This is a genomic window from Limnohabitans sp. TEGF002 (assembly GCF_055395845.1).
This window is the reverse complement of record NZ_AP029224.1, coordinates 2,459,634-3,173,178: the sequence shown is the minus strand read 5'-3', so window position 1 is coordinate 3,173,178 and position 713,545 is coordinate 2,459,634. Positions and strand designations below refer to the sequence as shown.

General features: G+C 59.1%; 695 protein-coding genes, 16 tRNA genes, 9 rRNA genes, 1 other RNA gene and 10 pseudogenes (1 of these 731 running past the window's edge). 461 read left to right on the top strand and 270 right to left on the bottom strand.

Going from position 1 to position 713,545, the window contains the following annotated elements:
• Positions 1–141: 141 nt before the first annotated feature.
• From rpmH to ACZ5SR_RS15815, 13 genes are all read left to right on the top strand, one after another.
• The gene (gene rpmH / locus ACZ5SR_RS15875; RefSeq protein WP_005798102.1) at positions 142–276 is read left to right on the top strand and encodes a 50S ribosomal protein L34; all 135 of its coding nucleotides are present in this window, start codon (positions 142–144) and stop codon (positions 274–276) included.
• 67 nt (positions 277–343) lie between these two features.
• The gene (locus ACZ5SR_RS15870) at positions 344–781 is read left to right on the top strand and encodes a ribonuclease P protein component (protein WP_464449569.1); all 438 of its coding nucleotides are present in this window, start codon (positions 344–346) and stop codon (positions 779–781) included.
• A complete protein-coding gene (gene yidD, locus ACZ5SR_RS15865) occupies positions 781–1,053 on the top strand; it encodes a membrane protein insertion efficiency factor YidD (protein ID WP_464451073.1) in 273 nt (90 codons plus the stop codon). Before ACZ5SR_RS15870 ends, yidD begins: the two co-directional genes overlap by 1 nt.
• A complete protein-coding gene (gene yidC / locus ACZ5SR_RS15860) occupies positions 1,050–2,738 on the top strand; it encodes a membrane protein insertase YidC (protein WP_464449568.1) in 1,689 nt (562 codons plus the stop codon). Before yidD ends, yidC begins: the two co-directional genes overlap by 4 nt.
• 68 nt (positions 2,739–2,806) lie before the next feature.
• Positions 2,807–4,219, top strand: a complete 1,413-nt coding sequence (gene mnmE / locus ACZ5SR_RS15855; RefSeq protein WP_464449567.1) for a tRNA uridine-5-carboxymethylaminomethyl(34) synthesis GTPase MnmE — start codon at positions 2,807–2,809, stop codon at positions 4,217–4,219.
• A 109-nt stretch (positions 4,220–4,328) separates the two neighbouring features.
• On the top strand, positions 4,329–5,306 hold the full coding sequence (locus ACZ5SR_RS15850) for a fatty acid desaturase family protein (RefSeq protein ID WP_464449566.1): 978 nt from the start codon (positions 4,329–4,331) through the stop codon (positions 5,304–5,306).
• A 23-nt stretch (positions 5,307–5,329) separates the two neighbouring features.
• The gene (locus tag ACZ5SR_RS15845; protein ID WP_464449565.1) at positions 5,330–6,112 is read left to right on the top strand and encodes an SDR family NAD(P)-dependent oxidoreductase; all 783 of its coding nucleotides are present in this window, start codon (positions 5,330–5,332) and stop codon (positions 6,110–6,112) included.
• 34 nt (positions 6,113–6,146) lie between these two features.
• On the top strand, positions 6,147–7,676 hold the full coding sequence (locus ACZ5SR_RS15840) for an AMP-binding protein (RefSeq protein ID WP_464449564.1): 1,530 nt from the start codon (positions 6,147–6,149) through the stop codon (positions 7,674–7,676).
• A gap of 165 nt (positions 7,677–7,841) precedes the next feature.
• A complete protein-coding gene (locus ACZ5SR_RS15835; RefSeq protein WP_464449563.1) occupies positions 7,842–8,618 on the top strand; it encodes an ABC transporter ATP-binding protein in 777 nt (258 codons plus the stop codon).
• Positions 8,611–9,321 (top strand): ABC transporter ATP-binding protein, encoded by a 711-nt coding sequence (locus ACZ5SR_RS15830; RefSeq protein WP_464449562.1) that lies wholly within the window; start codon positions 8,611–8,613, stop codon positions 9,319–9,321. The genes ACZ5SR_RS15835 and ACZ5SR_RS15830 overlap by 8 nt, the downstream gene beginning before the upstream one ends.
• A gap of 25 nt (positions 9,322–9,346) precedes the next feature.
• Positions 9,347–10,561, top strand: coding sequence for an ABC transporter substrate-binding protein (locus ACZ5SR_RS15825; RefSeq protein WP_464449561.1), 1,215 nt, complete (start codon positions 9,347–9,349; stop codon positions 10,559–10,561).
• Between the two features lie 36 nt (positions 10,562–10,597).
• On the top strand, positions 10,598–11,482 hold the full coding sequence (locus ACZ5SR_RS15820; RefSeq protein ID WP_464449560.1) for a branched-chain amino acid ABC transporter permease: 885 nt from the start codon (positions 10,598–10,600) through the stop codon (positions 11,480–11,482).
• A gap of 4 nt (positions 11,483–11,486) precedes the next feature.
• Positions 11,487–12,446, top strand: coding sequence for a branched-chain amino acid ABC transporter permease (locus tag ACZ5SR_RS15815; RefSeq protein WP_464449559.1), 960 nt, complete (start codon positions 11,487–11,489; stop codon positions 12,444–12,446).
• A 76-nt stretch (positions 12,447–12,522) separates the two neighbouring features.
• Here ACZ5SR_RS15815 and ACZ5SR_RS15810 read toward each other — a convergent pair whose 3' ends face one another.
• The gene (locus ACZ5SR_RS15810) at positions 12,523–13,038 is read right to left on the bottom strand and encodes a 2,4'-dihydroxyacetophenone dioxygenase family protein (protein WP_464449558.1); all 516 of its coding nucleotides are present in this window, start codon (positions 13,036–13,038) and stop codon (positions 12,523–12,525) included.
• Between the two features lie 102 nt (positions 13,039–13,140).
• Here ACZ5SR_RS15810 and ACZ5SR_RS15805 point away from each other — a divergent pair, with 102 nt between their 5' ends.
• Positions 13,141–13,857, top strand: coding sequence for a haloacid dehalogenase type II (locus ACZ5SR_RS15805; protein ID WP_464449557.1), 717 nt, complete (start codon positions 13,141–13,143; stop codon positions 13,855–13,857).
• A gap of 5 nt (positions 13,858–13,862) precedes the next feature.
• Here the strand turns inward: ACZ5SR_RS15805 and ACZ5SR_RS15800 are convergent, their stop codons facing one another.
• Both ACZ5SR_RS15800 and ACZ5SR_RS15795 read right to left on the bottom strand, forming a co-directional pair.
• Positions 13,863–14,417 carry an adenine phosphoribosyltransferase gene (locus ACZ5SR_RS15800; protein ID WP_464449556.1) on the bottom strand — a complete coding sequence of 185 codons (555 nt, stop codon included), beginning with the start codon at positions 14,415–14,417 and terminating at the stop codon, positions 13,863–13,865.
• A 3-nt stretch (positions 14,418–14,420) separates the two neighbouring features.
• The gene (locus ACZ5SR_RS15795) at positions 14,421–16,406 is read right to left on the bottom strand and encodes a cation:proton antiporter domain-containing protein (RefSeq protein WP_464449555.1); all 1,986 of its coding nucleotides are present in this window, start codon (positions 16,404–16,406) and stop codon (positions 14,421–14,423) included.
• A gap of 111 nt (positions 16,407–16,517) precedes the next feature.
• Between ACZ5SR_RS15795 and ACZ5SR_RS15790 the strand changes: the two genes are divergently transcribed.
• Genes ACZ5SR_RS15790 through lptC form a run of 3 tightly spaced genes read left to right on the top strand, consistent with a single transcriptional unit; the run spans position 16,518 to position 18,695 of the window.
• Complete coding sequence (locus ACZ5SR_RS15790; protein ID WP_464449554.1) at positions 16,518–17,504, top strand: KpsF/GutQ family sugar-phosphate isomerase; 987 nt, start codon at positions 16,518–16,520, stop codon at positions 17,502–17,504.
• Between the two features lies 1 nt (position 17,505).
• A complete protein-coding gene (locus tag ACZ5SR_RS15785) occupies positions 17,506–18,093 on the top strand; it encodes a KdsC family phosphatase (protein WP_464449553.1) in 588 nt (195 codons plus the stop codon).
• A complete protein-coding gene (lptC, locus tag ACZ5SR_RS15780; RefSeq protein WP_464449552.1) occupies positions 18,090–18,695 on the top strand; it encodes an LPS export ABC transporter periplasmic protein LptC in 606 nt (201 codons plus the stop codon). Before ACZ5SR_RS15785 ends, lptC begins: the two co-directional genes overlap by 4 nt.
• Before the next feature lie 123 nt (positions 18,696–18,818).
• On the opposite strand, the gene ACZ5SR_RS15775 is transcribed toward lptC, so the two are convergent.
• Complete coding sequence (locus ACZ5SR_RS15775) at positions 18,819–19,379, bottom strand: RNA recognition motif domain-containing protein (protein WP_464449551.1); 561 nt, start codon at positions 19,377–19,379, stop codon at positions 18,819–18,821.
• 230 nt (positions 19,380–19,609) lie between these two features.
• Positions 19,610–20,812: an ammonium transporter gene (locus ACZ5SR_RS15770; RefSeq protein WP_464449550.1), complete on the bottom strand. Its 1,203-nt coding sequence runs from the start codon at positions 20,810–20,812 to the stop codon at positions 19,610–19,612.
• Positions 20,813–21,015: 203 nt separating this feature from the next.
• Between ACZ5SR_RS15770 and ACZ5SR_RS15765 the strand changes: the two genes are divergently transcribed.
• From ACZ5SR_RS15765 to mtnN, 7 genes and pseudogenes are all read left to right on the top strand, one after another.
• Positions 21,016–21,582, top strand: a complete 567-nt coding sequence (locus ACZ5SR_RS15765) for a TMEM165/GDT1 family protein (RefSeq protein ID WP_464449549.1) — start codon at positions 21,016–21,018, stop codon at positions 21,580–21,582.
• A gap of 218 nt (positions 21,583–21,800) precedes the next feature.
• Positions 21,801–22,955 carry a homoserine O-succinyltransferase MetX gene (gene metX / locus ACZ5SR_RS15760; RefSeq protein WP_464449548.1) on the top strand — a complete coding sequence of 385 codons (1,155 nt, stop codon included), beginning with the start codon at positions 21,801–21,803 and terminating at the stop codon, positions 22,953–22,955.
• Positions 22,952–23,536, top strand: a complete 585-nt coding sequence (gene metW, locus ACZ5SR_RS15755) for a methionine biosynthesis protein MetW (RefSeq protein ID WP_464449547.1) — start codon at positions 22,952–22,954, stop codon at positions 23,534–23,536. Before metX ends, metW begins: the two co-directional genes overlap by 4 nt.
• 1 nt (position 23,537) lies before the next feature.
• A complete protein-coding gene (locus ACZ5SR_RS15750) occupies positions 23,538–24,737 on the top strand; it encodes a Bcr/CflA family efflux MFS transporter (protein WP_464449546.1) in 1,200 nt (399 codons plus the stop codon).
• Between the two features lie 153 nt (positions 24,738–24,890).
• Positions 24,891–25,352 (top strand): annotated as a pseudogene (locus tag ACZ5SR_RS15745) (thymidine phosphorylase); the annotation flags it as partial.
• A gap of 142 nt (positions 25,353–25,494) precedes the next feature.
• Positions 25,495–28,410 (top strand): Tn3-like element IS1071 family transposase, encoded by a 2,916-nt coding sequence (locus ACZ5SR_RS15740; protein ID WP_003049965.1) that lies wholly within the window; start codon positions 25,495–25,497, stop codon positions 28,408–28,410.
• Positions 28,411–28,576: 166 nt separating this feature from the next.
• Positions 28,577–28,900, top strand: a pseudogene (gene mtnN, locus ACZ5SR_RS15735) (5'-methylthioadenosine/S-adenosylhomocysteine nucleosidase); the annotation flags it as partial.
• On the opposite strand, the gene corA reads toward mtnN, so the two are convergent.
• Positions 28,893–29,879 carry a magnesium/cobalt transporter CorA gene (gene corA, locus ACZ5SR_RS15730; RefSeq protein ID WP_464449545.1) on the bottom strand — a complete coding sequence of 329 codons (987 nt, stop codon included), beginning with the start codon at positions 29,877–29,879 and terminating at the stop codon, positions 28,893–28,895. The pseudogene mtnN and the gene corA overlap by 8 nt on opposite strands.
• A gap of 156 nt (positions 29,880–30,035) precedes the next feature.
• Positions 30,036–31,199, bottom strand: a complete 1,164-nt coding sequence (locus ACZ5SR_RS15725; protein ID WP_464449544.1) for a patatin-like phospholipase family protein — start codon at positions 31,197–31,199, stop codon at positions 30,036–30,038.
• A gap of 142 nt (positions 31,200–31,341) precedes the next feature.
• Here ACZ5SR_RS15725 and ACZ5SR_RS15720 point away from each other — a divergent pair, with 142 nt between their 5' ends.
• The 4 genes from ACZ5SR_RS15720 to hprK all read left to right on the top strand — a co-directional run bounded on the left by ACZ5SR_RS15720 (position 31,342) and on the right by hprK (position 34,710).
• Positions 31,342–32,565 (top strand): MFS transporter, encoded by a 1,224-nt coding sequence (locus ACZ5SR_RS15720; protein ID WP_464449543.1) that lies wholly within the window; start codon positions 31,342–31,344, stop codon positions 32,563–32,565.
• A gap of 222 nt (positions 32,566–32,787) precedes the next feature.
• Complete coding sequence (gene hpf / locus ACZ5SR_RS15715; RefSeq protein ID WP_464449542.1) at positions 32,788–33,117, top strand: ribosome hibernation-promoting factor, HPF/YfiA family; 330 nt, start codon at positions 32,788–32,790, stop codon at positions 33,115–33,117.
• A gap of 158 nt (positions 33,118–33,275) precedes the next feature.
• Positions 33,276–33,743: a PTS sugar transporter subunit IIA gene (locus ACZ5SR_RS15710; RefSeq protein ID WP_464449541.1), complete on the top strand. Its 468-nt coding sequence runs from the start codon at positions 33,276–33,278 to the stop codon at positions 33,741–33,743.
• A 25-nt stretch (positions 33,744–33,768) separates the two neighbouring features.
• Positions 33,769–34,710, top strand: coding sequence for an HPr(Ser) kinase/phosphatase (gene hprK / locus ACZ5SR_RS15705; RefSeq protein ID WP_464449540.1), 942 nt, complete (start codon positions 33,769–33,771; stop codon positions 34,708–34,710).
• Between the two features lie 15 nt (positions 34,711–34,725).
• On the opposite strand, the gene fur is transcribed toward hprK, so the two are convergent.
• Positions 34,726–35,154 carry a ferric iron uptake transcriptional regulator gene (gene fur, locus ACZ5SR_RS15700; RefSeq protein ID WP_464449539.1) on the bottom strand — a complete coding sequence of 143 codons (429 nt, stop codon included), beginning with the start codon at positions 35,152–35,154 and terminating at the stop codon, positions 34,726–34,728.
• Positions 35,155–35,236: 82 nt separating this feature from the next.
• Between fur and ACZ5SR_RS15695 the strand changes: the two genes are divergently transcribed.
• The 10 genes from ACZ5SR_RS15695 (at position 35,237) to ACZ5SR_RS15650 (ending at position 47,206) form a co-directional block, all read left to right on the top strand.
• Positions 35,237–35,776, top strand: coding sequence for an outer membrane protein assembly factor BamE (locus tag ACZ5SR_RS15695; protein ID WP_464449538.1), 540 nt, complete (start codon positions 35,237–35,239; stop codon positions 35,774–35,776).
• Between the two features lie 61 nt (positions 35,777–35,837).
• A complete protein-coding gene (gene dapB, locus ACZ5SR_RS15690) occupies positions 35,838–36,653 on the top strand; it encodes a 4-hydroxy-tetrahydrodipicolinate reductase (RefSeq protein ID WP_464449537.1) in 816 nt (271 codons plus the stop codon).
• Positions 36,654–36,672: 19 nt separating this feature from the next.
• A complete protein-coding gene (locus tag ACZ5SR_RS15685) occupies positions 36,673–37,317 on the top strand; it encodes a MotA/TolQ/ExbB proton channel family protein (protein ID WP_464449536.1) in 645 nt (214 codons plus the stop codon).
• Positions 37,318–37,320: 3 nt separating this feature from the next.
• Positions 37,321–37,749: an ExbD/TolR family protein gene (locus ACZ5SR_RS15680; RefSeq protein ID WP_464449535.1), complete on the top strand. Its 429-nt coding sequence runs from the start codon at positions 37,321–37,323 to the stop codon at positions 37,747–37,749.
• A gap of 164 nt (positions 37,750–37,913) precedes the next feature.
• Positions 37,914–40,703: a leucine--tRNA ligase gene (gene leuS / locus ACZ5SR_RS15675; RefSeq protein WP_464449534.1), complete on the top strand. Its 2,790-nt coding sequence runs from the start codon at positions 37,914–37,916 to the stop codon at positions 40,701–40,703.
• 13 nt (positions 40,704–40,716) lie between these two features.
• On the top strand, positions 40,717–41,313 hold the full coding sequence (locus ACZ5SR_RS15670; RefSeq protein ID WP_464449533.1) for an LPS-assembly lipoprotein LptE: 597 nt from the start codon (positions 40,717–40,719) through the stop codon (positions 41,311–41,313).
• Between the two features lie 22 nt (positions 41,314–41,335).
• Positions 41,336–42,388 carry a DNA polymerase III subunit delta gene (holA, locus tag ACZ5SR_RS15665; RefSeq protein ID WP_464449532.1) on the top strand — a complete coding sequence of 351 codons (1,053 nt, stop codon included), beginning with the start codon at positions 41,336–41,338 and terminating at the stop codon, positions 42,386–42,388.
• A 133-nt stretch (positions 42,389–42,521) separates the two neighbouring features.
• Positions 42,522–43,802, top strand: coding sequence for a glutamate-5-semialdehyde dehydrogenase (locus tag ACZ5SR_RS15660; RefSeq protein WP_464449531.1), 1,281 nt, complete (start codon positions 42,522–42,524; stop codon positions 43,800–43,802).
• A 128-nt stretch (positions 43,803–43,930) separates the two neighbouring features.
• On the top strand, positions 43,931–45,226 hold the full coding sequence (gene gshA / locus ACZ5SR_RS15655; protein ID WP_464449530.1) for a glutamate--cysteine ligase: 1,296 nt from the start codon (positions 43,931–43,933) through the stop codon (positions 45,224–45,226).
• 111 nt (positions 45,227–45,337) lie between these two features.
• Positions 45,338–47,206 carry a potassium transporter Kup gene (locus ACZ5SR_RS15650; RefSeq protein ID WP_464449529.1) on the top strand — a complete coding sequence of 623 codons (1,869 nt, stop codon included), beginning with the start codon at positions 45,338–45,340 and terminating at the stop codon, positions 47,204–47,206.
• Positions 47,207–47,223: 17 nt separating this feature from the next.
• Here ACZ5SR_RS15650 and asd read toward each other — a convergent pair whose 3' ends face one another.
• Entirely contained in the window at positions 47,224–48,081 is an 858-nt protein-coding gene (gene asd / locus ACZ5SR_RS15645) for an archaetidylserine decarboxylase (RefSeq protein ID WP_464449528.1), read from the bottom strand.
• A gap of 70 nt (positions 48,082–48,151) precedes the next feature.
• Here asd and ACZ5SR_RS15640 point away from each other — a divergent pair, with 70 nt between their 5' ends.
• From ACZ5SR_RS15640 to ACZ5SR_RS15630, 3 genes are read left to right on the top strand one after another with little or no spacing between them, the layout of a single operon-like run.
• Positions 48,152–49,081 carry an ATP-binding cassette domain-containing protein gene (locus ACZ5SR_RS15640; protein ID WP_464449527.1) on the top strand — a complete coding sequence of 310 codons (930 nt, stop codon included), beginning with the start codon at positions 48,152–48,154 and terminating at the stop codon, positions 49,079–49,081.
• A 2-nt stretch (positions 49,082–49,083) separates the two neighbouring features.
• Positions 49,084–49,890, top strand: coding sequence for an ABC transporter permease (locus ACZ5SR_RS15635; protein ID WP_464449526.1), 807 nt, complete (start codon positions 49,084–49,086; stop codon positions 49,888–49,890).
• A gap of 6 nt (positions 49,891–49,896) precedes the next feature.
• Complete coding sequence (locus ACZ5SR_RS15630; RefSeq protein WP_464449525.1) at positions 49,897–50,388, top strand: hypothetical protein; 492 nt, start codon at positions 49,897–49,899, stop codon at positions 50,386–50,388.
• Here ACZ5SR_RS15630 and ACZ5SR_RS15625 read toward each other — a convergent pair.
• Both ACZ5SR_RS15625 and ACZ5SR_RS15620 read right to left on the bottom strand, forming a co-directional pair.
• Complete coding sequence (locus ACZ5SR_RS15625; RefSeq protein WP_464449524.1) at positions 50,376–50,636, bottom strand: hypothetical protein; 261 nt, start codon at positions 50,634–50,636, stop codon at positions 50,376–50,378. The genes ACZ5SR_RS15630 and ACZ5SR_RS15625 overlap by 13 nt on opposite strands.
• Positions 50,578–50,757 carry a hypothetical protein gene (locus tag ACZ5SR_RS15620; protein WP_464451072.1) on the bottom strand — a complete coding sequence of 60 codons (180 nt, stop codon included), beginning with the start codon at positions 50,755–50,757 and terminating at the stop codon, positions 50,578–50,580. Before ACZ5SR_RS15620 ends, ACZ5SR_RS15625 begins: the two co-directional genes overlap by 59 nt.
• A 32-nt stretch (positions 50,758–50,789) precedes the next feature.
• Between ACZ5SR_RS15620 and ACZ5SR_RS15615 the strand changes: the two genes are divergently transcribed.
• Positions 50,790–51,638 carry a 3-hydroxybutyryl-CoA dehydrogenase gene (locus tag ACZ5SR_RS15615; RefSeq protein ID WP_464449523.1) on the top strand — a complete coding sequence of 283 codons (849 nt, stop codon included), beginning with the start codon at positions 50,790–50,792 and terminating at the stop codon, positions 51,636–51,638.
• 1 nt (position 51,639) lies between these two features.
• Entirely contained in the window at positions 51,640–52,446 is an 807-nt protein-coding gene (locus ACZ5SR_RS15610) for a crotonase/enoyl-CoA hydratase family protein (RefSeq protein WP_464449522.1), read from the top strand.
• A gap of 37 nt (positions 52,447–52,483) precedes the next feature.
• Here the strand turns inward: ACZ5SR_RS15610 and ACZ5SR_RS15605 are convergent, their stop codons facing one another.
• Entirely contained in the window at positions 52,484–52,909 is a 426-nt protein-coding gene (locus ACZ5SR_RS15605; RefSeq protein WP_464449521.1) for a potassium channel family protein, read from the bottom strand.
• A gap of 78 nt (positions 52,910–52,987) precedes the next feature.
• On the opposite strand from ACZ5SR_RS15605, the gene ACZ5SR_RS15600 reads away from it, so the two are divergent.
• On the top strand, positions 52,988–54,010 hold the full coding sequence (locus tag ACZ5SR_RS15600; protein ID WP_464449520.1) for a serine/threonine protein kinase: 1,023 nt from the start codon (positions 52,988–52,990) through the stop codon (positions 54,008–54,010).
• A gap of 2 nt (positions 54,011–54,012) precedes the next feature.
• Here the strand turns inward: ACZ5SR_RS15600 and ACZ5SR_RS15595 are convergent, their stop codons facing one another.
• The 3 genes from ACZ5SR_RS15595 to ACZ5SR_RS15585 are packed head-to-tail and all read right to left on the bottom strand — an operon-like array spanning position 54,013 to position 57,165.
• On the bottom strand, positions 54,013–54,996 hold the full coding sequence (locus tag ACZ5SR_RS15595; protein ID WP_464449519.1) for a glucokinase: 984 nt from the start codon (positions 54,994–54,996) through the stop codon (positions 54,013–54,015).
• Between the two features lie 5 nt (positions 54,997–55,001).
• Positions 55,002–56,489 (bottom strand): sensor histidine kinase, encoded by a 1,488-nt coding sequence (locus tag ACZ5SR_RS15590; RefSeq protein WP_464449518.1) that lies wholly within the window; start codon positions 56,487–56,489, stop codon positions 55,002–55,004.
• A 7-nt stretch (positions 56,490–56,496) separates the two neighbouring features.
• Positions 56,497–57,165 carry a response regulator transcription factor gene (locus tag ACZ5SR_RS15585; protein ID WP_464449517.1) on the bottom strand — a complete coding sequence of 223 codons (669 nt, stop codon included), beginning with the start codon at positions 57,163–57,165 and terminating at the stop codon, positions 56,497–56,499.
• A 198-nt stretch (positions 57,166–57,363) separates the two neighbouring features.
• Between ACZ5SR_RS15585 and ACZ5SR_RS15580 the strand changes: the two genes are divergently transcribed.
• The 4 genes from ACZ5SR_RS15580 (at position 57,364) to ACZ5SR_RS15565 (ending at position 61,528) form a co-directional block, all read left to right on the top strand.
• Positions 57,364–58,602: an ABC transporter substrate-binding protein gene (locus ACZ5SR_RS15580; RefSeq protein WP_464451071.1), complete on the top strand. Its 1,239-nt coding sequence runs from the start codon at positions 57,364–57,366 to the stop codon at positions 58,600–58,602.
• Positions 58,603–58,718: 116 nt separating this feature from the next.
• Positions 58,719–59,597 carry a carbohydrate ABC transporter permease gene (locus ACZ5SR_RS15575; RefSeq protein WP_464449516.1) on the top strand — a complete coding sequence of 293 codons (879 nt, stop codon included), beginning with the start codon at positions 58,719–58,721 and terminating at the stop codon, positions 59,595–59,597.
• Entirely contained in the window at positions 59,594–60,448 is an 855-nt protein-coding gene (locus tag ACZ5SR_RS15570; protein WP_464449515.1) for a carbohydrate ABC transporter permease, read from the top strand. The genes ACZ5SR_RS15575 and ACZ5SR_RS15570 overlap by 4 nt, the downstream gene beginning before the upstream one ends.
• Before the next feature lie 12 nt (positions 60,449–60,460).
• Entirely contained in the window at positions 60,461–61,528 is a 1,068-nt protein-coding gene (locus ACZ5SR_RS15565) for an ABC transporter ATP-binding protein (protein ID WP_464449514.1), read from the top strand.
• Positions 61,529–61,577: 49 nt separating this feature from the next.
• Here ACZ5SR_RS15565 and ACZ5SR_RS15560 read toward each other — a convergent pair whose 3' ends face one another.
• The 4 genes from ACZ5SR_RS15560 to ACZ5SR_RS15545 all read right to left on the bottom strand — a co-directional run bounded on the left by ACZ5SR_RS15560 (position 61,578) and on the right by ACZ5SR_RS15545 (position 66,804).
• A complete protein-coding gene (locus ACZ5SR_RS15560) occupies positions 61,578–62,816 on the bottom strand; it encodes an MFS transporter (protein ID WP_464449513.1) in 1,239 nt (412 codons plus the stop codon).
• Between the two features lie 262 nt (positions 62,817–63,078).
• A complete protein-coding gene (gene htpG, locus ACZ5SR_RS15555; protein ID WP_464449512.1) occupies positions 63,079–65,046 on the bottom strand; it encodes a molecular chaperone HtpG in 1,968 nt (655 codons plus the stop codon).
• Positions 65,047–65,122: 76 nt separating this feature from the next.
• The gene (locus tag ACZ5SR_RS15550; protein ID WP_464449511.1) at positions 65,123–66,031 is read right to left on the bottom strand and encodes a pseudouridine synthase; all 909 of its coding nucleotides are present in this window, start codon (positions 66,029–66,031) and stop codon (positions 65,123–65,125) included.
• 65 nt (positions 66,032–66,096) lie between these two features.
• Positions 66,097–66,804, bottom strand: a complete 708-nt coding sequence (locus tag ACZ5SR_RS15545; protein WP_464449510.1) for a Crp/Fnr family transcriptional regulator — start codon at positions 66,802–66,804, stop codon at positions 66,097–66,099.
• 157 nt (positions 66,805–66,961) lie between these two features.
• On the opposite strand from ACZ5SR_RS15545, the gene ACZ5SR_RS15540 reads away from it, so the two are divergent.
• The 8 genes from ACZ5SR_RS15540 to ACZ5SR_RS15505 all read left to right on the top strand — a co-directional run bounded on the left by ACZ5SR_RS15540 (position 66,962) and on the right by ACZ5SR_RS15505 (position 76,629).
• On the top strand, positions 66,962–68,908 hold the full coding sequence (locus tag ACZ5SR_RS15540; RefSeq protein ID WP_464449509.1) for an AMP-dependent synthetase/ligase: 1,947 nt from the start codon (positions 66,962–66,964) through the stop codon (positions 68,906–68,908).
• Positions 68,905–69,687: an ABC transporter ATP-binding protein gene (locus ACZ5SR_RS15535; protein WP_464449508.1), complete on the top strand. Its 783-nt coding sequence runs from the start codon at positions 68,905–68,907 to the stop codon at positions 69,685–69,687. Before ACZ5SR_RS15540 ends, ACZ5SR_RS15535 begins: the two co-directional genes overlap by 4 nt.
• Positions 69,688–69,699: 12 nt before the next feature.
• Positions 69,700–70,629 (top strand): branched-chain amino acid ABC transporter permease, encoded by a 930-nt coding sequence (locus ACZ5SR_RS15530; protein ID WP_464449507.1) that lies wholly within the window; start codon positions 69,700–69,702, stop codon positions 70,627–70,629.
• A 12-nt stretch (positions 70,630–70,641) separates the two neighbouring features.
• Positions 70,642–71,718, top strand: coding sequence for a branched-chain amino acid ABC transporter permease (locus tag ACZ5SR_RS15525; protein ID WP_464449506.1), 1,077 nt, complete (start codon positions 70,642–70,644; stop codon positions 71,716–71,718).
• 108 nt (positions 71,719–71,826) lie between these two features.
• Complete coding sequence (locus tag ACZ5SR_RS15520; protein WP_464449505.1) at positions 71,827–73,164, top strand: ABC transporter substrate-binding protein; 1,338 nt, start codon at positions 71,827–71,829, stop codon at positions 73,162–73,164.
• Positions 73,165–73,300: 136 nt separating this feature from the next.
• The gene (locus ACZ5SR_RS15515) at positions 73,301–74,110 is read left to right on the top strand and encodes an ABC transporter ATP-binding protein (protein ID WP_464449504.1); all 810 of its coding nucleotides are present in this window, start codon (positions 73,301–73,303) and stop codon (positions 74,108–74,110) included.
• A 118-nt stretch (positions 74,111–74,228) separates the two neighbouring features.
• On the top strand, positions 74,229–75,482 hold the full coding sequence (locus ACZ5SR_RS15510; protein ID WP_464449503.1) for a phenylacetate--CoA ligase family protein: 1,254 nt from the start codon (positions 74,229–74,231) through the stop codon (positions 75,480–75,482).
• Positions 75,483–75,642: 160 nt separating this feature from the next.
• Positions 75,643–76,629 carry a tripartite tricarboxylate transporter substrate-binding protein gene (locus ACZ5SR_RS15505; RefSeq protein ID WP_464449502.1) on the top strand — a complete coding sequence of 329 codons (987 nt, stop codon included), beginning with the start codon at positions 75,643–75,645 and terminating at the stop codon, positions 76,627–76,629.
• A gap of 95 nt (positions 76,630–76,724) precedes the next feature.
• Here the strand turns inward: ACZ5SR_RS15505 and ACZ5SR_RS15500 are convergent, their stop codons facing one another.
• From ACZ5SR_RS15500 to ACZ5SR_RS15475, 6 genes are read right to left on the bottom strand one after another with little or no spacing between them, the layout of a single operon-like run.
• Positions 76,725–77,153 (bottom strand): ExbD/TolR family protein, encoded by a 429-nt coding sequence (locus ACZ5SR_RS15500; protein ID WP_464449501.1) that lies wholly within the window; start codon positions 77,151–77,153, stop codon positions 76,725–76,727.
• 19 nt (positions 77,154–77,172) lie between these two features.
• A complete protein-coding gene (locus ACZ5SR_RS15495; protein WP_464449500.1) occupies positions 77,173–77,601 on the bottom strand; it encodes an ExbD/TolR family protein in 429 nt (142 codons plus the stop codon).
• The gene (locus ACZ5SR_RS15490) at positions 77,601–78,431 is read right to left on the bottom strand and encodes a MotA/TolQ/ExbB proton channel family protein (protein WP_464449499.1); all 831 of its coding nucleotides are present in this window, start codon (positions 78,429–78,431) and stop codon (positions 77,601–77,603) included. Before ACZ5SR_RS15490 ends, ACZ5SR_RS15495 begins: the two co-directional genes overlap by 1 nt.
• A 52-nt stretch (positions 78,432–78,483) precedes the next feature.
• Positions 78,484–79,149: an energy transducer TonB gene (locus ACZ5SR_RS15485; protein WP_464449498.1), complete on the bottom strand. Its 666-nt coding sequence runs from the start codon at positions 79,147–79,149 to the stop codon at positions 78,484–78,486.
• Between the two features lie 60 nt (positions 79,150–79,209).
• Positions 79,210–79,632, bottom strand: a complete 423-nt coding sequence (locus ACZ5SR_RS15480) for a hypothetical protein (protein ID WP_464449497.1) — start codon at positions 79,630–79,632, stop codon at positions 79,210–79,212.
• Positions 79,629–81,704, bottom strand: coding sequence for an ATP-dependent helicase (locus ACZ5SR_RS15475; protein ID WP_464449496.1), 2,076 nt, complete (start codon positions 81,702–81,704; stop codon positions 79,629–79,631). Before ACZ5SR_RS15475 ends, ACZ5SR_RS15480 begins: the two co-directional genes overlap by 4 nt.
• A gap of 153 nt (positions 81,705–81,857) precedes the next feature.
• Between ACZ5SR_RS15475 and ACZ5SR_RS15470 the strand changes: the two genes are divergently transcribed.
• Positions 81,858–82,826 carry an AEC family transporter gene (locus tag ACZ5SR_RS15470; RefSeq protein WP_464449495.1) on the top strand — a complete coding sequence of 323 codons (969 nt, stop codon included), beginning with the start codon at positions 81,858–81,860 and terminating at the stop codon, positions 82,824–82,826.
• 124 nt (positions 82,827–82,950) lie between these two features.
• On the opposite strand, the gene priA is transcribed toward ACZ5SR_RS15470, so the two are convergent.
• From priA to ACZ5SR_RS15455, 3 genes are all read right to left on the bottom strand, one after another.
• Positions 82,951–85,056 carry a replication restart helicase PriA gene (gene priA, locus ACZ5SR_RS15465; protein ID WP_464449494.1) on the bottom strand — a complete coding sequence of 702 codons (2,106 nt, stop codon included), beginning with the start codon at positions 85,054–85,056 and terminating at the stop codon, positions 82,951–82,953.
• Between the two features lie 392 nt (positions 85,057–85,448).
• Entirely contained in the window at positions 85,449–86,567 is a 1,119-nt protein-coding gene (gene hemE, locus ACZ5SR_RS15460) for a uroporphyrinogen decarboxylase (RefSeq protein WP_464449493.1), read from the bottom strand.
• Positions 86,568–86,666: 99 nt separating this feature from the next.
• Positions 86,667–89,003 (bottom strand): protein-disulfide reductase DsbD family protein, encoded by a 2,337-nt coding sequence (locus tag ACZ5SR_RS15455; RefSeq protein WP_464451070.1) that lies wholly within the window; start codon positions 89,001–89,003, stop codon positions 86,667–86,669.
• 147 nt (positions 89,004–89,150) lie between these two features.
• Here ACZ5SR_RS15455 and ACZ5SR_RS15450 point away from each other — a divergent pair, with 147 nt between their 5' ends.
• On the top strand, positions 89,151–89,990 hold the full coding sequence (locus ACZ5SR_RS15450) for a creatininase family protein (protein ID WP_464449492.1): 840 nt from the start codon (positions 89,151–89,153) through the stop codon (positions 89,988–89,990).
• 13 nt (positions 89,991–90,003) lie between these two features.
• Here ACZ5SR_RS15450 and ACZ5SR_RS15445 read toward each other — a convergent pair whose 3' ends face one another.
• From ACZ5SR_RS15445 to ACZ5SR_RS15415, 7 genes are all read right to left on the bottom strand, one after another.
• Positions 90,004–91,167 carry a hypothetical protein gene (locus ACZ5SR_RS15445; RefSeq protein WP_464449491.1) on the bottom strand — a complete coding sequence of 388 codons (1,164 nt, stop codon included), beginning with the start codon at positions 91,165–91,167 and terminating at the stop codon, positions 90,004–90,006.
• A gap of 111 nt (positions 91,168–91,278) precedes the next feature.
• Entirely contained in the window at positions 91,279–91,953 is a 675-nt protein-coding gene (locus ACZ5SR_RS15440; protein WP_464449490.1) for a histidine phosphatase family protein, read from the bottom strand.
• Between the two features lie 81 nt (positions 91,954–92,034).
• A complete protein-coding gene (locus tag ACZ5SR_RS15435) occupies positions 92,035–93,003 on the bottom strand; it encodes a threonine dehydratase (protein ID WP_464449489.1) in 969 nt (322 codons plus the stop codon).
• Between the two features lie 22 nt (positions 93,004–93,025).
• The gene (locus tag ACZ5SR_RS15430) at positions 93,026–93,955 is read right to left on the bottom strand and encodes a PhzF family phenazine biosynthesis protein (protein WP_464449488.1); all 930 of its coding nucleotides are present in this window, start codon (positions 93,953–93,955) and stop codon (positions 93,026–93,028) included.
• Between the two features lie 28 nt (positions 93,956–93,983).
• Positions 93,984–95,168, bottom strand: a complete 1,185-nt coding sequence (locus tag ACZ5SR_RS15425) for an aminotransferase-like domain-containing protein (protein WP_464449487.1) — start codon at positions 95,166–95,168, stop codon at positions 93,984–93,986.
• Between the two features lie 35 nt (positions 95,169–95,203).
• Positions 95,204–96,121 (bottom strand): DMT family transporter, encoded by a 918-nt coding sequence (locus tag ACZ5SR_RS15420; protein WP_464449486.1) that lies wholly within the window; start codon positions 96,119–96,121, stop codon positions 95,204–95,206.
• Between the two features lie 9 nt (positions 96,122–96,130).
• Positions 96,131–96,748 carry a LysE family translocator gene (locus ACZ5SR_RS15415; RefSeq protein ID WP_464449485.1) on the bottom strand — a complete coding sequence of 206 codons (618 nt, stop codon included), beginning with the start codon at positions 96,746–96,748 and terminating at the stop codon, positions 96,131–96,133.
• A 124-nt stretch (positions 96,749–96,872) separates the two neighbouring features.
• Between ACZ5SR_RS15415 and ACZ5SR_RS15410 the strand changes: the two genes are divergently transcribed.
• Entirely contained in the window at positions 96,873–98,279 is a 1,407-nt protein-coding gene (locus ACZ5SR_RS15410; RefSeq protein ID WP_464451069.1) for an aminotransferase-like domain-containing protein, read from the top strand.
• Between the two features lie 51 nt (positions 98,280–98,330).
• Here ACZ5SR_RS15410 and ACZ5SR_RS15405 read toward each other — a convergent pair whose 3' ends face one another.
• Positions 98,331–100,241: an ATP-binding cassette domain-containing protein gene (locus ACZ5SR_RS15405; RefSeq protein WP_464449484.1), complete on the bottom strand. Its 1,911-nt coding sequence runs from the start codon at positions 100,239–100,241 to the stop codon at positions 98,331–98,333.
• Between the two features lie 451 nt (positions 100,242–100,692).
• Between ACZ5SR_RS15405 and ACZ5SR_RS15400 the strand changes: the two genes are divergently transcribed.
• From ACZ5SR_RS15400 to ACZ5SR_RS15295, 22 genes are all read left to right on the top strand, one after another.
• Positions 100,693–102,223: ribosomal RNA gene (locus ACZ5SR_RS15400) — 16S ribosomal RNA — on the top strand.
• Positions 102,224–102,323: 100 nt separating this feature from the next.
• Positions 102,324–102,400: transfer RNA gene (locus ACZ5SR_RS15395), tRNA-Ile, on the top strand.
• A 45-nt stretch (positions 102,401–102,445) separates the two neighbouring features.
• Positions 102,446–102,521, top strand: a tRNA-Ala gene (locus ACZ5SR_RS15390).
• A 416-nt stretch (positions 102,522–102,937) separates the two neighbouring features.
• Positions 102,938–105,817: ribosomal RNA gene (locus ACZ5SR_RS15385) — 23S ribosomal RNA — on the top strand.
• Positions 105,818–105,978: 161 nt separating this feature from the next.
• A 5S ribosomal RNA gene (gene rrf, locus ACZ5SR_RS15380) occupies positions 105,979–106,091 on the top strand.
• Positions 106,092–106,420: 329 nt separating this feature from the next.
• Positions 106,421–107,951: ribosomal RNA gene (locus ACZ5SR_RS15375) — 16S ribosomal RNA — on the top strand.
• Positions 107,952–108,051: 100 nt separating this feature from the next.
• Positions 108,052–108,128, top strand: a tRNA-Ile gene (locus tag ACZ5SR_RS15370).
• Between the two features lie 45 nt (positions 108,129–108,173).
• Positions 108,174–108,249, top strand: a tRNA-Ala gene (locus ACZ5SR_RS15365).
• A 416-nt stretch (positions 108,250–108,665) separates the two neighbouring features.
• Positions 108,666–111,545 (top strand): 23S ribosomal RNA (locus ACZ5SR_RS15360).
• Between the two features lie 161 nt (positions 111,546–111,706).
• Positions 111,707–111,819: ribosomal RNA gene (rrf, locus tag ACZ5SR_RS15355) — 5S ribosomal RNA — on the top strand.
• A 329-nt stretch (positions 111,820–112,148) separates the two neighbouring features.
• Positions 112,149–113,679: ribosomal RNA gene (locus ACZ5SR_RS15350) — 16S ribosomal RNA — on the top strand.
• Between the two features lie 100 nt (positions 113,680–113,779).
• Positions 113,780–113,856: transfer RNA gene (locus tag ACZ5SR_RS15345), tRNA-Ile, on the top strand.
• 45 nt (positions 113,857–113,901) lie between these two features.
• Positions 113,902–113,977, top strand: a tRNA-Ala gene (locus ACZ5SR_RS15340).
• Positions 113,978–114,393: 416 nt separating this feature from the next.
• Positions 114,394–117,273 (top strand): 23S ribosomal RNA (locus ACZ5SR_RS15335).
• Positions 117,274–117,434: 161 nt separating this feature from the next.
• Positions 117,435–117,547 (top strand): 5S ribosomal RNA (rrf, locus tag ACZ5SR_RS15330).
• The 16S, 23S and 5S rRNA genes sit together here with 6 tRNA genes alongside, the layout of an rRNA operon.
• A 205-nt stretch (positions 117,548–117,752) precedes the next feature.
• Positions 117,753–120,086, top strand: a complete 2,334-nt coding sequence (locus tag ACZ5SR_RS15325) for a bifunctional salicylyl-CoA 5-hydroxylase/oxidoreductase (RefSeq protein WP_464449483.1) — start codon at positions 117,753–117,755, stop codon at positions 120,084–120,086.
• A gap of 1 nt (position 120,087) precedes the next feature.
• Complete coding sequence (locus ACZ5SR_RS15320) at positions 120,088–120,888, top strand: SDR family NAD(P)-dependent oxidoreductase (RefSeq protein ID WP_464449482.1); 801 nt, start codon at positions 120,088–120,090, stop codon at positions 120,886–120,888.
• Entirely contained in the window at positions 120,885–121,373 is a 489-nt protein-coding gene (locus ACZ5SR_RS15315) for a MarR family winged helix-turn-helix transcriptional regulator (RefSeq protein ID WP_464449481.1), read from the top strand. Before ACZ5SR_RS15320 ends, ACZ5SR_RS15315 begins: the two co-directional genes overlap by 4 nt.
• Positions 121,370–122,230, top strand: a complete 861-nt coding sequence (locus ACZ5SR_RS15310) for an enoyl-CoA hydratase family protein (RefSeq protein ID WP_464449480.1) — start codon at positions 121,370–121,372, stop codon at positions 122,228–122,230. Before ACZ5SR_RS15315 ends, ACZ5SR_RS15310 begins: the two co-directional genes overlap by 4 nt.
• 3 nt (positions 122,231–122,233) lie before the next feature.
• Positions 122,234–123,430 carry an acyl-CoA dehydrogenase family protein gene (locus ACZ5SR_RS15305; protein ID WP_464449479.1) on the top strand — a complete coding sequence of 399 codons (1,197 nt, stop codon included), beginning with the start codon at positions 122,234–122,236 and terminating at the stop codon, positions 123,428–123,430.
• A 19-nt stretch (positions 123,431–123,449) separates the two neighbouring features.
• Complete coding sequence (locus ACZ5SR_RS15300) at positions 123,450–125,108, top strand: AMP-binding protein (RefSeq protein WP_464451068.1); 1,659 nt, start codon at positions 123,450–123,452, stop codon at positions 125,106–125,108.
• Between the two features lie 46 nt (positions 125,109–125,154).
• Positions 125,155–125,550, top strand: coding sequence for a RidA family protein (locus ACZ5SR_RS15295; protein WP_464449478.1), 396 nt, complete (start codon positions 125,155–125,157; stop codon positions 125,548–125,550).
• A 73-nt stretch (positions 125,551–125,623) separates the two neighbouring features.
• Here the strand turns inward: ACZ5SR_RS15295 and ACZ5SR_RS15290 are convergent, their stop codons facing one another.
• The 5 genes from ACZ5SR_RS15290 to ACZ5SR_RS15270 all read right to left on the bottom strand — a co-directional run bounded on the left by ACZ5SR_RS15290 (position 125,624) and on the right by ACZ5SR_RS15270 (position 128,374).
• Complete coding sequence (locus ACZ5SR_RS15290) at positions 125,624–126,301, bottom strand: DUF799 domain-containing protein (protein ID WP_464449477.1); 678 nt, start codon at positions 126,299–126,301, stop codon at positions 125,624–125,626.
• Positions 126,298–126,672 (bottom strand): DUF4810 domain-containing protein, encoded by a 375-nt coding sequence (locus tag ACZ5SR_RS15285; RefSeq protein ID WP_464449476.1) that lies wholly within the window; start codon positions 126,670–126,672, stop codon positions 126,298–126,300. Before ACZ5SR_RS15285 ends, ACZ5SR_RS15290 begins: the two co-directional genes overlap by 4 nt.
• Before the next feature lie 8 nt (positions 126,673–126,680).
• Entirely contained in the window at positions 126,681–127,052 is a 372-nt protein-coding gene (locus ACZ5SR_RS15280; RefSeq protein ID WP_464449475.1) for a hypothetical protein, read from the bottom strand.
• Positions 127,052–128,083 (bottom strand): CsgG/HfaB family protein, encoded by a 1,032-nt coding sequence (locus ACZ5SR_RS15275; RefSeq protein WP_464449474.1) that lies wholly within the window; start codon positions 128,081–128,083, stop codon positions 127,052–127,054. Before ACZ5SR_RS15275 ends, ACZ5SR_RS15280 begins: the two co-directional genes overlap by 1 nt.
• An 81-nt stretch (positions 128,084–128,164) precedes the next feature.
• The gene (locus ACZ5SR_RS15270) at positions 128,165–128,374 is read right to left on the bottom strand and encodes a transposase (RefSeq protein ID WP_464449473.1); all 210 of its coding nucleotides are present in this window, start codon (positions 128,372–128,374) and stop codon (positions 128,165–128,167) included.
• A gap of 258 nt (positions 128,375–128,632) precedes the next feature.
• Here ACZ5SR_RS15270 and ACZ5SR_RS15265 point away from each other — a divergent pair, with 258 nt between their 5' ends.
• On the top strand, positions 128,633–129,583 hold the full coding sequence (locus ACZ5SR_RS15265; protein WP_464448415.1) for an IS30 family transposase: 951 nt from the start codon (positions 128,633–128,635) through the stop codon (positions 129,581–129,583).
• Between the two features lie 246 nt (positions 129,584–129,829).
• Here the strand turns inward: ACZ5SR_RS15265 and ACZ5SR_RS15260 are convergent, their stop codons facing one another.
• Together ACZ5SR_RS15260 and ACZ5SR_RS15255 are read right to left on the bottom strand one after the other, a co-directional pair.
• Positions 129,830–130,279, bottom strand: a complete 450-nt coding sequence (locus ACZ5SR_RS15260; RefSeq protein WP_464449472.1) for a MarR family winged helix-turn-helix transcriptional regulator — start codon at positions 130,277–130,279, stop codon at positions 129,830–129,832.
• Positions 130,276–130,860 carry a flavin reductase family protein gene (locus tag ACZ5SR_RS15255; protein WP_464449471.1) on the bottom strand — a complete coding sequence of 195 codons (585 nt, stop codon included), beginning with the start codon at positions 130,858–130,860 and terminating at the stop codon, positions 130,276–130,278. The genes ACZ5SR_RS15260 and ACZ5SR_RS15255 overlap by 4 nt, the downstream gene beginning before the upstream one ends.
• 71 nt (positions 130,861–130,931) lie before the next feature.
• Here ACZ5SR_RS15255 and ACZ5SR_RS15250 point away from each other — a divergent pair, with 71 nt between their 5' ends.
• The 6 genes from ACZ5SR_RS15250 to ACZ5SR_RS15225 all read left to right on the top strand — a co-directional run bounded on the left by ACZ5SR_RS15250 (position 130,932) and on the right by ACZ5SR_RS15225 (position 137,681).
• Positions 130,932–132,017 carry a M29 family metallopeptidase gene (locus tag ACZ5SR_RS15250; protein ID WP_464449470.1) on the top strand — a complete coding sequence of 362 codons (1,086 nt, stop codon included), beginning with the start codon at positions 130,932–130,934 and terminating at the stop codon, positions 132,015–132,017.
• Complete coding sequence (locus tag ACZ5SR_RS15245) at positions 132,014–132,811, top strand: alpha/beta fold hydrolase (RefSeq protein WP_464449469.1); 798 nt, start codon at positions 132,014–132,016, stop codon at positions 132,809–132,811. The genes ACZ5SR_RS15250 and ACZ5SR_RS15245 overlap by 4 nt, the downstream gene beginning before the upstream one ends.
• Before the next feature lie 32 nt (positions 132,812–132,843).
• Complete coding sequence (locus tag ACZ5SR_RS15240) at positions 132,844–134,076, top strand: acyl-CoA dehydrogenase family protein (RefSeq protein WP_464451067.1); 1,233 nt, start codon at positions 132,844–132,846, stop codon at positions 134,074–134,076.
• Entirely contained in the window at positions 134,076–135,614 is a 1,539-nt protein-coding gene (locus ACZ5SR_RS15235) for a class I adenylate-forming enzyme family protein (protein WP_464449468.1), read from the top strand. The genes ACZ5SR_RS15240 and ACZ5SR_RS15235 overlap by 1 nt, the downstream gene beginning before the upstream one ends.
• A gap of 130 nt (positions 135,615–135,744) precedes the next feature.
• Positions 135,745–136,710 carry a Bug family tripartite tricarboxylate transporter substrate binding protein gene (locus tag ACZ5SR_RS15230; RefSeq protein WP_464451066.1) on the top strand — a complete coding sequence of 322 codons (966 nt, stop codon included), beginning with the start codon at positions 135,745–135,747 and terminating at the stop codon, positions 136,708–136,710.
• Positions 136,710–137,681 (top strand): alpha/beta fold hydrolase, encoded by a 972-nt coding sequence (locus ACZ5SR_RS15225; protein WP_464449467.1) that lies wholly within the window; start codon positions 136,710–136,712, stop codon positions 137,679–137,681. The genes ACZ5SR_RS15230 and ACZ5SR_RS15225 overlap by 1 nt, the downstream gene beginning before the upstream one ends.
• A 12-nt stretch (positions 137,682–137,693) precedes the next feature.
• On the opposite strand, the gene ACZ5SR_RS15220 is transcribed toward ACZ5SR_RS15225, so the two are convergent.
• From ACZ5SR_RS15220 to ACZ5SR_RS15170, 11 genes are all read right to left on the bottom strand, one after another.
• A complete protein-coding gene (locus tag ACZ5SR_RS15220; protein ID WP_464449466.1) occupies positions 137,694–138,467 on the bottom strand; it encodes a YecA/YgfB family protein in 774 nt (257 codons plus the stop codon).
• A gap of 15 nt (positions 138,468–138,482) precedes the next feature.
• A complete protein-coding gene (locus ACZ5SR_RS15215; protein WP_464449465.1) occupies positions 138,483–138,926 on the bottom strand; it encodes a PIN domain-containing protein in 444 nt (147 codons plus the stop codon).
• The gene (locus ACZ5SR_RS15210) at positions 138,923–140,224 is read right to left on the bottom strand and encodes a THUMP domain-containing class I SAM-dependent RNA methyltransferase (RefSeq protein WP_464449464.1); all 1,302 of its coding nucleotides are present in this window, start codon (positions 140,222–140,224) and stop codon (positions 138,923–138,925) included. Before ACZ5SR_RS15210 ends, ACZ5SR_RS15215 begins: the two co-directional genes overlap by 4 nt.
• Positions 140,225–140,234: 10 nt before the next feature.
• Positions 140,235–141,776, bottom strand: coding sequence for an RNA polymerase factor sigma-54 (locus tag ACZ5SR_RS15205; protein WP_464449463.1), 1,542 nt, complete (start codon positions 141,774–141,776; stop codon positions 140,235–140,237).
• 37 nt (positions 141,777–141,813) lie between these two features.
• Positions 141,814–142,572 (bottom strand): LPS export ABC transporter ATP-binding protein, encoded by a 759-nt coding sequence (gene lptB, locus ACZ5SR_RS15200; protein ID WP_464449462.1) that lies wholly within the window; start codon positions 142,570–142,572, stop codon positions 141,814–141,816.
• A complete protein-coding gene (gene lptA, locus ACZ5SR_RS15195; RefSeq protein ID WP_464449461.1) occupies positions 142,569–143,198 on the bottom strand; it encodes a lipopolysaccharide transport periplasmic protein LptA in 630 nt (209 codons plus the stop codon). The genes lptB and lptA overlap by 4 nt, the downstream gene beginning before the upstream one ends.
• A 154-nt stretch (positions 143,199–143,352) precedes the next feature.
• Positions 143,353–144,027: a thiol:disulfide interchange protein DsbA/DsbL gene (locus tag ACZ5SR_RS15190; protein WP_464449460.1), complete on the bottom strand. Its 675-nt coding sequence runs from the start codon at positions 144,025–144,027 to the stop codon at positions 143,353–143,355.
• 28 nt (positions 144,028–144,055) lie between these two features.
• Positions 144,056–144,706 (bottom strand): SPOR domain-containing protein, encoded by a 651-nt coding sequence (locus ACZ5SR_RS15185; protein WP_464449459.1) that lies wholly within the window; start codon positions 144,704–144,706, stop codon positions 144,056–144,058.
• 11 nt (positions 144,707–144,717) lie between these two features.
• Positions 144,718–146,427, bottom strand: coding sequence for an arginine--tRNA ligase (argS, locus tag ACZ5SR_RS15180; protein ID WP_464449458.1), 1,710 nt, complete (start codon positions 146,425–146,427; stop codon positions 144,718–144,720).
• A 121-nt stretch (positions 146,428–146,548) separates the two neighbouring features.
• A complete protein-coding gene (locus ACZ5SR_RS15175) occupies positions 146,549–147,475 on the bottom strand; it encodes a LysR family transcriptional regulator (protein WP_464449457.1) in 927 nt (308 codons plus the stop codon).
• A 66-nt stretch (positions 147,476–147,541) separates the two neighbouring features.
• Positions 147,542–148,468, bottom strand: a complete 927-nt coding sequence (locus ACZ5SR_RS15170; RefSeq protein ID WP_464449456.1) for a hydroxymethylglutaryl-CoA lyase — start codon at positions 148,466–148,468, stop codon at positions 147,542–147,544.
• Positions 148,469–148,744: 276 nt separating this feature from the next.
• Between ACZ5SR_RS15170 and ACZ5SR_RS15165 the strand changes: the two genes are divergently transcribed.
• From ACZ5SR_RS15165 to ACZ5SR_RS15145, 5 genes are all read left to right on the top strand, one after another.
• On the top strand, positions 148,745–151,003 hold the full coding sequence (locus ACZ5SR_RS15165) for a malate synthase G (protein WP_464449455.1): 2,259 nt from the start codon (positions 148,745–148,747) through the stop codon (positions 151,001–151,003).
• A gap of 109 nt (positions 151,004–151,112) precedes the next feature.
• A complete protein-coding gene (locus ACZ5SR_RS15160; protein WP_464449454.1) occupies positions 151,113–151,346 on the top strand; it encodes a hypothetical protein in 234 nt (77 codons plus the stop codon).
• Between the two features lie 12 nt (positions 151,347–151,358).
• Entirely contained in the window at positions 151,359–151,604 is a 246-nt protein-coding gene (locus tag ACZ5SR_RS15155; RefSeq protein ID WP_464449453.1) for a cysteine-rich CWC family protein, read from the top strand.
• Positions 151,601–153,136: an MFS transporter gene (locus ACZ5SR_RS15150; protein WP_464449452.1), complete on the top strand. Its 1,536-nt coding sequence runs from the start codon at positions 151,601–151,603 to the stop codon at positions 153,134–153,136. Before ACZ5SR_RS15155 ends, ACZ5SR_RS15150 begins: the two co-directional genes overlap by 4 nt.
• Positions 153,137–153,139: 3 nt before the next feature.
• Entirely contained in the window at positions 153,140–153,904 is a 765-nt protein-coding gene (locus tag ACZ5SR_RS15145; RefSeq protein WP_464449451.1) for a class II glutamine amidotransferase, read from the top strand.
• A gap of 10 nt (positions 153,905–153,914) precedes the next feature.
• Here ACZ5SR_RS15145 and gshB read toward each other — a convergent pair whose 3' ends face one another.
• From gshB to ACZ5SR_RS15130, 3 genes are all read right to left on the bottom strand, one after another.
• Positions 153,915–154,856: a glutathione synthase gene (gene gshB, locus ACZ5SR_RS15140; RefSeq protein WP_464449450.1), complete on the bottom strand. Its 942-nt coding sequence runs from the start codon at positions 154,854–154,856 to the stop codon at positions 153,915–153,917.
• Between the two features lie 84 nt (positions 154,857–154,940).
• A complete protein-coding gene (locus ACZ5SR_RS15135; RefSeq protein WP_464449449.1) occupies positions 154,941–155,840 on the bottom strand; it encodes a diacylglycerol/lipid kinase family protein in 900 nt (299 codons plus the stop codon).
• A gap of 12 nt (positions 155,841–155,852) precedes the next feature.
• Positions 155,853–157,349, bottom strand: a complete 1,497-nt coding sequence (locus ACZ5SR_RS15130; protein WP_464449448.1) for an AMP nucleosidase — start codon at positions 157,347–157,349, stop codon at positions 155,853–155,855.
• A gap of 201 nt (positions 157,350–157,550) precedes the next feature.
• Here ACZ5SR_RS15130 and kce point away from each other — a divergent pair, with 201 nt between their 5' ends.
• Complete coding sequence (gene kce / locus ACZ5SR_RS15125; RefSeq protein WP_464449447.1) at positions 157,551–158,483, top strand: 3,5-dioxohexanoate:acetyl-CoA acetone transferase; 933 nt, start codon at positions 157,551–157,553, stop codon at positions 158,481–158,483.
• A gap of 3 nt (positions 158,484–158,486) precedes the next feature.
• On the opposite strand, the gene icmF is transcribed toward kce, so the two are convergent.
• On the bottom strand, positions 158,487–161,777 hold the full coding sequence (gene icmF / locus ACZ5SR_RS15120) for a fused isobutyryl-CoA mutase/GTPase IcmF (protein ID WP_464449446.1): 3,291 nt from the start codon (positions 161,775–161,777) through the stop codon (positions 158,487–158,489).
• A gap of 184 nt (positions 161,778–161,961) precedes the next feature.
• Here icmF and ACZ5SR_RS15115 point away from each other — a divergent pair, with 184 nt between their 5' ends.
• Together ACZ5SR_RS15115 and ACZ5SR_RS15110 are read left to right on the top strand one after the other, a co-directional pair.
• A complete protein-coding gene (locus tag ACZ5SR_RS15115) occupies positions 161,962–162,387 on the top strand; it encodes a rhodanese-like domain-containing protein (RefSeq protein ID WP_464449445.1) in 426 nt (141 codons plus the stop codon).
• 66 nt (positions 162,388–162,453) lie between these two features.
• Complete coding sequence (locus ACZ5SR_RS15110) at positions 162,454–163,776, top strand: acetylornithine deacetylase/succinyl-diaminopimelate desuccinylase family protein (protein ID WP_464449444.1); 1,323 nt, start codon at positions 162,454–162,456, stop codon at positions 163,774–163,776.
• Between the two features lie 34 nt (positions 163,777–163,810).
• On the opposite strand, the gene ACZ5SR_RS15105 is transcribed toward ACZ5SR_RS15110, so the two are convergent.
• A complete protein-coding gene (locus ACZ5SR_RS15105) occupies positions 163,811–165,241 on the bottom strand; it encodes an amidase (protein ID WP_464449443.1) in 1,431 nt (476 codons plus the stop codon).
• Positions 165,242–165,281: 40 nt separating this feature from the next.
• On the opposite strand from ACZ5SR_RS15105, the gene ACZ5SR_RS15100 reads away from it, so the two are divergent.
• Both ACZ5SR_RS15100 and ACZ5SR_RS15095 read left to right on the top strand, forming a co-directional pair.
• Positions 165,282–165,467, top strand: coding sequence for a hypothetical protein (locus tag ACZ5SR_RS15100; protein WP_464449442.1), 186 nt, complete (start codon positions 165,282–165,284; stop codon positions 165,465–165,467).
• A gap of 19 nt (positions 165,468–165,486) precedes the next feature.
• Positions 165,487–166,260 carry a type III pantothenate kinase gene (locus ACZ5SR_RS15095; protein WP_464449441.1) on the top strand — a complete coding sequence of 258 codons (774 nt, stop codon included), beginning with the start codon at positions 165,487–165,489 and terminating at the stop codon, positions 166,258–166,260.
• 62 nt (positions 166,261–166,322) lie between these two features.
• On the opposite strand, the gene ACZ5SR_RS15090 is transcribed toward ACZ5SR_RS15095, so the two are convergent.
• Complete coding sequence (locus ACZ5SR_RS15090; RefSeq protein WP_464449440.1) at positions 166,323–166,982, bottom strand: TetR/AcrR family transcriptional regulator; 660 nt, start codon at positions 166,980–166,982, stop codon at positions 166,323–166,325.
• Between the two features lie 21 nt (positions 166,983–167,003).
• Positions 167,004–167,531, bottom strand: coding sequence for a phasin family protein (locus ACZ5SR_RS15085; protein WP_464449439.1), 528 nt, complete (start codon positions 167,529–167,531; stop codon positions 167,004–167,006).
• Between the two features lie 110 nt (positions 167,532–167,641).
• Between ACZ5SR_RS15085 and rfbB the strand changes: the two genes are divergently transcribed.
• The 4 genes from rfbB to slmA all read left to right on the top strand — a co-directional run bounded on the left by rfbB (position 167,642) and on the right by slmA (position 171,237).
• Positions 167,642–168,712: a dTDP-glucose 4,6-dehydratase gene (gene rfbB / locus ACZ5SR_RS15080; RefSeq protein WP_464449438.1), complete on the top strand. Its 1,071-nt coding sequence runs from the start codon at positions 167,642–167,644 to the stop codon at positions 168,710–168,712.
• The gene (gene rfbD, locus ACZ5SR_RS15075; protein ID WP_464449437.1) at positions 168,709–169,605 is read left to right on the top strand and encodes a dTDP-4-dehydrorhamnose reductase; all 897 of its coding nucleotides are present in this window, start codon (positions 168,709–168,711) and stop codon (positions 169,603–169,605) included. The genes rfbB and rfbD overlap by 4 nt, the downstream gene beginning before the upstream one ends.
• A gap of 68 nt (positions 169,606–169,673) precedes the next feature.
• Complete coding sequence (argB, locus tag ACZ5SR_RS15070; protein WP_464449436.1) at positions 169,674–170,573, top strand: acetylglutamate kinase; 900 nt, start codon at positions 169,674–169,676, stop codon at positions 170,571–170,573.
• Between the two features lie 40 nt (positions 170,574–170,613).
• Positions 170,614–171,237, top strand: a complete 624-nt coding sequence (gene slmA, locus ACZ5SR_RS15065; RefSeq protein ID WP_464449435.1) for a nucleoid occlusion factor SlmA — start codon at positions 170,614–170,616, stop codon at positions 171,235–171,237.
• Positions 171,238–171,321: 84 nt separating this feature from the next.
• On the opposite strand, the gene ACZ5SR_RS15060 is transcribed toward slmA, so the two are convergent.
• The 9 genes from ACZ5SR_RS15060 to ACZ5SR_RS15020 all read right to left on the bottom strand — a co-directional run bounded on the left by ACZ5SR_RS15060 (position 171,322) and on the right by ACZ5SR_RS15020 (position 181,963).
• A complete protein-coding gene (locus ACZ5SR_RS15060; protein ID WP_464449434.1) occupies positions 171,322–172,596 on the bottom strand; it encodes a D-alanyl-D-alanine carboxypeptidase family protein in 1,275 nt (424 codons plus the stop codon).
• A 115-nt stretch (positions 172,597–172,711) separates the two neighbouring features.
• Positions 172,712–173,932: a D-mannonate dehydratase ManD gene (manD, locus tag ACZ5SR_RS15055; protein ID WP_464449433.1), complete on the bottom strand. Its 1,221-nt coding sequence runs from the start codon at positions 173,930–173,932 to the stop codon at positions 172,712–172,714.
• Between the two features lie 17 nt (positions 173,933–173,949).
• The gene (locus ACZ5SR_RS15050; protein WP_464449432.1) at positions 173,950–175,353 is read right to left on the bottom strand and encodes a mannitol dehydrogenase family protein; all 1,404 of its coding nucleotides are present in this window, start codon (positions 175,351–175,353) and stop codon (positions 173,950–173,952) included.
• Between the two features lie 51 nt (positions 175,354–175,404).
• Positions 175,405–176,457 carry a malate/lactate/ureidoglycolate dehydrogenase gene (locus ACZ5SR_RS15045; RefSeq protein ID WP_464449431.1) on the bottom strand — a complete coding sequence of 351 codons (1,053 nt, stop codon included), beginning with the start codon at positions 176,455–176,457 and terminating at the stop codon, positions 175,405–175,407.
• Positions 176,458–176,500: 43 nt separating this feature from the next.
• Positions 176,501–178,030: a UxaA family hydrolase gene (locus tag ACZ5SR_RS15040; RefSeq protein WP_464449430.1), complete on the bottom strand. Its 1,530-nt coding sequence runs from the start codon at positions 178,028–178,030 to the stop codon at positions 176,501–176,503.
• Between the two features lie 45 nt (positions 178,031–178,075).
• On the bottom strand, positions 178,076–179,470 hold the full coding sequence (locus tag ACZ5SR_RS15035) for a TRAP transporter large permease (RefSeq protein WP_464449429.1): 1,395 nt from the start codon (positions 179,468–179,470) through the stop codon (positions 178,076–178,078).
• A gap of 21 nt (positions 179,471–179,491) precedes the next feature.
• Positions 179,492–180,067: a TRAP transporter small permease gene (locus ACZ5SR_RS15030; protein ID WP_464449428.1), complete on the bottom strand. Its 576-nt coding sequence runs from the start codon at positions 180,065–180,067 to the stop codon at positions 179,492–179,494.
• 123 nt (positions 180,068–180,190) lie between these two features.
• Positions 180,191–181,180: a sialic acid TRAP transporter substrate-binding protein SiaP gene (locus ACZ5SR_RS15025; RefSeq protein ID WP_464449427.1), complete on the bottom strand. Its 990-nt coding sequence runs from the start codon at positions 181,178–181,180 to the stop codon at positions 180,191–180,193.
• A gap of 54 nt (positions 181,181–181,234) precedes the next feature.
• Positions 181,235–181,963, bottom strand: coding sequence for a FadR/GntR family transcriptional regulator (locus ACZ5SR_RS15020; protein ID WP_464449426.1), 729 nt, complete (start codon positions 181,961–181,963; stop codon positions 181,235–181,237).
• A 249-nt stretch (positions 181,964–182,212) separates the two neighbouring features.
• On the opposite strand from ACZ5SR_RS15020, the gene ACZ5SR_RS15015 reads away from it, so the two are divergent.
• From ACZ5SR_RS15015 to ACZ5SR_RS14975, 9 genes and pseudogenes are all read left to right on the top strand, one after another.
• Positions 182,213–183,328: a mandelate racemase/muconate lactonizing enzyme family protein gene (locus ACZ5SR_RS15015; protein WP_464449425.1), complete on the top strand. Its 1,116-nt coding sequence runs from the start codon at positions 182,213–182,215 to the stop codon at positions 183,326–183,328.
• Entirely contained in the window at positions 183,325–184,074 is a 750-nt protein-coding gene (locus tag ACZ5SR_RS15010) for an SDR family oxidoreductase (protein ID WP_464449424.1), read from the top strand. Before ACZ5SR_RS15015 ends, ACZ5SR_RS15010 begins: the two co-directional genes overlap by 4 nt.
• 31 nt (positions 184,075–184,105) lie before the next feature.
• Positions 184,106–184,864 (top strand): annotated as a pseudogene (locus ACZ5SR_RS15005) (SDR family NAD(P)-dependent oxidoreductase).
• A gap of 26 nt (positions 184,865–184,890) precedes the next feature.
• Positions 184,891–185,754, top strand: a complete 864-nt coding sequence (locus tag ACZ5SR_RS15000; RefSeq protein WP_464449423.1) for a fumarylacetoacetate hydrolase family protein — start codon at positions 184,891–184,893, stop codon at positions 185,752–185,754.
• Between the two features lie 164 nt (positions 185,755–185,918).
• The gene (locus ACZ5SR_RS14995; protein WP_464449422.1) at positions 185,919–186,665 is read left to right on the top strand and encodes a TetR/AcrR family transcriptional regulator; all 747 of its coding nucleotides are present in this window, start codon (positions 185,919–185,921) and stop codon (positions 186,663–186,665) included.
• A gap of 43 nt (positions 186,666–186,708) precedes the next feature.
• Complete coding sequence (locus ACZ5SR_RS14990; protein WP_464449421.1) at positions 186,709–188,520, top strand: acyl-CoA dehydrogenase C-terminal domain-containing protein; 1,812 nt, start codon at positions 186,709–186,711, stop codon at positions 188,518–188,520.
• Between the two features lie 30 nt (positions 188,521–188,550).
• A complete protein-coding gene (locus ACZ5SR_RS14985) occupies positions 188,551–188,994 on the top strand; it encodes a DUF2147 domain-containing protein (protein ID WP_464449420.1) in 444 nt (147 codons plus the stop codon).
• Between the two features lie 36 nt (positions 188,995–189,030).
• Positions 189,031–189,792 carry an enoyl-CoA hydratase gene (locus tag ACZ5SR_RS14980; protein ID WP_464449419.1) on the top strand — a complete coding sequence of 254 codons (762 nt, stop codon included), beginning with the start codon at positions 189,031–189,033 and terminating at the stop codon, positions 189,790–189,792.
• Positions 189,793–189,836: 44 nt separating this feature from the next.
• Positions 189,837–190,319 (top strand): thioesterase family protein, encoded by a 483-nt coding sequence (locus ACZ5SR_RS14975; RefSeq protein WP_464449418.1) that lies wholly within the window; start codon positions 189,837–189,839, stop codon positions 190,317–190,319.
• Positions 190,320–190,332: 13 nt separating this feature from the next.
• Here ACZ5SR_RS14975 and ACZ5SR_RS14970 read toward each other — a convergent pair whose 3' ends face one another.
• Complete coding sequence (locus ACZ5SR_RS14970; RefSeq protein ID WP_464449417.1) at positions 190,333–190,743, bottom strand: acyl-CoA thioesterase; 411 nt, start codon at positions 190,741–190,743, stop codon at positions 190,333–190,335.
• 41 nt (positions 190,744–190,784) lie between these two features.
• Between ACZ5SR_RS14970 and ACZ5SR_RS14965 the strand changes: the two genes are divergently transcribed.
• The 14 genes from ACZ5SR_RS14965 (at position 190,785) to ACZ5SR_RS14900 (ending at position 204,488) form a co-directional block, all read left to right on the top strand.
• Positions 190,785–192,623 (top strand): ABCB family ABC transporter ATP-binding protein/permease, encoded by a 1,839-nt coding sequence (locus ACZ5SR_RS14965; RefSeq protein ID WP_464449416.1) that lies wholly within the window; start codon positions 190,785–190,787, stop codon positions 192,621–192,623.
• 26 nt (positions 192,624–192,649) lie between these two features.
• Complete coding sequence (locus ACZ5SR_RS14960; protein ID WP_464449415.1) at positions 192,650–193,591, top strand: LysR substrate-binding domain-containing protein; 942 nt, start codon at positions 192,650–192,652, stop codon at positions 193,589–193,591.
• Positions 193,592–193,812: 221 nt separating this feature from the next.
• On the top strand, positions 193,813–194,703 hold the full coding sequence (locus ACZ5SR_RS14955; protein WP_464449414.1) for an amino acid ABC transporter substrate-binding protein: 891 nt from the start codon (positions 193,813–193,815) through the stop codon (positions 194,701–194,703).
• Between the two features lie 91 nt (positions 194,704–194,794).
• Positions 194,795–195,514: an amino acid ABC transporter permease gene (locus tag ACZ5SR_RS14950; protein WP_464449413.1), complete on the top strand. Its 720-nt coding sequence runs from the start codon at positions 194,795–194,797 to the stop codon at positions 195,512–195,514.
• Between the two features lies 1 nt (position 195,515).
• Positions 195,516–196,184 carry an amino acid ABC transporter permease gene (locus tag ACZ5SR_RS14945; RefSeq protein WP_464449412.1) on the top strand — a complete coding sequence of 223 codons (669 nt, stop codon included), beginning with the start codon at positions 195,516–195,518 and terminating at the stop codon, positions 196,182–196,184.
• Positions 196,185–196,203: 19 nt separating this feature from the next.
• Positions 196,204–196,941, top strand: a complete 738-nt coding sequence (locus ACZ5SR_RS14940; RefSeq protein WP_464449411.1) for an amino acid ABC transporter ATP-binding protein — start codon at positions 196,204–196,206, stop codon at positions 196,939–196,941.
• Between the two features lie 11 nt (positions 196,942–196,952).
• Positions 196,953–197,891, top strand: coding sequence for a M14 family metallopeptidase (locus ACZ5SR_RS14935; protein WP_464449410.1), 939 nt, complete (start codon positions 196,953–196,955; stop codon positions 197,889–197,891).
• Between the two features lie 46 nt (positions 197,892–197,937).
• Positions 197,938–198,975: a dihydroorotase gene (gene pyrC, locus ACZ5SR_RS14930; protein WP_464449409.1), complete on the top strand. Its 1,038-nt coding sequence runs from the start codon at positions 197,938–197,940 to the stop codon at positions 198,973–198,975.
• Positions 198,954–199,799: a DUF3025 domain-containing protein gene (locus ACZ5SR_RS14925; RefSeq protein WP_464449408.1), complete on the top strand. Its 846-nt coding sequence runs from the start codon at positions 198,954–198,956 to the stop codon at positions 199,797–199,799. The genes pyrC and ACZ5SR_RS14925 overlap by 22 nt, the downstream gene beginning before the upstream one ends.
• Before the next feature lie 69 nt (positions 199,800–199,868).
• On the top strand, positions 199,869–200,744 hold the full coding sequence (gene htpX, locus ACZ5SR_RS14920) for a protease HtpX (RefSeq protein ID WP_464449407.1): 876 nt from the start codon (positions 199,869–199,871) through the stop codon (positions 200,742–200,744).
• Between the two features lie 124 nt (positions 200,745–200,868).
• On the top strand, positions 200,869–201,819 hold the full coding sequence (locus ACZ5SR_RS14915) for a DMT family transporter (RefSeq protein WP_464449406.1): 951 nt from the start codon (positions 200,869–200,871) through the stop codon (positions 201,817–201,819).
• A gap of 35 nt (positions 201,820–201,854) precedes the next feature.
• The gene (locus ACZ5SR_RS14910) at positions 201,855–202,544 is read left to right on the top strand and encodes an ABC transporter ATP-binding protein (protein ID WP_464449405.1); all 690 of its coding nucleotides are present in this window, start codon (positions 201,855–201,857) and stop codon (positions 202,542–202,544) included.
• Positions 202,541–203,848: an ABC transporter permease gene (locus ACZ5SR_RS14905; RefSeq protein ID WP_464449404.1), complete on the top strand. Its 1,308-nt coding sequence runs from the start codon at positions 202,541–202,543 to the stop codon at positions 203,846–203,848. Before ACZ5SR_RS14910 ends, ACZ5SR_RS14905 begins: the two co-directional genes overlap by 4 nt.
• 16 nt (positions 203,849–203,864) lie before the next feature.
• Positions 203,865–204,488 carry a DUF3299 domain-containing protein gene (locus ACZ5SR_RS14900; RefSeq protein WP_464449403.1) on the top strand — a complete coding sequence of 208 codons (624 nt, stop codon included), beginning with the start codon at positions 203,865–203,867 and terminating at the stop codon, positions 204,486–204,488.
• Between the two features lie 4 nt (positions 204,489–204,492).
• On the opposite strand, the gene ACZ5SR_RS14895 is transcribed toward ACZ5SR_RS14900, so the two are convergent.
• The 3 genes from ACZ5SR_RS14895 to ACZ5SR_RS14885 form a co-directional block, all read right to left on the bottom strand.
• A complete protein-coding gene (locus ACZ5SR_RS14895) occupies positions 204,493–205,392 on the bottom strand; it encodes a 5'-nucleotidase (protein WP_464449402.1) in 900 nt (299 codons plus the stop codon).
• A 14-nt stretch (positions 205,393–205,406) separates the two neighbouring features.
• Entirely contained in the window at positions 205,407–206,954 is a 1,548-nt protein-coding gene (gene ilvA, locus ACZ5SR_RS14890; RefSeq protein WP_464449401.1) for a threonine ammonia-lyase, biosynthetic, read from the bottom strand.
• 74 nt (positions 206,955–207,028) lie between these two features.
• Positions 207,029–209,752, bottom strand: coding sequence for a TonB-dependent receptor domain-containing protein (locus ACZ5SR_RS14885; RefSeq protein ID WP_464449400.1), 2,724 nt, complete (start codon positions 209,750–209,752; stop codon positions 207,029–207,031).
• A gap of 325 nt (positions 209,753–210,077) precedes the next feature.
• Here ACZ5SR_RS14885 and ACZ5SR_RS14880 point away from each other — a divergent pair, with 325 nt between their 5' ends.
• A complete protein-coding gene (locus tag ACZ5SR_RS14880; RefSeq protein ID WP_464449399.1) occupies positions 210,078–210,533 on the top strand; it encodes an OsmC family protein in 456 nt (151 codons plus the stop codon).
• 11 nt (positions 210,534–210,544) lie between these two features.
• Here the strand turns inward: ACZ5SR_RS14880 and coq7 are convergent, their stop codons facing one another.
• Entirely contained in the window at positions 210,545–211,171 is a 627-nt protein-coding gene (coq7, locus tag ACZ5SR_RS14875; protein ID WP_464449398.1) for a 2-polyprenyl-3-methyl-6-methoxy-1,4-benzoquinone monooxygenase, read from the bottom strand.
• A gap of 354 nt (positions 211,172–211,525) precedes the next feature.
• On the opposite strand from coq7, the gene ACZ5SR_RS14870 reads away from it, so the two are divergent.
• From ACZ5SR_RS14870 to ACZ5SR_RS14860, 3 genes are all read left to right on the top strand, one after another.
• Complete coding sequence (locus ACZ5SR_RS14870; protein WP_464449397.1) at positions 211,526–212,719, top strand: porin; 1,194 nt, start codon at positions 211,526–211,528, stop codon at positions 212,717–212,719.
• Positions 212,720–212,909: 190 nt separating this feature from the next.
• Positions 212,910–213,209 carry a hypothetical protein gene (locus ACZ5SR_RS14865; protein ID WP_464449396.1) on the top strand — a complete coding sequence of 100 codons (300 nt, stop codon included), beginning with the start codon at positions 212,910–212,912 and terminating at the stop codon, positions 213,207–213,209.
• Positions 213,163–214,053, top strand: a complete 891-nt coding sequence (locus ACZ5SR_RS14860; protein WP_464449395.1) for a hypothetical protein — start codon at positions 213,163–213,165, stop codon at positions 214,051–214,053. The genes ACZ5SR_RS14865 and ACZ5SR_RS14860 overlap by 47 nt, the downstream gene beginning before the upstream one ends.
• On the opposite strand, the gene ACZ5SR_RS14855 is transcribed toward ACZ5SR_RS14860, so the two are convergent.
• Positions 214,050–214,622, bottom strand: a complete 573-nt coding sequence (locus tag ACZ5SR_RS14855) for a tyrosine-type recombinase/integrase (protein ID WP_464449394.1) — start codon at positions 214,620–214,622, stop codon at positions 214,050–214,052. The two genes, ACZ5SR_RS14860 and ACZ5SR_RS14855, sit on opposite strands and share 4 nt — an antisense overlap.
• A gap of 972 nt (positions 214,623–215,594) precedes the next feature.
• Entirely contained in the window at positions 215,595–215,933 is a 339-nt protein-coding gene (locus tag ACZ5SR_RS14850; protein ID WP_464449393.1) for a hypothetical protein, read from the bottom strand.
• Positions 215,934–216,016: 83 nt separating this feature from the next.
• Between ACZ5SR_RS14850 and ACZ5SR_RS14845 the strand changes: the two genes are divergently transcribed.
• The gene (locus ACZ5SR_RS14845) at positions 216,017–216,199 is read left to right on the top strand and encodes a hypothetical protein (protein WP_464449392.1); all 183 of its coding nucleotides are present in this window, start codon (positions 216,017–216,019) and stop codon (positions 216,197–216,199) included.
• A gap of 105 nt (positions 216,200–216,304) precedes the next feature.
• Positions 216,305–216,844 carry a DUF6641 family protein gene (locus ACZ5SR_RS14840; RefSeq protein WP_464449391.1) on the top strand — a complete coding sequence of 180 codons (540 nt, stop codon included), beginning with the start codon at positions 216,305–216,307 and terminating at the stop codon, positions 216,842–216,844.
• On the opposite strand, the gene ACZ5SR_RS14835 is transcribed toward ACZ5SR_RS14840, so the two are convergent.
• Both ACZ5SR_RS14835 and ACZ5SR_RS14830 read right to left on the bottom strand, forming a co-directional pair.
• Positions 216,834–218,186, bottom strand: coding sequence for a hypothetical protein (locus tag ACZ5SR_RS14835; protein WP_464449390.1), 1,353 nt, complete (start codon positions 218,184–218,186; stop codon positions 216,834–216,836). The two genes, ACZ5SR_RS14840 and ACZ5SR_RS14835, sit on opposite strands and share 11 nt — an antisense overlap.
• Before the next feature lie 72 nt (positions 218,187–218,258).
• Positions 218,259–218,429 (bottom strand): hypothetical protein, encoded by a 171-nt coding sequence (locus ACZ5SR_RS14830; RefSeq protein ID WP_464449389.1) that lies wholly within the window; start codon positions 218,427–218,429, stop codon positions 218,259–218,261.
• Between ACZ5SR_RS14830 and ACZ5SR_RS14825 the strand changes: the two genes are divergently transcribed.
• Complete coding sequence (locus ACZ5SR_RS14825; RefSeq protein WP_464449388.1) at positions 218,429–219,553, top strand: porin; 1,125 nt, start codon at positions 218,429–218,431, stop codon at positions 219,551–219,553. The two genes, ACZ5SR_RS14830 and ACZ5SR_RS14825, sit on opposite strands and share 1 nt — an antisense overlap.
• Positions 219,554–219,746: 193 nt before the next feature.
• On the top strand, positions 219,747–219,992 hold the full coding sequence (locus tag ACZ5SR_RS14820) for a hypothetical protein (protein ID WP_464449387.1): 246 nt from the start codon (positions 219,747–219,749) through the stop codon (positions 219,990–219,992).
• Positions 219,993–220,058: 66 nt separating this feature from the next.
• Here ACZ5SR_RS14820 and ACZ5SR_RS14815 read toward each other — a convergent pair whose 3' ends face one another.
• Both ACZ5SR_RS14815 and ACZ5SR_RS14810 read right to left on the bottom strand, forming a co-directional pair.
• Positions 220,059–220,418, bottom strand: coding sequence for a hypothetical protein (locus tag ACZ5SR_RS14815; RefSeq protein ID WP_464449386.1), 360 nt, complete (start codon positions 220,416–220,418; stop codon positions 220,059–220,061).
• Positions 220,419–220,493: 75 nt separating this feature from the next.
• Positions 220,494–220,940 carry a DUF6641 family protein gene (locus ACZ5SR_RS14810; RefSeq protein ID WP_464449385.1) on the bottom strand — a complete coding sequence of 149 codons (447 nt, stop codon included), beginning with the start codon at positions 220,938–220,940 and terminating at the stop codon, positions 220,494–220,496.
• A gap of 385 nt (positions 220,941–221,325) precedes the next feature.
• Here ACZ5SR_RS14810 and ACZ5SR_RS14805 point away from each other — a divergent pair, with 385 nt between their 5' ends.
• From ACZ5SR_RS14805 to ACZ5SR_RS14795, 3 genes are all read left to right on the top strand, one after another.
• On the top strand, positions 221,326–222,900 hold the full coding sequence (locus ACZ5SR_RS14805; RefSeq protein ID WP_464449384.1) for a hypothetical protein: 1,575 nt from the start codon (positions 221,326–221,328) through the stop codon (positions 222,898–222,900).
• A gap of 330 nt (positions 222,901–223,230) precedes the next feature.
• Positions 223,231–223,830: a tyrosine-type recombinase/integrase gene (locus ACZ5SR_RS14800; protein ID WP_464449383.1), complete on the top strand. Its 600-nt coding sequence runs from the start codon at positions 223,231–223,233 to the stop codon at positions 223,828–223,830.
• Positions 223,831–223,991: 161 nt separating this feature from the next.
• On the top strand, positions 223,992–224,435 hold the full coding sequence (locus ACZ5SR_RS14795; protein ID WP_464449382.1) for a DUF6641 family protein: 444 nt from the start codon (positions 223,992–223,994) through the stop codon (positions 224,433–224,435).
• On the opposite strand, the gene ACZ5SR_RS14790 is transcribed toward ACZ5SR_RS14795, so the two are convergent.
• Entirely contained in the window at positions 224,425–225,780 is a 1,356-nt protein-coding gene (locus ACZ5SR_RS14790) for a hypothetical protein (RefSeq protein ID WP_464449381.1), read from the bottom strand. The genes ACZ5SR_RS14795 and ACZ5SR_RS14790 overlap by 11 nt on opposite strands.
• 242 nt (positions 225,781–226,022) lie before the next feature.
• Here ACZ5SR_RS14790 and ACZ5SR_RS14785 point away from each other — a divergent pair, with 242 nt between their 5' ends.
• Positions 226,023–227,222: a porin gene (locus ACZ5SR_RS14785; protein WP_464451065.1), complete on the top strand. Its 1,200-nt coding sequence runs from the start codon at positions 226,023–226,025 to the stop codon at positions 227,220–227,222.
• Between the two features lie 142 nt (positions 227,223–227,364).
• Here the strand turns inward: ACZ5SR_RS14785 and ACZ5SR_RS14780 are convergent, their stop codons facing one another.
• Positions 227,365–228,264 carry a hypothetical protein gene (locus ACZ5SR_RS14780; protein WP_464449380.1) on the bottom strand — a complete coding sequence of 300 codons (900 nt, stop codon included), beginning with the start codon at positions 228,262–228,264 and terminating at the stop codon, positions 227,365–227,367.
• Between the two features lie 145 nt (positions 228,265–228,409).
• On the opposite strand from ACZ5SR_RS14780, the gene ACZ5SR_RS14775 reads away from it, so the two are divergent.
• Together ACZ5SR_RS14775 and ACZ5SR_RS14770 are read left to right on the top strand one after the other, a co-directional pair.
• Positions 228,410–229,273: a hypothetical protein gene (locus ACZ5SR_RS14775; protein ID WP_464449379.1), complete on the top strand. Its 864-nt coding sequence runs from the start codon at positions 228,410–228,412 to the stop codon at positions 229,271–229,273.
• 55 nt (positions 229,274–229,328) lie between these two features.
• Positions 229,329–230,009, top strand: a complete 681-nt coding sequence (locus tag ACZ5SR_RS14770) for an AAA family ATPase (RefSeq protein WP_463142759.1) — start codon at positions 229,329–229,331, stop codon at positions 230,007–230,009.
• A 62-nt stretch (positions 230,010–230,071) separates the two neighbouring features.
• Here ACZ5SR_RS14770 and ACZ5SR_RS14765 read toward each other — a convergent pair whose 3' ends face one another.
• Positions 230,072–230,638, bottom strand: coding sequence for a tyrosine-type recombinase/integrase (locus tag ACZ5SR_RS14765; RefSeq protein WP_463142758.1), 567 nt, complete (start codon positions 230,636–230,638; stop codon positions 230,072–230,074).
• 836 nt (positions 230,639–231,474) lie between these two features.
• Positions 231,475–231,825, bottom strand: coding sequence for a hypothetical protein (locus ACZ5SR_RS14760; protein ID WP_463142757.1), 351 nt, complete (start codon positions 231,823–231,825; stop codon positions 231,475–231,477).
• Positions 231,826–231,910: 85 nt separating this feature from the next.
• Here ACZ5SR_RS14760 and ACZ5SR_RS14755 point away from each other — a divergent pair, with 85 nt between their 5' ends.
• The 3 genes from ACZ5SR_RS14755 (at position 231,911) to ACZ5SR_RS14745 (ending at position 232,839) form a co-directional block, all read left to right on the top strand.
• Positions 231,911–232,093 (top strand): hypothetical protein, encoded by a 183-nt coding sequence (locus ACZ5SR_RS14755; RefSeq protein WP_463142756.1) that lies wholly within the window; start codon positions 231,911–231,913, stop codon positions 232,091–232,093.
• 15 nt (positions 232,094–232,108) lie between these two features.
• The gene (locus tag ACZ5SR_RS14750) at positions 232,109–232,282 is read left to right on the top strand and encodes a hypothetical protein (protein WP_463142755.1); all 174 of its coding nucleotides are present in this window, start codon (positions 232,109–232,111) and stop codon (positions 232,280–232,282) included.
• A 110-nt stretch (positions 232,283–232,392) separates the two neighbouring features.
• Positions 232,393–232,839: a DUF6641 family protein gene (locus tag ACZ5SR_RS14745; RefSeq protein WP_463142754.1), complete on the top strand. Its 447-nt coding sequence runs from the start codon at positions 232,393–232,395 to the stop codon at positions 232,837–232,839.
• Here the strand turns inward: ACZ5SR_RS14745 and ACZ5SR_RS14740 are convergent.
• Complete coding sequence (locus ACZ5SR_RS14740; RefSeq protein ID WP_464449378.1) at positions 232,829–234,181, bottom strand: hypothetical protein; 1,353 nt, start codon at positions 234,179–234,181, stop codon at positions 232,829–232,831. The genes ACZ5SR_RS14745 and ACZ5SR_RS14740 overlap by 11 nt on opposite strands.
• Before the next feature lie 197 nt (positions 234,182–234,378).
• Between ACZ5SR_RS14740 and ACZ5SR_RS14735 the strand changes: the two genes are divergently transcribed.
• On the top strand, positions 234,379–235,530 hold the full coding sequence (locus ACZ5SR_RS14735; RefSeq protein WP_464451064.1) for a porin: 1,152 nt from the start codon (positions 234,379–234,381) through the stop codon (positions 235,528–235,530).
• A gap of 191 nt (positions 235,531–235,721) precedes the next feature.
• Complete coding sequence (locus tag ACZ5SR_RS14730) at positions 235,722–235,961, top strand: hypothetical protein (protein ID WP_108313431.1); 240 nt, start codon at positions 235,722–235,724, stop codon at positions 235,959–235,961.
• Between the two features lie 78 nt (positions 235,962–236,039).
• On the opposite strand, the gene ACZ5SR_RS14725 is transcribed toward ACZ5SR_RS14730, so the two are convergent.
• Positions 236,040–236,399, bottom strand: coding sequence for a hypothetical protein (locus ACZ5SR_RS14725; protein WP_464449377.1), 360 nt, complete (start codon positions 236,397–236,399; stop codon positions 236,040–236,042).
• Positions 236,400–236,973: 574 nt separating this feature from the next.
• Here ACZ5SR_RS14725 and ACZ5SR_RS14720 point away from each other — a divergent pair.
• From ACZ5SR_RS14720 to ACZ5SR_RS14710, 3 genes are all read left to right on the top strand, one after another.
• Positions 236,974–238,548, top strand: coding sequence for a hypothetical protein (locus ACZ5SR_RS14720; protein ID WP_464449376.1), 1,575 nt, complete (start codon positions 236,974–236,976; stop codon positions 238,546–238,548).
• Positions 238,549–238,879: 331 nt separating this feature from the next.
• Positions 238,880–239,479, top strand: a complete 600-nt coding sequence (locus ACZ5SR_RS14715) for a tyrosine-type recombinase/integrase (protein ID WP_464449375.1) — start codon at positions 238,880–238,882, stop codon at positions 239,477–239,479.
• Positions 239,480–239,700: 221 nt separating this feature from the next.
• A complete protein-coding gene (locus ACZ5SR_RS14710) occupies positions 239,701–240,144 on the top strand; it encodes a DUF6641 family protein (protein ID WP_464449374.1) in 444 nt (147 codons plus the stop codon).
• On the opposite strand, the gene ACZ5SR_RS14705 is transcribed toward ACZ5SR_RS14710, so the two are convergent.
• Complete coding sequence (locus tag ACZ5SR_RS14705; protein ID WP_464449373.1) at positions 240,134–241,453, bottom strand: site-specific integrase; 1,320 nt, start codon at positions 241,451–241,453, stop codon at positions 240,134–240,136. The genes ACZ5SR_RS14710 and ACZ5SR_RS14705 overlap by 11 nt on opposite strands.
• A 284-nt stretch (positions 241,454–241,737) precedes the next feature.
• On the opposite strand from ACZ5SR_RS14705, the gene ACZ5SR_RS14700 reads away from it, so the two are divergent.
• From ACZ5SR_RS14700 to ACZ5SR_RS14660, 9 genes are all read left to right on the top strand, one after another.
• A complete protein-coding gene (locus ACZ5SR_RS14700; protein ID WP_464449371.1) occupies positions 241,738–242,931 on the top strand; it encodes a porin in 1,194 nt (397 codons plus the stop codon).
• A gap of 123 nt (positions 242,932–243,054) precedes the next feature.
• The gene (locus ACZ5SR_RS14695) at positions 243,055–243,804 is read left to right on the top strand and encodes a DUF3047 domain-containing protein (RefSeq protein WP_464449370.1); all 750 of its coding nucleotides are present in this window, start codon (positions 243,055–243,057) and stop codon (positions 243,802–243,804) included.
• Between the two features lie 132 nt (positions 243,805–243,936).
• Positions 243,937–245,544: an ABC transporter substrate-binding protein gene (locus ACZ5SR_RS14690; protein ID WP_464449369.1), complete on the top strand. Its 1,608-nt coding sequence runs from the start codon at positions 243,937–243,939 to the stop codon at positions 245,542–245,544.
• On the top strand, positions 245,544–246,524 hold the full coding sequence (locus tag ACZ5SR_RS14685) for an ABC transporter permease (protein ID WP_464449368.1): 981 nt from the start codon (positions 245,544–245,546) through the stop codon (positions 246,522–246,524). The genes ACZ5SR_RS14690 and ACZ5SR_RS14685 overlap by 1 nt, the downstream gene beginning before the upstream one ends.
• 2 nt (positions 246,525–246,526) lie before the next feature.
• Positions 246,527–247,768, top strand: coding sequence for a M20 aminoacylase family protein (locus ACZ5SR_RS14680; RefSeq protein WP_464449367.1), 1,242 nt, complete (start codon positions 246,527–246,529; stop codon positions 247,766–247,768).
• A gap of 71 nt (positions 247,769–247,839) precedes the next feature.
• The gene (locus ACZ5SR_RS14675) at positions 247,840–249,393 is read left to right on the top strand and encodes an ABC transporter substrate-binding protein (RefSeq protein ID WP_464451063.1); all 1,554 of its coding nucleotides are present in this window, start codon (positions 247,840–247,842) and stop codon (positions 249,391–249,393) included.
• 3 nt (positions 249,394–249,396) lie between these two features.
• Positions 249,397–250,305, top strand: coding sequence for an ABC transporter permease (locus ACZ5SR_RS14670; protein WP_464449366.1), 909 nt, complete (start codon positions 249,397–249,399; stop codon positions 250,303–250,305).
• On the top strand, positions 250,302–251,270 hold the full coding sequence (locus ACZ5SR_RS14665; RefSeq protein WP_464449365.1) for an ABC transporter ATP-binding protein: 969 nt from the start codon (positions 250,302–250,304) through the stop codon (positions 251,268–251,270). Before ACZ5SR_RS14670 ends, ACZ5SR_RS14665 begins: the two co-directional genes overlap by 4 nt.
• Before the next feature lie 8 nt (positions 251,271–251,278).
• A complete protein-coding gene (locus tag ACZ5SR_RS14660) occupies positions 251,279–252,274 on the top strand; it encodes an ABC transporter ATP-binding protein (RefSeq protein WP_464451062.1) in 996 nt (331 codons plus the stop codon).
• A gap of 76 nt (positions 252,275–252,350) precedes the next feature.
• Here ACZ5SR_RS14660 and ACZ5SR_RS14655 read toward each other — a convergent pair whose 3' ends face one another.
• Genes ACZ5SR_RS14655 through ACZ5SR_RS14645 form a run of 3 tightly spaced genes read right to left on the bottom strand, consistent with a single transcriptional unit; the run spans position 252,351 to position 255,331 of the window.
• Positions 252,351–253,838, bottom strand: coding sequence for a tripartite tricarboxylate transporter permease (locus ACZ5SR_RS14655; protein WP_464449364.1), 1,488 nt, complete (start codon positions 253,836–253,838; stop codon positions 252,351–252,353).
• A gap of 57 nt (positions 253,839–253,895) precedes the next feature.
• On the bottom strand, positions 253,896–254,360 hold the full coding sequence (locus ACZ5SR_RS14650; protein ID WP_464449363.1) for a tripartite tricarboxylate transporter TctB family protein: 465 nt from the start codon (positions 254,358–254,360) through the stop codon (positions 253,896–253,898).
• Positions 254,357–255,331 (bottom strand): Bug family tripartite tricarboxylate transporter substrate binding protein, encoded by a 975-nt coding sequence (locus ACZ5SR_RS14645; RefSeq protein WP_464449362.1) that lies wholly within the window; start codon positions 255,329–255,331, stop codon positions 254,357–254,359. Before ACZ5SR_RS14645 ends, ACZ5SR_RS14650 begins: the two co-directional genes overlap by 4 nt.
• A 136-nt stretch (positions 255,332–255,467) precedes the next feature.
• On the opposite strand from ACZ5SR_RS14645, the gene ACZ5SR_RS14640 reads away from it, so the two are divergent.
• Positions 255,468–256,175, top strand: coding sequence for a response regulator transcription factor (locus ACZ5SR_RS14640; protein ID WP_464449361.1), 708 nt, complete (start codon positions 255,468–255,470; stop codon positions 256,173–256,175).
• Positions 256,172–257,593 carry a sensor histidine kinase N-terminal domain-containing protein gene (locus ACZ5SR_RS14635; protein ID WP_464449360.1) on the top strand — a complete coding sequence of 474 codons (1,422 nt, stop codon included), beginning with the start codon at positions 256,172–256,174 and terminating at the stop codon, positions 257,591–257,593. The genes ACZ5SR_RS14640 and ACZ5SR_RS14635 overlap by 4 nt, the downstream gene beginning before the upstream one ends.
• Positions 257,594–257,641: 48 nt before the next feature.
• Here ACZ5SR_RS14635 and ACZ5SR_RS14630 read toward each other — a convergent pair whose 3' ends face one another.
• Together ACZ5SR_RS14630 and zwf are read right to left on the bottom strand one after the other, a co-directional pair.
• Entirely contained in the window at positions 257,642–258,487 is an 846-nt protein-coding gene (locus ACZ5SR_RS14630) for a MurR/RpiR family transcriptional regulator (protein ID WP_464449359.1), read from the bottom strand.
• A gap of 14 nt (positions 258,488–258,501) precedes the next feature.
• Positions 258,502–259,965, bottom strand: a complete 1,464-nt coding sequence (gene zwf, locus ACZ5SR_RS14625; protein WP_464449358.1) for a glucose-6-phosphate dehydrogenase — start codon at positions 259,963–259,965, stop codon at positions 258,502–258,504.
• Between the two features lie 83 nt (positions 259,966–260,048).
• Here zwf and tal point away from each other — a divergent pair, with 83 nt between their 5' ends.
• The 7 genes from tal to ACZ5SR_RS14590 all read left to right on the top strand — a co-directional run bounded on the left by tal (position 260,049) and on the right by ACZ5SR_RS14590 (position 267,210).
• A complete protein-coding gene (gene tal, locus ACZ5SR_RS14620; protein ID WP_464449357.1) occupies positions 260,049–260,996 on the top strand; it encodes a transaldolase in 948 nt (315 codons plus the stop codon).
• 3 nt (positions 260,997–260,999) lie between these two features.
• Entirely contained in the window at positions 261,000–262,532 is a 1,533-nt protein-coding gene (pgi, locus tag ACZ5SR_RS14615) for a glucose-6-phosphate isomerase (protein ID WP_464449356.1), read from the top strand.
• Positions 262,533–262,569: 37 nt separating this feature from the next.
• Positions 262,570–262,989, top strand: coding sequence for a hypothetical protein (locus tag ACZ5SR_RS14610; protein ID WP_464449355.1), 420 nt, complete (start codon positions 262,570–262,572; stop codon positions 262,987–262,989).
• Between the two features lie 74 nt (positions 262,990–263,063).
• Positions 263,064–264,473, top strand: a complete 1,410-nt coding sequence (locus ACZ5SR_RS14605; RefSeq protein ID WP_464449354.1) for a TolC family protein — start codon at positions 263,064–263,066, stop codon at positions 264,471–264,473.
• Positions 264,474–264,475: 2 nt separating this feature from the next.
• Complete coding sequence (locus tag ACZ5SR_RS14600; protein ID WP_464449353.1) at positions 264,476–265,891, top strand: multicopper oxidase family protein; 1,416 nt, start codon at positions 264,476–264,478, stop codon at positions 265,889–265,891.
• A 63-nt stretch (positions 265,892–265,954) separates the two neighbouring features.
• Positions 265,955–266,449 (top strand): cupredoxin domain-containing protein, encoded by a 495-nt coding sequence (locus ACZ5SR_RS14595; protein ID WP_464449352.1) that lies wholly within the window; start codon positions 265,955–265,957, stop codon positions 266,447–266,449.
• Positions 266,450–266,460: 11 nt separating this feature from the next.
• The gene (locus ACZ5SR_RS14590) at positions 266,461–267,210 is read left to right on the top strand and encodes a DUF411 domain-containing protein (RefSeq protein WP_464449351.1); all 750 of its coding nucleotides are present in this window, start codon (positions 266,461–266,463) and stop codon (positions 267,208–267,210) included.
• Between the two features lie 160 nt (positions 267,211–267,370).
• Here ACZ5SR_RS14590 and groL read toward each other — a convergent pair whose 3' ends face one another.
• The 3 genes from groL to ACZ5SR_RS14575 all read right to left on the bottom strand — a co-directional run bounded on the left by groL (position 267,371) and on the right by ACZ5SR_RS14575 (position 270,089).
• On the bottom strand, positions 267,371–269,023 hold the full coding sequence (gene groL, locus ACZ5SR_RS14585) for a chaperonin GroEL (RefSeq protein ID WP_464449350.1): 1,653 nt from the start codon (positions 269,021–269,023) through the stop codon (positions 267,371–267,373).
• 43 nt (positions 269,024–269,066) lie between these two features.
• Positions 269,067–269,354: a co-chaperone GroES gene (gene groES / locus ACZ5SR_RS14580; RefSeq protein WP_019426307.1), complete on the bottom strand. Its 288-nt coding sequence runs from the start codon at positions 269,352–269,354 to the stop codon at positions 269,067–269,069.
• 150 nt (positions 269,355–269,504) lie between these two features.
• Complete coding sequence (locus ACZ5SR_RS14575) at positions 269,505–270,089, bottom strand: helix-turn-helix domain-containing protein (protein ID WP_464449349.1); 585 nt, start codon at positions 270,087–270,089, stop codon at positions 269,505–269,507.
• 157 nt (positions 270,090–270,246) lie between these two features.
• Here ACZ5SR_RS14575 and ACZ5SR_RS14570 point away from each other — a divergent pair, with 157 nt between their 5' ends.
• Positions 270,247–271,074: a lysophospholipid acyltransferase family protein gene (locus ACZ5SR_RS14570; protein WP_464449348.1), complete on the top strand. Its 828-nt coding sequence runs from the start codon at positions 270,247–270,249 to the stop codon at positions 271,072–271,074.
• 16 nt (positions 271,075–271,090) lie between these two features.
• Positions 271,091–271,957, top strand: coding sequence for an LpxL/LpxP family acyltransferase (locus tag ACZ5SR_RS14565; protein ID WP_464449347.1), 867 nt, complete (start codon positions 271,091–271,093; stop codon positions 271,955–271,957).
• On the opposite strand, the gene ACZ5SR_RS14560 is transcribed toward ACZ5SR_RS14565, so the two are convergent.
• Together ACZ5SR_RS14560 and yihA are read right to left on the bottom strand one after the other, a co-directional pair.
• A complete protein-coding gene (locus tag ACZ5SR_RS14560; RefSeq protein WP_464449346.1) occupies positions 271,951–272,928 on the bottom strand; it encodes an alpha/beta fold hydrolase in 978 nt (325 codons plus the stop codon). The genes ACZ5SR_RS14565 and ACZ5SR_RS14560 overlap by 7 nt on opposite strands.
• A 52-nt stretch (positions 272,929–272,980) precedes the next feature.
• Entirely contained in the window at positions 272,981–273,652 is a 672-nt protein-coding gene (gene yihA / locus ACZ5SR_RS14555; RefSeq protein ID WP_464451061.1) for a ribosome biogenesis GTP-binding protein YihA/YsxC, read from the bottom strand.
• A 195-nt stretch (positions 273,653–273,847) separates the two neighbouring features.
• Between yihA and ACZ5SR_RS14550 the strand changes: the two genes are divergently transcribed.
• From ACZ5SR_RS14550 to ccsB, 3 genes are all read left to right on the top strand, one after another.
• A complete protein-coding gene (locus ACZ5SR_RS14550) occupies positions 273,848–274,480 on the top strand; it encodes a c-type cytochrome (protein WP_464449345.1) in 633 nt (210 codons plus the stop codon).
• A gap of 197 nt (positions 274,481–274,677) precedes the next feature.
• Positions 274,678–276,804, top strand: a complete 2,127-nt coding sequence (locus ACZ5SR_RS14545) for a cytochrome c biogenesis protein ResB (RefSeq protein ID WP_464449344.1) — start codon at positions 274,678–274,680, stop codon at positions 276,802–276,804.
• Entirely contained in the window at positions 276,801–278,111 is a 1,311-nt protein-coding gene (ccsB, locus tag ACZ5SR_RS14540; protein ID WP_464449343.1) for a c-type cytochrome biogenesis protein CcsB, read from the top strand. The genes ACZ5SR_RS14545 and ccsB overlap by 4 nt, the downstream gene beginning before the upstream one ends.
• Positions 278,112–278,138: 27 nt before the next feature.
• Here the strand turns inward: ccsB and ACZ5SR_RS14535 are convergent, their stop codons facing one another.
• Entirely contained in the window at positions 278,139–278,519 is a 381-nt protein-coding gene (locus ACZ5SR_RS14535) for a response regulator transcription factor (RefSeq protein ID WP_464449342.1), read from the bottom strand.
• Between the two features lie 99 nt (positions 278,520–278,618).
• Positions 278,619–280,112: an ATP-binding protein gene (locus tag ACZ5SR_RS14530; RefSeq protein ID WP_464449341.1), complete on the bottom strand. Its 1,494-nt coding sequence runs from the start codon at positions 280,110–280,112 to the stop codon at positions 278,619–278,621.
• A gap of 97 nt (positions 280,113–280,209) precedes the next feature.
• Here ACZ5SR_RS14530 and msrP point away from each other — a divergent pair, with 97 nt between their 5' ends.
• On the top strand, positions 280,210–281,205 hold the full coding sequence (gene msrP / locus ACZ5SR_RS14525) for a protein-methionine-sulfoxide reductase catalytic subunit MsrP (protein ID WP_464449340.1): 996 nt from the start codon (positions 280,210–280,212) through the stop codon (positions 281,203–281,205).
• A 28-nt stretch (positions 281,206–281,233) separates the two neighbouring features.
• Positions 281,234–281,833, top strand: a complete 600-nt coding sequence (locus ACZ5SR_RS14520; protein WP_464449339.1) for a protein-methionine-sulfoxide reductase heme-binding subunit MsrQ — start codon at positions 281,234–281,236, stop codon at positions 281,831–281,833.
• 46 nt (positions 281,834–281,879) lie between these two features.
• Here the strand turns inward: ACZ5SR_RS14520 and lysA are convergent, their stop codons facing one another.
• Together lysA and lptM are read right to left on the bottom strand one after the other, a co-directional pair.
• Positions 281,880–283,166, bottom strand: a complete 1,287-nt coding sequence (lysA, locus tag ACZ5SR_RS14515; protein WP_464449338.1) for a diaminopimelate decarboxylase — start codon at positions 283,164–283,166, stop codon at positions 281,880–281,882.
• Positions 283,163–283,456 carry an LPS translocon maturation chaperone LptM gene (lptM, locus tag ACZ5SR_RS14510; protein ID WP_464449337.1) on the bottom strand — a complete coding sequence of 98 codons (294 nt, stop codon included), beginning with the start codon at positions 283,454–283,456 and terminating at the stop codon, positions 283,163–283,165. The genes lysA and lptM overlap by 4 nt, the downstream gene beginning before the upstream one ends.
• A gap of 12 nt (positions 283,457–283,468) precedes the next feature.
• On the opposite strand from lptM, the gene cyaY reads away from it, so the two are divergent.
• Entirely contained in the window at positions 283,469–283,798 is a 330-nt protein-coding gene (cyaY, locus tag ACZ5SR_RS14505) for an iron donor protein CyaY (protein WP_464449336.1), read from the top strand.
• A gap of 52 nt (positions 283,799–283,850) precedes the next feature.
• Here cyaY and ACZ5SR_RS14500 read toward each other — a convergent pair whose 3' ends face one another.
• The gene (locus ACZ5SR_RS14500; RefSeq protein ID WP_464449335.1) at positions 283,851–286,238 is read right to left on the bottom strand and encodes a penicillin-binding protein 1A; all 2,388 of its coding nucleotides are present in this window, start codon (positions 286,236–286,238) and stop codon (positions 283,851–283,853) included.
• 185 nt (positions 286,239–286,423) lie between these two features.
• Here ACZ5SR_RS14500 and ACZ5SR_RS14495 point away from each other — a divergent pair, with 185 nt between their 5' ends.
• From ACZ5SR_RS14495 to ACZ5SR_RS14450, 10 genes are all read left to right on the top strand, one after another.
• Entirely contained in the window at positions 286,424–287,194 is a 771-nt protein-coding gene (locus ACZ5SR_RS14495; RefSeq protein ID WP_464449334.1) for a hypothetical protein, read from the top strand.
• Positions 287,195–287,202: 8 nt separating this feature from the next.
• Entirely contained in the window at positions 287,203–287,775 is a 573-nt protein-coding gene (locus ACZ5SR_RS14490; protein ID WP_464449333.1) for a hypothetical protein, read from the top strand.
• A complete protein-coding gene (locus tag ACZ5SR_RS14485; RefSeq protein WP_464449332.1) occupies positions 287,772–288,890 on the top strand; it encodes a hypothetical protein in 1,119 nt (372 codons plus the stop codon). The genes ACZ5SR_RS14490 and ACZ5SR_RS14485 overlap by 4 nt, the downstream gene beginning before the upstream one ends.
• Before the next feature lie 161 nt (positions 288,891–289,051).
• A complete protein-coding gene (locus ACZ5SR_RS14480; RefSeq protein ID WP_464449331.1) occupies positions 289,052–290,317 on the top strand; it encodes a type IV pilus secretin PilQ in 1,266 nt (421 codons plus the stop codon).
• 148 nt (positions 290,318–290,465) lie between these two features.
• The gene (locus ACZ5SR_RS14475; RefSeq protein ID WP_464449330.1) at positions 290,466–291,023 is read left to right on the top strand and encodes a shikimate kinase; all 558 of its coding nucleotides are present in this window, start codon (positions 290,466–290,468) and stop codon (positions 291,021–291,023) included.
• Positions 291,024–291,063: 40 nt separating this feature from the next.
• Positions 291,064–292,191, top strand: a complete 1,128-nt coding sequence (gene aroB / locus ACZ5SR_RS14470; RefSeq protein WP_464449329.1) for a 3-dehydroquinate synthase — start codon at positions 291,064–291,066, stop codon at positions 292,189–292,191.
• Positions 292,192–292,196: 5 nt separating this feature from the next.
• Complete coding sequence (locus tag ACZ5SR_RS14465; RefSeq protein WP_464449328.1) at positions 292,197–293,378, top strand: deoxyguanosinetriphosphate triphosphohydrolase; 1,182 nt, start codon at positions 292,197–292,199, stop codon at positions 293,376–293,378.
• Positions 293,375–294,589 carry an MFS transporter gene (locus ACZ5SR_RS14460; RefSeq protein WP_464449327.1) on the top strand — a complete coding sequence of 405 codons (1,215 nt, stop codon included), beginning with the start codon at positions 293,375–293,377 and terminating at the stop codon, positions 294,587–294,589. The genes ACZ5SR_RS14465 and ACZ5SR_RS14460 overlap by 4 nt, the downstream gene beginning before the upstream one ends.
• Positions 294,586–295,140, top strand: coding sequence for a DUF1415 domain-containing protein (locus ACZ5SR_RS14455; RefSeq protein WP_464449326.1), 555 nt, complete (start codon positions 294,586–294,588; stop codon positions 295,138–295,140). The genes ACZ5SR_RS14460 and ACZ5SR_RS14455 overlap by 4 nt, the downstream gene beginning before the upstream one ends.
• A 75-nt stretch (positions 295,141–295,215) precedes the next feature.
• A complete protein-coding gene (locus ACZ5SR_RS14450) occupies positions 295,216–296,091 on the top strand; it encodes a class I SAM-dependent methyltransferase (RefSeq protein ID WP_464449325.1) in 876 nt (291 codons plus the stop codon).
• Positions 296,092–296,131: 40 nt separating this feature from the next.
• Here the strand turns inward: ACZ5SR_RS14450 and ACZ5SR_RS14445 are convergent, their stop codons facing one another.
• Genes ACZ5SR_RS14445 through ACZ5SR_RS14435 form a run of 3 tightly spaced genes read right to left on the bottom strand, consistent with a single transcriptional unit; the run spans position 296,132 to position 298,795 of the window.
• Positions 296,132–297,106, bottom strand: a complete 975-nt coding sequence (locus ACZ5SR_RS14445; RefSeq protein ID WP_464449324.1) for a Bug family tripartite tricarboxylate transporter substrate binding protein — start codon at positions 297,104–297,106, stop codon at positions 296,132–296,134.
• A 23-nt stretch (positions 297,107–297,129) separates the two neighbouring features.
• Positions 297,130–297,432, bottom strand: a complete 303-nt coding sequence (locus tag ACZ5SR_RS14440) for an AtuA-related protein (protein WP_464449323.1) — start codon at positions 297,430–297,432, stop codon at positions 297,130–297,132.
• A 1-nt stretch (position 297,433) separates the two neighbouring features.
• Positions 297,434–298,795, bottom strand: a complete 1,362-nt coding sequence (locus ACZ5SR_RS14435) for an acyclic terpene utilization AtuA family protein (RefSeq protein WP_464449322.1) — start codon at positions 298,793–298,795, stop codon at positions 297,434–297,436.
• A 102-nt stretch (positions 298,796–298,897) separates the two neighbouring features.
• Here ACZ5SR_RS14435 and ACZ5SR_RS14430 point away from each other — a divergent pair, with 102 nt between their 5' ends.
• The 31 genes from ACZ5SR_RS14430 to tatC all read left to right on the top strand — a co-directional run bounded on the left by ACZ5SR_RS14430 (position 298,898) and on the right by tatC (position 324,686).
• Positions 298,898–299,593, top strand: coding sequence for a transposase (locus ACZ5SR_RS14430; protein WP_464449321.1), 696 nt, complete (start codon positions 298,898–298,900; stop codon positions 299,591–299,593).
• Between the two features lie 132 nt (positions 299,594–299,725).
• Positions 299,726–304,426, top strand: coding sequence for a glutamate synthase-related protein (locus ACZ5SR_RS14425; RefSeq protein ID WP_464449320.1), 4,701 nt, complete (start codon positions 299,726–299,728; stop codon positions 304,424–304,426).
• Positions 304,427–304,456: 30 nt separating this feature from the next.
• The gene (locus ACZ5SR_RS14420) at positions 304,457–305,938 is read left to right on the top strand and encodes a glutamate synthase subunit beta (RefSeq protein ID WP_464449319.1); all 1,482 of its coding nucleotides are present in this window, start codon (positions 304,457–304,459) and stop codon (positions 305,936–305,938) included.
• A gap of 105 nt (positions 305,939–306,043) precedes the next feature.
• Positions 306,044–306,862, top strand: a complete 819-nt coding sequence (locus ACZ5SR_RS14415; protein WP_464449318.1) for an ABC transporter ATP-binding protein — start codon at positions 306,044–306,046, stop codon at positions 306,860–306,862.
• Positions 306,859–307,641: a lipid asymmetry maintenance ABC transporter permease subunit MlaE gene (gene mlaE / locus ACZ5SR_RS14410; protein WP_464449317.1), complete on the top strand. Its 783-nt coding sequence runs from the start codon at positions 306,859–306,861 to the stop codon at positions 307,639–307,641. Before ACZ5SR_RS14415 ends, mlaE begins: the two co-directional genes overlap by 4 nt.
• A gap of 10 nt (positions 307,642–307,651) precedes the next feature.
• Complete coding sequence (mlaD, locus tag ACZ5SR_RS14405; protein WP_464449316.1) at positions 307,652–308,131, top strand: outer membrane lipid asymmetry maintenance protein MlaD; 480 nt, start codon at positions 307,652–307,654, stop codon at positions 308,129–308,131.
• Complete coding sequence (locus ACZ5SR_RS14400) at positions 308,128–308,859, top strand: MlaA family lipoprotein (protein ID WP_464449315.1); 732 nt, start codon at positions 308,128–308,130, stop codon at positions 308,857–308,859. The genes mlaD and ACZ5SR_RS14400 overlap by 4 nt, the downstream gene beginning before the upstream one ends.
• A 77-nt stretch (positions 308,860–308,936) precedes the next feature.
• Entirely contained in the window at positions 308,937–309,590 is a 654-nt protein-coding gene (locus tag ACZ5SR_RS14395) for an MlaC/ttg2D family ABC transporter substrate-binding protein (protein ID WP_464449314.1), read from the top strand.
• 11 nt (positions 309,591–309,601) lie between these two features.
• Positions 309,602–309,886: an STAS domain-containing protein gene (locus ACZ5SR_RS14390; protein WP_464449313.1), complete on the top strand. Its 285-nt coding sequence runs from the start codon at positions 309,602–309,604 to the stop codon at positions 309,884–309,886.
• A gap of 84 nt (positions 309,887–309,970) precedes the next feature.
• Complete coding sequence (locus ACZ5SR_RS14385; protein ID WP_464449312.1) at positions 309,971–310,906, top strand: ABC transporter ATP-binding protein; 936 nt, start codon at positions 309,971–309,973, stop codon at positions 310,904–310,906.
• Positions 310,903–311,658 (top strand): ABC transporter permease, encoded by a 756-nt coding sequence (locus ACZ5SR_RS14380; RefSeq protein ID WP_464449311.1) that lies wholly within the window; start codon positions 310,903–310,905, stop codon positions 311,656–311,658. The genes ACZ5SR_RS14385 and ACZ5SR_RS14380 overlap by 4 nt, the downstream gene beginning before the upstream one ends.
• A gap of 6 nt (positions 311,659–311,664) precedes the next feature.
• Positions 311,665–311,907 (top strand): BolA family protein, encoded by a 243-nt coding sequence (locus ACZ5SR_RS14375; RefSeq protein ID WP_464449310.1) that lies wholly within the window; start codon positions 311,665–311,667, stop codon positions 311,905–311,907.
• 43 nt (positions 311,908–311,950) lie between these two features.
• On the top strand, positions 311,951–313,216 hold the full coding sequence (gene murA, locus ACZ5SR_RS14370; protein ID WP_464449309.1) for a UDP-N-acetylglucosamine 1-carboxyvinyltransferase: 1,266 nt from the start codon (positions 311,951–311,953) through the stop codon (positions 313,214–313,216).
• Positions 313,213–313,854, top strand: a complete 642-nt coding sequence (hisG, locus tag ACZ5SR_RS14365; RefSeq protein WP_299514817.1) for an ATP phosphoribosyltransferase — start codon at positions 313,213–313,215, stop codon at positions 313,852–313,854. Before murA ends, hisG begins: the two co-directional genes overlap by 4 nt.
• Positions 313,855–313,856: 2 nt before the next feature.
• On the top strand, positions 313,857–315,200 hold the full coding sequence (hisD, locus tag ACZ5SR_RS14360; protein WP_464449308.1) for a histidinol dehydrogenase: 1,344 nt from the start codon (positions 313,857–313,859) through the stop codon (positions 315,198–315,200).
• A complete protein-coding gene (gene hisC, locus ACZ5SR_RS14355) occupies positions 315,197–316,282 on the top strand; it encodes a histidinol-phosphate transaminase (RefSeq protein ID WP_464449307.1) in 1,086 nt (361 codons plus the stop codon). The genes hisD and hisC overlap by 4 nt, the downstream gene beginning before the upstream one ends.
• On the top strand, positions 316,279–316,869 hold the full coding sequence (hisB, locus tag ACZ5SR_RS14350) for an imidazoleglycerol-phosphate dehydratase HisB (protein WP_464449306.1): 591 nt from the start codon (positions 316,279–316,281) through the stop codon (positions 316,867–316,869). The genes hisC and hisB overlap by 4 nt, the downstream gene beginning before the upstream one ends.
• Before the next feature lie 2 nt (positions 316,870–316,871).
• Positions 316,872–317,528 (top strand): imidazole glycerol phosphate synthase subunit HisH, encoded by a 657-nt coding sequence (hisH, locus tag ACZ5SR_RS14345; RefSeq protein WP_464449305.1) that lies wholly within the window; start codon positions 316,872–316,874, stop codon positions 317,526–317,528.
• A 48-nt stretch (positions 317,529–317,576) separates the two neighbouring features.
• A complete protein-coding gene (gene hisA, locus ACZ5SR_RS14340; RefSeq protein ID WP_108332550.1) occupies positions 317,577–318,317 on the top strand; it encodes a 1-(5-phosphoribosyl)-5-[(5-phosphoribosylamino)methylideneamino]imidazole-4-carboxamide isomerase in 741 nt (246 codons plus the stop codon).
• 5 nt (positions 318,318–318,322) lie between these two features.
• Entirely contained in the window at positions 318,323–319,180 is an 858-nt protein-coding gene (locus ACZ5SR_RS14335) for a D-hexose-6-phosphate mutarotase (RefSeq protein ID WP_464449304.1), read from the top strand.
• Positions 319,181–319,197: 17 nt separating this feature from the next.
• The gene (gene hisF, locus ACZ5SR_RS14330; RefSeq protein ID WP_464449303.1) at positions 319,198–319,998 is read left to right on the top strand and encodes an imidazole glycerol phosphate synthase subunit HisF; all 801 of its coding nucleotides are present in this window, start codon (positions 319,198–319,200) and stop codon (positions 319,996–319,998) included.
• A gap of 348 nt (positions 319,999–320,346) precedes the next feature.
• Positions 320,347–320,817, top strand: a complete 471-nt coding sequence (locus tag ACZ5SR_RS14325; RefSeq protein WP_464449302.1) for an NUDIX domain-containing protein — start codon at positions 320,347–320,349, stop codon at positions 320,815–320,817.
• A gap of 113 nt (positions 320,818–320,930) precedes the next feature.
• Complete coding sequence (locus ACZ5SR_RS14320; RefSeq protein ID WP_464449301.1) at positions 320,931–321,134, top strand: DUF4160 domain-containing protein; 204 nt, start codon at positions 320,931–320,933, stop codon at positions 321,132–321,134.
• Complete coding sequence (locus tag ACZ5SR_RS14315) at positions 321,106–321,357, top strand: DUF2442 domain-containing protein (RefSeq protein WP_464449300.1); 252 nt, start codon at positions 321,106–321,108, stop codon at positions 321,355–321,357. The genes ACZ5SR_RS14320 and ACZ5SR_RS14315 overlap by 29 nt, the downstream gene beginning before the upstream one ends.
• 94 nt (positions 321,358–321,451) lie before the next feature.
• On the top strand, positions 321,452–321,841 hold the full coding sequence (hisI, locus tag ACZ5SR_RS14310) for a phosphoribosyl-AMP cyclohydrolase (RefSeq protein WP_464449299.1): 390 nt from the start codon (positions 321,452–321,454) through the stop codon (positions 321,839–321,841).
• A 5-nt stretch (positions 321,842–321,846) separates the two neighbouring features.
• Positions 321,847–322,239, top strand: a complete 393-nt coding sequence (locus ACZ5SR_RS14305) for a phosphoribosyl-ATP diphosphatase (protein WP_464449298.1) — start codon at positions 321,847–321,849, stop codon at positions 322,237–322,239.
• 24 nt (positions 322,240–322,263) lie between these two features.
• Entirely contained in the window at positions 322,264–322,626 is a 363-nt protein-coding gene (locus ACZ5SR_RS14300; protein WP_464449297.1) for a DUF4870 family protein, read from the top strand.
• Between the two features lie 28 nt (positions 322,627–322,654).
• Complete coding sequence (locus ACZ5SR_RS14295; protein ID WP_464449296.1) at positions 322,655–323,011, top strand: histidine triad nucleotide-binding protein; 357 nt, start codon at positions 322,655–322,657, stop codon at positions 323,009–323,011.
• A 96-nt stretch (positions 323,012–323,107) separates the two neighbouring features.
• Complete coding sequence (gene tatA / locus ACZ5SR_RS14290) at positions 323,108–323,353, top strand: Sec-independent protein translocase subunit TatA (protein WP_464449295.1); 246 nt, start codon at positions 323,108–323,110, stop codon at positions 323,351–323,353.
• A gap of 34 nt (positions 323,354–323,387) precedes the next feature.
• A complete protein-coding gene (gene tatB, locus ACZ5SR_RS14285; RefSeq protein ID WP_464449294.1) occupies positions 323,388–323,855 on the top strand; it encodes a Sec-independent protein translocase protein TatB in 468 nt (155 codons plus the stop codon).
• Between the two features lie 42 nt (positions 323,856–323,897).
• Positions 323,898–324,686 (top strand): twin-arginine translocase subunit TatC, encoded by a 789-nt coding sequence (gene tatC, locus ACZ5SR_RS14280; protein WP_464449293.1) that lies wholly within the window; start codon positions 323,898–323,900, stop codon positions 324,684–324,686.
• 82 nt (positions 324,687–324,768) lie between these two features.
• Here the strand turns inward: tatC and ACZ5SR_RS14275 are convergent, their stop codons facing one another.
• Positions 324,769–325,923, bottom strand: coding sequence for a S1C family serine protease (locus ACZ5SR_RS14275; protein ID WP_464449292.1), 1,155 nt, complete (start codon positions 325,921–325,923; stop codon positions 324,769–324,771).
• A gap of 82 nt (positions 325,924–326,005) precedes the next feature.
• Between ACZ5SR_RS14275 and ACZ5SR_RS14270 the strand changes: the two genes are divergently transcribed.
• On the top strand, positions 326,006–326,758 hold the full coding sequence (locus ACZ5SR_RS14270; protein WP_464449291.1) for a Nif3-like dinuclear metal center hexameric protein: 753 nt from the start codon (positions 326,006–326,008) through the stop codon (positions 326,756–326,758).
• A 12-nt stretch (positions 326,759–326,770) separates the two neighbouring features.
• Positions 326,771–327,847, top strand: coding sequence for a 4-hydroxythreonine-4-phosphate dehydrogenase PdxA (pdxA, locus tag ACZ5SR_RS14265; RefSeq protein WP_464449290.1), 1,077 nt, complete (start codon positions 326,771–326,773; stop codon positions 327,845–327,847).
• Between the two features lie 13 nt (positions 327,848–327,860).
• Here the strand turns inward: pdxA and mscL are convergent, their stop codons facing one another.
• Positions 327,861–328,292 (bottom strand): large conductance mechanosensitive channel protein MscL, encoded by a 432-nt coding sequence (mscL, locus tag ACZ5SR_RS14260; RefSeq protein ID WP_464449289.1) that lies wholly within the window; start codon positions 328,290–328,292, stop codon positions 327,861–327,863.
• A gap of 140 nt (positions 328,293–328,432) precedes the next feature.
• On the opposite strand from mscL, the gene petA reads away from it, so the two are divergent.
• The 6 genes from petA to ACZ5SR_RS14230 all read left to right on the top strand — a co-directional run bounded on the left by petA (position 328,433) and on the right by ACZ5SR_RS14230 (position 332,539).
• Entirely contained in the window at positions 328,433–329,029 is a 597-nt protein-coding gene (petA, locus tag ACZ5SR_RS14255; RefSeq protein WP_464449288.1) for a ubiquinol-cytochrome c reductase iron-sulfur subunit, read from the top strand.
• An 11-nt stretch (positions 329,030–329,040) separates the two neighbouring features.
• Positions 329,041–330,450 carry a cytochrome b gene (locus tag ACZ5SR_RS14250; RefSeq protein ID WP_464449287.1) on the top strand — a complete coding sequence of 470 codons (1,410 nt, stop codon included), beginning with the start codon at positions 329,041–329,043 and terminating at the stop codon, positions 330,448–330,450.
• 20 nt (positions 330,451–330,470) lie between these two features.
• Positions 330,471–331,235 (top strand): cytochrome c1, encoded by a 765-nt coding sequence (locus ACZ5SR_RS14245; RefSeq protein WP_464449286.1) that lies wholly within the window; start codon positions 330,471–330,473, stop codon positions 331,233–331,235.
• A 91-nt stretch (positions 331,236–331,326) separates the two neighbouring features.
• Positions 331,327–331,938 (top strand): glutathione S-transferase N-terminal domain-containing protein, encoded by a 612-nt coding sequence (locus ACZ5SR_RS14240; protein ID WP_108427527.1) that lies wholly within the window; start codon positions 331,327–331,329, stop codon positions 331,936–331,938.
• A gap of 17 nt (positions 331,939–331,955) precedes the next feature.
• Positions 331,956–332,405, top strand: a complete 450-nt coding sequence (locus tag ACZ5SR_RS14235) for a ClpXP protease specificity-enhancing factor (RefSeq protein ID WP_464449285.1) — start codon at positions 331,956–331,958, stop codon at positions 332,403–332,405.
• Between the two features lie 58 nt (positions 332,406–332,463).
• A tRNA-Thr gene (locus tag ACZ5SR_RS14230) sits at positions 332,464–332,539 on the top strand.
• A gap of 81 nt (positions 332,540–332,620) precedes the next feature.
• Here the strand turns inward: ACZ5SR_RS14230 and ACZ5SR_RS14225 are convergent.
• Entirely contained in the window at positions 332,621–332,929 is a 309-nt protein-coding gene (locus ACZ5SR_RS14225; RefSeq protein ID WP_464449284.1) for a DciA family protein, read from the bottom strand.
• 226 nt (positions 332,930–333,155) lie between these two features.
• Here ACZ5SR_RS14225 and secA point away from each other — a divergent pair, with 226 nt between their 5' ends.
• The 4 genes from secA (at position 333,156) to ACZ5SR_RS14205 (ending at position 338,588) form a co-directional block, all read left to right on the top strand.
• Positions 333,156–335,903, top strand: coding sequence for a preprotein translocase subunit SecA (gene secA, locus ACZ5SR_RS14220; RefSeq protein WP_464449283.1), 2,748 nt, complete (start codon positions 333,156–333,158; stop codon positions 335,901–335,903).
• Positions 335,904–335,986: 83 nt separating this feature from the next.
• On the top strand, positions 335,987–337,216 hold the full coding sequence (gene argJ / locus ACZ5SR_RS14215) for a bifunctional glutamate N-acetyltransferase/amino-acid acetyltransferase ArgJ (protein WP_464449282.1): 1,230 nt from the start codon (positions 335,987–335,989) through the stop codon (positions 337,214–337,216).
• The gene (locus ACZ5SR_RS14210; protein ID WP_464449281.1) at positions 337,213–338,115 is read left to right on the top strand and encodes an ATP-binding protein; all 903 of its coding nucleotides are present in this window, start codon (positions 337,213–337,215) and stop codon (positions 338,113–338,115) included. Before argJ ends, ACZ5SR_RS14210 begins: the two co-directional genes overlap by 4 nt.
• Positions 338,112–338,588 (top strand): NUDIX domain-containing protein, encoded by a 477-nt coding sequence (locus ACZ5SR_RS14205; protein WP_464449280.1) that lies wholly within the window; start codon positions 338,112–338,114, stop codon positions 338,586–338,588. Before ACZ5SR_RS14210 ends, ACZ5SR_RS14205 begins: the two co-directional genes overlap by 4 nt.
• Before the next feature lie 41 nt (positions 338,589–338,629).
• Here the strand turns inward: ACZ5SR_RS14205 and ACZ5SR_RS14200 are convergent, their stop codons facing one another.
• From ACZ5SR_RS14200 to ACZ5SR_RS14170, 7 genes and pseudogenes are all read right to left on the bottom strand, one after another.
• A complete protein-coding gene (locus tag ACZ5SR_RS14200; RefSeq protein WP_464449279.1) occupies positions 338,630–338,848 on the bottom strand; it encodes a DNA gyrase inhibitor YacG in 219 nt (72 codons plus the stop codon).
• The gene (gene zapD, locus ACZ5SR_RS14195; RefSeq protein ID WP_464449278.1) at positions 338,845–339,600 is read right to left on the bottom strand and encodes a cell division protein ZapD; all 756 of its coding nucleotides are present in this window, start codon (positions 339,598–339,600) and stop codon (positions 338,845–338,847) included. The genes ACZ5SR_RS14200 and zapD overlap by 4 nt, the downstream gene beginning before the upstream one ends.
• A gap of 22 nt (positions 339,601–339,622) precedes the next feature.
• Positions 339,623–340,240: a dephospho-CoA kinase gene (gene coaE / locus ACZ5SR_RS14190; RefSeq protein WP_464449277.1), complete on the bottom strand. Its 618-nt coding sequence runs from the start codon at positions 340,238–340,240 to the stop codon at positions 339,623–339,625.
• Positions 340,241–340,244: 4 nt separating this feature from the next.
• Positions 340,245–341,081 (bottom strand): prepilin peptidase, encoded by an 837-nt coding sequence (locus ACZ5SR_RS14185; RefSeq protein ID WP_464449276.1) that lies wholly within the window; start codon positions 341,079–341,081, stop codon positions 340,245–340,247.
• A 1-nt stretch (position 341,082) separates the two neighbouring features.
• Positions 341,083–342,279, bottom strand: a complete 1,197-nt coding sequence (locus ACZ5SR_RS14180; RefSeq protein WP_464449275.1) for a type II secretion system F family protein — start codon at positions 342,277–342,279, stop codon at positions 341,083–341,085.
• Positions 342,276–343,463: pseudogene (locus ACZ5SR_RS14175) on the bottom strand (GspE/PulE family protein); the annotation flags it as partial. The gene ACZ5SR_RS14180 and the pseudogene ACZ5SR_RS14175, both read right to left, overlap by 4 nt.
• A gap of 184 nt (positions 343,464–343,647) precedes the next feature.
• The gene (locus ACZ5SR_RS14170; RefSeq protein ID WP_464449274.1) at positions 343,648–344,808 is read right to left on the bottom strand and encodes an ABC transporter ATP-binding protein; all 1,161 of its coding nucleotides are present in this window, start codon (positions 344,806–344,808) and stop codon (positions 343,648–343,650) included.
• Positions 344,809–344,855: 47 nt separating this feature from the next.
• Between ACZ5SR_RS14170 and ACZ5SR_RS14165 the strand changes: the two genes are divergently transcribed.
• Positions 344,856–346,490: an ABC transporter permease gene (locus tag ACZ5SR_RS14165; RefSeq protein ID WP_464449273.1), complete on the top strand. Its 1,635-nt coding sequence runs from the start codon at positions 344,856–344,858 to the stop codon at positions 346,488–346,490.
• Here ACZ5SR_RS14165 and ACZ5SR_RS14160 read toward each other — a convergent pair.
• A complete protein-coding gene (locus tag ACZ5SR_RS14160; protein WP_464449272.1) occupies positions 346,475–346,936 on the bottom strand; it encodes an HIT family protein in 462 nt (153 codons plus the stop codon). The genes ACZ5SR_RS14165 and ACZ5SR_RS14160 overlap by 16 nt on opposite strands.
• A 345-nt stretch (positions 346,937–347,281) precedes the next feature.
• Here ACZ5SR_RS14160 and ACZ5SR_RS14155 point away from each other — a divergent pair, with 345 nt between their 5' ends.
• From ACZ5SR_RS14155 to ACZ5SR_RS14135, 5 genes are all read left to right on the top strand, one after another.
• Positions 347,282–348,232 carry an IS30 family transposase gene (locus ACZ5SR_RS14155; protein WP_464448415.1) on the top strand — a complete coding sequence of 317 codons (951 nt, stop codon included), beginning with the start codon at positions 347,282–347,284 and terminating at the stop codon, positions 348,230–348,232.
• A gap of 158 nt (positions 348,233–348,390) precedes the next feature.
• Positions 348,391–348,720 (top strand): ArsR/SmtB family transcription factor, encoded by a 330-nt coding sequence (locus tag ACZ5SR_RS14150; RefSeq protein ID WP_464449271.1) that lies wholly within the window; start codon positions 348,391–348,393, stop codon positions 348,718–348,720.
• An 85-nt stretch (positions 348,721–348,805) separates the two neighbouring features.
• The gene (locus tag ACZ5SR_RS14145; protein ID WP_464449270.1) at positions 348,806–349,216 is read left to right on the top strand and encodes a DsrE family protein; all 411 of its coding nucleotides are present in this window, start codon (positions 348,806–348,808) and stop codon (positions 349,214–349,216) included.
• A 50-nt stretch (positions 349,217–349,266) separates the two neighbouring features.
• Positions 349,267–349,575: a c-type cytochrome gene (locus ACZ5SR_RS14140; protein ID WP_464449269.1), complete on the top strand. Its 309-nt coding sequence runs from the start codon at positions 349,267–349,269 to the stop codon at positions 349,573–349,575.
• A 12-nt stretch (positions 349,576–349,587) separates the two neighbouring features.
• Positions 349,588–350,862: an FCSD flavin-binding domain-containing protein gene (locus ACZ5SR_RS14135; protein WP_464449268.1), complete on the top strand. Its 1,275-nt coding sequence runs from the start codon at positions 349,588–349,590 to the stop codon at positions 350,860–350,862.
• 111 nt (positions 350,863–350,973) lie between these two features.
• Here ACZ5SR_RS14135 and ACZ5SR_RS14130 read toward each other — a convergent pair whose 3' ends face one another.
• Positions 350,974–352,038: a YeeE/YedE family protein gene (locus ACZ5SR_RS14130; protein ID WP_464449267.1), complete on the bottom strand. Its 1,065-nt coding sequence runs from the start codon at positions 352,036–352,038 to the stop codon at positions 350,974–350,976.
• A 102-nt stretch (positions 352,039–352,140) separates the two neighbouring features.
• Between ACZ5SR_RS14130 and ACZ5SR_RS14125 the strand changes: the two genes are divergently transcribed.
• Together ACZ5SR_RS14125 and ACZ5SR_RS14120 are read left to right on the top strand one after the other, a co-directional pair.
• On the top strand, positions 352,141–352,638 hold the full coding sequence (locus ACZ5SR_RS14125; protein WP_464449266.1) for a thioredoxin fold domain-containing protein: 498 nt from the start codon (positions 352,141–352,143) through the stop codon (positions 352,636–352,638).
• Between the two features lie 50 nt (positions 352,639–352,688).
• Positions 352,689–353,390: a Crp/Fnr family transcriptional regulator gene (locus ACZ5SR_RS14120; RefSeq protein WP_464449265.1), complete on the top strand. Its 702-nt coding sequence runs from the start codon at positions 352,689–352,691 to the stop codon at positions 353,388–353,390.
• Positions 353,391–353,785: 395 nt separating this feature from the next.
• Here ACZ5SR_RS14120 and ACZ5SR_RS14115 read toward each other — a convergent pair whose 3' ends face one another.
• Genes ACZ5SR_RS14115 through ACZ5SR_RS14105 form a run of 3 tightly spaced genes read right to left on the bottom strand, consistent with a single transcriptional unit; the run spans position 353,786 to position 356,814 of the window.
• On the bottom strand, positions 353,786–354,784 hold the full coding sequence (locus tag ACZ5SR_RS14115) for a cytochrome d ubiquinol oxidase subunit II (protein ID WP_464449264.1): 999 nt from the start codon (positions 354,782–354,784) through the stop codon (positions 353,786–353,788).
• A 50-nt stretch (positions 354,785–354,834) separates the two neighbouring features.
• Positions 354,835–356,193: a cytochrome ubiquinol oxidase subunit I gene (locus ACZ5SR_RS14110; protein ID WP_464451060.1), complete on the bottom strand. Its 1,359-nt coding sequence runs from the start codon at positions 356,191–356,193 to the stop codon at positions 354,835–354,837.
• 24 nt (positions 356,194–356,217) lie between these two features.
• On the bottom strand, positions 356,218–356,814 hold the full coding sequence (locus tag ACZ5SR_RS14105; protein ID WP_464449263.1) for a GbsR/MarR family transcriptional regulator: 597 nt from the start codon (positions 356,812–356,814) through the stop codon (positions 356,218–356,220).
• A gap of 231 nt (positions 356,815–357,045) precedes the next feature.
• On the opposite strand from ACZ5SR_RS14105, the gene ACZ5SR_RS14100 reads away from it, so the two are divergent.
• Positions 357,046–357,510, top strand: coding sequence for a rhodanese-like domain-containing protein (locus tag ACZ5SR_RS14100; protein ID WP_464449262.1), 465 nt, complete (start codon positions 357,046–357,048; stop codon positions 357,508–357,510).
• Between the two features lie 206 nt (positions 357,511–357,716).
• Complete coding sequence (locus ACZ5SR_RS14095) at positions 357,717–358,343, top strand: peroxiredoxin (RefSeq protein WP_090140118.1); 627 nt, start codon at positions 357,717–357,719, stop codon at positions 358,341–358,343.
• 247 nt (positions 358,344–358,590) lie between these two features.
• Here the strand turns inward: ACZ5SR_RS14095 and ACZ5SR_RS14090 are convergent, their stop codons facing one another.
• Complete coding sequence (locus tag ACZ5SR_RS14090) at positions 358,591–359,211, bottom strand: class I SAM-dependent methyltransferase (protein WP_464449261.1); 621 nt, start codon at positions 359,209–359,211, stop codon at positions 358,591–358,593.
• Positions 359,212–359,250: 39 nt separating this feature from the next.
• On the bottom strand, positions 359,251–359,811 hold the full coding sequence (locus ACZ5SR_RS14085) for a demethoxyubiquinone hydroxylase family protein (RefSeq protein ID WP_464449260.1): 561 nt from the start codon (positions 359,809–359,811) through the stop codon (positions 359,251–359,253).
• 151 nt (positions 359,812–359,962) lie between these two features.
• Here ACZ5SR_RS14085 and ACZ5SR_RS14080 point away from each other — a divergent pair, with 151 nt between their 5' ends.
• The 15 genes from ACZ5SR_RS14080 (at position 359,963) to ACZ5SR_RS14010 (ending at position 371,680) form a co-directional block, all read left to right on the top strand.
• Complete coding sequence (locus tag ACZ5SR_RS14080; RefSeq protein ID WP_464449259.1) at positions 359,963–360,385, top strand: rhodanese-like domain-containing protein; 423 nt, start codon at positions 359,963–359,965, stop codon at positions 360,383–360,385.
• A 173-nt stretch (positions 360,386–360,558) separates the two neighbouring features.
• On the top strand, positions 360,559–361,008 hold the full coding sequence (locus ACZ5SR_RS14075; RefSeq protein WP_464449258.1) for an OsmC family protein: 450 nt from the start codon (positions 360,559–360,561) through the stop codon (positions 361,006–361,008).
• A gap of 107 nt (positions 361,009–361,115) precedes the next feature.
• The gene (locus tag ACZ5SR_RS14070; protein ID WP_464449257.1) at positions 361,116–361,496 is read left to right on the top strand and encodes a rhodanese-like domain-containing protein; all 381 of its coding nucleotides are present in this window, start codon (positions 361,116–361,118) and stop codon (positions 361,494–361,496) included.
• 157 nt (positions 361,497–361,653) lie between these two features.
• A complete protein-coding gene (locus ACZ5SR_RS14065) occupies positions 361,654–361,962 on the top strand; it encodes a c-type cytochrome (RefSeq protein WP_464449256.1) in 309 nt (102 codons plus the stop codon).
• 119 nt (positions 361,963–362,081) lie between these two features.
• Positions 362,082–362,405, top strand: a complete 324-nt coding sequence (locus tag ACZ5SR_RS14060) for a hypothetical protein (RefSeq protein ID WP_464449255.1) — start codon at positions 362,082–362,084, stop codon at positions 362,403–362,405.
• Positions 362,406–362,656: 251 nt separating this feature from the next.
• Positions 362,657–362,986: an ArsR/SmtB family transcription factor gene (locus ACZ5SR_RS14055; protein ID WP_464449254.1), complete on the top strand. Its 330-nt coding sequence runs from the start codon at positions 362,657–362,659 to the stop codon at positions 362,984–362,986.
• The gene (soxC, locus tag ACZ5SR_RS14050) at positions 362,983–364,347 is read left to right on the top strand and encodes a sulfite dehydrogenase (RefSeq protein WP_464449253.1); all 1,365 of its coding nucleotides are present in this window, start codon (positions 362,983–362,985) and stop codon (positions 364,345–364,347) included. The genes ACZ5SR_RS14055 and soxC overlap by 4 nt, the downstream gene beginning before the upstream one ends.
• Complete coding sequence (locus tag ACZ5SR_RS14045; RefSeq protein ID WP_464449252.1) at positions 364,331–365,404, top strand: c-type cytochrome; 1,074 nt, start codon at positions 364,331–364,333, stop codon at positions 365,402–365,404. Before soxC ends, ACZ5SR_RS14045 begins: the two co-directional genes overlap by 17 nt.
• Positions 365,405–365,473: 69 nt before the next feature.
• Positions 365,474–365,929: a thiosulfate oxidation carrier protein SoxY gene (gene soxY, locus ACZ5SR_RS14040; RefSeq protein ID WP_108353162.1), complete on the top strand. Its 456-nt coding sequence runs from the start codon at positions 365,474–365,476 to the stop codon at positions 365,927–365,929.
• Between the two features lie 53 nt (positions 365,930–365,982).
• Positions 365,983–366,294: a thiosulfate oxidation carrier complex protein SoxZ gene (gene soxZ / locus ACZ5SR_RS14035; RefSeq protein ID WP_464449251.1), complete on the top strand. Its 312-nt coding sequence runs from the start codon at positions 365,983–365,985 to the stop codon at positions 366,292–366,294.
• 76 nt (positions 366,295–366,370) lie between these two features.
• Entirely contained in the window at positions 366,371–367,174 is an 804-nt protein-coding gene (gene soxA, locus ACZ5SR_RS14030; RefSeq protein WP_464449250.1) for a sulfur oxidation c-type cytochrome SoxA, read from the top strand.
• Between the two features lie 18 nt (positions 367,175–367,192).
• On the top strand, positions 367,193–367,849 hold the full coding sequence (gene soxX / locus ACZ5SR_RS14025) for a sulfur oxidation c-type cytochrome SoxX (protein ID WP_464449249.1): 657 nt from the start codon (positions 367,193–367,195) through the stop codon (positions 367,847–367,849).
• Between the two features lie 60 nt (positions 367,850–367,909).
• Positions 367,910–369,643: a thiosulfohydrolase SoxB gene (gene soxB / locus ACZ5SR_RS14020; protein ID WP_464449248.1), complete on the top strand. Its 1,734-nt coding sequence runs from the start codon at positions 367,910–367,912 to the stop codon at positions 369,641–369,643.
• 53 nt (positions 369,644–369,696) lie between these two features.
• Positions 369,697–370,695: an MBL fold metallo-hydrolase gene (locus ACZ5SR_RS14015; protein ID WP_464449247.1), complete on the top strand. Its 999-nt coding sequence runs from the start codon at positions 369,697–369,699 to the stop codon at positions 370,693–370,695.
• A 49-nt stretch (positions 370,696–370,744) separates the two neighbouring features.
• Positions 370,745–371,680, top strand: a complete 936-nt coding sequence (locus ACZ5SR_RS14010; RefSeq protein WP_464449246.1) for a cyanophycinase — start codon at positions 370,745–370,747, stop codon at positions 371,678–371,680.
• Positions 371,681–371,771: 91 nt separating this feature from the next.
• On the opposite strand, the gene ACZ5SR_RS14005 is transcribed toward ACZ5SR_RS14010, so the two are convergent.
• Positions 371,772–372,647, bottom strand: a complete 876-nt coding sequence (locus ACZ5SR_RS14005; protein ID WP_464449245.1) for an MBL fold metallo-hydrolase — start codon at positions 372,645–372,647, stop codon at positions 371,772–371,774.
• Positions 372,648–372,749: 102 nt separating this feature from the next.
• Between ACZ5SR_RS14005 and ACZ5SR_RS14000 the strand changes: the two genes are divergently transcribed.
• From ACZ5SR_RS14000 to ACZ5SR_RS13985, 4 genes are read left to right on the top strand one after another with little or no spacing between them, the layout of a single operon-like run.
• On the top strand, positions 372,750–373,079 hold the full coding sequence (locus ACZ5SR_RS14000) for an ArsR/SmtB family transcription factor (RefSeq protein WP_464449244.1): 330 nt from the start codon (positions 372,750–372,752) through the stop codon (positions 373,077–373,079).
• Positions 373,076–373,513, top strand: coding sequence for a YeeE/YedE family protein (locus tag ACZ5SR_RS13995; RefSeq protein ID WP_464449243.1), 438 nt, complete (start codon positions 373,076–373,078; stop codon positions 373,511–373,513). Before ACZ5SR_RS14000 ends, ACZ5SR_RS13995 begins: the two co-directional genes overlap by 4 nt.
• 10 nt (positions 373,514–373,523) lie before the next feature.
• On the top strand, positions 373,524–373,988 hold the full coding sequence (locus ACZ5SR_RS13990) for a DUF6691 family protein (protein ID WP_464449242.1): 465 nt from the start codon (positions 373,524–373,526) through the stop codon (positions 373,986–373,988).
• A gap of 38 nt (positions 373,989–374,026) precedes the next feature.
• Positions 374,027–375,757, top strand: coding sequence for a SulP family inorganic anion transporter (locus ACZ5SR_RS13985; RefSeq protein WP_464449241.1), 1,731 nt, complete (start codon positions 374,027–374,029; stop codon positions 375,755–375,757).
• 18 nt (positions 375,758–375,775) lie between these two features.
• Here ACZ5SR_RS13985 and ACZ5SR_RS13980 read toward each other — a convergent pair.
• From ACZ5SR_RS13980 to ACZ5SR_RS13960, 5 genes are all read right to left on the bottom strand, one after another.
• Positions 375,776–375,850: transfer RNA gene (locus ACZ5SR_RS13980), tRNA-Arg, on the bottom strand.
• 53 nt (positions 375,851–375,903) lie between these two features.
• Entirely contained in the window at positions 375,904–377,088 is a 1,185-nt protein-coding gene (locus tag ACZ5SR_RS13975) for a vWA domain-containing protein (RefSeq protein WP_464449240.1), read from the bottom strand.
• Entirely contained in the window at positions 377,082–377,711 is a 630-nt protein-coding gene (locus ACZ5SR_RS13970) for a GNAT family N-acetyltransferase (RefSeq protein WP_464449239.1), read from the bottom strand. The genes ACZ5SR_RS13975 and ACZ5SR_RS13970 overlap by 7 nt, the downstream gene beginning before the upstream one ends.
• Positions 377,708–377,944, bottom strand: coding sequence for a hypothetical protein (locus ACZ5SR_RS13965; RefSeq protein WP_464449238.1), 237 nt, complete (start codon positions 377,942–377,944; stop codon positions 377,708–377,710). The genes ACZ5SR_RS13970 and ACZ5SR_RS13965 overlap by 4 nt, the downstream gene beginning before the upstream one ends.
• A 10-nt stretch (positions 377,945–377,954) precedes the next feature.
• Complete coding sequence (locus ACZ5SR_RS13960) at positions 377,955–378,797, bottom strand: AAA family ATPase (protein ID WP_464449237.1); 843 nt, start codon at positions 378,795–378,797, stop codon at positions 377,955–377,957.
• Positions 378,798–378,903: 106 nt separating this feature from the next.
• Between ACZ5SR_RS13960 and ACZ5SR_RS13955 the strand changes: the two genes are divergently transcribed.
• Positions 378,904–379,563, top strand: coding sequence for a c-type cytochrome (locus ACZ5SR_RS13955; protein WP_464449236.1), 660 nt, complete (start codon positions 378,904–378,906; stop codon positions 379,561–379,563).
• Positions 379,564–379,673: 110 nt separating this feature from the next.
• Here the strand turns inward: ACZ5SR_RS13955 and grxD are convergent, their stop codons facing one another.
• The 4 genes from grxD to hemA all read right to left on the bottom strand — a co-directional run bounded on the left by grxD (position 379,674) and on the right by hemA (position 383,412).
• Positions 379,674–379,997, bottom strand: a complete 324-nt coding sequence (grxD, locus tag ACZ5SR_RS13950) for a Grx4 family monothiol glutaredoxin (RefSeq protein WP_416546397.1) — start codon at positions 379,995–379,997, stop codon at positions 379,674–379,676.
• Positions 379,998–380,082: 85 nt separating this feature from the next.
• The gene (gene prmC, locus ACZ5SR_RS13945; RefSeq protein WP_464449235.1) at positions 380,083–380,952 is read right to left on the bottom strand and encodes a peptide chain release factor N(5)-glutamine methyltransferase; all 870 of its coding nucleotides are present in this window, start codon (positions 380,950–380,952) and stop codon (positions 380,083–380,085) included.
• Entirely contained in the window at positions 380,952–382,040 is a 1,089-nt protein-coding gene (prfA, locus tag ACZ5SR_RS13940) for a peptide chain release factor 1 (RefSeq protein ID WP_464449234.1), read from the bottom strand. Before prfA ends, prmC begins: the two co-directional genes overlap by 1 nt.
• Positions 382,041–382,140: 100 nt before the next feature.
• Positions 382,141–383,412 carry a glutamyl-tRNA reductase gene (gene hemA / locus ACZ5SR_RS13935; RefSeq protein ID WP_464449233.1) on the bottom strand — a complete coding sequence of 424 codons (1,272 nt, stop codon included), beginning with the start codon at positions 383,410–383,412 and terminating at the stop codon, positions 382,141–382,143.
• A 137-nt stretch (positions 383,413–383,549) separates the two neighbouring features.
• On the opposite strand from hemA, the gene ACZ5SR_RS13930 reads away from it, so the two are divergent.
• Entirely contained in the window at positions 383,550–383,825 is a 276-nt protein-coding gene (locus ACZ5SR_RS13930; protein WP_464449232.1) for a hypothetical protein, read from the top strand.
• Between the two features lie 32 nt (positions 383,826–383,857).
• Here ACZ5SR_RS13930 and ugpQ read toward each other — a convergent pair whose 3' ends face one another.
• The 5 genes from ugpQ to ugpB all read right to left on the bottom strand — a co-directional run bounded on the left by ugpQ (position 383,858) and on the right by ugpB (position 388,813).
• Positions 383,858–384,592, bottom strand: coding sequence for a glycerophosphodiester phosphodiesterase (gene ugpQ, locus ACZ5SR_RS13925; RefSeq protein ID WP_464449231.1), 735 nt, complete (start codon positions 384,590–384,592; stop codon positions 383,858–383,860).
• 10 nt (positions 384,593–384,602) lie between these two features.
• Complete coding sequence (gene ugpC / locus ACZ5SR_RS13920; RefSeq protein WP_464449230.1) at positions 384,603–385,622, bottom strand: sn-glycerol-3-phosphate ABC transporter ATP-binding protein UgpC; 1,020 nt, start codon at positions 385,620–385,622, stop codon at positions 384,603–384,605.
• Positions 385,623–385,630: 8 nt separating this feature from the next.
• Positions 385,631–386,485 carry a sn-glycerol-3-phosphate ABC transporter permease UgpE gene (gene ugpE / locus ACZ5SR_RS13915; protein WP_464449229.1) on the bottom strand — a complete coding sequence of 285 codons (855 nt, stop codon included), beginning with the start codon at positions 386,483–386,485 and terminating at the stop codon, positions 385,631–385,633.
• 34 nt (positions 386,486–386,519) lie between these two features.
• The gene (gene ugpA, locus ACZ5SR_RS13910) at positions 386,520–387,401 is read right to left on the bottom strand and encodes a sn-glycerol-3-phosphate ABC transporter permease UgpA (protein WP_464449228.1); all 882 of its coding nucleotides are present in this window, start codon (positions 387,399–387,401) and stop codon (positions 386,520–386,522) included.
• 107 nt (positions 387,402–387,508) lie between these two features.
• Positions 387,509–388,813, bottom strand: coding sequence for a sn-glycerol-3-phosphate ABC transporter substrate-binding protein UgpB (ugpB, locus tag ACZ5SR_RS13905; RefSeq protein WP_464449227.1), 1,305 nt, complete (start codon positions 388,811–388,813; stop codon positions 387,509–387,511).
• 268 nt (positions 388,814–389,081) lie between these two features.
• Here ugpB and ACZ5SR_RS13900 point away from each other — a divergent pair, with 268 nt between their 5' ends.
• The 16 genes and pseudogenes from ACZ5SR_RS13900 to aspS all read left to right on the top strand — a co-directional run bounded on the left by ACZ5SR_RS13900 (position 389,082) and on the right by aspS (position 401,968).
• Positions 389,082–392,960: a DUF3683 domain-containing protein gene (locus tag ACZ5SR_RS13900; RefSeq protein WP_464449226.1), complete on the top strand. Its 3,879-nt coding sequence runs from the start codon at positions 389,082–389,084 to the stop codon at positions 392,958–392,960.
• 41 nt (positions 392,961–393,001) lie between these two features.
• A complete protein-coding gene (locus ACZ5SR_RS13895) occupies positions 393,002–393,421 on the top strand; it encodes a gamma-butyrobetaine hydroxylase family protein (RefSeq protein WP_291937377.1) in 420 nt (139 codons plus the stop codon).
• Between the two features lie 10 nt (positions 393,422–393,431).
• Complete coding sequence (gene ubiE, locus ACZ5SR_RS13890) at positions 393,432–394,163, top strand: bifunctional demethylmenaquinone methyltransferase/2-methoxy-6-polyprenyl-1,4-benzoquinol methylase UbiE (RefSeq protein ID WP_464449225.1); 732 nt, start codon at positions 393,432–393,434, stop codon at positions 394,161–394,163.
• Positions 394,164–394,198: 35 nt separating this feature from the next.
• Positions 394,199–394,561, top strand: coding sequence for a hypothetical protein (locus ACZ5SR_RS13885; protein ID WP_464451130.1), 363 nt, complete (start codon positions 394,199–394,201; stop codon positions 394,559–394,561).
• Between the two features lie 288 nt (positions 394,562–394,849).
• Entirely contained in the window at positions 394,850–395,062 is a 213-nt protein-coding gene (locus tag ACZ5SR_RS13880; RefSeq protein ID WP_464451129.1) for a hypothetical protein, read from the top strand.
• The gene (locus ACZ5SR_RS13875; RefSeq protein ID WP_464451128.1) at positions 395,049–395,219 is read left to right on the top strand and encodes a hypothetical protein; all 171 of its coding nucleotides are present in this window, start codon (positions 395,049–395,051) and stop codon (positions 395,217–395,219) included. Before ACZ5SR_RS13880 ends, ACZ5SR_RS13875 begins: the two co-directional genes overlap by 14 nt.
• A 546-nt stretch (positions 395,220–395,765) precedes the next feature.
• A complete protein-coding gene (locus ACZ5SR_RS13870) occupies positions 395,766–396,224 on the top strand; it encodes a hypothetical protein (protein WP_464451156.1) in 459 nt (152 codons plus the stop codon).
• On the top strand, positions 396,184–396,303 hold the full coding sequence (locus tag ACZ5SR_RS13865) for an AarF/UbiB family protein (RefSeq protein WP_464451155.1): 120 nt from the start codon (positions 396,184–396,186) through the stop codon (positions 396,301–396,303). The genes ACZ5SR_RS13870 and ACZ5SR_RS13865 overlap by 41 nt, the downstream gene beginning before the upstream one ends.
• A gap of 38 nt (positions 396,304–396,341) precedes the next feature.
• Positions 396,342–396,593, top strand: a pseudogene (locus tag ACZ5SR_RS13860) (AarF/UbiB family protein); the annotation flags it as partial.
• Positions 396,594–396,730: 137 nt separating this feature from the next.
• Positions 396,731–396,802: pseudogene (locus ACZ5SR_RS13855) on the top strand (hypothetical protein); the annotation flags it as partial.
• A gap of 220 nt (positions 396,803–397,022) precedes the next feature.
• Positions 397,023–397,202, top strand: a complete 180-nt coding sequence (locus ACZ5SR_RS13850) for a hypothetical protein (protein ID WP_464451127.1) — start codon at positions 397,023–397,025, stop codon at positions 397,200–397,202.
• A complete protein-coding gene (locus tag ACZ5SR_RS13845) occupies positions 397,168–397,446 on the top strand; it encodes a hypothetical protein (RefSeq protein ID WP_464451126.1) in 279 nt (92 codons plus the stop codon). The genes ACZ5SR_RS13850 and ACZ5SR_RS13845 overlap by 35 nt, the downstream gene beginning before the upstream one ends.
• Positions 397,447–397,471: 25 nt before the next feature.
• Positions 397,472–398,950: pseudogene (locus ACZ5SR_RS13840) on the top strand (high affinity choline transporter 1).
• Between the two features lie 115 nt (positions 398,951–399,065).
• Entirely contained in the window at positions 399,066–399,395 is a 330-nt protein-coding gene (locus ACZ5SR_RS13835; protein WP_464449220.1) for an FmdB family zinc ribbon protein, read from the top strand.
• A gap of 37 nt (positions 399,396–399,432) precedes the next feature.
• Complete coding sequence (locus tag ACZ5SR_RS13830; protein WP_464449219.1) at positions 399,433–400,104, top strand: DUF502 domain-containing protein; 672 nt, start codon at positions 399,433–399,435, stop codon at positions 400,102–400,104.
• A 49-nt stretch (positions 400,105–400,153) separates the two neighbouring features.
• Positions 400,154–401,968, top strand: a complete 1,815-nt coding sequence (aspS, locus tag ACZ5SR_RS13825; RefSeq protein WP_464449218.1) for an aspartate--tRNA ligase — start codon at positions 400,154–400,156, stop codon at positions 401,966–401,968.
• A gap of 250 nt (positions 401,969–402,218) precedes the next feature.
• Here aspS and ACZ5SR_RS13820 read toward each other — a convergent pair whose 3' ends face one another.
• A complete protein-coding gene (locus tag ACZ5SR_RS13820) occupies positions 402,219–402,647 on the bottom strand; it encodes an RNA recognition motif domain-containing protein (protein ID WP_019430095.1) in 429 nt (142 codons plus the stop codon).
• Positions 402,648–403,091: 444 nt separating this feature from the next.
• On the opposite strand from ACZ5SR_RS13820, the gene katG reads away from it, so the two are divergent.
• Complete coding sequence (gene katG / locus ACZ5SR_RS13815) at positions 403,092–405,251, top strand: catalase/peroxidase HPI (RefSeq protein WP_464449217.1); 2,160 nt, start codon at positions 403,092–403,094, stop codon at positions 405,249–405,251.
• 92 nt (positions 405,252–405,343) lie between these two features.
• Here katG and ACZ5SR_RS13810 read toward each other — a convergent pair whose 3' ends face one another.
• Together ACZ5SR_RS13810 and ACZ5SR_RS13805 are read right to left on the bottom strand one after the other, a co-directional pair.
• A complete protein-coding gene (locus ACZ5SR_RS13810) occupies positions 405,344–405,769 on the bottom strand; it encodes a lytic transglycosylase domain-containing protein (protein ID WP_464451059.1) in 426 nt (141 codons plus the stop codon).
• A 235-nt stretch (positions 405,770–406,004) separates the two neighbouring features.
• Positions 406,005–406,652: an ABC transporter ATP-binding protein gene (locus ACZ5SR_RS13805; RefSeq protein WP_464449216.1), complete on the bottom strand. Its 648-nt coding sequence runs from the start codon at positions 406,650–406,652 to the stop codon at positions 406,005–406,007.
• 104 nt (positions 406,653–406,756) lie between these two features.
• On the opposite strand from ACZ5SR_RS13805, the gene nudB reads away from it, so the two are divergent.
• The 14 genes from nudB to ACZ5SR_RS13735 all read left to right on the top strand — a co-directional run bounded on the left by nudB (position 406,757) and on the right by ACZ5SR_RS13735 (position 415,838).
• Positions 406,757–407,224 carry a dihydroneopterin triphosphate diphosphatase gene (nudB, locus tag ACZ5SR_RS13800; protein ID WP_464449215.1) on the top strand — a complete coding sequence of 156 codons (468 nt, stop codon included), beginning with the start codon at positions 406,757–406,759 and terminating at the stop codon, positions 407,222–407,224.
• Between the two features lie 2 nt (positions 407,225–407,226).
• Positions 407,227–407,979 carry an endonuclease/exonuclease/phosphatase family protein gene (locus ACZ5SR_RS13795; RefSeq protein ID WP_464449214.1) on the top strand — a complete coding sequence of 251 codons (753 nt, stop codon included), beginning with the start codon at positions 407,227–407,229 and terminating at the stop codon, positions 407,977–407,979.
• Positions 407,980–407,981: 2 nt separating this feature from the next.
• Positions 407,982–409,208 carry a cardiolipin synthase ClsB gene (gene clsB, locus ACZ5SR_RS13790; protein WP_464449213.1) on the top strand — a complete coding sequence of 409 codons (1,227 nt, stop codon included), beginning with the start codon at positions 407,982–407,984 and terminating at the stop codon, positions 409,206–409,208.
• An 85-nt stretch (positions 409,209–409,293) separates the two neighbouring features.
• Positions 409,294–410,022: a GTP cyclohydrolase I gene (gene folE, locus ACZ5SR_RS13785; RefSeq protein WP_464451058.1), complete on the top strand. Its 729-nt coding sequence runs from the start codon at positions 409,294–409,296 to the stop codon at positions 410,020–410,022.
• Between the two features lie 2 nt (positions 410,023–410,024).
• Entirely contained in the window at positions 410,025–410,447 is a 423-nt protein-coding gene (locus ACZ5SR_RS13780; protein WP_108324252.1) for a BLUF domain-containing protein, read from the top strand.
• Between the two features lie 42 nt (positions 410,448–410,489).
• Positions 410,490–411,368, top strand: a complete 879-nt coding sequence (locus tag ACZ5SR_RS13775) for an EamA family transporter (protein WP_464449212.1) — start codon at positions 410,490–410,492, stop codon at positions 411,366–411,368.
• A gap of 1 nt (position 411,369) precedes the next feature.
• On the top strand, positions 411,370–412,194 hold the full coding sequence (locus tag ACZ5SR_RS13770) for a DUF429 domain-containing protein (protein WP_464449211.1): 825 nt from the start codon (positions 411,370–411,372) through the stop codon (positions 412,192–412,194).
• A 145-nt stretch (positions 412,195–412,339) separates the two neighbouring features.
• Positions 412,340–412,624, top strand: a complete 285-nt coding sequence (locus ACZ5SR_RS13765; RefSeq protein WP_464449210.1) for a type II toxin-antitoxin system HicA family toxin — start codon at positions 412,340–412,342, stop codon at positions 412,622–412,624.
• Complete coding sequence (locus tag ACZ5SR_RS13760) at positions 412,621–412,959, top strand: type II toxin-antitoxin system HicB family antitoxin (RefSeq protein WP_464449209.1); 339 nt, start codon at positions 412,621–412,623, stop codon at positions 412,957–412,959. The genes ACZ5SR_RS13765 and ACZ5SR_RS13760 overlap by 4 nt, the downstream gene beginning before the upstream one ends.
• A gap of 139 nt (positions 412,960–413,098) precedes the next feature.
• Complete coding sequence (locus ACZ5SR_RS13755) at positions 413,099–413,347, top strand: DUF1272 domain-containing protein (protein WP_464449208.1); 249 nt, start codon at positions 413,099–413,101, stop codon at positions 413,345–413,347.
• 48 nt (positions 413,348–413,395) lie between these two features.
• Positions 413,396–413,869 carry a pyridoxamine 5'-phosphate oxidase family protein gene (locus ACZ5SR_RS13750; RefSeq protein ID WP_464449207.1) on the top strand — a complete coding sequence of 158 codons (474 nt, stop codon included), beginning with the start codon at positions 413,396–413,398 and terminating at the stop codon, positions 413,867–413,869.
• Complete coding sequence (locus tag ACZ5SR_RS13745; RefSeq protein WP_464449206.1) at positions 413,866–414,321, top strand: N-acetyltransferase family protein; 456 nt, start codon at positions 413,866–413,868, stop codon at positions 414,319–414,321. Before ACZ5SR_RS13750 ends, ACZ5SR_RS13745 begins: the two co-directional genes overlap by 4 nt.
• A 157-nt stretch (positions 414,322–414,478) precedes the next feature.
• The gene (locus ACZ5SR_RS13740) at positions 414,479–414,868 is read left to right on the top strand and encodes a cupin domain-containing protein (RefSeq protein ID WP_464449205.1); all 390 of its coding nucleotides are present in this window, start codon (positions 414,479–414,481) and stop codon (positions 414,866–414,868) included.
• Between the two features lie 13 nt (positions 414,869–414,881).
• Positions 414,882–415,838, top strand: coding sequence for a putative transporter (locus ACZ5SR_RS13735; RefSeq protein WP_464449204.1), 957 nt, complete (start codon positions 414,882–414,884; stop codon positions 415,836–415,838).
• Between the two features lie 25 nt (positions 415,839–415,863).
• Here the strand turns inward: ACZ5SR_RS13735 and ACZ5SR_RS13730 are convergent, their stop codons facing one another.
• Positions 415,864–417,549, bottom strand: a complete 1,686-nt coding sequence (locus ACZ5SR_RS13730; RefSeq protein ID WP_464449203.1) for a SulP family inorganic anion transporter — start codon at positions 417,547–417,549, stop codon at positions 415,864–415,866.
• Positions 417,550–417,572: 23 nt separating this feature from the next.
• The gene (locus ACZ5SR_RS13725; RefSeq protein WP_464449202.1) at positions 417,573–418,904 is read right to left on the bottom strand and encodes a sulfatase family protein; all 1,332 of its coding nucleotides are present in this window, start codon (positions 418,902–418,904) and stop codon (positions 417,573–417,575) included.
• Between the two features lie 134 nt (positions 418,905–419,038).
• Between ACZ5SR_RS13725 and ACZ5SR_RS13720 the strand changes: the two genes are divergently transcribed.
• Complete coding sequence (locus tag ACZ5SR_RS13720) at positions 419,039–419,563, top strand: MarR family winged helix-turn-helix transcriptional regulator (protein ID WP_464449201.1); 525 nt, start codon at positions 419,039–419,041, stop codon at positions 419,561–419,563.
• The gene (locus ACZ5SR_RS13715) at positions 419,560–420,060 is read left to right on the top strand and encodes a thermonuclease family protein (RefSeq protein ID WP_464451125.1); all 501 of its coding nucleotides are present in this window, start codon (positions 419,560–419,562) and stop codon (positions 420,058–420,060) included. The genes ACZ5SR_RS13720 and ACZ5SR_RS13715 overlap by 4 nt, the downstream gene beginning before the upstream one ends.
• A 79-nt stretch (positions 420,061–420,139) precedes the next feature.
• On the opposite strand, the gene iaaH is transcribed toward ACZ5SR_RS13715, so the two are convergent.
• From iaaH to gpmA, 5 genes are all read right to left on the bottom strand, one after another.
• Positions 420,140–421,645: an indoleacetamide hydrolase gene (iaaH, locus tag ACZ5SR_RS13710; protein WP_464451057.1), complete on the bottom strand. Its 1,506-nt coding sequence runs from the start codon at positions 421,643–421,645 to the stop codon at positions 420,140–420,142.
• A 216-nt stretch (positions 421,646–421,861) separates the two neighbouring features.
• The gene (locus ACZ5SR_RS13705; protein ID WP_464449199.1) at positions 421,862–422,596 is read right to left on the bottom strand and encodes a helix-turn-helix transcriptional regulator; all 735 of its coding nucleotides are present in this window, start codon (positions 422,594–422,596) and stop codon (positions 421,862–421,864) included.
• 204 nt (positions 422,597–422,800) lie between these two features.
• A complete protein-coding gene (locus ACZ5SR_RS13700) occupies positions 422,801–423,559 on the bottom strand; it encodes a HesA/MoeB/ThiF family protein (RefSeq protein ID WP_464449198.1) in 759 nt (252 codons plus the stop codon).
• 18 nt (positions 423,560–423,577) lie between these two features.
• The gene (locus tag ACZ5SR_RS13695) at positions 423,578–425,029 is read right to left on the bottom strand and encodes a S41 family peptidase (protein ID WP_464449197.1); all 1,452 of its coding nucleotides are present in this window, start codon (positions 425,027–425,029) and stop codon (positions 423,578–423,580) included.
• A 103-nt stretch (positions 425,030–425,132) separates the two neighbouring features.
• On the bottom strand, positions 425,133–425,870 hold the full coding sequence (gpmA, locus tag ACZ5SR_RS13690) for a 2,3-diphosphoglycerate-dependent phosphoglycerate mutase (RefSeq protein ID WP_464449196.1): 738 nt from the start codon (positions 425,868–425,870) through the stop codon (positions 425,133–425,135).
• A gap of 113 nt (positions 425,871–425,983) precedes the next feature.
• On the opposite strand from gpmA, the gene ACZ5SR_RS13685 reads away from it, so the two are divergent.
• The 4 genes from ACZ5SR_RS13685 (at position 425,984) to ACZ5SR_RS13670 (ending at position 428,266) form a co-directional block, all read left to right on the top strand.
• The gene (locus ACZ5SR_RS13685; RefSeq protein ID WP_464449195.1) at positions 425,984–426,385 is read left to right on the top strand and encodes a rhodanese-like domain-containing protein; all 402 of its coding nucleotides are present in this window, start codon (positions 425,984–425,986) and stop codon (positions 426,383–426,385) included.
• 15 nt (positions 426,386–426,400) lie between these two features.
• Positions 426,401–426,661: a glutaredoxin 3 gene (gene grxC / locus ACZ5SR_RS13680; RefSeq protein WP_464449194.1), complete on the top strand. Its 261-nt coding sequence runs from the start codon at positions 426,401–426,403 to the stop codon at positions 426,659–426,661.
• Positions 426,662–426,785: 124 nt separating this feature from the next.
• Positions 426,786–427,247, top strand: a complete 462-nt coding sequence (secB, locus tag ACZ5SR_RS13675) for a protein-export chaperone SecB (protein ID WP_464449193.1) — start codon at positions 426,786–426,788, stop codon at positions 427,245–427,247.
• A gap of 17 nt (positions 427,248–427,264) precedes the next feature.
• Positions 427,265–428,266 (top strand): NAD(P)H-dependent glycerol-3-phosphate dehydrogenase, encoded by a 1,002-nt coding sequence (locus ACZ5SR_RS13670; protein WP_464449192.1) that lies wholly within the window; start codon positions 427,265–427,267, stop codon positions 428,264–428,266.
• A gap of 28 nt (positions 428,267–428,294) precedes the next feature.
• Here the strand turns inward: ACZ5SR_RS13670 and ACZ5SR_RS13665 are convergent, their stop codons facing one another.
• From ACZ5SR_RS13665 to ACZ5SR_RS13645, 5 genes are all read right to left on the bottom strand, one after another.
• Complete coding sequence (locus tag ACZ5SR_RS13665) at positions 428,295–429,152, bottom strand: segregation and condensation protein A (RefSeq protein WP_464449191.1); 858 nt, start codon at positions 429,150–429,152, stop codon at positions 428,295–428,297.
• 56 nt (positions 429,153–429,208) lie between these two features.
• Positions 429,209–429,415, bottom strand: a complete 207-nt coding sequence (locus ACZ5SR_RS13660) for a DUF3460 family protein (RefSeq protein WP_108427602.1) — start codon at positions 429,413–429,415, stop codon at positions 429,209–429,211.
• 42 nt (positions 429,416–429,457) lie between these two features.
• Positions 429,458–431,137, bottom strand: a complete 1,680-nt coding sequence (locus ACZ5SR_RS13655) for a SulP family inorganic anion transporter (protein ID WP_464449190.1) — start codon at positions 431,135–431,137, stop codon at positions 429,458–429,460.
• A gap of 62 nt (positions 431,138–431,199) precedes the next feature.
• Positions 431,200–433,341: a methionine--tRNA ligase gene (metG, locus tag ACZ5SR_RS13650; protein WP_464449189.1), complete on the bottom strand. Its 2,142-nt coding sequence runs from the start codon at positions 433,339–433,341 to the stop codon at positions 431,200–431,202.
• Positions 433,342–433,430: 89 nt separating this feature from the next.
• Positions 433,431–434,609 carry a patatin-like phospholipase family protein gene (locus tag ACZ5SR_RS13645; RefSeq protein ID WP_464451056.1) on the bottom strand — a complete coding sequence of 393 codons (1,179 nt, stop codon included), beginning with the start codon at positions 434,607–434,609 and terminating at the stop codon, positions 433,431–433,433.
• 93 nt (positions 434,610–434,702) lie between these two features.
• Between ACZ5SR_RS13645 and apbC the strand changes: the two genes are divergently transcribed.
• The gene (gene apbC / locus ACZ5SR_RS13640; RefSeq protein WP_464449188.1) at positions 434,703–435,791 is read left to right on the top strand and encodes an iron-sulfur cluster carrier protein ApbC; all 1,089 of its coding nucleotides are present in this window, start codon (positions 434,703–434,705) and stop codon (positions 435,789–435,791) included.
• 140 nt (positions 435,792–435,931) lie between these two features.
• Positions 435,932–438,322 (top strand): response regulator, encoded by a 2,391-nt coding sequence (locus ACZ5SR_RS13635; RefSeq protein WP_464449187.1) that lies wholly within the window; start codon positions 435,932–435,934, stop codon positions 438,320–438,322.
• A gap of 48 nt (positions 438,323–438,370) precedes the next feature.
• Here the strand turns inward: ACZ5SR_RS13635 and ACZ5SR_RS13630 are convergent, their stop codons facing one another.
• A complete protein-coding gene (locus tag ACZ5SR_RS13630; RefSeq protein WP_464449186.1) occupies positions 438,371–439,936 on the bottom strand; it encodes a benzoate-CoA ligase family protein in 1,566 nt (521 codons plus the stop codon).
• A gap of 84 nt (positions 439,937–440,020) precedes the next feature.
• The gene (locus ACZ5SR_RS13625; protein WP_464449185.1) at positions 440,021–441,592 is read right to left on the bottom strand and encodes a 3,4-dehydroadipyl-CoA semialdehyde dehydrogenase; all 1,572 of its coding nucleotides are present in this window, start codon (positions 441,590–441,592) and stop codon (positions 440,021–440,023) included.
• Positions 441,593–441,800: 208 nt separating this feature from the next.
• Here ACZ5SR_RS13625 and ACZ5SR_RS13620 point away from each other — a divergent pair, with 208 nt between their 5' ends.
• The 24 genes from ACZ5SR_RS13620 (at position 441,801) to ACZ5SR_RS13505 (ending at position 472,750) form a co-directional block, all read left to right on the top strand.
• Positions 441,801–442,724 carry a helix-turn-helix transcriptional regulator gene (locus ACZ5SR_RS13620; RefSeq protein ID WP_464449184.1) on the top strand — a complete coding sequence of 308 codons (924 nt, stop codon included), beginning with the start codon at positions 441,801–441,803 and terminating at the stop codon, positions 442,722–442,724.
• Positions 442,725–442,884: 160 nt separating this feature from the next.
• Positions 442,885–444,543 carry a 2,3-epoxybenzoyl-CoA dihydrolase gene (gene boxC / locus ACZ5SR_RS13615; protein WP_464449183.1) on the top strand — a complete coding sequence of 553 codons (1,659 nt, stop codon included), beginning with the start codon at positions 442,885–442,887 and terminating at the stop codon, positions 444,541–444,543.
• Between the two features lie 88 nt (positions 444,544–444,631).
• Entirely contained in the window at positions 444,632–446,059 is a 1,428-nt protein-coding gene (gene boxB, locus ACZ5SR_RS13610) for a benzoyl-CoA 2,3-epoxidase subunit BoxB (protein WP_464449182.1), read from the top strand.
• A 302-nt stretch (positions 446,060–446,361) separates the two neighbouring features.
• Positions 446,362–447,687, top strand: coding sequence for a benzoyl-CoA 2,3-epoxidase subunit BoxA (gene boxA / locus ACZ5SR_RS13605; RefSeq protein WP_464449181.1), 1,326 nt, complete (start codon positions 446,362–446,364; stop codon positions 447,685–447,687).
• Positions 447,688–447,693: 6 nt separating this feature from the next.
• Positions 447,694–449,415 (top strand): NADH-ubiquinone oxidoreductase-F iron-sulfur binding region domain-containing protein, encoded by a 1,722-nt coding sequence (locus ACZ5SR_RS13600; RefSeq protein ID WP_464449180.1) that lies wholly within the window; start codon positions 447,694–447,696, stop codon positions 449,413–449,415.
• Positions 449,412–452,198 (top strand): formate dehydrogenase subunit alpha, encoded by a 2,787-nt coding sequence (gene fdhF, locus ACZ5SR_RS13595; protein WP_464449179.1) that lies wholly within the window; start codon positions 449,412–449,414, stop codon positions 452,196–452,198. Before ACZ5SR_RS13600 ends, fdhF begins: the two co-directional genes overlap by 4 nt.
• 79 nt (positions 452,199–452,277) lie before the next feature.
• A complete protein-coding gene (locus ACZ5SR_RS13590; RefSeq protein ID WP_464449178.1) occupies positions 452,278–453,762 on the top strand; it encodes a sensor histidine kinase in 1,485 nt (494 codons plus the stop codon).
• A 29-nt stretch (positions 453,763–453,791) separates the two neighbouring features.
• Positions 453,792–454,349 (top strand): DUF3305 domain-containing protein, encoded by a 558-nt coding sequence (locus ACZ5SR_RS13585; protein WP_464449177.1) that lies wholly within the window; start codon positions 453,792–453,794, stop codon positions 454,347–454,349.
• Complete coding sequence (locus tag ACZ5SR_RS13580; protein ID WP_464449176.1) at positions 454,346–455,035, top strand: DUF3306 domain-containing protein; 690 nt, start codon at positions 454,346–454,348, stop codon at positions 455,033–455,035. The genes ACZ5SR_RS13585 and ACZ5SR_RS13580 overlap by 4 nt, the downstream gene beginning before the upstream one ends.
• Complete coding sequence (locus ACZ5SR_RS13575) at positions 454,995–457,106, top strand: 4Fe-4S dicluster domain-containing protein (protein WP_464451055.1); 2,112 nt, start codon at positions 454,995–454,997, stop codon at positions 457,104–457,106. The genes ACZ5SR_RS13580 and ACZ5SR_RS13575 overlap by 41 nt, the downstream gene beginning before the upstream one ends.
• Before the next feature lie 9 nt (positions 457,107–457,115).
• Entirely contained in the window at positions 457,116–457,742 is a 627-nt protein-coding gene (locus tag ACZ5SR_RS13570; protein WP_464449175.1) for a TorD/DmsD family molecular chaperone, read from the top strand.
• A gap of 114 nt (positions 457,743–457,856) precedes the next feature.
• The gene (locus ACZ5SR_RS13565; RefSeq protein WP_464451001.1) at positions 457,857–458,894 is read left to right on the top strand and encodes an IS630 family transposase; all 1,038 of its coding nucleotides are present in this window, start codon (positions 457,857–457,859) and stop codon (positions 458,892–458,894) included.
• Between the two features lie 108 nt (positions 458,895–459,002).
• Complete coding sequence (locus ACZ5SR_RS13560) at positions 459,003–460,139, top strand: TRAP transporter substrate-binding protein (RefSeq protein WP_464449174.1); 1,137 nt, start codon at positions 459,003–459,005, stop codon at positions 460,137–460,139.
• 66 nt (positions 460,140–460,205) lie between these two features.
• On the top strand, positions 460,206–460,829 hold the full coding sequence (locus tag ACZ5SR_RS13555) for a TRAP transporter small permease subunit (RefSeq protein WP_464449173.1): 624 nt from the start codon (positions 460,206–460,208) through the stop codon (positions 460,827–460,829).
• Positions 460,826–462,778 (top strand): TRAP transporter large permease, encoded by a 1,953-nt coding sequence (locus ACZ5SR_RS13550; protein ID WP_464449172.1) that lies wholly within the window; start codon positions 460,826–460,828, stop codon positions 462,776–462,778. The genes ACZ5SR_RS13555 and ACZ5SR_RS13550 overlap by 4 nt, the downstream gene beginning before the upstream one ends.
• 233 nt (positions 462,779–463,011) lie before the next feature.
• Entirely contained in the window at positions 463,012–463,218 is a 207-nt protein-coding gene (locus ACZ5SR_RS13545) for a formate dehydrogenase (RefSeq protein ID WP_464449171.1), read from the top strand.
• Between the two features lie 46 nt (positions 463,219–463,264).
• Positions 463,265–466,225 carry a formate dehydrogenase subunit alpha gene (locus ACZ5SR_RS13540; protein ID WP_464449170.1) on the top strand — a complete coding sequence of 987 codons (2,961 nt, stop codon included), beginning with the start codon at positions 463,265–463,267 and terminating at the stop codon, positions 466,223–466,225.
• A gap of 18 nt (positions 466,226–466,243) precedes the next feature.
• The gene (gene fdh3B / locus ACZ5SR_RS13535) at positions 466,244–466,855 is read left to right on the top strand and encodes a formate dehydrogenase FDH3 subunit beta (protein ID WP_464449169.1); all 612 of its coding nucleotides are present in this window, start codon (positions 466,244–466,246) and stop codon (positions 466,853–466,855) included.
• 2 nt (positions 466,856–466,857) lie between these two features.
• Entirely contained in the window at positions 466,858–467,082 is a 225-nt protein-coding gene (locus ACZ5SR_RS13530) for a hypothetical protein (protein ID WP_464449168.1), read from the top strand.
• A gap of 17 nt (positions 467,083–467,099) precedes the next feature.
• Positions 467,100–468,287, top strand: a complete 1,188-nt coding sequence (locus ACZ5SR_RS13525; protein WP_464451124.1) for a formate dehydrogenase subunit gamma — start codon at positions 467,100–467,102, stop codon at positions 468,285–468,287.
• A 14-nt stretch (positions 468,288–468,301) separates the two neighbouring features.
• Positions 468,302–468,646, top strand: coding sequence for a hypothetical protein (locus ACZ5SR_RS13520; protein ID WP_464449166.1), 345 nt, complete (start codon positions 468,302–468,304; stop codon positions 468,644–468,646).
• Positions 468,647–468,716: 70 nt separating this feature from the next.
• Positions 468,717–469,598, top strand: a complete 882-nt coding sequence (locus ACZ5SR_RS13515) for a formate dehydrogenase accessory sulfurtransferase FdhD (protein ID WP_464449165.1) — start codon at positions 468,717–468,719, stop codon at positions 469,596–469,598.
• Positions 469,599–469,740: 142 nt separating this feature from the next.
• Positions 469,741–472,281, top strand: coding sequence for an ABC transporter permease (locus tag ACZ5SR_RS13510; RefSeq protein WP_464449164.1), 2,541 nt, complete (start codon positions 469,741–469,743; stop codon positions 472,279–472,281).
• A gap of 64 nt (positions 472,282–472,345) precedes the next feature.
• Positions 472,346–472,750, top strand: coding sequence for a group II truncated hemoglobin (locus tag ACZ5SR_RS13505; protein ID WP_464449163.1), 405 nt, complete (start codon positions 472,346–472,348; stop codon positions 472,748–472,750).
• Between the two features lie 169 nt (positions 472,751–472,919).
• Here ACZ5SR_RS13505 and ACZ5SR_RS13500 read toward each other — a convergent pair whose 3' ends face one another.
• Together ACZ5SR_RS13500 and ACZ5SR_RS13495 are read right to left on the bottom strand one after the other, a co-directional pair.
• Positions 472,920–473,558, bottom strand: a complete 639-nt coding sequence (locus ACZ5SR_RS13500; RefSeq protein ID WP_464449162.1) for a Smr/MutS family protein — start codon at positions 473,556–473,558, stop codon at positions 472,920–472,922.
• A 126-nt stretch (positions 473,559–473,684) separates the two neighbouring features.
• Entirely contained in the window at positions 473,685–474,512 is an 828-nt protein-coding gene (locus tag ACZ5SR_RS13495) for a symmetrical bis(5'-nucleosyl)-tetraphosphatase (protein WP_464449161.1), read from the bottom strand.
• A gap of 119 nt (positions 474,513–474,631) precedes the next feature.
• On the opposite strand from ACZ5SR_RS13495, the gene ACZ5SR_RS13490 reads away from it, so the two are divergent.
• The 15 genes from ACZ5SR_RS13490 to ACZ5SR_RS13420 all read left to right on the top strand — a co-directional run bounded on the left by ACZ5SR_RS13490 (position 474,632) and on the right by ACZ5SR_RS13420 (position 485,871).
• Positions 474,632–475,939 carry a hemolysin family protein gene (locus ACZ5SR_RS13490; RefSeq protein ID WP_464449160.1) on the top strand — a complete coding sequence of 436 codons (1,308 nt, stop codon included), beginning with the start codon at positions 474,632–474,634 and terminating at the stop codon, positions 475,937–475,939.
• Between the two features lie 246 nt (positions 475,940–476,185).
• Entirely contained in the window at positions 476,186–476,488 is a 303-nt protein-coding gene (locus tag ACZ5SR_RS13485) for an H-NS histone family protein (RefSeq protein WP_464449159.1), read from the top strand.
• A gap of 151 nt (positions 476,489–476,639) precedes the next feature.
• Positions 476,640–477,191, top strand: coding sequence for a transcription termination/antitermination protein NusG (nusG, locus tag ACZ5SR_RS13480; RefSeq protein WP_464449158.1), 552 nt, complete (start codon positions 476,640–476,642; stop codon positions 477,189–477,191).
• A gap of 62 nt (positions 477,192–477,253) precedes the next feature.
• Positions 477,254–477,976: a polyprenyl diphosphate synthase gene (gene uppS, locus ACZ5SR_RS13475; protein ID WP_464449157.1), complete on the top strand. Its 723-nt coding sequence runs from the start codon at positions 477,254–477,256 to the stop codon at positions 477,974–477,976.
• 268 nt (positions 477,977–478,244) lie between these two features.
• Positions 478,245–479,117 carry a glucose-1-phosphate thymidylyltransferase RfbA gene (gene rfbA / locus ACZ5SR_RS13470; protein ID WP_464449156.1) on the top strand — a complete coding sequence of 291 codons (873 nt, stop codon included), beginning with the start codon at positions 478,245–478,247 and terminating at the stop codon, positions 479,115–479,117.
• 107 nt (positions 479,118–479,224) lie between these two features.
• The gene (gene mntA, locus ACZ5SR_RS13465; protein ID WP_464449155.1) at positions 479,225–479,632 is read left to right on the top strand and encodes a type VII toxin-antitoxin system MntA family adenylyltransferase antitoxin; all 408 of its coding nucleotides are present in this window, start codon (positions 479,225–479,227) and stop codon (positions 479,630–479,632) included.
• Positions 479,622–480,038 carry a type VII toxin-antitoxin system HepT family RNase toxin gene (gene hepT, locus ACZ5SR_RS13460; RefSeq protein ID WP_464449154.1) on the top strand — a complete coding sequence of 139 codons (417 nt, stop codon included), beginning with the start codon at positions 479,622–479,624 and terminating at the stop codon, positions 480,036–480,038. The genes mntA and hepT overlap by 11 nt, the downstream gene beginning before the upstream one ends.
• A gap of 6 nt (positions 480,039–480,044) precedes the next feature.
• A complete protein-coding gene (locus ACZ5SR_RS13455) occupies positions 480,045–480,329 on the top strand; it encodes a nucleotidyltransferase family protein (protein ID WP_464449153.1) in 285 nt (94 codons plus the stop codon).
• A complete protein-coding gene (locus tag ACZ5SR_RS13450) occupies positions 480,326–480,793 on the top strand; it encodes a hypothetical protein (protein ID WP_464449152.1) in 468 nt (155 codons plus the stop codon). The genes ACZ5SR_RS13455 and ACZ5SR_RS13450 overlap by 4 nt, the downstream gene beginning before the upstream one ends.
• A 178-nt stretch (positions 480,794–480,971) precedes the next feature.
• Positions 480,972–481,223: a FitA-like ribbon-helix-helix domain-containing protein gene (locus ACZ5SR_RS13445; protein ID WP_464449151.1), complete on the top strand. Its 252-nt coding sequence runs from the start codon at positions 480,972–480,974 to the stop codon at positions 481,221–481,223.
• A 2-nt stretch (positions 481,224–481,225) separates the two neighbouring features.
• Positions 481,226–481,660 (top strand): PIN domain-containing protein, encoded by a 435-nt coding sequence (locus ACZ5SR_RS13440; protein WP_464449150.1) that lies wholly within the window; start codon positions 481,226–481,228, stop codon positions 481,658–481,660.
• Between the two features lie 9 nt (positions 481,661–481,669).
• On the top strand, positions 481,670–482,218 hold the full coding sequence (gene rfbC, locus ACZ5SR_RS13435; RefSeq protein WP_464449149.1) for a dTDP-4-dehydrorhamnose 3,5-epimerase: 549 nt from the start codon (positions 481,670–481,672) through the stop codon (positions 482,216–482,218).
• Between the two features lie 74 nt (positions 482,219–482,292).
• Positions 482,293–483,147 carry a hypothetical protein gene (locus ACZ5SR_RS13430; RefSeq protein WP_464449148.1) on the top strand — a complete coding sequence of 285 codons (855 nt, stop codon included), beginning with the start codon at positions 482,293–482,295 and terminating at the stop codon, positions 483,145–483,147.
• Positions 483,148–483,254: 107 nt separating this feature from the next.
• Positions 483,255–484,460: a sugar phosphate nucleotidyltransferase gene (locus ACZ5SR_RS13425; RefSeq protein ID WP_464449147.1), complete on the top strand. Its 1,206-nt coding sequence runs from the start codon at positions 483,255–483,257 to the stop codon at positions 484,458–484,460.
• A gap of 229 nt (positions 484,461–484,689) precedes the next feature.
• The gene (locus tag ACZ5SR_RS13420; protein WP_464449146.1) at positions 484,690–485,871 is read left to right on the top strand and encodes an O-antigen ligase family protein; all 1,182 of its coding nucleotides are present in this window, start codon (positions 484,690–484,692) and stop codon (positions 485,869–485,871) included.
• Positions 485,872–485,987: 116 nt separating this feature from the next.
• On the opposite strand, the gene purT is transcribed toward ACZ5SR_RS13420, so the two are convergent.
• The 3 genes from purT to radC all read right to left on the bottom strand — a co-directional run bounded on the left by purT (position 485,988) and on the right by radC (position 488,949).
• Positions 485,988–487,124 carry a formate-dependent phosphoribosylglycinamide formyltransferase gene (gene purT, locus ACZ5SR_RS13415; protein WP_464449145.1) on the bottom strand — a complete coding sequence of 379 codons (1,137 nt, stop codon included), beginning with the start codon at positions 487,122–487,124 and terminating at the stop codon, positions 485,988–485,990.
• 2 nt (positions 487,125–487,126) lie between these two features.
• Positions 487,127–488,125, bottom strand: a complete 999-nt coding sequence (locus ACZ5SR_RS13410; RefSeq protein ID WP_464449144.1) for an adenosine kinase — start codon at positions 488,123–488,125, stop codon at positions 487,127–487,129.
• A gap of 152 nt (positions 488,126–488,277) precedes the next feature.
• Positions 488,278–488,949 (bottom strand): RadC family protein, encoded by a 672-nt coding sequence (gene radC / locus ACZ5SR_RS13405; RefSeq protein WP_464449143.1) that lies wholly within the window; start codon positions 488,947–488,949, stop codon positions 488,278–488,280.
• 130 nt (positions 488,950–489,079) lie between these two features.
• On the opposite strand from radC, the gene ACZ5SR_RS13400 reads away from it, so the two are divergent.
• The 6 genes from ACZ5SR_RS13400 to ACZ5SR_RS13375 all read left to right on the top strand — a co-directional run bounded on the left by ACZ5SR_RS13400 (position 489,080) and on the right by ACZ5SR_RS13375 (position 492,676).
• On the top strand, positions 489,080–489,523 hold the full coding sequence (locus ACZ5SR_RS13400; RefSeq protein WP_464449142.1) for an FKBP-type peptidyl-prolyl cis-trans isomerase: 444 nt from the start codon (positions 489,080–489,082) through the stop codon (positions 489,521–489,523).
• Entirely contained in the window at positions 489,523–490,500 is a 978-nt protein-coding gene (gene ispH, locus ACZ5SR_RS13395; RefSeq protein WP_464449141.1) for a 4-hydroxy-3-methylbut-2-enyl diphosphate reductase, read from the top strand. The genes ACZ5SR_RS13400 and ispH overlap by 1 nt, the downstream gene beginning before the upstream one ends.
• A complete protein-coding gene (gene serS, locus ACZ5SR_RS13390; RefSeq protein WP_464449140.1) occupies positions 490,493–491,800 on the top strand; it encodes a serine--tRNA ligase in 1,308 nt (435 codons plus the stop codon). Before ispH ends, serS begins: the two co-directional genes overlap by 8 nt.
• Positions 491,801–491,828: 28 nt before the next feature.
• Complete coding sequence (locus tag ACZ5SR_RS13385; protein ID WP_464449139.1) at positions 491,829–492,281, top strand: hypothetical protein; 453 nt, start codon at positions 491,829–491,831, stop codon at positions 492,279–492,281.
• A 36-nt stretch (positions 492,282–492,317) separates the two neighbouring features.
• Positions 492,318–492,407, top strand: a tRNA-Ser gene (locus ACZ5SR_RS13380).
• A gap of 98 nt (positions 492,408–492,505) precedes the next feature.
• On the top strand, positions 492,506–492,676 hold the full coding sequence (locus ACZ5SR_RS13375) for a hypothetical protein (RefSeq protein WP_464449138.1): 171 nt from the start codon (positions 492,506–492,508) through the stop codon (positions 492,674–492,676).
• 60 nt (positions 492,677–492,736) lie between these two features.
• Here the strand turns inward: ACZ5SR_RS13375 and ACZ5SR_RS13370 are convergent, their stop codons facing one another.
• The 8 genes from ACZ5SR_RS13370 to ACZ5SR_RS13335 form a co-directional block, all read right to left on the bottom strand.
• Positions 492,737–492,886 carry a hypothetical protein gene (locus ACZ5SR_RS13370; protein ID WP_464449137.1) on the bottom strand — a complete coding sequence of 50 codons (150 nt, stop codon included), beginning with the start codon at positions 492,884–492,886 and terminating at the stop codon, positions 492,737–492,739.
• Positions 492,887–492,910: 24 nt separating this feature from the next.
• Positions 492,911–493,294: a tautomerase family protein gene (locus ACZ5SR_RS13365; protein ID WP_464449136.1), complete on the bottom strand. Its 384-nt coding sequence runs from the start codon at positions 493,292–493,294 to the stop codon at positions 492,911–492,913.
• 6 nt (positions 493,295–493,300) lie between these two features.
• The gene (locus tag ACZ5SR_RS13360; RefSeq protein ID WP_464449135.1) at positions 493,301–493,903 is read right to left on the bottom strand and encodes a LuxR C-terminal-related transcriptional regulator; all 603 of its coding nucleotides are present in this window, start codon (positions 493,901–493,903) and stop codon (positions 493,301–493,303) included.
• A gap of 76 nt (positions 493,904–493,979) precedes the next feature.
• Entirely contained in the window at positions 493,980–495,305 is a 1,326-nt protein-coding gene (locus tag ACZ5SR_RS13355; RefSeq protein WP_464449134.1) for a tryptophan--tRNA ligase, read from the bottom strand.
• Between the two features lie 43 nt (positions 495,306–495,348).
• Positions 495,349–496,011: a site-2 protease family protein gene (locus ACZ5SR_RS13350; protein WP_464449133.1), complete on the bottom strand. Its 663-nt coding sequence runs from the start codon at positions 496,009–496,011 to the stop codon at positions 495,349–495,351.
• Positions 496,012–496,080: 69 nt separating this feature from the next.
• A complete protein-coding gene (locus ACZ5SR_RS13345) occupies positions 496,081–496,704 on the bottom strand; it encodes an L-threonylcarbamoyladenylate synthase (RefSeq protein WP_464449132.1) in 624 nt (207 codons plus the stop codon).
• A 78-nt stretch (positions 496,705–496,782) separates the two neighbouring features.
• Positions 496,783–497,682 carry a DMT family transporter gene (locus ACZ5SR_RS13340; protein ID WP_464449131.1) on the bottom strand — a complete coding sequence of 300 codons (900 nt, stop codon included), beginning with the start codon at positions 497,680–497,682 and terminating at the stop codon, positions 496,783–496,785.
• Positions 497,679–498,533 carry a 3',5'-nucleoside bisphosphate phosphatase gene (locus ACZ5SR_RS13335; RefSeq protein WP_464449130.1) on the bottom strand — a complete coding sequence of 285 codons (855 nt, stop codon included), beginning with the start codon at positions 498,531–498,533 and terminating at the stop codon, positions 497,679–497,681. The genes ACZ5SR_RS13340 and ACZ5SR_RS13335 overlap by 4 nt, the downstream gene beginning before the upstream one ends.
• Before the next feature lie 115 nt (positions 498,534–498,648).
• Between ACZ5SR_RS13335 and ACZ5SR_RS13330 the strand changes: the two genes are divergently transcribed.
• Positions 498,649–498,897: a YfhL family 4Fe-4S dicluster ferredoxin gene (locus ACZ5SR_RS13330; RefSeq protein ID WP_353246049.1), complete on the top strand. Its 249-nt coding sequence runs from the start codon at positions 498,649–498,651 to the stop codon at positions 498,895–498,897.
• A 15-nt stretch (positions 498,898–498,912) separates the two neighbouring features.
• On the opposite strand, the gene pth is transcribed toward ACZ5SR_RS13330, so the two are convergent.
• The 7 genes from pth to ACZ5SR_RS13295 form a co-directional block, all read right to left on the bottom strand.
• Entirely contained in the window at positions 498,913–499,548 is a 636-nt protein-coding gene (pth, locus tag ACZ5SR_RS13325) for an aminoacyl-tRNA hydrolase (RefSeq protein WP_464449129.1), read from the bottom strand.
• Positions 499,549–499,665: 117 nt separating this feature from the next.
• Positions 499,666–500,292, bottom strand: a complete 627-nt coding sequence (locus ACZ5SR_RS13320) for a 50S ribosomal protein L25/general stress protein Ctc (protein WP_464449128.1) — start codon at positions 500,290–500,292, stop codon at positions 499,666–499,668.
• 99 nt (positions 500,293–500,391) lie between these two features.
• Positions 500,392–501,369, bottom strand: a complete 978-nt coding sequence (locus tag ACZ5SR_RS13315) for a ribose-phosphate pyrophosphokinase (protein WP_464449127.1) — start codon at positions 501,367–501,369, stop codon at positions 500,392–500,394.
• Between the two features lie 41 nt (positions 501,370–501,410).
• Positions 501,411–501,487: transfer RNA gene (locus tag ACZ5SR_RS13310), tRNA-Gln, on the bottom strand.
• A 34-nt stretch (positions 501,488–501,521) separates the two neighbouring features.
• Positions 501,522–502,367 carry a 4-(cytidine 5'-diphospho)-2-C-methyl-D-erythritol kinase gene (gene ispE, locus ACZ5SR_RS13305; protein ID WP_464449126.1) on the bottom strand — a complete coding sequence of 282 codons (846 nt, stop codon included), beginning with the start codon at positions 502,365–502,367 and terminating at the stop codon, positions 501,522–501,524.
• A 37-nt stretch (positions 502,368–502,404) separates the two neighbouring features.
• A complete protein-coding gene (locus ACZ5SR_RS13300) occupies positions 502,405–502,923 on the bottom strand; it encodes a lipoprotein insertase outer membrane protein LolB (RefSeq protein ID WP_464449125.1) in 519 nt (172 codons plus the stop codon).
• A complete protein-coding gene (locus tag ACZ5SR_RS13295; RefSeq protein WP_464449124.1) occupies positions 502,920–504,641 on the bottom strand; it encodes a tetratricopeptide repeat protein in 1,722 nt (573 codons plus the stop codon). Before ACZ5SR_RS13295 ends, ACZ5SR_RS13300 begins: the two co-directional genes overlap by 4 nt.
• A gap of 77 nt (positions 504,642–504,718) precedes the next feature.
• Between ACZ5SR_RS13295 and mutM the strand changes: the two genes are divergently transcribed.
• Together mutM and mutY are read left to right on the top strand one after the other, a co-directional pair.
• Positions 504,719–505,534, top strand: coding sequence for a bifunctional DNA-formamidopyrimidine glycosylase/DNA-(apurinic or apyrimidinic site) lyase (gene mutM / locus ACZ5SR_RS13290; protein ID WP_464449123.1), 816 nt, complete (start codon positions 504,719–504,721; stop codon positions 505,532–505,534).
• The gene (gene mutY, locus ACZ5SR_RS13285) at positions 505,519–506,559 is read left to right on the top strand and encodes an A/G-specific adenine glycosylase (RefSeq protein WP_464451123.1); all 1,041 of its coding nucleotides are present in this window, start codon (positions 505,519–505,521) and stop codon (positions 506,557–506,559) included. Before mutM ends, mutY begins: the two co-directional genes overlap by 16 nt.
• Positions 506,560–506,580: 21 nt before the next feature.
• Here the strand turns inward: mutY and rapZ are convergent, their stop codons facing one another.
• Genes rapZ through ACZ5SR_RS13270 form a run of 3 tightly spaced genes read right to left on the bottom strand, consistent with a single transcriptional unit; the run spans position 506,581 to position 510,044 of the window.
• A complete protein-coding gene (rapZ, locus tag ACZ5SR_RS13280) occupies positions 506,581–507,444 on the bottom strand; it encodes an RNase adapter RapZ (RefSeq protein WP_464451054.1) in 864 nt (287 codons plus the stop codon).
• Entirely contained in the window at positions 507,441–509,147 is a 1,707-nt protein-coding gene (gene recN / locus ACZ5SR_RS13275; protein WP_464449121.1) for a DNA repair protein RecN, read from the bottom strand. The genes rapZ and recN overlap by 4 nt, the downstream gene beginning before the upstream one ends.
• Before the next feature lie 3 nt (positions 509,148–509,150).
• Complete coding sequence (locus ACZ5SR_RS13270) at positions 509,151–510,044, bottom strand: NAD kinase (RefSeq protein WP_464449120.1); 894 nt, start codon at positions 510,042–510,044, stop codon at positions 509,151–509,153.
• A gap of 28 nt (positions 510,045–510,072) precedes the next feature.
• On the opposite strand from ACZ5SR_RS13270, the gene hrcA reads away from it, so the two are divergent.
• Positions 510,073–511,077: a heat-inducible transcriptional repressor HrcA gene (hrcA, locus tag ACZ5SR_RS13265; protein ID WP_090043464.1), complete on the top strand. Its 1,005-nt coding sequence runs from the start codon at positions 510,073–510,075 to the stop codon at positions 511,075–511,077.
• 34 nt (positions 511,078–511,111) lie between these two features.
• Positions 511,112–511,188, top strand: a tRNA-Ile gene (locus ACZ5SR_RS13260).
• Between the two features lie 55 nt (positions 511,189–511,243).
• Here ACZ5SR_RS13260 and ACZ5SR_RS13255 read toward each other — a convergent pair.
• The gene (locus ACZ5SR_RS13255; RefSeq protein WP_464449119.1) at positions 511,244–512,275 is read right to left on the bottom strand and encodes a P1 family peptidase; all 1,032 of its coding nucleotides are present in this window, start codon (positions 512,273–512,275) and stop codon (positions 511,244–511,246) included.
• A gap of 44 nt (positions 512,276–512,319) precedes the next feature.
• Here ACZ5SR_RS13255 and ACZ5SR_RS13250 point away from each other — a divergent pair, with 44 nt between their 5' ends.
• The 7 genes from ACZ5SR_RS13250 (at position 512,320) to greB (ending at position 518,281) form a co-directional block, all read left to right on the top strand.
• A complete protein-coding gene (locus ACZ5SR_RS13250) occupies positions 512,320–513,285 on the top strand; it encodes an ABC transporter permease (RefSeq protein ID WP_464449118.1) in 966 nt (321 codons plus the stop codon).
• On the top strand, positions 513,275–514,120 hold the full coding sequence (locus tag ACZ5SR_RS13245; protein ID WP_464449117.1) for an ABC transporter permease: 846 nt from the start codon (positions 513,275–513,277) through the stop codon (positions 514,118–514,120). The genes ACZ5SR_RS13250 and ACZ5SR_RS13245 overlap by 11 nt, the downstream gene beginning before the upstream one ends.
• A 2-nt stretch (positions 514,121–514,122) precedes the next feature.
• Positions 514,123–515,127, top strand: a complete 1,005-nt coding sequence (locus ACZ5SR_RS13240; RefSeq protein ID WP_464449116.1) for an ABC transporter ATP-binding protein — start codon at positions 514,123–514,125, stop codon at positions 515,125–515,127.
• Positions 515,124–515,945, top strand: coding sequence for an ATP-binding cassette domain-containing protein (locus tag ACZ5SR_RS13235; RefSeq protein WP_464449115.1), 822 nt, complete (start codon positions 515,124–515,126; stop codon positions 515,943–515,945). Before ACZ5SR_RS13240 ends, ACZ5SR_RS13235 begins: the two co-directional genes overlap by 4 nt.
• Before the next feature lie 12 nt (positions 515,946–515,957).
• On the top strand, positions 515,958–517,475 hold the full coding sequence (locus ACZ5SR_RS13230; RefSeq protein ID WP_464449114.1) for an ABC transporter substrate-binding protein: 1,518 nt from the start codon (positions 515,958–515,960) through the stop codon (positions 517,473–517,475).
• Between the two features lie 55 nt (positions 517,476–517,530).
• Positions 517,531–517,607 (top strand) — tRNA-Arg (locus tag ACZ5SR_RS13225).
• Between the two features lie 119 nt (positions 517,608–517,726).
• A complete protein-coding gene (greB, locus tag ACZ5SR_RS13220) occupies positions 517,727–518,281 on the top strand; it encodes a transcription elongation factor GreB (protein WP_464449113.1) in 555 nt (184 codons plus the stop codon).
• 30 nt (positions 518,282–518,311) lie between these two features.
• Here the strand turns inward: greB and ACZ5SR_RS13215 are convergent, their stop codons facing one another.
• From ACZ5SR_RS13215 to ACZ5SR_RS13200, 4 genes are all read right to left on the bottom strand, one after another.
• On the bottom strand, positions 518,312–520,582 hold the full coding sequence (locus tag ACZ5SR_RS13215; RefSeq protein WP_464449112.1) for a RelA/SpoT family protein: 2,271 nt from the start codon (positions 520,580–520,582) through the stop codon (positions 518,312–518,314).
• Positions 520,583–520,705: 123 nt separating this feature from the next.
• Positions 520,706–520,906, bottom strand: a complete 201-nt coding sequence (rpoZ, locus tag ACZ5SR_RS13210; RefSeq protein WP_019425866.1) for a DNA-directed RNA polymerase subunit omega — start codon at positions 520,904–520,906, stop codon at positions 520,706–520,708.
• 31 nt (positions 520,907–520,937) lie between these two features.
• Positions 520,938–521,558, bottom strand: a complete 621-nt coding sequence (gene gmk / locus ACZ5SR_RS13205) for a guanylate kinase (protein WP_464449111.1) — start codon at positions 521,556–521,558, stop codon at positions 520,938–520,940.
• A gap of 11 nt (positions 521,559–521,569) precedes the next feature.
• The gene (locus ACZ5SR_RS13200; protein WP_464449110.1) at positions 521,570–522,487 is read right to left on the bottom strand and encodes a YicC/YloC family endoribonuclease; all 918 of its coding nucleotides are present in this window, start codon (positions 522,485–522,487) and stop codon (positions 521,570–521,572) included.
• Between the two features lie 169 nt (positions 522,488–522,656).
• Here ACZ5SR_RS13200 and rph point away from each other — a divergent pair, with 169 nt between their 5' ends.
• The 3 genes from rph to hemW are packed head-to-tail and all read left to right on the top strand — an operon-like array spanning position 522,657 to position 525,250.
• Positions 522,657–523,415, top strand: a complete 759-nt coding sequence (gene rph, locus ACZ5SR_RS13195; protein WP_464449109.1) for a ribonuclease PH — start codon at positions 522,657–522,659, stop codon at positions 523,413–523,415.
• 12 nt (positions 523,416–523,427) lie between these two features.
• Positions 523,428–524,042 carry an RdgB/HAM1 family non-canonical purine NTP pyrophosphatase gene (gene rdgB / locus ACZ5SR_RS13190; RefSeq protein ID WP_464449108.1) on the top strand — a complete coding sequence of 205 codons (615 nt, stop codon included), beginning with the start codon at positions 523,428–523,430 and terminating at the stop codon, positions 524,040–524,042.
• Positions 524,039–525,250, top strand: a complete 1,212-nt coding sequence (gene hemW / locus ACZ5SR_RS13185) for a radical SAM family heme chaperone HemW (RefSeq protein WP_464449107.1) — start codon at positions 524,039–524,041, stop codon at positions 525,248–525,250. The genes rdgB and hemW overlap by 4 nt, the downstream gene beginning before the upstream one ends.
• Before the next feature lie 30 nt (positions 525,251–525,280).
• On the opposite strand, the gene ACZ5SR_RS13180 is transcribed toward hemW, so the two are convergent.
• Together ACZ5SR_RS13180 and ACZ5SR_RS13175 are read right to left on the bottom strand one after the other, a co-directional pair.
• Positions 525,281–525,832, bottom strand: a complete 552-nt coding sequence (locus ACZ5SR_RS13180) for a hypothetical protein (protein ID WP_464449106.1) — start codon at positions 525,830–525,832, stop codon at positions 525,281–525,283.
• Positions 525,833–525,834: 2 nt separating this feature from the next.
• Positions 525,835–526,203 (bottom strand): hypothetical protein, encoded by a 369-nt coding sequence (locus ACZ5SR_RS13175; RefSeq protein WP_464449105.1) that lies wholly within the window; start codon positions 526,201–526,203, stop codon positions 525,835–525,837.
• A gap of 82 nt (positions 526,204–526,285) precedes the next feature.
• On the opposite strand from ACZ5SR_RS13175, the gene ACZ5SR_RS13170 reads away from it, so the two are divergent.
• From ACZ5SR_RS13170 to ACZ5SR_RS13140, 7 genes are all read left to right on the top strand, one after another.
• Complete coding sequence (locus tag ACZ5SR_RS13170; protein WP_464449104.1) at positions 526,286–527,251, top strand: Gfo/Idh/MocA family protein; 966 nt, start codon at positions 526,286–526,288, stop codon at positions 527,249–527,251.
• Between the two features lie 228 nt (positions 527,252–527,479).
• Positions 527,480–528,754 (top strand): tyrosine-type recombinase/integrase, encoded by a 1,275-nt coding sequence (locus ACZ5SR_RS13165; protein WP_464449103.1) that lies wholly within the window; start codon positions 527,480–527,482, stop codon positions 528,752–528,754.
• 266 nt (positions 528,755–529,020) lie between these two features.
• Positions 529,021–529,230, top strand: a complete 210-nt coding sequence (locus ACZ5SR_RS13160; RefSeq protein WP_464449102.1) for a helix-turn-helix transcriptional regulator — start codon at positions 529,021–529,023, stop codon at positions 529,228–529,230.
• Positions 529,227–529,808 carry a hypothetical protein gene (locus ACZ5SR_RS13155; protein ID WP_464449101.1) on the top strand — a complete coding sequence of 194 codons (582 nt, stop codon included), beginning with the start codon at positions 529,227–529,229 and terminating at the stop codon, positions 529,806–529,808. Before ACZ5SR_RS13160 ends, ACZ5SR_RS13155 begins: the two co-directional genes overlap by 4 nt.
• Positions 529,805–530,986 (top strand): AAA family ATPase, encoded by a 1,182-nt coding sequence (locus ACZ5SR_RS13150; RefSeq protein WP_464449100.1) that lies wholly within the window; start codon positions 529,805–529,807, stop codon positions 530,984–530,986. The genes ACZ5SR_RS13155 and ACZ5SR_RS13150 overlap by 4 nt, the downstream gene beginning before the upstream one ends.
• A 166-nt stretch (positions 530,987–531,152) precedes the next feature.
• Positions 531,153–531,596 carry a terminase small subunit-like protein gene (locus ACZ5SR_RS13145; RefSeq protein ID WP_464449099.1) on the top strand — a complete coding sequence of 148 codons (444 nt, stop codon included), beginning with the start codon at positions 531,153–531,155 and terminating at the stop codon, positions 531,594–531,596.
• A 362-nt stretch (positions 531,597–531,958) separates the two neighbouring features.
• A complete protein-coding gene (locus ACZ5SR_RS13140; RefSeq protein ID WP_464449098.1) occupies positions 531,959–532,495 on the top strand; it encodes a hypothetical protein in 537 nt (178 codons plus the stop codon).
• A 285-nt stretch (positions 532,496–532,780) separates the two neighbouring features.
• On the opposite strand, the gene ACZ5SR_RS13135 is transcribed toward ACZ5SR_RS13140, so the two are convergent.
• The 8 genes from ACZ5SR_RS13135 to ureA form a co-directional block, all read right to left on the bottom strand.
• Positions 532,781–532,868, bottom strand: a tRNA-Ser gene (locus ACZ5SR_RS13135).
• Between the two features lie 70 nt (positions 532,869–532,938).
• Complete coding sequence (ureG, locus tag ACZ5SR_RS13130; protein WP_464449097.1) at positions 532,939–533,604, bottom strand: urease accessory protein UreG; 666 nt, start codon at positions 533,602–533,604, stop codon at positions 532,939–532,941.
• Positions 533,601–534,290, bottom strand: coding sequence for an urease accessory protein UreF (locus ACZ5SR_RS13125; RefSeq protein WP_464449096.1), 690 nt, complete (start codon positions 534,288–534,290; stop codon positions 533,601–533,603). The genes ureG and ACZ5SR_RS13125 overlap by 4 nt, the downstream gene beginning before the upstream one ends.
• Positions 534,280–534,966: an urease accessory protein UreE gene (ureE, locus tag ACZ5SR_RS13120; protein ID WP_464451053.1), complete on the bottom strand. Its 687-nt coding sequence runs from the start codon at positions 534,964–534,966 to the stop codon at positions 534,280–534,282. Before ureE ends, ACZ5SR_RS13125 begins: the two co-directional genes overlap by 11 nt.
• Positions 534,967–534,981: 15 nt before the next feature.
• Positions 534,982–536,700 (bottom strand): urease subunit alpha, encoded by a 1,719-nt coding sequence (gene ureC, locus ACZ5SR_RS13115; RefSeq protein WP_464449095.1) that lies wholly within the window; start codon positions 536,698–536,700, stop codon positions 534,982–534,984.
• Between the two features lies 1 nt (position 536,701).
• On the bottom strand, positions 536,702–537,031 hold the full coding sequence (locus tag ACZ5SR_RS13110) for an urease subunit beta (RefSeq protein ID WP_396441087.1): 330 nt from the start codon (positions 537,029–537,031) through the stop codon (positions 536,702–536,704).
• Positions 537,032–537,038: 7 nt separating this feature from the next.
• Positions 537,039–537,203 (bottom strand): hypothetical protein, encoded by a 165-nt coding sequence (locus ACZ5SR_RS13105; RefSeq protein ID WP_464449094.1) that lies wholly within the window; start codon positions 537,201–537,203, stop codon positions 537,039–537,041.
• 18 nt (positions 537,204–537,221) lie between these two features.
• On the bottom strand, positions 537,222–537,524 hold the full coding sequence (gene ureA, locus ACZ5SR_RS13100; RefSeq protein ID WP_090138429.1) for an urease subunit gamma: 303 nt from the start codon (positions 537,522–537,524) through the stop codon (positions 537,222–537,224).
• 216 nt (positions 537,525–537,740) lie between these two features.
• Between ureA and urtA the strand changes: the two genes are divergently transcribed.
• From urtA to urtE, 5 genes are all read left to right on the top strand, one after another.
• Positions 537,741–539,018, top strand: coding sequence for an urea ABC transporter substrate-binding protein (urtA, locus tag ACZ5SR_RS13095; RefSeq protein ID WP_464451052.1), 1,278 nt, complete (start codon positions 537,741–537,743; stop codon positions 539,016–539,018).
• Positions 539,019–539,132: 114 nt separating this feature from the next.
• The gene (urtB, locus tag ACZ5SR_RS13090) at positions 539,133–540,716 is read left to right on the top strand and encodes an urea ABC transporter permease subunit UrtB (protein ID WP_464449093.1); all 1,584 of its coding nucleotides are present in this window, start codon (positions 539,133–539,135) and stop codon (positions 540,714–540,716) included.
• A gap of 14 nt (positions 540,717–540,730) precedes the next feature.
• The gene (gene urtC, locus ACZ5SR_RS13085; protein WP_464451051.1) at positions 540,731–541,894 is read left to right on the top strand and encodes an urea ABC transporter permease subunit UrtC; all 1,164 of its coding nucleotides are present in this window, start codon (positions 540,731–540,733) and stop codon (positions 541,892–541,894) included.
• Positions 541,891–542,766 carry an urea ABC transporter ATP-binding protein UrtD gene (gene urtD, locus ACZ5SR_RS13080; protein ID WP_464449092.1) on the top strand — a complete coding sequence of 292 codons (876 nt, stop codon included), beginning with the start codon at positions 541,891–541,893 and terminating at the stop codon, positions 542,764–542,766. The genes urtC and urtD overlap by 4 nt, the downstream gene beginning before the upstream one ends.
• Positions 542,767–542,768: 2 nt before the next feature.
• Positions 542,769–543,473 (top strand): urea ABC transporter ATP-binding subunit UrtE, encoded by a 705-nt coding sequence (gene urtE, locus ACZ5SR_RS13075; protein ID WP_464449091.1) that lies wholly within the window; start codon positions 542,769–542,771, stop codon positions 543,471–543,473.
• Between the two features lie 251 nt (positions 543,474–543,724).
• Here the strand turns inward: urtE and ACZ5SR_RS13070 are convergent, their stop codons facing one another.
• From ACZ5SR_RS13070 to ACZ5SR_RS13040, 7 genes and pseudogenes are all read right to left on the bottom strand, one after another.
• Entirely contained in the window at positions 543,725–544,990 is a 1,266-nt protein-coding gene (locus ACZ5SR_RS13070) for a tetratricopeptide repeat-containing protein (protein ID WP_464449090.1), read from the bottom strand.
• 28 nt (positions 544,991–545,018) lie between these two features.
• Positions 545,019–545,432: a TIR domain-containing protein gene (locus ACZ5SR_RS13065; RefSeq protein ID WP_464449089.1), complete on the bottom strand. Its 414-nt coding sequence runs from the start codon at positions 545,430–545,432 to the stop codon at positions 545,019–545,021.
• Positions 545,433–545,693: 261 nt separating this feature from the next.
• On the bottom strand, positions 545,694–546,524 hold the full coding sequence (locus ACZ5SR_RS13060; protein WP_464449088.1) for an urease accessory protein UreD: 831 nt from the start codon (positions 546,522–546,524) through the stop codon (positions 545,694–545,696).
• Between the two features lie 12 nt (positions 546,525–546,536).
• Positions 546,537–547,304: pseudogene (locus ACZ5SR_RS13055) on the bottom strand (ABC transporter permease).
• Between the two features lie 13 nt (positions 547,305–547,317).
• The gene (locus ACZ5SR_RS13050; protein WP_062402671.1) at positions 547,318–548,136 is read right to left on the bottom strand and encodes an ABC transporter ATP-binding protein; all 819 of its coding nucleotides are present in this window, start codon (positions 548,134–548,136) and stop codon (positions 547,318–547,320) included.
• Positions 548,137–548,261: 125 nt separating this feature from the next.
• Positions 548,262–549,296, bottom strand: coding sequence for an ABC transporter substrate-binding protein (locus ACZ5SR_RS13045; protein ID WP_464449087.1), 1,035 nt, complete (start codon positions 549,294–549,296; stop codon positions 548,262–548,264).
• A gap of 258 nt (positions 549,297–549,554) precedes the next feature.
• The gene (locus ACZ5SR_RS13040; protein ID WP_464449086.1) at positions 549,555–551,036 is read right to left on the bottom strand and encodes a nucleobase:cation symporter-2 family protein; all 1,482 of its coding nucleotides are present in this window, start codon (positions 551,034–551,036) and stop codon (positions 549,555–549,557) included.
• Positions 551,037–551,278: 242 nt separating this feature from the next.
• Between ACZ5SR_RS13040 and ACZ5SR_RS13035 the strand changes: the two genes are divergently transcribed.
• Complete coding sequence (locus ACZ5SR_RS13035) at positions 551,279–552,172, top strand: YgaP family membrane protein (protein ID WP_464449085.1); 894 nt, start codon at positions 551,279–551,281, stop codon at positions 552,170–552,172.
• On the opposite strand, the gene ACZ5SR_RS13030 is transcribed toward ACZ5SR_RS13035, so the two are convergent.
• The 7 genes from ACZ5SR_RS13030 to ACZ5SR_RS13000 form a co-directional block, all read right to left on the bottom strand.
• On the bottom strand, positions 552,169–553,014 hold the full coding sequence (locus tag ACZ5SR_RS13030) for a phytanoyl-CoA dioxygenase family protein (RefSeq protein ID WP_464449084.1): 846 nt from the start codon (positions 553,012–553,014) through the stop codon (positions 552,169–552,171). The genes ACZ5SR_RS13035 and ACZ5SR_RS13030 overlap by 4 nt on opposite strands.
• A gap of 52 nt (positions 553,015–553,066) precedes the next feature.
• Positions 553,067–553,342: a type II toxin-antitoxin system RelE/ParE family toxin gene (locus ACZ5SR_RS13025; RefSeq protein ID WP_464449083.1), complete on the bottom strand. Its 276-nt coding sequence runs from the start codon at positions 553,340–553,342 to the stop codon at positions 553,067–553,069.
• A complete protein-coding gene (locus tag ACZ5SR_RS13020) occupies positions 553,339–553,566 on the bottom strand; it encodes a ParD-like family protein (protein ID WP_108371460.1) in 228 nt (75 codons plus the stop codon). Before ACZ5SR_RS13020 ends, ACZ5SR_RS13025 begins: the two co-directional genes overlap by 4 nt.
• 108 nt (positions 553,567–553,674) lie before the next feature.
• Positions 553,675–554,928: a M20 family metallopeptidase gene (locus ACZ5SR_RS13015; RefSeq protein ID WP_464449082.1), complete on the bottom strand. Its 1,254-nt coding sequence runs from the start codon at positions 554,926–554,928 to the stop codon at positions 553,675–553,677.
• On the bottom strand, positions 554,925–556,700 hold the full coding sequence (gene uraD / locus ACZ5SR_RS13010; RefSeq protein ID WP_464449081.1) for a 2-oxo-4-hydroxy-4-carboxy-5-ureidoimidazoline decarboxylase: 1,776 nt from the start codon (positions 556,698–556,700) through the stop codon (positions 554,925–554,927). The genes ACZ5SR_RS13015 and uraD overlap by 4 nt, the downstream gene beginning before the upstream one ends.
• An 82-nt stretch (positions 556,701–556,782) precedes the next feature.
• A complete protein-coding gene (puuE, locus tag ACZ5SR_RS13005) occupies positions 556,783–557,739 on the bottom strand; it encodes an allantoinase PuuE (RefSeq protein WP_464449080.1) in 957 nt (318 codons plus the stop codon).
• Between the two features lie 13 nt (positions 557,740–557,752).
• Positions 557,753–558,418, bottom strand: a complete 666-nt coding sequence (locus tag ACZ5SR_RS13000; RefSeq protein ID WP_464449079.1) for a GntR family transcriptional regulator — start codon at positions 558,416–558,418, stop codon at positions 557,753–557,755.
• A gap of 169 nt (positions 558,419–558,587) precedes the next feature.
• On the opposite strand from ACZ5SR_RS13000, the gene uraH reads away from it, so the two are divergent.
• The 3 genes from uraH (at position 558,588) to xdhB (ending at position 562,908) form a co-directional block, all read left to right on the top strand.
• The gene (uraH, locus tag ACZ5SR_RS12995; protein WP_464449078.1) at positions 558,588–558,941 is read left to right on the top strand and encodes a hydroxyisourate hydrolase; all 354 of its coding nucleotides are present in this window, start codon (positions 558,588–558,590) and stop codon (positions 558,939–558,941) included.
• Positions 558,942–559,074: 133 nt separating this feature from the next.
• Complete coding sequence (gene xdhA, locus ACZ5SR_RS12990) at positions 559,075–560,547, top strand: xanthine dehydrogenase small subunit (RefSeq protein ID WP_464449077.1); 1,473 nt, start codon at positions 559,075–559,077, stop codon at positions 560,545–560,547.
• Positions 560,548–562,908 carry a xanthine dehydrogenase molybdopterin binding subunit gene (xdhB, locus tag ACZ5SR_RS12985; RefSeq protein ID WP_464449076.1) on the top strand — a complete coding sequence of 787 codons (2,361 nt, stop codon included), beginning with the start codon at positions 560,548–560,550 and terminating at the stop codon, positions 562,906–562,908.
• 46 nt (positions 562,909–562,954) lie between these two features.
• Here xdhB and ACZ5SR_RS12980 read toward each other — a convergent pair whose 3' ends face one another.
• A complete protein-coding gene (locus ACZ5SR_RS12980; protein ID WP_464449075.1) occupies positions 562,955–563,083 on the bottom strand; it encodes a hypothetical protein in 129 nt (42 codons plus the stop codon).
• A 196-nt stretch (positions 563,084–563,279) separates the two neighbouring features.
• Between ACZ5SR_RS12980 and ACZ5SR_RS12975 the strand changes: the two genes are divergently transcribed.
• The gene (locus tag ACZ5SR_RS12975) at positions 563,280–564,509 is read left to right on the top strand and encodes an MFS transporter (protein WP_464449074.1); all 1,230 of its coding nucleotides are present in this window, start codon (positions 563,280–563,282) and stop codon (positions 564,507–564,509) included.
• A 120-nt stretch (positions 564,510–564,629) separates the two neighbouring features.
• Entirely contained in the window at positions 564,630–565,856 is a 1,227-nt protein-coding gene (locus tag ACZ5SR_RS12970; protein WP_464449073.1) for an MFS transporter, read from the top strand.
• Positions 565,857–565,877: 21 nt separating this feature from the next.
• Here ACZ5SR_RS12970 and ACZ5SR_RS12965 read toward each other — a convergent pair whose 3' ends face one another.
• Positions 565,878–566,405, bottom strand: a complete 528-nt coding sequence (locus ACZ5SR_RS12965) for a hypothetical protein (RefSeq protein ID WP_464449072.1) — start codon at positions 566,403–566,405, stop codon at positions 565,878–565,880.
• Between the two features lie 106 nt (positions 566,406–566,511).
• On the opposite strand from ACZ5SR_RS12965, the gene xdhC reads away from it, so the two are divergent.
• The 5 genes from xdhC (at position 566,512) to ACZ5SR_RS12940 (ending at position 571,852) form a co-directional block, all read left to right on the top strand.
• Entirely contained in the window at positions 566,512–567,309 is a 798-nt protein-coding gene (xdhC, locus tag ACZ5SR_RS12960) for a xanthine dehydrogenase accessory protein XdhC (protein WP_464449071.1), read from the top strand.
• 175 nt (positions 567,310–567,484) lie between these two features.
• On the top strand, positions 567,485–568,696 hold the full coding sequence (locus ACZ5SR_RS12955; protein ID WP_464449070.1) for a urate hydroxylase PuuD: 1,212 nt from the start codon (positions 567,485–567,487) through the stop codon (positions 568,694–568,696).
• Positions 568,697–568,832: 136 nt separating this feature from the next.
• Entirely contained in the window at positions 568,833–569,816 is a 984-nt protein-coding gene (locus ACZ5SR_RS12950; RefSeq protein WP_464449069.1) for a tripartite tricarboxylate transporter substrate binding protein, read from the top strand.
• An 8-nt stretch (positions 569,817–569,824) separates the two neighbouring features.
• Positions 569,825–570,298 (top strand): tripartite tricarboxylate transporter TctB family protein, encoded by a 474-nt coding sequence (locus ACZ5SR_RS12945; RefSeq protein WP_464449068.1) that lies wholly within the window; start codon positions 569,825–569,827, stop codon positions 570,296–570,298.
• 60 nt (positions 570,299–570,358) lie between these two features.
• Positions 570,359–571,852, top strand: coding sequence for a tripartite tricarboxylate transporter permease (locus tag ACZ5SR_RS12940; protein WP_464449067.1), 1,494 nt, complete (start codon positions 570,359–570,361; stop codon positions 571,850–571,852).
• An 81-nt stretch (positions 571,853–571,933) separates the two neighbouring features.
• Here ACZ5SR_RS12940 and ACZ5SR_RS12935 read toward each other — a convergent pair whose 3' ends face one another.
• The 7 genes from ACZ5SR_RS12935 to ACZ5SR_RS12905 form a co-directional block, all read right to left on the bottom strand.
• The gene (locus tag ACZ5SR_RS12935; RefSeq protein WP_464449066.1) at positions 571,934–572,980 is read right to left on the bottom strand and encodes an Ldh family oxidoreductase; all 1,047 of its coding nucleotides are present in this window, start codon (positions 572,978–572,980) and stop codon (positions 571,934–571,936) included.
• An 81-nt stretch (positions 572,981–573,061) separates the two neighbouring features.
• On the bottom strand, positions 573,062–573,673 hold the full coding sequence (locus tag ACZ5SR_RS12930; protein ID WP_464449065.1) for a lysophospholipid acyltransferase family protein: 612 nt from the start codon (positions 573,671–573,673) through the stop codon (positions 573,062–573,064).
• A gap of 121 nt (positions 573,674–573,794) precedes the next feature.
• On the bottom strand, positions 573,795–574,535 hold the full coding sequence (locus tag ACZ5SR_RS12925; RefSeq protein ID WP_464449064.1) for an LrgB family protein: 741 nt from the start codon (positions 574,533–574,535) through the stop codon (positions 573,795–573,797).
• Positions 574,536–574,539: 4 nt separating this feature from the next.
• Complete coding sequence (locus tag ACZ5SR_RS12920) at positions 574,540–574,878, bottom strand: CidA/LrgA family protein (protein WP_464449063.1); 339 nt, start codon at positions 574,876–574,878, stop codon at positions 574,540–574,542.
• Positions 574,879–574,994: 116 nt separating this feature from the next.
• The gene (locus ACZ5SR_RS12915) at positions 574,995–575,309 is read right to left on the bottom strand and encodes a CcdB family protein (RefSeq protein WP_464449062.1); all 315 of its coding nucleotides are present in this window, start codon (positions 575,307–575,309) and stop codon (positions 574,995–574,997) included.
• Positions 575,310–575,315: 6 nt separating this feature from the next.
• Positions 575,316–575,585 carry a type II toxin-antitoxin system Phd/YefM family antitoxin gene (locus ACZ5SR_RS12910; RefSeq protein ID WP_464449061.1) on the bottom strand — a complete coding sequence of 90 codons (270 nt, stop codon included), beginning with the start codon at positions 575,583–575,585 and terminating at the stop codon, positions 575,316–575,318.
• Positions 575,586–575,638: 53 nt separating this feature from the next.
• A complete protein-coding gene (locus tag ACZ5SR_RS12905) occupies positions 575,639–577,069 on the bottom strand; it encodes an 8-oxoguanine deaminase (RefSeq protein ID WP_464449060.1) in 1,431 nt (476 codons plus the stop codon).
• Between the two features lie 37 nt (positions 577,070–577,106).
• Here ACZ5SR_RS12905 and ACZ5SR_RS12900 point away from each other — a divergent pair, with 37 nt between their 5' ends.
• Together ACZ5SR_RS12900 and ACZ5SR_RS12895 are read left to right on the top strand one after the other, a co-directional pair.
• The gene (locus ACZ5SR_RS12900; RefSeq protein WP_464449059.1) at positions 577,107–578,447 is read left to right on the top strand and encodes a glycerate kinase type-2 family protein; all 1,341 of its coding nucleotides are present in this window, start codon (positions 577,107–577,109) and stop codon (positions 578,445–578,447) included.
• A 62-nt stretch (positions 578,448–578,509) separates the two neighbouring features.
• Positions 578,510–579,136, top strand: coding sequence for a Crp/Fnr family transcriptional regulator (locus ACZ5SR_RS12895; RefSeq protein WP_464449058.1), 627 nt, complete (start codon positions 578,510–578,512; stop codon positions 579,134–579,136).
• Positions 579,137–579,142: 6 nt separating this feature from the next.
• Here ACZ5SR_RS12895 and ACZ5SR_RS12890 read toward each other — a convergent pair whose 3' ends face one another.
• Genes ACZ5SR_RS12890 through ACZ5SR_RS12880 form a run of 3 tightly spaced genes read right to left on the bottom strand, consistent with a single transcriptional unit; the run spans position 579,143 to position 583,957 of the window.
• The gene (locus ACZ5SR_RS12890) at positions 579,143–580,135 is read right to left on the bottom strand and encodes a Bug family tripartite tricarboxylate transporter substrate binding protein (protein WP_464449057.1); all 993 of its coding nucleotides are present in this window, start codon (positions 580,133–580,135) and stop codon (positions 579,143–579,145) included.
• A gap of 48 nt (positions 580,136–580,183) precedes the next feature.
• On the bottom strand, positions 580,184–581,785 hold the full coding sequence (locus tag ACZ5SR_RS12885) for an indolepyruvate oxidoreductase subunit beta family protein (protein WP_464449056.1): 1,602 nt from the start codon (positions 581,783–581,785) through the stop codon (positions 580,184–580,186).
• Positions 581,786–581,800: 15 nt separating this feature from the next.
• Positions 581,801–583,957 carry a thiamine pyrophosphate-dependent enzyme gene (locus ACZ5SR_RS12880; RefSeq protein WP_464449055.1) on the bottom strand — a complete coding sequence of 719 codons (2,157 nt, stop codon included), beginning with the start codon at positions 583,955–583,957 and terminating at the stop codon, positions 581,801–581,803.
• Positions 583,958–584,053: 96 nt separating this feature from the next.
• Between ACZ5SR_RS12880 and ACZ5SR_RS12875 the strand changes: the two genes are divergently transcribed.
• Both ACZ5SR_RS12875 and ACZ5SR_RS12870 read left to right on the top strand, forming a co-directional pair.
• Positions 584,054–584,989, top strand: a complete 936-nt coding sequence (locus tag ACZ5SR_RS12875) for a LysR family transcriptional regulator (RefSeq protein ID WP_464449054.1) — start codon at positions 584,054–584,056, stop codon at positions 584,987–584,989.
• Positions 584,986–585,315 (top strand): thioredoxin family protein, encoded by a 330-nt coding sequence (locus ACZ5SR_RS12870; RefSeq protein ID WP_464449053.1) that lies wholly within the window; start codon positions 584,986–584,988, stop codon positions 585,313–585,315. The genes ACZ5SR_RS12875 and ACZ5SR_RS12870 overlap by 4 nt, the downstream gene beginning before the upstream one ends.
• A gap of 46 nt (positions 585,316–585,361) precedes the next feature.
• Here the strand turns inward: ACZ5SR_RS12870 and ACZ5SR_RS12865 are convergent, their stop codons facing one another.
• Both ACZ5SR_RS12865 and guaD read right to left on the bottom strand, forming a co-directional pair.
• On the bottom strand, positions 585,362–585,604 hold the full coding sequence (locus ACZ5SR_RS12865; protein ID WP_464449052.1) for an oxidoreductase-like domain-containing protein: 243 nt from the start codon (positions 585,602–585,604) through the stop codon (positions 585,362–585,364).
• Positions 585,605–585,613: 9 nt separating this feature from the next.
• The gene (gene guaD / locus ACZ5SR_RS12860; RefSeq protein WP_464449051.1) at positions 585,614–586,963 is read right to left on the bottom strand and encodes a guanine deaminase; all 1,350 of its coding nucleotides are present in this window, start codon (positions 586,961–586,963) and stop codon (positions 585,614–585,616) included.
• A gap of 156 nt (positions 586,964–587,119) precedes the next feature.
• On the opposite strand from guaD, the gene ACZ5SR_RS12855 reads away from it, so the two are divergent.
• The 12 genes from ACZ5SR_RS12855 to ACZ5SR_RS12800 all read left to right on the top strand — a co-directional run bounded on the left by ACZ5SR_RS12855 (position 587,120) and on the right by ACZ5SR_RS12800 (position 601,047).
• Positions 587,120–588,670, top strand: coding sequence for an ABC transporter ATP-binding protein (locus ACZ5SR_RS12855; RefSeq protein ID WP_464449050.1), 1,551 nt, complete (start codon positions 587,120–587,122; stop codon positions 588,668–588,670).
• Positions 588,657–589,730, top strand: coding sequence for an ABC transporter permease (locus ACZ5SR_RS12850; RefSeq protein WP_464449049.1), 1,074 nt, complete (start codon positions 588,657–588,659; stop codon positions 589,728–589,730). Before ACZ5SR_RS12855 ends, ACZ5SR_RS12850 begins: the two co-directional genes overlap by 14 nt.
• Positions 589,730–590,650 (top strand): ABC transporter permease, encoded by a 921-nt coding sequence (locus ACZ5SR_RS12845; RefSeq protein WP_464449048.1) that lies wholly within the window; start codon positions 589,730–589,732, stop codon positions 590,648–590,650. Before ACZ5SR_RS12850 ends, ACZ5SR_RS12845 begins: the two co-directional genes overlap by 1 nt.
• Before the next feature lie 44 nt (positions 590,651–590,694).
• On the top strand, positions 590,695–591,831 hold the full coding sequence (locus tag ACZ5SR_RS12840; RefSeq protein ID WP_464449047.1) for a BMP family ABC transporter substrate-binding protein: 1,137 nt from the start codon (positions 590,695–590,697) through the stop codon (positions 591,829–591,831).
• Between the two features lie 106 nt (positions 591,832–591,937).
• Entirely contained in the window at positions 591,938–593,164 is a 1,227-nt protein-coding gene (locus ACZ5SR_RS12835; protein ID WP_464449046.1) for a benzoate/H(+) symporter BenE family transporter, read from the top strand.
• A 25-nt stretch (positions 593,165–593,189) separates the two neighbouring features.
• Positions 593,190–593,414, top strand: a complete 225-nt coding sequence (locus ACZ5SR_RS12830; protein ID WP_464449045.1) for a hypothetical protein — start codon at positions 593,190–593,192, stop codon at positions 593,412–593,414.
• A gap of 2 nt (positions 593,415–593,416) precedes the next feature.
• A complete protein-coding gene (locus ACZ5SR_RS12825; RefSeq protein ID WP_464449044.1) occupies positions 593,417–594,463 on the top strand; it encodes an adenosine deaminase in 1,047 nt (348 codons plus the stop codon).
• 93 nt (positions 594,464–594,556) lie between these two features.
• Positions 594,557–595,642: a BMP family ABC transporter substrate-binding protein gene (locus tag ACZ5SR_RS12820; protein ID WP_464449043.1), complete on the top strand. Its 1,086-nt coding sequence runs from the start codon at positions 594,557–594,559 to the stop codon at positions 595,640–595,642.
• 97 nt (positions 595,643–595,739) lie between these two features.
• Positions 595,740–596,309, top strand: coding sequence for a dCTP deaminase (gene dcd / locus ACZ5SR_RS12815; RefSeq protein ID WP_464449042.1), 570 nt, complete (start codon positions 595,740–595,742; stop codon positions 596,307–596,309).
• Positions 596,310–596,363: 54 nt separating this feature from the next.
• On the top strand, positions 596,364–597,815 hold the full coding sequence (locus ACZ5SR_RS12810) for a DEAD/DEAH box helicase (RefSeq protein WP_464449041.1): 1,452 nt from the start codon (positions 596,364–596,366) through the stop codon (positions 597,813–597,815).
• A 163-nt stretch (positions 597,816–597,978) separates the two neighbouring features.
• Positions 597,979–600,159 (top strand): TonB-dependent receptor plug domain-containing protein, encoded by a 2,181-nt coding sequence (locus ACZ5SR_RS12805; protein ID WP_464449040.1) that lies wholly within the window; start codon positions 597,979–597,981, stop codon positions 600,157–600,159.
• Between the two features lie 12 nt (positions 600,160–600,171).
• Entirely contained in the window at positions 600,172–601,047 is an 876-nt protein-coding gene (locus ACZ5SR_RS12800; protein WP_464449039.1) for an alpha/beta hydrolase, read from the top strand.
• A gap of 66 nt (positions 601,048–601,113) precedes the next feature.
• On the opposite strand, the gene ACZ5SR_RS12795 is transcribed toward ACZ5SR_RS12800, so the two are convergent.
• Together ACZ5SR_RS12795 and ACZ5SR_RS12790 are read right to left on the bottom strand one after the other, a co-directional pair.
• A complete protein-coding gene (locus ACZ5SR_RS12795; protein WP_464449038.1) occupies positions 601,114–602,319 on the bottom strand; it encodes a M20 aminoacylase family protein in 1,206 nt (401 codons plus the stop codon).
• 16 nt (positions 602,320–602,335) lie between these two features.
• Positions 602,336–603,313: a Bug family tripartite tricarboxylate transporter substrate binding protein gene (locus tag ACZ5SR_RS12790; protein ID WP_464449037.1), complete on the bottom strand. Its 978-nt coding sequence runs from the start codon at positions 603,311–603,313 to the stop codon at positions 602,336–602,338.
• Between the two features lie 119 nt (positions 603,314–603,432).
• Here ACZ5SR_RS12790 and ACZ5SR_RS12785 point away from each other — a divergent pair, with 119 nt between their 5' ends.
• Complete coding sequence (locus tag ACZ5SR_RS12785) at positions 603,433–604,338, top strand: LysR family transcriptional regulator (RefSeq protein WP_464449036.1); 906 nt, start codon at positions 603,433–603,435, stop codon at positions 604,336–604,338.
• Between the two features lie 18 nt (positions 604,339–604,356).
• Complete coding sequence (locus tag ACZ5SR_RS12780) at positions 604,357–605,088, top strand: sulfite exporter TauE/SafE family protein (RefSeq protein WP_464449035.1); 732 nt, start codon at positions 604,357–604,359, stop codon at positions 605,086–605,088.
• A gap of 62 nt (positions 605,089–605,150) precedes the next feature.
• Here the strand turns inward: ACZ5SR_RS12780 and ACZ5SR_RS12775 are convergent, their stop codons facing one another.
• Entirely contained in the window at positions 605,151–606,128 is a 978-nt protein-coding gene (locus ACZ5SR_RS12775) for a GMP reductase (RefSeq protein ID WP_464449034.1), read from the bottom strand.
• Positions 606,129–606,678: 550 nt separating this feature from the next.
• On the opposite strand from ACZ5SR_RS12775, the gene ACZ5SR_RS12770 reads away from it, so the two are divergent.
• The gene (locus ACZ5SR_RS12770) at positions 606,679–609,102 is read left to right on the top strand and encodes a UvrD-helicase domain-containing protein (RefSeq protein WP_464449033.1); all 2,424 of its coding nucleotides are present in this window, start codon (positions 606,679–606,681) and stop codon (positions 609,100–609,102) included.
• A gap of 25 nt (positions 609,103–609,127) precedes the next feature.
• Complete coding sequence (locus ACZ5SR_RS12765) at positions 609,128–609,604, top strand: FKBP-type peptidyl-prolyl cis-trans isomerase (RefSeq protein WP_464449032.1); 477 nt, start codon at positions 609,128–609,130, stop codon at positions 609,602–609,604.
• A 5-nt stretch (positions 609,605–609,609) separates the two neighbouring features.
• Here ACZ5SR_RS12765 and ACZ5SR_RS12760 read toward each other — a convergent pair whose 3' ends face one another.
• Positions 609,610–610,410, bottom strand: coding sequence for a BPSS1780 family membrane protein (locus tag ACZ5SR_RS12760; protein ID WP_464449031.1), 801 nt, complete (start codon positions 610,408–610,410; stop codon positions 609,610–609,612).
• Positions 610,411–610,415: 5 nt separating this feature from the next.
• A complete protein-coding gene (locus ACZ5SR_RS12755) occupies positions 610,416–611,378 on the bottom strand; it encodes a homoserine kinase (RefSeq protein WP_464449030.1) in 963 nt (320 codons plus the stop codon).
• A gap of 133 nt (positions 611,379–611,511) precedes the next feature.
• Between ACZ5SR_RS12755 and ACZ5SR_RS12750 the strand changes: the two genes are divergently transcribed.
• Together ACZ5SR_RS12750 and polA are read left to right on the top strand one after the other, a co-directional pair.
• Positions 611,512–611,958 (top strand): SRPBCC family protein, encoded by a 447-nt coding sequence (locus tag ACZ5SR_RS12750; RefSeq protein WP_464449029.1) that lies wholly within the window; start codon positions 611,512–611,514, stop codon positions 611,956–611,958.
• 40 nt (positions 611,959–611,998) lie between these two features.
• Entirely contained in the window at positions 611,999–614,875 is a 2,877-nt protein-coding gene (gene polA / locus ACZ5SR_RS12745) for a DNA polymerase I (protein ID WP_464449028.1), read from the top strand.
• Between the two features lie 89 nt (positions 614,876–614,964).
• Here the strand turns inward: polA and ACZ5SR_RS12740 are convergent, their stop codons facing one another.
• Positions 614,965–615,639 carry a glutathione S-transferase gene (locus ACZ5SR_RS12740; RefSeq protein ID WP_464449027.1) on the bottom strand — a complete coding sequence of 225 codons (675 nt, stop codon included), beginning with the start codon at positions 615,637–615,639 and terminating at the stop codon, positions 614,965–614,967.
• 90 nt (positions 615,640–615,729) lie between these two features.
• On the opposite strand from ACZ5SR_RS12740, the gene ACZ5SR_RS12735 reads away from it, so the two are divergent.
• Together ACZ5SR_RS12735 and ACZ5SR_RS12730 are read left to right on the top strand one after the other, a co-directional pair.
• Entirely contained in the window at positions 615,730–616,626 is an 897-nt protein-coding gene (locus tag ACZ5SR_RS12735; protein ID WP_464449026.1) for a dienelactone hydrolase family protein, read from the top strand.
• Between the two features lie 67 nt (positions 616,627–616,693).
• A complete protein-coding gene (locus ACZ5SR_RS12730) occupies positions 616,694–617,545 on the top strand; it encodes a ZIP family metal transporter (protein ID WP_464451050.1) in 852 nt (283 codons plus the stop codon).
• 9 nt (positions 617,546–617,554) lie between these two features.
• Here the strand turns inward: ACZ5SR_RS12730 and ACZ5SR_RS12725 are convergent, their stop codons facing one another.
• Genes ACZ5SR_RS12725 through ACZ5SR_RS12715 form a run of 3 tightly spaced genes read right to left on the bottom strand, consistent with a single transcriptional unit; the run spans position 617,555 to position 620,456 of the window.
• Positions 617,555–618,412, bottom strand: coding sequence for a sulfurtransferase (locus tag ACZ5SR_RS12725; RefSeq protein ID WP_464449025.1), 858 nt, complete (start codon positions 618,410–618,412; stop codon positions 617,555–617,557).
• A 15-nt stretch (positions 618,413–618,427) separates the two neighbouring features.
• The gene (locus tag ACZ5SR_RS12720) at positions 618,428–619,315 is read right to left on the bottom strand and encodes a DMT family transporter (RefSeq protein WP_464449024.1); all 888 of its coding nucleotides are present in this window, start codon (positions 619,313–619,315) and stop codon (positions 618,428–618,430) included.
• Positions 619,316–619,328: 13 nt separating this feature from the next.
• Positions 619,329–620,456 (bottom strand): aromatic ring-hydroxylating oxygenase subunit alpha, encoded by a 1,128-nt coding sequence (locus ACZ5SR_RS12715; protein WP_464449023.1) that lies wholly within the window; start codon positions 620,454–620,456, stop codon positions 619,329–619,331.
• Between the two features lie 286 nt (positions 620,457–620,742).
• On the opposite strand from ACZ5SR_RS12715, the gene xseB reads away from it, so the two are divergent.
• The 4 genes from xseB (at position 620,743) to ACZ5SR_RS12695 (ending at position 625,021) form a co-directional block, all read left to right on the top strand.
• Positions 620,743–620,997 (top strand): exodeoxyribonuclease VII small subunit, encoded by a 255-nt coding sequence (xseB, locus tag ACZ5SR_RS12710; RefSeq protein WP_464449022.1) that lies wholly within the window; start codon positions 620,743–620,745, stop codon positions 620,995–620,997.
• On the top strand, positions 620,994–621,899 hold the full coding sequence (locus tag ACZ5SR_RS12705) for a polyprenyl synthetase family protein (protein ID WP_464449021.1): 906 nt from the start codon (positions 620,994–620,996) through the stop codon (positions 621,897–621,899). Before xseB ends, ACZ5SR_RS12705 begins: the two co-directional genes overlap by 4 nt.
• Position 621,900: 1 nt before the next feature.
• On the top strand, positions 621,901–623,748 hold the full coding sequence (dxs, locus tag ACZ5SR_RS12700) for a 1-deoxy-D-xylulose-5-phosphate synthase (protein ID WP_464449020.1): 1,848 nt from the start codon (positions 621,901–621,903) through the stop codon (positions 623,746–623,748).
• A 193-nt stretch (positions 623,749–623,941) separates the two neighbouring features.
• On the top strand, positions 623,942–625,021 hold the full coding sequence (locus tag ACZ5SR_RS12695; protein WP_464449019.1) for a TRAP transporter substrate-binding protein: 1,080 nt from the start codon (positions 623,942–623,944) through the stop codon (positions 625,019–625,021).
• A gap of 76 nt (positions 625,022–625,097) precedes the next feature.
• Here the strand turns inward: ACZ5SR_RS12695 and ACZ5SR_RS12690 are convergent, their stop codons facing one another.
• The 4 genes from ACZ5SR_RS12690 to ACZ5SR_RS12675 all read right to left on the bottom strand — a co-directional run bounded on the left by ACZ5SR_RS12690 (position 625,098) and on the right by ACZ5SR_RS12675 (position 629,088).
• Positions 625,098–625,607, bottom strand: a complete 510-nt coding sequence (locus tag ACZ5SR_RS12690; protein WP_464449018.1) for a hypothetical protein — start codon at positions 625,605–625,607, stop codon at positions 625,098–625,100.
• A 43-nt stretch (positions 625,608–625,650) separates the two neighbouring features.
• Entirely contained in the window at positions 625,651–627,168 is a 1,518-nt protein-coding gene (locus tag ACZ5SR_RS12685; protein ID WP_464449017.1) for a TRAP transporter large permease, read from the bottom strand.
• Positions 627,169–627,217: 49 nt separating this feature from the next.
• Positions 627,218–627,757 (bottom strand): TRAP transporter small permease subunit, encoded by a 540-nt coding sequence (locus ACZ5SR_RS12680; RefSeq protein ID WP_464449016.1) that lies wholly within the window; start codon positions 627,755–627,757, stop codon positions 627,218–627,220.
• A 209-nt stretch (positions 627,758–627,966) separates the two neighbouring features.
• Positions 627,967–629,088 (bottom strand): substrate-binding domain-containing protein, encoded by a 1,122-nt coding sequence (locus tag ACZ5SR_RS12675; protein ID WP_464451049.1) that lies wholly within the window; start codon positions 629,086–629,088, stop codon positions 627,967–627,969.
• Positions 629,089–629,215: 127 nt separating this feature from the next.
• Between ACZ5SR_RS12675 and ACZ5SR_RS12670 the strand changes: the two genes are divergently transcribed.
• Genes ACZ5SR_RS12670 through ACZ5SR_RS12660 form a run of 3 tightly spaced genes read left to right on the top strand, consistent with a single transcriptional unit; the run spans position 629,216 to position 631,496 of the window.
• The gene (locus ACZ5SR_RS12670; protein ID WP_464449015.1) at positions 629,216–629,959 is read left to right on the top strand and encodes an ABC transporter permease; all 744 of its coding nucleotides are present in this window, start codon (positions 629,216–629,218) and stop codon (positions 629,957–629,959) included.
• Positions 629,956–630,684: an ATP-binding cassette domain-containing protein gene (locus ACZ5SR_RS12665; protein ID WP_464449014.1), complete on the top strand. Its 729-nt coding sequence runs from the start codon at positions 629,956–629,958 to the stop codon at positions 630,682–630,684. Before ACZ5SR_RS12670 ends, ACZ5SR_RS12665 begins: the two co-directional genes overlap by 4 nt.
• 14 nt (positions 630,685–630,698) lie before the next feature.
• Positions 630,699–631,496 carry an ABC transporter substrate-binding protein gene (locus ACZ5SR_RS12660; protein WP_464451048.1) on the top strand — a complete coding sequence of 266 codons (798 nt, stop codon included), beginning with the start codon at positions 630,699–630,701 and terminating at the stop codon, positions 631,494–631,496.
• A 12-nt stretch (positions 631,497–631,508) separates the two neighbouring features.
• On the opposite strand, the gene ACZ5SR_RS12655 is transcribed toward ACZ5SR_RS12660, so the two are convergent.
• Complete coding sequence (locus ACZ5SR_RS12655) at positions 631,509–632,633, bottom strand: sigma-54-dependent Fis family transcriptional regulator (RefSeq protein ID WP_464449013.1); 1,125 nt, start codon at positions 632,631–632,633, stop codon at positions 631,509–631,511.
• A gap of 153 nt (positions 632,634–632,786) precedes the next feature.
• Between ACZ5SR_RS12655 and ACZ5SR_RS12650 the strand changes: the two genes are divergently transcribed.
• The 7 genes from ACZ5SR_RS12650 to ACZ5SR_RS12620 all read left to right on the top strand — a co-directional run bounded on the left by ACZ5SR_RS12650 (position 632,787) and on the right by ACZ5SR_RS12620 (position 638,797).
• The gene (locus ACZ5SR_RS12650) at positions 632,787–633,263 is read left to right on the top strand and encodes a 4Fe-4S dicluster domain-containing protein (protein WP_019427650.1); all 477 of its coding nucleotides are present in this window, start codon (positions 632,787–632,789) and stop codon (positions 633,261–633,263) included.
• A 23-nt stretch (positions 633,264–633,286) separates the two neighbouring features.
• Positions 633,287–635,134, top strand: a complete 1,848-nt coding sequence (locus ACZ5SR_RS12645; protein WP_464449012.1) for an aldehyde ferredoxin oxidoreductase family protein — start codon at positions 633,287–633,289, stop codon at positions 635,132–635,134.
• A gap of 111 nt (positions 635,135–635,245) precedes the next feature.
• A complete protein-coding gene (locus ACZ5SR_RS12640; RefSeq protein WP_464449011.1) occupies positions 635,246–636,586 on the top strand; it encodes an NAD(P)/FAD-dependent oxidoreductase in 1,341 nt (446 codons plus the stop codon).
• 15 nt (positions 636,587–636,601) lie between these two features.
• Positions 636,602–636,856: a sulfur carrier protein ThiS gene (gene thiS / locus ACZ5SR_RS12635; protein WP_464449010.1), complete on the top strand. Its 255-nt coding sequence runs from the start codon at positions 636,602–636,604 to the stop codon at positions 636,854–636,856.
• A gap of 8 nt (positions 636,857–636,864) precedes the next feature.
• Complete coding sequence (locus ACZ5SR_RS12630) at positions 636,865–637,164, top strand: hypothetical protein (protein WP_464449009.1); 300 nt, start codon at positions 636,865–636,867, stop codon at positions 637,162–637,164.
• A gap of 137 nt (positions 637,165–637,301) precedes the next feature.
• The gene (locus ACZ5SR_RS12625) at positions 637,302–637,712 is read left to right on the top strand and encodes a CoxG family protein (protein ID WP_464449008.1); all 411 of its coding nucleotides are present in this window, start codon (positions 637,302–637,304) and stop codon (positions 637,710–637,712) included.
• A complete protein-coding gene (locus tag ACZ5SR_RS12620) occupies positions 637,709–638,797 on the top strand; it encodes an XdhC family protein (RefSeq protein ID WP_464449007.1) in 1,089 nt (362 codons plus the stop codon). The genes ACZ5SR_RS12625 and ACZ5SR_RS12620 overlap by 4 nt, the downstream gene beginning before the upstream one ends.
• Before the next feature lie 22 nt (positions 638,798–638,819).
• Here the strand turns inward: ACZ5SR_RS12620 and crcB are convergent, their stop codons facing one another.
• The 5 genes from crcB to ACZ5SR_RS12595 form a co-directional block, all read right to left on the bottom strand.
• Entirely contained in the window at positions 638,820–639,212 is a 393-nt protein-coding gene (gene crcB / locus ACZ5SR_RS12615) for a fluoride efflux transporter CrcB (RefSeq protein ID WP_464449006.1), read from the bottom strand.
• 34 nt (positions 639,213–639,246) lie between these two features.
• Complete coding sequence (locus tag ACZ5SR_RS12610; protein ID WP_464449005.1) at positions 639,247–640,263, bottom strand: recombination-associated protein RdgC; 1,017 nt, start codon at positions 640,261–640,263, stop codon at positions 639,247–639,249.
• Between the two features lie 79 nt (positions 640,264–640,342).
• Positions 640,343–641,644, bottom strand: coding sequence for a TRAP transporter large permease (locus ACZ5SR_RS12605; protein ID WP_464449004.1), 1,302 nt, complete (start codon positions 641,642–641,644; stop codon positions 640,343–640,345).
• A gap of 6 nt (positions 641,645–641,650) precedes the next feature.
• On the bottom strand, positions 641,651–642,160 hold the full coding sequence (locus tag ACZ5SR_RS12600) for a TRAP transporter small permease (protein WP_464449003.1): 510 nt from the start codon (positions 642,158–642,160) through the stop codon (positions 641,651–641,653).
• 4 nt (positions 642,161–642,164) lie between these two features.
• A complete protein-coding gene (locus tag ACZ5SR_RS12595; protein WP_464449002.1) occupies positions 642,165–643,139 on the bottom strand; it encodes a TRAP transporter substrate-binding protein in 975 nt (324 codons plus the stop codon).
• Positions 643,140–643,350: 211 nt separating this feature from the next.
• Here ACZ5SR_RS12595 and ACZ5SR_RS12590 point away from each other — a divergent pair, with 211 nt between their 5' ends.
• A complete protein-coding gene (locus tag ACZ5SR_RS12590; protein WP_464449001.1) occupies positions 643,351–643,884 on the top strand; it encodes a winged helix DNA-binding protein in 534 nt (177 codons plus the stop codon).
• A 33-nt stretch (positions 643,885–643,917) separates the two neighbouring features.
• Complete coding sequence (locus tag ACZ5SR_RS12585; RefSeq protein ID WP_464449000.1) at positions 643,918–647,592, top strand: hydantoinase B/oxoprolinase family protein; 3,675 nt, start codon at positions 643,918–643,920, stop codon at positions 647,590–647,592.
• Positions 647,593–647,595: 3 nt separating this feature from the next.
• Here the strand turns inward: ACZ5SR_RS12585 and ACZ5SR_RS12580 are convergent, their stop codons facing one another.
• The 10 genes from ACZ5SR_RS12580 to gyrA all read right to left on the bottom strand — a co-directional run bounded on the left by ACZ5SR_RS12580 (position 647,596) and on the right by gyrA (position 659,707).
• Positions 647,596–647,895 (bottom strand): ComEA family DNA-binding protein, encoded by a 300-nt coding sequence (locus tag ACZ5SR_RS12580; protein ID WP_464448999.1) that lies wholly within the window; start codon positions 647,893–647,895, stop codon positions 647,596–647,598.
• A 122-nt stretch (positions 647,896–648,017) separates the two neighbouring features.
• The gene (lapB, locus tag ACZ5SR_RS12575; protein WP_464448998.1) at positions 648,018–649,175 is read right to left on the bottom strand and encodes a lipopolysaccharide assembly protein LapB; all 1,158 of its coding nucleotides are present in this window, start codon (positions 649,173–649,175) and stop codon (positions 648,018–648,020) included.
• A complete protein-coding gene (locus tag ACZ5SR_RS12570; protein WP_464448997.1) occupies positions 649,165–649,452 on the bottom strand; it encodes a lipopolysaccharide assembly protein LapA domain-containing protein in 288 nt (95 codons plus the stop codon). Before ACZ5SR_RS12570 ends, lapB begins: the two co-directional genes overlap by 11 nt.
• Before the next feature lie 103 nt (positions 649,453–649,555).
• On the bottom strand, positions 649,556–649,870 hold the full coding sequence (locus tag ACZ5SR_RS12565; RefSeq protein WP_464448996.1) for an integration host factor subunit beta: 315 nt from the start codon (positions 649,868–649,870) through the stop codon (positions 649,556–649,558).
• Between the two features lie 113 nt (positions 649,871–649,983).
• Positions 649,984–651,663, bottom strand: coding sequence for a 30S ribosomal protein S1 (gene rpsA, locus ACZ5SR_RS12560; protein WP_464448995.1), 1,680 nt, complete (start codon positions 651,661–651,663; stop codon positions 649,984–649,986).
• Between the two features lie 217 nt (positions 651,664–651,880).
• Positions 651,881–653,872 (bottom strand): bifunctional 3-phosphoshikimate 1-carboxyvinyltransferase/cytidylate kinase, encoded by a 1,992-nt coding sequence (locus ACZ5SR_RS12555; RefSeq protein WP_464448994.1) that lies wholly within the window; start codon positions 653,870–653,872, stop codon positions 651,881–651,883.
• A 3-nt stretch (positions 653,873–653,875) separates the two neighbouring features.
• Positions 653,876–654,772, bottom strand: a complete 897-nt coding sequence (locus ACZ5SR_RS12550) for a prephenate dehydrogenase (protein WP_464448993.1) — start codon at positions 654,770–654,772, stop codon at positions 653,876–653,878.
• A gap of 18 nt (positions 654,773–654,790) precedes the next feature.
• Positions 654,791–655,891 carry a prephenate dehydratase gene (gene pheA, locus ACZ5SR_RS12545; RefSeq protein WP_464448992.1) on the bottom strand — a complete coding sequence of 367 codons (1,101 nt, stop codon included), beginning with the start codon at positions 655,889–655,891 and terminating at the stop codon, positions 654,791–654,793.
• Positions 655,892–655,927: 36 nt separating this feature from the next.
• Positions 655,928–657,019 (bottom strand): 3-phosphoserine/phosphohydroxythreonine transaminase, encoded by a 1,092-nt coding sequence (gene serC / locus ACZ5SR_RS12540; RefSeq protein ID WP_464448991.1) that lies wholly within the window; start codon positions 657,017–657,019, stop codon positions 655,928–655,930.
• Positions 657,020–657,022: 3 nt separating this feature from the next.
• Positions 657,023–659,707, bottom strand: coding sequence for a DNA gyrase subunit A (gene gyrA / locus ACZ5SR_RS12535; RefSeq protein ID WP_464448990.1), 2,685 nt, complete (start codon positions 659,705–659,707; stop codon positions 657,023–657,025).
• 236 nt (positions 659,708–659,943) lie between these two features.
• Between gyrA and ompA the strand changes: the two genes are divergently transcribed.
• From ompA to ssrA, 4 genes are all read left to right on the top strand, one after another.
• Positions 659,944–660,600: an outer membrane protein OmpA gene (gene ompA / locus ACZ5SR_RS12530; RefSeq protein ID WP_464448989.1), complete on the top strand. Its 657-nt coding sequence runs from the start codon at positions 659,944–659,946 to the stop codon at positions 660,598–660,600.
• A 92-nt stretch (positions 660,601–660,692) separates the two neighbouring features.
• Entirely contained in the window at positions 660,693–661,403 is a 711-nt protein-coding gene (gene ubiG / locus ACZ5SR_RS12525; RefSeq protein WP_464448988.1) for a bifunctional 2-polyprenyl-6-hydroxyphenol methylase/3-demethylubiquinol 3-O-methyltransferase UbiG, read from the top strand.
• A 2-nt stretch (positions 661,404–661,405) separates the two neighbouring features.
• Positions 661,406–662,071, top strand: a complete 666-nt coding sequence (locus ACZ5SR_RS12520; RefSeq protein ID WP_464448987.1) for an HAD-IA family hydrolase — start codon at positions 661,406–661,408, stop codon at positions 662,069–662,071.
• A gap of 13 nt (positions 662,072–662,084) precedes the next feature.
• Positions 662,085–662,472, top strand: a transfer-messenger RNA (tmRNA) gene (gene ssrA / locus ACZ5SR_RS12515).
• A gap of 265 nt (positions 662,473–662,737) precedes the next feature.
• Here ssrA and ACZ5SR_RS12510 read toward each other — a convergent pair.
• The 3 genes from ACZ5SR_RS12510 to ACZ5SR_RS12500 all read right to left on the bottom strand — a co-directional run bounded on the left by ACZ5SR_RS12510 (position 662,738) and on the right by ACZ5SR_RS12500 (position 665,510).
• Complete coding sequence (locus tag ACZ5SR_RS12510) at positions 662,738–664,195, bottom strand: recombinase family protein (protein WP_464448986.1); 1,458 nt, start codon at positions 664,193–664,195, stop codon at positions 662,738–662,740.
• 78 nt (positions 664,196–664,273) lie between these two features.
• A complete protein-coding gene (locus tag ACZ5SR_RS12505; RefSeq protein WP_464448985.1) occupies positions 664,274–665,014 on the bottom strand; it encodes a Fic family protein in 741 nt (246 codons plus the stop codon).
• Positions 665,007–665,510, bottom strand: coding sequence for a hypothetical protein (locus ACZ5SR_RS12500; RefSeq protein WP_464448984.1), 504 nt, complete (start codon positions 665,508–665,510; stop codon positions 665,007–665,009). The genes ACZ5SR_RS12505 and ACZ5SR_RS12500 overlap by 8 nt, the downstream gene beginning before the upstream one ends.
• Before the next feature lie 240 nt (positions 665,511–665,750).
• On the opposite strand from ACZ5SR_RS12500, the gene ACZ5SR_RS12495 reads away from it, so the two are divergent.
• Together ACZ5SR_RS12495 and ACZ5SR_RS12490 are read left to right on the top strand one after the other, a co-directional pair.
• The gene (locus ACZ5SR_RS12495; protein WP_464448983.1) at positions 665,751–666,212 is read left to right on the top strand and encodes a helix-turn-helix domain-containing protein; all 462 of its coding nucleotides are present in this window, start codon (positions 665,751–665,753) and stop codon (positions 666,210–666,212) included.
• Positions 666,213–666,863: 651 nt separating this feature from the next.
• Positions 666,864–669,242: a hypothetical protein gene (locus ACZ5SR_RS12490; RefSeq protein WP_464451122.1), complete on the top strand. Its 2,379-nt coding sequence runs from the start codon at positions 666,864–666,866 to the stop codon at positions 669,240–669,242.
• Positions 669,243–669,400: 158 nt separating this feature from the next.
• Here ACZ5SR_RS12490 and ACZ5SR_RS12485 read toward each other — a convergent pair whose 3' ends face one another.
• The 3 genes from ACZ5SR_RS12485 to ACZ5SR_RS12475 are packed head-to-tail and all read right to left on the bottom strand — an operon-like array spanning position 669,401 to position 671,657.
• Positions 669,401–669,844 carry a hypothetical protein gene (locus ACZ5SR_RS12485; protein ID WP_464448981.1) on the bottom strand — a complete coding sequence of 148 codons (444 nt, stop codon included), beginning with the start codon at positions 669,842–669,844 and terminating at the stop codon, positions 669,401–669,403.
• The gene (locus ACZ5SR_RS12480) at positions 669,841–671,184 is read right to left on the bottom strand and encodes a recombinase family protein (protein WP_464448980.1); all 1,344 of its coding nucleotides are present in this window, start codon (positions 671,182–671,184) and stop codon (positions 669,841–669,843) included. Before ACZ5SR_RS12480 ends, ACZ5SR_RS12485 begins: the two co-directional genes overlap by 4 nt.
• Positions 671,181–671,657 (bottom strand): DUF2924 domain-containing protein, encoded by a 477-nt coding sequence (locus ACZ5SR_RS12475; protein ID WP_464448979.1) that lies wholly within the window; start codon positions 671,655–671,657, stop codon positions 671,181–671,183. The genes ACZ5SR_RS12480 and ACZ5SR_RS12475 overlap by 4 nt, the downstream gene beginning before the upstream one ends.
• A gap of 532 nt (positions 671,658–672,189) precedes the next feature.
• On the opposite strand from ACZ5SR_RS12475, the gene ACZ5SR_RS12470 reads away from it, so the two are divergent.
• From ACZ5SR_RS12470 to ACZ5SR_RS12455, 4 genes are all read left to right on the top strand, one after another.
• On the top strand, positions 672,190–673,434 hold the full coding sequence (locus ACZ5SR_RS12470) for a hypothetical protein (RefSeq protein WP_464448978.1): 1,245 nt from the start codon (positions 672,190–672,192) through the stop codon (positions 673,432–673,434).
• A gap of 7 nt (positions 673,435–673,441) precedes the next feature.
• Positions 673,442–674,401: a hypothetical protein gene (locus ACZ5SR_RS12465; RefSeq protein ID WP_464448977.1), complete on the top strand. Its 960-nt coding sequence runs from the start codon at positions 673,442–673,444 to the stop codon at positions 674,399–674,401.
• Between the two features lie 67 nt (positions 674,402–674,468).
• A complete protein-coding gene (locus ACZ5SR_RS12460) occupies positions 674,469–675,473 on the top strand; it encodes a hypothetical protein (protein ID WP_464451121.1) in 1,005 nt (334 codons plus the stop codon).
• On the top strand, positions 675,467–676,210 hold the full coding sequence (locus tag ACZ5SR_RS12455; RefSeq protein ID WP_464448975.1) for a hypothetical protein: 744 nt from the start codon (positions 675,467–675,469) through the stop codon (positions 676,208–676,210). Before ACZ5SR_RS12460 ends, ACZ5SR_RS12455 begins: the two co-directional genes overlap by 7 nt.
• Before the next feature lie 64 nt (positions 676,211–676,274).
• Here ACZ5SR_RS12455 and ACZ5SR_RS12450 read toward each other — a convergent pair whose 3' ends face one another.
• Positions 676,275–676,868, bottom strand: coding sequence for a DUF6088 family protein (locus ACZ5SR_RS12450; protein ID WP_464448974.1), 594 nt, complete (start codon positions 676,866–676,868; stop codon positions 676,275–676,277).
• Positions 676,869–677,063: 195 nt separating this feature from the next.
• Here ACZ5SR_RS12450 and ACZ5SR_RS12445 point away from each other — a divergent pair, with 195 nt between their 5' ends.
• The 4 genes from ACZ5SR_RS12445 to ACZ5SR_RS12430 all read left to right on the top strand — a co-directional run bounded on the left by ACZ5SR_RS12445 (position 677,064) and on the right by ACZ5SR_RS12430 (position 680,035).
• Positions 677,064–677,336 (top strand): helix-turn-helix transcriptional regulator, encoded by a 273-nt coding sequence (locus ACZ5SR_RS12445; RefSeq protein ID WP_464448973.1) that lies wholly within the window; start codon positions 677,064–677,066, stop codon positions 677,334–677,336.
• 14 nt (positions 677,337–677,350) lie between these two features.
• Entirely contained in the window at positions 677,351–677,848 is a 498-nt protein-coding gene (locus ACZ5SR_RS12440) for a hypothetical protein (protein ID WP_464448972.1), read from the top strand.
• A gap of 93 nt (positions 677,849–677,941) precedes the next feature.
• On the top strand, positions 677,942–678,325 hold the full coding sequence (locus ACZ5SR_RS12435; protein ID WP_464448971.1) for a DUF6362 family protein: 384 nt from the start codon (positions 677,942–677,944) through the stop codon (positions 678,323–678,325).
• Positions 678,326–678,748: 423 nt separating this feature from the next.
• On the top strand, positions 678,749–680,035 hold the full coding sequence (locus ACZ5SR_RS12430) for a site-specific DNA-methyltransferase (protein ID WP_464448970.1): 1,287 nt from the start codon (positions 678,749–678,751) through the stop codon (positions 680,033–680,035).
• Here ACZ5SR_RS12430 and ACZ5SR_RS12425 read toward each other — a convergent pair.
• The 3 genes from ACZ5SR_RS12425 to ACZ5SR_RS12415 all read right to left on the bottom strand — a co-directional run bounded on the left by ACZ5SR_RS12425 (position 679,996) and on the right by ACZ5SR_RS12415 (position 681,140).
• Positions 679,996–680,394, bottom strand: a complete 399-nt coding sequence (locus ACZ5SR_RS12425; RefSeq protein WP_464448969.1) for a hypothetical protein — start codon at positions 680,392–680,394, stop codon at positions 679,996–679,998. The two genes, ACZ5SR_RS12430 and ACZ5SR_RS12425, sit on opposite strands and share 40 nt — an antisense overlap.
• Before the next feature lie 89 nt (positions 680,395–680,483).
• A complete protein-coding gene (locus ACZ5SR_RS12420) occupies positions 680,484–680,849 on the bottom strand; it encodes a hypothetical protein (RefSeq protein ID WP_464448968.1) in 366 nt (121 codons plus the stop codon).
• A 30-nt stretch (positions 680,850–680,879) separates the two neighbouring features.
• Complete coding sequence (locus tag ACZ5SR_RS12415) at positions 680,880–681,140, bottom strand: DUF3489 domain-containing protein (RefSeq protein ID WP_464448967.1); 261 nt, start codon at positions 681,138–681,140, stop codon at positions 680,880–680,882.
• Positions 681,141–681,147: 7 nt separating this feature from the next.
• On the opposite strand from ACZ5SR_RS12415, the gene ACZ5SR_RS12410 reads away from it, so the two are divergent.
• The 4 genes and pseudogenes from ACZ5SR_RS12410 to ACZ5SR_RS12395 all read left to right on the top strand — a co-directional run bounded on the left by ACZ5SR_RS12410 (position 681,148) and on the right by ACZ5SR_RS12395 (position 684,713).
• Positions 681,148–681,552 carry a sugar transferase gene (locus ACZ5SR_RS12410; RefSeq protein ID WP_464448966.1) on the top strand — a complete coding sequence of 135 codons (405 nt, stop codon included), beginning with the start codon at positions 681,148–681,150 and terminating at the stop codon, positions 681,550–681,552.
• Between the two features lie 161 nt (positions 681,553–681,713).
• Positions 681,714–682,745: a UDP-glucose 4-epimerase GalE gene (gene galE / locus ACZ5SR_RS12405; protein WP_464448965.1), complete on the top strand. Its 1,032-nt coding sequence runs from the start codon at positions 681,714–681,716 to the stop codon at positions 682,743–682,745.
• Between the two features lie 394 nt (positions 682,746–683,139).
• A pseudogene (locus ACZ5SR_RS12400) lies at positions 683,140–684,393 on the top strand (UDP-N-acetylglucosamine 4,6-dehydratase family protein); the annotation flags it as partial.
• Positions 684,394–684,416: 23 nt separating this feature from the next.
• Positions 684,417–684,713, top strand: coding sequence for a hypothetical protein (locus ACZ5SR_RS12395; RefSeq protein WP_464448964.1), 297 nt, complete (start codon positions 684,417–684,419; stop codon positions 684,711–684,713).
• A gap of 68 nt (positions 684,714–684,781) precedes the next feature.
• Here the strand turns inward: ACZ5SR_RS12395 and rfaH are convergent, their stop codons facing one another.
• Positions 684,782–685,279, bottom strand: a complete 498-nt coding sequence (gene rfaH / locus ACZ5SR_RS12390) for a transcription/translation regulatory transformer protein RfaH (protein ID WP_464448963.1) — start codon at positions 685,277–685,279, stop codon at positions 684,782–684,784.
• Positions 685,280–685,610: 331 nt separating this feature from the next.
• Here rfaH and ACZ5SR_RS12385 point away from each other — a divergent pair.
• From ACZ5SR_RS12385 to ACZ5SR_RS12370, 4 genes and pseudogenes are all read left to right on the top strand, one after another.
• Positions 685,611–685,712: pseudogene (locus ACZ5SR_RS12385) on the top strand (ATP cone domain-containing protein); the annotation flags it as partial.
• A 225-nt stretch (positions 685,713–685,937) separates the two neighbouring features.
• Positions 685,938–686,408: a MerR family transcriptional regulator gene (locus tag ACZ5SR_RS12380; RefSeq protein WP_464448962.1), complete on the top strand. Its 471-nt coding sequence runs from the start codon at positions 685,938–685,940 to the stop codon at positions 686,406–686,408.
• 12 nt (positions 686,409–686,420) lie between these two features.
• Positions 686,421–687,002, top strand: coding sequence for an RES family NAD+ phosphorylase (locus ACZ5SR_RS12375; protein ID WP_464448961.1), 582 nt, complete (start codon positions 686,421–686,423; stop codon positions 687,000–687,002).
• A 69-nt stretch (positions 687,003–687,071) separates the two neighbouring features.
• Positions 687,072–687,359: a WYL domain-containing protein gene (locus tag ACZ5SR_RS12370; RefSeq protein ID WP_464448960.1), complete on the top strand. Its 288-nt coding sequence runs from the start codon at positions 687,072–687,074 to the stop codon at positions 687,357–687,359.
• A gap of 352 nt (positions 687,360–687,711) precedes the next feature.
• Here the strand turns inward: ACZ5SR_RS12370 and ACZ5SR_RS12365 are convergent, their stop codons facing one another.
• Positions 687,712–688,362: a response regulator gene (locus ACZ5SR_RS12365; RefSeq protein ID WP_464448959.1), complete on the bottom strand. Its 651-nt coding sequence runs from the start codon at positions 688,360–688,362 to the stop codon at positions 687,712–687,714.
• Between the two features lie 237 nt (positions 688,363–688,599).
• On the opposite strand from ACZ5SR_RS12365, the gene ACZ5SR_RS12360 reads away from it, so the two are divergent.
• The 4 genes from ACZ5SR_RS12360 (at position 688,600) to ACZ5SR_RS12345 (ending at position 693,192) form a co-directional block, all read left to right on the top strand.
• A complete protein-coding gene (locus ACZ5SR_RS12360; RefSeq protein WP_464448958.1) occupies positions 688,600–690,318 on the top strand; it encodes a long-chain fatty acid--CoA ligase in 1,719 nt (572 codons plus the stop codon).
• Positions 690,315–691,328, top strand: a complete 1,014-nt coding sequence (locus ACZ5SR_RS12355) for an LLM class flavin-dependent oxidoreductase (protein WP_464448957.1) — start codon at positions 690,315–690,317, stop codon at positions 691,326–691,328. Before ACZ5SR_RS12360 ends, ACZ5SR_RS12355 begins: the two co-directional genes overlap by 4 nt.
• A 30-nt stretch (positions 691,329–691,358) precedes the next feature.
• Entirely contained in the window at positions 691,359–692,378 is a 1,020-nt protein-coding gene (locus tag ACZ5SR_RS12350) for a methionine synthase (RefSeq protein WP_464448956.1), read from the top strand.
• Positions 692,379–692,439: 61 nt separating this feature from the next.
• Positions 692,440–693,192, top strand: a complete 753-nt coding sequence (locus ACZ5SR_RS12345) for a 2OG-Fe dioxygenase family protein (protein WP_464448955.1) — start codon at positions 692,440–692,442, stop codon at positions 693,190–693,192.
• Positions 693,193–693,204: 12 nt separating this feature from the next.
• On the opposite strand, the gene ACZ5SR_RS12340 is transcribed toward ACZ5SR_RS12345, so the two are convergent.
• Entirely contained in the window at positions 693,205–693,690 is a 486-nt protein-coding gene (locus ACZ5SR_RS12340) for a YajQ family cyclic di-GMP-binding protein (protein ID WP_100173909.1), read from the bottom strand.
• Positions 693,691–693,730: 40 nt separating this feature from the next.
• Here ACZ5SR_RS12340 and murB point away from each other — a divergent pair, with 40 nt between their 5' ends.
• The gene (murB, locus tag ACZ5SR_RS12335) at positions 693,731–694,792 is read left to right on the top strand and encodes a UDP-N-acetylmuramate dehydrogenase (protein ID WP_464448954.1); all 1,062 of its coding nucleotides are present in this window, start codon (positions 693,731–693,733) and stop codon (positions 694,790–694,792) included.
• A 314-nt stretch (positions 694,793–695,106) separates the two neighbouring features.
• Here the strand turns inward: murB and argG are convergent, their stop codons facing one another.
• From argG to ACZ5SR_RS12315, 4 genes are all read right to left on the bottom strand, one after another.
• Positions 695,107–696,447 carry an argininosuccinate synthase gene (gene argG / locus ACZ5SR_RS12330; protein ID WP_053174808.1) on the bottom strand — a complete coding sequence of 447 codons (1,341 nt, stop codon included), beginning with the start codon at positions 696,445–696,447 and terminating at the stop codon, positions 695,107–695,109.
• Between the two features lie 7 nt (positions 696,448–696,454).
• Entirely contained in the window at positions 696,455–696,772 is a 318-nt protein-coding gene (gene ppnP / locus ACZ5SR_RS12325) for a pyrimidine/purine nucleoside phosphorylase (protein ID WP_300711282.1), read from the bottom strand.
• A 135-nt stretch (positions 696,773–696,907) separates the two neighbouring features.
• Complete coding sequence (locus ACZ5SR_RS12320) at positions 696,908–697,549, bottom strand: glycine zipper 2TM domain-containing protein (RefSeq protein WP_464448953.1); 642 nt, start codon at positions 697,547–697,549, stop codon at positions 696,908–696,910.
• A gap of 92 nt (positions 697,550–697,641) precedes the next feature.
• A complete protein-coding gene (locus ACZ5SR_RS12315; protein ID WP_464448952.1) occupies positions 697,642–697,986 on the bottom strand; it encodes an ArsC family reductase in 345 nt (114 codons plus the stop codon).
• Positions 697,987–698,035: 49 nt separating this feature from the next.
• Between ACZ5SR_RS12315 and folC the strand changes: the two genes are divergently transcribed.
• From folC to ACZ5SR_RS12270, 9 genes are all read left to right on the top strand, one after another.
• Positions 698,036–699,325, top strand: coding sequence for a bifunctional tetrahydrofolate synthase/dihydrofolate synthase (gene folC, locus ACZ5SR_RS12310; protein ID WP_464448951.1), 1,290 nt, complete (start codon positions 698,036–698,038; stop codon positions 699,323–699,325).
• A 10-nt stretch (positions 699,326–699,335) separates the two neighbouring features.
• Positions 699,336–700,127 carry an SPOR domain-containing protein gene (locus ACZ5SR_RS12305; protein ID WP_464448950.1) on the top strand — a complete coding sequence of 264 codons (792 nt, stop codon included), beginning with the start codon at positions 699,336–699,338 and terminating at the stop codon, positions 700,125–700,127.
• Between the two features lies 1 nt (position 700,128).
• Complete coding sequence (locus ACZ5SR_RS12300) at positions 700,129–700,623, top strand: CvpA family protein (protein ID WP_464448949.1); 495 nt, start codon at positions 700,129–700,131, stop codon at positions 700,621–700,623.
• A 36-nt stretch (positions 700,624–700,659) separates the two neighbouring features.
• Complete coding sequence (purF, locus tag ACZ5SR_RS12295; RefSeq protein ID WP_464448948.1) at positions 700,660–702,174, top strand: amidophosphoribosyltransferase; 1,515 nt, start codon at positions 700,660–700,662, stop codon at positions 702,172–702,174.
• A gap of 9 nt (positions 702,175–702,183) precedes the next feature.
• Complete coding sequence (locus tag ACZ5SR_RS12290) at positions 702,184–703,395, top strand: O-succinylhomoserine sulfhydrylase (RefSeq protein WP_464448947.1); 1,212 nt, start codon at positions 702,184–702,186, stop codon at positions 703,393–703,395.
• 1 nt (position 703,396) lies between these two features.
• The gene (gene gltX / locus ACZ5SR_RS12285; RefSeq protein ID WP_464448946.1) at positions 703,397–704,791 is read left to right on the top strand and encodes a glutamate--tRNA ligase; all 1,395 of its coding nucleotides are present in this window, start codon (positions 703,397–703,399) and stop codon (positions 704,789–704,791) included.
• 75 nt (positions 704,792–704,866) lie between these two features.
• A tRNA-Ala gene (locus ACZ5SR_RS12280) sits at positions 704,867–704,942 on the top strand.
• 38 nt (positions 704,943–704,980) lie between these two features.
• A tRNA-Glu gene (locus ACZ5SR_RS12275) sits at positions 704,981–705,056 on the top strand.
• A gap of 56 nt (positions 705,057–705,112) precedes the next feature.
• A tRNA-Asp gene (locus tag ACZ5SR_RS12270) sits at positions 705,113–705,189 on the top strand.
• 182 nt (positions 705,190–705,371) lie between these two features.
• On the opposite strand, the gene metK is transcribed toward ACZ5SR_RS12270, so the two are convergent.
• Complete coding sequence (gene metK / locus ACZ5SR_RS12265) at positions 705,372–706,553, bottom strand: methionine adenosyltransferase (protein ID WP_090047504.1); 1,182 nt, start codon at positions 706,551–706,553, stop codon at positions 705,372–705,374.
• A gap of 178 nt (positions 706,554–706,731) precedes the next feature.
• On the opposite strand from metK, the gene ACZ5SR_RS12260 reads away from it, so the two are divergent.
• A complete protein-coding gene (locus ACZ5SR_RS12260) occupies positions 706,732–706,953 on the top strand; it encodes a SlyX family protein (protein ID WP_464448945.1) in 222 nt (73 codons plus the stop codon).
• 17 nt (positions 706,954–706,970) lie between these two features.
• Positions 706,971–708,020 (top strand): RNA methyltransferase, encoded by a 1,050-nt coding sequence (locus ACZ5SR_RS12255; RefSeq protein WP_464448944.1) that lies wholly within the window; start codon positions 706,971–706,973, stop codon positions 708,018–708,020.
• On the opposite strand, the gene ACZ5SR_RS12250 is transcribed toward ACZ5SR_RS12255, so the two are convergent.
• Both ACZ5SR_RS12250 and ACZ5SR_RS12245 read right to left on the bottom strand, forming a co-directional pair.
• Complete coding sequence (locus ACZ5SR_RS12250; protein WP_464448943.1) at positions 708,001–708,897, bottom strand: DMT family transporter; 897 nt, start codon at positions 708,895–708,897, stop codon at positions 708,001–708,003. The two genes, ACZ5SR_RS12255 and ACZ5SR_RS12250, sit on opposite strands and share 20 nt — an antisense overlap.
• Positions 708,898–708,910: 13 nt before the next feature.
• Positions 708,911–709,411, bottom strand: a complete 501-nt coding sequence (locus ACZ5SR_RS12245; protein WP_464448942.1) for a methylated-DNA--[protein]-cysteine S-methyltransferase — start codon at positions 709,409–709,411, stop codon at positions 708,911–708,913.
• Positions 709,412–709,530: 119 nt separating this feature from the next.
• Between ACZ5SR_RS12245 and ACZ5SR_RS12240 the strand changes: the two genes are divergently transcribed.
• The 4 genes in view from ACZ5SR_RS12240 to ACZ5SR_RS12225 are tightly spaced (at most 26 nt apart) and all read left to right on the top strand, a layout consistent with a single transcriptional unit that may run on beyond the window.
• On the top strand, positions 709,531–710,934 hold the full coding sequence (locus tag ACZ5SR_RS12240) for a phosphomannomutase/phosphoglucomutase (protein ID WP_464448941.1): 1,404 nt from the start codon (positions 709,531–709,533) through the stop codon (positions 710,932–710,934).
• A gap of 26 nt (positions 710,935–710,960) precedes the next feature.
• Positions 710,961–712,043, top strand: coding sequence for a glycosyltransferase family 4 protein (locus ACZ5SR_RS12235; protein ID WP_464448940.1), 1,083 nt, complete (start codon positions 710,961–710,963; stop codon positions 712,041–712,043).
• On the top strand, positions 712,040–713,395 hold the full coding sequence (locus ACZ5SR_RS12230; protein WP_464448939.1) for a 3-deoxy-D-manno-octulosonic acid transferase: 1,356 nt from the start codon (positions 712,040–712,042) through the stop codon (positions 713,393–713,395). The genes ACZ5SR_RS12235 and ACZ5SR_RS12230 overlap by 4 nt, the downstream gene beginning before the upstream one ends.
• A 5-nt stretch (positions 713,396–713,400) precedes the next feature.
• Positions 713,401–713,545: the 5' end (the start) of a glycosyltransferase family 2 protein gene (locus ACZ5SR_RS12225; RefSeq protein ID WP_464448938.1), read on the top strand. 707 nt of this gene lie beyond the right edge of the window; only the first 145 of its 852 coding nucleotides appear in the window; its start codon is at positions 713,401–713,403; the stop codon falls past the right edge of the window.

Sequence of the window (713,545 nt, the reverse complement as noted above, 5' to 3'; positions counted from 1 at the left end):
ATAAACCACATCGGCGATGGACGGCGTCGGTAAACACCCGATGTACTGAAAACGGGTTTATTTGCCGAGCGCCCGAAAGTTTGCGATAATCTTGGGTTTCGCCCAACGCTGATTCATGGCATTGGGCACAAAGGAAGAGTTATGAAACGCACCTACCAACCATCCAAGACACGTCGCGCCCGTACCCACGGCTTTCTGGTTCGCATGAAGACCCGTGGTGGCCGCGCCGTGATCAATGCACGCCGCGCCAAAGGCCGCAAGCGTCTGGCTGTCTAATGCCTTTTCAACCGTCTGGCTGTGGCCTGACGCCACTGCAGGCGGTTGATTCCAGGGTTTGGCCATCGTGCAGCGTTTGAAAACACGCCCACAATTTCAGGCCGCCCTGGCGGGTGGAACGGTCTCGCGCACAGCGCATTTTGCGCTGCACCGCCTGACATTGACCAGCCCCTCAGACACCCCCTTGGCTCCAGCCGAACAGGTCGGGCCTGCACCTTCACAGGAGCAGGCCCTTTTTGGCTTGTTCGACGTTTGGCTGGGCGCCATGGTGCCCAAACGCTGGGCGCGTCGCGCCGTCACGCGCAATGCCATCAAACGCCAGATCTACAACGTGAGCGAACGTTTTGTCGATCGCTTGCCTGTGGCCGCCCATGTGGTGCGCCTGCGCACGGCTTTCGATCGCCAACAATTCATCAGCGCCACCTCCGAGCCCCTGAAGCTTGCAGTGCGGCAAGAGCTGGAACAATTGTTTGAACGCGCCGCACGTCCCGAGGTGCGCACATGATCATTCAGCGCTTGTTGATGGGTGTGGTGCGCGGCTACCGCTTGCTGCTGAGCCCATGGCTGGGATCATCGTGCCGCTTTGAGCCCACTTGTTCGGCCTATGCCTTGCAAGCCTTGGAGCGGCATGGCGCAGCTAAAGGCAGTTACCTGACCGTTCACCGCTTGGTGCGTTGCGGCCCCTGGTGCAAGGGTGGCCACGACCCGATTCCCACACAAGCCTTGCGCTTGTTCTCTGATTTGTTATCTCCTACTTCGTCAAAGAAGACCCCATGAACGATATCCGTCGCACCATCCTTTGGGTGATTTTTGGTTTTTCCATGGTCCTGCTGTGGGACCAATGGCAGCTGTACAACGGCAACAAGGCCACTTTCTTCCCCAAGCCTGAAGTGGCCAGCGCTGCTAAAGCTCCCGCGCCCGCAGCATCTGCCAGCGCCAACGGCGTGCCTGCAGCGTCAGCTGCAGTGACAGCAACGCCAGGCCAAGTGCCCAGCTCTGCGCCCGCAGCATCGGTCACACCCCGCGAGAAAATCGAAGTGGCAACCGATGTGCTCAAACTCAGCTTTGACACCGAGGGCGGCTCCTTGGTGCGCACAGAGTTCACCCGGCACGCTGACTTTGTGGACACCACCAAACCATTTGTCTTGCTCGACCAAAGCAGCAGCCGCGTTTACATGGCACAAACAGGTTTGATCGGCGGTGACTTTCCGACGCACAAATCGCCCATGAAGTTCAGCGGCGAACGCAGCTTGAAAGATGGCCAAAATGAATTGACCTTGCGCTTCGAATCCGATGTGCAAAACGGCGTCAAATTGGTCAAAACCTACACCCTGCAACGCGGCAGCTACACCATTGGCGTCAAGCACGAAGTGGTCAACGCTGGCACCACCAACGTGTCGCCTCAGCTGTATTTGCAACTGGTGCGCGACGGCAACAAGCCCACAGGCGAGTCGTCGTTCTACTCCACCTTCACTGGCCCCGCCATTTACACCGAGGCCAAGAAGTACCAAAAGGTCGAGTTCAGCGACATCGAAAAGAACAAGGCTGAAATCGACAAGACATCGCCCAACGGCTATGTGGCCATGGTGCAGCACTACTTTGCATCCGCCTGGCTGCTGGCCGACGGTATCCAGCGCGAGAACTTTGTGCGCAAGGTCGACACCAACCTCTACGCCGTGGGCATGATCACGCCTCTGGCAGATCTGGCACCTGGCCAGTCGAAGTCGGTGAGCACCCAGCTGTTCAGCGGTCCTCAAGAAGAAAAAGTCCTCGAAGCCCTGGCCCCCGGCCTGGATTTGGTGAAGGACTACGGCTGGTTGGCCATGTTGTCTAAGCCTTTGTACTGGTTGCTCGACAAACTGTTCAGCTTCATTCAGAACTGGGGCTGGTCCATCGTGGCACTGGTGCTGCTGCTCAAAATCGCTTTCTACTGGCTCAATGCCAAGGCGTATTCGAGCATGGCCAAGATGAAAGCCATCAACCCCAAAATCATGGAAATGCGCGAGCGCCTGAAAAACGATCCGCAAAAAATGCAGCAAGAGATGATGCGCATTTACCGCGAAGAGAAAGTCAACCCGATGGGTGGCTGCTTCCCGATCATGATTCAGATTCCCGTGTTCATTGCGCTGTACTGGGTGCTCTTGTCCAGCGTCGAGATGCGCAACGCGCCTTGGGTTCTCTGGATCCATGACCTGTCGGCACCCGATCCGTATTTCATCCTGCCTTTGGTCATGACCTTGACCACCTTGCTGCAGACCGCGCTCAACCCCGCGCCACCCGATCCGATGCAAGCCAAGTTGATGTGGTTCATGCCGCTGATCTTCTCGGTCATGTTCTTCTTTTTCCCAGCGGGCCTGGTGCTGTACTGGATCACGAACAACATCTTGTCGATCGCGCAGCAGTGGATGATCAACACCCGCATGGGCGTGCCACCGCAATTCAACTTGCCCAAGTTCAAGTAAAACAACCCCACCCAAAGGGCCGCGCAAGCGGCCTTTTTTGCTTCACCCCGCCTCCATCCGACAACGCCATGCTCTCCCGCCACCAAGAACCCATCGTCGCCATCGCCACCGCACCCGGTCGCGGGGCGGTGGGCATTGTGCGGGTGTCGGGCCGCCAGCTGTCGTCGCTGATTCAGGCGCTGTGCGGGCGGCCACTCAAACCACGTGAGGCCACCTACCTGCCTTTTGCAGATGCCGATGGCAGCCCGATTGACCACGGCCTGGCACTGCACTTTGTGGCCCCGCACTCCTTCACCGGTGAAGACGTGCTGGAGCTTCAAGCGCACGGCGGGCCGGTAGTGCTGCAGCTGTTGGTAGCGCGTTGCCTGCAAGCGGCGGCCGAAACCGACCCGGCCACGGGTCAGCCGCGTTTGGCGGGTTTGCGTGTGGCGCAACCGGGTGAGTTTTCTGAACGTGCTTTCTTGAACGACAAAATCGATTTGGCGCAAGCCGAAGCGATTGCCGACCTGATCGACGCCAGCACAGAGGCGGCGGCACGCAGCGCCAGCCGGTCTTTGGCGGGCGATTTTTCCAAAGAGATTCACGGGCTGCGCGATGCGCTGATCCACCTGCGGATGCTGGTCGAGGCCACGCTGGACTTTCCGGAAGAAGAGATCGACTTCTTGCAAAAGGCAGATGCCCAAGGCCAACTGAACCGCCTGCAAGCGGCCTTGCAAACCGTGTTGGGCAAAGCCAAACAAGGCGCGCTGCTGCGCGAAGGCATCAAGGTGGTGATTGCGGGCCAGCCCAATGCGGGCAAGAGTTCGCTGCTCAACGCACTGGCGGGAGCCGAGCTGGCGATCGTCACGCCGATTGCGGGCACCACGCGTGATGTGGTGCAGCAAACCATTCAGATTGAAGGCGTGCCGCTGCATGTGATCGACACCGCCGGACTGCGCGAAGGCGAAGGTGTGGACGAGGTCGAGCAAATCGGCATTGCCCGCGCTTGGGGCCAGATCGAAGCGGCCGATGCCGTGCTGTTTTTGCACGACCTGACGCGTGCAGGCCAAGCCGATTACGACAACGCCGACGCCGACATTGCCAGCGCACTGCAAAGCCGATTGCCCGCCAGCGTGGCGGTGATCGATGTGTGGAACAAAGCCGATGCCGCGCAGGCATCAGGTGAGCGCAGCGGCCTGACCCTGTCGGCCCGCACGGGCGAAGGCTTGCAGGCGCTGCGCCAGCAACTGCTGCAACAAGCGGGGTGGCAACAAGCCAGCGAGGGCCTGTTCATCGCCCGCGAACGCCATGTGCAAGCACTGCACCGGGTGCGTGATCACCTGGAGGTGGCCGACGCCCATTTGGCCGCGCAAGCGCAAAACCTGGACCTGCTGGCCGAAGAGTTGCGCCTGGGGCAAAACGCCCTGAACGAGATCACGGGCGAGTTCAGCGCCGACGATTTGCTGGGCGTGATTTTTTCGAGCTTTTGCATCGGCAAGTGAGCGGGCAGCGCGGCCAAACCGCTCAGGGAAAGCCCCCGAAAGGTCACGCCCGTGACTATTTTTAGGCGTCAACAGGCACAAGATGGCTTATTTTCCCACTGCCATTGCCATGACCGCCGACACCCAGCCCAGCCTCAGCCCCGAGCAAGACGCTTTTTTACGCGAACGCTCTGACTGGATGGGTGCGTACCTGGTGCTGCACGCTTGGGGCGTGATTGCGCTGGCAATGGCGTTTTTTGTGATGTGGCCCAACCCCTTGAGTTTCATCGTCGCCGTGGTCGTGATTGGCGGCAGGCAGTTGGGGCTGGCGATTTTGATGCACGATGCGGCGCACCGAGCCCTGTTCAAAAACACGCGACTCAATGACATGCTGGGCGCGTTTTTATGCGGCTGGCCCGTGGGCGCAAGCCTCACGCTGTACCGCCCCTACCACCTGAGCCACCACCGCCATACACAGCAAGCCGAAGACCCCGACCTGATTTTGTCGGCCCCATTTCCCATCTCCAAACAAAGCTTCTGGCGCAAGATGCGGCGTGACATTTTGGGCATCACCGGTTATCAGCGGCGCCTGGAATTTTTCCGCATGGAAATGGGGAACGACCCCAGCCCTTTGCAGCGCTGGAAAAATTTGTTCCAAGCCGAAAAATACTTCTTGCTCAGCAACCTGGCGATCTTGGCCATCACGGCTGCCGCTGGCGTGTGGTGGGCTTACTTTGCCTTGTGGTTGTTGCCTTTGCTGACGTGGTACCAAGTGATTAGCCGCGTTCGCAACATCGCCGAGCACGCGGTGGTGGGCGACAACAACGACCGCCTGCGCAACACCCGCACCACGCTCGCGAATTGGGGCATGCGCATGGTGTTAGCGCCGTACTGGGTGAACTACCACTTGGAACACCACCTGTTTGTGTTCACGCCGTGCTGGAAGCTGCCCGCTGCGCACCGCATGCTGATCGTGCAAGGCTTTGGACCGCGCATGGAGTTGGCAGCGGGTTATGTGGCCGTGCTGCGCCAAGCGTTGTCCAACCCGAACAAGGACCCCGATCACGGCCAGCCAGGCGATCAACGCAAACGCGCTGCACTCATCTGACCGCTTCAAAACAAGGACTGAACATGGCACACCGACTCAACCAACAAGTGGCCATCGTGACGGGGGCCAGCCGTGGCATCGGTCGTGCGATTGCCGAGGCTTATGCGGCAGAAGGCGCTAGCCTGTGCCTGATCGCCACCGACACATCGCGCTTGCAGGAGGTCAAGGACAACTTGGGCTTGCCTGACGAGCGCATCATGACTTTGGGTCTGAACGTGACCGAGCGCGACGCCTGCATTGCGGCCGTGGCGCAAGTGGAAGAGCGCTTTGGGCGCGTCGACGTGCTGGTCAACAACGCGGGGGTGTACCGAGCCAAACCTTTCCTCGACTACGCACCGCAGGACTTTCAGGACATGCTCGATGTGAACCTGTTTGGCGTGCTGCACTTCATGCAGGCGTGCCTGCCGGGCATGCAGGCGCGGCGCCACGGGCGCATCGTCAACATCGCCTCCACGGCGGGCAAATGGGGCTCGCGCAACCAAAGCGCCTACAACGTGAGCAAGCACGCGGTGGTGGGCCTGACGCGCTGCGTGGCCCTGGAGGCCAGCCCGCACGCGGTCACCGTGAACGCCATTTGCCCCGGCTTTGTACAGACCGACATGGTGGAAACACTGAAAGCCCAAGTGGCTCAAAGTTCGGGCATGAGCGGCGACGACATGGTCAAGGCCGCACTGGCGCGGGTGCCGCTGGGGCGGGTGCTGAACCCAGACGAAATCGCGGCCCTGGCGGTCTACCTTGGCTCTCATGAATCACGCGGCATGACAGGCCAGTCGATTTTGCTCGATGGCGGCATGGTCCTGGTCTAGTGGACTGATCGCATCACCTACCTGCCCCATTCACATGAACATCGCTCTCTGGTTGGCGCGCACCGCCGAACGTTACCCGCAACAAGCCGCCATCGCGCACGGCACCGATGTCTGGTGCGATTACGCTGAATTCGCACGCCGCGCTGCCCGCACGGCCAGTTGGCTACACGCACAAGGTGTTCGGCCCGGCGACCGCGTGGTGCTTTTTCTGTACAACACACCCGAGTATTTACCTCTGATATGGGGCATCTGGTGGGCGGGTGCGGTGGCGGTGCCAGTGAACGCCAAGCTGCACGAACGCGAAGCGGCGTGGATCGCTCAGCACAGCGAGGCGCGCATCGCTTTTTGCGACAGCGAACGGGAGCAGCCTTTCACACAAGCACTGCGCGAACTGGGTGTGGGTACAGCTGTCCAGGCCAACACCACTTTCATGCTGCAAGCCGAAGGGCCACAGCTGCCTTTGCAAGAACGAAGCGACGACGACCCGGTCTGGTTGTTCTACACCAGCGGCACCACCGGCAGACCCAAGGGTGTGGTGCTGTGTGCACGCCAACTGCGCGGCTGCACGATGGCGTATTTCGCCACGGTGCAATCGGTGGAACGTGGAGAGACCATGCTGCACCCCGCGCCGCTGTCGCACGGTGGCGGCATGTACCACTTGCCTTATGTGCTGAACGCCGGGCTGAACGTGGTGCCGCGCTCGGACGGCTTTGACCCGCATGAAGCCCTGGCACTGGCCGCGCACTGGCAGAGGGCTTCGTTTTTTGCAGCACCCACCATGGTGCGGCGGCTGGTGGATGCGGCGCGCACCCTGCCCGAGCGGCCGCAGGGTCTGGCCACCATCGTCTATGGCGGCGGCCCCATGTACCTGGCCGACATCGAAGAAGCCTTGCAGGTCATTGGCCCGCACTTTGCGCAAATTTATGGCCAAGGCGAATGCCCCATGACCATCAGCGTACTGCCCAAAAGCGATGTGCTGGACACCACCCACCCGCGTTACCGCGAACGCTTGGCTTCGGTCGGGCATGCGCAGGCCATGGTCGAGCTGAGGATTGGCGACGAAACTGGCGCCCCCTTGCCTGTGGGTGAAGTGGGCGAGATTTGCGTGCGCAGCGAACTGGTCATGGCGGGCTATTGGCGCGACCCGCAGGCCACCGCCAAAGCCATTCACGACGGTTGGTTGCAAACGGGCGATGTGGGGCGGCTGGATGCCGATGGCTTCCTGACCCTGCTCGACCGCTCCAAGGACATGGTGATCAGCGGCGGCACCAACATTTATCCCCGCGAAGTCGAAGAAGCCTTGCTCACGCACCCGCAAGTGGCCGAGGTCTCGGTGATTGGCCGACCCGACCCGGAGTGGGGCGAAGTGGTGGTGGCGTTTGTGGTGTGCCGTCAACCCTTGAGTGCCAACGAGTTGGACGCGCACTGCTTGGACCAAGTGGCGCGTTTCAAGCGGCCCAAGCATTACCACTTTGTCCAAGCTTTGCCTAAAAACAATTACGGCAAGGTGCTGAAAACCGAATTGCGCACCATCGATGCGCTGAACGTGCAAACCAAAACATGACATGCACGGTGAGGTGACAGGCGACACAAAGTTCATGCCCTGCGCGTGACAGACGCCTGCGTGACAAGACATCGGGATAACCATGACGCCAAACTGACTCAGCGGTCTCACAATGACCCACGTTGTCAAGTTCAACAGTCGCCGAAAGAAACCGAGCCCTTCCAGATGTCCAGCAACACCATACTTGAGACCCGAGAACTCATCAAAGAGTTCAAGGGCTTTGTCGCCGTCAATGGCGTGAACCTGAGCGTCCAGCGCGGTCAAATTCACGCCCTGATCGGCCCCAATGGCGCAGGCAAGACCACGGTCTTCAACCTGTTGACCAAGTTCCTGATCCCCACTCGGGGACAGATCCTTTTCAACGGCCACGACATCACGGGCGAGAAACCTTCACAGGTGGCGCGCCGGGGCATCGTGCGTTCGTTTCAGATTTCGGCCACTTTCCCCAACCTCACGGTGATGGAGAACGTGCGCATTGGTTTGCAACGCGCCACCGGCACATCGATGCACTTTTGGCGCTCCGAACGCAGCCTGAACCAGCTCAACGACAAGGCGATGGCTTTGCTCGACCAGGTTGACTTGGGCAACATGGCCGACCTGACGGCGGTGGAATTGCCTTACGGCCGCAAGCGTGCCCTGGAGATCGCCACCACGCTGGCGATGGACCCCGAGCTGATGCTGCTGGACGAGCCCACACAAGGCATGGGCCACGAAGACGTGGACCGCGTGACGCAGTTGATCAAAAAAGTCGGTGCCAACCGCACCATCTTGATGGTGGAACACAACATGAATGTCGTGTCCAAAATTGCTGACACCATCAGTGTCTTGCAACGTGGACAAGTGATTGCTGAAGGACCTTACGCCGTGGTGTCGCAAAACCCCCAAGTGCTCGAAGCCTACATGGGCACGACCGATAACCAACTGGAGGGGGCCCATGGCTGAGTCCAAAGAATTCCTGCGCATCAGCAACCTGCAGTCCTGGTACGGCGAGTCACACATCCTGCACGGGGTGGACATGACCGTGAACGAGGGCGAAGTGGTCACGCTGCTGGGACGCAACGGCGCCGGGCGCACCACCACCGTCAAATCCATTTTGGGTCTGGTGGGCCGCCGCACCGGCTCCATCACCATCAATGGCCAAGAAACAGTGAACTGGGCACCGCACCAGATCGCCAAACTCGGTTTGGGTTATTGCCCTGAAGAGCGCGGCATTTTCTCGGCCCTGACCTGCGAAGAAAACCTGATGCTGCCGCCCGTCATTGCCCCGAACGGCATGTCGGTCGAAGAAATATACGACATGTTCCCCAACCTGCTGGAGCGCCGCAACAGCCCCGGCACGCGCCTGTCAGGTGGCGAGCAACAAATGCTGGCGGTCGGCCGAATCCTGCGCACAGGCGCAAGGTTCTTGCTGCTCGACGAGATTTCCGAAGGCTTGGCCCCAGTGATCGTGCAAGCGCTGGCGCGCATGATCACATCCCTCAAGGCCAAGGGCTTCACGATCATCATGGTGGAGCAGAACTTCCGGTTTGCCGCGCCCTTGGCGGACCGGTTTTATGTGATGGAACATGGTCAGATGGTGGAAACCTTCAGCTCGCAAGAGCTGTCCTCCAAGATGGGCATGTTGAACGAGTACCTGGGCGTCTGATTTTTTTCTAACTGGAGACAACACGATGAAACGCAAACTTCTTTCCCTCGCCGCCATGGCCGCCTGCGCTTTTGCGGGCTCAGCCCAAGCACAGATCTCTGACGGCATCGTCAAAATTGGTGTGCTCAACGACATGTCGGGCTTGTACTCCGACATCACCGGCCCCGGCTCGGTGACAGCCGCCAAGATGGCTGTCGAGGACTACATCAAAGCCACCAAGAGCACACTCAAAGTCGAAATCGTCAGCGCTGACCACCAAAACAAACCCGACGTCGGCTCCAACGTGGCCCGCCAGTGGTACGACACCGACAAGGTCGACATGATCGCCGACGTGCCCACATCGTCTGTGGGCTTGGCGATTGCCAAAATTTCCAGTGACAAGGGCAAACTGCATGTCAACTCGGGCTCGGCCACCGCCGACCTGTCCGGCAAGGCCTGCAACGCCAACACCATCCACTGGGCATATGACACCTGGATGCTGGCCAACGGCACAGGCAAGGCCATTGTCAAAAGCGGCGGCAACACCTGGTTCTTCTTGACCGCTGACTACGCTTTCGGTCACGCCTTGGAGCGCGACACCGAAGCCGTGGTGACCAAGAACGGCGGCCGTGTGGTGGGCAAGGTGCGCACACCCTTCCCAACACAAGACTTCTCCTCTTTCTTGCTGCAAGCCCAAGCGTCCAAAGCCAAGATCATTGGCTTGGCCAACGCCGGTGGTGACACCACCAACTCCATCAAGCAAGCGGCCGAGTTCGGCATCACCAAGGGCGGCCAGAACCTGGCAGGCCTGCTGGTGTTCTTGCCCGACGTGCACTCGCTGGGTCTGAACATTGCACAAGGTCTGATGCTGACAGAAACCTTCTACTGGGACCTGAACGACAACACACGTGCATTCTCCAAGCGTTTTGCAGCTGCACAAGGCGGCAAGATGCCTTCGATGGTGCAAGCCGGTGTGTACTCCAGCGTGATCCACTACCTGAAAGCCGTGGACGCCGCCAAGACCGATGACGGCACCAAGGTCGCCGCCAAGATGAAGGAGTTGCCGACTGACGATCCGATTTTCGGCAAGGGCTCGGTCCGCCCCGACGGTCGCAAGATCCACCCGGCCTACCTGTTTGAGGTGAAGAAGCCTGCCGAGTCCAAGGGCCCATACGACTACTACAAGCTGGTCGCCACGATCCCAGCCAACGAGGCTTTCCGCCCCCTGGCCGAGAGCGAGTGCCCGCTGGTCAAGAAGTAATTTCAACCCTTTGTTCAAGCAAGTCGATACATCACCATGGAAATCTTTGGCATACCCTCGCAAGCCCTGTTCGGGCAATTGCTGATCGGGCTGATCAACGGCTCTTTTTACGCATTGCTCTCGCTGGGCCTGGCCGTGATTTTCGGCTTGCTGAACATCATCAACTTCACCCACGGCGCCCAGTACATGCTGGGCGCCTTTGTGGCTTACTTGGGCTTGACCAAGCTCGGCATCAATTACTGGGTTGCGCTCGTTGTGACCCCGTTGGTGGTGGGTGCCACCGGCATGCTCATTGAGCGTACCATGCTCAAACAGCTGTACAAGCTGGACCATCTGTATGGCCTGCTGCTCACCTTCGGTCTGGCCCTGATCATTCAAGGTTTGTTCCGACACGAGTTCGGCTCTTCGGGCATGCCTTATCCAGTGCCTGAAGTCTTCAAGGGTGCTTACAACACCGGTTTCATGTTCTTGCCCAAGTACCGTGCCTGGGTCATTGTGGCCTCGCTGGTGGTGTGCTTGACCACCTGGTACGTGATCGAGCGGACCAAGCTGGGCGCCTATTTGCGCGCCGCCACTGAAAACCCCAGCCTGGTGCAAGCATTCGGCATCAACGTGCCCCGCATGATCACCTTGACCTATGGCTTCGGCGTGGGCCTGGCCGCTTTTGCAGGTGTGATGGCCGCACCCATCTACCAGGTCAACCCGACCATGGGCGCCGACATCATCATTGTGGTGTTTGCGGTGGTTGTGATCGGCGGCATGGGCTCCATCATGGGCGCGATCCTCACCGGTTTTGGCTTGGGCCTGATCGAGGGCTTGACCAAAGTGTTCTACCCGGAAGCTTCCAGCACGGTGATTTTCATCATCATGACAATCGTTCTTTTGATCAAGCCTGCAGGCCTGTTCGGCACCCAGAAGTAAGACCATGACCACTGTCTCGACCCCCTCACTCAAGACCCAGTCGTTCACGCACCAGTGGGTGGCCTTTGCCATCATGGTGATGGTGCTGGTCATCGCCCCGATCTGGGTGTACCCGATCTTCCTGATGAAGGTCATGTGCTTTGCCTTGTTTGCATGCGCCTTCAACTTGCTGATCGGTTTTGGCGGCCTGCTCTCGTTTGGCCACGCCATGTTTTTGGGCACCGCAGGTTATGCGGCAGCCCACGCGGCCAAAGTCTGGGGCTGGAACCCGGAGCTGGCCGTGTTGTTTGCCACCGCTTGCTCTGGGCTACTGGCGCTGTTGACCGGCATGTTGGCCATCCGCCGGCAAGGCATTTATTTTGCGATGATCACCTTGGCGTTTTCCCAGATGGTGTTCTTCTTCTACCTGCAAGCACCTTTCACAGGTGGTGAAGACGGCATCCAGTCGGTGCCACGCGGCAAGCTGTTTGGCATGTTCGATTTGTCTGAAAACTCGGCCATGTACATGTTTGTGCTGGCGATTTTCCTGGCCGGTTTTGCCCTGATCTGGCGCATCATTTATTCGCCCTTTGGCCAGATCCTCAAAGCCATCCGCGAAAACCAGGACCGCGCCATTTCGCTGGGTTACGACACCGACATGTTCAAGTTGATCGCCTTTGTGATCTCGGGTGCTTTGGCGGGTACCGCCGGAGCCACCAAGTCACTGGTGTTCCAGTTGGCCTCGCTGACCGACGTGCATTGGTCCATGTCGGGTGAAGTCGTCTTGATGACCCTGCTGGGCGGCCTGGGCACCTTGTTTGGCCCCGTGGTGGGCGCAGCAGTGATCGTGAGCATGCAAAACTACCTGGCGCAATTCGGGGCCTGGGTCACCATCATCCAGGGCGTGATCTTTGTGGTCTGCGTGCTGGCTTTCCGCCGGGGCATCATTGGCGAGATTGCCAACTGGATCAAGAAGCCGCTGTGATGCCGCAACACTGAGCTGCGGCTCAACAACAAAAAACCGCTCCTTGGAGCGGTTTTTTTGTGGTCAGCAAATCCGTTCAGCGCATGAAGTTTTTCACGTAATCTGCGCCCAAGCCCACCGCCTCAAAGTGGGCGCGGTACTTCTCGATGCGGGTGAAGACATCGTCATAGCCCGTGGAATTGCCTTGTGTGTCCACGTACATCAGCGCGCCATGCACCGTGAACATCGTCACCATGTCTTGGCAATCGTCGGGCACCACCAAGGTGTGTGTTTCACCCGGGGGCTCGAACACATAACTGCCTTCTTCGGCCACCCAGTCGTGTTCCAGATACAACCACTTGCCGCGCAGCACATGGGCATGCACCATGCCGGAATGGCGGTGGCGCTGCAGCAAGCCAGAGCGCTTGACTTTGAGCAGGTGCACGTAAAAGCCACCCGTCACGTTCAGGTGCAGCGGGCGTGACCAAATGCCTGGGGCCACAGGGGCCCACAAGCGTTCGTCTTCGGTTTGCACGTCGTGCACCACCATGTCGGGGGCCATGCCCCAGGGTTGGGGTTTGGCGTAGGGCACGCGGTCGTCAGCGTCGCTCATGGGTGTATCTCCATTCAATAGCCCCACACCTTAGCGCCAAGATGGCCTTGTGTCTGCACTTTGGGTGACAGCCACTCTGATGGTGCGTGGAACAATGAAGCCATGCACACACCTCACTTCTCCCCGGACAGCGTACAGGTTCTGGCGTTTGACATTTTTGGCACCGTCGTGGACTGGCATGGCAGCATCGTGCGCGAGATGCAGGTCTTGCACCCCCAAGTAGATGGCGATGCTTTTGCATTGGCTTGGCGGGCAGGCTACAAACCCGCCATGCAGCAGGTGATGAGTGGCGAACTCGGTTGGACCTTGATCGATGATTTGAACCGCATGATTCTGGACAGCTTGCTGCCCAAATTTGGCCTGTTGCATTTGAGTGAGGCCGAACGCCAACACCTCAACCGCGTCTGGCACCGGCTGCATGCGTGGCCCGACAGTGTGGAGGGGCTCACGCGTTTAAAGCGCCGATTCACCATCACCAGCTTGTCCAATGGCAACATCGGATTGCTCACCAACATGGCCAAGCAGGCTGGCTTGCCTTGGGACTGTGTGCTCAGCGCAGAAGTGTTTCGCGCCTACAAGCCTGACCCTGCCACCTACCTCGGCGTGGCCAAGGTGTTCGACCTGGCCCCTGAGAAGGTCATGCTCGTGGCCGCACACCATGAGGACCTGGCGGGCGCTCGTGCGTGCGGCTTGCGCACCGCCTACATCGAGCGCGCTTTAGAGTTTGGTGCAGCGCACCCGAAAGATGTCTCGCCCCAAGAAGGCAATGACCTGCATGCGCTGGATTTGAACGCTTTGGCCGATCAACTGGGTTGCTGAAAAACTCAGTGCCCCTCGAAAGACACCAGCGTGAACAGTTTCAGGCCCGCAGCGCGAATCCGGTCAGACCCGCCCAGCTCGGGCAAGTCGACAATGGCCGCGCCCTCGATCACGCTGGCACCGAGTTTTTCGAGAAGCTTTTTGCCCGCCATCATGGTGCCACCGGTGGCGATCAGGTCGTCGATCAGCAGCACGCGCTGACCCGGCTTGACGGCATCGGTGTGCAACTCCACCGTGGCACTGCCGTATTCCAGCTCGTAGGTTTCTTCCACCGTGGTGAAGGGCAGCTTGCCTTTTTTGCGGATGGGCACAAAACCCAGACCGAGCTCGTAGGCCACGACCGAGCCCAAAATAAAGCCGCGTGCGTCAAGCCCCGCCACCACATCTGGCCGCAGGGCGGGGTGCATGTAGCGGTGCACAAAGGCATCGATCAGCACCCGAAAGACGCGCGGGTCTTGCAGCAGCGGTGTGATGTCTCGAAACTGCACACCCGGCGCAGGCCAATCGGGCACCGTGCGGATATGGCTTTTTAAATAATCGTTGACGTTCAGGTCGTCCATGCGTCAGCCTCTGAGGAGTTTTTCTTCGGCCACGGCCAGCGTTTGGGATTTACCCGACAGCACCAGCGTGTCGCCCGCGAACAACTCGGTCTCTTCGCTCACGTTCTCGGGTTGGCCATTGGCGCGGCGCAGGTTCACCACACGCACGCCCATGGCGTGAAAGGCCAGGTCCTTGACCTGTTTGCCCAACCAAGGGGAGGCCATGGGCAAGCCCACGGTGGTCAAGCGCTCGTGATCGATTTCGTCAAGCGTGTCATCGTCGGCGCCATGAAAGTAACCGCGCAGCAGGTTGTAGCGCGCATCGCGCTGGTCTTGCACGATGCGGATCACGCGGCGCATGGGCACGCCCACCAGCGCCAGCGCATGGCTGGCCAACATGAGCGAGCCTTCCAGTGCCTCGGGCACCACTTCGGTAGCCCCAGCCAGCTGCAATTTTTCCAAATCCAGGTCGTCTTGCGTGCGCACAATCACCGGCACTTGGGGTGCGTGGCTGTGGGTGTGGTCCAGCACCTTCATGGCAGCGGGCACATCCAGGTAGGTGATGACCACCGCGCTGGCGCGGGCCAAGCCTGCGGCCATGAGCGATTGCAAGCGTCCTGCGTCGCCAAACACCACCGAATCTCCGGCCGCAGCGGCTTGCCGCACCCGGTCAGGGTCCAGGTCCAGCGCCATGTAAGGGATGTTTTCTTTTTCGAGCATGCGCGCCAGGTTCTGGCCGCAACGCCCGTAGCCGCAGATGATGACGTGCTTGCTGGTGTTGATCGACTTGCGGGCAATCGTCGTCATCTGCAAGGACTGCTGCAACCACTCGCTGGCCACCACCTTGAGCACGATGCGGTCGCTGTGCATGATGATGAAAGGCGTGGCCATCATGGACAGCACCATGCTGGCCAGCACGGGGTTGAGCAAGGCCGGCGGGATGATGTTGCTTTGTGCCCCGAGTGTGAGCAACACAAAGCCGAATTCACCCGCTTGCGCCAGATACAAACCGGTGCGCAGCGCCACCCCATTGGGCGCACCTGTGAATTTGGCCAATGCGGTCACCAAAACCAACTTGAACAAAACGGGCAAGGTGGTCAGCAGCAGCACCAAGGGCCAGCGCTCGACCACGATGTGCCAGTCCAGCATCATGCCGATGGTGATGAAAAACAGACCCAGCAACACGTCGTGGAAGGGCCGGATGTCAAGCTCCACCTGGTGCTTGTACTCGGTCTCTGAAATCAACATGCCCGCAATGAAAGCACCGAGCGCCAGACTCAGGCCTGCCATTTCGGTGATCCAGGCCAGGCCCAGCGTGACCATCAAGAGGTTCAACACAAACAGCTCTTCGCTCTTGCGCCGCGCCACCAAAGTGAGCCACCAGCGCATCACGCGCTGCCCGCCCGTCATGAGCAAGGTGATCAAGACAGTGGCCTTGAGCGCGGCCATCAGCAAGGCGGTGAACATCTCGTCGGCCGGGGCGCTCAGGGCCGGGATCATCACGATCAGCGGCACCACCGCCAAATCCTGAAACAAGAGCACGCCCACCACCCGCTTGCCGTGCTCGGACTCCAGCTCCAGCCGGTCGGCCACCAGCTTGATCACGATGGCCGTGCTGCTCATGGCCATGGCGCTGGACAAAGCCAGCGCGGTTTGCCACTCCATTTTCCAAAGGGTGGGCGCCATCGCGGCCACGAACAAGGAAAACACCGTCACGATCACCAGCGTCAGCAGCACCTGCAGCAGTCCCAGGCCAAACACATGTTTGCGCATGGAGCGCAGCTTGGGCAGGTTGAACTCCAGCCCGATCACAAACATCAAAAACACCACGCCGAACTCGGCCAGGTGTTTCACGCCCTCGGAGTTTTGCGCCAAGGCCAGCGCGTTGGGGCCAATCACCACGCCCACCGCCAGATACCCCAGCATGGGCGGCAGCTTGAGCATGCGGCAGCCCACCACACCCAGCACGGCGGCCAGCAAATACAAGAGGGTCAACTCCAAAGCGCTCATGCTTCAATGGTAACAAGTGCATGTGCAACCCTCGGCGAGGCGGGCCATCCGTTCCCCCCCGATGTGGGCTTGAACACACTTGTTTCGCGACACCACACGCTGCCCGATAAAATGTCTTTCATGCTCGCCCATTCCGCCCACACCCTGCAACTCGCCCGCGAGACCCTCGACATTGAGGCCGCAGCCCTGTTGCAACTCAAAGACCGCTTGGACGAACGCTTTGTCCAAGCGGTCAATCTGGTGCTGGGCGTGCAAGGCCGGGTGGTCGTCACCGGCATGGGCAAAAGTGGGCACATCGGCCGCAAGATTGCCGCCACCCTGGCATCGACCGGTACCCCGGCCATGTTTGTGCACCCCGGCGAGGCCAGCCATGGTGACCTGGGCATGATCCAAGGCATCGATGTGGTCCTGGCCATCTCCAACAGCGGCGAAAGCGACGAGCTGGTGGCGATTTTGCCGTTCCTCAAACGACAGGGCGTGCCGCTGATTGCACTGACCGGCGGCCTGCAGTCCTCACTGGCACGCCATGCCGACGTGGTGCTCGACTGCTCTGTCGACAAAGAAGCCTGCCCCCTGAACCTGGCCCCCACCGCCAGCACCACCGCCCAGCTCGCCATGGGCGATGCCTTGGCTGTTGCCCTGCTCGATGCGCGGGGCTTTAAACCCGAAGACTTTGCCCGCTCGCACCCCGGGGGGTCGCTGGGGCGCAGGCTGCTGACCCATGTGGCCGATGTGATGCGCAAAGGCAGCAATGTGCCACAGGTCGGACCCGATGCCGAGTTCACCGCCCTCATGCGCGAGATGAGTAGCAAGGGCTTGGGCGCAACCGCCGTGACCGACGCCCACGGCCATGTGCTCGGCGTGTTCACCGATGGTGACTTGCGCCGCCTGATTGAAAAGGGCGCCGACTTGCGAAGCCTGAACGCCCATGACGTCATGCATGCCAATCCGCGCACCATCCGGGTGGATGCGTTGGCCGTGGAAGCGGCTGAAATGATGGAGCAATCGCGCATCACCAGCATCCTCGTGATCGACGAAGCCGGGTGTCTGTGCGGCGCCCTGAACACCAACGACCTGATGCGGGCCAAGGTGATCTGAGATGCCGACCCTCAAAGCGCTCACACCGGCCCTGCACTATCCGCCCGAATTGCTGCTGCAAGCGCAAGGCATTCGTGTGGCTTTTTTCGACATCGACGGCGTGCTGACCGACGGTGGGCTGTATTTTTCTGAAAGCGGCGAGACCCTCAAGCGCTTCAACACGCTGGATGGCCAAGGCCTGAAACTGCTGCAAAAAGCCGGCATCACGCCCGTGGTCATCACCGGCCGCGACTCGGCACCCCTGCGCCTGCGCCTGAAGGCGCTGGGCATCACCCACGCCCGCTTTGGCACCGAAGACAAACGCCCAGCGGCCGAGGCATTTCTGAGCGAGCTGAACCTGAGCTGGGCACAAGCGGCCGCCATGGGCGACGACTGGCCCGATTTGCCGGTGATGCAGCGCGTGGCCTTTGCCTGCGCACCCGCCAACGGACACGCCCAAGCCAAAGTTTTGGCACACCACATCACCACAGAGCGTGGCGGCGAAGGTGCGGCCCGTGCATTTTGTGATCTGTTGCTGGTCGCGGGCGGTCACTACGCCCGCTTGCTGGCCGAGGTCGGCGTCAGCGCGCACACAGGCGCATCGGCATGAACCGATTGCGCCAACTGCTCGACAAGTTGAGCATTTACTTGCCCTTGATCGTGATGGCTTTGCTGGCATCGGGCAGCTGGTGGCTGGTCAGGAGCGTGCCAGCGCTGACCAGCCCCGAAGCCAACAAGCCGGTGCGGCAGGACCCCGACTACCGGCTGAGCGATTTTTCCGTCAAGTCTTTCAATGCCACTGGGCGCATGACCCGCGAGGTCACTGGCGACAAAGCACAGCACTATCCGGCCACCGAGGCCCTGCACATCGAACAGGTTCGGATTTACGCCGAAAGCGACAGCGGTGCCAAGCTGAACGCCCGCGCCACGCAGGGCATTGCCACCGACGATGGCACACAGGTCACTTTGATCGGCAACGCCTACGCCATCAAACACCCCCAAGAGACCCGTCCCCAAATTGAACTGCGCGGTGAGCGCTTGGTCGCCTTGCCCGACGAAGACCGCGTGGTGTCTGCTGACCCGGTGCAAATCACCCGTGACCGCGATGTCTTCACGGGCAACACCATGGACTTCAACAGCAACACCGGCGAGCACGTGTTGCAAGGGCGTGTGCGCGGCACCTTGGCCCCCAAGGCACGAAAAACACCCTGACGGTTGCCACTGGCCAAAGACAAAAGACCAAAGGCCTGAGCGGACCCCAGAAACGACAAAGCCCTGCATCGCAGGGCTTTGAGAGGATTCAAGGGCCTGTATCAGACAGGCCGGGTGCGTGAATCAATAACCGCCGCCGTAGCCGCCGCCACCGCCGCCACCACCTTCACGGCGACCGCCACCACCGCGTGGGCCAGCACCGTAGGGGCTGCGGAAACCACCGCCGCCGCCTTCGCCACCACCGTAGCCACCGCCGCCTTCGCGACGACCACCACCGCCGTAGCCACCACCGCCTTCACGGCCGCCACCGAAACCACCGCCGCCGCCTTCACGACCGCCGCCGTATCCGCCGCCACCGCCTTCACGGCGACCACCGCCGTAACCGCCGCCGCCGCCACCACCGAAACCACCACCGCCAGTGCGGGGAGGACGGGCTTCCATGGGACGAGCTTCGTTCACCACCACGTTGCGGCCGCCCAGAGGCTGACCGTTCATGCCGTTGATCGCCGCTTGTGCTTCGTCATCGCTGCCCATTTCCACAAAGCCGAAGCCTTTGGAGCGGCCAGTGTCACGTTCCATCATGACTTTGGCGCTGGTCACAGCACCGAATTCACCGAAGGCTTGTTCCAGATCGCCGTCGCGAACCGAGTAAGGCAGGTTGCCGACGTAAAGTTTGTTGCCCATGAAAGGGACTCCTCAAAACACAAAGAAAAAAGCGATGGAGCTTCGACAACGCATTCGACATACCTGAAAACATCGGAAGGAAAGCGAAACTGATGGGGTCACCGCAAACAAGACCTTGAGGCAGCATGCCCCAAAGTCACCGAATTATGAGAGTGAAAACAAAGCAAAAGGCAAGGGGGAAACCCCCCAATACCTGTTAAAAGCGGAACTTTCACTGGTTTTCTGTTGTTTTACCAACTCACTTCGCGGTCAGGCGTGGCGCTGATTTTGTGAATGCTCAAGTCGGCACCGTCGTATTCTTCTTCTTGGCTGAGCTTCAGGCCCAGCGTGACTTTGAGCAGGCCGTAAATCACCAAGCCACCGAGCAAGGCCCAAGCCACGCCCATGGCGGTACCGATCAACTGCGCCGTCAGGTTGACGCCACCCAGGCCGCCCAGACTGCTGGCCCCGAAAATGCCGGCAGCAATGCCGCCCCAGGCGCCGCAAATGCCGTGCAAAGGCCACACACCCAACACATCGTCGATCTTCCACTTGTTCTGGGTCAGGGTGAACATGACCACAAACAGGGCGCCCGCCACCGCGCCGACGACCAAGGCACCAAAAGGGTGCATAAGGTCAGAGCCTGCACACACCGCCACCAAACCGGCCAAGGGACCGTTGTGCACAAAGCCGGGGTCGTTTTTGCCCAAAACCAAAGCCGCCAAAGTGCCGCCCACCATGGCCATCAGGGAGTTGACCGCCACCAGACCCGAAATCTTGTCCAAGGTCTGGGCGCTCATCACATTGAAGCCAAACCAGCCCACGATCAGGATCCAGGAGCCCAAAGCCAAGAACGGGATGCTCGATGGCGGATGGGCTGAAACTTCGCCGTTTTTGCGGTAGCGGTTGTAACGGGCACCCAACAAGATCACCGCAGGCAGCGCGATCCAGCCGCCCATGGCGTGGACCACCACCGAACCTGCAAAGTCATGGAACTCATCGCCAGTGACTGCCTTGATCCAGGCCTGCACGCCAAAGTGCTGGTTCCAGACAATGCCCTCGTAGAAGGGGTAGACAAAACCCACGATCACCGCCGTGGCGATCAACTGCGGCCAGAACTTGGCCCGCTCGGCAATGCCGCCCGAAATGATGGCGGGAATGGCCGCGGCAAAGGTCAGCAAAAAGAAGAACTTGACCAGGTCATAACCATTTTTGGCGGCCAGCTGCTCGGCCCCCACAAAGAAGGTGGTGCCATAAGCCACGCTGTAACCGACCACAAAATAAACCACGGTGGACACAGAAAAGTCCACCAGGATTTTGACCAGCGCATTGACCTGGTTCTTTTTGCGGACCGTGCCCAGCTCCAGAAAAGCAAAACCAGCGTGCATGGCCAAGACCATGATGCCGCCCAACAATATAAATAGCGCATCTGCGCCCTGTTTTAGTGCTTCCACGATCGTCCTTTGAGGATTTTTGAATTGATTTGGTGCATTTTGGGGGCGATCCACCCCCGCGCACCAAACAAAAGCAAGAAACGCACCCAAAGTAACTCACCCCTGCCCAGCCCCCCTTGCTCCCCCATACCGGTGCACAGGGCCACTCACGTAAGATGCGCACCTCTTACCGAACAGTGTTCAGGCTGACGCCCACACCCCCCATGGAAGCATTTCTCGTCTCTACCGGCATCGTGGCTTTGGCCGAAATGGGTGACAAAACCCAGCTTTTGTCACTCGTGTTGGCCGCCCGTTTTCGCAAGCCCTGGCCCATCGTCTTGGGCATATTTGTCGCCACACTGGCCAACCATGGCTTGGCAGGCGCGGTGGGCAGCTGGGTCACCAGCGTCATGGGGCCTGATGTGCTGCGCTGGGTGCTGGGCGCGTCGTTCATCGCCATGGCGGTGTGGATGCTGATTCCAGACAAGCTGGACGACGAAGAAGGCGACACCGCCCCGGGCATGGGGGTGTTTCTGACCACGGTGGTGGCGTTCTTTCTGGCCGAGATGGGCGACAAGACGCAGATCGCCACCGTCATGCTGGCCGCGCAATACAACGCTTGGTTTGCCGTGGTGGCGGGCACCACGCTGGGCATGATGCTGGCCAATGCCCCCGTGGTGTGGCTCGGCGACGCCATCACCAAGCGTGTGCCACTGCGTCTGGTGCACCTGATCTCGGCAGGCATTTTTGCCGTGCTGGGCGTGATCGCGCTGTCGGGCTGGGGCAGCTGAGCGGCCCTCTTACCCTGAACTGCAGTCACTGGCGCTTGCACAGGTTTGGGGATCATCGGCCTTATACTCGACCCATGCGCCGATTTGAACCCAATTGCGGGCGCCGGAACCTTCATGGTTTCGAAATTCAGCTAAATGGCGTGTGTTTCATCTCACAGAAACCCGGCCCAGCTGACTGCGAAGCCGGGTTTTGTTTTTTGCACACCTGAACACATTCGATGTTGATCGCCGAACCTCAAAGCATGCTGTTTGAAGCCCCTTTGCCTTTGCAAAGCGGCTCGTCCATCCGTGACTATTCACTCAGTTACGAAACCTACGGCACGCTCAACGCCGACAAGTCCAACGCGGTGCTGATCTGCCACGCACTCAACGCCTCGCACCATGTGGCGGGCGTGTACGCCGACCAGCCCAAAAACGTGGGCTGGTGGGACAACATGATCGGCCCCGGCAAGTCGCTCGACACCGACCGCTTTTTTGTCATCGGTGTGAACAACCTGGGCTCGTGCTTTGGCTCCACTGGCCCCATGCATGTGAACCCCGACACCGGCCGCGTGTACGGCGCGGACTTTCCCGTGGTCACCGTGGAGGACTGGGTCAATGCCCAAGCCCGATTGCTCGACGCTTTGGGCATTGAACAATTGGCCGCCGTGATGGGCGGCAGTTTGGGCGGCATGCAAGCGCTGTCTTGGACGCTGCAATACCCCGAGCGGGTGAAACACGCGGTGGTGGTGGCCAGTGCGCCCAACCTGAACGCCGAAAACATCGCCTTCAACGAAGTGGCCCGCCGCGCCATCGTGACCGACCCGGACTTCCATGACGGGCATTTTTATGCACAAGGCGTGGTGCCCAAACGCGGCCTGCGCATCGCCCGCATGATCGGCCACATCACGTATTTGAGCGACGACGTGATGAACGAAAAATTTGGCCGTGAGCTGCGCGAAGCCGTGACAAGCAACGCCACCGGCTACAAATACTCCACACAAGAGGTCGAGTTCCAGATCGAAAGCTACCTGCGCTATCAGGGCGACAAGTTCAGCGAGTACTTTGACGCGAACACCTATTTGTTGATCACCCGTGCGCTCGATTACTTTGACCCGGCCCGCGCTTTTGGCGGCGACCTCTCCAAAGCGCTGGCCCGTGCCCGTTGCCAATTTTTGCTGGTGAGCTTTTCCACCGACTGGCGCTTTTCGCCCGCCCGCAGCCGCGAGATGGTCAAGGCCCTGCTCGACAACCGCCGCGACGTGAGCTACGCCGAAATCGACGCACCGCACGGGCACGACGCCTTCTTGCTGGACGATCCGCGCTACATGAACGTGGTGCGCTCTTACTTTGACAACATGGCGAAGACTTTGAATGAAGGAGGTGCCGCATGAGCGACCCTTTGATCATGCAAGCCATTGCCCGCTTGGTGCCGCAAGGCGCCCGCGTGCTCGATTTGGGCTGTGGCGATGGGGCTTTGCTGGCTTATTTGCAGCAACACAAAGGCTGCACAGGCTACGGCGTGGAGCTGGACGACACCAATGTGCACGCCTGCGTGCAGCGCGGCGTGAACGTGATCCAGCTGAACCTGGACGAAGGCCTGAACCTGTTTGCCGACCAATCGTTTGACGTGGTGCTGCAGATCGACACCCTGCAACACCTGCGCAACGCCGAGACCATGTTGCGCGAGACGGTGCGTGTGGGACAAATCGGCATCGTGGCTTTTCCCAATTTTGCGCACTGGTTCAACCGCCTGAGCGTGCTGCAAGGCCGCATGCCGGTGACCAAGCGCCTGCCTTACCAATGGTACGACACGCCCAACATCCGCGTGGGCACTTACGCGGACTTTGGCGACCTGGCCCGCAAGAACCAGTTGCGCGTCATGGACGCCTTTGGCTTGCAGCAGGGCCAGGAAGTGCGCCTGTGGCCCAACCTGATGGCGGGCACGGCGGTTTACAAATTGCAGCGCGGCTGACGTGCCCGCCGCATTGGTCACGCCAGGCACCCCCGCCCACGGCCCCTGGCTGATTGCCAACCTGTTGGCACAAATCGCCTTTGGCCTGCTGGCCATGACGCTGTGCCTGCCCTCCATGCAAGAGTGGGGCGCGATTTTTGACACCCGACAAGCCGATGTGCAGCTGACCTTCAGCGGCTACGTGATGGCCTACGGGGCCTTGCAACTGGTGTACGGCCCGCTGTCCGACCGACACGGGCGCAAACCCATCTTGATGCTGGGTCTGGTGATCGCGGGGCTGGCCTCGGTCATGGCCGCGCTGGCCACCGACATCGCCACACTCACCGCCGCGCGGGTGCTGCAAGGCGCAGGCAGCGCCGCCAGCATGGTGGTGGGCCGCTCCATGGTGCAAGATCTGTTTGCCGGACCACAACGCACCCGCGTCATGGCCTACATCGGCATGGCGATGGGCATGTGCCCGCCGCTGGCTACGCTGATCGGCGGGCAGATCCATGTGCGTTTGGGCTGGCAAACCAACTTTGTGGTGTTGGCCGTGTTGGCCTTGCTGCTCTTGCTGGCGGCGTGGCTGGGCCTGCCGCGTGTGGCCAAACCTCCACCGGCCCCGGGCCATTGGCTGCGGGCCATGCTCAGTGCTTATGCCCGCTTGCTGAGTGAGCCACGCTATTTGCTCTACGTCGCCATCCTCGCCGCCACCACCGCCACCTTTTACGCCTTCTTGGCCGGGGCTCCGATCGTGCTCAAGGGCTACGGCATCGGCCCGGACGGCATTGGCTGGTTCATCATGGCCGTGCCCGTGTCTTACATCTTGGGCAATTACATGACCTCGCGCCTCATCGCGAAAGCGGGCGAATCGCGCGTCATGGCCTGGGGCCAAGCGCTGACGCTGGGCGGGCTGGTGGTGATGCTGGCGCTGGGCCTGGGGGGCATGCAAACGGCGTTGGCCGTGGCCTTGCCGCTGCTCTTGCTGGGTTTGGGCCACGGCTTGCTCAACCCGCCAGCATTGGCGGGCACGGTGAGCGTGTTGCCTGCACTGGCCGGGTCAGGCGCAGCGGTGGCAGGCCTCATGCAGCAACTGACGGGGGCCACCGGCGGTTATCTGGTGGGCTTGGTGCCACACGAAGGGGCGGTCAACCTGGGTTGGATGATGCTGGGCTTTGCCCTGACAGGCGCGATGGCCCAGTTTTTTTTGCACCGACGTTGAGCTAGCACAAGGTCTGACCCGGTCATCAGCTGGCACAGCGGGCGTTTTCGGTTTAGGCTGAAATCCATGGACACCACAGCTTCCAACGCCGGTATCTTGCCGAACACGTCACACAGCACCACGACGTCCATCCCTGTCAATGAGGCCTCGCCCTTGTCGCTGCGCCGGGTCGCCATCGACACCTACCGCGAAAACGTGGCCTACCTCAACCGCAATTGCGCAGTGTACCGGGCAGAAGGTTTTCAGGCGCTGTCCAAGATCGAAGTGAGGGCCAATGGACGACAGGTGGTGGCCACCCTCAATGTGGTGGACGACGACAACATCGTGGCCTGCACCGAAGTGGGTTTGTCAGAAGAGGCTTTCAGGCATTTGGGCGTGCCCGATGGACACACCGCATCGGTCTCGCAAGCCGAACCTCCGGCATCGATGGAAGCGCTGTTTCGCAAGATCGATGGCGAGCGTCTGAACAAGGACGACTTCCACGCCATCGTGCAGGACATCGCGGGGCACCACTATTCCAAGATCGAACTCACCGCCTTTGTGGTGGCCACCAACCGGGGCGAGATGGACCGCGAAGAGGTGTACTTTTTGACCGAGGCCATGGTCGCTGCTGGGGTCTCCTCGTTTTCAGTGCAATAAGTGACGGTACGCAAAGCTAGCACTGGCGCGGGGGTGGTCTGGGTAGACCGTTGATTTCATTGACTTTCCTGTTCGCTTTGTAAACGGGTATGGTGGCCTCCCACTTTTGAGGTTCACGATGCAGGGTTGGCACACAACGTTTTTGGGGATGCGTGGGCTCCCCCGCGATATCAGCGACTTCGAGATGAAGGCATTTTTCACCTTCGATGGTGCCGAGCGCGACGCAATCAATGCACGCCGAGGTGATTCCCACAAGCTTGGTCTGGCGCTCCATATTGGTTTCCTGCGCATGAGTGGGCGTTTGCTCGGTGCCTTTCGGGTAATTCCAGTAGCCTTGTGGCGCCACCTTGGCAACGAGCTTGGCATTGCAGCACCAGAAGTCGCCTCGCTGAGAGCCATGTATGAACGCGGGCGCACGCTATTCGATCACCAACAAGTAGCCTGCACGGTCCTTGGATTCCAGTGGATGAGCGAGCACCAGCGCCGCTCACTGGTACGTGAACTGCGCGACGAAGTGGCGCGCTGCGCCGACCGCGATCAGCTACTCGTGCGGGCGCGTCAATGGCTGTACAAGAACAAGCTGGTGATCGTGCACGAGCGGGCAATTCGGACACTGATTGCGGCGGCACTTGCCCAGCTTGAAGTTGAAACAGGCACCGCCATCGCCGCCAGCGTTGATCCAGCAACACTTGATCGCTGGCGAGCCTCAGTTTCAGAGCTGCGCCCAGATGGACAAACCCAGCAGAGTTGGCTATGGGCTGCACCGGCGAAACACTCAACCCGCCAAATCAGCGAGGTACTGGAGCGCATCGACCTGCTTTACACGCTGGACGTTCATAAGCACCTGGCAGACATCCCCGATCTCATCTTGCGCCGCTACGCGCGCCGACTTGTCTCCAGGCCGCCCTCAGCCGGAGCCAAGATCAAAGAGCCAGCGCGCACCGTGGAGGTCGCATGCTTTCTTCGGTATTGCCTGTTCACCACCACAGACCAGTTGATCCTTATGGTGCAGCGCCGGATCGCCGATCTGTGGCGTCAGGCTGCCGCCGATGTCCCCGCTACCGTCAATTGGGCCGCAATGTACAAAACGCTGCTCGGCGAACTTGTTGCCTTGAGCGCGCAAGGTGCGGTGCCAGATGCTGAGTTGCGTGCCCGTCTTGAAGCCTTGATCACCGAAACCCAGAAACGCAAACCACCGAGCAGGGCCTCCCTGGTCCGCGAGGGATTGATTGATGGAATTCGCCCCGTGCGGTCGTTGCTCGTCGCCATTGCAAAGCTGCCCTGGCAGGCCACCGGCGAGCATCCTGCCATCGAGTACCTTGCCAAGCTGCAAGCTTTATATCTCAAAGGATCCAGAAAGCTGCCAGTTGAAGTGGTGGCACCAAGTCTGGGAATGATCTGGCAGGTTTCGATCTCCAGCCCAGACCGGGAACGGGCGTTTCAGGCGTTGGAGGTGGCCACCCTGTTTGCCCTGCGCCGCGCGGTGCGCAATGGCTCGGTCTGGATTGAGCACAGCCTGAGCTTTCGGGGTCGTGCGCGCTTGTTCTTCACGGACGAGCGTTGGCAGGCAGAGTCCAAGAAACACTATGCCCGTCTATCGTTACCCAGCAAGGCTGCCACTTTCTTGAAGCCTTTGCTGGCCAGAGTAACTGCCGGTGTCGATGCGGTGGCCGCTGCAGCCCGCAGTGGCGTACTGCGCGTGGATGATGAACTCCATTTGTCGCCATTGCCCGCAGAGGACGAAGACCCAGAAGTGACCAAGCTGCGCGCGGCTTTGGATCACCGCATCGGTGAGGTTCAATTGCCGGAAGTGATTCTGGCCGTTGACGCCCAGGTGCGCTTTAGCTGGATCATGCTCGGACGTGAGCCGCGCTCTACCGACGAGCTGCTGATGGTCTATGCCGGCATCATGGCCCACGGCACCAGTCTGACTGCGGTCGAATGCGCGCGCATGATTCCGCAATTGTCTGCCACCAGCATTCGCCAGGCCATGCGCTGGGCGCGGGACGAACGGCGTCTGAGCCAGGCCTGCCAGGCTGTGCTGGAATTCATGCAGCGACACCCGATTGCCGCCACCTGGGGGCGGTCCGATTTGGCATCTTCTGACATGATGAGCATGGAGACCACCAAACGGGTGTGGCAAGCCCGGCTTGATCCTCGGCGCAACACACCTTCCATTGGAATCTACTCCCATGTAAAAGACCGGTGGGGCATCTTCCATGCGCAGCCCTTTGTGCTCAATGAGCGCCAGGCGGGCGTGGCCATTGAAGGTGTCATCCGCCAAGAAAAGCTGGAGACCAGCCAGCTTGCTGTGGATACCCATGGCTACACCGACTTTGCCATGTCACATGCCCGTTTGCTTGGTTTTGATCTTTGCCCGCGGTTGAAGGAACTCAAACAGCGCCACCTCTTTGTGCCACGCGGCACCAAAGTGCCCGCAGAAATCGCTGCGGTGTGCGAAGCCAATGTCGACGTCGCTTTGATCGAAAAGCATTGGGATAGTCTGGTGCACCTGGCAGCCTCGGTCATGAGCGGACATGCCAGTGCGGTGGCAGCTCTTGCGCGGTTCGGTTCTGCCGCCCAGGGCGATCCAATCTATGAGGCTGGCGTGCAATTGGGGCGGTTGCTGCGTACGGCGTTTTTGGCTGACTACTTTGTCAAGGACGCTTTCAGGAACGAGTTGCGCCGGGTGCTCAATCGGGGCGAGGCTGTTAACGCCCTCAAGCGCGCCATTTATACCGGCCGGATCAGCCCGGCGCAGGCCAAACGTGTCGATGAAATGCAGGCTGTGGCCGATGCGTTGAGCCTGATGGCCAACATCGTGATGGCGTGGAATACCTCACAGATGCAGGCGGTCCTGGATCGCTGGTCGAACCGCCGCCAGGTCATTCCACCGGAACTGATCGGGAAGATTGCGCCCACCAGGCTGGAGAGCATCAACTTGCGGGGTGTGTTTCGCTTCCCGGTTGACCGCTATGCTGACCAAATCCTGCCTTCGCGGCCAAATGCATCGATAACTGGCACCAATGGATGAAACCGACCACGGTTTGACGCCACGAATCGCAGATTTGAAAGTGAACAGGAAAGTCAATGAAATCAACGATCTACCAACACCACCTCCGCGCCAGTGCTAGCTTTTCGTACCGTCACTTATTGCACTGAAAACGAGGAGACCCCACCTGGGGGCGGGCACCTTGGCCGAGTTCCAATTGCATGCGCCTCGCGTGCATCGAGGCCTGATCCTCAGTGGCGACCGTTTTGTTTCAACTTCGGCCGAAAGCCATGCACTGCGCCAAGCGCTGCCCGAGGCTTTGGCGGTGGAGATGGAGGGCGCGGCGGTGGCGCAGGTGTGCCACGATTACGGCGTGCCCTTTGCAGCGGTGCGCACCATTTCGGACCGCGCAGACGACGCGGCGCACACCGACTTTCAGCGCTTCATCCGCGAGGTGGCCAGCCGTTACAGCCTGGCGATTTTGTCCCAGTGGCTGACCTGTCGGCAGCCCGTTGGAGCAGGCCTTATTTGAGCCAACCGCGGTGGCGGAAGTACCACATGGGCACCACGGCGCTGGCGGCCATCAGTGCCAGGGCGTAGGGGTAGCCCCATTTTTGCGACAGCTCGGGCATGTACTGGAAGTTCATGCCGTAAAGGCTGGCGATCAAGGTGGGTGGCAGCAAGGCCACACTGGCCACCGAGAAGATCTTGATGATCTTGTTCTGGTTGATGTTGATGAAACCGACGGTGGCATCCATCAAGAAGTTGATTTTGTCGAACAAAAAGGCCGTGTGCGAGTCGAGCGAGTCGATGTCGCGCATGATCTGACGGGCGTCTTCAAACTGTTCGGCATTCAGCATCTTGGAGCGCATCATGAAGCTCAGGGCGCGGCGCGTGTCCATCACGTTGCGGCGAATGCGGCCGTTCATGTCTTCTTGCCGTGCAATCGCGCCCAGCACTTCGCTGGCCATGGCGTCGGTCACATCGCCTGAGAGCACGGTGTTCCCTACTTTTTCGAGCTGATCGTAAATGCCTTCGAGCGTATCCGCCGAGTATTCGGCGTCGGCGTCAAACAGCTTGAGCAGCACTTCCTTGGCGTCTTCAATCAGGCCAGGCGCGCGGCGTGCCCGCATGCGCAGCAAGCGAAACACCGGCACGTCTTCGTCGTGGATGGAAAACAGCACGCCTTGGCTTTTCAAGTCGGCGTTGTGCTGGTTCAGGATGAAGGCGCAGCGCACGGTGCGGGGCTCGTCATCGTCGGCGATCAAGAAGTCCGAACGGATGTGCAGCTCGCCGTTGTCTTCTTCGTAAAAGCGCGCCGATTCTTCGATGTCCTCGTCCATCGCGTCTTCCGGGATGGACAGGCCAAAGTACTGTTTGATCCAGCGCTTTTCTTCCGGCGTGGGCGACTCCAAGTCAACCCAGATGGGCTGGAAGCGGGAGAGTTCTTCCAACGACTCGATCTCTTCCTGGAAGAGTCGGCCGTTGACGAGGGTGAAGATGTTGAGCATGGCGAATCCGAAAAGTGGCCAGGTGCCAAAAGTTCAAAGGGGCGGCGAAGGGGGTTTTCTGCAGCTTTCGAACGATGGGCCAATGCTCAAGGCGTTCGAAAGCTACCGACTCGGGGTAGTTTCCACGGCAATGTGTCTCCAGAATGAATAGGCGGATTATCGCACCGGATGCGTCCCTGCGGGGGCCATAAATGCCAGGATCTCGTCGGCGCGGGCCTGCACGTCCGCTTGACCCAAAGCCATCAGCGCCGAGATGAACGCCGGCTCGAACAGCAAATAACTGGCCAGGGCTGCCCCACTGCCGCGCAGGGCGCCCAAGCCCTCCAGCACCCGAAGGATGGGCCGGGGCAGGGTGTGGGCGTGCGCTTGCGCCAGGGCGTCGAGCGAGGCGCTGGGTTGCAGTGTCAGCACCCGTACCGGTCGCAGGGGCAGGTCTGCGCGGACCGCTTCGGGCAGGCTGTCCAGGGCTTGGTTGATGCGGGTGATCTGCTCGACATCGGCCTCCAGCGTGTCGTGGAACACGCTGGCCATGGCGTGGCCAGCGATCGTGCCCAGCGATGGGCGTCCCGCGGCGCGGGGGGGAGCCGCCAGGCTGGCCCGCTGGGGCTGGCTCACCCCAATGGCCAAGATCCGGTCAGCCCCGAGGTGCACCGCCGAGGACAAGGGGGAGATCTGGCGCATTGAGCCGTCCCCGAAAAACTCCATGCCGCCGTCGACCCACAGGGGGGTGGACGGGAAAATGAAGGGAATGGCGCTGGACGCCATCAGGTGTTCTATGGTGATGGGTTGCTGCTCGGCGCGTCTGCCTGGGCGGCTCCAGGGGATGGCTTGGCCGTCGCGGGTTTGGCAAAACGTCCAGTGAATGCCACTCGAATAACTCGACGCGGTGACGGCCAGAGCTTCCAACGCACCGCTTTTCAAAGCGGTATCGATCTTCTCGAGGGCAATCGCTTGGTGCAAGGTGTTGACCAGGGCCAGACTGTCCATGGCTGCGGCGTGGGCGCGGGCTGAACTCAGTAAGCCCAATGCTGTGGCCCATCGGCTGAATTTGTCCAGCGGGGTTTGGGGCAGCCGGTAAACCGCTTCCGTGCGGATCTGGGCCCAAAAATGCGCCAGGTCATCCAGTCCACCCAAGCCCTCCATGGCCTTACTGGCCAAAAACGTGGCGTTCAAGGCCCCGGCCGAGGTGCCCGCCAGCACCTGAAAAGGGAAAGCTTGCGATGGGCCTCCAGAGCGACTCAGCAATTGGCCAATGGCCTTCAGCGCCCCTGCCTGGTAAGCGGTGCGGGCGCCGCCCCCCATCAGAACCAGCCCCAGCATGGGGTGAGTGTGTGGCGATTTGGATGGCGCTGTGGAAGACATTGGCGGTGTGGGCGTCGAGGAGTCAATGGGCATGTGAGGGTGAACAAAGGCGATGGACGGCCTTGGGTGTTAGATTCAAAGCATTCAACGGCATTGTTCCATGACCATCCCCCACTTGACCCCGCGCCGTGAGCGCTGGCTGCTTTTCACACTGGCTGGCATCCAGTTCACCCACATCCTCGACTTCATGATCATGATGCCGCTGGGGCCGCAGTTCACGGCTTTGTTCGGCATCAGCAACGCCCAGTTCGGCTTGCTGGTTTCGGCCTACACCTTGTCGGCGGGCTTTTCGGGTTTGATGGCGGCCACCTACATTGACCGTTTCAGTCGCAAGCAGCTGCTGCTCACCATGTACAGCCTGTTCGGGCTGGCCACCCTCGCTTGCGCCTTGGCCCCCGACTATGTGTGGTTGATGGTGGCGCGTGTGGCCGCAGGCTTGTTTGGTGGTGTTTTGTCGGCCCTGTCCCAGACCATCGTGGCCGATGTGATCCCCTTTGAGCGCCGGGGCCGGGCCATGAGTGTGGTGATGACCTCGTTTTCAGTGTCCACCGTGGCGGGTGTGCCCTTGGGCCTGTTTTTGGCAGCGCATTTCAACTGGCATGCGCCTTTTGTGGGCATCGCGGCGTTGGTGGGTCTGCTGGCGCTGGGGGCTTGGCAAACCTTGCCGCGGCTGGATGCGCACTTGCACCACCCCGAGAGGGTGAGTGTTTGGCGCGGCATCGGCCAGGTGTTGGCCGAGCCCAACCACCTCAAGGCGTTTGCCGTGTCGGGCCTGATGATGTTCGCCGCGTTCACCGTGATTCCTTACATCACCATTTACCTGCAGTCCAACGCAGGCATGCAGGCAGCCGAGGTGCCTTGGATCTACCTGTGCGGGGGAGTGGCCACCTTGCTCAGTGCACGCTACTTTGGCCGCCTGACGGACCGGGTGGGCAAGGTCCGGATGTTCCAGCGCCTGGCTTTGGCGGTGACCGTGCCCTTGATGGCCACCACACTCTCGCAAGGGCTGCCCCTTTGGGGCTTGCTGGCCATATCGACGCTGTTCTTCACCGTCATGAGCGGGCGCATGATCCCCGGCATGGCGATGATTTCCTCGGCTGCCCTGCCCCGGTTGCGCGGCACCTTCATGACCCTGAACTCGGCCGTGCAGTCGGCCTCCATGGGCCTGGCAGCCCTGGTGGCGGGGCTCATCATTGGGCGCGACGCTCAGGGGCAACTTACCTTGTATTGGGTAGCGGGCTTGTTGGGGGTGGTGGCCAGCTTGCTCAGCGTTTGGCTGGCTGGGCATTTGCGCTTGCATGGGGCGCCTGCTGCGTCGGCGTGAGTTCGGGATGAGAAAAAGTCCGTCGGTGTGGCGCGACAAGTCGAACGATAGCACCGAAATGGGTCTTTGGGGGCAAAAGCATCGGACGTTACAGGTTTAGTTGCCGCCGCCTTGCTTTTCAATTTCGGGGCGCGCATAGTGGGGTTGAACTACCCCTCAAGGTGGTTTCCGAGCCCAGCTTCGGCGAGGCTTTTTATACCCTGAATCATGGAGGCGACGACTATGAATTTAACCATCAGCGGGCACCATCTGGAAGTGACCCCGGCATTGCGTCAGTACGTCACGGGGAAGCTTGACCGGATCACCCGGCACTTTGACCAAGTGGTTGATGTCAAAGTGCTTTTGACCGTTGAAAAGCAAAAAGAAAAAGAAAAGCGCCAACGCGCCGAATGCAATATCCACGTCAAAGGCAGCGACTTGTTTGCCGAAAGCGCGCATCAAGATTTGTATGCCGCTGTGGATGATCTGGTGGACAAGCTGGACCGCCAGGTCGTCAAGCACAAAGACCGCATCACCGATCACCACCACAGCGCTCCCAAGCGCATGATGTAATGGCGTGCATCTTCTGTTCGCAAAAGGGCCACAAGCGTGTGGCCCTTTTTTCATAGGGCTCCAGCGCCTTTTTAGGGGCACAATGACCGCCTCCCAGCCCCGGTTTGCATGCGCAATGATGGCCCTCCCCGCGCAAGGTGCATAATCCGGCCTCGACCATGAATCGCCTCTCATCCATATTGCCTGTTGCCCAAGTTCTTGTCGGGGTGGAAGCCACCAGCAAGAAACGCGCATTCGAAGAAGCCGGACTTCTCTTTGAGAACCTGCACGGGCTGTCCCGTGCCTTGGTGACTGACAGCCTCTTCGCCCGTGAGCGGCTCGGCTCTACGGGTTTGGGGCATGGTGTCGCCATCCCCCATGGCCGCATCAAAGGGCTGAAGTCGCCCATGGCCGCCGTGTTCCAGCTGGCCCAGCCCATTGGCTTCGATGCGCCCGATGAACAACCGGTCAACCTGCTCATTTTTTTACTGGTACCGGAAGCCGCAACCCAAAAGCACTTGGAGATCCTGTCCGAGATCGCCGAGTTGCTCAGTGACACCACACTGCGCGAAAACATCAAAAGCAGCACGGTTCAGAACAACCTGCACCAATTGATTGCCCAGTGGCAGTCGGCCCAAACCGCTTGAACCGATACAGGGCGCTGTTGTTGCGATGAAACCTTCCGTCATCAGCGCCGACGTTCTGTTCGAAGACCACCGCAGCAAGCTCAAATGGCAGTGGGTGGCGGGATTGGGTGCTTCCGAGCGCCGCTTCGATGAAGTCGCTGTCCGCGAAGCCCGTTCGGGCGCCGACCTGGTCGGTTACCTGAACTACATCCATCCCTACCGCGTTCAGATTCTGGGGCCCCGCGAGGTCGCTTACCTCACCAATTCCACGTCCGAGGACTGCGCCCGTCGAATTGCCCGTATCGTCACACTGGAGCCGCCAGTGCTCGTGCTGGCCGATGGTCAGACAGCGCCTGACGCCTTGTTGTCCATGTGCGAGCGGGCGCAGATTCCGATGTTCTCGACCGAGCAATCGTCGGCCTTTGTCATTGATGTGCTGCGCGCTTACCTGTCCAAGCACTTTGCCGACCGTACCACCATGCACGGTGTGTTCATGGACATTTTGGGCATGGGCGTGCTCATCACGGGCGAATCAGGGCTGGGTAAGAGTGAGCTGGGTTTGGAGCTCATTTCACGCGGAAACGGCCTGGTGGCCGATGACGCCGTAGACCTGTATCGCATCAACCAGACCGCCATCGAGGCGCGCTGCCCTGACCTGCTGCAAAACCTTTTGGAAGTGCGTGGCATTGGTCTTTTGGACATTCGCGCCATTTTTGGCGAGACGGCAGTGCGCCGCAAGATGAGACTGAAGCTCATCGTGCACTTGGTGCGCCGCGAAACTCTGGAGCGCGACTATGAACGCCTGCCTGCGGAGCCGTTGGTTCAGGACGTGTTGGGCATTCCGGTGCGCAAAGTGGTGATTCAGGTGGTAGCGGGCCGCAACATCGCGGTCTTGGTCGAGGCCGCCGTGCGCAACACCATTTTGCAGATGCGTGGCATTGACACTTACCAGGAATTCATCGAGCGCCAGCGCCGGGCGATGGATTAAAGACGCTCGGCCCGCTCAACTTGGGCGGTAGGGGCAAGGTTTTTGGGTGCAATGGGCGTAGAGGCTCAGCGCGTGGTCGGCGATCACAAAACCTTTGGCTTCGGCCACCGCTTGTTGCCTGGACTCGATCTCCGGGTCATAAAACTCTTCCACCCGACCGCAGTCCAGACAAACCATGTGGTCGTGGTGCTGGCCTTCGTTGAGTTCGTAAACAGCTTTGCCACTTTCAAAGTGGTTGCGACTGAGAATGCCTGCCTGCTCGAACTGCATCAGTACCCTGTACACAGTGGCCAGACCGATGTCGGTGTTTTCGCTCAGCAGGAGGCGAAACACGTCTTCGGCCGTCATGTGCCGCTGCTGCCCGCGCTGAAAAACCTCCAAGATCTTCAGGCGGGGCAGCGTGGCCTTCAGACCATTGTTTTTCAGTTCGTCGATTTGGGTCATGTGAAGGGTGTCTGGGTAGAAAAAGCAGTGGTGCACCGTGCTGCCGCTACAATGACCTGATCATATCGGCCAGTCCACAACCATGACAGCATCCCTGAATTTCCCCTTGACAGGCACACGCCTGACCATGCTCTTCATGTGCGCCAGTTTGGCGGGTTGTGCCAACATGTCCAGCTTCACCAGCGACACCCTCAAGCCTTACGTGCCCGAGGTGGTGCAAGGTAACTTCGTCTCCAAAGAGCAGCGCCAGGCGATCAGCACGGGCATGCCCCGAGCGCAGGTCCGTGATATTTTGGGTACGCCCTTGGTGACGAGCCTGTTCCATGCAGACCGTTGGGATTACGCCTTCAGCATCCGCCGCCAAGGTGTCCCGCCTCAGACCTTTCAGCTCACCGTTTATTTCAAAAACGATATGGTGTCCTCGGTTGAAGCTGGCGACTTGCCCAGTGAGTCCGAGTTTGTGGAACGCCTCGTGGTCCAGCGCAAAGTCACCAGCGTGCCAAGTTTGCAGGCCAGCGAGGAAGATCTGAAAAAGTTCCCTGCACCCAAGGCGACGGGCGATGCGCAGCGCACTGCGCCACTGCCTGCGACCTACCCTCCCTTGGAGCCGGCACCCCGCTAAAGGGGTGCCTTGTTCGGGCCGGGTGCCTTATGGCCTGCTCGCCCATCATTGCTTAAACGACATGACTCAATTGAACGACTTGCCCATCACCGTTGCAGGGGCCTCTGGCCGCATGGGGCACATGCTCATCGAAGCCATTCTGGCCTCCAGCGATTGCCGCCTGGCGGGAGCGCTCGACATCCCGGCCAGCCCCGCGCTGGGCCAGGACGCTGCTGCGCCCATGGGGCAGTCCACGGGTGTGCTGGTCACGGCTGACCTGCATGCCGGGCTGAAAAACGCATCCTGCCTCATCGATTTCACCCGCCCCGAGGGCACCTTGGCCCACCTGAAGGTGTGCCGTGAACTGGGGGTCAAGGCGGTGATCGGCACCACCGGTTTTACCGACGCGCAAAAAGCGGAGATCGCTGAAATTGCCAAAGACATCGCCATCGTGATGGCCCCCAACATGAGCGTGGGCGTCAACGTCACGCTCAAGTTGTTGCAAATGGCCGCGCAAGCCATGTCCACGGGCTACGACATCGAAATCATCGAAGCCCACCACCGTCACAAAGTGGACGCGCCCTCGGGCACCGCACTCAAAATGGGCGAGGTGATTGCCGAGGCCATTGGCCGCGACCTCAAAGACTGCGCCGTGTACGAGCGCTATGGCCATACGGGCGAGCGCGATCCGTCCACCATCGGTTTTTCGACGATTCGCGGTGGCGACATCGTGGGGGACCACACGGTGTTGTTTGCGGGCATTGGCGAGCGCATCGAAGTCACGCACAAATCTTCCAGCCGATCCACTTACGCCCAAGGCAGCCTGCGTGCCGTGCGTTATTTGGCCACCCAGCAGCGCGGGCTGTTTGACATGTTTGACGTGTTGAGCCTGCGCTGACACCACGTCCTTTTTCACCATGACCCTCAACGACTTTTTGTTGCACAGCGACCTGGTCAGCCGGGTGCTTGCGCTGGTTTTGCTGGCGCTGTCGGTGGGCAGTTGGGTGGTGATGGTCTGGAAATGGCGTTTGCTCTCGCGGGTGGGCCTGGATGTGCGCCGCAGCGTGGCCGCGTTTTGGCAGTCTCCGGGCCTGGATCAAGCGCAGCAGCGCGTGGCCCAGTTTGACCGCGATACCTGCATCACCCCCATGCTGGAAGCCACTTTGCTCCCGGTCGGCGGCACTCTGGCCTCTGCCGGTGACCGCCGCCAACAACTGACCCGCGCCCTGCGCGACGCGCTGCAGGGCGTGGTGCGCCGTTTGCAATGGGGCCAGGTCTGGTTGGCTACGGCAGGCTCCATTTCGCCATTCGTCGGTCTTTTGGGCACCGTCTGGGGCATCTTCAATGCCCTGACGGGCATGGCCGAAGCCGGGCAGCTGACCATCGACAAGGTGGCTGGCCCTGTGGGCGAGGCCCTGATCATGACCGCTGCCGGGCTGGCCGTAGCCATTCCTGCCGTGCTGGGCTACAACCTGCTTGGCCGAAAAGTGAACCAGATCGAAGCCGAACTCGAGGGCTTTGCCCACGATTTGCGCGGCTTGCTGGCCGACCCGCAGGACTGAGCCATGGCCTTTGGTCGCCTGGAAACCCGCAAGCCGGACGCCCCCATGAGCGAGATCAACGTCACCCCCATGGTGGACGTGATGCTGGTTTTGTTGGTCATTTTCATCCTCACCGCCCCGTTGATGACCAGCGCCATCCGTCTGGACCTGCCCCAGTCCGAGGGCGGCGAGGCAGGAGCATCGCCTCAAGCGCTGTCTTTGGTGGTGGCCGCCCAAGGCACTGTGTACCTGAACGACAAGCCCATCACCCCCGAAACCCTGCGACTGCGCTTGGCCGAAGCCGCCAAACGCAACCCCAATACCGAGTTGGAATTGCGTGCAGACGAGTCCGTCCCCTATGGTCGCATCGTTGAAACCATGGGGCTGGCCCAAAAAGCCGGGCTGTCGCGCATCGGCTTTGTTGCCCAGACCCCTTCCCCTCCCAAGCGCTGAAAGGGTAAAGCCCGCGAACCCCGAGTCCCGATGCCCGCAGGGCGGGTGACCCGGGCAACGATGTTGAGCTTGCGTCTGAGGCGCCCGGGTCACCCGTCCTGCGGGTCACCAACGCCGGTCAATTCACCCAGAACAACACGCGCACCAGCCTACAATTGCAGTCTATGCAAGACAAGTACAACCACCTCGAAGTCGAACCCGCAGCACAGTCCCGCTGGACGGCTCGCGATGCCTACCGCGTCACCGAAGACGCCAGCAAAAAGAAGTTTTACGCCTGCTCCATGCTGCCTTACCCCAGCGGCAAGCTGCACATGGGCCATGTGCGCAACTACACCATCAACGACATGCTCACACGCAGCCTGCGCATGAAAGGCTTCAATGTCTTGATGCCCATGGGCTGGGACGCGTTTGGTCTGCCTGCCGAGAATGCCGCCTTGAAGAATGGTGTACCCCCGGCCAAATGGACGTACGAGAACATCGCGTACATGAAAAAGCAGATGCAGGCCATGGGCCTGGCCATCGACTGGTCACGCGAAGTCGCCACCTGCGACCCGACTTACTACAAATGGAACCAGTGGCTGTTCTTGAAGATGCTGGAAAAAGGCATCGCTTACCGCAAGACCCAGGTCGTGAACTGGGACCCGGTGGACCAGACCGTGCTGGCCAACGAACAGGTGATTGACGGCAAAGGCTGGCGCACCGGCGCACCGGTCGAAAAGCGCGAGATTCCGGGCTATTACCTGAACATCACCCAATATGCCCAAGAGCTGCTGGACCATGTGCAGATTGGCAACGACAAGGCCACGCTGAACGGCTGGCCTGACAAAGTGCGCCTGATGCAGGAAAACTGGATCGGCAAGAGTGAAGGCGTGCGCTTTGCCTTCCCGCACGACATCAAAGGCGCTGACGGCGCTTTGATTGGTGACGGCAAGATGTACGTCTTCACCACCCGCGCCGACACCATCATGGGCGTGACGTTTTGCGCCGTGGCTGCGGAACACCCACTGGCGCTGCACGCTGCGGCCAGCAACCCCGCTTTGGCGGCGTTTTTGGAAGAGTGCAAGAGCGGCGGCACGACCGAGGCCGAAATGGCCACCCAAGAGAAAAAGGGCATGGCCACAGGCCTGTTTGTGACGCATCCCTTGACCGGCGCGCAAGTCGAGGTCTGGGTCGGAAACTACGTGTTGATGAGCTACGGCGACGGTGCTGTCATGGGCGTGCCCGCGCACGACGAGCGTGACTTCGCATTTGCTTTGAAGTACGCCTTGCCGATCAAGCAAGTCGTCGCTCAGCGTGGTGCGGCCTTGTCGTCGCCTGCGTCGGGCGCCTCAGACGCAAGCTCAACATCGTCGCCCAACGCAGGCAACGCCAAGGCCTCTTTTGACGCAACGACTTGGGCAGAGTGGTATGCGACCAAAGACGGCGTGTGCATCAACTCCGGCGAACTCGATGGCCTGAGCCAGAAAGCCGCGGTCTCCAAAGTGGCCGAGTTGTTGGCCGCCAAAGACTTGGGCGAAAAGAAAACCACTTGGCGTCTGCGCGACTGGGGCGTGAGCCGTCAGCGCTACTGGGGCACGCCGATCCCGATCATCCATTGCGACGAGCACGGCGCGGTGCCCGTCTCCGAAAAAGACCTGCCCGTTGTGCTGCCGCAAGATTGCATCCCTGATGGCTCAGGCAACCCGCTGCACAAACACGAAGGTTTCCACGCGGGTGTGACATGCCCCGTATGCGGCAAGCCCGCACGCCGTGAGACCGACACCATGGACACCTTTGTGGACTCGTCCTGGTACTTCATGCGCTATTGCGACCCGACCAACACCGAGAAGATGGTGGCAGAGGGTGCGGACTATTGGATGCGGGACCAGAACAACGCCACTGGCGGCAGCGGCATGGACCAATACATCGGTGGCATCGAACACGCCATCTTGCACCTGCTGTATGCGCGCTTTTGGACCAAGGTCATGCGCGACTTGGGTCTGGTCAAGGTCGACGAGCCTTTCAGCAAGTTGCTCACGCAGGGCATGGTGCTGAACCACATCTATTCGCGTCGCACCGCCAAAGGCGGCAAGGACTACTTCTGGCCGCACGACGTGGAGCATGTGCTCGACGAGACCGGCAAGGTGATCGGCGCCAAGCTCAAGAACGAAGCCGACAGCGGCGATGGCCGTTTGCCTGTGGGCACGCCAATAGACTACGAGGGCGTGGGCACCATGTCCAAGTCCAAGAACAACGGCGTGGACCCACAGGACCTGATTGAGCGCTACGGCGCAGACACGGCGCGCCTGTACACCATGTTTACCGCGCCGCCCGAAGTCACGCTGGAGTGGAACGACTCGGCCGTGGAAGGCAGTTACCGCTTTTTGCGCCGCGTGTGGAACTTCGCTTTCAAGCACAACGAATTACTGCGGTCGGCCACAAGCCAAGACCTGAGCCAAGCCGCCTTGGGTGATTCGGCCAAAGCCTTGCGCCGCGAAATGCACCTGGTGCTCAAGCAAGTCGGTTACGACTACGAGCGCATGCAGTACAACACCGTGGTGTCCGGCTGCATGAAGCTGCTCAACGCGCTGGAAGACTTCAAGCCCGATGGCAGCGCGGGTGACATCGCCGCTCTGTGCGAAGGCGTTTCGCTCTTGATGCGCATGCTCTACCCCGCCTGCCCGCACATCACCGACGAAGTTTGGCAGCAGCTGGGCTTCGCCAAGGCTGTGGGCGAGTTGCTGGATGCCCCTTGGCCCACGGTGGACGAGTCGGCTTTGGAGCGCGACCAGATTGAGCTGATGCTGCAGATCAACGGCAAGCTGCGCGGGTCCGTCTTGGTGCCCGCGTCGGCCGACAAAGCGCAGATCGAGGCTGCTGCCTTGGCCAACGAGGCCTTTGTCAAGCAGGCCGCTGGCGCTGCGCCCAAGAAGGTCATCGTCGTGCCGGGCCGTTTGGTCAACGTGGTGATTTGAGAGCGCACAACCCATGAAACCCTCACGCCGATTCTTTTTGACTGCTGCGAGTTTGGGCGTCATGCCCCTTTGGCTTTCGGGCTGCGGGTTTCAGCTGCGCCAAACCAACGATTTCGCGTTCAAGACCTTGTATGCGAATTTCTCAACCACCTCACCCTTTGGTGTGGAGTTGCGGCGCAACCTCCTCGGCACGGGGCGCATTGACCTTTTGACCGAGCCCAAACAAATGCTCCAGGCCGATGCGATCCTCGACATCCTGAGCGAGACACGCCAGCAATTGCCTGTGGGGGTGAGTGCAACGGGACAGATCCGTGAACTGCAATTGCGTTTGCAAGTGCAATTTCGTCTGCGCACGCCGCAAGGCGTGGAGCTGATCGAGCCCGTTTCATTGGCTTTGCAGCGGGATTTGAGCTTCACCGAAACGGCAGCGCTGTCCAAAGAAATCGAGATGGGCATCCTGTACCGCGACATGCAGACCGACATCGTGCAGCAGATCATGCGCCGTCTTTCAGCGGTCAAACCGCGCAGCTTGGCCAAGCCTATGGGGGCGGCAGTGCCCGCTGCAGCGCCTGCGTCCGAGGCCTCCTCGGGTCCGGCATCCCGCCCCTGATGCCCCGGGACTGAGCGCACCCATGCAGTTGGCCCTTCCTCAGTTGTCTGCGCACCTGCAAAAAGGCTTGCGCAGCCTGTATGTATTGCATGGCGATGAGGCCTTGCTGATTCAGGAGGCAGCCGATGCGATCCGCGCGACCGCGCGTGCCCAAGGCTACACCGAGCGCAGCGTGCACACCGTATCGGGTGCGCACTTTGACTGGAGCGAAGTGCTGGCCGCTGGCGGTTCGCTCAGCTTGTTTGCCGACAAACAAATCGTGGAAGTGCGCGTGCCTTCAGGCAAGCCCGGCAAAGAGGGCAGCACCGCCATTCAGCAACTGGCCGCTTCAGCCCAAGGCAACGACACGACCTTGACCCTGTTTTTGTTGCCGCGCCTGGATGCCGCCACCCGCAAAGGGGCTTGGTTTGCCGCTTTGGAAAACTCGGGCGTGTCGATCCAGGTCGATCCAGTCGACCGCAATGCGCTGCCCCAGTGGATTGCCCAGCGCTTGCAGCTGCAAGGCCAACGCGTGGTGGCCGGCGAAGAAGGCCAACGCACCTTGCAGTTTTTTGCCGACCGCGTGGAAGGCAACCTGTTGGCCGCGCACCAAGAAATCCAGAAGCTCGGTTTGCTGCACCCGGCAGGCGAGCTCAGCCAAGAACAAGTTGAGTCGGCTGTGGTCAATGTGGCCCGCTACGACGTCTTCAAGCTTTCGGAGTCGGTGTTGTCGGGCCAGGTGGCCCGCGTGCAGCGCATGCTGGACGGCCTGCAGGCCGAGGGTGAAGCCGCTGTGCTGGTGCACTACACGCTGGCCGAAGACATTCGCGCCCTCAAACGCGTGAAAGACGCCATCGCCGCAGGCAAGCCCATGCCTTTGGCCTTGAGGGAGCAACGGGTGTGGGGCCCTCGCGAGCGCTTGTTTGAACGGGTGTTGCCCCGAATGACCGAAGCCCGATTGAACGGTTTGCTGCAAGCGGCGCACCAGGTGGATGGCATTGTCAAAGGCCTGAAAGTGTCCGACTGGCCGACCGACCCCTGGCAGGCGCTGCAACGTCTCGCCGTCAGGTTTTCGCGTTTTTGCAACGTCCGCTGACGTTCCTCGGTGGGATCGAGCCCCTCCTTGTGAGTGTCCGCCAGGGCGACGGCCCACATTCGGCCGTGGGGGCAGCCTCTCACAAAGAAGTCACCTCGCCAAGAACCTTGTCTGCATCTGCGAAAATGCCTGAATGACTGATCTGAACACCGCCGAACACGTCCAGGCCTTGGGCCAGCAGGCCAAGCAGGCCTCTGCCCTCATGGCCAAGGCCTCGGCTGCCACCAAAAACAAAGCCTTGCGCCATCTGGCCGCTTTGCTGCGCGAGAACACCGAGGCCCTGCAAGCCGACAACGCCAAGGATTTGGAGCGCGCACGCGCTGCCGGGCTGGCCGAGCCCATGGTGGACCGCCTGAAACTCACGCCCAAAGTACTGGAAACCTGCGCCCAAGGGTGCGAGCAGCTGGCCGCCATGCCCGATGTGATTGGTGAAATCATCGGCATGAAGCAGGTGCCCAGCGGCATCCGCGTCGGCCAGATGCGCGTGCCGATTGGTGTGTTTGGCATGATTTTCGAAAGCCGCCCCAACGTGACCATCGAAGCGGCCAGCCTTTCTATCAAGAGCGGCAACGCCTGCATCTTGCGCGGCGGCTCCGAAGCCATCGAGTCGAACAAAGCACTGGCCCAACTGGTGCAGCAAGCGCTGGCCGACAGCGGCCTGCCGGGCGATGCCGTGCAACTGGTGCAAACCACCGACCGCGCCGCCGTGGGCCAACTCATCACCATGCCGCAGTTTGTGGACGTCATCATTCCGCGTGGCGGCAAGGGCCTGATCGAGCGCATCAGTGCCGAAGCCAAGGTGCCTGTCATCAAGCACCTGGACGGCAATTGCCACACCTATGTGGACGACCCCTGCGACATGGACATGGCTGTGAAGGTGGCCGACAACGCCAAAACTCAAAAATACAGTCCCTGCAACGCCAGCGAAAGCCTGTTGGTGGCGCGCGGTGTGGCGGCAGAGTTCTTGCCCAAAATCGGCGCGATTTACGCAACCAAAGGCGTTGAAATGCGTTGCTGCCCCAAGGCCAAAGCCATTTTGAGCCAGGTTCCCCAAGCCACAATCAAGGATGCGACCGAACAAGATTGGTTTGAGGAATACCTCGCTCCCATCATCAGCATCAAGGTGGTTGAAGGGGTGGATGAAGCGATTGCGCACATCAACCACTACAGCAGCCACCATACCGACGCCATCCTGACGCGCGACCACATGCACGCCCAGCGTTTTTTGCGCGAAGTGGACTCGGCCAGCGTCATGGTCAACGCCAGCACCCGCTTTGCCGACGGTTTCGAGTACGGACTGGGTGCCGAAATCGGCATCAGCACCGACAAATTCCACGCCCGGGGCCCTGTGGGCATCGAGGGCCTGACCTCGCTCAAGTATGTGGTGCTGGGTGAGGGCGAGGTGCGTGGCTGATGGCCGCGCTTTCAGTGCTCCGGCGCACAAGCTGCTGGCGCTGTGTCCGGTAGGCGCTTGCAATGGCACTGCCCGACCCCATATGATTTTTCTGTTTTGACCCGCTTTTTCCCCGATAAAGGATGCCCATGGTTCCCCACCTCATCACTGCCCTGACCGGCCCCATCAATGAGCTGGAACAGCGCATCCTTGACTCGATGCCCGCCATTGAGCGTTGGTTCCGTCTGGAATGGATGGAGCACACGCCCCCGTTCTACACCTCGGTCGACATCCGCAACGCAGGCTTCAAGCTGGCGCCGGTGGACACCAACCTCTACCCCGGCGGCTGGAACAACCTGACGCCCGAGATGCTGCCCTTGGCCGTGCAGGCTGCGCAAGCTGCCATCGAGAAGATCTGCCCCGAGGCCAAAAACCTGCTGATCATTCCCGAAAACCACACCCGCAACACCTTTTACCTGACCAATGTGGCGCAGTTGCAGCGCATCTTTCACATGGCTGGCCTGAATGTGCGCTTGGGCTCGATCAACCCAGAAATCAAGGAGACCACGGTCATTGAGCTGCCCAACGGCGAAAGCGTGACGCTTGAACCTGTGGTGCGCACCCAGCACCGCTTGGGCCTCAAAGATTTCGACCCCTGCACCATCTTGCTCAACAACGACCTGTCGGCGGGTGCCCCGGGCATTTTGGAAGAGCTGCACGAGCAATTCTTGCTGCCACCCCTGCATGCAGGCTGGAGCGTGCGCCGCAAGACCAAGCATTTCCAGAGCTACGAAGAAGTGGCCAAGCGTTTTGGCAAGCTGCTGGGCATTGACCCTTGGTTGATCAACCCGATGTTCAGCCAATGCGGTGACGTGAACTTTGCCGAAGGCACGGGCATGGAGTGCCTGCGCAGCAATGTGGATGCGCTGCTGACCAAGATCAAGCGCAAATACAAGGAATACGGCATCAACGAAAAGCCGTTCGTGGTCGTCAAAGCCGACAACGGCACCTATGGCATGGGCATCATGACCGTGCGCGATGTGTCCGACTTGGACGCGCTGAACCGCAAGACCCGCAACAAGATGAACGTCATCAAGGACGGCCAGACGGTCAACGACGTGATCATCCAGGAAGGCGTGCTGACCAACGAGCGGATCAATGACGCCGTGGCCGAGCCGGTGGTCTACATGATGGACCGCTATGTGGTGGGCGGTTTTTACCGTGTGCACGCCGAGCGCGGTGTGGACGAAAACCTCAACGCCCCCGGTGCCAGCTTTGTCCCCTTGGCTTTTGCCGATACCCCGCACCTGCCCCAGCCGGGCGTCAAACCCGGTGCCAGCGTGCCCAACCGCTTTTATATGTACGGCGTGATTGGCCGCTTGGCCATGCTGGCCGCCAGCTATGAGCTGGAAGCCACCGATCCCGAGGCCGAGGTTTACGACTGAAGTTGCTGCACCGCAACAAAATCTTCGGGTGAGCGGTGACACAGAGCCGCCATTGAGCGCAAAATAGCGAACTTCAAGACTAAGCGCCTGACCCTGGTCAGGCCATTTTTTGTGTCATCAACAAAATCCTCTCTCGCCGCCCTGACACTGGGCGCCATTGGCGTGGTTTACGGCGACATCGGCACCAGCGTGCTGTACGCGATGAAAGAGGTGTTTGGTTCCGGCCATGTACCTTTCACGCCAGAAAACGTCTACGGCATTCTCTCGATTTTCTTTTGGACCCTGACCACCATCGTGTCGGTCAAGTACGTGGTCTTGGTGCTTCGCGCCGACAACCACGGCGAAGGTGGACTGGTGGCCATGTTGGCGCTCGCTTCGCAATCGGTGAAGGACCGCCCGAGAACCCGCAAGGTTTTGCTGATCATCGGTATTTTTGGTACTTGTCTGTTTTATGGTGACGGCGTCATCACACCCGCCATTTCTGTGCTGTCCGCCGTTGAAGGTCTGGAGATCATCTCGCCAACCTTCAAAAAGGCGGTGATCCCGCTCACCTTGGTCATCTTGTTCTTGCTATTTTGGGTGCAAAAGCGCGGTACTGCGGGTATTGGCAAATTCTTTGGTCCGATCACACTGGTTTGGTTTCTCGCCATCGCGGTTTTGGGTGTCTCGCACATCGTGCAGCGCCCCGAGATCTTGTTCGCGATTAGCCCGCATTACGCGCTGGGCTTCATGTGGAATGAGCCCGGCATCACCTTCATCATTTTGGGCGCGGTGGTCCTGTGCGTGACCGGTGGTGAAGCCCTCTATGCCGACATGGGCCACTTTGGCAAAAAACCCATCCGCCTGGCTTGGTTCAGCGTGGTCATGCCCTGTTTGGTGCTGAACTATTTTGGACAAGGGGCCTTGCTGCTGTCCAATCCAGAAGCTGTGAAAAACCCGTTTTATATGATGGCACCGGACTGGGCCTTGGTGCCTTTGGTGGGACTGGCCACCATGGCCACGGTGATCGCCTCTCAAGCGCTGATTTCTGGCGCTTTCAGCGTGACCAAGCAGGTCATCCAGTTGGGCTATCTTCCGCGACTGGAAGTGCAGCACACCAGCGAAACCGACACGGGACAAATTTACATGCCCTTCGTCAACTGGGGCCTGTTTGTGGCCATTGTGCTGGCGGTGGTCATGTTCAAGTCATCGAGTAACTTGGCTGCGGCCTATGGCATTGCTGTGTGTACCGACATGCTGATCACCACTGTGCTGACCTTTTATGTGATCCGTTATGCATGGAAATTGCCTTTGGCCTTGTGCATTGGCGCGACGGGCTTTTTCTTTGTGGTCGATCTGGCGTTTTGGGCCTCCAACATGCTCAAGCTGTTTGACGGTGGCTGGTTCCCGCTGCTCATTGGCGCGGCGGTGTTCACCCTGATGCTGACCTGGCACGATGGCCGTCGTTTGCTCAACGAGTCTTTGCGCTCAGACGCTTTGCGTTTGCCTGATTTCTTGGATGCCGTCTTCATTTCGCCGCCCACCCGTGTGGAAGGCACGGCCGTGTTTCTGACGGCCGAGACCGGTACAGTGCCCAACGCTTTGTTGCACAACCTCAAGCACAACAAGGTATTGCACGAGCGAAACCTGTTCGTCACTGTGCGCAGCCACGAGGTGCCGCGTGTGGGCGTCGGTCAGCGCTTGGATGTGACCTCGCTTGGCCATGACTGCTGGCAAGTCATCGTGAACTATGGCTTCAAGGACAACCCCGACTTGCCGAGCGCATTGGCCGCCATTGAGGACGAAGGCTACAAGCTGGATCCCATGACGACCAGCTATTTCCTGTCACGCGACATCGTGATCCCGACCATTGGCGGTGGCATGGCCACTTGGCGCGAAAAACTGTTTGCGCAAATGCATCACAACGCCAGTGGTGCGGCTGCGTTCTTGAACTTGCCCACCAACGCGGTGGTCGAGCTGGGCTCCAAAATCGAGATTTGATCGGGGTCACAGCCCCATTAATTCAGCGATCCCATCGTCTCGCCCATGACGATAGGGCGAGCGGGTGTCCAGTCTGAGTTGAACTGCATCACCCCTTTGGGGAACAGCATCACCACGGTGGAGCCGAGCAAGAAGCGCCCCATCTCTTCGCCTTGCGCCAAGGTGATGCTGCCCATCTCGTAGGTCCATTCACGCACCGTGCCGGGCCGTGGAGGGTTGACCACGCCGTGCCACACCGTGGCCATGCTGCCCACAATGGTGGCGCCCACCAACACCATCACAAAGGGGCCTTGCGCACCTTCAAACACGCACACCACCCGTTCGTTGCGGGCAAACAGGCCCGGCACGCCGCGTGCTGTGGTCGGGTTGACCGAGAACAAATCGCCCGGCACATAAATCATGCGCGTCAGGCGACCTGCGCAAGGCATGTGGATGCGGTGGTAATCACGCGGGCTCAGGTACAGCGTGGCAAATTCGCCGTCTTGAAATTGCGCCGCCAAAGCGGCGTCGCCACCCACGAGTGCCCGGGTGCTGTAGCTGTGGCCCTTGGCTTGGAAGACTTGGTCACCCGCAATCGGGCCACACTGGCTTATGGCCCCGTCCACCGGGCTCGCGTAGGCGGCTGCGGCCAAAGGGCGTGCGCTGGCTTTGAGCGGGCGGGTGAAAAACTCGTTGAAGCTCTTGTAGCTGCCCGTGTCCGGGTTGGCCGCTTCGCTCATGTTCACGTTGTAGCGCTTGACGAACCAGTCAATGATTCCGGTGGTCGCGCCGCCCCACTGGCTGCCCGCCACCCAACCCGCAAAGGCGGTCAGGGCTTGTTTGGGGATCAGGTACTGCGGCAAAACCGCCAAGCGGTCAGAAAAGGAAGGGGACATGTGGAGGCCGCCAAAGCGGTTCAAGAGAATGCCTTGATTTTATCGGGCTGACCGCAGGCAAAATGCAGCCATGAACTCCCCACTGCTTTCGGTCGAACATCTGGTCAAACGCTACGGCGATGCGACGGTGGTCAACGACCTGTCTTTCCACATCGAGCCCGGCGAATGCCTGGGCGTGATCGGCCCCAACGGCGCGGGCAAAACCACCACGCTGCGCATGTGCCTCGGGTTGTCGCAACCGGATGGGGGTTCCATCCGATATTTCGACGGTTTGCAAATGCCGCGTGACGCGCTGGCCATCAAGGCCCGCTTGGGCGTGGTGGCGCAAATGGACACGCTCGACCCGGACTTCACAGCCGAAGAAAACCTCTTGGTCTTTGGCCGCTACTTTGGCTTGCCCGACGCGGTGATCCGCGAACGCATTCCCCAACTGCTGGAGTTTGGCGCGCTCAGCCACAAAGCCAAAGCCAAGCCCGGCGAGTTGTCGGGCGGCATGAAACGGCGCTTGAGTTTGTCTCGCGCCCTCATCAACCACCCGCAACTGCTCATGCTGGACGAGCCCACCACGGGTCTGGACCCGCAGGCGCGCCACCTCATGTGGGAGCGGCTGCAGGTGCTGCTGCAAGAAGGCAAGTCCATCTTGCTCACCACCCATTTCATGGACGAAGCCGAACGCCTGTGTTCACGCCTTTTGGTACTGGACCAAGGGCGCAAGATCGCCGAAGGCAAACCCCGCGATTTGATCGCCGAGCACTTGGAGCCCGAAGTGGTGGAGGTGTTTGGCCAGGGCGCGGTGGCGCTGGCGCAAGAGGCCAGCTTGAAAGCCCTGGCTGGCCGGGTGGAGGTCAGCGGCGAGACCGTGTTCTTCTACACCCAAGACAGCCGCGCCTTGATGCATGCTTTAGAGGGCTGGCCTGCGCTGCGCACCTTGCACCGCCCTTCCAATTTGGAAGACCTGTTCCTGAAGTTAACCGGACGCCAGATCCGCGAGGAGGGTTGAACATGAGCCAAATTCAAAACAACATCTGGGCCGCCCCCCGCCTGTCCATGCGCTGGTGGCCTGTGTTTCAGCGAAACTGGCTGGTCTGGAAAAAGCTGGCCATCCCCAGCTTGGTGGGCAACATCGCCGAGCCGCTCATGTGGCTGGTGGCCTTTGGCTACGGCTTGGGTTCGCTCGTTGGGCAAATTGAGCTGGGTGGCGAGAAGGTGCCCTACATCCTGTTCTTGGCCAGCGGCAGCATCTGCATGAGTGCCATGAACGCGGCCACCTTTGAGGCCTTGTACTCTGCGTTCTCGCGCATGCATGTGCAAAAAACCTGGGACGGCATCATGAACGCCCCGGTGCGATTGGACGATGTGGTGCTGGCCGAAATGCTCTGGGCCGCTTTCAAAGCGCTGTTCACCGTGACGGCCATTCTGGGTGTGATGATGGCCTTGGGCATCAGCCACAGCTGGAAGCTGTTGGTCGCTTGGCCGGTGCTGCTGGGCGTGGGCATCACCTTCAGCTGCATGGCGCTGATCTTCAACGCCCTGGCCAAAGGCTACGACTTCTTCACCTACTATTTCACCCTGTTCCTCACGCCCATGATGTTCCTCTCTGGCATCTTTTTCCCGCGTGATCAACTGCCCGCCTTTGTGCGCGTGATCGCCGACTGGCTCCCGCTGTCGGTGGCGGTGGACTTGGTGCGGCCCTTGTTTTTGGACCGCTGGCCAGACCAACCGCTGCGCCATGTGCTGGTGCTGGCGCTGTTTGCGGTGGTGTCGTTCTGGATTGCGTTGGCGTTGACGAGGAAGCGGTTCAGGAGTTGAGTGAACATGAGAGAGGATCGACAGCTTTATACATTTGGTCAAAACATTGAATTGCTAAAGCAGTTGAATGCGCACTGCATAAGCTATTTGCTTGTTGGTGGCCTTGCTGTCAGTTGGTATTGCCCGAGCCGTCAAGCACAAGATATGGATCTATTGATTGACCCTAATCCTTTGAATGCAGACAAACTTGAAAAAATACTAAGTCAGTGGGGCATTGTTTCATCGAGATTGGATGGGCCACATCGCCTACTCGTATTGAAATCGGTCCACTATGCAGATCTACTAACCCCGCCAGCGGAGTGGCCAAAGTACGAAGAAATTTCAATGCGTGCAGGAACATGCCGTGTCGCAGGAGAGGTTGTTCCTGTTGTCTCCATTCGAAATCTTATTCGACTGAAAGAAATTGCATGTGTTGCGCAGCCGGATAATTCAGAAAAGCACATGTCAGACATCAAGACGTTGAAAGCGGTGTTGCTTAGCAGTCATCAAATCGAGTAGACCCAATTGATTTGGCCCGGTAAACACCGTGTCTCCAAATCGTAGTTCTCTACCGCAAATGCCCGCGCCTGCGCCCCCAGCCTGGCCCGTTCAGCCGGGTCGTCACACAGCGCAATCACCTGCCGTGCCAGCGTCGCCGGGTCAAAGAAGTCCACCAGTTGTCCGGTCTCTTCATGGCGAAGCCGGCGCTCATGGCTTCGAGCAGGCTTCAGTTGAGTACAAAGGGCTAGGGTCAGTGCGGATGCCATCGTCGATGACCGCGCTGCGCGATGCAAAAGTCTCAGGAAACAGCAACGCCTGCCAGTTTGTGGGCGCAGTGTCAGGGTGGCGAGTTTCGGCCCCGTTAAGATGTCTGCTGAACCCCTTTATTCTGATCTTTACCCCGTTTTGAAAGAAAGAACATGAGCATCCAAACCGTAGGCATCATTGGCGCAGGCACCATGGGCAATGGCATTGCACAGGCGTGTGCCGTCTCTGGCATCAACGTCGTGATGGTGGACATTTCTGACGCGGCCGTGGCCAAAGGCGTGGCTACCGTGGCGGGCAGTCTGGACCGTCTGGTCAAGAAAGAAAAAATCAGCGAAGCCGACAAGGCCGCAGCGTTGGCGCGCATCCAAGGCTCCAGCAATTACGACGACCTCAAGGGCGCCCAGCTGGTCATCGAAGCCGCCACCGAAAACCACGAACTCAAGGTCAAGATCCTGAAGCAGCTCGACGGCATGCTGGCCCCCAACGTGATCATCGCGTCCAACACTTCTTCGATTTCGATCACCCAGCTGGCCGCTGCCACGCAGCGTGCTGACCGCTTCATCGGCATGCACTTCTTCAACCCCGTGCCCATGATGGCGCTGGTCGAAATCATCCGTGGCCTGCAGACCAGCGACGCCACGCACGACGCGGTGCATGACATGGCGCTGGCCTTGGGCAAGACGCCCATCACCGTGAAGAACGCTCCCGGCTTTGTGGTCAACCGCATCTTGGTGCCCATGATCAACGAAGCCTTCTTTGTGCTCGGCGAAGGCCTGGCCGAAGCCGAGGCGATTGACGCGGGCATGAAGCTTGGCTGCAACCAACCCATTGGCCCGTTGGCGCTGGCCGACATGATCGGCCTCGATGTGTGCTTGGCTGTCATGGAGGTTTACCTCAAGGAATTTGGCGACAGCAAATACCGCCCCAGCCCGCTGCTGAAGGAAATGGTGGCTGCAGGCCGCTTGGGCCGCAAGACAGGTCAGGGCGTTTACAAGTACTGAGATGCAAACCATCCCCCACCCCGAAGGCCAGATTGACTGCACCGTGCACGGTGCAGTCCTTCAGATTTGCATCAACCGCCCTGCTAAGCGGAACGGATTCACGCCCAAGATGTTCCGCGAGCTGGGCGAGGCCTACACCCGGCTCGACGATGACTCTGCGCTGCGCGTGGGTGTGTTGTGCGCCACGGGCGACCATTTCACCGCCGGGCTGGATCTGCCCACCATCGCACCCCTCATGCAGCGCGGCGAAAAGGCCGTGCCGCTGGGCTTGGTGGACCCGCTGAACCTGGGCATGGACGGGTATCGCCGACGCACCAAACCCATGGTGGTGGCGGTGCAGGGCATCACTTACACACTGGGCATCGAGCTGATGCTGGCCGCCGACATCGTGGTCGCAGCCGACGACTGCCGGTTTTCACAGTTGGAGGTGCAGCGCGGCATCATGGCCACGGGCGGGGCCACGCTGCGCATGGCAGAGCGGGCGGGCATGGGCAATGCGCTTTTGCATTTGCTTACGGCCGATGTGTTCGACAGCGCCGAAGCGCTGCGCCTTAACTTTGTGCAAAAGGTGGTGCCTGCGGCGGGTCTACTGGCCGAGGCCATGCGCATTGCCGAGTTGATCGCCGCGCAAGCACCGTTGGCGGTGGTGGCCACGCGTCAGAACGTGCTCAAAGCCGTGGAGCACGGCCCGGCTGTGGCGATGCAAGATTTTCTGCCTGTGCAGCAGCGCCTGTCGCGCAGCGATGATGCGGCAGAGGGCGTGCGCTCTTTTGTCGAAAAACGCGCAGCCCGCTTCACCGGGCAATGACGCGATGCACCTGACGGCTACGCGTCAGGGTTTTGTCTCAGGGTTTGGTTTCAGGCGGCTCAGCCCGCGCCTGAAGCTCGCGCCGCAGATCGGCCACATCCTGTCGCAGGTGCCTGATTTCCCGCATCAGGTCTTTTTCAATCTGGCGCTCTTCGTCTTCGACTTCTTTTTCTACAAAGATGGCCGACAGCGAAGCGGTCACCAGCGACAGCACAGCCAGCCCCAGCAGCACCACAACCACCGAAAAAGCGCGTGAGGCGTGGGTGGAGGGCACCACATCGCCAAAGCCCACAGTGGCTGCGGTGGTGAAAGCCAGCCAAAGGCCATCGGACAAGGTGTCGATGCCCGGGTCGATGACCCAAAACCCCACACCGCCAAGCCCCAGGATGGCCAAGGCCAACAAGAGTGAATACACAAGGCCCTGTCGAATCAGGCGGTTAAGGCGTTTGGGAGGTTGTCGCATCCTGTGATTTTCCACCAAAGCGACTGAGTGCTCAGCCCCTGGCGCTGACGCCAGCTTGCGCTGCGCCACAATCGGTGCATGACCGATACCCCCGACAAGCGCCACCCTTATGCCGAACTCACCCCCGACCGGGTGATGGACGCCTTGCAGGATCTGGGCCTGTGGCCCGATGGCCGTTTGCTGGCGCTCAGCTCTTACGAAAACCGCGTCTACCGTGCGCACCTGGATGAGCCGGTGCAAGGCAGCTCGGCGGTGGTGCTCAAGTTTTACCGGCCTGGGCGATGGAGCCGCGAACAAATTCAGGAAGAGCACGACTTTGCCGCCGAGTTGTTGGCGGCCGAGGTGCCAGTGGTACCCCCCATGCGCTTGAACGGGCAGACCTTGCACAGCAGCGCCGGGTTCGATTTTTCGGTCAGTCCCTTGCGCGGTGGCCGCACGCCTGAGCTTGATGACTTTGAGGTGCTGGAATGGATTGGCCGCTTTTTGGCCCGTATCCACACCGTGGGCGCGGCCAAGCCCTTTGCACACCGTCCCAGGCTCGACGTGCAGACCTTCGCGCTTGAACCTGCCCAGTGGTTGCAAACCCACCAGATGATTCCACTGGAGGTTGAGCGCGAATGGCGCGATGCCTTGGTGCCTGCGCTGGCTTTGATCCAGGAAGCTTTTGCCCAAGGCGCTGCAGACCGCCGGCTGATTCGCCTGCATGGCGACTGCCACCCCGGCAACATTTTGTGGACGCCCACCGAGCTGCCCGGCGGTGGCCCGCACTTTGTGGATTTGGACGACGCGCGAATGGGCCCCGCCGTGCAAGACCTGTGGATGCTGTTGTCGGGCGACCGTGCGCAGCGCACGCAACATCTTTCAGCGCTGATGGATGGCTATGAACAGGTGCGCGATTTTGACCGCGCCGAGTTGCGCTTGATCGAGCCACTGCGCACCTTGCGTTTGATTCACTACAGCGCCTGGCTGGCGCGGCGCTGGGAAGACCCGATCTTCCCGGTCAACTTCCCGTGGTTTGGCACGCCCGACTACTGGCGTGGCCAGGTGTTGATGCTGCAAGAACAGGTCGAGCAGATGCAGGAGGCAGCGCTGGTGGTGTGAGGTCAGCGCTGCGCAGGCATCACGCCCAAGCCCATGGCGCAACCGATCAACGCAGGTTGCTCGGCGCGGATCACATAGGTGGGGATGCGCTTCATATAGTGTTCAAAGCGGCCTTTGGCTTCAAACGCAGCCCGAAAACCCGACTGCGCAAAGTAGTCACCCAAGCGTCCGATCACACCGCCACCGATGTAAATGCCACCGCGTGCGCCAAGCGTCACGGCCAGGTTGGCAGCGGCGTTGCCCAGCAGGCGGCACATGCGTTCCAGCGCTTCTTCGCAAGCCACATCCTGGGTGGCCAGCGCACGTTCGGTCACTTGCGCGGCGGCCAGGGGTTCGGCATCGGTGCCGTTGAGTTCGCAAATGGCTCGGTACAAATTTTCCAGCCCCATGCCCGAGATGGCGCGCTCGGCAGAGACGTGCGGATAGGTGCGCCACAGGATGCGCAAGATGTCAGCTTCGCGCGCGCAGGTGGGCGACAGGCTCACATGGCCGCCTTCGCCTGCAATGGGCACCCAGTCGCCACGGCGCGAGCGCACGAGCGATGACACGCCCAGCCCGGTGCCGGGGCCGATCAGGCCTTTGGGCGCATCGGGCACGGGCTCGCCCGAGCCGATCTGTTCCAAATCGCGGCCTTGCAGTGCGGGTGCGGCCATGGCCATGGCTTCCCAGTCGTTGAGCATCAGCAATTGCTCCAGGCCCAGCGCTTGGCGTGTAGCCTCGATGGAGAACTGCCAGTGGTTGTTGGTCATCTTCAGCACATCGCCGTCGATGGGGTTGGCAATGGCAATGCAGGCGTGTTGCACCGCAGGCTGGCCCACGCGTGCCAGATAGGTTTGGACGGCCCCGGCCAAGTCGGCAAATTGCCCCGTGGGCAAAGTGATTTCGTTTGCGATGGGCATGCCGTCGCCGTGCACCAAGGCAAAGCGGGCGTTGGTACCACCAATGTCGCCCAGCAGGCGAGGGGTGGCGATGTGCAAGGTGTTCATGGTCATCAAGGGCGGTTGGACAAAGGCAGTTCAATGCGCACGCACAGGCCTTGGGGCTGGGCTTCGGTCAAGGTGACCCGCCCTGCGTGGCGCTCAGCAATTTCTTTGACAATGGCAAGCCCTAAGCCGCAGCCGTTGCCCGTGTCGGTGGCACGCACAAAGCGTTCGAACACGCGCTCGCGGTCTTGTGGGGGCAGGCCTGGTCCGGTGTCAGAGACTTGTATCAACGCCCGTGGCTGGGCGATGGTCATGTCGGCGCTCACGCGCACGGTGATCTGACTGCCCGTGCCCGCATAGTGGAGCGCGTTGTCGATCAGGTTGGTCAGGGCTTCCCGTATCAGCAGCTCATTGCCTTGCACCCATACCGGATCGTTGGCTGTTTCGTCCATGCCCAAATCGATCTTGGCACGCAGCGCACGCGGCACCCATTCGGCCGTCAGTTTGTTGGCCATGCGCAGCAGGTCAAAGCGTTGGCGGTCTTGCGCCATCACCGATTCAGGCTCGGCCCGCGCCAGCGTGAGCAGCTGGTTGACGAGGTGGGCACTGCGCGTGGCGCTGTCGTGCACCCGCTGCAAGCGGGCGTGCAGCTCGGGGTCGTTGGTCAGTTGGAGGGCGATTTCGGTTTGGCTTTTGAGGCCTGCCAAAGGGGTGCGAAGCTGGTGCGCGGCGTCGCCAATGAAACGCTTTTGCGTGGCCACCGTGTTTTGCACCGCCGACAGCAGCGTGTTGATGGCCATGGCCAGTGACCAAAGCTCGCGTGGTGCAGAGGCCAGTTGCAAGGGGGCCAAGTCGGTGGGGGCGCGGCCTTCCACCTGTTGGCGCAAGCGCGCCAGTGGTGAAAGGCCCGCACGGATGCCCAGCCATACGATCAGCGTCATCAACAGTACCAGGCTTGACATGGGCAGCAGCATGTCCACCAAGATGCGTTGCGCTAGTTCTTCGCGGTTGGCACTGCTGCGGGCCACTTGCACCAGCATGGTTTGCGGCTTGGCTTGGTCATCGCCAAAACTCAGGTAAAGGGCCACCACGCGCAAGGCTTGGTCGGGTGCCAGCGTGGTCGGGTTGGCCGCAAGGCTGCCGTCGTAAAAATAAGGCGTGTCCAGCGGGTAGGGTGATCGGGTGTGGTCGTCTTTGACTTGGCCAGCGCGCAAAGGCGGTGAAGGTAGCGCTTGGTTGCCCAAAATGAATTGACCTGGCGGCGAACTGACCATGTAGAGCAAACGGTCCTTAGGGTCGGCTTCCAGCACGTCTTGCGCTGCTTTGGGAAAGTCAATCAGCAAGCCGTTGCCAATGGGTTTGAGCTGGCGTGCCAAGGAGCGGCTGGCCTGCAGCAAGCTGGCATCAATGGCTTGGTTGGCATAGCTGGCAGCAAACTTATAGGTGGCTACGCCGCCCGCCATCCACAAAACCAACTGGGGCAGTAAAACCCACAGCAAGAGTTGCCGCGCCAGTGAGACGCCTGCTTGGCCTGTGGGCAGTGCTGGGCTGTTCATCGGCAAATCAAGCTTCGGTTTCGAGCAAATAGCCTAAGCCGCGCACGGTGCGAATGCCAAGACGCGCGCCTTCGAGCTTGCGCCGCAGACGGTGTATGTACACCTCGATTGAGTTACCGCCCGCGCTCTCACCACTGTCGTCGGTCCAAGCTTGGTGGATGTGCTCTTTTGTGACTACTTGGTCACGTTGCTGCACCAGCAATTCCAGCAGCGTCCATTCGCGGCCGCTCAGCTCCAGTGGCTCCCCGCCCAAGAGGGCGCGGCGCGTGGCTTTGTCTAAGGTCAGCGCCCCAGCCAATGTCGTGGTGTTGGCCGGTTGGGTGCGCCGCAGCAGGGCTTGCAGGCGGGCCAACAGTTCCGGGAAGTCAAAGGGCTTGGTCACGTAATCGTCGGCCCCCGCCTGCAGGCCCGCTACCCGGTCGTCCAGTGCATCGCGGGCTGTGAGCAAGACCACGGGCAAGCTGGCCTGGGTTTGGCGTACATGCTGCAACACGGCCAAGCCGTCCAGCATGGGCAAGCCAATGTCGAGCACCGCGATATCGAACACGTGCTTGTGCAACAAATAATCGGCCACGGCCCCGTTGGGGGCATGTTCCACCTCAAAACCGGCACGGCCCAGCTGGGTTTGCAGGGCGTCGGCCAGCATGGCATCGTCTTCGGCGAGCAGCAATTTCATGGCGGCAAGCTTAATGGATTGTTCAACTAATGGGCCGGTTGGCCCAGAAATGGGGCTCAGGGTTTAACCTAGTGTTAATAAATTAATGGGATATTAATATTCGCTCGTCGAGGATCAAACCAGGCCGATCCGCCCCCTCGCACATCAACACTGGGCCTTGTGTGCCCCAACTGGGAGACTCTCTTGAAAAGCTTAAAAATGTTCCAGCGCTCGATTTTGGCCACAGCCGCTGTCTTGGCCGTGGCGGCCCATGCCGGTGAAGTCGAAGTGCTGCACTACTGGACCAGCGGCGGCGAAGCCAAATCCGCCGCAGCCCTGAAGGCCACTTTGCAAGGCAAAGGTCACACCTGGAAAGATTTCGCCGTGGCCGGCGGCGGCGGTGACAACGCCATGACCGTGCTCAAGTCGCGCGTGGTCTCGGGCAATGCCCCAGCGGCGGCTCAGATCAAGGGTCCCGCTTTGCAAGAGTGGGCCGGTGAAGGCGTGTTGGCCAACATCGACGATGTGGCCAAGGCTGAGAAGTGGGACAGCCTGCTGCCCCCCGTGGTCGCCAACGTCATGAAATACAAGGGCAACTACATCGCCGCGCCCGTGAACGTGCACCGTGTGAACTGGCTGTGGGCCAGCAATGCCGCGTTCAAAAAGGCTGGTGCCAAAGTGCCGACCAACTGGGACGAGTTCTTTGTCGCTGCTGAAGCCCTGAAAAAGGCCGGCATCATCCCCGTGGCCCACGGTGGCCAAAACTGGCAAGACTTCACCACGTTTGAAAGCGTGGCCCTGGGCGTTGGCGGTGCCGACTTCTACAAAAAGGCCTTGGTGCAACTGGACCAAGCCACTTTGACTGGCGCCACCATGACCAAGGTGCTCGACACCTTCAAGAAGGTCAAGACCTACACCGACAAAAACGCCCCTGGCCGCGACTGGAACTTGGCGACCGCCATGGTCATCAAGGGCGAAGCTGGAATGCAGCTGATGGGTGACTGGGCCAAGGGCGAATTCGTCGCCGCTGGCAAAAAGCCCGGCGCTGATTTCTCTTGCGTGGCAGCCCCTGGCACCGCCAAGTCCTTCACCTTCAACGTGGACTCGTTTGCCATGTTCAAGCTGAAAAACGATGACAACACCAAGGCTCAGAAAGACCTGGCCTCGGCCATCATGTCCACCGACTTCCAGGAAGTGTTCAACCTGAACAAGGGTTCGATCCCTGTGCGCCTGAACATGAACCTGGCCAAGTTTGATGACTGCGCCAAGCTCAGCTCCAACGACTTCGTGTCCACCGCCAAGAGCGGGGGTTTGGTGCCCTCTGTGGCGCACGGCATGGCCATTGGCTCGGCCACATCGGGTGCGATCCAGGACGCGGTCAGCCAGTTCTGGAACGACGACAAGATGAGCACCAAAGACGCTCAAGCCAAGATCGCTTCGGCCGCCAAGGTCAAGTGAGTCTTTGAGTCGGCCATGCGGTCGGCTCGCACAAGCCTCTCGGGCTTGTTGTTTCTTTAGCCGCCGGGCTGCAGGTCACGAGCTTGCAGCCCGAGCCGGTCTCGATTGGATCACCCATGTCTGCATCATCTCCCCAGCAAGCCTCGTGGCTGCCCAAGCTGGTCATTGCGCCCAGCTTTGTGCTGTCGCTGCTTTTCATCTATGGTCTGATGGCCTGGAACGGCTATTTATCCGTGTCCGCCTCGCGACTGTTGCCCAATTACGACTTTGTGGGCCTGCAGCATTACGTCAGCTTGATGGACAGCGATCGCTTTCAGGTGGCCATGCGCAACATGGCGGTGTTTGGCCTGTTGTTCATTGGCGGGGCCATGGTGCTGGGGGTGCTGTTGGCCATACTTCTCGACCAGAAGGTACGTGGTGAAGGCGTCTTGCGCACCATTTACCTCTATCCCATGGCGATCTCCTTCATCGTCACCGGCACCGCATGGAAGTGGATGCTGAACCCAGGTCTTGGGCTGGAGCACTTGATGCGCAGCTGGGGCTTTGAGAGCTTCAGTTTTGACTGGCTTGTTCAGCAAGACATGGCGATTTATTGCGTGGTGATTGCGGGCGTGTGGCAAAGCGCGGGCTTTGTCATGGCGCTGTTTTTGGCAGCGCTGCGCGGCATCGACGACTCGATCATCAAAGCCGCACAAGTCGACGGTGCGAGCTTGCCACGCATCTACTGGCGCATCATTTTGCCCAGCTTGGGCCCGGTGTTTTTCAGCACCTTGTTGGTGGTCTCGCACTTGGCCATCAAGAGCTTTGACTTGGTCATGGCGCTCACGGCTGGCGGACCAGGTTATGCCACTGACCTGCCAGCCACCTTCATGTACGCCACCGCCTTCACCCGTGGCCAGATTGGCGTGGGCGCTGCCAGTGCCACCGTGATGCTGGCCACCGTGGCGGCGATCGTGGTGCCCTACCTTTATTCTGAATTGCGGAGCAAACGATGAACCGCTTGAATTTTCATCGCCTCGTTCTGTGGACCATATTGCTGCTGTTCGCGGCCTGGTTTTTGGTGCCGCTGTATGTGATGCTGACCACCTCGCTCAAAGATGCCGAACAACTGCGCACAGGCAATTTATTGAGCTTGCCCACCGCGCCCACGTTGGACGCTTGGTTCAAGGCCTGGGGCAGCGCTTGTACCGGGGTGCAGTGCGAAGGTCTTAAGCCCTTCTTCTGGAACTCGATGGTCATGGTCGTGCCCGCGGTGCTGGTTTCGACCTTGATCGGCTCGCTCAATGGTTACGTTTTGAGCAAGTGGAAGTTCCGTGGCAGCGAGACCCTGTTTGCCTTCATGCTCTTTGGCGTATTCATGCCCATGCAAGTGGTGCTTTTGCCCATGAGCCAGGTGCTGGGCTGGCTCGGCGTGGCCAGCTCCATCTGGGGCTTGATGTTGGTGCACGTCGTGGCGGGCATCCCGTCCACCACGTTGTTTTTCCGCAATTACTACATCGGCTTGCCAGACGAGTTGATCAAAGCCGCGCAACTGGATGGCGCGGGATTTTGGATGATTTTCCGGCGCATTGTGTTGCCGCTGTCGCTCCCGATTTTGGTGGTCACGCTGATCTGGCAGTTCACCAACATCTGGAACGACTTTTTGTACGGCGTGGTGTTCTCGGGTGCTGACAGCAAGCCGATCACCGTGGGTCTGAACAACCTGGCCAACACCTCGAGCGCCGTCAAGGAATACAACGTGGACATGGCCGCCGCGCTCATTGCGGCATTGCCCACCCTGTTTGTGTACGTGGTGGCCGGTAAATATTTTGTGCGCGGCCTGACGGCTGGTGCGGTCAAGGGTTAAAGGGAAAACATCATGGGCGCACTCGCCATTCGCAACATCCACAAGACCTACAACGAGACGGTCCACATTCTTAAGGGCATTGATCTGGAGATCGATGCCGGTGAATTTTTGATTTTGGTCGGTCCATCCGGCTGCGGTAAATCGACGCTGCTGTCGATGATCGCGGGTCTGGACCACCCTACCAGTGGCAGCATCCACATCGGTGAGCGCGAGGTGACCAACTTGCCCAGCAAGGACCGCGACATCGCCATGGTGTTCCAGAGCTACGCGCTTTACCCCAACATGACCGTGGCGCAAAACATCGCCTTTGGCCTAGAGATCCGCAAGGTACCCAAGGCCGAGCGCAAGGCCGCTGTGGACCGTGTGTCGGCCATGCTGCAAATCGGCCACCTGCTGGACCGCAAGCCGGGCCAGTTGTCGGGTGGTCAGCGTCAGCGCGTGGCCATGGGCCGTGCTTTGGCGCGTGACCCCAAGCTGTTTTTGTTTGACGAGCCGCTGTCCAACCTGGACGCCAAGCTGCGCGTGGAAATGCGCGCCGAGATCAAGCTGCTGCACCAGCGCACCAAAACCACCACGGTGTATGTGACGCACGACCAGGTCGAAGCCATGACCTTGGGCGACCGCATCGCGGTGATGAAAGATGGCCTGGTACAACAATTCGGCACGCCCGCGCAGATTTACAACCACCCGGCCAACCGCTTTGTGGCAGAGTTCATCGGCTCACCCGCCATGAACATGGTGGATGCCCAGCGATCAGGCCAGGCCCTGACGGCGCACGGTGTCGAACTGCCCCTCACCGACATTCAACGCGCCGCCCTGCACGCCCACGGCAGCGTCGAGCTGGTTTATGGCTTGCGCCCTGAGAGCATCAGCTTTGCGGCGCAAGGCCTGCCTGGCACGCTCAGCATGATCGAGCCCACCGGCCCCGAAACCTATGCCACCGTGGACACAGCTGCGGGCAAACTGACGGCCCGCGTGCCGGGCGTGTTGCAAGCGCAAGTGGGCGATGCCGTGCATCTGCAATGGTCGGCCGAATCATCGCATTTGTTTGGCCGCGCCAGCGGCGTACGGGTGGGTTGATCGTTGAAGAAAGTGCATGTGAGCGCAGCCTGAAACTGCGCCTGCATGCTCAGTGTGTGTTGATGCGTTCGGCCCGCCGCACCCGCATGAACAACCAGCTGGCAATGCACAGGTTCAGCAGGTTCCACGCGATGCCATTCAAAAAAGCTGCGTGGTAACTGCCTGTCAGGTCAAATACCCAGCCCGACATCCAGCCGCCCAGCGCCATGCCGAGCAAGGTGGCCATGATCACCGATCCCACGCGGGCACCGGCTTCTTTGGGGTCGAAGTGTTCGCGGATGATGATGGCGTAGGCGGGCACGATGCCGCCCTGAAACAGCCCGAACATGGCCGAGACGATGTACAGCGGTATCATGCCGTCAAAGGGCAAAAACATCAGCAGCGCCACGCCTTGCAAAAACGAGCCCAACAACAAAGTGCGTATGCCGCCAATGCGGTCGCTGATCACGCCAAACACCAGCCGGCTCACGATGCCGCAGGCCAGCATGAGGGAAAGCATCTCGGCCCCGCGTGCCGCGCCAAAACCCAAGTCAGAGCAATACGCCACGATGTGCACTTGCGGCATGGACATGGCCACACAGCAGGCCACACCCGCCACGAACAGCAGGCTTTGGGCATGTGCTGGTTTCAGGCCAAAGGGGCGGCTGCGGTTGACGGGGGTGGCACTGGCGTTGGCCGGTGCTAGGGTCACCAGCGGCGGGCGCTGGCGCATCAACATGGCCAGCAAAAACATGCCTACGCCGCAAAAGACACCCAGCATGATGTAGGTCTGCCGCCAGCCCACCGTCTCCACGCAGTGTTGAACAATGGGCGGCCAAATGGTGCCCGCGATGTAATTGCCGCTGGCGCAAATGGCCACCGCAATGCCGCGACGTCGATTCCACCACAGAGCGGTGTCGGCCATCAGTGGCGCAAAGGTCGATGAACTGCCAATCAGGCCCATCAAGCCGTGCGCCAGACCAAAGGCCCAGATGCTGCCTGACATCCCGGCCCAGATGAAGCCACCACACACGGCCAAAGCGCCTACCCAGAGCACCGGCGTCAGGCCATGGCGGTCGGCCAAGCGGCCTGTGAGCAGGCCGCCCAGGCCTAGGCAAATCATCATCAAGGTGTAGGGCAGTGAGGCATCGGCGCGGCCCACGCCAAACTCGGTTTGCACCGCAGGCAGCACCACCGAGACGATGTACATGCTGCTATTGCCCAGCACCACCAGCCCCAGCGTGGCCAGCAAACGCCAAGCCGCTTGGCGTGAATCAATGAGGGACGGGTCTGCAGGTGTGGTGTTCATCGGGGCAATTTAGCCGATGAGTGGGTGGTGGTGTTGTCTTGTGGGTTACTGGTCTTGGATGATTGGCTGGCACCCTTGAGATGTCACCCAGCACTGTTGATGTGCCACTGGGGGCTGCTGAAGTGTCTGCCAAGTCTGTTGAAGTTTCAGCCAGGGCTGTTGATATGTCACCCCGGGCCTGACCCGGGGTCCATCTTCTCTGTCTTGGTTAAGACACTGTGCTGCATGTATCCCGGAACAGGTCCGGGATGACAGGGTGCGATCAGCTCAGCAAGGCATTCACCCGCTTCACATAAGCCGCAGGGTCTGCGGGCAAGCCGCCTTCGGCCAGCAGGGCTTGGTCGAACAGGATGTGGGCCAGGTCGTGGAAGTGCACCGAGCCATCGAGCTTTTTGACCAGCGCGTGCTCGGGGTTGACTTCGAGCACGGGCTTGACTTCAGGGGCTTGTTGCCCGGCTTGCTTGAGCATGCGGGCCAGTTGCATGCTCATGCCGTCGTCGGTCACCACCAGGCAGGCAGGGCTGTCCACCAGGCGGCTGGTCACGCGCACATCTTCGGCTTTGTCTTTGAGCGCTTCTTTGAGTTTGGCCAGCACGGGTTTGAAGGTTTCGGCCGCGTCTTCGGCGGCTTTCTTTTCTTCTTCGTCTTGCAGCTTGCCCAGGTCAAACGCGCCCTTGGCCACGCTTTGCAGCGGTGTGCCGTCAAACTCGTGCACAAAGTTCAGTGCCCACTCGTCCACGCGGTCGGTCATCAGCAGGACTTCGATGCCTTTTTTCTTGAAGACTTCGAGTTGTGGACTGTTCTTGGCGGCGGCCAGGGTGTCGGCGGTGATGTAGTAGATGGCGTCCTGGCCTTCTTTCATGCGGGCTTTGTAGTCGGCAAAGCTGACGCTCACGGTGTCGCTGGTGGTGGATGCAAAACGCAGCAGCTTGGACAGACGGTCTTTGTTGCCAAAGTCTTCGCCCAAGCCTTCTTTGAGCACCGCGCCGAACTCGGCGTAGAACTTGGAGTACTGGCCCAGCTTGGCTTTGTCTTCGTCACTCAGAACGTCTGTGACGCCTTCTTGGGCTTCTGGTTCTTTGTCGTGTTTGGCCAGGTCTTCCAGCATCGACAACACACGTTTCGTGCAACCTTCGCGTATGGCTTTGACATCGCGGCTTTCTTGCAGCAGTTCGCGGCTCACGTTCAGGGGCAGGTCGGCCGAGTCCACCACGCCTTTCACAAAGCGCAGGTAGCTGGGCATCAGTGCTTCGGCTTCGTCCATGATGAACACGCGCTTCACATACAGCTTGATGCCCGCCTTCTTGTCGCGGTTCCACAGGTCTTGTGGGGCTTTGCTCGGGATGTAGAGCAGCTGGGTGTATTCGGTGCTGCCTTCCACGCGGTTGTGCGTCCAGGTCAGCGGGGCTTCAAAGTCGCGGCTGATCTGTTTGTAGAAGTCGGCGTACTGCTCGTCGGTGATGTCTTTTTTGGGGCGGGTCCACAAGGCGCTGGCTTTGTTGATGGTTTCCCATTCGCCGGTCTTGACCATACCGCCAGGTTTGCGGCCGGCTTCTTCGTTGCTCGGGTCGATCAGTTCGCCGTCTTGCCACTCTTCCTTTTCCATCAGGATGGGCAGGCTGATGTGGTCGGAGTATTTGCCGACGATTTCCTTGAGCTTCCAGGTGTTGGCGTACTCCAGCGCTTCTTCGCGCAGGTGCAAGATCACGCTGGTACCGCGTTCGGCGCGGGTGATGGTCTCGACCTCAAAGTCGCCGGTGCCACCGCTGATCCAGCGCACGCCTTCGGCCGCTGCTGCGCCCGCACGGCGGGTTTCGACGGTGATTTTTTCAGCGACGATGAAGCCCGAGTAAAAGCCCACACCGAACTGGCCAATCAGCTGCGCGTCCGACTTCTGGTCGCCGCTCAGCTTGCTCATGAAGTCCTTGGTGCCGCTCTTGGCGATGGTGCCCAGGTGGTCAATGGCTTCTTGCGCCGTCATGCCGATGCCGTTGTCGGTGATGGTGAGCGTCTTGGCGGCTTTGTCAAACGACAGGCGCACTTGCAATTCGGGCGCATCTTCGTACAGGCCGTTGTTGTTGAGCGCTTCAAAGCGCAGTTTGTCGCAGGCGTCCGAGGCGTTGGAGATCAGCTCGCGCAAAAAGATCTCTTGGTTGGAGTACAGCGAATGCGTGACCAAGTGCAGCAGTTGTGCGACTTCGGCCTGAAAGGCATGGGTTTGTTTGCTCATAGCGGTTCAACAGTTAAAAAGATCAGAAAACAAGAACGCCCCACAGCTTGGGGCGTTGTGGGTGAATTTCAAGAGGTCAAAAAGACTCGTTCGGCCCCAAATACCGCCACGTTCCTGCAGGCATTTGCCCCAATTGCACGCCGCCCATGCGGATTCGCTTGAGGCCCACGACTTTCAGACCGACTTGTTCACACATACGCCGGATCTGGCGCTTCTTGCCTTCGGTCAGCACAAAGCGCAGCTGTTCGGGGTTTTGCCAGTCCACTTTGGCAGGCTTGAGGGGTTTGCCGTCCAGGCTCAGGCCATGGCGCAGGCGCTCGAGCAGCGCTTTGGGGAAGACGGATTGCACGTTGGCGCTCACGCGGTCGAAGTCGCCAATGGCGGTGAGCTGGTTGGCTTTGCCGCCATAAGTGGCGGAGGCGGCAGTGGCGGCGGCGGTGTTTTCGTGGCCGGTGTAGGCCACGCGTACCAAATACTCTTTTTCCATCTCCGAGTCTTCGCCGATCAGCTGACGCGCCACGCGGCCGTCTTGCGTCAGCACCAACAAACCGGTGGAGTCGATGTCCAGACGTCCGGCCGGGGCCAAGCCGCGCAGGTGGGGCGGGGTGAAGCGCAGCTTGGACGGGTCACCGCCCCAGTGGCTGCGCGGGTTGATGAGGGTGATGGCAGGTTCGTGCCCGTCTTCGGCCTGGCCGCTCACATAGCCCATGGGCTTGTGCAAAAGAATAGTCACTTGCCGGTCTTGCTGTTGCTCGGCAGCTTTGTCGATGGTGATGCGGTCCGACAGCGTGACCTGCTGGCCCATGCTGGCGGGCAGGCCGTTGACCATCACCCAGCCTTGCTCGATCCAGGCGTCGGCTTCGCGGCGCGAGCACATGCGCAGCTCGGCCATGCGTTTGTTCAGGCGCGAGGTGCCGCTGGGCGCGGCCGTTTCGCCTTTGCCTTCGGGTCGAGGGGCGCGTTTGAATGCGGGGGGCTGTGTCATGTGCGGTATGAAGAGGGGCGGAAATGGGCCGAATCGGCCGGAGGCCAATTGTCCCTCTTTTCAACTCAAAACTGCGCAGTGCGCAGCCCTTGCAAATCCAGGATGCGCAGCCCGCCGTATTCGATGCGAATCAGCTGGCGCGCTTCCAAGACTTTCAGTGCTTCGTTCACGCGTTGTCGCGACAAACCTACCAAGTAGGCCAGCTCTTGCTGCGTGATGCGCAGCACTTCGCCCACACCAGAAAACAGCACGGGGTTGAACAAGGTGGCCAGGTGCCGGGCCAAACGCAGCTCGGGGTTGTTCATGCGGTCGAGTTCTCGGGCCGCGATGAACTGGCCCAGCCGCTCGTTGAGTTGCTGCATGATGAAGCGGTTAAAACCCAATGAGTGGTCGATCAACCAGTGAAAAGTTTCCAGCGGCAGGCCTGCCACCACGCTGGGACGCAATGGCTGAATGTTGTAACGATAAACCTCGCGTTTCAGTGCTGTTCCTTCTCCGAACCAGCCGCCGGGCGGCACCCCGGTGAAGGTGATGCTCTGACCGCTTTCGCTGTCACTGCTCATTTTGAGCAGCCCGGAAATCACGCCAAACCAGAAAGTCACGGGTCGACCGATGCGGCATACATAGTCGCCGACCTGTGGGTCGCTGACCACCAGTTGCGGCACGATCTCCAGTTGCTCTTGCGTGCTCAGCAGGTGCAGCCAAGGGATCTCTTTGAGTTCGGCTTCTGTCGGTGCGCGGCGGCGCTGGTAAACACTGTTTTCTTTGGCCATGGCGTTTGTTTGAGTGTCAGCTGACGGTCAGTTGGGCTAGGGGTCTTCCCTGAATTGTCGTCCAAACGACAACTTGGCGTCAAATGACTGCCTACGATCCGCTTCAAGTTCAGTCGCATTGCATTCAATGCGCCGTTTTTTTGAGACAGGTCAGGTCATGCAAACAACGTTTCCCCGTTTGATGCTCAAGCACGCTGCCGAGCGCCCCACAGCGCCCGCACTGCGCGAGAAAGAATATGGCATTTGGCAAACCACCAGCTGGTCGGATTTGGCCAGCCTGGTCCAGTCTGTCGCCTGTGGCTTGCACCAGGCAGGCCTGCAGCGCGGCGAGCACCTGATCGTGGTGGGCTCTAACCGTCCGCGCCTGTACGCCACCATGTTGGCCGCGCAGTCGCTGGGTGCGATTCCGGTGCCGCTTTACCAAGATGCCGCCGCTGCCGAATGCGTGTTCCCCATCACCAACGCCGAAGTGCGGTTTTGTGTGGTGGAAGACCAGGAACAGGTCGACAAGATGCTGGAAGTGCGCGAGCAATGCCCGCAGCTGACCCACATTTACTACGACGACCCACGTGGTCTGCGCAAGTACACCGAAGACGGCTTGGGCTCGCTCGAAGAACTGATCGCAGCCGGTGGCGTGTTTGCCCAGCAGCATCCGCAGTTTTTCAGCGAGGAAGTTGAAAAAGCGGCCCACACCGATGTGGCGGCCATGTTCTTCACGTCCGGCACTACGGGCAACCCCAAGGGTGTGGTGCACACCCACAGCTCCTTGATTGACCGCGCCGATGCCGGTGCCGAATTCGACAAGCTGACCAGCGCCGAAGACGTGCTGGCCTACATGCCGCCCGCCTGGATCGGCCAAAACATCTTCAGTTACGCGCAGTGGCTGGTGTGTGGCTACGTGGTCAACTGTCCCGAGTCGGCGGCCACCGTGACCATCGACTTGAAGGAAATTGGCCCCACTTATTACTTTGCGCCACCCCGTGTGTTCGAAGGCATGCTGACCAGCGTGATGATCCGCATGGAAGACGCGGGGGCATTCAAGCGCAAGCTCTTCCACCACTTCATGGGGGTGGCCAAAAAAGTGGGCCCCGCCTTGATGGACGGTCAGTCGGTCGGCCTGATGGACCGCTTGGTGTATGGCTTGGGCAACCTCATGGTCTACGGCCCTTTGCGCAACAACATGGGCTTCAGCCGCGTGCGCGTGGCCTACACCGCTGGCGAGGCGATTGGCCCCGATCTGTTCACCTTCTTCCGCTCGATCGGCGTGAACATCAAGCAGCTGTATGGCTCGACCGAAACGGCCGTGTTCGTGTGCCTGCAACCCGACAACGAAGCACGCGCTGACACGGTGGGCGTGCCGTGCAAAGGTGTGGAGATCAAGGTGGCCGACAACGGCGAAATTTTGGTCAAGTCGCCTGGTTTGCTCAAGGGTTACTACAAAAACCAGAAGGCCACCGACGAAGTGCTGACAGCCGACGGTTGGTACCACACCAGCGATGCGGGCTTCATCGACAGCCACGGCCACTTGAAGATCATCGACCGCGTCAAAGACGTGGGCCGCATCCAAGGCGGTGCCAACGACGGCGCCATGTTTGCACCCAAATACGTCGAGAACAAACTCAAGTTTTTCCCTTTCATCAAAGAGGTGGTGGCTTACGGTGACCAGCGCGAAAAAGTCTGCGTCATGCTCAACATCGACTTTGATGCCGTGGGCAACTGGGCCGAGCGCCGTAACCTGTCTTACGCGGGTTACACCGACCTGGCCCAAAAGCCCGAGGTGTACCAGCTCATCCAGGAGTGCGTGGAAAAGGTCAACGCCGATCTGGCCGAGGACGCCTTGCTGGCGGGCAGCCAAGTTTCGCGCTTTTTGGTCCTGCACAAAGAGTTGGATGCCGACGATGGCGAACTCACTCGAACCAACAAGGTCCGCCGTGGGTTCATCGCCGACAAATACAAACCCTTGGTGGATGGCCTGTATGGGGGCAAAGCCGAGCAGTTCATTGAGACGGTGGTCAAGTTTGAAGACGGCCGCACCGGCAGCGTGAGTGCCACGCTCAAGATTTCCGACGCCAAAACATTCACACCCGTGAAGGCAGCAGCATGACCAAAAAAATCGGCGACGTCATTCTGGACGTCAACAACATCAGTTTGCGCTTCGGCGGCGTGAAGGCGCTGACCGATATCTCGTTCAACGTGCGCGAGCACGAAGTGCGCGCCATCATTGGCCCCAACGGTGCAGGCAAAAGCTCGATGCTCAACTGCATCAACGGGGTTTACACCCCGCAAGAGGGCAGCATCACCTTCCGTGGCCAAAAGTTTGACCACATGAACAGCCGCCAAGTGGCGGAGATGGGCATTGCCCGCACCTTCCAAAACTTGGCTTTGTTCAAGGGCATGAGCGTGATCGACAACATCATGACCGGCCGCAACTTGCACATCAAGAGCAACTTGTTCATGCAAGCCTTGCGCATTGGTCCCGCCCAGCGTGAGGAAGAAGAGCACCGCGAATTTGTCGAGCACATCATCGACTTTCTGGAGATCCAGGCCTTTCGCAAAACACCCGTAGGCCAGCTGCCTTATGGTCTGCAAAAGCGCGTCGACTTGGGCCGTGCCCTGGCCATGGAGCCCAAGGTGCTCTTGCTCGACGAACCCATGGCGGGCATGAACATGGAAGAAAAGCAGGACATGTGCCGCTTCATTCTGGATGTGAACGACGAGTTCGGCACCACCATCGTGTTGATCGAACACGACATGGGTGTGGTGATGGACATTTCTGACCGTGTGGTGGTGCTGGACTACGGCAAAAAAATCGGCGACGGGACTCCCGAAGAAGTGCGCAACAACGAAGAAGTGATCAGTGCCTATTTGGGCACCAGCCACTGAGGAGAACAAGACATGGCATTTTTCCTGGAAGCTCTTTTTGGTGGCCTCATGGCGGGCATGCTCTATGCGCTGGTGGCCTTGGGCTTTGTGCTCATTTTCAAGGCCTCGGGCGTGTTCAACTTCGCGCAAGGCGCGATGGTGTTGTTTGCGGCCTTGGCGATGGCGCGTTTTTCCGAATGGATTCCCGGCTGGCTGGGCATCGAAGACAAGTTCTTGGGCAACCTGATCGCCTTTGCGTTGTCGGCTGTCGTGATGTTTGCCTTGGCTTGGCTGATCGAGCGCTTGGTGTTGCGCCACTTGGTCAACCAGGAAGGCGTGACTTTGCTGATGGCCACGTTGGGCATCACCTATTTCCTGGACGGCTTGGGTCAGACCATCTTTGGCAGCGCCATTTATCAAATTGATGTCGGCATGCCGAAAGAACCCGTCTTTCTTTTCCAGTCCGTTTTTGATGGCGGGGTTTTGATCAGCCTGGAAGACGTTTATGCCGCATGCATTGCAGCTTTGCTGGTGGTGGTTTTGTCGCTGTTCTTCCAAAAAACCAGCACTGGCCGTGCCTTACGTGCTGTGGCCGACGACCACCAAGCGGCGCAGTCGATCGGTATTCCTCTCAATCGCATTTGGGTGATCGTCTGGTTTGTTGCCGGTATCACCGCCTTGGTGGCCGGCATCATCTGGGGCTCTAAGTTGGGTGTGCAGTTTTCGCTGACCACGGTGGCTTTGCGTGCCTTGCCCGTCATCATTTTGGGTGGCCTGACCTCGGTGCCTGGCGCCATCATTGGTGGCCTGATCATCGGTGTGGGTGAGAAGTTGTCCGAGGTGTACCTCGGACCCTATGTGGGCGGTGGCATCGAGATCTGGTTTGCTTATGTGCTGGCGCTGGTGTTCTTGCTGTTCCGTCCGCAAGGCCTGTTCGGCGAAAAAATCATCGACCGCGTGTGAGGAGAGAAAAACATGTTTTACAGAGAAAACGGTCAGTACAAGACCTCTTACCGCAGCGACCAGCAAATTTTTGCGATTGCGCAAGACCGCTGGGCCATTTTGGCGCTCATCGCTTTCGCTTTCATCGGTGTGCCCTTCTTGGCCGATGAGTACATGTTTCGCGCCATCTTGGTGCCCTTCCTTATTCTGTCTTTGGCCGCTTTGGGGGTGAACATTCTGGTCGGTTATTGCGGTCAGATTTCATTGGGTTCTGGCGCATTCATGGCTGTGGGGGCTTACATGGCCTACAACACCTATGTTCGTATTGAAGGCATGCCCCTGATTGTGGCCCTGCTGGCTGGGGGCTTTTTTGCCACGGTGGTAGGTATCTTTTTCGGTATTCCCAGCTTGCGCGTCAAGGGCCTGTATTTGGCGGTGGCCACACTGGCAGCTCAATTTTTCTGTGACTGGGCTTTCAGCCGGATCAATTGGTTCACGAACAACAGTTCGTCCGGTTCGGTGGCCGTATCCGACTTGCAAGTCATGGGCTGGGTGGTCGATACGCCCGTTGAAAAATACCTGTTCTGTCTGGCTTTCTTGGTTGTCTTTGGTTTGTTGGCCAAAAACCTGGTCCGCTCGGCCATTGGTCGCGAATGGATGGCGATCCGGGACATGGACGTGGCCGCTGCGGTGATCGGCATTCGGCCGGTTTACGCCAAGCTCAGTGCTTTTGCCGTGAGCTCATTCATCGTGGGTGTGGCCGGCGGGTTGTGGGGCTTTGTGCACCTGGGTTCGTGGGAGCCAGCGGCTTTCTCGATTGACCGATCCTTTCAGCTGTTGTTCATGGTCATCATCGGTGGCATGGGCTCCATCATGGGCAGCTTTTTTGGTGCGGCTTTCATTGTGATCCTGCCGATTTTCCTGAACCAGTTTTTGCCAGCTGTAGGGGCTGTGATTGGGGTGGAGATTTCCACCGCAGCGGTCTCTCATGCCGAGTACATGATCTTTGGTGCGTTGATTGTCTGGTTCTTGATTGCAGAACCCCACGGTTTAGCCAAGCTGTGGAGCATTACCAAACAGAAGTTGCGGTTGTGGCCCTTCCCGCACTGAGCAGTGAGGGTGTGTGCAAGCCAACTGTTTGCAGTCAGCTTGGCACATATTCACTGTTCAAATGATGGGCGCATTGATTTTTTTAACACGATTGAAGGAGACAGTTCGATGAAACTCAAAAAGTTAGCTTTGCTGGCCACTTTGGCCTGTGCAGGTTTGTCTGCCGTGGTGACAAGCACAGCCGTGATGGCGCAAGCCAAGGTCCAGTTTTTCCCCAGTTTGACGGGTCGCACCGGGCCGGTAGCTCCCAACGCTACACCATTTGCCAATGGTTACGCCGACTACATGAAATTGGTGAACCTGCGCGGTGGCATCAACGGTGTGCAAACCTTGGTGGAAGAGTGTGAAACTGCTTACGCCACGGACCGCGGTGTTGAGTGCTACGAACGCCTCAAGGGCAAGCACGGTGGTGCCACCGTGTTCCAACCCCTGTCCACGGGCATCACATTTGCGTTGACCGAAAAAATCCCAGGTGACAAGATCCCCATGATCACATCGGGCTACGGTCGCAGTGACTCGGCAGACGGTGGCGTTTTCAAGTGGAACTTCCCCTTGATTGGTCACTACTGGGTCGCCGGTGACGTGCTCTTGCAGCACATTGCCAAGCAAGCCGGTGGTTGGGACAAACTCAAAGGCAAAAAAATTGCCGTGGGTTACCACGACAGTCCATTTGGCAAGGAGTTGCTGCCCATCGTGCAAGAGCGTGCCGCTACGCATGGCTTTACCCTGCAGTTGTTGCCTATTCCCGCGCCCGGTGTGGAGCAAAAAGCCATCTGGCTCCAAATCCGCCAGCAACGCCCTGACTACGTGATGTTGCAAACATGGGGCGTGATGACCGCCACTTCCATCAAGGAGGCTGTGGCCACCGGTTACCCCCGCGAAAAGATGTTTGGCACTTGGTGGTCGGGTGCTGAACCAGACCTCAAGGACATCGGTGCTGCCGCCAAAGGCTACAACGCCGTCATGATGCAGCATGGCGCTGAACCTCAGTCTGATGTGGTCAAGGAAATCTTGGCCAAAGTCCACAACAAGGGACAAGGCACAGGCCCCAAGGCAGAAGTGGGTGAAGTGCTCTACATGCGCGGCGTGGTTGGTGCCATGTTGGCCGTTGAAGGTGTGCGCCAAGCACAAGAGAAGTACGGCAAGGGCAAATGGGTCAGCCCAGAGCAGGCACGTTGGGGTTATGAAAACCTCAACTTGACACAGGCCAAGTTGGATGCCTTGGGCTTCAAAGGCGTGATGCGTCCCGTGTCCACCTCTTGCGCGGACCACATGGGTTCAGCTTGGGCGCGTGTCCACACTTGGGATGGCAGCAAGTTTGTCTGGGCCTCCGACTGGTTGCAGGCTGATGAGCAAATCATCAAGCCGCTGGTCAAAGCTTCGGCCGAAAAATACGCTGGTGAGAAAAAGCTGACACGCCGCACCCCTGCGGATTGCCAGTCCTGATCGGTGAACAGCCCGCTGCGCAAGCGGCGGGCTGCAGTTGCAAGGTGGTTCACGCCATCGGCAACGGCCAAATGAAACCTTTGCGTGCAGCGGTTTCATTTGGCTTGAACCCCCAGAATTTGAAAAGGCACAGTCCATGAGCGACAAAAACATTGTTCTGAACGTCAATGGCATCGAAGTCATTTACAACCACGTCATCCTGGTGCTCAAGGGCGTGTCCTTGCAGGTGCCCGAACAAGGCATCGTGGCATTGCTTGGCGGCAACGGCGCTGGCAAGACCACCACGCTGCGCGCCATCTCCAACTTGTTGCAAGGCGAGCGTGGTGCGGTGACCAAGGGTTCCATTGAGCTGCGCGGCGAGCGCATCGAAAACCTCTCGCCTGCCGATTTGGTCAACCGGGGCGTGGTGCAGGTCATGGAAGGCCGCCACTGCTTTGCCCACCTGACCATCGAAGAAAACCTGATGACCGGCAGCTACACCCGCACCAGCAAGGGCGAAATCGCTGCCAACTTGGACAAGGTCTACACCTACTTCCCGCGTTTGAAAACCCGCCGCACCTCGCAAGCCGCCTACACCTCGGGCGGTGAGCAGCAGATGTGCGCCATTGGCCGCGCCTTGATGACCAACCCCAACATGGTGCTGCTGGACGAGCCTTCCATGGGCCTGGCCCCGCAGATCGTGGAAGAAGTGTTCAACATCGTGAAAGATTTGAACGAGAAGGAAAAAGTCACCTTCCTGATCGCCGAGCAGAACACCAACATGGCCCTGAAATACGCCGACTATGGCTACATCATGGAGTCGGGCCGCATCGTGATGGACGGCGCGGCCGAAGACCTGCGCACCAACGAAGACGTGAAAGAGTTTTACCTGGGCATGGGTGGCGGTGAACGCAAGAGTTTCAAGGACGTGAAGAGCTACAAGCGCCGCAAGCGCTGGTTGGCCTGAGGGTTCGGACGCAGGATTTATTCCTTGTGGGAGCGCGCCCCTGCGCGCGAATGGATCGCCCACAGCATTGTTTTTTTGCACGCAGGGGCGTGTCCCCCTAATGACCTGCACAGTCCCTATGACGCATTACGACGCTCTCGAAACCCGTACCCCACAAGCGCGTGAGGCCGCCTTGATGGCTGCCTTGCCCGCGCAAGTCGCCCACGCCAAGGCCCACGCCACCGCCTTTGCCGATTTGCTCAAAGACGTGGACGCTGCCGGCGTCAACAGCCGCGCTGCGCTGGCCCAATTGCCGGTGATTCGCAAATACGAATTGCTCGAACGCCAGAAAGCCTCGCGTGCTGCAGGCGGCAATGTGTTCGGTGGTTTCAGCACCCTGGGTTTTGGCCAAGGCATGACCCGCGTGTTTGCCAGCCCCGGCACGATTTACGAACCCGAAGGCACCCGCGCCGATTACTGGCGCATGGCCCGCACCATGTTTGCAGCGGGTTTTCGCCCTGGCGAGTTGATCCACAACTGCTTCAGCTACCACTTCACGCCTGCAGGTTCCATGATGGAAACCGGCGCCCATGCTTTGGGTTGCACCGTGTTTCCAGGCGGCATTGGCCAGACCGAGCAGCAAGTGACGGCCATGGCTGAACTGCAACCAGCAGGCTATATCGGCACGCCCAGTTTCCTGAAAATCATCATCGAAAAAGCCGCCGAGATGGGCGTGCCTTTGCCCAGCGTGCGCAAAGCGCTGGTGTCGGGCGAGGCCTTTCCGCCCAGCCTGCGCGAATGGATGACGGCGCACGGCGTTGATGCTTACCAGTGCTATGCCACAGCCGATGTCGGCTTGATCGCTTACGAAACCGCTTCGCGTGAGGGCTTGGTGCTGGACGAAGGCGTGATCGTTGAGATCGTGCGCCCCGGCACCGGCGACCCGGTGCCTGAGGGTGAGGTGGGCGAGTTGGTCATCACCACGCTCAACCCCGATTACCCCTTGATCCGTTTTGGTACAGGTGATTTGTCGGCCATCTTGCCGGGCACCTGCCCCACGGGCCGAACCGGTCAGCGCATCAAAGGCTGGATGGGCCGCGCCGACCAGACCACCAAGATCCGGGGCATGTTTGTGCACCCCGGTCAGGTGGCCGAGATCGTCAAACGCTTCCCCGAAGTGAGCAAAGCCCGTCTGGTGGTGACCGGCGAAATGGCCAATGACCAGATGGCCTTGCATGTAGAGACCGATCACTTGAGCGATGAGGCCCTCAAGGCGCGGGTGTCTGAGGCGGTACGTGATGTGACCAAGCTGCGAGGCGAGGTCCATCTGGTGAAGTCCGGCAGCCTGGCCAATGACGGCAAGGTGATCGAAGACGCCAGAAGCTACCAGTAAGGCGTTGGTTTGCACGACTTGTGCGCCACGATGACATTTCGGCGTGCGCGCAATTCCTTAATCAAATCAAGGCCATACAAGGGTTTGCCGCTAAGTAGTTTCCGCGATTTCGTGACACTCTTGAAGTTTTAAACTGTTCGTTCAATTTTAGGAGTGTTAGATGAAGCAATGGATCGCTCTGGCCGCTTTGGCCGCTGTCTCTGTGGGTGCACAAGCCCAAACTTTCCCCGGTACCAAGCCGATTTCCATCGTCGTGCCCTTCACCGCTGGAGGCCCTACTGACCGTGTGGCACGCGACTTGGCCGAAGCCATGCGTAAGCAAGTGCCCGGCAGTAACTTTGTGGTCGAAAACGCGGCTGGCGCTGGCGGCACGATCGGCGCGACCAAAGTGGCCAAGGCGGCACCTGATGGCCACACTTTGTTGTTGTTCCACATTGGCATGGCTGCAACACCTGCGCTGTATCGCAAAATTGCTTACAAACCACTGGAAGATTTCGAGTTCTTGGGCATGGTCAATGATGTGCCGATGACACTGATCGGCAAGCCCCAGTTGCCTGCCAACACTTACCGCGACTTCGAAAACTACATCCGCGCCAATGCAGGCAAGTTGAACATTGCCCACGCGGGCTTGGGTTCAGCTTCGCACATCTGTGGCCTCTTGTGGCAGTCCAACTTGCAGACCAAAGACGCGATGACCACCATCCCGTTTGGCGGCACTGCACCCGCCATGACTGCCCTGATCGGCGGCCAGGTCGATGTGATGTGTGACCAAACCACCAACACCACCCAGCAAATCGAAGGCGGTCGTGTCAAAGCTTTTGCCGTGACCACTGCCAAGCCTTTGAGCACACACCCCGTGCTCAAACACTACCCCAGCTTGCAAGAAATGGGTTTGAAGGGCTTCAACCTGACCATCTGGCACGGTTTGTATGCCCCCAAAGGCACGCCTGCAGCGATCACCAAGACGCTCAATGAAGCCTTGAAGAAAGCCCTGAAAGACCCTGAGTTCATCAAGAAGAACGAAGGTCTGGGCGCTTTGGTGGTGAACGACAAGCGCGTCGAACCTGAAGAGCATAAGAAGTTTGTGGCCGCCGAAATGATCAAGATCAAAGCGGCAGTTGACGCTGGCGGCAAATACGCCGACTGATCTCGCCTCAGCTCATGAAAAAGCCGCTCCTTGGAGCGGCTTTTTCTTTGGAGGTTGATCGTTTTGGGTGCTGTGCAAGATGCTGCAGGGGCCTGTCAGTTGGCGAACTGCTCGGTGCCCACAATACCCAGCTTGGTCAGTCCCAACCGCTGCGCACTGACCAGTACGGCGGCAGAAGCTTCGTATTTGGCTTTGGCGTGCGAGCGGATGTGCAGCTCCGGTTGGGGCTGCAATTGGGCCGCCTCGGCAAGTCGAGCCTCCAAGGCTTGTCGGTCGCTGAGCAACTGACCATTCCAGCGCAGGCTGGCGTCGGCGTCGATGTCCAGCCGTATCACCACAGGGTCCTGCTTTTTCTCAGCAGTGGCGGCCACGGGCATGTCCAGATTGACCGAGTGCAATTGGGCCGGGATGGTGATGATCAACATGATGATCAGCACCAGCATCACGTCAATCAGGGGCGTGGTGTTGATGTCCATCATCACTTCGGGTTCGTCGCTGCTGCCGGAGCCCAGATTCATGGCCATGGTGTTGTCCTTGGGGTTTTCAGCGGGTCGGATCGGTGATAAAGCCGACCTGGGTGATGCCTGCGCGTTGAACCGCATACATGACGCGGCCCACCGATTCGAAAGCGCTTTGCGCGTCCCCTCGGATCTGCACATCGGGCTGGGGTTGCATGGCGGCAAATTTCTTCAACCGACCGACCAGTTCTGCCGGGGTTTTGACGGGGGTGTCGTACAAAAAGATCTGCCCTGCTTGGTTGACCGAGATGATCACCGTGTCGGGTTTGGCTTCCCGCACCATGTTGGTTTCTTTGGGCAGGTCCACCTTGATCGAGGTGGTGACGACCGGGATGGTGATCAGAAAAATGATCAACAGCACCAACATCACATCCACCAGCGGTGTGGTGTTGATGGTGCCGATGACCTCGTCATCGTCCTGTGCGCCCAGCGTGGGGCCAAGGTTCATGGCCATTATTTTTTGTCCGAGGCCAGCAGCACGGCGTGCAAGTCGGCACCAAAGGCATTGACTTCATCCATGGCCGCTTTGTTGCGGCGCACCAACCAGTTGTAGCCCAGCACCGCAGGCACGGCCACCGCCAGACCAATGGCGGTCATGATCAGCGCCTCGCCGACAGGACCGGCCACTTTGTCGATGCTGGCCTGACCCGACATGCCAATCTTGACCAGGGCGTGGTAGATGCCCCAGACGGTGCCGAACAAACCCACAAATGGGGCGGTGGAGCCCACGGTGGCCAGAACCGCCAGACCGTTTTGCATGCGGCTTTGCACAGTGCCCATGGCCCGATGCAGCGCCATCGTGACCCAGGTGTTGAAGTCCACATTGCCCAGCAAACCTTGGTGCTTGGACGCGCCCTCCAGACCTTTTTCAGCGATGAAGCGGAAGGGGCTGTCCGCTTCCAGAGCGTCGGCCGCTTGACGTACAGAGCCTGCCGTCCAGAAGTTTTCTTGTGCGGTTTTGGCAAATCGGTGCAATTTGTTTTGTTCGGTGAACTTGGTGAAGATCACATACCAGCTGCCCATGCTCATGAGCACCAAAATCAGCAGCGTGCCTTTGGCCACAGCGTCGCCTTGCGCCCAAAGGGCGCTCAGGCCATAAGGGTTGGCGTCGGCCGTCTGTGTGTCGGCTGTCGAGGTCGCTGTGGGCGGCGTTGCCACCGTGGTTGTCACCGCCGGTGGGGCCACGTTGTCTTCTTTGTTGGGCGCTGCCAGGCTGTGGCCGCAGACCAGCAGGCTGGCCAGCCATGTAGCGACCATCAAGGTGTTTTTCAGGGCAGTGATCATGTGGTGATTTCCTTTGCGCTTGTGTCTTGGATGGGGCGAGGTTAGAGACGTTTTATTCCAGACGCCAGAGGTATTTGATCGTGGTCCAGGATTGCTCGGGTTTGCCGTCGGTCATGGCGGGGCGGAATTGGCATTTCGCAAGTCCAGCGCGGGCCGCTTCGTCCAAGCGTTTGAATCCAGAGCTTTTTTCGATCTCGGACTGAATCACTTTGCCGTCTGTGCCCACCAAAAAACGCAGCGTCACGGTGCCTTCTTCCTCCATGCGCTTGGAGCTAACGGGGTACTCGGGCTTGTCGCATTGGGTCACGTTGACGCCCGCTGCTGTGCGTGTGACAGGCGCCGCGCGTGGGGGGGGCGAAGGCGCCGCCTGGGTTGTCGGTGCAGCGGGTGCGGCCACAGTCGGTGGCGCAACCGAGACGGCCGCAATCGCGTTGGGGGCAGCGACAGTGGCAGGCACCTCGGGCGGCGCCACGAAGGCCGGAGGTGGTGTGTTGGGGGGTGGGGGCGTTTGGGGGGGCGTTGCGGGCGCTGGCGGGGGGGGCTCCGAGCGCTTTTCTTCGAGCAATAGCGCTTGCACCACGGGCGGCAGTTTTTGAGCCACTGTGCGATGCAAGCCGGCCTGCAGGGCCACCAAGATCAAAACATGCAAAACCACAACACCGGCCAAACCCACGAGCTTGCGCCGAGAAGTGGGTTGAAGGTAAGTGGTTGTGGTCATTGGTTCATTGCAGGGGGCGTGAGGGCTTCTATTTTGAAGGAGGAATCATGCCCTCGCAGCTCAAGGTTTGCGAAAAATCAAAAAGGGGCGATGGGGCTGATCCGCTTGTTTTCGCTGGCCCACAATTTGCCGTCCACAAGCTTTTGCCGGAAGGCTGCCCAGCCAAGTGGCCGCAATGCGTTGGCCATCTTGCGATTCTTCGAGGGTGAACTCGCCATCGTCCAGGTCGGCGACAACGGCATGTTGTTGGTTGCCTAGAGTCAAGGTGCCGCGCAGGCTGCCTTGGTGTTCCGGGTGTGGCCCCAAGCTCAAACTCCATGGCGCCTCGTTTGCCACCTGCGCGATCCACTCGCCGTACAGCATGTCAGCGGACAAGTCGGTCCCTGATGGGCAGGCTGAACGTGCGGGCAACAACTGGCAGGCGCTCAGGGTCATTAAGGTGATCAGGCTGCACAGCAGTCCAAGTACGGGGCGTTTATTCATGGTTTGGCTTCTGCCGCAGCATCGGCAGCGCGTTTGGCAAATTCAGCGCGCAGCGCTTTGAGCTTTTCGCGCGGGTCTTCTTTGATCGTGTTTTCGTCCAGCCGCATTTCTGCAATGAAGCGGCTGGGCAGGGCGGCCACGGTTTCGCGGCCTTTTTTGCGGCGTTTGGTCCAGCTCACGGCCAGGCTGCGCTGGGCGCGGGTGATGCCCACGTACATCAGGCGGCGTTCTTCTTGCAGGCGCAGCAAGATGCCCTCTTGGCTGGCGCCTTCGGTGGTGTTGTCGTCCCCCAGTTTGAAGGGCAGCAGCCCCTCGTTCACACCCACCAAGGTCACATGCGGCCACTCCAGACCCTTGGACGCGTGCAGTGTGGACAGTGTGACGACGTTCTGGTCTTTTTCGCGTTCGCTCAAGGTGGATATCAGAGAGATGGTTTGCGCCACGTCGAGCAGGTTTTTGGTTTCAGTCGCCTCAGCCCCTGTGGCATCTTCGATCTCACCGCCACAGCGTCCGGCCATCCAGTCACAAAACTCCAGCACATTGGTCCAGCGGGCGCTGGCCACTTTCTCGTTGTCTTCACCGTCGTACAGATGCGATTCGTAGCCAATTTCTTTGAGCCACTCCGACAAGAATGCCAGTGCGTCTGTTTTGCCCAGTGTCTGGCGTGCACGGAATTCGAGATCGTTGATGTAGCGGCCAAACTCGTGCAGGCCATCCACGGCGCGGGTGTTCACCGCGCTGGGCAAGCTGCCTGCAAACAGCGCTTCAAACAGGCTGAGCTTGTATTGTGTGGCAAAGGTGCCCAATTGGCCCAGCGTCTGGTGGCCGATGCCGCGTTTGGGGCTGGTGATGGCACGCAAAAACGCGGGATCGTCGTCGTTGTTGATCCACAGGCGAAACCAGGCGCACAGGTCCTTGATCTCGGCTTTGTCAAAAAAGCTCTGGCCGCCCGATACCTTGTAAGGAATGTTGGCGCGGCGCAGAGCCTGCTCAAAGGGGCGGGCCATGTGGTTGGCGCGGTAGAGGATGGCAAAGTCCTTGAACTCGCGGTGTTTGGACGGGTTGAGCTGACCACCGCGAATCGACTGGATGCGGGCAATCGCCCGGTCGGCCTCGTGTTCTTCGTTCACGGCGTCGACCACGCGCACGGGCTCGCCCTCGCCCAGTTCCGAAAACAGGGTCTTGGGGTAGAGCTTGGGGTTGGGCTCGATGACGTTGTTGGCCGCCCGCAAAATGGCACTGGTGGAGCGGTAGTTTTGCTCCAGCTTGATGACTTTGAGCTGGGGGAAATCCACCGGCAATCGCTTGAGGTTGTCCAGCGTCGCGCCGCGCCAGCCATAAATGGACTGGTCGTCGTCACCCACCGCCGTGAAGCGCGCCCGTTCACCCACCAGGTGTTTGAGCACCTCGTATTGGGTGGCGTTGGTGTCTTGGTATTCGTCCACCAGCACATGGCCCATCTTGGCCTGCCAGCGCTCGCGCACCTCGGGGTAGTCGGCCAGCAGCTTGAGAGGCATGCCGATCAGGTCGTCAAAGTCGACGCTTTGGTAGGCGGTCAGCCGCTCTTGATACAAGGCCATGATGCGGGCGATCACCCGTGCGTTGTCGTCGGGCGCTTGGGCGGCGGCCTGCTCGGCGTTCAGCCCCATGTTTTTCCAAAGGCTGATGGTCCACTGCCACTGGCGGGCGGTGGCCGCGTCGGTGGTGCCGCCGCAATCCTTCAAGATGCTGGTCACATCGTCCGCGTCCATGATGCTGAACTGCGGCTTGAGCCCCAGCACATGGCCGTCTTCGCGCATGATGCGCACGCCCAAAGCGTGAAAAGTGCAGACCGTCACGTCTTTGGCTGGGCGGCCAATCAGCTCCTTGGCCCGCTCGCGCATCTCGGCGGCGGCTTTGTTGGTGAAGGTGATGGCGGCGATGCGTTTGGGCTCCAGCCCGGCCTCGATCAGCCGCCCGATCTTGTGCGTGATCACCCGCGTCTTGCCAGAACCCGCTCCGGCCAACACCAGGCAAGGGCCGGAGACATAGTTCACGGCTTCGAGTTGGGCGTTGTTGAGTCCGGCTGACATGGGGGCGGTGGGCGTACGAGGCAAAGCGAGCCATCATAGCGGGTGCGCTGCTCGGGTGGCGTGAGGCTGAGCAGGTATGGGCTTTTTGGGGCCTGTCCACACTGCGACTGTTCTTGAACCAAGGGCCCGCTGGTTTGCCCCGACAATCAGCACATGCTTGAAGTCTTGCGCGTCACTTTTCCGTTCTTTGCCCTGGTCTTGTGTGGTTATGGCGCTGCCCGGTTGAAGCTTTTGCCCTTGGAGGCCATTCCCGGTCTGAATGGCTTTGTGCTGTTTTTTGCGCTGCCTTGCATGTTGTTCCGTTTCGGGGCCAGCACGCCGATTGCCCAGTTGCTCGATGCCGGGGTGTTCTTCACTTACTTGCTCTGCGCCTTGGTCATGGTGGCTTTCAGTGTGGCCATCAGTTTGAACGCGCGCATTCGCTGGAACGATGCGTCTTTGGGGGCGTTGGTGGCTGCTTTCCCCAACACGGGGTTTATGGGCGTGCCCTTGTTGGTGGCTCTGCTGGGGCCAGGGGCCGCAGGTCCTGCGATCGTCACCATTGTGGTGGACTTGGTGATCACCTCGTCTTTGTGCGTGGCTTTGTCGCGCATGGACGCAGCCGGGCAACACGGCGCGGCGGTGGCCGCCCGCAAGGCGCTGGCCGGGGTGTTGCGCAACCCCATGCCCTGGGCCATCAGCCTGGGCGCGGTGTTTTCATTCTGGAATCTGGAATTGATAGGTCCGGTGAACAAAACCGTGAGCCTGCTGGCCGACGCAGCCTCGCCTGTGGCGCTGTTCACCATCGGTGCGGTGCTGGCCCGCTCGCAAATGCTGGCGCACGAGCGCCCTGATGGGCCTTTGCGCAGCGCCGATTACCTGCCCATTGCCCTGATCAAGCTGGTGTTGCACCCGGTGTTGGTGTTGCTGGTGGGCTTGACGGCCATTCAGTGGGGTGTGCCGATCGAGCCCTTTGCCCTGCAGGTGATGGTGCTGGTGGCCGCCTTGCCCAGTGCCAGCAATGTGTCGCTGCTGGCCGAGCGCCTGGGGGCTGACAACGGGCGCATCGCCCGCATCATTTTGGTCACCACGGCGGTGGCTTTCTTGACCTTCTCAGGCGCGGTGGCTTTTTTCAAAGCCTGACATCCACGACCGGGGGCGACCTGTTTGGTTTTTGTGGGCGGTTGTCCCTGCGGCCGAATGCTTGCGGCACCCCTGTACTGATTAGCAAGCGGGGGCTCGCTCCTACAGGTGTAGACGTGCTGGTTCAGATTGCTTGCGGGTCCACGTCCACCAGCCAGCGGATCACGCCTTTGTGTTCAGGTTGGCTGCGCACCTGGTGCAGCACGCCGTGCAGGTGCCACAGCATTTTTTGCAGCGCCATGCGGTTGGGGCTTTCCAGCAGCATTTGGGCGCGCTCCACATCGGCCACGCGCTGCATGCTCATGGGCACGGCAGGGTACACGCTCACTTGCAGCACCAAGTCGGTGGTCGCCGGGTCAGCGCTCAGCTGTGTTTCCAGGGTCTCGCGGGCCGCGTTCAACAGCGCTTGGGCGGCTTCTTGGGTTCGGGCATCGGCGCGCAGCAGGGCCTGGTGGCTGATGGGGGGCAGGTCGGCGGCGGTGCGCTCGGCCAGCTCGCTGGCGGCAAAGGCCGGGTAGTCGTGTTGTTTGAGTGCCTCAAACAAGGCGTGCGTCGGGTGAAAGGTTTGCACCCACATTTCACTGGTGGCGCTTTGAGCGGCATCGCGCCCGGCACGGCCTGCGGCTTGCATGAGCAGCGCAAACAAGCGCTCGGGTGCCCGAAAGTCGCTTGAAAACAGCGCTGTGTCGGGGTTGACCGCCGCCACCAAGGTGATGCGCCGGAAGTCGTGCCCTTTGGCGATCATTTGGGTGCCGATCAGTACATCCACCTCGCCCGAATGCACTTGGGCGAGCTGGCTCTCCAGTGCGCCTTTGAGGCGTGTGGTGTCGGCGTCGATGCGGGCGATGCGCACCGGATGGCCGTCGGGCCGCAAGACGTGCGCCAGCAACTCGCCCAAGTGCTCTTCGAGCTGCTCGGTGCCCCGGCCAATGGGCGCGATGTCGGCGTTGCCGCACTCGGGGCAGGCGCGGGGCACACGCTCGGTCAGGCCGCAGTGGTGACAGCGCAAGGTGCGGTCAATTTTGTGAAACACCCGAAACGCGCTGCAGTGCTTGCACTCGCTTTTCCAGCCGCAGTCGGCGCAGTGCAGCACGGGGGCATAGCCTCGGCGGTTGAGCAGCAGCATGCATTGCTCGCCGCGCTGGACCCGTTCTTGGATGGCGGCTATCAGCTGGGTGGACAACACGGCGCGGCGCGGCTGTTTGTTCATGTCCACGCGCCGCACTTTGGGCAAAAGGGCCGTGCCAATGCGCGATGGCATCAGCAGCCGTTGGTAACGGCCACCGGCATCGCCCTCGGTGGCAGGGCGGCTGAGGTGCCAGCTTTCCAGCGAGGGCGTGGCCGAGGCCAGCAACACGGGGGCGTTGTGCAAGCGGCCTCGGTAAACCGCCAAGTCGCGGGCCGAATAGCGTGCGCCTTCTTGTTGTTTGTAGCTGGGGTCGTGCTCTTCGTCGACCACGATCAGTTTCAGGTGCGGCATGGACGCAAAAATGGCCATGCGTGTGCCCAGCACGATGCGTGCGTGACCTGCGTGTGCGGCCAGCCAGCCCTTGAGGCGCTGGGCGGGCGTCATGCCGCTGTGCATCGACACCACGGCGTCGGTGCCAAAGCGGGCCTGCACCCTTTCCTCCAGCTGAGGCGTGAGGTTGATCTCGGGCACCATCAGCAGGGCTTGGGCCTGCGGGTCAGCCGCCAGCATCCGTTCGACGGCTTGCAAATACACCTCGGTCTTGCCGCTGCCGGTGCTGCCAAACAACAAAAAGGGGCCTGTGCCTGTAGCCATTTGCGCCAGCACGGCGCTTTGCTCGGGTGATAGGGCCGGGCCGGGCGTGGTTTGCACGGCGCGGTCGGCGTTTTGTTTTTTCAGGCGCCGGGCCAGTTGTTCGCTGGTCAAGTCGCGCAACTGGGGTGGCAAGGCCGACAGGGCGACCTCGCCCAGCGAGCGCTGGTAATACTGGGCCGAGAACTGCACCAGTTGACGCCAGGCTTCATCGAGCGGGGCCAGGCCTTCGAGCACGCTCAGCACATCGCGCACAGCCGATGCGGGCATGTCGGTGGGCGCCGCGTCCTGCAGGGCCCACACCACACCCAGCACCTCGCGCTGACCCAAAGGCACACGTACCAGTTGACCGGGCTGCACCAAAAAGGGGCTGCGGTAGCTCAGCAGACCCCCCACCTGACTGTGGGCCGGAGTCTGGACGGCAATGTCGATCCAGTGGTGAGTGCTCACATGGTTTCCGGTGATTCGCCATGGATTTGGCGGTATTAGAGGTTAGTCGATTTCTTGAAACAAGATGTAAGTCATTGATTTTTCAGCACTTTGGGGGTCATCCAAGAAAACTGTGGATAACTTTGTTGAAAACTTGCTCTGGATGCGCTGGAAGCCTTGAAAATCAAGCCTTCCAACAAATTGCCCATCCAATGTGCACGATAAAAAACTCAATGAAATCAATGACTTGTCTGTTTGGTGTTCTGCACGCAAAGCATGAATGTGGGCATCAGGGTTTTCCTGAGAGGCTTTTTACTTTTGTGCATAAGTCAAGCATTTAAAGCCGAATATTTTGCAAATAAAGGCTTTAAATCGTCTTTTTTCTATGCTAATGCAGGCAACTGGCCAAGTCCTCACGCACGATTTTGGCGCATGGCACTTGAATGGCTGTGCACCGCCTCGACCAGCGCCGTCACATGCTCGGGTGGGGTGTACTGGCTGATGCCGTGGCCCAGGTTGAAGATGTGCGTGGGGCCGGTGGTGGTTTTGTCCGTGTGCGGCTTGCCAAAGCTGTCCAGCACCCGGTGCACCTCGGTCGCAATCTGCGCAGGGGGTGCAAACAAGATGTTCGGGTCGATGTTGCCCTGCAGCGCTTTGCCGGGGCCGCCGACTTCGCCGCCCACCAGGGTGCGTGCGCGGCCCAGGTTCATGGTCCAGTCCAGGCCCAGCACATCGCAGCTCAGGCCCGCCATCTCGGGCAACCACAGGCCGCCGCCTTTGGTGAAGACGATGCTGGGGATGCGCTGGCCGTTGTGCTCGGTTTTGAGCTGGCTCAGCACGCGGGCCGTGTAGGCCATGCTGAACTGCTGGAAGGCGCCATCGGCCAGCACGCCGCCCCAGCTGTCAAAAATCATGGCCGCTTGGGCACCCGCTTCGATTTGGGTGTTCAGGTAAAGCGCCACCGCATCGGCGTTGATTTCCAAAATGCGGTGCATCAGGTCGGGGCGGCTGTACATCAGGGTTTTGACATGGCGGTAGTCGTCTGAGCCTGCGCCTTCGACCATGTAGCACGCCAGCGTCCAGGGGCTGCCGGAAAAGCCGATCAAGGGCACACGGCCGTTCAGCGCCTTGCGGATGGATGTCACCGCGTCGAACACGTAGCGCAGCTTGTTCATGTCGGGCACGGCCAGTTCTGCCACGGCCGCTTCATCGCGCACGTTCTTGGCAAAGCGGGGGCCTTCGCCCTGGGCAAACGACAGACCCAGACCCATGGCATCGGGCACGGTCAAGATGTCGCTGAACAAGATGGAGGCATCGAGCGGGTAACGGTCGAGCGGCTGGAGCGTGACTTCGGTGGCGTAGTCCACATTCGTGGCCAGACCCATGAAGCTGCCCGCTTTGGCCCGGGTGGCGCAGTACTCGGGCAAATAGCGTCCCGCTTGGCGCATGAGCCAGACGGGGGTGTGGTCGGTGGCCTGGCGCAGACAGGCGCGAAGGAAGGTGTCGTTTTGGAGGGGGGCGAATGAGCTCATCCCCTTATTGTGGCAGGCCCAGGCCGGGTTTTTGGGTGTCTCTTGCAGGGGCATTTGCGCGCAGGGACTCGCTCCCCCGTTGAACAATCTTTGGAGGTTTCAGCGAGCCGGAAGTCCCTGCAAGGCGGTTTGAACTTCGGCCACGCTGGGCAGCTCGGACAGCAACACGGGCGCACGGCCCGAAACATAAAGGGCGTAGACCGGCACCCCGCTGCGGCCCAGCGCCGTGAGCGCCTGCGTGATGGCCGGGTCGCGGCGGGTCCAGTCGGCCCGCATCAACACCACTTGCCTAGCTGCAAAGTCGGCCAGCACGCGGGCATCGGCCAGCGTGGTTTTTTTGTTGTACTGGCAAGTCACGCACCAAGCGGCGGTGAAGTCGACAAACACCGGACGGCCTGCGGCCAGATGGGCTTGTAGGGCTGCGTCAGACCAAGGCTGCCAAGTGGGGGTGGTGATGGGGGTGGACAAGGTGCCCGGCGCAGCTTGGCCTGCGCCTTGGGTGCTGGCTGGCAGCTCTGCAGGGGCTTCGCGCAAGGCCAAAGGCAACCAACTGCTGCCCAACCACAGCAAGGCGGCAAGAGCCAAACCACTCAAAACCCAGCGCGTTCGACCGCTCAAACCCAAGGCCCACACCAGCCAAGCCACCGTGAGCAGCAAGGCCAGAAGGCTGCTCGCCCCGTCGATGCCAGTTTGTTGGCCCAGCACCCACAGCAACCAAATAACGGTGGCGAACATCGGAAACGCCATGGCCTGGCGGAAGGTTTGCATCCAGGCCCCGGGACGCGGCAGGGCGCGGGCGATGCCAGGCCACCAGCTGGCCGCCAGGTACGGCAAAGCCATGCCCACGCCCATGGCGGCAAACACCATGAGCGCTTGCCACACGGGCAGCGCAATCGCCAGGCCCAGCGAGGCTCCCATGAAGGGTGCGGTGCAAGGCGAGGCCACGGCCACGGCGAGCACGCCCGACAAACCGGCGTTCACCGTCGGGTGGCGGCTTTGCAGAGTGGCCAAGCTGCTGGGCAGCATTTGCCCAAATTCAAAAACACCCGCCAGGTTCAGCCCCAACAGGGTGAACAAGAGCGCCAAGCCTGCCACCACAGGGGGCGACTGCAGCTGAAACCCCCAGCCCAATTGCTCGCCCGCAGCCCGCAAGCCCAGCATCAAGCCACCCAGCAACATGAACGACAACACCACGCCTGCTGTGTAGGCCATGCCAGCAGCGCGGTGTTGGCCCTGCGAGTTGTCGGCTTGCGCAAAACCGATCACTTTGATGGCCAGCACAGGGAACACGCAGGGCATGAGGTTGAGCAAGAATCCGCCCACCAGTGCGCCCAAGATGGCCAGCGTCAAGCCCAATGCGGTGGTGCTGGCTGCCGAAGGTTTTTGTGCTGCGTTGGCGCTGGCGTTGGCGTTATCGGCCAGCGCCTTGGCCAAGGCCGGCGAAATTTCGGCAGGTGCGGCTGGTGTGAGTGCGGGCCAATCGCCTTGAACGGGCGTTTCGATTTCAAATGCAGGCGCTTTGGGTGCAGACTCCGGTCCTGCTGCGATCACCCAACGCATGGTGCGGGGGCTCTCTCCACGCTCTTCAGACACCGGGATCTGGGCCGTCCAAACTGCACCTTGCCAGTTTTGTGTCCAGTCTTTGCCTTGAACGGCCGCGTTGTGCACCACGCTGGCGGTGACCGGGAAGGCGCTGAGTGTTTGGCCGCGCCAGGCGACAGGCAGGCCGTGCACGCGCAGGGTGATCTGTTTGGCATCAGCGGACAAGGTGGTCTGGCCACCCGAGATCCAGGTGCCGCCTTGTTGCAGCTGCGCCATCGGCTTGGGGTTGAGCTTTTGAGCCGATTCAAACGATGCGGCGTGCGGTGTTTGTGTCGCAGCAGAAGCCAGGTTCAGGCTGAAACGACCTTCTTGCGGAATGCATTCCTGGCGGCACACCAGCCACTCGGCCTGCAAACCAAGGGCCAATGGCCCCTTGTCCGGGAAGCGAAAGTCCGCCCCCACCGTGACAGGCACGGTCAGCAGCAAGCGGCCTTCATAGCCATAGTTGGCCAGGGTGCCGATGGGGATTTTTTTGGGCAGCGGCCAGGCGATCTCACCCGCTTGCAACCCCGCAGGCAACTGCCACTGGACCCGTGTGGGCAGGCCCGAGTCGCCAGGGTTTTGCCAATAGGTGTGCCAGTGCGGTTGGTGCTCGATTTGCAGGCCCAGCCAAAAAGTTTGCCCGGCGCGAATGCCCTGCGGGGCGTGCACCAGCAGTTCGGCCCGCACCTGTTCGGTGTTGACCACTTGGCTGGCACTGCCGAGCAAGGCGGAAGTGCCCAAGGTGCTGGCAGGTGCCCCCTTGGCCGAAAACAATGGGCCGGTTTGTGCCTGGCCGAGCAGCGGCGTCAGCAAGAAAGCGCTCACGCCCAACCCCAAGCCGAGGCCCAACATCCAGCTTTGAACAGTGGCCCAGCCACGCGAGAACACGGAAACTTTCACACCTATCCTTATTGATGGCCCCCAACGCCTCTGAGGGGAGCCTGTGCATCACTGTGCGACAGGCACTGTACACGCCCAGGCTCCATTAAGATGACGAACATGCAAAACCCTTCGCATTTTTGGGCCGACTGGACCACCCTCGATTTTCAGGCCTTGGTGCCCGACCGCGCCATTGAGCGGGCCATCGCCGTCCTGCCCGTGGCCGCTACCGAACAACACGGCCCACATTTGCCGCTGTCGGTGGACACCGATTTGGTCAATGGCGTGGTGGCGGCTTGCTTGCCGCACTTGCCTGCCGACTTGCCGGCCTTGTTTTTGCCGACCCAAACCGTGGGCCTGAGCCCTGAGCATGCGCGTTTTGCGGGAACCTTGACGCTCAAGGCCGAAACTGTGATCCGTTTGTGGACTGAGATCGGCGAGTCGGTCGCCGCCAGTGGGGTGAAGAAACTGGTCTTGCTCAACGCCCATGGCGGGCAGGTCAGTGTGATGGACATCGTGGCGCGGGATTTGCGGGCCCGCCTGGGCATGCTGGTTTACAGCGTGAGCTGGTTCAATTTGCCTCTGAGCGATGCACAAGGCGGGGACGTGAATGCGCTGTTCCCCGCTGAAGAGCACCGCTTTGGCGTGCACGCGGGCGACACCGAAACTTCGATGATGCTGGCGCTGCGCCCCGAGCGGGTGCGCATGGATCTGGCGCAAAACTTCCGTTCCACTTCCCAAGACCGCGCTGAGCAGTTTGAAATTTTAGGCAACGGCAAAAGCGCCAAGTTGGGTTGGCAAATGCAGGACTACAACCGCCACGGTGCAGCGGGCAATGCGGCTGCCGCCACGGCCGAAAAAGGCCAAGCCTTGCTGGACGCCTCGGGCCGGGCGCTGGCACAGTTGTTGGGAGAAATCGACCGTTTACCGCCCAACACCTTGAGCGACCAAGTGGGCTGATGCCCTCGGGTCTTCAGAAGCGAGGCAATACCAACTCGCAGTGATCGCGGCACACGCTTTTGGGGTACTCGCGGGTGGTGTCAATGCAGCCGCCTTCGGCGTAAACGCCTTTGGGGTCGCGCATGCGCAGCATGCGCTCCAAAACTTGGGTTCGGGCTGTTGGGTTGGCTTCGGTTTGCGCGACCCGCGCCTCCACCACCGACTCGTCCATCTGCAAGGCTCCTTGGGCGTCGGTGTAGGCGCCGTCTTTCCAGTGGAAGATTTCGATGGCTTTGGACTCGAGCGTGTAGGGTGTGTCGCGCTTCCAGAAGTTGCTGAACAAGCCGCCGCCCATATAGAGAACCCAAGAGCCTTCGTAGCCAGTGACGTCGGAAGAGCGCTCGTCGGGGTTGCGAAACCACAAACGGTCACCCGGCACATAAAAACGGCCAGGCAAGGGCGCTTCCATGCTGCCGTACTCAATCAGGTAGACCTCATGGAATTGACCCGATCGCACTGCGTGGACTTCATTGAGACTTTGCAACTGGGCCAGCAGTTCGGGGTTTTCGTTTTTGAGCTCTTGCGCGATGCCCAACAAAATCACGTACTCGGTCGCCCGGTAACAAGAAAAGTCGTACAACTTGCCCGTGGCATCGGGTTGGGTGGCCGCGGTCAGTGCTTCAACCAAGCAACGACCGGGCTGCAAAATGAATCCCGCGTCGTCGCCACCGTCTTGCCAAAAAGCTTGAGGCCGTTCGGCCGCTTCGGTTTTGAAGGCCAAGGCGGTTTTTCGGGCGTCCAAGGCCATGTTGCGCCGCACCCGGATGTGCGAGGTGAGTGAGTCGAGGCTGGCAAACTGAAAGCGGTGGGGTGAACCCAGCAAGGCCACCCAGATTTCGCGCTCCAAGGCCCAGGCTTCGTCCGTCTGAGGGGTGTGTCCCAGTGTCTTGTGCAAGCCCAGGGTGTCGTGGTCTGGCATGCAACGACTACTGAAGTCGGGTCGCAGTGTGCAAATCAAGGCCACTTGTGAGCCTTGCAAGGGAAGGGTCAAGGTCTGAACCGCTGAGGCCAGTGCCCATTCGTCCAACAAATTCACCAACTCGTGAGCCAGCCGATCTGCCTCGGCAGCTTGCAGTGTGGTGAGCTGGATGCCGCCCTCCAATGACTTGAGGGCCAACCAGGCGGTTGAACTGTTCATGGTTCAATTTTGCCCCTAAAACGAAAGGGTTTTGCTTAGGGAATGTACCTGTGCGGCAAGGGCGCACCTTTACATCGGTCAGTGCATCAGGGTCCAGGCCTAGCCTTCGTTTCAGGCGAAAGTGATCCAGTCTTTGTGCGCGTCGCTGTCCAGATGCGGCAGCGTGTTGTAGGTCAACAGCATGTGCCGTTTGGGGTTGAACACGAACTCGGTCAGCGCCGTGTTGCGGATGCGCAGGTTCAGCTCGATGGTGGTTTCGGGCGGTGTCCCCAGCACGCGGCCCACGGCCGTCGAGATCGGACCGCCGCTGGAGACGATCATCACGTCGCCCGAGTGGTTTTGCCGCACATGGTCGAGCGCGGCCTCGATGCCGCCCACAAAGTCGGCATAGCTGGGCATGTCACGCGGCTGCGTGCGCTCCGCCATCCAGGCTTGCAGCGCATCGCGCAACAGGCGAAAGTGGTGGCGGTACAGCTCGGGGGTGTCGGGCTTGGCCAGCGGCTCGGGGTGGATGGACTCGATCAGCGCGTGGCTGTCGTATTCGTTCAGGCCCGGCCACACCGCCGGGGTGTGCGGCAGGCCCGCGCCCTCGGCGATGCCTTCCCAAGTTTGGCGGTGGCGCTTCAAACTGCCCATCATCACGGCCTCGATGGGCTGCTTTTGCAGTTTGGGCCGCAGGTATTCACCCAAGCGCACGGCCTGTTGGCGGCCCAGTGGGCTGAGTTGATCGTAGTCATCGGCCCCGAAAGAGGCTTGTCCGTGGCGGACCAAATAAAGCGTTCCCATGGCTGGCGATTGTGGTCGTGCAGGCCTGCGAAGTTTGTCCCACGAGCGACCCCTGCCCAGCAGGGGCGCAGGCCCGGGTCTTCAGGCGTGGGCTTGCAGCACCTGGCTCAATACGCTGGCATCGACGTTGCCGCCGCACAAGGTGGTGCCGACCACCAGGCCTTGGAGTTGTTCACGCTCTGTGCATGCGGCGGCAAAGCTGGCCGCACCCGCACCTTCCGCCACATTGTGGGTGTCGGTGTACAGATCGCGCATGGCCTGCGCCACTTGGGCATCGCCCACCTGCACGAGGTGGTCGAGCCCGTTTTGCAAAATAGCCAGTGCTTGCGGGTCCGCCCGCCGCACCGCCATGCCATCGGCCAGCACGGTGCTGACCGGGGCTTCGACCACACAGCCCGCGGCCATCGAATCGGCGTAGGTGGTGGCATGGGTGCTCACCACCCCCACCACCTTGACTTGGTGCCCGAGGGCTTGTTTGGCCGCCAGCGCTGCGCAGGCACCAGACCCCAAACCAATCGGCACATACAGCACATCGAGCGCAGGGACTGCCCGCAAAAATTCGAGCCAGCCCGTGGCTACCCCCAGCACCAGTGCAGGGTGAAAGCTGGGCACCATGTGCAGCCCTTGCTCGAGGGCCATGTTTTGCGCGTGTTCGCGGGCCGCCTGAAAGTCGTGCCCGTGCTCGATCAGTTGGGCACCTAAAGCGCGCATGGCTGCGTTTTTCTCGCTGGAGTTGCCCTTGGGGACCACGATGGTGCAAGCCACGCCATGCCGTGCGGCGGCATAGGCGATGCTTTGGCCATGATTGCCGCGCGTGGCGCTAATGACCGTTTGGGGCAGTTGCCCGGTGCTCAGCAGGTGTTCGAAATAGGTCAACCCGCCGCGTACCTTGAAGGCACCCACGGGCGTGTGGTTTTCGTGCTTGACCCAGCAGGCCGTGCCCAAGCGTTGGCTGAGCATTGGCCAGCAGTACTGGGGAGTGGCCCCAAATGCCGCATAAATGGTGTGTGTGGCGGCCTCGATTTGGGCCAGTGTGGGCAGTTCAGTCATGGGGTGTTCCGGGTTTGCAGGATCAGAGCGTGACAAAACCTTGCACGCAAGCCACCACGTCGCCACCCACCCAGACCTGAGCTTGCGCGTCTTGCGACAAAAACACTTGGCCGGCGCGGCCCAGCATCGTGCCTTGGCGGGCGCTGTAGGCGGCAGGCATGTGCCCGTCGGCCATCAGCCATTGCGCCAGCGATGCATTCAGGCTGCCCGTCACCGGGTCTTCGGCCACGCCCACGGGGGCGGCAAAGGCGCGCACTTCCAGGTCGGTCGGGTCGTTGGCGATGCGAGTGTTGGACGCAGTGAAGGCCCGCGCTTCGCGGTTGGCGCGGCGGATCAGTCCTCCCGGCGTCTCTTGCCTGCGGGCCGCCACGCCGACTTTGGTGCCCAGCTTTTTCAGGGCAACGTGATCGGGCTCCAGGGCCAGCACCGTGTCCACATCATGGACCAGCAGGCCCAGCCAGTGCGGGCCGTTGTTCAGGTTCTGGGTGGCTATCACTTCAGATGCGTCCAGTCCCAACGCGGCCAGCACCGGGCCGAGATCTCCGGCCGAGATGTCCGAGCGGGTCAGCGGTGGCGCCGCAAAAGCCCAGCGCTCGCCCAGTTGCTTCAAAGTCACCAGGCCAACGCCGCATTCCTGCATCAGCACGCCTGCTTGCCGTGGCGTGTTGCCTGCTTTCAGCCAGGCATGGGCCGTGCCCAAGGTGGGGTGGCCCGCAAAAGGCAATTCGGCCCCGGGCGTGAAGATGCGCACCCGGTAATCTGCCCCGCCCGCAGCCCCTTCAGACGTGGGCGGCAGCACAAAGGTGGTTTCGCTCAGCTGCGTCCAGGCGGCAAAGGTTTGCATCTGTGCATCGCTCAGGCCCGTGCCATCGAGCACCACGGCCAGCGGGTTGCCCAGAAAGGCGGTGTCGGTGAAGACGTCGACTTGTTGAAAGGGGCGGGTGGTGGTCATGGGACGAGTCCTGTCGGAGAGCAGTGGTTCAGAGTGATTCGCGGATCGCTGCCGCCAGCGCGGCCATGCCGGTGTTGATCTGGTCCACGGTGGCGGTCACAAACGACAGGCGCAGCGTGCTTTCGTTGGCGGCTCCTGCGTAAAACGCCGAGCCGGGCACAAAGGCCACGCCTTTTTCAACGGCTTTGTCCAGCAGGGGAATGGCTTTGAGGCCCTGGGGCAGTTGCACCCACAGGAACATGCCGCCCACAGGGCGGTTCCAGCTCAGGCCCAGGCCGGCCATTTCGCGGTCGAGCGCGGCGAGCATGGCTTCGCACTGCTGTTTGTAGAGCGCACGGATGGTGGGCACATGGCGGTCAATGAAGCCGTCTTTCAGCACTTCGGCCACCACGCGCTGGTTGAAGCTGGGCGTGTGCAGGTCGGCCGCTTGTTTGGCTTGCAGCAGTTTGGGATACAGGGCCTTGGGTGCCACCAAATAACCCAGGCGCAAGCCTGGGGCCAGGATTTTGGAGAACGAACCCAAGTAGACGCTGCCCTCAGGGTGGCGGGAGCTCAACGATGGCGCGGGCGGTGCGTCAAACCACAGGTCGCCGTAGGGGTTGTCTTCGATGATGGGCAAGCCACATTCGACAGCCACCTGCGCCACGGCGGCGCGGCGTTCTTCGGTCATGGTGCGGCCGGTGGGGTTCTGGAAGTTGGGCAGCAGGTATACAAAGCGGGCTTTGTCCGCGCCGGTGCCGACTTTGGCGCGCAGGTCGGCGGCATCCACGCCATGGTCATCGCTGTGCACGCCCACGGCGATGGGCTCCATCGGCGTGAAGGCTTGCAGTGCGCCCAGATAGGTTGGTGTTTCCACCAAGATGCGGCTGCCCGCGTCGATCAGGATTTTGGCGACCAGGTCCAGCCCTTGCTGGCTGCCGGTGGTGATCAGCACTTGGTCGGGGCTGACGTGCATGCCTTGCTTGAGCAGGTCTTGTGCAACCCATTCGCGCAGCGGCGCATAGCCTTCGCTGGCGGCGTATTGCAGGGCGGCTTTGCCGTCATCCCGCAGCACACGCTCGCTGGCTTCGCGCATGGCGTCTATCGGAAAGGTTTGGGGCGAGGGCAGTCCACCTGCAAAGCTGATGATGCCGGGCTTTTCGGTGACCTTGAGGATCTCGCGGATCACCGAGGGGTTCATTTTTTCGGCACGTCGGGCCAGGTTCCAGTTCATGTTTTGCTCCTCAATTTTTTGTTCAGTGGGATCATTCAGTTCGTTTTGGGGGTGTGGGCCATGCGCCGCCCCATGAAAACAGTGGCCACGACCAGCAGGGCAAAACCTAGGGTCATGGCATTCAGCGATTCTCCCAGCAAAGGCACGGCCGCCAGCATGGTGATGAAAGGTTGCAGCAACTGCAGCTGGCTAACCCTCAGCGGGCCGCCCAGCGACAGGCCGCGAAACCAGGCAAAAAACCCTGCCCACATGGAAAACACGCCCACATACAGCAGGGCCAGCCAAGATATCGGCGCGATGGTGTGTTCAGGCCAGGTGAGCAAGGCCCCTGGCAGCGTGACGGGCAGGGCCATGACACACACCCAGCTGATGACTTTTTCAGCGCCCAGGCTGGCCGTGACTTTGGCCCCGGCGACATAGCCCAGCGAGCCGGCCACCACCGCACCCACCAAGAGGGTGTCTGCCCAAGTCAGGCCAAAGCCGTGCCCCAGTTGTGATGCGCGCAGCAGGCTGTAAACCGCGACCAAGGCGCTGCCCAAAGCGGCAAACACCCAAAATCCGAGGCGTGCGCGTTGGTGCATCAGCCAAGCGGCTGCAGCTGCAGTGGCCAGCGGCATCAGCGAGGTGATGACCGCCGCATGACTGGCCGTGACGTGGCGCAGTGCCCACCCCAGCAGCAAGGGGTAACCGATCACATTGCCCGTCAGCGACAAAAACAAAGGCCCACGCTGGTCAGCTGTGGGCCATGGGGCCCGCACGGCCAATAAGTAAATGGCCGACAGTGCGCCCGCCAAGGCGGCCCGCGCCCAAGTCACAAACCAAGGTGACATTTGCGGCGCGTCCACCGTGCCCGTGGCCAAGCGGGTCATTGGCAAGGTGAGCCCAAAAATAACGACACCCAAAAACCCCAGCCAAAGGCCCAGGTTTTCGCGTTGTTGGGGGGAGTTGTTCATGGGGTCGGATCAACCCGCGCTTTGGCGCAAGCCGTTCAAAATCCACAAGGCCGTGGCCACCAGCGCGACCGACATGCAGCGGTTGAACATCAACAAGCGTCGACCGTGTGCCAGCCAGTGCCGCAGCATCGAACCTGCCACCGCGTAGGTCAGATTGCTGAAAAAACCATAGGCCACCATGATGGGCAGCAGCATCAGCGTGCGCGCTGTGGCATCCTCGCGACCCGCCACCCAACCCGCCACGATGGCCAGAGCCAACATCCAGGCCTTGATGTTGAGAAACTGCAGGCCCACGCCCTGCACAAAGCCCACCTGCAGTTTGCCGCTGTCGGCTTGCTGCAAACTGCCGCTTTGCCACAAACGCGAGGCCAGCCACAGCAAATAACCGGTGCCCAAGGTCACGATGCCCCAGCGCAAGGGCGGAAAGGCCACCACCAAACCGCCCAAGCCCGTGGCGCACATTGCAAACAAAATGCCCCAGCCCACCGGCACCGCACAGACAAAGCGCATGGCCCGGCGCAGGCCATGGTTGGCCGCCATGGCGGTCGACAGCGTGGTATTCGGCCCGGGGGTGAAGCTGCTCACCGTGGCGAGCACCAGCAGGGCGCTGAGTTCTGAGGAAGTCATGGCTTTGAATGTAGTGCTGAAATGAGTACAGTATCGGTACAGTTTGATGGTTCATTTTGCAAACTGTACTGTCCAGTCGGACGACACACTTCCCCCATCCATTTGACGCTATCAGCCCATGTCTTTGCTCAGCCGTGAATCCAGCCAACCCCTCACCGAGCAGCTCGCGCAGCGCTTTGTGACGCGCATGCGTGACCAGTTGCTGGTCTCGGGCGCGCGCTTGCCGTCGGTGCGGCAATGCGCCCAGATGCATGGGGTGAGCGCTTCCACCGTGGTGGCCGCGTACGACTGGCTGGTGGCGCAGGGCTGGGTGGAGGCACGTCCGAACCGGGGTTTTTTTGTGAGGGATCGGGGGCAACGCATGCCGCCCGCATCGCTGGCAGCCGAGGGCGTGGTGCCCAGTCCACCGCCTGTGAATGCTGCCAGCCTGATCCGGGGCATGTTCCATCAGCCCAGCGCCGAGCCGCAGCCAGGCATGGGCGTGTTTCCTGCGGATTGGTTGGACGCCGACTTTTTGTCGGCCGCTTTGCGCAAAGTGGTGGCCAGCCCAGCTTTGCGCGAGTCTTCTTTGCGTTATGGCGAGCCGCAAGGCGACAGCGGTTTGCGCGAAGTTCTGTCGTCCAAGCTCGCGAGTTTGGGTCTGCATGCGACGCCGGGCCAACTGATCACCACCGTGGGGGCGACCCATGCGCTGGACATCATTAGCCGCACCTTGCTGCGCCCCGGCGACTGCGTGATGGTAGAGGAGCCCGGTTGGGCCATTGAATTTGCCCGTTTGCAAAACTTGGGGGTGCGCATATTGCCTGTGCCGCGCTTGGAGAACGGGCCTGACCTGGAAGTGGTGGAGCGTTATGCGCAGCTGCACGCGCCCAAGATGATGGTCAGCGTGTCGGTCTTGCACAACCCCACGGGTTACGGTTTGTCGTTACCCGTTGCCCACCAGCTGGTGAATTTGGCGCACCGCTACAACTTCCATGTGGTCGAAGACGACACCTACGGGCACATGGCCCCAGCCCATTCGGTGCGCTTGTCGGTGCTCGATGGCTTGCAAAAAACCATTTACGTCAGCGGCTACGCCAAGATCCTCGCGCCCAGCTGGCGCGTGGGCTACATGGCTGCTCCGGCGGATTTGAAAGATGCGTTTTTGGACACCAAGCTCTTGTCCACGCTCACCACGCCGGTGTTGTTTGAAAAGGCGTTGGCGCTGTGTCTGGAGCAAGGTGCGATCCGGCGGCACACCGAACGCTTGTCGCAATTGCTGGACGCCGCCCGCAGCCGCAGTGTGAAGCTGGCGCTGGCGCACGGTTGTCAGTTTGTGGCACCGCCGCAGGGCCTTTTTGGCTGGGTGGATGTGGGGGTGGACACCGATCTGCTGGCGCTGCGCATGCACGACGTCGGTTACCTGTTGGCCCCCGGCTCTCTGTTCCATGCCGATCGGCGGCCCGGTTCGTTCATGCGGGTGAACTTTGCCAGCACGCAAGACGAAAAGTTCTGGCGCGCCTTGGCCAAGACGCGTCAGGCTTTGTTGTAACTTTTGATAGGCTGAACTGCTCCGGTGGGTGTTCGGCCCTCGGGCCTGGGCTCAGCGTGCGGACAGGATTTCCCAGCGCTCCATGGCGGCCAGCAACACGTCGTCAATCTCGGCGTCGCGCTTGAACAGCTTCTGTGCCAGACCCGGGTCGCGTTGGTAGATGCTGCCGTCGGCCAGTTGTGCACGGGCTTCAGCTTGTTCTTTTTCCAGGGACTCGATCTTGGCGGGCAACTCTGCCAGTTCGCGTTGTTCTTTGTAGCTGAGCTTGCTGCGAGCGGGGGCCGCAGCAGGTGTGTCGACAACAGCTGCCGCAGGTGCTGCGGCCACAACCGTGTTGCCGCTGCGTTGCGCGGCTTGGGCACGAATCGCTTGGCTGCGTTGTGATTGGATCAGCCAGTCTTGCACCGAGCCTTCGTATTCGCGCCAGAAGCCGGGCTGGTCCGGTGCGCTTTCGCAGGCGATGATGCCGGTGACCACGTTGTCCATGAAGGCACGGTCGTGGCTGACCAGGAAGACGGTGCCTTCGTAGGTTTGCAGCAGCTCTTCGAGCAGCTCCAGGGTTTCGATGTCCAGGTCGTTGGTTGGTTCGTCCAGCACCAACACGTTGGCCGGGCGGGCGAACAAGCGGGCCAGCAGCAGACGGTTGCGCTCGCCACCCGACAAAGACCGCACAGGCGATGTGGCGCGTGCGGGCGAGAACAAAAAGTCGCCCAGATAGCTCTTGACGTGCTGGCGCTTGTTGCCGATCTCGATCCATTCGCTGCCGGGGCTGATGAAGTCTTCCAGTGTGGCGTTCAGGTCCAGGGCGTCGCGCATCTGGTCAAAGTACGCCACTTCGAGTTTGCTGCCGCGTCGCACTTCACCGCTGTCGGCTTCGAGTTCGCCCAAAATCAGTTTGAGCAAGGTGGTTTTGCCTGCGCCGTTGGGGCCCAGCAGGCCGATCTTGTCACCGCGCAGCAAGGTTCCTGTGAATTTCTGGATCACGGTGCGCACCGAGCCATCAGGTTGGGTGAAGCTCTTGCTCACATCGGTCAGTTCGGCCACCAGCTTGCCACTCGGCACGCCCGAGGCGACTTCCATTTTCACGTTGCCAACTTTTTCACGACGTGCAGCGCGCTCGCCGCGCAGGTTTTGCAGCCGGGTGATCCGGCTTTGGCTGCGGGTACGGCGCGCTTCCACGCCTTTGCGGATCCAAATCTCTTCCTGGGCCAGCAACTTGTCGGCTTTGGCCTGAATCACGGCTTCTTGGGCGAGTTGCTCTTCTTTTTGCAACTGGTAGGCGGCGTAATTGCCCGGGTAGGGGCGCAGTTTGCCGCGGTCCAGTTCGACGATCCGAGTCGCAATGCGGTCCAGAAACGCCCGGTCGTGGGTGATGGCGATCACGCTGCCCTTGAAGTCGATCAACAGGTCTTCCAGCCAGGTGATCGCGTTCAGATCCAAATGGTTGGTCGGCTCATCTAGTAAGAGCACGTCTGGACGGGTCACCAAGGCTTGTGCCAAGGCCACACGCTTGCGCATACCGCCGGACAGCGATTGCACGACCGCATTGGGGTCCAATTGCAGGCGCTGCAGGGTTTCGTCCAGCCGTTGCTCCCAGCCCCAACCATCGCGAGATTCGATTTGGCTTTGCAGTGTGTCCAAGTCGCCACGACTGTGCGTGTAGTCGTCAATCCATTGCACGACTTCTGCCAAACCCTCGCGCACAGACTCAAAGATAGTGTGCTCAGGCATGAGCTGGGGCTCTTGCGCTACATAAGCGATGCGAACACCTTGCTGCACATGCAGATTGCCGTCGTCTGGGCGCTCCATGCCCGCCAATATTTTGAGTAGGGACGATTTGCCTGTGCCGTTGCGACCAATCAAGCCGATGCGCTCAGTCGTCTCTAAAGAGAAGTCAGCGTGATCGAGGAGTGCGACATGGCCAAAAGCCAAGGACGCGTTCAAGAGTGTAAGTAAAGCCATGGACCCATTATCCGGGTGAGGAAGCACGAAACTTCCACAAAGCCTTCAAAAAACTTGCCAAGGCCTAAAAAGCTGTGCCATAATCGAGGGCTTCGCTGCACACAAATGAAGTTTTCGAAAGAAGCCAAACAAGAGTAGCGAAGAGGTTGATGGAATGATCTTGGTGATCTAAGAAATTTTCAAAAACTTGACGCAGCACTAAAAACTGTGTCATAATTCAAGGCTTCGCTGATCGCAGCGAGGCAAGAAAAGGCGGCGAGAGTTGCCTGGGTTCTTTAAAAATATACAGCCGATAAGCGTGGGCGTTTGATGGTGATTGCCAAGTTCTTCGGAACTTAGCTTTAATTAGCTAACAAACGCTCATGAAGTAAAAAAGATGTGGAAATCAGAGATGATAACCACGTCGATTCCAATTTATGAGTTGGTCGAAAGACCAAAAAAAATCAAGATCGAACTATAGAGTTTGATCCTGGCTCAGATTGAACGCTGGCGGAATGCTTTACACATGCAAGTCGAACGGTAGAGGGGGCAACCCCTCGAGAGTGGCGAACGGGTGAGTAATATATCGGAACGTGCCCAGTCGTGGGGGATAACGTAGCGAAAGTTACGCTAATACCGCATACGATCTAAGGATGAAAGCGGGGGATCGCAAGACCTCGCGCGATTGGAGCGGCCGATATCAGATTAGGTAGTTGGTGGGGTAAAGGCTCACCAAGCCAACGATCTGTAGCTGGTCTGAGAGGACGACCAGCCACACTGGAACTGAGACACGGTCCAGACTCCTACGGGAGGCAGCAGTGGGGAATTTTGGACAATGGACGCAAGTCTGATCCAGCCATTCCGCGTGCAGGATGAAGGCCCTCGGGTTGTAAACTGCTTTTGTACGGAACGAAAAGGTTTCTATTAATACTAGGAGCTCATGACGGTACCGTAAGAATAAGCACCGGCTAACTACGTGCCAGCAGCCGCGGTAATACGTAGGGTGCAAGCGTTAATCGGAATTACTGGGCGTAAAGCGTGCGCAGGCGGTTATGTAAGACAGAGGTGAAATCCCCGGGCTCAACCTGGGAACTGCCTTTGTGACTGCATAGCTAGAGTACGGTAGAGGGGGATGGAATTCCGCGTGTAGCAGTGAAATGCGTAGATATGCGGAGGAACACCGATGGCGAAGGCAATCCCCTGGACCTGTACTGACGCTCATGCACGAAAGCGTGGGGAGCAAACAGGATTAGATACCCTGGTAGTCCACGCCCTAAACGATGTCAACTGGTTGTTGGGTCTTCACTGACTCAGTAACGAAGCTAACGCGTGAAGTTGACCGCCTGGGGAGTACGGCCGCAAGGTTGAAACTCAAAGGAATTGACGGGGACCCGCACAAGCGGTGGATGATGTGGTTTAATTCGATGCAACGCGAAAAACCTTACCCACCTTTGACATGTACGGAAGTCGCTAGAGATAGCTTCGTGCTCGAAAGAGAACCGTAACACAGGTGCTGCATGGCTGTCGTCAGCTCGTGTCGTGAGATGTTGGGTTAAGTCCCGCAACGAGCGCAACCCTTGTCATTAGTTGCTACATTCAGTTGGGCACTCTAATGAGACTGCCGGTGACAAACCGGAGGAAGGTGGGGATGACGTCAAGTCCTCATGGCCCTTATAGGTGGGGCTACACACGTCATACAATGGCTGGTACAAAGGGTTGCCAACCCGCGAGGGGGAGCTAATCCCATAAAACCAGTCGTAGTCCGGATCGCAGTCTGCAACTCGACTGCGTGAAGTCGGAATCGCTAGTAATCGTGGATCAGAATGTCACGGTGAATACGTTCCCGGGTCTTGTACACACCGCCCGTCACACCATGGGAGCGGGTCTCGCCAGAAGTAGTTAGCCTAACCGCAAGGAGGGCGATTACCACGGCGGGGTTCGTGACTGGGGTGAAGTCGTAACAAGGTAGCCGTATCGGAAGGTGCGGCTGGATCACCTCCTTTCTGGAAACTGCAATCTAAATTGAACGCTCACACTTATCGGTTGTTGGAAGGCAAGTCGCTGACGGCTTGGGCATAAAGCCTGGTTGTTGAGCAACGACTTGGGTCTGTAGCTCAGTTGGTTAGAGCACTGTGTTGATAACGCAGGGGTCGTTGGTTCGAGACCAACCAGACCCACCAATCCTTCTGAAGGCAGGTGCTGAAAGGCGCCAAGGGTAAGACAACGGGGGATTAGCTCAGCTGGGAGAGCACCTGCTTTGCAAGCAGGGGGTCGTCGGTTCGATCCCGTCATCCTCCACCAATATCTAGATAGTACTTATCAAAGGTTTTGATCTCATTCAAAACAAAAGAGGCTTTGCATGGTTGTGCGAAAGGCTTTTTTTGTGTTGATTGATATTGATCGATTAACAAGTGTCGCAAGACACACGGCTGTTCTTTAAAAATTCATAGAGTCGAATCAGAGTTGCCAGGGGAAACCGCACATTCGTAAAGGTTTAGTGCGGACCGTGCCCCTGGTGACAATTTTTTGATTGCGTCAAAACGAATATTCAAACGACGTTTGAAATTCAAGTAAAGACGAATTGTTCTTTTGATATTGGATGGCAACATCCTGTGTTGAGGAATTATTCATTTACGGCATAACGCGTCAGGTGAAAGACCTGACAGACATTCCTTGAAAACAACGATGGAGTCTCGCAAGAGAGTTCAAAGTTATAGGGTCAAGTGAATAAGAGCATGTGGTGGATGCCTTGGCAATGATAGGCGACGAAAGACGTGAAAGCCTGCGATAAGCTTCGGGGAGCTGGCAAATAAGCTTTGATCCGGAGATTTCTGAATGGGGAAACCCACCCTTAGGGGTATCGCATGATGAATACATAGTCATGCGAGGCGAACCGGGTGAACTGAAACATCTCAGTAGCTCGAGGAAAAGACATCAACCGAGATTCCGAAAGTAGTGGCGAGCGAAATCGGAAGAGCCTGTTAGTGATAGCACAATTGTTAGCAAAGCGGCATGGAAAGGCCGACCATAGTGGGTGATAGTCCCGTATGCGAAAACAAATGTGTGGTACTGAGCTAACGACAAGTAGGGCGGGACACGAGAAATCCTGTCTGAATATGGGGGGACCATCCTCCAAGGCTAAATACTCATCATTGACCGATAGTGAACAAGTACCGTGAGGGAAAGGCGAAAAGAACCCCGGGAGGGGAGTGAAATAGATCCTGAAACCGCATGCTTACAAAAAGTAGGAGCCTCGAAAGGGGTGACTGCGTACCTTTTGTATAATGGGTCAGCGACTTACATTCAGTGGCAAGGTTAACCGAATAGGGAAGCCGTAGAGAAATCGAGTCCGAATAGGGCGATCAGTCGCTGGGTGTAGACCCGAAACCAAGTGATCTATCCATGGGCAGGATGAAGGTGCCGTAACAGGTACTGGAGGTCCGAACCGACTAATGTTGCAAAATTAGCGGATGACCTGTGGATAGGGGTGAAAGGCTAAACAAACTTGGAAATAGCTGGTTCTCTCCGAAAACTATTTAGGTAGTGCCTCAAGTATTACCATCGGGGGTAGAGCACTGTTTTGGCTAGGGGGTCATGGCGACTTACCAAACCAAGGCAAACTCCGAATACCGATGAGTACAGCTTGGGAGACAGAGCACCGGGTGCTAACGTCCGGACTCAAGAGGGAAACAACCCAGACCGCCAGCTAAGGTCCCTAAAATTGGCTAAGTGGGAAACGAAGTGGGAAGGCTAAAACAGTCAGGATGTTGGCTTAGAAGCAGCCATCATTTAAAGAAAGCGTAATAGCTCACTGATCGAGTCGTCCTGCGCGGAAGATGTAACGGGGCTAAGCCAGTTACCGAAGCTGCGGATTTGCAATTTATTGCAAGTGGTAGGAGAGCGTTCTGTAGGCCTGTGAAGGTGGTGGTGTAAACCCTGCTGGAGGTATCAGAAGTGCGAATGCTGACATGAGTAGCGTTAAAGGGGGTGAAAAGCCCCCTCGCCGTAAGCGCAAGGTTTTCTACGCAACGTTCATCGGCGTAGAGTGAGTCGGCCCCTAAGGCGAGGCAGAGATGCGTAGCTGATGGGAAACAGGTCAATATTCCTGTACCGATGACAAGTGCGATGTGGGGACGGAGAAGGTTAGCTCAGCCAACTGTTGGATATGTTGGTTCAAGCCTGTAGTCGTGCTCGGTAGGCAAATCCGCCGGGCTTAGATGAGGGGTGATAACGAGGGTGCTTGCACCTGAAGTGAGTGATACCCTGCTTCCAGGAAAAGCCACTAAGCTTCAGCTTGTCATTGACCGTACCGCAAACCGACACTGGTGCGCGAGATGAGTATTCTAAGGCGCTTGAGAGAACTCAGGAGAAGGAACTCGGCAAATTGATACCGTAACTTCGGGAGAAGGTATGCCCCAAGTAGGTGAACTCGAACAGAGGGAGCCCAACGGGGTTGCAAAAAATCGGTGGCTGCGACTGTTTAATAAAAACACAGCACTCTGCAAACACGAAAGTGGACGTATAGGGTGTGACGCCTGCCCGGTGCTGGAAGATTAAATGATGGGGTGCAAGCTCTTGATTGAAGTCCCAGTAAACGGCGGCCGTAACTATAACGGTCCTAAGGTAGCGAAATTCCTTGTCGGGTAAGTTCCGACCTGCACGAATGGCGTAACGATGGCCACACTGTCTCCTCCTGAGACTCAGCGAAGTTGAAATGTTTGTGATGATGCAATCTCCCCGCGGAAAGACGGAAAGACCCCATGAACCTTTACTGTAGCTTTGTATTGGACTTTGAACAGATCTGTGTAGGATAGGTGGGAGGCTTTGAAGCGAGGTCGCTAGATCTCGTGGAGCCAACGTTGAAATACCACCCTGGTGTGTTTGAGGTTCTAACCTAGGTCCATTATCTGGATCGGGGACAGTGCATGGTAGGCAGTTTGACTGGGGCGGTCTCCTCCCAAAGCGTAACGGAGGAGTTCGAAGGTACGCTAGTTACGGTCGGACATCGTGATAATAGTGCAATGGCATAAGCGTGCTTAACTGCGAGACTGACAAGTCGAGCAGATACGAAAGTAGGACATAGTGATCCGGTGGTTCTGTATGGAAGGGCCATCGCTCAACGGATAAAAGGTACTCTGGGGATAACAGGCTGATACCGCCCAAGAGTTCATATCGACGGCGGTGTTTGGCACCTCGATGTCGGCTCATCTCATCCTGGGGCTGTAGCCGGTCCCAAGGGTATGGCTGTTCGCCATTTAAAGAGGTACGTGAGCTGGGTTTAAAACGTCGTGAGACAGTTTGGTCCCTATCTTCCGTGGGCGCTGCAGATTTGAGGAAGCCTGCTCCTAGTACGAGAGGACCGGAGTGGACACACCTCTGGTGTATCGGTTGTCACGCCAGTGGCATTGCCGAGTAGCTAAGTGTGGAAGAGATAACCGCTGAAAGCATCTAAGCGGGAAACTCGTTTCAAGATGAGATCTGCCGGGGCCTTGAGCCCCCTAAAGAGTCGTTCAAGACCAGGACGTTGATAGGTCAGGTGTGGAAGCGCAGTAATGCGTTAAGCTAACTGATACTAATTGCTCGTGCGGCTTGACCCTATAACTTTGATCACACATTGAAAGATGTGCATTGGTCAAGGAAGTTATGCCAAGTTGACGCATTCAAAAAAGGTCGAAAGACCCAAGCGCAAGCTTAAAATCTGATTCGAAACTCTATGAATTCGTTGTCTTGACTGATGTCAAGATGACAACAAGTTATGCCTGATGACCATAGCAAGTTGGTCCCACTCCTTCCCATCTCGAACAGGACAGTGAAACGACTTAGCGCCGATGATAGTGCGGGTTCCCGTGTGAAAGTAGGACATCGTCAGGCTTCTAACAGCCCAAAACGCCTCACCGTTCGGTGGGGCGTTTTCTTTAGAAGACATCAAAAAATCTTTTAAAGAAAGCGCAAAAGCGTGATACAATGGAAGGCTTCGCTGATCGCAGCGAGGCAAGAAAAGGCGGCGAGAGTTGCCTGGGTTCTTTAAAAATATACAGCCGATAAGCGTGGGCGTTTGATGGTGATTGCCAAGTTCTTCGGAACTTAGCTTTAATTAGCTAACAAACGCTCATGAAGTAAAAAAGATGTGGAAATCAGAGATGATAACCACGTCGATTCCAATTTATGAGTTGGTCGAAAGACCAAAAAAAATCAAGATCGAACTATAGAGTTTGATCCTGGCTCAGATTGAACGCTGGCGGAATGCTTTACACATGCAAGTCGAACGGTAGAGGGGGCAACCCCTCGAGAGTGGCGAACGGGTGAGTAATATATCGGAACGTGCCCAGTCGTGGGGGATAACGTAGCGAAAGTTACGCTAATACCGCATACGATCTAAGGATGAAAGCGGGGGATCGCAAGACCTCGCGCGATTGGAGCGGCCGATATCAGATTAGGTAGTTGGTGGGGTAAAGGCTCACCAAGCCAACGATCTGTAGCTGGTCTGAGAGGACGACCAGCCACACTGGAACTGAGACACGGTCCAGACTCCTACGGGAGGCAGCAGTGGGGAATTTTGGACAATGGACGCAAGTCTGATCCAGCCATTCCGCGTGCAGGATGAAGGCCCTCGGGTTGTAAACTGCTTTTGTACGGAACGAAAAGGTTTCTATTAATACTAGGAGCTCATGACGGTACCGTAAGAATAAGCACCGGCTAACTACGTGCCAGCAGCCGCGGTAATACGTAGGGTGCAAGCGTTAATCGGAATTACTGGGCGTAAAGCGTGCGCAGGCGGTTATGTAAGACAGAGGTGAAATCCCCGGGCTCAACCTGGGAACTGCCTTTGTGACTGCATAGCTAGAGTACGGTAGAGGGGGATGGAATTCCGCGTGTAGCAGTGAAATGCGTAGATATGCGGAGGAACACCGATGGCGAAGGCAATCCCCTGGACCTGTACTGACGCTCATGCACGAAAGCGTGGGGAGCAAACAGGATTAGATACCCTGGTAGTCCACGCCCTAAACGATGTCAACTGGTTGTTGGGTCTTCACTGACTCAGTAACGAAGCTAACGCGTGAAGTTGACCGCCTGGGGAGTACGGCCGCAAGGTTGAAACTCAAAGGAATTGACGGGGACCCGCACAAGCGGTGGATGATGTGGTTTAATTCGATGCAACGCGAAAAACCTTACCCACCTTTGACATGTACGGAAGTCGCTAGAGATAGCTTCGTGCTCGAAAGAGAACCGTAACACAGGTGCTGCATGGCTGTCGTCAGCTCGTGTCGTGAGATGTTGGGTTAAGTCCCGCAACGAGCGCAACCCTTGTCATTAGTTGCTACATTCAGTTGGGCACTCTAATGAGACTGCCGGTGACAAACCGGAGGAAGGTGGGGATGACGTCAAGTCCTCATGGCCCTTATAGGTGGGGCTACACACGTCATACAATGGCTGGTACAAAGGGTTGCCAACCCGCGAGGGGGAGCTAATCCCATAAAACCAGTCGTAGTCCGGATCGCAGTCTGCAACTCGACTGCGTGAAGTCGGAATCGCTAGTAATCGTGGATCAGAATGTCACGGTGAATACGTTCCCGGGTCTTGTACACACCGCCCGTCACACCATGGGAGCGGGTCTCGCCAGAAGTAGTTAGCCTAACCGCAAGGAGGGCGATTACCACGGCGGGGTTCGTGACTGGGGTGAAGTCGTAACAAGGTAGCCGTATCGGAAGGTGCGGCTGGATCACCTCCTTTCTGGAAACTGCAATCTAAATTGAACGCTCACACTTATCGGTTGTTGGAAGGCAAGTCGCTGACGGCTTGGGCATAAAGCCTGGTTGTTGAGCAACGACTTGGGTCTGTAGCTCAGTTGGTTAGAGCACTGTGTTGATAACGCAGGGGTCGTTGGTTCGAGACCAACCAGACCCACCAATCCTTCTGAAGGCAGGTGCTGAAAGGCGCCAAGGGTAAGACAACGGGGGATTAGCTCAGCTGGGAGAGCACCTGCTTTGCAAGCAGGGGGTCGTCGGTTCGATCCCGTCATCCTCCACCAATATCTAGATAGTACTTATCAAAGGTTTTGATCTCATTCAAAACAAAAGAGGCTTTGCATGGTTGTGCGAAAGGCTTTTTTTGTGTTGATTGATATTGATCGATTAACAAGTGTCGCAAGACACACGGCTGTTCTTTAAAAATTCATAGAGTCGAATCAGAGTTGCCAGGGGAAACCGCACATTCGTAAAGGTTTAGTGCGGACCGTGCCCCTGGTGACAATTTTTTGATTGCGTCAAAACGAATATTCAAACGACGTTTGAAATTCAAGTAAAGACGAATTGTTCTTTTGATATTGGATGGCAACATCCTGTGTTGAGGAATTATTCATTTACGGCATAACGCGTCAGGTGAAAGACCTGACAGACATTCCTTGAAAACAACGATGGAGTCTCGCAAGAGAGTTCAAAGTTATAGGGTCAAGTGAATAAGAGCATGTGGTGGATGCCTTGGCAATGATAGGCGACGAAAGACGTGAAAGCCTGCGATAAGCTTCGGGGAGCTGGCAAATAAGCTTTGATCCGGAGATTTCTGAATGGGGAAACCCACCCTTAGGGGTATCGCATGATGAATACATAGTCATGCGAGGCGAACCGGGTGAACTGAAACATCTCAGTAGCTCGAGGAAAAGACATCAACCGAGATTCCGAAAGTAGTGGCGAGCGAAATCGGAAGAGCCTGTTAGTGATAGCACAATTGTTAGCAAAGCGGCATGGAAAGGCCGACCATAGTGGGTGATAGTCCCGTATGCGAAAACAAATGTGTGGTACTGAGCTAACGACAAGTAGGGCGGGACACGAGAAATCCTGTCTGAATATGGGGGGACCATCCTCCAAGGCTAAATACTCATCATTGACCGATAGTGAACAAGTACCGTGAGGGAAAGGCGAAAAGAACCCCGGGAGGGGAGTGAAATAGATCCTGAAACCGCATGCTTACAAAAAGTAGGAGCCTCGAAAGGGGTGACTGCGTACCTTTTGTATAATGGGTCAGCGACTTACATTCAGTGGCAAGGTTAACCGAATAGGGAAGCCGTAGAGAAATCGAGTCCGAATAGGGCGATCAGTCGCTGGGTGTAGACCCGAAACCAAGTGATCTATCCATGGGCAGGATGAAGGTGCCGTAACAGGTACTGGAGGTCCGAACCGACTAATGTTGCAAAATTAGCGGATGACCTGTGGATAGGGGTGAAAGGCTAAACAAACTTGGAAATAGCTGGTTCTCTCCGAAAACTATTTAGGTAGTGCCTCAAGTATTACCATCGGGGGTAGAGCACTGTTTTGGCTAGGGGGTCATGGCGACTTACCAAACCAAGGCAAACTCCGAATACCGATGAGTACAGCTTGGGAGACAGAGCACCGGGTGCTAACGTCCGGACTCAAGAGGGAAACAACCCAGACCGCCAGCTAAGGTCCCTAAAATTGGCTAAGTGGGAAACGAAGTGGGAAGGCTAAAACAGTCAGGATGTTGGCTTAGAAGCAGCCATCATTTAAAGAAAGCGTAATAGCTCACTGATCGAGTCGTCCTGCGCGGAAGATGTAACGGGGCTAAGCCAGTTACCGAAGCTGCGGATTTGCAATTTATTGCAAGTGGTAGGAGAGCGTTCTGTAGGCCTGTGAAGGTGGTGGTGTAAACCCTGCTGGAGGTATCAGAAGTGCGAATGCTGACATGAGTAGCGTTAAAGGGGGTGAAAAGCCCCCTCGCCGTAAGCGCAAGGTTTTCTACGCAACGTTCATCGGCGTAGAGTGAGTCGGCCCCTAAGGCGAGGCAGAGATGCGTAGCTGATGGGAAACAGGTCAATATTCCTGTACCGATGACAAGTGCGATGTGGGGACGGAGAAGGTTAGCTCAGCCAACTGTTGGATATGTTGGTTCAAGCCTGTAGTCGTGCTCGGTAGGCAAATCCGCCGGGCTTAGATGAGGGGTGATAACGAGGGTGCTTGCACCTGAAGTGAGTGATACCCTGCTTCCAGGAAAAGCCACTAAGCTTCAGCTTGTCATTGACCGTACCGCAAACCGACACTGGTGCGCGAGATGAGTATTCTAAGGCGCTTGAGAGAACTCAGGAGAAGGAACTCGGCAAATTGATACCGTAACTTCGGGAGAAGGTATGCCCCAAGTAGGTGAACTCGAACAGAGGGAGCCCAACGGGGTTGCAAAAAATCGGTGGCTGCGACTGTTTAATAAAAACACAGCACTCTGCAAACACGAAAGTGGACGTATAGGGTGTGACGCCTGCCCGGTGCTGGAAGATTAAATGATGGGGTGCAAGCTCTTGATTGAAGTCCCAGTAAACGGCGGCCGTAACTATAACGGTCCTAAGGTAGCGAAATTCCTTGTCGGGTAAGTTCCGACCTGCACGAATGGCGTAACGATGGCCACACTGTCTCCTCCTGAGACTCAGCGAAGTTGAAATGTTTGTGATGATGCAATCTCCCCGCGGAAAGACGGAAAGACCCCATGAACCTTTACTGTAGCTTTGTATTGGACTTTGAACAGATCTGTGTAGGATAGGTGGGAGGCTTTGAAGCGAGGTCGCTAGATCTCGTGGAGCCAACGTTGAAATACCACCCTGGTGTGTTTGAGGTTCTAACCTAGGTCCATTATCTGGATCGGGGACAGTGCATGGTAGGCAGTTTGACTGGGGCGGTCTCCTCCCAAAGCGTAACGGAGGAGTTCGAAGGTACGCTAGTTACGGTCGGACATCGTGATAATAGTGCAATGGCATAAGCGTGCTTAACTGCGAGACTGACAAGTCGAGCAGATACGAAAGTAGGACATAGTGATCCGGTGGTTCTGTATGGAAGGGCCATCGCTCAACGGATAAAAGGTACTCTGGGGATAACAGGCTGATACCGCCCAAGAGTTCATATCGACGGCGGTGTTTGGCACCTCGATGTCGGCTCATCTCATCCTGGGGCTGTAGCCGGTCCCAAGGGTATGGCTGTTCGCCATTTAAAGAGGTACGTGAGCTGGGTTTAAAACGTCGTGAGACAGTTTGGTCCCTATCTTCCGTGGGCGCTGCAGATTTGAGGAAGCCTGCTCCTAGTACGAGAGGACCGGAGTGGACACACCTCTGGTGTATCGGTTGTCACGCCAGTGGCATTGCCGAGTAGCTAAGTGTGGAAGAGATAACCGCTGAAAGCATCTAAGCGGGAAACTCGTTTCAAGATGAGATCTGCCGGGGCCTTGAGCCCCCTAAAGAGTCGTTCAAGACCAGGACGTTGATAGGTCAGGTGTGGAAGCGCAGTAATGCGTTAAGCTAACTGATACTAATTGCTCGTGCGGCTTGACCCTATAACTTTGATCACACATTGAAAGATGTGCATTGGTCAAGGAAGTTATGCCAAGTTGACGCATTCAAAAAAGGTCGAAAGACCCAAGCGCAAGCTTAAAATCTGATTCGAAACTCTATGAATTCGTTGTCTTGACTGATGTCAAGATGACAACAAGTTATGCCTGATGACCATAGCAAGTTGGTCCCACTCCTTCCCATCTCGAACAGGACAGTGAAACGACTTAGCGCCGATGATAGTGCGGGTTCCCGTGTGAAAGTAGGACATCGTCAGGCTTCTAACAGCCCAAAACGCCTCACCGTTCGGTGGGGCGTTTTCTTTAGAAGACATCAAAAAATCTTTTAAAGAAAGCGCAAAAGCGTGATACAATGGAAGGCTTCGCTGATCGCAGCGAGGCAAGAAAAGGCGGCGAGAGTTGCCTGGGTTCTTTAAAAATATACAGCCGATAAGCGTGGGCGTTTGATGGTGATTGCCAAGTTCTTCGGAACTTAGCTTTAATTAGCTAACAAACGCTCATGAAGTAAAAAAGATGTGGAAATCAGAGATGATAACCACGTCGATTCCAATTTATGAGTTGGTCGAAAGACCAAAAAAAATCAAGATCGAACTATAGAGTTTGATCCTGGCTCAGATTGAACGCTGGCGGAATGCTTTACACATGCAAGTCGAACGGTAGAGGGGGCAACCCCTCGAGAGTGGCGAACGGGTGAGTAATATATCGGAACGTGCCCAGTCGTGGGGGATAACGTAGCGAAAGTTACGCTAATACCGCATACGATCTAAGGATGAAAGCGGGGGATCGCAAGACCTCGCGCGATTGGAGCGGCCGATATCAGATTAGGTAGTTGGTGGGGTAAAGGCTCACCAAGCCAACGATCTGTAGCTGGTCTGAGAGGACGACCAGCCACACTGGAACTGAGACACGGTCCAGACTCCTACGGGAGGCAGCAGTGGGGAATTTTGGACAATGGACGCAAGTCTGATCCAGCCATTCCGCGTGCAGGATGAAGGCCCTCGGGTTGTAAACTGCTTTTGTACGGAACGAAAAGGTTTCTATTAATACTAGGAGCTCATGACGGTACCGTAAGAATAAGCACCGGCTAACTACGTGCCAGCAGCCGCGGTAATACGTAGGGTGCAAGCGTTAATCGGAATTACTGGGCGTAAAGCGTGCGCAGGCGGTTATGTAAGACAGAGGTGAAATCCCCGGGCTCAACCTGGGAACTGCCTTTGTGACTGCATAGCTAGAGTACGGTAGAGGGGGATGGAATTCCGCGTGTAGCAGTGAAATGCGTAGATATGCGGAGGAACACCGATGGCGAAGGCAATCCCCTGGACCTGTACTGACGCTCATGCACGAAAGCGTGGGGAGCAAACAGGATTAGATACCCTGGTAGTCCACGCCCTAAACGATGTCAACTGGTTGTTGGGTCTTCACTGACTCAGTAACGAAGCTAACGCGTGAAGTTGACCGCCTGGGGAGTACGGCCGCAAGGTTGAAACTCAAAGGAATTGACGGGGACCCGCACAAGCGGTGGATGATGTGGTTTAATTCGATGCAACGCGAAAAACCTTACCCACCTTTGACATGTACGGAAGTCGCTAGAGATAGCTTCGTGCTCGAAAGAGAACCGTAACACAGGTGCTGCATGGCTGTCGTCAGCTCGTGTCGTGAGATGTTGGGTTAAGTCCCGCAACGAGCGCAACCCTTGTCATTAGTTGCTACATTCAGTTGGGCACTCTAATGAGACTGCCGGTGACAAACCGGAGGAAGGTGGGGATGACGTCAAGTCCTCATGGCCCTTATAGGTGGGGCTACACACGTCATACAATGGCTGGTACAAAGGGTTGCCAACCCGCGAGGGGGAGCTAATCCCATAAAACCAGTCGTAGTCCGGATCGCAGTCTGCAACTCGACTGCGTGAAGTCGGAATCGCTAGTAATCGTGGATCAGAATGTCACGGTGAATACGTTCCCGGGTCTTGTACACACCGCCCGTCACACCATGGGAGCGGGTCTCGCCAGAAGTAGTTAGCCTAACCGCAAGGAGGGCGATTACCACGGCGGGGTTCGTGACTGGGGTGAAGTCGTAACAAGGTAGCCGTATCGGAAGGTGCGGCTGGATCACCTCCTTTCTGGAAACTGCAATCTAAATTGAACGCTCACACTTATCGGTTGTTGGAAGGCAAGTCGCTGACGGCTTGGGCATAAAGCCTGGTTGTTGAGCAACGACTTGGGTCTGTAGCTCAGTTGGTTAGAGCACTGTGTTGATAACGCAGGGGTCGTTGGTTCGAGACCAACCAGACCCACCAATCCTTCTGAAGGCAGGTGCTGAAAGGCGCCAAGGGTAAGACAACGGGGGATTAGCTCAGCTGGGAGAGCACCTGCTTTGCAAGCAGGGGGTCGTCGGTTCGATCCCGTCATCCTCCACCAATATCTAGATAGTACTTATCAAAGGTTTTGATCTCATTCAAAACAAAAGAGGCTTTGCATGGTTGTGCGAAAGGCTTTTTTTGTGTTGATTGATATTGATCGATTAACAAGTGTCGCAAGACACACGGCTGTTCTTTAAAAATTCATAGAGTCGAATCAGAGTTGCCAGGGGAAACCGCACATTCGTAAAGGTTTAGTGCGGACCGTGCCCCTGGTGACAATTTTTTGATTGCGTCAAAACGAATATTCAAACGACGTTTGAAATTCAAGTAAAGACGAATTGTTCTTTTGATATTGGATGGCAACATCCTGTGTTGAGGAATTATTCATTTACGGCATAACGCGTCAGGTGAAAGACCTGACAGACATTCCTTGAAAACAACGATGGAGTCTCGCAAGAGAGTTCAAAGTTATAGGGTCAAGTGAATAAGAGCATGTGGTGGATGCCTTGGCAATGATAGGCGACGAAAGACGTGAAAGCCTGCGATAAGCTTCGGGGAGCTGGCAAATAAGCTTTGATCCGGAGATTTCTGAATGGGGAAACCCACCCTTAGGGGTATCGCATGATGAATACATAGTCATGCGAGGCGAACCGGGTGAACTGAAACATCTCAGTAGCTCGAGGAAAAGACATCAACCGAGATTCCGAAAGTAGTGGCGAGCGAAATCGGAAGAGCCTGTTAGTGATAGCACAATTGTTAGCAAAGCGGCATGGAAAGGCCGACCATAGTGGGTGATAGTCCCGTATGCGAAAACAAATGTGTGGTACTGAGCTAACGACAAGTAGGGCGGGACACGAGAAATCCTGTCTGAATATGGGGGGACCATCCTCCAAGGCTAAATACTCATCATTGACCGATAGTGAACAAGTACCGTGAGGGAAAGGCGAAAAGAACCCCGGGAGGGGAGTGAAATAGATCCTGAAACCGCATGCTTACAAAAAGTAGGAGCCTCGAAAGGGGTGACTGCGTACCTTTTGTATAATGGGTCAGCGACTTACATTCAGTGGCAAGGTTAACCGAATAGGGAAGCCGTAGAGAAATCGAGTCCGAATAGGGCGATCAGTCGCTGGGTGTAGACCCGAAACCAAGTGATCTATCCATGGGCAGGATGAAGGTGCCGTAACAGGTACTGGAGGTCCGAACCGACTAATGTTGCAAAATTAGCGGATGACCTGTGGATAGGGGTGAAAGGCTAAACAAACTTGGAAATAGCTGGTTCTCTCCGAAAACTATTTAGGTAGTGCCTCAAGTATTACCATCGGGGGTAGAGCACTGTTTTGGCTAGGGGGTCATGGCGACTTACCAAACCAAGGCAAACTCCGAATACCGATGAGTACAGCTTGGGAGACAGAGCACCGGGTGCTAACGTCCGGACTCAAGAGGGAAACAACCCAGACCGCCAGCTAAGGTCCCTAAAATTGGCTAAGTGGGAAACGAAGTGGGAAGGCTAAAACAGTCAGGATGTTGGCTTAGAAGCAGCCATCATTTAAAGAAAGCGTAATAGCTCACTGATCGAGTCGTCCTGCGCGGAAGATGTAACGGGGCTAAGCCAGTTACCGAAGCTGCGGATTTGCAATTTATTGCAAGTGGTAGGAGAGCGTTCTGTAGGCCTGTGAAGGTGGTGGTGTAAACCCTGCTGGAGGTATCAGAAGTGCGAATGCTGACATGAGTAGCGTTAAAGGGGGTGAAAAGCCCCCTCGCCGTAAGCGCAAGGTTTTCTACGCAACGTTCATCGGCGTAGAGTGAGTCGGCCCCTAAGGCGAGGCAGAGATGCGTAGCTGATGGGAAACAGGTCAATATTCCTGTACCGATGACAAGTGCGATGTGGGGACGGAGAAGGTTAGCTCAGCCAACTGTTGGATATGTTGGTTCAAGCCTGTAGTCGTGCTCGGTAGGCAAATCCGCCGGGCTTAGATGAGGGGTGATAACGAGGGTGCTTGCACCTGAAGTGAGTGATACCCTGCTTCCAGGAAAAGCCACTAAGCTTCAGCTTGTCATTGACCGTACCGCAAACCGACACTGGTGCGCGAGATGAGTATTCTAAGGCGCTTGAGAGAACTCAGGAGAAGGAACTCGGCAAATTGATACCGTAACTTCGGGAGAAGGTATGCCCCAAGTAGGTGAACTCGAACAGAGGGAGCCCAACGGGGTTGCAAAAAATCGGTGGCTGCGACTGTTTAATAAAAACACAGCACTCTGCAAACACGAAAGTGGACGTATAGGGTGTGACGCCTGCCCGGTGCTGGAAGATTAAATGATGGGGTGCAAGCTCTTGATTGAAGTCCCAGTAAACGGCGGCCGTAACTATAACGGTCCTAAGGTAGCGAAATTCCTTGTCGGGTAAGTTCCGACCTGCACGAATGGCGTAACGATGGCCACACTGTCTCCTCCTGAGACTCAGCGAAGTTGAAATGTTTGTGATGATGCAATCTCCCCGCGGAAAGACGGAAAGACCCCATGAACCTTTACTGTAGCTTTGTATTGGACTTTGAACAGATCTGTGTAGGATAGGTGGGAGGCTTTGAAGCGAGGTCGCTAGATCTCGTGGAGCCAACGTTGAAATACCACCCTGGTGTGTTTGAGGTTCTAACCTAGGTCCATTATCTGGATCGGGGACAGTGCATGGTAGGCAGTTTGACTGGGGCGGTCTCCTCCCAAAGCGTAACGGAGGAGTTCGAAGGTACGCTAGTTACGGTCGGACATCGTGATAATAGTGCAATGGCATAAGCGTGCTTAACTGCGAGACTGACAAGTCGAGCAGATACGAAAGTAGGACATAGTGATCCGGTGGTTCTGTATGGAAGGGCCATCGCTCAACGGATAAAAGGTACTCTGGGGATAACAGGCTGATACCGCCCAAGAGTTCATATCGACGGCGGTGTTTGGCACCTCGATGTCGGCTCATCTCATCCTGGGGCTGTAGCCGGTCCCAAGGGTATGGCTGTTCGCCATTTAAAGAGGTACGTGAGCTGGGTTTAAAACGTCGTGAGACAGTTTGGTCCCTATCTTCCGTGGGCGCTGCAGATTTGAGGAAGCCTGCTCCTAGTACGAGAGGACCGGAGTGGACACACCTCTGGTGTATCGGTTGTCACGCCAGTGGCATTGCCGAGTAGCTAAGTGTGGAAGAGATAACCGCTGAAAGCATCTAAGCGGGAAACTCGTTTCAAGATGAGATCTGCCGGGGCCTTGAGCCCCCTAAAGAGTCGTTCAAGACCAGGACGTTGATAGGTCAGGTGTGGAAGCGCAGTAATGCGTTAAGCTAACTGATACTAATTGCTCGTGCGGCTTGACCCTATAACTTTGATCACACATTGAAAGATGTGCATTGGTCAAGGAAGTTATGCCAAGTTGACGCATTCAAAAAAGGTCGAAAGACCCAAGCGCAAGCTTAAAATCTGATTCGAAACTCTATGAATTCGTTGTCTTGACTGATGTCAAGATGACAACAAGTTATGCCTGATGACCATAGCAAGTTGGTCCCACTCCTTCCCATCTCGAACAGGACAGTGAAACGACTTAGCGCCGATGATAGTGCGGGTTCCCGTGTGAAAGTAGGACATCGTCAGGCTTCTAACAGCCCAAAACGCCTCACCGTTCGGTGGGGCGTTTTGCTTTGTGCGAAGCATTTCTTCATCAGCACAACTCCCCTTCCTTTTTATTCTCTACGGGTTACTCCCAGATTGACTGATTCGTCGTTTCCTTAAATACTTCAGACTTCAAATATATAGGCCTTAATCAATTGGCCTGTGTTGTCTTTAGCGAAGAGAGCGAACATGAAAATCGTATGCATTGGCGGCGGCCCATCGGGCCTGTACTTTGCGTTGTTGATGAAAAAGCTCAACCCTCACCATGACATCACCGTGGTGGAGCGCAACAAGCCCTACGACACCTTTGGTTGGGGCGTGGTGTTTTCGGATCAGACGCTGGAGAACATGCGTGAGTGGGACAAAGAAACCGCCGCAGAGGTGGAGCAAGCCTTCAACCATTGGGATGACATTGAGTTGCACTTCAAAGACCGCGTGATCCGCTCAGGCGGTCACGGCTTTGTGGGCATCGGACGCAAAAAGTTGCTCAACATCCTGCAAGAGCGATGCGAGCAAGTGGGCGTCAAGCTCATGTTTGAACAAGACATAAATTCGGATCTCGACTTTCCCGATGCAGACCTCATCATCGCCAGCGATGGTGTCAATTCGCGCGTGCGCAGCCGACTGCCTGAAGTGTTTAGGCCCGATATCGTCACGCGACCCAATCGTTTCATTTGGCTGGGCACGAATCGCCAGTACGACGCATTCACCTTCTTGTTCGAGAAGACCGAGCACGGCTGGTTCCAGGCGCACGTCTACAAGTTTGACAATCAAACTTCGACTTTCATCGTCGAGTGCCCCGAGCACGTTTGGTTAGCTCATGGTCTGGACAAAGCCGATCAAGACGCATCCATCGCCTTCTGTGAAAAGCTCTTTGCCAATAACCTGCAAGGCGAGAAGCTGATGACCAACGCCCGCCACCTGCGCGGCTCGGCTTGGCTCAACTTCCAGCGCGTCAAGTGCGCCAACTGGTCCACCTTCAACGGGAACAGCCATGTGGTGCTGATGGGTGACGCGGTGCACACCGCGCACTTTGCCATCGGGTCGGGCACCAAGCTCGCGCTCGAAGACGCCATTGAGTTGGTGCGCCAGTTCAAGGCGCTGGGCGACACCGCAGACCGAATTCCAGAAGTGCTGAAACATTACCAGGCCGTGCGCGAGATCGACGTGATCCGTCTGCAAAACGCCGCTTGGAATGCGATGGAGTGGTTCGAGGTGTGTGGCGAGCGCTACTGCGATCAGTTGGAGCCCGAGCAGTTCATGTACTCCATGCTCACCCGCAGCCAGCGCATCAGCCACGAGAATTTGCGTCTGCGTGACAAGGAATGGCTGGAGGGCTATGAGGCCTGGTTTGCGGGGCGCACTGCAACTCCGGGCATCCGCCCACCCATGTTCACGCCGTTCGCGCTGCGCTCGGTCACGCTCAAGAACCGCGTCGTCGTCTCGCCGATGGCTCAGTACATGGCCGTCGAAGGCCGCGTGGGCGACGACCACCTGGTGCACCTGGGCGCACGCGCCATGGGGGGCGCGGGTTTGGTGATGGTCGAGATGACCGCCCCCAGCGCTGACGGCCGCATCACCCACGGCTGCCCCGGCCTGTGGAGCGATGCGCAGACCGACGATTTCAAACGCATCACCGACTGGGTGCATGCCAAGTCCGATGCCAAGATCGGCTTGCAGATCGGCCACGCCGGACCCAAAGGTTCAACCTGCCGCCCCTGGCAAGGTGCGGGCATGGACCAGCCTGTGCCCGCCGATGACCCCGAAGGCAACTGGCCACTGCTGGCGGCCTCTGCTCAGCCTTATCTGCCGCACGGCGATGTGCCCCGAGCCATAACCCGCGCCGACATGGACCGCGTCACGGCCGAGTTTGTGGCGACCACACAGCGCGCTGCCCAAGCTGGGTTTGACTGGCTGGAGTTGCACTGTGCACACGGCTACCTGCTGTCGAGCTTCATCAGCCCACTGACAAACAAACGGACCGACGACTACGGCGGCTCACTCGCCAACCGCTTGCGTTACCCGCTCGAAGTGTTCGCTGCGGTGCGCGACGCTTGGCCCAAAGACCTGCCCATGTCGGTGCGCATTTCGGCGCACGACTGGGTAGAAGGCGGCATCACGCCCACCGATGCGGTCGAGATCGCCCGCGCTTTCAAAGCCGCTGGCGCCGACATGATCGACTGCTCGTCGGGCCAAGTCAGCGCAAAGCAAAAGCCCACTTACGGCCGCATGTACCAGACCCCGTTTGCCGACCGCATTCGCCAAGAGGCAGGCATCGCCACCATCGCGGTGGGGGCCATTTCAGAGGCCGACCACGTCAACAGCATCTTGGCTGCAGGCCGCGCCGACCTGTGCGCCGTGGCTCGCCCGCACCTCGCCAACCCGGCCTGGACGCTGACCGAAGCGGCGCGCATCGGCTACAAAGACATCGCCTGGCCCCGCGCCTACGAGTCGGGCAAGCCTCAACTCGAAGCGGGCTTTGCACGCGAGCGTGCCATGCAGACTGCGAGTAAGGGGGACTGAGATGGCCAAAGAACTGCAAGGCAGCCACGCCCTCATCACCGGCGCGGGTGCAGGCATTGGTGCGGCCATCGCGCTGCAGCTGGCCCAAGCGGGCTGTCGCCTCACGCTCTGCGGGCGCTCGCACGAGACCCTGCAAGACCAGGCCGAGGCCCTTCGAGCACAGGTGCCCGATGTGGCGGTGCTGATCGCGCCCATGGATGTCGCCGATGAACACGCCGTACAAACCGCGGTGCAGCAGGCCCAGGCGCGCTTTGGCCCCGTCAACATCCTGGTCAACAACGCAGGCCAAGCGCACAGCGCGCCCTTTGCCAAGACCGATGCCGCGCTCTGGCAGCAGATGCTGAACGTCAACCTCACGGGCACATACCACTGCATTCAGGCCGTGCTGCCGGGCATGCTCGAAGCCGCTAAGAGTGGCACGCCCGGGCGCATCGTCAACATCGCCAGCACCGCTGGACTCAAAGGCTATGCCTATGTGAGCGCCTATGTGGCGGCCAAGCATGGGGTGGTGGGCTTGACCAAAGCGCTCGCCCTTGAATTGGCGCGCAAAGGCGTGACCGTGAATGCCATTTGCCCCGGCTACACCGAGACCGACATCGTGCGCGAAGCGGTGCAAAACATCGTGGACAAAACCGGCAAGAGCGAATCCGAAGCGCGTCAAGCCTTAGCCGCCAGCAACCCGCAGCAGCGCCTGGTGCAGCCGCAAGAAGTTGCGCAAAGCGTGCTGTGGCTGTGCGCCGCAGGCAGCGATGCCATCAACGGGCAAGCGATTGCCATCGACGGCGGGGAGTTGGCAGGATGAACAGCATGACCGACATGGAAGTGCGCGCCCACGCCGATCACCACGCCTCGCTGCGACTGTGGCTGCGCCTGCTCTCGGCCACCACCCGCATCGAAGACACCATCCGCCAACGCCTGCGCGAGCAGTTCGACATCACGCTGCCGCGCTTTGACCTGATGGCCCAGCTCGAACGCGAGCCGCAAGGCCTGTCGATGAGCGAGCTGTCGCGCCGCATGATGGTCACGGGTGGCAACGTCACCAGCATCGTGGACCAGCTTGAAAAAGAACAACTGGTGCAGCGGCAAATGCAGGCCAGCGACCGCCGCTCCTTCACCGTCAGCCTGACCGAGGCTGGACGCAAGGCTTTTGCCGCCATGGCGCAAGCCCACGAAGGCTGGGTGGTCGAGCTGCTCTCGCCGCTGGCCGCCAATCAACAAGAACAACTTCACGCTTTGCTGGGCACCTTGAAGTCCGGCACCCCTACACACTCGAAGGAGACAAAATGAGCCAACGCTACCTGCCCGGCCAGCCGCACCAGCTGCCCCGCCACAACCAGCCCATGGCGGGCTACCAGCCCGAGCACTTCTTGCTGTCCGTCAAAGACGGTGTGGCCACGGTGAGCCTGAACCGCCCCGAGCGCAAGAACCCGCTGTCGTTCGATTCGTATGCCGAGCTGCGCGACTTCTTCCGCGCATTGCCCTACGCACCCGACATCCACGCGGTGGTCATTACAGGGGCTGGTGGCAACTTTTGCTCGGGTGGCGACGTGCACGAAATCATCGGCCCGCTCACCAAGCTCGACATGCCGGGCCTCTTGGCTTTCACCCGCATGACGGGCGACTTGGTCAAGGCCATGCGCGCCTGCCCGCAACCCATCGTTGCGGCCATTGACGGTGTGTGCGCCGGGGCTGGGGCGATTTTGGCCATGGCGTCTGACCTGCGCTACGGCACCGAGCGCAGCAAAACTTATTTCCTGTTCAACAAGGTGGGTCTTGCCGGTTGCGACATGGGCGCTTGCGCGCTCTTGCCGCGCATCATCGGCCAAGGCCGTGCGAGCGAGCTGCTGTTCACCGGGCGCGGCCTGGGCGCGCTGGAGGCCGAGCGCTGGGGTTTTTACAACCGCGTGTGCGAGGCCGACAGCGTGCTGGCCGATGCGCAGGCCATGGCCGCCCAATTGGTGGCAGGCCCCACCTTTGCCAACGGCATCACCAAAAAAATGCTGCAACAAGAATGGAACATGGGCGTGGACGAAGCCATCGAGGCCGAAGCCCAAGCGCAGGCCATCTGCATGGCCACCAACGACTTCCACCGGGCGTACCACGCCTTTGTGGCCAAGCAAACGCCCATTTTTGAAGGCGATTGAGCCATGTCTAACAACCCAACACAACAGCCAACACAGCACCCCGCTGAACTCGATTGGCCCTTCTTTGACGACAGCCACCGCGGCTTCAAGTCTCGGCTGGACGCTTGGTGCAACGAGCACTTGGCACACGCCCACCACGACGAAAGCCGGGACGCGGTCGACGCCGAATGCATCCGCCTGGTGCGCCTGCTGGGCAACGGCGGTTGGCTCAAGCATGCTGTCTCGGGCACGGCCTATGGTGCCGCATCGGACGTGATCGACACGCGCCAGCTCTGCCTGCTGCGCGAAACGCTGGCTTTTCACAATGGCTTGTCGGACTTTGCTTTTGCCATGCAGGGCTTGGGCACCGGGGCCATCAGCCTCATGGGCTCGCCTGATCAAAAGCAGCGCTACCTGCCCCGCGTGGCATCAGGCCAAGCCCTGTCGGCCTTTGCGCTCAGCGAGCCCGAGGCGGGTTCTGACGTGGCCGCCATGCAGTGCAGCGCCACGGCCACGGCAGACGGTTATGTGCTCAATGGCCGCAAGACCTGGATCAGCAACGGCGGCATTGCCGACTTTTATGTGGTGTTCGCCCGCACGGGCGAAGCGCCCGGGGCGCGTGGCATCACCGCCTTCATTGTGGATGCCGACACGCCCGGCTTGACGATTGAAGAACGCATCGACGTCGTCGCGCCGCACCCTTTGGCCACGCTCAAGTTTGACAACTGCAAGGTGGCCGTAGCGCAGCGCATTGGCGATGCAGGCCAAGGCTTCAAGGTGGCCATGGCCACGCTCGATGTGTTTCGCACTTCGGTGGCTGCTGCGGCTTTGGGTTTTGGGCGGCGTGCGCTGCACGAGTCCATCAGCTGGGCGCGCTCGCGCAAGATGTTTGGCCAAAGCTTGGGTGACTTCCAGATCACCCAAACCAAGATCGCGCAGATGGCCACCATGCTGGATGCCGCCACGCTCTTGACCTATCGGGCCGCTTGGCTGCGCGACCAAGGCGCACGCATCACCCGCGAAGCGGCCATGGCCAAGATGACTGCGACCGAAAACGCGCAACAGATCATTGACATGGCGGTGCAGATGCACGGCGGCATGGGCGTCAAAAAAGGCGTGATGGTCGAGTCGCTGTACCGCGAGATCCGGGCGCTGCGCATTTACGAAGGCGCGACCGAAGTGCAGCAGCTGATCATTGGCAAGGACTTGTTGAAAGGCTGACATGAGCGACTGGAACACCTTGCTGCCCAGCAGCCACACCGACAGCTTTGCGCGTGACCGACTGCCGCCACAGGACCAACTGCCTGTGTTCATGGCCGACCTGCCCGCGCTGAACTACCCCGAGCAACTCAACTGCGCCGTGGAACTGGTGGACCTGCATGTTCGCGAAGGCCGGGGCGACCGCATCGCGCTGCACGGCGTGAGCGACTTCAACAAGGGTGGTGGCGACTTCAGTTGGACCTATGCCCAGCTGCAAGACAAAAGCAACCGCATCGCGCAGGTGCTGACCCAAGATATGGGTCTCGTTCCCGGCAACCGCATTTTGCTGCGCGGGGGCAACAGTCCCATGATGGCGGCTTGCTTGCTCGGCGCACTCAAGGCCGGTTTGGTGGCTGTGCCGACCATGCCTCTGCTGCGTGCGGGCGAGTTGGCGCAAATCATCGACAAGGCGCAGGTCAGCGCCGCGCTGTGCGACAGCCTGCTGGCTGAAGAACTGCAGCACTGCATGACACCCGGCCACGCCAGCCATGTGCCTTGCCTCCAACAGAGCGTGATGTTCCGCAGCGAAGCGGCCGATGGTCTGGAGCAGCGCATGCAGCGGCACACCGCTGCCTACACGCCGCACGCCACCAGCCGCGACGACGTGTGCCTGATCGCTTTCACCAGCGGCACCACGGGCAAGCCCAAGGGCACTATGCACTTTCACCGCGATGTGCTGGCCATGTGCGACCTGTTCCCGCGCCACATCCTGCGCATGACCGAAAACGACGTGGTCAGCGGCACACCGCCGATTGCCTTCACCTTTGGGCTGGGCGGCTTGCTGGCGTTTCCGCTGCGCTATGGCGCGAGCACCGTGCTGCTCGAAAAGCACACGCCCGAGACCTTGCTGCAGACCGTGGCCAAGTACCGCGTCACGCAGTGCTACACCGCGCCCACCATGTACCGCCAAATGGCGACGATGGCGGGGCAGCACGACCTTAGCAGCCTCCAGCACCCGGTGTCGGCAGGCGAAGCCTTGCCCGACGCCACCCGCCAGCTGTGGAAGCAGGCCACCGGCATCGAGATGACCGACGGCATTGGCGGCACCGAGGTGATCCACATCTACATCTCCAGCGCGGGCCAGCAGGTGCGCGCGGGCAGCATCGGCCAGGTGGTGCCCGGCTATGTGGCGCAGATCGTGGACGACAACATGCAGCCCGTGCCGCCCGGCGTGGTGGGGCGTTTGGCGGTGCGCGGCCCCACGGGCTGCAAATACCTGGCCGACCCGCGTCAACAGGACTATGTGAAAAACGGCTGGAACCTGCCCGGCGACACCTTTGTCATGGATGCCGACGGCTACTTCAGCTACCAGGCCCGCAACGACGACATGATCATCTCGGCCGGCTACAACATCGCAGGCCCCGAGGTCGAAGGCGCTTTGTTGCAACACCCGGCCGTGGCCGAGTGCGGCGTGGTCGGCATGCCAGACGAAGACCGTGGCCACATCGTGCAGGCCTATGTGGTGCTCAAGCCCGGCCACACGGGCGATGCCGCCATGGAAAAAGCCTTGCAAGAGCACGTCAAACAAACCATCGCCCCGTTCAAGTACCCGCGCAAAGTGGTGTTCTTGGACGTGCTGCCGCGCACCGAAACCGGCAAGCTGCAGCGCTTCAAGCTGCGTCAAATTTCAGTCAAATAATTTTGCGGGACAGATCTTTAGCTCTGTCCCCAACCAAGGAGAAAGCATGTTCAACGTCTTGCAACCCGAAGGCTGGGCACCCGCCAAAGGCTACGCCAATGGCATCGAAGCGCGTGGCCGCATGGTATTCGTCGCGGGCATGATCGGCTGGAACGGCCAAGCCCAATTTGAGACCGACGACTTTGTGGCCCAGTGCCGCCAAGCCCTGCAAAACATCGTCGACACGCTCGCCTGCGCAGGCGCAGGCCCAAAGCACATGGCCCGCATGACCTGGTACGTCAAAGACAAGAAGGAATACCTGGCGCGAGGACGCGAGCTGGGCAAGGTCTACCAGGAAGTGATTGGCAAAAACTACCCCGCCATGACGTTGGTGCAAGTGGCCGATCTGGTGGAGGACCGGGCCCTGGTGGAAATCGAAGTGACGGCTGTGGTGCCGGATTAAGTGGACTCAAGTCTTGCGTGTTAGCGACGCTGATTGACGGATCGCTTACGCTCACGTTAGCTGCATGTCACACTTATTTCTTGACAGGATCTGCCACTCGGTATGGACCATTGGGCAAAGCATTAGGCCCTAAGACAAATACCTCTTGATTCGCTTGCTGGGTCAACGGCATGTAGTTTGGAGCAGCTCGAGTAACAGCTGCGTTTATCACGGCCGTCAACAGTAGTGCCATCGGTGATCCTGCGTTATTGTTGTTTTGTGGCTGATACTGCATCCGCTTGTTTTCTCGCCACAATTCAACGCCATTTTTACTCACCAATCGGTAGTCGAAATCAACGGTCACTACGGTCGTAAAAATTGCGAATTTTGCATCCCATTGTTTGATAGCGACATACAAAATTGCGTCAGAGCCAAAAAGCTTTGCCAATGATTCTGGAGGCTGCTGGTGTATGCGTTCACCCTCGTAAAAGCCCTCTTGTTCGAGAACAAACTTGGTGGTGTTGACTGGGAAAACGTAATAGCCTTTTTCGGCAATCGGGATGGGAAGGGCCGCCAATACATAGTTCGGCGCATCCACGTCCAGTGAGCGGTTAATTGTGGGCACCACCAAGATCGAACGAGGTGCAGCTGCCAACAATGCACTTTGATCTACCTTGGTGGGCTGGGTCACACATCCGGTCAGTGACAAAAGACCGGCGCTCAAGGCCATTAGGGAAAGGACATTTAAACGGGACGATGTTGTTTTGGTCATGGCTTGTTCCCGGTCTGCGCTGCTTGTCTGCGTTCAAGGTTTTGAATCAATGAGGTCATCAACACTTGGCTTTCAGGCCAACTGTTACGTTCTTTGTTGTAGTAATCGATGGCCTTTTGAGATGAGCCAGCTTGAAGATAAAGCGTGCCCAGTTCAGCATAGAGACCAGGAGCAACTTTTGCTTTTGATTTTTCCATCTCCCCTACATGCGCTTCGAGTTTGGTACGAAGTGCTTCCATTTTTGTAGTGTCTTTGTAGCCAGCGTAGAGTGCTTGATCGTAGCCACCCCATTGGTACAGCCCAGGAGCAGCGCAACCGGTTAAAAGCGCAACGCTCACCATAGAAGGTATCAAAAGAATTCTTGAAATCATCGGCTGCCTCATTGAATGATGAATGTGCGATTGACGCCGTCACCGGCATAAAACTTTTCGTCAAGGAGCACCTGTGTGCCATGCACTACTCTCACTTGATGTGTTCCCGAAACAATTCGCAGGGCTGATACGCCGTCTAGGTAAGTGCCTAATGAGCCCATATCCAGCCCATCAACAAAAACACGCGCCGCATGCTTTTGTGTGTCTGAGGTTTTGAATGAAATTTGCGGCCGCATGTCCGACACACTTTGTTTTTCTGTTGGCATTTGGGTGCATCCAATAATGCCAAGTACAGGCAAGCTTGCGAGCAGCGTTGCAGTCATGGAGGCTCGCACGAGCTTCGTGCTAATGAATTCTTTTAAAAAAGGCTTATTGGTCATCACTTGGCTCCATCAAAACGAACGGTCAATTGATTGGCTTGAAAACCGGCTAATGAGCCTGATGTCACTGTGGCTGCAGAACCTTCGTTAAGTTCGTTGTCGCCAAATAGGCTGTCAACACGAATGCTTGCGACCATGCGACCGGGTAGGGTCACCATGGAGCCCGTTTGAGCAGACTTCACTTGTTCGCCCAGTGTGTGAACACTGAACTGCATCCCTGGTTTGATGCCCTGCAAACGGCCACCCCCTATAAACAGCTGATCGCCATCAAGTTTCAAAATGCTGGTTTGCCAGGGGCGAGTGCTCATCTCTTGCGACAAGCGATTGACCGCTTCACTGACAGCTTGGCGAATGGCTGTATCGTTCAAAGTGCCGTCATAGCTGGCTTGTGAGCCAAAGCCAAATGTAGAAGCTGTCTCTGTAGAAGCCTCGCCAGCGCCTGATGTGGCAAAGAAAACGTGGCCTGTATTGACTTCAACGACGCGGATGTCCACTTTGGCAAATGCAACTTGTTTTTTGCTTGAAGATACGAAGCCAGTGGCCCCAACGGTTTTACGTCCAAACTCTGTCAGTGATCCAATAATCAAAGCGTCCACGCCAACTAAGTTCAGGCGTGTATCGGTCAGTCTTCCCTCAGCCTGAATGCGTCCAATGTCAGGCCGTTCAAAGACCAAGTAAGCGCCGGATGAAGTCAAAGCTTTGCTCATCAAATCTGTGACTTGCTTTCCGAGCGGGTCACCGCTGTTGTCTCGAAGCAATGACTGTCCGTAGCTTGTCTCATTGCTAATGCGACCCAAAGCAATTTTGCGCTTGAGTGTCGGGATCTGAGGTGCCGCCGCTAAAACGGCTTGCTGTGCTGCCTTTTGCAATGCTATTGGCTGTGGTGCCTCCACGGGTGTGACGGGTGGGGATTGGACAGCGCAGCCGGATAAGGCGACAGCCATCACAATCGCTAAGCCTGTCGGGGACAAGTTCGCTGTTGATACATCACTCAGATGTTGTTTTTTGCTTATGAAGGATAGAGACACCATACTTTTTGCCTTTGCTGAACCAGTTAGCCCTGCATGCTACACAACATTCAGAGCGAAAAAGAATTTTTTACTTTTCGAAGCTCAACACAAGAGCCCATCAAGCTGTTGATTAGCCCAGTCTTTAAACCTTGGCCGGGGCCCACCAATGCCGTGCAGCCGGTAGTGACTCACCCAATTGCGGATCTTCTCTTCAGGCACTGACCATTGTCGCGCCAAGAGCTTTGCGCTACCGTCCCCAGCCAAAAAGCGCTTGACTAACTTGAGCTTAAATTCTGTTTGGTACTTCTTCATAAAACCCTTCAAAGTTTGTCTAACTTCTGGGGGGCAGTTCAAATTCGGGGCAATTCATAATGGGTACAAATGATGGTGGTTAGTGATTGCCATCATGTTCTCTCGGTCTCATTTCGGTCATCTGAGTTTTAGGGTCGTTTAGCCAACTCAATGAAAGGCGGATTCAAGTACGAGGTGCAACAAAGATGAACCCGGTGATGGGTGGCTGAGGATGTCAAGGCATCATGGCCACTCAAACCGCCAAGTCCAAGTTGCCAGATGTACAAGCACCTCAGCCGAGAAGAACGATACCAAATTCACAGCCTTTTGAAAGCCAAACAGACCATTAGCGAGATTGCCCGATCCCTGGGCAGGAACCGCAGCACCATCAGCCGCGAACTCAGCCGTGGTCGTGGCCAGCGTGGCTACCGCGCCGAACAAGCCTGCGCCAAGGCGTCTGAGCGAGCACAGCGCAGCCGTAATGCCCGCCGTGTAGATTCCAAGGTCTGGTCCGATGTGGATTTCTACCTGGGCATTCAATGGAGCCCCGAGCAGATTGCAGGCAAGGTGGCGGTCAGCCATGAGAGCGTCTATTTGCATGTCTATGCGAACAAGGCTGCCGGTGGTGATTTACACACGCACCTGCGCAGCCAAAAGCCCCGGCGCAAACGCCACCTGTGCGGGCGTGACAGGCGTGGCCAGATCCCGAACCGCCGCCCGATCAGCGAGAGACCAAGTCACATTGAAGATCGCAAGCAAGTGGGCCACTGGGAGGGAGATACCGTCATTGGCGCGGCTCACAAACAAGCCATCGTGACACTGGTAGAACGCAAGAGTGGCTTTGCTGTGCTGGCCAAAGTGCCCAACAAGTCTGCCGATTTGGTGGGCCGGGCCATTGAAGCCAAGCTCAAGCCCGTGAACTCACGGGTGAAGACCTTGACGGTGGACAACGGCAAGGAGTTTGCCGATCACCAGGCCATCGATCAGGCCCTTGGCATCCAGACTTACTTTGCCGATCCGTATTGCAGCTGGCAGCGCGGCAGCAACGAGAACTTCAATGGTTTGCTGCGCCAATACATTCCCAAAAAGCGGCGCATGGAAACTGTCACCGATGAGGAGTTGACTATGATCGAAAACAGATTGAATCACCGGCCCAGAAAGCGGCTCGGATTCAAGACGCCATACGAGGTGTTTCACGCCTCGTTGAACCGTGTTGCACTTCGTCCTTGAATCCACCAAATATTTTTGTTTTCGTAAATTTATATTTTAATTTTAAATATTATTGTATGCAATGCGTATGCAGACTCGCGCCATTGCACTCTTGGCCGATTACGGTTCAAAAGCTAGTCTGAGCCAATGTCAGCAACCACTGCAAATCAGCCAACATGCCACTTTCTCAGCAGTACACCGCCGGGCATCAGGGGGCCGCAGCAAAGAGCCGTTTCCAAGCAGCAGGCCTCAAACCCCAAAAGCCCCTCAGCTCTCACCAGAACTGCTATTCGCCGCAATCAAGCTCTCCAACATCAGCTTGAGTTGATGAGCCGGGTCCGAACCCAAAGCAGACACCACCTGCGCTTCGTGCGCTTTGGCTTGCTTCAGCAGGGGCTGCACTTTGCGCCGACCTGCGGCCGTGAGGCTGACTAGGCTTTGCCGTTTGTCGTGTGCGGCGTCGCAGCGCTTGACCCACCCGGCGTCTTGCATGCGGCCCACCAGCTTGGTCACGGTGGGTTGTTTGGCCAGCACGATGCTGGCGAGTTCGTTGATGCTCAAACTGTCTTTGCCTGACAGGCTGGCCATGACGCGCCACTCCATCAGGCTGAGGCCGCTGGCCTCAACCACGGCGTGGAATTCGCTCGAAATCAAATGGCTGGCACGCGCCAGCAGGTAGGCCAGGTAGTCGTCGACAAAGCCTGGCTCGGTGGTCATGGCAGTGGTTTGTGCAGAGGTGTCGTAGTACTGAACTGCCCGCCCTGGTAAACGAGTGGGGCAGAGCCATCGCTGAAGCCGCAGCGCTCCACCTCGCCCACAAAAATCACATGGTCGCCTTCTTCGTGGCGGCTGCGGTTGTGGCATTCAAACCAAGCCAGTGCCCCATCCAAAATGGGCAAGCCCGACTCGCCCAGCGTGTAAGCGGTGTCGGCAAAGCGGTCGCCCTTGCCGAAGGCAAAACGGTTGCACACCTCCAGCTGATCGGCGGCCAACACGTTCACCACGTAATGCGTGCCCGCATGGAAGAGCGGTGCGCTGCTGGCGCCTTGCCCCAGGCTCCACAGCACCAGCGGCGGCGTGAGCGACACCGAGTTGAATGAACTGGCGGTGATGCCCACAAAGTTGCTGCTGGCCGAATCGCCCTTGCGTGCACCCGGCGCGAACGTGGTGATGACGGTCACACCCGTTGCAAAGCGCGACAGGGCTTGCTTGAAATGCGGCGTTTCAAAGTCTGGGCTCAGCGCTTTAATATGGGATGGGGGGGCTTGGTGCATGGGTTGATCATAGTTGAATTGCATGAATTTTCATATAAACTGGCCATTCATGCCTGCAGGTGAGCCGTTCAGCGCTGCAGGCCAAGGAGACAAGCATGCTGGTGGAACGAATCGAAAACAGGTGGCTCGCGGCGTTTACCCGCACCTTCACGCTGTGCAAGGTGCAGCCCGGTGAGGTGGTCGCCATTTTGGCCGAAACCCAATCACGCCGGGTCAACGTGGACTTGGCCCGCCTTGCGCTGGAGGCCATGGGGGCCAAGGTGTTTGAGTTGACGCTGACCACGCCACCCTTGACCGCCCCCGCGCCTGTGCGCTCCACTGGCGCCAGCGACGCGATTGGGCAGCTGGGCCCGGTGGTGGCCGCGCTGGCCCGCGCCGACATGGTGGTGGACTGCACCGTCGAGGGCCTGCTGCACGCCCCCGAGCTGCCCACCATCATGAAGGGCGTGGACGGGCACATGCCGCGCCTGTTGATGGTGTCGAATGAGCACCCCGAAATTTTGGAACGCACCGTGCCCGATCCGGCGCTCGAAGGTGTGGTGCGCTCGGCCATGAAAAAGCTCCGTGCCGCGCAGCAGATGCATGTGACGTCTGCCGCAGGCACCGACCTGCGCGTGAACCTGAAACACGGCGACAAACAAGCCGTGGTGGGCGGTGTGTGGGGCTTTTGCCCCAAGCCTGGCATGGTCTCGCACTGGCCTGCGGGCTTGGCACTGGCGTTCCCGGCAGCGGGCAGCGTCAACGGCACGCTGGTCATGGCCCCGGGTGACGTGAACCTGACCTTCAAGCAATACCTGCGCGACACGATCCGCTTGACCATCGAGAACGACAGCGTGGTGGCCATCGAGGGGCAGGGCGTGGACGTGGACATGATGCGCGGTTACTACAAAGCCTGGGAAGACGCCGAGGGCCACCGCGCCGCCTACGCGGTCTCGCATGTGGGCTTTGGCCTGAACCCGGCCGCACGCTGGGACGCGATGGCGTTTTACGACAAGCGCGACTGCAACGGCACCGAGCTGCGGGCCTTTGCGGGCAACTTTTTGTACTCCACCGGGGCCAACGAGGTCGCGGGCCGCCACACGCTGGGCCATTTCGATTTGCCCATGCGCGGCTGCACCATTCGGCTCGACGACACCGTGGTGGTGGATGCCGGGCAGGTCGTGAGCGCGGCGCTGGCATGAAAGCACCAGCCTTTACCGATGTGGGCTTGCCCACACAGCCTGCTGTGGTGTTTCTGCACGGCGTGGGCGGTGGCAGGCAGGGCTGGGCACAGCAGCAAACGCATGTGGCCCAAATGGGTTGGCGCAGCCTGGCCTGGGACATGCCCGGCTATGGCGACAGCGCCATGGTCACCCCCTATGACTTCGCGCACCTGGCGCAAGCTCTCTGGCAGATGCTCGACGCGGCGCACATCGACCAAGCCGTGTTGGTGGGCCATAGCATGGGGGCCATGGTCGCCTTGCAAGCCTGGACGCAAAAGCCAGAGCGCATCACTGGTTTGCTGTTGGCCGCCAGCAGCCCTGCTTTTGGCAACACAGACGGCGATTTCCAAAAGCAGTTTTTGGCGCAGCGCCTGGCCCCGCTGGAAGCGGGCAAAACCATGGGCAACATCGCTGACATGCTGATCCCCACCATGGCCGCACCCGGTGGTGAAGCTGCCCACACGGTCCCTCCCAATCTGAAGTCGGCGCACCAAAGCATGTCTGCTGTGCCGCCCGACACTTACCGCGCTGCCTTGCATGCGCTGGTGCAGTTCGAGCAACGCGCCGCCTTGCCTACCATCACCGTGCCGGTGTTGTGCCTGGCCGCTGAACACGACCGCACCGCGCCGCCCACCGTGATGGAACGCATGGCGCAAAAGATCCCCGGTGGGCGCTACGCCTGTTTGGCGGGCGCGGGCCATTTGCTGCATTACGAACAGCCCGAGGCGTTCAACGCCGAACTTGAAACATTCTTGAAGGACATGCAACCATGACCGACGTCCAAGCTCCCGCACAAAGAACCGTTATGCCGATTTGTGGAGACGACTATCCGCTGACAGAGAAACAGCAAAAGCTGATGGCGCTGGCCCGGCAGCTGGGCCGCGAGAAATTCGCCCCCCGCGCCGCGCAACTCGACCGCGACGCGCAGTTCCCATTCGCCAACTACGACGACATGCGTGACTCCGGCCTGCTGGCGCTGTGTGTGCCCGAAGCGCATGGCGGCCAGGGTGCCGACTACGCGACGTATGCGATGGTGTCCGCCGAAATCGGTCGCTACTGCGGGGCCACTGCGCTCACTTTCAACATGCATGTCTGCACCATGCTCTGGAGCGGTCTGCTGTCTGAAGACCTGGAGATGACACCCGAGCAGCGCGCCACCCACCGCAAGCACCAGGCCACGCACTTTGCCCGCGTGGTGAAAGACGGCGCGATTTACGCGCAACCGTTTTCTGAAGGCGGCGCTGCGGCATCAGGGGCGCAACCCTTTGGCACCATTGCTGTGAAGGTCGATGGCGGCTGGAAGGTCAACGGTAAGAAGATTTTCGCTTCGTTGTCGGATGCTGCCGATTACTTTGGCGTGCTGTGCACCGAGAAGAAAGAGGGCGCTGATCTGTCGCGCCGCGACACGCTGTACCTGGCCATCCCGCGCACCTCGCCGGGTTTGACCATCGAAGGCGACTGGGACCCGCTCGGCATGCGCGCCACGGTATCGCGCAACTTGATTTTCAAAGACGTGTTCGTGCCCGACGATGCGGCGCTCATGCCTCAGGGTCTGTACTTCCAGGCCGCCAGCCGTTGGCCGCACATGTTCATGACGCTCTCGCCCACTTACATGGGCATCGCGCAGGCGGCGTACGACTTCACCGTGGCTTATCTGCGTGGCGAGATGGCGGGCACCGGCCCTGTCAAACGCCGCCAGTTCGCCACCAAACAGATCGCCGTGGCCGAGATGTTCATCAAGCTCGAACAAACCCGCAACCTGTTCTTGCGTGCGATTGAAGACGCGAAGGTCGATCCAGCCAAGTCCACCCGCTTGCGGGCCTACGCTGCGCAGTACACCATCATGGAAAACGCGCAAGACATTGCCCGCCTGGCGATCCGCACCTGCGGCGGTCAGTCCATGCTCAAGAGCCTGCCGCTGGAACGCCTGTACCGCGATGCACGCTGCGGCTCGCTCATGCTGCCCTGGACGGCCGAGCTGTGCATGGACCGCATCGGCCGCGAAGCTCTGTACGAACCCGGCGAAAAAGACGAGTGATGGTGGCAGAAGAAACCAGCCCCCTCGCGGCCCGCTTTGCGCAGCTCGCGCACGAGCGCGGCGCGCAGCCAGCCATGACCTTCAGGGGCGACGATCGCAAGCCTGATCAGACCTTTGAATACGACTTCGCCAAATTCTGGCGGCGCGTGGCACGCGTCACCGCGCACCTGCAGTCCAGCTGGAATGTGCAGCCCGGTGACCGCGTGGCTTGGCTGGGCTTTAACCACGAGCTGCAGCTGGTCACGCTGGTGGCTTGTGCCCGTTTGGGTGCGGTCTTTTTGCCGCTGAACTTTCGCCTCGCGGTGCCCGAGTTGCAGCAGGTCATGGCCGACGCGCAGCCGCGCCTGCTGGTGCACGACGGCCACCATGCGGGCACAGCCCTTGCGCTGCAGGCCGAAGGTTTGAAGCACACCCACCACGACACGTTGATCGCCAGTGCAGCACCACGCGGCCTGCCATTGCCTGACGTTCACAGTGACATGCCGCTGCTGCTGGTCTACACCTCGGGCACCACGGGTGTACCCAAGGGCGCGGTGCACACACAAGCGGCGCTGCTGGCCAACGCCCGCGCCAGCGCATGGGCGCATGAGTTTGTAGAAGGCGACAAGGTGCTGTCCACGTTGCCCATGTTCCATGTGGGGGGCCTGTGCATCCAGACCTTGCCCGCGCTGCTGGCCGGGGTTCAGGTCGTGCTGCACCCGCGCTTTGACGCGACGGCTTGGCTCCATGAGATGACCACCAGCCGCCCTTCGCTGTCGCTTCTGGTGCCCGCCACCATGCGCGCCCTGTTTGAACACCCGCGCTGGGCCGACACCTCGCTCGCTTGCCTGCGGGGCATCATGACCGGCTCGTCCACCGTGCCTGTGGCCTACCTGGAGACGCTGCACGCACGCGGTGTGCCGGTGGGCCAGGTCTACGGCACCACCGAAACCGGCCCCGTGTCCATCGTGCTGCGCTTGCCCCAGGCCATGGCCCGCGTCGGCGCGTCGGGCTGGCCGCACCCCGAAGCTCAGGTCAAGCTGATCGACGTGCAAGGCCATGAAGTTGGCCCTGGTGAAACGGGCGAGGTCTGTATCTGCGCTGCCAACCTGATGCAAGGCTACTGGCGTGCCGATGGTGAGCCCAACACGGGTTTGCAGGACGGCTGGTTCCATTCAGGTGACTTGGGCCAGCGTGCCGAAGACGGCTGCATCACCATCGTGGGCCGCAGCAAAGACATGATCATCTCGGGCGGTGAAAACATCTACCCGGCCGAAATCGAAAACCAGCTCGTCACTTTGCCCGGCGTGGCCGAGAACGCGGTGGTCGGCGTGGCCGATGTCCGCTGGGGCGAAGTGCCTGTGGCGGTGCTGGTGCGCAGTGCAGATGTGGCTGGGCAGGGCTTGACGTCCGAGGCGGTGATGCAGCACCTGCAAAGCCGCATCGCCCGCTTCAAGTTGCCGCGCCGCGTGGTCTTCTTGGACAGTCTGCCCAAGAGTGCCTTGGGCAAGGTGCAAAAGCCCGCTTTGCAGGCCCTTTTGACCGGGACAAACCCTTAAAAACCGCCTCTTTCTTCGCGTGCGTGACAGCGTTGTCACACCTGCATGGCATCATCATCGGATGCATCAAAACAAGGAGATACGCATGGTTCAACTGTCCCGTCATTTCACCCGTCGTCCTGTCTTGGGCATGGCAGCGGCTATTCTTTTGTCGACCACTTCAGCAGCCTGGGCGCAAACCGCCTGGCCTAACAAACCGGTCAAGATCGTGGTGCCCTTTGCGCCTGGCGGTACCACCGACATCCTGGCCCGCGCCATCGCACCCGATTTGGCCAAAGCCTTTGGTCAGCAGTTCGTCATCGAAAACAAAGGCGGCGCAGGCGGCAACCTCGGGGCCGAGCAAGTGGCCAAGTCGGCAGGCGACGGCTACACCCTGCTCATGGGCACGGTGGGCACGCACGGCATCAACCGCGCCCTGTACGCCAAGCTGCCCTACGACCCCTTTAAGGACTTCGCCCCCATCACACTGGTGGCGGGTGTGCCCAACGTGATGGTGGTCAACGCCGAAAAAGCAGCGGCCAACAAGATCAACAACGTCAAAGACTTCATCCAGTACGCCAAGGCCAACCCTGGCAAGCTGAACATGGCGTCGAGTGGCAACGGCACTTCCATCCACTTGGCAGGCGAGCTGTTCAAGTCGCAGACGGGCACCTTCATGGCGCACATCCCTTACCGTGGCTCTGGCCCTGCTTTGCTGGACTTGGCGGGCGGCAGCATGGACGTGATGTTCGACAACCTGCCCTCGGCCATGCAGCTCATCAAGGCGGGCAAGCTCAAGGCCTTGGCCGTGACCAGCGCCCAGCGCTCGGCAGCCTTGCCTGAGATGCCCACGGTGGAAGAGGCTGCAGGACTCAAAGGCTTTGAAGCCAGCAGCTGGTTCGGTTTGCTGGCCCCGGCTGGCACACCCGCCGATGTGGTCAGCCGCATTCAGCAAGAAGTCGCCAAATCACTGGCCACGCCGGCCATGAAAGAGCGCCTGGCAACCCTGGGTGCGATTCCGAGCGGCAACACACCTGCACAGTTTGCGGCGCTGATCGATGCCGAGCACAAGAAGTGGGCCGAAGTCGTGAAAGCCTCGGGCGCCAAGGTCGACTGATGGCCTGGTTTGAGGGCTTCGAGCAGCAAACGCTCACGGTGGCGGGCTTGCCGGTCTGTTTTCGGCGTTCGGCCGATTGGGCTGCGCAAGCGCACCTGCCCGTGCTGGTGTTGCTCCACGGCTTTCCGCAAACCCATGTCATGTGGCACCGCGTCGCGCAAAACTTGCGCGGCCGTTACCGCTTGGTCATGCCCGACCTGCGTGGCTACGGTGATTCATCGCATGCGGTCGGTGATGCGCAGCACCTGCACTACAGCAAACGCGCCATGGCACAAGAGGTGGTGAGCTTGCTCGATGCCTTGGGCGTGGGTGACTTCTTTTTGTGCGGGCACGACCGTGGCGGTCGTGTGGCCCATCGGCTGGCGCTTGACCATGCCCAGCGCGTCAAAAAGTTGTGCGTGATCGACATCGCACCCACTTTTGACATGTACAGCGGTCTGTGGGGGAAAACACCCGAAGTGTCAGGCCCAGTGGCCGACCCTTATTTTGCGTTTGCGCAGGCCTACTACCACTGGTTCCACCTGACACAACCCGCGCCATTGCCGGAGTTCATGATCGGCGGCAACCCCAAGGCCTACTTGCACGCCAAGCTCGGCGGTTGGGGCAGCCAAGGCATGGGCTACATCGAAGCCGAAGCACTGGCCGAGTACGAGCGCGCTTTTTGCAACCCTGCGCTCAACGACAAGGGCTGGTCAGCCGCCATCCACAGCGCGGCCGAAGACTACCGTGCCAGCGCAGGCATCGACCTGCAACACGACCGCGAAGGTCGCGAGCGTGGCGACAAAATCGCCTGCGACACGCTGGTCTTGTGGGGCAATCGGGGCGTGGTCAATCGCATGTTCAAGCCCGTTGAGCTGTGGCAAGCGCAGTGCGCAGGCCATGTGGCGGGGCAGGTCATGGCCTCTGGCCACTTCATCCCCGAAGAACTGCCCGAAGCCACCAGCGACGCGCTGGCTCAGTGGAGGGCTTGAGGGCGTTTAGCCTCAAGCCCCGCAGCACTTTTTGTATTTCTTGCCGCTGCCGCACGAACACGCATCGTTGCGGCCCGGTGTGGCTTCTTTGATGACCTGGGCCACACGCGGGCCAATGTTGCGCCAGATCTCGCGCAGGTCATACACCGCCCACAGCGCCTCGCCATAAGCGTTCAGGCGCTCTTCGCTCACGCTGGGTGGGCCGTCTTCAGACAAAGCCGACAGGGTTGGCACCGCGTCGTCGTCTTCGGTCAGGGCCACGATGGCTTCGAGCGACAGGTCGTACCACTTGGCCGCGTCTTTGTCCTTGGGCGTGGCCCACTCTTCTGGCCAGTTTTCCACTGCGAACATGAAGCCCAGCGCCCACACCTGTGCAAACGAGGGGATCTCGCTGTCGTCGATTTCTTCGCGCTCTTCGGGCGGCAGCGAGGCGATCGCACCACGCACGTCCATCACTTCGGGGGCGTAGGCCTTGTCGTCGTCCAGCGCTTCCACGGGGGTGTCCAGGGCCAGCTTGATTTCGTCAAAGCGGCGCTGCCACAAAGCCATGAACTGCTGGCGCTGGGCGTCGTCGGCAAAGCTGCCGCCATCCTCACCCTCGTCCACGCCCAGCAGCATGGGCAGCCATTCGGCATCGGGAATGGCGCGGCGGCAGCACACCAGCGCGGCCATGAAACCCTCGCAAAATTCCCATTGAGGTGTCTCTTCAAACCGCTCGCGCAGATCGTCCAAGATGTTGTCCAGGGTGTCAAAGTCTTCGGCTTCCAAGCCAGCGGTCGTGTTCATGGTGTGTTCCTGTGTTCAGGCGGGAATTGTAGTGACCGGGTTCAGCGCCACGCCGCAGCGCTCCAGGCGCTTTTTCATGCAGAGCACTTGTGCGTCTTTGCTGTGCAGGGCAGCCGTGTGGGCAACGGCCAGATCGATGAATTTCTGGTCGTCGGTGTCTTTGCAGGCGTAGGGCGCTTTGGGCGCGTCGGGCTGCAGCTGAACATGGCGGTCAAAGTGCGCCAGCACGGTGTCGGCGGGCAGGGCTCGGGCGGTCAAGCGCTTGACGATTTGCGGGTAGGCCAACACGCGGGCCAGCTCTTCGCGCATGGCGGCGGTGGCCAGCCACTGCGTGCTGCCGCTCTCCACGCTGGTGCGCAGTGCTTCGGCCTTGGGTTCGTCAAACACCCACAGGTCGAGCACGATATTGGTGTCCAGCACGCGCCGCACCGGGGCTTGCGCATCTGCGGCAGCGCTCATGACGCAGGCGTTTCGTCAGCCCCCGGTGTGTCGGCGTTGGGGGCTGCATTGCGTTTCAAGCTGCCTTTGATCATGTCAAAGCGGAACAAGCGGCATTCAATGGGGCCGTTCCACATGGGCACGCGGCGCGATTCTTTGAGGCGCATCTTGCTGGGCAGCTTCAGGTCGGGCGTGAGCATCCAGGCGCTCCAGCCGCTGTAGTTTTTCTTCCAGTGGCTGGCCAGTTGGGCAAAGAAGTCGCCGCCGTCATCGGTCTGTGCGGTTTCGCGGTGGTGGCTTTGTTCAGACGCGCGCGCGTTGGCCAGAGCTCCCGGTTGGAAACTGTCACGCCCACGCCCCGCCACACCCGCCGCCGCAATGCGCTCGCCATAAGGCGGGTTGAGCAGCATCACGCCGGGTGTTTCGCTGGGCGGCATGCGTTGAAGCGCGTCACCGCCCCGGAACTCGATCACGCCCGACACACCTGCGCGTTCGGCGTTGCGCTCGGCAAAGTCGACCATGCGGAAGGCCACATCGCTGCCGAAGACTGGCGCGGTGGGTTCGTGTTCGTTATCGCGTGCTTCTTCGATCAGGCCTTGCCAGACGTGGTTTTGGAAGGGCAGCAATTTCTCAAAGCCAAACCGCCGCTGCAAACCGGGGGCGATGCCACAAGCGATTTGCGCCGCTTCGATCGGGATGGTGCCGCTGCCGCAGCAGGGGTCGTACAGGGGGACTGTGGCGTCCCAGCCACTGGCCGCGATCATGGCGGCAGCCAATGTTTCCTTCAAAGGCGCGTCGCCTTTGTCGGTACGCCAGCCGCGCTTGAACAAAGGTTCGCCCGAGGTGTCGATGTAGAGCGTGGCCGTTTCGGGCGTCAGGTGTGCGTAGATGCGCACGTCGGGCCAGCTGGTGTCGACGCTGGGGCGCTCACCGCGTTTGGCGCGAAAGCGGTCGGCCACCGCGTCTTTGATCTTGAGGGCCGCAAAGTTCAGGCTGGTCAGCGGGCTGTGCTGCGCCGTGATGTCGATCTTGAAAGTTTGCTTGGGGGTGAACCAGATTTCCCAAGCCACGTCGCTGGCCGCGTTGTAGAGGTCGTTTTCGTTGCGGTAGTCGGTGACCGACAGTTGCACCAGCACACGCTGCGTCAGGCGGCTGTGCAGGTTGATGCGCATGGCATCGCGCCAGGAGGCGCGGGCCATCACACCACCGCGTCCGGTCAGCAGGTCGTGGCCCGTCAGGCCGGTGATGGCGTGCACCTCGTCGGCCAAAAAGCCTTCAACGCCCGCGGCGCAAGGCATGAACAGGTTCAATGAATTCACTCAAATACTCTCAAAGGGTTTTGCGCAGGTTCGCAGGCGCGATCTTCAGGGCTTCACGGTACTTGGCCACCGTGCGACGTGCGCAGTCGATGCCTTGTTCTTTCAGCATCTCGGAAATCTGGTTGTCTGACAGGGGCTTGGCGGGTTTTTCGGCCGCGACAAACTGCTTGATGAGCGCCCGCACGGCGGTGCTGGATGCCGCGCTGCCGCTGTCGGTGCCCAGGCCCGAGCCAAAGAAATACTTCAGCTCAAACGTGCCTTGCGGCGTGGACATGTACTTGGCCGTGGTCACACGGCTGATGGTGGACTCGTGCATGCCCAGCTCGTCGGCGATCTCGCGCAGCACCAGCGGGCGCATGGCCAGCTCGCCGTGCGTCAAGAAGTTCTTTTGCCGCTCCACAATGGCGGTGGACACGCGCAAGATGGTGTCAAAGCGCTGTTGGATGTTCTTGATGAACCAGCGTGCTTCTTGCAGGCGCTGCTGAAGACCCGCATGGTTGTCGCCCTTGCCGCCGCGCAAAGCGTTGGCATAGATGTCGTGTACGCGCAGCTTGGGCATGACATCGGGGTTGAGCTGGATGCGGAATTTGGGCGTGGCCGTCTTGCTGGTGTTGACCACCAACACATCGGGAATGATGATGTTTTGCTCGGCCTGCACAAAGGGGCGACCGGGTTTGGGCTCGAGCCGGGCGATGAAGGGGATCGCGCTTTTGACCACGGCTTCGCTCAGGCCGCAGGCCGCCGCCAAACGCTTGTAATCGCGCTTGGCCAACATTTCCAGTGGCTGCGCGCAAACGGCCAGCGCTGCTTGGGCCACTTCATCTTGAGGGTCGTCTTTGAGCCAGGCCTTGACTTGGATGCGCAGGCATTCGGCCAAGTCGCGCGCGCCCACGCCCACGGGTTCGAGCGACTGCAGCAAGCCCAGTGCCACGGTGAAACGGTGCACCAGCTCGTCGATCTGTTCGTAGTCGTCGCTGCCCGCCAAGCTGGCCGCCAACTCGGGCAGGGTGTCGGTCAGGTAGCCGTCGTCGTTGAGCGACTCGATCAGAAAGCGCAGTGCGGCGCGGTCCACTTCGGACAGGCGCAGCGACAAGGCCTGGCGGTGCAAAAAGTCGGTCAGGGACCCGCTGCTGCGGGCCAGGTCAATCGCGTCGGCGGTTTCCTCGCCGTTGTTTTGTCGTGGTGTGGCGTCGCCACCCCACTCGCTGTCGTCGGGGCGCATGTCCACGCTGCCGTCGCCGTCCCAGCTCTCGGCCACATCGGTCACGGCTTCGTCGCGGGTTTCGCTGGCGCTGTCGTCGCTGCTGCTGGCTGTGCTGGCGCTTTCACTCACCCGGTCTCCCAAGCTGACGTGGGTGTCGGCCTGGTCCAGGCCAAAGGCTTCGGCCGTGGCTTCTTCTTCGGCGCGCTCCAGAAACGGGTTGTCGTCCAGCATTTGGTCGACCTCTTGCGACAGCTCCAGCGTAGACAGCTGCAGCAGGCGGATCGATTGTTGCAACTGGGGCGTGAGCGCCAGGTGCTGGGACATGCGAAGCGACAGGCCGGGTTTCATGGCTGTGCGCTCTGGTTGTGGACGCGTGGGGTGTTCATCACATCCTGAAGTGTTCGCCCAGGTACACCCGGCGCACATCGGCGTTGGTCACGATCTCGTCGGGCGTGCCCTCAGCCAGCACGCGACCTTCGCTGATGATGTAGGCGTGGTCGCAAATGCCCAGGGTTTCGCGCACGTTGTGGTCGGTGATGAGCACGCCAATGCCACGCTGTTTGAGGAAGGCAATGATGCGCTGAATCTCGATCACGGCAATCGGGTCGATACCGGCAAAGGGTTCGTCCAACAAAATGAAGCGCGGGTTGGTGGCCAAGGCGCGGGCAATCTCCACGCGGCGGCGTTCACCACCCGACAGCGCCACCGCAGGCGAGTCCCGCAGGTGGTCGACACGCAAATCGCCCAGCAATTCGGTCAGGTGTTTTTCGATGTCGGCAGACGACAAGCCTTGGCCCTGGTCGTTGGTTTGCAGCTCCAAAATGGCGCGCACGTTCTCGGCCACCGTCAGCTTGCGAAAGATGGAGGCTTCTTGTGGCAGGTATGACAAGCCCATGCGCGAGCGCTTGTGGATGGGCATGCGTGTGACGTCTTCGCCGTCGATCAGGATCTGCCCGCCATCGGCCCGCACCAGGCCCACGATCATGTAAAACGAGGTGGTTTTGCCTGCGCCGTTGGGGCCGAGCAGACCAACGACTTCGCCTTTGTCCACTTGCACCGACACGTCATGCACCACTTTGCGGCTGCCATAGGCTTTTTGCAGGTGGTGGGCTTCCAGCCGACTGGTGACCACAGGCTCGCTCATGGCTTGGTGCCCTCACGGGTGCCAGGGCTGACCCGCAGTGCTGGGATGGGTGTTGACGGTGCAACTGGCGTGGCGGCTGGGTTGGTTTTTCTGGGCGTGAGCACTGCGCGCACACGTTGGTCGCGTGGGTCGGTGGCTTTGCCGCCAGCGGCGGGGCGGTCCACGGTCATCACTTCGGTGGTGTTGTTGAACACGATCTTCTGGCCGTTGATCTGATCGGCCAGCACCGTGCCACGCAAAATTCGCACCTCGGCCCGCTGGATCAAGGTGACCACATCGGCTTGGCTGTCGTAGATGGCCATTTCGCCTTCACCTTCGGTGAATTCGTCCACCCCTTCACGCTTTTGGCGGAAGAACACCCGCTCATTGGGGGCAGCCCAGACGTGTGCGATTTGTTGGCCTTCTTTGTCTTGTTGCACTTCCATGCGTGCGCCGCGCAGCACCATCGTGCCTTTGAAGGCCACCACTTGGCCCGTGAAGATGGTGAGCAATTTGCTCTCATCGTGGCGCATGGCGTCGGCCTCGATGAGCATGGGTTTGTCCCTGTCGGCTTTCTCTGCCCAAGCAGGCATGCTGAACAAGCTCAACCCTGAGGCGAGGAGGCCGATGATGCGGAGGGTTTTCATTTGGGGCATGAATCTTGCTGAGAACGGATTTTGATTGTAGGCGTAAGCCAGGGCGTATCGGCGTCGGGCGAGGGCTTGTGGCATAAAAAAACCCGCTCAGACCGGGGTCTGGCGGGCTGGTTCTACGGCAGGACCCCGTTGTGGGCCTGTGGCCTCAGCTTTGTTTTTTGGCTGGAGCCGTTTTGCCTGGGTTGTTGCGTGACTGGGCGACCAGGGATTCCGCGACTTTGAGGGCGCGGTCCATGCTGCCTGCCAAGGTGCCATCGATGTAGTAACGCCCAGCCACACCCAAGGAGGGTACGCCTTCGACCTTGAAATCGTTTTGAAGTTGCACCGCCCGCTTGAGCTTCGAGGCCACGCCAAAAGATTTGTAAACCTCGTTGAACTTGACTTTGTCCACGCCCTGCTTTTCTGCCCAGGCCAAAACGCTGGCGTCGGTGTTGAGCATCAACTTCTCGACATGGATCGCGGCAAACACCTTGGGGTGCAGCGTTTCCATCAAGTTCATGGTCTCAATCGTGAAATACAGGCGCTGCTGGGGGGCAAAGTCGTCACGGAAAGACACGGGCATTCGGCGCACCACAACGTCTTTCGGGGCAGTTTTGGCCCATTGGGCAAAGCTGGGCTCAAAAGCATTGCAGTGCGGGCAGCTGTACCAGAAGAACTCGATGACCTCGATCTTGCCTGCACCGGCTTCGGTGGCGATGGGGCGCTCCAGCGTCAAAAAGTCCTTGCCGGACTTGAACAGGGCGGCCTGAGCCCAGGCCACAGGGGCGCTCAGCCATGCGCTGGCAGTCAGCAAGGCAGAAGAGAAGAGGCGGCGTTTCATGGTCATGCTCCAAAAGAGGGGGGCGGGTTCAGCGTTGAACTCGCACCAAGGTGTTGTCGATGCCGCTGCCTTCCAGGCGCGTGCGGATGCGATCTGCGGCGGCTTTGTCTGGGAAAGGTCCTAAGCGTACGCGATACACCGTGCGTCCTGCTTGCTCGCGTTCAGAAACCTTGGCGTCCAGACCCATTAAGGCCAACTTGGCTTTTTGGGCGTCGGCATCGTTGCTGGTTCGGTAGGCACCTACCTGGATCACGTAGTCAAAGGGGTCGGCGGCATTGGCTGGCGCAGCGGGGGTGCTCAGCCCTGATTTGGACTTGGCCAAATCACCCAACGGATCGGCAGTGACGGCCGGGCGTGGTTCGGCTTTGGCTGCATCTGGGGCGCTTTTGCCCACAGTGCCAGGGGCCGTTTTATCGGCACCTGCGTCAGGCGTGGGGGCTGCGGGTGCGGCAGGTGCTTCAGCAGGTGGCTTGGGTTGGAACACGCTGTTCGGGTTCCAGTCCTTGTTCTTTTCAGTTTCCTGCACGTCCTGGTCGTTGGTGCGGGGCTGGTTCTTGTTGGAGAAAGGTGTGGGCACCTTGGTCACATAAATGGCCACGGCCAAGGCCACGCCCAGGCCCAACACCAAACCGATGATGAAGCCCAGAAAAGTACCGCCGCGTTGGCTGTGGAGTTGCATGATCCGTCCCTTTACATTTTTTGCGGTGCCGACACACCCAGCACTTTGAGGCCGTTGCGCAGCACTTGTGCGGTGGCAGCCACCAGGGCCAAGCGCGCTTTCTTGACCGCTTCGTCGTCCACCAAAATGCGCTCGGCATCGTAGTAGCTGTGGTACTGCGAGGCCAGGTCGCGCAAATAAAACGTCACGTCGTGTGGCGCAAAGTCGGTGGCGGCCGAGGTCAGCATCTCGGGGTATTTGGCCAGGGCCAACATCAGCGCATGGGCCTGTGGGCTTTGCAGCGGCGAGAGGTCGGCGTGGGTCAGGCTGGCGATGTCGCCGCCGTCTTTTTCTTTCCAAGCCGCCAGCACCGAGCAAATGCGGGCATGGGCGTATTGCACGTAGTACACCGGGTTGTCGTTGTTTTGCGCCAGCGCCAAGTCGATGTCGAAGATGTATTCGGTGTCGGGCTTGCGGCTGAGCAAAAAGAAACGCACCGCATCCTTGCTGGTCCACTCGATCAGATCGCGCAGCGTGACGTAGCTGCCTGCGCGTTTGGAGATCTTGACTTCTTCGCCGCCGCGCATCACGCGCACCATGGTGTGCAGCACGTAGTCGGGGTAGCCCTCGGGGATGCCCACGCCTGCGGCCTGCAGGCCTGCGCGCACGCGGGCGATGGTGCCGTGGTGGTCGGTGCCCTGAATGTTCACGACGCGTGAAAAGCCGCGTTCCCACTTGGCGATGTGGTAGGCCACATCGGGCACAAAGTAGGTGTAGGTGCCGTCGCCCTTGCGCATGACGCGGTCTTTGTCGTCACCGTAGTCGGTGGATTTCAGCCACAGCGCGCCGTCTTGCTCGTAGGTCTTGCCCGCGTCCTTGAGCTTTTGCACCGCCGCATCGACCTTGCCGCTGGTGTACAGGCTGGACTCGAGGTAGTAGTTGTCAAAGCGAACGTCAAAGGCTTTCAAGTCCAGGTCTTGTTCGCGGCGCAAATAGGCCACGGCGAACTCGCGCATGCCGTCCACGTCATTCACATCGCCGCTGGCTGTGCAGCTGCGGTCGTCGGACTGAACGGTTTTGCCCGCCAGAAAATCGTTGGCGATGTCCTGGATGTAGTCGCCGTTGTAGAACGCTTTGCTTTCGGGGTTGTCCGGGTCGGTGGGCCAAGAGGCATCACCGGGTTGGATGCCCTGCGCCCGCATGTGGGTGCTCTTGGCCAGCGTGCCGATCTGAACGCCCGCGTCGTTGTAATAAAACTCGCGGTAGACCTGCAGGCCTTGTGTGGCCAGCAAATTGCAAATCGCGTCGCCCAAAGCCGCTTGGCGGCCATGGCCCACATGCAGCGGACCCGTGGGGTTGGCCGAGACGAACTCAACGAGCACCTTGTTCGGCTGGGCGGCTTGCTCGCCAAAGCATTCGGCCGCTTGCAGCACTTCGTGCACAACGGCCTGTTTGGCCGCGTCTTTGAGGCGGATGTTGATGAAGCCGGGCCCGGCGATCTCGATGGCGTCGACCCAGCGCTCGAAGGCGGGGGTGGCCAGTAAGGCGCTGCGCAGAGCTTCAGACAGTTGACGGGGGTTTTGCTTGAGGGCTTTGGCCAATTGCATGGCTGCGGTGCAGGCCAGGTCGCCATGTGCGGCCACTTTGGGCGATTCGAAGGCCGCACGCGCACCCGCGCCGGTTTGGAGTTTTTCAAGCTCAGAGGCCAGGGCCGTGAGCAAATGTTGTTTGGCAGAAAGCATAAGGCGCGATTTTACGGGCCTGGGGCTTCAGGCTGGGGTTTGCTTGGCGGGCGGGTGAATTTTGTGTGTGGAATTGCTGGTGGGCCACACCCTGGATCGGCCAGACGAACTGGCAATGCGGTCAAGCCGGGCTGTTTTGCCAGTAACCGGGCTGCGCGTAGTGGTGTTTGAGGTAATCGATCCACAGCCTCACGCGCAGCGGCAAGTGCTTGCGCTGCGGAAACACCACGTAAATGCCGTTGGGCGGGGCGGCAAAGTCTTCCAGCACGGCCACCAACTGACCGGAGCGGATTTCGCCCTCCACTTCCCATGTACTGCGCCAAGCGATGCCGTAACCGGCCAGGCACCAGTCGTGCAGCACCTGCCCATCCGAGCAGTCGAGCGGACCTCCTGGGCGCAGGTGCACCACCTCGTGCCCGCCGTCCGTGGGGTTGCGAAAGGCCCAGCCCCGGGTTTGCGAGGCGTCGCTCGACAGGGTCAGGCAGTCGTGTTGCAGCAAGTCGGATGGCTGAGCAGGCGTGCCGCGCCGAGCCAGATAAGCCGGGGTGGCCACGCACAGGCGGCGGTTGTCGGCCATGCGCACGCTCACCAGCGAGCTGTCGGGCAGGTCGCCCACCCGCACAGCGCAGTCAAAACCCTCGGCGGCCAAGTCCACCACGCGGTCGCTCAAATTGAGGGATATCGACACATCGGGGTGCAGTTCGCGAAAACGCGGCACCAAGGGGGCCACATGGCGACGCCCGAACCCGGCCGGTGCGGTGATGCGCAAATGCCCACTGGCTTTGACGCCACCCGCTGACACGCTGGCTTCGGCATTGGCCACATCCGAGAGCAAGCGCTGACAATCTTCCAGAAAGGCGCTGCCTTCGTGGGTCAGGGTGATGCGCCGTGTGGTGCGCACCAGCAGCTTGACGCCCAGGCTTTCTTCCAGCGCATCGAGCCTGCGGCCGATGATGGCCGGGGCCACGCCTTCCGCCCGAGCCGCAGCGGTCAGGCTGCCCTTGGTGGCAACCGAGACAAAGGTTTCGAAGGCTTTGAGCTTGTCCATGCGGGTTGATTATGCGGGTTCAGGGTTGGAATGCTGGCTTTTCGGCGGCTCATTGGCCTGTTTTGATCAAGTGCGCCAGCCCTTGGGCAGTCCCGCCTCGGGTGTCATGCCATATACGGGCTCACCAGGCAGCCCGGCTTTGAGGGGTTCGCGGGCGGCCATGAGCCGGTTCAGATCGACCCCTGTGGACACACCCATGGCTTCGAACATGAACACCAAATCTTCGGTGACCACATTGCCCGAAGCCCCCGGCGCATAAGGGCAGCCGCCCAAGCCGCCGAGCGAGCTGTCAAACGTGCGGACGCCCGCCTCGTAAGCGGCCAAGGCATTGGCCAGCCCCAGGCCACGGGTGTTGTGCAGGTGGGCGGCACCTGTGAGGGGGCCGATCTCCTGGAACATGCGCTTGAACAGTCGGCTCACCTGCGCCGGGTTGCCCATGCCGGTGGTGTCCGACAGGCCGATTTCGTCCACGCCCGCCTCGGCCAGCAACTGGGCCAGGCGCAGCACATCGTCCTCGGGCACTTGGCCTTGTAGGGTGCAGCCAAAGGCGGTGGACATGCCGACCTCCACCGGCACGCCGGGCGCGACCTCGTCGCGCAGGCGCAAGACGGCCCGGACCTCGTCGACCATGGCCTCAGGTGTTTTGCGCACATTGGCCATGGAATGCGCGGGGCTGGCCGATACGGGCAAGGTGAGCTTTTGGGCACCCGCCGCCAGAGCGGCCTGCGCGCCGCGCAAGTTGGGCACCAAAGCCATGATGCGCACGCCCGTGTGGCGCAGCGCGTGTTGCACCACCTGCGCGGCGTCGGCCATTTGCGGCAAAAGTTGGGCGGGGACAAAGGAGGCCACTTCGATCTCTCGCAGGCCTGCCGCGGCCAGGGCTTCAATCCAGCGCAGCTTGTCGGCGGTGGGCATGGTGGCCTTGACCGACTGCAGGCCATCGCGCGGGCCGACTTCGCTGATCAGAATCTCTGGAGTGTGAGGGCTTGTCATGCCTGAATTAAACCGCACTGCGCAGCGGGGCCCCAGGGCTCGTAGTGTCCGCCGGGACAGTCAGGCGTGGCCTGTTTTTAGCCATCCAACGATGGCCCATGGCCATGTCCAGCGCGTTTGGATTTGTGCTTAAAAGTCATGGGTCTATGAAGATCTGGCGGGTTTATCAGCGTCTAAATTTAGAATAGAGTGTTTGATCTCATGGGCCACATCGCAACTGGTTTGCTTTGAGCAGAGGCCATCCCCCATTTTTTTGACTTGACCCCAGAGGTTTTCATGACTGCACGCACCACCATCCACAACCTGCAAGTGGCCAACCCGCTGCTGAGCTTTATCAACGAGCAGATGCTGCCCGCCACGGGCGTGGACAAAGACAAGTTCTGGAAAGGCTTCAACGACATCGTGGCCGATCTGGCCCCGAAAAACATCGCCCTGCTGGCCGAGCGTGACCGCATCCAGACCGCCATGGACCAGTGGCACACCGCCAATCCAGGCCCTGTTGCCGCCGGCAAAGCCATGAAGGAGTACCGTAAGTTCTTGAGCCAGATCGGCTATCTGGTGCCCGAACCTAAGAACGCCCAAGCCACCACCGCCAACGTGGACGCCGAGCTGGCCAAGCTGGCTGGCCCACAGTTGGTGGTGCCGATTTTGAACGCACGCTACGCCCTGAACGCGGCCAACGCCCGTTGGGGTTCTTTGTATGACGCGCTGTACGGCACCGATGCGATCAGCGAAGCCGATGGTTGCGAAAAAGGCTCGGGCTACAACCCCAAGCGCGGCGCCAAAGTCATCGACTACTGCCGCAACGTGCTCGACCGCACTGCACCGCTCAAGACCGGCTCGCATGTGGGCAGCAAGGGCTACGCCGTGAAAGCGGGCAAGCTGGTCGTGACCCTGGCCAACGGCAAGAGCACCACACTGGCCGATGCCAAGCAATTCGTGGGCTACACCGGCGATGCCAAGGCCCCGGCCTCCGTGCTGTTCGTGCACAACGGCATCCACCTCGATCTGCAAATCAACAAGACCACGCCGATTGGCAAGACCGACCCCGCTGGCGTGTCGGACCTGATCGCTGAAAGCGCCCTGTCCACCATCCTCGACCTGGAAGACTCGGTCGCCGCTGTGGACGCCGACGACAAAGTGCTGGCCTATGCCAACTGGCTGGGCATTTTGCAAGGCAGCCTGAGCGAAGAAGTACAAAAGGGCGGCAAGACATTCACCCGCACCATGAACCCGGACCGCGAGTACACCAAGCCGAACGCGAAAACCGGCAGTCGAGCTGCCGGGGGCAAAGACACCGTCAAACTGCACGGCCGCTCGCTGATGTTCGTGCGCAACGTCGGTCACCTGATGACCAACCCCGCCATCTTGTACAAAGCCGCTGACGGCAGTACCAAAGAAATCCCCGAAGGCATCCTGGACGCCATGGTCACCGTGACCTGCGCCTTGGTGGACTTGCAGAAAAAGTCCTCGCACCCCCTGCGCAACAGCCGCACCGGCAGCGTTTACATCGTCAAGCCCAAGATGCACGGCCCCGCCGAAGTCGCGTTTGCCGACGAGCTGTTTGGCCGCGTCGAAAAAGTCATCGGCATGAAGCCCTCCACCGTCAAGCTGGGCATCATGGACGAAGAGCGCCGCACCAGCGCCAACCTGAAAGCCTGTATCGCCGCCGCCAAGAGCCGCGTGGCCTTCATCAACACCGGCTTCCTGGACCGCACCGGTGACGAAATGCACACCTGCATGCTGGCAGGTCCCGTCATGCGCAAGGGCGACATCAAGAACAGCACTTGGTTGGGTGCGTATGAGAAGAACAACGTCAACGTGGGCCTGGCCTGCGGCTTGCGCGGTCGTGCCCAGATCGGCAAAGGCATGTGGGCCATGCCCGACCTGATGGCCGACATGTTGAAAGCCAAGATCGGTCACCCCCTGGCCGGTGCCAACACCGCTTGGGTGCCCAGCCCCACCGCCGCCACGCTGCACGCCATGCACTACCACCAGGTGGATGTGCCGGCCCTGCAAAAGCAGATGGAAAAGGCCGTTGCCAAGCAAGACCCGAAACAACTGCGCGAAGACACCCTCAACGCCTTGCTGCAGTTCCCTGTGGTGGCCAAAGACGCCGCCAACTGGTCTGCCGAAGACAAGCAAAAGGAACTCGACAACAACGCCCAAGGCATCTTGGGTTATGTGGTGCGCTGGGTGGACCAGGGCGTGGGCTGCTCCAAAGTGCCCGACATCAACGGCGTGGGCCTGATGGAAGACCGCGCCACGCTGCGCATCAGCAGCCAGCACATGGCCAACTGGATGCAGCACGGCGTGGTGACCGAAAAGCAAGTCAAGCAAACCATGGAGCGCATGGCCGCTGTGGTGGACGCGCAAAACGCGGGCGACGCGGCTTACCAGCCCATGGCAGGCAACTTCGCTAAGTCGGCGGCTTACAAAGCGGCTTGCGATCTGGTCTTCAAAGGCAAGGCGCAGCCCAGTGGCTACACCGAGCCGCTGCTGCACGCTTGGCGCTTGAAGGTCAAGGCAGCCTGATTTTGGTCCGTTCGGAAACCTGAAAAACGGCTCCTTCTGGAGCCGTTTTGCTGTGGGTCATCTGCCGCGGCGTGTGCATGCCCGAAAATAGGGTTTTCAGGAGGGCGCGATGCGCTGGATAGACCGGATTCCGATGTTGTGTCTGGTGGGCATTGCCGTCTATTTGGCAGGGGCGCCATTTTTGCCCGAGCCGCATTTGGTGGAAAAGTGGCGCATGCTGTTGAACGGCACTTTGAGCAAACCCATCGACATCTTTGACTTCTTCTTGCACACCGGGCCTCTGGTGGTGTTGGCCATTCGCCTGTGGCGTGATGCGCAGCGGCGTCGGCAAGGCAAGAACTGAACGCGCTCGGTCATGACTAAGCTTGCCATTGACCCTTGCCACTGTCCCTTGTGTGGGCAGCCAAATGCCTGCGCCATGACCACGCCCAAAATCGCGTCTGAGACGACCGCGCCCTGCTGGTGCACGCTGGTTGAGTTCAGCGCCGATTTGTTGAAACAGGTGCCAGTGGCAGCGCGCAACAAGGCCTGCATTTGCGCGGCCTGTGTGGCCAAGCCCCAAGACACACCGCCAGACCCCTTGCAGACGGGGCGCGCATGACCCAGGCCCAAGGCCCCCACAGCCTGCAGGCGCTGCAAGCGCGTTATGGCGAGCGGCACCGCTGGTTGCTGCTGCTGTCGGTCATGCTGGGCTCCATGGCAGCGGTCATGTCATCCACCATCATGAACGTGGCCATCCCCGACATGAGCCAGCACTTCACCCTGGGCCAAAGCCGGGTGCAGTGGGTCACCTCGGGCTTCATGGTGGCGATGACGGTGTCCATGCTCACCACGCCCTGGTTGCTGTCGCGCTACGGTTACCGCCGGGTGTACGAGGTGTGCATGTGGCTGCTGCTGGGCGGCGGTGTGGTGGGCGGTTTGGCCAACGACTTTCCGCTGGTCATGGCCGCGCGCGTGGCCGAGGGCTTGGCGGCGGGTGTGGTGCAACCTATTCCGGCCATCATCATCTTGCGTGCTTTTGCGTCCGAAGAGCAGGGCCGCGCCAGTGGCTTGTTTGGCATGGGCGTGGTGCTGGCCCCGGCCATTGGCCCCAGCATCGGCGGCGTGTTGGTCGATGTGTTCGGCTGGCGCTCGATCTTTTTCATGGTGGTGCCGTTGGCCATGGTGGCGCTGTGGTTGTCGCGCCGCTACGTGCCCACGTCGGCCCCGGGCGGTGTGCAGGCCGATGCGGACAGCCCGGGGCTGGACTGGATCGGGCTGGCGCTGGCCAGTGTTTCCACCTTGATGCTGCTCAATGGCCTCGTGCAGTTGCGCAGCGATGACCACACGCTGGCCTTGGCACTGCTGGCGCTGGCGGTTGTGGGCATGGCGGTGTTTGTGGCCTGGCAGCGGCATTTGCTGAAGTCGGGCAGTCGAGTGCGACGCGCCTCCTCAGACCGAGAAGGCCAAGCCCTGCGCCAAGTCCGCCAGGTGCGGCGTGGTCCGCTCATGAACCTGCAGGTGTTTGGCCACCGCCATTTCGCCATGGGGGCGCTGGTGTCGTTCACCTACGGCATCGCGCTGTTTGGTTCCACCTATTTGCTGCCGGTCTACATGCAGATGGGCTTGGGTCTGTCGCCGTCCTACATCGGTGCCGCTTTGTTGCCGGCTGGCATCTTGCTGGCCGTGACCATCGCGTCGGTGGGGCGTTTGTCGCACCACATGCCGCCCGCCCATTGGGTGAGTTGGGGCCTGGCTTTGTTGGCGCTGTCGTTTGCCCTCATGCCCTTGGTCCACCCGGCGGCGGGTTTGGCCTTGCTCTGGATTTTGGTGATCCTGGGGCGTATTGGCCTGGGCTTCATCTTGCCTTCGCTCAACTTGGGGGCTTTGCGCGGTTTGCCCAAAGACCTGATCCCGCAAGCGTCGAGTGTGATTGGTTTTGTGCGCATGCTGGGCGGCGCGGCAGGCGTGAGCATTTGCGCCATCGTGCTGGAGTGGCGTTTGGCGGTGTACGCCCTAACGGCCAGCCATCCGGGACGCGCCGATTTGCGGGCCTTCAACGAGACCTTTGTGTTTTTGGCCACCATGACCGCGCTGGCCTTGTTGGCTGCGTGGAAAATGGGGGAAGCTCCAGCGACCCCCAAGAAAGACTGAACCATGTGCCAACTGCTCGGCATGAACGCCAACACCCCGACCGATGTGACTTTCAGCTTCAGCGGCTTTGCCCAGCGCGGAGGCCACACCGACCACCACGGGGACGGTTGGGGCATCGCCTTTTTTGAAGGGCAGGGCGTGCGCCACTTTGTGGACCACCAAAGCGCCAGCAGCTCGCCGATTGCCGAGCTGATTCGTCGCTACCCGATCAAAAGCCAGAACGTCATTGCCCATATCCGAAAAGCCACACAAGGCGAAGTGAGCCTGGAAAACTGCCACCCCTTTGTGCGCGAACTGTGGGGCCGCTACTGGGTGTTTGCGCACAACGGCAACCTGGTGGACTTTGCGCCGCGCCTGCACGGCAGCTTCAAACCCGTGGGCCAGACCGACAGCGAACGGGCGTTTTGCTGGCTCATGCAAGAGCTGGCCAAGTCACACGCCAGTGTGCCCAGCGTGCACGAGCTCAGCTGCACCCTGCGCGAGCTGGTGCCGCAGATCGCCAAGCATGGGACGTTCAACTTTTTGCTGTCGAACGGCCAGGCGCTGTGGTCACACGCCAGCACCCACTTGCACTACGTGCTGCGCAAACACCCTTTCACACAAGCGACCTTGAGTGACGAGGACCTGAGTGTGAACTTTGCCGAGCACACCCGAGAGACCGATCGGGTGGCTGTGGTCGTCACACAGCCGCTGACCACCGATGAAAGTTGGGTGCCGTTTGAGCCGGGGCGGCTGTACACCTTTGAGGGTGGGGGTTTGAACCCCTAACCGAGTTTCTTCAGAGTGCCGCTTCCACCGCGTCCATGAACAGCGCCGCCACATCACAGCCCATCTGGTCGGTGATTTCCTGAAAGCAGGTGGGGCTGGTCACGTTGATTTCGGTGAGGCTCTCGCCAATGATGTCCAGGCCCACCAGCATGAGGCCTCGTGCGAACAGGATCGGGCCCAGTGCTTCGGCGATTTCGCGGTCACGCGCAGAGATGGGCTGTGCGACGCCCTTGCCGCCTGCTGCCAGGTTGCCGCGCACTTCGCCGCCTTGCGGAATGCGGGCCAGGCAAAACGGCACGGGCTTGCCGCCGATCAAGAGTACGCGTTTGTCGCCTTGTGCAATGCCCGGCAAGAACTTTTGCACCATCACGGTTTGTGAACCGCCCCGGTTGAGTGTCTCGATGATCACGCCCAGGTTCAGGCCGTCGGCACCCACCTTGAAGATGCCCGTACCGCCCATGCCGTCCAGGGGCTTCAGGATGATGGTGCCGTGCTCGGCATGGAAGGCGCGGATGTCGGCTTCATTGCGCGTGACCAGCGTGGGCGCGATGAACTGGGGAAACTCCAGAATGGCCAGCTTTTCAGGGTGGTTGCGCAATGCAGCGGGGCTGTTGAAGACCTTGGCCCCTTCGCGCTCGGCTTGGCTCAGCAGGTGCGTGGCGTAAAAATACTCGCTGTCAAAGGGCGGATCGGTGCGCATGATGACCGCGTCAAAGTCCTTGAGGTTGGCGCGGCTCGAAGAAGTTTCGGTGAACCAAGTGTCTGGCTGCCCGGTGAGTGTGATGTGGCGAACTTGCGCCGATACAGACTCGCCACGCTGCCAGCGCACATCGGTCATCTGGCAGGCCACCACTTGGTGGCCGCGTTTTTGCGCTTCGCGCATCATGGCGAAGGTGGTGTCTTTGTAAATCTTGAAGGATTCGAGCGGGTCGGCGACAAACAGTATTTTCATGAGCGTTCAGATTTCTAAGTCAATGCGCGAACTGTGACACAGAACGCTAACACGGGTGTGAACCAAGATGGAAGGCGGCTGGGATCACCGCCGCACCACCAGCAAACTGGCCGCTTGGCAGTGGATGCGCACATGCTGGGCTTCACCCAGGTATTCTCCATCGGCAGCCAAAGGAACGCCCTCTGTGCAGGACATGTCCAGTTGGCGATACGGCCAACAGCCGATGCGCGGGTGACCGAGGTGTTGGCCGATCAGCAGACGGGGCAGCATGAGCAGAGCGCCCAGTCGGCCAAAGGTGCCTGCCAACAGGGCGTTGAGCTGGCCATCGGCCAATTGCGCATGGGGCACAGCCGGCATGCCTGAGCCAAAAGTTGGGGTATTCAGGCTGGAAGCAAAGAGGCAAGCACCTTGGTGTTTTAAATGCCCATCACTGTGCAGTGACAGCTCCCAGTGGCGCAGGTGGATCAGCTCGTGCAGCGTGGCCCACAGGTAGCGGGGTAAGCCGCGCAACCAGCTCGGCCCATTCAGAGCACGCAGCCCAACGGCTGAGTCAAAACCGGCCGTCAGGCTCGACAGAAAAGGGGAGTGGTGTGTTTGCCCTTGCAGGTCGCACCAGTGGGCCAGGCCGGTGTCGATGGCTTGCGCGGGGCCTTGCAATGCCAGCGCCAAGGCTTTTGCCCAAGGCAGACCATCCACCCCCCAAGCGCGGGCACTGTCGTTGCCACTGCCCATGGGCACCAGGCCCACGGTGAATCGCCGCGCCAGCAGCATGGGCAGCCAGCGGTTGAGTGTGCCGTCACCACCCACCACCACCACGCGGCTGCCTTCGGGCAGCGACTGCAGCAGGGCCACACTGTCGCTCAAGGCTTCGGGGGCAGCCAGTTGTGCATTCGGCGCATGCGCTGCCAGCCACGCCCGCAGGGCCGGAATGCGCCGCGCCGCGCGGCCGCCTTGTGCATGGGGGTTGAGCAGGACCAAGGCCATGGCGGGGCGTGCTTACTGGAAAGCCACTTCGGCAAAGCTGCGCAGCTTGCGGCTGTGCAGTTGTTCGGGTCCGGCATTGCGCAGCAAGGTCACGGCGCGGATGCCGATTTGCAGGTGTTGATTCACCCGCTCGCGGTAAAAGTGGTTGGCCATGCCCGGAAGTTTGATCTCGCCGTGCAGGGGTTTGTCGCTCACACACAGCAAGGTGCCATAGGGCACCCGAAAGCGAAAGCCGTTGGCGGCAATCGTGGCGCTTTCCATGTCCAGGGCCACGGCGCGGCTTTGGCTGAAGCGCCGCTGCGGTTTGTTGTCAGGCAGCAGCTCCCAGTTGCGGTTGTCGGTGCTGGCCACCGTGCCGGTGCGCATGAAACGTTTGAGCTCGGCACCTTCGCAGCCGGTTACTTCAGTCACGGCTTTTTCCAGGGCCACTTGAATCTCGGCCAGCGCCGGGATCGGCACCCAAAGCGGCAGTTCTTCGTCCAGCACATGGTCTTCGCGCACATACGCATGGGCAAGCACATAGTCGCCCAATTGCTGCGTGGTGCGCAGACCTGCGCAGTGACCCAGCATCAGCCAGGCGTGTGGTCGCAGCACGGCGATGTGGTCGGTGATGGTCTTGGCGTTGGCCGGGCCCACACCGATGTTGACCATGGTGATGCCGCTGTGGCCTTTGCGTACCAGGTGGTAGCCCGGCATTTGTGGCAGGCGTGGCGGTGTTTGACCCAGGGCGTCTACCTCTTCAGCTTGCAGGCCCACGCGGCGCGTGACCATGTTGCCGGGCTCGACAAAGGCGATGTATTCGCTGTCCGGGTTTTGCATCTCGGCGCGGCCCAGGGCGATGAATTCGTCGATGTAAAACTGGTAATTGGTGAACAGCACGTAGTTCTGAAACCAGCGCGGTGAGGTGCCGGTGTAGTGGCGCAGGCGCTGCAGCGAATAGTCGATGCGCGGCGCGGTGAACAGCGACAGTGGCCTGGCCTCGGAGGCCGCAGGTTCGTGTGTGCCATTGGCAATCCCGTCGTCCATGGCGGCCAAGTCCGGCAGGTCAAACACTTCGCGCATCAGGGCCTGGCGCTCTCGGCTCAGGCTGCCCTCCATGTGCTCGTCGTCAGCGAAAGAAAAGTGGATCGGGATCGGCTGGTTGCTGGTGCCCACCTGCAGGCTCACGCCGTGGTTTTTGAGCAGTAGCGTCAGTTGCTGGCGGATGTAAAAAGCAAACAGGTCGGGCCGTGTCAATGTGGTTTCAAAGCGGCCTGGTTCGGCCACAAAACCGTAGCTCAAGCGGCTGTCCAGCCCCGCGCTTTTGCGACTGGCGCTGCTGACTTGCACCCGCACAAACGGGTAGAAAGCCCGCACCCGGGTGTCTGTCATGTCGGCGCCCGCCACAAACTCGCGCATGGCCTGGCGCAGGTGGTTCACGCTGTGCTGGTAGATGTGCTGAATTTGCGCCAAGGCGCTGTCGGCATCTTGGTGTTCTGAGGGAGCGATGAACGGCGGCAGGTGCTGCATAAGATTCCTGGGCGATATGTCTGGCAATGTTGTACACCCCATCCAGGGTGCGACTTGGCCATTTTGCTGCAATCGCGTGGCCTGGGTGTGACAGGGCTGCGTGCTTGTTGCCTTGGTGACCTCTTCGTTCTCGCGGGTCGGGCATGCTTTGGCTCAGTCCCAGCCCACCGGCGCTGGGCCACCATTTTTTGGAGACGGTTCATGAGCAAAGCCCGCAAAGTCATCATCACCTGCGCCCCCACCGGGGCCATCCATACGCCCAGCATGTCGCCGCATTTGCCGGTGACGGCAGACGAGATCGCCGACGCAGCCATTGCCGCGGCAGAGGCTGGCGCGGCCATCTTGCACCTGCATGCACGCGATCCGGCTGACGGCCGCCCCTCGCAAGACCCGGCGTTTTTTGTGCCGTTTTTGCAAAAGATCAAGACCAAAACGAATGCCGTGATTAACCTGACCACGGGCGGTAGTCCGCACATGACGGTGCACGAGCGCATGCAGCCAGCGCTGACCTTTAAGCCTGAGGTGGCCTCGCTCAACATGGGGTCGATGAACTTTGGCCTGTTCCCCATGCTCGACCGCTTCAAGAATTTTGAGCACGAGTGGGAACGGGCGCACCTGGAAAAGAGCCGCGATCTGGTGTTCAAAAATACCTACAACGACATCGAGACCATCTTGCGCTTGGGTACCGAAAACGGCACCCGCTTTGAGTTCGAGTGCTACGACATCAGCCATCTGTATAACCTGGCGCACTTCCGGGATCGGGGGCTGGTGACTGGCCCTTTGTTTGTGCAGTCGGTGTTCGGCATTTTGGGTGGCATCGGTCCGCACCCCGAAGACCTGATGCACATGCGCCGCACGGCCGACCGCCTGTTTGGTAACGATTACCAGTGGTCGATTTTGGGTGCAGGCAAAGGCCAGATCGCGTTGGCCAGCATTGGCGCGGCCATGGGCTCGAACGTGCGGGTGGGGTTGGAAGACTCGCTGTGGATCGGCCCTGGAAAATTGGCCGAGTCCAGCGCTCAGCAGGTGCATCGCATCCGCACCGTGCTCGAAGCCCTGAACCTGGAGATCGCCTCCCCCGATGAGGCGCGCAGCATGCTGGCGCTCAAGGGTGGAGATCAAGTGAACTTTTGAGGTTCACATGTTGCGACGGTACTGACCACCCACCTCAAACAGCGCGTTGGTGATCTGACCCAGCGAGCACACCCGCACCGCGTCCATCAGCACCTCGAACACGTTGCCGTTGTCGATCACGGCTTGCTGCAGGCGTTTGAGCATGGCGGGTGATTCGGCAGCATGGAGGGCGTGGAAGTCGCTCAGGCGCTTGAGCTGGCTCTGCTTTTCTTCCTCGGTCGAGCGGGCCAGTTCCAGCGTTTCCATGACTTCGTCGCCCTTGGGGTTGCGGAAGGTGTTGACACCGATGATGGGCAGTTCGCCGGTGTGCTTGAGCATCTCGTAGTGCATGGATTCGTCTTGAATCTTGCCGCGCTGGTAGCCGGTTTCCATCGCGCCCAGCACGCCGCCGCGCTCTGCGATTTTTTCAAACTCGGCCAACACGGCTTCTTCCAGCAACTCGGTCAACTCTTCGATGATGAAGGCGCCTTGGCTCGGGTTCTCGTTCTTGGCCAAGCCCCACTCGCGGTTGATGATCAGCTGGATCGCCATGGCACGGCGCACCGAGTCTGCGGTGGGCGTGGTGATGGCTTCGTCAAACGCGTTGGTGTGCAGGCTGTTGCAGTTGTCGTAAATCGCGATCAGCGCTTGCAGCGTGGTTCGGATGTCGTTGAACTGGATCTCTTGCGCGTGCAGCGAGCGGCCCGACGTCTGGATGTGGTACTTGAGCTTTTGGCTGCGTTCGTTCGCGCCGTATTTCTCTTTCATGGCCACGGCCCAGATGCGGCGCGCCACACGGCCCATGACGGTGTATTCGGGGTCCATGCCGTTGCTGAAGAAGAACGACAAGTTGGGCGCGAAGTCGTCGATGTGCATGCCACGCGCCAGGTAGGCTTCGACAAAGGTGAAGCCGTTGGACAGCGTGAACGCCAGCTGGCTGATAGGGTTGGCACCCGCTTCAGCGATGTGGTAACCCGAGATGGACACCGAGTAGAAGTTGCGCACGTCGTGGTGCACAAAGTACTGCGCGATGTCGCCCATCACTTTCAAGGAGAACTCGGTCGAGAAGATGCAGGTGTTTTGGCCCTGGTCTTCTTTCAGGATGTCGGCTTGCACCGTGCCGCGCACATTGGCCAACACCCATTCCTTGATCTTGGCGGCTTCGGTCTCGGTGGGCTCGCGGCCGTTGTCGGTCTTGAACTTGTCGATGTTCTGGTCGATGGCCGTGTTCATGAACATGGCCAGGATCGAAGGCGCGGGGCCGTTGATCGTCATCGACACACTGGTGGTGGGGTTGCACAGGTCAAAGCCCGAGTACAGCACCTTCATGTCGTCGAGTGTGGCCACGTTCACGCCCGAGTTACCGATCTTGCCGTAAATGTCGGGACGCAGGTCGGGGTCGTTGCCGTACAGCGTGACCGAGTCAAACGCGGTGGACAAGCGCTTGGCGGGCAGGCCTTCGCTGACCAGCTTGAAGCGGCGGTTGGTGCGGAAGGGGTCGCCTTCGCCCGCGAACATGCGGGTCGGGTCTTCGCCTTCGCGCTTGAAGGCAAAGGTGCCTGCGGTGTAAGGGTAGCTGCCGGGCACGTTGTCCAGCATCAACCACTTGAGCACTTCGCCGTCGTCTTCGTATTGGGGCAAGGCCACTTTGCGGATGGTGGTGCCAGACAGCGATTTGGTGGTCAACGCGGTACGGATTTCCTTGTCGCGGATTTTCACCACGTACTCATCGCCCGCATAGGCTTTTTGCATGTCGGGCCATTGGGCCAACAGTTTGCGTGCGGTGGGGTCTTGCGTTTGTTCGCGGCTCACAGCCAGGTCGATGGCCGCTTCGGCAGCCTTGGCGCGACCGGATTTGCCCACTTCGAGCATGCGGGCAGCAGCGCGCAGTTGCTGGATCTCACGGGCCAGGCGCGATTGGTCGATGGCGCGCTTTTTGTAGCCGCGCACGGTGTCGCTGATCTCGGCCAGGTAACGGGTGCGGGAAGAAGGCACCACCGGGTTTTGGTGGGTGCTGTAACGCACCTGGACCACAGGCAAACGGCCTTCGGTGGTTTTCATGCCCAGTTCGGCCAGGCGGGTTTTCAGCGCTTGGTACAGCGCCGTCACGCCGTCGTCGTTGAAGCGGGCGGCCATGGTGCCAAACACCGGCATCTGCTCGGTGGGCACGGTCCAGGCTTCTTTGTTGCGCTGCACCTGCTTGGCCACGTCGCGCAGGGCGTCAGATGCGCCTTTGCGGTCGAACTTGTTGATCGCCACAAACTCGGCAAAGTCCAGCATGTCGATTTTTTCGAGCTGGCTAGCGGCGCCGAACTCGGGTGTCATGACGTACATGGGCACGTCCACATGCGGCACGATGGCGGCGTCGCCCTGACCAATGCCCGAGGTCTCGACCACGATCAAGTCAAAGCCCGCCACTTTGCAGGCCGCCACCACGTCGGGCAGTGCGGCAGAAATTTCAGAGCCAAAGTCACGCGTGGCCAGAGAGCGCATGAACACGCGCGGGCCTTGTGACCAAGGGCTGATGGCGTTCATGCGGATGCGGTCGCCGAGCAAAGCGCCGCCGCTCTTGCGGCGCGAAGGGTCGATCGAGATCACGGCCACGCGCAACGCGTCGTCCTGGTCCAGGCGCAGACGTCGGATCAATTCGTCGGTGAGCGAGGACTTGCCCGCACCGCCGGTGCCGGTGATGCCCAGCACGGGCACTTTTTTGCTGGCAGCTTGTTCGCGCACGGTCTTGACCACGCTGGCATCGGCTTTGTCGTTCTCTAAAGCGGTGATCAGTTGTGCCAACGCACGCCAGTTCATCTCGCCGTGGCCCTGAATCGCATCCACGGTTTTGGGGGCCAAGGGGCTGATGTCTTGGTCGCAGCGCATGACCATCTCGCCAATCATCCCGGCCAAGCCCATTTTTTGGCCGTCTTCAGGGCTGAAAATCCGCACGCCATGCTCGGCCAGCATGCGGATCTCGGACGGCACGATCACGCCGCCACCGCCGCCAAACACCTGGATGTGCTCGCCGCCTCGGGCCTTGAGCAGCTCGGTCATGTAGGTGAAGTATTCGTTGTGTCCGCCCTGATAAGAGCTGATGGCGATGCCTTGTGCGTCTTCTTGCAGCGCAGCCGTCACCACCTCGTCCACCGAGCGGTTGTGGCCCAGGTGGATGACTTCGGCGCCCATGCTCTGCAAGATGCGGCGCATGATGTTGATCGCCGCGTCGTGGCCGTCAAACAAGCTGGCGGCGGTGACAAAACGTACCTTGTTCGTGGGGCGGTACTCGGCCAAGGCTTTGAATTCAGCGGACAGATCGGTCATGGGGCGACTCCGGTAGCAAGCGGTTTTGTGATTGAGGCTTTGACGTTGACGTAAACGTCAACCAAAACCCGCATCTTATCCGCTGCAGCCTGTCCTGTCACGGACAGCCGTGCGATGCAGGGCTGGGGTGCAAAAAGCTATGATTCACACCCGATTGATAGACCACCAACCAGGACCAGATCTCATGACCTCACCCGCCACCCCCCAGCCCGTCGCTGCCAACGGTTATGCCGGCGATGTGTCACCTGAGCAAGCCTGGGCATGGGTGCAGTCGGGAGAGGCCGAACTGGTGGATGTGCGCAGCGACGCTGAGCGTGCCTGGGTGGGCTTTGTGCCCGGCGCGCACGCCCTGGCCTGGAAACAATGGCCCGGCATGGCCATGAACCCCGACTTTGACGCGGGCGTGCAAGCGGTGGGCGCGGGCGGCAAAAAACTGGTGCTTCTGTGCCGCAGCGGCGTGCGCTCCATTGCGGCGGCCCAACGCGCCACCGCGCTCGGTTTGCAGGCCTACAACATCCTTGAAGGCTTTGAGGGCGACCCGGACGCGCAGGCGCACCGCGGTCAAACAGGTGGGTGGCGCTATCGCGGCCTGCCGTGGCAACAAAACTGACGCTCAGTGACCGCTCTGTGCCCTGTGTGACTTCGTTTCACAGGTGGCGGCCTTTAGACTGAAGCCATGAATCCTTCTGTTCAAAAGCTTTTGCAGCGCATTGAGGCCAAGCGTGACGAGGTGACTGCCCTCACGCAAGATCTGGTGCGCATCCCGACCGTCAATCCCCCGGGTGACGCTTATGAGGCATGCGCCCATTTCATTGGTGAGCGTTTGGCCCAAAAAGGCTTTGCTGTTGAGTATGTCCGGGCCATTGGTGCACCGGGCGACAGCGACAGCCACCCGCGCACCAATGTGGTGGCGCGTTGGCAGGGGGGCTCCACCGGGGAGTGTGTGCATTTCAACAGCCACATCGACGTGGTTGAGGCGGGTTCGGGCTGGACCTATGAGCCCTTTGGCGGTCAGGTGGCCAATGGGCGTGTGTATGGGCGGGGCACCTGCGACATGAAAGGCGGACTGGCGTCCAGCATCATTGCCTGCGAAGCCTTGATTGAATCGGGCCTGCCGATCCCGGGCGCTTTGGAAATCAGCGGCACGGTGGACGAAGAATCCGGTGGATTTGCTGGGGTGGGCTACTTGGCCGAGCGCGGCTATTTCAGCAAGCCGCGTGTGCACCATGTGATCATTCCTGAGCCGCTGGGCGTGGACCGTATTTGCCTGGGTCACCGGGGCGTGTGGTGGGGCGAAGTCGAAACCCGGGGCCGCATCGCACATGGCTCCATGCCGTTTCTGGGTGACAGCGCCATCAACCACATGAGCGCCTTCATCCATTTGTTGGAGACGCAGCTGCAACCTCGCCTGCAAGGCCGCCGCACCGCCGAGCCGGTGGAGCCGCCGGGCGCACGGGTGAGCACGCTCAACATCAACAGCATCCACGGCGGGCAGGTGGAGCAGCATTACGCCAACGACGAGCGCGGCTGGCCCACGGCGCAAACGCCCGCGCCGGTGGTGGCGCACAGTTGCCGCACCGTACTTGACCGGCGCTTCACTGCCGAAGAAAACCTCGAAGCCGTGAAACAGGAAATCATCGACATGCTCGATGAACTCAAACGCACCCGGCCTGGTTTTGACTACGGCATCCGAGACATCATGAGTTTTGTGCCCACTGCCACGCCCAAAGATGCGCCCGTGGTGGACGCGACAGCCCGGGCCATAGCCCGCGTGCTGGGTCGCGAGCCCAGCTACATTGCCAGCCCAGGCACCTATGACCAAAAACACATCGTGCGTTCAGGCCAGCTAAAGGATTGCATCGCCTACGGTCCCGGAATCCTGGATCTGGCGCACCAGCCAGATGAATATGTGGGTATTCAAGAGTTGGTGGATTCCGCCAAGATCATGGCGCTGGCGTCGCTGGACCTGACGGGCTGGACACGCTTGAGCCAAGCTTGAGGGCAAAGTGCATGAAGTACGGTGGGCCAGGTATTCAAATACCCGGCGGTCGCTGGCTGATCATGTCCTGGTTTGCCATCTCGTAGGCGTGGGCCAGCTTCAGCAGCGCCAGGTCCCCTTGGGGTTTGCCAATCAGGGCCAATCCCATGGGCAGGCCGTTTTCGCCAAAACCTGCTGGCACGCTGATTGAGGGCAGGCCCGCAAAAGTGGCGTAAATCACCACTTCCATCCAGCGGTGGTAGGTGTCCATGCTGCGTCCTGCCACGCTGGGTGGCCAGCGCAGGCCCAGGTCAAAGGGCCAGACCTGGGACACAGGAATGGCCAGCACATCGAATTTTTCAAACAAAGCCAACATGCTCAAATAAAAGCGTGTGCGGCTGGCGCTGGCGGCCATCAATTGCGAGCCTTTCAAGTTCAGCGATTGGTCATGCTCCCACAGTGCTTCGGGTTTGATGAGGGCGCGGTTGGTCGGGTTGACCAAGAAAGGCGCGATGCGCGGCCCCATCAAGGCCTGTCGCCACACCAGCCAGGCTTGCCAGATTTGCTCAGGTGGCATGCCTAAACGCGCTTCATCGACGGTGCAACCCATGCCCGAAAAACTGTTCAAGGACGCCTGACAAATTTGCAAAATACCGCTCTCCATCGGCAGGTAGCCTTGCAGATCGCCCAGCCAGCCAATGCGCTGGCCTTTGGGGTCGCTGTCCAGCGCGCCTGCAAACTGCGCCGCGTCATCGGTCAGGCTGAGCGGGTTGGCCGGGTTTGCGCCCGCTTGCACCGACAGCAGCATGGCCATGTCGCGCACATGGCGGCCCATGGGGCCTTCGGTTCCCAGCTGGGCAATGAAAACGTCTTGCGCCGGTGACATGGGCACCCGCCCTTGTGAGGGGCGCATGCCAAACACATGATTCCAGCCAGCCGGGTTGCGCAAGCTGCCCATGAAGTCCGAACCATCGGCCACGGGCAGCAGGCGCTGGGCCAGTGCCACGGCTGCGCCGCCGCTGCTGCCGCCCGCCGATTTGTCCTGGTTCCAAGCGTTGCGGGTGGGACCAAACACCTCGTTGAAGGTATGCGAGCCCAGGCCGAACTCGGGCGTGTTGGTTTTGCCAATCACGATGGCGCCTGCGGCTTTCATGCGCTTCGCCATCAGGCCGTCCTCGCTGGCCACGAAATCTTTCATCAGTGGGCTGCCCAATGTGGTGCGCAGACCCGCCACATTGGACAGGTCTTTGACCGCTTGGGGCATGCCGTGCATCCAGCCCATGGACTCGCCTCGGGCCAGTTGTGCATCCCGCTCGCGCGCTTGTGCCATCAAAAGTTCGGGGTTTTGCAGGCTGACGATGGCGTTGGACTGCGGGTTCAAACGCGCGATGCGCTCCAGGGTCGCCTGCATGACCTCTTGGCATGAGACCTGCCTGAGGTGGATGGCACGGGACAAATTGGAGGCAGAGGTCTCAGGGTTAACCATAGGGCGGTGCTCTTGATGGGGAGATCTATTATGAATTTGCTTGGCACAGCGAGTACGGCGTTTGGCCAGCGCTCTGGTTCAGGGTGACATGCGCTATGCATTGCTGGCGGTGGAGCATGTGGCCCAGTTGCTGGGCTTGGTGAATCAGGGGGACGCGTCTGAGTGGCCGACCCGGTCGGATCGTGGTGCTCAAGCCGCGATTCGCAAAGCGCCAAGCGACGCTTGAAACTCATTATCATCAGCGGATGACATTTTTAGCCATCGATGTGGGCAACACGCGTCTCAAATGGGCGCTGTACGAGCAACCAAGTCCCAAGGGCCAGCTGCTGGCGCATGGCGCCGAATTCCTAGAAAACATCGACCGACTGTCAGAAGGCGCTTGGTCGCAGCTGCCCAAGCCTGACCAGATGCTGGGCTGTGTGGTGGCCGGTGACGCCATCAAGCGCCGGGTGCAAGAGCAAATGGAAATCTGGGATTTCGCCCCGCAGTGGGTGGTGCCCAGTGCCCAAGAGGCAGGCCTGACCAACGGCTACGATCACCCCTCGCGTTTGGGCTCAGACCGTTGGGTTGCCATGATCGGTGCGCGTCACCGGATGCTGGCTGCAGGCCCCTCGCGTCCATTGGTGGTGGTCATGGTCGGCACGGCCGTGACGGTTGAGGCCATTGATGCCAGCGGCCGTTTTTTGGGCGGACTGATCTTGCCCGGTCACGGCATCATGCTGCGGGCGCTCGAATCGGGCACGGCCGGTTTGCATGTCCCCACAGGTGAAGTGACGCCATTCCCCACCAATACCAGCGATGCCCTGACCAGTGGTGGCACCTACGCGATTGCAGGCGCTTGCGAACGCATGGTGCAACACCTGCGTGAGCACACAGGGCAGGAGCCCGTGTGCATCATGACCGGAGGTGCCGGCTGGAAAATGGCCCCCAGCATGTCCCTCCAGTTCGAGTTGGTGGACAACCTGATCTTTGACGGCCTGCTGGCCTTGGCCGCTCAGCGTTTCAGCCAAGGGGCCTGATCGGTTCGGCAGACCCCATACACATCCATCGCGCTCGGCGAAGTGTGCCCCCCAGAAAAGCATCAGCTTGCGCTGTATGCAGCCGTCAATCTTTGCAGATGGTCTTGCAGGTCTTTGCTTGCCATGTACGGGGTCAGCAGGGCCAATACGTGCTGGGCACCCCGTGTCAGGGCCAAGCCAGCGCTGGCGGGCTCCAGGGCCTGTCGGGGGTTGCGCACATATTCATAGCTCAGCCAATAGGTCACCATGACCGACATGCTGGCCGACAGGGTTTCCACGCTGTCAGGGCCGATCCGCATCAGGCCGGCTGCGGACAAAGACTCCAGCATCAATCTGAAGGCGTGGGTTTTTCGCTCTAAAACCGCATGGAAGTGCGTTTCCAGGTGCCGATTGCCCGACAACAGGTTGTTCAGATCGCGGTACAAGAACCGGTGGCTCCAGACCTGCTCGAACAGCGAGTGCAGAAAAAACCAGGTGTCCTCAATGTCCCGCACATCGGGTGCGGCATCCAGCAGCCCCAGCATGGCGACCTCGTATTGGTCAAAAAGCTGGTTGACCAAGGCGTCTTTGGACGCATAGTGGTAGTACAGGTTGCCCGGACTGATCCCCAGCTCAGCGGAGATCAGCGTGGTCGAGACGTTGGGTTCACCATACCGGTTGAATAACTCCAGCGTGACCTCGGCAATGCGCTCGGCGGTGCGGCGGGGGGCTTTTTTGGCCATGTCAGATCGCGGCTTAGATCATCAGCTTGATTTTTTGACGGTCTTGCCGCCGCGCGCAGATTTTGCGGGCGTGCTGGCTGTTTTACCCACGGCCGATTTGGTGGGGGTGCGCGCCGGTGCAGCTGGTTTTTTCGAAGTCGAAGCGGACAAGGCCGTCAGCTGAGCTTCCAGTTGCGCCACGCGATCGTTGAGCATTTGAATGTCCAGCAGCGTGGGCATGCCCAATCGGTGCAGTGCCTTGGCCACACGGTCTTCAAACAAATGCTCCAGTTTGTCCACCCGGCCGGTGGCTTGCTGACCGAAGTCGGTGGCCATGTGGCTCAGCCGTTCGGTGGCTTCTTGCAAGCGTTGTTGTGCTTCGGCCTGGCTTTTGCGTTGAAAGGCCAAACCGTCGTTCACCAGGGCCTCAATGGCTTTGCTGCCTTGCTCTTGGGCTTTGGCCATGGCCCCCAAGCCTGCCAACCAAACATGCTGAGCCGGCGGGGTGGTGCTGTCGTGTGGCGCGGTGGTGCTGTTTTTGTTGCGCGTGGTGTCGTTTGATTTGGCCATGGTGCACTTCCTGAACAAGGTGCCACTTTAACCTGCGTTCAAGCGCAATGCTTCTAAAATCGCAAGACAGTGGTGCCGCGTCCCGTGGCACCCACCAGATTCGAATCCTCATGACCATTCTCGTCACCGGCGGCGCCGGCTTCATCGGCGCCAACTTTGTCCTCGACTGGCTGGCCGCCAGCAACGAGGCCGTCATCAACCTGGACAAACTCACCTACGCGGGCAACCCCGAGACCTTGGCCAGCCTGCAAGGCGACGCGCGCCACCAATTGGTGCAAGGCGACATTGGCGACAGCGCTTTGGTCAGTCGCTTGCTGGCCGAGCACCAGCCCCGCGCCGTGGTCAACTTTGCTGCCGAAAGCCATGTGGACCGCTCCATCCATGGCCCGGGGGAGTTCATTGAGACCAACATCGTCGGCACCTTCCGCCTATTGGAGTCGGTGCGGGGGTATTGGAGTGGCTTGCAAGAGGCAGACAAAACGGCGTTCCGTTTTCTGCACGTCTCCACCGACGAGGTCTATGGCTCGCTGGCCAAAACCGATCCGGCCTTTACCGAAACCCACCGCTACGAACCCAACAGCCCCTACAGCGCAAGCAAGGCCGCCAGCGATCACTTGGTGCGCGCCTGGCACCACACCTATGGCCTGCCGGTGCTCACCACCAATTGCAGCAACAACTACGGCCCGTACCACTTCCCCGAAAAACTCATCCCACTGATGATCGTCAACGCGCTGGCGGGCAAGCCCTTGCCTGTGTATGGCGACGGCATGCAGATCCGTGACTGGTTGTATGTCAAAGACCACTGCAGCGCGATTCGCCGCGTGCTCGAAGCAGGGCGCTTAGGCGAGGTCTACAACGTGGGTGGCTGGAACGAAAAGCCCAACATCGAGATCGTGCAAACCGTGTGCAAGTTGTTGGATGCCCTGCGCCCCAAAGCCGATGGCACAAGCTACGCCAGCCAGATCACCTACGTGACCGACCGCCCAGGCCACGACCGCCGCTACGCGATCGACGCCCGCAAACTCGAAGCCGAGCTGGGCTGGAAGCCCGCCGAGACCTTTGAGACCGGCATCCGCAAAACCGTCGAGTGGTACCTGGCCAACCCCGAGTGGGTGGCCCATGTACAAAGCGGAGCCTATCGTGAGTGGGTGAACAAGAATTACACAGGTCGCCAAGCATGAAGATCTTGCTGCTCGGGAAAAATGGCCAAGTGGGTTGGGAGCTTCAGCGCAGCCTGGCCCCTTTGGGTGAACTGCTGGCGCTGGACCGGCACAGCACCGACCATTGCGGCGACCTGAGCCAGCCCGAGCGCTTGGCGCAAACGGTGCGCGACTGGCGTCCCGACGTCATCGTCAATGCCGCTGCCCACACCGCCGTGGACAAGGCCGAGTCGGAAACCGACGTGGCCCGCTGCCTGAACGCCACCGCTCCAGCCGCACTGGCGCAGGCCGCCGCCGAAATTGGTGCTTGGCTGGTGCACTACTCGACCGATTACGTGTTCAACGGTCAGGGCAAACAGGCTTGGCAAGAGGGCGATGCCACCGGCCCACTGAGTGTTTACGGCCAGACCAAACTCGAAGGCGAACAAGCCATTACCGCCAGCGGCTGCAAACACCTGATTTTTCGCACCAGCTGGGTGTATGCGGCACGGGGTGGCAACTTTGCCAAGACCATGCTGCGCCTGGCCGGTGAACGCGAACGCCTCAACGTGATCGATGACCAACATGGCGCACCCACGGGTGCAGACCTGATCGCCGATGTGACGGCCCACGCCATTCGCCAGGTCATGGCCAAACCAGCCCCGGCATTGACGGGCATTTACCACCTGGTGGCTGCGGGCGAAACCACTTGGCACGGCTACGCCAGCCATGTGATCGCACAGGCGAGGCATATCAACCCCGAGCTGAGCCTGAAAGTGACCGACATCGCCCCTGTGCCCACCACGGCATTTCCCACGCCTGCCCAGCGGCCATTGAATTCACGCTTGAACACCCAGAAACTGCAGCAAACCTTTGGGTTGGTGATGCCACCTTGGCAACGAGGCGTTAATCGCATGCTGGCCGAGTTCCTCTGATCGGTCACCGGCTTGCGGCACAATCGCCAGAACTTTTTGATCCTTCTTTGACAACCCTGTTTCGCACCATGACCGACACCATTGCCGCCCCTACCGTTGCACCGCATGACCAAGCCCAAATTCTGGCGCAGGCCATGCCCTACATCCGCAAGTTCCACGGCAAAACCCTGGTCATCAAGTACGGCGGCAACGCCATGACCGATCCGGCACTGCAACAGGCTTTTGCCGAAGACGTGGTGCTGCTCAAGTTGGTGGGCATGAACCCAGTGGTGGTGCATGGCGGCGGCCCGCAGATCGAAACCGCTTTGAAGCGTTTGGGCAAAACTGGCGAGTTCATTCAGGGCATGCGTGTGACCGATGCCGAAACCATGGAAGTGGTCGAGTGGGTGTTGGGCGGTGAAGTGCAGCAAGACATCGTGGGCATGATCAACCGCGCAGGCGGCAAAGCCGTGGGCCTGACGGGCCGTGACGGTGGCTTGATCCGTGCCAAAAAACTGCGTCTGGTGGACAGCCAAGACCCGAACAAGGAATACGATGTGGGTCAAGTGGGCGAGATCGAAAGCATCGACCCCGCGATCCTGCAGTGCCTGCAAGACGACGCCTTCATTCCCGTGGTCAGTCCCATTGGTTTTGGCGTCAACAACGAAAGCTACAACATCAACGCCGACGTGGTGGCCGCCAAGCTGGCCACTGTGCTGCAAGCCGAAAAGTTGCTCATGCTCACCAACATCCGTGGTGTGCTCGACAAAGAGGGCAACTTGCTCACCGAGTTGACGCCCAGCCGCATCGACGAGCTGTGCGTCGACGGCACGATCAGCGGCGGCATGATCCCCAAAATTGCGGGCGCACTCGATGCGGCCAAGAGCGGCGTCAATGCGGTGCACATCATCGACGGCCGCGTGCCACACGCCATGCTGCTCGAGGTGCTGTCCGAGCAGGCCTTTGGCACGATGATCCGCAGCCGCTGAAAGTTGCAGCAGTCACCAGCTTAAAAAAACAGGGGGAGACATGTCTGATCCAGAACAACAAAGCGAGCGATTTTCAGACGGCGATGAAACACCCGCACGCAAACGGCCTCGCCCAGGTGAGCGGCGTTTGCAAATTTTGCAAACTCTGGCCGCCATGCTGGAGCAGCCTGGTGCCGAGCGCGTGACCACGGCCAGCCTGGCCGCCAAAATTGGCGTGAGTGAGGCGGCTTTGTACCGCCATTTCGCCAGCAAGGCGCAGATGTTTGAGGGATTGATTGATTTTGTCGACCAATCGGTCATTGGCCTGATTCGCCAGGTCACCGACCGCGAACCTGCAGGCCCCGTGCAAGCCAGTCGCATCGTCGCCTTGCTGTTGCAGTTCGCTGAGAAGAACCCGGGCATGAGCCGCGTCATGATTGGTGATGCGCTGGTGCTGGAGCACGAACGTCTGCAAGAGCGCATCAACTTGCTGTTTGACAAGATCGAAGCGCAACTGCGCCAGTCGCTCAAAGGCATCGAATCGGCCACGCCCACGGCCGATGCACAAGTCACAGCCTCATTGCTGGTGGCCTTCATGCAAGGCCGCTTGCAGCGGTTTGCCCGCTCGGGCTTCAAACGGTTGCCGTCAGAGCATTTGCAGGCGGCGTTGGCACGGGTGCTTTAACGCCACCTTGAACGGCAGCAGGCCGCAGGCAGCAGACAAAGCGCTTGGCACTTCGCCCTGTGTCTGCTCCTTGGGTGCGGCGGCTTACTTGCCGAACAACCGGGTCACATGCTGCCAAGCCAACAGCAGCCAGCCTGAGCGCGCCACTTCGGCTTGCGCCACCAGCGGGGCTTCGCCTGCGGGTTTGCCATTGGCGGTGGCCACCACTTTGCCAATCACCGTGCCCTTGGCCACTGGGGCTTCCAGTCCTGGTTTGAGTGCCACCGCGGTTTGCACGGTTGTGCCGCGTGGTACGGTCAGCAGCCAAGGGCTGCCCAGTCCGGCGGCCACAGTGTCGGACTTGCCAAAGCTGACTTTGGCCGTGCCGACCACCGCGTTGGCTGCAATCGGGGTGACTTTCTCGAAGCTGCCAAAGCCCCAGCCGAGCAGCGTGCGGGTTTGGTCGGCCCGTGCTTGCGCACTGTGCGTGTTGAGGATGACCGAGATCAGCCGTGTGTCGTTGCGTTTGGACGACGTGACCAGACAATAGCCGGCTTCGGCGGTGTGGCCGGTTTTCAGGCCGTCTACGGTGGGGTCTGTGTAGAGCAGGGCGTTGCGGTTGCCTTGCTTGATGCCGTTGTATTTGAAGTCACGTTCAGCGTAGAGGGGGTAGTACTCTGCACCGTCGCGGATGATGGCCCGCGCCAAGATGGCCAGATCGCGTGCCGACGACTTGTGCGCCGGATCGGGCAGGCCGGTGGGGTTCACAAAGTGGGTGTGCGTCATGCCCAAGCGCTGAGCTTCGGCGTTCATCAGCGTGGCAAAGCCCGCTTCGGAGCTGGCCATGTGCTCGGCAATCGCCTTGGACGCGTCGTTACCCGACTGGATGATGATGCCGCGCAGCAGGTCGATCACCGTCGCTTGGCTGTTCAGGGGCAGGTACATGCACGATTCGGCGCTGGTGCCCCGGCACCAAGCGTTTTCGCTCACGGTGACCAGGTCGGTGGGCTTGAGCTTGCCCGAGCGCAAGGCCTGCTCGACGATGTAGCTGGTCATCATCTTGGTGAGCGAGGCAGGGGGAAGGGCTTCTTCGGCGTTGGCCGAGGCCAGCACTTCGCCCGAGTCAAAGTCCATCAGCAACCAAGCTTTGGACTGCAAGGCTGGTGCATTGGGGGCCAAGGCGATTTGCGCTGGCAGCGGGGGCAAAGCATTGGCAGCTGCAGTCACCTTTTTGGAGGCGGGGGACTTGGCTGCAGTGGATTTGCTTGTGCTTGTTTTGGTTTTGTTGGGTTTTGCGGCCAAAGCGCCAGAGCTGGGAAGCAGTGCGCCCACACCGATGGCCAAGGCGACAGAGAGAATGGAAAAATTTGGGGTGTACATGGTGTTCATCAGTAGAGCCATGATTGTCGCGGATTGGCCGCGACTTTTTGAGGGCTGGCCCGGATGAAGGGCCCATGTCTTGGGGCGCTGCCGTGCAGTCAGTGACCTTTTGACTTCACCAATTCCACAGCGTTCCATCATGCTGCAACCGGTTCACCGGCAAATAAGCCCTTTGGTACGGGTACTTGGCGGCCAGCTTTTCGTCGATGTCCACGCCGTGACCAGGTGACTCGCCGCAGTGCATCATGCCGCGCTCAAAGCGGTAATCATGCGGGAAGACCGACAGCATTTCTTCGCTGTGCGGCATGAACTCTTGCACGCCGAAGTTGGGCACCCAGGTGTCAAAGTGCAGGGCTGCGCCCATGCACACGGGTGACAGGTCGGTCGCACCGTGGCAGCCGGTGCGCACTTGGTAGAGACTGGCCAGGTCGGCGATGCGGCGCAGGTGGGTGATGCCGCCCGCGTGGACCACGGTGGTGCGGATGTAGTCGATCAGCTGTTTTTCGATCAGCGTCTTGCAGTCCCAGATGCTGTTGAAAATCTCGCCCACCGCGATCGGCGTGGTGGTGTGCTGGCGTATCCATTGGAAAGCGTCCTGGTTCTCGGCCGGGGTCGGGTCTTCCATCCAGAACAGGCGCACCGGCTCCAGCGCTTTGCCCAGTTGACCTGCCTCAATCGGCGTCAGGCGGTGGTGCACGTCGTGCAGCAAATGGATGTCTGGGCCCACGGCTTCGCGCACGGCTTCAAACAGGCCGGGGGTGTGGCGCAAATACTTTTCGGTGCTCCAGTCGTGCTCGCTGGGCAGGTTGCCGTCGGCGGGCTCGTACATGCGCTTAGTACCGCTGTTGCCGCTGACGCCATAGACCTTGTTCAAGCCCGGCACGCCGCTTTGGGCGCGGATGGCCAGGTAGCCTTCTTCTTTGTGGCGCAAAACTGCGTCCACGGTTTCTTCTGTGTCGCGGCCGTTGGAATGGCCGTAGACCATGACCCCGGTGCGGCTGCGCCCGCCCAGCAGCTGGTACAGCGGCATGTTGGCCATCTTGGCCTTGATGTCCCACAGCGCGGTGTCCACGGCGGCAATAGCGCTCATGGTCACCGGGCCGCGCCGCCAGTAAGCGCCTTTGTAGAGGTACTGCCAGATGTCTTCGATCTGCTGCGGGTCGCGTCCGATCAGGCAGGGCAGAACATGGTCTTCGAGGTAGCTGACCACCGCCAGTTCGCGGCCATTGAGTGTGGCGTCACCCACGCCGTACACGCCTTGGTCGGTCTCGATCTTGAGGGTGACGAAGTTGCGGCCGGGGCAACAAACGATGACGCGGGCGGCGGTGATTTTCATGGCGCTGGCCTCCGTGTTCAGGCTTCTTCTTGCAGCAATTTCTGGATGGCCGCGTCCACACCGTGCAGCAGGACTTGCTGGTGCCAGTGCATGACGCGGGCGATCCAAGCGGCGTGTTGGGGCAGGGCGCTGCCCCAGAGGTCTTCGCGGGCCAGCAGGGCGCGCACGCAGGCCTCGGGCTCGGTGCGCTGGGCTGCACCCAGTGCCATCAGGCTGCCTGCTTGCGGGTCGTTCAGAGCGTAGGCCTGACCCTGCTCGTCCACGCCCAGCGTGTAGCGCACAAATACGGCGGCGGCCAGCGCGTGGTGTTCAAACGAAGCACCCTGAGCGATCTGGCCCAGCACCGAAGGCGGCCAGCGCTGAGGTATTTTTTGCGAGCTGTCGGTGGCGATTTGGTGCACGCTGTGCTTCAAATACGGGTTGCCAAAGCGGGCGATCAGCGCGGTTCGGTAATCGGCCCAATCGCTGCGGCTCAAGTGCGGCGCGACTTCTTGACCCATCAAGCGGAACACAAATTCTCGGATGTGCGGCACGCCAATGCAGCTGGCAATGAAAGGCCTGCCCGTGACGGCGCCCATCAGCGCCATGGCCGTGTGGCTGCCGTTGAGCATGCGCAGCTTGGCTTCTTCGTAGCTGTGCACTTCACCCGTCACACGCACACCTGCGCTTTGCAGCAAAGCGGCGTCAGACGGGTCCGCAAAGCGGTCTTCGACCACCCATTCCCAAAAACCTTCTGTGCTGAGTGACGCGTCATCGCGCAGGCCCAGCGCCTGGCTGGCGGCTGCCAGCACTTCAGGTGTGGCGGCGGGCACGATGCGGTCGACCATGCTGCACGGAAAGGCGCAATGCGCATCGAGCCAGTGCAGCAGGGCGCTGTCTTGTGCAGTCGTTGCTGCTTTCACCAATGCCTGCAATTTGTGGCCGTTACCTTGCAGGTTGTCGCACGACGCGATGGTGATGCCCGGCAAGCCGCTTTGCTGGCGCAGGCGCAAGCCATCGAGCAGCAGTTGCCCCAAAGCGGGGGTGTAGCCTTTTTCGGTGACGGTGAGCGTGACCCAGCGGGTACTGGGTGCGGCGATGGCTTGCACCACCGTTTCGCGTTCGGTGGCGGCCACATTCGTCCGCCAGAGTGCACCGGGCACTTGCCACTTCACACCAGTGCCATCGGCCACGCGCACGGCGTACAAGCCGTCTTGCGCACGCAGCAGATTGACCAAGTCGGGCCGCGTCGTGCCGATGCCGTGGATGCCCCAGCGCGTGTCGCCCGTGCTCAGCAGTTGGTCAAACACCATGGCCTGGTGTGCCCTGTGAAAGGCACCCAGCCCCAGGTGCACCACGCCGGGGGCATGGCGGCGGCGGTCATAAATCGGTGTGTGGATGTCAGCGGGCAGCGATGCCAGGGTGAGGGCTGAGAGGTGCATGGGTGTCTAAGGGTGTGCGTCCCAACGGTGAAGGTCGCGGTCAGTCAATGGTCATCGTCCTGCCAGCTTTTTCTCTGACGCTTCAATCTCGGCCCAGGTGGCGTCGTCGATCCAGATGCCGTTTTGTTCGCGCTCGGCGCGTGCGGTGCGTTCCGGTTCGCCTGCCAGCTTGACGCCATCGCTGCCGGGGGCATCGGGGCTTTGGCGCAGCCAGTCGGCAAAGGCCAGGGCTTCTTGCTCGAACATGTCTTGTGTGCCCAAGCGCACAGGGTCGATCAGCATGGTCAGCATGCCGTTGAGCACCGCGCGTTGGTGGTCGGCCTCGCGGTGCCAGGTGCCGCTGCCGGTGAGCGCACCACCCAGCAGCTCGCAGGCCATGGCCATGCCAAAGCCTTTGTGGTCGCCAAAGGTCATGAGTGCGCCAAACATACCGTTGGACTGCGGCACCACCACCACGCCGGGGTTGGTGGTGGGGTGGCCGTGTTCGTCGATCAAGTAGCCGGGAGGCACTTGCTCGCCCTTGTTGTGGGCCACACGCATCTTGCCTTGCGCCACGCGGCTGGTGGCAAAGTCCAGTACAAAGGGTTCGCGGCTGCCCATGGGCACACCGATGCAGCAGGGGTTGGTGCCAAAGCGGCCATCGCCACCGCCGAAGGGCGCAACCACGGGGCGCGAGAGCACGTTCACAAAATGCATCGACACCAGGCCCTGGGCCACGGCCATTTCGGCAAAGTGCCCGATGCGGCCCAAGTGGTGTGAGCGGCTGAGCGCCACGGTGCACACACCGTGCTGCTTGGCGCGTTCAATGCCCATCTGCATGGCCTGCACGCCGGTGATCTGGCCGTAGCCGCGCTGGCCGTCCAGATTCAAAAGGGGTCCGGTGTCCAGCATCACCTTCACACCCGTGTTGGGTGACAGACCGCCTTCGAGTACGGCGTCCACATAGCGCGGCACCATACCCACGCCGTGAGAGTCGTGCCCGCTCAGGTTGGCCATGACCAGGTTGTCGGCCACCTGTGCGGCCTCGGCCGGGGCGCTGCCTGCTTGTTCAATGATGCGGGCGACTTTGGCACGCAGCTCGGCGGCTTGGATGCGTTGGCTCATGAGGAAGCTTTCAATAAAACGAGGGAAAAACCGTCATGTGCACTCACATCACGGCGCCCACTTGCCATGGCACAAATTCGTTTTGACCGTAGCCATGGCGCTCGCTCTTGGTGGGCTCGCCTGACGCCGCAGCCAAAATCATTTCAAAGATGCGCTGGCCCATCTCGGCGATGCTCACGCCGCCGTCCACGATCTCGCCGCAGTTCAGGTCCATGTCCTCTTCCTGTTTTTTCCACAAAGCGGTGTTGGTCGAGAACTTGAGGCTGGGCGAAGGGGCGCAGCCATAAGCGCTGCCACGCCCGGTGGTGAAACAAATCAGGTTGGCGCCACCGGCCACTTGGCCCGTGGCGCTCACCGGGTCATAGCCCGGTGTGTCCATGTAGACAAAGCCTTTGGCCGTGACCGGCTCGGCATATTCGTACACCGCTTGCAGGTTGCTGGTGCCGCCCTTGGCCACGGCGCCCAAAGACTTTTCAAGGATGGTGGTCAGGCCGCCCGCCTTGTTGCCGGGAGAGGGGTTGTTGTTCATCTCGCCGCCGTTGATGGCGGTGTAGTTTTCCCACCATTTGATGCGCTCGATCAGTTTGTGCGCCACCTCGGGTTTGACGGCGCGGCGTGTGAGCAAGTGCTCGGCGCCATATATCTCGGGCGTTTCACTCAGGATCGCGGTGCCGCCGTGCTGCACCAGCAGGTCCACCGCCGCGCCCAGTGCTGGGTTGGCGCTGATGCCCGAATAACCATCCGAACCGCCACACTGCAGGCCCACGGTGATGTGTTCGGCGCTGCAAGGCTCGCGGGTGATGGCGTTGGCGCGGGGCAGCATCTCTTCGATCAAGGCAATGCCTTTTTCGACCGTGAGGCGTGTGCCGCCCGAGTCTTGGATGTTGAAGACCTTGAGCGTCTCGCCTACGCGCAAGCTGCTGTGCGCCAGCCAGGTGCTGAGCTGGTTGGCCTCGCAGCCCAGACCCACCACCACCACGCCCCAAAAGTTGGCGTGGGTGGCGTAACCTGCCAAGGTGCGCTCCAAAAGCTGGATGCCCAGACCTTCGGTGTCCATGCCGCAGCCGGTGCCGTGCGTCAACGCGATCACACCGTCCACATTCGGAAAGTTGGCGAGTGCCGCGGGGTTGTTGCGTCTGGAGAAATGGTCGGCAATGGCTCGTGCAGCGGTGGCCGAGCAATTCACGCTCGAGAGCACACCGATGTAGTTGCGTGTGGCCACACGACCGTCCGAGCGTTTGTAGCCCATGAAAGTCGCCTGCTTGCGTGCTGGCTCGGGCTTCACGTCTTGGCCAATGGCGTAGTCGCGCTCGAAGTTGCCTTTGTCTGCGCCCATGTTCAGGTTGTGCGTGTGCACATGTTCGCCTGGCGCAATGGCTTGGTGGGCAAAACCAATGATCTGGTTGTAGCGACGCACCGGCTCGCCCACGGCGATGGCGCGGGTGGCGACTTTGTGGCCCGGTGGGATCAGACCGCGCGCGGCCACGCCGTCTACGGTGCTGCCGCTCATGAGTTGGCTGCGGGCAATGACCACGTCGTCAGACGGGTGCAGGCGAATGAAGAGATTGGACATGTTGAGGGTCGTTTAAAAATGGGGCCAAACACCCGCCCCGTGGATTCAATAAAACTGCTTGGGCAACCACAGCACCAGGCTGGGGAAGTAGGTGATGACGGCCAAGCTGCCCAACAAAGGGAACAGCCAAGGCAAGATGGCCATGGTGGTGCGCTCCACACTGAGCTTGGCCACCCTTGCCAACACAAACAGCACCATGCCCATGGGCGGGTGCAGCAAACCGATCATCAGGTTGAGCACCATGACCAAACCGAAGTGCACCAGGTCAATGCCCAGCTGCTGGCAAATGGGCACCAGGATCGGCACAAGGATGGTGATGGCGGCGGTGGGCTCGAGGAAGCAGCCCACAAACAGCATGAGCGCATTGGCCAGCAGCAAGAATACCCAAGGCTCTTGGGTGAAGCCCAGTACCCAAGCGGAGATGGCCGTGGTCACGCCTGTGGCCGTCAGCATCCAGCCAAAAATGCTGGCGGCGGCCACGATGAACAGCACGGTGGCAGTGGTTTCCACGGTGTCCAAGCAGATCTTCACGAACATCTTGAAGTTGAGCGTGCGGTACCAAAAGAAGCCCAAGGCAATCGCCCAGACGCAAGCCGCAATAGCCCCTTCGGTGGGGGTGAACACGCCGGTCGTCATGCCGCCAATCAAAATCACGGGGGTCATGATGGGCAACACAGCCTGGAAGTCAAAGAACTTGTCGGCGGCGAACAAAACGATCAGGGCGACAAACACGGTGATTTGCGGCGGTGTGCCCAAGGCGGTGACCAGCCACCAAATGGCAAGAGGCCAGCCCACCACCACAGCGGTTTCGGCCAAGGCCTTGATGACTTTGGGCCACTCGAATTTCACATCGGCGCCCCAGCCGTTCTTGTGCGCGAAATAGGCCACCGTCAGCATCATTAAGAGGGCCATGAAGATGCCGGGCAAGATGCCTGCGAGGAACAGCGCACCCACCGACACGTTCGCCATCATGCCGTAGATCACAAAGGGCAAGCTGGGCGGAATGATGGGGCCCAGGGTGGCCGAAGCGGCGGTGACGCCCACGGCAAATTCGGTGCTGTAGCCATGGTCTTTCATGGCCTTGATCTCGATGGTGCCCAGGCCTGCGGCATCGGCAATGGCGGTGCCGCTCATGCCCGCAAACACGACCGAACCCACCACGTTGACGTGGCCCAAGCCCCCTTTGAGCCAGCCCACCAAAGCCAATGCGTAGTTGTAGATGCGGTTGGTGATGCCCGCGTTGTTCATCAGGTTACCGGCCAGAATGAAGAAGGGCACGGCCAGCAGCGGAAAGCTGTCAATGCCGGAGACCATGCGGTGGATGACCACAAAGGGGGGCGAGCTTTCGGCAAACAAGAGGTAAATCAGCGAAGCGCCGGCCATGGCAATGGCCACTGGGATGCCGCCGCTCATGAGGATGAGGAAAAGGATCTTCAACATGGAGAACTTTCTAAGGGCGTTTCAGCGGTCGGTCATTTCGGACTCGGGGCGTTGCAGCACGGTGTAGCCGCGCTGCCAATGGACCTTGGCCACCCACATGGCGCGTAGGCACATGGCTGCAAACCCGGCCATCACCACGCCATAGACGAGGTTCATGGGCAAGTCGATGATGGTCATCTTGTAGCTGCCCAGTTTTTCCATCATCTGGCCTGTGAGGAAGGTGGCCGCGGCAAAGAAGGCGATGCGCATCACATCGACCACCACGCCCATGGCACGGCCCATCCAGTCGGGCATGAAGCGAAAGAAGAAGTCCACTTGGATGTGGTTGTTTTTGGCCACACCGATGGTGGCGCCCGTGAAGACGGTGGCAATGAGCAGATAGCGCGCAATCTCTTCTGTCCAAGAGGCCGAGTTGTTCATCACGTAGCGTGTAAAAAATTGGTAAAAAACCGTCAGACCCAAAGCCCAGAAGAAGGCCAGAGCCACCCAGGCTTCAATGGGCGTTCCCGACAGATCGACGTCGTCGTCGGTGGCGTGGAACTGGCCATCGTCGCCCATGACTTTGGGCATGGCATCGAGGTCGGGGAGGTTGCTCATGGGGTGTCCTTGGGATCGAAAACTTGGCCGCATGAGCAGACCGAACTCAGCGAGTTCGGTCTGCAAGGGATGGCCAAAGCATCAGGTCTGTGCCATCGGCACAAAACCTGATGGGGGAGCGCTTTACTTGGCCGCCTGGATTTTGTCGAAGTCAGACTGTGTGAAACCCATGGAGGTCAGAGGTTTGTTTTTCAGCACAGCGTCCTGGAACGACTTGCGGTCCACCTGCACGATTTGCAGGCCTTTTTTCTTGAACTCATCGACCAACTCGGCTTCGCGGGCCTTGATCTTGGCAGTGGCGCGCACAGCGGCTTCTTGCGTCACGTCGGTGAAGATCTTCTTCTCGGCATCGCTGAGCTTGTTCCAGACGTGCGGCGCAATTTGGGTGGTCAAGCCGTCCACGATGTGGCCCGTCAGCATGATGGCCTTTTGCACTTCAAAGAACTTCTTGGCTTCGATGGTGGTCAAGGGGTTTTCTTGCGCCTCCACGGTGCCGTTTTGCAGGGCCAAGTACACCTCGGCAAAAGCTATGGGTGTGGGGTTGGCGCCGCAGGCCTCAGGTGTGGCGCGGTATGCCGGCACATCGGGCACGCGGATCTTGATGCCCTTCATGCCTGCGCAGTTGGTGAAGGCTTTTTGGGCCGTGGTGTGGCGTGCGCCGTAGTAGGTGTAAGCCGTGACCTGGATACCGGTTTTGCTGCGGAATTCGTTGACCATCTCCTGGAACACAGGGCTCTTGGAGTAGGCAATCAGGTGGTCACCATCGCGGAAGATGAAGGGGTAGTAGGCAATGCCAAAACGTGGGTAGGTGCGGGCAGCGAACGAGGGGCCGCTGATGATCATGTCGACTGTGCCCAGGGTCAGGCCTTGGTTGATGTCGGTTTCTTTGCCCAGCGTGGAGGCAGGGAAGACCTGGATGTCGAACTTGCCGTTGCTGCGCTTTTTGATTTCTTCTGCGGCCCACACCGATTCGGTGTGATAGGGCTCAGAGGTCTCGTAGACGTGGGCCCACTTGAGTTTTTGTTGGGCCTGCGCACCTGTACTCATCAGCAGGGTGCCCATGGCCACGGCGCCCAATGCGGCCAAGGTCTTCAGTGCGAATCGTTTGCTCATCGTTGTCTCCTCGTTGGTTTTAAAAAATTGCTGACGCTGGAACAGAAAACCACCCTATCGGGCGGGTGCGCGGCGCCAGCTCGCGCTGTATCTTTTGTGGGCTTGTTTCAGGTGCTTTTGCATGGCTTTACGGGCCGCACTGCTGTCACGTGCTTCAATAGCGTGCATCACTTCCTGGTGTTCTGCAATGGCGGTTTGCCATGAGGCGGGGTGTTCAAAATAATCCCCCAACCGTTCAAACAAGGGGCCGTTGCGGGCCATCCAGTAACGCTGCACCGTGTCCAGCAGCACGCTGTTGCCGCAGGCTTGGGCGATGGCCTCGTGAAACGCTTCATCGCCCTGACGAGGCACTTCATCACGGGCAGCTTCGAGCTTCATTTGTTGCAGGCCGCTCTTGATGGCTTTGAGGTCACCCTTCTGGGCGTTGGCAGCAGCAAGGGCCGCCACTTCGGCCTCGACCAGAATTCGGGCGCTCATGACCTCCAGCGGCCCCCAGTTGGCAGGGGTGTTGTCGTCCAACTCTGACGCGGACGCTGCCGACTTGGCCGCTTTGATTTGCCGCACATAAATGCCAGAACCCGTGCGCACTTCGATCATGCCTTCGACCTCCAGCGCGATCAAGGCTTCGCGCACTGAGGGACGGCTCACGCCCAGTTGGGCCGCCAAGTCTCGTTCAGCCGGTAGGCGTGAACCCAAGGCGAATTCGCCCGACGCCATCAATTGCCGAACTTGTTCGGCAATCTGGCGGTACAGGCGCTGCGGAGCCAAGGGTTGCAAAGGCATTTGGGTGATCAGGGATAACGCGAATTGGATAAGTGGTCAGACCAGTTGCACAATCATCACATGTTCGATTGGTATTGCAACTCCGCACAAACCCGCACCACAGCTGTCACGCAAACGACGCTCGCAGCGGTGGAAATGTCTCATGCTGCAAAGCCTTAAAACCCATGCATCCGCGGGTGTCGCGGCTGACGCTGTTTCTGCTGCACTTGATCGCTTTGCACATTTTTCCAACCCGCCCTGCTGCCCCAAATGAGCCCCGTCATCATTGAGCGCGTGAGCCTTAGGCAAGTCAACTTGCCGCCCAAGGTTTTGCGCACCGACGCTATCCAGTCGTTTGTGACGCAAGAAACCATTTTGCTCACGCTGCACTGCAGTGATGGCATCGCGGCGACGGGTTATGCCTACACGATCGGCACGGGCGGCTCTTCGGTCATCGCCTTGCTCAAGGACCATTTGGCCCCACGCCTGATTGGGCGGGATCCGGTCATGGTCGAGGCGATCTGGAAAGACTTGTTTTTTCACACCCACGCCACCGCTGTGGGGGCCATGACGAGCTTGGCCCTGGCCTGTGTGGACACGGCCTTGTGGGATTGGCGTGCTCAAAGCCAAGGCCTGCCGCTCTGGCGCTTGCTGGGCGGTGCGCAAGAGCGTGTGCCGCTCTACACCACCGAGGGTGGCTGGCTGCATTTGTCGCCCGAGGCGCTGGTGGACCAAACTTTGGAGGCACAAGCCCAAGGCTTCAAAGGTGCGAAGATCAAAATTGGCCGACCCCATGTGAGCGAAGACGTGGCACGCCTGAGTGCGGTGCGCGACGCCGTGGGGGCGGGCTTTGAGCTGATGACCGATGCCAACCAAGGCTTCAACCGCGCAGAAGTCGTGCGCCGTGCGCGGGCTTTTGATGGGTTGGGCCTGGCTTGGATCGAAGAACCCTTGCCCGCCGAAGACGTGTCGGGCCACCGCCAGTTGCGCGAGCACACCACCATCCCCGTGGCGGTGGGCGAGTCGATGTACCACCCGATGCAGTTCCGTGAATATTTGGAGCAGGGTGCTTGTTCGATCGTGCAGCCCGATGTGGCGCGCATCGGCGGGATCACACCCTGGATCAAGACCGCGCACTTGGCAGAAACCTTTGACGTGGCGGTGTGCCCGCACTTCTTGATGGAGTTGCATGTGAGCCTGTGTGCGGCCGTGCCCAACGCCACTTGGGTGGAATACATCCCGCAGCTCGACGACATCACCACTTCGCGCATGCAGGTGCACGACGGTTATGCGCTGCCCCCCGAAACCCCGGGTCTTGGCATCGCCTGGGACTGGGCCGCTATTTCACAACGACAAACCACCCATCTGGAGATCCAAACCCCATGAGACTCAAAGGAAAAACCGCGCTGGTCACTGCCGCCGGCCAAGGCATTGGCCAGGCCGCTGCGCTGGCCATGGCCGCAGAAGGCGCCACCGTTTACGCCACCGATGTGAACGCCGAGCTGCTCAAGTCATATCAAGGGGTGGCCAATGTGCACACCGCCGTTTTGAACGTGCTCGACAAGAAAGCGATTGCCGCCCAGGTGGCCAGCTTGCCCCGCATCGACATCGTTTTCAACTGCGCGGGTTTTGTGCACAACGGCAACATCGAATTGGCCACCGACGAAGACTGGGACTTTGCCTTCAACCTGAACGTGCGCTCGCAGTTCTGGATGATTCAGGCGGTCATCCCCAAAATGGTGACGCAGTTTGCGCAAACCGGCCAAGGCGGCAGCATCATCAACATGGCCAGCGTGTGTTCCAGCGTGCGCGGCCTGCCCAACCGCTTCATTTACGGCACCAGCAAAGCGGCGGTGATTGGCCTGACCAAAAGCGTGGCCGCTGACTACGTGCGCCAGGGCGTGCGGTGCAATTGCATCTGTCCCGGTACGGTGGACACACCCTCGCTGCAAGACCGCATCAACAGCTATGCGGACCCGGTGCAGGCACGCCAGGATTTCATCAACCGCCAGCCCATGGGCCGTTTGGCCCAAGCGCACGAAATTGCACCCATCGTCACCTTTCTTGCTTCCGACGAATCCATCTTCGCCACAGGCAATGCCTACATGGTCGACGGTGGCATGACCATTTGATACGCAACACTTCAATCGCAGAAAGACACACATGAACTTGCTCGATATGAAAGGCCGCCACGCGGTCATCACCGGTGGGGCCACCGGTTTGGGTTATGCCATCGCACAGCGCATGCTCGCATCCGGTGCACGGGTCACGATCTGGGACCGTGATGTGGCGGGCATGACCCAAGCGGCCGAGCAACTGCGCAAGGGCCAGATGGGAGCGGTGGTCAATACGGTGCAAGTCGATGTGGCCGACCACGCCTCGGTCGTGCAGGCCACGTCGCAAACCACGGCGCTGGCAGGCGTCGATGTGCTGGTCAACAGCGCAGGCATCACCGGCCCCAACGTCAAAGTGTGGGACTACCCGGTCGATGCTTGGAAGCAGGTGTTCGATGTGAACGTGCACGGCCTGTTCCATTGCTGCCGCGAACTGAGCGCCCACATGAAGGCTCGCAACTACGGGCGCATCATCAACATCGCTTCGGTGGCAGGCAAGGACGGTAACCCCAACGCCAGTGCCTACAGCGCGAGCAAGGCGGCCGTGATTGGTCTCACCAAATCGCTGGGCAAAGAACTGGCCGACACGGGGGTGCGCGTCAACTGTGTCACCCCGGCGGCTGTGAAGACGGCCATTTTTGATCAAATGACGCCCGAGCACATCCAGTTCATGCTGTCCAAGATCCCGATGGCCCGCTTTGGCGAGCCCGAATAAGTCGCTGCCATGGTGACTTGGCTCAGTACCGAAGAATGTTCCTTCTCTACCGGCGCGGTCTTTGACCTGTCCGGTGGCCGTTCCACTTATTGATTCTGTTCAAACACTGAAAGGTATTTATGAAACTCGTTCGTTATGGCCAACCCGGCAAAGAAAAACCAGGACTGATCGATGCCGATGGCCGCTTGCGCGACCTGAGCGGTGTGGTCAAAGACATCACACCCGAGCAACTGAGTGACAAGGCGCTGGCCAAGCTGGCCAAGGTCAAGACCGACAAGTTGCCTTTGGTGCGCGGCAAAAAGCGTTTTGGCACCCCCATTTCGTCCACCAGCAAGTTCATTGCCATTGGCCTGAACTATGCCGACCACGCGGCCGAATCGGGCATGCCGATTCCCAAAGAGCCCATCGTGTTCACCAAGGCGATCTCGTGCATTCAAGGTGCGGACGACGACGTCATGCTGCCCAAAGGCTCCAAGAAGTCCGATTGGGAAGTCGAGCTGGGCATCGTGATCGGCACCCGCGCACGCTATGTCACCCAAAAAGACGCGATCAGCCATGTGGCCGGTTACTGCGTGGTCAACGATGTGAGCGAGCGCGAATACCAGCTGGAGTTGGGCGGCAGCTGGGACAAGGGTAAGGGTTGCGACACCTTTGGCCCCGTGGGCCCCTGGCTGGTCACGCGTGACGAAGTGCCCAACCCACAGGCCCTGGGCATGTGGCTGGATGTGAACGGCGTGCGTTTTCAAACCGGCAACACCAAGACCATGATCTTTGGGGTGGCCAAGCTGGTGAGCTACGTGAGCCAGTTCATGACCCTGGAGCCCGGCGACATCATCACCACCGGTACGCCGCCTGGCGTGGGCATGGGCGTGAAGGTCGACGGCAAACCTGCGCCTGTGTTTTTGAAGCGTGGCGATGTCATGCGTTTGGGCATCGACGGTCTGGGTGAGCAAACCCAGAAAGTCGTTGCCTTCAAGGCCTGATGCCTTTTTGATCCCTTGGATCCAGCCCCCGACTCGATCGGGGGACTGGTTTTCAGCGCTTACTTTCGGTCCGACGCTCCTGATTTACCCTTGATCGCTGAGGTGGTTTGCGTTTCAGGGTGAATTTGGTGCAAAATAGAACGGTCGTTCTTTTTTGATGCACCATGACCGATCATAAAAAACCCTCAAAAGTTGAAAGTTTGCCTGCGCCAGAGGCAGGTCGTCGCGTGCTGATCAAGGGTCAGCAAACGAAGGCGGTGATCATTGATGCTGCTTTGGGCCTGGCCTCGCAAATTGGTCTCGAAGGCCTGTCTATTGGCGCGGTGGCCGAGGTCACGGGCATGAGCAAGTCGGGCGTTTTTGCCCACTTTGGCTCACGCGAAGAATTGCAGATTTCTGTCATTCGCGAATACCACGACCGTTTTGAGGCCGAGGTGTTTTACGCCGCCATGCAAAAGCCCAGAGGTTTGCCGCGCCTGCAGGCTTTGTTTGACAACTGGATGGTGCAGACCTCGGCCGAGATCGACTCGGGCTGCATTTACATCAGTGGTGCGGTGGAATTTGACGACCGCAGCGGCCCGGTGCGTGATGCACTGGCCTCATCGGTGTCCACCTGGCAAACCGCTTTGCGCCGTGCCGTTGAGCTGACGCAAGACGAAGGCCAGCTCAGCCGCGCATCCGATGCCCATCAGATCGCTTTTGAAATCCATGGCCTGATTTTGGCGCTGCATTACGAAGCCCGTTTTTTGCGCAATCCCAGCGCTGCCGACCGCGCCCGCCAAGGCTTTCAGCACATCCTGGCCCGCTATGCAGGTCCTGGCGCACTGACTGCCACGGCGCCAGTCAGCACTCCCAAAACGCCCAAGCTCGTGGCCGTGCCCAAGGTCCGTCGCAAGCCAGCGAACGATTGATTTTTCCGAACCTTAACTCAATACCGATTCCAGGAGTTTTCTCATGCCCGTCTACAACCCGCCTCTCCGTGACATGCAATTTGTGTTGCATGAGTTGCTCAATGTGAGCGCCGAGCTCAAGGCGCTGCCCAAGCACGCCGACACCGATGCCGACACCATCAACGCGGTGCTGGAAGAAGGCGGCAAATTCGCCTCCGAGGTGATTTTTCCCATCAACGTCTCTGGCGACACGCAAGGCTGCGAGCTCAACCGCGAGACCCACGCCGTGAAAGCCCCAGACGGCTTCAAAGCCGCGTACGAGCAATACGTGGCCGGTGGTTGGGCGGCCCTGAGCTGCGACCCCGAATACGGTGGGCAGGGCTTGCCATTTGTGGTGAACCAGTGTTTCTACGAAATGCTCAACTCGTCCAACCAAGCCTGGACCATGTATCCCGGTTTGTCGCACGGCGCTTACGAAGCCTTGCATGCGCACGGCACGCCCGAGCAAAAAGCCTTGTACCTGCCCAAGCTCACCAGCGGCGAGTGGACCGGCACCATGTGCCTGACCGAGCCGCATTGCGGCACCGACCTGGGACTCTTGCGTTCCAAGGCCGAGCCCCAAGCCGATGGCACCTACCGCATCACCGGGCAAAAGATTTTCATCAGTGCAGGCGAGCACGACCTGGCCCCCAACATCGTGCACTTGGTGCTCGCCCGTTTGCCCGATGCCCCTCCCGGCAACAAAGGCATCAGCTTGTTTTTGGTGCCCAAGTTCAAGGTGTCGGCCGACGGCGTCATGGGTGAGCGCAATGGCATTTACTGCGGTGGCCTGGAGCACAAAATGGGCATCCACGGCAACGCCACTTGCCAAATGGTGTTGGACGACGCCGTGGGCACGATGGTGGGTCAGCCCAACAAGGGCTTGGCCGCGATGTTCGTGATGATGAACGCCGCCCGTTTGGGTGTGGGCAACCAGTCGCTCGGCCTGACCGAAGTGGCTTACCAAAACGCGTTGGCCTATGCCAAAGACCGTGTGCAAATGCGCTCGCTCACGGGTGTCAAAGCGCCCGGAAAACCCGCCGATCCGATCATCGTTCACCCCGATGTGCGCCGCATGCTGATGACGGCCAAGGCCTACGCCGAAGGTGGCCGCGCTCTGGCTTGCTACTGCGCTTTGTTGCTCGACAAAGAGTTCAACCACCCTGACGAGGCCGTCCGTGCCGAGGCTGCAGAAGTCGTGGCCCTGCTCACGCCCATCGTCAAAGCCTTCACCACCGACAACGCCTGGGAGGCCACTTCGGCCTGTATGCAAGTGTTTGGTGGCCACGGCTACATCAAGGAGTGGGGCATGGAGCAGTATGTGCGCGATGCCCGCATCAACATGATTTACGAAGGCACCAACACCATCCAGTCGCTCGATTTGTTGGGACGCAAAGTGCTGGGCAACCAAGGCGCCACACTCAAAAAGTTCGGCAAACTGGTCGAGCAACTGGTCAAGGCCGAAATGGCCAACGAGGCCATGGGTGAGTTCATCAAGCCGCTGGCCGATCTGGGCCAAAAGCTCACGCAGCTCACCGGCGAAGTGGGCATGAAAGCCATGAGCAATGCCGACGAAGTGGGTGCTGCTGCGGTGGATTACCTGCGCGTGGTGGGCCATTTGGTGCTGGGTTACTTCTGGGCCCGTTCGGCGCAAATTGCATTGGCCAAACTGGCCGAGGCCGACGAGGAAGCTCAGCGCCCCGACCCGTTCTACCAAGCCAAGCTGCAGACCGCGCGTTTTTACTTCACACGCCTGATGCCCGAAACATCGAGCCTGATGCGCCGCATCCGCGCTGGCAGCGATGTGTTGATGGACACCGATGCGGCGTTGGCCTGAACTCCACGCTTCATACAAAGGAACTACCCCATGATCAAAACCGCTTTGACCCTGAGTCTGGGCTTGCTGAGCTTGGCCGCTCACGCCCAAATGAGCCCGGTGGGCTTGTGGCGCAGCATCGACGACGAGACCAAGCAGCCCAAAGCTGAAATCCGCATCAGCCAAAACGCGGCGGGTGGCTTGTCGGGCGTGGTGGAAAGATCGCTGCAAAACAACCCCAACACCGAAGCCAACTGCAATTTGTGCACCGATGACCGCAAAGACAAACCCAAAATCGGCATGGAAATCATCCGGGGCGGTCAACAAAGTGACGGCAAAGCGGTGTGGGAGGGTGGGAAAATCCTCGATCCCGAGAACGGCAAAAACTACAGCCTGCGCCTGACCCCCATCGACGGAGGCAAAAAACTCGAAGTCCGTGGTTTCATTGGGGCGCCCATTTTGGGACGCACGCAAACCTGGATTCGGGTTCAGTAAGCCTTCTCGATCCTAAGACACACCACAAGGACCACCATGTCTGACATCCTGACCCACATTGACGCGGGGGTGATGACCATCACCTTCAACCGCTTGGACAAGAAAAACTCCATCACCTCGTCCATGTACGCAGCCATGGCCGATGCGGTGGCGCAGGCGGGGGCTGACCCGGCCGTTCGGGTGGTGGTGTTTCAAGGCCACGAGAGCATCTTCAGTGCGGGCAATGACATTGGTGACTTCTTGAACCAGCCGCCCAGCACACAAGAATCGCCCGTGTTCCGCTTCTTGCGTGGCATCGCCACCTTCGAAAAGCCACTGCTCGCCGCTGTGGCCGGGCCTGCGGTGGGCATTGGCACCACCATGCTGTTCCATTGCGACCTGGTTTATGCCGGTGACAACGCGGCGTTCTCCATGCCTTTTGTCAACTTGGGCCTGTGCCCTGAGGCGGCCTCGAGTTTTCTCGCGCCGCGCATGTTCGGCTACCACCGCGCCGCCGAAGCCCTGCTCATGGGCGAGCCGTTTTTTGCGGAAGCCGCGCAAGAAGTCGGCTTGGTCAACCGTGTCGTGCCGCCCACCGAAGTCAATGGCTATGCACAGGCGCAAGCCCGCAAGCTGGCAGGCAAACCACTGTCGTCTTTGATCGAGACCAAGCGCTTGATGAAAGGCGACACACAAGCCGTTTTGCAAAAGATGGACGAAGAGGGCAAGAGCTTTGGTCGCATGCTGCGCGAGCCTGCCGCCAAAGAGGCTTTTGGTGCTTTCATGGAAAAACGCAAGCCCGATTTTTCCAAGTTGTGAAGCGCTGGGGCTGCTGATGTCGGTTTCTCCCTAAAATCGACGGCATGCCCTACACCAAGCAGACCTCCATCGTTCTGGAACCCGAGTACATCGAGGGTTTTCGCCAGATTTACGAAGAAAAAATCGTCTTCAACAAAACTCTGGGCTTGAAGCTCGTCAAGGTCACGCCAGACGGCGTAGAGGCCCGCATCGAAATGCGGCCTGAGTTGGTGGGGCACTTTGCCTACAACCGCATCCACGGCGGCGTCATCAGCGCGGTGCTCGACGCCATTGGCAGCGCGGCCGTCATGGCGGCACTGGCCGCCAAACACATGGATGAGCCGCCCGCCAAGCGCCTGGAGCGCTTTGCCAAGCTGGGCACCATCGATTTGCGGGTGGACTACTTGCGCCCCGGCATCGGAGAGCACTTCACCATCACCGCCAACGCTTTGCGCGTGGGCTCGCGAGTGGGGTCATCGCGCATGGAGTTTTGTGGGCCCGACGGGACCTTGATGTCAACAGGCGCTGCGGCTTACATCGTGTCCTGATCGCCCCGGCGACTCACTCGGCAGGCACAGGCCTGGGCTTGCCCTGATCGTCCACCGCCACATAGGTCAGGTTCGCTTCGGTGACCTTGATGTACTGGCCTTGCAGCTGAAAGCGTTCGGCAAACACCTCGACCTTGACGGTGACCGAGGTGCGTCCCACGCGCACGATCCGCGAGAAAAACGACAGGATGTCGCCCACCTTGACGGCTTGCTTGAAGATGAACTCATTGACCGCCACGGTGACCATGCGCCCGCGCACGCGCCGGGCAGGCAACACGGCGCCCGCCAAGTCGACCTGGGCCATGACCCAGCCGCCAAAAATATCGCCGCTGGCGTTGCAGTCGGCGGGCATGGGGATGACCTTGAGCACCAGCTCCTGGTCGGTGGGCAAAGACACGGCTTGGGGGTGTGGGGCGGCAGACATGGGCACAATCGGTGGTTAACGTCAAAATTGGATTGTCCCTTATGCGCCACCACGGCGAAACCGCTGCCTCCGCTTCTCCCCATGCCCCTGGCTCCAAGCCCGGGGCTGCGAACCCACCGCCGCCGGGTAACGATTGGAAAACCCTCTCGCGCCTCTTGCCTTACCTGTGGCAGTACAAATGGCGCGTGGTCATCGCCCTGAGCCTGATGGTGGGCGCCAAGCTGGCCAACGTCAGCGTGCCGCTGCTGCTCAAAGAGTTGGTGGACGCCATGAGCCTCAAGCCTGGCGACCCGCAAGCGGTGTTGGTGGTGCCGGTGGCACTGCTGGTGGGTTATGGGGCTTTGCGTTTGCTGACCTCGGCATTCACTGAATTGCGCGAGCTGGTGTTTGCCAAAGCCACACAAGGGGCTTCACGCAGCATTGCCCTGCAGACTTTTGAGCATTTGCATGCGCTCAGCCTGCGCTTTCATTTGGCACGGCAAACCGGCGGCATGACGCGCGACATCGAGCGCGGCGTGCGCGGCATCGAGTCGCTGATCTCGTATTCGCTGTACAGCGTCATCCCGACCTTGATCGAGGTGGGCTTGGTGCTGACCATTTTGGCCGTCAAGTTCGACGCCTGGTTCGCGGGCATCACCTTGGCAGCCTTGGCGTTTTATATTTTCTTCACGGTGCGTGTCACCGAGTGGCGCACCCAGTTTCGCAAGCAGGCCAACGAATTCGATTCGGCAGCCCACACGCGGGCGGTTGACTCGCTGCTGAACTATGAAACCGTCAAATACTTTGGCAATGAGCGCTTCGAAGCCGGCCGCTACGACGAAAGCCTGGAGCGGCTGCGCTTGTCGCGCCTGAAGGCGCAAACCTCCTTGTCCTTGCTCAACACCGGGCAGCAGCTCATCATCGCCTCGGCCTTGGTGGCCATGCTCTGGCGTGCCACCGAAGGCGTGGTGGCTGGGCGCATGACTTTGGGCGATCTGGTCATGATCAACGCTTTCATGATCCAGCTCTACATCCCGCTCAACTTTTTGGGTGTGCTGTACCGCGAGATCAAACAAAGCCTGACCGACCTGGACAAGATGTTTGTGTTGATGGACCGCGAACGCGAAGTGGCCGATGCACCGGGCGCACCTGCGCTGGCTTTGCAGGGCGCACCCGACGTGGAGTTTGACCGCGTGTCTTTTGCTTACGAAAGCGACCGCCCAATCCTCAAAAACATCAGCTTCACCATCCCGGCTGGCAAAACCGTGGCGGTGGTGGGGCCTTCGGGTTCAGGCAAGTCGACGCTGGCGCGTTTGATGTTCCGCTTTTACGATGTGCAGCAAGGCTTCATCCGCATCGCGGGCCAGGACATCCGGCAGGTCACGCAAGCCAGCGTGCGCCAAGCTTTGGGCATCGTGCCGCAAGACACGGTGCTGTTCAACGACAGCGTGGCCTACAACATCGCTTACGGCCGCCCCGGCGCCAGCCAGGCCGAGATCGAGGGTGCTGCGCGTTCGGCCCGCATTCACGACTTCATCGCCTCCACGCCCAAGGGTTACCAAACTTCGGTGGGCGAACGCGGGCTGAAATTGTCGGGTGGTGAAAAGCAGCGCGTGGCCATTGCCCGCACTTTGCTCAAAGACCCGCCGATTCTGGTGTTTGACGAGGCCACTTCGGCACTCGATTCCGCCAATGAACGCGCCATTCAGGCCGAGTTGTCCAGCGTGGCGCAAAACAAAACCACCCTGGTGATTGCGCACCGCTTGTCCACCGTGGTGGACGCGCACGAGATTTTGGTGATGGATGCCGGGCAGATCATCGAGCGCGGCAACCATGCCGAGTTGCTGGCACAACAAGGCCGCTACGCCAGCATGTGGGCTTTGCAGCAATCGGCCGATTGACGAGCCCCTGACAGGAATGAACTCCCATGGAAACCAAGTGGCTTGAAGACTTTGTGAGTTTGGCTGAAACCCGCAGTTTCAGCCGTTCGGCTCAGTTGCGGCATGTGACGCAGCCTGCGTTTTCGCGGCGCATCCAGTCACTGGAAGCTTGGGCCGGGGCCGATCTGGTGGACCGCAGTTCGTACCCCACCAAACTCACACCGGCTGGTGAGACCCTGTATGCGCAGGCGCTGGAGTTGCTGCAATCTTTGCAAAACACCCGGGCCATGCTGCGCGGGCATAACTCGGCAGGGCAGGACTTCATTGAGTTTGCGGTGCCTCACACGCTCGCGTTCACCTTCTTCCCTTCCTGGGTGGCGGGTTTGCGCGAGAGCTTCGGGCCGATCAAAAGCCGCCTGATTGCCTTGAATGTGCACGATGCGGCCATGCGTTTGGCCGAGGGCGGGTGCGATTTGTTGATCGTTTACCACCATCCTTCACAACCCCTGCAGCTCGATGCCGAGCGTTACGACATGGTGGTACTGGGTGCGGAGTCCATTGCCCCTTATGTGCAGGCCCAAGCCGATGGCACTCAAGCCTGCAATTTGCCTGGCACGCCTGCGCGGCCTTTGCCTTATCTGGGTTATGCACCCGGAGCTTATTTGGGAGGCGTGACAGACTGGATACTCAAGCAATCGGGCACACCGATCCATTTGGACCGGGTGTACGAAACCGACATGGCCGAAGGCTTGAAAGTCATGGCCCTGCAAGGGCATGGCATCGCCTTTTTGCCTGAAAGTGCCGTGCGCAAGGAAGTGCAAAGCGGCGCTTTGGCCGAGGCCCATTTGCCCGGGGCCCAAAGTCTGGCCTTGACGATGGAGGTCAGGGCTTACCGGGCCAAGCTCGGACCCAAAACCAGTTCCAGACACCCAGCGCACGAGCTGTGGCAACATTTGACGCAAGAAACCCCGCAACTTTTGGGGGGCTGACGCCTTTGTGCATTGCGTTATGCATTTTTTGCATTAATCTTCCGGGTACACCCTGATGCAGGCATGCAGCCCGAATCACTATAGTGTGTGACTGTTCGTGTCGGGCACATTTTGTGCAATAACAGTGATGCCCCGTTCTGTCGCCGTGACATGATGGTGCATCCATGTCAGACAACGGCATGGTTTAACGTTCGCCTTCTGGCGATTTTTTGGAGAAATGAATGAAAAAACAATTGTTCGCTGCGGCGATTGCTGCTTTGGCCTGTGTGGCCGCTCAAGCCGATACCATCGCCAAAGTCAAAGGCTCTGGCGTGATCACCATGGGGGTGCGCGATTCTTCGGGTGCCCTGTCTTACACGCTGGGTGACGGCAAATACGCCGGTTTTCACTACGAAATTTGCCAGCGCATCATCGCCAACGTCGAAAAAGCGGCGGGCAAGAAGTTGGACGTGAAGTTCCAGTCCGTGACCTCGCAGAACCGCATTCCTTTGGTTCAAAACGGCACCGTGGACATCGAGTGCGGCTCGACCACCAACAATGCTGCCCGTCAAAAAGACGTGGCTTTTGTGGTGACCACCTTTGTGGAAGAAGTGCGCATCGCCGTGAAGGCTGCCTCGGGCATCACTTCTATCGCTCAATTGAAAGACCGCAGCGTGGCCACCACCACCGGCACCACCTCGGTGCAGCTGCTGCGCAAGCACGAGCGTGCCAATGGCGTTGACTTCAAGGAAGTCTTTGGCAAGGACCATGCTGACAGCTTCTTGCTGTTGGAATCCGGGCGTGCTGATGCCTTCGTGATGGACGGCCAGATCCTGGCGGGCAACATTGCCACAGCCAAGAATCCTGCAGACTTCAAGATCGTTGGTGAAGTGCTCAACGTTGAGCCCATCGCCATCATGATCCGCAAGGACGACCCCGCTTTCAAGAAATTGGCCGACGACACCGTGCGTGACATGGTCAAGAGCGGCGACATGGCCAAGGTCTATGACAAGTGGTTCGTGCAACCCATCCCTCCCAAAAACACCCGTGTGGGCCTGGTTGCCAGCGATGCGACCAAAACCGCTTGGGCCAACTTGAACGACAAGCCGGCTGAAGATTACGCCAAAAAATAAAACGGCTGGTTAGCATCGAAAAACCCCGCCGGGGCTGACTTGGGCGGGGTTTTTCTTTGGGCAACGGGTTTCGCTTTTCAGGGAAGACGACATGACTTGGGACTGGCAGGTATTTTTCACCGACGACGGCAGTGGTCGAACTTATTTGGAGTGGATGCTGGAGGCATGGCGCTGGACGCTGGCCGTGGCCGCTTGCTCCTGGGTGGTGGCCATGAGTGTGGGCGCCGTGGTGGGCACGGTGCGCACCTTGCCCGGACGTCCGGTCTTGGTGGCTTTGGGCAACGCCTGGGTGGAGTTGTTTCGCAACATCCCGTTGCTGGTGCAAATTTTCCTGTGGTACTTTGTGGTGCCCAAAATCGTTCCTGCTTTTCAGCAGGTGCCGGGCTTTGTCTTGGTGGTCTTTGCCTTGGGCTTTTTCACCTCGGCGCGCATCGCTGAACAGGTGCGGGCGGGCATCCAAGCCTTGCCCAAAGGGCAAACTTATGCCGCCATGGCCGTGGGATTTACGACCGCCCAGTCTTACCGCTATGTGCTCTTGCCCATGGCTTTTCGCATCATCTTGCCGCCACTGACCAGCGAGTCGATGAATTTGCTGAAAAACTCGTCCGTGGCTTTTGCGGTGTCGATTGCCGAACTCACCATGTTCGCCATGCAGGCGCAAGAAGAAACCTCACGCGGCATCGAAATTTACATCGCTGTGACCGCCCTGTATGCCCTGTCTGCTTTCGGGGTCAACCGCGTGTTCGCGTTGATCGAAAAGAAAATGCGCGTGCCGGGCTTCATTGTCTCGGCTGGCACGGGAGGGCACTGACATGTTCGGACTCGACCTCTCGTTTTTCGATTTGGAGATGCTGCGCAAGTTCGTTTGGAACGGCTTGGTTTTCAGCGTCCAACTGACCATCACCGCCACCATCGGTGGCGTGATCTTCGGCACTTTGCTGGCGCTCATGCGCCTGTCGGGCTCCAAAATTTTGTCTGTGCCGGCCACCTTTTATGTCAACGGCATGCGTTCTGTGCCCTTGGTCATGGTGATCTTGTGGTTCTTTTTGCTGATGCCATTCTTGATTGGTCGACCTGTGGGTGCGGAATGGTCTGCCATCATCACCTTTGTGGCCTTTGAGGCAGCCTATTTCAGCGAAATCATGCGCGCTGGCATCCAGTCCATTCCGCGGGGTCAGGTGTTTGCAGGCCAAGCCATGGGCATGACCTATGGTCAAAACATGCGCCTGATCATCTTGCCCCAGGCCTTCAGGAACATGCTGCCTGTGTTGCTCACCCAGACCATCATCTTGTTCCAGGACACCTCTTTGGTCTATGCCATTGGGGCCTACGATTTGCTCAAGGGCTTCACCAACGCGGGCAAAATTTATGGCAGACCCGAAGAGGCTTACATCTTGGCTGCTGGCGTGTATTTCGTGATTTGTTTTGGTTTGTCGTGGTGCGTCAAACGCCTGCAAGCCAAGATTGCCATCGTGCGCTGAATGAAATTGGGGAATGAAAATGATTGAAATCAAAAATGTGTCCAAGTGGTACGGACAGGTGCAGGTGCTCAACGATTGCTCGGTCAGCATCAACAAGGGTGATGTGGTGGTGGTTTGCGGCCCCTCGGGCTCGGGCAAGTCCACCCTCATCAAAACAGTCAACGGCTTGGAGCCGGTCCAACAAGGCAGCATCCATGTGGACGGCGTGTCGCTCATGGACGCCAGCACCAATCTGCCCAAACTGCGTTCGCGCGTGGGCATGGTGTTCCAGAGTTTTGAATTGTTCCCGCACCTGTCGGTGACCGAAAACCTGACGATTGCCCAGATCAAGGTTTTGGGGCGCACAGAAGACGAAGCCCGCGAGCGAGGTCTGAAGATGCTCGACCGCGTGGGTTTGCTGGCGCACAAGGACAAGTTTCCGGGTCAGCTCTCCGGTGGCCAGCAGCAGCGTGTGGCCATTGCCCGCGCCTTGTCGATGGACCCGATCGTGATGCTGTTTGACGAACCCACCTCAGCGCTCGACCCCGAAATGGTGGGCGAGGTGCTGGATGTGATGGTGCAATTGGCCAATGAGGGCATGACCATGATGGTGGTCACGCACGAAATGGGTTTTGCGCGCAAAGTGGCCAACCGCGTGATCTTCATCGACGTGGGCGGGCGCATTCTCGAAGACTGCTCCAAAGACGAGTTTTTCAACCACCCCGAAAACCGCCAGCCGCGCACCAAGGATTTCCTGAACAAGATCCTGCAACATTGAACAAGAGCGCCATGAATCAGAACCTGCCTGCCATCGAGGTCATGCCGCGTGATTTGTCTGCCTACCGGCAGGGCAATGTGGGTGTGGATTTTGTACATCGTTTCGATTCAGGTGTGCCCGGGCCGCATGTGCTGGTCAATGCCCTGACGCATGGCAACGAGTTTTGCGGCATGGTCGCTGCCTGTCATTTGCTGGACACTGGTGTGCGCCCCTTGCGCGGCACGCTGACAGTGAGCTTTGCCAATGTGGCGGCTTATGAGACCTTTGATCCGACCAAGCCTTTTGACAGCCGCCAGATCACCCACAACTTCAACCGCATCTGGTCCGAAGAATGGCTCGATGGCACACAAGACAGCGTGGAGCTGCGCCGTGCCCGTGCCATGCGCGCCGTGGTGGCCCAAGCGGACCACATTTTGGACATCCATTCCACGAGTCAGGATGTGGTGCCTTTCTGGGTCTATCCCGCTTTTGCCCGCAACGCCCGTGCAGCCAGTGCGCTGGCGTCACCTGCGGTGCATCTGGTGATGCCACAAGGCCTGGGGTCGGGTACACCGGTCATTCAGCATGGCCGTCATGGCCAGGCTGACAGCAACGCAGGCGTCGCGGTGGTCGTTGAGTGTGGGCAACATTTCAAGCAAAGCACGGCGGATCTGGCCATCCAGGTGACTTTGGACTTTTTAGGCCATTTCGGTCTCATGGATCGGATCGTGTCTGCAGCGCCCGCGCCTCGCCGCTTCGAGCTGCTCAGAACCCATGTGGTGGCCCATGCGGATTTTCGCTTCACCCGGCCTGTGATCGGGTTTGAAACCTTTGCCAAGGGCGAGTTGATCGCCGTGGACGGTGAGCAGCCCATCCATGCCCCGTGTGACGACTGCACACTTTTCATGCCCACGCGTGAACCCGTCGTCGGGCGCGAAGGCGTTTACCTCACCCGCCCTCTGGCCGATTGACTCGGCTGGCCACAGCGGTGGGCGGACCTTTGCGACAATACGCCCCATGACCCAAGAACTCACCCTCATCCGCCCCGACGATTGGCACCTGCATGTGCGCGATGGCGCCGCCCTAAACGTGGTGGTGCCTCACACCGCTGCGCAGTTTGGCCGCGCCGTCATCATGCCCAACCTCAAGCCGCCCGTGACCACCGCCGAGCAGGCGCTGGCCTACAAGGCGCGTATTCAGGCCGCCGTGCCAAAAGGCATGAGCTTTGAGCCTTTGATGACGCTGTACCTGACCGACAACCTTGCCCCGGCTGAGATTGCCCGCGCCAAGGCCGCAGGCGTGGTGGCGTGCAAGCTCTACCCTGCAGGCGCGACCACCAACAGCGACGCGGGCGTGACCGACCTGCGCAAAATCTACCCTGTGCTCGAAGCCATGCAGCGCGAGGGCGTTTTGCTGCTGGTGCACGGCGAAGTCACCTCGTCCGACATCGACCTGTTCGACCGCGAAGCCGTGTTCATCGAGCAGCATCTGATCCCGCTGCGCCGCGACTTCCCGGGCTTGAAAATCGTGATGGAACACATCACCACCAAAGAAGCCGCCGAGTATGTGGCCGCTGGCGACGCAAATCTGGGCGCCACCATCACCGCGCACCACCTGCTGTACAACCGCAACGCTATCTTCACGGGCGGCATTCGCCCCCACTATTACTGCCTGCCCGTGCTCAAGCGCGAGACGCACCGCCTGGCGCTGGTGCAAGCCGCCACCAGTGGCAACGCCCGTTTCTTCTTGGGCACCGACAGCGCCCCGCACCCTGCGCACCTCAAGGAGCACGCCAGCGGTTGCGCAGGCTGCTACACCGCACACGCCGCCATCGAGATGTACGCCGAGGCTTTTGATCAGGCGGGCGCGCTGGACAAGCTCGAAGGCTTTGCCAGCTTCTTTGGGGCCGACTTTTACGGCCTGTCGCGCAACACCAGCACCATCACCCTGCGCCGCGAAAGCTGGACGCCTGCCGAGAGCTTCGCCTTTGGCGAAGCCGAACTAAAGCCCCTGCGTTCGGGAGAAAGCCTGCCGTGGCGTCTGGTGGCGGGCTGAGCCCCAACCGGGCTGGGCAACGCTGCGCGCCAGCTTCCAGCCTGAGCGTGCCCGACATCGACTGGGACGCGCCTTGGCTGGCCGACTGGCGGGCGCTGGGTGAGCCGATCGCACGCCAAGTGGCGGCGGGCATGCCCCAGCCAGAGGCCTTGAGCGCAGCCAGCGGTGCCCCCGTGCGCTTTGTGCCGCAAAGCGACTTGCCCGAAGGCCAAGCCTACGAAGACTTCATTTTTGCCACGGACCAGGTGCCCACCCGCGAAGGCCTGCACGACTTCTTCAACGCCCTGTGTTGGATGCATTTCCCGCTGGCCAAAAAACGCTTGAACCAGTTGCAGGCCCACGAAATCGCCCGCGCCGGGGTGGGTCAGGTGCGCGGCCCGGTGCGCGATGCCGCCACCGTTTTCGATGAAAACGCGCTGCTGATCCAGACCTCCGATGCCGTCTGGTTGGCCTTGACCGAGCACCGCTGGATCGATGCCTTTGTTGGTTTGCGCAGTGAGTGGGCGCACACACGGCTTTGGGCTTTCGGCCATGCCGCCCTCGAAAAAGCGGTGCAGCCTTACAAGTCGATCACCGTGCACCTGTGGCGCGTGCCGCAAGGCGTGGTGCAAGCTGACCTCGACGCTTGGCTGGCGCAAGACCTCTCGCCTGAAAAATTGGCTCAAAAGCCCTTCAGTCCCTTGCCTTTGCTGGGGGTGCCCGGCTGGTGGCTGGCCAACGAAGACCCGGCGTTTTATGCCGATGACAGCGTGTTCCGTCCCCGCAGAAGCCCGCGTCACGTAGAAAAACCGTACGCCAATCCGGAAATCACGCCCCCGGCTTGATTTTGCAGTCCGACACCCTAATATCCGTCCCAACGTGCCCGCGTCTTTCGGGTGAAAGTGAAACTGAACATGAAACGCATTTTTCTTTTTGTCGTGACCAACCTGGCCGTGGTGCTGGTGCTGGGCATCGTCGCCAACTTGCTGGGCGTCAACCGCTTTTTGACAGCCAACGGCCTGAACCTGGGCGCTTTGCTGGGTTTTGCGCTGATCATGGGCTTTGGTGGCGCCATCATCTCTTTGCTCATGAGCAAGTGGATCGCCAAAATGTCCTCGGGGGTCAAGGTCATTGAGCAACCGGCCAACGCCGACGAAGCTTGGATCGTGGATACCGTCCGGAAACTGGCCGACAAAGCCGGTATCGGCATGCCCGAAGTCGGCATTTTCGAAGGCGATCCCAACGCTTTTGCCACCGGCGCCTTCCGCGACTCGGCCTTGGTGGCCGTGTCCACGGGCTTGCTGCAAAACATGACGCACGAAGAAATCGAGGCCGTGCTCGCCCATGAAGTGGCGCACATCGCCAACGGCGACATGGTCACCATGACCCTGATCCAGGGCGTGATGAACACGTTTGTGGTGTTCATCTCCCGTGTGGTGGGTTATGCGGTGGACAGCTTTTTGCGCAAAAACGACGAAGAAAACACCGGCCCCGGCATGGGCTACTACATCACCACCATCGTGATGGACATTTTGCTGGGCGTTCTCGCTGCCATCATCGTGGCCTGGTTCAGCCGTCAGCGCGAATTCCGCGCCGATGCCAGCGCTGCGCAACTGATGGGCCGCAAGCAGCCCATGATCAACGCCTTGGCCCGCTTGGGTGGTGTGCACACCGCCGAGTTGCCCAAGAGCATGGCCGCCATGGGCATTGCCGGAGGGATCGGCCAGCTGTTCAGCACCCACCCGCCTATCGAACAGCGCATCGCCGCGCTGCAAAACAGCGCTGGTTGATTTGCCCCGCTTGTTGTGGGAGCTGGCCCCCGCTCGCGAACGTGGGCGTAACCGACGCGACCTGCCCCCCCGCTGAATCCCCTTAAGATGAACGGGTGATTCATATTTGCTTGGGTGTTTGCGCATGAAGCCGCGCAAAGCCTTTTTCTCCCCCCCTCGACAATGGTTGCTGGCGCACCACCGCAGTCGGCGCTCATTTGCGAGCTGGCCTGTGGCGGTCAGGGGCATGGTCTGGATGGTGGTGGGTGGGGTGCTGTTCTCGCTGCTCAATACCGTCGCCAGAGAGCTGACTTTGCATCTGGATGTTTACCAGTCGCAGTTCCTGCGGTATTTGTTTGGCTTGATCTTCATCCTGCCCTGGGTTTGGCGTGATGGCTGGCGCGCTTACATGCCGGTGAACATGGCGGGTCAGTTCTGGCGCGGCGGGGTGCACACGCTGGGACTGGTGTTGTGGTTCACGGCCTTGCCCAAAATCCCCTTGGCCGACATGACAGCCATTGGCTTCACCGGGCCGATTTTCATCATGCTCGGCGCGGCTTGGTTTTTGGGCGAGCCCATGCGCAAAGACCGCTGGATCGCGGCCATCATCGGCTTTGCGGGTGTGCTGGTGGTGGTTTTGCCCAAGCTGTCGGGTGAGGGTGGCTGGTTCAATCTGGTCATGCTGGCCTCATCACCGGTGTTTGCGGCGTCCTTCCTCATCACCAAAGCCCTGACCCGTTACGAAAAAGCGGGCGTGATTGTGCTGTGGCAAGCCCTGACGGTCACGGTCTTGAGCCTGCCGATGGCGCTGCCCAATTGGCAAGCGCCTACTCTGATGCAGTGGATCGGCTTTGCCGCCACGGGGGTGCTGGGCACGCTCGCCCACTATTGCCTGACGCGGGCCTTCGCCCTGGCCGACATCTCGGCCACCCAGTCTTTACGCTTTCTGGACCTGGTCTGGGCCTCTTTGCTGGGCTGGCTGGTGTTTGGTGACGTGCCCAGCCAGTGGACTTGGGCCGGGGCCCTCGTCATCCTGGGCGCGACTGTTTGGATTGCCCGCAGGGAAAGCCGGAGAAAGATCGTTGTGCCCGATTGACGGGGTATATTGCCCCGTTCAACAGGGAGTTCTGAGTGATCGACATCGAGCCATTGCGCTTTGCCTGGAGCCGGGGCGGGCCTGACACGCTGGTGCTGGGCCGCTTGCAGGTGGACCGAGGGCAGACTGTTTTTTTGCATGGCCCCAGCGGCTGTGGCAAGAGCACTTTGCTCGGCCTGCTGGCGGGTGTTTTGTCTCCCCGCCAAGGGCGCGTGTCATTGCTGGGGCAAGACTGGGCCGCTTTGAAGGCTGGCCAGCGCGACGCCTTTCGGGCCGACCATGTGGGCGTGATGTTTCAGCAGTTCAACTTGCTGCCCTACCTGAGTGTGCTGGACAACGTGACCTTGCCTTGCCGTTTTTCCAAGTTGCGACGCGAGCGCTGCCAGGCCGCCGGTGGCCCTGAGGCCGCAGCCCAAAGCTGGCTGCATCGCATGGGCTTGCCCGAATCCATGTGGACGCGCCGGGCCGACGCCTTGTCGGTGGGCCAGCAGCAGCGCGTGGCCGCTGCCCGTGCCCTGATGGGCCAGCCCGAACTGATCCTAGCCGATGAGCCCACCTCGGCGCTCGACGCGGCGTTGCGGCAGGATTTCATGGACTTGTTGCTGCAGGCCGCGCGCGATGCGGGCAGCACCTTGGTGTGCGTCAGCCACGACGAGCAGCAGGCGGTGCGCTTTGACGTGCAGTGGTCCTTGCCCACCTTGCAGCAATCGGGGGAGCGCATATGAACAGCCTTTGGCGCATGGCCCGCAGCAGTGCCTGGAACCGGCGCAGCACCTTGGTGTGGGTGGTGGTGTCGCTGGCGCTGGCCACCGCGTTGCTGTGGACGCTGGAGCGTTTGCGCCACGACATCCGCACCAGCTTTGCGCAATCGGTCAGCGGGGTCGATTTGATTGTGGGTGCGCGCAGCAGCCCGTTGCAGCTGATGCTGTTTTCGGTGTTCCACATCGGCAGCGTGCCGCAAAGCATGAGCATGGACAGCGTGAACAAGCTGGCGCTGCACCGCTCGGTGTCTTGGGTCGTGCCTTTGAGTCTGGGCGACTCGCACCGGGGCTTTCCAGTGTTGGGCACCACACCCGCTTACTTTCAGCACTTTGCCTATGGCGACAAACAGCCGCTGGTCTTGCAGCAAGGCGCGGCATTTGCCGACACGCTCGATGGTTTGTACGAGGCGGTGATCGGATCCGAAGTGGCACGCCAAATGGGCTATGGCCTGGGCCAAAGCATCACGCTGGGTCACGGCCTGCACGACCACGACCATGATCACAAAGGCGAGCCAGCCGACGGAAACACCGATGAACACGCCGATAAGCCCTTCAAGGTGGTCGGCATTCTGGCGCCCACGGGCACCCCGGTGGACCGTTCGGTACAGGTGAGCCTCAAGGCACTCGAAGCCATTCACCTCGGCTGGGTGGCTGGCACGCCTATGCCGGGCGGGCAGATCCCGGCCGATCAGGCGCGCAAATTCAACCTGGAGCCCGAAGAAGTCACGGCCGCTTTGGTGGGCCTGAAAAGCCGGGCGGCGGTGTTCAATGTGCAGCGCTTTGTGAATTTTCACGAAGAAGAAGCGTTGATGGGCGTCATGCCCGGTGTGGCGCTGGGTGAGCTGTGGACAGTGCTCGGCCTGGGTGAAAACGCCTTGTTGGCGGTCTCGGCCCTGGTGGCCTTGGTGAGCGTGGTCTCGCTCGTGGCGGTGGTGCTGGCGGGCCTGAACGAGCGCCGCCGCGAGCTGGCGGTGCTGCGCGCCGTGGGGGCTGCGCCGCGCCATGTGCTGGGCCTGCTCACGCTCGAAGGGGTGTGGGTCACCTTCGCCGGGGTCGTGTTGGGTGTACTGCTGGCGCACGCGGGCATGGCGCTGGCCACGCCCTGGCTGCAGCAGTCGCTGGGCATCCGCTTGCAACTGGCCGCGCCCTTGCCCTCGCAGCTGGCTTTGGCGGGTGCGGTGTTGCTGGCTGGTTTGCTCGCCAGTTTGGGTCCCGCCTGGCGGGCTTACCGTTTATCCTTGGCCGATGGCCTGTCGCCACGCGTATAAATCAAAAGGATCAGGGATGAACCGCATCACCATGATGAGGGCCGTGCTGGGCGCTTGTGGCCTTTGGCTCGGGGGCCATGCTGTGGCGCAAAGCGTGCGCGACACGGTGCGGGAGACCGTGCCCCAAGTTCAGCCGGCCTTGTCGGCCGAGACCCCACCGCCCGGTGCCGGTGTGCCCGGCCCCACACGCACCATCGGCTGGGAGCAGTTGATTCCGGCGGGTTGGGATCCCTACAAAGACCTCAAGGCGCTGAACCTGGACACGCTCAAGGACAACGACCCCAAGGCCGATGAAGCGCTTAAAAAAATGCGCAAGATGTGGGACAACGCGCCCATCAACCCACTGATCCTGGGGCAGAGCGTGCGCTTGCCGGGCTACATGGTGCCACTGGAGGATTTGCCAGAAGGCACCAAGGAATTTTTGTTGGTGCCTTACTTCGGCGCCTGCGTGCATTCGCCGCCACCCCCTGCCAACCAGATCGTGCATGTGGTGCTGGACAAACCCAGCAAGCGCTTTCGCCTGATGGACACCTTGTGGGTCACCGGTCCTCTGACTGCGACCAAAACCGATTCGCACATGGGGGTGTCCAGTTACAGGATTGACGCGAAACTGGTGGCGCCGTTTGTGGATAAGAAGTGATGGCTCAGTCCGGGTTCGATACACCTGAAGCCACATGCCCTGAAGGCACATGCCGCGCCGCCGATTCGATGTGACCGGTTTGGTCGTCAAAGAAAAAGTCCGGCTCGAATTCGCGCAAAAACTCACCCTTGGGCAAGCCGCCCAAAAACATGGCTTCGTCCACTTCGATGTTCCAGTCCATCAACGTGCGGATGGCGCGCTCGTGCGCTGGGGCACTGCGGGCTGTGACCAAAGCGGTGCGCACCCGCATGGCGGGCGTGCCGGCTTGTTGCAGCTGGTGCAGCGCTTGCAGCAAGGGTTTGAAAGGCCCTGCCAGCAAGGGTTGGCTCGCCTTGTCGCGCTCGTGTGCCTGAAAAGCTGACAGCCCTTCAGCCTGAAACACCCGTTCGGCTTCGTCAGAAAACAGCACCGCATCTCCGTCAAACGCGATGCGCACTTCGTGGGGGTGCGCTTCGGATGCCAGTGCGGAGTGCGGGTACACCTGCGCAGCGGGGACGCCCGCGCCCAATGCTGCGCGCACATCCGACAAATGCGTTGACAAAAAGAGGTTGGCATTGAGGGGTTTGAGGTAACGCCATGGTGGCTGACCGCGGGTGAAGCTGCCGCGCTGGATCGGTAGGCCATAGTGCTGCGCTGAGCGGAACACCCGCATGCCCGATACCGGGTCATTGCGCGAGAGGATCACCACCTCGACCCGCTGCACATCGGCTTCATTGAACGCCAGCAGCTTGCGCACCAAAGAAAAAGCGACGCCGGGCTTGGCGGGCGCTTCCAGGCGCTCGAGCTGCAGTTTCATATAAGCCCGGTCATCCCCTTGTTCGAAAAGGCGGTTTTCTTCTTCGAAGTCGAACAAGGCCCGCGACGAGATCGCGACGACGAGTTGGCCTTCAAGGGATGCTGGCATGGTGTGCTTTGGCGTTAGCTGCGGAGGAACAAACGATACACCGGGTTGTCTGTCTCTTCCGCATACGGATAACCCAGCGTTTCCAAAAACTTATCAAACGCCTTGTCATCCTTGGAAGGCACCTGCAGGCCCACCAGAATCCGCCCGTAGTCGGCACCTTGGTTGCGGTAGTGAAACAGGCTGATGTTCCAGCCTGGGCGCATCAGGCTCAAAAATTTGAGCAGTGCACCTGGCCGTTCGGGGAACTCAAAACGCAGCAAGCGTTCGTCTTGTGACAGCGCCGAGTGCCCGCCCACCATGTGGCGGATGTGTTCTTTAGCCAGTTCGTCGTGCGTCAAGTCAATCGCTTTGAACTGCTGCTTGTTGAACTTGGCGGTAATCTTGCCGCTTTCGCCTTTGCCATGCGTGCTCAAACCCAAAAACACATGGGCTTGGTCCGAATCGCTCATGCGGTAGTTGAACTCGGTCACGTTGCGCGGGCCACCGGGCAGGCTGCCGATCAGCTCTAAAAAGCGCTTGAAGCTGCCACGTTCTTCTGGGATGGTCACGGCAAACAGCGCTTCTTTTTCTTCACCCACGTCGGCGCGCTCGGCCACAAAGCGCAGGCGGTCAAAGTTCATGTTCGCGCCGCACAAGATGGCTGCAAAGGTCTGGCCCTTGCATTTGTGCGCGGCCACATACTGCTTGATCGCCGCCACGGCCAGTGCGCCAGCAGGCTCCACGATGGAGCGCGTGTCCACAAAAATGTCCTTGATCGCCGCGCACACCGCGTCGGTGTCCACCGTCATGTATTCGTCTACCAGGCCACGCGTCACGCGGAAGGTTTCTTCGCCCACCAGCTTGACGGCGGTGCCGTCCGAGAACAGGCCCACATCGGGCAAGGTCACGCGCTTTTTGGCGGCCACCGATTGCATCATGGCGTTGGAGTCGTTCATCTGAACGCCAATCACCCTCACCCCGGGGCGCACTGCCTTGATGTAGTTGGCCACGCCACTGATCAGGCCACCGCCCCCAATGGCCACAAACACCGCATCCAGCTGCCCTTGGTGTTGGCGCAGCATTTCCATGGCAATCGTGCCCTGGCCTGCAATCACGTCCGGATCGTCAAAGGGATGCACAAAGCTCAGGCCCTGCTTTTTCTGAAGTGCCAGCGAGTGGTTGTAGGCGTCTGAATAGCTGTCGCCAAACAGCACCACCTCGCCCCCAAAACCTTTGACCGCGTCGATCTTCACTTGTGGCGTGGTGGTGGGCATGACGATCACAGCGCGGGTGCCCAGCTTGCTGGCACTCAGGGCCACGCCTTGTGCATGGTTGCCTGCCGAGGCGCAGATCACACCTTTTTTGAGCTGCTCAGGTGTCAGGTGCGACATCTTGTTGTAAGCGCCGCGCAGCTTGAAGCTGTGCACGGGTTGCTGGTCTTCGCGCTTCAAAAGCACTTGGTTGCCCAAGCGGCGAGACAGGTTTTGGGCTGGCTCCAAGGCCGATTCGGTGGCCACGTCATAGACGCGGGCATTCAGGATTTTGATCAGGTAATCGGCGGGGCGAAGTTTTGGAGAGTTCATATGGAGGGATGTTCTTGCGCACGGATCATCCGAAACGACCAGCTGATGATACCGTCCCAGTCGCAGGCGATCGCCTAAAAGCGGACGGTTACGCTCAACGAGACAGTTCTGCCCCACACGGAGCTCAGGTTGGTGTTCACCCCAAAAACAGCGCTTGTATTTTGTGTAAAAGAAATGGGCGCAGATTGGTTCAACAGATTAGCGATGGCGGCCTTGAGGGTGATGCGGGGCGTCAAGTTGTAGTGCGAGTGGACATCCAGAGTCCAGAACGCAGGTATGCGCATGCCGGTGATGGTGGTGATTTGCCGGGTTTGTACGTCCCTCGCCGAGAAAGGGGCGCTGATGTAACCACTAACGCGGTTCAGCGTGGTGGAGACCGCACCTTTGGGATGTTGGTAGGCCAAGGTCCAGCGGCTGACGGTGCGCGGCGTCACAGTCTCCGATGCGGAGGAGTATTGACCCAAGTCGCTAGAGGAGGCAGAGCCCGGTGTCGTGATTTGTTCCGATTTCAAATAGAGGGAGGTGTCAAGCTTAAAGAGAATGCGACCGCTATCGATCGGTAGCCTGTAAAGCCACGCAAGATCCAGTCCGGATTTAACAGATGAGCCCATGTTGACCATGGGTAACAATAAATCCAGCCGACCGCTTGGGTCGAGCGTGAAGTACTGTGTATTCAGGAGTGGATTGGCCAAAACCAGATTGGCTGGGTACTGGCGAATCGTATTGCGCATGCTGATAAGCCAATAGTCAATGCTCAAAGATTGACTGGCCGAAGGCATGAAGCGCACGCCCCAAGTCTGCTGAGTTGAAGTCTCGGGTTTCAGGTCTTGTGAACCTTGACCTGACATCCAGAGATTTCCATCATTGACACAATTTCCCGGACGGCCCAAAGACTGGGACAGTTGAGCTGCCACTTGTTTCAGTGCATCGCTGCAGGTGCTGGATACAAATGCACTTGAAAAGATGTCTGTTTCTGTCATTTGCCCTAAGGTTGGGGCTCTAAAACCTGTTCCAACAGAGCCACGCAAAAGCCATTGACTTGACACAAGCCATTTGCCAGCCAATTTGGCATTGGTGGTGCGGCCGAAATCACTGTACTGGTCGTTGCGTAAAGCCGCTGTGATCTCTGCTTGGTCGGCCACCGGAAAAATCAGTTCTGCATATTGGGCCCAGATTTTTCGCGAAGCATTGAATGCAGGTTGCTCAGCTCGAAATGGTGTGTAACGGTCTCTGTGCTGACGCCACTCGGTGCCCCAACCCAGAAAAATATCCTGACCCTTGAACTCTCCCATGACCTTGGAGGCATTGAGCTGCAAGGATTGCATTTGTGTCATGCCTTGATCGGTTGGGACTTGAATGGGCAAGGCGGCCAGCAGGGCCTTCATTTGTGCACTGTTTTCGGTGGATGAATTCAGCGGCATCAATAGGGTGTCGTTGGTTAGCACCCTCGCTGCATCCGTGGTTCGTCCCAGGTTGGGGTATGTGGCGGTTTCTCTGGACAATTTCCCGGAACTCTCAGCCCACGATGCGTTCGCTTGATAGTCCCAGTCGCCCCATGTGCCTTTGATGCCGGTCCTGATGCTTGTGTATTTGTCTTGGTAAAACTGACTCAGCGCACCCAGTTCCGAAGGCCGCCAAAGTAAAAAGGTTTGGCCAGGTGTGAAGCCCTGCGCTTGCGCCAGTTGATAGCCCGGATCGGTGGGTCGGTTGCCGATGCGACTGACATAAGTGTCCCAGCGAATGCCGTACCGCTCCTGGTCAATTTTGCTGTGCAGAATTTCAGCATGCGCGGTGCCAAAAGAAGTTGCCCATTGCAACTGTGAGTGCAAGCGAACCATGTCCTGGCGCGGATAGAGACTCATGTCAGCGTAAGGGTTGTAGAGGCATGCGGGCTGTGTGTGGTCAGGAACATACGGCTTGGGACATTCTCCGCCTTGGTAAAGCGCATTCCAGAGGCGACCAAAGGGCGCAGTGGTACGGTTGCTGGTACTCAGTGTCGGGACAGATTGCGCCGGCGTCAGTTGAGGTCCTTCCGTGGTGTATGCGCGCCCACCGTGTACCAGTGGGTACCGTCCAACTGAAGCATACGCACGATCTGAACCAAGCAAAGGCTCTTGATTTTCGACTTCAGCTGTCAGCACCCAGCTGAAGCCATCGCTCAGGAGCGAGCCTATTCCTCCGTTGATTTGCAGGCTTTTACCCTGCCCCTTTTGATGGTCTGGTATGCGTGTTTGAGCTGTCACCTCCCATTGTTTACGCTCCGTTTGGGTGATGATGTTCACGACACCTGCGATCGCGTCTGTGCCGTAAAGAGATGAGGCGCCGTCGGTCAGCAGTTCAATGCGATCCACAGCGCTGAGTGGAATTTGGGAGAGGTCGGTCCCGCTGCGTTCTGCGGTAATGATGGTTTGTCTGGGGTAGCTGGCCAAGCGTTGTCCATTCAACAACACCAAAGTTCCAGTGGGCATGCCGTGCAGTGATGCTGAAGAGTAGCCTGCTCGGGTCAGTCCCAAATTGGAAGGCTGACTGAAGTGAAGCATGGCCGGGTGAACATGCAGCAATTCCTCTAAATTTTTGGCGGTGCTGTTTTGAATGTCTTGCCGTGTGATGATTTGAATCGGCAAAGATTGCGTGAGTTCTTTGCGCAGAATGCTTGATCCTGTGATCTGCACACGTTCAAATTGCCGGTATTCTGGGGCTTTGTCGAGGATGAGAACCGTGTCCTGAGCCCAGGTGCTGATCGCACCTATCCACAAGGGAATTATCCAGACAGTTTTGGGTAGTGAAATGTGCAGCAAAGTACAGGCCCATCGAATGAATGCCTGTTTTATACATCAAATGTTTTAAAAGAGTATTTTTATATTAATTTTTAGTGAAGGCAAAAAAATGCCCCCAGCCTTGCGGTTGGGGGCAAATCCACCTTTTCAGAGGGTGGAGGAGACAAGGGGTGTGTGCAAAAAAGCACGACTGTTCGCAATTGTAATGGCCTTTTTGCTGCATTGCAGCAAGTGATGGGCTTTTAACTGCAAAAAATTGTCAAAATTCCGCCTGATCAGGCTTGGGTAACATAGGCACAAACACAAGCTGGCGCTCTGGTCCAGCCAAATACCAAGGAATCAAGACATGGAATGCACAGTCACCTGGACCGGCGCTGCCGGCACCCGCTCCGGCATGGGTTTTTTGGCCGAGACCGGCTCCGGCCATATGGTGTCCATGGACGGCGCCCCCGATGCGGTCAAGCCTGAAAACGGAGGCCAAAACTTGGCCCCACGCCCCATGGAAATGCTTCTGGCGGGCACGGGCGGGTGCACGGCCTATGACGTGGTGCTCATCTTGAAGCGTGGCCGGCATGACGTGCGTGGCTGCAGTGTCAAGCTCAGCAGCGAACGCGCCGAGGTGGACCCTAAAGTCTTCACCAAGATCAACATGCACTTCACTGTCACCGCCAAAGGCGTCCCTGCAAGCGCCGTGGAGCGCGCCATTGCCATGAGCCACGACAAATACTGCTCGGCCAGCATCATGCTGGGCAAAACGGCGGAAATCACGACCAGTTTTGAACTGGTTGAGGTGCAAGGCTGACGTGATGTTGATTAAACCCGGTGGGCCACCGTCGTCATCACCTTGGCTGCGGCCTGCATCAGGGCTTTAACTGGGGCGGGCAGTTCTACGGCACCCGCCTTTTGCGCCATCTGGGCGTGAGCGATTTCATCGGCTTTCATCTGCGACACGATGGCGCGTGAGGCGCTGTCGGCGGCGGGTAGGCGGTCCATGTGGCTTTGCAGGTGGGCTTCTACTTGGCGCTCGGTTTCAACCACAAAGCCCAGGCTTACCCGATCACCACCCAGCTTGCCTGCCGCATAGCCAATGGCAAATGCACCGGCATACCAAAGCGGGTTCAAAAAAGAAGGGCGGTCGTTCAGCTCATCCAGCCGCTGCTTGGTCCAAGCCAGGTGGTCCGTTTCTTCGCGGCTGGCTTCGTCCAGCTGGGTGCGCAGCGCTGGGCTCCGGCAGGCCAAGGCCTGGCCGGTGTAAAGGGCTTGGGCACAAACCTCACCCACATGGTTCACGCGCATCAGAGCAGCGGCTTCCCGGCGCTCGGCATCGGTCAGCACCAGCTCAGAACTGGCGGCCAAAGGCATGGGACGGCTGGCGCGGGGCTCGGCCCACAGGGTGCGCAAAGCGCTGTCGGTGGCCAAAATCAAAGCGTGGATGTTCATAAAGGGCGAGCTTAACAAAGAGCGCTCAAATCTTGGGTGCAAAGTGTGACTGGCTGGTCATTTATAGAAGCCGAAAGCTTGTGATTGTTCATCTGATGCATTTGACAATCCGTGGAAGTTGTTGAATTTATTGATAAAAACATAGTTAAAGTGATTCAATTAAAAATTTTCAAAGCTGACTTGTTGCAGCGATGCAACGGAAAAGGCCTTTATTCATGGAAATTCTTGGAAAAGCCGCCTTGCTCTGGTGCAATACACACAACCTTCCGAAATTGGAGGTTGGCTTAGTGTTTAGACAGGTGATTCTCACCCCACGAACCCCAAGCTCTTTTTTAAACTTTGGAGAAATTTGCAATGAAAAAAACTCTGATTGCTCTGGCTGCTGTTGCTGCCACCGCTTCTTTCGCTCAATCTTCTGTGACCATCAGCGGTATCATGGACGCCAACGTCCAGACCGGTAAGTCTTACGGCCAAGCCTACGACTTGGTCGGTCAGAGCGGTGCCCGCACCACTTCTGTTCAGATCCGCGGCACCGAAGATCTGGGCGGTGGCCTCAAGGCCAACTTCCGTTTCGAAGTTCAGCCTTCCTTCACTGCTGGTGATGGCAACGGTTTCAACAACACCATCGCAACTGCTGCTGCTGTCGGTACAGATGCTGCTCAAGCAACTGGCCAAGCTTCTGCCCAGTCGGGCCTGGTCGGCAAGGGTTACAGCTTCGTCGGCCTGTCGGGTGACTTCGGTGAAGTCCAGTTCGGCACCATCAACAGCGCTTCTCTGTCCACCTTCGGCACGGGCTCCGGTGCATTCAATACCGGTGTGGGTTCGGGCTACGGCGTGATCCAGGGCAGCTCCGGCACCAACACCTTCACCCGTTTCGAGAACAGCCTGGTCTACATCACCCCCAACTTCAGCGGTCTGACCGCGCGTTTCCTGACCAACTTCAAGAATAACGAGCAATATGGTGCCACCACTGGCGTTGTACTGCGTCGTCCGAAGATCGACGAACTTGGCCTGAGCTACGTCAACGGTCCCCTGGCTGTGCGTGCTGCTTACCTGACCATCAAGGCTTCGCCTAACGAAGCTGCTGCTAGCGCTACTGCAGCAGCTGGTTCTAACGTCAAGACCACCACGACCACTGTTGGCGCTTCTTACAACTTCGGCGTGGCTGTGGTTGGTGCCAACCTGTCCAACGTCAAGAATAACGCTGGTCTGACCACCACCAGCTTGACCGGTGCCACCGAGTCCAAGTCTTACCTGCTGACCGCTGTGGTGCCCATGGGCGCTGCCCGCCTGATGGCCAGCTATGGCGAGCGCAAGACCGATGCTTCTCCTGTGACCGCACTGGAAGGCAAGAAGACCACGTTCATGGGCGTTGGTGCTGAATACGATCTGAGCAAGCGCACTTACCTGTATGCTCGTTACCAGGGCGGCAAAGCAGGCGATGCCAGCGCATCTAGCATCGTTGTGAATGGTGCTGCTCAAGCTGCTGGCCAATTGGCTGACACCAAGTACAACCTGTTCGCTGTTGGCGTGTCGCACGCTTTCTAATCCCCGGCTGTCGTAAGACAGTTTGAGATTTCGAAGAATAAAAACCCACCGTGGCAACACGGTGGGTTTTTTGTTGTCTGCACGCTAGCGCTGCAGTCAGCGAAACAACTGCACACGAGGGAAAACACTGGTGCTGCGCAGTGTGCAAGCTGATAAATTTATCAAATCAACAACACGCAAAGGAACAGACATGACTGCAGCAGAAAAAGAAGATCCGCGAGCACTGCTGGCGAAAATGGAAGCGGAGCGCAACGCTGCGCAGGAGAAGGCTAAAAAAGCTGAAGAAGAATACGAAACGAAAAGCAAAGAGCTGCTGTCGAAACTGCGTGCAGATGATTTGGCAGATGTGATTGCAAAATGCCAGATGCATGGTTTTACGCTGACAGATGTTAAAAAAGGATTGAAGACGAAAGGGGCTGCTCGCAAAAGCACACCACGCAAAAGTGCTGCACGCAAAACAGCACCAAGACGCAAAAAGCCTGCAGCGTAATACCTACACGCAGCGTGTTGCGCAATACGCTGCGTTGTTTGAGTTGCGGCAGATCAAGAGTGAAGGTGTAGATGACAGTCAGTATCTGCACGCACTGACCTATGTTGATTTGGGCAGCGAGCAGTTTGTAGATATTGCTTACGCAGACATTGATCGACTGCAGCGCATCACTGCTGCACTTAAAACTGTTGTTGATCAGCGTTCAGTGCCTGACGCAAAAATGAACAGCGCATTGACAGCGGAGCAATACACAGAATACTTGTCAAGCTTTGACTGGGACATATCGCATGTAGAGCATGATCACCACGGTGAAATGCCATGGCAGTTGGTGAACTACATGGATAAAGTGCGTGAGGGTGACAGATACACTCGAATCTCCAACATGTTCAAACGCAGCAAGAAGCGTGATGCACAGGGACGCACTGCGTTTGGGCGTTACGAATCAAAAGCGTTTGGCTGTTACGAAGAAGCAGTGATGGATTTGTGTAACTATGTAGATACAGATCAAAAGAGAAATCCAAATGCAGACTCGCAGATTGCTGGCGAAATATTGCGTTGGTTGGACAGAGATGTAAATCCCGAACCTGGCTACGCACCTGACATAAGTGCGTCTGGTGTGCCGCGTGTTCGCGGAACAAAAAGCAAATACACACTGATTGACGAAGACCCTGTTGTTGGTGCTCGTTTGCGCAAACACTGGCGACAGCGTGAAGCTTTGTCCAAAGCTGCACTGGAGTTGCTGTACGCAGAACCTGAAGAAGATGTGATGACCGATGAGCAACGGCAGAAGATGCGTAACAAGCTTGCTGACATGTTGAAAGTCATAAATCCTGAGCGCGATTAAATCAATTCCACAGCACTGCGTTTGACATCGTCATTAACGGTCACATACCTGGAGGTTGTCTTGATGTCACGATGGCCCGCGAGTGCCGCAAGTACAAACACTGAAACGCCTTTGCCGGCCAGTGAGGTTAAAAATGTCTTGCGGCCACTGTGACTGCTGGCACCTTTGATGCCTGCTCTACGATACATCCAGTAAAAATACTGTGCGAGTGTGTTGGCACTGAATGGGCAGCGTGGACCGCGATGTGTTGTGAAAAGCGGCTGCTGTGCGTCAATCCAAATGCGTGACTGGATGTAGGCGGCAAGTTCAGTGCGTATGGCTGTGTTTAGAAACACTGTGCGTGAGTGACCGTGTTTGACACGCTCAGCAGCCAGCAGAAGTTCGCTGCGCAGTGTGCCGTCTCTGTCCAACACATCTGCCAACTTCAAGTCAGCAACTTCGCTCACACGCAACCCTGCGTTGGTTGTGAGCAAAAACATCACTCGGTTGCGTTGGGCGTTGGCGTTACCTGCGATGTACGCAAGTGCCCGTTCAATTTCTGCGTGTGTCAGTGACTTTGCTGCTGCCATATGTTTTCTCCAAATAAATTAGTTGTTGTTAGTGTGTGATCTTTGGTGCTGGATGAGCAAGAGAAACCCACGGCTTTGGCGGGTTGATGGTGATTTGTTCAAGAACAACAGGTTGCGCGGTGGCGAAAACAGTTCATGCATTCTCTTATCTCGTGTATTTACCTGCACTGCTGTGTGTGCGCACGCTGTTTGACGCAGCAGGGCGTGCAGACTGCGTAAAAAGCCCTACAGCAGCGCTTTGACCTGAGCCAGCATCGCAGCGAACGCAGAAATCAAATCCAGCGCTTGTGCGTGCGATTTGATGTGTTGCTGCGCATTGCTGCCCAAATCTCAATTACAGCTGCGTAAAAAATTGCTGCGCAAAATCTGCGCGGTTTCGAGATCTCGGGTGTTGGTGATTTGCTCTAACACTGGTGTTGAACAACAGTGTGGTCATACTTTTGTTTGACCTGTATTGTTATGTGTGATGTCTCAGATATCTCTATGTGTGTTGCCAAACATAAGCCTTTGTGTGTTGCAGAACATAACTGCTGAATGACTGATAGCGAACTGGCGTTCGCCTGTGTTTCGCTCGTCGCTCACACACATCGCTTCGCTTTCATTTGGTTGTGTTTGAACTGATGAATGAAAGCCGAACACAACGCAGTTGTGTGAGGTGTATTAGGTTGATTTAGATTAGTTTGGACGCACGACGGCTATGGCACGAAGAAAAGTCCTGTGCCATTGCCGCCGTGCCGTGTAGTTGATTTGAGTTGAGTCCATCTACACGAATGTGAAGTGAGTTCTGTGGGAAGACTGATGTATTGAAACTTCCAAATGGCACTACCGCCAATACTCTGCGGCTTCGCCCTATACGCTACGCAACTTCACATCAGTGGTAGCAGGTCCAGTCTCATTAGCCGTCATATTACAAACTGGGTTTGACACTTTGGTAGAGCAGTTGTTTATCTGCTGTTTAATTGCGTGAAAGAATTAGAGGGTGGTTGCTTGGGTGTGTAGCCTGTTGAGTTTGCGGTATTGCCTGAAAAGTTTGCGGTTGATGTTGGTGTGTATGTTCATCACTGCTTGACAGAACGCATCTGAAACACGCTGTATGTCTCGCTTGGTAGCTGTTGCCTGTTGAAACGCTGTGAGTGTTTGGATTTGACTGTTGCTCAGCAGTGCCAGGTGCTCAGTCAATAGCGTGTGAGCCATTGTCTGTGCCCGTATAGCGTTGAGTTTTGCGGTGCTGAAGGTTTTGTCGTTCAGTCCGTTGTCACGCAGCCAGTCCGCTGTCAATCCGTCATCCATAAAGTTCTTGTATTTGTTCATGCACTTATTTATCACTGACATAACAACAGGCTGTTAAAAGTGGTTCTTTATTAGGTTCGCAGTGTGCAGTTGGTAAATACTGCATGCGCATCTTCGAAGTGATCAAACCCATCAAGCCCAAGCCACCCATGTCACCTGCGCAAGCACGCATACACAGTTTGAAGCAGGGTGTGGAGCGCAGTCGGCAGCAACTGCGCAGTGAGCGTGAGCGTCAAAGGCAGCAGCGTGATGCAGAGCAGCTGCGCAAACAGAGAGCGCTCAAGTGAAAAACCTGCAAATTGGTGCAAAACCACGGGTAATCTGTTGAAAAATATGCTCTTTGTAAGTTTATGGCAACACACACGGCAGGTAATGCAAAAATACATCTGCCAATGTCCCGCCAATTGATCGGTGCATTCAGTCATGGTTGTCCATGTGCGTTTCTGACCATAAAGTTGTGGCTGCGAAACACACATAGGAGAACGCACATGAGCAGCATACTGAACACACTGAAACTCACAGCAGCCCGCAAGACACGTGCACTGCCTGAAATTGTCAAACGCCGCAACAAACTGCTGATGAAGCTGGGCGAGCAGCGCATGCTGGCAGCAGCACAGGCGCAGGGCCAGCACTACACGCCAACTCGCTACCGTTCATTCGCAGATGCAGACACTGGCGCACGCATTGTCAAACAAGTACCTGTGCGCATCAAACCGTGGTTTTGGACGGGAGAAAAAGGCGAGTGCTTGTTGGCAGTGCAATACGGTAGTAAGCAGATTGAACTGCAAAAGGGCAAGACTGCTATTGATGTTGGTGCAGTTGAAAACCTTTGTACAGTGCTGGACACAGTGATTGACGCTGTGAAAAACGGTGAACTGGACACACAGATTGAAAGCGCCAGTGCAAAACTGCGTGACGGATTCAAGAAGTGACCAACTGATTTGAACTGCGGCTGCGGCGACTTTGCAGCATGCCAATGTTCTGCTCGCCAGTCACAGTGCTGGCGTAGTGTTGGTTGATCATGTCGATGCTGGTGCGGGCATTGCGTGCCAGTGTCAACAGGTCAATGCCTTGTCCGTACAGCAAGCGGAATGTGATGCTTGAATGTCGCAGGCTGTATAAGCTGCGCTCTTGTCCATGTGCACCCAGCTTTAACCCAGTGCGTGCCAGTACCCAGTTGAAATAAAACGCCAGCACCCAGTGTGCATAAGCACGGTCACGCAAGTACGGCAGGAACAGGTAATCGTCTGGTGCTGAAAGGTTCTGTGTGCTGTAGTGCTGCGTGATTTGTTGGTAGATGCGCACTGCAGGCTGTAGCGTGACGATTGGGCGTGAGTGGCTTTTTGTTTTGGGTAGATTCAGTCGCAGATATGTGTTGCCGTTGCGCACCACTTCCACATGCCTGTGTTTCAGCGTCTTCAAATCGCTGGGTCTGATGAAGCTGTTGACCATAAATCCGATGCACCATGCAACATCTGGCGGCATGGTGTTGTCTGCTGTGCGCAGCCTGTAGTTCTTGCGCAGTGTGCTGTCACTGTCTGGATGTCTGGTGTGCTGCAGCTTGCGAGCAGTGCGCATGATCTGCCAGTACTCTGTGGGCGTAAATGCGCCGCGTGAGTTGGTTTGCACTCGAATTTTGGGAAACTCTGGCAGCTTGTCCAGCGCATTCACTGCTGCTGCCATGGTCAAAACTTTGCGCACAGCAACCAAGTACTGGCTGACGGTGATGGTTGAGAAACTCTTGCTTAAGTACTGCGTGAATGCCAGCAGTTCAGCGTGATCTACTGCAGCAGGTGACAGTTTGCCCCAGCGCGGCAGTATGTGTGCATCCAGTCTGTTGCGCAGCACTTGCAAACTGCCAGCACTAAACTCACCGCGCTCAACGCGAGCTTGTTCGTTTGTGATCATCTGTGCAGCAATGGCTGCAAAGGTGTGCTGTGGTTTGACTGTGGCTGCGGAGTGTTGAATCTCGTTGTGTGCTGCTGTTGCAGTGCGGCTCAAATTGGCGGACTGCGCTAGCAGTTGTTCATAAAAAGTTCGTGCAAAACTCTGTGCCATGCGCAGGCTTTGTGTTTGCGTGCTGCGTCTGTGTGTGCGTCCTGCAATCCAGCAGCGCACTTGCCAGAACTTACTGGCTGCGATTTTGAATACACTTAATTTGCTGGGATAACCTGGCACAGGTGTAATGGTTGAAGGTATGGGCACGGTGCGCTCGCGTTGGCTGCTGCGCATGTGTGTGTCGTTGGCTGCTGCTGCGGTAGAAACGGTATGCATGCTACAAGCGTACTGTTGTACATCGCAAACGCAACCGCGCAGACAAACGCTGGCTGCGATTTACGGCTGCAGTCATGCCGCATCTATGCCGTCAGTTGCCGTTGCGTGCTGTGTAGAAATTCTGGCAAGCTGCAGCGTGATTTGTTGTACATCTGCTGCTGTACAACTTTGCTCACTTTGTTGTTGGTGCATTGTTGGCACCTTGCAGGCACCTTCAAGCAACTTGATGGAAAAATCAAACATTGTTTGCTCTGGCTGCCCTGGCTGCCACCGCTTCTTTCGCTCAGTCTTCTGTGACCATTTCTGGCGTGCTGGACGCTGGTTATCGCAACGTCAGCGCTACTGGCACTGCTACCGACACTAAAGGTGGCTTCCAGAACGGTACCGCTACTTCTGCCATCTTCGTCAAAGGTACTGAAGATCTGGGTTCGGGTCTGAAGGCTGAATTCCAGTACGAGATGAACCCTGATTTCGTTGGTGGTTCTGGCTTGTCCGGTAGCGTGTTGCAGGACACTCCTGCAGTTCGCACCAGCAACGGCGCCAACGGCAACAACTTTGTTGGCGTGAGCAGCGCTGCATTCGGTGGCGTCAAGTTCGGTCGCATGAACACTGGTTCCCTCAGCGCTTGGCTGACTGGTTCTGTCTTCGGTACGGCTCTGGGTTCTGGTTACGCAACCAACGGCAACATGTACACCGTTGGTAGCTCTACTCTTTCTAACTTCAACCAAACAGCTCCTACCCGCTTCAACGGCTCCGTTGAGTACACCACGCCTTCGTTCAATGGTTTCACCGCTCGTGCACTGTACGTGCCCAAGGTTGACGCAACTGACGGTACCAACAACTCGTCCCTTGCAACTGTTGCTGGCGTCAACCGCGCTCAAGTTACTGACCTCGGCGCTTTCTACAGCAACGGTCCCCTGAACGTTGCTCTGACTCAACAGCAACACAAGTTTGGTGCCACAGCCGTGAACGCCTTGGTTAACCCTGGTGCCAGCACCAACGCCGTTAACGGCGATTACAAGCTGACCACACTGGCTGCAAACTATGCATTTGGTCCTGCCAAACTGCACGCTGCTTACTGGACAGAAAAGCAAAATGCAAACGCCATTGATGCCAAGGCTTACATGTTGGGCGCTAAGTACACTCTCGGCGCTATCGATCTGATGGCTTCTTACGCCAAGCGTGATGACAAGCTGGTTGCCAACGCTGATCGCAAGATCCTGGGCTTGGGTGCTGATTACAACCTCAGCAAGCGTACGGCTCTGTGGGCCCGTTACGAGAGCAAGGATCCCAACACCAACGCCAGCGGTACCAACACTACCGATGCTACCAAGACCACTGCTGTCGGTATCCGTCACTCTTTCTAATCCAACGCTGTCGTAAGACAGTTTGAGATTTCGAAGAATAAAAACCCACCGTGGCAACACGGTGGGTTTTTTGTTGTCTGCACGCTGGCGCTGCAGTCAGCAAACAACTGCACACGAGGGAAAACACTGGTGCTGCACAGTGTGCAAGCTGATAAATTTATCAAATCAACAACTGCAAAATTGGAGCAACGACATGGCAGATGCACAACAAGATCCTCAGCAACAACTTGAAGAAATGATTGCTGCGCAAAAGATGCTTGAAGAGCAAATCAAGCAGCAGCGTGAAGTGGCACGGCAGGCTGCACTAGACACAATCAAAAGACTGTTCGAGTCACATGCATTTGCATACAGCGATGTAAAGGGATTCATCAAAGCACCAACAGCGCGCAAATCAGCAGCACGCAAAACCACTGCGACACGCAAAAAGCGTGGGACTTGAATTTTCTTAAGCAAGTGAAAAAACAGCGTCACGATGTGTGAACGCTGTTTTTTTATGTCTGCACGATCAGTGAGTGCGTGGAAGTTGTGATGCTTTGACCAAGTTCTGCTGTGCTTTTTGCAATGACTGTCTTGCTTTGAGTTGTTTGGCTTGTTGAGTGAGTTGTTTGGCGCGATCACTCATGGATTTGACCTGCAATTCCTGCGGGGAAAGTGTTTTGGTCTGTTCGTCAACGATAGATTCGTTGGCAATCTGTGACAGCGACAACACATTTTCAGCGCCGTAGGTCTTGGCGAGCATGGCTTTAGCAGACATGAAGGTGTCAGCGATGACCATGGTTCGTGCGGTGACAGTGGTGTTGCGTGTGACAACACGAACGGTGGCGATGAAAGTGGAAAGTGGGTGAGAAATCTCGCAGATCTTCATGCATGTATTTATCGTGTGCATGAAGTGTGGAGACTGCGCTAGCAAAAAGATGTTCTGCTAGCGCAGTGCAACGGATTATTTGGTGAACCCGTCACGCAATGTCAAACCCGCACTTTCAAGCATGGCATCCAGTTCACCCACAAGCGTTGCAGTCTTGATGAGTTCAAGCGTTTTGACAAGATCATCGGTGCTGGCGAGTTCAATGGTGGGTTTGTTCTTACCGCTGATGTCAATGACTTTGCTTCCGTACTTGATTTGTAGGCAGATTTTCCCGTTGTCACTGGTAAAGAACCATGGACGAATGCGCTTGGGCAACTCCATGCGTTTGATTTCACCAGTGTTGCGGTCACGCACGGAGCGCAAGTGCAGGGGTGCAAAAGTTTGACCATCTTTTTTTGCAGTGATCAGTTGGATTTGCTCGTGCAACTTTTTAACCAATTTATTGCGGCGCACTTGAACCGCTGGAATTTGCGTGGGGCGCTTTTGGGTAACGAATTTCAGTACTGCAAGTGATGTCGTCATTTGGAAATCTCACATGTGTTTGTTGAACATGTGCATAACAATATTACCGAAATGACGGAAACAACACCGACATGCATTTGGTTTTGCTGCTCAAGTATTTGGTTCTGAATAAATACCAACAAGTGAGAAAAAAAAGAGAAGATCAATTCATAGTGTGGTTGTTGGTGATGTGTGTGACATGTGCAATCAATGGATGTTCATCATGAAGATGTGTTGCGCTTCGCTTACACATCTGTGAACTTCATTCGCTGATGCGAACTCGTTCACAACTTCTTCAATTGAATTGATCACAAGAAGTAATGGAAGTGAGAAATGGATTTCTTTAAGAATTACTATATGTGTAAGACATTTTTATGTCCTGCACTGTGCAGCATGGGTTCATGACATGACAACGCAAACGATCAAGCTGACCGTGGATACAGTGGTGTCTGCTGCACTGAAACGGGCAATGCCCAAAACTAACAAAGCAGAATTAGCGTTGGAAAAGTACATCAGAGTACTTGAACGGCATTTAGAGCAATCATTGCTGCACATGGATGACAACATGTACAGGTTCTTCAAGCATTTCTATGTCAGCACACATGCACTGTCAGCCGAGGTAGGGCAATTCGTCATTGATGGTAATCGTCAATACCTGCACAAATGGCTAGAAGTGAACAATCTGAATCTTTTACACGTAGTGAAAACAGGATTGAAAGGTTCAGACTATTCCACAGTGTCATTGACAAAGCATGTCACGATGACGGATGCAATGGATTTGAAGCAATTGCAGAAAAAAACTATTGACGAACTGGATGCACTGCTGAACGACAAGACGCTGACAGACACAGATTTTTTTTACAAATTGTTCCCTGACTTCATGAGCATGTCTCAGCGTCAAATCAGCAAGGAATACGATCTTTGCCCAGTAAATGTGAAGTCGCTCAAACAATTCATCGTGTTCTTGACCAAGAGAGCGAACAAGATGAACGATGTGCAGCGGCAGATGTTGGTGCGACAAGCACAAGCGATTGTGAGAATTGCACAAGCGGGCAACAACACATTGCCCATGAAAAAGAATCCCAGTCACTTTGGGCGCATGTACTACACGGGCGCACTGAATGTGCAGTCAATTAGAACAGTGCTGCGTCATGCCATGCTGGGCGACTGCTATGAATACGACATCCGTTCAAGTGTTGTTGCGTGGAAGCTGGGTTTTGCTTGGATGATTTGCGACAAAAATGGAATCACACCGCATGAGTTCAATGCGTCATTTGCAACTTGCTTGAGTTATTTGACGGACAAAAAAGCATTCAGAGAAACAATCAGGCAGCAGACATTTGGCGGTGGTACGCATATCAGCGCGGACATGCAGCTGGATGTGGTCAAACAAGCACTGACTGCAATCAGCTTTGGCGCGAGAAAGACAACGCAAGGTTGGATTGATCGCAGCGGCAAAGCATTTAATCCTGCAATCGTCAAAATCATTGCAGATGAGCACGCACGCAGCAACTTCTACGCTTGTGCTGAGGCAGCAGCGTACATGGACGAGAACAAGCGCATGGACGAGATCATCACTGAGTATGCGAAAGAAAATGATCCAGCATTGCTCGCAGACACCGAACTGCAAACAGCATCAGGACGACTAAGCAAAAGCAAATTGATGTCGTTCTTGTATCAAAGGTCAGAGTCAATCGTGATGGACATTGTGCGCAGAGAAGTTGGTGCGGTTTACAAAACAGTTTTGGCGAACGTGCATGATGCCATTTACATCAATGAGCGACTGCACAGTGCAGACAAGAAACGAATTGAACTGCTGATGCGCAGAGAAACGGGATTGCAGTTTTGGTATTTGGATGAAGAAAAAATTACGGGCTACAAAGGTATTTCTGACGAAGTGCGCAAGGCAGAGCTGGCACACAAGGCGTTGATTGCGCAGCAAGAACAGTTGGCAAAGAGCTACGTGCCCAAAAACTTCTGAGTGTTGCGTTTGACTCACACTGTTGCAAAAAAGATTATTCCAATTCAACTTAGAAAGTTGCATTGCACTTTGCGCTGCGCTGCTAGACTTGTTTAAACAAGCTGTGCTGCGTTATTTTTGAAAATGCATACGCAGTATGCTGAGTGAGCCGTTAAGCGCTTGTGCGCTGTTTTGCGCAATCGCAGACCAAGTGAAATTACACTAATATTTGGTTTTGCAAAAAGGCAATACATTCGTACAAGTTTCATTTGCAATCAGAATGGTTGTCCGCGTAGATGTTTGGTTGCACACTTGCATTGAATAAATATTTGATAGCAAGGAGTGGCGAATATGGCGCAAGCAAAGGTACTGACACAAGATGAAGTTGAACGAGTGATGCAATATCTCGGCAAGAAGCAGCACGCAATGAGAAACCAAGCAATGTTCTTGTTGACGCACGGATGTGGCGTGCGCATCAAAGAGTTGGTCAGCATGCGTATCTGTGATGTGTTGGAACGCAACGGCGATATCAAGCAAGAAGTCAATCTCAACAGAAACCAAACCAAGGGCGCTCGTGGGCGCACTGTGTATCTGGCTGACAAAATGCGTGATGTGATTCGCAACTATTTGCGCGAAAGATTTGGTGTGCAGGATTTATTGGCTGTGACCATGTCAAACACAAGTCGCGCACTGTTTGCTACGCAAAAGAGCGCTGACCGTGGGTTTTCTGCATCAACTGGCTGTCAAATGTTTCACTACTGGTACAAGGACTGTGACATTGTTCATGGCAGCAGTCACAGTGGTCGTCGTTCATTCATTACGAATTTGGCGAACAAAGGCGTGGCGATTCATGTGTTGAAAGAGTTGGCAGGACACAGATCGATTGTGGTCACCGAAAAGTACATTGCAAAGAATCCAACGGTGCTGCACGCAAGTGTCAACATGCTGTAAAAATACCATCTGCGTTTTTGCTGCAAATGTTGGTGCAGTTGTTGGTGTCATTTAAAGCGACACTTTAATGACCCGCAATACTGAACGGAATTCGGTTGCTCACCCGTGGTGGTTGGGTACAAAATAGTCTGTGCTTTACAAACATTCGAAAGGAAAAGCACATGACTGCCATTCTGAACACATTGAAGTTGACCGCAGCCCGCAAGACACGTGCATTGCCTGACGTTGTCAAACGCCGCAACAAGCTGCTGATCAAACTGGGCGAGCAGCGCATGCTGGCAGCGGCACAAGCGCAAGGGCAGCACTACACGCCCACACGCTTTCGCTCATTCGCAGATGCTGACACTGGTGCACGGGTTGTTAAACAAGTGCCTGTTCGCATCAAGCCGTGGTTTTGGACTGGAGAAAAGGGCGAATGTTTGCTGGCTATCAACTATGGCAGTCGACAGATTGAACTGCAAAAGGGCAAGACTGCTATCGATGTTGGTGCAGTTGAAAACCTTTGTACAGTGCTGGACACGGTGATTGACGCTGTGCGCAACGGTGAACTGGACACGCAGATTGAAAGTGCCAGTGTGAAACTGCGCGATGGGTTCAAGAAATAACTGTGTGTGATAACTGGCTGTGCTGACGAGTGCGACGACTTTGCAGCATGCCAATGTTCTGCTCGCCAGTCACAGTGCTGGCGTAGTGTTGGTTGATCATGTCCACACTGGTGCGTGCATTGCGTGCCAGTGTCAGCAAGTCAATGCCTTGTCCGTATAGCAAGCGGAAGGTGATGCTGGAATGGCGCAGACTGTACAAGCTGCGCTCTTGCCCATGTGCACCCAGCTTTAAACCAGTGCGTGCCAATACCCAGTTGAAATAAAAGCTCAGCACCCAGTGCGCATAAGCACGGTCACGCAGGTGCGGCAAGAACAGGTAGTCGTCTGGTGCAGCAAGATTTCGTGCGCTGTAGTGCTGCGATAGTTGCTGGTAAATGCGCACAGCGGGTTGCAGTGTGACGATGGGTTTTGCATGACTTTTTGTTTTGGGCAAGTTCAGGCGCAGGTACGTGTTGTCATTGCGCACCACTTCCACGTGTCTGTGTTTCAGTGTCTTCAAGTCGCTTGGGCGTATAAAGCTGTTGACCATGAAACCTACGACCCAAGCAATGTCAGGCGGCATGCTGTGTTCGGCTGACCGCAAACGGTAGTTTTTGCGCAGTGTGCTGTCGCTGTCAGGGTGCCTTGTGTACTGAAGTTTTCGTGCGGTGCGCATGATCTGCCAGTACTCTGTAGGTGTAAAAGCTCCGCGTGAGTTGGTTTGCACTCGAACTTTGGGAAACTCTGGCAACTTGTCCAGCGCATTCACTGCTACAGCCAGTGTCAGTATCTTGCGCACTGCAACCAAGTACTGGCTGACGGTGATGGTTGAAAAACTCTTGCTTAAGTACTGCGTGAATGCCAGCAGCTGTGCGTGATCGACTGCAGATGGTGGCTGTTTACCCCAGCGCGGCAAGATGTGTGCATCCAGTCTGTTGCGCAGAACTTTCAAGCTGCCTGCTGAAAACTCGCCGCGCTCCACGCGAGCCTGTTCGTTTGTGATCATCTGCGCTGCCATTGCAGCAAAAGTCAGCTGTGGTTTAACTGCGATGACGTGCGAAACGACACTTGATGCTGTTGGCTCAATGCGCAAACTGGCGGACTGCGCTAGCAGTTGCTCGTAAAAGTCACGTGCAAAGCTTTGAGCCATGCGCAGGCTTTGCGTCTGTGTGCTGCGTCTGTGCGTGCGTCCTGCAATCCAGCAGCGCACTTGCCAGAACTTGCTGGCAGCTATTTTGAACACTGATAGTTTGCGGGGATAGCCAGGCACTGGTGTGATGGTTGCAGGAATTGGCACTGTGCGCTCGCGTGCTTGAGTGCGCAGCACTGGGTCGTTCGCTGCGGCTGCGGTAAAAACGGTATGCATGACTCAAGCGTACTGTTGTACATCGCAAATGCAACCGCGCACAAAAACGGTTGATGCGTTTTACAGGCGCAGTCTTGCCGTGTCGTTGCCGTGCTGCACCGTGCACAGCCACACTGATAAAAAGACATGCAGCACACTGAAAAGTTGTACACCAGCAGGTTTGCAACAAGCGTCACTTGCAGGTTGGAAGAACCTTGGTGCGCTCTTTTAAACTTTTCGGAATTTTGTGAGGAAAATCAAGCATTGTTGCTCTGGCTGCCCTGGCCGCCACCGCTTCTTTCGCTCAGTCTTCTGTGACCCTGTCGGGCATCATGGACGGTGCTGTCGCCACTGGTAAGCATTACGGCCAGAACATCGACCTGGTGACGCAGAGCGGTGCCCGCACCACCACCCTCAAGTTCAACGGCTCTGAGGATCTGGGCGGCGGTCTGAAGGCCAACTTCCAGTTCGAAGTGCAGCCTTCCTTCACCGCTGGTGACGGCAACGGTTTCAACAACGCCATTGCTAGCGCAGCAACTGTCAACGCAAACGCTGGCGCAGCTGCCACTGGTCAAGCATCTGCACAGTCCGGTCTGGTTGGCAAAGGCTACAGCTACATCGGCGCTTCCGGCGGCTTCGGTGAAGTGCAATTCGGTACCATCAACTCTGCTTCTCTGTCGGCCTTCACCACCGGCTCCGGCTCCTGGGGTACGGGCATCGGTTCTGGCTACGGCGTGATCCAGGGCAGCACCGGCACCAACACCTTCACCCGTTTCGAAAACAGCCTGGTCTATGTGACGCCTAACTTCAACGGTCTGCAGGCTCGTTACCTGACCAACTTCAAGAACGACTCTAGCTACGGCGCCAGCACCGGCGTGGTTCTGCGTCGTCCCAAGATCGACGAACTGGGTGCCAGCTACGTGAATGGCCCTCTGGCTCTGCGCGCGGCTTACCTGACCATCAAGACTTCGCCTAACGAAGCCGCTGGTACTGCTGCACCTGCATTGCAAGTCACTTCTGGCGTGACCACCAAGACCACCACTGTCGGTGCTTCTTACGACTTCGGCGTGGCCAAGATCGGTGCCAACATGTCGAATGTGAAAAATGATGCAGGCCTTGCTGTTGGTGGTGCTACTGGCGCTACCGAAACCAAGTCTTACCTGCTGACCGCTGTGGTGCCCATGGGTGCTGTGCGTCTGCTGGCCAGCTACGGCCAGCGCAAGACCGATGCTTCTCCTGTGACCGCACTGGAAGGCAAGAAGACCACGTTCATGGGCGTTGGTGCTGAATACGACTTGAGCAAGCGCACCTACCTGTACGCTCGTTACCAGGGTGGCAAGGCTGGTGACGTTAACGGTGCTTCCGTTATCGTCAACGGCGCTGCCGGTGCAGCTGCTGCTGGTGGTCAGCTGGCCGACACCAAGTACAACCTGTTCGCTCTGGGCGTGTCTCACGCTTTCTGATCTTCGGCTGTCGTAAGACAGTTTGAGATTTCGAAGAATAAAAACCCACCGTGGCAACACGGTGGGTTTTTTCATGGGCTGCTCGCCAGTTGCTGGCGTAGTCGGTAGAGAACATCAACGTCTAGCAGCTAGACGTTCATGATTATTTTTTTGCATCGTCCTGTTGCTGGACGATTAGCGTGTCATTTGGGTCAAACAAAGGACGCCATTGGCCCAGAGCCACAGCCTCGGCAAGTTTCTGTTGCTGTACAGGACGCCAGGAAATAGGGTCACGCAGCGCTTGAATTGATGGGAACGTACCAACTGCTGCGTTTTCGATCAGGTTATTTGCCCGTGCCAGCATGCGGGACACAGCCACCTTCATCCCGTTCACACGCCGAGCTGCTCGTTCTTTGTCATCGGTAGCTTGTGGCATGCAGGTTCGAACTAGTCTCAGTTCCTTGCCTATTTGATACAGGCTCTTGGAGCCCTGAGCCTGCCCTATTTTCTCCACTGTGCGCCCGTCACGCGATTGGTAGTGCAGTCGCCAAACGGCATAGGCTGACTCGATTACGTCCTGCCTGATCCCTATGAGTTTGGCTAACTTGCGCTGGGCGCTACTGGTGCGCTGAACTTCCCGTTCGGGATGCTGGCGGATGAGCTTGCGGACTTGGCTGATGATGGTGCGTTCAGTCAGGTTGACTGGAATTTCCAGCAACAAATGGCGTTCCCACTCTCTGCTTAGCTGCATATCGTGTGGATTGATTTCACGCACAGCAGGTAGCGCCACCTGTTCACTAAACAGTGCCACCCCCCGTTTGTTCCACCACTGCTCAAAGGTCATCTCATAGACCTTGCCGAAGTCACGGTACATGTCTCGCAGGCGCATGTCATCGGCTACGCCCCTGCGCTGGCACACCCACCAATAGTCTTTACTGAGCCGCAAATAGGCCCACCACCAGTAGTAGGGACTGTGTTGTGCGTCATTAAGTAGTAAATCGTCGCGCCTGTAGCGGAAACGGCGCATGCCCTTGAAGACCAGTTGTTCGGTATTTTGCTCCATGTGTTTATCTTACCGTTAACAGATAAAAGACGAAAAGGCATGTTATCTGATACCGATGGGACTATTCGTTTGTCGGCAGCGAGCAAACAAAAAGCAAGTGGCCTGAAAGCTCCGTCGACAGCTCATCTACTTAAAGGAGATTGATATGAGCAAGCAAATGACTGAAGAGCAAAAGCGGATCAGCGCAGCTAACGCAAAAATGAAGCGGGAAAACAAGAAAGAATTCAATGCAGCGGTCAAAAAGTCCAATGCGGAAGGCTTTGCTGTTTCCATCGTCCAGCAACTGGACGTTCTGTCTGCACGTCGCGAGCAATGGGAGGCAACGGACTACAAAAAGGCTAATGAAGGGTTGTATGCCTTGTTGGCTGACTGCTTGGGTATCTTTCAGACGGAATTCTTGAAGGGTTCGGAAGACGATAAGAAGGCGCTGCGTGGCAGCTTGATGCAACGGCTGAAGGCAGAAGGCATTCGCGTGGTTGCATCGTCTACGACGTTGGCTATGTTGGCTCGCTACGTCTTTAACTCGGACCGCAAACGTGCACACGGCTACGGCTACGTGCTGGCTGCTGCTGTGTCTCACAAGGTGCAGGCTGTGGACTTTCCTGCATGGGTGGTGCAACAGGGTGGGCTTGAGGAAATCAAGCGGCAGATGGTTAAGTCCGAGCAGGCAAAGGCGCGGAAGGCTGCAGTGGACACGGCTACTGTGGAAGTGAAGGGTGAACTGGAGCTGAACACGCTGCAGCCTTTGGCTCACGTGGATCTGGAAGGGTTGACGGGCAACTACGCTGTTCTGCTGGCAAAGCCCAATGTGGCTGGCGGCGTGGACATCGTTGGCTCGCTCAGCGAGGTTAATGATGCTCTTGTTAACGCACTCATCCTGCGTATGGCTAAACAGCTTGCTACGAAAACGCAGGCTGATGCTGAGCTGGGTCGTCAAGTTGCAAAGGAGCAGGGCGACATGCTGGCTGCAGCTAATGATGTGCAGCAGCGCATGGTGGCGAATGGCTAAGGTGAATGGCAGGGGCATGCCCCCTGCCTATCTATATATCTAAGGAGTACGAAATATGAAATGCGAAATCAAATACGCACCAACGAATCTGGGCGAAGTGATCTATCCCAGTGTGGCTGTTGAACGGCGGATCAATGGCATTGCAGTCGGGCAGCTGGAAGGGCATGTGATGCTGCACGGTCCTAATGGGACTGGTAAAACGACGGTCGCAAAACTGCTGATTCAGGCTATTGGTGGTGCTGATGCGCGGCTGGAAGATTGGGATGGCGAGGAATTGCTGGCCAAACCTAAGCTGCGGGATTATTTGAAAAATGAAGCGGGGGTGGCGCGGCTGACAACTAGTGGCAAATTTTTCCTGCTGCTCAATGAATTTGACAACGCCAAAAAGGGTATCAACAAATTGTGGACGGCATTGGACGCTTGTGGTGACGGCGTGGTGGCCGTCATCACTACAAACGAGCCAATGGACGTGCATCGTAGCGTTCGCGATCGCTGTACGGTCATTGAAATGCCTGGCATTCCCGCGATTGCCGCCTTGCCTCGTGTGCAGTATGCGTTGCAATCTGAAGGGCTGCACCTGCCAGATCAGCAAGTCTTGCACTATCTGAAACCTCAAGAGCAATCGCGGAGCTTGAGGAAATACATGCGTGTTGCAGACGAATTGCTGTACCTGCACAGCAACAGCCTGTCGTTTCCTGCGTGGAGCGCTACGCCGACTGCATTCAAAGTTGTCTAACCATCGTCCAGTAACGGGACGTTCAAAAGCCCTGCAAGGCAACTTGCGGGGCTTTTTACTTGTTAGACCAATTCCACTGCGTTGCGCTTCATGTCGTCGTTCACGTCGATGTAGCGCTGCGTGACGGCAATGCTGCGGTGGCCAGCGAGACTGGCAAGCACACGCACCCCGATGCCCTTTGTGGCCAAGTTGGTGATGAACGTGCGGCGCATGGAATGTGATGTGGCCCCTGCGATGCCTGCCCGTTTAAATAGCCAGTAAAAGTGCTGCGTCAGTACGTTGGCCGTGAAGCGCTTGCGGCCTGAAGTGACGAATAGTGGGTCAGTCATTTTTATGTTCGGGCGCATGTCCAGGTAGGCCTGCAATTCATCGCGCAGCTTTTGCGGCAGGAATACTGTGCGCGGATGCCGCCCTTTAGTCTGTTCTGCAGAGAGACGCACCTCAGCTTTGACCGTACTGTCAGGGTTCATCACATCCCCAATGCTGAGACTGGCGATTTCGCCAACTCGCATGCCTGACCATGTGCCAGTTAGGAGCATGACGCGGTTTCGGAGGGGGAAACTGTGGTGTGAGATGTGTTCTAGAACCTGTTCAAGTTCTGCGGGTGTGAGTGTTTTTGCTTGTGCCATGTTGCTGTGTCCTTTTCATAAATAAAAACGCATGTACAAGCATGTTTTCTTTTGTCGAACTGCGCGACCTGAGCCCCGACAGCACATCGGGGCAAAAATCTTCAATGAAATCAACGTGGTTAATAAAAGCGCACTTTTCTTATGTGCAGTTATTTAGCCCTGTGCCCGTCTGTTCTGTGGGATCTAGACGACAGCAGCACAGGGATAGAAAAAAACAGCGCAGCAGCGTTTATCTGACCCTCTCGCTACCCGAGTAGCTGGCCCTGTGCTTTGAACGCTTATAGGGCTGATTTGAGGGGTGGGCTGTTGCGCTGTGTGGGGACTGCGCCAGCAAAAGGGTGCTGCTGGCGCAGCTGTCAGCCCTGCACAAATTTTCTCCGTAACACCCCATATGTGCAGTTGGTTGCCAGGTCCAGCGAACGACTATGAGCGAACTGGCGTTCGCTGTGCTTTCATGAACTGCATTCGCTTTCGCTCTGCAATTCACTCAGCACATGACTTTGAATTGATTTGACTTGGTAGAAGTCGAACGCAACGCTTGCGTTGTGTGAGATGTATTGGGTTTACGGAGAATGTTTGGAGCAAGCGACGGCTATAGCGTTTAGAGAAACGCATACAGGCGTCGCTTGTGCGGTGTAGGTTTTACGGTAAAAAGCCCTTCGCACACGCTGCACTAGAGTTTGTCGGGAGACGGATGAATTGGAACTCCCAGATCGGCAAGCGATCTACTCCGCGGCTTCCACTGTGTTTCACATGCCAATGCAGCGACATGTGCAGTGCGGGGTCATTAGCCGACGTATTACAACCCGCGCTTGTGCCATTTTTTGCCGAGTGACTTACTCGGGATCTGCCTTATTGATGCCTTGATGGGAGCCAGTGTTTTTATGTTTCGTCAACTTCGCGTACATGCGCTGGATCTTCTTGGTGATGTTGAGTGCCTTGAAGCATTGCCCCTGTGTAATCTTTAACCGTTTCTGACCGTTGTTTGCAGCACGTAGGAAGTTGTGCAGGATGTTAGCTTGATGCTGTTCAAGCAAAGACCCGTGGTCACGTAGCGCAATGGTTGCCAGCTTTTGTGCTTGAAATAGCTCTGCGGTACCTGCGTAAATCTGGTTCACGCCAATACCATTGCTCTTGAGCCATGCGTTGGTGCGTTCAGTGTCTTTGAGGTTCTTGAATTTATCCATACAAGTATTTATCTCGCGACAAATAAAACCGCAAATAAATGCACTGAACTTAGGCCGTTTCGATTGGCATTCGCTAAATACTTGCATGAGACTCAACGAATTCGGAACCCAAACCAAGTCACCAGACCAGCTGCGTATGGATAGCCTGAAAACGGCCAAAGAAAAAGCAGGCCATGCCCTGCAGGCTGAACGACAGCGACAGAAAGTGGCCAAAGCACAGAAGGCGCTAAACGCAGCCAAGCAGGCCACGCCGCCCAACGTCCAGTAACCAGACGTCCAAGCCATGCGTATTGTCGAAGTCATCAACTCCTTGCACACCTATACAGCAGCTGTGCGTATCACCGTCAACGGTAGTGCATTGATTGTGCGAACACAGGTGCAAGCTGATGGCATTACGCAAGCACGTGCATTGCTCCAGTATTTGTATGGGCAGAGCAGTGTGTTGAGTGTCTCGTAACACGACACTTCACCCATATCCCGCCAATCTGGCGGGTTTCTGGTCGTCCTTGATGCCCAGTTGATCACATATTTGCCTGTGCCCATTCCAAAACTTGAAAGGAAACTGCAATGAGCACAAGCATCCTCAACTCCCTCAAACTCACTGCTGCCCGTAAAAGCCGCTCCTTGCCAGATGTGGTCAAGCGCCGCAATAAGTTGCTGCAAAAGCTGACTGAGCAGCGTGATCTGGCTGCAGCACTGGAACAGGGGCGGCACTATGCCCCCAAGCGTTTGCGCAGCCTGCGCGACGCAGACACTGGCACACGTGTAGTCAAGGAAGTGGCCGTGCGTATCAAGCCGTGGTTTTGGACGGGAGAAAAGGGCGAGTGCTTGTTGGCAGTGCAATACGGCAGCAAGCAGATTGAGCTGCAAAAAGGCAAGACTGCTATCGACGTTGGTGCAGTTGAGAACCTGTGTGCCGTGCTGGACACAGTGATTGACGCTGTGCGCAATGGTGAACTTGATCCGCAGATTGAAAGTGCCAGTGCAAAGTTGCGTGACGGATTCAAGAAGTAACGGACGGGCTGTGCTGCCGAGTGCGCCGACTTTGCAGCATGCCAATGTTCTGCTCGCCAGTGACCGTGCTGGCGTAGTGTTGGTTGATCATGTCGATGCTGGTACGTGCATTGCGTGCCAGTGTCAGCAGGTCAATGCCTTGTCCGTATAGCAAGCGAAAGGTGATGCTTGAATGGCGTAGGCTGTACAAGCTGCGCTCTTGTCCGTGCGCACCCAGCTTTAGCCCAGTGCGTGCCAATACCCAGTTGAAATAAAACGCCAGCACCCAGTGCGCATAAGCACGGTCACGCAGGTGCGGCAGGAACAAGTAGTCATCAGGCGCTGCAAGGTTCTTTGCGCTGTAGTGCTGGGTCAGCTGCTGGTAAATGCGAACAGCAGGCTGTAGCGTGACGATGGGTTTTGCATGACTTTTTGTTTTGGGCAGGTTCAAGCGCAGGTAAGTATTGCCGTTGCGCACCACTTCCACGTGCCTGTGTTTGAGTGTCTTTAAGTCGCTGGGTCGTATGAAACTGTTGACCATGAAGCCAATGCACCATGCAACATCTGGCGGCATGGTGTACTCAGCTGAGCGCAAGCGATAGCTTTTGCGCAGTGTGCTGTCGCTGTCAGGGTGTCGTGTGTTTTGCAGCTTGCGAGCAGTGCGCATGATCTGCCAGTACTCTGTAGGTGTAAATGCTCCGCGCGAGTTGGTTTGCACGCGAACTTTGGGAAACTCTGGCAGCTTGTCCAGCGCATTCACTGCCACAGCCAATGTCAGTATTTTGCGCACAGCAACCAAGTACTGGCTGACGGTGATGGTGGAAAAGCTCTTGCTCAGGTATTGCGTGAATGACAGCAGTTGTGCGTGATCGACTGCACAAGGGGGCATCTTGCCCCAGCGCGGCAATATGTGTGCATCCAGTCTGTTGCGCAGAACTTTCAAGCTGCCTGCTGAAAACTCACCGCGCTCCACACGAGCTTGTTCGTTCGCCATCATTTGTGCTGCCATTGCAGCAAAGGTGTGCTGTGGCTTGACGGTGATGGTGTCGTTTAAAACGACACTGGATGTTGGTGTTGGTTCAATGCGCAAACTGGCAGACTGCGCTAGCAGTTGCTCGTAAAAGTCACGTGCAAAGCTTTGAGCCATGCGCAGGCTTTGCGTCTGTGTGCTGCGTCTGTGCGTGCGTCCTGCAATCCAGCAGCGCACTTGCCAAAACTTGCTGGCAGCTATTTTGAATACACTCAGTTTGCGGGGATAACCTGGCACTGGCGTGATGGTTGAGGGGATTGGCACTGTGCGCTCACGTGCTTGAGTGCGCAGCACTGGGTCGTTGGCTGCGGCTGCGGTAAAAACGGTCAACATCACTCAAGCGTACTGTTGTACATCGCAAATGCAACCGCGCACAAAAACGGTTGGTGCGTTTTACAGGCGCAGTCTTGCCGTGTTGTTGCCGTGCTGCACCGTGCATAGCCACACTGATAAAAAGACATGCAGCACACTGAAAAGTTGTACACCAGCAGGTTTGCAACAAGCGTCACTTGCAGGTTGGAAGAACCTTGGTGCGCTCTTTTAAACTTTTCGGAACTCTCTGTGCAAAGTCTTTCATTGTTGCTCTGGCTGTTTTGGCAGCTTCTGGCGCAGCGATGGCCCAATCTTCTGTGACCATCTACGGTACTTTGGATGTTGGTTACGGCAAACTCAAAGGCGGTAAGTTGGGTCTGCAAAACGGCGAAACTTACGGTTTGGTCAATGCACCTTTGACCGCAAAAGACGGTTTCAACTCCACATCCGTGATTGGTTTCCGTGGCGTTGAAGATCTGGGCGGCGGTCTGCAAGCCAAGTTCAACCTGCAAACCGGCGGTTTCGACTTGGGTGGTGGCTCAACACCATTGGCATTCAGCCGTGAGTCCAACGTGGCTTTGGCTGGTGGCTTCGGTGAAGTCCAGTTGGGTCGTTCTTCTTCCATCGCTGCCAAAGCCATGGGTGGTTTTGACTTGAACGGTACTTCCGGTTCTTCCGCTTTGGCCAACGCTGGCGTTTCCGCTGTGACTTGGTACGGTTCTTCGCGTCGCAGCGACCAACTGCAATACACATCCCCAACCATGGGTGGTGTGACTGCACGTTTGGGCGTGACTTTGAAGGGTGACGCTGCCGCCAACGGCAATCTTACTGCTGCACAAATTGCTGATAATAAAGATCGCGTGACTGCTGCTGTCAGCTTCGCTAACGGCCCATTGGCCATTGCTGCAGTTGTTGAAACCAAGAACAGCGCATCTGCCAACCGTGATGCTTTCGCCATTGGCGCATCCTATGACCTCGGCGTTGCCAAAATTGCTGCTGCATACAACCAGCGCGAGAACAAGGCTGCTGTAGCTACAGGTTACAACCAATTCGCTGCTATCCCCGGCTCTGGCTACGCAGCTGGTCAAGGTGGCAAAGGCTACTCCTTGGGCGTGGTTGCTCCTGTTGGCGCCTTGAACATTGGTGCTCAGTTCGCCAACAACACAGACAGCAAAGTCAAAGCAACAGAACTGTTTGCTAACTATGCATTGTCCAAGCGTACACGCGTGTATGTTGACTACGTGATGACATCTGGCACCAACGCAGTTGCTGCTCAGGCTCTGGCATTCACATCTTTGGCTGCTGGTGGCTCTGATGCCGTTCCTGCCAAGACCAATGCTCTCGGCTTTGGCGTTGTCCACTCCTTCTAATTCCCCGCTGGCGCAAGCCAGTTGATGATTTAAAAGTCAAAAAACCCACCGTGGCAACACGGTGGGTTTTTTCTTGCCTACACGCTGTGCGGCAAAGATGAAACAACTGCACTCAAGGGAAAACACTGGTGCAGTGTAGGTGATGTTGCTGATAAATTGATAAATGTGACAACAACACATTGGAGACACAAATGACAGCGACTAATGATCCGCAACAGCAACTTGAAGAGATGATTGCTGCTCAAAAATTACTTGAAGAACAAATCAAACAGCAACGTGAAGTTGCGCGGCAAGCAGCTTTGGAATCAATCAAGCGTTTATATGAGTCACATGCATTCGAATACAAAGATGTAAAAGACTTCATCAAATCAACTCCCGCTCGCAAGACAACGCCACGCAAAACAGCGACAAGAAAAAAGCGCAGCACATAAAGGCGTTGGAAAACTGCTCAAAGAAAAACAGCGTCACGCTTTGTGTACGCTGTTTTTTTATGTGTGCACGCAATGGTGTCAGTTGGTGCGTGGTGGTTGGTGTGCTTTGAAAAGATTTTGCTGTGCTTTTTGCAATTTGCTGCGTGCTTTGACTTGCTGGGCTTGTTGGTTGAGTTGTTTGGCACGGTCGCGCATGGATTTGACTTGAAGCTCTGCAGCGGACAACGGTGCGGTGGTTTCGTCAATCTCTTGTTCGCGTGCAAACGGTAGCAGGGACAGAACATTTACTGCTCCGTACTTTTCCGCGAGCAAGATTTTGGCATGCATGAAGTCGTCAGCGAGTGTGACGATTCGAGCAGTGATGGTCAATTGGTTTTGAACAACACGAACGGTGGCAATGAATGACAGTAGTGGTTGAGTAATTTCGCTGATCTTCATGCAATTATTTATCGCACTGGCACAAGTGCGGTGACTGCGCTAGCTGTGCGGTGTTGTGCTAGCGCAGTGCGTCGTGATGCGGTAGACATTGATTGAGAAAAAATGAATGAAACAAGTGCAGCAGAGGAATGTGAAACATCAATTGCATTGGCAAAGGTTGCATCGATGCGGCACACACGAAATGAGTTCACAATGTTGCACGAAAATTTGCACGGCAAAATGAATTGCAAAAAATCAATCTATTTGGTTTTACTGCGAAACTATTTGGTTCTAAATAAATATCAATGAGTGACAAAAAAGAGAAGATCAATTCATAGTGTGGTTGTTTAGAGATGTGTGTGTACGAGTTTGTGTGTTTGTATGTGTGTGATGTGCAAGCAAGTGATGTGATCGTTAATGATGTGTTGCGCTGCGCTTACACATCTGTGAGCTTCATTCGCTTCGCTCATTCGTCACAATTTTCTTCAACTGCATTTGATCTCAATTGATGGAAGTGGGATATGTATTATTTGAAGAATTACTATATGTGTAAGACATTTTTAATGTCGCACACAGTGCAGCATGGGAGCCGTGCATGACTGCGCAAACAATCAAGCTCGCAGCAAGTGACGCTGTTGCAGCAGCACTCAAACGTGCAATGCCCAAAACAAACAAAGCGCAATTGGCATTGGCAAAGTACATCAGTGTGCTTGAGCAGAATTTGGAGCAATCGCTGCTGCACATGGATGACAACATGTACAGGTTTTTCAAACACTTTTATGTGAGCACGCACGATTTGACGCTGCAAGTGGGGCAGTTTGTGATTGATGGCAAACGGCAGTACTTGCACAAGTGGCTGGAGTCAAACGGTTTGAATCTTGTTGCTGTGGTTTCAACAGGACAAAAAGGCGGGAATTATTCCACCGTGCAACTGACGCGGCATGTGACCATGACTGACGCAATGGACATCAATCAATTGCGCAAGAAGACGATAAATGAATTGGATGCATTGCTCAACGACAAGTCACTGACGGACACGGATTTCTTTTACAAAATGTTTCCAGACTTTGCCGAAATGAGCAAAGCAGAAGTTGATGAAAACTACGATCTGTGTCCAGTGGATGTGGCATCACTCAAACAGTTCATTGTGTTCTTGACCAAACGAGCAAACAAGATGAACGATGTGCAGCGGCAGATGTTGGTGCGACAAGCACAAGCGATTGTGAGAATTGCGCAGGCGGGCAGCAACACATTGCCCATGAAAAAGAATCCCAGTCACTTTGGGCGCATGTACTACACGGGCGCACTGAATGTGCAGTCAATTAGAACAGTGTTGCGTCATGCCATGCTGGGCGACTGCTATGAGTACGACATCCGTTCAAGTGTTGTGGCATGGAAGCTGGGTTTTGCTTGGATGATTTGCGAGAAAAATGGAATCGCACCGCATGAGTTCAATGCGTCATTTGCAACTTGCTTGAGTTATTTGACGGACAAAAAAGCATTCAGAGAAACAATCAGGCAGCAGACATTTGGCGGCGGTACGCATATCAGCGCGGACATGCAGCTGGATGTGGTCAAACAAGCACTGACTGCAATCAGCTTTGGCGCGAGAAAGACAACGCAAGGTTGGATTGATCGCAGCGGCAAAGCGTTTAATCCTGCAATCGTCAAAATCATTGCAGATGAGCACGCACGCAGCAACTTCTACGCTTGTGCGGAGGCAGCGGCGTACATGGACGAGAACAAGCGCATGGACGAGATCATCACTGAGTATGCAAAAGAAAACGATCCAGCACTGCTCGCAGACACCGAACTGCAAACAGCATCAGGACGAATAAGCAAAAGCAAATTGATGTCGTTCTTGTATCAACAGTCAGAGTCAATTGTGATGGACATTGTGCGCAGAGAAGTTGGTGCGGTTTACAAAACAGTTTTGGCGAACGTGCATGATGCCATTTACATCAATGAGCAGCTGCACAGTGCAGACAAGAAACGAATTGAACTGCTGATGCGCAGAGAAACGGGATTGCAGTTTTGGTATTTGGATGAAGAAAAAATTACGGGCTACAAAGGCATTTCTGACGAAGTGCGCAAGGCAGAGCTGGCACACAAGGCGTTTATTGCGCAGCAAGAACAGTTGGCAAAGAGCTACGTGCCCAAAAACTTCTGAGTGTTGCGTTTGACTCACACTGCTGCAACAAAATATTATTGCGATTCAACTTAGAAAGTTGCATTGCGCTTTGCGCTGCGCTGCTAGACTTGTTTAAACAAGCTGTGCTGCGTTATTTTTGAAAATGCATACGCAGTATGCTGAGTGAGCCGTTAAGCGCTTGTGCGCTGTTTTGCGCAATCGCAGACCAAGTGAAATTACACTAATATTTGGTTTTGCAAAAAGGCAATACATTCGTACAAGTTTCAGGTGTGATTGTTTTGGTTGTCCGCGTAGATGTTTGGTTGCACACTTGCATTGAATAAATATTTGATAGCAAGGAGTGGCAAATATGGCGCAAGCAAAGGTACTGACACAAGATGAAGTTGAACGAGTGATGCAATATCTCGGCAAGAAGCAGCACGCAATGAGAAACCAAGCAATGTTCTTGTTGACGCACGGATGTGGTGTGCGCATCAAAGAGTTGGTCAGCATGCGTATCTGTGATGTGCTGGAACGCAACGGCGATATCAAGCAAGAAGTCAATCTCAACAGAAACCAAACCAAGGGCGCTCGTGGGCGCACTGTGTATCTGGCTGACAAAATGCGTGATGTGATTCGCAACTATTTGCGCGAAAGATTTGGTGTGCAGGATTTATTGGCTGTGACCATGTCAAACACAAGTCGCGCACTGTTTGCAACGCAAAAGAGCGCTGACCGTGGGTTTTCTGCATCAACTGGCTGTCAAATGTTTCACTACTGGTACAAGGACTGTGACATTGTTCATGGCAGCAGTCACAGTGGTCGTCGTTCATTCATTACGAATTTGGCGAACAAAGGCGTGGCGATTCATGTGTTGAAAGAGTTGGCAGGACACAGATCGATTGTGGTCACCGAAAAGTACATTGCAAAGAATCCAACGGTGCTGCACGCAAGTGTCAACATACTGTAAAAATTCCATCTGCGTTTGTGCTGCAAATGTTGGTGCAGTTGTTGGTGCAGTTGTTGGTGCAAATGTTGGTGCAAATGTTGGTGCAAATGTTGGTGCAAATGTTGGTGTCATTTAAAGCGACACTTGAATGACCCGCAATACTGAACGGAATTCGGTTGCTCGACCGTGGTGGTTGGTCACAAAATAGTCTGTGCTTTACAAACATTCGAAAGGAAAAGCACATGACTGCCATTCTGAACACATTGAAGTTGACCGCAGCCCGCAAGACACGTGCACTGCCTGACGTTGTCAAACGCCGCAACAAGCTGCTGATTAAATTGGGCGAGCAGCGCATGCTGGCAGCTGCACAAGCGCAAGGGCAGCACTACACACCTACACGCTACCGCTCATTCGCAGATGCTGACACTGGTGCACGGGTTGTTAAACAAGTGCCTGTTCGCATCAAGCCGTGGTTTTGGACTGGAGAGAAGGGCGAGTGTTTGTTGGCTGTGCAATACGGAAGCAAGCAGATTGAGCTGCAAAAAGGCAAAACCGCAATTGACGTTGGCGCAGTTGAGAACATATGCGCAGTCTTGGACACGGTGATTGATGCTGTGCGCAATGGTGAACTGGACACGCAGATTGAAAGCGCTAGCGCGAAGCTGCGCGATGGGTTCAAGAAATAACTGTGTGTGATAACTGGCTGTGCTGACGAGTACGGCGACTTTGCAGCATGCCAATGTTCTGCTCGCCCGTTACGGTACTGGCGTAGTGTTGATTGATCATGTCCACACTGGTGCGTGCATTGCGTGCCAGCGTCAGCAAGTCAATGCCTTGTCCGTACAGCAAACGGAAGGTGATGCTGCTGTGTCGTAGGCTGTACAAGCTACGCTCTTGTCCGTGCGCACCCAGCTTTAATCCAGTGCGTGCCAGTACCCAGTTGAAATAAAAGCTCAGCACCCAGTGCGCATAGGCACGGTCACGCAGGTGCGGTAGAAACAGGTAGTCGTCTGGTGCTGCAAGGCTCCGTGCGCTGTAGTGTTGCGACAGCTGCTGGTAAATGCGAACAGCGGGTTGCAGCGTTACGATGGGACGTGCATGACTTTTTGTTTTGGGTAGGTTCAGGCGCAGGTAGGTATTGCCGTTACGCACCACTTCCACGTGCCTGTGTTTGAGTGTCTTTAAGTCGCTGGGTCTGATAAAGCTGTTGACCATGAATCCAATGCACCATGCAACATCTGGCGGCATGGTGTATTCAGCTGAGCGCAAGCGATAGCTTTTGCGCAATGTGCTGTCGCTGTCTGGGTGGCGTGTGTATTGCAGCTTGCGTGCAGTGCGCATGATCTGCCAGTACTCTGTGGGTGTGAATGCACCGCGACTGTTGGTTTGTACTTTGATCTTAGGAAACTCTGGCAGCTTGTCCAGTGCAACTACTGACACAGCCATGGTCAAAACTTTGCGCACTGCAACCAGATACTGGCTGACGGTGATGGTTGAGAATGTCTTGCTCAGGTACTGCGTGAATGCCAGCAGTTCAGAGTGATCTACTGCAGAAGGTGGCTGCTTGCCCCAGCGCGGCAGTATGTGTGCATCCAGTCTGTTGCGCAGGACTTGCAAACTGCCAGCACTAAACTCACCGCGCTCAACGCGAGCTTGTTCGTTTGTGATCATCTGTGCAGCAATGGCTGCAAAGGTGTGCTGTGGTTTGACTGTGGCTGCGCAGTGTTGAATCTCGTTGTGTGCTGCTGTTGCAGTAGTGCTCAAACTGGCAGACTGCGCTAGCAGTTGTTCATAAAATGTTCGCGCAAAACTCTGTGCCAAGCGCAGGCTTTGTGTTTGCGTGCTGCGTCTGTGTGTGCGTCCAGCAATCCAGCAGCGCACTTGCCAGAACTTGCTGGCAGCTATCTTAAACACGCTCAATTTGCTGGGATAACCTGGCACTGGTGTGATGGTTGCAGGAATTGGCACGGTGCGCTCGCGTTGGCTGCTGCGCATGTGCGTGTCGTTGGCTGCTGCTGCGGTAGAAACGGTATGCATGCTGCAAGCGTACTGTTGTACATCGTAAATGCAACCACGCACACGAACGCTGGCTGCGATTTATGGCTGCAGTCGTGCCGCATCTGCTCCGTCAGCTGCCGTTGTGTGCCGTGCAGAAAATCTGGCAAGCTGCAGCGTGATTTGTTGTACATCTGCTGCTGTACAACTTTGCTCACTTTGTTGTTGGTGCATTGTTGGCACCTTGCAGGCACCTTCAAGCAACTTGATGGAAAAATGGAACATTGTTTGCTCTGGCTGCTGTTGCTGCCACTGGCGCTGCTTTCGCACAATCCACCGTGACTTTGTTCGGTGGCGCTGACCTGAACGTTCGTTCCGTGACCACTGGCGCCAACAAGTTCAATGGCATGGCTCAAGACGGTATCTATTCCAGCCGTTTTGGCGTGAACGGTACTGAAGATCTGGGCGGCGGCTTGAAAGCCAACTTCCATTTCGAAGGCGGCATGAACCCTGACGTCGGTACTTCTGCCAAATTTGACTTCCAGCGTAAGTCCGTCATCGGCCTGTCCGGTGGTTTCGGTGAAGTCCGCTTGGGTCGTGACTACACCCCAATGTTTACGGTTGCTGGCATTGCTGATCCATTCGGCACCAACGGTGTGGGTTCTTCCTACAACCTGGCCAACGCTTTGACTGGCAACACTACTGCAACAGCTTCAACTTTTGCCACTGCTCAAGCTGCTTCCAAAGATGGTGCTGATGCTGCTTCCAAAGTTGCTGCTGGTACAACTTACGCTGATCCCAACGCCGTTCGTGCCAACAACAGCGTCACTTTCTACAGCCCTTCTTTCAATGGCTTTAACGCATCTTTGATGTACAGCTTCGGTGCCGAGAACACCAACACCGACAAGAAAGTTGGCAAAATGACCAGCGTGAAGTTGGCATACGCCAATGGCCCTGTTTCGATTGCATTCGCTAACCAAGTCACCAACGGTGGCGTGACTGGTGCCGCTGCTGTTGCTGATGGTTGCAAGACTTGGTCGGGTACAACTTGTTCAGTAGCTGCACCTGCTACTGCTGCAGTTCAGCCTACAGACGATCAAAAGTGGACCACCAACTTCTTGGCTGCCGCTTATGATCTGGGCGTTGCCAAGTTGAGCTTGGGTTACAAGACTGACAAGTTGACCATTGGCACAACGGCAGGTGAAGCCAAAGCCATGATCTACGGCGTTTCTGCCCCCATGGGTGCCGCGACTCTGAAGGCTTCTTACGTGACACGTAAAGATGGCGGTAACAAAATGGGTAACCAGTTTGCCATGGGCGCTGTTTATGACCTGAGCAAGCGCACTTCTGTGTACGGTACTTACTCTGTTCTGAAGAACGAAGCTGGTTACGGTATGTCTGTGGGCTCTGCAGCTGCCAGCGACTTCACTGGTCTGCGTTCCAAAGGCTTCGAAGCTGGCGTGAAGCACTCCTTCTAATTTGACGCTGGCGCAAGCCAGTTGAGAGTTAAAAGCTAAAAAACCCACCGTGGCAACACGGTGGGTTTTTTTAATTCAATGACGTAAGATTCACAGCCATTATGGGCATCAGTGAACACGAGCATGAACAATTGGTTTAGTGGGTTTCGATCGGTGTGGGTCTTGGCTTTTGCCTTGGGGCTGAGTGCTTGCACCTTGCCTCCACAAACTCCACCCCAAGCAGCCGCATTGATGAAGCCCGACGGCGGTTTGCATTTCAGACCTCAAGATAAAACGCAGTGGGAGGCGGTGGCTTTGCCTGGCAAATTGCGAACCGCTTTTAAGCTGGAGCAACACGACCAGCGTGCGGCCATGAGCGCACATGCGCAATCTTCGGCCAGCATGCTCCGCAAGCGCTTGAATGTGCCAGCTGAGCAATTGGGTCGTTTGCAGTTTCAATGGCAAATTGAGGGCTTGATGGCGCAAGCCGACATGGGCGAGCGCGACAGCGAAGACTCCCCCGTGCGCTTGATCTTGGCTTTTGAGGGAGATCGCAGCCAGTTTTCTGCCAAAAACACCATGCTGAGCGATTTGACGCAAGCCCTCACAGGCGAGCCCTTGCCCTATGCCACCCTGATGTATGTGTGGTGCAACCACCGCCCCGTGGGAGCGGTCATCGTCAACCCACGCACCGACCGGGTCCGCAAACTGGTGGTGGAGTCTGGGGCGGATCACGTGAAGCAGTGGCGACACTACCAACGGGATGTGCGAGCTGACTTTGAAAAAGCCTTTGGCGAAGCGCCCGGTGCTTTGGTGGGTATGGCCATCATGACCGACAGCGACAATACCCGCGGCAATGTCCGGGCATGGTACGGCGACATCCAGCTCAACTAAAGTCAGCAGCCGTGCGTGCACCAGTCCTGTGCGCGACAGGCCATTTGGGGGAATTCCCTCTCCCTGAGACGGGCCCAAATGTTGCATAGTATTTAACTCTGTACATCCCATTCCATGATAGAGGTGACTTTGATGAAAAATGTAACGAATTTATCTGTCCGCACCACCACCTTGGTGCTGTCTTTGGGTTTGGCGGGCCTGATGGGCGCAGCCACGGTGCAGGCCAAGCCTTTCAAATGGTCCAGCGCCAGCGACATCCCCACGCTCGACATCCACTCGCAAAACAACGCTTTGGGCAATGGCGTGCACGCCGCCATTTTTGACTCGCTGGTTTACTACAACAGCAAAACTTTCAAGGTTGAGCCCAAGTTGGCCACCTCTTGGAAAGAAATGTCTCCCACGCAGTACCGCTTCAATTTGCGAAAAGGCGTCAAGTTCAGCGACGGCTCGGCCTTGACGGCCGACGATGTGGTGTTCTCTCTGGAGCGCGCCCGTGCCAAGACATCCAACTTCAACGTCTACGCCCAAGGCATCAGCCGCGTGGCCAAGGTCGATGCCAACACGGTGGACATCATTTTGAGCGGCCCCAACCCAGTGCTGCTCAACCAGCTGACCGAGCTGCGCATCATGAGCAAAGCCTGGGCAGAAAAGAACAAGTCGGTCGAGCCCAAAGACGCCAAAACCAAAGACGAAAACTTTGCCCACCGCAACGCCATGGGCAGTGGCCCTTACATGGTCAAAGAGTGGCAACCTGACCAAAAGCTGGTGCTGGTGAAGAACCCCAATTGGTGGGGCTGGTCCGAAGCACCCACCAACGTCACCGAGATCATTTACACCCCCATCAAGAACGAAGCCACACGTGCTGCGGCGTTGCTGTCGGGCGAGATTGACTTTGTGCTCGACCCCAGCCCGCAAGATCTGGGACGTATGCGCAACAACGCCAACCTGAAGGTGATCGACGGCATTGAAAACCGCACCATCTTTTTGGGCATGGACCAGCACCGTGACGAGCTGCCTGGCTCCAGCGTCAAGGGCAAGAACCCGCTCAAGGACGTGAAAGTGCGCAAGGCGCTGTACCAGGCCATTGACATCGAAACCATCCACCGCGTAACCATGCGCGGCCTGTCGCAAAATACAGGAGCCTTGGTGGCCCCTCAGGTCAATGGCTGGACCAAAGCTGTAGACACCCGCTTCCCTTATTCGCAAGATGCTTCCAAAAAGCTGCTGGCCGAAGCCGGCTACGCCAATGGCTTTGAGGTGGACTTTGCCTGCCCCAACAACCGTTACATCAATGACGAAGAGATTTGCCAAGCCATCACGGCGATGTGGGCCAAGGTCGGTGTGAAGGCCAAACTGCGCACCATGCCATTGGTGACGTACTTTCCCATGATCCAGCGATACGAAGCCAGCATCTACATGCTGGGCTGGGGCGTGCCGACTTTTGACGCGCTGTACAGCCTTCAGTCGCTCACCCGCAGCGTGGGCACAGGCGGTGATGGCAACTACAACGTGGGCCGCTACAGCAACACGCGCATGGACTACATCGTGGACCGCGTGAAGACAGAGACCGACTTGCCCGTGCGCAACCGCTTCCTGACCGAAGGTCTGCAGTTGCAAAACGACACCGTGGCGCACATCCCGCTGCACAACCAAGTGATCCCTTGGGCGATGAAGAAAAACGTCGAGGTCGTCCATCGCCCTGACAACCGCCTCGACTGGTCGCTGATCAAGGTCAACTGATGCTCGCTTTCATCTTGCAGCGGCTGATCCAGGCCGTGGTCGTGATGGTCACGGTCGCCTTCATCGCTTTTTTGCTGTTTCAGTATGTGGGCGATCCGGTGGTGTTCTTGCTGGGGCAAGACGCCACCAAAGAGCAGATCGACATGTTGCGGGCCGATTTGGGGCTGGACCAACCGTTCTTTGTGCAGTTCGGCCACTTTTTGTACAACGCGGTGCATGGCGAGTTTGGTCTGAGTCTGCGCCAAGGCGCCAAGGTTTCGCGCTTGATCGCCGAGCGCCTGCCTGCCACGCTGGAGCTGGCACTGGTGGCGGCCACCATGGCGCTGGTCATAGGCATCCCGATGGGGGTTTACGCGGCCTTGCGCCGAGGCACCTGGGCCAGTCAGCTGATCATGACGGTGTCGCTGCTGGGCGTGTCCTTGCCGACCTTCCTGATCGGCATTTTGTTGATCTTGGTGTTCGCCGTGATGCTCGGCTGGTTCCCCAGTTTTGGCCGAGGTGAGGTGGTGCAGATGGGTTGGTGGTCCAGTGGCCTGATGACGGCCAAGGGCTGGCACCACATCGTGCTGCCTGCCGTGACGCTGGCGATTTTTCAGCTCACGCTCATCATGCGTTTGGTGCGTGCCGAGATGCTGGAGGTGCTGCGCACCGACTACATCAAATTCGCCCGCGCCCGAGGCCTGTCCAACCGTGCCATCCACTTTGGGCACGCACTCAAAAACACCCTGGTGCCGGTGCTCACCATCACCGGTCTGCAGTTGGGCGGTTTGATTGCCTTCGCCATCATCACCGAGACCGTGTTCCAGTGGCCCGGCATGGGCTTGTTGTTCATCCAGGCGGTGACGTTTGCCGACATCCCGGTCATGGCGGCTTATTTGTGCCTGATTGCGCTGATCTTTGTGGTCATCAACCTGATCGTGGACTTGCTCTACTTTGTGGTGGACCCGCGTCTGCGCGTGGGCAAGCCCGGAGGACATTGACCGTGGGCGCTTCACTGCAATCGGTGTTGGGGCGGGGAGCTGCGTTTGCTCGCATCGCCCAGTTCCACCCCGAGCTCACGGCCTTCAGGCGCGACCTGCATGCCCACCCTGAGCTGGGCTTTGAAGAGGTCTACACCGCACGCCGCGTGGCCGAAATGCTGCAGCTGTGTGGTGTGGACAGCATCCACACCGGCATCGGCAAAACGGGTGTCGTGGCTTTGGTGCACGGCCAAGGGCGCTCTGCTGCCAACCCTGGCCGCATGATCGGTCTGCGGGCCGATATGGATGCCTTGCCTCTGACCGAATACAACGAATGCACTTGGAAGTCCGGTACTCCCGGGCTGATGCACGGCTGCGGCCACGATGGTCACACCGCCATGCTGATGGGCGCGGCCCGCTATCTGGCCGAAACCCGGCGATTTGATGGCACGGCGGTGCTGATTTTTCAGCCGGGCGAAGAGGGCTATGCGGGCGCAAGGGCCATGATGCAGGATGGCTTGTTTGATCGCTTCCCTTGCGAGCAGGTTTATGCCCAACACAACTCGCCCGAAACGCCTTTGGGTGTGATCGGCATCACCCCCGGGCCCATGCAGGCGGCGGTGGACCGCATCGAGATTTTGATTCGCGGCAAAGGCGGCCACGGTGCACGCCCCCACCAAGCCATCGATCCGGTGCTGGTGGCGGGCCACATCATCACGGCCGCGCAAAGCGTGGTGTCACGCAATTTGTCGACGTTTGACCAAGCGGTGGTCAGCATCTGCTCGATGCAAGGCGGCAACCCTGGCGCGATGAGCGTGATTCCCGGTGAAGTGACTTTGGTGGGCACGGTGCGCACTTACAGCGAAAGCGTGCAAGACCAGATCGAAGAACGTTTGCGTTCTTTGTGTACCGGCATTGCCCAAGGCTTTGGCGCATCGGCCGAATTGCACTACGAGCGCACTTACCCGGCCACCGTCAACACCGTGCGCGAGGCGCACTTTGCCTGCGATGTTGCGGCCACCTTGGTGGGCGAAGACAAGGTCTGGCGCAACATGCTGCCCAGCATGGGCGGCGAAGACTTTTCTTTCATGCTGCAGGCCGTGCCTGGCGCTTACATCCGCATTGGCCAAGGGCTGCCCCATGGCCCGGGGCCGCACCCGCTGCACAACAGCCGTTACGATTTCAATGACGACATCTTGCCTTTGGGCGCTGCACTGCATGCCAGTTTGGTGGAACAGGCTTTGCCTGTTGGCTCACCCGTTTGACCTTTAACAACACCTTTCCCTTTCAACCTCAGGAGTCTTTTATGCGCACTTCCAAACTCTCCCGTTCCTTGATGGCTGCGGCCTTGGTGTCGGCCATGTCGCTGGGCGTGGCCCATGCCGCCACCGTGCGCATTGCCAACCAGGGCGACGCCTTGTCGATGGACCCCCACTCGCTCAACGAATCGCTGCAACTGAGCGTGACGAACAACGTCTACGAGTCGCTGGTGGGCGTGAGCAAAGACTTGAAGTTTGAACCCGGACTGGCTTCTTCGTGGAAGCAAACATCGCCCACAGTGTGGCGCTTTGAGTTGCGCAAGAACGTGCGCTTCCATGACGACACGCCCTTCACGGCCGATGACGTGGTGTTCTCGATCAACCGTGCTGCAGGCGAAGGCTCGGACATGCGCAGCAACACCAACGACATCAAAGAAGTGCGCAAGATCAACAGCCACACCATCGAGATCGAAACCAAAGCGCCTTTTCCCATCTTGCCCAACGTGCTGTCCACCGTGTACATCATGAGCAAGAAGTGGTGCGAAGACAACCAAGCCACACGTCCGGTGGACCGCCGCAAAGGCATTGAAAACGCTGCATCTTTCCGCGCCAACGGCACAGGCCCTTACCGCCTGCGCGAGCGCCAGCCCAATGTGCGCACCACCTTTGTACGCAACGGCAACTACTGGGGCAAGATCGAAGGCAACGTCGATGAAGTCATCTTCTCCGTGATCTCCAACGACCCGACCCGCGTCGCAGCTTTGCTGTCCGGCGAGATCGACATCATGGAACCCGTGCCTGTGCAAGACGTGCCCCGCATCAACGCCGGTGCCAACACCCGCGCCTTGGTGGCCCCCGAGTTGCGCACCATCTTTTTGGGCATGGACCAAAAGCGTGACGAGCTGCTGTACTCCAGCGTGAAGGGCAAGAACCCCTTCAAGGACAAGCGCGTGCGTCAGGCCTTCTACCAGGCCATCGACATCGAGGGCATCAAGCGCACCGTGATGCGTGGCGCCTCCAACCCCAGCGCTTTGATGGTCGGCCCGGGCATCAACGGCTACAACCCAGAACTGAACAAGCGCTTGCCTTTTGACCCCGAAGCGTCCAAAAAGCTGCTCGCCGAAGCGGGTTACCCCACTGGTTTCACGGTGGACATGAACTGCCCCAATGACCGTTATGTGAACGATGGCCAGATCTGCGAAGCCGTGGCCGCCAACTTGGCACGGGTGAACATCAAGATCAACCTCAAGGCCGAAACCAAGGGCACTTATTTCCCGAAAATCTTGCGCCGTGACACCAGCTTCTATTTGCTGGGCTGGACACCCAGCACCTATGACGCTCACAACGCGCTCAATGCCTTGATGCGCTGCGTGGACGACAAGGGCACAGGCCAGTTCAACTTGGGCGCTTATTGCAACCCCAAGGTGGACGAACTGACCGTGAAAATTCAGAGCGAAACCGACCAGACCAAGCGCAACGCGATGATCAAAGAGGTCTTTGAGCTGCACAACGCCGACATCGGCCACTTGCCACTGCACCAGCAGGCGCTGGCCTGGGGCACCAGCAAAAAGGTCACCTTGGTGCAGCGCGGTGACAACTACATGCCGTTCAAATCCATCAGCATCAAGTAATCCATGAATGCACTGAAACGTTGGCTGAACAGCGACGTCGGTTACAGCTTCCGCCAATCGCCTACGGCGATGGTGGCGGCTGGCATCGCTTTCGTTTGTCTTTTTTGTTCGGTCTTTGCCGGCTGGGTTGCGCCCACCAATCCGTTTGATCTGGCCACGCTGGAGCTGAGCGATGCCCGCTTGCCTCCCGCCTGGATGGACGGCGGCACCAGCAAGTTCCTGCTTGGAACCGACGATCAGGGGCGCGACATTTTGTCGGCCTTGATCTACGGCTCGCGCATCTCTTTGGTGGTGGGCTTGGCCTCGGTGGTCTTGTCGGTGGTCGTTGGGGTAGGCCTGGGCTTGCTGGCGGGCTTTAAGGGCGGATGGATTGACGCCTTGCTCATGCGTTTGTGCGATGTGATGCTTTCCTTCCCCGCCATTTTGGTGGCTTTGCTGATTGCGGGTGTGGGGCGAGCCCTGTTCCCCAACGCGCACGAGTCGCTGGCTTTTGGTGTGTTGATTTTGTCCATCTCGCTCACCGGTTGGGTGCAATACGCCCGCACTGTGCGCGGCACCACTTTGGTGGAGCGCAACAAGGAATACGTTCAGGCCGCACGTGTGACGGGCGTAGCCCCCTTGCGCATCATGGCCAAGCATGTGCTGCCCAACGTGATGGGTCCGGTCATGGTGCTCGCCACCATCCAGGTGGCGACAGCGATCATCACTGAGGCGACGCTGTCGTTTCTGGGCGTGGGTGCACCGCCCACTTCGCCATCGCTGGGCACGCTCATTCGTGTGGGCAACGATTATTTGTTCTCAGGCGAGTGGTGGATCACGATTTTCCCGGGCCTGATGCTGGTGCTGATCGCCTTGTCGGTCAACTTGCTGGGTGACTGGTTGCGCGACGCGCTGAATCCGAGATTGCGATGAGTCTTTTACAAGTCAAAAACCTGGTGGTGGAATTCCCCAGCCGCCACGGCACGCTGCGTGCGCTGGACGATATTTCTTTCGATATTGCCCCCGGTGAAATTCTGGGCGTGGTGGGGGAGTCGGGTGCGGGCAAGTCGCTCACGGGCGCGGCCATCATTGGTTTGCTGGAGCCCCCAGGCCAAGTGGCCGGGGGGCAAATTTTGCTCGAAGGCCAGCGCATTGACCACCTGAACAACGACGAGATGCGCCACATCCGGGGTCGAAAAATCGGCGCGATTTTTCAGGACCCGCTGACTTCACTCAACCCGCTGTATTCCATCGGCAGACAGTTGACAGAAACTATCCTGGCGCATCTGCCGGTGACGCCCCAAGAGGCGCGACAGCGCGCCATCCAGCTGCTCAAGGACACCGGTATTTCTGCCGCCGAAGAGCGCATCGACCATTACCCGCATCAATTTTCGGGTGGTATGCGTCAGCGCGTGGTGATTGCGTTGGCCCTGGCGGCCGAGCCTCAATTGATTGTGGCCGACGAACCCACCACCGCGCTCGATGTGTCCATTCAGGCCCAGATCATCAGCTTGCTCAAAAAGGTCTGCAAAGACCGAGGCGCCGCCGTGATGCTGATCACACACGACATGGGGGTGATCGCCGAGACCTGTGACCGCGTCGCCGTGCTGTATGCCGGGCGCGTGGCCGAAATTGGCCCGGTGCACCAGGTCATCAACCACCCCGCACACCCTTACACCGCTGGCCTCATGGCCTCGATCCCTGACATGGACAGTGACCGCGAACGCCTGAACCAGATTGACGGCGCCATGCCCCGGCTGAACGCCATCCCGCAAGGCTGCGCCTTCAATCCGCGCTGTCCGAAAGCCTTTGACCGCTGCAGGCAATACCGACCTGATCTGGTCCAAGCCGGTGAAACGCAGGCCGCGTGCTGGCTGCACAACGGGAGCGCGGCATGAGCGACAACATGAACAACGCCAAACCGCAGCCCTTGGTCGTTGCGCACGACCTGGCCAAAACCTTTGACGTCTCGGCCCCCTGGCTCAACCGCGTGATCGAACGCAAGCCGCGCCAACTGCTCAACGCCGTCGATGGCGTTAGTTTTGAGATCGAGCGCGGCAAAACACTCGCCTTGGTGGGTGAGTCCGGTTGCGGAAAAAGCACCGTGGCCCGTTTGCTGGTGGGCCTGTACGAGCCAACACGCGGCGGCTTGACCTTTGACGGACAAGACGCGCACGCCGCCTTCAAATCGAACGATGCCAAGGCCATGCGCCAGCGTATCCAGATGATTTTCCAAGACCCCTATGCCAGCCTGAACCCACGCTGGACGGTGGACAACATCATTGGCGAGCCTCTCAAAGAGCATGGCTTGATCAGCGACGCGGAAGAACTCAAAGCCCGCGTGGCCGAGTTGCTCAAGTCGGTGGGCTTGTCGCCACTCGACATGGTCAAGTACCCACACCAGTTCTCAGGCGGACAACGCCAGCGCATATCGATCGCACGCGCCTTGGCTACCGCGCCTGAGTTTTTGGTGTGTGACGAGCCGACCTCGGCGCTGGATGTGAGCGTACAGGCGCAGGTGCTCAACATCATGAAAGACCTGCAGCGCGAGCGCGGCCTCACTTACCTGTTCATCAGCCACAACCTGGCCGTGGTGCGCCACGTGAGCGACCAAGTTGGCGTGATGTATTTGGGCCGTCTGGTGGAGTTGGCCGACAAACACACCCTGTTTGGCAACCCGCAGCACCCTTACACCAAGATGCTGCTGGACGCGATTCCGAAGATGCACGACACGGGCCGCGCCCGCACCCCTGTGCAAGGCGAAGTTCCCAACCCGCTCAACCCACCGAGCGGCTGCACCTTCCACCCCCGCTGCCCGCAGGCTACTGACATCTGCCGTGCAGAGCGTCCACCACTGCGCGACTTCAAAGGCATCAGGATCGCTTGTCACGCGGTGGTGTGATTTTGATCGGGCGTACGCCCCGTCAGTAAAAAAGGCCTGTCCAATGGACAGGCCTTTTGCTTGTGCAGACGCGTGATCAAGCGCGCTTGAGTGCTTTGTAAAGTGGCGGCACGATCAGCAGCAAGGCCGCCACCGCCATCAGGCTGCCCGACAAGGGCCGCGTGAAAAAGGTGGACCATTCGCCCTGGCTGATGGTCAGCGCCTGGCGCATGGACTGCTCGCCCAGCGGGGCCAAAATCAAGCCCACGATCAGCGGCGCAGCCGGAAAGTCAAAGCGCCGCATGATGTAGCCCAGCAAGCCAAAGACAAACAGCAAGCCCACATTGAACACCGAGTTGCCTGCACCGTACACGCCCGCAGTAGAGATGACGATGATGCCGGCGTAGAGCCAAGGAGGCGGAATTTTGAGCAACTTGACCCACAGGCTCACCAGCGGCAGGTTGAGCACCAGCAAGATGACGTTGCCAATGTAGAGGCTGGCGATCAGGGTCCACACCAGGCTGCCTTGTTGGCTGAACAACTGGGGGCCAGTCTGGATGCCGTAGCCTTCGAAAGCGGACAGCATGATGGCGGCAGTGGCCGAGGTGGGTATGCCCAGTGTCAACAAAGGCATGAGCACACCCGCAGCAGCGGCGTTGTTGGCGGCCTCAGGCCCTGCCACGCCTTCGATGGCGCCGTGGCCGAATTCCTCGGGGTGTTTGGAGAGTTTTTTCTCGGTGTAATAAGACAAGAGGGTGGGCAATTCAGCCCCGCCTGCGGGCATGGCCCCGATGGGAAAACCAAAGAAGGCGCCACGGAACCAGGCTTTCCAAGAGCGCGCCCAGTCTTGTTTGCTCATCCAGAGGCTGCCTGAAAGCTTCATGACTTCGCCGCCTTTGGACTCACGCCCTTGCCACGCCAAGTAGAGTGCTTCGCCTACGGCAAACAGGCCCACCGCCGCCACGGTGACCTCGATGCCGTCGAGCAGTTCGGGGCGACCAAAAGTGAAGCGCGGTTGTCCAGTTTGCAGGTCCACACCCACCATTCCCAAGAGCAAACCCAAACCCAGCGCCACCAAGCCACGCAGCATGGAATTGCCCAACACGGCCGACACGGCCACGACCGACAGCACCATCAGGCTGAAGTATTCGGCAGGGCCAAAGGCCAGCGCGGCCTCGACCACCCAAGGGGCGAAAAAGGTCAGGGCCAAGGTGCCGATGGTGCCCGCCACAAAGCTGCCAATGGCGGCAGTGGCCAGCGCTTGGCCCGCTCGTCCGTGCCGGGCCATTTTGTTGCCCTCAAGCGCCGTCACTACTGCCGCCGATTCACCGGGTGTGTTGAGCAAGATGGAGGTGGTCGAGCCGCCGTAAGCTGCGCCGTAATAAATGCCCGCGAACATGACGAACATGCTGGTGGCGGGCACATGGTAGGTCAGGGGCAGCAGCAAAGCGATGGTGAGCGCCGGGCCAATGCCGGGCAAAACACCGACCAGCGTTCCAACAAAGCAGCCCACGAAGCCCCACATCAAGGTGGTGGGTTGCAGGGCAATGGCAAAGCCACCCATCAGGGCGTCAAAGGCTTCCATGGGGTATCCGATCGAAAAACGGGAAAACGTGCAAGTCCAGCTGGAGCAAGGCCTGCGTTAGATCAACCAGGGCAGTGCAGGGCCCAAACCCACGCCCAGCAATTGTGCAAACACAAACCAGAAGGTGCTGGCAATGGCGGCGCAGACCCCTGCTGATTTGAGGCCCAACGGGGCGTCAAAAGCGCGGGCGACGCCCATGCCGCACAGGGTGCCGGGTATGACAAAACCCAGTGGAATGACCAGCGCGATGAACGCCACGCCACCGCCCAGCAAGCTGAGCACGCGGGTGTTGGCACCGGGCAGGGCGGATTGGTCTGGTGCATGGCTCTCGTCGATTTGGCGACCGCGCCAGGCGCTGATGCCGTAAAGCACAGCAAACACGCTGAGCGCAGTCACGATCACGCCCGGGGCCAGCACAGGACCTACGGTCATCTGCATCAAGGATTCAGGAATGATCGTGACCTGCCAAGCGGCCACCCCGCAAAGGGCGACCAGCAAAAGGGCAACGCGAAATGGCGTCATGCCAGGCCCAGTTCTTTCATCAGGATTTCTTTCTCGGCAATGTCCTTGGCCAAGTCGCGCTCAAATGGACGCTCGGTCATGAAGGCGTCGGTCCACTTGCGGGTTTCGAGCTCCTGCTTCCACTGCGCCGAGGCGTTGAGTTTGGTCACGAAGTCGATCATGGCGTCGCGCTGAGCAGCCGAGATGCCGGGGGGCGCAAACACACCGCGCCAGTTGGACTCGGTCACGTTGATGCCCAATTCGGACAGGGTGGGCACATTCACGCCAGGAATGCGGCGCTTGCCGGACACAGCCAGCGGGATCATGCGACCGGCTTTGATTTGCTCTTCGAATTCGGAGTAGCCCGAAATACCGGCGGACACTTGGCCACCCAAAATCGCCGCGTTGGCGGGGCCGCCGCCAGCAAACGCCACATAAGCGGCTTCGCGTGGGTTTTTGCCCAGGGCTTTGATCAACATGCCCAAAATCAGGTGGTCTGTGCCACCGGCGCTGCCGCCTGCAACGGACACAGCCTTGGGGTTGGCCTTGATGGCTGCTTCCAGTTCTTTCCAAGTCTTGATCTTGCCGTTGGCAGGCACCACGATCACGCCAGCTTCTTCGGTCAAGCGGGCAATCGGGGTCACGTCCTTGATGGTCACAGGGCTTTTGTTGGCAATGCCCGCACCGATCATGACCGAGCCACCGACCATCAGGCTGTTGCCTTGGCCTTTGCGCTGGTTCACGTAACGGGGCAGGCCCACCATGCCGCCAGCGCCGCCGACGTTTTCAAACTGCATGGTGCCGACCAAGCCAGCGGCTTTGGCTGCGCGTTCGATGGCTCGGGCCGTGCCGTCCCAGCCGCCACCAGGGGCAGCGGGCACAAACATGTTGATGCTGGCAATCAGGGGCTTGGCCTGAGCCCAGGCGGGCAGGGTGAACGAAGCACCAGCGGCAGCGCCGATGGCGAGGAAGTCGCGTTTGGAAATGGACATGCAGGTCTCCTGTGTGAAAATAAAACACCACTGCCAAGCTCGCAGCTCAGGCAGATGACCGATTCTGGTGCAGGTCACCTGGCCAAGCTGTCAAGCACCTGTCAAATCCATTCAGTAAATACCCTCAAGCCCTCATATGTCAGCTCGAATCTTGTTGGTGGAGGACACGCCCGACATTGCCTTGTGGCTGGGCACGGCTTTGCGCCAAGGGGGCATGGTGGTCGAGTTCGCCACCGATGGCCATGCGGCCGACCGCTGCCTTCAGTCAGGCCATGGCTTCGATGCGGTATTGCTCGATTTGCAATTGCCTGGGCAAGACGGGTTGAGCGTGCTGCAGTCCTTGCGTTCGCGGGGTGATGCGGTGCCAGTGCTGATTTTGACGGCGCGTGCGAGTGTGCCCGACCGGGTGTTGGGCTTGAACATGGGCGCCGACGACTATTTGCCCAAGCCATTTGACTTGAGCGAACTCGAAGCCCGTTTGCAGGTTTTGCTGCGCCGCCATGGACACAGCAAAACCAGCGGGTTGCGTTGGGGTGCGTTGGAGATGCAGCCTGAAAACGGCACGGCGCAACTGCATGGCCAGGTGTTGGCGCTGACCCAACGCGAGGCGGCTGCGCTTCGCGTGTTGTTGTCTTCGCCCCAACGCACCGTGAGCAAAGAGCAGCTGCACACCGAGGTGTTTGCCGACGAGGCCACGGGCCTGGACGCGGTGGAGGTGCTGATTTATCGCCTGCGCAAAAAGCTTGAATCCGCGGCCGCATCTCAAGGGCGCTCGCCCGAGGTGGTGATCACCACCTTTCGCGGCATGGGCTACATGCTGACTTCACCGTCAGGCAGCGCATGAACCCGGCATCCGCGCCGCCTTACCACCCTGTGGCCTCGCTGCGCAGGCGCTTGCTCAGCTGGATTTTGTTGCCGCTGGTGGCGCTGATCGGCGTGAACGCTTGGGTGGGTTATGGCAACGCAGTGCAGGCGGCCAACGAGGCGTATGACCGGTCTTTGTACCTGGCCGCCCGCACCTTGGCCGAGGAGCTGGCTTGGCGCGATGGCCGCCTGCAGCTGGACGTGATGAAGGCCGCTGGCTATCTGTTTGAAAACCACACCGGCTCGCGCCTGTTTTACAAAGTTACCACCCCTGCTGGCCGCTGGCTGGCGGGGGTAGAGGCTTTGCCCGATGCGCCAGTGCGCACGCAGTCGGCTGTGAGGTTTTTCGCCTTGGTGCAGTTTGACGATGGGGTCTACCTGAACCAGCCCGTGCGCCTGGCCCAACTCACGCACGTCATGGAAGACGCAGGCCTGAGCGATCCGTTGATCAAGATCACCGTGGCAGAAACCATGGAGGCGCGGCAGCAACTGATTCAGCATATTTTGTGGGACACCTTGGGAAGCCAAGGTTTGTTGTTGTTGGCGGCAGCGGGATTGGTGATCTGGGGGGTGCAGCGCGGCATCCGGCCGCTGGAGGCGTTTCGCCAGCAACTGGCGAACAAGGCCGATGATGATTTTTCACCCATTCAGCCGCCCGACTTGCCGCGCGAGTTGCGGCCTCTGATCGAGACCCTCAACAGCTATCTGGACCGCTTGGGGCGATTGATCGACATCCGAAAACGCTTTTTGGACAACGCAGCGCACCAGTTGCGCACGCCGCTCACGGCCCTCAAAACACAGCTGGCGCTGGCCCAGCGCAATGCCGAGCCCGAGCAGGCTCAGGCTTTGCTGTCGGCGGCCAGGCAAACCACAGATGACGCCGTGCGCCTGACCGAGCAGCTGCTGGCCATGACGCGTGTGGAGCATGCCCGCGAAATGCACAGCCCGCAAAGTGTGGACTTGGTGGCGCTGGCGCGGCGTGTGACGCAAGAGCACTTGATGCGTGCCCACCAGCTGGGCGATGACCTTGGGCTGGAGGCGCAGGTATCTCAATGCGAAGTGCAAGGTGTCGACTTGCTGCTGCATGAGGCCTTGAGCAACCTGATCGACAACGCCATACACCATGGCCCTGTGGGCACCCACATCACGGTGCGGGTGGGGGCTTGTTGGCTGGAGGTGGAGGACGATGGTCCGGGTATCGCTTCCGAGCATCAGGCCCATGTGTTCGAGCGCTTTTACCGCGCCGCACCCTCAGGCGTGACGGGCAGCGGCTTGGGTTTGGCCATTGTGAAAGAAATCGCCAGCCAGCATGGCGCGCTGGTCACTGTGCGCAGCCCGGTGGGTGGTGGAAGAGGTACCGCCATCCGCATGAGTTGGCCAGAAACGACACCCACCTAGAGCCGAAATCTTCTCTGTGGGAGGCTCCACCTGCAGCCGAATGCCTGTTCAGGTGTAGCGCTTGCTGCTGAGGTTTTTCTTCATGTCGCGCAGCACGGGTTGCAGTTCCTCCCCGATGCGCAGTGCCACGGTGGTGGCCAAGATGTCGATGATCAGCAGGTGCAGCAGGCGCGAGACCATGGGGCTGTATTTGTCATAGCCCTCGGGATGGTCAGCCGTGAGGTGGATGTGACCTGAGCTGGCCAGCGGCGAGCCGCTGGTGGTGATGACTATTGTTGTGGCGCCTTGTTTTTTGGCAATGTCACACGCATCCATCAGGTCACGTGTGCGGCCCGAGTTGGAGATGATCACGGCGCAGTCGCCCGGCTTGAGCATGGAGGCGCTCATGACTTGCATGTGGCCGTCGCTGTAGGCGATGGCGTTGACCCCCAGCCTGAAGAATTTGTGCTGCGCGTCTTGCGCCACGATGCCCGAATTGCCCACGCCATAAAACTCGATCCTGCGGTTGGTTTTTTGTGTGGCGACCAGGGCTTGGGCGGCGTGCTCCAGTGCGAATGAACTCGCATCGTTGCGGTACTTCAAAAACGCGGCCACGGTGTTGTCGATGACCTTGACCGCGATGTCGCTGGTCTTGTCATCGGCGTCGACGCTGCGGTGGATGAATGGCACGCCTTCGCTCACGCTGCCTGCCAGTTTGAGTTTGAAATCAGACAAGCCGTCGTAGCCCACGCTGCGGCAAAAGCGCACCACGGTGGGTTTGCTCACATGCGCTCGGTCAGCCAACTCCGTGACGGGCAAGTTGGCAAAGGCCCGAGGGTCGGCCAAGACCAGCTTGCCCACGCGTTGCTCGGCCGGGGCCAGGGAGGGCAAAGAGGCTTTGATGCGGTCGAGCATGGTGTGTCTCCGGGTTAAATTTCTTCAGACCAGCAAAAGCCGTCGCGCGCGATCATCGCGCTCGATGCGCTCGGCCCCCAGGTGCCAGCGGCATAAGGGCGCGGCCCGATGGTGTCGTTTTGCCAGTGCTGCAAGATGGGTTCGACCCAGCGCCAGGCTTCTTCTTGTTCGTCGCTGCGCACGAACAGGTTCAGGCGGCCGTCCAGCACATCGAGCAGCAAGCGCTCATACGCGCCCACACGTTGGCTGCCAAAGCGTTTATCAAAGTCCAAATCCAGGTGCACCGGGCTGAGCGTCGGGCCGACGCTGCCCTCAAAGCGTTTGCTTTGGCCTTGCGCGAACAGGTGCAGCTCCAGCCCGTCTTTGGGTTGCAGGTGGATCACCAGTTTGTTGGCGTGGCCCATGGGGCTTTTGAAAATTTCGTGCGGCGTGGAGCGGAAATTGATCTCGATGTGCGCTTCGCGCGCGGCCATGCGCTTGCCGGTGCGGATGTAAAAAGGCACGCCAGCCCAGCGCCAATTGGCGATTTCGGTGCGCAACGCGACGAAAGTTTCGGTGTTGCTCGTCGGGCTGACGCCAGGTTCGTCGCGGTAACCGGGTGCAGCTTTGCCTTCGACATTGCCTGCGTTGTATTGCCCGCGAATGACGTGTTGGCTGAGGGTCTCGGGCGTCCAGCGTTTGAGTGCGCGCAGCACCTTGAGTTTTTCATCGCGAATAGCGTCGGCATGCGCGTTGATGGGCGGCTCCATGGCGATGGCGCACAGCAGTTGCAAGGCGTGGTTTTGCACCATGTCGCGTAGCGCGCCTGTGGTTTCGTAAAAGCCGCCGCGCTTTTCCACACCCAACTCCTCGGCCATGGTGATTTGGATGTTGGCGATGTGTTCTCGCCGCCACAGAGGTTCAAACAGGGCATTGCCAAAGCGCAGGGCAAACAGGTTTTGCACCGCCGGTTTGCCCAGGTAGTGGTCGATGCGGAAGATCTGTTGCTCTTTGAAGGCCATTCCCACCGCATGGTTGATGGCGCGGTTGGAAGCCAGGTCATGGCCCAGGGGCTTTTCCAGCACGATGCGGGTCTTGGCGGTGTTCAGGCCATTGGCGGCGAGCTGCTCGCAGACGGTGGTGAACAGGCTGGGCGCGGTGGACAAATACATCACCACGCTGTCGGTCTCGCGCTCAGCCAGGCGGGCTGACAAGGCGGCATAAGACGCCGGCTTGGACAAGTCCATGCGCACGTAGCACAACAAGCTGGCAAAGCGGGCGAATTCTTCACTGTTGGGTCGTTTGTCCCCGTCCACTTGGTCAAAACGTGACTGGATTTGCTGGCGGTATTGCGCGTCTGTCATGTCGTCGCGGCCCACACCGATGATGCGGCCACCCTCGGGCAAGGTGCCGTGACGGTACGCCTGAAACAGGGCGGGCATGAGTTTGCGCCAGACCAAATCGCCCGTGCCGCCAAAGAAAACCAAATCAAAAGCCATGATGTTCTTGAGTTACATGAAAAATTGATTTGTAATGTAACTTTGTTTCACGGATAATTCAAGCGACTTCTCAAATAAACGCCATGAACCAACTCGACGCTCTCAAAAAATTCACCACCGTGGTCGCAGACACCGGTGACTTCAAGCAACTGGCCCAGTTTCAACCGCAAGACGCGACGACCAACCCTTCGCTGATTTTGAAGGCGGTCCAAAAAACCGAATACGCGCCTTTGTTGGCCGAGGCCGTGGCGGCCCACCGGGGCCAGCCGCTGGACGTGGTCATGGACCATTTGTTGGTGCGTTTTGGCTGCGAAATTCTGAACACCATTCCAGGTCGTGTGTCGACCGAAGTCGATGCCCGCTTGAGCTTTGACACCGCCGCCACCGTGGCGCGCGCGCGTCGGATCATGGCCTTGTATGAGGCGCAGGGCATTTCCCGCGAGCGGGTGCTGATCAAGATCGCCTCGACTTGGGAAGGCATACAAGCCGCCGCCGAGCTGGAGCGCGAGGGTATCCGCTGTAATCTGACGCTGCTGTTTGCGTTCTGCCAAGCCGTGGCCTGTGGTCAGGCCAAGGTCCAACTCATTTCGCCTTTTGTAGGCCGTATTTACGATTGGTACAAAAAGACCGCTGGCGCAGGTTGGGACGAAGCAGCCCAAGCGGGCGCCAACGACCCTGGCGTGCAGTCGGTGCGGGCCATCTTCAACCATTACAAAAAACACGGCATCAAAACCGAAGTCATGGGCGCGTCGTTTCGCAACACGGGCCAGATCACGGCCCTTGCCGGTTGCGATTTGCTGACCATCAGCCCCGAGTTGCTGGCGCAGCTGGCAGCCACAGATGCCCCTCTGGGTTTGGCGCTTGACGCGCAAGCGGCCCAAACCATGGACCTGCCTGCGGTGAGTTACGACGAAGCGGCCTATCGCTTGGCGCTCAACGAAGACGCCATGGCCACCGAAAAATTGGCCGAAGGCATCCGCGCGTTTTGCGCCGATGCGGTGAAGCTTGAAGACTTGATGCAGAAAGCCTGAGGCATGCGCTGTGACCAAACCCCGGCTTGGCAAAATTTGAAAGCCCATGCGGCCCAGGCCACAGGTTTTGATTTGCGCACCGCTTTTGCGCAAGATGCCGAACGTGTCCAGACACTGAGCCAGAACGCCCCGTATGTCTTTGCCGACCTGTCCAAAAACCATGTGGACGCCGCGACCGAAGCCTTGTTGCAAGAGCTGGCACGCCAGACCGGGCTGAGCGCGCACCGCGACGCCATGTTCCGCGGCGAGCACATCAACACCACCGAAGACCGCGCTGTCATGCACTGGCTGCTGCGCCAACCCGAGGGCACACTGGACGGTCATCTGGCCGAACCGCTGGCGCTGGTGCACGGCACCCTGAAACCTATGCTGGCCTATGCCGAAACCATCCGGGCGGATGCGCAGATCACCGATGTGGTGAACATTGGTATCGGCGGCTCCGACCTGGGCCCACAGATGGCGGTGCTGGCGCTGCAGGATTTTGTGATCGAGGGCAAACGCTTTCATTTTGTGTCGAACGTGGACGGCCATGAGCTGGCAGCGGTACTCAAGGGCCTGAAGGCAGAGCGCACGCTGTTTTTGATCGCCTCCAAAACTTTCACCACCATCGAGACCATGACCAATGCCCACTCGGCGCTGGCATGGTTTCAGGCGCAAGGCGGCACCGATGTGGCCCGTCACTTTGCGGCGCTGACCACCAACGTAGCGGCCGCGGCTGATTTCGGCATCACCACCACTTTTGGCTTTTGGGACTGGGTAGGCGGCCGCTATTCGATGTGGTCGGCCATTGGATTGCCGCTGGCCATCGCCATAGGCGCGCAAGGCTTCAAGGATTTGCTGGCCGGAGCACACGCGATGGACCAGCACTTTCAGGCCGCGCCTTTGGAGGCCAACTTGCCGGTGCGCCTCGGTCTGCTCGACGTCTGGTACCGCAACTTTTTGAACTTCAGCAGCCGCAGCATCGCGCCCTACCACAGCGCCTTGCGCCGGCTGCCCGCGTATTTGCAGCAGCTCGAGATGGAAAGCAACGGCAAACGGGTGGATCGCAACGGCCATGCCCTGCCTTATGGCACCTCGCCCGTGTTGTGGGGCGAGCCGGGCACCAATGGCCAGCATGCGTATTTTCAGATGCTGCACCAGGGGACCGACGTGGTGCCGCTGGAGTTCATCGCAGTGAAAAAGTCCACGCACTGCCTGAAAGACCACCATGAATGGCTGCTGGCCAATGCTGTCGCGCAGGCCCAAGCCCTAATGCTGGGCCAAGCCTACGAAGGCGGGCATAAACATTTCACCGGCAACCGGCCCAGCACCTTCTTGCTGCTTGATGAACTCACGCCCACCAGCCTGGGGGCCTTGATTGCCTTGCAGGAACACCGCGTGTTTGTGAGCGGCTCGGTCTGGGGCATCAACAGCTTTGACCAGTGGGGCGTGGAGTTGGGCAAGGTGCTGGCCAAAGACATCCGTGCGCGAATGGCGTCCGGGGATGTGGCGGGTCTGGATGCTTCGACGTCAGCTTTGTTGAACCGGATTCAGTGAAGGGCTTGTTGATAGGGTGGTTGGAGCCATACAAGTCTTGGCTTATGATTTGAAAATGCGCCGATTTTTCATTTGTTTCCTGCTAATCCTTATGCCACTGCGGCTGTGGGCTGGTGTCTGGATGCCAATGGCAAAAATCGCTTCCCATGATGATTCGCAAAGCGTTCATGTGATTCAAAATGCCCAAGTTCAAACTGCGCATGATTGCCATGAGACCAGTGCAGAGTCCGTGCATGGGAGCAGTGCGCCAGCGCAAACGCCAACCGACGCCACTGCGCAAAAAACCGATTGCCACGACGGCACTTGCCAGTTGTGCGCCGTCTGCCACCAAAGCGCAAACCTGTTCCTTTGGCCTTTCCTCATGGCCGTTTCTCCGGCACACACTTTGCCCATGGGTGTTTCTTCTTCACACCCCCTTCGGACGGCGCCGCCGCTGATCAAGCCACCCATTTCCTGAACCTTACGCCACAGGTGCGTCTGCTCGACTTTGATGCGGGCAGATGACGTGTTTGTTTGTTTTAGGAAATCGATATGAAACCTCTATTCAAGTGCGCTTGGGGTCCCTTGGCCGCAGGTGCTTTGCTGCTGTTCGGTTCATGCTCTTTGGCTTGGGGGCAAGCCGGTGGGGCATCCGTGCCATCTGCTGCGCATGAGCATGGCACTTCGGCCAATCAACCTCTTGGCTCCCGGCCCGCCGCCTCTTCGATCTCAGAGCCATTGGCAACTTCAGGTCAGTCCCCACTCAGTTGGCAGGACGCCAACCGTGCCGTGGCGCAGTTCCCGCGCGGCCATGCGGACCTTTTGCGTTGGGAGCAAAAAAACCTGCAGCCTATGCAAGATGCATCGCCGCAATCCGATGCAAGTCAGTTGAGCTTGGAGCGGGCTATGCGCCTGGCTTTGCAGGGCGATGCGAAATGGCTCAAGCCAGGTATGAGTTCGGTCGAGAAGGCCCAAGTGGGCCAGGAAGTGGCCGCCTTGCGCCGTGACATGCAAAAACTCTGGGTCGACGCGGTGGCTACTCAACAGTCGGTGGTCCACAAACGCGACATTTTGGCCGCGGCGCAAGCGGGAGCCGAGTTGGGCCAGCGCATGGCGCAGGTGGGCAATTGGAGCCGCGCACGACAAATTCAGGAGGAGCTGTCTTTGTGGGATGCGCGCACCCGGCTGGACAAGGCGCAGTTGCAAGCCGACCGCGCACTCCATGCGCTGTGGCGGCTCGTGGGGGCCGAGATGACGGTTGAGGCGATGACACAGCAGTTGCCTTTGTTTCTTCCCCTGAAACTGCCATTGACTTTCCCAGCGGATGCCTCTTCTGCAAAAAATGGGGGTAGCCTCGAGTTGCCAGCAACAGGTTCAGCCGCCGATGTGGCGGCCTTGCAGACGCAGGCTCTACAGGCCCATTTGCGCTGGCCGTTGGAAGATCTGCACGCCCGTCGGCTGATGGCGGGCTTGGGTCTGAGTAACACCGACTTGCAGGCCGCACAAAAATTCTTGCATGAGCAAGCCGCGCAGCCGGTGCCTGTGTGGGACCCCCGCACCATGCGCTGGGGCCATGCTTTTGAAAACGCTTGGCAAGCCCGCTTGCAAGCCGACCGCTTGGCCCGGCAGGTGCGCTCCGATGTGCAGCTGGCCCTGAACGCTTTCCAAATGGCACGCCAAACTGCGCAGCACACCCAGGCCGATGTGCTGCGCCTGCACACAGAACTCTCTCAGGAAACCCTGCTGCGCTACAACGGCATGCTCAAAAGCACTTGGGACCTGCTCGCCAGCGCCCGCACCCGCATCGACAGTGTGGATGCGGCCCTGCAAGCGCAACGCCAGGTTTGGCTGACCCATGCCGATCTGTTGGCTGTGCTGTCGGGTTTGCCGTACACGGCCAGCGATCTCAGCGGCGCTGAAGCTGCAGGCACCTCCGCCTCCAACAACAAACCAGGACACTGACCATGCAACGTCGAGATTTTTTCCAAAAAGCCATGGCTGCCGCCGGCACCATCGCGGGAGCGGCAGTCGCGACCACCGCCGTCAGCCGCAGCGCGCTGGCAGCTTTGCCAGAGCCGGTCATCCAAACCCGCCCCGACACCGCTCCGCCCTGGACACCGCCGGGCGTGACCGGGGCTGGACGCCCCTATAAACCTGTTGTGACCCTGAACGGCTGGACCTTGCCCTTTCGCATGAAAGACGGCGTCAAAGAATTCCATTTGGTGGCCGAGCCGGTGGTGCGCGAAATGGCACCGGGCTTTGTCGTCAACATGTGGGGTTACAACGGGCAGAGCCCTGGCCCCACCATCGAGGTGGTTGAGGGCGATAAGGTGCGGATTTTTGTGACGAACAAACTGCCCGAACACACCACCGTGCACTGGCACGGCCAGCGCCTGCCCAACGGCATGGACGGCGTGGGGGGGCTGAACCAAAAGCAGATCCCGGTGGGCAAAACCTTTGTGTATGAGTTCGTTGCACGCCGCCCCGGCACCTTCATGTACCACCCACACGCCGACGAGATGACACAAATGGCCATGGGCATGATGGGCCTGTGGATCACCCACCCCAAAGGCCAGCACCCGAACATCGCCGAGGTGGACCGCGACTATGCCTTTTTGTTGAGTGCCTACGACGTCACCCCGGGTGCCAAAACCCCCAACGTCAACACCATGCTGGACCAGAACATCTGGAGCTGGAACAGCCGGGTGTTTCCGGGCATCAGCCCACTGGTGGCGCGCCTGAACGACAGAGTGCGTGTGCGTGTGGGCAACCTGACCATGACCAACCACCCGATCCACATCCATGGCATTGAGTTCGAGGTCACGGGCACGGACGGCGGCCCTGTGCCCAAAACCGCGCGCTGGCCTGAGGTGACGACCGACGTGGCTGTGGGCCAAATGCGGCAGCTGGAGTTCATCGCCGACGAGCCTGGCGACTGGGCCATGCACTGCCACAAGAGTCACCACACCATGGGTGCCATGGGCCACGACGTGCCCACCATGATCGGCGTGGACCACCGCGGTTTGGTGCAAAAAATCCAAAAACTCATTCCTGACTACATGGTCATGGGCGAGCGCGGCATGGCCGACATGGGTGAGATGGAAATGGAACTGCCCGAGAACACCTTCCCGATGATGACCGGCACCGGGCCCTACGGCCCCATCGAGATGGGCGGCATGTTCACCACCCTCAAGGTGCGAGCGGACCAAAAGCCTGACGATTACAGCGACCCTGGCGATTACAAGCAGCCACCCGGCACACAGGCTTTTGAATACACCGGCCCGGTGTCGGCCACACCGCGTCCGCCGGATGAGCCCTCCAAGCCTGTGGCCCCACCTGTTGGCAACGTGCGCAAGCCCGAGAACCACAAACACCACTGACTGCGCTCTGCAAACCCGTTTCACAGGGGCTGTCACCTCTCAAACCACTTTCAAGGATTTTTTATGAACATCGCCATCCACACCGTGCTGCTGACCATGGGCCTGCTGGTCCTGCCTGCTGTGCACGCCCATTCGCCCGTGGCCCACCAAAACCACCACGCCCCGTCGGCAGCCCCGGCGGAACAAAAAGACTGGGGCATTGCGGGCGATCCGAAAAAGGTCCAACGCACCATCGAAATCCGCATGACCGACAACATGCGTTTTGCGCCCAAGGAAATCCAGGTCAAGCTGGGCGAGACGGTGCGCCTGGTGGCGGTGAACGCGGGCAAGGTGCTGCACGAGATCGTGATCGGCACACCCCAAGAACTCAAGGCGCATGCCGAGATGATGAAAAAACACCCTGGTATGGAACACGATGAACCCTACATGGCGCATGTGGATCCTGGTCAGAAGGGGGCCATCGTCTGGACCTTCAACCGTGCAGGTACGTTTGAATTTGCTTGCCTGATACCGGGCCATTTTGAGGCGGGCATGATCGGCCGCATCACCGTCAAGTGAAGGAACACCCCATGAAAAGACGTCAATGGCTCCATGCTGCAGCCCTGCTGGGTATCACGGCGGCCACCGGATTTCAACGCACCGCGCTCGCGCAAGCCACCACCGTGCAGGTCTGGAAAGACCCCAACTGCGGCTGCTGCCAACTGTGGGTGGAACACCTGCAGGCCAGTGGTTTTAAGGTCGAGGTGCGCGACGTAGGTAACACCGCCGCACGCAAGCGGTTGGGCATGCCGGAAAACCTCGGCTCGTGCCATACCGCCAGTGTGGGCGGCTATGTTATTGAGGGCCATGTGCCCGCTGCCGACATCCACCGCCTGCTCAAGGAGCGGCCTGTGGCTTTGGGCTTGTCAGTGCCCGGCATGCCCATTGGCAGTCCCGGTATGGACGGGCCCGAATACAAGGGCCGCAAAGACGCCTATGACGTGCTGCTGGTGCAAAAAGACGGCAGCACGAAAAGCTTTCAACATTACCCGGGGTTGCGCCGCATGGCGCAGCGTGACGGCCTGCAACGTGTGAGCGATGACGCTGTCGCTTTGCCCTGGGCTTCAGCCGAGGTGCGGCGCATCGACAAGGCCGCAGGCAAGGTGGCGCTCAAGCACGGCGAGATCAAGAATTTGGACATGCCGCCCATGAGTATGGTCTTTCAGGTCAAGGACCTGAGTCAACTCGACGCCTTGCAAGTCGGCCAGAAAGTGCGTTTTCAGGCGATGCAGGACAAAGGTGCTTACTGGGTGGTGAAGATCGAGGCAGCGGCCCTTTGAGTCTGTTCATGTGGGATCGATCGGTACAGTTTTTTTTCGATCCCTTCCAGAGCAAGCCTTTAAGTGTCGCCACGAAAAAAGCCCCGCAAGACATTCACCTTGCGGGGCTTTGTTGTTGGCCGGGTGAGGGCGCAAACCCTCAGTCCAGACAGCGGGGCAATTACATGCCCATGCCGCCCATACCACCCATGCCGCCCATGTCAGGCATGCCGCCGCCGCCAGCGCCGGACTCGTCCTTCGGGGCTTCGGAAACCATGCACTCTGTGGTGAGCATCAAAGAAGCCACAGAAGCGGCGTTCTGCAAAGCAGTACGGGTCACTTTTGTAGGGTCCAGAATACCCATTTCGATCATGTCACCGTAGGTGTCGTTCGCTGCGTTGAAGCCGTAGTTGCCTTTGCCGGCCAACACAGCGTTCACCACCACCGACGGCTCGCCGCCGGCGTTGTAAACGATTTCGCGCAATGGGGCTTCGATGGCTTTCAACACCAGTTTGATACCGGCGTCTTGGTCAGCGTTGTCGCCTTTGATGACGCCAGCAGTCTGACGTGCACGCAGCAGAGCCACGCCGCCGCCAGCCACGATGCCTTCTTCCACAGCAGCGCGAGTCGCGTGCAGGGCGTCTTCGACGCGGGCTTTCTTTTCTTTCATTTCTACTTCGGTGGCAGCGCCCACCTTGATCACGGCCACACCGCCAGCCAACTTGGCCACGCGCTCTTGCAGCTTTTCGCGGTCGTAGTCAGAAGTGGCTTCTTCGATCTGCACACGCACTTGTTTGACGCGGGCTTCGATGTCTTGTGCAGCACCAGCGCCGTCGATGATGATGGTGTTTTCTTTGCCCACTTCGATGCGCTTGGCTTGGCCCAGATCGGCCAAAGTCACTTTTTCGAGTGTCAAGCCAACTTCTTCAGCGATCACTTTGCCGCCTGTCAAGATGGCGATGTCTTCCAACATGGCTTTGCGACGATCGCCAAAGCCTGGAGCCTTGACAGCCACAACCTTCAAGATGCCACGGATGGTGTTGACCACCAAAGTTGCCAAGGCTTCGCCTTCGACTTCTTCGGCAATGATCAACAGAGGACGGCCAGCTTTGGCAACGGCTTCCAGTGTGGGCAGCAGATCGCGGATGTTGCTGATCTTCTTGTCGAACAACAACACGAAGGGGTTGTCCAGCAAAGCGGCTTGCTTTTCTGGGTTGTTGATGAAGTAAGGCGACAGGTAGCCGCGGTCGAATTGCATGCCTTCAACGACGTCGAGTTCGTTGTTCAAAGACTTGCCGTCTTCCACAGTGATCACGCCTTCTTTGCCCACTTTGTCCATGGCGTTGGCAATGATTTCGCCGATGCTGGTGTCGGAGTTGGCAGAGATGGAGCCGACTTGGGCGATTTCTTTGCTGGTGGTGGTGGCCTTGGTGGCCTTCTTCAACTCTTCGATCAAAGCCGTCACAGCTTTGTCGATGCCGCGCTTCAGGTCCATCGGGTTCATGCCGGCGGCCACGTACTTCATGCCTTCGCGAACGATGGCTTGAGCCAACACGGTGGCGGTGGTGGTGCCGTCGCCAGCGTTGTCAGAGGTCTTGGAAGCGACTTCCTTGACCATCTGCGCGCCCATGTTTTGCAGCTTGTCTTTGAGTTCGATTTCCTTGGCCACGGACACGCCGTCCTTGGTCACGGTGGGGGCGCCGAACGAGCGCTCCAACACCACGTTACGGCCCTTTGGGCCCAAGGTCACTTTGACCGCGTTGGCCAAAATGTTCACGCCTTCAACCATGCGTGCGCGGGCTTCGCCGCCGAAAATGACGTCTTTTGCTGCCATGTGAGTAGCTCCTGAATGTATTTAAAAAATGGAAAAGGGTGACTTATTCGACAACGGCGAACAGGTCTTCTTCTTTCATGACCAACAGCTCGTCGCCGCCGACCTTGACGGTCTGGCCGCTGTACTTGCCGAACAACACGCGGTCGCCGACTTTGACGCTCAGGGCTTTGGTCTCGCCTTTGTCGTTGGTTTTGCCAGGGCCGACGGCCAGGACTTCACCTTGATCGGGCTTTTCTGCAGCCGAATCGGGGATGACGATGCCGGAAGCTGTTTTGGTTTCGCTTTCGATACGCTTGACGATCACGCGATCGCCCAAAGGACGCAGTTTCATGGAATCTCCTGAAATGAAACAAGGGTTGAAAAACTAAAGCACCGGTCTAGGGTGCTGCTGAAATCTGAGGAGTGGGGTGCTGTTAGCACTCAACTCCATCGAGTGCTAATGATAAGGGCATTTGGAGCCATTTCAAGACTCAGGTGTTTTTTACTGGTGGAGCGGGCGGGGGGTGTCGACGCCACTGGCCTGTGCACTGCCGAGCATGTAGCCATAAACCAAGTCGGTGCTGATGTCGCCTTCGAACAAGTTGAGTTTTCGAGCCAAGTGCAAGGGGCTGCTGGTGGGCAGTTGGCCGCTGTTGTAGACCACGATGTGGGCGTTTTGCATCAAATTGTCCTGCAGGTGCAGGGGAGTCGTGTGCAGCCAAGGAATGCGCGCATCGATGAAAAAGACCCCCACGGCCTGGTGAATGCCCATCAAGTCCAGTGGGTGGGTGATGACCTTGACTTGCTCCCAATGGGTCATTTTTTCCAGTGCGCTGGCCACATGCTGGTCGTCGTGCAGTACGCACACCAGGGGTGTGTCCGCTGCTGTCTCCATGCCCGGAAAACCTTTTTGTTTGCAGTATTGGTTCAGGGAGGAGGACAAGATGCGTCGGTGCCCGCCTTGGGTGACAAATGCTTTGAAAACCCCGTTTTCAACCATGCGCTGGATGGTGCCGACCGACAGGCCCAGCATTTTGGCGGCTTGACTGGTGCTGAAATAGTTCGGGTTGATCTGGTTGTTTTTCATGGTGAATTCCTTGTTTGCACTGAAAAGGATGGAATGGGCGATTTCCAGGCGCTGTGGTCATGGTAGGTCCCGCCGCGTGACTTGCGTTTGGCATGAACCGGTAGTGCGCCGGACCAAAAACAGGTAGTGCCCCGGTTCAAGGCAAAATCACTCCCCTATGCTGCGTTGGTTTCGTTTTTTTGCTCTTTGGCCTTTGTGGGCCCTGCACCTGCTGGGCAGCGTGGGGGGCTGGCTGGCCTGGTGTTTTTCAGGTCGCTACAGAAGCCGGTTTTTGCACAATTCACGCCAAGCCGGCTTGGGCTGGGGCCGGGTGTGGCGCGCGGTGGGGCAGGCTGGACGCATGTCGGCCGAGTTGCCCCGTCTGTGGCTGGGCCGCACGCCCGCACTGACGTGGGCCGACGACCGCGCCGCTGTCGAGGCCTATGCCAGCGGCCAAGGGGTTCTGTTTTTGACCCCGCACATGGGTTGTTTTGAAATCACGGCCCAAGCGCTGGCGTTGCGCTTTTCGGCTGCACACGGTCCTTTGACGGTGCTGTACCGCCCCGCCCGGCATGCGGGTTTGGGCGAGGTCATGACTCTGGCGCGACAGCGACCCGGTTTGGAGGCCGTGCCCACAACCTTGGCCGGTGTGCGGCAAATGATCAAAGCCCTGCGTTCAGGGCGCGCCGTGGGTTTGTTGCCCGATCAGGTGCCGCCCGAGGGCATGGGGCAGTGGGCACCGTTTTTTGGCCAACCCGCCTACACCATGACCTTGGCGGCGCGTTTGGCCTTGCAAACCAGCGCCCAGGTGGTTCTGATTTGGGGTGAGCGCTTGCCTTGGGGGCACGGTTACCGTCTGCACACCCAGGCGCTGGGGCACCCCTTGTCCCATGATTTGGACACCGCTGTGGTGCAGATCAACCAGGCCATGGAGGCACTGATCTTGCAGTGCCCATCGCAATACATTTGGGGCTACGCCCGTTACAAAACGCCCCGTCAGGCCTGAGCGAACCCGAAGAACCATGGTGAATTTTCTGATCGCTGTTTTGCGCCTGTTTGCGCGCTTGCCTCTGTCCTGGGTAAGGGCCGCGGGCCATGGCTTGGGGTGGTTGCTGTGGCATCTGGCACGCAAGCGCCGCCGAATTGTGCAGGTCAATTTGTGCCAGTGCTTGCCGGAGTTGTCTGCGCCCGAGCGTGAGGCCCTGGCCTACCGTCACTTTGTGGCCTTCGGGCAGTCGGTGATGGACCGTTCCTGGCTTTGGCATGCGCCCGAGGCGCTGGTGCGTCAACGCCTGCGTTGGGTGGGCGACTTACAGGCTTTGCAGCAACCGGGGCCATTGGTGATGTTTGCGCCGCATTTTGTGGGCTTGGATGCGGGCGGCATGGCGGTGTCCTTCGATGTTCCTGGGCCTGTGGCCTTCATCTTTGTGGGCCAGTCGCGCCCTGCCGTTGAGGCCTGGGTGCGCCAGGGGCGCGAGCGTTCGGGCAATGTGCGGCCGTATTTCCGGCGTCAGGGCATGCGCCAGATTTTGGCGGGCATCAAAAAAGGCGAGCCCTTGCACCTCTCGCCCGACATGGATTTTGGGCGCGAGGAGTCGATCTTTGTGCCTTTCTTGGGGGTTGAAAAAGCAGCCACCCTGACGTCGCTGTCGCGCTTGTCGCGGGTGGCCGGGGCGCGGGTCGTGCCCGTGGTGACACGCATGACTGCTGCGGGTTACGACATCGAGGTACATGCTGCGCTGCAAGACTTCCCCACTGTCGACTTGGTCAACGACACGACCCGCATGAACCGCCTTCTGGGCGAGTGGGTGCGCACCATGCCCGAGCAGTATTACTGGGTGCACAAGCGCTTCAAGACCCGGCCCGAGGGCGAGCCACCTTTTTATTGAGGCGGCCGACGGGTCTGCAGCTGCAGAAAGTCTGCGATTTCGGTGATGACCCGCTCGGGGTGCTCATGCACCACCCAGTGCGTGGCCTGTTCAATCGGCACCAGTTTCAGATCGGGGATGTGCGCGTCCAGTCCTTCGGTCAGGCAGGGCAGCAAGGCCACATCGTCTTGAGCCCAGAGCACCAGTGTGGGCACTTCGATGCGCAGCGCCTCGGGCGGGATCTGCACAGCGCTGGCACCCGGGTCGATGGCGGTGGCTGGACGCAGGGGCGAAGCGCGGTAGTAGTTCAGGCCGCCTTGCAGACCATGCTGCCAAACTTCGCGGTATTGTGCTTTCACAGCAGGTGTGAGCCAGTGCGCAGGGGTGTTTGCTGCTTGCGCGGTGAGCGATTGCAGCGAGGAGTCCTGGCCCGTCAAAAAGCCGAACAGGCGCTCAAAGTCATTGGCCGCCAAATGCGCCGCCGCATCGGGCTGCACCAAGAAGTTCATGTAAGCGCTGGCCGCTTGCTGCGCAGGGTCCAGTTGCAAGGCCCGCAGGAAAGGGCCGGGGTGGGGCGAGTTGACGATGACCAGCTGGCGCAGGCGTTCGGGGTACTGGTTGGCCAAGCTCCAGGCCACCGCGCCGCCCCAGTCGTGGGCGATCAAGGCAGCCAAGGGTTGACCGGTGCCACATTCGCTGCCGATCAGGGCCACGATGTCCTGCACCAAGTACTTGGCGCGGTAGGCCTTCACGTCTTCGGGGGCGCTGGAGCGTTCAAAGCCACGCAAGTTGGGGGCGACACATCGGTAGCCGCCGTTTTCGGGCCGGGAAAAATGCAGCAGCAAAGGGTCCCACACCCAGGCCCCTTCCGGAAAGCCATGCAAAAACAGCAGCACGGGTCGGCCTAGCTCACCGCAGGCGCGGCAGCTCAGGCTGATGCCGTGGGGCAGCGCTTGCTGCCAAGTCTGAATACGGTTTGGGCGTGTGGGCACGAGGGATCACTCATTTGGGGGACGGTGATCCGGCGCTGTCAGCGGCTGGGTTTCACTCGTCCAGGGCTTCGGGTTCTTCTTCAGGCGACTCAGTGGGCACCGGGGCGGGGGCTGCGCCTTCGGGGGGGTGCGTCCAGTCCCACAGCAGCTTTGCCACCTCGTCCACGCCTTGCTTTTTCAGGGCCGAGAACAGTTTCACCTCGCCGCCACCGGCTTGCAGTCGCGCAATCGACAGGGCTTTGGCCTGCTCGGCGCGGGTGAGCTTGTCGGCCTTGGTCAGGATGATCAAAAACTTCAGGCCTTCTTCGACCCGGGGTCGGATCACTTCGAGCAGGATGTCATCGAGCTCGGTCAGGCCGTGGCGCGGGTCGCACATCATGACGATGCCCTTGAGGTTTTCGCGGCTGACCAGGTAATTGGCCATGACCTGCTGCCAGCGCAGTTTGTCCATCTTGGCCACGGCGGCGTAGCCGTAGCCGGGCAAGTCGGCCAGCACGGCGTCGGTGATGCCTTGTTTGCCCAGGGCAAACAGGTTGATGTGCTGGGTGCGGCCAGGCTTTTTAGAAGCAAAAGCGAGCTGCTTTTTCTGCGTCAGGGTGTTGATGCAGGTGGACTTGCCCGCGTTCGATCGACCCACAAAAGCAATTTCGGGGGTGTCCATCGCGGGCAAATGGTGCAGTTGCGCGGCAGTGGTCAAAAAACGGGCGGTGTGCATCCAGCCCATGGGCGTCACAGCTGCAGGGGTATTCGGTGTTTCAGAAACCGCTGCAGCAGTGGCTTTGGGGGTTTTGGCGGCGCTTGCAGGAACGCGAACGTGGGGGCGGGAGCTCATAAATCAGGGATACCTTGGGTCGTCAGGAAACTGACGCGGACCTCATTGTAGAATCCTTGGGTTTTGCGCCAACTCTTGGATCACGCCATGAAGTCGATTTCCTCTCTCTTGATCACTGCTCTGTCGGCCGCTTTTGTGGCCGGCTCCGCCCTGGCTGCCGGCCCTGCGCCGCAAGCCGCCAAACCCGACCTGGCCAAAGGCGAGGCCATTTACACAGCCGCCTGTGTGGCTTGCCACGCCGCTGATGGCAATTCGGGCACCCCCGTCAATCCCAAGCTGGCCCAGCAACACCCCGAGTACCTGCTCAAACAATTGCAAGAATTCAAATCGGGCAAACGCGCCAACGCCGTGATGAGCGGCATGGTGGCAGGCCTGAGCAACGAAGACATGCGCAACATCAGCTACTGGCTCGCTTCCAACCAGGCCAAGCCCGGTTTTGCCAAAGAAAAAGACACTGTGGCTTGGGGCGAGCGCATCTACCGCGGTGGCATTCCTGACCGCCAGATCGCTGCTTGCGCCAGCTGCCATTCGCCCAACGGTGCGGGCATGCCTTCGCAGTACCCCCGTTTGTCGGGTCAGCACGCCGACTACACCGCTGCCCAGTTGACCCAGTTCCGTGAAGGCGTTCGCAAGAACAACCTGCAAATGACGCAGGTCGCCGCCAAAATGAACGACCGTGAAATCAAGGCCGTTTCAGACTACATCGCTGGTTTGCGCTGAAACTGGGTTGGGCTGCCGTTGGGTGTGCCGGGCTTGACCTGCTGGTTTCAGGGGGATTTAAGCCAAGGCGCATGCCTCTGCGGCACAATTCAGCATCGGCTGATATGACTTGATTCAAGGCCGGTTTTCCCGGCCTTGATTGTTTCTGGCGGGCCATGCCCCGCCTTTTCTTTGTCTGATTCCTTTTTGAACACCTCATGACGACTGTTGCATCCAGCCCTGAATCCGAGCGCAGCTCGCCCCGAGGGCAGGCCGTGATCGAGTTGCTGTCGTCCATGCGCTTTGCCATTTCCCTGCTGACGATCATTTGCATCGCCTCAGTGATCGGCACGGTGCTCAAGCAAAACGAGCCCACCAACAACTACATCAACCAGTTTGGGCCGTTTTGGGCCGAGCTGTTTGCCACCCTCAAGCTCAACACCGTTTACAGCGCTTGGTGGTTCTTGCTGATCTTGGCTTTCCTGGTGGTCAGCACCAGCCTGTGCATTGCCCGCAACACGCCCAAGATCCTGGTGGATCTGAAGAACTACAAAGAAAACATCCGCGAGCAAAGCCTCAAGGCTTTTCACCACAAAGCCGAGGGGCACCTGAACGAAGCGCCCGAAGTCGCGGCCAAACGCCTGGGTGCCCTGCTGGCCACAGGCGGCTGGAAGGTCAAGCTGCAAGAGCGAGACACCCCAGCGGGCAAGGGCTGGATGCTGGCGGCCAAGGCGGGTGCAGCCAACAAGATCGGCTACATCGCTGCGCACTCGGCCATTGTGCTGGTGTGTGTGGGCGGTTTGCTGGATGGCGACCTGGCGGTGCGCGCCCAGATGTGGTTTGGCGGCAAGGAAATTTACAACGGTGGCGGCATGATCGCGGATGTGCCGGCACAACACCGTTTGTCGGAGCGCAACCCGGCCTTTCGCGCCAATTTGCTGGTGGCTGAAAACACGGCTTCGGGCACGGCCATCTTGAACCAGTCCAACGGCATCTTGCTGCAAGACCTGCCCTTCGTCATTGAGCTGAAAAAGTTCATCGTCGAGTACTACTCGACTGGCATGCCCAAGCTGTTTGCCAGCGACATCATCATCCACGACAAGGCCACGGGCGAGAAGCGCGAAGCGCGTGTCGAGGTGAACCACCCGGCGAGCTTCAAGGGCATCAACATTTACCAGTCCAGCTTTGACGACGGTGGCTCCAGCGTCAAGCTCCAAGCCGTCCCCATGGCCGCAGCCACCAAGTCTTTTGAGGTCGAGGGCACCATTGGCGGCAGCACCGACCTGACCAATGGCAACGAAAAAATGAGCCTGGAGTTCACAGGCCTGCGCGTGATCAACGTGGAAAACATGTCCGGTGGCGCAGGCCCCGAGGGCACCGCGGTGGATGTGCGAAAGGTGGATTTGGGCAGTGCCATTGACGAGCGCTTGGGTGCGGGCCACAAGACCACCAAGACCAAAGAATTGCGCAACGTGGGCCCAAGCGTGAGCTACAAGCTGCGCGACGCGGCGGGTCAAGCCCGTGAATACAACAACTACATGCTGCCTGTGGATGCGGGCGATGGTGTGCCGGTGTTTTTGTTGGGCATGCGTGAGACACCCAGTGAGCCTTACCGCTACCTGCGCCCTCCGGCCGATGAAAACGGCGAGTTGACCGGCTTTATCCGCTTGCGCGCAGCGCTGGAAACGCCCGCGTTGCGCGAGCGTGCGGTGCAGCGGTACGCCCGCAAGGCGGTGGACCCGCAGCGTCCCGAGTTGACCCAGCAGCTGGCCGATTCGGCCGAGCGTGCTTTGGGCTTGTTTGCGGGTCAAGAAGAAGTCAAAGGCAAGAAGGTGGCGGGCCTGCAGGCTTTGGCTGATTTTCTGGAAGCCAATGTGCCCGAGACTGAACGCCCGCGCGCAGGCGAAATGTTTGTGCGCATCTTGAACGGCGCTTTGCTGGAGCTGGACACTGTGGCCCGTGAGCAAGCCGCAGCGAAGCCCCTGCCCGCTGACAAAGTGCAGGGCTTCATGTCACAGGCTGTGCTGGCCTTGTCCGATGCGCCGTTTTACCCCGCCCCCATGACGTTTTTGCTCAAGGACTTCAAGCAGGTGCAAGCCAGCGTCTTCCAGGTGGCCAGGGCCCCGGGCCAGTCCATCGTGTACCTGGGTTGTGCCCTTTTGATCCTGGGCATTTTTGCAATGCTGTATGTTCGGGATCGTCGCTTGTGGGTCTGGCTGTCGCCTCAGGGTGATGGCGCCCAAGCGAGCGTGGCCTTGTCGTCCAACCGCAAGACCATGGACGTGGACCGTGAATTTGACCAACTGAGTGCCCGCTTGCTGGGCCGCTCCGAGAAAACACCATGACGACTGTCACTTTGAATCCAGGCTATCTTTCCAGCCGCTCGGCCATCGACTGGGGCTTTGCCCTGCTGGCGCTGTTGGGCACGGTGTTTGCCTTCACCCGTTATCAGCACGCGATGGATGTGTACGAGCAGGCCATCCTGATCTGCAGCTTGCCGGCCGTGATTTGGTTGGCTTGGTTCTGGCGGCCGCTGCGCACATTGATGCTGGTGGTCACGGGCTTGTCGCTGTTGGCCATTTACCTTTATCAGGGTGATCTGGCCCGATCAGAGCAGGTGTTCTTGTTGAAGTATTTCCTGTCCAGCCAGTCGGCCATCCTGTGGATGAGCGTGCTGTTTTTCATCAGTACTGTCTTTTATTGGGCCGGCATATTCATCCGCGGTCAGTCAGACGCGATGGAGTCTTTGGGCTCGCGCATGGCCTGGGTGGCGGTGGGCTTGGCCTTGATCGGCACCTTGGTGCGCTGGTACGAAAGCCACCAGTTGGGCCCGGACATCGGACACATCCCGGTGAGCAACTTGTATGAAGTGTTCATCATGTTTTGCTGGATGACCGCGGCTTTTTACCTGTACTACGAAGCGCAATACAAGACCCGCGCTTTGGGTGCGTTTGTGATGTTGGTGGTCAGCGCGGCGGTGGGCTTTTTGCTCTGGTACACGTTGGTGCGTGAGGCGCATGAAATCCAGCCTCTGGTGCCCGCCCTCAAGAGCTGGTGGATGAAGATCCACGTTCCGGCCAACTTCATTGGTTACGGCACTTTTGCTTTGGCTGCGATGGTCGCCTTTGCCTATCTGATCAAACAACAAGCGACCGAGACCCGTTGGTACAAACTGGCGCCATTGTGGCTGTTGGGCATTGTGTTGTGCTTTGAGCCGGTGGTGTTCCGCCAATCGGCCAACGACCAGACCAGCAGCTACTGGATGGTTTATTTCGGTATCTCCGCCTTCATAGTGGCCGGCATTTTGCTGGGCCGCCGTCGCATCGCCGAGCGACTGCCTTCCTTTGAAATCCTCGACGATGTGATGTATAAATCCATCGCCGTGGGCTTTGCCTTCTTCACCATCGCCACTGTGCTGGGTGCTTTGTGGGCGGCCGAGGCCTGGGGCGGTTACTGGAGCTGGGACCCGAAAGAGACCTGGGCCCTGATCGTGTGGTTGAACTACGCCGCCTGGCTGCACATGCGCCTGATGAAGGGCTTGCGCGGCACCGTGGCGGCTTGGTGGGCGTTGGTGGGCTTGGGCATCACGACCTTTGCCTTCTTGGGCGTGAACATGTTCCTTAGCGGCCTGCACAGCTACGGCACGCTCTGAGTCGAATCGGCCAGGCACCTGCCCGGTTCAGTGGGGCGGGGCCTCGCTCAGCACTTCGTCGATCACGGCGAGCATGTCCCGTGTGTTGAAGGGTTTCCACAGGAAGTGCACTGCACCTGAGTTGCTCGCTGCTTGCGTTTCGTGGGGTTGGCTCTCGCCGCTCATGAAGATGACCGGAATGTCGTTACCGGTGGCTTTCATGTGGGCATGCAGCTCCAGACCACTCATGCCGGGCATGCGCACATCCAGCAGCATCACATGGGGCCACTGGGTGGCGGGTGCCTTCAAATAAGCAGCGCCACTGTCGTGCACATGCACGGTGTAGCCGTGCGATTGCAAGACCAAGGCCAGCATCTTTCGTATGTCGGCATTGTCATCGACCACATGGACCAAACCTGGCTTGCTCATTTGGAGTCATAAAAACTGTAAAAATTGATTTTACAGTTCATCATGGCGCGACCCACATGCTGCTGGCAGAGCCGCGTCGCATCCCCATCAGGCAGGGTTTCAGGTCGAAGCGCTGGCGGTTTCAGCTGGCAGCATCCACAGCTGCAAAACCGCGCCTGACGTGTCGTTTGACGACAGGTTTTGCATCACCGTGTGGCCGCCCCAAAGTCGGAGCATGCTTTGGGTCAACAACAGGCTCAGGCCCGAGCCTTGCGCTTTGCTCGAAACCACGGGCCCGTTCATTTGCTGGAAAAGCGCGGCAGGCAATCCGGGGCCGTTGTCCTGGATTTGCAGGATCACCCAATCACGACCTTCCTGATGGCGCTCCAAAAGTTCGATCTGGATGGCAGGTGCTGGGGAAGAAGCGTTTTTCTGACTGCTCAAGGCGTCCATGGCGTTGGCGGCCAGGTTGAACACAATCCGTTGCAGCATCACTTCGTTGGCTTGGACCTGCCTTAAGTGCGTTGACTGGGTTAAAAAACGGATGCCTATACCGCGTTGAGCTGCTTCGCCTTGCAGGATAGGGAAAACCGCTTGGATGGCCTGCTGCAAGTCGACGGATTCCATCTGATCTTGCCCCCGGATCATCAACCGTCGCAAGCTGCTGACCATCTCACTGGCTTTGCCCGACAGCACCATCAGCTCATCGATACGCACCTGCAGCTGGGGTTGGTTTTGTACCGTTTTGACTTGGCTTTGCAGGTCGTACAGTCCCAGCTCCAAGGCCTGCAGGGGCTGGCTGATGTCGTGCACCAGCATCGCCGAGAACGACGACAGGCTGCTCAGCGCAGACACCCGGGCGTTGAGCATCAGCAACTGGTCACGTTCCTTGACCAAAGCGCGCATCGCTTCGCTTTCTGCCTGGGCTTGAAGCTGGCCTTCCTGCGCTGTTGTTTTCTCTTGGTTGGAGCGTTCAAGGACAAATCCCCAATAGCCGAAACAGATCAAGACCATGGCCAGAATGGAAGACAAGGTCACGACATTGCTGACCCATGAAAAGGAAAAAATGTTCAGGTAGTCGATGTCGCGCGTCATTCCGTATTGGTACAGACGGTTGAGATAAGAGCCGGCGTAGATCGCAAAGGCCAGCTGTACCATCATCAAACCGCGGCTTTTGGTCATGCGTCGGAGTTGCCAGACTCGCCATGACAGGACCATGTTCAGGCCGATGAATGTGGCCGAATAAACCAAGATGCCTGTGGTGTTGATGTCACCAAAGAGGTGTAGCCAGACCAGAAAGGCTGTCCATGCAGTCACCAGTGCGGACATCATGGGCCAGCGCCAAGGCGTCAAATGCTGCTCGCGGCGCAGCGCTTCGATCATGATCAGCCAAGACGCAAACACCCCGGTCCATGCCACCAGGTAAGACAGGTATTCGGAGATGTAAGGCCTCAAAGCAATGGAGCAAAGCGACAGGCTGTAGATCGAGATGCTGATGAACCACAGGCGTGTCTTGTCATTGCGGCGGCCAGACAACAGCAACCAGGTGCCCAAAGGCAGGGCAATGTGGATGGCGATCACGACCTGGATCAGAAGGCCTACAGCAGGATGCATCGACGTGTTTCCAAAGTGGCGCAGGCCGTTTGCGCGCGGGTTTTTAAATCAGTACAAAATACCAATTCATATTTTCCGTCATCAGCCAGGGTCAAGCATGATCATCCACACAGACAAGTCCGGTTTTCAGCACGCCGTCGGCAGCGAGATCACCCCTGAATCGGTTTACCAGACGCGGCGCGACATCATTCGCCAGATGGCCACAGGCTCTGCCGGTTTGGCCATGGCCGCTTGGGGCATGCGCGATGCACAAGCTCAAATGGCCCGGCCCGGGCAACTGCCGCCACTGGCCTCGGTGCCCTCCAAACTGGCCGGGGCCATGGTCCTGGACAAACCCACGCCCTACAAAGATGCCACCACTTACAACAATTTCTATGAGTTTGGCACCGACAAGTCTGACCCGGCCAAGCGGGCCCATACCCTCAAGACCGACCCCTGGAGTGTGGAGATCGAGGGCTTGGTCAAGAAACCCGCCCGCGTGAACCTGGAAGACTTGATGAAGTGGGGGGATATGGAAGAGCGCATCTACCGCCTTCGCTGCGTTGAAGGCTGGTCCATGGTGATTCCTTGGGTGGGCTACTCCATGGCCGATCTGATCCGACGCGTGGAGCCTCTGCCAGGCGCCAAGTTTGTGGAGTTCGTGACCCAGGCCGATCCCAAGACCATGCCGGGTCTGCGGGGTGGGGCTTTGGATTGGCCCTATGTCGAGGCCTTGCGTCTCGACGAAGCCATGCACCCCTTGACCCTGTTGGCCTTTGGCATGTACGGCGAGGTCATGCCCAAGCAAAACGGTGCGCCCCTGCGTTTGGTGGTCCCATGGAAATACGGTTTCAAGAGCGGCAAAAGCCTGGTCAAAATCCGCTTCACCGACAAGCAGCCTGTGTCGTCATGGGAAAAAGCCGCACCTCAAGAGTACGGCTTTTATTCCAACGTGAACCCGACGGTGGACCATCCGCGCTGGAGTCAGGCCACTGAGCGGCGCATTGGCGAAGACGGTTTACTGGCCAAGAAGCGCAAGACGCTCATGTTCAACGGCTACGAGGCGCAGGTGGGTCAGCTCTACGCCGGCATGGACCTGAAAAAGTTCTTCTGATGCCGCTGCGGGCCATCTTTTTAAGGGCATGAGGGCGGCGCTGCGTCATCCCGCCGCTTGGTGGGCTTTGTTGGTGCTCGGCTGCCTGCCTTGGGCCTGGTTGCTGGCGCAAACCCTGCAGGACCAGCTGGGCCCCAACCCTGCCGAAGCCCTGATCCGCGCCACAGGCGACTGGACGCTGCGCAGCCTGTGCGTGGTGTTGGCCGTGACCCCTTTGCGCATTGGGCTGGGCTGGCCAGAGTTGCTGCGGTTTCGGCGCATGTTGGGCTTGCTGGTGTTTGGCTACGCCAGCCTGCACCTGCTGTGCTACGCCTGGTTTGACATGGGCTTTGACTTGGCCGATACGCTGCAAGACCTCTTCAAACGCCCCTTCATCTGGTTGGGTTTCAGTGCATTTGTGATCTTGTTGGCGCTGGCCGCCACGTCTTTCAACCGGGCCGTGCGATGGCTGGGCGGCAGGCGTTGGCAGTTGCTGCACCGTGGTGTTTATGGGGTGGCTGTGCTCGCCTTGCTGCACTTTTGGTGGATGCGGGCAGGCAAACAGGACTTTGCGGAGGTCCTGGTCTATGCGGGCATCTTGGCGGGTTTGCTGGGCTGGCGCTGGCTGCGTTCAGCACGGCGGCCCTGAGCGGGCAATCAGACGCTGTGCAGCCGGTTCAGGCTGCCAGCGCTTTTCAAACCAACTGTTCCAGCGCGAAGGTGTCGAACGCCGATTCGCGCTGGCGGATCAGGTGGGCTTGGGTGCCATCGACCAAGATTTCGGCGGCGCGCCCTCGGGTGTTGTAGTTGCTGGCCATGCTCATGCAGTAAGCGCCCGCCGATAGCACGGCCAGTGTGTCACCGGATGCTACTTGCAGCTGGCGGTCGCGGCCGATCCAATCGCCGCTCTCGCACACTGGGCCCACCACGTCATACACCTCACCCTCACCTGAACGTGGCGAAACCGGCACGATCTGGTGGAAGGCCTGGTACATAGCCGGGCGGGGCAGGTCGTTCATGGCCGCGTCCACGATGCAAAAATTCTTTTGCTCACCAGGCTTGAGGTACAGCACCTCGGTCAGGCACACGCCCGCATTGCCAACCAGCGAGCGACCCGGCTCGATCATGATTTGACGTTGGCCGTAACCGCGTGCATCGAGCTTGGCCAGCAGCTGTGCCCACAGCGCATCGGCCTCGGGCGGGGTATCGCCGTTGTAATTGATGCCCAAACCGCCACCAAAATCGATGTGGTGAATCGGGATGCCTGCCGCCTCGATCTCGCCCACCAGGTCCAGCACGCGGTCCATGGCGTCCAAATATGGGGTGGTTTCGGTGATCTGCGAGCCGATGTGGCAGTCGATGCCCACCACTTTCAGGCCGGGCAGGCTGGCCGCATGGCGGTAAGCGCGCAGGCTGTCTTCATGGGCGATGCCGAATTTGTTGCCCTTCAGCCCGGTGGAGATGTACGGATGGGTCTTGGCGTCCACGTTGGGGTTCACACGCAAACTGACCGGCGCTTGTTTGCCCAAGCCTACGGCCACTTCGCTCAGCACGTCCAATTCGGCTTCACTTTCCACGTTGAAGCAGCCGATGCCCACTTGCAGGGCTTGTTTCATCTCTGCGCGGGTTTTGCCAACGCCCGAAAAAATCACCTTGGCCGGGTCAGCGCCTGCGGCCAACACACGGGCCAGCTCGCCCCCGGAGACGGTGTCAAAGCCGCAACCGGCATCGGCAAAGACCTGCAGCACCGCCAGGGTCGAGTTGGCTTTCATGGCGTAGCAAATTTGGGCCTTGCGACCCGCAAAGCCGCGCTGGTAGGCGGCCAGGGCCGAGAGCATGGCGGCTTTGGAGTAAACAAACAGGGGCGTACCGTGTTCGCTGGCCAAGTCAGACAAGCGCACGCCTTCCACCATGAGTTGATCACCCTGGTAGGCGATGTGGGGTTGGCCTGGCAGGCCTTGGGGTGTGGCAATGGCGTTCATCTTGGGGCGGCAGAGGGTGCTGCGGGTGTATTCAGGGGGGCTGTGGCGGGTGTGCCAGAAGGGGCAACAGTTGGCACCGTGGTTTCGGTCTTGGCGTTCTTGGCCGCAGAGGACGTTGCTGGTTCGTTCTGGACGCGCCATGGGCTCAAGGTTTGCGGCAGGGTGGCCCTGCCAGCAGACTCGGGCGTGTTCGGTGAGTACAGTGGGCCTTTTTGGCCGCACGCCGTTAACATCGCCGCACCGCCGACAAGGGCATGCGCCGTGACTAGAATCTTTAAGACCTTCAACATGCACCGATTGTAATGACCGACATTGAATTTCTGGACCAAGCTGAACGCCTGCTGGCGGGCGTAGAGATCAGCTGTGACCGTTTGAACGACGACACCGACGCCGACATCGACAACCAGCGCACCGGCGGTATGGTCACGCTCACCTTTCCCAACCGCAGTCAGATCGTGATCAACCTGCAAAAGCCCTTGCACGAGGTGTGGTTGGCGGCGCGGTGTGGCGGCTTTCATTACAAGTTTGACGGTTCGCACTGGATGGACACCAAGGGGCAGGGTGAGTTCTGGGAAAGCCTGTCGCGCTATGCGTCAGAACAGGCTGGGCAAAACCTGTCGTTCAAGCCCTGAAAGTCAAACCTCGGTACTGGTTACACGGTGGCCGAGGTGGTGAGCTGGCGATTTAATTTCGGAACAAATCCAGAATCCGGTTGCGTTCTTCGCCCGGTGGCGATGCGTTGGGGGTTTTGTCCGCCCCATTCGTGCCTGTGCCCAAGGTGCTGATCCCGCCACCACGAGCGTACTCTTCGTACATCCAGTCACCGCCCACATTCACCAAACCTTCGGGCACGGGCGGCTCCGAGACCGGAATCCCGCGCAAAGCGGTTTCCATGAAGCTGATCCAAACGGGCAAACTCAGGCCCCCGCCAGTTTCTCGATCACCCAATTTGCGCGGCGTGTCGTAGCCGATCCAGACCACTGCCGCCAAGCTGGGCTGGTAGCCTGCAAACCACGCGTCCATGGCATCGTTGGTGGTGCCCGTTTTGCCGTAGATGTCGGGTCGACGCAAAGTGCCCTGAGCGCGAGCTGCGGTGCCCGAGCGCGTGACCTCTTGCAGCAAACTGGTCATGACAAAGGCATTGCGAGGCGGGATGGCTGAGGTTTCACCCATTTGCGCCACGGCGGGGCTGTCCACCAGCACGCGGTCTTTGTAGTCCGAGATGCGCGTGATCAGGTGAGGCTGAACTTTGTAACCGCCGTTGGCAAATACCGCGTAGCCTGTGGCCATCTGCATGGGGGTGACCGACCCCGCGCCCAGCGCCATCGTCAAAAAGGCCGGGTGTTTGTCTTCGTCAAAACCAAAGCGGGTGACCCATTCTTGAGCGGGGCGAGGTCCAACCGCTTGCAACACGCGAATCGACACCATGTTCTTGGACTTCGCCAGACCCGTGCGCAAGCTCATGGGGCCGTCGAACTTGCCGTCGTAGTTTTTGGGTTCCCAAGGCTGACCGCCCGTGACGGCACTGTCAAAAAACAAAGGTGAATCGTTGACCACGGTGGCGGGTGTGAAGCCTTTTTCAAGTGCGGCGGAATAAATAAAGGGTTTGAAGCTGGAGCCTGGCTGTCGCCAAGCCTGCGTCACATGGTTGAATTTGTTTTTGGCAAAGTCAAAACCACCCACCAAGGCCCGGATGGCACCCGTTTGGGGTGTGATGGCCACCAAAGCGCCTTCCACTTCGGGCAACTGCGTGATTTCCCAAATCCCTTTGGGGGTTTGGGTGATGCGGATCAGGGCGCCTTTTCGCACTTGTTTGGCGGGTGGCGTTTTGTCGGACAGGCCTGATTGCGCAGGTTTGAGACCATCGCCCGAGATGGAGATTTGTTCGCCGTTTTGGCGAATCGCCACCACTTGGCGCGGCGATGCTTCCAACACCACGGCCGACAGCACATCGCCGTTGTCAGGGTGCTCTTCGAGCGCATCGTCGATGGCATCTTCCATCTTTTTGGGGTCTGCGGGCAGGTCGATGAACTTCTCGGGGCCACGGTAAATCTGGCGGCGCTCGAAATCCATGATGCCCTGGCGCAAGGCCTTGTAGGCGGCCATCTGTTCGGTCGATTGCACGGTGGTGTAAACGTTCAGGCCACGCGTGTAGGTCTCCTGGCCATATTGGGCAAAGACCATTTGCCGCACGGTTTCAGCCACATATTCGGCGTGCAGAATTTTTTTGTCAGAGGCCGACCGCAATTTGAGGGGCTCGGCTTTGGCCGCTTTGGCTTGTGCCGCCGTGATGTACTTGTTGTCTTCCATCCGCTCGATGATGTAGAGCTGGCGGGAGCGTGCACGTTTGGGGTTGCTGATCGGGTTGTAGGCAGAGGGCGCTTTGGGGAGCCCCGCCAACATGGCCGCTTCGGCAACGCTGATCTCTTTGAGCGGCTTGCCGAAATAAGTCTCTGCTGCTGAAGCAAAACCGTAAGCTCGGTTGCCCAGAAAAATCTGGTTCATGTAGATCTCAAGAATCTGGTCCTTGGTCAACAGGTGTTCGAGCTTGTAGGTCAGCAGGATTTCATAAATCTTGCGGGTGTAGGTTTTCTCGGAAGACAGGTACACGTTGCGTGCGACCTGCATGGTGATGGTCGAGGCCCCTTGGCTTTTCATGCGGCCAACGTTGGCAATGCCGGCACGCAAGATGCCCAGATAGTCCACGCCGCCGTGCTGGTAAAAGCGGTTGTCTTCGATGGACAACACCGCATCTTTCATGACTTGGGGAATGTCTTGAATGGGCGTGAGGTTTCGCCGCTCTTCCCCAAATTCACCCATCAACTGTCCGTCTTCGGTGAAGACACGCAGTGGCAACTTGGGTTTGTAATCGGCCAGGTCAGAAATGTCAGGCAGGTTGGGGTAGGCGATGACCATGGCCACACCCACCACCAGCAGGATGGACGCCAATCCAGCAGCAATCAGGCCAATGGCCCAAGCGGCCAATTTCAAAGCCCATGACAGGAGAGGGGAGCCTGTGGCCTGCTCTGGGGCGCTTTGTTTTTCTGCTGAGGCGGTGTCTTTGGAGGGCATAAGTGGGCTGTTGGGGCAGCCAACAATGCGCGGGCTGCGGGCCATTATAAAAATCTTGGTCCGGATGAAGGAAAAATTTGAAGAATTTTGTAATTATTTTGTTTTAATAAATTGTCAAATCGGTCGAATCATGTTACAAAACCTTTCATCGATGACCCTGCAGGCCGTTTCGAGGGAGGCACAGCATGCAAGCATTGGCGCGGTTGTGGCAACGGTGGGGCCAAGGATCGGTCCGTTATGCTTGGGGCTTGGCACCGCAGGGTGACGGTGCCTGGGTACTGAGCGGCTTGACGCGACCCATTCATAGCCTGGCCAAGGTCCAGACCCTGGTGGCATTGCCTGCATCCCCAAACCTGGATGCCTCCGACCTGAGTGGGCTGAGCCAACATTTGCGCCAGCATGGGCGATCTGGCGGCGGGGCACGCCATCGACTCAATATGGCCTTGCCATTGGCGATGCTCCAGGAGGGGTACATCGACTTCCCAGCCGATCTGCCTGAAGAAGATTGGGTGTACGAGGTGCAGCTCGAAGTGGCCCATGCCTTGCATCTGGAGCCCGACGAGGTGAACTTTGATTTTGAACCCGCACCTTTGACCGATGGGCTGGTTCAACGCGTGCATTGGATGGGCTGCGCACAAGCCCGAATGGCGGCCTTCAAAAGTTGCACCCGCGCTGCAGGGTGGCGACTGGCTAGCGTTGAGTCGGAGTTGCAGGCCGCGCAACGGGGTGCCCGTGCTTTGCGCGGCGGTGTCGACAGTCTGTTGACCCAGGCGCCACAAGACTGGCAATTTCGACTGGATGCCCTAGACGGTCTGCCTCCATCCTCAGAATCAGCACAAAGCCATCTGCGTGCAGACTCTGATGCAGTCATCGAGGAGGCGCTCCAGAAAGTGATGTTCACTCCGGGCGGTCCGCGTCTGGTGGCGGCGGGCTTGGCCCTGAAAGCTTGGCTGTGACGCGCTCGTTGAATTTGCTGAATCACCCGGGCCAGGCTCGGCAGCAAAAGGTTTTTTACCGCTGGTGGAGCAGCTTGGTCGGGCTGGTGGTGGGTATCTTGTTGGCCTGGGTGTGGCAGCATGGGCTGGCGATCGAGACGGCGCAGCTGCATCAGGAGCAAAGTCGTTTGCAGGAGGCTTTGCGCGCTCGCCAACAGCAGGCCCAAGAGGCCGATCGTGCGCAAACCTGGCTGCGCTGGCAAGCCGAGCAAGCCGGTCAACTTCAACAGATCGTCGATCATCAGCAGGCTTGGATGCGCCTGCATGAGAGCTTGCAAGAAGAAGCCCAGGACCGTGGCCTGAGACTGGTGCGTTTGCAGTCAGAAGCAGAAAAAATCGAGTTGCACGGCACGATGCAAGGTATCAACGCGGAGTCTGAGGTCCGGCAAAGCTTGTCTGCGCAGTGGCCCCACCCTTTAGGCCTGACGAGTATGACGGTTGGACCTGCAGGTGAGGTGAATTTTGTTTGGCACGCCCAATGGCCAAATGCTCAAGCGGTGCTGCCAGTGCCGTTTTCGCGCACCAAAGAGGCCCGGCCATGAACCTCTTGGCCGACATACCCCACGGTGACATGCGCTGGCCGCACCTGCAGCGTGTGGCCGCGCGTTGGTGGCGTCGCTGGGCGTACGCCCTGACAGCGTGCTTGCTTGGGGTGCTGCTCATGGAACTGGCGCAGCCAGAGGTGCGAGGCAACCATGCGCAGGCTGAAGAAGCGGTGGCCCGTTTGGCGCAGCAGTTGACCAACTTGACGGTGACAGCAGCCAAGCCCTCCAATCACGCGCTCGCAAACGATGTGCAGGGCAGACTAGCCAGTTTGCCTGCCATAACGAGGGATGGACAAATCTGGACCGATTGGCAGCAGGTGTTGGCTGCGCACGGTTTGCGCTTGCAATCCATGCGCCCCTTGGCCCCAGAGTCAGTCGCTTTGCCCAAGTCCGCCAAGGGAGGCGACAGTCAACGCAACCATTTGAGCCATCAGGCCGCCACTTTTCGTCTGCAGGGTCGTTTCGAGGACTGGAGCCGGGCATGGTCGGCCTGCGCCGAAACAGGGCCGTTGTGCACCATCGACCGCATCAATGTGACGGCCTTGGAACAAGCAGCAGAAGTTCAGATTGATCTGGTGATGCGCCTTTGGATGCGTCCGGCCGAAGTGGGTGGCACGGCTGAGCACAACAGGGGAGATGAGGGCACTGGCTTACAGGCACGACAGGCCATCTGGCAGATGCCTTCTTCGGGGGGCGCCCGAGTCCGCACGGGGCCAGCGCTGTTCGCTGTGAATGTCGCAACTGCCAGGTCTTGGGGAGGCGCAGCAGCAGGCGTGGGAAATTTGACGCCATCCACTGATGCTGTAGCGGCGGGCACATCGATGACCACCGCACGCCATGAAGATTTGCCACCAGACCCCCGCCACTGGCCACTGGTTCGCGTGCGATGGGTGGGGTTGTGGCAGCAGGGCGGCGATCAGTACGCGATTTTGTCGGCTGGGCCACATGGGGCCAAGGTCCGTTTGGGGCAACGTGTCACGCAGGAGGGTCATCGGGTGGTGGCCATCGCCGAGAACGGCGTGAGTTTGCGTTTGGCGCGAGAACCCATCATCAAGCTTGACGGCATGCGGCCCGCCGCTGATGGCCACAGCATGGGGAGTGAGAAGCGATGAGGCATTTCAAGCAATACGGACTTCACACCAGCGTGTGGCTAGCATGTGTGTGCTGCGCAGGCATGGCGGGGGCACAAATCCCGGGCAGTCCGGATGGTGGGGACGCACGTTCCGACAGACATGCGGGTGCGGTGACAGTGCCAGATGACAAGCCAATCAGTTTGAATTTTCAAAACATCGACATCAAAGTCCTGCTGCAGGTGTTTGCCGACTTTTCGGGGCTCAATGTGGTGCCGACCGACAGTGTGAGCGGACCGGTGACTGTGCGTTTGAGCGAGGTGCCGTGGCAACAGGCTTTGAGCATCGTGTTGCAGTCCAAGGGACTGGTGTCGCGCCAAGAGGGTCGTGTGCTGTGGATTGCGCCTCAGGGCGAATGGGCCTTGCGCGAAAAAAAGCAGCTCGATGCTCAAGCCGCGTTGGAGGCGGTCAGCCCCCTGCAGATGCTGTCCTTGCGTTTGCAATATGCCCGCGCCACCGAGGTGGCCCAGCGCCTGCAGGGTGGAGCTGCCGGCAGCACGGGGGGGCGTTGGCTGAGTTCGCGTGGCAGTGTGTTGGCCGAGCCCCGCACCAATCAGATCTTTATTTCAGATTTGCCGGCACGCGTGCTGGAACTTCAAAAAATGCTGACGCAACTGGATGTGCCTGTGCGGCAGATCCTGATCGAGGCCCGGATTGTGGAGGCCGATGACCAGTTTGGCCAATCGCTCGGGGTGCGCTTGGGCATGGGGTTGGCAATTCCCATGAAAGTGCAGGGGCGCTCCAACACCCTGGCTGTGGGTGCCAGTAACCAGCCAACAGCAGCCGGGACTGTGGCCGGCAACCAGGTCAACCTGCCTGCAGGTTCGGCTGGCCAAACGCTCAACACCCCAGCCACGTTTGCTGTCTCGCTGTTCAACGCCGCAGCCGACCGGTTCATCAATGTGGAAATTTCAGCGTTGGAAGCCGCAGGACTGGGCAAGGTGGTGTCGCGTCCTCGGGTGGTGACAGCCGATCAGACCAAAGCGCTGATCGAACAGGGCACCGAGTTGCCTTATCAAACGGCATTGGGCAACGGTGTGACCGCGATCTCATTCAGAAAGGCCAACCTCAAACTGGAGGTGACGCCCCAGATCACGCCCGATGGTTCGGTCGTGCTCGATGTGGATGTGAACCGCGACAGCGTCGGGCAAATCACCCCGGCAGGTTACGCCATCAACACCAAGCATGTGAAGACCCAAGTGCGGGTGGAGGACGGTGGCACCGTGGTGCTCGGCGGCATATACGAAGAAACCAACCGCCACGACGAAGCCAAGGTGCCGGCTCTGGGCGATGTGCCCGGTCTGGGGTGGCTGTTCAAAAACCGGGACCAGACCCGGCGCAAAAGCGAGTTGCTGATTTTCCTCACCCCCCGGGTGGTGGCCGATGGGCCGGCCACCCTCCCGCCCTGAAGCCTCATGAATAGGCCCTTGGGCCCCCGTGCCGCTGGCCTCAGGGTTCAAGGCAGGGAAAGGCAAGCCGGTCGAATACACTTGAAGGCAATCAATTGCTGGCCCTTTTTGTGGGTGGCCCAGCCGACTTTTCCAGTGTGAGACTTTCTTGAGCATCATCTTCGTGGGCCTACCGGGCTCGGGCAAAACCACCATTGGCAGGCAATTGGCACGCCGCTTGGGGCAGCCTTTTGTCGATTCTGACCATGTGATCGAGCACCAGTTGGGATGCTCGATTCGGGAGTTCTTTGCCCGTGAAGGTGAAGACAGCTTTCGCGACGTGGAACAACAGGTGCTCGACGAGTTGACCCAAACCCATGAGGGCGTCATCGCCACAGGGGGTGGGGCCGTTTTGCGCGAAACCAATCGGCGTCATTTGCATGAGCGCGGTCATGTGGTTTACCTGCGCTCGACCCCCGAAGACGTTTTTCGCCGGGTGCGCCATGACACAGCCCGCCCTTTGTTGCAGGTGGACGACCCCCTGAGCCGCCTGCGGGCCTTGTTTGAGGCGCGAGACCCGTTGTACCGGCAAGCAGCCCACTTTGTCATTGAAACCGGTCGCCCCTCGGTGGCCACTTTGGTCAACATGATCATCATGCAGCTGGAACTGGCCGGGCATCTGCCTGCACACACGCCCGCCCCGATCCCGCCTGCACACAAAACCTGAAACGCTCCATCGCCCTTCAGACCCCCTACACTTGAGGGCTATGTCCGAGCCTACATTCCCCCTCCAAACCGCACCTGTTCAAAAGGTCGCCATTTCGTTGGACGACCGCAGTTACGACATCCAGATTGGCCAAGGCCTGCTCGGCCGAGCGGAGACTTGGGCTGGCTTGCCCAAGGCGAGCACCGCCATGATCGTGACCAACGACACGATTGCGCCGATGTACGAAGCCGCCTTGCGCAGCGCGATTGCCCCGCATTACAAACAGGTGCACACCGTGGTGCTGCCGGACGGCGAGGCGCACAAAGACTGGCAGACCCTGAACCTGATTTTTGACGCTCTGTTGGGTCAAGGCTGCGACCGCAAGACGGTGCTGTTTGCCTTGGGCGGCGGCGTGGTGGGCGACATGACCGGCTTTGCCGCCGCCAGCTACATGCGCGGCGTCCCCTTTGTGCAGGTGCCGACCACGCTCTTGTCGCAGGTCGACTCTTCGGTGGGCGGCAAAACCGCCATCAACCACCCTTTAGGCAAAAACATGATCGGCGCGTTCTACCAACCTGTGCGCGTGGTGTGCGACCTGAACACCTTGGTCACCTTGCCCCCGCGTGAGTTGAGCGCAGGCTTGGCCGAAGTCATCAAATATGGTCCGATTGCCGATATGGATTTCTTGGGCTGGATCGAGGCGAACATTGACGCCCTGATGGCGCAAGACCCGGCTGTGATGGCGCACGCCGTCAAGCGCAGCTGTGAGATCAAGGCCTGGGTGGTCGGGCAAGACGAGCGCGAAGCTGGACTGCGCGCTATTCTGAATTTTGGCCATACTTTTGGCCACGCCATTGAGGCGGGTCTGGGGTTTGGCGTGTGGTTGCACGGCGAGGCGGTGGGCTGCGGTATGGTCATGGCCGCGGAGTTGTCGCAACGTCTAGGCAAAGTCGATGCCGCTTTTGTGGCGCGCCTGCGCGCCATCATCGAGCGTGCGGGCTTGCCGGTGCGCGGCCCCATCATCGATGCGGCCGACAACGCGGGCCATTACATCGAACACATGCGCCTCGATAAAAAAGCCATCGGTGGTGACATCCAGTTTGTGGTGATCGACGGGCCTTGCAAAGCCATGGTCTGCGGCGCGCCTGATGCCATGGTGCGCGAGGTGATCAACGCCTGCTGCGCTTGATGGCCATGTTCGCTGAGTCACTGGAAATGCCCGTGGGTTCCTTACCCGCTCATGCCAGCTTGTCGGCGCTGGCCTGCGACCCGGCGCACAGCCGGGGTCGCCGGTTTGCTGAAGCTCCAGCGCCCACGCGCAATGCCTTCCAGCGCGACCGCGACCGCATCGTGCATTCCACCGCATTCCGGCGGCTGGTTTACAAGACACAGGTGTTCCTGAACCACGAAGGCGATTTGTTCCGAACGCGCCTGACGCATTCGCTCGAAGTCGCGCAGCTGGGCCGCTCCATCGCCCGCGCCCTGGGTCTGAACGAAGATTTGGTCGAAGCCGTGGCGCTGGCGCACGACCTGGGCCACACGCCTTTCGGACACGCCGGACAAGACACGCTGAATGAATGCATGGCCGAGCACGGTGGCTTTGAGCACAACCTGCAAAGCCTGCGCGTGGTCGACCAACTCGAAGAACGCTACCCCGCGTTTGACGGGCTCAACCTGAGCTTTGAAACCCGCGAAGGTGTGCTCAAACACTGCTCGCGAGCCAATGCCGAGCATTTGGAACGGATGGAGCCGGGTGGCGTCGGGCGGCGCTTCATCGACCGCACCCAACCCAGCCTGGAGGCGCAGCTGTGCAACCTGGCCGACGCCATTGCCTACAACGCACATGACATCGACGATGGCGTGCGCTCGGGACTGATCAGCATCGAACAACTGCTGCAGGTGGAATTGTTTGCGCATTACCACCAGCAGACATTAGCCGAGCACCCAGGTTTGTCAGAAAAGCCGCGCCGTGTTCTGTACGAAACCATTCGCCGCATGTTGAGTGACCAGGTGTATGACGTCATCGACACCACCCGCCAAGATGTGGCTCAGGCAGGAGTGCGCACGCTGGCCGATGCCCGCTTGGCCGGGCCGCTGGTGGCGTTCAGCCCCGGCATGAAGGCCCGCAGCGGCGAGCTCAAAAAGTTTTTGTTCGCGCAGCTCTACCGTCATCCTCAAGTGATGCACACCACCGGTCAGGCGCAACAGGTGGTGCGCGAATTGTTCGCCGCTTATGTGGACCAACCCGCTGAAATGCCGACAGACTTCGCCGCCAGTGCCGACCTGCACCGCTCGGTGGCCGACTACATCGCGGGCATGACCGACCGCTTTGCCCTGCGTGAGCATGAACGCCTGACGGGGCGCAAGTTGCTGTGAGTCTGGTGAGCGCCCACCGCGCCGCTTGGCTGGTCGTGCTCGCGGGCGGCGTGGCGGCTTTGCAGGTGGGCAAGTTGCCGCCCGCTTTGCCCGCGCTGCAGGCCGAGCTGGGCCTGACTTTGGTGCAGTCTGGTTTCCTCTTGTCCATGGTGCAACTGGCGGGCATGAGCCTGGCGGTGTTCATGGGCTTGCTGGCTGACGGCATGGGCTTGCGGCGCAGCATGGTGCGCGGCTTGTGCCTGCTAGCGCTGGCCAGCGGCCTGGGCGCATTCGCCACTTCGACCGCCGCTTTGCTGGCGCTGCGGGCCATCGAAGGTCTTGGCTTTTTGTTGGTGGCTTTGCCTGCACCCGCCCTGATTCGCCGCCTGGTGCCGCCTGCGCAACTGCCCGGCATGCTGGGCGTGTGGGGTGCCTACATGCCCACGGGTACGGCGCTGGCCTTGCTGGCGGGGCCGCTGTTCATTCCGGCCTTAGGCTGGAGTGCGTGGTGGGGTTTGTTTGCGGGGGTGTCGCTGGCCATGGCTGCGGCCTTGCTGCGGGTGGTGCCCGCCGATCCGGTGGCGGCTCAGCCAAGGCAAACGCATGGCGTGGGCCTGGGATCTTGGCAGCGCTTGCGCAGCACCTTGGGCGCGCGCGGCCCCTGGCTGGTGGCGCTCACTTTTGGCATGTATTCAGGGCAGTGGTTGGCCGTGGTCGGGTTTTTGCCGTCCATTTATGCCGCCGCTGGCGTGAGTGGTGCGCTGCTGGGCGTGCTCACGGCCTTGGCGGCGGCCATCAACATCGTGGGCAATATGGCGTCTGGCCGATTGCTGCAGCGCGGCTGGGCACCCCGCACCACCTTGTGGCTGGGTTTTGGCGCCATGGCACTGGGCAGTACCGTGGCTTTTGCCGCCTTCACCGAAGGCCAGCCCTGGTTGCGTTATGCCGGTGTGCTCTTGTTCTCGGGCATGGGCGGGCTGGTACCGGGCACGCTGTTCAGTTTGGCGGTGCGTCTGGCCCCGGGCGAGCAGCAGGTGGCGACCACCGTGGGTTGGATGCAGCAACTGTCGGCGTTGGGCCAGTTCGTGGGGCCGCCGTTGGTGGCGGCCTTGGCGGCGCGTGCGGGCGGCTGGCAGCTCACGCCGCTGGTCACGGTAGGTTGTTGTGTGGTGGGTGCGGTGCTGGCTTGGGCGGCGGGGCGCTTGCTCTCGCAGGCACAATCTCCTCCATGACCGACCTGAACACCCCCGAAATCGCTGACACCGTGCGCTGGCTTGAGCGTGCCGTGATTGGCTTGAACCTGTGCCCCTTTGCCAAAGCCCCACACGTTAAGGGCCAGATCCATTACGTGCTGAGCGAAGCCAAAGGCCTGGAAGGCTTGCGCGATGAGCTGATCGAACAGTTGCAGGCGCTGGCTGAGATGCCCGCCGAAGAGCGCGAGACCGTGCTCTTGATCGTGCCGCAGATGCTGCAGGATTTTCTGGAGTTCAACGATTTTCTGGACGAAGCCGATGCTGTGTTGCAAGAGCTGGACATGGAAGGCGTGTTTCAGGTAGCGAGTTTTCACCCGCAATTCCAGTTTGCCGACACCGAGCCGGACGACATCGGCAACTTCACCAACCGCTCGCCTTACCCCACGCTGCACCTGCTGCGCGAGGAAAGCATCGACCGCGCTGTGGAGGCTTTCCCCGAAGCCGAAATGATTTACGAAACCAACATCGAGACCCTGGACAAGCTGGGGGCTGAGGGCTGGAAAAAGCTGGATGTGGGTCCAAGCCCTTGAAGCTGTAGGAGCGACGCCCTCGTCGCAATAGACCCAGCCTGATCGCCGCTAGGGCGCGGCTCCCACACAAATACCATGAAGAAAAAAACACCTACCGTCGACAGCCAAGCCTTGCCGCCCGAGGTGCGCCCCGGCCAATCGGTCGAACTGCTCAAAGAGCTGCACATTCTCACGCGAGAAGGCAAGCTCAACCAAGACTCGCGCCGCAAACTCAAGCAGGTGTACCACCTGTTCCAGTTCATCGACAAGCTGCTCAAAGAGCTGCCCGCCAGCGACACCGGTCCCACGCTGGCCGACCACGGCGCGGGCAAGTCCTATCTGGGCTTCATCATTTACGACCTGTTTTTCAAGGCTCTGGGTCAGGGCACGATCTACGGCATTGAAACGCGTAGCGAACTGGTGGAGTCCTCACGCCAACTGGCCGAGCGGCTGGGCTTTGAGCGCATGCAGTTCCTCAACCTGAGCGTGGCCGAGTCGGCGCAAAGCGACGTATTGCCTGAAAAGATTGACGTGGTCACCGCGCTGCACGCCTGCGACACCGCCACCGACGACGCCATCGCCTTTGGTCTGCAAAAGAAAGCCCAATACATGGTGCTGGTGCCTTGCTGCCAGGCCGAGTTGGCTCGCGCGCTCAACCAAAACAAGGCTATGAATTTGCACCGCACGCCATTGGCAGAACTTTGGCGTCACCCCCTGCACACACGTGAAGTCGGCAGCCAGCTCACCAACGTGTTGCGCTGTTTGTATCTGGAGTCACAAGGTTATGCGGTCACCGTGACCGAACTTGTGGGCTGGGAACACTCCATGAAAAACGAGCTGATTTTGGCCAAGTACACCGGCCAGAAAAAACGCGCCTCCGGGGAGCGCCTGCTGGCGCTGCTGCAAGAGTTTGGGGTGGAGGCGCTGATGGGCGGGCGGTATCCGCTGGTCGGCAGACCCGAAGCGGTCTGATCGGACGACCAGCAGGCCCATTCAAATAGGCCCACTCAAATTATTGCGGCTCGATCTTCGCGTCGCGAATGGCTTTGGCCCATTTGGCGGTTTCGGCTTTGGAGCGTTGCGCCAGTGCTTCGGGCGAAGCCGGGGCCGTTTCAAAGCCCAAAGCCGAGAAGCGCTCCAGGATGGTTTTGTCCGTGGCTGCAGCGTTCACGGCCGCGTTCAACTTGTTCACGATGTCAGCCGGCGTGCCTGCGGGGGCAAACACTGCAAAGTAGGCGATCAGCTCATAGTCTTTCAGGCCCAGCGCTTCGTTCACGGTGGGCAGCTCGGGAATGGCTTTGGAGCGCTGGGTCGATGTCACGGCCAAGCCACGAATTTTCCCGGCCTTGACCTGAGGCAGCATCACAGCAAAGTCGGCGCTGAACATGTTCACCTGGCCGCCAATCAGGTCGGTCATGGCTGCAGGGCCGCTCTTGTAAGGCACGTTGGTCATTTGGATGCCTGCCATGCTGGCGAGTACTTCGCTGGACACCAGTTGCGAAGTGCTGGCGCTGGCAAAGGTAATTTGTGTGGGTTTGGATTTGGCCAGGTCCACAAACTCTTTCAGGTTCTTGGCGGGCACGTCGTTGTTCACCGCCACGATCAGGGGCACCGAGCCCATGTAGGCCACGGGCGCAAAGGCGGTGTCCTGGTCATAGGGCAGCTTTTTCATCAGGCTTTTCAGGGCCGCATTGGTGCTGTTGGTGCCGATCAGGATGGTGTAGCCGTCGGGTGCCGATTTGGCCACCGCGTCCGCGCCCAGCATGCCATTGACGCCAGCGCGGTTGTCCACCACGACAGGCTGGCCCAGCACTTCCGACATTTTTTGGGCAAAAGCGCGGCCAATTTGGTCGGTGGCGCTGCCTGCGGCAAAGGGCACCACGGCTTTGATCGGTTTGTTGGGGTAGGCCTGTGCCAGTGCCAGGGAGCTCACAAGGCCAAGGCCCAGGGCGGTGGACAACAAGGCGGCAATGCGCAAACGTTTCATGGGTTCTCCAGTCAGTAAAAAAATCATTCAATCACAAATGACAGCAGGTGCGCACTCAGGCATTTCCCGTGGGCGTCCAGAGCCAGTGAGCGGGTCACACCACCGCCCAGCGCGTTGTGCATGACAAAGTTCAGGGCGCCCAATTGGGGCAGGGCGTAGCGTTCCACCGGGCCGTGCACCGTGCCCGCAAAGTGGGTTTGCACGCGTTCGGCGCTCAGGTGTTGTTCCAGCAGGGCAAAGTCTTTTTTGTCGTAAGCAATCACCGACAAGGTGGACCGGTTGCCTTTGTCGCCGGTGCGGGTGTGGGCGATGTCGCGCAGCAGCATGTCAGTGTCCTTCGGCGTTGAGCAGCACGGTGGTGGTGTGCACGGATTCGCGGGGCATGAGCACGGCTGCTGCTGCAATCACTTCGCGCACCGATCGGGTGGCACCGCCGCCAGCGGCTGGGCCGTTGGTGTAAAGCGCTTCGACTTCTTGGGCCACATGCAGGGCTTGTTGTTGTGTGGGCACGCGCAGGGCCACGCGGGCGCGCACTTCGGCGGGTTCTGCTCTGTCGGCGGATGAGGCGCTTGACCCGAAGATGGCGTTCACGCCGATCAGGTCGTAGCGGTTTTCGAATGCGGAATAACCGGCCAAGGCCAGGCGCTCGCGCACCACGTCCAGCGCCAGTTGGCCCCGTGCCTGCGCACCGGGTCCGGCGTAGCTCATCTGGCCTTCGCCAATGAAGCCGTCGCGGTAGCCCAGCGTGACCTTGAGCGTGTCGGTACGCGGGTGACCCTGACCGCCCGTGACTTGCACGCGGTCTCGCCCCAGCTGCGTCAAAACCACTTGAGAAAAATCGGCCACCACATCGGGCTGCAAATAGCGTGCGGGATTTTCGATTTCGTAGAGCAGTTGCTCGGTGCAGGTGGCCACCATGACGCAGCCGCCCGAGCCCGCCACTTTGGTGATGACGGCATCGCCTGAAGCGCTGACTTCTGCCAGCGGAAAGCCCAAGCGTGCCAGATCGGGCACGTCTTTGTGGCCCGGGTCGGCAAAGTAACCGCCGGTGATTTGTCCTGCGCATTCCAGCAAATGCCCGACCAGCACACCTTTGCCCAGCCGCGTCCAGTCGTCAGCGGCCCAGCCAAAGTGGTGCATCAAGGGGGCCAAAAACAGCGCCGGGTCGGCCACGCGACCGGTGATGATGACTTGTGCATCGGTTTGCAAGGCGGGCAGCAAGGCTTCAGCCCCTAAATAGGCATTGGCCGAGATCAGTTGGGTTTGCAGATCGCCAAGGGTCTGAGTCGATTCGAGCACGGGCAGGGCCAAGCCGGTTTGGGTCAGGGTGGCCAGCACATCGTCGCCCAGGACCACCGCCACCTTGACCTGGGGCAAGCCCAGTTCACGCGCCACGGCCAGCACCGCGTGCCCGGCTTGCAGCGGATTGGCTGCGCCCATGTTGCTGATGATGCGTGTGCCCTGACGCATGCACGCGGGCAACACGGCCCGCATGCGCGCTTGCAGCATGGCGTCAAAGCCCGCGACCGGGTCTTTGGAGCGTTCCAATTGGGCCAAAGCAATCGTGCGCTCGGCCAGGCACTCGAATACGAGATAGTCCAGCTGGCCTTTTTCTGCCAGCTCCAGTGCGGGCGGAATGCGGTCACCTGCATAGCCTGCACCGGCACCGATGCGAAGGGTTGTCTTCATGCCATCAGCATAAGCAAAACAGACCCAAGCCTCTGTCGCCTTGGCTTTAATTAATTGGGGTCAGATCCCAATTAAACTGGCGTTTTCTTCCGGGAGTTCTCCATGGCCCGCCAGCCCCGCCTCACCGTTGCCGCTTACCCGCACCACGTCATTCAGCGTGGCAACGACCGCCAGCCCATCGTGCGCGACGACGCCGACCGTGAGCGTTTGCTGGCGCTGTGGCAAGAGCACGCGCAGACCTTCAAGGTGGCCATCCATGCCTATGTGATCATGGACAACCATTTCCATTTGCTGGTCACGCCTGAAACAGACGATGGCCTACCGCAGATGATGCAGGCGGTGGGGCGGGCCTATGTGCGCTACTTTAATTTACGGCACCAACGCACAGGCACCTTATGGGAAGGGCGCTACCGCAGCAACTTGATTGAAAGTGAGCGCTATCTTTTGGCGTGCATGGTTTACATCGACTTGAACCCCGTGCGGGCGGGCATGGTGGCGCAAGCAGCCGACTTCAAATGGTCCAGCCACAGGCACTGTATTGGACAGGTGAGCGCCAAATGGGTGATGCCGCACGCCCTGTTTTGGGGCTTGGGCAACACACCATTTGCCCGCGAGGCGGCCTATGCCGAGTTGGTGCGGACGGGCTTGGCTCAGTCTGAGAAACAGGAGCTGACCCAAAGTGCGCTGTCGGGCTGGGCATTGGGTTCAGCCGATTTTGTGGGGGCGTTGCAGCAGTCCACCACGCGGCGGCTGGTGCCAGGCAAGGCGGGACGGCCTGCCAAAAAGACGGTCGAATGAATCTGTCCCCAATTAATTTTAAGTCAAGCCAAAAGCCAAATTAATTGGGATCTGACCCCAATTAAAAAGTTTGGCATGGATGCTGCAGTGCACTACACTCTTCGGTCTGCGTGAAAACCCTTAGGAGCGCCCATGACTTCGGCCAGTGCAAAAGAACATTTCCAATCGACCGGTCTGTATGACCCTGCCAACGAGCACGATGCCTGTGGTGTCGGCTTTGTGGCCCACATCAAAGGGCACAAGACCCACGCGATCGTGACTCAGGCCCTCAAGATCCTGGAAAACCTGGACCACCGGGGTGCTGTGGGCGCCGATGCGCTCATGGGCGACGGTGCCGGTATCCTGATCCAGTTGCCCGACGCGCTGTACCGTGACGAGATGGCCAAACAAGGCGTGGCCTTGCCGCCGTTTGGCGAATACGGCGTGGGCATGGTCTTCTTGCCCAAAGAACACGCCTCGCGCATGGCATGCGAGCAAGAACTCGAGCGCGCCGTCAAGGCCGAAGGCCAAGTGGTGCTCGGCTGGCGCGATGTGCCCGTGAACCGTGACATGCCCATGTCGCCCACCGTGCGCGAAAAAGAGCCGATCATGCGCCAGATCTTCATTGGCCGTGGTGCCGATGTGATCGTGCAAGACGCGCTGGAGCGCAAGCTGTACGTGATTCGCAAGACCGCCAGCGCCGCCATCCAGGCGCTTCAGCTGACGCACAGCAACGAGTACTACATCCCCAGCATGTCCAGCCGCACCGCGGTCTACAAGGGCTTGCTGCTGGCCGATCAAGTCGGTACTTATTACCTCGACCTGCAAGACGAGCGCTGCGTCTCGGCTTTGGGCCTGGTGCACCAGCGTTTCTCGACCAACACTTTCCCAGAGTGGCCACTGGCTCACCCCTACCGCTATGTGGCGCACAACGGCGAGATCAACACCGTCAAAGGCAACTACAACTGGATGAAGGCCCGCGAAGGCGTGATGTCTTCGCCCGTGCTGGCCTCCGACCTGCAAAAGCTCTACCCCATCAGCTTTGCCGGTCAGTCCGACACCGCCACCTTTGACAACTGCCTGGAACTACTGACCATGGCGGGTTACCCCATCAGCCAGGCCGTGATGATGATGATCCCTGAGCCTTGGGAACAGCACACCACCATGGACGAGCGCCGCAAGGCCTTCTATGAATACCACGCTGCGATGTTGGAGCCATGGGACGGCCCCGCCTCCATCGTGTTCACCGACGGCCGCCAGATCGGCGCCACGCTGGACCGCAACGGCCTGCGCCCTTCGCGCTACATCATCACCGACGACGACATGGTCATCATGGGTTCGGAAACCGGCGTGCTGCCGATCCCCGAAAGCAAGATCGTGCGCAAGTGGCGTCTGCAGCCCGGCAAGATGTTCCTGATCGATCTGGAACAAGGCCGCATGATCAACGACGAAGAGTTGAAAGCCGGTCTGGCCAGCGCCAAGCCTTACAAGCAATGGATCGAAAACCTGCGCATCAAGCTCGACGACGTGGCCGAAGCCGCTGTCGCGCCCGCATCTGACGTGGCCTTGCTCGATCTGCAACAAGCCTTTGGCACCACGCAAGAAGACATCAAGTTCTTGCTGGCCCCCATGGCCTCTGCCGGAGAAGAAGCCATTGGCTCCATGGGCAACGACAGCCCGCTGGCTGTGCTGTCTGACAAGAACAAGCCGCTGTACAACTACTTCAAGCAGTTGTTCGCGCAGGTGACCAACCCGCCGATCGACCCGATCCGCGAAGCGATTGTGATGTCGCTGGTGTCATTCATCGGCCCCAAGCCGAACCTGCTGGACATCAACCAGGTCAACCCGCCGATGCGCCTGGAAGTCAGCCAGCCCATCCTCGACTTCGCCGACATGGCCAAGCTGCGCAACATCGAGCAAGCCACCAAGGGCAAGTTCAAGAGCGCCACGCTGGACATCACTTACCCCGCCCTGTGGGGCCGCGAAGGCGTGGAAGCCAAGCTGGCATCGCTGTGCGCTGAAGCTGTGGACGCCATCAAAGGTGGCCACAACATCCTGATCATCAGCGACCGTGGCGTGAACGCCACCCAAGTGGCTGTGCCCGCCCTGCTGGCGCTGTCGGCCATTCACCAGCATCTGGTCACTGCAGGTCTGCGCACCACCGCCGGCCTGGTGGTCGAGACCGGCACCGCCCGCGAAGTGCACCACTTTGCTGTTTTGGCTGGTTACGGCGCCGAAGCCGTGCACCCCTACCTGGCGATGGAAACCCTGGCGGCTTTGCACAAAGAGCTGCCCGGCGACCTGTCGGCCGAAAAAGCCATCTACAACTACGTCAAGGCGATCGGCAAGGGCCTGTCCAAGATCATGTCCAAGATGGGCGTGTCGACTTACATGTCGTACTGCGGTGCGCAGTTGTTTGAAGCCATCGGCATCAACACCGAAACCATCAACAAGTATTTCACCGGCACCTCCAGCCGCGTGGGCGGTATTGGTGTGTTCGAAATCGCCGAAGAAGCTTTCCGCATGCACACCGCTGCGTTTGGTGACGATCCGATCCTCGCCACCATGCTGGACGCGGGCGGCGAATACGCCTGGCGCGCCCGTGGCGAAGAGCACATGTGGACGCCTGACGCGATTGCCAAGTTGCAGCACTCCACCCGTGCCAACAACTTCAGCACCTACAAGGAATACGCACAGATCATCAACGACCAGAGCAAGCGCCACATGACGCTGCGCGGCCTGTTTGAGTTCAAGATCGATCCGTCCAAAGCCATCCCGCTGGAGCAGGTCGAGCCTGCGGCCGACATCGTCAAGCGTTTCGCCACCGGTGCGATGTCGCTGGGCTCCATTTCGACCGAAGCGCACGCCACTTTGGCCGTCGCGATGAACCGCATCGGCGGCAAGAGCAACACGGGTGAGGGCGGCGAAGATTCGGCGCGTTACCGCAATGAACTCAAGGGCATTCCGATCAAGTCGGGCGACTCCTTGAAGAGCGTCATCGGTGCAGAAAACGTCGAAGTCGACATGCCTCTGGCTGCCGGTGATTCGCTGCGTTCGCGCATCAAGCAAGTCGCTTCGGGCCGCTTCGGTGTCACCGCCGAATACCTGTCCAGCGCCGACCAGATCCAGATCAAGATGGCCCAGGGTGCCAAGCCCGGTGAAGGCGGCCAATTGCCCGGCGGTAAAGTATCCGACTACATCGGCAAGCTGCGCCACTCGGTGCCAGGCGTGGGCCTGATCTCGCCACCACCCCATCACGACATCTACTCGATCGAGGACTTGGCCCAGCTGATCCACGATCTGAAGAACGTGGCCCCGCACAGCGACATCAGCGTCAAGCTCGTGTCGGAAATCGGCGTCGGCACCATCGCCGCCGGTGTGGCCAAGTGCAAGGCCGACCACGTTGTGATCGCCGGTCACGACGGCGGCACGGGCGCTTCGCCCTGGTCCTCGGTCAAGCACGCAGGCTCACCTTGGGAAATCGGTCTGGCCGAAACCCAGCAGACCCTGGTGCTCAACGGCCTGCGCGGTCGCATCCGTGTGCAGGCCGATGGTCAGATGAAGACCGGCCGTGACGTGGCGATTGGCGCATTGCTCGGCGCTGACGAATTCGGCTTCGCGACCGCACCGCTGGTGGTTGAAGGCTGCATCATGATGCGCAAGTGCCACCTGAACACCTGCCCCGTGGGCGTGGCCACACAAGACCCTGTCTTGCGCGCCAAGTTCACCGGCAAGCCCGAGCACGTCGTGAACTACTTCTTCTTCATCGCCGAAGAAGTGCGTCAGATCATGGCCCAGCTGGGTATTGCCAAATTTGACGACCTGGTGGGCCGCGCCGACCTGCTCGACATGAAGAGCGGTGTGGAGCACTGGAAGGCCAAGGGCCTGGACTTTGGGCGCTTGTTGGCTGTGCCTCAGGTGGCTTCCACCGTGGCCGTGCGCCATGTGGACACACAAGACCACGGCTTGGAAAAAGCCCTGGACAACGTGCTGATCGCCAAGAGCCGCGCCGCCATCGACAAGGGCGAAAAAGTGCAGTTCATGGAAGTCGCCCGCAACGTGAACCGCTCGGTCGGTGCCATGTTGTCCGGCGCGGTGACCAAGGTGCATCCCGAAGGTTTGCCTGACGACACCCTGCGCATCCAACTCGAAGGCACAGGCGGTCAATCGTTTGGTGCATTTTTGGCCAAGGGCATCACGCTGTACCTGATTGGCGAAGCCAACGACTACACCGGCAAAGGTTTGTCGGGTGGTCGCGTGGTGGTGCGCCCCAGCCTGGAGTTCCGTGGCGTGGCTGCACAAAACATCATTGTGGGCAACACCGTCATGTACGGTGCGACCACGGGTGAAGCCTTCTTTGCTGGCGTGGCCGGCGAGCGATTTGCTGTGCGCCTGTCCGGCGCGACTGCGGTGGTCGAAGGTACAGGCGACCACGGTTGTGAATACATGACCGGTGGCACCGTGGCGGTGCTGGGCAAAACGGGCCGCAACTTTGGCGCGGGCATGAGCGGTGGTATCGCTTATGTGTACGACGAAGACGGCGAGTTCGCTTCGCGCTGCAACACCGCCATGGTCAGCATGGAAAAAGTCCTCACGTCTGCCGAGCAAGAAGCGCAAGTGGACCGCAAGGTCTGGCACCGCGACCAGGCGGACGAAGCCCAGCTCAAGAAGCTCCTAGAAGACCACTTTAAATGGACCGGCAGCCAGCGTGCCCGTGAGTTGCTGGACAACTGGGCCACAGCCCGCGCCAAGTTCGTGAAGGTGTTCCCGAACGAATACAAGCGTGCCCTGGGCGAGATCAATGCACGCAAAGCGGCGAACGCGGCCAAGGCCGCTCAGCCCGTGGCCGTCTGAGCCGAACGTCAAGATTGAAGGAATAGCATCATGGGAAAAATCACCGGCTTCATGGAATTTGAGCGCATCGAAGAGGGCTACAAGCCCGTCTCCGAGCGCCTCAAAAATTACGGCGAATTCGTGATCGGCTTGACACCCGAGCAGTCCAAAACACAAGCGGCGCGTTGCATGGACTGCGGCACACCGTTTTGCAACAACGGCTGCCCCGTCAACAACATCATTCCGGACTTCAACAACCTGGTGTTTGAAGGCGACTGGAAAAACGCGATCGAGGTGCTGCACAGCACCAACAACTTCCCCGAGTTCACCGGCCGCATCTGCCCCGCACCTTGCGAAGCGGCTTGCGTGGTGAACTTCAATGACGATGCCGTGGGCATCAAGTCGATTGAGCACGCCATCATCGACCGCGCTTGGGCCGAAGGCTGGGTCACACCCCGTCCTGCCAAAGTCAAGACCGGCAAAACCGTGGCTGTGATTGGTGCAGGTCCCGCAGGCCTGGCCGCAGCGCAGCAGCTGGCGCGTGCGGGCCACGATGTGACCTTGTTCGAGAAGAACGACCGCGTCGGTGGTTTGCTGCGTTACGGCATCCCCGACTTCAAGATGGAAAAGACGCACATCGACCGCCGCGTGCAGCAGCTCGAAGCCGAAGGCGTGAAGATCCGCACCAGCGTGCTGGTGGGTGAATGGCCCAAGGATTCCAAGGTCACCAACTGGTCCAAGGAAACCATCACCGCTGAGCAGCTCAAGAAAGACTTCGACGCCGTGCTACTGACAGGCGGTTCCGAGCAGTCGCGTGACCTGCCCGTTCCTGGCCGCGACTTGGAAGGCATCCATTTCGCGATGGAATTTTTGCCCCAGCAAAACAAGGTCAATGCGGGCGACAAGCTCAAAGGCCAATTGCGCGCTGACGGCAAAAACGTCATCGTCATCGGCGGCGGCGACACCGGCAGCGACTGCGTGGGCACCAGCACACGCCACGGCGCTGTCAGCGTGACCCAGTTCGAGGTGATGCCCGAGCCGCCCGAAAAAGAAAACAAGGCGATGATCTGGCCCTATTGGCCCATGAAGCTTCGCACCAGCTCCAGCCACGACGAGAGCGCCGAAAAAGGCCTGTTGCAACGTGAATTCGCCATTTCCACCAAAGAGTTCATCGGTGAAAAAGGCAAGCTGACAGGTCTGAAGACCGTGCACGTCGAGTTCAAAGACGGCAAGATGGTCGAAGTGCCCGGCACCGAGAAGGAATACAAAGCCGACATGGTGTTGCTGGCCATGGGCTTCACCAACCCGGTCGCCACCGTGCTCGACGCCTTTGGCATCGACAAGGACGCCCGTGGCAACGCCAAGGCCAGCACCGACTTCACAGGCGGCTATGCCACCAATGTGGACAAGGTCTTTGCCGCCGGTGACATGCGCCGGGGCCAGTCTTTGGTGGTTTGGGCGATCCGCGAAGGCCGTCAAGCCGCTCGCGCCGTGGACGAATTCCTGATGGGGAAAAGCGATCTGCCACGCTGAGGCTACCCGATTATAGGTAAAATCCCTTAATCCTAAAGATCGGTCTAATACCGATTCGGGTGAAACAACACCACAAGAGCCGGATCCATCCGGCTCTTGTTTTTCATGAACGCCACATCCACACCACCGCCACTTGTTGAACTGCGCGACCTGACTTTCGGGTACGGCGAACGTGTCATCTTGAAGAACTTGAGCTTCAATGTGCCGCGGGGACAAGTCACGGCCCTGATGGGCGTGTCGGGTGGCGGCAAGACCACGGTGCTGCGCCTCATTGGTGGACAAATCCGCGCCAGCCATGGACAGCTCTTGTTTGATGGTCAAGACATCACCCCCATGCGCCAGGCCGAGCTGTACGCCGCTCGCCGTCGCATGGGCATGCTGTTTCAGTTCGGTGCGTTGTTCACCGACATGAGCGTGTTCGACAACGTGGCCTTTCCCTTGCGCGAACACACCCGTTTGTCCGAAGACCTGGTCCGCGACATCGTGCTCATGAAACTCGATGCGGTGGGCTTGCGTGGTGCGCGGGATCTGAAGCCTTCCGAGATTTCTGGTGGCATGAGTCGCCGCGTGGCCTTGGCCCGCGCCATCGCCCTCGACCCCGACCTGATCATGTATGACGAGCCCTTTGCAGGTCTTGACCCGATCTCGCTGGGCACGGCGGCACGGCTGATTCGCCGTTTGAACGACAGTCTGGGCATCACCAGCGTGGTGGTGTCGCACGATGTGCACGAAACTTTCGAAATCGCCGACCATGTGGTCATTTTGGCCAACGGTGGTGTCGCTGCGCAAGGAACGCCCGCTGAGCTGCGGGCCAGCACCGACCCGCTCATCCACCAGTTTGTGCACGCGCTCAGCGATGGCCCGGTGCCCTTCCATTACCCGGCACCTACGGCCGCGCAAGACTATGACCGGAGGTCGGCATGATCACCGCCATGCTGGGCGCTTTGGGGGCATCCACCCGCCAGCTGATGGCTGATTGGGGCTTTGCCGCGCGTATGTTTTTCAAGCTGCTGGGCATGTCGGGCGCAGCCCTCAAGCGCTTTGCCTTGGTGCGCGACCAAGTGCATTTTCTGGGCAACTACTCGCTGGCCATCATCACCGTGTCGGGCTTGTTTGTTGGTTTTGTGCTGGGTTTGCAGGGCTATTACACCTTGCAGCGTTATGGCTCTGCCGAGGCGCTGGGGCTGTTGGTGGCACTCAGCCTGGTGCGCGAATTGGGGCCGGTGGTGGCGGCTTTGCTGTTTGCCGGCCGTGCCGGTGCGTCCCTCACCGCCGAGATCGGTCTCATGCGTGCGGGTGAGCAACTCACCGCCCTGGAAATGATGGCCGTCGACCCGGTGCAACGAATTTTGGCACCGCGTTTTTGGGGCGGCATCATCGCATTGCCATTGTTGGCTGCGGTGTTCAGCGCGGTGGGTATTTTGGGTGGCTATGTCGTGGGCGTGTTGCTGATTGGCGTCGATGCCGGTTCCTTCTGGAGCCAGATGCAAGGCGGCGTGGATGTGTTCAAGGACGTGGGCAACGGCATCATCAAAAGCGTGGTTTTTGGTGTGGCTGTGACCTTCATCGCCCTGCTGCAAGGCTATGTGGCCAAACCCACCCCCGAAGGTGTGGCCAGTGCCACGACCCGCAGCGTGGTGGTTTCTTCTTTGTCGGTGTTGGGACTGGACTTCATCCTGACCGCGATGATGTTCAGCATTTGAGGAGGACGGCATGCAACGTTCAAAAAATGATGTGTGGGTGGGTTTGTTTGTGTTGCTCGGTGCTGTCGCCGTGCTCTTTTTGGCACTCAAGGCCGCCAACTTGCTGACCTGGAGTTTCAGCAAGGACTACGAGGTCACGGCCAAGTTCGATAACATTGGCGGACTCAAGCCCGGCGCGGCTGTTAAGAGTGCTGGGGTGGTGGTCGGGCGGGTCAAGAAAATCGAGTTTGACGGTGAGTCCTTTCAGGCCAAGGTGACTTTGGCCTTGCAAACCGAACACGGTTTCCCCCAGGACAGTTCCCTGAAAATCCTCACCAGTGGTTTGCTGGGTGAACAGTACTTGGACGTGTCGCCAGGTGCGGACGAGAAAAATTTGGTCGCAGGCGACAAGATCGGATCGACCCAGTCGGCGGTGATTTTGGAAAACCTGATCAGTCAATTTCTTTACAGCCAGGCAGAAAAACCTGCGGCAGAAAGTCAAAAGCCATGAATCTCTTGCCTCGACGCATCAGCCTGATGCTGATGGGCTGCGTCTTGCTGCTGTTGCAAGGTTGCGCCACTGTCAGCAATCCTGACGCACGCGATCCATGGGAATCCATGAACCGCAGTGTTTACAAATTCAATGACACGCTGGACAACGTGGCGATCCAGCCCGCTGCCAAGGCCTATGTCGCTGTCCTGCCGAGTCCTGTTCGTACAGGGATTCACAACTTCCTGGGCAATATCGGTGATGTCTGGTCCATGGCCAACAGCGCCTTGCAGTTGAAAGGACAGGCTACGGCTGAAACCTTCATGCGCATCACCGTCAACACATTGCTGGGTTTGGGTGGTGTCCTGGATGTGGCCACCGAGATGCGACTTGAAAAGCGCAAAGAAGACTTTGGCCAGACCTTGGGCTATTGGGGTGTCAAATCCGGGCCTTACGTGGTGCTGCCGATTTTTGGACCTTCTACCTTGCGTGACACCTTGGCCTTGCCCTTGGACATGAAGGGGGATGCGGTTCAGCAATTCAACGATCCTGCCACACGCAATGTGTTGTCGGTCACCCGTGTGATGGATGTGCGCGCTGGTTTATTGCAGACGGTGGATGTCATCAAGGCCGCGGCTTTGGACCCCTACTCGTTCGTGCGCGATGCCTATCTGCAAAAACGTGAGTACGAGATCCACGATGGCAATCCCCCTGCCAGTTTTGATTATTCTGAGTCAGAAAAACCCTGATTGAAGGCCATCAAACCGCCTCGTGTCTCGTTACAGTTTTTGACAAGACCCGTGTCTGTTGACCGTATAGTGCAACCATGAAAAAGACGATCTCCATGCCTGTGACGCGCCGCCATCTGCTGGCCATGGCCTCAGCTGTTGCCTTCTTGTCCAACGTGGGGCTTGCTTTGGCTGCAGACGAAGCGCCCGATGCGTTCATCAAACGCATCACAACCGACACCTTGGACATCATCAAGGCAGACAAGTCCTTGCGCAACGGCGATGTCGCGAAGATCATTCAATTGGTCGATGTCAAGTTGATGCCGCATGTGAATTTCCGCCGCATGACAGCACTGGCGACTGGCCCCGCATGGCGCAAAGCCACGCCCGACCAACAAAAACGCCTGCAGGAAGAGTTCAAGATCTTGCTGGTCCGCACGTACGCGGGCGCACTCAGCCAAGTCAGCGACCAAGTGGTGGTGGTCAAACCCCTGCGTGCCGGTCAGGAAGACAAAAATTTGGTGGTGAATACCGAGGTGCGCGGCAAAGGTGACCCGATCCAACTCGACTACCGATTGGAAAAAACGCCGGGCGAAGGTGCTGGTTGGATGATCTTTGATCTGAACGTTCTGGGTGTTTGGTTGATCGAAAACTACCGCACGCAGTTCACAAAAGAGATCAATGCTGGCGGCATTGATGCGTTGATCGCCAGCTTGGCCGCACGCAACAAGTCCAACGCCAAAGCCTCTTGATCCGTTTTGACATGAGTCCCTTGAAATTCCCTGCCACCTTGCTGCACGACCAGGCTGACGCTTGCTTGGCGCAATGGCAGTTGGAATTGGCACAATGGCCTGCTGCCTTGCCACCAGAGGTGTCGCTGGACGCATCAGCCTTGGCTGATTTTGACTCCTCGGCTTTGGCCGTGCTCCTGGGCTTGCGCCGGGTGTTGACCCCAAAAGGCAGTGTTTTGCGGGTCGAGGGCATGACGCCCCGTTTGCGCGAATTGGCCAGTTTGTATGGGGTGATGGACCTGCTCCAACCCGTCTGAGAGCGCGGTTTCCGGGTCTTTTGAGGCCGATCTTCAGGCTTGGCCTCGCGGTTTGTGGGCCAGCACTTAAAATAGCTTTCTCTCATGCCAGCGCTCTCTTTCCAATCCGTCTCCAAGATCTACCCGGCCAAACAGGCGGGCGCAGCCGCGTTCAAAGCGCTCGACCAGATCAGCTTCGATGTGGAGGAGGGTGAATTCTTTGGCTTGCTCGGCCCCAACGGCGCGGGCAAAACCACCCTGATCAGCACTTTGGCGGGTCTGAGCCGACCGACCACTGGGCGCGTGCTGGTGCATGGCCACGATGTGCAAACCGATTACGCCGCTGCCCGCCGCCTGTTGGGTGTGGTGCCGCAAGAGCTGGTGTTTGACCCGTTTTTCACGGTGCGCGAGTCGCTGCGCATCCAGTCAGGCTATTTCGGTGTCAAGAACAACGACGCCTGGATCGACGAGCTGCTGGACAGTCTGGGCCTGGCCGACAAGGCTGGCGCCAACATGCGCCAACTCTCGGGCGGCATGAAGCGCCGGGTGCTGGTGGCGCAAGCCCTGGTGCACAAGCCCCGCGTGATCGTGCTTGACGAGCCCACCGCCGGGGTCGATGTGGAGTTGCGCCAGACCTTGTGGCAGTTCATCGCCAAACTCAACAAGCAAGGCCACACCGTTTTGCTCACCACCCATTACCTGGAGGAAGCCGAAGCTTTGTGTGGCCGCATCGCCATGCTCAAGCGCGGCCAGTTGCTGGCGCTGGAGCGCACATCCGACTTGCTGCGTTCAGCCACCAGCCAGGTGCTGCGCTTCAAGCTCGACGGCGACTTGCCCCCTGCCGTCGCGGCCATGGCCCGCGTCACGGGTCGCATCGTGCAGTTGCCAGTGCACAACGCGGTAGAGATCGAAAATTATCTGGCCATCCTGCGCACGGCGGGTCTGGTGGTGGAAGACGTGGAAATCCGCCAGGCCGACCTGGAAGACGTGTTCCTGGAAGTCATGAACCGCAAACAAACCACCTCGGGAGCCTTGGCATGACCGGCTGGCAAACCCTGCTCTACAAAGAGGTGTTGCGTTTCTGGAAAGTCGCTTTCCAGACGGTGGCAGCGCCCGTGCTCACCTCGGTGCTTTACATGCTGATCTTCGGCCACGTGCTCGAAGACCACGTCAAGGTTTACGACAATGTGCCCTACACCTCGTTTTTGCTGCCGGGCCTGATGATGATGGGCGTGCTGCAAAACGCGTTTGCCAATAGCTCGTCGAGTCTGGTGCAAAGCAAGATCATGGGCAGCTTGGTGTTTTTGTTGCTCACCCCTTTGTCGCACCGCAGCTGGTTTGTGGCCTATGTGGGTTCTTCGGTGGTGCGGGGCTTGGCCGTTGGCTTGGGTGTGTTCGTCATCACGGGCTGGATGGTCAACATCACCTTCGTGAACCCGCTGTGGATTTTGGCCTTTGCCGTCATGGGCGCCGCCATGATGGGCTCGCTGGGCGTGATTGCAGGGCTGTGGGCTGAAAAATTCGACCAAATGGCCGCCTTTCAGAACTTCATCATCATGCCCATGACGTTTTTGTCGGGGGTGTTCTACTCCATCCACTCCCTGCCGCCGTTTTGGCAAAAGCTCAGCCACCTGAACCCGTTCTTCTACATGATTGACGGTTTCCGTTACGGCTTCTTCGGTCAAAGCGACGTGTCCCCCTGGCTCAGTTTGGCGGTGGTGGGCACCGCCCTGGCCGCCATCAGTGGCCTGACCCTTCACCTTTTGCGCATCGGCTACAAAATCCGAAGCTGAAACCCCATGAATGCAGAGCAACTTCAAGCCATCATCGCCGCAGGCCTTACGTGCACCCACCTGACGGTGGAGGGCGATGGCCGCCACTGGAGCGCCGTGGTCGTGTCTGAAGCCTTTGCTGGCATGCGCCCCATCGCCCGTCACCAACGCGTGTACGCCACGCTGGGCCAAAAAATGCACACCGACGAGGTGCACGCCTTGTCGATGAAAACCTACACGCCTGCCGAATGGGCTGCGCAAGCGCACTGAATGCCCGCATCGAGCCCAAGCACCAACGCCAATTGACCTGACCATGGACAAACTGAAAATTCGCGGCGGCCACCGCCTGCAAGGCACGCTCGATGTTTCGGGTGCCAAAAACGCCGCCCTGCCCGAGCTTTGCGCCGCTTTGCTGAGCGCCGAGCCTGTGACGCTGGCCAATGTGCCGCGCCTGCAAGACGTCTCGACCATGCTCAAGCTGATCCGCAACATGGGCGTGACGGCCGAGCACCACGAAGACGGTCGCGTGACGCTCGACGCCGGTGCTTTGAACAACCCAGAAGCCCCCTATGAGCTGGTCAAAACCATGCGCGCCTCGGTGTTGGCGCTGGGCCCGTTGCTGGCCCGCTTTGGGCACGCCAAAGTGTCTTTGCCAGGTGGCTGCGCCATCGGCTCGCGTCCGGTCGACCAGCACATCAAGGGCTTACAGGCCATGGGTGCGATCATCACGGTGGACCACGGCTACATGCTCGCCAGCTTGCCCGAAGGCCGCACTCGCCTCAAAGGAGCTCGCATCACCACCGACATGGTGACCGTCACCGGCACTGAAAACTTCATGATGGCCGCGGCTTTGGCCGAAGGCGAGACGGTGCTGGAAAACGCTGCCCAAGAGCCTGAAATTCCGGACCTCGCCGAGATGCTCATTCAAATGGGCGCGAAGATCGAAGGCCACGGCACACGCCGCATCCGCATCCAGGGCGTGGAACGCCTGCATGGCGCTCAGCACCAAGTGGTGGCCGACCGCATCGAGGCTGGGACTTTTTTGTGTGCGGTCGCTGCCACGGGCGGTGATGTGGTCTTGCGCCACGGCCGTGCCGACCACCTGGAAGTGGTCATCGAAAAGCTGCGCGATGCCGGAGCCACCATCGAGGCGGGGGCTGACTTCATTCGCGTCAAATCTGAAGGCCGCTTGAAGGCTCAGAGCTTTCGCACCACCGAATACCCGGGTTTCCCGACCGACATGCAAGCGCAGTTCATGGCGCTCAACTGCATCGCGCAAGGCGCGAGCAAGGTGACTGAGACGATTTTTGAAAACCGCTTCATGCACGTCAACGAGCTGGTGCGCTTGGGCGCGCACATCCAGATTGACGGCAAGGTCTCGGTGATCGAAGGCGTGTCGAAACTCTCAGGTGCCACAGTGATGGCGACCGACTTGCGCGCTTCGGCCAGTTTGGTGATCGCCGGTTTGGTGGCTGAGGGTGAAACCACGGTTGAACGGATTTACCACCTGGACCGCGGCTATGACCGCATGGAATTGAAACTGCGCGGCCTGGGGGCCGACATCGAAAGGGTGAAATGATCACGCTGGCCTTGTCCAAAGGACGCATCTTTGACGAAACCCTGCCGCTGCTCAAAGCCGCCGGTATCGAGGTGCTGGAAGATCCTGAAAAATCGCGCAAGCTGATCTTGCCCACCAACCAGGCCAACGTGCGCGTGGTGCTGGTGCGCGCCAGCGACGTGCCCACCTATGTGGAATACGGCGGTGCCGATTTGGGCGTGACGGGCTTGGACACGCTGATCGAGCACGGTGGCCAGGGCCTGTACCAGCCGCTGGACCTGAACATCGCCAAATGCCGCATGAGCGTGGCCGTGCGTGCCGACTACGACTACGCCAGTGCGGTGCGCACCGGCTCGCGCCTGAAAGTGGCCACCAAATACACGGCGATTGCGCGCGACTTCTTTGCCACCAAGGGCGTGCACGTTGACATGATCAAGCTCTACGGCAGCATGGAACTGGCCCCGCTCACGGGCCTGGCCGATGCCATCGTCGATCTGGTGTCGACGGGCAACACCCTCAAGGCCAACCATTTGGTTGAAGTCGAACGCATCATGGACATCAGCTCGCGCTTGGTCGTGAACCAGGCCGCGCTCAAACTCAAACAAGCACCGATCCGCGCCATCATCGACGCCTTTGCGGGCGCGGTGAAGAAAGACTGAACATGGGACTCCAGGCCAAACCCTTGCAACTGAACACGGCGGATGCCTGTTTTGAAGCGGCCTTCGCGGCGCGCCTGCATTGGTCTGCCGACACCGACGCCGCCATCGAGCAGCGCGTGGCCGACATCCTGGCCGATGTGCAGCAGCGTGGCGACGCGGCGGTGCTCGAATACACCCAGCGTTTTGACGGCCTGCAAGCGGCCGACGTGAAGGCGCTGGAGATCACCCAAGCCGAGCTGCAAGCCGCTTTGGACGGCCTGCCTGCCGTGCAGCGCGAAGCCTTGCAAGCCGCTGCTGCCCGTGTCCGTAAGTACCACGAAGCGCAAAAGAAAGCGTCTGGCGAGAGCTGGTCTTATCGCGACGAAGACGGCACCTTGTTGGGCCAAAAAGTCACGCCGCTGGACCGCGTGGGCATTTACGTGCCCGGTGGCAAAGCCGCTTACCCCTCGTCGGTGCTGATGAACGCGATTCCGGCCCATGTGGCTGGCGTGCAAGAGATCATCATGGTCGTGCCCACACCGCAAGGCGTGCGCAACCCGCTGGTGCTGGCCGCAGCCTGTGTGGCGGGCGTGAGCCGTGCCTTCACCGTGGGCGGCGCGCAAGCCGTGGCGGCGCTGGCTTATGGCACGGCCACCATTCCCAAAGTGGACAAGATCACGGGCCCCGGCAACGCCTATGTGGCCAGTGCCAAAAAGCGCGTGTTTGGCACCGTGGGCATCGACATGATTGCGGGCCCCAGCGAAATTTTGGTGTTGGCCGACGGCACCACACCCGCCGAATGGGTGGCGATGGATCTGTTCAGCCAGGCCGAGCATGACGAGCTGGCGCAAAGCATTTTGTTGTGTCCCGATGCGGCCTACATTGCCGAAGTGCAAGCCGCCATTGACCGCCTGCTGCCCGAGATGCCGCGCCGCGAGATCATCGCCAAGTCACTCAATGACCGGGGCGCTTTGATCCTGACACGCGACATGGCAGAAGCCTGTGCCATCAGCAACCGCATCGCGCCCGAGCACTTGGAGGTGTCCAGCAACGAACCTCACCGCTGGGAGCCATTGTTGCGGCACGCGGGGGCGATCTTCTTGGGCGCGTTCACCAGCGAATCGCTGGGCGACTATTGCGCTGGCCCCAACCATGTATTGCCCACCAGCGGCACGGCGCGATTTTCGTCACCTTTGGGCGTGTACGACTTCCAAAAGCGCAGCAGCCTGATTGAAGTGAGCGAAGCCGGTGCCCAGGCGCTCGGCCGCATTGCCGCTGAGCTGGCCTATGGCGAAGGCCTGCAAGCCCACGCCCGCGCCGCCGAACTCCGTTTGAACCCTGTGCCTCCGATGCGAGACCCGAAATGAGCAACGTCAGCCCCCAATTGATGCAACGCATTCGCCAAGACGTGCAGTCCATGCACGCCTATGCCATCCAGGATTCGGCGGGCATGGTCAAGCTCGACGCGATGGAGAACCCGCACCGTTTGCCCGTTGAATTGCAAAAGGCTTTGGGTGAGCGTTTGGGCGCTTTGGCGCTCAACCGCTACCCCGATGGCCGAGTCAACGACCTGCGCCATGCGCTGGCCAGCTATGCGGGCATGCCCGAAGGCTTCGACATCATGCTGGGCAACGGCTCGGACGAGTTGATCTCTTTGCTGGCCATGGCCTGCGATGTGCCCGGCGCTTCGATCATGTCGCCTTTGCCGGGTTTTGTGATGTACGCCATGAGCGCCCAGTTGCAGGGCCTGGCCTTTCATGGTGTGCCGCTGACACCTGACTTTGAACTGGACGAAGCCGCCATGCTGGTCGCCATTTCCGAGCACAAGCCGTCCATCGTGTACTTGGCGTATCCCAATAACCCCACCGGCAACCTCTGGAACGACGACACGATCGAGAAGATCGTGTTGGCCCAGGGCGCACAAGGCGGCCTGGTGGTCATGGACGAGGCCTACCAGCCCTTTGCCAGTAAGAGCTACATCGACCGCATCACGCGCCATTCGCATGTCTTGCTCATGCGCACGCTCTCCAAGTTTGGCTTGGCAGGTGTGCGTCTGGGCTACATGATCGCCCCCAAGGCTTTGGTGGCCGAGGTCGACAAGGTGCGCCCGCCCTACAACATCAGCGTGCTCAATGCCGAGTGCGCCCTGTTTGCGCTGGAGCATGCCGAGGTGTTTGCCGCTCAGGCCCAAGACCTGCGTGAGCAGCGCACCCGTTTGCTGAAAGAACTGGCCGCCTTGCCCGGCGTGCAGCCATTTCCCAGCGAAGCCAACATGATCCTGGCCCGCGTGCCCGATGCGGCCAAAACTTTTGACGGCCTGAAGTCCCATGGTGTGCTGATCAAGAACATTTCTAAAATGCACCCATTGCTGGCCAACTGCCTTCGCCTGACGGTGGGCACCGCCGCAGAAAACGACCAACTCCTTGCCGCTCTGAAAGCCTCCTTATGAACCGCACCGCTGCAGTCACCCGCAAGACGGCCGAGACGAACATCCGTGTCACCATCAACCTGGACGGCACAGGCCAGGCCAAGCTGGCCAGCGGCATTGGTTTTCTGGACCACATGCTCGACCAGATCGCGCGCCACGGCTTGATTGACTTGGACATCGCTTGCGAAGGCGATCTGCACATCGACGGCCACCACACGGTCGAAGACATCGGCATCACCTTGGGCCAAGCCTTTGCGCAAGCCATTGGCGACAAAAAAGGCATCCGCCGCTATGGCCACGCCTATGTCCCTCTGGATGAAGCCTTGAGCCGCGTGGTGGTGGACTTTTCAGGTCGCCCCGGTTTGCACATGGATGTGAACTTCACCTCTGGCTCGCTGGGCTCGCTCGACACGCAGCTGGTGTACGAGTTCTTCCAGGGCTTTGTGAACCACGCGCTGTGCACGCTGCACATCGACAACCTCAAGGGCGTCAATGCGCACCACCAGTGCGAGACCATCTTCAAGGCCTTCGCCCGCGCCGTGCGTGCGGCGCTTGAGCTGGACCCCCGCTCAGCAGGTGTGATCCCCTCGACCAAGGGAAGTCTCTGAGCATGAGCGTCAATCGCGTCGCAGTGGTGGACTACGGCATGGGCAACCTGCGCTCGGTGGCGCAGGCGGTGATCCATGCGGCCTCCAGCGTGGACCATGCCGAAGTGACCGTGACGTCTGACCCGCAAGTGGTGCGCGACGCGCACCGTGTGGTCTTGCCAGGGCAGGGCGCCATGCCCGACTGCATGCGCGAGTTGCGCGACTCGGGCCTGCTGGACGCCGTGCTTGAAGCCGCCGCCAGCAAGCCCCTGTTTGGCGTGTGTGTGGGCATGCAAATGCTGCTGGACCACAGCGACGAGGGCAACACACCCGGCCTCGGTTTGATCCCCGGTCGTGTGGTCAAGTTCGAGCTGGCAGGGCAAATTCAGCCCGACGGCACCCGCTACAAAGTGCCGCAGATGGGTTGGAACCAGGTCTGGCAAGACAAACCAGCGCATGCCCTGTGGCAGGGCGTCGAGGACGGCAGCTGGTATTATTTTGTGCACAGCTTCTATGCCCAGGTGGCCAACCCGGCGCACAGCGCGGCACAGACCGATTACGGTGGCCGCTTTGCTTGTGCGATTGCCCGTGACAACATTTTTGCCACCCAGTTTCACCCCGAAAAAAGCGCGGCCCAGGGTTTGGCCTTGTTCCGCAATTTCCTCCACTGGCAGCCTTGAGAAGTTTTCACTGCCGTTTTTCAGCCCCTCAGACTTTTTTAATTCGCCATGATTCTGATCCCCGCCATTGACCTCAAAGACGGCCACTGCGTTCGCCTCAAACAGGGCGATATGGACCAAGCCACAACGTTCGGCGAAGACCCGGCCGCCATGGCCCGTACCTGGCTCGAAAAAGGCGCACGCCGCTTGCACCTGGTGGATCTGAACGGGGCCTTTGCCGGCAAGCCGCAAAACTTCGGTGCCATCAAGTCCATCCTCAAGGCTGTGGGCGACGACATCCCGGTGCAGCTGGGCGGCGGCATCCGCGATCTGGACACCATTGAAAAATACATCGACAGCGGCCTGCGCTACGTCATCATCGGCACCGCAGCCGTCAAGAACCCCGGTTTCTTGAAAGACGCCTGCACCGCCTTTGGCGGCCACATCATCGTGGGCCTGGACGCCAAAGACGGCAAAGTCGCCACCGACGGCTGGAGCAAGCTGACAGGCCACGAAGTGGTGGACTTGGCCAAGAAGTTCGAAGACTGGGGCGTCGAGTCCATCATCTACACCGACATCGGCCGAGACGGTATGCTGAGTGGCATCAACATCGACGCCACCGTCAAGCTGGCCCAAGCCCTGACGATTCCCGTGATCGCCTCGGGCGGCCTGTCCAACATGGCCGACATCGAGCAGCTGTGCGCGGTGGAAGACGAAGGTGTCGAAGGCGTGATCTGCGGCCGTGCGGTTTATTCTGGCGATCTTGACTTCGCGCTGGCGCAGCAACGCGCCGACGAACTCAACGGTTGAACCCCATGACTGCGCAGGCCACGGGCCGCGAGACCACCTTCGCGGGTCTGCCCGCCGTCGAGCTGGCCTTGCCCCAGGGCGACACGCTGCGGGTTACGCTGCACGGTGCACAGGTGCTGTCTTGGGTGTCGGGCGGTCAAGAGCGTCTGTACCTCAGCCCGAAAAGCACCATGGACGGCAAAGCTGCCATGCGTGGCGGTGTACCGGTGTGCTTTCCGCAGTTCAACCAACGCGGCCCGATGGCGGAGCGTCTGCCCAAACATGGCTTTGCCCGCAACCTGGCTTGGCAGGCCGATGCGCCGGTGCTGTCGGCCGACAGCGCCCAGCTTTGTTTGCATCTGCAAGACAACGACCGTACCCGCGCCTGGTGGCCGCAGGCCTTTGCATTGCAACTGCACATCACCCTGCGCCCCGGCGCGCTGCGCATCAGCCTGAACGTGCACAACACCGACACCCAACCTCTGGCGTTTTCTGGGGCACTGCACACCTATTTGGCCGTGCCTGACGTGACCTGCGCCCAGCTGCAAGGCCTGGGCGGCCAAGCCGAATGGGATGCCGTGGCCAACAGCCATGCCAGCGCCGCAGACACGCTGCAGTTTGCAGCCGAGTTTGACCGCGTGTACGTGGCCAACTCCCATCCTCTGCGACTGAACGATCAACTGCACATCCAACAAAGCGCCAGCTGGGCCAACACCGTGGTCTGGAACCCCGCACATGTCCTGTGCCAAAGCCTGGCTGACATGCCCGAAGACGGCTGGCGGCAAATGCTCTGCGTCGAAGCCGCCCAAGTGTTTGAGCCCATCACCTTGCCCGCAGGCGAGCGCTGGGAAGGCTGGCAGCAGCTGACCGTGACAACCCCTTGAATTGAAAAGAACCCCCCATGCTGGCCAAACGCATCATTCCCTGCCTTGACGTGACCGGTGGTCGCGTGGTCAAGGGTGTCAACTTTGTCGAACTGCGCGATGCTGGCGACCCGGTCGAGATCGCCGCTCGCTACAACGAGCAAGGCGCTGACGAACTCACTTTCCTGGACATTACCGCCACCAGCGATGGGCGCGACGTGATCCTGCACATCATCGAAGCCGTGGCCAGCCAAGTGTTCATCCCGCTCACCGTTGGCGGTGGTGTGCGCACGGTGGAAGACGTGCGCCGATTGCTCAATGCCGGCGCTGACAAAACCAGTTTCAACTCGGCCGCCATTGCCAATCCGCAAGTCATCCGCGAAGCCTCTGCCAAATACGGCGCGCAGTGCATTGTGGTGGCCATCGACGCCAAGCGCCGCAGCGCTGAAGACGAGCAGCGCATCGGAACGAATGGTTTGCCCATGGGCCCCGGTTGGGACGTTTACAGCCACGGCGGCCGCAAAAATGTGGGTTTGGATGCAGTGGCCTGGGCCACGCAAATGGCCGAATACGGCGCAGGCGAAATCCTGCTCACCAGCATGGACCGCGACGGCACCAAAAGCGGCTTTGACCTGCAACTGACCCGCGCCGTGAGCGACGCCGTGGGTGTGCCCGTCATCGCATCAGGCGGCGTGGGCAACCTCGACCACTTGGCCGACGGTGTGAGCATCGGCGGGGCGGATGCCGTGCTGGCTGCGAGCATTTTTCACTACGTTGAATACACGGTGCAGCAGGCGAAAGAGCGCATGCGCGAGCGGGGAATTCCTGTGCGGCTGTGACGCGCTGATCAATCGCTCACGACAAAAGCAAGGACTCCAGGGGGATTGGACACGTCGACCTCAATTGTCCTTTCGCTGACTGCGCAGCATGAACGAAAACATCACGAAGTCGTGCACCCCCAAATCACGCGGATGGCACATGCCCCTCGGCTAAGTGGTACTCAAGTGAATTAAAAAATTTAATTGTTTTAAAATTTCTTGATTTAAAGCTAAATTAAATTTCAATATTGACGTGGACCCTGACTTTAAAAGGAAGGTAAGTTGTACTGATGCACCATCCACAAAAACCAGAGGTCGCTATGCAATGAAGGCGCGCAGCACTCGGACTTTTCAACGTCACGACCAGATATGACCCAACCCTTGCACCGTCATCGCATTTCCGCAGGAGCTATCGTCGAGCACGAGGGACGCCTGCTCATGGTCAGACATGTGGTGCCCGGAAAGTATGATTTTTGGGTGGCGCCCGGTGGCGGGGTCAAGGGTAGCGAAAGTTATGAAGAAGCCGCAGCCCGAGAGGTGTGGGAGGAAACCGGCCTCACTGTCCGTGTGGGGGCTTTGCTTTACATTGAGGATTTGGTCAATTCTGAGTGTAGGTTCGTGAAGTTCTGGTTTGCCGCGCAGCTCATTAGTGGCTCCCTCGGTACGTTGCACACCGAAGCTGCTGCAGAGCACATCACGGAAGCCGCTTGGCTTCTTCCCTCAGAACTTCGAGCAAAGGTGGTTTTTCCACCTGTGTTGAATCAGGGGTATGCCAATGACAGAGACTCAGGTTTGCAGGTACCCGTGCGCTTGCCACTGAGAACCATGGCGTTTTGGTAGCCCCTTGGCGCACTGAATCGCCCCGAATTTTGTGGCGGCTGCTTGGATGTAGTCGACGAATCCGCTAGAGTCGGAGGATGGCACCTACTGTTGTACGTGATGGCCCCTTCCGCTTGTTCTTCTTCTCCCGCGAAGAGCCACGCATCCATGTCCATGTCGCACATCCAGATGGAGAGGCCAAGTTCTGGCTCAGCCCAGTTGTTGACCTGGCGACATCTACTGGCCTCACAGCCCGCCAGATCACTGAGGCGCAAACCGTTGTTCAAGCACATATGAAGGAAATCGAAGATGCATGGAACCATCACTTCGGCGGCTGAGGTCACCAACATCTCTCGTCATGGCTTCTGGATGCTCCTTGGCGATGAGGAGTTGCTGTTGTCCTATGAGCAATTTCCGTGGTTTAAACAAGCTACGGTTGAACAAATCACCCACGTTGAGCGTCCGGCACCGGATCACCTGTATTGGCCGAGCCTCGATATTGACCTTTCTGTCAACGCTATTCGCAGACCCCAGGATTTTCCGCTCATGTCGCGCGCCTGAGTGTGCCGCAGTGGCGGAATCCATTGACCTTGCATGACGGAGTTTGGGGAGTTGTAGGGGTAAGGTCACGCGCACGCATTAAGATCACTCCCCTATGAACTGGCTCGATCAAATCAAATGGGACGACAAAGGCTTGGTGCCGGTCATCGCCCAAGAAAAAGACACTGGCGACGTGATGATGTTCGCCTGGATGAACCGAGAGGCTCTGCAAAAGACGGCTGAGCTCAAGCGGGCGGTGTATTTCAGCCGTTCCCGCAACAAGCTGTGGTTCAAGGGCGAGGAGTCGGGCCATGTGCAGACGGTGCACGACATCCGCATCGATTGTGACAACGATGTGGTGCTGCTCAAAATCACCCAGCTGGGGCATGAGCCGGGCATTGCTTGCCACACGGGCCGCCACAGTTGCTTTTTCCAGAGCTTGCAGTCCGAGGGCTGGCAGGCTGTGGACCCGGTCCTGAAGGACCCTGAAACCATTTACAAGTGAACGCGATGAGTTCTAACGACACCCTGGTCCCGTCCTCTGAGGACACGCTCGCCCGCCTTGCCGCCATCATCGAAAGCCGCAAAGCGGCCAATGGCGGCGACCCCGAAAAAAGCTATGTGGCCCGCTTGCTGCACAAAGGCCCAGACGCCTTTTTGAAGAAGATTGGCGAGGAAGCCACCGAAACCGTGATGGCCGCCAAAGACGTGGACCACGGCGGCGATGCGTCCAAGCTGGTTTATGAAGTGGCCGATTTGTGGTTCCACAGCATGATCGCGCTGGCGCACTATGGCCTCACACCTGCCGATGTGGTCAACGAGCTGGCCCGCCGCGAGGGCCTGAGCGGCCTGGAAGAAAAAGCCCTGCGCAAAGTGCAAGAGCGTGAGCGCTTGGGTGAATAAATTGCACGCTTCGGCGAATAAAACATGAACGACCAACCCATCGACGACAGCACCCACACCATCAGCTGGGTCAGCTACATCCTGCACCTGATCGTCGCAGTCAGCGCTGTGATCCCTGGGGCGCAGATGGGCCCGGCTTTGCTGGTGGTGGCGCTGATCATCGATTTGGTCAAAAAAGGCGATGCCCCGGGCTGGGAGGCCACGCATTTCAGCTACCGCATACGCACCGTGATTTGGGCCGCCTTGCTGTACCTGATCACGGCGCCCTTGTGGCTGTTGATGTTTTTCCCAGGCTGGCTGGCTTGGGTGGCCATTTCCATCTGGTTTTTGTACCGCATCGTGTTGGGCATGGTGCGGCTGAACGGGCAGCGCCCAGTAACCGACTGACATTTTTGACTTTGAAACCGATCAAGCCATGACCGACGCCAACTGTATTTTTTGCAAAATCATCGCGGGCAAAATCCCGTCGCGCAAGGTGTACGAAGACGAGCACGTGTTCTCTTTCCACGACATCAACCCTTGGGCGCCCATCCATTTCCTGATCATTCCCAAGCTGCACATCCCGTCGATGATGCATCTAGCCCCAGAGCATGCAGCTCTGATGGGCCACATGATGACGCTGGCCCCCAAGTTGGCTGCGCAGGAGGGGTGCAACCCTTATCCGGATGGTGGTTTCCGCATCGTGGTCAACAATGGCAGCGAGGGCGGACAAGAAGTGCACCACCTGCACATGCACGTCATGGGCGGTCCACGCCCTTGGCTGCGGGGTTGAAAAGGCGCTTTCTTCCCCCAAATCCTTCCTTCCTCAGGGCCGATCCGATACGGGGTGTCGATCCCCTTAGAATCCACAGATCATTAGGAGATATTCATGGGTACTTTTTCCATTTGGCACTGGCTGATCGTGCTGTTGATCGTGGTCATGGTGTTCGGCACCAAGAAGCTCAAAAACATGGGTTCTGACCTGGGCGGCGCTGTCAAGGGCTTCAAAGACGGCATGAAAGAGGGCGGCACCAAGGACGAGTCAGCAGCCCCTGTGGCGGGTCAAGTCACGTCTTCGACCACGGCTCAAGCCGAAAAGACCACCATCGACGTCGAAGCCAAGACCAAGTCTTGAACGCTTGCACACCTGAACGACTGAACGCCGGACTGTGCTGGATCTAAGCTTTTCGAAAATGGCGCTCATCGGGGTGGTGGCGTTGATCGTCATCGGCCCTGAAAAACTGCCCAAAGTGGCCCGCACGCTGGGCACGCTTTTGGGCAAAGCGCAGCGCTACGTGTCAGACGTCAAGGCCGAGGTCAACCGGTCCATGGACCTGGAAGAACTCAAGAAGATGAAAGAGACCATGGAGACGGCAGCTCGTGATGTCGAGCAGACCGTCCAAACCACGGCCTCTGACTTTGAAAAAGACTGGGCAGACACCACGGCTGGGCTTAACAGCGACCTGCCTGCCATCGAGCCACCGCCTCCTTACTATGTGCGCCCAGACAAAAACTGGCGTTTGAAGCGTGGCGCCATGCCCCAGTGGTACAAAGCCCGCTCCGGGGTGCGCACCAAAGCGCTTTCGGGCGCCGCACGCGTCGCCCGTTACCGGCCCAAGCCCCTCAATTCCCTGTGACGCGGGCGCACCTTGTGTGCGCACCGTCCAACTGACCCCGCCATGTCCGATACCCCCTCCCAGCCCGACGACGAACTCAAAGGTTCAGAACAACCCTTTGTGGCGCATTTGATCGAGCTGCGCGACCGCTTGGTGCGAGCCGTGATTGCAGTGGCTGTGGCCGCAGCAGTTTTGGCCATTTACCCTGGTCCAGGCAACCTGTACGACATTTTGGCGGCGCCTTTGGTGGTGCATTTGCCCAAAGGCGCCACTTTGATCGCCACGTCGGTGATCTCGCCGTTCATGGTGCCCCTGAAGATTTTGTTGATGAGCGCGTTCCTCATCGCTTTGCCGGTGGTTTTGTACCAAGTCTGGGCCTTCATCGCCCCGGGTCTTTACAGCCACGAGAAAAAGCTGGTCATGCCTTTGGTGGTGTCGAGCACGCTGCTGTTTTTCATCGGGGTGGCATTTTGTTACTTCTTCGTGTTTGGCCAGGTGTTCAGCTTCATCCAGAGCTTTGCCCCCAAAAGCATCACCGCTGCGCCAGATATTGAGGCTTACCTGAGCTTCGTGCTGTCGATGTTCCTGGCCTTTGGCTTGGCGTTTGAGGTGCCCGTGGCCGTGGTGGTGTTGGCCCGCATGGGCGTGGTCAGTATTCAAAAGCTCAAGGATTTCCGGGGCTACTTTGTGGTGTTGGCCTTTGTGATCGCCGCCGTGGTCACGCCGCCCGATGTGGTGTCTCAGTTGGCGCTGGCCATCCCCATGTGCTTGCTTTATGAGTTGGGCATTTGGGCTGCACAGATTTTCATCAAGCACACCCAAGCCCCACAAGAGCCGGATACCTCCGCCTGACCGCTTTCTGGTTTGCCAAAACAAAAGAGGTCCGAGGGCCTCTTTTGCATGGTGAGCCAAAAAGGCAGCGCTGCTGAAACGCTTACTTTCTTGACTTGGCCGCAGGGCGCTCGGCTGGGGTCACCCGAAGATTGACTTCGCCTTGCCGGCGCCAGATGTTCACGTCTGCCGGAACACCGGGTTTCAAGCTGGCCACCTGCGTCAACAACTCAGACACGTTGCGCACGGGTTGCTCGGCGACCTTCACGATCACATCGCCTGGCCGCATGCCTGCGGCTGCGGCTGGCCCATTTTTCAGCACCCCCGTGATCACCACGCCCACTGGCAAGGCTGGGCCTGATTTGGGCAGTTCGAAGCTTTCGGCCAGTTCGGCCGACATGTCCTGGGGTTCCACCCCGATCCAGCCTCGTATGACTTTGCCGTTTTTCAGCAGATCCTGCATCACTTGTTTGGCGGTCGAAATCGGAATAGCAAATCCGATGCCCATGCTGCCGCCCGAGCGGGAGTAGATGGCGGTGTTGATGCCCATCAAATGCCCATTCACATCGACCAGGGCACCGCCCGAGTTCCCGGGGTTGATGGCGGCGTCGGTTTGGATGAAGTTCTCGAAAGTGTTGATGCCCAACTGGCTGCGCCCCAATGCACTGACGATACCCGAAGTCACGGTTTGGCCCACACCAAATGGGTTGCCAATGGCCAGCACCACATCGCCCACTTGCAGCTCTTGGGTTTGCCCCAAAACGATCACAGGCAATTTGTCGAGGGTGATTTTGAGCAGTGCCAGATCGGTGTCGGGGTCGGTGCCAATCACTTTGGCCGCTGCCCGGCGGCCATCGGCCAGCACCACCTCGATGTCGTCTGCATCTTCGATGACGTGGTTGTTGGTCAGGATGTGGCCTTCGGGGCTCACGATGACGCCACTGCCCAGACCCGCCGGGTTTTGTTCTTCTTGTTCCCCATAAAAAAACCGGAACCACGGGTCCTGCCCATGGGGGTTCTGGCTTTTGGCTTTGCTGGTGTTGATGCTGACCACAGCCGGAGATGCCAAGCGAGCCGGTGCACTCAGGCTACCTGCGGGGCGGCTGAGTGGCGAGCCGACAGGGGCTTGCAACAAGGTCATGCCGTCGGCCGAGCGCTGTGCGCTGCGCAGCCACTCGGGCTGCAAGGTGGCCACAACAAACCAGACGGCCAGCAAGACCGTCACCCATTGAGAAAATAAAAGCCAGTAACGTTTCATGGTGTCAGATTGTCCTTGATTCGTTGCATCGTCACAGGTGCCTTGCGCCACAATAGCTGACCCAGACAGAAAGCCTTTCGCCATGACCCACGCCAAAATTCTGGGCCAGGCCTTTGACGCCTTGCTCCAGCCCGACAAGTTTCGCGATTACGGCCCCAACGGCTTGCAGGTTGAGGGCGACCGCGATGTGCAGTTGCTCGTCAGCGGCGTGACCGCTAGCCGAGCCTTGATAGAGGCGGCCATTGACGCCCAAGCCGACGCCATCGTGGTGCATCACGGCCTGTTTTGGCGCGGCCAGGATGGTCGCGTCACGGGTTGGATGCGCGAGCGCTTGCGCTTGTTGCTGGCGCATGGCATCCACCTGTTTGCTTATCACTTGCCGCTCGATGCGCATCCAGAACTGGGCAACAACGCCCAGTTGGCCCGTGTGCTGGGCTTGCAAGCCGAGGGTCGGTTCGGCGAACAAGACCTGGGTTTTGTGGGGGCGGGAACACAAACCTGGTCGGGTCCTCAAGCCTTGGCTGACCATGTGGCGGCGACACTGGGGCGGCCTGTGATTTGCGTGGGCGGCAGCGATCGGCCTGTTCGCCGTGTGTCCTGGTGCTCTGGCGGGGCGCAAGGATATTTCGAAGCCGCCATTGCCCAGGGTGTGGACGCGTTCATCACGGGAGAAATTTCGGAGCCTCAGGCCCATTTGGCGCGTGAAACTGGCGTGGCCTTTTTGGCCTGCGGTCATCACGCCACCGAGCGCTATGGCGCCCCTGCCTTGGGGGCACATGTGGCGCAAGAGTTGGGTCTGCAGCACCGATTCATCGAGATCGATAACCCGGCTTGAGGCCATCTCCCTATGACAACCCCAACCGACTTGTCGACAGCCCAAATTCAGCGGCCGATTGTTCTGACCCCGGGCGACCCCTGCGGCATTGGCCCTGAAATCGTGGCGCGTGCCTGGTGCCTCGCCCCCGACTTGACCCAAGGCTGTTTTGTGGCGGGCGATGTCGGGCTGATGCGCCGCGCCATGGCCTTGGTGCAAGCGATTCCGACATTCCCTGTTTGCGAGATTGACTCACCCGAACAGGCCTTGCATGTGCCGCCGCGCTGCTTGCCTGTGTTGCAGGTGGTGCCTGTGGCCCCTGTTTTGCCTTGGGGGCAAATCGATGCCCGTGCCGGTCAATTGGCAGGCGAAGCGGTGCTATGGGCCACCCGCGCTGCCTTGCGTCGGGAGGTGGCAGCCTTGGTCACTGCGCCATTGCACAAAGAAGCCCTGCATGCCGCGGGGGCCCCTTACGACCAGTACCCGGGCCACACGGAGTTGCTGCAAGCCGAGGCGGCCAGACACCTGGGTGTGTCTGTGGCCCAAATGCCGGTGCGCATGCTGCTGGCGAACGACGAATTGCGCACCGTGCTGGTGAGCATCCATTTGTCGCTGCGTGAGGCGCTGGAGGCTGTCACGCACGACCGGGTGCTGGAGACTTTGCGCATCACCGATGCGTCATTGCGAACTGTGCTGGGCCGTAGACCGCGCATCGCCGTCGCAGGCGTGAACCCCCATGCGGGAGAGTGTGGTTTGTTTGGCCGAGAGGAAATCGACATCCTGCAGCCTTGTTTGGCGGTGGCTCGTCAAGAGGGCTTGGATGTGCATGGTCCATATGCACCCGATACGGTGTTCATGCGGGCTCGGCAGCGTGCCGATGGCCAACGGGCTTTTGATGTGGTCATCGCCATGTACCACGACCAAGGCCTGATCCCGGTCAAGTACCTGGGGGTAGAGCAGGGCGTGAATGTGACCTTGGGGCTTCCGCTCATTCGCACCAGCCCTGACCACGGCACTGCCATGGACCTGGCTGGACAAGGCGTGGCGGACGCCAGCAGCATGATCCAGGCGTTGCGCATGGCACGCCAGATGGTCAGCGCAGCGCCCTGACCGCTGGGGTGTTTCAGCCTTTGTTTTTGAGGCTGTCGCGGATTTCGCGTAGCAGCAAAACGTCCTCGGGGGTGATGGGCGCTGCAGCGGGTGCTACAGGTTCCGGCTTGGCCGCCGTCAGGCGGTTCATCTGGCGAATCATCACAAAGATGATGAAGGCCAGGATGACGAAGTTCAGCGCCACGGTGAGGAAGCTGCCATAAGCGAACACCGCCCCCAGTTTTTTGGCTTCAACCAAAGACAAGCCTGCCGCCTGACCCGCCAGACCCAAGTAGTAATTGGAAAAGTCCAAACCGCCGAAGGCACGGCTGACCAAAGGCATGATCAGGTCGCCGACTACCGAGTCGACAATCTTGCCAAAAGCGCCGCCAATGATCACGCCGACAGCCAGGTCCATGACATTGCCTTTTACGGCAAAAGATTTGAATTCCTGAGCAAATGACATCTCTATAACTCCTGAAAGTGAAATCGAAGCGGCCGATTGTGACGCAACATTGTGCGTACAGAGGTCTTGTAAGTCGGTTGTTTGTTTCACTCCGCTACAATCTCGGGTTGACCCTGATAACGACTCGCTAGAGGATTCCCATGAGTGACACCCCAGTCGACAGCAGCAAGCGGACCTGGCTGATTGCCTCCACTTGCGCAGGTGCCGTAGGCGCTGGCTTTGTGGCCACCCCCTTCGTCAGCAGCTTCCAACCTTCCGAACGAGCCAAAGCGGCTGGTGCGGCGGTCGAAGTGGATATTTCCGCTTTGAATCCCGGCGAAAAGCTGACCGTCGAATGGCGCGGTAAGCCCGTTTGGATCATGAAACGCTCGCCCGAGCAGCTCGAATCCCTCAAGAAAATCGAAGGTCAGCTGGCCGATCCTGCATCGGACCGTACCGCTTACCCCACGCCCGAATACGCCAAGAACCCGCACCGCTCCATCAAGCCCGAAATCATGGTGGCTGTGGGCATTTGCACCCACTTGGGTTGCTCGCCAGGCGACAAATTCGCCACCGGCGCCCAGCCATCGTTGCCCGACGATTGGGCGGGTGGTTTCTTGTGCGCTTGCCACGGCTCGACATTCGATTTGGCTGGCCGCGTGTTCAAGAACAAGCCTGCGCCTGACAACCTCGAAGTGCCTCCGCACATGTACCTGTCTGACACCAAGTTGATCATTGGTGAAGACAAGAAGGCCTGATGGAGAACAACATGGCTGAATTCAAAGAAATTTCCCCCAACGCCCCCGCTGGCGAAAAACTTCTCAACTGGGTGGACAACCGCTTCCCAGCTTCCAAGCTGTACAAGGAGCACCTGTCCGAGTACTACGCACCCAAAAACTTCAACTTCTGGTATTTCTTCGGCTCCCTGGCTTTGCTGGTGCTGGTGATCCAGATCGTGACCGGTATTTTCTTGGTCATGCACTACAAGCCTGATGCGGCTGTGGCTTTCGCCTCTGTCGAATACATCATGCGCGATGTGCCTTGGGGCTGGTTGATCCGTTACATGCACTCGACAGGCGCATCTGCGTTCTTTGTGGTGGTTTACTTGCACATGTTCCGTGGCCTGATTTATGGCAGCTACCGCAAGCCGCGCGAGCTGGTCTGGATCTTCGGTTGTGCGATTTTCCTGTGCTTGATGGCAGAAGCCTTCATGGGTTACCTGTTGCCTTGGGGGCAGATGTCCTATTGGGGCGCGCAGGTGATCGTGAACTTGTTCTCGGCCATACCTTTCATCGGTCCTGATCTGGCTTTGTTGATCCGTGGTGACTTCGTCGTGGGCGACGCCACCCTGAACCGCTTCTTCAGCTTCCACGTGATTGCCGTGCCTTTGGTCTTGTTGGGTCTGGTGGTAGCGCACATCATCGCCTTGCACGAAGTGGGCTCCAATAACCCTGATGGCGTTGAAATCAAGGGCCCGAACGCCCCTAAAGATGCTGGCGGTCACCCTCTGGACGGCATTCCTTTCCACCCTTACTACTCGGTGCACGACATCATGGGTGTGAGCGTCTTCTTGATGGCTTTCACCGCGATCGTGTTCTTCGCGCCTGAATTCGGTGGTTATTTCCTTGAATACAACAACTTCATTCCGGCCGATCCGCTGACCACACCTTTGCACATTGCACCCGTTTGGTACTTCACGCCCTTCTATTCGATGCTGCGTGCCATTACGAGCGAAATGATGTACGCCTTGATTGCTTGCGTCGTGATCGGTGCCGTCTTGGCTGTGGCCAAGGGTAAGCTGCCTGCCTTACTCAAGGGCGCCGTGGTCGGTGCGGCCGTGGTGATCTCTGCCCTCATGTTGGCCATCGATGCCAAGTTCTGGGGTGTGGTGGTCATGGGCGGTGCTGTGATCATCCTGTTCTTCCTGCCTTGGCTGGACAACAGCCCTGTCAAGTCGATCCGCTACCGTCCTGACTGGCACAAGTACCTGTACGCTGTGTTCGTCATCAACTTCCTGATCTTGGGTTACTTGGGTGTTCAGCCCCCATCGCCCATTGGTGAGCGCGTCTCTCAAGTGGGTTCTTTGTTCTATTTCGGCTTCTTCCTGTTGATGCCTTGGTGGAGCAAGCTGGGCACGCCCAAACCCGTTCCTGACCGCGTGACCTTCACGCCTCACTGAGATCACGGAGATTCAAGAACATGAAAAACATCAAGAAACTCGCGCTGGGCTTTGTGATGGCCCTCGGCCTGATGGCCGGTGCCCACGCCGCTGGTGGCGGTATCGCCTGGGATAAAGCTCCCAAGAAAACCAACGATCTGGCCGCTTTGCAAAACGGCGCCAAGTTGTTTGTTAACTACTGCCTGAACTGCCACTCCGCTGCTTTCATGCGCTACAACCGCCTGAAAGACATCGGTTTGACCGAGCAACAGATCAAGGACAACTTGCTGTTCACCACAGAAAAAGTGGGTGACACCATGAAGGCCACGATCGATCCGGTCCAGGCCAAAGATTGGTTCGGCAAGAACCCGCCAGACTTGACGCTCATGGCACGTTCACGTTCAGGCCATGGCGGTACAGGTGCAGATTACCTCTACACCTACCTGCGTACCTACTACCGCGACGAGACCAAGCCCACGGGCTGGAACAACTTGGCCATGCCCAACGTTGGTATGCCCAACCCGCTGTGGGAATTGCAAGGCGAGCGTGAGCCGGTTTACACAGAAAAAGAAGAGCATGGCCACAAAGTCCAAATCTTCTCGGGCTGGAAGCAAGTCAAGCCCGGCACCATGACACCTTTGCAATACGATCAGGCGATTGGTGATCTGGTGGGCTACATGCAGTGGATGGCTGAGCCTGCTCAAAACACCCGTGTTCGCATCGGTGTTTGGGTTCTGATTTTCTTGACATTCTTTACCTTTATCGCTTGGCGTCTGAACGCCTCGTTCTGGAAAGACATCAAGTAATTGATTTTTCACCCGGCCTTTGGGCTGGGTCTTGTGGAGTGGCAGGCCCTGGGGCCTTCCACTCTTTTTGATTTTTTGAGGAGCCTCCGCCATGATGGTGCTTTATTCCGGAACCACTTGCCCTTTTTCCCACCGTTGCCGCTTTGTGCTGTTTGAAAAGGGCATGGATTTCGAAATCCGTGACGTGGACCTCTACAACAAGCCCGAAGACATCAATGTGATGAACCCGTACGGCCAGGTGCCGATTCTGGTCGAGCGTGACCTGATCCTGTACGAGTCGAACATCATCAACGAGTACATCGACGAGCGTTTTCCGCATCCTCAGTTGATGCCCGGCGACCCGGTAGACCGCGCCCGTGTGCGCCTGTTCTTGCTGAATTTCGAAAAAGAACTGTTCACCCATGTCCTGACGTTGGAAAACCGTGCCCTCAAAGGCAACGACAAGGCCTTGGAAAAAGCCCGTTCGCACATCCGCGACCGTTTGACCCAGTTGGCACCTGTGTTCCTGAAGAACAAGTTCATGTTGGGTGACAATTTCTCAATGCTGGACGTGGCGATTGCCCCTTTGCTGTGGCGTCTGGACTATTACGGCATTGAGCTCAGCAAGAACGCGGCGCCTTTGCTCAAGTACGCTGAGCGCATCTTCTCGCGCCCTGCCTACATCGAAGCTTTGACGCCTTCTGAAAAGGTCATGCGCAAGTAAATTCGGGGAAGTCCACCATGATCAGCAGCACCGAACTGCCCTCCACACGCCCTTATTTGATTCGGGCCCTGTACGACTGGTGCTCCGACAACGGTTTCACGCCTTACGTGGCCGTCAAGGTGGACCCATCGGTGCAGGTGCCGCGCGAATATGTACAAGGCGGCGAGATTGTGCTGAACGTCAGCATGGATGCCACCAGTTCGCTCAAGTTGGGCAATGAATTCATCGAATTCAAAGCCCGCTTTGGTGGCAAACCTCGTGACATCATGGTGCCGATACACCGTGTCATGGCCATTTATGCACGTGAGAACGGGCAAGGCATGGCCTTTCCGGTGAGTGAAGACGACTCGGTTGCTGCGCCCACGTTGACGGCTGTGAACCTGCATGAAGTGGACGATGGCGAGGGCGAAGAGCCAACGCCACCGACCCCCAGCTCCCCACGTCCCGCCTTGAAGCGGGTCAAGTGAAAAAATTAACACGTTCAAGTCCGGAGACGGGCCTGTATCACGGTAGAATCTAGCCCGTGCCGCTTTAGCTCAGTTGGTAGAGCACCCGCCTTGTAAGCGGTAGGTCGTCAGTTCGAATCCGACAAGCGGCACCAAAACCCTAAAAGGCCCTGATCATTGATCAGGGCCTTTTTTCTTGGGCTGAACGCTGGCACGACATCCGCGATGCCGGGCGATCAAGGCACCCGGTTTTGCACCTTGATGCGGATCGATGTGACGCTTAATCCCTTGAGGGCTAAATGGGCCTGCAACGCTGGCTGGAGTTGGCGCAATTTGGCCGCCACCGCATTCGAGCTGACCAAAAGGCACCAGCAGCCGTCTTCGATGGGGCCAGCTTGCACGCTGGCCCGCAAGGGCGCGGGTAACAAGTTGCGAATCGCTTGGAAACGCGCAGACGACTCGCGCACCAGATCGGCCAAGCGGGCCAAAGTGGGGGACTCTTGCGCAGCCTGCTGAAGGGGAATGGCTTGGTGGCGTCTTTGCATGGAGAAAACGGTAACGGGTCATTATCCGGCAGCACGGAAGGTTGGGTTCGGGAGACAAAAATCGGGCTTGGACAGAGGCTAAAATCGTTCAGTTATGCTGAACTCTGTGGAGGACAGCAGGGGGCTTGGGGGTACAACCCGCAGGCCTGGTTTGTTTTGAATCTTTTTACTAGACAGGATAGACGGTCTGTTTCTCAGCCTTGGGCTGAAGGTGGATCTTATAGACATGGCCATCCCATTCCTCACCAAAATTTTCGGCAGCCGAAACGACCGCCTGCTCAAGCAATACCGCAAAACCGTGGAGCGCATCAACGCCCTGGAAGCCGGTTTGGAGTCATTGAGCGACGACGAACTGCGCGGCAAGACGCAGGCCTTCCGCGAGCGATTTGCCGCAGGTGAAACACTCGATGCCTTGATGCCCGAAGCGTTTGCTGTGGTGCGCGAAGGCTCCAAGCGCGTCATGAAGATGCGGCACTTCGATGTGCAGCTGGCAGGCGGCATTGCATTGCACAACGGCAAGATCGCCGAGATGCGCACAGGTGAGGGCAAAACTCTGACCTCCACGTTGCCCGCTTACCTCAATGCCATCGCGGGCAAGGGCGTGCACGTGGTCACTGTGAACGATTACCTGGCCAGCCGCGACGCACGCTGGATGGGCAAGCTGTTCAACTTTTTGGGCTTGTCGGTGGGCATCAACTTGGCTCAGATGTCCCGAGAAGAAAAGCAAGCTGCTTACAACTCGGACATCACCTACGGCACGAACAACGAATACGGCTTTGACTACCTGCGCGACAACATGGTCTACGAAGCCCATGACCGCGTACAGAGGCCACTGAACTACGCCATCATCGACGAGGTGGACTCCATCTTGATCGACGAGGCACGCACACCCTTGATCATCAGCGGCCAGGCAGAGGACCACACCGCCACTTACCTGTCGATGAAGCAGGTTGTGCCTTTGCTGACACGTCAGGAAGGTGAGGCTGATCCCCGTACGGGTGAAGGCGTGATCACGCCTGGCGACTTCACATTGGACGAAAAAGCGCACCAAATTTTCTTGACCGAACAAGGCCACGAAAAAGCTGAAGGTGTTTTGGCAAAGTTGGGCATGATTCCAGAAGGCGCAAGCCTCTACGACCCGGCCAACATCTCGCTGATGCACCACCTGAACGCTGCCTTGCGTGCACAGCACCTTTACCACCGTGACCAGCACTATGTGGTGCAAGAAGGCGAAATCGTCATCGTGGACGAATTCACCGGGCGCTTGATGACCGGTCGCCGTTGGAGTGATGGTTTGCACCAAGCCGTTGAGGCCAAAGAAGGTGTGCAGATCCAGGCTGAAAACCAGACCTTGGCTTCCATCACATTCCAGAACTATTTCCGCCTCTACAACAAGATCGGCGGTATGACCGGCACGGCCGATACCGAGGCTTATGAGTTCCAGGAAATCTACGGTCTCGAGACCGTGGTCGTTCCGCCGCACCGCAAGAGCCAGCGCGAAGACCAGCTGGACCGCGTCTACAAGACGTCACAAGAGCGCTACACGGCTGCGATTGCCGACATCCGTGAATGCCATGAGCGCGGGCAACCTGTGCTCGTGGGCACCACCTCGATCGAAAACTCCGAATTGATCGCGCAGCTGCTGACGCAGGAGAAGTTGCCTCACCAAGTGCTCAACGCCAAGCAACACGCCCGCGAAGCAGACATCGTGGCCCAGGCCGGACGACCCGGCATGATCACCATTGCGACCAACATGGCAGGTCGCGGCACCGACATTGTGCTCGGCGGCAACATCGAAAAAGACATTCAGGCCGTGGAAGCCGATGAGACCCTCTCCGAAGAGGCTCGCCAAGCCCGTGTGAACGAATTGCGCGAGCAATGGAAAGTGGTGCACGAGCAGGTCAAGGCCTTGGGTGGTTTGCGCATCATTGCCACCGAGCGCCATGAGTCACGCCGCATCGACAACCAGCTGCGTGGCCGTTCGGGCCGCCAAGGTGACCCTGGCTCCTCACGGTTTTATTTGAGCCTGGACGATCCGTTGATGCGCATCTTTGCGGGTGATCGCGTGCGCTCCATCATGGACCGCCTGAAAATGCCCGAGGGCGAAGCCATCGAAGCGGGCATCGTCACACGCAGCATTGAAAGTGCGCAACGCAAAGTCGAATCGCGAAACTTCGATATCCGCAAGCAATTGCTGGAATACGACGATGTGTCCAACGACCAGCGCAAGGTGATTTACCAGCAGCGCAACGACATTCTGGATGCAGTGGATCTGAACGGTCAGATCACTGCGCTGCGCGAAGGCTGCTTCACCGACATGGTGCGGCAGTATGTGCCTGCCGAGACGGTCGAAGAGCAGTGGGACCTGGCCAGCCTCGAAAAGGTGCTGGCTGACGAATGGATGCTCACACTCCATTTGCAGGAAAAGGTCCAGGCTTCCAGTGCCATCACCGACGAAGAGATTCTCGAGATGGTGGTGGCTGCTGCCAACGCCCATTTCCAGACCAAGCTCGACAACGTGGGCGCAGACAACTTCACCTCGTTTGAGCGCATGATTTTGCTGCAAAGCATCGACACCCACTGGCGTGAACACCTGAGTGCACTGGATTACCTGCGCCAAGGTATTCACCTGCGTGGCTATGCGCAAAAGCAGCCCAAGCAGGAATACAAGCGCGAAGCCTTTGAGTTGTTTGGCCAGTTGTTGGATGCCGTCAAGAACGAAGTCACCAAGACCTTGATGACCGTGCGCATCGATTCGGGTGATCAGATTGAGCAAGCGGCCCAGGCCATCGAAGAGCGTGCAGAGCAGATCAGCAACGTGACTTACACCGCACCCGACGAGTCGGGTGAGGCCCAAACCGTGACGACAGATATGGCGGGCATGCAGCCAGCTTTTGGACCTGTGGGTCGCAACGAACCCTGCCCTTGTGGCAGTGGCAAGAAGTACAAGCACTGCCACGGCAAACTCGCTTGATGGCAGCGAACCAACAAAACGGGCTTCGGCCCGTTTTGTCCGTGAGCCGACTGAAATACCTGGTGTTTTCCTGAAAGAAGTTTATGCCCGTCAATTTGCCCCCACTGGACCCCTCGCAACTGAGCCCCATCGCAGGTCTGCGCATCGGCATCGCCGAAGCAGGTGTGCGCAAAGCCAACCGCAAAGACCTCACTGTATTTTTGCTGGACGAGGGCACCAGCGTCGCGGGTGTGTTCACGCGCAACCGTTTTTGCGCCGCTCCTGTCCAAGTTTGCCGCGAGCATCTGGCTGCTGGTAACGCGGTGCGCGCCTTGGTCATCAACACGGGCAATGCCAATGCGGGCACGGGTGCCCCGGGCTTGGCCCATGCCCGACAGACTTGTGAAGCCTTGGCCGGTTTGTTGCATTGCACGCCCGCGCAAGTGCTGCCATTTTCGACCGGCGTGATCATGGAGCCGTTGCCCGTGGACCGCATCGTGGCGGGCATGCCTGCTGCACTGGCTGATGCGCAAGCCGCTCACTGGGCCAAGGCCGCAGAAGGCATCATGACCACCGACACCGTGCCCAAAGCGGCCAGCGCGCAGGTGCAAGTGGGTGGCCGGGCCGTGAGCATCACCGGCATCAGCAAGGGCGCGGGCATGATCCGCCCCAACATGGCCACCATGCTGGGGTTTGTAGCCACCGACGCGTGCATCGATCCCGCCTTGCTGCCTGCACTGGCCAAGCAGTTGGCCGATGGGTCGTTCAACCGCATCACCATCGATGGCGACACCTCGACCAACGATTCCTTCATGCTGATCGCCACGCACAAGGCGGCGCATGCCCCCATCACGTCACTCGATAGCGCAGACGGCCAAACCTTGGTACAGGGCTTGATGCAAGTGGCCCGCCAGCTGGCCCACGCCATCGTGCGCGATGGCGAGGGCGCGACCAAGTTCATCACCGTGCAGGTCGAAGGCGGCCGCACGGGCGAAGAGTGCCGCCAAGTGGCTTATGCGATTGCGCATTCGCCCTTGGTCAAAACCGCGTTCTTTGCCAGCGACCCCAATCTGGGCCGCATTTTGGCCGCCGTGGGTTACGCCGGTATTGAAGACCTGGACCAGGGCCTGATCGAGCTGCACCTGGACGATGTGCATGTGGTCTCGCAAGGCGGTCGCCGCGCCGAGTACCGCGAAGAAGACGGTCAGCGTGTCATGAAGGGCAGCGAGATCACCGTGCGTGTGGGCCTGGGTCGGGGCATCGCCAGCGACACCGTGTGGACCTGCGACCTGAGCCACGATTACGTCACCATCAACGCGGACTACCGTTCATGAACTCTCCTGCTTCTTCAGCCCTGGACCAACTGCTGGCCAAAGTCAGCCAGTTGGTGGACCGGATCGAATCGGTCTTGCCTCAACCCCTGTCGGCACCCGACTGGACGCAGGCCATTGCCTGGCGCTACCGCAAGCGCTCGTCTGGCCACGGTGTGCTGGAGCCTGTGCGCCATGTGGCGGCCATGACGCTGGCTGACCTGAAAGAAATCGACGACCAAAAAGAAAAGTTGCAGCGCAACACCGAGCAGTTTGTGCACGGCCGTCCGGCCAACAACGTCTTGCTCACGGGCGCACGCGGCACTGGCAAATCGTCGCTCATCAAGGCCTGCCTGAACACCTACGCGCCGCAAGGCCTGCGCTTGATTGAAGTGGACAAGGAAGATTTGACCGATCTGCCCGACATCATCGAAGTGGTGGCGGGTCGCCCCGAAAAGTTTGTGGTCTATTGCGACGACCTGAGCTTTGAAGACGGCGAACCCGGCTACAAAGCGCTCAAGTCCATTTTGGACGGCACCGTGGCTGCCTCGACCCCCAATGTGCTGGTTTATGCCACCAGCAACCGCCGCCACCTCTTGCCCGAGTACATGAGCGAGAACCTCACCTACAAGCACACCGACGACGGTGAAGTGCACCCCGGTGAAGGTGTGGAAGAAAAGATCTCCCTGTCCGAGCGCTTTGGCCTGTGGATCAGTTTCTACCCCTTCTCGCAAGACGAGTACCTCACCATTGCCGGCCAGTGGCTCAGCGCTTTGGGCGCGACACCCGCGCAAATCGAGGCCGCTCGCCCCGATGCGCTGCTCTGGGCTTTGGAGCGCGGTTCGCGCAGTGGCCGTGTGGCCTACCAATTTGCGCGGGACATGATGGGCCGCCAAACCGATCGCCCCGTGGACCGCGCATGAGTGATTTGCTGGTCGCCGATGGCGAACGTGAGCGGCAAGACCCCACTGCAGGCCAGGCCGAGCGGGTTGTGGTCGATGTGGCGGTGGGCGTGCTGATGCAAGGCGAAGAATTCTTGTTGACCTCGCGCCCCGAGGGCAAGGTGTATGCAGGCTACTGGGAATTCCCCGGTGGCAAGCTCGAAGCTGGTGAGTCGGTTGAGCAGGCGCTGCGCCGTGAACTGCAAGAAGAGCTGGGCATCACCATCGGTCAAGCGCAGGTCTGGAAAACCCAGATGGTCGATTACCCACACGCCTTGGTGCGCTTGCACTTTTGCAAGGTGTGGGACTGGCAGGGCGAGTTGCAAATGCGCGAAGCGCAATCACATGCTTGGCAGACCTTGCCGGTTGGAGTGGTTCCTGTGTTGCCCGGAACGGTGCCGGTGCTGGGGTGGTTGGCCCAAGAGCGCAGCTTCAGCGGTGCCACACACGCCTGACGTCCCCCTGAGGTGAGCAATCCCGCGTTATCGGCTCAGGCTTATTGCAGGCGTGGATCGCCAAACGGCTCGTCTGGCGGGGTGTCGTCGGGCAGTTTGAATTCTTCGCTGGCCCAGGCCCCCAAGTCCACGCCCTTGCAGCGGGCGCTGCAAAACGGGCGGTAGGGATTGCTGGGGCTGTAAAGGCTGTTGCCAGCGCAGGCCGGGCAACGCACCTTGCGGGGTTCAAAACCTGTTGAAGGCTGGTTCGAGTCGCTCATGCGCACAAAGTCATCTCGAATGGCACGTCGTCGGTGGTGGCCACCAATTTGCCGTCGCTGTGTTGGTACATCATGCGGATCACCACCAGCAAGCGGTTGCAGCTGATCTCGGGCGTGATGCCCAAAGCGGGGTCGATTTTGAGGCGCAGCAACTGAAAAGTGCGCCCTTGTGGCAGGTTTTGTTGCAGCTGACCGGTTGTGGCCATGACCTTCTGGCTGCTGCCCGATTCGCGCAGCATTTGCAGCAGCAGCTTCACAGCTTGGGCCAAGGGGGCAAAAGGTTCAACCCATTGCGACAGGTCTTGGGTGCGGCTGGCGGCATCGTGGTGCTGCCAAGCATGGTAGGCGGGCAGGTCAAATTCGCAGGTACCACCGGGAATCACAGCGCGGCTGCGCAAGGCCATCAGGAAATCGTTGTCGTTCAGACTTTGGCCAATCTTGCCGGTGATCTGGTTGAGCGCTTCAAAATGCTCGTCGAGCTGGGCGATCAGTCCGTCCAAGGCTTTTTCGGAGATGGCCGGGTTGCCTCGGTAGCCGTTGTAAAGCTGCTTTTGTCGTTCCAGGTCTTTGAGTACATCGGATTTGAGTTCCGAGCGCGAAGCCACCTCGATGATCTCGAACAAGGTGGTCAGTGCAAAGTGGTGGTCCAACGGCTCCGTGCGGCCCATCAATTGGCCCAGGCGGTTGAACAATTGTTGCAGCCGCAGGTAAGTGCGGATGCGTTCATTAAAAGGGTATTCGTACAGTATCACGCGGCTTCTTCCAGTGCCGCCATCATAGCCCGAAGTCAGCAGCCACTTGGGTCACTAAGGCCTCCAATTCGACCAGACTCAGGCCTTGGTTGAAGATGACCACATCGGCGCAGGCCAGTCGTTGTGCACGTGTCGCTTGCAGGGCCACAATGCGGTCAATTTCTTCGGCAGCCAGTCCGCTTCGGACCATGACCCTTTGCCGCTGGGTCTCGGCATCGCAGTCCACGACCACCACCCGGTCCACCTGCTTGCGCCAGCGTTCGCCCGACTCCACCAGCAAGGGCACATCGAACACCAGCACGCGGTGACCGCTTTGCATGGCCGCTTGCGTCTGTTCGCCCGTGATCAGGCTCACCAAGGGGTGGATGATGGCTTCGAGCTGTTTTTTGGCTTCGGGATTCTGGAACACGGTTTCGCGCATGGCTTGCCGGTTCATGGCGCCCTGGGCGTCGATCATGCCTGAACCGAAGGCCTGAGCAATAGGGGCAATTGCCCGTCCGCCAGGCGCGGTCACGCTGCGCGAAATCGCGTCGGCATCGATCACGGCGGCACCCCGGGCGGCCAATATGCCCGCCACGGTGCTTTTGCCGCTGCCGATGCCGCCAGTCAGGCCAATGCGCCAAATTCGCTGAGTGTTCATGGTGTTAAACAGGCAAGACAGGCAGGGGCCCCAAGGCCATGACCCACAAACCTGCCAAGGCCAAATAGGGACCAAAGGGAATATAGCCGTCTTCGGCCAGACGCTGGCGTACGCGTAACCACAGCCCGATGGCAACGCCCGAAACGGACGCGATCAGCACCACCGACAACAGGGCGGGCCACCCGAGCCAAGCACCCAGTGCGGCCAGCAACTTGAAGTCGCCCTGGCCCATACCCTCTTTGCCAGTAGCCCATTTGAACAGCCAATAAACCGACCACAAAAAGAGGTAGCCCACAACGGCGCCCCACAAGGCCGTGGGCAAGCTCACGGCGCTGAGGTTCAGGCTTGCCGCCAGCAAGCCCGACCAGACCAAAGGTTGGGTGATGGCGTCTGGCAGCAGTGTGGTGTCGGCGTCGATGGCGGCCAGGGTCACCAGCGCTGCTGCAAAACCAGCCCAGGCAAAAGCTTGCGTGCTCAGACCATGGCGGTGAAAAATCCAGACAAACAAGGCTGCCGTCAGCAGTTCGATGGCCGGGTAACGCCAGCCAATGGGCGCCTGGCATTGGCGGCAGCGGCTTTTCAACCACAGGTAACTGAGCACAGGGATTTTTTCGGACCAGGACAAAACATGACCACAGTGCGGGCAGTGAGAGCCGGGCGTAGCGATGTTGTAGCGCTGGGCAGGCGGCTGAGAGGCGTGGTTGGGGGCTTGTTCATGGCAGGCCTCGGCCCATTGCGCCTCGAGCATGCGGGGCAACCGGTAAATGACCACGTTCAGAAAACTGCCCACCACCAAGCCCAGCACCACCACGGCGCCCCAAATGAGTTCACCGGCGACCATCTCAGAACACCTGACCCAAACGAAAGATTGGCAAATACATGGCCACGAGAATACCGCCAATCAGACCACCTAGTACGACAATGATCAAGGGCTCGAGCAAACTGGACAAGCCGTTGACCCGGTCACCCACTTCGGTTTCCATCAAACCCCCTGCACGCGCCAGCAAACTGTGCAAGGCACCGGTTTCTTCGCCTGTGGCGCACAGCTGCACGATCATGTCCGGGAAGCGTCCGCTGCGGGCCATGCTTTCACTCAGTCGGCTGCCTTGGACCACTTGCCTTTGCAGCTGTGTCGTCACGCGTTCATAAACCGCGTGGTCGCAGGCCTGTGCCACCGGCCCGAGGGCTTCGCTCAGGGGCACGCCTGCTGCCAACAAAGCTGACAGGGTTTGCGCCCAGCGTGCGACCACTGCGGTGCCAATCAGTGGACCGAGCAGCGGCAACTTGAGCAGCCAACGGTCGCGCAAAGCTTGGATGCGTGCTGGAGCACCCTGAGGGCGCTGCCAAACCCAGAAGCCCAGCAACAGCGCCAAAGCCGCCAGGGGCCCGGCCGAGCTCAGGCCTTCACTCAGTGTCACCACCATTTGGGTGGGCCAAGGTAAATCGGCACCAAAAGACTGGAAGACCTCTTCGAACACCGGCACGACAAACACCAGAATCAGCACCAAGACCGCAACGGCCACCACCATGACCACACAGGGGTACATCAGGGCCGATCGCACGCGTGAGCGCAGGGCTTCGTTTTTCTCCAGGGTGTGCGCCAGGCGCTCAACCATCGTGTCCAGAATGCCTGCAGCTTCACCCGCTTGCACCATGCTGGTGTAAAGCCCCGAAAAGTGGCTCGGGTGTCGGGCCAGGGCCTCATGCAAAGCCATGCCGGAGGCCACATCGTCGCGCACGGCATGCACCACTTCCATCAGGGCCACGGCGCTCTGACTGCGCGAGAGCATGTCCAAGGCCTGCATCAAGGGCACGCCTGCACGCAGCAGTGCTGACAACTGACGTGTCATCAGTGACAGGTCGGCGGGCTTGACCCGGGCTGGGCTTTCAAACCAAAGGCGTTGCAGTCGCAACTGTTGCACACCTTGCCTGCGCAAGCGGGCTCGGGCCAGACCTGCCTCTTGGGCTTGCAAACGGCCTTGCACGGGGCGGCCTTGGGCATCGCGCCCCTGCCAGGCAAACACAGGCAGTTTGCTCATGCGCCGTCTCGGGTGTTGGCCACCACCTCGTCCAGCGAGGTGATGCCTTGCAAAACCTTGCGCAGGCCTGCCAGCCGGAGGCTGGGCACCCCTTCGCGCTGCGCCTGTTGAGTCAAAGCTTGGCTGCCGGCCTCTTGCAGGATCAGGGCCTGCATCTCGGCGCTCACAGGCATGACCTGAAAGATCCCGGTGCGCCCTGAAAAACCCTTGTAGCAATGGACACAACCCACGGGCTGCCAGATATCGACGGTATCGGTGGTCAACCAGGCAGCAGGCATGCCCGCTTGCACCAACACGACCGCAGGCACTGTGACCTGTTCCTTGCACAAAGGGCACAGGCAGCGCACCAAGCGCTGCGCAGTGATCAGGGTCACACTGGCCGCAATGTTGTAAGGGGCGATGCCCATGTTTCTCAGGCGCATCAGCGTACCCGGGGCATCGTTTGTGTGCAAGGTTGACAGCACCAGATGCCCTGTCTGTGCCGCCTGAACGGCGATGTTGGCCGTTTCCAGGTCGCGCACTTCGCCCACCATCAAGATGTCCGGGTCTTGCCGAAGAAAAGCCCGCAAGGCGATGGCAAAGCTCAGACCGGGTTTGTCTTGCACATTGACCTGGTTGATCCCGTCCAGCTGAATTTCGCAAGGGTCTTCCACCGTGGCGATGTTCACCTCTGGCGTGTTGATCCGGTTCAGGCAGGCGTAAAGTGACTGGGTCTTGCCCGAACCGGTGGGCCCAGTCACCAGAACCATGCCGTGCGGGCGTTGAATCGCTTCTACTAAGCGGGCCAGGTCATCTTGCTCATAGCCTAGGTGGTTCAAATCCAATTGGGCCTGGGCGGAATCCAGAACACGGATGACCAGTTTTTCGCCAAACAGGGTGGGCAAAGTGCTGATGCGCAAATCCAGCTCGCGACCGCTGGCCAACTGCAGCTTCATGCGGCCGTCTTGTGGAAGGCGTTTTTCGGCAATGTCGAGTCGCGACAGCACCTTGATGCGCGAAGCCAGCCGGTCTTTCAAGGTGATGGCCGGAGCGGCCACTTCGCGCAACTCGCCATCGATGCGCATCCGAACCCGGTATTGGTGCTCATAGGGTTCAAAGTGCAAATCCGAGGCCTTCAGGGCCACAGCTTGCTCCAGCAGTTGCTGCACCAAATGCACCACAGGCGCGTCGTCGACGGCAGCCGATTTGGGCCGGTTGCTGAGTGGCTCCAGCATGGTCTCCCCCTGAATACTTTTGTTTTGCCATGGCATCATGAGCCCCATCCGGCAGTTTGTAAATGCATCGGCTCAAATTCGCGCCGTTTAGAGCCTGGGCACCTGCAGGCTCAGCCGTGGCAACAGGTAGTCGCTCGACCAGCCGAGCGCCTTTTTAGACGAATTTGACGGGCTGGTACTGCGGGTCGGTGTGCTCGCAGGCCTCGGCTTTGGCGCAGGGCATCTGGCACAGCTCGCGGTCGGTCACCGGGCAAGCGCGGTTGAAGGTCACCACGTGGTCCACCTCGGCGCGGATTCCGATCCATTCGCCCAGCTTGTGGTCGTGGTGGCTGGGCACGTGGGCCATCAACAAGTCACCGCTGGCCAAGCGCAGGGTGTACAAAAACTCGGAGCCGCGAAAGGCTTTGCGGATGATTTCTGCCTTCACGGGTGCATCGTCGTCGTGCACGATGTCATCGGCCCGCAGCAGCACATCGCATTCGCCGCCTTCAAAAGCGCAGGGCAGGGGGCATTCGGCCACGTCGCGCAACTCGCCCACCGGGGTGCTGACCAAAATGTGTCCGTCCACCTCACGCAGCGTGGCGGGCGTGAAAACGCCGTGGCCAATGAAGTCGGCCACAAAACGCGTCGCCGGGCGGTGGTAGAGGCTGTAGGCATCGTCCCACTGGTGCAGCTGGCCTTCGTTCATCACACCGATCACGTCGCCAATGGCAAAGGCCTCGAGCTGGTCGTGCGTGACCAGCAGCGCGGTGGCCTTGGCGGCTTTGAGGATGTTGCGCACCTCGTGTGCCAAGCGTTCACGCAGGTCGATGTCCAAATTGGAAAACGGCTCGTCCAGCAGCAGCAGGTCGGGCTTGGGGGCCAGAGCGCGGGCCAGTGCCACGCGTTGCTGCTGGCCGCCTGAGAGTTCGTGCGGAAAGCGCTTGTCAGAACCCGCCAGCCCCACCAGCTCCAGCACCTCGGTCACGCGTTTTTGGCGTTCGGCCTTGGGCAGGTGTTCCAGCCCAAAGCCCACGTTGCGGCCCACATCCATGTGCGGAAACAGCGCGTAGTCCTGAAACACCATGCCAATGCGTCGGCGCTCAGCGGGTTCGGTGTGGCCTTTTTCGCTGACCACCCGGTCGGACAGCAAAATTTGTCCACCCGACACCGCCTCCAGCCCCGCCACAGCCCGCAGCAAAGTGGTTTTGCCGCAACCCGAGGGTCCGATCAACACACCAATGTCGCCCGCGCGCAGGCCCAAGTTCACCCGCTGCACGGCGGGCGTAGCGCTGCCGGGGTATTGGATGTCGAGTTGGCGCAGTTCTAGAAACATGCTCTGGATTGTAGGCAGGTTGTTTGGCGCTCCTACAATCCAAGACTATGCTGACCTCTTTGGCCCGCCGTTTATCGGGTCTCCCTTCTTTGCTCTTGGCCTTGCTGGCGCTGGCTTTGGCCTTGCCGGTTTTGGCCGTGCTCGGTTCTTGGCTGCAGTGGAGCAGTGAGAGCGCCAGCATCTTGCGCGAGATGGCCGCTACTGTGCTGCCCGATTACGCACTGACCACGCTGGGCCTGTGCGTCATGGTGGCGGTGGGCGTGACGGTGCTGGGCTTGGCCACCGCCGCCTTGGTCACGCTGTTTGATTTTCCGGGGCGCGGCGTTTTTGAGTGGCTGCTGCTCCTGCCCCTGGCCATGCCCGCCTATGTGGTGGCTTATGCCTACACCGACTTTTTGCAGTTCAGCGGGCCGCTTCAGGTGGCTTTGCGCGAAGCGCTGGGCTTGCAGGGGCGTTTGTGGCCCGATGTGCGCAGCGTCTGGGGCGCGGCTCTGGTGTTCACGCTCTCGCTTTACCCGTATGTTTATTTGCTGGCCCGCACCGCCTTGGTCGAGCGCGCCTCGGGCTTGATGGAAGCGGCGCGATTGCTGGGTGCCCCTTTGTCCCGCCGCATCCGCGAAATCGCGCTGCCGCTGGCCCGCCCTGCTGTGGCCGCAGGCGTGGCGCTGGCGCTCATGGAGACATTGGCCGACTTTGGCGTGTCCAGCTACTTCGGCATCCAGACCTTCACGGCGGGCATTTACAAAGCTTGGTTGTCGATGGACAACCGCATCGCCGCCGCGCAACTGGCCACGGTGTTGCTGGCGGTGGTGGTGGTTTTGTTGCAGCTGGAGCAACGCGCCCAAAAGCGCATGCGCTTCAACCAAGGACGCGGTTCGCGCCAAGGCAGCGCCGAGGCACAGCCCGTGCAGTTGCACGGCACGCATCGCTTGTGGGCTTGGACAGTGTGCAGCTTGCCGGTGCTGTTGGGTTTTGTGCTGCCGGTTCTCATCATGTTGCGCGCCTTTATGGGCGAGACGAGTGAGATGCCGTGGGAGCGCTTTGGCCAGTGGGCCTGGACCAGCTTGCGTCTGGGCGCGATTACCGCGGTGCTGGCGGTTGGCGTGGCGCTGGCGCTGGCCTTCAGCGTGCGCACCCGGGCCGACCGCATCAGCCAGGGGGCCATTCAGCTGGTGGGCTTAGGTTACGCCATTCCCGGTGCGGTGGTGGTGGTCGGTCTGCTGTTACCCGTGGGTTGGATTCAACAAACCTGGCCCGCATCGTCTGCCGGGGCCTGGATCACGGCCACATCGTTGGGGCTGGTGTGGGCGTATTTGGTGCGCTTTTGTGCCGTGGCGCTGCAGTCGGTGCAAAGCGGCTATGCCCGCATTCCAGCCAGTCTGGACGATTCGGCCCGCATGCTGGGTGTCACCGGCTGGGGCCTGATGCGCCGCGTGCACGCGCCCCTGTTGCAGCGCACCACAATCGCGGCCGCCCTACTAGTGTTTGTGGACGTGATGAAGGAGCTGCCAGCTACCATGGTGTTGCGCCCCTTCAACAGCGACACCTTAGCTGTGGTGGCTTACCAGCTGGCTCGCGACGAGCGCCTGGGCGAGGCCGCGCTGCCCTCGCTGGCACTGGTGCTGGTGGGTTTGATTCCGGTGATCTTGCTCAGCCGGACTTTGCGTCAGAGCGTCCGCTGAGTTGGGCTGGCCATGGCCTGGCGCAGCCGCTGGGCGTAGTCTTCTAGCACTTCGCGGGACGGGTCCTTGCGGGGCCAGGACAGGGTGATCCCGTCGTTGGCGTGGCGCGGCACCACGTGCATGTGGAAGTGAAAAACAGTCTGGTCACCTTCTTTGCCGTTGGCTTGCAGCAAGGTCAGACCAGGTGGATCAAAGCTCGCCATCACGGCCCGTGCGACATGGTGGGCGGTGCGCATCACGGCGGCGGCCTCTTCTGCAGTCAGTTCCAGCAAGTTGGCCGCGTGGCGCTTGCTGGCCACCAGCACATGGCCTGGGTTGACTTGACCCAGGTCCATGAAAGCCAGGGTCTGCGCATCTTCAAAGACGATGGCTGCGGGGATGTCCTTGGCCACCAGCGTGCAAAAAATGCAGCTGCCAGGCGGAGAATGGTCGACGAACATGGGCATGAGGGCGTCCTGCTTGGCGGAATGGAAGAGGTGTTGAACCAGCCAGGATTTTGCACGCCCTGAACCGATGGCCGCAGGCCAGCCGCCCTCACATCTGCCCTGTCCATAAGCCGATGCACCCCTAAGTTTGCCCCGTTGCATGCAAAGCCACCAGCCGAGCCGCCCACGCAAATGCGCTATCCACCTGGGTCATGGCTGGCCGCTTATCTGTATTTGCGCATAAGCAAAGAACAAATCAATGGTGGCGGATTCAAGTACGAGGTGCAACAAAGATGAACCCGGTGATGGGTGGCTGAGGATGTCAAGGCATCATGGCCACTCAAACCGCCAAGTCCAAGTTGCCAGATGTACAAGCACCTCAGCCGAGAAGAACGATACCAAATTCACAGCCTTTTGAAAGCCAAACAGACCATTAGCGAGATTGCCCGATCCCTGGGCAGGAACCGCAGCACCATCAGCCGCGAACTCAGCCGTGGTCGTGGCCAGCGTGGCTACCGCGCCGAACAAGCCTGCGCCAAGGCGTCTGAGCGAGCACAGCGCAGCCGTAATGCCCGCCGTGTAGATTCCAAGGTCTGGTCCGATGTGGATTTCTACCTGGGCATTCAATGGAGCCCCGAGCAGATTGCAGGCAAGGTGGCGGTCAGCCATGAGAGCGTCTATTTGCATGTCTATGCGAACAAGGCTGCCGGTGGTGATTTACACACGCACCTGCGCAGCCAAAAGCCCCGGCGCAAACGCCACCTGTGCGGGCGTGACAGGCGTGGCCAGATCCCGAACCGCCGCCCGATCAGCGAGAGACCAAGTCACATTGAAGATCGCAAGCAAGTGGGCCACTGGGAGGGAGATACCGTCATTGGCGCGGCTCACAAACAAGCCATCGTGACACTGGTAGAACGCAAGAGTGGCTTTGCTGTGCTGGCCAAAGTGCCCAACAAGTCTGCCGATTTGGTGGGCCGGGCCATTGAAGCCAAGCTCAAGCCCGTGAACTCACGGGTGAAGACCTTGACGGTGGACAACGGCAAGGAGTTTGCCGATCACCAGGCCATCGATCAGGCCCTTGGCATCCAGACTTACTTTGCCGATCCGTATTGCAGCTGGCAGCGCGGCAGCAACGAGAACTTCAATGGTTTGCTGCGCCAATACATTCCCAAAAAGCGGCGCATGGAAACTGTCACCGATGAGGAGTTGACTATGATCGAAAACAGATTGAATCACCGGCCCAGAAAGCGGCTCGGATTCAAGACGCCATACGAGGTGTTTCACGCCTCGTTGAACCGTGTTGCACTTCGTCCTTGAATCCACCGGTTTGAAACTTCGCCAAAATTGGCCACAATGTTCAAGTTGGTGACCTGCAAGGCGCACGCGCCACTGGCAGTCACGTTCGCATTGTCCTGTTCTCGAGGCTTTTTGCCGGACAATCGTGCGGCATTTCAGATATTCGAAGAAAAGACACCATGGCCAAATCAGTACCACCGGAAGACAACGTCCTGACCGAATCGGAAGAGGTTTTTGAAAAAGCTGCCGAGGTCTTTCGGGTCATGTCGGCCCCTATGCGTTTGCGCATCATCAGCGCCCTCTGCAATGGCGAAAAGAACGTGGGTGAGCTGCTGGCCGAGATCGACACCACCCAGCCCAACATGTCGCAGCACCTGAACACGCTCTACCAAGCCGGCGTTCTGGGTAAACGCCGCGAAGGTGTACAAATTTATTACCGCATCATCAACGACCGCGTGGTCACGCTGTGCCGCGCCGTGTGTGTGCAGATCGCCAGCGAAAGCGATTGAAAGATCGACGTCAGTTTCGGGCCGGGTTTTCACGGGCATGCTTTCACCATTGACCCGGCTAATATCCATACTTAAGGAGAAACGAATGAAAAAACACCTCTTATTGATGTCTGGCCTGCTGGCTTGCACCCTGAGCTGGGCAGAGATCAAGGTGGTTTACCACCTGAGCGAGGGCATCCCCCAGGCATCTCGGGCCATAGGCAACATCCGCAACCACCTGGCCGCTGACCCGACCGCGAAAATTGTGGTCGTCACCCACGGTCTGGGCATCGACTTTTTGATCGATGGTGCCACCAATCAGATGGACCAGCCTTTTGCTGGCGGCGTCAGTGACCTGGTCAACAAAGGCGTGGAGTTCCGTGTGTGCAACAACACCCTGGTGTCGCGCAAAATCTCTGCCGACAAACTGCTGATGGAAGCCAAAGTCGTGCCCTCCGGTGTGGCCGAAGTGGCCAAGCTGCAGGCCAACGAGAAATTTGTGTACTTGCGCCCCTGATGGGCGTTGAGACGTTCATTCGCCCCGACTGTTTTTTTCGAGGAAGACCCATGAAGATTCAACACGCTTTGACAGCGGCCGCCCTGGTGGCCTTGTCTGGCCTGGCCCAAGCCCAGGTCGATCCGCTGCATGTGCGCAGCTGGGCTGCATCTTGCGCAGCCTGCCACGGTACCAACGGCCATGCCCAGCCCGGCATGATTTCTTTGGCAGGTGTCCCTAAAGAAGTCACCATTCAGAAAATGCTGGACTACAAAGCCGGTCGCGTGCCTGCGGCCACCATCATGCACCAGCTCTCCAAGGGCTATTCCGACGAGCAAATCGCCGCCATCGCTGGCTACTTTGCCGCCCAGAAGAAATAAGGAAGAACTGCCATGCAACGTCGTCATTTTTTGCAGACTGGCTCCGCTTTGGGCGCCATGGGACTGGTTTCGGGTTGTGCCACCGTGGGTGGCGGCAGTGGCCCCAAAGTGGTGGTCATTGGCGGGGGCTACTCCGGCGCGACAGCCGCCAAATACCTGCGCATGTGGTCAGAGCACAAGATCCAGGTCACCCTGGTCGAACCCAGTGATGCTTTCATCTCCTGCCCCATGTCCAACTTGGTCATTGGTGGCAGCAAAACCATCACCGAAATCACCACGCCTTATGACAACCTGACCAAACGCCATGGTGTCAAGGTCATCAAGGACCGCGTCAATACCATCGACGCCGACAAGCGCATCGTCAAGCTGGCCAGTGGTGCCGAGCTGAGCTATGACCGCCTGATCGTCTCGCCTGGCGTGGATTTCATGTGGGAAACTTTGCCCGGCATGAACAAGGCTGGCGCCAAAGACAAAGTCATGCACGCTTGGAAGGCGGGCGAACAGACCGTCACCCTGCGCAAGCAACTCGAAGCGATGCCCGATGGTGGCGTCTTCGCCATGTCCATTCCGCTGGCGCCTTATCGGTGCCCCCCCGGCCCCTACGAGCGCGCTTGCCAAGCGGCCGAGTACTTCAGCAAGGCCAAGCCCAAGAGCAAGGTGCTGATTCTGGACGCCAATGACGACGTGACCTCCAAAGGCCCCTTGTTCAAAAAAGCATGGGCCGAGCGCTACAAAGGCATCATCGAGTACCGTGGCAAACACAACGTGACCGATGTCGATGCGGCCACCAACACCTTGAAGTTCGAGTTCAACGACGACATCAAGGCCAGCGTGCTGAACGTGATCCCTTCCATGCGTGCGGGTGACATCGCCGTCAATGCCGGCTTGGCCACCGCCAACAAGCGCTGGTGCGAAGTCGACTTCCTCACTTTCGAATCCAAGGCCGCCAAAAACGTGCACGTTTTGGGTGACGCGATCCAGATCGCACCGGGCATGCCCAAGTCAGGCCACATGGCCAACCAGCACGGCAAAACCTGTGCGGCGGCTGTGGTGGCCTTGTTGATGGGCAAAGAGGTCAACCCTATGCCGATCTACAACAACACCTGCTACAGCTATGTCAGCAGCAAAGATGTGGTCCACGTCGCCAGCGTGCACAAGTACGACGCCGAGAAGAAAACCATGCTCACTGTCCCCGGCTCGGGCGGCGTGTCCAGCGCGGCCAATGAACTCGAAGGTGTGTACGCTTGGTCTTGGGCGCAAAACATCTGGGCCGATACCTTGGCTTGATGCACCCTGCGCGTGGCTGTTGCCACGCCACAAAAAAACGCCGCAGTCCTTGGGACTGGCGGCGTTTTTTTATGCCCGTTCAGCGCTGTATGGCCAGCGCTCAAAATCCATTCAGATCTGCCAGCCCATGCTGCGGTGAATGCGCCAGGACAGGCCCGCACCCAGCCAAATCGCGATCAGGGTCAACCAAGCGGTGAGCGAAAAAATCGAACCCCCGGTCATGCCCGCACCCACGGTGCAGCCGCCTGCCAACACTGCGCCAAAGCCCATGAGCACCGCACCTGTGAGGTAGTGGCCCAGTTTGTTTTCGGTCTTGAAGCCCTCGAACTTGAAATCACCGCCCATCAGTGCGCCCAATAAAGAGCCCACAAAGGTGGCAGGCAGCAAACCCGCATCAAAGCCCAGGCTGGGCGATGTGGCGCTGGACAGCACCCGCATCAGCATCTCGGCCGATGCGCTGCTGAAGCTGAGACCCTGAATTTGCACCGCTTCAAACGACTGCGAGGCGATCGCCTGCGTCAGGCCCCAGCCCATCGCAATGCTCAAGCCCACAACGATGGCACCCAGCGCCAAGCTCCAGCGACGCTGGTGCGTCTTGAAGAAAAAGAAAAATCCCGTGCCCAAAGCCAGCAACGCCAACACCAAGCCACCCGTGGGGCCCATGCCCGTGATCTGCAGCAAATCACGTCCGGCTCCGCCATCGATGGGCCACCAGCCAGCCATGGCCTGGCGGGCAGGGGCCAGCCAACCTGCAATGCTGGCCTGCACCGTGACGGCAAACACCAAGCCGGCCAGCAAGGCGCGCAAATTGCCATTGCCCGACAAAATCAGCAGGCGGCTGGCGCAGCCACGCGTCAAAATCATGCCCGCCCCAAACAACAATCCACCCAGCACCGCGCCTGAGATGCTGCCGGGAGGGCCAATGTAGCGGGCGTCAGAAGGCTTGAGCCAGCCCAAGAACACCAGCGCCTGCACGCCCACCAGTGCCGCGCCAAAAGCCAGCCACCACACGCTGAAACGGTCGCCCGTTTTACCTTCGCAGCATTCCACCACGGCCGCACGGGCACAAAACCGGGTGCGCTGGGCCGCCAGGCCAAAGATGAAGCCCACCAATGCACCCGCCATGGCCAGTACATTCGAGTCTCCCCAGGTTTCGAGCAAGCTTGCGAGATTCATGGATTTCTCCAATAATTCATTGGGTTCTTATATTCAAAGTGCGGCAATGGCAAAGCGTCATGCCGTCACACAAAACCCGCTATTGTCCACTGTCTGCAATTCATGGATTCCAACCTATCTCTATTTTCTTTGTCTGCTTTGCGCCGTCGCGACTGGCTTTTACGGGTGGGGGTATCTCTTGCGGCCACACCCGTTTGGGCGCAATCTGGCCGTGCGGCCACCTTGCCTGCCGCCCAGTCGCTGCCCGACGAACTGGCTCGCGCCCTGAAAAACAAGCAGCCCCTGATCGTCATGGTCAGCCTCGATGGCTGCGTCTTTTGCCGCCAAGCCAGGCAAAGCCACCTCTCGCCCATGGCGCTCTCAGGCACCGCGATCGTGCAGGTGGACATGCGCAACAACCAGCCGGTACTCGACTTTGCGGGCAAGCTGACTACGCACGATGAACTGACTCGGCGGTGGAAAGTCACCATCACCCCCACGCTGCTCTTTTTTGGGCCCGGTGGCAAAGAAGTGGCCGAGCGCATGGAAGGGGCCTATCTGCCAGACTTTTACGGCCCTTACCTAGAAGAGCGCATGGCACAGGGCCGTAAAGCCCTCTAAACCTGACCCTGCGACAGTTGGTGGCACGTTGGACGTGCTAAATTCAAAACATGATCCCCATCAAGATTGATTCGGCCTGGAAAGGCACCTCGGACTGCCGCAACTGCGGTATCCGAGACATGGTGCTGTTTGCCGATCTGAACGAGCAGGATTTTGGCGAAATCCACACCCCCATCGATGACATGGTGTTCTCGGCTGATGCGCGCCTGTACACCGAAGGCCAAACGGCCGTAGGTGTGTTCACCTTGCGCAAAGGCATGGTCAAACTGGTACGCGCCACTGCCGATGGCCGCGAACGCATCGTGCGCGTGCTGCGCCCGGGTGACGTGATCGGCCTCGAAGCTTTGGCCACCGCCCGCTACGACTGCGAAGCCATCGCCCTGGTCGAAGCCCAGGTCTGCCGCATTCCGCTGTCGGTGTTGCACCACCTCTCAGCCAATTCGCCACGCCTGCACAAGCGCCTCATGCAAAAGTGGCAACAAGCCCTGAAAGATGCCGACGACTGGCTGGCCGACCTGAACTTCGGCTCGGCCCGTCAACGCGTAGCGGCCTTGGCCCTGAAAATGCGTGATCCCGACGAACCCGGTATCACCTCGTTTTTTGCACGCGACGACATGGGCGCCATGCTCGACATCAAACTCGAAACCGTCAGCCGCGAAATCAGCAGTCTGGTGCGCGACGGCGCCCTGAAGCCTTGCGACAAACAGGGCCGGCGTTATGAAATCACGAGCGAGGTGCTGTTGCAGCGCTGAGCTGGCATTGCGCGGCGTATGCGCCAGCCGATTGTGGACAACGGGACCCATCCAGAAGGCGTTGCAATCGGCATCTGGATCAGACCATCCAACGAGCATCTGATTCACAGCCTTGTTGCCTGCATTCGCTGTTATGACGAGAAGCGAATCAAAGTGTCATTGGGGTCACTCGGAATATTCCAATGTCGAAAAAGCCTGGGACTTCCGTCATAAACCAGTCCACGAATTTAGCTGCGCCCCCCTATGCCGTCTAAAGAGGAGGACTGCTTTTCTGAAGTGTGGAGCCTCCTCAAAACCCGCAGTGACTCATTTTTAGACCTTGATTGCCTTGAGTCGAAGTTTGAGTCTGAGTCAGTGTTTATTGACATAAGCCACTTGGATAATCCGTCTCATGTTCAGCCGTACTTCAGCGCAGTCGCCTTGCCCCAAAACACGCGGTACATGAACACCGTGTAAGCGATGATCACCGGCAGCGTGATGGCTACACCGACAAAAATCACATTCAGCGACGCGGTGCTGATTGCTGCTTCCCACACCGTCATGCGGCCAATCACAATGTCGGGAAAGATGCTGTAGGCCAAGCCGAAGAAGGCCAGCACAAAAATCAACACGGTATTGGCAAACACCAGCCAGCCATAGCCCGCGTTGACCAAGTTCGCGCGCGTGAGCACCCAGCGCATGGCAAAGAACGCCAAGGCGCACATGAGGGGGACCGGCAGCAGGGCAAAGACCTGCGGCACACCAAACCATTTCTCCAGCACGCCCTCTTTCACCAGCGGTGTGGCCGCGGATATGGCCAGCAGGGCAGCTGCCATGGGCCACAGCACGCGCTGAGCCCAGCGCACGGCTTTTTGCTGCAGATCGCCTTCGGTTTTCATGATCAACCAACCCGAGCCCAGCAACACATAAGCGGCGGGTAATGTGATGGCGATGCCTAGGCTAAATGCCCAGCCCAGCGGTCCGTCGGCAAAACCGGTGATGTAGCTGCCCAGCATCCAACCTTGCGACGCACTGGCCATGAGCGATCCAGCGAAAAACGCGCGGTTCCAGAATGGCTTGTACTTCAGCGGTGCTTTCACCCGGAAGTCAAACGCCACACCGCGCAAAATCAACCCGATCAGCATCACCGCCACGGGCAGGTACAGCGCTTGCAGCACCACGCCATGGGCCATCGGAAAGGCGATCAACAACACACCAACGCCAAGCACCAGCCAGGTCTCGTTGGCGTCCCAAAAGGGGCCAATGCTGGCGATCATGGTGTCCTTCTCGGCGTCGGCCGCTTGTAAAAGCAGCAAGCCAACGCCCAGATCGTAGCCATCCAAAATCACATAGGCCAACAGGGACAGCCCCATCACAGCCAAGAAAAACAGCGGCAGAAATTCAGCCCAAGTCATGGTCGCCTTTCAAATTCATTTGCAAAAACACATCAGCTGGGAGCGGTGCATCACACCCCGGCTTTGCCCAGCAAGGCACCCGTAGGTGCATCCTGTCTGTGTTCTTTGGGGTTCTCGGCCATGTACTTCAACACGCCCACATAAGTGACCAACAGCAGGCCGTACACCACCAAGTAGGCCGTTAAGGTGAGCGCAATGTAGGGCGGCGGCAATGTGGTGGCAGCTTCGCTGGTGCGCATCAAACCGTACACCAGGAAGGGCTGGCGACCGATCTCGGTCACGTACCAGCCCGCCAGCGTGGCGACCCAGCCGGAGAACGCCATGCCCGAGAGCACCCACAGCAGGGGCTTAGGCAGTGTCACTTCAGGCTGGCGGCGCTGACGCCACAAGCGCCAAGCGGTAAAGCCTGCCACCAACAGCATCAGCGAACCTAGACCCACCATCATCCGAAAGGCATAAAACACCGGTGCCACGGGTGGGTGCACACCCTCAAATTCGTTGATGCCTTTGACCTCGCCGTCCAGCTCGTGGGTCAAGATCAGGCTCGCGACTTTTGGGATCTTCACCGCGAAGTGGGTGGTGCGTGCTTCTTGGTCGGGAATGCCAAACAGCGTCAGCGGTGCGCCGCGCTCGGTTTCCCAGATGCCTTCCATGGCGGCGACCTTGGCTGGTTGGTGCTCCAGTGTGTTGAGGCCGTGCATGTCCCCCACGAGGAACTGCAGTGGCATCACGCAAGCGGCAGTGAAAACGGCCGCACGCATGGCTTTGTGGGTGCCGCGCGTGGCGCTGCCTTTGATCAGTTGCCAAGCGCACAAGCCGGCAATCAAGAACGACGCTGTCAACGCCGAGGCGAGCAATTTGTGGGCAAACCGGTAGGGGAACGAAGGGTTAAAAACCACCGCCAACCAATCGGTGGGGATGAATTGGCCGTTGACGATTTCAAAACCTGCCGGGGTGTGCATCCAGGAGTTCAGGCTCAGGATCCAGAAGGCCGACATGGTGGTGCCAAACGCAACCAAGAAAGTGGCCACCAGGTGCACCCGCTCGCTCACCCTGCCGCGACCAAACAGCATGATGCCCAAGAAGCTGGCCTCCAGGAAAAACGCTGTCAGCACCTCATAGCCGAGCAGCGGCCCAGAAATATTGCCCGTGCGCTCCATGAAGCCCGGCCAATTGGTGCCGAATTGGAAGCTCATCACAATGCCTGAAACCACGCCCAACGCAAAGGTGAGCGCGAACACCTTGGTCCAAAAATAGTAAGCCTCTTCCCAAGCCATATCTCGGGTCCGGGCAAACCGCAATCGGAAGAACAGCAAGAACCAGCACAGCGCGATGGTGATGGTGGGGAACAGGATGTGGAAGCTGATGTTCGCGGCAAACTGGATGCGCGAGAGGATGAGTGCGTCGATGTCCATGGTGGCTTTCTTTGGGGATCAAGCGCTGTCGCGTGTCTGGCCAGTGACCGGTGCTTTGTTGCCGCGACCGGTCAAGCGGTCTTTGAATTCGAGCACCTTGGTCACAGTGGCGCCCATGCCCATGAGTTGCATGGCGGTCTCGGGTGCAAGTTTTTGCACGTCGTCAAACCAAGTCATGAGGCGGTCAATCAGGTCGTGCATTTCGCGCATGCGCTGCTGGGCATGTCGCTCTGCGTCGGTGCTGGGCGTATCGAGCAAGGCAGTTCTCAGCATGGACAGCGTGGGCTCGATTTCACGGCGGCGGCGCTCTTCGGCCAGCACCCGAAAGATTTCCCACACGTCGGCTGGCGCCTCAAAGTACTCGCGCCGGTCGCCCGATTGGTGGCGCAAACGCACCAGTCGCCAAGCCTGCAACTCTTTGAGGCCCATGCTCACATTGGAGCGCGAGAACGCCAGCGCTTCGGCAATCTCATCGGCATTCAAAGCCTGCGGCGACACATAGAGCAGCGCGTAAATTTGGCCGACCGTGCGGTTGATGCCCCACTTGCTGCCCATTTCACCGAAATGGGCGATGAACTCGCGGTTCAGGGACGGGATTTGATCTGAGATAGACATGTCTTAATTCTAACCAAAACTACCGAATTTACAGAAATGACTGAAATATCAGGAATAGATGAGCAAACATCCCAAAGCGTGAATCATGGCCTTGACGATAAAAGTACCGGGCAGTTCCCCCACGGTGCAACGGTGCGCTCAGGGTTTGTCGGCCTGGTGTTCAGATGCAATGGCCACAACCTGCGCTCATAATATTCGCCGTTGCTGATATAAATTCAACTTGGACAAATTATGAACATTCGTATCACTACCCTTGCCATAGCCACCGTTGCCAGCTTGATGCTGGCCCCAGCCGTATACGCCGACAACAAAGCTGCGGTGATTGACGAAATGGAGGGGTATTTGGAATTTGTGGACTACGGCGGCGGAGTCATCTTCGCCGAGCAAATTCCCAAAGAAGAGTGGCCCAAGTTCATGGTGATCGATGCGCGTGACCCGGCGCAATTTGCCAAGGGCCACATTCCTGGCGCCATCAACATGGACTGGCGGCAAGTGCTGGCCAAGCGAAGCACGATTCCGAAAAACAAACCGGTACTCATTTACTGCAACACGGGCTCCTTGTCTGCTCAAGCTGGATTTGCATTGCGAGTAGCGGGTTGGGACAACGTCAAAATTTTGCAAGGCGGCATGGAGGAGTGGCAGGCCAAAGGCGGTTTTGACGCTGCGGCCAAAGCCGCAGGGCCTGCTAAGCATTGAGGGTGATGTTTTGGGGTCATGCATGGCCAAGGCGCTGAGGGCTTGCGATGGATCAATTTGGGCGATTTGAAGGTCGCAATTGTCACTATGTCTTTCATTGAGATAACTCATACCCAATACCTTCATGGGTATGTACAGTTGACCTTGTCGATTGAATAAATCTCTCGATTTTGAAAAGCGATAGTTAACCTCAAATGAAACGCACCATGTCCATGCCCCTCATCAACGAAGCCGCCCCCGCCTTCAGCGCCAACACCACCCACGGCCCCCGAAGCCTGGCCGATTACAAAGGCAAATGGCTCATCTTGTTCTCGCACCCCGCCGACTTCACACCTGTGTGCACCACCGAATTCATCGGTTTTGCAAAGCGTGCCGAGTTGTTCAAAAGCATGAACTGCGAATTGCTTGGCTTGTCGATCGACAGCATCTACTCGCACTTGGCTTGGATGCAAAGCATCCAGAACAACTTCGGTGTGGAGATTCCTTTCCCCATCATCGACGACATCAAGATGGAAGTGGCCCAAGCCTACGGCATGATTCACCCCGGCGCGGCCGACACCCAGGCCGTGCGTGCCACCTTCTTCATTGACCCCGAAGGCAAGCTGCGCGCTATGGTGTACTACCCCATGAGCAATGGCCGCTCGATTGAAGAGTTTGTGCGTTTGTTGCAAGCCATGCAGACCAGTGATGCCCACAAAATCGCCACGCCAGAAGGCTGGACACCCGGCTGCGACGTGATCGTGCCGCCACCCAAAACGCCCGAAGCCATTGCCAAGCGCAAAGGCGAGGGTTATGCCATGAAGGACTGGTATTTCTCGACCAAGTCACTGTAATTTAAAGGCTTGCCCCCTTGCCCCCTTGCGGCAAGGGGCGTCAGTACCTTCCTTGTTCTACTGTCAAGGAAGCCACTATGAGTAAAGCCCGCATGTATTTCAAATCGTTTTTTGATCCTGCCACGTTCGCCTTCAGCCACACCCCGGCCTGCTGGCCACTTGCCACAGTCCGAAGACAATGGCCAGCGTTACCTGAGGATCCCTGTGAACGCACTCTGAGCCTTGATCGTGAGCGCTGGCTGACCCGTCAAGCAGGCTTGCGTGCTGTTAAACCCAGCAGGCCCGACATGCCCTGGTGGCCTGTGCCCTCGGTGATCTCAGCCTCATAGGTGCGCAGGTCCAGGATGTCCAGTTCGCCGAAGGCGTCCAACATCAGGGTTTCGTCGTAGAGGTGCGCCAGTTTCCCAGGGCCGCCCGTGTTGAAGTCCAGTTGGCGCGGCGTGTAGCCCTGGATGATCAGGGTGCCGCCGGGCTTCAGGCTATGGAGCATGCGCGCAAACAGGATGCTGCGCTCATCGGGCGTGGCGAACTGGAAAAAAATGCCCACCATGTTGTCGTAATGCGTAGGCCGCCAATCAAAAGACTGCCAATCGCTGCACACAAAATTCACCTTGACTTGTCGGCTTTGGGCCAAAGCTTGGGCTTTGAGGATGGCGTTGTCCGAAAAATCAAAGGCATCGACCCGCAGGTTCTGTTGCGCCAGCCACACGCCGTTGCGGCCCTCACCATCGGCCACTGCCAGCGCGTTGCCAGGTTTCAGATGGGCTGCTTGGGATCGCAAATACGCGTTGGGCGCTTCGCCAAACACATAGTGTTCGGCGGCAAACCTTTGGTTCCATGTTTGTTGGGGGTTTTGAAAAGTGCTCATGTGGAAATCGCTTTCAATACGCAGAGTCTGTCTGAGCAGTCAAAGTCGCCGTGCGAGCACCACGGCTGCGGCAGAACCTGAGCCGACCACCTTGCACCACAAGCGTAACAGCCAAGGCAAATGCTGGCCTGCCAGGTAGGCGGCTTCGTCTCGATGGTGCTGTTCATCGGCCTGACAGTGCAAGAGTAAAGGCAGCAGGTCTGCGGGGCCACCGTGCTGTTGCAGGTGGTCAATTTGCTGTTGGTAATGCACGTCCACAAAGGTCTCGACGGCAGCGATGGTGCCGTAGACGGCACGACGGCCAAACAGCGCGGGGAGCGCCCCGGTCAACCACCCAGCCATGCGCCAAGGTACCAGCAAACGGCTGCGGCGCTCAGCGGGCAGCCAGTCCTCTATCAGGCGCAAATGTTCGGTTTCGGTGTCGCCATGCTGGCGGGCAAAGGCCAGCAACTCGGCGTCTTGTCGCCAGCGGGCCACGGTGGTGATGCCTTTGTAAATGTAGACTGCACCAGTTTCGCCCGCATGGTCCGAGCGCAGTTCGCGCACCATGTGGGTGCTGAATTCGTTCACCAGTGGCTCGATAGCTTGGGTGTTTTTCACAGCTTGTCTTCGGTGATGGCGGGATGGATGGGATGCTTTGATCCTATCCGTCTGGCCTTGCCCCTCAGTCAGTGGGGTGCATCGCAGTTTGCTCGGGTGCATCTTTGATTGTGCATTTATATAATGGACCGCTGATATTTAAGGGGTTGAGATGTCCATTCAGACTTGGCGGTGGTTGGTTGGGGTGCTGCTGGTTTTGGGCCTGCAAGCGTGCAACTCAGAGGCGAGGATGCCCTCGGTGTCGCTTGAGCAAGCCCGCGTCGAGCACGAGTCGGGCAAGGTGCTCATGATCGACATCCGCGAGCCGAAAGAGCACGCCACGGGCGTGGCACAAGGTGTGGTCTTGCTGCCCATGAGCCAGGTGGCGCAGCGCGTGGCCGAGATTCCCAAGCAAGCGGACCAACCGGTCTTGCTGATCTGCAACACTCAAAACCGCTCGCGCGCCGTGACCGAGGCGCTGCAAGAGCAGGGCTTCACCAACATCCGCTATGTCGATGGCGGCATGAGCGAGTGGGCCAGGCGTGGCTGGCCCATGGTCAAACCGCAAGACTTGCGTGCGTCCGGCAAGTCCTGATCTGCGGCCTGCCACGGTCGGGACAGGTCCGGCGTTGGCAAAGCTTTGTCTTGATCCAGGACAAGCGCGGCCTTGGCCTTCACACTTAAACTGACTCGCACAGATTGCCCCCTGAGTGACCAGCACGCGGGATCATTCAGCCGTTTGCAGACAAGATCAGAAAGTTAAGCCCCGTGAGTGAAAAACAGATTTCGGTCACATTGACACAGCAGCACGATTACCGCTTTGACATTCGCTTTGACGACAAAATGCCGGTGCTGACCAGCGACGAGCCTGCGCCTTTGGGCACGGGGCTGGGGCCATCGCCGGTGCAGTTGCTGTGTGCAGCGGTGGGCAATTGCTTGAGCGATTCGCTGCTCTTTGCCTTGCGCAAATTCAAGCAGGCGCCCGAGCCTTTGCGCTGCGAAGTGCAGGCAGAAGTGGGGCGCAATGCCGATGGCCGCATGCGTGTGTTGAACATGCTGGCCACTTTGCACCTGGGCGTTCCTGCGGCCAAGCTGGAGCAACTTGAGCGCGTGCTCGGTCAGTTTGAAGGTTTTTGCACCGTCACCCAAAGCGTGGGGCAGGGCATTCCCATTCAGGTGCGGGTGCTCGATGCTGATGGGCGGGTGTTGACAGACTGAAGTGGCCGCAAGGGGCATGGGTGCCAGGCGAGGACGGAGAACAGCCTGCAGTCATTAAGGCCCAGTTTGCTCCCTGAAACCCATTGTTTGATACTGAAGGAGACACCATGAAAACAGCCCACGATCTGGTCCTTGAAGCCAAGGCCCATGTCCGCGAGATCGCTTTGCAAGACGCCGATGAAGCCATTCGCCAAGCCGACGTCTTGATCGATGTGCGCGAAGCCGATGAATTTGCCGCAGGCCACCTGTCCGGGGCGTTGCTGGTGCCCCGGGGCCTTCTGGAATTCAAGCTCAGCGGCACGCCCACCTTGTCGGGCCGTGACCTGAAGGTGGTGTTGTACTGCAAGACCAGCGGCCGCGCAGCCTTGGCGGCGCAAACTATGCAGAGCATGGGCTACCTGAATGTGGCATCGATTGCGGGTGGTTTTGACGCTTGGGCAGCTGCAAGAAAAACGGTGGTCAAGCCCGACCAGCCTGCGTTTGACTGAGTTCTATAGCCGCTTTTTGGGGATGGCTTTTGGGGCTTTATGCAGCTGGTCCTCAGTAAAATCCCTGAAGCTAAAGTTGAGCGGGTTTCCACAAATCCGTCTTGATTTCGGTTAAATTAGCGACTGGTTATATTTAAACCCCCCACACGGAGCTCTCATGAAACTGATTTTTGCTGCTGTTGCCGTCTCTGCCTTGATGTCAGCCCCTGCCTTCGCCAACATGGACATGGCCAAGAAAAACGCTTGCATGGCCTGCCACGCCGTGGACAAGAAACTGGTGGGTCCTTCCTACCAGGACGTTGCCAAGAAATACGGCGGTCAAAAAGACGCTGCTGCCACTTTGGCCAAGAGCATCAAAGCCGGTGGTTCAGGCAAATGGGGCCCAGTGCCCATGCCCGCCCAAGCCGCTTTGAGCGATGCAGACGCTCTGACTTTGGCCACTTGGATTTTGGCCGGTGCCAAGTAAACCAAGCCGCTGACAGGCTTGGTTGAAAACAGATGATTTAGAAAGCTCGATTGGTACTCGTGGCTTTTTTTGCCGCTCAAGGGTCTACCCTTGAGCGGCTTTTTTGATGGGAGACTTGAATGAACACCCCAAACAAGACCGCGATGGTCTTTATGAGTTTCTTTTGTGCAACTTTGGCCCATGCGCAGCCAGCCATCTTCAAAGAGGCTGACTACAAGTTGGGCGAAAAATTGATCGCCGAAAGCAAGTGCGTGGCCTGCCATGTCTCCAAAGTTGGTGGCAATGGCAGTGCCATTTACAAACCGCAGGGCCGTATCAACAACGCTTCCTTGCTGCGCGGCATGGTGGAGCAATGCAACACGGAGCTCAATCTGGGCATGTTTCCAGAGGACGTGACTTCGGTCGCGGCGGTGCTCAACCGCGATCACTACAAGTTCAAATGAGGCCTTAGGGTTCGCCTTTTTTGGGGTGGCTGAATACCACCCAGCCTTACCACTGGGCATGTGCATGGATGGAAGGGTGTTCATCGTCCATGGCGTATTCGAGAGAGTTTTCATCAATCCAGTAAGACTGGAAACCCTCATCAGGGTTTGTCCTGATCATGAAACGAGCCCCGTGTAATCCCTGATTCAGATTCATCGCCTATCGTATATATTCGAACTTCCGAATATATGAACCTAAATGTAAGGACAGGATGACAGTGGATCAGGATGAGGTATTTGACAAAGCGGCAGATTTGTTTGCTGTGATGTCGACACCCATTCGGCTTCGCATCATCAGCGCGCTTTGCCAGGGTGAAAAAAACGTGGGGCAATTGCTCGAGAACATCGGCGTGGCCCAGCCCAACATGTCACAGCACCTGAACATCCTGTTTCGGTCGGGTGTGCTGGGCAAGCGCCGTCAAGGCGCTCAGGTGTTTTATCGGATTGCAGATGACACTGCAGCGAAGGTTTGCCGTTCGGTGTGCACGCAAGTGGCCATCGGTGCGGACATGGATGATCAAATCAACAAGGAGTTTGTGTGAACGCAGACAACATCAACTCAGGAAGGGTGCAAAAAGCACCTGAAAATTTCCTGACCCAAACGGGCATCAAGGAGGTCTTTGCCGAAGGCAAAAAAGGCCGACGTGATTTCATCCGCAATGCCTTTGCAGCCGCTGCCGCAGGCGCCGCTGCCCCCATGGCCATGGCTCAGGGCAACCCGGTGCCCGTCGAAGGTGGCGATCCCAACATCCTGAATCTGCCTGAGCACGCCGTGGGCTTGGGTCAAGGCGTGGCCGTTGAAGGCTATGGCAAGCCTTCCAAGTTCGAAGCGAACTTGCAGCGCCGTCAGAGCCCTGGTCTGACACAAACCACCCAAGCCTCGGTGTCGTTTGCGCCACTGCAGTCCTTGTTCGGCATCGTCACGCCCAGCGGTTTGCACTTCGAGCGTCACCACCAAGGCTGGTGGGACATCGATCCGTCCAAGCACCGTTTCATGATCAACGGCATGGTCAAAAAGAACATGGTGTTCACCATGGACGAGATCATGCGTTTGCCCTCGGTGTCGCGTTTCCACTTCATTGAGTGTGGTGCCAACAGTGCCACCGAGTGGGGCAATGTGGCTGTGCCCACGGTGCAGTACACACACGGCATGTTGTCGTGCAGCGAGTTCACGGGCGTGCCCTTGATCACCTTGCTCGAGCTGGCCGGTGCTGACCTGAAAAACGGCAAATTTGTGCTGGCCGAAGGTGGCGACGGTTCGTCCATGACTCGCACCATTCCCATGAGCTTGATCACCTCGGGCGAAGTCATCGTGGCTTACGGCCAAAACGGTGAAATGCTGCGCCCAGAAAACGGCTACCCCTTGCGTTTGGTGGTGCCTGGCGTGCAAGGCGTGAGCTGGGTCAAGTACCTGCGTCGCATCGAAGTGGGTGACAAGCCTTACGCCGCAAAGGACGAAGCGATTCACTACATTGATTTGCAACCCGGTGGCATGCACCGCCAGTACACCAACTTGCAGGAAATCAAGAGCGTGGTGACTACGCCTTCGGGTGGTCAAGTCTTGCTGGACAAAGGTTTCTACAACATCACAGGCCTGGCCTGGTCGGGTAAAGGCAAGGTCAAGCGCGTGGACGTGTCCACCGATGGCGGACGTAACTGGCGTCAGGCCCGCTTGGAGACCCCGGTTCTGTCCAAAGCCTTGACCCGTTTCAACTTGGATTGGGTCTGGGACGGCAAGCCTGCCATCATCCAAAGCCGCGCGCAAGATGACACCGGTCATGTCCAGCCCACATACCAGCAAGTGCGTGCCGTGCGCGGTACGCGCTCTATCTATCACAACAACGCCATCCAGTCGTGGTTGGTCCAGGAAAACGGTGAGGTGAAAAATGTCCAGGTTTCGTAATGCCGTTTTGACGGTAGCGTTGATGGCGGCAGCCGGTTTGACTGCTGCTCAGAGCACCCAGTATCCAGGCGTTGGCCGTGCTGCTACTCCCAAAGAAGTGGCCAAGTGGGACATCGATGTGCGCCCCGACTTCAAGGGTCTGCCTGCAGGTTCGGGCTCGGTCGCTAAAGGCCAGGATGTTTGGGAAGGCAAGTGTGCCCACTGCCACGGTGTGTTTGGAGAGTCCGGTGAAGTGTTCAGCCCTCTGATTGGCGGCACCACGGCTGAAGACATCAAGACTGGGCGTGTCGCCAATTTGAACCGCTCTGACTATCCGGGACGTACCACCATCATGAAGGTGGCCACGGTGTCCACCTTGTGGGATTACATCAACCGTGCCATGCCGTGGACCAATCCCAAGACGCTGACCACGGAAGAGGTGTACTCGGTGACAGCATTTTTGTTGAACCTGGCCAACATCGTGCCCGACAACTACGTGTTGTCGGACAAGAATATCGCAGAAGTGCAGGCACGCATGCCCAACCGCAATGGCATGAGCACAGCCCATGCGATGTGGCCTGGCAATGAATTTGGTGGTGTTAAAAAACCTGACACGTCCAATAAGATTTGCATGAAGGACTGCACGCCTGAACCTAAAGTGGCATCATTCCTGCCGGACTTTGCGCGCAATGCCCACGGTAACCTGCAAGAGCAAAACCGCATCGTTGGCCCACAGCGCGGCGCAGACACCACCAAACCCGAGCCCAAGGCCGGTATGCCGGTGGCCGCAGCGTCTCCTGTAGCCGCTGCCAAGCCAGAAAACAACGAAGCCAAAGCAGCGATTGCGCTGTTGAATAAGTACAGTTGCACCGCTTGCCACGGCGTGGACAAGAAAATTGTCGGCCCTGGCTTTAACGAAATTGCCAAGAAGCAAGCGGGTAAAACCGAGTATTTGGTTGGCAAAATCAAGGCGGGTGGTGTGGGCGTTTATGGTCAAATTCCCATGCCTGCGCAAGCCCTGCCTGACGCCGAAGCCAAGCAAATTGCCGAATGGATTTCCAAGGGGGCCAGCAAGTAATTCGGGCTATACCCGTTGCACTTCTGAACCTGTTTCAATAGCATCACTCAATCATCAAGGAGATATCAGATGCAAAACCGTCGCGAGACACTCAAGCAAAGCGCTGTTGTGGCTGGCCTCTTGGCCACTGCGGGTTTCCCACAGTTCGCCCACGCTGCCTTCAACAAAGCCGCATTCGATGCCAAGTCTGTGCAAGACGCTGCCAAGGCCGCTGGAGCCACCAGCCTGACAGAAAGCAAAGACGTCACCATCATCGGTCCGGACATCGCTGAAAACGGCGCTGTGGTGCCTTTGGGTGCCAGCACCGCGCTGTCTGGCGTCAAACAGTTGCTGATCATGGTGGAAAAGAACCCGTCCGCTTTGGTGGCCATGTTTTATGTGACCGATGCGGTCGATGCCAATTTCTCAACCCGCGCCAAGATGGGCCAGTCCTCTGATGTCTACGCTGTGGCCATCATGAACGACGGCAAAGCCTTGTGGGCCAAGAAAGAAGTCAAGGTCACTCTGGGCGGTTGCGGCGGCTAAGCCCCGGCATACAACCCTACACATTGATTCACTGAAAGATTTAGGAGAGAAAAATGGCAGATCCAATGCGCATCCGTGCCCAGGCCTCTGGTGACAAAGCAACTGTTCGTGTGCTCATGAGTCACGAGATGGAAACCGGCCAGCGTAAAGACGCTTCCGGCAAAACCGTGCCCGCCTGGTTCATCCAGGAAGTGACAGCCAAACTCAACGGCAAAGACGTGTTCTCCGCCGAGTGGGGCCCCGCTGTGTCCAAAAACCCCTTCTTGCAATTCAACGTCAAAGGCGCCAAAGCCGGTGACAAGATTGCTGTGACCTGGAAAGACAACAAGGGCGATACCCGCACCGACGAAGCCACCGTTTCGTGATCGTGCAATGACAGAGCAAAGGGTGAAGCCACGACTTCACCCTTTTCGCGTTTAAAAAATACCAACAGAGGTGACAATGAACAAAGCATCAACTTTGGCCATGGCAGCGGCACTGGCCCTGAGTACCATGCCCGTGCTGGCCCAAAAAACCGCCAGCCAAGGCATTGACGAATACCGTGCCATGCTGCAAGACGGCAACCCCGCTGAACTGTTTGAAGCCAAAGGCGAAGACCTCTGGAAAAAAGCACGCGGACCTAAAAATGCCAGTCTTGAAAAATGCGATCTGGGCAAAGGCCCGGGCGTGGTCAAAGGTGCTTTTGTGGCGTTGCCCAAATACTTTGCTGACACCCAGCGCATGCAGGACCTGGAGTCCCGCTTGGTGACCTGCATGGAAACCTTGCAAGGCTTCAACGCTGCCGAAATCTCCAAGACCGCATTTGGTCGCGGCGAGATGGCCAACGTGACCGCCTTGGCCACTTGGATCGCCGCCGAGTCCAAGGGCCAGCGCTTTAACCTGTCACAAGCGCATCCCCAAGAAAAAACCTTCTACGAAGTGGGCAAACGACTGTTCTTCCAGCGGGGTGGATCGCACGACTTTTCTTGCGCCTCATGCCACGGTGAAGAAGGCAAACGCATCCGTTTGCAAGACTTGCCTATCCTGACCAAGAACCCCGGTGACGGTGTTGGTTTTGCTGCTTGGCCCGCCTACCGCGTCTCCAACGGTCAAATGTGGAGCATGCAACTGCGTCTGAACGACTGCTACCGCCAGCAGCGTTTCCCTTATCCTGGTTTTGTCAGTGATGCCACGATCGCCTTGTCCACCTACTTGGGTGTGAATGCCAAGGGTGCAGCTTCTGTTGCCCCGGCCATCAAACGCTGATCTGAACAGGAGAACCTCATGAACAAAAAGACCCAACTCGTACTGGCCAGCTTGGCTTCCGCTTTGGTGGTTGCAGGCTGCGCCACTGGTCCATCTGTGGCCGAGCTCAATGCCTTGACGGACAAAATCGTCAAAGCCTCTTTCCGTGATGAAAGCCATGTGAAAGTCGAGCGCATCACCGCCACCGACGAAACCAACCGCGTTTGCAGTGAAGCCGACGTGTCTGGCAAACCCTTGGACGAAAAAACCGCCAAGCGCATCGAAGAAGCCAACCTCAAAGCCATCAAGTGGCCCTCAGACGGCAAGTTCATCGGCGACTGGAAGCAAGGCGAAGCCATCGCGCAAAGTGGTCGTGGGTTGACTTGGACCGACTCTGCCACGGCCGTCAACGGCGGCAATTGCTACAACTGCCACCAGATGGACAAGAAAGAAATTTCTTACGGCACCATTGGCCCGAGCTTGTACAACTACGGCAAGATTCGCGGCGTGTCCAACCCCAACGACCCGGCCAGCAAGGCCATCGTCGAGTACACCTGGGGCAAGATCTGGAACGCCAAGGCCTACAACGCTTGCTCCAACATGCCTCGTGCAGGCCACATGGGCATCTTGAACGAGACCCAAGTTCGCCACATCGTGGGCTTGTTGCTCGATCCGAAATCGCCCGTCAATCAGTAAGCATTTCAAAACCCGGCTGGTCCGGGTTTTTTAGCCCCTTATATATCAGTGGTTGCAAATATGAATCTCTCCAAACGCGAATTTATCCAAGTCATGGGTGCTGGCACGATGGCTGGCATGAGCATGGGGGCCTACGCCCAGTCCAGTGCCAACACGGCAGCCAATGGTCTTTATGACATCCCCAAGTTCGGCAATGTGTCTTTCCTGCACATGACCGATTGCCATGCGCAGCTCAAGCCGATTTATTTCCGCGAACCCAGCATCAACTTAGGGGTTGGGTCCATGCAGGGCAACCTGCCGCATTTGGTGGGCGAGTATTTGCTGCAAGTGGCCAAGATCCGCCCGGGTACAGCCGAAGCCCATGCGCTGACTTACCTGGACTACGAAAAAGCCGCCAAGCGCTACGGCAAAGTCGGTGGTTTTGCCCACCTGGCCACGCTGGTCAAACGCATGAAGGCCAGCCGTCCCGGTGCTTTGTTGCTCGACGGTGGTGACACCTGGCAAGGCTCTGGCACCAGCTTGTGGACCAACGGCCAGGACATGGTCGACGCCTGCAAACTGCTGGGTGTGGACGTCATGACCGGTCACTGGGAATTCACTTTGGGCATGGAACGCGTCAAGGAAATCATCGAGAAAGATTTCGCTGGCAAGGTGGATTTTGTGGCGCAAAACGTCAAGACCAATGACTTTGGCGACCCAGTCTTCAAGCCCTACGTGATTCGCGAGATCAATGGCGTGCCCTGCGCCATCATCGGCCAGGCTTTTCCTTACACCCCGATCGCCAATCCGCGTTACATGGTGGCCGACTGGGCCTTCGGCATCCAGGACGAGAACATGCAAAAGATGGTCGACGAGGTCCGCGGTAAAGGTGCACAGGTCGTGGTCGTCATCAGCCACAACGGCATGGACGTGGACCTGAAGATGGCCAGCCGCGTGAGTGGCATCGACGCCATCATGGGCGGCCACACGCACGATGGCATGCCGGTCGCCTCCATTGTCTCGAACAAAGGCGGCAAGACCATCGTCACCAATGCGGGCTCGAACGGCAAGTTTTTGGGCGTGCTCGACTTTGACGTCAAAGACAAAAAGGTCAGCGACTTCCGCTACAAATTGCTGCCGGTGTTCTCGAACATGCTGCCCGCCGACAAAGAGATGGACGCGCTCATCACCAAGATCCGCGCGCCTTATGAAAGCAAACTGGCCGAAAAGCTGGCCGTTACCGATGGCCTGCTGTACCGGCGCGGCAACTTCAACGGCACGGGCGACCAGTTGCTGATCGACGCGCTGCTGGACGTGCAGGGCGCAGACATTGCTTTCTCGCCAGGCTTTCGCTGGGGCACCACGCTCTTGCCGGGTCAAGCCATCACGCGCGAGTGGCTGCTTGACATGACCGCCACCACTTATTCGTACGCCACCGTGACCGAGATGACGGGCGAGACCATCAAGACTGTGCTCGAAGATGTGGCCGACAACCTTTTCAACCCTGATCCTTATTACCAGCAAGGCGGCGACATGGTGCGCGTGGGGGGCCTGACTTACAGCTGCAATCCGGTGGCGAAGGCTGGCCAACGCATTGGCGATATGCGCCTGAAAGGCCAGCTCATCGACGCGGGTAAAAAGTACAAGGTGGCTGGCTGGGCCCCCGTTGCCGAAGAAGCCCGCAATCAGGGCAACAAGCAGGTGTGGGATGTGGTGGAAACCTGGCTCAAAGCCCAAGGCGGTCGCATCAAGCCACGACAACTCAACACGCCGAAGATCATGGGCGCATTGCCCAACAAGGGCTACGCTGTTTGATGAGCATGTGCAGCGCCTGAGGGCGCTGCATGAGTCAAAGCAGGGGAATCACCATGAAAAGAAGACAACTGTTGTGGGCCAGCGCTGCCATCGGTGGCGCAGCCCTGTGGCCCGAGGCCAGTTTGCTCGCGCAGCAAGCGCAGGACTTCATCGAAGGCCCACCCGTGGCCGACATACCGCCGCAAAAGCTGTCGCCACACGTCTGGATGATCTACTCTCCCGATGGATTTCCCACGCCTGAAAACCGGGGCATGATGGCCAACGTCATCTTTGTGGTGACCTCGGCCGGGGTGGTGGTGATCGATTCAGGTGCTTCGCTGCAAATCGGCCAGATGGCCATCCGCATGATCCGCAAAGTGACCGACAAACCCGTTGTGGCCGTGTTCAACAGCCACTACCACGGTGACCATTGGCTGGGTAACCACGCCTTCGTTAAAACCTACGGCGATAAGCTGCCCATTTACGCGCTGCCCAGCACCATTGAAAAACTCAAAGGCGCAGAAGGCAACTTGTGGCGCAGCCTGATGGAGCGCTGGACCAACCAATCCACCTTGGGCACCCAAGTGGTCTTGCCCAACACGCCTGTGAGGCATGGTCAAGTGATTCAGATCGGTGATGTGACATTCCGCATGCACCACTATGGCACGGCGCACACGCCCTCGGATTTGTGTGTCGAGGTCGTGCAAGACAAGGTGACGGCAGTGGGCGATATCGCCATGACCAACCGGATTGCCAACATGGACGAAGGCTCATACCCCGGCACCTTCAAATATTACAAAGCCCTGCAGTCCGCAACGGGCCAGCAGCTCTGGGTTCCCGGTCACGGCCCGGCAAGCACAGATCTGCTCAAGACCTATGGCGAATTCATGGCGGGCATCTGGGAGCCCTGCCTCAAAGCGGTGGAGGACAGCCAATCCGAAGCAGACGCCAAAGCCGCTGTGCTCAAAGACCCGCGTGTGAGCGCAAGGGCCAAGACCATGGAAGGCTTTGAGCGCAACATTGGCAAGTACATCAGCCTCGCTTACCTTGAGGCGGAGAAGGTGGCTTTTTAAAAGGGCTGGCACACAGTCCGGTTCTGGTTGCATGGGTTAGAGTGACACCATGAACCGAAGAAATGTGTGGGGTGGCATGACAGTGGCCTGTGTGGCTGCGCTGGCGGGACTGCCTGTCTTGGCGCAGTACTCCAGAATTTCCCGGCTGGTGATCGTGGGCGGGGCAGAGGACCGTTTGCAGGATCGCATCATTCTGCGCAAATTCGCTGATTATTGCGGGGGCATTCAGGCCCGCATTCGCATCATCACCGCTGCCAGTGGCGATCCTGAAGGTGTGTGGCAAAGTTATCAAAATGCTTTCATGTCCATCGATGTCGAAGACGTGCAGCGTTTGGCCATCGATGACCGAGAGAGTGCACACGCGTTGCCACTGCAGACCGAGATCCTGCGAGCCGACGGCATTTTTATGAGTGGAGGAGACCAGTCCAAACTCATGGACACGTTGTGGGACACCCCGGCATACCAGTCTTTGCACAAAGCCTTTCATCTCAACAGTTGTTGCATCGGTGGCACCAGTGCAGGCGCTGCGGTCATGTCGCGGCACATGATCGCCCAAGGGCCCGCGGTGTTGCGGCCCCGCAAGGAAGCGGTGGACACCGACATTGGTCTGGGCTTGTTGTCTCAAGCTGTTGTGGATCAGCACTTTTCGGAGCGCAGGCGATTGGCTCGTTTGTTGTCTACCTTGGCCATGCGACCGGATTTGCTGGGGGTGGGCATTGATGAAGACACCGCTTTGGTGATTGAGCGGGGCGAAGCGATGGAGATCATCGGCAAAGGGACGGTGACCCTGGTGGACCCATCGCAAATGCAATCCAATGTGAATGAACTGGAAACCTTGGAGCAAATAGAAATGTTGGGGGTCCAGTTGCATGTGTTGCCGGCAGGGCACCGATACAGCCTCAAGACCCTGGCCAAGACCGCACGCTCAGCGCCTTTGCGCCGGGCCATACAGCGACTGGTGTCAATTGGACCTCTTCGCGGTTGACTTCGGTCCGCTCGGGCATGACTTTGGTGCCCCCGACAAGAGTCGGGCTTCCCATCAAATCAATGGTTTGGATTTTTAAACCTCAACAGGGTCAAAGTGCGTTCAAAGGAATTTTGACGTAGGCAACGCCATTGTCTTCCTTGGGTGGCAACTCGCCAGCGCGGATGTTGATTTGCACCGCAGGCAGGATGAGCACTGGCATTTCCAAGGTGGCGTCTCGCTTGGTACGCATCTCGACAAACTCGGCTTCACCGATGCCGTCATGGACATGGATGTTCTTGGCTTTTTGCTCGGCCACCGTCGTCTCAAAATTCACCGGGCGGCCATTGGGTGGGTAGTCGTGGCACATGAACAAACGTGTCGCAGGCGGCAAGCTCAAAATTTTGCGTGTCGATGCATACAAAGTTTTGGCGTCGCCTCCTGGGAAGTCGCAGCGTGCGGTGCCCACATCGGGCATGAACAGGGTATCGCCCACAAAAACGGCATCGCCAAACTGGTAAGCGACACAAGCGGGTGTGTGTCCCGGCACGAAAAGGGTGTGCCCCGCGATGCTGCCCAAGGAGATGGCTTCACCCTCGGCGAACAGATGGTCAAACTGCGATCCATCCGGTTTGAAGCTGGCTTCCATGTTGAAGATGCCCTTGAACACTTTTTGGACACCACCAATGTGGTCACCGATGGCGGTTTGGCCACCCAAGTGCTGTTTCAGATAAGGGGCGGCGCTCAGGTGATCGGCGTGGGCATGGGTTTCAAGAATCCATGCCACCTTCAGATCGTTGGCTTTGACAAATTCGATCACTTTGTCCGCTGACTTGTGGCTGGTCCGCCCAGACTTGGGGTCGTAATCCAACACCGAGTCAATGATGGCGCAAGCTGAACCGGGTTTTTCGTAAACCACATAGGTGACGGTCCAGGTAGCGGGGTCAAAAATGCCGTGAACGATTGGGTTGAGATGGGTTGTGGTCATCGATAACTCCATTATTGATTAAGTTTTTCATAGTTTATTGACAAATAGTTTATTTGTCAATATAATTTCAACTTACTTTGATGCAGACGGGGAAAACCGCCCATGGACACCACCACACTGGACCTTGAAAAAATGAAGACCTCAGCCGGAAATGCCTGCCGACTGATGAAAGTGCTCTCCAACCCTGATCGATTGATGCTGCTGTGCCAACTGTCTCAAGGTGAAAAGCGTGTGGGTGAGTTGGAAGAGATCTTGGGCATCGTGCAGCCCACCTTGTCGCAACAGCTCACAGTCTTGCGTGACGAAGAGCTGGTGACCACCCGCCGTGAGGGCAAAAACATCTATTACCAAATCGCCAGCCCGCAAGCGCTGGCGGTCATGAACGTTTTATTCGCGCAATTTTGCGAACCACAAGAAGGAGCATCAGCATGAACATCGATTGGGCACATTTCACGCCATTCGCATCTCTCGCCGGCGGCATCATTTTGGGGGTGGCCTCGGCCATCTTCATTTTGGTCAATGGACGCATCTTGGGCATCAGCGGCATTTTGGGTGGGCTGTTGCCGCCCAAAGCGGGTGATACCACTTGGCGTGTTTTCTTCCTATTGGGCATGTTGGCCGCACCCACGGTTTTTCACGCCGTGGTGCCCGCGCAGTACATCACCGCTCCGCGCATTGATGCTTCTGGCTGGATGGTGATTGCCGCTGGTTTGCTGGTGGGCATTGGTACCCGCTATGCCTCTGGCTGCACCAGTGGTCATGGTGTGTGTGGCTTGTCTCGCCTGTCACCCCGCTCTTTGGTGGCCACCCTGTCTTTCATGGGGGCCGGCTTTGTCATGGTCTACGTGCTGCGCCACATCCTCTAAGGAAATCAACATGCTTAACAAAAACCACCTCTATCGCATCGCTGAGTTTGTCGTTGGCCTGCTGTTTGGCTTGGGCCTCATGCTCTCGGGCATGACCGACCCCGGCAAAGTCATTGGCTTTCTCGACCTGTTTGGCACTTGGGACCCTTCCTTGGCACTGGTGATGGGCGGCGCCATCATGGTAGGCTTTTTCGCCTTCACCGTGGCCAAAAAACGCACCAGCACCTTTTTGGGTGGCGCTTTGCGCCTGCCCACCAACATGGACATGGACAAAAAACTGGTGATTGGCAGTTTGTTGTTTGGTGCAGGTTGGGGCTTGGCCGGTTTTTGCCCTGGCCCGGCGCTGGTGTCGATGGCCGATGGCCAACCCAAGGCTCTGGTGTTTGTCTTGGCCATGTTGGTCGGCATGCTGGGCTTTGAGTTGATGGACCGTTTTGTGCACGCACCCCGCAAAGCCAAATTCAATGCACTGTGAACTGCATCCCTGAAGCACGAAGCTGAAATGGTTGACCGATGACTGCACTGCCAAGTTGGCTCCCCACTGTTCCGATGTTGGCGTGGGGTCGTCAATACAACCGAGAAACCTTCACCAACGACATGGTGGCGGCACTTATTGTCACCATCATGCTAATCCCGCAAAGCTTGGCTTATGCTTTGTTGGCAGGCCTGCCACCTGAGGTGGGTTTGTACGCCAGCGTTGCGCCCTTGCTGCTCTATGCCGTGTTGGGCAGCAGCCGAGTCTTGGCGGTGGGGCCTGTGGCCGTGGTGTCGTTGATGACCGCTGCGGCGGTGGCGGAACATGCTGCTGCGGGGACGCATGCTTATTGGCAAGTGGCCATCACTTTGGCGTTTTTGTCGGGCGGCATGCTGCTGATCATGGGGTTTTTGAGATTGGGCTTTTTGGCCAATTTTTTAAGCCATCCCGTGATCTCAGGCTTTATTTCGGCCTCAGGTTTGCTGATCGCCTTGAGCCAAATCAAAACCCTCATGGGCGTGAAAGCCGAGGGACACAACTTTTTGGAGCTGCTGTCTGCGCTGATGCACCAAGCTTCTCACCTGCACCTGCTCACTTTGGGTGTGGGCATCGCCGCCACGGTGTTTTTGTTCTGGGTGCGCAAGGGCTTGAAACCACTGCTCATTTCTGCAGGCCTCAAACCCAAGCTGGCCGATGTGCTGGCCAAGGCAGGCCCCGTGGTCGCCATTGCCTTGACCACAGTGTTGGCTTGGGCGCTGGACTGGCAAGGCCAAGGCATGAAATTGGTCGGCACCGTGCCGCAAGGTTTGCCCCCGCTCACCGCGCCGTTGTGGGATTTGGCCTTGTGGCAAAAGTTGTGGGTGCCCGCGCTGCTGATCAGCGTGGTGGGGTTTGTTGAATCGGTGTCGGTGGGTCAAACCTTGGCCGCTAAACGGCGTCAACGCATTGAGCCCGACCAAGAGTTGGTGGCCTTGGGTGCCAGCAACTTGTCGGCTGCCTTCACTGGCGGCTTTCCCGTCACCGGTGGTTTTGCGCGCTCTGTGGTCAATTTTGACGCCGGCGCTGTCACGCCTGCCGCAGGCGTTTACACGGCGGTGGGTATCACTCTGGCGTCGCTTTTCTTGACCCCTGCGCTTTACTATCTGCCGCAGGCCACATTGGCGGCCACCATCATCGTGGCGGTGCTTTCTTTGGTCGACTTCGGCATCTTGAAATCCACTTGGCGTTTCTCCAAACTGGACTTTATCGCCGTTGCTACAACCTTGCTGGCCACCTTATTGGTGGGTGTGGAAACGGGTTTGGTGTCGGGTGTTGTGGTGTCTTTGGCGCTGTTTTTGTTACGAGCCAGCCGCCCCCATATTGCCACCGTAGGTTTGGTACCGGGCACCGAGCATTTCCGCAATGTGCTTCGCCACGATGTGTTGACGAGTCCCACGCTGGTCTGCCTGCGGGTGGATGCCAGTCTGTTTTTCGCCAACGCCCGTGGCGTGGAGGACCGGATCAATGCCGAGGTGGCAGTGCGTCCAGGCTTAGAGCATGTGTTGTTGCAATGTTCTGCGGTGAACGACATCGACGCCAGTGCCTTGGAAAGCTTGGAGGCGATTGCCAGTCGTTTGAAAGACTCTGGGATTGCGCTGCATTTCTCGGAGATCAAAGGCCCGGTGATGGACAAACTCAACACCACTCACTTTTTGCAGCATTTGCATGGAAGGGTGTTTTTGACGAATTACCAAGCCATCCAAGCGCTCACGCCCGAGGTCATTCGGTAAATTGGATTTGATGGAGTCTGGTGCCCCCGACAGGAATCGAACCTGTATCACTCCCTTAGGAGGGGAGAGTTCTATCCATTGAACTACGGTGGCGTGTGGATGATTTTACAGGGGCGGTCTGCGCCCACCGCTGCGGGTGGACAGACTCACTTGCTCAATAAGCGCATGGCATCTTCCAAGCCTTTGAGGGTCAGTGGGAACATGCGGTTGCTCATCAGCTGCTGAATGATGGAGATGCTCTGGCGGTATTGCCAGACGCCTTGCGGCTCGGGGTTGATCCAGGCGAATTTGGGGAAGGTGTGCGTCAGGCGTTGCAGCCATTCGGCTCCGGCCTCTTCGTTGTTGTATTCAACGCTGCCGCCTTTTTGCAAAATCTCATAGGGACTCATGGTCGCGTCGCCAATGAATATGAGCTTGTAGTCCTTGTTGTACTTGCGCAGGATGTCCCAAGTCGGGAATTTTTCAGCGTAGCGGCGCTTGTTGTTCTTCCACATGAAGTCGTACACGCAGTTGTGGAAGTAATAAAAGTCCAGGTGCTTGAACTCGGCTTTGACGGCCGAGAACATTTCTTCCACCCGCGCAATGTGCTCGTCCATGGTGCCGCCCACGTCCATGAGCAGCAGCACTTTCACATTGTTGTGGCGCTCGGGGCGCATCAGGATGTTCAGATAGCCCGCATTGGCCGCTGTCTTGCGGATGGTGCCGTCCAGGTCCAGTTCGTCTTGTGATCCCTCACGCGCAAAGCGGCGCAGGCGGCGCAGCGCGACCTTGATGTTGCGTGTGCCCAGCTCCTGCTGGTCGTCGTAGTCTTTGTAGGCGCGTTGGTCCCAGACCTTGACGGCGCTTTTGTTACCGCCCTTGCCACCAATGCGGATGCCTTGCGGGTTGTAGCCGCCGTTGCCAAAGGGAGATGTGCCGCCTGTACCGATCCACTTGTTGCCACCTTCGTGGCGTTCTTTTTGTTCTTCCAGGCGCTTTTTGAGCGTGTCCATCAGCTCGTCCCAGCCCATTTTTTCGATGGCGGCTTTTTGCTCGGGCGTGAGTTCTTTTTGAAGGATTTTTTCGAGCCAGTCGAGCGGCACTTCTTTGGTGAAGTCGGTCAACATTTCCACGCCCTTGAAGTAGGCGCCAAAAGCTTTATCGAACTTGTCGAAGTGCTTTTCGTCCTTGACCATCACGGTGCGGGCCAGGTGGTAAAAATCGTCGATGCTGCAGGCATCAGACGCCGGGCCGACCACATTGGCTTGTAAGGCTTCGAGCAGCGTCAGGTATTCGCGCACCGAGACGGGCAGTTTGGCGGCACGCAGGGTGTAGAAAAAATCGATCAGCATGACCGTGTGTCCTTGAAGCTGGAGCGGCTCAGCTGAAAGTCCAGATGCGCACGCACGCTGGACCATTCGCTGGCAATGATGCTGTAAACGCAGCTGTCACGCATTGCACCGGAAGCCAGCGGATGCGGGTTGATTTGGTGGCTGCGCAGTATGCCGTCGAGTTTGGCCCCTAGGCGTTCGATGGCACGACGGCTCTGGTGGTTGAAAAAATGCGTGCGGAATTCCACCGCAATGCAGTTCAACTGTTCAAAAGCATGGGCCAGGAGCATGCGCTTGGCTTCAGTGTTGAGGGGGGTGCGTTGAACGCTTTGGCGGTACCAAGTGGAGCCGATTTCGACACGCCGGTTAGCGGCATCTACGTTCATGTAGGTGGTCATGCCCACGGCCTTGCCGGTGGATGGATCGATCACCGCAAACGGGCACATGCTGCCCTTGGCTTGCAGATCTAAGCGACGCGTAATTTCTGCAGCCATGCCCTCGGGTGTGGGGATGGCGGTGTACCAAAGTTGCCAGAGTTCACCATCGCGAACGGCCACCACCAGATCATCATGGTGCTGCTGTGACAGCGGCACCAGCGTCACATGCTGACCTGTCAAGGTGGTCGGTGCGATCCAAGTGCTCATGATGGGGTGTCGGTGTCTTTGGCGTTTTGTTTGGCGCGCCAAAAGCGAGCCAGGTGCAAGCCGCCGCCGCCGCCCAGGCCCACCAGCAAAATGCCGCCAATGCTGGCATTGTCGTAACCGGCACTGAAAATATCCAGGCCCAGCCACTTGCCAGCCCAGTAACCCGCCAGCGCGCCGCCAACAAAACCAACTGCGTCAGAAATACCTTCAATAAAAGGGTTGGGAGTGCTCATGGCAGCAGGCTCAGCGGTTGCGCTGGTTCATGAACACCAGCTTTTCAAACAAAGTTACGTCTTGTTCGTTTTTGAGCAGGGCGCCCACCAAGGGCGGCACCGACACTTTCTGATCAGCGCTTTGTAAGGCTTCGAGCGGAATGTCTTCTGCCACCAGAAGTTTCAACCAGTCAAGCAATTCGCTGGTGGAAGGCTTTTTCTTCAAGCCCGGCAGGCCGCGCACATCGTAAAAAGTCTTGAGGGCCAGGGCCAGCAGGTCTTTTTTGAGCGTGGGGAAGTGCACGTCCACGATCTGGCGCATGGTGTCCGCTTCGGGGAACTTGATGTAGTGAAAAAAGCAGCGGCGCAAAAAGGCGTCGGGCAATTCTTTTTCGTTGTTGGACGTGATGAACACCAGTGGGCGGGTTTTGGCCTTGATCAGCTGGCGCGTCTCGTAGCAATAGAACTCCATGCGATCGATCTCGCGCAGCAAGTCATTCGGGAACTCGATGTCAGCCTTGTCGATTTCGTCGATCAGGATGGCCACAGGCGTCTCGGAGGTGAAAGCCTGCCAGAGCACACCTTTGATGATGTAGTTCTCGATGTCCTTGACCTTCTCATCACCGAGTTGGCTGTCACGCAGACGGCTCACGGCGTCGTATTCGTACAAGCCTTGTTGGGCCTTGGTGGTCGATTTGATGTGCCATTGCAACAAAGGCAGACCCAGGGCGGCGGACACTTCCTCGGCCAGCATGGTCTTGCCAGTGCCAGGTTCGCCTTTGACCAACAGGGGGCGTTTGAGGGTGATGGCGGCGTTGACAGCCAACATCAGGTCCTGTGTGGCGACGTAGTTTTCGGTACCTTGGAATTTCATGGTGGACAGTTCTCAAAAACAGGAATGAAGCTTGTCAGGATTATGAGGGCCAGCCCGATATAATCCGCAGTTGATTTTTATCAATCATTTGGATTGTGTGAGCAAAATGAACAAGCTGTTGACCTCGATGTTTGCCCTGGCTGTCGCCTCCGTGACCGCTATTTCCGTTCAAGCCCAAGAAGTCAAGGGCGACGCCAAAGCTGCTGAGCAAAAGATTGCCATGTGCATCGGTTGCCACGGCATCAAAGGCTACCAAGCCAGCTTCCCCGAGGTCTACCGCGTACCGATGATCTCTGGTCAAAATGCCAAGTACATCGTGTCTGCCCTCAATGCGTACAAAAAAGGCGAGCGTAAGCACCCCACCATGCGTGGCATTGCCGACAGCCTGAGTGAGCAGGACATGGCCGATCTGGGTGCTTACTACGAGCAACACGGCAACACCCAACCCGTGACGGCTGCCCCCAAGGCACCTGATGCCAAAGTTGCAGCCTTGCTGCAAAAGGGTGCTTGCATTTCTTGCCACGGGGACAACTTCAACAAGCCGATCGACCCCAGCTACCCCAAATTGGCCGGACAACACAAAGACTTTTTGTTTGTGGCCCTCAAGTCCTACAAAACCGAAAACCTGTCCACTTGGGGCCGCAACAATGGCGTGATGGGTGGCATCGCCAAACAATTCACCAATGCTGAACTCAAAGCCATGTCCTCGTACATCGGTTCGCTCGAAGGTGAAATGAAAGTTGTGCCCCAGTCCAAGTTCCGCTGACCAGGCTCTAACTCAAAGCAAAAAAGCCAGTCTGTTGACTGGCTTTTTTCGTTAGGGCAGATCCATTTAATGCCCCCTTGTTTCCAGGAGGCCAGTTCTTCAGGCCCCGTTCAGGCTTGTCCGTTGATGACTTGCTGCAGCTCGCCTGACTCGTACATCTCCATCATGATGTCCGAGCCGCCAATGAACTCGCCCTTGACATAGAGCTGGGGGATGGTGGGCCAGTTGCTGTATTCCTTGATGCCTTGGCGGATTTCGGCGTCGTCCAGCACATTCACGGTCTTGACGGTCTTCGTGTCAACGCCAACGGCCTTGAGGATCTGGATGGCACGGCCAGAAAAACCGCACATGGGGAAGCTGGCGCTGCCCTTCATGAACAGGGTGATCTCGTTGCCTTTGACGAGTTCGTCAATACGTTGCTGGGTGTCGCTCATGGTTTTGCTCCAAATGGGGTCGATGTTGTATGGGAAACATTATCTCTCTGATTGAATGTCTGCAATCTTCACAGGGATGTTGCTGTCACTTAGGCCAGGCCGCGCCCGTACAGCGCGCGATGCCGCTCAGATCGCGGTGTGACTGCACCTGCTCAAACCCGGCTTCGCGCAGCAGCGCCTGCACCGGGTCGGCCTGGTCCCAGCCGTGTTCGAGCAGCAGCCAGCCGCCCGGGGCCAGACAGGCGGGGGCTTGGGCAATGATCTGGCGGATGTCATCCAGGCCATCGGGGCCGCTGGTCAGGGCCTGCAGGGGCTCATGCGTCAGGGCGGCCAGATGGGGGTCACCTTCGGCCACATAGGGCGGGTTGGAGACGATGAGGTCATAAAGGCCGGTGCGCTGAACATCCACCGCGCTCAGCCAGTCGCTGGCGATGAATTGCACACTCAGATTTAAGCGGGTCGCATTGGCGCGGGCCACGGCCAGGGCGTCTTCGCTGGCATCCACCGCCCACACCGTGGCATCGGGCCGGGCGTGTTGCAGCGCCAAAGCCACTGCACCGCTGCCCGTGCCCAAGTCTAGAACGCGGGGCGAGCCATTTGTGGCTGAGGCTGTGGGTGTGGATTCGGCCAGGCAGGCCAAGCCCCATTCCACCAAAGTTTCAGTGTCAGGGCGTGGGTCCAGCACACGGGCGTCTACGGCCAGCGTCAGACCAAAAAAATCCTTGCGCCCGGTGATGTAGGCCACAGGTTCACCTTGCAGGCGGCGCTGCAGCGCGTTTTGCCATGTGGTTTTTTGCGCAGTCGTCAAAGTGTCGCCGTCATGGGCCAGCAGCCAAGCGCGGTCGTGCAGCGGGCGCTGCAGGCCATGCAGCAGCAACATTTGAGCGTCCACCCGGGCCAAACCCAGGGTTTGGGCTTGGCGCAGGCATTGGGCCACGGTCGGAGGGTTTTGCATCAGGCGCTGGCCCCGATTTCCAAAGCGGCCAACTGTTCGGCGGCTTCGTAGCTTTGCAAGGCGTTCACCACATCATGCAAATCGCCTTCCATGATGGTGAGCAGCTTGTACAGCGTCAGGTTGATGCGGTGGTCGGTCAAGCGGCCTTGTGGAAAGTTGTAGGTGCGTATGCGGTCCGAGCGGTCACCGCTGCCGATCAGGCTCTTGCGCTCGGCGGCATCCTTGGCAGCACGCTCTGCACGGTCTTTTTTCTGAATGCGGGCTGTCAGCACTTTCAAGGCCTGCGCTTTGTTGCCGTGCTGGCTGCGGCCGTCCTGACATTCGGCCACGATGCCGGTGGGCAAGTGGGTGATACGCACCGCCGAATCGGTCTTGTTGATGTGTTGCCCACCCGCACCGCTGGCTCGGTAGGTGTCGATGCGCAAATCTGACGGGTTGATCTTGATGGCCTCGGCTGCGTCTGGTTCGGCCAGCACAGCCACGGTGCAGGCGCTGGTGTGGATGCGGCCTTGGGTTTCTGTAGCGGGCACACGCTGCACCCGGTGGCCACCCGATTCGAACTTGAGTGCGCCGTAAACCTGCTCGCCCTCGATGCGCACCACGACTTCCTTGTAGCCACCCAACTCGCTCACCGATTCAGACACGATCTCGCAACGCCAGCCTTGGCTTTCGGCATAGCGCGTGTACATGCGCAGCAAGTCGGCGGCAAACAGGGCCGATTCGTCGCCTCCTGTGCCCGCGCGGATTTCGACAAAAGCAGGGCGGGCATCGTCGGGGTCTTTGGGCAGCAGCATGCGCTGCAGTTCGGCTTCCAGGCTTTGCAGCTCGGCGCTGGCGCTGGCCACTTCTTCTTCAGCCATCTGGCGCATGTCGTTGTCATCCAGCATGGCTTGGGCTTCCACCAGATCGGCGCTGCGCTGCTGAAAGCGGGCAAAGCGCGAGGCGACGGCGCTGACCTCGGCATGCTCACGCGAGAGCTTCAGGAACTGCGTCATATCGGCCATGATGTCTTCGCGGGACAGGAGAAAGTCCAGCTCGTTCAAGCGCAGCGCGTAGCGTTCGAGTTGTTGGATGAGGAAAGGTTTCACTTCAGGGCGTCATGACCGCGAAGGCGGGAATCGAGGTGGATGTGTGAAGGGCGTGGATTCCCGCTGGCACGGGAATGACGGGACTTGAGTAGCCTGGTCGCTAGCGCTCTTTGCGCAAGAACACGCGCTGCACCGTGTGCATGGTCTGCTCTCGGTGTTCCGGGGTGGCACCGCGCAATTCGGCCAATGCGCCGTGCAACATTTTCTGGGTCAGGCCTTTGGACAAGGCCTCCATGACCGCGATCGGGTCGTCGCCCCTGGCAAGCAGTTTGCGGGCTCGCCCTAGCTCTGCTTCGCGCCAGGCATCGGCTTGGGTTTGCAATTGTTGAATCAGCGGGACAGTATCGCGCTGGCCCAGCCAATGGTTGAAACTTTGGACACCGGCATCGATGATGATTTCGGCTTCGGCCACGGCGGCTTGGCGATGCGCTTGTCCTTCTTGGACCACGCTGGCCAGATCATCGACGGTGTAGAGGTAGACATCGTCCAGCGATTTGACTTCAGGTTCGATGTCACGAGGTACCGCCAAGTCGACCATGAACATGGGGCGGTACTTGCGTTTTTTCAGAGCCCGCTCAACCGCACCCAAGCCGATCAGGGGCAGCGTGCTGGCGGTGCAACTGATCACGGCATCGAACTCGTGCAGACGGTCGGGCAGATCGGCCAAGCGCATGACTTCGGCCCCAAAGCGGTGGGCCAGCAATTCGGCGCGGTCCAGGCTGCGGTTGGCGATCACCATGCTTTTAGGCTGCTTGGCTGCAAAGTGGGTCGCCACCAACTCGTTCATCTCGCCCGCGCCGACAAACAGGATGCGGATGTCTTGCAGGTTTTCGAACAACTGGCTTGCCAGTCTTACCGAGGCAGCGGCCATGCTGATGGAGTGGGCCCCAATTTCGGTGGCGCTGCGCACCTCTTTGGCCACCGCAAAACTGCGTTGAAACAATTGGTTCAAGGTGCTGCCCAGTGCGCCGGCTTGTTCTGCTGCCCGCACGGCATCCTTGAGCTGACCCAAAATTTGGGCTTCGCCCAGCACCATGGAGTCCAGACCGCTGGCCACGCGAAACGCGTGGCGTGCAGCTTCGTTGCCTTCTAACAAATAGGTGTGGGCGTGCAGTTCGGAGGCACTCACGCCGCCAGTTTGGGCCAGCCAGCGCAGCGTGTCGTTGGTGGCAGCCTGGTCGGCGGCGCAATAAATTTCGGTGCGGTTGCAGGTCGACAAGATGGCCGCTTCGGGCTCTTGTGAAATTCGGTTGGCCAAATCGCGTCGCAGACCATGGAGTGTGGGGACCAGTTTGTCCACGGCGAACGCGAACCGACCGCGCAGATCCAGCGGTGCAGTGGTGTGGTTCAAACCCAGGGTCCAGACAGCCATGAGGGTCATTATAGGCACGACCTGTCAACTTTGCTTGACACATTTCAAGGGTTTGAAAATTGACGTGGCTTTCAGGGCACAATTTAAAGGGTATGGACTGTCACAAGGGCAGGGCCACTTGGAAAAATCGAGGTTTCATGACATTTGGCTTGTTGGTCTTGCACCTTTGGGGGTTTGTGATGCCCGCCTTGGCCATGGCTCTTTTGATGCCTTGGGCCGGTCGCTGGGTCATGGGGCCGAGCACGAGGCCGATGCGCCGCCACATGCTTGTCCATGCCATGAGCGGTTTGCTGGTTCTGGTCGCCGGTTTGTGGCTGCATGACCAGGACGGGAAAATGAGCACCTACTTGGCGTTGGTACTGGTGGCCGCCACCCTCGAATGGGTGATGCACCGTGGTTGGACCTCTAGGTAAGGCCACAAGGCTGCGTTAGCGCATCCTTTGCCTCAACTGGGGCTGAACAGGTCCACCCGGTCGGTGATGATGCCGTCCGTGCCCAAGGCCAACAGATGCTGGGCGGCCCAGTCGTCGTTGACGGTGTAGCTCAGGCATTTCATGCCCGCACCGTGTACGCGGGCCACGGTGGCTGCATCCCACAGGGCGTAGTTCGCCACCACTGCCACGCAGTCCAGCGCCTGAGCTTTCTCAAACCAGCCGTCCCACAGCGTGTCAACCAGCAAGCCGCGTGGCAGTTCGGGGGCTGTTTTTTGCGCAGCGGCCAGTGCCTCTGGTTTGAATGAGCTCAAGAGTGGGGGCACGGCAGCGTCAGCCCACAGGCGGGCGGCCAGACGGGCCACAGCTTCGCCAGTGGCGGCCTCAGTGCCCGGTGTGGGTTTGATCTCGATGTTCAGCAGGTGGCCATTGGTTTGACAAAACCGCGCCAGCGCTTCGAGCGTGGGCAGGGCCTCGCCCGCAAAAGCGCGTGAATGCCAGCTGCCTGCGTCCAGTTGCGACAGGTTGTGCCAAGTCTGATCGCCACCCATGCCATGACCGTTGGTGGTGCGCTCCAGCGTGGTGTCGTGCAGCAAAAACACCACGCCGTCGGCGCTGAGTTTGGCATCGCACTCGAACATGCGAAAGCCGTGCGAGGCCCCCAGCCGGAAGGCAGCCAAGGTGTTTTCGGGGGCGAGTTTGCCAGCGCCCCGGTGGGCGATCCAGCGTGGGTAGGGCCAGTGTTGCATGGTGCTCAGTTCAGGCGATGCGTTTTTGGGTGGCAGCGTCAAACCAGTGCAAGCGGTCAGCGCGTGGTGTGGCGTGGAATGTGCTGCCTGGCTGCGGTGCGGGCAGGGATTCGTCCAGCCGCAGGGTCAGCGTTTCTTGGTCCAGTCGTGCGTGCACCAAGCGCTCGGCACCCAGCAGTTCCACCGTGTCCACCGTCAGCGTCCAGCTGCCGTATTCTGGCGTGGGCGTGATGTCCAAGTGCTCCGGGCGGATGCCCAAAATCTGGCCTTCGGGCGTGCCTGGGGCTTGATGGAGCAGGTTCATGGGCGGCGAGCCGATGAAGCTCGCCACAAAAGTGCTGGCGGGGCGGTTGTAGACCTCTTCGGGCGTGCCGAACTGTTCCATGTGGCCGCCGTTCATCACGATCATGCGCTGCGCCAGCGTCATGGCTTCGACCTGGTCGTGCGTGACAAACAGGCTGGTGATGCCCAATTCGCGGTGCAGTTTTTGAATCTCGAGCCTGGTCTGGGCGCGCAGCTTGGCGTCCAGATTCGACAACGGCTCATCAAACAAAAACACCTGTGGCTGGCGCACGATGGCGCGGCCCATGGCCACGCGCTGGCGCTGGCCGCCCGACAGCTCACGGGGTTTGCGTTGCAGCAGGTGGCTCAGTTCGAGGATGCCCGCTGCCTTGTCCACACGGGCCTTGATTTCTTCCAGCGGGCGTTTGGCGATCTTCAGGCCGTAGGCCATGTTGTCGAACACGCTCATGTGCGGGTACAGCGCGTAGTTCTGAAACACCATGGCGATGTCGCGCTCGGCCGGTTCCAGCTCGTTGACCACGCGATCACCAATCGAGATCGTGCCGCCCGAGATGTCTTCGAGGCCCGCCACCATGCGCAGCAAGGTGGATTTGCCGCAGCCCGAGGGGCCGACGATGACCACGAACTCGCCGTCAGCAATGCCGGCGCTCAGGTCGTGGATGACGGTGTTGGCCTTGGCACCAGCGCCGTAGGTTTTGAGGATGTGGGAAAGGGTAATTGCAGCCATGTGGACTTTTATTTCTCGGTATCAACCAGGCCCTTGACGAACCATTTTTGCATCAGCACCACGACCAGCGCCGGGGGCAGCATGGCCAAAATGGCGGCAGCCATGACCACGTTCCATTCGGTCCAGGACTCGCCCGAAATCAGCCGTTTGATGCCCAGCACAACGGGGTACATGTCTTCGCTGGTGGTCACCAACAGCGGCCACAGGTATTGGTTCCAGCCATAGATGAACTGGATGACAAACAACGCGGCGATGTTGGTGGCCGACAGGGGCAGCAGCACATCCTTGAAAAAACGCATGGGGCCCGCGCCGTCGATGCGGGCGGCTTCGACCAGCTCATCCGGAATGGTTAGAAAAAACTGCCGGAACAAAAAGGTGGCGGTGGCCGAGGCGATCAGCGGCACCGTCAGGCCCGCAAAGCTGTTGAGCAGGCCCAGGCCTGCAACTACTTCGTAAGTGGGGCTGATGCGCACCTCCACCGGCAGCATCAGGGTGACAAAGATCATCCAGAACACCATGTTGCGCAGCGGGAATCGGAAATACACGATGGCAAAGGCCGACAGCAGCGAAATCGCGATCTTGCCAATCGCAATGCCCAGCGCGCTGATCAGGCTGATCTGCATCATGGGCCACATGGCGGGCAGGGGGCTGCCCTGTGAATTGGGGCCGCCAAACAAGGTCAGGCGGTAGGTGTCCCAAAAGTGGCCGCCCGGCAGCAGCGACATGGGCACGCTTTGGTTGATTTGCTGGGCAGTCTGTGTGGACCCGATCAATGTCAGGTACAGCGGAAAGGCCACGATGGCCACGCCGACGAGCAAGATGACATGCCGCAAGATTTGCAGGCCGGGGCGTCGTTCGATCATGGCTGGCCTCCGATGTGAATGTGTGGGCGCGACATCAGTACTGCACTTTCTTTTCGACAAACTTGAACTGCAAAACCGTGAGCGAGACCACGATCACCATCAGCACCACCGACTGCGCGGCCGAACTGCCCATGTCCAGCGCCTTGAAACCGTCGTAATAGACCTTGTAGACCAAGATGGCTGTGTCCTTGCCGGGGCCGCCGTGGGTGGTGGCGTCCACGATGGCGAAGGTGTCAAAAAAGGCATAAACGATGTTGATCACCAATAAAAAGAAGGTGGTGGGCGACAAGAGCGGGAACACGATGGTCCAAAAGCGCCGCCAGGGGCTGGCCCCGTCGATGGCGGCGGCCTCGATCAGCGATTTGGGGATGGACTGCAAACCCGCCAGAAAGAACAGGAAGTTGTAGGAGATTTGCTTCCACACCGCCGCCATCACGATCAGCGCCATGGCGTGGTTGGGGTTGAGCAGGTGGTTCCACTCAATGCCCACGGCCCTGAGCGCATAACCCACCACGCCCATGGGCGAGGCAAACATGAACAGCCACAAAACGCCCGCGACCACCGGGGCCACCGCGTAGGGCCAAATCAGCAAGGTTTTGTACAGACCCGCGCCGCGCCCAACCCGGTCGGCCATGACGGCCAGCAGCAGCGACACCGACAGGCCGGTGACTGCCACCAGCAAAGAAAAGACAGCGGTGGTTTTGAATGAGTCCAGGTAGCCGCTGTCGTTCCATAAGCGGGCAAAGTTTTCCATCCCTACGAACTCTCGCGACGCACCAAAAGCGTCTTCTTGCAACACGCTTTGGTAAAGCGCTTGTCCGGCGGGCCAAAAAAAGAACACCAGAACGATGCTCAGCTGCGGCGCGATCAGCAGCCAGGGCAGCCAGCGGGATTTGAAACGAACGCGTTTTTCCATAAATTCTTAGAAGGATTCAAGCCAGAAGTTTCACCCCAAAATGCGGAAAAGCAGAGGCATGGCCTCTGCTTTTTCAGTGAACACCACCCCGAAGGGCGGTTTGAGCATCACTTGTTGGCTTTTTCGAAGCGTTCGAGCTGCTCGTTGCCACGCTTGATGGCTGTATCCAAGGCTTCTTTGGTGCCCTTTTTGCCGCTCCACACGCCTTCGAGTTCCTCGTCAATGATGGTGCGGATCTGCACAAAGTTGCCCAGGCGCACGCCGCGTGACTTGTCGGTGGTCTTGCGGATCATTTGTGTCACGGACACGTCGGTGCCGGGGTTCTTTTTGTAGAAACCGGATTTTTCGGTCACTTCAAACGAGGACTTGGTCACGGGCAGGTAGCCGGTGCGCTGGTGGCTGGCAGCGGCCACACTGTCCTTGGACAGGTGGGCAAAGAACTGCGCCACGCCTTTGTATTCGGGGGCTTTCTTGCCGCTCATCACCCACAGGCTGGCGCCGCCGATCACGGTGTTTTGCGGTGCGCCTGCCACATCGGGGTAGTAGGGCAGGGTGCCAATGCCGTAACCGAACTTGCCGTTACGGACCACGCTGCCGTAGAGCGCCGATGAACCGGTAGCCATCGCGCACTCGCCCGAGACAAAGGTGGCATCGGCTGCGTTGCCACGACCTTTGTAGACAAACAGGCCTTGTTTGGCCATGTTGGCTAGGTTGTCAATGTGGCGCACGTGCAGCGGGGTGTTGAAACTCAGGCGCGCATCCATGCCGCGCATGCCGTTGCCCTTGGTGGCGAATTCGGTGTTGTGCCAGGCCGAGAAGCTCTCCAGCTGCGTCCAGCTGATCCAGCTGGTGGTGAAGGGGCACTTGTGGCCGCTGGCCTTGAGCTTGGCGGCGGCCAAAGCAACTTCGGGCCAGGTGGTAGGCGGGGTGTTGGGGTCCAGGCCTGCGGCTTTGAAAGCGTCTTTGTTGTAGTGGAAGACGGGGGTCGAGCTGTTGAAGGGGAAGCTCAGCATTTGGCCGTTGGGAGCGGTGTAGTAACCGGCTACCGCAGGCACGTAGGCGTTTTGGTCGAACTTGAGACCTGCGTCGGTCATGACCTTGCCCACGGGCACGATCGCGCCCTTGCTGGCCATCATGGTGGCGGTGCCCACTTCGAACACCTGCAGGATATGGGGGGCGTTGCCGGCCCGGTAAGCGGCGATGGCGGCGGTCATGGACTCGTCGTAGCTGCCCTTGAAGGTGGGCACCACTTTGTAGTCTTTCTGGCTGGCGTTGAAGTCTTTGGCCAAGTCGTTGACCCACTCGCCCAGGGCTCCGCCCATGGAGTGCCACCACTGGATTTCGGTCTGGGCTTGGGCAGAAAGACTGGCCAGGCCCAAGGCCAGGGCAGAAAGGGTCAATTTGATTTTCATGGCTACTCCTGAATAAAAGGGTCTTTTTTGCTTAAAAACAAGCAAATCTCAAAGCAAGTGTGGCATTGCTTCATGGCTAAATCATTAAAACGGCATGACCATTGGATGACAACCCGGGGTTTCCATGAGTCAGACCCCTGTGTGACAGGTGCCCACACCCCCGGCGCGTGTTTGTTTCACTGCGGTAACATTCAACCTCAGCCGTTTTGACACCTTTTCGGGTCTGGCTGACAGCGTCTTCAGCGACGCGTTTGACTGCGCCACACCCATGAATGCACCCACCACGCTCCAACATTTGATGCAAGCCGACGCCGATGCGCCGCGCTTGCGCGAGATTCCTTACAACTACACCAGCTTTTCAGACCGTGAAATCGTGCTGCGCTTGCTGGGTGAGTCGGCGTGGGACCTGCTGAGCCAGTTGCGCCAAGAGCGTGGCACAGGCCGATCTGCACGCATGTTGTACGAGGTACTGGGCGACATTTGGGTGGTGGAGCGCAACCCTTATTTGCAGGATGACTTGCTGGACAACCCGGCCCGCCGCAAACTGCTGGTGGAAGCCTTGCAGCACCGCCTCGGCGAGGTGCAAAAGCGCCGCACGCCCGAGGCCGACACAGCCCGTGACGCCTTGGTTGGCCAATTGTTGGCCATGGCCACCCAGGCCGTGACGCAGTTCAGCGAGCGTTTCACCCGCATGGCCAAGTTGCGCAACCAGGTGCAAAAGACATTGGGGCGCCTGACCGCCAAGGACAACATCAAATTTGATGGCCTCTCCCGCGTGAGCCATGTGACCGACGCGACCGATTGGCGCGTTGAGTACCCCTTTGTGGTGCTGACGCCGGATTCCGAAGTTGAGATGGCCGGTTTGGTCAAAGGTTGTATCGACCTGGGTCTGACCATCGTCCCACGCGGCGGCGGCACCGGCTACACCGGCGGCGCGATCCCGCTGACCTGGAAGAGTGCGGTCATCAACACCGAAAAGCTCGAAGCCATGACCGAGGTCGAGATGGTCGACTTGCCCGGTATCGCGCACAAGATCCCCACCATCTACACCGAAGCCGGTGTGGTGACCCAGCGCGTGGCCGATGCGGCCGAGCGCGGCGGTTTTGTGTTTGCGGTCGACCCGACTTCGGCCGAAGCCTCTTGCATTGGCGGCAACATCGCCATGAACGCGGGCGGCAAAAAGGCGGTTTTGTGGGGCACAGCGCTCGACAACCTGGCCAGCTGGCGCATGGTCACCCCTGACGCCGAATGGCTGGATGTGGTGCGCATGGACCACAACATGGGCAAGATCCACGACGCTGACGTGGCCACCTTTGAGTTGCGTTACTTCAAGGCCGACGGCAAAACCCCGATCCGCACCGAAACGCTGGTCATTCCGGGCAAGACCTTCCGCAAGGAAGGCCTGGGCAAGGACGTGACCGACAAATTCCTCTCGGGTCTGCCCGGCGTGCAAAAAGAAGGCTGCGACGGCCTGATCACCAGCGCCCGCTGGGTCGTGCACCGCATGCCCACCCACACCCGCACCGTGTGCATGGAGTTTTTTGGCCACGCCCGCGAGGCGGTGCCCAGCATCGTCGAGATCAAAGATTTCATGTTTGCCGAGCAAAAGCGCACGGGGACCGTGATGGCGGGCTTGGAGCACTTGGACGACCGTTATTTGCGCGCCGTGGGTTACTCCACCAAGAGCAAGCGTGGCGGATTCCCCAAGATGGTCTTGATCGGCGACATCGCAGGTGACAACGCTGACGATGTGGCCAAGGCCACGTCCGAGATCGTGCGCATTGCCAACTCGCGCAGCGGCGAAGGCTTCATAGCCATAAGCCCCGAGGCGCGTAAAAAGTTCTGGCATGACCGCAAAAAGACCGCAGCCATTTCGCGCCACACCAACGCGTTCAAGGTCAACGAGGACGTGGTCATTCCGCTGCCGCGCATGGCCGAGTACACCGACGGCATCGAGCGCATCAACATCGAGCTGAGCCTGCGCAACAAACTCAAGCTGTGCCGCGAAATCGAAGCTTTCTTGGAGCGTGGCAACCTGCCGCTGGGCAAACAAGACGATGCCGGCGAGATCCCTTCGGCTGAGCTGCTGGAAGACCGCGTGGCGCAAGCCTTGGCGGTGGTGCGTGAGGTGCAGGCGCAGTGGCAAGGCTGGTTGACCGATGTGGACACCTTGTTCCCTCAGCTGCAAGAGCACACGTTGCGCGCCAGCTGGAAGACGCAAATTCGCCCAGCGTTCCAGAATATCTTCTCGGGTTCGGCTTTTTTGCCGATCCTGAACGAGGTCAACGCCATCCATCAGCGCGTGCTCAAAGGACGCGTGTGGGTGGCGCTGCACATGCACGCCGGTGACGGCAATGTGCACACCAACATCCCCGTGAACAGCGATAACTACGAGATGCTGCAAACCGCGCACGAGGCGGTGGCCCGCATCATGGTGCTGGCACGCAGCCTGGACGGCGTGATCTCGGGCGAGCACGGCATTGGCATCACCAAGCTGGAGTTTTTGACCGACGCCGAGCTGGCCAACTTCACCGCCTACAAAGCCAAAGTCGACCCGCAAGGGCGCTTTAACAAAGGCAAGCTGCTGCGTGGCGCGGCGCTCACGGGTTTGGGTGACGATGTTCACGCCGCCGACCTGACGCACGCCTACACCCCCAGCTTTGGCCTGATGGGCCACGAGTCGCTGATCATGCAGCAGTCGGACATTGGCGCCATCGCGGCCAGCGTGAAGGACTGTTTGCGTTGCGGCAAGTGCAAACCCGTGTGTGCCACGCATGTGCCGCGTGCCAATTTGCTGTACAGCCCACGCAACAAGATTTTGGCCACTTCGTTGTTGGTTGAAGCGTTCCTCTATGAAGAGCAAACCCGTCGGGGCATTTCGATCAAGCATTGGCAAGAGTTCGAAGACGTGGCCGACCACTGCACCGTGTGCCACAAATGCCTGACGCCTTGCCCGGTGAACATCGACTTTGGCGATGTGTCCATGAACATGCGCAACCTGCTGCGCAAGATGGGGCAAAAGAGCTTCCGACCCGGTAACGCGGCGGCCATGTTCATGCTCAACGCCACCAACCCCGAAACCATCAAGCTGGCCCGCATGGCCATGGTGGGCGTGGGCATGAAGGCGCAGCGTTTTGTGGCAGGTTTGCTCAAGGGTGTTGCCCGCAAACAAACCAGCGCGCCGCCCGCCTCGGTGGGCACTGCGCCCATTAAAGAGCAGGTGATCCACTTCATCAACAAGAAGATGCCGGGCAACCTGCCCAAGAAAACCGCGCGTGCTTTGCTGGACATCGAAGACAACGACTACGTGCCCATCATCCGCAACCCGAAAGCCACCACGTCTGAATCAGAAGCGGTGTTTTACTTCCCCGGTTGCGGCTCGGAGCGTCTGTTCAGCCAGGTGGGCTTGGCCACTCAGGCCATGCTCTGGCATGTGGGTGTGCAGACCGTGTTGCCACCGGGCTACCTGTGCTGCGGCTACCCGCAAAAAGGCTCGGGCCAGTTCGACAAGGCCGAGAAGATCATCACCGACAACCGTGTGCTGTTCCACCGCGTGGCCAACACGCTCAACTACCTGGACATCAAGACCGTGGTGGTGAGCTGCGGCACTTGCTACGACCAGTTACAGGGCTACCAGTTCGACAAGATCTTCCCCGGCTGCCGCATCATCGACATCCACGAGTTCTTGCTGGAAAAAGGCATGAAGCTCGACGCAGGCGGCGCTTACCTGTACCACGACCCCTGCCACAGCCCCATGAAGCAGCAAGAACCCATGAAGACCGTGAAGGCCTTGATGGGCGACAACGTGCTGGAAAGCAAACGTTGCTGCGGCGAGTCGGGCACGTTGGGCGTGACGCGCCCCGACATCTCGACGCAAGTGCGCTTTCGCAAGGAAGAAGAACTGCTCAAAGGCGAAGCCGCTTTGCGCAACAGTGGCGCGCTGGCCCCGGAGGCCAATGTGAAAATCCTGACCAGCTGCCCCAGCTGCCTGCAAGGTTTGTCGCGCTTTGGCGACGACATGAAAAACGGCTTGCTCGAAGCCGACTACATCGTGGTCGAGATGGCCAAACACATTCTGGGCGAAGAGTGGATGCCCGAGTACGTGAATGCCGCCAATGCGGGTGGCATTGAGCGCGTGCTTGTTTAAGCCTGACGCGCAACTCGACAGCAAGATTTCGAAAGCAAAAGATGGCCGGATTGAAAAAAGACATGCCCCACCCCGAGTCGCTGACCCTGCATGGTCAGACCCGGGTGTTGGAGATCGGGTTTTCCGACGGGGCGCAGTTCCGCATCCCTTTTGAGCTGATGCGCGTGTACTCGCCCTCTGCCGAGGTGCAAGGCCACGGCCCCGGCCAGGAAGTGCTGCAAACCGGCAAGCGCGAGGTCGGCATCGCCGAGATCGAACCCGTGGGCAATTACGCCGTGAAACCCACCTTCACGGATGGGCACGAATCGGGCCTCTTCACCTGGGAGTACCTGTACTTTCTGGGCGACCAGGAAGCCGCCCTTTGGAAACAGTACGAAGACCGGCTGCAAGCCGCAGGCATGAGCCGCGATGCGCCCATGGTCGAAGCGGCAGCGGGCGGCAGCTGCGGTCACAAGCATTGAGGAGGTCGGCATGAGCAGCACCCACTTCGGTTTCAAAACCGTCGACGAAAGCGAGAAAGCCAAGCACGTGCGTGGCGTGTTCGACTCGGTTGCGTCCAAATACGACGTGATGAACGATTTGATGTCCATGGGCCTGCACCGCGTGTGGAAGGCTTACACCGTGCAGGTTGCCAACTTGAAAGAAGGCGACCAAGTGCTGGACATCGCAGGCGGCACGGGCGACCTGTCGATGGCTTTTGCCAAAAAAGTCGGCGCCACAGGCCGCGTGGTGCACACCGACATCAATGAAGCCATGCTGTCCACAGGGCGCGACCGCCTGGTCGACCATGGCTTGGCCTTGCCCACTTTGGTGTGCGATGCCGAAAAGTTGCCTTTTCCAGATGGTCACTTCAACGTGGTCAGCGTCGCCTTTGGCCTGCGCAACATGACGCACAAGGATGTGGCCTTGAAGGAAATGTGCCGGGTGCTCAAGCCAGGCGGCAAGTTGTTGGTGCTGGAGTTTTCCAAAGTGGCCAAACCCCTCGAAAAAGCCTACGACTGGTACAGCTTCAAGATCTTGCCCCAGTTGGGCAAACTGGTGGCGGGTGATGCCGACAGCTACCGTTACTTGGCCGAATCCATCCGCATGCACCCGGGTCAGGAAGAGTTGAAAACCCTTATGAAAAATGCCGGATTTGGCCATGTGGATTTTCACAATTTGTCGGCCGGGGTGGTAGCCTTGCACATGGGCATCAAGTGTTGAAGCCCGAAAACTGAATTTCCTGAGTTGGAGACACCATGAACAACAAGTTGATGACACTGATGCTCGCAGGCGTGATGGCCTTGGGTAGCCTCAATGCAGAGGCCGCACGCCGCATGGGCGGTGGCAAGTCTTTGGGGCAGCAGTCAAATCAGGTCACCAAGCGTGATGCCGCGCCGCAAACCCCTGCTGCACCTGCGCAAAATGCTGCCCCAGCCAACGCTGCCAAGCCCGCTGCTGCACCCGCAGCCGCTGCGCCCAAGAAGCCTTGGGGTGCCATGTTGGGCGGCCTGGCCGCTGGTCTGGGTCTGGCGTGGTTGGCCAGTTCTCTGGGCATGGGCGAAGCCTTTGGCAACATCTTGATGGCTTTGTTGATCGGCGTCGCTGTCTTGGTGCTGTGATCGGCATGATCATGCGTGCCCGCCGAGGTGGCGCCTCGCAGATGGTGTGCAAACGGTGGCCTGGCTTACCAAGGCGAAGGTGCCTCTGCGGAAAAACCCTGCCACTTACAAACAATACAGCCCCCAAAAACGTGGGCAACGATGCTTCGGCTCGCCCATTGGGAAGGGCCAAAACACCCGGTTTCGACAGCTCGGCTGCATCGCAGTCCACCGGCTCCATGATCGGCTCGGGCATCGGCTCAGGTTTGAGCGGTTCTCAAACTTGGGGCAATCCCTGCCGGCTTTGATGTGGACAGCTTTGTCACCCGCTGCAAAGCGCAATTTCGTCACCCTGCAAGGACGCCTGGGACCCGCTCGGACATCAGCGCCCTGCGTTCCATGATGACGGATGCGATGGTGGTGGAGATCCGCAACCAGTTGTCCGAGCGCGAAGCACAGTTCCCCGGTCAGCCCAACAAGACCGAAGTCGTCATGCTTGAGGCTCAGTTTGCTGGGCATTGAAGAGCAAGCTGACGCTTACTTGGCCAGTGTCGAGTTCAACGGCATGATCCGCGAAGACGCAGCTTCCGGCCCCAGCCCATTCCGTGAAGTTTGGAACATGAGCAAATCCAAGCAAGGCGGCGGCTGGTTGGTGGCGGGCGTTCAAGCACTGCAATAAAGACCGGGCCAAAAAAGCCCGAGTCTAAAGCCCTGAAGGTTTGGGGCTGGCACTTTCGGGAATAATCGGGGACTATGGCAACACAGTCCCCTTTTTCATGGGCCGCTCAGGCCGCTCCCCGACATGGTCAACCGGTTCGCGGCCCAACTTCCAGCCTCCGGCTTGGGTGGTGGACGAGAGCGTCAACCGCTTGGTTTTGTTCCTCAACCACGTGCTGATGAGCGAGCCGGAGGCCATGGCCCGTTTGGCCCGCCAAAAAGGCCCAGCGCATCGAGATGGTCTGGGACCGCATGCAACTCCAATTGAGCCCCACCCCTGCTGGCCTGCTCGAGCGTGGGCATTTTGAGGGGTTTTGACCTGCGCTTGACAGTGACTGAAGAGTCGCCCATCGCTATGGCCTCGGCTTTGGCCCGTGGCGACAAACCCCAAGGTCCGGATCGAAGGCGATGTGCAACTGGCGGCTGAAATCAATTGGCTGATCGACCATGTGCGCTGGGATGCCGAAGAGGACCTGGCCCGCTGATCGGGGATGCGCCTGCCACACACTTGGCACAAGCGCCCGTCAGGCCATGGCGGCCTTGCGCAGTTTTGTCGCACAGCGCCCTGGCACTGAGATGCGAATGGGCAGCGCAGCATGACGCGCTGGGGCCGTTTCGGGCGCGGTGCCTTCATGCGTCCTTCATCGTCCTGCGCTACGGCCTGGACGAGTTGGTGCTCTCCAGCTTTCAGAAACCCTGGATTCGCCTCTTGGCCAGAGTGTTGTCGGTGGGCAGGGACTTGCGCTCAGCCGCGTTGCGGTGCGCCTGCGCGAGGGCGCTCGAACGATTGGGTCCGATCTTTGTGAAGTTTGGCCAAGTGCTCTCCACCCGGCGCGACTTGTTGGCTCCCGACATTGCCGAAGAACTGGCCAAGCTGGCAAGACCGGGTGCCGCCTTTCAGCTCGGGCCCATCGCGGTGGGCGTCGATCGAGCGGGCTTTCAACCGCAAAGTCGACGACATCTTTGAAACCTTTGAACGCGAGCCGGTCGCCAGTGCCTCGATCGCGCCAGGTTCACTTTGCCACGTTGCGCGGCAAATCGGGTGACGTGCGCGAAGTGGCCGTGAAGGTCTTGCGCCCCGGGCATGCTGCCCGTCATCGACAAAGACCTGAGCCTGATGCGCATGATGGCGGGCTGGGTAGAAAACCTGAGCGCCGATGGCAAACGCCTCAAACCCCGCGAAGTGGTGGCCGAGTTCGATAAATACCTGCACGACGAGCTGGATTTGGTGCGTGAAGCGGCCAACGCGGCCCAGCTGCGCCGCAACATGCAAGGGCCTCGATCTGGTGCTGATCCCCGAGATGATTTGGGATTTTTGCCACCCCGAGGTCATCGTCATGAGCGTATGCATGGCGTGCCCATCAGCCAGGTCGATCGCTTGCGCGAAGCGGGTGTGGACATTCCAAGCTGGCCCGTGATGCGTGACGCTGTTTTTCACGCAAGTGTTCCGCGACGGCTTTTTTCCACGCCGACATGCACCCCGGCAACATCCAGGTCAGCCTGGCTCCCGAGACCTTTGGTCGCTACATTTCGCTCGACTTCGGCATCGTGGGCACGCTCACCGAGTACGACAAAGAGTACTTGGCACAAAATTTTCACGGCATTTTTCCGTCGCGACTACAAACGCGTGGCGGAACTTGCACATCGAGTCCGGTTGGGTGCCGCCCGAGACGCGGGGGGACGAGCTGGAATCGGCCATCCGTGCGGTGTGCGAGCCTTACTTTGACCGCACCGCTCAAGGAAATCTCTCTGGGCATGGTGGCTGATGCGCCTGTTCCAGACCTCGCGCCGCTTTCAGGTCGAGATCCAGCCTCAGCTGGTGCTGCTGCAAAAAACCCTGCTCAACATCGAAGGTCTGGGCCGCGACCTCGACCCCGAACTGGACCTCTGGAGCACGGCCAAGCCCTTCCTTGAAAAGTGGATGCTGGAGGCAAATTGGCCCTAAAAAGCTCTGGGAAGAGCTCAAGTCGCAAGCCCCGCATTACGCCAAACTGCTGCCCCAATTGCCTCGCCTGTTGCACGAATACCTGCAAAAGCCTCGTCAACAAGACGCCCGTCAGCTGGACCAATTGCTGGCTGAGCAAAGGCGCACCAACAAACTGCTGCAAACCCTGATTTACGCCGGGTTGGGCTTTGTGTTTTCCTTGCTCGTTTTGCAGGTGGGCATGCATCTGCAACTTTTCATCTGAACCTGATTTTTTCGAGGAGCTGCAGGTGCTGCTGACTTTTGTGATCGCTTACTTGGCCGTGACCATCGGCATTGGTTTGTTGGCTGCGCGCCGGGGTCCACGGGGCCAAGGATTACTTGGTGGCAGGCCGAAGTTTGCCCTTGTACATGAACGTGGCCACCGTGTTTGCCACCTGGTTTGGCGCTGAAACGGTCTTGTCGGTGTCGGCCACCTTTGCCAAGGATGGCTTGAACGGTATTCCCGGTGACCCTTTCGGAGCCACCGTGTGCTTGGTGTTGGCAGCCCTGCTGTTTGCCAAACTTTTTTACCGTCTGAACCTGCTGACCATCGGTGACTTTTATAAGGTGCGCTACGGCAAGTCGGTGGAGGTGCTCACCAGTGTGGCGATTGTGTTGTCTTATCTGGGCTGGACCCTCGGCGCAATTGACGGCGCTGGGCTTGGTCATCCATGTGCTGTCGTCTGGGGCGATTGACCTCAAACTACGCCATCATGATGGGCGCGGCCGTGGTGCTGGTCTACACCGTGTTTGGTGGCATGTGGTCGGTGGCCTTCACCGACTTGTTTCAGACCGTGGTGATCGTGGTGGGTCTGATTGCGGTCGCCTTGCTGGTGGGTGGCAACGCCGGTGGGTTTGACAAAGTCATTGCCCAAGCAGCAGCCGATGGCAAGTTGGACATGTTCCCTGCCGACATGGATGCCGCGGCCTGGTGGGCCATGGCGGGTGCTTTCTTTGCATTCGCCTTCGGCTCCATTCCCCAGCAAGACGTCTTTCAGCGCATGACCAGTGCCAAGGACGAAAAAACGGCGGTCAGGGGAACCATCATTGGCGGTCTGATGTATTTCGTGATGGCCTTTATTCCCTTGTACATTGCCTATGCGGCTTTGATCGCCCATCCTGAACTCAAGGCCTTGTTCGAGTCGGAAGACGCCCGCGCCATCCAGCGCATCCTGCCTGATTTGGTGTTGGGCAAGATGCCCATGTGGGCTCAGATTTTGTTCTTTGGTGCCTTGCTGTCGGCCATTTTGTCGACCGCCAGTGGCGCTTTGCTGGCCCCCACGGCCACCTTCACCGAGAACGTGCTCAAGCCCTTTGTGCCCCACATGAGCGACCGCCAGTTCTTGCTGCTGCTGCGCGTCATCCTGGTCACCTTCACCTCGTTTGCTTTGTTGTTTGCCCTCAACAGTACCAGCACCATGTACGAGATGGTGCAAAACGCCTACAACGTCACCCTGACCGGGGCCTTTGTGCCGCTGGTGGCAGGTGCATTCTGGCGGCGCGCCAACACACAGGGTGCTTTGTGCTCGGTGGTGTTGGGTGTGGGAACTTGGCTGGTGTTCAATTTCCTGGCCCCCGAGACCTTGGTGCCAGCCAACTTGCTGGGTCTGATGGCGTCCATTGTCGGCATGCTGCTGGGCTCTTTAGCACCAAGTGTGATCGCCAACCAGGGCAAGTCCATGGCCAGTGCCTTGGATCATGCCGGTCAAGACAGCGCCAGTCGTTGACCTCCTGAGCCCCCGCCCTGCATCGGTCGGGCGCGGCAATCGGCGTGGGGACCTGGAGGGTGCTGCCAAGCCTATAATTGAAGGTTTTCTTGCATCACCTTCAAAGGCTCTTCTCATGCCCATTTACGCCTACAAATGCGACGCCTGCGGCCATGCCAAGGATGTTCTGCAAAAAATGAGTGACGCCCCGCTGACCGACTGCCCGGTTTGCGGCGCCCCCAAATTCAACAAGCAGCTCACGGCCCCGGGTTTTCAGCTCAAAGGCACAGGCTGGTATGCCACCGATTTCAAGGGTGGTGGGGCGGCCGCAGTGCCTGCCGCAGCGGGCACCGCAGCCGATGCTGTGACCACACCTTCAGCTGCACCAGCCAGTGACAGCGCAGCGCCTGCTGCTGCTGCTGCTGCCAGCGCCGCAGGCTGCGCCGCTTCATGCGCCTGCCATTGATTTTTCTGAACGCTGAACTCACCGATTGCCCTACCTCATGAAACACCGCAGCTTCAAACAGTATTTCGTTACCGGCTTGCTGGTGTGGCTGCCCATGGGCATCACTGTCTGGGTGATCATGTGGTTGTTGGGCATGCTCGACGCCATCTTTTTGACGGTGCTCCACGCGGCCGACACCTTGATTCCCGGCGTTCATGCCAGCGCCGAGTATCTGCGTGGCATCCCCGGTTTGGGCGTGGCCATTGTGGCCGTGTTCATTTTTGCCACCGGGGTTTTTGTCGCCAATATGTTTGGCCAATGGTGGTTGCGCAAATGGCACGGCCTCATGAACCGCATCCCCGTGGTCCGCAGCATTTACACCAGCGTCAAGCAGGTGGCCGACACCTTGTTTTCGGGCAGTGGCAATGCGTTTTCCAAAGCCTTGTTGGTGCAATACCCACGTCAGGGCTCGTGGACCATCGCCTTTTTGACCGGAAGCCCCGGGGGTGAAGTGGCCAAACACCTGAGCCAGCCCATGGTGAGTGTCTATGTGCCCACCACGCCCAACCCGACCTCAGGCTTTTTCCTGATGATGCCCAAAGCCGATGTCATCGAGCTCGACATGAGCGTTGACGATGCCCTCAAATACATCATCTCCATGGGGGTGGTCGTGCCCGGCACGCCTGTCCCCCAACCCCCTGCAGCCCTGGTCCAGCCTAAGCTGGATTGACACGCCTTGTTTTGAATCCTGTTCCTGCGAATCCTGAAAGTCCCACAACATGTCCATGCGTTCCCACTATTGCGGTCTGGTGACCGAAGCCCTGACTGGCCAAACCGTGAGCCTGTGCGGCTGGGTTAACCGTCGCCGTGACCACGGTGGCGTGATCTTCATTGACCTGCGTGACCGCGAAGGTTATGTGCAGGTGGTGTGCGACCCGGACCGCCCCGACATGTTCAAGGTGGCCGAAGACGTGCGCAACGAGTTCTGCGTGCAGATCAAAGGCGTGGTGCGCGCCCGCCCTGACGGCACGACCAACGACAACCTGAAAAGCGGCAAGATCGAAGTGCTCTGCCACGAGTTGATCGTGCTCAACGCCTCTGTCACGCCGCCGTTCCAGATCGACGAAGACAACCTGTCCGAGACGACCCGCCTGACACACCGCGTGCTGGACTTGCGCCGTCCGTACATGCAAAACAACCTGATGCTGCGCTACAAAGTGTCGATGGAAGTGCGCAAGTACTTGGACGAAAACGGCTTTGTGGACATCGAAACCCCCATGCTGACCAAGAGCACGCCCGAGGGCGCGCGTGACTATCTGGTGCCCAGCCGCGTGCATGACGGCCAGTTCTTTGCCTTGCCCCAGTCGCCCCAGCTGTTCAAGCAGCTCTTGATGGTGGCGGGCTATGACCGTTATTACCAAATCACCAAGTGCTTCCGCGACGAAGACCTGCGCGCTGACCGTCAGCCCGAATTCACCCAGATCGATATCGAAACATCGTTCCTGACCGAAGAAGAAATCCGCGACATGTTCCAGGGCATGATCAAACGCGTGTTCCAAAAAACCATCGGTGTTGACTTGGGCGAGTTCCCAGTCATGACTTACCAAGACGCCATGCACATTTATGGCTCGGACAAGCCCGATTTGCGCGTGAAACTGCAGTTCACCGAAGTGACCGACGTCATGGGCGATGTGGACTTCAAAGTGTTCTCAGGTGCCGCCAACATGAAAGGCGGCCGTGTGGTCGCCCTGCGCGTGCCGGGTGGCTCGGTCGAAGGCGGCGGCATCAGCCGTGGTGAGATCGATGCCTACACCGAGTTCGTCAAGATCTACGGCGCCAAGGGCCTGGCTTATATCCGCGTCAACGACTTGTCCAAAGGCCGTGATGGCTTGCAATCGCCCATCGTCAAGAACATCCACGATGCGGCTTTGACCGCTGTGCTGGAGCGCTCGGGCGCGCAAAATGGCGATCTGATTTTCTTCGGTGCAGACAAAGAAAAGATCGTCAACGACGCCATCGGCGCCCTGCGCATCAAGATTGGCCACAGCGCCTTTGGCAAAGCCAATGGGCTGTTTGAAGACCGCTGGGCCCCCATGTGGGTGGTGGACTTCCCGATGTTCGAATACGACGACGAAAGCCAGCGTTACACCGCTGTGCACCACCCCTTCACTGCGCCCAAAGACGGCCACGAAGACTGGATGGTCACTGCCCCCGAGAAGTGCATCTCCAAGGGCTACGACATGGTATTGAACGGTTGGGAAATGGGCGGCGGCTCGGTCCGTATCCACCGCGCTGACGTGCAGCAAAAAGTGTTTGACGCACTCAAGATCACGCCCGAAGAAGCCCAGCTCAAGTTCGGCTTCTTGCTCGATGCGTTGCAATATGGCGCGCCGCCACACGGTGGTCTGGCCTTTGGTCTGGACCGCATCGTGACCCTGATGACGGGCGCTGAGTCGATCCGCGACGTGATCGCTTTCCCCAAGACACAACGTGCTCAGTGCTTGCTCACGCAAGCGCCAAGCCCTGTGGACGAAAAGCAGTTGCGCGAATTGCACATCCGCTTGCGCAATGTGGATGCTGTTAAAGCCGCTTAAACAGCGCTGACCCTGCAAATCGACAACGCCACCTTCGGGTGGCGTTGTCGTTTGTAGATCAGGTGTCCGGGCTTTCGTCGGTGCAAGTTTTACGAAGGCACACACGCTCGTAGATCCTGGGAAGTGTGTGGTACGCCCACAAAAAAGGCCTCAAAACCGAAGTCTTGAAGCCTTTGATGTCTGCGCTCAGCACGAGGCTGAACCAGAGGTTTTGTAACGGCATCGCTGCCGTTCGCGGGATTTGCAGGGCTTAGTAGCCGCCGCGGCCACCGCCGCCACCGCCGTAGCCGCCACCGCCGGAGCGATCGCCGCCACCGCCGTAGCCGCCGCCACCGGAGCGGCCGCCGCCGTAGCCGCCACCGCCGGAGCGATCACCACCACCGCCGTAACCGCCACCACCACCGAAACCACCGGTACGTGGAGGACGTGCCTCCATCGGACGGGCTTCGTTCACAGTGATGCTACGGCCACCCAGAGATTGGCCATTCATGCCAGCAATAGCAGCTTGTGCTTCGGCATCGCTGCCCATTTCCACAAAGCCAAAGCCTTTGGAGCGACCAGTGTCGCGTTCCATCATGACTTTTGCGCTGGTGATGGCGCCGAATTCGCCGAATGCCTGTTGCAGGTCTTCGTCACGAACGGTGTACGGCAGGTTGCCGACGTAAAGTTTATTGCCCATGGGGGACTCCTCAGAAATACATGAAACAAAGCGATGGGGTCCCGAAAGCACAACAAACTGAGAACTGCCGCCGTAGCGCGCGAAACTGACCGATCACCTGACTTGTGCCGTTTTTTATGACGTACACGCACGCATTATGGGGCATAGCGCAGAAAAGGGGGCTGCAATTTAACTTGTTGGTTATTTAACCTCGTTTTTCGAAGGTGTCTCCGAGCTGTCGAAGTCGGTGCGTAAAAAATGTTTTTTCACAAAATCAGAATTGTGTGGCCTGGCGAACTCATGTGGATCGTGGCTATCGTGATAATAAAAAATACTTATATTAATTCTCCATAGTTTGCGTAAATTGAGTACTCGGGTTTGAAAGTTTTTTCTTTCCGCAACGGTTGCCACAAGACCGTGTTTGCAAACACCGAACCTCGAAATACCCACCACGAAGGAAACGCCATGAACCCCACCTCCACCAGCTCAGGCCAATGCCCCGTCATGCACGGCGCCAACACCAACGCCATTTCTGCCAACGCCGCTATAGCTTGGTGGCCCAAAGCACTGAACCTGGACATCCTGCACCAGCACGACACCAAAACCAACCCCATGGGGGCAGACTTCAATTACCGCGAAGAAGTCAAAAAGTTGGATGTGCCCGCGCTCAAGAAAGACTTGACCGCACTCATGACCGACAGCCAGGACTGGTGGCCTGCCGATTGGGGACATTACGGCGGTTTGATGATTCGCATGGCCTGGCATGCTGCGGGCACTTACCGCATTGCCGACGGTCGAGGCGGTGCAGGCACGGGCAATCAGCGTTTTGCGCCGCTCAATTCTTGGCCCGACAATGCCAACCTCGACAAGGCGCGTCGCCTGCTCTGGCCCATCAAAAAGAAATACGGCAACCGCATCAGCTGGGCCGATCTGATCGTGCTTGCTGGTAACGTGGCGTATGAATCGATGGGCCTCAAGACCTACGGTTTCGCCTTTGGCCGCGAGGACATTTGGCACCCCGAACAAGACATTTATTGGGGCGCAGAAAAAGAATGGTTGGGTTCGGCCCGCTACGACGGCGGTGACCGCCAATCCCTTGAGAACCCTTTGGCTGCGGTGCAAATGGGTTTGATCTATGTGAACCCAGAAGGCGTCAACGGCCAGCCAGATCCGCTGAAAACGGCGCAAGACGTGCGCTTGACCTTTGCCCGCATGGCCATGGATGACGAAGAAACTGTGGCCTTGACCGCAGGCGGCCACACCGTGGGTAAAGCACACGGCAACGGCAAGGCGCAAAACCTGGGTCCAGCCCCTGAGGGCGCCGATGTGAACGAACAGGGCCTGGGTTGGATGAACCACAGCACCCGCAGTGTGGGCCGCGACACCGTCACCAGCGGCATCGAAGGCGCTTGGACCACCCACCCCACGCAGTGGGACAACGGCTACTTCCATTTGTTGCTCAATTACGAGTGGGAGCTGACCAAGAGCCCTGCTGGCGCTCACCAGTGGCAGCCCATCCACATCAAGCCAGAAGACATGCCAGTCGACGTGGAAGACCCGTCGATTCGCCTGCAACCCATGATGACCGATGCCGACATGGCCATGAGGATGGATCCGGCTTACCGCGTGATTTCGGAGCGCTTCTACAAAGATCCCGCGTATTTCACCCGGGTCTTTGCCCGCGCATGGTTCAAGCTGACCCACCGTGACCTCGGCCCCAAAGCACGCTACATCGGCCCCGAAGTGCCGCAAGAAGACCTGATCTGGCAAGACCCGGTGCCTGTAGGCCCAATCGACTACAACGTGTCTGCGGTCAAAGCCAAAATTGCGGCGACTGGCCTGAGTGTCAGCGAGTTGGTGGCCACAGCCTGGGACAGTGCCCGCACTTTCCGCCACTCCGACAAGCGTGGCGGTGCCAATGGCGCACGCATCCGCCTGGACCCGCAAAAAAACTGGGCAGGCAACGAGCCTGCTCGTTTGGCCAAAGTCTTGGGTGTACTTGAGACCATTGCCAAGGACAGTGGCGCCAGCGTGGCTGATGTGATCGTGCTGGCTGGCAACGTCGGTGTGGAGCAGGCCATCAAAGCGGCTGGCTTTGACATGACGGTGCCCTTCCAACCTGGGCGTGGCGACGCCAGCGAGGCCATGACCGATGCCGAATCGTTTGCGGTGCTCGAACCGATCCACGATGGTTTCCGCAACTGGGTCAAGCAGCATTACGCCGTCAGCCCCGAAGAGTTACTGCTCGATCGCGCCCAGCTCATGGGGTTGACCGCGCATCAGATGACGGCCCTGATTGGCGGCATGCGCGTGCTGGGTACCAACCACGGTGGCAGCCAGCACGGGGTGTTCACCGACCGGGTGGGGGTCTTGAGCAACGACTTCTTTGTGGTCCTGACCGATATGGCCTACCAGTGGAAACCCACGGGCCGCAACTCGTACGACATTTGCGACCGCAAAACGGGCCAAACCAAATGGACTGCGAGCCGGGTGGATCTCGTCTTCGGCTCCAACTCGGTGCTGAGGGCTTATGCCGAGGTCTATGCGCAAGACGACAACCGCGAGAAGTTGGCGAGGGACTTTGTGGCCGCCTGGACCCATGTCATGAATGCCGATCGGTTCTAAGCGCTGACTCAACCATTTAGACAGCGCCATTTTCTGGAGGCGTTTTTGAACGAGTCAAGTCCACTTTGGCTGAAATGCAAGGGGCAGGATCTTCAGCGTAAAGATCCTGTCCGTGCCAATTCGCGCCTGACCAATTCTTGGTAACGCCAGTTGTGTTCGGGTGTCGCTGAATGGTAGGCAGCAACGCCGAACCAAGTGTTGCCATGACGCAGCAAACTGCGCTTGAGGTGCCAAGCCGCTACATGAGTGGCCACGCAGGGGTCCAAGAGCTGGGTGGGGGTGATGCCCCATTGCGCCAGTTTTGGAAAGTGAATGGAGTTGATTTGTGCCATCCCAACGTCTACGGTGCCGTTGGGGTTGTGGTTAACCGCATTGGCACGCATGCCAGACTCGACTTGCAAAATGGCCCTGAGTATCTTGGGGTTCACGCCATGCCTTTGTGCGGCTGGCGCCAAGCAGCGCTCTGTCGCAAGTGGCGGGGCAGTTTTGGAGCTTGAGTGTGTTTGGCCTAAAGCCATGCCGTTCGGGAGCGCCATCGATAAAGCGCCCAGTGCAGGCAAAGCCCAACGGCTAAAAGCAAACGAAGTGAGTGACATACCAAAACAGCTGGGTTTGCGAGGGCTCAGGCATATGGGAAATCCAGTTCACACACATTCACGTATGCCTTCAAATATTAAATCGGCACGAAAGCATTTTCCTTGAGTTCTGCGGGCCGCCTGAGATCCAGGTCAGAGCCGAAGCCAAGTGTTCCGTTTACAGCTGGAGAACCGCCGCCAATCGCAGGTGTGCGGGTTCCTCATAGTCGGCAATCAAACAAGCACGCTCTGCATCTTGGTAGGTATCGCTCAACATCTCTTGCAGCACTCGGATGGAGGTTTGGTCGAGCGATACAAAGGGCTGGTCAAGCAAAGTGGCCGTGGCTCCACACGCCAGCGCGGCAACCAAGCCAACCTTGCGGCGGCTGCCAGTAGACAGCATGTTCAAGCGCTTGTCCAAATGCGGTGTGAGTTGCAAAGCATTGATCCCGATGTTCAGGACTTTTTCAGACCAAGCAGGCCAAAAGGGCGCCAAAGTCGCCCAGTATTGGCCTGGGGTTTCCTCATCGTGACGTGGCAAGCGCAAGTCAGTCCAAAACACGGCACCTGGTTGCGGCGGAAACAGGGTCGCGCCGCCACCCCGTAATTGAAGCTGACCGGATTGCGCGGGCAAATCACCCGACAGCAAGCGCAAAAGGCTGGTTTTGCCAGAACCCTCATCACCCAGCAGTGCAGATATGCCGGGTGGTAGAGATAAATCCAAATCTTTGAAAAGAAGTGTGTCTCCCGGACCACCGCTCAAGCCCTTCACTTCCATGACTGGATGGTGTGATTCATTCTGTGTGTAAGTGGTGACATTCAACATGCCCTTGATGCTATCAGTTAGGTTTTCATGCCGTGGTTCAACGCCCGCGAGGTGCTGACTACAATGAACCTCAGTGGTATCCATTCCACGGAGGATCAAATCCCATGTCTGTCAAAGCGGTTTACAAAATACCTGAATCGGTTCTGGTGGTTATCCACACACCCGAACAAGAGGTTTTGCTGATTCGCCGGACCGATGCAGGCACTTGGCAGTCCGTCACGGGCAGTAAAGATCACCCGGCAGAAACATGGATGGAGACGGCCATCCGCGAGGTGCGAGAAGAAACTGGCATCGATGCACGGCACCCAGGCTGCTGTTTGCAGGATTGGGAACTGGAAAACCAATACGATATTTACCCGGCATGGCGTTGGCGTTATGCACCTGAGGTCAGTCGTAACACCGAACGTGTTTTTGGTTTGCGTGTGCCCGAAAAAATGCCCATCATCCTCAGCCCCACCGAGCACACCGATTGGCAGTGGCAGCCTTGGCAAGCCGCGGCAGACCAATGTTTTTCGCCCTCCAATGCTGAGGCCATTTTGATGTTGCCGCGCTTCTTAAAATCCGTCGGCTGAGCATGCCCCAAAGACACGAACACCCCGTCTTGCGGGTGGCCACTTACAACATCCACAAAGGTGTGCAGGGCTTGGGGCCTGCACGGCGGTTGGAGATCCACAACCTGGGCCATGCGGTGGAGCAGCTCGATGCCGACATCGTGTGCTTGCAAGAGGTGCGCCGGATGCACCGCCGCGAAGAGCGGTATTTTTCGCATTGGCCCAGTCAACCGCAAGCCGACTACCTGGCCCCGGAGGGCTATGCGTCGGTGTACCGCACCAACGCCATCACTCGCCACGGCGAGCATGGCAACGCCCTGTTGTCCCGCTGGCCCGTGCTGTCGCACCAGCACCAGGACATGTCTGACCACCGTTTTGAACAGCGGGGCTTGTTGCACACAGTGGTTCAGGTGGTGGACCGCGTGGTGCATGTGATCGTGGTGCATCTGGGACTGGTGCCCGCCAGTCGGGTGCGGCAGGTTGCTCAGTTGCTGGCTTTCATCGATCACAGCATTCCGGCCCATGCCCCCGTGCTGGTCGCGGGTGACTTCAACGATTGGGGCACTGGGCTTGGGCGGCGCATGGCCGGAGCCGGTTTTCGCGAGTGGCGTGAGCAGCCCACGCCCACCTACCCGTCGAGATTGCCGCTGAACCAGCTGGACCATGTGTATGCACGTGGTCTGACGCCAGTCCACGCCATGGCCCCCACAGGGCGCATTTGGCAACGCATGTCGGACCACCTGCCGCTCGTGGCCGAATTCACCTGGATGGACTGACCATGCGCCACGGCATGACCTTGCGAGATGGCCATCAAATTCGGCTGATCGAGGGTGGCCAAGCCTATTTTGAAGCGCTGGAGGCTGCCTTGGATCAGGCTCGCTCTCAAGTGCACATCGAGACCTATATTTTTGATTTTCATGGTGCTGCTGCACGGGTGGCCGAGGCGCTTGAGCGTGCAGCCTTGAGGGGCGTGCGTGTCTGGGTGGTGGTCGATGGCGTGGGCACTTTGGCACTGCCGCCAGCCTGGCGTGAGCGTTTTGCGCGAGCCGGGGTGGATTGGCGGATTTATTCGCCCTTGGGCACTTTGGGTTTGCTGATCCCCAGCCGTTGGCGGCGCTTGCACCGCAAGTTGTGCGTGATCGATGGCCATCTGGCTTTTTGTGGCGGCATCAACATCCTGGACGACTGGTACGACCCGCACCACGGTACTTTGCTGCAGCCCCGGCTGGACTTTGCCGTTTGTGCGAGGGGCGCTTTGGTGCAAGAGATGCAGGAGACCATGTCGCAGCTGTGGTGGCGCATCGAGGGCGTTCGCCATGCTCGGCAGCAGCAGTTCCCGGAGGCGTTCAGCTCTTTTCGGGCGGCGGGGCTGCATGCGCCGTGGGTGCAGCAGACGGAACCCACCGAGGTGCACTTGGTGGCCAAGGCTGGGCTTTTGCTGCGAGACAATGTGCTCAACCGCACCCAAATCGAGCGGGCTTATTTGAAAGCCATCGGTGCGGCCCGGCATGAAATCGTCATCGCCAATGCTTATTTTCTGCCGGGTCGACGTCTGCGCAAGGCGCTGATCCATGCAGCGCAAAGGGGGGTTCGCGTGCGCTTGCTGCTGCAAGGACGCTACGAATACTTCATGCAATACCACGCTGCTCGTCCCGTTTATGGGGTGTTGCTGGACGCGGGCGTTGAAATCCACGAGTACACCGCCAGCTTTTTGCACGCCAAAGTGGCTGTGGTGGATCCGGACAACGATCGCCCTTGGGCCACAGTGGGGTCGTCCAACCTGGACCCGCTCAGTTTGTTGCTGGCACGTGAGGCGAATGTGGTGGTGGCCGACAAAGCCTTTGCCAAGCAGTTGTACCAAAGGCTGAGCCTGGCCATCGAGCAACAAAGCACCGCTGTGGTGGCCGCCAATTACACCCAAAGGCCTTGGCATCAAAGGCTGCGCGACCGGGTTGCGTTCGGTTTGATGCGTTTGGCTTTGTTTTTGACCGGTAACCGCTACTAGGAAGGTGATCTCCCCCCGCCTGTCATGGGCGTTTTTCGGTCTAAGGGGGCGCATATGAATCGCTGTTACGATCCTTGCCATGTTAATGAAAGCCCCAGACGCCATGACTGCCTCTGCCGCCAAGCCCGAAGACGAAGGCGTTCCTGTTTCCGTCAAAATCCGCGAGCGCATCAACGCCGCCCGCAAACGCTTCCACGCCAACGACAACATCGCCGAGTTCATCGAACCCGGCGAGTTGGACAAATTGCTGGATGAAGTCACCGACAAGATGGCGGGTGTGCTCGACAGCTTGGTCATCGACACGGTCAATGACCACAACACGGGCGACACCGCCCGCCGTGTGGCCAAGATGTACCTCAAAGAAGTGTTCAAAGGCCGCTATGTCGAAGGCCCCGAGATCACCGAGTTTCCCAACGCCGAACATCTGAACGAGCTGATGATCGTTGGCCCCATCACCGTTCGCAGCGCTTGCAGCCACCACTTTTGCCCGGTGATTGGCAAGATCTGGATCGGTGTGTTGCCCAACGAGCACACCAACGTGATTGGCCTGTCCAAATATGCCCGCTTGGCCGAGTGGATCATGGGCCGCCCGCAGATTCAAGAAGAAGCAGTGGTGCAACTGGCCGACCTGATCCAGCGCAAAACCCAGCCCGATGGCTTGGCCATCGTCATGGAAGCCAGCCACTACTGCATGGGCTGGCGCGGCGTCAAAGACATGGACAGCAAGATGATCAACTCGGTCATGCGTGGTGCCTTCTTGAAGGACCCGAACCTGCGCCGTGAATTCCTCTCCCTGATTCCTGGAAAGAACTGACCATGTTGGTACGCCTGCTTTACGCCAGCCGCGCTGTGGACACCCGTGCGGAGACCATCGAATCCATCCTGGCCCAGTCCCGCCAGTTCAACCCGTCCAGTGGCATCACTGGCATCCTCTGCTACGGTGGCGGCATCTTTTTGCAAGCCATCGAAGGTGGGCGCAATGCTGTGAGCGAGTTGTACGGCCACATCCAAAAAGATGCGCGCCACAAAGAGGTGGTGCTGTTGCACTACGAAGAAATCTCTGAGCGACGCTTTGGTGGTTGGACAATGGGCCAAGTCGACGCCTCGCGTGTGAACACCAACATCTTGCTCAAATACTCTGAACGCGCCGAGCTGGACCCCTACAGCGTCTCGGGCAAAGTGTCGCTGGCCCTGCTCGAAGAGCTTATGGCCACCGCGTCCATCATCGGTCGGGCTTAAACCCACTTCACACCAAGCCCCGCAAGGGGCTTTTTCACGTCCATGCCTCTGAGTGCGCTTGCCCTGGTTGTCCTGGCCGGATTCATCCACGCCTGCTGGAACATAGCCGCCAAAAAAGCCGGTGGCGACGTGCGCTTTGTCGCCTTCACCTCGGTGGTGCTGATGGTGTTTTGGGCCCCGGTGGGCTTGTGGGTGGGCTGGCAGCAAGTGCCCGCGTGGGGCTTGCTCGAGTGGGCCTTGGTGTTGGCCAGCGCCTTGCTGCACATTGTTTATTTCATTGTGCTGCTGCGGGGCTACCGAAAGGCCGACCTCACGGTGGTCTATCCGCTGGCGCGAGGCTCGGGGCCGCTGCTGTCCTCCATGGTGGCGATTTTCTTTTTGGGTGAGCAAATTTCGGCGCTCGGCCTGGTGGGCATTTTGGGCGTGGTGGGCGGTGTGTTCCTCATCGCGGGTGGCCCCGGCTTGTGGCAAGCCGCGCACGACCCAAAGCAGCAAGCGCGTGTGCGCACGGGCATTTTTTATGGCGGCATCACCGGCCTCTTCATCGCCAGCTACACCGTGGTCGATGGCTATGCCGTCAAGGTGGCGTTGATGTCACCCATTTTGGTGGACTACTTTGGCAATCTGGTGCGCTTGGTTTTTTTGACGCCCACTTTGTTGCGTGATCGACAGGCGGTATGGGCTCTGTGGCTGCAGCAAAGGCGCTACGCCTTGATCGTCGGTATCTTCAGCCCCGTGTCTTATGTGCTGGTGCTCTACGCCCTGCAGGTGGCGCCGCTGTCGCATGTGGCCCCGGCGCGGGAAGTGTCCATGCTGTTTGCGGCTTTGCTGGGCGGCCACCTGCTGGGTGAAAAAGACCGAGGTCCACGCATCGCTGGTGCGGCCTTGATCGCCGCAGGCGTCATAGCCTTGGGTTGGTGAAATGAATTCTGTGACATTGATCGGTTGCGACTTCTCCAGCAGCCCCAGCAAACGCAAACCCATTGTGCTGGCGCTGGGCCAAGCCCGGCAGGGCAGGGTGCAACTGCAGGCTCTGCAAACCTTTGACACGCTGGCTGCGTTTGGCGACTGGCTGGCGCAGCCTGCCGATTGGGTGGGCGGTTTTGACTTGCCCTTTGGCCTGCCGCGTGAATTGGTCGAAACCCTGGGCTGGCCCACCGACTGGGCCGCCTGCATGGACCATTACTGCGCGCTGGAGCGCGCCCAAATTCGCGAGCAGTTTGCAGCGTTTTGCAACGCCCGCCCCGTGGGCGGCAAGTTTGCCCACCGCGCCGCCGACCAACCTGCAGGCTCCAGCCCCTCCATGAAATGGGTCAACCCGCCCGTGGCCTACATGCTGCACGCGGGCGTGCTGCTGCTGCGCCAAGCGGGTGTGCATTTGCCCGGCTTGCATGTGGGTGATGCCCGCCGCGTGGCGCTGGAGGCTTACCCCGGCTTGCTCGCACGTGAGGTGCTGGGCAATCAAAGTTACAAGAGCGACGACAAAGCCAAACAAACGCCAGAGCGATTGCTGGCCAGGCGCGAGTTGCTGAGCGCTTTGGAGCGAGGCCAGACCCGCTTGGGCCTGCGCCTGGTGGCCAGCAACGCGCTGCTGGGCCGCCTGGCCGATGACGCCAGCGGCGACGCGCTTGACGCCACCTTGTGCCTGATGCAGGCGGCCTGGGCGCAGCAACAGCACGAGGCGGGGCACCCGCAATACGGTTTGCCGCCGTTTGATCCGCTGGAAGGGTGGATCGTCACGGCCTGAAAGCGGTGCCCATCTGCATGGCGTTGAGCGCAAGGTCCTCCATGAACGAATACGGGTTCAAGTCAAAGTTGCTTTGAAACCCTCTGGCCAATGACCTATGCATAATTAATGAATATAAAAATATTCATTATTAATGGGTGTTGACATGATTGCACTTTTTGATAGCATTCCCGATATCAGCACGAAGCACCGGAAAACCTTGCGCGCTGTATTTGCCAAGCCCACATTGGCCTCGCTGGTTTTTGCAGACATTGAATCGCTGCTGATGGCCTTGGGGGGTGTGGTGCATGAACGTGAAGGTTCTCGCGTCAAGATCACCCTCAAAGATGAGCAATGGCGCTGCCATCGCCCGCATCCAGGCAAAGAGGCGAAGCGGTATCAAGTGGAAGAAGTACGCGAGCTGTTAGAAAGAATCGGAGTCCATCCATGAACACCATGACGTACAAGAACTATTTGGCCCGCATCGAGTTTGATGAGCGGGACAATATTTTTGTGGGCCGTGTTTTGGGCCTGCGCTGCATCATCAGTTTTCACGGTGAAACCGTGTCAGAGCTTCGGCATGAATTTGAAGTGGCGATTGATGATTTTTTGGAAGACTGCAAGGCCCAAGGCATCGCACCCGAAAAACCAGCCTCAGGCAAGCTCATGCTGCGTGTGCCACCTGAAACGCATGGTGCTGCATTGGTGGCGGCACAAGCCGCAGGGAAGAGCTTGAATCAGTGGGCGTCCGAGGTGTTGCAATCCGCAGCGAACGCGGTTGCATAACTACGGATTTATGAACATGGCGGCTTCCGCAGGGGCCATGTCGGCCAGTGCTGAAGTTAATTTCAGTCGCGCCGTTCTGCCTAAATTGCCGCTCAATTCAAATGGCAGGATTGCATCCCATTAACTCGAGGAATACGACATGCTTCAATTGCGCCCCAATTGCGAATGCTGTGACAAGGATCTTCCACCAGAGTCCACAGAAGCGCGAATTTGCTCGTTCGAATGCACGTTTTGTGAGTCCTGCGCGGAGAGTACGCTTGCTGGCAAGTGCCCCAACTGTGGCGGTGAACTTCTTGCCCGACCTCGCCGTCCTGCATCCAAGTTGGCCAAGTTTCCGTCATCCACTGACCGAATCGTCAAACCGCACGGTTGTAATGAGGTTGCGTGAATTCATCAGAGGGAAACGGTACGGGGCATGAATCCTGAACAGGCGCTTTTGACTGACGCTGTCCGCGAAGCCGCCCGCCGCAGCGTGCTGTGCTGGCTGGCCACGGTGGACGCCGAGGGTCAACCCAACGTCTCGCCCAAAGAAGTCTGGGCCATTGCCGACGAGCAGCATGTGGTGGTGGCGCACATCGCTTCGCCTGTCAGAGCGGGCAACATTGCGCAGCACCCGCAGGTGTGTTTGAGCTTTGTCGATGTGTTCGTGCAAAAGGGTTTCAAGCTTTTGGGCCGTGCCCGCGAGGTACTTGCAGACGACCCCGAATTTGCGACCTGGGCCAAGCCTCTGCTTGCCATGGTGGGCCAACGCTTCACCATTCAAAGCGTGCTGGTCATTCAGGTGCAGTCCGTTGCCGCCATCGTGGCGCCTAGCTACCGTTTTTACCCAGACGACACCACCGAGGCTTCGCAAGTGGCCTCAGCCATGCGAGCCTACAAGGTACAAGCTGTTGAAAAGGACAAACCATGACTTCAATCACCATCCGTCAAGCAGTGTTGGCCGACCTCGATGCTGTGGTCACGCTGTTTGATGGCTATCGCCAGTTTTACGGTCAGGCCAGTGATGCGGAGGCTGCACGGGACTTTCTGCAGGCGCGCTTTGAGCGCGGGCAATCGGTGGTGCTGCTGGCCGAGTCACAAGGTCAGGCTGTGGGTTTTACACAGCTTTACCCGAGCTTTTCTTCCGTGTCGATGGCGCGGGTGTTTGTGCTCAATGATCTGTTCGTGGCACCCACGGCCAGGCGCTTGGGCGTGGGCGAGGCTTTGGTGACGGCTGCTGCCGACCATGCGCGCCAATTGGGCGCTGTGCGCTTGTCCTTGACCACGGATGTTCAGAACTTGCCAGCACAAGCCTTGTACGAGTCCATGGGCTGGGCGCGTGATCAAAAGTACTATGCATATCACCTCGCCTTGAAATCGTGAAAGTCACCAGTGGTGGTCAATCATCTTTCACCTCAGAGGTCGTCTACCGAATGCAATGGCCATGTTTCTGCGTGACAGCCTAACCGTGTGATGGGGCTTAGGATGTGAACTGGTGTTGAATCCAGTCAACGCCATTCAGTGACCCCAGGAGATGCCTATGACAACACAAGGTTTTGTGGTGACCCACGCCAAAGATGCGCAGTTCGAGCGTGGTCTGCGCTCGTTTTTTGAGTACCGTGATTTGGGGCTCAAGCAGGCCACGCAAGGGCGTGTCACGGCCAGTGTGATCCGCGCCGCAGGCGGGCATGAGTTCTCCAGCCAGCCGCATTTGCATCACACCGAGTTCCAGCTGGTTTATGTGCTCAAGGGTTGGATCGAGTTTGAATACGAGGGGCAGGGTCCGGTTCGGCTGGAAGCCGGCTCCTGTGTGCACCAGCCGCCAGGCATTCGCCACCGTGAACTTGGGCACAGCGAAGATTTGGAATTGCTCGAAGTGGTGCTGCCCGCCGACTTCAAGACCGAGACGGTCGACAGCGTCAACCCTTAAATAAGCAGGTCTTATGTTCCGCAGTTTCTTTCTCTCCCGCCGCTGGGCCTTGTGGGCCTGGGGTGGTTTGTTTGTGTTGGTGGCTTTGGTGTTCGTCACGGTGCAGCAGACCGTCAAACTCAACGCTTGGTACGGCGAGTTTTATGACCTCTTGCAAAAACCCGAACAAGCCGGCGGGCTCGAAAAGTTCTGGGGTTTCATGCAGCAGTTTGCGTGGATTGCTTTCCCGTTCATGTTGCTGCGCAGCCTGGAGACGTATCTGGCTTCTCACTTCGCTTTTCGTTGGCGTCAGGCTTTGACCGAAGAGTACTTGCCGCGCTGGCAGGGCACGGATGCCTCGGTAGAGGGTGCTTCGCAGCGGATTCAGGAAGACTGCATGCGCTTTGCCCGCCAGACCGAAAATCTAGGCTTGGGCTTGGTGAGGGCGGTGCTGACCTTGCTTTCGTTCATCCCGATTTTGTGGGCTTTGTCCACAGGCATGGCGATTGCCTGGTTGCAGTTTGAGGGTTCGCTGTTTTGGGTGGCGCTGGTCACGGCGCTGGGTGGCACAGCGATTTCATGGTTTGTGGGTATACGCCTGCCGGGGCTGGAGTACAACAACCAACGCACTGAAGCGGCGCTGCGCAAGGACCTGGTCTATGCCGAGGACGATCGCAGTCGCATGCATTTGCCCACAGTGCTGGAGTTGTTCATGGGGGTGCGGCTGAACAATTTTCGGCTGTTCAACCACTACGCTTACTTTCACTTGTGGAGCAATTTTTACGGCCAGACGATGGTGATTTTCCCTTACCTGTTAATGGGACCGTCTTTGTTCACCGGTGTGATCACCTTGGGCGTGATCCAGCAGGTGGGCAATGCTTTTGGCAAGGTCAACGATGCGTTTTCTTACCTGATTGAGCGCTGGACCGACATCACCGAGCTGCGCTCGATTTACAAGCGTTTGTCGGAATTTGAAAAAGCTTTGGCTTGAGTGGTACGGGTGTTGATCTGCTGGCTCAAATAGCCGCAGCCGCGATGTCGTTGGGCAGTGGCGTGAGTTGGACCAAAGCCTGCAGGGCCTCGGCGTCGGTGCGGTAGAGCTTGAGGTGCGGGCTGTCTTGCAGCTCGCCTGCACGGCGCAAGGCCGTCTCTACCGGCAGTTTGATGCCACTGATGTGCAGCGTGATGCCCCGGCTGGCGAGCTGGCGCTGCAGCTGACCAAAGGTTTCCACACCCGTCACGTCGATGCGGTTAATCGGCTGTGCAAACAGGCAGACGTGTTGCACATCGGGGTGTTGGGCCAGGTGGTCGGTGATGGCGCGGTCAAAGTCGCTGGCCGCGGCAAAGTCCAGCTCGGCGTCCATGCGCAGTGCGTACAGATGGGGGGCCAGTGGGGGCAGTTTCCAAAGGTGGCGATCGCGCAGGCTGCCGTCGGGGTGCAGGCCCACTTCGATGATGCGCGGGTGCAAGCGGGTGTGCAAAAAGTGGCTCAGCCCTACCAGCACCCCGGTCATCACGCCCCAGTATATGCGAGGCGCGGTGGCCAAGGTCATGGCGAAAGTGATGCCTGCCGTCATGGTCTCGATGCGGCCAATGCGCCAGAGGTTCAGAAACTGCCGGGGCTGAAACAGGTTGAGCACGGCCACAATCACGGCCGCCGACATGACCGAGCGCGGCACAAATTGCAGTGCGGGCATGAGGATCAGCAAAGCCAGCAGCACAAAACCCACCGAAGCCACCACCGCCCAGCCTGAGCGTGCTCCGGCATAGAGCATGAGGGCCGAACGCGAAAACGAGGTGCTGGTGGCAAAGCTACCCGAAAAGGCCGAAGCCAGTTTGGCCAGGCCTTGGCTGAAGAGTTCGGTGCTGTCGTCCCAGCGTTTGCCGTCGCGGCGGCATTCGATGCGGGCACTGGACGCTGTCTCCAAAAAGCTCACCAGCGCGATCACCATGGCGGGCACCCACAGTTGGTTGAGGGTGTCCAGCCCCGGCCACGCAGGCCAATAAAAATCTGGCAGGCCCGAGGGCAGCAAGCCCACCACTGCGCCATGTTGCTGGTAATCGGTGGCATAACCCACGGCCGAGGCCACGCCCATCACGATCATGATGCTGGGCCAACGCGGTTTGTAGTGGCGCAGCAGCAGCAAGATGGCCAAGCTGCCCAGGCCAAACCACGCCGGCCAGCCGCTGAGCCACACGGGCCAGTGCTGCACATCCCAGCTCCAGGCTTTGACGCCGAGCAAGCCGGGCACTTGCGAGGCCATGATGAGCAAAGAAGCGGCCTGGGTGAAACCCATCATCACCGGAGCGCTGACCAGGTTGATCAACCAGCCGTAATGCCCCAGTCCCAGCAGCAGCTGAATGGCCCCCGACAGCAGCGACAGCCACACCGCCAGCGCCACCCATTCGGCAGAACCGGGTTCAGCCATGCCCGTGAGAGACGCACCAATCAGCACGCAGGTGAGTGCAGCCGGGCCGACCGACAAGCGGTTGGCGCTGCCAAACAGCACGGCCAACAGCGCCGGAATCAGGCAGGTGTAGAGGCCTGTCACCAGGGGCATGCCCGCCAGACCCGCATAGGCCACGGCTTGAGGAATCATGACCAGTGCCACCGTCAGGCCCGCCAGCACCTCGGTGCGGGCCAGTGGGGCCGTCAGGCGGGGCCATTGGCGGAAGGTCAAAAAGCGTTGCATATCAGGCATGCCCGATCTTAGCCGCCAGGGCCTCAGCGCTGAGGCATGTCTTTGACCGAGTAGCCTAGGCTGATGGTGGCGTCTTCCGGGATGGCAGGCACGGTGCTGTCCCAGGCTTCCCAAGCCGCACGCAGGCTTTGCAGTGTCTCGGGCTGGTGCTTGGCCAAGTTGGCGCGTTCGCGCTCGTCGGCGGGGATGTTGAAGAGGTAGTCGTTGCCGTCCACCCGCAGGTATTTGTAGTCGCCCATGCGCAAGGCGCGTTGGCCCCGGTGGTTCATGCGCCAGTAAAGGGGGCGCTCAAACTGATGCTGGGCATCACGCAGCACAGGCAGCATGGACACGCCATCAAACGGGTGCGCGGCATCGGCTTGCGCTCCGGCCAGCTCCACCATGGTGGCCGACCAGTCCATGGTCATGCAGTGCTGGGTGGAGGTGCCGCCGGGCGCAATGACGGCGGGCCAGTGCGCGATCCATGGCACGCGGATGCCGCCTTCGGTCAGGTCCATCTTGCCGCCCACCAAAGGCCAGTTGTCGCTGAAGCGCTCACCGCCGTTGTCGCTGGTGAAGACGATCAGGGTGTTGTCGAGTTGGCCCGTCTTTTTGAGCGCGTCCACCACCCAACCAATGCCTTCGTCCATGTGGTGGATCATGCGGTGGTAGGTGTGGATGTTGCCGCCGTGCAGGTGGAACAGGTTGTCCTTGACCTCTTGGGTCAGTGCATGGTCTTCGCGGGTTTCCCAAGGCCAGTGCGGCGCGGTGTAATGCAGGCTCAAAAAGAAGGGCGTGCCTTGCGCCGCGCCCGGAGCCATGCGCTCGACAAAGTCCACAGCCCTGTGCGAGATCAAGTCGGTCAGGTAACCGTCTTCGTGTTTTTCTTCTTCGTTGGTGTACAGGTCGTGTGTGCCGTTGTTGCTGGCGTGGGTGAAGTAGTCCACCCCGCCCGACATGGGGCCAAAGAACTCTTCGTAACCCGATTTGATCGGGCTGAAGTGCGGCGGGTAGCCCAGGTGCCATTTGCCGATCAAGGCCGTGCGGTAGCCGCTGGCTTTGAGCAGCGAGGGCAGCGTGGGGTGCTCGGGCGGCAAGCCCAGCACCTTGCTGCCCTTGCTTTTGCTGTTGATGGGTTCGTCCGCGCCACCGCGCAGGCGGTACTGGTAGCGGGCCGTCATCAGTGCAAAGCGGGTGGGCGAGCATACGGGCGAGTTGGCATAACCCTGCGTGAACTTGAGACCCGCAGCAGCGAGCTGGTCGAGCACGGGCGAGACGGGGCCAAACTTCGCGTCGCGGCCGCCGTAGCAGCCCAGGTCGGCAAAGCCGAGGTCGTCGGCCACGATGAAGATGATGTTGGGGCGTTGGGAGATCATGTGACCTGGTGTGTGTGGCATGCCTGAAAATCAGAGCACGTTTGGGGCGCAAGTCCCCTTTCGGATGAAGCAAGACAGAATGTAGCGCCCTGACCGACAATTGATCTAAACAATCATCCCCCCGGAAAACCCTGATGTCCATGTCCCCCTCTCAGCGCCTGGCGTCGATTGACGACCTGCTTCTTTACCGATTGAGCCGCTTGTCGTCTGTGGCGGGCACCATGGTCGTGCGCCTGTGTGAAGGTGGTTACGGCATCACGCGACGTGAGTGGGCAGTGATTGCACAGCTGTATGAGGGCGGCAGCTTACCGCCTTCGGCATTGGCCGAGCGCATGCACCGTGACCGAGCTCGTACCTCGCGCACCCTCACCGCTTTGGTTGCCAAACGCTTGGTCTTGCGGACCATTCCGGCCAACGACCGACGCAGTGCGCTGGTTGCTCTGACCCCAGCGGGCAGGGAGGTTTACGAAGCCCTGATGCCCCAGGTTCAGGTGATCAACAGCCAAATTTTGTCAGCACTGCAGCCGCAAGAGGTGGCCCAATTCGATGAGTCATTGGCCCGGTTGCAAGAGAGGACACAAGCCTTGCTGGCTGAGCGCAGTCCTGACCTGCCCAAAGCCAACCGGCGCCAGGGTCAACGCGGTAAGGATGTGGCATGAGCCTTGGGGTGCGGTGGACACTTGCGCTGGTAACTTGTCTGGGGTCCTGCGCCATTCAAGCCGCTGAAACTTGGACAGGTTGGGTCAGTTGGGTCATGGATGGCGATACCGTTTTGTTGGTTCGTGATGGACAGCATGAGCCTGTCAAGCTGCGTGTGGACGGCATTGACGCCCCCGAGACCTGCCAGCCCGGTGGGGTGGAAGCACGAGATGCGATGATTCGTCTGGCCTTGCGAAAGCCTGTCCAGGTGGTCAACCATGGCCACGATGTTTATGGTCGACAGATTGGCCGTTTGTCGATGGATAACGTGGATTTGGGTGCCGAGATGGTTCGCTCGGGCATGGCTTGGGCCTACCGGTTCCGCACAGGCAAAGGCCCTTATGCGGGTCTGCAACGTCAGGCCCAAAAACAAAAAATCGGACTTTTCGCGGCACCTGAGACCGCCATGTCGCCACCCTTGTTCAGAAAATTCCACGGCACTTGCCAAGGCGACTGAGCAAAATCTTCACAAAAAAAGCCAGGTGGGGTGTCCCACCTGGCTTTTTTCTTTCAAACCGGCTCAGGGCCGATCTTGTTCAGACCGCTGGCGCTTTCAGCGACCCCCACACTGCCTCGATGCCCATGCCAATGGCCAGCAGATTGCTGTCCGAACCCAAGGGGCCGTCGATTTGCATGCCCACCGGCAAGCCGCCTGCCGTCAAACCTGCCGGAATCGACACGCTGGGAATGCCGGCATTGGTGCAGGGATCGGTGTTGCGGATGCAAGTGCCAAAGGTGTCTTTGTCTTTTTGCACCACACCGCCGACGGTGTAGCTGAGGTTTTTGGAGCCATTGGCGGCGTCGATCTTGGGCGCGGCCAAGAGCGTCGTTGGGAACAACACGCACTCCACGCCTTGCGCTGCGAAATAGTCTTTGTAGAGTTTTTGCAAGGCTGGACGCTTGGTGGCCATGATGCCCAAATACGCATCGTGGAAAGCGGCTTCACTGAACGGGCCTTGAATGGCGCCAAAGGCACCCGCCACATCTGGGCTGGCAAGTTGATCCGCCACTTCCTTGACGGTTTTGACGGGCGCGTTATTCGCCGCCAGATACGCGGGAATGGCATGCACGGGCTCGTGCAGGGCAATCGGAAACGACATTTCCCCATTGAGTGCCATGATGCCCGCCAGATCGGCATCGACCAACACCACACCAGCAGACTCCAGCTTTTTCTTGGCGGCATCGGCTACAAGTTTCACGCTGTCATCCAGCCCCGCCCAGAAGGTAGCTGGAATGCCGATCTTGAGGCCTTTGAGTGATTTGGCCATCGGTACATTGCCGCCTGTAATCACGGCATCCAACAAGGCCAAGTCGGCCACCGTGCGGGCCATGGGGCCCACTGTGTCGCGGGTGGTGCTGATGGGCAAGGCATCGTTGACGGTGTCGGGGTAGCGGCGACCTTTGCCTTCGCCATCGCCCACCGACGGACGGAAACCGGCCACGCCACAGAACGAGGCGGGCACGCGCGTGGACCCCCCCGTGTCTGTCCCCAGACCGGCGGGGGCCAATCGCGCGGCGATGGCGGCAGCCGTGCCGCCCGACGAGCCGCCAGGAATGCGTGTGCTGTCATAGGGGTTTTTGCAGGGGCGTGCTGCACCGCCTGATTGGTCTGTGCCCAGCGTGAAGTTGGTGCTGGTGATGCCAAAAGCCCATTCGTGCAGATTGGATTTGCCCAGAACAATGGCGCCTGCATCGATCAACTTTTGGACAGAGGGTGCATTTTTGCTGGGCTGAAAATGGCGCAGCGAGGGGGTGCCCCCTGTGGTCTTCATGTCTTTGGTGTTGATGTTGTCCTTGACCACAATCGGCAAACCGGCCAAGGTACCGAGTTTTTTGCCTGCGGCACGGTCCGCATCGACTTGCCGGGCCGCCGCCATGGCTTTGTCTTCATTGAGGTAAATCATGGCATTGAGGCTGCTGACGGCTTTGGCGCGCGCGATCATGGCGGCCATATAGGTCTCGGCTTTGAGCTTGCCATGGCTGATGTCGCGCACCACTTGCGTTGCGGTCAATTCAGCCAGCGCATCCTTTGTTTTGGCCATTGCGGTGTGGCCTCCGGCGGCCGTGAGGGCCAAGTCACCCATGACAGCAGCTGCAGAGATGGCGGTGGTGTTTTTAAAGAAATTCCGACGTGATGTGTTGGTAGCCATGGATGTCTCCTTTTTTCGGGTTGAAACGCCTGAATGGGCGTTCAATCGATGCTAGAGACACGGCTTGTGAGTCACCATCCTTGTATTTCAGGATGCCTGTTGGGCCCTTCAAGGCCTGAGTTTGTGCACCAGTGCCGCTCGGTTGCTGACGCCGACTTTGCGAAAGGCGTTTTCCAAATGCGTCCGTACGGTGGTGGTGGAAATTTCAAGTGCCCGTGCAATTTCCTTATCGGTCATGCCCAGCATGACCAGCCGTGCGGTGTCCTGTTCGCGCGTGGTCAGGCGTTGGGACAGGGTGTTGAGGGTCAAGACATCGTGCTGCTTGGGCCTTTGGGCGCGGGCCAGCGCCGTGACAAAAGCCGGCTGGAGCATGTCGAGCAAGCGCAACTCGTCGGGTGTGAAGTTGTCTCTGCGCTTGTCGCGCCAGATGCGCATGTCGCCCAGGGTTTGCCCCTGGTGCCAGGCATAAAGGTTCACACCCCAATACAAGCCATCCTTGTTCAGGAAGTCGTTGAAAAATTCGGTTTTCTTCAGCTCGTCGATGGCCAGCACATCGGTGGCACGCACTGACACCTGGTAACGCTGCATCAGCGGTGTGATGGGGTCATGGAACTGGTAATAACTTTCATAGGCCCGCAGATTCATCGGGTCCATGTTGATCTGGATGGGCTGGGCAAAAATTTGGCTGTCGGGCTGCCAGACAAAGCTGGCGTAATACTGAGCCCCGAGCAGCTGCATGACCAAGTCACCCATGATCTCTCGGATTTCGATTTCTTCATGGGGCTCGGCCAAGGTCTGCATGATTTGGCCCAGTAGCGTTGCCTGTTTGGAGCTCAGGTACATGGTGTGCGTGTTTTTACGGAATGGCCTTTCTGGATTACATACCGAATCTGCATGCTTGGAGGACCGGGTTTGCCCCATCCTCTTTATGAAGGAGGGACAGGCCAGCAGGCCATTGGAAGGCCCTTGATGGCGAAATACTTTGCCTGCTTCGCTGTGGGAGGCCGCCCCTGCGGCAAAGTGGTGGCTTGACCGCGTCGCTTCGGTTCAGTCTTGGCGGTGTGGTGCGCACACCGGGCAAGCCGGGTCGCGTTGCATGCGGATGTCGGTCCAAGACAGCTCGCGCCCGTCGAGCATCAGCAAACGCCCCGCCATGTGGCTGCCCATGCCGCTCAGAATTTTCAGGGCTTCGGCTGCTTGTACCGTGCCGATGATGCCCACCAAGGGGGCAAACACGCCCATGGTGGCGCAGCGGGTTTCTTCGGGCAGTTGTGCGGGCGGGAAGATGCAGGCGTAGCAGGGCGCTTCGGCCTGCGTGCTGTCAAACACCGAGACCTGCCCGTCCATGCGGATGGCCGCGCCCGAGACCAGCGGTTTGCGGTGCACCACACAGGCCAGATTCACGGCTTGGCGAGTTTCAAAGTTGTCGCAGCAGTCGATCACCACATCGGCTTGGGCCACCAGTGTGTCCAGCAGGGCCGCATCTGCGCGTTGGGTGATGGGCGTGACGCGCACATCGGGGTTGATCTGCGCAATCGCCGTACGCACCGAATCGGCTTTGTACTGTCCTACCCGGTCCAAAGTGTGCGCAATTTGGCGTTGCAAGTTGGTGGCGTCGACTTGGTCGTGGTCCACCACGGTGATGTGGCCCACCCCGGCACTGCCCAGATACAGGCTGACCGGAGAGCCCAGGCCACCCGCACCGATGATGAGGGCATGTGAGGCCAGGAGCTTGTCTTGGCCGTCGATGCCCAGTTCGTTGAGGAGGATGTGCCGCGAGTAGCGCAGCAACTGTGCGTCATCCATGCGCGTCAACCATGGCGCTCAGTCTTCTTTCTTCTCGACCTTGCGTTCGGCCAGGGTGGTGCTGGCCTTGACGGGCAGGCCTTTGAGTTGGTTCAAAGCCTGGATCAGCTGGAAGTCTTTGTCCGAGCCGAACTCGGGCAAGCGGCGTTCTGCCACGGGCTTTTTGGACTCTTCTTCCAATTTCTTGATCGCTTCTTCTCGGGCTTTCTCACGGGCCGGGTCTTTTTTCTCTTCGGCTTCCTTGCCGTTGCTCAGGTGTTTTTCCAGGTCGGCTTCGCGGGTGCGCAAGGCTGCGAAGACATTGCCGTTTTCGGTTTCGTCCAGCATCACTTCGGGCACGATGCCTTTGGCCTGGATGGCGCGGCCATTGGGCGTGTAGTAGCGGGCTGTGGTGATCTTGAGTGCTGTGTCGGGGCCCAACTGGCGCACGGTTTGGACCGAGCCTTTGCCAAAGGTCTGGCTGCCCATCAGGGTGCCGCGCTTGTAATCTTGCAAGGCTCCGGCCACGATCTCACTGGCCGAGGCCGAGCCTTCATTCACCAGCACCACCAAAGGTACTTTTTTCAACGCACCCCCCGTGGCCGCCGTCATGCGGGTGATGGGGTCGTTGGTGCTGTTGCGACGCCAGAACTGGGGCGTGGCTTTGTAGGTGAACTTGCTTTCTTCCAGCTGTCCATTGGTGGTGACCACTGTGACGTTTTCAGGCAGGAAGGCGGCAGACAAAGCCACCGCCGCGTCCAGCAGACCCCCTGGGTCGTTGCGCAGGTCGAGCACCAAGCCTTTGAGCTGAGGCTCTTGTTTGTACATGTCTTCGATCTTGCGTGCGAAGTCGTCCACCGTGCGTTCTTGGAACTGGGACACGCGAATCCATCCATAACCTGGCTCGATGATCTTGGACTTGACAGATTGGGTCTTGATCTCTTCGCGCACGATGGTCACGGGGAAGGTGCGGTTTTCAGACTTGCGCAAGATCGTCAGCAGCACCTTGGTCTTGGGTTCGCCGCGCATGCGTTTGACCGCCTCGTTCAGCGACAGGCCTTTGACCATGGTGTCGTCGATTTTGGTTATCAGGTCGTTGGGCTTGAGTCCAGCTCGGTCGGCGGGTGAACCTTCAATCGGTGACACGATCTTGACCAAGCCATCTTCCTGGCTGATTTCGATGCCTACACCGACAAACTTGCCCGAAGTGCCTTCAGAAAATTCCTTGAAGGTCTTTTTATCGAAATACTGGGAGTGAGGATCCAAGCTGGCCACCATGCCGGAGATGGCTTCGGAGATCAGTTTTTTCTCATCCACAGGCTCGACGTAGTCGCTCTTGACCATGCCAAAAACAGCGGCCAGCTGCTGCAGCTCTTCCAGAGGCAAGGGGGCCATGTTGCCGCGTGCCACGGTTTGCAGCGACACCGTGGTCAAAGCACCGGCCAGTGCCCCAACGCTGATCCAGCCTGCGATCTTGAGTTTTTGTCCCATGAGCTTGTGTGTTCCCAGTCAGTAGCAGATCAATATACACCCCCCAGAGGGGTAAGCCGGGTGACAAGGTGTAAATGCCCTGTCACGCGGTGCAGAACAAAAATCAGGCTTTGCCTTGACTGGCGACCGCGGCAGCGGCTTTGGCGGCAGCCTCGGCATCGCCCAGGTAGTAGTGACGAATTGGCTTCAGGTTCTCGTCGAGCTCGTACACCAGGGGGATGCCGTTGGGGATGTTCACGCCCACGATGTCTTGGTCCGAGATGCCGTCCAGGTACTTGATCAGGGCACGGATCGAGTTGCCGTGCGCCGCGATCAGCACGCGCTTGCCCGCTTTGACGCTGGGGGCGATGCTGTCATTCCAGGCGGGCAGTACGCGGGCCACAGTGTCTTTCAGGCATTCGGTCAGCGGCACGACAGCGGGCTGGGGATAGCGGCGGTCGCTGCGCTCGCAACGGGGATCGGTCGCTTCCAGCGCGGGCGGCGGCGTGTCGTAGCTGCGGCGCCAGATCAGCACCTGGTCGTCGCCGTATTGTTTGGCCATGTCGGCTTTGTTTAGGCCCTGCAGGGCACCGTAGTGCCGCTCGTTCAGGCGGTAATCCTTGAGCACCGGCAACCAAGTGCGGTCCATTTCGTCCAAGGTGTACCAAAGTGTGTGGATGGCCCGCTTGAGCACCGAGGTGTAGCACAGGTCAAAGTCCCAGCCTTCGGCTTTGAGCAGTTTGCCCGCAGACATGGCCTGGCTCACACCCGTGGGGGTCAGGTCCACATCGGTCCAGCCTGTGAAGCGGTTTTCAAGGTTCCAGGTGGATTCGCCGTGGCGGATAAGGACGATTTTGTACATGTTGGGCAAGCAGCAGAGGCTGCGAAAAACAGAGGGAAAGTCCCTCATTTTAGAATCTGCACTTGGCGGCTCGCTGACGGGCCGGTATTTTGTGGTTTAAAAAGGTCTGATTCGTGAAATTTCTCCTCGACAACTGGATGCTCATCGCTATGGCCCTGGCCTCGGGATTGGCATTGCTTCTCCCTACTTTGAAAACAGGCCAAGGCCTCAGCCCCCAGGACATGGTGCAGTTGATGAACCGTGAAAAAGCCATCGTCATCGATGTCTGCGAACCGGACGAATTCGCACGCGGCCACGTGATTGGCGCTAAAAACCTGCCTTTGGGTCAGCTGGAAGACAAATTGGCCCAGCTCGTCAAGAGCAAATCGGCCCAAGTCGTCATGGTTTGCCAGGTGGGCGCACGATCGGCACGCGCCGCAGCCACCGCCCGCAAACTTGGTTTTGAAAATGTGAAATCCTTGGCCGGTGGCCTCAAAGCCTGGCAAGCCGCCAGCATGCCCGTCGAAAAAGCCTGAACCCAGAAAGCCCCCATGCAAAACGTCAAGATGTACACCACCGCCGTCTGCCCATACTGCGTCCGTGCCAAGCAGTTGCTCAAAGCCAAAGGGGTCGAGCAGATCGAAGAAATCCGCATTGACCTGGACCCGGTCCAGCGCGACCACATGATGCAGATCACTGGCCGCCGCACCGTGCCACAAATTTATGTGGGTGACACCCATGTGGGTGGCTGTGACGACCTGATGGCGCTGGATGCCAAAGGCGGTTTGGTGCCTTTGTTGCAGTCCGCCTGAAAACCCTTGGGGTTTTCACAGGCGGGGCGAAGCTCCCGGTCTGTTTCTGATCGCTGATAATTGTTTGTTTCAACCTTGGGCGGTCCCCTGCGGACTGCCTGTATTTTTTCTTGAAGAGAATTTCATGACCGATACCGCTGTCAACGCCGAAGCCCAAACCCCTGTTTTTCAGATCCAGCGGGTCTACCTCAAGGAGGCTTCTCTGGAGCAGCCCAATTCCCCAGCCATCCTGATCGATCAGCAGCAGCCCAGCGTGGACATCCAGTTGGGTGTGGAAGCCACCCCGGTGGCCGAAGGTGTGTTTGAAGTCTGTGTCACGGCCACCGTGCACACCAAAATCGCTGACAAGACCGTGTTCCTGGCTGAATGCAAGCAAGGCGGCATCTTTGAAATTCGCAACGTCCCCGATGACCAGATGAGCGCGATCATGGGCATTGCTTGCCCGCAAATCGTGTACCCCTACCTGCGTGGCAACGTGGCCGATTTGATCACCCGGGCCGGTTTCCCGCCTGTGCACCTGGCTGAAATCAACTTCCAGGCCATGTACGAGCAGCAGCAAGCCCAGGCTGCCGCCACCCAGCAGTAATACAGCACACACCCGGCATGCAAATCACCGTCATCGGTGCAGGCGCCTGGGGCACCGCGTTGGCCATTGCGGCCAGCCGCCACCCAGCAGCACACCGGGTGGTTTTGCATGCGCGTGATGCGGCCCAAGCCCAGGCCCTGCAGCAGCAGCGCCGCAACCAGCGGTACTTGCCCGGTATCGATCTGCCCGCAGCGCTGGGGATCTCCTCTGGCCCGCTGGACGCATGCTTGCAGTCTGCCGGGGCCGAAGACCTCTTCATCATCGCCACCCCCATGGCGGGTTTGCGCAGCACCTTGCTGGCGCTGCGCGGCGTGCCCGCTTCGGTGGCTTGGCTGTGCAAAGGCTTCGAGGCGGAGACAGGCCTCATGCCCCACGAAGTGCAAGCCCAAGTTGCCCCCCAGCTGCGTGCTGGTGCGCTCAATGGCCCCAGTTTCGCGCAAGAAGTGGCCCGAACCCAACCGACTGCTTTGGTAGCGGCCAGCCCTCATGCATCTGTGCGTGAGGCGCTGGTCAAGGCCTTCCATGGCGGGGCGTTGCGTGTGTACGCCAACGAAGACATCGTCGGCGTTGAGGTGGGTGGGGCCGTCAAAAACGTGCTGGCCATCGCCACGGGTCTGTGCGATGGCTTGGACTTGGGGTTGAACGCCCGCGCAGCGCTCATTACCCGGGGCTTGGCCGAAATGACCCGATTGGGTGTAGCGCTGGGTGCCAAGCCAGAGACCTTCATGGGCCTGTCGGGCTTGGGGGATCTGGTGCTGACCGCCACAGGCGACTTGAGCCGCAACCGCAAAGTGGGCCTGTTGTTGGCCCAGGGTTTGAGCCTTGCGCAGGCCGTGACTTCGCTCGGTCACGTGGCCGAAGGTGTCTACAGTGCCCGCACCGTGTGGCAACGCGCCCAGAGCTTGGGCGTAGACATGCCCATCACCGAGGCGGTGGTGGCTTTGCTCGATGGTCGTTTGCAAGCCCGTGAGGCGGTTCAGGTGCTCATGGGCCGCGGGCCGCGGGGCGAGGCCGTCTGACCCAGAAAGTCGGAGGTCTCTCAGGCCTTCAGTTGGGCGTGTAAGCCAGCCGCACGTAAATCGGCGCAAAGGCTTCGGCTTGGGTGATCTCGATCAGGGTTTCTTTGGCCAGCTCCAGCAGAGCAATGAAAGTGACCACCAGCACCGGCACGCCCAAAGTGGGGTCGAACAGGTGTTCAAACTCGACAAATTTGCGCCCTTGCAGGTGCTTGAGCACGATGCTCATGTGCTCGCGCACACTCAATTCTTCACGGCTGATCTTGTGGTGCTGTACCAAGTTGGCGCGTTTGAGGATGTCGCGCCAGGCCGATTGCAGCTCGTCCATGCTGACGTCCGGAAAGCGCGGTTGCAGACTTTGCTCGATGTAAACCTGGGCCTGCAAAAAATCGCGGCCATATTGGGGCACAGCATTGAGCTGCATCGAGGCCAATTTCATTTGCTCGTATTCAAGCAGACGGCGCACCAGTTCGGCGCGCGGGTCTTCGGCTTCTTCGCCTTCAGCCACCTTTTTGGGGGGCAGCAGCATCCGCGACTTGATCTCGATCAGCATGGCCGCCATCAGCAGGTATTCGGCGGCCAGCTCCAGGTTGCGCTGGCGGATCTCATCCACATAGACCAAGTACTGGCGCGTGACACCCGCCATCGGGATGTCCAGGATGTTGAAGTTCTGCTTTCGGATCAAATAAAGCAACAAGTCCAGCGGACCCTCGAAAGCCTCCAGAAACACCTCCAGCGCATCCGGTGGGATGTACAGGTCGGTGGGCATGGAAAACAGCGGCTCGCCATACAACCTGGCCACCGCCACATGGTCGACCACCACCGGCATGGACACAGCGGTGTCCTGTGCCGCTGCGGGCAGCTCGGTGGGCGAAGTGGGTTGTGTCATGGGGCGTTGTGAGAGCGTGGCAGATGGTGTTCAGCTTTGTGCGTTCAGTGCCAGGCTCAGGAGGCCTGGGTTTGGTAGACATAGGGTTTTTGAGCCACACGGGCGCTCTTGAACGCTTGCTGCTCGTCGCGGCTCAGTTGTTTGTCCCACAGCAGGGCGCGGCCCTGGCGTTGCTCGGCCTCCAGCTCAGGGCGTTGCGCCTTGAGTTGCTCAATGAACTGGGTGGTATCAGACGTGTAGTCAGGGCGGCGAAAAATGGACATGACAAGCTTTCAGGCGAGAAAAAGGGTGAATTGCCTTGGATTTTACTGGTCCGGCCGTGCCGACAGGCTGACAGCCCGCTGGATGGCTGCGGGCAGGTCAGATTCCAGGTGGCCTGCCAGGTGAGTCAGCAAACCGCTGCGTCGGGCGATGTCCAGAGGTTGGTGGTGCAAACCACAAACGATCAGCTTCACCTCTTTTTTGCGGCAAGTGTCGATCAGGTTCATCAAGGCATCTGCACCCGATGAGTCGATGTAAATCACGTTCTTGAGGTCCACCAACAAAACCGGGGCGTTGATCTTGTCTTCGATGTCTTCAATCAGCTTGACGGCACCAAAAAACAGGGCGCCATAAAGACGCCAGGCCTGGATGGCGTGGTCGTGTCCGGTCAGACTGGGTTGATCCAGACGGTTGACCGGCTCGCAGCGGCTCAGGCTGGAGATGCGGTAAATGAAGGTGAGGCATGCGGCGATCAGGCCCACCTCGACTGCCACGGTCAGGTCAAACACCACGGTGAGGAAAAACACCGCCAGCAAGGTGATGCGGTAGGGCAGGCGGTATTGGCGCAGGTGCAAGAATTCACGCCACTCGCCCATATTCCAGGCCACAAACATCAAGATCGCTGCCAGTGCCGCCAGCGGAATGTGCCCCGCCAAGGGGGCTGCCACCAGCACCACGCCCAGCAAGGTCAGCGCATGCACCATGCCCGAAATCGGGGTGGTGCCACCGCTTTTGATGTTGGTCACGGTGCGGGCAATGGTGCCGGTGGCCGGCATGCCACCAAAAAACGGCGTGACAAAGTTGGCCACGCCTTGCGCCATCAGCTCCTGGTTGGGGTTGTGACGGTCGCCCATCATGCCGTCGGCAATGCGGGCGCACAGCAGCGATTCAATCGCACCCAAAAGCGTCAGCGTCAGGGTGGGCATGAGCAAAAAGCGGGCGCTGTCCCAGCTGAATTCGGGCCACTGAAAGCTCGGCATAGCGGCTGGAATGCCACCAAACTTGCTGCCAATGGTCTCTACTGGCAGGTTCAGCAACCAGGTGACCAAGGTGGCAAAGACCAGTGCGATGATGGAGCCGGGGATCATGCCGATGCCCTTGAAGCGTGTCTCTGCCAAGCGGCGGCTCATGCGCAACCAGCCGACCACCAAAGACAAAGAGGCCAAGGCCAGCAGCAGTGCTGCCAGATTGGCGCTGTGCAGGTTTTGCCCAAGGGTGTTCAGGATTCCAAAAAAATCAGCAGGCATGCTGACGACTTTCAGCCCCAGCAAGTCCTTGACTTGTGACAGCATGATCAGCACCGCAATGCCGTTGGTGAAACCAATGACCACGGCCACCGGGATGAATCGGATCAGCGTGCCCAGTCGGAACAGGCCCATCAAGAACAGCAGCACGCCCGACATGGCGGTGGCCAAGATCAGGTTGGCCAGGCCATAGCGCTCGACGATGCCGTAAACGATCACGATGAAGGCCCCGGCTGGACCACCGATTTGCACCCGGCTGCCACCCAGTGCCGAGATCAAAAAGCCCGCAATGATGGCCGTGAACAGACCCGCCTCGGGTTTGAGTCCGGAGGCGATGGCAAAGGCCATGGCCAAGGGCAGGGCCACCACGCCCACAGCGATACCCGCACCGATGTCTTGCGTCAGTTGCTGACGCTTGTAGCCCACCAGGCTGTCAAACAGCTGGGGTCTGAAAAAGGAAGCTCTTTTCAGGCCGTTCATGTTGTTTCTCTCCAGTTGGGTTTGGGGTGAAACATGGGCCGCTCTCAGGGACGTAGGCGGGCTTAATGGATGCGCATGCCGGGCTTGGCACCAGGCCAAGGCTGCAGCACGTAAATGCCCGCATCGGTCTTGTCGTCGGCGTGGCTGGCGGCGAGCACCATGCCTTCGCTCACGCCAAACTTCATCTTGCGCGGCGCCAAGTTGGCCACCATCACGGTGAGTTTGCCAATCAGGTCTTCGGGCTTGTACATGCTGGCGATGCCACTGAACACATTGCGCATGCGACCTTCGCCCACGTCCAGCGTCAGGCGCAGCAGCTTGACCGAGCCTTCTACCGGTTCGCAGTTGACGATCTCGGCGATGCGCAGATCGACTTTGGCGAAGTCGTCAATGGAAATGGTGGGGGCGATCTCTTCGCCGCCGGGGATGAGCACGGGCACCACGGGTTCGGGCACTTCAAAAAGCGACTCGAGTTGCTCGGGAGTGACGCGTTGCATCAGGTGCTGGTAGGCGTTGATGGTGTGGCCGCCCATCATGGCGGCAGGGCTGATGCGGTTGGCTGCTTGTTCGCCTTCGGGTGTGATGAGCAGGTTGTCTGCATCGTCCCAAGTCAGCGGCTGAATGTTGAGAAACGCTTCGACCCTGTGAGCAGTCTCGGGCAAGATGGGTTTGAGAGCCAGCGTCAGCAGCTTGAACATGACCAAGCTGAACGAACAGACCTCGTGCAACTCTTGTTGCTTGTCTGCGTGTTTCGACAAATCCCAAGGCGCGCGTTCGCTGACGTATTCGTTGGCACGGTCGGTGAGCATCATCACGTCGCGCAAGGCTTTGGAATATTCTCGGGCTTCGAACGCTTTGCGGATGTTGGGCAACGCTTCGGCAAAGTCGCGCATCAAAAACATCTCTTTCGACTTGTTTTCGTAGCCCGAAGCCAATTGACCAGCAAACTTCTTGGTGATGAAGCCAGAGGTTCGGCTGGCGATGTTGACGTACTTGCCAATCAAGTCGCTGTTGACCCGCGCCATGAAGTCTTCGGCATTGAAGTCGATGTCTTCGTTGCGGGCTGAGAGCTTGGCCGCCAAGTAGTAACGCAGCCACTCGGGGTTCATGCCCAGGCTCAAATACTTGAGCGGGTCCAAGCCGGTGCCCCGGCTCTTGCTCATCTTCTCGCCGTTGTTCACCGTCAAAAAGCCGTGCACGTTGACTTTGTCGGGCGTCTTGCGGCCGCTGAAGTGCAGCATGGCGGGCCAAAACAGCGTGTGGAAGGTCACGATGTCTTTGCCGATGAAGTGGATTTGCTCCAGATTCGGGTTGGCCATGTAGGCGTTGTAGTCTTCACCGCGCTTGTCTAGCAGGTTTTTCAGCGACGCCAAGTAGCCCACAGGCGCGTCCAGCCAGACATAAAAGTACTTGCCTGGTGCGTCGGGGATTTCAATGCCGAAGTAAGGCGCGTCGCGCGAGATGTCCCAGTCGCCCAGGCCCTCGCTGGTTGTGCCGTCGGGGTTGGTGCGCACGCTGAACCACTCTTTGACCTTGTTGGCCACTTCGGGTTGCAGCTTGCCGTCTTGTGTCCACTGGGTCAAAAACTCAACGCAGCGCGGGTCGGACAGCTTGAAGAAAAAGTGTTCCGAGGTTTTCAGCTCAGGTTTGGCGCCTGACAGGGCCGAGAACGGGTTGATCAGGTCGGTGGGGGCGTAGACCGCGCCACACACCTCGCAGTTGTCGCCGTACTGGTCTTTGGCGTGGCATTTGGGGCATTCGCCCTTGATGAAACGGTCGGGCAGGAACATGTTCTTTTCGGGGTCAAAGAACTGCTCCACGGCGCGCACTTCGATCAGCGAGCCGCCATCGGCCTCTGAAATGTCGCGCAGGTCGCGGTAAATCTGGCGGGCTAACTCGTGGTTCTCGGGCGCATCGGTGCTGTGCCAGTTGTCGAACTGGATGTGAAAGCCGTCCAGATAAGGCTTTCGGCCCGCCGCGATGTCGGCCACGAACTGCTGGGGCGTCTTGCCTGCCTTTTCGGCCGCGATCATGATCGGCGCGCCGTGCGTGTCGTCGGCACCTACAAAGTTGACCTCGCTGCCCTGCATGCGCTGGAACCGTACCCAGATGTCGGCCTGGATGTATTCCATGATGTGGCCGATGTGGAAATTGCCGTTGGCATAGGGCAGGGCGGTGGTGACGAAAAGTTGGCGCTTGGACATGTCAGATTTGGCTAGAAGCCCAGAAAGCAAGCTGGCAATTTTAGACGCTTGGCACTCTGGCCCAGAATGACCAAGGCACCTTTGGAACGTCAGGTCTTGGCTGACCAGCCGAAAAACCGGTGGATATCTTCTCGTTGGGTCAGCGCATCGGCTTCACCCAGTGCGATCAGCTCACGGGTGTAGGCGCCTTCAAAGAGCAGGTAACTGACCAAGGCATTGCCCTGACCTTGGAAAGATGTGGGGCTGGCCCCTAAGGTGCGCAGCAGGCTTTTGACGGTCTGGGGGAGGGCTTCAGCATGTTTGGCAGCAATGACATCGAGGCGTTGCGATGGGGCAATCAGCAACAAATCGACGGGTCGCAGGTGCGTACTTTGGCGTTTTTCTTCGGGAATGAGCTGCAAGGTCTGGTTGATGCGCTGCATCCGCTCCACATCGACAGCCAGCGAATCCAGAAAAATACTGGACAGGGCATGACCCGCAATGTGCGCCAGTGAGGGGTACAAGGGCTCCTCATCGAGCTGGTTTTTGGGCTCGAGCATGCGCCCTGCTCCGACCACCAAGATCTTGCTGGCCCCCAGGTGTATGGCGGGTGAAATGGGTGCGGTTTGCCGCATCGAGCCATCGCCGAAATAAGCACAGCCTTGCGGCCCTTGCAGACGCATGGCTGGAAAAATGAAGGGGATGGCCGAGCTGGCCAGCAGGTGCTCGTGTGTTATACGGCCATGCTGCGACAAGCGCTGGTTCCTGACCCAGGGGGTCACGGCGTGACAGCTTTCGTAAAAAGTCACATGCTCCCCCGTGCTGTAACTTGAAGCGGTGATGGCCAAGGCCTGCAGGTGCCCTTGTTCCAGCAAGGCGGGCAGGCGTGTCAAATCCAAGCGTTCTTGCAGCAGTGTGCTCAAGGGGGTGTTGTCCAGCAAGGACTTGGGGCGAAATCGTTTTTGCGTGATCAGCCAGCCCAAGGACAGCAAAGACAGCCAGCGAGCCCCCGAGCGAATCATGCCCAAGACATCGGATCGATACACCTGCTCGACCTGAAAATCTCGCCAAACCTCAACCAGTTCTTCAATAGCGCTATCAAAATTGTCTGCATTGCATGCCAAGAAAGCCGCATTGATGGCCCCGGCAGAAGTCCCCGAGATCACGGGAAAGGGGTTGCCTTGGGCGGCACCTGCTTCGCGCCGCATGCGGGCAATCGCCGCCAAGACGCCCACTTGGTAGGCGGCACGTGCACCGCCGCCTGAAAGTATCAAACCTGTTAAATTCATCATTTTTGTCATCCTAGAGGCATTTCGACCTCTTGGAATCAGGGGACACCCGTGCTTGGGTAGACTGTCGCATCTTTTTTTGAAATCTTTCCTATGGCCACCTCAGAACAACTGCTCCAAGCCTTGCAAACCGTCATTGATCCGAACACAGGCAAAGATTTCGTTTCCACCAAAGTCCTGAAAAACCTGCAAGTCGAAGGCGGCGATGTGTCGTTTGATGTGGAGCTGGGTTACCCCGCCAAGAGCCAGATTCCGGCGCTGCGCCAGGCCTTGATTGCTGCAGCCAAAGGCGTGGCAGGCGTGGCCAACGTGTCGGCCAACGTGATCAGCAAAATCACGGCCCATTCGGCTCAGCGCGGCGTGGCACTGCTGCCGCAGGTGAAAAACATTGTGGCCGTGGCCTCGGGCAAGGGTGGCGTGGGCAAGAGCACCACCGCTGTGAACCTGGCCCTGGCGCTGGCCGCCGAGGGGGCCAAAGTGGGTCTTTTGGACGCGGACATTTATGGCCCCAGCCAGCCGATGATGATGGGCATCGAAGGCCGCCCTGAGAGCGAGGACGGCCAGACCATGGAGCCGATGGAAAACTACGGCGTACAGGTCATGTCCATTGGTTTTCTGGTCAGCCAGGACGAGGCCATGATCTGGCGTGGCCCCATGGCCACCCAAGCGCTGGAGCAGCTGCTGCGCCAGACCAACTGGAAAGAGTTGGATTATTTGATCGTCGACATGCCACCCGGCACGGGCGACATCCAACTGACACTGTCCCAGCGCGTGCCCATGACCGGCGCGGTGATCGTGACCACCCCGCAAGACATCGCCCTCTTGGATGCCAAAAAAGGCGTGAAGATGTTCGAGAAAGTCGGCGTGCCGATTTTGGGCCTGGTCGAGAACATGGCGGTGCACGTGTGCACCAACTGCGGCCATGTGGAGCACATTTTCGGGGCCGATGGCGGCAAGAAGATGGCGGCCGAGTACGGCATGGACTATCTGGGCGCACTGCCGCTGGACATGCAAATTCGCCTGCAAGCCGACAGCGGCAAGCCCACGGTGGTTTACGACCCCGACGGTGAAGTGGCCCAAATCTACAAAGCGGTGGCCCGCCAAGTGGCGGTCAAGATCGCGGCCAAGGCCAAGGACTTTTCGAGCAAATTCCCCACCATCAAGGTCAGCAAGGACACCTGACCGCAGGTCTGCAAGAAAACCTGACCGCAGGTCAGTGGGCTCACCTGTAGGACTTGGGGCGGTGCTGAAAGGCCCCAGCCTGAGTATTGAATAAAACTTAGTATTCGTTGCTATCATTGACTTTGTTATCAGGATACAAAGTGAATGCTCCCAAATGTTTGATCTATTGGACTCGCCAAGCCATGTTGCGCTGGCCCATGGAATGGCTGGGCGGTGTGCTCATCGTTATGGGTCTTTTTGTGGTGGTCTACACCTACAGCTCAAGCGAGGCCATGGTGCAGCAATATGCCGCCGAAAGCGCGCAGGCCCATGCCGCTTCGGTCACGCAATTTCGCAACTTCTACACCCAGGAACTGGTGCCCCGTGCTGTGCGTGGGGGCATGACCATCACGCACGATTACCAGTCGCGTGACAACGCCTTGCCATTACCCGCCACGCTCACGATCGATTTGGGGCATTACCTGTCCAAGGTCGATGGCGGCACCCAAGTGCGTCTTTACAGTGATCAGCCTTTTCCCTGGCGTGTGGCCGAGCGCTCGCTGGACGATTTTCAAAAACAAGCACTGCAACACCTCAAGGAAAGACCCAACCAACCCTTTGTGCGTGAAGAAATTCTGAATGGCACCCGAGTTCTGCGATTTGCGCAAGCCGACCGCATGCTGTCCAGTTGTGTGGCCTGCCACAACAGCTATCCGGGCTCACCTCAAACCAACTGGCAGGTGGGCGATGTGCGAGGTGCTTTGGAGATTGTGCTGCCCGTTTCGCAGTGGCAGCTGGCCAGCACGGGGGTACTGAACCGGACCTTTGTGGTGTTGCTGGTTTTATTGTTGTTGGGTTTCTTGTTGATCTGGCTTTCGGTCAAACGCATCCGCACGGCTTTGATGACCTCACGCCAGCTGTCTAACGAACGGCAACTGGCGATTCGCCAGCTGAGCGAGGAAATTACCGAACGTGAACAGGTCGAAAAGCACTTGCGGCTGAGTGAAAGCAAGCTGCAAAGCATTTTCAAATCGGTGCCCGAAGCGGTGGTGGTGGCCAACGCACAAGGCCAGATCGTGCAGTGCAACGATGCCACGGCGGCCATTTTTGACTATCCCATGCAGGCTTTGATGGGGCAGCGTGTGAACATGCTGATGGCCGAAGCCGATCAAGCGCAGCATGACCAGTACATGGGCCGCTACCTCAACACGGGTGAGAAAAGGTTGATGAACCAGCCGCGTGTCCTGCAAGGCCGCAGGAGCGATGGCAGCTTGTTTCCGGTGCGCTTGACGATCAGTGAAACCCGGCTGGACAACGAGCACTTCTTCATAGGTGTGATGCAGGACTTCACGGCCATCCAGAGCGCCCAAGACCTGCTGGTCGAGGCCAAGGAAAAAGCCGAACAGGCCAACCGCATGCGCGGTGAGTTTTTGGCCAACATGAGCCACGAAATCCGCACGCCCATGAACGGCATTGTGGGCATGACCGAGCTGGCACTGGACACCGCCGACCCGCAGCGGCAAAAGGAGTTCCTGGTGCTGGCCCGTGACTCGGCCAACCATTTGCTCCAAATCATCAACGAGATCCTGGACTTTTCCAAAATCGAAGCCAAAGCCTTGGAGTTGGAATTGCTGGAGGTCAGTCCTGTGCAGCTGGTGCGGCACACCGCCCGGTCGTTGGAACAATTGGCCCATGCCAAGGGCGTGGACTTGCGGCTGGAGACAGCCCCCGATATCCCTGAGTTGTTGTGGTTGGACCCGGTGCGCATGCGCCAAGTCCTGACCAACCTGATTGGCAACGCCATCAAATTCACCGAGCAGGGTTCTGTCACTGTGAAGACTGAGATGGTGCCCGCCGTCGATGCCAAAACGGTGCTGTTGCGCATCAGCATCATCGACACGGGCATCGGTTTTGATCCGGAACGCACAGAGGCCTTGTTCAGCCCCTTTACCCAAGCCGATGGTTCGGTGACGCGATCATTCGGTGGCACGGGCCTCGGGCTGGCCATCACGCGCAGCCTGTTGCAGCTGATGGGGGGCTACATCACCGCGGAAGGTCGGCCCGGGGAAGGGGCCACATTTGTGGCCACCTTGCCTGCTCGTCAAGTGGCGAAGTCGAGTGAGCAGGCGACCACCCCTGCAAAACCACCAGCCTTATTGCCGGCCTTGGCCAAAGACGTGACGAGTTCGGTGCTTTTGGTGGAAGACCATGAAATCAACCGCAAGCTCGCCGAAATCATGCTGCAACGGATGGGTTATCGGTATGCCGTGGCGGCAGATGGCCAGCAGGCGCTGGACCGATTGGCACAAGAGCGCTTTGATGTGGTTCTGATGGATGTGATGATGCCTGTCATGGACGGCTTGACCGCTCTGCGAGCCCTGCGTGCACGCGAAGCGGGAAGCCTCTGGCGCACGCCTGTGTTGATGGTCACCGCCCACGCCATGACGGGTGACAAAGAGCGTTTCCTCGCTGCGGGTGCCGATGGTTACGTGTCCAAACCCATGTCGCAGGCGTCCCTGCAAAAAGAGATCCTGCGCGTTCTCAAGCATTGATCAACGCACCCGGCGGCCTCTTTGGTGGCTTGCCGGGCGTGCGAAGACTCAAACGCCTGTTTTTTCCAGATCGCGCAACCTGAATCGCTGGATCTTGCCCGTCGCCGTCTTGGGCAGTTCGGACACAAACGCGATGAAGCGCGGGTACTTGTAAGGGGCCAGTCGTTCTTTCACGAAGGCTTTGACTTCGGCCTCGGTCAGGCTTTGACCGGCTTTGAGCACGATGAAGGCCTTGGTTTTGGTCAGGCCGTCGGTGTCTTCCTTGCCGATCACGGCAGCTTCCAAAATGGCGGGGTGTTGCACCAGGGTGGACTCGACCTCAAAAGGCGAGACGTAGATGCCGCTGACCTTGAGCATGTCGTCGTTGCGGCCAGCGTAGGTGTAGTAGCCATCGGCGTCGCGGGTGTACTTGTCGCCGCTTTTGGTCCACACGCCTTGGAAGGTGTCGCGGGTTTTGTCTCGGTTGTTCCAGTACATCAAAGCGCTGCTGGGGCCTTGGATGTACAGGTCGCCAATCTCGTCGTGGCCAGTGACCACGCTGCCGTCTTCCCCCCGCAGCTGTACTTCGTAGCCGGGCACGGCTTTGCCGGTGGTGCCGTAGCGCACGTCGCCGGGGCAGTTGGACAAAAACACGTGCAGCATTTCGGTGGAGCCAATGCCGTCGATGATGTCGCAGCCAAAGTGCGCAGACCAGCGTTCGGCAATGTCGCGTGGCAGGGCTTCACCGGCCGACGAGCACAGGCGCAGTGCGACCTGGCTTTTGGCGGGCAGATCAGGGTTGGCCAGCATGCCGCCGTAGCCGGTGGGCGCACCGTAAAACACGGTGGGTTGGTGGTCGACCAGTCGTTTGAAGGTCGCTTGTGGGGTCGGACGCTCGGCCATCAACACCACACTGGCGCCCACGCTCAATGGGAAGGTGAGGGCATTGCCCAGACCATAGGCAAAGAAGAGCTTGGCAGCTGAGAACACGGTGTCGCTCTCCTGCAAATTCAGCACCCCTTGGCCATACAGCTCGGCTGTCCAATACAAGTTGCCCTGGCTGTGCACGGTACCCTTGGGTTTACCGGTGGAGCCCGACGAATACAGCCAAAAAGCCGGTTCATCGGCCAGGGTTTGCGCGGGCAACACCGGGGTGTTTTGCGCCACAAAATCGGCCATGTTGAGCTGGCCCTGTGTCAGTCCAGTGGTTGGGCGCGAAACGACCACATGGCGCACTTCGGTTTTGACCAGATCCATGGCCGCTTGCAGCGTCGGGAGCAAGGCTCCCGACACCAATGCCGCTTGAGCCCGGCTGTTGCTCAGCATGAAGGCATAGTCTTCGGCGGTGAGCAGCGTGTTCACTGCCACCGGCACCACGCCCGCATACAGCGCGCCCAGAAAAGCCACCACCCAGTCGCTGCTGTCTTGCATGAGCAGCAGCACGCGCTCTTCGCGCTTGAGCCCCATGGCCTGCAGACCGCCTGCAAAGCGGCGGATTTGCTCGGTCAGTTCGCCATAGGTCAATGTGCCCACATCGTCGATCAGGGCGGTTTTGGCTGCGCGCCCGGCGTTGGTGGCGATCAGGTGTTGGGCGAAGTTGAAGTCGGTGCTGGGGGCGGTCACAGTGCGTGTCATGTTTTGTCTCCTCGGGTGTCTGTCATGTTGTCCAAATTTTGGCGTCTGGCAATGGGTAGTTTCTAGGTGCTTAACCCCGCTGGCTCACAGCGGCAAAGTCGCGCCTTGCGCCGCCAGCGCATCCAGCGCAAGCGAGCTGCCCTGCACCGCTGTGCGACGGTGGTAAAAGTTGAGTGCCCTGAGACCCCCCAGCTCTTCGCCACCACCAGCCCGCCCGGGGCCGCCGTGCAGGCTCATGGGCATCACGTTGCCGTGGCCGCTGTGCAGGGCTGCCACGTCGGGCGAAATCGCGTGTACCCGGCCGTGGCTGCTGGCCAGCTCGACCGAGGCTTGTGCGGTGAAGACCGGGTCTTCGCTGTAGACCGAGCACACCAGCGAGCCTTCGCCGCGGCGGATCATGGCGTAAGCCTCTTCGATGCTGTCGTAAGGCATCAGGGTGGACACGGGGCCAAACACCTCGACCGCATGCAGCACTTGGGCCGTCATGGGCGACTCGGTACCCAGCAGCACCGGGGCCACGCAGGCGCTGGCCGAGTCGGCGTCCACCAGACCCGCAGCGCTGCCGTCAAACAGCACGGTGGCTTCGGTTTTGAGTTGGGCCAAACCGGCCAGCACGCTGGCCTTTTGTTCCTGGCTCACCAGTGCGCCCATGCGCACGGTCTCGTTGCGCGGGTTGCCCACGGTGGTTTTGGCCAGGCGTGCGCCAATGGCTTCGGCGGTGGCTTGATACAAAGCGCGGGGCACAAAGACGCGGCGTATCGCGGTGCATTTTTGGCCCGATTTGACGGTCATCTCGCGGGCCACTTCGGCCACCAGCAGCTTGAAGGCTTCGCTGTCGGCTGTGGCGGCTGGCGAGAGCAGGGCCGAGTTCAGGCTGTCGGCCTCGATGTTGCAGCGCACCGACAGCTCGGTCACAGCGCGGTGGCTGCGGATGATCTTGCCCGTCTCGGCCGAGCCGGTGAAGCTGACCACGTCAAAGGCCTGCAGCTGGTCCATCAGGCCTGCGGACGAGCCACAGATGACCGACAAAGCGCCGACGGGCAGCACGCCTGCATCGACCACGTCTTTCACCATGCGCTGGGTCAGCCAGGCGGTGGCGGTGGCGGGTTTGATGATGACTGGCACGCCAGCGAGCAGGGCCGGGGCGGCTTTTTCCCACAAGCCCCAGCTGGGAAAGTTGAAGGCGTTGATGAACAGCGCCACGCCGCGTGTGGGCACTTGAATGTGCTGGGTCTGGAAAGCCGGGTCCTTGGCCATACGGATGCGCTGGCCATCCAGCAGCAGAGTCGCGTCGCCCAGCGCTGCGCCCTGTTTCGCGTAGTAGCCCAGGGTGAAGATCGCGCCATCGATGTCAACGCCCGAGTCTTTGGCCACAGTGCCGCTGTTGGCGGTGGCGATCTCGTAGTAGGCGTCGCGGTGGGCTTGCAGCACTTCGGTGATTTGGGTCAGCAGACCAGCGCGCTGGCCGTAGCTCAGGGCACGCAGGCCCGAGCCGCCTTGTTCGCGGGCAAAGACAAAGCCTTCGGCCAGATCGATGCCAGCGCTGGACACCCGGGCCAGCTCGGTTCCCAGCACCGGATCCAACATCGGTGTGCCTGCGCTGGTGCCGGTTTGCCAGCGGCCTGCGAAAAAGTTGGGGAGCAATGCGGTGGTCATGTGCAGGTTCTTTCCGGGTGCGCCCTGAGGCGCTTTGTGGGTGTTGTCATGCAATGGCATGCAACAAAAAACTGTTCCGAGGGTTCAGTTGGCGGTATAAACACGGGTTGATGCATTATTTTGCGTGTTGGTGAGTATGCAATAAAGTGCATGTTTTGTGGCTGTTGAAATCAAAGGGTTTTCCCTAACCAAGGGTTGAAAGTTGAGCATGGCATCACAAGAAGAATCGGTGCAGGTGGAGACAAACGCGCCGGACGCAGACAGCAAGCGCAGCCCGTTTCTGGAATCGCTGGGCGAGCGCGTGCGCACGCTGCGATCGCGCAAGGGCATGACGCGCCGTGCTGTGGCGCTGGCCGCCGATGTGTCCGAGCGGCATCTGGCCAACCTCGAATACGGCACGGGCAACGTGTCGGTGCTGGTGCTGCTGCAAGTGGCGCAGGCGCTGCAGTGCTCGCTGGCCGAGTTGCTGGGCGATGTGACCACCACCTCGCCCGAGTGGCTGCTGATTCGCGAGTTGTTGGGAAAGCGCAGTGAGGCCGATCTGCGTCGTGCCCGAGTGCAGTTGAGCGAGATGTTTGGCGAAGGCGGCAACGCGCAAGAGCGCAAGGGCCGCATTGCCCTGATCGGATTGCGTGGCGCGGGTAAAACTGCACTGGGTCAGCGCCTGGCCGACAACTTGGGCTTTCCGTTCATTGAGCTGAGCCGAGAGATCGAGCAGTTTGCCGGTTGCCAAATCAGCGAAATCCACAACCTGTATGGCGCTAACGCGTACCGCCGTTACGAGCGCCGCGCGCTTGAAGAGGCGATCCAGATTTACCCCGAAGTGGTCATCGCCACGCCTGGCGGCTTGGTGTCGGACTCGGCCAACTTCAATCTGCTGCTCTCGCACTGCACCACCGTGTGGCTGCAGGCCGATGCCGCTGACCACATGGGCCGTGTGGCTGCGCAGGGCGACATGCGTCCCATGGCCGCCAGCCGCGAAGCCATGGAAGACCTCAAGCGCATCTTGGAAGGGCGCTCGGCTTTTTATTCCAAGGCCGACTTGGCCATCAACACCAGTGGCCGCAGCGAAGACCAAGCCTTTGAAGCCTTGCGTACTTCGGTTCGCCAGCATTTGACCTTGCCGGTTTGAAGAGTGGAAGAAAATGCATTTCCTAGGGTAAATACTAGGTAAATGCAGTAAAGTGCATATTGCGAGGTCGTGTGACCTGCAATAAAATTCAATGCAGCATGCACTGAAATGCATTTTTTGACCAAAATCAAGCACCACCTTCTTCCACGGAGACATCCCCATGACGCAAGCTTTCCAGGTTGACTACCAAACCAACCCCTCGCAATACAAACACATTAACCTGGCCTTTGACGGTGAGATCGCCACCTTGTCGATCAACATCAACGAAGACGCCGGCATCCGCCCTGGTTACAAGCTCAAGCTCAACAGCTACGACTTGGGTGTGGACATTGAATTGCACGACGCATTGCAGCGCATCCGCTTTGAGCACCCCGAAGTGCGCTCGGTGGTGGTGACCAGCCTGAAGGACCGCGTGTTCTGCTCCGGCGCCAATATCTTCATGCTGGGTGTGTCGACCCACGGTTGGAAAGTGAACTTCTGCAAGTTCACCAACGAAACCCGCAACGGCATCGAAGACTCCAGCAAGCACGACGGCCTGAAATTCGTCGCGGCCCTGAACGGCGCTTGCGCTGGCGGCGGCTACGAGCTGGCCCTGGCTTGTGACGAAATCGTGTTGGTCGACGACCGCTCCAGCGCCGTGTCATTGCCAGAAGTGCCTTTGCTCGGCGTGTTGCCTGGCACCGGCGGCTTGACCCGTGTGACCGACAAGCGCCATGTGCGCCACGACCTGGCCGACATTTTTTGCACCAGCGTCGAAGGTGTGCGCGGTCAAAAAGCCGTGGACTGGCGTCTGGTCGACGCGATCGCCAAGCCCGCCGTGTTCAAAGAAGCCGTGCAAGCCCGCGCTCAAAAACTGGCCGCTGGCAGCATCCGCACCGCAGGTGTCAAAGGTGTGGCATTGACCCCACTGAACCGCACCATCGCGGCCGATGCCCTTACTTACACCAACGTCACCGTTGAAATCGACCGCGCTAAGCGCATCGCCACTTTCACCGTCAAAGCCCCTGCCTCTGCTCAGCCCACGAATATCGATGGCATCGAAGCTGCAGGCGTGAACTGGTGGCCCCTGCAGATGGTGCGTGAACTCGACGACGCCATCCTGCACATGCGCACCAATGAACTGGACATCGGCACCTGGGTGCTTAAGACCTCGGGCAACGCGGCTGCCGTGTTGGCGTCTGACGCGACCTTGTTGGCTCACAAAGACCACTGGCTGGTGCGTGAAACCATTGGCCACCTGCGCCGCACCTTGGCCCGCATGGACGTGTCTTCGCGCAGCCTGTTCGCCCTGATCGAAGAGGGGACATGTTTTGTCGGCACACTCGCCGAATTGGCTTTCTGCGCCGACCGCGCTTACATGCTGGCTTTGCCCGACGATGCCGCCAAGGCCCCCAAGATTCAATTGAGCGAGATGAACTTCGGTTTCTTCCCCATGGTCAACGACCAGACCCGCCTGCAGCGCCGCTTTTATGAAGAAGCGCCCGCCATGGAAGCCGCACGTGGCGCCATCGGCCAAGCGCTCGACGCCGACGCCGCACTGGCCTTAGGCTTGGTCACGGCTGCGCCCGATGACATCGACTGGGCTGATGAAATTCGCCTGGCCCTGGAAGAGCGCTCTTCCATGTCGCCTGACGCGCTGACCGGTCTGGAAGCCAACCTGCGTTTTGCCCAGAAGGAAAACATGGCCACACGCATTTTTGGCCGCCTGACCGCCTGGCAAAACTGGATCTTCCAGCGCCCCAACGCCGTCGGCGAAAAGGGTGCTCTGAAGGTCTACGGCAAAGGCGAAAAAGTCCAGTTCGACATGAACCGCGTTTGATGTTTTTGCGTTGTGCAGCGTGGTGCCCGGTGGTCCGCGCTGCAACCGAAATTTTCCCCCACCGTTGCTTTAATTTCTGGAGACTCTCATGTCCGGTATCAACTACAGCGAAAAAATCCCCAACAACGTCAACTTGAGCGAAGACCGCACCTTGCAGCGCGCGCTTGAGCAGTGGCAGCCCAACTTCATCAACTGGTGGGACGACATGGGCCCCGAAGGCTCGACCGACATGGACGTCTACTTGCGCACCGCCGTGAGCGTGGACCCACAAGGCTGGGCCCAGTTTGGCCACGTGAAAATGCGCGACTACCGTTGGGGCGTGTTCATGAACCCCGGCGAGCAAGACCGCAAGATCCACTTCGGTGACCACATCGGCGAAAAAGCCTGGCAAGACGTGCCTGGCGAACACCGCGCCAACCTGCGCCGCATCATCGTGACACAAGGCGACACCGAGCCCGCATCGGTCGAGCAGCAGCGCCACCTGGGCCTGACCGCGCCCAGCATGTACGACCTGCGCAACCTGTTCCAGATCAACGTCGAAGAAGGCCGCCACCTGTGGGCCATGGTGTACCTGCTGCACAAATACTTCGGCAAAGACGGCCGTGAAGAAGCCGATGCATTGCTGCAGCGCAACAGCGGCAACGAAGACAACCCCCGCATCTTGCAGGCGTTCAACGAGAAGACACCTGACTGGTTGTCGTTCTTCATGTTCACTTACTTCACCGACCGCGACGGCAAGTTCCAATTGTGCGCATTGGCCGAGTCGGCTTTCGACCCCCTGGCCCGCACCACCAAGTTCATGTTGACCGAAGAAGCGCACCACATGTTTGTGGGCGAGTCCGGTGTGAGCCGCACCATCCAGCGCACGGTGGATGTGATGAACCAACTCAAAACCGACGACGTGGGCAAATTGCGCGCCGCCGGTGTGATCGACCTGCCGACCATCCAGCGTTACATCAACTTCCACTTCTCGGTGACCATCGACTTGTTCGGTGCCGACGAGTCATCGAATGCCGCCACCTTCTACAGCTCGGGTCTGAAGGGCCGTTACGAAGAAGGCAAACGTGGTGATGACCACATCTTGAAGGGCAACAGCTACAAGATCTTGTCGGTTGAAGACGGCAAGCTGATCGAAAAAGAAGTGCCGATGCTCAACGCTTTGAACGAAGTGCTGCGCGACGACTACATCACCGATTCCAAAGGCGGCATCGAGCGTTGGAACCGTGTGATCAGCAAGGCCGGTATTCCTTTCACCTTGACTGCCCCGCACAAGGCGTTCCACCGCAACATCGGCTCCTTGTCCGGCTCCAAGATCACGCCCGATGGCCGTGTGGTGACCGACGAGCAGTGGATGGCCCAAGTGGGCGAGTGGTTGCCTAACAACGAAGACCGCGCCTACGTGGCCAGCCTGATGGGCCGTGTTGTCGAGCCAGGCAAGTTCGCCAACTGGATCGCGCCACCCGTCATGGGCATCAACCGTCAGCCCGTGGACTTTGATTACGTCCGCTTCAACTGATTGATCTTTTGATCTGACTGCTGTCTCTGCCTCGTTGCGGGGGCGGCAGTCGTCAAAGGCAGGGGCGGGTTCCTCATACTGGGGTACCAGAAATCGTCACCCGCCCCTGCCTTTGACGACTGCATGGTGTGCGCAAAGCACACCCAATGCCAGTAGACTGCAAGGTCTGCACAGGCGCTGAGCGACGGCATGGCTTGGGGCCGGGCGCCGATTTCTGGTACCCCAGTATGAGGCGCCCGGCCCCAAGCCATGCCGTTGCGGACCACGCAAACCAAAAAGACAAAACACCCGAAAGCCAAGACATGAGCACCGAAGCGACGCTGATCAAACAACACCTGATTGACCCGGAAATCTGCATCCGCTGCAACACCTGTGAAGCGATTTGCCCGGTGGGCGCGATCACGCACGACTCGCTCAATTACGTGGTCAAGGCCGACATCTGCAACGGTTGCATGGACTGCATCTCGCCATGCCCCACGGGCTCGATTGACAACTGGCGCATGATGCCCAAGGCCAAGGCCTACAGCATCGAAGAGCAACTCAAGTGGGACGAATTGCCTGCTGAGCTGAGTGCCGAAGAACTGGCCGAAGCAACAGGTGACACGGGTGGCGGTGCTGCCGCTGTCGCAGAACAAGAAGCGCAAGCCGCTGTGCAAGCTGCCGCCTCTTCTTCATCCGCCGCCAGCACCGCTGCGGCTTCGGGTTTCAACTCTGCGCAGTTTGGCGCCACCATCCCGCCTTGGTCTGCTGCCCACGCCTACACCAACCTGTACGGCCCCAAGGCGCAGGACAAAACCATCACCGCCACCGTGACGGGCAACCTGCGCGTGACCGAGGTGGGCAAGCAAGATGGCCAGCAAGACTACGACACGCACCACATCGTGCTCGACTTCGGCAACTTGCCTTTCCCGGTGCTCGAAGGTCAGTCGATCGGCATCATTCCGCCCGGTGTCGATGCAAAAGGCAAACCGCACCATGCCCGCCAGTACTCGATCGCCAGCCCCCGCAACGGCGAGCGCCCCGGCCACAACAACCTGTCGCTCACCATCAAGCGCGTGCTCGAAGACCACGACGGCCAACCCGTGCGCGGCGTCGGCTCCAACTACATGTGTGATTTGAATGTGGGTGACAAGGTGCAGGTGATTGGACCGTTTGGTGCCAGCTTCCTGATGCCCAACCACCCCAAGAGCAACATCGTCATGATCTGCACAGGCACGGGCAGTGCACCCATGCGTGCCATGACCGAATGGCGTCGCCGCCTGCGCGCCAGTGGCAAGTTCGAAGGGGGCAAGCTGATGCTGTTCTTTGGCGCCCGCACGCCCGCTGAGTTGCCGTACTTTGGGCCGCTGAACAACCTGCCCAAAGATTTCATTGACACCGAATTCGCTTTTTCGCGCGAAGTGGGCAAGCCCAAGCGTTATGTGCAAGATGCCCTGCGTGACCGCGCTGCCGACATCGCACAGCAACTCAAAGACGGCAACACCTGCTTTTATGTGTGCGGCCTCAAAAGCATGGAAGAGGGCGTGGTCATGGCGCTGCGCGACATCGCGCAGAATGCTGGCTTGGACTGGGACATCATTGGCACGGCCCTGAAAAAAGAAGGCCGTTTGCACCTCGAGACTTATTGAGCTGGCATGGCGAACGCCACCCACATCGGTCTGGACCAGGTTCGCCAGCAACTGCGCAAACCCCGCACCCAGCTCAAAGGCCGACAGGTCGCGCCAGAGGCTCGCGCCGAGGTGCAGGCCTTGATCGGGTTGCCGCCTGTCGATGGCCATCGCCGTGACCTGCTGATCGAGCACCTGCATGTGCTGAACGACCATTTCCATGGTCTGTTTGAACGCCACATCGTCGCGCTGGCTGCTGAGATGAAGCTGTCGGTGGTCGAGGTGTTCGAGGTCGCATCTTTTTATCACCACTTCCAAATCCTGAAAGATGAGGAAAATCCGCCGAGAATCACTGTGCGTGTGTGTGACAGCCTCAGTTGTAGTCTGGCAGGCAGTGACAGTTTGTTGCGCCAGTTGCAGCGCGATTTGGTGGGGGATGTGCAGGTCGTCAACGTGCCCTGTCTGGGTCGCTGTGAGCAGGCTCCTGCGGCGCAAGTGGGCCAGCAAGCCGTGTCTCTGGCGACCACCGAAAAGGTTGCCCATTTGGTGGCAGAGAACCACACGCAGCCCCTGGCCTTGCCTCATGCGTTGCGTTACGACGACTACAAAAATGCCGGGGGCTACCAGTTGGCACAGCAAGTTGCCGCCGGTCTGAAAGACCACGAGTCGGTCATTCAAGTGCTGGAGTCTTCAGGCTTGCGTGGCCTGGGTGGCGCAGGTTTTCCTGCAGGCCGCAAATGGCGCATTGTGCGCAGCCAGCCTGGTCCGCGCCTGATGGCGGTGAACATCGACGAGGGCGAGCCCGGCACCTTCAAGGACCGCACTGGCCTGGAAGCCGACCCTCACCGCTTTCTGGAGGGTGTGTTGATCGCCGCCAGCGTGGTCGGTTGCGAGGCGGTTTATATCTACCTGCGGGACGAGTACCACGAGGCCCGCGTGTTGTTGACCGAAGAATTGGCCGCATTGCAGGCCAACCCGCCGTGTGCCTTGCCGCGCATCGAGTTGCGCCGCGGCGCGGGCGCTTACATCTGCGGCGAAGAGTCCGCCATGATCGAGAGCATCGAAGGCAAACGCGGCGAGCCACGCCTGCGCCCGCCCTACATTGCCGAGGTGGGCCTGTTCGGTCGTCCGACGCTGGAGCACAACTTCGAGACGCTCTACTGGATTCGTGAACTCCTGGAGCAGGGCGCAGACAGTTTTGCTTCGCACGGACGTCACGGCCGAAAAGGCCTGCGCCGCTTCAGTGTGAGCGGTCGTGTGAAGCACCCGGGCGTCAAGCTCGCGCCCGCAGGCATCACGCTGCGTGAGTTGGTGGATGAATACTGCGGCGGCATGGCCGATGGGCACACCCTCTACGCTTACTTGCCCGGCGGGGCCAGTGGCGGCATTTTGCCTGCGCGTTTGGCCGATGTGCCGCTGGACTTTGACACGCTGCAGCCGCACGGTTGCTTCATCGGTTCGGCCGCCGTGATGGTGCTGGGCCAACACGACAGCGCCCGCGACGCCGCGCTGAATGTGATGCGTTTTTTTGCACACGAGAGCTGCGGCCAGTGCACACCTTGCCGCGTGGGCACCGACAAGGCCGCGCAACTCATGACCAACCCTGTGTGGGATGCCGAGACTTTGCAAGACCTCGCGCAGGTCATGGGCGATGCGTCCATTTGCGGCTTGGGGCAGGCCGCGCCGAACCCGATCCGATGTGTGCTGGATTACTTTCCCCATGAAGTGGGGGCTGAGGTGAAAGCATGAGCACGGTTCAATTCACCCTCAATGGCCAAAGTGTCGAAGCACCTGCTGGCAAAAGCATTTTCAACATCGCCAAGGAGTTGGGCATTGCCATCCCGCACCTTTGCCACAAGGAAGGCTTGGCCCCCGACGGCAACTGCCGTGCTTGTGTGGTCGAGATCGACGGTGAACGCACCCTCGCACCGAGTTGCTGCCGCAGCGCCACTTCGGGCATGAAGGTGCAGACGAACAGCGATCGCGCCGTCAAAAGCCAGAAGATGGTGCTCGAGATGCTGCTGGCCGACCTGCCTGAGCAGGGCCACAAATGGCTGGACGATCGGGCTGAAGCCCCGCATGGTGAGCTGAGCCAGTGGGTCGAGCACCACGGCGTGCAGGTGCGCCCGGCATTGGCCGGGTTGCGCCGCGAGGCGGTGCCTGCGGATCTGTCGCACCCCGCCATGGCCGTTCAGCTTGACGCCTGCATCCAGTGCAACCGCTGCGAGCGCGCTTGCCGTGATCTGCAGGTGAATGACGTGATTGGCTTGGCCTTCAGGGGTGCACACACCCAAGTGGTGTTTGACCTGGCCGACCCAATGGGTGGCAGCAGCTGCGTAGGCTGCGGTGAATGCGTGCAGGCCTGCCCCACCGGTGCGCTCATGCCCAAGAGCCACATCGGCCCGCAAAAGGTGGACCGTGAAGTCGATTCGGTCTGCCCGTTTTGCGGCGTGGGTTGTCTGGTCACTTACCAAGTCAAAGACGAAAAAATCATCAGCGTCCAAGGCCGAGAAGGCCCCGCCAACGAAGGCCGCTTGTGCGTCAAGGGCCGATTTGGCATGGACTACATCCACAGCCCGGACCGCATCACGAAACCGCTGATCCGCAAAACGGGTGTGGCCAAAGACGTGTCTTTGCTGGATGGCCACACCGACTGGCGTGAGGTCTTCCGCGAAGCGACGTGGGAAGAAGTGTTGAAGATCGCAACCCAACCACTGAATGCGCTGCGCGACCAACACGGGCCCAAGTCGCTCGCCGGTTTTGGCTCCGCCAAAGGCAGCAACGAAGAAGCCTACCTTTTCCAAAAGCTGGTGCGCACCGGCTTTGGCAGCAACAACGTGGACCACTGCACGCGCCTGTGCCACGCGTCCAGCGTGGCGGCCTTGCTCGAGGGTGTGGGCTCGGGCGCAGTGAGCAACCCGGTGCGCGATGTCGAGCATTCGGACCTGATCATTGTCATTGGCTCCAACCCCACAGCCAACCACCCCGTGGCCGCCACTTGGATGAAGAACGCGGCCCAGCGCGGCACGCGCATCGTGCTGGCCGACCCGCGCATCACCGACATTGGCCGCCACACCTGGCGCACGCTGCAGTTCAAGGCAGACACCGATGTGGCGCTGCTCAACGCCATGCTGCACGTCATCGTGCACGAAGGCTTATGCGATGAAACTTTCTTGAAGGCGCGCGCCGACAACGTGGCTGAACTCAAGGCCCATGTGCAGGACTTCACGCCCGAAGCCATGAGTTTGGTGTGTGGCATCCCGGCCGACACCATCCGCGAAGTGGCCCGGGCCTATGCCACCGCCAAAGCCGCCATGATTTTGTGGGGCATGGGCGTGAGCCAGCATGTGCACGGCACCGACAATGTGCGCTGCCTGATCGCACTGGCCAGCATCACCGGCCAGATCGGCCGCCCCGGCACGGGCTTGCACCCGCTGCGCGGCCAGAACAACGTGCAAGGCGCGAGCGACGCGGGCCTGATCCCGATGATGTACCCCAACTACCAGCGGGTGAGCGACAAGTCCGCGCACGACTGGTTTGAAAAGTTCTGGGATACAAAACTGGACGACCAACCCGGTTACACCGTGGTCGAAATCATGCACAAGGCCTTGGCCCCGGACAGCGACCCGCACAAGGTGCGCGGCATGTACATCATGGGCGAGAACCCGGCCATGAGCGACCCGGACCTGAACCACGCGCGCCACGCGTTGGCCAGTTTGCAGCACCTGGTCGTACAAGACATCTTCTTGACCGAAACCGCTTGGCTGGCCGATGTGGTGCTGCCCGCCAGCGCCTGGCCCGAGAAAACCGGCACCGTCAGCAACACCGACCGCACGGTGCAGATGGGCCGCCAGGCCGTGCTGCCACCGGGCGATGCCAAACCCGACCTTTGGATCATCCAGCAGATCGCCGAGCGCATGGGCCTGAACTGGCACTACGCAGGCGAGCACGAAGGCGTGGCCGAGGTCTATGAAGAAATGCGCCAAGCCATGGCCCCGGCCATTGGGGGCATCGACTGGGCGCGCCTGAACGCGGGCTCGGTCACTTACCCCTGCGTGAGCGCCGACGATCCGGGCCAGCCCATCGTCTTCCATGACCATTTCCCGACGGCAGACGGCCGTGTGCGCTTGGTGCCCGCCAGCCTGATCCCGGCCAACGAGCAGCCCGATGCCGATTACCCCATGGTGCTGATCACCGGGCGGCAACTGGAGCATTGGCACACCGGCAGCATGACGCGACGCGCCACGGTACTCGATGCGCTGGAGCCTGCGGCCACGGCCTCAATGTGCAGTGCCGACCTTGCTCGTCTGGGTCTGCAAGCTGGACAACGTGTGCGCATTGCATCGCGCCGGGGTGAAGTGGCGCTGCAACTGCGTTGTGACGATGGCACGCCTCAAGGCACGGTGTTCATCCCGTTTGCCTTCGTGGAGGCGGCGGCCAACGAGTTGACCAACGCGGCGCTTGATCCGTTTGGCAAAATTCCGGAGTTCAAGTACTGCGCCGTCCAAGTCTCGGCGTTGCAGCCTTCATAATCCTGCGCTGTCCGTCTTGGGTTCTGCACCGTGTGTGGGGTGCCCAAGCCCTCCACTGACTCAGGCCCGGGAATTTCACTTGAACATCGACGTGCAAGCCATCTTCTGGATGGATGCTTTTCTCTACCTGATGCTGCATGCGGCCATCTGGTACGGCATGGCGCGCTACCGCAGTGGTCTGGTCACCGTCTGGAGTGTCTCGGGTCTCTTCAGCGCGGTGGGGGTGTTGGTGCTGGGCAGTCGCGGCATATTGCCCACCGCTGCGGTGGTCTTTTGGGGTGTGCTGCTCATGGCGCTGGGCAATTTCGGACGTCAGGCCGCATTGCGCTCTCTGGATGGTCCTGCCGATCGCCTCTGGCTGTGGACCATGGCGGCGTTCAATGGCGTGTACCTTTTGGTCACCTACGGCTATTATTTTTCGGGTGGCTCCGAGGCTGGCGTGATCCTGCTTTTTTACGGGTTTTACACCCTCAATTGCCTGGAATACGTGGTGTCGGGTCGGCGCATTGCCGCCACACACGACCCTTTTGGCTCCCATGCTGTGCAGTCTGCCGGCTGGTTGCTGGTGGTCACATTGGGCATCAAGACCGTTGCCATTCTGGGCGGTTGGGGTGCGGCGGATTTGTATGACATGTCCTGGGACCAGGCGGTGGTGTTCGGTGGGCAGTTTGTCGCCATCACCATGCTCAGCGTGGGCTTCATGCAAATCTTTGTGGACCAGATGCACAAAGCCCAAATTCGTGCCGAGCAAGGCCTGGCGCGCGAGCAAGAGCGTTCGGCCCTCCTTCGTCAACATTCCCAAGATTTGTCCACGCTGCTCAGTGAGCGCGAAGAAATCATTCGGCAGTTGACTTTGTCCAATAAAAGCGCGGGCATGGGTGCTTTGGTGGCCAGCATTGCCCACGAACTCAACCAGCCACTGACCACCATCGTGCTCAAGACCGAGTTGATCGAATCTCACCTCATGCGCAACCGGGACCCGGCGGCGGCTTTGGCTGAGGCCCACAAACTGGCCGACCTGATTCGTGAAGACACGCGCCACGCAGCCGCCATCATCCGCACTTTGCGCAGCATGTTTGCGACCGGCAAGGGCGAATACGCCCGCCTCGATTTGGCCCAAAAAGTGAGCGAAGTGGTCCACATCGTCGATGCCCACGCCAAGCGTTGCGACATTGCCTTCGACATCGACCTGAAGGAACCTTTGATGTTGACGGGCGACGCCACCCAGTTGCAGCAAGTGGTGCTCAATTTGCTCAACAATGCCATCGATGCCCTCGTTGAAAAACCTGGACAGCCCTCTCGCATCGCCATTTCCGGGAAAGTGCTGCCTGATTGGGTTGAGCTGCGCATCGCCGACAACGGTTGTGGCATCCATGAGGGCCAAGAGCAGGATATTTTTGCTCTGTTCAAGACCTCCAAGTCCCAAGGCATGGGGGTGGGCTTGTGGCTCAGTCAGTCCATTGTGGAATCACACGGGGGACGTTTGAGCTTTGAGAGCGAAGCGGGCCAAGGTGCGGTATTCTTGCTGGCTTTGCCCTCACACGAGTATGTGTTGGGTTCCTGAGCTTTCATTTCCCCAAAGGTTGTTTGTCCATGGCTTCACGTCCACAAATTGATGTGGCAGTTCTGATGCGCCGCGAGGCCGTACAAGGCCCGATGTCGCGTTGGCAGGCTTGGCGCTGGGTACTGGCCGATGTGGTGCCCAACGAAGCCGGCTTTGGTTCAGACCCGCGCAGCCTGCGTCAATCCGAGACCGAGTCGCTCTGGCTTCATCCGGGCTGGCCAGTGGCGTTGTTCACCGACGACGCGGAAGGTTATTGGCTCAACGCCACCTCGCCCACGCCTTGCTACTTTGTCATGTGGCGTCTCATCGACGGGCCAGACGGCAGCGAGCCCATGGCGGTGCCGCAAGCCGTGAGCCTGAGCTACCACGACGCGGGCCGTTGGCTGGACGCACAGGAAACCGTGGAGACCATTCCTGCACCCGCCGATGTCGTGGCCTGGATGCAAAGTTTTGCCGAGCAGCACTTTGTGCCTGAAGAAAAAAAGCGCCAGCGCCCCCAAAGTTTCCAGCGCCTGACCGACCGTTTTGGCCAACCCGTCTCGGTCAGCACCGACAGCAAACGCAAAGGCGCAAGGCCGGGGCCATGAGCGACAACTTTTTCAGCCGCTGGTCGCGCCGCAAGCAGGGCCTGGAGACGCGCGAGCCAACCTTGTCAGAGCCCGTGGCTCCTGCTGCGCCTGCACCGGCGGCATCGCCTTCGGTGCTTCGGCCCGAACAACAGCCGCCGCATTCAGCGCCCGCCCACGCGGCCACTGCTGAGGCCACTAAGCCTGCCGACGCTGAGCAGCCTGCCCTGCCCACCATGGCCGACGTGCAGGGCCTCACGCCGTCTTCTGATTTTCAGTCCTTCATGCGCCAAGGCGTGCCTGGCGAAGTGCGCAACGCCGCCATGAAGAAACTCTTCACCGATCCTCACTTCAATGTGATGGACGGGCTGGACATTTACATTGGCGACTACAACACCCCCGACCCATTGCCGGCAGGCATGCTCGAAAAAATGGTCGGGGCCGAGTTGTTGAACCTGTTCCCCAAAAAAGACCCAACCGATCCGCCGCAGACCGCCGCAAACGAGGTGCCGGAAAACCTCGCCAAAAGTCCCGACACGCCGCAAGGCTCGCCACTTGTGGCACAGTCGCCCTCCTCAGCGATACAGGCACTGCCGCCTACAACGACGCTGCAAGCCTCCGAAACGACAGAACATGACCACCCTGATTTGCAACTGCAACCAAACCATGCCCCTGCAAGCCCAAGCTCTGGGCCAAGCACTGGGTGAAGACCTGACGCTGCACACCACCTTGTGCCGCCGTGAGGCTGGGCAATTCCAGAAAGCCGTGAAAACCGGCGAGACCGTGGTGGTGGCCTGCACCCAAGAAAAACGTTTGTTCAGTGAACTGGCCGAGCAAACCGAAGGCGCGATTTCGCCCATTCGCTTTGTCAACATCCGCGAAACCGGCGGCTGGGGCCGCGAGGCTGAGCACGCCACACCCAAAATGGCCGCCTTGCTGGCGGCCGCCCGTCTGCCCGAGCCCGAGCCGGTGGCCACCGTCACTTACAAAAGCGAAGGCCGTGTGCTCATCATCGGCGCGATTGATGCCGCTGAACGCGCCGCCAGCTTTTTGGCCGACGCGATGCAGGTCACGATTTTTGCGCAAGGCCCGGGCAACGCCGGAGGCAGCCAGGAGCGTCGCTTTCCGGTGGTGGCTGGTCGCTTGCAAGGCCTCAAGGGCTGGCTCGGCGCGTTCGATGTGTCGTGGGACGCCAGCAACCCGATCGATCTGGACCTGTGCACCCGCTGCAACGCCTGCGTGGCCGCCTGCCCCGAGCAAGCCATTGGTCTGGATTACCAAGTGGACCTGTCGCGCTGCAGCTCGCACCGCGACTGCGTGAAGGTGTGCGAAGCCGCAGGGGCCATCGACTTCAGCCGTGACGCCCGTCCACAAACCGAGCGCTTCGATGTGGTGCTGGACTTGCGTGGCGACAAAGCCTCGCCCACGTTCACGTCTCACGCTTTGCCGCAAGGCTACTTCCGCTGGGACGGGCATGACCTGCAAACCTTGCTCAAGGTTCGCGAACTGGTGGGCGAGTTTGAAAAGCCCCGCTTTTTTGCCTACAAACAAAAGCTCTGCGCGCACAGCCGCAACGAACAAGTGGGCTGCAGCGCCTGCATCGACATCTGTTCGGCCGAAGCCGTGCGCTCGGACAAAAGCCGCCAGCAAATCGTGGTCAATCCCAACCTCTGCGTGGGCTGCGGCGCGTGCACCACGGCTTGCCCCACGGGCGCACTGACCTACGCTTACCCGCGACCGGCAGAGCAGGGCGCCAAAATCCGCGCCTTGCTGTCGGCCTACCAAGCCGCGGGTGGGCGCGACGCCGCGCTGCTGCTGCACAGCCAAGAAAAAGGCCAGGCGCTGATCGACGAGCTGGGCCGGGGCGCGCAGCTGGGTGTCATGCAAGGCGTGCCTGCCCGTGTGATGCCTGTGGCCTTGTGGCACACCGCCAGTGTGGGCATGGAGCTGTGGCTGTCGGCCGTGGCCTATGGTGCACGCCAGGTCATGGTGCTGCTCACCCACGAAGAAGCGCCGCAATACCGCGCCGCGCTCATGGAACAAATGGCCGTGGCGCAAAGCTTGCTTAACGGCCTGGGCTACACCGGCGTGCATTTCCAGCTCATCGAAGCCAAAACCGCCACAGCTTTGGACGGCGATTTGCAGTGCCTGTGCGCCCGAAGCCTCAAGGCCGCCAGCCTGCCCACAAGCCCGGCCGTCGCCGCCCGCCACGCGGTGCAGGCCGAAAAGCGCAGCAACCTGGAGTTGGTCATCGACCACCTGATGGCCCAGTCACCTGTGATGGCCATGGACGAGGCCACACGCCCCAAAGCGCTCGATTTGCCAGCGGCTGGTTCGCCCCTGGGCACCATCGTGGTCGATGCCAGCAAATGCACGCTGTGCATCAGCTGCGTGGGCGCATGCCCCTCGTCGGCGCTGCAAGACAACCCGCTGCAGCCCGAGCTGCGTTTCGTCGAGAAAAACTGCGTGCAGTGTGGCCTGTGCGCCAAGACCTGCCCCGAAAATGCCATCACGTTGCAGCCTAGGCTTTCGCTGGTGCCCGATCGCACGCAGGTGCGTGTTTTGCACGGCAGCCCCCCATACGCCTGCATCCGCTGCAGCAAACCATTTGGCACACTCAAAGGCATCGAAGCCATGCTGGGCCGACTGGCAGGTCACAGCATGTTCCAGGGCGCTGCGCTTGAACGCCTGAAGATGTGCGGCGACTGCCGCGTGGTGGACATGTTCACCGACGAAAACCAGGTGCGCGTCCCGGGCGCCCCTTCCAAACCCCAATAATTTGTTGCCATGAGCCAAGACCTGAACCTGTCCACCAGCAGCCACGCGCTGGACGAAGAAACCGCCCGTGCCGAAATTTACGGCTTGCTGTCGCAGCTGTATTACGCCGCGCCCAGCGAGGAGTTGCTGGGTCAACTGCAGGTGGCGGTGACCGAAGCGCCCGATGCGGGGGGCTTTTTGGAGGAGCCCTGGCGCGAACTGGTGGCCAGCGCCCGCAGCCTGAGCCAAGCCCAAATTTCGGCCGAATACAACAGCCTGTTTGGGGGGGTGGGCAAGCCCGAGGTGTATTTGTTTGGCTCGCACTACCTCAGTGGGTTCCTGAATGAAAAGCCGCTGGTGCGCCTGCGCGACGACTTGGCCGAGCTGGGTCTGGCCCGCAGCGAGGGCATGTCTGAAACCGAAGACCACGTGGCTTATGTTTTTGAAGTCATGCGTTTTCTGATTGCGGGCGACGATGTGGCCGTGTCCAACCTCACCCGCCAGCAAGCTTTCTTCACCCAACACGTCCAATCTTGGTTGCCCGCACTTTGCCAAGTGCTGCAGTCACAGCCGCGCGCTGTTTTCTATGCCCGCGTGGCGGCATTCACCGAAGCTTTTGTCAGCGTGGAGTCACAAGGCTTCGATTTGGTGGTTTGATTGAAAATTTTTGCGGCCTGCATTGAAATAAAAACGGGCAGGGTGCGGGTTTTCACTTATAGATACGGCCCACAAATAGGTTGATTTCTCGCCTGTTTCATGCGATCATTGCGCATGGATAAAGACGATGCGAGAAAACTAAGTTCTGCCGAGCAACATGAGAGGCGTCGGCAGGTGATTCGTGCTTACAAGCGTGGACGAACCAAGGCGCAGATCGCCGCTGACGTTGGCTTGAGCCACACGGCGGTGGGTCGAGTGATTTCGCGCTATGAGGCCGGAGGTCTTGCCGCGCTGGCGCCGCGCACACGCGGGCGACGCAGCGGCGAGAATCGTGCTCTGACAGACCAGCAGGCACAGGCCATCCGTCGGATCATCTGTGACCAACGCCCCGAACAGCTGAAGATGGATTTTGCGCTGTGGAGCCGCTCGGCGGTGATGCAGCTGATCGAGCGCGAGTGCGGCATCACGTTGCATGTGCGCTCGGTGGGCAAGTACCTAGCCCGCTGGGGCTTCACGCCGCAAAAGCCGATTAAGCGCGCCTATGAGCAATCACCGGCGGCGGTAAAGACTTGGCTTGACGAGACCTATCCGGCCATCGCCGAGCGCGCCAAGGCCCAGGGCGGCGAGATTCATTGGGGCGACGAAACCGCACTGGTAAACACCGACGTGCGCGGCAGAAGTTACGCGCCCCGAGGCAAGACGCCGGTGACAATGGCCATTGGCGGCACCCGGCACAAGCTCTCCATGATTGCCAGCGTCACCAACCAGGGCAAGGCGCGCTGGATGATCATTGATGAGGCGTTCAATTCGGACAAGCTGATCGAGTTTTTAGAGGCGCTTATTAAGGATGCGGGCAAGAAAGTATTCCTGATTCTGGACAACCTGCGCGTGCATCACAGCAAACCCGTGAAGGCCTGGCTGGCTGAGCGCAGCGACAAGATTGAGGTGTTTTATTTGCCCAGCTACAGCCCGGAACTGAACCCCGAGGAACGATTGAACGCCGATCTGAAGCACGTCATCGGTCGCAAGGTGCCCATACGTACCAAGCCAAAACTACGCGCCGCCGTCGAGGATCACATGCGCATCGTTGTAGCCGAACCGCAGCGCGTAAAAGCCTATTTCCAAGACCCCCATGTCAAGTATGCTGCATGAATCTATTTGAGGGCCGAATCAATAGAGGTTGGCGGCCTGCGACTCGGATAATGGTGACCGAGCGGTAACTTTTCACGCTTAAAAGTTTTATAACCACTGGAGACCTCCTTGACCGAAGCCCAAACCCCACGTCGTCGCAACCTCCTCAAAGGCGCAGCTGTCGCCGCAGGTGCCATTTCTGCCCCCATGATCGCCAAGGCCCAGACCGGCCCGATCAACATGCGCTGGCAGAGCACTTGGCCTGCCAAGGACATCTTCCATGAGTACGCCTTGGACTACGCCAAGAAGGTCAACGACATGACCGGTGGCGATCTGAAGATCGAAGTGTTGCCTGCTGGTGCCGTGGTGCCCGCGTTTGGTTTGCTCGAAGCCGTGTCCAAAGGCACTCTGGACGGCGGTCACGGCGTGTTGGGTTACCACTACGGCAAGCAAAACGCCTTGGCCCTGTGGAGCTCCGGCCCCGCTTTTGGCATGGACGCCAACATGATCTTGGCTTGGCACAAGTACGGCGGCGGCGCTGAGCTGCTGGCCAAGCTGTACGCCTCCATTGGTGGCAACGTGCAGTCGTTCTTGTACGGCCCCATGGCAACACAGCCCTTTGGCTGGTTCAAGAAGCCGATCACCAAGACCTCGGACCTGAAAGGTCTCAAGTTCCGCACCAACGGTTTGGCGATTGACTTGTTCACCGCCATGGGTGCTGCTGTGAACGCCTTGCCAGGCGGCGAAATCGTCCCCGCCATGGACCGCGGTCTGCTCGACGGTGCTGAATTCAACAACGCCACGTCTGACCGTATCTTGGGCTTCCCCGACGTCTCCAAAGTCTGCATGCTGCAAAGCTACCACCAGGCTTCGGAAACCTTCGAGATCATGTTCAACAAGACCAAGTACGACGCATTGCCAGCCAAGATGAAGGCCGTGATCTCGATTGCGACTGAAGCTGCATCCGCCGACATGTCTTGGAAAGCCATTGACCGTTATTCCAAGGACTACATCGAATTGCAAACCAAGGACAAGGTCAAGTTCTTCAAGACGCCCGATGCGATTTTGCAAGAACAGCTCAAGGTCTGGTCTGAAATCCTCGAGAAGAAGTCTGCAGAAAACGCCATCTTCAAAGAAGTGGTGGCCTCCCAGAAGGCTTTCGCAGCCCGTGCTGTGAAGTGGGACCAGGACACCAACATCAGCCGTCGCATGGCGGTGAACCATTTCTTCGGAGCCAAAGCAGCGGCACCGAAGAAAAAAGGCTAATTTTTTAAGCGTTTCCATCAGCCATCCAGGTCTCCTGGATGGCTGATTCATTTAAGCGGTTCCCTTATGCAAACCCTGTTGCTTTTTATTGACAAAGTCAGTACTTGGATCGGCCAGTTCTTTTCCTGGTTGATCGTGGCGTTGACTTTCATGATTTCCTGGGAGGTGTTCTCCCGTTATGTGCTGGACAGTCCCCACGCCTGGGCCTTTGACGTCATGAGCATGATGTACGGATCGCTCTTCATGATGGCTGGTGCTTACACGTTGTCTAAAAACGGCCATGTGCGCGGTGATGTGCTCTATGGCTTTTTCCCGCCCCGCCTGCAGGCCTGGTTGGACCTGATTCTTTACCTGGTGTTTTTCATTCCTGGTGTCGTGGCTTTGGCTTACGCAGGTTATGGCTTTGCGGCCGAATCCTGGGCCATCCACGAGCACTCCAACATCACGGCCGATGGCCCGCCCATCTATCCCTTCAAAACCATTTTGCCCATTGCAGGTGCTTTCTTGTTGGCGCAAGGCTTGGTCGAAATTGTGCGTTGCATCGTCTGCATCAAACAGGGTGAGTGGCCCAAGCGGGGCGATGACGTGGACGAAGTTGACGTTGAAAAACTCAAAGAAATGGTCAACGTGAAAGACGAAGACATTGCCAAATTGGGCGAGCTGGCGACTGCCAAGGGAAATCAAAAATGAAAAAAGAAGTCTGGTTTGGCCTGACGATCATGGCCATGGTCGTGCTAGCGGCCTTTGTTTTGTTGCCTGCGCCTTCCGAGATGACCAACGGTCATTTGGGTTTGCTGATGCTCGCTTTGGTGGTGGTGGCGATCATGTTGGGGTTCCCAACAGCGTTCACCTTGATGGGCATGGGCATGATCTTCGCCTGGATTGCGTATCGAAGCTCGAACCCTGATTTGGCGGTTCAGCAAACGCTGGACCTGATGGTTCAGCGCGCCTTCTCGGTCATGTCCAACGACGTGCTGATCTCGATCCCCTTGTTCGTGTTCATGGGCTACCTCATTGAACGCGCCAACTTGATCGAGAAATTGTTCAAGAGCATGCACTTGGCCATGGCCCGTGTGCCGGGCTCATTGGCTGTCGCCACCATCGTGACCTGCGCCATCTTCGCAACGGCCACGGGCATCGTGGGCGCGGTGGTCACGCTCATGGGCTTGCTGGCGCTGCCCGCCATGCTGCGCGCGGGTTACAGCGTTCAACTGTCGGCCGGTGCCATCACCGCAGGCGGTTGTTTGGGCATTTTGATTCCGCCTTCGGTCATGCTGATCGTCTATGGCGCCACGGCTGGCGTGTCGGTGGTGAAGCTGTACGCCGGGGCATTTTTCCCCGGCATCATGCTGGCTACTTTGTATGTCCTGTATGTGGTCATCATTGCCAAAATCAAGCCCAGCATGGCGCCGCCCATGTCGGCCGAAGACCGCATCGTGCCCTTGCCCGCGTTTGCGCAAGTGGTGTCCAAAGACATCAGCAACAATGTGTTGCCAGGCCTGATCGGTGCGATCAAAGGCAAGCGCAATGCAGCAGTGCCCATGCGCGAGTTGCTCAACAACTTGGGCATCGCTTTGCTGCCCGCTTTGGCGGTGGCCGCCATCATGGGTGCCATTTACTTCAAAGTCACGGCGCCATTGCCTGTTGAGGCGGTCGAAGGCGTGGTGGCCATGGGCGGCGAGTTGGCTGATTCGGTAGGCGACGAAGAAGAAGCTGAAAGTGTCAGCGGTTTGTCGGAACCCGAGGCCGACGGCTTGCAAACCCCGCCTGCTGCGACAGAAGAAACCAAAGCGGATGCGGTTCCAGCTTCAGAGCCCGCCAAAGAGCCTGCAACGGTAGCGGTCAGTGCTGCGGCTGAAACACCAGCTGCATCATCAGAGCGCCAAGAAGCGCCGCTGTCCTTCTGGATTGGTCTGGCCAGCTGCGCAGTGGCGTTGGCCCTGTTCTATGCCTACTTCAGTTTCGCGCGCCTTGAAATCTTCAAGATGCTGCTGGGCTCGTTCTTCCCACTGGCCATCATGATCTTGGCGGTGCTGGGCACCATCGTGTTTGGCTTGGCCACCCCCACCGAAGCGGCGGCCATGGGTTCGCTGGGCGGCTTGCTATTGGCTGCGGCTTACCGTAGGCTCAACTATGTGGTGCTGCGCGAGTCGGTGTATCTGACGGCCAAAACCAGTGCCATGGTGTGCTGGCTGTTTGTGGGCTCCAGCATCTTCTCGGCTGCCTTTGCATTGCTGGGTGGTCAAGAGATCATCAACACCTGGGTGCTGGGCATGGACCTGACGCCCGTTCAGTTCATGATCTTGGCGCAAGTGGTGATCTTCTTGCTGGGCTGGCCTTTGGAGTGGACCGAGATCATCGTGATTTTCATGCCGATCTTCATTCCTTTGTTGCCTCACTTCGGCATCGATCCGCTGTTCTTCGGCTTGCTGGTGGCACTGAACCTGCAGACCGCGTTCTTGAGCCCACCTGTGGCCATGGCCGCGTTCTACCTGAAGGGTGTGAGCCCACCACACGTGACGCTCAACCAGATCTTCGCGGGCATGTTGCCTTTCATGGCGATCCAGGTTTTTGCGATCGTGTTGCTCTACATCTTCCCGGCCATCGGCATGTGGTTGCCTGAAGTTTTGTACAAGTAAAAATAACCATGTGCCTGTGCGCCCGCGCACACAAGACCTCTGTGTTTTGTGTGCGTGGGTTTTTTTTGTCCTTCAACTGCTTTTTCTGTCACGCGCATGACGAAAATAGATTTGAAGTAAGGGTTTTTACATGGAAAGGCAGCGGTCCAAACGGTAAGATCGCCTATGCAACTTTTTGCCTAGGCCATCAGTTCAGTTGAGCCGTCGCCTTGTCCCTTTTTCAGGAGTCTTTGATGTCTTCCAAAACTTCCTCTCTTTCGCGTCGCAGCCTGTTCTCAGGTGCTGCAACGGTGGGTGCTGTGGCTGCGGCCACCGCTGTATTGCCCGGTGTGGTCAAACAAGCGGCCCCCGTGGCCACTGCTTTGCCCAAACCCACGCGCGGCGGTGGTTACACCCTGAGCGAGCACGTTCAGCAGTATTACAAGACCACCCGCGTCTGATTCTCTTTTCTCTGTCCTTCCTGTTCATCCCCAACTGGAGCCCTCCATGTTGCTGACCAAAAAACAAACCGGCACGTCCGGTGCTGTCTCTTCTCCCTTCATCCACAGCTTGCGCCGTGGTTTGTCACAGGCCTTGCCCACCATGGACCGCCGCAGTTTCCTGCGCCGCTCGGGTCTGGGCGTGGGTGTGGGCCTGGCGGCCTCTCAACTGAGCTTGGTGCAAAAAGCCCAAGCCGCCACAGGCGCCTCCATCGTGGGCGCTGGCAAGGTTGAAGTCAAACGCACCATCTGCACCCACTGCTCGGTCGGTTGTGCGGTTGACGCCGTGGTTGAAAACGGCGTCTGGGTGCGCCAAGAAGCGGTGTTCGATTCGCCCATCAACTTGGGTGCACATTGCGCCAAAGGTGCTGCTTTGCGTGAGCACGGCCATGGCGAATACCGTCTGCGTTATCCCATGAAGCTGGTCAACGGCAAATACGAGCGAATCAGCTGGGACGTGGCCCTGAATGAAATCAGCGCCAAGATGCTGGAGCTTAAAAAAGCCAGCGGCCCCGACAGCGTGTATTTCATTGGTTCGTCCAAGCACAACAACGAACAAGCCTATTTGCTGCGCAAGTTTGTCAGCTTCTGGGGCACCAACAACTGCGACCACCAGGCCCGCATTTGCCACTCCACCACCGTGGCCGGTGTGGCCAACACTTGGGGTTATGGCGCCATGACCAACTCGTACAACGACATGCAAAACAGCAAGGTCGCTCTGTACATTGGCTCCAACGCGGCAGAAGCCCACCCTGTGTCGATGCTGCACATGCTGCACGCCAAAGAAAACGGCTGCAAGATGATCGTGGTCGACCCACGCTTCACACGCACAGCCGCCAAAGCCGACGAGTACGTGCGCATCCGCTCGGGCACCGACATTCCTTTCCTGTTTGGTGTGCTGTACCACATCTTCAAGAATGGCTGGGAAGACAAAAAATACATCAACGACCGTGTCTACGGCATGGACGCGATCAAGACCGAAGTGCTGGCCAAGTGGACGCCCGACAAGGTGGAGGAGGCTTGTGGTGTGAAAGAAGAGCAAGTCTTCAAGATCGCCAAGATGCTGCACGAGAACAACCCCGGCACCATCGTCTGGTGCATGGGTCAGACCCAGCACACCATCGGTAACGCCATCGTGCGTGCTTCTTGCATCTTGCAATTGGCCTTGGGCAACGTCGGCAAGACCGGCGGCGGCACCAACATTTTCCGTGGCCACGACAACGTGCAAGGCGCGACCGACGTCGGCCCCAACCCCGACTCCTTGCCCGGTTACTACGGCTTGGCCGAAGGCTCCTGGAAGCACTTTGCCAGCACCTGGGGTGTGGATTTCGAGTGGATCAAAAAGCAGTTCGCATCGCCTGCCATGATGGGCAAGAACGGCATCACCGTGTCCCGCTGGATCGACGGTGTGCTCGAAAACAACGAGCTGATCGACCAGGACAGCAACCTGCGCGGCGTGTTCTATTGGGGCCACGCCCCCAACTCCCAGACGCGTGGTCTGGACATGAAGCGCGCCATGGACAAGCTGGACTTGTTGGTGGTGGTCGATCCCTACCCATCGGCCACTGCGGCCATGGCCGCCATGCCTGGCAAAGCCGAAGACTTGAACCCCAACCGCGCGGTGTACCTGTTGCCCGCTGCGACCCAGTTCGAAACCAGCGGTTCTTGCACCGCCTCCAACCGCTCTTTGCAGTGGCGCGAGAAGGTCATCGAGCCCTTGTGGGAAAGCCGTTCCGATCACATGATCATGCACCAGCTGGCTGAAAAGCTCGGCTTTGCCAAAGAGCTGTCCAAGAACTACAAGATGCAAAAGGTCAATGGCATGGACGAGCCCGTGCCCGAGGACATCCTGCGCGAGATCAACAAGTGCGTCTGGACCATTGGCTACACCGGCCAAAGCCCAGAGCGCTTGAAGGCCCACATGAAGAACATGAACGTGTTCGACGTGAAAACCTTGAAGGCCAAAGGCGGCAAAGACAAGGAAACTGGCTACGACTTCACCGGTGACTACTTCGGTCTGCCATGGCCTTGCTACGGCACGCCCGAACTCAAGCACCCCGGTTCGCCCAACCTGTATGACACCTCCAAGCACGTCATGGACGGCGGCGGTAACTTCCGCGCCAACTTTGGTGTGGAACGTGAAGGCAAGAGCCTGTTGGCGGAAGACGGTTCGCACTCCATGGGTGCGGACATCACCACCGGCTACCCCGAACTCGACCACATCTTGCTCAAGAAATTGGGCTGGTGGGACGAGCTGACCGAGGCCGAAAAAGCCAAGGCCGAAGGCAAAAACTGGAAGACCGATTCGTCGGGCGGCATGATCCGCGTGTTCATGAAAGGCCATGGTTGCCACCCCTTCGGCAATGCCAAGGCGCGCGCCGTGGTCTGGAACTTCCCAGATCCGATCCCGCAGCACCGCGAGCCTTTGTATGGCACGCGTCCAGACATGATGGTCAAGTACCCCACGCACGAGGACAAAAAAGCCTTCTGGCGTTTGCCCACCTTGTACAAAACCGTGCAGGACAAAAACATCGCCGACAAAGCGCACGAAAAATTCCCGCTCATCCTCACGTCTGGCCGTTTGGTCGAGTACGAAGGCGGCGGCGAAGAGACCCGTTCCAACCCTTGGTTGGCCGAGTTGCAGCAAGAAGCCTATGTCGAGATCAACCCCAAAACGGCGGCAGATCGCGGCATTCGCAACGGCGACCGCGTCTGGCTGTTGGGTGCCACCGGTGCACGCTTGGACGTGCAGGCCTTGGTGACCGAGCGTGTGGATGCCAGCACCGTCTGGATGCCTTTCCACTTCTCGGGTCGTTGGCAAGGTGCCGACATGCTGGCGCACTACCCCAAGGGTGCAGCGCCCATCGTGCGCGGCGAGGCGGTCAACACCGCCACCACCTATGGTTATGACAGCGTCACCATGATGCAAGAGACCAAGACCACCATCTGCAACATCGAAAAAGCCTAAGCGCCCCAGGAGAACACGATGGCACGAATGAAATTTATCTGCGATGCAGAGCGCTGCATCGAATGCAACGGCTGCGTCACCGCTTGCAAAAACGAACACGAAGTCCCATGGGGCGTGAACCGCCGCCGTGTGGTCACCCTGAACGACGGCGTTCCTGGTGAGAAGTCGATCTCGGTGGCTTGCATGCACTGCTCCGATGCGCCTTGCATGGCCGTTTGCCCCGTCAACTGCTTCTACAAAACCGAAGAAGGCGTTGTGCTGCACGACAAGGACATCTGCATTGGCTGCGGTTACTGCTCTTATGCCTGCCCGTTTGGCGCACCACAGTTCCCGTCCAATGGCACCTTCGGCTTGCGCGGCAAGATGGACAAGTGCACCTTCTGCGCCGGTGGCCCAGAAGAGCACGGCAGCCAGTCCGAGTTCGAGAAATACGGTCGCAACCGTTTGGCTGAGGGCAAGTTGCCCGCTTGTGCCGAAATGTGCTCGACCAAGGCGCTGCTCGCCGGTGATGGTGATGTCATCACCGACATCTTGCGCGGCCGCGTGATCAGCCGTGGTACCGGTGCAGAAGTTTGGGGCTGGGGCACCGCTTACGGCAACCAGGCCAAACCCGCCAAACAAGGAGCCTGAACATGAAAGCAGCTTTCATTTTTTGCAGCGCCATTTTGTTGGTGGCTTGTGGTGAAAAACCGCAAGAGGTCAAAGGTGTGCGCACCGACAAGCCGCCTTACAGCGGCACCGGTGTTGCTCCTTTCACTGAACCTGGCTGGAAAGCTGGCGACAAAGACGGCTGGGCCAACCACCTCAAAGCCCGTGCCACTTACGGCCAAAACGACCACGTCCGCGCACCCAAGTGAGCGCCAAGGAGAAGTTCATGCGCCGCATGTTATTGACTTTTGGGCTCGCCATGGCGGCGTTGGGCGTTTGCGCTCAAACGCCAGCTCCGGCTGCTCCCACCTCAGCGTCTGAGACCGCTGCCAAACCTGAAACCAGTCTTGGCGTGAAAAGCGCCAATGTGTTTCAGTTGGCACCCGGCGCTGACGCCGATGCCAAGTACAAAGACCAAACCAACGCTGAGCGTGGGCAGGTTCAACCCGGCAACAACGCCCCCATGTGGCGTGCTGTGGGCCAAGGCGTGTCCGGTTACACCAGCTTGCCCAAAAGCCAAGCGCCCGAAGCCGGCAACCTGATCCAGCCCTTTGTGCAGTACCCCGGTTCACGTTTGGCTTCGGCCGGTGAATCGTGGCGTCAGGTGCGCAACAACATCATCATTCCTTATGGCGCGGCTTTGTTGCTGATCGCTGTAGGTGCGATGGAGCTGTTTTACGTCAGCAAAGGCACGATGGAATTGCATGGACAAGAAACCGGTCGCAAGATCGAGCGTTTCACGCCGTTTGAGCGATCGGCCCACTGGGCCAACGCCATTGCGTTTTGCGCACTTGCCATCTCCGGCATCGTCATGGCCTATGGCAAGTTCTTCTTGCTGCCGATCATTGGCAGTACCTTGTTTGGCTGGTTGACTTTCGCTTTGAAAAACATCCACAACTTTGCAGGCCCGCTGTTTGCCGTGTCCTTGGTGATCGTGTTCGTCACTTTTCTGAAAGACAACTTGCCCTCCAAAGACGATTTGGTGTGGATCGCCAAAGGCGGCGGCTTGTTCTCCGGCACCGAAGTGCCTTCGCACCGCTTCAATGCCGGTGAAAAGGTGGTGTTCTGGGGTGGTGTGTTGTTCCTTGGTTTGATCGTGGTGGGTTCTGGCTTGGTGCTGGACATGCTCATCCCCGGTCTGATCTACGAACGCGGCACCATGCAAATCGCAGCCATGATCCACGGCGTGGCCGCTTTGTTCATGATGGCCATGTTCATTGGTCACATCTACATGGGCACGATCGGCATGCGCGGCGCCTACAAAGCCATGCGCGAAGGCTATGTGGACGAAACTTGGGCCAAAGAGCACCACGAACTTTGGTACAACGACGTCAAGTCCGGCAAGATCCCTGCGCAGCGTTCTGTGCCTGCATCGGACGCAGCTGCTACACCCGCTAAAACGGCTTCGGTTTGAGCCAGGAGAACACCATGAAAAAATACCTGCTTGTCATGTCTGCACTGGCCATCAGCTTTGGTGCTATGGCCAAATTACCCGCCTTGAGCGACGAGGCCAAAGCCAAAGCCGCCGAAGCCGCTGCCAAAACAGCGCACGGCAACAAAGTGGCCGACTTTCAGCTGTGCAAGTCACGCGAAAAAGTGGCTGCGCACTATTACAAAACCAACGGCAAAGGCAAAGCTGCGCCCACAGCCACGCCTGCTTGTGTGGATCCTGGCGCTTACAAGCCAGCGGAAACCACAGCTGCAGCGCCCGCAGCGCCTGCCGCTGCCCCAGCTGCTGCCAAGCCCGCGGCAGCACCTGCCAAAAAAGGCTGATCCTTTTTTCTGCGTCACTGCAAAATCCCCCGTCGGTAACGGCGGGGGATTTTTACGTTAGGCTCAAGCCATGTCTGTTGTTCTGAACGCTCCCGTGGCCGCACCGGTCCCGCCCAAGCCCCACATCACCCGAGCGCGTGCGCACCTCACGCGCACGGTGCCCGTGCACAACGAATTCGGTGAAGTCTCCGAGACCCAAATTCCCGCTGAGCGCGCGCTCACCATCTACCTGGACAAAAAAGAACTCGTGACCCTGATGACGCTGGGCGCCGAGCCCGAGTGGTTGGTGCTGGGCTTCTTGCGCAACCAACGCCTCATCGACTCGGTGGACCAGATCGAATCCATCACGGTGGACTGGACGATTGGCGAAGGCGAAGTGGGCGAGCCCGGCGTGGCGGCCGTCAAAACACGCGCCAACGCTCAGGTGGTCATCGAGCGCAGCGCTGACCGTGTGGTCACCACCGGATGCGGCCAAGGCAGCGTCTTTGGTGATCTCATGGCCCACATCGACGAAATCGTCTTGCCCTCTGCTCAAATCACGCAAGGCCAGCTCTACGGCTTGGTCAATGCCATCCGCTTGCAAGAAACCACCTACAAATCGTCCGGCTCGGTGCATGGCTGCGCCTTGTTTCAGGGCGATGAGATGCTCATGTTCGTCGAAGACGTGGGCCGCCACAACGCGGTGGACACCATCGCCGGTTGGATGTGGATGAACGACGTGACCGGGGAAGACAAAGTGTTCTACACCACCGGCCGTTTGACCAGCGAGATGGTCATCAAATCCGCGCAAATGGGTGTGCCCGTGGTCGTGTCGCGCAGTGGCATCACACAAATGGGCTTGGATGTCGCCAAGCGCCTAGGCCTGTGCGCCATCGGTCGCGCCACCAACAAGCGCTTCCTGTGCTTCAGCGCCCCCGAGCGTTTGGTCTGGCAAACCGAGTTGGCCCGGTAAACCATTCGCGGGCAGGGGCTCGCTCCCACAACCCCCAAAGCTTTGCCCCTGTGGGAGGCCGGCCCTGCGGCCGAATGGTTGAATAGGCAGCCCAAAATGCCTTGCTCCCCGCCGTGAATGGCTTGTGCGGTAAGGTTGGGATATGAACAAACAAGGATGGATGCACGGTCTGCGGCTCGGGGCGCGCAATTTGTGGCGCGATTTGCGTGCGGGCGAATTGCGGCTGCTCATGGTGTCGGTGGCGCTGGCGGTGGCCGCGCTCACGGCGGTCGGTTTTTTGGCCGATCGCATGCAGTCGGGCTTGTGGCGCGATGCGCGACAGCTGCTCGGTGGCGACGCCGTGGTGGTCAGCGACCAAAGCACGCCAGCCGCCTTTGTGCAGAAAGCCCAAAGCTTGGGCTTGCAGATCAACACCAATGTGAGCTTTCCCACCATGGCCCGCGCCATGGCCGAACAAGGCGGTGCCAGCCGCCTGGTCGCCCTCAAGTCGGTGGAGCCTGGTTACCCGCTGCGGGGCAAGTTGCTTGTTGTGCCCGATGTGGGCCAGCCAGCCGCCATGGGCGTTCAACCCGCCATTCCCCCCGTTGGCGAAGTGTGGGTCGACCCCGCGTTGCTCGACAACTTGAACCTGAAAACCGGGCAAATGTTGGGTCTAGGCGAGCGCAGTTTCCGCATCTCGGCCGTCATCGAGCGCGAACCCGATCGGGGCGCAGGCTTCATGACCTTTGCCCCCCGCGTCATGATGAACGCGGCCGATTTGGCATTGACCGGTTTGGTGCAACCGGCCAGCCGCATCACTTGGCGCATGGCCGTGGCTGGCGATGCAGCAGCAGCCGAGCGCTTTGTGCAGTGGGCACGGCCCGAGGTGGAGTTGGCCCATGTGCGTGGCGTGCAGATCGAATCGCTGGACAGCGGTCGCCCTGAAATGCGCCAGACGCTGGACCGCGCCTCGCAGTTTTTGAATCTGGTGGCTTTGCTGGCCGCCTTGCTTTGCGCCGTGGCCGTGGCCTTGGCGGCCCGCAGCTTCGCTGAGCGGCAGCTCGATGCCTGTGCCTTGCTCAGGGTGTTGGGTCAAAGCCAGCGCACACTCACATTGAGTTACGGCTTGGAATTTTTGGGCGCGGGCCTTCTGGCCAGCGCCATGGGCGTGCTGACGGGGTATGCCGTTCACCTGGGCTTTGTGGTCTTGCTGGCAGGCTTGGTTGATGCGCAATTGCCTGCGGCCACCCTGCAACCGGCCTTGATGGGCATGGCCATGGGCCTGACCTTGTTGGTGGCCTTTGGCTTGCCGCCTGTTTTGCAGTTGGCGCAGGTCCCGCCCTTGCGCGTCATCCGGCGCGACTTGGGCAGCGTGCAAGTGCGCTCATGGTTGGTCTTGGTCATGGGGCTGCTGGGCTTTGCGCTGACCTTGCTCATGGTCAGCCGCAACCTCACGCTGGGCTTGATCACTGTGGGCGGTTTTGCTGTGGCCCTGTTGGTGTTTGCGGGTCTTGCCGCTGCCGCTTTGTGGCTGTTGCGCCGAGCCGTACCCGGTGAGAAGTCGCCGAGTTGGTTGCGCTTGGCCACGCGCCAAGTAGCGGCACGCCCAGTGTTTGCGGTGGTGCAGGTCAGCGCTTTGTCGGTGGGCTTGCTGGCACTGGCGCTGCTGGTGCTTTTGCGCACCGATTTGATCGCCAGCTGGCGGCAAGCCACGCCCGCCAACGCCCCCGATCGTTTTGTCATCAACGTGCAGCCCGAGCAGGCCACCGACTTTTTGGCGAGCTTGAACCAAGCGGGTGTGCAGTCGCCCGATTGGTTCCCCATGATCCGTGGCCGTTTGGTCGCCATCAACGGCCGCGAGGTCAGCCCCACCGACTTTGAAGCCGACCGCGCCAAACGCCTGATCGACCGCGAAATCAACCTCTCTCACTCGGCCACTTTGCCCGCGCACAACCCCCTCACCGCAGGCCGCTGGGTGCCTGAAGAAGCCGATGGCGTGAGTGTGGAGCAAGGCATCGCCGATACCTTGGGCCTGAAGCTGGGCGACCATCTGCGCTTTGACATCGCGGGCCAAAGCCGCGAAGCGCGTGTGACCAGTTTGCGCAAGGTGGACTGGACCTCCATGCGCGCCAACTTCTTCATGATGTTCCCCGTCTCGCAAATGCCCGACCTGCCCATGACCTACATGGCGGCCTTCCGCTCCCCACAAGGCTTGGCGGGCTTTGACAATGCGCTGGTCAACCAGTTCCCCAACATCACCAGTGTCGACATGCGCAGCACCTTGGCGCAAGTGCAACGCGTCATGGACCAGGTCATCCGTGCTGTGGAATACCTGTTTGCCTTCACCTTGGCCGCAGGCCTGATGGTGCTTCTGGCCGCCGTTGGCGCCAGCCGCCAGGCGCGCGAACGCGAATACGCCATCATGCGGGCGCTCGGGGCAGGGCGCGCTTTGCTCGCACAGGTGCAGCGCACCGAGTTGCTGGGCTTGGGCTGGCTTGCGGGATTCATGGCCAGCAGCATGGCTTTGGTGGTCGGTTGGGCGCTGGCCCGCTTTGCATTTGAATTCGCGTGGCAACCGCCGCTCTGGGCCCCCTTGGCAGGCGGCGCCTTGGGCGCTTTGCTGGCTTGGACCGCAGGCAGCCTCAGCCTGTCAGGCGTGCTGCGTCAACCCGTCATGCAAACCCTGCGGCAAGCGGGGGAGTAAATTTGTCACCCCCGACTCGATCGGGGGTCCATTCCCGCCCACTGCTTCCTGCAAAATACAAAGCATGCAAATCGAAGACAAACCCCCGTTTGACACCCCGTTCGAATGGATCGGCGGCGAGGCCCGTGTCAAGGCTTTGGCCGAGCGGTTTTACGACCTCATGGACTTGGAGCCCGGCTACAAAGAACTGCGTGCCGCGCACGGCAGCACCTTGCAAGGCGCACGCGACAAACTGTTCTGGTTTTTGTGCGGCTGGTTGGGCGGGCCCGAACATTACACCGAGCGCTTTGGCCATCCGCGCCTGCGCATGCGCCACATGCCGTTTTCAATTGGTGCCTTGGAGCGTGATCAATGGCTGGCTTGCATGGACCAAGCCATGCAAGAAACCCAAGTTGACCCGGTGCTGCGCGAACGCCTGAACGCCAGCTTCTTTAAAACCGCCGACTGGATGCGCAACCGCGGCGCTTGATCTTTCGTCACTGCTTGTGTTGTGACCGGATATTTCTGCCATCCCCGTTATTTCTTTGTCGTTCCCGCGTATTTCTTTGTCATTCCCGCGAATGCGGGAATCCATGGTTTTCATGGCGAAGATTCCCGCATTCGCGGGAATGACGAGACGGAATGACAAGTGAAGCAGCTCAACCCGATGGTTTGAGCAACACCAGCAAGGCACCGGCCCCGCCTTCTGCGGGTTTGGCCTGGACGAAGGCCATGACCTGGTTTTTTTGAATCAACCAGCTGTGGACTTTGGGTTTGAGGACCGAGGTCTTGCCCGGCGAGCCCAGGCCTTTGCCATGCACCACGCGCAGACACCGCAGGCCTTGACGGTGGGCGATGCGGATGAATTCGGCCAGTGCCACGCGTGCTTCGTCGCTGCGCAGACCGTGCAAGTCAATCTCGCGCTGAATGGACCAGCCGCCTTTGCGCAGCTTTTGGGTCACGTCGATACCGATGCCGGGACGCCGAAAGCTCAGTGCGTCATCGGTGTCGAGCAAGGTGCTCACATCAAAACCATCGCTCAAGGCATCGCGCAAAACCGCTTCTTCGTCTTTTTTTCGCTGCAATGCCACGGGTGCTGGCGCGGGTGGGCTGATGGTGGCTTGGTCGTGCAAGGGCAGCCGCTGAACAACACCCACCGCACGCACAAACAAATTGGCCTCGGCCTCGCGCTGGCGAGCAGCGGCAAGGCGAGCGGCCTCTTCGGCTTTGGCTTTTTCATGGGCCTCGGCGAGTTGTTTCTGGACCTTCTTGAGGTCTTGCAGGGCATTGATTTTCACCCGTTGATCGTGCCACAAAAAGACTTGGCTTAGCCGGCGTTGAGCCTATTCACACCTTCGGCCGCAGGGGCGAGCTCCCACAGGGAGAGAGGCTGTTGTTAATTAGGGTCAGACCCCATTTGCGCTTCAGCTTGGCCGTTGCGCCTGCTCGCACTTCACCTGAATCACCTCTCGCTGCCCGTCTGGTCCGAGCCGCATCGCGCTCAGGCAGCCGCCCCACACGCAACCGGTGTCCAGTGCCCACACGTCATCGCGTTGGAGCAAACCCAAAGTTGACCAATGTCCAAAAGCCACCGTTACATCGGTTGTTTGCCGGCCCGGTACATCAAACCACGGCATGAACCCCGCAGGTCCCGCACCGGCCCCTTCTTTGCTTGCGAACTCCATCTCTCCGGCCGCCGAGCAAAAGCGCAGCCGTGTCAGCGCATTCACGATCACCCGCAAGCGGCCCACACCCGTCAAATCATCGCGCCAAGCCGCTGGTTCGTTGCCATACATCTGGTGCAAAAAATCGTTCAAGTCGGGCCCGCGCAACACCGCTTCTGCCTCGCCTGCCAAAGCCAAGGTTTGTGCCACCGACCACGAAGGCAGCACCCCCGCGTGCACCATCAACACCCCATGCTCCCAAATCGCCATGCGCTGGTGGCGCAGCCAGTCCAGCAGGGCAGGGCGGTCGGCCGCCTGCAATATGCCGTCCAGCGTGTCCATCGGCTTGAGCCGCCCAGCGCCAGCCGCCACCGCCAGCAAATGCAAGTCGTGGTTGCCCAGCACACACTGCACCGCATTGCCCATCGCCATCAAGCGGCGCAGCAACTGTTCAGACGCAGGCCCCCGGTTCACCAAATCGCCCAACACATACAAAGCGTCCCGGCTCGGCGAAAAATCCACCTCGTCCAGCAAGCGCCCCAAAGGCGCATCGCAACCCTGAACATCACCCACCCAATAAATAGCCATAAACACCTCGTTGGTCGGATTGTCCCAAATCGCTGGATCGCTCAACCGCACACCCCCATCTCATGGGGCTTGTGACCTTTTGCGCAAAGCTTCATGCCACTCTTGGCACAATGGCGGTTATGGATTTTTTACTGATCGTTTTCCTCACCCTGCTCAACGGGGTCTTTGCCATGTCCGAGTTGGCGCTGGCCTCCAGCCGCAAAGCCCGCCTGGCCGCCATGGAAGAGGCGGGCGACAAAGGCGCTCACGCTGCCCTCAAACTGCTCGAAGAGCCCACCCAGTTCCTGTCCACCGTGCAAGTGGGCATCACCTCGATTGGTGTGCTCAACGGCATCGTGGGTGAAGCCGCATTCAGCGGGGGCGTGGCCGTGCAATTGATGCAATGGGGCCTGACCGAATCGGTGGCCAGCATCACCGCCACCGCCATCGTCGTCACCATCATCACCTTCACCACCATCATCTTTGGCGAACTCGTGCCCAAGCGCATTGGCCAGCTCTACCCCGAAGCTGTTGCCCGTCTGGTGGCGCGGCCCATGGCCTGGTTGGCCAAAGCCGCTGGGCCCTTTGTCAAATTGCTCTCCCTGTCTACACAAGGCATGCTCAAGCTCATGCGCATCGACAGCAACGCCAGCCGCGCCGTGACCGAAGAAGAAATCACCGCCAGCCTGGTCGAAGGCGTGGATGCCGGCTTGATCGAAGAGCACGAACACCAAATGGTGCGCAATGTTTTCCACCTCGACGATCGCGCGCTCACCTCCATGATGACGCCGCGCAGCGACATCCAGTGGCTCGAAGCAAACCTCACGCCCCAGCAAGCCATGGACCGCATCAACCAAATGCGGGGCGAAGGCAACCACTCTTGGTACCCCGTTTGCCGCGACGGCTTGGGCCATGTCATCGGCGTCATCAGCCTGTCGCACCTGCTGGCGCTCCCGCACAGCGACGAGCGCCCCCTCGAAAACCACGCCCAAACCGCCCACTTCGTGCCCGAAACTCTGACCGGCATGGAACTGCTCGAACAAATGCGCGACCACTCCAGCCGCATGCTCTTTGTGGTGGACGAATACGGTGAAGTGCAAGGCCTGCTCACCCCGCTGGACCTGCTCGAAGCCATCACCGGCGAGCTCAAGCCCGACACCCAAACCGATGCCTGGGCCACCCAAAATGAAGACGGCAGCTGGCTGCTCGACGGCATCATGCCTGTCAACGAACTCAAGGCACGCCTCGACATCAAAGAGCTGCCCGCCGAAGACAAAAACCGCTACAACACTTTGGCAGGCTTGCTCATGTATGCGCTGGGCCAATTGCCCGCCAAGGGGCAGGTCATCGAATTGGCCGATTGGCACTTTCAAGTCATCGAACTCGAAGGCCGTCGTATCGACAAAGTCATGGCCACTCAGCCGCCAGATGCATCACCCACACCTTAATTTGGCGCACGCCCAAACCCGAATGGACGCAGACGCCGTGAATCTCTAAACGATTATAAATAATGGATCTATCTTCGCCAGGCATATTTACCTTGGTGGTGGCTGAAATACAAGCTTGCTCAATTTAAAATTGTGCTCTTTGAATTGAAATAAATTTCAATTTAATATGGTGTATATCCAAAATGCGGCGTATTCCAATAATCCTTGGTGTATATTCACGACTCTTATTTCTAATCGGGATTTAACATGACCACCAGCTACAAAGACTTATTGGCCCAACGCGAAGCCCTGGAGCAAGCCATTGCCCAAGCCCGCCAAAACGAAATCTCCAGCGCCGTCGCCAAAGTGCGCGAACTGGTCGCCGAATATGGCCTGACTGCGCAAGACATTTTCCCCGGTGGCCGTGCCGCCAAATCTGGCGCTGCCAAAGCTGCCAGCAAAGTCGCTGCCAAATACCGCGACTCCGCCACCGGCCAAACCTGGACAGGCCGTGGTAAAGCCCCCAAATGGATCGAAGGCAAAGACCGCACACCTTTCGTGATTGCCTGAATCTCATTGGCCTGAACGCAAGGGCGACTGGCCCCATTTTGTTCCGGTGACTTAATAACAAAACCCCGCTTCTGCGGGGTTTTGTTATTGCAAACGCCAAAGCCGCACCCCTTTAAAATACACCGCAGAGACAGCTTGTAGACAATAACGAATGACCCAGAACCCCGAAACCCCTGACGCCTTCTTTGGCATTCCCGCGCCGTCAGACCGGTGGTACCTGGCTTACACCAAACCCCGGCAAGAACAAATCGCCTTGGTGAACCTCGAGCAGCAAGCCTTCGAAGCCTATTTGCCCCTATACAAAAAATTCAAAAAAACCGAACAAGGCCCGGTGGCGCTGTTTGAACCGATGTTCCCGCGCTACATCTTGTTCAGACCCAGCAAGCCTGAGCAAAGCATCTCGGTGGTGCGCAGCACCAAAGGCATCGCCACCATCGTCCGTTTCGGCTTTGAACCCGCGCAGTTGCAAGACGAACTCGTGCACCGCATCCGCCAGCTTGAAGAAGACCGCAACCACGCCACGCTGCAAGAACTCAGCAACCTCAAGGCTGGTCAAACCGTGCGCCTCAAACACACCGCCTTGGGCGGCATCGAAGGCCTCATTCAAAGCGTCTCCAGCAAACGCGTCGCCGTGCTGCTCGAAATTTTGGGCCGCCCGACAGTGGTGCAGCTTGAACATCACCAGGTTGAAGTCAACACCTGACTTCTTCTGCCCAGAGGTCAGATGCCTCTAAAATCTGCAACCATTCAGCTCTGCACGCCACCTTGTCTTCATCCACGCCCACCAACCCCTTGCCGCAGCACATCGCCATCATCATGGATGGCAATCGCCGCTGGGCCAAAAACCGCTTCATGCCTGCAGCGCTGGGGCATGCGGCTGGGGCCAAGCAAGTGCGCGAGATCGTCAAGACCTGTGCCGAGCTCGGTGTGCCGCACCTGAGCCTGTTCGCCTTCAGCACCGAAAACTGGAAGCGCCCCGAAGAAGAAGTCTCCAGCCTCATGGGCCTGTTCATGACCTACTTGCAAAAAGAAGTGGACAGCATGAACACCAACGGCGTGCGTCTGAAGGTGGTGGGCGACAAAACCCGCTTTGCGCTGGTGTTGCAAGACCTGATTGCCCGAGCCGAGCAACAAACCGCCAACAACACCCTGATCACCCTCACGGTGTGTGCCAACTACGGCGGCCGCTGGGACATGATCCAGGCCGCCCAAGCCTGGCAGCTCGCTCACCCCGATCAAACCCTGCAAGCCATGACCGAAGAAGCACTGGCCTCCTACCTCAGCACCGCCTATGCGCCCGAGGTTGACCTGCTCATCCGCACGGGCGGCGAATCCCGGGTCAGCAACTTCATGCTCTGGCAAGCCGCCTACGCCGAAATGTTTTTCACCGACGACCTCTGGCCCGAGTTTTCTCCTGCGCGCCTGAAAGAAGCCATCACCTGGTTCGCTGGTCGTGACCGCCGCTTCGGCTCCTCTGCACCACTTTGATGCCTGCGGGGCACCGACTCGTCACGGGTTAACCCGCGCCCAGCACCTCAAATACCCCCGTAAATCTTTGGGTTATGCACTCTTTTGGTGTATTTTTAAGAAAGCCCCCACCGTTCTTAAGAATACAATCATGGGCTGTCCAAAACCATCTTTTCGCCAAGCTTCGCGTCAGTTAACGCGCCTAAGCTGAGCCAATCGTCCTGGACGTCTGGTCTGCAAACACCTTGCCGGACTGCGGTAGCCTGCCTGCCATCCCAAACACCCCACCATGACCCATCGCAAAGGCATCATCCTCGCTGGCGGTTCGGGCACGCGCCTGTACCCCGTCACGCAAGCCGTGAGCAAACAGCTCATGCCGGTGTACGACAAGCCCATGGTCTATTACCCGCTGACCACGCTCATGTTGGCGGGCATCCGCGATGTGCTGCTCATCAGCACCCCGCAAGACACCCCGCGCTTTGCCGACCTGCTGGGCGACGGCAGCCAATGGGGCATGAACATCCAATACGCCGTACAGCCCAGCCCCGACGGCTTGGCGCAAGCCTTCATCATCGGCAAAGATTTCATTGGCAACGACCCGAGCGCACTGGTGCTGGGCGACAACCTCTTTTATGGCCACGACTTGGTCAAGTTGCTGAACAACGCCAGCAGCCGCACCACAGGCGCCAGCGTGTTCGCCTACCACGTGCAAGACCCCGAGCGCTATGGCGTGGTCGACTTTGACGACCAACAGCGCGCCCTCAGCATCGAAGAAAAACCCAAGGCCCCCAAAAGCAACTACGCCGTCACAGGCTTGTACTTTTACGACCAGCAGGTGTGCGACATCGCTGCCGACATCCAGCCCTCGGCTCGCGGCGAGCTCGAAATCACCGATGTGAATAAACGCTACCTGGCACAAAACCAGCTCAACGTCGAAATCATGGGCCGCGGCTACGCATGGCTCGACACCGGCACCCACGACAGCCTGCTGGAAGCCGCCGGCTTCATTGCCACCCTGCAAAAACGCCAAGGCCTCATGGTCGCCTGCCCCGAAGAAATCGCCTTCCACCAAAAGTGGATCACCGCCGAAAGCCTGCAAAAGCTCGCTCAGCCCTTGGCCAAAAACGGTTACGGCCAATACCTGCTGAACCTGCTCAAGTGATTTTTTCTGTCATGCCCGCCACACACACTGTCATACCCGCGAATGCGGGTATCCATCCCCGTAAAACCATGGATGCCCGATCAATTCGGGCATGACGATTCATTTTCATGCGCCTCACCCCTGCCGAAATCCACACCATCAAAAGTACAGCCCAAGCCGTGCTGTCGCAGCGTGGCAATTTGGCATTTGCTGTTTTGGTGGGCAGCCGGGCAGCGGGTACGGCCCACGAAGGCAGCGACTGGGACATCGCCATCCAATGGTCCAAAAGTGTGTCAGCCACCGACAAATTAGGGGCCACAGAGCTGTTGCGCCAAGATCTGCGCCATGCCCTGCAAGTGAACGAAAACCAAGTTGACCTGATTGATCTGACCGATGCCCGCTTGGCCATGTGCGCCTTGGTGGCTGAAGAAGGCATTCCACTGCACATTGCGGATGACCTAGGGTGGGTGCGATTTTTGCAAAACACCTGGGCGCAGCTCGAAGACAACCAATGGCGTAGCCAACATGCGGCTTGAGCTTTACCAACAAGAAACCGAGCGACTGGCCCGCGACCTGCAGGCTATGCTCGATGACGTGAGCCTACGCCTGCACCAACAGCAAGCGCTTTCAGCCCTCGAGCAAGCGGGCGTCCTGCATGCTCTTCAGGTGCTGACAGAAAACGCCATTGGCAAAGCCAAATTGCTCATCAAGCAAAGCCAACAAACCGTGCCCGTCTCGGCATACGACGCTTTTGCCCAACTGCACAGAGACCACGCCATTGACGACGAAGCCATGCGCCATTGGACGGCTGCCATTGGTTTGCGCAACCGCATCGTGCATGACTACCTCAATGTGGACATGACCGTCATCGAAACGCTGGTTAAAGAACGCCAATATCAGCTTCAAGTCCAATTTCTGTTGAAGCCGATTTTTTCTGCATAAGCGACCATGCGCCTCACCCCCGCCCAAATCCACACCATCAAAAGCACCGCGCAAGCCGTGCTGGGTGAGGGCGTGCAGGTCACGCTGTTTGGCTCTCGGGTGCACGACACGCAAAAGGGTGGCGATGTCGACCTTTACGTTGAAACCACGCAACCCGATTTGATGAAAAAAATCCGCTGCAAAGTCAGCCTGCAAGACCAGCTCGATATGCCGGTGGACCTGATCGTCAAACCCTTTGGCGACCTCAGCCCCATCGCACTGATCGCAAAACAAGAGGGCATCCGCTTGTGAGCGAACACATCGCCCTGATCTGGAAAAAGCTGGACCACCTGGCTCGCATGCGCGACTACTTGAGCTATTCCATTGGCCAAGTTGCAGCTTTGTTGCCCATTCAGAACTGGCAGGCCCTGCAGCCCGACCAACACGAAACCTTGGCCGCGTTTCGTATTCGCTTCAGTGAATACCAAGAACACATGGGCAAAACCATGAAAGCCGTGGCGGTAGAAGAAGAAAAGCCATCAGAGCCCTTTACCGCTGTGTTGCTCTACATGGAAAAGCTTGGCTGCATCGACTCGGTAGACCGCTGGAAAGATATCCGCGAACTGCGCAACGCCGTCAACCACGAATACGAAGACGACCCTGCAGTTCTGCACGAGTTTTTTGAACAAATGATCCAAGCTGCTCCAGAGCTATTGCGTTGGCACGATCAACTGACCGCCTTTTGCCAAGCAACTTATTCCACCCGGCCCCTGTAGGAGCTTGCCCCTGCAAGCAAATCCCCGCAAACCACAGCATCAGTCACCCCATCACCCAACCCATGCGCCTCACCCACATCCCCGACCTGCTCATTCTGGAGCCCAAGGTCTTTGTCGATGCGCGGGCCACCCCAAATGATTACAATGCAATCATTGCAATCAAACCAGGGGGCGTGAAATGAGCAGCATCACCATTCGAAATTTGGACGATCAACTTAAAGCCAGTTTGCGCCTTCGGGCTGCACGCCACGGTCTGTCCATGGAGCAAGAAGTCAGAAACATCTTGCAAAGTACATTGGCAGCAGAAGCAAGCCCCACCAGCGGTTTGGCCTTTGCCATGCGGATTCATGAGCGCTTCCAGGGTTTGGGGGGTGACCCCATACCAGAACTCGAGCGGCCAGCCACCCGAGTCGTCCCTGACCTGACCTGACCGTGAGCGCTGGCTTTCTGATCGATACCAATGTTTTGTCTGAGTTGATGCGCCCAACGCCCGCGCCTCAAGTGCTGGATTGGTTTGCAGCTCAAGCTCCCAGTCAACTGCACACCAGTGTCATCACCTATGCAGAAATCTTGGCAGGCATTGCCCTGATGCCAGGCGGCAAACGCAGTGAAGCCATGGCGCAAGCAGCCCGCCAAATTTTTGAAGAAGATTTTGCAGGTCGTTGCCTAGACTTTGGGGGCTTGGCTGTGGGCCGCTATGCCATGGTGCGAGCGCAACGCCAACTTGCAGGGCGACCCATTGACACAGCCGATGCACAAATTGCAGCCATTGCATTGGTGGCCAACCTGGAACTGGTCACCCGAAACACCAAGGACTTCGTTGGGATCGAAGGCCTGAAATTGCACAACCCTTGGCAAGACCACTGATTCCAACCCATGCCCTACACCGTCACCCCCACCCACATCCCCGACCTGCTCATCCTCGAGCCCAAGGTCTTTGGCGATGCGCGGGGGTTCTTTTTTGAAAGCTTCAACCAGCAAGACTTCAACCAAGTCACTGGGCTTCAAGTCAACTTTGTGCAAGACAACCACAGCCGCAGCGCCCAAGGCGTGTTGCGTGGCCTGCACTATCAAGTGCAACAACCCCAAGGCAAGCTGGTGCGCGTGGTGCGCGGCGCGGTGTTTGATGTGGCGGTCGACATCCGCCAAAGCTCGCCCACCTTTGGCCAATGGGCTGGGGTCGAGCTGACCGAAGACAACCACAAACAACTCTGGGTGCCACCGGGCTTTGCCCACGGCTTTGTGGTGCTGACTGACACAGCAGACTTTTTGTACAAAACCACCGACTACTACGCCCCCCAGCACGAACGCAGCATCGCCTGGAACGACCTCGCCATAGGCATCATCTGGCCCCCAGGCCTGCAACCCAAACTCTCCGCCAAAGACCAAGCCGCCCAACCCCTGGCCGAGGCCGAACTCTTCTAACCGTCATACCTGCCCCTCTGTCATACCCGCGAACGCGGGTATCCATGACCCCACCCTTCCCATTCCAATAAAAAATGACCGAAACCCCGCAACTCCTAGAAGACGACGACATCAGCCTGCTAGACCTGCTGCACACCATCACAGAAAACCTGCGCCTGCTCGTCATTGGCCCCATCGTGGTGGGCCTGCTGGCGCTGGCTGGGGCGTCGCTCTGGCCTAAAACCTACGAAAGCACCGCCATCCTCAAGGCAGAGCAAGTGACGGCCAGCCTCATGCTCAGCGCCTCTGTGCTTGATCCCATTGCCGCCAATCTGGGCTATACCCCCAAGCAGGAGCAAGACGCAGCCCGCGACAAACTCAAAAGCCAGATCAAAGCCAGCTTCAACGCCAAAGACAAACTGTTGACCCTGACCACACAAGCCGACACTCCCCAGGCTGCGCAAGCGCTGGCCAAAGCCGTGCTGCAGCAAACCTATACCCTGAGCCAGCCACGCGACAGCGAAAAGCTGCGCCTGCAAAAGCAATTGGCCCAAGCCCAAGCCCGTGAGAAAGAAGCCAATCAAACGGCCGTCTTGTTGGCTGGGAAAATGGAAAAATCAGGTGGTGAAGTGTCGTTCCAAGTTGCTCAAGGCTATGCCCAAATGATCGGTGTCGTGAAAGAAAGCCAAGCCACACAGATCGACATCGAGCGCCAACTGCAAGGCTTGGATGCCAGCGCCTTGGTGCAAGAAGCCACGCTGCCCACCAAACATGCCGCCCCTAAACGCGGCATCATCACCATCATGGCCACCTTAGCCGCAGGCTTCGCCTTGCTGCTTTTCGTCTTCATCCGCCAAGCACTGCGCAACGCCAGCCAAGACGCCGAATCCGCTCAAAAACTCAGCGCCATCCAAACTGCATGGCGCAAAGCCCTGGGTAAATCCCAGTAACTTTCATCCTGCACCTTACTGTTATTCGCCCATTTCGTTTTTGTTGGTCAAGCCCACATGATGGTCCAACCCACTTGCTTGAACCCACTCCATTTGTTGATGCACCCATGATCCAAGTCACCCCCGTCATCCTTTGCGGCGGCTCAGGCACACGCTTGTGGCCGCTTTCGCGCACTGGCTTCCCCAAGCAGTTTCTTTGCCTCACAGGCAACGAAAGTTTGTTTCAGCAAGCCGCCCAAAGGCTGGCCGCTTTGGGCAGTGAACACATTCAAGTTGCCGCCCCAGTTATCGTCAGTGGCGAAGAGCACCGCTTTTTGGCATCAGAGCAACTGCGAGAAGTGGGCATTGCTCTGGGCAGCGCCTTGCTCGAACCCGTGGGCCGCAACACCGCCCCGGCCTTGACCTTAGCTGCATTAGCCGCCTTGCAAAACGGCCAAGACCCCGTGCTGGTCGTCACCCCTGCCGACCAAACCATAGCCCAGCCAGCGGCATTCACCGCCGCCGTGCAACAAGCCATTGCCCAAGCCGAGCAAGGCAACATTGTCATCTTGGGCGTCACCCCCGACAAACCCGAAACCGGCTACGGCTACATCCACACCGAAACCAGTGGGAGCTTGCCCCTGCAAGCGAATGTCTACACAGTCCAAGCCTTTGTAGAAAAGCCCAACCTGCAAACCGCCCAGCAATACCTGGGGCTGTTGGGTTTTGAGGCCTTGCCCCACGCGCTTTTGCGCCCCTTAGAAAACCGATACCCCGTGCCCGCCCCGGATCTTGTGGATCGGCATGTGGGGGTGATTGTTTTGGGCGGTGCCCTTGAGCACCCTGACATTTATCTGGCGCATGGCCAGGTGCCTTTGGGCCAAGCGGCCGAGCGCATGTCTGTGCCGGTGGGGCTGATGCTGAAGCACCCTCAGCTGCAATTGGTCTTTTCTGGCGGGGAGGGGCGCTTGCTGGCCACTGGCGTGAGCGAGGCCGAACTGGCCAAGGCGTTTTATGAAGAGCAGGGCGTGGACATGCGCCGGGTGAAGCTGGAAGCCGGTTCGCGCACCACCCGAGAAAACGCTTTGCAGGTGGCCGCGTTCTTGGGCGAGCGCTGCAAACAGCCTTGGCTGCTGGTGACTTCGGCCTGGCACATGCCCCGGTCTGTGCCCGAGTTTGAGGCGGTGGGGTGCAATGTGACGGCGTATCCGGTGGACTTCAGAACGGGCGAGGCCACGCTGTGGACCGTGTATTCGTTAGCCCGCAGCTTGCTGCTGTGGCAGACTGCTTTGCATGAGTGGTTGGGGTTGGGGGTGTATCGGGTGACGCGGTAAGGGGATGGACTCCCGATCTGGTCGGGGGGGACAAATGCAGGAGTTGGGGGTGACGTATGCAGGGGGCGTTTAACGATAGGACATTATCAACAAGGGAAATTGTGGCGTGGGTTAAAAGAATGCTATCGATTAAATGCCTGGCTGCTGCTAAGTTGATAATTAGACGAAGATAAAAGGACATCGAATGATTGCGATCAGACAAAAGACAACGCTTGCTTTGGGATGGCTTGTGCCCGCTCTGTTTTTGTTGTTTCCGATAGCAATGGGGCTGTCGAATGTGGTTTTGCTGTTGGTGCTGATCGGATTTGCAGTCACTTTCAGCGTCGATTATTTGAAGCGTGCCGCCTGGAGTTGGCCTGCGATTTGGCTGTTGGCATTGTTTGGTGTGGTGCTGATCGGCACGCTCTACACCCCCGCGCCTTGGAGTTGGGTGTCGGTCAATTTGGGCAAATACGCCAAGTTTGTTTACGCGGCAGCGCTGATGCTGTTGTTTGTGCGATTTCCGCAGTGGCAAAAAAGAGCGTTGTGGGCTTTTGTGGGCGCCATGCTGTTTATCTTGGCCTCCACCTGGTTGAATGTGTGGTTTGTATTGCCTTGGTCTGCCACCAAGACGCCTGGCTGGGGTTTGTCACACCATGTCTTTGGTGACTACATCACGCAAAACGTGATGGTGTCTTTCTTGGTGGTGTTTGCTTTGTCCAAGGTGCAGCGTCCTTTGCGCAGTCGGATCAGCCTTTTTTGGTTAGGTGTTGCTGTGCTGGGTGCGGTCAGCATCACCCATTTGTCTTCAGGGCGGACCGGGGTGGTGTTACTGTTGGCTGGATTGGTGTCTTATATGTTGGTGCGCTGGGGCGGCAAACAGCTGTGGATCGGTTTGCCTGTGTTGGTACTATTGGTGGCTGGGGTTCTGGCTTCGTCCAGTGTGATGCGTGACCGGATTGCCTTGGGCTGGATGGAGTTTGCTAAGCGCGATGTCGATGTGATGTCATCCATCGGACACCGGGCTTACAACTACCGCATCGTGCCGCAATTGATTGCAGAGAGCCCCATCGTGGGTCATGGCACGGGTGCTTACCACACTGAAATCTGCCGATTCATAGACAAACCTGAATGGTGCGATATCTTTCGGTGGCATTCGCACAACCAGTTTTTGTTTTTTGGTGCGGACCACGGTTTGGTCGGGATGCTGTTGTATGTGGCGCTGTTGGTGTCGCTTTACCGTGTGGCCAAGGGTTCTGATCATGCTCAGGGAAAGGTGCTACTGGCTTCCCTCGTAAGCATATTGCTCGTAGACAGCATGATTAACACGCCGCTGTTCAGCTCAAGGGAAAGCCATTTCTTCTTGTTCATGATGGCTTTGCTGGTTGCGATGAATCATCGAGCTAAAAGTCAATCATTAGGATCAAATTAGTGGGGGGCAGATCCCGTTTGTTTTGCAGGCATTCGGCCGCAGGGGCGGCCTCCCACATTGGAGATGGTTTGTCATACCCGCGCATGCGGGTATCCATGCAGTCCGAAGGCGGGTGCTTAAACCACCACTTTGATTTTGCCCGCTGCATCCCTTGCGCGTTGCAGCGCATTGGCACCTTGGGCCAGCGCCACCGCCATGCGGCGATAAGGCCGTGTGGTGGGTTTGCCGAAAATGCGCACATCCACGCCGGGCTCGGCCAAAGCCGCCTCAACGCCGGTGAATGTTGGGTGGCTGCCCTCTTTGTCGGCCAGCACCACAGCGCTGGCGCCTTCCACACACTCAATGTTCGGGATCGGCAGGCCCAAAATGGCGCGGGCGTGCAGGTCAAATTCGCTCAGGTTTTGGCTGATGAGGGTGACCATGCCGGTGTCGTGCGGGCGTGGGCTCAGCTCGCTGAAGATCACTTCGTCTTTCGTCACGAAAAACTCCACGCCAAACAGGCCCGCACCGCCTAGGTCGGTCGTCACTTTTTCGGCCATGTCTTGTGCGGCTTTGACTTGCTCGGGCTTCATGCCCTGGGGCTGCCAGCTGTACTGGTAGTCGCCGCGCTCTTGCACATGGCCAATGGGGGGGCAAAACAGCGTGGGCCCTTTGCGCTGGCGTACGGTGAGCAGGGTGATTTCAAATTCGAAGTGGATGAATTCTTCGACGATGACTTTTTGGCGGTCGCCGCGCATACCGGCGCAGGCATAGTCCCAACTGGCTTGCACATCGTCAGCCGTTTTGGCGACGCTTTGGCCTTTGCCCGATGAACTCATGACCGGTTTGATCACGACCGGGAAACCGATGTCGGTGGCTTTTGCCAGCAGCTCGGCGGCGGAGTCGGCGTAGCTGAACTTGGCGGTGCGCACGCCCAGGCCGACGGCCACGTCGCGGATGCGGTCGCGGTTCATGGTCAGGTTGGCAGCGCGGGCGCTGGGGATGACCTCAAAACCTTGTTTTTCCACGTCCAGCAGCACCTCGGTGCGGATCGCTTCGATCTCGGGCACGATCAAATCGGGCTGGTACTTGTCAATCGCGGCGCGCAGCGGCGCTTCGTCTAGCATGCTGAAGACGCAAAACTCGTCGGCCACTTGCATGGCGGGTGCACCTGCGTAGCTGTCGCAGGCGATCACATGGCAGCCCAAGCGCTTGGCGCTGATGACGAATTCTTTGCCGAGTTCACCTGAACCGAGGAGGAGGATTTTTTTCATGTTCAGGCTTTATGAAAATCGGTGTAAATCGCTTGCATTTGGGCCTTTGTCAGGCGGTTGCCGTGCTGGCTGACCACTGCAGCGGCTGCACGGTTGGCCAATGCGGCCGCTTGCGCTGGGCTTTGACCGTGGGTGATGCCGTACAAAAAGGCACCTGCAAACATGTCGCCTGCCCCGTTGGTGTCCACGGCCTTGGTGGGCACGGCGGGCACTTCGATGCGCTGCTGGCCTTGTACGACGATGCAGCCCTTGGGGCCCCGCGTCAGGCAGACGGTTTTGGACAAAGCCGACAGCTGGCCAATGATGGCGTCCAGATCTGTGCTGCCGCACCAGGTTTGGGCTTCTTCTTCGTTGGCAAACAAATAGTCCAAGCCGTCGCCGATCATGGCTTCCAGGCCTGCGCGGCAGAAGTTGATCATGCTCACATCGCTGAGCGTGAGGGCCGTGGCCACTTTGTTTTCGATGGCGATTTGGCGGCCTTGAACGGCGGCTTCGAGACCCGTGGGCGAGGCGGCCAGATAGCCTTCCATGTAATAAATTTTGGACTTGGCGATGTCTTGCGGGTGCAAGGCAGTGGCGTCCAGCTGGGAGGTCGCGCCTAAAAAGGTGCACATGCTGCGCTCGGCGTCGGGCGTGACCAGCACCATGCAGCTGCCCGTTTGACCCTCTGTGGGGCGGGTGTGGGTCAGGTTGGTCGCCACGCCATTGGTTTGCAGATCTTGTGTGTAGTAGGCGCCCAGCTCGTCATCGGCCACGCGGCACGAATAAAACGCTTGGCCGCCCAATTGGGCCAGCGCCACCACGGTGTTACCGGCCGAGCCGCCACCCGTGCGGCGGGCGTGCAAGCCTTGCACATGGGTCAGCAGTTCGGCGCGTTGGGGGGTGTCGATCAGCGTCATGTGCCGCTTGCTCACGCCCATGGCGCTCAGCAGTTCATCGGAGACTTCGTATTCGGTGTCGACCAAGGCGTTGCCGATGGCGTAGAGGTGGTAGTGGGACATGGTCGTAGTGGAATGAGCAAAAGCCAAGAGTTTAGCGGCAGCCCCTGCCTGGCCTGTTCATTCCTTTGGGAGGTCGCCCCTGCGGCCGAAGGGGTGCTGTGGCTCCGGCCGACATTCGCGAGCGGGGGCTCGCTCCCACATCAGGGCAGGCTTTACATCAGCCCTTGCTCCGCCATCGACAGGGCCTGCCCCTGTCCTACGATGATGTGGTCGAGCACGCGCACATCGACAAGTGCCAAAGCCGCCTTGAGGGTTTGGGTCAGGTGTTCGTCGGCGCGGCTGGGCTGCACCGAGCCGCTGGGGTGGTTGTGCGAGAGCACCACGGCGGCGGCCTGGTGGTGCAAGGCGCGCAGAACCACTTCACGCGGGTATACGCTGGTTTGGCTGAGCGTGCCGCGAAAAAGCTCTTCCATGGCCAACATGCGGTTTTGGTGGTCCAGAAACAGCACGGCAAACACCTCGTGGTTTTTGTGGGCCAGTTGCAGCTGCAAATACTGTTTAACGGCGCCTGGCGTGTGAAAAGCCTCCCGTTCTTTGAGGCGCTGGCTGAGCGCCCGGCGGGCCATCTCGAACACGGCCAGCAACTCGGCCTGTTTGGCAGGGCCCAGGCCTTTGATCAATTGGAGCGACTGCACCGTCGCCTGCAGCAGCCCTGCAATACCGTCAGGGCCGAGAAGTTCTTCGGACAGCTGAAACACGTTTTTGCCCGCCATGCCGGTGCGCAGCAAGATGGCCAGCAGCTCGACATCGCTCAGGGCTTGTGGGCCCCGAGCCAGTAATTTTTCGCGCGGGCGCGCGTCTGCCGGCAAGTCCTTGATACTCATTTGAAAGCCCCTCCCTGGAGCAGCCTTCGGTCACGCTTGCCCCTTTGCTGGAGCGGGTCGGCCAGGCTTTTTACAATAGTGGCTTCTTTATGCCCGTTGCGCCGCATTAGCGGCAACCACGAAAACCCTTATGTCCATTGTTGAACCCGCCTCTTTCTTGACGCTTCACTACCGCCTGGCAGGGCCGCAGGGGGACATCATCAACACCTTCAACGAAAAACCAGCCACTTTGTCGCTGGGTTCTGGCACCTTGTCGCCCGCGGTTGAGCAGCGCTTGCTGGGCCTGGCCGAAGGCACGCGGGTGACGATGGAAATTCCAGCAGGCGAGGCGTTTGGCGATCACATTGCAGACATGCAGCAGTGGGTGGCGCGCAAGCTGCTCAACGAGTTGGGTGACCCTACCGAAAAATACGCGGCGGGCGATGTGGTGCAGTTTCCGACGCCCGACGGCTTGGGGTCTTACGCCGGGACGGTGCTGCAAGTGAACGAGGAGGGCGCGGTGTTGTTTGACTTCAACCACCCGCTGGCCGGTCAACCTGTGACCTTTGAAGTTGAACTGATTGGAGTGCTGTGATGACCTCTGAAGTGCTTTTGGCCGAGCCGCGTGGCTTTTGCGCCGGGGTGGACCGTGCGATCGACATCGTGGAGCACGCGCTGACCAAGTTTGGTCGCCCGATTTATGTGCGCCACGAGATCGTGCACAACACCTATGTGGTGGATGATCTGAAAAAAAAGGGCGCGATCTTTATCGAAGAGCTGGCCGATGTGCCGCCCGGGGCCACGCTGATTTTCAGCGCCCATGGCGTGAGCCGGGCGATCCAGGATGAGGCCGAACGACGAGGCTTTCGCATTTTTGACGCCACTTGCCCCTTGGTGAGCAAGGTACACGTCGAATTGGCCAAGCTGCACAAAGAGGGCTACGAATTCATCATGATCGGCCACAAGGGCCACCCTGAAGTGGAAGGCACCATGGGCCAGCTCGACAGCGGCATCCATTTGGTGGAAGACGTGGCAGACGTCGCCAAGGTGCAGCCCGCCCAGACCGATTTGCTGGCGGTTGTGACACAAACCACCCTGAGCGTGGACGACGCCGCCGAGATCGTGGCGGCCGTGAAAGCCCGCTTTCCGCAGGTGCGCGAGCCCAAGCAACAAGACATTTGCTACGCCACCCAGAATCGGCAAGATGCCGTCAAGTTGATGAGTCCGATGGTAGACGTGGTGATCGTGGTGGGCAGCCCCACCAGCTCCAACAGCAACCGCCTGCGTGAACTGGCTGACCGCCTGGGCACGCCTGCCTACATGGTGGACACGGCGGCCGATTTGCAGGAATCTTGGTTTAACGGCGCACAAAAAGTGGGCTTGACGGCGGGTGCCTCAGCCCCGGATGTGCTGGTGCAAGAGGTGATTGCACGTCTGCGTGTGTTGGGTGCCGTGTCGGTGCGCACGCTGGACGGCATTCAAGAAACCATCAAGTTCCCACTGCCCAAGGGTTTGAAGCTGGATGCCACAGAAAACCCAGAACCCGGCTCACTACAATCCCCCCATGCTTGATATTGTTCTTCTCCGCAAAGATCTGGACGCCGCTGTGGCGCGTTTGCAGACCCGTAAAAATCCCCAGCCCTTCCTGAATGTGGACGCTTTCCGTGCTTTGGAAGGCGAGCGCAAAACGCTGCAAACCCGCACCGAAGAGCTGCAAAGCCAGCGTAACAGCTTGTCCAAGCAAATTGGCATGCTCAAGGGCAAGGGCCAGCACGCCGAAGCCGATGCGGTCATGGCGCAAGTGGGCGCGATCAAGGAGGAGCTGGACGCTTCGGCCCAGCGCCTGGAAGTGCTCCAGGCCGAGCTGCAAGCCCTGCTGCTGGCCGTCCCCAATTTGCCGCACGAGTCGGTGCCTGTGGGCGCGGGCGAGGAAGGCAACGTCGAGGTGCGCCGTTGGGGTACGGTGCGCAGCTTTGACTTCGAGCTCAAGGACCATGTGGACATTGGCGGCCCGCTCGGGCTGGACTTTGAGACCGGCACCAAGCTGAGCGGTTCACGCTTTACCTTCATGCGCGGGCCAGTGGCCCGTTTGCACCGTGCGCTGGCGCAGCTCATGCTGGACGTGCAGACGCAAGAGCACGGTTACACCGAGTGCTACACGCCTTACATCGTGAATGCCGACACACTGCGCGGCACGGGCCAGCTGCCCAAATTCGAAGCCGATCTGTTTGCCGCCAACAAGGGCGGTCAAGAGGGCGAAGAAAGCCAAGCGCTGTACCTGATACCCACCTCAGAAGTGACGCTGACCAACGTGGTGCGCGACGAAGTGTTGGCCGAGAGCGATCTGCCGATCAAACTCACGGCACACACCCCGTGCTTCCGGTCCGAGGCGGGCAGCGGTGGGCGCGATGTGCGTGGCCTGATCCGTCAGCACCAGTTTGACAAAGTTGAGATGGTGCAGATCGTGCACCCCGAGCACAGCTACGAAGCGCTGGAAGCCATGACGGGCCACGCCGAAGCCATTTTGCAAAAGCTGGGTTTGCCTTATCGCGTGATGAGCTTGTGCACCGGCGACATGGGCTTTGGCGCAAGCAAAACCTACGATCTGGAAGTCTGGGTGCCTGCGCAAAACACCTACCGCGAGATCAGCTCGGTGTCCAACTGCGAGGCCTTCCAAGCGCGCCGATTGCAGGCACGCTTCAAGAACGCCCAAGGCAAGAACGAGTTGGTACACACCCTGAATGGCTCTGGCCTGGCCGTGGGCCGTGCGCTGGTGGCGGTTTTGGAGAATTACCAAAACGCTGACGGCTCCGTCACCGTGCCCGAGGTGCTGCGCCCTTATATGGGCGGTGTGGCGCTGCTCAGCGTTTGATGTTTTTAATTTCACCAGGAGTGCGTTGATGAATGGCATGCATCGTGTTTTGTGGACCCTTCTGGTGACTGCGGCCTTGGCAGCTTGTGCCAACAAGGGCGGCTCGACTTCGGTTGCCGTCGGGCCTGACGGCAAGGCGCAAAACCCGGTGCAATTGCTCGGGCAATTGCCTTTGCCTCCTGGTGCTGTCATTCGAGCGGATCAGTCCTTGATCATTGGGGCGGGTGACAATTGGGTGGGCCGCGTGATGTTGGATGTGGGGCGTGATGTGGATGCGGCCTACCGATATTTCCTCGAAACTTACCCGACGCAGGGCTGGACTGTGGTGTCGGCGGTGCGTGGCAAAAACAGTTTCCTGGTCATGACCCGGCAAGAGCGCACGGCGACATTCGAGATGGTGGACGGCGGCATGATGGGCAGCAGCGTTTCTTTGACGATGGCACCGCGCAATGCAGCGGTCATGGTGCCGAAAAAGCCCTGAGGGGCTCTGCTAGAATCACGGCTTCGACAAATCTCAGGAGGGGTGGCAGAGTGGTCGAATGTACCTGACTCGAAATCAGGCGTAGTGGCAACACTACCGAGGGTTCGAATCCCTCCTCCTCCGCCAGTTGAAAACCCCGCAATGGGTCACCATTGCGGGGTTTTTTTATGGCCTTTATGCGGCTTTGAGCCGATCTTGGGTCATCACCACCAGGACCTGTTGCCATGAAGTTTTTTGCGTTTTTGTTGGCCCTTACGCTGACGCCAGGGCTTTCCGGCTGCACCGTGCTGGCCATTGCCGATGCGGCAGGTTCTGCAGTGGTTTATGGGGTCAAGACCACCGTCAATGTGCTGGATGCGGTGACGCCAGACATTGTGAACAAGAAAAATGACTGAGACCGCTGGAGGCTTTGCACGGCAGGCTTGCAAGCTGCTGTCTGTGTGGGTGGCCAGTGCTCAGGGTTTGCGGTGTTCTGCCAGATCGTTCCAGACGTCTTGGCGTGTGATCAAGCCGTCTTGGACCTGGATTCGGTCCATGAAGCGGATGCCTTCAAAGGTTCGGCCATCGAGCCAAGTGCCGTGCAAAGTGCCATGGCAAAAAACCACGGTGGCATCGCCTTGCCAGCTTTCTTACAGCTGTTCGTACTGTTTGCCAATGCGGCTGTAACGCGTTTGCGCCCACGACGCCAGCTCTTGCAGCGTGTGCATGACCACACCGCCGGGAAAGCACATGTGAAAGTTGGGATGCAAGAACGATTGGGCTGTGCCCATGTCGCGCTCTTGCATGGCTTGCAGGAAAGAGCGAACCACCTCAGAGGCAACAGGATGGGCTGCTCGGCCTTCGCTGAACACCTTGCCGTCGCGCCGGTAGGTGCTGACTTCGTTCACAAAGACCGTGGTGCCTGCTTCGGGCGTGGCGATCACCGAACGCACGGCATTGGCCACGCGGTTGACCATGCGGTGCTGGGTCTCTGCTGCGTAGCCTGGCAGCAGGGTGATCGATACGACCGGCATGGATCGTTAGATACCCAGCCAGCCGTTGGTGCGCGCAAAGTGCAGCGCTTGCGTGCGGCTGTTGACGCCCAGACGTCGGAACAGACGCCAGAAATGAACCTTGACGGTGTGCTCGCTGATGTCGAGCTTCTCGGCGATTTCGCGGTTGGACAGGCCTTGATCCAACATCAGGATCAGTTGCTTTTGGCGCTTGGACAGTTTGGTGGGGCCGGCAGGAACGGCGTCTTCTTCGGCCTCTTCCTCTTCGGTGATCAACAAGCTGCGCAAGGCGGCAATGATTTGCGTTGGGCTGTTGGATTTTTCGATGAAGGCGTTCGCACCGGCTTCAAGGCAGCGGGCCTCGAATTCGCTGGCGCTGGCGCTGGTGACCACCGCCAAAGGCACGTCCGGAAATTTGGCTTTGAGCACTTGAACGCCCGACATGCCTAATGTGTCCGGCAGCTGCAGATCCAGGCAGAAAAGTTCGGGCACGCCGTTCTTCTCGACTGTGGATTCGACCACGTTCAACTTGTGAATGGGGATGATCTTGAGACCTGGCTTGACGCGGTGCACAAGCATGGTCAGCGCATCGCGCATCAGGGGGTGGTCATCGATGACATATACAGTCATGGTTTAGATCTCTGCAGTAGTCTTAAAGTTTAAGGATACACCTATTTGTGAGTTTGCGCAATATAAATTGGCAAATTCAAAAAAGTTGTTTAATTGATTTCAGCGAATTGGCTATTTCTGACAGGGCAAGAGCGACGGTTGGCTCTTTTTCGGGGGTCAACGGTTCCAGCTGTGATGCCATGTCTGCGAGCGCAGCAAAGCCATCTGTCTGCAGAAGTGCGATGGTTTGCCCAGCCTCTTTAGGCGAGGCAAAGCCCTTGCTTTGCAAGAGCAGCTGGCCTTGGGCATCCACCAGCTTGAAGTAAAAAAGGCCGTCTTTTTCGCGGTATTGCTTGAAGTTGGGCAGCGCTGTCTTGGTCTCTTTGACTGCGCGGCTTGTTGTTCCCGATGACAGGGCACGCAAGCCCACGGCATGGCGCAACTCGCGCATGAAAGGCGTGGCCAGTTGGCGTGCCTTGTCAGCCCCGGCCAGCAAAATTTTGTCCATCTGCGCAGGGTTGTCGATCAGGCTTTGGTAGTGCTCGCGCATGGGCGCGATTTCGCGGTCGATGCGCTCAAACAGCATTTGCTTAGCGTCGCCCCAGCCGATGCCGTCGGCATAGGCGCGGGCCATGGCGGCCGTTTCTTCGGCGCTGGCAAAGGCTTGGTAAATCTGGAACAAGGCCGAGCCTTCGGTGGCCTTGGGTTCGCCCGGCGCTTTGGAGTCGGTGACGATGCCCGCAATTTGCTTGCGCATTTGCGCAGCAGGTGCAAACAGCGGGATGGTGTTGTCGTAGCTCTTGCTCATCTTGCGACCGTCAAGTCCCGGCAGCAGCGCCACCGATTCTTCGATCACGGCTTCGGGCAGCACGAAATGCTCGCCATACAAATGGTTGAAGCTCGACGCCATGTCGCGCGCCATTTCGATGTGCTGGATCTGGTCGCGGCCCACGGGCACTTTGTGTGCTTTGAACATCAAGATGTCCGCGCCCATGAGCACCGGGTACATGAACAGGCCAGCCGTCACGTCGGCATCGGTGTCATGGCCTGCGGCGTTGTTTTTGTCCACCGCCGCTTTGTAGGCGTGGGCGCGGTTGAGTACGCCCTTGCCGGTGACGCAGGTCAAGAGCCAGGTGAGTTCGGGGATTTCGGGGATGTCGGACTGGCGGTAGAAAGTGACTTTGTCGGGGTCCAAGCCCGAGGCGATCCAGCTGGCTGCGATCTCCAGGGTGGAGCGTTGGATTCGGGCGGGCTCGTCGCATTTGATGAGCGCGTGGTAGTCGGCCAAAAAGTAAAAACCATCGGTGCTGGTGTCACGGCTGGCTTGCACGGTGGGGCGAATCGCGCCCACGTAGTTGCCCAGGTGCGGGGTGCCTGTGGTGGTGATGCCGGTGAGAACGCGGGTGCGGGTCTTGGAGTTCATGAAAAAACAGGCAAACAGAAAATGGGAATCAGCGCAACCGAAGTCAGCGCAACAAAGCGGCCAGAGGGCTGAGGGTGAGTTTCAGAAAGTCAAAGGTCAGGCCCATCAGGGGCTGCATCCACCAGGCGCTGATGAGGCCGGTGAGCACCAAGGCCATCACGATGAAAAAACCCCAGGGCTCAACCCGGGACACCAGCACAGCCTGACGCCAGGGCAGCACGCCCACCAGGATGCGCCCGCCGTCGAGGGGCGGCAGCGGAAACAGGTTGAAGGCGAACATGACCACATTGGTCAGCATGCCAGCTTTGCACATCTCGATGAAAAATCGCTCGGTGACGCCGCTGCCTGCCAGCACGTAAAACAACACGCCCCACAGCAACGCCTGCACCAAGTTAGACCCGGGGCCTGCCAAGGCCACCCAGACCATGTCGCGCTTGGGGTGGCGCAGCCGGTCAAAGCGCACGGGTACCGGCTTGGCGTAGCCGAACAAAAACGCACCACTGGTGCTGAAGTACAGCAGCAGCGGGAGCAGGATGGTGCCCACCAAGTCGATGTGCGGCCAAGGGTTGAGCGTGACCCGGCCCATCATGGCTGCGGTGTTGTCGCCCAGGCGCTGCGCGGCGTAGCCGTGGGCAGCTTCGTGCAGCGTGATCGCGAAGATCACGGGCAGGGCGTAAATCAGGACGGTCTGGATGAGGTCGGACATAAGTGTGAGATTGTCTCAGACCTGGCCTGCGCTTGGGTCTGGGGGCAGCCTCTCACAGGGCAAAAGAATTCAGAGGCCTAAGCGCGCGGGATCGCCTTGGCCTTGGCGAAGCACTTGGGGTTCTTCGCCACTCATGTCGATCACGGTGGTGGGGTTGAGCGAGCAAGCCCCGGCATCGATGACCGCACCCACTTGGTGTTCCAACCGTTCACGGATGGCTTCAGGGTCGTTCAGCGGCTGGTCTTCCCCCGGCATGATGAGGGTGGCCGCCAGCAGCGGGGCGCCATGCAAGGCCAGCAGTTCTTGCAGCACTTGGTGCTCGGGCACGCGCAGGCCAATGGTCTTGCGTTGGGGGTGGCTCACGCGGCGCGGCACTTCCTTGGTGGCTTCCAAAATGAAGGTGAAGGGGCCGGGTGTGGTCTGTTTGATGGCGCGAAACTGGCGGTTGTCTACTTTGGCGTAGTTGGCCAGCTCGCTCAGGTCGCGGCACAGCAGCGTCAGGTGGTGCTTGTCGTCGACGCCACGGATTCGGCGCAATTGGTCGGCAGCACTCTTGTCGTCCAAGTGGCAGACCAGTGCATAGCTGGAGTCGGTGGGCACGGCCAGCACGCTGCCTTGGTTGAGCAGTTGCACGGCTTGCTTGAGCAAACGCGCTTGCGGGTTGTCGGGGTGAACAGTGAAAAACTGGGCCATGGGTGCGGACAGTCAGTTGCCGGTGGTGATCGTGTTCAAGCACATGGGGGCGAAATCACTGAAGGAAAGCGTGTCGCTTCAGGATTCTGGGGGCTGGATGGCGATTCGGTTTTCGCGCACGGTGAGCCAGGCCCCCAAGGCCCCGCAAAGCGCGACCATGCCCATGCCCACAAACGTCCATTGGTCGGGCAGGTGGCTGAACACCACCCAACCGCCCAGCACGGCAAAGCCGATCTGCGCGTACATATACGGCGTGAGAGTGGCGGCCGGAGCGCGGCCATAGGCCAGAATCAGCAAAAAATGACCGATGGAAGCCAGCACACCCATCAAGAGCAATTGCAGCCACACAGTCCAGTCGCTGGGCATTTCCCAGACAAAAGGCAGGATGACGGTGGCCAGGCTTGTGCCGATCCAGCCCGTGTAAAAGTGGGTGGTGAGGGGGTCTTCCGTCTTGGACATCTTGCTGGTCAGCAACTGAAAACCAGAGTTGGTGCCCACCAACAGCAGTGGCAGGATCACCGTCCAGTCAAAGTGTTGGCTGCCGGGACGGATGATGACCAGGGTGCCGATGAAGCCGCCCAGCACCAACAGCCAGCGCAGGGGGCGGATTTTTTCCTTCAGCATCCAGGCCGCCAGCAAGGTGATGACCAAGGGGGCCAGCAGCGAGATGGCCGTGAATTCGCCCACGGGCATGTATTTGAGGCTCAAAAAAGCCAGGATGCTGCAGGCGAACAGCAGCAGGCCACGGGCCAATTGAAAGCGGGGGTGCTCGGTCTGCAAGACGCGGCGGCCACGCCCAGGCCAGACCACCACGGTGGTGATGACGGCCTGAATGGCGTAACGGAACCACAGTGCCACCATCACCGACAAGCCGGTGCTCACATGCCGTGTGGTGGTGTCCAGGGTGGCGAAGCAGGCGGTGGCCAAGACGGCAAAGCCGATGCCCTGAAGACTCGCGTGTCGGTGCGTCGGGCTCACTGAATGCGGTCAGCCAGCAGGTCCCAAACGGGGGTCAGTTGTCCTGGCAAGTATGGCAAGGTGCCCAAATCGATGCGGCTTTCCTCGGGGCTGTGGAAGTCGCTGCCGCGCGAGGCCACCAAGTCGAATTCGAGGGCGGTTTCGGCGTAACGCACTGCTTCTTGCGAAGAGTGACTACCGGTGATGACCTCCACCCCGCGCCCGCCGTGGACCTTGAATTCGCTGAACAGCGCGTACTCTTCGTTGGGCGTGAAGCCGTAGCGTGCCGGGTGGGCAATGACGGCGATGCCGCCGGCCTCGGTGATCCACTGCACCGCTTCTTGCAGCCGCGCCCAGCGGTGCGGCACGTAGCCGGGCTTGCCTTCGGTCAGGTATTTGCGAAACACTTCCGAGGTGTCGCTGCACACGCCAGTCTCGACCAAGTGCCTGGCAAAGTGGGTGCGCGAAATCAGTTCGGGGTTACCCACGTAATTCAGGGCGCCTTCGTAAGCGTTTTGAATGCCGACTTTGGCCAGGCCGTCCGACATCTCTTGAGCGCGTTCGCTGCGCCCGCCTCGGGTGCGGCGCAAGCCTGCTACCAGGTCGGCGTTGTGCGGGTCAAAGCCCAGGCCCACGATGTGCACCGTCTGGTGGGCAAAGGTGACCGAAATTTCAGTGCCCGTGAGGTAGGGCAGGCCTTGCGCGCGGGCAGCGGCCAGGGCGCGGTCTTGCCCGCCCACTTCGTCGTGGTCGGTCAGTGCCCACAGTTCCACGCCGTTGGCTTTGGCGCGTTCGGCCAGGGCTTCGGGGGTGAGGGTGCCGTCGGAGATGACGGAGTGGCAGTGCAAGTCGGCGTTCATCATGCGGCCCATTTTAGGCGCATGCCGCTGGGGCCGGGCAAGCAACAGCCCTGCAGTCTTTCGGGCTGATGCCTGTGGTCGATAATTCGGGCATGACCACGATGCAGACTTTTGCGGAGCCCCAGCCATGGCACTGATGATCACCGACGAATGCATCAACTGCGATGTGTGTGAGCCCGAATGCCCGAACGAAGCGATTTATTTGGGCGAAGAAATTTACGAAATCAACCCGTCCAAGTGCACCGAATGCGTGGGCCATTTTGACGAGCCCCAGTGTGTCCAGGTCTGCCCCGTGGCTTGCATTCCTGTCAATCCCCAGCACGTCGAAAACCAGGAATCGCTCTGGGCCAAATACCGCAGGCTGCAGGGGCAGTGAGCCTGGCTGTCCGACTTATTCAGCAGCAGGGGCGTCGGGCGTTGGCGCTTTGACTGGTCGGGGCGGTTTGGGGCGCGGTGGTTTGCTGGTGTGGATGCGGACCATGGCTTTTTCCATGTCGCCCGCCAAGAGCAGGGGCAAGGCGTTCACAGCGCGGTGGATGCTGTCGTCGATGGCTTTGCGGTGTTCCAGCATGGGCTTCTTCAAGACCCAACTGACCACTTCGGCCTTGTCGCCCGGGTGGCCAACCCCAATGCGCAGCCGCCAGTAATCTGAAGTGCCCAACTGCGCATGGATGTCGCGCAGACCGTTGTGACCGGCGTGGCTGCCGCCGAGTTTGAGTTTGGCTTCGCCCGGGGCGATGTCGAGCTCGTCGTGCGCGACCAAAATTTCTTGCGGCTGGATTTTGAAGAACCGGGCCAGTGCGCTGACCGATTTGCCCGACAGGTTCATGAAGGTCTGGGGCTCGAGCAGCCACACGTTTTGGCCGTCGACGTTGGTGCGGGCCACCAGCCCGTGGTAGCTGCGCTCAGGCACCAGCGACACCTTGAGTTCACGGGCCACGGCATCGATCCACCAAAAACCGGCGTTGTGGCGGGTGTCGTCGTATTCGTTGCCCGGGTTGCCCAGGCCGACTAGCAGTTTGATCATGGTGCGAGATTATCCTTGGGCGCGAGGCTTGGCGAGCGTGAGCAGGGTTACCCCAAAGCAAAAGGCCCGCTTGCGCGGGCCTTGAAGGTGCAGGGCTTTGATGCCCTGGGTAGAAGATTACTTCTTGCCTTTGCCTTTTTTGGCGTCTGCTGGGGCAGCGGCCACGGGGGCAGCAACCACTTCTTCGACAGGAGCCACCACGGACACGAGGACCGGGTTTTTCTTGCCGTGGGTGATGGCTTTGCAGCCAGCAGGCAAGGTGATGTCGTTCAGGTGCAGCGAATTGCCCTTGGTCAGGCCCTTCAGGTCCACCGCGATGAATTCGGGCAGGCTGGCAGGCAAGCAAGCCACTTCGATTTCGGTCGCCACGTGGGTGATCGTGCACTTGTCGGTTTTGACGGCTTCGGACTCTTCTTCGCCGCTGAAGTGCAATGGCACTTTCATGTGCAAAGTGGTGTTGGCGTCCACGCGCTGGAAGTCGATGTGTTGCACCAACTGCTTGTAGGGGTGCATCTGGTAGTCACGCAGCAAAACTTTGCTGGACTGACCGTTCAATTCCATGTCCAGAATCGAAGCATGGAAAGCTTCCTTTTTCAGGGCGTGCCACAAAGCGTTGTGGTCCAGCTCGATCAGTTGGGGGGCCGATGTGGAACCGTAAACGATGCCAGGTGTGCGACCGGAATTGCGGAGACGGCGGCTCGCACCCGTGCCCTGCTTAGCGCGCTCAAAAGCGACAAATTTCATACATTTCTCCTTCTAGGGTCCACCGCGACCAGTGCGACCCTGACTCAAAAAAGCCAGCCAGTCCACAAGGACGGCTGGCCGCTGTAGGCCTTCTTCCGATCAGGCTTGATCGGAGAACAGGCTCATCACCGACTCGCCATGGGCAATCCGGTTGATCGTTTCGGCGATCAGCGGAGCCACGGAGAGTTGGCGAATCTTGGAACACGCTGCGGCTTCTGCCGACAGCGGGATGGTGTTGGTGACCACGACTTCGTCGAGGGCTTCGCCTTTGGCGATGCGGTCGATGGCCGGACCCGAAAAGATCGGGTGTGTGCAATAGGCATAAACTTTTTTGGCGCCGCGCTCTTTGAGCACTTCGGCCGCTTTGACCAGGGTGCCAGCGGTGTCGATCATGTCGTCCATGATCACGCAGTTGCGGCCTTCGATCTCGCCAATGACGTGCATGACTTCAGACACGTTGGCTTTGGGGCGGCGCTTGTCGATGATGGCCAGGTCGCAACCGAGCTGTTTGGCCAGTGCGCGAGCGCGCACCACACCGCCGACGTCAGGGGACACGACAATCAGGTCTTCGTAGTTTTTCTGGCGCAGATCGCCCAGTAAAACAGGGGACGCGTAAATGTTGTCGACCGGGATGTCAAAGAAACCCTGAATCTGGTCAGCGTGCAAGTCCATGGTCAGCACACGGTCAACACCTACCGCTTGCAGCATGTTGGCGACCACCTTGGCCGAGATCGGCACACGGGTGGAGCGTGGACGGCGGTCCTGGCGGGCGTAACCGAAATAGGGGATGACGGCGCTGATGCGTCCAGCCGAGGCGCGTTTGAACGCGTCGACCATGATCAGCAGTTCCATCAGGTTTTCGTTCGTCGGGGCGCAGGTGGACTGCACAACGAACACTTCACGGGCACGAACGTTTTGCTTGAGCTCGACGGTGACTTCACCGTCAGAGAAACGGCCCACATCGACCGCGCCGAGCTGTGTGCCCAGGTGCTTGGCGATCTCGGCGGCCAAAACGGGGTTGGCATTGCCGGTGAACAGCATGAATTCGGGGGGAAGTGAAGCAGGCTGCATGTGCATTCCAGCGATCAGATAAAGGGGCCTGTACGATTGAACGTATTTGGCAGGGGAAGAAGGACTCGAACCTTCGAATGCCGGAATCAAAATCCGGTGCCTTAACCAACTTGGCGACTCCCCTACACGGGTTGACCGCTGAAACAGCGACCGACCGATCAACTATCGCTGGATGCCCATCCCTGTAAAGGGTGAACCTCCAAATTGCTGCATTTGCGCACTTGCCAAAGGTCTGAGACCTGAATTGGCGCGGTGCCTGAAGTGCAATGAGCGAACACTGCACTGCCAGAACCCGTCATTTTGCCTTTCATGCCTGCGTTGCCAAGCACTTGGAGTGCGAGAGAAACATCTGGGCAGATCGTCTGTGCGACGGGTTGCAGATCATTGTGACCAAAGTCATATGGCTCTGCAGCGAAGACCGAAATTATAGCAGGCTTTGTGGCCCGTTGAAGCGCTGGGTGCGTAAAAATTTGAGAAGTTTCAACGCCCGAAGGGGGTTTGATGACCCAAAACTGTGCCGCAGGCAACGCAATGGGGGTGATTTTTTCGCCGATGCCTTCGACCCATGCGTTGTGGCCGCACAGGAAAAAAGGCACGTCTGCACCCAGCTGCAGGCCCAGTTGTTCGAGTGCAGTCAGGTTCAGTTTCAGATCCCAAAGCCGGTTGAGTGCGAGCAGGCAGCTGGCGGCGTCTGATGAGCCGCCCCCCATGCCCGCCTGAGCCGGAATTTTTTTCTCAACCGCGATGTGAACGCCTTGTTTGCAGCCTGTGTGCTGCTGCAGCAATTTGGCGGCGCGGGTGATCAGGTCGTCTGCGGGCAGTTGGACGGTCAGGTCTTCCCGGCTGATGACGCCGCCAGGACGATTTTCAAAGTGCAGGGTGTCGCACCAGTCGATGAGCATGAACACCGATTGCAGCAGGTGGTAACCGTCGGGGCGCTGGCCCGTGATGTGCAGGAACAAGTTGAGCTTGGCCGGGGCCGGAACGTCGTGCAGCAGTTTCATGGAGCAGATTATCGCCAGACCTTGGGGGCAGGCGACCTCAGCGGTCGAGCAGGATGCGCAACACGGTTTCGGGGGCAGGGGTGTTTCTGCTGGCCGTCAGGCGGCCTTGCGGGTGAGCAGACAGGTCCACTTGCCAGCCGGGCGCATCAGCGGCTTTGCCTGCCAGCCATTCAAACAGCGCGGCTATGGGCAGATCGGTGCCTGTCAGGCGCTGACTCAGGCTTTGCAGGCTGCTGCTCGCGGTTTTGTCTTGACCTTGCTCCAGCAGGGCGGATTGGGGTGTCCAGCTCAGGCGTGCCAGTGTTGTGCCAATCGGGCTGAGCAAGACCAATTGACCTTGTTCGGCCGAGCCTTGCAGCTCGAAGCTGGCACTCCAGTTTTGTGGTGGTGTGCTTTGCAATTGCAAGGCCAGACGCCCCGACCAGAAGGCGGTCGTGTCAGCGGGCTTTGGGCGGGGGGTGGCGCAACCGGTCAGGCTGACCAAACTGACGCTGAGCAGGCCCAACCAGGCGCGTCGCTCCAATGGGGAGGGCCAGGGCTGCTGAGCAGACGTCATGGTTTGAAGTTGAAGCGCTTAAGGGTTTCGGCCAGGGTCTCGTTGTTGGCCTTGAGCAGCAGGCCTTCGCGCCAAATGGTGCCCGCTTCACGTTGTTGGCCGGTGACCCAGAGCACTTCGCCCAAGTGCGCTGCGATCTCGGCGTCGGGTTTGGCTTTGTAGGCCGCTTTGAGGATGGTCAAGGCTTCCTGGTGCAGGCCTTGGCGGAACTTCAGCCAGCCCAGACTGTCCTGTATGTAGGCGTCTTGCGGCGACAGTTGTATGGCTTTTTCGATCAGTTGCTGCGCTTCTTCCAGGCGGATGTTGCGGTCTGCAAGCGAGTAGCCTAGGGCATTGAAAGCGTGTGCTTCTTGTGGTGACAGTGTCATCAGCTGACGCAGCAGGTCTTCCATTTCGTCAAAGCGCTTGAGCTTTTCGCAAACCAGCGACAACTCGGTCAGCAACTCGGTGTCGTCGGGTTTTTTGTCCAGGGCCGCCCGAACCAAAGCGTAGGCGGCCGCTGGGTCGCGGTGCTCACGCAGCCAAAAGGATTGGGCCAGCACCTTGCGGCGAGCCTGCTCGGCGTTGGCGGGTTTGACTTGAGCCAGCACGCGGCGCGCCTCGTCCATGCGGCCTTGCTGCGCCAGTACATCGGCTTGGCGACTGGCGAGCTTGATGGGGTCAGCCCCCGCTGGCATGCGGCTGAGCCATTGGTTGGCACGCTCCAGTTGCCCTTGTTTCTGAGCGATTTGCGCCAGACTCATCAAGGCTTCGGTCAATCCGGCCTGCTGCTCGGGTGTCTTGCTGTTGGCCACTAAGCGGATGTACTCTTCGAGGCGTTTTTCGGCTTCCGGCAGTTGGCCGTTTTCCTGCAACACCAGACCGTGGATCAGCCAGCCATCGGCAAACTGTGGGTGCTTGGCATTGAGCACCACCAATTGCGCCAGGGCTTCGGGGTAGAGCTGCAGCCCCACCAATGTGCGGGCGTAGCCCATGCGCAGCTCAGGCACGACATCGGTTTTCATGGCCGCATCGACCATGGGCTTGAGCGTGCTGTTGGTGTTGACCAGCAGGCTGAGTGCCAACACCAAAGGACCTGTGGCCTGTGGGTCTGCATTGTGGCCTCGGGTGGTGGCATCCACCGCACGCGAAATCTGGCCTGCATCGCGGCGCATGCGGCCCACGGTGGTCCATGCCGCAGCCGAAGTCGCTTTTTGGGTGAAAGCCTGGGTCAGGGCTTTTTCCACCACATCGGCCGCCAGGGCCTTGTCTTGCACCACACTAAACAAACGCGGCACAGAGGCAATGGCACCGGGCTGCTCGTCCAGTGGCATCTCATGGATCGAGACTGTCAGGGCTTTGCCCGCTTCTTCGACCCTGTTGAGTGCCAGCAAAATTTGGAGCACGTAGCGGCTCGCTTCGACGGCGGAGGGAATGTCCCTTTTCCAGGCCTGTGCAGCTTGCAGGGCGGCATCGCCGGAGCGGGCTTGCAGTGCCATGTCGACCGAGCGCTGGAACAGCGCCGGGTCTCGGGTTTTGCGCGCCGCGTCGAGCATGATCGAAAAACCGCTGCCTGGCGAGCCTTGCCGGGTGTTGAGCTCACCCAGCAGGATTTGGTAGAACAGGGCAGCGTTGAGCGCCGATTGTTTGGGCACCTCTTCTGCTTGGGGTGCGGCAGACTGCGCCCAAGCACTGACAACGCACGAGGACAAGAGGGCAAGTCGAAACCAGAATTTCATGCCGACCATCATAATCCAGCCACCTTTTTAACCAGTGCGCCACAGGCCAATGGCCATCGCAGGCGCCCGACCCTTGCATGCCCGAACTCCCAGAAGTTGAAGTCACACGCCGCAGTTTTGCCGACCGCATCGCTTCGGCCCACATTTTGGCGCTGCACATGGGCAAGCCCTTGCGCTGGCCCCTGGGTGTGCCTTCTGCCACCTTAGTGGGGCGACAAATCTGGGGCGTGCGAAGGCGCGGCAAGTACCTGCTGCTGGACCTGGACCAAGGTCTGCTGCTGGTGCATTTGGGCATGTCGGGCAGTTTGAATTTTGCCCCCACGCAGCCCGAAGCTGGCCCGCACGACCACATGGATCTGGTGACCGATCGAGGCGTGCTGCGTTTGCACGACCCGCGCCGCTTTGGGGCGGTGGTTTGGGCGCCTGGAGAAGACTCACCGCAAGCGCAAAAGCTGCTGGGGCGCTTGGGCGTGGAGCCCTTGAGCGCCCAGTTCGATGTGGCCGCTTTTGCCCAGGCCCTCAAAAAACGCCAGTCGGCCATCAAGCAGGTTTTGCTGGCGGGCGATGAGGTGGTGGGCGTGGGCAATATTTATGCGTCGGAAGCCTTGTTCATGGCGGGGATCCGCCCCACGACCAAGGCCTCGCGTTTGTCCAAACCCCGGGTGGCCCGTCTGCATGCGGCCATCGTGCAGGTGCTGACCCGTGCGGTAGAGCAGGGCGGCAGCTCGCTCAAGGATTTTGTGAACGCCGAAGGCCGCACGGGCTATTTTCAACTCGAAGCCGCGGTGTACGGCCGCGCAGGCGAGCCTTGCCGGGTGTGCGCCACACCCATCCAATCCATGCTGCAAGGCCAGCGCACCACTTTTTACTGTCCCACATGCCAGAAGCCTTGATGAATTTACCGGAGGGGTTTGCCCGCCGGATGGTGGATTGGCAGCGCCTGCATGGTCGCCAAAGCCTGCCTTGGCAAAACACCCAGGACCCTTACCGCGTTTGGCTGTCCGAAATCATGTTGCAGCAAACGCAGGTGAGCACGGTGCTGGATTACTTTCCCCGGTTTTTGGAGCGTTTTCCGGACGTGGCGGCGTTGGCCGCTGCGCCGCAAGACGATGTGCTGGCGCTGTGGAGCGGTCTGGGCTATTACAGCCGGGCTCGCAACCTGCACAAGTGTGCCCAAGAGGTGATGGGGCGTTTTGGCGGGGCCTTTCCGCGCCGTGCTGAAGACCTGCAGACCATGCCCGGCATTGGCAGGTCCACTGCAGCGGCTATTGCGGCCTTTTGCTTTGGCGAGCGTGCCGCCATTCTGGACGGCAACGTCAAGCGCGTGCTGACCCGCGTGTTGGGTTATGGCGAAGACCTGGCCATCGCCAAAAATGAAAAAGCCCTGTGGGCGTTGGCGCAAGACCTGTTGCCTGCGCAAGCGGCCGACATGCCGCGCTACACCCAGGCCCTGATGGATTTGGGTGCCACCGTGTGTTTGCCGCGCAAGGCACAGTGCGAGGCCTGCCCTGTCAGCACGGTCTGTCAGGCTCAAGAACAGGGCGAGCCGTTGGCTTATCCCGTCAAAACCCGCAAACTCAAGCGCAGCAGCGCCACCTTGTGGTTGTTGTGGGCGGTCAATGCGCAAGGCCAGGTGTGGCTGCAAAAGCGGCCGGACAAGGGCATTTGGGCCGGTTTGTTCAGCTTGCCCGTGTTTGACTCTGAGGCAGATTTGCTGGCCGCTTGGACGTCGGGGCGAGACCCGCAGTACGTCGCGCCATGGAAGCACGTGTTGACCCACCGCGATTTGCACTTGCATCCTGTCCAAATGACCGGGTCAGCGAAGTCAAGTCCGATTGGTGAAGGTCAATGGGTGAACGCCGATGCCTGGCCTGCGATGGGCTTGCCAGCCCCGATTCGAAGCTTGTTGACGGCTTGATTCACATCAGATGGGTGGCGCTCAAAGCGCGTCCAGCTCCCGGTGCCGCTTGAGTGTGAGCCAGCGGGTGCCGAAACTCTGGGCCAGTTGTTCGACCATGAACACCGATCGGTGCTGGCCTCCGGTGCAACCAATGGCCACGGTGACGTAGCTGCGGTGGTCGCGCTCAATGGCGGGGATCCAGTTCTGTAAGAAACCTTCGATCTGCAACTGCATCTGCACAAACTCTTCGGACTGGCGCAGGTAGGCTTGCACCGGTTCGTCACGTCCGGTGAGGGGTCTCAAGGCGCTTTCGTAATGCGGGTTGGGCAGCATGCGCACATCAAACACGTAGTCGGCGTCGGTGGGAATGCCGCGCTTGAAGCCAAAGGACTCAAACACCAGCGTCAATTGGGCCGATGGGGTGCTGACCAAGGTCTTGATGTAGGTTTGGAGTTGGGCTGAGCGCAACAAACTGGTGTCGATGACGTGGGCCCGCTCACGCAAATCGGACAACAATTCGCGCTCGAACTGGATGGTTTCCAGCAGCGCCTTGTCGCTTTGTGGTTTGCTGCCGCCCGACAAAGGGTGCTTGCGCCGAGTTTCCGAGTAGCGGCGCTGCAAGGTGTCGCTGGTGGCGTCCAGAAAAACCGATTTCACGGTCATGCCCATGTCGCGCAGCAAGGCCATTTGCTCGGGCATCAGGTGCAAGGAATTGGCGCTGCGCACATCGATGGCAATCGCAAGGCGTTGTTCCTTTTGCTTTTCTTCGAGTTTGACGAAGGGGATCAGCAGCTCGGGCGGCAGGTTGTCCACGCAGTAATAACCGGCGTCTTCGAGCGCGTGCAGCGCCACCGATTTGCCGGAGCCGGACATGCCGGTGATCAGGATGATGTCCATGCTCAGCTCTGTGCGGCTTTGCGGCCAAGGGGTTGAGAGGAGGGCTTTGGGGTTGGGGTGCCCAGCATTTCGCGGGCGTGGGCCAAGGTGGTGGCGGACAACTTTTCACCGCCCAGCATGCGGGCAATTTCGTTCACGCGCCCTTCGCCGCTCACGCCGCGCACCTGGCTGCTGACCTGGCCCTTGGCCGCGGTTTTGCTCACCAACAGGTGATGGTCTGCGCAGGCGGCCACCTGGGGCAGGTGGGTCACGGCCAGCACCTGGCGGTGTTGGCCCAGTTGTTTCATCAGGCGACCCACGGTTTCGGCCACAGCACCGCCCACACCCGAGTCCACCTCGTCAAAGATCAAGGTGCCAGCTTCGCCCAGTTCACTGGTGGTGACTGCAATGGCCAACGCGATGCGCGATAGCTCGCCACCCGAAGCCACTTTGCCCACAGGCCGGGGCGTACTGCCCTCGTGCCCTGCCACCAGAAAGCTGACTTCTTCGAGACCGTGCTGTGCGGGCGCTTCCAGTGTTTGCAGCTGCACCTCAAAGCGGCCACCTTGCATGCCCAGTTGCTGCATGGCGCTGCTCACGGCTTGGGCCAGGGGTTTGGCCGCTTTTTGGCGTTGCTGCGAGACGGCTTTGGCTGCTTGAAGGCAAGCTTTGTGGGCAGCTTGTTCGGCCTTTTGCAGGCTGTCCAGGTCGGCTGCGGCATCGAGCTGGGCCAGCTCTTGGCGCCAGCTTTGCAAGCTCAAGGGCAGCTCGTCCGGTGTTTTTTTGTAGCGCCGGGCCAGCGACAGCCACAGGCCCATGCGATCGTCCAGTTGGGCCAGGTGCTGTGGGTCCAGATCTGTTTTTCGCAAATAAGTGTGCAGGCTGTGGGCCACGTCTTCGGCTTGGGCTTGCGCAGACACCAGCACATCGGCCAGGGCGTTGAACTCGGGTTCGTACTGACCGAGCGACTGCAGGGTCTGGATGGCGCGGGACAGCTGTCGCAACGCGCCGCCTTCGCTGTCGCTGTCGCCCCCTTCGAGCAAGACCGTGCTCTGGTTGGCCCCGTCGATCAAGGCCTGTGCATTGGCCAATCGGCTGTGCTGGCTGCTCAGCTCCTGCCATTCGTCTACCTGCGGGTTCAGCTTTTCCAGCTCGCCAATTTGCCAGGCCAAGCGTTCGCGCTCGTTGGCCAAGGTGCTTTGCGCTTGCTGGGCATCGGTCAGCGTTTGCTGGGCCTGCCGCCAGGCTTGCCAAGCGGTTTTGAGCGGGCGCGTGTCGGTGCCCGCATAGGCATCGAGCAAACCACGCACCGCATCAGGCCGGGTCAGGCTTTGCCAGGCGTGCTGTCCATGGATATCCAGCAACTGCTCGCCCAGTTCGCGCAGCTGTGTGGCGGTGGCGGGGCTGCCGTTGATCCACGCGCGGCTTTTGCCGGCGGTGTCCACCGTGCGGCGCAGCAGCAAGTTGGCACTGGCCTCAAACCCGGCATCTTCGAGCCAAGTCTGAATGCGGGGTGTGGGTTCAAATTCTGCGCAGACCTCGCAGCGGCTGGCACCTTCGCGCACCACACTGGCTTCGGCGCGGGCACCCAAGGCCAGTTGCAAGGCGTCGATCAAAATGGATTTGCCTGCACCGGTCTCGCCGGTCAACACGCTGAAGCCTGAGCTCAGGTCCAGCGCCAGTTCTTGCACGATCACAAAGTCGCGCAGGGTGATGTGCGTCAATGCCATGGCTCAATCGCCCCCATTCCAGTGCATTTTTTTGCGCAAGGTGTCGAAATAATTCCAGCCCGCTGGGTGCAAAAAGCGCACTTTGTGCTCCGAGCGCTGCACCACGATTCGGTCGCCCAGAATCAGATCGGCCAGCGATTGCATGTCAAAGTTGGCGCTGACATAACGCCCAGCCACGATTTCGATGCTGATCTCGCTGGTTTCGGGCAACACGATCGGGCGATTGGACAAGGTGTGGGGTGCGATCGGGGCCATCACCCAGCCGCCAATGCCCGGGTGCATCAAGGGGCCGCCGACCGAGAGTGAATAAGCCGTGGAGCCCGTGGGGGTGGCGATGATCAGACCGTCGGCGCGTTGGTTGGACACAAAGTGACCGTCCACCTCGACCCTCAGCTCCACCATGCCCGAGGTGCCGCCCCGGTTGACCACCACATCGTTCATAGCCAAGGCGCTGAACACGCAGCGCTGGTCGCGCATGACCTTGGCTTGCAGCAAGCTGCGGTCTTCGGCTTGGTAATGGCCCTGCAGCATAGGCTGCAGCACATCTTGGTAAGTTTGCAGCGGGATGTCGGTGATGAAACCCAGCCGCCCTTGATTGATGCCCATCAAAGGCAGTGCGTAGCGGGCCATCTGGCGGCCAATGCCCAGCATGGTGCCGTCGCCTCCGATCACCAGGCCCAGATCACACTGCGCGCCAATCTCGGCCATTTCGAGCACAGGGTATTGGTTCAGGCCCGTGTGCGAAGCGGTTTCCTGGTCCAGCACCACATCGCAGCCTTGCCGCGTCAAGAACTGGGCCACATCGTCCAGGGCGCGGCGTGAACTCTCCAGCGCCCCGCCATGCGCGGTGGTGTGGTACTTGCCAAAGAGTGCAACGTGACGGAACTTGGATCTCATTCGCAAATTACATCATTAAAATGAGCTGATGCTAGATGATCGTGCCAAGTTATTGCTCAAAGCCCTGGTGGAACGCTACATTGCGGACGGCCAGCCTGTGGGCTCGCGCACGCTCTCCAAAGCCTCAGGCCTGGATTTGTCACCTGCCACCATCCGCAACGTGATGTCCGACCTGGAAGAGTTGGGCCTGATCGCCAGCCCCCACACCTCAGCCGGGCGAATCCCCACCAGCCGAGGCTACCGCCTGTTTGTAGACACCATGCTCACGGTGCAGCGCGATGGCCTGGACACCCCGGCGCTGACGCCCGACCAGCCCCAAAAAGTGATCGCCAGCGCAGCCAATTTGTTGTCCAACCTGTCGCATTTTGTGGGTGTGGTCATGACACCGCGCCGGGCCTCCGTATTTCGGCACATTGAGTTTTTGCGGCTGTCCGAGCGGCGTTTGCTGGTCATCATCGTCTCGCCCGAAGGCGATGTGCAAAACCGCATCCTGTTCACCGAGACCGATTACTCGCAAAGCCAGCTGATCGAGACCTCGAATTTCCTGAACACCCATTACGCGGGCATGGCCATTGAGCAGGTGCGCAGCCGGGTGCAGCAAGAGCTGGTCAGTCTGCAAAGCGAAATCGCCACGCTCATGCAGGCCGCTGTGCAGGTCAGCACCGAAGCCCTGGCTGAAGACCAGAACGAAGTGGTCATTGCGGGTGAGCGCAACTTGCTGTCGGTGAGCGATTTTTCCAGTGACATGGGGCATTTGCGCCGGGCGTTTGACCTGTTTGAGCAAAAAACCCAGCTCATGCGCTTGCTGGACGTGTCCAGCCAGGCCGAAGGCGTGCGCATTTACATCGGCGGTGAAAGCCAGATCGTGCCCATGCAAGAGTTGTCGGTGGTCAGCTCACCTTACGAAGTCGATGGTCAGGTGGTCGGCACCTTGGGCGTGATCGGTCCGACCCGCATGCCCTATGACCGCATGATCCAGATCGTCAACATCACTTCGCGCTTGGTCAGCAACGCGCTGAGCCAGTCCAAATAAGCCCCTGCAGCCCACTACAATCACGGCTTCGGTGGGGGCGTTAGCTCAGTTGGTTAGAGCAGAGGACTCATAATCCTTTGGTCGACAGTTCAAGTCTGTCACGCCCTACCATTTCAATCCACAACTCAGCCCACTTTTCACCGAGTGGGCTTTGTCGTTTCTGGGCTCAGGAGGCCATATCCATGGCCGCAGGCACATCCCCTGTTTGGGTGGCGATGCCCCGCGCCTGCCGAATCGCATCGACCGTGGCCAGCGCTGTGGCCTCGGCCGCCATCACAGTCAGCAGCATCAAATCGACCGGACCCGTTTCGGTGCCTGTTGCCAATGCATACAGCGTGTCGCCGTCCAGCGTGGTGTGCGCGGGGCGGATGCTGCGGGCCAAGCCGTCGTGGGCGCTCATGGCCAGGCGTTTGGCCTGGGCTTTACTCAGGGTGGCGTTGGTGGCCACTACGCCAATGGTGGTGTTGGTGCCTGGTAGGGGGCGCTTGCCGTGCTCGCCCGCCAGCAAGGCGCGTTGCGTGTCCAGCAAGTTTTTTCCATCGGCCGTGCGGGCTCCGGCCAGCACTTGGCCTGTGGCGGGGTCGATCACATCGCCCACCGCGTTGCAGGCGACCAAGGCGCCCACCACCCAAGGGCCCACACGCACACTGGCGTTGCCAATGCCGCCTTTCATGCAGCGGTCCAGGCCAAAGAGTTTGCCCACGCAGGCACCTGCCCCTGCGCCCACATTGCCTGCTGCCGGTGAGGCTGTGGACGCCGCCTCGCAGGCAGCGTAGCCCGCTTCTGCGTTTGGACGTGCCTTGGGGTCGTCTCCCTGGCGCACGACGGGCAAGTCAAACAACACGGCCGCAGGCACGATGGGCACACGGCCGTAACCGGTTTCAAAGCCAATACCCTGCTCATCGAGCCAGCGCACTACGCCTGTAGCGGCGTCCAAGCCAAAGGCGCTGCCGCCGCTGAGCACCACCGCATGCACTCTGTCCACCAGGTTGGCCGGGTCCAACAAATCGGTTTCTCGGGTGCCCGGGGCAGCCCCGCGCACATCCACCGCACCCACGGCCCCGCCGGGGGCCAAGACCACTGAGCAGCCTGTTAACCGTTCGCTCATCGTGAAGTGACCGACCTGTAGCCCGGGGACATCCACAATAGAGCCCCAAACGTCGTCTTGGACGCTGTTTACAATCGTTTGCGATGCCATTGAAAACCCTGTTCATCGTTGCTCACAGACCCCAAGGATAGCGCGTGCCCCTGTTTGTTTTGAGACGGCTGCTGAGCTTTGTGCTGACCCTGCTGGCCACGTCGGTCGTGGTGTTTGCCGTGCTTGAACTTTTGCCTGGCAATGCCGCGCAGGTCATTTTGGGCGAAACGGCCACGCCCGAGTCGATCGCGGCGATGGAAGAAAAATTGGGCCTCAACCAGCCAGCGGCCACCCGCTACCTGAACTGGATAGGTGGCATGTTGCAGGGCCAGACGGGCCTGAGCATTTCTTACGATACCCCCACGGCGCAGCTCATGGCAGAGCGCATGCAGGTGACGCTGCCGCTGGCCGTGATGGCCATGGGGCTCACGGTGGCGCTGGCGCTGGCGCTGGGCATTTATGCCGCTTCGCAGCAAAACAAGGCGGGCGATGTGGGCGTGATGACACTCAGCCAACTGGGCTTGGCCTTGCCCAATTTCTGGCTGGCCATTCTTTTGATCCTGCTGTTTGCGGTGCATCTGGAGTGGGTGAGCGCGGGCGGTTTTCCGGGCTGGTCCGAGGACGATGGCGGCGGAGTGGGCGAGGGCATCAAGGCCTTGCTCTTGCCCGCGATGGCGCTGGCGGCGGTGCAAACGGCCATCTTGACGCGGGTGACCCGATCGGCCGTGCTAGACACATTGGGCGAAGACTTCGTGCGCACCGCCAGGGCCAAAGGCTTGTCTCGCCGCCAGGTGCTGTGGGGCCATGTGTTGCGCAACGCCATGATCCCGGTCCTGACGGTGATGGGCTTGCAGTTTGGCAACCTGATCACCAGCGCCATCGTGATTGAAAACGTGTTTGTGTTGCCCGGCATTGGGCGGTTGATTTTTCAGGCCATTGCCAACCGCGATTTGATCGTGGTGCGCGATGTGGTCATGCTGCTGGCGGCGCTGGTCATCCTCATTAACTTTTGTATTGACGTGCTGTATGCGTGGATCGATCCGCGCTTGAAGGCGGGCCATGCGCAATAACCAGCACTGGATGCGCCGCGCTTTGCGTCACCCGAGTTTTGTGGCGGGCGGGGCCATGGTCTTGCTGATGGTGCTGTGCGCCGTGCTGTCCTTGTTCTGGTCGCCTTACCCGGTAGGCGACATCGACATTCCTAATAAATTGGCCTCGCCCAGTGCTGCGCATTGGTTCGGCACCGACAGCTTGGGGCGCGACATCGGCTCTTTGCTGCTGGTGGGCAGCCAAAATTCTTTGTTGGTGGGATTCATTGCGGTGGGCATTGGCCTGGGTGTGGGCGTGCCATTGGGCTTGCTGGCCTCGGCGCGGCGCGGTTGGGTCGAAGAAGTCATCATGCGCGCCTCGGACTTCACTTTCGCCTTTCCGGCCTTGTTGTCGGCCATCATGCTGACCGCGATCTATGGGCCGGGTTTGTTGGTGAGCATCGTGGCCATTGGCATTTTCAACATCCCGGTGTTTGCCCGCATTTCGCGGGGCGCGGCCAACGCGGTTTGGTCGCGTGACTACACGGCTGCAGCGCGAGCGGCAGGCAAAGGTCCATTGGCCATCACCTTGGCGCATGTGTTGCCCAACATCGCCAGCGTGCTGATCGTGCAGGCCACCATCCAGTTCGCCATCGCCATCCTTGCTGAAGCGGCTTTGTCTTATTTGGGCCTGGGCACGCAGCCGCCGCAGCCCAGCTGGGGCCGCATGCTCAACGAAGCGCAGTCGCAGATGTTCCAAGCCCCCATGCTCGCGGTGTACCCGGGCGCGGCCATTGCCTTGGCGGTGTTGGGGCTGAATTTGCTGGGCGATGGTTTGCGCGATGTGCTCGACCCCCGGCTGGCGCGGCAGAGGTGAACATGCGTGATCTTTCAAGCGCCCAGCCTTTGCTGCAAGTTGATGATTTGCGGGTGAGCCTGCCCACAGCCAGGGGCTGGGCACAGGCCCTGCGCGGCGTGTCCTGGCGCATGGAGCGTGGCCAAACGGTCGGCCTGATTGGTGAGAGCGGCAGCGGCAAATCGCTCACGGCTTTGGCCCTGATGGGCTTGTTGCCCGAACGCGCCCGCGTGAGCGGGTCCATTGCGCTGCAAGGCCAAGAACTGGTGGGCCTGCCCGAGCCGCAGTTGTGCCAGCTTCGTGGTGCCCGCATGGCCATGATTTTTCAGGAGCCGATGACGGCGCTCAACCCCCTGCACCCGATCTGGAAGCAGATTGCAGAGCCCTTGCGTCTGCACCGACACATGAGCGCCAGCGACGCCAAAGCCCGCGCCCTGCAACTGCTCGAACGCGTGCAGCTGCCACGGGCGCGTGAGCGGCTTGACGCCTATCCGCATGAGCTGTCGGGCGGACAACGCCAGCGCGTGATGATCTCGATCGCGCTGGCCTGTGGCCCCGACTTGTTGATTGCCGATGAACCTACCACCGCGCTTGATGTCACGGTGCAAAAAGAGGTGTTGGTGCTCATCAAACAATTGGTGCGCGAAGACGGCATGGGCTTGCTCTTGATCAGCCACGACTTGGGCCTGATGCAGGACCAGGTGGACCGCGTGATGGTCATGTATGGCGGTGCGGTGGTGGAGAGCGCGGACACGCCTGATTTGTTTGCGCACCGGGCGCACCCGTACACACGCGGTTTGTTTGCGGCGCGCCCGCGCTTGGGGCTGGCACGCGGTACCCGCTTGACCACGATTCCTGGCAGCGTGCCCGAGTTGATGGATTTTCCGGCGGGGTGTGCGTTTGCAGACCGTTGCAGCTTGGCGGTGGACGATTGCCGCCAGACACCCCCGCAGGCAGACAACATCTCACACGAAGCCGCGGGGGAAGTGCCCCATGTGGTCAGCTGTCCGCGCTGGAGGCTGCCATGAGCGAGACGCACACATCTGCGCCGCTGCTGGCGGTGAAGCATTTGGGGCGGCGCTTTGCCTTGCCCCGCACAGGTTTGTTTCAACCTGCAGGCGCTTTGCAGGCTTTGTCGGACGTGAACTTCACCCTGCAACCGGGAAAAAGTTTGGGCATCGTGGGCGAGTCCGGTTCAGGCAAGTCCACCTTGGCGCGTTTGGTCATGGCGCTCGACACACCCACCGAGGGACAGGTTTTGTTCAACGGTGTGGACGTACACGAGGCTCGCGGACAGGCTTTGCGCCAATTGCGCAGCGGTTTTCAGATGGTGTTCCAAGACCCTTACGGTTCGCTGGACCCCCGTCAAAAAGTGCTGGCCATCGTGACCGAGCCGATCCAGACCTTGGTGAAACCTGCGGATGGACGAGCTGAGTTGCGCGAGCGGGCTGCACAAGCGATGAGCGAAGTCGGCCTCAGAACCGCAGACCTGGACAAATACCCACACGAATTTTCGGGTGGTCAACGCCAGCGCATTGCGATTGCCCGCGCCTTGATCACCCGTCCCGCTTTGATCGTGGCCGATGAGCCCGTGAGTGCGCTCGATGTGTCTGTTCAGGCGCAAGTATTGAACTTGATGATGGACCTGCAAGACCGCTACGGCCTGAGTTATTTGTTGGTCAGCCACGACTTGGCGGTCGTTAATTTGATGTGCGACGATGTGCTGGTCTTGCAGTCGGGCCGTGTGGTCGAGCAAGGCCCGGCAAGCCAAATTTTTGAGCAAGCCGAGCACCCTTACACTCGGGCTTTGTTGGCTGCCGTGCCTGGCCAGCCCCCTTCTTTTTGAACAGGAGTCTCCATGAGAAATGTTTCTTCCATGACCCGCCGTACCCTCGCTTTGAGTTCGGCTGCCGTGTTGGTGGCCAGCTTGGTGGCGGCCCCTTTGCAGGCGCAAGCGCAGTCGCGCAAAGACACCGTCACCCTGGGCATGATCCTGGAGCCCACCAGCTTGGACCCGACCATGGCTCCGGCTGCCGCCATCGGTGAAGTGGTGCACTACAACATCCTTGAAGGCCTGACCAAAATCAACGTCGATGGGAGCATCACCCCCTTGCTGGCCGAGAGCTGGAAAATGGACGCCGACGGCAAGGCCTACACCTTCAAATTGCGCAAGGGTGTGAAGTTTTCCGATGGCACTCCTTTTGATTCAGCCGCCGTCAAGTTCAGCTTCGAGCGTGCGAAAGACGCCAAGAGCACCAACAAGGCCAAAGGCGCGGTGTTCAACAACATCACCCACATCTCGACGCCCGATGCACACACCGTGGTGCTTGTGCTCACCAACCCGGATGGCAACTTCTTGTTCCGCATGGGCGAGAACACCGCCGTCATCTTGCACCCCGACAGCGCGGCCAATGCGGCCACCAAGCCCGTGGGCACCGGCCCTTACAAACTCGAGAACTGGGCCAAAGGCACCGCCGTGACCTTGTCCAAGTGGGATGGCTTTCGAGATGCCAACGCCATCAAAGTGAAGAAAGTCACCTTCCGATTCATCAACGATTCGGCTGCCCAAGTGGCCGCCTTGCTCGCCGGCGACATCGACGGCATGCCCCGTTTTCAGTCGCCGCAAAGCCTGCAACAGTTCCAGAAAGACAAGCGCTTTGTGGTCGAGCTGGGCAGCACGGCGGGCAAAGGCATCATGACCATCAACAACCGCAAAAAGCCGTTTGACGATGTGCGCGTGCGCCGCGCCTTGTCGCATGCGGTCGACAAGAAAGCGTTCATCGATGGCGTGTTTGAAGGCTTGGCCAAACCCATTGGCAGCCACATGGCCCCCACCGATGCGGGCTATGTGGAGTTGAGCAACACCTATGCCTACGACCCTGAAAAAGCCAAGGCCCTGCTCAAGGAAGCCGGCGTGCAAACCCCACTGAACGTGACCCTGACATTGCCCCCACCGCCTTACGCCCGCAAGGGTGGCGAAATCTTGGCCGCGCAGCTGGCCAAGGTCGGCGTTGTGGCCAAAATAGAAAACGTGGAATGGGCCCAATGGCTGGGTGGCACCTTCAAGGGCAACTTTGACCTGACGGTGATCAACCACGTCGAGCCACTTGACTACATGGCTTATGCCAACCCGCAGTATTACTGGGGTTACGACAGCAAGGCCTTCCGCGACTTGGCTGCCAAACATGCGTCCACCACCGCGGCCAAAGAGCGCACCCAGCTGTTTGGCGACATGCAGCGCATGATCGCCAAAGATGCGGTCAACGTGTTCTTGTTCAATGCCACCAACACAGCGGTTTACCGCAAAGGCCTCAAAGGCCTGTGGTCGAGCTCGCCGATTTTTGCCAACGACATGTCGGCCGTGTCTTGGCAATAAATTGAAGGGCAGCCCCAAAGTGCCCCGAAAAGCTTGCTATAATTCGATGCATGATGCGGCTGTAGCTCAGCTGGATAGAGTACTTGGCTACGAACCAAGGGGTCGTGGGTTCGATTCCTGCCAGCCGCACCAAAAATTAGAAAGCCCACAACGAAAGTTGTGGGCTTTTTCTATTTTCTCACGCACAAAACAGTGCTTCCCCAAATGAAGCTCTCGCAGGCGTGTCGCATTTTGCCCTTGAACACCAGGACATGAGCAAAGCCTTCACCAAAGAATCCGACGGCGATGACGACGAAGAGCTGGGTTTGCCGGCGCTGCCTTCAGGTGCCCGCAATTACATGACACCCGAAGGCTATGCCCGCCTGCGGGCTGAGCTGTTCGCTTTGATCGACGACGAGCGGCCCAAAGTGGTCGAAATCGTGCATTGGGCCGCCAGCAATGGCGACCGATCAGAAAACGGCGATTACCTCTATGGCAAAAAACGTCTGCGCGAGATCGATCGGCGCATCCGCTTTTTGACCAAGCGTTTGGAGATCGCCGAAGTGGTCGACCCGGTGGTGCACCACGGCAGCGATCAGGTGTTCTTTGGAGCCACGGTCACCTACGCCGAGGCATCGGGCACCGAGCGAACGGTCACGATTTTGGGCATCGACGAGGCCGACAGTTTGCAAGGCCAGGTCAGCTGGGTCTCGCCGATTGCGCGCACTTTGCTCAAGTCACGCGAAGGCGATGAACTCAAATTGCTCACGCCCGCTGGCGTGCTGGACATCGAGGTGTTGCAGGTCAGCTATCCGGCGCCTGCTTGAAGCGGCCTTGCAAGCCGCTGGGTGCCGTTTTCAGGTCGGGGCGTTGCTTTTGTGGGTCTGGCGCTCGGCCCTGACCACCGAAGGGGTGCGCTTGAGGTGGCGCAGCACTTGCTCCAGATGTGCCGCATCCCGCACGGCAATGACAAATTTCAACTCGGCCATGTCTTGCGGCGAATCGCTGCCCATGTCCACGTGCACGATGTCGGTTTCGGCAGCGGCCAGTGCACCAGCCACACGCGCCAACACACCCTTGCCATTGACCACGCTGACGTTGATGGCGGTCTCGAAGCTGCGGTTCAATTCGTCTGCCCACTCCACACCGATGAAGCGTTCGCTGTCCTTGTGCTCCAGTTTGCGTGCGGTGGCGCAGTCGCGGGTATGCACGGCCAGGCCTTCACCACGGCCGAGGTAACCCACGATGTCGTCTCCGGGCAGGGGGCGACAGCAGCGTGAATAGACCACCGATGCGTTTTCGCTGCCGTCCAGGGTGATGGCCCCTTGCGAGATGGACTCGTGTGCCGTAAAGCGTTCCCGCGTCATCAGCAGGGCATCGGGCTTTTGGCCCCGCTCTGACAGCAAAGCGGTCAAGCGCTTGGCCACAATGGTGGCGATGCGTTTGCCCAGGCCGATGTCCATCAGCAAATCTGCGCGGTTGCGGTTGCCAGTGAAACGCAGCAGCTTTTCCCAAATGACCTGATCGGTTTCTTCGTCAGAGGGCAGTTTGTCGATGCCTTCGGCACGCAGGGCTTGGGACAGGAGTTTTTCGCCCAACTCGACCGACTCGGTTTGCGCCATGGTCTTGAGGTGATGGCGAATCTTGGAGCGTGCCCGACCCGTGCGCACAAAGCCCAGCCAAGCTGGATTGGGGGCCGACACGGGCGCAGTGATCACCTCCACCACGTCACCGTTTTTGAGTTCGGTGCGCAATGGCACCTGGTCGCCATTGATGCGGGCAGCCATGGCGTGGTCGCCCACGCGGCTGTGGATGGCGTAGGCAAAGTCCACCACCGTGGCACCCCGTGGCAAGGCCATGATTTGGCTCTTGGGGGTGAAAACATAGACAGCATCTGGAAACAAGTCGACCTTGACGTGGTCCCAGAACTCGGCCGCGTCGCGTGTTTCGGTCTGGATGTCCAAAAGTGATTGCAGCCACTGCGTGCCCAAGCGCTCGGACTGGGCACTGGCCGATTCGTGTTCTTTGTAGAGCCAGTGCGCGGCCACACCTGATTCGGCCACCAAGTGCATGGCTTCGGTGCGCATCTGGAACTCGACGTTCACGCCCGATGGCCCTACCAAGGTGGTGTGCAGCGACTGGTAGCCGTTGACCTTGGCAATGGCGATGTGGTCTTTGAATTTGCCAGGCAATGGCTTGTAGATCTGGTGCAGCAAGCCCAGAGCGGTGTAACAGTCGATGACCGAGGGCACGATGACCCGAAGGCCATAAATATCGGTGACCTGGGCAAAGCTCAGGTGTTTTTCATCCATCTTCTTGTAGATGGAATAAAGGGTTTTTTCGCGGCCACTGATGCGCACATCCATCTTGGCTTGGGCGAACACAGCCTCCACATCGGCCTGTACTTTTTGGATCAGGTCGCGGCGGCGGTTGCGCGCACGCGAGACGGCCTTGGTCAGCACCGCATAACGCCAGGGCAGCAAGTGCTTGAAGGCCAGATCTTGCAGCTCGCGGTAAATCTGGTTCAGGCCCAAGCGGTGTGCAATCGGGGCGTAGATTTCCAGCGTCTCAGAGGCAATTCGGCCCCACTTGCTGCGCGGAATGTCCGACATGGTGCGCATGTTGTGGGTGCGGTCAGCCAACTTGATCAGGATTACCCGCACATCTCTGGCCATGGCCAGCAGCATCTTGCGAAAGGACTCCGCCTGGTTTTCTTCGCGGGTGTTGAATTCCAGCTTGTCCAGTTTGGTCAGGCCGTCCACCAGTTCCGCCACAGGCGAGCCAAAGCGCTCGATCAGCTCCACCTTGGTGACGCCGCAGTCTTCCATGGCATCGTGCAGCAAGGCGGCGGCCAAGGCCTGAGCATCGAGCTTCCATTCGGTGCACAAACCAGCCACAGCAATCGGGTGGGTGATGTAGGGTTCGCCACTTTTGCGCATCTGGCCCAGGTGGGCTTCGTCGGCAAATTTGTAGGCCCGCCGCACCATGTCGGTCTCGGTTTCGTTCAGGTAGCCCAGTTGCGCTTCCAGCACAGCAAAGCTGGCTGCGGCCGCATTGGCAGCAGCAGGGTCCAGCGCTTTGGGGCGGCTGGAGCCAGCTTTGGGGTTTTGGGGCAAAACGGCACTCATGGCATCAATGTAACGCAAGCGATTGAGGGCTTGGAAAATAGGCAAAAAAAAGCCCCATCACTGGGGCGTTTTGTGTGGGGGTGAGGCGCTGGTTCGGACCAGACCCACCCGGGTATCCCGATTTCAGGACACGCGCTTGAGCATCTCGATGCCGACTTTACCTGCAGCGATTTCGCGCAAGGCGGTCACGCCGGGCTTGTTTTTGCTCTCGATGCGTGCCGTGTGGCCTTGGCTCAGCATGCGTGCACGGTATGTGGCAGCCAAAACCAACTGAAAGCGGTTCGGGATTTGTTCCAGGCAGTCTTCAACGGTGATGCGGGCCATGATGTTTTCCTTGAGAATTTCTGTGCTGGGTTCAAGCCATCTTGAGAGCTTGAAAGGTGTCAGGCCGTGCGCGGCGCTGGACGTGGTACTTGAGCCGTTGGGCGTGAACAACCGCTTTGAGGTCAAACAGAGCACGATCAAATACTTCGTTGATTATAACGAAGTCGAATTCTTGGGCCTGCGCCATCTCGACGGCAGCGTTTTGCAGGCGCAGTTCGATGATGTCGGGGGCGTCTTCGCCTCGGCGCTCCAGGCGTGAGCGCAATTCTTCCCAGCTGGGCGGCAAGATGAAGATCAACACCGCGTTGGCGTACATCTTCTTGATCTGCAGAGCACCTTGGTAGTCGATTTCCAGAATCACGTCGGCACCTTGCGCCATGCGTTCTTCGATCATCTTTTTCGAGGTGCCGTAGCGCTGGCCATGCACATGGGCCCATTCGACGAAGGCGTCGCCCAGCACCATGGCATCAAACTCTTGAACCGAAGCAAAAAAGTACTCTCGGCCATGCTTTTCCTGCCCGCGCGGGGGGCGGGTGGTGTGCGAGACCGTGGGCTGCACGCGCGCGTCCAGCTCCATCAAGGCCTTGACCAGGCTGGATTTGCCAGCCCCGCTGGGGGCGGCCACGACAAACAGGTTTCCGGGGTAATCCATGTGGTGGCTCTTTATTCGATGTTCTGGACTTGTTCGCGCATTTGCTCAATCAGCACCTTCATGTCCACCGAGATGCGCGTCATCTCGAGCACGGCCGATTTGGAGCCCAAAGTGTTGGCTTCGCGGTGCAGTTCTTGGATCAGGAAGTCCAGGCGCTTCCCAATGTCGCCGCCTTTGGTGAGCAGGCGGCTGAGTTCGTCCAGGTGCGAGCGCAGGCGGGTCAGCTCTTCAGCTACGTCGATGCGGATGGCAAAAGCTGTGGCTTCGGTCAGAGCGCGGTCTTGGGCGGCTTCAGGCAGGTGGCTGCCATCTGCCAGGGCCATGGCGTCCTTCCAGCGTTCCAAAAAGCGCTGGCGCTGCTGCTCGACCAGTTGCGGCACCAGCGGAACGGCCTGTTCGGCCAGGCTGCGCAGCTGCTCAATGTGGCTTTGCAGCATCTCGGTCAAGCGGGCGCCTTCTCGGGCGCGGGCTTCGCGCAGGGCGTCCACCGCTTGGCTGGCCAGTTGCATCCAGGCGGCTTCATCGGCTGCGGCTTGGCCCGAACTGCCAGCGCTCATGCGCAGCACATCGGCCACGCTCAATGCGCGGGCATTGGGCAACCAATCTTGAATTTTTTCTTGCAAGGCCGCGATTTTTTGCAGGGCTTGGTGGTTAGGCGCTTGCAGGGCAGCGCCATCACCGGCATCCTGGCTGGCGCGCACTTCGACTTTGCCGCGTTTGATCTGGCGGGTGATCAGTTCGCGCAGGCCGGGTTCGAGCTGGCGCAGCTCTTCGGGCAGGCGAAAACTCAGGTCGAGGAAGCGGCTGTTGACCGAGCGGATTTCAAGCCCCAGCCGGGCTGTGTGGGCCGCGTTGGCAGGGCTTTCACCGTCTGCGGCCTGCGGGCTGTGCTGCACGCTGGCGTATCCGGTCATACTGTAAACTGGCATCGATCAAGTTCCTTGTGACAGCGCTTGGCCCCATGGGCCATGAGGCGCTGCTGATGCCCAGCTTGGCTGAGCATGAAACGAGGCATTATCTCAAACTCTTGTGTCCGCCCCGCCCGCTCACTGCCGGGCGCACGGCCAAGACCCCAGAGCCAACCACTTCAGCGCCATCATGAACACCACCAGCTCCTACGTCCGAACCAGCCGCAACGCCGATGCTTTGCGCCCTGTGCGCATCACCCGCGGTTACACCGTGCATGCCGAAGGCTCGGTGCTGATCGAATTTGGCCAGACCCGCGTGCTGTGCACTGCTTCGGTCGAAGAAAAAGTGCCGGGCCACAAAAAGGGCAGCGGCGAGGGCTGGGTCACGGCTGAATACGGCATGCTGCCCCGCGCCACCCACACCCGGGGCGACCGCGAAGCCGCACGCGGCAAACAAAGCGGCCGCACGCAAGAAATTCAGCGCCTGATTGGCCGCTCGCTGCGCGCCGTGTTCGATCTGAAAAAGCTGGGCGAGCGCACCATTCACCTGGACTGCGACGTGTTGCAAGCCGACGGCGGCACCCGCACGGCCAGCATCACGGGCGCTTTTGTGGCGGCTCAAGATGCGGTGAACTGGTTGATGCAGACCGGCAAACTGACCGAATCCCCCATCCTTGACCGCGTGGCGGCCATCTCGGTGGGCTTGAAAAGCGGCACCGCTTTGCTGGACCTCGATTACCCGGAAGACTCGGCTTGCGACACCGACATGAACGTGGTGATGACCGGCGCTGGCAACTTTGTGGAAGTGCAGGGCACCGCCGAAGGCGTGGCCTTCACACGCGTTGAGATGGACCGCATGCTGGCCTTGGCCGAAAAAGGCATTGCGCAGCTGGTGCAGTTGCAAAAGCAGGCGCACGACGCGCCCCAAACCCTGACTTTCAGCGCCTGAACCTGTCCGCTCATGAAAATCGTTCTCGCCTCGAACAACGCGGGCAAACTGGCCGAGCTGCAAACCCTGTTTGCGCCTTTGGGCATGACGCTGGTGCGCCAGTCCGAGCTGAACATCCCCGAAGCCGCCGAGCCTTTCAAGACCTTTGTTGAAAACGCCTTGGCCAAAGCCCGCCACGCAGCGCAGCTGAGCGGCATGCCCGCGCTGGCCGATGACGCGGGCCTGTGTGTGGATGCTTTTGGTGGCCAGCCCGGCGTGGACACGGCTTATTACGCCACCCGTTTTGGCTACCCCAAGGGGGATGACACCAACGTCACCGCTTTGCTGGAGCAAATGCAGGGTATCGCCAACCGCCGCGCCGCCATGGTCAGCACCCTTGTGGCCGTGCGCAGTGCCGACGACCCGGAGCCGCTGATTGCCGTGGGCCGGGTGGTGGTGCAGATCACGCCCGAGCGCCGAGGCACGAACGGTTTTGGTTTTGACCCGGTGATGTTTTTGCCCGAATTTGGCAAGACCTTTGCCGAGTTGCCCCCCGAGGTGAAAAACGCCAACAGCCACCGGGGCCGCGCTGCGCAAGCCATGCTGGCGCTGATGCGTGAACGCTGGTTGGACAGCGCAGCGCCATGAACCCGATGATGGACCCGGTGCACGCCATGCGCCCCGGCGTGCTGCAACTGAACGCCTTGCCGCCGCTGTCGCTTTATGTGCACCTGCCTTGGTGCATCAAGAAGTGCCCGTATTGCGACTTCAACTCTCATGAATTCCGTGAAGGCGCAGATCCGGTGTCGACGCAAGACGCCTACATCCACGCGCTGTTGGCCGATCTGGAAGCGAGCCTGCCTTTGATCTGGGGCCGCAGCATCCAGACCGTGTTTTTGGGCGGCGGCACACCGAGCCTGTTCTCGCCCGAAGCGATTGACCGTTTGATTTCGGGCATGCGCGCCCGTGTGCGTTTGGCGCCAGATGCGGAAATCACCATGGAGGCCAACCCCGGGACTTTTGAGAAAGACCGTTTCAAGGCCTTCCACCAGGCGGGCATCACCCGCTTGTCAATTGGTGTGCAGAGCTTTGACAACGCGCACCTCAAAGCCTTGGGCCGCGTGCACGACCGTGACCAAGCGCTGGCTGCAGTGACCGAAGCGGCGCAGGTGTTCGACACCTTCAACCTCGACTTGATGTACGCCTTGCCGGGCCAGACGCTCGAAGGCCTGACGCAAGACATCCAGACTGCGCTGGCCTTTGCCCCACCGCACATCTCGATCTACCACCTGACGATCGAGCCCAACACGGTCTTCGCAAAGTTCCCACCCGTTTTGCCTGAAGACGATTTGGCCTACGAAATGATGGACCGGATCACCGAGCTCACAGGACTGGCGGGTTTGGATCGTTACGAAGTATCGGCCTATGCCAAGCCAGGGCACCCCTGCGCCCACAACCTGAACTACTGGCAGTTTGGCGACTATTTGGGGATTGGCGCCGGTGCGCACAGCAAGCTCAGTTTTGCGCACCGTGTGCTGCGACAGGTGCGTTACCGTGAACCCGCGCTTTACATGCAGCAGGCCATGAAGGGCGAGCCCGTGACCCAAAGCACCGAGGTCTCGCGCCAAGACTTGCCGTTTGAATTCATGCTCAATGCGCTGCGTTTGCGAGGTGGTTTTGACTTGGCCGACTTTGTGGACCGCACGGGTTTGGCCATGACCAGCATCCAAAAAGGTTTGACCGAGGCTGAAAACCTGGGCTTGATTGGGCGCGACCTGCACCGGGTGTGGCCGACAGACCGGGGTTTTGATTTCTTGAGTGACTTGCAGGCGCTGTTTTTGGCCGGGGGCGATTGAGGTCGCTGGCTCTGAAAAACCTGCAAGGTTTCAGTTTTTGACGCGTATGCGGTCCAGCACAAATTTGAAGCTGTAGAGCATCAGCAATGCGCCCAGCACGTTGCCAACGAACATGGGCCACACGTCCACCCAAATGTTCATGTTGGGTCGCTCCAACAGCCACCAAATGATTTGATGGGTCAAGGCACTGGCCGCCGAGGACACCAGCGTGAGGTTCAACAGCTGCGCAGCGTTCAGTGCTTGCAATTGCTGTCCCAGCCATTTTTGCTTGTGCAGGTACTTGAGCACCAGCCAAGGCGTCAAGCCGCCAGCCACGCCATTCAACAACCCCAAGAGCGTGTTTTGACCTTGGATCAGCTCCCAATCGATGAACCAGCTGCCCAGCATCAGCCCGAGTGCACCCGGCAGACCCAACACCAAAACCAAAATGACCCGAAAACCAGCGGGCAAAAATATCCAGTTGATGCCCTTGCTGTGTTCGAACATCGAAAACAGCCAATCGTTGAGTTGGAAGAATTCCACAAACAAAACAGCGCTGAGCAAAGTCAGCGCTGTTTTTTCAAGGACCTCTCGCACCGTCATGTTCAAACGGGCAGATTGGGGTGGGCCATTTGCATCGACTGGCCTAAGTTGTTGAAGTAATCCAGCGTCCTTTGGGTCGGAATCAGGAATTTGGCCCGGCGATCACCCTCCAGGTTCAAGGTGCTGAGCATGTCTTTTTCACGCAGACGGGTGATGCGTTTGTGCAATGTTGCCGGAGAGCCCAAATCGGCCAAGGCAATCGCCTCGCGCACGGTCATCGGCTGGTCTTCGTACCAGCGCAGCACAACGGCTTGCAGCAAGGCTTTTTCATTCGCATCCATCTCCATGCCATCGGGCAAGGCTTGAATGACTCTGGCTAACTGCAAAAACCGCAGATAAGCAGATACGAAAGGACTATTGGTTTTTTCCATATTTTAATTTTATCGAATTTTTGTAAAGACCAAAACTGAAAGGGTTGTTGAATGGTTAAGCTTGCAAGCAAAGGAGAGACACATGACACATCGGATGGCCATCATTGGGCTCGGCATCATGGGACGCCGCATGCTCGAAAACGCCCTGCAACACCCCGCTTTTGAGGTCTGCGGCGCATGGGATCCCTCGGCCGCCTCGGTGGCCAAAACCCTCGAGACCATGCCCGGTGTGACCATTTCACCTGACCCGCAGGCCGCCATGGTTGGGGCCGATGTGGTCTACCTGGCCTGCCCCCCAGGACCTCGCAAAACCTATGCCCTGCAGGCAGCAGCAGCCGGGCAGGGCGTGTTCATGGAAAAACCGCTGGGCACTGACAACGCGCAAAGCCGTGATTTGGTCGCCCAGTTGCGCCAAGCGCGTTTGCCGGGCGTGGTCAATTTCACCCAGGCCGCGTCGCGTGGCTTTGAAGAACTGAACCGAGCCATTCACGCGGGTGAAACAGGTGAGCTGCTCGGCATCGACATCGTGGTGAACTACCCCGCCTGGCCCCGTGCTTGGCAAAAGGACGCCGACTGGCTGCGTCTGCGCGATGAGGGGGGTTACACCCGTGAGGTGATTTCGCACTTCTTGTTTTTGGCGGGGCGCTTTTTAGGACCGTTGACCTTGCAGCACGCCTTGCCACGTTACCCACAAGACCCCACCTTGTGCGAGCTCGACATGCTGGCCCGCTTGACCACCGCAGACGGCAAGCCCGTGACCATCATGGCCACCACCGGCGGCCAACAGCCCGACAGGCAAGAAGTCACGGTGCGCGGCAGCCGCATGAACCACCAGTTTCGCGAATTTTTCCAACTGTGGCGCTCCGATGGTGGCCCATGGGTCGAGGCCTTGAACTGGCGCACCGAAGACCCCCGCACCAGCGCCTTGCAGCGGCAGCTGAGTGAAGTGGACTTGTGGCTGAAGGGCGAGCCCCACAAACTGGCTACAGCTGAGGAGGCGTTGGCGGTGCAGGAGTTGGTGGAGGCGATGCTGGTGGGCAAGAGCTGAATGGTCTGCCCCATGCAAAACGCCCCTTGAGAGGGGCGTTTTGCGTTGTTTCTGGCGGAAGCGGTGACCGCCTGTGACCAGTTTCATGTTGTCCGATGCAATCTAATAATCCATTTAAATTCAATGACTTAGGTTGAAATCCAGTCTGATGCCGTCTTGACTTGTTTGATGTAATCCGGCTATTATTTGATAGTCGTTTCGATAGTCGAGAAAAACATGGTACGGACAATGGGCAAACTGACAGCAAAGGAAGTCGAGAAGAAAACCGCACCGGGTTTGTATGGCGATGGTGGTGGTCTAACTCTTCAGATCACCAAGGCCGGGGTCAAGTCCTGGCTGTATCGCTACATGATCAAGGGTAAGGCCTACGGTATGGGCTTGGGGCCTGCCCACACGATCACACTGGCCGAAGCCAGACAGAAAGCGGCAGCAGCGCGAAAACTGGTGATTGAAGGCATCAACCCATTAGAGGCCAAGCGCCAGCGACAACTTGATGCCGAAATGGTCAAAGCCCGTCTGATGACCTTCGATCAATGCGCCGATGCCTACATCGAGGCGCATCGGGCAAGCTGGAAAAATGCCAAGCACGCCGACCAGTGGACAAACACGATCACCACCTATGTCAGTCCATTGATCGGATCGATGCCAGTTGAACAGATCGACACTGCGCTGGTGGTCAAGGTGCTGGCGCAGCCTGACGACAAAGGGCAGCAGTTCTGGCAGGTCAAAAACGAAACTGCTACCCGAGTGCGTGGGCGGATTGAGTCGATTTTGGGGTGGGCTACAACCAGCGGATTTCGGTCTGGCGATAACCCTGCACGCTGGAAAGGTCATCTTGAAAACCTTTTGGCAACGATTAGCCGGGCGCAACGTATCAAGAACCATCCATCTCTTGCATGGGGACGAATGGGGGCATTTGTCTATGACCTGCGCCAGCGGGATGGAATAGCTGCAAGGGCTGTCGAGTTTGCCATCTTGACGGCATCACGCAGCGGCGAAGTGCGTGGGGCTTGCTGGTCTGAAATCGACTTAGCGGCAAAGGTCTGGACGATCCCTGCATCACGCATGAAGGCTAAGCGGGAACATGAAGTCCCGTTGAGCGATGCCGCAATTGCCCTGTTGAATGGGATTACCCGTTTGGATGGCACAGATTTGATTTTCCCCGGCACCAAGGGACAAGCCCTGTCCGACATGACTTTGACCGCTGTCATTCGACGCATGAACGGTGAAGCACACAAATGGACAGACAAGGATGGCAAGCCGATCACTGTGCACGGATTCCGAAGCACTTTCAGAATGTGGGCTGCTGAATCGACCAACTATCCCCGAGAAGTGGCAGAACATGCATTGGCTCACCAACTGCCCGATGCTGTCGAGCGTGCATATCAGCGCGGCACACAGTTCACCAAGCGTGCGGCGATGATGAACGAATGGGCCAAGTTCTGCGGGACTGTCAGGGGCGAAAGTGGCGAAGTCGTGCCGATCAATCGGGCTATGGGTTGACTCCGCACTGTCCAGATCGGTAAGATCTACCCACTTAATGCCTATCGCGGTCTGGCCTCGCACCGCCCCTTTTGTCGGGTTTTACGAAAACAACCTGATCCACCCCGTTGGCAATTCTGCAAGCTCAGAAACGGGAAAGTGGAAAACGACTGCAAACGCATCCCTTACGTCACGAGTTCGATTCGGGTTTTGTGTTTTGCCGGGGCGCAAACACTACCGCGCCATATCTTTTTTGACCGGCGCGGTAATTGTTCGGAGCGTTTACCGTGAACCAATCCAACCATTCAGGATTCCTGAGAATCAAAGGCGTTCAAGCCAAAATTCCCGTTAGTCGCGCCACTTGGTATGCAGGCATCAAATCGGGCAAATATCCCAAGCCCATCCGACTGTCTGAAGGTGTTTCCGTCTGGCGTGTCGCTGACATTGACGCCCTGTGTCACCAGATCGATCAGCAAGCGGTGGAGGTGTCCAAATGAAAAATCATTGGCCACCACTCGATGCAGGGTTTGAAGTCATCATCCCGCACATCTTCGGTAAATCTTTGGAATGGACTGATGCAGTTTTTGAACGTGCAGCGAGTCTACCGAGATCCGATGATCATGATCAATGGGACAGGCACATCGAAATTGCCACATTTGCGGGGCTAGCGAAGAAATTAGGCTTTCCCTGCGACCCGTTACAACATGAGCAACCAGTACAGGTGGGCAAGTTGTGGCCCTTGCCCATCAATAGCGAACAGTCCGATAGTGAGATTGAAATCATCGTCAATCGTGGGCTGTACATCCTTTGGGCACTTCGTGTTGAAGAATTAGCCGATACCCTGCCACCCGAAGCAGCCCTGCGCCAGATTCAAGTGATGGGCGAAAAGCTGGCCTATTACTACGGAAGCCTCAACCGTGTTTGGCGCGAGTGCCAAACCGAGCAGGTGAAAGAGTGGGCTACATGGCTTAGGTGTACGCACGGTGGCTATGACCTCGCTAGCGGTGCTTTGACTGATGACGGTCGAGAGGTTGCCGCCATGCGTGATATCGAAATTAATGGGGGTGCAGCATGATCGACGCATCGAAAATCGAATGGTCGGAAATCACCCCCGATGGTCGTGCAATGATTGAAGCGGCAGCGGCGCGGCAATATAACGACATTGCCAAAAAGTATGGAGCCAAGCTGGTTCCTGTGCCGACTAGCAACACCGACCCCAAGTCCCGCAAAGACACCCGCTACAAAATGAAGTCTGTACGCGATGTGATGATGTCAGAGTCGATCAAGTGGCGCGTAAAAGGTGTAATCCCTGAGCGGGGTATCGCGGCGATCTATGGACCATCGGGCAGCGGTAAATCGTTTCTAGTGGTGGACATGGCTATCAGTATTGCCAAGGGAGCGGACTGGTTCGGCTATCGGGTGAAGCCGTGTCCCGTGGTGTATGTCTGCCTTGAAGGGGAGGCCGGGTTATCCGTTCGACTTGCAGCCTATCGAACAAAGGGCAGCATCCCCAAGGAGATCGAGTTTGTCGATCAACCCGCGAACCTGCTGGACACCAAAGATCTGCGCGATTTGGTGACTGCCATCAAGGTTAACCAGATGGACGGGGGGATCGTGATCATTGACACCCTGAACCGAGCCGTTCCAGGCATGGATGAAAACTCATCCGTGGACATGGGGCATGCCATCAATGCGTGCAAGTTGATCCAGCAAGGTGTGGGCGGTTTGGTCTTGCTGGTCCATCACAGCGGCAAAGATGCCACCAAGGGAATGCGAGGCCATTCGAGTTTGCACGCTGCGCTTGATGCTGCCATAGAGGTCAAGCGATCAGGCGATGAACGTGAATGGTCGGTGGCGAAGGCCAAGGACGGGGCAGACGGCAAGGGGCATCCGTTCAGGCTCGAAGTGGTCGACATGGGGGCAGATGAAGATGGCGACCCTATTACATCCTGTTTGATTCGACCGAGTGCTGGCGCTGGATTAAGGGTCAAACCCTTGACCCAGATTCAGCAGGTCGGAATGGATGCATTCATGGCGGCGGCATCGGCCAACATCGGGGACGCAGATCAATCTGTGCATGCTGGACTTGAGCAATGGCGGGATGAGTTTTACCGACGAAGTACGGCAGACAACACCGACAGCAAAGCGCGATCTTTCCACCGGCTACGTGCGACGCTGGTCGATTTGGGAAAACTGACGAATGTGGGTGATGTTTACCGACTACCCAATGTGTTTCCCAATCAGACAGCATAAGCGGACAGACCGGACAAACAGCGGACATTGTCCAGCATGTCCGCTATCCGATAGGCGGACGGACACGGACACCAACCTAGGAGGTGTCCCGTCTGTCCGATGTCCGGTCTGTCTTATGTACCCAATGGGTGAACAAAGAAATAACTTCGAATTTTTTGCCAAGATCATGAACATTCAGAAATACGCCCCCGCAACTATCTGGCCGGAAATTCTCGAACGTATCGCCAATGGCGAATCACTCGCGTCGGCCCTTCGCAAACCCGGCATGCCATCCTATGCGCTGGCAAAGGTACATCTTCGATCAGATCCAGCACTTCGAGAGTCTTATGAACACGCGGTCCAAGACCGTGGCGCGTTTCTGGCAGAAGAGTTGATCGAGTTGGCTGATGAACCCATACCCGAAGGGCTCGACCCTGCCAGTCGATCAGCATGGGTGCAAAACAAGCGGGTTAGACTGGATACGCGCAAATGGATCGCCTCTCGGGTCTATCGTCAGGTGTATGGCGATAGGGTGGATGTGTCAGTAAGTCACAAACAGATCAGTATTGCTGGCGCACTTGAGGCTGCAAAAAATCGAGTGATCACCATTGATGAGGGTGTGGCCTTGTAATGCGCGTAACAGGGTAATATTCACTTATGCAAAGGATAACCATGAACTCGATGCGTTCGTTTCTAGTTTTGTTTTCCGTTCTGAGTTTATGCATGGCTGCGCATGCCCAGTGTGATCCCACTTTACCCCGTGCGCATCTCATTACGTGTTTGAGTAATCAACAGCAGAATCAAACTGGCTTCAGGCCCCATGAAAGTCAATTCAATCGCCCGGGCTCGATCTACCAACAACCTCAGACAACCCATCAAACGCCGCAATTCAATTACCAACAGCACATGCAACAGCAATCACCTGCATATCAGCAGCCCCCAGTGCAGTGGGTCCCATCTAATCAAGGCAGCACATACCGCTGAGACTAGAAAATGAAAAAATCTTCGTTTGGGTTTTATGCGCTGCTTTTCGTTTCGGAGTCATTTGCACAAGTTCCGATACCGATGCAAATTCAGGGGCTGCAGCTCGCTAACCCTTTGCAAATGATGCAACAGGCTGAGCAAATACGGTCAATTCAGCTGCAAAACGAACAAGCTGCCTATCAGCTGAGGCAGATGGAAGAGCAGCGAAGGGCGCAAGAGAGGCAGCGACAGCAGCAAATCGAAGAACGTCAGCGACAGTCGCAGTCCGCCAATCAGCCTGATCCGGTCATCGATGAGTGGCTCAAGGCGGCGGCTCCAAGAATGGGGCTGTACCCTGATTTCGAGAAGGTGGTCTTTGCGCCCGAAGTAGCGATTACTGTCGACATGATCAGATTAATGACTCCAAGCCCACTGGCTGCCGATATCGCTTACTACTTGGGGAGTAACAAAATCGAGTCACACGCGATCAGCAAGATGACGCTTGTGCAAGCAGCTCGCGCAATTGATCAAATTGAGTCTCGACTTAAGACGAGTAGGCTACCTTGAACAGGGATCACAAAGAATTTTGAAAATTTTTCAAAATTCTCGCGGCCCCTGTACAAACCGTTGACCAACTCGCTCGGCCCTACCCGGGGGGTCTAATCGAGAGTGATTTCTCACCCGTGATCGCGCTAGTGCGGCAGCATCAATCCGGCATCAGCAGAAGACAGGGATTGGTAGGTGAGTCGTCTTCATACATCCTATCCCGGGTCTGTATTCAGATTTTGATTGATAGTCGATTTGATAGTTGAAACAAAAAAAGCGCCTAAGCGCTTGATTTGATTGGATATCTGGCGGAAGCGGTGAGATTCGAACTCACGGACCCTTTCGAGTCGCCGGTTTTCAAGACCGGTGCAATCGACCACTCTGCCACGCTTCCTTGGGGTGTGATTGTAGCGATTTAAACCCCTGGATTTGGGGGCGCAAGCGCGTGGTGTGTCAAAAGCAATTCAGGCGCTGCCCAGCATGCCGCGCTTTTCGATGAAAGCCACCACCTCGGGCAGGCCGTCCAGCGTTTTCAGATTGGTCATCACCCAGGGGCGCGTCTCGGGGTTTGGGCGCATGCGGTTGGTGTCGTCGCGCATGACTTGCAGGTCTGCGCCCACATGCGGGGCCAGGTCGGTTTTGTTGATCACAAACAAATCGCTCTTGGTGATGCCGGGGCCGCCTTTGCGCGGGATCTTTTCGCCAGCGGCCACGTCGATCACATAAATGGTGAGGTCGGAGAGTTCGGGGCTGAAGGTGGCGGCCAGGTTGTCGCCGCCGCTCTCGATGAAGACCACGTCGGCATTGGGAAATTTTTCCAGCATGCGGTCAATGGCTTCGAGGTTGATGGATGCGTCTTCACGGATGGCGGTGTGGGGGCAGCCGCCTGTCTCCACACCCATGATGCGCTCGGCAGGCAGCGCGCCGCTCACCGTCAGCAGGCGCTGGTCTTCTTTGGTGTAAATGTCGTTGGTGATGGCGATCAGGTCCCAGCGCTCGCGCATGTTTTTGCAGAGCATTTCCAGCAGGGTGGTTTTGCCTGAGCCCACAGGCCCGCCGATGCCCACGCGCAGGGGCGGCAATTTTTTGGTGCGGTTCGGGATGTGGTGCAGTGCAGACGAGGTGTTCATGATCGGAAGATGCGGGAGTATTGGGTTTCGTGGCGAGACGACAAGATGGCCAACATGGGGCTGAAGGCCTGGCGGTCTTCGTCGTTCAGGTGCAAAGCGGTTTGCACCGCTTGTGGAATTTCACGGGCTAGCTGCGCCAGCATGCGCTGTCCGGCGCTTTGGCCCAGGGGCACGGCCTTGAGAGCGGCTTGGGTCATGTTTTCGGCCCAGCCAAAGGCGACCGCTTGAAGGGCTTGGTCCAGCGGGGCTTGCGCCAAAGACAAAGCCAGCGCCATGGCCAGCGGGTAAGTGGGGGGCAATTGGGCGCAGCATTGCAGTTGGGCGTCACTGGCTTGTTGCAGGTTGCGCAGCCAGTCGAGCAGGGAACGGCCCATTTGCTCGGCTTGCAAACGCATTTCGGCGGTTTCGCGGGTGGCCATCACCCAATCGTTCAGCGCTTGCAGGCGCTGGGTGTCCATGGCTTGCCAAGCCGGTATGGCTTGGGCCATCACCGCCATGTCGCCACGCGACTGTGTCAGGTGCAGCTGGTGCACCACCCAATCGGTGGCGCTGGCTTCGTTGTGCACCAGGCCTTGCTCGATGGCGGCTTCCAGACCTTCGGAATACGAGAAGCCACCGATCGGCAGCGCAGGCGATGCGAGCCAGATCAGTTGCAGCAGGCCTGTAGGCGCAGTGTCAGTGGTCATGACCGCAGCCGGGGCCGTGCACATGCGGTTCAGCAGGGGCAGAGCGGATCGGGATGGCGACGCGCTTGCCTGCTGGCGACTTGGCTGCAGGTGCCGCGTGTTCGTGCTGGCAATCGGGGCCGTGCACATGAGGCTCGGCTTGGGCTGCGTGCGCATGACCCGCATGGCCATGTTCATGACTGTGCCCATGTTCATGCCCATGCCCGTGTGAAGACGCGCCGTGGTCGCCATAAGCCCCGTTTTCGGGCTCGAACGGTTCAGACACCGCCACCACCGTCATGTGCATGGCGCGCAGCATGTCGGCCAGCACATGGTCGGGCTCGATCTTCAAGTGGTCGGGTTGCAGTTCGATCGGTACATGGCGGTTGCCCAGGTGGTAGGCGGCGCGGGTCAGGTCAAAGGGCGAGCCGTGCTCTGTGCAAGCGGTGATGCGCAGCACGTCTTGCGGCGCGGCTTGCACCCGCACCAGCGAGCCGTCTTCGGCCACCAGCACATCGCCGCCGCGCACCACGGCGCCACGGGGCAAAAACACGCCCAGCAATCTGCCTTGGCTGTCGGTGGCGTCAAAGCGGCTTTTTTGGCGGGTGTCCCAGTCAAGGGTGATGCTGGTGGCGCGTTGGATCAGCACGCGGGCCAGGCCACGGCCTTGTGGCATGAGTTTGGAGCATATGAGCAGAGCGGACATGGGCCTTTAGAACAAAAAGTAGCGTTGGGTCATGGGCAGGCTGGTGGCGGGTTCGCACACCAGCAACTGCCCGTCGGCACGCACCGCATAGGTTTGGGGGTCCACCTCCATGTGGGGCAGGTAGGCATTGTGGACCATGTGTTGCTTGCGCACGCCCCGGATGTTGTGCGCCACGGACAAAGGTTTTTGCAAGCCGAAACGCTCACCAATGCCCGCTTTCAATCCTGCGTTGGAAACGAAGGTCAGCGCACTGCGCGTGAGCGCGCCGCCAAAGCTGCCGAACATGGGGCGGTAGTGCACCGGCTGCGGCGTGGGGATGGACGCATTGGGGTCGCCCATGGCCGCCAGCGCGATGAAGCCGCCCTTGAGCACCAGCGATGGCTTGACGCCAAAAAAGGCGGGTTTCCAGATGACCAGGTCGGCCCACTTGCCCACTTCGATGCTGCCCACATCGTGGCTGATGCCGTGCGAAATCGCGGGGTTGATGGTGTATTTGGCGATGTAGCGCTTGACGCGGGCGTTGTCGTGGCGGTCGGTGTCGCCGGGCAGGCTGCCGCGCTGCTGCTTCATTTTGTGCGCCGTCTGCCAAGTGCGGATGATGACCTCGCCCACCCGGCCCATGGCTTGGCTGTCGCTGCTCATCATGCTGATGGCGCCCAGGTCGTGCAGGATGTCCTCGGCCGCAATGGTTTCCTTGCGGATGCGGCTTTCTGCAAAGGCCAGGTCTTCAGCGATGCTGGCATCCAAGTGGTGGCAGACCATCAGCATGTCCACATGCTCATCGAGCGTGTTGTGGGTGAAGGGCATGGTCGGGTTGGTCGAGCTGGGCAAAAAGTTCGCCTGGCCCACCACCTTCAGGATGTCGGGCGCATGTCCGCCCCCCGCGCCCTCGGTGTGAAAGGCGCACAGGCCGCGTCCTTTGGTGGCTTCGATGGTGTTTTCCACATAGCCCGACTCATTGAGCGTGTCCGAATGCAGGGCCACCTGGATGTCCGCTTCGTCGGCCACGTCCAGACAATTGCTGATGGCCGATGGGGTGCTGCCCCAGTCTTCATGCAGCTTCAGCCCGATCACGCCCGCGTTGATTTGCTCGTGCAAGGCGGCAGGCAAGCTGGCGTTGCCCTTGCCAAAAAAGCCCAGGTTCATCGGAAAGGCGTCGGCCGCTTGCAGCATGCGCTCGATGTTGAAGGGGCCGGGTGTGCAGGTGGTGGCAAAGGTGCCGGTGGCGGGGCCCGTGCCGCCACCCATCATGGTGGTCACGCCACTGGTCAGGGCCTCGTCAATTTGCTGGGGGCAGATGAAGTGGATGTGGCAGTCGATGCCGCCCGCGGTCACGATCAGGCCTTCGCAGCTGATGATCTCGGTGCCGGGGCCAATGACGATGTCCACCCCAGGCTGTGTGTCCGGGTTGCCCGCTTTACCGATGGCTGCGATGCGGTTGCCGCGCAAACCGATGTCGGCTTTGACGATGCCCCAGTGGTCGATGATGAGGGCGTTGGTGAGCACGCAATCCATCGCACCCTCGGCGTTGGTGCGTTGTGACTGTGCCATGCCATCGCGGATGGTTTTGCCACCACCGAATTTGACCTCTTCACCATAGCTGCCCGCCTGCAGCGTGAAATCTTTTTCCACCTCAATGACCAAGGCCGTGTCGGCCAAGCGCACGCGGTCGCCCACGGTGGGGCCAAAGGTTTCGGCATAAGCGCGTTTGTCGATGTGGGCCATGTCAGTTGCCTTGTGTTGTGCGCGCGTCGAGTGCGCCGTGGGTCAGACCCCGAAAGCCGTACACCACACGGTCGCCCGCATAGTCCACCAACTCCACCGTGCGTTGTTGGCCCGGCTCAAAGCGCACGGCCATGCCCGAAGCGATGTTCAGGCGCATGCCTTGTGCGGCAGCGCGGTCAAAGCGCAAGCCCGCGTTGGTCTCGGCAAAGTGGTAATGCGAGCCCACTTGAATGGGGCGGTCGCTGGCGTTTTGCACCACCAGCGTGCAGGTGCGGCGGCCCACGTTCAAGGCATGTTGGCCGGGGTCGATCAAAAATTCACCGGGGATCATGGGCAGCTCACTTTTTGCCAAAGTACACAGCGACGGCCACCAAGGCGGCAGCGATCACAAAACCGAGCGCATCGCTCGCGTGCCAATGGGTGCTGCCACCCAAGCCGTGGCCATCGTGCGCGAGGGCTGCAGTACCGATGGCAGAGACGAGCATCAAACTGATTTTTTTCATGAGTTTCTCCTGTCTGGGTCAGACGATGGGTTGGTGCACGGTCACCAATTTGGTGCCATCGGGGAATGTGGCTTCGACCTGGATGTCCGGGATCATTTCGGCGATCCCGTCCATCACGTCGGCACGCGTCAAGACGGTGCGCCCTTCGCTCATCAGTTGCGCCACGGTCTTCCCATCCCGTGCGCCTTCCATGACCGCAGCGCTGATCAGCGCGATGGCTTCGGGGTAGTTGAGCTTGAGACCACGGGCTTTGCGGCGTTCGGCCAAAAGGCCTGCTGTGAAGATCAGCAGCTTGTCTTTTTCGCGGGGGGTGAGTTCCATATTGGTGCGTGGTGAGTGGTTTGGTGCATCAGATGCCACAACACAAGCAAAGAGCGTGCCTTTATAGGGGGTCTCGCTTTTCTATGGAAAACCCATGCCAACACTTGGTGCATCCGACATGGTTTTGAGCTGGCACGGTGATTGCTGATGGTGTTGCAGCGCAGCAAATCTGCGCGTGTTTGAACAACCTACCTTCCTGATTGGAGTGATCTCATGATGAACCGCCGTGGCAACCTCAAAGCCCTTGCGACCGCAGCCGCCCTCGTGGCTGGCAGCCTGAGCTTTGCAACCCAAGCCCAAGCGCAAGCGGGCAACACCATCAAAGTGGGCGTGCTGCACAGCTTGTCCGGCACCATGGCGATTTCCGAGACGGTGCTCAAAGACACCGTGCTCATGGCCATCGACGAAATCAACGCCAAGGGCGGCGTGCTCGGCAAAAAGCTCGAGCCCGTGATCGTGGACCCGGCCTCCAACTGGCCTTTGTTCGCAGAAAAAACCAAGCAGCTGCTCGGCCAAGACAAAGTCTCGGTGATCTTCGGTTGCTGGACTTCGGTGTCGCGCAAATCGGTGTTGCCCGTCGTCGAAGAAATGAACGGCCTGCTGTTCTACCCCGTGCAATACGAAGGTGAAGAGCTGTCCAAAAATGTGTTCTACACCGGCGCTGCACCCAACCAGCAGGCCATCCCTGCTGTGGATTACCTGATGAGCAAAGAAGGCGGCAGCGCCAAGCGTTGGGTCTTGCTGGGCACCGACTACGTGTATCCCCGTACCACCAACAAAATTCTGCGCGCTTACCTGAAAAGCAAAGGCGTGGCTGACAAAGACATCGACGAAAAGTACACCCCGTTTGGTCACAGCGATTACCAAACCATCGTGGCCGATGTGAAGAAATTTTCTGCCGGTGGCAAGACCGCTGTGGTGTCCACCATCAACGGTGACTCCAACGTGCCTTTCTACAAAGAACTGGGCAATGCGGGTTTGAAGGCCAAAGACGTGCCTGTGGTGGCTTTCTCGGTGGGTGAAGAAGAACTGCGCGGCGTCGACACCAAGCCTTTGGTCGGTCACCTGGCCGCATGGAACTACTTCATGTCCATCAAGAACCCCGCCAACGACGAGTTCACCAAAAAGTGGGCGGCCTATGCCAAGGCCAAGAACATCGCTGGTCACAAAGACAAGCCTCTGACCAACGACCCGATGGAAGCGACTTACATCGGCATCAACATGTGGAAGCAAGCGGTTGAAAAAGCCAAGACCACCGACACCGACAAAGTGATTGCAGCCATGGCGGGCCAGACTTTCAAGGCACCGAGCGGCATCACCAGCAAGATGGATGAGAAAAACCACCACCTGCACAAGTCGGTGTTCATTGGCGAGATCAAGGCCGACGGCCAGTTCAACGTGGTCTGGAAAACACCCGGCCCCGTCAAGGCCAAGCCTTGGAGCCCCTACATCCCTGGCAACGACGTCAAGCCTGACGAGCCAGTCAAGAAGTGATGGTTTGAAAGTGTGAATGCTTGTCGCAGCTGAAGCGCCGACCTGCCTGGTCATCAGGCAGGTCGGCGGCTTGAGCCCCGACATGGTCGGTGGCCAGACCCGAAAGTGAGCAAGATGAAACGATGGATGTTGAAAGCGGCGTGGATGGCCAGCGCCATGTGGGGCCTGTCGGCCGCGCAAGCCCTGACGATGGACGAAGCCAGAAGGATGGCCGTGGGCGAGAGCGATGCCCGCGTAGAGGCCATCTCCAAAGCGGTGGCTCAAGGCAGTGAAAAAACCGCCGCCTATCTGCAAGCACTGGCCGATGACGTGGTCAAAATGGTGGGCGATCAGGTGGTCGTGGTGCGCGATGGGCAAGGCCTGGATCCCGTGTCCGGACAAGCGGTTGCTGTGCCGCCAGACGCCGAAGATGTGATGCTGAACAACCGCCTGCGGGGCGAAATCGACACGGCCCTGGCGGCTTTGAAGTTGTTCAGCCCCGATGTGAAGCTGCGCAGGCAAGCTGCTTTGTCGCTGCTCAAAGAACCCGATGCCAGCCGCGCCCCCTTGCTCGACAAGGCTTTGGCGGCTGAAAAAGACCCCACAGTGCAAAGCTTGGTGCGCCAAGCCCGCGCAGCGGCACGGCTGAGCAGTGAGGATGCAAACGATCGATCGCTGGCCGCCCGCGAGTTGGCGGACAGCCAGCAACCTGAGACGCTGCTGCTTTTGAACCAGCAACTGAGCCAAGAGCAAGACCCTGCGGTCCAAAAACAAATCCAGTCCGCTTTGACCCAAGTGCAGGGCAGCCTGCGCTGGGGCGAGCGCTTGGGGGCCATGTTCACCGGGCTCAGCCTAGGCTCCATATTGCTGCTGGTGGCGCTGGGCCTGGCCATCACCTATGGCCTGATGGGCGTCATCAACATGGCGCATGGCGAGTTGATGATGATTGGTGCCTATGCCACCTATGTGGTGCAGGCGCTGTTTCGCGAGCATTTGCCGGGTGCGTTTGACGCTTACCTTTTTGTAGCGATGCCGGTGGCCTTCCTCACAGCGGCCTTGGTGGGTGCGGTGATGGAGCGTGCCGTTTTGCAGCATTTGTATGGCCGCCCGCTCGAAACCCTGCTGGCCACCTGGGGCATCAGCTTGGTGCTGATGCAAGGCGTACGCAGCCTGTTTGGCGCGCAAAACGTGGGCGTTGAAAACCCCTCTTGGATGAGCGGCTCGCTGCAGTTGCTGCCCAATTTGCAGCTGCCCTGGAACCGGGTGCTGATCATCGTGTTTGCACTGGCCGTGTTGGTCGGGGTGGCGCTTTTGATTGGCAAAACCCGGCTGGGTTTGTTCGTGCGCGGTGTCACGCAAAACCGCCCTATGGCCTCGTGCATGGGCGTGAACACAGCGCGCATCGACACCTATGCCTTTGCATTGGGTTCGGGCATTGCAGGTCTGGCGGGCTGTGCGCTCAGTCAGGTGGGCAATGTGGGGCCTGACCTGGGCCAAAGCTACATCGTGGACGCGTTCATGGTGGTGGTGCTGGGCGGTGTGGGCCAGCTGGCAGGCACGGTGTATGCCGCTCTGGGTCTGGGTCTGGTCAACAAGTTGCTGGAAGGCTTGACGGGCGCGGTGCTCGCCAAGATTGCCGTGCTGGTGTTCATCATCATCTTCATCCAGAAGCGGCCGCAAGGCATCTTCGCGATGAAGGGGCGCAGCGCTGAAGCGTGAAGAGGACCATGAACATGAAAAATTTGGAACTCCCCACCCCCGCTCCTTTGATGGGCCGCCAAGCCTGGTCGGCGTTTTTGCTGGCGCTGATCGTGGTCGGCGTGTTGGCTCCGGTGTTCAACTTGTGGGTAACCGAGAGCAGCGTCTTCCATTTGAGCGACTACGCCATCGCTTTGATTGGCAAGATCATGTGCTACGCCATCTGCGCGCTGGCCATGGACTTGATCTGGGGCTACACCGGCATCTTGTCGCTGGGCCATGGTTTGTTCTTCGCTTTGGGCGGCTATGTCATGGGCATGTACCTCATGCGCCAGATCGGCCAGGACGGCAACTACAAAAGCGACTTGCCCGACTTCATGGTGTTTCTGGATTGGAAAGAGCTGCCCTGGCACTGGATGCTGTCGGACAGCTTTGGGGCCACGTTGGTGTTGGTGGTGTTGGTGCCCGGTGTGATCGCTTTTGTGTTTGGCTACTTTGCCTTTCGCTCGCGCATCAAGGGCGTGTATTTTTCCATCATCACCCAGGCCCTGACCTATGCAGCCATGCTCTTGTTTTTTCGCAACGAAACCGGGCTGGGTGGCAACAACGGCTTCACCGATTTCAAACGCATCCTCGACTTGCCCATTGCCACCCCCGGCATGCGCATGACGCTGTTTGTCATCACCGGTTTGACCTTGTTGGGTTTTTATCTGTTCTCGCGCTGGTTGGTGGGCAGCAAGTACGGCCGCGTGTTGATGGCCATTCGCGATGCCGAAACGCGGGTCATGTTTTCGGGCTATTCGCCTCTGCCCTACAAGCTGAGTATTTGGGTCATTTCGGCCGTGATGTGTGGCATTGCCGGAGCTTTGTATGTGCCGCAGGTGGGCATCATCAACCCCGGTGAGATGAGCGCGGCCAACTCGATCGAGATCGCGGTGTGGGCGGCGGTGGGCGGGCGTGGCACCTTGATCGGCCCCATTGTGGGGGCGTTTTTGGTGAACGGGGTCAAGAGCTGGCTGACGGTGAGCGCGCCTGAGTTTTGGCTGTACTTTTTGGGGGCGCTGTTCATTGGCGTGACCTTGTACATGCCGCAGGGTGTGGTGGGCTTGGTGCGCAAAGTTTGGCGAAAACGCGAGAACGCGCAGACGCCGCCCCATCATTCGCAAGACCTTGCAACCAAGAAAGGCGGTGCCGCATGACCCCCGATCTGCTGCAAAAAGGCGCTGAGCGCTTCGCCCGTGTGGCCCAACAACGCGTTGAAGCCACAGAGTCTGGTGGCCGCAGCGCGGGCTATGGCCGCGTGGTGCACGACGCCAGCCAAGTCGATGTGACGCATGGCCGCATCCTGTATCTGGAAGACGTGAGCGTGAGCTTTGACGGCTTCAAGGCCATCAACAAGCTGTCGCTCGACATCGCGCCCGGCGAGCTGCGCTGCATCATCGGCCCCAATGGCGCGGGCAAGACCACCATGATGGACATCATCACCGGCAAAACCCGCCCTGACGAAGGCCGTGTGTTCTTTGGCAGCACCATTGACCTTCTGCGCTACAACGAACCCGCCATTGCCCAGTTGGGCATTGGCCGCAAGTTCCAAAAGCCCACGGTGTTTGAACACTTGAGCGTGTTTGAAAACCTCGAGCTGGCCCTCAAAACCCCCAAGGGCGTGAAAGCCTCGATGTTCTTCAAGCTCGATTCGCGCCAAAGCGACCGTCTGGCCGAGGTGCTGCACACCATCCACTTGGCGGACAGCGTCAGCAAACAGGCGGGTTTGCTCAGCCACGGCCAAAAGCAGTGGTTGGAGATCGGCATGCTCCTCATGCAAGACCCCCAATTGCTGCTGCTCGACGAGCCGGTGGCGGGCATGACCGACTTTGAGACCGAACGCACGGCAGAACTTTTTCTGTCGCTCAAAGGCAAGCACTCGCTGATGGTGGTGGAACACGACATGGGCTTCATCCGCACCATCTCCGACATCGTCACCGTGCTGTGCGATGGCGCCGTGTTGGCCCAAGGCACGTTGGACCAAGTGCAGGCCGACGAGCGAGTGATTGAAGTTTATTTGGGACGATGAACATGCTTGAAGTCCAAAACATCCACCAGTATTACGGCGGCTCGCACATCCTGCGCGATGTGAGTCTGAATGCGCAACTGGGCCAAGTCACGGTGCTGCTGGGCCGCAACGGTGTGGGCAAGACCACTTTGCTCAAATCACTCATGGGTTTGGTGCCGATCAAAAGCGGCAGCGTCACGTTGGACGGCAAAGACTTGAGCCATGCCAAACCCTATGAACGTGCTGCAGCCGGGATAGGCTACGTGCCGCAAGGCCGCGAAATTTTTGCCCGCCTGACGGTCGAAGACAACCTGCTGATGGGCCTGGCCACACAGCCCGGCGGTACACCGATCCCTCCGGAGTTGTTTGAGCTGTTCCCAGTCCTCAAGCAGATGCTGCACCGCCGGGGTGGTGACTTATCAGGCGGTCAACAACAGCAACTGGCCATTGCCCGCGCCTTGGCCGCCAAGCCGCGCCTGTTGATCCTAGACGAACCGACCGAAGGCATTCAGCCCAGCATCATCAAAGACATCGGCCGCGTGATCCGCCAGCTGGCCGATGTGGGCCTGCAAGGCCAGCGCATGGCGGTGTTGCTGTGTGAGCAGTACTACGACTTTGCCGAAGAACTGGCCGACCATTACCTTGTGATGGAGCGGGGCGAAGTGATCGCACGCGGACCGGGGAGCGAGATGAAGGAAAAGAACATCCAGCAGTTGGTGGCGATTTGAGGAGACTCTGAAGCAATATTGCTGTAAAAAATTGGCATGAACGGGCGGTTGACTGGTGAGCAGCGTCTGCGGTCATTCGCGCGTTATCGCCGATGGCTACCCTGTCTTCCACATCTGAGTCGCTTACTTGATCTAAGCCTTTCCGCGAGGTTGAACGATCCCGGAAGTTCTGACAATGTTCAGTGGGGGCCGCTCAGCACGTGGTGCTTGGCTTGTTGCGCAGAACGGAAGCTTATGCAGCTGGAATGCAGCTAGGCAGCGAATTTTTCGACAGCCAATTTACCTGTCATGTATGTATCAATTTCCCATTGAGCCAGTCCCCCTGCTTTTTGGTACTCCAAGAAACGTCGCTCGTAGTTCTGAGCCTCTTCCTTTTTGCCTAGGCCAATTAACACATGCGCCATCGAAGCAAGGACCCACTTTTTGTCGGAACGCTCTGCAAAAGTGGGGGAGTTCAAAATGCTGTTCAGAATCACTTCTAGTTCTTCGCGAACCTTGCGCGCGCTTACGCGATAGTAGTTCTGTTCATTTGGGTCACTATCGATCACTGCTCGGTAATTTAGGCAAATGGCTTGGTTCTCACCCGTGTAGTAATCTCGACGAATATCGAAACCTCGTCCGTAATATTTAATGGCAAGGTTCAGCTCGGCTACGTCTTCAGTGACTTGCCATAGCCGTTTGTAGATCGCGCCTGTAATACCTAGCGTTTCCGGGTCATTCGAGTTGTCCGGCTCAAGGCTGTTGATGATTGCTAGGCCCTTGACCAGAGCAGCAATTTTGGATGGCTTAGCGCTTTTGTATGTTGCCAAAGCCAGACGCTGGATGATGTAAGTATCTTTGGGTCTGATCGTTGACGCGTGCTGAAAATTTGCAATAGCTGTATCAAATTGATCTAAACGTATTGCGTTCTCAGCTGACTCAAGGATATGAGCGATCCGCTCTTCGCTCTCTTCACTATGCTGGATTAGAGCTTCAATTTGCTCGTCAGACATTCGTGGCTGAATCAAGCTAGGAATAAATGTATAGACAGGGCTATCAGGTTTTTGAATGCGGATCACTTCAGTGATCAGCGTTGTGAGATCTTGCATGGCTCGCCGCGCTTCACTTGCACCAATGTCATCACCCAAATGATCATAAGCGAAGGTGTTCGTGTGGTTTAGGTCGAAATGCAGCTTTCCTTGGCTCTCCTTCATGATGATGGTAGAGAAAGGCTTGAGCGCATGTCGAACACCTAACTCATACAAGGCGTTTGGATTTCCAGTCGAGATGTCAGCAATCACAAGTTCGGCACGTAAGAGCATTTCATACATGGGCAAATCAATGTGACCCGAGTGCATGACCTCATCTGCACGTATACATCGCAGGCCCGCTGCAAGAGCAGCAGGTTTGATGATTTCGCGGTAAGTTGCATTTAAGTCGAGAGTGCGCCCAGTTTCATAGTCGGTCTTCTTGCCGAAGCCCATGACAACAAAGCACAACTTGTCTTCCAGTGCTTGCCCCTGATTTTCTGATGACATCTTTTAGCCTTGATTCGACGGTTGGAAATTACAGTGCGTGCTTGCGTATAGCAGCAACGATGCTGTCGGTATTCCAGCGAACCATTTCTTTAGAAGCTGTTTGAACAACATCCGGGATGCGCAGCTGACCCCATGGAACTACGCCGATGATTGGTTTTTGATATTTTGCAGCGATGGCGATCTCGGTGCTGATCCAATCACTGTGTGCCGCGTACATGCCGCTAAGAATGATCACGATATTTGCAATGCGGATCTGCTCATCAAGTGCGGCCTTGAGCTTTGCATCTGTGATTGGCGTAGGAATGGGGTCAGTCTTTGGGACTGATGAGTTGCGAAAAGAAAAATTTGGAGCCTCTTTGAGCATTCCTGTCAGGCGCGCGTATTCATCGTGATATTTCCACGCATGGGAAATGAAACCGATATAAGTCTTCAACGGAGGCATACAGTGTCCAGTGGTTAAGATTCAAATAATTATTCTAAATAATAGCACTAAAGACTTCATGTGCACAGTGAAACGGTGTCGAAATTAAGTGTTTTATTTTTAAAATATCGACGATCGCCAATAAATTTCACCAACATTTAAAGACGCTTTTTAGCCTCAATCGGGTGACCGCTACGGGTCGTGACATTTCGGCCAGAGGGTCTAAGGCGAAGGGCTGCTACCAGCCTGTAGCGGACTTTGATTGCCGAGCGTTCTCAAAGTTCAAAGATGCCACAACCGAGGCACTGTGCCCGGCAAAGACCACATCTCATGCCGCCAAGCCGCCCACACTTGCCTAAGTAATTGCATCGCAGGTTCGGTCACGGGTGACAGCACCCGCAGCACGATGACCTGTTTGTGCGGTGAGGTGGCGCCGGCGGTCAGGCGCAGTTCTGACGCTTCGAGCAGTTCGCGGGCACAAGCCAGAGCCCGTTCAATGCGCTCGTCAGCGATGGCGCTGCCCGCAGCAAATACCAGCGTGGCCATGCACCGCTGGCCAGCCAGACCGAGCGGGCTGTCCATCAGGCGGTTGTCGGTGGCGTTGATCGTGCCGCGCTCCAGCCACACGCCGGGGATTTCCAAGTGTTGGCGAAAAGTGCCTTGCACATAGGGCATGTCAGCGGCAGGCAGACCCAGAGCGGTGATGTCCCAGGTCATCATCTCTGCTCCGGGGGCCAAGTCAAACACAGCGCGGTTGAGGCCATCACAACCGGTGTAGGCAATCGCTTCCAAAGGCAGCCATTCCAGTCGTGCATCGGTTTCCACACGCGCATGCACTTGTTGTGTGGCCAGGCCTGCTTCAGACCGGTAAAAGCGTGTGGCCCCGGGTGTGGTGACCAGGCCATGGGCCCCCGCGCCCACGGTGACGCGCATGTCCAGCATGTCCCCGCCCACCAGACCGCTGGGCGGGTGCACCAGCACGTTGTGGCAGATGGCATCGCCTTCAGGGTAGAGGCTTTGCAAAATGCGCAGCGGCCCGTTGTGCAGGTAGCGGGCGACGCTGCGTTCGGACTCCAGCGTGTAGTCGAGCTGCAGGCTGGCGTGCCAGGTCATGCTGGCTTGGCCTTATTCGCCCTGCGAGCCGCGGTGTGCCCAGCCGGTGGTGCGCTTTTCGATGGCGCTGAACAGTTCGTACATGGCCATGGCCATCGCACCCACCACCACCAAGCCAGAAAACGCCAGGCCCATTTGCATGGCCGAACCGGCAGAGATCAGCAGGTAGCCGATGCCTTCGTTTGATGCCGTCATCTCGGACACGGTGGTGCCCACAAAGGCCAAGGTGATCGCGACTTTGAGCGAGCCGTAAAAGTAAGGCATGGAGCGGGGCAGACCGACTTTGACCAGCACGTCCCAGCGCTTGGCACCCAACACGCGCAGCACGTCTTCCAGCTCAGGCTCCAGCGTGGCCAAGCCGGTGGCGATGTTCACCATGATGGGGAAAAAGCTGATCAGGAAAGCCGTGAGGATGGCGGGGCCGATGCCGATGCCAAACCACACCACCAAAATCGGCACGAAGGCCGCTTTGGGCAAGGCGTTGAAGGCGGTCATGAGCGGGTACACGGCGGCATAGGCCAGGCGTGAGCTGCCAATGATGAAGCCCAGCAGCACGCCCACCACGATGGCGATGCCAAAGCCCACCATGGTCACCCAATAGGTGCGCCAGGCGTGGCCCGCGATCACGTCGCGGTATTCGATGGTTTGCTGCGCGATGCGCGAAGGGCTGGGGAAGACGAATTCCGACACGTTGAAGGCGCGGCACAGGCCTTCCTAGACCAGGATGCTCAGCACCAGCAAGATCCAGGGGGACCAGCTTTCGAGGGATTTCTTGTTCATGAGGGGCTCCCGCTTATTGGTTGATGGCCGTACCGGTCTTGCGCATCGCACCGATGTGGCCGCGCAGCTCGTGCACGATGTTGGTGAATTCGGGCGTGTAGGTGATCTCTAGGTCACGCGGGCGTGGCAGGTCGATCTCGCGCTTGACCACAAAGCGGCCGGGGCTCTTGCTCATCACGTACACCGTGTCGGCCAAGAACACCGATTCGCGCAGGTCGTGTGTGACCAAAATGACGTTGAACTTTTGCTCGGTCCACAGGTCGCGCAAGATGCACCAGAGTTCTTCACGCGTGAAGGCGTCGAGCGCACCGAAGGGCTCGTCGAGCAGCAGCATCTTGGGCTCATGGATCAAGGCGCGGCAAATGCTGGCGCGTTGCTGCATACCGCCTGACAGTTGCCAAGGGAACTTGTCTTCGTAACCACCGAGGCCCACCGTGTTGAGCAATTTGCGGGCGCGTTCTGCGTACTCTTCTCTTTTTTGCTTGAAGTTGGAGCGGTAGGGTTCCACGATTTCGAGCGGCAGCAGCACGTTGTCGAGCGTGGTGCGCCAAGGCAACAAGGACGAGGCTTGAAACGCCATGCCGCTGATTTTGAGCGGTCCGGTGACCGGCTGGCCGTCAACCAAGATGCGACCTTTGCTGGGCATTTTCAGACCCGTGGTCAGCTTCATGAAGGTGGACTTGCCGCAGCCCGATGGTCCAACGATGGCGATGAACTCGCCTTGCTTGACCTGCAGGTTGATGTCTTCAACGGCAAAGTGGTTTTGCGCCAGCAACTCGTCGTTGTAGGCCAGCCAGACATTCTGGAAATCAACGAATGATTCTTGGGTCATGGTGAGAGCTCGAAAATGGTGTTCGAAAGTGTATACACGCTACGCCCTGTAAAAGCCCACCGACCCAAGCAGGGTGACGGTGGGCCCGGAGCGCCGGGGCAGCATGCCCCGAAGCTGGCGCAGGTTTACTTCTTGCCTTTGGGCAAGATGTCCAGTTCTTTGGCGGTGGGCAAGAACGAGCCGTTCCAGATGTCTTCGGCCTTGACGCGGGTCTTGGTGTTGAAGGCGTCGGACACTTGCGAGGCCATCAGCGTCATGCGGGGGCCGTTGATCTGGCCAAAGCCTTCGGCGCGGGCCGATGGGCTGTTGATCACGGTGTCGATGGCCAATTGCAGGCGGCGAGTTTCGAGCGCCACGTTGATGATGCCGTCGCGGGCCTTGACCGATTCAATGGCTTTGGCCGGGTCGGCCATCACGTCCTTGGCACCCTTGGTGAAGGCAGCCAGGAACGCTTTCACAGCGGCTGGGTTCTCTTTCAGGATCTTGGGCGAGGCGATGATCGCGTTGCCGTAGAGCTTGACGCCAAAGTCAGGATATTGCATGACCACCACGTCTTCGGCTTTCACGCCACGCGCTTCGATGTTGAGCAGTGAGGTGAAGGTGAAGCCGGTGATGGCGTCCACATCACCGCGCACCAGCATGGTTTCGCGCAAAGGTGGGTCCATCGCGGTCCAGGCCACGTTGCCAATGCTGTTGGCTTTCTGGAAGATGGGGAATGCGCGGCGACCGGCGTCAAACACGGGAGCGCCCAGCTTTTTGCCTGCCAAGTCAGCAGGGGTCTTGATGCCGGACTTCTTCAAAGCCATGACCGAGGCGGGGGTGTTGTTGTAGACCATCATGATGGCCACAGGCTTGTTGGGTGCGTCGGGGTTGTTGGCGTGGAATTCCATCAGGGCGGCCAAGTCGGCAAAGCCCAGGTCGTAAGTGCCAGAAGCCACGCGGGTCACAGCGCCACCCGAGCCGTTGCCAGAGTCCACCGTCACATCCAGCTTGGCGTCCTTGAAATAGCCTTTGGCTGCAGGCTGCAGGAAGAAAGCCGCTGGGCCTTCAAAGCGCCAGTCGAGCTGAAACTTGATGGGGGTGCTTTGGGCATGTGCCAGACCAAAAGAGGCGGCTGCTGCCAGTGCGGCCGTGGCCTTGAGTAAGAAACGCTTGTTCATGTGGGGCTCCAAAGTCAAATAAACGGTGAATCTTGTCTAGCAAATTCGGTGCCATTATCCGGCAAGTACCTGACGGTGTATGTCAGGTTCATCCCCTATAAATCCCCTGTTTTGGTGCCCATTTCAACCGAAATAGGCACCAAATTGGGGCTTTCAGCTCAGCCCCAGCGCGGTTGCACAGACCAAAGCCGGTTCGGCCAGGCCAAAAGTAAAAACCCCCGAACAAGTCGGGGGTCTCTTCTGGCGCCTTGATTCAACTCAATGCGAGTCGGCTTGTTTGGCAGCTTCGATGGCTTCGCTGCTGTCACCCTTGGAGCCGTTGAAATACAGGTTCAAGAGCACAGCGCTGATAGAGGCCAGCAAGATGCCCGACTCGATCAGCGGGTGGATGCTGTGCGGCATCCACTGCAGGTAGCGTGGGGCAATCAGCGGGATCATGCCAAAGCCGATCGAAATCGCCACGATGAACAGGTTGTTGCGGTTGCCCTTGTAGTCCACGTTGGCCAAGATGCGGATGCCGGTGGCGGCCACCATGCCGAACATCACCAAGCCCGCACCGCCCAACACAAAGGTGGGCAGCGACTCGACCAAAGCGGCCATTTTGGGCAGCAGACCCAGCACGATCAGGATCACGCCCCCGGCCACGCAAACGAAGCGGCTTTTCACGCCCGTCACGCCCACCAAGCCCACGTTTTGCGAGAAGCTGGTGTAGGGGAAGGTGTTGAAGATGCCGCCGATCAGCGTGCCCAGACCGTCGGTGCGCAGACCGGCAGTGAGCATTTTTTGATCGACTTTTTTGCCGGTCAAATCGCCCAAGGCGAGGAACATGCCGGTCGACTCGATCATCACCACGATCATCACCAAGGTCATGGTCAGGATCAGGATGGGGTCAAAGACGGGTGTGGCAATTTCAAAGGGCAGCACCAGGTCAAACCAGCCGGCTTTGCTGACTTTGTCAAAGTTCATGAGACCAGCGGCTGTGGCCACCACGCCACCGATCACGATACCGAGCAGCACCGAAATGTTGGACACAAAGCCACGGGCGTACTTGGCAATCAGCAAGATGGACACCAACACGATGGCGGCAATGCCGATGTGCGACAGCTGCGCGTACTTGGGGTTGGGCACCGAGCCCACGATGTTCATGCCTGCAGGCACGGGGGGCACTGCACCCGTGGTGGCAGCTTGTTTGGCGGCATCGAGCCAAGCTAGGTGTTCCGGGTTAGGGATGCTGGGCGCTGTGGGGCCGAAGGGGTTGCCAAAAATCCAGTTGATGCCCACGCGCATCAAGCTGATGCCGATGACCGCAATGATGGTGCCGGTGACCACTGGCGGGAAAAACCGCAGCATGCGACTCACGATGGGCGCAATCAAGATCGAGATCACCCCCGCGCCAATGATGGCCCCGAAGATCAGTCCAGCCCCTTGAACGCCCGGGTTGTTGTTGGCCATGGCCACCATGGGGGCGACCGACGCGAACGTCACGCCCATCATCACGGGCAGCCGGATACCAAACCACTGGGTGGCACCGAGCGATTGGATCAGCGTGACCAGACCGCAGCAAAACAGGTCGGCCGAAATCAGCATGGCCACTTGTTCAGGGCTGAGCTTGAGGGCGCGGCCCACGATCAAGGGCACGGCCACCGCGCCGGCATACATCACTAGCACATGTTGCAGGCCCAAAGCGGCGAGCTTGCCATTGGGCAAATGCTCGTCAACAGGGTGGATGGTTGAACTCATGGAGGGGTCTCCTGAAAAGAAAACAGAGGGGGAAAACTGCAAAGAAACTAGATGCGTGCTTCTTTGTGTTCGAAACTGTATACAAAATATCCGGATTTGACCTCAGGGAATACCCCGGTGCAGCCAGATTTGAAAAAGATTCCGGCCCCGTGATCAGGATCAATACCAGTCGGGGCAGAGGTGTTGATACTGAAACCGGACATCACCAAAAGCCTTTGGGTGATCCAACACAAGGTATCTCCATGAAAAACATCCATCAGATCGACCGCTGGTGTCGTCTGGCTTTGGCCATCGTTCTGGCGCAAGGGGGCTATTTTTGGCTGACAGGGGCTTGGCAATGGGCCGCTTACGCTGGGGCGGTGGTGCTGGTGGCCACGGCGGGTGTGCAGTTTTGTCCCCTGTACAGATTACTGGGCATGAGCACAGCGCAGTTGGCCGTCGGCAAAGTGAGCACCATCTGGCGCTGGTTGGGGTGGTTGGCTTTGTTGGCCTTGCTTGTCGGTGGCAGTTATGGGAGTGTTTTTTTCAGTCGCAAACTCTTTTTGGAAGAGTTCAACGCGATAAACCACTTTTACAAACAAACGCTGTTTCTGACGGGCAAAAATGAACGCAACTCAGCCGTAGCGAATTGGGAAAAAATGGTGTCAGGCTATGCGGTTTTTCAGCGCAAATACAGCGCTTATCAGCCCTATGCCCTCAGGGGCGACCGCCAACTGGTGAGCGATTTGCAGCAGGTGGCGGTGATCATGGCGGCGGTTGAGCCTTTGGTGCGCGATGGCGATCTGCATCAGGCGCATCTGGATCTGGAAAAAATCCGCCCCGTGTTTCAGGACATTTTCAAGCGCAATGGGTTTTCCATGTTGGCCGTCGCGCTGGTGGATTTTCATGATGCGATGGAGCTGATCCTGGACGCTGCGAATGCCAAAGACGTGGAAAAAGTCAAGCAACTGCATCCAATGCTCAGCGACAAGTTCAAACCTGTGGAACTGGAAGCCAACGACGCCGAAATCCAGGCCATTCGCAAAAACCTGGATGAGCTGCTGACATTGGCGCAATCCGGAAACCTGGGGGCAATGCCCGCACAGGCAGATCAGCTCAAGAGCAGTTTCGTCAAGGTGTATCTGAAACGGGGTTAAAGCCCAGGCATCAGCGGAAACAGCGCATGGTCCATCGGCACGCCTGCTGGCAGCTCTTGGTCCAGCCCTGGGAAGGGCGGCGAAGTCACCCAAGGCCTTGGCGCGTGGGTCATGTCGTCGCCCAAAAAGCGCACCGAATACACGCGCCTGCGCTGCGTACCGTCCACCCCGGCAGAGGCGTGCAGGCTGAGCATGTGGAAACACACCAAATCGCCCGGCTGCAAGTCCCAGCCCAAGATGGGGAAGTCTTCGCGGTGCTTGTCGATGTCGGGCAATTCGGCCAGCGAACCTTCGGGGAACCATTTGGCTTGATTGGTCATGAAGGTGCGCGGCATGAGCCAGGGGCCACGGTGTGAGCCCGCGATGAACTCCAGCGTGGACGGGCGAGACACCGGGTCCACCGGAATCCAGAAGCTGATGTTTTGAAGGCCGTCGACGTTGTAATAAGGCTGGTCTTGGTGCCAAGGCGTGCGCTGGCGTGTGCCGGGTTCCTTGACCAACAGGTGGTCGTGGTACAGCCGCACTGTGGTGCTTTGCATCAGGCGCTGGGCCAGCGCGGCCAGAGGCGTGTCAAAAATGAAGCGCTTGAACTGCGGGATGCCCTGCCAGTTGCAAAAGTCTTCAAAAAACCGCCCCGGGTCGTCTGGCCGACTGGCCACCATGCCACGCGGGCTGGGGCTGGCAAGGTTGGCCTCGATGCCGCTTTTGAGCAGTTCCACTTCTTCAGGCGTGAACAAGTTGCGGATGCACACCGCACCATCGCGCTGGTAATCGGCCACGTCTTGGTCGGTGGTGCAGGCCTGCACGCGTTGTCGGAGGGTGGCTACGGCTGGGCTGGTCATGTTGATGAAGTTATCCGTTTAACGAGAGTACAAGCGCTGTGCAATAAGCCGTTCAGCGCTTGAGCTTTTGGTAAAAGTTTTCGTGCGATCCCAACAGCAGGAGCATGCGCGTGCCGGGGTCATATTCGTAGGCCAGCAGCATCAATTGCTGTTGGCTGCGGTATTTGTAGACAAATACGCCCGACAAGTCGCCCTTTTTGGCCTCACCCAAGCCGGGGTCGTTGACGATGGCTTCGACCGCGCTGTCTGCATCAGCCTGCTGAGGAGCATGGAGTTTTTTGTAGGCGCGCGCAAAAGCCGCACTTTGAAGAACCTGCACTGGGCTCATGCTGCGCGCGATTGGGGCACAAATGGCGTTGCCAGAACGGGACCTTCTGCCCGAGCGATCATGAGTTCGCGCACAAAGTCGATGGGCAAGTCGGGGTTGTCCAAAGCAGCCTTGCCGACCATGGCCCAGAATTCGATCTGTCCGGCAATGGTGCGCCGTTCAGCGCTGGCGTGTGCTTTGGCCTGTTCGTAAAGCGTGTCGTCGATGCGTACGGGCATGCCCATGAGATTCACCTTGAAGTTGATTGCTACAAATGTAGCATTTCAAGGATTCCTTGGTCAAGCACCGAGAACCGCCGTTGTCGTTGGTCTCGGCGCGTCGACCATTCGCCTTCAGCTGAGCAAATCCAGCAACGTGCGTGCAATCACCTTGGTCGCCCGGCGCAGGTCTTCCAGCTGCACATGCTCGTCGGCGCGTTTGGCGTTGGATTCGAGCACGGTGCGCGGGCCTGCGCCGTAGATCACGCCGGGGATGCCGCGCTCCACGTACAGGCGCACGTCGGTGTAAAGCGGTGTGCCCAAGGCAGGGATGGCTTCACCGAAGATTTGTTCTCCGTGTTTCTGGATGGCGCTGACCAGCGGTTGGTTGCCCGCCAGCGGTTTCATGGCGTTGGCCAGCAGCATGCGGCGCACATCCACATTCAGCGCATGGCCACCGCGTGGGGGCTTGAAGCTGGCAGCGGCGTCGGCAATGGTTTGGCGGATGGACGCCTCCACCTCGGCCGGATTCTCTTCGGGGATCATGCGGCGGTCGAGCTTGAAGCTGACTTTGCCGGGCACCACGTTGGTGTTGGTGCCGCCTTCGATCAGGCCCACGTTGAGATACGGGTGGGTGATGCCCTCGACTTTGGAAGTGACCTTCAGGTATTGCGTGTTGAGGGCGAGCAGGGCATTCAAGATGTGCACTGCACCTTGCAATGCGTCGGTGCCGCTGTCGGGGATGGCGGCGTGCGACATCTCGCCTTGCACGGTGACTTCCATTTGCAGGCAGCCGTTGTGCGCGGTGACGACCTGGTAGCTGAAGCCTGCCGCGATCATCAGGTCGGGCTTGGTCAGGCCCTTGGCCAGCAACCAGCCGGGGCCCATTTCGCCGCCAAACTCTTCGTCGTAGGTAAAGTGCAGTTCCACACCGCCTTTGAGCGGGGCGTTCAACGATTCGAGCGCCCGCGTGGCAAAGGTGAAGGTGGAGAAGTCGCACTTGCTCACAGCGGTGGCGCGGCCGTACATGGCACCCCCATGGATTTCGCCACCATAGGGCGGGTGTGTCCAGCCTTCGCCAGGCGGCACCACGTCACCGTGGGCATTCAGGGCAATGGTTTTGCCTTCGCCATATTTGCGGCGCACGATCAGGTTGGTGATCGACTCCAGGCCGTAGGCTTGGACTTCGGAGGCGGACACGGGGTGCTTTTCTGCGTCAAAGCCCATGGGCTTGAGCAGATCGGCGGTGCGATCGGCATGCGGCGCGTTGTTACCGGGTGGGGTGTCGGTGGGCACCTGCACCAGGGCCTGCAAAAACTTGACCTGTTCGTCGAAGTGCGCGTCGATCCAAGTGTCGAGTTGTGCGTATTGTTGGGCGGTAGCGCTCATGACAGTTCCTGAGAGAGTTGGTTCAAAACATGGGTGAATGCGTCGACGCACAGCTGCATGTCGTCGCTGGTGGTGGATTCGCGTGGGTTGTGGCTGATGCCTCCGTTTTCACCGCGCACAAACAGCATGGCTTGTGGCATGACTTCGTGCAGCTTCATCGCATCGTGGCCTGCGCCGCTGGGCAGTTTGAACAGCGGCACGCCCAAGGCGCTCACGGCGCGTTCCCAGCGCGCTTGCCATTCGGGGGCGCTGGGCGCGGCGGCGGCGCTCATGGTGAGCTCGGCTTTGACTCGCACGCCACGGCGCTCGGCAATCTGGTCGAGTTGGCTCATCACATCGGCCACCAGGGCGTCGCGCTGTGCATCGGTCGGGGCGCGCATGTCCAGGCTGAACAAGCAGCGGCCTGGCACCACGTTGATGGAACCGTTGGGCACTTGCAATTGACCAATCGTGGCTACGCTGTCGCCGTCTTTCGCTGCGCGTTGCTCCATGTACAGCGCCAGTTCGGCCACGGCGCAGGCCGCGTCGCGGCGGCGGTCCATGGGGGTGGTGCCCGCGTGGCTGGCGGTGCCGATGATTTCGCACAGGTAGCGCACGCTGCCGTTGATCGAGGTGACCACGCCCAGCGGAATGTTCACTTCGTTGAGCACCGGACCTTGCTCGATGTGCACTTCGACAAAGCCGAGGTACTGCGCAGGGTCGCGTTGGATTTTGGGGATGTCGTCGATGTTCAAACCCGCATGCTGCATGGCCGCGCGCATGGTGATGCCGTCGGCGTCTTGCTGGTCCAGCCAAGCAGGGTTGAACTGGCCAATGAGCGCGCCCGAGCCGAGGAAAGTGGCTTTGTAGCGCTGGCCTTCTTCTTCGGCAAAGGCGACGACCTCGATGCCAAAGGGCAAACGCTTGCCCTGCCGGTGCAGTTGTTGCACGCAGGCCATGGGCACAAAGATGCCCAAGCGTCCGTCGTATTTGCCGCCGTTGCGCACAGTGTCGTAGTGGCTGCCCGTCATCAGGTATTTGGCACCCGCAGTGGCGGGGTGGTAGCGGCCCACCACATTGCCCACGGCGTCGGTATCCACCTCGTCAAAACCGCAGTCGCGCATGTTTTGTGTGATGCGCTGGGCGCAGGCGCGGTGCGCGTCGGTGAGGTAAGTGACCGTGAGTTGGCCCAGCTCGGCAAAGCCGGGGTCGGAATGTTGTGCGAGTTGTTCTTGCCAGTCCCACACCTGGTGACCCATTGTCGGCTCCACACCAAACTTGTCATTCAGGCGGATCTCGACGATGCGGTGGATGTTGCGCAGGCACTCTTGCAACTCAAACTCGGGGTGGCCGAACAGGCGGCGCTCAAAGGCGTCGATGATCTGTTTTTTGTTCAAGCCCACGCCACGCGGGCCACGCACGGCCAAGATGAAGGGCCAGCCAAATTTGGCGTTGTAATCGGCGTTGAGCTTTTGGATTTTGGCGAACTCTTCGGGCGTGCAGTCGGTCAGGCCTGCTTTGGTTTGCTCGTTGGTCGATTCAGCCGTGAGCGACTTGCTGACCATGGCCTTGCCCGCCAGCTCCGGGTGGGCGCGGATCAGGCCCAGCTGTGCGTCGCGCCCGGCGTGCGCCAACACTTCGCACATGGCATGTTTGAGGTGCGCCAGCGAGGTGAAGGGGCGTTGCGCCAAAGCCTGCTCGGCAATCCAAGGGGAATGCTCGTACAGGCCGTCGAGCATTTGAGCGGCGTCTGCAGCGGATGCGTGGTTGAGTTGGTCGAGGGTGATGGTCATGTCTGCTCTCCGCCGGGCCGCCCCAAGGAGCGCAGCGCCCCCTGGGGGGGCAGTGAGTACACGAAGTGACGAACGTGGGGGCTCATAGTTCTTCCTTGTAAGGGTGTGTGGCTTTCCAGTGCCGTGCGATGTCGATGCGCCGTGCCACCCAGACCTTGTCGTGTGACTGGATGTGGTCCAGAAAGCGTTGCAGTGCGGTGATGCGGCCGGGGCGACCCAGCAAGCGGCAGTGCATGCCGATGCTCATCATCTTGGGGGCGTTTTCACCCTCTGGATTGCCTTCGGCGTACAGCGCGTCAAAGGTGTCCTTCATGTACTGAAAGAACGGGTCTGCGTGTGAATAGCCCTGCGGCAGCGCAAAGCGCATGTCGTTGCAGTCGAGGGTGTAGGGCACGATGAGTTGCGGTGCATCCGTGCCGTCGCTCTTCTTCACTTTCATCCAAAACGGCAGGTCGTCGCCGTAGTAGTCGCTGTCGTATTCGAAACCGCCAAAGTCGGCCACCAATCGGCGTGTGTTGGGGCTGTCGCGCCCGGTGTACCAGCCCAAGGGGCGTTCGCCCGTGAGCTTTTGCAAGATGTCCATCGCCTCGGCCATGTGGGCACGTTCGGTGGCTTCATCGACATTTTGGTAATGGATCCACTTGAGGCCGTGGCAGGCGATGTCGTAGCCCAGCTCCTGGAAGGCAGCGGTCAATTCGGGGTGCTTTTGCAGCGCAGTGGCCACGCCAAACACCGTGAGCGGCAGGCCGCGCTTTTCGAACTCGCGCAGGATTCGCCACACGCCCGCACGCGAGCCGTATTCGTAAATGCCTTCCATGCTGATGTGCCGCTCGGGGAAGGACGCGGGGTTGAACATTTCAGACAGGAATTGTTCGGAGCCTGCATCGCCGTGCAGCACCGAGTTTTCGCCGCCTTCTTCGTAGTTCAAAACAAACTGCACCGCCACGCGGGCGCCGCCGGGCCATTGGGCGTGCGGCACGTGGCGGCCATAGCCTTTCAGGTCGCGGGGATAGGGGAGGGTGCTGTCGTAAGTGCTCATGGTCGTTTACGCTTTAGGCCAAGGCCAGGGAAATGTCGTGCGTGGGCACTTTGCGGTCAAAGGTCAGGCTGGCCTCCACGTGCAACAGGTGCTCGTGCATCAGGCGCACGGCTTTGTCACTGTCTTTGGCTTCCAGCGCGGCCACGATGGCCACGTGTTCGTCGGTCGAGTGCTCGGCTTCGTTGCGCGACTGGTACATCAGCGTGATCAGGGCGCAGCGTGAGATCAACTCGCCCAGCACCTGGGCCAGCACGTCGTTGTGCATCAATTCGGCCATGCGCACATGGAAGTCGCCCAGCAACTCGGTGCGGCCGGTGACATCGCCCTGCGTCACGGCTTCGCGCTCTTGTTTGATGTGGTCTCTGAGAGCCACGATTTGTTCAGGCGTGACCTGCTGCACAAAAGCGCGTGTCATCTCGGCCTCCAGCATACGGCGCACGGCAAAGACCTGTTGTGCTTCTTCGACCGAGGGGGCGGCCACAAAAGCGCCGCGTGCGGGCTCGAGCCGGATCAGCCTGTTTTGCGATAGCTGAAAGAGCGCCTGGCGGACCAGCGTGCGAGACACGCCAAAGTGGTCTGCCAGCTTTTGCTCGGCCAGCTTGGAACCTGGCAAAAGCCGGTGTTCCACGATGGCGCGGGTCAGCGATTCGACGATGTGGTGCGTGGTGGAAGTTTCCATGTCTCGCAGTCCCTTGGGGCTGTTGGCCCAGGTGTTTTTGTGTCTGTGGCGCAAATGATAGCCACAAAAAGCAAAATTGTATACACTTCGGTCGACCGGTTTAAAGGGCTTTTCAAAGCCTTGCCAAAACCACCCTTTTTCACCCCCACTCAAGACAAGCGAGCACACCATGGGATTGAGCACACACGTTCTGGACACAATGCACGGCTGCCCCGCTGCGGGCATGCAGGTTTCACTCTTCACCACCCAAGGCGAACAGGCCACCTTAGTCAAAACCTTCACACTCAACCATGACGGGCGCAACCCTGACGGCATGTTGTATGACCACGCCAGCCTGCGCAAAGGCACTTACCGCTTGGTCTTCAATGTGAGTGACTACTTCAAAGCCAAAGGCGTGGAGCTGCCCGAGCCCAACTTTTTGAACCGTGTATCGCTGGACTTTGGCGTCGCCCACGAAGACCAGCACTACCATGTGCCCTTGCTGGCCAGTCCTTGGAGCTACTCGACCTATCGCGGCTCTTAAAACAATTGGGATCTGACCCCAATTAATTAATCGGGGTCAGATCCCAATTAATCCGTCGAAAAGCCGCCCAGCGAAGGTCCTGACTCCTTAAAATCGGAGCATTGCCCTTTATCTACACCATCCCCTCCCCAACATGACCCAAGTCACCAACACCGTGCGCTTCGTGCTCGACGGCCGCATCGTCGAAGCCCAAGGCGAACGCCGCACCACCACCGTTCTGGACTATCTGCGCGAGGAGCTGCACCGCACTGGCACCAAAGAGGGCTGCGCTGAAGGCGATTGCGGCGCTTGTGTGGTGATGGTGGGTGAGCTCAATGCTGCAGGAACGGGCGTGGACTATGTGGCTACGAACGCCTGTATTCAGTTGTTGCCCTCTTTGGATGGCAAATCGGTCAAAACCGTCGAGAGCCTGAAAAAAGCCGATGGCACGCTGCACCCGGTGCAGGAAGTAATGATCAAGTGCCACGGTTCGCAGTGCGGTTTTTGCACGCCCGGCATCGTGATGAGTCTGGTGAACCTGGTGCAGGTCTTGCCCATGCCCAACCGCCAGCAGATCACCGATTCGCTGAGCGGCAACCTGTGCCGCTGCACCGGCTACAAGCCGATCATCGAATCGGCCACCAAGGCCTGTGCCAAGCCCGAAGCGCTCAAGATCGACGACAGCGCCGATGTGCCTTTGCTCAAAGAAATCAAACGCGCCAGCGTGCCCACCCTGAGCCTGGACGGCGACATCATCGTGCAGCCCGTGGTGCGCACCAAAAAGGGCAATGAATTCGTCTCGCCCGCCACCATCGCTGAAGTGGCCGACTATCTGGTCAAGAACCCCACCACCACCTTGTTGGCGGGCAGCACCGAAATTGGTCTGCAGGTCAACAAACAGTTCTCACGCCCCGACCACATCATGTATTTGGGCAATGTGACCGAGCTGCGTCAGGTGACAGAAACGTCCAGCGCTTGGCGCATTGGCGCTGCCGTGTCGCTCACGCAAGTCGAATCGCTGGTGGCCAAGGCTTATCCCGACTTCACCGAAGTGCTGCGCCGCTTTGGCTCGCCGCCCATCCGCTCGACGGCCACGCTGGCGGGCAACATTGCCAACGGTTCACCCATTGGCGACACCATGCCTTGCCTGATGGCGCTGGGCGCCAGCTTGCTGCTGCGCCGTGGCGACAAGACCCGCAAGGTGCTGCTGGACAACTTCTACACCGGCATGAAGAAAAACGTGATGGAGCCCGGCGAGTTCATCGAGGCCGTTGAATTGCCCAAGCCCGTGGCGGGCCAAGTGTTCCGCGCCCACAAGGTCAGCAAGCGTTTTGAACAAGACATTTCGGCCACGTGTGCCGCCATCAGCTACACGCTGAAAGACGGCAAGCTGAGTGGCGTGAAGCTGGCCTACAACGGCCTGGCCCCATCGCCTTGCCGTGCCCCTAAACTGGAAGCCGTTTTGGAGGGCAAGTTGCCCGCTGATGTGAAAGCTGCCGATCTGGACGCCGCGATCGCCGCCAGCTTCACAGCCCGTGACGGCTTGCGCGCCACATGGGCGTACCGCGCATTGGTGGCCCGTAACCTGGCCCTTGAATTCATCGAAGAACAGAAAGAGGTGGCTTGAATGAACGCTCCGACCGCACTCAAAAACCTGCTGCCTGTTTCGGGCGTTCAGCAAGGCACCGACATCGTTCACGAGTCCGCGCACTTGCATGTGACCGGCTCGGCCACCTACATCGACGACATCCCCGAGCACGCAGGCACCTTGTATGCCGCGCTCATCTTGTCGCCTGTGGCGCATGGCGAGTTGATTGGCGACGGCATTGACCGCGCAGCCATCCTCAAGGAGCACGGCGTTGTGGCGGTCTACACGGCCAAAGACATTCCCGGCGAAAACAACTGCGGCCCCATCATCCACGACGACCCCTTCCTGGCCGCTGGCAAGGTCGAGTTCATTGGCCAAGCCGTGGCCGTGGTTGTGGCGCGCGAAATGCTCTACGCCCGCGAAGCCGCTAAAAAAGCCAAGGTGCTGGTGAAAGAACTCACGCCCATCTTGACCATCCAAGAGGCCATGGCGGCCAACAGCTTCATCATGCCCCCCAAGGGCATCACGCGCGGTGACTCAGCGGCAGCCATTGCCAGCGCCCCGCACAAAATCAAGGGCAGCACCAACACCGGCCAGCAAGAGCAGTTCTATCTCGAAGGCCAGATCACTTACGCCGTGCCCAAAGAAGACGGCCAGCTCACGCTGTACGTGTCGACCCAGCACCCCGACGGCAACCAGCGCGAAGCCGCACATGCCCTGAACCTGCACACCAACGATGTGGAGGTGATTTGCCGCCGCATGGGTGGCGGCTTTGGTGGCAAAGAAGGCAACGCCAGCATCTTCAGCCAGAGTGCTGCTTTGGCCGCGCATAAGCTGCAAAAGCCTGTCAAGCTGCGCGTGAACCGCGACGACGACATGACCATCACCGGCAAGCGGCACGATTTCCGCATCGACTACGAAGTGGGTTTTGACGACAACGGCCGCGTTTTGGGTGCCAACATCACGCTCATGTCGCGCTGCGGTTACAGCACCGACTATTCGGGCCCGGTGAACGACCGTGCTTGCTTGCACATCGACAACACCTACCACTTGCCTGCACTCAAGCTGGTGAGCCACCGCTGCAAAACCAACACGCAAAGCGCGACCGCTTTCCGGGGTTTCGGCGGCCCACAAGGCATGTTCGGCATCGAAACGGTGATGGACGAGATCGCGATGACTTTGGGCAAAGACCCACTGCAAGTGCGCAAGCTCAACCTCTACAAAGACCCCGCCATCAGCGGCACGCCCGACACCATGACCACCCAATACAACCAGCTCATTGAAGACTGGGTGGGCGACAAGGTGATCGACCAGGTGGAGCAGGAATCCAAATACGCCGAGCGCCGCGCCGCAGTGCAAGCCTTCAACGCCAAGAGCAAAACCCGCAAGCGCGGCATGGCGCTCGTGCCTTTGAAGTTCGGCATCAGTTTCACCGCCACGCACCTGAACCAGGGCGGCGCGCTGCTGGCGGTTTACATGGACGGCTCGGTGAGTTGCAACCACGGCGGCACAGAGATGGGCCAGGGCCTGAACACCAAGATGGCGCAGGTGTGTGCCGATGGTTTGGGCATCAGCGTGGACCATGTACGCATCACCGCCACCGATTCACAAAAAGTGCCCAACGCGTCGGCCACTTCGGCTTCGAGCGGTGCCGACATCAACGGCGCGGCCATCATGAACGCGACCGCGCAAATGCGTGAGCGCTTGAAGCCTGTGGCGGCGCGCATGCTGGGTTGCGCTGAGGGTGATGTGACTTTCGCGAACAACGAAGTCCACGGTGGCGGCAAGTCCGTCAAGTGGGCCGACTTGACCAAGCAAGCGTACATGGAGCGTGTGGGCTTGTCGGTCACGGGTTTCTACATGACGCCCGAAATCAAATACGACTTCACCACCCTGAACGGCCGTGCGTTCTATTACTACTGCTACGGCGCTGCCGTGAGCGAAGTCGAGATCGACACCCGCACCGGCGAGTGGTGGCTCAAAGCCGTGGACATCGTGCACGATGTGGGCCGCAGCATCAACCCCGCATTGGACAGGGGCCAGATCGAAGGCGCCTATGTGCAAGGCATGGGTTGGCTGACCATGGAAGAGTGCATTTGGGACAAGAAAGGCAAGCTGCTCACGCACGGTCCCAGCACCTACAAAATTCCGGTGGCGGGCGATATCCCTGAGCACTTCAATGTGAGCTTGTTCGACAACGCCAACTTGAAGCCCACGCCTTTCAACAGCAAGGCCACCGGCGAGCCGCCTTTGATGTTGGGCCTATCGGCCTTCTTCGCCTTGCGCGATGCGGTGGCGGCCAGCGCCGACCACAAAGCCGTGGTGTACATGGACGCACCCGCCACGCCCGAGCGCATCTTGATGGCCTGCGAAAAAGCCAAGGCCACTGCGGGCCTTTGATCTGATTGGCAGGAGGCCCGAAGCGTTTTCGGGCATCCTGCCATTTTTATTCCGGATTCAGGAGCAGGCCCATGTCAGACGATCCAAGGTGCTGTGGCACCGGCACTTGCATCATCAATGCCGAGGGCGTGTGCTGGTGCGGCCAGCGCTGGGATGGCGAGAAGATGTGTTTCATGCCCGAGCCTGCGGCAGCCCCAGCCCCAACTCAAAACGCCGAGCCATCCCATCAGCCTTCTCGGGTTGGGCAAAACTGAGCACTGCCCCAGCATGACCCTCAGAGCATTTCCGCTTGAGGTCTTGCAGCGTTTGAAGCAGGGCACAAGGCGGCCACGTTGACCACCTCAGCCTCCCCGGCCACAACCTCACCCGCCATGCACTGGCGCGACCCGTTCCGGGAGCGGAGTTTTCGCTTTCAGTGGCCCGCCGACCTGGCCACCTCCTGGGCTTTCGAGATGGAGTCCATCGTGCTGGGCTGGTTCATCCTGGTCGAATCCGGCTCGGTGATGATGCTGGTGGTGTTTGGCTCCTTGCAGTACCTGGGTTCCTTGGTCTCGCCCATGTTTGGTGTGGCGGGTGACCGCTTGGGTTATCGGCGCATGCTGGTTCTGTCGCGAGCTCTCTATGCGGCGCTGGCCGCCACCTTCATGTTGCTGGCCTGGTTGCAAGCCCTCTCGCCCATGATCGTGCTGTTGATGGCGGCCTTGGCGGGCATGGTGCGCCCCTCGGACATGATGATGCGCAACGCCTTGATTGCACAGACCCTGCCGCCACGCCATTTGCTGGGGGCGCTGGGCATCTCGCGCATCACCTCGGATTCGGCCCGCATTGCGGGTGCATTGGCCGGTGCGGGCGTGGTCGCTTGGCTGGGCATGACTTGGGCCTATGCCCTGATCACAGTCCTTTACACGCTCAGCTTTGTGCTGTCTCGCGGCGTGTCTGACGTGCCTGCCCCAGCCCATGACACCGTGCGTGTGTCGCCCGTGCGCGACTTGCAACTGGCTTTTGGCTATGTGTGGACGCGTCCGGTGCTGATGGCGGCCATGGCGCTGGCGTTCCTGGTCAACCTGCTCGCCTTTCCATTTTCTTTGGGCTTGCTGCCCTATATGGCCAAGAACATTTACCTGACCGACCAGACGGGCCTGGGCTGGCTGGGCGCCAGCTTTGCGTTCGGGGGCTTGGTGGGCTCGGTGGTGCTGAGTTCGCACCGCTTTGCGTTTCGCGCCGCGCAAACCATGGTGCTGGCCGGGGCGGTGTGGTTTGCGGTGGATGTGTTGTTCGCCTTCAGCACGCATCTGGGCGTGGGCATGGCCTTGCTGTGGGTGGCGGGCCTGGCGCAAAGCCTGAGCATGACCCCCTTGGCCGCTGTGATGCTGCGCGCCACCGAGCCCGCCTACCGGGGCCGGGTGATGGGCATGCGCATGCTGGCTATTTGGGGGTTGCCATTGGGCTTGCTGCTGTCGGGGCCGCTGATTGAGCGCTGGGGCTATGCGGCCACAGCTGGCATGTATTCGGCCTTGGGGCTGATGCTCACCGGGGCCATGGCGGTGTATTGGCGTGCGCACATTTGGGACCGCAAAGCGCCGGCCAATGCGCCTTTGTGACGCGCGCAGGATGAGCGCCCGGTGTGACCAAAGCGACAGCGTTCACACGGCCTTGGGCGCACAGTGTTGGCGCATCCTGGCCCGGGTCAATACGCCCGTGTCTGAAAGCTGAAATTGACCATGACGACCTTGACTAATTCTGACGACCCCGTGCCCGAACAAGCCGCCGACCATCCCCGCGTGGTGCGGGGCTTGCTCAACATCGCGCACGCGCTGGACCATTTGTTTTTGCTGATTTTTGCGGCGGCGGTCAGCACCATTGCGGCCGACATGGGCCTGGCCCAGTGGCAAGACCTGATGCCTTATGGTGCGGGTGCCTTCTTCATGTTCGGGCTGGGTTCTTTGCCTGCGGGGCGGCTGGGCGATTTGTGGGGCCGCCGCAGCATGATGCTGATCTTCTTTTTGGGCATTGGCACCGCTGCTATCTTGACGGCTTTCGCGCAAACGCCTTGGCAGCTGGCGGCTTGCCTGACGCTGATCGGCGTGTTCGCCTCCATCTACCACCCGGTGGGCATTCCCATGCTGCTGGAGCGCTCGTCCAACCCGGGGGCCACCATTGGTTTCAATGGCCTGGCGGGTAACTTGGGCGTGGCGGTAGCGGCTTTGCTCACGGGCTTTTTGATCCAGTGGCAGGGTTGGCGTGCGGCCTTTGTGGTGCCAGGTGTGTTGGCCTTGGTCTGCGGCTGGGTGTTTGCCCGCGCTTGTCCGCAAGAGTTATCGTCTCCCGCCAAGCGCAAGGGCGGTGCCAAGGTCAGCCTGCCTGCGCCCATGCTGGCGCGCGCTTTGGTGGTCATGACGGCGGCAGCCATCACCAGCAGCGTGTTGTTCAACTTCACCACCAACGGCAACGGGCCTTTGATCACCGAGCGCTTCCAAGGCGTGATGGAGGATCCTGCCAGTTTGGGCTTGTTGTTGGCCCTGGTCTACGCCGTGGCCTCGGTGGCCCAGGTGGTGGTGGGGCACCTGATCAACCGTTTCCCGCTCAAGCGCTTTTTCATGTTCATGGTGATGGCGCAGATCCCCATGTTGGTGTTGGCTTCACAGGCTCAAGGTTGGTGGTTGTTTGCCGCTTTGATTGGGGTGATGGTGTTCATCTTCGGCGCGATTCCTTTCACCGATTTCATGATCGCCCGCTATGTGGACGACCGCCTGCGCTCGCGTGTCTCGGGCATGCGCCTGGGCGTGTCGTTTGCGGTCAGCTCCTTGTCGGTCTGGGCCTTGGGGCCGGTGGTCAAGGCCATGGGCTTTGGCCACTCGCTCTTGCTGCTGGCAGGGTTTTCGGTCGCCACCACGCTCATTTTGACCCTGTTGCCCGGTGCTGCGCATGAGCAGACGTCGAGGGTTTGAGGTGCTCAACCGATCACTGAGTCAGTCCTGACCCTCAGTCAAAGTGTCGAGCTGAAACTTGCCGCTTTTGTGCCACAGCCACACATCGGTGTAGGTGACTTGGCTCATGTGCTTGGGCACAGGGTAGGGCGCTGAAGCTTTGACCATGCGCTCAATCTCGGCCATCACGTGGGGTACATGCTTGGGCGCACGCATCCAGTTGACCGCTTTGACCGAGCCTTTTTGGTCGATGTCCACGTTCAGGACCCCCACAGCTTCAAGCAAGGGCGGCATACGGCCTTTGTAGATGCGGTGCGCGTGCATGCCGTACAAATGGCCAGCAGCATCTTTTCTGTATTCTTTGCTGTTTCGCGCCAACGATGTGGGGCCGTTCGGCGCCGCGACGGGTTCAGGTATTTGGGCTGCAGGCTGAGGCGCTGGTGGGGGCGGTGGTGGAGGGGTCACCACAGGCGGCGTGCTGCAGCCGCTCAATATGGCCAAGGCCACAGCGCTCACGACCAAAAGGCCGTGTTTGAGGGGACGGTGAATCAGATCTGAATGTGGTGTCATGGCAAGCCCTTGTCCTTGGCATACTCGGTGTTGGCCACGATTGTGGCATCGTCCCGCCTGGATGAGCAAGCCAGAGGCCATCCCCCACTTGAAATGGACAAAAAGCGTGAATTGGATCGAGCAAGCCCTCAAGCGGCTGAACACTGAGCAGGCTGTGCTGGTGACAGTGAATGCCACCCAAGGCTCTGTGCCCCGAGGGCCGGGTACACACATGCTGGTGTTCGCCAACGGCGAATGGGGCACGATTGGGGGCGGACATCTCGAGTTCCAGGCCTTGGCGCATGCGCGGCGTTTGCTGGCTGGGGAGTTGGTGTCCACCGAATTGCGCCAGGTGCTGGGGCCCAGTTTGGGGCAGTGCTGCGGCGGTGTGGTGGCGTTGATTTTGGCGCGGGTGGGCTCGCAAGACATGGTACGTTTGCGCAACCTGTTGATGCCGCCACGCACCCCGTTGGCGCTTTTTGGCGGCGGCCATGTGGGGCGGGCCATTGTGAACACGCTGGCACCTTTGCCCTTTGCGGTGCGCTGGATCGACAGCCGCGACGAGATTTTCCCCAACGATGTGCCCGAGGACGTGGAATGCGAGCATTCCAACCCCGTTCAAGCGGCTGTGGCCGATTTGGCCGCTGGTAGCCGGGTGCTGATCATGAGCTTCAGCCACGCCGAAGACCTCGACATCGTGGTCGCCTGCCTGAAGCGCCAAAGTGAGCGCGGTGACCTGCCTTTTGTGGGCCTGATTGGCAGCAAAACCAAATGGGCCACGTTCAGGCATCGCCTGGAAGACCGGGGCTTCAGTGCCGAAGACATCGCGCACATCACCTGCCCGATTGGTGTGCCGGGCATCACGGGCAAAGAGCCCGAAGTCATTGCTGTGGCGGTGGCGGCGCAACTCTTGCAAACGCTTTAAAAGCCGATGATGGTTTTCCCTAGGCGAACAGGCCCGGGGATGTCTGGATTTGGAGGGTTAAAGTGTATACACTTCAGTGCACTGGCCGCAGCGGCGCAAGTTCCTCCGGGAACATGTTCGCGGCCGAATACCCGCTCACAGGGCCCGCGGTGGTGAGCAGGTTGGAGAATCCTTCATGGAAACGTATCTGCTGGAATGGGCCAATTTGTTGCTGCGATGGGTGCATGTGATCACCGCCATCGCCTGGATTGGTTCCTCGTTCTACTTTGTCTTTCTGGACAACAACCTGCAAAAGCCCAATTCACCCGACCTGCTCGAAAAAGGTGTGGGCGGCGCGATGTGGGCGGTGCACGGCGGCGGTTTTTACAACCCGCAAAAATACATGGTGGCTCCCAAGAAGATCCACACCAAGCTGCATTGGTTCTATTGGGAAAGTTACTCCACCTGGCTGAGTGGCTTTGCCCTGTTCACGGTGCTCTACCTCTACAACGCGGGCACTTTCCTGATCGACAAATCGCTGATGGACTGGACACCTGTGATGGCCGGATCGGCCGCCGTGGGCATGCTGGTGGCTTTCTGGTTGGTGTACGACATCATTTGCCGCGTGTTTGGTTTCCGAAAAAACGGCGAGCTGATCGTGGCGGGCCTGATGATTGTGGTGGTGGCGTTTTGCTCTTGGCTGGCCAATGAGCTGTTTGCAGGCCGTGCCGCTTTCTTGTTGGTGGGCGCGATGATCGCCACCGCCATGAGCGCCAACGTGTTCTTCTGGATCATCCCCGGCCAGCGCAAAGTGGTGGCCGCCATGACCAGCGGCGAAACTTATGACGCCAACGCCTTGGCCATCCACGGCAAGCGCGGCAAACAGCGCAGCGTGCACAACACCTACTTCACGCTGCCCGTCATCTTTGCGATGCTGAGCAACCACTACAGCTTTTTGTACACGCACGAGCAGCGTTGGGTACTGCTGTTTGTGATGATGCTGGCCGGTGCCCTGATCCGCCAGTTCTTTGTGCAGCGCCACGCCTTCCACTTGGGCCGTGCAGCCAACCCTTGGCCTTTTGCAGCGGTGGGTGTGGTGATGATTTTGGGCGTGATCATCGCCTTGAAGCCTGCAGCGCCTCAAGTCTCTTCTGTCCCTGCAGCCCCCGTGAGTTTTGCTCAGGTGCAAAGTTTGGTGAGTCAGCACTGCATCAGCTGCCATGGTGCCCAGGTGCAAATGAAAAACGTGCGTTTGGACAGCCCAGAGCTGATCAAGCAGCATGCGCAAAACATGTACCAGCAGGTGGTGGTGACCAAGCAAATGCCCATGGGCAATGCCACGGGCCTGACCGAAGCAGACCGCGCGATGTTGGGTCGCTGGTTTCAGGCGGGTGCCCATTTGGACTGAAGGCTGGCGGGCGATCGGGAAGTCGCCAGAGTTACTGGGAATATGGTTGACCCTATTGGTATGACGATCCGATGGGTATAAATTTTGATGCAGCAGGCCCTGGTGGGCCCGGCTGTTAAATCAAAAGGAGACACCCATGTTCATTCGCTCACGCCGTACTTTGGTTGCCAGCGCGGTTGCTGGTCTGGCCTGTTTAGCAGCTGCCTTGCCTGCAGCCGCCCAGAATTACCCCACCCGTCCCATCACCATGATCGTGCCCTGGGGCGCAGGGGGTGGCACCGATGCCGTGGCCCGCATCGTGGCCAGCTTGCTCGAAAAAGACTTGGGTCAACCTGTCACTGTCGTTAACCGCACCGGCGGCAGCGGCGTGGTCGGTCATGCAGCCATTGCTTCGGCCCCTGCTGACGGCTACACCATTGGCCTGGCCACTGTCGAGATTGGCATGATGCACTGGCAAGGTCTGACCCAACTGACCGGTGCCTCTTACACCCCCATTGGTCTGGTCAATGCCGACCCGGCTGGCATTCAGGTGCGTGCCGATTCGCCTTACAAAAACGTGAACGATTTGCTGGCCGCCATCAAGGCCAACCCCGGCAAGTTCAAAGCCTCGGGCACAGGCCAAGGCGGCATCTGGCATTTGGCCATTGCCGGTTTGTTGCTCGACCAGAAAATCGACCCTGCCGCACTGCCTTGGGTGCCCAGCAACGGCGCTGCCCCAGGCCTGCAGGACATGGTGGCCGGTGGTGTGGAAGTGGCCCCGGTGTCCTTGCCCGAAGCGCGTTCGCTGATTGATGCAGGCAAGGTCAAGAGCTTGGCCATCATGGACGCCAAGCCTTCTACGCTGTACCCCAATGTGCCGACCCTCAAATCGGCCACAGGCAGCAACTGGACCATGGCGGCTTGGCGCGGCGTGCTGGCTCCCAAAGGTTTGCCAGCGCCGGTTCAAACCAAACTGGCCGAGGCCGTGCGCAAGGCCGTGGCCAGCAAGGAGTACAACGACTTCATGACCAGCCGCGGCTTGGGTGTGATTTATGGCGGGCCGGATGACATGGCCAAATTCATGGCCAAGTCTGACGCCGAAATGGGCGTGACCATGAAGGCTGTGGGCCTGGTCAAGTAAGCCAGCCCATGAAAATCAACGACGCTTTTTGGGGCGTCCTGCTCATGGCCTTGGGCGTTGCGGTGCTCTTGGCTGTGCGCGGTTACCCCAACATTCCAGGCCAGCCAGTCGGGCCCGCTTTGTTTCCAGGCCTGATTGCCATCGGCTTGTGTGCAGGCGGCGCTTTGCTGGTCTGGCAAGGCTGGCGCGACCGAGCCAACGGGCCTTGGTTTGAGTGGGAAGACTGGGTGCGTTCGCCACGGCACACCAAGGCGCTGGTCGCCTTGCTGGGCTCGGTGGTTTTTTACATCTTGTTGTCTGATGAGCTGGGATTTTTCATCACCTCATTTTTGATGCTGGTGACCTTGTTCAGATCATTGCAAGTGGCTTGGGGCCGTTCGGCCTTTTGGGCGGCGGTGGCCACCTTGGTCGTTCACTTTGCCTTTTACAAATTGCTGCGTGTGCCCTTGCCCTGGGGTGTGCTGACACCACTGGCTTGGTAACGTACCGATCCACTTTCGTTTTCACCCAAATGACCATGACAGTCTGAGGAGTCGAGTTCCATGTGGACAGCTATTGGCCAAGCGTTTTCGATGGTGTTCGAGCCCTACACCTTGATGGTGATGGTGCTCGCCTCCCTGTACGGTTTGTTTGTGGGGGCAGTGCCTGGCTTGACCGCCACCATGGCCACTGCACTGTTGGTGCCCGTGACCTTCTTCATGCCGCCCATCCCGGCGGTGGCTGCCATGGTCACCGCCACGGCCATGGCGATTTTTTCGGGTGACATCCCGGGTTGCTTGCTGCGCATTCCGGGCACGCCCGCATCGGCGGCTTACACCGACGAAGCCTTTGCCATGACACGCAAGGGGCAGGCCGAGAAAGCCCTGGGCGCAGGCCTGGTGTTCTCGGCAGTGGGGGGACTGTTCGGCACCGTGGTGCTGATCTTGGCAGCGCCTGCCTTGGCCGACTTTGCGCTGAATTTCAGCTCCTTCGAATACTTCTGGTTGGTTCTGTTGGGTCTGACTTGCGCGGTCTTCATCTCCACCGGCTCACCGGTCAAGGGGCTGATGATGTTGTTCCTGGGCTTGTTGGTCGCGTGTGTGGGTTTGGGCAACCCGGCGGGTTTCCCGCGATTCACCTTTGGCAACACCGAAATGTCGGGCGGCATTGGCATGATCGCCATGATGATCGGCATGTTCGCCATCTCCGAAATCATCCGCTACGTGGTGGACACCAGTCCGCCTGCTGAGTTGGTGGTGGAAGAGGTGGGCGGTGTGCTCAAGGGCCAATGGGCACTGGCCAAGAAATACCCCAAACAGATTTTGCGAGGCAGTGTGCTGGGCACCGCCGTGGGCGCTTTGCCGGGCGCGGGCGCTGACATCGCGGCCTGGATGTCGTATGCGATGAGCAAGAAGTTTTCCAAAGAACCCGAGAAATTCGGCACCGGACATGTGGAGGGCATTGTCGAATCGGGCTCGGCCAACAACAGCGCCTTGGCTGGTGCGTGGATTCCGGCCTTGGTGTTTGGCATTCCGGGTGACTCGATCACGGCCATTGTGATCGGCGTGCTGTACATGAAGAACATGAACCCCGGCCCGACCTTGTTCACCACCAACCCGCAAAACATTTACGCGGTGTTCTTGCTCTTCATCGTGGCCAACCTGATCATGATTCCCTTAGGCATTTTGTGCATCAAGGTGGCCAAGCGCATCCTCAAGGTGCCGCGTGAAATTCTGATGCCGATGATCTTGCTGTTTTGTGTGGTCGGCACGTTTGCCATCAACAACTCGGTGTTTCAGGTGGGTGTGATGCTGGTCGCCGGCATCCTGGCGTATCTGCTGGAAGCCAACAAGTTCCCCACAGCACCGGCCATTCTGGGGGTGGTGCTGGGCGGCATGTTGGAGGAGAACTTCATCACCTCGATGATCAAGTCCAACGGCGACTTGACCGCTTTTGTGGCCCGACCCATCGCATTGGGCCTGGCCATATTGACGGCCTTGGTGTGGTTTGCACCGCTGCTCTTGCGCATGCTGCGCAAACCTGCACCCGCGTCTTGAAAAAGACTTTTTGAGGTTGCCAACAACCCGGCTGGTGCCGGGTTGTTTTTTGCTGAGCGCTGTCGCTCAGCCCTTTGTTGCTCAGACCGCAGAAGGCACTGCGATTTTGAACTTCTCAGCCCAAGGCCCCAGCATGGGCATGATGTTCGGGTAAAGTGCGACGCCATCGCTGGCACTGCCCGCCTTGAGTTTCAGGCCACGCTCGCCGGGCGTGCGCACCCAACGGTCGGCTTGTGCGGGCCGCGAGGCATGGCACTGGCGTGACACTTCGTCCATCTGCGTGTTGAAGGCGCTTTGGCCTGCGAAAGCGCGGGGGTCGATGATTTGCAAAAACACCGTGGCCCCCCAGCCCTCAGGTGCGTCTGCGCGGCCATGGCCTGACAGCCCGCCTGTCAAGGCTTCCACCATCCAACTGAGGCCATAGCCCTTGTGGCCCGAGTCCATGCCGCCCAGCGGCAAGATGGTGCCCTTGGGTTCGTTGAACAGCACCGCCGGATCCCGGCTGGGCTGGCCGTGGCCATCCATCACCCACTCTGCAGGCAGCAAGCCGCCTTCTTTGTGCAGGCGGTTGGTCATGCCGTTGGTGGTGGACGAGGTGGACACGTCGATCAGCACCGGCAAGCCCGAAGTGGGAATGCCCACCGACATGGGGTTGGGCGTGAACACCGGGTCCAGACCACCAAAAGGTGCGATGCTGGCGGCGTTGGGGTCCGAGCAATGCAGCAGCATCATGAAACCCTGTTCGGTCACGCGCTGGTGGTAGGCCGCCAGACACGCAATGTGGTGGCTGCGCCGGATGACCACGGTGCAAGTGCCTTGGCTGCGTGCGCGCTGTGTGGCCAGATCAATGGCTTGGAGCACCAGCCATGGCCCAGGCAGGCGCTGACCGTCCCAGGTCACTGCGGCCGGATGGTCCGACACCACCAGGGGCTGGCCTTCTTTGAGCATCTTGCCTGACTCCAGTTCGGCCAAGTAGGGGGCCAGCAGGGCCAGACCGTGGGTGGTGTGGCCCAGCAAATCGCCTTCCAAGAGCACATCGGCGACAGCTTGCGCTTTGTCGGGCGGCAGACCCGCAGATTGCAAAAGTTGCTTGGCGAAATCCAGCAGGTCAGAGGCGGCATAGTTCATGCGGCCATCATAGAAAAAAGCCTATGCTCGGCTGTCGCGCCGAAGACTCTGGGCGTTCAGAAGGCTGGGGTGGATGAGCCTTCAGGCGGACGTGTCCTTGTCCGGCGGTGTCTCAAACTGCTCTGCGTTCTTGCCCTTGAAAGGCGCATAAAACGCTTTGATGGCGACCATGTCCTTGTCGATGTCGCCCGTGGGGTAAAACAGCGGGCCCAGGCCACTGACTTTGCGCGAGTAGTCCATGTAGGCCATCACGATGGGCACCTGCGCCTGCAGCGCGATGTAATAAAAGCCGGTTTTCCAATAGCGCGTTTTGCTGCGTGTGCCTTCAGGAGGCACCACCAGGTGCACCGAGCCTTCGGCTTGGACCAATTCATGTGCGCAGGAGTCCACCAAGTTGGAGGCTTGGGAACGGTTCACGGCGATGCCGCCCAGCCAGCGCATGAGCGGGCCAAAGGGAAAAGAGAAGATGCTGCTTTTGCCCATCCAGTAAATCTGCAAGCGCAAGGCAAACGCCACCATCAAGGTGTAGGGCAGATCCCAGTTGCTGGTGTGTGGTGCGGCAATCAGAACGCACTTGGTGGCACCCTTGGGCAAGCTGCCTTCGATCTTCCAGCCTGTGACTTTGAGAAATGCCAGCGAGATACCGCGTAGGGTAGTGTTGACGACGGGAGTGTCAAAAATGGTGCGGTGCATGGCGCATGGACGATCAACGGAATTTGGCGAGGGTCACACGCGGGCGCGCATGGCTCGGGGAGCTCAGATTATCTCTTTCAAATTGACTAAATTGACTAAATTGCGCAATTTGTCACCGCGTTCAAAACCACCAAGCCACCGCATAAGGAATCACCACCGCCCCCGCAATGCCATGCAGCCCCATGCCCAAGCTGGCATAAGCCCCGGCCTCGGCATTGACGCTGAACGCGCGTGAAGTGCCAATGCCGTGCGCGGCCACACCTAAAGCAAAACCGCGCTGCCACCAGGCCGTGACGCGCAAGGCGTCGAGCACATAGCGGCCCAACACCGCCCCCAAAATGCCGGTGCTCACCGCAAAGATGGCGGTCAGTGTGGGTGAAGCCTGCACGCGTTCGGCAATGCCCATGGCAATTGGCGCAGTGACCGATTTGGCCACCAAGCCGCGCACCAGCGATTCGTCCACGCCGAGCCAGCGCGCCACGCCCACGGCCGTGAGCACCGAGGTCAAGCCGCCCGCCACCAGCGACAGCATCAGCACCCCCATGCGCCCTGTGAGTGATGCGAAACCCTTGTAGATGGGGATGGCCAGCGACACCGTGGCCGTGCCCAGCAAAAAGTGCACAAACTGCGCGCCCTCAAAATATTGCGCATACGGCATGTCGAGCACGCTGATGCACAGGCACACCAGCACCACGGCGATCAACACCGGGTTGGCCAGCGGGTTGCGCTGGCTGCGCTCGTACAGGGTCAAGCCGATCAGGTAAGCGCTGAGCGTGAGCACCAAAGCCAGCAGCGGGCTGCCCGAGAGGTAGACCCAAATCTCGGAGATGGCGGGCAGGTCGGAGCGTGTCATGGGGTTCATGGCCTCAGTCCTTGGGGGCCAGCAGCTTGAGCACAAGTGCTGTCACCGCCACCGTGGCCAGCACGCTGACCACCAGCGCCGCGCTGATGGCCCAGGCATTGGCCCGCAGCACCGGCAAATAAAGCACCACACCCACCGACGCCGGAATAAACAGCAGCCCCAGGTGCTGCAAGATGCTGCTGCCCACCATGTCCATGGCTGCTGGCACATGGCCACGCAGCGCCAAAAAGGCCAGCAACAACACCAGACCCAGCACCGGACCGGGGATGAAGGGCAGGGCGAACTTGGACAGCAGCTCGCCCAGGGCTTGGAAGATGAAGAGTTGGACGAGGCCTTGGATCATGGCCTCAGTGTAGAGAGCTTGCGTTGGTTTTGGGGGCGAAAGACTTGTGACTTCAGTGTGAGGATTTCGATGGGGTTTCTGACGCTGGCGAGAGCTACGCCAAAGGTGTTTGGTGGCTAAACCCCTGAAACCACCACGTCCATCGCCGCAATCAGTGTGCTGGCTTGCGCTGCTAAATTGCACACCACTTGCCGCAAGCTGCGCGAGGGCAAGGGTGCCGTGTAATGAGCCAGTGCGCGCAGGCGCTGGCCGTTGACTGTGATCACGGGGCAAAGTTTGTCAGGGGACTTTTTTGCAAATTCCACAGTAGCCAGAGGCATGGTCATGCGGGTGGCCAAGGCATCCAGCAAGTCACTTTGTACGACCACCACATAGGGAATGCCGTGCGCAGCGCTCTCGCTGGGATTGGCGTAGACATCAAATTGCGCCATGGCGGTTTACCAAGGCCGTAAGTCGGCACCGGGAATGCCTTGCTTTTCTACCCAAGTGTTTTGCGCGGCAATCCAGTCGCCAAACTCGGCTTCAAACCTCTTCTTGCGGGCAGCCAGACTGCTGCTGTTTTGATTGGCTTGCAAAGCCCGGTATTGCTCGGCCGACAGGATGACGGTGTCAATTTGCCCCGCTTTTTCCACAAATACGGGTTCTCGCTTGGCAAGGGCACAAATGCTGCCAAAACGGTTTTTGGCTTCGGTGGCGGTGATTTGCATGGCGGGCTCCTGATGGATGGCTATTTTAGCTAAAAGCGTCCAGGGATTGAAACTTAAGCTGCCCCCAATGCCAACTGCATCGCCAGTTGGTTGTGCCGCTCAATCAGCGGCCCTATGTCCACCGTCGCAATTTGTCCCTCACGCACCACCACGCGCCCGTTGACGATGGTGTAGTCGGCGTTGTCGCTGGCGCACAGCAAGAGCGCTCCCACCGGGTCGTGCACCGCGCCACCCGCCATGCTCAGCGTGTCGGTGCGAAACATCGCGATGTCGGCGCAATAGCCTTCGGTGATTTGCCCCAGCTCGTGCGCACGGCCCAGCACTTCGGCACCGCCGCGTGTGGCCAGACGCAGGGCGTCGCGGGGTGTCATTTCGGCGGGGCCGCGGTCACAGCCGTACACGGTGCGCCCGTCTTCGACGCGCGGTGGTTCCATGGCCCTGCCCACACGCGCCAACAGCATGGCTTGGCGCGCTTCGTTGAGCAGGTGCGCCGCATCGTTGCTGGCGCTGCCGTCCACACCCAGGCCAATCGGCACGCCTGCGTCGAGCATTTTGCGCAGGGGCAAGATGCCGCTGGCCAAGCGCATGTTGCTGCACGGGCAGTGGGCGATGCCGGTGCGTGTGCGGGCAAACAAATACGTGCCTTCGTCGTCTAGCTTCACGCCGTGTGCGTGCCACACGTCTTGGCCCACCCAGCCCAGGTCCTCGGCGTATTGCGCGGGCGTGCAGTTGAACTTCTCGCGGGTGTAGGCGATGTCGTGGTCGTTTTCGGCCAGGTGCGTGTGCAGGCGCACGCCGTGGGCGCGGGCCAGTTTTGCCGATTCGCGCATCAGGTCTTGGCTGACGCTGAAAGGCGAGCAGGGTGCCACGGCCACATGCGTCATCGCGCCGTAGCGGGCGTCGTGCCACCGTTCAATCAGGCGTTGGGTTTCTTTTAGGATGGCGGGTTCTTTTTCGACCACGCTGTCGGGCGGCAGGCCACCTTGCGACTGCCCCACGCTCATGCTGCCGCGTGTGGCTGTGAAGCGCATGCCCATGGTGTGCGCCGCTTCAATGCTGTCGTCCAGCCGCACGCCGTTGGGGTAGATGTAGAGGTGGTCACTGCTGGTGGTGCAGCCGCTCAGCAGCAGCTCGGCCATGGCCACTTGGCCTGAGACACGCACCATTTCGGGCGTCAGGCCCACCCAGATGGGGTAGAGGCCTTGGAGCCAGCTGAACAGCTCGGCGTTTTGCACGCCCGGAATCGCCCGCGTGAGCGACTGGTACATGTGGTGGTGCGTGTTGATCAGGCCCGGCACCACCACATGGCGGCGTGCGTCGATCACCTCATCCACCTGCGTCAGCAGTTCGTCGATGTTCTCACTGGCAGGGATGATGCGTTCGATTCGGCCATCTCGGATCAAGAGAGAGGCGTCTTTGAGTTCGGTGTTCGCATCGTCTTGTGTGGCGATGCAGCGGGCGCGGTGGATGAGCAGCGTGGTCATGGGTCGAACTTTACCTGCCTTGGGGCACAATTTGCCCATGCAAGACGCCCAGCCCCACATCTCCAGCTTGATCCAAGACCCCTCTGCCTTTTTGAAAGCGCTTTACGAGGTGGCTGTGCAACGTGCCTTGCCCCTGCACAACACCGCCGCCCATTTGCCCACCCCGCCAGACCCTGCCAAGGGCCGCACCCTGGTGTTGGGCGCTGGCAAAGCGGGCGGGGCGATGGCGCAGGCGGTCGAAGCCCTGTGGCCCCAGAACGCGCCGCTGTCGGGCCTGGTGGTCACGCGTTATGGCCACACGCCGCGACGTCCTGCGGGCTTGCCTGCGCGAATTGAAGTGGTTGAGGCCGCTCACCCAGTGCCCGATGCGGCGGGCTTGCAAGCGGCTGAGCGCATTCTGGAACTCACGAAAGGCCTCACCGCCGATGATTTGGTGCTTTGCCTCATTTCGGGCGGCGGCTCGTCTTTGCTGACATTGCCCGCCGACGGCATCGACTTGCAGCTCAAACAAGACATCAACCGGCAACTGCTGACCAGCGGGGCGAACATTGCCGAGATGAACTGCCTGCGCAAGCACCTCTCGCGCATCAAGGGCGGGCGCTTGGCGGCCGCTTGCGCACCTGCGCGGGTGGTCACGCTCACCATCAGCGATGTGCCGGGTGACGATCCGTCCATCATCGCCAGCGGCCCCACCGTGCCGGATGCCAGCACCTGCGCCGATGCGCTGGCCATTCTCAAGCGTTATGCCATCAACGTGCCCGATTCGGTGTTGCAGGCTTTGCAGTCGGGCGTTTGGGAAACGCCGAAACCTGGCTCTCCGGTGTTTGTGGACCACAGCGTGCACATGATCGCGACGCCCCAGCAGTCGCTGGAAGCGGCAGCCGCCGCTGCCCGTGCGCAGGGGCTGAATGCCTACATCCTGAGCGACGAGATCGAGGGGGAGTCACGCGAGGTGGCCAAGGTGCACGCGGCGCTGGCGCGTGCGGCGGCCAAGGGCTTGGGGCCGTTCACCAAACCTTGCGTGATTTTGAGTGGGGGAGAAACCACCGTGACCATCAAGCCCCAGCCTGCGGGCACACCCCGTGGGCGTGGTGGGCGGGCGGGCGAGTTTTGCATGGGCTTGGCCGAGGCCCTGCAAGGCCAGAGCGGCGTGTGGGCGCTGGCGGCCGACACCGACGGCATCGACGGCATCGAAGACAACGCCGGGGCGCAAGTCGCCCCCGATACGCTCACCCGTGCTGCCGAAAAAGGGATAAAAGTGAGTGAACACCTGCAGCGCAACGACGCCTATGGCTTCTTTGAGCCGCTGGGCGATCTGGTCATCACCGGGCCCACGCACACCAATGTCAACGACTTCAGGGCCATCCTGGTGCGGTGATGGGACCTTATTGATTTGTGTCAAAGCCCAAAGGCTGTGTCTCTGGCACATTCGAGTCCATCATGTTGGATACCTCTTTGCCCCCTTTGTCCGAGCCCGCAGCCTCCGTGGTGGCAGGCACTGTGTTGCTGCACCGAGGCGACGCGGTAGACCGCATCGTGCACGTCATGCAAGGGCGCGTGGTGTTGGGGGTGCTGGTGGATGGCCACATGGCGCACCAGCTGGGCGTGGTGGAAGGTCCATTTTGGTTGGAGGCCGCATCGGGCTTGCTGGGCTTGCCACACGCGGTCGATGCGGTGGCCGAGACCGAGGTGCATGTGCAGTACGTGAGCGTGGCCGACTTTGTGGCCGAGGTGCAAGCCTTGCCAGAGGCCTCGCAGACCCTCCTCATGGACATGGCCCGTTCGCAGCGCCAACAAACCGAGATGGCCGTGAGCCGCTTGGCCAAAGACGCCGATGCGCGTTGCGCCGAATGGCTGCTGCGACACGCCCAAACCACCGATCAGTCGGGCAGTTTGGCCGTGAAGCTGACAGAGCGAAAACGCACAATTGCGGCGCAGTTAGGGATTGCACCCGAAACGTTTTCTCGTGTGCTGCGCCACTTGCGCGAGCGCCAGCTCATCAGTGGCAGCGGCCGTGTGCTGGGCTTGCCCGACCCGCAGGCGCTGCGCGAGTTGGCCGGGGTCTAACCCGCTTCAGTCGCCGGTGATCTTGCGTTCGCGGATGATGGCGCCAAAGCGTTTGGAGTCATCCGTTGCGCGGGCGCCGAACTCGGCAGGCGTCAAAGGCAGGGCCTCGCCGCCCAAATTCTGGATGCGGTCCTTCAAGGCTTGTGTGCCCAAAATTTTGTTGATCTCGCGGTTGACGCGGTTGACCACATCGGCGGGCGTGCCCGCAGGTGCATAAAAGCCGAACACCGAATCGGCATCAAACCCTTTCAGGCCTGCTTCGTCCAATGTGGGCACATTGGGGAACAGAGGCGAGCGCTTCATGCTGCCCACGGCCAACAATTTGAGCTTGCCCGCACGCACTTGGCCCAGGCCAATGCCGGGGTCAAAGTAAAAGTCCAATTGACCGGCCAGCACGTCTTGCAGCGCGGGCGCTGCACCCCGGTAGGGCACATGCACCGCAAACAGACCCGCCTGGCTTTTCATCATTTCGCCAGCCAAGTGGGGCGAACTGCCGTTGCCTGCCGAGCCATACGACAAGCGCCCGGGGTTGGCCTTCACATGGGCTAAAAATTCCTGGATGTTGTTGGCAGGGAAGTTGGGCTTGGCCACCAGAAACACCAGCACCCGCGCAGCCGAGGCCACGGGCACCAGGTCTTTGGCCGGGTCAAAGGGCATGCGGGCATAGATGTGCGGGTTGACCGAGACCATGCCGCCCGAACTCATGAGCAGGGTGTAGCCGTCGGCGGGCGATTTGGCGACCATGTCGCCGCCGAGGTTGCCGTTCGCGCCGCCCCGGTTTTCGACCACCACAGGCTGGCCCAGTGCCTCGCCCAGCGGCACGCCAATGGCGCGGGCAATCTGATCGGCTGCGCCACCTGGCGGAAAGTTCACCACGATCTTGACGGGCTTGGTGGGCCAGCTTTGCGCGGCGGCACTCAGGCACAGAGCAGGGCCTGCCGCGATGGCGAGCAAAGCGGTGCCTATGACGCGGCGTGAGAAGAATTTGGTTTTTGGCATGTTTGTCTCCTGGGGTTGGAAGGGGCCGATGTGGATGATGAGGGCAGATCAGGATTTTTGCAGTCTCGGATTTTTCATCCACAGCACGGGTTGTTCCTTGACCGGGCGGGCTGGCGCGCCGTGCTGCAGCAAGGCTTGGTCGAGCGCTTGACCGGCTTCGTCTTGCAAAGCTGCGTTGCGGATGCGGGCCACGGCCTCAGCTTGCTCGGCCACAGGGACTTTGGAGGCTGGGCCGCACACATGGCGCAGGATGTGCAGCAGATTGTCCTTGCCGCGCTCGTTGGTGCTGCCGTAACCCTTGATGAGTTGCCCGCAACGTGCCAGCTCCAGACCCAGCGCGGGGGACAGGCGTGTGGCGCTTTCAATGCCGCCGAGCCACTCTTCGATGAGCGCTTGCTCGGTCTGATAGCGGCTGCCCAGCGGGCGCAGCACGCGCAGGCTGGCCAAGAGGCGCAAGCTGGCCATGCCCCACAGCGCGTGCCGCGCCACCTTGAGCGGCATGGACCAAGGCGCAAGGCCGTTGGATACGCGGGCGCGGTCCCAGCGCAGCAGCCGGTTGGCCAGGCCTTGCGGCAACAGGGCCGCCAGCTCGGGCACCCCGGGTTTGAAGTGGTCGTACACCTTGAGCACATCACCTTCTTTGGCTTTGACTTCTTGCGTCACGCGGTCCCAGCGGCTGGCGCGGCTTTTGAGGTCGGCCACGCGGATGATGTCGTCAAAAGCCATCCACAAAGCCAGCCAACGGGTGGTCTCGGCCATCACGGGGTGGGTGGCGTCGGCTGACGCGGATTCGGCATCGAGCAAGCGTTCGAGCCGCTGCACATACAAGCGTGCATAAGCGGGGCCTTGGTATTCCACCAAGCGTTGGTGCGCCAAGCCCATCAGGGGATGCAGCACGGTGGGAAATTTGGCGGCGACATCGCCCGGCATAACAGCCGATGAAGTTGCAGATGAAGATGCAGATTCAGACGGTGCAGATGCCGCAGGTTTCATCACCTGTTCGACATACTGAGCTTGCTCGCGCTGGCGCGTGACCAAATCAAAAGCCGACGCAAAGCCCCGCAGGCTGGCTTGCGCCGTCTTGCTCGGGCCTGCCAACACGGCCTCGTAATGTTCGCGTGAGAAGGGCAGCAAGCCGCTGCCTGCAATGGCCCCCAACATCACGGCGCTGACCAGGGTGCCGCTCTCTTGGCACAGACGTGCCATGTCCATGACGTGGTGGCGCAGGCTGTGCGCAGCGATCACATCGAGCAGCGGGCCTTCGGGGCGGCGGCCATCGCCCATGGTCATTTTTTCGGCGGTGGTCAGCGCCCGCGATGAGGCACTGATGACCAGCGTGCGGTCGTTTGAAGCCAAGCCGTTGCCGATTTGGCGGGCGGTTTCCAGCAACTCGGACGACACCAGCGCATCAAGTCTGCCTGGCAGCGGGTTCAGGCCCAGCACTGGCAAGCGGCCTTGCAGTTGGCTGTGGGGCAGGGGGTAAATTTCAAGGTAATAAGTGGTGGCCCCGGTGCGCTGCGCCACGCCGGGAATCGATGTGGCTTGCGCCGGGTAGCCGGCGTGGCGCGCCACATCGACCAGCCAGTCGGCCAGCACGCCGCCGCCTTCACCGCCGAGGGCGCACAACAAAATCGAAATCGGTTGGGTCATGTTGTTTCTTTCGGGTCAGGCGGGTTGCAACCAGCGGGTAGCCAGGCTTTGCCAGCGGGACCATAAGCGCTCGTGGAGCTTGGGGTTTTGCACCACTTCGGCGCGGTAAAAAGAGGGGCACAGCGTGGCCGCGTGGGCGTTTTCGCCGCACAAGCCGCAGCCCACACAGCCGTCGATCACGGTGGCCACCGGGTCCACTTTCAGCGGGTCGGGGTTGTCTTTGAGCGTCAAGGTCGGGCAGCCCGAGAGGCGGATGCAGGCGTGGTCGCCGTTGCACACGTCTTCGTCCACGCCGTATTTCACGCGTTCCACCCGTTCGCCCTTGGACAGCAGCGAGGTCAGCCAGGGCTTGATGCGGCGCTGACGCTCCAGCTGGCATTCGCCTTCGGCCACGATCACTTTCAGGCCCTGAAACTCGGTGGTGAAGGCCTCGGTCAAGGTGGCCTGCATGTGGCTCACTTCGTAGGTGTGCACCGTGCGCAGCCATTGCACGCCCAGGCCCTTGAGGGTGGACTCGATGGTCTGGTTGGTGTGCACCATGCTTTGGCGTTTGTCGCCCGCCAGTTCCTTGGCGATGTCGGTGGGCGTGTTGATGATGTCTTGTGTGCCGGTGGCCGAGGTGTAGCCGTTTTTGAAGATCAGCAGCACCGCGTCGTCGCCATTGAACAGCGCACTTTGCACGCCGGTGAGCAAACCGTTGTGCCAAAAGCCGCCATCGCCCATGACCGACAACACGCGCCGCTTCATGAGGGGCGACACACCTGCTCGGCTGGCCAGGCTCATGCCATAGCCCAGGATGGAGTGGCCCACCGAAAACGGCTCGAAAGTGGCCAGCGCATGGCAGCCGATGTCGCCTGAAATGTGCACCGGGCCGACATCTTGCTGGGCCAATTTGAGGGCTGAGAACACGGGCCGCTCGGGGCAGCCAATGCACATGCTGGGTGGCCGCGCAGGCAGCGGGCTGCCCAGAAGGGTTTGCACTTGCTGGCGGCGTTCGCCATTGGTAGCCAGCCATTGGCGAGTGGACTCGGGCACAGCGTCTGCTTGGTGCCGGTCCAGAAACTTCAGCAGGCCTTGGGCCATGACTTCGGCGGTGTATTCGCCGCCCGAGGGCAGCATGTCTTTGCCATGCAGCGGAGTTTGCAGGTCCAGTCGGCGCAGCATCAGGGCGAGTTCTTGCTCGATGTATTCGGGCTGGCCTTCTTCGAGCAGAAGCACGGTCGATTTGTCTTTGCAAAAATTCACCAGCTCGTCGGGCACCAGCGGGTAGGTCACATTCAGCACCAGCACCGACAGGCTGGACACGCCAAACGCATCGGCCAGGTCGAACTGCTGCAGGGCGCGCATGAGGGTGTTGTACAAACCGCCCTGCACGATAAGGCCCAGGTGGCGGTGGGTGCTGCCTTCAAAGTGTTCGTTCAGGCGCTGCTCGGTGATGTATTGGCGGGCGGCGGGCAGGCGGTGTTCGACTTTGCGCTTTTCTTGCGCAAAGGTCACGGGCGGGTGCGCCAGCTTCATGTAGTTGAATCCGGCGGGCTCGTCGATCAGGTGTTTTTTGGACAGCTTGGGGGCCTGGTTGTCTTTGGCCACAAACTGGCCGCGTACATGGCAGGCGCGGATGCGCAGTTCCATCATCACCGGCATGTTGGACGCTTCGGACAACCGGAAACCGTGCTCCACCATGTTGACCATTTGGCCCAACTCGGGCCGGGGGTCGAGCAGGCACATGCCCGATTTGAGCGCGTAGGCGTGTGTGCGCTCCTGAATGACGCTGGCACCTTCGCCGTAGTCTTCGCCCACCACAATCAACACGCCGCCAGTCACGCCGGGCGAGGACAAATTGGACAGCGCATCGGCCGCCACGTTGGTGCCCACAATCGACTTCCATGTCACCGCCCCGCGAATCGGGTAATGGATGGACGCACCCAGCATGGCCGCCGCAGACGCTTCGTTGGAACACGCCTCCACATGGACACCCAGCTCGTCCATATAGGGCTTGGCCTGCACCATCACATCGAGCAGGTGCGAAACCGGCGCGCCCTGGTAGCCGCCCACATAGCTCACACCCGACTGCAGCAGCCCCTTGGTGATGGCCAAAATGCCCTCGCCGTGAAACACCTCGCCCGCGCCCATGCGCAGGGCCTTGATTTCTTCGTGAAATGAAACTTCCAAAGCACGCTCCTTGCGTTGAGCCCGCCGCTGTTGGTCAGGCAAAGACCATCTTACGTATAAGTGCATAAAATAATCTGAATAAACAGTATGCGCTGAATGAATATCAAAGACTTGGATCTGAATTTGCTACGGCTGTTTGATGCGGTGTGGCGCACGCGCAGCGTGAGCTTGGCCGCGCAGCAGTTGGGCATGTCGCAACCGGCGGCCAGCCAAGGCCTGGCGCGTTTGCGGGCGGTGCTGGGCGATGCGCTGTTTGAGCGCAGCGGCGCGGGCGTTCGGCCTACGCCGCGTGCCGACCGACTGGCGCAGTCGGTGCAAAGGGCGTTGACCACGATCGAAGAGGCACTGAACACCTCGCAGGTGTTTGACCCGCTGCGTTCAGCACGGGTGCTGCGGGTGCACCTGAGCGACATTGGTGAAGCACGGTTTTTGCCCGAACTGGTGCAAACCCTGCAGCGCCATGCGCCGGGCATCCGGCTTGAAGCCGTTCCACTCCCGCACGACAAGATCGGCCCTGCACTGGACAACGGCCAGCTGGACTTGGCCATTGGGTTTTTGCCTGAAGTGGCCGACACCTTGCACCAGCCCTTGCTGAGCGATCGCTACGTGGTGCTGATGCGCCAAGGCCATCCGGTGGCCCAGCGCTGGCGCCAGTTGCAAGCGCGCCAGCCCACGCCCGAAGCCGGGCTACAAGTCTTGGCCGAGTTGGAGTTCGCCGCCGTGCGCACGCACGCCGACACGCTGCGCATTTTGGAGTTGATGCACTGGCAGCACCGCTTGCGCTTGACCGTGAGCCATTTCCTGTCACTGCCCGGCATCGTGCGCAGCAGCGATCTGGCCGTGCTCATGCCGCGTAACTTTGCGCAAGGCTTTGCACAAGCGGGGGCGCTGGCCATCCTGGAGCCCGATTTGCCCTTGCGCGATTTCACCGTGTCCATGCACTGGAGTGCCCGCTTTGACAAAGACCCGTGCCTGCAGTGGCTGCGTGCCACCGTGGCCCAATTGTTCAGCACCCCCACTCCCACACAATGAGCACTTTCAAACCTTATCTGAGCGCCATCGAAGCCCCCAGTCTGGCCGATGTGCAAGCCTGGCAGGGCCTGACCCTGCTGGAATTTGGCACCGAGTGGTGCGGCCACTGCCGCGCCGCCCAGCCCTTGATCGCCCAGGCATTGGCCGCCCAGCCGCATTGGCAGCACTGCAAAGTCGAAGACGGCCCCGGCCGCCCTTTGGGCCGCAGCTACCGCGTGAAGCTTTGGCCCACTTTGGTGTTGCTGCGCGATGGGCAGGAAGTGGGGCGTCTGGTGCGGCCTGCGGGGGCCGAGGTGGTGACTGCGCTTGCCGCGTCAATGCCCTGAATTGGGGTCTGATGGAGCGGCTGTCCATGAGTGCGCAAGCAGGTGCTCAGGCGGCACCCGCCAGCAGCGCCCCAGCGTCCTCGTACCAAAACAGGAGTGCTGCGTCGTAGCTTTCCCATACACAGCCATTGCACCCGCGCCCGCAGCACGATGTGGGCTCGGGTGGTGGTACCCGGAAGTCGTGGCCTGCGGCTTGCAGGCGTTCCTGAAATTGCGCAATGCCCCGGCGCACAGAAGCGCGCTGGGCCTCATTGGGGTCGATGATGGGGTGCTCTTTGTTCGAGGTCATGCCCAATTGTCAGTCAGCGCCGATCTTCCGACCGATGTTCACGGGCTGGCCTTGGACCACCGTGTGCGCAATCAATCGCTCATCGCCCAGCACGATCATCGCAAATAGCCATTCGGCCAGGGTCTCGGTTTGGGCGGTGCGGCGGGCTAGCAGGGGCGTGGCTTTGGGGTTGAGCACCACAAAGTCGGCTTCGCAGCCAGGCAGCAGGTTGCCCATTTTGCCACTCAGGTCCAGCGCATCGGCAGCGCCCGCCGTGTGTTGCCACCACAGGTGTTCTGGGGCGAGGCTCATGCCGGGGCGGCCCACGCTTTGACGCGCCACGGTGTAAGCCGCGTGCATGGTTTGAAAGGGGCTGAAGCTGGTGCCGCCACCCACATCGCTGGCCAGGCCGTAGCGCAAACCTGCCGCGTCAGATGCCGCGTAGTCAAAAAAGCCGCTGCCCAAAAACAGGTTGCTGGTGGGACTGACGGCGGCGCTTGCGCCGACCTCGGCCATGCGGCGGCGGTCGGTTTCGTCCAAATAGATGCAGTGCGCGTAGACCGAGCGCTGGCGCAAGAGGCCTGTGCGGTCGTACACGTCCAGGTAGCTCCGCGCCTCGGGGAACAGCTCATGCACCCAGCGGATTTCATCCAAGTTTTCGGCCACGTGCGACTGGATCCAAACATGGGGGAATTGCTGCGCGATCTCGCCCGCGCCGTGCAGCTGCGCCTGGGTGCTGGTGGGCGCAAAGCGCGGCGTGATGGCGTAACCCAAACGGTCCACGCCGTGCCAGCGGCGGATCAGGTCTTCGGTCTGGCGCAGGCTCAAGTCGGTGTCGGTGTCGCGCAGGCCGTCGGGGCTGTGGCGGTCTTGCAGCACCTTGCCGGTGACCATGCGCAGCTGGCGTTTTTGCGCCTCGGCCATGAAGGCATCGACCGATTCAGGGTGAGCGGTGGCAAAGCACAGGGCGGTGGTCACGCCGTGGCGCATCAACTCGTCCAGAAAAAACCCCGTGACCTCTTGCGCGTAAGCCGGGTCGGCAAACTGTTTTTCGTGAGGAAAGGTGTAGTGCTCCAGCCAGGGCAGCAGGCCGTCGGCGGGCGAGCCGATTACATCGGTTTGCGGGTAGTGGAGGTGCAGATCGACAAAGCCCGGCGCGATGCACAGGCCAGGCCAGTGGGTCACGGGCAGGTCGGGGTACTGCGGTGCCAGGTCTCGGTAGGGTCCGATGGCCTGGATGCGCACGATGCCATCGGCTTCGCGGGCGGTGACCATCAGACCGTCGGCTTCGTGGCTGGCTTTGGGCTGGGCAGGGTCGGCGAACCAGAGCAAGCTCGCTCGCCAAGCTTGGTGTTCGGTCAGTTGGGCGTCGTGGCGCATGGTGCGGGTGAGTCTGAATACGGGGATAAACACCCGGAAAAACCGGGTGTTGGCAGTGGTACATTGTGCGGCAATCTCTTGGCTTGCAAGGCTCGGGTCATCGCTTTAGGCGCGGACTTTGCAAGAGACTTATCAGACCCCTCTATCGCACCCGACATGACCACCCCCCTTTTGTCTTTACAGGGCATCACCAAACGCTACCCCGGCGTGGTGGCCAACCAGGACGTGTCGCTCACCGTGATGCCTGGCCAAGCCCATGCCGTGCTGGGTGAAAACGGCGCGGGCAAGTCTACGCTGATGAAAATCATCTACGGCTCGGTCAAGCCCGACGAGGGCCGGGTGATGTTCAACGGCCAGCCGGTCAACATCCGCAACCCGCAAGAAGCCCGCAAGCTGGGTATCAGCATGGTGTTTCAGCACTTCAGCTTGTTTGACACGCTGACCGTGGCGGAGAACGTGTGGTTGGGTCTGGACAAGTCGCTGAGCCTGGCCGAAGTGACCGAGCGCATCGTGTCCAAGGCCAGTGAGTACGGCCTGGACCTGGAGCCCGAGCGCCCGGTGCACACCCTGAGCGTGGGCGAGATGCAGCGGGTGGAGATCATCCGTGCCTTGTTGACCGAACCCAAGCTTTTGATTCTGGACGAGCCGACTTCGGTGCTGACGCCGCAGGCGGTCGAAAAATTGTTTGTGGTGCTGCACAAGCTGGTCAGTCAGGGCGTGAGCATTTTGTACATTTCGCACAAGCTGCACGAAATCCGTGCGCTGTGCAGCGCCTGCACCGTGCTGCGCGGCGGCAAGCTGACGGGCGTGTGTGATCCGCGTGAAGAGTCCAACGCCAGTCTCAGCCGCTTGATGATTGGGGCCGAGCCACCAGCATTGCAGCATGTGGCGCGCGAGCCGGGTGAGGTGGTGTTGGCGGTCAAGGGCTTGACCCTCACGCGCCAAGATCCGTTTGGGGTGGATCTGGACGACATAAATTTGCAGGTGCGTGCAGGCGAGGTGTTGGGCCTGGCGGGCGTATCGGGCAATGGCCAAAAAGAATTGATGTGGGCCTTGTCGGGTGAAGACACCCGTGCAGGCACGCAGTGCGGCGCAGCCAGTGTGAGCTTGTCGGACCAGCCGGTGGCGGCCCTGGGGCCGGTACCGCGCAGGCAGATGGGTCTGCACTTTGTGCCCGAAGAGCGGCTGGGGCGAGGCGCTGTGCCTTCGCTCAGCCTGTCGCAAAACCTGCTGCTCACGCGCAGCGAGGCCGTGGGTGCGGGCGGTTGGGTGCGCATGGGCGCGCTGGCCGATCAGGCCCGCAGCGTCATTGACCGCTTCAAGGTCAAGGCCTCGGGGCCAGATGCCGCAGCGCAGTCGCTCTCAGGCGGCAATTTGCAAAAGTTCATTGTGGGGCGCGAGATCAGTGCGACCCCGAAGTTGCTCATCGTCTCGCAACCCACTTGGGGCGTGGACGTGGGCGCAGCGGCGCAGATTCGCGCCGAAATTTTGGCGCTGCGTGACGCGGGTTGCGCGGTGCTGGTGGTGAGTGAGGAGTTGGAAGAATTGTTTGAACTGTCTGACCGCATGCATGTGATCGCCAAGGGCCGTTTGTCACCTTCTGTGGCGCGGGCCGAGGCCACGGTGGAACGCATTGGCGAGTGGATGAGTGGTTTGTGGCACGAAGCCTCTGATAAAGCACAGGAGGCGCAGCATGCTCAAGCTTGAAATGCGGCCCCAGGCTTCGCGCCTGTGGACCTATGCCTCGCCCCTGCTGGCGCTGGTGCTCACAGTGCTGCTGGGTGTGGCGCTGTTCATGGCACTGGGCAAAGACCCAGTGCGCGGGCTGCAAATGTTCTTTTGGGAGCCGGTCAAAACCAGCTATGCCCTGGGCGAGTTGATGGTCAAGGCCACGCCTTTGCTGATCATCGCGCTGGGTTTGTCGGTGTGCTTCCGGTCCAACGTGTGGAACATCGGCGCCGAGGGGCAGTTTGTCATTGGCGCGGTGTGCGCCGGTGGCATGGCGCTGCTGGCGGACAAAGACACGGGCCGCTGGATCGTGCTGGCGGTGTTGCTGGCGGGCGTGTTGGGCGGCATGTTGTGGGCAGGCCTTACGGCGCTGCTGCGCGACCGTTTCAATGCCAACGAAATTTTGGTCAGCCTGATGCTGGTGTACGTGGCCGACATGGTGCTGAGCTATTTGGTCTATGGCCCTTGGAAAGACCCAGCAGGTTTTAACTTTCCACAGTCCAAAACCTTTGAGGCGGTCACGCAGATTCCGCGTTTGATGGACGGCTCCCGCGTCAGCGTGGGCTTGTTGCTGGCGCTGGTGGGGGCGGGCTTGTTGTGGGTGTTTTTGTTCCGCACCCGCGCCGGTTTTGCCCAGCAGGTGGGCGGGCTGGCCCCGGCGGCAGCGCGTTATGCCGGTTTCTCTTCACGCAAGGCGCTGTGGGTGGCGCTGCTCACGTCGGGCGGTGCGGCGGGTCTGGCGGGTGCTTTGGAGGTGGCGGGGCCGATTGGGCAACTCACGCCCTATGTGCCTGCGAGTTATGGATTCGCTGCGATCATCGTGGCCTTTGTGGGGCGTTTGCACCCGGCGGGCATGGTGCTGTCGGCGGTGCTGATGAGCATGTTCTACATCGGCGGCGAGCTGGCGCAGTCTCGCCTGGGGCTGCCCAAGTCGATCACCGGCGTGTTCCAGGGTTTGCTGCTGTTTTGTTTGTTGGCGTGTGACACGCTGGTGGCCTACCGCTTGCGTTGGGTGGCTGCCAAGAAAGGGGGCGTGTGATGGAGTCGTATGCATTGCTGATCGCAGCCACCCTGAATGCGGGGACGGTGCTGGCCATCGCCGCTTTGGGTTTGCTGATCAATGAAAAAGCCGGGGTGGTGAACCTGGGCGCCGAGGGCCTGATGCTGTGCGCCGCCATCGCGGGTTTTGCGGCCGTGGTGCACACCGGCAACGACTGGCTCGGGTTTGCCGCGGGCATGGGTGCGGGCGCGGTGCTGGCGGCCATTTTTGGGGTGCTGGTGATTTGGCTCAATACCAACCAGTACGCCACCGGCCTGGCGCTGAGTCTGTTTGGTGTGGGGTTTTCGGCCTTTGTCGGCATTGGCTATGTGAAAGAAAAGTTGCCCGATCGGCCTCAATTTGCCATTCCGGGTCTCGCCGACATCCCGCTGGTGGGGCCTGCTTTGTTCAAGCAGCACCCGCTGGTGTACGGTGCCATGCTGCTGGTGTTGGCCCTGATTTGGTTCTTGTACAAAAGCCGCACCGGTTTGGTGCTGCGCGCCGTGGGTGAATCGCCTGCATCGGCCCATGCTTTGGGCTACCCGGTGCGCCGCATCCGCTTGGCGGCAGTGGTGGCTGGGGGGGCACTGTGTGGTTTGGCCGGTGCCTACATCTCGGTGATCTACACCCCGCTGTGGGTCGAAGGCATGGTGGCTGGCAAGGGCTGGATCGCCTTGGCGCTGACCACCTTTGCCACCTGGCGTCCGGCACGCGTATTGCTTGGGGCTTACTTGTTTGGTGGCGTCACGATGCTGCAGTTCCATTTGCAGGGCATTGGGGTCCAAGTGCCCAGCCAGTTGCTCACGGCGCTGCCCTACATCGCCACCATCGTGGTGCTGGCCCTGATCTCGCGCAACCCGACTTGGATTCGCGTGAACATGCCAGCCTCACTGGGCAAGCCCTTTTATCCCGGTTCATAATTGCTGTTTTTCAACCCCTGTAACCCTGTTCAAAAGGACCTGACATGACAGACCTCTCCAAGCGCTCCATCGTCAAGATGGTGGCCCTGACCGCTGTGGCTGCCGCCGCATTGGTCGGCTGTGGCAAAAAAGAAGAAGCTCCCAAAGCTGAAGCCCCCGCTGCGGCCAAGGCCGAGCCTTTGAAGATCGCGTTTGCGTATGTCGGCCCCGTGGGCGACGGTGGCTGGACCTTTGCGCACGACAACGGCCGCAAAGAAATCGAAAAAGCCTTCGGCGACAAAGTGGTCACCACCTTCGTTGAAAAAGTGCCAGAAAGCGCTGACGCTGAGCGCGTGATCCGCGACATGGCCGCCCAAGGCAACAAGCTGATTTTTGGTACCACCTTCGGCTACATGGAGCCTATGCTCAAAGTCGCTGCGGACAACAAGGGCGTCAAGTTCGAACACGCCACCGGCTACAAAACCGCCGAGAACATGCGCACTTACGACAGCCGCACCTACGAAGGCGCTTACATGGCGGGTGTGATCGCTGGCAAGATGACCAAGACCAACACCCTGGGTGTGGTCGCTTCCATCCCAATCCCTGAAGTGGTGCGCAACATCAACAGCTTCACCATGGGCGCGCAGTCGGTCAATCCCAAGATCAAGACCAAAGTGGTTTGGGTGAATGAGTGGTTCAACCCACCCAAAGAAACAGAAGCTGCCACGTCGCTGATCAACGGCGGCGCGGACGTGTTGATGCAAAACACCGATTCGTCGGCCGTGCTGCAGACCGCCGAGAAAATGGGCAAGCGCGCCTTTGGCTGGGACTCCGACATGACCGCTTACGGCCCCAAGGCCCACCTGGGTTCGGCCGTGATCAACTGGGGTCCTTACTACGTCAAGGCCGTGGGTGAAGCCCTGGAAGGCAAGTGGAACGGTAACCAAGCTTCCTGGTGGGGCGTGAAAGAAGGCGCGATTGATATGGTCAACGTCGCCGCTGACGTGCCAGAAGACACCCAAAAGAAAATCGCCGAGATCAAAGCCGGTCTGAAAGACGGCAGCTTCTCCATCTGGAAAGGTCCAATCGTGGACCAGGCCGGTAAAGAAATGCTGGCCAAAGACGCTGTCGCCGACGACAAGTTCTTGGGCGGTGTGATGTTCTACGTCAAGGGCGTGGAAGGCAAGATCCCAGGCAAGTGATCAGCTGCGCCCCACAGGCGCTGATCGAACGAAGCCGCCCGATGCAAGTCGGGCGGCTTTTTTTTGATACCCTGAGCCTATTGCTCACACCACCAAGGCCCAAGCTTTGTTCAAACACCTGGAAGCCCCCACCGCCGAACGCAGAAGCTGGCGGCACATCGTGTCCGACTTTGGCAGCACTTACGCCGCCAATGCCTTGATTGGTTTTATCTTTGCCGCCACGGGCCCGGTGGCCATCATCTTGTCGGTGGGTACACGTGGCGGTTTGTCGCCGCAAGAGCTGGCGTCCTGGGTCTTCGGGGTGTTTCTTGTCAATGGTTTGGTGACTTTGCTGATGAGCTGGCGCTACACCACGCCCTTGGCTTTTGGCTGGACGATTCCAGGCACCGTGCTGGTGGGGCCTGCTCTGCAACACCTGAGTTTCCCCGAGGTGATCGGTGCCTTTTATGTGACCAGTGCCTTGGTCTTGTTGCTGGGCTTGAGCGGCTGGGTCAAGCGCGTCATGGCGGCGCTGCCCATGCCGATTGTCATGGGCATGGTGGCCGGGGTGTTCTTGCGCTTTGGCCTGGACATCGTGCGGGCCTTGCAAAGCGATGTGGCGATTGCGGCCCCGATGGTGGCCGTGTTTTTGTTGCTCTCGGCCAAAGCCGATTGGGGCAAGCGATTGCCACCTGTCATCGGCGCTTTGTTGGTGGGGGCTTTGGCGGTGGCGCTGTCGGGCAGGCTGGACGCGGGCGCTGTGGGCCAATTGACTTTGGCGCAACCGGTGATTCAGGCGCCCGTGTGGTCGTGGGCGGCCATGCTGGAGCTGGTGGTGCCCTTGGCCATCACGGTGCTGGTGGTGCAAAACGGACAGGGCGTGGCGGTGCTCAAAAACGCAGGGCATGAGCCACCTGTGAACGCCATCGCCGTGGCCTGCGGCCTGGGTGCAGCGGTGAGCGCGGTGTTCGGTGCGGTCAGCACTTGCCTGACGGGCCCCACCAATGGTTTGCTCACCTCGTCTGGCGAGAAGCCGCGCCACTACACCGGGGCGCTGATGTTCGGCGTGCTGGCTTTGCTGTTTGGCCTGATGGCCCCCACCTTCACAGGGCTCATGCTGGCCGCACCCAAAGAGTTCATCATGGTGCTGGGCGGGCTGGCCATGCTGCGCGTGCTGCAAGGCGCGTTTGTGGCTTCGTTTGGCGCGGGCAAATTTTCACTCGGTGCATTGGTCAGCCTGTTGGTCACGGTGGCCGACATTGGCTTGTTCAACATCGGCGCGGCATTCTGGGGTCTGGTGGCCGGGTTTGCAGTGTCGTGGTGGATGGAACGGGGCGATTTTCGCAAGCCCTGATGGTCAGTCACGGATGGATGGACGCATGATCGAGAAAGTCAACGAAGGCGTTTACGCCCTGCACGACCCTGCTGGCCAGCATGTGGGCTACTTCAAATGGATTCAGGGCCAATGGAAGTTCAAGGCCGTGGGTTATGGACCCTCGGGTCAGTTGATTCCCGGTGGCGGCCCCTTGACGGATCGGCACAACACCCCGTTGGCGCAACTGGACGAAGCCCTGATTCGAGCGACGTTTTTCGACAAGGAGTGAGCATGTTCAAAGTCCAAGTTCCCCAGGCGCGCTTGCCCGAGTTGCTGCGTGCCATGCCCAAGGCCGAGCTGCACATCCACATCGAAGGCTCTTTGGAGCCCGAGTTGATCTTTGCACTGGCCCAGCGCAACGGCGTGCCACTGCCCTATGCCGATGTGGCAGCTTTGCGCAGCGCCTATGCCTTCACCAACTTGCAAAGTTTTCTGGACTTGTATTACGCCGGTGCCAGTGTGCTGCTGCACGAGCAGGACTTTTACGACATGGCTTGGGCTTATTTTGAAAAAGCCGCCGCCGACCATGTGGTGCGGGCTGAGTTGTTTTTTGACCCGCAAACCCACACCGCACGCGGCGTGGCCATGGGCGCGGTCATCGAAGGCCTGCACCGCGCTTGCCGCGATGCGCAAACGCAGTTGGGCATCAGCGCCGATTTGATCTTGTGTTTCTTGCGCCACCTGTCTGAAGAAGACGCTTTGGCCACGCTGGAAGAAGCCATGCCTTGGCGCGAACACTTCATCGGCGTGGGACTGGACTCCAGCGAGCTGGGTCACCCGCCCGAAAAATTTGCCCGCGCCTTTGCCCGTGCCCATGAACTGGGCCTGCATGTTGTGGCCCATGCGGGCGAAGAAGGCCCGCCCGCTTACATCTGGAGTGCACTGGACGTGCTGCAAGTCGAGCGCATCGACCACGGCGTGCAAGCCATTCACGACGCAGCTTTAATGAAGCGCCTGGCCGATACCCACATGCCACTCACCGTGTGTCCCTTGTCCAATCTCAAGCTGTGCGTGTTCAAAACTTTGGTCGATCACAACCTGGGCCAGATGTTGGACGCAGGCTTGTGTATCACCATCAACTCCGACGACCCCGCTTACTTTGGCGGTTACCTGAACGACAACTATGTGCAGACCTTTGCCGCGCTGCACCTGAGTGCCCAGCAAGCCTACCAACTGGCGGCCAACAGCATTGAGGCGAGCTTTGCGCCTGAGGTGGACAAGTACCGCTGGATGCATGAATTGAAGGTTTGTTTTCAGGGGTTTGCGGAGCAGGACTGACGCATGCAGGGCGCTTGCTAGAATCCCACCCCGAAGCCCGCTGCCCCGGCGGGCTTCGTTTTGTGTATCACCGGGGCCATGTAGAGGACTACCATGTATAAAAACCTCGCTGCCACGCTCGTGGCCGCCTGCTTTTTTCTTCCGGCCGTTCAGGCCCAAACGCCTTCCAAATTGACCGAGCCCATCAAGGCCGGTTTTGTCTATGTCTCGCCCATCACCGAGGCGGGCTGGACCAAGCAGCACGACGAGGGCCGCAAGGCTGTTGAGAAGGCTTTGGGCGACCAGGTCAGGACCACTTTTGTGGCCGATGTGGCCGAGGGTGCTGACGCCGAACGCGTGATCCGCGACTTGGCCCAACAAGGCAACAAGATCATTTTCACGCCCAGCTTTGGTTACATGGAGCCCACGCTCAAGGTGGCCAAAGAATTTCCGAATGTGAAGTTCGAGTCGGTCACCGGATTCAAAACGGCCTCCAACGTGGCGGCATCGAACGCCCGTTATTACGAAGGCCGCTTTCTGGCGGGCATCGCCGCCGGGCGCATGACGAAGTCCAACGTGGCCGGTTATGTGGCGGGTTTCCCGATCCCCGAGGTGCTGCAGGGCATCAACGCCTTCACCTTGGGCATGCGCTCGGTCAACCCACAAGCCACCGTCAAAGTGGTTTGGCTCAACGCCTGGTTTGACCCACCCAAAGAGCGCGAAGCGGCCATGGCCCTCTTCAACCAAGACGTGGATGTGATCGCGTTCCACACCGGCTCCACCGCGGTGATGGCTGCGGCGCAAGAGCGCGGCAAGATGGCTGTGGCTTACCACTCCGACATGCGCAAGGTGGGCCCAGATGCGCAGATCATCGCGGTCACCCACCAGTGGGGCGATTACTACACGGCCCGCATCAAAGCCGCCCTGAACGGCAGTTGGACTTCGGGCAGTGTGTGGGGTGGCGTCAAGGACGGCATGATCCGCGTGGGCGACTTCGGCCCCAAGGTGTCCAAGGCGGTGCAAGATGAAATTTTGGCCAAACAAAAAGCAGTGGGCTCAGGCCAATTGAAGCCCTTCACAGGCCCGATCACCGACAACGAAGGCAAGCTGGTGTTGCCCGCAGGCCAAATTCTGAGCGATGCCCAAATCCTGAACATGAACTACCTGGTGCAGGGCGTGTTGGGTCGCATCAGCCGCTGAACCCAGAGCTTTGGCGTCGGTCAGGTGCTGCTGGAGCACCTCCAGCCAGTGGCTGGCGGAGACCCTAAAATAAGCAGAATTGACATAAAGGCACACCATGAGCATCAAGAGCGACAAATGGATCCGACGCATGGCCGAGCAGCACGGCATGATCGCGCCGTTCGAGCCTGGCCAGATCCGCCAAAACGCGGCTGGCCAAAAAATTGTGAGCTACGGCACCAGCAGTTATGGCTACGACATCCGTTGCGCCCCTGAGTTCAAGGTGTTCACCAACATCTACAGCACGGTGGTGGACCCGAAGAACTTCGACGAACGCAGCTTTGTGGACATCGAAGGCGATGTTTGCATCATCCCGCCCAACAGCTTTGCACTGGCCCGCACCGTGGAATATTTCCGCATTCCGCGCAATGTGCTGACCATTTGCTTGGGCAAAAGCACCTACGCCCGCTGCGGCATCATCGTGAACGTGACGCCCTTCGAGCCCGAGTGGGAAGGCTATGTCACGCTGGAGTTCAGCAACACCACGCCGCTGCCCGCCAAGATTTATGCGGGTGAGGGCTGTGCCCAAGTGTTGTTCTTGGAAAGCGACGAAGTGTGCGAAACCAGTTACAAAGATCGCGGCGGCAAATACCAAGGCCAAGTGGGCGTGACGTTGCCCAAAACCTGAGGTTCAACCTCCGGTTTTTGGCCTGTCAGCCCAAAATGCGACAATAGCGGGTTAATGACCGACTCTTTTTCCAATTTATCGCTGGCGCCTACGCTGGCACGAGCCGTAGCCGAAATGGGCTACGAATCCATGACCCCTATCCAGGCCCAAGCCATTCCGGTGGTGTTGACGGGCCAGGACGTGATGGGCGCAGCCCAGACGGGCACAGGCAAGACGGCTGCTTTCTCGCTGCCTTTGCTGCAGCGCCTGCTCAAACACGAAAACCCTTCCACATCGCCTGCCCGCCACCCCGTGCGCGCTTTGGTGCTCTTGCCCACGCGTGAGCTGGCCGACCAGGTCGCCCAACAAATCAAGATGTACGCCAAGTACACCCAGCTGCGCAGCGCAGTGGTGTTTGGCGGCATGGACATGAAGCCCCAGACGCTGGAGCTCAAAAAGGGTGTCGAAGTCCTGGTGGCTACACCGGGCCGTCTGCTCGATCACATCGAAGCCAAAAACGCGGTGCTCAATCAGGTTGAATATGTGGTGCTCGACGAAGCCGACCGCATGCTCGACATCGGCTTTTTGCCCGATTTGCAGCGCATCTTGAGTTTCTTGCCCAAGCAGCGCACCACACTGCTCTTCTCGGCCACCTTCTCGCCCGAGATCAAGCGCCTGGCGGGCAGCTACCTGCAAAACCCCATCACCATCGAAGTGGCCCGCCCCAACGAGACGGCGTCTACAGTGGAGCAGCGTTTTTACGCCGCCCAAGACGACGACAAGCGCCGCGTGATCCGCAAGGTCTTGGACGACCGTGGCATCAAGCAGGCGTTCATCTTTGTGAACAGCAAACTTGGCTGCGGCCGTTTGGCACGTTCGCTCGAGCGTGAAGGCTTGCGAACCGCCGCCTTGCACGGCGACAAGAGCCAGGACGAACGCTTGAAGGCATTGGAAGCTTTCAAGAAGGGTGAAGTTGATTTGCTGGTGTGTACGGATGTGGCCGCTCGCGGCCTGGACATCAAGGATGTCCCTGCGGTGTTCAACTTCGATGTGCCTTTCAACGCCGAAGACTATGTGCACCGCATTGGTCGCACGGGCCGCGCCGGAGCCTCTGGTCTGGCGGTGACGCTGGTCAGCCCTTCAGATGCACGTTTGGTGGGTGACATTGAAAAGCTGATCAAGAAAAAGCTGGAAGTGGAAACCCTGCAGCTGGATACGCGCCCCGCAGGCCCGCCCCCTGAAAAGTGGGGTGAACGCGCCGAAGACCGTCCGCGTGCTCGCGCTTCTGAAGGCCGCCGCCGGGAGCACGACCCCCGAGACGCGTTGGATGCGCCGAATGAGCGACGCGGCGGTTTCCGCCCAGCGCCGATCAACCGCGATCCGTTTTTCCAAAAGCCTTATGAGCCAGCGGCCACTGACGCGGCACCGAGTTGGGAGCCCAGTGGCCCCAAAACGGTCCGTTCGTCGATTTCGGCCAACATCAAGCCCAAACGCAAAGTGGCGGCTTTGTTCAAATCCGGCGAGTAATCACCTGCCCATGGGCTTGTCCGCTGGGCAAGCATCTGCGGAATTGATCAGGCTGGAGTCCCGGTCTTTGCCGGGGCAACCAACGGGCGTCATTTGAGGCTGTCAAAATGCCCCCATGCGCTCTAACTTTTTCCTTCCTCCGTTTCCTCTCGTTTCCCAGCCTTTGAACGGGCTCTGGCCCGATGTGTCGCGTGGTTTTGTGGCATCGGCAGTGGTTTTGTTGTCCGCGCCGGGCTTTGCCATCGCCCAGGCCCCCTCTGCGGCACCTGTCTCAACCGATCTTGGCCAAGTTGAGATTCGCGGCACCCGCAACAGCGACACCGAGGCGCGGCAAGAGTCCACCGCCTCCAAAATCGTGATTGGCCGCGAAGAGATCGAGAAACAAGGCGATGCCACCCTGGGTGATGTGCTCAAGCGCTTGCCGGGTGTGACGGTGCAGGGCGCTCCCGGCCGGGGCGGGGCCATCCGCATGCGCGGCTTGGGCGGTGGTTACACCCAAATTTTGCTGGATGGCGAGCGCATGCCGCCCGGTTTTTCGGTCGACTCCTTGACCCCCGAGCAAGTGGAACGCATTGAAATTTTGCGAGCACCGACCGCCGAAACCGGCGCGCGCGCGATTGCAGGCACGATCAACATCGTGCTGCGCGAAGGCCGAAAAGCCACACCAGACGATTTGAAAATCACCCGCAGCCAAGAGCATGGCGAGGGCACCACCATGGTGAACTGGGTGCATAACCTGAATACCACGCCCTTGAGCGGCACCTTCACCCTGTCGGCCATGGACAACCAGCGCGCCGACGAAAGCGTGACCGAGATCGATTCGGATTACCGTGTTGACCAGGTGCGCAAGTCCGAGTCCTCGGGGCGGCGCAAAGGCGTTCACGCCAACACCCGTCTGCAGTGGAAAGGTGAGCAGGGCAAAACCCTGACTTTGACGCCTTTTTTGATTTACTCCGAATACGCTGCCCAAGGCCGCATCGATGCTCGCCCTGTGACATCGACCAGCATCACTGACGCTGCTTTGACAGACAACAAGAGTCGCTATGCTGCCGCTCGTTTGAACGGTCAGTGGAATCAGCGCTTGTCGGCCGATGACCGCCTTGAGGTGCGTTTTGGTCTGGGCCAAGCCAAGTACAACCAACATATCACCCAGAGCGTCACCACCAGCACAGGGCTTTTGTCCAATGCCTTGGATGAGCAACGCTTCACCGATCGCACCACCAGCCTGAATGGCAAATGGACCCGGGTGCTGGACAACGGCCACCAGCTGGTCTCTGGCTTGGAGCATGAAGGTGTGCGCCGCGTCGAAGAGGCCAGCGCAGGCGCGGGCGACGAAAGCGGCAACCTGACGGCCCGCACGGCCCGATGGGCGGTCTACACCCAAGATGAATTCAAGATCAATCTGAATTGGTCTGCTTATGCAGGTGTGCGTTACGAAAGCATCCTCACAGAGGGGCAGGTGAGTGATGAAGTCAAGCGCAACAAGAGCCAAGTGTGGACGCCTTTGCTCCATGCTTTGTGGAAGCCCGATCCGGCCAAACGAGACCAAGTGCGCATGAGCCTCACGCGAAGCTACAGGACGCCCACGCTCTACAACTTGGTGGCACCCCTGCGTTACGCGCGGGATTACCCGATCGCGGTCAACAATGTGCCGACTCAGCCAGACCGCATTGGCAATCCTGATCTGAGGCCCGAGCTGGCAACCGGCATTGACTTGGGATTCGAACGCCACCTCGAAGGCGGCGGTGTGCTCGGTGCCAATGTGTTCCGCCGCAACATCAGTGATCTGATCCGTTACCAAACCCGTTTGCAGGCCGTGCCTTGGTCAAGTCAACAGCGTTGGGTGTCCAGCCCCCAAAACGTAGGCGACGCTGTGACCCAAGGCATCGAGCTGGAAGCCAAGTTCCGCCTGAACCAAGCCTGGGCGGCGGCTTGGCCTGTGGACATCCGCAGCAACCTCAGTTTTTTCCGATCCAAGGTCAAGGATGTGCCCGGCCCCGACAACCGGCTGGACCAACAGCCCAGCATGACCGCCAACTTAGGTGCCGATTACCGGCTTCGCGGCATGCCGCTGACTGTGGGGGGCAATGTCAACTGGAACCCGGATTACGAGACGCGGCGCAGCCAGGAGCAAATGTCCTACCAAGGCATCAAACGCGTGGTGGATGTGTACGGCCAGTGGCGTTTTTCTTCTGCAACCGCCTTGCGTTTGACCGTCAGTAACTTGTTGCCGCGCGACTATGAGACCGCCACCACGTTCAATACGGGTACGCAACAGGAGACAGCCCGCACCACCGACCGCAATTGGCGCAACATCCAGCTTCGTCTGGAAATGAAAATTTAAAAGGAGACACCCATGCCCATCAAAGACGCCGCCTGGCACGACCGCATGTACAACAACCGGGCCTTGGTGCCCGACTTTGCGGACCACTTCGCGCACTGGAAAAACGCTTCTGCTCAAGCCCGTGACGCGCTCAAGCCCCATCTGGATGTGCCCTATGGTGACGGCCCCAACGAAACACTCGACATTTTCCCGGCAGCCAAGGCCAATGCACCGGTGGTGATCTTCATCCACGGCGGTTACTGGCGCAGCCTGGACAAAGCAGACCATTCGTTTGTGGCGCCGGCTTTGCGCGACATGGGCGCTTGCGTGGTGGTGGTCAATTACGCGCTGTGTCCCGGCACCGAGGCGCAGCCCATCACGGTGCCCGACATCGCCTTGCAAATGGCCCGTGCTACGGCATGGGTCTGGCGTCACATTGCCGCGCATGGCGGTGACCGTAGCAACATCACCGCCATCGGTCATTCGGCAGGCGGTCACTTGGCCGCCATGTTGCTCGCTTGCGACTGGAAGAAACTGGGGCGCGATTTGCCTGCGGGTCTGGTGCGCAAAACCATGTCGATCTCAGGCCTGTTCGATCTGGAGCCTGTGCGCAAGACGCCTTTTGTGCAAGCCGATTTGCGCATCACACCCGCCCATGTGCGCATGGCCAGCCCTGCCAAGTGGCAGCGACCCTCCAAAGGGGTGCTGTACACGGTGGTGGGGGGTGATGAGAGCCCCGAGTTTTTGCGACACAACCGCTTGATTCACCAAGCTTGGGGGCCTAAAACTGTGCCCGTGTGCGAAGACCTGCCGGGTTTGAACCACTTCAGTGTGGTGACGGATTTGACCCGCGTCGGCAGCCGTTTGAATGATTTGGCCAAAACGTTGATCGAGCAAAAACCGGCCTGATACGCGACTGAAATAAAAAAGGGCAAGCCAACAGGCTTGCCCTTTTTGGTTGAGAGGTGAGATGGTTCAGGCAGGCAAGAAGCGCTCCACCAGCAGTGACCAATAGGCCGAGCCCACGGCCACGTTCTGGTCGTTGAAGTCGTAGCCCGGGTTGTGCACCATGCAAGCGCCATGGCCATCTCCCGAGCCATCACCATTGCCGATGAGCAAATAGCAGCCGGGCACCTCTTCGAGCATGAAGGCAAAGTCTTCGCTGCCGTTCAGAGCGCGGCCTTGGCGCACCACTTTGTCCGCCCCCACCAGCTCTTCGGCCACATCGCGGGCGAAGTCGGTTTCTGCCAGATGGTTCACCAGCACGGGGTAGCCGCGTTGGTAGTCGATCTCGGCCGTGACGCCGTAGCTTTGGGCTTGCGCATGGACCAGTTCGGTGATGCGTTTTTCGAGCAAGATGCGCACATCGCGGTCGAGTGAGCGAACGCTCAAGCGCAGCGTGGCGGTCTGCGGAATCACGTTGTTGGCCACGCCCGCATTGAACGCGCCCACGGTGATGATGGCCATTTGCTGCGGGTCCACATTGCGAGCCACGATGCTTTGCAAGCCCATGACGATGGCCGAGCCCGCCACCACCGGGTCAACGGCCACATGTGGCATGGCGCCGTGGCCGCCTTTGCCGTGCAAGGTAATGGTCACGTTGTCAGAAGACGCCATGGCTGAGCCGTCACGCAAGACCAGGTGACCTTGCGGTTGACCTGGCATGTTGTGCATGGCAAAGATCGCGTTGCACGGGAACTTTTGGAACAGGCCGTCCTCCATCATTTTCTTGGCGCCCCCCAAGCCTTCTTCGGCGGGCTGAAAAATCAGGTTCACGGTTCCTGAGAAAACACCTTTTTGAGCGATGTGTTTGGCCGCTGCCAGCAGCATGGCCGTGTGCCCGTCATGGCCGCAGGCGTGCATGATGCCCACATTGCAGCTGGCATAGGGCAAGCCTGTGGCCTCGTCAATCGGCAGGGCGTCCATGTCGGCGCGGATGCCGATGCTTTTGGTGCCCGAGCCCTTTTTGAGTTGACCGACCAGACCTGTGCCTCCCAGCCCCCGGGTTACCTGATAACCCCAGGCGCTCAGTTGCTCGGCCACCAAGTCGCTGGTGCGGTATTCCTTGTAGCCCATCTCCGGGTGCTTGTGGATGTCGCGGCGCAGCGCAATGAATTCATCGGCTTGAGCGTGCAGGACTTGCAGTTTGTCGTGCAAAAAAGCGTCTGCTGGGGCATTCATGGACGTACCTTTTCGATTACTGGGCTTGCAGATTAATCGATTTGGCGATGGCGCGGTAACGCTCGATCTCACCTTGGTACACACGCGCCAGTTCGGCAGGGGTGCGCGCAGGCAAGACCACGTTGCCGCTGCCTTCCAGCGCTTTGCGCGTTTCTGGCACTTCAGCGGCTGCGTAGAAGGCTTTGTTCAGGGTGTTGACGATGGCGTCTGGGGTGTTCTTGTGCACCTGCACACCAGACCAGATGTCAAAGTCCATGGCTTCCAGACCCTTCATGGCCGCCATGGCCGGGAACTGTTTGAACAAGGCATGCGGGGTTTTGGATGTCACAGCCAAGCCCTGGACTTTGCCGTCGATGATGGTTTGGGGAATGGAGCCGGCCATGGGCAGGAACGCCATGTCGATTTGTCCGCCCATCAGGTCGGTCAGCAGGGGGGCAATGCCTTTGTAGGGCACGTGCAACATTTGCACTTGGGTGAGTTGCGAAAATTTTTCACCAATCAGGTGGTACAGCGAGCCGGGCCCGACGCTGCCGTAGCTCAGTGGTTTATCTTTGTTTTTGCGAGCGAATGCCAACAGTTCTTCCACTGTCTTGATGTTCAAGGAGTTGCGCACCGCCAAAATCGTGTTGGTGGTCGTGAATTGCGCGACCAATTTGAAGTCTTCCGATTTGTACTTCACGCCTTGAATCGCCATGGGTGCCAGTACCAACTCCATGGGGCTGCCCAGACTCAGGGTGTAGCCGTCTGCAGGTGCGTTGATCAACTTGGCCATGCCGATGGCGCCACCCGCGCCACCGATGTTTTCAATGATCATGGTTTGACCCAACTTGGCCGCAGCGTCGGGTTGCACTTTGCGGGCAAAAAAGTCAGAGGGGCCGCCGGCTGGGTAGGGCACGATCAGGTTGATGGTTTTGGCGGGATAGTTCTGGGCCAGGGCGGGGCTGAAAGCGCTGGCGACCACGGCCAAGCTGCCGAGAAGGGTTCTGATGTTCATGATGTCTCCTGTTGGTTGCTGTTTTTCAATGGTTGAAATGACCATGGCCAAATCGTAAAAAGGCTAAATCAATGTGTCCAATGACTTATTTTCCTGATAATCATTCGTAAAATGAATGCATGAACCTCCGGCATCTTGAACACTGGCTGGCGCTGGCTGACACCGGCTCCTTCAGCCGTGCGGCTGAAAAACTGCACATCACCCAGTCTGCCCTGAGCCGAAGCATTCAGGCGCTGGAGGAAGACCTGGGCGGCCCTTTGGTGGACCGTGTGGGCAAAAAAAACGAACTCACACCTCTGGGCCGATCTGTCTTGGAGCGGGCCCGGCGCATTGTGCAAGAGGCCCAGGAACTCAAACAAGGCGCTGCATTGCTTCAGCAAGGCGGTTTGGGCTCATTGCGGGTGGGCCTGGGGTCAGGGCCCGGTGCGATGCTGATGACGCCATGGCTGCGCTACATGGCCGAAAACCATCCGACCGTGCATGTGGCCGTGTCGCGCGGTTCCACCGAGCTGCAACTGACCCAATTGCGCGAGAGGGAACTCGACGCCTTGGTCGTCGACGTGCGGCGGGTGGAGGCCGCGCCGGACTTGAAGATGTCGCATGTGGTGGAGATGCGTGCAGGTTTTGTGTGCCGTCAGGGGCACCCGCTCCTGAGTCTGCACCCCGATGGCGTGCCATTTGAAGCCTTGTTGTCCTACCCCATCGCCTCCATCCAGTTGTCGCAAGAAGTGGCCCGATTGTTGGTGGACCACTATGGCCCGAGAGCCAATCCGGCACAAATGACCACCTTGCAGTGCGATGACATCGCGAGTCTGCTCGATGTGGTCGGGCAGACCGATGCGATTTACTTGGGCATCGTGGGGGCCGCGCGAGAGGGCATTGTCCGAGGCCGTTTGGTGGAGTTGGGCATGTGCACGCCCCTGCAAGGGCAGGCGCGGCTGGGCCTCATCACCCTGGCAGGGCGCACCGAGTTGCCCGCCATGTCGGTGTTTCGGGAATTCGTCCAAAAAAACCTGAGCGATTGAAAGCAAAAAGGAATCTGGATGCAGGAATGGATTTACCCCATCGGGGTGGTTTTGTTGGGTTACACCGTGCTGGGCCTCACGGGCTTTGGTTCGTCTTTGGTGGTGGTGCCTCTGTTGGCCTGGAAATGGCCTTTGCCTGCCGTGGTGGCACTCGCTTTGTTGATGGATGTGCCCGCTTCGGCTTTTCACAGCGGGCTGAACTGGCGGCAGGTGCAATGGCGCGAGCTGCGCCGCCTCTTGCCGGGCATGGTGCTGGGCACGCTGGTGGGCTTGTGGCTTGTGCAGCACATGAACAGCCGCTGGCCCTTGCTTTTGTTGGGGGTGTATGTGGCGGGCGTAGGGATCAATGCCTTGCGGCCCAAGGGGTCCCAATCGTCAACCGCAGTACCCGTCTGGGCTTGGCCAGCTGGTGCATCCATTGGTTTGGTCGAAATGATCTTCGGCACGGCCGGCCCCTTGGTGGTCGCTTGGCTCAGTCGCCGCTTGTCGGATGTGCAGCTATTGCGGGCCACCACGCCCTTGGTCATTGCGGTGGCTGCGGCCACTGTGCTGGTGGGCATGACCTGGGAAGGGCGCTTGACCAGCAGCTGGATCTGGCAGCGTTGGATGGTGCTGATCGGTGTGGCGCTGGCGGGCGTGTGGCTGGGCCACCGCTTAGCGCACCGGGTACCGGTGGCGCGTTTGCGTCAGATCATCTGCGGCTTGCTGGTGGTCAGTGGTGTGATGCTGGCGCTGGGGGCCTTGCGCTGAGGATTCTGAAGTCAAAAAAAGGGGAGCCCATGGCTCCCCTTGCTGTGAATGCAGCGATGGGTTTACATCAACAAATGCTCACCGGCGTTATCGCCGCCCAGCGTGACGTAGTTCACCTTGCGGATGTCCATCAGCTTGGTGCCACCGGCATAGCTGATCGAGCTTTGCACGTCCTGCTCCATCTCAATCAACGTGTTGGCCAGCTTGCCCTTGATCGGCTCCAGAATGCGCTTGCCTTCGACGTGCTTGTACTCGCCCTTGTTGAAGTCAGACGCTGAGCCGTAGTATTCCTTGAACATCTCGCCATCGACCTCTACGGTCTTGCCGGGGGACTCTTCGTGACCCGCAAAGAGTGAGCCGATCATGACCATGCTCGCGCCAAAGCGGATGCTCTTGGCGATGTCGCCGTGGCTGCGGATGCCGCCGTCGGCAATGATGGGCTTGGTGGCCACACGAGCGCACCACTTGAGCGCCGACAACTGCCAGCCGCCGGTGCCAAAACCGGTCTTGAGCTTGGTGATGCAGACCTTGCCGGGGCCCACGCCCACTTTGGTGGCATCTGCGCCCCAGTTTTCCAGATCGATCACGGCTTCGGGCGTGGCCACGTTGCCTGCGATCACAAAGCTCTTGGGCAGTTTGGCCTTGATGTAGCCGATCATGTCGCGCACGCTGTCGGCATGGCCGTGGGCGATGTCGATGGTGATGTACTCGGGCACCAGGTTTTCGGCGGCCAGCTGGTCCACCGTGGCGCGATCGGGGGCTTTGACGCCCAACGAGATCGAGGCGTAAACGCCCTTGCCATGCATGTCGCGCACGAACTGGACGTTGTCCAGGTCAAAGCGGTGCATCACATAAAAGTAGTCGTTTTGTGCCATCCACAGGCAGATGGACTCGTCCACCACCGTTTTCATGTTGGCAGGCACCACCGGCAGGCGGAACTTGCGGCCACCCAGTTCGACGCTCGCGTCGCACTCAGAACGGCTCTCCACGCGGCACTTGCGTGGCAGCAACAGGATGTTGTCGTAATCAAAAATTTCCATGAGAAAACCAAGCTCCAAAAAAGGATTCGTTGAAAGAACGAGTGAGCGCTTGGCCTGGCCGGTTTTTTGACAAAAAAACCGGGCGCAAGAATCTTGGGCCCGGTGTCTGATTCTACTGGAATCGGCTGACAGTTTGCGTCAATTCAGTGGCACTGCCTTCAATGTTTGATGCGAGGCGCAATCTTGATCATGGGAAGTGGCTTGCGAGCGGCCTCTGGCCAATTGTTGTGTGAAACAGACGACGAGGCCGTGGGTCCCAAGTTCGGATGGCCGTGTTCGAAAGAACCCGTGGCCGATGGCATATAGAAAAAACAAGCCAGATCCTGAGGGATTCGGCTGATTTTTGATACCAAAGAGTGGATAAGTGACACGACAGGCCTTTCCGCGCTAAGCGTGTGTACAGTTTTAGCTTCAAGCAAGTCTGCTGTAAATACAGTATTACACCCAGATGGCTAGGGTTTGCCTTAGGTTTTCGGCTTCTGCAATGATCTGCAACGATGGCTAAGTCATGACTCATGGGTTGCTTGCGGACCTTTCTACAATCACTGGGATGATGTCTCCCTTTTCCGATCCTGCGGCACACTCTTCGCCTTTGCTTGCTCAGCTCAACGACGAGCAGCACCGTGCGGTGGCCTTGCCCGCCGAGCACGCTTTGATCTTGGCGGGGGCCGGTTCTGGCAAAACGCGTGTTCTGACCACGCGCATCGCTTGGCTGTTGCAGACCTCGCAGGTCTCGCCCGGTGGCATCTTGGCGGTGACCTTCACCAACAAAGCCGCCAAAGAGATGAAGCTGCGTTTGCAGTCCATGCTGCCGGTGAACGTGAATGCCATGTGGATTGGCACCTTCCATGGTCTGTGCAACCGTTTTTTGCGGGCGCATTTTCAGCTGGCGGGTTTGCCGCAGACCTTTCAGATTTTGGACACACAAGACCAGTTGTCGGCTGTTAAGCGGCTGTGCAAGCAGTTCAATGTGGACGAAGACCGCTTTCCGCCCAAGCAGGTGCAGTATTTCATTTCGGGCTGCAAAGAAGACGGCCAGCGCCCCGGCGATGTGCCGGTGCGCGACGACGAGACCCGCCGCAAGGTGGAGCTGTACCAGCTGTACGAAGAGCAATGCCTGCGCGAGGGCGTGGTGGATTTTGGCGAGCTGATGCTGCGCTCGTATGAGCTATTGCGTGACAACGTGCATGTGCGCGAGCACTACCGCCGCCGTTTTCGGCACATTTTGGTGGACGAGTTTCAGGACACCAACAAGCTGCAATACGCTTGGCTCAAGCAGCTGGCGGGTTTGCCGGGTGAGGGGGGTGAATGTGCGATTTTGGCCGTGGGCGACGACGACCAGAGCATTTACGCCTTCCGGGGTGCGCGGGTGGGCAATATGGCCGACTTTGTGCGCGAGTTTCAGGTCAAGCATCAAATCAAGCTGGAGCAAAACTACCGCAGCTTCAGCAACATCCTGGATTCGGCCAACCACCTGATCAGCCACAACAAGACCCGCTTGGGCAAAACCCTGCGCACAGACCAAGGCGCGGGCGAGCCGGTGCGGGTAGTGGAGTCGCCTTCTGACTTTGCCGAGGCGCAGTGGTTGATTGAAGAGCTGCGCCAGTTGGTCAAACAAGACGGTTTTGAGCGCAAGGAAGTGGCGCTGCTGTACCGCAGCAACGCCCAAAGCCGGGTGCTGGAAACCGCGCTGTTCAACGCCGGGTTCCCGTACCGGGTGTATGGCGGTTTGCGCTTTTTTGAGCGCGCCGAGATCAAGCACGCGCTGGCCTATTTGCGCCTGATGGAGAACCCCAACGACGACACCAGCTTTTTGCGGGTGGTCAACTTTCCGCCACGCGGCATCGGGGCGCGCAGCGTGGAGCAATTGCAAGACGCGGCGCGAGCCGCAGGCTGCTCGCTGCACGACGCGGTGAGCGCCACCACCGGCAAGGCCGGGGCCAATTTGGCGGCCTTTGTGGCCATGGTCGACGTGCTGCGTGAGCAGACCGAGGGCATGACGCTGCGCGAGATCATTGACTTGGTGCTGGACAAGACCGGCTTGGTGAACCACTACCGCACCGAAAAAGAAGGCGCCGACCGGGTGGAAAACTTGGAAGAACTGGTCAACGCCGCCGAGAGTTTTGTCACGCAAGAAGGCTTTGGCCGCAGTGCGGTGGCCCTGCCGCAAGGCACCTCAGGCCTGGGGCAAAGCCCAGCGAGCCAGGGCTTGAGCGCTGCACCTGCATCAGACCTGGGCACTATCGACGAGTTCAGCGAAGACGGCGTGATCATGAGCCCGCTGGCGGCTTTCTTGACCCACGCCTCGCTGGAGGCGGGTGACAACCAAGCCCAAGCGGGCGAAGACGCGGTGCAGCTCATGACAGTGCACGCCAGCAAGGGCTTGGAGTTTGATGCGGTGTTCATCACCGGCCTGGAAGAAGGCCTGTTTCCGCACGAAAACGCGATGAACGACTTTGATGGGCTGGAGGAAGAGCGCCGATTGATGTACGTGGCCATCACCCGCGCCCGCAAGCGCCTGTACCTCAGCCATTCGCAAACCCGCATGCTGCACGGGCAGACGCGCTACAACCTGAAAAGCCGCTTTCTGGAAGAGTTGCCAGAAGAGTGCCTGAAGTGGGTCACGCCCAAAAACGGCGGCTTCTCGAACTTGGGCAGCGCAGGCGGTGGGGGCGGTGCTTCGGGCGGTTCAGGTGGCTGGCCACAAACGCCAGCATTCAACCGCCATGCTCGACCCGCTTGGGGTCAGAGCAGCTTGAGTACCGAAACCTACAAAAGCCCGCCTGTACCGGTCCAAAAAGCCGCGCCCGAACACGGCATCTCAGCCGGCAAACAGGTGTTTCACACCAAGTTCGGTGAGGGCAAAGTCTTGGCTGTTGAGGGCGTCGGTGCCGATGCCCGTGCCCAGGTTAACTTCCCTCGCCACGGGGTGAAATGGCTGGCGCTGAGCGTGGCTAAACTCACGGTGGTTTAAACCAGTTCCTGTTCTGAAAGTTCCCATGAAAATCGCCCAAAACACCGTCGTCACCATGCAGTACAAAGTGACCAACGCCCAAGGCCAGTTGCTGGACAAGGCGAATGAGCCCACTTCGTATTTGCACGGCGGCTACGACAACACTTTTCCCAAAATCGAAGCCGCGCTCGAAGGCCAAGAAGTGGGCTTTGCCACCACCTTGAAGTTGGCCCCGGCCGACGCTTTTGGTGAGCGCGATGAAAGCTTGGTGCAGACCATCCCCAAAAGCGAGTTCCCGCCCGGCGTGAAGGTGGGCGGTCAGTTGCGTGGACGCACGCCCGATGGTCACGAGCAGGTGTTCAACGTGCTCAAAATCAAAGGGGATCAGGTGATCCTGGACGGCAACCATCCTTGGGCCGGACAGCACCTGACGCTGAGCCTGAAGGTGATGGAAGTGCGGGCGGCCTCAGCCGAAGAGGTGACGCACCGCCACTCACACGGTGCGCACGGCCACCACCACTGAGTCGCTCAGTCGGGCCGATCCGCGCTGGCGGGTGGCTCGTCGTAGACATCGGTCGAGAAACAGTCGCGTACCGAGAACAGCATGGATGTGAAGAACATGGCTGCCACCATCAATGCCAAGGGCATGAAGGTGGCCGTCATCAGGTCAGGATCGCCCATGAGGCTGGTGATGACCAGTGCCAAGACGCCCGCCAACATGAAAATCACACCCCAGGCGAACACATAAACGGTGAAAGCCTTGAGGTTGCGCCAGCACGCTATGAAGCTGAAAAACAGGCTTTTGACGGCGGGCAAACCATACCAATGCACCAGGGCTGGTGCGTGCCAGAACATCATGGACAGCGGCACATAAAACAGCATGGACACCCACAAGGCGTTCTGGAAGGAGTCGGCCGTGACCACCTCGGGCGTCATGGCTTGGCCGCCAAAATAAACATTGGCAAAGGTGCCGCCGTCGACCAAGGCCGAGGCGCCCATGACCACCAAAAAAATCAGCGCGTACAGCCCCCCTAAATGGAACATGGCTTGGCGATGTGGTCCGGCCTTGAAGGCGGCAAACAGCACGCCTGGCATGGGGAACTTGCCTTCGGTAGCGGTCTGGGTCGCGGCCATCATGCCCAAGGTGAGCGCGGGCAGGACGATCAATGCCAATGCGCTGCCGATGAAAGGCACGATGGAAACAACGGAGACCGTGGCCATGAATAAAAAGAACAGGCCCGACATGGCCAGCGGCTGACGCCAAAAAGTGCTCATGCCCTGACGGACCCACTTGAGGCCGGCACGGGCTGGAACGATTTGCAGGTTCATGGTGTTCAGACGAGGTCAGTCAGGGAAATGGGCTGTTGCACCCGACCGCGCAAAACGCGCTCGAAATGGGTCGGGTCGTGCGGCGTGAGCATGGCCGCTTCGCGGGGCAGATGGTAGTCCCACAGACGCGAAATCCAAAAACGCAAAGCCCCTGCGCGCAAAAGGGCAGGCAACAATTCGCGTTCGGCAGCGCTCAAGGGGCGCACCTGGTTGTAGGCGCGCACCATGGCCTGGGCACGTTCGGCGTCGTGCACGCCGCTGGGCAAGTCGATGCACCAGTCGTTCAGGCACACGGCCAAGTCAAACAGCCAGGTGTCCACACCTGCAAAGTAAAAGTCAAAAAAACCGGTCAGTTGCTCGCCGTCAAACATCACGTTGTCACGGAACAGGTCGGCATGCACCGGGCCTCGGTGCAGGCCAGCGTAGGCCGCGCCTTCGGCGATGTGGTTCTGGTAAGCCAGTTCGCTGCGCAGCAAGGCGGCTTGGGGCGCATCGAGGTACGGCAGCACCACAGGTACCGTCTCGTTCCACCAAGGCAGGCCGCGCAAATTGGGTTGATTTCGGTTGTAGTCTGCCCCCGCCAGGTGCATGCGCGCCAGCATGTCGCCCACAGCCGCGCAGTGCACGGCCTGAGGTTGCAGCTGGCTTTTGCCTGCGAGCTTGTTGACCACGGCGGCGGGTTTGCCGCACAGCGTGTGCAGCACATCGCCGTCGCGGTTGGCCGCCGGGTCAGGCACCGGGATGCCGCGCCCAGCCAGGTGTTTCATCAGAAACAGGTAAAACGGCAGTTGCTCGTGTGTCAGGCGCTCGAACAGGGTGAGCACGTACTCACCTTCGGTGGTGGTCGCGAAGTAGTTGGTGTTTTCAATGCCGCCCTCGATGCCGCGCAAAGCAGTGAGCTGACCCAAATTCAGGGCTTGCATCAGGTCGTTGGCCTGGGCTTCAGAGACTTCGGTGAATACCGCCATGGTTGCAATCGCTGGCCTGAAATAAGGCCTGTAATGGGACAAAGGGGAGATTGTAGGCGGGGCAGGGTGGTGAGCTTGAGGCGTGATCTGCGTGTTAACTTATGCTTTTGATACATGATTGCAGGAGTTGCCCATGTCCGACAGCACTGTTCGCCTTCACAGGGTGCTCAAAACCACGCCAGACAAGGTCTACCGGGCCTTTTTGGAAGCTGAAGCGATGAGCAAATGGCTCCCGCCTTATGGTTTTACCTGCCAAGTTCACCACATGGCACCGCATGTGGGTGGCACGTTTCGCATGTCGTTTCACCATTTTTCGTCGGGCAACGCCCATTCGTTTGGCGGCGAGTACCTCGAGCTGGTGCCCGATACGCTGATTCGCTACACCGACCAGTTTGAAGACCCGAATTTGCCGGGCGTTCTGGAGGTGACCGTGCGGCTCAAGCCCGTGCTGTGTGGCACAGAACTCAGCATTGAGCAAAAGGGCATTCCGGACGCAATTCCGCTGGAGATGTGTTACCTCGGGTGGCAGGAGTCGCTGGCGCAACTGGCCCTTTTGGTGGAGCCCGAGATTCCGGGTTGACACTGCCGTCCGGGATGTCACAGGCGGGCACAATCGGGGGATGAGCGAAAACACAACTGACACCGCCCCCGACACGGCCCCAAGCACCGCCCCTACCACGGCGAAACCCAGCTTGCTGCTGGTCGACGGCTCCAGCTACCTGTACCGCGCCTTCCATGCCATGCCCGACCTGCGGGCCGTGCCGGGCGACCCGACGAGCGCCGCCACCGGCGCCATTCGCGGCATGATCAACATGATGGAGCGGCTGCGCAAGGATGTGCCGGCCGTCTATGCGGCTTGCGTGTTCGACGCCAAAGGCCCCACTTTCCGTGACGCGCTGTATCCCGAGTACAAAGCCAACCGCAGCCCCATGCCCGACGATTTGCGCACGCAGATCGAGCCGATCCATGAACTGGTGCGCCTGATGGGCTGGACCGTGCTGGATGTGCCCGGTGTGGAAGCCGACGACGTGATCGCCACGCTGGCGCATGTGGCCGCGCAGCAGGGCATCACGGTGACGGTGTCGAGCGGCGACAAGGATTTGAGCCAGTTGGTCAACGAGCACATCACCATCATCGACACCATGAACGGCAAGGTGCGCGATGTGGCCGGCGTCACCGCCGAGTTTGGCGTGCCGCCTTCGCTGATGATCGATTACCAAACATTGGTGGGCGACACAGTGGACAACGTGCCCGGCGTGGCCAAAGTCGGCCCCAAGACCGCTGCCAAATGGCTGATGGAATACGGCTCGCTCGACAAGCTGATGGAAAACGCGCACGACATCAAGGGCGTGGCGGGCGAGAACCTGCGCCAAGCGGTGGACTGGCTGCCCAAGGGCCGGGCCCTGGTGACCATGAAAACCGATTGCGACTTGAACGGCTGGGTGCCCGATTTGCCGTCGTTGGCCAGTTTGCACCTGCACGCGCCCGACAAAGACAAGCTGCTGAATTTTTACCAGACCTATGGCTTCAAGGGGCTGGTGCAGTCGATGGGCGGGGCTGTGCCAGCGCCCGCCCCCAAGGCCAAAGCGAGCAAGCCCAAAGACACGGGCATGGGCGATTTGTTTGGCTCGGCTCAAGAAGATCAACCTGCGGCATTGCCCGAGTTGGACAGTGCCGCCAGCGCCGTGCAGGGTGACTTGAAATACGACACGGTGCTGGACTGGGCCGCGTTCGAAACATGGCTGGCTCGAATCGAACAATCTCCGCTCACCGCCATCGACACCGAAACCACTTCACTTGACGCCATGCGCGCCGAGATCGTGGGCATTTCGCTGAGCGTCACGCCCGGCGAGGCGGCTTACATTCCGCTGGCCCACAACGGCCCCGGTGCGCCCGAGCAGCTGCCGCTGACCGATGTGCTGGCCAAACTCAAGCCCTGGCTCGAAAACCCTGCCCGCCACAAGCTGGGCCAGAACATCAAATACGACCGCCATGTGTTCGCCAACCACGGCATCGAGGTGCAGGGCTATGCGCACGACACCATGCTGGAAAGCTATGTGCTCGAAGTGCACAAGCCGCACGGCCTCTCCAGCCTGGCCGAGCGCCATGTGGGCCGCCGGGGCGTGACCTATGAAGACCTGTGCGGCAAGGGCGCGCACCAAATCCCGTTTGCGCAGGTGGACGTGGACAAAGCGGCGCACTATTCGTGCGAAGACTCGGACCAGTGCTTGGATGTGCATCTGGCTTTGTGGCCGCAGATCGAAGCCCATGCGGGGCTCAAATATGTTTACGACCTCGAAATCAAGACCAGCGAATCGCTGTACCGCATCGAGCGCAATGGCGTGCTGATTGACGCGCCAACCCTGGCCGCGCAAAGCCAGGCGCTGGGCGAGCGCATTGTGCAACTCGAAACCGAAGCCTACGAAATTGCAGGCCAGCCTTTCAACCTGGCCAGCCCCAAGCAGCTGGGCGAGATCTTTTTTGACAAGCTGGGCCTGCCCGTCATCAAGAAAACCGCTACGGGCGCACGCAGCACCGACGAAGAGGTGCTGGAAAAACTGGCCGAAGACTACCCGCTGCCCGCCCGAATCCTGGAGCACCGCAGCCTCTCCAAACTCAAAGGCACCTACACCGACAAGCTGGCGCAGCTGGCCTTGCCTCGCACGGGGCGTGTGCACACGCATTACGCGCAAGCGGTGGCTGTGACGGGCCGCTTGTCGAGCAACGAGCCGAACCTGCAAAACATCCCGGTGCGCACCGCCGAAGGGCGCAAAGTGCGTGAGGCCTTTGTGGCCCCTGCGGGCTGCGTGATTGCCAGCGCCGACTACAGCCAGATCGAGCTGCGCATCATGGCGCACCTGAGCGACGACCCGGCTTTGCTCAAGGCCTTCCACGAAGGCCTGGACGTGCACAAAGCCACAGCGGCCGAGGTGTTTGGCGCCACGCCCGACACCGTGAGCAGTGAGCAGCGGCGCTACGCCAAAACCATCAACTTTGGCCTGATTTACGGCATGAGCGCGTTTGGTTTGGCCAAGGCTTTGGGCATCGACAACACCGCAGCCAAGAACTACATCACCCGCTACTTTGAGCGTTTTGCCGGGGTCAAGCACTACATGGACGCGACCCGCGAACAGGCCAAGGCGATGGGCTATGTGGAGACCGTGTTTGGCCGCCGCCTGGTGCTGCCCGAGATCAACAGCCCCAACGGCCCGCGCCGCGCCGGGGCCGAACGTGCCGCCATCAACGCGCCCATGCAGGGCACGGCGGCCGACCTGATCAAACTGAGCATGGTGGCGGTGCAAAAAGCGCTGGACGAACAAGGCAAGGCCACCAAAGTCATCATGCAGGTGCACGACGAACTGGTGTTCGAGGTGCCCGAGTCAGAAGTGGAATGGGTGCGTACCGAAGTGCCGCGCATCATGGCCGGTGTGGCCGACTTGAAGGTGCCCCTGCTCGCCGAAGTGGGCTTTGGCCCAAATTGGGAACAGGCGCACTGAGTCTCTTTTTGTGGGAGCAGCGCCCTCGCCGCGAAAGCCTTGTCAGACCACTGCCGATCGCTCGTCGCCAATCGCCCAGGGGTTGGCTCCTACAAAATGGGTGCCGGTTCTTCCCAGGCTGCATGCTTTTGCATGATGGCCGCGAACAGCTCAGAGGCCTCAAAACCGGCCAGCCACTTCGCCAGCGCAGGCCAGTGCTGCGCCGCAAACCAGCCTGGGTCGGTGTGGGCGAATTGGCGCACAAAAGGGGCGATGGCCGCATCGGTCAAGCCGAAGTGCTCGCCAGCCAAAAAAGCTTGCGCTCGAAGCCGCGCATCCAGCGTGCGCAACCAAATAGTCGCCTCATCGCGGTCGGCGGTGCCACTGTCCAAGCCTGAGCGGTTGGGGTATTTGTAGCGGTCCAGCTGCTGCTTGAAAGGCCCGTCGTTGTGCGCGATCAGGGCCAGCGCATCGGCCATGCCCGCATCCGACGCAGGCAGCCAGCCCAGCGGGTCGTGCTGGCGCAGGGCCCACAGCATGATGTCCAGACTCTGCTCCAGCACCTGGCCTCCCGCCGCCTCGGGCAGCCACAGTACGGGCACCGTGCCCTTGGGCGACAAGGCCAGCAAGTGGGCAGGTTTGTTCTTCAGCACCACTTCGCGGTGTTCGTGAGCGATGCCGCTGACGTACAGGGCCAGCCGGGACCGCATGGCGTAGGGGCAGCGGCGAAACGAGTACAAAACAGGCGAGGGTGATGGCGCAGGGGCGGCCAGGGTGTTGGGCATGATGGCAGTGTAAATCGCAGTCTTTGTGCAAGCCTGTTGCGACTGTGCCAAGATAAGCCCCCTCTTATTTTTCACAGACGGAGACCTGCCTTGAACAACGACCTGATCAACGATGCCCAAGCCCTTTTGGGTGGCCGTGTGGATTCCACGGGCACCACCCGCCGCGTGGCCCTGCAAGCAGCTTTGGGTGTGGGCTATGCCGCTGCGGCCATGCCCATCATGGCGCAGACCGCCATCAAAACGCCGGTGACGGGCCTGGTGACGGGCGAAGTGACCATCGATGTGAATGGTTTCAAGATGCCCGCCTACCGCAGCGCGCCGGCGGGCAAGACCGGTTTGCCGGTGGTGCTGGTGATCTCCGAGATTTTTGGCGTGCACGAGTACATCGCCGACGTCACCCGTCGCCTGGCCCAGGCCGGCTACTTGGCCATCGCCCCCGAGCTGTTTGTGCGCCAGGGCGACCCCAACGAATACGGCGAACTGGCCAAGCTGCAGTCTGAAATCATTGCCAAGGTGCCCGATGCACAAGTCATGGGCGACCTGGACGCCTGCGTGGCCTGGGCGGCTGCGAATGGTGGCAACACCGACAAACTCGCGATCACCGGCTTTTGCTGGGGCGGGCGCATCACTTGGTTGTATGCCGCGCACCAGCCCAAGCTGAAGGCGGGTGTGGCTTGGTACGGCCGACTCGTGGGCAATGCCACGGCGCAAACGCCCGCACACCCCTTGGCCTTGGTGGGCCAGCTCAAGGCTCCGGTGTTGGGTTTGTATGGCGCAGCTGACACCGGCATCCCGCTTGACACGGTTGATAAGATGAAAGAAGCCTTGGCGCAAGGGCCTGCAGCGGCCAAAGCCAGTGAGTTTGTGGTTTATCCTGAGGCCCCGCACGCTTTTCACGCCGATTACCGTGGCAGCTACCGCAAGGGGCCTGCTGAAGACGGCTGGCAACGCTTGCTGGCCTGGCTCAAACGCCAGGGTGTGGCCTGATTTTTGAACGCAGAGACCGCCCTTCGGGGCGGTTTCTTATGGAGTGCAGGGCACTCCGGGAAACATGATGACTTTATTGGCGATTTTGGTGGGCACTTTGGTGGCGGGCATTGGCAGCGTCTGGGTGGCCGCTTGGCTGAGTTTTGGCGTGCTCAGCCGCTACACCCAGCACATGCTGAGCCTGGCCGCCGGGGCCTTGATGGCCACCTCGTTTTTGCATCTTTTGCCAGAGGCCTTTGAGAGTGAGGCCGGGGCGCACGAGTTGTTTTTGACCTTGCTGTTGGGATTGGTTTTTTTCTTCTTGCTCGACAAGGCCGAATTGTGGCACCACGGGCATGAACATGCGCATGGTCACGATCACGATCACGATCACGATCACGCGCACCACGACCACGACCACGACCGCGATGCCCATCAAACGCACCATGGTCATGCGCACAACACCCCCGCCGATGGCGAGCCACCCCGTGGTCAATGGGCCGTGTTGGCGGGAGACAGCGTGCATTGCTTTGGCGATGGCATCCTCATCGCATCGGCCTTCATCGCCGACATGCGTTTGGGTGTGATCGCCGCCCTGGCCGTGCTGGCTCACGAAATCCCTCACCACATGGGCGATCTGGCGGTGTTGCGCCGTGGCAGCAGCAGCCGAAAAGCCGCCATCCTCAAGGTCTCTATGGCCGGGGCCATCACCGCTTTGGGCGGCGCGGTGGGCTATGTGCTGGTCGACGCCCTGCACGACTGGCTGCCCTTTTTTCTGGTCGTGGCCAGCAGCAGCTTTGTTTATGTGGCCTTGGCCGACCTGATTCCCCAATTGCAAAAACGCCTGTCTGCGCGCGAAACAGCCGCACAAATTTTGTGGCTGGCCGTGGGCATCGGCATGGTGGTCATCGTCAGCGCCTTGGCAGGGCACCAGCACTGAACTTGGCGTTCAGCCTTTGGCGCAGGGCAGGCCAGGGGTACGGCACCATTCGCTCCAGCTGCCCGCATAGAGCGCAGTGGGCCCGAAACCGGCCAACTCCATGGCCAGAATATTGGGCACGGCCGTCACGCCGCTGCCGCAGTGGTGTACCACGCTGCTGGCAGGTCGACCCGCCAGCACCTGGGTCCATTCCGCTTTCAGTTGCGCGGGGTTTTTGAAACGGCCGTCTTCGGTGAAGTTCTCAGTAAAAGGACGGTTCAAAGCACCCGGAATGTGACCAGCCACCGGGTCCAGGGGCTCCACCTCGCCCCGGTAGCGGGCACCGGCACGGGCGTCGACCACGGTTTGGGTGGGTTGGCCCAAAGCGGCCGAGACCGCATCGGTCAGCACCAGCTGGCGCAGTGGCGGTTTCAGCTCAAAACGAGCGGGTGCTGCTGGCGTGGCAAGCCCTGAATCCAAGGCCCCTCCAGCGTCCTTCCAAGCTTGAAGACCGCCATCGAGCACGGCCACGGCCTCGTGGCCCAGCCACTTGAGCATCCACCACAAGCGCCCGCAGTATTGGCTTTTGTTGCGGTCGTACACCACGATTTGCATGCCGTTGTGAATGCCCAGACTCCCCAGCCACTGCGCCACGATCTCGCGCTGCGGCAAGGGGTGTCGTCCGCCGTTGACAGCCTGGCCCGGCTGGTGCGTGCTCAGATCCTTGTCCATATGGGCGGGCAAAGCCGCTGCGATGCGTTCGCTGGTAAAAAAGCCATCGGCCAGCTCGGGTTTCATCAGGTCAAAGCTGCAGTCCAACACGGCGCAAGGTGTGCCTTGGGCCTTTAGGGCTTGCAGTTGGGGGGCGGTGATCAACAAGGGGTACATGACAAAGGTCTCCGTTCAATGGTCTTCGGCTGGGGCGCGGGGCAGGGCTCGGTTGCGCAAGATGGTGGAGGCGATGCCGCTGGCCATGATCAGGGCGATGCCCAGCCAGCCCATGAGGGGGATGTGCTCACCAAACAGCATCAGGCCAAACAAGGCACCAAAGACGATACCCGAATACTGCAGATTGGCCACCACCAGGGTGGAGCCTCGGCTGTAAGCCTTGGTCATGCACAGTTGGCCCAACGCCGCCAGCACACCCACCGGCAGCAACCACAGCAAGCTGGGCCAAACCCATGGACTCATGCCGGTGACGAGCATCAGCACCGCGCCCACCACGGTGGTGCCCACCGAAAAATAAAACACGGTGCGGGCTTCGGGTTCGTTCAGTCGCCCCAACGCAGCCACTTGAATGTAGGCCAGTGCAGCGATCAAGCCCGAGAGCAGACCGATGAGACCGGCAAACAATTGGTCTTGTTCGATGGTGGGGCGCAGCAGCAAGATGACGCCGCCGAAACCTGCGATCACCGTCAGCACGATGGGGCCTTGCCGGGTGGCTTCTTGCAGTCTGCCCATGACCAAGGTGCCGCCCACCAGAAAAACCGCCACCCAGATGCCGCTCATGTAATTGAGCGTCATGGCGGTGGCCAGTGGCAGGTGGGCAATGGCATAAAACCAGGCGGCCAGTGAAGTGACACCGACCACCGAACGCCAGACATGCATCATGGGAATCGGCGTGCGCAAGGGAACACCCTGTATTCGGCACAAGCTGGCCATGAAGATCACACCGATCAGACCCCGGAAAAAAACCAGTTCAAAAGTATGGAAGTGGGCCGATGCGTATTTGATGCACACGCCCATCGTGGAGAAGAACAAGGATGCCAGGATCATCCAGGAGGCTTGCATCTTCGCCTTGGGTTCAGAGGGTGCTCATCTGGCGACGGTACCACTCGTGGAAGTGCTGCATGCCGTCTTCCATGGGGCTCTGGTAAGGGCCGACTTCGTTGTCGCCGCGTGCGAGCAGGGCTTTGCGTCCCGCGTCCATGCGCTCGGCGATTTCGTCGTCCTCGATGCAGGTTTCCATGTAGGCCGCTTGCTGCGCCTCGACGAATTCGCGCTCGAAGGCCACGATTTCTTCGGGGTAGTAAAACTCCACCATGTTCAGCGTCTTGGTCGGGCTGATCGGGTGCAAGGTCGACACGGTGAGCACATGCGGGTACCACTCGACCATGATGTGGGGGTAGTAGGTCAGCCAGATCGCGCCGCGCTCGGGGAGTTGGCCATTGCGGTATTTGAGCAGCACTTCGTGCCATGTTTTGTAAGCGTCAGAGCCGGGCTTGCCAAAGCCGCCCGACACGCCCACGGTCTGCACCGAGTAGTGTTCCTTGAATTCCCAGCTCAGGTCGTCGCAGGTGACGAACTGGCCCAGTCCCGGATGGAAGGGGCCGACGTGGTAGTCCTCTAAATAGACTTCAATGAAGGTCTTCCAGTTGTAGTTGCACTCGTGCAACTCCACCCGGTCCAGGGCATAGCCGTCGAAATTGAGTTGCGAACGTGGCCCCATGTTGGCCAGGTCGGCGGCAATGTCGCGGCCGTTGTCTTCAAAGAGCAGGCCGTTCCATTCCTGCAACTTGTAGTTGTTCAGGTTCAGGCAAGGGTCGTGCGAAAAATGGGGTGCGCCCAGGAGCTCCCCTTTGGGCGAGTAGGTCCAGCGGTGCAGGGGGCAAACGATGTTGCCGCCAGCGCTACCCTTTTGTTGGGTTTGCAAATTGCCCCGACCGTTCAACATGACGGCCTGACGGTGGCGGCACACGTTCGAGACGAGCTCGACCCCGCCTTGGGCGTTGCGCACCAAAGCGCGGCCTTCGCCCTCGTGGGGCAGGGCGTAATAGTCGCCCGGGTTAGGGACCGCCAGCTGGTGACCCACGTAGCGGGGGCCTTGCCGGAAGAGCGTGTTCAATTCGCGCTGAAACAGCGCTTCATCGAAATAAGTGGAAACTGGTAGTTGGCTTGCGGCCTGCTGCAGTTGAAGACTTAAATCAGACATGGGTGACCTGACCTAGAGACTCCCCCTATGAAGGGGCAGGGACAAAGCGCTGAATTCAAGGAAAACCGCGCAAAAAAATGACAGGGGTGACCCTGCCGATGAACCGAGATTCTACCCCGGGGGGTGCCTCTGTTGGTCGTGACTTCACAAGCCTTGATAAATTCAGGGTCTCCGGTTGAGCAGGTGCCTGGTGGCTGCCCATGTCCGTCTTGTGGACTTGACAGGGTCAACTGTCAGCTTTGTCTAGGCTTAAGGCCTAAAATCGGGTTTTTTCCCGGAATACCCCATGCCCAAGGCCGCCCCCACCGACCCCGTTGACGCCCCGGCAGCACCCCTGCCCGCCACGTACGAAGCGGCTTTGGCGGAGCTGGAGTCGCTGGTCGGTCAATTGGAATCCGGCCAAATGCCTTTGGACCAGCTCTTGACAGGCTACCAGCGTGGCGCTGCTTTGCTGGCGTTGTGTCGTGACAAGCTCAAGGCGGTGGAAGACCAAATTCAGGTGCTGGACGGCGGGCAACTCAAACCCTGGAGCGGTGCATGAGTGTTTTTGACCTCAAAGCCTGGATGCAGCCGCATCTGGAGCGGGTTGAGCAAGCGCTGTCGCAAGGCATTGCCGCCGATTCGCCCGCCCAACTGGGCGAAGCCATGCGCTACGCCGTGCTCGACGGTGGCAAACGCCTGCGCCCCTTGTTGGTACTGGCCACGGCCGAGGCGGTGGGTGATGCCCCGCAAAGCGCGGCGGCCCTCAATGCGGCTTGTGCGCTGGAACTCATCCATGCTTACTCGCTGGTTCACGACGACATGCCCTGCATGGACAACGATGTGCTGCGGCGCGGCAAACCGACGGTCCATGTGCAGTTTGGCGAGGCCCAAGCCCTGCTGGCCGGTGACGCCTTGCAGACCCTGGCCTTTGAAATACTAACCCCTGCAGACGCCAGTGTGAGCGCTTCAGTGCAAGCCGCCTGCGTCGGTTTGCTGGCCCGGGCTTCGGGTTACCAAGGCATGGCCGGAGGCCAGGCGATTGACCTGGCCAGCGTGGGCCACCGCCTGAGTGAAGACCAACTGCGCCAGATGCACCGCCTCAAAACCGGGGCCTTGCTCTTGTGCAGTGTGCAGATGGGCGCGGCCTGTGTGCCCGGCGTGTCTGCCCCCGTCCAGGCGGCCTTGAGTCGATTTGGTCAGGCACTGGGCCTGGCCTTTCAAGTGGTGGACGATGTCTTGGACGTGACGGCCGATTCGGCCACGCTGGGCAAGACTGCAGGCAAAGACGAAGCCGCCGACAAACCCACTTATGTGGCCCTGATGGGGCTGGATGCAGCCAAGACCTATGCCGATGCGCTGGCCGCTGAGGCGGTGCAAGCCCTGGTCGACACTGGTTTGCCCGAGGCCCGTTTGGCCGCTTTGCGCGCCTTGACCGCCATGGTGGTAGAAAGAAACAACTGACATGACCGATTTGCTCAAGACCATCGACTCACCGGCCGATCTGCGCCGACTGCAGCGTACCGATTTGCCCCAATTGGCCGACGAGTTGCGCCACTGCGTGCTTGACAACGTCTCCAAGACCGGTGGACACCTGAGCTCCAACCTCGGCACTGTCGAGTTAACCGTGGCTTTGCATTACGTCTTCAACACCCCCGAAGACCGCATCGTTTGGGACGTGGGCCACCAGACTTACCCGCACAAAATTTTGACCGGCCGTCGTGACCGTATGCCCACGCTGCGCCAGTTTGGCGGCCTGTCGGGCTTTCCGCGCCGCGACGAGAGCGAGTACGACACCTTTGGCACGGCGCACTCGTCCACCAGCATCTCGGCCGCTTTGGGCATGGCCGTGGCCGCTCGCCAAAAAGGCGAGTCGCGCCATTCGATCGCGGTGATTGGCGACGGCGCCATGACCGCCGGCATGGCCTTCGAAGCCTTGAACAACGCGGGCGTGGAAGAGTGCAAGCTGCTGGTGATCCTGAACGACAACGACATGTCGATCAGCCCACCCGTGGGCGCGCTCAACCGTTATTTGGCGCAACTGATGAGCGGGCGCTTTTACTCGGCCGCCAAGGCAGGTGCCAAAAATGTGCTGAAAAACGCACCGCCCCTGTTCGAACTGGCCAAGCGCTTGGAAGAAACCGCCAAAGGCATGGTGGTGCCTGCCACTTTGTTCGAAAAATTCGGTTTCAACTACATCGGCCCGATCGACGGACACGACCTGGAGTCGCTGATCCCGACGCTGGAAAACATCAAAAATCTGGATGGCCCGCAGTTTTTGCACGTGGTCACCAAAAAAGGCCAAGGCTACGAAAAGGCCGAGGCCGACCCGGTGGCCTACCACGGCCCCGGCAAGTTCGACCCGAATGTGGGCCTGGTGCCTGCGGCCACGCCCGCCAAAACCACCTTCACCCAGGTGTTTGGCCAGTGGCTGTGCGACATGGCCGACAAAGACATGCGCCTGGTCGGCATCACGCCCGCCATGCGCGAGGGCTCCGGCATGGTGGCTTTCCACCAGCGCTTTCCCAAGCGCTATTACGACGTGGGCATTGCCGAGCAGCACGCTGTGACTTTTGCAGCGGGTATGGCCTGCGAGGGCCTGAAACCCGTGGTGGCGATTTATTCAACATTCCTGCAGCGCGGCTATGACCAGCTGATCCACGATGTGGCGCTGCAAAACCTGCCAGTCGTTTTCGCGCTGGACCGCGCGGGTTTGGTGGGAGCCGATGGGGCCACTCACGCGGGGGCTTACGACATCGCCTACATCCGCTGCATTCCCAACATGAGCCTGGCTTGCCCAGCCGATGAGCGCGAGTGCCGCCAGTTGCTGAGCACCGCTTATGCGCAAAACCATCCGGTCGCGGTGCGTTACCCACGCGGTGCGGGCGTGGGCACCGAGCCTGGCCGCGACTTGGACACCTTGCCCTTTGGCAAAGGCGAAGTGCGCCGCCAAGGTGAGAAGCTCGCCATTTTGGCCTTTGGCACCTTGTTGGCCCCGGCATTAGAGGCCGCAGAAAAGCTCAACGCCACGGTGGTCAACATGCGCTGGGTCAAGCCTTTGGATGTCGAATTGCTGGCGCAAATTGCGCAAACCCATGAACGCCTGGTCACGGTGGAAGAGGGCTGCATCATGGGCGGGGCGGGAAGCGCGGTGGGCGAAGCCCTGCAGCAGCTGAACCTGCAGCGCTCGGTGTTGCACCTGGGTTTGCCTGATGAGTTCATCGAGCATGGCGACCCAGCCAAGTTGCTGGCGCTGCAAGGCTTGGATGCTGCGGGCATCGAACATTCCGTGCGCCAACGCTGGAGCAATTAAGCCGATCTCGAGAGAGCTGGGGTAACAGGTCTTGAGAATGTTGTTGTTGCCAAATACCCTTTAAATTTAATGGTTTAAAAAAGGGTAAACCCCTGTCTTTGGGGGGGCTGCAGTTTCCTACAATACCTACCGACTTGTGAGTCAATGCCCGGATGTCTCGGGCGTGTCTTTAATTTTCAACAGGAGTCCGTTCATGGATCGTCGTTCCGTTATCAAAAACACTGGCTTGGCTGGCGTCTTGGCTGCAGGTGTTGCACCTGCCGTTCACGCACAAGCCGCTATCCGTTGGCGTCTGAGCTCCAGCTTCCCCAAGGCGCTGGACACCATTCATGGCGCGGCCGATGTGTTCGCCAACAGCGTGAAAGCCATGTCGGGCGGCAAGTTCGAAATTTCGGTGCACGCCGCCGGCGAAATCACACCTCCATTTGGTGTGGTGGACGCTGTGCAGCAAGGCTCGGTCGAGATGGCTCACACAGCCCCTTATTATTTCTTCGGTAAAAACGAGGCGTTCGCTCTGGGTTGCGCCATTCCTTTTGGTATGAACAGCCGTCAGATGACCGCTTGGATGCTCGAGGGCAATGGCCTGAAACTGATGCGCGAGTTTTACGCCCAGTACAACATCATCAACTTCTTGGGCGGCAATACGGGTGCTCAAATGGGCGGCTGGTACCGCAAAGAAATCAAAACTGTCGCGGACATCAAGGGCCTGAAATTCCGGGTCGGTGGTTTCGCTGGCAAGGTATTGGAGCGTATGGGCGCTGTACCGCAAAACATTCCTGGCGGTGAAATCTACACGTCCTTGGAAAAAGGCACGATCGATGCGGCTGAGTGGATTGGTCCCTACGACGACCAGAAGCTGGGCTTCAACAAAGTGGCCCCCTTCTACTACTACCCAGGCTGGTGGGAAGGTGGTCCTCAGTTGGACTTCTTCATCAACCAAAAAGCCTACGATGCGCTGTCGTCAGAAAACAAGGCCATCGTGGCAGCCGCCACTGCTGTGGCTCACACCACCATGCAAGCCAAGTACGATGCCAAGAACCCCGCTGCTTTGAAAGAGCTCGTGGGCAAGGGCACCAAGCTGCGCGCATTCCCAGAAGCGGTCATGAAGGAGTCCTTCAAACAGTCGATGGCTGTGTATGCCGAGCTCAACGCGAAAAACCCCGACTGGAAGAAAATCTACGGTGACTACCGTAAATTCCAGGCCGATCAGAACCTCTGGTTCCGATTTACAGAGATGACCTTTGACAAGTTCATGCAAGCTCAAAAGCTGTGATCTGATTCACCCACAAAAAAACCGGCCTAGGCCGGTTTTTTTGTATCTGGTCGGCAGTCAAAAAGGGGCGCTTTGATCAACGCATGGTGCGAAAGGCCTGGAGTTCGACTTTGAGCCTTTGGAATTCCTCGATCATTTCAGGACTGCTCGCGTAAATCACGGTGAATTTGCCCATCAGTGTTCGCGCGTACAACCTGGGCGCAATCACGGCATCCAAACCGGGTACGCGAATGAGTTTTACATACGCCAAATCACGCAATTCGACTTTCTTGTGCCAGATCCAGGTTTGCTCCAGGGTCTGGGACGTCAGACGTGTTTTGCCCAAAAGCAGGTGTCCGACGGTGTAGGCCATGATGCTCCAAGCCGCCCAAATCCAGAGGTGCTCACTTTGGGCCATTTGCAAACCGTACAACTGGTAAGCCCAAACGGCCAAGCCGAGCACCAGGGCCAGGGCCAACACCTTGAAAGGTAGGCTGAAAGCCGGTGAGGTCAGGGTTTCGCGCGAAGGGGTAAAGCGAAAAGGTGCGGGCCCCAGGTGTCCTGTCAAATCAGGTGGGTGGTTGGAGGTCATTGAAGCAGAGTCCATAAAAAAACGCCTCGGGTTCGAGGCGTTTAAAGCAAGTCGGGTTTTACTTTTTGAACAAGTCGTCAATTTTGTCTTGAGCATCCTTGTCGGACTTGTCTTGATCAGCGCCTGAAGGGGGCGTGGCATTTTCCAACTCGGATGTGCTGTCTTGGGGCATCTCGATGACGACTTTGTCGATGTCCACTTTGACTTCCTTGTCCAGGAAAGCCGTGACTGTTTGAGGCACAAAGATCACGATGACCACCAACAGCAGTTGCATGATGACCCAGGGGATGGAGCCCAAATAAATGTCGTTGGACTTGACCGCAAAGGGAATGCGTTTGTCTTTGAACAAGGTGTCTGCAATACCTCTGAGGTAGAACAAGGCAAATCCAAAGGGTGGGTGCATGAAGCTGGTCTGCAAGTTGACGCACAGCAACACGCCAAACCAGATCAGGTCAATGCCCAATTTGTCGGCCACGGGGGCCAGCATGGGCACGATGATGAAAGCGATTTCAAAAAAGTCGAGGAAGAAAGCCAGGAAAAACACAAAAATGTTCACCACGATCAGGAAGCCCGTTTGGCCACCCGGCAGGCCTGTGAGCAGGTGCTCTACCCACTTGGCGCCATCAACCCCTTGGAACACTTGGCTGAAGACGCGTGAACCGATCAAGATGAACACCACCATGGCGGTCAGGCGCATGGTCCCGTGCATGGCCTCCCACAACAGACTGAAATTCAGTCGTTTGTGCGAAGCCGCGAGGATCAAAGCGCCGACCACGCCCATGGCACCCGCTTCAGTCGGAGTTGCCAGCGCAGAGTCTTGAAATGGCAAACCGCCCATGGAGCCGAGCACCGTGAAGATCAGCAAAGCGGATGGGATGATGCCTTTGAGGCATTTTCTCCACAAAGGCCAGCCATTCAGGGTTCGATCTTCTTTGGGAATCCCAGGTAAAAAATCGGGTTTGATGCGGGTCAGGGCAAAAGTGTAGAGCGCGAACATGCCAATCTGAATCAGCGAGGGGCCCCAAGCACCTTTGTACATGTCACCCACAGGTTTGCCCAACTGGTCGGCCAAAACCACCAGAACCAAAGACGGCGGCACCAGTTGTGTGATCGTTCCTGAGGCGGCCAAGACCCCGGTGGCGTAACGCATGTTGTAACCATAGCGAATCATCACCGGCAAGGAGATCAGCGCCATCGCGATCACTTGCCCTGCAACGGTGCCCGTGATGGCGCCCAAAATAAAACCGACCAGGATCACCGAATAACCCAGTCCGCCTTTCATGGGGCCGAAAAGTTGACCCATGGAATCGAGCATGTCTTCGGCCAGGCCGCACTTTTCCAGGATGGTGCCCATGAAAGTGAAAAACGGAATCGCCAGCAGCAGGTCATTGCTCAGGATTGAAAAAATCGAAATGGGCAAATTGCTCATGAAGGCGACGGGAAACCAGCCCATTTCGATCGCATAAAACCCACTGGCCAAGCCCAGAGCCGCCAAAGAAAAGGCAACCGGAAAGCCCACCAGCATCACCACGACAAGGCCCGCGAACATGATCGGGGCGAAATTTTCCATTTGCATTGGAAGTCCTATTTGTTGTTATGTATTGAGGTTTTTCAGGCCCTGAAGCTCACTGCAGGGGTTTCTCATAGTGTGTGTCCATCGCATATTGACCCGTGAGGTAAGCCACACGCTTGATCAATTCGGCCAAGCCTTGCAACCAGACCAAGGCAAAGCCCAATGGCAATGCCAATGTGGCGGGCCAGCGGATCAGCCCCCCAGCGTTTTGGCTCACTTCACCTGAAACCAAGGTGTTCATGAAATAGGGGTAAGACAGCCACGCCAGGTAGCCCATGATGGGCATCAGAAAAACGATGATGCCGAAAATATCGACGTAAACAGGGCCATTGCCTTTGAGCTTGCCATAAATGAGGTCCACCCGAACATGTTCGTTGACCTTGAGCACATAAGGTGCACCCACCATGACGATCCAAGCAAACAAGTACCACTGGATTTCAATCAGGCCATTCGAGCTCCAATCGAAGCCGTAGCGGACAAAGGCATTTCCTGCACAAATCATGGCAGCCATCAAAACGGCCCATGAAGCGATCATGCCAAAGCCATTGCTGAGCCAGTCCATGAAACGTGCAAATTTGAGTAAGGCAGTCAAGACATCTCTCCAATCCATAAATGACAAGGGGCCTGTGTTTGGCCCGCGCGCAAAGCTCCCGCTTTGCAACGGGGCCAATGGTAACAACGCCTGTGCCCTTCCATGGCGTTTTGATGACTTCATTGTTTGATTTTTTCTGTGCCCGGCTTGAATTTCCATCAATCGCCACACAATGGACCCGTGCAAACCCATTTTGTACGTAATATCCCTTACGTTGAGGCCTTTTCAGAACGGTGCGCCCACCAAGGCAGTCGGTGTTTCAAGGACTGAACCTGTCCCGAGGTGTTGCCCGCTTGATAACCCAACAAGTTGTTGATTTGTTGTGTCCACTCTGGAGATTGGAGCATGCTGCGAAGCTGCTGCACAGGTGGTGAGTCGACGGCACTTTTCAGGCAAACAAGCCAATAGTCCTCTTGTTCCAAAGGCACGAAATCCAGCCCTTGAGCCTGTGCTGCAGAGCCGATGCCCAAACCCACATCGGCTTGACCGGCTGCGATGCTGGCGGCTACGGCCGCATGTGAGGGTTCTTCTTGGGTGTAGCCCACGATGTCTTGCGCTTTAAGCGCCGCAGCGCTCAGCCATTGGTCCAGCAGCAAGCGTGTACCTGTGCCGGGACTGCGGTTGACAAAGCGCACGCCCGGTTTCAACAGGTGATGCAATTCGTGCAGATTCAGGGGATTGCCCGGTTGCACCATCAAGCCTTGCTGTCGGCTGGCAAACCCGATCAGTTTGTGCAAACCGGTTTTGAGCAGAGGTTTGTAGGTGCGTGCCACCAAGGAATGGGCTGCAGGTTGCGACGGAGCGTGAAAGCCCGCTATGCTGCAGCGTCCCTCGTTCAGGGCACGGATGGCATCCACACTGCCGCAAAAACGCAAATCCAGGTGTAGAGATTGGGTCGCAGCATGTTCCCGCAACTGAACCAGGGCATCGTCGTGGCTGGCAAAAATGGGCAGCACATGGTGCTCTGGGTCAAAAGCGACCGAAAAGGTTTTTTCCAGTTCGGCTTGCAAAGCCCTGATTTGGGGGGCGAGTCGGGCTTGGGCTTGCCTTTCTGCCCACAGCAATTTGTCTGCAAACTCACTGAGTCGCGCAGATTGGCCTTTTTCCCAAAGAATCAGGGGTTGCCCCAGGTTCAGTTCCCAGCGCTTGAGCTCGCCCCAAACATGTCGGTAAGAGAGCTTCAACGATTTGGCAGCGGCTGCGATCGAGCCAGCTTCTCGCACAGCCTGGAGGGTGTCCATGAGGGGGTTTCGCAAAGGACTGAGCCGATCGCGGGCGATCTCGTCAGTTTGATGCGGTGTCCAGTGGTAAGAGAGGTCAATGTGTTGCACAAACGTGAGTTTGCCTGATTGGCAGATGCTGACCAGCGCGTCTTGCACATTAGCTATGCAAACTTGTTCATAGTGGACACCCCTCATGCTGGGCCGATCGCTTGTCCCTTAGCATCCACAGCGCTGTATGAACACCTTCTCCGACAGCGTCCTGACGGCGCTGAACCTCGTCACCTCTTTTGATCCTGCCTTGTGGGTGGTCGTCACTCGGTCTTTGGCCGTGAGTGCCACGGCCTGCCTGCTGGCCTATGGCGTGGGTGTGGCGCTGGGCGCCTGGTTGGCGGTGACGCGTTTTGCCGGGCGTGGTGCGGTGCTGGTGGGTCTGAACACTTTGCTGGCGCTGCCTTCTGTGGTGGTGGGCCTGGTGGTGTATTTGCTGCTGTCGCGCACCGGGCCTTTGGGTTTTTTGGGTTGGATGTTCAGTTTTCAGGCCATGGTGCTGGCCCAGTTCATTTTGGTGGTGCCGGTGGTGGCCGCGCTCACGCGCCAGGTGGTCGAAGATGTGGAGCGCCAGCATGGCGAACAATGGGCCTCGCTGGGCGCAGGCCCTTGGCTGCGCAGCTTGCTGCTGGCCTGGGACGAGCGCTTGGCACTGTTGACCATTGGCGTCACGGCATTCGGCCGTGCCATCTCTGAAGTCGGTGCGGTGATGATCGTGGGCGGCAACATCGATGGCTTCACCCGGGTCATGACCACGGCCATTGCCCTGGAGACCAGCAAGGGCGACCTGCCGCTGGCGCTGGGTCTGGGCATGGTGCTGCTGGCGGTGGTGTTGCTGCTCAATGCGCTGGTGGCGGGGCTGCGGCGCTGGGGCGAGGCACGCCATGCGCGGCCAGCTGCGGCCGATGGTCTGGTGGGTGCACAGCCATGAGCTCCGTGCAGATCACGCTGGACGCGGTGAGCGTCCAGCTGGGCGCGCAACAGGCCTTGAAGGGCGTGAGCTTGCACATTGCGGCGGGTGAACGCGTGGCACTGGTGGGGGCCAATGGCTCGGGCAAAAGCACTTTGCTGCGCACACTGCATGGTTTGGTGCCGCCCACACAAGGGCTGGTGACTCAAGCGCCGGGTGTGCGTCAGGCCATGCTGTTCCAAAGGCCGCACATGCTGCGCCTGTCGGCCCTGAACAATGTGGCGCTGGGGGTGTGGCTGGACCGTTCGCTGGCTTTGAATTGGCGCGCCGCGAAAGCCTTGGCCATGCAGGCTTTGCAACGTGTGGGCCTGCAGTCTGTAGCGCAGCAAAACGGTCGCCAGTTGTCGGGTGGGCAGCAGCAGCGCCTGGCCTTGGCCCGCGCCTGGGCGCGGCAACCCGATGTCTTGCTGCTGGATGAACCCACGGCCAGTTTGGACCCGCACGCCAAGCGTGAGGTGGAGGCTCTGATGGCCGACTTTGCGGCAGGCCCAGCACCTGAGAAGCCTTTGACCTTGGTCTGGGCCAGCCACAACTTGGGTCAAGTCAAACGCCTGGCCACCCGCGTCATTTATCTGGAGTTCGGCCGCATCTTGGCCGATCTGCCTGTTTCTGATTTTTTCAACCCCACCTTGCTCGCCGAGCGAAGCCCGGCAGCCCATGCTTTTGTTCAAGGAGAACTTTCATGACTTTCAAAACTTCCATGACCCGTCGCGCTTTGGTGTGCGCCGTTTTGGCCACCACCTCGGTCTGGGCGCAAGCCCAATCGATCGTGATGTCGTCCACCACCTCCACCGAGCAGTCGGGTTTGTTTGCGCACTTGTTGCCCGCCTTCAAAAAAGCCAGCGGCCTGGACGTGAAAGTGGTGGCACTGGGCACCGGTCAAGCGCTGGACATGGCGCGCCGGGGTGACGCGGATGTGGTGTTTGTGCACGACAAGGTGGCTGAAGACAAATTTGTGGCCGATGGCTTTGGCATCAAGCGTTTGCCCGTGATGTACAACGACTTCGTGTTGATCGGCCCCAAAGCCGACCCGGCATCCACCAAAGGCAAAGACATCGTGGCTGCCTTGGCCAAGTTGTCTGCCGGCAATGCAGCCTTTGTGTCGCGCGGTGACAAGAGCGGCACGCACGCCGCCGAACTGCGTTTCTGGAAGATGGCCAATTTAGACGACAAAAAAGGCAGTGGCTACAAAGAGTGCGGTTGCGGCATGGGCCCAGCTTTGAACATCGCGGCGTCTTCTGGCGGCTATGTGTTGGCCGACCGTGCCACTTGGCTTAACTTCAAAAACCGCGCCGATCTGGCCATTTTGGTGGAGGGCGACAACCGCTTGTTCAACCAGTACGGCGTGATGGTGGTCAACCCCGCCAATCATGCGCACGTCAAACAGGCGGATGCGCAGAAGTTTGTCGACTGGATCACCTCGGCCGCAGGGCAGGGCGTGATTGCCGATTACAAGATCGGCGGCGAGCAGCTGTTTTTCCCGAATGCGGGTAAGTGATCTGAGGCTGGATCAGCTTTTGGGCAAGCCGAGTTTGCGGTAAACCGTGGCGCGGCTGATGCCGAGGTTGCGTGCGGCTTCGGCCACGTTGCCTCTGGTTTGCTGGACGGCTTCGCGGATCATCTCGGTCTGCACATCCTTGAGGGGCTTGGCAGCCACAGGCACACGTTCAGCGGTCATCCCGCTCTGTGCAGTCAAAAGTCGGGCGCCCGGGCGCAAAGCTTGAGTTTGCAAACGCAGGCCCGACCACAGTGGCAACTCTTGTGTGCCGGTCTGGCGGCTTGCCGCGTCGAACAGGCTTTCCCAGGAAGAGGCAAACACCTCACTGGCGTGCATTGTTTGGCCATCGGTTCCGGGTGACATGGACAGCATTTGCCGCGCTGTCGGGTTGGCCCCTACGATCTGACCGTTGTGGTCAAGCGTGAGCAAGCCGTCGCTGTCGTCACCGGGTTGGTTGCCGGGCCAGTTAAGGCGCAACACCAGCGCATGATCGGTGGACAGCAGCCAGCTGTTTTCGATGCTGCGGGCTGAGCGGCGCACCAGGTGTTTCAGGGCAGGGCGCTCGTTGGTTTCTATGCCCGTCAGGTCCAGCATGCCGGCGCACAAGCCGTCAGGACCAAAAACCGGTGCTCCAGCGCAGCTGTACACGCTGTTGTCCTTGAAAAAATGCTCTCCTCGATGCAACCAGACTGGTTGCAATTCGGTTAGGGCGGCGCTGATTGCAGTGGTGCCCACGGCGCGCTCGGACAAATCCACGCCCACGCGGGCGATCACCTCGGCTCGGCGGTCTTGCCGGTCCACCGGGCCGTGCACGTCGACCACGATGCCATCGGCATTGGTCAGGATGGCGAAATAACGGATGTCGGCAATGGCCCGCGCCAGCTCGACCAGCACCGGCTGGGCCGCCTGCACCAAGGGGCGGCTGGCTTCCTGAACTCGGCGCATGTGTTGGGCAGAGATGGCGTCAAACCCCACCGCCTGGCCCGGCTGCAGGCCCATGGACAGGCAGCGCTGCCAAGATTGGGAAATCCAGGGTGACACGCCGCTGCCCAGGGTCTCGGAGCGTCCCTGAAATGCCAAGTCACGGGCTTGTTCAATCCGCTGCAAGCGGTCACTGTGGTGTGCAGTCAGAGGCATGTCAGATGTGTATCAGGCTGAGAATTTTTGCGTCAACCCTCACAAACCTAGGGTTAATCCGAATCGGTTTGAAGGGGTAATCACCAACAATGTCTATGCATTCTGATTCATAAGCGCGGGCTTGAGAAGTCCGACACCTCACAGGAGACACACATGCAGAAAGTCCTGCACATCAATCCGGACAAATGTACCGGCTGCTTGCAGTGCGAAATGGCCTGTTCTTTCGAGAACTACGGCACATACGCCACCTCCAAATCCCGCATCAAGGTGTTTGACTTCCACCACACCGGCAAAAAAGTGCCCTACACCTGCACACAGTGTGACGAAGCCTGGTGCCTGCACGCCTGCCCTGTGGAAGCCATCACCGTGGACAAAGCCACCGGCGCCAAAGTGGTCAACGAATCCACCTGTGTGGGCTGCAAGGTCTGCACCATCGCCTGCCCATTCGGCACCATCAACTACGTGCAAGAGACCGGCAAGGTGCAAAAGTGCGACCTGTGCGGTGGCGATCCGGCTTGTGCCGACGCATGTCCAACTGGTGCCATCACATTCGTGGACGCCAACTGGACCGGCATCGACAAGATGAAGCAGTGGGCCGACAAGTTGGGCAATCAGCCCTCGGCCTCTTAAATCCCCCCATAAGGAGCATCAACATGTCTTGGGCTGGAAAAATTCTCCGCGTCAACCTCACGGCTGGCACCGTCAAATCCGAACCGCTGAACATGGAGTGGGCCAAAGCCTACCTCGGCTCACGCGGTCTGGGCAGCAAATACCTGATCAGCGAGATCGACCCCAAAGTCGATCCTTTGTCTGCTGACAACAAACTCATCTGGGCCACAGGCCCACTGACCGGCACCATGGCTTCCACCGGTGGCCGTTACACCGTCATCACCAAGAGCCCGCTGACCGGCGCGATCGCTTGCTCCAACTCGGGTGGCTATTGGGGCGCTGAGCTCAAAATGGCCGGTTGGGACATGGTCATTTTTGAAGGCGCATCGGCCAAGCCGGTGTACTTGCACATCAGCGACGACGAAGCCGAGTTGCGCGATGCAAGCCACCTCTGGGGCCAAAGCGTCTGGAAGACCGAGGAAATCCTCAAGTCCAGTCTGCAAGATCCTTTGCTGCGCGTTTGCAGCATCGGCAAGGCCGGTGAAAACGGCGTGCTGTATGCCGCCGTGGTGAACGACCTGCACCGTGCGGCTGGCCGCTCGGGCGTGGGTACCGTCATGGGCAGCAAGAACCTCAAAGCCATTGCGGTGCGCGGCACCAAGGGCGTGGGCAATATGCAAAACCCCAAGGCGTTCATGGCCGCGGCCAAGGCAGCCAAAAAGGTGCTGGCCGATAACGCCGTAACGGGCCAGGGTTTGCCTGCTTACGGCACCCAGGTGCTGATGAACGTGATCAACGAAGTCGGTGGATTGCCCACACGCAACCACCGCGATGTGCAGTTTGAAAGCGCCAAAGACATCTCGGCCGAAGCCATGGTCACGCCCCGCGAGACCGATGGCAAAAAGCACCTGGTGACCAACCAAGCTTGCTTTGGTTGCACCATCGCTTGCGGTCGCATCAGCAAGATGGACGAAGGTCACTTCTCGGTCAAGAACAAGCCTGAGTACTGGGGCGCCAACGGTGGCCTGGAATACGAAGCGGCTTGGGCGCTGGGCGCAGCCAACGGCGTGAAAGACCTGGAAGCGCTGCAATACGCCAACATGATCTGCAACGAAGAAGGCTTTGACCCGATCAGCTTTGGTGCCACCATCGGTGCCGTGATGGAGCTGTACGAAATGGGCGTATTGACCAAAGAGCAAATCGGTGTGGAAGCACCGTTTGGCTCGGCCGAAGCGCTGTGCGAGTTTGTCGACATGACCGCCAAGGGCGTCGGTTTTGGCAAGGAAATTGGCATGGGCTCCAAGCGCCTGACCGCCAAATACGGCCACCCCGACCTGTCCATGAGCGTCAAGGGCCAAGAGTTCCCCGCCTATGACGGCCGTGTGATCCAAGGCATTGGCCTGGCTTACGCCACCTCCAACCGGGGTGCTTGCCACCTGCGCGGCTACACCATCGCCTCTGAAGTGTTGGGCATCCCGGTCAAGACAGAGCCGACCGAGCACGAAGGCAAGCCAGAATTGGTCAAGGCCTTCCAGGACGCGACAGCCGCCTTTGACTCGGCAGGCATCTGCGTCTTCACCAGCTTTGCCTGGACCCTGGCCGACGTGGCCCCTCAGGTGCAAGCCGCTTGTGGCGAAGAATTCACCATGGAGCACTTGAACCACATTGGCGAGCGTATCTGGAATATGGAGCGCGATTTCAACAACGCCGCCGGCTTCACCAAGGCCGACGACAACCTGCCCAAGCGCCTGATGACCGAAGCCGCCAAAACCGGCCCCGGCAAAGGCATGGTCAGCAAGTTGGAAGAAATGTTGCCCAAGTACTACGACGCGCGTGGCTGGGACGGTGAAGGCCGCCCCACATCGGCTACCCGGGAACGTCTGGGTTTGTGACCTTGCCCCTGTAGGAGCGAGCGCCTGCTCGTGAAGCCTTCACCGTAGGGGTGCGCTTCTACAGGAAATCAAGCGGCCTGCGGGCCGCTACCTGTTTCTGGAGTCCGTTTCATGACCCACCACGTTATCTTGGGTGCAGGCCCTGCCGGTGTCATCGCCGCTGAGACCCTGCGCAAGCACGCCCCCGCCGACACCATCACCCTGGTGGGTGACGAACCCGATGCGCCTTATTCGCGCATGGCCATTCCTTACTTGCTGATCGGCAACATCGAAGAGCAGGGCACCTACCTGCGCAAGAGCGCCACCCACTTTGACGATTTGCGCATCACGCAAGTTAAGGCCAAAGTCACCCACGTCGATGCGGCTGGCAAAACCGTGCACTTGGACAACGGCCAGCCGATGGCCTTTGACAAGCTCTTGATCGCCACCGGTTCGCACCCCGTGCGCCCACCGATTGTCGGCATGGATCTGCCTGGCGTACACCCGTGCTGGACGCTGGAAGACGCCCGGGCCATCCAGGCGTTGGCCAAGCCCGGTGCCCGTGTGCTGCAAATGGGCGCAGGCTTCATTGGCTGCATCATCATGGAAGCCTTGGCGGCTCGTGGCGTCAAGCTCAGCGTGGTGGAGATGGGCGACCGCATGGTGCCCCGCATGATGGGCCCTGTGGCGGGCGGCATGATCCGCGACTGGTGCGAAGCCAAAGGCGTGCAGGTGTTCACCGGCACCAAGGTCGAAGCCATCAGCCAAGGCGAAGAAAAAGGCTTGCTCGGCAAGTTGGCTTCTGCGGTGGGCTTGACCTCTGACGATGCCAGCGGTGCGCTGCAGGTGCGTTTGTCCAATGGCCAAACCGTCGAGGCCGATCTGGTCATCAGCGCCACGGGTGTGCGCCCAGCGATTGGCTTTTTGAAGGACAGCGGCATCACCTGCCTGCAAGGCGTGTTGACCGACCAGCACCTGCAAACCAATGTTCCCGGCATCTTCGCTGCGGGCGATTGCGCCGAAGCATTTGACATGGTCAGCGGCAAAACGATTGTGAGCGCCATCCAGCCCAACGCCGCCGAGCAGGCGCGTGTGGCCGCGCTCAACATGCTGGGCCAAAAAACCGAGCTCAAAGGCGTGACGCAAATCAACGTGCTCGACACCCTGGGTTTGATTTCCACCAGTTTTGGCAACTGGGAAGGCGTGGCCGATGGCCAATCTGCCGTGTTGACCGACAAGGCCGCAGGGCGTCACCTGAGCCTGCAGTTCAAGGACGATGTGATGATTGGCTGCAACAGCGTGGGCTGGACCGAACATGTGGGCGTGATGCGTGGCCTGGTCGAAGGCCAGGTGCACTTGGGCGAGTGGAAAGACCGACTGATGCACGACCCGACCAAGCTGGTGGATGCTTATTTGGACTGCGCACAGGGCCAGGGCCGCTGGAGTGGTGCCGCCGATGCGCGTCGCCGCTGAAGCGACAATCTGCGCATGAACATCACTTTCAAACTGTTTGCCACGCTGACCGACTATTTGCCTGCCGAAGCCCGGCGCAGCAACCAGGTCACGCTTGATGTGGCGCAGGCCACCAGCATCAGCCAGATTATCGAGCCCTTCGGCATGCCGCCGAAGCTCGTGCATCTGGTGCTGGTTAACGGCAAATACATCAAACCCGAAGACCGGGACACCACCACCCTGGCCGAGGGCGATGTCCTGGCGATCTGGCCACCTGTGGCCGGTGGCTGAGGCGGTACATGCAATCGAGCTACGCCGAGCAATTTGTTCGTGATATGGGGTGTACAGAGGCTGAGTGGCTGTCCTGGCTGCCCGCCGCCATGGGCGACTACCCTTGGCAGCGCACGGGCAGCACCGCCCGAGCCTTCATTGACAAAGGCACCATCAGTTTGTGCTGGCAGGTCATGCCGCCCCGTGTGATTGCGCTCTTGCGTATGCCGGTGCTGCGGGTGAGCTTTGTGATGCAGGGCATGGATGCCGACCAGCGTTACGCCTTCATGAAACGATTTGATCTTCACATGCAGCGAGGCGGCGGTTAAGCCTTGCTGATGGTTGATGTTTTGACAGGAGAAAATTAACATGGCGATGGATGGACAACGCTCGCGCCAAGTGACATAGCAGCAAGCTTGGGAGGCTCTGAATTGCTACGAAAACCTGCAGGCGATCAAAACGCGCTTTGGCCATCGGCATCAAGATGAGGCCTGTCTCAGCCTTGTTCAATGGCCATGTTAAATTGACAGACATCGTTCTCCCCCAAAGGTACAAACTCAATTTCGCTGCCCAAGGCGGCGTGGCTGGATTTGGCAAAGGAGAGTCTGCAATAGAAATTAAACCGTTGGAAAAGGGCTGCGAATTGCATTACATGGTGCACTCTTCTGTGGGCGGAAAAATCGCTCAACTGGGACAACGCTTGATCGATGAGGTGTCCAAGAACAGGTCGAAGACTTTTTGCAAGCGCTTTGAAGTTGAACTCGAAAAGCGGTACCCTGCTACGCAAGAACCATCAGTCATCGAAGTCGCACCGGGCTCTAAGCAGTCTGGCGGTGGTCGTCATGGTCGCACGCTGAGAGGTTCGAGCCAGACATGAAAAACCTTGACCTCATGGTATTGACCCAGCTCTTGGGCTGGCGTTCGCAGGGACAAAAAGCATTGCTCGCCACGGTGGTGCGGACTTGGGGCTCGTCGCCGCGCCCTGTGGGTTCGATCATGGCCCTGTGCGAAACCGGGGCGGTGGTGGGATCGGTTTCTGGTGGCTGCATCGAAGATGACCTCGTCTACCGCTATAGAAACGCTCCTTCATCTGCCGATACTTCTGCGCCAGAACACAAGACGCACAACATTCCTACCAAATCACCCGAACGTGTGACCTACGGTGTGAGTGCCGATGAAGCACACCGTTTTGGCTTGCCCTGTGGCGGTACTCTGGAGCTTGTGCTCGAATTCAACCCCGATGTGGCTGAACTGAAATCTCTGGTGGACATGCTCACAAACGGCCAGATGGTGCATCGCCGCACGGACATGGCCACTGGTCAAGTGACTTTGGCCAGAGCCCATCAACCAGAGCCGCTCACGGACGATGGCATCACGTTGGCCAACAGTTTCGGCCCTGAGTACCGCATGCTGCTCATTGGCGCAGGTCAGCTGACGGAATACCTGGCAACCATGGCTTTGTTTTGTGGCTTTGCCGTCACGGTCTGTGATCCTCGCGAGGAGTACCGCAGCAGCTGGCAGGTGGCCGGGGTGACGCTCTTGTCGGGCATGCCCGATGACGTGGTCAAGGCATTCCATGTGGACCGCAGAACCTGTGTGATCGCTTTGACCCACGACCCCAAGCTGGACGATTTGGCTTTGTTGGAAGCCTTGAACAGCGACGCACTTTACGTCGGTGCGATTGGCTCTCGGCGCAACGACGAGGCCAGGCGCGCGCGCATGATCGAACACTTTGATCAAACCGAAGCAAGCTTGGCGGCTTTGCGGGGACCGATTGGCATATTCATTGGCAGCAAAACGCCACCAGAAATTGCGGTCAGCGTGATGGCAGAAGTGCTGGCTTTGAAAAATGCGGTAACTTTGCCGCGCGATATGCAGGTGGGGCCCGCCAAAGAGCAACTGGAACCGGGCAGCGGATCGGCCGCTGTGTGTTTCAGCCTATCAAGTCGTCTTGAGGTCTGACGCGATCTGGTTTTTGAGGCTGTCAACCACGCAGCATCCAAAATGCAGCGCTTTTGAGCCCCAGCACCGTGAGGGCCAGCGAGCCCAACAGGTGCAAGGCGGCTGTGCCCACGGCCAGTGCAAAGCGGCCTTGCTGCAGCATGGCCACCACCTCGGCAGAGAAGCTGGAAAACGTGGTCAGTGCCCCCAGAAAACCGGTGACCAAAGCCAAGCGCCAAACGGGGTCGAGCTCGGGCAGTTGCTGGAACACGCCCACGCACACGCCCACCAAGTAACCACCGATCAGGTTGGCCGCCAAGGTGCCCCAGGGCAGCAGGCCAGCGCTGACGGTGCTGGGGTTGAGCCACAGCCCCAGCTGCCAGCGCGACAGCGCACCCACACAAGCACCCAGGCAAATCGCGATCACCGTGAGCATGGCGGGGGTCCTTTCGCTTGGGGTTTACCGACGATTAAAACGGCGGGTCTTCGTCGGTCGCCGCTGCGCCCGTTGCCCCTGTCTTCAGGGTCGAATTCACCACAGTGCGCGTTGGGTTGGGCAGCGCCTGATCGGCCGCCGCTGCGCCCAGTTCCATCTCGCCGCCCAGTGCTTCGATCAGGCTGTCGATCAGCGGCCCCAGCAAGCCGGTGGACAGGGCCACGTCGGCGTCAAAGCGGTCTTCGTTCTTGTCGGTGCCCGACTCGTCCATCACACCGTCGAGGTACTGCACTTTTTTCAGCTGCAGGGTCTCGGTCAGCACAAAGGCCACGCGGCCGTCCCAGCTGAGCGCCAGTTGGGTGGGCAGCTTGCCTTCCATCACATGCTTGCGCACATCGTCATTGGCCAGGTGGTGGCGGGTGAAGCGCACGCTGGCGGCGTCTTCGCCGGTGGACTTGAGCACGGTTTCGCGCTCCACCGTCAAATCAGAGGGCCACTCGTCGGGCGTCTGTGCCAAGAGCCATTGCGTCATGGCCGCTTGAGGTGAGGTCACGCTCTGGATCAAGGACACAGACAAGCCGCCCATGACGTTCATCAGCGCCGACATGACTTCGTCGGCCTTGCCTTGGCTGCCTGCATTGAGCACCAAACGGCGGTTCTCCAGGTCCATCCACACCAGCACGGTGGATTGGCGCGCAAAGGCCTGAGGCAACAACGACAACAGAGCCTCGTCCATCAGGTCGCGCTTTTCTTTTTTGCCAGGCTTGCGACCGGTGGCCGCTTCGATCTCGGCGATGCGTTCGTCCACCTTGCGGCGCACCACATTGCCGGGCACGGCCTTGGACTCGATCATCAGTTTCAGGATCCACTGGCCCGAGACCGATTCGACCAGCGGGCCATGGGCTTCGCCCCGTGGCGGCACCCAGCCGATGGATTTGTCTTGGCTCGCGCCACACTCCACAAATTGCACCGGCTCCAGGGCCGCTTGCACATCGGCCAATGTGGGCGCAAAGCCCTCGCCGATGCGGTAAACCATCACATTCTTGAACACATTATTCCTTCTCGTCCCAAATGAACAACCCGTCCTTTGGGGACGGGTTGAATCATAGAGGATGAAACGCCGCTCGAAATCAGAGCTTCATTTGGGTAGGCAACCAGGTCACGATGCCGGGCACAAAATAAATCAGCAACACCGCGCCGACCATCAGGAAGAACATGGGCATGGACACACGGGCGATGTAGGGCAGCTGTTTGCCCGTCATGCCTTGCAGCACAAACAGGTTGAAGCCCACCGGTGGTGTGATTTGCGCCATTTCAACCACAAACACAATGAAGATGCCAAACCAGATCGGGTCGATGCCTGCTTTTTGCACCGTGGGCATCAACACGCCCATGGTCAGCACCACCATCGATATGCCGTCGAGAAAGCACCCCAAAATGATGAAAAACACCATCAAGGCCATGATCAAGGCCAGCGGACTCAGCCCCAAGCCACCGATCCATTCCGCCAGATGGCGGGGCAGGCCGATGTAACCCATGGACAAGGTCAAGAAGGCGGCACCCGCCAAAATCAGCGCGATCATGCAGTACAGGCGTGTGGCCCCCATCAGGGCGTCCTTGAACACAGCCCAGCTCATGGAGCCCTGCAAGGCCGACAGCACCAAAGCACCCATCACGCCCACCGCGGCGGCTTCGGTGGCGGTGGCAAAGCCGGTGTAGATCGAACCCAAAACGGCCGCAATCAGCAAGACCACCGGGATCAGACTGCTGGACGCTTCCAGTTTTTGCATGAAGCTCATGGGCGCGTCACGCGGGGGTATTTGGTCGGGGTGGCGCAGTGACCAATAAATGATGTAGCCCGAAAAAAGACCCGCCAGCAACAAGCCGGGCAAGACCCCCGCGATGAAGAGTTGGGCAATCGACACATCGGCCGCCACGCCATAAACGATCATGATGATCGACGGTGGAATCAACAGGCCCAGCGTGCCCGAACCGGACAGCGTGCCAATGACCATGTCTTCGGGGTAGCCCCGTTTTTGCAGCTCGGGCAATGTCATCTTGCCAATCGTGGCACAGGTGGCCGCACTCGATCCGGACACGGCTGCAAAGATCGCGCAGCCCACCACATTGGTGTGCAGCAAACGACCAGGCAAGGCTTGCATCCATGGTGCCAGGCCTTTGAACATGTCTTGACTCAGGCGCGTGCGAAACAAAATCTCGCCCATCCAGATGAACAGCGGTAAAGCCGTGAGTGTCCAGCTCGAAGCCGAGCCCCAAATGGTCACGGCCATTGCATCACCTGCAGGCCGCGCTGAGAACATTTGCATGCCCACCCACGCCACGCCTGACAAGGTGAGGCCAATCCACACGCCACTGCCCAGAATCAGAAAGAGGGTCAGGACCAGCAGTCCCGTGATCATCAAATCATTCATGGCGGATCATTCGTTGCGCAGCATTTCGCCACTGTCAGGAGATGTGCGTTGGCCGAGAATTTCGAGCACCAGTTCATCGACAAAAGCCAGCGCAAAAATCAGAGTGCCGGTGGCCATGGCCAACTGCGGAATCCACAAAGGCGTGGCATCGTTGCCAGTCGAGATGTCATGAAATTCAATGGATTGCCACACCAAGCGGCAGCTGTAGAAGGCAAACAGACAAGCCAGCAAGCTGGCCAGACCCAGGCTGAAAATTTCCAGACCCCGGCGTGCACCACCTTTGAACAAACCCAGCACCAGCGTGACACGGATGTGTTCGCCACGCTTGAGGGTGTGGGCCAGCGCCAAAAAGCCAGCGCCAGCCATCAGGTAACCGGCATAGGCGTCGGTTCCAGGTACATGGAAATGGAGCTGCCGACTCAGTATGGACAGCAGCACCATGAACAAAAGGCCGCACATGCAAAGTGCCGCCAGGGCGGCGGCACTTCCATACACGGCGTTGAGCAGTCGGCGCATCGACTCAGCGCTTGAAGGCATCGACGATGGCTTTGCCTTCAGACCCGGATTTTTCCAGCCATTCCTTCATGATGGTGTCGCCCACCTTTTTCATGTCGGCCTTGAGTTGGGCCGAAGGTGCTGAAATGGTCATGCCATTGGCCTTGAGGGTTTCCATGGTGGTGGTGTTGACCTTGCGGGACTCGGCCCAACCACGGGTTTCCGCCTCGGCTGCGGCTTTGAGCAAAGCGTCCTGCGTAGGCTTGTCCAGCGCGTCGAAAGCTTTCTTGTTGGCAATCACCGCATTTTTGGGCAACCAAGCCTGCACGTCGTAGTAGTACTTGAGGTGTTCGTACAGCTTGCTGTCCACGCCGGTCGCACCCGAAGTCATGGTGGATTCGACCACGCCGGTGGCCAAGGCTTGTGAGAATTCAGCGGCTTGCACGGTCACGGGTTGCGCGCCCACCAGTTCAGCGATCTTGGCGGTGGTGGGGCTATAAGCGCGCCACTTGATGCCCTTGAGGTCGGCGGCGCTGTTGATTGGCTTCTTGCTGTAAATGCCTTGTGGAGGCCAGGCCACCGAGTACAACAGCATCATGCCTTGCTCTGCCAGTTTCTTCTCCAGCAGCGGCTTTTGTGCTTTGTAAAGCTTCATGGATTCGTCGTAGCTGTCGGCCAGGAAAGGCAGACCATCGGCACCAAAGGGCTGCCATTCATTCTGGAAGTTCACCAGCAAGATCTCGCCCAGCTGGGCTTGACCGCCTTGAACGGCACGCTTGATTTCAGGTGCTTTGAAGAGGGACGCATTCGCGTGCACCGTGATTTTGAGCTTGCCTGCTGTGGCCTTGTCCACATCGGCCGCGAACTGGGTCATGTTGACCGAGTGGAAGTTGGTGGCGGGGTAAGCGGCGGGCAGGTCCCATTTGGTTTGGGCCGAGACGAAGCCGGAGACAGCGAGCAGGCCAGCGAGCAGGCTGAGGTGAAGGGCGCGACGTTGCATGAGAACTCCTGTGAATGTGGAATGAACGGTCAAACGAGCAGTGCAAGAAAGGTGCCCGCTTGGCGCGCGCATCGGGTGCATCTGGCTGGGGATCACTGTAGGCAAGTTGTGGCCTGTGTGTGATCGGTAGTTTCCCTTAATGTCAACAAATTGTTGGCAAATTGTTGGTAACGGACATAGACTTTGCGTCATTGATCCTCTGAAACGCACCATGCCGCGCAAAAACTCAAGCACCACGGCGAACGCCAACCCCATCGTGTCCTCGGCCCATCTGGTCTCTCCCGACAGCGCCGAGATGAGCGAGTTTGAGTTCGGTCTGATCGTGGCGGGCAACGCGTTTCACCGCTGGATCATCCACTGCATGGCGGCGGCGGGCTTGAAAGATTTGACGCCGCTGGATGTGCTGGTGCTGCACCATGTGACGCACCGTGCGCGAGACAAACGCCTGGCCGACATCTGTTTCATCATGAACATCGAAGACACGCATTTGGTGAATTACGCCCTGAAAAAACTGCAAGGCCTGGGTGTGGTGGTGTCGCAAAAAAATGGCAAGGACGTGACCTATGCGGCGACCGATGAAGGGCGCGCTTATGTGCAGCGCTACCGCGAGATCCGTGAGAGCTGCCTGATCGATGCCCTGAAGGCCGACGATGGCTTGAACCGCGACATTGGCGAGTTGGCCCGCTTGCTGCGTGTGCTCTCGGGTATGTACGACCAGGCTGCGCGCGCTGCGGCTTCTTTGTGAAACTGTTTTTGAATTCTGATTGTTGAGCGACTTATGAGCGAATCCCACATCACACCCGCTGGCAAAAACCGTTGGCAATTTTGGATCGACCGGGGCGGCACATTCACCGACGTGGTCGGCAAGCGGCCCGACGGCATTTTGGTCACGCACAAGCTGCTGTCTGAAAACCCCGAGCAATACCGCGATGCAGCCGTAGCGGGCATTCGCCATTTGCTGGGCTTGAAAGCTGGTGAGCCAGTCACGCCCGAGCAGGTCGAGTGCGTGAAGATGGGCACCACGGTGGCCACCAACGCGCTGCTGGAGCGCAAGGGCGAGGCGACGCTGCTGGTGACTACACAAGGCTTTGGTGACGCGCTGCGCATTGCCTATCAAAACCGCCCGCGCCTGTTTGACCGCCAGATTGTTTTGCCCGAGTTGCTGTACAGCGCGGTGGTCGAGGCGCAAGAGCGGGTGGCGGTGGATGGCGAGGTGTTGCAGCCACTCGATGAGGTGCATTTGCGCACCCAATTGGTGAACTCGCACGCACAAGGCGTGCGTTCGGTGGCCATTGTGTTCATGCACGGCTGGCGGCACACGGCGCATGAGCTGGCTGCGGCGAGCCTGGCGCGTGAGGTGGGGTTCACCCAGGTCAGCACTTCGCACCAGACCAGCCCGATGATGAAGCTGGTCAGCCGGGGCGACACCACGGTGGTGGATGCGTATTTGTCACCGATTCTGGGGCGCTATGTGAACCAGGTGGCGAGCGAAATGCCGGGCGTGAAGCTGATGTTCATGCAGTCTTCGGGCGGCCTCACCAATGCGCAAGTGTTTGCGGGTAAGGACGCGATTTTGAGCGGCCCAGCGGGCGGCATTGTGGGCATGGCCCGCACGGCGCAGTTGGCGGGGCACGACAAGGTGATTGGTTTTGACATGGGCGGCACGTCCACCGATGTGTCGCACTTTGCTGGGCAGTTCGAGCGCGAGTTTGAAACGCAGGTGGCCGGTGTGCGCATGCGCGCGCCGATGATGAGCATCCACACCGTGGCCGCAGGCGGCGGGTCTTTGCTGGCCTATGACGGTGCGCGTTTTCGGGTGGGACCGCAAAGCGCGGGGGCCAACCCGGGGCCCGCCAGTTACCGACGGGGCGGGCCGTTGGCCGTGACCGATGCGAACGTGATGGTGGGCAAGGTGCAACCGAAGTTTTTCCCGTCGGTGTTTGGCCCAGAAGCCAACCAGCCGCTCGACGCCGAGGTGGTGCGGGGGCATTTTGCAAAACTGGCCACACAAACCGGGCGTGCCGCTGAAGACGTGGCGCATGGCTTCATCCAGATCGCGGTGCAGCAGATGGCCAACGCGATCAAGAAAATCTCGGTGGCGCGGGGCTACGACGTGACGCGTTACACCCTGCAATGCTTTGGTGGTGCGGGCGGGCAGCATGCGTGTTTGGTGGCCGATGCCCTGGGCATGTCGCAGGTGCTGGTGCACCCGCTGGCGGGTGTGCTCTCGGCCTATGGCATGGGCTTGGCCGACCAGAACGTGATGCGCGAAGAATCGATTGAGCGGCGCTTGGATGCGGCCGCCATGCCCTTCATGGCCGAGCGTTTGCAGGCTTTGGGCGAGACCTCGCGCCAAGCCCTGCTGGCGCAAATGGGCGTGGATGCTGGAGGTACCGACCGCATCGAGCTGCGCCAGCGCGCGCATTTGCGCTACGAAGGCACCGATTCGGCGCTGGTCGTGCCTTGGGGTGATCAAGCCCAATTGGTGGCCGGGTTTGAGGCGGCCTACCGCCAACGCTTTGCTTTCTTGATGCAGGGCAAAGCCTTGGTGGTCGAGGCGGTGTCGGTCGAGGCGGTGCTGCCCGGCGATGCGCCCGAAGAGGCTGTTCATGCGCTGAACGCTGAGCGCGATGTGCCGCGCCGCGACACCGTGCAGGTCTATGCCGCCAACGCACAAGGCGTGGCCCAGTGGCAGAACGCCGCGCTGGTGGTGCGCGAAGACATGCGCCCCGGCGACGTGATCGATGGCCCCGCCATCATTGCCGAGAAGAACGCCACCACGGTGGTGGAATCGGGGTGGCAAGCGCGATTGACGGCACTCGACCATTTGCTGCTGGTGCGCGTGCAAGCGCGGGCTGTGCAGCACGCCGCAGGCACGCAGGCCGACCCGGTGCTGCTGGAGGTCTTCAACAACCTGTTCATGAACATCGCAGAGCAGATGGGGCTGCAGCTGCAAAACACCGCTTACTCGGTCAACATCAAGGAGCGTTTGGACTTTTCATGTGCGCTGTTCAGCGCCGAAGGCCATTTGATTGCCAACGCGCCGCACATGCCGGTGCACTTGGGCTCGATGGGCGAGAGCATCCAGACCGTGATCAAGGAGAACCAAGGCCGCATGCAGCCGGGCGATGTGTTTGTGCTGAACGACCCGTACCACGGCGGCACACACCTGCCTGACATCACCGTGATCACCCCGGTCTATTTAGACGGCCACAAAGACCCCGTGTTTTATGTCGGCTCACGCGGACACCATGCCGATGTGGGCGGCTTGACGCCGGGCTCCATGCCGCCGTTTTCCACGCGCATCGAAGAAGAGGGCGTGCAGATCGACAACGTCAAGCTGGTCGATGCCGGACACCTGCGCGAGGCCGAGATGGTGGCGCTGCTGCAAAGCGGCGAGTACCCCTCGCGCAACCCTGCGCAGAACATGGCCGACCTGAAGGCGCAGATTGCCGCCAACGAAAAAGGCGTGCAAGAGCTGCGCCGCATGGTCGAGCAGTTTGGTCTGGACGTGGTGCAGGCCTACATGCGCCATGTGCAAGACAACGCCGAAGAATCGGTGCGCCGCGTCATCACGCGCCTCAAAGACGGTGCATTTTCTTTGCCGCTGGACAACGGGGCGCAGATTCAGGTGGCGGTGCGCGTGAATGCCACCGAGCGCACGGCCGAGATCGATTTCTCCGGCACCAGCGCCCAGCTGCCCAACAACTTCAATGCCCCGCGTGCGGTGTGCATGGCAGCTGTCCTGTATGTGTTCCGCAGCCTGGTGGACGACGACATCCCCCTGAACGCGGGTTGCTTGAAGCCGCTCAAGGTCATCATTCCTCAGGGCTCCATGCTCAACCCCAATCCACCGGCTTCGGTGGTGGCGGGCAATGTGGAGACCTCGACCTGCATCACCAACGCGCTGTTTGGCGCTTTGGGCGTGATGGCGGGCAGCCAGCCCACCATGAACAACTTCACTTTCGGCAACGCCCGCGTGCAGTATTACGAAACGATTTCGGGTGGCAGTGGTGCGGGTGGGCGTTTTGATGCGCAGGGCCAGTTGGTCGGTGGTTTTGATGGCACTTCGGTGGTGCAAACCCACATGACCAATTCACGCCTGACCGACCCGGAGGTGCTGGAATTCCGCTTTCCGGTGCGCTTGGAGAGTTATGCGATCCGCCAAGGCTCGGGGGGAGCCGGGCGCTGGCACGGCGGCGACGGCGGCGTGCGGCGCGTGCGCTTTCTGGAGCCGATGACGGCGGGCATTTTGTCCAACGGTCGGGTTCACCCGGCCTTTGGCATGGCGGGCGGGCACAGTGGCTTGCCGGGCATCAACCGCGTGGTGCGCAGCGATGGCAGTGTGCAAGAGTTGGCGCACATTGGCCAAGTCGAGATGCAGGCGGGCGATGTGTTTGAGATCCACACGCCGGGCGGCGGTGGTTTTGGTGATCCTGGCGCGGCGGCCTGATGTTCAGGGTTTTTTGGGGGATGTAGGCGGGGCTTGGCCATAGTCCTGGCCTTGCACCCGAACGCCTTGTTCCGAGAGGCTGGCAGCTTTTTTGGGGCCTATGCCTTTGACACGTTGCATGACGTCTGCCCAATCGCGGAATGGCGTTTTTTGGCGTTCGCGCATGATTTCCCGAGTCATGGTGGGGCCGACACCTTTCAATCCGTCCAGGTCCATTTCCTTGGCATGGTTCAGATCCACTTGTGCCCAAGCGACGCCCATCCAGAGGATGGACACGATGCCTGATAAGAGTTTGTAGCGCATACCGATCGCTCCCTGTTCTGGCGCTGCATTGCTTTGCAGCCAGAGCCATTCTGGTTGGGGATTGGTGATCGGGGAAGGGTTTGGATCAGAGGACTTGAAACAAGGTGTTTCAAGTCCAATGCTCACAACTCTTCAATGCGTCTTGGTGGGTAACTGTCCCAAGCTTGGCAGCCAGGGCAATGCCAGAAGTGTTCTTTGGCCTCAAATCCGCAGGCGGCGCATCGGTAACGCGCCAAGGGTCGAATGGCTTGTTCCAGCGCTTTTTGAACCGGTGCTGGCAAAGGGTTGGTGGTCCTGTTTTCTTCGATCAACCAACGGGTGGCCGCCATCAAGGAGGCATGTTGGCTCAAATGATCGAGGTAGCGCTGGTGCGATGCCGCAGCATTCTGCGCCGAGTCTGAGGCCAGTGCCGTGATGCCATCGAGGACGTCAATGCAAGGCTGTTTGTCGTAATGCGCCTGAAGGACTTGGCTTGCAGCGTTGCACACATTGGCTGCTTGAGCGGCTTTGACCAAACTGGCTGCGGCCAAGGGAGCTGCCACGTCGGCACGTTCAAACAGCACCGACAAGGTCTCAAACGCTTGCGCAGCATGCCCTTGGGACAGTTGCAATTGCCCAAGCAAAATGCGCGGTCGGGCGGCTTCGGGGTTCGCCTGTGTGGCGGCCGTCAACAGTTGTGTGGCTTTGGCCGCATCACCTTGCTGCACTGCTTCGCGTGCTTGCTCGCATTGGTAGTGGGCCAAGCGCATGTCGAAATTGGCTTCACCTGATTTTTCGAGCAAGCCAGCCACCCTGGCTGCTTCAGGCCATTCGCGCGATCGCTCGTAAATGGCCAGCCGTGCCAGCCGTGCCTGCCCCTCGTAGGCAGTGCCCTCCAGCTTGCGCAGCGCTTCTTCTGCGCGGTCCAGCAGACCCGCCTTCAGGTAATCCAGTGCCAGGCCATGTTGGGCGCGTTGTCGGTCTGCAGCACTGAGGTCTGCACGCGAGAGCAAGTGTTCGTGAACGCGCACGGCGCGATCGTATTCACCCCTGCGGCGAAACAAATTGCCAAGTGCAAAGTGCAATTCAGAAGTGTCGGGGTCGTTTTGAACGGCTTCGATGAAGGCGTCGATCGCCTTGTCTTGTTGCTCGTTGAGCAGGTAATTGAGGCCCTTGAAGTAGGCCCGCGGTGCCTGCCGGTTGGCGATGCGCATCTGGCGCAAATCCAGGCGCGATGCGATCCAGCCCAAGGCAAATGCCGCAGGCAAGCCCAGCAAAATCCAGGTCAGATCAAGTTCCATGCGAGGCCTCTGGTGCAGACTTGGGCTCGGCTTCGGGTGCCGGGTTCATGCGCAAGGCCTGGCGGTGTCGCCACCATCTGGGCACCATGCCCAAGACGCCCACCACGACCCCAAGGCTGAAAGCGGAGAGCACCACCAAAACGGTAGGCGCAGACCAAAACGTGCCGAAAAAGAAGTTGACACGTGTTTCTTGCTGGTTGTTCAGCGCAAAGGCAAACAGGGTGAAAAAGACGGCAGCTTTCAGTAGCCACTGAAGCAGCCGAAGCAGACGTTTCATGGAAGACCTCGATTTCTGCCCATTCTAACGGGCGTGCCGCGATGCCAAGCCGGATGAGGTTGCAGAGGTGCCTTGCCTGTTCCGGGGAGACCAGAGCGACGTGTCAGTCTCGGGTGGCTTCTGGGGATGGGGTGCTGGTACCTGCATCCACCGCTTCGCGCAGCGCTTTGCCGGGCTTGAAATGGGGTACGCGTTTTTCCGGAATCTGAACGCTTTCGCCAGATCGGGGGTTGCGCCCTACGCGGGGTGGGCGGCGGTTGATCGAGAAGCTGCCAAAGCCGCGAATTTCGATGCGGTGGCCTTTGACCAGCGCGTCACTCATCGCATCGAGCACCGTCTTGACGGCCAGTTCGGCGTCGCGATGGGTCAATTGCGCAAAGCGTGCGGCGAGTTCTTCAACCAGATCGGAGCGGGTCATGATGTCAACTTATGGAGGGAGCTTGTGCCAGACTCAGGCAAGGACCTGAAAAAAGCCTGCCCCCATGACAGGGGCAGGCTTTTCAGACAGCAAGCGTCTTCAGATCACAAGGATCAGTTGTTGTCGAGCTTGGCACGCAACAAAGCGCCCAGGCTGGTCGTGCCAGCATTCTCAGTCTTGGACTGCTGCGACAGGGAAGCCATGGCTTCTTGCTGGTCAGCTTGGTCCTTGGCCTTGATCGACAACTGGATGTTGCGGGTCTTGCGGTCCACGTTCACCACAACGGCAGTGACTTCGTCGCCGACTTTGAGCACGTGGCTCGCGTCTTCCACGCGGTCACGCGAGATTTCGGACACACGCAGGTAACCGATGATGTCTTCGCCCAGGTCGATTTCAGCGCCCTTGGCATCCACGGTCTTGACCTTACCTGTGACGATCTGGCCCTTGTCGTTGATGGAGGTGAAGGTGGTGAAAGGATCGGAGTCGAGCTGTTTGATGCCCAAGCTGATGCGCTCGCGGTCCACGTCCACAGCCAAGACCAAAGCCTCAACTTCTTGACCCTTCTTGAATTCGCGCACGGCGTTTTCGCCGGTTTCGTTCCAAGACAAGTCAGACAGGTGCACCAAGCCGTCGATGCCGGCAGCCAAGCCCACGAACACGCCGAAGTCGGTGATCGACTTGATCGGGCCCTTGACGCGGTCGCCGCGCTTGGTGTTCTGAGCAAACTCTTGCCATGGGTTGGCACGGCACTGCTTCATGCCCAAGCTGATGCGGCGCTTGTCTTCGTCGATCTCGAGGACCATGACTTCGACTTCGTCACCCAAAGCGACGATCTTGGATGGAGCCACGTTCTTGTTGGTCCAGTCCATTTCGGAGACGTGCACCAAGCCTTCGATGCCTGGCTCGAGTTCCACAAACGCGCCGTAATCGGCGATGTTGGTGATCTTGCCGAACATGCGGGTGCTTTGTGGGTAGCGGCGGTTCACGCCCATCCATGGGTCGTCGCCCATTTGCTTCAGACCCAAGGACACGCGGTTCTTTTCGGTGTCGAACTTGAGGATCTTGGCAGTGATTTCTTGACCAGCCGTGACCACTTCGGATGGGTGACGGACACGGCGCCATGCCATGTCGGTGATGTGCAGCAAGCCGTCGATGCCGCCCAAGTCCACGAATGCACCGTATTCGGTGATGTTCTTGACCACACCGTGAACGATGGAGCCTTCGCGCAATGTTTCCATCAGCTTGGCGCGCTCTTCGCCCATGGAGGCTTCCACCACAGCGCGGCGTGACAACACGACGTTGTTGCGCTTGCGGTCGAGCTTGATGACCTTGAATTCCAGGGTCTTGTTCTCATAGGGTGACAGGTCTTTGGTGGGACGTGTGTCGACCAAAGAGCCGGGCAAGAAAGCGCGGATGCCGTTGACCAAAACAGTCAGGCCGCCTTTGACTTTGCCGCTGGTCACGCCAGTGACGAACTCGCCGGATTCCAAGGCTTTTTCCAAAGACATCCACGAAGCCAAACGCTTGGCGGTGTCACGGGACAAGATGGTGTCGCCGTAGCCGTTTTCGATGGAGCCGATGGCCACCGAGACAAAGTCGCCGACCTGGACTTCGACTTCACCCTGGTCGTTCTTGAACTCTTCGAGGGGCACGTAGGACTCGGACTTGAGACCGGCGTTGACCACAACGAAGTTGTGCTCGATGCGCACGACTTCAGCGGTGATGACTTCACCTGGGCGCATTTCCGTGCGCGTCAGTGATTCTTCGAATAGGGCGGCAAATGATTCAGACATGGTGTTTCCTCATCCACAAGTTCAGGACTGACGAGCGCGACATGCGTCGTTTCCAGGAGCTGACAGTGGCGATTGGTTTGCGGTGTGAACCGCGGTTGGTTTTAAAAAAACCACCTGGCCAGTGTGCAAGCTGCACGATGAGAGCCGGGTGGAACTTCAGGTCAGCCTGCACAGGGCGGGCTGGGGTGGCTGTTTTCGGTTTGTGAACTGTTGTCGATCAACCGAAAACCTGCCGACTTTGCCACCAGACCATCACTTGTTCCACCGAGGCTTCGATGGTCAAAGTGGAGTTGTCCAGTTGCAAGGCATCTTGTGCGGGCTTGAGTGGCGCCACGCTGCGGGACATGTCCCGTGCGTCGCGTGCTTCCAAGTCAGCGCGAAGAGCGTCGATATTAGCCGAAAAACCCTTCAAAATCAATTGCTTATGCCGTCTTTCAGCGCGTTTGGCGGCGCTGGCGGTCAAAAACACCTTCAAAGGGGCGCTCGGGAATATCACCGTGCCCATGTCGCGGCCATCGGCCAAGAGGCCTGGCAGGCGCTGAAAGCTGTGTTGCAGATCGACCAGTGCCTCGCGCACGGCAGGTAAAACAGAGACTTTGGAGGCGTTCATGCCGCCTTGTTCGCTGCGGATGGCATCGGTCACGTCGACGTTGTCCAGCAGCACTTGCTCGCCTTCAAAGCGCACGGGCAGACTGCGGGCCAACTTGGCAATCGCAGCTTCATCGATGGCTTCCAGCGTCAGCCCCGCTTGCAAAGCGGCGTGGGCCGTGACGCGGTAGAGCGCGCCTGAATCCAAGTAGTGGTAACCCAAAGCGGCGGCCACGCGGCTGGCCAGCGTGCCTTTGCCCGAGGCCGTGGGGCCGTCGATGCAGATGACCGGGATGTTGGCAGCTCCTGTGTGCGCGACCGAGAACAAGGCCTCGAAGTAATCAGGAAAGGTCTTGGCCACGCACTTGGGGTCTTCGATGCGTACCGGCACTTGGTCGGCGTTGAAAGCAGCCAGCGAGAAGCACATGGCCACGCGGTGGTCGTCGTAGGTGTGGATGCTGGCGCGTTGCCATTTTCCGGCGGGCAGTGGATGGATGGTGATCCAGTCCGGGCCTTCTTCGACGGTGGCGCCGAGCTTGCGGCTTTCGGTGGCCATGGCCACTATGCGGTCCGTTTCCTTCACGCGCCAACTGGCGATGTTGCGCAGGGTGGTCGGACCGTCGGCATACAGCGCCATCACGGCCAGCGTCATGGCCGCGTCGGGGATGTGGTTGCAGTCGAGCGTGATGCCTTTGAGGGGCCAAGCGCCGCGCTGGATTTCGAGCCAGTTGGGGCCGCTGCTGATTTTGGCGCCCATCTGGGCTGAGGCGTCCATGAAGCGGATGTCACCCTGAATGGAGTCTGCGCCCACGCCCTGGATGCGTATGCCACTGCCTTCAGCAATCGCACCCAGCGCGATGAAATAGCTGGCCGAAGACGCATCGGCTTCGACATGGATCGTGCCCGGCGACTGGTAGCGGCTGCCTGCTGGGATGACAAAGCGCTCCCAGCCTTGGCGTTCCACGGCAATGCCATAGCGCGCCAGCAGGTTGAGTGTGATTTCGATGTAGGGCTTGCTGATGAGTTCGCCCACCACTTCGATGGTGATGGCGCGGTCTTGAGCGGCCAGGGGCAGCGCCATCAGCAGTGCGGTGAGGAACTGGCTGGACACATCACCGCGCACGGGAATCGGCTTGTCCAGTTGCAGCGAAGGTTGGCCAACGCGCAGCGGAGGGTAGCCTTCGTTGCCCAAGTAATCGATGGTGCAGCCCAGTTCGCGCAGGGCGTCCACCAAGTCGCCAATTGGCCGCTCGTGCATGCGGGGCACGCCTTTGAGTGTGAAGTCGCCGCCCTGCACGGCCAGCGCAGCGGTGAGCGGGCGCATCGCCGTGCCTGCGTTGCCCATGAAAAACTCAATGGCCTCGGCAGGCCAAGCGCGACCGCCCAGGCCGGTGATGGTCACTGTGGTGCCTGCCACCTCGACCCCGCAGCCCAGCTGTCGCAGCGCGGCCAGCATCACGCGGGTGTCGTCCGAGTCCAGCAAGTCATGAACGACGGTGGTGCCTTGGCACAGCGCCGATAGCAGCAGCACGCGGTTCGAAATGCTCTTGGAACCGGGCAGGGTGACGGTGCCGGACGCGCCTTGCAGCGCAGGAAGGTCGAGAAAGGCGGTGGAGAACATCGTTCAGTCTTCAGAAGCTTTGTTGCAAGCGTTACCCGCTTGCAGCGTCCAAGCCGAGCGCACATCGCTGGCTTGTTGAATCAGTTGTTGCAGCTCGGCGGTGTCGCCTTGCTTCAAGGTGTTTTCAAATTGGTCGAGGGCCGCACGGAAGTGCGCCATTTGCGTGAGCACTTCGGCGTGGTTCGCGCTCAAAATGTCGCGCCACACCGAGGCATCGGACGCGGCAATGCGGGAGAAATCTCGAAAGCCTGGACCCGCCATCTCCAAAAACGCCGTTCCTTGCGGCTGGGCCATCAGTGCATTCACAGCGGCAAAAGCCAGCAAATGGGGCAAGTGGCTGACGGCTGCAAAAGTGGCGTCATGCGCCTGCGCTGTCATGTGGCTCACGTGGCTGCCGATGGCGGTCCACACTTCGCTCGCTGTTTTGATTTGGCGGATGCTGTTTTGCGGCAAGGGCGTGAGGATGGTGCGACGCGCTTGGTAAAGCGAAGCCTCGGCATGCTCAATGCCCGCCACTTCTTTGCCCGCAATCGGATGGGCGGGCACAAAGCAGCTCAGGCGATCGCCCAAAGTGGCCTGGGCTGCCGTGATCACATCGCATTTGGTCGAGCCCACATCCATCAGCAAGGCGCTGGGTGACAGGCTGCCTTGCAAGGCAGTGAAACTGCTGTGCATCGCGCCCACGGGCACGGCCAGCAAGACCAAATCAGCGCCTTGCACCGCCTCGGCCACGCTGCGGCAAGCTTGGTCGATGACCTTCAGCTCAAGCGCGCGTCGACGGGTTTTTTCAGAGGCGCTGAAACCGGTGATGTGCTGCACCAGGCCCGCTTGTCGCAGCGCGAGCGCAAACGAGCCGCCCATCAGGCCGCAGCCAATCAGGGCCAGGCGTTGAAATTTCACCGTGCGCTCACTCGGGGGTCATTCAGGAACGGGGTAAGAACCCAGCACCTTGTAAAAAGCACACAGGCCTTGCAACTCTTGCAAAGCGGCAGCCACATGCGGCTCGCTGATGTGGCCTTGCAGGTCGATGTAGAAGTAATACTCCCACTGACCCGATTTGGCGGGACGCGACTCAAAGCGGGTCATGGACACGCCGTTGTTTTTGAGCGGCACCAGCAAATCGTGCACCGCACCCGGACGGTTGGGCACCGACACCACCAGGCTGGTGCAGTCCTTGCCAGAGGCGGGGGGCGTGGCCAGGGTTTGCGGCAAAGAGATCACGGCAAAGCGGGTGCGGTTGAAGGCTTCGTCCTGGATGGCGTGGTGCACGATGTGCAGACCAAACTGGCTGGCGGCACGTTCGCTGGCCAACGCGGCCCAAGCGGGGTTGGTGGCGGCCAGGCGAGCGCCTTCGGCGTTGCTGGATACGGCGCGGCGCTCCACGTGTGGCAGGTGCTTGGACAACCAGCCTTGGCACTGGGCCAGCGCCTGGGGGTGTGCCATCACGACCTCGATGCCCGCGTCTGAGTTGAGTTGGCGCAGCAAATTGAAGCGCACTTGCAGGCTCACCTCACCCACGACGTGCACGGGTGAGCGCAAGAACAAGTCGAGCGAGCGAGCCACCACGCCTTCGGTGGAGTTTTCCATGCCCACCACGCCATATTGGGCAGTGCCCGCAGCGGTGGCGTGGAAAACTTCGTCAAAGTTAGCGCAGTAAATCAGGTTGGCCGCACTGCCAAAAAATTCGATGGCTGCTTGCTCGCAAAACGTACCCTGAGGGCCGAGTACCGCCACGCGCTGTGGCGCTTCGAGGGCCAAGCAGGCCGACATGATCTCGCGCCAGATGGAGGCCACATGTTCGTTTTTGAGCGGGCCGGGGTTGGCGTTGGTGATCTTGTCGATGACCTGGGCCACGCGGTCGGGACGGAAGAAGGGCGAGCCTTCGGCGCGTTTGATCTCGCCCACTTGTTCGGCCACGTGGGCGCGTTGGTTCAGCAGGCTCAGCAGCTGTTTGTCCAGCGCGTCGATTTGCACGCGCAAAGCGCCCAGGGCATCCGACTGAATGGGTTGTTGGATCATGTCTCGTTTACTTTCTGGCAGCCTGTTGGGCGGACTTCAGGCCTGTGTTTTTTCAAATTCGCGCATGTAAGCCACCAAGGCTTGGACGCTTTCGAGGGGCATGGCGTTGTAAATGCTGGCACGCATGCCGCCCACCGATTTGTGGCCCTTGAGCTGCAGCAGGTTGGCGGCTTTGGCTCCGGCCAGGAATGCGTCGTTGCGTGATTCGTCGCGCAGGAAAAAGGGCACGTTCATGCGCGAGCGGCAGTCCCTGGCGACACGGTTTTCGAACAAGCTGGAGCTGTCTAGGAAGTCGTACAGCAGTTGGGCTTTGGCGATGTTGCGTTGTTCCATGGCCGCGATGCCGCCATGCTTTTTCAGCCACTGGAACACCAGCCCTGCGATGTAAATGCTGTAGGTGGGCGGGGTGTTGTACATCGACTGGTTGTCGTTCACCAGCTTGTAATCAAAAGCGCTGGGGCAATGCGGCAGGGCGTGACCGATCAGGTCTTCGCGCACGATCACCAAGGTCAGACCAGCCGGGCCCAGGTTCTTTTGCGCCCCGCCAAAGGCCAGGCCCACGCGGGACCAGTCCACCGTGCGCGAAGCCACATGCGAAGAAAAATCAACCACCAGCGGTGCATCGCAGCCCAGGGTTTTGAGGTCTGGCAGTTCGTGAAACTCCACGCCGTGGATGGTTTCGTTGCTGCAGATGTGCACATAGCGGCTGTCAGCACCGATTTGCCATGTGGCTGGTGCGGGCAGGGTGGTGAAACCTTCTGTCTGCGCCGTCGCGGCCACACGGGCTGTACCGTATTTGCCCGCTTCCTTCAGAGACTTTTGGCTCCAGCTGCCTGTGAGCACAAAGTCCATGGCACCGCCTTGCGAAAGGTTCAGCGGGACGATGGCGTTTTCAGCCAAGCCGCCGCCTTGCATGAACAAGATTTTGAAGTTCGCAGGCACCGCCAACAGTTCGCGCAAGTCGGCTTCGGCTTGCTCATAAATGCTGATGAACTCTTTGCCACGGTGGCTCATTTCCATCACGCTCATGCCCGAGCCGTGCCAGTCGAGCATCTCTGCCGCAGCTTGTTGCAGCACAGCCTCCGGCATGACGGCAGGGCCCGCCGAGAAGTTGAAAGCGCGGCTCATGGCTTATTCCGCTGCAGGTGCGCTGTCGTCCGCTGCTGCGTCGGCATCACCGGTTTCACCTTCGGCCATGTTGGCGTCGTTTTCGACGATGCGTTGCAGGCCGGAGAGTTTGGCGCCTTCGTCCAAGCCAATCAAGGTCACACCCTGGGTGGCGCGGCCCATTTCGCGAATTTCGGACACGCGGGTGCGCACCAAAACACCGGTGTCGGTGATCAGCATGATCTCGTCGTCGGCATGAACCAAGGTGGCGGCGACGACTTTGCCGTTACGCTCGGATTGCTGGATGGCGATCATGCCCTTGGTGCCACGGCCGTGGCGGGTGTATTCGCTGATGTTGGTGCGCTTGCCGTAGCCGTTTTCGGTCGCGGTCAAGACGCTGGCGCGGGCTGCGGTTTCGTCTGCAGCTGCGGCCGGGTCTTCTTGTTCAGACACGAGCATGGCGATGACACTTTGATGCTCTTCGATCATCATGCCGCGCACGCCACGGGCGCTGCGGCCGAGCGGTCGCACATCGTTTTCGTCAAAGCGCACGGCTTTGCCGCCGTCGCTGAACAGCATCACATCGTGTTGACCGTCGGTCAGCGCAGCGCCAATCAAGAAGTCGCCCTCATCCAGGTTGACGGCAATGATGCCGCCCTTGCGCGGATTGCTGAATTCGTCCAGCGAGGTCTTCTTCACGGTGCCCATGGACGTGGCCATGAACACATACTGGTTGTCAGGGAAGGTGCGCGCTGCGCCGGTCAGGGCCAGCACCACGTTGATCTTTTCGCCTTCTTGCAAGGGGAACATGTTGACGATCGGACGGCCACGCGAGCCGCGCGAACCGGCAGGCACTTCCCAGACCTTGAGCCAATACAACCGGCCCCGGTTCGAGAAGCACAGCAAATAGTCGTGCGTGTTGGCGATGAAGAGTTGGTCGATCCAGTCGTCTTCTTTGGTGGCGGCGGCCTGTTTGCCACGGCCGCCACGCTTTTGTGCGCGGTATTCGCTCAGGGGCTGGCTCTTGATGTAACCGCTGTGGCTGAGCGTGACCACCATGTCGGTGGGCGTGATCAGGTCTTCGGTGGAGAGGTCTTGAGCGCTATGCTCGATCTCGCTGCGGCGTGCGCCGATCTTGGTTTGACCAAATTCCTGGCGCACAGTGCCCAGCTCGTCACCAATGATGGTGGACACGCGCTCGGGCTTGGCCAGAATGTCCAGCAGGTCTTCGATTTCGGACATGACCTCTTTGTACTCAGCCACGATCTTGTCTTGCTCAAGACCCGTCAGGCGCTGCAGACGCATCTGCAAAATTTCCTGCGCTTGTGTGTCCGACAGGCGGTACAGGCCGTCCTGTCCCAAACCGTATTCGCGCTCCAGACCTTCGGGGCGGTAGTCGTCGGCATTGACCACAGAGCCATCGTCGCGGGCGCGCGTCAGCATGGTGCGCACCATCTGGCTGTCCCAGGCGCGGGTCATCAGCTCGGCCTTGGCCACAGGCGGTGTGGGCGCGCCACGGATGATGGCGATGAAGTCGTCGATGTTGGCCAAAGCCACGGCCAGGCCTTCCAGCACATGGCCACGGTCACGCGCTTTGCGCAGCTCGAACACCGTGCGGCGTGTCACCACTTCGCGGCGGTGCTGCAAGAAGACCTGGATCAGGTCTTTCAGGTTGCACAGCTTGGGTTGGCCGTCGATCAGGGCCACCATGTTCATGCCGAAGGTGTCTTGCAGCTGGGTCTGTTTGTACAGGTTGTTCAGCACCACCTCAGGTACGGCACCGCGCTTGAGTTCGATCACCAGGCGCATGCCCGACTTGTCAGACTCGTCCTGGATGTGGCTGATGTCTTCGATCTTTTTTTCGTGCACCAACTCGGCCATGCGCTCTTGCAAAGTCTTTTTGTTGACCTGGTAAGGCAACTCATCGACCACGATGCACTGGCGTTGGCCTTTGTCGATATCTTCAAAGTGGCACTTGGCCCGCATGACCACGCGGCCGCGGCCGGTGCGGTAGCCGTCCTTGACGCCGGTCATGCCGTAAATGATGGCACCTGTGGGGAAGTCAGGCGCAGGCACGATTTCCATCAGCTCATCGATCGAGGCTTCGGGGTTGCGCAGCAGGTGCAGGCAAGCGTCTACCACCTCGTTCAAGTTGTGCGGCGGGATGTTGGTGGCCATGCCCACCGCAATGCCGCCCGAGCCGTTGATCAACAAGTTAGGCAAGCGCGAGGGCAGCACCAAGGGCTCTTTTTCAGAGCCGTCGTAGTTGGGGCCAAAGTCGACGGTTTCTTTATCGATGTCGCCCAGCATCTCGTGGGCGATCTTGGCCAGGCGGATTTCGGTGTACCGCATGGCCGCTGCGTTGTCGCCGTCCACCGAGCCGAAGTTGCCCTGGCCGTCGACCAGCATGTGGCGCATGGAAAAGTCTTGCGCCATGCGCACGATCGTGTCGTAGACCGACTGGTCGCCGTGCGGGTGGTATTTACCGATCACGTCACCCACGATACGGGCCGATTTCTTGTAAGGTCTGTTCCAGTCGTTGTTCAGCTCGTGCATGGCGAACAAGACTCGGCGGTGCACAGGTTTCAAACCGTCACGGGCATCCGGCAGGGCGCGACCCACAATCACGCTCATGGCGTAATCGAGGTAGCTGCGCCGCATTTCCTCTTCCAGACTGATGGGCAGTGTTTCTTTGGCGAACTGGGTCATAAAAAGAGTGAGGGATAAATGGACGCGATGTGAACCTGTGATTTTAGGTGCAAGCCGCTGTCGCGTATATGCAACATTTGTCATTCATTAAGACGGCAGCCTGAGAGGCGCGTGAGCCATTTAACGAATAGGCCTTCCGTGTATGGCACAATAAATGTCAACGGTTCATGTGACGGTCACTTGAAACGTATTTTTTTCGCAGCGAGTCTGCGGCTTTATCCCCTAAGAGGAAGACCATGAAGAAATTCAACAAAGTGGCGATGTTGTTTGCCTCCGCAGCTCTCGTAACAGCCGCAGGCGCTCAATCCGTTGACAACTGGCGCAACGCTTCCGGCGATGCTTGGAAAAACGGCACACAAGAACTCTGCTGGCGCGATGCCAACTGGACACCTGCCACAGCCGCTGCCGGCTGCGATGGTGCCATCGTTGCTCCTAAAGCTGCCCCTGCTGCTGCACCAGCAGCAAAAGCTGCTCCAGCACCAGCACCTAAGGCTGCTGCACCTGCACCTGCACCTGCACCTGCACCCGCTGCTGCCACCAAAGTCACTTACGCTGCTGACGCTTTCTTTGACTTCGACAAAGCTGTGTTGAAGGCTGAAGGCAAAGCCAAGCTGGACGATCTGGTTGGCAAAGTCAAAGGCATCAATCTGGAAGTCATCATTGCTGTGGGTCACACCGACTCCGTCGGCGCTGACGCTTACAACCAGAAGCTGTCTGTCAAGCGCGCTGACGCTGTGAAGGCTTACTTGGTGACCAAGGGCATCGAGAAAAACCGCGTTTACACCGAAGGCAAAGGCGAGAAGCAGCCAGTGGCTGACAACAAGACTTCTGCTGGCCGTTCCAAGAACCGCCGTGTGGAAATCGAAGTGGTGGGCACACGCGCCAACAAGTAATCCTTTACAGGATTAGCAAAAAGCCCCAGCAATGGGGCTTTTTTTCGTCTGTCGTTCACCGCTGGTGGCCTGTTCACCGACAATCAGACCCCATGACTACAAGCCATTCCAATGTTGACCCGGCCGAACTGGCCAAATTCTCCGATCTGGCTCACCGCTGGTGGGACCCTGAGAGCGAATTTCGCCCACTGCACCAGATCAATCCGTTGCGCCTCGAATGGATCAACGGTTTGGTGCCCTTGGCGGGCCTGAATGTCGTGGACATTGGTTGCGGCGGCGGCATTTTGGCCGATGCCATGGCGCGCAAGGGTGCCCAGGTGCTGGGAGCCGACCTGGCCACCAAATCCCTCAAAGTGGCCCAGTTGCATGCGCTCGAAGCGGGCACCCAAGGGGTGCAGTACCGCGAAGTCAGCGCCGAGGCGCTGGCGGCAGAACAAGCCGAGCAGTTCGATGTGGTCACTTGCATGGAAATGTTGGAACACGTGCCAGATCCGGCTTCGGTGGTCAAAGCCTGTGCCCAACTGGTCAAACCCGGCGGCTGGGTGTTCTTTTCCACGCTCAACCGCAACCCCAAATCTTTCCTGTTTGCCATTGTCGGTGCCGAGTACATCCTGAATTTGTTACCCAAAGGCACACACGAATTTGCCCGCCTGATCAAACCCAGCGAGTTGACCGCTTGGGCGCGTGAAGCTGGTCTGGATGCCCAAGGCTTCAAGGGCATGGAATACAACCCGTTTACCAAGCGTTATTGGCTCAGCCAAGATACCAGCGTGAATTATTTGCTGGCCTGCAGGAAAGCCTGAACATGTTTCACCACGCACAAGCCGTCTTGTTTGATTTGGATGGCACCTTGATCGATAGCGCCCCTGATCTGGGCGCGGCCGTGGACAAAATGCGGGTTGACCGAGGCATGCCCTCTTTGCCTCTGGATCATTACCGCCACATGGCCGGAGCTGGTGCCCGGGGGATGCTGGGCATCGCCTTTGGGATGACACCCGAGCACCCTGACTTCGAGGTCATGAAAGAAGAGTTTTTCGTCAACTACGAAAGCTGCATGACCGAACGCACCCGCATTTTCGACGGCGTGGTCGACATGATCGCCCGCCTCGATGCTTGGGGCCTGTCTTGGGGCGTGGTCACCAACAAGTCGAGCCGATTCACCGACCCTTTGACTTCGGCGATGCCGCTTTTTGCGACGGCGAAAGCCATTGTCAGTGGCAACACCACGCCGCATGCCAAACCGCATCCTGAGCCCTTGTTCGAGGCGGCGCGACGGCTGGCCATTGATCCGGCGCGCTGTGTGTACGTGGGTGACGACGAGCGTGACATCGTCGCGGGCCTGGCCGCCGGCATGGGCACCGTGGCCGCGACCTATGGTTATTTGGGGCAGCAGACCGATATTTCACGCTGGAATGCCCATTTGCACATTGATTCGCCGATGGACCTCTTGAAATTCCTCCAGAGCGCCTAAAATAGTCTCCTCAGGGGCTGCACTGGTTTCGACATGGGTTCGGACGCGTGGCAGGGCATGTCGAGGTTCTGATCCTCGTTAATCTTCGGAAAAAAACTAACTGCAAACGACGAACGTTTCGCACTCGCCGCTTAATCCGGTGAGCCTTGCAACAGTTGGCCGATAGGCTGGGTTAGGGTGATGAGGGGGTTAAACCCCTCAAAGTCCTAGCTGCAAGGTAAAACATATGGGCTGGCATCACCTCGGGTACCTTGAGGTGGTGTGAGAAAAAAGGGTACTGGCTGGGTGTTCAGCGTGTCGCTGCGCGGTGCATTTGGCGAGACTCAAATCAGACGACTACACATGTAGAACTGTACGAAAAAGACTTATGGACGGGGGTTCAAATCCCCCCAGCTCCACCAAATTAAAAAACCAACCTTTCTAGGTTGGTTTTTTTCTGCCATTTTCCCCCCGTAGCGGCGATATGGCTTGCGGATACCGGCTCGCATTTTTCTCAAATTTTGGCGTCCCTAAGGCCGTTTTCTCACTAAATTCTCAGTTTTCCTTGCGGACTTTCTATCAGCTAAGTGCTTGATTTATATGGTTTTAGCGCCCTGAGTTGGACCATGCTAATGCTCGGGCATTCGCTCAAAACAAACTTTTCGGCCGTTTTTAGAGTGGGATTTTTCACTTGGTGAAATCGTTTGGCGCACTCGGTGCCCCTTTGCCTGAGGCCCGGACTTTGGGGCTAGCCTTTTGTTTTTTGGTCGCTGGCTCGGCTTTGTATTCGATGCGCAGCAGTTCGGATAAGCCCGGCCAATTGATTTGTATCTCCATCTGATTTGGATAAAAAACTACTTTGCGCACCAGTTGATAAATAAGGCCCGCTACTGCGGGGGCGACAAATAAGTGCCAGCTTGTATCTAAGGCTGATAAGTTCTGCCGGACATGGGCAGGTTCGAACTCTGCTCGAGAGGCCCAGTCTGGTGGGAGTTGGTCCAGCCAGGGCTGGGGGTTTTTGAAGCGCTCGCGCAAATGGGAGACCACGATCCCGTGGACTTCTGAGGTGGCCAATGACAACGGCCCCGTGTCTGATGATTTTTCTTCTGCGGTTTGAGGGCCTACGTAATAGCAGTGGCGTCGGCCCTTGGGCGTGGTGGACACGTGCATCTTGTAGGCGCGCCCGTCGTGCCAAAACAGCCGCTGGTTCAAGGGAAAGTCCTCCAGGCGCCGGTCCTCGTGGGGGATGCCGCTGGACCTTGTGCGCTGGGCGCGGATGGCCTGCACCCGATCCCACAGGACCTGATCAATGATGGGCTCGTGCGCGGCGGGATGCCACGCCTCTTTGTAAAACACCTCACCCACGTACATCCGGTTGCGCAGCAGCTGGTTGAGGGTGTTGCGGTTAAAGGGCTCGCCGCCGTGCCGGTTACCGTTGGCGCTCACATGTAACTTGGTGCGGTAGCCCCGCAGCTTGAGCGCCTCGAGCAAAGCTGCCACCGACCCACCCTCGGCAACCCGCTCAAAGATGTCGCGAACGACCGCCGCCTCTGCCGGGTCCACTTGGAGCGCTTGCTTTTCGTTCAGGACGTAACCCAACGGGATGCCATTGCGCTGCCACTTGCCACTGGCACGCGTGATGGCCACCTTGTCTGCAGTCCGTTCCCCGGCCAACTCCCGCTCGAACTGACCAAACGATGTCAGCAGGTGCAGGGTCAGGCGGCCCATCGGGCTCTCGCTGTCAAACGCTTGGGCAATACTGACCAAAGAGATCTGCTTGAGCGTGAAAGTCGGCAAGATGTCACAGATGTCCCGGACGCTGCGGCACAGACGATCGAGCCGGTGCACGACCACGGCGTCAAATCGCCCAGCCTCTACCTCTTTCAATAACTCAATCAGGGCAGGGCGGTCCAGGTTGCCACCGGAGTAGCCATCGTCAAGGAAGGCGGGTGCTGCCAAGTGCCAGCCCAGGCTGCGTTGAGAGCGAATGAACTCCTCACACGCCTGGACTTGGGCGTCGATAGAGTTCAGGCCCGTATCGCTGCTACTCACCGACACTCGCGCATAAATGGCGCAGCGCCGCCCATTTGGCACCCCTGCCAAAGTCATCGCTTCACCGGGAGGGGTGAGGGTGTCGTGGTCCATAAGACCACATCATCTCAGAACGAAAGCATGGGCAATCTCGCCAATTTTGCTCAGACCCTATGGCGTCAACGTGGGGCGTCAACGCGTGCGTTCGTTGTCCAGCTGATAAGCGCGGCGGCGCTCGAACTCTTGATATTCCCTTGTGACCGCAGGGTCGCTGTAGCCTGCCGATACATCCGATTGCGCATCGATGCCGTCAAGACCCGGTAGTGCTGAGACCGACTGCAACCAGCTCTCGCGTGGAATTTGAGGCTCAATAAACGGCTTCAAATACGCATCCAGATGACCATCGTTTGGCGTCTCAATTTCTTGGGTGAGTGCGTCTAGATACGGTTGCTTGCTGGTGCGCATCCAGTTCACCGACATGTTGGCGCGAAAGCAAAGCTCAGCATGAACGAGCAACATGGTCCGCCCATTGCCGTCAAGGAAGGGATGGCCATACGCGAACATGCCCATGATGAAGCCGGGGCGTTGATTCATCAGCTTTTTGTCTTGCGCCAAAGACAACCCCTCCGAGACTGCCAGCCGACAGTCGCGTGGGTGGCAGAAGTAGAGAGAACCTTTTTTGACGGCACTGTCCGGCAAGACTTCGGCGCGATCTTTGCCGGCCCAAGGGTAAAGACCTTCGAACAAAATGTGGTGCACCTCTAAGAAGTCGTCGTACTCAATCCGCTGTCTCTTGGCCAGAAAATCCAGGGCAACTGGAAGCTGAGCTCGAAACAGTTCATGCTCGGCGATCTTGACGATTTCCAGGTCTTGCTCTTTGTCGAAGTTGCGCAGGTAGCCCTCGGTCGCAAAGTCACCAAAGGGGTCAAACACGGGCCAGATTCCGATGGTGCGCGATGACCAGTCGGGTCATGTCGCGGGGAGAGAGCTTGCCTGCCCGTGTCAGTGCAACGAGGAGGTCATCTGTTTTGTCGCTTTTGACCTCGTCGCCAGCCAGCTTGGTCACGGCTTTGGCCCAAAGGTCTGCATAAGTTGGGGCAAACACAATGCCCTCGCGCTTGGCCAGCTGACGTACATATATGGCAGTGGGGTCGCTGCGGCGTCGCCTTGCTCGCTTGAGCTCTTGACTCCGTTGGTGTTCTATCTTGGCCATGGCCTGTTCACGCAAAGCTTGTTGCCCCATCTGCTCGGCCTTGTCGGGCTTGGCATAGACACCACGATCGAGTCGGACGATGAGTCCCTTTTGAAGCAAGGCTTTGAGCGCGGCAGACACCTGGCTGGGGCTACCAAACCCATTGACGTCTGAGCGCAGCAAAACGCCGTCCCGCCGAGGGCGGAGGGATTGCAAGATGCGTCCTTCGATGTTCATATGGTTCATTATACGACTGACGAAAAAACTATGTAGATCAATCGTCTATGGAGATTTCTATGCCGATGTTGAGCCGAACTCCCGTGAGCATCGACCCAGGCGTCGCCGGAGTCCAGCATGGTCGGGGGCTAGCGTGTGTTGCAGCAAAGGTATTGGTTTAGCTTGGCACAACGAGGCCTATCAAAACAATAGGTTAAGCTCAGAAATTGAGTACCCGGACGGGCATCAAAAAGGACCGAGATGCACCACTACACAGATGGCGGGCTGCGCAACGTGTGGCTGGCTAATGGATATGAAATCAAGAAGACGCCCCACGGCGAAGGCGTGGCTTTTCACAACCTCGATGGCCTCACGCGCTCAATCAGCATAGCGCTGACCCGCAAGGCCTCGCTGTTGACGGGCGCCGAGTTTCGCTACATCCGCAGCGCGGGCATGTTGTTGTCACAGCCAGCTTTGGGCAAGTTGATGGGCATCGACGGCCAGTCGGTGGCGCGTTGGGAAAAAACTAGCAAGGTGCCGCGCTGGGCGGACAAGCTTGTGCGTCTGCTCTACACGGCCCAAGCCGAAGGCAGTGAGCCCATCGCAAAGGCGGTCGAACGGCTGCAGACCGTCGAGCGCCTGGCCAAGCAAAAAATCGTGGTCAAGGAGTCTCGTGGCCAGTGGCGCGCCAGTCTGCAAGACGAGGACATGGTGACCCACTGAACGTGTTATCTCCAGGGGGTTCATGAGGGCCAATAAGGGCCATATGGCCGCTCAATCATGATTGACGTTGCCACCATTCACTAGGGGACTGAATTTTCTCAGTCCCCTTTTTTTTGCCCGGAAGCCCCAGTGGTTGCGCCTTCCCGGGCATCGCCTTGCGGATGCGGCTTGCCTCGGTCGGTTCTTTTAGTCCAGCCGAGGGGCCGATTTTTCTCACTTTTCTCAGTATGCCTTGGGGACTGGTATTGAGCTAAGTGCAGGATACATATGGCATTTTTACCCCGAGTTGAACCATACTAATAGGTGGCGATTGATAAAAAAAACCGGATGGACCCTGGTCTTTGTGAGTTCGACGGTCACCTTCAGGCTGAGAGCGGATCTTCGTTAAGTCCGCATCGGATGGCCGTTTCAGATTACAAGCGAACTTCTGGAAACTCTAATTTATTGGCTGAATGCGGAAGTTCGGCGCCGCCTCAATATGCGGCACGCTTCCAGCGCAGTCAGTCATTAGGGGTCTATCCAGACGCCCAGAAGCGTTGGGGCGACGGCTGAATCAGCGGTTCACCGAGTAGACTGCGTTGGACAGAATAGACGGAGGGAGAAATGCTCGGTTCCGCAGTCATAAAAGTCCGGCCGCTTAAGCTGGCACTCATGGTTGACCCGAACAGCGCTTCGCAGGTGCGCGAGGCCATCCGCTTGGCCAGCACGCAGTGGGGCGGCATGTTTTTCCCGATTATCCCCGTGCACAAGCGCATGCCTGCGAGCTGGCGAGATGGGCCATTGAAGGCTCCTCCGGCGAACGACGTTGTGAAGGGATACCTCGACGGATTTGATCCAGACATCCTAGTCCAGTTCGGAAAAGAGTTACCCAGGTACGTCCTCGACTCGAAGCTGAAGGTCATCAAACCGGAGAATTTCTGGAGCGGCGGTCGAGACAAAGATTCGAACGAGCCCGCTTACGGTATCGGAGTACTCGATGTTCTGCTTGATATCTTCCGGGAGCACTTCAAGTTCAAGGCGAAGTACCCGCTCAAGGCCATCGTTCCCGTCATACCCAAGGGGTTCGGCCTGTTCTGGGCCAGCGTCTTCGGCGAATACCCGCAGCACATTGCCGACGCTATAGATAAGGAGTTTGCGGACGCCTTGGATATTTCTAAGCCGGAAGTGCGCGTGGACAAGTTCCGCGAGCTGACAGACGGGAACGTGCTCTTTCCAAAGCGTGTCACGCAATGGGCGACGCGCGTGCAAGGCGGGAGAGGCTTTCGTCAGAGCGGCTCGGTTTTCTTCATGGACGCCTCGAAGATCGAGGATGTCGTCGACTTCTGGAACCTCAGGGCCTCGGGACGTCAGGTGCTCCCGCTGCCAAAGCAGTTCTTGGAGGAGGAGTCCTTCAGACAGGTAGTTGTTGAATTTTTCGACGAGCACCGTCGCCCATGGGGTAAGGACGGCAATGGCTTCGATGTCGCCAGCTTGATTCGAAGTCGCCACAGCACGATGGACGAGATGCAAGCCTTTGCGAAGTCCCTGGCGCTTCCATCAGCGGAGGGGAAGGCGGGGGGCGCGACGCAACGTATGTCTCTTCAGCATTGGTACCCAAGGCTGTGGGATGAATGGGCTCGCGGCAAGGATGGTAGCGTGGCAGATGTGTATGGTGAGGATGAGGAAACCATCGACATCGAGGGCGAGGAGCATCTGTCGATGCGACTGAAATCCCTTATCCCGTCGTTTGGCCGCGAGAACTGGTACTGGAGTCAAGGTCGATGCGTGAACGAGTTCGACTTGCGCCTCTATGGGGCCGATGAACACTTGGCTGAGGTCTACCCAAAGGTCGAGGGGAACCAGCTACTGCAGGCTATTGCCGGCAACATCGGGCACTATGGCGAGTGGCGCGTAGGACGCCATGGCCTCGCCCGGATTGTCAGCCGCGTGTCGGGCGAGTCGCGCAAGCCACCTGAGTCGGAGAAGATCTTCTTCGCCTGGCTGAAAGATCGCGGCTGGGACGCGAAACTTTCGAGCCCAGGTATTCTGGCCAAGCAGATTTACAAACGCCTCGGCGGTGCAGTCGGCATGCTCGCAGACAAGGATGTTCTGGCCTTGATCGAGCACATGAACGGCGGGATGGTCAGCAGGGGCGGCGCGCAGAAAGATGACAGGATAGTCGCGGAGCGGGAAGTCTCCGTAGCCGAGGTAAAGAGAAAGCTAAACGCCGATCGCTACGAGTGGTTCATTCAAAAGGGCATCTTCAAGCTCGGACTGCAGACGAAGTGTCCTAATTGCCAGCGAAACAGCTGGTTTTCCGTGGCGACGCTAAAGGAAGAGCTCGACTGCCCGAAGTGCTTGAACGCGTTTCCCGCCGCAGGGAATATTGACCAAGGTCGAGGTGGCTGGTCCTACAGGACGGCCGGTCCGTTCAGCGTGCCGAACTTTGCGGACGGTGCATTCTCGGTCCTCCTGACGCTTGAGGCCCTTGCCGGGCGCGTCACCTCTGGGCGGCGGAGTACGTCAGTCCCGAGTTTTGAGGCGACAGCGCCGGGCAAGGTGGATCTTGAAGCTGATCTCGCCATGTTCTGGCGAGACGGGAGTTATGGTGATGACACCGCGGGGATCTTGTTCGGCGAATGCAAGAGCTACGGACCCTTCAAGCCCAAAGACTTTCAGCGCATGCGTTATCTCGCGGAGATGTTCCCCGGGGCTATTCTGGTCTTCAGTACTTTGCGTGAGAGTCTCACCAAGGAGGAGATTGCAGCACTCAAGCGCCTGACAAAGTTCGGACGCAAGTATTGGAAGGCGGAGCGACCCGTGAATCCTGTGCTGATCCTCACAGGCATAGAGTTGCTGACCTGGGTGCGGCCGCCTCTTTGCTGGAATGCGGAATTGCAAAAGCGATTCCAGAACGTGCATACGCTAATGGAGCACTGCAATGCCAGCCAGCAGATCTACCTCGGGTTACCGTCTTGGCAAGAGGACTGGCACGCGGCATTCGAGCGCCGCAGGCAAACGCGCGCGAAGAGAAGCCGTGGCCAGCGGTAAGCCCGAATCGCCAGGAATCGCCACGCGGACCGAACCTCCGGAATGGAGCCAGACGTGAACTACCGCTACAGTCCCAAGAGCTGTACCTCAACGCAGTCCCGCTGACAGGCAGTTATCGCTGCTTACCCGTTGTTTGACGCATACGTTCCCGAGCTACATCACCACCGCTGCCTCAGTTGAGCCACCACGGTTTGCTGCTCGTGCCAATTGATCGGCAGAGGGTGGCTAAAGAACCACTTGGCCGTCAGTTCGGCCGGCTGCCTACCGGCCATGATGTCGTCAACGATGTACGGATCTAGCAGCGTTAGCCGCAGCAGCTCATTCACTGTGCTCGCATCCAGCCCCTCCTTGCGGGCGATGTCGCTGCCGCTCTCAACCAGTCCTTTATCCATCAGCTTTTGCCAATAGAGGGCTCGGGCCAGGGCGGTGAGCAGGACGTTGTTGGGTAGGTTCGGGATTTGTGCCAGCTTGGCCGCTTCTTCCTCTGGCCGAATCACCACCGCCTTGCCGCCACGCTTTTTAAAGCGTATCGGAATAAAAGTCGAGGGCGGGGGAAAGTCCGGTAGTTGCACGGGTGTGTCGGTGGAGCGTTGTTTTTTCATGCGAACTCCATCTCATTCATTTCTCGTGCCGTAGTGCCCGGCGTGAGCTCACCGATGAATGCGCCCCATGCCTCGTAGCGCCAGTCCAGGGTGATGCCTTTGGGGTGAACGGTCACGCGCTTGAGTAGGCTGCGCACGATGTCCCTTTTGACATCGGGAAAGAGCTGATTCCAAACGGCGGCCGTGCGCTGAAACAGCGTGACCACCACCTCTGGCTCGCTCAGCTCTGGGTTGACCGATCGAATGTGCTCCCAATAGCGGTGCACCATCTGACCGGTGCGCAGCACCTCAAATACCTGCTCCATAACCGCCGTTTCCACCGTGCCTGCAGCCAAGTTGCCCGTGGAGCCCATGCCGGCGCCAATGTTGTGGTTCTTATTGACCACGTAATACCGGTAGGCCTGGCCCCCGCGCTTGTGGGTGGTCGTGGGCAGGTATAGCTCGCCTAGCTCGGTGTAAAGCATTCCGCGCAGCAGATGGTCGCTGGCCATGCCGTGGGATTGGCGGTGGCGTTTTTTGGGGTCCACCGCCATGATGGCCTGTACCTTGTCCCAAACGGATTGGTCCACGATGGGCGGATGCTCGCCTTTGTAGTGGGCCCCCTTGTGGTTGAGCATGCCCAGGTACATGCGGTTGTGCAGGATTTTGTAAATTGTCTGCTTGGAAAGAAGGGCTCCACGTTTGCTACGGATGCCTTCGTCGGCCAGCTTCTTAACCATGTGCGTGGTCGAGTGCGTCTCCAAAAACGAGTCGTAGATCCACCGAACGGTCTCGGCTTCCTTGGGTTCGATGATCAACTTGCGGTTGAGCACGACGTAGCCCAACGGAACGGGGCCTCCCATCCACATGCCTTTTCGCTTGGAGGCGGTGATCTTGTCGCGGATGCGCTCGCTGGTGACCTCGCGCTCGAACTGGGCAAACGACAGCAGCACGTTGAGCATCAAGCGCCCCATGGAGGTCGCCGAATTGATCTGTTGCGTGACCGAGCTGAAGCTGACCTTGTGCTTGTCAAAGAGGTCGACCATCCTGGCAAAGTCAGCCAGTGAGCGCGACAACCGGTCGATCTTGTAGACCACGATGATGTCGACCTTGCCGGCCTTGATGTCATCGAGCAGGCGCTTCAATCCCGGGCGCTCCATGTTGCCGCCAGAAAAGCCTGGGTCTTCATAGGCGTCAGGCACCAAGCTCCAGCCCTCGGCTTTCTGGCTTGCCACGAATGCCGCCCCAGCTTCGCGCTGTGCATCGATCGAGTTGAAAGTCTGGTCCAGCCGTTCGTCAGACGACACGCGGCAGTAAACCGCGCAGCGCTTGGGTGTGATTTTTTCTGTGGCTTGGCTCATGACTTTCTTTTCTCCCTGAGATGAAAGAACGACGCGCCTGACCAGTTGGTGCCTGAAATCATGCGAGCGATGCCCGAAAGACTCTTGAAGACCCTGCCGTCAATCTCGTAGCGGCCATCGGCCAAGACGGTGACCCGGTATTCCTGGCCGTCGTATTCACGCAGCAAGACGGTGCCTGGTAGCAGCGCATTGGCTTTGCGCGGTCCAGAGCGGATTTTGGAAAGACGTTCGCCAAATTCGGTCAGCAAGCTTCGGGTGGTAATTGGCAAGCCACCAAAAACCGCCTCTTGGATGCGGTACGCCAGCCGGGACTCGAGGAACTTGCGGTTGGGGTGGGTAGGTCGACTCTGAAAGTGCTGATCCCACAGCTTCCAAAGCTCTGCCATGGGCAGCTCTGGCAGGGCGGCAATCTGCTGGCTGACCTGCAAGGTTTTGGTGGCCGAACGCACCGGGTGGTTGTCTGGGTTTTTCATCTTTGGGCTCCATGAGGTTGAGAGTGGTTTGTATTCACGCTCTGGTGGCCAACGATGTCCAGAAACTCGTCTAGGTCAGTCGCATAAAGCCGACTGCTGTGGGCTTGGGCAATGCTGCGCCGCTGCTCGGCGACGGCCTGCCCAATGTGCGCTGCGATTTGCTGCAGGCTCAGGTGATTGCTTTTCGTGGGATGCCTTGGGGGCTGTGTTCGAAGGGGAGAGGTTTCGGGATTCATGGTGGGCACAGGTGACTGAGACAAACACCATCGAATCGTAAAAACCACCCCCCTCACAGGTAACGTGTTTTAGCGGTCCAAAGGGGAACAACGACCATCAGACCCGCATCAATCCTCAGTTCAACTCCCCAACTCTAGACAGCACAAGGCTTGGAGAAGCCCTTTTGACAGATTTTGCAAATACTGTACATTCATCCAGCATTAGTGACATTTGGTAACCGGATTCCAAGGCGACGGAGCGCGGATTTGGGTGGGGGCCCCATGCACTGAAAAAAACAAGAACGAGGAGACAACCGGTGAGCAAACCACTGACCTACGCAGACATCTTGCTCAGTCTGCCCGTCGACGACACGCTCAAGACATTTCTGGAGCGCCACGCGCTGCCCCTGCCAGCAGGCTGGGAGTGGAGCGACAACACCGCCACCTCACGGCGACTCATCCGCTTGGTGCAAAGTCACCCTGAAACGGCCTTGCGCGACCGTATCGTGGCGGGTCTCCACGCCAGTGCCTCGCTGGCCCACCCTCTGGGCAAACAGGCCCTGTTTCAGGCGGCCCATGAGAGGGCCGCCGAGTTGATGGGTCTGATTGCTTGCAAGAGCGATTTGCACCGAGCGTTTTGGCTCTATGTGCACCACCCTGACCTGTTTGATGCCGCCGCCGAGATCGAATACCTCGACCACCACGAGCCACAAGCCCAGCATCATGATCTCGGCATCAGCCGTCCGGTCCTTCAGGAGGAAGAGGCACTGGCCGCTTTCGCAGAAGCCATCAAGGGCTTCTATCAGCGAGAGCTGGGTTGCGGCGAGGTGTGCGTCGTCAACCTGCTTGAGCGGGCCCGAGGCACCCAGCTGATCTCAGTCCATGCCAAGGACTTGGCCACCGCCCGGCTGGAATTTGAAGGCAGCCAGCTCCAGCGGCGCGTGGGCAGTCCCAACATTCACATGGCTCTGGAGTACTCCCCCGCGACAGGTGTGGCCCGAACCATCATTCGGGGTGGTGCCAGATACCACGCCATGTTGTGCGATGCATTTGCCCGCCATTTGCTGGGGGCCAACACCGATGCGCAGCGCATCCTGGCGCCCAGATTGGATCTGTCCGGTCTGCGCTTGGGACTGAACGTCCCGCAGGCGATCGAAGATGGTTTTGTGGCCATGCAGGTCAAGAACGTAGTGGTGGTAAGCGAGTGCGGCCGGCTCAAGATGGAGTGCGTGGCCAGTGCGGTGAGCGACCAGCGCTGTGTGACCGAGCTTTTGAAGGACTACTTCGGGGCTGATAACCCGCTCAAGCGTGGATGGTCCATCCAAGCCGCCACGCTGAATTTTTACCTCGCGCCGGAGCCAGGCCGCAGCCGCTGCTCGGTCGTGAGCATTGAAGTCACCAGTCGTGGCCGGCTGAATCTGCACAAGTTCGATGAGAAGTTGCGCGCCCAGCTCGAAGGCTATTTGGTGCAACTGGGCATCCTGCAGGACCAGCAAGTGCTCAAACCCAGTGGTATCGCGACCCCGCCGGGCAGGACCTTGCATAGCGACCTGTTTGGCTGAGGCGATCATGGACTCGACCCTTCATCAACGGGCCATGGGCCTGGCCGGCATGCTTTTCTCCCGTGGAGGCCTTTCCACGGAAAACACCTTCACTCCCACCCAGCGCGAGTGCCTCCACCTGCTGCAGGAAGTCAAGGCTGTCCTCCCCGGGCCTACACAGACTACAGATGCGCTGTGCGACTACTGCGGTCTGTACCGCGGGCGCGTATTTCGCCGCCACGATGGGCTGATGGTGCAATGCCCAGATTGCGGGCCCACGTTCCTGGATCCAGCCAGTCTGCGCAGTTGGCGGCTGGACGACCAATGGCTCATCCGCAAGCTGCGTGGCGCGCTCAGCATTGATGCCAGTGCTCCGGTCACTCCTGTGGTTGAGGGTGTGTGGGACATTGGTACGCACAAACGCAGACCTGTGGTGCTGGGGCGCGAGATCGATGGCGTGATGTCGCAAGCCCTCAAGATCTTCCATGGCCACGAACCACGTCGCAATAGTTGGGTGATCACGCCACGCCCATTTGGCCCGGCGTCCATGGAGCCGCTGGCGGGAACTGCCACCTGGTGGCATTTGGAAGACCGTTTTGCCATTCATGGCCTGGCACTGCGACATGTGCCACTGGATGCAGAGCAGGGTGCTCGTGTCCAAGAGCCCGGCGCAGCGTACGCGGTCCATGGCCCGTTCACCAGCGACTTCGGCATGGCGGTGTTGGACGACTGGCCGCACGGTCCGATCCGCTTGTCGGGCGCCCAGAGCCGATTGTTCGCCGTGCTGTGGAAACACCGCCATCAAGCCCAGACCGCAGAGCTCCTCATGCGTGAGGCCGGCTTGGCCAGCGACCGCCCGTTGGATCTTTTCAAGATCAAAGCGGCCAACCGGGGCGATCCGGCCTACGAGGGGCCGTTGCATGCCTACGAGCGCCTGGTTGTTCGTCAACGACGGCTTGGGCTGTACCAACTGGTTTGGGCTGATTGAGTGTCATGGTCGGATGATATAACATTGAATTTGACGTCTAACAATTTTAATGTTATAGTTATTTTATATGTTAGAAAGACCTCTGCCCCAGAGAACCGTCCAGTACCTCAACCAGGTTCTTGGCGAGGGGGCGGTGTGCCTGCACCCCAGTCCCCAGGCAGCTGAGCTACCGTACTTTGTGCAAGACGCCTACGACATCATGACTGGTGGCGTCCATGGGCATCAGATCACCTTGGCCTGCCTCAAGCACTCCCAACCAATGCCGGTTGAGCAAATTGAGCTAAGTACGCAGCGCATCCGTGAGGCATTTCCATCCCCACTGATTGTCGCCATGCCGGGCCTTAGCCCGGGTGAGCGCAAGCAGCTAATTCAACGCGACATTGCCTTTGTCGTGCCTGGCAAGCAACTGTTTGCGCCAAAGCTGGGCATGATTTTGAGTGAGCAGTTTGGAGCGCCCACTGTCCAGCGGCATTCGCAGCATCTGAGCCCATCAACCCAAGCCTTGCTGATTTGGTTCTTGCTGCACCACCCCGTGGACGAGATCTGGCATCCCTTTGACGATGCTGCTGCCATGGGGTACGCCGCCATGACTGCCACGCGTGCGATTCGCGAACTGGTGGAGTTCGAGCTTTTGGACTTGTTGCAGCAAGGCCGTTCCAAATATCTGCAACTCAAGGCCAGCCGCCGTGACTTGTGGGATCAGGCCAAGCCATATCTGCGCACGCCCGTGCAAAAAACTTTGTGGACTTTCGATGCCGACATCTTGAACCTGCCGGGGGCCATGATCTCTGGCGAGGATGCATTGGCTCGCTTGACCATGATCAACGAACCACGGCAGCGCGTGGTCGCTATTGCGTCGTCTGCAGTTGCACAAGCTCGGCAGCGAGGTGTCTTCTTCGAGCCCGGTGAAGTGGCTGATGGGTTAGCCGTTCAGGTTTGGCGCTATGTGCCGGCCATGCAGGTTAAGACAAACGTGGTTGACCCGCTTTCTTTGTGGGTCAGCCTCAAAGACAGCGCCGACGATCGGATTCAAATGGCCCTGGATGAGTTGGAGGAGCAGTTTCCATGGTGAGAGGGCTGTCGGTCTTTCAGGCCTGGTTCAAGGATTTCGAGGATCAGTACGTCTTGATCGGCGGGACCGCAGCCAAGATCACTATGGCCCAAGAGGGGCTTGAGTTTCGCGGCACCAAGGATCTGGACATCGTCCTGCATATTGAAATGCTCACCCCGGAATTTGGCCGTCAGTTCTGGGCTTTTGTGCAGGCGGGTGGGTATCAGATACAAGAGGGTGAAGTTCAAAAAAAGCCTTGTCTGTACAGATTCCAAAAACCGCTGGACTATGACTTCCCTTATATGCTGGAGTTGTTTTCGCGTGTGCCAGATGAGGTTAGCTTCGCACCTTCCGGCCATCTGACGCCCATCCCCTTCGACGAACAGATCTCCAGCTTGTCCGCTATCTTGCTGGACGAGGATTACTACCAATTCGTGCTCAATGGTCGCCGCAACAAGGACGGTCTTCCATCATGGGTGGGCGAGGACAGGCTGATTCCCTTGAAGGCTATCGCATGGATGGAGATGACGCTGCGCGCGGCACAAGGCGAGGTCATTGACTCCAGAAAAATCAACAAGCATCTGGCCGACCTGGTCCAGTTGTCATCGCTACTCAGACCGGGCGTCACCCTTGAAGTACCTTTCAAGGTGCAGGCAGACATGCAGGGGTTTGTCGAGCGTGTTGCTGATTTGGATCCGAGAAAATACGCACTTGCGCTGGAGCGTATTTCCGCTGCTTACGGTTTAACAAAAGCCTAAGCTTGAACATTATTTACTGGACCGGTCTGACAGCTTGGTCAGTGCGGCTCAGAAAAACCACGAATCAGCCAAAGGTCACCTCGCTGACTGCTTTGGCCATCCAGCTAGGCAAACCAGCGCGCGCCTGGCGTATGGCCTCCCACTCTTGGCTAGACAACTTGCCTCTGAGCACACGCAGCGCTGCAGGCGCGTGCTCTGGCCCTAGCCAGATGAGCGCGCGTATGGCCTTGCCAGCTGGGCGCTTACCCAGCAGCATTTGACATCGGTTGCCGTGTTTGAGTTCAACATCGCGGCTCCCCAGCTGCAAGCGCCGCGACGGTCCAGAGGTCAGGTAGACCTCGCGTGTAGGTACCTGCGTGGTCAACCCCAGAGCATTGGCCTCGGCCGCGCCGCTGGCCACTACAGTCTCGCCGCTGTTGGATTCGATCGCTTCCACCACCGATTCAGTGGAGGGTGGCCGTACACCAAAGCGGCCTTGTACTGGCATCGAATAAGTGCCCCGACCCACCCGAAGTAGCGTGCCTTCACGTACCAAGCGGCACAGCGCCTGATCGACCGCTGCACGCGAGCCCAGGTGTAAGAACTCTTTGGGCGACAACAGGCCTCCCTCCTGGAGGGATTGCGCTTGCGTGAGTATGGTTTGGGCAAGAAGGCTCATGATGTCGACTCGTTTGTCAGAAGTTTACTACCGAATCTGACAAAAGGCAAAACCCGGGCATCTCACGCGATGACGCCGGGGAGTGATCCAAGAACTGGCGATACCAGCCCCAGTTCTTCAATCTCCTCCTTATCAGTTCTGAGGTGATTTTTTGCAATAGCAGCGTTGTCCCTCTACTCACTGAAAGGAGTGAACATGCTGCTCACAACACCAGCTCCCGGAGCGTCTCAGCCGCTTCACGTCATTGCCGCCACCCAGGCCACGCTCCCTGACAAGGTAGTGCTCACGGAGGCCGACCTGGCTTCGCGCTGGGGCATGAGCCCCAAGACCCTGCAGCGTTGGCGCATGGAAGGCCGTGGCCCGCACTACCTCAAGCTGGGCAAGCGGGTCAGTTATCCCGTCAAAGCTGTCATTGCTTTCGAAAACGGCGTCCAGCACGTCTCCACCTCCCAAAAGGCCAACGGCTGAAAGGACCTCGCACCATGAACCACCTTCAATTGCACGAGGCAGCCCTGCCTGACCTCTCAGAAAACCAGATCAGTCGCCTGGCCAAAGACGAGCTTGTCCATTTCAGCCTGGCCGTGGAGCAACTGCAGCACTGGAGCGAGCAGATGCGCCAGCGCATCAACCGTGCCATGGAAATTCGTTATGCCGAACACATCCGGCAAGCGGACGTGATGGGGCAGGGCGAGTCCCAGCGACTTCACATCGATGACGGCGATTTGCAGATCGAGATGAGCCAGCCCTTGGAAGTCACTTGGGATCAAAAGCACCTGTCCGAGATTGCCGATCGGATGGTGGCAGCCGGTGACCGCGTCCAGGACTTCATGCGGGTAGAGCTGTCTGTCACGGAGGCTGACTACACCCGCTGGCACCCGATGCTCAAGGCCGCATTTGAGCCAGCTCGCCAAGCGCGCATCACCGAGCCGCAGTTCCGCATTCGCTGGGCCGGCGAGCGCCAGCTTGCAAGCCCACTGTGAACCCGGTAATCGCTAGCTACATCCATTGAACACTGAACCGAGATCCATTCATGAACCACGATTCTTATCACTCACATGCCCAGACACCTGACCATGGTTGAGCTCTGGACCTTAGAAGCCGTGGCTGACCGGTTCACGGAGGCAGCCCGAACCGCCAGGCGCTTGCCCCGAGTGGCCGTACAAGGCTATGTCAGCGCCTGGCCTGTGATCGTGCGCAGCGAGCTCGAAGGCTATCCGGACCGAGACAAGCTCTATCGGCTGCCCCCGCCTTCGCCCAAGGATGTCGAGCTCATGCTCGAGGTCATGCACTGGGTGCAGGTGCTGGAAGTCGATGAGCGGCTGTTGGTGTGGATGCGCGCCAAGCGCTACGACTGGCAGGAAATCAGCAGGCGCTTTGCCTGTGACCGCACCACAGCCTGGCGGCGCTGGAAGCGCGACATGCAAGTCATCACCGATCGGCTCAACCAGGTGCGTTGATCAAACCCTGAACCGGGCAAGCCGCGCGCGCCTTGAGGGAATTAGCGTGTTTTAAATCGCGTGCGCGGCGCTAATCGAATCGCAGGGTAAATGTGCGGGCTTGAGGCCCTTTTGACCCGTGCAACATTTCGGCGATTCGGGTCTACATTTACGGCTATGGTGAGGCCTTGAACGCACCGCACTGAGTGCACTAAGCGATCAAGGCCTCGAACGAGCCCCCCAGTCCCGCTACACCAAGCACCAGCTCACGAAATCTACGGGTCCTTCCTGGCCGCGATGCTATGCGGGGGGCAACAGCGCGAGATTTCGCTACCGATAGCCCCAAAATCCGGGTACGCGTACGCACCGGGTACGCACAGCCAACCAGCACCGCTACAGCCGGCTCAAGGCCAGTGCTGTTCCGCCATTGTTCACAGGCCCGAAATGCAACAACCACAGATCCGAATGGTCGCCATTGACGCGCTCATTCCCTACGCACGTAACGCCCGCACCCACAGCGACGCTCAAGTGGCCCAGATTGCGGCTTCCATCGTGGAGTACGGCTGGACCAATCCCGTCCTCACGGACGGGGACAAGGGCGTGATTGCAGGCCATGGGCGCTTGATGGCGGCCAGAAAGCTGGGCGTTAAAGAGGTGCCCGTCATCGAGCTGGCGCACTTGACCCCAGAGCAAAAGAAGGCCTACATCCTGGCTGACAACCGCATTGCAGAAAACGCAGGCTGGGACCAGGAGCTTTTGAAGCTGGAGCTCGCAGAGCTGCAGTCGATGGACTACGACCTCTCGCTCATTGGCTTTAGCCAAGAGGAGCTGGACGGATTTTTTGATGACGTTGAAGGAGGCGGTGGTTTGACTGAGGATGACGTCATCCCAGAGACACCCGTAGACCCTGTTTCCAGACCTGGGGATTTGTGGATCCTGGGCAACCACCGCCTGCTTTGCGGAGACGCCACGGTGTCAGCAGACGTGCAAGCCCTGATGGGTGGCCAGCTGGCCGACATGGCGTTTACCGATCCCCCCTACAACGTCGACTACGGCAACAGTGCCAAGGACAAGATGCGCGGCAAAGGCAGGCGCATCATGAACGACGCCTTGGGCGACGGCTTTTATCAATTCCTGCATGACGCCTGCCAGAACCTGCTGGCCGTGACCAAGGGCGCTTGCTATGTGTGCATGAGCTCATCGGAGTTGCATACCTTGCAAAAGGCTTGGCTCGATGCAGGCGGCAAATGGTCCACGTTTGTGATTTGGGCCAAGAACGCTTTTACGCTTGGGCGCGCGGATTACCAGCGACAGTACGAGCCCATCCTGTACGGGTGGAAACAGGGCTCAGACCACTTTTGGTGTGGAGACCGTGACCAGTCGGATGTTTGGTTTTACAACAAGCCCCGCGTCAACGATTTGCACCCGACCATGAAGCCTGTGGAGTTGGTCGAGCGTGCACTCAAGAATTCATCCAAGAGCAGAGACACGGTGATTGACTTGTTCGGCGGCTCTGGCACCACGCTCATCGCTTGCGAAAAACTTAACCGCCACGCCTGCCTGATGGAGCTCGATCCCAGATACGTGGATGTGATCATTCAGCGATGGCAGGACTACAGCGGTAAAGAGGCTATTCGCCAAAGTGACGGCTTGACCCTGGAGGCTGCCAGGCAGCAGAAAACATCACAGGATCAAGCATCGCCAGCCGCGTCTTCAACGATGCTGCAGTGAATCACAAAGCCCACCAGGTGCGGTGTGCCCATGGGGATGCTATAGCGTTGATGGGCGGTTCGCCCAATTCGCCAGGTCATCCAATGCGTGACAGCTTGCTCAATGGCCGCGGACAGATCCAGGCCTTGATGTCGAGCGTCGTTGACCGAATCGGCAAAGTGCCGACCGAAGCGACTGTCCAAGAACACCCGCACATCATGGGCGTCTTCGTTCGTGGCAAGGCAGATGGCCTGCATCGCCAGCGGCCAGGCCAGGCAGGCGTAGCCACCCATCGTGCCCCAAAAGCCAAAGGACTCATTGCGTGACGGTGGCAGGGTGGTGGTTAAGGCTGGTGCTGGTGCTAAATCGGTAGCGTTCATGGCAGGCTCCTTATGTCATTGGGTTGTTTGATGGCTCTACGAACGCTCTGTAAGGGCGAGAAGTAAAGCGTTCATCAAAAGACTTTTATTTACCCCAAACGGCCCACATAGCGGGCGTAGTCGGATCCAGATGGATCCACATACAGGTAGGGTCTGCCAGGGGCGTGTATTTCCACGCAGAGGCGTGCCTCACCCACGTAGCCGCCCTTGCCCGAGAGCCAATCGCGCGATTTCATGAAATTCATGGCGAAGGCATCGAACTCTTCAGGGCTCATCTGTCGGGTTTCGTTGATGTAAACCAGGTCGTTGCCTGTGGGGCACATGTCGCCCAGGTCGGCGGGTTTGCGGGCAAAGGGCAGTCGGATGCCCAGGACTTCAACCTGGAGGGACTTGCCGTCCATCTCTACGGTCAGCGGCGTGCGTTCGATGGTCAAGGTCATTGATCTTGTGTTCATGGTGGATCTCCTATGGTTGAGGGGTGTTCTTTAGGCAATGCGGTAACGCCGCTCTTGCCCCTCGGCCTTGTCTGACGTCACCGTCAAGCCCAGCTTCTTTTTGAGGCTGCCAGCCATGAATCCGCGAATGGTGTGCGCCTGCCAGCCACTGGCCTGAGCCATCTCGCTCAGGCTGGCGCCATGAGCTTGCTTGAGTAGGGCAATCAGCGTGGCTTGCTTGGTGCCTTCACGCAGCCCGCCGGCGGCACTGCGGTCATTCGGTCTGTAAGCGTTGCTAGCAGCTGTGCTCAAGGGTGACATGAGTCTGGTTGGTCCCCGGCCCCAGGTTCAATCCGGGGTTGATCTCTACACAAAGCGAGAGCGTGATCTGCTAAGCGTAAGGCCTGGCATAACGGATTTCGCTTCGATCGTCTTCTCTGATGAGGGAAGCATTTTGGCAGGCCATCCAGACCCCGATCAGGGTTACGACCAGTTGATAAGACCCGGCAAAAGTCTTCTTGGCTTATTCTACATAGAACACAATTCTTTGTATGTCGACATTCGTTTGGTATGGCTTACGTTAATGACGATCATTTCTCGCAGGCGGGCGTTGGAAGGCGTAGTTGTTCTATTGAAAACCCTTGAAGCACCAACTGAGTTGGTTCGCCTAGCCTCGCGCCAAGATCTGCTCGTGCCTCTCCCACCGCCTAACTTTAATATTTGATATAGGGTCCCGCCTGACACCGCACTTCGTTTATTTGCTGTTCGTGGCGTTGCGTGTTATCTGCTCTGTGCAAGAGTATACGTTCCTGTTTTTGAAAAACATCCATTCTTATGGACTTCAACTGCGGTGGTGATATAGCGTCTAACCCGGTAGCCAAGTAGATGATGCAAAGCGTACTTGTCACCGGTGGTGCGGGCTATATTGGCTCTCACACCACGTTAGCGTTGCTGCAAGCCAATTTTGATGTTGTGGTGCTTGACAACCTTTGTAATGGTTCAGCTGAGTCGCTGCGGCGGGTGGCGCAACTGACCGGGCGCGCACCTGTGTTTGTGGAAGGCGACATTCGCGACCGAGCCTTGCTGGATAAGTTGCTGGAACAGCACACGGTGCAGGCGGTGCTGCATTTTGCCGGGTTGAAGGCCGTGGGTGAAAGTGTGTCCCAGCCGCTGCGCTATTACGACAACAACGTGGGCGGCACCGTCACCCTGTGCCAAGCCATGGCGGCGGCGGGCGTGTTCACGCTCGTGTTCAGTTCGTCGGCCACAGTGTATGGCGACCCGGCCACCGTACCCATCACCGAAGACCAGTTGGCAGGCGCCACCACCAACCCCTACGGCCGCAGCAAGTACATGGTGGAACAGGTGCTGGGTGACTTGGCCACGTCGGATCCGCGCTGGCGCGTGGCCTTGCTGCGCTACTTCAACCCCGTGGGCGCGCACGAAAGCGGCCAGATAGGCGAAGACCCGCACGGCATACCCAACAACCTGCTGCCTTACATCACTCAGGTGGCCGTTGGCAAGCTGCCCGAACTGGCTGTGTTTGGCAACGACTACCCCACGGTGGACGGCAGCGGTGTGCGCGACTACATCCATGTGGTGGACCTGGCCGAAGGCCACCTGGCGGCTTTGGCCGCGTTGAACGCACCGCACACCCGCCCCGGCACACACGTATGGAACCTGGGCACCGGCCAGGGCTACAGCGTGCTGCAGATGGTGCAGGCCTTTGAAGCCGCCAGCCGCCGCCCCGTGCCCTACCGTTTGGTCTTGCGCCGTCCCGGCGACATCGCCACCTGCTACGCCGACCCCACCAAGGCCGCCACCGAACTGGGCTGGACCGCGAAGCGCGACCTCCACACCATGATGCTTGACGCTTGGCGCTGGCAGTCGCAGAACCCAGATGGCTATCGTGGATGAAATGAAGAAATCAATAATGAACGCAGATTCTGGCTCAGGGCTCAGGGCTCAGGACTCAGGACTCAGGACTCAGGACTCAGGACTCAGGACTCAGGACTCAGGACTCAGGACTCAGGACTCAGGACTCAGGACTCAGGACTCAGGACTCAGGACTCAGGACTCAGGACTCAGGACTCAGGACTCAGGACTCAGGACTCAGGACTCAGGACTCAGGACTCAGGACTCAGGACTCAGGACTCAGGACTCAGGACTCAATGGGATTTCACATCATGGGTGAAATCATGATCCGTACCATGAATCGTTTTGCCACACTGGTCATAGCGCTGCCACGTCAGGTGAAGCGCGTTGTCGTGCTTGTTTTGGATGCCGCTCTTTGCGTTTTGTCGGTCTGGCTGTGCGAGAGCTGGACATTGACGATCTGCTGGGCCGTGAGCCTGTCAAGCCCAATGGCCTGCTGCTCAACCTGAACACCCACCACAAAACCGTGCTGGTGACCGGGGCGGGGGGCAGCATTGGCAGTGAGCTCTGCCGCCAGATCCTCAAGACCAACCCCAAGCAGTTGCTGTTGGTGGAGATGAGCGAATTTGCGCTTTACCAGATTCACCAGGAGCTGCAGGCATCGATTGCAGGCGAACGCCTGAGTATGAACGAGCCTGTCGAGGTCGACGGGTCCGGGGCACCAGTGGCCGGCGACGGGCCAGACATCGAAATCGTGCCCCTGTTGGCCTCTGCGTGCGATGAAGTGCGCATGCACGAAATCATGGACACCTGGAAGCCGCACACGGTGTACCACGCAGCCGCCTACAAGCATGTGCCTCTGGTGGAGCACAACCCGGCCGAAGGCGTGCGCAACAACGTGTGGGGCACCCGGGTGTGCGCTGAAGCGGCGGCGCGGAATGGTGTTCGCAACTTTGTGCTGATTAGCACCGACAAGGCGGTGCGGCCCACCAACATCATGGGCGCCACGAAGCGGCTGGCTGAAATGGTGCTGCAAGCCTTGGCTGAGGTGAATGCCGCCGTGGCCGCCCAAGGGGACAGGGCGCCCAGTGCCAAGACGACCTTTTCGATGGTGCGTTTTGGCAATGTGCTGGGCTCCAGCGGCTCAGTAGTGCCCCTGTTTCGTGAGCAGATCAAAAACGGCGGCCCTATCACTTTGACGCATGCCGACATCACCCGTTACTTCATGACCATCCCCGAGGCAGCGCAGCTGGTCATCCAGGCCGGGGCCATGGGGCAGGGCGGCGATGTGTTTGTGCTGGACATGGGCCAGCCCGTCAAGATCATCGACCTGGCCCGCCGCATGGTGGAGCTGTCGGGCTTGATGGTGCGCGACGAACTGAACTCCAGTGGCGACATTGAACTGACCGTGACCGGCCTGCGCCCTGGCGAAAAGCTGTACGAAGAGCTGCTGATTGGCGACAACCCCAAGCCCACCCAGCACCCGCGCATCATGAAGGCGCATGAGCAATTCATCAGCTGGCCGCAGCTCGAAGCAAAGCTCAACGCCTTGAACATGGCCATGAGCGTGAACGACGTGCCTGTCATCCGCGCTATGCTCGAGCAAATCGTCAGCGGCTACCAACCCAGCGGCGAGGTGGTCGACTGGGTCCACATGGCCTTAGAGCGCGAAGCGCTGGCCAACGAATAATTCCCACAGAACAGGAGCCAGACATGGGCCTTATGGAAAGCGTCAAAAACTGGATTCAACCCCAGCGTGACCCCAACACCCTCTATGTGTCGATCGACGAAATTCCTCAGCCACGCGACTGGGGCACCGTGCAGTTGACCGTGGGCAGCGACGTGATGCTTAGTCGCGATATGGCACTGGTGGGGTCTGCGCCAGATGAGTTGCTGAGTTGGATCGAGCGCAACCTGCCCAAGATCAAAGCCTCTGGCTTTGAGCAGGTGCACTTCGAGAACGTGGCCGAACCGATCCAGCGCCGCATCCAGGCGCTGCTCAATGGCTGATTAACCCGACTTGTTCTTTGATGGCAGAGTGGGGCGTGAGCCCCCTTTTGCTTTTAGGGGCCCGATTTTCAGCGCACCTTGCGGATGCTGGCAGGCGCCACCGCCATCTTGACATCCTTGCTTAGGATGTTGAGCAGCACCATGACGCGGCCTTCGCCATCGGTCATTTGGTAGATCGCCTCCACCCCCACAAACGGCCCATCGGTCACCAGGACCGGCTCACCGGGCTCAAAGTGGCGCAACTGCACCTCGGCCGAGTTGGACTGGACGCGAATGTCGGCAATCAGCTCTTCGTCTATCTTGGCGGGCGTCTGCCCAAACGTCACCAGGCGGCTCACGCCCACCGTGGAGCGAACAGGGGCCCAGCTTTGGGACTCCAGTCCGGTGCCCAGGCGGATGAACAGGTAGCGCGGGAAAAGCGGCTCCTGCACCACCTGCAAGGCACCCCGTCGCAGCTTTTCAGCATGGATCAGGGGCAAGAAGCACTCAAAGCCTTGGCGCTCGAGATTTTCCAGAGCAACGCGTTCTTGGCGCATCTTGGTGTGGATCAGATACCAGTTGCCCATCAAGTTGCCCCCAAGCCGTTAAAGAATTGAAGAGCAATTCTATATGGCTGAGTGACCGACAACTGACAGTTCTGTTGACTGGAGGGAGGGCCCTGAGGGTCAGTTCTGCGATAGTCAGGGCAACGGGCAACGGGCAACGGGCAGTCCGGCTGGGCCGGTAGGTGAGTGGGTCGAGCCGAGATGTTTTCCAACTTAACGAACTTGACAAGTCGATCCAGGTAAACGAAAATGTGATTCAGGAGCTGCAATGGAGCAGCTTGTGAGCCGGAGAGCGCAAATGTTGACTTGGGAAGAAACCACGGTTTCGGGTGAGCCTGGCACCACAGGGGCTTATGCCCACTATCAGATCGTTCGCCGTAATGGGTCAATCGTGCCGTTTGAGCCCAACAAAATAGCCCACGCCATGATGAAAGCGTTCATGGCGGTGCACGGTGCCTGGGCTTTTGCCCAGGGCATCTGCAGTGGTTGGCTCCACGGCTTTTGGCGCCCACTCAAACCATCAAGGGTCAGCGCTCATGCAGGTGATCGTGCAGCTTGTCTTGATCGCCCCATTCATATGGCTCCGCAGCAGGCCCAATCTAGGCATTTGCGTTTTTTCGGCAGCAGCAAGCTCGACATGCGCAACGCACCCTGAGCAGGTGCTCAAGACTCAATCGCCATGAACACATTAACTTCCCCTTTTTCTGTTGCCTTTGACCCCGTCAACACACGTCGCACCAGCACGGCAGACCCCTACGCAACTGAGGCGCAGACCGCTGCGTTGCTGCGCCGTGGTGCGGAGTACAGGCGTCAACGCATCAATGCGTCGGACATGATTACCACGGATGAAGCTGCCGACCTGAGCGGGACGAGCCGCGTCACGATCAATGCGTGGATCAAGAGCGGTCGCTGCATTGGGGTGACGCATTTGCGTCGCGGTTTCAAGATGCCGAAATGGCAGTTTGAGCCCTACGTTTTTCCGGTGATTCAGTCACTGTCAGAAGCGTTGGGCACCACCGATGGGTGGCAACTGCTGTCGTTTTTGGAAACGCCGCACGAGGCACTTGACGGACTGGCACCACGGATTGCCTTGGAGCAAGGCTTGTCTGGCCAGCGCATCGTTGACTTGGCAGCAGCAGAAGGGCACTGAGCTTGATTGCCCATGAAATTCAAAGATCTCAACCCAACCGTTATTGAACTTGCTGCCCCCTACGTTTTTTACCGAACCCAGCTGATTCGACCCCGAGTCAACAGCGTGCAAATGAATGGCGTGTCCATGCCGCCAGTCGGCTTGATGCATGGCCGGTATTGCTTGCCAGATGAACCGGTGGCCTATTTGGCCGACAGCCCAGACACGGCGCTGTATGAGTCACTACTCAGGCGTGAGACGGTAAGCAGAAGCTTGTCAGAGCTGCGTCGCAGGTGTTTGGTCGAATTTGTGACCACTGGCACTTTGCGGCTTGCCGATTTACGCGGCTTGGCCGAGCCATACCCTGTGTTGCAGTCGCTGCGCGTGGCACAAACACAGGAACTTGCCGCCGACTGCAGAGCCATGCATCTGGATGGAATGGTCTACGCTTCGGCCCAGCACCCGCATCACACATGCATCGCCCTGTTCCAGTCAGGCATCACGCAGCTGAGCAAGCGTAACTCCCAGCGACTCATAAAGCCCGGCACCAATCGTTTGCTGCTGGTGTTGCAAACCGCGCTGTGGCGCTCGGGTGTTCCGTTAGATGAGAGTTGAGATCGCTCCACACCGTTTGACGTGAATTCTCCGAAAAGGAAGTATCAATCTAATATTTAGGTGCCTGAAATGATCATCGAAAGAGCTATTCAAAGCCGCCATCTTTTGGCGTTCACGTACGATGGTTTTGTCCGCACGGTGGAGCCACACACCGTCGGCATTGATTCCAAGGGCCATCGAGCACTGCGGGCCTACCAGGTCAGTGGTGGAAGTGAATCCGGGGAATACGTCGGGTGGAAGATTTTCCATGTTGATGAAATCTTCAGCTTGTCTGAGCTGCCACAAGCGTTCAATGGCCCGCGTCCAGGATTCAAAAGAGGTGACAGCGCCTTCAGGGTCATAACGGCTGAGCTTTGAGGGTGCTTTAACTCAGGACGCGGACGCCGGTTCAATTCCGTAGTTGCGTTGAGTGATTTCTGGTTTCTGCTGTTTCCAAAGCAGGCAAAAACTCATGCGTAGGAGCGGGGGGCAGCCGTTTTTACGCCCAGCGGGACAACATCAATCCCGTTTGATCGCACGCACTTTTGAGAGAGAATTAGCTTTGGTTTTTTTCAACACCGCACCGCCACCATATGCAAAGTGAAAAAGCCACCAGGTTCAACCAACCTGGTGGCTTTTTTTTGGGCAGATTCAAGGACGAAATCAGCCATTCCAAAAAAACCGCGCCTGGCGCGGTTTCCATGGATGGGGGCTTAACAAAAGTGGGGCGTCAAACTTGCACAGCCGCCGTCTTGTTGCTTTCTTGCTTGTGCAGTTCGATGTACCTGCCGGCAAGGAAGGCTGTGAAAAAGCCGTTGAACCAGTCCATATTGATGGGTTTGGCCATGAAGATGCTGCCTTCTGGGAGGCCACCTTTGGCTTCAATTTCTTCCGCCGTCAGGCCTGACAAGACCAGCGTGGTCATTCGGTTGAACAGCGGGTTTTGGCGCAGGGTGCGCAGCAACTCAAAGCCGTCAACGCCTGGCATGTCCAAGTCGGTGATCAGGACGTCGGGTTTGATGCTGGAGATATCGATCAAGGCTTCCAGTCCTGAGGACATGGCGGTGCAATCGACCGGCATGCTGGAGCGGTTGCAGTAGCCGCGCAGCATTTCGCGTGTGACCGCATCGTCTTCGACCAGCAAAACACGCAGACGGTTGTCGCGCGGTTCGTTCTGGATGGTCAGCATATTGTGCTTGCGCTGGTATTCGCGGATAGAGGGCATCGAAATCCTGCGATGGCCTCCCTGCGTCTTCCACGCCTGCAGTTCATTCTTTTCGACCAATGTTTGAATCGTACCGACTGACAACCCCAGCAGTTTGGCTGCATAAGTGGTGCCGCAGTAGTCTTCCGGGGTGTCTGGTGTAGTGTTTGTTTGCATGATGGTTTATTTTAGTAATAAAAGTATAAAAACCAATCCATGAATACTCTTAAAAGTTGTTAAAAATTTTGCTTTAAGGGAAAAAATGTTGAGGCGCTACTGTTTTCTCATGAAAAGTCCCAAATCGTGCACGGTGATCAACTGGCGAGGCTTGGTCTCCGTTGCGACAAAGTCACACCCGCTCAAAAGGTGTCTGGCGATTAACATGCACCACCACATTCATTGAGGAGACTGCCAATGCCCGCACACGCTGCTGTCTGGCCTGCGCGCTTGCCCGACCGGATCACCGCGCCCGCCACGTCCTTGTGGATGAACTTGGCCATCAGCGCCCTGCGTTACCCGGACAAAGCTGCGCTGGTGTTCATGGGTCGGGTCTGGACTTACCGCGAACTGATGGCCAGTGCCGAGCGCTTGGCAGGACAGCTGCGCGGCTTGGGTGTGCAAGCTGGGGACCGCGTGGTGTTGGACATGCAAAACTGCCCGCAGCTGGTCATTACCCACTTCGCCATTTTGCGCATCGATGCGGTGGTGGTGCCGGTCAACCCGATGAACCGGGCCGAAGAGCTCAAGCATTACATTACCGACCCCGATACGAAATTGGCCGTGACCACGGCTGACTTGGCCCCCGATTTGGCCCAGGCCAGTGCTGCACTGGCCCCCGAGGAGCGATTGAAGCATTTGGTGGTGACGCAATTCACGGATGTTTTTGACCCCGATGCCTTGGGCCCCGAGGACATGCCCGAAGCCTGGCGGCCATGGTTGTTGCCGGTGCGGGCTTTGCCCGAGTTGGCCTCTGGTCTGGTGCATGCCTGGGCCGATCTGATGGCGCCCCCCGCGGTGGACTTGCCGCCCCCTCAGGCCAAGACGGATGACTTGGCCATATTGCCTTACACCAGCGGCACCACCGGCTTGCCCAAAGGCTGCATGCACACGCACGGCACCATCATGCACAACGCCATGTCCAGTGGCTTGTGGGGCAATGGCACGCCAGAAAACGTGACCTTGTGTGTGGTGCCCATGTTCCACATCACCGGCATGGTCAGCGTCATGCACACCAGTATCTTGCTGGGGGCCAGCCTGGTGTTGATGCCGCGCTGGGACCGCGATGTGGCGGGGCATTTGATCTCCAAGTGGCGCGTGACGCACTGGACCAATATCCCGACCATGGTGATCGACTTGCTGGGCAGCCCGAACATGGACCGCTATGACCTGAGCAGCTTGGTCTACATCGGCGGCGGCGGCGCGGCCATGCCTGAGGCCGTGGCCCAGCGCTTGCGTGACCAGTTTGATCTGCGTTATGTGGAGGGTTACGGCTTGACCGAAACGGCCGCACCTTCGCACACCAACCCGCCTGATGCACCCAAGAAGCAGTGTTTGGGCATCCCGTTCATGAGTGTGGAGTCGCGCATTGTGGACCCCGAGACCCTGGCCGAGTTGCCACCGGGCGAGTCGGGTGAGATCGTCATCAGCGGCCCGCAGGTGTTCAAGGGTTACTGGAAACGGCCCGAGGCCACAGCCGCGGCGTTTTTTGAGCGCGATGGGTTCCTGTTTTTCCGCTCGGGCGACATGGGTCGTGTTGATGAAGAGGGGTACTTCTTCATGACCGACCGCTTGAAGCGCATGATCAACGCGAGTGGCTTCAAAGTCTGGCCCGCCGAGGTCGAGGCTCTGATGTTCCGCCACCCCGCGATCCAAGAGGCCTGCATCATTGCCACCCGAGACGCCTACCGGGGTGAGTCGGTCAAGGCGGTGGTGGTTTTGCGGCAAGACCACAAAGGCAAGGTGTCTGAGCAAGACATCATCGACTGGTGCCGTGACAACATGGCGGTTTACAAAATGCCCCGCGCCGTGAGCTTTGTCGATGCCCTGCCCAAGAGCGGCAGCGGCAAAGTCATGTGGCGGGCATTGCAAGAGGCCGAAATGGCGGCTTTGGCCCCCGAAACCAAAACCACATGAGCCTGAAACTTTCTGTCCTTGACCAGTCTGCTGCTGCCGACGGGCGCGGGCAAGACATCACCATTCGTCAGACCCTGGCGCTGGCCGAAAAGGCAGAGGCCTGGGGTTATCACCGCTTTTGGGTCAGCGAACACCACAGCCATCCGAGCATTGTGGGCACTGCGCCCGAGGTCTTGATGGCCGCCATTGCAGCTCGCACACACCGTATTCGTTTGGGCAGTGCGGGCGTGATGCTGCCGCACTACTCGGCGCTCAAGGTGGCCGAGCAATTTCGGGTGCTCGATGCGCTGGCACCCGGACGCATCGATCTGGGCGTGGGGCGTGCCCCCGGCAGTGATGGGCGCACGGCGCAATTGCTCAACCCTGACCGCAATGCGTCCGAGCGCTTTCCTCAGCAGGTGATGGAACTGCAAGCCTGGGTCAAGGGCCACAACCTGCCACCCGGTCACCCGGGGCACAACGTTTATGCCTACCCGCAGTCGGACACCTTGCCAGACGTTTGGATGCTGGGCAGTTCTGACTATGGTGCGCAGCTGGCCGCGCACTTGGGCCTGCCCTACGCATTTGCCTATTTCATCACCGACGGACAGGGCGCTGATGAAGCCTTGCAGATTTACCGCGAGACTTTCCGGCCCAGTGCGACTCTGGCTAAACCTTATGCTGCTCTGTGCGTCTGGGCGCTGGCCGCAGACACCGACGAGGCAGCCCTGCATCTTTTTGAAAGCCGCGCCCGCTGGAAGATGGACCGCAACCTGGGCCGCATTGGCCCACTGTTGCCGCCCGAGCAAGCCGCGCGCGACTACAACCCAGCAGAACAGTTTGCGCTGCAGCGCCTGCGTGAAGGGGCCTTGATCGGCTCAGCCGCCACGGTGGGCAACAAGCTGCGCCAGTTGGCCGCGCGGCTCCAGGTCGATGAGCTGGTGGTCATCACCTGGACGCATGACCCTGTAGCCCAAATGCGTTCTTACGAACTGCTCGCCAAAGAATTTGGATTGTCGGCAAACTGCTGATCTTTAATTTTTCAAACCAAGGACTTTGTGATGTTTACCACTGCAATCGCTGGCAGCTTGCCCAAACCCGCCTGGCTCGCCGAGACCGAAAAACTCTGGCCCCAGTGGACCACCCAAGGACCCGAGCTGCAGCAAGCCAAAGCCGACGCCACCCTTTTGTGGATCAAGGCCCAAGAAGACGCGGGTCTGGACGTGATCGGTGACGGCGAGCAGGCGCGCCAGCACTTTGTGCACGGTTTTGTCGAGCAGGTTGAAGGCATCGACTTTGTGAACAAAGTCACCATGGGCATCCGCAACAACCGCTACGACGCGCAGGTGCCGCAGGTCGTTGCGCCGCTGCGCCTGAAGGGCCGCGTGCACGCTTTTGAAGCCCAGCTGGCCCGCGCCCACACGAAGAAAAAACTCAAATTCACCTTGCCTGGCCCGATGACGATTGTGGACACCGTGGCCGACCGCTTTTACGGCGACAAGGTCAAGATGGCCATGGCCTTTGCCGAGCTGCTCAACCAAGAAGCGTTGGCGCTGCAAGCCGACGGCGTGGACATCATCCAGTTCGACGAGCCTGCTTTCAACGTCTACATGGACGAAGCGGCCGATTGGGGCGTCAAGGCGCTTGAAGTGGCCGCGCGCGGCCTGACTTGCACCACCGCCGTGCACATTTGCTATGGCTATGGCATCGAAGCCAACAACAAGTGGAAAGAAACCCTGGGCCACGAGTGGCGCCAGTACGAAAAAGTCTTCCCAGCCTTGGCCAAGAGCAGCATCCAGCAGGTCAGCCTCGAGTGCATGCACTCGCATGTGCCGATGGAGATGATGAGGCTGCTGGAAGGCAAAGACGTGATGGTCGGTGTGATCGATGTGGCCAACCCCGCCATTGAGACGCCCGAAGAAATCGCCGACACCATTGGCCGCGCTTTGCAGTTCGTGCCCAAGAACCGCCTGATCGCCTGCACCAACTGCGGCCTGGCCCCGATGAGCCGCGCTGTGGCCGAGGCCAAGCTCAAAGCCTTGGCCGAAGGCGCGAAACTGGCCAGCCAGCGTTACGCCTGAAGGCGCTCCGTCTGGCGCGCGCGGTATGCTTGCGTCCTTTGCCTGATCTCCTGGACGTTTCATGCCCCAACAAACGCTGCAGCCCCCTCTGACCGCACCCGACCAGCTCAACGCCACTTTGGCGGAGCAGGGCTTTGCGGTGCTTGATGCCGCGAGTGTTGGCGCTTTGGCGGGTGTCTCGATCACGGACTTGCAAGCGCTGGAGCCAAGTTGGAATGATTTGCCGCCCGACCAGTACCTCAAGGATGGTGGGCGGTACCGCCGCAGGCGCCATGCCAGTTTTGAGGTCGCAGGCGATCAGTCCCGAGCCATGCCCCACCGCGCCCATTGGCAGCCCCTGTCGTACAACGCCTTGCACGGCGGCATGCAGCGCTGGTTCGAGCCCATGGCAAGTGAGGTGGTTCAACAAGCGGCTTGGTCGCAATTGCTGTGCTGGCTGGCCCGCGTGGCTTCCAAAGCGCAGGGCGATCAGACCTGGTTCACCGAAGCGCACCAGTTTCGCATCGACACCACCGACGGCATTGGCCGCCCCACGCCCGAAGGCGCGCACCGCGATGGCGTGAATTGGGTGGCGGTGTTTCTGATTGGTCGCCACGGCATCAAGGGCGGCGAGACGCGGGTGTTTGACATGGATAGCCCGCGCGGTCAGCGCTTTACTTTGAGCGAGCCTTGGTCCGTGCTGCTGCTGGACGATACCCGTGTGATCCACGAGACCACCCCCATTCAGCCCGAACAACCGGGCGGGTGGCGTGACACCTTGGTGGTCACTTTGCGCTCAGAGGGCTTCTTGGATGAGCCTGCGCCCAAGGCTTGAGTTCAGGGCGGTTTAATCCCTGAAGTTGTCGAAGGACAGCGGCAACTCAGTCATGTCCTTGCGCAACAACGCCATGGCTTCTTGCAAATCATCGCGCTTGGCACCGGTCACGCGCACCGCATCGCCCTGAATGGACGCTTGCACTTTGATCTTGCTTTCTTTGATGAGTTTGGTGATTTTTTTGGCGTCTTCGGTCTCGATGCCGTTTTTCACCTTGATCACTTGCTTGACCTTGTCGCCGCCGATTTTTTCGACTTTGCCAATGTCCAAAAAGCGCACGTCCACACTGCGTTTGGTGAGCTTGTTGCGCAGGATGTCTTCAACTTGTGTCAGTTGAAACTCGGCATCGCCGAACATCGTGATCTCTTTGTCTTTGAGCTCGATCTTGGCCGATGTGCCTTTGAAGTCAAAGCGGGTGCCGATTTCTTTGGCAGAAGTGTCAACGGCGTTGCGCACTTCGGCCATATTGGGTTCACAAACGGTATCAAACGAGGGCATGGCAGGAAATATCAGAGGTTGAGAATGCGACAATTCTCCCATGAACCTGGAGAAAAATGTCCCCCTGCAGCCGTACAACACGTTCGGCATCGCCGCCAAAGCCCAAGCTTTGGTGCGGGTGCGCTCCGAAGCCGACCTTTTGGCGGTGCTGGCCGACCCCGCTTTGGCTACTTTGCCCCGGCAAGTGCTGGGCGGCGGCAGCAACATCGTTTTGACGGGTGACGTGAAGGCGCTGGTGCTCAAGGTCGAGGTGCCGGGCATCCGTTTGGCGTCAGAAACAGACAAACACTGGATTGTGGAAGCTGGCGCAGGTGTGGACTGGCACCACCTGGTGGCCTGGACGCTGGACCACGGCTACCCCGGTCTGGAAAACATGGCGCTCATCCCCGGGACCGTGGGCGCATCGCCTGTGCAAAACATCGGCGCCTACGGCGTGGAGTTGCAAGACCGCTTTGACTCGCTCGACGCCATGGACCTTTTTACCGGGGAGCTGTTCAGCCTGAATGCCGCGCAGTGCGGCTTCAGCTACCGCGACTCGGTGTTCAAACACGCCTCCGTCGGCTCTGGCGGCCCGGATGGCTTGGGTCTGGCGGGCAGGGCGGTGATTTTGCGGGTGCGCTTTGCACTTCCCAAACGCTGGAAGCCCGAACTGGGCTACCTGGATCTGGAGCGCAAAATGGCCGAGACGGGCATCCATAACCCCGATGCCCGGCAGATTTTTGACTGGGTGGTGGCGATCCGCCGCGCCAAACTGCCCGACCCGGCAGTGATTGGCAATGCCGGCAGTTTCTTCAAGAACCCCACCGTCACCCCCGAGCAATGCGCCGACATCATCGCCCGCGAGCCTAAGGTGGTCCACTACCCCATGCCCGACGGTAGCATCAAGCTGGCGGCAGGCTGGTTGATCGACGCCTGCGGCTGGAAGGGCAAAACCGTGGGCCATGCCGGTGTCTATGAAAAGCAGGCGCTGGTGTTGGTGAACCGGGGTGGACGCGAGAACCCTTGCACGGGTGGCGAAGTGATGACTTTGGCCAAGGCGATTCAGACCAGCGTGTACGAGCGGTTTGGGATTCGGCTGGAGCCGGAGCCTGTGGTGATCTGATGTTTTTTGTTTGTGGCTTTGTTCCGCACTGGGTTTTGGCCTGAGCGGTCTGCCTCATAACTCGCTTCGCTCGCCAAATCGGCCGATCCGCTCAGGCCAAAACCCAGCGCTATGTCGTTGAAAACCTCAATATTCGCTAGTGTTGCAACAGGTACAGCCTTGGTGCGGGTGTCTGCCGGACTCGCCGATTTGGCGAGCGAAGCGAGTTATGAGGCGAGCCGGTAGGCACCCGTACCGAGGCGGAAAACACCCACAAAACCAAGCAAGACAACAAAAAACGGCCCGAAGGCCGTTTTTCATTGGGACAGCAAAAATCACTTCTTGCCGCTGCCATCCAGCTTGTAGATGTGTGGACCTTCGCCCACCGACAGCAGGCCAGCATGCGCGTAGATGCCCAGCTTTGCGCGGGTGTCCACGATGTCGAGGTTGCGCATGGTCAGCTGGCCGATGCGGTCCAGCGGGCTGAACGGCGCGTCTTCCACTTTTTCCATCGACAATCGCTCAGGGGCATAAGTCAGGTTGGGCGACTCGGTGTTCAGGATGCTGTAGTCATTGCCACGGCGCAGCTCCAGCGTCACGGTGCCGGTCACGGCGCGGGCCACCCAGCGCTGGGCGGTTTCGCGCAGCATGATGGACTGCGGGTCGAACCAACGGCCTTGGTACAACAAGCGGCCCAGGCGCAGGCCGTTGATACGGTACTGCTCGATGGTGTCTTCGTTGTGGATGCCAGTGACCAAGCGCTCGTAGGCGATGTGCAGCAGGGCCATGCCGGGGGCTTCGTAGATGCCGCGGCTCTTGGCTTCGATGATGCGGTTCTCGATCTGGTCGCTCATGCCCAAACCGTGGCGGCCGCCGATTTCGTTGGCTTTCAGGAAAAGCTCGACCGGGTCGGCGTATTCCACGCCGTTCAGCGCCACGGGCATGCCTTCTTCAAAGCGCACGCTCACTTCTTCGGCCTTGACTTCCACTTCGGGCTTCCAGAACGCCACGCCCATGATGGGGTTGACGATCTTCATCCCGCTTTGCAGGCTTTCCAGGTCCTTGGCTTCGTGGGTCGCGCCCAGCATGTTGCTGTCGGTGGAGTAGGCCTTTTCGGCGCTCATCTTGTAACCAAAACCGTTGGCGGTCATGAAGGCGCTCATTTCAGCGCGGCCACCCAGCTCGTCGATGAACAGCTGGTCCAGCCAGGGCTTGTAGATTTTGAGGCTCGGGTTGGTCAGCAAACCGTAGCGGTAAAAGCGCTCGATGTCGTTGCCCTTGAAGGTTGAGCCGTCGCCCCAGATGTTGACGTCGTCTTCCTTCATGGCGGCCACCAGCATGGTGCCGGTCACGGCGCGGCCGAGAGGTGTGGTGTTGAAGTAGGTGATGCCGCCAGTGGAGATGTGGAAAGCGCCGCACTGGATGGCTGCAATGCCTTCGTGCGCCAGTTGGGTGCGGCAGTCGACCAAGCGGGCTTTTTCTGCGCCGTATTCCATCGCTTTGCGGGGAATTTCGTTGTAGTCGGACTCGTCAGGCTGGCCGAGGTTGGCGGTGTAGGCGTAGGGCAGGGCGCCTTTTTGCTTCATCCACAGCAGGGCGGCAGAGGTGTCCAGGCCGCCCGAGAAGGCGATACCGACTTTTTGCCCTTTGGGCAGGTTTTGCAGAATGGTGCTCATGAGGGAATCAACCGAAGTGGCAAATGTAGTGGTAAGGCTCGGTCACACGGATCTCGAACTTGGAGTTGCCAGGGATGCTGAATTCTTCGCCTGCGCTGGATTTGACCCATTCGGTGCTGCCGTCGAGCTTGTATTCGCAAGAGCCGCCCACGCATTCCATGATTTCAGGGGCGCCGGTGTTGAAGGTCAGGGTGGCGGGCAGGATCACGCCCACCGACAGCTTGGTGCCGTCGGCCAGGGTCAGGCCGTGGCTGACACATTTGCCGTCAAAGTAAACATTGGCTTGGGTGTTGACGGAGACGCCGTCGATTTTTTCGGTGGTCATGGGTAGGTTTCCTGGGGCGGGCAAGGCCCGCGTCTATGGAAAAGGGCGTCTTGAGACGCCCTTTGTGTCAAATCAAGCCTGCATTTTAGGCCAGACCGTGGGGAGTCTGACCGGCTGTCATGCCGTGCAGCGCTTTCAGCGCCAGTGGCCGTGTCGGTGTCCGCCGCCCCATCCCCAGCCCAAGTTGACACCGGTGTAAACCGGCGGATAGCTTCGGTAGACCGGGGCGGGCACATAGACCACGCGGGACTCCGTGACCACGGTGGCAGGTGGGAGATGGCTCACGATGGTGGTTGCAGGGGCTTCAGAGCGGGTAGGGCTCATCGGCGTCACTTGCAGCGCGATGGTGGGTCCGGGGTCTTGCGGCAGCTGTACGTTGTATTGCTTTCCCGCGTATTCATAGACCACGTTGTAACCAACCAGGCGGTTTTCGTAGACAGTTTGGGTCGTGCACGTGTTTTCAGGCTGTGGTGGGTTGCCTTGGCTTTCCACTTTGTTGCCCAGCAATGCGCCCCCGATCACACCGACCATCGTGGCCAAGCCCTGGCTGTCGCGCCCCCCGAGTTGGCTGCCAATCACGCCACCGGCAATGGCGCCAATGATGGCACCGCCACCGGATGTCTGCGTGGGTGCCTGAGGTGCGCTTTGGACGCAGGTTTGACGAGGCACTGCCACTTGCTGGTACACGGCGGTGCGCGATATCACTTGACCCACTTCTTGGGCCTGTGCGGCAGCTGCGGCGATGCACAACAAAGTGGTGAGTGTCAGTTTTTTCATGGCTTCGTGTCCTTGCGTTCTGCGTGCTTTGAGTTTATGCCGCGCGCAGCGTCTGAACCATCGTGTTTGGGTAAAGTTTTGTGACAGGCCGCTCAGGCAGGCCACTGGTCGGGCGTGAAGCCCACCGTGAACTGGCCAGATGGCCAGGCAATGACAGGGCGTTTGATGGTGCTGGTGTGCTCCAGCATGACTTTTTTGGCGCTGGCGCTGTCGGTCACGCTGGCTTGCTGGGCAGGGTCGAGCTTGCGCCAAGTGGTGCCTTTGCGGTTGAGCAGGGTTTCCCAGCCCACGGCAGCCAGCCAGGCGTCGACCTCGGTCGCTGGGACGCCTTGCTTTTTGAAGTCATGAAATGTGGCGTCGATCTCGTGGTCAGCCAGCCAGGTTCGGGCTTTTTTGACGGTGTCGCAATTGGGAATGCCGTAAACGATGGGGTGCATGGTGTTTGCTGAAAGAGTAGTTGACCAGTCTGGGCGACAATCGCCGCCTATGAAGACTCTACAGGAATGGCTCGACTGGTGCGAGCAGCTACACCCCGTGGCCATTGACATGGGCCTTGAGCGCGTGAAAACCGTGGCCGACCGCATGGATTTGCGCTTTGACTGCCCGGTTATCACCGTGGCGGGCACCAACGGCAAGGGCTCGACCTGCGCCATGCTGGAGGCGGTGTTGCTCCAAGCGGGGTACCGTACAGGCGTCTACACCTCGCCACATTTGGTGCAGTTTGAAGAGCGCTGTCGTTTGCACGGTGAATCGGCCTCGGCAGAGGTGTTTGCCGAGGCTTTTGCCGCTGTCGATGCGGTGCGAGGCGATGTCAGCCTGACTTATTTCGAGTTCAGCACCCTGGCGATCCTGCACCTCATGGCCAAGTCCAACCTGGATGTGGCCATTTTGGAAGTGGGTTTGGGCGGGCGTCTGGATGCGGTCAACATCATTGACGCCGATTGCGCCGTGATCACAAGCATCGACATCGACCACACTGCCATATTGGGCAAAGACCGCGAAAGCATTGGCTTTGAGAAGGCGGGCATCATGCGCGCAGGGCGTCCGGTGATCGTGAGCGATCCGGTTCCGCCGCAAAGCGTGATCGACCATGCCGGCGCAGTAGGGTCCGATGTCTGGCTGTTTGGTCGGGATTTCAACTTCTCTGGGGACAAGCAGCAGTGGGCTTGGGCGGGCCGTGACCGCCGCTACAGCGGCATGGCTTACCCAGCCCTGCGTGGGGCCAATCAGCTGATCAATGCCTCAGGCGTCTTGGCCGCACTGGATGCCTTGCGCCAGCGCATCCCTGTCACGGCTCAGGCGGTGCGCAACGGCTTGGCCATGGTGGAGTTGCCAGGGCGTTTCCAGATCGTGCCGGGCCAGCCGGTGCTGGTGCTGGATGTGGCGCACAACCCTCACTCGGTGGCGGCGCTGGCAGCCAATCTGGACGCCATGGGTTTTTACCCCACCACCCACGCGGTGTTTGGCGCCATGGCCGACAAGGACCTGCTGCCGATGCTGCAAAAGGTCAATCCGATGATTGATCGCTGGTACTTCACTGATTTGCCCTTGCCCCGAGCCGCCAAAGCAACCGACTTACAGCAAGCCTGGCAGGCCCAAAACAACCGCAACGACAGCGCGTCCAGCGTCCACAACGAGCCGATGCAGGCGCTGCAAGCAGCCATCGATGCAGCGGACCCGGCTGATAGAATTGTCGTCTTTGGCTCTTTCTATACCGTGGGCGGCGTTTTGAAAGACGGCATCCCCCGTCTGCAAGCCAAACACCTCAGCCCTTGAGCTCCACGCCATGGCCTTTTTCAAGTTCCGATTTCCTGGTCAAACTGCCTCTGCTGAGGCGGTGACTGCTGGCCCCAATGAAAACATTGAAGTGGTTCGCCGCCGCGCGCGGCATCGTTTGATAGGGGCTGTTGTGTTGGTGCTGGTGGCTGTGGTGGGATTTCCGCTGCTGTTTGACACCCAGCCCCGGCCTGTCGCAGTGGACACACCCATCGTGATTCCTGACCGGCAAACCACGCCGCCTTTGGCCAGTGGTACCCCTGTGCCTGCGAGCCAGGCACCTGCCAAACCTTTGCTTCCCGCTTCAGAGCCTGTGACGGCCCAAGCCAGTCTGGATGCCCGCGAAGAGGTGGTGTTTCCTGCTTCATCGGCAGTGTCATCCCCCCAAGCTGAGCCCGCCAAAGTGTCCCCTCCGGTTGCAAAAGTCATCGACAAAGAGCCTGCTGCCAAGAAGGAAGTCCCTGCTGCCGCTCCAGTGAAGGCCGATAAGCCTGCTCCAGTGGCCAAGCCCAAGGACGATGGGGACAAGGCGCAGGCGCTGCTCGAGGGCAAGCCGCCTGCCAAGGCATCAGCAGGGCGCATGGTGATTCAAGTTGGCGCTTTCAGCGACCCTGCCAAAGTGCGCGAAGTGCGCAGCAAGCTGGAGCGGGCGGGAGTGACAACCTACACCCAGGTGGTGGAACGGGATGGCAAGAGCACGACCCGTATCCGTGTAGGCCCTTACGAAACACGTGAAGAGGCCGACAAAGTGGCTGCCCGCATTCGCAAGCTCGACTTGCCAGTGTCCTTCTTGAAGATCTGACATGGCGGTCAGCCTCACCGATTGGCTTTTGTTGGGGGTGTTGTTGGCCTCCATGCTGATGGGGCTTTGGCGGGGTCTGGTGTACGAGGTCTTGTCCTTGGCTGGCTGGGTGGCTGCTTTTGTGGTGGCGCAGTGGTTGGCTGCCGATGTGGTGGTGTGGTTGCCAGTCGTTCAGGGCGCACCTGAATCGGTTCAATATGCCGTGGCTTTTGCTTTGGTTTTTATCGCCACGGTGTTTGCTGCAGGCTTTTTGTCCTGGTTGATCAAGAAGCTGGTGGAAACCGTGGGCTTGCGCCCGGTGGATCGGACTTTGGGCGGTGTGTTTGGGCTGGCGCGGGGACTGGTGTTGTTGTTGGCTTTGACCGTCGTCCTGCAATTGACGGGCATGGCGCGCGACAGCTGGTGGGCAACAGCGCAAGGCCCGGTTTGGCTCAATACCATTCTGACGGGCTTGAAACCCCTTTTGCCCCAAACCTTTGTGGAATATTTGCCCTGAATTCGAGGGTAGTTCGATTTTTGAACGGAAATAAGTATGTGTGGAATTGTCGGCGTGGTCAGTAGCGCCCCGGTCAATCAGTTGATTTATGACGCCTTGTTGCTTTTGCAGCACCGTGGGCAAGATGCGGCGGGCATTGTCACGCAGCTGGACCGCAAGTTTTTCATGCACAAGGCCAAGGGCATGGTGCGCGACGTTTTCCGTACCCGCAACATGCGCAGCTTGCCCGGCAATTGCGGCTTGGGTCAGGTGCGTTACCCCACGGCGGGCAACGCTTTCAGCGAAGAGGAAGCGCAGCCTTTTTACGTGAATGCGCCTTTTGGTCTGGTGCTGGTACACAACGGCAACTTGACCAATGCGCACGCACTCAAGGCCGAGTTGTTTTCCGACGACCACCGCCACATCAACACCGACAGCGACTCCGAGGTCTTGCTCAACGTGCTCGCCCACGAATTGGAAAAGACCACCCGTGGCTTGCCCCTTAAGCCGTTGGATGTGTTTGAAGCTGTGCGCGGCGTCAACCGCCGTGTCAAAGGCTCTTACGCTGTGATCGCCTTGATTGCAGGCCATGGTTTGGTGGCTTTCCGTGATCCGCACGGTATCCGTCCTTTGTGTGTGGGCCGCAGCGAAGACGGCACCATCATGCTGGCCAGCGAGTCGGTGGCGCTCGATGGCACTGGGCACCAATTTGAGCGCGATGTCGCGCCAGGTGAGGCTATTTTTGTAGACCTGCAGGGGCAGATGCACAGCGCGCCTTGCAGCGACAAAGCCCAACTGAGTCCCTGTATTTTTGAATACGTGTACTTGGCTCGCCCTGACTCCACCATGGACGGTATTTCGGTTTACCAAGCCCGCTTGAATTTGGGCGAGACACTGGCCAAGCGCGTGATCTCGACCGTGCCGCCCAGCGACATCGATGTGGTGATCCCAATCCCGGAGTCCAGCCGTCCCAGCGCCACGCAGTTGGCGCACCTGCTGGGCATCCCATACCGCGAAGGTTTTGTGAAAAACCGCTATGTGGGCCGCACCTTCATCATGCCGGGCCAGGCTGTGCGCAAAAAATCGGTGCGCCAAAAGCTCAACACCATCGTGAGCGAATTCAAAGGCCGCAATGTGCTGCTGGTGGACGACTCGATCGTGCGCGGCACCACCAGCCGAGAGATCGTGCAGATGGCGCGTGACGCTGGAGCCCGTAAGGTCTACATGGCCAGTGCGGCCCCTCCTGTGCGCTACCCCAACGTGTACGGCATCGACATGCCCACCAGCCAAGAGTTGGTGGCGCACGGCCGCAGCATCGAAGAGATCCGCGAGATCATTGGCTGTGACGCCCTGATTTACCAGGACGTGGACGCCATGAAAACCGCCGTGGCCCAAGCGCGTGTCAACGCAGCTGGGGCGCTGTCTGATTTTGATGCCTCCTGCTTTGACGGCGTGTACGTGACGGGCGATATTTCCATCGACGACATCACCCGTTTGAACGAAACCCGACTCCAGGTGGAAGAGGGTGATGACGACAATTCGCGTTTGGCTCTGCCCAACGCCAGCGAGTGAGCAAGCGCCATGACCGATCCCAACCGATTTGACGACCTGCACATCGAGACCCTGGCGGTGCGTGCCGCTGTGGAGCGCAGCCAGTACGGTGAAAACTCCGAAGCCCTGTACCTGACCAGCGGTTATGTCCAGCCCACAGCCGCTGCTGCTGCTGCCCGATTTGCGGGCGATGAAGAGGGCTACACCTACGGCCGCTACGGCAACCCCACTGTGAGCAGCATGGAAATGCGCCTGGCCGCGCTCGAAGGCACCGAAGCGGCCATGGGCACGGCTTCGGGCATGTCCGCCATCCTCATGATGTGCATGGGCCTCTTGAAGGCGGGCGACCACGTGGTGTGTTCACGCTCGATGTTCGGCTCGACCATCAAATTGATCGGGTCTGATTTGGCCAAGTTCGGCGTGGAATCGAGCTTTGTCTCGCAGACCGATTTGTCCGAGTGGGCATCGGCCATCCGACCCAACACCCGTTTGCTGTTTGCCGAAACCCCCACCAACCCACTGACCGAGGTGTGCGACATCCAGGCTTTGGCCGACTTGGCGCACAACGCTGGCGCCTTGTTTGCCGTGGACAACTGCTTTGCCACACCCGCCTTGCAACGCCCGGTGGCCATGGGGGCCGACATCATCATGCATTCGGGCACCAAGTACCTGGACGGCCAAGGCCGTGTGATGGCGGGGGCCTTGTGCGCCTCGCAGCAAATGGTCACCGAGAAATTTTTACCGGTGCTCAAAAGCGGCGGCATGACGCTCGCGCCCTTCAATGCCTGGGTGGTCCTCAAGGGCCTCGAAACCCTGGACCTGCGAATGCGGGCTCAAACCGCCCGTGCTCAGATCCTTGCCGAATGGCTGGAAAAACACCCCGCAGTGGCCCGGGTTCATTACCCAGGTCTGACGAGCCACCCTCAACACGACTTGGCCATGCGTCAGATGTCTGGCTTGGGTGGTGCGGTCTTGTCCTTCGAAGTGAAAGCCGAGGGTCCGGAGCAATCGCGACAGCGCGCATTCCATGTCATGGATCAGATGAAAATGTTGTCCTTGGCGACCAATTTGGGCGACACCAAAACCATGGTGGCTCACCCCGCCAGCACCTCGCACGGTCGGCTGACCGAGGCGCAGCGCCAAGCCGCAGGCATTGGCCAAGGCTTGATCCGCGTGGCGGTGGGCTTGGAGTACCCGCAAGATGTTCAAAAAGACCTGTCCTACGGTCTCGATACCCTTTGATATGACGACACCTGTTCACACGCGCACCCGTTTCGCCCCATCGCCCACCGGCTTCATTCACCTGGGCAACATCCGCTCCGCTCTCTACCCTTGGGCCTTTGCCCGTGCAACGGGCGGTGACTTCATTTTGCGCATCGAAGACACCGATCTGGACCGCTCCACACAAGCGTCTGTGGACGTCATCATCGAAGGCATGGCTTGGCTGGAACTGAATCACGATGAAGGCCCGTTCTACCAAATGCAACGCATGGACCGCTACAAGGCGGTGCTGGCCGAGCTGATTGCCGCTGGCCATGTTTACCCCTGTTATATGAGCATGGAAGCCTTGGATGCGCTGCGTGAGCGCCAAATGGCCAGCAAAGAAAAGCCCCGTTATGACGGCACATGGCGTCCTGCTGACGGCAAAACTCTGCCTGAGATTCCCGAGGGCGTGAAACCTGTATTGCGTTTCAAGAACCCGATTGGCGGTGTGGTGGCGTGGGACGACAAGGTCAAAGGCCGCATCGAGATCAGCAACGACGAGCTGGACGACTTGGTCATCGCGCGCCCCGACGGCACGCCCACCTACAACTTCTGCGTGGTGGTGGACGACATCGACATGCAGATCACCCATGTGATCCGCGGTGATGACCACGTGAACAACACGCCACGCCAGATCAATATCTTCAGAGCCTTGGGCAAAGAGCCGCCGGTGTATGCCCACTTGCCTACCGTGCTGAACGAGCAGGGCGAGAAGATGAGCAAGCGCAATGGCGCCAAGGCTGTGACGGCTTATCGCGATGAGGGCTACTTGCCTGATGCCATGGTCAATTACCTCGCGCGTTTGGGCTGGAGTCACGGTGATGATGAGATTTTCAGCCGTACGCAATTTTTGGAGTGGTTCAATCTGGACCATTTGGGCCGCAGCGCCGCGCAGTTTGACGAAGCCAAACTCAAATGGGTCAACGCCCAGCACCTCAAGGCCATGAGCGATGACGCATTGGTCCAACACGTTCAGCCATTCTTGGCCAAACTGGGCGTCGTGGCAGATGAGCGATTGGCTAACATCTGCGGCCTGTTCAAAGACCGTTGCGACACGCTGGTGGTGTTGGCGCAATGGATTTCGGCTTTCTATCTGGATGTGGTGCCCAACCCGGATGAAAAAGCCCAGCATGTGACCGATGCGGTCAAACCTGCTTTGGCCGTTTTGGCTGGCAAGCTGGCCACATGCGCTTGGGACAAGGCCTCGATTGCTGCGACCATCAAGGAAACCTTGGGCGAGACGGGCCTCAAAATGCCGCAAATCGCCATGCCGGTTCGCGTGTTGGTGATGGGCACGGCCCAGACCCCTTCGCTGGATGCGGTGCTCGCGTTAAGTCACAGAGAAAAAATTCTGGAGCGCTTGAAAAACGCCTGAATTTCTGTCTATAATTCAAGTCTCGACACCAACGAGGCATAACGAAAAAGCAGCAGTGCTCAACGTTGTACCAAAGGGGGTATAGCTCAGCTGGGAGAGCGCTTGCATGGCATGCAAGAGGTCAGCGGTTCGATCCCGCTTACCTCCACCAAAGTGTCGAGAAGATTCGAAAGAATCAGTCCAGGTTATGACCCTATCGTCTAGAGGCCTAGGACATCACCCTTTCACGGTGAGTACCGGGGTTCGAATCCCCGTAGGGTCGCCAAGTTTTGTAGCACTTGGTCAGCTGCTTCAGCAGTTTGACAAAAGTTACAGCTACCAGGAGTGGTAGTTCAGTTGGTTAGAATACCGGCCTGTCACGCCGGGGGTCGCGGGTTCGAGTCCCGTCCACTCCGCCAAAACGAAAAACCGTTGTAAATTTCTGATTTACAGCGGTTTTTTTATTTTCGACCGTCTTTCGCGCTGCTGCACCGCGTGACAAAATTCACAACATTTGGGGTTTGCACACAAAATTAAAAGCCGCTCAACTTGCGTTGAACGGCTTTGTTATTTATGAGCTCATCAGCCCATGGTTCAGGCTTTACAGGCCAGCGGCTGCTTTCAGTGCGGCTGCGCGGTCGGTGCGCTCCCAAGTGAAGTCTGGCTCGTCGCGGCCAAAATGACCGTATGCGGCTGTCTTGCTGTAGATAGGGCGCAGCAGGTCCAGCATCTGGATGATGCCTTTGGGCCGCAGGTCAAAGTGCTCGGCCACTAAGGCTGACAACTTGTCGTCAGAGATCACGCCGGTGCCAGCGGTGTTCACCGTGATGTTCATTGGGCGGGCCACGCCAATCGCGTAAGCCACTTGCACTTGGCACTGGGTGGCCAGGCCGGCGGCTACGATGTTTTTGGCCACGTATCGGGCGGCGTAAGCGGCCGAGCGATCCACTTTCGAAGGGTCTTTGCCGGAGAACGCACCACCACCGTGTGGGCAAGCGCCGCCGTAGGTGTCCACAATGATCTTGCGACCCGTCAAACCGCAATCGCCCTGAGGGCCGCCAATGACGAAACGGCCGGTGGGGTTGATCAGGTACTTGGTGTCTTGCAGCCACTCTTTGGGCAGCACGGGCTTGATGATCTCTTCGATGATGGCTTCGGTGAAGCTGGCCTTCATCTTGGTCGATGTTTCCGACTGGTCGGGGCTGTGCTGGGTGGACAGCACCACGGTGTCGATGCTGTGGGGCTTGCCGTCCACATAACGCATGGTCACTTGGCTCTTGGCGTCAGGGCGCAAGAAGGGCAAGCGGCCGTCTTTGCGCAGCTGGGCTTGGCGCTCGACCAAACGGTGTGCGTAGTAGATGGGGGCGGGCATCAGCTCAGGTGTTTCTGAGCAAGCGTAGCCAAACATCAGGCCTTGGTCGCCCGCGCCAATGTTGAGGTGGTCGTCAGACGCGTGGTCCACGCCTTGGGCGATGTCGTTAGATTGCTTGTCGTAGCAAACCATGACTGCGCAACCTTTGTAGTCGATGCCGTAGTCGGTGTTGTCATAGCCGATGCGTTTGATGGTGTCACGGGCGACTTGGATGTAGTCGACGTGCGCGTTGGTGGTGATCTCACCCGCCAACACCACCAAACCGGTGTTGGTCAGGGTCTCAGCAGCCACGCGTGAACGTGGGTCTTGCTCGAAGATGGCGTCCAAAATCGCGTCAGATATTTGGTCAGCCACTTTGTCTGGGTGGCCTTCCGAGACGGATTCGGAGGTGAAGAGGAAATTACTGGACATGAAAAAAGCTCCTAAATTTTCAGGGGTTTGTCGGCGTTGCCGACCCTGAAAACCCGGAGCCTGGCGAACGCTTTAGCAGGATTTATAAATCGCCCTGCAAGTAGTTCAGATAACTCGGCGATATCTAAATTATAAAAGATCTCAAAAAGTCCTGCCCGAAATCATGTCCAATACAGGCATGGACATTCCTTCCCCCATTGAAAACCGCTTGGTTGACCTCGAAATCAAGGCGGGCTTCACCGAAGACCTGCTTGACCAGCTCAATGCGCAGGTGTACCGCCAACAGCTGCAAATCGACACGCTGATGGCCGAGTTGCGGCAAATGCGAGACCGTCTGCCCGAATCTGGCGGCGGCGCTGAAATGCGCAACCTGCGCGACGAAATCCCGCCCCATTACTGACAACGGTTGTGACGACCATGCTCAGCGTTCTGGACATTCGTGACTATTTGCTTGCGCTGGGTGCGAATGAGCGTCATGTGCAACGCGTGCTGCGCCTTTGGACGCAAGCCAAACCGCAGGACAGCGGTCGCAGACCGCTGGAAAGCTTCATGCCCACGACGGTGCGCGAAGCTTTGCCCGCGCTCAGCGCCACGCTGGCAGGCCTGGCCACCTTGCGCGAGGAACACCCCGGCCAAGACGGTTCGGCCCGTTTGCTGGTGGGCCTGCAAGACGGCCAGACGGTGGAAAGCGTGCTGCTGCCGCGCGACGGCTTGTGCGTTTCATCCCAAGTGGGCTGTGCAGTCGGTTGTGTGTTTTGCATGACGGGGCGAGAGGGTTTGATCCGGCAGGTGGGCAGCGCCGAGATCGTGGCGCAAGTCGTGTTGGCCCGCACGCTCAGACCCGTCAAAAAAGTGGTGTTCATGGGCATGGGCGAGCCTTCGCATAACTTGGATGCGGTGATGGAGGCCATCGACCTGCTCGGCACGGTGGGCAACATCGGGCACAAGAATTTGGTGTTTTCGACCGTGGGCGATGCGCGTGTTTTTGAGCGGCTGCCCCAAGGCCGCGTCAAACCTGCGCTGGCCTTGTCGCTGCACACCACCCGGGCCGAATTGCGTGCGCAGTTGCTGCCCCGAGCCCCACGCTTTGACCCGCAAGATCTGGTGGCGGCGGGCGAGGTGTACGCCCGCGCCACTGGCTATCCAATCCAGTATCAGTGGACGCTGATCGAGGGCGTGAACGACAGTGACCAGGAAATCGAGGGCATCGTGCGATTGCTGAAGGGCAAATACGCACTGATGAATATGATCCCGTACAACGCGGTGCCCGATTTACCTTATACAAGACCGAGTTGGGAGAAGGCCGCCGCCATTGCCCGCACGCTGCACCAGCGCGGGGTGCTGACCAAGTTGCGCCAGTCAGCGGGGCAAGATGTGGATGGGGGCTGTGGGCAGCTCAGGGCGCGCGATGTGCAGCGAGTCAAGCCTGTCACTCTGTACCCACGGGTCAACGCCCCGGCAGTCTGACCAAGCCGCTGGAGAGCGAAGTGCCCAGCAAAATCACCGCGCCGCAGAGCAGCATCCAGGCGGTGACGCTCTCGCCCAAAAACAGCACGCCATAGGCGATGGCAAACACCGGAACCAAAAAGGTGACGGTGAGGGCGCGTGCAGGTCCTGAGTTTTCGATCAACTTGAAGTACAGAATGTAGGCCACCCCGGTGCACAGCACCCCAACCACGATCAATGACCCCCAGGCCGAGGCACTGGGCCAGTGGTCAGGGCGGAACCACAGTGCTGGTAATGCCAAGGCCAATGTGGCGCCAATCTGGCTGCCGGTGGCCGTGACGAGTGGCGGCAGACTGGGGATGTGTTTCTTGGTGAAGCTGGCTGCCAAGGCATAGCAAGTGGTGGCAGCCAAGCAAGCGAGCACCGCCCAGGCTGGAGCAATGCCTGAGTCGTTGGGTTTGAAGCTGGCTTGCCCTCCGGCCAGCAACACAACGCCGCCGAAACCGATGCCTAAGCCCACTGTGCGAGACAAACTGGGCTTGTCACCCAACCAGACCCAAGCCACCACCGCGCCAAACAAGGGCACGGTGGCGTTCAGGATGGATGAAAAACCCGTGGTGATGTGCATCACCGCAAAGGAATACAAGACAAACGGCACGCCGCTGTTGAGCACGCCGACAAACAGGACGGGCTTCCAGTGTTGACGCAGTGCTCCCCAATGGCCTTTGGCCAACATCAGGGGCAGCAAAAACAGTGAGGCAATGGCCACCCGAATGGCCGCAGTAGGCAAAGCGCCCATCTCCACCGCTGCCAGGCGCATGAACAGAAACGAAGAGCCCCAGATGGCGGCCAGCAGCAAAAAGTCGGCCAGCCAGCCTTTGGCGTGAGAAGAAGTCATTTAAGGGGATTTGTTAGACAGCCGGGTGGCCTTCGAGTTTCAGCAGGGCCTGTTTGCGCCACAGACCGCCGGCATAGCCGGTGAGTTGACCACCCGAACCCAAGATGCGGTGGCAGGGCACGATGATACTCACCGGATTTCGCCCCACCGCAGCGCCGACGGCGCGCACGGCTTTGGGATTGTTCAATTGCCTTGCCAGATGACCGTAACTTTGGCTGGAACCCGATGGGATGGTGAGCAGGGCTTGCCAGACGGCTTGCTGGAAAGGGGTTCCGGCGGACAAGTCCAATGGCACATTGAATACCGTGTGTTGTCCAGAAAAATAGGCCAGCAATTGCGTTTGGGTCTGCTGTAGAAAGGTATTGCTCGGGTCGATGCGCCAAGACTGAATCATTGTCAGGCTTGGGCCGTGTTTCTGGTTTTCAAACCAGAGTCCGCACAAACCTTTTTCACTGGCGGCAAGGGTGATCAGGCCCAATGGACTGTTGACGGCATGTGTGCTGCAATTTTTCATCATGTGATTTTTGGCGATCGTTTCAGCCAGTCTGAGTGGGGCGTGGCAGGTGCGTGTCGACACCTACAATGTAGGTCATCTCTTTACTCTGGAACAGCCTCTTTTGTTGGCTCGACACCATGCAAGTCACTCCTTCGATCTTCAAAGCCTACGACATTCGCGGCGTGGTGCCGTCCACCCTCAACGAGCAAGTGGCTGAAGGGCTGGGGCGAGCCTTTGGAACTCAGGCGATGGCAGAAGGACAGACCACGGTCGCCGTGGGGCGGGATGGGCGTCTGAGCGGCCCCGTTTTGTCGGCAGCACTGATTCGTGGTTTGGTCGCTGCAGGTGTACAGGTGATCGACATTGGTCTGGCGACCACACCGATCTTGTACTTTGCCGCGAACACCGCTTGCCAAAGTGGCATTCAGGTGACTGGCAGCCACAACCCCAAAGATTACAACGGTTTCAAAATGGTGCTGGCAGGTCGCGCCATTTACGGCGACGAGATACAGGCTTTGCGCCAAATGATGGAGACCGAAACCTGGAAGCTGCGCGAAGGCGGCAGTGTCAGCTCTCTGGATGTGTTGGCAGATTACACGCAGCGCATCGTCGGTGACATCCGCTTGGCGCGCCCAATGAAGATCGTGGTGGATTCGGGCAACGGCATTGCCGGCGCTTCAGCCCCTGCCATCTTCCGTGCCTTGGGCTGCGAGGTGGTTGAGTTGTTCAGCGAGGTCGATGGCAACTTCCCCAACCACCACCCCGACCCGAGCAAACCCGAAAACCTGCAAGACCTCATACAAGCGCTCAAAACCAGTGGGGCTGAGCTGGGCTTGGCTTTTGATGGCGATGGCGACCGCCTGGGCATCGTCACGAAGGATGGCAACAACATTTACCCCGACCGCCAGATGCAGCTGTTCGCTCAAGATGTGCTCAGTCGCGTGCCAGGCGGCACCATTTTGTTTGACGTGAAGTGCTCTCAGCGCTTGGCCCCAGCCATTGAAGCTGCGGGCGGCAAGCCGTTGATGTACAAAACCGGGCACTCGCTCATCAAGGCACAAATGAAGGCCATTGAGGCAGCAGGTGGCCAAGCGCCTTTGGGTGGCGAGATGAGCGGCCACATCTTCTTCAAAGAGCGCTGGTTTGGTTTTGACGACGGTACTTACGCAGGCTGTCGCCTGCTCGAAATCGTGAGCAAGTCTCCCGATGCCAATGCCATCCTCAACGCCTTGCCCGCCAGCTTCAGCACGCCAGAGTTGAATGTGGCCTGCGCCGAAGGCGAACCGCACAGCGTGACTAAGACCTTGCAGGCCAAAGCAGCGAGCGCTTTCAGCGCCCCCGCCAAAGTGTCTGACATCGACGGCCTGCGCGTGGACTGGCCCGATGGCTTTGGCCTGATTCGGGCATCGAACACCACGCCGGTGTTGGTGTTGCGTTTTGAAGGCCAGACCGAAGCGGCCTTGCACAGGATCGAAGCTGAGATGCTTGCGCTGTTGCGTTCGGTCAAACCCGATGCGCAAGTGGGCGCTTCGGCGCATTGAGCCGGTCAGCCCAGGAAAAATGATCCATGAACAAGCCCGATTCTGTGTTGAGCCAAGACCCTGAGGTCATCGTCTTCAACCTCAAGCAGCGCTACACAGGCGTGTCAGCCACCATCAATGCGCTCGTGCCCTTGCAGGCCAAGCAGTGGCATTTGGGGTTTTGTGGCACACGCATGTCCAACGGCATCGATGGCATGTCGCTGGGGCAGGCGATTGAGCTGTCGCGCAAGCCGCCCGCCGGGCGCGCTTTTAGGATCTGGCATGTGCGACGTGATCCGGAAATGATGGTCGCCATTTTTGCGCGGGATGTGTTGCGTCTGCCCATCAAGCTGGTGTTTACCTCGGCCGCCCAACATTTGCATGGCTGGTTTCCACGGTGGCTGATCTCCAAAATGGACGCGGTCATCTCCACCACCCCTTTGGCTGCCAGCTTTGTGCCCAATACCACCGCAGTGGTTCCGCATGGCATTGATTTGTCGCGCTTCAGTCCTCCGCCTGACAAACTGAAAGCTTGGGCTGATTCAGGCTTGCCAGGTGAATACGGCATCGGTGTGTTTGGCCGTGTGCGACCCGATAAGGGCAGCGATGTGTTTGTGCAAGCCATGATCCAGGCCTTGCCGCAACTGCCGGGTGCCACGGCGGTCATCGCTGGATTGGCTCAGCCCCAGCATCAGGCCTACCAGCAAGATCTGCAGCGTCAGATCGATGACGCAGGCTTGCACGATCGCATCGTTTTTCTGGGGGAGGTGCCTGCCGGTGAGGTGCACCTGTGGTACCAACGCTGTCTCTTGTGTGTGGCTTGCCCACGCTACGAGCCGTTTGGACTCACACCTTTTGAGGCAGCTGCGACCGGCTGCGTTTTGGTGTGTTCGCGAACGGGTGCCTTTGATCAATTGACCATACCCGGAGAAACAGGAGAAATGGTGGATACCGGCGATGTCGACGGCCTGCGCCGCGCTGTGGTGTCCGTCTTGGCTGATCCGGTGCATGCCGTCCGCATGGGAGAGGCTGCGCGTGCGCGTGTGACGGAGCATTTTTCTCTGGCCCGTGAGGCAGAGGGTATCGGCCGTGTTTATCGTGGACTCATTGAAAAGGCCAGTGCTGGATGACTCAGGCCTCCCGCACGTTGACGTGGGTCGAGCGGTTGGCGTTGACTGCCTACGATCTTTTGTTAAGGGCTTTGCAGCCCGTACTTCGCCGAAAGCTCAGTCGTCGTGCTCAGAAAGAGCCGGAATATCGGCTGAATGTGGCGCAACGCTTTGGCTTTTATACCGGCGACATTCCTACGGGTAGCTTTGTCTGGTTGCATGCAGTTTCCTTGGGTGAGACCCGCGCCGCAGCCCTCCTTTTGCCAGCTTTGCGAGCCACTTATCCTGGGATGCGACTTTTGTTGACGCACAGCACAGCAACAGGTTGGGTGCAGGGGCGATCTTTGCTGCTGCCCGGAGATGTGCAGGCTTGGTTGCCTTGGGACACAGCGCAGGCAACGCATCGGTTCTTGATGCATTTCAAACCCCAAGTTGGGCTGCTCATGGAAACCGAAGTTTGGCCACGTTTGGTTTTGGCCTGCCAGCGCGCGGCCGTGCCTTTGTGTTTGCTCAATGCGCGCATGAGCGAAAAATCCTTTAGTCAAGCCACGCGTTGGGCCGTGCTTTCTGGTCCTGCCTATCGGGGCTTGAGTTTGGTGCTTGCTCAATCAGAAGCGGATGCGCAGCGATTGAAAAAATTGGGTTGCCAGGATATTCGGGTGATGGGCAATCTCAAATTCGACGTAGACATCTCAGAGCATGCAAGAGCCCTGGCCAAGTGCTGGCAGAGTTCTTTGTCCGTTCGTCCAGTCGTGATGCTGGCCAGCACACGAGAGGGGGAGGAGTCTTTGTGGTTGCAGGCTTTGCAGTCAGATCCCGAACGCTTGGCTCGACTCAATGCGTTCAATATTTTGTGGTTGGTTGTACCTCGTCATCCTCAGCGTTTTGATGAGGTGTATGACTTGATTGAACAAGCCGGATTGCGTTGTGTTCGCCGAAGTGTGTGGGCAGAGGGTGTACCGGATGACCAGACCCTGGCATCGACCGATGTGGTTTTGGGCGACAGCTTGGGTGAAATGCAGGCCTATTACCTTGTGAGTCGCATGGCGCTGCTGGGCGGCAGCTTTGCACCCTTGGGGGGGCAAAATCTCATCGAGGCGGCTGCTTGCGGATGTCCAGTGGTCATGGGGCCGCATACTTTCAATTTTTCTGAGGCTGCTGCTTTGGCGAAGAAAGAAGGCGCTGCATTGCAAGTACAAGATATGCATGCCGCATTGGACCATGTGGCCTTGGTATTGGCCGATCCCCAATGGCTTGATCAAGCGCAAATGGCTGCAGTTCAGTTGCTTCAAAACGGGCGTGGGTCCGTGGCTCGGCACATTCAGGCATTGCGTTCGTCAAAACACCTCAACATGAGCGGGACTGTTGTATGACCCCTATGGATTTTTCACAAGTCACGGTGGTGGTTGTGACTTTCAACAGTGCGCATTGTTTGCCAATGCTCGCCCCATTGTTGTCCCTTTGCTCCCATGTCGTGATATCCGACAACGGCAGCGATGACGATACGGCACTTAAGGCGCAGA

What these genes read in the sequence shown, in the direction of transcription:
- hisF (WP_464449303.1), top strand. Translation starts at nt 319,198, where the DNA reads ATGCTGGCCAAACGCATCATTCCCTGCCTTGACGTGACCGGTGGTCGC.
- gyrA (WP_464448990.1), bottom strand. Translation starts at nt 659,707, where the DNA reads ATGACCCAGTTCGCCAAAGAAACACTGCCCATCAGTCTGGAAGAGGAA.
- purF (WP_464448948.1), top strand. Translation starts at nt 700,660, where the DNA reads ATGTGTGGAATTGTCGGCGTGGTCAGTAGCGCCCCGGTCAATCAGTTG.
- ACZ5SR_RS14665 (WP_464449365.1), top strand. Translation starts at nt 250,302, where the DNA reads ATGAGTCTTTTACAAGTCAAAAACCTGGTGGTGGAATTCCCCAGCCGC.
- ACZ5SR_RS13625 (WP_464449185.1), bottom strand. Translation starts at nt 441,592, where the DNA reads ATGACCACCGCATTGCTCCCCAACTTTTTCGCAGGCCGCTGGCAAACC.
- lysA (WP_464449338.1), bottom strand. Translation starts at nt 283,166, where the DNA reads ATGAACGCCATTGCCACACCCCAAGGCCTGCCAGGCCAACCCCACATC.
- ACZ5SR_RS15565 (WP_464449514.1), top strand. Translation starts at nt 60,461, where the DNA reads ATGGGCGCACTCGCCATTCGCAACATCCACAAGACCTACAACGAGACG.
- ACZ5SR_RS14795 (WP_464449382.1), top strand. Translation starts at nt 223,992, where the DNA reads ATGACTGCCATTCTGAACACATTGAAGTTGACCGCAGCCCGCAAGACA.
- ACZ5SR_RS13030 (WP_464449084.1), bottom strand. Translation starts at nt 553,014, where the DNA reads ATGACCAGCCCAGCCGTAGCCACCCTCCGACAACGCGTGCAGGCCTGC.
- ACZ5SR_RS13155 (WP_464449101.1), top strand. Translation starts at nt 529,227, where the DNA reads ATGAAAAATCATTGGCCACCACTCGATGCAGGGTTTGAAGTCATCATC.
- ACZ5SR_RS15050 (WP_464449432.1), bottom strand. Translation starts at nt 175,353, where the DNA reads ATGCACCTCTCAGCCCTCACCCTGGCATCGCTGCCCGCTGACATCCAC.
- tal (WP_464449357.1), top strand. Translation starts at nt 260,049, where the DNA reads ATGAACCAACTCGACGCTCTCAAAAAATTCACCACCGTGGTCGCAGAC.
- ACZ5SR_RS13400 (WP_464449142.1), top strand. Translation starts at nt 489,080, where the DNA reads ATGTCCATTGTTGAACCCGCCTCTTTCTTGACGCTTCACTACCGCCTG.
- ACZ5SR_RS13270 (WP_464449120.1), bottom strand. Translation starts at nt 510,044, where the DNA reads ATGAGATCCAAGTTCCGTCACGTTGCACTCTTTGGCAAGTACCACACC.
- hisB (WP_464449306.1), top strand. Translation starts at nt 316,279, where the DNA reads ATGAACCGCACCGCTGCAGTCACCCGCAAGACGGCCGAGACGAACATC.
- ACZ5SR_RS15640 (WP_464449527.1), top strand. Translation starts at nt 48,152, where the DNA reads ATGAACTCCCCACTGCTTTCGGTCGAACATCTGGTCAAACGCTACGGC.
- ACZ5SR_RS13165 (WP_464449103.1), top strand. Translation starts at nt 527,480, where the DNA reads ATGGGCAAACTGACAGCAAAGGAAGTCGAGAAGAAAACCGCACCGGGT.
- ACZ5SR_RS14425 (WP_464449320.1), top strand. Translation starts at nt 299,726, where the DNA reads ATGACTTCGGCCAGTGCAAAAGAACATTTCCAATCGACCGGTCTGTAT.
- ACZ5SR_RS15785 (WP_464449553.1), top strand. Translation starts at nt 17,506, where the DNA reads ATGCCGACCCTCAAAGCGCTCACACCGGCCCTGCACTATCCGCCCGAA.
- ACZ5SR_RS12830 (WP_464449045.1), top strand. Translation starts at nt 593,190, where the DNA reads ATGATCGAGAAAGTCAACGAAGGCGTTTACGCCCTGCACGACCCTGCT.
- ACZ5SR_RS15680 (WP_464449535.1), top strand. Translation starts at nt 37,321, where the DNA reads ATGGCCTTTGGTCGCCTGGAAACCCGCAAGCCGGACGCCCCCATGAGC.
- ACZ5SR_RS14335 (WP_464449304.1), top strand. Translation starts at nt 318,323, where the DNA reads ATGACTGCGCAGGCCACGGGCCGCGAGACCACCTTCGCGGGTCTGCCC.
- ACZ5SR_RS15025 (WP_464449427.1), bottom strand. Translation starts at nt 181,180, where the DNA reads ATGAGCAAACGATTCGCACTGAAGACCTTGGCCGCATTGGGCGCCGTG.
- ACZ5SR_RS15605 (WP_464449521.1), bottom strand. Translation starts at nt 52,909, where the DNA reads ATGCGACAACCTCCCAAACGCCTTAACCGCCTGATTCGACAGGGCCTT.
- ACZ5SR_RS14070 (WP_464449257.1), top strand. Translation starts at nt 361,116, where the DNA reads ATGAAAACAGCCCACGATCTGGTCCTTGAAGCCAAGGCCCATGTCCGC.
- grxC (WP_464449194.1), top strand. Translation starts at nt 426,401, where the DNA reads ATGCAAAACGTCAAGATGTACACCACCGCCGTCTGCCCATACTGCGTC.
- ACZ5SR_RS15405 (WP_464449484.1), bottom strand. Translation starts at nt 100,241, where the DNA reads ATGGCTTTACTTACACTCTTGAACGCGTCCTTGGCTTTTGGCCATGTC.
- ACZ5SR_RS15175 (WP_464449457.1), bottom strand. Translation starts at nt 147,475, where the DNA reads ATGGACAAGCTCAAAGCCTTCGAAACCTTTGTCTCGGTTGCCACCAAG.
- ACZ5SR_RS12375 (WP_464448961.1), top strand. Translation starts at nt 686,421, where the DNA reads ATGAAATTCAAAGATCTCAACCCAACCGTTATTGAACTTGCTGCCCCC.
- ACZ5SR_RS13770 (WP_464449211.1), top strand. Translation starts at nt 411,370, where the DNA reads ATGAATTCTGTGACATTGATCGGTTGCGACTTCTCCAGCAGCCCCAGC.
- ACZ5SR_RS12950 (WP_464449069.1), top strand. Translation starts at nt 568,833, where the DNA reads ATGTTCATTCGCTCACGCCGTACTTTGGTTGCCAGCGCGGTTGCTGGT.
- ACZ5SR_RS12935 (WP_464449066.1), bottom strand. Translation starts at nt 572,980, where the DNA reads ATGAACTATGCCGCCTCTGACCTGCTGGATTTCGCCAAGCAACTTTTG.
- ACZ5SR_RS14390 (WP_464449313.1), top strand. Translation starts at nt 309,602, where the DNA reads ATGAGTCCCTTGAAATTCCCTGCCACCTTGCTGCACGACCAGGCTGAC.
- ACZ5SR_RS13000 (WP_464449079.1), bottom strand. Translation starts at nt 558,418, where the DNA reads ATGGAAACTTCCACCACGCACCACATCGTCGAATCGCTGACCCGCGCC.
- ACZ5SR_RS13045 (WP_464449087.1), bottom strand. Translation starts at nt 549,296, where the DNA reads ATGAACAAGCGTTTCTTACTCAAGGCCACGGCCGCACTGGCAGCAGCC.
- ACZ5SR_RS13670 (WP_464449192.1), top strand. Translation starts at nt 427,265, where the DNA reads ATGCAAATCACCGTCATCGGTGCAGGCGCCTGGGGCACCGCGTTGGCC.
- ACZ5SR_RS15085 (WP_464449439.1), bottom strand. Translation starts at nt 167,531, where the DNA reads ATGGCCAAATCAAACGACACCACGCGCAACAAAAACAGCACCACCGCG.
- ACZ5SR_RS14395 (WP_464449314.1), top strand. Translation starts at nt 308,937, where the DNA reads ATGAAAAAGACGATCTCCATGCCTGTGACGCGCCGCCATCTGCTGGCC.
- ACZ5SR_RS13930 (WP_464449232.1), top strand. Translation starts at nt 383,550, where the DNA reads ATGACATTTGGCTTGTTGGTCTTGCACCTTTGGGGGTTTGTGATGCCC.
- ACZ5SR_RS12770 (WP_464449033.1), top strand. Translation starts at nt 606,679, where the DNA reads ATGATGTCTCCCTTTTCCGATCCTGCGGCACACTCTTCGCCTTTGCTT.
- ACZ5SR_RS15130 (WP_464449448.1), bottom strand. Translation starts at nt 157,349, where the DNA reads ATGCAGCACCTGCCGCCGTTCATCGCTCCCTCAGAACACCAAGATGCC.
- ACZ5SR_RS13410 (WP_464449144.1), bottom strand. Translation starts at nt 488,125, where the DNA reads ATGTCCCACTACCACCTCTACGCCATCGGCAACGCCTTGGTCGACACC.
- ACZ5SR_RS15295 (WP_464449478.1), top strand. Translation starts at nt 125,155, where the DNA reads ATGTTCAACGTCTTGCAACCCGAAGGCTGGGCACCCGCCAAAGGCTAC.
- ACZ5SR_RS13020 (WP_108371460.1), bottom strand. Translation starts at nt 553,566, where the DNA reads ATGGGCATGCCCGTACGCATCGACGACACGCTTTACGAACAGGCCAAA.
- ACZ5SR_RS14325 (WP_464449302.1), top strand. Translation starts at nt 320,347, where the DNA reads ATGACCCAACCCTTGCACCGTCATCGCATTTCCGCAGGAGCTATCGTC.
- ugpQ (WP_464449231.1), bottom strand. Translation starts at nt 384,592, where the DNA reads ATGCAACACTGGCCCTACCCACGCTGGATCGCCCACCGGGGCGCTGGC.
- coq7 (WP_464449398.1), bottom strand. Translation starts at nt 211,171, where the DNA reads ATGAACATCCACGCTTTGATTTTGGCCACCGACAGCGCTTTGCGCACC.
- ACZ5SR_RS13765 (WP_464449210.1), top strand. Translation starts at nt 412,340, where the DNA reads ATGATTGCACTTTTTGATAGCATTCCCGATATCAGCACGAAGCACCGG.
- ACZ5SR_RS12910 (WP_464449061.1), bottom strand. Translation starts at nt 575,585, where the DNA reads ATGCAAATCACCGCCACCGAAGCCAAAAACCGTTTTGGCAGCATTTGT.
- ACZ5SR_RS12845 (WP_464449048.1), top strand. Translation starts at nt 589,730, where the DNA reads ATGGAGTCGTATGCATTGCTGATCGCAGCCACCCTGAATGCGGGGACG.
- uraD (WP_464449081.1), bottom strand. Translation starts at nt 556,700, where the DNA reads ATGACCATCACCCTCGACCAACTCAACCACGCATCCGCTGCAGACGCC.
- ACZ5SR_RS14275 (WP_464449292.1), bottom strand. Translation starts at nt 325,923, where the DNA reads ATGAAACGTTACTGGCTTTTATTTTCTCAATGGGTGACGGTCTTGCTG.
- ACZ5SR_RS15535 (WP_464449508.1), top strand. Translation starts at nt 68,905, where the DNA reads ATGACCAAAAAAATCGGCGACGTCATTCTGGACGTCAACAACATCAGT.
- ispH (WP_464449141.1), top strand. Translation starts at nt 489,523, where the DNA reads ATGACCTCTGAAGTGCTTTTGGCCGAGCCGCGTGGCTTTTGCGCCGGG.
- ACZ5SR_RS13780 (WP_108324252.1), top strand. Translation starts at nt 410,025, where the DNA reads ATGTTGGTACGCCTGCTTTACGCCAGCCGCGCTGTGGACACCCGTGCG.
- katG (WP_464449217.1), top strand. Translation starts at nt 403,092, where the DNA reads ATGAACCCCACCTCCACCAGCTCAGGCCAATGCCCCGTCATGCACGGC.
- secB (WP_464449193.1), top strand. Translation starts at nt 426,786, where the DNA reads ATGACCGATACCGCTGTCAACGCCGAAGCCCAAACCCCTGTTTTTCAG.
- leuS (WP_464449534.1), top strand. Translation starts at nt 37,914, where the DNA reads ATGCAAGACAAGTACAACCACCTCGAAGTCGAACCCGCAGCACAGTCC.
- ACZ5SR_RS14650 (WP_464449363.1), bottom strand. Translation starts at nt 254,360, where the DNA reads ATGACGCCATTTCGCGTTGCCCTTTTGCTGGTCGCCCTTTGCGGGGTG.
- apbC (WP_464449188.1), top strand. Translation starts at nt 434,703, where the DNA reads ATGGCCACCTCAGAACAACTGCTCCAAGCCTTGCAAACCGTCATTGAT.
- ACZ5SR_RS12890 (WP_464449057.1), bottom strand. Translation starts at nt 580,135, where the DNA reads ATGCCAAAAACCAAATTCTTCTCACGCCGCGTCATAGGCACCGCTTTG.
- ACZ5SR_RS15425 (WP_464449487.1), bottom strand. Translation starts at nt 95,168, where the DNA reads ATGAACTGGAACCTGGCCCGACGTGCCGAAAAAATGAACCCCTCGGTG.
- ACZ5SR_RS15240 (WP_464451067.1), top strand. Translation starts at nt 132,844, where the DNA reads ATGCCGATTTGTGGAGACGACTATCCGCTGACAGAGAAACAGCAAAAG.
- ACZ5SR_RS15205 (WP_464449463.1), bottom strand. Translation starts at nt 141,776, where the DNA reads ATGAAACCCGGCCTGTCGCTTCGCATGTCCCAGCACCTGGCGCTCACG.
- ACZ5SR_RS12760 (WP_464449031.1), bottom strand. Translation starts at nt 610,410, where the DNA reads ATGAACCTGCAAATCGTTCCAGCCCGTGCCGGCCTCAAGTGGGTCCGT.
- groES (WP_019426307.1), bottom strand. Translation starts at nt 269,354, where the DNA reads ATGAAACTGCGTCCTTTGGGCGATCGCGTGATCGTCAAGCGTATCGAA.
- ACZ5SR_RS13570 (WP_464449175.1), top strand. Translation starts at nt 457,116, where the DNA reads ATGAGCCAAGACCTGAACCTGTCCACCAGCAGCCACGCGCTGGACGAA.
- dcd (WP_464449042.1), top strand. Translation starts at nt 595,740, where the DNA reads ATGAGCATCAAGAGCGACAAATGGATCCGACGCATGGCCGAGCAGCAC.
- ACZ5SR_RS14715 (WP_464449375.1), top strand. Translation starts at nt 238,880, where the DNA reads ATGGCGCAAGCAAAGGTACTGACACAAGATGAAGTTGAACGAGTGATG.
- ACZ5SR_RS12250 (WP_464448943.1), bottom strand. Translation starts at nt 708,897, where the DNA reads ATGACTTCTTCTCACGCCAAAGGCTGGCTGGCCGACTTTTTGCTGCTG.
- ACZ5SR_RS14125 (WP_464449266.1), top strand. Translation starts at nt 352,141, where the DNA reads ATGGATTCCAACCTATCTCTATTTTCTTTGTCTGCTTTGCGCCGTCGC.
- ACZ5SR_RS12790 (WP_464449037.1), bottom strand. Translation starts at nt 603,313, where the DNA reads ATGAACATCAGAACCCTTCTCGGCAGCTTGGCCGTGGTCGCCAGCGCT.
- ACZ5SR_RS12340 (WP_100173909.1), bottom strand. Translation starts at nt 693,690, where the DNA reads ATGCCCTCGTTTGATACCGTTTGTGAACCCAATATGGCCGAAGTGCGC.
- ACZ5SR_RS13510 (WP_464449164.1), top strand. Translation starts at nt 469,741, where the DNA reads ATGAACAAACAAGGATGGATGCACGGTCTGCGGCTCGGGGCGCGCAAT.
- ACZ5SR_RS12795 (WP_464449038.1), bottom strand. Translation starts at nt 602,319, where the DNA reads ATGAATGCCCCAGCAGACGCTTTTTTGCACGACAAACTGCAAGTCCTG.
- ACZ5SR_RS12580 (WP_464448999.1), bottom strand. Translation starts at nt 647,895, where the DNA reads ATGCGCTACAAACTCTTATCAGGCATCGTGTCCATCCTCTGGATGGGC.
- pdxA (WP_464449290.1), top strand. Translation starts at nt 326,771, where the DNA reads ATGACAACCCCAACCGACTTGTCGACAGCCCAAATTCAGCGGCCGATT.
- ACZ5SR_RS15825 (WP_464449561.1), top strand. Translation starts at nt 9,347, where the DNA reads ATGAAACGCAAACTTCTTTCCCTCGCCGCCATGGCCGCCTGCGCTTTT.
- ACZ5SR_RS14245 (WP_464449286.1), top strand. Translation starts at nt 330,471, where the DNA reads ATGAAAAACATCAAGAAACTCGCGCTGGGCTTTGTGATGGCCCTCGGC.
- ugpB (WP_464449227.1), bottom strand. Translation starts at nt 388,813, where the DNA reads ATGAAAATCAAATTGACCCTTTCTGCCCTGGCCTTGGGCCTGGCCAGT.
- ACZ5SR_RS14455 (WP_464449326.1), top strand. Translation starts at nt 294,586, where the DNA reads ATGACCGACCTGAACACCCCCGAAATCGCTGACACCGTGCGCTGGCTT.
- ACZ5SR_RS14725 (WP_464449377.1), bottom strand. Translation starts at nt 236,399, where the DNA reads ATGAAGATCAGCGAAATTACTCAACCACTACTGTCATTCATTGCCACC.
- ACZ5SR_RS15775 (WP_464449551.1), bottom strand. Translation starts at nt 19,379, where the DNA reads ATGGGCAACAAACTTTACGTCGGCAACCTGCCTTACTCGGTTCGCGAC.
- rpmH (WP_005798102.1), top strand. Translation starts at nt 142, where the DNA reads ATGAAACGCACCTACCAACCATCCAAGACACGTCGCGCCCGTACCCAC.
- ACZ5SR_RS15135 (WP_464449449.1), bottom strand. Translation starts at nt 155,840, where the DNA reads ATGGCCTTGGTCCTGCTCAACCCCCATGCACAAGGCGGCCGCGCGGCG.
- ACZ5SR_RS15530 (WP_464449507.1), top strand. Translation starts at nt 69,700, where the DNA reads ATGGCATTTTTCCTGGAAGCTCTTTTTGGTGGCCTCATGGCGGGCATG.
- ACZ5SR_RS12420 (WP_464448968.1), bottom strand. Translation starts at nt 680,849, where the DNA reads ATGAACACAAGATCAATGACCTTGACCATCGAACGCACGCCGCTGACC.
- ACZ5SR_RS14685 (WP_464449368.1), top strand. Translation starts at nt 245,544, where the DNA reads ATGCTCGCTTTCATCTTGCAGCGGCTGATCCAGGCCGTGGTCGTGATG.
- ACZ5SR_RS14770 (WP_463142759.1), top strand. Translation starts at nt 229,329, where the DNA reads ATGAAATGCGAAATCAAATACGCACCAACGAATCTGGGCGAAGTGATC.
- ACZ5SR_RS14635 (WP_464449360.1), top strand. Translation starts at nt 256,172, where the DNA reads ATGAACCCGGCATCCGCGCCGCCTTACCACCCTGTGGCCTCGCTGCGC.
- ACZ5SR_RS15550 (WP_464449511.1), bottom strand. Translation starts at nt 66,031, where the DNA reads ATGACACAGCCCCCCGCATTCAAACGCGCCCCTCGACCCGAAGGCAAA.
- ACZ5SR_RS14710 (WP_464449374.1), top strand. Translation starts at nt 239,701, where the DNA reads ATGACTGCCATTCTGAACACATTGAAGTTGACCGCAGCCCGCAAGACA.
- ACZ5SR_RS12460 (WP_464451121.1), top strand. Translation starts at nt 674,469, where the DNA reads ATGTTAGAAAGACCTCTGCCCCAGAGAACCGTCCAGTACCTCAACCAG.
- ACZ5SR_RS13300 (WP_464449125.1), bottom strand. Translation starts at nt 502,923, where the DNA reads ATGACGTCTGCTCAGCAGCCCTGGCCCTCCCCATTGGAGCGACGCGCC.
- ACZ5SR_RS15245 (WP_464449469.1), top strand. Translation starts at nt 132,014, where the DNA reads ATGAAAGCACCAGCCTTTACCGATGTGGGCTTGCCCACACAGCCTGCT.
- ACZ5SR_RS14805 (WP_464449384.1), top strand. Translation starts at nt 221,326, where the DNA reads ATGACAACGCAAACGATCAAGCTGACCGTGGATACAGTGGTGTCTGCT.
- ACZ5SR_RS15515 (WP_464449504.1), top strand. Translation starts at nt 73,301, where the DNA reads ATGAGCGACAAAAACATTGTTCTGAACGTCAATGGCATCGAAGTCATT.
- ACZ5SR_RS14765 (WP_463142758.1), bottom strand. Translation starts at nt 230,638, where the DNA reads ATGGCACAAGCAAAAACACTCACACCCGCAGAACTTGAACAGGTTCTA.
- ACZ5SR_RS14820 (WP_464449387.1), top strand. Translation starts at nt 219,747, where the DNA reads ATGGCAGATGCACAACAAGATCCTCAGCAACAACTTGAAGAAATGATT.
- ACZ5SR_RS12345 (WP_464448955.1), top strand. Translation starts at nt 692,440, where the DNA reads ATGCCCCAACAAACGCTGCAGCCCCCTCTGACCGCACCCGACCAGCTC.
- hisG (WP_299514817.1), top strand. Translation starts at nt 313,213, where the DNA reads ATGATCACGCTGGCCTTGTCCAAAGGACGCATCTTTGACGAAACCCTG.
- ACZ5SR_RS14970 (WP_464449417.1), bottom strand. Translation starts at nt 190,743, where the DNA reads ATGTCTGCCGCCCCACACCCCCAAGCCGTGTCTTTGCCCACCGACCAG.
- ACZ5SR_RS14305 (WP_464449298.1), top strand. Translation starts at nt 321,847, where the DNA reads ATGAGTTCTAACGACACCCTGGTCCCGTCCTCTGAGGACACGCTCGCC.
- xdhB (WP_464449076.1), top strand. Translation starts at nt 560,548, where the DNA reads ATGAACGCTCCGACCGCACTCAAAAACCTGCTGCCTGTTTCGGGCGTT.
- ACZ5SR_RS15040 (WP_464449430.1), bottom strand. Translation starts at nt 178,030, where the DNA reads ATGTCCAATCTCTTCATTCGCCTGCACCCGTCTGACGACGTGGTCATT.
- ACZ5SR_RS14935 (WP_464449410.1), top strand. Translation starts at nt 196,953, where the DNA reads ATGAATCAGAACCTGCCTGCCATCGAGGTCATGCCGCGTGATTTGTCT.
- ACZ5SR_RS13730 (WP_464449203.1), bottom strand. Translation starts at nt 417,549, where the DNA reads ATGCCTGATATGCAACGCTTTTTGACCTTCCGCCAATGGCCCCGCCTG.
- ACZ5SR_RS15275 (WP_464449474.1), bottom strand. Translation starts at nt 128,083, where the DNA reads ATGGTGTCTCTATCCTTCATAAGCAAAAAACAACATCTGAGTGATGTA.
- ACZ5SR_RS13140 (WP_464449098.1), top strand. Translation starts at nt 531,959, where the DNA reads ATGAAAAAATCTTCGTTTGGGTTTTATGCGCTGCTTTTCGTTTCGGAG.
- ACZ5SR_RS14145 (WP_464449270.1), top strand. Translation starts at nt 348,806, where the DNA reads ATGAAAAAACACCTCTTATTGATGTCTGGCCTGCTGGCTTGCACCCTG.
- crcB (WP_464449006.1), bottom strand. Translation starts at nt 639,212, where the DNA reads ATGCTCACGGTGATCGCGATTTGCCTGGGTGCTTGTGTGGGTGCGCTG.
- ACZ5SR_RS12630 (WP_464449009.1), top strand. Translation starts at nt 636,865, where the DNA reads ATGCAATCGAGCTACGCCGAGCAATTTGTTCGTGATATGGGGTGTACA.
- ACZ5SR_RS13985 (WP_464449241.1), top strand. Translation starts at nt 374,027, where the DNA reads ATGACTGCACTGCCAAGTTGGCTCCCCACTGTTCCGATGTTGGCGTGG.
- ACZ5SR_RS14420 (WP_464449319.1), top strand. Translation starts at nt 304,457, where the DNA reads ATGGGAAAAATCACCGGCTTCATGGAATTTGAGCGCATCGAAGAGGGC.
- ACZ5SR_RS13520 (WP_464449166.1), top strand. Translation starts at nt 468,302, where the DNA reads ATGAAAAAATACCTGCTTGTCATGTCTGCACTGGCCATCAGCTTTGGT.
- ACZ5SR_RS12820 (WP_464449043.1), top strand. Translation starts at nt 594,557, where the DNA reads ATGTATAAAAACCTCGCTGCCACGCTCGTGGCCGCCTGCTTTTTTCTT.
- ACZ5SR_RS13975 (WP_464449240.1), bottom strand. Translation starts at nt 377,088, where the DNA reads ATGCTGATCGATTTTTTCTACACCCTGCGTGCCGCCAAACTGCCCGTC.
- ACZ5SR_RS15325 (WP_464449483.1), top strand. Translation starts at nt 117,753, where the DNA reads ATGAAAATCGTATGCATTGGCGGCGGCCCATCGGGCCTGTACTTTGCG.
- metW (WP_464449547.1), top strand. Translation starts at nt 22,952, where the DNA reads ATGAGCGACCCTTTGATCATGCAAGCCATTGCCCGCTTGGTGCCGCAA.
- ACZ5SR_RS14095 (WP_090140118.1), top strand. Translation starts at nt 357,717, where the DNA reads ATGTCCATGCCCCTCATCAACGAAGCCGCCCCCGCCTTCAGCGCCAAC.
- ACZ5SR_RS14385 (WP_464449312.1), top strand. Translation starts at nt 309,971, where the DNA reads ATGCCAGCGCTCTCTTTCCAATCCGTCTCCAAGATCTACCCGGCCAAA.
- soxA (WP_464449250.1), top strand. Translation starts at nt 366,371, where the DNA reads ATGAACAAAGCATCAACTTTGGCCATGGCAGCGGCACTGGCCCTGAGT.
- ACZ5SR_RS13810 (WP_464451059.1), bottom strand. Translation starts at nt 405,769, where the DNA reads ATGGCTTTAGGCCAAACACACTCAAGCTCCAAAACTGCCCCGCCACTT.
- ACZ5SR_RS15290 (WP_464449477.1), bottom strand. Translation starts at nt 126,301, where the DNA reads ATGACCAAAACAACATCGTCCCGTTTAAATGTCCTTTCCCTAATGGCC.
- ACZ5SR_RS13725 (WP_464449202.1), bottom strand. Translation starts at nt 418,904, where the DNA reads ATGATCTCCCAACGCCCCAACATCATCTTCATCGTGGCCGACGACCTC.
- ACZ5SR_RS15610 (WP_464449522.1), top strand. Translation starts at nt 51,640, where the DNA reads ATGCAAACCATCCCCCACCCCGAAGGCCAGATTGACTGCACCGTGCAC.
- lapB (WP_464448998.1), bottom strand. Translation starts at nt 649,175, where the DNA reads ATGGAACTTGATCTGACCTGGATTTTGCTGGGCTTGCCTGCGGCATTT.
- ACZ5SR_RS14575 (WP_464449349.1), bottom strand. Translation starts at nt 270,089, where the DNA reads ATGAAAAACAACCAGATCAACCCGAACTATTTCAGCACCAGTCAAGCC.
- ACZ5SR_RS15165 (WP_464449455.1), top strand. Translation starts at nt 148,745, where the DNA reads ATGACTGCACGCACCACCATCCACAACCTGCAAGTGGCCAACCCGCTG.
- tatC (WP_464449293.1), top strand. Translation starts at nt 323,898, where the DNA reads ATGTCCGATACCCCCTCCCAGCCCGACGACGAACTCAAAGGTTCAGAA.
- ACZ5SR_RS15510 (WP_464449503.1), top strand. Translation starts at nt 74,229, where the DNA reads ATGACGCATTACGACGCTCTCGAAACCCGTACCCCACAAGCGCGTGAG.
- ACZ5SR_RS12725 (WP_464449025.1), bottom strand. Translation starts at nt 618,412, where the DNA reads ATGTACCCCTTGTTGATCACCGCCCCCCAACTGCAAGCCCTAAAGGCC.
- ACZ5SR_RS14005 (WP_464449245.1), bottom strand. Translation starts at nt 372,647, where the DNA reads ATGACCACAACCCATCTCAACCCAATCGTTCACGGCATTTTTGACCCC.
- ACZ5SR_RS13230 (WP_464449114.1), top strand. Translation starts at nt 515,958, where the DNA reads ATGAGAAATGTTTCTTCCATGACCCGCCGTACCCTCGCTTTGAGTTCG.
- fur (WP_464449539.1), bottom strand. Translation starts at nt 35,154, where the DNA reads ATGACCCAAATCGACGAACTGAAAAACAATGGTCTGAAGGCCACGCTG.
- ACZ5SR_RS13335 (WP_464449130.1), bottom strand. Translation starts at nt 498,533, where the DNA reads ATGGGCCGCATGATGAACGCCGACTTGCACTGCCACTCCGTCATCTCC.
- tatA (WP_464449295.1), top strand. Translation starts at nt 323,108, where the DNA reads ATGGGTACTTTTTCCATTTGGCACTGGCTGATCGTGCTGTTGATCGTG.
- ACZ5SR_RS12800 (WP_464449039.1), top strand. Translation starts at nt 600,172, where the DNA reads ATGCCCATCAAAGACGCCGCCTGGCACGACCGCATGTACAACAACCGG.
- ACZ5SR_RS12930 (WP_464449065.1), bottom strand. Translation starts at nt 573,673, where the DNA reads ATGCACCGCACCATTTTTGACACTCCCGTCGTCAACACTACCCTACGC.
- ACZ5SR_RS14645 (WP_464449362.1), bottom strand. Translation starts at nt 255,331, where the DNA reads ATGTCCATTTCCAAACGCGACTTCCTCGCCATCGGCGCTGCCGCTGGT.
- ACZ5SR_RS13955 (WP_464449236.1), top strand. Translation starts at nt 378,904, where the DNA reads ATGAACAAGCTGTTGACCTCGATGTTTGCCCTGGCTGTCGCCTCCGTG.
- xdhA (WP_464449077.1), top strand. Translation starts at nt 559,075, where the DNA reads ATGACCCAAGTCACCAACACCGTGCGCTTCGTGCTCGACGGCCGCATC.
- ACZ5SR_RS15060 (WP_464449434.1), bottom strand. Translation starts at nt 172,596, where the DNA reads ATGTACACCCCAAATTTTTCCATTCTCTCTGTCGCCTTGGCCATCGGT.
- ACZ5SR_RS15500 (WP_464449501.1), bottom strand. Translation starts at nt 77,153, where the DNA reads ATGGCCATGAATCTGGGCTCCGGCAGCAGCGACGAACCCGAAGTGATG.
- ACZ5SR_RS14880 (WP_464449399.1), top strand. Translation starts at nt 210,078, where the DNA reads ATGGAATGCACAGTCACCTGGACCGGCGCTGCCGGCACCCGCTCCGGC.
- ACZ5SR_RS15000 (WP_464449423.1), top strand. Translation starts at nt 184,891, where the DNA reads ATGAAACTCGTTCGTTATGGCCAACCCGGCAAAGAAAAACCAGGACTG.
- nusG (WP_464449158.1), top strand. Translation starts at nt 476,640, where the DNA reads ATGACCCAGAACCCCGAAACCCCTGACGCCTTCTTTGGCATTCCCGCG.
- ACZ5SR_RS15795 (WP_464449555.1), bottom strand. Translation starts at nt 16,406, where the DNA reads ATGAGCGCTTTGGAGTTGACCCTCTTGTATTTGCTGGCCGCCGTGCTG.
- ACZ5SR_RS13970 (WP_464449239.1), bottom strand. Translation starts at nt 377,711, where the DNA reads ATGAGCACTTGGATCGCACCGACCACCTTGACAGGTCAGCATGTGACG.
- boxA (WP_464449181.1), top strand. Translation starts at nt 446,362, where the DNA reads ATGAGCACCGAAGCGACGCTGATCAAACAACACCTGATTGACCCGGAA.
- ACZ5SR_RS13015 (WP_464449082.1), bottom strand. Translation starts at nt 554,928, where the DNA reads ATGAGCGCTACCGCCCAACAATACGCACAACTCGACACTTGGATCGAC.
- groL (WP_464449350.1), bottom strand. Translation starts at nt 269,023, where the DNA reads ATGGCAGCAAAAGACGTCATTTTCGGCGGCGAAGCCCGCGCACGCATG.
- ACZ5SR_RS15590 (WP_464449518.1), bottom strand. Translation starts at nt 56,489, where the DNA reads ATGAACAGCCCAGCACTGCCCACAGGCCAAGCAGGCGTCTCACTGGCG.
- ACZ5SR_RS14595 (WP_464449352.1), top strand. Translation starts at nt 265,955, where the DNA reads ATGAACATCGCCATCCACACCGTGCTGCTGACCATGGGCCTGCTGGTC.
- ACZ5SR_RS12850 (WP_464449049.1), top strand. Translation starts at nt 588,657, where the DNA reads ATGCTCAAGCTTGAAATGCGGCCCCAGGCTTCGCGCCTGTGGACCTAT.
- ACZ5SR_RS12520 (WP_464448987.1), top strand. Translation starts at nt 661,406, where the DNA reads ATGTTTCACCACGCACAAGCCGTCTTGTTTGATTTGGATGGCACCTTG.
- ACZ5SR_RS15685 (WP_464449536.1), top strand. Translation starts at nt 36,673, where the DNA reads ATGACCCTCAACGACTTTTTGTTGCACAGCGACCTGGTCAGCCGGGTG.
- ACZ5SR_RS14745 (WP_463142754.1), top strand. Translation starts at nt 232,393, where the DNA reads ATGAGCACAAGCATCCTCAACTCCCTCAAACTCACTGCTGCCCGTAAA.
- hpf (WP_464449542.1), top strand. Translation starts at nt 32,788, where the DNA reads ATGAATTTAACCATCAGCGGGCACCATCTGGAAGTGACCCCGGCATTG.
- ACZ5SR_RS13050 (WP_062402671.1), bottom strand. Translation starts at nt 548,136, where the DNA reads ATGACCCAAGAATCATTCGTTGATTTCCAGAATGTCTGGCTGGCCTAC.
- ACZ5SR_RS15830 (WP_464449562.1), top strand. Translation starts at nt 8,611, where the DNA reads ATGGCTGAGTCCAAAGAATTCCTGCGCATCAGCAACCTGCAGTCCTGG.
- argJ (WP_464449282.1), top strand. Translation starts at nt 335,987, where the DNA reads ATGCCCGTCAATTTGCCCCCACTGGACCCCTCGCAACTGAGCCCCATC.
- kce (WP_464449447.1), top strand. Translation starts at nt 157,551, where the DNA reads ATGAGCAAAGCCCGCAAAGTCATCATCACCTGCGCCCCCACCGGGGCC.
- ACZ5SR_RS12455 (WP_464448975.1), top strand. Translation starts at nt 675,467, where the DNA reads ATGGTGAGAGGGCTGTCGGTCTTTCAGGCCTGGTTCAAGGATTTCGAG.
- soxB (WP_464449248.1), top strand. Translation starts at nt 367,910, where the DNA reads ATGAATCTCTCCAAACGCGAATTTATCCAAGTCATGGGTGCTGGCACG.
- asd (WP_464449528.1), bottom strand. Translation starts at nt 48,081, where the DNA reads ATGTCCCCTTCCTTTTCTGACCGCTTGGCGGTTTTGCCGCAGTACCTG.
- mlaE (WP_464449317.1), top strand. Translation starts at nt 306,859, where the DNA reads ATGATCACCGCCATGCTGGGCGCTTTGGGGGCATCCACCCGCCAGCTG.
- ACZ5SR_RS13705 (WP_464449199.1), bottom strand. Translation starts at nt 422,596, where the DNA reads ATGTACCTGAGCTCCAAACAGGCAACGCTACTGGGCCAAATCATGCAG.
- mscL (WP_464449289.1), bottom strand. Translation starts at nt 328,292, where the DNA reads ATGTCATTTGCTCAGGAATTCAAATCTTTTGCCGTAAAAGGCAATGTC.
- ACZ5SR_RS14155 (WP_464448415.1), top strand. Translation starts at nt 347,282, where the DNA reads ATGTACAAGCACCTCAGCCGAGAAGAACGATACCAAATTCACAGCCTT.
- iaaH (WP_464451057.1), bottom strand. Translation starts at nt 421,645, where the DNA reads ATGGCCAAAACAAAGGATGCGCTGGCTGAATTGACCGCAACGCAAGTG.
- ACZ5SR_RS13760 (WP_464449209.1), top strand. Translation starts at nt 412,621, where the DNA reads ATGAACACCATGACGTACAAGAACTATTTGGCCCGCATCGAGTTTGAT.
- ACZ5SR_RS14720 (WP_464449376.1), top strand. Translation starts at nt 236,974, where the DNA reads ATGACTGCGCAAACAATCAAGCTCGCAGCAAGTGACGCTGTTGCAGCA.
- ACZ5SR_RS15600 (WP_464449520.1), top strand. Translation starts at nt 52,988, where the DNA reads ATGACCGATACCCCCGACAAGCGCCACCCTTATGCCGAACTCACCCCC.
- mntA (WP_464449155.1), top strand. Translation starts at nt 479,225, where the DNA reads ATGCGCCTCACCCCTGCCGAAATCCACACCATCAAAAGTACAGCCCAA.
- ACZ5SR_RS14535 (WP_464449342.1), bottom strand. Translation starts at nt 278,519, where the DNA reads ATGAGCAAGCCAGGTTTGGTCCATGTGGTCGATGACAATGCCGACATA.
- ACZ5SR_RS14750 (WP_463142755.1), top strand. Translation starts at nt 232,109, where the DNA reads ATGCGTATTGTCGAAGTCATCAACTCCTTGCACACCTATACAGCAGCT.
- ACZ5SR_RS12500 (WP_464448984.1), bottom strand. Translation starts at nt 665,510, where the DNA reads ATGAACATCGAAGGACGCATCTTGCAATCCCTCCGCCCTCGGCGGGAC.
- ACZ5SR_RS15520 (WP_464449505.1), top strand. Translation starts at nt 71,827, where the DNA reads ATGAAACTCAAAAAGTTAGCTTTGCTGGCCACTTTGGCCTGTGCAGGT.
- ACZ5SR_RS14850 (WP_464449393.1), bottom strand. Translation starts at nt 215,933, where the DNA reads ATGAACAAATACAAGAACTTTATGGATGACGGATTGACAGCGGACTGG.
- ACZ5SR_RS15030 (WP_464449428.1), bottom strand. Translation starts at nt 180,067, where the DNA reads ATGAGCAACCTCCCCGACCTCGATGCCATGCCCAAAGTCATGGGCGAC.
- ACZ5SR_RS15280 (WP_464449475.1), bottom strand. Translation starts at nt 127,052, where the DNA reads ATGACCAATAAGCCTTTTTTAAAAGAATTCATTAGCACGAAGCTCGTG.
- guaD (WP_464449051.1), bottom strand. Translation starts at nt 586,963, where the DNA reads ATGCGCCACGACGCCCAACTGACCGAACACCAAGCTTGGCGAGCGAGC.
- ACZ5SR_RS14485 (WP_464449332.1), top strand. Translation starts at nt 287,772, where the DNA reads ATGAACCTCTTGGCCGACATACCCCACGGTGACATGCGCTGGCCGCAC.
- ACZ5SR_RS15105 (WP_464449443.1), bottom strand. Translation starts at nt 165,241, where the DNA reads ATGGTTAACCCTGAGACCTCTGCCTCCAATTTGTCCCGTGCCATCCAC.
- serC (WP_464448991.1), bottom strand. Translation starts at nt 657,019, where the DNA reads ATGAGCCGCGCTTTCAACTTCTCGGCGGGCCCTGCCGTCATGCCGGAG.
- ACZ5SR_RS15235 (WP_464449468.1), top strand. Translation starts at nt 134,076, where the DNA reads ATGGTGGCAGAAGAAACCAGCCCCCTCGCGGCCCGCTTTGCGCAGCTC.
- ACZ5SR_RS12305 (WP_464448950.1), top strand. Translation starts at nt 699,336, where the DNA reads ATGGCCTTTTTCAAGTTCCGATTTCCTGGTCAAACTGCCTCTGCTGAG.
- ACZ5SR_RS13585 (WP_464449177.1), top strand. Translation starts at nt 453,792, where the DNA reads ATGGCTTCACGTCCACAAATTGATGTGGCAGTTCTGATGCGCCGCGAG.
- ACZ5SR_RS14530 (WP_464449341.1), bottom strand. Translation starts at nt 280,112, where the DNA reads ATGCATCCTGCTGTAGGCCTTCTGATCCAGGTCGTGATCGCCATCCAC.
- ACZ5SR_RS14295 (WP_464449296.1), top strand. Translation starts at nt 322,655, where the DNA reads ATGACCGACGCCAACTGTATTTTTTGCAAAATCATCGCGGGCAAAATC.
- mnmE (WP_464449567.1), top strand. Translation starts at nt 2,807, where the DNA reads ATGCTCTCCCGCCACCAAGAACCCATCGTCGCCATCGCCACCGCACCC.
- ACZ5SR_RS15570 (WP_464449515.1), top strand. Translation starts at nt 59,594, where the DNA reads ATGAACCGCTTGAATTTTCATCGCCTCGTTCTGTGGACCATATTGCTG.
- hemW (WP_464449107.1), top strand. Translation starts at nt 524,039, where the DNA reads ATGAACCCGATGATGGACCCGGTGCACGCCATGCGCCCCGGCGTGCTG.
- ACZ5SR_RS12975 (WP_464449074.1), top strand. Translation starts at nt 563,280, where the DNA reads ATGCACTGGCGCGACCCGTTCCGGGAGCGGAGTTTTCGCTTTCAGTGG.
- ACZ5SR_RS14445 (WP_464449324.1), bottom strand. Translation starts at nt 297,106, where the DNA reads ATGAAACGTTTGCGCATTGCCGCCTTGTTGTCCACCGCCCTGGGCCTT.
- ACZ5SR_RS13110 (WP_396441087.1), bottom strand. Translation starts at nt 537,031, where the DNA reads ATGATCCCCGGTGAATTTTTGATCGACCCCGGCCAACATGCCTTGAAC.
- ACZ5SR_RS15305 (WP_464449479.1), top strand. Translation starts at nt 122,234, where the DNA reads ATGTCTAACAACCCAACACAACAGCCAACACAGCACCCCGCTGAACTC.
- clsB (WP_464449213.1), top strand. Translation starts at nt 407,982, where the DNA reads ATGCGCCACGGCATGACCTTGCGAGATGGCCATCAAATTCGGCTGATC.
- metG (WP_464449189.1), bottom strand. Translation starts at nt 433,341, where the DNA reads ATGTCCAAGCGCCAACTTTTCGTCACCACCGCCCTGCCCTATGCCAAC.
- ACZ5SR_RS15170 (WP_464449456.1), bottom strand. Translation starts at nt 148,468, where the DNA reads ATGACAAGCCCTCACACTCCAGAGATTCTGATCAGCGAAGTCGGCCCG.
- ACZ5SR_RS12620 (WP_464449007.1), top strand. Translation starts at nt 637,709, where the DNA reads ATGAAAAACCTTGACCTCATGGTATTGACCCAGCTCTTGGGCTGGCGT.
- ACZ5SR_RS15850 (WP_464449566.1), top strand. Translation starts at nt 4,329, where the DNA reads ATGACCGCCGACACCCAGCCCAGCCTCAGCCCCGAGCAAGACGCTTTT.
- ACZ5SR_RS14775 (WP_464449379.1), top strand. Translation starts at nt 228,410, where the DNA reads ATGAGCAAGCAAATGACTGAAGAGCAAAAGCGGATCAGCGCAGCTAAC.
- ACZ5SR_RS14100 (WP_464449262.1), top strand. Translation starts at nt 357,046, where the DNA reads ATGAACATTCGTATCACTACCCTTGCCATAGCCACCGTTGCCAGCTTG.
- ACZ5SR_RS15765 (WP_464449549.1), top strand. Translation starts at nt 21,016, where the DNA reads ATGGAAGCATTTCTCGTCTCTACCGGCATCGTGGCTTTGGCCGAAATG.
- ACZ5SR_RS12750 (WP_464449029.1), top strand. Translation starts at nt 611,512, where the DNA reads ATGTCCGACAGCACTGTTCGCCTTCACAGGGTGCTCAAAACCACGCCA.
- ACZ5SR_RS13740 (WP_464449205.1), top strand. Translation starts at nt 414,479, where the DNA reads ATGACAACACAAGGTTTTGTGGTGACCCACGCCAAAGATGCGCAGTTC.
- ACZ5SR_RS15045 (WP_464449431.1), bottom strand. Translation starts at nt 176,457, where the DNA reads ATGAGCCAACGCATCCAAGCCGCCGAGCTGCGTGCCAAAGTCGCCCGC.
- ACZ5SR_RS12480 (WP_464448980.1), bottom strand. Translation starts at nt 671,184, where the DNA reads ATGAGCCAAGCCACAGAAAAAATCACACCCAAGCGCTGCGCGGTTTAC.
- ACZ5SR_RS14975 (WP_464449418.1), top strand. Translation starts at nt 189,837, where the DNA reads ATGCCCTACACCAAGCAGACCTCCATCGTTCTGGAACCCGAGTACATC.
- ACZ5SR_RS12450 (WP_464448974.1), bottom strand. Translation starts at nt 676,868, where the DNA reads ATGAGCCTTCTTGCCCAAACCATACTCACGCAAGCGCAATCCCTCCAG.
- ACZ5SR_RS13965 (WP_464449238.1), bottom strand. Translation starts at nt 377,944, where the DNA reads ATGAGCACTCCCAACCCTTTTATTGAAGGTATTTCTGACGCAGTTGGT.
- ACZ5SR_RS15840 (WP_464449564.1), top strand. Translation starts at nt 6,147, where the DNA reads ATGAACATCGCTCTCTGGTTGGCGCGCACCGCCGAACGTTACCCGCAA.
- ACZ5SR_RS13695 (WP_464449197.1), bottom strand. Translation starts at nt 425,029, where the DNA reads ATGGGACAAAAACTCAAGATCGCAGGCTGGATCAGCGTTGGGGCACTG.
- ACZ5SR_RS12765 (WP_464449032.1), top strand. Translation starts at nt 609,128, where the DNA reads ATGAAAATCGCCCAAAACACCGTCGTCACCATGCAGTACAAAGTGACC.
- boxC (WP_464449183.1), top strand. Translation starts at nt 442,885, where the DNA reads ATGACGCAAGCTTTCCAGGTTGACTACCAAACCAACCCCTCGCAATAC.
- ACZ5SR_RS12350 (WP_464448956.1), top strand. Translation starts at nt 691,359, where the DNA reads ATGTTTACCACTGCAATCGCTGGCAGCTTGCCCAAACCCGCCTGGCTC.
- petA (WP_464449288.1), top strand. Translation starts at nt 328,433, where the DNA reads ATGAGTGACACCCCAGTCGACAGCAGCAAGCGGACCTGGCTGATTGCC.
- ACZ5SR_RS13995 (WP_464449243.1), top strand. Translation starts at nt 373,076, where the DNA reads ATGAACATCGATTGGGCACATTTCACGCCATTCGCATCTCTCGCCGGC.
- ACZ5SR_RS15595 (WP_464449519.1), bottom strand. Translation starts at nt 54,996, where the DNA reads ATGAACACCTTGCACATCGCCACCCCTCGCCTGCTGGGCGACATTGGT.
- pth (WP_464449129.1), bottom strand. Translation starts at nt 499,548, where the DNA reads ATGATCAAACTGCTAGTCGGCCTGGGCAACCCGGGCAACGAATACGAC.
- ACZ5SR_RS12365 (WP_464448959.1), bottom strand. Translation starts at nt 688,362, where the DNA reads ATGCAAACAAACACTACACCAGACACCCCGGAAGACTACTGCGGCACC.
- ACZ5SR_RS13170 (WP_464449104.1), top strand. Translation starts at nt 526,286, where the DNA reads ATGACACATCGGATGGCCATCATTGGGCTCGGCATCATGGGACGCCGC.
- ACZ5SR_RS13550 (WP_464449172.1), top strand. Translation starts at nt 460,826, where the DNA reads ATGAAAAAAGAAGTCTGGTTTGGCCTGACGATCATGGCCATGGTCGTG.
- ACZ5SR_RS13575 (WP_464451055.1), top strand. Translation starts at nt 454,995, where the DNA reads ATGCCCCTGCAAGCCCAAGCTCTGGGCCAAGCACTGGGTGAAGACCTG.
- hisA (WP_108332550.1), top strand. Translation starts at nt 317,577, where the DNA reads ATGATTCTGATCCCCGCCATTGACCTCAAAGACGGCCACTGCGTTCGC.
- ACZ5SR_RS12665 (WP_464449014.1), top strand. Translation starts at nt 629,956, where the DNA reads ATGAGCTCCGTGCAGATCACGCTGGACGCGGTGAGCGTCCAGCTGGGC.
- ACZ5SR_RS13665 (WP_464449191.1), bottom strand. Translation starts at nt 429,152, where the DNA reads ATGACACAACCCACTTCGCCCACCGAGCTGCCCGCAGCGGCACAGGAC.
- ACZ5SR_RS14500 (WP_464449335.1), bottom strand. Translation starts at nt 286,238, where the DNA reads ATGCCCTCCAAAGACACCGCCTCAGCAGAAAAACAAAGCGCCCCAGAG.
- ACZ5SR_RS12925 (WP_464449064.1), bottom strand. Translation starts at nt 574,535, where the DNA reads ATGAACCCCATGACACGCTCCGACCTGCCCGCCATCTCCGAGATTTGG.
- ACZ5SR_RS12640 (WP_464449011.1), top strand. Translation starts at nt 635,246, where the DNA reads ATGACCCACCACGTTATCTTGGGTGCAGGCCCTGCCGGTGTCATCGCC.
- ACZ5SR_RS15145 (WP_464449451.1), top strand. Translation starts at nt 153,140, where the DNA reads ATGTGCCAACTGCTCGGCATGAACGCCAACACCCCGACCGATGTGACT.
- ACZ5SR_RS14045 (WP_464449252.1), top strand. Translation starts at nt 364,331, where the DNA reads ATGTCCAGGTTTCGTAATGCCGTTTTGACGGTAGCGTTGATGGCGGCA.
- hisC (WP_464449307.1), top strand. Translation starts at nt 315,197, where the DNA reads ATGAGCAACGTCAGCCCCCAATTGATGCAACGCATTCGCCAAGACGTG.
- ACZ5SR_RS14915 (WP_464449406.1), top strand. Translation starts at nt 200,869, where the DNA reads ATGAAGCCGCGCAAAGCCTTTTTCTCCCCCCCTCGACAATGGTTGCTG.
- gshB (WP_464449450.1), bottom strand. Translation starts at nt 154,856, where the DNA reads ATGAAAATACTGTTTGTCGCCGACCCGCTCGAATCCTTCAAGATTTAC.
- ACZ5SR_RS14205 (WP_464449280.1), top strand. Translation starts at nt 338,112, where the DNA reads ATGAGTGATTTGCTGGTCGCCGATGGCGAACGTGAGCGGCAAGACCCC.
- ACZ5SR_RS15625 (WP_464449524.1), bottom strand. Translation starts at nt 50,636, where the DNA reads ATGGCATCCGCACTGACCCTAGCCCTTTGTACTCAACTGAAGCCTGCT.
- ACZ5SR_RS12430 (WP_464448970.1), top strand. Translation starts at nt 678,749, where the DNA reads ATGCAACAACCACAGATCCGAATGGTCGCCATTGACGCGCTCATTCCC.
- ACZ5SR_RS14945 (WP_464449412.1), top strand. Translation starts at nt 195,516, where the DNA reads ATGTTCGGACTCGACCTCTCGTTTTTCGATTTGGAGATGCTGCGCAAG.
- ACZ5SR_RS14550 (WP_464449345.1), top strand. Translation starts at nt 273,848, where the DNA reads ATGAAGTCGATTTCCTCTCTCTTGATCACTGCTCTGTCGGCCGCTTTT.
- mutM (WP_464449123.1), top strand. Translation starts at nt 504,719, where the DNA reads ATGCCCGAACTCCCAGAAGTTGAAGTCACACGCCGCAGTTTTGCCGAC.
- ACZ5SR_RS14810 (WP_464449385.1), bottom strand. Translation starts at nt 220,940, where the DNA reads ATGACGACATCACTTGCAGTACTGAAATTCGTTACCCAAAAGCGCCCC.
- dxs (WP_464449020.1), top strand. Translation starts at nt 621,901, where the DNA reads ATGACCGATTTGCTCAAGACCATCGACTCACCGGCCGATCTGCGCCGA.
- ACZ5SR_RS13445 (WP_464449151.1), top strand. Translation starts at nt 480,972, where the DNA reads ATGAGCAGCATCACCATTCGAAATTTGGACGATCAACTTAAAGCCAGT.
- ACZ5SR_RS15270 (WP_464449473.1), bottom strand. Translation starts at nt 128,374, where the DNA reads ATGAAGAAGTACCAAACAGAATTTAAGCTCAAGTTAGTCAAGCGCTTT.
- ACZ5SR_RS13805 (WP_464449216.1), bottom strand. Translation starts at nt 406,652, where the DNA reads ATGTTGAATGTCACCACTTACACACAGAATGAATCACACCATCCAGTC.
- metX (WP_464449548.1), top strand. Translation starts at nt 21,801, where the DNA reads ATGTTGATCGCCGAACCTCAAAGCATGCTGTTTGAAGCCCCTTTGCCT.
- ACZ5SR_RS12235 (WP_464448940.1), top strand. Translation starts at nt 710,961, where the DNA reads ATGAACAAGCCCGATTCTGTGTTGAGCCAAGACCCTGAGGTCATCGTC.
- ACZ5SR_RS15800 (WP_464449556.1), bottom strand. Translation starts at nt 14,417, where the DNA reads ATGGACGACCTGAACGTCAACGATTATTTAAAAAGCCATATCCGCACG.
- rfbD (WP_464449437.1), top strand. Translation starts at nt 168,709, where the DNA reads ATGAAGATCTTGCTGCTCGGGAAAAATGGCCAAGTGGGTTGGGAGCTT.
- ACZ5SR_RS14855 (WP_464449394.1), bottom strand. Translation starts at nt 214,622, where the DNA reads ATGGCAGCAGCAAAGTCACTGACACACGCAGAAATTGAACGGGCACTT.
- rfbC (WP_464449149.1), top strand. Translation starts at nt 481,670, where the DNA reads ATGCCCTACACCGTCACCCCCACCCACATCCCCGACCTGCTCATCCTC.
- yidC (WP_464449568.1), top strand. Translation starts at nt 1,050, where the DNA reads ATGAACGATATCCGTCGCACCATCCTTTGGGTGATTTTTGGTTTTTCC.
- ACZ5SR_RS13350 (WP_464449133.1), bottom strand. Translation starts at nt 496,011, where the DNA reads ATGTCCGACCTCATCCAGACCGTCCTGATTTACGCCCTGCCCGTGATC.
- ACZ5SR_RS15260 (WP_464449472.1), bottom strand. Translation starts at nt 130,279, where the DNA reads ATGACCACCGAGCCAGGCTTTGTCGACGACTACCTGGCCTACCTGCTG.
- ACZ5SR_RS13990 (WP_464449242.1), top strand. Translation starts at nt 373,524, where the DNA reads ATGCTTAACAAAAACCACCTCTATCGCATCGCTGAGTTTGTCGTTGGC.
- ACZ5SR_RS14660 (WP_464451062.1), top strand. Translation starts at nt 251,279, where the DNA reads ATGAACAACGCCAAACCGCAGCCCTTGGTCGTTGCGCACGACCTGGCC.
- ACZ5SR_RS13735 (WP_464449204.1), top strand. Translation starts at nt 414,882, where the DNA reads ATGTTCCGCAGTTTCTTTCTCTCCCGCCGCTGGGCCTTGTGGGCCTGG.
- ugpA (WP_464449228.1), bottom strand. Translation starts at nt 387,401, where the DNA reads ATGGAAAAACGCGTTCGTTTCAAATCCCGCTGGCTGCCCTGGCTGCTG.
- rfaH (WP_464448963.1), bottom strand. Translation starts at nt 685,279, where the DNA reads ATGGGCAACTGGTATCTGATCCACACCAAGATGCGCCAAGAACGCGTT.
- ACZ5SR_RS13455 (WP_464449153.1), top strand. Translation starts at nt 480,045, where the DNA reads ATGCGCCTCACCCCCGCCCAAATCCACACCATCAAAAGCACCGCGCAA.
- rdgB (WP_464449108.1), top strand. Translation starts at nt 523,428, where the DNA reads ATGAAAATCGTTCTCGCCTCGAACAACGCGGGCAAACTGGCCGAGCTG.
- lptB (WP_464449462.1), bottom strand. Translation starts at nt 142,572, where the DNA reads ATGAGCGAGCCTGTGGTCACCAGTCGGCTGGAAGCCCACCACCTGCAA.
- cyaY (WP_464449336.1), top strand. Translation starts at nt 283,469, where the DNA reads ATGACCGACATTGAATTTCTGGACCAAGCTGAACGCCTGCTGGCGGGC.
- ACZ5SR_RS13540 (WP_464449170.1), top strand. Translation starts at nt 463,265, where the DNA reads ATGTTGCTGACCAAAAAACAAACCGGCACGTCCGGTGCTGTCTCTTCT.
- ACZ5SR_RS14180 (WP_464449275.1), bottom strand. Translation starts at nt 342,279, where the DNA reads ATGAGCAAACTGCCTGTGTTTGCCTGGCAGGGGCGCGATGCCCAAGGC.
- ACZ5SR_RS12980 (WP_464449075.1), bottom strand. Translation starts at nt 563,083, where the DNA reads ATGAAACACATCTTCTCGCCATCCCAGCGCTGGCCGCACCAGCACACG.
- rfbA (WP_464449156.1), top strand. Translation starts at nt 478,245, where the DNA reads ATGACCCATCGCAAAGGCATCATCCTCGCTGGCGGTTCGGGCACGCGC.
- ACZ5SR_RS15445 (WP_464449491.1), bottom strand. Translation starts at nt 91,167, where the DNA reads ATGAACAGTTCAACCGCCTGGTTGGCCCTCAAGTCATTGGAGGGCGGC.
- ACZ5SR_RS12425 (WP_464448969.1), bottom strand. Translation starts at nt 680,394, where the DNA reads ATGAACGCTACCGATTTAGCACCAGCACCAGCCTTAACCACCACCCTG.
- hrcA (WP_090043464.1), top strand. Translation starts at nt 510,073, where the DNA reads ATGCTAGATGATCGTGCCAAGTTATTGCTCAAAGCCCTGGTGGAACGC.
- ACZ5SR_RS14655 (WP_464449364.1), bottom strand. Translation starts at nt 253,838, where the DNA reads ATGGAAGCCTTTGACGCCCTGATGGGTGGCTTTGCCATTGCCCTGCAA.
- ACZ5SR_RS15725 (WP_464449544.1), bottom strand. Translation starts at nt 31,199, where the DNA reads ATGCTGGGGCTGGTTCTGATGGGGGGCGGCGCCCGCACCGCTTACCAG.
- ACZ5SR_RS12775 (WP_464449034.1), bottom strand. Translation starts at nt 606,128, where the DNA reads ATGGAAATTTTTGATTACGACAACATCCTGTTGCTGCCACGCAAGTGC.
- lptA (WP_464449461.1), bottom strand. Translation starts at nt 143,198, where the DNA reads ATGAAAACCCTCCGCATCATCGGCCTCCTCGCCTCAGGGTTGAGCTTG.
- ACZ5SR_RS12690 (WP_464449018.1), bottom strand. Translation starts at nt 625,607, where the DNA reads ATGGACTCTGCTTCAATGACCTCCAACCACCCACCTGATTTGACAGGA.
- ACZ5SR_RS12370 (WP_464448960.1), top strand. Translation starts at nt 687,072, where the DNA reads ATGATCATCGAAAGAGCTATTCAAAGCCGCCATCTTTTGGCGTTCACG.
- ACZ5SR_RS12300 (WP_464448949.1), top strand. Translation starts at nt 700,129, where the DNA reads ATGGCGGTCAGCCTCACCGATTGGCTTTTGTTGGGGGTGTTGTTGGCC.
- urtB (WP_464449093.1), top strand. Translation starts at nt 539,133, where the DNA reads ATGAAACGATGGATGTTGAAAGCGGCGTGGATGGCCAGCGCCATGTGG.
- ACZ5SR_RS12565 (WP_464448996.1), bottom strand. Translation starts at nt 649,870, where the DNA reads ATGACCCGCTCCGATCTGGTTGAAGAACTCGCCGCACGCTTTGCGCAA.
- gltX (WP_464448946.1), top strand. Translation starts at nt 703,397, where the DNA reads ATGACGACACCTGTTCACACGCGCACCCGTTTCGCCCCATCGCCCACC.
- ACZ5SR_RS12360 (WP_464448958.1), top strand. Translation starts at nt 688,600, where the DNA reads ATGCCCGCACACGCTGCTGTCTGGCCTGCGCGCTTGCCCGACCGGATC.
- ACZ5SR_RS14160 (WP_464449272.1), bottom strand. Translation starts at nt 346,936, where the DNA reads ATGCCCATGTTCGTCGACCATTCTCCGCCTGGCAGCTGCATTTTTTGC.
- ACZ5SR_RS13150 (WP_464449100.1), top strand. Translation starts at nt 529,805, where the DNA reads ATGATCGACGCATCGAAAATCGAATGGTCGGAAATCACCCCCGATGGT.
- ACZ5SR_RS14830 (WP_464449389.1), bottom strand. Translation starts at nt 218,429, where the DNA reads ATGTTTGATTTTTCCATCAAGTTGCTTGAAGGTGCCTGCAAGGTGCCA.
- ACZ5SR_RS13755 (WP_464449208.1), top strand. Translation starts at nt 413,099, where the DNA reads ATGCTTCAATTGCGCCCCAATTGCGAATGCTGTGACAAGGATCTTCCA.
- metK (WP_090047504.1), bottom strand. Translation starts at nt 706,553, where the DNA reads ATGTCCAGTAATTTCCTCTTCACCTCCGAATCCGTCTCGGAAGGCCAC.
- urtE (WP_464449091.1), top strand. Translation starts at nt 542,769, where the DNA reads ATGCTTGAAGTCCAAAACATCCACCAGTATTACGGCGGCTCGCACATC.
- pgi (WP_464449356.1), top strand. Translation starts at nt 261,000, where the DNA reads ATGCGCTGTGACCAAACCCCGGCTTGGCAAAATTTGAAAGCCCATGCG.
- ACZ5SR_RS13430 (WP_464449148.1), top strand. Translation starts at nt 482,293, where the DNA reads ATGACCGAAACCCCGCAACTCCTAGAAGACGACGACATCAGCCTGCTA.
- ACZ5SR_RS12785 (WP_464449036.1), top strand. Translation starts at nt 603,433, where the DNA reads ATGAACCTCCGGCATCTTGAACACTGGCTGGCGCTGGCTGACACCGGC.
- ACZ5SR_RS14210 (WP_464449281.1), top strand. Translation starts at nt 337,213, where the DNA reads ATGAACTCTCCTGCTTCTTCAGCCCTGGACCAACTGCTGGCCAAAGTC.
- ACZ5SR_RS12825 (WP_464449044.1), top strand. Translation starts at nt 593,417, where the DNA reads ATGTTCAAAGTCCAAGTTCCCCAGGCGCGCTTGCCCGAGTTGCTGCGT.
- ACZ5SR_RS14065 (WP_464449256.1), top strand. Translation starts at nt 361,654, where the DNA reads ATGAAACTGATTTTTGCTGCTGTTGCCGTCTCTGCCTTGATGTCAGCC.
- ACZ5SR_RS15845 (WP_464449565.1), top strand. Translation starts at nt 5,330, where the DNA reads ATGGCACACCGACTCAACCAACAAGTGGCCATCGTGACGGGGGCCAGC.
- ACZ5SR_RS13320 (WP_464449128.1), bottom strand. Translation starts at nt 500,292, where the DNA reads ATGAAATTTGTCGCTTTTGAGCGCGCTAAGCAGGGCACGGGTGCGAGC.
- ACZ5SR_RS15495 (WP_464449500.1), bottom strand. Translation starts at nt 77,601, where the DNA reads ATGGCCATGAACCTTGGCCCCACGCTGGGCGCACAGGACGATGACGAG.
- ACZ5SR_RS15790 (WP_464449554.1), top strand. Translation starts at nt 16,518, where the DNA reads ATGTCTTTCATGCTCGCCCATTCCGCCCACACCCTGCAACTCGCCCGC.
- ACZ5SR_RS14055 (WP_464449254.1), top strand. Translation starts at nt 362,657, where the DNA reads ATGACAGTGGATCAGGATGAGGTATTTGACAAAGCGGCAGATTTGTTT.
- ACZ5SR_RS13025 (WP_464449083.1), bottom strand. Translation starts at nt 553,342, where the DNA reads ATGAGCCCAGTGCAGGTTCTTCAAAGTGCGGCTTTTGCGCGCGCCTAC.
- ACZ5SR_RS14150 (WP_464449271.1), top strand. Translation starts at nt 348,391, where the DNA reads ATGGCCAAATCAGTACCACCGGAAGACAACGTCCTGACCGAATCGGAA.
- argB (WP_464449436.1), top strand. Translation starts at nt 169,674, where the DNA reads ATGACCGACACCATTGCCGCCCCTACCGTTGCACCGCATGACCAAGCC.
- ACZ5SR_RS15485 (WP_464449498.1), bottom strand. Translation starts at nt 79,149, where the DNA reads ATGACCACAACCACTTACCTTCAACCCACTTCTCGGCGCAAGCTCGTG.
- lptM (WP_464449337.1), bottom strand. Translation starts at nt 283,456, where the DNA reads ATGTTGAAGGTCTTAAAGATTCTAGTCACGGCGCATGCCCTTGTCGGC.
- ubiG (WP_464448988.1), top strand. Translation starts at nt 660,693, where the DNA reads ATGACTACAAGCCATTCCAATGTTGACCCGGCCGAACTGGCCAAATTC.
- soxY (WP_108353162.1), top strand. Translation starts at nt 365,474, where the DNA reads ATGCAAAACCGTCGCGAGACACTCAAGCAAAGCGCTGTTGTGGCTGGC.
- ACZ5SR_RS13360 (WP_464449135.1), bottom strand. Translation starts at nt 493,903, where the DNA reads ATGACTGTATATGTCATCGATGACCACCCCCTGATGCGCGATGCGCTG.
- ACZ5SR_RS12465 (WP_464448977.1), top strand. Translation starts at nt 673,442, where the DNA reads ATGGACTCGACCCTTCATCAACGGGCCATGGGCCTGGCCGGCATGCTT.
- ACZ5SR_RS14415 (WP_464449318.1), top strand. Translation starts at nt 306,044, where the DNA reads ATGAACGCCACATCCACACCACCGCCACTTGTTGAACTGCGCGACCTG.
- ACZ5SR_RS12685 (WP_464449017.1), bottom strand. Translation starts at nt 627,168, where the DNA reads ATGCAAATGGAAAATTTCGCCCCGATCATGTTCGCGGGCCTTGTCGTG.
- ACZ5SR_RS14990 (WP_464449421.1), top strand. Translation starts at nt 186,709, where the DNA reads ATGCCCGTCTACAACCCGCCTCTCCGTGACATGCAATTTGTGTTGCAT.
- ACZ5SR_RS14380 (WP_464449311.1), top strand. Translation starts at nt 310,903, where the DNA reads ATGACCGGCTGGCAAACCCTGCTCTACAAAGAGGTGTTGCGTTTCTGG.
- ACZ5SR_RS15250 (WP_464449470.1), top strand. Translation starts at nt 130,932, where the DNA reads ATGCTGGTGGAACGAATCGAAAACAGGTGGCTCGCGGCGTTTACCCGC.
- mlaD (WP_464449316.1), top strand. Translation starts at nt 307,652, where the DNA reads ATGCAACGTTCAAAAAATGATGTGTGGGTGGGTTTGTTTGTGTTGCTC.
- gshA (WP_464449530.1), top strand. Translation starts at nt 43,931, where the DNA reads ATGGTTCCCCACCTCATCACTGCCCTGACCGGCCCCATCAATGAGCTG.
- ACZ5SR_RS12655 (WP_464449013.1), bottom strand. Translation starts at nt 632,633, where the DNA reads ATGCCTCTGACTGCACACCACAGTGACCGCTTGCAGCGGATTGAACAA.
- ACZ5SR_RS15470 (WP_464449495.1), top strand. Translation starts at nt 81,858, where the DNA reads ATGCTTGAAGTCTTGCGCGTCACTTTTCCGTTCTTTGCCCTGGTCTTG.
- ACZ5SR_RS15545 (WP_464449510.1), bottom strand. Translation starts at nt 66,804, where the DNA reads ATGGCCAAAGAAAACAGTGTTTACCAGCGCCGCCGCGCACCGACAGAA.
- ACZ5SR_RS15185 (WP_464449459.1), bottom strand. Translation starts at nt 144,706, where the DNA reads ATGCAACTCCACAGCCAACGCGGCGGTACTTTTCTGGGCTTCATCATC.
- ACZ5SR_RS12650 (WP_019427650.1), top strand. Translation starts at nt 632,787, where the DNA reads ATGCAGAAAGTCCTGCACATCAATCCGGACAAATGTACCGGCTGCTTG.
- ACZ5SR_RS14780 (WP_464449380.1), bottom strand. Translation starts at nt 228,264, where the DNA reads ATGGAGCAAAATACCGAACAACTGGTCTTCAAGGGCATGCGCCGTTTC.
- ACZ5SR_RS13345 (WP_464449132.1), bottom strand. Translation starts at nt 496,704, where the DNA reads ATGGCCCAGTTTTTCACTGTTCACCCCGACAACCCGCAAGCGCGTTTG.
- ACZ5SR_RS14740 (WP_464449378.1), bottom strand. Translation starts at nt 234,181, where the DNA reads ATGTTGACCGTTTTTACCGCAGCCGCAGCCAACGACCCAGTGCTGCGC.
- ACZ5SR_RS14865 (WP_464449396.1), top strand. Translation starts at nt 212,910, where the DNA reads ATGACTGCAGCAGAAAAAGAAGATCCGCGAGCACTGCTGGCGAAAATG.
- ACZ5SR_RS12720 (WP_464449024.1), bottom strand. Translation starts at nt 619,315, where the DNA reads ATGCAAGCCTCCTGGATGATCCTGGCATCCTTGTTCTTCTCCACGATG.
- ACZ5SR_RS15315 (WP_464449481.1), top strand. Translation starts at nt 120,885, where the DNA reads ATGAACAGCATGACCGACATGGAAGTGCGCGCCCACGCCGATCACCAC.
- ACZ5SR_RS14815 (WP_464449386.1), bottom strand. Translation starts at nt 220,418, where the DNA reads ATGAAGATCTGCGAGATTTCTCACCCACTTTCCACTTTCATCGCCACC.
- ACZ5SR_RS15095 (WP_464449441.1), top strand. Translation starts at nt 165,487, where the DNA reads ATGACATTTTTAGCCATCGATGTGGGCAACACGCGTCTCAAATGGGCG.
- ACZ5SR_RS12645 (WP_464449012.1), top strand. Translation starts at nt 633,287, where the DNA reads ATGTCTTGGGCTGGAAAAATTCTCCGCGTCAACCTCACGGCTGGCACC.
- manD (WP_464449433.1), bottom strand. Translation starts at nt 173,932, where the DNA reads ATGAAAATCACCGCCGCCCGCGTCATCGTTTGTTGCCCCGGCCGCAAC.
- dapB (WP_464449537.1), top strand. Translation starts at nt 35,838, where the DNA reads ATGACTCAATTGAACGACTTGCCCATCACCGTTGCAGGGGCCTCTGGC.
- aroB (WP_464449329.1), top strand. Translation starts at nt 291,064, where the DNA reads ATGTCCGAGCCTACATTCCCCCTCCAAACCGCACCTGTTCAAAAGGTC.
- ACZ5SR_RS14950 (WP_464449413.1), top strand. Translation starts at nt 194,795, where the DNA reads ATGACTTGGGACTGGCAGGTATTTTTCACCGACGACGGCAGTGGTCGA.
- ACZ5SR_RS13700 (WP_464449198.1), bottom strand. Translation starts at nt 423,559, where the DNA reads ATGGATGACGCACAGTTGCTGCGCTACTCGCGGCACATCCTCCTCAAC.
- ACZ5SR_RS15190 (WP_464449460.1), bottom strand. Translation starts at nt 144,027, where the DNA reads ATGAAACGCCGCCTCTTCTCTTCTGCCTTGCTGACTGCCAGCGCATGG.
- ACZ5SR_RS12490 (WP_464451122.1), top strand. Translation starts at nt 666,864, where the DNA reads ATGGTTGACCCGAACAGCGCTTCGCAGGTGCGCGAGGCCATCCGCTTG.
- lptC (WP_464449552.1), top strand. Translation starts at nt 18,090, where the DNA reads ATGAACCGATTGCGCCAACTGCTCGACAAGTTGAGCATTTACTTGCCC.
- ACZ5SR_RS12590 (WP_464449001.1), top strand. Translation starts at nt 643,351, where the DNA reads ATGCCGCGCAAAAACTCAAGCACCACGGCGAACGCCAACCCCATCGTG.
- ACZ5SR_RS12435 (WP_464448971.1), top strand. Translation starts at nt 677,942, where the DNA reads ATGGTTGAGCTCTGGACCTTAGAAGCCGTGGCTGACCGGTTCACGGAG.
- mutY (WP_464451123.1), top strand. Translation starts at nt 505,519, where the DNA reads ATGCCAGAAGCCTTGATGAATTTACCGGAGGGGTTTGCCCGCCGGATG.
- ACZ5SR_RS13365 (WP_464449136.1), bottom strand. Translation starts at nt 493,294, where the DNA reads ATGCCGGTCGTATCGATCACCCTGCTGCCAGGCTACGCAGCAGAGACC.
- ACZ5SR_RS14010 (WP_464449246.1), top strand. Translation starts at nt 370,745, where the DNA reads ATGAACCGAAGAAATGTGTGGGGTGGCATGACAGTGGCCTGTGTGGCT.
- ACZ5SR_RS13240 (WP_464449116.1), top strand. Translation starts at nt 514,123, where the DNA reads ATGCGTGATCTTTCAAGCGCCCAGCCTTTGCTGCAAGTTGATGATTTG.
- ACZ5SR_RS15695 (WP_464449538.1), top strand. Translation starts at nt 35,237, where the DNA reads ATGACAGCATCCCTGAATTTCCCCTTGACAGGCACACGCCTGACCATG.
- hemE (WP_464449493.1), bottom strand. Translation starts at nt 86,567, where the DNA reads ATGAGCTCATTCGCCCCCCTCCAAAACGACACCTTCCTTCGCGCCTGT.
- hisD (WP_464449308.1), top strand. Translation starts at nt 313,857, where the DNA reads ATGGGACTCCAGGCCAAACCCTTGCAACTGAACACGGCGGATGCCTGT.
- ACZ5SR_RS14090 (WP_464449261.1), bottom strand. Translation starts at nt 359,211, where the DNA reads ATGAGCACTTTTCAAAACCCCCAACAAACATGGAACCAAAGGTTTGCC.
- puuE (WP_464449080.1), bottom strand. Translation starts at nt 557,739, where the DNA reads ATGAGCACTTACGACAGCACCCTCCCCTATCCCCGCGACCTGAAAGGC.
- purT (WP_464449145.1), bottom strand. Translation starts at nt 487,124, where the DNA reads ATGAAAAAAATCCTCCTCCTCGGTTCAGGTGAACTCGGCAAAGAATTC.
- ACZ5SR_RS13255 (WP_464449119.1), bottom strand. Translation starts at nt 512,275, where the DNA reads ATGGCATCGCAAACGATTGTAAACAGCGTCCAAGACGACGTTTGGGGC.
- ACZ5SR_RS15015 (WP_464449425.1), top strand. Translation starts at nt 182,213, where the DNA reads ATGAGCCCCGTCATCATTGAGCGCGTGAGCCTTAGGCAAGTCAACTTG.
- gmk (WP_464449111.1), bottom strand. Translation starts at nt 521,558, where the DNA reads ATGGATTACCCCGGAAACCTGTTTGTCGTGGCCGCCCCCAGCGGGGCT.
- ACZ5SR_RS12955 (WP_464449070.1), top strand. Translation starts at nt 567,485, where the DNA reads ATGGAAACGTATCTGCTGGAATGGGCCAATTTGTTGCTGCGATGGGTG.
- ACZ5SR_RS13065 (WP_464449089.1), bottom strand. Translation starts at nt 545,432, where the DNA reads ATGCCTCCGTTGAAGACTTATATCGGTTTCATTTCCCATGCGTGGAAA.
- ACZ5SR_RS14015 (WP_464449247.1), top strand. Translation starts at nt 369,697, where the DNA reads ATGAAAAGAAGACAACTGTTGTGGGCCAGCGCTGCCATCGGTGGCGCA.
- ACZ5SR_RS15560 (WP_464449513.1), bottom strand. Translation starts at nt 62,816, where the DNA reads ATGAACACCACACCTGCAGACCCGTCCCTCATTGATTCACGCCAAGCG.
- ACZ5SR_RS13620 (WP_464449184.1), top strand. Translation starts at nt 441,801, where the DNA reads ATGGCATCACAAGAAGAATCGGTGCAGGTGGAGACAAACGCGCCGGAC.
- urtA (WP_464451052.1), top strand. Translation starts at nt 537,741, where the DNA reads ATGAACCGCCGTGGCAACCTCAAAGCCCTTGCGACCGCAGCCGCCCTC.
- ACZ5SR_RS14630 (WP_464449359.1), bottom strand. Translation starts at nt 258,487, where the DNA reads ATGCTCGACCGCATCAAAGCCTCTTTGCCCTCCCTGGCCCCGGCCGAG.
- ACZ5SR_RS14465 (WP_464449328.1), top strand. Translation starts at nt 292,197, where the DNA reads ATGTTCGCTGAGTCACTGGAAATGCCCGTGGGTTCCTTACCCGCTCAT.
- ACZ5SR_RS12440 (WP_464448972.1), top strand. Translation starts at nt 677,351, where the DNA reads ATGAACCACCTTCAATTGCACGAGGCAGCCCTGCCTGACCTCTCAGAA.
- ACZ5SR_RS14940 (WP_464449411.1), top strand. Translation starts at nt 196,204, where the DNA reads ATGATTGAAATCAAAAATGTGTCCAAGTGGTACGGACAGGTGCAGGTG.
- ACZ5SR_RS13125 (WP_464449096.1), bottom strand. Translation starts at nt 534,290, where the DNA reads ATGACCACTGACACTGCGCCTACAGGCCTGCTGCAACTGATCTGGCTC.
- ACZ5SR_RS13495 (WP_464449161.1), bottom strand. Translation starts at nt 474,512, where the DNA reads ATGGCTATTTATTGGGTGGGTGATGTTCAGGGTTGCGATGCGCCTTTG.
- ACZ5SR_RS15580 (WP_464451071.1), top strand. Translation starts at nt 57,364, where the DNA reads ATGTTCCAGCGCTCGATTTTGGCCACAGCCGCTGTCTTGGCCGTGGCG.
- ACZ5SR_RS14235 (WP_464449285.1), top strand. Translation starts at nt 331,956, where the DNA reads ATGATCAGCAGCACCGAACTGCCCTCCACACGCCCTTATTTGATTCGG.
- ACZ5SR_RS14570 (WP_464449348.1), top strand. Translation starts at nt 270,247, where the DNA reads ATGCTGCGTTGGTTTCGTTTTTTTGCTCTTTGGCCTTTGTGGGCCCTG.
- ACZ5SR_RS12510 (WP_464448986.1), bottom strand. Translation starts at nt 664,195, where the DNA reads ATGGACCACGACACCCTCACCCCTCCCGGTGAAGCGATGACTTTGGCA.
- ACZ5SR_RS13385 (WP_464449139.1), top strand. Translation starts at nt 491,829, where the DNA reads ATGAATGGCATGCATCGTGTTTTGTGGACCCTTCTGGTGACTGCGGCC.
- ACZ5SR_RS13565 (WP_464451001.1), top strand. Translation starts at nt 457,857, where the DNA reads ATGGATAAAGACGATGCGAGAAAACTAAGTTCTGCCGAGCAACATGAG.
- ACZ5SR_RS13105 (WP_464449094.1), bottom strand. Translation starts at nt 537,203, where the DNA reads ATGAAAAAAATCAGTTTGATGCTCGTCTCTGCCATCGGTACTGCAGCC.
- ACZ5SR_RS13715 (WP_464451125.1), top strand. Translation starts at nt 419,560, where the DNA reads ATGAGCCTTGGGGTGCGGTGGACACTTGCGCTGGTAACTTGTCTGGGG.
- ACZ5SR_RS13035 (WP_464449085.1), top strand. Translation starts at nt 551,279, where the DNA reads ATGAAAAACATCCATCAGATCGACCGCTGGTGTCGTCTGGCTTTGGCC.
- ACZ5SR_RS12810 (WP_464449041.1), top strand. Translation starts at nt 596,364, where the DNA reads ATGACCGACTCTTTTTCCAATTTATCGCTGGCGCCTACGCTGGCACGA.
- ACZ5SR_RS14440 (WP_464449323.1), bottom strand. Translation starts at nt 297,432, where the DNA reads ATGCTGCTGCGCGACATCGCCCACACCCGCACCGGCGACAAAGGCAAC.
- ACZ5SR_RS15490 (WP_464449499.1), bottom strand. Translation starts at nt 78,431, where the DNA reads ATGATCACTGCCCTGAAAAACACCTTGATGGTCGCTACATGGCTGGCC.
- ACZ5SR_RS15455 (WP_464451070.1), bottom strand. Translation starts at nt 89,003, where the DNA reads ATGTTGGGCCTCGGCTTGGGGTTGGGCGTGAGCGCTTTCTTGCTGACG.
- ACZ5SR_RS14695 (WP_464449370.1), top strand. Translation starts at nt 243,055, where the DNA reads ATGAACAATTGGTTTAGTGGGTTTCGATCGGTGTGGGTCTTGGCTTTT.
- ACZ5SR_RS13490 (WP_464449160.1), top strand. Translation starts at nt 474,632, where the DNA reads ATGGATTTTTTACTGATCGTTTTCCTCACCCTGCTCAACGGGGTCTTT.
- ACZ5SR_RS12260 (WP_464448945.1), top strand. Translation starts at nt 706,732, where the DNA reads ATGGACATTCCTTCCCCCATTGAAAACCGCTTGGTTGACCTCGAAATC.
- ACZ5SR_RS12355 (WP_464448957.1), top strand. Translation starts at nt 690,315, where the DNA reads ATGAGCCTGAAACTTTCTGTCCTTGACCAGTCTGCTGCTGCCGACGGG.
- ACZ5SR_RS13660 (WP_108427602.1), bottom strand. Translation starts at nt 429,415, where the DNA reads ATGTCCATTTTTCGCCGCCCTGACTACACGTCTGATACCACCCAGTTC.
- ACZ5SR_RS12255 (WP_464448944.1), top strand. Translation starts at nt 706,971, where the DNA reads ATGCTCAGCGTTCTGGACATTCGTGACTATTTGCTTGCGCTGGGTGCG.
- ACZ5SR_RS14270 (WP_464449291.1), top strand. Translation starts at nt 326,006, where the DNA reads ATGACCCACGCCAAAATTCTGGGCCAGGCCTTTGACGCCTTGCTCCAG.
- ACZ5SR_RS14140 (WP_464449269.1), top strand. Translation starts at nt 349,267, where the DNA reads ATGAAGATTCAACACGCTTTGACAGCGGCCGCCCTGGTGGCCTTGTCT.
- murB (WP_464448954.1), top strand. Translation starts at nt 693,731, where the DNA reads ATGAACCTGGAGAAAAATGTCCCCCTGCAGCCGTACAACACGTTCGGC.
- ACZ5SR_RS15220 (WP_464449466.1), bottom strand. Translation starts at nt 138,467, where the DNA reads ATGAACACGACCGCTGGCTTGGAAGCCGAAGACTTTGACACCCTGGAC.
- ACZ5SR_RS15805 (WP_464449557.1), top strand. Translation starts at nt 13,141, where the DNA reads ATGCACACACCTCACTTCTCCCCGGACAGCGTACAGGTTCTGGCGTTT.
- ACZ5SR_RS15420 (WP_464449486.1), bottom strand. Translation starts at nt 96,121, where the DNA reads ATGAACAACTCCCCCCAACAACGCGAAAACCTGGGCCTTTGGCTGGGG.
- ACZ5SR_RS13175 (WP_464449105.1), bottom strand. Translation starts at nt 526,203, where the DNA reads ATGGAAAAAACCAATAGTCCTTTCGTATCTGCTTATCTGCGGTTTTTG.
- ACZ5SR_RS15020 (WP_464449426.1), bottom strand. Translation starts at nt 181,963, where the DNA reads ATGCCTTTGCAACCCTTGGCTCCGCAGCGCCTGTACCGCCAGATTGCC.
- ACZ5SR_RS12445 (WP_464448973.1), top strand. Translation starts at nt 677,064, where the DNA reads ATGCTGCTCACAACACCAGCTCCCGGAGCGTCTCAGCCGCTTCACGTC.
- ACZ5SR_RS13215 (WP_464449112.1), bottom strand. Translation starts at nt 520,582, where the DNA reads ATGAGTGCCGTTTTGCCCCAAAACCCCAAAGCTGGCTCCAGCCGCCCC.
- galE (WP_464448965.1), top strand. Translation starts at nt 681,714, where the DNA reads ATGATGCAAAGCGTACTTGTCACCGGTGGTGCGGGCTATATTGGCTCT.
- ACZ5SR_RS15505 (WP_464449502.1), top strand. Translation starts at nt 75,643, where the DNA reads ATGAAGCAATGGATCGCTCTGGCCGCTTTGGCCGCTGTCTCTGTGGGT.
- ACZ5SR_RS14315 (WP_464449300.1), top strand. Translation starts at nt 321,106, where the DNA reads ATGCATGGAACCATCACTTCGGCGGCTGAGGTCACCAACATCTCTCGT.
- ACZ5SR_RS14760 (WP_463142757.1), bottom strand. Translation starts at nt 231,825, where the DNA reads ATGGATAAATTCAAGAACCTCAAAGACACTGAACGCACCAACGCATGG.
- ACZ5SR_RS14900 (WP_464449403.1), top strand. Translation starts at nt 203,865, where the DNA reads ATGAACCGCATCACCATGATGAGGGCCGTGCTGGGCGCTTGTGGCCTT.
- ACZ5SR_RS13895 (WP_291937377.1), top strand. Translation starts at nt 393,002, where the DNA reads ATGGCCGGATTGAAAAAAGACATGCCCCACCCCGAGTCGCTGACCCTG.
- ACZ5SR_RS15430 (WP_464449488.1), bottom strand. Translation starts at nt 93,955, where the DNA reads ATGACCACCACCCGCCCCTTTCAACAAGTCGACGTCTTCACCGACACC.
- ACZ5SR_RS13655 (WP_464449190.1), bottom strand. Translation starts at nt 431,137, where the DNA reads ATGAACGGCCTGAAAAGAGCTTCCTTTTTCAGACCCCAGCTGTTTGAC.
- ACZ5SR_RS12920 (WP_464449063.1), bottom strand. Translation starts at nt 574,878, where the DNA reads ATGATCCAAGGCCTCGTCCAACTCTTCATCTTCCAAGCCCTGGGCGAG.
- ACZ5SR_RS14450 (WP_464449325.1), top strand. Translation starts at nt 295,216, where the DNA reads ATGAAGAAAAAAACACCTACCGTCGACAGCCAAGCCTTGCCGCCCGAG.
- ACZ5SR_RS15285 (WP_464449476.1), bottom strand. Translation starts at nt 126,672, where the DNA reads ATGATTTCAAGAATTCTTTTGATACCTTCTATGGTGAGCGTTGCGCTT.
- greB (WP_464449113.1), top strand. Translation starts at nt 517,727, where the DNA reads ATGAGCAAAGCCTTCACCAAAGAATCCGACGGCGATGACGACGAAGAG.
- ACZ5SR_RS14790 (WP_464449381.1), bottom strand. Translation starts at nt 225,780, where the DNA reads ATGCATACCGTTTTTACCGCAGCCGCAGCGAACGACCCAGTGCTGCGC.
- ACZ5SR_RS13485 (WP_464449159.1), top strand. Translation starts at nt 476,186, where the DNA reads ATGACCACCAGCTACAAAGACTTATTGGCCCAACGCGAAGCCCTGGAG.
- ugpC (WP_464449230.1), bottom strand. Translation starts at nt 385,622, where the DNA reads ATGGCTGCAATTACCCTTTCCCACATCCTCAAAACCTACGGCGCTGGT.
- ACZ5SR_RS12705 (WP_464449021.1), top strand. Translation starts at nt 620,994, where the DNA reads ATGAGTGTTTTTGACCTCAAAGCCTGGATGCAGCCGCATCTGGAGCGG.
- ACZ5SR_RS14170 (WP_464449274.1), bottom strand. Translation starts at nt 344,808, where the DNA reads ATGTTTCTAGAACTGCGCCAACTCGACATCCAATACCCCGGCAGCGCT.
- ACZ5SR_RS14130 (WP_464449267.1), bottom strand. Translation starts at nt 352,038, where the DNA reads ATGAATCTCGCAAGCTTGCTCGAAACCTGGGGAGACTCGAATGTACTG.
- ACZ5SR_RS14105 (WP_464449263.1), bottom strand. Translation starts at nt 356,814, where the DNA reads ATGTCTATCTCAGATCAAATCCCGTCCCTGAACCGCGAGTTCATCGCC.
- ACZ5SR_RS12230 (WP_464448939.1), top strand. Translation starts at nt 712,040, where the DNA reads ATGACTCAGGCCTCCCGCACGTTGACGTGGGTCGAGCGGTTGGCGTTG.
- ACZ5SR_RS14000 (WP_464449244.1), top strand. Translation starts at nt 372,750, where the DNA reads ATGGACACCACCACACTGGACCTTGAAAAAATGAAGACCTCAGCCGGA.
- ACZ5SR_RS14845 (WP_464449392.1), top strand. Translation starts at nt 216,017, where the DNA reads ATGCGCATCTTCGAAGTGATCAAACCCATCAAGCCCAAGCCACCCATG.
- ACZ5SR_RS14800 (WP_464449383.1), top strand. Translation starts at nt 223,231, where the DNA reads ATGGCGCAAGCAAAGGTACTGACACAAGATGAAGTTGAACGAGTGATG.
- hprK (WP_464449540.1), top strand. Translation starts at nt 33,769, where the DNA reads ATGAAACCTTCCGTCATCAGCGCCGACGTTCTGTTCGAAGACCACCGC.
- pyrC (WP_464449409.1), top strand. Translation starts at nt 197,938, where the DNA reads ATGACCCAAGAACTCACCCTCATCCGCCCCGACGATTGGCACCTGCAT.
- ACZ5SR_RS14905 (WP_464449404.1), top strand. Translation starts at nt 202,541, where the DNA reads ATGAACAGCCTTTGGCGCATGGCCCGCAGCAGTGCCTGGAACCGGCGC.
- ilvA (WP_464449401.1), bottom strand. Translation starts at nt 206,954, where the DNA reads ATGAACTCTCCAAAACTTCGCCCCGCCGATTACCTGATCAAAATCCTG.
- ACZ5SR_RS15615 (WP_464449523.1), top strand. Translation starts at nt 50,790, where the DNA reads ATGAGCATCCAAACCGTAGGCATCATTGGCGCAGGCACCATGGGCAAT.
- ACZ5SR_RS14080 (WP_464449259.1), top strand. Translation starts at nt 359,963, where the DNA reads ATGTCCATTCAGACTTGGCGGTGGTTGGTTGGGGTGCTGCTGGTTTTG.
- ACZ5SR_RS13745 (WP_464449206.1), top strand. Translation starts at nt 413,866, where the DNA reads ATGACTTCAATCACCATCCGTCAAGCAGTGTTGGCCGACCTCGATGCT.
- ACZ5SR_RS15630 (WP_464449525.1), top strand. Translation starts at nt 49,897, where the DNA reads ATGAGAGAGGATCGACAGCTTTATACATTTGGTCAAAACATTGAATTG.
- ACZ5SR_RS14115 (WP_464449264.1), bottom strand. Translation starts at nt 354,784, where the DNA reads ATGACTTGGGCTGAATTTCTGCCGCTGTTTTTCTTGGCTGTGATGGGG.
- ACZ5SR_RS14495 (WP_464449334.1), top strand. Translation starts at nt 286,424, where the DNA reads ATGCAAGCATTGGCGCGGTTGTGGCAACGGTGGGGCCAAGGATCGGTC.
- ACZ5SR_RS13820 (WP_019430095.1), bottom strand. Translation starts at nt 402,647, where the DNA reads ATGGGCAATAAACTTTACGTCGGCAACCTGCCGTACACCGTTCGTGAC.
- ACZ5SR_RS13330 (WP_353246049.1), top strand. Translation starts at nt 498,649, where the DNA reads ATGGCACTGATGATCACCGACGAATGCATCAACTGCGATGTGTGTGAG.
- ACZ5SR_RS15110 (WP_464449444.1), top strand. Translation starts at nt 162,454, where the DNA reads ATGAATCCTTCTGTTCAAAAGCTTTTGCAGCGCATTGAGGCCAAGCGT.
- ACZ5SR_RS14600 (WP_464449353.1), top strand. Translation starts at nt 264,476, where the DNA reads ATGCAACGTCGAGATTTTTTCCAAAAAGCCATGGCTGCCGCCGGCACC.
- ugpE (WP_464449229.1), bottom strand. Translation starts at nt 386,485, where the DNA reads ATGATCGAACGACGCCCCGGCCTGCAAATCTTGCGGCATGTCATCTTG.
- ACZ5SR_RS14730 (WP_108313431.1), top strand. Translation starts at nt 235,722, where the DNA reads ATGACAGCGACTAATGATCCGCAACAGCAACTTGAAGAGATGATTGCT.
- thiS (WP_464449010.1), top strand. Translation starts at nt 636,602, where the DNA reads ATGAACATCACTTTCAAACTGTTTGCCACGCTGACCGACTATTTGCCT.
- ACZ5SR_RS14755 (WP_463142756.1), top strand. Translation starts at nt 231,911, where the DNA reads ATGAGACTCAACGAATTCGGAACCCAAACCAAGTCACCAGACCAGCTG.
- ACZ5SR_RS15155 (WP_464449453.1), top strand. Translation starts at nt 151,359, where the DNA reads ATGACTAAGCTTGCCATTGACCCTTGCCACTGTCCCTTGTGTGGGCAG.
- corA (WP_464449545.1), bottom strand. Translation starts at nt 29,879, where the DNA reads ATGCTCAACATCTTCACCCTCGTCAACGGCCGACTCTTCCAGGAAGAG.
- ACZ5SR_RS15415 (WP_464449485.1), bottom strand. Translation starts at nt 96,748, where the DNA reads ATGACTTCCTCAGAACTCAGCGCCCTGCTGGTGCTCGCCACGGTGAGC.
- pheA (WP_464448992.1), bottom strand. Translation starts at nt 655,891, where the DNA reads ATGATCCAACAACCCATTCAGTCGGATGCCCTGGGCGCTTTGCGCGTG.
- ACZ5SR_RS14605 (WP_464449354.1), top strand. Translation starts at nt 263,064, where the DNA reads ATGAAACCTCTATTCAAGTGCGCTTGGGGTCCCTTGGCCGCAGGTGCT.
- ureC (WP_464449095.1), bottom strand. Translation starts at nt 536,700, where the DNA reads ATGGCCCACATCGACAAACGCGCTTATGCCGAAACCTTTGGCCCCACC.
- ACZ5SR_RS15720 (WP_464449543.1), top strand. Translation starts at nt 31,342, where the DNA reads ATGACCATCCCCCACTTGACCCCGCGCCGTGAGCGCTGGCTGCTTTTC.
- ACZ5SR_RS13830 (WP_464449219.1), top strand. Translation starts at nt 399,433, where the DNA reads ATGAAACACCGCAGCTTCAAACAGTATTTCGTTACCGGCTTGCTGGTG.
- urtD (WP_464449092.1), top strand. Translation starts at nt 541,891, where the DNA reads ATGACCCCCGATCTGCTGCAAAAAGGCGCTGAGCGCTTCGCCCGTGTG.
- ACZ5SR_RS12855 (WP_464449050.1), top strand. Translation starts at nt 587,120, where the DNA reads ATGACCACCCCCCTTTTGTCTTTACAGGGCATCACCAAACGCTACCCC.
- ACZ5SR_RS12940 (WP_464449067.1), top strand. Translation starts at nt 570,359, where the DNA reads ATGTGGACAGCTATTGGCCAAGCGTTTTCGATGGTGTTCGAGCCCTAC.
- ACZ5SR_RS14965 (WP_464449416.1), top strand. Translation starts at nt 190,785, where the DNA reads ATGCGCCACCACGGCGAAACCGCTGCCTCCGCTTCTCCCCATGCCCCT.
- ACZ5SR_RS14835 (WP_464449390.1), bottom strand. Translation starts at nt 218,186, where the DNA reads ATGCATACCGTTTCTACCGCAGCAGCAGCCAACGACACACACATGCGC.
- ACZ5SR_RS12740 (WP_464449027.1), bottom strand. Translation starts at nt 615,639, where the DNA reads ATGCCCAACACCCTGGCCGCCCCTGCGCCATCACCCTCGCCTGTTTTG.
- htpX (WP_464449407.1), top strand. Translation starts at nt 199,869, where the DNA reads ATGAAACGCATTTTTCTTTTTGTCGTGACCAACCTGGCCGTGGTGCTG.
- ACZ5SR_RS12730 (WP_464451050.1), top strand. Translation starts at nt 616,694, where the DNA reads ATGACTTTATTGGCGATTTTGGTGGGCACTTTGGTGGCGGGCATTGGC.
- ACZ5SR_RS12755 (WP_464449030.1), bottom strand. Translation starts at nt 611,378, where the DNA reads ATGGCGGTATTCACCGAAGTCTCTGAAGCCCAGGCCAACGACCTGATG.
- soxX (WP_464449249.1), top strand. Translation starts at nt 367,193, where the DNA reads ATGAACAAAAAGACCCAACTCGTACTGGCCAGCTTGGCTTCCGCTTTG.
- ACZ5SR_RS12970 (WP_464449073.1), top strand. Translation starts at nt 564,630, where the DNA reads ATGACGACCTTGACTAATTCTGACGACCCCGTGCCCGAACAAGCCGCC.
- ACZ5SR_RS15090 (WP_464449440.1), bottom strand. Translation starts at nt 166,982, where the DNA reads ATGGCCAAAAAAGCCCCCCGCCGCACCGCCGAGCGCATTGCCGAGGTC.
- ACZ5SR_RS15310 (WP_464449480.1), top strand. Translation starts at nt 121,370, where the DNA reads ATGAGCCAACGCTACCTGCCCGGCCAGCCGCACCAGCTGCCCCGCCAC.
- soxZ (WP_464449251.1), top strand. Translation starts at nt 365,983, where the DNA reads ATGGCAGATCCAATGCGCATCCGTGCCCAGGCCTCTGGTGACAAAGCA.
- ACZ5SR_RS15540 (WP_464449509.1), top strand. Translation starts at nt 66,962, where the DNA reads ATGCAAACAACGTTTCCCCGTTTGATGCTCAAGCACGCTGCCGAGCGC.
- ACZ5SR_RS13630 (WP_464449186.1), bottom strand. Translation starts at nt 439,936, where the DNA reads ATGACACGCACTGTGACCGCCCCCAGCACCGACTTCAACTTCGCCCAA.
- ACZ5SR_RS13960 (WP_464449237.1), bottom strand. Translation starts at nt 378,797, where the DNA reads ATGAAATTCCAAGGTACCGAAAACTACGTCGCCACACAGGACCTGATG.
- ACZ5SR_RS15575 (WP_464449516.1), top strand. Translation starts at nt 58,719, where the DNA reads ATGTCTGCATCATCTCCCCAGCAAGCCTCGTGGCTGCCCAAGCTGGTC.
- ACZ5SR_RS13425 (WP_464449147.1), top strand. Translation starts at nt 483,255, where the DNA reads ATGATCCAAGTCACCCCCGTCATCCTTTGCGGCGGCTCAGGCACACGC.
- radC (WP_464449143.1), bottom strand. Translation starts at nt 488,949, where the DNA reads ATGAGTATCAAGGACTTGCCGGCAGACGCGCGCCCGCGCGAAAAATTA.
- hepT (WP_464449154.1), top strand. Translation starts at nt 479,622, where the DNA reads ATGCGGCTTGAGCTTTACCAACAAGAAACCGAGCGACTGGCCCGCGAC.
- ACZ5SR_RS13040 (WP_464449086.1), bottom strand. Translation starts at nt 551,036, where the DNA reads ATGAGTTCAACCATCCACCCTGTTGACGAGCATTTGCCCAATGGCAAG.
- ACZ5SR_RS14670 (WP_464449366.1), top strand. Translation starts at nt 249,397, where the DNA reads ATGAATGCACTGAAACGTTGGCTGAACAGCGACGTCGGTTACAGCTTC.
- polA (WP_464449028.1), top strand. Translation starts at nt 611,999, where the DNA reads ATGAGCGAAAACACAACTGACACCGCCCCCGACACGGCCCCAAGCACC.
- ACZ5SR_RS14300 (WP_464449297.1), top strand. Translation starts at nt 322,264, where the DNA reads ATGAACGACCAACCCATCGACGACAGCACCCACACCATCAGCTGGGTC.
- ACZ5SR_RS14375 (WP_464449310.1), top strand. Translation starts at nt 311,665, where the DNA reads ATGAATGCAGAGCAACTTCAAGCCATCATCGCCGCAGGCCTTACGTGC.
- ACZ5SR_RS13315 (WP_464449127.1), bottom strand. Translation starts at nt 501,369, where the DNA reads ATGCACATGCAGCCTGCTTCACTTCCCCCCGAATTCATGCTGTTCACC.
- ACZ5SR_RS14185 (WP_464449276.1), bottom strand. Translation starts at nt 341,081, where the DNA reads ATGGTCGCCGGTGAACTCATTTGGGGCGCCGTGGTGGTGCTGGGCTTG.
- ACZ5SR_RS13235 (WP_464449115.1), top strand. Translation starts at nt 515,124, where the DNA reads ATGAGCGAGACGCACACATCTGCGCCGCTGCTGGCGGTGAAGCATTTG.
- ACZ5SR_RS12475 (WP_464448979.1), bottom strand. Translation starts at nt 671,657, where the DNA reads ATGAAAAACCCAGACAACCACCCGGTGCGTTCGGCCACCAAAACCTTG.
- ACZ5SR_RS14985 (WP_464449420.1), top strand. Translation starts at nt 188,551, where the DNA reads ATGATCAAAACCGCTTTGACCCTGAGTCTGGGCTTGCTGAGCTTGGCC.
- hemA (WP_464449233.1), bottom strand. Translation starts at nt 383,412, where the DNA reads ATGGCTGTCTGGACCCTGGGTTTGAACCACACCACTGCACCGCTGGAT.
- uraH (WP_464449078.1), top strand. Translation starts at nt 558,588, where the DNA reads ATGGGATTGAGCACACACGTTCTGGACACAATGCACGGCTGCCCCGCT.
- ACZ5SR_RS13515 (WP_464449165.1), top strand. Translation starts at nt 468,717, where the DNA reads ATGTCTGTTGTTCTGAACGCTCCCGTGGCCGCACCGGTCCCGCCCAAG.
- argG (WP_053174808.1), bottom strand. Translation starts at nt 696,447, where the DNA reads ATGAGCACCATTCTGCAAAACCTGCCCAAAGGGCAAAAAGTCGGTATC.
- ACZ5SR_RS15225 (WP_464449467.1), top strand. Translation starts at nt 136,710, where the DNA reads ATGGCCTGGTTTGAGGGCTTCGAGCAGCAAACGCTCACGGTGGCGGGC.
- ACZ5SR_RS13530 (WP_464449168.1), top strand. Translation starts at nt 466,858, where the DNA reads ATGAAAGCAGCTTTCATTTTTTGCAGCGCCATTTTGTTGGTGGCTTGT.
- ACZ5SR_RS12965 (WP_464449072.1), bottom strand. Translation starts at nt 566,405, where the DNA reads ATGACACCACATTCAGATCTGATTCACCGTCCCCTCAAACACGGCCTT.
- ACZ5SR_RS14995 (WP_464449422.1), top strand. Translation starts at nt 185,919, where the DNA reads ATGACCGATCATAAAAAACCCTCAAAAGTTGAAAGTTTGCCTGCGCCA.
- ACZ5SR_RS15660 (WP_464449531.1), top strand. Translation starts at nt 42,522, where the DNA reads ATGACTGATCTGAACACCGCCGAACACGTCCAGGCCTTGGGCCAGCAG.
- ACZ5SR_RS12905 (WP_464449060.1), bottom strand. Translation starts at nt 577,069, where the DNA reads ATGACCACGCTGCTCATCCACCGCGCCCGCTGCATCGCCACACAAGAC.
- ACZ5SR_RS12915 (WP_464449062.1), bottom strand. Translation starts at nt 575,309, where the DNA reads ATGGCGCAATTTGATGTCTACGCCAATCCCAGCGAGAGCGCTGCGCAC.
- htpG (WP_464449512.1), bottom strand. Translation starts at nt 65,046, where the DNA reads ATGAGCAAACAAACCCATGCCTTTCAGGCCGAAGTCGCACAACTGCTG.
- rph (WP_464449109.1), top strand. Translation starts at nt 522,657, where the DNA reads ATGAACACCACCAGCTCCTACGTCCGAACCAGCCGCAACGCCGATGCT.
- ACZ5SR_RS12840 (WP_464449047.1), top strand. Translation starts at nt 590,695, where the DNA reads ATGACAGACCTCTCCAAGCGCTCCATCGTCAAGATGGTGGCCCTGACC.
- ACZ5SR_RS14870 (WP_464449397.1), top strand. Translation starts at nt 211,526, where the DNA reads ATGAAAAAAACTCTGATTGCTCTGGCTGCTGTTGCTGCCACCGCTTCT.
- ACZ5SR_RS15440 (WP_464449490.1), bottom strand. Translation starts at nt 91,953, where the DNA reads ATGGGAACGCTTTATTTGGTCCGCCACGGACAAGCCTCTTTCGGGGCC.
- ACZ5SR_RS12875 (WP_464449054.1), top strand. Translation starts at nt 584,054, where the DNA reads ATGAATATCAAAGACTTGGATCTGAATTTGCTACGGCTGTTTGATGCG.
- ACZ5SR_RS12380 (WP_464448962.1), top strand. Translation starts at nt 685,938, where the DNA reads ATGAACACATTAACTTCCCCTTTTTCTGTTGCCTTTGACCCCGTCAAC.
- boxB (WP_464449182.1), top strand. Translation starts at nt 444,632, where the DNA reads ATGTCCGGTATCAACTACAGCGAAAAAATCCCCAACAACGTCAACTTG.
- yihA (WP_464451061.1), bottom strand. Translation starts at nt 273,652, where the DNA reads ATGGGCTGGATGCACACCGCCCGTTTTTTGACCACTGCCGCGCAACTG.
- ACZ5SR_RS14565 (WP_464449347.1), top strand. Translation starts at nt 271,091, where the DNA reads ATGGTGAATTTTCTGATCGCTGTTTTGCGCCTGTTTGCGCGCTTGCCT.
- ACZ5SR_RS15010 (WP_464449424.1), top strand. Translation starts at nt 183,325, where the DNA reads ATGAGACTCAAAGGAAAAACCGCGCTGGTCACTGCCGCCGGCCAAGGC.
- ACZ5SR_RS15480 (WP_464449497.1), bottom strand. Translation starts at nt 79,632, where the DNA reads ATGAATAAACGCCCCGTACTTGGACTGCTGTGCAGCCTGATCACCTTA.
- ACZ5SR_RS14980 (WP_464449419.1), top strand. Translation starts at nt 189,031, where the DNA reads ATGTCTGACATCCTGACCCACATTGACGCGGGGGTGATGACCATCACC.
- ACZ5SR_RS13775 (WP_464449212.1), top strand. Translation starts at nt 410,490, where the DNA reads ATGCCTCTGAGTGCGCTTGCCCTGGTTGTCCTGGCCGGATTCATCCAC.
- ACZ5SR_RS13295 (WP_464449124.1), bottom strand. Translation starts at nt 504,641, where the DNA reads ATGAAATTCTGGTTTCGACTTGCCCTCTTGTCCTCGTGCGTTGTCAGT.
- rfbB (WP_464449438.1), top strand. Translation starts at nt 167,642, where the DNA reads ATGACCATTCTCGTCACCGGCGGCGCCGGCTTCATCGGCGCCAACTTT.
- ACZ5SR_RS12240 (WP_464448941.1), top strand. Translation starts at nt 709,531, where the DNA reads ATGCAAGTCACTCCTTCGATCTTCAAAGCCTACGACATTCGCGGCGTG.
- ACZ5SR_RS15835 (WP_464449563.1), top strand. Translation starts at nt 7,842, where the DNA reads ATGTCCAGCAACACCATACTTGAGACCCGAGAACTCATCAAAGAGTTC.
- ACZ5SR_RS13835 (WP_464449220.1), top strand. Translation starts at nt 399,066, where the DNA reads ATGCCCATTTACGCCTACAAATGCGACGCCTGCGGCCATGCCAAGGAT.
- ACZ5SR_RS14225 (WP_464449284.1), bottom strand. Translation starts at nt 332,929, where the DNA reads ATGCAAAGACGCCACCAAGCCATTCCCCTTCAGCAGGCTGCGCAAGAG.
- murA (WP_464449309.1), top strand. Translation starts at nt 311,951, where the DNA reads ATGGACAAACTGAAAATTCGCGGCGGCCACCGCCTGCAAGGCACGCTC.
- ACZ5SR_RS15150 (WP_464449452.1), top strand. Translation starts at nt 151,601, where the DNA reads ATGACCCAGGCCCAAGGCCCCCACAGCCTGCAGGCGCTGCAAGCGCGT.
- ACZ5SR_RS13200 (WP_464449110.1), bottom strand. Translation starts at nt 522,487, where the DNA reads ATGCCAGTTTACAGTATGACCGGATACGCCAGCGTGCAGCACAGCCCG.
- grxD (WP_416546397.1), bottom strand. Translation starts at nt 379,997, where the DNA reads ATGAGCGACACCCAGCAACGTATTGACGAACTCGTCAAAGGCAACGAG.
- ACZ5SR_RS14705 (WP_464449373.1), bottom strand. Translation starts at nt 241,453, where the DNA reads ATGCGCAGCAGCCAACGCGAGCGCACCGTGCCAATTCCTGCAACCATC.
- ureA (WP_090138429.1), bottom strand. Translation starts at nt 537,524, where the DNA reads ATGGAACTCACCCCCCGCGAAAAAGACAAGCTGCTGATCTTCACAGCA.
- icmF (WP_464449446.1), bottom strand. Translation starts at nt 161,777, where the DNA reads ATGACCGATCTGTCCGCTGAATTCAAAGCCTTGGCCGAGTACCGCCCC.
- ACZ5SR_RS13375 (WP_464449138.1), top strand. Translation starts at nt 492,506, where the DNA reads ATGAAGTTTTTTGCGTTTTTGTTGGCCCTTACGCTGACGCCAGGGCTT.
- ccsB (WP_464449343.1), top strand. Translation starts at nt 276,801, where the DNA reads ATGACGACTGTCACTTTGAATCCAGGCTATCTTTCCAGCCGCTCGGCC.
- ACZ5SR_RS15475 (WP_464449496.1), bottom strand. Translation starts at nt 81,704, where the DNA reads ATGTCAGCCGGACTCAACAACGCCCAACTCGAAGCCGTGAACTATGTC.
- gpmA (WP_464449196.1), bottom strand. Translation starts at nt 425,870, where the DNA reads ATGTACAAAATCGTCCTTATCCGCCACGGCGAATCCACCTGGAACCTT.
- prmC (WP_464449235.1), bottom strand. Translation starts at nt 380,952, where the DNA reads ATGCAAAACCCTCCGACCGTGGCCCAATGCCTGCGCCAAGCCCAAACC.
- ACZ5SR_RS15215 (WP_464449465.1), bottom strand. Translation starts at nt 138,926, where the DNA reads ATGAGCGCTGCCGCAGATGCGCAAGCCCCGGTGCGGCGCGTGCTGGAC.
- recN (WP_464449121.1), bottom strand. Translation starts at nt 509,147, where the DNA reads ATGGCATTGACGCACATCACCCTGCGCGACTTTGTGATCGTGCAAGAA.
- ACZ5SR_RS14840 (WP_464449391.1), top strand. Translation starts at nt 216,305, where the DNA reads ATGTCCCGCCAATTGATCGGTGCATTCAGTCATGGTTGTCCATGTGCG.
- ACZ5SR_RS15115 (WP_464449445.1), top strand. Translation starts at nt 161,962, where the DNA reads ATGACCTCACCCGCCACCCCCCAGCCCGTCGCTGCCAACGGTTATGCC.
- aspS (WP_464449218.1), top strand. Translation starts at nt 400,154, where the DNA reads ATGTCCATGCGTTCCCACTATTGCGGTCTGGTGACCGAAGCCCTGACT.
- folC (WP_464448951.1), top strand. Translation starts at nt 698,036, where the DNA reads ATGAAGACTCTACAGGAATGGCTCGACTGGTGCGAGCAGCTACACCCC.
- ACZ5SR_RS15525 (WP_464449506.1), top strand. Translation starts at nt 70,642, where the DNA reads ATGTTTTACAGAGAAAACGGTCAGTACAAGACCTCTTACCGCAGCGAC.
- ACZ5SR_RS13720 (WP_464449201.1), top strand. Translation starts at nt 419,039, where the DNA reads ATGTCCATGTCCCCCTCTCAGCGCCTGGCGTCGATTGACGACCTGCTT.
- ompA (WP_464448989.1), top strand. Translation starts at nt 659,944, where the DNA reads ATGAAGAAATTCAACAAAGTGGCGATGTTGTTTGCCTCCGCAGCTCTC.
- ACZ5SR_RS15265 (WP_464448415.1), top strand. Translation starts at nt 128,633, where the DNA reads ATGTACAAGCACCTCAGCCGAGAAGAACGATACCAAATTCACAGCCTT.
- ACZ5SR_RS14590 (WP_464449351.1), top strand. Translation starts at nt 266,461, where the DNA reads ATGAAAAGACGTCAATGGCTCCATGCTGCAGCCCTGCTGGGTATCACG.
- ACZ5SR_RS14060 (WP_464449255.1), top strand. Translation starts at nt 362,082, where the DNA reads ATGAACACCCCAAACAAGACCGCGATGGTCTTTATGAGTTTCTTTTGT.
- ACZ5SR_RS14545 (WP_464449344.1), top strand. Translation starts at nt 274,678, where the DNA reads ATGACGACTGTTGCATCCAGCCCTGAATCCGAGCGCAGCTCGCCCCGA.
- ACZ5SR_RS14675 (WP_464451063.1), top strand. Translation starts at nt 247,840, where the DNA reads ATGGCTGCGGCCTTGGTGTCGGCCATGTCGCTGGGCGTGGCCCATGCC.
- ubiE (WP_464449225.1), top strand. Translation starts at nt 393,432, where the DNA reads ATGAGCAGCACCCACTTCGGTTTCAAAACCGTCGACGAAAGCGAGAAA.
- ACZ5SR_RS15160 (WP_464449454.1), top strand. Translation starts at nt 151,113, where the DNA reads ATGCGCTGGATAGACCGGATTCCGATGTTGTGTCTGGTGGGCATTGCC.
- ACZ5SR_RS14135 (WP_464449268.1), top strand. Translation starts at nt 349,588, where the DNA reads ATGCAACGTCGTCATTTTTTGCAGACTGGCTCCGCTTTGGGCGCCATG.
- ACZ5SR_RS13555 (WP_464449173.1), top strand. Translation starts at nt 460,206, where the DNA reads ATGCAAACCCTGTTGCTTTTTATTGACAAAGTCAGTACTTGGATCGGC.
- ACZ5SR_RS14400 (WP_464449315.1), top strand. Translation starts at nt 308,128, where the DNA reads ATGAATCTCTTGCCTCGACGCATCAGCCTGATGCTGATGGGCTGCGTC.
- ACZ5SR_RS12585 (WP_464449000.1), top strand. Translation starts at nt 643,918, where the DNA reads ATGAGCGAATCCCACATCACACCCGCTGGCAAAAACCGTTGGCAATTT.
- slmA (WP_464449435.1), top strand. Translation starts at nt 170,614, where the DNA reads ATGTCTGATCCAGAACAACAAAGCGAGCGATTTTCAGACGGCGATGAA.
- ACZ5SR_RS12895 (WP_464449058.1), top strand. Translation starts at nt 578,510, where the DNA reads ATGTTGGATACCTCTTTGCCCCCTTTGTCCGAGCCCGCAGCCTCCGTG.
- ACZ5SR_RS13545 (WP_464449171.1), top strand. Translation starts at nt 463,012, where the DNA reads ATGTCTTCCAAAACTTCCTCTCTTTCGCGTCGCAGCCTGTTCTCAGGT.
- ACZ5SR_RS14240 (WP_108427527.1), top strand. Translation starts at nt 331,327, where the DNA reads ATGATGGTGCTTTATTCCGGAACCACTTGCCCTTTTTCCCACCGTTGC.
- urtC (WP_464451051.1), top strand. Translation starts at nt 540,731, where the DNA reads ATGAAAAATTTGGAACTCCCCACCCCCGCTCCTTTGATGGGCCGCCAA.
- ACZ5SR_RS15820 (WP_464449560.1), top strand. Translation starts at nt 10,598, where the DNA reads ATGGAAATCTTTGGCATACCCTCGCAAGCCCTGTTCGGGCAATTGCTG.
- ACZ5SR_RS15435 (WP_464449489.1), bottom strand. Translation starts at nt 93,003, where the DNA reads ATGACTGAACTGCCCACACTGGCCCAAATCGAGGCCGCCACACACACC.
- ACZ5SR_RS12670 (WP_464449015.1), top strand. Translation starts at nt 629,216, where the DNA reads ATGAACACCTTCTCCGACAGCGTCCTGACGGCGCTGAACCTCGTCACC.
- ACZ5SR_RS12395 (WP_464448964.1), top strand. Translation starts at nt 684,417, where the DNA reads ATGGGCCTTATGGAAAGCGTCAAAAACTGGATTCAACCCCAGCGTGAC.
- fdh3B (WP_464449169.1), top strand. Translation starts at nt 466,244, where the DNA reads ATGGCACGAATGAAATTTATCTGCGATGCAGAGCGCTGCATCGAATGC.
- rpoZ (WP_019425866.1), bottom strand. Translation starts at nt 520,906, where the DNA reads ATGGCCCGCATCACCGTTGAAGACTGCCTGGAACAAATCCCGAACCGC.
- ACZ5SR_RS13070 (WP_464449090.1), bottom strand. Translation starts at nt 544,990, where the DNA reads ATGTCATCAGAAAATCAGGGGCAAGCACTGGAAGACAAGTTGTGCTTT.
- ACZ5SR_RS14200 (WP_464449279.1), bottom strand. Translation starts at nt 338,848, where the DNA reads ATGAGCGACTCGAACCAGCCTTCAACAGGTTTTGAACCCCGCAAGGTG.
- ACZ5SR_RS12290 (WP_464448947.1), top strand. Translation starts at nt 702,184, where the DNA reads ATGACCGATCCCAACCGATTTGACGACCTGCACATCGAGACCCTGGCG.
- ACZ5SR_RS13060 (WP_464449088.1), bottom strand. Translation starts at nt 546,524, where the DNA reads ATGACCTGGCACGCCAGCCTGCAGCTCGACTACACGCTGGAGTCCGAA.
- ACZ5SR_RS12495 (WP_464448983.1), top strand. Translation starts at nt 665,751, where the DNA reads ATGCACCACTACACAGATGGCGGGCTGCGCAACGTGTGGCTGGCTAAT.
- ACZ5SR_RS14250 (WP_464449287.1), top strand. Translation starts at nt 329,041, where the DNA reads ATGGCTGAATTCAAAGAAATTTCCCCCAACGCCCCCGCTGGCGAAAAA.
- ACZ5SR_RS15740 (WP_003049965.1), top strand. Translation starts at nt 25,495, where the DNA reads ATGCAGGGTTGGCACACAACGTTTTTGGGGATGCGTGGGCTCCCCCGC.
- msrP (WP_464449340.1), top strand. Translation starts at nt 280,210, where the DNA reads ATGATCATCCACACAGACAAGTCCGGTTTTCAGCACGCCGTCGGCAGC.
- xseB (WP_464449022.1), top strand. Translation starts at nt 620,743, where the DNA reads ATGCCCAAGGCCGCCCCCACCGACCCCGTTGACGCCCCGGCAGCACCC.
- ACZ5SR_RS12870 (WP_464449053.1), top strand. Translation starts at nt 584,986, where the DNA reads ATGAGCACTTTCAAACCTTATCTGAGCGCCATCGAAGCCCCCAGTCTG.
- ACZ5SR_RS12485 (WP_464448981.1), bottom strand. Translation starts at nt 669,844, where the DNA reads ATGAAAAAACAACGCTCCACCGACACACCCGTGCAACTACCGGACTTT.
- ACZ5SR_RS13505 (WP_464449163.1), top strand. Translation starts at nt 472,346, where the DNA reads ATGCAAATCGAAGACAAACCCCCGTTTGACACCCCGTTCGAATGGATC.
- ACZ5SR_RS15635 (WP_464449526.1), top strand. Translation starts at nt 49,084, where the DNA reads ATGAGCCAAATTCAAAACAACATCTGGGCCGCCCCCCGCCTGTCCATG.
- ACZ5SR_RS12885 (WP_464449056.1), bottom strand. Translation starts at nt 581,785, where the DNA reads ATGACCCAACCGATTTCGATTTTGTTGTGCGCCCTCGGCGGTGAAGGC.
- ACZ5SR_RS12695 (WP_464449019.1), top strand. Translation starts at nt 623,942, where the DNA reads ATGGATCGTCGTTCCGTTATCAAAAACACTGGCTTGGCTGGCGTCTTG.
- ACZ5SR_RS13795 (WP_464449214.1), top strand. Translation starts at nt 407,227, where the DNA reads ATGCCCCAAAGACACGAACACCCCGTCTTGCGGGTGGCCACTTACAAC.
- ACZ5SR_RS13145 (WP_464449099.1), top strand. Translation starts at nt 531,153, where the DNA reads ATGAACATTCAGAAATACGCCCCCGCAACTATCTGGCCGGAAATTCTC.
- serS (WP_464449140.1), top strand. Translation starts at nt 490,493, where the DNA reads ATGCTTGATATTGTTCTTCTCCGCAAAGATCTGGACGCCGCTGTGGCG.
- ACZ5SR_RS12865 (WP_464449052.1), bottom strand. Translation starts at nt 585,604, where the DNA reads ATGACCTCGAACAAAGAGCACCCCATCATCGACCCCAATGAGGCCCAG.
- folE (WP_464451058.1), top strand. Translation starts at nt 409,294, where the DNA reads ATGAAAGCCCCAGACGCCATGACTGCCTCTGCCGCCAAGCCCGAAGAC.
- ureG (WP_464449097.1), bottom strand. Translation starts at nt 533,604, where the DNA reads ATGAACACCTCGTCTGCACTGCACCACATCCCGAACCGCACCAAAAAA.
- ACZ5SR_RS14435 (WP_464449322.1), bottom strand. Translation starts at nt 298,795, where the DNA reads ATGAAGACAACCCTTCGCATCGGTGCCGGTGCAGGCTATGCAGGTGAC.
- ACZ5SR_RS12570 (WP_464448997.1), bottom strand. Translation starts at nt 649,452, where the DNA reads ATGAAACGTCTGCTTCGGCTGCTTCAGTGGCTACTGAAAGCTGCCGTC.
- rpsA (WP_464448995.1), bottom strand. Translation starts at nt 651,663, where the DNA reads ATGTCTGAATCATTTGCCGCCCTATTCGAAGAATCACTGACGCGCACG.
- ppnP (WP_300711282.1), bottom strand. Translation starts at nt 696,772, where the DNA reads ATGACCACCGAAAAAATCGACGGCGTCTCCGTCAACACCCAAGCCAAT.
- ACZ5SR_RS14895 (WP_464449402.1), bottom strand. Translation starts at nt 205,392, where the DNA reads ATGCCAGCATCCCTTGAAGGCCAACTCGTCGTCGCGATCTCGTCGCGG.
- ACZ5SR_RS13355 (WP_464449134.1), bottom strand. Translation starts at nt 495,305, where the DNA reads ATGAACTCCAAGACCCGCACCCGCGTTCTCACCGGCATCACCACCACA.
- holA (WP_464449532.1), top strand. Translation starts at nt 41,336, where the DNA reads ATGCAGTTGGCCCTTCCTCAGTTGTCTGCGCACCTGCAAAAAGGCTTG.
- ACZ5SR_RS12320 (WP_464448953.1), bottom strand. Translation starts at nt 697,549, where the DNA reads ATGAAAAAACTGACACTCACCACTTTGTTGTGCATCGCCGCAGCTGCC.
- ACZ5SR_RS15035 (WP_464449429.1), bottom strand. Translation starts at nt 179,470, where the DNA reads ATGTTGAAGATCCTTTTCCTCATCCTCATGAGCGGCGGCATCCCAGTG.
- ACZ5SR_RS13600 (WP_464449180.1), top strand. Translation starts at nt 447,694, where the DNA reads ATGGCGAACGCCACCCACATCGGTCTGGACCAGGTTCGCCAGCAACTG.
- ACZ5SR_RS14960 (WP_464449415.1), top strand. Translation starts at nt 192,650, where the DNA reads ATGGAAACCAAGTGGCTTGAAGACTTTGTGAGTTTGGCTGAAACCCGC.
- ACZ5SR_RS15255 (WP_464449471.1), bottom strand. Translation starts at nt 130,860, where the DNA reads ATGCAATTCAACTATGATCAACCCATGCACCAAGCCCCCCCATCCCAT.
- ACZ5SR_RS13525 (WP_464451124.1), top strand. Translation starts at nt 467,100, where the DNA reads ATGCGCCGCATGTTATTGACTTTTGGGCTCGCCATGGCGGCGTTGGGC.
- ACZ5SR_RS12605 (WP_464449004.1), bottom strand. Translation starts at nt 641,644, where the DNA reads ATGAATGATTTGATGATCACGGGACTGCTGGTCCTGACCCTCTTTCTG.
- ACZ5SR_RS15585 (WP_464449517.1), bottom strand. Translation starts at nt 57,165, where the DNA reads ATGAAATTGCTGCTCGCCGAAGACGATGCCATGCTGGCCGACGCCCTG.
- ACZ5SR_RS14520 (WP_464449339.1), top strand. Translation starts at nt 281,234, where the DNA reads ATGAGGGCGGCGCTGCGTCATCCCGCCGCTTGGTGGGCTTTGTTGGTG.
- ACZ5SR_RS12555 (WP_464448994.1), bottom strand. Translation starts at nt 653,872, where the DNA reads ATGTTCTCCACCGCCTTTCTCGACCTTCCTGCGCTGCAAGGCGCGTCC.
- ACZ5SR_RS14120 (WP_464449265.1), top strand. Translation starts at nt 352,689, where the DNA reads ATGATCCCCATCAAGATTGATTCGGCCTGGAAAGGCACCTCGGACTGC.
- secA (WP_464449283.1), top strand. Translation starts at nt 333,156, where the DNA reads ATGGCCATCCCATTCCTCACCAAAATTTTCGGCAGCCGAAACGACCGC.
- ACZ5SR_RS15815 (WP_464449559.1), top strand. Translation starts at nt 11,487, where the DNA reads ATGACCACTGTCTCGACCCCCTCACTCAAGACCCAGTCGTTCACGCAC.
- fdhF (WP_464449179.1), top strand. Translation starts at nt 449,412, where the DNA reads ATGAGCACGGTTCAATTCACCCTCAATGGCCAAAGTGTCGAAGCACCT.
- ACZ5SR_RS12715 (WP_464449023.1), bottom strand. Translation starts at nt 620,456, where the DNA reads ATGTCTGATTTAAGTCTTCAACTGCAGCAGGCCGCAAGCCAACTACCA.
- ACZ5SR_RS12245 (WP_464448942.1), bottom strand. Translation starts at nt 709,411, where the DNA reads ATGAAAAATTGCAGCACACATGCCGTCAACAGTCCATTGGGCCTGATC.
- ACZ5SR_RS15230 (WP_464451066.1), top strand. Translation starts at nt 135,745, where the DNA reads ATGGCAGCGGCTATTCTTTTGTCGACCACTTCAGCAGCCTGGGCGCAA.
- ACZ5SR_RS14955 (WP_464449414.1), top strand. Translation starts at nt 193,813, where the DNA reads ATGAAAAAACAATTGTTCGCTGCGGCGATTGCTGCTTTGGCCTGTGTG.
- ACZ5SR_RS12410 (WP_464448966.1), top strand. Translation starts at nt 681,148, where the DNA reads ATGAGTCTGGTTGGTCCCCGGCCCCAGGTTCAATCCGGGGTTGATCTC.
- ACZ5SR_RS12780 (WP_464449035.1), top strand. Translation starts at nt 604,357, where the DNA reads ATGCAGGAATGGATTTACCCCATCGGGGTGGTTTTGTTGGGTTACACC.
- ACZ5SR_RS14430 (WP_464449321.1), top strand. Translation starts at nt 298,898, where the DNA reads ATGGCCCGCCAGCCCCGCCTCACCGTTGCCGCTTACCCGCACCACGTC.
- ACZ5SR_RS12595 (WP_464449002.1), bottom strand. Translation starts at nt 643,139, where the DNA reads ATGCAACGTCGCGCCCTTCACCTCAGCCTGCTCGCTGGCCTGCTCGCT.
- ACZ5SR_RS13245 (WP_464449117.1), top strand. Translation starts at nt 513,275, where the DNA reads ATGCGCAATAACCAGCACTGGATGCGCCGCGCTTTGCGTCACCCGAGT.
- ACZ5SR_RS14690 (WP_464449369.1), top strand. Translation starts at nt 243,937, where the DNA reads ATGAAAAATGTAACGAATTTATCTGTCCGCACCACCACCTTGGTGCTG.
- ACZ5SR_RS13900 (WP_464449226.1), top strand. Translation starts at nt 389,082, where the DNA reads ATGAATGCACCCACCACGCTCCAACATTTGATGCAAGCCGACGCCGAT.
- ACZ5SR_RS15810 (WP_464449558.1), bottom strand. Translation starts at nt 13,038, where the DNA reads ATGAGCGACGCTGACGACCGCGTGCCCTACGCCAAACCCCAACCCTGG.
- hisH (WP_464449305.1), top strand. Translation starts at nt 316,872, where the DNA reads ATGAGCGTCAATCGCGTCGCAGTGGTGGACTACGGCATGGGCAACCTG.
- ACZ5SR_RS14640 (WP_464449361.1), top strand. Translation starts at nt 255,468, where the DNA reads ATGTCAGCTCGAATCTTGTTGGTGGAGGACACGCCCGACATTGCCTTG.
- ACZ5SR_RS13850 (WP_464451127.1), top strand. Translation starts at nt 397,023, where the DNA reads ATGCGCCTGTTCCAGACCTCGCGCCGCTTTCAGGTCGAGATCCAGCCT.
- ACZ5SR_RS13645 (WP_464451056.1), bottom strand. Translation starts at nt 434,609, where the DNA reads ATGAATTTAACAGGTTTGATACTTTCAGGCGGCGGTGCACGTGCCGCC.
- ACZ5SR_RS15450 (WP_464449492.1), top strand. Translation starts at nt 89,151, where the DNA reads ATGCAAAACCCTTCGCATTTTTGGGCCGACTGGACCACCCTCGATTTT.
- ACZ5SR_RS15670 (WP_464449533.1), top strand. Translation starts at nt 40,717, where the DNA reads ATGAAACCCTCACGCCGATTCTTTTTGACTGCTGCGAGTTTGGGCGTC.
- ACZ5SR_RS13580 (WP_464449176.1), top strand. Translation starts at nt 454,346, where the DNA reads ATGAGCGACAACTTTTTCAGCCGCTGGTCGCGCCGCAAGCAGGGCCTG.
- ACZ5SR_RS14165 (WP_464449273.1), top strand. Translation starts at nt 344,856, where the DNA reads ATGCTGACCTCTTTGGCCCGCCGTTTATCGGGTCTCCCTTCTTTGCTC.
- ACZ5SR_RS15710 (WP_464449541.1), top strand. Translation starts at nt 33,276, where the DNA reads ATGAATCGCCTCTCATCCATATTGCCTGTTGCCCAAGTTCTTGTCGGG.
- ACZ5SR_RS12660 (WP_464451048.1), top strand. Translation starts at nt 630,699, where the DNA reads ATGACCCGTCGCGCTTTGGTGTGCGCCGTTTTGGCCACCACCTCGGTC.
- nudB (WP_464449215.1), top strand. Translation starts at nt 406,757, where the DNA reads ATGTCTGTCAAAGCGGTTTACAAAATACCTGAATCGGTTCTGGTGGTT.
- ACZ5SR_RS12600 (WP_464449003.1), bottom strand. Translation starts at nt 642,160, where the DNA reads ATGCGCCGACTGCTCAACGCCGTGTATGGAAGTGCCGCCGCCCTGGCG.
- ACZ5SR_RS12945 (WP_464449068.1), top strand. Translation starts at nt 569,825, where the DNA reads ATGAAAATCAACGACGCTTTTTGGGGCGTCCTGCTCATGGCCTTGGGC.
- ACZ5SR_RS13180 (WP_464449106.1), bottom strand. Translation starts at nt 525,832, where the DNA reads ATGACGGTGCGAGAGGTCCTTGAAAAAACAGCGCTGACTTTGCTCAGC.
- coaE (WP_464449277.1), bottom strand. Translation starts at nt 340,240, where the DNA reads ATGAACACTCAGCGAATTTGGCGCATTGGCCTGACTGGCGGCATCGGC.
- hisI (WP_464449299.1), top strand. Translation starts at nt 321,452, where the DNA reads ATGAACTGGCTCGATCAAATCAAATGGGACGACAAAGGCTTGGTGCCG.
- ACZ5SR_RS12900 (WP_464449059.1), top strand. Translation starts at nt 577,107, where the DNA reads ATGCAAGACGCCCAGCCCCACATCTCCAGCTTGATCCAAGACCCCTCT.
- argS (WP_464449458.1), bottom strand. Translation starts at nt 146,427, where the DNA reads ATGCTTTCTGCCAAACAACATTTGCTCACGGCCCTGGCCTCTGAGCTT.
- zwf (WP_464449358.1), bottom strand. Translation starts at nt 259,965, where the DNA reads ATGGCTTTTGATTTGGTTTTCTTTGGCGGCACGGGCGATTTGGTCTGG.
- ACZ5SR_RS12315 (WP_464448952.1), bottom strand. Translation starts at nt 697,986, where the DNA reads ATGCACCCCATCGTTTACGGCATTCCCAATTGCGACACCGTCAAAAAA.
- ACZ5SR_RS13885 (WP_464451130.1), top strand. Translation starts at nt 394,199, where the DNA reads ATGAACAACAAGTTGATGACACTGATGCTCGCAGGCGTGATGGCCTTG.
- ispE (WP_464449126.1), bottom strand. Translation starts at nt 502,367, where the DNA reads ATGAAACTGCTGCACGACGTTCCGGCCCCGGCCAAGCTCAACTTGTTC.
- ACZ5SR_RS15320 (WP_464449482.1), top strand. Translation starts at nt 120,088, where the DNA reads ATGGCCAAAGAACTGCAAGGCAGCCACGCCCTCATCACCGGCGCGGGT.